Annotated in this window: 719 protein-coding genes, 6 tRNA genes, 1 other RNA gene, 3 pseudogenes, 2 riboswitches and 1 other annotated feature; of the genes and pseudogenes, 513 read left to right on the plus strand and 216 right to left on the minus strand. The window is 43.3% G+C overall.

Annotation, left to right across the window (positions count from 1 at the left end; all coding sequences use genetic code 11):
- The first annotated feature begins 198 nt into the window (after nucleotides 1–198).
- The 4 genes from DW159_RS14275 (at nucleotide 199) to DW159_RS00630 (ending at nucleotide 2,804) form a co-directional block, all read left to right on the plus strand.
- Complete coding sequence (locus DW159_RS14275; RefSeq protein ID WP_015533248.1) at nucleotides 199–324, plus strand: hypothetical protein; 126 nt, start codon at nucleotides 199–201, stop codon at nucleotides 322–324.
- A 37-nt stretch (nucleotides 325–361) separates the two neighbouring features.
- Nucleotides 362–787 (plus strand): ketopantoate reductase family protein, encoded by a 426-nt coding sequence (locus tag DW159_RS00620; RefSeq protein ID WP_330410573.1) that lies wholly within the window; start codon nucleotides 362–364, stop codon nucleotides 785–787.
- 119 nt (nucleotides 788–906) lie between these two features.
- Nucleotides 907–2,106: a cation:proton antiporter gene (locus DW159_RS00625; protein ID WP_117548590.1), complete on the plus strand. Its 1,200-nt coding sequence runs from the start codon at nucleotides 907–909 to the stop codon at nucleotides 2,104–2,106.
- A gap of 32 nt (nucleotides 2,107–2,138) precedes the next feature.
- Nucleotides 2,139–2,804: an HAD family hydrolase gene (locus DW159_RS00630; protein ID WP_117548591.1), complete on the plus strand. Its 666-nt coding sequence runs from the start codon at nucleotides 2,139–2,141 to the stop codon at nucleotides 2,802–2,804.
- Nucleotides 2,805–2,875: 71 nt separating this feature from the next.
- Here the strand turns inward: DW159_RS00630 and DW159_RS00635 are convergent, their stop codons facing one another.
- Nucleotides 2,876–3,754 carry a LysR family transcriptional regulator gene (locus tag DW159_RS00635; protein WP_117548592.1) on the minus strand — a complete coding sequence of 293 codons (879 nt, stop codon included), beginning with the start codon at nucleotides 3,752–3,754 and terminating at the stop codon, nucleotides 2,876–2,878.
- A 408-nt stretch (nucleotides 3,755–4,162) separates the two neighbouring features.
- Between DW159_RS00635 and DW159_RS00640 the strand changes: the two genes are divergently transcribed.
- From DW159_RS00640 to DW159_RS00665, 5 genes are all read left to right on the plus strand, one after another.
- On the plus strand, nucleotides 4,163–5,446 hold the full coding sequence (locus DW159_RS00640) for an adenylosuccinate synthase (protein WP_117548593.1): 1,284 nt from the start codon (nucleotides 4,163–4,165) through the stop codon (nucleotides 5,444–5,446).
- Between the two features lie 138 nt (nucleotides 5,447–5,584).
- Complete coding sequence (locus tag DW159_RS00645; RefSeq protein WP_117548594.1) at nucleotides 5,585–6,925, plus strand: MATE family efflux transporter; 1,341 nt, start codon at nucleotides 5,585–5,587, stop codon at nucleotides 6,923–6,925.
- 583 nt (nucleotides 6,926–7,508) lie between these two features.
- The gene (locus DW159_RS00655; protein WP_117548595.1) at nucleotides 7,509–8,333 is read left to right on the plus strand and encodes a hypothetical protein; all 825 of its coding nucleotides are present in this window, start codon (nucleotides 7,509–7,511) and stop codon (nucleotides 8,331–8,333) included.
- Nucleotides 8,334–8,361: 28 nt separating this feature from the next.
- On the plus strand, nucleotides 8,362–8,772 hold the full coding sequence (locus DW159_RS00660) for a hypothetical protein (protein ID WP_117548596.1): 411 nt from the start codon (nucleotides 8,362–8,364) through the stop codon (nucleotides 8,770–8,772).
- Nucleotides 8,773–9,104: 332 nt separating this feature from the next.
- Nucleotides 9,105–13,613: a calcium-binding protein gene (locus DW159_RS00665; protein WP_147323098.1), complete on the plus strand. Its 4,509-nt coding sequence runs from the start codon at nucleotides 9,105–9,107 to the stop codon at nucleotides 13,611–13,613.
- Nucleotides 13,614–13,733: 120 nt separating this feature from the next.
- On the opposite strand, the gene DW159_RS00670 is transcribed toward DW159_RS00665, so the two are convergent.
- The 3 genes from DW159_RS00670 to DW159_RS00680 are packed head-to-tail and all read right to left on the minus strand — an operon-like array spanning nucleotide 13,734 to nucleotide 15,732.
- On the minus strand, nucleotides 13,734–14,642 hold the full coding sequence (locus DW159_RS00670; protein WP_117548598.1) for a TlpA disulfide reductase family protein: 909 nt from the start codon (nucleotides 14,640–14,642) through the stop codon (nucleotides 13,734–13,736).
- A gap of 51 nt (nucleotides 14,643–14,693) precedes the next feature.
- Nucleotides 14,694–15,599, minus strand: a complete 906-nt coding sequence (locus DW159_RS00675) for a 4Fe-4S binding protein (RefSeq protein ID WP_117548599.1) — start codon at nucleotides 15,597–15,599, stop codon at nucleotides 14,694–14,696.
- Nucleotides 15,592–15,732 (minus strand): CD1871A family CXXC motif-containing protein, encoded by a 141-nt coding sequence (locus DW159_RS00680; RefSeq protein ID WP_117548600.1) that lies wholly within the window; start codon nucleotides 15,730–15,732, stop codon nucleotides 15,592–15,594. Before DW159_RS00680 ends, DW159_RS00675 begins: the two co-directional genes overlap by 8 nt.
- Nucleotides 15,733–15,889: 157 nt before the next feature.
- On the opposite strand from DW159_RS00680, the gene DW159_RS00685 reads away from it, so the two are divergent.
- Complete coding sequence (locus DW159_RS00685) at nucleotides 15,890–16,528, plus strand: response regulator transcription factor (protein WP_238050552.1); 639 nt, start codon at nucleotides 15,890–15,892, stop codon at nucleotides 16,526–16,528.
- Nucleotides 16,525–17,667 carry a HAMP domain-containing sensor histidine kinase gene (locus DW159_RS00690; protein ID WP_117548602.1) on the plus strand — a complete coding sequence of 381 codons (1,143 nt, stop codon included), beginning with the start codon at nucleotides 16,525–16,527 and terminating at the stop codon, nucleotides 17,665–17,667. The genes DW159_RS00685 and DW159_RS00690 overlap by 4 nt, the downstream gene beginning before the upstream one ends.
- An 8-nt stretch (nucleotides 17,668–17,675) precedes the next feature.
- On the opposite strand, the gene DW159_RS00695 is transcribed toward DW159_RS00690, so the two are convergent.
- On the minus strand, nucleotides 17,676–19,076 hold the full coding sequence (locus DW159_RS00695) for an MATE family efflux transporter (RefSeq protein ID WP_117548603.1): 1,401 nt from the start codon (nucleotides 19,074–19,076) through the stop codon (nucleotides 17,676–17,678).
- 283 nt (nucleotides 19,077–19,359) lie between these two features.
- Between DW159_RS00695 and DW159_RS00700 the strand changes: the two genes are divergently transcribed.
- The 13 genes from DW159_RS00700 to DW159_RS00760 all read left to right on the plus strand — a co-directional run bounded on the left by DW159_RS00700 (nucleotide 19,360) and on the right by DW159_RS00760 (nucleotide 31,386).
- The gene (locus DW159_RS00700) at nucleotides 19,360–19,989 is read left to right on the plus strand and encodes a hypothetical protein (protein ID WP_055143903.1); all 630 of its coding nucleotides are present in this window, start codon (nucleotides 19,360–19,362) and stop codon (nucleotides 19,987–19,989) included.
- Nucleotides 19,979–20,959, plus strand: coding sequence for a biotin--[acetyl-CoA-carboxylase] ligase (locus DW159_RS00705; RefSeq protein WP_055143905.1), 981 nt, complete (start codon nucleotides 19,979–19,981; stop codon nucleotides 20,957–20,959). Before DW159_RS00700 ends, DW159_RS00705 begins: the two co-directional genes overlap by 11 nt.
- 163 nt (nucleotides 20,960–21,122) lie before the next feature.
- Nucleotides 21,123–22,331 carry an NADP-dependent isocitrate dehydrogenase gene (locus DW159_RS00710; RefSeq protein ID WP_015533231.1) on the plus strand — a complete coding sequence of 403 codons (1,209 nt, stop codon included), beginning with the start codon at nucleotides 21,123–21,125 and terminating at the stop codon, nucleotides 22,329–22,331.
- 209 nt (nucleotides 22,332–22,540) lie between these two features.
- The gene (locus tag DW159_RS00715; protein WP_117548604.1) at nucleotides 22,541–22,924 is read left to right on the plus strand and encodes a VOC family protein; all 384 of its coding nucleotides are present in this window, start codon (nucleotides 22,541–22,543) and stop codon (nucleotides 22,922–22,924) included.
- 27 nt (nucleotides 22,925–22,951) lie between these two features.
- Entirely contained in the window at nucleotides 22,952–23,485 is a 534-nt protein-coding gene (locus DW159_RS00720) for a nitroreductase family protein (RefSeq protein ID WP_117548605.1), read from the plus strand.
- A gap of 23 nt (nucleotides 23,486–23,508) precedes the next feature.
- Entirely contained in the window at nucleotides 23,509–24,570 is a 1,062-nt protein-coding gene (locus DW159_RS00725) for a zinc finger Ran-binding domain-containing protein (protein WP_117548606.1), read from the plus strand.
- Nucleotides 24,571–24,801: 231 nt separating this feature from the next.
- Nucleotides 24,802–25,446, plus strand: coding sequence for a collagen-binding domain-containing protein (locus tag DW159_RS00730; RefSeq protein WP_242992586.1), 645 nt, complete (start codon nucleotides 24,802–24,804; stop codon nucleotides 25,444–25,446).
- Between the two features lie 227 nt (nucleotides 25,447–25,673).
- Complete coding sequence (gatC, locus tag DW159_RS00735) at nucleotides 25,674–25,961, plus strand: Asp-tRNA(Asn)/Glu-tRNA(Gln) amidotransferase subunit GatC (RefSeq protein WP_015533226.1); 288 nt, start codon at nucleotides 25,674–25,676, stop codon at nucleotides 25,959–25,961.
- A 22-nt stretch (nucleotides 25,962–25,983) separates the two neighbouring features.
- Nucleotides 25,984–27,447, plus strand: coding sequence for an Asp-tRNA(Asn)/Glu-tRNA(Gln) amidotransferase subunit GatA (gene gatA / locus DW159_RS00740; RefSeq protein ID WP_187115853.1), 1,464 nt, complete (start codon nucleotides 25,984–25,986; stop codon nucleotides 27,445–27,447).
- Nucleotides 27,448–27,450: 3 nt separating this feature from the next.
- The gene (gatB, locus tag DW159_RS00745) at nucleotides 27,451–28,881 is read left to right on the plus strand and encodes an Asp-tRNA(Asn)/Glu-tRNA(Gln) amidotransferase subunit GatB (protein WP_117548608.1); all 1,431 of its coding nucleotides are present in this window, start codon (nucleotides 27,451–27,453) and stop codon (nucleotides 28,879–28,881) included.
- Nucleotides 28,882–28,883: 2 nt separating this feature from the next.
- Nucleotides 28,884–30,365: a sugar transferase gene (locus DW159_RS00750; protein WP_117548609.1), complete on the plus strand. Its 1,482-nt coding sequence runs from the start codon at nucleotides 28,884–28,886 to the stop codon at nucleotides 30,363–30,365.
- Between the two features lie 31 nt (nucleotides 30,366–30,396).
- On the plus strand, nucleotides 30,397–31,146 hold the full coding sequence (locus tag DW159_RS00755) for a glycosyltransferase family 2 protein (protein WP_117548610.1): 750 nt from the start codon (nucleotides 30,397–30,399) through the stop codon (nucleotides 31,144–31,146).
- 27 nt (nucleotides 31,147–31,173) lie between these two features.
- Entirely contained in the window at nucleotides 31,174–31,386 is a 213-nt protein-coding gene (locus DW159_RS00760) for a toxin-antitoxin system HicB family antitoxin (protein ID WP_055273599.1), read from the plus strand.
- 57 nt (nucleotides 31,387–31,443) lie between these two features.
- Here the strand turns inward: DW159_RS00760 and DW159_RS00765 are convergent, their stop codons facing one another.
- A complete protein-coding gene (locus tag DW159_RS00765; RefSeq protein WP_022217154.1) occupies nucleotides 31,444–32,667 on the minus strand; it encodes a UDPGP type 1 family protein in 1,224 nt (407 codons plus the stop codon).
- Nucleotides 32,668–32,730: 63 nt separating this feature from the next.
- The gene (locus DW159_RS00770; RefSeq protein WP_117548611.1) at nucleotides 32,731–33,459 is read right to left on the minus strand and encodes a glycosyltransferase; all 729 of its coding nucleotides are present in this window, start codon (nucleotides 33,457–33,459) and stop codon (nucleotides 32,731–32,733) included.
- A 204-nt stretch (nucleotides 33,460–33,663) separates the two neighbouring features.
- Here DW159_RS00770 and DW159_RS00775 point away from each other — a divergent pair, with 204 nt between their 5' ends.
- The 3 genes from DW159_RS00775 to DW159_RS00785 all read left to right on the plus strand — a co-directional run bounded on the left by DW159_RS00775 (nucleotide 33,664) and on the right by DW159_RS00785 (nucleotide 42,468).
- Nucleotides 33,664–36,018 (plus strand): LCP family glycopolymer transferase, encoded by a 2,355-nt coding sequence (locus tag DW159_RS00775; protein ID WP_117548612.1) that lies wholly within the window; start codon nucleotides 33,664–33,666, stop codon nucleotides 36,016–36,018.
- Nucleotides 36,019–36,352: 334 nt separating this feature from the next.
- Nucleotides 36,353–40,900 carry a glutamate synthase large subunit gene (gene gltB / locus DW159_RS00780; RefSeq protein ID WP_117548613.1) on the plus strand — a complete coding sequence of 1,516 codons (4,548 nt, stop codon included), beginning with the start codon at nucleotides 36,353–36,355 and terminating at the stop codon, nucleotides 40,898–40,900.
- A gap of 2 nt (nucleotides 40,901–40,902) precedes the next feature.
- The gene (locus DW159_RS00785) at nucleotides 40,903–42,468 is read left to right on the plus strand and encodes a glutamate synthase subunit beta (RefSeq protein ID WP_117548614.1); all 1,566 of its coding nucleotides are present in this window, start codon (nucleotides 40,903–40,905) and stop codon (nucleotides 42,466–42,468) included.
- Nucleotides 42,469–42,558: 90 nt separating this feature from the next.
- On the opposite strand, the gene DW159_RS00790 is transcribed toward DW159_RS00785, so the two are convergent.
- Both DW159_RS00790 and DW159_RS00795 read right to left on the minus strand, forming a co-directional pair.
- The gene (locus DW159_RS00790; protein WP_055223744.1) at nucleotides 42,559–43,788 is read right to left on the minus strand and encodes a 6-phosphofructokinase; all 1,230 of its coding nucleotides are present in this window, start codon (nucleotides 43,786–43,788) and stop codon (nucleotides 42,559–42,561) included.
- A 29-nt stretch (nucleotides 43,789–43,817) separates the two neighbouring features.
- Nucleotides 43,818–44,417, minus strand: a complete 600-nt coding sequence (locus DW159_RS00795) for a hypothetical protein (protein WP_133300860.1) — start codon at nucleotides 44,415–44,417, stop codon at nucleotides 43,818–43,820.
- Between the two features lie 434 nt (nucleotides 44,418–44,851).
- Between DW159_RS00795 and DW159_RS00800 the strand changes: the two genes are divergently transcribed.
- The 16 genes from DW159_RS00800 (at nucleotide 44,852) to DW159_RS00870 (ending at nucleotide 60,912) form a co-directional block, all read left to right on the plus strand.
- Nucleotides 44,852–46,465 carry a SpoIID/LytB domain-containing protein gene (locus DW159_RS00800; RefSeq protein ID WP_242992587.1) on the plus strand — a complete coding sequence of 538 codons (1,614 nt, stop codon included), beginning with the start codon at nucleotides 44,852–44,854 and terminating at the stop codon, nucleotides 46,463–46,465.
- Between the two features lie 18 nt (nucleotides 46,466–46,483).
- Nucleotides 46,484–47,476, plus strand: a complete 993-nt coding sequence (locus tag DW159_RS00805) for a YihY/virulence factor BrkB family protein (protein WP_117548616.1) — start codon at nucleotides 46,484–46,486, stop codon at nucleotides 47,474–47,476.
- Nucleotides 47,477–47,634: 158 nt separating this feature from the next.
- Nucleotides 47,635–47,907 (plus strand): hypothetical protein, encoded by a 273-nt coding sequence (locus DW159_RS13575; RefSeq protein WP_133300861.1) that lies wholly within the window; start codon nucleotides 47,635–47,637, stop codon nucleotides 47,905–47,907.
- A gap of 14 nt (nucleotides 47,908–47,921) precedes the next feature.
- Complete coding sequence (locus DW159_RS00810; protein WP_015533216.1) at nucleotides 47,922–48,101, plus strand: hypothetical protein; 180 nt, start codon at nucleotides 47,922–47,924, stop codon at nucleotides 48,099–48,101.
- 779 nt (nucleotides 48,102–48,880) lie between these two features.
- Nucleotides 48,881–49,900, plus strand: coding sequence for a phenylalanine--tRNA ligase subunit alpha (gene pheS, locus DW159_RS00815; RefSeq protein WP_117548617.1), 1,020 nt, complete (start codon nucleotides 48,881–48,883; stop codon nucleotides 49,898–49,900).
- 60 nt (nucleotides 49,901–49,960) lie between these two features.
- Nucleotides 49,961–52,390, plus strand: coding sequence for a phenylalanine--tRNA ligase subunit beta (gene pheT / locus DW159_RS00820; protein ID WP_117548618.1), 2,430 nt, complete (start codon nucleotides 49,961–49,963; stop codon nucleotides 52,388–52,390).
- A 127-nt stretch (nucleotides 52,391–52,517) separates the two neighbouring features.
- Nucleotides 52,518–53,582 (plus strand): tRNA preQ1(34) S-adenosylmethionine ribosyltransferase-isomerase QueA, encoded by a 1,065-nt coding sequence (gene queA, locus DW159_RS00825; protein ID WP_055223842.1) that lies wholly within the window; start codon nucleotides 52,518–52,520, stop codon nucleotides 53,580–53,582.
- A 100-nt stretch (nucleotides 53,583–53,682) separates the two neighbouring features.
- Complete coding sequence (locus tag DW159_RS00830; RefSeq protein ID WP_055279827.1) at nucleotides 53,683–54,228, plus strand: alpha/beta hydrolase; 546 nt, start codon at nucleotides 53,683–53,685, stop codon at nucleotides 54,226–54,228.
- On the plus strand, nucleotides 54,168–54,632 hold the full coding sequence (locus DW159_RS00835; protein WP_022215824.1) for a DUF2752 domain-containing protein: 465 nt from the start codon (nucleotides 54,168–54,170) through the stop codon (nucleotides 54,630–54,632). Before DW159_RS00830 ends, DW159_RS00835 begins: the two co-directional genes overlap by 61 nt.
- Before the next feature lie 75 nt (nucleotides 54,633–54,707).
- The gene (locus DW159_RS00840; protein WP_117548619.1) at nucleotides 54,708–55,184 is read left to right on the plus strand and encodes an LURP-one-related/scramblase family protein; all 477 of its coding nucleotides are present in this window, start codon (nucleotides 54,708–54,710) and stop codon (nucleotides 55,182–55,184) included.
- Nucleotides 55,185–55,652: 468 nt separating this feature from the next.
- Nucleotides 55,653–56,390, plus strand: coding sequence for a LytR/AlgR family response regulator transcription factor (locus DW159_RS00845; protein WP_117548620.1), 738 nt, complete (start codon nucleotides 55,653–55,655; stop codon nucleotides 56,388–56,390).
- 437 nt (nucleotides 56,391–56,827) lie between these two features.
- Nucleotides 56,828–57,673 carry a GHKL domain-containing protein gene (locus tag DW159_RS00850; protein WP_158547557.1) on the plus strand — a complete coding sequence of 282 codons (846 nt, stop codon included), beginning with the start codon at nucleotides 56,828–56,830 and terminating at the stop codon, nucleotides 57,671–57,673.
- Between the two features lie 40 nt (nucleotides 57,674–57,713).
- Nucleotides 57,714–59,135, plus strand: a complete 1,422-nt coding sequence (locus tag DW159_RS00855; protein ID WP_117548622.1) for a hypothetical protein — start codon at nucleotides 57,714–57,716, stop codon at nucleotides 59,133–59,135.
- A gap of 2 nt (nucleotides 59,136–59,137) precedes the next feature.
- Nucleotides 59,138–60,034 (plus strand): hypothetical protein, encoded by an 897-nt coding sequence (locus DW159_RS00860; RefSeq protein WP_117548623.1) that lies wholly within the window; start codon nucleotides 59,138–59,140, stop codon nucleotides 60,032–60,034.
- Between the two features lie 103 nt (nucleotides 60,035–60,137).
- A complete protein-coding gene (locus DW159_RS00865; RefSeq protein ID WP_070098449.1) occupies nucleotides 60,138–60,368 on the plus strand; it encodes a hypothetical protein in 231 nt (76 codons plus the stop codon).
- Nucleotides 60,358–60,912, plus strand: coding sequence for a zeta toxin family protein (locus DW159_RS00870; protein WP_015533210.1), 555 nt, complete (start codon nucleotides 60,358–60,360; stop codon nucleotides 60,910–60,912). The genes DW159_RS00865 and DW159_RS00870 overlap by 11 nt, the downstream gene beginning before the upstream one ends.
- 95 nt (nucleotides 60,913–61,007) lie before the next feature.
- Here DW159_RS00870 and aroA read toward each other — a convergent pair whose 3' ends face one another.
- Both aroA and DW159_RS00880 read right to left on the minus strand, forming a co-directional pair.
- Complete coding sequence (aroA, locus tag DW159_RS00875) at nucleotides 61,008–62,285, minus strand: 3-phosphoshikimate 1-carboxyvinyltransferase (protein ID WP_117548624.1); 1,278 nt, start codon at nucleotides 62,283–62,285, stop codon at nucleotides 61,008–61,010.
- Between the two features lie 41 nt (nucleotides 62,286–62,326).
- Nucleotides 62,327–63,421: a prephenate dehydrogenase gene (locus DW159_RS00880; RefSeq protein ID WP_242992588.1), complete on the minus strand. Its 1,095-nt coding sequence runs from the start codon at nucleotides 63,419–63,421 to the stop codon at nucleotides 62,327–62,329.
- 274 nt (nucleotides 63,422–63,695) lie between these two features.
- Between DW159_RS00880 and DW159_RS00885 the strand changes: the two genes are divergently transcribed.
- Together DW159_RS00885 and DW159_RS00890 are read left to right on the plus strand one after the other, a co-directional pair.
- Entirely contained in the window at nucleotides 63,696–64,967 is a 1,272-nt protein-coding gene (locus DW159_RS00885) for a M18 family aminopeptidase (protein ID WP_055223781.1), read from the plus strand.
- Between the two features lie 106 nt (nucleotides 64,968–65,073).
- Nucleotides 65,074–66,186, plus strand: a complete 1,113-nt coding sequence (locus DW159_RS00890; RefSeq protein WP_015533208.1) for an N-acetylmuramoyl-L-alanine amidase family protein — start codon at nucleotides 65,074–65,076, stop codon at nucleotides 66,184–66,186.
- A gap of 51 nt (nucleotides 66,187–66,237) precedes the next feature.
- On the opposite strand, the gene DW159_RS00895 is transcribed toward DW159_RS00890, so the two are convergent.
- Entirely contained in the window at nucleotides 66,238–66,963 is a 726-nt protein-coding gene (locus DW159_RS00895; protein ID WP_015533207.1) for a pseudouridine synthase, read from the minus strand.
- A 280-nt stretch (nucleotides 66,964–67,243) separates the two neighbouring features.
- Between DW159_RS00895 and DW159_RS00900 the strand changes: the two genes are divergently transcribed.
- Nucleotides 67,244–67,858: an SH3 domain-containing protein gene (locus tag DW159_RS00900; RefSeq protein ID WP_015533206.1), complete on the plus strand. Its 615-nt coding sequence runs from the start codon at nucleotides 67,244–67,246 to the stop codon at nucleotides 67,856–67,858.
- 115 nt (nucleotides 67,859–67,973) lie between these two features.
- Here DW159_RS00900 and DW159_RS00905 read toward each other — a convergent pair whose 3' ends face one another.
- Both DW159_RS00905 and DW159_RS00910 read right to left on the minus strand, forming a co-directional pair.
- Nucleotides 67,974–68,627 (minus strand): response regulator transcription factor, encoded by a 654-nt coding sequence (locus DW159_RS00905; protein ID WP_117548626.1) that lies wholly within the window; start codon nucleotides 68,625–68,627, stop codon nucleotides 67,974–67,976.
- Nucleotides 68,628–68,680: 53 nt separating this feature from the next.
- Nucleotides 68,681–69,838 (minus strand): sensor histidine kinase, encoded by a 1,158-nt coding sequence (locus tag DW159_RS00910; protein WP_117548627.1) that lies wholly within the window; start codon nucleotides 69,836–69,838, stop codon nucleotides 68,681–68,683.
- A gap of 302 nt (nucleotides 69,839–70,140) precedes the next feature.
- Here DW159_RS00910 and DW159_RS00915 point away from each other — a divergent pair, with 302 nt between their 5' ends.
- The 5 genes from DW159_RS00915 (at nucleotide 70,141) to DW159_RS00935 (ending at nucleotide 76,304) form a co-directional block, all read left to right on the plus strand.
- Nucleotides 70,141–71,088, plus strand: coding sequence for an ABC transporter ATP-binding protein (locus tag DW159_RS00915; protein ID WP_117548628.1), 948 nt, complete (start codon nucleotides 70,141–70,143; stop codon nucleotides 71,086–71,088).
- Nucleotides 71,089–71,172: 84 nt separating this feature from the next.
- Nucleotides 71,173–72,336, plus strand: coding sequence for an ABC transporter permease (locus DW159_RS00920; RefSeq protein WP_117548629.1), 1,164 nt, complete (start codon nucleotides 71,173–71,175; stop codon nucleotides 72,334–72,336).
- The gene (locus DW159_RS00925) at nucleotides 72,323–73,483 is read left to right on the plus strand and encodes an ABC transporter permease (RefSeq protein WP_117548630.1); all 1,161 of its coding nucleotides are present in this window, start codon (nucleotides 72,323–72,325) and stop codon (nucleotides 73,481–73,483) included. Before DW159_RS00920 ends, DW159_RS00925 begins: the two co-directional genes overlap by 14 nt.
- Nucleotides 73,484–73,555: 72 nt before the next feature.
- The gene (locus tag DW159_RS00930; protein ID WP_158547558.1) at nucleotides 73,556–75,370 is read left to right on the plus strand and encodes an alpha-amylase family glycosyl hydrolase; all 1,815 of its coding nucleotides are present in this window, start codon (nucleotides 73,556–73,558) and stop codon (nucleotides 75,368–75,370) included.
- A 31-nt stretch (nucleotides 75,371–75,401) separates the two neighbouring features.
- A complete protein-coding gene (locus DW159_RS00935) occupies nucleotides 75,402–76,304 on the plus strand; it encodes an NAD-dependent epimerase/dehydratase family protein (protein WP_117548632.1) in 903 nt (300 codons plus the stop codon).
- Nucleotides 76,305–76,630: 326 nt separating this feature from the next.
- Here DW159_RS00935 and DW159_RS00940 read toward each other — a convergent pair whose 3' ends face one another.
- Nucleotides 76,631–77,869 carry an argininosuccinate synthase gene (locus tag DW159_RS00940; RefSeq protein WP_004848633.1) on the minus strand — a complete coding sequence of 413 codons (1,239 nt, stop codon included), beginning with the start codon at nucleotides 77,867–77,869 and terminating at the stop codon, nucleotides 76,631–76,633.
- A 483-nt stretch (nucleotides 77,870–78,352) separates the two neighbouring features.
- Between DW159_RS00940 and argC the strand changes: the two genes are divergently transcribed.
- From argC to DW159_RS00985, 9 genes are all read left to right on the plus strand, one after another.
- Nucleotides 78,353–79,393 carry an N-acetyl-gamma-glutamyl-phosphate reductase gene (gene argC, locus DW159_RS00945; RefSeq protein ID WP_055223794.1) on the plus strand — a complete coding sequence of 347 codons (1,041 nt, stop codon included), beginning with the start codon at nucleotides 78,353–78,355 and terminating at the stop codon, nucleotides 79,391–79,393.
- 55 nt (nucleotides 79,394–79,448) lie between these two features.
- A complete protein-coding gene (gene argJ, locus DW159_RS00950) occupies nucleotides 79,449–80,675 on the plus strand; it encodes a bifunctional ornithine acetyltransferase/N-acetylglutamate synthase (RefSeq protein WP_117548633.1) in 1,227 nt (408 codons plus the stop codon).
- Nucleotides 80,676–80,718: 43 nt separating this feature from the next.
- Entirely contained in the window at nucleotides 80,719–81,609 is an 891-nt protein-coding gene (gene argB / locus DW159_RS00955; protein WP_117548634.1) for an acetylglutamate kinase, read from the plus strand.
- Nucleotides 81,610–81,937: 328 nt separating this feature from the next.
- Nucleotides 81,938–82,555, plus strand: coding sequence for a ComEA family DNA-binding protein (locus DW159_RS00960; protein WP_117548635.1), 618 nt, complete (start codon nucleotides 81,938–81,940; stop codon nucleotides 82,553–82,555).
- A gap of 29 nt (nucleotides 82,556–82,584) precedes the next feature.
- Entirely contained in the window at nucleotides 82,585–83,271 is a 687-nt protein-coding gene (locus tag DW159_RS00965) for a response regulator transcription factor (protein WP_015533197.1), read from the plus strand.
- A 1-nt stretch (nucleotide 83,272) separates the two neighbouring features.
- Nucleotides 83,273–84,748 (plus strand): sensor histidine kinase, encoded by a 1,476-nt coding sequence (locus DW159_RS00970; protein ID WP_117548636.1) that lies wholly within the window; start codon nucleotides 83,273–83,275, stop codon nucleotides 84,746–84,748.
- Nucleotides 84,749–84,757: 9 nt separating this feature from the next.
- Complete coding sequence (locus tag DW159_RS00975) at nucleotides 84,758–85,693, plus strand: GerMN domain-containing protein (RefSeq protein ID WP_242992589.1); 936 nt, start codon at nucleotides 84,758–84,760, stop codon at nucleotides 85,691–85,693.
- A gap of 108 nt (nucleotides 85,694–85,801) precedes the next feature.
- Nucleotides 85,802–88,171 carry a DNA internalization-related competence protein ComEC/Rec2 gene (locus DW159_RS00980; RefSeq protein ID WP_158547559.1) on the plus strand — a complete coding sequence of 790 codons (2,370 nt, stop codon included), beginning with the start codon at nucleotides 85,802–85,804 and terminating at the stop codon, nucleotides 88,169–88,171.
- An 81-nt stretch (nucleotides 88,172–88,252) separates the two neighbouring features.
- On the plus strand, nucleotides 88,253–89,203 hold the full coding sequence (locus DW159_RS00985) for a YitT family protein (protein WP_117548638.1): 951 nt from the start codon (nucleotides 88,253–88,255) through the stop codon (nucleotides 89,201–89,203).
- Between the two features lie 89 nt (nucleotides 89,204–89,292).
- Here the strand turns inward: DW159_RS00985 and pdxT are convergent, their stop codons facing one another.
- Both pdxT and pdxS read right to left on the minus strand, forming a co-directional pair.
- Entirely contained in the window at nucleotides 89,293–89,856 is a 564-nt protein-coding gene (pdxT, locus tag DW159_RS00990; protein WP_117548639.1) for a pyridoxal 5'-phosphate synthase glutaminase subunit PdxT, read from the minus strand.
- A 1-nt stretch (nucleotide 89,857) separates the two neighbouring features.
- Nucleotides 89,858–90,736: a pyridoxal 5'-phosphate synthase lyase subunit PdxS gene (gene pdxS, locus DW159_RS00995; RefSeq protein WP_004848658.1), complete on the minus strand. Its 879-nt coding sequence runs from the start codon at nucleotides 90,734–90,736 to the stop codon at nucleotides 89,858–89,860.
- 263 nt (nucleotides 90,737–90,999) lie between these two features.
- Here pdxS and holA point away from each other — a divergent pair, with 263 nt between their 5' ends.
- Nucleotides 91,000–92,016, plus strand: coding sequence for a DNA polymerase III subunit delta (holA, locus tag DW159_RS01000; protein ID WP_117548640.1), 1,017 nt, complete (start codon nucleotides 91,000–91,002; stop codon nucleotides 92,014–92,016).
- 156 nt (nucleotides 92,017–92,172) lie between these two features.
- Here holA and rpsT read toward each other — a convergent pair whose 3' ends face one another.
- Nucleotides 92,173–92,436, minus strand: a complete 264-nt coding sequence (gene rpsT, locus DW159_RS01005) for a 30S ribosomal protein S20 (RefSeq protein WP_022059403.1) — start codon at nucleotides 92,434–92,436, stop codon at nucleotides 92,173–92,175.
- 297 nt (nucleotides 92,437–92,733) lie between these two features.
- Between rpsT and DW159_RS01010 the strand changes: the two genes are divergently transcribed.
- From DW159_RS01010 to DW159_RS01030, 5 genes are all read left to right on the plus strand, one after another.
- The gene (locus tag DW159_RS01010; RefSeq protein ID WP_117548641.1) at nucleotides 92,734–93,414 is read left to right on the plus strand and encodes a hypothetical protein; all 681 of its coding nucleotides are present in this window, start codon (nucleotides 92,734–92,736) and stop codon (nucleotides 93,412–93,414) included.
- A 24-nt stretch (nucleotides 93,415–93,438) separates the two neighbouring features.
- On the plus strand, nucleotides 93,439–95,949 hold the full coding sequence (gene glgB / locus DW159_RS01015; protein ID WP_117548642.1) for a 1,4-alpha-glucan branching protein GlgB: 2,511 nt from the start codon (nucleotides 93,439–93,441) through the stop codon (nucleotides 95,947–95,949).
- A gap of 149 nt (nucleotides 95,950–96,098) precedes the next feature.
- Nucleotides 96,099–96,299 (plus strand): cold-shock protein, encoded by a 201-nt coding sequence (locus DW159_RS01020; RefSeq protein WP_117548643.1) that lies wholly within the window; start codon nucleotides 96,099–96,101, stop codon nucleotides 96,297–96,299.
- Between the two features lie 389 nt (nucleotides 96,300–96,688).
- Nucleotides 96,689–97,654, plus strand: a complete 966-nt coding sequence (locus tag DW159_RS01025) for a PfkB family carbohydrate kinase (RefSeq protein WP_117548644.1) — start codon at nucleotides 96,689–96,691, stop codon at nucleotides 97,652–97,654.
- 114 nt (nucleotides 97,655–97,768) lie between these two features.
- On the plus strand, nucleotides 97,769–99,619 hold the full coding sequence (locus DW159_RS01030) for an alpha-amylase family protein (RefSeq protein ID WP_117548645.1): 1,851 nt from the start codon (nucleotides 97,769–97,771) through the stop codon (nucleotides 99,617–99,619).
- On the opposite strand, the gene DW159_RS01035 is transcribed toward DW159_RS01030, so the two are convergent.
- Nucleotides 99,620–100,672, minus strand: a complete 1,053-nt coding sequence (locus tag DW159_RS01035; RefSeq protein ID WP_117548646.1) for an alpha/beta hydrolase — start codon at nucleotides 100,670–100,672, stop codon at nucleotides 99,620–99,622.
- A 98-nt stretch (nucleotides 100,673–100,770) separates the two neighbouring features.
- On the minus strand, nucleotides 100,771–101,682 hold the full coding sequence (locus tag DW159_RS01040; protein ID WP_158547560.1) for an AraC family transcriptional regulator: 912 nt from the start codon (nucleotides 101,680–101,682) through the stop codon (nucleotides 100,771–100,773).
- Nucleotides 101,683–101,804: 122 nt separating this feature from the next.
- Here DW159_RS01040 and DW159_RS01045 point away from each other — a divergent pair, with 122 nt between their 5' ends.
- The 3 genes from DW159_RS01045 to DW159_RS01055 all read left to right on the plus strand — a co-directional run bounded on the left by DW159_RS01045 (nucleotide 101,805) and on the right by DW159_RS01055 (nucleotide 104,628).
- A complete protein-coding gene (locus DW159_RS01045) occupies nucleotides 101,805–102,566 on the plus strand; it encodes a response regulator transcription factor (RefSeq protein WP_242992590.1) in 762 nt (253 codons plus the stop codon).
- 80 nt (nucleotides 102,567–102,646) lie between these two features.
- Complete coding sequence (locus DW159_RS01050) at nucleotides 102,647–104,230, plus strand: sensor histidine kinase (RefSeq protein ID WP_117548648.1); 1,584 nt, start codon at nucleotides 102,647–102,649, stop codon at nucleotides 104,228–104,230.
- Nucleotides 104,231–104,328: 98 nt separating this feature from the next.
- On the plus strand, nucleotides 104,329–104,628 hold the full coding sequence (locus tag DW159_RS01055) for a hypothetical protein (RefSeq protein WP_117548649.1): 300 nt from the start codon (nucleotides 104,329–104,331) through the stop codon (nucleotides 104,626–104,628).
- A 418-nt stretch (nucleotides 104,629–105,046) separates the two neighbouring features.
- Here DW159_RS01055 and DW159_RS01060 read toward each other — a convergent pair whose 3' ends face one another.
- From DW159_RS01060 to DW159_RS01085, 6 genes are all read right to left on the minus strand, one after another.
- Entirely contained in the window at nucleotides 105,047–105,982 is a 936-nt protein-coding gene (locus tag DW159_RS01060) for a thiamine pyrophosphate-dependent enzyme (RefSeq protein ID WP_004848697.1), read from the minus strand.
- Nucleotides 105,983–105,995: 13 nt separating this feature from the next.
- Complete coding sequence (locus DW159_RS01065; protein ID WP_117548650.1) at nucleotides 105,996–107,177, minus strand: transketolase C-terminal domain-containing protein; 1,182 nt, start codon at nucleotides 107,175–107,177, stop codon at nucleotides 105,996–105,998.
- A complete protein-coding gene (locus DW159_RS01070) occupies nucleotides 107,178–107,480 on the minus strand; it encodes a 4Fe-4S binding protein (RefSeq protein WP_004848700.1) in 303 nt (100 codons plus the stop codon).
- Nucleotides 107,480–108,055 (minus strand): 2-oxoacid:acceptor oxidoreductase family protein, encoded by a 576-nt coding sequence (locus DW159_RS01075; RefSeq protein ID WP_022217194.1) that lies wholly within the window; start codon nucleotides 108,053–108,055, stop codon nucleotides 107,480–107,482. The genes DW159_RS01070 and DW159_RS01075 overlap by 1 nt, the downstream gene beginning before the upstream one ends.
- A 327-nt stretch (nucleotides 108,056–108,382) precedes the next feature.
- Nucleotides 108,383–109,666 (minus strand): sensor histidine kinase, encoded by a 1,284-nt coding sequence (locus DW159_RS01080; RefSeq protein ID WP_117548651.1) that lies wholly within the window; start codon nucleotides 109,664–109,666, stop codon nucleotides 108,383–108,385.
- A gap of 1 nt (nucleotide 109,667) precedes the next feature.
- The gene (locus DW159_RS01085; RefSeq protein ID WP_117548652.1) at nucleotides 109,668–110,375 is read right to left on the minus strand and encodes a LytR/AlgR family response regulator transcription factor; all 708 of its coding nucleotides are present in this window, start codon (nucleotides 110,373–110,375) and stop codon (nucleotides 109,668–109,670) included.
- Between the two features lie 507 nt (nucleotides 110,376–110,882).
- Here DW159_RS01085 and DW159_RS01090 point away from each other — a divergent pair.
- The 3 genes from DW159_RS01090 (at nucleotide 110,883) to DW159_RS01100 (ending at nucleotide 115,433) form a co-directional block, all read left to right on the plus strand.
- Nucleotides 110,883–113,171 carry a hydratase gene (locus DW159_RS01090; RefSeq protein WP_022217197.1) on the plus strand — a complete coding sequence of 763 codons (2,289 nt, stop codon included), beginning with the start codon at nucleotides 110,883–110,885 and terminating at the stop codon, nucleotides 113,169–113,171.
- 225 nt (nucleotides 113,172–113,396) lie between these two features.
- On the plus strand, nucleotides 113,397–114,035 hold the full coding sequence (locus DW159_RS01095; protein ID WP_022217198.1) for a sugar O-acetyltransferase: 639 nt from the start codon (nucleotides 113,397–113,399) through the stop codon (nucleotides 114,033–114,035).
- Nucleotides 114,036–114,131: 96 nt separating this feature from the next.
- The gene (locus DW159_RS01100; protein ID WP_147323099.1) at nucleotides 114,132–115,433 is read left to right on the plus strand and encodes a hypothetical protein; all 1,302 of its coding nucleotides are present in this window, start codon (nucleotides 114,132–114,134) and stop codon (nucleotides 115,431–115,433) included.
- A 137-nt stretch (nucleotides 115,434–115,570) separates the two neighbouring features.
- Here DW159_RS01100 and DW159_RS01105 read toward each other — a convergent pair whose 3' ends face one another.
- On the minus strand, nucleotides 115,571–116,527 hold the full coding sequence (locus tag DW159_RS01105) for an SPFH domain-containing protein (protein ID WP_055143974.1): 957 nt from the start codon (nucleotides 116,525–116,527) through the stop codon (nucleotides 115,571–115,573).
- A 53-nt stretch (nucleotides 116,528–116,580) separates the two neighbouring features.
- Nucleotides 116,581–117,027 carry an NfeD family protein gene (locus tag DW159_RS01110; protein WP_015533182.1) on the minus strand — a complete coding sequence of 149 codons (447 nt, stop codon included), beginning with the start codon at nucleotides 117,025–117,027 and terminating at the stop codon, nucleotides 116,581–116,583.
- Nucleotides 117,028–117,291: 264 nt separating this feature from the next.
- Between DW159_RS01110 and DW159_RS01115 the strand changes: the two genes are divergently transcribed.
- Nucleotides 117,292–118,941, plus strand: coding sequence for an AI-2E family transporter (locus tag DW159_RS01115; RefSeq protein WP_242992591.1), 1,650 nt, complete (start codon nucleotides 117,292–117,294; stop codon nucleotides 118,939–118,941).
- Between the two features lie 70 nt (nucleotides 118,942–119,011).
- Here DW159_RS01115 and DW159_RS01120 read toward each other — a convergent pair whose 3' ends face one another.
- Nucleotides 119,012–119,197, minus strand: a complete 186-nt coding sequence (locus tag DW159_RS01120; protein ID WP_015533181.1) for a DUF4250 domain-containing protein — start codon at nucleotides 119,195–119,197, stop codon at nucleotides 119,012–119,014.
- A 169-nt stretch (nucleotides 119,198–119,366) separates the two neighbouring features.
- Between DW159_RS01120 and DW159_RS01125 the strand changes: the two genes are divergently transcribed.
- Nucleotides 119,367–121,022 carry a putative polysaccharide biosynthesis protein gene (locus DW159_RS01125; RefSeq protein WP_055223825.1) on the plus strand — a complete coding sequence of 552 codons (1,656 nt, stop codon included), beginning with the start codon at nucleotides 119,367–119,369 and terminating at the stop codon, nucleotides 121,020–121,022.
- 169 nt (nucleotides 121,023–121,191) lie between these two features.
- On the opposite strand, the gene DW159_RS01130 is transcribed toward DW159_RS01125, so the two are convergent.
- Nucleotides 121,192–121,983 carry a transposase gene (locus tag DW159_RS01130; protein WP_117548655.1) on the minus strand — a complete coding sequence of 264 codons (792 nt, stop codon included), beginning with the start codon at nucleotides 121,981–121,983 and terminating at the stop codon, nucleotides 121,192–121,194.
- A 636-nt stretch (nucleotides 121,984–122,619) separates the two neighbouring features.
- Here DW159_RS01130 and DW159_RS01135 point away from each other — a divergent pair.
- The 12 genes and pseudogenes from DW159_RS01135 (at nucleotide 122,620) to DW159_RS01190 (ending at nucleotide 134,062) form a co-directional block, all read left to right on the plus strand.
- Nucleotides 122,620–123,261 (plus strand): chromate transporter, encoded by a 642-nt coding sequence (locus DW159_RS01135; RefSeq protein ID WP_117549399.1) that lies wholly within the window; start codon nucleotides 122,620–122,622, stop codon nucleotides 123,259–123,261.
- Nucleotides 123,261–123,833, plus strand: a complete 573-nt coding sequence (locus DW159_RS01140; RefSeq protein ID WP_117548656.1) for a chromate transporter — start codon at nucleotides 123,261–123,263, stop codon at nucleotides 123,831–123,833. The genes DW159_RS01135 and DW159_RS01140 overlap by 1 nt, the downstream gene beginning before the upstream one ends.
- An 88-nt stretch (nucleotides 123,834–123,921) precedes the next feature.
- Entirely contained in the window at nucleotides 123,922–124,356 is a 435-nt protein-coding gene (locus DW159_RS01145) for a hypothetical protein (protein ID WP_117548657.1), read from the plus strand.
- 250 nt (nucleotides 124,357–124,606) lie between these two features.
- Nucleotides 124,607–125,044, plus strand: a complete 438-nt coding sequence (locus DW159_RS01150; protein ID WP_117548658.1) for a MarR family winged helix-turn-helix transcriptional regulator — start codon at nucleotides 124,607–124,609, stop codon at nucleotides 125,042–125,044.
- An 8-nt stretch (nucleotides 125,045–125,052) separates the two neighbouring features.
- Nucleotides 125,053–126,405: an MATE family efflux transporter gene (locus DW159_RS01155; RefSeq protein WP_117548659.1), complete on the plus strand. Its 1,353-nt coding sequence runs from the start codon at nucleotides 125,053–125,055 to the stop codon at nucleotides 126,403–126,405.
- Between the two features lie 134 nt (nucleotides 126,406–126,539).
- Entirely contained in the window at nucleotides 126,540–126,857 is a 318-nt protein-coding gene (locus DW159_RS01160) for a PadR family transcriptional regulator (protein WP_117548660.1), read from the plus strand.
- Nucleotides 126,858–126,916: 59 nt separating this feature from the next.
- Nucleotides 126,917–128,125 (plus strand): DUF2812 domain-containing protein, encoded by a 1,209-nt coding sequence (locus DW159_RS01165; RefSeq protein WP_158547561.1) that lies wholly within the window; start codon nucleotides 126,917–126,919, stop codon nucleotides 128,123–128,125.
- Between the two features lie 483 nt (nucleotides 128,126–128,608).
- Nucleotides 128,609–129,853, plus strand: a pseudogene (locus tag DW159_RS14175) (VirB4-like conjugal transfer ATPase, CD1110 family); the annotation flags it as partial.
- 148 nt (nucleotides 129,854–130,001) lie between these two features.
- A complete protein-coding gene (locus DW159_RS01175) occupies nucleotides 130,002–131,381 on the plus strand; it encodes an RNA-binding domain-containing protein (protein WP_117548662.1) in 1,380 nt (459 codons plus the stop codon).
- Between the two features lie 41 nt (nucleotides 131,382–131,422).
- Nucleotides 131,423–131,959 carry a DUF6674 family protein gene (locus tag DW159_RS01180; protein ID WP_117548663.1) on the plus strand — a complete coding sequence of 179 codons (537 nt, stop codon included), beginning with the start codon at nucleotides 131,423–131,425 and terminating at the stop codon, nucleotides 131,957–131,959.
- A 596-nt stretch (nucleotides 131,960–132,555) separates the two neighbouring features.
- Nucleotides 132,556–133,248 (plus strand): leucine-rich repeat domain-containing protein, encoded by a 693-nt coding sequence (locus tag DW159_RS01185; protein WP_158547562.1) that lies wholly within the window; start codon nucleotides 132,556–132,558, stop codon nucleotides 133,246–133,248.
- A gap of 580 nt (nucleotides 133,249–133,828) precedes the next feature.
- The gene (locus DW159_RS01190; RefSeq protein ID WP_117548665.1) at nucleotides 133,829–134,062 is read left to right on the plus strand and encodes a helix-turn-helix domain-containing protein; all 234 of its coding nucleotides are present in this window, start codon (nucleotides 133,829–133,831) and stop codon (nucleotides 134,060–134,062) included.
- A gap of 83 nt (nucleotides 134,063–134,145) precedes the next feature.
- On the opposite strand, the gene DW159_RS01195 is transcribed toward DW159_RS01190, so the two are convergent.
- Both DW159_RS01195 and DW159_RS01200 read right to left on the minus strand, forming a co-directional pair.
- Nucleotides 134,146–134,586: a hypothetical protein gene (locus DW159_RS01195; RefSeq protein WP_117548666.1), complete on the minus strand. Its 441-nt coding sequence runs from the start codon at nucleotides 134,584–134,586 to the stop codon at nucleotides 134,146–134,148.
- A gap of 111 nt (nucleotides 134,587–134,697) precedes the next feature.
- Complete coding sequence (locus DW159_RS01200; protein WP_117548667.1) at nucleotides 134,698–135,132, minus strand: hypothetical protein; 435 nt, start codon at nucleotides 135,130–135,132, stop codon at nucleotides 134,698–134,700.
- 152 nt (nucleotides 135,133–135,284) lie between these two features.
- On the opposite strand from DW159_RS01200, the gene DW159_RS01205 reads away from it, so the two are divergent.
- The 32 genes and pseudogenes from DW159_RS01205 to DW159_RS01350 all read left to right on the plus strand — a co-directional run bounded on the left by DW159_RS01205 (nucleotide 135,285) and on the right by DW159_RS01350 (nucleotide 167,247).
- A complete protein-coding gene (locus DW159_RS01205; RefSeq protein WP_117548668.1) occupies nucleotides 135,285–137,321 on the plus strand; it encodes an NACHT domain-containing protein in 2,037 nt (678 codons plus the stop codon).
- Nucleotides 137,322–137,332: 11 nt separating this feature from the next.
- Entirely contained in the window at nucleotides 137,333–140,971 is a 3,639-nt protein-coding gene (locus tag DW159_RS01210; protein ID WP_117548669.1) for an NACHT domain-containing protein, read from the plus strand.
- A 119-nt stretch (nucleotides 140,972–141,090) separates the two neighbouring features.
- Nucleotides 141,091–142,383, plus strand: a pseudogene (locus tag DW159_RS01215) (IS110 family transposase).
- 469 nt (nucleotides 142,384–142,852) lie between these two features.
- Nucleotides 142,853–143,551 carry a hypothetical protein gene (locus DW159_RS01220; protein WP_117548670.1) on the plus strand — a complete coding sequence of 233 codons (699 nt, stop codon included), beginning with the start codon at nucleotides 142,853–142,855 and terminating at the stop codon, nucleotides 143,549–143,551.
- A 356-nt stretch (nucleotides 143,552–143,907) separates the two neighbouring features.
- Nucleotides 143,908–144,111, plus strand: coding sequence for a hypothetical protein (locus DW159_RS01225; protein ID WP_117548671.1), 204 nt, complete (start codon nucleotides 143,908–143,910; stop codon nucleotides 144,109–144,111).
- A 155-nt stretch (nucleotides 144,112–144,266) separates the two neighbouring features.
- Nucleotides 144,267–144,788, plus strand: a complete 522-nt coding sequence (locus DW159_RS01230; protein WP_117548672.1) for a hypothetical protein — start codon at nucleotides 144,267–144,269, stop codon at nucleotides 144,786–144,788.
- Between the two features lies 1 nt (nucleotide 144,789).
- A complete protein-coding gene (locus tag DW159_RS01235; protein WP_117548673.1) occupies nucleotides 144,790–147,966 on the plus strand; it encodes an FtsK/SpoIIIE domain-containing protein in 3,177 nt (1,058 codons plus the stop codon).
- A gap of 112 nt (nucleotides 147,967–148,078) precedes the next feature.
- The gene (locus tag DW159_RS01240; protein WP_117548674.1) at nucleotides 148,079–148,633 is read left to right on the plus strand and encodes a hypothetical protein; all 555 of its coding nucleotides are present in this window, start codon (nucleotides 148,079–148,081) and stop codon (nucleotides 148,631–148,633) included.
- A gap of 18 nt (nucleotides 148,634–148,651) precedes the next feature.
- Nucleotides 148,652–149,026, plus strand: coding sequence for a hypothetical protein (locus DW159_RS01245; protein WP_117548675.1), 375 nt, complete (start codon nucleotides 148,652–148,654; stop codon nucleotides 149,024–149,026).
- Nucleotides 149,027–149,080: 54 nt separating this feature from the next.
- A complete protein-coding gene (locus tag DW159_RS13985) occupies nucleotides 149,081–149,203 on the plus strand; it encodes a hypothetical protein (protein WP_278320887.1) in 123 nt (40 codons plus the stop codon).
- A gap of 6 nt (nucleotides 149,204–149,209) precedes the next feature.
- Nucleotides 149,210–149,347, plus strand: a complete 138-nt coding sequence (locus tag DW159_RS13585; RefSeq protein ID WP_158547563.1) for a hypothetical protein — start codon at nucleotides 149,210–149,212, stop codon at nucleotides 149,345–149,347.
- Between the two features lie 127 nt (nucleotides 149,348–149,474).
- Nucleotides 149,475–150,620 carry a hypothetical protein gene (locus DW159_RS01250; protein WP_117548676.1) on the plus strand — a complete coding sequence of 382 codons (1,146 nt, stop codon included), beginning with the start codon at nucleotides 149,475–149,477 and terminating at the stop codon, nucleotides 150,618–150,620.
- A gap of 13 nt (nucleotides 150,621–150,633) precedes the next feature.
- Nucleotides 150,634–151,896 (plus strand): Mov34/MPN/PAD-1 family protein, encoded by a 1,263-nt coding sequence (locus DW159_RS01255; protein WP_158547564.1) that lies wholly within the window; start codon nucleotides 150,634–150,636, stop codon nucleotides 151,894–151,896.
- 98 nt (nucleotides 151,897–151,994) lie between these two features.
- Complete coding sequence (locus DW159_RS01260; protein ID WP_117548678.1) at nucleotides 151,995–153,389, plus strand: HesA/MoeB/ThiF family protein; 1,395 nt, start codon at nucleotides 151,995–151,997, stop codon at nucleotides 153,387–153,389.
- Nucleotides 153,390–153,611: a hypothetical protein gene (locus DW159_RS01265; protein ID WP_117548679.1), complete on the plus strand. Its 222-nt coding sequence runs from the start codon at nucleotides 153,390–153,392 to the stop codon at nucleotides 153,609–153,611.
- A complete protein-coding gene (locus DW159_RS01270) occupies nucleotides 153,604–153,873 on the plus strand; it encodes a hypothetical protein (RefSeq protein WP_117548680.1) in 270 nt (89 codons plus the stop codon). The genes DW159_RS01265 and DW159_RS01270 overlap by 8 nt, the downstream gene beginning before the upstream one ends.
- 14 nt (nucleotides 153,874–153,887) lie before the next feature.
- On the plus strand, nucleotides 153,888–154,646 hold the full coding sequence (locus tag DW159_RS01275) for a NucA/NucB deoxyribonuclease domain-containing protein (RefSeq protein ID WP_117548681.1): 759 nt from the start codon (nucleotides 153,888–153,890) through the stop codon (nucleotides 154,644–154,646).
- 12 nt (nucleotides 154,647–154,658) lie between these two features.
- Nucleotides 154,659–155,222 (plus strand): DUF2625 family protein, encoded by a 564-nt coding sequence (locus tag DW159_RS01280; protein WP_117548682.1) that lies wholly within the window; start codon nucleotides 154,659–154,661, stop codon nucleotides 155,220–155,222.
- 4 nt (nucleotides 155,223–155,226) lie between these two features.
- On the plus strand, nucleotides 155,227–156,330 hold the full coding sequence (locus DW159_RS01285) for a transglutaminase domain-containing protein (RefSeq protein ID WP_117548683.1): 1,104 nt from the start codon (nucleotides 155,227–155,229) through the stop codon (nucleotides 156,328–156,330).
- Nucleotides 156,331–156,342: 12 nt separating this feature from the next.
- Nucleotides 156,343–156,687: a hypothetical protein gene (locus DW159_RS01290; protein ID WP_117548684.1), complete on the plus strand. Its 345-nt coding sequence runs from the start codon at nucleotides 156,343–156,345 to the stop codon at nucleotides 156,685–156,687.
- Between the two features lie 406 nt (nucleotides 156,688–157,093).
- A complete protein-coding gene (locus tag DW159_RS01295; protein WP_199412493.1) occupies nucleotides 157,094–157,696 on the plus strand; it encodes a ClpP family protease in 603 nt (200 codons plus the stop codon).
- A 4-nt stretch (nucleotides 157,697–157,700) separates the two neighbouring features.
- Nucleotides 157,701–158,453 (plus strand): hypothetical protein, encoded by a 753-nt coding sequence (locus tag DW159_RS01300; RefSeq protein WP_117548685.1) that lies wholly within the window; start codon nucleotides 157,701–157,703, stop codon nucleotides 158,451–158,453.
- Between the two features lies 1 nt (nucleotide 158,454).
- Nucleotides 158,455–160,362 (plus strand): type IV secretory system conjugative DNA transfer family protein, encoded by a 1,908-nt coding sequence (locus DW159_RS01305; protein WP_117548686.1) that lies wholly within the window; start codon nucleotides 158,455–158,457, stop codon nucleotides 160,360–160,362.
- A gap of 243 nt (nucleotides 160,363–160,605) precedes the next feature.
- Nucleotides 160,606–160,935 (plus strand): hypothetical protein, encoded by a 330-nt coding sequence (locus DW159_RS01310; protein ID WP_117548687.1) that lies wholly within the window; start codon nucleotides 160,606–160,608, stop codon nucleotides 160,933–160,935.
- Between the two features lie 357 nt (nucleotides 160,936–161,292).
- Entirely contained in the window at nucleotides 161,293–162,498 is a 1,206-nt protein-coding gene (locus DW159_RS01315; RefSeq protein ID WP_117548688.1) for a hypothetical protein, read from the plus strand.
- Between the two features lie 91 nt (nucleotides 162,499–162,589).
- Entirely contained in the window at nucleotides 162,590–163,105 is a 516-nt protein-coding gene (locus DW159_RS01320; RefSeq protein WP_117548689.1) for a hypothetical protein, read from the plus strand.
- 16 nt (nucleotides 163,106–163,121) lie between these two features.
- Nucleotides 163,122–163,922 carry a metallophosphoesterase family protein gene (locus DW159_RS01325; RefSeq protein WP_117548690.1) on the plus strand — a complete coding sequence of 267 codons (801 nt, stop codon included), beginning with the start codon at nucleotides 163,122–163,124 and terminating at the stop codon, nucleotides 163,920–163,922.
- A gap of 24 nt (nucleotides 163,923–163,946) precedes the next feature.
- Nucleotides 163,947–164,975, plus strand: a complete 1,029-nt coding sequence (locus DW159_RS01330) for a hypothetical protein (RefSeq protein WP_117548691.1) — start codon at nucleotides 163,947–163,949, stop codon at nucleotides 164,973–164,975.
- Nucleotides 164,972–165,406, plus strand: coding sequence for a hypothetical protein (locus DW159_RS01335; protein WP_008401850.1), 435 nt, complete (start codon nucleotides 164,972–164,974; stop codon nucleotides 165,404–165,406). The genes DW159_RS01330 and DW159_RS01335 overlap by 4 nt, the downstream gene beginning before the upstream one ends.
- A gap of 7 nt (nucleotides 165,407–165,413) precedes the next feature.
- Nucleotides 165,414–166,160 (plus strand): metallophosphoesterase, encoded by a 747-nt coding sequence (locus DW159_RS01340; RefSeq protein ID WP_158547565.1) that lies wholly within the window; start codon nucleotides 165,414–165,416, stop codon nucleotides 166,158–166,160.
- 24 nt (nucleotides 166,161–166,184) lie between these two features.
- The gene (locus tag DW159_RS01345) at nucleotides 166,185–166,520 is read left to right on the plus strand and encodes an ASCH domain-containing protein (RefSeq protein ID WP_117548693.1); all 336 of its coding nucleotides are present in this window, start codon (nucleotides 166,185–166,187) and stop codon (nucleotides 166,518–166,520) included.
- A 28-nt stretch (nucleotides 166,521–166,548) separates the two neighbouring features.
- Nucleotides 166,549–167,247, plus strand: coding sequence for a macro domain-containing protein (locus tag DW159_RS01350; protein WP_117548694.1), 699 nt, complete (start codon nucleotides 166,549–166,551; stop codon nucleotides 167,245–167,247).
- 28 nt (nucleotides 167,248–167,275) lie between these two features.
- Here the strand turns inward: DW159_RS01350 and DW159_RS01355 are convergent, their stop codons facing one another.
- Together DW159_RS01355 and DW159_RS01360 are read right to left on the minus strand one after the other, a co-directional pair.
- Entirely contained in the window at nucleotides 167,276–167,473 is a 198-nt protein-coding gene (locus DW159_RS01355) for a helix-turn-helix transcriptional regulator (RefSeq protein ID WP_117548695.1), read from the minus strand.
- A gap of 98 nt (nucleotides 167,474–167,571) precedes the next feature.
- Entirely contained in the window at nucleotides 167,572–168,300 is a 729-nt protein-coding gene (locus tag DW159_RS01360; protein ID WP_117548696.1) for an XRE family transcriptional regulator, read from the minus strand.
- 344 nt (nucleotides 168,301–168,644) lie between these two features.
- Here DW159_RS01360 and DW159_RS01365 point away from each other — a divergent pair, with 344 nt between their 5' ends.
- The 42 genes from DW159_RS01365 (at nucleotide 168,645) to DW159_RS01565 (ending at nucleotide 207,810) form a co-directional block, all read left to right on the plus strand.
- Nucleotides 168,645–168,857: a LexA family protein gene (locus tag DW159_RS01365; protein WP_117548697.1), complete on the plus strand. Its 213-nt coding sequence runs from the start codon at nucleotides 168,645–168,647 to the stop codon at nucleotides 168,855–168,857.
- Nucleotides 168,858–168,965: 108 nt separating this feature from the next.
- Nucleotides 168,966–169,208, plus strand: coding sequence for a hypothetical protein (locus DW159_RS01370; protein WP_117548698.1), 243 nt, complete (start codon nucleotides 168,966–168,968; stop codon nucleotides 169,206–169,208).
- A gap of 163 nt (nucleotides 169,209–169,371) precedes the next feature.
- Nucleotides 169,372–169,575 carry a hypothetical protein gene (locus tag DW159_RS01375; protein WP_117548699.1) on the plus strand — a complete coding sequence of 68 codons (204 nt, stop codon included), beginning with the start codon at nucleotides 169,372–169,374 and terminating at the stop codon, nucleotides 169,573–169,575.
- A 199-nt stretch (nucleotides 169,576–169,774) separates the two neighbouring features.
- Nucleotides 169,775–170,083, plus strand: a complete 309-nt coding sequence (locus tag DW159_RS01380) for a helix-turn-helix domain-containing protein (RefSeq protein WP_117548700.1) — start codon at nucleotides 169,775–169,777, stop codon at nucleotides 170,081–170,083.
- A gap of 42 nt (nucleotides 170,084–170,125) precedes the next feature.
- Nucleotides 170,126–170,587 carry a hypothetical protein gene (locus DW159_RS01385; RefSeq protein WP_117548701.1) on the plus strand — a complete coding sequence of 154 codons (462 nt, stop codon included), beginning with the start codon at nucleotides 170,126–170,128 and terminating at the stop codon, nucleotides 170,585–170,587.
- Nucleotides 170,581–170,775, plus strand: coding sequence for a hypothetical protein (locus DW159_RS01390; RefSeq protein ID WP_117548702.1), 195 nt, complete (start codon nucleotides 170,581–170,583; stop codon nucleotides 170,773–170,775). Before DW159_RS01385 ends, DW159_RS01390 begins: the two co-directional genes overlap by 7 nt.
- 64 nt (nucleotides 170,776–170,839) lie before the next feature.
- Nucleotides 170,840–171,268: a resolvase gene (locus DW159_RS01395; RefSeq protein WP_117548703.1), complete on the plus strand. Its 429-nt coding sequence runs from the start codon at nucleotides 170,840–170,842 to the stop codon at nucleotides 171,266–171,268.
- Nucleotides 171,258–171,662 carry a type II toxin-antitoxin system PemK/MazF family toxin gene (locus tag DW159_RS01400; RefSeq protein ID WP_117548704.1) on the plus strand — a complete coding sequence of 135 codons (405 nt, stop codon included), beginning with the start codon at nucleotides 171,258–171,260 and terminating at the stop codon, nucleotides 171,660–171,662. The genes DW159_RS01395 and DW159_RS01400 overlap by 11 nt, the downstream gene beginning before the upstream one ends.
- A complete protein-coding gene (locus DW159_RS01405; protein WP_117548705.1) occupies nucleotides 171,637–171,864 on the plus strand; it encodes an excisionase in 228 nt (75 codons plus the stop codon). Before DW159_RS01400 ends, DW159_RS01405 begins: the two co-directional genes overlap by 26 nt.
- Nucleotides 171,865–171,990: 126 nt before the next feature.
- Nucleotides 171,991–173,130 carry a tyrosine-type recombinase/integrase gene (locus tag DW159_RS01410; RefSeq protein WP_117548706.1) on the plus strand — a complete coding sequence of 380 codons (1,140 nt, stop codon included), beginning with the start codon at nucleotides 171,991–171,993 and terminating at the stop codon, nucleotides 173,128–173,130.
- A 117-nt stretch (nucleotides 173,131–173,247) separates the two neighbouring features.
- Nucleotides 173,248–174,345 (plus strand): redox-regulated ATPase YchF, encoded by a 1,098-nt coding sequence (gene ychF, locus DW159_RS01415; RefSeq protein ID WP_117548707.1) that lies wholly within the window; start codon nucleotides 173,248–173,250, stop codon nucleotides 174,343–174,345.
- Nucleotides 174,346–174,430: 85 nt separating this feature from the next.
- The gene (gene lgt / locus DW159_RS01420; protein WP_117548708.1) at nucleotides 174,431–175,540 is read left to right on the plus strand and encodes a prolipoprotein diacylglyceryl transferase; all 1,110 of its coding nucleotides are present in this window, start codon (nucleotides 174,431–174,433) and stop codon (nucleotides 175,538–175,540) included.
- Between the two features lie 318 nt (nucleotides 175,541–175,858).
- Nucleotides 175,859–176,311, plus strand: coding sequence for a division/cell wall cluster transcriptional repressor MraZ (mraZ, locus tag DW159_RS01425; RefSeq protein ID WP_015533171.1), 453 nt, complete (start codon nucleotides 175,859–175,861; stop codon nucleotides 176,309–176,311).
- Between the two features lie 19 nt (nucleotides 176,312–176,330).
- Nucleotides 176,331–177,266, plus strand: a complete 936-nt coding sequence (gene rsmH / locus DW159_RS01430) for a 16S rRNA (cytosine(1402)-N(4))-methyltransferase RsmH (RefSeq protein WP_015533170.1) — start codon at nucleotides 176,331–176,333, stop codon at nucleotides 177,264–177,266.
- A 27-nt stretch (nucleotides 177,267–177,293) separates the two neighbouring features.
- A complete protein-coding gene (locus tag DW159_RS01435; RefSeq protein WP_015533169.1) occupies nucleotides 177,294–177,869 on the plus strand; it encodes a hypothetical protein in 576 nt (191 codons plus the stop codon).
- Nucleotides 177,870–177,906: 37 nt separating this feature from the next.
- Nucleotides 177,907–180,204 (plus strand): peptidoglycan D,D-transpeptidase FtsI family protein, encoded by a 2,298-nt coding sequence (locus tag DW159_RS01440; RefSeq protein ID WP_117548709.1) that lies wholly within the window; start codon nucleotides 177,907–177,909, stop codon nucleotides 180,202–180,204.
- Between the two features lie 189 nt (nucleotides 180,205–180,393).
- Nucleotides 180,394–182,139, plus strand: a complete 1,746-nt coding sequence (locus DW159_RS01445; RefSeq protein ID WP_117549403.1) for a peptidoglycan D,D-transpeptidase FtsI family protein — start codon at nucleotides 180,394–180,396, stop codon at nucleotides 182,137–182,139.
- Nucleotides 182,140–182,209: 70 nt separating this feature from the next.
- Nucleotides 182,210–183,169 carry a phospho-N-acetylmuramoyl-pentapeptide-transferase gene (mraY, locus tag DW159_RS01450; RefSeq protein ID WP_022217211.1) on the plus strand — a complete coding sequence of 320 codons (960 nt, stop codon included), beginning with the start codon at nucleotides 182,210–182,212 and terminating at the stop codon, nucleotides 183,167–183,169.
- A gap of 46 nt (nucleotides 183,170–183,215) precedes the next feature.
- Entirely contained in the window at nucleotides 183,216–184,577 is a 1,362-nt protein-coding gene (murD, locus tag DW159_RS01455) for a UDP-N-acetylmuramoyl-L-alanine--D-glutamate ligase (protein ID WP_117548710.1), read from the plus strand.
- 38 nt (nucleotides 184,578–184,615) lie between these two features.
- Complete coding sequence (locus DW159_RS01460) at nucleotides 184,616–185,728, plus strand: FtsW/RodA/SpoVE family cell cycle protein (protein WP_242992592.1); 1,113 nt, start codon at nucleotides 184,616–184,618, stop codon at nucleotides 185,726–185,728.
- 24 nt (nucleotides 185,729–185,752) lie between these two features.
- The gene (locus DW159_RS01465; RefSeq protein WP_117548712.1) at nucleotides 185,753–187,204 is read left to right on the plus strand and encodes a cell division protein FtsQ/DivIB; all 1,452 of its coding nucleotides are present in this window, start codon (nucleotides 185,753–185,755) and stop codon (nucleotides 187,202–187,204) included.
- 125 nt (nucleotides 187,205–187,329) lie between these two features.
- Nucleotides 187,330–188,619 carry a cell division protein FtsZ gene (gene ftsZ, locus DW159_RS01470; protein WP_022217215.1) on the plus strand — a complete coding sequence of 430 codons (1,290 nt, stop codon included), beginning with the start codon at nucleotides 187,330–187,332 and terminating at the stop codon, nucleotides 188,617–188,619.
- 88 nt (nucleotides 188,620–188,707) lie between these two features.
- Nucleotides 188,708–190,228, plus strand: coding sequence for an NAD(P)H-hydrate dehydratase (locus DW159_RS01475; protein ID WP_117548713.1), 1,521 nt, complete (start codon nucleotides 188,708–188,710; stop codon nucleotides 190,226–190,228).
- Nucleotides 190,212–191,384, plus strand: a complete 1,173-nt coding sequence (gene alr, locus DW159_RS01480) for an alanine racemase (protein ID WP_330410576.1) — start codon at nucleotides 190,212–190,214, stop codon at nucleotides 191,382–191,384. Before DW159_RS01475 ends, alr begins: the two co-directional genes overlap by 17 nt.
- Before the next feature lie 103 nt (nucleotides 191,385–191,487).
- Nucleotides 191,488–191,832: a type II toxin-antitoxin system PemK/MazF family toxin gene (locus tag DW159_RS01485; RefSeq protein ID WP_055144003.1), complete on the plus strand. Its 345-nt coding sequence runs from the start codon at nucleotides 191,488–191,490 to the stop codon at nucleotides 191,830–191,832.
- A gap of 30 nt (nucleotides 191,833–191,862) precedes the next feature.
- Nucleotides 191,863–192,663 (plus strand): hemolysin family protein, encoded by an 801-nt coding sequence (locus tag DW159_RS01490; protein WP_117548715.1) that lies wholly within the window; start codon nucleotides 191,863–191,865, stop codon nucleotides 192,661–192,663.
- A 46-nt stretch (nucleotides 192,664–192,709) separates the two neighbouring features.
- Entirely contained in the window at nucleotides 192,710–193,459 is a 750-nt protein-coding gene (locus DW159_RS01495) for a YebC/PmpR family DNA-binding transcriptional regulator (protein ID WP_015533161.1), read from the plus strand.
- Between the two features lie 187 nt (nucleotides 193,460–193,646).
- Complete coding sequence (locus DW159_RS01500; protein ID WP_117548716.1) at nucleotides 193,647–195,383, plus strand: ABC transporter ATP-binding protein; 1,737 nt, start codon at nucleotides 193,647–193,649, stop codon at nucleotides 195,381–195,383.
- Entirely contained in the window at nucleotides 195,376–197,136 is a 1,761-nt protein-coding gene (locus DW159_RS01505; protein ID WP_117548717.1) for an ABC transporter ATP-binding protein, read from the plus strand. Before DW159_RS01500 ends, DW159_RS01505 begins: the two co-directional genes overlap by 8 nt.
- A 403-nt stretch (nucleotides 197,137–197,539) precedes the next feature.
- Nucleotides 197,540–198,760 (plus strand): aspartate aminotransferase family protein, encoded by a 1,221-nt coding sequence (locus DW159_RS01510; RefSeq protein ID WP_117548718.1) that lies wholly within the window; start codon nucleotides 197,540–197,542, stop codon nucleotides 198,758–198,760.
- 59 nt (nucleotides 198,761–198,819) lie between these two features.
- Nucleotides 198,820–199,314, plus strand: coding sequence for a preQ(1) synthase (gene queF / locus DW159_RS01515; protein ID WP_117548719.1), 495 nt, complete (start codon nucleotides 198,820–198,822; stop codon nucleotides 199,312–199,314).
- 41 nt (nucleotides 199,315–199,355) lie between these two features.
- The gene (locus tag DW159_RS01520) at nucleotides 199,356–200,654 is read left to right on the plus strand and encodes a bifunctional folylpolyglutamate synthase/dihydrofolate synthase (protein ID WP_117548720.1); all 1,299 of its coding nucleotides are present in this window, start codon (nucleotides 199,356–199,358) and stop codon (nucleotides 200,652–200,654) included.
- The gene (locus tag DW159_RS13680) at nucleotides 200,641–200,787 is read left to right on the plus strand and encodes a hypothetical protein (protein WP_015533156.1); all 147 of its coding nucleotides are present in this window, start codon (nucleotides 200,641–200,643) and stop codon (nucleotides 200,785–200,787) included. Before DW159_RS01520 ends, DW159_RS13680 begins: the two co-directional genes overlap by 14 nt.
- 29 nt (nucleotides 200,788–200,816) lie before the next feature.
- Complete coding sequence (locus DW159_RS01525; RefSeq protein ID WP_117548721.1) at nucleotides 200,817–202,427, plus strand: tetratricopeptide repeat protein; 1,611 nt, start codon at nucleotides 200,817–200,819, stop codon at nucleotides 202,425–202,427.
- 104 nt (nucleotides 202,428–202,531) lie between these two features.
- Nucleotides 202,532–202,879 carry an anti-sigma factor antagonist gene (locus DW159_RS01530; RefSeq protein WP_015533154.1) on the plus strand — a complete coding sequence of 116 codons (348 nt, stop codon included), beginning with the start codon at nucleotides 202,532–202,534 and terminating at the stop codon, nucleotides 202,877–202,879.
- A 17-nt stretch (nucleotides 202,880–202,896) separates the two neighbouring features.
- On the plus strand, nucleotides 202,897–203,334 hold the full coding sequence (gene spoIIAB / locus DW159_RS01535) for an anti-sigma F factor (RefSeq protein ID WP_015533153.1): 438 nt from the start codon (nucleotides 202,897–202,899) through the stop codon (nucleotides 203,332–203,334).
- Complete coding sequence (locus tag DW159_RS01540) at nucleotides 203,334–204,017, plus strand: sigma-70 family RNA polymerase sigma factor (RefSeq protein ID WP_117548722.1); 684 nt, start codon at nucleotides 203,334–203,336, stop codon at nucleotides 204,015–204,017. Before spoIIAB ends, DW159_RS01540 begins: the two co-directional genes overlap by 1 nt.
- Nucleotides 204,018–204,074: 57 nt before the next feature.
- Nucleotides 204,075–204,698: a stage V sporulation protein AA gene (locus tag DW159_RS01545; RefSeq protein WP_117548723.1), complete on the plus strand. Its 624-nt coding sequence runs from the start codon at nucleotides 204,075–204,077 to the stop codon at nucleotides 204,696–204,698.
- A complete protein-coding gene (locus DW159_RS01550) occupies nucleotides 204,688–205,104 on the plus strand; it encodes a stage V sporulation protein AB (protein ID WP_022217224.1) in 417 nt (138 codons plus the stop codon). The genes DW159_RS01545 and DW159_RS01550 overlap by 11 nt, the downstream gene beginning before the upstream one ends.
- A 40-nt stretch (nucleotides 205,105–205,144) precedes the next feature.
- Nucleotides 205,145–205,594 carry a SpoVA/SpoVAEb family sporulation membrane protein gene (locus DW159_RS01555; protein ID WP_117548724.1) on the plus strand — a complete coding sequence of 150 codons (450 nt, stop codon included), beginning with the start codon at nucleotides 205,145–205,147 and terminating at the stop codon, nucleotides 205,592–205,594.
- A gap of 119 nt (nucleotides 205,595–205,713) precedes the next feature.
- Nucleotides 205,714–206,094, plus strand: coding sequence for a DUF3783 domain-containing protein (locus DW159_RS01560; RefSeq protein WP_015533147.1), 381 nt, complete (start codon nucleotides 205,714–205,716; stop codon nucleotides 206,092–206,094).
- Nucleotides 206,095–207,810: a VanW family protein gene (locus DW159_RS01565; RefSeq protein WP_117548725.1), complete on the plus strand. Its 1,716-nt coding sequence runs from the start codon at nucleotides 206,095–206,097 to the stop codon at nucleotides 207,808–207,810.
- A 25-nt stretch (nucleotides 207,811–207,835) separates the two neighbouring features.
- Here DW159_RS01565 and DW159_RS01570 read toward each other — a convergent pair whose 3' ends face one another.
- Nucleotides 207,836–209,191 carry a chloride channel protein gene (locus DW159_RS01570; RefSeq protein WP_330410577.1) on the minus strand — a complete coding sequence of 452 codons (1,356 nt, stop codon included), beginning with the start codon at nucleotides 209,189–209,191 and terminating at the stop codon, nucleotides 207,836–207,838.
- Between the two features lie 165 nt (nucleotides 209,192–209,356).
- Here DW159_RS01570 and spoVAD point away from each other — a divergent pair, with 165 nt between their 5' ends.
- Both spoVAD and spoVAE read left to right on the plus strand, forming a co-directional pair.
- A complete protein-coding gene (spoVAD, locus tag DW159_RS01575; RefSeq protein WP_117548726.1) occupies nucleotides 209,357–210,382 on the plus strand; it encodes a stage V sporulation protein AD in 1,026 nt (341 codons plus the stop codon).
- 6 nt (nucleotides 210,383–210,388) lie between these two features.
- Nucleotides 210,389–210,745: a stage V sporulation protein AE gene (gene spoVAE / locus DW159_RS01580; protein WP_015533143.1), complete on the plus strand. Its 357-nt coding sequence runs from the start codon at nucleotides 210,389–210,391 to the stop codon at nucleotides 210,743–210,745.
- A gap of 65 nt (nucleotides 210,746–210,810) precedes the next feature.
- Here spoVAE and DW159_RS01585 read toward each other — a convergent pair whose 3' ends face one another.
- Nucleotides 210,811–213,534 carry a transglycosylase domain-containing protein gene (locus DW159_RS01585; RefSeq protein ID WP_117548727.1) on the minus strand — a complete coding sequence of 908 codons (2,724 nt, stop codon included), beginning with the start codon at nucleotides 213,532–213,534 and terminating at the stop codon, nucleotides 210,811–210,813.
- A gap of 261 nt (nucleotides 213,535–213,795) precedes the next feature.
- Between DW159_RS01585 and DW159_RS01590 the strand changes: the two genes are divergently transcribed.
- The 13 genes from DW159_RS01590 to thiI all read left to right on the plus strand — a co-directional run bounded on the left by DW159_RS01590 (nucleotide 213,796) and on the right by thiI (nucleotide 229,487).
- Nucleotides 213,796–214,107 carry a hypothetical protein gene (locus tag DW159_RS01590; protein WP_015533142.1) on the plus strand — a complete coding sequence of 104 codons (312 nt, stop codon included), beginning with the start codon at nucleotides 213,796–213,798 and terminating at the stop codon, nucleotides 214,105–214,107.
- Between the two features lie 92 nt (nucleotides 214,108–214,199).
- On the plus strand, nucleotides 214,200–215,102 hold the full coding sequence (gene gpr / locus DW159_RS01595) for a GPR endopeptidase (RefSeq protein WP_117548728.1): 903 nt from the start codon (nucleotides 214,200–214,202) through the stop codon (nucleotides 215,100–215,102).
- A 92-nt stretch (nucleotides 215,103–215,194) separates the two neighbouring features.
- Nucleotides 215,195–216,355 (plus strand): stage II sporulation protein P, encoded by a 1,161-nt coding sequence (locus DW159_RS01600; RefSeq protein WP_117548729.1) that lies wholly within the window; start codon nucleotides 215,195–215,197, stop codon nucleotides 216,353–216,355.
- A 135-nt stretch (nucleotides 216,356–216,490) separates the two neighbouring features.
- A complete protein-coding gene (gene lepA / locus DW159_RS01605) occupies nucleotides 216,491–218,305 on the plus strand; it encodes a translation elongation factor 4 (RefSeq protein ID WP_117548730.1) in 1,815 nt (604 codons plus the stop codon).
- A gap of 151 nt (nucleotides 218,306–218,456) precedes the next feature.
- Entirely contained in the window at nucleotides 218,457–219,758 is a 1,302-nt protein-coding gene (gene hemW / locus DW159_RS01610; RefSeq protein ID WP_117548731.1) for a radical SAM family heme chaperone HemW, read from the plus strand.
- A 737-nt stretch (nucleotides 219,759–220,495) separates the two neighbouring features.
- On the plus strand, nucleotides 220,496–221,536 hold the full coding sequence (gene hrcA / locus DW159_RS01615) for a heat-inducible transcriptional repressor HrcA (protein WP_117548732.1): 1,041 nt from the start codon (nucleotides 220,496–220,498) through the stop codon (nucleotides 221,534–221,536).
- A gap of 37 nt (nucleotides 221,537–221,573) precedes the next feature.
- On the plus strand, nucleotides 221,574–222,239 hold the full coding sequence (gene grpE, locus DW159_RS01620; RefSeq protein ID WP_117548733.1) for a nucleotide exchange factor GrpE: 666 nt from the start codon (nucleotides 221,574–221,576) through the stop codon (nucleotides 222,237–222,239).
- Between the two features lie 36 nt (nucleotides 222,240–222,275).
- Nucleotides 222,276–224,123, plus strand: a complete 1,848-nt coding sequence (gene dnaK / locus DW159_RS01625) for a molecular chaperone DnaK (protein ID WP_015533135.1) — start codon at nucleotides 222,276–222,278, stop codon at nucleotides 224,121–224,123.
- A 26-nt stretch (nucleotides 224,124–224,149) separates the two neighbouring features.
- Nucleotides 224,150–225,307 carry a molecular chaperone DnaJ gene (gene dnaJ, locus DW159_RS01630; RefSeq protein ID WP_055144029.1) on the plus strand — a complete coding sequence of 386 codons (1,158 nt, stop codon included), beginning with the start codon at nucleotides 224,150–224,152 and terminating at the stop codon, nucleotides 225,305–225,307.
- Nucleotides 225,308–225,318: 11 nt separating this feature from the next.
- On the plus strand, nucleotides 225,319–226,281 hold the full coding sequence (gene prmA / locus DW159_RS01635) for a 50S ribosomal protein L11 methyltransferase (RefSeq protein ID WP_022217233.1): 963 nt from the start codon (nucleotides 225,319–225,321) through the stop codon (nucleotides 226,279–226,281).
- A 28-nt stretch (nucleotides 226,282–226,309) separates the two neighbouring features.
- A complete protein-coding gene (locus DW159_RS01640) occupies nucleotides 226,310–227,068 on the plus strand; it encodes a 16S rRNA (uracil(1498)-N(3))-methyltransferase (protein WP_117548734.1) in 759 nt (252 codons plus the stop codon).
- Between the two features lie 77 nt (nucleotides 227,069–227,145).
- Nucleotides 227,146–228,291, plus strand: a complete 1,146-nt coding sequence (locus DW159_RS01645) for a cysteine desulfurase family protein (RefSeq protein WP_117548735.1) — start codon at nucleotides 227,146–227,148, stop codon at nucleotides 228,289–228,291.
- An 8-nt stretch (nucleotides 228,292–228,299) separates the two neighbouring features.
- Nucleotides 228,300–229,487 (plus strand): tRNA uracil 4-sulfurtransferase ThiI, encoded by a 1,188-nt coding sequence (thiI, locus tag DW159_RS01650; protein WP_117548736.1) that lies wholly within the window; start codon nucleotides 228,300–228,302, stop codon nucleotides 229,485–229,487.
- 100 nt (nucleotides 229,488–229,587) lie between these two features.
- Here the strand turns inward: thiI and DW159_RS01655 are convergent, their stop codons facing one another.
- A complete protein-coding gene (locus tag DW159_RS01655) occupies nucleotides 229,588–229,821 on the minus strand; it encodes an HPr family phosphocarrier protein (protein ID WP_015533130.1) in 234 nt (77 codons plus the stop codon).
- 92 nt (nucleotides 229,822–229,913) lie between these two features.
- On the opposite strand from DW159_RS01655, the gene mtaB reads away from it, so the two are divergent.
- The 9 genes from mtaB to DW159_RS01700 all read left to right on the plus strand — a co-directional run bounded on the left by mtaB (nucleotide 229,914) and on the right by DW159_RS01700 (nucleotide 236,826).
- Nucleotides 229,914–231,272, plus strand: a complete 1,359-nt coding sequence (gene mtaB / locus DW159_RS01660; RefSeq protein WP_117548737.1) for a tRNA (N(6)-L-threonylcarbamoyladenosine(37)-C(2))-methylthiotransferase MtaB — start codon at nucleotides 229,914–229,916, stop codon at nucleotides 231,270–231,272.
- Between the two features lie 66 nt (nucleotides 231,273–231,338).
- Complete coding sequence (locus DW159_RS01665) at nucleotides 231,339–231,596, plus strand: IreB family regulatory phosphoprotein (RefSeq protein WP_022217238.1); 258 nt, start codon at nucleotides 231,339–231,341, stop codon at nucleotides 231,594–231,596.
- A 14-nt stretch (nucleotides 231,597–231,610) separates the two neighbouring features.
- Complete coding sequence (gene ruvX / locus DW159_RS01670; protein WP_015533127.1) at nucleotides 231,611–232,060, plus strand: Holliday junction resolvase RuvX; 450 nt, start codon at nucleotides 231,611–231,613, stop codon at nucleotides 232,058–232,060.
- 59 nt (nucleotides 232,061–232,119) lie between these two features.
- Entirely contained in the window at nucleotides 232,120–232,398 is a 279-nt protein-coding gene (locus tag DW159_RS01675) for a DUF1292 domain-containing protein (RefSeq protein WP_015533126.1), read from the plus strand.
- Between the two features lie 5 nt (nucleotides 232,399–232,403).
- Nucleotides 232,404–234,068, plus strand: a complete 1,665-nt coding sequence (locus DW159_RS01680) for a ribonuclease J (RefSeq protein ID WP_022217240.1) — start codon at nucleotides 232,404–232,406, stop codon at nucleotides 234,066–234,068.
- Between the two features lie 12 nt (nucleotides 234,069–234,080).
- The gene (locus DW159_RS01685; RefSeq protein WP_015533125.1) at nucleotides 234,081–234,428 is read left to right on the plus strand and encodes a YlbF family regulator; all 348 of its coding nucleotides are present in this window, start codon (nucleotides 234,081–234,083) and stop codon (nucleotides 234,426–234,428) included.
- 45 nt (nucleotides 234,429–234,473) lie between these two features.
- Nucleotides 234,474–234,911 (plus strand): endolytic transglycosylase MltG, encoded by a 438-nt coding sequence (locus tag DW159_RS01690; protein WP_117548738.1) that lies wholly within the window; start codon nucleotides 234,474–234,476, stop codon nucleotides 234,909–234,911.
- Between the two features lie 18 nt (nucleotides 234,912–234,929).
- Nucleotides 234,930–235,571, plus strand: coding sequence for an O-methyltransferase (locus tag DW159_RS01695; RefSeq protein ID WP_117548739.1), 642 nt, complete (start codon nucleotides 234,930–234,932; stop codon nucleotides 235,569–235,571).
- Between the two features lie 25 nt (nucleotides 235,572–235,596).
- Nucleotides 235,597–236,826 carry a peptidase U32 family protein gene (locus tag DW159_RS01700; protein ID WP_117549407.1) on the plus strand — a complete coding sequence of 410 codons (1,230 nt, stop codon included), beginning with the start codon at nucleotides 235,597–235,599 and terminating at the stop codon, nucleotides 236,824–236,826.
- A gap of 19 nt (nucleotides 236,827–236,845) precedes the next feature.
- Here the strand turns inward: DW159_RS01700 and sigK are convergent, their stop codons facing one another.
- A complete protein-coding gene (gene sigK / locus DW159_RS01705; RefSeq protein WP_117548740.1) occupies nucleotides 236,846–237,466 on the minus strand; it encodes an RNA polymerase sporulation sigma factor SigK in 621 nt (206 codons plus the stop codon).
- Nucleotides 237,467–237,750: 284 nt separating this feature from the next.
- On the opposite strand from sigK, the gene DW159_RS01710 reads away from it, so the two are divergent.
- The 43 genes from DW159_RS01710 (at nucleotide 237,751) to DW159_RS01920 (ending at nucleotide 294,375) form a co-directional block, all read left to right on the plus strand.
- The gene (locus tag DW159_RS01710) at nucleotides 237,751–239,493 is read left to right on the plus strand and encodes a GspE/PulE family protein (RefSeq protein ID WP_015533121.1); all 1,743 of its coding nucleotides are present in this window, start codon (nucleotides 237,751–237,753) and stop codon (nucleotides 239,491–239,493) included.
- 74 nt (nucleotides 239,494–239,567) lie between these two features.
- Entirely contained in the window at nucleotides 239,568–240,629 is a 1,062-nt protein-coding gene (locus tag DW159_RS01715; RefSeq protein WP_117548741.1) for a type IV pilus twitching motility protein PilT, read from the plus strand.
- 220 nt (nucleotides 240,630–240,849) lie between these two features.
- The gene (locus tag DW159_RS01720) at nucleotides 240,850–242,058 is read left to right on the plus strand and encodes a type II secretion system F family protein (protein WP_055144038.1); all 1,209 of its coding nucleotides are present in this window, start codon (nucleotides 240,850–240,852) and stop codon (nucleotides 242,056–242,058) included.
- Nucleotides 242,059–242,075: 17 nt separating this feature from the next.
- The gene (locus tag DW159_RS01725; RefSeq protein ID WP_055144040.1) at nucleotides 242,076–242,492 is read left to right on the plus strand and encodes a type II secretion system protein; all 417 of its coding nucleotides are present in this window, start codon (nucleotides 242,076–242,078) and stop codon (nucleotides 242,490–242,492) included.
- A 145-nt stretch (nucleotides 242,493–242,637) separates the two neighbouring features.
- Nucleotides 242,638–243,063, plus strand: coding sequence for a type II secretion system protein (locus tag DW159_RS01730; RefSeq protein ID WP_015533118.1), 426 nt, complete (start codon nucleotides 242,638–242,640; stop codon nucleotides 243,061–243,063).
- Between the two features lie 560 nt (nucleotides 243,064–243,623).
- Nucleotides 243,624–245,237 carry a type IV pilus assembly protein PilM gene (gene pilM / locus DW159_RS01735; protein WP_117548742.1) on the plus strand — a complete coding sequence of 538 codons (1,614 nt, stop codon included), beginning with the start codon at nucleotides 243,624–243,626 and terminating at the stop codon, nucleotides 245,235–245,237.
- 12 nt (nucleotides 245,238–245,249) lie between these two features.
- Nucleotides 245,250–246,014: a hypothetical protein gene (locus tag DW159_RS01740; RefSeq protein WP_117548743.1), complete on the plus strand. Its 765-nt coding sequence runs from the start codon at nucleotides 245,250–245,252 to the stop codon at nucleotides 246,012–246,014.
- 31 nt (nucleotides 246,015–246,045) lie between these two features.
- Nucleotides 246,046–247,368, plus strand: coding sequence for a prepilin-type N-terminal cleavage/methylation domain-containing protein (locus DW159_RS01745; RefSeq protein ID WP_055223930.1), 1,323 nt, complete (start codon nucleotides 246,046–246,048; stop codon nucleotides 247,366–247,368).
- A gap of 3 nt (nucleotides 247,369–247,371) precedes the next feature.
- Nucleotides 247,372–250,188: a hypothetical protein gene (locus tag DW159_RS01750; RefSeq protein WP_117548744.1), complete on the plus strand. Its 2,817-nt coding sequence runs from the start codon at nucleotides 247,372–247,374 to the stop codon at nucleotides 250,186–250,188.
- Between the two features lie 12 nt (nucleotides 250,189–250,200).
- Complete coding sequence (locus DW159_RS01755; RefSeq protein WP_117548745.1) at nucleotides 250,201–250,722, plus strand: prepilin-type N-terminal cleavage/methylation domain-containing protein; 522 nt, start codon at nucleotides 250,201–250,203, stop codon at nucleotides 250,720–250,722.
- Nucleotides 250,723–250,734: 12 nt separating this feature from the next.
- On the plus strand, nucleotides 250,735–251,607 hold the full coding sequence (locus DW159_RS01760; RefSeq protein ID WP_022216704.1) for a prepilin-type N-terminal cleavage/methylation domain-containing protein: 873 nt from the start codon (nucleotides 250,735–250,737) through the stop codon (nucleotides 251,605–251,607).
- 17 nt (nucleotides 251,608–251,624) lie between these two features.
- Nucleotides 251,625–257,918, plus strand: a complete 6,294-nt coding sequence (locus DW159_RS01765; RefSeq protein WP_117548746.1) for a DUF5057 domain-containing protein — start codon at nucleotides 251,625–251,627, stop codon at nucleotides 257,916–257,918.
- Between the two features lie 119 nt (nucleotides 257,919–258,037).
- Entirely contained in the window at nucleotides 258,038–259,423 is a 1,386-nt protein-coding gene (locus DW159_RS01770) for a shikimate kinase (protein WP_117549409.1), read from the plus strand.
- Complete coding sequence (locus DW159_RS01775; RefSeq protein ID WP_117548747.1) at nucleotides 259,423–260,514, plus strand: M24 family metallopeptidase; 1,092 nt, start codon at nucleotides 259,423–259,425, stop codon at nucleotides 260,512–260,514. Before DW159_RS01770 ends, DW159_RS01775 begins: the two co-directional genes overlap by 1 nt.
- A 250-nt stretch (nucleotides 260,515–260,764) precedes the next feature.
- Nucleotides 260,765–261,322: an elongation factor P gene (gene efp, locus DW159_RS01780; protein ID WP_055144922.1), complete on the plus strand. Its 558-nt coding sequence runs from the start codon at nucleotides 260,765–260,767 to the stop codon at nucleotides 261,320–261,322.
- Nucleotides 261,323–261,517: 195 nt separating this feature from the next.
- Nucleotides 261,518–262,450 carry a stage III sporulation protein AA gene (gene spoIIIAA / locus DW159_RS01785; protein ID WP_117548748.1) on the plus strand — a complete coding sequence of 311 codons (933 nt, stop codon included), beginning with the start codon at nucleotides 261,518–261,520 and terminating at the stop codon, nucleotides 262,448–262,450.
- A gap of 14 nt (nucleotides 262,451–262,464) precedes the next feature.
- On the plus strand, nucleotides 262,465–262,983 hold the full coding sequence (locus DW159_RS01790; RefSeq protein ID WP_055272703.1) for a stage III sporulation protein AB: 519 nt from the start codon (nucleotides 262,465–262,467) through the stop codon (nucleotides 262,981–262,983).
- A 17-nt stretch (nucleotides 262,984–263,000) separates the two neighbouring features.
- On the plus strand, nucleotides 263,001–263,201 hold the full coding sequence (gene spoIIIAC / locus DW159_RS01795) for a stage III sporulation protein AC (protein WP_015533564.1): 201 nt from the start codon (nucleotides 263,001–263,003) through the stop codon (nucleotides 263,199–263,201).
- Nucleotides 263,202–263,226: 25 nt separating this feature from the next.
- Nucleotides 263,227–263,616 carry a stage III sporulation protein AD gene (gene spoIIIAD / locus DW159_RS01800; RefSeq protein ID WP_022216698.1) on the plus strand — a complete coding sequence of 130 codons (390 nt, stop codon included), beginning with the start codon at nucleotides 263,227–263,229 and terminating at the stop codon, nucleotides 263,614–263,616.
- A complete protein-coding gene (locus DW159_RS01805; protein WP_133302879.1) occupies nucleotides 263,606–264,814 on the plus strand; it encodes a stage III sporulation protein AE in 1,209 nt (402 codons plus the stop codon). The genes spoIIIAD and DW159_RS01805 overlap by 11 nt, the downstream gene beginning before the upstream one ends.
- Nucleotides 264,815–264,832: 18 nt before the next feature.
- Complete coding sequence (locus DW159_RS01810; protein ID WP_158547566.1) at nucleotides 264,833–265,306, plus strand: stage III sporulation protein AF; 474 nt, start codon at nucleotides 264,833–264,835, stop codon at nucleotides 265,304–265,306.
- The gene (locus DW159_RS01815) at nucleotides 265,306–265,914 is read left to right on the plus strand and encodes a hypothetical protein (protein ID WP_117548751.1); all 609 of its coding nucleotides are present in this window, start codon (nucleotides 265,306–265,308) and stop codon (nucleotides 265,912–265,914) included. Before DW159_RS01810 ends, DW159_RS01815 begins: the two co-directional genes overlap by 1 nt.
- Before the next feature lie 12 nt (nucleotides 265,915–265,926).
- Complete coding sequence (locus DW159_RS01820) at nucleotides 265,927–266,559, plus strand: SpoIIIAH-like family protein (protein WP_117548752.1); 633 nt, start codon at nucleotides 265,927–265,929, stop codon at nucleotides 266,557–266,559.
- Nucleotides 266,560–266,659: 100 nt separating this feature from the next.
- The gene (locus DW159_RS01825) at nucleotides 266,660–267,079 is read left to right on the plus strand and encodes an Asp23/Gls24 family envelope stress response protein (RefSeq protein ID WP_015533560.1); all 420 of its coding nucleotides are present in this window, start codon (nucleotides 266,660–266,662) and stop codon (nucleotides 267,077–267,079) included.
- A 36-nt stretch (nucleotides 267,080–267,115) separates the two neighbouring features.
- Nucleotides 267,116–267,595 carry a transcription antitermination factor NusB gene (gene nusB / locus DW159_RS01830; protein ID WP_117548753.1) on the plus strand — a complete coding sequence of 160 codons (480 nt, stop codon included), beginning with the start codon at nucleotides 267,116–267,118 and terminating at the stop codon, nucleotides 267,593–267,595.
- Nucleotides 267,579–268,859 (plus strand): exodeoxyribonuclease VII large subunit, encoded by a 1,281-nt coding sequence (gene xseA, locus DW159_RS01835; protein WP_158547567.1) that lies wholly within the window; start codon nucleotides 267,579–267,581, stop codon nucleotides 268,857–268,859. The genes nusB and xseA overlap by 17 nt, the downstream gene beginning before the upstream one ends.
- Before the next feature lie 2 nt (nucleotides 268,860–268,861).
- Nucleotides 268,862–269,095 carry an exodeoxyribonuclease VII small subunit gene (gene xseB, locus DW159_RS01840; RefSeq protein WP_117548755.1) on the plus strand — a complete coding sequence of 78 codons (234 nt, stop codon included), beginning with the start codon at nucleotides 268,862–268,864 and terminating at the stop codon, nucleotides 269,093–269,095.
- Complete coding sequence (locus DW159_RS01845; protein ID WP_015533557.1) at nucleotides 269,092–269,976, plus strand: polyprenyl synthetase family protein; 885 nt, start codon at nucleotides 269,092–269,094, stop codon at nucleotides 269,974–269,976. Before xseB ends, DW159_RS01845 begins: the two co-directional genes overlap by 4 nt.
- Nucleotides 269,977–269,997: 21 nt before the next feature.
- Nucleotides 269,998–271,875 carry a 1-deoxy-D-xylulose-5-phosphate synthase gene (dxs, locus tag DW159_RS01850; RefSeq protein ID WP_117548756.1) on the plus strand — a complete coding sequence of 626 codons (1,878 nt, stop codon included), beginning with the start codon at nucleotides 269,998–270,000 and terminating at the stop codon, nucleotides 271,873–271,875.
- 11 nt (nucleotides 271,876–271,886) lie between these two features.
- Nucleotides 271,887–272,690: a TlyA family RNA methyltransferase gene (locus tag DW159_RS01855; protein ID WP_022216691.1), complete on the plus strand. Its 804-nt coding sequence runs from the start codon at nucleotides 271,887–271,889 to the stop codon at nucleotides 272,688–272,690.
- 10 nt (nucleotides 272,691–272,700) lie between these two features.
- Entirely contained in the window at nucleotides 272,701–273,555 is an 855-nt protein-coding gene (locus tag DW159_RS01860) for an NAD(+)/NADH kinase (protein ID WP_117548757.1), read from the plus strand.
- Nucleotide 273,556: 1 nt separating this feature from the next.
- Complete coding sequence (locus DW159_RS01865) at nucleotides 273,557–274,006, plus strand: arginine repressor (RefSeq protein WP_117548758.1); 450 nt, start codon at nucleotides 273,557–273,559, stop codon at nucleotides 274,004–274,006.
- A gap of 57 nt (nucleotides 274,007–274,063) precedes the next feature.
- Nucleotides 274,064–275,749: a DNA repair protein RecN gene (gene recN / locus DW159_RS01870; RefSeq protein ID WP_117548759.1), complete on the plus strand. Its 1,686-nt coding sequence runs from the start codon at nucleotides 274,064–274,066 to the stop codon at nucleotides 275,747–275,749.
- Between the two features lie 105 nt (nucleotides 275,750–275,854).
- Entirely contained in the window at nucleotides 275,855–276,967 is a 1,113-nt protein-coding gene (locus DW159_RS01875; RefSeq protein WP_117548760.1) for a SpoIVB peptidase S55 domain-containing protein, read from the plus strand.
- A gap of 152 nt (nucleotides 276,968–277,119) precedes the next feature.
- Complete coding sequence (locus DW159_RS01880; RefSeq protein WP_278320888.1) at nucleotides 277,120–279,195, plus strand: SulP family inorganic anion transporter; 2,076 nt, start codon at nucleotides 277,120–277,122, stop codon at nucleotides 279,193–279,195.
- 245 nt (nucleotides 279,196–279,440) lie between these two features.
- Nucleotides 279,441–280,244, plus strand: coding sequence for a sporulation transcription factor Spo0A (gene spo0A, locus DW159_RS01885; RefSeq protein ID WP_117548762.1), 804 nt, complete (start codon nucleotides 279,441–279,443; stop codon nucleotides 280,242–280,244).
- Between the two features lie 143 nt (nucleotides 280,245–280,387).
- Entirely contained in the window at nucleotides 280,388–281,200 is an 813-nt protein-coding gene (gene spo0A, locus DW159_RS01890; RefSeq protein ID WP_015533550.1) for a sporulation transcription factor Spo0A, read from the plus strand.
- A gap of 160 nt (nucleotides 281,201–281,360) precedes the next feature.
- Nucleotides 281,361–282,299 carry a M14 family metallopeptidase gene (locus tag DW159_RS01895; protein WP_022216686.1) on the plus strand — a complete coding sequence of 313 codons (939 nt, stop codon included), beginning with the start codon at nucleotides 281,361–281,363 and terminating at the stop codon, nucleotides 282,297–282,299.
- Nucleotides 282,292–283,230 carry a M14 family metallopeptidase gene (locus DW159_RS01900; protein WP_117548763.1) on the plus strand — a complete coding sequence of 313 codons (939 nt, stop codon included), beginning with the start codon at nucleotides 282,292–282,294 and terminating at the stop codon, nucleotides 283,228–283,230. Before DW159_RS01895 ends, DW159_RS01900 begins: the two co-directional genes overlap by 8 nt.
- A 168-nt stretch (nucleotides 283,231–283,398) precedes the next feature.
- Nucleotides 283,399–287,151, plus strand: a complete 3,753-nt coding sequence (locus DW159_RS01905; RefSeq protein ID WP_117548764.1) for a phosphoribosylformylglycinamidine synthase — start codon at nucleotides 283,399–283,401, stop codon at nucleotides 287,149–287,151.
- A gap of 208 nt (nucleotides 287,152–287,359) precedes the next feature.
- Nucleotides 287,360–289,024 (plus strand): DUF6541 family protein, encoded by a 1,665-nt coding sequence (locus tag DW159_RS01910; protein WP_117548765.1) that lies wholly within the window; start codon nucleotides 287,360–287,362, stop codon nucleotides 289,022–289,024.
- Nucleotides 289,025–289,034: 10 nt separating this feature from the next.
- Nucleotides 289,035–291,725, plus strand: coding sequence for a YfhO family protein (locus DW159_RS01915; RefSeq protein WP_158547568.1), 2,691 nt, complete (start codon nucleotides 289,035–289,037; stop codon nucleotides 291,723–291,725).
- Nucleotides 291,726–291,759: 34 nt separating this feature from the next.
- Complete coding sequence (locus DW159_RS01920; RefSeq protein WP_117548767.1) at nucleotides 291,760–294,375, plus strand: YfhO family protein; 2,616 nt, start codon at nucleotides 291,760–291,762, stop codon at nucleotides 294,373–294,375.
- Here the strand turns inward: DW159_RS01920 and DW159_RS01925 are convergent.
- Nucleotides 294,353–295,450, minus strand: a complete 1,098-nt coding sequence (locus DW159_RS01925) for a LysR family transcriptional regulator (protein ID WP_117548768.1) — start codon at nucleotides 295,448–295,450, stop codon at nucleotides 294,353–294,355. The two genes, DW159_RS01920 and DW159_RS01925, sit on opposite strands and share 23 nt — an antisense overlap.
- A 118-nt stretch (nucleotides 295,451–295,568) precedes the next feature.
- Here DW159_RS01925 and leuC point away from each other — a divergent pair, with 118 nt between their 5' ends.
- The 32 genes from leuC to DW159_RS02085 all read left to right on the plus strand — a co-directional run bounded on the left by leuC (nucleotide 295,569) and on the right by DW159_RS02085 (nucleotide 339,980).
- Entirely contained in the window at nucleotides 295,569–296,834 is a 1,266-nt protein-coding gene (leuC, locus tag DW159_RS01930) for a 3-isopropylmalate dehydratase large subunit (protein WP_117548769.1), read from the plus strand.
- Between the two features lie 21 nt (nucleotides 296,835–296,855).
- Nucleotides 296,856–297,347, plus strand: coding sequence for a 3-isopropylmalate dehydratase small subunit (leuD, locus tag DW159_RS01935; protein ID WP_022216080.1), 492 nt, complete (start codon nucleotides 296,856–296,858; stop codon nucleotides 297,345–297,347).
- Between the two features lie 64 nt (nucleotides 297,348–297,411).
- Nucleotides 297,412–298,494, plus strand: a complete 1,083-nt coding sequence (leuB, locus tag DW159_RS01940; RefSeq protein WP_117548770.1) for a 3-isopropylmalate dehydrogenase — start codon at nucleotides 297,412–297,414, stop codon at nucleotides 298,492–298,494.
- A gap of 27 nt (nucleotides 298,495–298,521) precedes the next feature.
- A complete protein-coding gene (gene ilvD / locus DW159_RS01945) occupies nucleotides 298,522–300,192 on the plus strand; it encodes a dihydroxy-acid dehydratase (RefSeq protein ID WP_015533540.1) in 1,671 nt (556 codons plus the stop codon).
- A gap of 33 nt (nucleotides 300,193–300,225) precedes the next feature.
- A complete protein-coding gene (gene ilvB, locus DW159_RS01950; protein WP_022216081.1) occupies nucleotides 300,226–301,899 on the plus strand; it encodes a biosynthetic-type acetolactate synthase large subunit in 1,674 nt (557 codons plus the stop codon).
- Nucleotides 301,900–302,415: 516 nt separating this feature from the next.
- On the plus strand, nucleotides 302,416–303,498 hold the full coding sequence (gene serC, locus DW159_RS01955) for a 3-phosphoserine/phosphohydroxythreonine transaminase (protein ID WP_015533539.1): 1,083 nt from the start codon (nucleotides 302,416–302,418) through the stop codon (nucleotides 303,496–303,498).
- Nucleotides 303,499–303,528: 30 nt separating this feature from the next.
- Nucleotides 303,529–304,695 carry a phosphoglycerate dehydrogenase gene (locus tag DW159_RS01960; protein WP_015533538.1) on the plus strand — a complete coding sequence of 389 codons (1,167 nt, stop codon included), beginning with the start codon at nucleotides 303,529–303,531 and terminating at the stop codon, nucleotides 304,693–304,695.
- A 26-nt stretch (nucleotides 304,696–304,721) separates the two neighbouring features.
- Nucleotides 304,722–305,813, plus strand: a complete 1,092-nt coding sequence (asd, locus tag DW159_RS01965; protein WP_015533537.1) for an aspartate-semialdehyde dehydrogenase — start codon at nucleotides 304,722–304,724, stop codon at nucleotides 305,811–305,813.
- Between the two features lie 221 nt (nucleotides 305,814–306,034).
- Complete coding sequence (locus DW159_RS01970; protein ID WP_117548771.1) at nucleotides 306,035–310,294, plus strand: Ig-like domain-containing protein; 4,260 nt, start codon at nucleotides 306,035–306,037, stop codon at nucleotides 310,292–310,294.
- A 192-nt stretch (nucleotides 310,295–310,486) separates the two neighbouring features.
- The gene (locus DW159_RS01975) at nucleotides 310,487–311,053 is read left to right on the plus strand and encodes an AAA family ATPase (RefSeq protein ID WP_015533536.1); all 567 of its coding nucleotides are present in this window, start codon (nucleotides 310,487–310,489) and stop codon (nucleotides 311,051–311,053) included.
- A 41-nt stretch (nucleotides 311,054–311,094) separates the two neighbouring features.
- Entirely contained in the window at nucleotides 311,095–312,330 is a 1,236-nt protein-coding gene (locus tag DW159_RS01980) for a DUF1015 domain-containing protein (protein ID WP_117548772.1), read from the plus strand.
- Between the two features lie 19 nt (nucleotides 312,331–312,349).
- A complete protein-coding gene (locus DW159_RS01985) occupies nucleotides 312,350–314,233 on the plus strand; it encodes a GlgB N-terminal domain-containing protein (RefSeq protein WP_117548773.1) in 1,884 nt (627 codons plus the stop codon).
- A 15-nt stretch (nucleotides 314,234–314,248) separates the two neighbouring features.
- Nucleotides 314,249–315,160 (plus strand): mechanosensitive ion channel family protein, encoded by a 912-nt coding sequence (locus DW159_RS01990; RefSeq protein ID WP_117548774.1) that lies wholly within the window; start codon nucleotides 314,249–314,251, stop codon nucleotides 315,158–315,160.
- Nucleotides 315,161–315,294: 134 nt separating this feature from the next.
- Entirely contained in the window at nucleotides 315,295–316,422 is a 1,128-nt protein-coding gene (locus tag DW159_RS01995; protein ID WP_117548775.1) for a CobW family GTP-binding protein, read from the plus strand.
- A 28-nt stretch (nucleotides 316,423–316,450) separates the two neighbouring features.
- The gene (locus tag DW159_RS02000) at nucleotides 316,451–317,413 is read left to right on the plus strand and encodes a TIGR03943 family putative permease subunit (RefSeq protein ID WP_022216087.1); all 963 of its coding nucleotides are present in this window, start codon (nucleotides 316,451–316,453) and stop codon (nucleotides 317,411–317,413) included.
- A 180-nt stretch (nucleotides 317,414–317,593) separates the two neighbouring features.
- Nucleotides 317,594–319,903 carry a hypothetical protein gene (locus DW159_RS02005; RefSeq protein ID WP_117548776.1) on the plus strand — a complete coding sequence of 770 codons (2,310 nt, stop codon included), beginning with the start codon at nucleotides 317,594–317,596 and terminating at the stop codon, nucleotides 319,901–319,903.
- Nucleotides 319,903–320,868 carry an ABC transporter ATP-binding protein gene (locus DW159_RS02010; protein WP_117548777.1) on the plus strand — a complete coding sequence of 322 codons (966 nt, stop codon included), beginning with the start codon at nucleotides 319,903–319,905 and terminating at the stop codon, nucleotides 320,866–320,868. The genes DW159_RS02005 and DW159_RS02010 overlap by 1 nt, the downstream gene beginning before the upstream one ends.
- Nucleotides 320,846–321,736 (plus strand): ABC transporter permease, encoded by an 891-nt coding sequence (locus DW159_RS02015; RefSeq protein ID WP_117548778.1) that lies wholly within the window; start codon nucleotides 320,846–320,848, stop codon nucleotides 321,734–321,736. The genes DW159_RS02010 and DW159_RS02015 overlap by 23 nt, the downstream gene beginning before the upstream one ends.
- Before the next feature lie 120 nt (nucleotides 321,737–321,856).
- Nucleotides 321,857–323,389 (plus strand): YifB family Mg chelatase-like AAA ATPase, encoded by a 1,533-nt coding sequence (locus DW159_RS02020; protein ID WP_117548779.1) that lies wholly within the window; start codon nucleotides 321,857–321,859, stop codon nucleotides 323,387–323,389.
- A gap of 1 nt (nucleotide 323,390) precedes the next feature.
- Entirely contained in the window at nucleotides 323,391–324,470 is a 1,080-nt protein-coding gene (gene dprA, locus DW159_RS02025) for a DNA-processing protein DprA (protein WP_117548780.1), read from the plus strand.
- A gap of 77 nt (nucleotides 324,471–324,547) precedes the next feature.
- Nucleotides 324,548–326,632 carry a type I DNA topoisomerase gene (gene topA / locus DW159_RS02030; protein WP_117549412.1) on the plus strand — a complete coding sequence of 695 codons (2,085 nt, stop codon included), beginning with the start codon at nucleotides 324,548–324,550 and terminating at the stop codon, nucleotides 326,630–326,632.
- Nucleotides 326,633–326,960: 328 nt separating this feature from the next.
- The gene (codY, locus tag DW159_RS02035) at nucleotides 326,961–327,725 is read left to right on the plus strand and encodes a GTP-sensing pleiotropic transcriptional regulator CodY (RefSeq protein ID WP_022216094.1); all 765 of its coding nucleotides are present in this window, start codon (nucleotides 326,961–326,963) and stop codon (nucleotides 327,723–327,725) included.
- A 38-nt stretch (nucleotides 327,726–327,763) separates the two neighbouring features.
- The gene (locus DW159_RS02040) at nucleotides 327,764–328,972 is read left to right on the plus strand and encodes a hypothetical protein (protein ID WP_117548781.1); all 1,209 of its coding nucleotides are present in this window, start codon (nucleotides 327,764–327,766) and stop codon (nucleotides 328,970–328,972) included.
- A gap of 19 nt (nucleotides 328,973–328,991) precedes the next feature.
- Nucleotides 328,992–329,738: a hypothetical protein gene (locus DW159_RS02045; RefSeq protein ID WP_117548782.1), complete on the plus strand. Its 747-nt coding sequence runs from the start codon at nucleotides 328,992–328,994 to the stop codon at nucleotides 329,736–329,738.
- A gap of 30 nt (nucleotides 329,739–329,768) precedes the next feature.
- A complete protein-coding gene (locus DW159_RS02050) occupies nucleotides 329,769–330,584 on the plus strand; it encodes a hypothetical protein (RefSeq protein WP_117548783.1) in 816 nt (271 codons plus the stop codon).
- A gap of 208 nt (nucleotides 330,585–330,792) precedes the next feature.
- On the plus strand, nucleotides 330,793–331,527 hold the full coding sequence (rpsB, locus tag DW159_RS02055) for a 30S ribosomal protein S2 (RefSeq protein WP_055144098.1): 735 nt from the start codon (nucleotides 330,793–330,795) through the stop codon (nucleotides 331,525–331,527).
- A gap of 30 nt (nucleotides 331,528–331,557) precedes the next feature.
- The gene (gene tsf, locus DW159_RS02060; RefSeq protein WP_022216097.1) at nucleotides 331,558–332,637 is read left to right on the plus strand and encodes a translation elongation factor Ts; all 1,080 of its coding nucleotides are present in this window, start codon (nucleotides 331,558–331,560) and stop codon (nucleotides 332,635–332,637) included.
- 72 nt (nucleotides 332,638–332,709) lie between these two features.
- Nucleotides 332,710–333,489: a sensor histidine kinase gene (locus DW159_RS02065; RefSeq protein ID WP_117548784.1), complete on the plus strand. Its 780-nt coding sequence runs from the start codon at nucleotides 332,710–332,712 to the stop codon at nucleotides 333,487–333,489.
- Nucleotides 333,490–333,889: 400 nt separating this feature from the next.
- Nucleotides 333,890–337,123 carry a glycosyl hydrolase 53 family protein gene (locus DW159_RS13990; RefSeq protein ID WP_117548785.1) on the plus strand — a complete coding sequence of 1,078 codons (3,234 nt, stop codon included), beginning with the start codon at nucleotides 333,890–333,892 and terminating at the stop codon, nucleotides 337,121–337,123.
- A gap of 198 nt (nucleotides 337,124–337,321) precedes the next feature.
- Entirely contained in the window at nucleotides 337,322–338,779 is a 1,458-nt protein-coding gene (locus tag DW159_RS02075) for an NCS2 family permease (RefSeq protein ID WP_117548786.1), read from the plus strand.
- 101 nt (nucleotides 338,780–338,880) lie between these two features.
- Nucleotides 338,881–338,952: transfer RNA gene (locus DW159_RS02080), tRNA-Arg, on the plus strand.
- 47 nt (nucleotides 338,953–338,999) lie between these two features.
- Nucleotides 339,000–339,980, plus strand: a complete 981-nt coding sequence (locus DW159_RS02085; RefSeq protein ID WP_117548787.1) for a hypothetical protein — start codon at nucleotides 339,000–339,002, stop codon at nucleotides 339,978–339,980.
- Nucleotides 339,981–340,028: 48 nt separating this feature from the next.
- On the opposite strand, the gene DW159_RS02090 is transcribed toward DW159_RS02085, so the two are convergent.
- Nucleotides 340,029–340,493 (minus strand): Lrp/AsnC family transcriptional regulator, encoded by a 465-nt coding sequence (locus tag DW159_RS02090; RefSeq protein ID WP_117548788.1) that lies wholly within the window; start codon nucleotides 340,491–340,493, stop codon nucleotides 340,029–340,031.
- 314 nt (nucleotides 340,494–340,807) lie between these two features.
- Between DW159_RS02090 and DW159_RS02095 the strand changes: the two genes are divergently transcribed.
- The 7 genes from DW159_RS02095 (at nucleotide 340,808) to DW159_RS02125 (ending at nucleotide 351,384) form a co-directional block, all read left to right on the plus strand.
- Nucleotides 340,808–341,512 carry a pseudouridine synthase gene (locus DW159_RS02095; RefSeq protein ID WP_022216102.1) on the plus strand — a complete coding sequence of 235 codons (705 nt, stop codon included), beginning with the start codon at nucleotides 340,808–340,810 and terminating at the stop codon, nucleotides 341,510–341,512.
- 35 nt (nucleotides 341,513–341,547) lie between these two features.
- The gene (gene ligA, locus DW159_RS02100) at nucleotides 341,548–343,584 is read left to right on the plus strand and encodes an NAD-dependent DNA ligase LigA (RefSeq protein ID WP_117548789.1); all 2,037 of its coding nucleotides are present in this window, start codon (nucleotides 341,548–341,550) and stop codon (nucleotides 343,582–343,584) included.
- Between the two features lie 79 nt (nucleotides 343,585–343,663).
- A complete protein-coding gene (gene metA, locus DW159_RS02105) occupies nucleotides 343,664–344,572 on the plus strand; it encodes a homoserine O-acetyltransferase MetA (protein ID WP_004849025.1) in 909 nt (302 codons plus the stop codon).
- Nucleotides 344,573–344,920: 348 nt separating this feature from the next.
- Entirely contained in the window at nucleotides 344,921–345,076 is a 156-nt protein-coding gene (locus tag DW159_RS13590; protein ID WP_158547569.1) for a hypothetical protein, read from the plus strand.
- Entirely contained in the window at nucleotides 345,054–346,535 is a 1,482-nt protein-coding gene (locus DW159_RS02110; RefSeq protein ID WP_117548790.1) for an RNA-binding domain-containing protein, read from the plus strand. The genes DW159_RS13590 and DW159_RS02110 overlap by 23 nt, the downstream gene beginning before the upstream one ends.
- A gap of 920 nt (nucleotides 346,536–347,455) precedes the next feature.
- On the plus strand, nucleotides 347,456–350,827 hold the full coding sequence (locus tag DW159_RS02120) for a UvrD-helicase domain-containing protein (protein ID WP_117548792.1): 3,372 nt from the start codon (nucleotides 347,456–347,458) through the stop codon (nucleotides 350,825–350,827).
- On the plus strand, nucleotides 350,818–351,384 hold the full coding sequence (locus tag DW159_RS02125; protein ID WP_117548793.1) for a hypothetical protein: 567 nt from the start codon (nucleotides 350,818–350,820) through the stop codon (nucleotides 351,382–351,384). Before DW159_RS02120 ends, DW159_RS02125 begins: the two co-directional genes overlap by 10 nt.
- A 137-nt stretch (nucleotides 351,385–351,521) precedes the next feature.
- Here DW159_RS02125 and DW159_RS02130 read toward each other — a convergent pair whose 3' ends face one another.
- The 4 genes from DW159_RS02130 to DW159_RS02145 all read right to left on the minus strand — a co-directional run bounded on the left by DW159_RS02130 (nucleotide 351,522) and on the right by DW159_RS02145 (nucleotide 355,554).
- Nucleotides 351,522–352,100: a TetR/AcrR family transcriptional regulator gene (locus DW159_RS02130; protein ID WP_117548794.1), complete on the minus strand. Its 579-nt coding sequence runs from the start codon at nucleotides 352,098–352,100 to the stop codon at nucleotides 351,522–351,524.
- A gap of 94 nt (nucleotides 352,101–352,194) precedes the next feature.
- Complete coding sequence (locus tag DW159_RS02135; RefSeq protein WP_117548795.1) at nucleotides 352,195–353,754, minus strand: AMP-binding protein; 1,560 nt, start codon at nucleotides 353,752–353,754, stop codon at nucleotides 352,195–352,197.
- A 68-nt stretch (nucleotides 353,755–353,822) separates the two neighbouring features.
- Complete coding sequence (locus tag DW159_RS02140; protein ID WP_117548796.1) at nucleotides 353,823–354,071, minus strand: acyl carrier protein; 249 nt, start codon at nucleotides 354,069–354,071, stop codon at nucleotides 353,823–353,825.
- A gap of 91 nt (nucleotides 354,072–354,162) precedes the next feature.
- The gene (locus tag DW159_RS02145; protein WP_117548797.1) at nucleotides 354,163–355,554 is read right to left on the minus strand and encodes a condensation domain-containing protein; all 1,392 of its coding nucleotides are present in this window, start codon (nucleotides 355,552–355,554) and stop codon (nucleotides 354,163–354,165) included.
- 525 nt (nucleotides 355,555–356,079) lie between these two features.
- Between DW159_RS02145 and DW159_RS02150 the strand changes: the two genes are divergently transcribed.
- The 5 genes from DW159_RS02150 (at nucleotide 356,080) to DW159_RS02170 (ending at nucleotide 358,920) form a co-directional block, all read left to right on the plus strand.
- Nucleotides 356,080–356,526: a LytTR family DNA-binding domain-containing protein gene (locus DW159_RS02150; RefSeq protein WP_004853256.1), complete on the plus strand. Its 447-nt coding sequence runs from the start codon at nucleotides 356,080–356,082 to the stop codon at nucleotides 356,524–356,526.
- Between the two features lie 11 nt (nucleotides 356,527–356,537).
- Entirely contained in the window at nucleotides 356,538–356,993 is a 456-nt protein-coding gene (locus DW159_RS02155; RefSeq protein WP_004853253.1) for a DUF3021 domain-containing protein, read from the plus strand.
- Nucleotides 356,994–357,254: 261 nt separating this feature from the next.
- Complete coding sequence (locus tag DW159_RS02160) at nucleotides 357,255–357,485, plus strand: type III toxin-antitoxin system ToxN/AbiQ family toxin (RefSeq protein ID WP_015534180.1); 231 nt, start codon at nucleotides 357,255–357,257, stop codon at nucleotides 357,483–357,485.
- 185 nt (nucleotides 357,486–357,670) lie between these two features.
- Nucleotides 357,671–358,231 carry an RNA polymerase sigma factor gene (locus DW159_RS02165; RefSeq protein ID WP_044998344.1) on the plus strand — a complete coding sequence of 187 codons (561 nt, stop codon included), beginning with the start codon at nucleotides 357,671–357,673 and terminating at the stop codon, nucleotides 358,229–358,231.
- Nucleotides 358,228–358,920: a hypothetical protein gene (locus DW159_RS02170; RefSeq protein WP_004853247.1), complete on the plus strand. Its 693-nt coding sequence runs from the start codon at nucleotides 358,228–358,230 to the stop codon at nucleotides 358,918–358,920. Before DW159_RS02165 ends, DW159_RS02170 begins: the two co-directional genes overlap by 4 nt.
- 84 nt (nucleotides 358,921–359,004) lie before the next feature.
- Here the strand turns inward: DW159_RS02170 and DW159_RS02175 are convergent, their stop codons facing one another.
- The 5 genes from DW159_RS02175 to DW159_RS02195 are packed head-to-tail and all read right to left on the minus strand — an operon-like array spanning nucleotide 359,005 to nucleotide 363,279.
- Nucleotides 359,005–360,087 carry an NTP transferase domain-containing protein gene (locus tag DW159_RS02175; RefSeq protein WP_242992594.1) on the minus strand — a complete coding sequence of 361 codons (1,083 nt, stop codon included), beginning with the start codon at nucleotides 360,085–360,087 and terminating at the stop codon, nucleotides 359,005–359,007.
- Nucleotides 360,020–360,355, minus strand: a complete 336-nt coding sequence (locus tag DW159_RS02180) for a winged helix-turn-helix domain-containing protein (protein WP_022216050.1) — start codon at nucleotides 360,353–360,355, stop codon at nucleotides 360,020–360,022. Before DW159_RS02180 ends, DW159_RS02175 begins: the two co-directional genes overlap by 68 nt.
- A complete protein-coding gene (locus DW159_RS02185; protein WP_117548799.1) occupies nucleotides 360,352–361,176 on the minus strand; it encodes an ABC transporter ATP-binding protein in 825 nt (274 codons plus the stop codon). Before DW159_RS02185 ends, DW159_RS02180 begins: the two co-directional genes overlap by 4 nt.
- On the minus strand, nucleotides 361,173–362,174 hold the full coding sequence (locus DW159_RS02190) for a FecCD family ABC transporter permease (RefSeq protein ID WP_117548800.1): 1,002 nt from the start codon (nucleotides 362,172–362,174) through the stop codon (nucleotides 361,173–361,175). The genes DW159_RS02185 and DW159_RS02190 overlap by 4 nt, the downstream gene beginning before the upstream one ends.
- Nucleotides 362,158–363,279: an ABC transporter substrate-binding protein gene (locus DW159_RS02195; protein ID WP_117548801.1), complete on the minus strand. Its 1,122-nt coding sequence runs from the start codon at nucleotides 363,277–363,279 to the stop codon at nucleotides 362,158–362,160. Before DW159_RS02195 ends, DW159_RS02190 begins: the two co-directional genes overlap by 17 nt.
- Before the next feature lie 129 nt (nucleotides 363,280–363,408).
- On the opposite strand from DW159_RS02195, the gene DW159_RS02200 reads away from it, so the two are divergent.
- The 24 genes from DW159_RS02200 to yihA all read left to right on the plus strand — a co-directional run bounded on the left by DW159_RS02200 (nucleotide 363,409) and on the right by yihA (nucleotide 394,149).
- Nucleotides 363,409–364,209, plus strand: a complete 801-nt coding sequence (locus DW159_RS02200; protein ID WP_165852745.1) for an FAD binding domain-containing protein — start codon at nucleotides 363,409–363,411, stop codon at nucleotides 364,207–364,209.
- Complete coding sequence (locus tag DW159_RS02205) at nucleotides 364,200–364,670, plus strand: (2Fe-2S)-binding protein (RefSeq protein WP_117548803.1); 471 nt, start codon at nucleotides 364,200–364,202, stop codon at nucleotides 364,668–364,670. The genes DW159_RS02200 and DW159_RS02205 overlap by 10 nt, the downstream gene beginning before the upstream one ends.
- Nucleotides 364,671–364,682: 12 nt before the next feature.
- Nucleotides 364,683–366,977 (plus strand): xanthine dehydrogenase family protein molybdopterin-binding subunit, encoded by a 2,295-nt coding sequence (locus tag DW159_RS02210; protein WP_117548804.1) that lies wholly within the window; start codon nucleotides 364,683–364,685, stop codon nucleotides 366,975–366,977.
- A 69-nt stretch (nucleotides 366,978–367,046) separates the two neighbouring features.
- Complete coding sequence (locus DW159_RS02215; RefSeq protein ID WP_117548805.1) at nucleotides 367,047–368,438, plus strand: uracil-xanthine permease family protein; 1,392 nt, start codon at nucleotides 367,047–367,049, stop codon at nucleotides 368,436–368,438.
- A gap of 233 nt (nucleotides 368,439–368,671) precedes the next feature.
- Nucleotides 368,672–369,667 (plus strand): ROK family protein, encoded by a 996-nt coding sequence (locus tag DW159_RS02220; protein WP_117548806.1) that lies wholly within the window; start codon nucleotides 368,672–368,674, stop codon nucleotides 369,665–369,667.
- A gap of 25 nt (nucleotides 369,668–369,692) precedes the next feature.
- Nucleotides 369,693–371,198 carry an MATE family efflux transporter gene (locus tag DW159_RS02225; RefSeq protein ID WP_117548807.1) on the plus strand — a complete coding sequence of 502 codons (1,506 nt, stop codon included), beginning with the start codon at nucleotides 369,693–369,695 and terminating at the stop codon, nucleotides 371,196–371,198.
- Nucleotides 371,199–371,271: 73 nt separating this feature from the next.
- Complete coding sequence (locus DW159_RS02230) at nucleotides 371,272–372,807, plus strand: Y-family DNA polymerase (protein WP_117548808.1); 1,536 nt, start codon at nucleotides 371,272–371,274, stop codon at nucleotides 372,805–372,807.
- A gap of 9 nt (nucleotides 372,808–372,816) precedes the next feature.
- On the plus strand, nucleotides 372,817–373,245 hold the full coding sequence (locus tag DW159_RS02235; RefSeq protein ID WP_117548809.1) for a hypothetical protein: 429 nt from the start codon (nucleotides 372,817–372,819) through the stop codon (nucleotides 373,243–373,245).
- Nucleotides 373,238–373,930 (plus strand): glycerophosphodiester phosphodiesterase, encoded by a 693-nt coding sequence (locus tag DW159_RS02240; RefSeq protein WP_117548810.1) that lies wholly within the window; start codon nucleotides 373,238–373,240, stop codon nucleotides 373,928–373,930. Before DW159_RS02235 ends, DW159_RS02240 begins: the two co-directional genes overlap by 8 nt.
- Nucleotides 373,931–373,992: 62 nt before the next feature.
- Nucleotides 373,993–375,921 (plus strand): EAL domain-containing protein, encoded by a 1,929-nt coding sequence (locus DW159_RS02245; protein ID WP_117548811.1) that lies wholly within the window; start codon nucleotides 373,993–373,995, stop codon nucleotides 375,919–375,921.
- A gap of 15 nt (nucleotides 375,922–375,936) precedes the next feature.
- Nucleotides 375,937–376,863 carry an AAA family ATPase gene (locus tag DW159_RS02250; protein WP_117548812.1) on the plus strand — a complete coding sequence of 309 codons (927 nt, stop codon included), beginning with the start codon at nucleotides 375,937–375,939 and terminating at the stop codon, nucleotides 376,861–376,863.
- A 41-nt stretch (nucleotides 376,864–376,904) separates the two neighbouring features.
- On the plus strand, nucleotides 376,905–377,966 hold the full coding sequence (locus tag DW159_RS02255) for a DUF58 domain-containing protein (RefSeq protein ID WP_117548813.1): 1,062 nt from the start codon (nucleotides 376,905–376,907) through the stop codon (nucleotides 377,964–377,966).
- On the plus strand, nucleotides 377,959–380,325 hold the full coding sequence (locus DW159_RS02260; RefSeq protein WP_117548814.1) for a transglutaminase-like domain-containing protein: 2,367 nt from the start codon (nucleotides 377,959–377,961) through the stop codon (nucleotides 380,323–380,325). Before DW159_RS02255 ends, DW159_RS02260 begins: the two co-directional genes overlap by 8 nt.
- Before the next feature lie 40 nt (nucleotides 380,326–380,365).
- Entirely contained in the window at nucleotides 380,366–381,067 is a 702-nt protein-coding gene (locus tag DW159_RS02265; protein WP_022216034.1) for a 5'-methylthioadenosine/adenosylhomocysteine nucleosidase, read from the plus strand.
- 2 nt (nucleotides 381,068–381,069) lie between these two features.
- Nucleotides 381,070–381,552 (plus strand): S-ribosylhomocysteine lyase, encoded by a 483-nt coding sequence (locus DW159_RS02270; protein WP_015534167.1) that lies wholly within the window; start codon nucleotides 381,070–381,072, stop codon nucleotides 381,550–381,552.
- A gap of 235 nt (nucleotides 381,553–381,787) precedes the next feature.
- Nucleotides 381,788–385,027 (plus strand): SpaA isopeptide-forming pilin-related protein, encoded by a 3,240-nt coding sequence (locus DW159_RS02275; RefSeq protein WP_117548815.1) that lies wholly within the window; start codon nucleotides 381,788–381,790, stop codon nucleotides 385,025–385,027.
- 103 nt (nucleotides 385,028–385,130) lie between these two features.
- A complete protein-coding gene (gene ptb, locus DW159_RS02280) occupies nucleotides 385,131–386,051 on the plus strand; it encodes a phosphate butyryltransferase (protein ID WP_022216032.1) in 921 nt (306 codons plus the stop codon).
- 33 nt (nucleotides 386,052–386,084) lie between these two features.
- Nucleotides 386,085–387,152 carry a butyrate kinase gene (gene buk, locus DW159_RS02285; RefSeq protein ID WP_117548816.1) on the plus strand — a complete coding sequence of 356 codons (1,068 nt, stop codon included), beginning with the start codon at nucleotides 386,085–386,087 and terminating at the stop codon, nucleotides 387,150–387,152.
- Between the two features lie 132 nt (nucleotides 387,153–387,284).
- Nucleotides 387,285–387,491 (plus strand): alpha/beta-type small acid-soluble spore protein, encoded by a 207-nt coding sequence (locus tag DW159_RS02290; protein ID WP_015534165.1) that lies wholly within the window; start codon nucleotides 387,285–387,287, stop codon nucleotides 387,489–387,491.
- A gap of 267 nt (nucleotides 387,492–387,758) precedes the next feature.
- A complete protein-coding gene (tig, locus tag DW159_RS02295) occupies nucleotides 387,759–389,045 on the plus strand; it encodes a trigger factor (protein ID WP_015534164.1) in 1,287 nt (428 codons plus the stop codon).
- Between the two features lie 46 nt (nucleotides 389,046–389,091).
- Nucleotides 389,092–389,673, plus strand: coding sequence for an ATP-dependent Clp endopeptidase proteolytic subunit ClpP (gene clpP / locus DW159_RS02300; protein WP_015534163.1), 582 nt, complete (start codon nucleotides 389,092–389,094; stop codon nucleotides 389,671–389,673).
- A 136-nt stretch (nucleotides 389,674–389,809) separates the two neighbouring features.
- Complete coding sequence (gene clpX / locus DW159_RS02305; protein WP_022216030.1) at nucleotides 389,810–391,120, plus strand: ATP-dependent Clp protease ATP-binding subunit ClpX; 1,311 nt, start codon at nucleotides 389,810–389,812, stop codon at nucleotides 391,118–391,120.
- A 118-nt stretch (nucleotides 391,121–391,238) separates the two neighbouring features.
- Nucleotides 391,239–393,542, plus strand: coding sequence for an endopeptidase La (gene lon, locus DW159_RS02310; protein WP_117548817.1), 2,304 nt, complete (start codon nucleotides 391,239–391,241; stop codon nucleotides 393,540–393,542).
- 10 nt (nucleotides 393,543–393,552) lie between these two features.
- On the plus strand, nucleotides 393,553–394,149 hold the full coding sequence (gene yihA / locus DW159_RS02315) for a ribosome biogenesis GTP-binding protein YihA/YsxC (RefSeq protein ID WP_015534161.1): 597 nt from the start codon (nucleotides 393,553–393,555) through the stop codon (nucleotides 394,147–394,149).
- 101 nt (nucleotides 394,150–394,250) lie between these two features.
- Here yihA and DW159_RS02320 read toward each other — a convergent pair whose 3' ends face one another.
- Nucleotides 394,251–394,784, minus strand: coding sequence for a DUF4364 family protein (locus DW159_RS02320; protein ID WP_015534160.1), 534 nt, complete (start codon nucleotides 394,782–394,784; stop codon nucleotides 394,251–394,253).
- A 277-nt stretch (nucleotides 394,785–395,061) separates the two neighbouring features.
- Between DW159_RS02320 and rho the strand changes: the two genes are divergently transcribed.
- The 13 genes from rho (at nucleotide 395,062) to DW159_RS02385 (ending at nucleotide 407,608) form a co-directional block, all read left to right on the plus strand.
- Nucleotides 395,062–396,636 (plus strand): transcription termination factor Rho, encoded by a 1,575-nt coding sequence (gene rho, locus DW159_RS02325; RefSeq protein WP_117548818.1) that lies wholly within the window; start codon nucleotides 395,062–395,064, stop codon nucleotides 396,634–396,636.
- A 153-nt stretch (nucleotides 396,637–396,789) separates the two neighbouring features.
- Nucleotides 396,790–396,996, plus strand: coding sequence for a 50S ribosomal protein L31 (gene rpmE, locus DW159_RS02330; RefSeq protein WP_004853176.1), 207 nt, complete (start codon nucleotides 396,790–396,792; stop codon nucleotides 396,994–396,996).
- An 87-nt stretch (nucleotides 396,997–397,083) separates the two neighbouring features.
- A complete protein-coding gene (locus DW159_RS02335; protein WP_022216026.1) occupies nucleotides 397,084–398,040 on the plus strand; it encodes a DUF1385 domain-containing protein in 957 nt (318 codons plus the stop codon).
- Nucleotides 398,041–398,055: 15 nt separating this feature from the next.
- Complete coding sequence (gene prmC, locus DW159_RS02340) at nucleotides 398,056–398,919, plus strand: peptide chain release factor N(5)-glutamine methyltransferase (RefSeq protein WP_015534159.1); 864 nt, start codon at nucleotides 398,056–398,058, stop codon at nucleotides 398,917–398,919.
- A 52-nt stretch (nucleotides 398,920–398,971) separates the two neighbouring features.
- Nucleotides 398,972–400,048, plus strand: a complete 1,077-nt coding sequence (gene prfA / locus DW159_RS02345) for a peptide chain release factor 1 (protein ID WP_015534158.1) — start codon at nucleotides 398,972–398,974, stop codon at nucleotides 400,046–400,048.
- A 1-nt stretch (nucleotide 400,049) separates the two neighbouring features.
- Nucleotides 400,050–401,105, plus strand: coding sequence for a histidinol-phosphate transaminase (gene hisC, locus DW159_RS02350; RefSeq protein ID WP_117548819.1), 1,056 nt, complete (start codon nucleotides 400,050–400,052; stop codon nucleotides 401,103–401,105).
- A gap of 213 nt (nucleotides 401,106–401,318) precedes the next feature.
- The gene (locus DW159_RS02355) at nucleotides 401,319–402,218 is read left to right on the plus strand and encodes a DUF5688 family protein (protein WP_117548820.1); all 900 of its coding nucleotides are present in this window, start codon (nucleotides 401,319–401,321) and stop codon (nucleotides 402,216–402,218) included.
- An 83-nt stretch (nucleotides 402,219–402,301) separates the two neighbouring features.
- Nucleotides 402,302–402,889 carry a TetR/AcrR family transcriptional regulator gene (locus DW159_RS02360; RefSeq protein ID WP_117548821.1) on the plus strand — a complete coding sequence of 196 codons (588 nt, stop codon included), beginning with the start codon at nucleotides 402,302–402,304 and terminating at the stop codon, nucleotides 402,887–402,889.
- A gap of 18 nt (nucleotides 402,890–402,907) precedes the next feature.
- Nucleotides 402,908–403,303 (plus strand): response regulator, encoded by a 396-nt coding sequence (locus tag DW159_RS02365; protein WP_015534155.1) that lies wholly within the window; start codon nucleotides 402,908–402,910, stop codon nucleotides 403,301–403,303.
- A 96-nt stretch (nucleotides 403,304–403,399) separates the two neighbouring features.
- Entirely contained in the window at nucleotides 403,400–404,716 is a 1,317-nt protein-coding gene (locus DW159_RS02370; RefSeq protein ID WP_055144185.1) for a replication-associated recombination protein A, read from the plus strand.
- Between the two features lies 1 nt (nucleotide 404,717).
- Entirely contained in the window at nucleotides 404,718–404,930 is a 213-nt protein-coding gene (locus DW159_RS02375; RefSeq protein WP_015534154.1) for a hypothetical protein, read from the plus strand.
- Nucleotides 404,931–405,010: 80 nt separating this feature from the next.
- Nucleotides 405,011–405,514, plus strand: coding sequence for an SEC-C metal-binding domain-containing protein (locus tag DW159_RS02380; protein ID WP_055144187.1), 504 nt, complete (start codon nucleotides 405,011–405,013; stop codon nucleotides 405,512–405,514).
- Between the two features lie 96 nt (nucleotides 405,515–405,610).
- Nucleotides 405,611–407,608, plus strand: coding sequence for an ATP-dependent helicase (locus DW159_RS02385; protein ID WP_117548822.1), 1,998 nt, complete (start codon nucleotides 405,611–405,613; stop codon nucleotides 407,606–407,608).
- A gap of 11 nt (nucleotides 407,609–407,619) precedes the next feature.
- Here DW159_RS02385 and DW159_RS02390 read toward each other — a convergent pair whose 3' ends face one another.
- Nucleotides 407,620–407,922, minus strand: a complete 303-nt coding sequence (locus tag DW159_RS02390; protein WP_015534151.1) for a DUF1292 domain-containing protein — start codon at nucleotides 407,920–407,922, stop codon at nucleotides 407,620–407,622.
- A 276-nt stretch (nucleotides 407,923–408,198) separates the two neighbouring features.
- On the opposite strand from DW159_RS02390, the gene cysS reads away from it, so the two are divergent.
- Genes cysS through DW159_RS02410 form a run of 4 tightly spaced genes read left to right on the plus strand, consistent with a single transcriptional unit; the run spans nucleotide 408,199 to nucleotide 411,506 of the window.
- Nucleotides 408,199–409,590: a cysteine--tRNA ligase gene (cysS, locus tag DW159_RS02395; RefSeq protein WP_117548823.1), complete on the plus strand. Its 1,392-nt coding sequence runs from the start codon at nucleotides 408,199–408,201 to the stop codon at nucleotides 409,588–409,590.
- Nucleotides 409,575–410,132 carry a Mini-ribonuclease 3 gene (locus tag DW159_RS02400; protein WP_015534149.1) on the plus strand — a complete coding sequence of 186 codons (558 nt, stop codon included), beginning with the start codon at nucleotides 409,575–409,577 and terminating at the stop codon, nucleotides 410,130–410,132. Before cysS ends, DW159_RS02400 begins: the two co-directional genes overlap by 16 nt.
- A complete protein-coding gene (gene rlmB / locus DW159_RS02405; protein WP_015534148.1) occupies nucleotides 410,122–410,904 on the plus strand; it encodes a 23S rRNA (guanosine(2251)-2'-O)-methyltransferase RlmB in 783 nt (260 codons plus the stop codon). The genes DW159_RS02400 and rlmB overlap by 11 nt, the downstream gene beginning before the upstream one ends.
- 11 nt (nucleotides 410,905–410,915) lie before the next feature.
- Complete coding sequence (locus DW159_RS02410) at nucleotides 410,916–411,506, plus strand: sigma-70 family RNA polymerase sigma factor (RefSeq protein ID WP_117548824.1); 591 nt, start codon at nucleotides 410,916–410,918, stop codon at nucleotides 411,504–411,506.
- 279 nt (nucleotides 411,507–411,785) lie between these two features.
- On the opposite strand, the gene DW159_RS02415 is transcribed toward DW159_RS02410, so the two are convergent.
- Nucleotides 411,786–411,858: transfer RNA gene (locus DW159_RS02415), tRNA-Thr, on the minus strand.
- Nucleotides 411,859–412,059: 201 nt separating this feature from the next.
- Between DW159_RS02415 and DW159_RS02420 the strand changes: the two genes are divergently transcribed.
- A complete protein-coding gene (locus tag DW159_RS02420) occupies nucleotides 412,060–413,736 on the plus strand; it encodes a glutamine--tRNA ligase/YqeY domain fusion protein (RefSeq protein ID WP_055144198.1) in 1,677 nt (558 codons plus the stop codon).
- Nucleotides 413,737–413,831: 95 nt separating this feature from the next.
- The gene (locus DW159_RS02425; RefSeq protein ID WP_117548825.1) at nucleotides 413,832–414,479 is read left to right on the plus strand and encodes a hypothetical protein; all 648 of its coding nucleotides are present in this window, start codon (nucleotides 413,832–413,834) and stop codon (nucleotides 414,477–414,479) included.
- A 54-nt stretch (nucleotides 414,480–414,533) separates the two neighbouring features.
- Here DW159_RS02425 and DW159_RS02430 read toward each other — a convergent pair whose 3' ends face one another.
- The gene (locus DW159_RS02430; RefSeq protein ID WP_117548826.1) at nucleotides 414,534–415,253 is read right to left on the minus strand and encodes a DUF6062 family protein; all 720 of its coding nucleotides are present in this window, start codon (nucleotides 415,251–415,253) and stop codon (nucleotides 414,534–414,536) included.
- Nucleotides 415,254–415,400: 147 nt separating this feature from the next.
- Between DW159_RS02430 and DW159_RS02435 the strand changes: the two genes are divergently transcribed.
- The 8 genes from DW159_RS02435 to recO all read left to right on the plus strand — a co-directional run bounded on the left by DW159_RS02435 (nucleotide 415,401) and on the right by recO (nucleotide 424,882).
- Nucleotides 415,401–416,276 carry a DNA-3-methyladenine glycosylase family protein gene (locus tag DW159_RS02435; protein ID WP_117548827.1) on the plus strand — a complete coding sequence of 292 codons (876 nt, stop codon included), beginning with the start codon at nucleotides 415,401–415,403 and terminating at the stop codon, nucleotides 416,274–416,276.
- Nucleotides 416,277–416,444: 168 nt separating this feature from the next.
- Nucleotides 416,445–416,732, plus strand: a complete 288-nt coding sequence (locus DW159_RS02440; protein WP_015534141.1) for a co-chaperone GroES — start codon at nucleotides 416,445–416,447, stop codon at nucleotides 416,730–416,732.
- 89 nt (nucleotides 416,733–416,821) lie between these two features.
- On the plus strand, nucleotides 416,822–418,453 hold the full coding sequence (gene groL / locus DW159_RS02445; RefSeq protein ID WP_117548828.1) for a chaperonin GroEL: 1,632 nt from the start codon (nucleotides 416,822–416,824) through the stop codon (nucleotides 418,451–418,453).
- Between the two features lie 163 nt (nucleotides 418,454–418,616).
- Nucleotides 418,617–419,294 carry a DUF4190 domain-containing protein gene (locus tag DW159_RS13995; RefSeq protein WP_270227137.1) on the plus strand — a complete coding sequence of 226 codons (678 nt, stop codon included), beginning with the start codon at nucleotides 418,617–418,619 and terminating at the stop codon, nucleotides 419,292–419,294.
- A 185-nt stretch (nucleotides 419,295–419,479) separates the two neighbouring features.
- Entirely contained in the window at nucleotides 419,480–419,983 is a 504-nt protein-coding gene (locus DW159_RS02455; protein ID WP_117548830.1) for a cytidine deaminase, read from the plus strand.
- A 108-nt stretch (nucleotides 419,984–420,091) separates the two neighbouring features.
- Nucleotides 420,092–423,001: an insulinase family protein gene (locus DW159_RS02460; protein WP_117548831.1), complete on the plus strand. Its 2,910-nt coding sequence runs from the start codon at nucleotides 420,092–420,094 to the stop codon at nucleotides 422,999–423,001.
- 140 nt (nucleotides 423,002–423,141) lie between these two features.
- Nucleotides 423,142–424,041: a GTPase Era gene (gene era / locus DW159_RS02465; protein ID WP_015534137.1), complete on the plus strand. Its 900-nt coding sequence runs from the start codon at nucleotides 423,142–423,144 to the stop codon at nucleotides 424,039–424,041.
- A gap of 97 nt (nucleotides 424,042–424,138) precedes the next feature.
- Nucleotides 424,139–424,882 carry a DNA repair protein RecO gene (gene recO / locus DW159_RS02470; protein ID WP_117548832.1) on the plus strand — a complete coding sequence of 248 codons (744 nt, stop codon included), beginning with the start codon at nucleotides 424,139–424,141 and terminating at the stop codon, nucleotides 424,880–424,882.
- Nucleotides 424,883–424,972: 90 nt separating this feature from the next.
- Here the strand turns inward: recO and pdxR are convergent, their stop codons facing one another.
- A complete protein-coding gene (pdxR, locus tag DW159_RS02475) occupies nucleotides 424,973–426,379 on the minus strand; it encodes a MocR-like pyridoxine biosynthesis transcription factor PdxR (RefSeq protein WP_242992595.1) in 1,407 nt (468 codons plus the stop codon).
- A 347-nt stretch (nucleotides 426,380–426,726) separates the two neighbouring features.
- On the opposite strand from pdxR, the gene DW159_RS02480 reads away from it, so the two are divergent.
- The 6 genes from DW159_RS02480 to DW159_RS02505 all read left to right on the plus strand — a co-directional run bounded on the left by DW159_RS02480 (nucleotide 426,727) and on the right by DW159_RS02505 (nucleotide 435,093).
- Nucleotides 426,727–428,124 carry a glycine--tRNA ligase gene (locus DW159_RS02480; protein WP_022057995.1) on the plus strand — a complete coding sequence of 466 codons (1,398 nt, stop codon included), beginning with the start codon at nucleotides 426,727–426,729 and terminating at the stop codon, nucleotides 428,122–428,124.
- 54 nt (nucleotides 428,125–428,178) lie between these two features.
- Nucleotides 428,179–429,423: an aspartate aminotransferase family protein gene (locus DW159_RS02485; protein ID WP_117548834.1), complete on the plus strand. Its 1,245-nt coding sequence runs from the start codon at nucleotides 428,179–428,181 to the stop codon at nucleotides 429,421–429,423.
- A gap of 436 nt (nucleotides 429,424–429,859) precedes the next feature.
- On the plus strand, nucleotides 429,860–432,496 hold the full coding sequence (gene ppdK / locus DW159_RS02490) for a pyruvate, phosphate dikinase (protein ID WP_015534133.1): 2,637 nt from the start codon (nucleotides 429,860–429,862) through the stop codon (nucleotides 432,494–432,496).
- Between the two features lie 199 nt (nucleotides 432,497–432,695).
- On the plus strand, nucleotides 432,696–433,643 hold the full coding sequence (locus DW159_RS02495; protein WP_117548835.1) for a cation diffusion facilitator family transporter: 948 nt from the start codon (nucleotides 432,696–432,698) through the stop codon (nucleotides 433,641–433,643).
- A gap of 49 nt (nucleotides 433,644–433,692) precedes the next feature.
- Nucleotides 433,693–434,460, plus strand: coding sequence for an alpha/beta fold hydrolase (locus tag DW159_RS02500; protein ID WP_117548836.1), 768 nt, complete (start codon nucleotides 433,693–433,695; stop codon nucleotides 434,458–434,460).
- A gap of 75 nt (nucleotides 434,461–434,535) precedes the next feature.
- Nucleotides 434,536–435,093 carry an HD domain-containing protein gene (locus DW159_RS02505; protein WP_117548837.1) on the plus strand — a complete coding sequence of 186 codons (558 nt, stop codon included), beginning with the start codon at nucleotides 434,536–434,538 and terminating at the stop codon, nucleotides 435,091–435,093.
- A 108-nt stretch (nucleotides 435,094–435,201) separates the two neighbouring features.
- On the opposite strand, the gene DW159_RS14000 is transcribed toward DW159_RS02505, so the two are convergent.
- Nucleotides 435,202–435,327: a hypothetical protein gene (locus DW159_RS14000; protein ID WP_278320889.1), complete on the minus strand. Its 126-nt coding sequence runs from the start codon at nucleotides 435,325–435,327 to the stop codon at nucleotides 435,202–435,204.
- A gap of 125 nt (nucleotides 435,328–435,452) precedes the next feature.
- On the opposite strand from DW159_RS14000, the gene DW159_RS02510 reads away from it, so the two are divergent.
- From DW159_RS02510 to ftsH, 5 genes are all read left to right on the plus strand, one after another.
- On the plus strand, nucleotides 435,453–436,307 hold the full coding sequence (locus DW159_RS02510) for a hypothetical protein (protein WP_117548838.1): 855 nt from the start codon (nucleotides 435,453–435,455) through the stop codon (nucleotides 436,305–436,307).
- Nucleotides 436,308–436,328: 21 nt separating this feature from the next.
- Entirely contained in the window at nucleotides 436,329–436,550 is a 222-nt protein-coding gene (locus tag DW159_RS02515; RefSeq protein ID WP_055222763.1) for a helix-turn-helix domain-containing protein, read from the plus strand.
- A 16-nt stretch (nucleotides 436,551–436,566) separates the two neighbouring features.
- Complete coding sequence (locus tag DW159_RS02520) at nucleotides 436,567–437,523, plus strand: hypothetical protein (RefSeq protein WP_117548839.1); 957 nt, start codon at nucleotides 436,567–436,569, stop codon at nucleotides 437,521–437,523.
- Between the two features lie 167 nt (nucleotides 437,524–437,690).
- The gene (locus tag DW159_RS02525) at nucleotides 437,691–438,536 is read left to right on the plus strand and encodes a TIGR02452 family protein (RefSeq protein WP_117548840.1); all 846 of its coding nucleotides are present in this window, start codon (nucleotides 437,691–437,693) and stop codon (nucleotides 438,534–438,536) included.
- Nucleotides 438,537–438,810: 274 nt separating this feature from the next.
- The gene (gene ftsH, locus DW159_RS02530) at nucleotides 438,811–440,631 is read left to right on the plus strand and encodes an ATP-dependent zinc metalloprotease FtsH (protein WP_117548841.1); all 1,821 of its coding nucleotides are present in this window, start codon (nucleotides 438,811–438,813) and stop codon (nucleotides 440,629–440,631) included.
- 98 nt (nucleotides 440,632–440,729) lie between these two features.
- Here ftsH and DW159_RS02535 read toward each other — a convergent pair whose 3' ends face one another.
- The gene (locus DW159_RS02535) at nucleotides 440,730–441,425 is read right to left on the minus strand and encodes a Crp/Fnr family transcriptional regulator (protein ID WP_055222757.1); all 696 of its coding nucleotides are present in this window, start codon (nucleotides 441,423–441,425) and stop codon (nucleotides 440,730–440,732) included.
- Between the two features lie 402 nt (nucleotides 441,426–441,827).
- Here DW159_RS02535 and pflB point away from each other — a divergent pair, with 402 nt between their 5' ends.
- From pflB to DW159_RS02635, 20 genes and pseudogenes are all read left to right on the plus strand, one after another.
- On the plus strand, nucleotides 441,828–444,104 hold the full coding sequence (gene pflB / locus DW159_RS02540; protein ID WP_117548842.1) for a formate C-acetyltransferase: 2,277 nt from the start codon (nucleotides 441,828–441,830) through the stop codon (nucleotides 444,102–444,104).
- 212 nt (nucleotides 444,105–444,316) lie between these two features.
- Nucleotides 444,317–445,168: a radical SAM protein gene (locus DW159_RS02545; protein ID WP_117548843.1), complete on the plus strand. Its 852-nt coding sequence runs from the start codon at nucleotides 444,317–444,319 to the stop codon at nucleotides 445,166–445,168.
- Between the two features lie 44 nt (nucleotides 445,169–445,212).
- A pseudogene (locus tag DW159_RS02550) lies at nucleotides 445,213–445,674 on the plus strand (PD-(D/E)XK nuclease domain-containing protein); the annotation flags it as partial.
- A 237-nt stretch (nucleotides 445,675–445,911) separates the two neighbouring features.
- Entirely contained in the window at nucleotides 445,912–446,259 is a 348-nt protein-coding gene (locus DW159_RS02555; protein WP_117548844.1) for a hypothetical protein, read from the plus strand.
- Complete coding sequence (locus tag DW159_RS13595; protein WP_158547570.1) at nucleotides 446,256–446,402, plus strand: hypothetical protein; 147 nt, start codon at nucleotides 446,256–446,258, stop codon at nucleotides 446,400–446,402. The genes DW159_RS02555 and DW159_RS13595 overlap by 4 nt, the downstream gene beginning before the upstream one ends.
- A gap of 219 nt (nucleotides 446,403–446,621) precedes the next feature.
- Nucleotides 446,622–447,074 carry a GNAT family N-acetyltransferase gene (locus tag DW159_RS02560; protein WP_117548845.1) on the plus strand — a complete coding sequence of 151 codons (453 nt, stop codon included), beginning with the start codon at nucleotides 446,622–446,624 and terminating at the stop codon, nucleotides 447,072–447,074.
- A gap of 184 nt (nucleotides 447,075–447,258) precedes the next feature.
- Nucleotides 447,259–448,170 carry a hypothetical protein gene (locus DW159_RS02565; RefSeq protein ID WP_117548846.1) on the plus strand — a complete coding sequence of 304 codons (912 nt, stop codon included), beginning with the start codon at nucleotides 447,259–447,261 and terminating at the stop codon, nucleotides 448,168–448,170.
- A 155-nt stretch (nucleotides 448,171–448,325) separates the two neighbouring features.
- A complete protein-coding gene (locus tag DW159_RS02570; RefSeq protein WP_117548847.1) occupies nucleotides 448,326–449,543 on the plus strand; it encodes a 2-hydroxyacyl-CoA dehydratase in 1,218 nt (405 codons plus the stop codon).
- Nucleotides 449,544–449,779: 236 nt separating this feature from the next.
- Nucleotides 449,780–450,442: a response regulator transcription factor gene (locus DW159_RS02575; RefSeq protein WP_117549418.1), complete on the plus strand. Its 663-nt coding sequence runs from the start codon at nucleotides 449,780–449,782 to the stop codon at nucleotides 450,440–450,442.
- 58 nt (nucleotides 450,443–450,500) lie between these two features.
- Nucleotides 450,501–451,517 (plus strand): sensor histidine kinase, encoded by a 1,017-nt coding sequence (locus tag DW159_RS02580; protein WP_117548848.1) that lies wholly within the window; start codon nucleotides 450,501–450,503, stop codon nucleotides 451,515–451,517.
- Nucleotides 451,518–451,752: 235 nt separating this feature from the next.
- On the plus strand, nucleotides 451,753–452,520 hold the full coding sequence (locus tag DW159_RS02585; RefSeq protein WP_117549420.1) for an ABC transporter ATP-binding protein: 768 nt from the start codon (nucleotides 451,753–451,755) through the stop codon (nucleotides 452,518–452,520).
- Complete coding sequence (locus DW159_RS02590; protein ID WP_117548849.1) at nucleotides 452,507–454,597, plus strand: ABC transporter permease; 2,091 nt, start codon at nucleotides 452,507–452,509, stop codon at nucleotides 454,595–454,597. Before DW159_RS02585 ends, DW159_RS02590 begins: the two co-directional genes overlap by 14 nt.
- A 260-nt stretch (nucleotides 454,598–454,857) precedes the next feature.
- Nucleotides 454,858–455,253: a C-GCAxxG-C-C family protein gene (locus DW159_RS02595; protein ID WP_117548850.1), complete on the plus strand. Its 396-nt coding sequence runs from the start codon at nucleotides 454,858–454,860 to the stop codon at nucleotides 455,251–455,253.
- Nucleotides 455,254–455,306: 53 nt separating this feature from the next.
- Nucleotides 455,307–455,486 carry a hypothetical protein gene (locus DW159_RS02600; RefSeq protein ID WP_330410578.1) on the plus strand — a complete coding sequence of 60 codons (180 nt, stop codon included), beginning with the start codon at nucleotides 455,307–455,309 and terminating at the stop codon, nucleotides 455,484–455,486.
- Between the two features lie 81 nt (nucleotides 455,487–455,567).
- The gene (locus DW159_RS02610) at nucleotides 455,568–455,810 is read left to right on the plus strand and encodes a TnpV protein (protein WP_242992596.1); all 243 of its coding nucleotides are present in this window, start codon (nucleotides 455,568–455,570) and stop codon (nucleotides 455,808–455,810) included.
- Nucleotides 455,811–456,024: 214 nt separating this feature from the next.
- A complete protein-coding gene (locus DW159_RS02615; protein WP_242992597.1) occupies nucleotides 456,025–456,729 on the plus strand; it encodes a TetR/AcrR family transcriptional regulator in 705 nt (234 codons plus the stop codon).
- The gene (locus DW159_RS02620; protein WP_117548852.1) at nucleotides 456,726–458,237 is read left to right on the plus strand and encodes a hypothetical protein; all 1,512 of its coding nucleotides are present in this window, start codon (nucleotides 456,726–456,728) and stop codon (nucleotides 458,235–458,237) included. The genes DW159_RS02615 and DW159_RS02620 overlap by 4 nt, the downstream gene beginning before the upstream one ends.
- A 110-nt stretch (nucleotides 458,238–458,347) precedes the next feature.
- Nucleotides 458,348–458,650, plus strand: a complete 303-nt coding sequence (locus DW159_RS02625) for a type II toxin-antitoxin system RelB/DinJ family antitoxin (protein ID WP_004851281.1) — start codon at nucleotides 458,348–458,350, stop codon at nucleotides 458,648–458,650.
- A 1-nt stretch (nucleotide 458,651) separates the two neighbouring features.
- Entirely contained in the window at nucleotides 458,652–458,972 is a 321-nt protein-coding gene (locus DW159_RS02630; protein WP_242992598.1) for a C-GCAxxG-C-C family protein, read from the plus strand.
- A gap of 145 nt (nucleotides 458,973–459,117) precedes the next feature.
- Nucleotides 459,118–461,307, plus strand: a complete 2,190-nt coding sequence (locus DW159_RS02635; RefSeq protein WP_147323100.1) for a DUF6070 family protein — start codon at nucleotides 459,118–459,120, stop codon at nucleotides 461,305–461,307.
- Here DW159_RS02635 and DW159_RS02640 read toward each other — a convergent pair.
- Both DW159_RS02640 and DW159_RS02645 read right to left on the minus strand, forming a co-directional pair.
- A complete protein-coding gene (locus DW159_RS02640) occupies nucleotides 461,295–463,133 on the minus strand; it encodes a BlaR1 family beta-lactam sensor/signal transducer (protein ID WP_117548854.1) in 1,839 nt (612 codons plus the stop codon). The genes DW159_RS02635 and DW159_RS02640 overlap by 13 nt on opposite strands.
- A 3-nt stretch (nucleotides 463,134–463,136) precedes the next feature.
- Nucleotides 463,137–463,520: a BlaI/MecI/CopY family transcriptional regulator gene (locus tag DW159_RS02645; protein ID WP_117548855.1), complete on the minus strand. Its 384-nt coding sequence runs from the start codon at nucleotides 463,518–463,520 to the stop codon at nucleotides 463,137–463,139.
- 173 nt (nucleotides 463,521–463,693) lie between these two features.
- Here DW159_RS02645 and DW159_RS02650 point away from each other — a divergent pair, with 173 nt between their 5' ends.
- The 7 genes from DW159_RS02650 (at nucleotide 463,694) to DW159_RS02680 (ending at nucleotide 471,845) form a co-directional block, all read left to right on the plus strand.
- The gene (locus tag DW159_RS02650; protein ID WP_117548856.1) at nucleotides 463,694–464,128 is read left to right on the plus strand and encodes a hypothetical protein; all 435 of its coding nucleotides are present in this window, start codon (nucleotides 463,694–463,696) and stop codon (nucleotides 464,126–464,128) included.
- A 138-nt stretch (nucleotides 464,129–464,266) separates the two neighbouring features.
- The gene (locus tag DW159_RS02655) at nucleotides 464,267–465,937 is read left to right on the plus strand and encodes a family 43 glycosylhydrolase (RefSeq protein ID WP_117548857.1); all 1,671 of its coding nucleotides are present in this window, start codon (nucleotides 464,267–464,269) and stop codon (nucleotides 465,935–465,937) included.
- Nucleotides 465,938–465,961: 24 nt separating this feature from the next.
- A complete protein-coding gene (locus DW159_RS02660) occupies nucleotides 465,962–467,290 on the plus strand; it encodes a Na+/H+ antiporter NhaC family protein (RefSeq protein ID WP_117548858.1) in 1,329 nt (442 codons plus the stop codon).
- Between the two features lie 166 nt (nucleotides 467,291–467,456).
- The gene (locus DW159_RS02665) at nucleotides 467,457–468,872 is read left to right on the plus strand and encodes an alanine/glycine:cation symporter family protein (RefSeq protein WP_117548859.1); all 1,416 of its coding nucleotides are present in this window, start codon (nucleotides 467,457–467,459) and stop codon (nucleotides 468,870–468,872) included.
- A 188-nt stretch (nucleotides 468,873–469,060) separates the two neighbouring features.
- Complete coding sequence (locus DW159_RS02670) at nucleotides 469,061–469,330, plus strand: hypothetical protein (protein ID WP_117548860.1); 270 nt, start codon at nucleotides 469,061–469,063, stop codon at nucleotides 469,328–469,330.
- Between the two features lie 594 nt (nucleotides 469,331–469,924).
- A complete protein-coding gene (locus tag DW159_RS02675) occupies nucleotides 469,925–470,854 on the plus strand; it encodes an acyl-CoA thioester hydrolase/BAAT C-terminal domain-containing protein (RefSeq protein WP_330410579.1) in 930 nt (309 codons plus the stop codon).
- A 118-nt stretch (nucleotides 470,855–470,972) separates the two neighbouring features.
- Nucleotides 470,973–471,845, plus strand: coding sequence for an acyl-CoA thioester hydrolase/BAAT C-terminal domain-containing protein (locus tag DW159_RS02680; RefSeq protein WP_117548862.1), 873 nt, complete (start codon nucleotides 470,973–470,975; stop codon nucleotides 471,843–471,845).
- 294 nt (nucleotides 471,846–472,139) lie between these two features.
- Here DW159_RS02680 and carB (DW159_RS02690) read toward each other — a convergent pair whose 3' ends face one another.
- From carB (DW159_RS02690) to DW159_RS02705, 4 genes are all read right to left on the minus strand, one after another.
- A complete protein-coding gene (gene carB, locus DW159_RS02690) occupies nucleotides 472,140–475,367 on the minus strand; it encodes a carbamoyl-phosphate synthase large subunit (RefSeq protein ID WP_117548864.1) in 3,228 nt (1,075 codons plus the stop codon).
- Between the two features lie 375 nt (nucleotides 475,368–475,742).
- Nucleotides 475,743–476,567, minus strand: coding sequence for an amino acid ABC transporter ATP-binding protein (locus DW159_RS02695; RefSeq protein WP_004853032.1), 825 nt, complete (start codon nucleotides 476,565–476,567; stop codon nucleotides 475,743–475,745).
- A complete protein-coding gene (locus DW159_RS02700; RefSeq protein ID WP_004853031.1) occupies nucleotides 476,551–477,261 on the minus strand; it encodes an amino acid ABC transporter permease in 711 nt (236 codons plus the stop codon). The genes DW159_RS02695 and DW159_RS02700 overlap by 17 nt, the downstream gene beginning before the upstream one ends.
- A gap of 60 nt (nucleotides 477,262–477,321) precedes the next feature.
- Complete coding sequence (locus DW159_RS02705) at nucleotides 477,322–478,212, minus strand: transporter substrate-binding domain-containing protein (RefSeq protein WP_117548865.1); 891 nt, start codon at nucleotides 478,210–478,212, stop codon at nucleotides 477,322–477,324.
- Between the two features lie 247 nt (nucleotides 478,213–478,459).
- Between DW159_RS02705 and DW159_RS02710 the strand changes: the two genes are divergently transcribed.
- From DW159_RS02710 to DW159_RS02770, 13 genes are all read left to right on the plus strand, one after another.
- The gene (locus tag DW159_RS02710; protein WP_117548866.1) at nucleotides 478,460–479,137 is read left to right on the plus strand and encodes a TIGR00266 family protein; all 678 of its coding nucleotides are present in this window, start codon (nucleotides 478,460–478,462) and stop codon (nucleotides 479,135–479,137) included.
- Nucleotides 479,138–479,449: 312 nt separating this feature from the next.
- On the plus strand, nucleotides 479,450–480,733 hold the full coding sequence (locus DW159_RS02715) for an aminotransferase class I/II-fold pyridoxal phosphate-dependent enzyme (RefSeq protein WP_117548867.1): 1,284 nt from the start codon (nucleotides 479,450–479,452) through the stop codon (nucleotides 480,731–480,733).
- A 371-nt stretch (nucleotides 480,734–481,104) separates the two neighbouring features.
- Nucleotides 481,105–481,566: a 6-carboxytetrahydropterin synthase gene (locus DW159_RS02720; RefSeq protein WP_117548868.1), complete on the plus strand. Its 462-nt coding sequence runs from the start codon at nucleotides 481,105–481,107 to the stop codon at nucleotides 481,564–481,566.
- A gap of 28 nt (nucleotides 481,567–481,594) precedes the next feature.
- A complete protein-coding gene (locus DW159_RS02725; protein WP_117548869.1) occupies nucleotides 481,595–482,926 on the plus strand; it encodes a Firmicu-CTERM sorting domain-containing protein in 1,332 nt (443 codons plus the stop codon).
- Nucleotides 482,927–482,979: 53 nt separating this feature from the next.
- Nucleotides 482,980–483,588, plus strand: a complete 609-nt coding sequence (xrtG, locus tag DW159_RS02730) for an exosortase family protein XrtG (protein ID WP_117548870.1) — start codon at nucleotides 482,980–482,982, stop codon at nucleotides 483,586–483,588.
- The gene (locus DW159_RS02735) at nucleotides 483,560–484,945 is read left to right on the plus strand and encodes a TIGR03111 family XrtG-associated glycosyltransferase (protein WP_117548871.1); all 1,386 of its coding nucleotides are present in this window, start codon (nucleotides 483,560–483,562) and stop codon (nucleotides 484,943–484,945) included. The genes xrtG and DW159_RS02735 overlap by 29 nt, the downstream gene beginning before the upstream one ends.
- Entirely contained in the window at nucleotides 484,929–485,999 is a 1,071-nt protein-coding gene (locus DW159_RS02740; protein WP_117548872.1) for a hypothetical protein, read from the plus strand. The genes DW159_RS02735 and DW159_RS02740 overlap by 17 nt, the downstream gene beginning before the upstream one ends.
- A complete protein-coding gene (locus tag DW159_RS02745; protein ID WP_117548873.1) occupies nucleotides 485,996–486,454 on the plus strand; it encodes a 6-carboxytetrahydropterin synthase in 459 nt (152 codons plus the stop codon). Before DW159_RS02740 ends, DW159_RS02745 begins: the two co-directional genes overlap by 4 nt.
- Before the next feature lie 61 nt (nucleotides 486,455–486,515).
- The gene (locus DW159_RS02750) at nucleotides 486,516–488,009 is read left to right on the plus strand and encodes a GGDEF domain-containing protein (RefSeq protein WP_117548874.1); all 1,494 of its coding nucleotides are present in this window, start codon (nucleotides 486,516–486,518) and stop codon (nucleotides 488,007–488,009) included.
- A 15-nt stretch (nucleotides 488,010–488,024) separates the two neighbouring features.
- Nucleotides 488,025–489,296: an ABC transporter substrate-binding protein gene (locus DW159_RS02755; RefSeq protein WP_117548875.1), complete on the plus strand. Its 1,272-nt coding sequence runs from the start codon at nucleotides 488,025–488,027 to the stop codon at nucleotides 489,294–489,296.
- 108 nt (nucleotides 489,297–489,404) lie between these two features.
- Nucleotides 489,405–490,046, plus strand: a complete 642-nt coding sequence (locus DW159_RS02760; protein ID WP_117548876.1) for a TetR/AcrR family transcriptional regulator — start codon at nucleotides 489,405–489,407, stop codon at nucleotides 490,044–490,046.
- Nucleotides 490,047–490,317: 271 nt separating this feature from the next.
- On the plus strand, nucleotides 490,318–491,019 hold the full coding sequence (locus DW159_RS02765; protein ID WP_117548877.1) for an ABC transporter ATP-binding protein: 702 nt from the start codon (nucleotides 490,318–490,320) through the stop codon (nucleotides 491,017–491,019).
- A 1-nt stretch (nucleotide 491,020) separates the two neighbouring features.
- The gene (locus DW159_RS02770; RefSeq protein ID WP_117548878.1) at nucleotides 491,021–493,744 is read left to right on the plus strand and encodes an ABC transporter permease; all 2,724 of its coding nucleotides are present in this window, start codon (nucleotides 491,021–491,023) and stop codon (nucleotides 493,742–493,744) included.
- Between the two features lie 91 nt (nucleotides 493,745–493,835).
- Here DW159_RS02770 and DW159_RS02775 read toward each other — a convergent pair whose 3' ends face one another.
- Nucleotides 493,836–494,192, minus strand: a complete 357-nt coding sequence (locus DW159_RS02775) for a helix-turn-helix domain-containing protein (RefSeq protein ID WP_117548879.1) — start codon at nucleotides 494,190–494,192, stop codon at nucleotides 493,836–493,838.
- A gap of 144 nt (nucleotides 494,193–494,336) precedes the next feature.
- Between DW159_RS02775 and DW159_RS02780 the strand changes: the two genes are divergently transcribed.
- The 12 genes from DW159_RS02780 (at nucleotide 494,337) to sigG (ending at nucleotide 508,589) form a co-directional block, all read left to right on the plus strand.
- On the plus strand, nucleotides 494,337–495,200 hold the full coding sequence (locus tag DW159_RS02780) for a hypothetical protein (RefSeq protein WP_117548880.1): 864 nt from the start codon (nucleotides 494,337–494,339) through the stop codon (nucleotides 495,198–495,200).
- 19 nt (nucleotides 495,201–495,219) lie between these two features.
- A complete protein-coding gene (locus DW159_RS02785) occupies nucleotides 495,220–496,497 on the plus strand; it encodes an NPCBM/NEW2 domain-containing protein (RefSeq protein ID WP_158547571.1) in 1,278 nt (425 codons plus the stop codon).
- Between the two features lie 27 nt (nucleotides 496,498–496,524).
- Nucleotides 496,525–497,478 carry a hypothetical protein gene (locus DW159_RS02790; RefSeq protein ID WP_117548882.1) on the plus strand — a complete coding sequence of 318 codons (954 nt, stop codon included), beginning with the start codon at nucleotides 496,525–496,527 and terminating at the stop codon, nucleotides 497,476–497,478.
- 29 nt (nucleotides 497,479–497,507) lie between these two features.
- Nucleotides 497,508–498,437, plus strand: coding sequence for a hypothetical protein (locus DW159_RS02795; RefSeq protein ID WP_117548883.1), 930 nt, complete (start codon nucleotides 497,508–497,510; stop codon nucleotides 498,435–498,437).
- Nucleotides 498,438–498,507: 70 nt separating this feature from the next.
- Nucleotides 498,508–499,323: a hypothetical protein gene (locus DW159_RS02800; protein ID WP_147323101.1), complete on the plus strand. Its 816-nt coding sequence runs from the start codon at nucleotides 498,508–498,510 to the stop codon at nucleotides 499,321–499,323.
- A gap of 161 nt (nucleotides 499,324–499,484) precedes the next feature.
- On the plus strand, nucleotides 499,485–500,915 hold the full coding sequence (locus tag DW159_RS02805; RefSeq protein ID WP_117548885.1) for an alanine/glycine:cation symporter family protein: 1,431 nt from the start codon (nucleotides 499,485–499,487) through the stop codon (nucleotides 500,913–500,915).
- Between the two features lie 20 nt (nucleotides 500,916–500,935).
- Nucleotides 500,936–501,898 (plus strand): NYN domain-containing protein, encoded by a 963-nt coding sequence (locus DW159_RS02810; protein WP_022216373.1) that lies wholly within the window; start codon nucleotides 500,936–500,938, stop codon nucleotides 501,896–501,898.
- A 171-nt stretch (nucleotides 501,899–502,069) separates the two neighbouring features.
- Nucleotides 502,070–504,640 carry a tubulin-like doman-containing protein gene (locus tag DW159_RS02815; protein ID WP_117548886.1) on the plus strand — a complete coding sequence of 857 codons (2,571 nt, stop codon included), beginning with the start codon at nucleotides 502,070–502,072 and terminating at the stop codon, nucleotides 504,638–504,640.
- Between the two features lie 93 nt (nucleotides 504,641–504,733).
- Nucleotides 504,734–505,480: a 4'-phosphopantetheinyl transferase family protein gene (locus tag DW159_RS02820; protein WP_158547572.1), complete on the plus strand. Its 747-nt coding sequence runs from the start codon at nucleotides 504,734–504,736 to the stop codon at nucleotides 505,478–505,480.
- Between the two features lie 37 nt (nucleotides 505,481–505,517).
- Nucleotides 505,518–506,018 (plus strand): helix-turn-helix transcriptional regulator, encoded by a 501-nt coding sequence (locus DW159_RS02825; RefSeq protein ID WP_015535018.1) that lies wholly within the window; start codon nucleotides 505,518–505,520, stop codon nucleotides 506,016–506,018.
- A 21-nt stretch (nucleotides 506,019–506,039) separates the two neighbouring features.
- Nucleotides 506,040–507,635: a peptide chain release factor 3 gene (locus DW159_RS02830; protein WP_055222719.1), complete on the plus strand. Its 1,596-nt coding sequence runs from the start codon at nucleotides 506,040–506,042 to the stop codon at nucleotides 507,633–507,635.
- A 168-nt stretch (nucleotides 507,636–507,803) separates the two neighbouring features.
- Nucleotides 507,804–508,589 carry an RNA polymerase sporulation sigma factor SigG gene (gene sigG, locus DW159_RS02835; RefSeq protein WP_117548888.1) on the plus strand — a complete coding sequence of 262 codons (786 nt, stop codon included), beginning with the start codon at nucleotides 507,804–507,806 and terminating at the stop codon, nucleotides 508,587–508,589.
- 88 nt (nucleotides 508,590–508,677) lie between these two features.
- Here sigG and DW159_RS02840 read toward each other — a convergent pair whose 3' ends face one another.
- Both DW159_RS02840 and argH read right to left on the minus strand, forming a co-directional pair.
- Nucleotides 508,678–508,875: a hypothetical protein gene (locus DW159_RS02840; protein WP_022216378.1), complete on the minus strand. Its 198-nt coding sequence runs from the start codon at nucleotides 508,873–508,875 to the stop codon at nucleotides 508,678–508,680.
- A gap of 5 nt (nucleotides 508,876–508,880) precedes the next feature.
- The gene (gene argH, locus DW159_RS02845; RefSeq protein WP_117548889.1) at nucleotides 508,881–510,290 is read right to left on the minus strand and encodes an argininosuccinate lyase; all 1,410 of its coding nucleotides are present in this window, start codon (nucleotides 510,288–510,290) and stop codon (nucleotides 508,881–508,883) included.
- Nucleotides 510,291–510,522: 232 nt separating this feature from the next.
- Here argH and DW159_RS02850 point away from each other — a divergent pair, with 232 nt between their 5' ends.
- The 7 genes from DW159_RS02850 to DW159_RS02880 all read left to right on the plus strand — a co-directional run bounded on the left by DW159_RS02850 (nucleotide 510,523) and on the right by DW159_RS02880 (nucleotide 514,086).
- Complete coding sequence (locus tag DW159_RS02850) at nucleotides 510,523–511,590, plus strand: transglutaminase domain-containing protein (RefSeq protein ID WP_242992599.1); 1,068 nt, start codon at nucleotides 510,523–510,525, stop codon at nucleotides 511,588–511,590.
- A gap of 37 nt (nucleotides 511,591–511,627) precedes the next feature.
- Entirely contained in the window at nucleotides 511,628–512,161 is a 534-nt protein-coding gene (locus DW159_RS02855) for a DUF1700 domain-containing protein (RefSeq protein ID WP_117548890.1), read from the plus strand.
- A gap of 91 nt (nucleotides 512,162–512,252) precedes the next feature.
- Nucleotides 512,253–512,325, plus strand: a tRNA-Val gene (locus DW159_RS02860).
- A 12-nt stretch (nucleotides 512,326–512,337) separates the two neighbouring features.
- A tRNA-Met gene (locus tag DW159_RS02865) sits at nucleotides 512,338–512,411 on the plus strand.
- 59 nt (nucleotides 512,412–512,470) lie between these two features.
- Complete coding sequence (gene ispF, locus DW159_RS02870) at nucleotides 512,471–513,025, plus strand: 2-C-methyl-D-erythritol 2,4-cyclodiphosphate synthase (RefSeq protein ID WP_022216382.1); 555 nt, start codon at nucleotides 512,471–512,473, stop codon at nucleotides 513,023–513,025.
- Between the two features lie 67 nt (nucleotides 513,026–513,092).
- A complete protein-coding gene (locus DW159_RS02875) occupies nucleotides 513,093–513,614 on the plus strand; it encodes a DUF6106 family protein (RefSeq protein WP_117548891.1) in 522 nt (173 codons plus the stop codon).
- 55 nt (nucleotides 513,615–513,669) lie between these two features.
- Complete coding sequence (locus DW159_RS02880) at nucleotides 513,670–514,086, plus strand: putative ABC transporter permease (RefSeq protein WP_022216384.1); 417 nt, start codon at nucleotides 513,670–513,672, stop codon at nucleotides 514,084–514,086.
- A 98-nt stretch (nucleotides 514,087–514,184) separates the two neighbouring features.
- On the opposite strand, the gene DW159_RS02885 is transcribed toward DW159_RS02880, so the two are convergent.
- On the minus strand, nucleotides 514,185–514,415 hold the full coding sequence (locus tag DW159_RS02885) for a hypothetical protein (protein WP_022216385.1): 231 nt from the start codon (nucleotides 514,413–514,415) through the stop codon (nucleotides 514,185–514,187).
- Between the two features lie 163 nt (nucleotides 514,416–514,578).
- On the opposite strand from DW159_RS02885, the gene DW159_RS02890 reads away from it, so the two are divergent.
- The 5 genes from DW159_RS02890 to DW159_RS02910 all read left to right on the plus strand — a co-directional run bounded on the left by DW159_RS02890 (nucleotide 514,579) and on the right by DW159_RS02910 (nucleotide 522,433).
- The gene (locus tag DW159_RS02890; RefSeq protein ID WP_082418038.1) at nucleotides 514,579–515,238 is read left to right on the plus strand and encodes an epoxyqueuosine reductase QueH; all 660 of its coding nucleotides are present in this window, start codon (nucleotides 514,579–514,581) and stop codon (nucleotides 515,236–515,238) included.
- Between the two features lie 192 nt (nucleotides 515,239–515,430).
- The gene (locus tag DW159_RS02895; RefSeq protein WP_117548892.1) at nucleotides 515,431–516,504 is read left to right on the plus strand and encodes a carbamoyl phosphate synthase small subunit; all 1,074 of its coding nucleotides are present in this window, start codon (nucleotides 515,431–515,433) and stop codon (nucleotides 516,502–516,504) included.
- Nucleotides 516,504–519,710, plus strand: a complete 3,207-nt coding sequence (gene carB / locus DW159_RS02900) for a carbamoyl-phosphate synthase large subunit (RefSeq protein WP_117548893.1) — start codon at nucleotides 516,504–516,506, stop codon at nucleotides 519,708–519,710. Before DW159_RS02895 ends, carB (DW159_RS02900) begins: the two co-directional genes overlap by 1 nt.
- Nucleotides 519,711–519,880: 170 nt before the next feature.
- Nucleotides 519,881–521,527, plus strand: a complete 1,647-nt coding sequence (locus DW159_RS02905; protein ID WP_117548894.1) for a putative manganese-dependent inorganic diphosphatase — start codon at nucleotides 519,881–519,883, stop codon at nucleotides 521,525–521,527.
- 27 nt (nucleotides 521,528–521,554) lie between these two features.
- A complete protein-coding gene (locus tag DW159_RS02910) occupies nucleotides 521,555–522,433 on the plus strand; it encodes a TIGR01212 family radical SAM protein (RefSeq protein WP_117548895.1) in 879 nt (292 codons plus the stop codon).
- A 5-nt stretch (nucleotides 522,434–522,438) separates the two neighbouring features.
- Here DW159_RS02910 and DW159_RS02915 read toward each other — a convergent pair whose 3' ends face one another.
- Both DW159_RS02915 and DW159_RS02920 read right to left on the minus strand, forming a co-directional pair.
- The gene (locus DW159_RS02915) at nucleotides 522,439–522,882 is read right to left on the minus strand and encodes a helix-turn-helix domain-containing protein (protein ID WP_117548896.1); all 444 of its coding nucleotides are present in this window, start codon (nucleotides 522,880–522,882) and stop codon (nucleotides 522,439–522,441) included.
- A gap of 60 nt (nucleotides 522,883–522,942) precedes the next feature.
- The gene (locus DW159_RS02920; RefSeq protein ID WP_117548897.1) at nucleotides 522,943–523,344 is read right to left on the minus strand and encodes a helix-turn-helix domain-containing protein; all 402 of its coding nucleotides are present in this window, start codon (nucleotides 523,342–523,344) and stop codon (nucleotides 522,943–522,945) included.
- Nucleotides 523,345–523,500: 156 nt separating this feature from the next.
- On the opposite strand from DW159_RS02920, the gene thyA reads away from it, so the two are divergent.
- The 17 genes from thyA to mnmA all read left to right on the plus strand — a co-directional run bounded on the left by thyA (nucleotide 523,501) and on the right by mnmA (nucleotide 547,005).
- Entirely contained in the window at nucleotides 523,501–524,331 is an 831-nt protein-coding gene (gene thyA / locus DW159_RS02925) for a thymidylate synthase (protein WP_117548898.1), read from the plus strand.
- 42 nt (nucleotides 524,332–524,373) lie between these two features.
- A complete protein-coding gene (locus DW159_RS02930) occupies nucleotides 524,374–524,874 on the plus strand; it encodes a dihydrofolate reductase (protein ID WP_117548899.1) in 501 nt (166 codons plus the stop codon).
- 121 nt (nucleotides 524,875–524,995) lie between these two features.
- Entirely contained in the window at nucleotides 524,996–526,105 is a 1,110-nt protein-coding gene (locus DW159_RS02935) for a heavy metal-binding domain-containing protein (protein ID WP_117548900.1), read from the plus strand.
- 15 nt (nucleotides 526,106–526,120) lie between these two features.
- Nucleotides 526,121–527,122, plus strand: coding sequence for a rhomboid family intramembrane serine protease (locus DW159_RS02940; protein WP_117548901.1), 1,002 nt, complete (start codon nucleotides 526,121–526,123; stop codon nucleotides 527,120–527,122).
- A 38-nt stretch (nucleotides 527,123–527,160) separates the two neighbouring features.
- Nucleotides 527,161–529,497 (plus strand): tetratricopeptide repeat protein, encoded by a 2,337-nt coding sequence (locus DW159_RS02945; RefSeq protein ID WP_117548902.1) that lies wholly within the window; start codon nucleotides 527,161–527,163, stop codon nucleotides 529,495–529,497.
- A gap of 80 nt (nucleotides 529,498–529,577) precedes the next feature.
- Nucleotides 529,578–533,087, plus strand: a complete 3,510-nt coding sequence (locus DW159_RS02950; RefSeq protein WP_242992600.1) for a hypothetical protein — start codon at nucleotides 529,578–529,580, stop codon at nucleotides 533,085–533,087.
- A 112-nt stretch (nucleotides 533,088–533,199) separates the two neighbouring features.
- The gene (locus DW159_RS02955) at nucleotides 533,200–534,192 is read left to right on the plus strand and encodes a rod shape-determining protein (RefSeq protein ID WP_117548903.1); all 993 of its coding nucleotides are present in this window, start codon (nucleotides 533,200–533,202) and stop codon (nucleotides 534,190–534,192) included.
- Nucleotides 534,193–534,196: 4 nt separating this feature from the next.
- Nucleotides 534,197–536,176, plus strand: a complete 1,980-nt coding sequence (locus DW159_RS02960) for a YgiQ family radical SAM protein (protein WP_117548904.1) — start codon at nucleotides 534,197–534,199, stop codon at nucleotides 536,174–536,176.
- A 139-nt stretch (nucleotides 536,177–536,315) separates the two neighbouring features.
- The gene (locus DW159_RS02965) at nucleotides 536,316–537,500 is read left to right on the plus strand and encodes an acetyl-CoA C-acetyltransferase (protein WP_055279930.1); all 1,185 of its coding nucleotides are present in this window, start codon (nucleotides 536,316–536,318) and stop codon (nucleotides 537,498–537,500) included.
- 25 nt (nucleotides 537,501–537,525) lie between these two features.
- Entirely contained in the window at nucleotides 537,526–538,317 is a 792-nt protein-coding gene (locus tag DW159_RS02970; protein WP_004852940.1) for an enoyl-CoA hydratase-related protein, read from the plus strand.
- 154 nt (nucleotides 538,318–538,471) lie between these two features.
- On the plus strand, nucleotides 538,472–539,344 hold the full coding sequence (locus DW159_RS02975; RefSeq protein WP_117548905.1) for a 3-hydroxyacyl-CoA dehydrogenase family protein: 873 nt from the start codon (nucleotides 538,472–538,474) through the stop codon (nucleotides 539,342–539,344).
- 42 nt (nucleotides 539,345–539,386) lie between these two features.
- Complete coding sequence (locus tag DW159_RS02980) at nucleotides 539,387–540,553, plus strand: acyl-CoA dehydrogenase (protein ID WP_004852934.1); 1,167 nt, start codon at nucleotides 539,387–539,389, stop codon at nucleotides 540,551–540,553.
- 17 nt (nucleotides 540,554–540,570) lie between these two features.
- Nucleotides 540,571–541,356, plus strand: coding sequence for an electron transfer flavoprotein subunit beta/FixA family protein (locus DW159_RS02985; protein WP_022058361.1), 786 nt, complete (start codon nucleotides 540,571–540,573; stop codon nucleotides 541,354–541,356).
- A 27-nt stretch (nucleotides 541,357–541,383) separates the two neighbouring features.
- Nucleotides 541,384–542,445, plus strand: coding sequence for an electron transfer flavoprotein subunit alpha/FixB family protein (locus DW159_RS02990; protein ID WP_015535002.1), 1,062 nt, complete (start codon nucleotides 541,384–541,386; stop codon nucleotides 542,443–542,445).
- 601 nt (nucleotides 542,446–543,046) lie between these two features.
- Complete coding sequence (locus DW159_RS02995) at nucleotides 543,047–544,534, plus strand: MATE family efflux transporter (protein WP_117548906.1); 1,488 nt, start codon at nucleotides 543,047–543,049, stop codon at nucleotides 544,532–544,534.
- 164 nt (nucleotides 544,535–544,698) lie between these two features.
- Entirely contained in the window at nucleotides 544,699–545,880 is a 1,182-nt protein-coding gene (gene nifS / locus DW159_RS03000; RefSeq protein WP_117548907.1) for a cysteine desulfurase NifS, read from the plus strand.
- A gap of 18 nt (nucleotides 545,881–545,898) precedes the next feature.
- Nucleotides 545,899–547,005, plus strand: a complete 1,107-nt coding sequence (mnmA, locus tag DW159_RS03005; RefSeq protein ID WP_117548908.1) for a tRNA 2-thiouridine(34) synthase MnmA — start codon at nucleotides 545,899–545,901, stop codon at nucleotides 547,003–547,005.
- 537 nt (nucleotides 547,006–547,542) lie between these two features.
- Here mnmA and DW159_RS03015 read toward each other — a convergent pair.
- The gene (locus tag DW159_RS03015) at nucleotides 547,543–548,364 is read right to left on the minus strand and encodes a histidinol-phosphatase HisJ family protein (protein WP_242992601.1); all 822 of its coding nucleotides are present in this window, start codon (nucleotides 548,362–548,364) and stop codon (nucleotides 547,543–547,545) included.
- A 334-nt stretch (nucleotides 548,365–548,698) separates the two neighbouring features.
- Between DW159_RS03015 and gap the strand changes: the two genes are divergently transcribed.
- The 3 genes from gap to tpiA all read left to right on the plus strand — a co-directional run bounded on the left by gap (nucleotide 548,699) and on the right by tpiA (nucleotide 552,010).
- Nucleotides 548,699–549,736 carry a type I glyceraldehyde-3-phosphate dehydrogenase gene (gap, locus tag DW159_RS03020; RefSeq protein ID WP_004852921.1) on the plus strand — a complete coding sequence of 346 codons (1,038 nt, stop codon included), beginning with the start codon at nucleotides 548,699–548,701 and terminating at the stop codon, nucleotides 549,734–549,736.
- Between the two features lie 214 nt (nucleotides 549,737–549,950).
- Nucleotides 549,951–551,165: a phosphoglycerate kinase gene (locus DW159_RS03025; RefSeq protein ID WP_022216404.1), complete on the plus strand. Its 1,215-nt coding sequence runs from the start codon at nucleotides 549,951–549,953 to the stop codon at nucleotides 551,163–551,165.
- A 92-nt stretch (nucleotides 551,166–551,257) separates the two neighbouring features.
- Nucleotides 551,258–552,010, plus strand: coding sequence for a triose-phosphate isomerase (gene tpiA / locus DW159_RS03030; RefSeq protein ID WP_004852916.1), 753 nt, complete (start codon nucleotides 551,258–551,260; stop codon nucleotides 552,008–552,010).
- 133 nt (nucleotides 552,011–552,143) lie between these two features.
- Here the strand turns inward: tpiA and DW159_RS03035 are convergent, their stop codons facing one another.
- Nucleotides 552,144–552,902, minus strand: coding sequence for a helix-turn-helix domain-containing protein (locus tag DW159_RS03035; protein WP_117548911.1), 759 nt, complete (start codon nucleotides 552,900–552,902; stop codon nucleotides 552,144–552,146).
- A 224-nt stretch (nucleotides 552,903–553,126) separates the two neighbouring features.
- On the opposite strand from DW159_RS03035, the gene DW159_RS03040 reads away from it, so the two are divergent.
- The 36 genes from DW159_RS03040 (at nucleotide 553,127) to DW159_RS03215 (ending at nucleotide 604,659) form a co-directional block, all read left to right on the plus strand.
- Nucleotides 553,127–556,762 carry a carbohydrate binding domain-containing protein gene (locus tag DW159_RS03040; RefSeq protein WP_158547573.1) on the plus strand — a complete coding sequence of 1,212 codons (3,636 nt, stop codon included), beginning with the start codon at nucleotides 553,127–553,129 and terminating at the stop codon, nucleotides 556,760–556,762.
- A 193-nt stretch (nucleotides 556,763–556,955) separates the two neighbouring features.
- Entirely contained in the window at nucleotides 556,956–557,714 is a 759-nt protein-coding gene (locus tag DW159_RS03045; protein ID WP_055144946.1) for an exodeoxyribonuclease III, read from the plus strand.
- A gap of 109 nt (nucleotides 557,715–557,823) precedes the next feature.
- The gene (gene gpmI / locus DW159_RS03050) at nucleotides 557,824–559,368 is read left to right on the plus strand and encodes a 2,3-bisphosphoglycerate-independent phosphoglycerate mutase (RefSeq protein WP_015534994.1); all 1,545 of its coding nucleotides are present in this window, start codon (nucleotides 557,824–557,826) and stop codon (nucleotides 559,366–559,368) included.
- A gap of 145 nt (nucleotides 559,369–559,513) precedes the next feature.
- Nucleotides 559,514–559,933, plus strand: coding sequence for a large conductance mechanosensitive channel protein MscL (gene mscL / locus DW159_RS03055; RefSeq protein WP_015534993.1), 420 nt, complete (start codon nucleotides 559,514–559,516; stop codon nucleotides 559,931–559,933).
- A gap of 140 nt (nucleotides 559,934–560,073) precedes the next feature.
- The gene (gene thiM, locus DW159_RS03060; RefSeq protein WP_117548913.1) at nucleotides 560,074–560,895 is read left to right on the plus strand and encodes a hydroxyethylthiazole kinase; all 822 of its coding nucleotides are present in this window, start codon (nucleotides 560,074–560,076) and stop codon (nucleotides 560,893–560,895) included.
- Nucleotides 560,896–560,966: 71 nt separating this feature from the next.
- On the plus strand, nucleotides 560,967–561,611 hold the full coding sequence (thiE, locus tag DW159_RS03065) for a thiamine phosphate synthase (protein ID WP_330410581.1): 645 nt from the start codon (nucleotides 560,967–560,969) through the stop codon (nucleotides 561,609–561,611).
- A 25-nt stretch (nucleotides 561,612–561,636) separates the two neighbouring features.
- The gene (gene thiD / locus DW159_RS14105) at nucleotides 561,637–563,118 is read left to right on the plus strand and encodes a bifunctional hydroxymethylpyrimidine kinase/phosphomethylpyrimidine kinase (protein WP_117548914.1); all 1,482 of its coding nucleotides are present in this window, start codon (nucleotides 561,637–561,639) and stop codon (nucleotides 563,116–563,118) included.
- Between the two features lie 110 nt (nucleotides 563,119–563,228).
- Nucleotides 563,229–565,889: a YfhO family protein gene (locus DW159_RS03075; RefSeq protein WP_117548915.1), complete on the plus strand. Its 2,661-nt coding sequence runs from the start codon at nucleotides 563,229–563,231 to the stop codon at nucleotides 565,887–565,889.
- A gap of 91 nt (nucleotides 565,890–565,980) precedes the next feature.
- Nucleotides 565,981–566,232, plus strand: coding sequence for a preprotein translocase subunit SecG (gene secG / locus DW159_RS03080; protein ID WP_015534991.1), 252 nt, complete (start codon nucleotides 565,981–565,983; stop codon nucleotides 566,230–566,232).
- Between the two features lie 116 nt (nucleotides 566,233–566,348).
- Nucleotides 566,349–568,532, plus strand: a complete 2,184-nt coding sequence (gene rnr / locus DW159_RS03085) for a ribonuclease R (protein WP_117548916.1) — start codon at nucleotides 566,349–566,351, stop codon at nucleotides 568,530–568,532.
- The gene (smpB, locus tag DW159_RS03090; RefSeq protein WP_117548917.1) at nucleotides 568,495–568,968 is read left to right on the plus strand and encodes an SsrA-binding protein SmpB; all 474 of its coding nucleotides are present in this window, start codon (nucleotides 568,495–568,497) and stop codon (nucleotides 568,966–568,968) included. The genes rnr and smpB overlap by 38 nt, the downstream gene beginning before the upstream one ends.
- Before the next feature lie 154 nt (nucleotides 568,969–569,122).
- The gene (locus DW159_RS03095; RefSeq protein ID WP_117548918.1) at nucleotides 569,123–569,470 is read left to right on the plus strand and encodes a hypothetical protein; all 348 of its coding nucleotides are present in this window, start codon (nucleotides 569,123–569,125) and stop codon (nucleotides 569,468–569,470) included.
- A 94-nt stretch (nucleotides 569,471–569,564) separates the two neighbouring features.
- Nucleotides 569,565–569,906, plus strand: a transfer-messenger RNA (tmRNA) gene (gene ssrA / locus DW159_RS03100).
- A 220-nt stretch (nucleotides 569,907–570,126) separates the two neighbouring features.
- Nucleotides 570,127–570,474 (plus strand): 50S ribosomal protein L19, encoded by a 348-nt coding sequence (gene rplS / locus DW159_RS03105; protein WP_055272925.1) that lies wholly within the window; start codon nucleotides 570,127–570,129, stop codon nucleotides 570,472–570,474.
- Between the two features lie 110 nt (nucleotides 570,475–570,584).
- Nucleotides 570,585–571,157, plus strand: a complete 573-nt coding sequence (gene lepB / locus DW159_RS03110) for a signal peptidase I (RefSeq protein WP_117548919.1) — start codon at nucleotides 570,585–570,587, stop codon at nucleotides 571,155–571,157.
- Nucleotides 571,158–571,167: 10 nt separating this feature from the next.
- Entirely contained in the window at nucleotides 571,168–572,016 is an 849-nt protein-coding gene (gene ylqF / locus DW159_RS03115; RefSeq protein ID WP_015534986.1) for a ribosome biogenesis GTPase YlqF, read from the plus strand.
- Complete coding sequence (lepB, locus tag DW159_RS14110; RefSeq protein ID WP_117548920.1) at nucleotides 572,017–573,042, plus strand: signal peptidase I; 1,026 nt, start codon at nucleotides 572,017–572,019, stop codon at nucleotides 573,040–573,042.
- Between the two features lie 64 nt (nucleotides 573,043–573,106).
- The gene (locus DW159_RS03125) at nucleotides 573,107–573,862 is read left to right on the plus strand and encodes a ribonuclease HII (RefSeq protein WP_117548921.1); all 756 of its coding nucleotides are present in this window, start codon (nucleotides 573,107–573,109) and stop codon (nucleotides 573,860–573,862) included.
- Between the two features lie 40 nt (nucleotides 573,863–573,902).
- Nucleotides 573,903–574,262 (plus strand): YraN family protein, encoded by a 360-nt coding sequence (locus tag DW159_RS03130; RefSeq protein WP_015534983.1) that lies wholly within the window; start codon nucleotides 573,903–573,905, stop codon nucleotides 574,260–574,262.
- Between the two features lie 13 nt (nucleotides 574,263–574,275).
- Nucleotides 574,276–575,121 (plus strand): peptidoglycan editing factor PgeF, encoded by an 846-nt coding sequence (gene pgeF / locus DW159_RS03135; RefSeq protein WP_242992602.1) that lies wholly within the window; start codon nucleotides 574,276–574,278, stop codon nucleotides 575,119–575,121.
- A gap of 62 nt (nucleotides 575,122–575,183) precedes the next feature.
- On the plus strand, nucleotides 575,184–576,494 hold the full coding sequence (locus DW159_RS03140) for a DUF512 domain-containing protein (RefSeq protein ID WP_117548924.1): 1,311 nt from the start codon (nucleotides 575,184–575,186) through the stop codon (nucleotides 576,492–576,494).
- A gap of 25 nt (nucleotides 576,495–576,519) precedes the next feature.
- Complete coding sequence (gene der / locus DW159_RS03145) at nucleotides 576,520–577,842, plus strand: ribosome biogenesis GTPase Der (RefSeq protein WP_022216420.1); 1,323 nt, start codon at nucleotides 576,520–576,522, stop codon at nucleotides 577,840–577,842.
- Between the two features lie 2 nt (nucleotides 577,843–577,844).
- On the plus strand, nucleotides 577,845–578,504 hold the full coding sequence (gene plsY / locus DW159_RS03150) for a glycerol-3-phosphate 1-O-acyltransferase PlsY (protein ID WP_117548925.1): 660 nt from the start codon (nucleotides 577,845–577,847) through the stop codon (nucleotides 578,502–578,504).
- A 374-nt stretch (nucleotides 578,505–578,878) separates the two neighbouring features.
- A complete protein-coding gene (locus DW159_RS03155) occupies nucleotides 578,879–579,868 on the plus strand; it encodes an NAD(P)H-dependent glycerol-3-phosphate dehydrogenase (RefSeq protein ID WP_117548926.1) in 990 nt (329 codons plus the stop codon).
- A 217-nt stretch (nucleotides 579,869–580,085) separates the two neighbouring features.
- Complete coding sequence (locus DW159_RS03160; RefSeq protein ID WP_117548927.1) at nucleotides 580,086–590,768, plus strand: Cna B-type domain-containing protein; 10,683 nt, start codon at nucleotides 580,086–580,088, stop codon at nucleotides 590,766–590,768.
- A 174-nt stretch (nucleotides 590,769–590,942) separates the two neighbouring features.
- The gene (spoIVA, locus tag DW159_RS03165; protein ID WP_117548928.1) at nucleotides 590,943–592,409 is read left to right on the plus strand and encodes a stage IV sporulation protein A; all 1,467 of its coding nucleotides are present in this window, start codon (nucleotides 590,943–590,945) and stop codon (nucleotides 592,407–592,409) included.
- 122 nt (nucleotides 592,410–592,531) lie between these two features.
- Nucleotides 592,532–593,290, plus strand: a complete 759-nt coding sequence (locus DW159_RS03170; protein WP_117548929.1) for a segregation and condensation protein A — start codon at nucleotides 592,532–592,534, stop codon at nucleotides 593,288–593,290.
- A 13-nt stretch (nucleotides 593,291–593,303) separates the two neighbouring features.
- Nucleotides 593,304–593,978, plus strand: a complete 675-nt coding sequence (gene scpB, locus DW159_RS03175) for an SMC-Scp complex subunit ScpB (RefSeq protein ID WP_015534975.1) — start codon at nucleotides 593,304–593,306, stop codon at nucleotides 593,976–593,978.
- Nucleotides 593,979–594,079: 101 nt separating this feature from the next.
- Entirely contained in the window at nucleotides 594,080–595,267 is a 1,188-nt protein-coding gene (locus tag DW159_RS03180; protein ID WP_055144391.1) for a D-alanyl-D-alanine carboxypeptidase family protein, read from the plus strand.
- Between the two features lie 60 nt (nucleotides 595,268–595,327).
- Nucleotides 595,328–596,245: a dipicolinate synthase subunit DpsA gene (locus DW159_RS03185; protein WP_117548930.1), complete on the plus strand. Its 918-nt coding sequence runs from the start codon at nucleotides 595,328–595,330 to the stop codon at nucleotides 596,243–596,245.
- Nucleotides 596,246–596,292: 47 nt separating this feature from the next.
- Complete coding sequence (locus tag DW159_RS03190) at nucleotides 596,293–596,874, plus strand: dipicolinate synthase subunit B (RefSeq protein ID WP_117548931.1); 582 nt, start codon at nucleotides 596,293–596,295, stop codon at nucleotides 596,872–596,874.
- A 232-nt stretch (nucleotides 596,875–597,106) separates the two neighbouring features.
- Nucleotides 597,107–597,307 carry a type II toxin-antitoxin system Y4mF family antitoxin gene (locus tag DW159_RS03195; RefSeq protein WP_015534972.1) on the plus strand — a complete coding sequence of 67 codons (201 nt, stop codon included), beginning with the start codon at nucleotides 597,107–597,109 and terminating at the stop codon, nucleotides 597,305–597,307.
- Nucleotides 597,307–597,642 carry a HipA N-terminal domain-containing protein gene (locus tag DW159_RS03200; RefSeq protein WP_082418041.1) on the plus strand — a complete coding sequence of 112 codons (336 nt, stop codon included), beginning with the start codon at nucleotides 597,307–597,309 and terminating at the stop codon, nucleotides 597,640–597,642. Before DW159_RS03195 ends, DW159_RS03200 begins: the two co-directional genes overlap by 1 nt.
- On the plus strand, nucleotides 597,639–598,589 hold the full coding sequence (locus tag DW159_RS03205; RefSeq protein WP_117548932.1) for a HipA domain-containing protein: 951 nt from the start codon (nucleotides 597,639–597,641) through the stop codon (nucleotides 598,587–598,589). Before DW159_RS03200 ends, DW159_RS03205 begins: the two co-directional genes overlap by 4 nt.
- A 163-nt stretch (nucleotides 598,590–598,752) precedes the next feature.
- Nucleotides 598,753–599,406, plus strand: coding sequence for a TetR/AcrR family transcriptional regulator (locus DW159_RS03210; RefSeq protein WP_117548933.1), 654 nt, complete (start codon nucleotides 598,753–598,755; stop codon nucleotides 599,404–599,406).
- Nucleotides 599,407–599,448: 42 nt separating this feature from the next.
- Nucleotides 599,449–604,659, plus strand: a complete 5,211-nt coding sequence (locus DW159_RS03215; protein WP_117548934.1) for a leucine-rich repeat protein — start codon at nucleotides 599,449–599,451, stop codon at nucleotides 604,657–604,659.
- 106 nt (nucleotides 604,660–604,765) lie between these two features.
- On the opposite strand, the gene asnB is transcribed toward DW159_RS03215, so the two are convergent.
- Nucleotides 604,766–606,622, minus strand: coding sequence for an asparagine synthase (glutamine-hydrolyzing) (gene asnB / locus DW159_RS03220; RefSeq protein WP_117548935.1), 1,857 nt, complete (start codon nucleotides 606,620–606,622; stop codon nucleotides 604,766–604,768).
- Nucleotides 606,623–606,794: 172 nt separating this feature from the next.
- Here asnB and DW159_RS03225 point away from each other — a divergent pair, with 172 nt between their 5' ends.
- From DW159_RS03225 to DW159_RS03265, 8 genes are all read left to right on the plus strand, one after another.
- Nucleotides 606,795–607,628, plus strand: a complete 834-nt coding sequence (locus DW159_RS03225) for an Rpn family recombination-promoting nuclease/putative transposase (protein ID WP_117548936.1) — start codon at nucleotides 606,795–606,797, stop codon at nucleotides 607,626–607,628.
- A gap of 211 nt (nucleotides 607,629–607,839) precedes the next feature.
- Nucleotides 607,840–609,216, plus strand: coding sequence for an MATE family efflux transporter (locus DW159_RS03230; protein WP_117548937.1), 1,377 nt, complete (start codon nucleotides 607,840–607,842; stop codon nucleotides 609,214–609,216).
- A gap of 15 nt (nucleotides 609,217–609,231) precedes the next feature.
- Nucleotides 609,232–610,542 carry a GNAT family N-acetyltransferase gene (locus tag DW159_RS13790; RefSeq protein ID WP_242992603.1) on the plus strand — a complete coding sequence of 437 codons (1,311 nt, stop codon included), beginning with the start codon at nucleotides 609,232–609,234 and terminating at the stop codon, nucleotides 610,540–610,542.
- A gap of 74 nt (nucleotides 610,543–610,616) precedes the next feature.
- Nucleotides 610,617–610,904, plus strand: a binding site (T-box leader).
- 101 nt (nucleotides 610,905–611,005) lie between these two features.
- Entirely contained in the window at nucleotides 611,006–612,730 is a 1,725-nt protein-coding gene (gene ilvB / locus DW159_RS03245; protein WP_022216433.1) for a biosynthetic-type acetolactate synthase large subunit, read from the plus strand.
- An 81-nt stretch (nucleotides 612,731–612,811) separates the two neighbouring features.
- On the plus strand, nucleotides 612,812–613,318 hold the full coding sequence (ilvN, locus tag DW159_RS03250; protein ID WP_022058961.1) for an acetolactate synthase small subunit: 507 nt from the start codon (nucleotides 612,812–612,814) through the stop codon (nucleotides 613,316–613,318).
- A gap of 76 nt (nucleotides 613,319–613,394) precedes the next feature.
- Nucleotides 613,395–613,841, plus strand: coding sequence for a D-aminoacyl-tRNA deacylase (gene dtd / locus DW159_RS03255; protein ID WP_117548938.1), 447 nt, complete (start codon nucleotides 613,395–613,397; stop codon nucleotides 613,839–613,841).
- Nucleotides 613,842–614,007: 166 nt separating this feature from the next.
- Nucleotides 614,008–614,670, plus strand: coding sequence for a DivIVA domain-containing protein (locus DW159_RS03260; RefSeq protein WP_117548939.1), 663 nt, complete (start codon nucleotides 614,008–614,010; stop codon nucleotides 614,668–614,670).
- Between the two features lie 14 nt (nucleotides 614,671–614,684).
- Entirely contained in the window at nucleotides 614,685–615,014 is a 330-nt protein-coding gene (locus tag DW159_RS03265; protein WP_117548940.1) for a hypothetical protein, read from the plus strand.
- A 109-nt stretch (nucleotides 615,015–615,123) separates the two neighbouring features.
- Here DW159_RS03265 and DW159_RS03270 read toward each other — a convergent pair whose 3' ends face one another.
- Complete coding sequence (locus tag DW159_RS03270) at nucleotides 615,124–616,152, minus strand: 3-deoxy-7-phosphoheptulonate synthase (RefSeq protein WP_022216437.1); 1,029 nt, start codon at nucleotides 616,150–616,152, stop codon at nucleotides 615,124–615,126.
- A 149-nt stretch (nucleotides 616,153–616,301) separates the two neighbouring features.
- Here DW159_RS03270 and DW159_RS03275 point away from each other — a divergent pair, with 149 nt between their 5' ends.
- From DW159_RS03275 to DW159_RS03460, 38 genes are all read left to right on the plus strand, one after another.
- Entirely contained in the window at nucleotides 616,302–617,549 is a 1,248-nt protein-coding gene (locus DW159_RS03275) for a D-alanyl-D-alanine carboxypeptidase family protein (protein ID WP_117548941.1), read from the plus strand.
- A 10-nt stretch (nucleotides 617,550–617,559) separates the two neighbouring features.
- Nucleotides 617,560–618,414, plus strand: a complete 855-nt coding sequence (locus DW159_RS03280; protein WP_242992604.1) for a metallophosphoesterase — start codon at nucleotides 617,560–617,562, stop codon at nucleotides 618,412–618,414.
- Nucleotides 618,415–618,540: 126 nt separating this feature from the next.
- Nucleotides 618,541–620,145 (plus strand): L,D-transpeptidase family protein, encoded by a 1,605-nt coding sequence (locus DW159_RS03285; RefSeq protein ID WP_158547574.1) that lies wholly within the window; start codon nucleotides 618,541–618,543, stop codon nucleotides 620,143–620,145.
- A gap of 9 nt (nucleotides 620,146–620,154) precedes the next feature.
- Nucleotides 620,155–620,242, plus strand: a tRNA-Ser gene (locus tag DW159_RS03290).
- A gap of 68 nt (nucleotides 620,243–620,310) precedes the next feature.
- Entirely contained in the window at nucleotides 620,311–621,126 is an 816-nt protein-coding gene (locus DW159_RS03295; RefSeq protein ID WP_187115848.1) for a purine-nucleoside phosphorylase, read from the plus strand.
- Nucleotides 621,127–621,141: 15 nt separating this feature from the next.
- On the plus strand, nucleotides 621,142–621,624 hold the full coding sequence (rnhA, locus tag DW159_RS03300) for a ribonuclease HI (protein ID WP_022216442.1): 483 nt from the start codon (nucleotides 621,142–621,144) through the stop codon (nucleotides 621,622–621,624).
- Nucleotides 621,625–621,641: 17 nt separating this feature from the next.
- On the plus strand, nucleotides 621,642–624,068 hold the full coding sequence (locus DW159_RS03305) for a homocysteine S-methyltransferase family protein (protein ID WP_117548945.1): 2,427 nt from the start codon (nucleotides 621,642–621,644) through the stop codon (nucleotides 624,066–624,068).
- A 186-nt stretch (nucleotides 624,069–624,254) separates the two neighbouring features.
- On the plus strand, nucleotides 624,255–624,731 hold the full coding sequence (ilvN, locus tag DW159_RS03310; protein WP_015534958.1) for an acetolactate synthase small subunit: 477 nt from the start codon (nucleotides 624,255–624,257) through the stop codon (nucleotides 624,729–624,731).
- 70 nt (nucleotides 624,732–624,801) lie between these two features.
- A complete protein-coding gene (gene ilvC / locus DW159_RS03315) occupies nucleotides 624,802–625,827 on the plus strand; it encodes a ketol-acid reductoisomerase (protein WP_015534957.1) in 1,026 nt (341 codons plus the stop codon).
- A gap of 203 nt (nucleotides 625,828–626,030) precedes the next feature.
- Nucleotides 626,031–626,528, plus strand: a complete 498-nt coding sequence (greA, locus tag DW159_RS03320) for a transcription elongation factor GreA (protein ID WP_015534956.1) — start codon at nucleotides 626,031–626,033, stop codon at nucleotides 626,526–626,528.
- A gap of 9 nt (nucleotides 626,529–626,537) precedes the next feature.
- Nucleotides 626,538–627,077, plus strand: a complete 540-nt coding sequence (locus DW159_RS03325) for an anti-sigma factor family protein (RefSeq protein WP_022216444.1) — start codon at nucleotides 626,538–626,540, stop codon at nucleotides 627,075–627,077.
- 42 nt (nucleotides 627,078–627,119) lie between these two features.
- Complete coding sequence (polA, locus tag DW159_RS03330) at nucleotides 627,120–629,765, plus strand: DNA polymerase I (protein WP_117548946.1); 2,646 nt, start codon at nucleotides 627,120–627,122, stop codon at nucleotides 629,763–629,765.
- Nucleotides 629,752–630,360 (plus strand): dephospho-CoA kinase, encoded by a 609-nt coding sequence (gene coaE / locus DW159_RS03335; RefSeq protein ID WP_242992605.1) that lies wholly within the window; start codon nucleotides 629,752–629,754, stop codon nucleotides 630,358–630,360. Before polA ends, coaE begins: the two co-directional genes overlap by 14 nt.
- Before the next feature lie 132 nt (nucleotides 630,361–630,492).
- Nucleotides 630,493–631,524: a phosphate acetyltransferase gene (pta, locus tag DW159_RS03340; RefSeq protein ID WP_055222666.1), complete on the plus strand. Its 1,032-nt coding sequence runs from the start codon at nucleotides 630,493–630,495 to the stop codon at nucleotides 631,522–631,524.
- 57 nt (nucleotides 631,525–631,581) lie between these two features.
- Entirely contained in the window at nucleotides 631,582–632,775 is a 1,194-nt protein-coding gene (locus DW159_RS03345; protein WP_117548948.1) for an acetate/propionate family kinase, read from the plus strand.
- Nucleotides 632,776–632,893: 118 nt separating this feature from the next.
- Nucleotides 632,894–633,409 carry a YceD family protein gene (locus DW159_RS03350; RefSeq protein WP_117548949.1) on the plus strand — a complete coding sequence of 172 codons (516 nt, stop codon included), beginning with the start codon at nucleotides 632,894–632,896 and terminating at the stop codon, nucleotides 633,407–633,409.
- A gap of 13 nt (nucleotides 633,410–633,422) precedes the next feature.
- Entirely contained in the window at nucleotides 633,423–633,605 is a 183-nt protein-coding gene (gene rpmF, locus DW159_RS03355; RefSeq protein ID WP_004850916.1) for a 50S ribosomal protein L32, read from the plus strand.
- Between the two features lie 229 nt (nucleotides 633,606–633,834).
- Nucleotides 633,835–634,845 (plus strand): phosphate acyltransferase PlsX, encoded by a 1,011-nt coding sequence (gene plsX, locus DW159_RS03360; RefSeq protein WP_117548950.1) that lies wholly within the window; start codon nucleotides 633,835–633,837, stop codon nucleotides 634,843–634,845.
- Nucleotides 634,845–635,534 (plus strand): ribonuclease III, encoded by a 690-nt coding sequence (rnc, locus tag DW159_RS03365; protein WP_117548951.1) that lies wholly within the window; start codon nucleotides 634,845–634,847, stop codon nucleotides 635,532–635,534. Before plsX ends, rnc begins: the two co-directional genes overlap by 1 nt.
- Before the next feature lie 3 nt (nucleotides 635,535–635,537).
- Nucleotides 635,538–639,095: a chromosome segregation protein SMC gene (gene smc / locus DW159_RS03370; protein ID WP_117548952.1), complete on the plus strand. Its 3,558-nt coding sequence runs from the start codon at nucleotides 635,538–635,540 to the stop codon at nucleotides 639,093–639,095.
- 30 nt (nucleotides 639,096–639,125) lie between these two features.
- Nucleotides 639,126–640,103, plus strand: coding sequence for a signal recognition particle-docking protein FtsY (gene ftsY / locus DW159_RS03375; RefSeq protein ID WP_022216450.1), 978 nt, complete (start codon nucleotides 639,126–639,128; stop codon nucleotides 640,101–640,103).
- A 107-nt stretch (nucleotides 640,104–640,210) separates the two neighbouring features.
- Nucleotides 640,211–641,455 carry a threonine ammonia-lyase gene (gene ilvA, locus DW159_RS03380; RefSeq protein ID WP_117548953.1) on the plus strand — a complete coding sequence of 415 codons (1,245 nt, stop codon included), beginning with the start codon at nucleotides 640,211–640,213 and terminating at the stop codon, nucleotides 641,453–641,455.
- Between the two features lie 15 nt (nucleotides 641,456–641,470).
- Nucleotides 641,471–642,910 (plus strand): ASKHA domain-containing protein, encoded by a 1,440-nt coding sequence (locus DW159_RS03385; protein WP_117549430.1) that lies wholly within the window; start codon nucleotides 641,471–641,473, stop codon nucleotides 642,908–642,910.
- Nucleotides 642,907–643,704, plus strand: coding sequence for an MBL fold metallo-hydrolase (locus DW159_RS03390; RefSeq protein ID WP_117548954.1), 798 nt, complete (start codon nucleotides 642,907–642,909; stop codon nucleotides 643,702–643,704). Before DW159_RS03385 ends, DW159_RS03390 begins: the two co-directional genes overlap by 4 nt.
- Nucleotides 643,705–643,777: 73 nt before the next feature.
- On the plus strand, nucleotides 643,778–644,050 hold the full coding sequence (locus DW159_RS03395; RefSeq protein ID WP_015534945.1) for an ACT domain-containing protein: 273 nt from the start codon (nucleotides 643,778–643,780) through the stop codon (nucleotides 644,048–644,050).
- Between the two features lie 36 nt (nucleotides 644,051–644,086).
- Nucleotides 644,087–645,451 (plus strand): PFL family protein, encoded by a 1,365-nt coding sequence (locus tag DW159_RS03400; protein WP_022216453.1) that lies wholly within the window; start codon nucleotides 644,087–644,089, stop codon nucleotides 645,449–645,451.
- A 169-nt stretch (nucleotides 645,452–645,620) separates the two neighbouring features.
- Complete coding sequence (locus DW159_RS03405; protein ID WP_117548955.1) at nucleotides 645,621–647,489, plus strand: TIGR03960 family B12-binding radical SAM protein; 1,869 nt, start codon at nucleotides 645,621–645,623, stop codon at nucleotides 647,487–647,489.
- Nucleotides 647,464–648,171, plus strand: coding sequence for a TIGR03936 family radical SAM-associated protein (locus DW159_RS03410; protein WP_242859136.1), 708 nt, complete (start codon nucleotides 647,464–647,466; stop codon nucleotides 648,169–648,171). The genes DW159_RS03405 and DW159_RS03410 overlap by 26 nt, the downstream gene beginning before the upstream one ends.
- Nucleotides 648,172–648,217: 46 nt before the next feature.
- Nucleotides 648,218–649,384, plus strand: a complete 1,167-nt coding sequence (locus tag DW159_RS03415; RefSeq protein ID WP_117548956.1) for a ribonuclease E/G — start codon at nucleotides 648,218–648,220, stop codon at nucleotides 649,382–649,384.
- Between the two features lie 156 nt (nucleotides 649,385–649,540).
- Entirely contained in the window at nucleotides 649,541–649,849 is a 309-nt protein-coding gene (gene rplU / locus DW159_RS03420; protein WP_004850943.1) for a 50S ribosomal protein L21, read from the plus strand.
- A 28-nt stretch (nucleotides 649,850–649,877) separates the two neighbouring features.
- Nucleotides 649,878–650,204: a ribosomal-processing cysteine protease Prp gene (locus tag DW159_RS03425; protein WP_015534943.1), complete on the plus strand. Its 327-nt coding sequence runs from the start codon at nucleotides 649,878–649,880 to the stop codon at nucleotides 650,202–650,204.
- Nucleotides 650,205–650,209: 5 nt separating this feature from the next.
- Nucleotides 650,210–650,497, plus strand: coding sequence for a 50S ribosomal protein L27 (rpmA, locus tag DW159_RS03430; protein WP_004850948.1), 288 nt, complete (start codon nucleotides 650,210–650,212; stop codon nucleotides 650,495–650,497).
- 193 nt (nucleotides 650,498–650,690) lie between these two features.
- Nucleotides 650,691–651,986 (plus strand): GTPase ObgE, encoded by a 1,296-nt coding sequence (obgE, locus tag DW159_RS03435; protein ID WP_055144437.1) that lies wholly within the window; start codon nucleotides 650,691–650,693, stop codon nucleotides 651,984–651,986.
- A 14-nt stretch (nucleotides 651,987–652,000) separates the two neighbouring features.
- Nucleotides 652,001–652,288 carry a ribosome assembly RNA-binding protein YhbY gene (gene yhbY, locus DW159_RS03440; protein ID WP_022216458.1) on the plus strand — a complete coding sequence of 96 codons (288 nt, stop codon included), beginning with the start codon at nucleotides 652,001–652,003 and terminating at the stop codon, nucleotides 652,286–652,288.
- A 12-nt stretch (nucleotides 652,289–652,300) separates the two neighbouring features.
- Nucleotides 652,301–652,924 carry a nicotinate (nicotinamide) nucleotide adenylyltransferase gene (gene nadD, locus DW159_RS03445; protein ID WP_117548957.1) on the plus strand — a complete coding sequence of 208 codons (624 nt, stop codon included), beginning with the start codon at nucleotides 652,301–652,303 and terminating at the stop codon, nucleotides 652,922–652,924.
- A 69-nt stretch (nucleotides 652,925–652,993) separates the two neighbouring features.
- Nucleotides 652,994–653,572 carry a bis(5'-nucleosyl)-tetraphosphatase (symmetrical) YqeK gene (gene yqeK, locus DW159_RS03450; RefSeq protein ID WP_082418046.1) on the plus strand — a complete coding sequence of 193 codons (579 nt, stop codon included), beginning with the start codon at nucleotides 652,994–652,996 and terminating at the stop codon, nucleotides 653,570–653,572.
- 1 nt (nucleotide 653,573) lies between these two features.
- On the plus strand, nucleotides 653,574–653,924 hold the full coding sequence (gene rsfS, locus DW159_RS03455) for a ribosome silencing factor (RefSeq protein WP_117548958.1): 351 nt from the start codon (nucleotides 653,574–653,576) through the stop codon (nucleotides 653,922–653,924).
- 54 nt (nucleotides 653,925–653,978) lie between these two features.
- A complete protein-coding gene (locus DW159_RS03460) occupies nucleotides 653,979–655,166 on the plus strand; it encodes an HD-GYP domain-containing protein (protein WP_117548959.1) in 1,188 nt (395 codons plus the stop codon).
- 294 nt (nucleotides 655,167–655,460) lie between these two features.
- Here the strand turns inward: DW159_RS03460 and lexA are convergent, their stop codons facing one another.
- Nucleotides 655,461–656,081, minus strand: coding sequence for a transcriptional repressor LexA (gene lexA, locus DW159_RS03465; RefSeq protein ID WP_022216463.1), 621 nt, complete (start codon nucleotides 656,079–656,081; stop codon nucleotides 655,461–655,463).
- Between the two features lie 312 nt (nucleotides 656,082–656,393).
- Here lexA and yneA point away from each other — a divergent pair, with 312 nt between their 5' ends.
- The 3 genes from yneA (at nucleotide 656,394) to DW159_RS03480 (ending at nucleotide 658,811) form a co-directional block, all read left to right on the plus strand.
- On the plus strand, nucleotides 656,394–656,723 hold the full coding sequence (gene yneA, locus DW159_RS03470; RefSeq protein WP_015534940.1) for a cell division suppressor protein YneA: 330 nt from the start codon (nucleotides 656,394–656,396) through the stop codon (nucleotides 656,721–656,723).
- 273 nt (nucleotides 656,724–656,996) lie between these two features.
- Nucleotides 656,997–658,061: a tyrosine-type recombinase/integrase gene (locus tag DW159_RS03475; RefSeq protein ID WP_117548960.1), complete on the plus strand. Its 1,065-nt coding sequence runs from the start codon at nucleotides 656,997–656,999 to the stop codon at nucleotides 658,059–658,061.
- Nucleotides 658,062–658,091: 30 nt separating this feature from the next.
- Nucleotides 658,092–658,811, plus strand: coding sequence for a tRNA 2-thiocytidine biosynthesis TtcA family protein (locus tag DW159_RS03480; protein ID WP_117548961.1), 720 nt, complete (start codon nucleotides 658,092–658,094; stop codon nucleotides 658,809–658,811).
- Nucleotides 658,812–658,968: 157 nt separating this feature from the next.
- Here the strand turns inward: DW159_RS03480 and DW159_RS03485 are convergent, their stop codons facing one another.
- The 56 genes from DW159_RS03485 to DW159_RS03760 all read right to left on the minus strand — a co-directional run bounded on the left by DW159_RS03485 (nucleotide 658,969) and on the right by DW159_RS03760 (nucleotide 715,035).
- Nucleotides 658,969–659,583: a cytidylate kinase-like family protein gene (locus DW159_RS03485; protein WP_022216466.1), complete on the minus strand. Its 615-nt coding sequence runs from the start codon at nucleotides 659,581–659,583 to the stop codon at nucleotides 658,969–658,971.
- 183 nt (nucleotides 659,584–659,766) lie between these two features.
- Nucleotides 659,767–660,690: an RluA family pseudouridine synthase gene (locus DW159_RS03490; protein ID WP_117548962.1), complete on the minus strand. Its 924-nt coding sequence runs from the start codon at nucleotides 660,688–660,690 to the stop codon at nucleotides 659,767–659,769.
- Between the two features lie 3 nt (nucleotides 660,691–660,693).
- On the minus strand, nucleotides 660,694–661,212 hold the full coding sequence (lspA, locus tag DW159_RS03495) for a signal peptidase II (RefSeq protein WP_015534938.1): 519 nt from the start codon (nucleotides 661,210–661,212) through the stop codon (nucleotides 660,694–660,696).
- Between the two features lie 23 nt (nucleotides 661,213–661,235).
- Nucleotides 661,236–662,321 carry a 3-dehydroquinate synthase gene (gene aroB / locus DW159_RS03500; RefSeq protein WP_117548963.1) on the minus strand — a complete coding sequence of 362 codons (1,086 nt, stop codon included), beginning with the start codon at nucleotides 662,319–662,321 and terminating at the stop codon, nucleotides 661,236–661,238.
- Nucleotides 662,322–662,353: 32 nt separating this feature from the next.
- Complete coding sequence (locus tag DW159_RS03505; protein WP_117548964.1) at nucleotides 662,354–663,070, minus strand: DivIVA domain-containing protein; 717 nt, start codon at nucleotides 663,068–663,070, stop codon at nucleotides 662,354–662,356.
- A 25-nt stretch (nucleotides 663,071–663,095) separates the two neighbouring features.
- Nucleotides 663,096–663,749 (minus strand): cell division protein SepF, encoded by a 654-nt coding sequence (locus tag DW159_RS03510; RefSeq protein WP_015534935.1) that lies wholly within the window; start codon nucleotides 663,747–663,749, stop codon nucleotides 663,096–663,098.
- A gap of 12 nt (nucleotides 663,750–663,761) precedes the next feature.
- The gene (locus DW159_RS03515) at nucleotides 663,762–664,457 is read right to left on the minus strand and encodes a YggS family pyridoxal phosphate-dependent enzyme (protein WP_015534934.1); all 696 of its coding nucleotides are present in this window, start codon (nucleotides 664,455–664,457) and stop codon (nucleotides 663,762–663,764) included.
- 22 nt (nucleotides 664,458–664,479) lie between these two features.
- Nucleotides 664,480–665,886 (minus strand): HlyD family efflux transporter periplasmic adaptor subunit, encoded by a 1,407-nt coding sequence (locus DW159_RS13600; protein ID WP_158547575.1) that lies wholly within the window; start codon nucleotides 665,884–665,886, stop codon nucleotides 664,480–664,482.
- A gap of 94 nt (nucleotides 665,887–665,980) precedes the next feature.
- A complete protein-coding gene (locus tag DW159_RS03525; RefSeq protein WP_015534931.1) occupies nucleotides 665,981–666,400 on the minus strand; it encodes a hypothetical protein in 420 nt (139 codons plus the stop codon).
- Nucleotides 666,401–666,473: 73 nt separating this feature from the next.
- Nucleotides 666,474–667,469, minus strand: coding sequence for a D-alanyl-D-alanine carboxypeptidase family protein (locus DW159_RS03530; RefSeq protein ID WP_242992606.1), 996 nt, complete (start codon nucleotides 667,467–667,469; stop codon nucleotides 666,474–666,476).
- Nucleotides 667,470–667,521: 52 nt separating this feature from the next.
- Complete coding sequence (locus tag DW159_RS03535) at nucleotides 667,522–667,917, minus strand: methylglyoxal synthase (protein ID WP_022216472.1); 396 nt, start codon at nucleotides 667,915–667,917, stop codon at nucleotides 667,522–667,524.
- Nucleotides 667,918–667,927: 10 nt separating this feature from the next.
- The gene (locus tag DW159_RS03540) at nucleotides 667,928–669,091 is read right to left on the minus strand and encodes an FtsW/RodA/SpoVE family cell cycle protein (RefSeq protein ID WP_117548965.1); all 1,164 of its coding nucleotides are present in this window, start codon (nucleotides 669,089–669,091) and stop codon (nucleotides 667,928–667,930) included.
- The gene (locus tag DW159_RS03545; protein ID WP_117548966.1) at nucleotides 669,042–669,371 is read right to left on the minus strand and encodes a cell division topological specificity factor MinE; all 330 of its coding nucleotides are present in this window, start codon (nucleotides 669,369–669,371) and stop codon (nucleotides 669,042–669,044) included. The genes DW159_RS03540 and DW159_RS03545 overlap by 50 nt, the downstream gene beginning before the upstream one ends.
- Nucleotides 669,372–669,387: 16 nt before the next feature.
- Nucleotides 669,388–670,179, minus strand: coding sequence for a septum site-determining protein MinD (minD, locus tag DW159_RS03550; RefSeq protein ID WP_022216474.1), 792 nt, complete (start codon nucleotides 670,177–670,179; stop codon nucleotides 669,388–669,390).
- 25 nt (nucleotides 670,180–670,204) lie between these two features.
- Nucleotides 670,205–670,909: a septum site-determining protein MinC gene (locus DW159_RS03555; protein WP_055144455.1), complete on the minus strand. Its 705-nt coding sequence runs from the start codon at nucleotides 670,907–670,909 to the stop codon at nucleotides 670,205–670,207.
- Nucleotides 670,910–670,955: 46 nt separating this feature from the next.
- Complete coding sequence (locus DW159_RS03560; RefSeq protein ID WP_117548967.1) at nucleotides 670,956–673,793, minus strand: penicillin-binding transpeptidase domain-containing protein; 2,838 nt, start codon at nucleotides 673,791–673,793, stop codon at nucleotides 670,956–670,958.
- Nucleotides 673,793–674,302, minus strand: a complete 510-nt coding sequence (gene mreD, locus DW159_RS03565; protein WP_022216476.1) for a rod shape-determining protein MreD — start codon at nucleotides 674,300–674,302, stop codon at nucleotides 673,793–673,795. Before mreD ends, DW159_RS03560 begins: the two co-directional genes overlap by 1 nt.
- 22 nt (nucleotides 674,303–674,324) lie before the next feature.
- Nucleotides 674,325–675,191, minus strand: coding sequence for a rod shape-determining protein MreC (gene mreC, locus DW159_RS03570; RefSeq protein WP_242992607.1), 867 nt, complete (start codon nucleotides 675,189–675,191; stop codon nucleotides 674,325–674,327).
- Complete coding sequence (radC, locus tag DW159_RS03575; RefSeq protein WP_015534923.1) at nucleotides 675,191–675,919, minus strand: RadC family protein; 729 nt, start codon at nucleotides 675,917–675,919, stop codon at nucleotides 675,191–675,193. The genes mreC and radC overlap by 1 nt, the downstream gene beginning before the upstream one ends.
- A 59-nt stretch (nucleotides 675,920–675,978) precedes the next feature.
- The gene (locus DW159_RS03580; protein WP_117548968.1) at nucleotides 675,979–677,265 is read right to left on the minus strand and encodes a methionine gamma-lyase family protein; all 1,287 of its coding nucleotides are present in this window, start codon (nucleotides 677,263–677,265) and stop codon (nucleotides 675,979–675,981) included.
- Nucleotides 677,262–678,218: a tRNA (adenosine(37)-N6)-dimethylallyltransferase MiaA gene (miaA, locus tag DW159_RS03585; RefSeq protein ID WP_242992626.1), complete on the minus strand. Its 957-nt coding sequence runs from the start codon at nucleotides 678,216–678,218 to the stop codon at nucleotides 677,262–677,264. The genes DW159_RS03580 and miaA overlap by 4 nt, the downstream gene beginning before the upstream one ends.
- 12 nt (nucleotides 678,219–678,230) lie before the next feature.
- Nucleotides 678,231–680,360 carry a DNA mismatch repair endonuclease MutL gene (mutL, locus tag DW159_RS03590; protein WP_117548969.1) on the minus strand — a complete coding sequence of 710 codons (2,130 nt, stop codon included), beginning with the start codon at nucleotides 680,358–680,360 and terminating at the stop codon, nucleotides 678,231–678,233.
- A gap of 16 nt (nucleotides 680,361–680,376) precedes the next feature.
- Complete coding sequence (mutS, locus tag DW159_RS03595) at nucleotides 680,377–682,974, minus strand: DNA mismatch repair protein MutS (protein WP_117549440.1); 2,598 nt, start codon at nucleotides 682,972–682,974, stop codon at nucleotides 680,377–680,379.
- Nucleotides 682,975–683,003: 29 nt separating this feature from the next.
- Entirely contained in the window at nucleotides 683,004–684,455 is a 1,452-nt protein-coding gene (miaB, locus tag DW159_RS03600) for a tRNA (N6-isopentenyl adenosine(37)-C2)-methylthiotransferase MiaB (protein WP_117548970.1), read from the minus strand.
- Nucleotides 684,456–684,508: 53 nt separating this feature from the next.
- Nucleotides 684,509–685,540 carry a patatin-like phospholipase family protein gene (locus tag DW159_RS03605; protein ID WP_117548971.1) on the minus strand — a complete coding sequence of 344 codons (1,032 nt, stop codon included), beginning with the start codon at nucleotides 685,538–685,540 and terminating at the stop codon, nucleotides 684,509–684,511.
- A gap of 10 nt (nucleotides 685,541–685,550) precedes the next feature.
- Nucleotides 685,551–686,123 carry a 5-formyltetrahydrofolate cyclo-ligase gene (locus tag DW159_RS03610; protein WP_117548972.1) on the minus strand — a complete coding sequence of 191 codons (573 nt, stop codon included), beginning with the start codon at nucleotides 686,121–686,123 and terminating at the stop codon, nucleotides 685,551–685,553.
- A gap of 13 nt (nucleotides 686,124–686,136) precedes the next feature.
- Entirely contained in the window at nucleotides 686,137–686,370 is a 234-nt protein-coding gene (locus DW159_RS03615; RefSeq protein ID WP_015534916.1) for a DUF896 domain-containing protein, read from the minus strand.
- Between the two features lie 2 nt (nucleotides 686,371–686,372).
- Nucleotides 686,373–687,233 carry a glutamate 5-kinase gene (gene proB, locus DW159_RS03620; protein WP_022216486.1) on the minus strand — a complete coding sequence of 287 codons (861 nt, stop codon included), beginning with the start codon at nucleotides 687,231–687,233 and terminating at the stop codon, nucleotides 686,373–686,375.
- Nucleotides 687,226–688,869 carry an NAD(P)/FAD-dependent oxidoreductase gene (locus tag DW159_RS03625; protein WP_117548973.1) on the minus strand — a complete coding sequence of 548 codons (1,644 nt, stop codon included), beginning with the start codon at nucleotides 688,867–688,869 and terminating at the stop codon, nucleotides 687,226–687,228. The genes proB and DW159_RS03625 overlap by 8 nt, the downstream gene beginning before the upstream one ends.
- A complete protein-coding gene (locus DW159_RS03630; RefSeq protein ID WP_117548974.1) occupies nucleotides 688,856–690,100 on the minus strand; it encodes an aminoacetone oxidase family FAD-binding enzyme in 1,245 nt (414 codons plus the stop codon). The genes DW159_RS03625 and DW159_RS03630 overlap by 14 nt, the downstream gene beginning before the upstream one ends.
- 37 nt (nucleotides 690,101–690,137) lie before the next feature.
- Nucleotides 690,138–690,545, minus strand: a complete 408-nt coding sequence (locus tag DW159_RS03635; protein WP_117548975.1) for a hypothetical protein — start codon at nucleotides 690,543–690,545, stop codon at nucleotides 690,138–690,140.
- A gap of 90 nt (nucleotides 690,546–690,635) precedes the next feature.
- Nucleotides 690,636–691,733 (minus strand): DUF3048 domain-containing protein, encoded by a 1,098-nt coding sequence (locus DW159_RS03640; protein WP_015534912.1) that lies wholly within the window; start codon nucleotides 691,731–691,733, stop codon nucleotides 690,636–690,638.
- Nucleotides 691,720–692,232 carry an rRNA maturation RNase YbeY gene (gene ybeY / locus DW159_RS03645; protein ID WP_015534911.1) on the minus strand — a complete coding sequence of 171 codons (513 nt, stop codon included), beginning with the start codon at nucleotides 692,230–692,232 and terminating at the stop codon, nucleotides 691,720–691,722. Before ybeY ends, DW159_RS03640 begins: the two co-directional genes overlap by 14 nt.
- Nucleotide 692,233: 1 nt before the next feature.
- Nucleotides 692,234–693,256: a PhoH family protein gene (locus DW159_RS03650; protein WP_022216489.1), complete on the minus strand. Its 1,023-nt coding sequence runs from the start codon at nucleotides 693,254–693,256 to the stop codon at nucleotides 692,234–692,236.
- 28 nt (nucleotides 693,257–693,284) lie between these two features.
- Nucleotides 693,285–694,520 carry a sporulation protein YqfD gene (locus DW159_RS03655; protein WP_158547576.1) on the minus strand — a complete coding sequence of 412 codons (1,236 nt, stop codon included), beginning with the start codon at nucleotides 694,518–694,520 and terminating at the stop codon, nucleotides 693,285–693,287.
- A 40-nt stretch (nucleotides 694,521–694,560) separates the two neighbouring features.
- On the minus strand, nucleotides 694,561–694,836 hold the full coding sequence (locus DW159_RS03660) for a YabP/YqfC family sporulation protein (RefSeq protein WP_015534910.1): 276 nt from the start codon (nucleotides 694,834–694,836) through the stop codon (nucleotides 694,561–694,563).
- 112 nt (nucleotides 694,837–694,948) lie between these two features.
- A complete protein-coding gene (gene rpsU / locus DW159_RS03665) occupies nucleotides 694,949–695,125 on the minus strand; it encodes a 30S ribosomal protein S21 (RefSeq protein WP_004851031.1) in 177 nt (58 codons plus the stop codon).
- 148 nt (nucleotides 695,126–695,273) lie between these two features.
- Nucleotides 695,274–697,937 carry an alanine--tRNA ligase gene (gene alaS / locus DW159_RS03670; protein WP_117548978.1) on the minus strand — a complete coding sequence of 888 codons (2,664 nt, stop codon included), beginning with the start codon at nucleotides 697,935–697,937 and terminating at the stop codon, nucleotides 695,274–695,276.
- Nucleotides 697,938–697,955: 18 nt separating this feature from the next.
- Complete coding sequence (hisIE, locus tag DW159_RS03675) at nucleotides 697,956–699,230, minus strand: bifunctional phosphoribosyl-AMP cyclohydrolase/phosphoribosyl-ATP diphosphatase HisIE (RefSeq protein ID WP_117548979.1); 1,275 nt, start codon at nucleotides 699,228–699,230, stop codon at nucleotides 697,956–697,958.
- A gap of 17 nt (nucleotides 699,231–699,247) precedes the next feature.
- Nucleotides 699,248–699,850 carry an imidazoleglycerol-phosphate dehydratase HisB gene (gene hisB, locus DW159_RS03680; protein WP_015534907.1) on the minus strand — a complete coding sequence of 201 codons (603 nt, stop codon included), beginning with the start codon at nucleotides 699,848–699,850 and terminating at the stop codon, nucleotides 699,248–699,250.
- A gap of 37 nt (nucleotides 699,851–699,887) precedes the next feature.
- Nucleotides 699,888–701,180 carry a histidinol dehydrogenase gene (hisD, locus tag DW159_RS03685; RefSeq protein WP_117548980.1) on the minus strand — a complete coding sequence of 431 codons (1,293 nt, stop codon included), beginning with the start codon at nucleotides 701,178–701,180 and terminating at the stop codon, nucleotides 699,888–699,890.
- 50 nt (nucleotides 701,181–701,230) lie between these two features.
- Nucleotides 701,231–701,881 (minus strand): ATP phosphoribosyltransferase, encoded by a 651-nt coding sequence (gene hisG / locus DW159_RS03690; RefSeq protein ID WP_055144488.1) that lies wholly within the window; start codon nucleotides 701,879–701,881, stop codon nucleotides 701,231–701,233.
- A 58-nt stretch (nucleotides 701,882–701,939) separates the two neighbouring features.
- On the minus strand, nucleotides 701,940–703,190 hold the full coding sequence (gene hisZ, locus DW159_RS03695) for an ATP phosphoribosyltransferase regulatory subunit (RefSeq protein ID WP_117548981.1): 1,251 nt from the start codon (nucleotides 703,188–703,190) through the stop codon (nucleotides 701,940–701,942).
- A gap of 131 nt (nucleotides 703,191–703,321) precedes the next feature.
- A complete protein-coding gene (locus tag DW159_RS03700; RefSeq protein ID WP_117548982.1) occupies nucleotides 703,322–703,855 on the minus strand; it encodes a Holliday junction resolvase RecU in 534 nt (177 codons plus the stop codon).
- Nucleotides 703,856–704,860, minus strand: a complete 1,005-nt coding sequence (locus DW159_RS03705) for an RluA family pseudouridine synthase (protein WP_117548983.1) — start codon at nucleotides 704,858–704,860, stop codon at nucleotides 703,856–703,858.
- Between the two features lie 6 nt (nucleotides 704,861–704,866).
- Complete coding sequence (locus DW159_RS03710; protein WP_117548984.1) at nucleotides 704,867–705,436, minus strand: hypothetical protein; 570 nt, start codon at nucleotides 705,434–705,436, stop codon at nucleotides 704,867–704,869.
- Nucleotides 705,437–705,496: 60 nt separating this feature from the next.
- Complete coding sequence (locus tag DW159_RS03715) at nucleotides 705,497–706,264, minus strand: SDR family NAD(P)-dependent oxidoreductase (RefSeq protein WP_242992608.1); 768 nt, start codon at nucleotides 706,262–706,264, stop codon at nucleotides 705,497–705,499.
- Nucleotides 706,261–707,646 carry an RsmF rRNA methyltransferase first C-terminal domain-containing protein gene (locus tag DW159_RS03720; protein WP_117548986.1) on the minus strand — a complete coding sequence of 462 codons (1,386 nt, stop codon included), beginning with the start codon at nucleotides 707,644–707,646 and terminating at the stop codon, nucleotides 706,261–706,263. The genes DW159_RS03715 and DW159_RS03720 overlap by 4 nt, the downstream gene beginning before the upstream one ends.
- Before the next feature lie 11 nt (nucleotides 707,647–707,657).
- A complete protein-coding gene (locus DW159_RS03725; RefSeq protein ID WP_022216499.1) occupies nucleotides 707,658–708,461 on the minus strand; it encodes a GTP pyrophosphokinase in 804 nt (267 codons plus the stop codon).
- A gap of 27 nt (nucleotides 708,462–708,488) precedes the next feature.
- Nucleotides 708,489–709,307, minus strand: coding sequence for a tetratricopeptide repeat protein (locus tag DW159_RS03730; protein WP_015534900.1), 819 nt, complete (start codon nucleotides 709,305–709,307; stop codon nucleotides 708,489–708,491).
- A gap of 186 nt (nucleotides 709,308–709,493) precedes the next feature.
- On the minus strand, nucleotides 709,494–710,672 hold the full coding sequence (locus DW159_RS03735) for a phosphoribosylaminoimidazolecarboxamide formyltransferase (protein ID WP_015534899.1): 1,179 nt from the start codon (nucleotides 710,670–710,672) through the stop codon (nucleotides 709,494–709,496).
- Nucleotides 710,673–710,698: 26 nt separating this feature from the next.
- Entirely contained in the window at nucleotides 710,699–711,412 is a 714-nt protein-coding gene (locus DW159_RS03740; protein WP_022216500.1) for an IMP cyclohydrolase, read from the minus strand.
- A gap of 112 nt (nucleotides 711,413–711,524) precedes the next feature.
- Nucleotides 711,525–711,620: riboswitch (ZMP/ZTP riboswitch) on the minus strand.
- Nucleotides 711,621–711,732: 112 nt separating this feature from the next.
- On the minus strand, nucleotides 711,733–711,888 hold the full coding sequence (locus DW159_RS03745; RefSeq protein WP_004851061.1) for a FeoB-associated Cys-rich membrane protein: 156 nt from the start codon (nucleotides 711,886–711,888) through the stop codon (nucleotides 711,733–711,735).
- Nucleotides 711,889–711,929: 41 nt separating this feature from the next.
- A complete protein-coding gene (feoB, locus tag DW159_RS03750; RefSeq protein WP_117548987.1) occupies nucleotides 711,930–714,419 on the minus strand; it encodes a ferrous iron transporter B in 2,490 nt (829 codons plus the stop codon).
- Nucleotides 714,420–714,550: 131 nt separating this feature from the next.
- The gene (locus tag DW159_RS03755) at nucleotides 714,551–714,772 is read right to left on the minus strand and encodes a FeoA family protein (protein ID WP_022216503.1); all 222 of its coding nucleotides are present in this window, start codon (nucleotides 714,770–714,772) and stop codon (nucleotides 714,551–714,553) included.
- Between the two features lie 53 nt (nucleotides 714,773–714,825).
- Nucleotides 714,826–715,035 carry a FeoA family protein gene (locus tag DW159_RS03760; RefSeq protein WP_004851067.1) on the minus strand — a complete coding sequence of 70 codons (210 nt, stop codon included), beginning with the start codon at nucleotides 715,033–715,035 and terminating at the stop codon, nucleotides 714,826–714,828.
- Nucleotides 715,036–715,302: 267 nt separating this feature from the next.
- On the opposite strand from DW159_RS03760, the gene DW159_RS03765 reads away from it, so the two are divergent.
- Nucleotides 715,303–715,677: a metal-dependent transcriptional regulator gene (locus DW159_RS03765; RefSeq protein ID WP_173794552.1), complete on the plus strand. Its 375-nt coding sequence runs from the start codon at nucleotides 715,303–715,305 to the stop codon at nucleotides 715,675–715,677.
- Between the two features lie 113 nt (nucleotides 715,678–715,790).
- On the opposite strand, the gene DW159_RS03770 is transcribed toward DW159_RS03765, so the two are convergent.
- The 3 genes from DW159_RS03770 to DW159_RS03780 form a co-directional block, all read right to left on the minus strand.
- Nucleotides 715,791–716,675, minus strand: a complete 885-nt coding sequence (locus DW159_RS03770) for a phosphatidylserine decarboxylase (RefSeq protein ID WP_117548988.1) — start codon at nucleotides 716,673–716,675, stop codon at nucleotides 715,791–715,793.
- Nucleotides 716,676–716,762: 87 nt separating this feature from the next.
- A complete protein-coding gene (locus DW159_RS03775; RefSeq protein WP_117548989.1) occupies nucleotides 716,763–717,455 on the minus strand; it encodes a CDP-alcohol phosphatidyltransferase family protein in 693 nt (230 codons plus the stop codon).
- Between the two features lie 101 nt (nucleotides 717,456–717,556).
- A complete protein-coding gene (locus DW159_RS03780; RefSeq protein ID WP_158547577.1) occupies nucleotides 717,557–719,251 on the minus strand; it encodes a S8 family peptidase in 1,695 nt (564 codons plus the stop codon).
- A 292-nt stretch (nucleotides 719,252–719,543) separates the two neighbouring features.
- Between DW159_RS03780 and DW159_RS03785 the strand changes: the two genes are divergently transcribed.
- Nucleotides 719,544–719,999 (plus strand): sigma-E processing peptidase SpoIIGA, encoded by a 456-nt coding sequence (locus DW159_RS03785; RefSeq protein WP_022216507.1) that lies wholly within the window; start codon nucleotides 719,544–719,546, stop codon nucleotides 719,997–719,999.
- Entirely contained in the window at nucleotides 719,977–720,714 is a 738-nt protein-coding gene (gene sigE, locus DW159_RS03790) for an RNA polymerase sporulation sigma factor SigE (RefSeq protein ID WP_015534897.1), read from the plus strand. Before DW159_RS03785 ends, sigE begins: the two co-directional genes overlap by 23 nt.
- A gap of 102 nt (nucleotides 720,715–720,816) precedes the next feature.
- On the opposite strand, the gene DW159_RS03795 is transcribed toward sigE, so the two are convergent.
- The 10 genes from DW159_RS03795 to ruvA form a co-directional block, all read right to left on the minus strand.
- Nucleotides 720,817–721,038: a hypothetical protein gene (locus DW159_RS03795; protein WP_015534896.1), complete on the minus strand. Its 222-nt coding sequence runs from the start codon at nucleotides 721,036–721,038 to the stop codon at nucleotides 720,817–720,819.
- Nucleotides 721,039–721,134: 96 nt separating this feature from the next.
- A tRNA-Leu gene (locus DW159_RS03800) sits at nucleotides 721,135–721,218 on the minus strand.
- Nucleotides 721,219–721,263: 45 nt separating this feature from the next.
- Nucleotides 721,264–722,118, minus strand: a complete 855-nt coding sequence (locus DW159_RS03805) for a class B sortase (RefSeq protein ID WP_117548991.1) — start codon at nucleotides 722,116–722,118, stop codon at nucleotides 721,264–721,266.
- Between the two features lie 63 nt (nucleotides 722,119–722,181).
- Nucleotides 722,182–722,634 (minus strand): NUDIX hydrolase, encoded by a 453-nt coding sequence (locus DW159_RS03810; protein WP_022216509.1) that lies wholly within the window; start codon nucleotides 722,632–722,634, stop codon nucleotides 722,182–722,184.
- A 121-nt stretch (nucleotides 722,635–722,755) separates the two neighbouring features.
- On the minus strand, nucleotides 722,756–724,207 hold the full coding sequence (locus DW159_RS03815) for a peptidoglycan D,D-transpeptidase FtsI family protein (protein ID WP_071849453.1): 1,452 nt from the start codon (nucleotides 724,205–724,207) through the stop codon (nucleotides 722,756–722,758).
- Nucleotides 724,188–725,687, minus strand: coding sequence for an FtsW/RodA/SpoVE family cell cycle protein (locus tag DW159_RS03820; protein WP_022216511.1), 1,500 nt, complete (start codon nucleotides 725,685–725,687; stop codon nucleotides 724,188–724,190). The genes DW159_RS03815 and DW159_RS03820 overlap by 20 nt, the downstream gene beginning before the upstream one ends.
- A gap of 23 nt (nucleotides 725,688–725,710) precedes the next feature.
- Nucleotides 725,711–728,065, minus strand: a complete 2,355-nt coding sequence (locus DW159_RS03825; RefSeq protein WP_117548992.1) for a peptidase U32 family protein — start codon at nucleotides 728,063–728,065, stop codon at nucleotides 725,711–725,713.
- Nucleotides 728,055–728,456: a cell division protein ZapA gene (locus DW159_RS03830; RefSeq protein ID WP_015534892.1), complete on the minus strand. Its 402-nt coding sequence runs from the start codon at nucleotides 728,454–728,456 to the stop codon at nucleotides 728,055–728,057. The genes DW159_RS03825 and DW159_RS03830 overlap by 11 nt, the downstream gene beginning before the upstream one ends.
- 13 nt (nucleotides 728,457–728,469) lie before the next feature.
- Nucleotides 728,470–729,477 carry a Holliday junction branch migration DNA helicase RuvB gene (gene ruvB / locus DW159_RS03835; protein WP_117548993.1) on the minus strand — a complete coding sequence of 336 codons (1,008 nt, stop codon included), beginning with the start codon at nucleotides 729,475–729,477 and terminating at the stop codon, nucleotides 728,470–728,472.
- Nucleotides 729,478–729,502: 25 nt separating this feature from the next.
- A complete protein-coding gene (gene ruvA, locus DW159_RS03840) occupies nucleotides 729,503–730,105 on the minus strand; it encodes a Holliday junction branch migration protein RuvA (RefSeq protein WP_117548994.1) in 603 nt (200 codons plus the stop codon).
- Nucleotides 730,106–730,307: 202 nt separating this feature from the next.
- On the opposite strand from ruvA, the gene DW159_RS03845 reads away from it, so the two are divergent.
- Nucleotides 730,308–731,366 carry a ribonuclease H-like domain-containing protein gene (locus tag DW159_RS03845; RefSeq protein ID WP_117548995.1) on the plus strand — a complete coding sequence of 353 codons (1,059 nt, stop codon included), beginning with the start codon at nucleotides 730,308–730,310 and terminating at the stop codon, nucleotides 731,364–731,366.
- A 71-nt stretch (nucleotides 731,367–731,437) separates the two neighbouring features.
- Here the strand turns inward: DW159_RS03845 and DW159_RS03850 are convergent, their stop codons facing one another.
- From DW159_RS03850 to DW159_RS03940, 19 genes are all read right to left on the minus strand, one after another.
- Nucleotides 731,438–733,387, minus strand: coding sequence for a bifunctional 4-hydroxy-3-methylbut-2-enyl diphosphate reductase/30S ribosomal protein S1 (locus tag DW159_RS03850; RefSeq protein ID WP_055222594.1), 1,950 nt, complete (start codon nucleotides 733,385–733,387; stop codon nucleotides 731,438–731,440).
- 16 nt (nucleotides 733,388–733,403) lie between these two features.
- Nucleotides 733,404–734,066 (minus strand): (d)CMP kinase, encoded by a 663-nt coding sequence (gene cmk / locus DW159_RS03855; protein ID WP_022216517.1) that lies wholly within the window; start codon nucleotides 734,064–734,066, stop codon nucleotides 733,404–733,406.
- A 40-nt stretch (nucleotides 734,067–734,106) separates the two neighbouring features.
- A complete protein-coding gene (locus DW159_RS03860) occupies nucleotides 734,107–735,366 on the minus strand; it encodes an NAD(P)/FAD-dependent oxidoreductase (protein WP_117548996.1) in 1,260 nt (419 codons plus the stop codon).
- Nucleotides 735,367–735,464: 98 nt separating this feature from the next.
- Nucleotides 735,465–736,871, minus strand: coding sequence for an oxaloacetate decarboxylase subunit alpha (locus tag DW159_RS03865; RefSeq protein ID WP_055273021.1), 1,407 nt, complete (start codon nucleotides 736,869–736,871; stop codon nucleotides 735,465–735,467).
- Nucleotides 736,872–736,912: 41 nt separating this feature from the next.
- Nucleotides 736,913–738,043 carry a sodium ion-translocating decarboxylase subunit beta gene (locus tag DW159_RS03870; protein WP_055222592.1) on the minus strand — a complete coding sequence of 377 codons (1,131 nt, stop codon included), beginning with the start codon at nucleotides 738,041–738,043 and terminating at the stop codon, nucleotides 736,913–736,915.
- A 41-nt stretch (nucleotides 738,044–738,084) separates the two neighbouring features.
- A complete protein-coding gene (locus DW159_RS03875; RefSeq protein WP_117548997.1) occupies nucleotides 738,085–738,453 on the minus strand; it encodes a biotin/lipoyl-containing protein in 369 nt (122 codons plus the stop codon).
- Between the two features lie 19 nt (nucleotides 738,454–738,472).
- Nucleotides 738,473–739,450 carry an OadG family protein gene (locus DW159_RS03880; protein WP_117548998.1) on the minus strand — a complete coding sequence of 326 codons (978 nt, stop codon included), beginning with the start codon at nucleotides 739,448–739,450 and terminating at the stop codon, nucleotides 738,473–738,475.
- A gap of 15 nt (nucleotides 739,451–739,465) precedes the next feature.
- Nucleotides 739,466–740,881, minus strand: coding sequence for an acyl-CoA carboxylase subunit beta (locus DW159_RS03885; RefSeq protein ID WP_117548999.1), 1,416 nt, complete (start codon nucleotides 740,879–740,881; stop codon nucleotides 739,466–739,468).
- A gap of 240 nt (nucleotides 740,882–741,121) precedes the next feature.
- The gene (gene pgsA, locus DW159_RS03890) at nucleotides 741,122–741,646 is read right to left on the minus strand and encodes a CDP-diacylglycerol--glycerol-3-phosphate 3-phosphatidyltransferase (protein ID WP_015534884.1); all 525 of its coding nucleotides are present in this window, start codon (nucleotides 741,644–741,646) and stop codon (nucleotides 741,122–741,124) included.
- Nucleotides 741,643–742,956, minus strand: coding sequence for a 30S ribosomal protein S12 methylthiotransferase RimO (gene rimO, locus DW159_RS03895; protein WP_117549000.1), 1,314 nt, complete (start codon nucleotides 742,954–742,956; stop codon nucleotides 741,643–741,645). The genes pgsA and rimO overlap by 4 nt, the downstream gene beginning before the upstream one ends.
- Nucleotides 742,957–742,984: 28 nt before the next feature.
- The gene (gene folD / locus DW159_RS03900; protein WP_117549001.1) at nucleotides 742,985–743,827 is read right to left on the minus strand and encodes a bifunctional methylenetetrahydrofolate dehydrogenase/methenyltetrahydrofolate cyclohydrolase FolD; all 843 of its coding nucleotides are present in this window, start codon (nucleotides 743,825–743,827) and stop codon (nucleotides 742,985–742,987) included.
- 12 nt (nucleotides 743,828–743,839) lie between these two features.
- Nucleotides 743,840–745,510, minus strand: a complete 1,671-nt coding sequence (locus DW159_RS03905; protein WP_117549002.1) for a formate--tetrahydrofolate ligase — start codon at nucleotides 745,508–745,510, stop codon at nucleotides 743,840–743,842.
- Between the two features lie 19 nt (nucleotides 745,511–745,529).
- Nucleotides 745,530–748,427, minus strand: a complete 2,898-nt coding sequence (locus DW159_RS03910) for an FtsK/SpoIIIE family DNA translocase (RefSeq protein ID WP_117549003.1) — start codon at nucleotides 748,425–748,427, stop codon at nucleotides 745,530–745,532.
- A gap of 21 nt (nucleotides 748,428–748,448) precedes the next feature.
- The gene (locus tag DW159_RS03915; protein ID WP_117549004.1) at nucleotides 748,449–749,330 is read right to left on the minus strand and encodes an undecaprenyl-diphosphate phosphatase; all 882 of its coding nucleotides are present in this window, start codon (nucleotides 749,328–749,330) and stop codon (nucleotides 748,449–748,451) included.
- Nucleotides 749,331–749,389: 59 nt separating this feature from the next.
- Entirely contained in the window at nucleotides 749,390–750,046 is a 657-nt protein-coding gene (locus DW159_RS03920; protein ID WP_022216527.1) for a ClpP family protease, read from the minus strand.
- Nucleotides 750,047–750,158: 112 nt separating this feature from the next.
- Nucleotides 750,159–752,561, minus strand: a complete 2,403-nt coding sequence (locus DW159_RS03925) for a GH36-type glycosyl hydrolase domain-containing protein (protein WP_117549006.1) — start codon at nucleotides 752,559–752,561, stop codon at nucleotides 750,159–750,161.
- 158 nt (nucleotides 752,562–752,719) lie between these two features.
- Nucleotides 752,720–754,816 carry a polyribonucleotide nucleotidyltransferase gene (locus DW159_RS03930; protein ID WP_117549007.1) on the minus strand — a complete coding sequence of 699 codons (2,097 nt, stop codon included), beginning with the start codon at nucleotides 754,814–754,816 and terminating at the stop codon, nucleotides 752,720–752,722.
- Between the two features lie 305 nt (nucleotides 754,817–755,121).
- Nucleotides 755,122–755,388, minus strand: a complete 267-nt coding sequence (rpsO, locus tag DW159_RS03935) for a 30S ribosomal protein S15 (RefSeq protein ID WP_004851136.1) — start codon at nucleotides 755,386–755,388, stop codon at nucleotides 755,122–755,124.
- 128 nt (nucleotides 755,389–755,516) lie between these two features.
- Entirely contained in the window at nucleotides 755,517–755,687 is a 171-nt protein-coding gene (locus DW159_RS03940) for a chorismate--pyruvate lyase (protein ID WP_117549008.1), read from the minus strand.
- A 294-nt stretch (nucleotides 755,688–755,981) separates the two neighbouring features.
- Between DW159_RS03940 and aroC the strand changes: the two genes are divergently transcribed.
- Nucleotides 755,982–757,079 carry a chorismate synthase gene (gene aroC, locus DW159_RS03945; RefSeq protein WP_022216531.1) on the plus strand — a complete coding sequence of 366 codons (1,098 nt, stop codon included), beginning with the start codon at nucleotides 755,982–755,984 and terminating at the stop codon, nucleotides 757,077–757,079.
- Nucleotides 757,080–757,274: 195 nt separating this feature from the next.
- Here the strand turns inward: aroC and DW159_RS03950 are convergent, their stop codons facing one another.
- The 6 genes from DW159_RS03950 to recA all read right to left on the minus strand — a co-directional run bounded on the left by DW159_RS03950 (nucleotide 757,275) and on the right by recA (nucleotide 763,273).
- Nucleotides 757,275–758,123: a formate/nitrite transporter family protein gene (locus DW159_RS03950; RefSeq protein WP_055222574.1), complete on the minus strand. Its 849-nt coding sequence runs from the start codon at nucleotides 758,121–758,123 to the stop codon at nucleotides 757,275–757,277.
- Nucleotides 758,124–758,157: 34 nt separating this feature from the next.
- On the minus strand, nucleotides 758,158–759,036 hold the full coding sequence (gene xerD / locus DW159_RS03955) for a site-specific tyrosine recombinase XerD (RefSeq protein ID WP_117549009.1): 879 nt from the start codon (nucleotides 759,034–759,036) through the stop codon (nucleotides 758,158–758,160).
- Nucleotides 759,037–759,261: 225 nt separating this feature from the next.
- Nucleotides 759,262–759,816, minus strand: coding sequence for an NUDIX hydrolase (locus DW159_RS03960; RefSeq protein ID WP_117549010.1), 555 nt, complete (start codon nucleotides 759,814–759,816; stop codon nucleotides 759,262–759,264).
- Nucleotides 759,817–759,973: 157 nt separating this feature from the next.
- On the minus strand, nucleotides 759,974–761,527 hold the full coding sequence (gene rny, locus DW159_RS03965) for a ribonuclease Y (protein WP_022216535.1): 1,554 nt from the start codon (nucleotides 761,525–761,527) through the stop codon (nucleotides 759,974–759,976).
- Nucleotides 761,528–761,601: 74 nt separating this feature from the next.
- Entirely contained in the window at nucleotides 761,602–762,234 is a 633-nt protein-coding gene (locus DW159_RS03970; RefSeq protein WP_242992609.1) for a regulatory protein RecX, read from the minus strand.
- Complete coding sequence (recA, locus tag DW159_RS03975) at nucleotides 762,215–763,273, minus strand: recombinase RecA (protein WP_022216537.1); 1,059 nt, start codon at nucleotides 763,271–763,273, stop codon at nucleotides 762,215–762,217. Before recA ends, DW159_RS03970 begins: the two co-directional genes overlap by 20 nt.
- A gap of 290 nt (nucleotides 763,274–763,563) precedes the next feature.
- Between recA and DW159_RS03980 the strand changes: the two genes are divergently transcribed.
- The gene (locus tag DW159_RS03980; protein ID WP_117549011.1) at nucleotides 763,564–764,808 is read left to right on the plus strand and encodes a tRNA(Met) cytidine acetate ligase; all 1,245 of its coding nucleotides are present in this window, start codon (nucleotides 763,564–763,566) and stop codon (nucleotides 764,806–764,808) included.
- A gap of 480 nt (nucleotides 764,809–765,288) precedes the next feature.
- On the opposite strand, the gene DW159_RS03990 is transcribed toward DW159_RS03980, so the two are convergent.
- The 8 genes from DW159_RS03990 to DW159_RS04025 form a co-directional block, all read right to left on the minus strand.
- Nucleotides 765,289–765,594: a hypothetical protein gene (locus DW159_RS03990; protein ID WP_133300870.1), complete on the minus strand. Its 306-nt coding sequence runs from the start codon at nucleotides 765,592–765,594 to the stop codon at nucleotides 765,289–765,291.
- 206 nt (nucleotides 765,595–765,800) lie between these two features.
- The gene (locus tag DW159_RS03995) at nucleotides 765,801–766,544 is read right to left on the minus strand and encodes a hypothetical protein (RefSeq protein ID WP_117549013.1); all 744 of its coding nucleotides are present in this window, start codon (nucleotides 766,542–766,544) and stop codon (nucleotides 765,801–765,803) included.
- Nucleotides 766,545–766,590: 46 nt separating this feature from the next.
- Nucleotides 766,591–767,079 carry a pantetheine-phosphate adenylyltransferase gene (gene coaD, locus DW159_RS04000; RefSeq protein WP_117549014.1) on the minus strand — a complete coding sequence of 163 codons (489 nt, stop codon included), beginning with the start codon at nucleotides 767,077–767,079 and terminating at the stop codon, nucleotides 766,591–766,593.
- Nucleotides 767,072–767,638 carry a 16S rRNA (guanine(966)-N(2))-methyltransferase RsmD gene (gene rsmD, locus DW159_RS04005; protein WP_117549015.1) on the minus strand — a complete coding sequence of 189 codons (567 nt, stop codon included), beginning with the start codon at nucleotides 767,636–767,638 and terminating at the stop codon, nucleotides 767,072–767,074. Before rsmD ends, coaD begins: the two co-directional genes overlap by 8 nt.
- A gap of 104 nt (nucleotides 767,639–767,742) precedes the next feature.
- Nucleotides 767,743–769,335, minus strand: coding sequence for a cellulase family glycosylhydrolase (locus tag DW159_RS04010; protein WP_117549016.1), 1,593 nt, complete (start codon nucleotides 769,333–769,335; stop codon nucleotides 767,743–767,745).
- 20 nt (nucleotides 769,336–769,355) lie between these two features.
- Nucleotides 769,356–771,392: an ATP-dependent DNA helicase RecG gene (gene recG / locus DW159_RS04015; protein ID WP_117549017.1), complete on the minus strand. Its 2,037-nt coding sequence runs from the start codon at nucleotides 771,390–771,392 to the stop codon at nucleotides 769,356–769,358.
- Nucleotides 771,393–771,434: 42 nt separating this feature from the next.
- Nucleotides 771,435–773,126 (minus strand): DAK2 domain-containing protein, encoded by a 1,692-nt coding sequence (locus DW159_RS04020; protein WP_117549018.1) that lies wholly within the window; start codon nucleotides 773,124–773,126, stop codon nucleotides 771,435–771,437.
- 18 nt (nucleotides 773,127–773,144) lie between these two features.
- Complete coding sequence (locus tag DW159_RS04025; RefSeq protein WP_015534873.1) at nucleotides 773,145–773,504, minus strand: Asp23/Gls24 family envelope stress response protein; 360 nt, start codon at nucleotides 773,502–773,504, stop codon at nucleotides 773,145–773,147.
- Between the two features lie 224 nt (nucleotides 773,505–773,728).
- Here DW159_RS04025 and rpmB point away from each other — a divergent pair, with 224 nt between their 5' ends.
- Nucleotides 773,729–773,914 carry a 50S ribosomal protein L28 gene (rpmB, locus tag DW159_RS04030; RefSeq protein WP_015534872.1) on the plus strand — a complete coding sequence of 62 codons (186 nt, stop codon included), beginning with the start codon at nucleotides 773,729–773,731 and terminating at the stop codon, nucleotides 773,912–773,914.
- A 320-nt stretch (nucleotides 773,915–774,234) separates the two neighbouring features.
- Here the strand turns inward: rpmB and DW159_RS04035 are convergent, their stop codons facing one another.
- The 6 genes from DW159_RS04035 to DW159_RS04060 form a co-directional block, all read right to left on the minus strand.
- On the minus strand, nucleotides 774,235–774,651 hold the full coding sequence (locus DW159_RS04035; RefSeq protein WP_117549019.1) for a GerW family sporulation protein: 417 nt from the start codon (nucleotides 774,649–774,651) through the stop codon (nucleotides 774,235–774,237).
- Between the two features lies 1 nt (nucleotide 774,652).
- A complete protein-coding gene (locus tag DW159_RS04040) occupies nucleotides 774,653–775,549 on the minus strand; it encodes a DUF2953 domain-containing protein (protein ID WP_117549020.1) in 897 nt (298 codons plus the stop codon).
- A gap of 32 nt (nucleotides 775,550–775,581) precedes the next feature.
- Nucleotides 775,582–775,905 carry a hypothetical protein gene (locus DW159_RS04045; RefSeq protein WP_015534869.1) on the minus strand — a complete coding sequence of 108 codons (324 nt, stop codon included), beginning with the start codon at nucleotides 775,903–775,905 and terminating at the stop codon, nucleotides 775,582–775,584.
- Between the two features lie 24 nt (nucleotides 775,906–775,929).
- Nucleotides 775,930–777,357, minus strand: coding sequence for a hypothetical protein (locus DW159_RS04050; protein WP_117549021.1), 1,428 nt, complete (start codon nucleotides 777,355–777,357; stop codon nucleotides 775,930–775,932).
- Nucleotides 777,358–777,404: 47 nt separating this feature from the next.
- Complete coding sequence (locus DW159_RS04055) at nucleotides 777,405–778,250, minus strand: hypothetical protein (protein ID WP_022216549.1); 846 nt, start codon at nucleotides 778,248–778,250, stop codon at nucleotides 777,405–777,407.
- A gap of 173 nt (nucleotides 778,251–778,423) precedes the next feature.
- Entirely contained in the window at nucleotides 778,424–778,759 is a 336-nt protein-coding gene (locus DW159_RS04060) for a LysM peptidoglycan-binding domain-containing protein (protein ID WP_117549022.1), read from the minus strand.
- Nucleotides 778,760–778,973: 214 nt separating this feature from the next.
- Here DW159_RS04060 and DW159_RS04065 point away from each other — a divergent pair, with 214 nt between their 5' ends.
- Nucleotides 778,974–783,194, plus strand: a complete 4,221-nt coding sequence (locus tag DW159_RS04065; RefSeq protein WP_117549023.1) for a 2-hydroxyacyl-CoA dehydratase — start codon at nucleotides 778,974–778,976, stop codon at nucleotides 783,192–783,194.
- Between the two features lie 87 nt (nucleotides 783,195–783,281).
- On the opposite strand, the gene DW159_RS04070 is transcribed toward DW159_RS04065, so the two are convergent.
- From DW159_RS04070 to DW159_RS04080, 3 genes are all read right to left on the minus strand, one after another.
- Nucleotides 783,282–784,565 carry a hypothetical protein gene (locus tag DW159_RS04070; RefSeq protein ID WP_117549024.1) on the minus strand — a complete coding sequence of 428 codons (1,284 nt, stop codon included), beginning with the start codon at nucleotides 784,563–784,565 and terminating at the stop codon, nucleotides 783,282–783,284.
- On the minus strand, nucleotides 784,565–785,521 hold the full coding sequence (locus tag DW159_RS04075) for a hypothetical protein (RefSeq protein ID WP_117549025.1): 957 nt from the start codon (nucleotides 785,519–785,521) through the stop codon (nucleotides 784,565–784,567). Before DW159_RS04075 ends, DW159_RS04070 begins: the two co-directional genes overlap by 1 nt.
- 86 nt (nucleotides 785,522–785,607) lie before the next feature.
- Nucleotides 785,608–786,066: a hypothetical protein gene (locus DW159_RS04080; protein ID WP_117549026.1), complete on the minus strand. Its 459-nt coding sequence runs from the start codon at nucleotides 786,064–786,066 to the stop codon at nucleotides 785,608–785,610.
- 155 nt (nucleotides 786,067–786,221) lie between these two features.
- Here DW159_RS04080 and DW159_RS04085 point away from each other — a divergent pair, with 155 nt between their 5' ends.
- Nucleotides 786,222–786,428 (plus strand): helix-turn-helix domain-containing protein, encoded by a 207-nt coding sequence (locus DW159_RS04085; protein WP_055144587.1) that lies wholly within the window; start codon nucleotides 786,222–786,224, stop codon nucleotides 786,426–786,428.
- Here DW159_RS04085 and DW159_RS04090 read toward each other — a convergent pair.
- The 10 genes from DW159_RS04090 to DW159_RS04135 form a co-directional block, all read right to left on the minus strand.
- Complete coding sequence (locus DW159_RS04090; RefSeq protein ID WP_055222548.1) at nucleotides 786,425–786,820, minus strand: hypothetical protein; 396 nt, start codon at nucleotides 786,818–786,820, stop codon at nucleotides 786,425–786,427. The two genes, DW159_RS04085 and DW159_RS04090, sit on opposite strands and share 4 nt — an antisense overlap.
- Nucleotides 786,821–787,157: 337 nt before the next feature.
- Nucleotides 787,158–788,042, minus strand: coding sequence for a hypothetical protein (locus DW159_RS04095; protein ID WP_117549027.1), 885 nt, complete (start codon nucleotides 788,040–788,042; stop codon nucleotides 787,158–787,160).
- Between the two features lie 184 nt (nucleotides 788,043–788,226).
- The gene (locus DW159_RS04100; RefSeq protein WP_055222544.1) at nucleotides 788,227–788,469 is read right to left on the minus strand and encodes a hypothetical protein; all 243 of its coding nucleotides are present in this window, start codon (nucleotides 788,467–788,469) and stop codon (nucleotides 788,227–788,229) included.
- A gap of 108 nt (nucleotides 788,470–788,577) precedes the next feature.
- On the minus strand, nucleotides 788,578–788,973 hold the full coding sequence (locus tag DW159_RS04105) for a hypothetical protein (RefSeq protein WP_055144596.1): 396 nt from the start codon (nucleotides 788,971–788,973) through the stop codon (nucleotides 788,578–788,580).
- A 161-nt stretch (nucleotides 788,974–789,134) separates the two neighbouring features.
- The gene (locus DW159_RS04110; RefSeq protein WP_117549028.1) at nucleotides 789,135–790,520 is read right to left on the minus strand and encodes an AAA family ATPase; all 1,386 of its coding nucleotides are present in this window, start codon (nucleotides 790,518–790,520) and stop codon (nucleotides 789,135–789,137) included.
- A 103-nt stretch (nucleotides 790,521–790,623) separates the two neighbouring features.
- The gene (locus tag DW159_RS04115) at nucleotides 790,624–790,902 is read right to left on the minus strand and encodes a hypothetical protein (RefSeq protein WP_117549029.1); all 279 of its coding nucleotides are present in this window, start codon (nucleotides 790,900–790,902) and stop codon (nucleotides 790,624–790,626) included.
- Nucleotides 790,903–791,010: 108 nt separating this feature from the next.
- Complete coding sequence (locus DW159_RS04120) at nucleotides 791,011–791,403, minus strand: hypothetical protein (RefSeq protein ID WP_117549030.1); 393 nt, start codon at nucleotides 791,401–791,403, stop codon at nucleotides 791,011–791,013.
- 42 nt (nucleotides 791,404–791,445) lie between these two features.
- A complete protein-coding gene (locus DW159_RS04125) occupies nucleotides 791,446–792,033 on the minus strand; it encodes a hypothetical protein (protein ID WP_117549031.1) in 588 nt (195 codons plus the stop codon).
- A gap of 29 nt (nucleotides 792,034–792,062) precedes the next feature.
- A complete protein-coding gene (locus DW159_RS04130) occupies nucleotides 792,063–792,236 on the minus strand; it encodes a hypothetical protein (RefSeq protein WP_330410585.1) in 174 nt (57 codons plus the stop codon).
- A 16-nt stretch (nucleotides 792,237–792,252) separates the two neighbouring features.
- Nucleotides 792,253–793,254 carry an IS3 family transposase gene (locus DW159_RS04135; protein ID WP_117549032.1) on the minus strand — a complete coding sequence of 334 codons (1,002 nt, stop codon included), beginning with the start codon at nucleotides 793,252–793,254 and terminating at the stop codon, nucleotides 792,253–792,255.
- Between the two features lie 235 nt (nucleotides 793,255–793,489).
- On the opposite strand from DW159_RS04135, the gene DW159_RS04140 reads away from it, so the two are divergent.
- Nucleotides 793,490–793,963 (plus strand): RNA polymerase sigma factor, encoded by a 474-nt coding sequence (locus DW159_RS04140; protein ID WP_117549033.1) that lies wholly within the window; start codon nucleotides 793,490–793,492, stop codon nucleotides 793,961–793,963.
- A gap of 3 nt (nucleotides 793,964–793,966) precedes the next feature.
- The gene (locus tag DW159_RS04145; RefSeq protein WP_242992610.1) at nucleotides 793,967–794,692 is read left to right on the plus strand and encodes a hypothetical protein; all 726 of its coding nucleotides are present in this window, start codon (nucleotides 793,967–793,969) and stop codon (nucleotides 794,690–794,692) included.
- Nucleotides 794,693–794,940: 248 nt separating this feature from the next.
- Here the strand turns inward: DW159_RS04145 and hisF are convergent, their stop codons facing one another.
- The 22 genes from hisF to DW159_RS04255 all read right to left on the minus strand — a co-directional run bounded on the left by hisF (nucleotide 794,941) and on the right by DW159_RS04255 (nucleotide 832,580).
- A complete protein-coding gene (gene hisF / locus DW159_RS04150) occupies nucleotides 794,941–795,702 on the minus strand; it encodes an imidazole glycerol phosphate synthase subunit HisF (protein ID WP_004851206.1) in 762 nt (253 codons plus the stop codon).
- A gap of 3 nt (nucleotides 795,703–795,705) precedes the next feature.
- The gene (hisH, locus tag DW159_RS04155) at nucleotides 795,706–796,317 is read right to left on the minus strand and encodes an imidazole glycerol phosphate synthase subunit HisH (RefSeq protein ID WP_117549448.1); all 612 of its coding nucleotides are present in this window, start codon (nucleotides 796,315–796,317) and stop codon (nucleotides 795,706–795,708) included.
- A gap of 79 nt (nucleotides 796,318–796,396) precedes the next feature.
- Entirely contained in the window at nucleotides 796,397–796,660 is a 264-nt protein-coding gene (locus tag DW159_RS04160; RefSeq protein ID WP_022216562.1) for a Txe/YoeB family addiction module toxin, read from the minus strand.
- Entirely contained in the window at nucleotides 796,653–796,919 is a 267-nt protein-coding gene (locus tag DW159_RS04165) for a type II toxin-antitoxin system Phd/YefM family antitoxin (RefSeq protein WP_117549034.1), read from the minus strand. The genes DW159_RS04160 and DW159_RS04165 overlap by 8 nt, the downstream gene beginning before the upstream one ends.
- Before the next feature lie 130 nt (nucleotides 796,920–797,049).
- Entirely contained in the window at nucleotides 797,050–799,326 is a 2,277-nt protein-coding gene (locus DW159_RS04170; protein WP_117549035.1) for a DNA gyrase/topoisomerase IV subunit A, read from the minus strand.
- Between the two features lie 63 nt (nucleotides 799,327–799,389).
- Nucleotides 799,390–801,291, minus strand: coding sequence for a DNA gyrase/topoisomerase IV subunit B (locus DW159_RS04175; RefSeq protein ID WP_055273466.1), 1,902 nt, complete (start codon nucleotides 801,289–801,291; stop codon nucleotides 799,390–799,392).
- Between the two features lie 101 nt (nucleotides 801,292–801,392).
- Entirely contained in the window at nucleotides 801,393–803,003 is a 1,611-nt protein-coding gene (locus tag DW159_RS04180; protein ID WP_117549036.1) for a sensor histidine kinase, read from the minus strand.
- Nucleotides 803,003–803,680 carry a response regulator transcription factor gene (locus DW159_RS04185; RefSeq protein ID WP_022216567.1) on the minus strand — a complete coding sequence of 226 codons (678 nt, stop codon included), beginning with the start codon at nucleotides 803,678–803,680 and terminating at the stop codon, nucleotides 803,003–803,005. Before DW159_RS04185 ends, DW159_RS04180 begins: the two co-directional genes overlap by 1 nt.
- Before the next feature lie 165 nt (nucleotides 803,681–803,845).
- Nucleotides 803,846–804,490 (minus strand): hypothetical protein, encoded by a 645-nt coding sequence (locus DW159_RS04190; RefSeq protein WP_117549037.1) that lies wholly within the window; start codon nucleotides 804,488–804,490, stop codon nucleotides 803,846–803,848.
- Nucleotides 804,491–804,628: 138 nt separating this feature from the next.
- Nucleotides 804,629–805,354 carry a tRNA (guanosine(37)-N1)-methyltransferase TrmD gene (gene trmD, locus DW159_RS04195; RefSeq protein WP_015534852.1) on the minus strand — a complete coding sequence of 242 codons (726 nt, stop codon included), beginning with the start codon at nucleotides 805,352–805,354 and terminating at the stop codon, nucleotides 804,629–804,631.
- Between the two features lie 49 nt (nucleotides 805,355–805,403).
- Nucleotides 805,404–805,946: a ribosome maturation factor RimM gene (rimM, locus tag DW159_RS04200; protein WP_117549038.1), complete on the minus strand. Its 543-nt coding sequence runs from the start codon at nucleotides 805,944–805,946 to the stop codon at nucleotides 805,404–805,406.
- Nucleotides 805,947–806,070: 124 nt separating this feature from the next.
- Nucleotides 806,071–806,298: a KH domain-containing protein gene (locus DW159_RS04205; protein WP_004851223.1), complete on the minus strand. Its 228-nt coding sequence runs from the start codon at nucleotides 806,296–806,298 to the stop codon at nucleotides 806,071–806,073.
- A gap of 102 nt (nucleotides 806,299–806,400) precedes the next feature.
- Nucleotides 806,401–806,646 carry a 30S ribosomal protein S16 gene (gene rpsP, locus DW159_RS04210; protein ID WP_004851225.1) on the minus strand — a complete coding sequence of 82 codons (246 nt, stop codon included), beginning with the start codon at nucleotides 806,644–806,646 and terminating at the stop codon, nucleotides 806,401–806,403.
- A 25-nt stretch (nucleotides 806,647–806,671) separates the two neighbouring features.
- Nucleotides 806,672–808,018, minus strand: a complete 1,347-nt coding sequence (gene ffh / locus DW159_RS04215) for a signal recognition particle protein (RefSeq protein ID WP_117549039.1) — start codon at nucleotides 808,016–808,018, stop codon at nucleotides 806,672–806,674.
- Between the two features lie 30 nt (nucleotides 808,019–808,048).
- On the minus strand, nucleotides 808,049–808,405 hold the full coding sequence (gene ylxM / locus DW159_RS04220; RefSeq protein ID WP_242992611.1) for a YlxM family DNA-binding protein: 357 nt from the start codon (nucleotides 808,403–808,405) through the stop codon (nucleotides 808,049–808,051).
- Between the two features lie 106 nt (nucleotides 808,406–808,511).
- Entirely contained in the window at nucleotides 808,512–809,765 is a 1,254-nt protein-coding gene (locus tag DW159_RS04225) for an ATP-binding protein (protein WP_117549041.1), read from the minus strand.
- A gap of 234 nt (nucleotides 809,766–809,999) precedes the next feature.
- On the minus strand, nucleotides 810,000–821,072 hold the full coding sequence (locus tag DW159_RS04230) for a leucine-rich repeat protein (protein ID WP_117549042.1): 11,073 nt from the start codon (nucleotides 821,070–821,072) through the stop codon (nucleotides 810,000–810,002).
- Between the two features lie 204 nt (nucleotides 821,073–821,276).
- Nucleotides 821,277–821,379: riboswitch (cyclic di-GMP riboswitch) on the minus strand.
- 214 nt (nucleotides 821,380–821,593) lie between these two features.
- Entirely contained in the window at nucleotides 821,594–821,839 is a 246-nt protein-coding gene (locus DW159_RS04235; RefSeq protein ID WP_330410586.1) for a hypothetical protein, read from the minus strand.
- 86 nt (nucleotides 821,840–821,925) lie between these two features.
- Nucleotides 821,926–827,469, minus strand: a complete 5,544-nt coding sequence (locus DW159_RS04240; RefSeq protein ID WP_117549043.1) for a DUF4132 domain-containing protein — start codon at nucleotides 827,467–827,469, stop codon at nucleotides 821,926–821,928.
- 21 nt (nucleotides 827,470–827,490) lie between these two features.
- On the minus strand, nucleotides 827,491–827,904 hold the full coding sequence (locus DW159_RS04245) for a hypothetical protein (RefSeq protein WP_117549044.1): 414 nt from the start codon (nucleotides 827,902–827,904) through the stop codon (nucleotides 827,491–827,493).
- 112 nt (nucleotides 827,905–828,016) lie between these two features.
- A complete protein-coding gene (locus DW159_RS04250; protein ID WP_117549045.1) occupies nucleotides 828,017–831,397 on the minus strand; it encodes a DEAD/DEAH box helicase family protein in 3,381 nt (1,126 codons plus the stop codon).
- A complete protein-coding gene (locus DW159_RS04255; RefSeq protein ID WP_117549046.1) occupies nucleotides 831,390–832,580 on the minus strand; it encodes a restriction endonuclease subunit S in 1,191 nt (396 codons plus the stop codon). Before DW159_RS04255 ends, DW159_RS04250 begins: the two co-directional genes overlap by 8 nt.
- Nucleotides 832,581–833,300 lie beyond the last annotated feature (720 nt).

Consider the following 833,300-nt stretch of genomic DNA (forward strand, 5'->3'; position numbering starts at 1 on the left):
CTACTGCAGTAGTATTATGTCTTTATAATACTTTTCAGCTAATAAAATGTCAATACTACTGGAGTAGTTTGAATTAAAATTAATATTTGCAGCATGGCGTGACTGATTCTGGCAGGTGATAAGATTTTGAAAGTTGACAGGATTTCTGTCCGGTTTTTATAATAATGTTTATGAGTACATGAAAGAAGGATTTTACATATGGATATAAAGAAAGTTGCTATCTTAGGAGCCGGAGCTGTAGGCTCTTATATGATATGGGGACTCTCAGAAAGAGATGACATAGAGCTTGGAGTTATAGCCGAAGGCGAGCGTCAGGCTGTTTGATGGAACAGGACTTCACTACACGATATCGGATCATATCATGGTTGATCTGTGGAGCAAATTCAGACTCAACGTGTGCAACAATCTGCCACAGGCTATCCTTGGTGCGGGAGTGGGCTGTTACAGGGACAGTGAACACATGAGGATCATAAGCGATGCACTCAAGTCTGAACTTGAGGCGGTGGCTACGGCGAAGGGGATAGACCTTTCACTTGCCGAAGGGCCATCGGTGCACGGAAGTGCGGTTCCACCTTCAGCGAGATATTCGACACTTCAGGATCTTGATTCTGGAAGGCATACAGAGATAGATATGTTCTCGGGTGCACTAGTAAGAATGGGAAGAGAGCTTGGAATACCGATGCCTTACAATGAATTTGCGTATCATATGATAAAGGCGTTGGAGGAGAAAAATGACGGGCTGTTTGACTACGAGGGCAGGGAGAATGAGAGAACCTGTGCAAGGTGATATGCTTCGACGGCTGTATTGATGGTATGTTAGCATTGATACTGACTGGTGTAAGCTTTTTTTTTCATAATAAGAAAATGCTTTGATACATTTGCTAAATTAAGGAGGTATTGTTTATCGTGTTGACATCACTTGCACTAATTTTCATCGTCGGACTGGCGATGGGCGCCATCTGTCAGAGGCTTAAGCTGCCGCGCATCATAGGAATGCTGGCGACGGGAATCGTTCTTGGTCCGTATGTGCTGGATCTCTTTGATCCGTCTATATTGTCCATATCTGCGGATCTCAGAAAGATAGCGCTTATCATCATACTTATCAAGGCAGGACTGTCCCTTGACCTTAAGGATCTGAAGAAGTCGGGACGCTCGGCTGTGCTGCTCTCATTTGTCCCGGCGTCATTCGAGATTATCGGATATATACTGTGCGCACCAGTTATACTTGGAATAAACCGCACAGAGGCAGCTGTCATGGGAGCCGTGCTTGGTGCGGTATCACCGGCGGTCGTTGTTCCGAGAATGGTGAATCTCATAGAGAAGAAGTACGGAACTGACAAGGCGATTCCGCAGATGATACTTGCGGGGGCGTCCTGCGACGATATATTTGTCATAGTGCTTTTTACCACATTCCTTAGCATGGCGCAGGGCGGAAGTGCTCATGTCATGGATTTCGTGAATATTCCAATATCCATCGTGCTTGGAATACTGCTTGGAGTTGTTGTTGGATATGGGTTATATCTGTTCTTTGAGACATCATATGCAAGGAAACACTGCGTGAGAAACAGCATGAAGGTCATCATCGTGCTGGGATTTTCGTTCCTGCTTATAGCGATAGAGGGCTGGCTTGAGGGAAAGGTGTCGGTGTCGGGACTCCTTGCGGTGGTGGCTATGGCATGTGTCCTGAAACTCAAATGTCCAGAGTCGGTGTCGGGAAGACTCTCACAGAAATTTGGAAAGCTGTGGCTTGCGGCGGAGGTCATATTGTTCGTGCTTGTGGGTGCGGCTGTGGATATCAGGTACACCCTGGCAGCAGGACTTCCGGCGCTCCTTATGATATTTGTCGCACTGGCATTTAGAACGGTTGGTGTTCTGATCTGCGTGGCACATACATCACTTACATGGAAGGAAAGGCTGTTCTGTGTCATTGCGTATCTTCCAAAGGCTACAGTTCAGGCAGCCATCGGATCAGTTCCGCTTGCGGCAGGGCTGGCATGTGGTAATATAGTATTGTCGGTTGCCGTGCTGGCGATCGTGGTGACTGCGCCACTTGGAGCGATAGGAATAGATGGAACGTACAAGCATTTGCTTGGTGAGGATAAGTGATGTTTTGCGTTCGGTAGATATAGGAGACAAGTATGAATAATAAGATAAAGAACATTATATTTGACATGAACGGCACCATGATATTTGACGGAAAGTATCATGAGATAGCATGGAAGGATTATGCGGAGAAGCTTGCTGGCAGACAGATGAGCACGGAGGAGTTTCAGCATCATGTGCTGGGGCACACGAACAAGGATATTCTGGAATACCTCATGGGAAATGGTACGCTCACCGAGGAGAGGATACTTGAACTTACCGAGGAGAAAGAGGCTATGTACAGAGAGATGTACATGGAAGATACTGCAAACTTCAAGCTGGTGGACGGCCTAGTGGCATACCTTGATAAACTTAAGGAACAGGGGATAAATATGAACATAGCCACAGGGTCAAATATGACAAATCTCGCATTCTATTTTAAAGAGTTTGATCTTGGAAGGTGGTTTGACATAACGATGTGCGCATATGACGATGGAACCATGAATGCTAAGCCGGCTCCTGATATGTATATCCGGGCCATGGGGCGCATCGGAGCAGTGCCGGAAGAAACCATGGTCATAGAGGATGGCCCGTCGGGAATCCGGGCAGCGGCGGCAGCCGGAGCAGGATATATAGTGGGAATCTATGGTGACTCATCAAGAGAACTGCTCGAAGAGACAGGGCTGTGCGATGAACTGATTCCGGATTATAGAAATAAGTGATAAGAATAGGGCGTGTTCAAATGGAAGAACATGCTCTATTTTACTATGATATATGGGTGCGGGGATGATTCCTACAACAACTCCATAAGTTTATTTGCAGCAACGCTCATACCACGGCGCCTGTCACTGATGATACACATGTGACGCTTTGGTATGGGCTTTTTAAATTGCAGGCGGAACAGGTCGCCGCGGTCTATATAGCTCTGGGCGAAGTCTGCCATGATGGAGCCGACGCCGAGATTTCTCATGACGAACTGGGCGATCATATCGCTGGTCGACAGCTCGAATTCGGGCTGCAGAGTCACGCCCTCATGGCTCAGGAATGTGTCGACATATGCGCGTGTGCTTGTGTCGTGTTCCAGACAAATGATCGGAAGCTCGTCAAGCTCGTGGTAATCCAGAGTTTTGCCCTGAAGATATGAGAACCTTGGTCCGGCGATGAAGATGTCCTCGATCTCCCTTGCCTGCCTGATCTCCATGTGAGGATCTGCAGGAAGAGGACTGGTGACGATACCGAAGTCTATGTTGCCTGATAGCAGATGATTTATCGTGCTGGGAGTCGGAGCATTTGTGACATGAACCTTGATCCCCGGATATAGCTGGTGGAAATGCTCCAGATATGGCAGGAGATAGAACTGCAGTGTCATATCGCTTGCACCTATACTTATCTCACCGGTCTCCATGTGGAGGAGCTGTGAGAGCTGCTGTTCACCCAGGGATATGGATTCGTATCCCGCTGCAACGTGGGAGTAGAGGAGCTCTCCGGCATTTGTCAGTGAGACGCCTTTCTTGGTTCGGATGAACAGTTCTATGCCGATCGCCTGCTCCAGAGCTTTGATCGCCTGACTTACGGCTGGCTGGGATATACACAGCTCCCTGGCAGCAGCGGATATGCTGGATGCTTTGGCAACATGGTAGAAGATCTTGTAATATTCGAAATTTATGTTCATTTATAATTTCCTCCAGATTCAATAGAGATCATTTAATATGTGTGTGTCAACAATATGTTTTATTGCAAAATAATTCAGGACTTTTTACCGTTCTATAATGGTACGATTGAAATAATTTTGCTTAAAAAATTATGCATATATAATATAAGTAAAATGGTGTTTGAGGTGGACAAAATCCATTATATTTACAGTTTATGTTGGTTTCCGCAAAATGTAAAGATAAATATAAGATACACTTATAATAAATATAAATAATATTGATTTTACTTATGACATTATAGTGTTATAATGAGAAGGTATTGTGAGTGATCTGCTTATAAATATTATGTATAGGCAGAAACATTTGAACAGCCACAATACGGATATCAGAAAATATTTCAAAATGCTGCGAAAGCGAGGAAAAGTATTATGGTAAGAGCGGTTGTAGGAGCCAATTGGGGCGATGAAGGAAAAGGTAAGATCACAGACATGTTAGGCCAGGAGTCAGACATAATCGTAAGATTCCAGGGTGGTGCCAACGCAGGTCACACAATTGTCAATGACTATGGTAAATTTGCTTTACATACACTTCCATCAGGAGTGTTCTACAGTCACACAACAAGTATCATTGGAAATGGTGTTGCACTTAACATCCCTCTTCTTTTCAAGGAGATAAAGTCCATCACAGACAGAAATGTACCAATGCCTAAGATCCTTGTATCTGACAGAGCACAGATGGTTATGCCATACCACATTCTCTTCGACGAATACGAGGAGGAGAGACTTGCAGGTAAGTCATTCGGATCAACAAAGTCAGGAATCGCTCCATTCTATTCAGATAAATATGCAAAGATCGGTTTCCAGGTAAGCGAGCTCTTTGATGAGGAAGCACTGAAGGAGAAGATCGAGAGAGTTATAGTACAGAAGAACGTTCTTCTTGAGAACCTGTATCACAAGCCACTCTTAAAGGTTGATGATATATTCAACACACTCATGGAGTATAAGGAGATGGTTGCTCCTTATGTATGTGACGTATCAGCATACCTCTATGAGGCGATCAAGGAGGGCAAGAACATCCTTCTTGAGGGTCAGCTTGGTTCACTGAAGGATCCGGATCACGGAATCTATCCTATGGTTACATCATCATCAACTCTGGCAGCTTACGGTGCCATCGGTGCAGGTATACCTCCATACGAGATCAAGCAGATCATCACTGTATGTAAGGCATACTCAAGCGCAGTAGGAGCAGGCGAGTTCGTAAGTGAGATATTTGGCGACGAGGCAGATGAGCTCAGACGCCGCGGCGGTGATGGCGGTGAGTTTGGTGCAACAACAGGAAGACCTAGAAGAATGGGCTGGTTCGACTGTGTGGCATCAAAGTATGGCTGCCGTATCCAGGGAACAACAGACGTTGCATTTACAGTACTTGATGTACTTGGATATCTCGATGAGATCCCAGTATGTGTAGGCTACAATATCGACGGTGAGGTTACAACAGACTTCCCAACAACATCAAAGCTCAAGAAAGCAAAGCCTGTATATGAGACACTCCCAGGCTGGAAGACAGATATCAGAGGAATCAAGAAGTACGAGGATCTCCCAGAGAACTGCAGAAAGTACATTGAGTTCGTTGAAGAGCATATCGGATTCCCAATCACCATGATCTCAAACGGTCCGGGAAGAAACGATATCATCTACAGAAATGCAAAGTAATTTGACCTGATTCACAGGGAAATCAAATAATAGAAAAAAAACAGGGACACTTTCCAGTAAGAGATTATTAGGGAGTGTTCCTTTTGTTGTTGTAAATAAGGACAAGTGGATTAATATTCAATTTGGAGGAATAACATAATGTCAAAAGATGAGTATTTGATCACAGATGCACCGCTTAAAGCGCTGACAGTCTTTGCAATGCCTATGATCTTGGGCAGCTTTTTTCAACAAGTGTATAATATGGCTGATTCAATAATAGTTGGCCAGTATGTCGGATCATCTGCACTTGCGGCTGTTGGCGCATGTGCCGCTCTTACAAATGTATTCATTTGTGTGGCACTCGGTGCCGGCATAGGTGCGGGCGTGCTTGTGAGCCGCTATTTTGGAGCCAGGGATTATAGTAAAATGAAAACAATAGTATCAACATCGCTGATAAGTTTTATGATCCTAAGCATACTTTTGGGTGTATGTGGTCTTATCTTTTCACGTTCGATGATGACGCTGCTTCAGACACCTGCTGACATACTGGATGAAGCGGTGCTGTATCTTCGTGTTTATTTTGCCGGATTTCCATTTTTGTTTATGTATAATATTCTTTCAACAATGTTCAATTCAATCGGTGAATCAAAGATACCGTTGGGTCTTTTGATATTTTCTTCTGTCTTGAATATTGTTATGGATCTTTGGATGGTGGCAGGCCTCGGCCTGGGCGTTTTCGGTGCAGCTCTTGCAACTCTTATTGCCCAGGGAATATCCGCAGTGTTTTCACTGCTGATTTTTCTTTGGCGTATGTGCCAATATAAAGGCCGTTTTGATTGGTTTGACAGGCACGAGTTACATTCCATGCTTAGAATTGCCGTACCATCGGTTCTTCAGCAGTCCACAGTGTCGATTGGTATGATGATCGTTCAGGCAGTTGTAAATCCATTCGGCACACAGGCGCTTGCAGGTTACTCAGCAACGATGAGGGTAGAGAATGTTTTTTCACTGATATTTGTATCCATTGGAAATGCAGTTTCACCATATGTTTCTCAGAATCTTGGTGCAAAGAAAATCAAACGTATCAAAAAAGGATATCGGGCTGCGCTGGTGTTGGATATGTGCTTTGCGATCATCGCATTTATAGTCATTGAAACACTGCATACTCAGATTTCATCTTTATTCCTTGGCAAAGATGGAACCGCTTTGGCATATCAGGTGTCTGGGGGTTATATGAGATGGCTTGGCTACTTTTTCATTTTCATGGGAATCAAGATGGCAACCGATGGGGTTCTTCGAGGACTTGGGATCATGCGCCCATTTCTCATTGCAAATATGGTCAACTTAGCGATCCGTCTGTCAGTTGCCCTGATTTGTGCGCCCCGTTTTGGTATCGAATTTGTCTGGCTTGCGGTGCCGGCGGGATGGCTTGCAAACTTCCTGATCTCTTATATGGCTCTCAGAAAGTCGTGGCCGGTTGATAAAACAATTGGCGAATGATCGGTTTGGTGCAAAGGAATGTCTGTTTTGCAATAGTACCGGCAATCATTGAGGAATACATCTTCCGGGTGTGATACTCGGAGCTTATCTGAAAGTGGAGATGATGGCGGCGGTTCTGATTAGCAGCCTACTACAAAGCATTGGATTTAAGATGGTATGGGTGATACAATCTAAAATGTAAATGCTTTGTTTAACTATAGGGGCTGATGGGAATGCGATTGATTTATTATTCTTGGATATTGATTTGATTATGAGCAACATGTTCAGAATATATCTGATTAAGCAGCTTACAGACATGTTTTTTCAGGGAGAGAATTCGGATAAGAAACATGTTGTAGGAGTATGTATTGTTTTTTATGCGATAAACAGCGCGTTGTTTATCTGTCTTAATATATAATTGATTAATCTTATATGTAATGTTCTCGGCATGCGCCATGATATCAGGAATCATTTGTCAGAGATACAGCTTCTGACCGTTTGGAGCTTGTCAAGTAAACACTGAGTGCATCAGTATTTACTCCGTTTTTTAATTAAATTTAACGAAAAGGGGGTATCGTACATCTGTTGTGTGCGAGAAAGAGAAATGGGAACATTGGAAGTGGACAAGAGTCTTAAAGCGGCGTTTAAGGAAACGCTGGAGCCGCATGGCTTCAAGAAAGTAAAGGGGAGGTATCCGCACTTTGTGAGGATGGCAACTCCTGAGATTATTCAAGTCATCAACTATCGGCTGGAGCAGGCTCTGTCGCCGCAGTTGGAAGAAAAACGGTTTGAAGTATACTGTGCGGTCGGCAGTATATACCGCCCGGAGATCAATCTGAACCGGTCTGTGTATGCCAGCATGGACTGGATAAATACTACGCATCTGGATATGTATGTTAAGGCGAAATGCAATGGCATACCAGTGTATGAGAATGAACAGCCGGGAGTTGACTATATCATCAAAAAGGGAGATGAAGCATCTCTTAGGGAACAGATTGCGTTTGCCATGACTGGCATAGAGCATTATATAATTCCGGCGTTTGACAAGGTGGTGGATTTAAAGACATGCGTAGATTATTTGGAGTTATATGGCTTTGATGAGTTAGAAATTAATAGAAGAACGGAATGTAATGGAGATGTGTTTATTTTGCCGGCAAAGTATCCGAATAAAGAATCCTATAGAGTGAAAGTGCAAAGTGATTATCAAGAGATAAAAATGGAATTAAAGCAAGACATTCTAGATAATAAAATTACGGAAGAAGAAGGAGAGCGGGAATTGACTTGGTATGAAAGGCGGTTTCGTGACAATATTGAAAGATATGGGAAATTTTTTGAAGATGAAGCAACCCAAAAAGAAGTTTCGCGGTTAAAGGCAGAGCGCGCAGAAAAAAATTTAAATGCAATACGTGCGATGGGAGTCGAAGTGTAAAAAACTAAGGGAAAAAGGGAGTAAGCATATGAAATTAAAACAAATGACAAGAAGGATTATTGCTGTAGTGCTGTCAATATCAATGTTATTGACAGTGTTACCGACGAACTGCAGCGTAGCTTTCGCAGAAAGTGGAAATTCAGGAGAGACGATTCTTGCATCTTTGACAGATGAGATTTCAAGTATGGGCGAGGCATCAGCGGAAGCGTTTGCCGATTCGACCGCAGAAGCCAGCGTGCGGGCAGGGGATTGGAGAACGGCAATTTATGTAGACCGTTTGGCGTGGAATAAATTTCACATAGAGGTGCAGAAAGATATAGTTACAAAATATAAAACAAAAGTAAGTACATCAGAATCGATAAAATCAGAGTATAGTATAGAATTTGTAGATAAAAACGGAAAAAAACTGGCAAGACAGGAAGAGCAGATATTGCTATAGAGGAAAACGAAAAGACTCATGTATGGGAAGTAAAGCCTTATTCCTATTCCGTTGACCCAAAGAAGTCGTCGGGAGAAGCACAACTAAAAAATTATGTTTTCTCGGCGAATTGTACAAAAGCCTCAGATTATATAAAAAACGGTACTGTTGATAAGACTAAGGCAACCCATTTTACCGGTAACACATCCATCATTTCGAGTAGTAGCTGTACATTTTCGATAAGTGATACAGTATCTTACGTCGTTACCTATACCGTTCAAAATAATGGTTTGATCTTATATAAATTCAAAAGATACGAAAAAAAGAAAGAACCAGAGCCGGAGCCTTCGCCGGTGACAGTTAGTGTGCCGTCAAAGAATAAAACAGAATCATATACTGACACTCAGGACTATGGAAACAATGATCAGACTGACAAACCAAGTGGTGAAGGTTTGGTTGCAATCGATCCATATGTGTATTTAACGCTCGTAGCAACTGCTACGACGCTTCAGGCGGCAAATGTGGCAATAAACAGAAATCCGAATACATGGAATTCGGTATCCGAGGCTATTATTGCTGCCTGCGAGTCATTTAAGACAACGGTAGCAGCAAATCTGCCAAAAGTATTAAAAGTGGCAGGGGTGGGTACTGTGACGACAGCGGGTGTTGTATTGGTACCGAAAACAAATGCGTACGCTCAAGAACTACAAAATGCCCAAGACGATTTTATGACCGCGGTGGAGATATATTGTGGCGAGGATATGGCGGAAGACGTTAGCGATGCAATTCAAAATGGAGATGAAGACGCATTAAACGACATTACAGACAGTCTGCAGGATTTGGCGGATGAATATGACCAGGCTGGAAACGCTCAGCCGCCAAGAGATCCGCTGGTGGTAGATTTGGGAACAGATGGCATCGAGCTGTCCACGCTTGCTGACGGCGTGAATTTTGACCTCGACAACAACGGCTTTGCAGAAAAGACGGCATGGATTGGCAACGAGGACGGATTTATAGCACTTGACAGAAATAAGAATGGTAAGATTGACAATGGCGGAGAGTTGTTTGGCGATCAGGTAACGCTGTCAAGCGGAGCATTGTCGTCTTCTGGTTTTGAGGCACTTGCAGAATATGATATCAATGGTGATAAGGTAATAGATAAAGAGGATGATGTTTATGGGCAGCTTTTAATCTGGATTGATAAGAATCATAACGGTGTTTCAGAAATGACTGAGCTTTATTCATTGGAAGAAACGGGAATCACATCGATTGGACTGGAACATAAGGAAACAAGCGTGTTGGATGAGACGACCGGAACATTGATAGCGGAGACGTCGGAGGTCGTGCTGGAAAATGGCAAGACAACGGAAGCAAGTGAATTCTGGTTTCCGGTGAAGACGTCAGATACGACACATGGCGATATCAAAACGACAGGAAATATTCCGAATATTTATCAGGCGCTGGCGGAGGATGAAACCGGCGAATTGGAAAAATTGGTGTATACATTTGTAGAATCCAATGATATAGCAGAAAAAAGGTGCTGCATAAAAGAAATTTTGTATTTCCTTGCAGGTGCTTCCGATATTGAAGCAAACAGCAGAGGCGGTAATATCGACGCCAGAGATTTAAAGGTAATTGAAGAATGTATGGGACGAGGATTTGAAGGTGTTGACGGCACTTGTCCAAATGTCAATGCAGCGGCTATTTTAAAAGATATTTATGGTACGATAGAGGATGGATACTATAACATGCTCAACCTGAATTCCAGCTTGGGCGGATACTGGTATAGTGTTGTAGAATATCAGGATGAAGACGGGAAAGACAATCTTTTGCTGAATCTTCCGGTTGCACTCATTGATGAAAAGATTTCAGATGGCGAGGATGTTGATTCTATTTTGTATGACTTCTGTCTGTATCTGGCATGGTATGATGAGATGCATCAATCGGAGATGCTTTCTGCATGGAGTGAGCATTTTTCTGCAATATCGACTCATTATGCAGAGGTGATTGAACTGGCAAAAACCGGATATGTATATATTGGAACGGAGAAAGCGGATCGTTATAGCGGTACAAATCAGAATTCATATATATTTGGAAAAGCAGGGGACGACCAGTTGAGTGGTGGAAGCGGTTCGGACCGTATATATGGAGAAGATGGTTCAGATAAATTATACGGAAATGCCGGAAATGATATTCTTTACGGAGGCTCCGGTGATGATTGTCTGGATGGAGGAGCCGGAAATGATATACTCTATGGTGGAAACATCGGAGATACTTCTGAAGATGGAGACGATGAATATGTATTTTCTACCGGATATGGTCAGGATATAATTGTTGACTATGGCGGAAGCAACACGATACGGTTTACGGGTGTATCAAGCAAGGATATACGTGTGAATGGAGTAAATGAATATGACGCAGAGATTCGCATTCAGGGAACGAATGATACGTTGACGCTGAAAAATTTCTGTAAAGATGAAGCGTATACAGACTATACATTGTTATTCCGTGATAAAAAAATACACTGTTTGGATGAAGACAGTCCGTTTCATTATATCTATGGAACCGAAACGGAAGATTCATTAAAGGCAGTAGTAGAAAATAGTTATATGTATGGGTATGCGGAGAACGATACGATTATCGGAAGTGCAGGGAAGGATATCATTTATGGAAATGCAGGAGACGATCAGATAGAAGCGGGGGACGGCGCTGATACAATCTATGGCGGAGATGGAAAAGATCAGATCAAGGCTGGTGATGGCGATGATATTTTATTCGGCGGTGCAGGTGCGGACATCCTCTGTGGAAACAAGGGAAATGATTATATGTTTGGAGAAGAAGGCGATGATACATACATATTTGATAAAGGCGATGACGTGGACGTTATAGAGGATAACTCCGGCACTTCGACGATTCAGTTTGGCGAAGGAATTCATTTGAACGATTTGACGGCGATGAAAGTTGGAGATGATTTATTCTTTTTGATTTCGGGTACAGCGGATCGTCTTGTGGTTACCGGATATTCCGACAATCCAGAACGTTTCATTGTTTATGTTGGGGAAGATGAAGTTGATGTCTCAGATATTCTGACAAAAATGGATGCTGCGGAGCTGCCGCAGATTGACGGTGAAACGGATTCTTCACCTGATGTAACAGAGGAGATACCGCGGATAGCAACGCCAACGGATGCGGATGCATCAGATGATGCGATGGATTCCTCTGCTCAGGCATCAGATAAAAGTGACGTTTCAGACAATGTAAATATTATTTCCGGTACGGAAAACTCAGACGCAGTCTTTGCAGAAAACAGTAAAAATTTTATTTTTGCAGGGGCAGAGTATGATTATATCGTCGGCGGAAGCAATGCAGATTATATATTTGGTGATAGAGATGTAGACCGGATATTGGCAGGAGACGATGCAGATGTGGTCTATGGCATGGACGGAGATGATCAGATCTTTGGAGAAAATGGAGATGACATCATAAGCGGCGGAGCAGGCAATGATTATGTAAGTGGCGGAGCAGGCAATGATGTTGTAATTTCACAAAGCGGGAATGACTTTATAGATGGCGGAGCAGATGATGACACATACTATATATCTCCTTCCTGCGGAACGGTAACAATCAAGGACACCGAGGGGAAGAATACAATCGTGTGTGCAGATGGGTTGGAATCTACGAAGATAAAAGCATATCGGTTAGATTGGAATGATTTGCTTATTGTATTTGAAGGCACAGAAACATCTATTGTGATTAAGAATTATTGCATCAATGAGGATGCTCGTGGGTTCCGGCTGATATTTGCGGATGGTCTTGTAGAATATGCAACTGCTTCCGGCGGCGTACTGCGCACAATCAATGACTGGGAAGGAACAGAATACCATACCAGTATATATACTGATGGAACGACCATTGTTGCGGAAAACGGCGACGATCAGTTAAACGGCAGCGAAGCTTCGGATAATCTTATTGGAGGCGACGGAAATAATAGAATTGCCGGAAACGGCGGCGATGATTATCTAGATGGCGGAAAGGGAACGGATATGCTATACGGCGGTGCCGGAGCGGATGTATATATCTATCAGAAAGGATATGGTACGGACACGATTTCGGATGCACAGGGTGAAAATATCATAGAAATAACAGGCTACGGAATTTCAGATATAAAAGCTTATAGAACAAACTGGAATAATTTGACGATGATTCTGGATGGAAGTGGTGAAGCCGGTTTGAGTGATTCAGGAGCTGATAAGCTCATCATAGAAAACTTCTTTGTTTCGGATGCCAACCGCCAGTATAAGGTGATTTGTGACGGCTCCGTATTTGGAATTACAGATTTTGGAAGTCCATGCAGGACATTGTATGGAACTGCCGGAAGTGATTATATGTTGGGATTTGATGGCGGACGTATGACATACTATGGTTTGGACGGCGCGGATACGTTAAATGGTTCGGATGGTACAGATGTACTTTATGGTGGTACTGGTGATGATAGGATTTTAGGCGGAAATGGAAATGACTGCCTGCTTGGAGAAGCCGGAAATGATTATTTGGAAGGCGGAGCAGGTAATGACACATACTATTTTGGCATTGGGTATGGGACGGACAGTATCAGCGATAACAGTGGAATCAATGAGATTATCTTTTGCGAGGGCTTGAAATGCGAAGACATTCTTGTTGAACGGACGAACTGGAATGATTTAACGATTCGTTTTGCGGGTTCAGAGGATGCACTTGTGTTGCTGGGGTATTTTACGTCCGATGAAAACAAAAAATTTAATCTTGTCTTTTCGGATGGAGTAAAATACGAGTATGATGCGCAGGAGAATCCGATTTTACAGGAATTGAGCATGGGAGAATAAATAGAATTTTATTGCACGGGAAAAGGTCATCTGGTTTCTTGAAAACCAGATGACCTTTTTTGAAAAGCAGAAAGGCTTCTTGTCCTTTCATTAGTATATTCAATTTAAAGTCAACTATAATTATTTATCCTTGTTATCAGCGTCGATCACTGACTGGATCTGTTTCATGAGAGAGTCATAGTTGTCCTGATTGTCGATTCCTCCAAGCATAGGTTCTCCGACAATATTGCCATTTCTGTCGACTAGTATGGTTGTAGGAAATGCCATGATGTCGGAGGCATACTTGCCTATACTTGAATCAGAGTCAATGGAGATATTGCGGTATTTTGCACCCTGGCTGTCAAGAATGGCTGCGGCTTCCTTGATAGCATCTTCGTTTCCGTCAAATGTCTCTGTGTTGATACCTACTACCTCGCCTCCCATCGATTTGATGGCATCGTTTAATTCATTAAGCTTGGATAATTCTGCGACACAAGGCTTGCAGCCGGTAAACCAGAAATTAACGACAGTTACTGCATTATTGGAAAACAGGCTTTCGTCAACAGAATTACCATCCAAATCCTTGCCGGAGAAACTCTTGAAAGGTGTGATTTCTTCGGAACTGTCGTTCTGGTCGGTGCTCTCTGATCCTGCGTTTTTATTTTCGATTTCATCTATCTGCTTTTCAATCTGTCTGATGGTTTCAATATCATCGTTAAGTGTTTTCAGTTCATCATCTGTAAAGGATTCCTTGTTTGATTCAACGGTGCCGGCCAGATAATCGGCATAATCTCCGTTTGGATCAGCGCTGCTTTTATTCATCATGCCAAATACCTTGTTCCATACTTCCTGGTGATCTGAAAAGATCTGGTTCTCCTGCTGATATAAATCATCCAGTTTCGTGTTGGAATTGTCCGCAGCTTCAGTGGTGGCTTCTGTCTGGGTTTTTTGTGAACTCTCAGTTGTGGCAGATCCTGATCCGTTACATGCCGTGAGAGATAATGCTGCACAGAGAGTGATAATAGATATTAATGATTTTTTTGTCTTCATAATAATTGCTCCTTTAAATAATAATTTAAATAATATTAGTGTGGTTGATTGTTACATGTTGGTTTTGGAAGCTTGCTTATGTCCTTTTGGGGAACATGGCTTTCCCATAAACTGATAGTGGATCGCATCTTTTGGACATGCCTTTATACACGCTCCGCATCGTATGCATTCCGGATGATTTGGTGTTTTGCATACATCTACATCCATTTTGCATGCCATTGAACACTTACCGCATCCGACACATTTGCTGCTTTCAACCTTGATACTCATAAGGCTGACCTTGTTGAATAATGAGTAGATTGCGCCGAGAGGACAAATCCATTTACAGAAGGGTCTGTAGAACAGAATACTCAGAACGACAACTGTAATTAAAATAAGGCATTTAAAGGAAAACAGCTTTCCAAGTGCAGAGCGTATAGCTGCATTTCCAAGTGAAAGTGGTATAGCCCCCTCCAGAACACCTTGTGGACAAATATACTTACAGAAGAACGGGTCTCCCATTCCTATGGAGTTCGTTACAAGCATCGGCAGGAGTATAACGAAAACAATAAGGATTATATATTTCAGGTATCTTAGTGGTTTCAGCCTGGCTGTGGAAAACTTTTTTCCGGGAATTTTGTGAAGCAGATCCTGAAACCATCCAAATGGACACAAAAACCCACATATAAATCTTCCGAGGATCACACCGATTAAAATGAAAAAACCGGTTATGTAGTAAGAAAATTTAAATTTGGATGATCCGACGACCGCCTGAAATGCACCAATGGGACACGCTCCTGTTGCAGCAGGACAGGAGTAACAGTTTAGTCCCGGTACGCATACTGTTTTTGCCTTGCCCTGATAGATCTTGCCTTTAAATAAATTGGGGATGTGAATATTGGTAAGCAGCGTGGCAGCTGCCTGTATCCATCCGCGTATTCTGGCTGTTTTTTTTGACAGTGATTTGTTCTTATCCAATTCCTACACACTCCAGACATAATTTTATTGCTTTGCTGAGCACGGCAGCCGCTTCGCCTCTGACTGCACCATAGCTAATCATTGCTATACCTGTGATGAGTAAAATGATCTGAGATATTTTCCTGTACTTCAAGTTATTGCAGCTCCTTTCATGATTGTGTTTGTTGACCAGCTGACTTGGATATTATACAATAGCTGTTGTAAAATTTTTGTTAAGAAGGATTTTTGTTAAGAAACAGGTGACAGTTTTGAGATTATTGATAGTTGAAGATGAGAAGCAGATATGTGATATGGTTGCGAAAAGTCTGTATGATGCCGGGTATGAGGTGGATACCTGTTATGACGGCGAAGAGGCTCTTGAATGCATTCTGTCAGAGGAATATGACCTGATCGTTCTGGATCTGAATCTGCCGGGCATGGATGGAATGGAGATTTTAAAGGAACTCAGGCAGAAAAATGAGGAGACAAAGGTTATCATATTATCTGCGAGGGGACAGATCGCGGATAAGGTTGAAGGGCTGGATGCGGGTGCAAATGATTATATGGAAAAACCATTTCATTTGCAGGAGCTTGAGGCACGTATCAGAAGCCTTACAAGAAGAAAATTTGTACAGAAGGATGTATGTCTGGAAAGCGGTGGCATAAAGTTTGACACGATAAAACGTGAGGCATACGCAAAAGGAGAGAAGGTTCCCCTTACAAGAAAAGAAAATGGAATCCTGGAATATCTGCTTCTTAATCTGGGCAGACCGGTAAGCCAGGAGGAATTGATGGAGCATGTCTGGGATGCTTCAGTGGACAGCTTCAGTGGAGCGATCAGAGTACATATGTCTTCGCTGAGAAGAAAGCTTAAGGCAGTGCTTGGATATGATCCGATTTTGAACAAGGTGGGAGAAGGCTATAAAATACGAGAGGAGTCCGACAGATGAAAAGAATGTCGCTGCAGTGGAGGCTTACCTGTATAATCACATTATATATTGCGCTTATATGTGGATGCCTTACTTTGCTTGTCTATAAAAATGGAGTGTATTATATTGATTCTCTGCAAGAAACCGTTGATGCCCAGGGAGATGATAATGGGAGCGGTACTGATGAAATATATATCAGTATTCCGGAGGATAAGTGGGATGAATTTGCAAATGATTTTTCTGTTAAGGTGTACAATAATAAGGCAGATTACAAAAAAAACAGCCTGATAATTTCTGCCTTGCTGGCCCTGCTTGGCGGAGTAGCCACATATTTTATAAGTGGGCATGCACTAAAGCCGATCGGGGAGTTTTCTGATAAAATTGAAGAGGTACAGGCACAGAATCTGGCAGATTCACGGATAGAAGAAAACAATGTTAAAGAACTGAACCAGCTCAGCGTTTCATATAACAAGATGCTTGAGCGCCTCTCGGATGCATTTGAGATACAGAGACAGTTTACTGCAAATGCAGCACATGAGCTCAGAACTCCACTGTCTTTAATGCAGATACAGCTTGATTCATATAATTCTGCCCGGCATCCGGGAGATGATGAAGTCACTCTGCAGACGATAAAGATGGTCACTGAACAGAATGAGAGACTCAGCAAAATGGTAAAGACTCTTCTTGATATGAGTGAGCTTCAGACTGTGAGCCGTGATGATAAAATAATGGTCGATGCGCTTGTTGATGAGGTGTTGGCAGATCTGGAACCGCTTGCACAGGAAAAGGATATAGAACTTATTGGAGAATGCGCGGATGTAACGATGATAGGAAGTGACATCCTTATTTATAGGATGTTATACAATCTTGTTGAGAATGCTATAAAATATAACCGCACAGGAGGACGGGTTACAGTAACAGCGCGTCAGAAGGAAAAACACGTTTACCTGTCAGTGGAGGATACCGGAAATGGTATCCCGGAAGAACTTAAGGAGCGCGTGTTTGAACCTTTCTTTCGCGTGGATAAATCCAGAAGCCGTGAGCTTGGCGGCGTAGGACTGGGACTTGCTCTTGTCCGCGAGATCGTGATAGTGCATGATGGCAATATTGCAGTTAAGTCTAATCCGTCTGGAGGAACGATTTTTGAAGTCGTTTTATAAAGTGAGCATTATATTGTTGCCGTTGCGGATTTTGCACGGCTAATTTTATTTTCCCCGAACTTTCTCCTCAGCTGCTTCATAACCCACAGGTACGCAGGTATCAGAAAGAGATCGGCACATACCCATGCAAGCGGACTTCCTAGTGATACGCAGATGAAACCGAAATGAGGCACCAGCACGAAACCGGCAACAGAACGGGCGATCATCTCACATATGCCTGCAAGTATGGCGAAAGTCGAGTAACCAAGTCCCTGTATCATGAATCTTACGATATTCACAAGAGCCAGGAATATGTAGAATGCGGCGTTGATAACTACGAATTCATATATGTAGCCGATAAGCTCAATCTGTTCCTTCTTTACAAAGAGAAGTGCAAGCTGCTTTCCGAACACGATGGAGAATGCCAGAGCCACGAGGGCATATATGATTCCCATCTTGATACAGGCTTTAAGGCCCTGATCAACACGGTCAAGACGCCTGGCACCAACATTCTGACCTCCGTATGTTGCCATGGTGGAGCCCATTGCATCGAAAGGACAGCACATGAACATGGAAATCTTGCTTCCGGCTGATACGGCTGCAACATATGTTGAACCCATATCATTGACTGCGGTCTGAAGAATGACACTGCCTATGGCTGTTATGCTGTACTGCAGTCCCATAGGCAGACCCATACCGCAGAGCTTAAGGCAGTGGCGCATGCTGAATGTCCAATCCTCTTTGCTGAATTCAAGATACTTCAGTTTCTTTGTCATGTATATCGTACATATGATTCCTGACACTGCCTGTGAAGCTACTGTGGCAACTGCAGCTCCGGCGACGCCCATAGGAACAACAAGTATAAGATCAAGTATTATGTTGACAATTGATGAGCCCACAAGGAATATGACAGGTGTGATACTGTCTCCGAGTGATCTCAGTATCCCGGCGGTCAGGTTGTAGAGGAAGATTGCCGGAATGCCCAGGAATATTATAAATATGTATATATATGCATCATCGATGATATTCGAAGGTGTTCTGAGAGCCTTGAGTATCTGCATGGTAAAGATGCTTACTGCCACTGTTATAACAGCAGCCAGTGCAACAGATGACCATATGCTGTTGATAATGTAGGCCTTGAGATTCTTGAAATCCTTGGCTCCATAAGCCTGGGCAACAGGAATGGCAAAACCATTGCAGATACCGATACAGAATCCAAGTATCATGAAGTTGATGCTTCCGGTAGAACCCACCGCCGCCAGCGCGTCTGTTCCGAGCTTCTGCCCGACTATGACAGAATCTACCATATTATAAAACTGCTGAAATATCAGACCAAAGAGAAGGGGCAGACCAAAGTTCAATATAAGCTTTGAAGGTTTTCCATCTGTGAGGTCTTTTGTGCCACTGATGCGTGCGATAAAATTCTTCATGTAATTCACCTCTCCAAAATTGTTATTTACAGGTTGTTTTCACGATACTGTGTATTTGCTAGTTAATCACCTTTTAATGATTATATATATGGAAAAAAGGTGATTAAACGTGGTAAAATGTAAACACTTTTGTAATGCTGAAAACTTGATATATATTAGTCTCTGAACTAATATAAGTACAGTCGTAAAAGTGATGAAAATAGAGAAAATAATTGTGCATAAAGCGCATGGATACGAACCGGGATGATATCAGTAGTGATCATGACCTGGCAGGGGATATGGAATGAGCAGAGATAGTGATAAAAAAAAGAACAATAAAAAACACAGAGAAGAGATTAGAAATATAAGCAGCATAGAGAATGGTACTTCGAGAGCCTACAGGCAGAAGGTGCTTGTCAGACAGGCTGGAAAGCTCGTGGACGAGCTGGAGCGCGCAAGGCGTGAAGAACAGGAGACTCAGGCAGATGGAATCATCAGACAGAAGGTAGTCAAGAGAAAGAGCACCAGGATAGCGTACAGGGTGGTTGGCATAATATTTGTACTGGCAGGTATAGCACTTGTGTGGTGGGCTATGGGAGGTCACTACAGAATGATAAAGGCTGCTATTGCGATTGCGGCCATGGCATATGGATTTTATGTGGTCAAGGCTTCATTTAGAAAGTCTGCATATGATATGACATATCTGTTTGGTCAGGATGTTGTAACGATCATTCAGAAGAGAGGCAGTAAGGTGATACCGTATGAGACTATTACAGGGTATATCATGATAGAGCCTGATCCTGAATTGAAGTATTATATAATTAAGTTTGACAGAGGCAGGGAGAGTTACATAGTTCCATTTGCCGGAGCAAAAGGCAAATGTGAGGCGGTATACGATATCCTGAGAGAGAAGGTAAGAACTGATGAAGAATAAAATACTTGAAAAGCTGCAGAACAGTGATGGATATGTGTCAGGACAGGAGCTCTGTGAGCTGTTGGGGGTATCCAGAACAGCGGTGTGGAAGAACATACAGGCACTCAAGAATGAAGGTTATGTGATCGAGGGCGTGAACAACAAGGGATACAGATTGGTGAGTGAGCCTGATGTAATGTCTGAGGAGAAGATCTCAAAGTATCTTGAGACCAGAACATTTGCCAGAAAGCTTTACTATTATGATGAGACGGATTCAACGAACACCCGTGCCAAGATAGTCGGGGAAACTGACTGTGTTCACGGAGCTCTGTTCGTGGCAAATGAGCAGACTGCAGGAAAGGGACGAAGAGGCCACAGTTGGAATTCTGATAAGGGCACGACAATATCCATGTCGTATCTGCTCAAGCCGGACATAGATATTTCCTGTGTGTCAAGGATAACTCTGGTGTCGGCGGTGGCACTTGCCAGAGCGTTCAGCAAGGTGGATGGAGTAAAGCCTCAGATTAAATGGCCGAATGATGTGTTGTCTGATGGAAAAAAACTGGTCGGAATCCTCACAGAGATGAGTTCCGAGGGAACTGACATAAGCTATGTTGTTGTGGGAATAGGCATAAACGTGTATAACCGAAGCTTCCCTGAGGACATAGCAGACAAGGCCACATCAATACTGCTGGAAAATGGCAAGGGCTGTGACAGATCATGGTTCATTGCACAGGTGTCAAATGAATTTGAAAAGCTATATGACGAATTTATAAAGAATAAGGACCTGGGATTCCTTGTTGATGAGTACAACAGTTATCTTGTGAACAGGGATAAGCAGGTGTATGTAATAGAGGGGGATAAAAAGACAGAGTACACGGCGCTTGGACTTTCAAAGGATGGCGGACTTCTGGTGAGGGATGCCGATGGCGAGGTTCACGATATAATATCCGGGGAAGTATCCGTGAGAGGAATATATGGATATGTGTAAGGCTGAAAAAAATAGCTGATCAAGAATATGGTTATAGGGCTTAAGAAAATTAATAATTGGTATGTATAATTCAAAAAAACTAGAAATATAGCCCCTTATAGTTTATAATCGGCAGTGAGTATATAACAAAACTTAGAAAACACAAAGATGGAGGACATAAAACATGGAAAAGATTCAGATGACCACACCACTTGTAGAGATGGATGGAGATGAGATGACCAGAATTCTCTGGCAGTATATAAAGGATGAGCTTATTTATCCATTTATCGATCTCAAGTCAGAGTACTATGACCTTGGACTTGTACATAGAAATGAGACAGATGACAAGGTAACATTTGACTCAGCATACGCAACACAGAAGTATGGCGTAGCTGTAAAGTGTGCTACTATCACACCTAATGCGGCAAGAGTTAAGGAGTACAATCTCAAGGAGATGTGGAAGAGCCCTAACGGAACCATCAGAGCGATCCTTGATGGTACAGTGTTCAGAGCACCTATCGTAGTAAAGGGAATCGAGCCATGTGTTAAGAACTGGAAGAAGCCTATCACCATCGCAAGACATGCATATGGTGATGTATACAAGAGCGTAGAGATCGATGTTCCAGGTCCTGGAACTGCAGAGCTTGTATTCACAGGCGATGACGGACAGGTTATAAAGGAGACTATACATAAGTTTGATGGCCCTGGTGTTCTTCAGGGACAGCACAACGTGGACAAGTCTATTGAGAGCTTTGCAAGAAGCTGTTTCAAGTATGCGCTTGATACCAAGCAGACATTGTGGTTTGCCACAAAGGATACCATATCAAAGAAGTATGACCATACATTCAAGGATATCTTCCAGGAGATATTCGATGCAGAGTATAAGGAGCAGTTCGATGCAGCAGGTATTGAGTACTTCTACACACTTATAGATGATGCGGTTGCCCGTGTTATGAAGAGTGAAGGCGGTTACATCTGGGCATGTAAGAATTATGATGGAGATGTAATGAGTGATATGATCTCATCAGCATTTGGTTCACTTGCCATGATGACATCAGTTCTCGTATCCCCTGATGGAAAGTATGAGTACGAGGCAGCACACGGAACAGTTATGAGACATTACTACAAGCACCTTGCCGGTGAGGAGACATCAACCAACTCAGTTGCAACTATCTTCGCATGGTCAGGAGCACTCAGAAAGCGTGGAGAGCTTGATGGAATCCAGGCGCTTCAGGATTTTGCAGACAAGCTCGAGGCTGCAACCATCAAGACTATAGAAGATGGCAAGATGACAAAGGATCTGGCTCTCATCACAACTCTTGAGAACCCAACAGTCCTCAACAGTGAGAACTTTATCAAGGCTATCAGAGAGACACTTGAGGGTATGCTCTAAGAATGAAATTGTGTAACGGGCTGATTACAGACGTTGCTTTTAACGGGATATCACCTTTATTCATACAAATGGATAAAGGTGATATTTTTATGCCATTGTGTAAAATGTGGCATTGGGTTAAAATAGCTTATATAGCATGCCTATAGCAGCATGCATATAGTAGTTTGTCTATCTGAGTGTAGCGTATAAGATAATGAGGAGTTGCATTTATGAGAATTGAGCATGTTGCGATGTATGTGAATGATCTTAAAGCTGCGAAGAATTTTTTTGAGAAATATCTGGGAGCATCAGCAAATGAGGGATATCATAATAAAACGACGGACTTCCGTTCATATTTTCTCACATTTGATGATGGCGCAAGGCTTGAGATAATGAACAGGCCGGGAATGGATGATCCTGAAAAGACACTTAACAGAACCGGATTGATACATATAGCGTTCAGTGTGGGAAGCAAAGAAAAGGTGGATGAGCTGACAAGACAGCTTGCGGAGGATGGCTATGAGGTGATAAGCGGACCGAGGACGACAGGCGATGGCTATTATGAGAGCTGTGTGGTCTGCATAGAGGATAATCAGATAGAGATAACAGTATAGGAATGACAGAATAGGAGGTAAAAGACAATGGATAATCAGGTATTAGAGGTAATAAAAAAGAGAAGCTCAGCGAGAGCATACAGTGATGAAGAGGTTACGAAGGAACAGCTTGAGAAGGTCATCGAAGCTGGGCTTCAGGGACCTACAGGTATGAATAAGAAAGAGATACATTTTACAGTTGTTAAGGGTGATGCTCCAATTCTGGAAGAGCTTGATGCAGAGAAGCGTGCACTTCGCGGACAGGATAAGCAGCCTCACAATTTCTATTATGAGGCTCCGGTGCTCATATTCTTAAGCGCTGAGGATGACTTCAAGTGGAGCAAGGTGGATTCAGGAATTGCAGTTCAGAATATGGCTATAGCGGCAGAGAGCATGGGGCTCGGAAATCTGATAATCGGCTGCGTGTATGATGCACTTCACGGGGAGAAGAAAGCATATTTTGACAAGGCACTTGCAATACCGGAGGGATATTCATTTCAGATAGCTCTTGCCGTTGGACACAGGACTGACAACAAGACACCACATGATTACGATGCTGCTGTGCAGGTAAGTTATCTGTAGTATATACGGGGAGAATATTGTATATGGGAAAACTTGTGATGGGGTATTGGGACTGCCCTTATTGTAGTACGAAACATATAGAAGGAACGAAACGTGAGTGTCCGTCCTGCGGAAAGCCGAGGGGACAGGAAGTTAAGTTCTATATGGATGGAGTGAGGTATCTGTCTGAGGAGGAGAGCAGGACAAAGGGGAAAGGCGCCGACTGGTTATGCGATCACTGCGGCAATTACAATTCTGCCCTTAACACGCGGTGCAGCAGCTGCGGTGCTGAACGAGGTGCGAAGGATAAGGCGTATTTTGACGTCAGGAAAGAGCAGGACGCAAGGAATGCCAGAAATGCATCCGGTACAGGAATGGTTGCCGGCGTACAAAACGGAGGCCAGGGCAATCGAAAAGGTGGACATTCATTTAGAGCGTGGAAGATAGTGCTGATCGGCATGCTTGTGATAGCGGCTATAATTGGACTTGCGGCGATCGTAGCCATGCCAAAGAAGAGGACAGTCACAGTCAAGGATATGACATGGAAGACCAGTGTTGATGTGGAGAAATATCTCCTGTGTGATGAAGACGACTGGGAACTCCCCGAGGGTGCCACGCTAAAGACCACGAAACAAGAGGTGCACCATACTGAACAGGAATATGTTGGTGAGCGTGAGGAGACCTATGATTCATATGAGGTGATAGGTTCCCATGTGGAGTACAGCTATGAGGACAATGGAGATGGAACCTTCTCTGAAGTTGCAAATGATGTGGACGATTATGGATATGTGACGAGAACGAGGTCTGTTCCGGTGTATAGAGATAAGCCTATATACAAGACGAAGTATTATTATACAATATGGCGGTGGAAGTACGACAGGACGGAGACCGCCGAGGGCGGTGGAAAGACACCGGAATACCCAGATCCCCAGCTCACAGACAAGGAGAGGCTAGGGGGAAAATCAGTTGAATATGAAGTCACATGTGAAGTGAAGGATAAGGAAAAGACATATAAAGTTGAAAAGTCTATATATGACAAACTTGACATAGGCGAGACATATAAAGTCAAGGCTGACTCTGAGGAGATAGTGAGTATCATAGAGTAGAGACTTGAGAATGCGGAGGCGGGCAAAAGTGACAAAGTAGTCAAAGTCTGGTAAGGATATTCAGATATTGAGAGACCATTCTGACCTGCCTGGCTCATCCCCGGATGGATAAGACATAGTGAAAATTATGTCGAATCTGTTCGGGGATTTTTTTATTATAACGAATATGCAGCTCATAGCAGTTATATGCTGCAAAGCAGCTCTGCAACGGAGCTAATGGGGGACTTTGGTGTGATATGTTTTGACACACTGTATGCACAGACACATCTTCACAGTAACTTTATCACAAGGACACTCAGTGCAAATTCAAACTCGGGACTCAGAAATTCGTATGGAGTATATGAGGAATTTTACTTTGAAAATGCGGAACGGATGTGTGGCTGTGTGTCGGATGCAGGAACTGATATGCTTTATACAGGATCGGAAGTCAGGAGAGCAGATGGCGGTGAAATATATATCCGTATGAATGATGGCTCCGAGACAAAGCTTGGCAGTCCGGCAAATGTCAGAACCGATGCAAAGGCAAACGATAACAATAATTACTACAAATCCTACAACAGAATGTATTTTAATTTTTATGACAGCCCGGCAGCAGATGGACAATTTGGCGGAAGCATAACATTTGCGGGCAGGGGATTTGGAACAGTGATAGCTCCAGAGGCAGCGGTAAATCTCGGACACAACTGGGATGGTTGTGTGGTGAGTGAAGTATTCTCAAATGGCGGAGAGTTTCACAGAGTACCGGGAAATGATTTCCCGGATGAAGAGCCAACGACAATTGAAATAGGACATAGAGCTGGGCTACAGCTTGGTCGTGTTCAGGAGATAGTCAGGTTTAGCAGACGCTTCAACAGAAGTGATGATGAGATAATTTAAATAGAGTTACAGCACCGCCATGTATGCAGCGTTTTACATGGCGGTGTTTTGCGTAATACAGGTAAAAATGCCCATAGTCTTGCATAATATCCTGGAATGTGATATATTTTAGAGGAATTTTGTGGTACAAAATACCATGGCAGGAGAATGTGTTTACATTATTTGACACAGAATAATAAGAAGGCACATTCTTTATTTTTGCTCATTAAAGATAGGAGAACAAGAACATGACGATAACTGATGAGACAATTGATTATGTTGGAATCCTTGCTAAGCTTGAGCTCTCCCCTGAGGAGAAGGAGCAGGCAAAGAAGGATATGTCAGACATGCTTGATTATGTCAGCAAACTGAATGAACTTAATACAGATGGTGTGGAGGCTATGAGCCATACATTCCCATACAACAATGTGTTCCGTGAGGACGTTGTCGTAAATGGAGACGACAGAGAGAACATGCTGAAGAATGCACCTGAGCAGAAGGACGGATGCTACAAGGTGCCAAAGACATTTGACTAGGAGGTAGGCTGAAGTGAATTTAATGGGTATGACGGCTGTAGAGCTGGGAAAAGCTATTAAAGACGGACAGGTAAGCGTTGTTCAGGCGACACAGGCTTGTCTTGACAGCATAGAGGCTTGTGAGAAGGACTACAACAGTTTTGTCACAGTTGACCGTGAGGGAGCACTTGCCCAGGCGGAGAAAGTGCAGAAGAAGATAGATGCAGGAGAGCTTAGCGGTCCTCTTGCAGGAGTGCCGATAGCAATAAAGGACAATATGTGCCAGGAGGGTGTGCAGACAAGCTGTTCATCCAAGATTCTGTCAAATTTTGTTCCGACATATACTGCTGAGGCCGTTGTAAAGCTCAAGGAAGCAGGAGCGGTCATAGTAGGGCATACCAATATGGATGAGTTTGCGATGGGAAGCACAACGGAGACATCATATTTCGGCGAGACAAGAAATCCATGGGATACAGATAGAGTCCCAGGCGGTTCATCAGGTGGATCAGCGGCAGCAGTTGCCGGTGAGGAGGTACCATGCGCCCTCGGTTCAGATACCGGTGGATCTATCAGACAGCCGGCTTCATTCTGCGGTGTTACCGGAATCAAGCCAACCTATGGAAGAGTGTCAAGATACGGACTTATAGCATACGGTTCATCACTTGACCAGATCGGACCACTTGCGAAGAATGTTGAGGACTGTGCAACGATACTTGAGATCATATCACAGTATGACAAGAAGGACTCAACATCAGTGAACAGAGATGACAATGATTTCACAAGTGCACTTGTGGATGATGTGAAGGGGCTTAAGATCGGACTTCCGAGAGATTATTTCACAGAGGGACTTGAGCCTGAGATAAAGGAAGCTATATATGGTGTTGCTGAGGCGCTCAAGGCAAAGGGTGCAATAGTTGAGGAGTTTGATCTCGGTATGGTTGAGTATGCTATCCCTGCGTACTATATTATAGCATCAGCAGAGGCAAGCTCTAATCTTGAGAGATTTGACGGAGTAAAGTATGGATACAGAACATCAGAGTATACAGATCTCCACAACATGTACAAGAAGAGCCGTTCGGAGGGATTTGGCCCTGAGGTAAAGAGAAGAATCATGCTCGGTTCATTTGTACTGAGCTCAGGTTACTATGATGCGTATTACGTAAAGGCTCTCAAGGCAAAGGCTCTCATCAAACAGGCGTATGACAAGGCGTTTGAGAAGTATGATATCATCCTCGGACCTGTTGCTCCAACAACAGCACTTAAGATGGGAGAGTCACTCTCAGATCCTATCAAGATGTATCTGGGCGATGTGTACACTGTCCCTGTAAATCTTGCAGGACTTCCGGGAATATCACTTCCATGTGGAACTGACAAGAATGGAATGCCTATAGGTGTGCAGATGGTTGGAGACGCATTTGACGAAAAGACCATTATCAGGGCAGCGTATGCATTTGAGCAGACTAGAGAGTACAAGAGACCTGCACAGGTTTCAGAAAGGGGGCTGTAAGAGATGGCAAAGACATATGAGACAGTCATCGGACTTGAGGTCCATGTAGAGCTTGCGACTAAGACGAAGATATTCTGCGGCTGCAGCACAGCATTTGGAGGAGCTCCGAATACACATACGTGTCCTGTATGTACAGGAATGCCGGGCTCACTTCCGGTACTTAACAAAGAGGTTGTGAATAAAGCGATTGCGGTTGGTCTTGCAACAAACTGCACTATCACACAGAATTGCAAGTTTGACCGAAAGAACTATTTCTATCCGGACAACCCACAGAACTACCAGATATCACAGCTCTACTATCCAATATGCAGGGATGGTAAGGTTGAGATAGAGGTTGACGGAGTTAAGAAATATGTGAGGATCCATGAGATACATATGGAGGAGGATGCAGGTAAGCTTGTCCATGATCCATATACAGACAGCTCACTTGTGGATTTCAACCGTTCAGGTGTGCCTCTTATAGAGATAGTATCTGAGCCTGACATGAGATCTGCGGAGGATGTAATAGCATATCTTGAAAAGCTCAGGGAGACGATACAGTATCTCGGAGCTTCAGACTGTAAGCTGAATGAGGGATCCATGCGTGCTGATGTCAATCTTTCGATCAGAGAGGTTGGCTCAGAGGAGTTTGGCACACGTACAGAGACCAAGAACCTGAACTCATTCAAGGCCATTGCCAGAGCCATAGAGAATGAGAGAGAGAGACAGATCGACCTCATCGAGTCTGGTGAAAATGTTGTCCAGGAGACAAGAAGATGGGATGATACTAAGGAGTATTCATATCCTATGAGATCCAAGGAGGATGCGCAGGATTACAGATATTTCCCTGATCCTGACCTTGTACCTATCCACATCAGCGATGAGTGGCTCCAGCAGGTAAGGGATGCACAGCCTGAGTTCAGAGACGAGAAGAAGATAAGATACAAAGAGGAATATGCGATTCCTGACTATGATATAGACATCATCACGGCCTCCAAGAAGCTGGCAGATCTGTTTGAGGATGCCATCGCACTTGGAGCACCTGCAAAGAAGGTTTCCAACTGGATCATGGGAGAGACCATGAGACTGATGAAGGAAAATGGCGTTGATGCAGAGGATTTGAAGTTCTCGGCAGAGAATCTTGCAAAGCTCATCAAGCTTGTTGATGACAGAGTTATCAATGGCGGTGTTGCAAAGGAAGTATTTGAAAAGATATTTGCAGACAATATTGATCCTGAGAAGTATGTCAAGGATAACGGACTTGCAACTGTTCAGGATGACGATGCACTTAAGGAGGCATGCCAGGCAGCCATAGATAACAATCCAAAGGCTGTTGATGATTACAGAGGCGGCAAGGAGAAGGCTCTCGGAGCACTTGTCGGACAGGTTATGAAAGCTATGAAGGGTAAAGCAGATCCTGGATCTGTCAACAAGATGCTTAGGGAGATGCTGTAAATATGGAAGAAAACAGAAGAGTTAGAAAGAGGGACAGATACAAACGTCTCATAACAGTGGGCGAGGCCTGTGTACTCATCGCCGTGGAGCTGGTGCTGTTTGGACTCATGTGGTACCGGGACTATGAGGTAACGCTTACGCTTCCGTTCTGGAGAAGAGGAAACTGGGCGGTTATCGGAATGTATGGAATCATCATCATACTTTTCACCAAGCTATATGGTGGTTACAGAGTCGGATTCTTCAGACTGCTTGATATAGTATATTCACAGCTGTTGGCACTTGTGTGTGCAAATGTGGTTGGTTATTTACAGCTTTGTATAATCTGTCGTGACTACGTAAATCCTGGACCTTTGCTCGAGGTTACCGTACTTGAGGCAATAGTCATCCTGATTTGGATATTTGCCTGCAGATTTCTTTATGCGAAAATGTATCCGCCAAGGCATCTGCTGTTGGTATATGGATATAAGACTCCGATGGAGTTTATAGACAAGATCAATGCCCGTAAGGATAAGTATGTAATAGAAGACAGGATACATGTAAGTGAGGGCGAGCAGGCAATTAAGGAGAAGATACTCCAGTACGATGGAGTAATCATCTGTGAGACAAAGGCCTATATCAGAAATGAGCTTGTGAAGTATTGTTTCGAACATTCCATAAGATCATATGTTGTGCCAAAACTTTCCGATATAATCATACTCGGCGCAGAACCGATACATTTGTTTGATACACCTATCCTGTTGTCAAGAAACCAGGGGCTTACAGGAGATGACATGATCATCAAAAGGATCATGGATCTTGTGTGTGGATTTATATTGCTTGTCATAGCATCGCCATTTATGCTCATATCAGCACTTTCTATATGGCTTTATGACAGAGGACCGGTTTTCTACCAGCAGGACAGACTGACGCTTAATGGTAAGGTGTTCAAGATCATAAAGTTCAGAAGTATGAAGATGGATTCAGAGGCCGGTGGTGCACAGCTTGCCAAGAAGGATGACGACAGGATCACTCCTGTTGGTAAGGTGCTCAGAAAGCTGCATCTTGATGAACTGCCACAGCTTTTCAACGTACTCAAGGGTGATATGTCACTTGTCGGACCGAGACCTGAGAGACCGGAGATCGCCGAGCTTTATAAAAAGACATTCCCTGAGTTTGACTACAGACTCAAGATGAAGGCCGGACTTACGGGATATGCACAGGTTTACGGCAAATACAACACAACCCCTAGAGATAAGGTTAAGCTGGATCTTACCTATTATGAGCAGTATTCAATATGGCTTGATCTCAAGCTGATGCTCCTGACGGTAAAGATCATGTTCCAGAAGGAGACATCAGAGGGAATCGCATCAAATATGACCACGGCACTCAGGGATGGCGAGAAGGTACAGATACCTTCACCTGTAAATATGAAGCCGGAAGGGCTTGATGAGTCTGAGGATGCATTCTATGACCTCGGAAAGAATGTGCAGAAAACAGATAAATAATAAGCGATATATATCGATGTAGGTGTGTGTGATGACTGGAGAAAAAGTATCGGTGATAATTCCGGCGTATAACAGCAGCAGAACCATTTATTCTGCGGTGGATTCAGTTATGAAGCAGGGGATTCCTGTGGAGGTCATAATAGTTGATGACTGTTCGACGGATGATCTGACAGGAGCACTTGATGGATACGCGGAAGATGACCGTGTGAATATCATCAGAAATGAAAAAAATATGGGAGTTGCAGTTTCGCGTAACCGCGGGGTTGCGGCTGCAACTTGCAGATACGTTGCATTTATAGATTCGGATGATCAGTGGCAGCCTGATAAACTGGCTAAACAGTTGAAACTTATGGAGCAGACAGGTGCGGTTCTGTGTTCTACGGCCAGGGAGCTTGTGAACGAAGACGGATCCAGAACGGGAAAAGTGATCGGAGTTCCTGAAAAGGTCACCTATAAGATGCTGCTCAGAGGAAATGTGATCAATTGTTCATCGGTTGTGATGGACAGACAGGTTGCACTCAGATATCCGATGGGCAACGACGATATCCATGAGGATTATATTTGCTGGCTGCAGATACTGAAGGAATACGGAAGCTCGGTTGCGATAAATGAGCCGTTGCTATTATACAGGCAGATGAGAAACAGTAAGTCTGGTTCAAAACTGTCGTCTGCAAAAAAGACATTTGCCGTATACAGAAAAGTTGGATATGGAGTTACAAGAAGCTGCTTTTACTTCATGTGTTATGCGGTAAATGGTGTTGTAAAATATCTGTTCGGATAGGAATAAATTATATGGCGGAGAAAAGAAATGACGGATGACAATAAGAAGAGAGGCCCGGGAAGGCCGACGGAAAAGAGAAAAGATACGATCCTGAGACTTAGGATAGATACAGATACTCATCGGAAGCTCAGTGAATGTGCGGCGGTGCGACAGGTATCTATGTCAGAGCTTGTCAGGGAAGCGATAGATGAGATATTCCGAAGAGAAAAAGAAAAACAGCAGAAGAATGAGGCAGAATAAAAATAACAGGTCGATGGCATATACCATCGACCTGTTATTTTGTTATATATTCATGGATTAAAGTGTGTAGCCGTTCTTTTTGAGGAGCTCTCTGGCTGAGTCTATAGAATCATTTCCTGTAGCATTCTTTATAGGAGCAAATTCCTTCTCTCTGTCGACCTCAAATGGAAGACATGTTCCCATATAAGCGATCATATCGAGAGCCAGTGTCTCAAATTTGTAGCCGTTTGGCTCTGATGGCTTGACGATCTCTCCATCCTCACCGACATAAGGGATAGCCTTCTTGACGATGTGGAGAGGCATACTTTCATTCATGATCTTCATCAGTCTGTCAACCGGGAAGATATAGTTTAATGTAACTCCATAGTTGTAAGCGTAATCGCCGTTGGCATCGCGCTCATCACGCATGGCATCTGTGAGTTCATAATACTCGACGATATATGGCTTTCCGTGGTTAGTACACAGGACACCAACCTTCTCGTCAGGGTATGCTTTTTTGACAACCTTTCCGCCGGAGAGGAAGCCCTCTGTGAGAACTGCTCCGAGGAATACTGGGTCTGCAATTCTCTGAAGTACATTGTCAACTGAGAATACATTTATATACTTGATTCCGTATTTCGTGAGCTTGTCGAGGTGGCCGGCCTTGCAGAGGGATGAGAACCATCCACCGTTGCCGTTAGGAGACATGGCAACCTTTCCCTTCTCCTCGAGATATATCTTGCCGTTGAAGTCCACTGAAGGAACCATTTCCTGTTTAAAGAAATGAACATATTCAGGATTGTAACCGAAGTAGTCATGCTCTTTGAAGAATGATGTTGTGTCATCGTGGTTCTTCTCATTGGTCATGATGAAGAAATGGATCCAGGTATCTGCCATCTTCACAATATCGAGGGTGTGCTCGATGAGAAGCTGGAATATAAACATATCCTTGGTGACACCGACGTTGAAGGTTCCCTTAGGACCGGAGAATCCAAGACGGGTGCCCTGACCACCTGCCAGGAGGACCAGTGCCAGATCGCCAGCTTTGATGGCTTCAAGGCCTGCGTTCTTGTATATATCATATTTTTCTGCAATGCTGTCCATCTGGAGAGCTGCAACGGGAGCGATATCAGAATCACTTCCTGATGAATTGTGTCCGATCATATCGATAAGTGAGAAATCAATTTCACTGATCTGGTTCAGGAGTGTTGCCTGTTCAGCCTCGCTGAGAGTATCATAATACTTTAATAAGTGTAGCTGTCCTTTTTCTTCGAGAAGCTTGTAAGCGTTTTCGTAATTCATAAAAATCTCCTTAATAAATGTGTAGTTTGTATTTATTTTCTCTATCCGTGTATAATTCCTAAATTAATGATATTTCTTCTTGATCTCAATAGTGTCTGTGAATACCTTCCAAATGTCCTTGATCTTGATCCTTCTTCCATCTGCTGCATCATCCCTGCTGTAATTCAGGACGATAGGAGCTTCGGATATCGAATATCCCTGTCTGTGTGCAGCCACAAGGATTTCAATATCAAAGGCATAGCCCGATATGGAAAGGTTCTCGGCAATCGGCTTTATGACTTCTGCTTTGAAAAGCTTTATACCGGTCTGGGTGTCATGGATACCAAGATGAAACAGCATTTTGAGTATAATATAATAGCTGTAGCTCATGACTTTTCTAATAGGAGGATAATCAAGCTTGGATTCAGGGTGAAGCTTTGATCCTATGACTATGTCAGAACCGGTGTCCCTCATCTGCTTCATAAATGGCTTGAGAAGAGATGGACTCAGTTCAAGGTCTGAATCAAGGAATGCTATATATTTGCCGGAAGCTTTGGCAATTCCGGTTGTGATAGCATGTCCCTTTCCCTGATTGACATCATATCCTGTATCTACAATATGAGAATCCATTTCGGCTGCCTCGGCAATAAGTTTGCCTGTGGAGTCCTTGCTGCCGTCATTCACAGCGATTATTTCATAACGATGAAGAAAACGGCTGAGTATTCGGCTAGTCTCAAGAAGATTATCTTTGATGTGCTGTTCTTCATTGTAGGCGGGCATAACCACCGACAAAGTAATATTGTTATTATCCATTTCCTGCTCCTTAAAAAATAAGCATTGATATTTAGACATTATTAATACGAGTATACTTTTTTATACATCATGTGTCAAATAAAATAGTGTTAATATGAAGGTGTTTATACTAATTAAGATATAATACATGTTGTAAAAGGAAAAAATATAATGTATTATAAAGCGAGGTAACGACATTTTTAGATATTTGAAAAAGGAGTTCCAATGGATAATAAGAAGAAAAATGGAATGAGATCCAGGTACGATGAGGACATGGATTGGCTGGATGACGATGATGATTATCTTGATGATGGTGGATTGATAGGATCATTGTTGTTCGGGGATAAAAAGAAGAAAGAAAAAAGACGTGATCCTGAGCCGGAGAGAAAGGCTGATAAGAGACCGGAAAAGAAGCCGGAGAAGAAGCCGGAGAAGAAGCCGGAGAAGAAGCCTCAGAAGAATATTTCCAGACCTGTGAAGCCGGAAGAGGATTATGACGAGTATTATCACGAGGACAGCAGGGCAAGAAGAGTGAAGAGTGAGGCCCGGGCAAAGCAGAGACAGACCGGACAGCCTGTAGCAGACAGAGCTGTGGACAGAGGTCCGGTGAAGAGGACACAGGGCACTGTACCGAGGACACAGAGCAATCAGAGTACCGTGCAGAGACCTTCAAAAGCTGCCCAGAGACCACGCAGGAGTATACAGAGCACAGGAAGCTCATCTGTGGACAATCTGCTCAGAGAAGTTGACAATATTGAGACAGATGTGCAGACAAGACATGAGGAGCTTAGACGTGAGGCGTGGGAACGCACCCAGAGAAATGTTGCAAAGGCAAAGGCTGAGGTTGAGAGGCTGGAGTTCGAGAGAGAGCAGAATGCCCGCGAAGAGGCAAGAAAGCTTAAGGTTCAGCAGGAGCTTGAGCGCCGCCAGCAGATGAAAGAAGCTGAGAAAAAGGAAGAGCCTGTTGAGGAAGATAACAAGATCACTGAGCCGCAGGAGAGTGATGCGGAAGTTGTAGAAACTGCCACACAGCCAGTAGAAGAGCATGAACAGAAGACTGAGCCGGCAGATATTCTGGAGAAGAATACGGAGCCTGTCCTTGACGATGAGGTCGAGGAAGCTGCAGAGGCAGAGCCTGTTGAAGAGGCTTCGACAGTATCATCCCGAAGAACAGATGACATGCTGGACATGGATGAGCTTGAGCGTATAGAGAATGATATTGATGAGGATAAGCTCAGTTATTCGGAATCAGATACGGCTGATCTGGGACTTGGAGACATAGGCAAAGCATTGGGCTTCGATGAAGTGGAGCTTGAGGATGATGAGGAAGAGTCTGAGGAGGACGAGGAGTCAGACAGCGAAAAGTTCTTCAGGGAGAATCTTCTCGATGAGGCTGATCCAAAGGTTGTCAATCCGGAGAGAAAGAAGCTTAACATCAGTACAAGAGTGTGGGCGATAGCGTTCTTTGTCCTGCTTGCACTGTTTATACTCATATGTATAATATATGTCAAGAATTATGCCAGAATGAAGTACAATGAGATGGATATCAATGAGATAAGTGCAGATCAGATACTTGTCAATGACGGTGTCAAGGATGCGACCAAGGGATATCGTGCCATTGCACTCTACGGAGTGGATTCCAGAGATTCGAATATGAATTCAGGAACTAACAGTGACAGTATAATGATAGTGAGCATCAATGAGAGCACCAAGGAGATCAAGCTTGTATCTGTATACAGAGATACTCTGATGGAGATAGCAAGCGGTTCCATGGATACCACACAGAAGGTGAATTACGCATACCAGCTCGGCGGTGCGGTTACAGCTATCAACACACTGAATACCAATCTCGACCTGAATATCACAGATTATGTGGCAGTTGATTTCAGTGCAATGGCAAGTATAATCGATGCTGTTGGAGGCGTTGATGTCAAGGTCGTTGATGAAGAGGTGAACAACTTCAATAAGAACCTTGCAGAGCAGATAAGCCTGTCAGGCAAATATTCATCAGGAATAACTGAGGCAGGAGAGTATACTCTTGATGGACAGCAGGCAGTTGCATATTCAAGAATACGATCCACTGGCCAGGGAGATATAACAAGAACCGAGAGACAGAGAATAGTCCTCATGAAGGTTATAGACAAGCTGCTCAGTGCAGACACAGGTTCACTTGATTCATTTGTTGATGTTTCATTTAAATGTATATCAACAAGTCTTAACAAGGACGATATACATGCTCTTGTCAAGGATGTGGCTGGATATAAGGTTGTAGATACCGCAGGATTCCCATTTGCATATGAGGCAAAGGAACTCTCGGACAAGGGTAACTGCCTTGTGGCTGCTGATATGGCATCCAATGTGGAGGCATTACATGAATATCTGTATGGTGCTGACAAATACGTCATATCAGGCACAGTAAAGCAGATAAGCAGCAATATAGAGAGCATATCAGGTGTTAAGGCACAGAAGGTCAAGGTGACGACGGAGGCTCCGGGTGATGGAATATCAGATGGAAGCGACGAGGATGGAGATCTTAGGACGATAACAACTCCTCCAAAGGGAATGATCGTCGAGGAATAAAAAACTAAACATAATAATTAAGCAAGGAAGCTTCAGATATGGGGCTTCCTTTTTTTATGCATCGGGGACATTGAGATATGAGACATCCGATGCTTAAAGAAAGGCTACAACATAAAGAATTGTATATACATTACAGAGCATTGTTTTTTAATCGAAAACTGTCAGATAATTTATTGAAAAAAGATGTTTACAAACAGTGTAAATGGTAGTAATATATCAAAAACGATAAATGACTTGAGAAAAATACAAAAATAACAATATTTACTTGAGAAACAAAAGCTAAAAGCAAAATATCGTTGCGAATGACAAAAACATGGAAAGGACGGAACAGGACATGATTGAGAATAAGAGAGCGGAGAATACCGGATTATACGACCCAAGCTTTGAGCACGATAACTGTGGTATCGGTGCCGTTGTCAATATCAAGGGTATAAAGACACATGACACAGTGAACAATGCACTCAAGATTGTTGAGAATCTTGAGCACAGAGCAGGAAAGGACGCAGAGGGCAAGACCGGAGACGGTGTAGGCATACTCCTTCAGATATCACATAAGTTCTTCACCAAGGCTTTAGCAGAGCTTGGATATGACCTTGGAAAGGAAGGCGATTATGGAATAGGAATGTTCTTCTTTCCACAGAAGGAGCTGGCGCGCAAGCAGGCTATGAAAATGTTTGAGGTCATAGTGGAGAAGGAAGGCCTCGAGTTCATTTGCTGGAGAGAGGTTCCTACAACACCTGGAATCCTTGGCAAGAAGGCAATAGATGTCATGCCATGCATCATGCAGGCATTCATCAGAAGACCTGAGACAGTGAAGGCCGGTATGGACTTCGACAGAAAGCTCTACTTCGTCAGACGAATATTTGAGGAGAGCAATGATGACACGTATGTTCCATCACTTTCCAGCAAGACTATAGTATATAAAGGAATGTTCCTTGTCGGTGAACTCAGGAAGTTCTACAACGACCTTCAGGATCCAGACTATGAGTCAGCTATAGGACTTGTTCATTCAAGATTTTCAACGAATACAACACCATCATGGCTCAGAGCTCATCCATACAGATATCTGTGCCACAATGGTGAGATCAATACAATAAGAGGAAATGAGGACAAGATGATCGCCCGTGAGGAGACTATGGAGTCGACCATCATGCAGGATGAGATGTACAAGGTCATGCCTGTTCTTGATCCTGATGGTTCGGATTCAGCAAGACTTGACAACTGTCTTGAGTTCCTTGTACTCAACGGAATACCGCTTCCTATGGCAGTCATGATCACGATCCCTGAGCCATGGGAGAACGATAGAGCCATGAGTCAGGAGAAGAAGGATTTCTACCAGTATTACGCAACCATGATGGAGCCTTGGGATGGTCCTGCTTCTATATTATTCACAGACGGTGAGCTCATGGGAGCAGTTCTTGATAGAAACGGACTGAGACCATCGAGATACTATATCACAGATGATGATTACCTTGTACTTTCGTCTGAGGTCGGAGTCCTGGACGTTGATCCATCCAAGATCGTGAAGAAAGACCGACTCAGACCTGGCAAGATGCTTCTGGTAGATACAGTGAACGGACGTCTTATCTCAGATGAGGAGATCAAGGAGAAATACGCGCTTGCAAAGCCTTACGGAGAGTGGGTAGACAGCAATCTTGTACATCTCGCTGATCTGAAGATTCCGAATATCAGAGTTCAGGAGTATACAGACGAGGAGAGAGCAAGACTTCAGAAGGCATTTGGATATACCTACGAGGATTTCAAGAATACCATATATCCAATGGCAGAGAAAGGTGCAGAGGCAATCAGTGCCATGGGTACTGATACACCACTTGCAGTTCTCTCGAACAGCCACAAGCCACTGTTCAACTTCTTCAAGCAGTTATTTGCACAGGTTACAAACCCACCTATCGATGCGATCAGAGAGGAAGTTGTAACATCCACATCGGTATATCTCGGAAAGGACGGTAACATCCTCGAGGAGAAGCCGGAGAACTGTCATGTGCTGAAGATCAACCATCCAATACTGACAAATACGGATCTTTTGAAGATCAAGAATATGAATGTACCGGGACTTAAGGTTGCGACACTTCCGATTCTTTATTATAAGAACACATCCATGGAGAAGGCTCTCGACAGACTGTTTATAGAGGCCGACAAGCTCTACAGGGACGGTGTAAATATCCTCATCCTCTCAGACAGAGGTGTGGATGAGAACCATGTTGCAATACCATCACTCCTTGCAGTATCAGCTATGCAGAAGCACCTGGTAAGAACCAAGAAGAGAACAGCGGTTGCGATCATCCTTGAGAGTGCTGATCCAAGAAATGTTCACCACTTTGCAACACTTCTCGGATATGGTGCATGTGCAGTCAATCCATATCTGGCAATAGAGACGATCAAGCAGATGGTAGATTCGCATCTGCTGAACAAGGATTTCAATGCGGCTGTCGATGATTACAACAGTGCAATATGCCACGGAATAGTAAAGATCGCATCCAAGATGGGTGTATCAACGATCCAGTCATACATGGGATCACAGATATTTGAGTGTATCGGTCTTTCAAAGGACGTTGTGGACAGATACTTTACAAATACAGTAAGCCGTGTTGGCGGTTCTGGTATAAAGGAGCTTGAGAAGACAGTTGATGATCTTCACTCATCAGCATTTGATCCGCTTGGACTTAACACAAACCTTGCCCTTACAAGCATCGGTGCACACAAGTTCAGAAGCGGCAAGGAGGAGCACCTGTACAATCCTGTTACTATACATCTTCTTCAGGAGTCTACAAGGCGCGGCGATTACAAGCTGTTCAAGCAGTACACAGCAGCGCTCCACGATGAGCAGAAGCCATTCCACCTGAGAGGTCTCATGGACTTCAAGTTCGCTGACAAGCCGGTTCCACTCGATGAGGTCGAGCCTGCAAGCGAGATTGTGAAGAGATTCAAGACTGGTGCCATGAGTTACGGAAGTATATCACAGGAGGCACATGAGTGTATGGCAATCGCCATGAATGAGTTGGGCGGCAAGTCCAATTCAGGAGAGGGCGGTGAGTCGATAGAGAGACTTACGATCGGCAAGGATGGCAAGAACAGATGCTCAGCCATCAAGCAGGTTGCATCTGGAAGATTTGGTGTCACATCGAGATATCTTGTGAGTGCCAAGGAGATACAGATCAAGATGGCACAGGGAGCAAAGCCTGGTGAGGGTGGACATCTTCCTGGCGGAAAGGTATATCCATGGATCGCAAAGACAAGACTTTCAACACCGGGGGTAAGCCTTATCTCTCCACCACCACATCACGATATATATTCGATAGAGGATCTTGCACAGCTCATCTACGACTGCAAGAATGCAAACCGTAATGCGAGAATATCAGTAAAGCTTGTGTCTGAGGCTGGCGTTGGTACAGTAGCTGCCGGTGTTGCAAAGGCCGGAGCACAGGTCATCCTGATCTCAGGTTACGACGGAGGAACAGGTGCAGCACCTAACAACTCCATCCATTACGCAGGACTCCCTTGGGAGCTTGGACTTGCAGAGACACATCAGACACTTATCATGAATGATCTCAGAAATAAGGTCATCCTTGAGGCAGACGGTAAGCTGATGACAGGCCGTGACGTTGCGATAGCTGCAATGCTCGGAGCTGAGGAATTTGGATTTGCAACAGCACCGCTTGTAACAATGGGTTGTGTCATGATGAGGGTATGTAACCTTGACACATGTCCTGTCGGAATAGCAACTCAGAACCCAGAACTCAGAAAGAGATTCAGAGGTAAGCCTGAGTACGTGAAGAACTTCATGCTGTTCATAGCAGAGGAGCTTCGAGAGTACATGAGCAAGCTCGGCGTCAGAACAGTCGATGAGCTGGTTGGACGTTCAGATCTCCTCATGAGCAGCGACAGAGCAGATGAGAGAAATGTCATCCTTGATAAGATAATTAACAATCCTTATATAGATATGCCACAGAACAAGGTAAAGTATCACGAGAAGAATGTCTATGACTTCCAGCTTGAGAAGACAGTAGATATGAGAATTCTCATGAAGAAGCTTGGACCTGCACTTGAGAAGGGACAGAAGAAGAGCGTTGAGCTTGATGTGGTCAACACAGACAGATCTGTTGGAACGATATTCGGTTCAGAGATCACAAAGAAGTACGGCGAGTCACTTGATGAGGACACATACATCGTCAAATGCAACGGCGCCGGCGGACAGAGCTTTGGAGCATTTATTCCAAAGGGACTTACACTTGAACTGGTGGGCGACAGCAACGATTACTTCGGCAAGGGTCTGTCAGGTGGTAAGCTGATAGTTTATCCGCCTCGTTCAGTTAAGTACAAGCATGAGGATAACATCATCATAGGAAACGTTGCACTGTACGGTGCCACAAGTGGTAAGGCATTCATCAACGGTGTTGCCGGCGAGAGATTTGCAGTTCGTAACTCTGGTGCCACGGCGGTCGTTGAGGGTGTTGGCGATCACGGATGTGAGTACATGACAGGTGGTAAAGTAGTAGTTCTTGGAACAACAGGCAAGAACTTTGCAGCCGGAATGAGCGGTGGTATCGCATATGTACTTGATATGGGCAACGATCTGTACAAGAGACTTAACAAAGAGATGATATCCATAGAGGCTGTGACAGACAAGTACGAGGTGAGCGAGCTGAAGCAGCTCATCATGGATCATGTAAATTATACAAATTCAGAGATAGGCAAGAGGATTCTTGAGGACTTTGAGGGATATCTTCCAAAGTTCAAGAAGATCATACCAAAGGATTACAAGAAGATGATGAATATGATAGTTGCATTTGAGGAGAAGGGCCTGAGCCGCGAGAAGGCAGCTATCGAAGCATTCTACAAGGTTAAGAACGGAGGTAAGTAGGAATGGGAAAACCAACTGGATTTTTAGAATATGAGAGAAAGACAAGCGCAGAGCTTGCTCCTAAGGACAGAATCAAGAATTTCAATGAATTCCACACTCCGCTTAGCCGTGATGAGCAGAGAAAGCAGGCTGCAAGATGTATGGACTGTGGCGTTCCATTCTGCCAGGCAGGTATGAACATATGCGGAATGACATCGGGCTGTCCGCTGAACAACCTGATCCCAGAGTGGAATGATATGCTCTATAACGACAATCTTGAGCAGGCATTTGCAAGACTCAGCAAGACCAACTGTTTCCCTGAGTTTACAAGCCGTGTGTGCCCGGCTCTCTGTGAGAAGGCATGTACCTGTAACTTAAACGGTGATCCAGTGTCGGTCCGTGAGAACGAGAGAGCCATCATAGAGTATGCATTTGCAAATGACCTTGTAAATGATAAACAGCCAAAGGTTCACTCAGGCAAGAAGGTGGCAGTCATAGGTTCAGGTCCTTCGGGACTGGCCGTGGCAGACCAGCTGATCGGCAGAGGCCACGACGTGACTGTGTATGAGAGAAGTGACAGACCGGGTGGACTTCTCATGTATGGTATCCCAAACATGAAACTTGAGAAGCAGATCATAGACAGAAGAATAGATGTCATGAAGAAGAGAGGAATAAAGTTCGTACTGAACACAGAGGTTGCAACCGGAAAGGCATCTGCGAAGGCTGTGTGTCCGAAGGATGATCAGATGACAGGTTATCTTAAGAACAAGAACCTCAAGTATGTGAAGGCTGAGGATCTGCTCAAGGAATACGACGCAGTTGTGCTTGCCTGTGGTGCAGCCAATCCAAGAGATATAAAAGCACCTGGAAGGGATGCAAAGGAAATCTATTTCGCTGTTGATTTCCTCAAGACTACGACAATGAGCCTTGTAAATTCGGGCTTTGCTGACAAGCAGTTCGTGAACTGTAAAGGCAAGAATGTTCTCGTCATCGGTGGTGGTGATACAGGAAATGACTGTGTGGGAACAGCAGTCCGTGAGGGCGCTGTCAGCGTTACACAGCTTGAGATGATGCCAAAGGCACCTGATACAAGAACACCAGACAATCCATGGCCAGAATGGCCGAAGATCTGCAAGACAGACTACGGTCAGCAGGAGGCAATAGCAGTATACGGACATGATCCTAGAATATATGAGACTACAGTCAAGGAATTCATCAAGGACAAGGACGGAAATGTCAAGGCAGCCAAGTGTGTGAAGCTCGATTGGAAGAAGAATCCTGAGACAGGAAGAATGACTATGACAGAGATAGAGGGAAGCGAGTATATCGTTGACTGTGATGTGGTACTCATCGCAGCCGGATTCCTCGGATGTCAGACATATGTGGCAGAGAGCTTTGGCGTGGAACTCAACGAGAGAACAAATGTCAAGACTCCATGTCCAAACTCATATACAACAAATGTTCCAAAGGTATTCGTAGCCGGAGACATGCACAGAGGCCAGTCACTGGTCGTATGGGCCATCCGCGAAGGCCGCGAGGCCGCCATGGCAGTAGAAGAGCTGCTGCTCGGATACACGAATCTACAGTAAAGGATAGACGTATTTGGTTCGTTCACTGAGTGAATTATAAAAAATATCCCTAATACCACAGATATTGAGGTGTTAGGGATATTTTATTCTTTAAAGCAGGTGGTTTACCGGCAGGTACATAGGAAGTCCATCCTTGTACTGAAGGGAAACCTCGCCGATTATAAGAGGTCTGAGATATGCTTCCATCTCAGGTGTGACGTCATTCTTCTCAGGTGTGATCCACTCAAGCGGAATTGTCTTAGCCTGGTTGGCGATGAGAGATACATTCTCAGGTTCAATGATCCACTGGTATGGATCGTTAGAAACTCGCTTGATCGTGGACATAACAGCAGTCATTCCCTCGGCGGCGTATTTTACAGCAGCCTGGCCAAGTGCAAATGACTCGTTGATATCTGTCCTTGAGGAAATATGCGCTGCACATCTCTGGAGGACATTGAGCTCGATGGAACGAACCTTTATATCCATTCTGTCCTTAACAAGACTCTCGAGAGCCTTGCCGGTTCCGCTGAGCTGGGCATGTCCGAACTTGTCTGCCACAGCAGAAGTTGCGCTGATGTAGTTGCCATCCTTATCATGTATACCCTCAGATACGGCCACGATGACACATCTTGAAGTCTTTAATACATTTTTGATGTCCTCTATAAACTGATCCTCATCGAAGTCTACCTCAGGAAGATATATGAGATGAGGAGCAGGACTGTAGTCATTTCTTGCCAGACAGGATGCTGCGGTGAGCCAGCCTGCATCACGGCCCATGATCTCCACGATGACAACACTTGGTATCTGGTAGATGTAAGTGTCGTGGGCAATCTCCAGCATGGTGGATGCAACATACTTGGCTGCAGAGCCAAATCCCGGAGTGTGGTCGGTATGGCACAGGTCATTGTCAATGGTCTTAGGGATGCCGACGATCTTCACATCCGATCCGATCTTCTTTGCATATTTGCTGAGTTTATCCACTGTATCCATAGAGTCGTTGCCGCCGATATAGAAGAATGCGGCAACCTGATATTCCTCAAATCTGTCAAATATTATCTCATAAGGTTTTGAGTCAACCTCAAAATCAGGAAGCTTGTATCTGCATGAGCCAAGGTACATTGCAGGGGAGAGCTCCAGAGTATTTACCAGAGGAAATTTTGAGAGGGCCATGAGGGACAGATCTATGAAATTATTGTCCAGCACTCCCTGGATCCCGTGAATTGCACCGTAAACTCTGGTGAATTTGTTGCTTTTCTTAACCCCGTCTATGACACCTGCCAGCGAAGCATTTATCGCTACGGTAGGACCTCCTGACTGAGCTACTATACAGTTATCTTTCATTTTGTAAATCTCCTTTGAAAGGTTTTATTTTATTCTGGACTGCGCAGGAGTATGGTTATCTTTTTGCGGCCATAAACCATAAGTGCGTCCTTGATTATATCTTTGTTGGCATCGGTTGTGTGTATCTCAACAGTGTCCAGAAGCTTTTCGACATATGAGCACCAGAGGTCATAGATGATCTTCTGGTTCTTCTCACTGACAGGCGGAAGTGCAGCCTTTGCCTTTTCCAGATCGCAGTCAGCATCTGTCATGTAAATGAATGAATCAGGTGTGAGTGCTTCCTCACCGTATGCTGCGACAAATATCTCTTCTGTCCTGACAAATCCACAGTCATACATCTCAACTATGAGATCGTGGATACATTCATCGATATTATCGAAATAGTGGTAGTAACGGAGCAGATGAGCCTGATTCTCGTCCTCGATGTCATCACGGTTTATCCAGTACCCCTTGCTCTGGCTCTGTTCCTCCCTGATAGCCTCTTCCTGCATGAGATCGAGATCTCTCAGTGCCTCCTCGCGCTTATCGGCAAGCTTTCTTCTGACATACACCACAGTCATGACTATGAGTGCAAGCAGAAATACTCCGAGCAATACGCCGAATAACATTTGTAAGCTGGTTTTATCCATTTGGTGAACACCTGCCTTTCATGTTTGGAAATAATTATAAATTCCCATAAGTATCTATATTCTAACACAGGTAAGATTGGTATTTCAAGAAGGCATATAATGTCAATTATAGTGGTTAAAGTTCACGTGAAAAATTCTTGCAAGAGATGTAAAGGTAAGGTATAATGTGCTCATAGCTGAGATGTATTAAGTCTCTTGTGATTTTGAACCTACATTTGAATAAACGGGATTCCTATATCATTGTTATTGAAGTCAAGCCTCGTTATATAAGTTCTAGTGGAAGGCAGATATACAATTGCGGTTGCCCACCTAGCGCTGCTAGGACTCAAAAGCAAGGGCGCATTTCAGTTTATTACACAAGATGAAGAAGCAGCATGTATATGCTGCTTTTTCTCTGTATGTGGATATATTTGCGGAGAAATGGAGACAGGGGAATGCGAATAGATCAGAGAAAGAAATGGTATCAGAAGATCAAATACAATAAGAATTTTAAGATAGTGAGTTTCATAACTATAATTCTGGTATGTGTTGTCGGATATATGATGATAACAGGTAAAAACAGAGTAGGCGAAGAGACTGATGATAACAACGATGGCAATTCAGTGGAGACCATAGTTATAGAAGCTCCGGATGATCCGGTGGGAGATCTGAAGCAATATGTTGAAGCCGACACGGACAGTACAGAGATCGCGGAGTATGACTACACAATTCAGGGAGCAGGAACTGTGGCTTCAAAGAAGAAAGAGGATAAAGGCAGCAGATCTTCCGGTACCGACAGAACCAGCGGGGGCAGCGGCTATGGCGGATCGTCAGTCGTTATATCCGGTATGGAGAACAGTGTCAGGGTCATCCTGACAAATGGCGGAGATTATTATCAGAGCTATGTGGAATTTACCTGCAGTACAGGATTTAACGTGACGAGCGATGGCAAGAAGAAAACCTACAAGGCGGATGAATTTGTATCACTTGGCAGCGACAACAAGGCCTCATCCATCATAGTTGAGCCTGAGAGTTCGGATGGAATGATAACAGTATCGAGTCTCAGCAAATCAAGCGGCACCCCGAGGTATCACGGAGCCCTTGAGATAACAAAGGATTCGTCGGGATACATGATCATCAATCAGGTAGATATAGAACAGTATCTGTATGGGGTAGTGTCAAGTGAGGTTTCATCGAGCTACAGCCCGGAGGCGCTCAAGGCTATGGCAATCTGCGCCAGAGGATTTGCATATAGAAAGCTTGGAAGTAACTACAGGGGATACAATGCAGACCTTGATGACACAACATCGTGCCAGGTCTACAATAACTTCCCTGAGACGGGAAATTCCATAGATGCAGTCCAGTCCACATCCGGAATTGTACCTACATATAATGGAGAGATCATAAATGCTGTATATTTCTCAACATCGTGCGGAACGACTACCACGAGTGACCAGGTGTGGGGCGGAAGCATGCCATATACCTGTACACGTATTCAGAATACGGCGTTGGACATCCCATATTTCAGCGATGAAGCGGCATTCAGGGATTTCATGGATGGCAAGACGGACACAGATGTGGTTGAGAGAAATCTTCCTATGTACAGGTGGACGGTTACATACACAGAAGATGAGATGAGAAATGCGGTTGAGACCGGCCTTTCAAGATGCTCGGATGTGTCTGCGACATCGGTTGGCAAGATCAAGTCAATAATGGTGACGGGAAGAGATGACAGTGGACTTGTGAAGGAAGTTACGATAACAGGCGACAAGGGAAGCGTGGTAGTCAGCGGCCAGAGCAATATCCGAGTTCTGTTCGCCACGGATGGCAAGGCTATAACAGAGCAGGATGGATCAGAGCTCACGGGCTGGACAGGCGTTCCAAGTAATTTCTACTATGTAAAGAAGGATAATGACACAGGACTCTACACACTTAAGGGCGGCGGATACGGACATGGAGTCGGAATGAGTCAGAATGGTGCAAATGAACTGGCAAAGCTGGGATATACTGCAGCACAGATAATCAGCCATTATTACAATGGAGCAGTTCTCAGTTCAGTTGAGAAGTAACGGAGATAATCACTAATTATGAAATTGAAGAAGCGCATAGTGCTCATATACCATAAAGTCAGATTGTTTATGGCAGAGATGAATAAGGATCAGGTGGCGGCATTTGCGGCACAGTCTGCTTTTTTCCTGCTGCTGTCACTGTTTCCACTGGCGATGACGCTGCTTACATTTGTCAAATATCTGCCATTCACTGAGACACAGATACTTGAGATAATCAGAGATCTGTTTCCTGAGGAGATAAATTCTAATTTTGAATTTATGTTTGCAGAGATTTTCAACAGCAAGAGCTCACTGCTTGCCACCACAGCAACCATATTGCTCACAGTGTGGTCGGCGTCCAAGGGAACAATGGCTATAGGCCGCGGACTCACTTTCATGGCAGGCAAGGAGGACAGCGTCAATTATTTCCTCAGAAGAGCGATACACACTCTGTATACATTGATATTCTGTGTGATGCTGGTGGCGGTTATGGTCATATATATCCTCGGCGATGTAGTTGTGTCAAAAATGCTGGTGCGGCTGGATTCGGTGGAGAGATTCCAACTGGTGGATACCGTTGCGAATATCCTGTCGATCGTCAAGATAGCATTTGCCCCTACGGTGTTGTTTGGAGTTATGATAGTGGCATACTGGGCATTGCCTGTTGAGCGTGTGAGGATCAAGACCGCTGTGCCGGGAGCTGCATTTACGACCATACTCTGGATGCTTTTGTCATTTGGCGTATCAAGCTATATCAATATAGTGGGAATCAACACATATATGTATGGAAGCCTTGCAAGTGTGATATTGCTTGCGCTGTGGCTTTACATGTGTATGTACGTCATGCTGATAGGCGCGGAGATCAACAAATTCATGGATAATGGAATCCGGGGAATAAGAAGGCGTGCGCACAAGGCTGGGCGTAAGAAGAGACGACTTGAGAGGAAGAAAAAGCGTGCGGAGAAGAGGCGGATGCGAAAAAATCGACATTTAAATATGGACGAAGAAGTTGATGTAGAAGTAGATAAATGAAATAAAAGTAGAGTGTATTCAAGTTAAAGAATACTGCGATTGAGACGCATAGTGGTTCATATAAAAATACAAGTAGTAAGCGGGTAAAGAAAACAATTTCTATAAATGTAAGATATTACAGTGCATATTATAAAATAAAAGCCTCCTATTCTGGTGGGGTGGCAATTGATATTTTGGTAACTAAGGGGGCAGTCACAGCAAGTCTGGCAACAGGGTATACATTGTCTACGCTTCTTTCAGATATAATAAGTAACTATGGAAGTACTGATATTAGGTCTCCTGGTATTGAAAACTGGGGATATAGATTTAAATATGTAACAAATAGCAGTAAAGATGGATTTGATATTTATTTACTTACGTATAATAGTAAAGGAAGACTTGCAGATACAAAGAAAATAAAGAGTGAAAGATATAAAGCAATTTTGATATAAAAAGGAGAAAATATATGAGAGAAAAAAAAGCTATACTTCTGTTAGTACTTAGTGCATGTTTGTTTGCAATCGATTTTATCTTAAAAGGAGATTTTGGTAAGGTGATGTTTTATATAATCTTATTGATAGGCTGGATATTACTTTTGGCATCAATTGCTTTACAAATAAAGAAAAAGAAACGGGAAGATGATTAAATAGGAGTATGGTACTCGTAAGGTTTATTTTCACAATCAAGTTATATAATATTTCTGAAAATTGAATTGTTGTTGATCATGACAGTATGACAAAAAAGATGTTGACTAACACCCACATGTAGGTATATTATCTCTACAGGCAGTGACGATGCAAAAGATACGTATGTCGCCATCAGAGAGACTAGGTCAGCGGCTGAAAGCCCGGTCAGGTAAGAGTGCGTATTTAATTTCACATCAGAGCCACCACGGCTGAAGGATTGAAGATATCTGTTTTATCAGATGACAGATGTTGGTCTGTGTAGGGTGTGGCGTGTGACGTGCGACAAACGTCTAATGAGAGTCAGACATATGGCACAGTATATAGAGGTATATATGACAGTGTATAATGAATGTCTGGAATCAGGGTGGTAACGCGGATATAATTCGTCCCTAGTATGTATAACATGCTAGGGACTTTTGCGTTTACAGGGTGACAAGCGGCTGCGATGCGCGAGCTTGCTCGCATGCATCAGCAGACATTTGTCACCCGCGCGCGACATGAAACACGGAGCCCGGGAGGGCGGAGTGTGAATGCCGTGCAGGGATTGAGAGAGCGCGCAGCGCGGAGCAATCCCGGTAAACGCCAAAAAGAGGAATGAGCGCATAGCCCGATAGGGCGGAGCGCAAATTACTGTAGGAATTGCGGAAGCCGTAGGCGAGCAATTCCGTGACTTATATATGGATGTAATTAATATAGGATCCACATTGAAATCCCTATAAATAGAAAAAGGAGAAACACGATGAGAGACAAGTTGGAGGCCATAAAGGCAGAGGCTCTTGCCAAGATCGAGAGCGCAGAGGTTGTATCGACACTTAACGATGTGAAGGTGGCGATACTCGGTAAGAAGGGAGAACTCACACAGGTTCTCAAAAGCATGAAGGATGTAGCACCGGAGGACAGACCAAAGGTAGGTCAGATGGTAAATGAGGCACGTCAGGCCATCGAGACAGCCCTTGACGAGAAGACAAAGGCCATCAACAGAGCACTCCGTGCAGAGAAGATGAAGAGAGAGACAATAGATGTAACTCTTCCAGGAGTGAAGAAGCTTACAGGACACAGACATCCAAACCAGATAGCACTTGAAGATCTGGAGAGAGTATTCATCGGTATGGGTTACGAGATAGTTGAGGGACCAGAGGTAGAGTACGACAAGTACAACTTCGAACTGCTGAACATCCCTGCAAATCACCCTGCAAAGGATGAGCAGGATACATTCTATGTTACAAAGGATATCCTCCTTCGTACACAGACATCACCTGTTCAGGCAAGAATCATGGAGAAGGGCAATCTTCCTATAAGAATCCTCTCACCTGGACGAGTATTCAGAGCTGATGAGGTAGATGCAACACATTCACCATCATTCCATCAGGTAGAGGGACTTGTGATAGACAAGGGAATCACCATGGCAGACCTCAAGGGAACACTGGCGCAGTGGGCAAAGGAGTTCTTCGGTGAGAACACAAAGGTCAAGTTCAGACCTCACCACTTCCCATTCACAGAGCCTTCAGCAGAGTGTGATATCACATGCTTCAAGTGCGGTGGCAAGGGATGCCGAGTATGTAAGGGCAGTGGCTGGATAGAGATTCTTGGATGCGGTATGGTTCATCCAAAGGTTCTCCGCGACTGTGGAATAGATCCTGATGTATACTCAGGCTTTGCATTTGGAATCGGACTTGAGAGGGTAACACTTCTCAAGTATGAGATAGATGACATGAGACTGCTCTACGAGAACGATATGAGATTCTTAGACCAGTTTTAGAGATGGACGCATTCAACAGAATATTGACATTGGAATAGATTTATAAAGGAGATTTGTAAGATGAATACACCTATATCATGGATAAAGGCATATGTTCCTGATCTGGACGTGACAGCTCAGGAGTTTGTAGATGCCATGACTCTCTCAGGATCACATGTAGAGGGTTACGAACAGAAGGATAAGAATCTTGACAAGATCGTTGTTGGCAAGATTCTCACTATGGAGAAATATCCGGATGCGGACAAGCTTGTAGTATGTCAGGTAGATGTTGGACAGGCGGAGCCTCTCCAGATAGTGACCGGAGCAAAGAATGTAAAGGTTGATGATCTCATCCCACTTGTACTTGACGGTGGTAAGGTTGCGGCAGCACACGGCGACAACAATGAGTACCCTGACGGAATCAAGATCAAGAAAGGTAAGCTCAGAGGAGTTGAGTCAAATGGTATGATGTGCGGTATAGAGGAGCTTGGTTCATCACGAGACTTCTATCCGGAAGCACCGGAGGATGGCGTGTATGTATTCCCGGTGGAGTCAGGTGTGAAGCCAGGCGATGACGCTGTGAAGGCACTTGGACTTGACGATGTTGTTGTCGAATACGAGATCACATCCAACAGAGTTGATTGTTTCTCAATGATCGGTATGGCAAGAGAGGCAGCAGCTACATTTGACAAGCCATTTTACCCACCAGTGGTAACAAAGACAGGAAATGATGAGGACGTCAATGACTATATATCAGTAGAGGTAAAGGATCCTGACCTCTGCCCTAGATACACAGCAAGGGTTGTCAAGAACCTGAAGATCGGACCTTCACCAAAGTGGATGCAGCAGAGACTTGCTTCACAGGGAATCCGTTCGATCAACAACCTTGTCGATATAACAAACTACGTTATGGAAGAGTATGGACAGCCAATGCACGCATATGATCTCAGCACCATAGCTGGCAACAAGATCGTAGTACGCCGTGCAAATGACGGAGATACATTTGTAACACTTGATGGACAGGAGAGAAAGCTTGACCATGATGTTCTGATGATCTGTGACGGCGAGAAGGAGATCGGTATCGCCGGAATCATGGGTGGCGAGAATTCCATGGTAACAGACAGCATCGATACACTGCTCTTTGAGGCAGCTTGCTTTGATGGAACAAATATCAGACTTTCATCCAGAAGGATCGGTCTTGCAACTGATGCGGCCGCCAAGTTCACAAAGGGACTTGATCCAAATCTTGCTATGGAGGCAATAGACAGAGCATGTCAGCTCATCGAGGAGATGGGCGCAGGTGAGGTAGTCGGCGGAGCTGTTGACGTATATCCAAATCCTGTACAGGACAAGAAGCTTCCATTTGAGCCGGACAAGATGAATGCGCTTCTCGGAACAGATGTCGAGCCTGAGAAGATGCTGTACTACTTCGGCAGACTTGGACTCACATACGATGCAGAGACAAACACTCTGGATGTGCCAAGCTTCAGACAGGATCTGAACTGTATGGCAGATCTGGCAGAGGAGGTTGCAAGATTCTACGGATATGACAACATCCCTGTATCACTTCCAAGAGGTGAGGCTACAGTTGGTAAGCTCCCATACGACCAGATGATCAATGCCATCGCAAGGGATGTCCTTGAGGCAAATGGTTTCTCTGGCGGTATGTGCTACTCATTCGAGAGCCCTAAGGTATTTGACAAGCTGCTTCTGCCTGCTGACAGCGAGTTTAGAAAGACCGTTACAATAGCAAATCCTCTCGGTGAGGACTTCAGTATCATGAGAACTGTATCACTGAACGGTGTTCTCACATCACTGGCAACAAATTATAATAGAAAGAACAAGATCGCAAGACTTTATGAGTTCGGAAATGTATACCTTCCAAAGTCACTTCCACTCACAGAGCTTCCAGAGGAGAGAATGAAGCTGACTATCGGTATGTATGGTCAGGGAGATTTCTTTGATCTCAAGGGAGTTCTCGAGGAGCTTACAGACAAGGTTGGTCTCAAGGGACAGGTGACATACGAGCCTGAGTCAGAGTACACATTCCTTCATCCGGGCCGTCAGGCAAAGCTCAAGAAGGGCAACCTGACAATTGGATTTATCGGACAGGTACATCCTGAGGTATGTGACAACTACAACCTTAAGGGTGAGGTATATGTGGCAGTCATCGATATGCCTACACTGGTTATGCTTTCAAACTTCGATACCAAGTACGAGGGAATCGCAAAGTTCCCTGGAAGTACAAGAGATCTGAGTCTTGTTGTGGACAAGGAAATATTTGTCGGACAGATAGAGGAAGTCATAAAGAAATGTGGCGGCAAGCTGCTTGAGAGCTACAAGCTCTTTGATGTATACGAGGGCGAGCAGATCGCAAAGGGCAAGAAGTCAGTGGCTTACACAATGACATTCCGTGCTAAGGATAGAACACTTGAGACGTCAGAGGTCGATGGAATCATTGCCAAGATTCTCAAGGAGCTTGGAAAGCTCGGAATCGAGATCAGAGCGTAATGGGCGCTATCCTTGAAATATTTGTGATAGTAGTATAATATGTAACTGTTTGGCGCGGAGATATTGTATATATCCAGCGTCAGACAGTTATTTTTGTGTGAATAAATATGTGAGGAATTACGATATGATGAAATTAACAGACTTTTACTATGATCTGCCACAGGAGCTTATAGCACAGGACCCACTCCTCAAGAGAAGTGAGTCACGTCTCATGGTCCTGGACAGAAAAGATAATACGATAGAGCACAAGCACTTTTATGATGTGATAGACTACCTGAATCCGGGAGACTGTCTGGTCATCAACGATACAAGGGTTCTTCCGGCGAGACTTATGGGCGTCAAGGAGGATACGGGAGCATCCATAGAGGTTCTTCTTCTGAAGAGAAAGGACGACTGTACATGGGAGACTCTGGTAAAACCGGGCAAAAAGTGTAAGGTGGGTGCTCGTATAGTATTTGGTTCAGAGTCAAATGAACCTGACCCTGAGACAGGACTTATAAAGGGCAAACTTGTGGGAGAGGTTGTCGATATAGTTGAGGAGGGCAACAGACTCATCAGATTTGAGTTCGATGGAATATTCGAGGAGATCCTTGACGAGCTGGGACAGATGCCGCTCCCTCCATATATCACACATAAGCTTGAGGACAAGAACAGATATCAGACTGTGTACGCAGAGCACGACGGTTCTGCGGCAGCACCGACTGCAGGACTTCACTTTACAACAGAGCTGCTTGACCAGATCAAAGCGAAGGGAATCAAGATAGCGCATGTGACACTTCACGTCGGACTTGGAACGTTCAGACCAGTGAAGGAAGAGAACATACTAGATCACCACATGCATTCTGAGTTCTGTATCATAGAGCAGGATGCTGCTGATATGATCAACGAGACAAAGGCTGCAGGCGGAAGAGTTGTGTCCGTAGGAACGACAAGTACCAGAACTCTTGAGTCCATGTCGGACGACGATGGAACAGTTCATGCAGGCAGCAAATGGACGGATATTTTCATTTATCCGGGATACAAGTTCAAGGTTATTGACGCACTCATCACGAATTTCCATCTGCCTGAGTCAACGCTTCTTATGCTTGTTTCTGCGCTGTACGACAGAGAGCATATACTTGAGGCGTACAAGGTGGCGGTTGAGGAGAAGTACAGATTCTTCTCATTTGGCGATGCTATGCTGATAAAATAGCAGAAGAATCAGGACGATTAGAATAAAGGCATGATGTAATAGGGGTGCTGATAATTTATGTACTCTGGATGGGACTTATATCCGGAGAGGAGACAGATATATGGGAAAGAAGATATGCGTGGTATTCCCGGGAATCGGATATCACACTGATAAACCGTTACTTTACTACAGTAAAAAATATATGATAGCACATGGATATGATATTGTTGATGTGACATACGGCAAGCTTTCGGGACATCTCCCGGAGGAGATACAGAAGGTATTTGATGATGGCTGGAATAAAGCGGTAGATTGTCTGAAGAATGTGGATTTCTCGGATGCTGAGGATATAGTATTTCTATCAAAGAGTATAGGTACGGCTATATCTGCAAGATATGTGGCGGAGAAAGGACTTAAAGTAAGAAATATATATTTCACACCACTTGAGATTACCATGCAATATGCCAATTCAAATGGCATAGCTTTTCACGGAACGGCGGATCCACTAGTGAATACGGGTGAGCTGACAAGACTTTGTGAGGCTAAGAACATCCCGCTGTATAAATACGAGGGCGGAAATCATTCAATAGAGACAAAGGATATTCTATGGAACATAAGAACGCAGGAAGACATAGCGGAAAAATATATAGATTATTTGAACTTCTAGGACATACAGAGGGGCAGTTATATATTGCGGAGATAGCAGTGCTCATAACACTGCTTATTGGCACGGCGGTATATATACTGCTCCTTCGTGTCCTGCCGGATACCTCATGGCTTGAGGGGTGCCAGATACGCCGGTTTACAGGAGTGATATGTCCTGCATGCGGTACGACAAGGGCTGTACTCGCCATGCTCCACGGACATCTGCTGACGGCTTTGTATTACCATGTGGCGACTGTGTATCTGGCGTGCATCTGTATCATTTATCTGGTAGGCAATACGATCAGGCTTGCCACGAATGGCAGGGCACCGCTTGTGAGATTCCGGCTGTGGTATGTGTATGTGTGGCTTGGGATATTTGTGGTGTCTTATGTGGTGAAGCTGGTGGTGCCGGGATATGTCATATAATGAGCGCAAGTTGAGTAGGCGTGCGCATGTCATCGCGCTTATGCACGGCGACATATGATATAAGGAGTGGATTTTATGAGACTTATGATAAAACAACGGGTATTTGCCTGGACAGATACCTACGATATATATGATGAATGTGGAAACAAAAAGTATTTTGTGAAGTCGGAGGCGTTTCGGCTGACGCATCAGGTTCACGTATATGACATTGCGGGAAATGAGATAGGTCTTATCAGTCAGAGATTATTCACGTTCCTGCTTACATTTGACATCAGTGTGGGTGGCAGACCGTGTGGAAGTATTAGGAAGGAATTTACATTCTTAAAGCCATCGTACAGTATTGAGTATGGAGGATGGCAGTGTGATGGAGATTTCCTTTCGTGGAATTACAGTGTCACAGCTGGAAGCAGGCTGGTGGCAAATATAGCAAAGCAGCTTCTCAGCTGGGGAGATACATACACACTTGATATCTCAGATCCGGGTGATGAGATCATGGCACTTATGCTGGTGATAGCTATTGATGCGGCCAATTGTTCGCAGAATAATAATTAATTTTTAAACAGGTATTAAGAACTCCTTCATCAGAATCCATTGATAAGAAGAAAAAGATGCTTGAGGCAAGAAAGCGTATTGAAAATAAATGAGTTATTTGACAACAGAAGAATTTGAAAGTATTTTGGATATTGTGACGATATTTCCAGTTACCTCAGTAGAATTAGGAGATATTTCACAGTATTCTTTTGATTGTGGAGATGCAGAAGAGTATGTCACATTTTTGATTAATAAGATTGTTTAGAAAGCGTTTAGAAAGTATCCTCTTGATGTTTAGTCGGATGTATGATAGCAGTGCGCTGGATCATCCTTGGAATCTGTAATTGAATATGTTTGCAAAAAGGCTTTTCGGTTTATTCGTAACCGGAAAGCCTTTTTTTGTCCAAAATCGGCACTATAATGTCGTTTCGTGCATTCAGCATTGAAGAGGTAATATAACAAAGTGTATAATAATAATGGGGTGAGCATATGGACCAAAGAAGTAAGCTTAATATAGCGGTATGCGATGATGATATATTTGTAACTGAACAGCTGAGTGAATGGATAAAGGAATATTTTGTTTCCAATCATTTGGAAGAACCCAACATATATGAGTTTGACAATGGCGAGGATCTGATAAAAAGCGAAGTGAAATATGATTTTGTATTCTTGGATATAGTAATTCCGGGAATGAATGGGATAAATATAGGCAGACGGCTATTGGCGCAGAATGAGGAGTGTCTGATATATATAATAACGGCATACGACAGCTATCTTGATGCTGCTATGAGCTTGAGGGTGTTCAGGTATATTTCAAAGCCGCTTGACAAATCCCGTATATACCGAAATATACAGGATGGACTTAAGATATACACAACATCAAATACTAAGATATTGATTGAGACAAAGAATGAAAATATAATCCTCAGAGCTCCGGAGATTATTTACCTGGAGGCACAGGGACATACGCTATTTGTGAACACCAGTGAGGGAAAATACATCTCTGTGAGAAAGATGGATTACTGGGAGAAGACATTGGATACAAGGGGGTTTTTTAGAACACACAGAAGTTTTATTGTGAATATGGAACATGTAGTAAGGTTTGATCATTCATTGGTGTATCTGGATACTGGGGTAACAGCCTATCTAACGAAACGCTATTATCAAAATTTTAAGCATGCATTTATGATGTATTTGGAGGGGGCAAGGACATGCCAATGGCTATGATTTATGGAATCGTTTTTCTGATAGAAGCGTTGATAGCATTTCAATACTTCGAGTGGATGTTTGTAAAACCAAGATATACGGTGATAAAGAGATTTGTTTTGGTGTTGGCGTGTTATGTTGTTTTATTTGGTTTGTTTGAACTAAATATATTGATATTTAATTTTATTTCATTTCCAGTATTCAACTGGATAATAATAAAATTCGTATATGGACAAAAAACTTTAAGCTCAGTTTTTCACAGTGTGGCAATGTCAGTAATTATGACATTGTCAGAGATGGTGGTTGTGGCGGTATTTTCTGGAATCAGTCAAAAAGCCTGGGATCCATCTGGTGGTGTTTTGACGGTATTATTTTTTGCAATGTTAAGTAAGTTTGTGTATTTCCTTGTGATGTTTGCAATCAGCCGATACGGGATGAGACACAGGGTGGATGTACATATGGGAGCACAGGGTTGGGTAATTCTTGTCATACCAGTGTGCGTGATAGTTGTTGTGTGTCTGCTTAATTACATGTGTTACTTTTCTGACATCAGCAAAATGCAGGAATCCATAGTGTTGTATTGTTCAATAATCTGTCTGGTAATAATTATTATTTCATTTGTGATCTACGGATATCTGCAGAGTGCCTACAAGGAGAATTTGGATAAGACATTGCAGACCCAGAGAGAAAAATATGACATTGAGTATTATAAAAAAATGATCAGTCAGGACGAAGAGCAGAAAATAATGATACATGACATAAAAAAGCATATCAGCGGGATACATGATCTGCTCGAACATCATGATTACGATAAGGCGGTCGAATATATTGAAAGGATATATGAATCCGGCGAGTTGAAAGAAAAGATAAGGTTTTCGGATGATCATATGGTAAATGTTATTCTTAATCGATATGTCGGCAGGTTCATTGATGCGGGAATTCATTATGATTTTGATGTGAGAAGGGCACGTATGGATTACATGCAGGTAGATGACTTAACTGTCCTTCTGTGTAATATGCTGGACAATGCCAGTGAGGCAATGAGTGAAATAGACAGTGCCAGTGTGGAACTTAGAATGAATTCACAGGGGAACGGTGATGGAACGATCATAGCAATGACAAATGATTGTACACACGGCTCTGATTCACGAAAGTCCAGTAAGCCGGATCAAAAATTCCATGGATTTGGAATAAAGAGTATGAAAAGGGTTGCGGAAAAGTATGGTGGCGGTGTCGATGCATACTACTCAGAGGATGATCAAAGATTCCATACGGTCATATATCTGTCAAATTCTGCCAGGTAAGACTGCCTGATATTTTTGTAAAATAAAACGGAGGTGTACGGTGAACAAGAAAAAAATAATGTGTGCAGCACTTATTTCTGTTATGGCATTAAGTCTTGCTGCGTGTGGAAATAAAAAAGTTGATTATGGAATGAAAGGGGGAAGTGATGAAGCAGATAATGCGGGAGGACTTGATGGACAGCTTGACATACCCGATAACTGCGATGTTACTTTTGACATAGGAGAATCAAAACTCTCATCGATAACATTGAAGGATGATGATATAGAGGTTCCAGATGCTGATAGAGTATATAAAGTTGGGTTTGACACGGTAAATGCACCATGTTCAGATGATGAACTTAAAACTATAATATCCAAACTTTTTGACGAGACATCAGAAATAAGGTGGCAGGATGGCGATGCTGCTGAGTCAAAGGAAATCCTGGATAACACGATAGCTTCATATAAGGCGGACATAGAAAAGGCTTTGGCGAGTGATGATCCTGGTTATGCAGAGCTTTTAGAGGAAGGTATGAAAAGATGGGTAGACGAGAGAAATAGCATTGATGATGAGTTACCAATAGCTACAGAATATAAGATTAATGAGCATTATGTTGCGGAAGCCGGTGGGGTACAGAGAATATTTATGGCGGCATCGGATAATGAAGATGGAGATGGATATAACAATTACTATTTTACGTATGGTATGACACCTGAGGGTGAGGATAAGGCACTTGTATCAGAGGTTCCAGGAACTGAAAGTACGTATGAGATCAATGTTGTCGGTGAAGACACATATGATGGGGATGAGAAGAACCCAATCACAGAAGATGAAGGACTCAGTTCTGCAATGAAGTTACTAGACAATCTGGGGATAAGCGGATTTGCCTGCACAGGGACAGAAGAGGCGGTGAGAGCCTGGACAGGCGGTACTTATGGTGAAGATGTCATAAAAAAGCCTGATGGATACAGATTCCAGTTCGGACGGAAGATAGATGGGATAGATGTGGTATACGTGGCAGATATCGACACCGTGGATAGTATTGATACCGATAACCTTACCTATAAAGGTGGAGTTGACAAGGCGGTAATAAGTGTTGATAAGTTTGGGGTTGTCTCATCGACGGTGTATGTATATGCCGACGAGGATACGTTTGATAAAGAGGAGGTCAAGCTTTTAAGCTGGAATGAGATGATTAAAGCTGCGGGCGAGAGTATAGCCAAATATTATAAGGATCACCCGACAAATTATGGAACGGTGGAATTTAATGATGTGGAACTTGCCTATGTACCATGTGCTGATGAGTCGGGAAATAAGTATTTTGTTCCGACATGGATATTTTCTCAGAATGAATATAATGAAGACTACCGATGCGATATGCCATTGCAGAGGGTATATATAAATGCGATAGATGGAAACTACATAGATATAGTGGATAACATGAAGAAGATAGGAATGTATGAGGAGACAGGCAGGAAATAGTCATGAATAAGATACCAAAGTATGTTGTTATCATAGCCTGCATATTGGTAATGGTGGTGTTGCTGCCATTAGGTTATGTTAGATATAAGACGCGTTACGAAGCTGAGCAGATAAGTGTGTCAACGTCTCCAGATGGTGATTATGAACTTGTGATCTATTCTGTTGGTGACCCGGATTTTCCATTTGGAGCTGCCCATGGAAGACTGGTGCTGAAGGGCAAGGAGAAGACGGTTGCATATAGGTCATTTGAAGTGGCAAATGATGGTGCAAGATTTGACGAAAGCGATCTAAAGACGACATGGTATATTGATCGTGTGGAGGTGGTAGTGTCTGGTTCTGAACAGCGTGACGAGCTTGTGACCATGCGTTTTAATGGGCAGACCAGCAGTAGACGTCTCACGACCAGATATAGAAGAGAAGATACGGATATAGAAAAAGACAGCGAACAAGACTCTGCGATAACGGAAAAAGCTTCGGGTGACAGCAGGGAGAATGCAGAGAGCTCCACTGATTCCTCTGTTGATCCTGATGTAAATGATCAGCCAGAAAATAAGGAAATTACAGTCGGGTATCAGGCGATCTTTGAGAAATATTCAGATGCCACAGCTGGAAAATTCGAAGTATATTACGGCGCCTCGGAGTCATCATCAAGATGTATATTGTCTGAAAGTGATACTACAGTGGAATACATTGTATATGATGGCAAGTCAGAAAATGAGAAGTGCGGTCTGTATGTAAGGTATCGTACTGAAAAAGGCGGTGATGGAACATATGATTATGGCAGCGCCGAAATAGAAGATATCTATGCATATGTATTTTCCAGTGGAGAAGTGATAAGCAGTGGAAAGACAAACTGGGAAGATACTGGAACTGATGAGTTTGAGAGGGCAACGGAGTAAGCTGTTGTGAATAGTCCATGAACTGTGGTAAAATGAATTATAAAATAAGACTATTTAAATCATGAATTATATATATAATAAAAAGTATAAAGGCGGTGATTGTATGACAACAGTGAGCACGAAAAGTGGGAAGATAATAAATGTAGTATCAAGAGAAGAAGAAAGTAAAACGTTAACGTTATCTGATCGGGAGATGGATGCCAGAGCTGTTGAGGCGGTTAAAGCTGCAATAAATAAAGCCAGAGTATGTAAAAAACCAATAGCGGGATATGATAAAGAGAATAAAAAAGCATATATTGAATATGCAAATGGAGATATAAAATATGCAAAATAGAAAACCGATGGTTCTTGTATTTGCTGGTCCAAATGGTTCTGGTAAAAGTACAATCACGTCTTTTTTTGATAAAGTCGGAAGATATACAAATGCAGACGATATAGTTATGTCGACAGGAATGACAAACATTGATGCTGCAATTCTTGTGGATAAAATGAGATATGAATCCATAGAGGAAAACGAAGATTTTACATTCGAAACTGTTTTATCGTCAGAATATAAAATGGATATACTTAGGAAGGCTAAGGAGGAGGGATATTTTATTAAGTGTGTATTTGTGTTGACAATTGATCCTGCAATAAATATCCTGCGAATAGAGTCAAGGGTAGCATCTGGTGGGCATGATGTGGAACACACAAAGGTTATAGATAGATATTATAAGTCATTAGGGCATATAAAAGAGCTGATAGATATATGTGATATTTTACATGTTTATGATAACACAGAGAGTCCGAAGAGAATTATTCGTAAACATAAAGATGATTTGTCTATATATCCAAATGAATATTGGACAGATCAGGATATCATTAAATTATTAGGATAAAAAATAACATTAACAAAGTCGCCATTGTTATCTACGATGCTATGCATCCTACGATAACAGTGGCGACTTTTATTATAAAGAGCTCTATATCTATTTTACCTCTCCAACCCAGCCAGATCATCATAGAATCCCGGGTATGAGATGTTCACGCACTCGGCTCCGGTGATCTCTGTATCGCCATCAGCGTTAAGTCCTGCGATGGCAAAGCTCATGGCGATTCTGTGATCCAAGTGACTGTCGATCACTGCACCGTGAAGAGGCTTTCCGCCGCGTATTGTCATGCCGTCATCAGTTGCAGTTATGTCTGCACCCATGGATGAGAGGGCGTTTACCATGACATCAATTCTGTTGGATTCCTTGACCTTGAGCTCCTGGGCATCCCTGATGATGGTCTCACCGTCTGCAAAGCATGCGAGAACTGCTATGGCAGGGATCTCATCTATGAGCTTTGGTATGATGGAACCCTCAATGACACAGCCCTTGAGACTTGATGTCCTGACTGTTATGTCAGCGGTTGGCTCACCGCATCCGCTCACTATATTGGAGTATTCCATATCGCCGCCCATTGCTTTGATGACTTCCAGTATTCCATCTCTGGTCGGGTTGATTCCGACATTCTTGATGGTGATGCATGAGTTCGGAGTGATAAGTCCTGCAACAAGGAAGTAAGCAGCTGATGATATATCTCCAGGTACAAGTATCTTCTGTCCAACAAGCTTATCCACAGGCTTTACGGTAGCCGTAGTTCCCTCTGTTTTTATATTGCCGCCAAATGACTCAAGCATGAGTTCAGTGTGGTTTCTTGACACATATGGCTCGGTGACACTTGTCTCGCCGTCTGCATAGAGTCCGGCAAGGAGTACACATGACTTTACCTGTGCTGACGCGACAGGTGAGTTGTAGTGTATTCCATGGAGTTCCTTTCCGTTTATAAGGAGCGGTGCACAGTCATTTCCAAGTTCGGATGTGATGTCGGCACCCATCATGGAGAGAGGCGTCATGATTCTCTTCATAGGGCGCTTACATATAGAAGCATCACCTATAAGTCTGCTTGCAAATGGCTGAGCGGCAAGTATACCCGATATAAGTCTGGTGGTTGTTCCGCTGTTGCCGACATCGAGTGTGCCTTCAGGCTTTGACAGTCCATGCAGTCCCTTTCCATGTACAGTTACAATGTCTCCGTCATAATCGATATCTATTCCCATCTGCCTGAAACAGTTCATGGATGATATACAGTCTGCTCCATTTAAAAATCCGTGTACCTCGGTTATTCCATCTGCGATTGAGCCGAACATGATGGAGCGGTGGGAGATGGATTTGTCCCCCGGTATTGTTATCTCTCCGTTAAGTGATTTTACTCTGTTGATCTTCATAAATTCTCAGTATTCCTTTATTCTAGTGTAATATGTTTTACCTATCGGTTATAAATTCTATAGCCTGCGGCCTTCAGCACATCCTGCGCATTCCGTCTTGAATCAGCATCGTAGAATGAGAGTCTGAGAACCCCTTCCTCATCCTCACGGTTGTGGGAGACTCCGATGTTCTTGAGGCTTATCTTTGCCTCTGCGATAAAAGCTGTCACCTTTGCCAGCGCACCAGCCTCGTCAGGGATATCTACGAACAGTTCATGGTGCATTCTTATGACACCGCTGCTGTTGTTAGGAATGGAATCCCTGTAATCTCTGGCGGATGCAAAAAAAGCATTTATCCCAGCCGCATCGCGCTGTTTAATATGATAAATCATTTTGTCTATAAGCTCAACATATTCCTGAAGCCCGTGTACGATATTGTCAGGATTTGCCAGAAGAATGTGCTCCCATACCACTGGATTGGAGGATGCGATCCTGGTTATATCTTTGAAACCACCGGCTGCCAGTGACTTAAATATATTGTCTGGGCTGTCTGCCGCTGCGACAAGGTTGACCAGTGAGGCGGCTATGACGTGGGGCACATGACTTATGTAAGAGGTTATACGGTCGTGCTCAACAGGTGAGTATGTGATCGGTATTGCGCCCAGATCTCCGATAAATGTGGAGAACTCCTCAGTCTTGCCCGGCAGAACTCCGTCTGCAGGTGTGATGAAGTAATAGGCATTCTCTATGAGCCTGTCGGTGGCCGCCTCGTAGCCAGATCTCTCAGAGCCGACCATAGGGTGTCCGCCGACAAAATACCTGGCAAGCCCAAGCTCCTGGACTGCTTCGTATATGTCGAGCTTTACGCTTCCGACATCAGTCAGTATGGTGCTGTCTGTAAGGAATGGCCCTAGCTGGCGCAGGTATTCTATATTATAGTGGACCGGTGCGCACAGAAAGATATAGTTACATTCTGCTATGGTATGGATATCATCTGTATATTCAGTCAGTGTCCCATCGGAGACAGCTTCCTTGAGTGTAGATAGATTATTGTCAAAGCCGACTATTCTGTAATCAGGGAAAATGCGGTGGATGGATTTGGCAATAGATCCTCCGATAAGTCCCAGACCGATAAATCCTATTGAAAAATCATTCATTTTACGTTCTCCTTTAACAGTTTGACGCATAAAAGCGTTAAAGTATCTATTGGCGATTATACAGCCTTTTGAATGACAGGGCAAGAGAAGATTCACATTGCGATAAAAAAACTTGAATATCAGATGTGGATATTAAGCTAAAATAAGAAGTAAGGGAATTGTATAAGCTGAAGATTTGTACTAAAATCTTTGTGGAGAACGCAGACGATGCACATAAGAAAGTATACTGATGTGTGCGTTTGTCGACCGACTATTATAAGGAGGATAATTTATTATGATAGATACACTTTGCAGACTACTTGACGCCGGTGTCACACAGTTTCATGTAGTGAAGGAATGTGAAGCCATGCTGCAGGATCACGGTTACATGGAGCTTGATATGGGAGAACGCTGGGAGCTCACGGCCGGAGGAAGATATTATGTGAAGCCATACTCATCTATGATGGTGGCGTTTGCCGCAGGGGAGATGCCTGAGTATGGCAGGCTGAATATCGGCCTTGCACATACAGATTTTCCTATGCTCAAGATCAAGACTCAGCCGGATATGAACAGAAGCGGCTACCAGACACTGAATGTAGAGCCGTACGGCGGACTTATCAAGGAGACATGGTTTGACAGACCGCTTGGAATCGCGGGCAAGGTCATGGCGCAGACCACGGATCCGTTCAGGCCGAAGACGTATCTGTATGATTCAGAGCGTGCCATGTGCATAGTGCCAAGCCTTGCACCGCATCTGAGAAAGGATGCACCCGGGGAGAAAATGAATGTGCAGAAGGAGCTCATACCTGTATATGGTCTGGATGGTCAGAAGGTGAAGGACAAAGATATATTACAGTATGTGGCAGATGACCTTGGGCTTTTGAAGAACGATATTCTTGATTATGATCTATACCTGTATAACATGGATGGAATGGAGATAGTTGGGGCAGATAAGGATATGATAGCTTCTCCGAGACTTGACAATGTAACTTCCGTGTCAGCGCTTGTTGACACCATGTGCAGAGAGACAAATGGCAATAATACAAATGTTATAGCATTGTTTGACAATGAGGAGATAGGCAGCAGATCAAAGCAGGGAGCAGATTCGGTGCTTCTGTCGGAGATAATAAAGCGTATCATGGCTGGATTGGACATTGAGGCTGGAGCAGGAAGACGCCTTATGAGAGATGCATTCATGCTGTCACTTGATGTGGCGCACGCAACCCATCCGAATTATTCAGAGAAGAGTGATCCGACAAATCAGATTGTCATGGGGCGCGGAGTGGCACTCAAATCAAGTGCAAGTCAGAGATACGTGTCAGACAGTGAGGCATCTGCGGTCATCATGGCTCTTTCAAGAAATCAGGAGATAAAGATACAGCGTCAGGTGAACAGGTCGGGTATGGCAGGAGGACAGACTTTAGGTCCTATAGCTTCATCTTATCTGCCAGTCAGAGCAGTAGACATGGGAATACCGATACTGGCTATGCATTCAGCGGTGGAGCTTGGAAGTGCGGAGGATTATGCACAACTTGAGAAGATTTGCGGTGCAGTATTTGAAATGTAGTATGGTGAAATCAGGTATTTGAGCAATTTACTTGTGCAGTTATTACGATTGTGTTACAATAAGATGATGTATTTTTAACTTCAATAATCACTTACGGAGGATACTCATGAAGAAGAAACATTTAAAATATGCAGTGCTCTGCTTTGGACTTGCTTCCATGCTGGCATTTGCCGGATGCGGAAGCAAAGGTGACGATGCTACTACAGCCAATCCGACGGAGACAGAGGCGACCACAGAGGCAGTGACGGTGGCGACTACGGAAGCAACCACTGAGGCACAGCCGGAGAAGGACAAGGATGGCTTTACAATATGTAATGACAAAGTAAAGACTCTTGACTATGTGAATGTCAGAACGAGCCCATCAACTGATGGAGAGATATATCAGGAAGTTGCAAATGATGTTGAGCTGGACAGAATCGGTTATAACGATGAGTGGAGCAAGGTATCTATAGATGGTGGGGAATATTATATATTCTCAGAGCTCCTTGAGGTCGTAGGCGGAGGAGATAAGTCTGATGCATCGACTGAGGCGACAACAGAGAATTCATCGGATGCATCCACAGAACAGGGAACTACATCCAATGTTGGTGAGGGCAAGATGATAGTTATAGATGCCGGACATCAGCAGAATGCAAATGAAGAGACCGAGCCGATAGGCCCTGCTGCTACAGAGACAAAAGTAAAGGCAACCGTTGGCAACACAGGTGTATCAACAGGAATAAAGGAATATGAGCTGAATCTTCAGATCGCACAGAAGCTTGAGGCAGAGCTCACATCCAGAGGCTATACAGTTAAGATGATCAGAACATCGAATGATGTTGATATAAGTAATGCGACGAGAGCAGAATATGCGAACAACCTTAAGGCAGATGCAGTTATAAAGATCCATACAAATGGATCGACAGACGGTAATGCGACAGGTGTGATGACAGTATGTCAGACATCATCTAATCCATATAATTCAGCTATCTATGATCAGTGCAAGAGTCTTGCCACGGATGTTTTATCAGGACTTCTGGCTTCCACAGGAGCTAAGAGCGATGGAATATGGGAGACGGATACCATGAGCGGAATAAACTGGAGTACAGTTCCGGTAACCATAGTGGAAGTTGGCTATATGACTACAGCATCTGAGGAGGCACTTCTTGTAACAGACGATTATCAGAACAAGATCGCCAAGGGAATAGCAGATGGCCTTGATAAATATATTACAGAATAGAAGTCAGTAACATAAATAAAAATAGAGAACAGGATTTCCTGTTCTCTATTTTTATTGTGGCATATCGAACCGGAGAAGACTGACCTCTTCTTCCGAGAGACTTCTGTAGGCACCTGTTGGAAGCGATTCGTCTATCTTCAGCTCACCCATTGCAATTCTTCGCAGAAAAGTAACTTTCATGCCAACGGCCTCAAACATTCGCTTGACCTGGTGAAAACGTCCCTCTGTTATTATGAGTTCGATCTCCGATCTGGCAGCGGTGCTGTCGGAAGATAATATGCGCAGATCTGCGGGCAGTGTAGGTTTTTCATCTCCGATATCCACACCTGTGGCGAAAAGGTTTATGGTATCATCTGTTACATATCCGTCAATCTCTGCGTAATATGTCTTGGGAATGTGGTGTGCAGGAGACAGAAGATGGTGGGTCAGTGCTCCGTCATTTGTCAGAAGTAGAAGTCCTTCTGTGTCTATATCCAGCCGTCCCACGGGTGACAGGTCTTTTGTATTTTCTCCTTTTAGCAGATCGATAACGGTCTGATGCACGTTATCTTTGGTGGCGCTTACACACCCCGCAGGTTTGTTCAGGAGGAAATATCTGTATCTGGAATAATTCAGAATCCTGCCATTATATTTTATAGTATCGTTGTTCTCATCTATCTTTACATCTGAGGATTTAACCGGGGCACCATTGACGGTGACAGTGCCTTTTTTCACATACTGCTTTACCTGACTGCGGCTGCCGATCCCCATTTCAACTAGAAATTTATCAAGTCTCATAATGTACTCCTTTTGTTGACTGTATGATGTCATATGATACCACGAAAATGCGCTTTTTTCAGCAGAAAAGTTAAATGTTACAAAACACAACATGTCGTTACAAACAGTTGTGTAAAACCACTAGAAATTGGTATTTTTTTGTCAGAATCAGTTGACACATGCACATGTGTAGTGTATTATATTTAACAGAAATGTAACAAATGCGGTAACTTTGTAAAATTTAGATTACGAAATACTACATAGAAAATAGCTTGGATTAAGGGTAAAAGAGGAAAAATTAATGACTAGATCACGCAGTAAGTTTGGAAGATTTGTAGATCACATGAGAAGGAATGTTCTCAGTTATAAATATTTAAGACATAACATTTTGATGACAGCACTTGTGGTTGTAATGGCTCTTTGTGTATTTGCTGTCATAAGTTTTGGAGAGAAGGCTGACCCGCTTGCGGATGAATTATATGCGAATGATAGTGTGACTATCAACAAGAGTCAGGCAGTGATGATGGCAGACAGCAGTGTGCAGCTTGCCATCGACGCAGTGGTGCCTGCAGGAAGTTCAGTATCGGCCAACGATACGGCCAGAGTTGCCAGCAATGCATCAGGTAGTATACAGTCTGTGACTTCAGCGTCTACCGAGGCAGTGACAACAGAGGAAGCGACAACAGAAGAGACCCCTTCAGAGGTGCTTCCGGGCGTAACAGCATCAGTGATATATGATGGTGTGTATGTCCATACAGAGCAGTCATCAGAATCAGATATCATAGCTACAGTGAACAGTGGAGAGATGTTCGACGTTGTATCACAGGATGAGAGCTGGATAGGAGTTCAGTTATACGATGGCTCGATCGGATATATTTCAACAGAATATGTAAGTGTGGATGCCTCACTTCAGTAGTAGTGTATATGAGTACCCCTCACCCAGGTACAACACAGTAAGACAGAAAAAGCAAGCCGCATGTCATTCAAGGATGGCGTGCGGCTTGCTTTTTTAGTGTTGTATTGACTGTTGCTCAATTGGTTAGCTTTTTGTAGTAGAAGCACGCCAGCTGTGTGCGGTCTCTCAGCTGCAGCTTGTCAAGGATGGAACTGATATAGTTTCTCACTGTACCCTCGCTCAGATACAGGCTTGATGCGATTTCTTTGTTATTCAGACCATCTGCAACAAGTCTGATAATATTCATTTCCTTGGAACTGAGTTCGTATTCCATTCCGGCAAATGGCGATGGCTGGACATCTGATGAGGTAGTGTCCATATGTCCAATAAGATCAGGGAGCTTTCCAACTATCTCATCCCCGAATACAGTCTGTCCATTGTATACTGCTTTTACTGCCGGTGCGATGCTCTCAAAATTCTGCTTCAGTATATATCCCTTTGCCCCGATACTCAGTGCTTTGATTATATATTCGTCATCTGAAAATGTTGTCAGGAGAAGAATGCGGGCATCCGGGTGAGAGACCATGATATTCTCAGAAGCCTCAAGGCCATTTATGTTCTCCATGCGGATGTCCATGAGTAGAACATCCGGTTGATATTCTTCGTACAGTCTGATCGCATCAGCTCCACTGCTTCCTGTGGCGGATACTTGTATGTCGTCGCAGGCTTCGAGTATGGTCTGAAGTGACAGTGCCACCAGTTGGTCGTCATCTATTATAACTACATTCATTTGTCGGTTTCCTCCTATTTATAATCAGGATATTTTGCATATCTGTTTGGAATTCAGTCTGTAAAATCTCTTTTCATGATATTGATCAATATGGAAAATCCGTCGTCGGTTGATATCTTCATTGTGCCTCCAAGTTTGTTTACTCTTTCCAGGATACCATTTAAGCCCATCCCGCCAGAAGCGCTTCCTTGTGCCGGGGATAGACCGGAGCGGATGTTCTGTCCATTGTCTGTTATATACAGTTGATAAAATGCCGGGTGTTCCCGCACGCGGATATCCATATGGTCGCCGTTGCTGTGCTTCAGCGTATTGTTAATGGCTTCCTTTACTATGTTGATGAATGAGTATTTGATCTCTCTTGGAAGCTTATCTGACATGTCGTAATCCATGTAGATGTCCATGTCGCTGACGTTGTTGATCACATCATCTAGGGCAGTGCGCAGGTCTATGGATTCATCGTGTAGATCGTGGACACTTTTTCTCATGCTGTCCATTGCGGTATCCAGCGTAGATTGCAGCTGTGCCAGGGGCTTCTCAAGACGCTCGTCTTTGTTGATAACTTTGATGGCACCGGTCTGAAGTATGGATCTGGTGAGCATATGACCGACATTGTCATGAATCTCCCGGGCAATCCTGTTTCGCTCTGACAGGGTGGCGGTGAGTACCATGTTGTCCTGATTTTCCAGCAACTGGCGTGTGTTCTGTGCAACCAGCATGTCGTGTTCTGCAGTATTGTCCCTCATGGCAAGAAGCTCAGCCCTCAGCAGATTTATCCGGCAGCAGTACACGCTCATAGCAAATGAGAATGCGATGAGGCATATCTGCGGGAGAACTGACATCAGAGGATAGTTGACGCACATGTATATGGATAACAGGACAAGTATGACTGGTGACAGCCGTTGTCTGTATCTGTACATGTCGTAGCTGACTATGGACACGAACATATAAACTGGGTGCAGCCAGAATGTGGATACAAGATACGCGCATACCAGTGCCTCGCATATGTATGGATATATTCTGCTGTGGTTCTCGGCGCCCTTCGTGGTGGCTCTGTCCACTGCGGAGATCCCCGCAAGTGCCGGATAGACCGCACCGGCAATGAGCGACAGGAGCAGTGCGATGATGAGCCGGGTGTCCGTGGCAGTATTATGCGCATATATCATGACAAATGCTGAGACCAGCAGGAGTCCTTTGTTGATGAGGTGTTTCATAATTATTCTCCATAATGTAGAAAATGCTGTAGTATATATCGTGCTGTCTGAATAGCCGTGCCAGACAGTGTGTGCAGCCTAGTGTAATAATTATTATAAATAAATATGAGGGAAAAAGAAACATGACAAATGTCACATTGTGAAGATGACGTTGTTCACTGTGAAAACAGATCAAGGGTGTATATAATGAGAGCATGTAATAAAGAATGTAGCATGCTGATGAGTGCAAACTATCATGTTATGAACGACACTCATAAGATAATGAGGGTCAAAAAACAGGATATCAAAACAGGAGGATATATATGAGTAATTCAGAAAATGCAATAGAGGTTACCAATCTGGTAAAGAGGTACAAAGATCTACTGGCGCTGGATCATTTCAGTTTGACGGTGAAGGCGGGGGAGATACTTGGACTCCTTGGACCAAACGGCTCCGGCAAAACGACAACTATAAATTGTATACTGTCCCTGCTCACATTTGACAAGGGCGATATAAAGGTATTTGGCAAAGAGATGAAGCCCGACAGCTACGATATCAAGAGAGAGATCGGAGTTGTAATGCAGGATGTGGCGGTGTTCGATGAACTGACTGTATATGAGAATATTGATTACTTCTGCGGCCTCTATATAAAGGACAAAGAGAAGAGACGCAAATGTGTTGAGGAGGCAATGGATTTCGTGGATATTGCGGATTACAGGAAATTCCTTCCAAAGAAGCTATCAGGAGGCCTTCTCCGAAGACTGAATATTGCCTGCGGAATAGCGCATAAGCCAAAGCTTATATTTTTCGATGAACCGACAGTTGCAGTTGATCCACAGAGCCGCAACAGAATACTTGAGGGGATAAAACGTCTGAATGAGGAAGGCGCGACTATCGTGTACACCTCTCATTATATGGAGGAGGTCGAGCAGATCTGCGACAGGATAGTCATCATGGACAAAGGTAAATCTGTTGCAGTCGGAACAAAGGATGAGCTCAAGAAGATGATCAAGAATACCGAGACCATCAAGGTTGAGGTGCTTGGACTTACAGGCGAGCAGATGTCGGAGCTTCACAGTCAGCCACATGTGTATGAGGACGAATATAACGGAGGCATGCTGACACTTAGATATTCTGGTGGAAGACACAATCTGGTGAGGCTTATGGAATTTTTCAAGGAGCACGACATATCATTTGGCAGGGTAGTCACGGAGCTCCCAACACTCAATGATGTGTTCCTGGAGATCACAGGCAAGGAACTTAGAGACTGATCTGAATGTAAGCTGGATTATGGATTTGTTGAAGAAACAAATATTTGTATATTTCAGATGAACCGGGATTAAAAGGAGAGAAATATGTTTATACGGGATTTCCTATATACGATAAAGATATTGATGCGTGCCAAGGTGTCTATTTTCTGGACACTGGTATTTCCTATACTGCTTGCCACTTTCATGTACATGGCATTTGGCAACATATATGAACAGGATGAGATGTTTAGTAATATCGAGGTGGCGGTGGTCACTGAGGATGAATCGGCAAATGGACTTAATTATATGCTGGATGCGCTGTCGGATGGCGATGATGCCCTTCTGTCGGTTACGAGGATGAGCGAAAGCGATGCAGAGAAGGCACTGGCTGATGAAGAGGTCGAGGGCATCATATATACGGATGATGTGAAGCTCACGGTTGCGGAGAGTTCTGTCAATGCAAGCATACTTGAGACAGTGCTTTCCGAGTACAAGCAGTACGAGCATGCACTTATGGATATATATAAGGATGGCATTGGACTCCAACAGTATATGTCTGGGACTTCCGGCGTGGATGATATGTCGGACCTTGTGGAAAAACTCTCAGAACAGAGATCATATTATACAGAGAAGGCCAGCACTGAGGGCAGCCAGAATGTGTATAACAATTATTTCTATGCCATATTTGCCATGAGCTGTCTGTTTGCATCACTTTCATCTATAGAGATGATGAGCAATCTTCAGGCAAATGTGAGCGCTACGGGAAAGAGAAAAAATGTGTCCCCACAGAGAAAAATGACATTTGTTTTGGCAGAATTTGCTGCGCTGCTGCTTATACATTTTGTGGTCGAGGTCATAAGCTTTATATACATGTCCTGCATAGGAGTGGATTTTGGCGACAGAGTATGGGAGATCCTGCTTACTCTGTTTGTGGGCTGCTTTATCGGTCTGGCAATAGGAGTCATAGTTGGGGCTATATCAAAGCTTGCTGAGGGGACCAAGATAGGTATTGTGATCGGAATATCCATGGTGATGTCCATCCTTTCTGATCTGTGTATAAACGGGATAAAGTATGAGATACAGCAGCACGTGCCGATTATAAATAAACTCAATCCCGCGGCTCTGATATCGGATTCATTCTATGCGCTGAATGTTTACAGTGACCACCAGGTTTTCACTGAGAATATCGTCATAATGACTATTGAGGCTGTGGTGCTCATAGCAGTTGGGATTCTCATGGTAAGGAGGAACAGATATGCAAGTGTTTAAATCTTTTTTCAAGGTTTTGAGAAAATATGTTGGGCAGATGATCATGTATGTGGGAATCCTGTGTGGAGTCATGATTGTGTTCATCAATGTGGGAAACACAGATCCACAGAACTATTATAAGGATAAAACGGTCAAATATGCGGTGAGCGATGAGGATGGCAGTGAGATGAGCAGAAAATTGATGGCTTACCTGAGTGATACGCAGCAGCTTGTAGATGGCGTTGATATGGACGAACGAGGTATTCAGGATGCTCTCTACAACAGGGCGGTGGAATGTGTGATCAGGATACCAGATGGCTTTGGCGATGCATGGGCAAATGATACTGCGGATGGTCTGCTTGAGATAACGACTATCCCCGGAAGTCAGGCGTCCATGCTGTTTGAGACAAGGCTTGACAGCTACATGAATATGGTGTCTCTGTACAAGAGGGCCGGAGATGATGTGAACGATGCCGATAAGAGAGCGAGGATGGCACTTGAGCAGAAGGCTGAAGTCGATATGGCTGAAGGAAAGACCTCAGGACATTCCATGTTATATAATTTTTACAACTATCTGGGGTGGGTCATGATCTGCGTTATGATAATTGGGGTAGCGCCTGTTTTGCAGGTATATAACAGGAAAAAGCTTAGAGCGAGAATAGAGTGCTCATCATACAAATTTTTCAGGCTGAACAGGGAACTTGTCCTGGGGATGATGTTTACTGGATGCGTATTGTCTGTAGTATTTATAGCACTTTCCAGAATACTTATAAAATATGATATAGTCTCAGCAAGGGGCGGAATGTTCATACTCAATATGCTGGTGTATGCCTGTGTAGCACTCTCGCTGGCATTTCTGGTTAGCAGGCTTACCCAGAGTGAACAGATTCTTTCCATGTGTGCAAATGTCATATCACTTGGAATGGCATTCCTCTGCGGGATATTTGTGCCGAGAGAGTTCTTAAGTGACACAGTGATGGCGATAGCACATTTCCTCCCGGCATACTGGTACGCAAATGCAACGGATGCCATCGACAATTTCGCATCCGGCAGTTCGGTGACAGGCATATTTGTAAGCATGGGAGTGCAGATGCTATTCGCCGTACTGTTCATACTTGTTGGAGTGATCGTTGACAGGTACAAGACCGCCGGCAGGGCTATGGCTTAGAAAATACACTGGAAGTTATGAGGCATGGTCTGTTATAATGTTCTTTGGAGGGAGTATAGGAGGAACGAGAAAGTGCTTAAAAAGAAAGTGCTGAAACAGAACAACTTACTCAGACTGCAGAAGAGACTTGCAGTGGTTATGCTGGCCCTTACACTTGGACTCGGTACAGGGTGCGGCAAAACAGATGACGGAGCGGACGGTGCTGCGTCGTCAGAAGCAGAGACTTTGGCGGATGGTCAGACAAACGATCAGACAGATGCCGGAGCATCAGAAGGAGATGGACAGGAGTCAAAAAAAGCTACGGAAGACAAGGATGAGCCTTATGCAGAGGGAACATATTCCAGTGATGCATACGATGTGGCAGAATTTGCGGCAGAGCCTCGTAAGAAGACCGACGAAGAGGGTAATCGCGGCGTGTATTACGAGATATTTGTCAGATCATTTGCCGATTCAGACGGTGATGGTATAGGCGATCTGAATGGCGTCACGGAGAAACTTGACTATCTGAAGGAGCTCGGGATCGATGGGATATGGCTCATGCCGATCACTGCATCCGATACCTACCACGGATATTCCGTGACGGATTACATGGCGGTGAATCCCGATTACGGAACAGAAGATGATCTTAAGAGATTGCTTGACGAAGCACACAGCAGAGACATGAAAGTCATCATGGACCTGGTCATCAATCACACTAGTATCAATCATCCGTGGTTTCAGGCGGCAAAGTCCGATGAGAACAGCGAGTACAGAGATTATTACAGGTGGGTGTACAAGACCGACAAGAAAGACTGCAATCATCTTCTCGACAAATCAAGCTGGGGAGATATGGTGTGGCACCAGGAAGGAGACTTCTATTATTATGGTGTGTTCGGCGCGGATATGCCGGATCTGAACTATAACAATCCGGATGTTAGACAGGCTGCGAAGGATGCCGCCGGTCATTTTCTGGAGCTTGGTCTTGACGGTTTCCGTATGGACGCCGCAGTTCATATCTATGGGGCGCATGAGTTCAAGCAGCAGGAAGATTCTGAAGCGGCAAACATCACCTGGTGGAACGAATTTGCCGGTTACTGCGAGAGCATAAATCCTGATGTATACCTGGTGGGTGAGGTATGGCAGGATGACAAGGTGCTGGAAAATTATGTCCAGCCATTTGACACGAAGTTTGATTTTGCAATTCAGCAGAAGATACTGAACTGCGTACAGAAAGGCATGGCGGTGCCAGGATTTGGCGATTCTCTTTCCGTGGCGATAGAGAATATACAGAATAAATATGACGGCGTGGATGTCAACTATCTGAATGGAGTATTTGGAGCAAATCACGATCAGGACAGGATAGCATCGTCGGTGAACAGTCTGGATAAGGCGAGACAGATAGCAGCGGTATATATGACACTTCCAGGCAATCCATATATATATTATGGCGAGGAGCTTGGAATGTACGGCAGTAAGCCGGATGAGATGATAAGGACGCCTTTTCTTTGGGGAGGTGACGGTACATATAATACGTCGTGGGAAAAGGACGATCAGAATGCAGAGACAAAGGGACTTGACCAACAGATGAAAGATCCGGATTCAATGTATTCATATTACAAGACACTTATAGCGCTTAGAAAAGACAATCCTGCCCTTATGAAAGGAAACTATAGAGCGGCAGCGCTCACAAGCGACAGTGTGATAGCGTACTTCCGTGAGGCGGATGGACAGAAACTGCTAGTGGTGCACAACTTTGCAGAGGGCGATCAGACGGTATCACTTGCTGAGTGCGGAGACATAACAGTTACAAATGTACTTTATTCAAGTTCTGGTGAGACAGGTGTGTCAGACCTTAGTTCAGTGAAATTAGCTGGAAATGAGAGCGTGGTGCTGGAACTTGGTGAGTAGATAAAAAATCCCAATTTAAAGGAGGCTCTTCATGAAGAAAATACTAATAACGGGTGGTACAGTATTTGTAAGCCGGTATGCGGCGCAGTATTTTGTGGACAAAGGCTATGAGGTGTATGTGGTGAACAGAAATTCAAGACCGCAGGTTCCAGGTGTGAAACTTATAGAAACGGACAGGCATGACCTGGGAGACAAACTCAAATACATCTATTTTGATGTTGTGGCGGACATAACCGCATATAATGCGGAAGATATCACAGACTTATGTGACAGCCTTGGTTCATTTGGTCAGTATATCATGATCAGCTCAAGTGCAGTGTATCCAGAGTATGGAGATCAGCCATTCCGTGAAGATTCAGAACGGGCACTCAACAGATACTGGGGGTCATATGGTACGGATAAGATTGCTGCGGAGGATGCATTACTTGACAGAGTGAGTGATGCTTACATACTCAGACCACCATATATTTATGGACCTATGAACAATGTATACAGGGAGGCTTTTGTATTTGACTGCGCCAGGGCGGACAGACCATTTTATCTGCCCGGAGATGGTGGAATGAAGCTGCAGTTCTTCCATGTGAAGGATCTCTGTATCCTGATGGAGAGAGTAATAGAGGAAAAGCCGGAGACTCATATCATGAATGTGGGAAATGTGGAGCAGGTCACTATAAAAGACTGGGTGACGATGTGTTACGCCTGCTTTGATAAGATCCCTGCGTTTGTAAATGTCAGTGAGGATATAGAACAGAGAAATTATTTCAGTTTTTATAACTATGAATATTATCTCGATGTGCAGCAGCAGAACAAAATATACCCGGAGACAATATCATTGGAAGATGGATTGAAAGAATGCGCAGAGTGGTATGTGGAAAATGAATCAGAAGTTGGGAAAAAGTCATATATGGAATATATAGACTGTAATTTAAAATAATGTACGTTGGTGCAGCGATATTGTAAATGATATGTATTTAGGGAGATCTGGAGCTTCGGCTCCGGATCTTTTTTTATAGATATACATTCAAATATCGTCGAGATATACGATGTGTATAAATTCATTAAGAGTTGCCCGGTATTTAAAAGGGTATGTTGGGGATTTTTATGAAATTAGTGAGAATGCAGAAAATGGTAAGAAATATCTGTATGATATTCTATCAATAAAAAAGGAAACGAGCAACCCACAACAGTAAAATGTGGTAAAAACCCATTTCCTTTTCTATATACTATTCCAACACGCTTCTTTTGTAAAGAATCTATAAATTATTTATTGTTGGCGTTGTCCTTCTCCTCGCGCTTCTGATCCATCATAGCACGAACCTTCATTGAAAGACCGAACAGGTTGATGAAACCTGAAGCATCCTTGTGATCGTAGAGGTCGCCAGTTGTGAATGAAGCAAGGCTCTCTGAGTACAGAGTATAATCTGATGTAGTACCAGCCTTGATGATGTTACCCTTGTAGAGCTTCATCTTTACATGACCAGTTACACGCTCCTCAGTCTTGGCAACAAATGCTGAAAGGCTCTCGCGGAGAGTGCAGAACCACTTTCCTTCATATACAAGTGCTGCGAACTTTGTTCCGACAAGCTTCTTGTACTCCATGGTATCACGGTCAAGTGTGAGCTCCTCAAGCTGCTTATGAGCCTCTGTAAGGATAGTTCCACCAGGTGTCTCGTATACACCACGTGACTTCATGCCGACAACACGGTTCTCAACGATATCGATGATACCGATACCGTGCTTTCCGCCGAGCTTGTTCAGCTCACGGATGATATCAGAAGTTTTCATCTTCTTGCCGTTGAGTGCTACAGGGTAGCCCTTCTCGAAGTCAAGGTCGATGTACTCAGGCTCATCAGGTGCCTTCTCAGGTGTAACTGAGAGAACCAGAAGGTCATCGTAGTTTGGCTCATTTGCAGGATTCTCAAGCTCAAGGCCCTCATGGCTGATGTGCCAGATGTTACGGTCACGGCTGTAAGAATGCTTTGCATCAAATGGAAGATCGATGCCGTGTGCCTTACAGAAAGCGATCTCATCCTCACGTGACTGCATTGTCCACTCAGGCTGTCTCCATGTAGCGATAACCTTGATGTCCGGTGCAAGAGCCTTGATAGAAAGCTCAAAACGAAGCTGGTCGTTACCCTTACCTGTAGCTCCGTGGCAGATGGCAACAGCGCCTTCCTTACGTGCAACCTCAACGAGCTTCTTGGCAATGATAGGTCTTGCAAATGAAGTACCGAGAAGGTACTTGTTCTCATATACAGCGTCAGCCTGAACTGTTGGCATGATGTACTCATCGCAGAGCTCGTCTACAACATCGATGATGTAAAGCTTCTCAGCTCCTGAATACTTTGCTCTCTCGTCAAGACCCTCAAGCTCACTCTCCTGACCTACATCTATACATGCACAGATAACATCGTATCCGTATGTCTCCTTTAACCATGGGATGATGGCAGTGGTATCAAGACCGCCTGAATAAGCCAGTACAACTTTTTCTTTAGCCATTTTAATAAATCCTCCTATTTATAAATATAGAGCAGATGCAATAAAGATACATCTACGCACATCACAAGAGCTCTGTCCGGCTAAGCGGGATCCTCTATATGACATTTTCTACATGAACTATACAACGCAAATGTATATTATGCAAGTGATTTTTCAAAATATTCATTCGTTCACCGTATATTATTCATGAAAAATATGCATAAATACAGAGCAAAATGGTGGCAAAAACGCTGATAAATCGTATATTTTGGACAAATATGCAAATATTCAAAAAAACCATTGCATATTATACGTTACAAATGTATAATTATAAAAGTTTCCGCAGAGGAAACGAGGAACAGAGATACAAAAGCTCAGGGTAATGAGTGTATTTCTACATATTAAATAGTGTATGTTGACGATATACATTGTCAGGTATACAATCAGACAGAGTATGTCTTTATACAGATATAGAAAAAGTACATATAAATTATGGAGGCAGTTATGATTAAGGTAGGAATTATCGGATCAACAGGATATGCAGGACAGGAGATAGTAAGAATTCTTCTTGGACATAAGGAAGCGGAGATCGTATGGTATGGATCAAGAAGTTTTATAGATCAGAAGTATTATCAGGTATACGGCAACATGTTCCAGATCGTGGATGCAAAGTGTATGGATGACAACATGGAGGAGCTTGCCTCACAGGTAGATGTAATATTTACCGCCACACCACAGGGACTGTGCGGATCACTGGTAAATGAGGAGATACTGTCCAAGGTCAAGATCATAGACCTCAGTGCAGATTTCAGAATAAAGGATGTTGCTACTTATGAGAAGTGGTACAAGATAGAGCACAAGAGCCCACAGTTTATTGACGAGGCTGTGTATGGTCTCTGTGAGATAAACAGGGAGGATATAAAGAAGTGCAGACTTCTTGCAAATCCTGGATGTTATACAACTTGTTCGATCCTTTCACTCTACCCACTGGTTAAGGAAGGTCTGGTTGATGCCAACTCCATCATCGTTGATGCTAAGTCTGGAACATCAGGTGCAGGAAGAGGCGCGAAGATCGCAAATCTCTACTGTGAGGTCAACGAGAGCATCAAGGCTTATGGTGTTACAACACACAGACATACCCCTGAGATAGAGGAGCAGCTTGGATATGCGAATGGCAGTCCGATAGTCATTAATTTCACTCCACATCTTGTTCCTATGAACAGAGGAATACTTGTAACAGCATATGCCAACCTCAAGGAGAAGGTCGACTACGATACAGTGAGAGCTGCATACGATAAGTACTATGCAAATGAGAGATTTATCAGAGTCCTCGACAAGGATGTATGTCCTGAGACAAGATGGGTTGAGGGAAGTAACTATGTGGATGTCAACTTCAAGATAGATGAGAGAACAAACAGAGTCATAGCCATGGGTGCACTTGACAATCTCGTAAAGGGAGCAGCAGGTCAGGCTGTGCAGAACATGAACATCATGTTTGGATTTGACGAGGCTGAGGGCCTTCGCATGGCTCCTGTTTTCCCATAAACATCAGGTTTGAAGCATTTGCCTCAAAATAGACACTTGGAAATAAGGTGGTAGGATGAAGATAATTCCGGGAGGCGTGACCGCCCCTGCGGGCTTTAGGGCAGCGGGACTTCACGTTGGAATAAGAAGAAATAAACTGAAAAAAGATATGGCACTTTTGGTGAGCGATGTTCCGGCTCATGTGGCAGGAGCATTTACACAGAACATGGTTCAGGCGGCTCCGGTCATATACGACAGGCGGCTTTGCCAGAATGTGGGAATGTGTCAGGCGCTGGTGGTAAACAGCGGTGTGGCAAATACCTGTACCGGAGAGCAGGGAATCCATGATGCGGAGGCCATGGCGGCTCATGTAGGTAAGAGCCTTGGCATAGATCCAAGCACGGTTGCGGTGGCTTCTACAGGAGTCATAGGAATGAGACTTCCGATGGATGTCATACAGAGCGGTATAGATATGCTGGTGTCGGAGCTTTCATATTCTATAGATGCCGGAGTGGATGCCGCGGAGGCGATCAAGACGACTGATATCTATAAGAAGGAGATAGCCGTAACTTTAGAGATCAAGGGGCAGCATGTTACCATCGGAGGTATGTGTAAGGGATCAGGAATGATCAATCCTAACCTGGGAACCGTACTCAGCTTTATCACGACAGACCTGAATATCAGTTCAGAGTTGCTGGGCAAGGTGCTTAAGGCTGATGTGGTCGATACATACAACATGGTGTCAGTGGACGGAGATATGTCCACCAACGACACTGTCATGATATTTGCAAATGGCATGGCGGGTAACGAGGAACTGCTGGAGACCGATGACGACTTTCCTGCATTTGTCGAGGCAATAAGATATATCAACCGCGCATTTGTCAGGGCGATAGCCTCGGACGGCGAGGGTGCTACCAAGATGTTTCAGGTGGATGTGTCGGGCATGCCGGATAAGGATACTGCAAGACATCTGGCAAAGGCGATAGTGGCCTCCAATCTTGTAAAGTGTGCCATGTACGGAGCTGATGCCAACTGGGGCAGAATAGTGTGCGCCATGGGACAGAGCGGCGTGAAGTTTGATCCGTACAGGGTGGATATAGAGATAGCCAGTGTGGCAGGACATCTTGAGATCGTAAAGCATGGAGTGACAACTGATTACGATGAGAAGGAAGCAAGCCGCATACTCTCAGAGAAGCAGATAAAGCTCAAGGCGCATATGAATATGGGAGATGAGACGGCCACAGCGTGGGGCTGTGATCTCACATATGATTACATCAAGATAAATGCGGATTACAGAAAATAGACTGTAGTCAATAATATGAAATAGAAGAAAGAAGGACAGAAAAATGGTTATAGGTGATTACACAGTAGATCAGGTAATTGAGAAGGCACAGACACTGATAGAGGCTATGCCGTATATCAAGAAGTTCCAGGGCAAGACAGTGGTAGTAAAGTATGGCGGAAGCGCTATGCTTGACGAGAACCTCAAGTACAACGTCATCAAGGACGTTGCCATGTTAAAGCTCGTTGGAATGAAACCGGTCATCGTACACGGTGGCGGTAAGGAGATCAGCAAGTGGGTTGAGAAGGTTGGCAAGGAGGCAGAATTTATCAATGGTCTCCGTGTGACAGATGCAGAGACTATGGAGATCGCAGAGATGGTTCTCGGCAAGGTCAACAAGAGCCTCGTAAGCCTCATGCAGAAGATCGGACTTAAGGCAGTCGGAATCAGCGGCAAGGACGGCGGTATGTTCACAGTCAAGAAGAAGTTCCCTGGTGGCAAGGATATAGGTTATGTGGGAGAGATAACAAAGGTTGACACATCTATCCTCACATCACTCATCGAGGATGATTTCATCCCTGTTATAGCACCTATAGGTGTGGATGAGAATTACGAGGATTACAATATCAACGCTGATGACGCTGCATGTGCAGTCGCTACAGCTCTTGAGGCTGAGAAGCTTGTATTCCTCACAGATATCGAGGGAGTATTCATCGATCCAACAGACAAGTCGACACTTATCTCAGAGATGGATATACATGAGGCAAAGGACATCATAGAGAAGGGTGTTGTCGGCGGCGGTATGCTTCCGAAGCTTAACAACTGTATCTCAGCCATGGAGAACGGAGTTTCAAGAGTGCATATCCTCGATGGACGTCTCCAGCACTGCCTGCTTCTTGAGTTCTTCACCCAGAAGGGTATCGGAACTGCTATCCTCAAGGAGCCTTTATTCTAGGATGCGGGGCAGAATATAACAAAGCTTCAAATAATAAAATAGTAAATTATAAAACAGTATATATGACCATGGTGGACAGCCATCTGTAAGGATGGAAGAGCACCGGGCGTATATGCTGTTTTTTTATGTCTGATCTGAATCGGGGAGTTTATAAAAATGTTACATTTTTATGTATTGTAAAAAGTATCAATGAATAAGGGATAAAAGGGCTCTTTTGTGAAAAAAGTAACAAAAATGAAATAAAATAGAAATATATTGTTGTAAATTCAGAGGTGTTTAGATACAATAAACCTGTGTAATTCTGTGCTGACACAGGAGGTGTCGCACGATGAAGAAAATAATTAAAAATTTAGCATATTTATGCGTGCTGACGATGACATTATTGTGTTCCGGCTGTGGAGAAGAACAGGTAACTATATCCGGTAATTCAGAAGAGAATGTTACGGAGAAAGCTTCGCAGCAAGGCGCGGAAGAAGCCGGAGCAGACGAGAGCGTAACGATACATTCAGAAATTCCAGAATACATAACAGTTTTTGTATGCGGAGCAGTGAAGAATGAGGGTGTATATGAACTCGAAGCCGGATCCAGGGCGAATGATGGCCTTGAGGCGGCGGGAGGATTCTCCGATGACGCAGATACCGTTGCGGTGAATCTTGCAGATGTGCTTGAGGATGGTCAGAAGCTGTACTTCCCTGTCGGAGGTGAACAGCTTCCGGAAGAGAGCGAAGGTGGGACAGATGCGTCGGAACAGAGACTGGTCAACATCAACAGTGCAGATGCTGCGGAGCTTATGACGTTACCGGGAATAGGCGAGACGAAGGCCTCACATATTGTCGAGTACAGACGGAAGAATGGAGCATTTGCCTGTAAAGAAGACCTTAAGAATGTCAGTGGCATAGGAGACAGTATATATGAGAAACTGGAGACATATATATCGACAGAGTAAATGAGTCTCGGGGTAGAAAGGATGTTAAGATGAAGAAAGTTCTTGTTGTGGATGATGAGAAGTTGATTGTTAAGGGCTTGAAGTTCAGCCTGGAACAGGATGATATGGAAGTGGATACAGCCTATGATGGCGGCGAGGCTATAGAGAAGATAAAGGCCAACGATTATGATATAGTGCTTCTGGATATAATGATACCTGTATATACCGGAATAGAGGTGTGTCAGATGGTCAGGGAATTTTCAAATGTCCCAATTATCATGCTCACTGCAAAGGGTGAGGATATGGATAAGATCATGGGACTTGAGTATGGTGCAGATGACTATATAACAAAGCCATTTAATATTCTTGAGGTGAAGGCCAGGATCAAGGCTATACTTAGAAGAAGCAACCGCAAGCAGGCACCTGCAAAACCGTCAAATGTAATGGAGATCAACGGAATGAAGGTTGAGCTTGACAGCAGACGTGTATTTGTCGGTGGTAAGGAGCTTAATCTGACAGCCAAGGAGTTTGACCTTCTTGAACTGCTCATGGCGCATCCAAACAAGGTATATTCAAGAAATGAACTCCTGAATACGATCTGGGGAGATTCCTACCCGGGAGATGCGAGAACAGTTGATGTGCATGTTAGAAGACTTCGTGAGAAGATAGAAGCTAATCCGGGTGAGCCGGTATACATTCATACAAAATGGGGAGTAGGATATTTCTTCAAGGGCTGATATGAAAAAAAAGAAACGTGCAACAGTTGAAACAGAAAAAATTGAAGAGAAGAATACCGCCCAGGAGAGATCAAGGGTCAGTATCAGAGTGGGGCAGAGAACGATCATATCGCTCATTGTGGCAGTGAGTGTGGCAGTGATCGCTTATGCAGCACTGTGGATACTGGCGGGCACTGTGAATTCGAAGAGTGAGAGAAATCTTGACAGACACGCACAGGAGTGTGCAGAATACATTGCTCATATAGTGAATGAACACAAGGCGGAGGATGATATAGGGAGAGCCGTGGACGAGATAAAGACCATGGCTTATTCTCTCTCTGCACGTATAGTTATAGTGGATACTGATTACAAGGTCGTGGTGGACTCCTATGGAAAAGACACTGGAAGATATCTGGTGGATGAGAACGTGTTCAGCGTAATGAAGGGGCAGCAGAAGTATATATCAGAGACAGAGGAAAATGTGTACAGACGCATAGTTCCAGTGATCAACAGTGAGGGCTATACAGATGCGGTGGCACTGATATCTCTTGAGACCGATGCTCTCGATAACCTGTCAATATATATGAAGAGAAATGCAACTTATCTGTTTGCGATATCTTTGATACTTGGATTGATAGCTGCTTATTTTTCGGCTAAGTTATCAGTCAGGGATGTGAACCATGTCAGAAACGAGATAGAGGGAATGAAAGGCGGCAGCCTTGAACCGATGAGCGTGGATGGTATGTTCAGAGAGACACAGGAGCTGACAAAGGATATAAACGATATATTCAACAAGGCACAGCTTCTTGAGGAGTCCCGTCAGGAATTCGTATCAAATGTCTCACATGAGTTAAAGACACCGATAACATCCATGAAGGTTCTGTCCGAGTCGCTGCTCACCCAGAGCGATGTACCGGCGGAGATGTACAGGGAATTCATGGAGGATATAGTTCAGGAGATAGACAGAGAGGCGGAGATCATAAGTGATCTGCTCACATTGGTCAAAACAGATAAGGGACCGGACAGCCTGAATAAAGAGCCTGTGGACATGAACGAGTTTATGGATCTCATACTCAAGAGACTTAAGCCGTTGGCGGAGAAGAGGAGCATACAGCTTTCATTTGAGAGCTTTGGCGATATAAAAGCTGAGATAGACAAGGTGAAGTTTACTCTTGCGATCTCGAATCTGATAGAAAATGGAATAAAATATAACATCGATGGCGGATGGATAAAGGTTTCTCTCAATTCAGACCACAGGAACTTCTATATCAAGGTTGCGGATTCCGGTGTCGGCATACCGGAGGACTGTATAAATCACATTTTTGAGAGATTCTACAGAGTAGACAAGGCGAGAAGCCGAGACACAGGTGGAACCGGTCTGGGACTTGCCATCACGAAGAATATTATTATCATGCACAAAGGAACTATAAATGTATATAGTGAGCCGGGAAAGGGAACGACATTCACGGTAAAGATTCCGTTACAGGCTCAGGAGTAAAGGATAGATATGACGAAGAAAAAAAGAATTTTGCTCACTGCCATGGTCATGGTCACGGTGGTGGTCCTTGTGGCATGTGGAAGCGACAGCAAGAGTGGCAGAAAGAAAAAAACTGTGGACGATTCAACTGAAAATCTGACTCTGTACTATGCAAACTCAACGTGGACTGATCTGTCCCCGGAGGTTGTCACCCGTGACCAGCTCGTCACGACGGAGAACCTTATCGATACTGTGATGAATGCGCTGATGGACAGCGGGGAAATGACGGATAAGCAGGTCCCGGTTCCTCAGGGCGTTACGTACCAGAGATATACATATGACGGTCAGGCAACTATCAATCTTATGTTCAACGTTGACTGGGAGGCCACTGACACATATGAGATGGTGCTAAGCAAGGCGGCATTTGTGAGAACTCTGACACAGATCGAATCGGTGAAGAAGGTTGTGTATGAATACACTGACATTGCAAATGAGAACAGTATCGTGCGTGAGGAGCTCACAAATGATTCATTTTCAGATATGGACAACTTCATGAATCCACATGAAGAGTACAACATATATATGCCGGACAGCACAGGACAGAAGCTGGTTCAGAAGACCATAGATCTGGACAGATCAGCTCCTGAATCACTGGAGGAACAGATGGTTGCAGGACTGAGAATGAGTTACGATGGAACAGTTGCACCGTTCAATGAGAAAACTGTGGTTAAGAGTGTCACTGTGGATGATGCTGACGGAGTGTGTACGATAACATTTAATGAGAGCTTTGCGGATGGAACAGCAGGTGTGGACGATGAGATACTTGTGTATTCTGTTGTGGATTCCCTCATGGAGCTTGAAGATGTCAAGAGGGTACAGATAAATGTGGATAATACAAATAACAGATTGAACAACATCGATCTCAGCAGGAAATTTACTGCTGATTATTCAAAGCTTGAGAGATAAACAGAAGTTTGAACAAAACAGGAGGATACGAATATAAAGAGACCATTATTCTGGATAGCAGTATGCTTTGCGCTTGGAGAGGCGTATAAAGAGGCGGCTGACAGTTCAGTGCTTATAATTGGTCTGATCATATTGGCTGCACCGGTATTGTCGGTTTACATGGACAAAGCCGGTACAGCCATGTTTTTTTATAGTGGCAAAGCTCATGGTGATAAAGACAGAAAGAACAGGATCGTCAGATGCGTTCTGAGTATGATGATATTTGGAATGATCTCGTTGACCGGTTATATGAATGGCTGTGCTATGTCAAAGCAGGAGAGACTCGCAGAAGAGCTCGATGGGCAGCAGCCGGGCGGTATAGAAGGAAAGGTGTACGAGATCAGGCAGTCCGGCGATGAATGGCGGGTATATGTGTATGCGGAATGGATAACATTTGGCGGAGGCGACTCAGAAGAAACTGTGGAATACCGGGGAAGATCAAAGGTATTGCTGTACATGGAAGACGTGGGAAGCCTGAAGACCGGAATGAAGCTGACCTTAAGCTGCAGTCTGTCAAGGCCGGACTCTGCAGATAATCCGGGCGAATTCGATGCGCGGGAATATTATTCGCACAAGGGAATATATATAGTAGGAAAGGATATCTCCATTCTGGAGTGTGGAGAGGACTACAGCCGTATAGGAGACATTCTGTTCAGGCTGCGTATAAAGTCCGGGGAGATCACAGACAGTGTGTTTGGAGAGACGGATGGCTCGGTGATAAAGGCAATGCTACTGGGGGATAAGAGCGGCATTGACAGGGATACGAAGAAGCTGTTTCAGATGAATGGAATAGCTCATATTCTGGCGATATCCGGTGTGCACATAGCAATAATAGGAATGACATTATTCGGCGTGCTGCGAAGGCTTACAGGGTCATATATGGCATCAGGTATAATGGCTATATCTGTGATCGTACTTTACGGAGTTATGACAGGGATGGCGAGTTCAACTGTAAGAGCCATGATAATGATGGTGATATCTGTGATCGGTCAGGTAAAGGGGCGAAGCCCTGATATGCTTACATCCGCGGGAACCGCGTCAGTCATACAGGCGCTGATTGATCCGGGTATCATCCTTGATGCCGGATTTCAGTTGTCTTTTGCCGCAGTGCTGGGGATGGCGGTGCCTGGAGCACTTATGAAAAAGCTTATTCCAACTAAGAATAAGGTAGTCAGCACACTTGTAATGAATCTGGCGATAACACTTGCCACCGGACCGCTTGTTATATTCTATTATTACCAGTTTCCGCTGTATTCGATCTTTCTGAATCTGCTCATAGTGCCATTGGTTTCTGTGATAATATTCGTGAGTATCGTCGTGATTGCGGCTATGCTTATTTTTCCCGGGATACTACAGGGCAATGAGATGGCGGTGGGCATAGGAGCGTTTCCTGTGAAGCTGATACTTGCAATATACAGGCAGCTTTGCGAATGGGCGATGAAGCTTCCATTTTACAGTATAAATACAGGCCATGTGTCGGTTATGATGATCGTAGTATTTTATATGGCTATGGTTGGAGTGCTGATCCTGCTTGTAAGAGCAAAGAGTGCAGACTGCGCCAGGGTGAGGAGGCGGATGGTCTGTCTGTGCGCTGCTGTGATCATGACCTTGTGTTGCGTGTGTTACGAAGCAGCTTCATTTGACCGGGAGTTCAGAGTTGTATTTATGGATGTTGGTCAGGGAGACGGCATACTTATAAGGTCTGGCATGGGAGTAAATATATTGATAGATGGGGGCTCGACGAGTAGCAATAAGGTTGGTGAGTACGTGATGGCGCCTGTTCTAAAGTTTTATGGTGCAGCTCATGTAGACTATGCATTTGTGACACACGGAGATAAAGATCATGTGTCCGGTATCCAATATCTTCTAAGCGATACGAACACCGGTATCAGAATAGATAATCTTGTGGTTCCGATGTATGGTGATATTGAAAATATGGGTGAACTGCTTGAGCTGGCAGAGAAAAGAGGCGTAAATATCATATATATGGACGGCGGTTCTCAAATGTCCTGTGGCAAGGATGCAGCTAAGGTGTGGTTAAATTTCTTGCATCCGTCCGAAAAAACTGATATAAAAGATGCAAATGATCTTTCTGCGGTTATCCGTCTGGAGTATCGAGGGTACAGTGTTTTATTTACGGGAGACCTGGGAGAAGATGGAGAACGGGAGCTTATCTCGGAGGGCGGTGATCTGAGTGCTGATGTGTTGAAGGTCGGACATCACGGCAGCAGATATTCTACGAGTGGGGAGTTCCTGAGAGCAGTCGACCCGGATCTTGCGATCATATCGGCGGGGGAGAATAACCGATATGGTCATCCGCACGGGGAGACACTGGAGCGTTTGGATGCCTGTGGAGCTGATGTAATGAGTACCATAGACCATGGCGCTATATGTGTAGAGATAACGGATGGTGGAATTTCGGTAACCGGATACAGATGATCAGGGAGTTATGAGAATAAGAATTCTGAAAGGAGAACAGGGGAAGGAAGAAACGACTATGATGTGGAAAGGAAGATGAGTATGACAAAAAAACTAAAATTACTGCTGGAATTTGTAATGCTGACACTTGGCGCAGTTATAGCTGCATTTGCTATCGAAGAATTTCTCGTGCCGAACACCATACTTGACGGAGGAGTCATCGGTATAGGTATCATGATCAATAATCTCACAGAAGTGTCCCTGAGTATTCTGACGATCGTTCTTAATGTTCCGTTTCTTATAATAGGTTCAAGACAGCTTGGTAAGATGTTCATAGTTAAGTCCGGTTATTCCATGGCTGTATTCTCAGTATTTGTGGAGATATTCAAACCCCTTGAAAATGCAACCTCAGAGACCATACTTGCGGTGTGCTTCGGCGGTGTGATACTTGGACTTGGAGTTGGTATCATCATCAAGTTCGGCGGGTGCTTGGATGGAACGGAGACCGTGGCCATCATGCTGAACAAGAAAAAAGACTGGCCGGTTGGAAGAGTTGTTCTGGGCATGAATCTGATCATATATTCTATTGCGGGAATGCTCTTTGGTTTGGACAGGGCGATGTACAGTCTTCTTACATACTTTATAACATCAAAGGTGCTTGATATGGTTGAGACCGGTCTTGAGCAGGCGAAGGCAGCCATGATCATAACTGATGATGCCAGAGAGGTGGCAGACAAGATATACAAGAAGCTTGGAAGAACAGTTACCATCATGCAGGGCAAGGGAATGATAAGCGGCAACAAGACAGTGCTCTACTGTGTTATCACGAGATTTGAGATCGGTGAGCTGAAGAACATCATCAATTCCATAGATTCTTCTGCATTTGTCACAGTTACGGATGTGGCGGAGATCATCGGCAACCACATCAAGGATAATGAATACAAGGGGATCCTTGAGAAGATAGAGGAGAAGGAAGAACCGCTCACAAATCTTCCTGAGCATGAGAGTATGACGGACTTTGATGGCCTGGAGCATACCGGAAAAATAGATTAGAAAAAGCCTGTGACATATACCGGCAGATAACTGCTGTATATGTCACAGGCTTTCTTTATTGATATATGTTTTAGACTGTAGTCAATATATTACTGGATACTGTCTACAAATGCCTTGTGGATCCTGTAGTCGCTGTCAAGCTCAGGGTGGAAGGAGAGGGCAAACTGGTTGCCGTACTTAACCGCCACGATCTTGTCATCAACTGTTGCAAGGACATCAACCTCAGGTGAAGCCTCAGCCACATAAGGTGCACGGATGAAAGTCATAGGAACCTCACCGATACCTTTAAGCTCGGCCTCTGTGTGGAAGCTTCCAAGCTGTCTTCCGTAGGCATTTCTCTTTACTGTGACAGGGAGAGTGCCAAGGTGTACAGTGTCATCACCTTCGATGTGCTGTGCCAGAAGAATAAGTCCTGCACATGTGGCAAGAACCGGCATGCCACCCTTGATCTGAGACTTTATAGTGTCGAACATGTCGCTGTCTCTGAGAAGCTTTCCTTGGACTGTGCTCTCACCGCCAGGAAGGATCAGGGCGTCATAAGGCTTGTTCAGATCTCCGGCATTTCTAAGTTCTATGCATGATACGCCGAGCTCGGAAAGTACATGCTCATGCTCTGCGAAAGCTCCCTGTACTGCCAATACACCAACCTGCATATTACTTACCCCTTTCTGCCATGAGGATTGCGATCTCCTGCTCGTTGATACCAACCATAGCTTCACCAAGTCCCTCTGAAAGCTTTGCAACGAGATCAGCGTCATTGTAGTTTGTTGTTGCCTGAACGATGGCAGCAGCACGCTTAGCAGGGTCTCCTGACTTGAAGATACCTGAACCTACGAATACACCCTCAGCACCGAGCTGCATCATGAGAGCTGCATCTGCTGGAGTAGCAACACCGCCGGCTGCGAAGTTTACAACTGGGAGACGATGATTCTCATGTACGTACTGAACGAGATCGTAAGGAACCTCAAGCTTCTTAGCTGCCTCATACAGCTCATCTGTTCTCATGCTGACGATCTCAGCAATCTGGCTGTTCATCTTTCTCATATGTCTTACGGCCTGAACGATATCACCTGTACCAGGCTCGCCCTTAGTTCTGATCATTGAAGCACCCTCGTTGATTCTTCTGAGAGCCTCGCCGAGATCCTTGGCACCACATACAAATGGAACCTTGAACTGTCTCTTGTCAATATGGTATACGTCATCTGCTGGTGAGAGAACCTCGCTCTCGTCGATGTAGTCGATCTCGATGGCCTGGAGGATCTGAGCCTCTGCAAAATGTCCGATACGGCACTTAGCCATAACAGGGATTGATACAGCGTTCTGGATTCCCTTGATCATCTGTGGGTCGCTCATACGTGATACACCACCGGCAGCTCTGATATCTGCTGGGATTCTCTCAAGTGCCATAACTGCACAAGCGCCGGCAGCCTCAGCGATCTTAGCCTGCTCAGGTGTTGTAACGTCCATGATAACTCCGCCCTTAAGCATCTGGGCAAGTTCCTTATTTAACTTATATCTTTCTGTTGTCTCCATGTTGAACCTCCGTTATAATTAGATTTGTGTTTATTGGAGTGAGTGTACATAAACTCACAATCTGTAGGTGATTATAAAACCAAAGTGACATTATAGAAATAATCAATATGTGATTATAAAAACAGGTCAGATAACCTCTGGTATTATCAAAATACATAGAAAAACAGGTCAGATTTGCCACATAAGATATAATTATGGTAGAAACTGGTACTTTATTTTGAAAATCATATTGTGAGACATAAGCTTGATGAAGGAGAAATGTAATGGCTGCAACAAAGAAAAAAGAAAAAAAGAACGCGATGGCGGTCATAAACCAACATATAAAGACGGGGGAGTTTGCCAAGATATATCTTCTGTATGGGGAGGAGAGGTATCTCGTGAACCAGTACAGGGATAAGCTGCTGTCGGCTCTGATTGATAAGGACGATAATCTGAATTTTATGAAATTTGCCGGAAATGGGATCGATACATCTGAGCTTCTTGCATTCTGCAACGAGATGCCATTTTTTGCGGACAGAAGAGTTGTCCTTGTGGAGAACAGTGGTCTGTTCAAGAGCAGCAACGAGGATTTTGCAAAGAAGCTGGTGGAAATAGAGGATACATCAGTTGCCATATTTGTAGAGATGGATGTGGACACCAGGTATAAGCTGTTCAAGGCTGTGGACAAGAATGGAGAGGCTCTGGATTTTGCGACCCCTGATGAGAAGATGATGGTCACGTGGGTGAAGTCACTGTTCCGTGCCGATGGTGTTGCCACCACAGACACGGCGATATACAAGATAATCGAAGCTGCTAACATGGATATGAACTGTATCAAGAATGAGGTTGACAAGATGATAAGCTACGCCGGAGACACGAAGCAGGTCAGCGAGCATGATGTGGATCTTCTGTGCAGTCAGGATGCGGAGAGCAAGGTGTATCAGATGATAGACTTCATCATTGCAAAGCAGAAGGAGAAGGCTTGCAGTATGTATCACGATCTTCTTGAGAATAAGGAATCGGCGATCATGATAAACGCATGTATCATGAGACAGTTCAACAAGCTCCTTCTGGTAAAGATGGCATTATCAGATGGCGCGCAGGACGCCAGCCTGGCGAAGATCGCAGGATGCCCGGTGTGGGCAGTGAAGAATTACAAGGCTCAGTGCAGGGGCTACAGCATGGCACAGCTTAAAGACATAGTGGAGAACTGTCAGGACATGGACTACAAGCTCAAGACCGGACAGGTTATGGATAACGCAGCGATGGAGGTCATGATCGTGGAGCTGTGTGAGATGTAGTAGGAGACTGGTGATGATATTAGATATTGAGGCAAAAAAATACCCACTGTGAAAACAGTGGGTATTTTTTATATAACTATGATTGGTTCAAATATATGCAGCCGTTTAATATATCCAAATCCTTGTGTCAAAGTTATGTAGTTATCAGCCAGATGCTTAAGCCATCTTGTTAACTGCAACTGCAAGACGTGATACCTTACGAGCAGCGTTGTTCTTGTGGTAGATGCCCTTTGAAGCAGCCTTGTTGATCTCTGATGTAGCAACAACAAGTGCCTGCTGAGCAGCAGCCTTATCACCAGCAGCGATAGCAGCCTCAACCTTCTTGATAACTGTCTTAACCTTAGACTTGATCATCTTGTTTCTAAGTGTCTTCTTCTCGATAACATTGATTCTCTTCTTTGCAGATTTGATATTAGCCAAAATTCTTACCTCCATAAAATCTAATTAAATATAATAAGGTTTTACATTAAAACCGGACACGGACAATTCAATGTAAACATACTCACATATAATAGATGAAACGCAATTCGTTGTCAAGACTAAAAAACAAAAAAATGCGCATTTTCGCGGATTATTTTCATGTTGTTTCCTAAGAAAAATGAAGTAAAACAACATGTTACTTTCCTTTACATAAAAAGGGGGAAATGGTATCATATATGCAGTGGGTCTTAATGATCCATACATATTATAATACAGGAAAAGCAGAGAAATATACAGATGTTTAAATATAGATTTTTTCAGGTGATAATGGCACTTTCGCTGGTCTTGCTGATCATCTCCACGGCGATAATGTGTTCGTTCAGCGTTTGCAGGGTTGCGGAGAAGAGCTACAAGCCGAGTAATAGCGGCACGATAAGTTCAGTCATGAATAACGGACAGACTGATGAATTATCAGAATTTGATGCGTGGGTGGAATACAGTATCGTGCTGGATGCTCTGGATGGGGACAGCGAGCAGGAGTACAGGCTTGGCAACGTATATCTGTCCACTGAGAATGTGATGAGGCTTGAACAGCTTGCAGACATCAAATCCAAGGCAAGCAATGGTGTGTTCATATCCATTGTGCTTCTGGTGGCATGCTTTGTAGTCATAAGGAGAAGGAGACTGTATGAGTGTGTTGTATGGGGCGGCGCTGCAGGCGTTATAATAGGAATAATCAGCTTCATAGCCATGGCGGTATCAGGCAGCGGAATCATGTATGGCATAAGAAGAATGGTGTTTGGAGAAAGCTATGCGGAGCTTTTTCCGGGACACGATGTCCTGCCGGATATAATACCGGCCGGTACGGGAACGAAGGTTCTTTGGGTGTATGTTGGAACGATATTTGTTGGACTTGTGGTTACTATCATAGTCAGGGTTATAAGCTATAAGAAATCACGTCCACACAAATTCAGATAGAAGGTTACATAATGGGAGGTAGTTATGAGAAAAAGAATCGAGGAGTGGATAAACTGGGTGCTCTATGATGAGCTCATTGCCAGCAAGATCAATGCGCCAAAGCATTTGCTGGGAATCCATGATTATGGTGAAGGTCAGATAATCGTTGTGTACAAGCCGGGGGCGATCAGGGTAGAGGTTACATCGCGCACAGGTAAGAAGATACACACCATGGAACAGATGACAAATGAAGGACTGTTCGCCATTTATTTTGATAAGAAGGAGTATGATGGCAACAAGTACAATGTTGTCACCACATATGAGGATGGCACCATTATAAACAGTGCAGATCCATATTCATTTGAATCGCTAATCACGGATTTTGACACATACCTTTTTGCGGAGGGTAGACATTACAATATATATGAGAAGCTTGGCGCACACCCTATGACTATAGACGGTGTACGTGGAACCTACTTTGCAGTGTGGGCTCCTCATGCAAGACGTGTCAGTGTAGTCGGTGATTTCAATCTCTGGGATGGTAATGTAAATCCTATGCAGATCACGGCAAATGAGGGAATATACGAACTGTTCCTGCCGGGCGTGGAGCCAGGTGCTGTGTACAAGTATCAGATCATGACAAGATATGGAGAGATACTGTACAAAGCGGATCCATATGGCAACCAGTGTCAGATGAGACCTGAGAATGCCTCTGTGGTTGCGGACATAAGCAGCTATAAGTGGAAGGATACATCATGGATGAAGGATAGAAGCAAGATCAGCCGTACTGACAGAATGCGCATGCCTATGTCCATATACGAGATGCATCTCGGCTCATGGCACAAGAAGGTTGAGGATGACGATGCAGGCTTCTACACATACAGGGAGCTCGCTCCTATGGTGGCAGACTATCTCAATGAGATGGGATATACGCACGTAGAGCTCATGGGTATATCAGAGTATCCATTTGACGGCTCATGGGGCTACCAGGTTACCAATTATTATGCACCGACCAGCAGATATGGTGATGCAGTAGATTTTATGTATTTCGTTGATTATATGCACAGCAAGGGAATCAGTGTTATCCTCGACTGGGTGCCAGCACACTTTCCTAGGGATGCGCACGGACTTGGACGTTTTGATGGGATGCCTCTCTATGAGCATCCGGATCCAAGAAGAGGAGAGCATCCTGACTGGGGCACATATATATTTGACTATGGCCGCAATGAGGTGGCAAACTTCCTCACGGCAAATGCTCTGTTCTGGGTCGAGAAGTTCCATATAGACGGACTCCGCGTGGATGCTGTGGCATCCATGTTGTATCTTGACTATGGCAAGCAGGATGGACAGTGGCTTCCGAATGAGCATGGTGGAAACGAAAATCTTGAGGCAATAGCACTTATGCAGAATATAAATCGCATCATGGAGGAGAGAAATCCGGGGGCATATCTAATAGCAGAGGAGTCAACAGCGTGGGCAGGTGTAACTGCTCCGGCATCCATGGACGGACTTGGTTTCCTGTTCAAGTGGAATATGGGATGGATGAATGACTTCCTTGAGTATATGCAGATGGATCCATATTTCAGACAGAACAACCAGAACATGCTGACTTTCAGTCTTTCGTATGCGTATGCTGAGAACTATGTTCTCGTCATATCCCATGACGAGGTAGTTCATCTCAAGCGTTCAATGATAGAAAAGATGCCTGGCAGCGAGGAGGACAAATTCGCAAATCTCAGAACTGCGTACGGATTCATGTATGGACATCCGGGCAAGAAGCTGCTCTTTATGGGGCAGGAATTTGCACAGCCTAGAGAGTGGAGTGAGGCGAGAAGCCTTGACTGGTTCGTCTTAGACAATCCGCTCAATCAGGGCATGGAGAGGTATGTCAAAGCGCTCAACAAGCTTTACAATACCAATGATGCGATGTATGCGAATGACACAGATCCAATGGGATTTGAGTGGACAGACTGCGATCACCCGGACATGAGCATACTTTCATTTGTAAGACGAGGCTCAACTCCGAAGAAGCAGCTGCTTTTCGTATGCAACTTCACTCCGGTTGAGAGAGATAATTACAGTATACCGGCTCCGTGCTACACGACATACAAGGAGATACTCAACTCAGATGATGTACAGTTTGGCGGAAAGGGCAGACTCAACGGCAAGCCGGTCAAGGCACTGGACAAGAAGAATGCCAGAACTCCTTACAGTATAGACATCACGGTTCCGCCACTCTCAACAGTTGTGTTTGAGTACGATTACACGGATATGACACCTGAGCTTGAGAAGAAGGAAGCGGCAGCCAAGGCTGCTGCAAAGAAACATGTGGACGCTGCAAAGAAAAAGGCTGCATTGGCACAGAAGAAGGCTGAGGAGATAAAGAAAGACGCTGAGAAAAAGGCATCAGAGCTGAAGAATGATGCAGAGAAGAAGACTGCTAAGTTGAAGAAAGATGCATCTGAGATATCAAAAGGAATCAAGGATGATATAGAAAAGTCAGTGACGGCTGTTGCTGATGATATCCGGAAAGATATAAATTCACGAAAAAAATAAACTTGCAATATGAGACAACGGGTCATATAATGTCAATGTAAGTGCAAAGGGGCACAGAGCGATATCGTTCTGTGCCCCTTTTTGTACATCAGGCGGGTGACGATCTTCCTGATCGTAAGAATGCAGGTAGTTTTTAAGGAGGAAGCAGTATGAAGACAGGAAAAGTAAAATGGTTTAATGCAAAGAAAGGCTACGGCTTTATATGTGATGAGGATGGAGCAGATGTATTTGTACATTTCTCAGCACTGAATATGGAGGGCTTCAAGGTTCTTGAAGAGGGAGATACAGTAGAGTATGAGGTTGTGGACGGTGAAAAGGGTCCACAGGCGACAAATGTGACAAAACTGTAAATACAATGCGGTATATGTCAAAACAGCCATATATTTAAAGCGAATACATGTTGAATTAGGAGAACATCCCCGGGTTATGATTACAGATGATCAGGGGATGTTTTTTATGAGCAACGAACTGGAGCATGCTATTGCGTAGAACTGAGATAAATATCTACAAGGCCTCGTGTTACATAAATACAAGAATATTATAGATATCGCCATATGCTAAAATTGTATGTCTGCTATAATAAAAACAACACATATTTAAAAATCATCTTGACGGCTGGCGATGATAAAATGTAGAATACACATATATGGTGAAACATGTTTCATGCATTTGCTGTTGGTGATAAACAGTTAAATAAACAGGCACGTATTTATTTTAGATTATAAGGGGGATATGTACCATGAAGAGATTTGATGTTGTGGCACTTGGAGAACTGCTCATAGACTTTACACAGAACGGGCTCAGCGGTCAGGGCAATATGATGATGGAGGCCAATCCGGGCGGAGCACCATGCAATGTTCTCGCTATGCTGCAGAAGCTTGGCAAGAAGACTGCATTTGTTGGAAAGGTAGGGGATGATTTCCTTGGAAAAATGCTTGCCGGTGTTGTGGCTGATGCCGGGATCAACACTGACAATCTGAAGTTTGACAGGAATGTACACACAACACTTGCATTTGTGCATACATACGAGGACGGAGACAGAGACTTTTCATTTTACAGGAATCCGGGAGCGGATATCATGTTAAGTGCAGATGAGGTGGATGAGAGCATCATAAAGGATGCCAGGCTGTTCCATTTCGGATCACTCTCACTGACATATGAAGTGTCACGTGCTGCAACACAGAAGGCTGTGGCTGCTGCAAAGGAGGCTGGATGCATCGTCACATTTGACCCGAACCTCAGGGAGCCTCTGTGGAAGACGCTGGACGAGGCCCATGATCAGATCGACTGGGGTATGAGACAGTGTGATGTGCTCAAGATATCGGACAATGAGATACAGTGGTTCACAGGAAGAGAGGATTTTGACGAGGGTATAAAGATACTTCAGGACACATACAATATACCTTTGATACTTCTCTCCATGGGAAGAGATGGAAGCCGTGCATACTACGGGGATGTAGTCGCTGAGGCAAAGCCGTTTATCCAGGAGAACACTATAGAGACCACAGGCGCCGGGGACACTTTCTGTGCATGCGTGCTGAATTATGTACTTGATAATGGACTTGAAGATCTTGACACTGATAAGCTTACAGAGATGCTTGTATTCGCAAATGCTGCTGCATCGATCATCACAACACGCAAGGGAGCACTCAAGGTTATGCCGGAGAGATCTGAGGTTGAGAAGCTCATTGTCGAGAGACAGTAATAGATAAAAATATGGTAACAGATTAAAACTGGTTATGTACGTTAATGATACAGATTATGTAAATAAAATGAGAATGATAAGTTAATTGACTATAGTCAGAAAAGGAGAAGATAAATGGCAGGTTCAAAGACAGTGAAAAAGACTGCAGAATATACTAAGAGATTTGATGAGAGATATGACGAGCTCAAGTGGCTCTACTGTGAGCTCTATAACAACAATATGGAGGCATTTGACTGGCTGTGTGATTCTCTGTATGGTTATTATCAGGAGAGGAATGCTGATCTCAAGAAGCTGGACAGAAGCCGTGTCAAGAATCCGGATTGGTACAAGCAGAATGATCTGCTGGGTATGATGATGTACACAAATGCATTCGCGGGAACTCTCAAGGGTGTAAAAGAAAAGCTTCCATATGTGAAGTCATGTGGTGTGAATTATCTTCATTTTATGCCACTGCTGGAAAGCCCTAAGGGCAGAGATGACGGCGGATATGCTGTTGCGGATTTCAGAAAGGTAAAGCCTGAGCTTGGAACCATGGAGGATCTGGAGGACCTCACTGCAGAGTGTCACAGACAGGGTATAAGCTGCTGTCTGGATTTCGTAATGAACCATACAAGTGAGGATCATGAGTGGGCAAGGGCAGCGAGAAATGGAGATCCTGTTGCAAGATCCAGATATTTCTTCTATGATGATTGGTTCGTTCCTAACATATATGAGGAGACTGTGCCTGAGGTATTCCCAACTACGGCGCCTGGTAACTTCACATGGATAAATGACTGCAATCAGGTGGTCATGACTACATTTTACCCATACCAGTGGGATCTGAACTATGCAAATCCTATGGTGTTCAACGACATGGTCGGCAACATGCTCTATATGGCAAACCGAGGTATAGATGTCATCAGACTCGACGCTGTTCCGTATATATGGAAGCAGATAGGCACAAACTGCCGTAACCTTCCACAGGTTCACACTCTTGTCCGTATGATGAGGATAATCAGTGAGATAGTATGTCCGGGAGTCCTTCTTCTCGGAGAGGTCGTTATGGAGCCTTCCAAGGTAGTTCCATACTTTGGAACAGTTGACAAGCCAGAGTGCCATATGCTCTACAACGTGACAACCATGGCATCCACGTGGAATACGATAGCCACGAAGAATGTAGGACTCTTAAAGCGCCAGATGGATCAGGTGTGTGCACTTCCAAAGGATTATGTGTTCCTGAATTACCTCAGATGCCACGATGATATCGGCTGGGGACTTGACTATGACTGGCTGGCACAGTTCGGCATAGATGAGGTGGCACACAAGAAGTTCCTGAATGACTATTTCACAGGAAAGGGATACAACAGTGATTCCAGAGGTGAGCTCTATAACGATGATCCTAGACTCGGAGATGCCCGTCTGTGTGGAACAACAGCATCCCTGTCAGGCCTTGAGGCCGGCCAGTACGAGGCAAATGCAGACAAGATCGAACAGGCCATTGCCTGTGATCTCATGCTTCATGGATACCTGCTGGCACAGAGCGGAATCCCGGTTCTGTACAGCGGTGATGAGATAGGACAGACAAACGATTATACTTATAAGAATGATCCGGACAAATGTGCGGACAGCAGATATCTGCACAGAGGAAACTTCCCATGGGACAAGGTTGAAAATAAAGATCCTGTAGCCATGAAGATATTTGACGCGCTGCGCCACATGGAGGATATAAGAGCATCGCATGATGTATTTTCATGTAATGCAAATGTCTACACCATAGAGACAGGATGTGCAAGCGTCCTCGGAATAGTGAGGGAATATGCGGGACATGAGCTGAGGGCATTTTTCAACTTCAGCAACATGGATCAGCTCATCTGGACTATGCCTGAGGATCAGGCTGACATATATACCGATCTCATATCAGGCAAGACACTCCGCGAGCTTGGAGCAGTCATGCCTAGATATGGATGCTGGTGGTTCTACAGATAGTTATTCGGAATCTTTTTTATAGAACATAAGAAGAGTATTTTTGATAGAAGGCTTAAAGACTGTGTTATGGTCATAGCCTTCTATTTTTTCGTAGGTTAGGTTTAAGCCAGAATAATTTCTCTCTTGTAAATCATTGTAGAAATCCTCGATAGAAGATATGAAGTTTTTATCCTCATCTGCACCTACGGTTACATAGACATTAGCATTCAGAGTCTGTGTTCTGTTGTAATATTCTTCTTCGTACGTAGACATAAATTTGCCGTCAGTGATTGCCCACATGGAAGGACTGCCAATATAATAATTTGCAAATGTATTTTTTCCTATAGTGTCATTATGGAACAGAGCATAGTAAGCCCAGTATCCACCCAGGGAATGACCTGTGAGAGTCATGTTTTCAGGGTTTACAGAGTATATTTCTTCCAGATAAGGAATCAGGTTATCTACAATAAAATGCAGGAATGAATCAGGGTTAGTCTGAAGATCTCTTTTTCTGATGACATCATAATTGTAATTGTTTGGATACCCTATGCTGACAAGGATAACGTCCTGTATCTGGCCAGATGTCATGAGAGGTCTGAGTTCAGGGTGATCACTGAGTCTCCAGACTCCATCGGTCATAACAACCATTGGATATGAGCTTGCTTCGTTATAATCAGGTGGAAGAGATATATGGACAACAAAAGTGTCATCTATCTCAGCATCATAAATGGATAATTCGTTGATATAGTCTGCACAGGCGGGATCAAGCGTGGTCACCTCGTTATAATACATGTGCTCGGGAGAGAGTTTTCCCATGGTTATGCTGGCACGTTCCTCTGGAAGTAAACCTGTTGGAATTGGCGCTTCTGTAGTAAGCTCCTCAGTTGTGATTTCTTTGACTGAGGTTTCACTTGTTGTTGCTTCTTTGATTGACGTATCTTCGGATGAAGAATAGCTGGTGACCGATTGGGGGACAGTAGAGTCATTCTTAGATGCTGACGAGTGCTGATACCCGGTGACAACTAATATAATAGCTATGCTGAATGTGGTCAAAATTGTTAATTCCTTTTTCATAAAAGGCCTCCTTTGATTGTATTTAGTAATTATCATATAAGTGAGAAATACTATAAAAACAATATCACAGGAGTTGCATTATGACCTGTCAGCAATGGTTAAACCTTGTCGGGGCGGATTTGCAGGAGAAGGTAATTTTGTTCCTTTTTTAATGATACATTGCTGCACTCTAAGGTTATGTCAGGCACTATGTTATAATGAGAAAATGGTAGAAATTCTGTGTAAATTTTATACCAAAGTGACTGCTGCCCGGCAGGAGTAGTATCTGAACAGTCAAAACAGATCCATTCGCCGTCAGGAATGCTTGTTATCGAATAATCGGATATATTTAATCCGGAAATTTCTTGTTTTGTGATCATTCGTCCAAATGTGTAATTAAAGCATGAAATTTCATTATTGAACTTATCAATATTTATAAAATCATTTGATCTGTAACCGAATAAGCAGTTATTTGGTTTTTCATCAGTGGATTTAATTTCCATTAGTTTATCCCAGCTTTGAGTGCAGCATTCTCTTGTAAATTTTGGAATCAGAACATTATTTTTCGCGGTATCGAGGCTTGTGAAAACCCTGGAATAACCGGCAATACACATGTTGTTGATCTTAACGATTCTGTAGTTGAGCATAGATCCCCCATCTGCTGTGACCCTTAATACAATCCGGGTGAAATTATGGAGACCGGACTTGTTATTTCGAACATAAGTTGGAGAGTTTCCATGAAAGCGTGTGAAAGCCTTCGTGAAGCTTTCGGGTGTGTCATATCCGTATTCAAGTGCAATATCAGTCACCGTGCGGTTGGATGAAATGAGTTCTTCTCCAGCCAGGGAAAGCCGGCGGTTTCTGATATATTCCCCTATAGTATATCCCGTGATTAGATGAAATACTTTTCTGAAGTTGTCGGGAGAAGAGTAAGCCTGCCTGGCTATTGTATTTTGGTCCAATACTTCACCGTCAATAAGGTGAGTCTCAATATAATCAATTGCGTTAATAAGTCCTTCGGTCCAATTCAAATGGTTTTCTACCTCCATGTAATGTATGTATATCACTATAGCACATATTTGTAGTAAATTGTTATAATGGACATATGAAAGTCATATCGGTTTGTTAATATGCAGGTCAAGGAGGTGATGATGTGGAGAGAAATGACATAGAGGCGTCAATAAATGCCGCATATGCAGAAAAAAATTCGGAGACTTCAAGAATGAAGATGTACGCTCTGAACAAGATATTGTTGGTGGAGGATGATATACACATAAGTGAGGTCATACATGACTACTTTGTCAGAGAGAGTGGAGGTCGGATGTATGTCGAGGTGGCGTATAATGGCGATGACGGATTGGACAGTTTCATGATGGAGACATTTGATCTTGTGCTGCTTGATATCATGCTGCCAGGGATGGATGGTTTTGCGGTGTGTCGTGAGATGCGCAGGAACAGTATGGTTCCAATATTATTTCTGACGGCTAGAGATTCCGAACGGGATATTATGCTGGGCTATGATCTGGGTTGTGATGACTACATAGTGAAACCATTTTCACTTGCAACTCTGTATGCCAAGTGCAAGGCGCTTATCAAGAGATCCAAGGGGACTGACAGCAATGGAGAGCTGGTATGTGGAGCGATAAGCATGAATCCGTCAAGATATATGACGAAGGTAAATGGCGTGGAGGTCGATCTTGCACCAAAGGAGTTTGCTCTTCTGAAGATACTTCTTGAGAATAAGGGAAAGGTTATCACAAGAGAAAGACTGCTCGTTGATATCTGGGGTTATGATTATGAAGGAAGCGACAGATGCGTGGATAATCATGTAAGAAAGCTCCGGGCAGGTATAGGCAGTGCAGGAAAGCAGATAAAGACTGTGATAGGCAAGGGGTATCAGGTGAAAGAAATATAATTTATATCAGGCAAGAAATGATGATAAAAATGTCTGTATTAGAAAGCCTGGATTAGAATGTAAAAAGGGAGAAAAACGATATGACTGATAAAAAGAATAACAATAAGAAATATACATCGGCAGTAAGACGTGAGCTTAAGCGTATAGTGAGGCGAAAACTTTGGCGCGGGTTTCTGGTTGCAGGAGTTATGGTTATGCTGATCATCATAGCCGCACTTGGTTTATTGACTATAGTCAATTACAACCAGAGATCAGGATTTGACAATGATGTGAGAACAGTGTGCAATGGAATGTACAGAGTGATAAAAGATGGTGAGAGTGATCAGGAAATACGGGAAGATATAGAGGGGATACTCAGCAAATGCAATACACCTTATTTTGTATCAAAGGTTTACAGATATGACGATGGGGTTAAGCTGTCAGGACAGGATGCATGGCTTGAGGATGATGCTGAGTTTGAGGAAGATGCTGCATATGAGGATGACGCTGAGCTTGAGGATGAAGATAACAGCTCAGATACAGGCTCAGGGGATGATGATTTTCAGCCGGGAGACAGATTTGTTGAAAATGGTGTAACCTATGAGTGGATATCCACGGATGAAGGTATAACAGCTGTCAAAGTTCAGTCAGAAGATCAGGTATATGAAGATATAAGATCGGTTTCGGAGATATACCATGACTTTGTTGCGCAGGGGAAAGACAATGTGGATTTTGTAAATATGGAAAAACAGTATGAGAGCTCAAGAGCATATTTGAATGATGTATTTGAGAGGGAAGGGATGGACACCAATACAGATTATGAAGAGGACATATCCTGGAGAGGATATTACTACAGAGGCAGAACTGTGACTGTTGGTGGAAACGATTATTATGTTGCAGCTGCGATGTACGAGGATCCATTTACAAGATCTGAGATGGGGCTGTTTCGTATCATTATATATATGACGCCATTAGTTCTTCTGTGCTATGTGATAACGGCGGTGATATCCTACAGGAAAAAGAAAAAAGAGATCATTGAGGATGAGACCCGCAGAAATATCATTGCAGCTATAGCACATGATGTGAGAGGCCCGGTTACCGCCATATCAGGATATGCGGAGAACCTGCAGCAGATAGTTCATGATGCTGAATCAAGGCATTACACGGCCTCTATACTGGATAATGTTTCATATATCAATGAGATGATAACCGGTATGCTCTCATACATCAGGCTGGAAAACACACTGACTATTAAGAATGACAATGTGGATATGGCGGCGCTTGCCAGACAGGTTACAGACAGGTATACAGGTGAACTGGAGAACAGGAATATAGAGTGCGAAATCGCCGGTCATGCTGAGATACGCGCCGATGCAAGACTCATGGATATCATGCTGGATAATCTGATCATGAATACGGTAAAGTATGCGTCAGACAACAGCATTGTAAATATTGATATTGGTGTGGGCAGACTGGTCATATCAAATGATATGGATGGTGAGATAGACTGTGATCCCCCTGAGTTATGGGAGCCTATGAAAAAAGGCAATTCCGCCAGGACCGGACATACAGGAAATGGTCTGGGGCTGTCAATAGTGAAGAAAATACTTGACCTGTCAGGTTTTACCGGGGATATAGCCATGGAAGATGGAAAGTTTGTGGTTACGATCATCTGGAGTAAATAGACACAGATAATGTGTATTGAATAATAAAACGTATAATAACATATTTGACAGAAGTTATATAGATAAGAGGAGGCTGTCCGGCGTAAAATGGACAGCTAGTGTTCAGAGATGATGAACTGGTTCAGAACTATGTACTCGATATAAGCGGTGCAAAGAACATGACCTCAGATGAAAAATATGCAGTCCTTTCCAGTGTGAAACTGAAGGATGGAACAATGCTTACAGATATCGTCGAATCGGGAGACGAAAATACAAACACAGCCGGAGAATACGAACTTCTGTTCACCACAGACCGCATGTTGGATGTAAGTCAGGTAGAAAGCCTGCTGTTCTGGAAAAATGCAGGCGAAGATGCGCAATACACTTTCAATGATTTCTATGAGGTTCCATTTAACTGATATTTTTCTTTGGTGTAAAATAGCACGATAGTGCCATTGACTGAGAGTTACCATTTCTTGCTATGAAGTATGCGATGCCATTATTGTGTGATTATACACTTGCATGTAAAGAATACAAAACAACTAGAAAATCCGTATATTACAATATGCAACAATCAGCAGTTAAGAACTAAATTAAAAGATAAGATTTGATGTTCTAAGAATTACAATATATTCAAGAACAGAAAGAAATCCAGTCCAGTATATATTACGATCGGTAGTGTAGTCGACTGAGTTTCAGCGCTTCTTGCTAAGGCGAAGCACGCAACGCCCTTATCGCGTGCGTAGCCGCATGCAGATAGAAGCAAGCGGAAACGAAGGAAGACAAACGTAATCGTATATATACTGGACTGGATTTCTTTCGTCCGTTTGTTAATATTTAATTCTTAGAACATCTATACAGCAGATCCTCCCAACGGCGGTCAACCTCCTGCTGATACTGAACGAGAAGGTGCTCGTTCTCAGGCTTGAACAGGTGCTTGAATCTGCCCTGCGTTCTCAGGAAGTCCTCGATAGGAAGCTTCTTCTTAGGAGAGTAGGAGAGGATCCATTTGCCCTCAATAACCTCGAACAGAGGCCAGTAGCATGTCTCAACTGCCAGCTTGCAGATGTCCATGATCTTCTCAGTAGGGTATCTCCATCCTCTAGGACATGGTGACATGACATTGAGGAAAGCTGCGCCAGGTGTGTATATGGCCTTCTCAGCCTTCTCATAGAGATCACGCATGTTGCCGAGAAGAGTAGATTGTCCAACATATGGGATGTCGTGGGCAGCCATGACCTGTGCCAGATCCTTTCTGTTCTGCATCTTACCATTTGACTGTGAGCCTACCGGTGTGGTTGTGGTGTCAGCATACATAGGAGTAGCCGATGAACGCTGGATACCGGTGTTCATGTATGCTCCGTTGTCATAGCACACATATACCATGTCATGTCCACGCTCCATGGCACCCGACAGTGACTGAAGTCCGATGTCATAAGTTCCGCCATCACCGCCGAATGTGATGAATTTGTAAGTGTCATCTATCTTGCCTTTTTTCTTCAGAACGTTGTAGGCTGTCTCAACACCTGAGAGGGTTGCGCCTGCGTTCTCAAATGCGTTGTGTATGTAGCTGTCCTCGTAAGCTGTGTAAGGATACATGAAGGTTGAAACCTCAAGACATCCTGTGGCGTTACCGATGACCGCCTTGTCGCCCTCGTGAAGGGCGCGGAGTACAGTTCTGACAGTGATCGTACCACCGCAGCCTGCACACATTCTATGACCTGGAGCAAGACGCTCAGGCTTGTTCATTACTTCTTTAAAATTATATGCCATTTCATCTTACCTCCTACTGTCTAAGTCCTATGTACTGATACTGAGGGATCTCAGCACCGTTCTCTATCATGTCTTCAAGCTGTGCAAATACGCCTCTTGCGCTCTCCACAGTGTAGTCACGACCGCCGAGACCATAGATGTAGCTGACAGCCTTTGTGGCTGCCTGAATGTCATACAGGTGCTCCTTAACCTCTGCTGAGAGAGGTCCGCCGCCTGCTCTGAACCCTTCCGATCTGTCAAGTATAGCCACAGCCTTGGTGTGGGCGAGAGCCTTTGCAATCTCCTCGCCAGGGAATGGTCTGAATACTCTGATCTTCAGGAGTCCGACCTTCTTGCCTTCGTTTCTCAGCTCATCTATAGCTTCCTTTGTTGTTCCGGCAGCAGAACCGATCATAACGATGGCGTAGTCAGCGTCGTCAAGTCTGTACTCCTCAAAGAATCCGTAGTGACGGCCTGTCATCTCTTCGAATTCCTTTGCAACGTCAAGAATAACCTGCTTTGCATTCTTCATGGCAGTGTTCTGAGCCATCTTAGTCTCCATATAGTAAGGAGATGTGGCGTAAGGACCGACAGCCATAGGCATCTCAGGATTTAACAGATACTGCTCAGGGTTGTACTCGCCTACAAACTTCTTTACGAGATCATCCTCGATGAGGGTGATGTTTTCAACGGCATGGCTTGTGATGAAACCATCCTGACATATCATGATAGGAAGTCTGACATCCTTGTGCTCAGATATTCTGTATGCCTGAACAAAGTTGTCATATGCCTCCTGGTTGTTCTCTGCGTATATCTGAAGCCAGCCTGTATCACGTGCGCCCATACTGTCTGAGTGGTCACAGTTGATGTTGATAGGGCCGGAGAGTGCTCTGTTTACAAGTGCGAGGGCAAGTGGAAGACGATTGGACGCTGCCACGTAGAGCTCCTCCCACATGAGAGCCATACCACATGATGATGTGGCTGTGAGTGTACGGCAGCCGGCAGCCTCTGCGCCGATCGCTGCACTCATGGCACTGTGCTCACTCTCTACCGGGATAAATTCTGTATCGATCTCTCCATTGGAGATAAATGTTGAAACGAACTGAGGTATCTCAGTTGAAGGTGTTATAGGGAATGCAGGCATAACATCCGGATTGATCTGCTTTATAGCATGTGCCACAGCCTCATTTCCTGAAAGACGTTCTCTTATAGCCATTTATTTGCCCTCCTTCATAGTTATAGCTCCGAATTTGCACTGGTATGCGCATATACCGCAGCCCTTGCAGTGCTCCAGGTCAAATGCGAGACGCTTGCCTGATACGACCGGAATGCATGAATCCGGACATACAGGTGCGCACAGAAGACAGTGTACGCATTTGCTCTCGTCGAGGACAGGTGTTGAAGTCCTCCACTCACCTGTGTTAAATGCCTTGGATGTGCCACCGCCGTATACGTGGTTTCCAGGTGTGAGCTCTGTCCATTTGCTATTGTCATGTATCTTGCTTATATCTGTTCTCATTACTTCATTACCTCCCTGAAGGCGAGCTTTAATGCTTCCATGTTGCCCTCGATAACCTCTGGTTTCTTGGCAAATTTGTGCTGATATGACTGTCTCATATCTTCGAGGAAAGGTCCCTCCTCCATTATTCCGCTGACAGCAACGATGGCTGCAAGCATAGGAGAGTTAGGGAAATTCTTGCCGAGAGTCTTCATGGAGATCTCCTTGGCATCAAGTGTGTATACCCTGCCCTTGTAACCCTTGAGCAGTGGACGAACCTCGTCCGGAGTCTTAGGTGTATTTATAATGATGGCGCCATCCTCGGCGAGACCTGCAGTCACATGTACAGGTTCGATCAGAGATTCGTCTACAACAACCACATACTGTGGTTCGTAAATGTTGGAATGTACTCTGATAGGTTCACTGCTGATCCTGTTGTAAGCAGTGATAGGTGCGCCCATTCTCTCTGGACCATACTCAGGGAATCCCTGAACATATTTACCTGTTTTGAATGCCACATCTGCGAGAAGCAGGGCAGCAGTCTTGGCACCCTGACCACCACGTCCGTGCCATCTGATTTCGATAGTATCTTTCACTTTTACATCTCCTGTCAAAAATTTCTCATTAAGTTCTATTTAATTCCATTTAATATGAAAAAATAATCCTTTTGATTATACCATTTATAAACAATAAGTAAAGAATAAAATTAAGGATATATGGTGGAATACAGAAAAAATTAACGAATAATGGTGGATATGCCTGAAAATGTTAGATGTTGACGGGCTGCGCAACATAAAATCTTAAACAATAGGGAAAAAAAGATAAAAATACTGCATGTGTATATATGAAAGAGATCATTATCAACAAAAAAGACAGATATGGGATCTGTCCATAGCTGTCTTAAAAGGTCATAAAAGTGATATTTATAGTCTGACCAGAAAATGAATATAAGTCTGTCCGTCTGCTGTCTGATTGTCGAGAAGGATCTCACCGTCATATTTTTTTGTGAGTTGTTTTAACTTATAAAGACCTATTCCCCTTGAATATCTGCCATTCTTCAGCGGCTTTGTCGAGTAGCCTTTGGTGAAGAAGTCCCTTCGCATTGCCGCGGTGAGAGTAGGACCTGCATTGAGGGTCTCAATGGATGTCTTCGTTCCGTCTGAGTCGATCACTATCTCTATATGTCCTCCATCCTCGGTGGCATCAAATGCATTGTCTACCAGAATACTCATCGTATCCAGAAGTTCGAATTCAGCAGCCTTTGATGTGAGAGTCGAATTCTTGACATTTATATTGAGATCTATATTTCGCTCCTGGGCAAGGTTCATCTTGCTGAACAGGAATCCGGCGATCAGTTTCATGTTGATCCTCAGAAGGTAGGAATTTTTTATAACGTGATCGCTGCATGAGGTATCAAGCTCTTTTGCCAGAGCGGCAGAGAGTGATTCATAATCAGTGCAGCTGATCGGCAGCATGCTTATTGCCTGAAGTTCGTTGTTGTAATCGTGCTGTCTCATTCTAACCTGATCAATAAGCTCCTCTATAATAGGAAGATACTGTTCATAAGACTGCAGCTGCTTCTGGGACTCCCTGAGACTCATGTAGTTCTTGTACATTCCGGCGTACAGGATGAGTATAAGAATAACTATAAACAGGAAAGTCATAAACACATTCATGAAATCTTTAGGTGATATACGCTGGTATAAAACCATGGAGACCATGAGGGCAAATACAGCGAGTATTATATTCCTGAAAACCTGGTTTTTTATGATGAGGGTTTCATACAGCTTATCCAGGTGCCCGAATTTGTACAGCAAAACAGCTATCACAAAAGCCATAGCTTCAGTTATATATGTTGAAGCATTGGTGAAAGGGTTGTCTGTGAATTGCATGATGACAACCATCTGTATAAGGTTCAGCACTGTCATGATTATAAGAGCTATTGCGTAGCCCGTTATGATTTTCATTGGCGGATAACGGAAGACCAGGGAGTAGAATACAAAGCAGTAGATGTATGTTATCAGTGTGAATATGAACATGGAGTCTGTAACTGTGGCAATCAGAGAGACTGGTAAAGTCAGCAGAAGCAAAGGTGGAAGTCTCCTTGCTATCTGGGAAAATTTTACATTGTATATCGCCATCATGAATATTAAAAATACAAAGGTATCAAGCAATATCTTGGAAAGAAAGTTAAAATATGCAGCCATTTTATCTGTACTCCTGGTAAGTTTCTATAATAGTTTTATATTTGCGTCCAACCGGTATGGACTCCTGAGTCAGCTTTAGCTTTATAAGTGAATTGGATCTGTCATAACTCTGTATGTAGTTGGGATTGAAGTAATAGCTTTTGTGGCATCTTACCAGAGAAGCATCACCGGCATCCTGCAAAATTGACTCGAAGGTCGGGTTGGTGACGATAAAATCGCCGTCGGATGTGAAAATGTGCTTGTGGTGGCCGGATGCACATACATAAATTATTTCATCCATGCTTATATGGAAAAGTATTCCCTGGATATCCTTTACGCGGATCCTTGATGTCTGGTCGTCAGGCTGTGTGAGCACCGAGTTGATACCTCCTACGACATCGATTCTGTCATAAGGCTTTGAGAAATAATACTGGCAATGATACTTGTTGATGACATCAAGGTTTGGAACGGTGATATCGGTGATGAAGATGACAGGTGTGTCACTGTATTTGGGAATTCTTCGGAGATAACCACATACATCCAATCCGGTCTTCCCTCCACCGAGATCAATGTCCAGTAAAAAGATATCAATATCAAATGAATCTATTATTGTTATGGCATCGTTGTAAGTTGATGCAGTGTTGACAACAGCGTCTGCGTACTCTTCTTCAATTATATATTTTAAGCCGGTAAGCTGGATATTGTCATCCTCAACAATCAGAAAATTCATAATCAAACACTCCTGTGAAAAATTGATAGATAAACAAAACTCTTAAATTATTAACATATCAGGAACATTCTATCATACAAATGGGAATTTCTACAATAGGTATAATTAAAGTATATGTGTGTTGTAAACGAAAATTTATGTCGTTCAGGTTGTTATACGCGTCGTTTGTGTCGATTTATGTCAAAACTATTGGAAAAATTATACAAATAGTATAGTGTATGTAACAGAGAATAATTAACTCTGAGGGGAGATTGATTATATAGTGTCAGATAGGATGTATCAGGTACAGGTATTTCGGTTAAGGGTATCTGTACAGTATATTCAATCTGATGCATCGGAGCTGCCATATGTGCCTGGGCATGTATGGCAGATTTTTTGCGTTAAGCTGTAATATAATACTATTTAAAATTTGAAAATAATATGGTATGATGTAGAGAAACATGGGGTTTTGTATACATCTGTGTGAAATTCCATAAATGACAAAAAGCTATTACCAGGAGGAAGAGTATGATTAAATTATTTGACAACGGTGCTTATCTGTTACATGGTACAGAGCTGGTTGAGGATAATGCTGAGGCAGGTGCAGTTCTCGCATCAAAGCTTGGCAGTGCTCCATCAAAGGAAGAGGCATCAAAGAACACACTTGCTTACGGAATATTGGCTAAGCATAACACATCTGACAATATGGAGAATCTTAAGATCAAATTCGATAAGATGACTTCACATGATATAACATTTGTAGGAATCATCCAGACAGCAAGAGCATCAGGTCTTAAGGAGTTCCCTATACCATATGTACTTACAAACTGTCACAACTCACTGTGTGCCGTAGGTGGAACCATCAATGAGGATGACCACATGTTTGGCCTCTCATGTGCGAAGAAGTATGGCGGCGTGTATGTACCACCTCATCAGGCGGTCATCCATCAGTTTGCAAGAGAGATGCTGGCAGAGTGTGGCGCCATGATACTTGGATCAGACTCACATACACGTTACGGTGCTCTTGGTACTATGGCTATTGGAGAGGGCGGCGGTGAGCTCGCAAAGCAGCTCCTGTGTAAGACATACGATGTTGCAAAGCCGGGCGTTATCGCAATCTATCTCGACGGAGAGGTACAGAAGGGGGTTGGTCCTCAGGATGTGGCACTTGCCATCATCGGAGCAACATTTGGCTGCGGATATGTCAAGAATAAGGTCATGGAGTTCGTTGGTCCTGGTGTTGACAAGCTCTCAGCAGATTTCCGTATCGGTATTGATGTTATGACAACAGAGACAACATGTCTGTCATCAATATGGAAGACAGATGACAAGATAAAGGATTGGTATGACATTCACGGAAGAAGTGAGGCATACAAGGAGATGAATCCTGGCGATGTGGCTTACTATGACGGAGTCGTATATGTAGATCTGTCAACAGTTAAGCCAATGATAGCTATGCCATTCCACCCAAGCAACACATACACCATCGACGAGCTGAATGCCAACCTCATGGATATCCTTGATGATGTTGAGAAGCGTGCACTTGTAAGCCTTGACGGCAAGGTCGACTTCACACTCAAGGATAAGGTAAGAGATGGCAAGCTGTATGTTGAGCAGGGAATCATCGCCGGATGTGCCGGTGGTGGATATGAGAATATCTGCGATGCGGCTGATATCCTCAGAGGCAAGAGCATAGGCGCTGACGAGTTCACACTGTCAGTATATCCTGCAAGTACACCTATATATATGCAGCTCGCAAAGAACGGTGTTCTGGCTGATCTCATCGAGACAGGTTCCATCGTTAAGACAGCATTTTGTGGACCTTGCTTTGGTGCCGGTGATACACCTGCCAACAATGCATTCTCCATCAGACATTCAACAAGAAACTTCCCTAACAGAGAGGGCTCAAAGATACAGAATGGTCAGATCTCATCTGTTGCGCTTATGGATGCGCGTTCTATCGCAGCAACTGCAGCCAACAAGGGCTATCTGACATCAGCAACAGACCTTGCAGATATAGAGTACACACATCCAAAGTATTTCTTCGACAAGGCTATATACGACAGAAGAGTTTACAACGGTGTTGGAAAGGCTGATCCTTCGGTTGAGATCAAGTTTGGTCCAAACATCAAGGACTGGCCTGAGATGGTTCCTCTTACAGACAACCTTCTCCTCAAGGTGGCATCAGTTATACATGATCCTGTAACAACAACAGATGAGCTTATCCCATCAGGAGAGACTTCATCATACAGATCAAATCCTCTTGGACTTGCAGAGTTCACTCTGTCAAGAAAGGATCCTGAGTACGTTGGAAGAGCGAAGGCTATCCAGGCTGTAGAGAAGGTTCGTGAGGCAGGTGAGTGCATGGGTAAGGCATTCCCAGAGGTCAAGGAAGTTATGCATGCTATCAAGGAGAAGTTTGAGGACGTATGCGGAAGCAACACAGGTGTTGGAAGTACCATTTATGCTGTTAAGCCAGGTGACGGTTCAGCCCGTGAGCAGGCTGCATCATGCCAGAAGGTTCTCGGTGGATGGGCAAACATTGCAAAGGAATACGCTACAAAGAGATACAGATCAAACCTTATCAACTGGGGTATGCTTCCATTTGTGATCGACAAGGATTTCGACTTTGACAATGACGATTATGTATTCATCCCAGGAATCAAGGATGCTGTGAAGAACAAGACAGAGGTCATCAAGGCTTATGTTGTGAACAAGGATTTTGCTGAGATAGAGCTGAGACTTGGAGAACTCACAGACGATGAGAGACAGATCATAACAGATGGCTGCCTCATCAATTACTACAAGTACAACTAAATGATATATATGGTGCCGAGTGCGCCATGTATGTACATTTGAATATAATGTATATACGACGATATAACAGGCATCATCATGGGCGCTTTAGTGCGGCTTGGTGGTGCCTGTTGCTTTCATATAGCCAGTGTGATCATGATGTGATAATCCACGATGTCAAAAAGAAACGGATTTACAACATGGCGGGTTTATGAAGACAAAAATAAAATACAGGAGGTATTTACAATGGGAAAATCAGAGCTGGAAAAGATGCACACATGTGAGCTTTATCTTCCGGGCGATGAGGATATCGCCAGAGAGCAGATAAAGTGTCTGGACAGATTATATGACTTCAATATGACCAGACCAACAGAGATGGTCAAGCGTCAGCAGATGCTCAAGGAGATGTTTGAGGAGATAGGAGACAACTGCTATATAGAGCCACCACTCCATGCAAACTGGGGCGGCAAATTTGTTCACTGGGGCAGCAATATATATGCGAATTTCAACCTTACAATGGTGGATGACACACATATTTACGTTGGTGACTACACCATGTTTGGACCAAATGTAACTCTGGCAACAGCGGGACATCCAATAAATCCTGAGCTCAGAAAACAGGGCTATCAGTACAATGCACCTATAACTATAGGAAAGAACTGCTGGATAGGTGCAGGAGTTACGATACTTCCGGGGGTGACTATAGGTGATAACACCGTCATAGGAGCTGGAAGTATGGTCGCAACGGATATACCATCAAATGTAGTGGCTGTCGGAAACCCGTGTAAGGTTCTTCGAGAGGTAAATGAGCGTGACGCAAAGTACTATTTCAAAGATCACAGAATCGACTTCTTCCAGTACAACAACGTAAGCAAGAATGACTGATGAGGTGGATAATTGAAGGTTACATGCAAAAGCTGCGGTAAAAAATTTTACCCCGAAAAGACAGGGCATATGTGTCCGAGATGCGGTTCGTGGTATGTGGAAAAAAACAGAGATGGGCAGTTTGAAAGCGGAGCAGCCTCGTCAGATGCCGGAGATTACAATCAGGATCAGACATCATATACTGAAGACAAGAATAAACAGTATGGAAACGTGCACAGCGAGTGGTTCATGAAGAAAGAAAAAGACGTACTCGATAATGAAAAGAGACTAGAAAAAGTCAGCATGATAATTATCATTGTATTTTTCCTGATAATAAGTTTGGGGACCGTTTATTCGGCGCTCACGTCAGATCATGACAAAAGTCTTGGGTTTGATGTAGGATCAGAAGACGAATATGAGGATACAGATGATGAAATATACAGTGGCGATGGGAATTATTATGTTGATAGTATCCCGGTCAAAGGATATGCATTTGGAGACAAGATGGTGAATGTGGATCCTGACGGAAATACGGCGTGGTTGACGATAAATTCAGTGGAGCCTATAGAGCTGGAAGATGCCGATATTCCCGAAGGATATGTAGTATATGACATGGAATATGAGATGGATACTCCGAACGATGGGGATTCAGATGCGGAGGATATGTCAGACGGAGGGGATTATTTTGATGTATATCTCAGATCAAAATCTTGTATGATGTTGGAACCTATGAGTCAGGAGGACATAGACATTTTGGTGTCATATGATGGATATGCAGATGTCAATGACATATCAGAAGTAGTGGATGCTGATCATGGACATATGTACTTTATGGTCAGATCAGGTGATTATGGGTATATGGTTGTATACTGCCAGAATGATGATCCTGATTCACCGAAAGGTCAGTCTACTCCTACAAATATTATGTATGTGGTAGGTGAAAAGGCTGATGCGTCGGTTTGGTATGATGTGAGTAAGCTTGACACTCCTAAAGGAAAGTTATACAAAATATACGATGGAGAGTATGGACAGAAAATTGAGAATGATAAGAAATATACTCTTCCTGGCGGGGCGGAAATTACCACTGATGAGATAAGTTATCTGAGTGAAGTGGAATTTGATTATGACAGTTATGACTATTATCTGGTGAGCGATATACTGTTAAATCACGGCGCGAGAACAGGAAACTTTGACATTGTGGTTATAGATACGGACAGTGATACGGATCCAATAAAGAGAAAGATTTTCTATGGTGAATATACAGATGATGCCCTTACCCCAATGTCTGTGGTGTATCAATATGTTGTGTACGGTATCCCGAAGGGGCAGGATAAGATCATAAATGTTACATATGAATTTGGATCAGTGCTGGATGAACTGCAGCATGAGACCGCAAGACTTCCGGTTCCAGAGCAATAATACTATATATGTTTCTATATATGAAAGACTATTATAATATCCTGAATGATATACATATGAAGTTATAAGAAAAGGCATACATGGACGGTACAGTGAAATGTACTGTCATGTATGCCTTTTGTGATTAATCTCTTTGCTTACTGCTTTGATATGGCAGCAGTTTCAGTGCTCTTGGCAACCTCTACAATAGAAGAGGTGAGACCTGCGATTCCCTGTATCTCTGATGGGATGATGATCTTGGTAGCCTTGCCGTCTGCAGCCTTTGTAAATGCTTCCAGGCTCTTTAGAGTGATGACCTGATTTGTAGGCATTGACTCATTCAGTGCTCTGATACCATCTGCATTTGCCTGCTGTACAGCGAGGATAGCCTGTGCCTGACCTTCGGCTTCCTTGATAGTTGCTTCCTTCTTAGCCTCAGCACGGAGGATCTGAGAAGCTTTCTCAGCCTCGGCTTCAAGGATGACTGACTGCTTGTTACCTTCTGCGATGAGGATGGCTGACTTCTTCTCACCTTCAGCACGGAGGATCTGCTCACGTCTCTCACGCTCTGCCTTCATCTGCTTCTCCATGGCATCCTGAATAGCTGCAGGAGGGATGATGTTCTTGAGCTCTACTCTGTTGACCTTGATTCCCCAAGGATCAGTAGCCTCGTCAAGTGTTGCTCTCATCTTGGTGTTGATGGTCTCTCTTGATGTAAGTGTCTGGTCAAGCTCGAGATCACCGATGATGTTACGAAGTGTGGTAGCTGTCAGGTTCTCGATGGCCATGATAGGATTCTCAACTCCGTAGCTGAAAAGCTTAGGATCTGTGATCTGGAAGAATACGACTGTGTCGATCCTCATTGTTACGTTATCCTTTGTGATAACCGGCTGTGGAGCGAAGTCAACAACCTGCTCCTTGAGTGTAACCTTCTTGGCTACCTTATCGATAACAGGCATCTTCATGTGAAGTCCAACAGACCATGTTGCCTGATATGTTCCAAGTCTCTCAATTACATAAGCGTGTGCCTGTGGCACGATCTTGATCGTACTGCAAATAATAACGATTACGATCAGACATAAAATGATAATAAGTGAAATTCCTGCTCCGTCCATAATAATCTCCTTAATTAAAAATGTGTGTGTCTTAAGCTGATAAGCCCTTAGCTTTATATTGCCGGCTTTCCTGCCTTTTCTACGATTGCTTTGACTCCGGATATCTCGTCGATCACGACCTCGGTTCCGGTTTCAATGGTATCGCCATGTTTGGATCTTGCTGTCCACTCAACTCCGTTGATCAAGACCTGACCGGTGGACTTGAGATTGTCTATGTCAGCAGATACGATAACGTGTTTGCCGATAAGACTTTCTACGTTTGTCTTTACCAGTTGGTTGTCAAGATGCTTCTTGGCAATCGGTCTTGTCGTGAAGAAAAGAATAGTGGTGACAACAAGAAATGCAACGATCTGTAGTGGCAGCGATCCGCTGAAAAAAGCGATGATCATTGCCACCAGGGCTCCTCCACATGCCCAGATGGTTGTAAGTCCAAGCGATATGATCTCAGCAATGAGACATACGGCAAATATGATAAGCCAGGTTGCAATCTCCCAATTCATATAGAACACCTCCCTTGTTTAGGAAATCCTGGTATGCGATAGTTTTCGCATTTGCCCTTGGCTAGCTCTCATTTTACTAAAAAACAGTAGGGTAAACAACATAAATTTTCTGAACATACTATCCCCTAAAGTGCATTATATGCACGAATTATAAAATTTATGAGATTAAATGATAAATGTATGGTTAATTTTGCGTAAGCTGTATTGAACAGGTTTGGAAAAACTAATATAATAAACACATGCTAAAGAATGGGAGAGAAGAAGTTGGCTGTTAATAATAAGAAGAAAAGAATTCTCAACATAAGTCTGGCGGTCATAGGAATAATCGTTGTCGGACTCCTTTTTAATAAGATACTGGAGCAATGGTCGGGATTTCGTGCGATACTTGACAAGATATCGAGTGCATTTGCACCGATCATAGTGGGCGCAGTCATTGCGTTTCTCATGAACCCGATACTTGTTTTTTTCGACAGATTATTTCATACGATATTCCAAGAGAGAGTCATATCGGATAAGAAAAAATTGTTCAAGGTTTCGAGAACTTTGTCGGTTATTTTAACTACCATAGTGTTCCTTGGAATCATAACCGGAATAGTGTGGCTGGTGGTTCCTCAGCTCTACGACAGTATCAAGCAGCTTGTGGGCAACATGGATACCTATTATTCCAACCTTCAGACGATGGTGGAGAATATAAATGAGAAGTTCCAGAAGCTCAATATACCTGAGGATCAGATCAACAAGTATATGAACAATGCATATCTCAAGGTTCAGGATATGCTGAATACCAAGATCATGCCAAATGTGGACAAGATCGTGGTGAATATAGGAAGTGGAGTGTTCTCAGGTCTTAAGTTCCTATACAATTTCTTCATCGGTATTATCGCTTCGATATATGTGATGGCAAACAAGGAATATCTTGCATCTAGGGGAAAGAAGATCATATATGCGGTATTCAAGGTGAAGAATGCAAATACTATCCTTGACGGACTTTCAGAGATGAACAGGATATTTGGTCAGTTTATTAATGGTAAGATACTTGATTCACTTATCATTGGAATGATCATGTTCATAGTTTCAACGATACTCAATCTGCCATATGCGGTTCTGATAAGTGTTATCGTCGGAGTGACAAATGTCATACCGTTCTTCGGACCTATCATAGGAGCTGTGCCATGTTTCTTCATCGTGCTCATTGCAGATCCTATAAAGAGTCTTGTGCTGCTTATTGTTATACTTGTACTGCAGCAGTTTGATGGCAATATCCTCGGACCGAAGATCATCGGAGATACCACAGGACTTTCAAGCTTCTGGGTGCTCACAGCGGTTATAGTTGGCGGCGGTTTGTTCGGATTCTTTGGAATGCTTCTCGGAGTTCCTGTATTTGCCTGCTGTTACATGTACATCAACAGGACATGCACTGCAAAGCTGCAGGAGAAGAATCTTGCGTTCAAGACATCCGAGTATGAGAAGATCCGCAGGATAGATGAGGAGACGGGAGAGCCGATATATATAACTGAGGAAGAAGAGGATATAAGGTTCAAGAAGAAGACGCCGGAGCAGAAGCTTGCGGAGCGTGAGAACAAAAGGAAGCTCAAGCAGAAGCAGCATATGCTTCAGTACCCATCAGATCTTCCAGATGATGAATATGTGAAGTCTGGCACTGCGCATGCAGATGATCAGTCTCAGGATGACGATGATTCAGATGATGATCCTATCAGTATATTTGATAAATTCATGCATGTTATGAAGAGCGTGGCCAGCAGGGCGGACGCTGAAAAGCTTGCAAATAATATAGTAGGAAGTGATGCAGAGCCTGATAAGGAAACTGACAGCAAAGATGACGCTGAAGAAGTTGGAAATGGTCAGGCAAAACCGGAGAGTGATAAAAAAATTTCCGGAAATCAGGATAAATAAAACATAATATCAGCACGGGGAAAGCAGATGCTGTCCCTGTCTGACAAAAGAGAAAAGAACAGATTTGCTTTTACACAAATCTGTTCTTTTCTGCATCATATGAATAGTCGATGGATGCGAGCTTACTCTTGATATCATCTGCATTTACACATAGTGAGCTGCAGAGCTCGTCAAGACTTGGATAGTCATCTCTGAGCTTCGTGTTGATGAAGCTGAGAAGCACCATAGGATCCTTTGGAAGTGAAGAGTATTCCATGGTTAAAGTTCCTCCTTGTGGTATATTTGGTCATAATATGCATCGTGTTTATAAATATTATGGTTGAATTAACTGCATAAAATTGGTATATATATAGTTTGTGATATATATCAAAGATACAAATTGAATTTTACAACAGTGATTTAGAAATGGCAATAAGGAGTTAGATATGAGTACAAATACCGGTACGGCAAAGAAAGGAAAGCTATCAGGAAAGGGAAGTAATCTGGCGCTTCAGGCAGGAATCCTGGCGGGAGCCGGAATCGTGTCGAGGATCATCGGCCTTCTGTACAGATCGCCTCTGTATCAGATACTTGGAGATGAGGGAAATGGATATTATGGTTCAGCGTATGCAATATACGCCATGGTCATAATGATCGCCACATACAGTATTCCTACAGCGGTGTCGAAGCTTGTTGCCGGTAAGATAGCTATGGGACAGTACAAGAGTGCCAGACGTATATACTACTGTACATTTATATATGTAGTCATAGCGGGTGCTGTGGCGGCACTGATCACGTACTTTGGAGCCGAATGGTTTGTAAGTGACCAGCCAAATGCAGTCTTAAGTCTTAAGATACTTGCCCCTACTATATTTATATCGGGCTTTCTTGCAATATTCAGAGGATATCTGCAGGCGTACAACACGATGGTGCCTACATCTATATCACAGATCATAGAGCAGCTTGCAAATGCAGTAGTCAGTATCGTCGCTGCGTATATGCTTGCAAAGCCATTTGCCGCTGGAACAACCGAGCATGCAAAGTATGGTTCTGCCGGAAGTGCCATGGGTACAGGTGCCGGAGTCCTTGGAGGATTGATATTCATACTGTTCGCTTATGCGAGAAGAAGAAAGGGTATCATGGAGTCTGTGAAGAACGATACAAGTCCAGACACCGAATCCTATGGAAAGTTATTCAGAATAATCATTGCCACAGTCACACCTATCGTGGTGGCAGCAGTGGTGTATAACGTGCTCACACCTATAGACATGAAGGTATTCTATGTGGTCATGAAGATGAAGGGCATGGATTCCCTGGAGATGGCAAAGCTGTATGGAATTTACTCAGGACAGTATACAGTTCTCACGAACCTTCCGCTTGCCATAGCAGCTTCAGTTGGAATCGCATATATTCCGGGAATATCCGGTGCGTATGCAAGAAATGACATGCAGAAAACCAATAAACTCCTGAATCAGGCGCTCAGCATGTCCATGCTGGTCACCATACCGTGTGCGGTTGGAATGGGAGTCCTGGCTAAGCCTATAATACAGCTCCTGTTCTCAGGTGCGGATCCGATGGCAGCCAAATGTATGTATCTTGGATTCATATCCATAGTGTTCTTTGCACAGTCAACTGTAACCAATAGTGTGCTTCAGGCCATGGGTAAGGTGATGGCACCGGTTATCAATGCCACCCTTGCACTGGTGATACATGTGGTGGTTCTTGTGGTTATGCTGTACTGCACAGACTGGGCACTTTATGCACTGGTATTTGGTTCGATAGTGAACTCACTGCTCATATGTATATTCAACCAGCGTTCGCTCACAAAGTACAAGACCGGCAAGATGGACAACAGGCGAATATACGTTGCACCTACTATAGCATCTATCTTCATGGGTGTTGTTACGATCATTGTATATGAGGGCTGCAGGAAGCTTCTCGGCAACTGGGTGATCGCGATGTTTGTTGCAGTATTTGTGGCGATCATATTCTATGCGGTGGCTATACTCAAAGCCGGAGGATATACGGAGGAGGAACTTCTCAATATGCCTAAGGGAGGTCTTATTGTGAGGTTTGCGAAGAAGTTCAGACTGATAAAATAAAATGTTTGTAAAGTGGGGACGTTCCTTTTGTACTGACGAGTGTCCCCGTGTACCGACGAGTGTCCCCGTGTACTGACGAGTGTCCCCTTGTACCGACGAGTGTCCCTTTGTACTGACGAGTGTCCCCTTGTACTGACGGGTGTCCCTTGTACCGATGAGTGTTCTCCTGTCAAGGCTGAGGCTTGCTGTTGTGAGGCATGCCCTCTGTTAAGGTTCGCTGGATGATTCCTTTAGACGTGCCCGTGAGACGGTTCAGCTGTCTGATAGAAATACCTTGTTCGTGCAAAAGAGCAAGGTATTTTTTCTTTTCTAAAAGGGGGAGTGATTGAAAGTCGGTAATAGTGTGGCATCCGGTTTCTTTGATAATTAGCCCTTTGGCAACATCATCTGGGAGCCTTTTGGTAAGTTTATGAATGTCTAGGCAGTCGGCTTCTTCGGTTTCTCGATGAAATGTTGTAAATGCCTTCGAATCACCAATTAGATTGTTTATCAGTCCGATATCTACCAATGCCGAGTTTTCTGATAGATAACTGTAGATACTGCTCCAGGGGTAAGACTCGCCGGGAAAAGCTTCTATGCCAGCTTTGTACGGATTTTGGTGTATATAGCGGACTACAGTGAGAAGGTATCGTTCATTGTTAACAGGTTCACTGTAATATCTGCCTTGCTGCAGGAAGCCGGTTCGATCATATTTCATATTAAACCAAACCGCATAACGCGTGTTAATGCGGCGAAATACAGTCGCCAGTGGGGTGTTAGAGGTATGTATGAGAAGATGAACGTGATTAGACATCAGACAATATGCATAGATTTCAAATTGGCATTCTTTTTTGTAATAGCTCAGGATATCCAGGTATTTGACATAATCATTCTTTTCTTCAAACATTTGCTGCCGGTCTGCTCCGCGAATTACAACGTGGTAAATGTTTGATTCAGATATAGCTCTTGGTTTTCTTGGCATAAAAGGACCTCCTCCAAAGTGATAAAATGTGATGTGTACAGTGTGGAAAAAATAAATGTTAAAATGTGATTCATGAAAACACGGTCATTAAAAATATAGCCATCAAAAACCAACCACGATAAGAAAAAAACAGTTATAAAGAGGTAATTGTTGAAAAATTGAAATGACTATGGGTTTCGTATAACATGATTCATATAATATCATTCATATGAAAATGGATTTGATTAGATACGATAGCTTAACGATCGTTTAAGAAAATCAAAACATATAATATTATACTATATTTTGAAAAGAAGTAAAGCGCTTTGTAGAAGCATATGATAGAATGTATCAGGGACGTTCCTTTTGGAATGTATCAGGGACGTTCCTTTTGTATCGGAGATTGTCCCCTGTCATGCGAAAGGTGAAAACTCGATATGGGGCAATAAAAGGAGTAAAGTTGACATCATTGTTTGAGAGAACCATACGTGCAATGTCTGCGACAGAAGATGATAAAAAAAGTATGATGCAGAAGATGGCAGATGTCAGTTGCAAAAATATTTAGACGAAAATTATTTAGACTTGATTAGGAATATATATCTAATGTGGGACAGAGGGACGCTCCTCGTGACAAAAGGAACGTCCCCAAGGATTATTATGGAAAAAGAAAAAAGAAAGGGCAGGACCCTTTTAAAGATATTCATAACAACATTATATCTGAGTGTATTTACCTTCGGGGGTGGATACGTCATCGTGTCTCTTATGAAGAAAAAGTTTGTTGATGAAAAACATTGGATAGAACAGGATGAGATGCTTGATCTTGTAGCAATAGCGCAGTCGTCGCCGGGACCTATTGCGGTAAATGGAGCGATAGCGGTGGGATATAAAATGTGCGGTATGGCAGGGGCACTGGTGGCTATAGTCGGAACGATCATTCCGCCATTTGTTATCATATCCATCATATCTTACTGTTACAACGCGTTCAGGACCAACTGGGTGATCAGTCAGATGCTGGAGGGAATGCAGGCTGGAGTTGCTGCGGTCATAGCATCGGTTACATATGATATGGGAGCAGACATAGTAAAGCAGAGGGATGATCTGGGGGTATTGGTCATGATAGCTGCATTTGTTGCATCCTACATATTGGAGATAAATGTCGTGTTCATAGTAATTGTCTGTGGACTTGTCGGTGTTTGTAGAGGACAGCTTGAGAAAAGAAGAGGGCGTGGGCATAAAAAGACAGAGGATACCTCTGGCGGAAATCCTGAAAAACGCTCAGGCAAAGGGGGGATGGAATAATGATCTATTTGCAGTTGTTCCTAAGTTTCTTCCAGATAGGACTTTTCAGTTTTGGCGGAGGTTATGCCGCCATGCCGCTTATACAGGGACAGATAGTGAAAATACATGGGTGGATGACCATGTCAGAGTTCACGGATTTGATCACTATATCCCAGATGACTCCGGGACCTATAGCTGTCAATTCGGCGACATTTGTGGGGCTCCGGGTGGCCGGATATGTCGGTGCGGCGGTTGCCACGCTCGGATGTATACTCCCTTCATGTATCATTGTAACGGTCATAGTCAGGCTGTATCTGAAATATCGCAAGCAGGATGTTCTTCAGGAGATTCTCGGCGGCATAAGACCGGCTGTTGTGGCTATGATCGCGTCAGCGGGAGTTTCGATATTCGTGACTGCGGTCTGGAATGGTATCGATATGATAAGTCTCGCAGGAACTAAGTGGAATCTTGTGGTGATATTTGCAGTGAGTGTTGTTCTGCTCAGAAAATTCAAGCTGAATCCGGTGTGGGTGATGTTGCTTTCCGGCGGGATGCAGGTGATCGTGGGGCTTACTGGCAGATATCTGATCTGAGTAAAAGCATATTATAATTTTAATTAAATTGTAATGCGAAGAACTTTATTATAATATGTAAAAAGTAGATGTAGTGGGGAGTTTGCATATGAAGAAGAAAATATTGATATGTCTGGTAGTACAGCTCATATGCTGGAGCATTATGACGCTGTCTGATTACATGGAAGAAACATATAATGATAGTTACAATCTGGTCGTTGTATTTGCTGTACCCCTGATATGCGTGATTCTGTATATTGTATTCAGAAAAAGGATATACGACAATCAGATCGTGCGGCTGAAAGATGTCGCCATAATCTGTGCGGCGTGGATGATCTGTGGATTGATACTGGGATTCCTGATCGGTGCTCTGGTTCTCAATGAAATGTGGATAGTATCGCAGGCTACAGGAGGATGGGAGCATTTTCTGAATGGAATCGAATACATAATGTTCGCCATAACGCTTGCAGGAATACCATTTGTGGCGGTGATTCTGATCGAGTCGGTTGTGGGGATAGTAAAGGCAGTTAGAAAAAGAGCTTGACGAGAGCTTTGGTAAAGTTGCCGGCGCAAGTAATAAGTTTTATAATGAAATGCTTCATCTGTGAGAGAATCAGGTGGAGCATTTTTTATGCATGGTGGCTAATGGCTTACGCAGGCATATGAATAGTTTATATATCCTATCCCTTGACAAAAAGAGAAAATATGAATATACTTACCGACGATAATTACCTAAAGTAATTACACGAAATAACAATAAAACAATATTTGATAAATTTACAGGAAGGAATGCTATGACAAAGGAAAAGATAAAACAGGTTATGGATGCCTGCTATCAGGCTAAGAGAGTCAGAGATATGATGCCAAAGCTGCCAAATGGAGTGACTCCTACCCACATACATTATCTTGATGTGATAACGAAGCTGGAGCTTGACGGCGCAGAGGTAAAGGTCAGTGATATAAGTGATGAACTGGGACTACCAAGACCGGGAGTGACAAAGACGATAAAGGAGATGGAACGCCTCGGATTTGTGGAAAAGAAGGCTTCAGAGGCGGATGGACGTATTGTGTATATAAGGAGCACTCAGGCTGGCAGAGATCTGGTTTGCAAATATGTTGATGAGTATTTCACAGGACTGGGGGAGTCTCTTACCGATATCACAGATGAAGATGCAGATATTATGATAGTGACCATTGAAAAGCTTTATGATGTTATGAGCAAAAGGAGTTGAGACATAAGATGAGTGTACAGGATAAAACAGATTTTACACAGGGAAGTATAATTAGAAAAATGCTCTCATTCATGGGACCGATTCTTGGAGCACTGATACTTCAGGCTGCATATGGTGCGGTTGATCTGCTGGTGGTTGGAAGATTCGGCTCAACGGCGGGACTTTCAGCCGTATCTACGGGCAGCCAGGTGCTCAATCTGGTTACATTTGTGATAACAGCACTTGCTATGGGTGTCACAGTGCTTATTGCCAGATATATAGGTGAAAAGAACACAGATCAGATTGGAGAGCTTCTTGGAGGTGCCGCGACCATATTTGCAATACTTGCGGTGGTGCTGGCAGTCGTCATGGTGACGTTTGCAAGACCTTTGTCCGTGCTGATGCAGGCACCGGCGGAGGCGGTCACTCTTACATCATCGTACGTGAGGATATGCGGAGGCGGAATATTTTTCATTATGGCCTACAATGTGCTCACCGCGATATTCAGAGGTTTTGGAGACAGCAAATCACCTCTTATATTTGTGTTTGTGGCATGTATTGTAAATGTTATCGGTGATCTTATCCTGGTTGCGGGATGTCATCTTGACGCTGCGGGTGCAGCCATAGCAACAGTGGCTGCCCAGGCGGTCAGTGTTGTCCTTGCGCTTGTGCTGCTGAAGAAGAAAAAGCTTCCATTTAAGATATCAAGAAAAGATTTCAGATTAAACAGACAGTGCACAAGATTGCTCTCGGTTGGACTTCCACTTGCAATGCAGGAATTTCTCACGCAGATGTCATTTCTAGCGCTGTGTGCATTTATCAACAGACTTGGACTGGAGGCATCATCCGGATATGGCGTTGCCTGCAAGATAGTCAGCTTTGCCATGCTGGTACCAAGTTCGCTTATGCAGTCTATGGCTTCATTTGTATCGCAGAATGTTGGAGCCGGAAAAGAGGACAGAGCGAGAAAAGCGATGCTTACCGGTATGGGCATAGGACTCTCTGTCGGCGTGGTGGTATTCATTGGTGTGTGGTTCTTTGGTGACAAACTGACATCGATCTTTACCACTGACGCGGCTGTTATACAGAGGGGCTTCGAGTACCTGAGGGGCTTTGCGCCTGAGACTATAGTCACCGCGGTGCTGTTCAGCATGATAGGCTATTTCAATGGACATGAGAAGTCACTGTGGGTCATGATACAGGGACTTATCCAGACATTGCTTGTGAGATTGCCTCTGGCGTACTATATGAGTATCCAGCCGGATGCAAGCCTTACAAATATAGGACTTGCAGCGCCGATAGCAACATGCGCAGGTATCGTGCTGAATGTCATATTCTATATGGCTATGTCAGGAAATAAGAAAAAAGCGAAAGAACAGTAAGCATAGTTGAAATTATGCTATACATGGCGAGAAAGATCAGAGTGGATATTTGTTGTATTGACAAATATCCTTATGCACTATACAATATCGTTATATGATATCAATAAACGATATTAGGAAAGAGATGTGATAATATGCCAAAGAAAGCTATGGATATTCTGACTGAATCCATGTTCTACGTGTTGATGGCATTTTCAAAAGGATCAATGTGTGGGATAGATGTGGCAGACTATATAGAGAAGAGAACCGGTGGAAGGGTAAAGATCGGGCCGGCGACTCTGTACACCATATTGGGAAAGTTTGAGAAGGAAAAGTGGATAAGGGAAATGGAGGTGGAAGGCCGTAAGCGAACATACAGCATCACAGATAAGGGCGTATCTGCATATGAGCAGGAGGTGGAAAGACTTAGAATGTGTGTGCGGGATGCTGAAGATGCAGCAGATGAAATGTAGAGATTCATTTGCAGCGGAGTGCGGACTATTCACAAAAAGTTTATATGGAGGATTCAAAGATGGTGGAGAAAGAAGATACAAAAAGTGTGCACCGCATCATACCATGTCCGGATTATGATGTGACCGGAGTTGAGTGCTGGCTCTCATATATGGCGGAGCGGGGGTATATATTGCGGGATGGTGGAGTGTTCCGTGGAATAGCTGCGTTTGACAGGTGCGAACCTGAAAAGGTGGAGTATAGGTTACAGCCGGCTCAGAAAGGATTCGTGATATATGACAACGACGGACCAAGTGATGATGAGGTGGAGTTGAACGGCGCTTTTGGATGGAAGTACGTGGCAAAGTATGGAGTATTTCATATATACAGAGCAGATGATATAGATGCCAGAGAGATGGACACAGACCCTGAGGTCCAGGCGATGGCGATGAATTCGCTGCATAGAAGTCAGAGGTTTAACATAATATGGATGTCCATCTGGATAATAGTATATCTTGCACTTGTCTTTACAAGTCAGCCGTTCCTATCGATGGTAAACAGAGGAAGCCTGATAAGCATTGCCCTCGTATTGTGTGTGATCATATTTATAGTGACTGGCCTGGTTAAGGCTGTGAGTCTGTACAGGCTCCGCAAAAAAATACTTGATGGGGATAGTCTGGGTTCAGGCACAAACTGGAGAAAAGGTGCCAGAATATACACAGTAAAGGCCGTTGTTGGAATAATTGCATATGTGGCAATGATAGTGTTTGGATGTATGCTTATACTGAGTGATGGCACAGCTAGAAATCAGATGCCGCTTTCCGAATATCAGGGAGAAATTCCGTTTCGGACAATAACTGATCTGGCTTCCTGCGATGATATCCAGAAGGTAGATAATGTCGATGATGACGTGAATACGATAAGTGAATGGTCTGATATTCTGTGGCCTGAAAATTATAAGGTTTATGAGTATGGCGATATAGTTTACACAGATGGAAATATATGTCATGGTGGATTGGTGATAACCTACCACAAGGCTAAAAATGAGTGGCTGGCAGATAAACTTTATCAGGCTTATCTTAAGAGAGCGAAGAATCAGTCAGACTACGAATCAATCGATCTGACAATAGCAGGGCTGGATGATGTAGATGCTTACTGGGACGGATCAGAGAGCGTGATCATGAGAAAAGGAAAGAAACTTATAGTAGCCAGCTTCTATATGAGCGGTGAGAACAGAAGAGCTGATGATCTGGAAGAATGGGCCGGATGTATTGCGGAGAGTCTGGAATAAAGGATATTGTGTTTTTGCTGTGTTCATATTGAGACAAAGAGAACAAAGAAATAAACAGTCAGTTGATATCGACATGAATTAGAGACAGGGGACACTCCTTGTTACAGAAGGAACGTCCCCAAGGAGGTATACATGAAATTAGGTATCGTTATTTATCAGCCTAATTTTCATAATTCTATATATCCTCATAAATATCGATAAAGCCTTATAAATCAAGGGTTCTTCGGTGATTGCTAGATACATAAAATCTAGTATAAATTTATATAATTCATAAAAAAATGGTACACTAACTGGTACACAAAAAATTAACTGAGTAATGTGGATATAATAAGATTGCCCCAAGATAGGATTATAAGATAAAGACGTCAGCATAGAAAAAATGCAGGACGTCTTTATTTTTTATAATGAAATGTTAAATATGTTCTGTAGAAATAAGTAGTGTGTTTCGCGTATGTTCCATTAATATCTTTTGCTCATCAACAGAATACAGCTCTTCCGATTGGTGTCAGGCAGGTTGAGACAATGAGAACTATGCTTACCCAGTCGCTTGCGGTTCTTATGCCATTTAATGTGCAGGAGCTTAATGATGCAGGCGGCAATTATTATGGTATAAATCAGGTAAGCAAGAACATCAATATTGGTAACAGGAAGAAGCTGATAAATGAAAATGGATTTACCTTCGGAGTGTCGGGATCAGGTAAATCATTTTTCTGTAAGATGGAGATGGGTTCGGTGTTCTTATCCGGTGATGATGAGATCATCGTTATTGATCCTATGAATGAGTATTTTGATGTAGCTCATACCTATGGAGGCACAGTAGTAAATATGTCTACTTATACAGATAATTATGTGAATCCGCTTTCCATGGATGTTTGGAATCTTGATCAGAACGATACAAAGTGATGGGTTAGAGAAAAGGGCGAGTTCATGCTAGGACTCTGTGAGCAGTGTATTGGGGATTCGTTAAATTCCCGTCAGAAGTCTATCATCGACCGATGCGTAAGAAAGATGTATATAGATATAGCCAGAAGCCGAGAGAAGTATATCCCTGTCATGAGTGACTTTTATGAGATCCTTATGGCTCAGCCGGAGGAGGAAGCAAAGGAGGTAGCCCTATCATTGGAACTTTTTGTCAATGGTTCGCTTAACATCTTTAATCATCAGACAAATGTAGACGTAGATAACCGCTTTGTGGTTTATGGTATACGAGACCTTGGAACAGAGCTTAGCCCGATTACTATGCTTGTTATGATGGAGTCGATACAGCAGCGTATTGTGGAAAATGGAAAGAGAGGAAAGGCAACATGGCTCTATATAGATGAGTTTCATGTTCTTTTAAATTCAGAGTATTCCGCAAAGTATTTACAGCAGCTCTGGAAGAAGGTCAGGAAGCAAGGCGGACTCTGTACTGGTATCACACAGAATGTTGTTGATCTTTTACAGAACTATACAGCTACCACAATGCTTGCCAACTCTGAGTTTGTTGCACTATTGAAACAGGCAAATACTGACAGTGCAAAGATGGCAGAAGTAATCGGCGTGTCAGATGCGCAGCTTCGTTTTGTCACAAACAGTCAGTCTGGTATGGGACTTTTAAAGTGTGGTAATGTTGTAATACCATTTGATAATCAGATCGGAAAGAATACAAGTCTTTATAAGTTATATAATACAAATATTCATGAGCGTATCGCTGAGCAGAAGGCGAGGAAGATGGTAGATACTTTGTAATATATGTATGGTAGTAGGTTTTCGATTGTGGTAAGATAAAATTCAATAGATAATTTATCCCCCACCTTGGAACTGATAAAAGTGGGGGATAAAGTGGGGGATAAAGTGGGGGATAAAAGTATAAAATATATGTATAAGGGGTGAGAAGATGCAGAATCTTGAGATGATCGTTAAGGAATTAACAGAATATGCCACTGAGGAAGAGTGGTTTGAATTTAAGGAAAACTGGTATGAAGAAAATGGTATAGGGGAGTATATTTCTTCTATGTCAAATGTTGCGGCATTGCTGGGAAAAGAAAACGCGTATTTGGTATGGGGCGTGAATAATGACACACATGAGTTTACAGGAACTACGTTCACTTATCATAGAGATGTCAAGAATGAACCTTTAGAACATTATCTTGCAAGAAATGTGGTTCCAGATATCGGTTTCTATTTTAAGGAGCTAACTATTAAATCAAAGAAAGTTGTTGTACTTGTGATCCCAGCGGCAAAACAAGTTCCAACCGCATTCAATGGTGTTCGATATTTACGTATCGGATCTAGTAAGGTAAATCTTAACAAATACCCAGAGAGAGAGTCACAGTTATTTGACATTTTAAGAAATGGATTTCCAACTATGGAGAGTGAGGAAGCATATGACCAGGAGCTTTCATTCAGAAAACTTTTTTTATATTATGAGGATAAAGGAATAGTATTGAAAAACTCAACTTTTGAGAAAAATCTGGGACTTCGTAATAAAGATGGAAAGTATAATATGTTAGCTCAGTTGTTGTCTGATGACAGTCAGATTCCTATTCGTGTGTCTATATTTAGAGGAAAAGATAAAGCATCACAGCTTTATTCAGTTCGTGAATTTGGCAATAATTGCTTATTATATTCGCTGGATAAGGTCCTTGAATATGGAGATGTATTGAATATACCACAGGCAGATGAAAAGAATCGAGTTGTTCAAAGAAAAGAAGTTCCACTGTTTAATCAGGATGCATTTCGTGAAGCAATGATAAACGCTTTTGTTCATAATAGTTGGATAGATGGAAATGCACCCATGATTACAGTGTATAGTGATAGAATTGAAATATTGTCAAGGGGAACCTTGGCACCAAAACAGACGTTGAATGGTTTTTATTTGGGGGTATCCGTTCCGGTAAATAGAAAACTTTCAGATATTTTTTTACAACTCCATATTAGTGAACGATCTGGTAGAGGTGTTCCGCAGATAACGAGTATATATGGAAGAGAAGCCTTTGAGTTTAGAGATAATTCAATAGTGGTTACAATTCCATTTGATATTATGAAAGCAGAAACGGATGAAGTGATTGAAGATAATGAAAAGAAATTAAATGATACACAGCAGAAAATATTAGCAGAGATGAGAAAAAATTCCCAGATAACTCAGCCGCAACTTATGGAAATATTAAATATAGGAAAGACGGCTGTTCAGAAGAATATAACTTATTTAAGGGAAAACGGATATATAAAGCGTGAAGGTGCAAATAAAAATGGAATTTGGAAGGTCTTAAAATGATTATATACAGATAACATTATGCAAAGAATGGAGGAAAAGAGATGGTTGATTTAGCGTTACTTTCATATCGTGATGCTATAGATATGATTATGATATTTGCAAGAATTGATGGATTCTCAGAAGGTATGAGAACTGCGAGTCGTCAGATCTCAGACAGCTTCCGCGCGCTTGCTGGCAGGGAGAAAAAAGATGATGTGCAGGATGATATAGCCCGTGATAACCAGTCATATCTCCGTAAACCATGGGAGTGGCAGAAGAAAGTATATACCGGGCTTGAACTTCACCTCGATGCTGCCATCGACAAAGTAGATAATCTTCGGCTGGATGTCATGGACAGACGCATGCAGGAGCTGAGAGATCGCAGGAAAGAGTCAAAGTCAGAAAATAAGGAAAACTATGGAACACCAGAAAGAGAAACAACACATCTTCCTCCTGGGCGATTAGCTGTAGTTGCTGAAGAACAGCCGGTATATGGAGCTGATGCTTTTGAGGCGTATATGGCAAAGCATGATGGGAAAAAGAATGTAACGGATACGATGATAAATCGGGGGCAGATGGATAAGCATAAGGGTAGATAGTGAGATAAAATTAAGTTGTTGATAGAATATGTTGCGGGACGTAGGTAAGAGATATTGCATGCGTACGATTCAATAAAAATACAGATGATTTCGCGTTTTGCACGGCTAAGATCAAAAAGTTTGTTTCATACAAAGATATCAAAAAGTTGATGGCTGATCTGAAGCTTATATATGCGGCTCCAACAGAAGAAACCGCTTTAAAAGAATTAGAATTATTCAAAGACAACAATGCAGCTTAACGGCTTGAAATCAATATATTTCCCATTGGTAATACCTAAGGTTAACAAGATGACAATATATTGCTTTGATGCTATGAAAGTAATATAATAATAGAAAAATTTTTATGAAAATGATGAGAGTATGCAATAACCGTGTTTTTGTGCCGATATATGCAGAGTAACGTAATAATGAGTAGAGAACATGAAAACAAGGATGTACAACCATGGAAGAGAACAAAAGGTGTGTGTGAATCCCAGAGGGAACATGCTGTGCGTATTGCTAATGGACTTGATATTTAATGTGTTTCATTTGCAACATATAAAATTATGAATGGACTAGGAGGATATAGTTGTTTCAAAATGGATGGAAAAACTTTCGTGAAAGAATTCACAAGGATATTGGAAAAAGTATGTAAAATTACAGGAAATTCTTTTAATGACAGGATTATTATCTCGGATGATCCAGAGTGTGATGCAGATTATGGAGTTGATAAAAATGGTAATCTGGTTATTGATTGTGAGTGTACAAATTTAAAGTTATCAGAGCTCAGAGAAATTCGTTATAGAGCTAAAAGTGGTATGATTGAAGATTGTGATGGACATATTTCTTTGGTGTTCAATAATGGTATGGAATTCTATATGCACTTTGATAGTATGATAGGGTTAGGCGATCAAATTTATAGCGTCAATTTTCAAAATGGTGCATGCGACTGTAGCAACTATGTAAAAGAACTGATTCATATAAAAAATCTTGATTGGAATAGTCAGTTTATAATATCAGATAATAAGTTGCTCTTATATATAGGCATTCAAAAAGATGTTGTTATTCCAAAAGGTATTACCGAGATTAGAGAAAGTGCATTTGCACGTACGCATATTACAAGTGTTGTGCTTCCTGAAACGCTTACATATATTGGGAACATGGCATTCAGTGAAACTAATATAGATTCCATTTGCATACCAAAATCAATAACATATATCGGCAATGGAGCATTTAGACTTACGCCTTTGGAATCAACAAAAAATATCAAAAATTATTCAGATATTATAATTGATGACCGTGTTTGGTAAGTGAATATAGCTGATTACTAACACTGTGCTAATGATACAAGTAAATAAACTAGATGAGTATCTAGGGGCGATAAAAGTTTCGCCACAGTTGCCATTAAAAGCTGCCATTAAAATAATAAGGGGCTGTAAAATAAGTCCGTAGATAAAGAAGCGCCAGTTCCGGCAAATGTCGGTTCAGGCGCTTCTTTGTATGGATCTTTCTGTTACTGATTAAGTTTGAATCTTTTTGTCCCCAAAATGGTATACTTAATAAATCTCAGCCGATAATGCTTAAGTTTTAAGCAGTTTTCATTTGCCGAAGCTTTTTGTTGTGATATTTATAAAGATTGAATCCACATGAAAGGGGGAACTCTCACGTACGGTTCTTTGAGGATGCGGTAGTAATACCATTGATCTACCCGATAGTTTAGATGAGAATAAGCCCTACATTTCACCATTTGCGCAATTTCAATAGCAGTTATAATGCTTGTGATAGCGTAAACTCGCATCGAAATGCGAAAACGTAATTGACGGAGAGAGAATGGTTTAGTTATAATAAAAAAGAGTATATCGACAGTGTTTATGATGGATAGGTGAAAGAATGGCTATATCATATAATAAACTATGGAAGAAATTAATTGATAAGAAAATGAGCGCTGCTGACCTAAGAAAGATGGCGGATATTGCGCCCAATACTATGACAAGAATGAAAAAGGATCAAGAAGTAACTATTCAAGTGTTAGAACGAATATGTAAGATACTGGATACTGATTTTGGTGAGATAATTGAATATATTCCGGATCATGATATTGAAGAATTTTCACGGGGAAAATAGATATCTGTAGCATAATTCACTCCCAATATCCGGAAGAGATATAGGGAGTGAATTAAAACAAAATCGTGCAGATTACGGATGTGTTACATGTGAATGTTCGTTTTTGCAACCTCATAAGCATGGAGTTTTTGTACATCTCCTCTGGTTTGTGAGGCAAGACGGTCGATTCTTCCCCGGGCCGATTCGGTTGAGATGCTTTTGAACGATGTAAGGTATTTGTCGGCACTAAAGTTCGTGTTGTTGTAGGCACTAAGATCAACATTGTAGGTTGTTTCGAGTTCGTTAAGAACTGCGTGGAAAAGCTGGTTAAAATCTTTTGATTTAAGATCGGTTACCATAGTCATTGGATCATAGGAACCGTTCATTATTGAAAGATAAACGTAGCCAGCAACTGGTTTTCTGTCACAGAATCGATTGATAACGGCGTATACTAATGAATACATATCTTCTTCAAGCGTGATCTTATTAGCAACACTGTTTGCAATATCTGTGGAGCTTTCAATGTTGTTTTTGTTATACTTCATGGAGTCAAGCTTGTTGATTGATTCATTATCTTGGTCAGAAACTATTGTGTCGGATTCGGTGTGTTTAGCACTTGCACCATAGCTACGAGCAAGATCTGTAAGAATATTATGCTATATGTAAGCTCTAAGATTGTATACAAAGAACTCAGGCTTATCAAAAAGCGTATCGATTCTTACACGGCCGATATTGTTGATTTTTACCGGCTTGCCATTGATCATTTTTGTCGTTGATTTTTTTATAGTGCTGTAGAGGCCTAAGAAGGTAAGTGAGACAGCTTCATACAGAAGATCATATTCATGCTTATCTTCATAGTACTGAGAAGTGTACGCATTAGCAATTGAAGTAATTAAAGCATGAGTATCCTGCTCGTGAAGAAGAACAAAGATCATTGCTGTTAAGGCCTCCGAGAGTTCTTTGTGTAAAAGGCTGTTTACAGAATTGGATTTTAACTGGCTAGGAATTATTCCTTTGTTTTTGATGAGCTGGAGAGTGCTTTCAAGGTTGAGCTGTGCTTGAGTTTTTGAATATTTGTTATTATTTTTCATATTCGTTACCTCCGCTTCTTTTGATGATTTGATTTTCTTACGGAAACGGTGTGGTCAGTTGTAGAAATAGATGAACCAGTGGATTATGGGTGGATTTTTTGTAGATTGTTGGTGGATTATTAGATGCCATTACGGCTTTTGGAGATGAAGAGATGAGATACTTAAATATTGAAGAAACAATTGCGGTAGATGAAGAGAATAAAAAGATTCTTTTTTTGAATCCCGAGGAAGAAGGGAAAAGCTTTACGATAAGAGATAATCAAAGATGGAAATTGTTTTTATTGTTGTTATCAAGAGAGGGAAAAGAATACAAAACGACAGAACTAGCGCTTAAAATAGTTGGCGATGCAAATGCCGATATAAAGGGGTTGATAAAGAAACTCAAAATTGAGTTGAATGAGAAAGGAATTCCTTGTAATTGTAAAAAAGATGATAAAGATCCAACTAAGATTACAATACTTAACAAACCGAATAGCGGAATTTTGAGAAATAATGGGTCTTATACACTACTTTTGCCCAAAATTGAAAATAAGACCGAAAAAGTTTTGACAGACTTATTCTGGAATCGTTATGAAAGTCTTTCTGCTCAAAAAGAGGGCGAGCATAAAAATGATGAGATAATAGCTAAAATAGGTGATGTGTATCAATTGCCATTGATACAAGAAAGCGGAAATGATTGCAAGTGGAATATAAATAATCTGGATTTATACGATCAAAATATATTGATTGAGGCACCAAATGGATATGGTAAAACAACATTTATGAGAAGTATCTTATTGGCAGCGTCATATAAATACAGAATGAGTTTGTTGCAAGATGACATACGTAAATACGAAAACATAAGGCTTTTTCATAGTGTGGATGAATCATATCTCTGCATCTATTTGGAATGCAAGAACTTTGATTTCAAAATGCCAGGGGACGGTGATGTAGTTGGATGGATATATGATGTTTTGGCGAAAATAGAAAGTATTAGAATTGATAGATACATTACAAGAGAAACATTTAATGAGCTGTTAAGGAAATATAACATGAGTAAGAAATTGATTTTACTCGTTGATGGATTTGATGAAATTTCCCTTGATAACAGGGTAAAACTGATAAAAAGATTAAATGCATTTCAGCGCGATATTGAATTGGGGGCTAATTCAAGAATAGTAATGTCGACTAGACCTTTGTTCTGGGGGGGGGACTTTAATGGATACAAAAAGTATTCGATATCGAATAGAAATATTGTTGAAGACAAAACAGTTTTTATGCAATATGTAAAGAGCTATATGAGTTATTCCAAATCTGATGATGCAGAGTATTTATATGACTATGTTATTAGAAATTATTACTTGAGAAAAATAGTGTGTACTCCGGCAGTGATAGTGTGGATAGTAAGAGAGTTTCAAGGGAAAAGTGCATTCTATGAGTCGATAGAGAGAATAATTGAACAGATTATGCTTCGCTATACATCAAGAGAACTAACCGTGTACAAAGAACAATATAAAAGAGTATATGAAGAATTAGCGTTTAAGTATTTGTGCTTATCTGGGGAAGATGATGGATTGGTCTACTTGCAAACGGAAATGTTGTCGCTTATTAGAGCGTGTATAGAGAAGATAGAATCAGAGGGAAATAAAAGATTTAATATGATCTTTGCCGGGAATAAAGATGATGAAGAATTAGGAGAACTTTTTTTTACAAATGTAGCGTTAATGGAATTTATCAATGGACGGGTTAAATTTTCAACCATAGTATTTGCCTATCATTTGGCTGCGCGATGTTTATTGAGACTTTTCAAGGAGAACAGTAATTCTGATGTGAGAATTCAGTTGAATATGTTGCCGTATCAGAGTCGTTACTATGTAATGGTGATAGCAGCATCTTTGGTTCTGCATCTTACGGATGTTCGTTTTTTTGAGGATTATGGCACTAATGCAGACGATATTAGATTTGATCTTTCGGAAATCTTTATAGAATATATTAAAGCACGATGGAATGATTCGAGTTGTACAGAAATAGAAAAGAGCTATATTCAAGAAGCAGTTGCTCATATTTTACTAAAGTATTATGGAGAAAATGTATATACGAATCGTAACTTAGACAATAAGGACTATGTATTATGGATGGATGAAATATTAAAAGTACAATTGGAAGAATGCAATAGTGCTGTTTCATGGTATCTAAGTGAGAAGAGGTAGAATAGTTTCATATGATGAAAAATGATGAATTATTAGAATTGTATTTAAGAAAAACTATTGAATTTTGTGAGGCGTATGATGCCTTTTCTATTCCAGCGGCTATGATGGCAGGCGGAGCTGAAATAAAACTTCAAGATGTTTACACGCACCTTTCCTTTGTTGAGAGAGAGAAGTATGAGAGCGGAAAGAGTCCTATATTTGACAGGGGCATTACTAGAGATGGTATACAAAACAGCGATATTGACAAAATGATAGCAGCTATAGATGCAAAAATCGCTGAATTAGAAAAAGAAGAAGAGTTAAGTAAACAAAAAGTAAACACTGATGAGTCAGAAAAAGAAGAATTCAATGCGCAGAAAGTAACTGTCGATGAGTTGATGTATAAAGCATACAGTGAGGAGAAGAATGCTGAGAGAATAGAAAATGTGGAATTTGATTCGCAGAAAGGGGATTCAGATGATTTAATACAAAAGAATTTTAGAAACGATAAGAATACTGAGGAATCCAATTTCAATAAAGATGGAGAATGCGATTCTCAGGAGAAAGAAGACTTAAATTGGATATGGTTTTTATCTGCTCCGGGAGGGGGAAAGACTACTCTCCTAAAAATGTATAGTTTGGCATATGCTTATAAGTATTATGTTGAACTATTTGATAATAAAGGGGGGCTATTTGGTGATCGTCAAATTATTGAAGGTGTTTGTGCTAAGTTAGGAATAATGGAAGGAGCATGCCCGTTCTTTATCAGTGTTAGAGACTTAAAAGAGGAAGATTATCCTGATGTGTCTGAGCCCGAAGGCTTTGCTAGAGTAATCAGAGAGGCTATAAGATCTTTAGTTGAGAATGATATTTCTGACGATGAAGTGGACAGACTGTTATCTTCAATAAAAAAACCAATTTACATTATCGATAGCGTTGAAGAGTTTTCAAGTACAAGATTTCGTGTATCGTTTCTTGAAGGATTAGATGCGTTTTCACGCGGAAATAAGTGTTATTTATCATCTCGATATAGAGAGTATATGGAGAGTGTTAAGGAAACACGACTTGAAAGAGATGGGGTTGAATTGTCTGCTAAAGAATATGTTATAGATGGTTTGACACCACATTTTGGTGACCCCAAAGACACGGTGAGGGAGTTTGCAGAAAGATGGTATGCTGCATTAAATAGAATAAGTGGTCGTGAAAAACTTGATGTAGATAAGGATTTTTTGGTTCCATTATACAAAAATTCCAATGTCAAGGATTTGATTAAGAATCCTTTGGAATTGACGAGTTTATTAATGATAAGCAGCTATGACAGTTGTTTGCCTTCAGATTTTGTTAAGATATATGGACGATCAATTGAATTATGGCTGAGCTGGAATAATTATGCTAGGTATAATTACGAAGATGTAATGAGACAGTTGTCGCAGGTTGCCTATCAAATGGCGGTATCAGAAAATGAAAAGATTGTGGTAAGGCATGATACTCTAGAAAAGTATATTTGCCAATCCAGAAGGGATTTAAAAAGATATTATCAGCAAGAATGGCTTGAAGATAAATCAAGTATTGATGAGTTTATACAGTTCCTCTGTAGAAGTCATCTAGTCAGCAAGAACACAGAGGGATATGATTTTGTTCATAGACAGTACCAGGCTTATTTGGTCGCATATTGTATAACAACCAACAATTTTTCCAGGGAAACTAGGCGAAAGAGCAGATTAGATTATTTAGAGGAACATATCCGGGAAAAAGATGATTTTTGGAATCAGATAATAATTATTATTGTCATGTTGGATATAGAGTTAAGGGATGATATAATTACTACTTTATTCAGTCTTTCGGATAATTCAAATAGTACGGATATATCTGATACAAACTATTATGTGTCCTTGCTAATACAGTTAGCAGTTATGCCGGGAGTGAATTTTGACGATTATGAGTTGGAAAAACTATTTGATTTGATCGTTCGAAATGATAATAGTTGGCGCCTTTTTAGTTCAAAAAATGCGGATTTGCAGCGATTATTTGCTATGAATGAGGAAGAGGGAAATGACCTATTTATAAGAATTGTTGTTAACAAAAATAAGAAACTAGCTGAAATAGAAAAAGATTTATTCAGAGACAAAATAGCGACACCGCTTTTCTATTGCCTATGGCATTGCAAGGTAAGTGAACAAAGTATTTACGATGCATTAGACGCTTTCTTTACGAATTTTATCAACACCAATATTATTGATATGATTCATAATTCAAAAGACCTTACTAGTAGTCAACATATTGTAAAAGAAACAGCAATTCGTTTAGGAAAAGATTCTTTAAAAGCGAATGATTTTTCGGATTGCTATATGCTTATTGCAGCTATTATGGGATATGAGGGCGATGGTGATCCATACAATTGTGTTGAAAGACTTATTGATCAATGCACATTTGAAACAGATGTGATTGCAATCAATATACTTGTATTGGCTACATGGTTGATTCGTTGTAATAAAGCAACCCATTATGGATATGGAATAGAAAAAGGTGGTTTAGTAAAATACTCGGATTTTATCCTGCGAGGGATAGTAGATGATGAACATGAGAAAATGCGAAGAGACTACTTGGTGACTTTCTCAGATGTATTCTCTATTGGAGAGACTGTTGAATATGAAGAATCATGGTTTAAGGAAACAGTTTTTGGATATATTCTTCGAATTGCTATCTCAGAATATAGAGAAAGTGGAGCTTTGTTTGATGAAAGTGACGGAACATTTACCAAGTGTTTTGAGCATATTTCTTTATACCCATGTGAATTCGTTGCTATTAGCAGAAAATATTTAGAAAGCCTCAAGTATGATGCTATTGATTTAATAGAGAGAATAAGGAATATTTATAAGAAAACGGAAAATCTTATTAACAAAGTGAGGGCTGCAAAGCTTTTAGTTTTGCTGTCGGAGATGCAGTATGATGAAAGAAAATCAATGGTAAGGGAGATAGAAAAGACTGCAAAGGATGGAAAAGTAAGACTAAAACTTAAAAACGACGATTTAGAAAAAGCTTTTCTTCAAAGTGTTGAGCAAATAAAGGATTATGTTCCAGAAGGCAGAAACTTGATAGAAGATCTTGATTTGTCAAATTTCAAGCTAACACTAGAAACCGAACAGGCAAAGAAGGACACTGAGTTAGAGGATTTTTTAAAAGAAATCAAAAGTGTTGGGGATGTAGAGGAACATGTTGATTATTATGCGCAAGGGATGTACGAAGAAGCAAAAAAACAATATTTGAAGCATTTTGATGTGCTGTCTTGCCGGAATAATTTAGCATATATGTTGAGGCGAGGTGAGATTAAAAATGTATATTACGAGGGGATATCTTATTCGGTAGAAGAATTATTGCAAGCAGGTATTGCGTATTGTGAACCATATTCATTAGTAAATTATGCTCTCTATATATCTTGGAATAAAGAACATTATAATTATAATACAGGATTGACATTTTTGAGGCAGTATAAGGATTCGGGACATCTTTTGGAGGTTGCTAGCTGGTGGTACAAGCTGAGAAGAGATGGAGAAGCAGAAGGATACTTGGTGTTAATGTGGCTAAGTGATCTAGATTTGGAATTGTTTGAGACAAAAGAAGATTTAGAAAAAGAAGCACAGAAGCTGTTTCCTAATCTAATAAAATATTAAAGGGAGCTTCCTGTATAATTCAAAAATGTAGACGTTGAAAAATAAAAATACCTCAGAGCACAATGAGACTACTGACTGGCAGGTTAGTAAAAATCTTATTGAACAGAGAGGTATCTACAATGAAGTCTAACACACAGAATAAAAAAATAGAAGCAATAACAGAAAAAACTTTGGTAATCGGAATTGATGTAGGAAGTGAAACACACTATGCAAGAGCGTTTGATTACAGAGGTATTGAGTATTCAAAGAAGCCATTCAGCTTCAGTAACAGCGAAGCCGGATTTGAAATGTTCAAAGCATGGATCTCCGATATCAAGGGAAAGCATGAAAAGGATAAGGTCGTACCAGGGATGGAACCGACAGGACACTACTGGTTTAATCTTGGAAAATATCTTCAGGATAATGAAATGACACCGGTGCTTGTGAATCCTCATCATGTAAAAAAATCAAAAGAACTCGATGACAATAATCCGACAAAGAATGATCGTAAGGATCCAAAGGTAATCGCAGGATTGGTAAAAGAGGGACGATATATGATCCCATATCTGCCTGAGGGTGTATATGCAGATCTGAGAACCGCTTCAAATATGAGGTTTCAGATCCAGTCAGAACTTACGAGAATCCAGAACAGGATAAGTCATTGGTTCAATATATATTTTCCTGAATACAAGACAGTGTACGGAAAGCCTGATGCAGTAAGTGGAATGATGATTCTGAAACAGGCTCCTCTTCCAGAAGACATCCTGACGTTGGGTGTTGAAGGAGTGAACCATATCTGGCGGGATGCAAAGATGAGAGCAGTTGGCAAAAAGAGGGCACAGATTCTGATAGAGGCTGCAAGGCACAGCGTCGGAGCAAAAGAAGGATCTATGGCTGCACGAATGGAAATACGAATGCTGCTTGGGGATTATGAATCCAGAAATAATCGTCTTCAGGAGGTAATGACATTGATTGAAGAACTGGTAAAGTAGATACCGATGGCTGAAAAGCTGATGGATATCAAAGGCGTAGGAATTAAGACTGTGTCTGGATTTCTTGCAGAAGTAGGTGATGTAAGCCGGTTCAGCAATCCAAAAGAACTGCAGAAGCTTGCAGGATTGGCGTTGGTTGAGAACAGCTCGGGAAAGCACAAAGGACAGACAACGATAAGCAGACGAGGCAGAAAGAGACTCAGATATCTGCTGTTTGAGGTTGCAATGTCGCTTGTGGCGAAGAATCCGGAGTTTAGAGAACTCCATAATTATTACACAACCAGAAGGCTGAATCCATTGAAGAAAATGCAGTCACTTATGGCGATATCAGCCAAGTTGATACGCGTCTTTTATGCCATGCTGACAAAAGGAGTGGACTATGATCCAAAGAAGATGGTCAGTGACATCAAGAGACCAGCAGTTTATCTACAGGCTGCGTAAGAGAGACAAGTAACTATAGTGGAGGCTGTCACGTGGGCAGCCACTGAATAAAGCAGAATGTAACAGATAACGTCCACTGAACACAGTGCTGGGACAGGAAGCGAGTCAGTAATCAAAAATACAAAGAATGAGCCAGTAGTCGGCAGAAATAGACACCATGGGGCAGGACCTCGTTAGGGAGCACAGCTGACACCCTGGTTATGGGCAGGCAGGACGAAGGAAGTTAGGACCTCCGGAGACGGAGATGATCCTGGTGGATATAGGAGGTTAGCTGCCATAGAGGAAAGGGTATACACAAGGCCAGTAAAGCGTAAACTAAAGACGTTTTATTTCGTATACCTATAAACCACTATTTCAGTACCTGATACATCGAAATGCTCATAGCTCCGGCTTATTCACTGAGATATATAAGTCTGAAAAAGCCTGTAATTTCAACAAAAAAGACTTGATTATATGAGGAGGTATTATTATGGCACAGCAAACAAATTTTGAGAAAATTAACTTTTTGGTATCACATGCGAGGGCTAATCTGAATTTGTGTGTAGCAGCGTACCAGATTATCGAAAAGACAAGCATAGAGGATCGACCTACTTTGATGGAGACATTTATAAGGGGGTTTAAAAATACAAGAACAGATGAGAGTATAGAAATACCAGAGGTTTTTAATGAAGAGACGGAGCATGCTTACACCAGAAGATATCAACGTATAGTCGATGGTCATCTTGAAGAATTTCTTAATGCAGGATTTAGCAAGGAAGATTTTTATGCCGAGTTGACAAATTATATTATGACGGATAAAAATCTACTTGATGATGGAGCACGAGCATTTGCTATTTTTGATTGTTGTATAGACAAAAGATTACCTTATGCTTGTGTTGATTTGACATCAGGTATGAGGATGGAAAATGAAGAATATGCAGCATGCATAGAGCAACTGGTAGAAGATATTGATAGAGTGAATTATATATTAAATGCCAATCTTCAACAGAAGACAGAAAGGGCCTCTTTGCTCTTAAGGGAGTTAGACTCTTGTGATGACTTTAAGAAGAAAACTGTTTTGATGGCTACAATACTAAATAGGTACGACGCCGATGCTATTCGAAAAGCACTCTTGCAAATAAAACTGTCCTCTAACCCGACATTAGCTGATTTATTGTCCGACGATTAAATGAAAAAGTGAAGTAAATGATTACTGTACCACCAGAGGGAAACTTCTGGTGGTTTTTTTGTGCGTGTTAATCCACCAATTATCTACCGACATTGGCCATTTTGGTTACTGCTTATGTCACCGATTCAATTACATAATTGGATTATCAAAAACAAGGAGGTAGGTGATATGAACACAGTATTATTAACGGCTAAGAATAAAACATTAACAGCAATTTAGAAAGAGAATATTGAAATCCAGGTGATAGAAGGATCAGCACTTATTATTGCAAAGAAAAGGATAATCATTCCCGAGAACAAAATCATTATGGAGAAATACGACAGCACCATCGTTAATACAGTATCAGGCGGATGACAATGAAAATATGTAAGAGCATCCTCCGGAATACTCTTATCAAGATAGAAAATAATGGAGATAGTATTGTATTTGTTCCAGCACAGAATCACGAACATCTGGATAAGAGTAAGTTGGGGCAGTATTCATGCGAGGTTGTACTTGTAACGCATATTACACAGGTTATTGAGAGGGTATTCCCGGAATATGTGGCATTTTGTCACTGAGGAAGAATCCGTCCCTATCAAAGAGAAAAATCCAGTATCAGCAAGGATATTGGATTTCTCTTCAAATAAATATGGAGAAAATACATGGGAAATCGTTATAGATGATAAGAGGATGAGCAGGTACTCATTCCATCAAATACAAGGAGGATACGGCTATGGCAAGTGAATTTTATGTAGCTGAAGATGGTTCAATCCATCGTCATCCGGCGACTGTGGTAAATAATGCCGGAAATCGTACAAACATCTATGCTTCGGCTCCTGTTGCTGCACCTGCGCATGCAAGGACAGCGTACAGACCGATTCATCAGGTGAGTGAGGGAAGAATCATTTGGTTTTGGGTTATCTCCATCATTATGGCACTTCTGATCGCAGTTGGGGTAACCAAGGGATTTGGAACTGAGGTCTATGGAAGTGATGGTGGCTTCATTGCAACAATTGGACCCTTTGTTGTATTTGCTGGCGCTCTTGCTGGAAGCATCCTGTACGGCATTTTCTGCGCGAAATCAGTTGATTACAACCTCTGGGCATACATCCTGTCGGCGTTATCATCGGTAGGGGGTATTGTCGCTACCGGGATTGCCGTAGCAATCATTTGTTTTGTAGTGATGATACTTTTTTACATTCTGATTATCGGATTTGTAATAGCAATCATTTGCGGAATATTGGGAGGGTCATGATATGCAGAATAAGGGATATATAGAAGCAACCACAGATGCACGCCTTTTCGCAGATTTCATGGGCTCAACAATTGAAAAAGTTGAGCAGATTGTCAGAACGGCAAATGCGAAGCAGCAGAGAATTAACGGAGAATATCAGCAGCTCGAGAGACAGCTTCAGAGTACGAAAGGTAGTGCGGATAGACTTTGTTCCGCTGAGAAGCGCAGAAGGGATAATACTGCCAGACATGCTGTGGAGCACATGAAGGAGACACTTTCAGATATTAAAGATCCTCATTTTCACAGGATGGAGTCCAGATATATCAGGAAATGTGGCAGAGGTTCTTATGTTTCGGAGACAGACAATCCACAGACTGTGAAGAGAAAGCTTACAGAAGCGGTAAGCAGATTTGATGATCTTGTCTCAGATCTCAACCAGGCATTCATTCCACCCGCAATCAGTAATATTGTGGGTGGGGTGGTAAGACCCTATCGTAAGAGTCACTATGTAAAGATTATTAAAGCCCGAGATGAGATTCTTGCCCTTGCCGAAGCACTGATATGTTTCCCAGACCTGATTTCTCAGCAGAGAGAATGCGGTGAGGTGTTTAATGCCCGCATTGAACGTGAGAAGAGTGGCAGGGATGAGAGACTTCAGGATGTTCCGGAAGAGATGCGTGTGGGTATTGCCAGAACGTATGAACTGTTTGCTCAGGGGCTGGGGCAGTTTCACGATGAGACAGAAGTCCTCGATGAGATTGATAAGTCCATAGTAGTAGGACAGTGCTGGTTCTGCAACGAGAACGTATCATTCCTTGCCGAAGCTGGTCTTTCCGGCGAAAATGTTGATCTGTACGATGACAGGGTGGGATATCGTCTGAAGATGGATAACATCAAGGAGAATATGCTCTTCTCGTATGACGGAGCAGATGGTGTATCCAAGACATTGTGCTCCATGGCTGCAGATATTACGTATTCATGTGACCACATGGATATCATTCTGATTGATGTAAAGGGGCTCGGAAGTTCATACAGACAGCTTCAGCCGCTGAACGGATATGATGCAGTGTCAGTTCTTAGTACTGATGCTCAGGTGACAGAAGGTCTGGCAAGGCTTGAAAAATTGATCGCAGATACATATGAAAAGTGCCTGGGTGAGAGATTTGAAAGTGTTGAAGCATACAACAGAGTGTCTCTGTCAAAGCGCAACAGGAAGTGCCTTATTATCAATGACATGATCGCGAATGTTGAACCGAAATATTATGATCAGATTCTCCGCATAATGAACAATGGGGAGAAGGCCGGAGTTTATGTAATATGCTCGATTGAGAACAGAGATTACGGGAATAACAGAGCTTTGTCTGAGTTTGTTGCAAGCGTTAAGGAAGCAGCGACAGTAATTCCTGTACGCGACAATGGCTTTTACCTTAACAGTAGCACATGGGTTCTTCTTAAGAGCGATACTGATCAGGAACGTATCTCATCGGTAAAGTGCAAGCTGGAGGCTAAGAAAGAGCAGTTCGCAATTATTCCGATTGGAAAGGCACTTCCTCCTGATGGAGAGTGGCAGAAGAAGAGTTCAGCAAATGGACTGACAGTTAACTTCGGTATCGATGAAAATGGCAAAAAAGCATCATTTGAGATTTCGTCTGAAAGACCGTATGGGCTTATCATCGGCGATGTCCGCGTTGGAAAGAGCAGTCTGTTACATACGATTATTTTCCAGTTGCTTGCAAATTACTCTCCGGAAGAGGTGAGAATCGCTGTTGGTGATTTTAAGGACGGAGCCGATTTCAATGTCTACGCAAAGGGCAATCTGAAGTCAGTTGATACTGTTGTTAATGATGAGGATCCGGATGCTATGCTCTCATTTCTTAAGTACTATGTTCAGGAAATGCAGGTAAGGCAGAGACTCTTCGAGCAGATGGAAGACCTGACTGGAGTGATTGTTCAGAAGTATGAGGATTTCAGAAGCTTATATGATGATTACCGGGCTGAGATCCAGTCCATGCCGAGAATGGTGATTCTGATTGATGAGTTCCAGTCGCTTTTTGATGGTGCATCTTGCGCTGCGTATATGACAGAGCTGGTAAGGAAAGGCGCTACATACGGTATTCATGTAATTTTGTCATCGCAGAGAGCGGTAAGCGATAATCCGAGAAACGGATTTACGGCTTCGCTGAAGGATTACTTTACATCCAGGTTTGTATTTAAGACTCCTCAGAATGCAGCGAGAAGCATGCTTGCAGAAAGAAGTGCCGACACAGGAAGGGAAAATACGGGGATTCAGAGAGCTTCACTACTGAAGAAGGGGCATACCGTTTATAGCTCCTATATGGGACAGAATGAGGCTGATAATGCTGTTGTGCAGTGCTACTTTGCATCAACAGATATTATTGCAACCTTTATCCAGGTTATTGTTTCAATGAACGGTAATAGCGAGAGCATTCTACTGAAGCGTAATGCGAAGTCTGTGTCACAGCCTGCAGCAGGTCAGATGATCAGAATTGGAAGATCTGTAGCATTTCGTAAGGATGAGTCTGAGGTTGATATTGATACTATTCTTGATGATATAGAGGTATCCATCAATCCTCGGAGAATCAAGAATATGATTCTCACCGGGGCGGATGAGAGAATTCTGAATTCGATGGTATCTTCGGTTATGAACTGGCGTATGGGAGTGAGTGATAAGCAGACCGAGATGCATTTCTTCGGGGAATATGATGCGGCACGGATAACCTCACGAGGCAGTGTTACGATTCATTACCACAAATCTGTTCAGGAGCAGCTTGAGGAGCTTGAGAGACAGAAGACAGGTGCGGGTGAAGCGTATGTTGTAAACGTGTTTGTCCAGCCGGATAAGTACACGGAATTAACTCAGTCTGCCGGATCAATCAGGAGAAACCAGGGCGTTGAGAGTATGAAGCAGATTTTGGAAGTGAGCAGTTGCGACAGAGGATTTACGGTTGTATACGCCAAGTCCTTCAAGAACCTCAGAAGTAATACGGCATACCTGCTCAATGCAGCACCAATACATATCACTTCTGTTGGGGATACTGAGAACCTTAAGTATGCCATGTCTGACAATGTACGGCTGGTAAGATGTGAATTTGATGTTCCTAACAGAGATGCCATCAAGGCTTACTACTACAACAAGGATACGGAGAAGTCTGGGAAGGTAATCATGTACAGACCGTAGGTTTTGCAAGGGAATATGACCATGAAGGAAAGTAGGATGAAAGTCCCACTTTCTTGCAAAATGGAGATTTTTGTTAAGCTATTGTCAATAAAAACAAGGAGATGGAACTCACATGGCAGAGAATAAGAAACAGTGGTATGAAGAAAATCCGGAGCTGCTTGAAGCGGAGATAGCAGCGATGAGTGATTTCCTGGGAGATAAGGCTGAATTCATTATTCTGAATAATGGAACTGTGTGCTGGAAAATACATTATTGTCCGCAATTCCTTGATAAGAGCATAAGCAAGGGAGAAAAATGCGATAGAGAATATGATATTGCCATTCTGTATGAAGATAATTTTCCTGACACTCATAGAGAAGCAAGTGCAAGGATATTCAGTTCCAAAGCATTTTTCTTAAGACCGTCAATTGATGAATTACAGATGATTGTTAAAGAAAGATATCCTTACAAATATTGGATTCCACATTTGCTGCGATCTGATATGGGTGAACTGTATCCGGTTTTAAGATGTTCATATATTGAGCCCATATATAATGTGAATTTTGAAAATGCATCAGCGGTTGATACGGCAAAAATGACAATTAACTGGATTTCAGCATTTGAGACTGGGATAGAAGAACCACGTATATGGGAGTTGTTTACCAGACTAGGACCAGGAACTATATAGCAAAGGAGATGAGTTTAAATGAAAACTTGTTTTGCAGAACGTTGGTATGACGATCAATCGGAAATTCTCGAGGTGGAAAAGGAATCTGAGAATTTGAAAGAGCGTTGGAAAGAATTATGCGTATGCAAAAAAAGCGAAAAAATAAATGCAATAAATCAAGAGGATATTTATAAGAATAAATTCTATAGATGCACTGAGTGTGGCTATGTAATAGAACCAATGATAGATGCATCAAGACGTGTGCCTAGGTGTTCTGTTTATGTTGTAGACGATAAGACAAATCCTCTTGAGCCTGAAAGATGTTTTTATGATGAAAAGGACGCAAAAGATTACGTTGAATTTTGTGGATTATCTGAGAAACAGATATACAGACAATGGCACATAGTAGATTAATGAAGTGGAATCTCCACATTCGATATTACTGGTGATTTACAAGGAGAAACTCATATGGCAAGGAAAATGAACCAATGTATAGAATATTTTGGTTCTCCTGCGGTTAGGTATTATAGAGAACTCTCAATTTCTGAACCTGCTGTAGAAGAAGTATTTATTGAAGAAAGAGAGGATTAAAGGATTATGAAAGAATATGCAAATGAAGCCCCCGAAATTCGGAGAATGATAGAGGTATTAGCATCGGGATTTGATGACGCTGGTATTAATGATGGAACAATCAAACATGCAGTTCCAGAAGCCCATATTGCCTTTATGGAATAATCGCTATGTAAGGACTGAAAAAACTAAAATTTTCATCCGATAAAATGGATAAACGACTTGGTGAATCGTTAAAAGTAATAGAACCACAAAAGTGGGCAAAAAATATTAAGCAAAGGAGAACAAAGTTATGAAGAGACACGTACCTTTTACAAGTGTATCAGTTGATCCAGAGGTTCAGAGAATGAGAGATATTCATATCAATGGGGGGTATATGGGACCTGGAGAGGATCTCTACAACGAGAATGAGGCATTGGTCATGAAGAAGATTTATGTACCTTTTACAAGCGTATCAGTTGACCCGGAGATCCAGAGAATGAGAGACATGCTTACGTCAGACGAAAATCTCGTGATTGATGATGACGGAACAATCGGAAGAGCTGGAGATCCTCAGTTTGAGTATGTTGGTAACGGAACGAAGGCAAAGACGGTTCCGAAGGCAATAGTGTCTGTACCGGAAAGTGGTGGCAGTATTCGTGATCTTATCAATGAGATGAGAGGTGAGGATGGCATCGGTAGCGAGGATGAGTTTGCTGCAATGACTGAAGATGATGTAGCACCTCAGACACATGCTACATCAAAGAAGACAAGCGTTGTTCCTAAAGGAATCGTTTCCACCAGAAGCGTCAGTGATCTTATCAATGAGATGAGAGGCGGAGATGACTCTGAGACAGAGGATGTGGATGACGATGTTGAGGCATATGTGGACGAGCCGCAGTCTACTTCCAATCCGAAGCTCGTTCCTAAGACTGTTGTATCCGCTGATCAGTGGTATGAGAAGAACCCCGATCTTCTTACAGCCGAAAAGGCCGCAATGTACGACTTTCAGGGGAAGAAAGCGAGGTTCTGCATTTTGAAGGATGGAAGAGCTTGTTGGATGGTTCATTGCCAGCCTTCCATCGCTGGAAGGGACAAGCGTTACTGCAGAGCATATGATATCGCTCTTATTTATGACAATGACCATCCTCAGGCAAGATACGGAAGTTCTGTTAAAGCATATCTCCTTAACCCTACGGTGGATCAGCTGCAGGATATCGTTAACAGAACCAGTGGTGTATCACCGAAGAATATCCCGCATCTTCTCAGGGATGGAAACGGAGAACTTTATCTTTGCTCTGCTGATACGCGCGATGTATCTACAAACATTGATTCAGCAGGGGGAATTACATCCGCAGCGACCTCTCTCAGATTTGCTCTTCGCTGGATTAACATCTTTGAGCTTGGGCTTATTGATCCTGTAACCTGGGGCAAGTTCCAGAGACATGGCGAAATTTAAGGAGGGGATGACTATGGCAATGAATCCTTATGATCTTTATAAGATGCAGGGGAACTGCAAAAAGGTAATTGTTGAAGCACCCGGAAGTGCAGTGGGGGCTGTGGTAGACATTATGGTTGACAGCATCGATAAGGTTGAGCGTATTACTGAGAGTGTTTGTGAAACAATCAAGAAAGATTCAGATGCTGCCAGCACTCCGGATTTTACTGCTCATACAACAAAGGATAAGACTCTTGCCGATCTCTTCGGAGAGGAACTATCGGAGACATTCCGTCGCACTGAATCCGGCGACGGAATGTACGCCGGTATCAGTATGGAAGCTGAAGGTATGAAGCAGCAGTACCTTGTGTTTATATCAACAGCAGACAATGCAACAGTGCCTGTTAAGGTTATTCCTGTAGTTCCTTCTGGATTTGAACTCTTTGGTTACTCAAAGAAGAAACCTTTTAAGAAAGCTTCTACTTATGATGTAAGACCTGATAAGGATAATCCGGGTGAGGTATATCTGGAAACCATGCGTATGAGGAGAATTATACAGAAGTACAAACCGGGTGAAGTTTGGAGTAAGAGCGATGTCAAGGAGTATTTCCAGGAGATTGGAGACTGGACAAAGAAGATGTCGCAGCAGAGGAAGGAAGCACTGGAAAAGAAGAGTCTTCATAAAAGAACGGAACTTTCAGGAAGGTCGAGAAACAGGTTTGATTATTTGAAGGGAACATGCAAGAAGTGTAGGAGAATTGTCATCAGCGACAGGGCTTATACATCGATTATCGCAGAGGCATTATCCAGAGATCCGGATGAAACGGGTGGCATTCTTCTTGGGATTATCGATAAGGATATCTGGTATGTAGTTGAGGCGACAGATCCGGGGCTTTCAACATTCCATAACCGCGTTCATCATGAGATGGATGAGAAGTATCACAATCATGTGTATCCTGTTATTTCTCGACTTTATGAGAAGGATCTGTGTCTGCTTGGCTTATGGCATAGGCATCCCGGAACTCTGAATACATTCTCTGGCGATGATAACAGGACAAATACCAGCTATTCTGAGGCAATCGGTAATGGGACGCTTTCATTCCTTCTCAATTTTGTTCCTGATGCTCAGCTTACCTGCTATTACCTTGATGACAAGGGAACTGGTTCATATTACAAGCCGGATGTGAGGATTGGTGATAAGTACTTTAAGGGAACAGATTATCTTGTGCTGGCAGATGAGAAGACTCTTATCGCAAGGAAGAAGCAGATGCAGCGTGAGATCAAGGAAGTTGGTTGAAGGGGATTCTCCACAAATCAGCCATTCTGTTAACTGATTTGTGGAGAATTCATAGGTGACATCGTTAATAAAGATATAAAGTAAAGGAGGTACATACCATGATCAATAGAACAGATATTCAGAATAAACTGAACGGTAATCTGGGTGAACATATCACATTATCGCGCATCTTAGGTGAACTTCTCGAAAATTTTGACCCCGTAGATTTTAGCTTGGAAGCAACCGCAGATACAGATGATGAGATTATCGAAGCGGCAAGAAATGATCTTACAGAAGGCGGATTTGGCGATGATGAGACTGAAGAAGACTTTGATGTGGATACTGAGCTTCTGGAAGGTTTCTTTGCAGGAAAGACAAAGCATAACTATCAGATGTTGGCAAATACCGATATCTTGAAGATAGATGGCACAGAATATGAGGTATTCGGTATTTACAGAGATGAGACTGAAAAGTACTATCTTCTGTCTGACGGCAATAACTCCAATGAAGAAGTAGATCAGTATAGTGCACATGGTCTGATCGTCTCAAAGGAACATTTCCTTAAACTTCTGAATAAGGAAGTTGTTATTGAGGGCTATGATTTCTTCGGATGCTATATCAATGACGGATGGGTATTCTACAAAGCGGATGCTGAGCGTTACCATATTGCGTTGAATTTCTTTGATATGGTAACCAGACTCTTTTCAAGAAATACCGGACTGCTTGAATCTTCGGTAATGAATAAAAAAGCCGCCTTGATTGTAGGCTGTGGAAGCGTTGGCTCACTTATCGCACTCGAACTTGCAAGAGCAGGTGTTTGTTACTTTATTCTTGTTGACAGCGATACGCTTGAGATTCATAACATCTGTCGTCATCAGCTTGGTTTCAGAGATCTTGGTCGCTATAAGGTAGATGCTGTTGCGGATGCGATTAGAAATATCAATCCTTCGGCAAAAATCATCAAGTTCAGGGGCATCCTTCAGGAACTGCCCGCTGAGTATTTGGAAGGATTTGAGGATGGAATCATTATCGGAACGGGGGACAACCGTGAATCCAGTGCCTTTGGCAACGATCTTGCTAAAGTTCTGAAGGTGCCGTTTGTATCAACAGGATGCTGGCAGAGAGCTCATGCAGGAGAATGTTTTTACTGGTATCCGGGGGCAGGACTTCCGCTGTATAGAGAGGCGTTCGCTAATCTTATTTCAGATGAGAGACCAACTGCACATCAGAACTACTTTGCTGATGATAACGATGAAGAGACGCTTAATTTTGAGCCTGGCGTGTCTACTGATATCGAGTTTGTGACGCTTGTTGCGGTAAAGATTATCTACGATCTCTTGAACAGAGACACAGACAATTATACAAAGCGCGTTATCGGATATCTTAAGAACTATACTCTTGTCTGCAACACGAATGAAACCGTGATTGGCGGAAGAAATGCAGAAATCTTCCCGCATCCGCTTTACATAAGTAATACGATTACTGCCGGTAAGATGCAGAAGGAGGCTGTATGAATGAGAAAAACATGTTCAGAGGCACATAGCCAGCTTCAGAGATGGAACTCAATACGAAGTGAGTGGGAAGATAATAAAAGCCGGGAAATTGAGGCAGATTATATTGACCCTATACAGAGCGTACTAACATATATGGATGAGAAACTTTGTGAAATTAACAGTTTTATTGATAATACGGAGGAAAAGATAAACGAAATCAAGGAGGTAAACAGTTATGGCTAGCGGAAGTGTTATTGTTCATGATATTGATTCATTGGAGTCATACATGAGCGTTTTGCAGTCTAAGAGAGATGATCTTGAAGGATTATATGGAGTCCTCAGTGCTGAAACAAGCAATCAGGGTGGAAACTGGCAGGATCCTCAGTATGATTATCTGAGGGAACTCATCGATAATTATGCATCATCCGCACAGGGGCAGCTCAGTGAACTGGATGAATCTATAAACTATATCAGCGGGTTGATTGCAAAACTCAGAGATTTGTAGAAAGGGGTGGCGGCATGAGCGATGTTAATGTCGTTATTACGGCCGTTGACAGGGGAATGGATATTATGGACGGCTATGAAAGAGAAGTAGAGGATCTTCGTGCTCATGTCACCTTTGATATTCATTCGGTTATAGCAGCGGTGGAACACGAGGAGTCATTTGTCAAACAGAAGATGGATGATATTAGTTACTCTTCCTATGAAGACTCTGACGATGATTCCGGTGAAGGTATTGACTGCCTTTACAGACAGAAGGAAAAGTACGAAAGCCTGCTATATCAATCAAGTACACGTGGAAGTGAACTGGAAGCAGAATGGGTAGGCCTGTGCAAACAGACCGTAGACCTTGTCGAAGACAGCAAAAGGGTTATGGCTGACTACATAAGAAAACTTAACCGGATTAATTATTCCAGTGGTTTAACAGGGTTTTCGAGTGGAGGACATGGACCAGAATATTACGTCGTAATTGTGGATTCCAGAAAGTATCCGCAGACTGCTGAGCATATCAGGATGGCACAGACGATGGGTTTTCCGGAGTTTGTGACTCTTGGAAGAGCAGATGCTGCAGAGCGAAGAAAAGCATCCTTGGCTGATGTAAAAGCAAGTCAGATCTATGACCGTGATGAATGGCCGATGGCAGTATTTGAAGAAGGTGGTCAGGGAGCAAACATTGTTTATATTGAGGGTAGAGACAACAGAGGCGCCGGATCATCTATAGGATGGCAGATGAGAGGATTTCCGGATGGTTCAAGAGTAAGAGTGAGGGTTATTTAAGGAGGGCTGATCATGTCAGAAAACACAAATGCAACATATCAGATCAATAGCTGGTTTAAGCACACACAACAGAAGATCAGTCTCGTAAGAAATAACATAAGAGACCTGAGTTCAATGAAAATACTTCATGTAGGTAAGGGCTCATATCTTGGTGAGATTGTAGGTGCCTATTCAAAGGTGTCATTGTGTGATGGCTATTTCCGACTTCTCTGCGGTGCAGGCGATGATTCGATTGTTGATATCAATGCTGTAAATGAAAACGGGATTCCGGAATTGTTTCCGGGCGCGCTGGTCATTGCTTATGATATCAACGGAAATCTTTTTGCACTTAATTCAGGAGCGTGCAGGGACGCGGCTATGGGCAGCGTGCTGTATCTTACAAAAGACAGTTTTGTATGGGAAAATATGGATTTGAGATATGCACAGTTTTTGAAATGGGTATCCGGATTAACAGCAGAAGATCTGATTAGAAATGGTTGGAGACCAGAAGCGGGCGATAAGCCGATTGCTGACATTCTGGAGTTCTTAATGGGAAAGGCAGCGGCTTATAACATGTTTCTAAGGCAAGGGGGATGATGCGATGAATCAGATTGTAGAGATGAATGTATCCACCCCTGACCAGTTCATTAGGGCAATAAGATTATCCCAGAATGTTTTCGGAAATCAGACTGTTATAAATGTGGCAAACAGCAGGGAGAGTTTTGCCAGGGCATCGGAGCTTTCTTCAGATATACAATATGGAGTGGCATCACTCTACAAGAATACAGCTGGGTCTTTTGCAGCGGCACAATTATCTCAGTTTTCACTCCGAATGATAGCGGATCCTTTTGGAAGATTTTCCAGAGTTCTTATTAGTTCCAGATATTTCAGCACCCCCAAGGAGCTTAATGATCTTATTTGTGTTTCGGCTGAAATTGCCTGCTTGCTCAATAAAAATGTGAGAGATCATCGCAATGAGTTTGAAAAGATATACCTGTTTGACAAGTGGGTGCGGAATAATTTCGAGTATAAAAGCACAAGCCAGATAGAGGATCATACGGCTATAGATCTTTTGAAAAACAGAAGTGGTGTATGCCAGGCGATAGCAGCAACGGCAGTGCTTGTTTTGTCATATATGGGGATTAAAGTGCTTTATGTAACCGGCGAGGGAAAAGGGAGTCAGGGATGGGGACCGCACGCATGGAATGCAGTAAAGATAAATGACCGATGGATGTATGTGGATTTTACATTTTCCATGAATTCCCTCAGACTGCCCAGCACTAAATCCGGAATAGAAGAGAAATTCTTTGTTAAGACACATAGATGGGATAAAAAAGAGTACAGTGATTGCTCAATGGATTCTAAGTGGAAAAGTATTTGCTGGAAAAAAGAGGATGGAATCAACATTAATGTTAAAGCAGATGACTGCTGTATTAATGGAGTTGAGGTAAGGTTTTCTTCTAAATTGCTTATAAACGACGGCAATAGGAGTCTTTTAGACCTTGTAAGCATAATAAGGCTTCTCGGAGGAGGAATCGAGTTAATTTCTAGTACGGGTACGATAAATGTTTGTGTTTTTGGCAAAAGGATTGTTCTTAAAGGTGCATTTAAGTATTTTCATGATGGATATTTTGATCAAACTGTATTAAGTCACATTTGGAAGAATGTATGTGTCAACGATTCTGAATTGAGAATCGTAATCTAAGGTGGTGGTGTTATGGTCAATGTGGTAACAGCGGGCAGGTTTAAGGGAAAAAGAATAAAAGCTGACAGTGAAGGTGCGTTTATACCGTTTAGGAGAGAACATCTTGATATTACATCCGAGATTGTAGACCATATCAAAATGATGAGTATTGCACAAAACAAGAGCTTCCTTATCGGATTCATCAGGGGATTTTTTGCTAGGTGCCTAGGCAACACTGCTTGGTTATCTGCCATTCAGAGCGCACAGGGCAACAGTCAATACCGAATAAGAATAGCCTATAGAGATGGAACGGCGAGTGTCTGTGTTGTTGATAGTAGTATACTTGATCAATTGGCGGTGACATGTAGACTTGATTGATTTTTTATCCCTATATTGTCTATGTGAAGGTCTGCTAAAAAAGCATTATACATATTTCCTTGTGTGATGTTTTGAAATCCTTTCTGGTCTGAAACTTACCATAGGGGCTCTTATTTCTAAATTTGGATGTTAAATGTAATAATACATTAATGCATAAGTATATTAAAATCATCTCTGCCAGAATTGACATACATTATGCTTAAAGAGTTACGTATTCATTATTTCATATATTTTGAGCATATTCTATGCTGGATTGGTGGACAAAGAATTTGTAATACAAATGAATCCCACCTGAAGAGACCGATTGGTGATCGGTCGAAATCCGGTGGCTGGCTGCGACATAGACTCCGGTTGGTCACTGGATAGTGGGAAACCAAGAAGTTTTATTAACGAAGGAGGAGAAAAAATGGCAATATTTACACCAAATATCATAACAAACACAAACGGAACAGATCATATGGCAGATTTACGGAGTGAGATGTTCTTCAAAAAGAGGTTGATTACTATAGATAGCGAAATAGATAGTGATCTTGCAACCTCGGTTATATCTCAGATGATGTATTTAAATGGAAAGTCGGATGATGATATATACGTGATGTTGGATTCTCCGGGAGGATCTGTAAGTGCAGGATTCAGGATCTTTGATTATATGAAGTATGCATGTAGATGTGATGTTGCGACAATTTCAAATGGAATAACGGCATCTATGGCAGCATTTATTCTTGCGGCAGGTACAAGTGGTAAGAGATATGTAACACCTAATTCGGAAATAATGATACATCAGCCTCTTGGAGGAACACAGGGGCAGGCAACCGAGATGATTATTGCTGTTAATCATATTATGAAAGTCAAAGATAACTTAACTCGTATTCTTTCAGAGGAGTGTGCTAAGGATTTTGACACTGTCTCAGAAGATATCGAGAGAGATCATTGGATGGATGCAGACGAGGCAAAGCGCTATGGAATTGTGGATATCATAGGTTATCCGGAAGAGTTGTTGGAGGTGTAGATTGATGAGCGGATCTTTAGATTTTTATGGAGTAGACAGTGTAATGGACGAGATGAAAAACATCTTAAGAGATAAGCTGGTTTATACAAACAGGGTCGCCAGTCTTCCTAACTTTATTATTCTTCTTGATGGAGGAGATGGTCAGACCTACATAACAGAGGTGATTACAGACATGTTAATCAGTAATAAATTAAGAGATTTCAATGGGCTCGATGAGTACGTTGAATATAAACCAGAAGGAGCATTGCCATATATTAAGTGGATGTTTTCTGATATTGAGGACAATGCAATTTATGGTAATGAATATAAGGGCGTGGTTTCTATTGATGTGTCGAGACTTGTGAACTATCAGAATGAATATCAGGTGGAGTATTTCCTGACTCATTTGAAAAGAGTGGCTAAGCATGCAACATTGATTTTATTCTGTGATACAACTCTTGGGAAAAAAGGGGAGCGACTGATTTCTACTTTGCGAAAGACATTGGCAAAAGTTGATGTTATTTCTGTCGAAAAGAAATCTTCACATGATTATGCATGTATTATTGCTCAGAATATCATTGATAGAGGAATAGACATTCAGGATAAAGAAAGCACTGTGAAAATTCTGGAAAACACCGTGGCGAGAGATATCAATTCGGTAAGAGAGGCAATAGCCTGTAGTGAGAAGCTGGCTTTTGGTGCTGATTATTCCGTAAAACCGCCATTGTTGACAATAAAAGCTACACAGAAATTTGGAAATAATAAGGAGGTTTATTAGTATGGGAAGAAGCGAGCGTTGGGCAACTGATCGCGAGAAGAAAAAGACATTGAGTAAGAATGGGGCAGGTCCTATATTGTACCTTGAAAATGATGAGAAATTTGCCTATTCCGATGAATCTCATATAGCGATACTTGGGGAGTCGGGTACAGGTAAGAGCAGAAGACTTATAATACCTATGATTCTGAATTCCTTAACAAATAGCACTAATAAGGAAAGCTTTGTTATCGCAGATCCGAAGGGTGAGATATACAGTAGTACTATAAGGTCGGTACCCAAGGAGTATGAGATTTACAAGTTTGACTTCAGAAATTTGTATAGAGAGGATGATGTAACTTGTTGGAATCCTTTGGCAGCTCCCTATGAACTTTGGAAGATGGGAACAGATGAGAATATTTTTAGGGCTGAACAGATGGTTGATGACTTAGCGCATGCATTATATCCTGTTCCACCAAATGAAAACCCATTTTGGACGACAGAAGCAAGAAATATGTTTGAAGGAGCAGTATATTCACTCTTTAGTTATGCTAAACCTGAAGAGGTGAATTTGACAAGCCTCTTTTATTTTTTTCAGCTTGGAGATGAAAAGTATGGTGCGAGTACATATGTGAAAGAGTTAGTGAGTTTTGCATTGGACGATGGAAATGAAAATGTGGCAATGGGGCTTCAGAGCTATGTATCAACGGCGCCAGAAACTCGTGGAGGAATTCGATCAAGCTTTCTTAATAGGCTTTCTATTGCAACGAGAAGTGGTGGAGTGAGAAGTTTCCTGAGTAATGATGATATTCATATTAATACCCTTAAGGGCGATAAGCCGATTATTATATACATTATACTTCCGGATGAAACGCCTATATATGAGGAGCTTGCTGGAATGCTTATCAGTCAGCTTATGAATCATTATATTTATGTTGCAGAAGATCTTTGGTCGGGTAAACTCCCCATACGTATCAACTTCTGCTTAGATGAGCTCGGGAACATCGGAGAATCTATTTCTAACCTTCCACATTTGCTTAGTGCTGGCCGGTCGAGAAATGTCAGAGTAGAATTGGTATTGCAGAGTTTGTCACAGCTTGATGATATTTATGGTAAAAGTAACGCTACAACGATCATATCTAATACATCCGTTAAGGTGTTATATAGAGTTTCAAATTACGAAACCCTCTCCGAATTTTCAAGGATGTGCGGTGAGAAGGAAACCCTATTAGATAATGGGCTTGTTAAGAAAGAACCTCTTATTTCTCCTGTCCAGCTTGGCGCTATGGATGTTGGTCAGGCCTTGGTCATTATTTCAGGTAGAACAAAGTATATAACAAGATTTCCGGACTATACAGATTTGTTTAATTTAACGGATGAGAAGAAAGAAATAGATAGAGGCATTACATATAGAAAACGAAAAATAACGAAAACTTTTGATGTGAAGGAGTACGTAAAAGCAAGAAAAAATGGGAGACTGAAAGCGGCAGGTATGTTAAAGGAGGATGATTTAGAAGTCAGAAAAAACCTTCCATTTCCATACCCATTTGATGTCACAGATGAATCAAGCCTGGATGCTATGATAAAAGATATTGATAGAAAGATTGCAGAGCTCGAAGCCGAAGAACGTGAAGAAAAGCGTAAGGAAATGGAGCGCAATAATAAGGAGAAGATGAGCAGTACAGAAAAAAAGAGAAAAAGGTATTCTATTACAATAAATACACCATATAAAGTTGCAGTGATCAAAGCATTGATGAAAGTGATGGAGATGCCGGTTTCAAAAGCAAAGGATTTATATGATCATGCAAAAAAGAAAAATGGAGGTGGTGAGACCGTAGTTCTTTCTGGGTTGAGCAAGACAAAGGCAGATCAGCTCAAGAAAGAGCTGGAGAAAAAAATAGATATAGAGAACATAGATATAAGAGTGGAGTAAGAAGACTATTCCGTATTGGTGAAAGGAAGGTGTATAATGCAGTGTTTAATAATATAGAAATATTAAAAAAAGAGCCATATAGAAGTTTTTTGACTGCGTATGAGAATGATAAGTCATCTGTGGAGTTGCATTTTCCAATCGCCAATACGGATAAATTTAATTCCTCCCTTGAATGTTATACAAATAATAATTTATATAATGTAAAAATGTAGAGATGTGGGCGGTAAGGAGAGCAAGATAGATATGAAAAATATAGAGGTGAAGATAGCAAAAGGTCAAATTCTGGCATTTGCGCAACTTCATGGCAGTAAAAATAGTGAAAATGATATATTTGTAAATGGAGCTATTTCATTTGTAAAAGACATGCGAGAAATGAAGAAGTTTAGAGTATTTGCCAATTTGTGCAATGAGCAAGGAGAAATTTTACATATACTTTCTACATATAAAGCCTTTTCAACTATAAATAGTTATTATTCATTTTCTTTGTACTGTGCAGACATTTCTCGGTATCTGGAGGTGGATAAATTGGCATATGTAGAGGTGTATGCAGTGTTAGATGATAAATGTGAATAAGCAAAAATTTGATGAATAAATGAGGAAGAATGGTTAGTATTTATGGACAAACATAAGGAGGCAGATTTACAAATAAAAGAAAGAGCGTAGTTGTACGCTGTAGAGACGGAATATAAGAAGAGTTATATGGTGTTTTAAGTGAAGATAATGATATCCATGTGAACTGATGGAAAAATTATCCTGCTGTTAGTGGAACATATTATTCGTTTTCGCTTTACTGCAGTACAATAGATAGATTTTTGGATGTTGACGAACTTGATTATGCAGAATTGTACTTGAGCTTTAACGAGAAGAAATCATAAAGATTCGTAGAATAACAATAGAAAACGATATAGATACACGAAGGAGGCTGGTAACATGCGAAAACAGGGGATTAAACTCAAGGATAAATCAACACTCTCAAAGGGCGAATACTTGTTTGATCATTTTTTGTATGGGCTCATATTAGGGTCATTTGACGTATATAATATACTTCCCTATTTTGTGCCGATCGCAAAATATAATAATTCAATTCCAAGGTTGATTATTTGCATGTTATTGACCAGTGTGTTCGGAATTCTTTTCAGTTACAATGATAATCGGAGTGGTAAAGGGGTTGTTCTAGATATTTTATTAGGCATTGGATCCTATACAGTTTTAACTATTGGGAAATACGCGTTTAGTTTCATCAAGTGGTTAGGAGTGGGACTATTTGTGATATCGCTGCTTGGAGTTGTTCGCATAATTGCTAAGAGGATAAGGAGAATAGATAGAAAAAAACAGATTATTATCTCAAGATTCCTTAGAAGCACACAGGTGGTAAGGCGCAATGCTGGAGTCTGTGCGGCGATAGTCATTATAGCGCTGCCAATAACACTTAAATGTTTTCCGAATGATAAGTTAAACGAGGATTATTATGCAAAGGTTTGTGCAGAGTATGGTCTTAATGCTGAAGATGTACAAGATGGAATTGGAATATCGGGATATGGAGGAGAACTAAGTATTCATGAAGACTATGGAGATGAATATCGGCTCGAGGAAAATATAGATACCATAAAATGGATAAGAGATAATGATACATTCCAAACACTCGATTATGAAAAAAAGTGCGATGTTTTGAGAGCAATTTGTTATTGCGAAGGACGATATCTTGGGCTATGTAAGATAGATATCGAGTTTAAAGATATTGAAGATACATCATTGCTCGGAACATATAATCATTCAACCAAGACGATTATCATTAATTCTAAGCCGATAAAAGATGGTAGTTTGCCAGGCGGAACATCTGACGAACTCCTTATGACTATTTTACATGAATGCAGACATTGCTATCAGAATCTTGTTTCAGAAATGTATATTAATGTAACTCCGGAACAGAGAAATCTATACGCATTCAAGCAGGATGGAGTGAATGATTGGATAACAAATTTGAGTAATTATAAACCAGGGGACGAAACATTGGAAGGACAGATGGAGTATTATGAGCAGCCGATTGAAAGGGATGCCAGAATCTATGCGGAGACAGCGGCTCAGATATATTACCTAACGATTGATAGTCTTCTGAATAAACAGACAGATGACTAGATATTAGAAGAAATCAAAGAACCTGAGGATGAGATTATTACTATATATGACAATGAACCGTGAAGTATACATTATAGGAGGAGATGGACATATGATGATATTCAGGAAGAAAGAACGAGATGATATTTTAACTAACGAGCCATATGCTGCATTTATTAAAAAATTTGATAAGCTGCAAAGTGTTATAAATGAAAAGATACATATTAGAATCGACACGAATGACAATGGTAAGAAAACAGGATTTACAAGTGGATTTTACCTTGATTCTTGCTATGCACAGTGGTTTGAGTTGAAGTTTGAATTCTATGGATTGGATAACGAAGAGAGCAATCCAAACCAGCAGCTTTATGTGATGCATAGTTTGGAATATAAATTTGTAGATGATGATTATAATGATATGATGCTGGACACAGTTGCAGATATAGAGAAGAGAAATGGTTACATATATTTATCGTCATTGGTTCATGAGTGTGAAGTGAGAAGCTCAATGAACAACAAAAATACAGTAACTGTAATGTATTCGGTGCTTTGTGATAAAAAAGATGCAAAGGAAGTCTGTTTACAGCTTATAAATCACGATATTGCATTGTTTACTCGTAGTTTTTAGATAACAGGAGGGTGTAGTGAAACAAAATTGGTTTTTACTAGGAGATATCCATGGCGAAGCTGCAGCCATAGAGTATTTTTATAATCATCATAGAGAAAGACTAAAGTTGGATGATTGCCAGAATAATATCATATTGTTAGGAGATGTTGGATTAAACTATTCAATAACAGGATTGGCGGATTTTTATTACAAGACATCACTATCAAAGCTGCCATTTACATATATTTGTTTGCGAGGAAATCATGAATCTAGAGTCAGTGATGTGATTAAGCGCAATCCATCGAGATGGAATCCGATAGAAAAATATGGCGGATTGGTTTATGTTGAAAATGATTTTCCGAATATCGAATATCTTGTGGATGGTCCGGCTATTTATGAATTTGCAGGTTACAAGACATTGTCTTTGCCAGGAGCATACTCTGTTGACAAATGGCTCAGATTGGCAAATGGGTGGCAGTGGTTTGCTGATGAGCAGCTATCGGAAGAAGAAATGCAGTATGGAGGAATGCTCGTTAATCATGAAAAATCAGTGGATTTGGTTATTTCGCATACATGTCCTATAGAATTTGAACCGAATGACTTGTTCCTTGGCTCAATTGATCAATCTCAGGTAGATAAGACCATGGAATTGTATTTGGGTGAAATTGAAAACCAGTTGGATTATCGTAGATGGGCCTGGGGACATTATCACGCGGACAGATTGTATCCATGGAAAGATGGTAAGGAAAAACTTATGCTTTTTAATGAACATGTTGTGGATCTGTGTAAGTTCATGGAGATGGGGAAAGCAGATTATTTTGTGGATATATTGGCATAAGTCGGTAGATGCGGAGGTGAGTTTATGCCAACAAAAATTAATGTAAATGGAAAGTATCCGTGTTGTGCTAATTGGGTTGTGATGAAAAGAACACGTGATGGTGTAATAGCGAAAAACTGTCTGATTGATGAAACGATTAAGTTGTCAGACAGAGAGGCTAGGTATTTGACAAGACTTAATGGAAATAGAAATCCATATAGGATGAAAGGATTTTCAGCCGATGAATGTACCAACTACTTTAGATTCTTAAAAGAATGTATGCTAGTAAGAGAAGCAGGAAGAAGTATGCATATAGATGAGATGAAATTATATACATTGATTATTCCTAATAAGACTAGAACAAATTCGGTAATTCCTAGAATATTGAACTTTCTGTTGTGCATCTTATTCCTGCCGGTTTTTGCATATGGGCTTTACTGTATATTTGCATATGAAAATACATGGGGGATGGAAGATCCTACTATATTGAATATATTACTGGGAAGTATTGGAGGTATTTTTCTGGGAACGATATTGCACGAATCTGCGCATGCTTTTTCCTGCTTAAGTGATGAAAATGGAAGAGTGTTTGAAGCTGGAGTGATGTTGAATGGAATGTTCCTTGGTGCATATGTTTTAATCGATGAATCAGAGATAAAGAGCAATACAAAAAGAGCACAGATTAATCTTGCTGGTGTGGAAATGAATTTGTTGTTAGCAGGAGTACTTATGATATTGGCAACATTTGGAAATTTCTTGAGACCATGGAAAGTAGCTCTGTTATTTGCCGCATTACAGAATGTTTTTTTAGTACTCATGAACCTGGCTTTTACTGAAGGATTAGATGGGGAACACGCTTTAAGCAGTCTATTTGGAGGTTTCGTTGTCGATGCGGCAAAAGCAAATCTTTCTGTGTTGTTTGATAGACAAAGAAGAGTCGATTATTTTGCTGTACATGGTATATGTGGGGCAGCAAATATATGTGTAAGTCTTGTAATTTTAGTTTTTCAATTTATAGTGCCGCTTGTAGTAGTTGCAGATATCAGTATATGGATAGGAGCGCTGTTTCAATGAATTTGAGATACGATATGGCAAAATTGGTAATAGGTGCAGTCAATGTAGGTATGATATTGTATTCTTCCGTATGTTCAGGATTGACCTGCACATTTGGTTTATGGGGAATTGCAACTGCAGTTGGAATATTGTGTTTAGCTGTGAAAAGTGTGTCTTTCATTAAAAAGAATGAAAGTATATGGATGTTCGTTCTTGTTTTATTTGTTACGATTCCTTTTAATGTAAGACTTGCAACAGTAGCTGTTGAGGAGTGCTTTGCAGAAATCAATGTTTTTTCAAAGATATTGTATATTGTAATGGTATGTATGAGTCTGCTGTCTGCGGAAGAGATATTTATAGGGTTGTTAACGAGATTTATTTGGCCTAGACAGGATGAATCATTTATATCGGAACTTAAGAAAATTGATGAAAACATAGATCAGAATGGGTAGGAGTAATATGCTATATTTAATATCAGATATTCATGGTAATTTGTTAGAATTTAAGCAAATTTTGAAGAAGATAGAATTTGATGGAGAAAAAGATAATTTGATAATTATGGGAGATATTTTTGATCGAGGGCCGGATGGGATTGCTCTGTTGAAATATGTCAAACCATATATTTTAGATAACTCGATGGAATTGCTACTTGGTAATCATGAGTTATTTGCCGTTATGTATCTAAACGGTGTTCTTGGCGAAAAGAATACAGATAAAGTTTTTGATGAGAGAACATGGACGGCCTTTGGAGGTGGAGACACGTTAAAGTCGATTAAAAACATGACAGCCTTTGAGAAGAAAGATTTATTATCCTTTTTGGAGCACTTGCCTATTTACTCGGAAATTAGCTCCCGATATCTAGGAAATGTAATCGTTACGCATACTGGTATTGATTGCGATAATTATGTAATGAACGCAGATGGAACAATTAATGTTAAGAGTAGTATAAAAAAGGCTTTTGAAAATAATATTTACAGTTATATGGTTGGTATGGACTTACATCAAGTCCCCAAGAAAGATAAAGAACGGTTTGATCAATTTATTATTGTGGGACATGTCCCTTGCTTCAGATTAAATAAAGATATGAGTAATAAGTTCTACAGAACAGATTACTATATGGATATTGACGCCGGAGCTGGACACATGGAACAAGGGGGAACATTAGGCTGTTATTGCGTTACTACTGATGAGGAGATATATCTTTAGCAAAGAATCAGGAGGTTGTAGGTGATGCTTCATGAAATGAGATTAAAACCGGATCCGTTCGAGAGAATAGAAGCCGGCGAGAAAAAAATTGAGTTCAGACTCTGGGATGAAAAGAGACGGCTTATCAAACCCGGAGATAAGATATTATTTACAAATACAGATACCGGACAAAACATATTGACCTATGTTGTGGATATTCATAAAGCGGATTCTTTTGTGCAATTAAAAGAAGTGCTTGTTAAAAAGAATCTGATTGAAGAAAATGATTTTGAGCCTTCAACAATGTTAAAATATTATAGCAGTGAGGAGGAGAAGGAGTATGGAGTGGTTGGAGTTGAGATTGCATTGCTGAGAGATTAATCTTAGACAGTGGTATGAGAGAAATTGAATGGGCAACGTCGCAAATCTACGAAATAGACAGGTGAAAGGAAATGGGAAAGTGAAGTTCCTGGACAAAATATATATAATAGATATTGATGAAAAAATGATAGATAGCTTGATGAAGTATTTTCAATGGGAGACTAATGTTGAACTTTGTTGTTGCGATATAGAGAGCTTTCTGAAAGATCATATAGAAAAAATAGACGGAGTGACAAGTGCGGCAAATTCATTTGGAATAATGGATGGAGGGCTTGATAAGGCACTGGTTGATTTCTTTGGCGAACAATTACAGTCAAATGTGCAAAGGGTAATTCAGAAAGAATTTCTTGGCGAACAACCAGTAGGAACATGTTTAACTATAGATATACCGGGGTATAACAAAAAAATACTACATACACCAACGATGAGGATTCCCCAACCGATTTTAGATCCGCGAATTATATATACGGCAACTCGCAGTACACTTGTTGAAGCGATAAAAAACCAGATTTTTACAATAACGTTGCCTGCGTTCGGACATCTAACTGGTAATGTTAAATCGGAAATTGTAGCACAGTATATGAGAATGGCTTATGATGATGTAAAAAAAACACTTCAAGAGACATCTTCTATAAATACGTGGGAGTTTGTATACGAAAATAAAAATATAGATGGGGTTTTATTTAAAAGCTATTTTTCAGGTAACTCTCCCCATAATAAACAGTAGAGACTGGGGCAGTTTGCCCTAGTCTCTACTATTCTATATGAAATACATCCTCAACCATCAGGTTGAAGTATGCGGATATTCGCAGCATAAACTCAGCGGATGGAGTGCCTTCGCCACGTTCAATACGACTGATGGTTCTGGTACAGAAGCCTGTTGCAGCTGCAAGATCATCCTGAATGATGCCACGGCTTTCGCGGATTTCTTTTAAGTTGTTGACAACTGCCATTTCAATCACTTCCTTGTAGTTTTCTAAGTTTTTCTTTAAATCAAAGTATAGTGGAATATATGTCCAAAATAATGTGCACGAATTTGATGGTTCGCTATTTAGATGGATAAATCTGTGGCGCTGCCGGTTCCTACGACCTTTCCAAATACATCAAAACGATCATTTTCACTGACACGGATGGGTGCATATTTTTTATTTAGTGATACAAGGAAGATACCCTCATTGTCTTCTCGTAGTTTCTTGATATAGGCATCTCCATTCAGGGAGAAAATGCCGATTTCACCATTTTCAACAGTTTCCTGTTTGATTACCCATGCAATGTCTCCATCATGGAACTCTGGTTCCATACTGTCGCCGCTGATCTTTACACCGAAAGAAGTGTTTTCTGGCAGCAGAGCTTCATCTATGTTAAGAGTCCTGCATGGACCATCTTCAAGGAAGTTTCCAGTACCAGCAGATACTGCATTTTCGTATACCGTGATGGTTCTGCCAAAAGGAATGATCTGACATACGTGCTTTTCGTATTTGCCAGAGTCATGCAGAAGGCTGATATAGTCGAAAGCCTTTAGTTTCCCTTCTTCGTTCAATCCATCAAACAGATTATATGGATTGCTTCCAAAGTATGCTTCGTATATATCTTCAATCTGAAGAATCTGACACAGCGACAGGAAGAGTGATATGCCGGGCTCAGTGGCATTCTGCTCCCATTTGGAGACTGCCTTTCTGGTGAGGTTAAATCCTTTTGCCTGGAGCTTAATGGCAAGATCTTCTTGTGATAGTCCTAGTTTTTTCCTATTTTCAGATATGATTTGTCCTATGGAATGCATATTTACGCCTCTTTTCTATTCGAATTTGGTTGCTTATTTCCCGTATAGTATATATCAGAATGAAATATCATGCAAGTGCAAAATCTCCAAATGAGAGCAAACCAGACACACATGTCTGTTGACGGTCGCTTGATAAGAGCATTATACTGGAGCACGAAAGAAACACTACATGAGCTATACTATGAGACTGTTATAGTCTGGAAAGGAGGAAGACCATATGATTTATCCGCATGGTTACTTTGGTTAAGGGCATATTGCTCTACTTAACGGTGCACAAGGTGGCTTTGACACTTTGGCATACGCGATTACTGCCAGATGGCAGGTAAAGGAGGATATTTTAAATTATGTATTATGATTTGAATGAGAAAACGACAGTTGTGTATATGTTTATTTGCGATTTTAACCGGGAACATGGGTATTCTCCGACAGTCAGAGAGATAGGAAAGCATGTAGGACTGAAATCCACATCAAGCGTTCAGGCATATCTTAAAAAACTGGAGGAATGTGGCTATATTGCAAGACTCAAGGACTGCCCACGTACAATTAAGATTTGTTAGTGATATAGGGATGTGTCAAGTTTTCTATGAAAACTTGATATGTAGCGCCAGCCATCGCCGAAGGCGATTTTGCATGGCTGGTGTTCAATGAGGCAGGAGGTTAAGGCAATGAGTAATAAGGTATATGTAGATGTGCTTGCAGAATTTACCACGGATGGGATTTTGATACCGAGAAGTCTCCGCTGGAAGGACGGAACGGTTTATGAGATACAACGGGTAAACGATATGAGAAGGGCGACGAGCCTGAAAGCGGGAGGTGTTGGAATGAGGTACACATGTATGATTGATGGCAGAGAACGTCATCTATATTACGAGGATAATAATTTATGGTTTGTAGAGGGAAGAGCCTGACCTTGATGTATCATGGTCAGTTGGCTTCAAAGATCAGCATTTACCGGGGCATACGAGAGGTATGCGCGGAACTCCCGGCAAGCAAGCTTGCAAAGGTGATTCCCTTTTCCTTTTCAAGTACAAAGAGATGGTTTTTGTATTTAGAAAGGAGCTTAACTGTAGTATGAATAATAAAGATGTGATTGAGATATGCTGCAGACAATGTAAGAAGCTGATGATGAACTATCATGTGTGCGGAGATGATTCTGCGGTTGCACTTCAAGGTATAGGAGTGAAGTGTGACAGATGCAAACGTGTGATGATTCTGAAGAAATATACTGAGGGTATGTTGATTAGCCGTCTGATAGATGGCGCTTTCAGAATCTGATGTGTGAAAATTGAATAATAGCCCACCTGATACGGGCACATCGGAAGATGGCAGCACCAAAGACGCAGGGGAAAGCAACCAGACTGGATCTGGCTTTCTCTTAGCGTCTTTTTTTATGCAAGTGTGGCGATTCTTATTTTGAATATGAAAAACAATCTGTTTCTGGTTGCCAGAACGACGATCAGAAAGGATGTAGAAAATGAAGAGAGAAGCAAATTCAGAAGAAAAGCAGATGATGATGGAGGTTGGACAGAGGATACAGGATATCCGTATTGAAAATGAGGTGACAGGGGCACAGCTTGGAGCCTGTATTGGAATAAATGGGAACCAGGTGTCTCGGATTGAAACAGGAGTTGCCAGATGTTCTATTTATCAGCTTGTTTTGATATGCCAGGAGTTTGGCTGCTCCGCTGATTACCTTCTATTTGGTAAGAAGAATACTGGCATGTCCAAGGAGCAGACGGAGCTTATTACCAGATTGTATGAGAGTATACAGAATCGTCCTTGAAAGATGAAATGATGAAGAAGGTTCATTTTTGCAGGGAGTACTTTGAAAGAGCAGGTACAGTATGATAAATGCATACCAGACAGGACGCTGACTGGAACAAAAAGCGATATGCGATTTACAAGAAGTAATGTGAATGAGTTTAAGAGAGAACATGAAGTGATGGGAGTTGGATTTATCAAGTCTAGAAAGAGTGTTGATAAGATCATGGATATGGCGGCAGATATGCTGGATAAGGCAAAGAGTGTAGAGCTGCCGATTGTGGAAATTATCGTTGATGAAGGGGCTTCAGACGATATTGACCGTGATAAGGTGACAAGCCTTTGTGAGTGGATGGAAAAGGATTATGTCAAAGTGGTTATCGTCAGGGAGATAAATGATATCACAAAGGATAGAGATGATCTGGAGGCATTTCTTCTGAAAGCCAGGGATCTGGATGTGATGGTGTATGTGCTGAACACTGGAGTTCAGGTGAAAGCGGAACCTGATAATGGAGCAGGATGTTAGAAATAGATCAGAAAGCTTCAGAACCTGTCGTTGAGAATCTGACAGGCATCAGGTTTACTATCACAGATTATGGAACGATTGCGAGAGCTGGTGATGGTTCTGTGATTGGAATATATCCAACAGAGGATGAGGCGTTAGAAGATGTGAGAGAACAGTGTATGGGCGTGTTGAGTTCCGTGAAAACTTGACACGCAGCATCCACATTAGCGGAAGATAGATTTTGAAAGGAATTTTATTATATAGGAGTACGAGATGAGAAGAAAAGGCAGAGACAAGAAACCGCTGATGGCAAATCCAACAAGATGTATTGTTATTCTGTCATCAGATGAGCAGCACAATGAAATAAAAGCTGAAGAGGCAGAGAACAGGCAGTTAAACAGAATCAGGGAATTTACAAAGCAGAATAATCTTGTTCCAGTGGCGATCGTCAGACGTGGAATAATGGGACGAGTGATTTATAATCGCTACTTCAGTGGTGCAATAGAGTGTATGAAGCAGGGAAAGGCAGAAGCTGTTGTATGCGTGAATATTGACACAATTTCGTATGGAATAGCAGATGCATATTACAGAGTTGGACTTATTAAGGAGGCAGGCTTTCGTATATTTACAGTAGATGAGAAGGAACTGATGATGCATCTGTATATGCCACCGAAGAAGGAGGTGTACGCCGATGAAGATTAGAAGAAATATGGTAATATGGGCAGAGCTTAAAAATCAGGGTAAGTGTGTGCAGACAGGTATCAGGCCGTGCGTAGTTATCAGCAACAATACAGCCAATGCACATTCGCCGGTATTTACTGTAATGCCTGGAACAACGCAGGATAAGAAGAAGGATTTTCCGGTACATGTGAAGGTCACAGCTAAGGATGTGAATGGAAGGCTTTACAAGGATACGTTTTTTATGGGAGAGCAGATGTGTACTATAGGAGAGAGTCAGATCATAAATGTACTTGGTGAGATAAAGGATGAGGGTGTCATTCAGCAGATCAATGAGGTCATTGTGAGGGAATTGGCGTTGGATAATGAAAATTTGAATAGGGGGGAACGGAATGTGCTTGATAACGGACAACAGTAAAGAAGTGCAGGGACAGGTGCCTATTTATCAGAAAGTAACGCTCACAATAAAAGAGACGGCAGAATATTCCAATATAGGAATAAATAGAATTGAAAGCTTGCTTAGAGCACCAAGATGTCCGTTTGTGTTATATGTAGGAAAAAAGAAACTGGTGAAACGGAAGGAGTTTGAGAAGTTTATATCCGAGAATATTGAAATATAATAGAGCATTTTTTCGTTTACTCATGAGTAGATTGTGAACACATATGTATGGTAAATATTGAAATACAAGCCTCAATGTAGTATACTTATTCTGCTATTTTGGGGCTTCTTGTGGAAAGGAGCCAGAATGGGAAAAAGCTTAAAAGGTAAGGAACTGGGTGTCGGAATTTCTCAGCAGACGAATGGCCTTTATGTGGCTAGATTTACTGATAGATTTGGACGAAGGAAATCTAAACGTTTTAAGAAACTGCAGGAATGCAGACAATGGATAGCAGATGCAACATATATTGATGAACATAGTGATTTAAAGAATGCTACAGACATGCTTGTGGATGCGTGGTTTGAATATTGGATCGATCTAAAGAAAAAGACAGTGAGACCCAATACGGTTCGTAATTATTCCGAACGTTATGAAAGAAATATCAAGAACGTGATAGGAAATAAACTTCTTACAGAAGTGAAACCGATACATTGTCAGAAAATATTTTCAGATATGGCGGATGAAGGATATAAGACGACAACCATTTATCAGACTAGAATTGCATTGTATAACATGTTAGAGTTTGCAAAGGAAAACGAAGTTATAATAACAAATCCTTGTAAGAAATCGGTGAAGAGTGATATTGGCAAGCCATCAGATAAAAAAGAGGCTCTTACAATTGATGATCAAAGGCGTTTCCTTGCGGCAGCTAAAGGACAGAGTTATGAGTATCAGTATAGATTTGCGTTGCAGACGGGACTTAGAACAGGAGAGCTTGTTGGTCTAAAGTGGGAAGATATTAATTTTGAAAGGAAGACTCTTACAATCGAAAGATCAATGGAGTTTAGGTACAAAGTTGGTGAGTGGAGAGTTGGACCGCCTAAAAGCAAGTCTGGATACAGGACAATACCACTTACGGACGAAGCAATTTGTATTCTTAAGGCTCAAAAAGAAAAGAACAGAAAACTCAAAGTGATAGATAAAGAGTGGGCTGATACAGTGTTCCTTTGCAGAAAGGGGCAACCTGTAAAAAATAGCACTTATGATACAGCTTTATTTAAAATTTGCGATAAAGCAGGAATCAAGCGTTTTTCGATGCATGTATTAAGACATACTTTTGCAACTAGATGTATTGAAGGTGGAATGATGCCAAAAACCTTACAGAAAATATTGGGACACTCTAATATTGGTATCACTATGAATTTGTATGTTCATATAACCGAAGAAGAAAAACAAAAAGAAATAGACCTTGTGGCAGAGGCTTTGAAGGCAGGCGTTGCAATATGAAAATTCATGTATTTTCATGCGAATATAACAAGATTGGTACACTAATTGGTACACCAGCGAAATACGAAGCCTGAAAAGCCGTATAAAATCAAGGTTTTTAAGGAGGAAATATATAAAATGAAATTAGGTATCGTAGGACTCCCAAACGTGGGAAAAAGTACACTTTTCAATTCACTTACAAAGGCAGGCGCGGAATCAGCTAACTATCCGTTCTGTACAATAGATCCAAACGTAGGAATCGTTGCAGTGCCAGATGAGAGACTGGACAAGCTCACAGAGATGTACAACTCAGCCAAGACAACACCTGCTGTTATAGAATTTGTAGATATAGCGGGCCTTGTAAAGGGTGCATCAAAGGGTGAAGGACTTGGAAACCAGTTCCTTGCAAATATCAGAGAGGTTGATGCCATCGTTCACGTTGTAAGATGTTTTGAGGATACAAATGTCATCCACGTTGACGGTTCCGTAGACCCGATCAGAGATATAGAGACCATCAATCTGGAGCTGATATTCTCAGATATAGAGGTGCTCGACAGAAGGATCGCCAAGACCATCAGAGGTGCAAGAAATGACAAGATGCTTGCGAAGGAGCTTGACTTCCAGCAGAGGATCAAGGCTCACCTTGAGGATGGTAAGCTTGCAAAGACCATAGAGGTCGCAGATGAGGACGAGCAGGAGTGGATAGAGGAATATAACCTTCTCACATGGAAGCCTGTAATATTTGCCGCAAATGTAGGCGAGGAAGACATTGCGGACGATGGCGCTTCAAATGAGAACGTGCAGAAGGTAAAGGAATACGCAAAGGACTTCGATGCAGAGGTATTTGTAGTATGTGCACAGATAGAACAGGAGCTGGCAGAGCTTGATGATGAGGAGAAGAAGATGTTTCTCGAGGATCTTGGAGTAAAAGAGTCTGGTCTTGACAAGCTTATCAAGGCAAGCTACTCACTTCTTGGTCTTATCAGTTATCTGACAGCCGGAGAGACAGAGTCAAGGGCATGGACCATCAAGAAGGGAACGAAGGCACCTGGAGCAGCTGGCAAGATTCACTCAGACTTTGAGAGAGGATTTATCAAGGCGGAGGTTGTCAGCTACAAGGATCTCATGGACTGCGGAAGCATGCTTGCTGCCAAGGAGAAGGGCCTTGTAAGACAGGAAGGCAAGGAATATGTGGTTGAGGATGGAGATGTTATACTCTTCAAGTTTAATGTATAAAATAATCTTTGTGATGACACAGATGTAGTGCGGATAAGATCAGATTGCATCTGCTTCACAATAGAATATAGGAGGATGTAATGATATGTCTCAGATATCAGAATATTTTAGAAGCATATTCTTTCCGAACCTTGGGATAACCCTCAGAAACATAGGTGACCATATCAATATAGGAAGCTTTGAGGTGAGGTTTTACGGGATCATCATCATGATAGGATTCCTGCTGGCATATGTACTCGTCACAAACGAGGCAAAGAGAACAAAACAGAATCCGGAAATGTATCTGGATTTTATACTTATACTTATCATTCCGGCCATACTTGGAGCAAGACTTTACTACATTTTGTTCAGACTTGATCAGTATATAGTGCAGGGTGATGTGGGAGCCACTATCAAAGCCATGCTGAACATCAGAGGCGGTGGACTTGCCATATACGGCGGAATCATTGCAGGAGTCATCACAGCGGTAATATTCTGCAAGGTGAGAAAAGTCAGCTTTGTACTCATGGCGGATACAGCCACTTTTGGAATACTGATCGGACAGATACTTGGAAGATTTGGAAACTTCTTCAACAGAGAAGCATTTGGCGCATATACGAACAGTAAGATGGCCATGGCGATTCCGCTTGATTACTACAGATCTGATGGCAATCTTGACTATCTGGAGAGAACCGGTGTCATCACACAGAAGATGCTGGATAATGTGGTGAATATAGACGGCATGGATTGCATAACGGTCCATCCGACATTCCTGTATGAGTCCTTATGGAATCTTATGCTGCTTGTGTTCTTATTTATATATAGAAAGCACAAGAAATTCAAAGGAGAGTTCGCTCTTATATATGTGGGAGGATACGGACTCGGAAGATTTATCGTCGAAGGTCTCAGAAGTGATTCCCTGATGATCGGCAATACAGGGATCAAGGTATCCCAGGCGCTTGCACTTGTATGCTTTGTAACTGCTGTGGTACTGCTTGTCATAAATTATGTAAGATGTGCCAAGCGTGGCTGGCCTGCTGCAGTGATGGGAGACGCCGCTGGCACAGAAGTGAAGATTAGTGGCGAATGTGATCCTGCGGATACAGAAGTGGAGACCAGTGGTGAAGCAGACGCTGCCGGTACAGAAGTGGAGACCAGTGGTGGATCAGATGACGCTGGAGAAAAAAAGAAAGATGACAAAGATGCCACAAAATAGCATTTCAGCGCAGAAAAAGTGGCAATAAAAATAATATAACAGGGAGACAATACAGATAAATACCCACAAGGTGGAGATATCCCCCACGAAATGGGAAAAAACTGGGATTTGTCTCCACCATAAAAAGCCTGTAGGTTTGACAGTGAAAACTGTTAGATCTACAGGCTTTTTTGCGTATTTGCACACACTTTTTTCATATAACAGGGTTGCAATTTGGGGGGCTATAGTATAGAATAGTGGTTACAAGTGGCATTACTGTGCAATTAAGTGGTGGAAAGTGGTGATTGAACCGGAGTTATACGAAAGGAGGAGATCGGGATGTCCAGATGCTTATCAGGTGAATATGAACATAAGCTTGATGCAAAAGGAAGACTGATCATGCCATTAAAACTTCGTTCGGAACTCGGGGAGTCATTCATGGTAACCAAAGGAATCGACTGCTGTCTCTATGTATATGGAATGACAGAGTGGGAGGAGTTCGTTGAGAAGCTGAACAAGCTTCCTATGACCAACAGAACGGCCAGAGCCTTCAAGAGAGGTTTTCTTGCCGGAGCGGTCAAGTGTGAGCCGGATGCACAGGGAAGAATACTTCTATCTCCGAAGCAGAGAGAATATGCTCATATAGACAAGGATGTGTATGTCATCGGTAACGGTGAGAAAGCGGAGATCTGGAGCAAGGAAGAGTGGGATGGCCCTGAGAACATGAGTGATAATCAGGCCAGCATGGACGAGCTTGCAGATGAGCTTGATGCACTTGATTTTAGTTTTTAGAAGAGAATGGTAATTGATTATGGAATTTGCGCACAAGTCGGTCTTGCTTGAGGAGACCATCGACAACCTGAATATCAAGCCGGATGGCATCTACGTGGATGGCACATTAGGGGGAGCCGGACACTCAGAGCAGATTGTGAAGAGGCTTGGTGAGGGCGGCAGGCTTATAGGTATCGACCAGGATGAGGATGCCATAGCTGCAGCGTCGAAGAGACTTGAGCCGTATGGGGATAAGGTGACCATAGTCAGGGATAATTACCAGAATTTCAGAAGGATATTGGATGAACTGAACATACAGAAGGTGGACGGGATACTCCTTGATCTGGGAGTGTCTTCATATCAACTCGATAATGCGGATAGAGGATTCACATATCGGGTTGATGCTCCACTGGATATGAGGATGGACAACAGGCAGACAAAGACTGCAAAGGATATAGTCAATGATTATTCCGAGGCTGAGCTGTTCCGTATACTTAAGGATTATGGAGAGGAGAGATATGCAAAGAGTATTGCATACCACATTTGCAAGTACCGTGAGAACAAGGTGATAGAGACCACCGAAGAGCTCAACGATATAATCCGTGGCTCCATACCGGCAAAGGCGAGGAATGGACAGGGACATCCGTCCAAGCAGACATTTCAGGCGATCAGGATAGAGCTTAACAGAGAGCTTGATGTGCTCAGGGATTCAATAGACGGCATGATAGCAAGCCTGAATCCGGGAGGAAGATTGTGTATCATCACATTTCATTCCCTTGAGGACCGGATAGTGAAGCTAGCATTCAGGAAAAATGAAAATCCATGCATTTGTCCACCGAACTTTCCGGTGTGCACATGCGGAAGAAAGCCTCTCGGCAAGGTGATAACGAGGAAACCGATCATACCGGGAGAAAGGGAGCTTGAGGAGAATTCCAGATCAAAGAGCTCAAAGCTCAGAGTGTTTGAGGCAATTTGACAGATATAAATGAAAGAGGCGATATAGATGGCAGATAGAAGATACTACACAGAGGGTAGTTCTGCAAGACAACTGAATTATGATGACCGGGCTGGACGTAACAGATCCCGCGAAGCTGTAGTCAGAGGCTCAGCCGCTCCGGCGAGAAGACCACAGCCTTCAGTGAGGCCTGAGAGAGCTCCACAGCCGGCGCGAAGAAAGAAACAGGGATCATCTCATCTGACTGACAGAGAGAGACGAGAGCTTGCAGCCAGAAAGGCACAGAGAAAGGCCGTTACAAATGCACAAATAAGATATACGGCGGGCATGGTTGCTGCGATAATCGTTGCGGTGGCGCTGTGCTGTTATCTTCTGAAACTTACATCAGATGTCAAGTCACAGAAGGAGTCAGTGGCAACGCTGAAGAGCCAGGTGGCAACACAGCTTGACGAGAATGCAAGCTACAGCGCAGGACTTGATTCCATGACAGATCTGGATGAGATATATAATATTGCAACTACTAAGCTCGGCATGGTATACTCACAGCCGGGACAAACATTATACTATTCACAGAATAATGATGATTACGTAGTACAGTACAAGGATGTCCCTAAGGCCAAGTAGTCTTAGGGATATTTAATTTTTAAGGTGGAAAGATAAAATGTCAAAGAGATCAAAGCTATTTTTAAAAGGAATGAGAAGAAAGACCAAGATCGCATATTTGCTGGTGGTGGGAGTTCTGGTGGCACTCACCATAAGAGTTGTGTACATCAACGTGGCAAATGGAAAGGAGTATTCGGAGGCGGTGGTTCTGCAGATGGACTACAATTCCACGGATATTCCGTATGAGAGAGGCGAGATACTGGACAGAAATGGAAATGTCCTTGCAAACAGTGAGAAGACCTACAGCCTGATACTTGAGCCTGTGAATATTCTGATCACGGAGAAGGGAAAGGCGGCAACAAGAGCTGCGGTGCTGGAGTATTTCGATGTGTCAGGAGACGATTTTGACAAGCACATTGCAAATGAGGATTCTTATTATGAGGTAGTCCTCAAGGATCTTCCATATACAAAGGTTAAGGCATTTGAGGATTACTGTAAGACCGATGAGGGCGCAGATGTCATAGGAGTGAGATTCGAGACGGTGTATAAGAGAAATTACCCAAATGGATCTCTGGCGTGTCACCTGCTCGGATACACCGCCAGCGGAAATGTTGGACAGGGTGGTATTGAGGGCTATTATAATGACTACTTAAACGGTGTGGATGGCAAGACTTACAGATATATGTCGGGCTCAGGCGGCGTTGACTCGGAGACTGTGGCAGCCCAGAATGGTGAGACAGTAGTATCCACCATAGATATGAATATACAGAAGATTATAGAGGACAACATCACTGAGTATATGCAGAATACAGGTGCTAAGCAGATAGGTATCATAGCAATGGATCCAAACAATGGCGAGATACTTGGAATGGCAAGCTCACGTACCTACGATCCAAATGACCCGATGAACACACAGGCGCTCAGGAACATGACAGTCACCGTCACCCAGGAGGTTGAGATCGAGGGTGCAGATGAGAATGCGGACAGCCTGATAAGCGTTGAGAGTGCAAAGAAAAATACAACAGCAACAACGGAGAGCAGCGAGGATGGCACTACCACAGAATCATCCACAGAAGCGACCACCGAACAGAAGAATGTAAAGACTGAGGAAGTGGAATACGATTTCTCAAAGATGTCGGATGAAGAGTTCCATAGCACGATAGATGGATTTACATCAGACCAGTTATATGAGGCACTCAACTATGTATGGCAGAATTACTGTATAAGTGATGTGTTTGAGCCGGGTTCAACATACAAGGCATTTACCATAGCGGGAGCCATGGAGGATGGAGTGATCTCAGACGGAGATGAATTCCTCTGTGATGGTTCACAGGTCGTAGTCGAGGGAGAGAGCCCTATTTACTGTAGTTACAGAGCAGGACACGGAATGGTTGACGTCAAGAGAGCTCTGGCTGTTTCATGTAATGATGCATTGATGCAGATAGCGGACAAGGAGGGACCAGAGACATTTGACAAATATCAGGTGATATTTAACATTGGTTCCAAGACAGGAATAGATCTCGAAGGTGAGACGACAGGTATTAAGTACGATGTGGAGAATCTTAATCCTACAGAGCTTGCGACATCTTCATTTGGACAGGGTGTTACAACATCCATGATCCAGATGGCAGCGGGATTCTGTTCTGTAATAAACGGCGGAAATTATTATGTGCCACATGTTGTCAAGAGACTTCTGGATTCAGACGGAAATGTGGTTGAGAATATGGATCCGGTGCTTGTCAGAAAGACCATATCCAAGGAAGTGTCGGATTACATGAAGACATACCTCCAGGCGGTTGTTGAGGAAGGTACAGGATATGCGGCTGGAATAGAGGGCTACACCATCGGTGGTAAGACAGGTACAGCCGAGAAGCTTCCTCGAGGAAATGGAAAATACGTACTGTCATTCATAGGATTCACCCCTGTTGAGAATCCTCAGATCATGCTTTACGTTGTAGTTGATGAGCCTCATGTTGAGGATCAGTCAGGATCAGGAGCAGGAGCAAAGCTGTTCAATCAGGTTATGCAGGATCTCCTTCCATACCTGAATGTATACTCAACAAACGGAGATGATGTGGCCTATGACGGAACGGAGGAACCGCTATCATCAGCATTTGACACGGATACAGAGACTGCAGATACAGAGGCGGCAACAGAGGATGCGGCTGCTGAGGACACATCAGCGGAAGATACATCAGCGGATGATACATCGACCGACGACACATCGGCGGATGACACGTCGTATGACGATACGGCAGACGACAGTTATACGGCGGACGATACATGGGAGGATGACAGCGGAACAGGCGATGACACGGATACGTGGAGCGGTGACGAGGACTATTCCGGCGAATGATAATTTACACAGTAAACCAAAGCATCGAAGGTGCAGATACACCTCCGGTGCTTTTTTAATGCAGAGATAGATTTGTACACGAATAGGCGAATACATGAGGCATCCGGCTAATATGATAATAAAAAAGTCCGGGATCAAGAGTTGAAGGTATACAGTTATAACAGGCGGAGGATAAAGTTTGTGTTCGTTATGGCGGCCCTAGCGCTGGGAGTTATAGTTGGCCGTCTTGCATACATAATGCTCTACAGGGGAGAATACTATAGTGAGAAAGCAGATTCCCTGCATGAGAGGGAGAGAAGCATAAAAGCTCCCAGGGGAAGGATATACGACAGAAATGGCAATATCATAGCGGACAACAAGGCGGTGTGTTCAATATCCGTGATACACAGCCAGATAGAGGATGAGGCGGAGGTCACAGAGCTTCTTACAAGATATCTGGATAAGGATCCGGCAGACATCCGGAAGAAGGTGGAGAAGGTATCCTCAAGGGAGCTCATAGCGTCAAATGTAGACAAGGAGACCGGAAAAAAGATCAAGGCGGCTGCTGTTCCGGGGATCAAGGTGGACGAGGATTACAAGCGCAGCTATCCATATGATACCCTTGCATCGAAGGTTATAGGCTTCACCGGTGCTGACAATCAGGGAATACTGGGCCTTGAGGTGACATATGACAGTGTGCTCACAGGGACAAATGGAAGCATAAATGCGGTCACGGATGCAAGGGGAATAGAGCTTGCGGAATATTCAGAAACCAGGACAGAGCCCATTCCCGGAAATGATCTCGTGACAACACTGGATCTCAATATACAGAGATATGTGACACAGGCTGCAGAGAAAGTACTGATCGAGAAAAAAGCAAACAGGGTGTGTGCAATAACGATCAATCCCCAAAATGGCGAGATATATGCCATGGTGGATGTGCCGGAATACAACCTGAACGAACCGTTCAAACTGGTTAAGCCAGAGAACGATGGAGAGACAGACACAGGGGAAGATGCAGAGAGGAATAACAGCGCATCCGGGACATCCGTGTTGCTGCCTACAGCCGGCAATATGGATGAGCTGAACAATATGTGGAGAAATTATCTGATAAGCGACACATATGAGCCGGGATCAACCGCCAAGATAATAACACTGACGGCAGCACTCGAGAAGGGAGCGGTCGACAGCAACTCAAACTTTTTCTGCCCGGGATATAAGATAGTTGAGGACAGAAGGATAAGGTGCAGCAAGACCACGGGCCATGGAAGCCAGAGCCTTAAGGAGGCGCTCATGAATTCCTGCAATCCGGCGTTTATGGAGATAGGAGAGAGAACAGGTGTGGATGGCATGTACGAGTATTATCACAAGCTGGGATTGTTCAGTCAGAGCGGAATAGACCTTCCCGGAGAGGCAAACTCCATCATGCATAAGAAGGAAAATGTCGGGCCGGTAGAGCTTGCCACCATGTCGTTTGGACAGTCATTCCAGGTGACTCCGATACAGTTCATATCTGCAGTGTGCACGGTTGTGAATGGAGGGCATACGGTAACTCCACATTTGGGAAAAAGGATAATAGACAGCAGTAAAGAAACTATTACAGCCATTGAATTTGACGAGCAGAGACAGGTTATAGATGAGGGGACATCACAGAAGATGCGGGAGATGCTTGAGGCAGTCGTTGCCGAGGGCGGCGGATCAAAGTGTGCCATAGAGGGCTGCAGGATAGGCGGAAAGACCGCCACGAGTGAGAAACTTCCCAGAGGAACAGGCAGATACATATCTTCTTTTATAGGATTTGCGCCGGCGGATGATCCTCAAGTCCTGACGGTCGTGCTAATAGATGAGCCCGAGGGCACATATTATGGAGGAACCATAGCGGCCCCTGTTGTGAGAGATATTTTTTTGAATATTCTTCCCTATTTGGGAATTGACAAAGCCACAAATGAGTATTAAATTTATCTCAGTCTGAAAACAGTTTAAGAAATACATAGTCCGCGGTGTGCGGGCAGGTAAGGAGTACAAAATGAATTTAGATTTAAAGATTGTTTTACCGGTAGTGATAGCATTCTGTATCAGCGTGGTGCTGTGCCCTATAGTTATACCGTTCCTGAAGAAGCTCAAGTTTGGTCAGTTTGTCAGGGATGACGGTCCACAGGCACATTTGAAGAAGGCCGGAACACCAACCATGGGTGGACTTATAATTCTTCTGTCACTTACGATCACGACGCTTATCTATATGAAGAAATATCCGGATGTCCTTCCGGTGCTTTTTGTGACACTTGGATTTGGACTTATCGGATTTATCGATGATTACATCAAAGTTGTTATGAAGAGATCAATGGGACTTCACGCATGGCAGAAGATGCTCGGACAGATTGTCGTTACGGGAGTATTTGCATATTATGTAGAGAAGTATTCAGATATCAACAATGAGCTTATAATACCATTCCTTGGCAAGACGGTTCAGCTCAACAGCACACTCTATGTGATACTGTTGTTCTTCATCGTGCTTGGAACAGTTAATGGTGCGAACTTCACAGATGGACTTGACGGACTTGCGTCATCAGTCACGGTTCTCATAGCCACATTCTTTGCGGTTGTAGCAGTGGGAACAGACTCAGGTGTTGCTCCGGTTGCCTGCGCAGCGGTTGGATGTCTTCTTGGCTTCCTTGTGTACAATGTGTACCCTGCAAAGGTATTCATGGGAGACACAGGTTCTCTGGCACTCGGTGGATTTGTTGCATCAACAGCGTATATGCTCAAGATGCCTATATTCATAGTTATAATAGCTTTCATATACTTCATTGAAGTATTATCAGTTATAATACAGGTTGTTTCATTCAAGCTTACAGGCAAGAGAGTGTTCAGAATGGCACCTATACATCATCATTTTGAGCTCGGGGGATGGCCTGAGTCAAAGGTCGTTGCTATATTTTCTATAGTGACTGCAGTCCTCTGTGTGGTAGGTTTACTGGCTCTGTAATGTAGAAAGGAGAAAATGGTGCAGTGGTGCACCATGGTGAAATGATATGGAGATCAATACAGCGATAGTAGCAGGAACAGGAAAGAGTGGAATCAGTGCAACCAAGCTTCTGGTAAATCATGGAGTAAAGGTTTATCTGTTCGATGAGAACAAGGACAGAGATATAGAGGCGATAAAGGAGAAGACAGGCGATTCAGAGCTTGTTCAGATAGAACTCGGTGAGCTTGGAGAGGATGCCCTCTCATCATCACAGCTCATGGTCATCAGTCCGGGAATCCCTGTTGATGCGCCATTTACAGATGTGGTGAGAAATGCGGGAATACCTATCTGGAGTGAGATAGAGCTGGCATACCATTATGGTAAGGGTAAGATAGCAGCCATAACAGGAACAAACGGCAAGACTACAACTACAGCCCTTGTGGGAGAGATAGTCAAGGCACACAATGCCAAGACCATCGTTGTGGGAAATATTGGAATACCTTACACAGAGCTGTGCGACACAACAGACGATGATTCAGATACAGTTGCAGAGATAAGCAGTTTCCAGCTTGAGACGGTTATAGATTTTCATCCGAATGTCAGTGCAATACTCAACCTGACTCCGGATCATCTGAACAGGCACTATACATTTGAGAATTATGGAAATGTAAAGTTTTCAATAACAAAGAATCAGACCATGGATGATGTGACAGTCCTCAACTATGATGATGAGCATACACGCGCCATGGGAGAGAAGGCAAAGGATCATTGCCATGTAGTATATTTCAGCAGACTGGAGAAGCCGGCCGGTGGAGTATATGTAGGGGATGGGGATATCATCCTCGAGGATGGCGATAAGAAGATCAATGTACTTGCCATTAAGGATCTTAAGCTCATGGGAGCTCACAATGTTGAGAATGTTCTGGCAGCAGTTGGAATATCATATTATATGGGAGTCCCTGTTGATGTTATCAGAGATGTTGCAACATCATTCAAGGCTGTTGCTCATAGAATAGAATATGTTGACACCGTCGATGGTGTCGCATACTACAATGATTCAAAGGGAACAAACCCTGATGCAGCCATAAAGGGAATACAGGCCATGGTGGCTCCTACATTCCTCATAGGTGGAGGCTACGACAAGGGTTCTGAGTACGACGAGTGGATAGAGGCGTTTGACGGCAAGGTAAAGTGGCTTGTTCTCATAGGCCAGACTGCGCAGAAGATAGCTGACTGTGCAAAGAGACATGGATTTAACTCAATTATATTTGAGGAGAATCTTCAGGATGCGGTAGCATATTGCCATGAGAATGCGGTTGACGGAGATGCGGTGCTTCTCTCACCTGCATGTGCAAGCTGGGGACAGTTTGACAACTACGAGCAGAGAGGCGATATGTTCAAGGAGTATGTAAGAAGCTATAAGGAGTGATCTGATTGCATGGAGGTCCTGAGGTTTCAGAAGATAGAGTGAGAGATGCACGAAAACGGTGTCCGGGAGGATATGTGGATGTGACCATGCTCCTGGCGCTGGGGATGATTCTGATATTTGGGCTTGCCATGATATACAGTACGAGCAGTTACAGGGCGTACGACCTGTACGGAGATCAGATGTACTTTTTTAAAAGACAGGCACTTTATATGTTGCTGGCGATCCTCGCCATGTACATAGTGTCAAGATATGACTACAGGCGGCTGCTCAGGCTGTCTGCGGTCATTTTGCTGTCATCACTTGTTCTTCAGGTGGTGGTGCTGATAATAGGAACGGCCAGCCATGGGTCAGCAAGATGGATATATATTGGACCTATAGGATTTCAGCCATCAGAATATGCCAAGACGGCGATCATAATCTACACCTCGGCGAGGACTGCCGTGGAGAGCAAAAATCTGTGCAGACCGGGCTGCCTTATAAAGGTAATGATCCTGCCCGTGATCACCATAGCCCTGATCGGTGTGGAGAATCTCAGCACGGCTATAATCTGTTTTGCAATCCTTTTTGTAATATTGTTTGTGGGAAGCCCCAGGGTCAGACATTTTGTTCTGATCGGTATATTTGGTGTTGTCGGGAGTGTGCTTTTCATAATGTTCGCAGGCTACAGGGCGAACAGAGTCAAGATATGGCTTGATCCTGAGAATTACGCAGATGGCTATCAGACGGTTCAGTCGTTATATGCCGTTGGTTCCGGTGGACTGTTTGGAGTGGGCTTTGGGAGAAGTGTCCAAAAGATGGGGTTTATTCCGGAGTCACATAATGATATGATATTCTCAGTCGTGTGTGAGGAGCTCGGAATTGTCGGAGCGGCATTTATACTTATCATTTTTCTTATATTACTTAGGCGGATGGCTGTGACGGCCATGAATGCCAGAGACAGATTTGGAAGCATGCTCACAGCGGGAGTGATGGCACATGTGGCGGTCCAACTGCTGATAAATGTGAGTGTTGTCACGAATACCATTCCGCCGACAGGTGTGCCGATGCCATTTGTCAGTTATGGCGGAAGTTCGATAATTTTCATTCTGATGGAGATGGGGATAGTGATGTCCGTATCCAGAGGAATTTCGTATGACGAAACAGACATATGACAGATCCTTTAAAGGAAGATTTGAATGGAAAACAACAATAGACGAAATGTTAATAAAAATAGAATGAGCAGAAATGTTGATGTTGCGCAGACCAGACGTGAAAGCGGCTATGTGGATGTCATGACCGGAAAACGCCTCGACGGAAGGGTCAAGGTTCCGGTTGATAAGAGAAGACAGCAGACAGACAGCCGCAATGGACAGCGGAGAGCAGACGGAGATATGCGCCGCAGGACGGATGAGCAGACACGAAGAAGGCCTGATGGGGAGCACCGCAGAACAGGCGAACAGGCGCGCAGAAGACCAGACGGAGAGCGTCGCAGATCTGACGAGCAGGTGCGCAGAAGACCAGACGGAGAGCGCCGCAGATCTGACGAACAGGTGCGCAGGAGACCAGACGGAGAGCGCCGCAGATCTGATGAGCAGGTGCGCAGGAGACCAGATGGAGAGCACCGCAGATCTGATGAGCAGGTGCGCAGGAGACCAGATGGAGAGCGTCGTAGATCTGATGAGCAGGTGTGCAGGAGACAGGATGGAGAGCGTCGCAGACCGGATGACCGGATGCGCAGAGAGGATGCAGAAAACCGCAGATCCGAGGAGAGACGCAGGCGTAAGCAAGATCAGGCGGTTGCTGCAAAAAAGAAGAACAAGAAAAAACGCAAAAAAGAGGGCAGAAAGCTTACCCCGGAGGAGATAGAGAGAAAGAAGAAGCTGCAGGCGGAGAAACTTGCCAGAAGAAAGGCGAGACGTGAGAAGGCGGCAAGGATATTCAAGATAGTTCTCAAGATACTTCTCATTCTGGTGGTGCTGTGTGCTATAGCGTTTGTATACATACGTACATGTTATAAATTGAAGTCCATAAAAGTGACCGGAACTGATCACTACACTGACCAACAGATGGTCGATATCGTGACCGGCGGTAAGGATTATGGCAATACGCTGCTGTTTATACTTGAGAGCAGACTGAATCCTGCCCAGGATGTAACCTTTATAGATAAGATAGACGTCACATATGTGAACAGGAATTCAGTAGAGATCACGGTGTACGAGAAGGCCATGGCGGGCTGCATAAAGTACAGCGATCAGTATGCATATTTTGATGGCGATGGTATTGTGCTCGAGATATCCGATGCAAAGCTTGATGATGTTCCTTGTATAGAGGGACTTACAAGTGACAGCGTGGAGCAGGGAAAGAAGCTTGATGTCGGTGATTCGGGATTCTTCCAGGAGATACTGACTATGACACAGCTCATTTACAAGAGCGGAATACAGATAGACAAGATTACTTATGACACAGATCAGAATCTCATACTTCACAAGGATGGAATAAAGATCAGGATCGGCGACGGTGAAAACCTGGAGACGAAATTCATGAATCTTGAGAGCATACTTGAGAGCGTGAAGGGTAAAAAGGGAACTCTTGATATGTCGAATTACAGTGAATCGCAGAGGAACGTTATCTTTAAAGAAAATAAATAAAAAATTTCTTGCGTAATGATATAAAAAATCGTATTATATAGGTACTAATGCGATAAAACGGTCAGCTTTTGAGCAGATGACAATGATTGATGGATAAAGAATAAGTATATAAGGAGGATGCAACCGTGCTTGAGATAAAATCAAATGACGAGAGAACACCGGCAAGGATTCTTGTAATTGGTGTCGGCGGTGCAGGTAACAATGCTGTTAACAGAATGATCGATGAGAATGTTGAGGGAGTGGAACTTATCGCTATCAATACAGATAAGCAGGCTCTTTCACTCAGCAGAGCTACAACAAAGATCCAGATAGGTGAGAAACTTACCAAGGGTCTTGGTGCTGGTGCAAAGCCTGAGATCGGTGCCAGCGCTGTAGAGGAGAATAGAGAAGAGATCGTAGACATCATCAAGGACGCCAACATGGTATTCGTAACATGTGGTATGGGTGGTGGAACAGGAACAGGCGCTGCCCCTGTCGTTGCAGAGATGGCACGTAACCTTGGTATCCTCACAGTCGGAGTTGTCACAAAGCCATTTGGTTTTGAGGGCAAGCCTCGTATGAGAAACGCAATCGAAGGTATAGAGAGACTTAAGGAGAATGTGGATACACTTATTGTTATCCCTAACGACAAGCTCCTTCAGATCTGTGATAAGAGAACAAGTATTCCCGATGCGCTGAAGAAGGCAGATCAGGTACTGCAGCAGGGTGTTCAGGGTGTTACAGACCTTATCAATAAGCCGGGTCTTATCAACCTTGACTTTGCAGATATACAGACAGTTATGAGAGATAAGGGTATCGCTCATATCGGTATAGGTTCAGCAAGCGGAGAGAACAAGGCTGTTGACGCCATCAAGGAGGCTATGGATTCACCACTTCTTGAGACAACCGTTTCGGGTGCAACAGATATCATCGTAAACTTCTCAGGTAACATTGGTATCGTTGAGGCTTATGATGCTGTTACATATCTTACAGAGCAGGCTGGAGATGGAGTCAACATCATCTTCGGTACAGTTGACAATGACAACATGGGTGAGGATATAAGCATCACGATCATTGCTACAGGTCTTGAGAGATCAGGCGAGAGCGATGTCACCGCAAGATATGCAGGTACTGCATCTCCTATGGGAACAATGACCACACCTAAGCCAGCAGTTACAACAACACCTGCTGCAGAGCCAAAGACTGCTACATATGCAGGCCAGAGCCTTGGAACACACAGCACTCAGACAAGCACAAGACCATCGTTCCTCGGCGGTCAGACAACTGAGACTGCTCCGGCAGCAAAGCCAGCATACACAGCACCTGTGACACCAGCACAGCAGACACCTGTAACATCAACACCAGTTGAGCCGGCACATGTGTCAAGACCAAAGACAGAGAGTATCAAGATTCCTGATTTCCTCAAGAAGAGATAAGGAAGAGATCGGAAGATTTTTATAGGTAAGTATAAAACGGGTAATTTCGAGAGAAATTATCCGTTTTCTTCAATAAGGAGGCAGAAATATGTTTTATGTTGCAGACCGAACAGAGATGCAGGAGATAGACAGGCTGACCATAGAGGAAAAGGGTGTGCCAGGGATTCTGCTTATGGAGAGAGCTGCGATCACCGTGCTGGAGGAGATAAATTCCAGACTGAAGTCTATAAACGCGGACAGAAAATTAAAGTGCCTTGTGGTTGTTGAAGGCGGCAATAACGGCGGGGACGGACTGGCTCTTGCGAGACTTCTGTACCAGCAGGGAGATATTGTCCATGTCTGTTATATAAATGGAATATCGAGAGTAAGCGACAGCTTTTCATATCAGCTTGAAATAGCGAAAAAAATCGGCATACAGGTGACGGATCACATCATTGACAGTGATTACGATGTGGTTGTGGACGGAATATTTGGCGTCGGACTCAAGCGTGATGTGGCGGGAATATGGAGAGAGACCATAGAGACGATGAACGGACTTGTCGGCTTTAAGGTTGCCATAGATACCCCGTCAGGTGTGGATGCCAGCACGGGGCAGATCATGGGATGTGCATTCAGGGCAGGCATGACGGTCACATTTGGACTGAATAAAAGAGGGCTGATATTTTATCCCGGCTGCGAGATAAGCGGAGAGGTCGTTGTGAGAGACATAGGATTTGCACAGGCTGAAGTGGACAGAGTACACCCGGTGGCATATTCCTACAACAGAGACGATCTGTGCATGCTTCCGGGACGGAGTGATTCATCAAATAAGGGAACATATGGAAAGCTTGCGGTGATAGCTGGAAGCAGAGACATGTCCGGTGCCATGACATTTGCGGCGGAGGCTGCATACAGGATGGGAACAGGGCTTGTGAAGATATACACACATATCGACAACAAGGAGATAGCAGGAGTAAGAATTCCTGAGGCAGTGCTTATGTGCTATAGCAACAAAGATGAAGCGGAGCAGTGTGCAAGGGATGCCGTGGAGTGGTCGGATGCCATACTGATCGGTCCTGGTATAGGAAAAGGCGATGCGGCAAGGAGTATGGTGGAATATATTATGTGCGAGGCCGTGCAGACCGTGATCGCGGATGCGGATGCCTTGAACATAATATCCGAAAAGCCCGATATTCTTGGAAGACACAGAGGACCGGTGATCGTAACGCCACATATAGGAGAGATGTCAAGACTTACAGGCGTCGCCATACCGGATATAAAAAAGAATATATTAGAGGTGTGCAAAGACTTTTCGATGGAGTATAATGTTGTAAGTGCGCTGAAAGATGCCAGAACATGCGTAAGTGACGGCAGGGATGTGTACATAAACACATCCGGTAATAACGGTATGTCAACTGCGGGGGCAGGGGATGTGCTTGCCGGTATAATAGCTGGGCTTGTCTGCACCGGACTTGGTGCGTATGAGGCTGCGAAGCTGGGAGTATATATACATGGGTTGGCAGGAGATATGGCGGCAGAGCACAGAGGAAGAAATGCAATGATAGCCAGGGATATAGTGAGCGCTATATCGGAGGTTATAAAAGGAGCAGAACATGATGGACAACAGTAACTTTAACAGAGTGCAGGCTGTGATAAATCTTGACAATATAAGGGATAATATCACGGCTATGAAGAGGCTTATAGACGGTGATAAGAAGATGCTGGCGGTCATAAAGGCAGACGCCTATGGACACGGCGCTGTCGAGGTGGCAGAGGCACTTGATGATCTGGTGGATTTCTTTGCAGTGGCATTCATCGATGAGGCTTTGGAGCTCAGAAGAGCAAATATAGATAAGCCCATATTGATACTGGGCTACACAGATCCCTCGGATTACGAACTGATTATCAGATATGATGTTAGACCTGCCATGTATGAGGTGGACGATGCACAGAAGCTCTCGGATTTGGCGATGAGCATGAATACAAAGGCAAAGATCCATATCAAGGTCGATACAGGCATGGGAAGAATCGGATTCACATGTGATGAAGATGGCGTGAAGAACATAGAAAAGATCAGTCAGATGCCGGGCATAGAGATAGAGGGGATATTTACCCATTACGCAAAGGCTGATGAACTCGACAAGACCGCTGCAAATGGTCAGCTTGAGAAGTTCAGGTGGATAAACAGCCAGCTTGAGGCACTTGGAATACACATACCTGTAAGGCATATATCTAACAGTGCGGGTATCATGGAGATGGACAATTCGGATTTTGATATGGTCAGATCGGGAATAGTCACATACGGACTTTATCCATCAGATGAAGTAGATAAGAATATAGCGGCTTTGAAACCTGCTATGAGACTTATGTCCAAGGTTATATTTGTGAAGGACGTAAAAGCCGGAACAGGTATAGGATATGGATGGTCCTATATAGCGGATCATGATATAAAGGTTGCGACGGTGTCGGCAGGATATGCCGATGGATACCCAAGAGCACAGTCCAATATAGGCAGAGTTATCATCCATGGAGAGTATGCTCCGATCATCGGAAGGGTGTGCATGGATCAGTTCATGGTTGACGTGAGCCACATTGATGGTGTAAAAGTAAGAGATGACGTAACTCTCATCGGACAGGATGGAGACAGAGAGGTAACTGTCGAGGAGGTGGCAGCGCCTGCCAACAGCTTTAATTACGAGCTGGTATGTAACATATCAAGACGAGTTCCGAGAACATACATAAGGGACGGCAGAGAGCTTGGACAGGTAAACTATCTTCTGGATTAACGAATAACCGGTACTGTCATGGGCAATACTTTTTTTAGAGTGGAATACATACTATATAAGTATATAGCCACATTCAATGAAAGTATTTGTGGGGTGAACAGAATTGGTGATCAGACGTGGGGATATTTATTACGCGGATCTAAGACCGGTGGTTGGATCGGAGCAGGGAGGCATACGACCTGTTATAGTAGTTCAGAATGAGGCTGGGAACAGACACAGTTCCACGGTCATAATAGCTGCGATAACCAGCAAGATGAAGAGGCCAAAACTTCCAACACATATCATGCTTGATTCTTCAAGCTGTGATATAGCGAAGGATTCCGTCATATTGTTGGAACAGCTCAGGACTATAGACAAACAGCGCCTGAAAGAAAAGGTGTGTCACGTTGACGCTGATGTGCTGAGGCGCGTTGATGAAGCTCTGAAGATAAGTCTTGAACTGGCATAAAATAATATATGAGGTGATACAGACAATTATATGAAGATTTTTAACAAAAAATCAGAAGAGGAAAAGGTAGAAGAAGAGATCATATCCATGGTGAACGAGGGAAATGAGCAGGGACTTATAGAGGACTCTGAGGCCCAGTTTATTACAAACATATTTGAGTTCACTGACAAGGAGAGCAGAGATGTGATGACGGCCAGATTGAACGTCATGGCTATAGACAAGAACTCTGATCTGGACGAAGTCATGGAGATAATGATAGAGAATAACTATTCAAGATATCCGGTGTATGACGGTGATCTTGACAACGTAGTTGGAATAATCTATTTCAAGGATTTTGTGAAGGAATATCTGCGCGATAAGACGAAATCACTGGCTGAGATCATGGTTGAGGCTACATTTGTACATCCTACGTACAACATAGCAAAATTGTTCCGCAGGATGCAGACAGCAAAGATACATATGGTCATAGTTGTGGATGAGTATGGTCAGACAGAGGGAATTGTGACCATGGAGGATATTCTGGAAGAGATAGTCGGCAATATACTTGACGAGTACGATGACGCCAGCGAGGATATCAAGAAGCGTGGCGATATGTACATAGTCAGTGGTAAGGCTGAACTGGATGAGCTGAGTGACGTTCTGGGGATAGAATTCCCGGACGAGGACTTCCAGACGCTGAACGGATTTCTGCTGTATGAGCTGGGGAGACTTCCATATGCGGATGAGGAGATAGAGATAGTGTATCAGAACTACAGATTCACTTCCCTGTCGGTAAATAACAACATGATCGGTGAGGTAAAGATCACAAAGGTTGAAAAAACACCGCAATAGTGATAATATACGTAACTAGTAATCAAGAGAAAGAGGAGAATTAACGATGTCAGGACATTCAAAATTTGCGAACATCAAGCACAAGAAGGAAAAGAACGATGCAGCAAAGGGTAAGATCTTCACAATCATTGGTAAGGAGATCGTGGTAGCAGTAAAGGAAGGCGGAGCAAATCCTGAGAACAACAGTAAGCTTCGTGATGTAATCGCCAAGGCGAAGGCAAACAACATGCCTAACGATACTATCAAGCGTGGTATCGAGAGAGCGGCAGGAGATGCAAACTCAGTAAACTATGTAGTGAATACATATGAAGGCTACGGTCCTAACGGTACCGCCATCATAGTAGACACTCTTACGGACAATAAGAACAGAACAGCAGCCAATGTGCGTAACTGCTTCACAAAGGGTGGCGGTAACGTAGGTACAACAGGCTGTGTATCATATATGTTTGATCACAAGGGACAGATCATCATTGCAAAGGAAGACTGTGATATAGATGCAGACGACCTCATGATGATGGCACTGGATGCAGGAGCTGAGGATTTCTCAGACGAGGATGACAGCTACGAGATCATCACAGCACCTGAGGATTTCTCGCAGGTAAGAGAGAGCCTTGAGAAGGAAGGCATAAAGATGGCTGAGGCTGAGCTCACAATGATACCTCAGAACTATGTTGATATAGACGATCCTGAGGTTGTCAAGAAGTTCACAAGGATTATAGATATGCTTGAGGAGGACGATGACGTTCAGGCAGTATATCACAATGCAAATCTTCCGGAAGAGGACGATGAGGACTGATATATAATTGCAAGGGATATGATAACATTGGTAACAGACAATTACTCAGATAATCAGCACCATTGCAGCATAGCTTGAAATAGAACTTCCGCACCTTATATATGGTGTGGAAGTTCTATTTGAGTAATGATGACATGGATGGTATCTGTGTCTGTTATATACGGAATGAGTATTGTTAGGAGAAGAGATGAAGGGAATACTTAGATATCTTAAGGACTATAAGAAAGAGTCCATACTTGCCCCGCTTTTTAAGATGTTGGAGGCAACATTTGAATTGCTTATCCCGATCGTCATGGCAAATGTAATCGATGTCGGTATAGCAGGGCGTGACATAAGCTACGTTGTGAAGATGTGTCTCGTCATGATACTTTTGGGAATTATCGGTCTGGTGTGTTCTATCACCGCCCAGTATTTTTCGGCAAAGGCTGCTACAGGATTTGGAACAGCACTTCGAAATGATCTGTTCAGGCATATTACATCACTTTCATACACAGAGATCGACAGCATAGGAACATCCACACTGCTCACGAGAATGACCAGTGACACGAACCAGGTACAGACAGGAGTCAACATGGTGCTCAGACTGTTCCTCCGTTCACCGTTCATAGTGTTCGGTGCCATGATCATGTCATTCACCATCGACGTGAAGTCGGCCATGACATTTGTGGTGACCATACCGGCACTTTCAATTGTTGTGTTCGGTGTTATGGCACTCAGCATACCTCTGTTCAAGAAGGTGCAGAACAGACTGGACAGAGTCACACTGCTCACCCGTGAGGGACTTGAGGGCGCGAGAGTTATCAGAGCCTTCAACAGACAGGACAAGGAATTTGAGGAGTTTGACAAGTCCACGGATGACCTGATGAAGTTCCAGCTCCTTGCAGGACGTATATCAGCGTTCATGAATCCTGTCACTTATGTGATAATCAATCTCTCAACCGCAGCTATAATCTGGATCGCAGCGGGACAGACAGATGCGGGAATCATCACACAGGGAAAGGTCGTCGCACTTGTCAACTATATGTCACAGATACTCGTCGAGCTCATCAAGCTCGCAAACCTTATCGTGACGATCACCAAGGCTGTTGCCTGCGCAAAGAGAATAAATGCGGTCATGGATCAGCAACCATCGATAACAGACGGAACAGGCAAGGCAGCAGGATCACCGGCAAATACTGTAAAGGTAAGCTTTAGGGATGCAAATCTCAGATATGCTGGGGCCGGAGCAGATTCCCTGTCAGATATAACATTTGACGTGGCACCGGGCGAGACTGTGGGAATCATAGGCGGTACGGGTTCAGGAAAGAGTTCTCTTGTAAACATGATCCCAAGATTTTACGATGCCAGCCAGGGAAGCGTGTGCATAGACGGAGTTGACGTAAAGGACTACACCCTGGATGAGCTCAGGCATAAGGTCGGAGTGGTACCGCAGAAGGCTGTATTGTTTGCCGGAACAATAGCAGACAATATCAGGTGGGGCAAGCAGGATGCGACTGAAGCAGAGATAGACGAGGCGCTTGAGATAGCCCAGGCCAAGGAGTTTGTAGACGGCAAAGAGAATGGAATATACTTCAAGATCACCCAGGGGGGCAAGAACCTGTCGGGTGGACAGAAGCAGAGGCTTACCATAGCCAGAGCGGTCGTCAGAAAGCCTGAGATACTGATACTGGATGACAGCGCATCGGCGCTAGATTTTGCAACTGATGCGGCTCTCAGAAAAGCAATCAGGGAGAAGACAAAGGGCATGACTGTATTCCTTGTGTCACAGAGAGCGTCGACCATCATGAATTCGGATAAGATCATCGTCATGGATGATGGTCAGATAGCCGGGATAGGAACCCACAGACAGCTGCTTTCTAACTGTGAGATATACAGGGAGATATGTCAGTCACAGCTTTCGGAGGAGGAACTGTCTCATGAGTAAAGATAAAGGGAATAAATCAGTAAATAAAAAGACGATACTCAGAATACTGAAGTATATCAAGAGATACAGGTTCCTCGTGGTTCTGTCTCTCATATGTGCAGCCATATCGGTCGTGCTCACACTGTATGCACCTATCATCATGGGACATGCAGTTGACAGGGTTGTTGGACCGGGAAAAGTAGATTTTACAGGACTTAAAGGAATGCTTGCAAAGCTTGTGATTGTGGTCGTTATAACGGCTGTTGCACAGTGGGTCATGAACGTGCTCAACAACATGATCACATACAGGGTGGTTAATGATGTAAGAACAAAGGCATATGAGAAGCTTGGCAGCCTGCCGCTCTCATATGTGGATTCACATACACACGGAGACATAGTCAGCAGGATCATAGCTGACGTAGACCAGTTCTCAGACGGACTTTTGATGGGATTTACACAGCTATTCACAGGAGTTATGACTATAGTAGGAACACTGTGCTTCATGCTGTCGATCAACTGGATCATAGCCATTGTGGTCGTATGTATCACTCCGGTATCACTCTTTGTTGCGTCATTCATAGCAAAGAGAACATACAGTATGTTCAGGAAGCAGGCTGAGATCAAGGGTGAGCTCACATCCCTTGTAAATGAGATGGTTGAGAACCAGAAGGTAGTCACAGCATTCTCCATGGAGGATGAGACCTGCGGCAGATTCCAGGAGGTCAATGGAAGACTTAATGTGGCAGGACTTCATGCTACATTCTTCTCATCGATAACAAATCCTAGTACAAGATTTGTCAACAGCCTCGTGTACACAGGCGTTGGAATCATAGGTGCCATAACAGCTATAAAGGGCTTTATATCAGTTGGACAGCTCACAAGTTTCCTGAGCTATGCAAATCAGTATACAAAGCCGTTCAATGAGATATCAGGCGTTGTCACAGAGCTTCAGAACGCGCTGGCATCCGCTGCCAGAGTGTTTGAGCTTATAGACGAGGACCCAGAGGCTGCAGAGCCTGCTGGCGCACACGAGCTCACAGACGTTCACGGTGAGGTGGACCTTAAGAATGTTGACTTCTCATACAACAAAGATGTGGAGCTCATCAAGAACCTCAATCTGAACGTGAAGAACGGACAGAGAATAGCAATAGTGGGACCTACAGGCTGTGGTAAGAGTACAGTCATCAACCTGCTCATGAGATTCTACGATGTGGATGCCGGAAGCATATCCGTGGATGGATATGACATAAGAGAGGTCACAAGAAAGAGCCTCCGCGGCAATTACGGAATGGTACTTCAGGAGACCTGGCTTAAGAGTGGCACGATAAGGGACAATATAGCATACGGAAGACCGGACGCAACGGATGAGGAGATCGTCGAGGCTGCAAAGCAGTCACATGCACACAGCTTCATCAAGCGACTTCCTGACGGCTACAACACATATATAACCGAGGACGGAGGAAACCTGTCACAGGGACAGAAGCAGCTCCTCTGTATAACCAGAGTAATGCTGGATCTTCCACCTATGCTCATACTGGATGAGGCAACATCATCCATAGATACAAGAACTGAGATAAGGATACAGAGAGCATTTGCCAAGATGATGAAGGGCAGAACAAGCTTCGTGGTTGCACACAGACTGTCAACCATCAAGGAGTCAGATGTCATCCTAGTCATGAAGGACGGGCACATCATCGAACAGGGAAATCACGAGACACTGCTTGCAAAGGGCGGCTTCTACACGAATCTGTACAATTCCCAGTTTGCAAGATAATACAGAGAAATGCATAAATATAAAAGGGCTGTGCTTTGAGGTATACCTCACGGTACAGTCCTTTTTAACGGTGGTTAAAGCATTTATCTGTTATATTTCACGAACGCTTGCCAGTGGCGGGCTTTGTGTATATAATGTATGCGTGCGAGATGCGATACTCAGTGAAGTAGATTATAGGCAATTGCGAAATTCAAGAATTGAACATGCAAGAGGTGTTTAGCCGTACCAGATCAGGGGAATACGAAGTCGCCGGTACTTAGATGGCGCGTCAGCGGCATCTTTAGTACCGCTGCAGACTGAGTTAAGTGGAAACGACCCCTGATTGGTATGCTAAAGCACCTCTGCATATGTAATCATGTTTCGCAATTGCCTATAAAGTAGATAAAGGCAAAAGGAGAGAAAGATGAAGGTTAGTGAATCAGGTTATACAAGAGAAGAACTTTTAGAGATAGTAGATACATATCTGGCAGAGCAGTCCAGAAGATGGGAATTCATAGAGGAGAAGGGCGATGGCATGTATGTGTACGCTGAGAACGGCGACAGATACCTCGACTTCTTCGCAGGAATAGCGGTAAGCAGCGCGGGAAATGCCAACAAGAAGGTTGCAAAGGCCATAGCTGACCAGGCTGCAAATGTAATACATGCATCCAACTATGCATATACACTTCCAATGATACTCCTTGCAAAGAAAGTGTGTGACACCATAGGCATGGAGAAGATCGTGTTCCAGAACTCAGGAACAGAGGCAAATGAAGCCATGATCAAGATGGCTAGAAAGTACGGCGTGGACAATTACGGACCGGACAGATATAAGATCGTGACAGCGAAGAACAGCTTCCACGGAAGAACATACGGTGCACTGTCGGCAACAGGCCAGCCTGATTCGGCCTGCCACAAGGGATTTGCACCACTCCTTCCGGGATTCACATATGCAGAGTATAACAACCTTGAGGACTTCAAGAGCAAATGCGATGAGAACACCATAGGAATCATGGTGGAGCCTGTACAGGGCGAGGGTGGTGTATACCCTGCAGACCCTGAGTTCCTTAAAGGACTTCGTGAGTTCTGTGATGAGAAGAACATGCTGCTCATGTTCGACGAGGTTCAGACCGGATGGGGAAGAACCGGAGACATCATGGCATATATGACATACGGCGTAAAGCCTGATATGGTATCCATGGCGAAGGCCATCGGAGGCGGAATGCCTATAGGAGCGATGTGTACAAGTGCCAAGATTGCATCAGCATTTACACCTGGTGCACACGGTTCAACATATGCAGCCAACCCTGTATGTTGTGCAGCCGCACTTGCAGAGATAGATGAGATACTTGACAACAAGCTCTATGAGAATGCAAAGGAAGTAGGAGCATATTTCATGGAGAAACTCAAGGCACTTCCTTGTGTCAAGGAGATCAGAGGACGTGGTCTTCTTATAGGCGTTGAGTTCAACAAGCCTATCGCATTTGAAGTAAAGCACAGAGCGCTTGAGAACAAGCTCCTCATAACAGCGGTAAGAGACAGCATCATAAGGATCGCACCTCCACTTATCGTTAAGAAGGAGCACTGTGACGAGGCTGTTAAGCTGCTCATCAAGTCTGTGACAGAAGCACTGCAGGAGCAGTAATACAGCGTGATCATATAGCAGAATAAGCATGAATCATAAAAGTAATATAGGAGACTATAATGGGAAGAAGTAAAGAAGAGATGGAGGGTGTGACCCTCCTTGGAAATAAAGACGTAAAGTACAGCATGGACTATGCACCTGAGATGCTCCAGACATTTGATAACAAGCATCCGGACAACGACTACTTTGTAAAGTTCAACTGCCCTGAGTTCACAAGCCTCTGTCCGATCACCGGACAGCCTGATTTCGCAACTGTGTATATATCATATGTGCCGGGGGAGAAGATGGTGGAGAGCAAGTCATTGAAACTGTATCTGTTCAGCTTCAGGAATCACGGAGACTTCCATGAGGACTGCATGAACATCATCATGAATGACCTCATAAAGCTGATGGATCCAAAGTATATCGAGGTGTGGGGCAAGTTCACACCGAGGGGAGGAATCTCCATAGACCCATACTGCAATTACGGCAGACCGGGAACAAAGTGGGAGGAGGTTGCCTGGAACCGTCTGGCAAACCACGACCTCTACCCTGAGAAAGTTGACAATAGATAATTGGGTCTGAGCAGCACGCACGGACGGATAGGAGAATCATAATGGCGGATTACAGAGAGACTGTGGATTATATATTGGGTATTCCGCTTTTTGCACAGAAGATTGGCAAGGAGAACCTTTCCAGTCTTTTGTGCCGTTTGGGGAACCCTGAGAAGGCTGTTCCTGCGATACATGTGGCGGGAACCAACGGAAAGGGCAGCACATGCCGCGCTCTGGCGCAGATGCTTGCAGCCTGGGGATACAGAGTGGGATTGTTCATATCACCCCATCTCGTGTCCATAAACGAGAGAATACAGATAAATGGTACAAATATATCCGATGACGATTTTGTGTCGGCATTTGAGACCGTAAAGGGGCAGTTCATGGAGCACCCTTCGTTCTTCGAGGTCATGTTTGCCATGGCGGCGGTGTATTTCAGACAGCAGAAGTGTGACTTTGCCGTATACGAGACAGGAATGGGCGGAAGACTGGATGCGACAAATGTCCTGACGCCGGAGCTTACGATCATCACGTCGGTGGGAATGGATCACATGGAGTATCTTGGCGATACGATAGAGAAGATAGCTTATGAGAAGGCAGGCATCATCAAGCCGGGTGTTCCGGTGATATATTTCAGGCGGGATGAGGCGGCTGCGCGGGTCATAGAAGATACTGCCAAAGAGCGTGGAGCGGACATAATTCCGGTCGAAAAATCAGATTATATAATAAATCATTTGGGGAACAAAACCATTGATTTTTCATTGCATAATCGGTATTATAGTTATTGCAATTTACAGATACAGAAGACATCACTGTACCAGGTGGAGAATGTCAGCCTTGCCGTGACAGCATTCAGGATGCTCATGGAGAGGCGGAATGTACCGGAACAGGATATAGAGAAGACCGTGAGGAATGCACTCCTGCAGTTCTACTGGGAGGGCAGGATGGAGGAGATAGCTCCCCATATATATGTGGATGGTGCCCACAATGTGGAGGCTGTAAATGCATATATAGAGACCATGAACAGGCTTCATGGGGAATATGACAAGATACTGGTATTTGCGGCGGTGAAGGATAAGGAGTATGACTCCATGATACATTTGCTTGCCGGAAATATTACGTTTGGCAGGATAATAGTCACAAGCGTTGACAGCAGCAGAAAGGCGGATTCCGCAAAGCTGGCGGAGATATTCTCGGCGTGTACGGATACTCCGGTCATGGTCAGCGATGAGATTGACGATGCCATGGATATGGCAGTGGAGCTCAGAGGAGACAGAGAGAATACCAACATATACTGCGTTGGTTCCCTGTATCTGGTGGGCGGTGTCAAGAGATGGAGGAACAGACATGATCAATTTTGATGAAGAGATAAAGAGGTTTAAGCCGGCACTTGAACTTGACCAGGCAGAGGATGCAATATACAACAATGATCTCAAGGACATCATGGATGTCATGCAGGAGATGATGAGGGTTGCAAAGGAAGCAGAGAAGTAAAGAACACAGATTGGTCGGGAGATTAAGATATGGCAGATGTACTGAATTGTAAGCACTGCGGTGGAGCGATAGCCGTCACAGGCTACTGTACCAGGTGCGGACTGAAGATAGATTACGTGAACAAGGCTCTCAACTCGTCAAAGTACTATTACAACATAGGGCTTGATAAGGCGAGGGTCAGGGATATGTCAGGTGCGGAGGAGGCGCTCAAGCTGTCTCTGAAGTATGACAAGATGAATATAGATGCCCGGAACCTTCTTGGACTGGTGTACTATGAGACCGGAGAGATAGTTCAGGCGCTCAGCCACTGGGTAGTGAGTGTGAATTATTTTGATGGCAAGAATGTCGCCAAGAGATACATCAAGGAGATAAAATCCAACCCACACAGGCTGGAGGCGGTGAACAATGTAACCAGAAAGTATAATCAGGCGCTGGTATATGCGAAGCAGGGCAGCAAGGATCTTGCCTTTATACAGCTCAGAAAGGTACTTTCCGACAACAGCAGATTTATACAGGGATACCTGCTCCTTGCACTTCTGTTCATCGACGAGGGAAGATATGACAAGGCTCGCAAGGCACTCAAGCGTGTCATCAAGATAGACAGGACAAATCCAGTGGCGGTCAGATATTTCAATGAGATGGGCCACACTGATGAGGAGATCATGAACTTCAGGGATTATCCGCAGGAGGACTACGATGTGGATTCTCTGTTCGTGGATGACCAGAAGAAGCTCATAGCCGGCAACAGCGAGGTGGATTTTGATGGGGATCCGATTCCGGTTGGAAGATACAAGGACATCAATTTCTACAAATATTCCATCGCTTATATCATAGCGGGAGTTGTTCTGGGACTTGCGGCCATGTGGACGCTCATCATCCCGCACAGGGATAAGGTGGCTGACAATTCAGAGAGAGACCTGAAGGTTACATTCAGTCAGGAGATAGCGGATAAGAATGTGGCCATATCGGAGCTCCAGTCACAGGTGGACAGCATGACCACCAAGCTCACAAATGCTGAGACTGAGGCGAAGAACCTTCAGACACAGATAGATAAGTATGGCGATTACGCTTCACAGGTTCTGTCGGATGACAATAAGGCAAGGGTACAGTCAGCAATCTATAAGTACGAGGCCATGACATATGAGGCTGCCATAGATGATCTGAACAGAGTTCTTCAGGATACACCTAACAGCGATGTGGCACTGTTCTACAAGGCGATGTGTTATCTGAAGCTTTCTGATGATAACAATGCCACACTGGTATTTAACCAGCTTGTTGAGAACTGTCCGAACTCCGTATACTACACGGTTGCGTGTGATTATGCGGATGAAGATGCCATACAGGCGGGACTTGAAAAGAAGAATTCTGCAAGTACAGCCAGCACGAACACGGGCGACGGAACAGATACAACCGACAGATCAAGCACAAGTGACGAAACAGGTACAACCGACAGCACGGACACAGGTGACGGAACAGATACAACCGACAGCTCGTATACAGGTGATGGAACGGATACGACCGACAACACGTATACGGATGATGGAACAGGCACCATCGACAATACGTATACAGGTGACGGAACAGACACGACCGACAGTTTGTATACAGGCGATGGAACAGATACAACTGACGGACAGTAACGAAAGATATATAAAAAGATTATAATTTATAGAAGGCACAAAAGAGACGGATAAGGATTAACCGTTTCTTTTGTGCCTTTTATTTTGTGACAGGGGGATTGAAGATGAATATCTACGAGAAAATGGGGGATACTATAATCGTATATATGCCCAGAGAGGTGGATGATTATGCGGCGGTGAAGATGACCGCAGGGATAGACGGAGTATTTGCCGAGGAGGTGGTGAGACATGCCATATTTGATTTTGGCAGGACAACGTTCATGGACAGCTCGGGGATAGGACTTATAACGAGAAGGTACAGACAGCTCCACGACAGAGGGGGAAGCGTTGGGGTGATAAATGTAAATGCGAGAATGGACAGGATACTGCTCATGTCCGGTATATACAGGATCGCGACAAGGCTGGACAGCGGTGTCCGGGATGAGGCTGAGGATTGGACAGATAAAATATAGATAACGAGGAGAATGGTATGGATAAGAACAGATTGATCATGGAATTTGGCTGTGATGCCCGGAATGAGGCTGTGGCGAGAGTCGTGGTGGCGGCTATGCTGACGAGGACAAATCCTACACTCAGTGAGGTGGAGGATGTCAAGACGGCGGTGTCGGAGGCTGTCACGAATTCGATAATACACGGATATGGATCCGGTGAGGGAAGCATAATCCTGGAGGCATACATAGAGGAGCGCACCCTGTACATAACGATCACAGATCACGGCTGCGGCATAGAGAATGTCGACAGGGCAATGGAGCCGCTTTACACCACTGTCACGGACGGAAGCAGATCGGGCATGGGATTTTCATTTATGGAGGCTTTCATGGATGAGCTAAAGGTAGAATCCCGCGTGGGTGAGGGAACCGTGGTAAATATGAAGAAGATAATAGGAAAAAGTCAGGAGATATATTGATGGCGGATAATCATCGTTTGCTTGAACTTGCAAAAGATGGAGACAGAGATGCCAGAGATAAACTTGTGACGGACAATATGGGACTGGTGGTCAGCGTTGCCAGAAGATATGTGGGGAGAGGACAGGAACTTGAGGATCTTATACAGATAGGGCTTATAGGCCTTGTAAAGGCCATAGACAGGTTTGATATGGACTATGAGGTAAAACTGTCCACGTATGCGGTTCCACTCATTCAGGGGGAGATTAGACGCTTTCTCAGGGATGACGGAATGGTGAAGGTCAGCAGAAATCTTAAAACGATATACTACAGGGCAGACAGATACAGACACGAGGTCGAAAAAAACAGAGGGACTGAGCCGGGAATGGAGGAGATATGTGAGGCTATAGGAGCGACTCCTGAAGAGCTTGTGATGGCGATGGACGCGGCATCGGATGTGACATGCATAGATGATCTTCACGCGGAGATGTGCGGCATGGAAGATGGAGACCGCATCGTGGACAGGCTGTGTGTATCGCAGCTTCTGGACACGCTCACGCCGGATGAGAGAAAACTTGTGGTGTTGAGGTATTTTCAGGACAAGACGCAGGGACAGACAGGGCAGATCCTTGGCATGAGCCAGGTGCAGGTGAGCCGGCTTGAGAAAAAGATACTCGGAAGACTCAGATGGAAAATATTGGAGTAATATCAGCCATATACATGGACAGACTATTCTTAGAATATAAGAACAGGGGACATGTATATGGCTGAACTTTTGTATTTGAAACTGTCGGAGAGCTGCCTGGCGGAGAAGAGAAAGGTCAAAATAAAGGATGTGGCGACGGTGCTGAGTCCGAATCCCGATATAAAATACGGCGTTGAGAAGCTGGAGCTCATGAGCTTTTCCGGCAGCAGGGAGCAGCAGGTCATATCGGTGATGTACATTCTGCAGGTGATACAGGAGCACTACCCGGACTGCCAGACACAGACCATAGGGGCAACGGACGTGGTTGTGTATTACAGGACATATGACACCAGCGACAAAGTAAAGCAGTTCTTCAAATTTCTGATGATATGCTTCATCGCATTTTTCGGAGCAGGCTTTTCCATCATGTCGTACAACTCGGATGTCAATATGGTTGGACAGCTTGACGTCATGCACAACATATTTGTGGGGCAGGGCAGGGATGCCTATCCTGTGGCGGGAATAGCATATTCCCTGGGGCTCTTCATCGGTATAATCGTATTTTTCAATCACGGTGCAAAGAAAAAATTCTCTGATGATCCTACACCGCTTCAGGTTCAGATGAGACAGTATGAACAGGAGATCAACCAGACAGTCATAACGGATGCCTCCAGAAAGAAGGCGGAGAGAGATGCTGATTAGATACGCTATGCTTGCCATAGCCTGCTTTGCCAGCGGTGTGGCCATATCGGGCGGGTATTTTGCATTTATATCCATGATAGGAATATTCCCCAAGCTCCTTGAGAAGGTAAAGGGGGCAAGGTATTATCTGCTCATAGAGTGTCTGCTGGCATATGGTGCGGCGCTGGCAAATCTGATATATGTATTCAAAATATCGGTTCCGGTGACATGGGTGGGATATACCATCATATGTCTGTTCGGAGGGATATTTGTGGGATGCCTGGCGGGGGCGCTTACGGAGGTGTTGAATGTCATACCGATCGCGGCCAGAAGATTCAGTGTGAGAAGAAATCTCCCTTATGTCATATACGGCCTTGCCGCGGGAAAACTGGTGGGCTCGGTGCTGAGTGTCGTTCTGGGCATGTGATAAAGTCAAAATTATTTTGTGTGAAATGGAGGTATTTGTTATGAAGTTTGAACCTACAGAGAGTGATTACAATGAATATGTGGAGCTTGTGACACCCACATCAAGCGTTCCGAGAAACTGCCTGTGGGCGTTTCTTGTGGGAGGCGTGATCTGTACGATAGGGCAGGGGATATTTGACCTGCTGGTACACTTCGATGTGAAGGAAGACGAGGCGTATGCGTATGTATCGCTGATACTCGTCCTCGCAAGTGTTATCCTCACAAGTCTGAATCTCTACAAGAAGATAGCAAAGTACGGCGGTGCCGGAGCACTTGTGCCGATCACAGGATTTGCAAATGGTGTGTGTGCGCCCATAGTGGAATTCCAGACTGAGGGTGAAGTGTTCGGAAAGGGCGTGAAGGCGTTCACCATAGCGGGGCCTGTTATACTGTACGGTATATTTACAAGCTGGCTGCTCGGTGTTATATATTGGATAGTCTCAATATGGTGAAATGGGGTTTATTAAATTAAAAATCAACATATTTTCCCCACATCGGTTGACAATATTTGAAAAAATAACATAATGGGTATAGATTTGGACAAAAGAAGAAAGACAGGAGAAATGCTGACATGAAGAGGCTAATGACAGTCAATCTGGCACCTGAGCAGAAGAGTGCAGTACAGGATATATGCAGTGACATAGGTGCGGAGTGCGTTGACATTCAGAGAAAGCATTATGGTATGAAGGTCGGAAGTCTGTGCGACACGGCTGACATATCTGGCTGTGGAGATGAGACCGGACAGACGGAAGATCTCAGTATGGATATGCTCATATTTGACGGAGTGAGCAGCAAAGAACTTGATATATTTCTTGAAAGGTATAAGAAGACCGGGCTTCCGGCAGTAAGGCTGAAGTCGGTCGTGACACGGAGCAACAGGGAGTGGACTGTACAGCAGCTATACTCGGAGCTTGCAAAGGAATATCTATTCTACAGGATGAGGGGAATGTAGATGGCAGACGAAAGAAGAAACGGACATACAACTGAAAAGAGACTTGCGCAGAACAGGCAGAGAGCTTCAGGACGTTCAGGACGGCGTGCATCTGAGCAGTGGAGGAAGAGACAGCAGCGATACAGAGTGATAAGCTGGATACTCACGGCGGTGTTCATGGTGATATTTTATGCGCTAATATGTGCGTGTGTGGGTAACAGAAAGCTGTACAAAAAGACCACCATAAACGGATTAGACGTTGGCGGAATGAAAACTGCGGAGGCGGCAAAGAGCATAAATGACCAGTTCAGACGCGATTACAGCAGTGTGGGCATACAGGTGAAGCTGGATGATAAGACTTACACCCTGGATGTGTCGGCGGCGCTGGATATGGATTCTGAGAAGTCTGTGCAGAAGATACAGGATGACTCACACAGCTTCTGGAGAAGAGGCTATGGGCTTCTGGAATCATGGACACTTGGAAGCAGCTATGATATTTATCCATATATAGGCGACAGCGGCATCATAACGACCGCCATCGAGAGCAGTGATATGATGAAGGTCGATCTGGATATAGAGGATGGATACAGGATAGAGGACAAGAACCTCATTGTGACAAAGGGAAAGGGCAGCTACAGGATAGACACAGACAAGCTGGTAACCCGCATAAAGAAGCAGATAGCAAAAGGAGACTATGGCACTGTGGTGGAATGTCCTGTTGTGTCTGCTGACGTGGATCTGGACGAGGTATACAAAAAGGTACATTGTGAGCCGCAGAATCCAACGCTTGACCCTGACAAGAACTACGAGGTAGTTGAGGCCAAGGACGGTGTGGACTTTGATCTGGAGGCGGCAAAGAAGAGCCTTGAATCTGCCAAGAAGGGAACGGATGTGAGCATCCCGCTCACATACACCCCGGCGGATATGAGTACGGAAGAATACAGGAAGATGCTGTTCAGAGACGAGATGAGTTCATACAGCACAGAGGTTGAGGGTTCAGAGAACAGAAAGACAAATGTCAAGCTGGCGGCGCAGTATTGCGATGGAACCATACTCATGCCGGGAGAGTCATTTTCATATAACCTCGGAGTCGGAGAGCTCACCGAGGAGAGAGGCTTCCTTCCGGGCCCATCATATGCTGACGGACAGTCAGTCATGGACATGGGCGGTGGAATATGTCAGGTGTCATCCACCATGTACATGGCGTGCCTGTATGCGAATCTCGAGATAGATGAGAGACATTGTCATCCATACCCTTCATCGTATGTTCCTGCGGGACTTGACGCCACTGTGGCGTGGGGCGGATGTGACTTTGTATTTACAAATGACACGGATTACCCGATAAAGATAAGCACAAGCTACGATGGATATTCCACATCATGTACGATATGGGGCACCATCACGGAGCCGTTCAGCGTGGAGCTCTACACGGAGACCGTTGAGACAGAGCCATATGAGACCAAGTATGAGCTGGACAAGAGTCTTGGCAAGGATGAGCAGGTGCTTGACACAGTGGGAATAGAGGGCCTTACAGTGCAGTCCTACAGAAGAGTGTATGACGGCGATGGAAATGTCATATCGGACAATCCTGAGGCGATAAGCGTGTACTCTAAGCGTGACGAGGTGTACAAGGTAGGAAAGCTTCCAAAGGATAAGGATAAAGACAAAGATAAGGATCAGAACAAAGATAAGAGTGACAGCTCAGACACAGATAAGAAGACGACTGAGTCTGAGTAAGATACTCAGGAAGAGTAGCTGCCGGCTACTCCTCAATGTCGTCTGAGTCGTCCTCCCTGATCCTTATAAGGCCTTCCAGGAATCCCGGTTCCTTGGTCTTTATCTCCTGGTTGGTGTAGAGATTGACATAGTGAGGGCGGAGCTTGGAGTAGATGATCTTCTGCTCGTTGTACAGGCTGTAATAGCCGGACAGCATGTAGCTGACGGCACATCCTATGGTGAACAGAAGTATTCCGTGCGCTCCGAACAGCTCTATGCTCAGGAACAGAGATGTAAGAGGACAGTTTACCACGCCACAGAAGAAGCACACCATTCCGAGGGCAGCGGCAAAGCCCGGGTCGAGTCCCATGAGTCCACCCATGACGCATCCAAATGTGGCACCGACGAAGAACGATGGAACGATCTCACCGCCTCGGAATCCACAGCCTATTGTTATGGCGGTGAACAGCGCCTTGAGAAGGAAAGCCGTTGGTTTTGCCTCTCCGTTGAGCGCCTGGGCGATGATGTTCATACCGGTTCCGTTGTAGTCGGTGGTGTTGAGTATTATGTTGAGCAGGACGAGCATCACGCCTCCTGCGAATACGCGCACATACTGGTTCTTGAAATATTTGCGGAAAAGCTTGTGCACAACGTTCATGAATATACAGAACAGACTGCTGAGCACTGCGCACAGGATAGCCAGACCGATGACCTTGATCACCAAAGGCACATCCACGGATGTCGGCATGCCGGCTATATTGTAGTGGTCGTGTACAACGTGAAGCTTTTTCGTTATTGCGTATGCGATGACTGACGAGAACAGACAAGGCACAAATGCGCAGTAGTAGAGGATACCGATGCTTATGACCTCCATACTGAACAGCGCGGCAGTAATTGGGGTTCCAAACAGTGCTGAGAAGACAGCGCTCATGCCGCAAAGTGTGAGTATATGCTTGTCGCTGTCGTCAAGCTTGAACAGCTTGCCTATGGACACACCGATGCTTCCACCTATCTGAAGGGCTGCACCCTCCCTTCCTGAGGAACCTCCGAAGAGATGTGTGATGACCGTCGATATAAAGATCAGTGGTGCCATACGGGAGGGAATCTCATCCTCCACGCTTCTTATGGAACCGATGACAAGATTGGTTCCCTTGGAATGTCTTATTCCACAGATCCTGTATATAAATACGATCACGATTCCCGCAAGCGGCAGAAAATATATTATCATATGATTGTTCTCACGGAAGCCGGTGGCGTACTCTACGCATATATGAAAAGCTGTTCCGACAAGCCCGCATATCGTTCCCATTATCAGTGAAAAAACTATCCATTTGAAAAAAGTCGTAGCATATCTGACACATCTGCTAAAACAGTTTATCCAGTATTCCTTTGTAAATTCCACGGCGATTCTCCATTCCTTTTTCTTTGTAAAGCAGCTTTAGTAATGTTAAAGCAAATAAATGAATTTGTCCAGTGCTGATGTTAACAAATACTACCATTATAATCTGCGGTGCATAAGGGAATTATAGTAACAGTTACATTTATCCATATAAGGGAGTTGCATGATATGAATGAGAAAAAAGGAAAACAGAGCATAAAATTTGGCAATCCCCCATATATACTGGGGGCAGCAGCGGTGGCGGGGCCGAAGGAGATAGACGGCCCCATGGCGAGATATTTTGACAGAGTGAGCGAGGATGCAACATTTGGCAAAGATTCCTGGGAGGAAGGCGAGAGCGAGATGGTGCGTCAGGCGGTGACCCTTGCCATACAGAAGGCGGGAATAGTCAAGCAGGATATAAGGTATATATTTGCCGGGGATCTGCTGGGACAGCTCATAGCGTCGACGTTTGGAATCAAGGATATGGAGATACCGGTGTTCGGTCTGTACGGCGCGTGCTCGACGTGCGGAGAAGCGCTGTCACTTGCATCCATGACTGTGGCGGCGGGATATGCGGACAACGTTATCGCAGAGGCGTCAAGCCACTATGGAAGTGCAGAGAAGCAGTTTCGTTTTCCCTTGGAATATGGAAATCAGCGTCCCCTGTCGGCTACCTGGACGGTTACGGGAAGTGGTGCCTTTGTGGTGTCAGACAGAGAGTCAGATGTGTGTATCCAGGGAGTAACCACAGGGCAGATCGTGGACTATGGAGTGAAGGATTCGCTCAACATGGGAGCGTGTATGGCACCCGCGGCGGCTGCCGTCATATATCAGAATCTTCAGGATTTTGGCATAAAGCCCACATACTACGACAGGATAATAACTGGTGATCTTGGCAAGGTCGGCAAGACCATACTTGAGGATCTTCTGAGCATGAACAATGTGGATATATCGGCAAATCATATGGACTGCGGTATAGAGATATTTGACAACGAGGAACAGGATACCCACTCGGGCGGATCGGGCTGTGGCTGCTCGGCGACTGTTCTTGCCGGATATATATTGAAGAAGGTGAGCTCCGGGGAGTGGAAGAGAGTGTTGTTTGTTCCGACTGGAGCACTGCTTTCCACCGTGAGCTATAACGAGGGGCAGCCCATACCGGGGATAGCCCATGCGGTCATGATAGAGCATCACGAAAAGAAAGGAGAGTAGATGTAAATGGATTATGTAAAAGCGTTTGTGGTTGGCGGAATAATATGTGTCCTTGCCCAGATATTGATGGATAAGACCAAGCTCCTTCCGGGAAGGATAATGGTCATACTCGTCTGTACGGGAGTTGTGCTTGGAGCTCTTGGAATATACAAGCCGCTTCTGGAATTTGCACAGTGCGGAGCGTCGGTGCCGCTCACGGGATTTGGATATAATCTGTGGAAGGGCATAACTGAGGCGGTTGATAAGGATGGATTTATCGGACTGTTCCGCGGAGGCTTCCAGATGGCGGCGGTTGGAAGCTCGGCCGCACTGATATTTGGATATCTTGCATCGTTGATATTCAAGCCGAAGATGACAAAATAGAAATAGAAGACAGGCAGGATATAAAAAGCCCCATCATACATTGAATTGTATGATGGGGCTTTCCGTCATTGAGTTGTATCGGTTGAATCATCCGAGCTTGGTTCCTCGGTTGTGGTTATCTCCGTTGAAGAGGTAGGTTCCTCTGACGTAGGTTCCTCAGTTGTAGGTTCCTCAGTCGTTGTAGGCTCCTCGGTTGTTGTATCTTCTGATGTATCCTCCGATGTATCTTCGGTTGTCGTGGTTGCTTTGGTAGTCTTCTTTGTATTCTTCTTCTTGCCGTGGATGTTACAATGCTCCTTCAGAAGCGATTCATCCCAGGTGTATCCCTCAAGGACATACTCACCGTTATCGTTCAGCTTGTAGATGAAGGTTGTTGTCTCAGGACATTCCTTGTTGGCAAGCATGTGTGATTCGTTACATACCACTACCTTCTTGACACCTGGACAATACTTTGTAGGTATCTTTGTCGCATCGAAGTAATCCGTAACTGTTGGACATCCGTTCGATGGAAGAAGTCCGGTATCTGAACATACAGTTGCCTGAACGATTCCGTCCGGCATCTCAAATGTAGCCGATGTGTCAAGTCCCTTCTTCTCGATGACCTGATCCATGATATCTCTCCACATATAGCACTTGATAGAACCAGGGCTGTATGTGATGTTCGCATCATTTCCAAGCCATATAGAAGCTGTGTAGTATGGGTTATAACCACAGAACCAGTTATCAAAGTCTCCTGATGTGGTACCCGTCTTACCTGCTGTATACATACCTGTGTAAGAATTGGCACCTGAACCGGTACCTCCTGTTACAACGTCGTGCATGGCACTTGTGAGAAGCCATGCTGTCTGCTCTGATATGACACGTGTCTTCTCAGGCTTCCTGTTGTCTATCAGAAGATTGCCTTCATGGTCGTAAACTTCTGAGTAGAACACAGGCTTTATATAATTACCACCGTTGGCGATGGTTGCATATGCAGCTGTGATCTCCAGGTTGGTAATACCATTTGTCAGACCACCAAGTGCAAGTGACTGGTTGATATCTGACAGGATGAGACCATCGCTGTCTGTCTTTCTCTCAACAAGAGTTGTAAATCCAAGCTTCAGCAGATAGTCATATGCGAGCTGCGGAGTTACGTCTGTGATACACTTTACAGCTATGATATTCATAGACTCCATGATAGCATATCTTATAGTTTTAGGTCCCCAGTATCCGCCGTACCAGTTAAATACCTGATTACCATTCTCATAGTAGTAAGGTGCATCATCGTATACGGTGGCAAGAGACATGTTGCACGCTTCCAGTGCAGGAAGGTATGTGGCAACTATCTTGAAGCATGAACCAGGCTGTCTGGTCGCCTCAGTTGCACGGTTGAATGATCTGTTCTCAGTTTTCTCTCCACGGCCTCCGACAAGTGCCTTGACCTGACCGGTGTTCTGGTCCATGAGAGTGAATGATACCTGTGGCTGGATGACAAGCTTGAATGTCTCCATGAAGACTTCGTCGCCGGTCTCGGCAACCATGGCATCCTTGAACTCGTCAGCCGCTGCACGGGCTTCATCCTCACTGTAATATCTTGCACTATAATCGTAGCCCTGCTGTTCAGCAAACCAGCTCTCGAGATTCTCTACACTGTAGTTTGTCTGGACCTTTGTCTCCTTGTCAGCAAGAGTGAGAGCGTAGTTGAGCTGATATACAGGCTCAGGCCAGTAATCTGCATTGTTGACAACAGAATCCGCAATCTCCTGGATCTCAGGATCCTGACATACGATGACCTTGAGTCCGCCTGACCAGATCATGGCCTCGGCTTCGTCCTCAGAGTAACCCTTGGCGACGAGATCGGACTGAAGCTGATTGATAACCTCATCAGTGTAGTAGGAGTTGACCTCTGTCTTCTGCTGCTTTTCTTCCTTCTTAGATACGGAAGCGATACGCTTGTAAACGTTATCGTTTATAGCCTCGTCATACTGGGCCTGTGTTATATACTCAAGATCCAGCATGTATTTGAGAACCTGGGCCCTTCTGGTCTTGTTGTCGTCAGGATAGACAAGAGGATCAAATTTCGTAGGGTTCTGAGGAATTGCTGCGAGCACAGCGCACTCTGAAACTGTCAGCTGACTGAGCTCCTTACCGAAGTAAGTCTGGGCTGCGGTCTCAACTCCATAACATCCCTGACCGAGATATATGGTGTTCAGGTAATACTCAACGATTGACTTCTTGTCGATCTTTTTCTCCATATCAACTGCAAGATACTGCTCTTGAACCTTACGCTCAAGCCTGTCAAGGAAAGTTGTCTCATCAAGACCAACATTGAACACGTTGTTCTTGATAAGCTGCTGTGTAAGAGTGGAAGCACCCTCATCGAAGTCTCTGCTTTTGAGACCCTTTATAAATGCTCTGGCGATACCCTGTACATCGATTCCGTTGTGCTCCCAGAAACGTCTGTCCTCTATAGCGACAAATGCATTCACAAGATCCTCAGGAATAGAGTCGTAATACACATACTCTCGGTTGGAGTTGGAATTGGCAAGTGTCGTGATCTCCTTTCCATTCTGGTATACAAGAGTTGTCTTGTATCCCTTAGGTATGAGAGCGTCAGCGTTGATGTTCGGTGTGTCATCCAGAATACCCTTGAGGGCTCCAAATCCGGCTCCGACACCGACTATCACAATGGCGAGCACCAGCACCAGTATAGTCTTAAACACAGAAATGTTAAGCTTACGCCGGTTTCTTGGAAGCTTGGATACGAGCTCCTTCTGAGCTTTCACCGCTCCCTTCTTAGTAAAATCCATAAAAAGACCTCCTTAAAACTTGGGGGATAGATCCCCGCTATTTAATTGTAAAAGTAAATTCTAAATAAGGGCAGACTACTGCCGTTAATATACACTTCAAATCAGTATATCAAATAACAGTATAATAATAAAGAAAAAAATATTGCAACAAAACAAAAATTAATAAACGTGAACGAAAAAATCAGAAAGAGTAAATTGACAACGGCATGATTCAAAAGCATAATAAATAAGAAAAAGTGCAGAATAAACAGGAGAAGATATATGTTTGCATCAATAGACGAAGCGGTTGAATACTGGAAGGACGAGCTGTCATATGTGGACGACGCAAAGGTGACAGGATATGTGGGAGGCTACCCGGTGGTGGAATTTACCATCAACAAAGCCGCCTGGGGACTTGTTAAGGACAAGAAGAAATTTGGAAGGATCGTAAGATCATCAGAGATGGAGGGCGGAATAGAAGTCGGTGTGTCGACATGCTTTTATCAGACGGCATCCCTGGAGTGGGAGCCACCTGTCCTCAGGGTGTGCGGATATCCTGAAGTGATCAACAGAATACTTGGCAAGGTAATGTAAGATTTACCATGGAATGCCCCGGCGGATACATAAAAATGCATCCGCCGGGGTATTTTATTATACATGTAATGGGTTATGTAAGGAGGACGCATATGAACAGGGAGATACGTACGGATCTTGCGATAGAGATCAGAGAAAATGTAGCCGACAGGAGAAATATGCCTGGGGTCAAGGTGAAGACGGTGGTGAATGAGGACAGGAGCATCAAGACCACCACCATAACGGTGCTGGATGAGATAGGGGAGAAAAATCTGGGAAAGGCAAAGGGACAATATATAACGATAGAGTGTTCCAAGCTTAAGGAATATGAGGAGTCCATACATGAACCTCTGAGGGCGGAGCTTGAGGGCAGACTCAGGGAGCTCATGGGGCATGCGGGAAATATACTGGTGGTCGGACTTGGCAACAGGCAGGTCACCCCGGATTCCATAGGCCCGCTGGTCATAGACAATCTGTATGTGACAAGGCACCTGGACACTCCGGGAAAGCCAGATCTGGTCATGAGTGCCATATGTCCGGGAGTCATGGCACAGACCGGAATAGAGACTGTGGATATAGTCAGGGGAATATGCGATGAGATAGACGTGGAGATCGTGGTTGCAATAGACGCCCTGGCGGCCAGAAGCAGCAAGAGACTCGGATGCACCATCCAGCTCACGGATACAGGTATAAGCCCCGGCTCCGGTGTCGGCAACAACAGAAAGACACTGAGCTCAGACAACCTTGGCAGACGCGTGATCGCAGTCGGTGTTCCGACAGTCATCTCCGTTCCATCCATCATAGACGATTCGCTGGATGAGGTGGCTGATGCATTTAACGAGACCTACGGGCGCAGGATCATGAGGAAGTTCACGGAGAAGCAGAGATACCAGATAGCGTGCAATCTTCTGGACGAGGATATGGCGGATATGTTCGTGACCCCGAAAAATATAGACGAGCTAGTGCGCCGCATCAGCTTTACGATATCTGAGGCGATAAATGCCATAGCGATGTAGAGAAAAATACAGGGAATCATTTGGCACGTACACTCATATATTTGAATAATGGATAACAGAGACCATAGCATATTCAAAAGGGGTGGAAATGTATGTCGGACAGAAAGCTTCATACGAAGACTGTGTATATACTTGCGTGGGTGATTCTGGTGTGCGCGGGGATATTGATAAAGACCGGGATAACTGATGATGTGTGGAAGCTGGTGTATAGCGGGATATATGGCAGTTCTTCGGGTGAAACAGGCGAGAGTATATACAGCCCCGGTGCGGCTGAGCCGGATGTGTACTGTTACATGGATTACTGGGAATCCCAGGTCAGGGAGGTGTGCGAGGAGGGCAGGACATACCAGACGGAGGATGCGGATTCCGAAGGTGAGGCATCATCGCAGGCGGAGACTTTAGAGACTTCTGCGCCTGCCAGCACTGAGACCACAGAAGCTGCGCAGAGATCCGCTGATGCCAGGACTGTGTCGGCCATGGCGGATATAAAGAGCTCTTATATAGGTATGGACGCAGATACACTCCTTTCATATTGTTATAACGCCACATACCCTAAGTGCGTCAAAAAAGACGAGCTGGATGCGGAAAATCTGCTCGGCAAAGATCTGTCGCTGGATATGGACACGGGCGGATACAAAGTTCTGATATATCACACCCACGGCTCTGAGGCATTTGCGGACTCAAGACCGGGCGAGGTGGACGACACGGTGATAGGACTTGGCAACCGCCTGGCGGAGATACTCACGGATACATATGGCATACCGGTGTACCACGACACCACGGCATATGACATGATGACAGGGGTTCTTGACAGGAACGCTTCCTATGATTATTCGAGGGAAGGTGTGTCACAGATACTTAAAGACAATCCTGAGATAGAGGTCATCATAGATCTCCACAGGGATGGTGTGCCGGATGACACACATCTGGTTACAGATGTGGATGGAAAGCCCACAGCACAGATCATGCTGTTAAATGGCATGTGCCGTGACGAGGATGGCAACGATGTGGACTATTGGAGCAATGACAACAAGGTCGACAACATGGCATTTGCACTTCAGACCTATCTGGCGGGCAGGGCAAATTACGGCGACATGATGCGCAAGATATACATAAGTACGAGCCGGTACAACATGGATCTCATGCCGCACGCCATGCTGGCAGAGATAGGCGCACAGACTAACACGGTGGAGGAGGAATACAACGCCATTGAACCATTTGCCGCAATGCTTGCAAAGGTGCTCCTGAAGTGAGGATTAAGTGGCATATTGGCACTTGCAGTTATATGCTCAGACATGTTATATTAACGTCAAATGCGAGTAAGACAAGTATAAGAATAAAAGAGCCTGCACATACAAGGCGCGGGACATAGATAAGGATGTGAAGACATGGAGCATTTAGACCAGTCAAAGATAAGAAATTTCTGTATAATAGCACATATAGACCACGGCAAATCAACACTTGCCGACAGGATCATAGAGAAGACCGGAACTCTGACCAGCAGGGAGATGCAGAATCAGGTTCTTGACAATATGGATCTTGAGAGGGAGCGTGGAATCACCATCAAGGCACAGTGTGTCAGGATCGTGTACAATGCCAATGATGGGCAGGAGTACATATTCAATCTCATAGACACTCCGGGACATGTGGATTTCAATTATGAGGTATCTCGAAGTCTGGCAGCCTGTGAGGGAGCCATACTTGTGGTTGATGCCGCACAGGGCATAGAGGCGCAGACCCTGGCGAATGTATACCTGGCGCTGGATCATGACCTTGATGTCATGCCGGTCATCAACAAGATAGACCTTCCGTCAGCAGATCCGGAGAGGGTCGTGAACGAGATCGAGGATGTAATTGGAATAGAGGCACAGGATGCCCCAAGGATATCGGCAAAGAATGGAATTAATATAGAAGAAGTGCTTGAACAGATCGTGAAGAAGGTGCCGGCACCGCACGGTGACCCTGAGGCTCCACTCAAGGCACTTATATTCGACAGTCTGTATGACTCCTACAAGGGAGTTATCATATTCTGCCGATTATTTGACGGCTGCGTGAAGAAGGGAACCACCATAAGGATGATGGCCACCGGAGCTGAGGCTGAGGTGGTTGAGGTCGGAATATTCGGAGCGGGAAGATTTGTCCCATGTGATGAGCTGTCAGCCGGTATGGTTGGTTACATAACAGCCAGCCTTAAGAATGTACAGGATACAACAGTGGGAGATACAGTCACACAGGCGGACAGGCCATGTGACGAGGCACTTCCTGGATACAAGAAGGCACAGCCTATGGTATACAGCGGACTCTATCCTGCGGATGGAGCAAAGTATCCGGATCTCAGGGATGCCCTTGAGAAACTTCAGTTAAATGATGCGGCGCTCAGCTTTGAGCCGGAGACATCCATAGCACTGGGCTTTGGTTTCCGATGTGGTTTCCTTGGACTGCTTCACCTTGAGATAGTTCAGGAGCGACTGGAGAGGGAGTTCAATCTAGATCTGGTAACCACAGCGCCAGGCGTTGTATATAAGGTACATACCACAGATGGGAATGTGATAGAGCTCACCAATCCGTCGAACCTGCCGGATCCATCCACCATAGAGTACATGGAGGAGCCATTTGTCGATGCGGAGATCATGGTCACAACAGAGTATGTGGGTGCCATCATGCAGCTCTGCCAGGAGAGACGAGGCGTGTACAAGAGCATGGAGTACATGGAGGAGACAAGAGCGCTTCTCAAGTACGACCTCCCACTGAACGAGATCATATACGATTTCTTTGATGCACTTAAGTCGCGTTCAAGGGGCTATGCTTCATTTGACTATGAGATGAAGGGCTATGTCCGCTCAGAGCTTGTGAAGCTGGACATCCTTATCAATAAGGAAGAGGTCGATGCACTCTCATTTATCATACACAAGGATACAGCGTATGAAAGAGGCAGAAAGATGTGCGAGAAGCTCAAGGACGAGATCCCGAGACATCTGTTCGAGATCCCGATCCAGGCGGCCATAGGCGGCAAGGTAATAGCCCGCGAGACAGTCAAGGCCATGAGAAAGGATGTCCTTGCCAAGTGCTACGGCGGAGATATATCCAGAAAGAGAAAGCTCCTTGAAAAGCAGAAGGAAGGAAAGAAGCGAATGAGACAGGTGGGCAATGTGGAGATACCACAGAAGGCATTTATGTCTGTCCTGAAGCTTGATGAGGAATAGAAAAGACCGGGAACACAGTGACACGGTTATATCAAATAAGAAATAATAGAATCGTAGAAAAGCCGTTAATGAGAGCATTCTGACAGGAGCATTCTTAGTAGCGGCTTTTTTCATGCGGTGACGATATTTGAAATAAAAAGGAAGGATACTAATGATAGATATAATAAATACCGAAAATTCAGATCGGGATTTCGGCGATGCAAATAATGACGAAGTTTTAGAGTCATATGAGAAGAAGCCGCTCAGCATATACATACATATCCCATTCTGTGTGAAGAAATGTGCATACTGCGACTTCCTGTCATTTCCGGTGGGGGCAGCCTGCATGTCGGGATATGGAGTGTACCGTGAGAAATACATCGAAGCCCTGTGCGAGGAGCTGAAAAGCTACTCGTATTTGGCGGAGACCCACAAGGTCAGGACAATATACATAGGAGGCGGAACCCCATCCATACTGGAGCCGGACGAGATCACACTTGTAATGACGACGGTGAGGAAGCTGTTCGATGTCGCAGAGGATGCGGAGATAAGCATAGAGGTAAATCCGGGCACCCTGACCAGCCGTAAGGCAGCAGAGTATATAGTAAATGGCATAAACAGGATGAGCATAGGCCTTCAGTCCGCACAGAAAAATGAGCTGGAAGCTCTGGGCAGGATACACAATTATGACCAGTTCCTCGCCGCATTTGACATGGCTAGGGAGGCCGGATTTCGCAATATAAATATAGACCTGATGTCAGACATACCGGGACAGACCATGAGGTCATATCTGGACACCCTTGACAAGGTATTAAGGTGTAAGCCGGAGCACATATCGTCCTACAGCCTCATAGTGGAGGACGGAACTCCTCTGGCAGCAGATGAGAACCTGCTGTCACAGATCCCGGATGAGGACGTGGACAGGCAGATGTACGACATAACAAATAAGCTCTTAGGCACCGGCGGCTACCACAGATACGAGATATCCAATTACGCCAAAGCTGGCTACGAGTGCAGACATAACATAGTCTACTGGACCCTCGGGGAATACATAGGAATCGGAATCAGAGCAGCGTCCTTCCTGTACGGCAGACGCTACACCAACACATCCAGTCTGGAAGACTACATAGACGGCATGGCAAGACACAGGGAGCTCATGACATTCGGAGATCCCGTTGCAAATTTGGGTAAGGCAAGAGATATAATAGAACACATGCGCAATGTGGAAGAAGAACTTGACGCAGACAGGCTGATGGAGGAATATATGTTCCTCGGCCTGCGTATGATATCCGGTGTGAGTGCAGAAAAATTCAACGACTACTTTGGACACTCCATCTACGACATATACGGCCCCGTCATAGATAAATACAAGTCCACCGGCCACCTCGAAGATGACCACGGCCTGATCCGCCTCACAAAAAAAGGCATCGACGTAAGCAACACGATCCTCGCCGACTTCCTCATAGAGGACTGACGGACGCGTCCTGAGGATGAAGATAACTACACTGTATGGTTTGAAATCACGCTTGTCTGTCAGTCTCTCAGACATTTCCAACGTGCATGCGGCTTCAAGCGCGATAAGGGCGTCTGCGCTCTCCGCCTTAGCACAGAAATGTCTGAGAGGCTGACGCCTGCGCTACCGATTTCAAACCATACAGTGTAGTTATCATACATCATCCTCAGAACGCTGATCCCGAAAGCTAAAAATAAAAAAACACACTTCGTCAGTTCTCTGACTAAGAATAAGGAAAAGCATAATCTGGTGCAATATACTTTGGTATAAACACCATCAAAGCCATTCCCAGTGTCAGCCTTTACATGTATATGGAAGACACTCTGAGTGCCAGCCTTTAATTCGTAAGTACAGTAGCATGCCTACAGCTGCCATATGTTCAATCGGTAGCGAAAGCGTCCTTGCTTCGGGATTTCTTTGCTAAGGCGGAGCAGGCAGACGTCCTTATTGCCTGCGAAGCCGCATGCATATAAGAAATCCCGAAGCAAGGTAAGATGAGCGTGATTGAGCATATGGCAGCTGCAGGCTGTGCCCGTCATTCCAAAGGCTGGCACGACCGTCCTTCAAAACATAAAAAAAACACAAAAACATTCGTTATTTTGTTGACAAAAGGGGGCGGCAGTGTTAGATTATGTTTAGTGGTTAGCACTCGGATATGCTGAGTGCTAATAAGACTAAAAGCAAAAAGGAATGAGAGTATGGAACTTGACGAGAGAAAAGTCAGAATTCTAAAAGCGATCGTTTCGAATTACCTGGAGACTGGAGAGCCCGTTGGATCGAGAACCATTTCCAAGCTGGCCGATATGAATGTCAGCCCGGCTACCATAAGAAATGAGATGTCAGATCTTGAGGATATGGGTTATATATGCCAGCCACATGCATCGGCAGGAAGAGTTCCAACAGATGCAGGTTACAGGTTTTATGTTGACAGCATCATGGCAGACAGGGATGAAGAGAAAGCAGAGGATCAGACAGAGCGAGAGAATCTGCTGAATAGAGTTGATAAGCTCGAGAAGCTTCTCAAGCAGGTGGCAAAGGTGCTTGCGGCGAACACACAGTACGCAACACTGGTTACGATGCCACAGTACAACAACACAGTAAAGTTCATCCAGTTGTCACAGGTTGATGAGGCCACATTGCTGGCGGTCATCATGGTTGATGGCAATATAGTCAAGAATAAGCTGATCAAGACGACGTACAGCCTGAAGAATGAAGATATTTTAAAATTTAATATTCTGCTAAATACCTTCCTTCAGGGCGCGGCACTTCAGGATATCAATCTTGAACTTATACAGACCATGAAGGTTCAGGCAGGTGAATATGCAGAGATCCTTGAGACGATATTCCAGGGAATCATGGAGGCGATCCATGAGGCCGATGATCTCAAGGTTTATACCAGTGGAGCAACGAATGTACTCAAGTACCCTGAGCTGGCGAACACGTCATCCGCAGAGAAGCTGCTCGGAACACTGGAAGACATAGAGGACAAAGAAGAATTTGCAAAACATGTGGAGGATGTGATCCAGCAGGACAGCGACATACAGATCCTGATAGGACAGGAGAACAGCGATGAAAACCTGAAGGATTGCTCCCTTGTAACAGCAACATACAAGATGCCGGAGGGCGCAAAAGGAACGATAGGAATAATCGGACCGAAGAGGATGGATTACAAGAAAGTTGTGAGCATGCTCAAGGAACTCACCGGGGAGCTTGATGACATATTTAACAACAATGGATAGACAGATAAGATTATAACGATGAATAGGAGGATATGTAATGGCTGATAGCAATAACAGTACTGCATCCGACAAGAAGGTTAAGACAGAGCAGACAGCAGCCGAGACCATAGTTGGAGATGCTTCAGCAGAGATAAAGGATGGCGTTGAGTCAGAAGTCAAGATCGATGAGACCGTTGACGTTCCGGAGGAGCAGGCAGAGGCTGCAAAGCCACAGCATGTTGCAAAGGAGAACAGACGTGGAGGCAAGGCTCTTCGTGAGGAGAACGAGAAGCTCAAGGAACGCTGCAAGGATGCAGAGACAAAGTACACAAGACTTCTTGCGGAGTGTGAGAACATCCGCCAGAGAAATGAAAAAGAGTCAGGCAAATTGTACGACATAGGTGCAAAGGGAGTTCTTGAGAAGCTCCTTCCTGTGGTAGACAATTTTGAGAGAGCAATGGCAGCCATTCCTGATGAGGATAAGGACAGACCATTCGAGTCGGGAGTTGCAAATATATATAAGCAGCTTATGACGTCATTGGAAAGCATAGGTGTAAAGCCTATGGATTGCGCCGGGGAACAGTTTGATCCTACATTCCACAATGCAGTGATGCATGTAGAGGATGACAACTACGAAGAGAATGTAATCGTTGAAGAGATGCAGAAGGGTTACATGTACAAGGATCAGGTGCTGAGATTCAGCATGGTAAAGGTTGCAAATTAAATCAATCATGAAATTTTTTTCTAGGAGGAAAAGACAATGGGTAAGATTATAGGTATTGACTTAGGTACAACAAATTCATGTGTAGCAGTTATGGAAGGTGGTAAGCCTGTAGTTATAGCTAACTCAGAGGGTATGAGAACAACACCTTCAGTAGTAGGTTTCCTGAAGACAGGAGAGAGAGTAGTAGGTGAGCCTGCAAAGCGTCAGGCAGTTACAAACGCAGATAAGACAATTTCATCTATCAAGCGTCACATGGGATCAGATTACAGAGTAGAGATAGATGGCAAGAAGTATTCACCACAGGAGATTTCAGCAATGATCCTTCAGAAGCTGAAGTCAGATGCAGAGGGATACTTAGGAGAGAAGGTTACAGAGGCAGTTATCACAGTTCCTGCTTACTTCTCAGATGGACAGAGACAGGCAACAAAGGATGCCGGTAAGATCGCAGGTCTTGATGTAAAGCGTATCATCAACGAGCCTACAGCAGCAGCTCTTTCATATGGTCTTGACAACGAGCAGGAGCAGAGAATCATGGTTTACGATTTAGGTGGTGGTACATTCGATGTATCTATCATTGAGATCGGTGAGGGTGTCATCGAGGTTCTTGCAACAGCCGGCGATAACAAGCTCGGTGGTGATGACTTCGATAACGCAATTACACAGTATATGCTTGATGAATTCAAGAAGGCAGAGGGCATCGACCTTTCAGGCGATAAGATGGCTATGCAGAGATTAAAGGAAGCAGCAGAGAAGGCAAAGAAGGAGCTGTCATCAGCTACAACAACCAATATCAACCTTCCTTTCATCACAGCAAACCAGGATGGACCAAAGCATTTCGATATGAACCTTACAAGAGCTAAGTTCGATGAGCTTACAGCAGATCTTGTAGACAGAACAAAGGGACCTGTTAACACAGCACTTGCTGATGCAGGACTTACAGCAGCAGACCTTGACAAGGTACTTCTTGTCGGTGGTTCAACCCGTATCATCGCAGTACAGGAAGAGGTTAAGAGACTTACAGGTAAGGAGCCATTCAAGGGAATCAACCCTGATGAGTGTGTTGCTATCGGTGCTTGTATCCAGGGTGGTAAGCTTGCCGGAGATGCCGGTGCAGGCGAGATCCTTCTTCTGGATGTTACACCACTTACACTTTCAATCGAGACAATGGGTGGTATAGCTACTCACCTTATCGAGAGAAATACAACAATCCCTACAAAGAAGAGCCAGATCTTCTCAACAGCACAGGATAATCAGGATGCCGTTGATATCAACGTAGTACAGGGTGAGAGACAGTTCGCAAAGGACAACAAGAGTCTTGGCAGATTCAGACTTGATGGTATCGCTCCAGCAAGACGTGGAGTTCCACAGATCGAGGTTACATTCGATATCGATGCAAATGGTATCGTAAATGTATCAGCAAAGGATCTCGGAACAGGAAGAGAGCAGCACATTACTATCACATCAGGAACATCACTTTCAGATGATGATATCGATAGAGCAGTTAAGGAAGCAGCAGAGTACGAGGCTCAGGATAAGAAGCGTAAGGAAGGCATCGAGGCAAGAAATGAGGCAGATGCACTTGCATTCCAGACAGAGAAGGCACTCGGTGAGGTAGGGGATAAGCTTTCAGACTCTGACAAGGCTGGCGTAAAGGCAGATCTTGACTCCTTAAGAGCAGCAATAGACAGCACAGATGCAGAGAATATGAGCGATGCAGATGTAGATAAGATCAAGGCTGCAAAGGATAAGCTGATGGAGAGCGCACAGAACCTGTTCTCAAAGCTCTATGAGCAGAACGGTCCTGGAGCAAACGCAGGAACAGGCGCAGGCACACCTGATTACTCAGATGGCGATGTTGTAGATGGAGATTTCACAGAGGTTTAATATATAGAGGATGAAAGGTAAAGGCTATGGCAGAGACAAAGACCGATTATTATGAAGTCCTTGGTGTAACCAAGGGAGCCTCTGAAGCCGAGATCAAAAGGGCATACCGAGTGGTAGCAAAAAAATACCACCCGGATATGAACCCTGGTGATGAAGAGGCTGCAGAGAAATTCAAAGAAGCAGCTGAAGCTTATTCAGTCCTCAGTGACCCTGAGAAACGTGCAAAGTATGATCAGTTTGGCCATGCAGCATTCGACCAGAACGGCGGCGGTGCCGGCGGATTTGGTGGATTTGACTTCGCGGACATGGGAGATATCTTTGGAGATATATTTGGAGATATGTTCGGTGGCGCAAGCCGTCAGAGAAATACAAATGGTCCTATGAAGGGCGCAAACATCAAGACAACCATCAGAGTAGCCTTTGAGGAGGCTATATTCGGAACCCAGAAGGAGCTTGAGCTCCCACTGAAGGATGAGTGTGATGTATGTAAGGGAACCGGCTCACAGCCGGGACACCAGCCTGAGGTCTGCGGCAAGTGCGGCGGTAAGGGCCAGATAGTGACAACACAGCAGTCACTTTTTGGAGTTGTACGTAATGTTCAGACATGTCCTGATTGTAGTGGATCTGGTAAGATCATCAGATACAAGTGCAGCAACTGTGCAGGAACAGGATATGTAAAGAGCAGAAAGAAGATACAGATAGCTATTCCACCAGGAGTAGACAATGGTACTAACATCCGAATCAAAGGAAAGGGTGAGCCTGGTATCAACGGTGGTGAGAGAGGAGATCTTACAGTTACCATACTTGTTGATCGTCATCCAAACTTCCAGAGACAGGAGTACAATCTGTATTCATCAGAGCCTATCACATTTACACAGGCAGCACTTGGTGGAGTTATCAAGATCAACACCATCGAAGGAGAGGTTGATTACACCATACCACCAGGAACACAGACAGATACACGTATAAAGCTGAAGGGCAAAGGAGTACCTAACCTCAAGAACCCAACTCAGCGAGGCGATCACTATGTAACACTTGTTGTACAGGTGCCGGAGAAGCTCACAGAGGAGCAGAAGAAGATCCTAAACCAGTATGAGCAGGCAACACTTGTAGAGACAAGACCTGCAACAGATTCAGCAGGACCATTTACATTTGGCGATCACAAGAGAAGAAAGAAAAAGTAGGTATAAAATATATGAAATGGACGAAGCTCACAATAGATACAACATGTGAAGCTGAAGACCTCATAAGCGCCTTCCTCGAAGAGGAAGGCGTTTTGGGTGTTCAGATAGAAGATAATATTCCCCTCACTGAGGAGGAGATGGAGACGATGTTTGTCGATCTCCTGCCGGATGATATGCCGGAAAATGATGGAACTGCAAAGGTGTCCTGTTTCCTTGACGATACATTTGACGTGCAGGAGATAAAGGATAAGGTGGCTGCAGAGATCAGGAGACTGTCAGAGTTTCTTCCTGTCGGAACAGGCAAGATAACCGAGAGTGAGACGAAGGAAGAGGACTGGAGAGACAACTGGAAGGCCTACTTCAAGCCATTCAGACTGTATGACAATATCATCATCAAGCCAACCTGGGAGGAAGTGCCGGAGGATGCAACGGACGAGGATATAGTTATTGAGATAGATCCCGGAACAGCATTTGGAACAGGTTCCCATGAGACGACGAGACTGTGCATAGGCCAGCTCAAGAAGTACATGAAGGATGGAGATGAGATACTCGATGCCGGAAGCGGAAGCGGTATCCTGTCATTTGTTTGCAATAAGCTGGGTGCAAAGCATGTTCTCGGTATAGACATAGATCCGATCGCTGTTGATGTGGCGGGAGAGAACAGAGATGTGAACCATATTCCTGCCGAGGCTGTGGAATTCAAGTGCGGAAATGTCCTTGAGGACCAGAAACTGGTAGAGTCAATAGGCGCAAATTATGATATAGTAGTTGCAAATATCCTTGCAGACGTTATAATTCCAATGTCGGCTGTAGTTCAGAAGTTTATGAAGGATGATGGTATTTTTATATCATCGGGCATTATAAACATAAAAGAGGATGAGGTCAGACAGGCTCTTCTTGACAATAACTTCGATATCGTAGATACTGTCTACATGAATGACTGGGTAAGCTTTGTCGCAAAAAAGCATGTATGAACCAGCGTGTGAGAGGAAATAATCAAATATGAACAGATTCTTTGTAGACGTAGATGGCAGAGATATAGGAACAGATATAAGCATAACAGGCGGAGACGTTAACCATATAAAGAACGTTCTCCGCCTTAAAGTGGGTCAGGAGATAACTGTCAGTAGCGGCAGAGGAAGAGATTATACGTGCAGTATATCGGAGCTTGGCAGAGACGAGGTTCTGTGCCGCGTCGAGGATGTGAATGATAACTTTGCAGAGCTTCCAGTGGAGGTTACCCTATTTCAGGGATATCCGAAGTCGGATAAGATGGATCTTATAGTACAGAAGATGGTGGAGCTCGGTGTCTGCCGGATAGTTCCGGTATTCACTGCGCGCACCATAGTGAAGCTTGATGCGAAGAAGGCTGCAAAGAAGACCGAGAGATGCCGGATCATAGCGGAGTCTGCTGCAAAACAGTCCGGAAGGGGAATCGTCCCTGAGATCACGGAGCCGGTAACATTTGCACAGGCGATAGAGATGGCGAAGACTCTTGATATGAATATAATTCCATATGAGGAGGCGGAGGGACTTGCAAAGTCCAGACAGATCATCGCTGATGTGACAGCACCGTCCTCTGCCCGCAGAAGTCTGGGGGTATTCATAGGCCCGGAGGGTGGCTTTGCCAGGGAAGAAGTGGAACAGGCAATGGCGGCCGGGGCGGAATGTATAACTCTTGGACACAGGATACTGCGCACTGAGACGGCCGGACTGGCGGTTATGTCGATCATCATGTTCAGTGCCGACAGGGACAATTAGAACAATATTGTAGAGATTAGTGAAAGAAAGAAGCTTGAAGCCGGACGTATATCGGTTTCGGAATGGTGGAAGACAACATGGAAGCATATTTTGACAATTCAGCGACCACCCCGGTTTATCCGGAGGTGAGAGATCTTGTGGTAAAGTTAATGGAACAGGACTATGGCAATCCGTCATCACTGCACCAGAAGGGTGTGGATGCGGCCAGATACGTGAGCGATGCTAGGGATAAGATAGCCAGGTTGCTCAAGGTTCAGGCGAAGGAGATTGTGTTCACATCGGGTGGAACAGAATCCAACAACATGGCTCTGATAGGAGGAGCACTTGCCAACAGGAGAGCGGGCAACAAGATCATCACAACTGTAGTCGAGCATGCGTCAGTCGGCAGTCCGCTGACATTCCTTGAGGATATGGGCTTTGATGTTGTCAGGATCCCGACCGGAAGTGATGGCGTGGTAGATGTTGACCGGTTGGTAGATGAGGTAGATGACGATACGATCATAGTGTCAGTCATGTACGTCAACAATGAGATAGGTGCTGTCATGCCGGTGGAGGATATTGCCAGACGCATAAAGGAGAAGAATCCGAATGTACTCTTCCATGTGGATGCCATACAGGCATTTGGCAAATATGTGATATACCCGAAGCGTATGGGAATAGACATGATGTCCATAAGCAGCCATAAATTCCACGGACCAAAGGGCGTTGGAGCAGTGTTCATAAAGGACAGAGTCAAGGTCAAGCCTGTGATATACGGTGGAGGCCAGCAGGGCGGAATGCGGTCAGGAACAGAGAATGTACCGGGAATAGCCGGAATGGCACTGGCTGCCGAGATGACCTACAGAGATCTCGATGCAAATGTAGCGCACATGAGAGAACTCAAGGAACATCTTATAGATGAACTCACACAGATAGACGACGTGTACAGTAATTCCGAGGATGCACCCCATATAGCCAGCATAACCTTCAAGGGAGTGCGAAGTGAGGTCATGCTTCATGCTCTGGAAGAGAAGGGCATATATGTCTCATCCGGTTCAGCATGTTCGTCGAATAAACATTCCACAAGCAGCACGCTGAAGGCCATAGGTCTGCCACCTGAGAAGCTTGAGTCCACACTGAGATTCAGTTTTTCACCGGAGAATACAATGGAACAGATAGATTATGCAGTCGAGTGCTGCAAGGAACTTTTACCGATACTCAGAAGATATGTGAGGAAGAAATAGGAGGAAATATGCAGTACAAGGCATTTATGATAAAGTATGCCGAGATAGGCACAAAGGGAAAGAACAGATATATATTTGAAGACATACTCTGCAAGAACATCAACAGAAAGCTGAAGCCTTACGGAGATTTCTATATCCGCAAGGAGCAGGGAAGAATATTCGTTGAGTGCAAGTCGGATTACGACTATGAGGATGTGGTAAATGCCCTTGGAAAGGTATTTGGTATTGTTGGAATATGCCCTGTTGTGGTTGAGGAGAACACAGAGTTTGAGAACCTCAAGCAGAAGGTAATAGATTATGTTGAAAAGGCATACGACAGAAAGAACTTCACATTCAAGGTGTTCACCAGAAGAAATGACAAGACATATCCTATGACTTCCATGGAGGTAAGCGCCGAGCTTGGACATTTCCTCCTTGAGGCGTTCCCTGATCTTGCAGTGGATGTGCACTCACCTCAGGAGATAATCAATGTGGAGATCAGAAAGGTAGCATATATCTATTCGATCACCATACCTGGCCCGGGAGGACTGCCGGTTGGAACGAACGGCAGAGGAATGGCACTTCTGTCAGGCGGTATAGACAGCCCTGTTGCGGCATATATGATAGCCAAGAGAGGAGTTGTTGTGGAGGCAGTATATTTCCACGCACCTCCGTTCACAAGCGAGAGAGCAAAGCAGAAGGTTATAGATCTGGCATGTCTTGTGGCCGACTACTCAGGAGCCATCAGACTCCATGTTGTCAACTTTGCCGATGTACAGATGGCAATATACGACAACTGTCCTCATGAGGAGCTTACGATCATCATGAAGAGATACATGATCAAGATAGCGGAGGAGCTGGCTGAGAAGAATGACTGTCAGTGTACGATAACAGGAGAGAGCATAGGCCAGGTTTCAAGCCAGACTGTGTTCAGCCTGAACGTTATCAACCAGGTCAGCACCATGCCGGTGTTCAGACCATGTATAGGTATGGATAAGCAGGAGATAGTAGACATATCAGAGAAGATCGGAACATACGAGACATCTATACTGCCATACGAGGATTGCTGTACGACATTTGTTGCAAAGCATCCGGTTACACATCCGGTTCTATCTGCGATAGAGAAGTCGGAGGCAAAGCTTAACGGAATCATCGAGCCATTGTACCGCAAGGCTGTAGATACGGCAGAGGTCGTTATGTGTCGCGCAAAGCAGTAAAACAATATAAAACAGTGATAAAAGACAACAAAAAGAGATGCTTCATAATAAGCATCTCTTTGATTATCAGATCCATATAACATACGGGGCAGAAATATGATTATTCTGCAAGGTATGGCTTCAGAGTAGCCATGATCTCATCGATACCGCTCTCTGCATGAATGTTAAGTTCGATAGGCTTTGAGATATCAAGACTGAAAATACCCATGATTGACTTGGCGTCAATTACGTAACGTCCTGATACAAGGTCGAATTCTGCGTCAAATTTCGCAATGTCATTGCAAAAGCTCTTGACCTTATCGATTGAGTTTAAAGAAATCTTAACTGCTGTCATAAATAGTCCTCCTAACCCTTGTAAGTTTTTTATGTACTGTCATTATTATATTTTTATAGAATACAAAAGTCAATATAAGGAGTGTAAAATACATGCTAAAAGGAATGTCTGTGGCTGCCACAACACTTGGCTGCAAAGTCAATCAGGCGGAGACTGACAGCATGCTCGACATGCTGAAGGCTGCCGGTGCAAATATAGTGGAATTTGACGAAAAAGCAGATATATATATAGTAAATACCTGTTCTGTGACCAATATTGCGGACAAAAAATCAAGGCAGATGCTTCACAGAGCCAGAAAGATGAATCCTGATGGAATAGTGATAGCCGCAGGATGCTATGTGCAGTCAGCCAGAGAGATTCTCGAGCAGGATGAAGCTATAGATATAGTAATAAGCAACAATAAGAAGAAAAGTATCACAGAAATAGTTAATGATTATATTAATGTGAGAAACAATGGAAAAAATGCCCCGGGTAAAGATCATGAAGCCATGGAATACTTCGTGGATATATCCAGAGAGACTGAGTACGAGGAGATGGGCGGCCATGTCCCTGTGGGACACACAAGGGCATATGTCAAGATCCAGGACGGCTGCAATCAGTTCTGCTCATACTGCATAATCCCGTATGTAAGAGGAAGGATAAGAAGCAGAAGCCAGGAGGCGATCCTTGCAGAAGTATCAGAGCTTGCGGAGGCAGGAATAAAAGAAGTTGTGCTTACCGGTATACACATATCGTCATATGGCAAAGATAAGAATAATGAGGGAGCACTTATAGAGCTTATAGAGGCTATCTCAAAAATCAAAGGAATCAAGAGAATAAGGCTTGGTTCACTTGAGCCGGGGATAATAACAGAGGAGTTTGTGGAGAGAATTTCATCCAATTCGAAAGTATGTCCACACTTCCATCTGAGCCTGCAGAGCGGCTGTGATTCAGTGCTCAAGAGAATGAACAGAAAGTACACTTGCGAGCAATACTTTGAAAAATGTGACATGCTGAGAAAGGCGTATAAGTCCCCTGCACTCACCACGGATGTGATAGTGGGCTTCCCGGGAGAGACTGAGGAAGAATTTGCAGAGACTGTCAGATATCTGACGGAGCTCAATCTGTATGAGATGCATATATTCAAGTATTCTCCGAGAAAGGGAACAGTCGCTGCCGCCATGAAAGAGCAGGTTGCCCCTGAGATAAAGAATGAGCGAAGCGATGTGCTGCTTAAGCTTGCCCATGACAACAAGACTGCGTATGAATCTCAGTTTGAGGGCTGTGAGCTTGAAGTTCTGGTGGAAGAGGTTGTAAAAAAGAACAATAAGACATATCTCAGGGGACATACGGAGAGATACATGGATATACTCATAGATGTGGGCGACATATCCATGCCGGAGAGTTTTGTGAACAGCTTTGTGTATGTGACATATACCCAAAATGGGGGAAACCTTCCTTTACTTTTGTAGTTTTTTATATTAGAATAGGAATGTTAATTGGCTCATGAGATAATAACAAGATGAGGACGTGATTTGATGAATAACGAAAGTACACAGAATATTGTTCCAATCAAGGACGCGACAGTGGACGTACGCGAGATAATTGGAGAAGTATACGATGCACTTACCGAGAAAGGATATAATCCGGTAAGCCAGGTTGTTGGGTACATAATGAGCGGTGACCCGACATATATCACAAGCTACAAGAATGCGCGAAGCCTGATCATGAAGGTGGAGAGAGACGAGATCATTGAGGTTTTACTTGAGGACTATATCAAGAATAACCTCGTGTAAAGGAAAAGAATAGTATGAGAATATTGGGACTTGACTATGGAACCAAGACGGTGGGAGTTGCCGTGAGCGATCCGCTCAAGATGACTGCCCAGCCGCTGGAGACGATAGAGAGAAAGTCGGCGAACAAGCTGAGACAGACACTTGCCCGCATAGAAGCCATACTTGAAGAGTATGGAGCGGCAGGAGAGCGCGACCGCATAGAGCTGATAGTGCTTGGCTACCCGAAGAACATGAACAATTCAGAGGGAGACAGATGCGAGGCCACCCAGGCATTCAAGGAGGATCTTGAGCGCAGAACAGGACTTGAGGTTGTTCTGTGGGATGAGCGCCTTACCACTGTGGAGGCAGAGCGGATCCTTATGGACAGCGGAGTGAGAAGAGAGAACAGGAAGACGTACATAGACAAGATGGCGGCTGCGGTCATACTGCAGAACTATCTTGATGCGAAGTGCAGCAGTCTGTGATAGACACAGACCTTCTGCCTTTGTTTTGTGTACGCCTGAAGAAGTATTAAGAGGTTTATATGGCAGAGAACAGGAAGACGGACAACAGTATCATATTTGAAGCAGAAGATGGAACAGAAGTGGAATTCTCGGTTGTGGAGCAGACCACACTTGGCGGCGTGAATTATCTGTTCGTTATAGACAAGGCGGATGATGAATCATTCCTTATCCTTCGCGAGAACAACGGAGCTGATACGGAAGAGATGGCAGCATACGATATTGTGGAAGATGAAAATGAATTAGAGGCGGTCATCAAGATATTTGACGAGCTGCTTGAGGACGTAAATTTGGAGGTATAAGAAAATTGAATAAGAATAATAAAGAGACAGTGAAGATCATTCCTTTGGGCGGTCTGGAACAGATTGGAATGAATATCACTGCGATAGAGTATGAGGACTCTATCATAGTCATTGACTGCGGACTGGCATTCCCTGAGGACGACATGTTAGGAATCGATCTGGTAATTCCTGATGTCACCTATCTCAAGGAAAACGCGGACAAGGTCAGGGGACTCGTGGTTACCCATGGACATGAGGATCACATAGGAGCCATACCGTACATTGAGAAAGAATTAAACATGCCGATCTATGCGACCAAGCTGACCATGGGTCTTATAGAGAACAAACTGAAAGAACACAACCTTATGAACAACACCAGAAGAAAGGTTGTAAAGTATGGTCAGAATATAAATCTTGGGGCATTTAGAGTGGAATTCATCAGAACAAACCACTCCATAGCAGATTCGGCGGCCCTTGCCATATACACACCGGCCGGACTTATTGTCCACACCGGAGATTTCAAGATAGACTACACACCGGTATTTGGTGGAACCATAGATCTTCAGAGATTTGCTGAGCTCGGCAAGAAGGGTGTGCTTGCACTCATGGCTGACTCGACAAATGCTGAGAAGGAGGGCTTCACACAGTCAGAGAAGACAGTGGGAAGAACATTTGACAACCTGTTCAACGACAACAAGGATCACAGGATCATCATAGCGACATTTGCATCCAACGTTGACAGAGTACAGCAGATCATCAATTCAGCTTACAAGTATGGCAGAAAGGCTGTCATAGAGGGACGAAGCATGGTGAACATCATCACCACGGCGTCCGAGCTTGGATATATCAACATACCGGATAACACACTCATAGATATAAGCGAGATGAAGAACTACCCGGATGAGAAGGTTGTTCTCATCACCACGGGAAGTCAGGGAGAGAACATGGCTGCGCTGTCACGTATAGCTGCATCCATACACAATAAAGTAGCCATAAAGCCTGGTGATGTGGTCATTTTCAGCTCACATCCTATACCGGGAAATGAAAAGGCGGTATTCAAGGTTATAAATGAGCTCGAGGCGAAGGGTGCACACGTTATATTTGAGGATACACACGTATCCGGCCATGCCTGCCGTGAGGAGCTCAAGCTTATATATGCGCTCACAAGACCGAAATATGCAATACCTGTCCACGGTGAGTATAGACACCTCAAGAGACATGCAGAGCTTGCAGTTGAGATGGGAATCCCTAAGGAGAATGTCAAGATCATGACCACAGGCGATGTTCTTGAGATCGGTGAGGAGAAGTTCGACGTTGTCGGCAAGGTTCCTGCACAGGGAGTATTTGTGGATGGACTTGGAGTTGGAGATGTTGGAAATATCGTCCTCAGAGACAGACAGCTTCTGTCACAGAATGGCCTCATAATCATAGTTGTGACCCTGGACAGATACAGCAACCAGCTTGTTGCAGGGCCGGATATAGTGTCAAGAGGCTTCGTGTACGTCAGGGAGTCTGAGACACTTATGGAAGACTGCAGGATCACATGTCAGGAGGCTCTCGACAGATGCCTGAGCCGCGGCGTGACAGACTGGGGTAAGATCAAATCCGTGATAAAGGATGACATGGGAGAGTTCCTCTGGAAGAGGACAAAGAGAAGCCCTATGATCCTTCCTATAATCACAGAGGTGTAGAAGGGTGAGAAAATGACAGATACATTGGAACTTAGCAGACAATTGAATGCGTGCATCAAGGATTCTGATGTCTACAAGAATTATCAGTATTGCAAGGATAAACTTAGACAGAAACCAGAAAAACTTCAGCAGCTCATGGAATTTCGTAAGAAAAATTATGAAATACAGAATAACGAAATGCTTGACAATCCATATGATGAAGTTAATAATCTATTCATGGAATATGACTCCATAGTCCATGATACTATAGTCAATGACTTTATCAGGGCGGAGCAGAAGCTGGTGAGAATGATGAAGCTTGTATATGAACAGATAGCGGACGATCTTGATTTCGATATCATAGATGAGGACGCCCGGTGATTCGCGCTGGCTGGGATGTATTTGTGAACAAGGAGAATAACGATTATGGCTTTAGATAGTGCTAGAAGTATGAAGAAGATTCTGAGGTTCCTTTTTGGACTATTCATCAATGTATGTATTTTATTTATATTGGTAAAGGCTTTCTCATACTCGTATGATTTTGCGTATCAGGTGTTTGCCACAAGGGCTGCGGATCCGGGCAGCAACCGGAAGGCAACTATACAGATAACTCAGGACGAGCCGCTTCTTGACGTGGCGGATTCCCTTAAGACGGCGGAGGTCATCAAGGACAAATACGCTTTTATTCTGAAGGTCAGAATAGGCGGATATGCAGATGATATCCAGCCTGGTACATATCAGATAGCACCGAGCGATACAAATCAGGAGATAATAGAGATCATAACGGGAAATGGCAAGAGTTCCTCGGGGGATAGCAGCGGAGACGACAGCGATGACTCCTCCAGCGAGGACAGTGCCGAGTAATAGACAGAGAGGATAATTATGGTATGTGATGAAAGACTTGCGTCATTTATCAATTCCTTCAATACAGACTACGATGAGGTTGTGACCTCGATCAGAAGAGAGGCAGAAGAGAACAGGGTACCTATCATAAGACGAGAGGCTGGAGAGTTCATCAAGATGTTGATTCTTATGAACAGGCCGAAGAAGATTCTTGAGATAGGTTCAGCCATTGGCTTTTCTGCCATTTTTATGAGTAGATTTCTGGATGATGACGCACATATAACAACTATAGAGAATTATCAGCCGAGAATAGAAGAGGCGAAGAAGAATATAGTCAGAGCCGGGGCTTCAGACAAGATTACTCTGCTTGAGGGCGATGCACTGGAGATATTACCAGAGATGACAGAAAGCTATGACATGGTGTTCATGGATGCAGCTAAGGGTCAGTATGGCAATTTTTTCACGGAGGCTATACGGCTGCTTGCTCCAAAGGGGGTATTGCTCTGCGACAACGTGCTTCAGGACGGAGATGTCCTTGAGAGCAGATTTGCAGTTACCAGAAGAAACAGAACGATACATTCAAGGATGAGAGAATACCTGTACGAGCTCACCCACAATGAACATTTGGAGACGGCCATACTCAATATAGGGGATGGAATGAGCCTCAGTATCAGGAAATAAACGAAAAATGGTTGGAGGAAACGATATGAGAGATAAGAAACCGGAGCTTCTTGTCCCGGCGGGCGGACTGGACACGCTCAAGGTGGCCGTGGACTATGGAGCTGACGCAGTGTATATAGGCGGACAGGCATTTGGCCTCAGAGCGAAAGCAGACAACTTTTCCATAGAAGAGATGAAACAGGGCGTGGAATATGCCCATGCACATAATGCCAAGGTGTATGTGACAGCTAATATATTTGCACACAACTATGATCTGGATGGAATAAGAGCTTATTTTGGCGAGCTGAAAGATACAGGTGTGGACGCTGTTCTTGTATCCGATCCGGGCGTGTTTACCATAGCTCGGGAGACTATGCCGGATATGGAATTACACATAAGCACACAGGCCAACAACACGAACTACATGACATACAAGTTCTGGTATGACCACGGCATAAAGCGGGTTGTGTCTGCCAGAGAACTGTCCCTTGCGGAGATATCACAGATAAGAGCAAACATACCGGACGATATGGAGATAGAGTCATTTATCCATGGCGCTATGTGCATATCATATTCAGGAAGATGCCTTCTCAGCAACTACTTCACAGGCAGGGATGCGAATCATGGTGCGTGCACCCATCCGTGCAGATGGAAGTATTCCATCGTCGAGGAGACCAGACCGGGAGAGTATATGACTGTCAACGAGGACGACAGAGGAACATATATATTTAACTCCAAGGATCTGTGCATGATAGAGTACATCCCGGAGATGATGGAAGCCGGAATAGACAGTTTCAAGATAGAGGGGCGTATGAAGACTGCTCTGTATGTGGCGACCGTTGCCAGAACCTACAGAAAAGCCATAGATGATTATATGGAGTCAGAAGAGAAGTACAGAGCAAACATGGAATACTACAAGAGAGAGATAGCCAAATGCACATACAGGCAGTTCACAACGGGATTTTATTTCGGGAAGACAGACTCAGAATCACAGATATATGATAATAACACATATGTAAAAAACTATACGTATATTGGAACTGTGAGAGAGGTTACCCCGGATGGCTGTGTATGCTTTGAGCAGAAGAATAAGTTTCTGGTGGGAGAGAAGCTTGAAGCCATGGGCTTTGATGGAACAAATATAGAGTGCGAGGTTCAGGCGATATACGACGAGGAAGGAAACAGTATGGACTCCGCGCCGCATCCAAAGCAGAAATTGAGGGTGAAGCTTGATAAGGAGCTTGAGACCGGTATTATACTGAGAAGAAAAGAGTGATCATAAGGATGTCTGGATGTCAATCCAGGCATCCTCTTAATTTGCCAAGAGCTTTTTTCTCTATGCGCGATACATATGACCTGGAGATCCCGAGCAGCCTGGCTACCTCCTTTTGGGTGAGAGGTGACTGCCCGTCAAGACCGTAGCGCATACATATGATCTCCCTCTCCCTGGATGAGAGGAGCGATGATATGCAGGAGGGAAGCAGGCACAGGTGGTCGTCCTGTATCATTTTGTCCAGAACGTTGACGTTCTCCGAACCTATGATGTCAAGGATGACGATCTCGTTACCCTCTTTATCAGTGCCGATGGGATCGTAGATCGAGACCTCACGCGCCTTCTTCTTCTCGTGGCGGAGAGTCATGAGAAGCTCGTTTTCGATACATTTGGCGGCGTATCCTGACAGTTTGCAGCCTTTGTCGGGTCTGTAGCTGTCTATGGCTTTGATGAGACCTATCGTGCCTATGGACAGAAGATCCTCGGGATCCCTCACGGCGGAATTGTACTTTCTGGATATGTGGGCGACCAGACGGAGATTGTACTCTATCAGAATGCTGCGGGCAGCCTTGTCGCCGGACAGGCACAGCGCAATATATTTTTTCTCTTCTTCGGGAGTTAGTGGGTTTTTAAACGCTTCCATATATGAGCTGCTCCCGTAATTTGATTGTACTGGCTGTACATATGATGGACGGGCTATTTTACAATTAGTACAGTCAGCTTGCTTATATAATATGTTTATTGTGCAGAAATAGTGCCTATCCACCCTGTAAAAAAGCAAAAATCTGATAAAAGTGCAAAAAGATGTATCAAAATATGTACAAAATGTTTAAAATGTGAAAATACTGTGATATAATACGCTTTAGGTATTTGGATAATTCTGCCTGTGCGTAGAATTGCGAGAGACGTGAGGAGGGTATTTAGAGAATGCGATTAAGCGTGGGACGTAAGAAGATCAGAATTGGAGATGTCCTTGTAGCAGCGGGGGCTATCACGGAGGAACAGCTTCAGGAAGGACTTGCAAAGCAGAAGGAGACCGGCAGAAAGCTTGGTAACGCCCTGGTTGATCTGGGATTTATAAGTAACGACATGCTGATTACGGTACTTACAACCCAGTTGGGAATTGACTACATAGAGCTCAAGGGAGCTAAGATCGAGGAGAAGGTTATACACATGGTGCCTGAGAACATGGTCACCAAGTATCAGGCCATACCTATAGAGATAGATCCTGATAACCCGAACATCCTCAAGGTAGCCATGGCAGATCCAATGGATATCATGGCCATGGACGATATTGGTCTTGTGACAAATCTTCAGGTAGAGCCGATGCTCGCATCTGAGGAGGGAATCAGGAATGCCATAGACAAGTATTACGGAAGCGCTCAGGCTATGGAGGCTGCTGAGGCCTACAGACAGGAGCAGCAGAATGTGCTCGGCGGAGGCGACGAGGAAGAGGGCAACGAAGAAATCGATAATTCCCCTATCGTACTTCTGGTTAAGCAGATCATCGAAGGCGGAGTAAGACAGAGAGCGTCAGATATACATATAGAGGCTCTGGAGAATAGCGTCAGAGTCAGATACAGAATAGATGGTGCACTTAAGCAGGTTATGTCATACGACCTCAGCATACTGGCAGGTATCACAGCCCGTATCAAGATCATAGGCGGTATGGATATAGCAGAGAAGAGAAAACCACAGGATGGTCGTATCACCATCATGGTTGACAGAAGAGAGTTTGATGTCCGTGTTTCTATCCTTCCAACAGTTTTCGGAGAGAAGACGGTTATGAGACTTACATCCAAGGACGGTCTGACAAAACCGAAGAGTGCCCTTGGTTTCGATGCAGAGCAGGAGAAGGTTTTCGATAATATCCTCAGCAACCCACATGGTATCATCCTTGTAACGGGACCTACAGGATCAGGAAAATCAACTACACTGTACACATCACTCAGTGAGCTTAACACAGAGGATGTTAACATCATCACCGTTGAGGACCCTGTCGAGGCGAACATCAACGGTATCAATCAGGTGCAGGTTAATAACAAAGCGGACATGACTTTCGCGGCAGCCCTCAGATCTATCCTTCGTCAGGATCCGGATATCATCATGATAGGAGAGATCCGAGACGGTGAGACAGCAGGAATCGCCGTACAGGCCGCTATCACAGGACATTTGGTTGTATCGACACTGCATACTAACTCAGCGGCTTCGACCATCACCCGTCTTATCGATATGGGTATTGAGTCATACATCGCCGGTGATGCTGTTGTTGGAGTTATTGCACAGAGACTTGTGCGAAGACTTTGTACCACATGTAAGCAGCCAAGACTTGTGGAGGATGATGAGAGAGTTCAGCTCGGTGTTCCGGCTGACGAGGAGGATGTCATCATCTACGAGCCACAGGGATGCCCACTGTGTAACGACACAGGCTATTCAGGACGAATCGGTGTATACGAGATGATGCCTGTATCAAGAGAGCTTCAGGCTGTTATCGCTTCCGGAGCTACAGCGGATGTCATTGAGAAGCAGGCCCTCAAGGAAGGAATGCTCACACTGAAGATGGGAGCTGCCAAGCACGTTCTTGATGGTATCACATCCATAGCAGAGATGAACAAGATTGTTCACAGTACAGTGACCGTGGCCGAGGGAGTGGACATGGGAGAGCTGTAAGATATAAGAGATATATAATGAGATTATATATAAATTGTAATTATTAATGCAAAAGGGAAAGGAAGGGACAAGTTATGTTAGACATGAAGGAATTACTTGCCTTCTCTGTAGAAGCAAAGGCGTCAGATGTTCATATAGCTGTAGGTATACCACCTAAGCTCAGAATCAACGGTAAGCTCACCGAGGTTGAGGTTCCGGCACTGTCACCTGCTGATGCGGCAGAGGCAATTGGATCTACTATGAAGGATAGGCATAAGGCCATACTTCAGGACAGAGGAGAGGTCGATTTCTCATTCGACTCACCTGAGACCGGACGTTTCCGTGTCAATGTATTCATGGACAAAGGAAACATGGCAGCAGCGTACAGACGAGTTGAGACACAGATCCCAAGACCTGACCAGCTTGGTATTCCAAGGGAGGTTGTGGAGCTCTACAAGAGAAAAAGAGGTCTGGTTCTCGTAACAGGACCTACAGGTTCTGGTAAGTCGACCACACTTGCTTCTATTATAAATAAGGCGAATGAGAACCTTACGGATCATATCATCACACTGGAGGATCCTATAGAGTACATTCACCATCACAACAAGGCAATAGTTAACCAGCGAGAGGTTGGTATGGATACACTCAGCTATGCGAATGCACTCCGTGCAGCACTCCGTGAGGATCCTGATATCATCCTCGTAGGAGAGATGCGAGATCTTGAGACTATCTCCACAGCCATAACCGCTGCCGAGACAGGACACTTGGTATTCTCCACACTGCATACAATCGGTGCGGCATCAACCATCGATCGTATCATAGATATCTTCCCTACAAACCAGCAGCAGCAGGTAAGAGTTCAGCTCGCGATGGTTCTTGAGGGAGTTATCTCACAGTCACTTCTTCCTATAGCGAGCGGTAACGGACGAGTTGCAGCCTTCGAGGTAATGCTTGCGTCACCTGCTATACGAAGTCTGATACGAGAAGCCAAGACTCATCAGATCCAGTCAACTATCCAGACAAGCAGAGCCTTAGGTATGATCACTATGGACGATGCATTGTATGATCTGTATGCTTCAGGAACCGTCACAAGAGAGGTTGCCATGACATACGCACAGGATCAGCAGTACCTGAGAAAGAAGATCAACGGACAGTAAGATATATGGAATAATCGATTACCATATGGAAAAATGTGGTATAATGACCAAGTCACATTGTGCACATTGCCTAAAAAATAACGTGCAAATAATTAAATGTTGATTAAATCTGTGTGGTATAGTAAGATATTTTACATATAATTTATGTTGCATTATTGCGCTTTTAAAGTGCAGATACATGAAAACGTAAGAATATTAAGATTGGGTCGGAGGAGAGACAATGGCAGTATTTAATTACAAGGTTGTTGACAGAGATGGTAAGAATAAAAAAGGTACCATCGAGGCCCCTAACAGAGACGGTGCTGAGAAGAAGCTGAAGTCAGAAGGCTACTCGATCATGAGTCTGACGGAGCAGAGCAGCCCGCTCGGGGGTATAGGATTTAAGAAGAAGGTCAAGTCAAGAGACCTGGGTGTATTCTGTAAACAGTTCTCGGCGGTCATCAAGGCCGGTGTTACCATCATATCCGCACTGGAGCTGATGGGGGATCAGATTGAGAACAAGACACTGAGAAAGGCCATAGCAGATGCGCGTACATATGTAGAGAAAGGTGGAACTCTGGCGGATGCGCTCAGAGTTAACCCGGATGTATTCCCGCCTATCATGATCAACATGGTGTCGGCTGGTGAGATGTCTGGTAATCTTGAGATTTGCTTGGACAGACTGGTAGAGCATTTCGAGAAGGACAATGCATTGTCATCCAAGATCAAGGGTGCCATGACATATCCTATAGTAGTTCTCTGTGTTATGGTTATAGTTATCATAGTAGTGTTGGTAGCGGTTATACCAAACTTCTCAAGTATGTTTGAAGAGATGGGAACTCAGCTTCCACTCGCAACTCGTATGATGATGGCGGCGGCAGATTTCGTTATGTATAAGTGGTGGCTGCTCATAATCATAGTGGCAGCTATAGTGTTCGGTGTTAAGTTCTTCAAGAAGACACCGTTTGGCGAACAGCTCTTTGCGAACATAGGACTTAAGGCTCCAATATTCGGAAATCTGAATGTTAAGACAGCCTGTGCAAGATTTGCAAGAACCATGAGTACATTGATGGCGTCAGGTATATCGATGATAGATGCTGTTGAGCAGGTTGCAAAGATGATGGATAACAAGATTATCAGAGACGGCCTGATGGATGCTAAGGTTCAGGTGTCCAAGGGTGTACCGCTTTCAAAACCACTTAAGGATATGACGATGCTTCCACCGATGCTCTCAGCCATGACAAAGATTGGTGAGGAGACAGGAGATATAGAGGAGATGCTCAGCAAGGTTGCTGACTACTATGACGAAGAAGTTGAGGCGGCAACAAATGCGCTTACAGCAGCTATGGAACCTATGATTATGGTTCTTCTTGCAGGTGTTGTTGGCATGATAGTTGCAGCGGTATATGGACCTATCATGAGTATGTACGATGCTATGGATAATGTATAAACAAAAGAGGAAATTAGATGAATAGAAATAAAGGCTTTTCACTGGTGGAGCTTATCATAGTCATAGCTATCATGGCTATTCTCGCCGGAGCACTTGCACCGGCGCTCATAAAGTACATAGCAAAGTCAAGAAGATCGACCGATGTGTCGAACGCCCAGACTATAGCGACGGCAGTCGCCAATGCCTTATCGGTAGAGAAGGCATATGATGATGCCACACCTGGTGATTACCCGGTGAATACCGATGGCACACAGCTTGGCACATCGAATGCGTTCACATCAGAAGTCACAAGTCAGCTTGGGACAAGTACATTCAAGCCAAAGTATGACAAGGACAAGCAGTTCACTATCACAGTCAATAGTGATAAGGCTACATTCACCGTAAAGGTGGACAGCTCAGAGCTGTATCCGGATGTGTGTGATGCTTACAAGTAACATACGTCTGGTAGCTATTTGATATATCATGTATGACCTGCATGATAACTAAAAAGGTTAAACCCGGTAGAACGAGGATGCCGGTTTGATATAGTGCAAAGCACATAACAACACACAATAAACAACTAAAAAGGAGAGTAATATTATGAAGAAAAACAACAAAGGTTTCTCATTAGTAGAGTTAATTATCGTTATTGCTATCATGGCAATCCTTGCTGGAGCTCTTGCACCGGCACTTATCAAGTACATCGCTAAGTCAAGAAGATCAACAGATGTATCAAATGCACAGACAATCGCAACAGCAGTTACAAACGCACTTTCAGTAGAGGCAGCTTACGATGCAGCAGAAGCTGGTGATTATACATTATCAACAACAAAGCCTGTTGCAGTAAATGGAACTGGCGCTGCATTTACAAGCGAGGTTGTATCACAGCTTGGTTCAGCTGCATACAAGCCAAAGTATGATAAGGATCAGTCATTTATGTTTACACTTAGCTCAGATAAGTCTACTTTCACTGTAACAGTTAATGGTTCAGAGCTTTACCCAGACGTATGTGCAGAATACAAGTAAGATTCTGACAGACTTGTGTAAACTTACGGATTGTTCATGAGAACATGATTGATGTTACATAAGTGTAGCACAGACGGTGATTATACCTGTTGCAACCTCGTACAGGCAGTGAGTGTGATCATCGTCAGGTGCTGACACATTATCTACTATTTATATTTATAGTAGCTGGGGATTTTCCCCGGTTGCTATATCTTTACACAGAGCTGAATATGAAGGAAAGAATGTTATATAGAGTGTTATATAGTCTGATCCTTTATACTCACTCTTTCTTTGCAGTCAGCGGTTTTTTGTATATGTGACATGTCACATAGCATGACTTATGGCGGCAACTGGCTTACCTAGGTAGAGCTGGTACTTATTTTTCAGTGAGTTTCTTCTATATAAAAGGGTCATTATGTGGATGAGATGAGCTATTAAAAGGGTGACAGAATGTTGACCTTTATCCGGAAAGCACTTATCCGGAACAATTATATGAATGGGGTGAACAGCGGTAAGCTGGTACTCAAAGCAATGTGGAATTTTCCATACAAAACTACTGATTAGCGAGGGAGGCTATAAAAATGGCGAGTAATAATAAAGTCTTAACAATCGACATTACAAATGAAAGTATTACTATCGTTGAAGTTACACCTTCAAACAAGAAGCAGTCAACGATACACAACGCTATCATCTTCGAGACACCGGAAGATGCCTATGAGGATGGCGTGATCAGAGACAAAGAGAGAATAGCAGAGGCGATCAAGTCTCAGCTCTCAGCAAATGGAATAACAAACAAGAACGCGATATTCGTTCTTACCTCTACAAAAATCGTTAACAGAGAGGTTCTTGTACCTTTCGTTAAGGAGAACAAAATTAAAGGAATTATTAATGCGAACTCATCAGAGTATTTCCCTGTTAATATAGAGGATTACGTAGTGTCTCATACAGTGCTTGAGACAGTTACTGATGAAGAGAATAACAAGCAGCTCAGAGTCCTTGCAGTCGCTGCACCAGAGAACATGGTAAGATCATACTATGATCTCGCAGCTATGGCTGGACTGAAAGTAGTAGCACTTGATTATATTGGTAATGCAATGCTTCAGTTGATCAAGACTCAGACAACAGAGGCAATGACAACTATGGTAATCCAGTTGGGCAGTGAATCAACAGTGCTCAACATCGTAAAAGGAGATACACTTCTCCTTCAGAGAACAGTTCCGTACGGTACCAATGTGGTAGTCAACGAAGTTATGGATGCGAAGGGCGTGGATGCAACTACAGCTATGACTCTTCTCCAGAACGAGAGACTCCTCACAGTTGATTTCGATGACAATGCTATAACAGGAGCATTCAGATATCTCATCAACAATATCGGCCGTGTGATGGACTTCTTCACATCAAAGAATCCTGATAAGCCTATTGATGATGTATTCCTCACAGGTGATGGAGCCCTTATCAAGGGAATCGATGGACTGTTCAAGGTTCAGCTCAATGTATCGACCAGAGTAATGGATACATTGTATAACATCAAATTTGACCCAAAGATTGATCTTAAGATTTATAATCCTGTATATCTCATGGTTCCTATCGGAGCTGCCTTTGACCCTATGGGCTTCGAGCTTGGTGAGACTGGCAGCAAGGGCGGTACAAGCAGTGTTGACACAACACCACTGGTTATAGCATTTATCATCATAGCAGTCATAGTTGCAGGTGGTGTTACAGCGTACTCGTTCATAGCTAAGAACAAGGCTCAGTCAAAGCTTGACCAGGTGAACAGAGATATTGATTCTATCAAGGATATAGAGCAGATCGTACAGGACTATGAGGATGCAGAGTCTGTATACATGGATGCTCAGAATATGTATAGCTACACAGAGAACCTCAATGAGAATGTTGGAACACTTATTGCGGAGCTTGAGGACAAGATGCCAAAGGGAATCAGTCTTACAGCGTTTGATTCATCTTCAACAGAGGTTAGTTTCACAGGTAACACGAAGTCGTACGAGGATATAGCTGCATTTGCAATAAACCTCAAGGATATAGAGTGCATAGACAATTCATTCGTTCAGTCTGTCACAGAGAATGTGGATAAGCAGAGCGGGGATACAACATACGACTTTACAGTTACATGTATCTACAAGGATGTAAATGCAGATGACACCGAGACTTCAACAGATGAAGTATCAGTTAATTAAGGAGGGACTATCATGGATTCAATCACAAAGGGTCAGAGAAATCTATTATTATTCATATTGGGAATTGCTATCTTAGTGCTTCCTATAAGATTCCTTGCCATGAGCAATTTTGATGACAAGAAGAGTATTGAAAGTCAGTACAACGAGAGACAGACATATTATAACAGCCTGCTTGAGAAGGATGCGAACAGACAGCAGTACATAGCTGACACTGAGAAGTACAAGGCAGACTATGAGGCTGTTCTTGCAGAATTTCCATCAGAGCTGTATCAGGATAACACAATCATGTATTTACAGGGTGTAAAGGATAAGTATAAGTTCAACTTCCCTACTGTAACAATGGGGGAGGAGACACTTTTCTATACACTTGGCGCAGGCGCTGTGGGCGACGTTACCGTTGCTGATAATTCAAGTGCTTCAACAGATGCAGCAGCATCTGACGTGACTATAGATGAGTCAGCAGCTACAGCATCAGGTTACAACTGCTATTCAGCATCATTCCCTGTCACATACGAGGGAGACTACAAGGATATCAAGGATGTCATCGACTACATCAAGAATGGTGATTACAGAATGACTCTTGACGATGTCACTATAGCATTCAACGAACAGACAGGAAAGTATGAGGGAGATATGACTATAACCTCATATGCAGTAAACGGTGATGACAGAACTACAGATCACGCAGATGTGAATGTACAGACAGGTACAAACAACATCTTTGGAAACCCAACAGTAAAGTCTACTACGACTACGACCACAACAACAGCCCAGTAGATGCATACACTTAAATGGAGTGAACAAATAAATGGTTAAATCAAACAATAAAGGATTTAGTTTAGTAGAGATTATAATCGCTGCTGCCATATTTGCCATTCTGATATATCCGATAACTAATGCATTGATCACAGCAACGAAGACAGGTACTACATCGACGAAGAAGCAGTATGCAGTCGAGAAGGCTGAGGAGATCATGGAGATCTTTAAGACCGCTGATCTGTCAGGAAATGTGAATATTCCTGATGGCAATGGAACAAAGACATATTCCTTTACAAAGGGAACACCATCGGGAAAGTCTATTACATTGCCGAATTCTAAAACGGCGGAATATTCGGACACAACCTATACCTGCAACGATGTATCCATAGGAAAATCTTATGAGACCTACACCTGTCAGGTGGATGTGAATGATGCGGCATATCAGGTCCTTAAGAATGGATATGTGCTTGCAGGTCTTGATGGTGGTGCGACATTCAAGAGCGATGAAAGTGGCGCCATACAGACTAATGCTACGGAATCGGGAACTATCAGAAATCTGGACAGCAAACAGTCAGCTATCATTATAGGTGCCACCTATAATGTAGCCGCAACAGGCAGCAATCTTGATAATCTCGCATATCAGTATTTCCTGGATGCGAAGCTTGACGTGCTGAGAAAGTATGATGTGCAGTACAACCATTATCTTTCCGGTGGTGGAACATTCGATGAGGATCATTTCCAGAAGAATACCAAGATCAAGATATCAAAGCTGGGATCCACATATACAGTTGAGTGTTATGTGGAATACACAGATTATACAACGGTCTCAGTTATCAGATCACAGTATGAGAGCTCAGGCAAAAATGTATACAAGCCTACAACCTTATATGGTGATGGAATAGTATACAAGCAGGAGTTTACGAATGGTCTGCCACCTGTGTATCTTCTCTATGTTCCGGCGATATACAATGGTTCATACTGTACGACAGATACCATAACGGTGGATAATTCAGGAATATCTGAGAAGGCGGATGTGTATGTATTCGAGACGACAGCAGAGCTCAGCGATACATACAAGAAGATCATACGTGAGCAGTTCAATGTGGCGAACGTTGATGATCTTACATATACGAATGCAGGAAAGAACACCAAGATGTCAGATGTCAAGGTGAGACTTAAGCTGGCAGCGGGAGCAAAGTCGTCAGATCTTAATGTATATGCCAACTTTGACTTTGACAATGTTAATTCTGACTATCCTGTAGCTCGTTTGACAGAGGATCAGAGTGACAGTGTATATATGTACGATATAACAGTTACTTTGACAGATAGTAAAGGAAACAAGACGACGGTTACTGGAACAAGGGGGAAGTAACAGATGATTGAGAGATTAAAGCGAAAGCTTAGGCATAACGATGATCACGGTTCAAGTTTCGTCCTTGTAATAGTCGCAACCACATTTATGTGCATTCTTGCTTCAGCGATACTTATGGGAGCTATGATGACATACAAGCTCAAGTTTTATAAGCTGAATTCCCTGAATAACTTTTATGAGGTAGAAACTGCACTTGATGAGATGTATGCGGGGGTAGGCGCAGCGACCAATGAGCACCTTTATTCAGCGTATACAACTACGGCTGAATTGGTTGTTGTGTATGATACTAAGGCTCAGGCGTATACTACCCTTGACAATAAATCGGCAAATGAGCTTTTCAAAAAGCTTTTCATGACAGGCTTTGTTGCAGATACAAACTATAAGAGCCTTAAGAACGTGACAGATACACTTCAGTCTTTCATATCTAATGAGTATGATGCAGTGGACAATCCGGATGGTGTCAGACTTGATACATCGAACATGAAGCTTATATATACTGATGTTAATAACAAGACAACAACTCAGTATTATAAGAATAATGGAGGAATTAAGACGGAGAAGCAGTCGGGTTACGAAAATGACAAGGTTCAGTCTGTCACATTCAAGAATGTGTGTGTTAAGAGAAGTGTGAATCTGCAAGGATCAACAGCAGGAACCTATGAGCAGTCTATCACTACGGACATTGTTCTCACGGAGCCTGAGTACAATGTTTCGTTTGATACAAGCAGTGTATCAAACAATACATTGTATGAATATGCGATACTTGCGGATATGGGTGTCGAGGTAGGAGAGGACAACGACAACCGGACAACCGACGCACAGGTTAAGGGTAACATCTACGCAGCAAGCGATTATTACAATAAGGATTATAATGATGTAGCCGAGACAAAGGTTACGAACAAATATGAGAGTAAGCCTAGTACAATGTGGGGAACAAAGGACAGCAGTGCTTATTCCGGAATATTTGTAAATGGAAAAAATACATCACTTACACTCAACTCTGATGTTGTTGTGTGTTCAGGTTCTCTTGCAGCATACAATGGAGCAGAGATAAACCTTTCAGGTCGTACACAGACTCTTTCAGAGCTTTGGGCAGACAATATTGTCATAGGTGGAAAGGATGGCGGTTCTCTTAAGGCTTCTGCTGATGCATACATATTTGATGATACAGAGCTTAACGCAGAGAAGGCGAGTCTTAAGTTTACTCAGGGCAGCTATTTTGGATATAGCTACAATGCACAGGATACAAGAAGTCTGAATTATCTCAGACAAAAAGGATATCTTGCAACAGGATATAAGCTCAGATCACACTTTAGTGATAGTGCAATTATTGTAAATGGTAAGAATTCAACACTTGACTTACAGGATCTTAATTCACTGTATATAGCAGGTAAGTCATATATCGAATTCTCAAAGATTGCTGCTTCAAGTGTTCCTGAGGACGATGAGAATATAACAGTTGATGAGAATGCAGATTACGCATTCACAACACTGGAGGATTATTCTACAGGACAGTCTCTTGATGTGAAGACAAATCAGCTTATGTTCCTTACCCAGTGGTCTGTAGTGAACAACACTGAGAAGGTTGACCCTGACACAGGAATCACTACAGTTACACTTCAGTTCCCAAAGACATTTGAGGCAGATGCGAACATACTTGATCTGTATGATGATTTCCTCAATGATCTTGCTACAGAGGGAGATAAGGGTGTAACAGCAATTAAGCAGACTGTTTCAGGACATGATTATTACTATCTGTATATTGAGGATGGAAAAGATTCATCCAATGTAAGCAATGCAGAGAAGTTTGCAGAGAAATATTATAAGCTTCTTCAGGATTACGGTGATGAGATAAGCAGTAAACTCTATAATGTACAGAAATATGAGCAGTTCCAGGTTAAGCTGGTTCTTCCGGCAGAGGGCAAGATAAATGCAAGCGGTGCTGTCACAGATCAGAATAACGATGATTCGCTGTTCCTGAGAGCATCCACAACTACCACAATGGATGTGGCTACAGCGCTTGATAATGTTTCAACAGGCAAGGTGTTTACTAACATCCTTGGTAACAAGGGTTCAGACAACAATAAAAAGGTATTTAATGACCTCAAGGCGGATGCTGCAGAGCTTTCAGGAAGTTCAGTTGCAAATGATGAAGAGACTACAAGTAATTTCCTCTCATATATGTATATAAATATGAAGGATCATCTGTCAGTTCTCAACAAGAAGGATGAGGCAACTAAGCCTGATGTAAATGCGTGGGAGATTGCAGGCTATAGCAAGTCAGCAAGTGGATATACAAGTACATATAATAAGGATAAAGATGAATATTCATATGATTACAGTATCACTCCTTTAAATCACTATGTTGATTTTGCTTATGTATTTAGCAGGAACCTTTCAATTGAGAATACAATTGGAAATGCAACAGATAATGAGGCTAAAACCATAGTTATCAATTCTGGTGATGTTAAGCTCCAGCCAAACAATGGTGATGGATCATTCCAGGGAATTATAATTGCCGGTGGTAATGTAAGATTTGATGAGAATGTTAAGAGCTTCAGAGGTATGATAATCACTGGATCAAAGCTTATAATTGACCATAATATGTCAATATCAGCAGACGCTGCATTTGTTGCAAATCTTCTTGAACAGTGTTCAGAGAGCACAGACGAAAAGCTCAATACGCTTACAACAAAGGTGCTGAAGAACTATACATCATCCAAGAGCGAAGGTAACACAGAGGTAACAGGAGCATCAATATCAGACATCTCATATGAAGATATTCTTGTATTCCAGAACTGGAAGAAGAATGTTGAATAGGGGGTGTAGCTGATGAAGAATTGTATAAAATCAAATAATGGATACACGCTTATAGAGATGATAATTGTTATTGCTATAATTGCAGTAATGTCAGGCGTGGGCTTTCTCACTATATCATCAATAAGAGCGTCTCAGGCAACTGCTTCACTGCAGAAGTTTGACAGTGAATTGTCGGCGCTTGAGATGAGAACTAGGACGCAAAAAAGTGGAGAGGCGGTAAGGATAGTCCAGAATGGTGCTAATTACGATATTTTCTATGGTATATGCGCTGATGGAAGGGCGGAGTCATTTACTGCTAATTCATCTGCACCTGACAAGGTGCTGGAGAGAGTTACGATATATTATGCTGACGATTACGATGCAGATTCAGTGACTACTCCTCTTTCAGAGCAGGTTATTATTATCAGGAAATCTGACAGTCAGGTGCTGACTGGATATGGAGAGTATCGTTTCTGCAAGTATAACAGCAACAATACTGTTGGAAGGGTCAACCTGAACCAGTATACAGGCGGTCATACATATGGAAAGAATTAGGGGGTGTGAAGAATGATATGTAGAAATAAAGACAAGGGCTTCACATTCATAGAGCTTATACTGTATATGGCAATCTTGGGAATATTCATGGTTGCTGTCATGTCCCTTATATCTACAACTGTTGCGTCACATAAGAAGCAGTCGTCCAGACAGAAGCTTCAGTCTCAGGCGACTGAGACATATGATGCGATAGCAGACATACTGATGGGGGCAAGTGATATCAAGATTGATGGAACTGCTTACGTACAGACTGGAACATCATTCACTCAGGTTACAGGAAGCTTTATTGTTCCTGAGGATACGTATGTGAAATCCGCAGGATCGGGAAGCACACTCCGTAAGCAGGGAGGCGTTGCTGATGTAATCCAGGATATAGTGTCAGATAGCGGTGTGATAAAGAAAAAAAGCAATAGCTATGATATAGCGGATGTTAAGCCTTTTGGCGGCGCTGGTGCTTCAGAGGATGTGCACACATTTATAGATGCTGATTATCTGTGGGTTCAGTATTCATCTGAGCTAGATAAGACTGCATTCTGTACGATTACCTACAGCAAGACAGACAAGAAATTGTATGTTTTCAGACAGGAGATGAGTGATGAAACGCTTAATCAGGCAAAGCAGGATCTCAAGAGCAGCGATTCAGCAAAGGTAAATCAGGCACAGGCGGTGCTTTCATCGTGTACAAAGTATGTGGATGCAAGCTCCAAGAAAGGTACAGTGCTTGCTAACAACGTGAAAAGCTTTCAGCTTCAGGTCAATCCTGCAGACAATAGTGTTGCAGTGATTATTGGATTTGAAGACACAAAAACAAAAGAGACATATAAAGTAACAAGTGTAGTTGGACTCAGAAATTCATTCGTGCTCAAGAAGCATGAGTGGGATTAATAGAGGAGGAAAATACAGTGTTTAAGAATAAAAAAATAGTCTTATCATCTATAGCTATTATATTCGCACTTGTAGTCAGCTCTATATTTGTGAATTATACACTGGCTAACTCCGATTCTCAGGCTTCCCTGAGTGATGCGAACGGCAGCGGAAGCAAATCTACAAGTCTGACAGGATTGTCCAATATCGATCTGGCAGTCAAGAACTCCAACGATGCTGGCAAGAAACAGACAGGAGAGGACAAATTCAGAATCGTCCAGATAGTACCTGATTCATATAGTGGTAATGCAGATATGGATGAGAAGCTGAAGGAAACCGTCACTGATAGCAAGTTTTCAGGTGATGCGAAGAAGCTGACAGGATACGATTCAACAACATATCTTTGGAGATATGTATATGCAGGTGAGTATTTCAGACTTGCAGTGTTCAATGGATATAAGACGATAAGCGATAACATGGCTGCCGGTGCGGTGACTCTTACAACTTGTACAGTCAGCGAGCTGAACAGCATGGATACAACAGCCCAGGGAATCCTCAATCAGGCGGATTTCATATATATTTGGGCAAATGGTGCCAGTGATTATGCCAGCACATCAAATGATATAAGCGAGGATCTGTATAACTGGCTGGATGCGTATGCTACAGCAAACTCACATCCTATAGCATTGTGTACAGGAACTCTGTGTACATCAGAGCCAGAGCTTATAACAGGAAATAATGATGATTACAGAATGGGTGCACTTGCATACAAGCTGATCACCAAGGGTGCTGTGGCAAGATATGATAATGTCCTTGTTACAGAGCCGGATTTCTTTAAGACACTTTATCAGGAGGCAGATGATAACAAGACGACTCCTGATATAAACAAGACAACAAAGACGATCTCTGACTTTATTCTTCAGGCAGAGAGAAAAGCCAGCGAGGGTGGTAGCGATTACCTTAACTATGGAACATACTATAAGTGGTATGAGGGTGTATCAATACTTGATTTCCTTGATGGTAACATACCGGATAATATCAAGGATTCCACATATGATAAGGCTGGTTCAAGATCAGGTCTTACAGGAGACAGAAAGTCGTGGAACTTTGATAATGCCAAGATACTTGTGATTTCAGAGGACGGAGCCGGCAGTGCAATGTTCAGTGAAATCACAGAGAAGAATAGCAGTGCTACACGTGGAGACATGGCTTCTGCTGATTACACATTCAATGCGAAGACAAATACATGGGAATCTGTACAGAAGGCTCCAAACAGCGATCTGACAGGACATATGTATGCGAATGGTACTTCAAGCAGTGGTACAGGTCTTTCAAGATATGTGCCAAGTGGTGCTGATGTTTATCTCATTGACAGTGCCGATCTTGTAGAGGCGATGACCAATGGCGGTAAGGCATTTAAGAATGTCAACTTTGCAACATCATACTATAAGGATGTCAAGACAAAGTCAGTTTCCGGTACAGTGAGATGTACTGATGATGCAGGTGATGCAGTGGATCCAGCAGCAGATATGTATGCATATCTTGTAGTAGAAAATGGAACACAGCTTAATCTGGCAGGAACATCAGTAGATATTCTTATGAAGGCTCCTCTTGAGATGAAAGAGGTTCCGAAACTTGACGAGAATGGTCAGGAGATAAAGGATGCTGATGGCAACACAGTTATGGAGACTGTATACACATACAGCTTTGACAGACTCAGCCCTGAATATAGCTACAAGGTTGTAGTTGGAGGAGATGTCAGTGATGACCAGTTCTCTTATGATGATCTTGTGGTTGGAGTAGCTGATAATTCCGGTCTTGTTGACGGAAGTGATACTGATTATCAGTATGATTTCAATATTAAGACAGTTGACGAGGACAATGTATCAGGATACACATACAGAATAGACGCAGCAGGAACAGAAGATGAGAATGTTGTAGTTACATATCAGGATTTCCAGGAGAATGTTGGTAATGCAGATCTCAATTATGAGTATAAGAGTGATCTTGTATATACTAATCTGGATTTCTCAGATGCGGCAAAGGTTGTTTCGTATGTTACTGGTCTGCATGACAAATATCTCGAAACCCAGGCAGTATTCATGAATGGTACTTATGATAAGCTTGATCTCTCAGAGTATGACTTTGTATTTATTGACAAGGGTACATATAACAAGGAGATAGGCACAGCGGTATTCAAGGATCTGTGCAGTGCAGTCGAGAGTGGACAGTATTTTATAGTTTCTTCTAAGGCCGGTGACGGAAAGGGCTCAGGAGATGGCAGTGGCGATGATTCAGATCCAACCATTCCGGTAGTTGATTCACCATCGGCAAAGGCAGTGGCTGATGTTATCAATGCCAGTGTGTATCGCGATGGTTCTGATAACAAGTTCAAGGTACTTGAGATTCAGCCGGATTATCCGATTGATCTTGAGGTGGCAGCACTTCAGGATACTGTAAGTACAGCTTATACAACAAGAAGTGATGGAGCAACTAAAATAACAGGAAACTATTATACAGTTCCATCTGATGTAGTAAGTGGTAAGTCTAAACAGGAGCTTGCGGCCAGAACAGAGTATTATGATTTTGATCTTACCAAGGCGAAGATAGCGTACGCTATCGATGGTATATCCATTGGAGATATTCAGCTCACTCAGGTTTCGACCGAGCAGCTCATTGGTATGAAGGAAGATATAGCAGCGACATACGATCTGGTATATATCGGTGGCGATATAAGTGCTATGGATAGAAATCCAGCGGAGATGTACAAAGGACAGAATGATATCGGTAATGCTACGTCGGGTTACACATATCAGATATTCCCAACATTCATCATGTATTACCACACAGGTACACTCAGTCAGTTGATGAATGCATCTACATATAGCCCAGATACAGCACCTATATCAGGATCAACAAATATGCTTGCATCACCAAAGGTTGGTGACAAGTATTACACAACAACATATCTTGCAGAGAATGGTAACGACCTGACAAATACAAAGTATCAGGAGCTTCTCACATACATGGCATCAGGCAGACCGATGATCATAAGTGATGAGCTTACCAGCGTATATGAGAATATGCAGGGTACAAATGCAAATGGTGATAAGCTTTCACAGGCTGAGCTCCTTCAGGGATATTGGTATAAAGATGGAAAGCTTGAGAGAAAGAATTATTATCTCGATCCATCATCAAGAATGTATCAGTTGGTAGATACTCTCTATGCAAGACATACAGGATCAAATGGATCAAATATTCTGTGGGGATTCGATAAGAATGCAACACAGTATATAAGTGATAAGGATGGAATATACGGTAACAGTTTATGGACAAAGCGTGTTCAGTCACTTGCTGGAGGTAAGTTCAAGGAAACTGATTATATGGACTCAGACGTACAGGATCAGTCATGGTATAAGCGTCCGGGAACAGATACTGTATATTATAACTACAAGGTAGTCTGGGATGATGCTACTTCAGCATCTCTTAACAGACTGGTGACAGGAAGTGCACATAGAACAAGACTTACTATCACTACAAAACCAGTTACATATCAGCAGGGAATACAGCAGACTTATATCAAGTCCAACAGATTACAGTTTACATTCCAGGTTGATGGTGATAAGTCAGTATATAACTACAAGTTGTTTGTAGATGTTGATAAGAATACAAAGTTCGAGAAGGGCGGCGGTGATTATTGTCTTGGGGATAAGATCACAAACGGTCAGGAGAAATCACTGACAGTAGCGCTTGACTCTGAGTTCTTTGGATCAGCAGCATGGTATCTTGAGATAACAGATGAGGATGGCAATATAGTTGCTTCTTCTACAGGTCTCAGCAAGATAGTAAATAATAACGTATCAAAGAGTGAGATAAATGTTCTTCAGGTTCAGACAATGGCAGAGGGACAGACGGCAACCTCATGGGGAGCAACTGATACACTTTACTTTGATATTGAGTCACAGACAGCTCACAAGATTGCAAAGTACAATGTATTTGCAAACATGGCAGAGCTTGATAACGCATCAACTACTCAGTATGCAGTTCTTGGAAGACATGAAAACAGATTCGGCGTATATGAGTTTGATACAAACACAGATGCGGATGATTATTATTCAAATCTTGCAGATGAGCTTTCAGAGGATTATGACATAAATCTTGATCTTGTGGTTGCTTCAAGTGATAGAGCTTCATTCAAGACAGGTGATGGAGTGGATGCTCAGTATGATTGCCTTGATACTATGGTAGAAGAGGCTGAGAAGCTTGCCAAGGGTGAGAAGGTTGATGGACATAGTCAGGAAGAGTACGAGAGCCTTGCCGCTGTTGCACTTACAGAATATTCAGCAGCGTCAGCAAAGGTTGCAACGCCAAAGAAGATTCTTGATAACTATCTCAAGAATGCAATAGACTATATTGATGGTAAATACACAGGAACTACAAATTACAGTACATTTATCAATAATTTCAGGACAAGCAATGCAGAGACAAAGAAAGTCCTTCAGTATATGCAGGATACAGGCGATTATTATCTGATATTCTGGCCAAAGTACAACACAATGAATCACTGTGAGGGTGACTTCAAAGCAGGAAAGATGTCAGATGATTTCGGAGCTGATTTTGCTAAGTATTATTCAGATTATGTGACAGCAAAGAACGCAGAGCTTGAGGCAAAGGATAAGTACAATACTTACCTCAGACGTTCATATGGTAAGAGCTTTATGAAGAACATGTACTCAATACTTGTTCTTGGACCATCGGATTCATTTGGTGGATTTAAGGTTGACTTCAAGAAGGAAACATGTCAGTACATACTTGACTATGTATCAGCAGGAGGAGATTTGTTCTTCTTCCACGATTCAATGTCACCATATGCAAATGCAGGTGCAGTTAATCTTACAAAGTCACTTATATCAGTAGTAGGAATGAACAGATTCCATGTTGATGTAACAGACAATGTTGTCAAGTATGACAATCCGCTTAAGCTTGGTAAGTATAACGTTAAGAGTGTTTCTTACAGCAAGGCTTCTGTTAATACAAGTACACTGGATGTTACATACACAGCAGATGGAACAGTCGATGATGTGACATATACATCACCGGATAGCAGCTTGTATTACCTGACACCATATGCAAATAATCCTACTGCAGGCGAAGGATTACTGAACAGTATGAATTCTAACATTATGGATGTATTTGTTGAGAAGAACGCATACTGGCAGCCATATCTTGGAAAAGATAAGAAGGTATATGTAAGTGCACTTGCAATGACAGCACTTTACTACAATGGTAATATGGCTGGTGCAACAACTACACTTCCATATGTATATGCACAGGAGTCATATAAGGCAGCAACAGCCTGGTCACAGGCTTCAAACCAGGATCAGTCAGCTTGTGCTGAGACAGTTAAGGCTACACAGCTTAACTCAGGTCTTGTAACATTGTATCCATACAACATAAGTTCATCACTGAACATATCGGGTACACATCAGCAGGCATTTGCACTTGATCTTGAGAGTGACAACATAACAGTATGGTATACTCTTGCAGGTTCAAATAACTCATCGAACAGTAAGATGCGTTCATCAAAGTATGCAGCGGATCCTGGAGATGCAATGGAGGCTTACTTCATCTACACTACAGCTTATGGCAGTGGTGCGATCACATATTGTGGTGCCGGACATTCATCAGTTACAGGTAGACGTACAAGAAACAATGATGAGAGAAAGCTGTTCATCAACGTTATTGTAAACAGTGCATCAGCAGTACCAGAGATGCCAACTATCAAGTGTTACGATCCAAAGCAGACATGGGCTGCAGAGGATGAGCTTCCAAAGGATGCAGAGGCACTTGCTTCATCAGGAAAGACTGTATATGTAAGTGAGGTTGACTCAAAGACAGATGATCCTGAGTTTGATTATAAGATTGGAATTCCGGAGAAGACAAAGGTAACAAAGGTTAACATTTACTATGATCTGGATTACGATGATTCCGATTACTCAATCAGACCAAGCTATACAGAGAATACTGATAAGATGATTAAGTCATACGATAAGATTGGTACAGCCAAGTTAACATCAATTGCAGGCTATATAAAGGATATTGTGAGAAATGGCAATGGTACAGCCCTTACACCTGATGATTCGTGTTATGCACCATATGGTGGAAATTACACATACATCGTTGTGGAGGTATATTACCAGGGCAAGACAGTTCCTGTATATACAATGATCAAGGTTAAGGCCGCAGATCCATTGTTCGACCTGACAGACAATACTATAGACGTTCCGGCACTTGGAGATTTCATTGCCGAGAAGAAGAATGTATTTGCATAATGCGTATATAGTATAAATAATAGCAATAAATATAGAAACCGGGGTGGTTATATACTCCGGTTTCTTTTTGTGTTATACTGACTCTGTTCAAAATAAGAGACTGAAGGATGGAGATACATATGGAGATAAATGGAAAGACAAGATTATTAGGTTTGCTTGGTGATCCGGTTCAGCACACCATGTCACCGCTTATACACAACACACTCAGCGATATATTGGAAATCAATGAAGTGTATGTGCCGTTCCACACCCATAAGGAGGGGCTGGCGGATGCCGTAAAGGGAGCGTTTGAACTGAATATATTGGGAATGAACGCCACTGTACCTCACAAGAATGAGATAATGGCTTCACTTGTGGATATAGATGAGGGGGCAGCGGCAATAGGTGCGGTCAACACTCTTGTCAGAACTGTAAATGGATATAAGGGATATAACACAGATATGATGGGGCTGTCCAGAGAACTGGAGTCCTACGGAGTGGGACTTGACGGTAAAAAGGTTATCATACTTGGCGCAGGCGGTGCAGCGAGAGCTGTGGCATATATGTGCATGAATAAGGGTGCGGATAAGGTATATATCATTAACAGAACGATCGAGAAGGCACAGACGATAGCAGAGGACATGAATGGTCATTTTTGCAGAGAGACAATGACTGCCATGAGACTTGGTGATTATGGACAGTTACTGCAGGAGAATGTAGATGATAAGTTCGTGGTATTCCAGTCCACATCGATAGGTCTGGCACCGAAAAATGAGGCGGTAGTCATCGATGATCCACATTTTTACGACAGAGTCAGTGTGGGAATCGATCTCATATATAATCCGTTTGAGACAAAGTTTATGAAGCTTTGCAGGCAGGCTGGAGCATTGGCGTACAATGGTTTGCGTATGCTCCTTTATCAGGGAATAATTGCATATGAGCTCTGGAATGATATATCCATATCGGAGGATGTTGCTGATATTGTGTACGACAGATTGCTGCAGTCGGTCAGGGATAATGTTATCCTGATAGGCTTTATGGGGTGTGGTAAGACAACCATTGGCAGGGTGCTCGCGGATAAGCTTGGATTTGATCTGCTTGATGTAGATTCTTATATAGAGGAGAAGGCAGGCTGCAGTATAAAGCAGATATTTGCCGAGAAGGGGGAAGCTTATTTCAGACAGCTTGAGACTGATACCCTTAAGGAGCTGAACAGCCGGCTGTCACATACGGTTATATCCACTGGAGGCGGACTGCCTATGAGACAGGCGAATGTGGATGAACTCAGGCGAATGGGCAGGATCATATATCTGGACGTTAAGCCTGAGGAGGTAGTAAGGCGACTTGCGGGAGATACGACCAGACCTCTTCTGCAGGGAGAAAATGTAGATCAGAGAGTGAGGGAACTTATGGGACAGCGAGGACCAGTGTATGAAGCTGCCGCTGATATCATAGTTCCGGTTACAGGAATTGAAATAGATGAGATAGTACAGGAAATAAGTTCTTATATAGAAGGTGGGAGATGATGGTTATGGACACAGCAATTGCTTATGAAAAGGTCAGAAGGATAATAGATGAGATGAATCTTGATGCGATATTGATCACGGACAGGTACAACATGAGATATATAGCATCGTACCGCGGCGAGGGCGTTATAGTTCTGGCAGGATCAGGTAAGACAGTCATAACGGATTCAAGATATACAGAGCAGGTTCAGCGCGAGTGTGAAGGATATGAATGTGCGGATATTGCTGGAAAAGGATATGTTGCGTGTATTTCGTCTATTCTTGATGGACAGAGAAAAAATTCTGGGAATATGAGAGTTGGATTTGAGAATCTTAGCATCAGCTATAGAGAGTATTCGGAATATTCGACAGGAATATCCGGTGTGGAATGGATAAGTCTTGATGGTAAGCTGGATTCCTTAAGAGAGATAAAGACAGATGAGGAGATCGAGAATATCCATACAGCGGAGTCAATAGGAGACAAGGCATTTTCACATATACTGGAATATCTCAGACCTGGCATTACAGAGAAGGATGTTGCGCTTGAACTGGAGTATCATATGAAGAAAAATGGTGCGGAAGGCTTGAGTTTTGACACCATAGCTGCATCTGGAATGAATTCATCCATGCCGCATGCTATTCCTACGGATAAGACTCTGAATAAGGGGGACTTCCTCACTATGGATTTTGGCTGTATATATGAGGGATATTGTTCAGATATGACCAGAACCGTAGCAATAGGAAAGGCATCTGATTCAATGAAATATGTGTATGATACGGTACTCAAGGCTCAGACGGAGTCTATGAACATGATAAAACCAGGAGTCAGATGTAACGATGTTGATGCTGTTGCTAGACGTATAATAGCCGATGCCGGATATGGAGATTGCTTTGGACATGGACTTGGACATTCGGTGGGATTGTTTATACACGAGAATCCGAGATTTTCACCTAAGTGTGATGACATATTGAAACCTGGCATGGTCATAACAGTTGAACCGGGAATCTATATTCCTGGACAGTTTGGTGTCAGGATAGAGGATCTGGTTGTTGTGACGGAGGATGGTTACAGGAATCTTACAGGATCAGAGAAGAAGCTGATAGAGATTTAGTAGTGGCGGCTATCACGATATAGAACTCAGGTATCATACCGCAGGTCTTATACCGGGAGCCATCGTGAGTGCTGTAGGAGTATGTGCGTTTGTATTGCTGTGTATATACGACAGTAGAAAGCGCAGAAACGTAGACTTACCTGATAAAGGTTGATGGTATGGTAAAAAATAGTTGAAAATTTATTTCATATATTATAAAATGTGACAAGAAGTTTATATCTTTAAGGAGGATAAGATAGTTATGGCAGAGATGATCTCAGCAGGCGATTTTAGAAACGGCGTTACAATCGAATTCGAAGGAAATATTTATCAGATTATAGAGTTCCAGCACGTTAAGCCAGGAAAGGGTGCAGCTTTCGTTAGAACAAAGCTTAAGAACATCAAGAGTGGCGGTGTTGTAGAGAAGTCATTCCGTCCAACAGAGAAGTGTGAGAAGGCTCACATCGAGAGAAAGGACATGCAGTATCTGTACAATGACGGAGATCTTTATTACTTCATGGATCCAGAGACATATGATCAGATTCCTATCAGCTCAGCAGCTATAGGTGATTCACTTAAGTTCGTTAAGGAGAACGAGATGTGTAAGATCTGTTCACACAATGGCAACGTATTTGCTGTAGAGCCACCTCTCTTCGTTGAGCTTGTTATCACAGAGTGCGAGCCAGGTGTTAAGGGTGATACAGCTACAGGTGCAACAAAGCCATGTACAGTTGAGACAGGCGCACAGGTATCAGTACCTCTCTTCGTTAACGAGGGTGACACGATCAAGATCGATACACGTACTGGCGAGTATCTTTCAAGAGTATAATAATTGTTACCAGCATTAGGATATAACTACCTACGATAACATATAAGAAGAATAAGAGTCCCGGTGATTCAGGATATTTGAATCGCCGGGACTTTTTTGCGCTGTAAGCAACCAAAGGTTCTAACCTATCCACCCTCTGAATATACTTTTTATGTAGCTGTACAGACAGTGTTATATAGAAGAAGGACGATACATATGTGTGGAGAAGATATATTGCATCTGCTTCCCGTCAGGATCAGGTGCATGGTTGAGAAGCTGAGGCTTGATTATGGGAGACTGTGGGAGATACGTCTGAGGGTGAATAGTCCCTTTATACTTAGATACGAGGACTCGGAGATATATGTTGATTCCTGCGGATCAAGAACCTGTAATATGAAGGATGCGTACATAGTGACTGCCAGGGATGTGAACGACACTCTGGAATGTATCTGCAATCATTCCCTGTATGCCTATGAGGATGAGATACGTCAGGGCTTTATCACCGTGTGCGGTGGACACAGGGTAGGAGTTGCGGGCAAGATCATACTCGATGGAACAAGGATCAAATGCATCAGACACATATCATTTCTAAATATCAGGGTGGCACATGAGATCAAGGGATGCAGCGGTGATGTCCTGCCATACATATACGGTGATGGCAAGCTGATGAACACGCTCATAGTGTCCGCTCCGTGTCACGGCAAGACCACACTGCTCAGGGACATCATAAGAGTAGTGTCAGACGGAGGAATGACAGTTGGTGTGGTTGATGAGAGATCGGAGATAGCGGCGTGCTACAAGGGTGTTCCGCAGAATGATGTCGGAATGAGGACTGATGTTCTTGACTGCTGTCCAAAAGCTTCAGGAATGATGATGCTGGTTCGAACCATGGCGCCTGATCTCATAGCGGTCGATGAGATAGGAGGGCAGCAGGATGTCGATGCCATTTTCGGCGTGATAAACTGCGGCTGCCGTCTGCTTGCAACTGCACATGGCTATTCCATGGATGATGTGAGAGACAGGGCAGGGATAAGGCGTCTTGTGGAGAACAGGGTTTTTGAGAGGTATGTTGTGCTTGGAGGCGATAAGGCAGGACAGATCTCTGATATATTTGACGGCCAGGGCAACCGGCTGTGCTGGTACGATTAGATGGGAGGCAGGACATGGTTAAGGCGATAGGGGGATGTCTGATCGTATATGCCTCATTTATGGTGGGACATGCCATAGGGCAGTTGCATGGGCGCATGGTGAAGGAGATGGAGGAAATGCTGCTCTTCATACAACTGTTCAAGGGGCAGATCATGTATGCCGGATCGGAGCTCCCGGAGATACTTGCCGACAGTGCAAAGCGTCTTAAGGGAAATGTTGGTAAATGGGTGAACGGTCTGGCGGAGATGTCTGAGAAGAACAGGGATAGGCCATTTGCAGAATTGTGGACAGACTCACTGGCGATGCTGAGGCGGGACAGTGCCCTGAGCTTGGAGGTGCTGGCGGATGTGGACAGGCTTGGAAAGATAATGGGAGATATGGACGTTGAGGCACAGCTCTCAAGGATAAATCTTGTGGAAGATATAATTACGGACAGATACCAGCGGGAACGCGCCAGAAGTTCCGGGATAAAGAGGCTTGCCAATTCACTTGGGCTGCTTGGAGGCGTATTCATAGTTATATTGCTCATGTAGGTTAAGAGGGAGAGACGATGACGATCCAGATACTTCTAAAAATAGGTGCAGTGGGAATTCTGGTGGCACTGCTCAACCAGATACTAAAACATTCAGGCAAGGAGGAGCACGCCTATCTGCTCAATCTGGCGGGACTCATCATTGTGCTTTCCTGGGTTATCCCGTACATAAGTGACCTGTTCAACGAGATCATGGATATTGTAAATATAGGGCAATAAATGAGAGTAGATGTGGGGGTAAATGATGAATCTCATGGCGGTTTCTCTGGCTGCGGTGATCGTGGTTCTGATAGCGGTGAAGATAAAAGAACTGGATTCCGGGTACGGGATCGTGTTGTCCATAGCCGGGTGTGTGATGCTCATGTATTTTGTTGTGAGCAGGTTCAGACTTATAGCTTCGTACATAGACAGGCTGACTGCGTACGTGTCGGTGAATATTTCATATATAGACGTGATCCTGAAAATGATAGGTATAGCGTATATATGCCGATTTTCATCAGATATCTGCAAAGATGCCGGCTGCAATGCCATGGCATCCCAAGTGGAGATGGCGGGAAAGATAACTCTTATTCTGCTCAGTATGCCTATACTCATGGGAGTTATAGATCTGGTGGTGACCATAGTTGAGGGGTAATTTGATAGTGGTGGTGCTGATGCTCTTTATGGGGGTGTCAGTGCCTGATGCGGCAAATGTGTGTAATGAGAGTAAAGTTGAATCATATGATACAGATATCAAATATTGTCCAGAATTTTATGCTGAGAATGAAAAGGAAAATACCACGGAAAGTGACTCTGATATTAACTCAGATATATTGGAGGACGACTCCGTCATCGGAAGCCTCAATGAGATCACAAAAGACAAATCCGACGTGACCTTCTACGACATATACGAGTCCCTAAAGAGTGGTGACGTGGATTCCACCATAGACATGGCACTAAAAGTGTTTTCCGACAGTGTCATATACGAGGTCAGGACAAGCAGGGGGCTGGCGCTGCAGATCATAGCGGTGATCGTGCTCGGAAGTACATTTGCCCAGCTTGCGGGAAATATGGGCGAGTATGTATCCGCCCATGGTTTCATGGTTACATACATGGTGCTGTTATCGTTGCTGCTGGGGGATTTCGTCCTAGTGCAGTCCATCGTGCAGGACACCATAGGAGATGTCACGGAGTTCATGAAAGCGTTCTATCCAATGTACGCCTCGTCTGTGTTATATGTGAGCGGCCCGGAGAGTGCCGGATATTCACAGTCGGTCATAATCCTGGTGATATACATTTGCCAGAATGTGATAATAAGGTTCATACTCCCCCTCATCAAATGCGGCGGGCTCATAGCACTCATAAATAATCTTGGAAGCGAGGATTATTTCTCCCGGATGGCGGGGCTTATGAAGAGCCTGGCGGTGTGGGGAATGCGGACAATGTTTGCGGTGGTAACCGGGATAAATGTGGTCAAGAGCATGATAGCACCGTCCATGGACAGGCTTTCAAGAAATGGCATACTCAGGACATTGGGAAAAGGTGCAGGGATGTCCACGGTGAGCGCTGTCATAAGTGTGATGGTGAGCACAGGAGAGTTTATCAGGAATTGTATGGGGATGGCGTGCACTATCATGATAGTGATACTGGCCGCAGTGCCAATGATCAAGATAATCGTCATCATGTTCATATTAAGGTTCATCGCCGCGGTGGTGCAGCCGGTCGGAGACAAGAGATATGCCGAGGCAGCAGGCATCATGGCGGAGACAGTGGAGCTTATGCTGAGGGCGTGCGGAATAAGCGTGATGATGTTCATCATAAGCATAGCCCTGATGTCGGTGAACATATCATAGAACGGATGGAGGATGTGCATGCTTGCTGAGTGGCTGAAAAATATAGTTGTGTGCAGTATACTTTTTTCTGTCGTGCTGTATATTGCCCCGGATCCGAAGATGCGCAGATATGTCCAGGCGGCTGTGGGATTTGTCATGATGATGGTTGTGATAAATCCTGTAATAGGCTGGCTTGGGTATGCGGACAGGATAGAGTTCAATACATACAGTGAATCGCTTGGAATGGACGTGGCCGAGGGCGATGATGAGATGTATGTCAGGGCCATGGAGGAGGTAGTGGAGCGGTTTATATCTGACAATTGTAATGCCGATGCGGTGGTGCGTATAGTCACCGGGGAGGAGCTTGGGATAGACAGCATGGAGATATCCATACAGTCTGATAAAGTAGACACAGACGGGATAAGATCTGCGGTGTCAGAGGAATACGGCGTTGATGAGAACAGGATTACCATCAGGAGGGGCAATACAGATCATATGCAGGAGGGACTGTAGTGGAGGATTCTAAGAAAAAGGGAATATCGGGGATTATGAATATATTGAAGAGCAGCAACAACAGATTATACAAGTTGCTGCTCATTTTGCTGTCAGGGATATGTCTGATGATAGTTGTGTGGCCGGCAAATAACAGCAAGACTGATAAAAATGACCAAAAGAGCGGATGGACCGGACAGTCCGATGAGACAGACGCGGATGTGACCGGCGGAAATGACCGGAATATGTCAGGGGATACCACGGATTATGTGGAGTATATGGAGGAGAGACTCACATCAGTGCTTGAGCAGGTGGACGGAATATCAGATGTGAGAGTGATGATAACGGTCAAGGACAGCGGTGAGAACATAGCACTCAAGGACTCCGGAAGCAGTTCCAGTGAGAACGGCGACAGCAGCCAGAGAAGCGTGTCGGAGGAGACGGTCATGGTGAGTGAGGGCAGTGGGAGCTCGCCGTATGTGGTCAGGTACAGGGAGCCGGAGACCGAGGGTGTGGTTATCATTTGCAAGGGGGCGGAAAATGGCGATACAACGCTGAAGATAACGAATGCAGTGCAGGCATTATTTGACGTGCCGACGCATAAGATTGTGATATTAGAAGCAAATTAATGTGGAGGGACTATGAAGAAATTCAGTGGAAAGAACAGACTGGCGGTCATCGCACTTGCAGTTATGATAGGGGTGGCCGGTTACATGAGCTTTGCGGATGCAGGAAAGGACAAGAAGAAGGAAAAAGCTGACAAAAAACAGGTGGAGGTGATCAACTATGAGGATCTATCGTCCATGGCGGAAAATGAGAACTCACAGGCGGTGAAGGATGAGAATGGCCAGACCGAGGATGTGGAGCTCAATGGCCAGGAGGATGAGATCGGTGACGCTGTACTCACCAGTGCACAGGTGACAAGCAATATGGCCGCGGCAAAGCTGAACCGTGAGCAGAGCAGATCAAGGAGCAAGGAAGCTTTGATGGATGTGATAGGTGATGAGGCACTCAGCGATTCGGCAAAGAAGGAGGCGACAGATACATATGTGAAGCTGAACGATACCATAGAGAAGGAGACAGATGTCGAGACAGTTCTGGCGGCAAAGGGGTATAGCGATGCCATAGTGACGATAAGTGATGAGGCTGTTGACGTGTCGCTGAATGTGGAATCGCTGTCGGATACCGAGAGAGCACAGATAGAGGACATAGTTATCCGAAAAACAGGGTATGATATAAGCAGTGTTGCAATATCTGTCATGGGTGGCAAATAGACAGCGGAAGGATAAGCCGTGAATCGCATATACTTGCAAAATAGCTGCCTTCAGATTATAATAAGATTCAAATAACCCATACGAAACGGGAGGTATGACCATGAGTGATAAGTTGAATGATGATATCGTGATTGAAGGCAGCGCGGTTCAGGATAATTCTTACAATATAGAAGAGAGCAATTCTCTGGGCAAAGTCCAGATAGCGGATGACGTAGTGGCTATCATAGCAGGGCTTGCAGCCGGAGAGGTTGAAGGTGTATACAGACTTACAGGCAACCTTCCAAATGAGCTTGCCTCAAAGTTCGGAAAGAAGAACCCTGCAAAGGGCGTTAAGGTAGAGCTTCTTCCCGGCAAGGTAAAGGTTGATATTGCGATAGAGGTTCTGTACGAGTACAGCATACCATCAGTATCAGGCCAGGTTCAGGATAAGGTCAAGCAGGCTATAGAGACTATGACAGGACTGAGTGTTGAGGAAGTCAACATAAGGATAGCCGGTGTACGTGTTGGAGACGGCAGATAGGATACAGATAAAGCTTTATATAGTGGAGAGGAAGATATGACTAGAAGAGAGATAAGAGACAGGATATTCAAGATAGTATTTACACTGGAGTTCAATGACGCTGAGGGCATGCAGGATCAGCTTGATTTTGCATTTGACCCTGAGATGCCGGGAGATGAGGAGGACGATCCGCTTCTGTACGGAATAGTCAGCGATGAGGACAGAGATTATATAACCACCAAGGTTAAGAATATCATCTCTAAGAAAGCAGAGATAGATGAGATCATTTCACAGATATCAGAAGGCTGGAAGCTTCCTCGTATAGGCAAGGAGGAGCTGGCTATATTAAGGCTTGGTGTCTATGAAGTGAAGTACGATGAGAGCATACCGGAGAAGGTCGCCATCAATGAGGCGGTTGAGCTGGCAAAGAAGTATTGTGATGCATCGGCGAGCAAGTTCGTGAATGCACTTCTTGCAAAGCTTGTATCCGGTGATAAGGACAAGAAGGAGAGTGGCGCAGATGCCACAGCAGAATAACATATATACAGTCAAGGAACTCAATGAGAGGATACAGGAGTTGGTCAGCGGCGAGCCGTGGCTTGGCAGTCTGGGGGTTGAGGGAGAGATCACAGGACTCGGAACAGACAAGAGAGGTCATATGTATTTCAGTCTCAAGGATCCCAGCGGAGTTCTGGCGGCTGTTATGTTTGCGGGAAAACAGGTATATGGACTCAAGTTTGCTCCGAAGAACGGAGACAAGGTTCATGCATTTGGTCATATTGATGTCTTCGTGAGAGACGGAAAGTATCAGCTCTATGTAGACAGGCTGGTGCGTGTGGGTGACGGCGAGGTGAATGCCAAGCTGGAGAGACTCATAGCCAGACTGGACGGCATGGGGCTGTTTTCGCAGGAATACAAGAAGCCTATTCCCGCCTATCCGAGGCGTATTGGTATAGTGACGGCGGGGGCAAAGGCTGCGATAAGCGATATCCGTGCAGTGGCAAAACGGAGGGATCCGTATGCCCAGCTCTATTGTTATCCTGCGACCGTGCAGGGACAGTATGCGGCGGCGGATATATCCAGAGGAATCGAGATACTTGATTCCATGGGGCTCGACCTCATAATCGTTGGAAGAGGCGGAGGCTCCAAGGAGGATATGTGGGCGTTCAATGAGGAGCAGGTGGCATGGGCCATATTCAATGCGGAGACGCCTATCATATCGGCTACGGGGCATGAGATAGACACCACAGTTGCGGACATGGTTGCGGACAGGAGAGAATCCAATCCGTCCACGGCTGTCATGCATGCGCTTCCGGTGGTGGCAGAGACAGTTGCCGGATTTGACAGGAGACTTGAACAGCTCACCATGCTGATATCCGGCAGGATAGACAGACTTGCGAGGAGTCTGGATGGTTATGACAGGCAGCTCAGACTTTTGAGTCCATCCGGAAGAATGGACAGTCAGAGGCAGCAGCTTGACAGAATAGAGAAGCAGATAAATGGGCTGATGGCGGATAAGATAGAGGATAGATCGGTGCACTGTGACAGGCTTCATGACAGGATGAAGAGCGCGATGGGCAGAAAGTACGACATGACAAGGAATGCCCTGGCGGTCATGACGGAGAGGATACATGGCCTTTCGCCTACAGCTAAGCTCATAAATGGATTTGGATATATTTCATCGGATGGTGAGCCTGTCAGATCTGTGTCAGGGATCACACCTGGGGATGATATAGAGATAACTCTTCATGATGGAAGAATACAGGCGGTCGTGGCTGACGTGACCGGGCAGGAGGAATAGATATGGCAGAAGATACACAGAATATGGATACAGCGGACACTCTTCAGGATGTGTCCATAGAGGAGGCTCTTGCCAGACTTGATGAGATAGCGGCTGCGCTTGAGAATACTGATACGGGGCTCAAGAAGTCCATGGAGCTTTATTCTGAGGGCGTCCAGCTCATAAACAGATGCAGGAATTACCTGTGCGATGTTGAGAAAGAGATGATAACACTTTCGGGTCAGGAGGAAGCATGATAGATAAACTTATAGCGGAGAAGGCGGCAAGGATCAACGATATAGTTGAGAGCTATCTGCCACCTGCAGACGGATTTAACAGGACAGTGTGTGAGGCCATGGCGTACTCGGTAGAGGCGGGTGGAAAGAGGCTTCGTCCCATGCTCATGGAGGAGACATACAGGCTGTTCGGCGGCAAGTCAGAGGTTATAAAGCCGTTCATGGCTGCGATAGAGATGATACATACATATTCACTCATACATGACGATCTTCCGGCTCTGGACAATGACGATTACAGGCGCGGAAGAAAGACATCCCATGTGGTATTTGGCGAGGCGATGGCTATTCTTGCGGGGGATGCGCTGCTCAATTATGCATATGAGACCGCATGTAAGGCATTTGGCATGGGTGAGGATATACATGCTGTGGCGTCTGCGATGTGTGTGCTTGCGCAGAAGCCGGGTATAAACGGCATGATAGGCGGTCAGGTCGTCGATGTGGAGATGACCGGCAAGGAGCTCTCAAAGGAGCAGCTTGAATATGTGTATGAGAACAAGACCGGAGCCCTCATAGAGGCATCCATGATGATAGGCGCGATACTTGCGGGGGCAGACGAGGCTAAGGTTGCGGCGGTACACAAGATAGCATCGGACGTCGGCATGGCATTCCAGATCCAGGACGATATTCTGGATGTCTGTGGAGACAGTGCGCTCCTTGGAAAGCCGACGCTGAGTGATGAGGAGAATGGCAAGGTTACATATGTCACAATACATGGAATTGATGAATCCAGACGTTATGTGACTGAGCTGTCGGAGAGAGCAGTAAGAGAATTGGAAGAGATAGGCGGGGACAATGAGTTTCTGAAGGAATTGGTCATCTGGCTGATAAACAGGGATAAATAGGACTCCTCTCGTGGTGTGCATATGAATATACTGGATAGAATAAATAAACCAAACGATATAAAGGATATAGACAGGGAAGATCTGCCGGAGCTGGCGGATGAGATCAGAGAATTTCTGGTGTCGCATGTGAGCGAGACCGGTGGACATTTGGCTCCGAATCTTGGATGCGTGGAACTTACCATGGCACTTCACAGGGTTTTGGATTTCCCTGAGGATAAGCTTATATGGGATGTGGGACATCAGTCCTATGTCCACAAGATACTGACGGGCAGGAAGAATGAGATGGGCACTCTCAGACAGTTTGGAGGAATGAGCGGTTTTCCGAAGACCAGTGAGAGCCCGTGCGATGCGTTCAATACAGGACACAGCTCAACATCCATTTCCGCTGCGCTTGGAATGGCGTGTGCCAGAAGTATCAAGGGTACAAATGAGAAGATTGCCGCAGTGATCGGAGATGGCTCCTTCACAGGTGGCATGGTATATGAGGCCATGAATAATATGGCGGATATCAAGACCGGCTGCCTTGTTGTGCTGAACGATAACAATATGTCCATCGATCAGAATGTTGGCGGCATGTCCACATATCTCAGCAAGATACGTGTTGGGCAGCAGTACAATGATTTTAAGGGCAATGTGGAGAAGATCCTCATGAAGATCCCTGTGGCTGGAGAACATCTTGCCAGAGGACTGAAGAAGTCAAAGGATTCCATCAAGCAGATATTTGTGCCGGGGATGTTCTTCGAGGAGCTGGGAGTCACATATATAGGACCTATAGACGGACACGATATAGATGTGATGGAGGCCACTTTCCGAAAGGCGCTTAAGCTTAACAGACCGATCCTTGTGCATGTGAAGACAGTGAAGGGCAAGGGGTATACCCATGCCGAGAGACACCCTAGCTATTTCCACGGCGTTGATCCGTTTGATATACAGACTGGAAAGGTTATTAAGGACCGGAAGGCCATGACAAACACAGGAGTGTTTGCCAGAAAGCTGGTGGAGCTTGGCAAGGCTGATCCAAGGATAACGGCCATAACGGCTGCCATGGGCAAGGGAACAGGAGTGTCGGCATTTGCTGCGGAGTTCCCGGACAGAGCTTTTGACGTTGGCATCGCGGAGGAACATGCGGTGACGTTTGCCGCGGGACTTGCTGCGTCGGGACTGGTGCCAGTGGTTGCGATATACTCGTCATTTTTGCAGAGGGCATATGATCAGATCTTACACGATGTGTGCCTGCAGAAGCTGCATGTCATATTTGCCATTGACAGGTCAGGGCTTGTCGGTGCAGATGGCGATACACATCAGGGCATATTTGACACTGCGTTTCTGTCACATATTCCGAACATGACCATCATTGCGCCGAAGAACAGATATGAGCTCACCAGAGCGATGGAGTGGGCTGTTGCTTACGATGGTCCGGTTGCGCTCAAGTATTCCAGAGGAGAGGCTTATTATGGACTTAAGGAATACAATGCGGATATTGAGTATGGCAGGAGCGAGATGATCCACAGGGGACAGAAGCTTGCCATAGTGGCTGTTGGCAACATGGTTCAGGAGGCCGAGAAGGTATATGACAGACTGCTGGCAGAGGGAACAAATGTCACATTTGTCAATGCAAGATTTCTGAAGCCGATAGATACTGATATGATAGATGAGCTCAGCAGGGATCATGAACATATAGTGGTTATTGAAGAAGAGATAAAGCATGGCGGATACGGATCTCTGGTCGAGGAGTATGTCATGGACAGACACCTTGATGTGGATGTGACAGTGTGTGCCATTGAGGATACATTTGTACAGCATGGAAGCGTGGATGAGCTCAGGAGGATGCTGAAGCTTGACGCGGATTCGCTGTATGACAGGATAAAACATATAATATCGACAGATTGTACAGAATAAGAGGAAGACAGATGAAGAAGAGACTTGATGTTCTCCTTGTAGAACAGGGACTGGCAGATTCACGAGAGAAGGCGAAAGCCATCATCATGTCAGGAATAGTGTATGTTGACAATAACAAAGAGGATAAGGCCGGCACGACATTTGACGAGACTGCTAAGATAGAGGTCAGGGGCAACACCCTCAAATACGTGAGCCGTGGAGGCCTGAAGCTTGAGAAGGCTATGGATCATTTCGGTGTGGAGCTTGCGGGTAAGGTGTGCATGGATGTAGGTGCTTCCACCGGCGGTTTTACCGACTGTATGCTGCAGAATGGTGCGGTGAAGGTGTATTCCGTTGACGTGGGTCATGGACAGCTTGCATGGAAGCTCAGAAATGACGAGAGAGTTGTCTGTATGGAGAAAACAAATATACGATATGTCACACCTGAGGATATTGACGATAAGATTGAATTTGCTTCGATAGATGTGTCATTTATATCTCTTACAAAGGTGCTTCCAGCGGTAAAGGAGCTGCTTACGGATAGTGGAGAGATCGTGTGCCTTATCAAGCCGCAGTTCGAGGCGGGAAGAGAGAAGGTCGGCAAGAAGGGCGTTGTCAGAGAGCTTTCAACCCATATTGAGGTTGTGGAGATGATAGTCGGTTATGCCAGAAGCATAGGATTCCGCACACTGCACCTCAGCTATTCACCTATAAAAGGACCTGAGGGCAACATAGAATATCTGCTCCACATATCAAAGGATGAGTCGAAGACGGATGAGGAATTCGACATAAAGGCTCTGGTGGAGGAGTCCCACAACGAACTGAACAAGTCATAGAGGATACGATATGAAGAATTTTTATATAGTATATAACCCGGATAAGGATGAGGATAATCGTATAACGTCGGAGCTCACAGCGTATATTGAATCGCAAAATGGTGCGTGTAAAGCCATGGACTGCTACAGCTTCAGTGCATGTGACAAGCAGCAGGTTACGGATGAGCTTGAGAGCTTTGACTGTATACTTGTTCTTGGAGGGGATGGAACACTCCTCAATGTGGCATCCAGTGCCAGCCATGTGGAGATTCCTCTGTTCGGGATAAATCTTGGAACGGTGGGATTCCTCACTGAGGGGGAGATCACCAACTGGCAGACCATCATAGACAGACTGCTTGCGGATGATTATTCCATGCAGGACAGAATGATGATCAGGGGAACAGTCAGAACAGGAGATGGCAAGGAGTGCAGGAAGAGGGCACTCAATGATATAGTTATCAGCAGGGCAGGATTTTCAAGACTTATAGGTCTTGATGTCTATGTAAATGGAAGCTTTCTGAATGCCTATGATGGAGATGGAATCATCATATCGACCCCCACTGGCTCCACGGGTTACAATCTCTCAGCCGGAGGTCCGATCGTGGATCCTATGGCAAGACTGATGATCATCACTCCGGTATGTCCACATTCGCTGACTTCGAAGAGTATTGTGCTTCCTAGTGATGCAAAGGTTTCAATAGAGATCGCCAAGAAGAGGAAGACGCAGGACACCGAGGCGATAGTTTCATTTGACGGTGGAAATGATTTCGAGCTGGCAGCAGGCGATATCCTTGATATATGCGTGTCAAAGAGAACCACGCAGCTCGTAAAGGCGAGTGATGTGAATTTCTACGAGATACTTAGAAACAAGCTTGGGGGAAAGTGATATGAAACAGAAGCGACAGGCGAAGATTTTGTCGATAATCGAACAATATGATATAGAGACTCAGGATGAACTGCTGGAGAAGCTGGCAGAGGCGGGCTTTTCCACGACCCAGGCCACCATATCGAGAGATATAAGAGAGATCAACCTCACCAAGGTTGCCGTGGCGGGTGGCAGGCAGAAGTACACTCTGGGAAAGTCGGCAACACATGAGTCCATAGAGTCGTACAGAAAGGTTCTCGGGGCTGGCATATTATCCATGGTGCCGGCGGAGAATCTGATAGTGATCAAGACAGTGTCGGGCATGGCGATGGCAGTTGCCGCAGCACTTGACAATGTGGAGATAAATGGACTCCTCGGAAGTATAGCCGGGGACGACACCATATTCCTGGCGGTCAGAAGCCGGGAGATGACCGATTCGGTCATGAAGACGATAGATAAGATGCAGAGATGACAGCTCTCTGTAATATGTTATGTGTAATAAAGTCTGTGCGTCAACAGGAGGATACAAATGTTACTTAATGTACATATCAAGAATATTGCACTCATAGACGATGCAAATGTTAATTTTACCGATAATCTCAACATACTTACCGGTGAGACCGGTGCGGGTAAGTCCATAATCATGGGAGCCCTGAAGATTGGTATGGGAGATAAGCTTCCGAAGGATATAGTCAGGGAGCCTGACAAGGAGGGCTTCTGTCAATTGCTTTTCCTGGTGGATGACCCCCAGGTGATTGAGCAGATCAGAGATCTGGGAGTGGAGCCATCGGAGGATGGCGAGATACTCATCACGCGGAGAATAAATAATTCCAGAACCATCAACACTATAAATGATATGGCGGTGACCGCCGCAAAGCTCAGGGAGGTATCTGCGCTTCTCATAGATATTCACACGCAGCACCAGCAGCAGACGCTCCTTAAGAAAGCGGAGCATATGAAGCTTCTGGATAAATATGGAAGAGCATCCATAGATCCCCTGAAGCAGAAGGTTGCAGAGTGTCACAGAGAGTATGTCACACTCAGGCGTGAGATGGACGAGCTCTCGATGGATGAGGCGGAGCGGAGCAGAAAGGTAGAATTCCTCAAGTACCAGATTGCGGAGATCGAGTCAGCAAATATAAAGACTGGTGAGGACGAAGATGTTGAGCATCAGTACAACAGGATGGTCAATTCACGCGATATAGTTGCGGCAGCTTCGGATGTATACAGCGTTACAGGTTATGAATCTTCTTCATCTGCGGGAAATGAGATCGGCAGAGCGCTGGCATCGATGAAGGGTATAAAGGATCTCGACGGAGAGATAGACGGTCTGTATAGTCAGTTAGAAAATATTGACGCGCTGCTGAATGATTTTAACGTTGAATTAAATGATTACATGCAGAGCATGGACTTTGACGATTCTGAGTTTAGAAGTGTTGAGTCCAGGCTTGACGTCATCAATGATATAAAGGGAAAATATGGAAGCACCTTGGAAGAGGTGTTCAAATATCTGGAGGACAGCAGGAAGGAATATGAAAGGCTGTCTGAATATGACGAATATATAGCAGGACTTTCAGACAAAATAAAAAAGACGGAGAAAGCCATGCTCAAGGCAGCAGATGCGCTTACTGCTGAGAGACAGAAGCAGGCTGAGAATCTGTGCAGAGACATCAGAGATGCACTTGCTGATCTGAGTTTCATGGAGGTTCGGTTCGACATGGTATTTGACAGGCTTCCGGAGTGTACGGCAAATGGAATCGATGACTGCTATTTTGTCATTTCGACAAATGTCGGCGAGAAGATGAGACCGTTATATGACGTGGCTTCAGGCGGTGAGCTCTCAAGGATCATGCTGGCGATCAAATCCTGCATGGCGTCCGAGGACAATATCGGCACTCTTGTATTCGATGAGATCGATGTGGGAATAAGCGGCCGTGCAGCTCAGAAGGTTGCTGAAAAAATGGCAGTTATTTCCAGAAGCCATCAGGTTATAAGCATAACCCATCTTCCGCAGATCGCAGCGATGGCAGACAGTCATTATCTCATAGAAAAGTCTGCCGACGAGGGCAAGACAGTGACAAGGATCGTCCGATTAAGCGACGAGGAATCAACAGAGGAGATCGCAAGACTTCTCGGCGGCGTGACCATAACTGAGGCAGTCATGAGCAATGCCCGTGAGATGAAACAAATGGCAGAAAAGACAAAAAAATACTGAAATAAAGTTATTCCTAACACAACATACTAAGAGTAACAGCCAAGGCTGTTACTCTTTTTTTATAAGCTATTAGTTGTTTTTAAGTATATGTAGGAGGAATAGATTATGAGGCGATATAAGAAAGTGATCATATGGGTGGCTGTGGCGGATCTGTTGCTCCTTGCAGCACTATTGGTTTTATGTGTGTTGGTGGACAGACGAGTGGATGTTGAAAGGTCAGAGAAGACAAGCTCAACACTTGATGGGGTAGTGTCAAGGGCGACCACGAAGGATGCGGAGTTTGGAAGTGATATATTTGACCGACCTGTAGTTCCGTCCGGCGAGGCGATGGGAATCTATATGAAGACGGATGGAGTTTTGGTGGTGGATGTATGCAGCTTTAAAAATGAAAATGGCGAGTCCTGTTGCCCTGCTGATGGAAAGGTCTGTACAGGGGATTATATTGTGAGTGTAGACGGTATGGAGATATCTAAGAGGTCGGAGCTGCTTGATATTGTTGCTGAAAGCCAGGGTGATAGCTTGTCCGTGAGATATATAAGGGATGGGGAGGAGAAGGTCTGTAGCATCACGCCGGAAAAAAACGAGAATGGCGCTTATCTGCTGGGCGCGTGGGTGAAGGATGATGTGTCGGGAATAGGCACGGTTACATTTGTCGACGGAACAAATTTCATGGCCCTTGGACACAGTGTGTCGGATATAGATACGGGAGTTATGATGCGGTGCAGCACCGGCGGTGTGTACACAACGGATATTACAAATATAAGCAGGTCGTACTCCTCGGAACCGGGCAGACTTCAGGGAAGCATTGCCTATAGAAGATCTTTGGTCGGCATTATTGACGGCAACAGTGCAAGTGGAATATATGGTCATCTGGACACAAGCTATTGCCAGGCAAAATACGGCGATGCGGAGCGTATGTATATAGCCAGAGGTCATGAAGTCCGCAAGGGGCAGGCTTATATATATTCCAGAATGAGCGGCGAGCTTGAGAAGTATGAGATAGACATAGAGTATGTGGACAGGAATTCATCCGACAAGAATATAGAATTCCACGTGACCGATGATGCTCTCATAGACCTGACGGGCGGAGTGGTACAGGGAATGTCCGGTTCCCCGATCATCCAGGATGGCAAGATAATCGGCGCAGTCACCCACGTATTCGTAGACGATCCAACCAGGGGGTATGGGATTTTTATTGAAAATATGCTGGAGGAGTGAAATTAATCCTGTTTAGTGATAAAATTAAGAACAGAAGTGCCGGACTTTAGCATAAGGCAGACCGGCACACACAAACATCCCAGGAGGGCAAGAAAATCAAGGTTTCAAAAATTTCACTATGTCATACACTAAAGAATTATAAAAAAGAGAATTTGCTTCCTGATCTTTTGACAGGAATTATCATAGCGGCGGTGTCCATACCGATATCGATGGGGTATGCACAGATAGCCGGGCTGCCGGCGGTATATGGATTGTATGGTTCGGTGTTCCCGATCATAATATTTGGATTGCTGTCCACGTCGAGGCAGTTCGTGTTCGGTGTGGATGCCGCGCCTGCGGCGCTGGTCGGAGCTGCACTGGTGACGCTTGGGGTTGCGCCGGGAACGGAGCAGGCGATGCAGGTTGTTCCAGTGATAACATTTTTCACGGCGCTGTGGCTGCTGGTATTCTTCCTGTTCAAGGCGGGCAAGCTTGTAAATTACATATCGACTCCTGTCATGGGCGGATTCATATCAGGAATATGCACCACCATCATACTTATGCAGGTGCCGAAGCTCTATGGAGCCGGAGCGGGAACAGGAGAGCTGTTCGAGCTTGTGGAGCACATAGCAGAGACGATAGGAGATGTAAATGTGCCGTCAATAATCATGGGACTTACGGCTCTTGCGGTACTGCTTGTTTCACGAAGATTAATACCAAAGTTTCCGATGGCGATATGCGTCATGACAGCGGGAGCGTTGCTGTCCTGCGTGATAGATATGGATGAATACGGAATAGTATGTCTGTCGGAGGTGAGCAGAGGACTTCCACAGATCGTTGTACCACAGATAGATGAGAGGATGCTTCCAAATATCATGACGGTCAGTCTGTCGATAGCAGTGGTAATCATGGCGGAGACGCTTCTGGCTGAGAACAATTTCGCCCAGAAGAACAGATATAAGATAGACGATAATCAGGAGCTTCTGGCATTTGGAATGGCAAATCTTGCAGCGGCATTCACAGGCTGCTGTCCGATAAACGGTTCCGTGTCCAGAACCACAATGAGTGAGCAGTATGGAGGCAGGACACAGCTCACTGGAATATTTGCAGGAGTAGTGATGATCGTGATCCTCGTGTGTGGAACGGGATTTATAGGTTATCTGCCGGTTCCGGTGCTCACGGCAATCGTCATCTCCGCACTCTACAGTGCTCTGGAATTTGATCTGGCGGCAAAGCTGTGGGAGGTGAGTAAGGTGGAATTCTACATATTCTGCGGAGCTTTCCTAGGTGTGCTGGTACTTGGAACGATAAATGGAGTTCTTATAGGAATCATACTCTCATTTGCCGCAGTCATAAGGAAGGCTGCGGACCCTCCGAGAAGCTTCCTTGGACTGGTACCTGGACATGAGGAATTCCTTGCGCTCGAGAGGTTCAAGCATGCATACCCGATACAGAATATAGTTATTTACAGATTCAGCAGTAATCTGTTCTTTGCAAATATAGCCATATTCCAGAAGGATATCATGGATGCGGTACAGGATGACACAAAGGCTGTAATAGTGGATGCGTCCGCCATGGGAAGCGTGGATGTGACGGCTGCCAAGACCCTCAGGATCATGTATGATACGCTGAAAGAGAAGGGGGTGAAGCTCTATATCACGGAGCATATAGGCCAGCTCAACGTCCAGCTCAGAAAGCTTGGACTTGGCGACATGATAGAGGCAGGATGCGTGAGACAGACCATGGAGAGAGCACTGTCAGACTGCGGCCTTGAGACTCCATATCCACTAGTTGGTGTACATAACAGTTATCATGACATCAGGAGAAAGAGAGCGGAGCACATGGCTCAGGAGCTTGTGTGGGCATTTGGCGATGATGCGGAAGATGTCATAGAGAAGCACATCCGTGAATCCATAGGCAGTATGAAGAACGGAACCGGGGTTGAACAGCTTATGACCGGTTTCTGGAAGCAGATGGATATACAGGATGAGGAAGAATGGCTTGAGCATATGGAGGCCCACATAGAGGAGATCGTGAGGGCCACAGGCGAGGATGAGGACTCTGTTGCAGAGCGTATCGAGCGCAGGCGGAGCCAGCTTCTTCACAGGCTTGAGAGCGAGCATCCTGAATTTGTCGACAGATATAAGGCGAGAAGAAAACGAATGGATGAGCACCTGAAGGAGCACAATCCGGCGGCCTATGATGCGATCATAAGACTCAGAGAAAAAGAACATACAAAAGAGAAGTGATCATGCGCGGCATATCGACCCGAAAAGGGAAGATATGCCGCATTTTTTCATTAAATGTGCGTATGTGGTCTGCTGGTGTCAGTCGCAGTAGAAAAAATGTTTTCCGGAAGCTGATGCTGTCGTAACTTGCGAAGTTCTATATATTCCCAAGAAAACTACATTTATATATAATGTTCGTAGTGGAATAACAGGAATAAAAAAGTAAATATTGTTATTCCGTCACTATACTTGGGAAGGAGTATAACATGAGTCATGTTAAAGTTATGATGGTAAAACATGACAAAAGAGAAATTGAACAGCTAAAGCACGTATTTGAGGATATGCCTGATTATGAGTACATTGGATGTTGTGAGAAGGGTGACGAAGCTGTTAAGAAAATTGCAGAAGATAAGCCAGACATAGTGATCGCGGACGAGGTTATACCCGGTACGGATATCACGGATATGGTCGAAGGCGTATCTGGAAATAAGAACCTGAGAAATGTCAAATTTGTGCTCTGTTCATCGAAGCAGCATAGAAATTATCTGGACTTTGTATTTTCGACGATAGGTGACAAGGCAGTGGTGAGACTGCTTGAACAGCCATACGATGAGAAGAAGGTCAGAGGTGTGCTTGATGATGCATATAAAGGTCACGGAAGCAATACGACTCAGCTTCTGAAGATGGATGAAAATGAGCAGAAGACGGACGAGCTGGAGGCGGTGGTGACCGGGATAATCCACGAGATAGGCGTTCCGGCGCACATCAAAGGCTACCAGTATCTCCGAAGCGCGATAGTCATAGCTGTGGGGGATATGGATATTTTGAATTCTATAACAAAGCAGCTTTATCCGACAATCGCCCAGATGTACGGCACAACTGCATCAAGGGTGGAGAGAGCCATAAGACATGCCATAGAGGTGGCCTGGAGCAGAGGAAAGATAGAGACTATCAACGAACTGTTTGGTTACACCATAAGTGCGGGCAAAGGAAAGCCTACGAACTCAGAATTTGTCGCTCTCATTGCCGACAAGATAAGACTGGAAGCGAAGATGAGAAATGCAGGGTAATTTGTAGTAAAATGTTGCCATAATATGTGATATTAAAAATGATATTAAAAGCACTTGACAAATTACATCATATTTAATATTATTATAAAGTAGTTGGGATAAGCGCTTAATCCTGTAAATTTATACATAACAAGGGAGATACTATGGGAAACAAAGGGATCGAAATTGTAATTGCTGATGGCGACAGCACACAGATAGCAAAACAGATCGCCACATATGCATCAAAGGACGAGATGAGAGTAGTTGATATGGTCAGCACCGGGGATGAAGCGGTGGAATCAATAAAGCTTTACAAGCCGGATATAGTGATACTGGACATTTGCCTTTCGGGAATGGATGGCTTGGGAGTGATGGAGCATATGAGTGAACTGCCTGAATATCAGAATACGATATTTGTGGTACTCACATCGGTGTCATCACAGAGACTTATAAGATGTGCATTTGAGATGGGTGCGACATATTATATCCTGAAGCCATACAATCCGGTGCAGCTTGTGACAAGACTCAGACAGATGTATATGAAGAAGAAGGAGCTTGAGTCAGGGCTGAACGACAAGCTTACATGTCTCACAGAGAAGAGTATGGCACACAAGATAGAGAATACTATAGAGAGCGATGTGACGGATATCATCAGGGATATAGGTATTCCTGCAAATATAAAGGGCTACCAGTACATCCGTGAGGGCATCATCATGGCGGTCAACGATGTGAACATGCTGAACTACATAACAAAGCTTCTCTATCCGACGATAGCGAAGAAATATAAGACCACATCCTCCAGCGTAGAGAGAGCCATAAGACATGCCATAGAGGTGGCGTGGAACAGAGGTCAGATAGACACCATCAACGATTTGTTTGGATATACAGTGAATGCGGGAAAAGGCAAACCGACAAATTCCGAGTTTATCGCACTCATAGCGGACAAGCTCAGAATAGAGTATAAGAAAAGGGCATAACAGGCTCACAGAGTAGGCAACATACCTTGAAGAACTGACAGTTATCATGTATAATAACTTAGGTACAAGAAGCAGGATACGGCAAGTACCCTGCTTTTCTTTATGTACCGGGATAATTTGCAAAATTACTAACGAATAAATAATACAAGGTGGACAAAATATGATAGAAACTGTAGTATCAGCTAACATGCTGATCGGGGAAGTCATGAGGGTGAAGAAGAACCATCTGGCTCCGGATTTCCCAACTGGAAATGAAAAGAGGCTGTGTATTGTGTCCGGTATACATGGGGATGAGGTTGCCGGACAGTACATATGTTATGAACTGATCAGAAGGATCAAGAAGGATTTTGACAAGCTTACTGGAATCGTGGATGTATATCCATTTATCAATCCTATGGGACTTGAGGCTCAGTACAGGGATGTGCCTGTATTTGACATAGACATGAACACCCTGTTTCCGGGATCAAAGGACGGAACTGTGGGAGAGTATACAGCGGCAAAGGTCATGAAGGACATAGAGGGGGCGGACATTTGTGTTGATGTCCATTCCAGCAGTGTGTACATCAAGGAGATCCCACAGGTCAGGGTTAATTCTGACGTGGCATCGGATCTTGCTCCGTATGTTGCGTGCATGAATGTGGATGTTGTATGGATACATCCGTCGTCTACGGTCATGGAGGGAAGTCTTGCACATGCCCTCAACGAGATCGGAGTCAAGAGTATGGTAGTGGAGTCCGGAGTTGCCCTCAAGATAGATTACGATTACTCGAACCAGATAGTGGACGGACTGTTCTCTCTTATGAAGAAGATGGGAATATGGCAAGGCGAAGTCGAGACTGCACATAAGCCTAAATTTGCAAAAGACAAGGATGTTGTATTTGTAAATGCTGAGAGCAGCGGAATCTTCCTTCCTGTGGCAAAGCACTCAGAATATATACAGCAGGGAGAGATCATAGGAAGAATTGTAAATGTGCTCACGGGCTCGGTGGAGGAGACCATCAGGTCGCCGAGAAGCGGCATTGTGTTCTCACTGAGAGAATATCCGGTTATAGAAGAGGGGTCACTTGTGGCCAGAATTTTCGGAGGTGGCCATGAATAAAGAGATCATATATTCCATGAATACAGCCTACAGAGGAGAGTACGAGATACAGGGATTTTCCTATGGCAGCGGAGACAAGGCTGCATGCATAGTTGGTGCTATGAGAGGAAATGAATTTCAGCAGCTCTACATAAGCTCACTTCTGGCAAAGAAGCTTGGGGAGCTGGAGGCGAGGGGCGCCATAGTGTCGGGCAAGAAGATACTTCTGATACCATCAATCAATTACAGCTCGTTCAATGTGGGCAAGAAATACTGGATAACAGACAATTCAGATATAAACAGATCATTCCCAGGCAATCCTGAAGGTCAGGCGACAAGCCGTATTGCAGCGGCGGTGATGGAGAAGGTCACCGGCTACGCATACGGAATACAGTTTGCGAGCTTCTATATGGATGGTGAGTTTATCCCGCACGTCAGGATGATAGAGACAGGCAAGCAGAGCAACAGCCTTGCCAGCCAGTTCGGTATGCCGTATGTATTGACAGCGGAGCCTAGATCATATGATAAGGCAACGCTCAACTACAACTGGCAGATGCGCGGCACGGAGGCTTTCTTGGTATATTCGGGAGTTACCGACACCATCAATGGTGAGAGTGCCAATCAGGCGGTGTCCTCAGTGCTCAGATTCCTGACACGTATGGGCGTTATAAGATACAACTGCCATGCGGGATACATTTCCACCATCATGGACGAGGAGGATCTGCTCAGCATAAGGTCCGAGCATGCCGCCGGCTTCTTCAAGAAGCTTGTCCAGCCGGGAGACGAGGTTGTACGAGGCGACATAATTGCAAATATCATCAATCCGATGACGGGCGAGAATACGACGGACATATACGCACCGACGGACGGAATCATATTCTACTGTCAGAATTCACCTATGATATACCAGAATTCGGTGATATTTAAGATGATACGAAGACTGCATAACTAGCATGGAAAGTTATGACATATTTGGTGAAAATGCAGGGTTAAGATACAATTTTATGCTTAAATAAGCTGAAAATCGGCAAAAAGATAAAAACTACTACAAAAAAAACAAGATAAATGCTATTATTAAAGAATTAAAATAACAAAAACGCTTTTACTATGGAGGTATGACATGAGTAAGGTCAAGAGAGTGTATGTTGAGAAAAAGCCTGACTATGCGGTCAAGGCGAAGGAACTTCACGAAGAGATTAAGAACTATCTGGGTATCAAGGCTGAGTATGTGAGAGTGCTTGTCAGATATGATATTGAGAACATATCAGATGAGACATATGCAAAGGCTCTTGAGACAGTATTTGCTGAGCCGCCTGTAGATGTGATCTATGAGGGTGAGCCTGAGCTTGCTGCCACAGATAAGGTGTTCTCAGTAGAGGCACTTCCAGGTCAGTTCGATCAGAGAGCCGATTCAGCAGAGCAGTGTGTAAAGCTTCTTGCAGAGGATGAGGAGCCTGTTATCAAGACTGCCACAACATATGTACTTTCGGGCGACGTGACAGACGAGCAGATGAAGGCTGTCATGGACTACTGTGTAAACCCTGTTGATTCAAGAATATGCGGTATGGAGATTCCTGAGACTCTGGTTACAGAGTTCCCTGAGCCAGCCGATGTTCATATATTTGACGGATTCAAGGACATGGCAGAGGCAGATCTTAAGGAGCTCTATGACTCACTTGGACTTGCCATGACATTCAAGGATTTCCTTCACATCCAGAACTATTTCAAGAGTGAGGAGAAGAGAGATCCATCCATGACCGAGATCAGAGTTCTCGATACATACTGGTCAGACCACTGCCGTCATACAACATTCTCAACAGAGCTCACAGATGTAGAGTTCGACGATGGAGATTACAAGGATCTTCTTGAGAAGACATTTGACGCATACAGAGCAGAGATGAAGGAGATGTACAAGGACAGAGATGACAAGTTTGTATGTCTCATGGATATAGCCCTTATGGGTATGAAACAGCTCAAGGCAGCAGGCAAGCTCGATGATATGGAAGTGTCAGACGAGATCAATGCTTGTTCTATAGTTGTTCCTGTAGTTGTGGACGGAGTAGAGGAAGAGTGGCTCGTATTCTTCAAGAACGAGACACACAACCATCCTACAGAGATCGAGCCATTCGGTGGTGCTGCTACATGTCTTGGCGGTGCTATCAGAGATCCGCTCTCAGGAAGAGGTTACGTATACCAGGCTATGAGAGTTACCGGTGCGGCTGATCCTACAAAGTCTCTCAAGGACACAATGGAGGGCAAGCTTCCACAGCGTAAGATCGTGACAACAGCAGCCCATGGTTACAGCTCATATGGTAACCAGATCGGTCTTGCAACAGGCCTTGTAAATGAGATATATCATCCAGATTATGTTGCAAAGAGAATGGAGATCGGAGCAGTTATGGGTGCAGCTCCAAGACGTGCTGTAAAGCGTCTCACATCTGATCCGGGAGATGTAATCATCCTGCTCGGCGGACGTACAGGCCGTGATGGCTGTGGTGGAGCAACAGGTTCATCCAAGGCTCACACATCACACTCACTCGAGACATGTGGTGCTGAGGTTCAGAAGGGTAACCCACCTACAGAGAGAAAGATCCAGAGACTCTTCAGAAGAGAAGAGGTTTCATCTATTATAAAGAAGTGTAACGATTTTGGTGCCGGCGGTGTGTCAGTTGCCATCGGAGAGCTGGCAGACGGACTTGTGGTAGATCTTGACAAGGTGCCAAAGAAGTACGCAGGTCTTGACGGTACAGAGCTTGCAATATCAGAGTCCCAGGAGCGTATGGCTATAGTTGTCGATCCTAAGGATGTTGACACTATGCTCGGATACGCTGAGGAGGAGAACCTCGAGGCTGTAGTAGTTGCAAAGGTTACAGAGGAGCCTAGACTTATCCTTAAGTGGAGAGGCAAGGACATCGTGAACATCTCACGTGCATTCCTCAACACAAATGGTGCTCATCAGGAGACACAGGTCAAGGTTGAAGTTCCAAGCAAGGCAGACAATTACTTTGATTCAGTTAAGGAGCCTGAGGATGTCAAGAAGGCATGGCTCGATACACTGTCAGATCTGAATGTGTGCTCACAGAAAGGACTTGTGGAGATGTTCGACAGCTCTATCGGAGCAGGAACAGTCACAATGCCTTACGGTGGTAAGTATCAGCTCACACCTACACAGACAATGATCGCAAAGCTGCCTGTACTCAAGGGTAAGACAGACACTATTACCATGATGAGCTACGGATTTGACCCATATCTGTCAAGCTGGAGCCCATATCATGGTTCAGTATATGCGGTTGTTACATCAGCAGCCAAGATAGCTGCAGCAGGTGGAGATGTAAGCAAGATCAGACTTACATTCCAGGAATATTTCAAGAGACTTGGAACAGACCCATACAGATGGGGACAGCCACTGGCAGCGCTCCTCGGAGCATATGATGTTCAGATAGGACTTGGACTTCCGTCTATCGGTGGAAAGGACAGTATGTCAGGTACATTCAATGATATAGATGTACCTCCAACACTTGTATCATTTGCAGTTGACGTGGCAAGCTACATGGACGTTGTGACACCTGAGCTCAAGAAGGCAGGCAATGTTCTTGTGGAGATGGATATAGAGAAGGACGAGAACGACATACCTGTATATGAGAATGTTCTGTACATGTATGACCTCCTGAACAAGAAGATCAAGGAGGGCAAGATCCAGTCTGCATATGCAGTTGGATTTGGCGGTATAATAGAGGCTGTCAGCAAGATGGCATTTGGAAATAAGCTCGGTGTTGAGCTTGAGGATACAGTGAGCAAGAAGGATCTTGTTGCCAAGAACTATGGCGCTATCATTCTTGAGGTTAAGGCAGCAGATCTTGATCAGCTCGGAATTCCTGTCAAGAAGATAGGTAAGGTTACAAAGGAGCCTGTATTTACATACAAGGATGTCACAATCACTATGGACGAGGCTCTTGCAGCATGGACAAAGACTCTTGAGAAGGTATTCCCAACAGAGTCAAATGTTCCACAGACAGAGATCAAGACTGGACTCTTTGATGCCAAGACAGTTTACACATCAAGGAACAAGGTTGCAAAGCCAAAGGTATTCATACCTGTATTCCCTGGTACAAACTGTGAGTACGACTCAGCAAAGGCATTTGAGAGAGCTGGTGCAGACGTACAGACGATAGTATTCAGAAATATGACAGCACAGGGAATCAGAGATTCTGTTGACGCATTTGCAAAGGCAATCAGTGATTCACAGATCATCATGTTCCCAGGCGGATTCTCAGCCGGTGATGAGCCAGACGGATCAGGTAAGTTCATCGCAACTGCATTCCGTAATGCGAAGATCTCCGAGGAAGTTATGAAGCTCCTGAACGAGAGGGACGGGCTTGCACTTGGTATCTGTAATGGATTCCAGGCACTCATCAAGCTCGGTCTTGTGCCTTACGGCGAGATCAGACCACAGACAGATGATTCACCTACACTGACAATGAACAGCATCGGACGTCATCAGTCCAAGATGGTATACACCAAGGTTGTAACAAACAAGAGCCCATGGCTGAAGAAGGCAGAGCTCGGCGGAGTATACACAATTCCTATCTCACACGGTGAGGGACGTTTCGTTGCAAGCAAGGAATGGTGCGAGAAGCTCTTTGCAAATGGACAGGTTGCAACACAGTATGTCGACATGAACGGCAACCCAACCATGGACGAGTATTACAATGTCAACGGTTCATACTACGCAATTGAGGGTATTACAAGTCCTGACGGACGTGTACTCGGTAAGATGGGACACTCAGAGCGTATCGGACAGGCTGTAGCTGTGAATGTATATGGCGACCAGAACCAGAAGATATTTGAGAGTGGTGTGGAGTATTTTAAGTAAGATGAAATCATGTCACACGGATTATATCCGGTGATATACCAATAAAAATAGCACAGATGTGCAGGAGTCATAAACAGTTTTAGATGACTGAGAATACGGGGACAGGTGAGAGTAGATTCCATACCTGTCCCCGTTTGTCTTTATATTTATGCGTACTGACTGCCGGGGATGATGTGGCAGAGCTTTGACGACCGGGAGGAGATTCTGCGTGAGAGAAAAAAAGAAAAACAGAATAGAGATTCTGGGAATTGCACTGCTGGTGCTTCTGATAAGTGGTGTATGTATGATCCCTTGTTTTAAGACAGGCCTGCCATACGGTGATGACCAGCAGGTTCATATGCTCAGGGTGGAGAGTATCCTCAAAGCGCTAAAGTCAGGGCAGGGATACCCTGTATATATATATCAGACTATGTTGGAAGGGTATGGCTACGGTATGGGAATATTTTACCCTGATTTGTTCTTGCTGCCAGCCGTTCTCTTCAGACTTCTGGGGGCATCACCGGGGATTGCAATGAAGATATATATATATGTACTGATGATATGTACGGGACTTACTGCGTATTATACAGGGCGGAGCATTGGCAGAAGCCGTTGCGCGGGTGTTGTCACTATGGTGCTTTACACAATGGGACATTATCATCTTGAGGATGTATATACCAGATTTGCACTTGGCGAAATTGCTGCCATGGTATTTATTCCACTGGCGTTTCTTGCTCTTTACGACCTGACTGAGATGGGACACAGTAGAAAAGGCCTTTTATGTGTATCATATTCGTGTCTTATGCTTTCACACACGATAAGCTTTGTATTATGTGTAGTAATGGGAATAATCTGGGTGTGTGCGAGATGGAAAAGAATTGCGGCTTGCAGAAGACTTATTGGGGCTGTGTGTATGGAAGCTCTTGCGTGTGCAGTACTTACATGTTATTATTGGCTTCCTGTACTTGAACAATTTGCAGATGGAAGGTTCTATGTAAGCAATGAACCGGCATTTTACACACATGAGGAGACTCAGACACTGCTCGCGATAGTGAGTGGAAAGTATTCGGTTGCATTCATTGAGATTGGAATACTGGCACTTATGGTATTTGTCAGTATATATAAAAAAGTATATAATAAAAAGGCTTTGATGTGCCTTGTGACAGCGGCGGTGCTTCTTGTATGCGAGACAAAGATTTTTCCATGGAAACTTATCGACAGAACTCCATTTGTCAGTATACAGTTTCCGTGGAGACTGAATATGTTCACAGAATTCTTTGTGGCACTTGGTCTTGCACTTCAGTCAGTGGATATAATAAAGCTGTTGCCATCATACAGAAGAAATGCATGTTTATGTGCGGCTGGAAGCATACTTATCGGTATTTTTAGCCTGAATATGGTATGGAATATAGAACTTGGTGGCTATGTGAACTATCCGGAAGGTTATGCGGATAATGCAGGAAGTACAGACAGCATAGGGTTCTGGGAGTGGCTTCCAGAAGAAGGGGATCTTGCAACATCTGTCGGAGCAGAAAGCAGCGGGATGGTGAAGTGCGAAGATACTTACATACGGGGGCGCTATGGATCAGACGGAAGCTATGAGTTTGATGCGGGTAAAACTGCGGGGGAGTGCATAGTTCCAAAGTATTATTATAAGGGATATGAAGCAATAATGGCTGATGGACGGAAACTGACGGTAAGCAAATGTCTAAATGATGGATTGGTAGAAATATCAGTTTCGCCAGAGGCAGGTAAAGTTGTTGTAAAATATAAGGGGACAAAGATTCAGCATTGGTCATGGAGAATAAGTATTTCAGCGGTCTTGCTTATGTTATTGATACTTATAATGCAACATGCTGTCGAAAAAGGAAAAATACAAAGTTATATGGAGTGATGGAGTAATTATGGAAAAAAAGAAAATCAGGTCAAGAAAAATTGTTAAGTATGGAATGGCATTTCTGATTCCTATCATATGTATAGTGATACATATGATGATGACAAGCTGCTATCCATTTGGAAAGAATACTATACTGCTTGGAGATTCTAATACCCAGTATTATGCGTTTTTTGTGGAATTATCAGGCAGGATAAGACAGGGAAAATCAATTTTTTTCAGTTGGGACATGGGACTAGGATATGATTTCTATACTAATTTCTTTTATTATCTGGCAAGTCCTGTCAATCTAATAGCAGTTTTGTTCGGCGGTTCACATATGGAGCTGGGAATGATTGTCAGTATGTGTATTCAGGTTGGACTTTGCGGAGTTACTATGACCTATTTCTTATCGCATACCAGCAGAAATAAAATGCAGCACGGATGGCTGAATGACATACTCTGTGTTGTGATGGGAATGGCTTATTCCATGTGCGATTATATGCTTGCATATCAGTATAATCTCATTTGGCTTATATGCCTTCTTCTCGTGCCTGTTATGATGCTTGGCGTTGAGAGACTTATTGAGGGCGGTGATGTGAGACTTTATTTTGTGATGCTTTTCATGTCATTTGTATTCAACTTCTATTTTTCGTGGTTTGTGGCTATGATAGCTGTGATATGGTTTATCGATGTGAAAAAGGATAGCTGGAAAATGTTTTGGAAGCGTGGAGTGAAGTTTGCACTCACATCTATAACGGCTGCACTCAGTGCATGTGTTGTACTTGTGCCGTGTTTCCTTGCGATAGTTGGAAGAGAAGGTGCAAGTTCACTCACAGAAGATATACCATTTAGCAAGTTTGGTAATTTTGCAAATTTGTTCCAGAGCTTTTTCTGGGGACATGATATAGATATAGCTGGAAGAACTCTGTATGCAAGGAATATGTATATGGGACTGTCTCTGCTTTTCCTTGCGGTTGTATATGTGTTTAACAGGAATATACAGCTTCGGGCAAGAGTTAAGAGACTGGTGGAGATAGCGCTGCTTGTTGCCTGTCTGAATCTGACAGGGGCACTGTATGTTCTTCATGGGTTCACATATCCACATCTATATTCTTACAGATATGCTTTTATTCTTGTCATACTTCTTATTGTTTCAGCTTTTGAGTGTGCTGTGAACTGGACGAAGCCGGGGGTTCGGGAGGTGATACTGACCGCAGTTGTATTTTTGGCTTTCTTTGGGGGCGTTTTTCTGGAAAATAATGAGGTGCAGAATGTAGTCTGCTATATGGTTACGATCCTGCTTATTATATATTTGTTTATGGTATTTGTATTACAGGCCAGAAACAGCATAAAGATAAATTCTCTGATTGTGAATTTTATAGTAATACTTTTTGCGGAGCTGATATCCAATGCCGTATATGTGAATACGGATGCATATACTACGGGCAAGGAGCATCTAGGCGGAACTGACGGATGGAGAGCCATATATAATGAAAAGGACAACAGTGATCTTAATAGAAAGACATCCTGGATTTTGTCACAAAATAATACAGTCTATTCAGACACTAATATATTCTCTTCAATCATAAATACAAAAGTGACATGGCTTTTTGATGCGCTTGGAATGGTATATCAGGATCACGGCGCTACATATGCATACAGAAATACTACACCGGTAACTGCGCTTATGTTCAATGTAAGAAATGTATTATCGGATGCAGATGCATATTATGGTGGGTATACAAAGGAGCAAAGATATAATCTGAAGAACGATGTGTATGATATAGACGATGAGATTGCATGGTATACAACAGACTATGCTGTGGGAGCGGGCTTTTCTACAGATGGCAGCATAAAAGATTGGAATGTGTCAGATGTAGTTCCGTTTGAGGTGCAGAATGAATTCGTGAAAGATGTGTCGGGAGTTGAAGGAGTGTTCACCCGTGTTTCACCGGATGAACTGACTGATTTTGATGTGAAATACAGAGGAAGCGCTCCGGATAGACAGATCTTGCCGGATGGAGTAACTTTGGAGAGAAAGACTGATAAAAATGCTTATACATACATGAATGTGTCACTTGATGAAGATTACCATGCCTCACAGATTTATACGTTTACAGCTCCGAGGGATATGCATCTGTATGTGAGCCTTGAGGATGCAAATAAGCTGTGTAATATTGTAACTGTAGATGGAAACGTGATAGCAGATATAAACGAGTATGACGCTTATCCTTCGCCAAAAGATGTACTTGATCTCGGTGAGCTGAAGAGTGGGCAGAAGGTCGAGATACAGGCAGTCAATCTGTCCACAGTCCTAAAAAAGGGAGTAACGTGTATAGATTTCTATGAATATCATGATGACAGGATGCAGGAATGCAAGGAATCAATTAAGGATAGGACGCTTTCACTTGACACAGTGACATCTACATATGTAAAGGGTACGGTGACAGCAAATGAGGATGGTATATTGTATACATCAATTCCTTATTACAGAGGCTTTACAGCGTATGTTGATGGAAAGAAGACTGATATAACAACACTGGCAAATGGTGCACTTGTGGGTCTGGAGCTGACTGCTGGAACACATACAATAGAATTCAGGTATGTAACATATGGATTCAAGCTTGGCCTTATATTATCTGCAGCAGGATGGCTCATAGCTGTCTTATACATGGTGAATCTTAGACGCAGCAGGAAAAAGAAGGTACAGGCTGCATAGAACAGATAGCGCAATAAATTAAGTGGGGATTGATATGGGTATAAAGCAAGGAGAAGTAAACAAACATAAAAAGAGCGGGATTATGTATGCTGCTGTATTCTTAGTTACAGTTCTGGTATATACAGTAATTTTGCTCCTGCAGAAAGCATACCCGTTTGGAGATAAAAGTTTTCTGACGTATGATGCATATGTGCAGTATAAGAATATGTTTCATATGTTATTTGAATGGATTTCGGGAGGTAGCAAAGGAAGCTTTATCTGGTCGATGGGAATGGGAATCGATGCTGTACAGGAGTTACTGTATTACTGCCTGAGCCCGTTCAATATCATCGTTCTGATGTTGGGAGAGAGCAGGCTGGAACTTTCCATGGTATTGCTTATCATCATAAAATCCGCCTGCCTGCCGGTCACGGCGCTTTACTTTTTCAGACATACCAATAAGAAAAATACAGAGAATGGGTACAGCCAGACAGTTGCAACGTTCATAGAGCTGGCATGCAGTATGGCATATGGACTGTCCGGGTATGTCCTTGCATATGGACATAATATTATGTGGCTTGATGGGCTTATTCTGCTTCCGATAGTGGCACTTGGCATAGAGCATCTGTCAGATGGAAAAGGATGGATGTTATACACGCTGTCTTTGGCAGCGTCGATCATATGCAATTTCTATTTCTCATTCTATATATGTGTGTTTGCCGTGATATATTTCTTGCTGGAAAAACGGGAAAATGTCAAAGATTTCCTACGCAGAGGACTTTCGTTTGCCGGCTGCTCGGTGCTGTCTGCTCTGCTCGCAGGAGTGGTTCTGGTTCCTGCCGGACTGGTGGTCATGAGAGCGGCGTCTTCGGTGACTGATATGGGGCTTGAAGGAACACAGATGTGGGGACAGTTTGGAGCGTATATATCTTCATTCTATCCGCTGAAGGATCTGGAATGTGTATCTATGTTCAGCAATAACAGTTATTGTGGAAGTATTGTTATATTTGCTGCCTGCATTTTTATTCTGTCTGATGTGTGCGACTGGAAGACGAGGGTGAAATACTGTATAGCCATGGCCCTGTTAGTGCTTGCCCTGAACTATCTTCCGCTCAATTACGTGTTCCATGGCATGACGATCACACATGGACTTGGAAACAGGTTTGCATTTATATTAACGTTTATATTAATTGCTGCAGCATATCGAATTCTCATGAATCTTGGTAAGCTGAGACTGAGGTATATTGCTGTAAGTACTGTGGTGGCAGGCGTAATATTTGTGGCAAGTCTTATTGACAGCAGAGAGATGAGTACCCCGCTTGGCTATGTTATATTTATGCTTATGCTGGCATTTGCAGCCATTCTGTGCGTGCTTTGCAGAAGAGGAAGCATAAAGCCGGGAGTGGCTGTGTGCATTATCTGTGGCTGCTGGATAGCTGAGATTATGGGAAATGCATTATATGTAATGCCGGGCAAGACGGAGGACTGTCTTCTGACAGATGCTGTAAGACTAGATCAGTGGGAATCAGTATACAATTCCCTGGATACAGAAAATGGCACCAGAAAGAGCGCTATGGTTTATGAGAATTATGCGCCATATTCTCAGACAAACTGGTATTCATCCATGGCAAATGGAAATACGATCAGAGCGTTTTCCAGTATGGGACTTGCCCACTTTGACAATGTTGAATATATATATTCGGGAACTACACCGCTTACAGCGCTCATGTACAATGTCAGATATGTGCTGAGTCCGGAGAATGGTACTTACGCAGGATATAACCTTGTTGCTGAGAATGACGTATACAATCTGTATGAAGCAGAAACTCCTGAGATGATGGGATTTATGTTGGATGATGGTATCGTAGACTGGAAAGCAGACAGGACACCTCTTGAAAATCAGAATGATTTTATGAAGAGTGGCTGTGGTCTGTCGTCAGATGTATTTACAGAGATTGATATATCGGATTGGAGTACTTCTTATCTCAATCAGGACACACTTAAGGAATCAGTGGGTTATTGCATATACAGAACGTCAAATGCATTTGTGCCGATGACCCGGTATGAGTTTGATGCTGAATCTGATATGGATATGTATGTCTACAGTAAGGATAGCCGCGATCACTATGTGGAGATGATCGTGGACGGAGATCTCAGGGTATCGAATGGGTCATATGTTACAGAACAGCTGTCACATGTCGGCCTCGTAAAGAAAGGACAACATGTCAGGATAACTATAGGAGGTGCGACCAGCTCTAAAACAGGAAGTGTCGGAGAGCGATTTGTAAAGGTATACAATTACAATGCAGATGAATTTGAGAAAGCAGAAGAGAAGATACTTGATAGTCCGCTTGAGTGTACAGGATTTGTAAAAAATACTTTCTATGGAAGTGTGGATGTGAAAAATCCAGGTATCCTGTATATCGCATATCCATATAATGATGGGTTTAAGATATATGTGGATGGAGAGCCGGCAGAAAAAATTCGCCTTGGTAGAGGCAATATGGGTGTCCGGATATATGCGGGCAGTCACGATATAGAAATTGCATACAGAACACCTGGGCTTATGGCTGGCGCACTGGTTTCGCTGTTTGGAATATGCATCATGCTATTTATGCTGAGGTGGGACAGTAAACAGAAGCATGTAATCACACCCCTACCCACTCCATAAATTTCTTCATAGCCGTGCTCTGATTCTTCATTCCTGAGTAAGCGAAGCCGACACTCCTGCTCGGAATAGGAGTGTCAAGCGGAAGTTCGGTTATAACACCGGATGAGAGCTGTTCATGTGCGAATTCACGTACCACGCTGGCAACGCCCATGCCGATGGCGGCGAAGTCGATGAGAAGATCCATGTTGTTGATCTCAAGTACCTGGCTGCAGCTTATGCCCTGTGAGCGGAGATACTCGTCCACGTGGGTACGGGTTACATTTGCCTCCTCCAGAACCATGAGGTTGGAGCCTTCAAGGATGTTGACTGTTGATATATTGGACATACCTGAGTTGCTTGAGTTATGAATAGTGGTAGAAGCAGAGACGCCGGATGAATGTCCGTTATCTCTGCTTTTTTTATCCGCACCTTGATCTGTTGCATCGCCGTGTGTGGCAGAGGCTAAGCCTGAGTTTAGCAGCGGTATAATGTTACCCTTGATATTGCCTGAAAGCTCATCGGCAAAGCTGTATTGATCTCTGCCATTTGCGCGCTCGTAGAAATTATCCAGATATTCAGGGCTTGCCACAAATACGTCATGTATCTCCTTGACAGGAGAGTAGACTATCCCCTTTGGAAGCTCTGTGTTGCAAATCAGGCCTATATCTATATCTTCGTTTCTGAGAAGCTTGATGGTGTTCACGGTTGAGTGGCAGTCTATGCTGAACTTGATGTTTGGATTCTCCCTGATGAAGTCCTTCAGATAGTCCAGGAGTATGTGCTTGCACAGGGATGTGCTCACGCCGATTCTTATGTGACCGATTCCAAGCTCCTTGTAATTCTTCAGATTTTCCTCACCCATATTCAGAGAGTCAAATGCCCTCTCAACATATTCATAGAGAACCTGTCCCTCTTCAGTCAGAGTTACCCCTCTGGAACTTCTGTTAAAAAGCGCAGTGACGAGTTCTTCTTCAAGTTTGGAAATAGCCTTGCTTATCGCGGGCTGACTGATGTAGAGCTGATTTGCGGCCTTGCTGATGTTGCCGGCTTTGGCAACTGTATGAAAAATAACGTAATTGTTCAGATTACTTATCATGATATTCCTCCAGGTTATAATAACTATTCTTTTTATATATTGTAATTATACCTAGATGAGTGATATTATCAAGAGTAAGAATTTGTATTTAGAAACAAATGATAGGAGGACTATAAATATGGGTATGACCATGACTCAGAAGATTTTAGCTGCTCATGCAGGACTGCCATCAGTTGAAGCAGGACAGCTTATCGAGGCAGATTTGGATTTAGTATTAGGAAATGACGTAACAACTCCGGTCGCAATTCACGAGATGGAGAAGTTCAACAAGAAGGAAGTATTTGACAAGAAGAAGATAGCACTTGTCATGGATCACTTCACACCTAACAAGGATATCAAGAGTGCAGAGCACTGTAAGTGTGTAAGACAGTTCTCAGCGGCAAATGAGATCGAGAACTATTTCGATGTCGGAGCAATGGGTATCGAGCATGCGCTCCTTCCGGAGAAAGGACTTATCGTGGCTGGTGAGACATGTATCGGAGCAGACTCACATACATGTACATACGGAGCACTCGGTGCATTCTCAACAGGTGTCGGAAGTACAGATATGGCAGCAGGAATGGTGACAGGCAAGGCCTGGTTCAAGGTTCCATCAGCCATCAAGTTCAACATCGTTGGAGAGAAGGCAAAGTGGATCAGTGGTAAGGACGTCATCCTTCACATCATCGGTATGATCGGTGTTGACGGTGCGCTTTATAAGTCTATGGAGTTTGTTGGAGAGGGAATCAAGAACCTCACAATGGACGATAGATTTACAATTGCGAACATGGCCATCGAGGCAGGTGCCAAGAATGGTATCTTCCCTGTCGATGAGCTTACAGAGGAGTACATGAAGGAGCACAGCACAAAGTCATATACAAAGTATGAGGCAGACGAGGACGCTGTATACGATGCAGAGTACACCATCGACCTGTCACAGCTTAAGCCGACAGTTGCTTTCCCTCATCTCCCAGAGAATACAAAGACTATCGATGAGGTCGGAGATATCAGGATCGATCAGGTAGTCATCGGTTCATGTACAAATGGACGTATATCAGATATGAGAATTGCGGCAGATATCATCAAGGGAAGAAAGGTTGCTGACGGTGTCAGAGTTATCGTCATCCCTGGAACACAGGATATCTACCTTCAGTGTATTGAGGAAGGCCTCATGACTATATTTGTCAAGGCCGGAGCAGTGGTTTCAACTCCTACATGCGGACCATGTCTTGGAGGACATATGGGCGTTATGGCAGCAGGAGAGAGAGCTGTATCAACAACCAATCGTAACTTCGTAGGACGTATGGGTCATGTAGACTCAGAGGTGTATCTTGCCAGTCCTGCTGTTGCAGCAGCTTCAGCTATCACAGGTAAGATCAGCAGTCCTGACGAACTTGGATTATAAAAGAGATAAAGGAGATAGACTATGAAAGCACATGGAACAGTACACAAATACGGTGACAACGTAGATACAGATGTAATCATCCCTGCAAGATACCTGAATTCATCAGACCCTGCAGAGCTCGCAAAGAGCTGTATGGAGGATATAGATAAGGATTTCGTAAAGCGCGTAAAGCCGGGCGATATCATGGTAGCAAGAAAGAACTTCGGCTGTGGATCTTCAAGAGAGCATGCACCTATAGCCATCAAGGCTTCAGGAATAAGCTGCGTAATCGCAGAGACATTTGCCAGAATCTTCTATAGGAATGCCATCAATATTGGACTTCCGATCATCGAGTGCCCTGAGGCAGCAGAGGCTATCCAGGCAGGCGATGACGTGGAGATCGATTTCGACAGCGGTATGATCTATGACAGAACCCAGGGAACAGAATTTAAGGGACAGGCATTCCCTCCATTCATGCAGGAGATCATCAAGAGCGAGGGACTCATCAACTATATCAATAATAAAAATAAATAGAGTATGAGCATGTTTGGCCAGAGTGAAGATATATCATGAAAGGCAAAACAGGAAGGAGACAAAAATGCAGTGTAATTTAGCCGTAATAAAAGGTGACGGTATCGGCCCTGAGGTAGTTACAGAGGCTATGAAGGTACTTGACACAGTAGGAGAGAAGTTCGGACACACATTTGACTATGAGCAGATTCTCATGGGCGGATGTTCAATAGACGCAACTGGTGTGCCTCTCACAGACGAGGCTGTGGCAGTTGCAAAGTCAAAGGATGCTGTTCTCCTCGGTTCGATCGGAGGAAATACATCCACATCACCATGGTACAAGCTCCCTCCAAATCTCCGCCCGGAGGCAGGACTTCTGAAGATCAGAAAAGAGCTTGGCCTCTTCGCAAACCTTCGTCCAGCCAATCTCTACGATGAGCTGAAGGAGGCATGTCCACTTAAGGCTGAGATCGCAGAGCGCGGATTTGATATGATGATGATGAGAGAGCTCACCGGTGGTCTCTACTTCGGCGAGAGACACACAGAGGAGGTTGACGGAGTTATGACAGCCGTTGATACCCTCACATACAATGAGAACGAGATCAGAAGAATAGCCATCAAGGCATTTGACATAGCTATGAAGAGAAGAAAGAAAGTCACATCCGTAGACAAGGCAAATGTACTTGATTCTTCAAGACTCTGGAGAAAGGTCGTTGAGGAAGTGGCAAAGGATTATCCAGAAGTTGAGCTTGAGCACATGCTCGTAGACAACTGCGCAATGCAGCTTGTGAAGGATCCTGCACAGTTCGATGTGGTTCTCACAGAGAACATGTTCGGAGACATCCTCTCAGACGAGGCATCCATGATCTCAGGTTCTATCGGAATGCTTTCATCAGCATCACTTAACGAGACAAAGTTCGGTATGTATGAGCCATCAGGCGGATCGGCACCTGACATAGCAGGCCAGAACAAGGCGAATCCGATAGCAACCATCCTGTCGGCGGCAATGATGCTCAGATACACATTTGACCTTGACAAAGAGGCAGATGCGGTTGAGAACGCTGTAAAGCAGGTACTCAAGGACGGATACAGAACAATAGATATCCACTCAGAGGAAACACAGCTCGTAAGCTGTTCCGAGATGGGTGATCTTATCTGCGAGAGAATATAGAAAGAACCATTATTGGAGGAGAATAAGATGAAGAGTGATAATGTTAGGGTTGGAATGCAGCAGGCGCCACACAGATCTCTGTTCAACGCACTGGGCATGACCAAGGAAGAGATGGAGAGACCTTTAGTAGGTATCGTATGTTCATACAACGAGATAGTTCCAGGTCACATGAACCTGGACAAGATAGCACAGGCAGTAAAGATGGGAGTTGCCATGGCAGGTGGTACACCTGTTATGTTCCCGGCGATCGCTGTGTGTGATGGTATAGCAATGGGACACATCGGAATGAAGTATTCACTGGTTACAAGAGATCTGATCGCAGACTCAACAGAGGCTATGGCTATAGCACATCAGTTTGACGCGCTCGTCATGATCCCTAACTGTGACAAGAACGTTCCAGGACTTCTCATGGCAGCAGCCAGAGTAAATGTCCCAACAGTATTTGTATCTGGCGGCCCTATGCTTGCCGGACACGTAAAGGGAAATAAGACAAGTCTTTCAAGTATGTTCGAGGCTGTAGGTTCATACGCAGCCGGAACCATGACTGAGGAGGATGTATACGAGTATGAGTGCAAGACATGTCCTACATGCGGATCATGTTCAGGTATGTACACAGCAAACTCTATGAACTGTCTGACAGAGGCTCTTGGAATGGGACTTCCTGGAAATGGAACAATCCCTGCAGTATATTCAGAGAGACTTAAGCTTGCAAAGCATGCAGGAATGGCAGTTATGGATATGTACAGAAAGGGCATCAAGCCTAGAGACATCATCACAAAGGAGTCAATCATCAACGCTCTTACAGTTGATATGGCACTTGGATGTTCAACCAACTCTATGCTCCACCTTCCAGCCATCGCACATGAGATCGGTTTCGACTTTGATATCTCATTTGCAAATGAGATCAGCGCAAAGACACCTAACCTGTGTCACCTTGCTCCTGCAGGCCACACATACATGGAGGATCTCAATGAGGCCGGTGGTGTGTATGCGGTTATCAAGCAGCTTGCAGATGCAGGACTCATCAACAAGGACTGCATGACAGTTACAGGCAAGACAATAGGAGAGGCTGTTGCCAATAGTGTAAACAAGAATCCTGAGGTCATCAGACCTATGGACAATCCATATACAGTTACAGGTGGTCTGGCTGTACTCAAGGGTAACCTTGCACCAGACGGCTCTGTAGTAAAGCGTTCAGCAGTTGTGCCTGAGATGCTGGCTCACAAGGGCCCTGCAAGGGTATTTGACTGTGAGGAGGACGCAATCGCAGCTATCAAGGGCGGCAAGATCGTAGAGGGTGACGTGGTAGTCATCAGATACGAGGGACCAAAGGGAGGCCCTGGTATGAGAGAGATGCTCAACCCTACATCAGCCATCGCTGGTATGGGACTTGGCTCATCAGTTGCCCTTATCACAGACGGAAGATTCTCAGGAGCAAGCCGTGGAGCGTCCATCGGACATGTATCACCTGAAGCTGCTGTGGGCGGACCTATCGCTCTTGTTGAGGAAGGCGATATGATCGAGATCGATATCAACAACCTCAGCATCAAGCTCGATGTCTCAGACGAGGAGCTTGCAAAGAGAAAGGCTGCATGGAAGCCAAGACAGCCAAAGGTTACAACAGGCTATCTTGCAAGATACGCAGCTATGGTTACATCAGGCAACAGAGGTGCTGTTCTTGAGGTGCCAAAGAATTAATTGATCACAATTAAGGGAAAAGGAGAAAGTAAGATGTCAAAGATATCAGGTTCTGAAATTGTTATAGAGTGCCTTAAAGAACAGGGCGTTGACACCGTGTTCGGTTATCCGGGAGGAACTATCCTCAACGTATATGATGCCCTCTACAAGCACCAGGATGAGATCAACCATGTGCTCACATCACATGAGCAGGGGGCTGCCCATGCGGCAGATGGATATGCCAGAGCTACAGGCAAGGTCGGAGTATGTATGGCCACATCAGGTCCGGGTGCCACCAACCTTGTAACAGGTATAGCTACAGCATACATGGATTCCATTCCTGTTGTGGCAATAACAGCAAATGTAGGTGTAAATATGCTCGGTAAGGACAGCTTCCAGGAGGTAGACATTGCAGGTGTCGTTATGCCTATCACCAAGCACAGCTTTATCGTGAAGCACATAGATGATCTTGCACCGACCATCAGACGTGCGTTCAAGATCGCAAAGAGCGGCAGACCTGGCCCGGTGCTTGTGGATATAACAAAGGATGTAACCGCAGCGGAGACAGAGTATATACCAGAGACACCGGAGGTCATCGAGAGAAAGACAGACACCATCCGCGAGGAGGATGTGAACAAAGTCCTTGAGATGATCAAGGTTTCAAGAAGACCATTTATCATGGCAGGTGGTGGATGTATCATCTCTGACGCATCAGCAGAGCTTGCAGAATTTGCAGATAAGGTGGATGCACCAGTGTGCGATACACTTATGGGCAAGGGCGCATTTGACGGAAGAAGCGAGAGATATACAGGCATGATCGGTATGCACGGAACAAAGGTGTCCAACCTCGGTGTGTCAAGGGCAGATCTTGTGATCGTTGTTGGTGCCAGATTCTCAGACCGAGTTATCGGAAATGCATCCAAGTTCGCGCCAAATGCAAAGATCATACATATAGATATAGATGCAGCTGAGATAGACAAGAACATCCCTACAAATGCCAGCATAGTCGGCGACGCAAAGGAGGTCCTGAAGCTCCTCAACAGCAAGCTTGCCGCCCAGTCCAACAAGACATGGATGTCTGAGATCGAAGACCTCAAGAAGCAGAATCCTGACGTGTACAGCTTTGACACACTGAACGGACCTGCAGCTATCAAGAAAATCTACGAGCTTACAGAGGGTGATGCGATCATCACAACAGATGTCGGACAGCATCAGATGTGGGCAGCCCAGAACTATACATTCAAGGAGCCTAGGACATTCCTGTCATCAGGCGGACTTGGAACCATGGGTTACGGTGTTGGCGCAGCTATCGGAGCAAAGTACGGCAGACCTGATAAGACAGTCATCAACATAGCCGGTGACGGATGCTTCAGAATGAATCTGAACGAGATAGCAACAGCTGCGAGATACAACGTGCCTATCATCCAGGTAGTCCTGAACAACCACGTACTTGGAATGGTAAGACAGTGGCAGACACTGTTCTATGACCACAGATATTCCAACACCGTGCTTGACGATTCGGTAGATTTCGTCAAGGTAGCAGAGGGACTTGGTGCCATGGGAATCAGAGCCAACACCCTTGATGAGTTCGAGGCAGCAATGAAGACAGCCCTGACAGCAGGCAGACCTGTGGTAATAGATGTAACAATAGCGGGAGACGACAAGGTATGGCCAATGGTAGCTCCGGGAGCAGCCATCGACACCTGTTTCTCAGAGGACGATATGTAATATATACGCCGGCACAAGATGAAAAGACACCATATTTGTGTGCATACATACATAAATATGGTGCCTTTATATATAATCCCCACTTGCCGACAGGCGAAAAGAGTGCTATAGTACAGGGATATAAGCGACAAACAAGTTTATTCACTTGAAAATATAAGATTTTAAGACAAAAAACTTGACAATCGCAAGCGGGATACACCAAAAGAACAAATATAAGTCAGAATTTTCACATAAATGGGAACGAAGGACATTTTTGTTAAGTAAAATATCTCGCACACATTTAATTAAGTCACAACAGATGATTTTGCCTTGAGCGAAGAACAAGATTGGAAATTGCTGTATTCCTTTCGCAGGGCATTTGAGGTCGCCGGTACTTGGCGATACAAAGTGAGCCTTAGTACCGCTGCAGACCGAAACGAGCGAGAGCGTCCCCAGAAAGGAATACAAGTATTGACAATCTGTTCGTCAGGAAGGAAAAATCATCGTCACAACTAAAAAGAAGGAGAGATAACAAAAATGGCAAGAGTGTACAACTTTTCAGCAGGCCCTTCAGTTCTTCCTGAGGTGGTATTAAAAGAGGCAGCAGAAGAAATGCTTGATTACAAGGGAACAGGCATGAGCGTAATGGAGATGAGCCATCGATCTAAAGCCTTCGACAATATCATCAAAGAGGCAGAGAAGGATCTCAGAGATCTCATGAACATACCTGACAACTACAAGGTGCTTTTCCTTCAGGGAGGAGCTTCTCAGCAGTTCGCAGCAATTCCAATGAATCTCATGAAGAATGGCGTGGCTGACTACATCATCACAGGTCAGTGGGCAAAGAAAGCATACGAAGAAGCAAAGAAATATGGAAAGGCAGTTGCAGTTGCATCATCAGCAGACAAGACTTTCTCATATATCCCAGATTGTTCAGATCTTCCAATAGATGACGATGCTGATTATGTTTACATTTGTCATAACAATACTATATATGGAACAACATACCACACACTTCCTAACACAAAGGGCAAGATACTCGTTGCAGATATGTCATCAGACATTCTCTCACAGCCTGTAAATGTTGAGGATTACGGTATGATCTACTTCGGAGTTCAGAAGAACGTTGGTCCTGCAGGCGTAGTAGTGGCTATCATTCGTGAGGATCTTATCAGAGATGACGTAATGCCATTTACACCAACCATGCTCAAGTACAAGACTCAGGCAGATGCGGACTCACTCTACAACACACCTCCATGCTACGGCATCTATATCTGTGGCAAGGTATTCAAGTGGGTTAAGGAGATGGGCGGCCTTGAGGCTATGAAGGCTCACAACGAGAAGAAGGCCAAGATCCTCTATGATTTCCTCGACAGCTCAGAGCTCTTCAAGGGAACTGTAGTAAAGGAAGACCGTTCACTCATGAACGTACCATTTGTAACTGGTGACGCAGACCTTGATGCAAAGTTCGTCAAGGAGGCTACAGAGGCTGGATTTGTCAACCTCAAGGGTCACAGAACAGTAGGTGGTATGAGAGCATCTATCTACAACGCAATGCCTATCGAGGGTGTTGAGAAGCTTGTAGAGTTCATGAAGAAGTTCGAGGCAGAGAACAAGTAATATATAGTAACAGAAAAGGGAGAAAAAGACATGTCAGTAAAGATTAATTGCTTAAACCCTATCGCCAAGTGCGGTATGGAGCTTTTACCTGATACATATGAAGTAACAGACAATTTCGCAGATGCAGATGCAGTTCTGGTCAGAAGTGCATCCATGCATGATCTTGAGCTGTCAGACAACCTTCTGGCAGTAGCCCGTGCAGGTGCAGGTGTCAACAACATTCCACTTGATAAGTGCGCTGAGAAGGGTATCGTAGTATTTAACACACCAGGAGCAAATGCAAATGGTGTTAAGGAGCTTGTAGTAGCAGCACTCCTCATGGCTTCAAGAGATCTCGTTGGCGGTTACAACTGGGTCAAGGACAATGCCGCTGAGGCAGATATCGCCAAGATGGTGGAGAAGCAGAAGAAGAACTACGCAGGCAATGAGATCCTTGGCAAGAAGCTCGGTGTAATCGGACTTGGTGCCATTGGAGCAAAGGTTGCAAATGTTGCGCTTAAGCTCGGCATGCAGGTATACGGATATGATCCATATGTGTCAGTAGATGCAGCATGGGGACTTTCAAAGGATGTAAAGCACATCACAAATGTAGAGGATATCTACAGAGACTGTGATTATATAACAGTTCATGTTCCAGCTCTTGACAGCACAAAGGGAATGATCAATGCAGATGCATTTGCACTGATGAAGGACGGCGTGAAGATCCTCAACTTCGCAAGAGACGTACTGGTCAACGATGAGGATATGAAGGCGGCACTCGACTCAGGCAAGGTTGCAAAGTATATGACAGACTTCCCTAACCCAGCTATAGCAGGTTACAAGAACGTGGTAGCATTCCCACATCTTGGAGCTTCAACAGCAGAGTCAGAGGACAATTGTGCAGTTATGGCTTGTAAGGAGATCAAGGCATACATCAACGATGGAAACATCAAGAACTCTGTAAACTATCCAAACGTAAACATGGGACAGTGCAGTGATGTAGCCAGAGTTACTATCTGCCACAAGAACATCCCTAACATGCTCACCCAGTTCACAGGAGTATTCTCCAAGAAGGGCGGCAATGTATCAGGAATGATCAGCAAGGCAAAGGGCGATTACGCATATTCTATCCTTGATATCGGTGTAGAGCCAACAGCAGACGACATCGCAGAACTCTCAGCAATCGAGGGAGTTGTTAAGGTAAGAGTCATAAAGTAATAAAAGATAAATAGGAGAGAAGAAAAATGAGTGACAAGTTAAAGGTAGGTATCCTTGGCGCAACAGGTATGGTAGGTCAGAGATTTATCTCACTTCTTGAGAACCATCCTTGGTTCGAGGTCGTTACAGTTGCAGCCAGCCCAAGAAGCGCAGGCAAGACATACGAAGAGGCAGTTGGTGACAGATGGAAGATGGATACACCGATGCCAGAGGCAGTTAAGAAGCTTGTAGTATACAATGTCAATGAGGTAGAGAAGGTTGCTGCTACAGTTGATTTTGTATTCTCAGCAGTAGATATGACAAAGGATGAGATCAAGGCTATAGAGGAGGCTTATGCCAAGACAGAGACTCCTGTAGTTTCAAACAACTCAGCTCACAGATGGACTCCTGATGTTCCTATGATGGTTCCAGAGATCAATGCAGACCATGCAGAGGTTATCGAGTTCCAGAAGAAGAGACTTGGAACAGAGAGAGGATTTGTTGCAGTTAAGCCTAACTGCTCAATCCAGAGTTACGCACCTGTACTTACAGCATGGATGCCATTTGAGCCATACGAGGTTATCGTAAGCACATATCAGGCAATCTCAGGAGCAGGTAAGACATTCAAGGATTGGCCTGAGATGCTTGGCAACATCATCCCATATATCGGTGGTGAGGAAGAGAAGTCAGAGAAGGAGCCACTCAGAATCTGGGGTAAGGTAGACAAGGAGAATGGTGTGATCGTTCCTGCAGAGGGAATCACTATCACAAGCCAGTGTATCAGAGTCCCGGTTCTCAACGGACATACAGCAACTGTATTCGTAAAGTTCAGAAAGAACCCTACGAAGGAGCAGCTTATCGAGGCTATGACAAGCTTCAAGGGCGCGCCTCAGGAGCTTGGTCTTCCAAGTGCACCAAAGCAGTTTATCCAGTACCTTGAGGAGGACAACAGACCACAGGTTGCTCTGGACGTTGACTTCGAGAAAGGTATGGGTATCAGCGTAGGACGTCTCCGTGAGGATTCAGTATATGACTGGAAGTTCGTTGGCCTTTCACACAACACTGTAAGAGGTGCTGCAGGTGGTGCAGTTCTCTGCGCAGAGCTTCTGAAGGCTAAGGGATATATCACAAAGAAGTAATAAATTATATGGATATTTGAAGTGTCTGTGCTAACAATATCATAAAGATTTGCCGGGATAATGTTGCTGCTATGAATTGAACATGTTCCGGCAATTTTTTTGTTTTGCATGGCGTTATATTATGCAGTATTATTGATAACATTATGTTGACATTGCACAAACAGGTATACTAAAATTAGATTAATTGTAAATAAACCATGAATTACTAAGGGAGGTATTTTATGAGAAAAGGGAAGAGATGGCTGGCAGCGGCTGTGAGTGCAGCGATGATTGTCCAGTCACTGGCCAGTGTTGGCCCGGTTTATGCAGCGGATGATGGCGTATCCATAGCTGACACGTTTACGGATTCGTCGTTTAGAAGCTATGTGTCGAGTAATTTCGATACAGACAGTAATGGTTATCTGTCAGATGCGGAGATCTCGAATGTAACATCTATAGATGTTTCGAAGTGTTCTCCTGCTATATCAAGTTTGAATGGCGTAGAATTGTTCACCAATCTGTCAAAGCTGGATTGTAATGAGCAGTCTATAAGGAATCTTGATATAGAGAATCTTGAGAATCTTGAATATATAGATGTCTCAAGTAACAGAATAGACAGTCTGACATTGCCGGTAAGTGCAGAGAAACTTACATATCTTGATATAAGTGGAAACAAGATCACAAGCCTTACATCTCTGGCTGATTACAATAATCTTGTACTGCTCAATGCCAATTCAACAAACCTTTCATCGATAGATGTCAGCAATATGAAGGGGCTTAAGGTGCTTGGCGTAAGTGGAACCACCATATCAACACTTGATCTTGGCTCAAACATGGAGCTTACAACACTTTATTGTGACAGCATGCGTTCACTGCCTGTCCTTGATGTGTCAGGTCATGAGAAGCTTAAGAATCTTTATTGTGCTGGAGCAAAGAGCGACAGTGGAGTTGTTGTTCGTTCGTCAATTACCAAGCTTGACGTATCCGGTGATATAGTCCTTGGTTCGCTTGATTGTTCAAATAGCTATGTGGCTGAGCTGAACATAGACAATACCCCGGCGCTTACAACACTTGATTGTTCTAACACGAGACTTACATCAATAGATGTGTCAAAGAACACAAGTCTTAGCTACCTTGATGTCAGCAGCAATGTTCTGGGTGCGGTGGATTTTACTGCGAATACAGCACTTAGAGAGCTTTATGTCAAGGATACTGGCATAAATAAGCTTGATGTATCTACTCTCACCAATCTGGTTAATCTTGACGCATCATCAAATTCTCTTGCAGAGCTTGATATAGCATCAAACAGTTTATTGGAGAAGCTTTATATTTCAGACAATAATATCCAGGGTATAAAGCTTGATGGTCATCCTGACCTTAAAGAACTTGAGATTGACAACAACAATCTTGTGGCCATAGATATATCAGTGTGTCCTAAACTTTATGGCGATGATGGTGTGTTCAGTTGCAGTGGGAATAGCAGGGATATAACACTTGATACTACGAACTATGATTATGATTTTAGCGATTTTTCAAAAGTCTATGGTTTGCATAAGGCGTGGTATGACTATGAACTTCCTGTTGCTGTAGATAACAACGGCAAGCCTTTAACGGATGATAATGGGGTTGAAATTCATAAACGAAACAGGAATACTACAGGATACGCAGGAATACAGGGCATAGATGCCAGCAATGAGGCGTCATCCGTGACTGGAGGACAGCTTGATGGATATATATTTACAGCGGAGCCGGATGCGGAGAAGATTACATACAATTACTATACAGGAGCAGGAATGGGGAAGGTCAAGTTCACACTCAACATTCTTAACCCGCTCAAGGTCACAGTATGGTATACAACTGATGGAAATGTTGTAAAGTCAGACAGTTCTACACTCAGCTTCAGAGTTGGTGATACGACTACACTTACAGCTACGGATGACGAAAAGAATCCACATAAGAACATAACATGGAGTTCGTCAAATGAAAGAGTTGCACAGATAGACAGGGAGACAGGAGAACTGACCTGTGTTTCGGCGGGAACAGCTCAGATTAACATTCTGCTGAATGATCGTGCTATAGGATATGTGAATATGGAGTGTCACAAGCCTGTTACCGGACTTTATCTTGTAGATCAGAACGAGAAGGATGATGCAGGCAACCAGATAACATACGAGAATGGCGCAGTCATCAACATGGACTGTGGAACATATCCAAGAAATGGCTCTAAGAAGCTGGATGTAAAGTGTGTTACCGAGGATGGTCTTGCGTCCAAAGAGATATCAGGATTCACTTGTAAGGTGACTGATGCGGATGGCAAAGAAAACAATAAGGTTTTGTCGTTTAATACATCAAGTAAGACTATAACAACAAGAGGTGCAGGAATCGCATTCCTTCATTTTACATCAACTGATAATCCTGATGTAGAGACAGTAATTCAGGTAAATGTTGAACAGAGAGTAAACAGCGTGACACTTTCACAGTCTAGAATGACGATCATTGCAGGTGGAAGCAGTAATCTCGTTGCTACGGTTTCTCCAAATACTGCAGTGGAGCAGAGCGTTGTATGGTCATCATCAAATGAGAGCATTGCTACGGTCGATGCCGAGGGAAATGTGAAGGCAGTCAATCCGGGAGAAGCTGATATCATATGTACATCTGTTGATACTGAGCAGGTGTACGGCAAGTGTCATGTGACTGTACAGCCGCCTGTAAAAGGTTTGACTCTCAATATGAACAGTGCAGAATTGCTGCTCGGAGCAGATACGGAAAGCAGAACAGTATCACTTGAGGCTGTTATCGATGCGGATGATGCAAGTATTTACAAGAATTTGAAGTGGACATCGTCAGATACAAACGTTGCTTCGGTGTCATATAGTTCAACAGATAAGACAAAGGCTACAGTTACTGCCAGATCAGCAGGAACTGCTGTTATCAGATTTTCAATTTCAGATGATGAGTATGTGGATTGCAACATTACAGTAAAGCAGAGAGTTACAAGCCTTAGAATAAACAGAGACAAGACAACAATATATGCTGGTGATACACTGCAGGTAACAAGCACTGCATCCCCTGCAACTGCATCGAATCAGGAAGTCATCTGGACATCATCAGATGAAAATGTTGCAACTATAGACCAGGATGGTCTCATAACTGCACTCGAAAGAGGACAGACAACAATCACTGCAACAGCAGTGGATGGAAGTGAGAAGACCAATTCGTTCACACTTACAGTAAAGAGGTATGTTGGTTCGATAGATTTAGACAAAGAAAGCCTTACTCTGTATGTAGGACAGAGAGATACTGTTAAGCAGACCGTGCTTCCGGAGAATGCGGATTACAAGAATGTTATCTGGCAGTCGGAGAACCCTGATATAGCAACTGTATCAAATGGAAATATAACAGGTGTCAAAGCTGGAACAACAAACATAACATGTACAGCTAGAGATGGCAGTGGAGTATCAAAAACATGTGAAGTTACAGTAGTCCAGCAGATATCATCAATAGTATTGGGTGAGAGCACTAAGACTGTGAATGTAGGTGATAAGTTTACCCCGAATGTGACTCTCAATCCGGAGAATGCTTCAAAAACAGAGCTGAAGTGGACAAGCTCGAGTGAAGCAGTAGCATCTGTAGATCAGAATGGAGAGGTAACAGCAAAATCCCGTGGTACAGCGACAATCACATGCGAGGCTGTCGAAGGCATTGAAGGAAGAAAGGCCAAGGCAACTCTCAGACTTACAGTTAACCAGCCGGTTACAGGAATAAAACTTAATCAGACAAAACTGAATCTGTTTGTGGGTAAACAGGGCAGAATAACATCGACTGTAGCTCCTGCTAACGCAAATAACAGAAATGTTGAGTGGACAACTTCTAACAGCAAGGTAGCAACTGTAAACAATGGTACTATCACAGCAGTATCAAAGGGAACAGCAGTTATCACATGTAAGGCTAAGGATGGAAGCGGCAAGCTTGCAAAGTGTACTGTTACGGTTTCACAGCCTGTAACATCCATCAAGCTCAATGCAACAAACAAGACTATCAAGAAGGGTGCGACATTCACACTCAAGGCAACTGTAGGTCCTGCAGCGGCAAACAATAAGGCGGTTACATGGTCATCATCGAACACCAAGGTTGCAACAGTTTCGTCAACAGGAGTTGTCAAGGCTGTTAGAAAGGGTTCGGCAGTTATCACATGTAAATCAAAGGACGGAAGCAATATTACTGCCAAGTGTACAATCAATTCAGTTATTATGGTTTCTTCGATCAAGTTAAACAAGAAGACAGCAACCATAAAGAGAAAGGGAAAGATAACACTCAGGGCAACAGTAGGTCCTGCAACTGCAAACAACAAGGCAGTTATCTGGGTTTCTTCAAATAAGAAGATAGCTACCGTAACAACAAGTGGAACAGTAGTAGGTAAGAAGAAGGGCCGTGTGGTAATTAAATGTAAGGCTAAGGATGGCAGTGGTAAGTACGCAAAGTGTACAATCATAGTAAAATAAAATATAACAACATATAGTTGGAATATATGATCTTAATCGTCAGGCCTGCAAAACAGGTCTGACGGTTTTTTACGTATATTGTTCTTTGCTGTTCTTTATTTTTATTTAACGTTAAAAAATGTTGTAAGCAAATAGCAATTGTGATAAACTATTAGAAAAATTGATTTCATTTACATGGAGGCATTTATAGATATGAAGAAGCTTATTTTAGTTACATCACCACCAGCATGTGGAAAGACATTTATTTCAAAGCAGGTTGCAAAGGCACTTCACAATTGTGTATACCTTGACAAGGATACACTTATCGTGCTTTCAAAGCAGATATTTGTAGTTGCCGGACAGGAGTACAACCGTTCATCAGACTTCTTCCAGAAGGAGATCAGAGATTACGAGTATTACTGTGTGCTGGATCTTGCATTTGAGGCATTGGATTACAATGATACAGTTCTCATCAATGCTCCGTTCACAGAGGAGATCAGAGATGATGAGTATCTTGACAATCTTCGCGCTAAGCTTGCAGAGAAAGATGCAGAGCTCTTCGTTATCTGGGTAAATACAAGAAAAGATGTATGTCATGAGAGAATGATCAAGAGAGCTTCAGACAGAGATACATGGAAGCTTGAGCACTGGGATGAGTACATCAACAGCCAGAACTTCAATCCGCCTACAAACATCAAGGATCTCTTCATATTCGAGAACTCATCAGAGGAGGAATATGAGGATTCGATCAAGAAAGTTGTCAAGGCTGTGAGAGGTTAATTGGCACATACAATAAAATATTTATGACAGGAGTAGAGAATATGGCAACAATCAGAAGTTTTAGAGCCTATAGACCGAGACCAGATGTTGCAGGCAGAGTAGCTGCCTTGCCATACGATGTGTATAACCGTCAGGAAGCAGAGATAGAGGTCAAGCGCGAACCATTATCATTTTTGAAAGTGGACAGAGCAGAGACATCCTTTGGACCAGATGTGGATACATATGCTCCATGTGTATATGATAAGGCTGGTCAGCTGCTTCAGGGCATGATAGATGATGGAACATATATCATGGAGCGCAGACCAGTCTATTATATTTATGAGCTTATCATGGATGGCAGGCATCAGACAGGACTCGTGGCATGTTCTTCTATAGATGACTATATGAATGGAGTCATCAAGAAGCATGAGAATACCAGAGAGGACAAGGAGATAGACAGAATAAAGCATGTCGAGGCATGCGGAGCGCAGACGGGACCTATATTCCTTGCGTACAGAACGATAGATAAGGTTGACGAGATCATCGATAGAGTGAAGAAGGGTGATAAGTTGTACGGCTTCACATCACCTGACGGGATCACTCACAACGTATGGATAATAGATGGCCAGGAAGATATAGACACCATCAGAGCTGCATTTGAAGGAGTGGACGATATCTATATAGCGGATGGACACCACAGGGCGGCATCGGCCGTCAAGGCGGGAATCCATATGAGAGAGAAGAATCCGGGATATACCGGGGATGAGGAATTCAATTATTTCCTCTCTGTACTTTTCCCTCATGACCAGCTTATGATCATGCCGTACAACAGAGTGGTAAAGGATCTCAACGGACATGACAAGCAGGAATTCATGGATGAGGTTTCAAAGATATTTGATGTGACAGCCAGTGATGTTCCGGTGGAACCACAGGTCAAAGGACAGGTGGGAATGTACATGGATGGAAGCTGGTACAGACTGGATGTCAGAGAAGGTATTGTTCCGGATGATGTCGTGGGCAGACTTGACGTATCGGTACTTCAGGACAATGTGCTTGCACCGATACTTGGAATACAGGATCCGAGAACTGATCAGAGGATCATGTTCGTAGGTGGAATCAGAGGACTTGCAGAGCTTGAGCGTCTGGTGGATGGAGGAATGGCGGTTGCATTCTCGATGTATCCGACATCCATCACTGAACTGTTCGACATTGCAGATGCGGGACTTCTCATGCCTCCAAAGTCAACGTGGTTTGAGCCAAAGCTCAGAAGCGGAATATTTATACACAAGATAGACTAACATTAGGAGAAGGGGTTTTATGGAGATATTTGTATTGAAATCAGATGAGGTTGCAGCGATAACAAGGGGTACGCATGGCAACCCTCATCATATTCTTGGTATGCACCAGTGTCTTAATGACTGCTATGTAAATGCATACCTTCCGAGGGCTACGGCTGCGTTTGTTCTCAGGATAAATGAAGAAACGGGCGAGCCGATATTTAAATATCCTATGACCGAGATAGGTTCACAGGGATTTTTTACAGTGAAGATCGAGGATAGCGGGGCATTTGCATATAAGCTCATAACAGAAGGCGAGCAGGCGGCTGAATTCTATGATCCGTATTCATTCGGATACAGCGTGGATCCGGTCAATGTCATGAAGGTGGTAAATGGAGACGATGGAATATTGTCGGATTTCCATGTAAAGGATCTGTTTGGAGCAAGACAGATCACGCTCGATGGTGTACAGGGTGTATCGTTCTGCATGAATATGCCGGGGGCAACCAGGGTCAGTGTGGTCGGAGATTTCAACGGATGGGATGGACGCGTGAATCCTATGAGAAGGATTGACTACACTGATATGTTTGAGCTGTTCATTCCGGGCGATCTCATGAATACCAGATACAAATTCGAGGCATTATACAGAGATGGAAATACAGATATATTTGCAGACCCTTACGCTGAGGTTTATGAGGTGGCACCGGGAAATGCGTCGGTACTTGCAAAGCTTGAGTATAGCTGGTCAGACTCTTCATATATGAAGAAGAGAGGCAGTGTATCTGCCCCGGTAAATATATATGAGGTCCACATGCCGACATGGAAGAGAAACTCAGATGGATATCCTCTTAACTATCTCAAATTTGGCAAAGAGGCTGCCATGTACGTGAAGAATATGGGATACAACTACATACAGTTTATGCCACTTATGGAATATAGAGATGACAATGGCTGGGGTTATGATACCGTGGGAATGTTCGCTCCGACATCGAGATTTGGATCACCTACGGAGTTCATGGCCATGGTCGATCATTTCCACAGCAAGGGAATAGGCGTTATCATGGATATGGTATCTGTGAGGGATGTGGATTGTATCGCATATTGGATAGATACATATCATCTGGACGGAGTAAGGCTGGAGGATGAGGAGCTTATCAGAGCGCTGAGAACAAACCTCGGTACTGCAGGTGATGATGTTATGACAGATCTCAGGTGGAATAATGAGGCTGTGTCCAGAGTGACAGATTTCATGATGATACCTCCTGTGAACAGAGGAAGCTTTACGGATTATACATGTGGTATACCATTTGATGAGAAGGATGATACCGTATGGGCGCTCAGCCATGATGAGGTTGCATATGAGCGTGGAAGTTACGCATCCAAGATGTCGGGTGGCTATGAGGACAAGTATGCTGATCTCAGACTTCTGTTTGGTCTCACCATGTCACTACCGGGAAGAAAGCTGACGTTTATGGGACAGGAATTAGGCGGATTTGCCGGGTTTGACGGAAGAACCCAGATCGACTGGTCGGTTCTTGAGTTCGATGCAAACAGCTATTTTCAGAAATATATAAAGGAACTCAACAAATTATACGATACAAAGAATGCTCTGTGCGGTGATGGCAGGGACCTTGCCGGCAGTGCACTTGATATACAGGAGAAGGGACAGGTAATATCATTTGTAAGACATGGTTTGGATGTCGCAGATGATGTGTATATTGTCTGCAACTTCGGACTTAAAAATGTGACAGGATATAAGCTTCCGGTTGAGACGGATGGAAAGTACAGAGAGATCTTCTCAAGTGATAACCTGAAATACGGAGGCGAGGGCAACAATAACAAAGGATATGAGACTGCGGCGGATGGCGTGATAGAAGTGAGTGCTCCTGCACTGTCATTTGCAGTGTTTGCCCATGTAAAATAGGAGGAATAGACATTTATGCTATTGATTGGTGATCTGTATAACATGGCGGCTGATACTGCGACCACAGAGAGTGTGGTCGGGGATGCTGTGAAGGAGGCAACGGATCAGGTGAGCATCATAGGACAATATATCCAGAAGCTTACAGACTGGTGCATGTCCAAGCTGGGCAGTATAGTAGTGGCGGTCATATTCATGGTTGTCTGCTTCAAGCTGGTGAAACTTCTGCTCAAGATACTCAGGAAGAGCTTCGAGAGATCAAAGCTTGATCCGAGTGTTGCAGGATTTTTCATATCGGCGGTCAAGATCGTCATGAATGTTTTGATCGTGCTCACTGCGGCGAGTATCGTGGGATTTCAGATCACATCATTCATAACCATACTCGGTACAGCAGGCGTTACCCTTGGACTTGCACTCCAGGGAAGTCTGTCAAATCTTGCGGGCGGGCTGCTGATACTCATACTGAAGCCATTCAGGGTCGGAGATTATATAGTGGAGAACAATACCCACTGTGAGGGAACAGTAGTGTCCATAGATATATTCTATACAAGACTTATAACCCTCGACAACAAATCAGTCGTCATACCGAATGGTAACATATCCAATACATCCCTTGTGAATGTGACTGAGCACGATATGAGGAGAGTGGAGATACCATTTTCCGTTGCGTATGACTCCGATATGGAGAAGGTCAAGAGAGTCACACTTGAGACCATAAAGGATGTTGACGGTTTCCTTAAGGATGAGCAGGTTCTCTTCTATATAGATGAATTTGCTGACAGCGGTATCAATATGTATGTGAAGTTCTATGCGACGATAGAGAAGTTTTTCGATGCCAAGTGGGATGCCATGTGGAAGCTCAAGAAGGCATTTGATGAGAACGGCATAGAGATTCCGTTCAATCAGGTGGATGTGCACATGAGACAATAGTTCATTAACACACATAAAATGCTTGATTTCTTGCAAAAATAAAGGCAATCGAGTATAATCATGTGGATGTAGGTATCAAAGACTGTGTATTTACTGCACAGTCTTAATATAAATTTGTTTAAGGAGTGATTGATATGACAAAGATTGATATTATCTCAGGCTTCCTTGGGGCCGGTAAGACAACGTTGATCAAGAAACTTATTGAGCAGGCATTTAAGGGCGAGAAGCTGGTTCTCATAGAGAACGAGTTTGGTGAGATAGGAATCGATGGCGGTTTCCTGAAGGATGCCGGCGTTCAGATCACAGAGATGAACTCAGGTTGTATCTGTTGTTCACTGGTCGGAGATTTCGGTACTGCACTCAAGCAGGTTATCACAGATTACACGCCTGACAGGATCATCATTGAGCCGTCAGGAGTTGGTAAGCTGTCTGATGTTATCAAGGCAGTAAAGGATGTATCAGGCAATCTTGATGTTGAGCTCGACAGCTACACAACAGTTGCCGATGTGTCAAAGGTTAAGATATATATGAAGAACTTCGGTGAGTTCTTCAATAACCAGATCGAGAGTGCCAACACTATCATCCTGAGCAGAACACAGACAACCACACAGGATAAGATCGAGAAGGCTGTAGCCATGATCAGAGAGAAGAACGATCATGCAACCATCATCACAACTCCATGGGATGAGATCGATGGAGCAGCCATCAGAGAGGCTATGCAGAACTACAAGTCTCTTGAGGAGACAATGATGGATGAGGCTAAGAAGGGACATGATCATGACCACGACCACGGTGATGAGTGCACATGTGGCTGTCACGACCATGACCATCATCACGACCATGATGACGACCATGAGCATCATCACGACCACGATGAGCACGAGCATCACCACGATCACGATGACCACGATCATCATCATGATCACGACCATGGCGATGAGTGTACATGTGGCTGCCATGACCATGATCACCACCATCATCACGCAGATGAGGTATTTACAAGCTGGGGCAAGGAGACTCCTCACAAGTACAATGAGGACAAGCTCAGAGAGATCCTTGACACTCTGGCTGACACAGAGAAGTACGGTGTTATCCTCAGAGCAAAGGGTATCGTTCCTAGCGATGCAGGTGAGTGGCTGTACTTTGATCTTGTACCAGGCGAGTTCGAGATCAGAAAGGGCAAGGCTGACATCACTGGTAAGCTTTGCGTAATAGGAAGCAAGCTTAAGGAGGACGACCTTGCAGAATTGTTCGAGGTTTAAGCAGGTTGTTCTATGATAAGGAGTTAATATGATGGGACGTCAGAATAAAGAGATACCTGTATATGTGTTCATGGGATTCCTTGAGAGTGGCAAGACAACATTTGCCAAGGAGACCCTGATGGACAGAGGCTTTACGGGTGGAGCCAAGACCCTTCTTCTCGTCTGCGAGGACGGAGAGGAGGAGTACGATCTTGAGGCTCTGAAGAAGGCTAATATATATACAGAGTTCATAGAGGAAGATCAGCTCACCACAGACCATCTCCTTGACCTTCAGGACAAATACAATCCGGAGCAGGTCATGATCGAGTACAATGGTATGTGGAAGCTCGATAAGATATTTGAGATAAGGGTTCCAAAGGGATGGACAGTTGTCCAGGTCATCTCATTTGTGAATGCGGAGACATACGATGTGTATTCACAGAACATGAAGGCAACCATGGTTGAGCAGTTCAACAGTGCGGACATGGTCATCTTCAACAGGTGTGATGAGAATTCCAAGATACCTGAGTGGAGAAGATCCATCAAGGCGGTGAACAGAAGAGCACAGATCATCTTTGAGATGAAAGATGGCTCCATTGCACCTGAGACAAATGAACCTGAGGATCTGCCATACGATGTGAGCGCAGATGTGATAGAACTGCCGGATGACGATTTCGGTATCTGGTATGTGGATGCATCTGACATGAAAGAGAGATACGACGGCAAGAAGATCCACTTCAAGGCCATGGTATTTAGACCAAAGCAGTACGGCAGCAATGCATTTGTTCCTGGAAGATTCGCCATGACATGCTGTGTTGAGGATATCCAGTTTGTCGGATTCAAGTGCTATTATCAGGGTGCTAAGAATCTTGTGGACAGACAGTGGGTTGATGTCACAGCCAAGATAGGCTACGAGTATTACCCAGATTTTGAAGGTGAAGGACCTGTTCTCACAGCAGAGAAGGTCACACTCACAAGTGCACCTGATGAAGAGGTAGTATATTTCAGTTAAGAGTTGAGCAGCTCCCTGAATACATGATATTTGATGTATCCGGGGAGCTTTTTTTGCGCGGACGGGGAATGCCGGAAGAGCTTTGACGTGTCCTTACGAAAGTGTAAGTTGCGTTATTTACCGGCAGAATTTATTATAAGTTTAGTGTAAAAAATAAAGTCAAATTGGAAGGAAAGACTTATGATCAGATCGGCGAAACTTGCGTGTGGCGGTGCGGTTGCACTTATGCTGCTTGGAGGTATGATCTGTCCAGCTATGGCGGAAACGAACACAGATAGTGCATATGGACGGGTTGAACAGAGGATAATTGAAAATAACCCTGATTTTGATATACAGCTAAAGTATGGACTCAATGGATATGCGGTAAATGACAGAGGCAGTGTTATCAGGCTGGATATTGTGTGTGACACAGATTTTGCGGGAAATGTGTCTGTGCAGACGAGCTATTCCGAGGGTTTTGGCACAAAGAATATGACATATGCCAAAGATGTGGAATTCAAGGCGGGTGAAAATACAACGCTGGAATTCTGTGTCGACAATATGGGCTCCGGCATAGCAAAGGTTGAGATCAAGGACAGCGACGGAGTGCTGGTGTACTCAGAGCGGGATTCGCTGAGTATAGAGGGCAATGATATGGTAGCCGCAGTGGGAGTGATTAGTGACAGACAGGATGCCATGTCTTATATAGAGGATGTTTCCATGGACAATGTGTATGATAATGCAAAGGTAGAGACGGTTGCATTGTCACCTTCAGATATTCCTGAGTCCGAGGAGGGAATGGAGGCTATAGAGTATCTGTTGGTGGATGATTATGATCTGTCGGGCTTGTCAGAGAAGCAGAGTGCTGCCATAAAACAATGGGTGTACAGTGGTGGAGCTATGATACTGGCAAAATCGTCAGGTGAAAATGAACTCAGCAGCTTTGACGGGGACTTTGTCTCCGCTGTTAATGACACACAAAAGGTACATGAGCTGGACGGCTCAGATGGGTACTATCTGAATATGGGACATGGCAGGATCGTGGTGCTCCCATATTCACTTGCACAGACTGATGAGAAGGATAAGACTGCCCAGGCGCAGGCTGCTCTGGAGGCGGGCTTTACGGATATGACACATAACTGGATCGATGGAGGCTGGTATTATGGAGGCACATATTATGGATATGATGTGGCAAATGCAGCAAACAAGAGAAAGACCCCGTCACCTGTTGTCATTATGATCGTTCTGATCATATATATCATTGTGTGTGGCCCTGTGGCGTACATCGTCCTCAGCAGGCTCAAAAAGAAGGAGCTCATATGGGGAGTTATCCCGGTATGTGCAATTATCGGTACATGCGCCATATATATGGTAAGTCTCAAGTACAGAGTTACAAAGCCTATCGGACTTACATTTGTGGCTGCGGATATAAGCGGTGATACCAAGCGGGAGAACGCATATTCATATATAATAGGCGGAAAATCTGGACAATACAAGATAGACATCAACAGCAAATATTCCAACATCGAGGTGGATAATTCCATGGAATCCAGCTTTTATGACAATCTCAATGCGGTAAAAAATGATGGAAAAGATGGCGTTACACTGAATTATTACAGCAATCGTTCATTTGGCACTATATCAGCTAATGCAAGCTTTGCTGGAAGCAACGATATTGGAAGGATTCGGAAGAATTTGACATTATATACAGATGGCTTTGAGGGAACATTGACAAATGACACCTCGTACGATGTGGAGAATCTTGTGGTCATGTCCGAGGGATATTATTACGTTGCTGATGTCCTGAGAGCGGGAGATACCATACGGATAAGCAGGAAGAATACCCACAAATTTGACGGCGGCTCCATACTTGACGGAATGAGATCATATTACACGAAGAAGTATGGTGAGGATTATTTCGGAGATGATGAATCGTCGACGGAATGGTCCGGAAATTATTACATGCAGCTCCGGCTTGCCCAGTACAGTAGACTCGCTGCAGATGACGGCGTTGTGGCTGTGTGGGGAACCATACAGCGGGATCCGGATATGATGAGTGATGCCGATACGGAAAATTATGGCAGCTATATGGTATACGACATAGATACCCTTAAATATGAGGATGTGGATGGAGTTTATTATTACAGCATTTATGACAGGGATGAGAATGGAATCGGCGGATCAGATTATGGTGATGACGATCTGTTGATGTATTCTGAAACCGTGGACGTTAACATCAGATTTGGCAAGAATGATGATATAACGGAACTGATATACGATAAGACCCAGGCGGGAAGCGGCAAGAACAAGGTCGTAGTGCAGATGCTCAACAGAGAGACCGACGAATATGACACGGTATTTGCCGATGGACAGACGATCATAAAGGGGCAGGAACTTGACAAATATATGTCGGACGGATGCCTGGCTATGAGATTTATATCTCCTCAGCAGGGAGATTATTATGTGGACAGTTACCTTCCACATATCAGTGCGAGGGGAGGTGTCCGGTAATGGTTGATATAGAAGAACTCACCAAGAGATATGGAAAGTTTGTTGCGCTCGATCATATGAACCTTCATATTGATAAGGGCGAGATATTCGGATTTGTCGGACCAAATGGTGCCGGTAAGACGACAACCATGAGGATCATGTGCGGACTCCTTAAAGCCACATCGGGAAAGGTCACCATAGACGGTGTAGACGCACTTGGCAGACCTGCGGATGTGAAACGGAAGATAGGATATGTTCCTGACTTTTTCGGTGTGTACGACAATCTGAAGGTCATGGAGTACATGGATTTTTATGGCTCCATGTACGGCATGAGCAAGCGGGAAGTGGAGAAGGTCGCAGATAAATATCTGGAGCTTGTCGCCATTCAGGATAAAAAGGACGAGTTCGTCGACAGCCTTTCAAGAGGTATGAAGCAGAGACTTTGTGTAGCAAGAGCGCTCATACATGATCCCGAGCTTCTGGTGCTCGATGAGCCGAGTTCGGGTCTGGATCCAAGGTCAAGACATGATATGAAGAATATACTGCGTGATCTGAAGGAGATGGGCAAGACCATCGTGATAAGCTCGCATATTCTGCCGGAGCTTTCAGAGATGTGTACGAGTATAGGTGTCATAGACCACGGAAAGATAGTGGCCAGCGGAAGCGTGGATGAGATTGTAAATGGTGATAAGAACATGCCTCCTGTAAGGATAAAGGGATATATGTTGGGACTTGATGCGGAGGCCTCAGCCAACAGGATATCTGTCATTGTGAAGGAAAGATTCAATGTGGATCGCATAAGTATACAAGATGGAGAAATTCTTGTCTATTATTCAGGCACGAGGGAGTCTGACGCCGAGCTTCTCAGAAGTCTTGTGGACAACGGTGTGCACGTTCATCAGTTTTTCAGGGAGAAGGAAGATCTGGAATCCCTGTTCCTTAAGATTACGGGAGGTGAGAATCGTGGCGCGAAGAACAATTATTAATCCCATATTGAAGAAGGATATTCTGGTAAATGCGAGAAGTGCCAGAATGGTCGTGACGATAACAGTCATCAACTGCCTGTTTGCGCTGGTTGTCGGAATGCTCTTCATGACGAGCAGAGGCTCAGCATATCAGGTATATTATTCAAATATTGCACAGATGTTTCCTGTGCTTGCGGTGTGTGAGCTGTGCATAATAGGACTCATAGTTCCGATAATCACATCCACCTCGATATCCGGTGAGAGGGAGAGACAGACGCTTGAGATCATGCTGACGACTCCGGTAAGACCTATATCGATAGTTGCCGGAAAGCTCCTGTCGGCAGTTGCCACCACGGCAATGTATGTCATAGCAACTCTTCCGTTTATGGCGGTTGCATTCATAGTTGGAGGAATGGGCTGGGACGAACTGTTCAAATACCTTGGAATGGTTCTCTTTATAGATATATACGTTGGTAGTATCGGAATATTTTACTCCTGCGTGAAGAGAACTTCTGTGTCGGCGGCCATATCAACCATAGTGACTATAGCCACTATTGTGTTTTTATCATGTGCGATAGGAAAAGTTTTTGAATCTATGATGTATATGTCGGACGGTTCAAGAAGCAGTTATGCTGCTTATATGATGGGAAAGGCAGTGTGCTATGCAGTCAATCCTGCCATATGGATAGCAGAAAATTTCGTCAGATTGCTCGAGGATGAATCTGTGGTGGAAACCATGACGGGATACGGTAAATACACGAATTTCGTGGTGGATCATATGGCCGTGATCTCAGTGTGTGTGAATCTCGCAGCATCATTTGTGCTGCTTAAGGTGGCTTCGGTGAAGCTGATTAAGGGCAGCAGAAAAAGGAAAAAGTCAAGGATATGATATTCCAAACAGGTATACAAAATGGAGTTTGACTTGTGTTTGATTATGGGATATCCTTTTTAGTGTAATATGTGCTCCGATGGAGAGGCTGCTCGGCAGAGCGGGAAGGAGCACTTGCTTATGTATAGTAAAGTATTAAGTGGACTTGTACAGGGAATCGACGGGACGCTCATATCAGTGGAGACGGATATACACGATGGGCTTCCCGTTATGAATATGGTCGGATACCTGTCCTCCTGCGTGAAGGAAGCAGGAGAACGGGTCCGGACTGCACTGCGCAATTCCGGTTTCAACATTCCTCCGAAGAGAATAACGATCAATCTCTTTCCGGCGGATATCAGAAAGGAAGGCACTGCCTTCGATCTGCCCATCGCAGCGGGTATGCTGGCGTCCATGGGCGTTATTCCAACAGACAATATAAAGAACATACTTATCCTTGGAGAGCTGGGGCTTGACGGACATGTGAATACGGTGAGCGGTGTGCTGTCCATAGTTCACTCTGCGTACAGCGAAGGTGTGAGGAGCTGTATAGTGCCGGCGGGGAATTCCAGGGAGGCCGCCATTATACGTGGGATGACTGTTATACCGGTCACAAGTATAGGAGAGCTGGTCGATCACTTGAGTGGTATACAGACCATAGAGCCTGAATATGTTGATGTAGAAGCCATGCTGGATACGTCAGGGGATGAAGCTGAAGTGGATTTCTCTGAGGTAATGGGGCATGAATCCCTTAAACGTGGAGTGGAGATAGCCGCGGCGGGAATGCACAACATACTCATGACAGGCCCCGCCGGGGCAGGCAAATCCATGATAGCCAGACGTATCCCGACGATACTTCCGAGACTCAGCCTTGAGGAGAGTATAGAGATAACGAAGGTGTACAGTGTGGCGGGGCTTCTGGATGAATCCTGTCATATAATAAACCGCCGTCCATTCCGGGCACCTCATCATACGATATCCCTGCATGCCCTGTCCGGCGGCGGGCATAATCCGAGACCAGGAGAGATCAGTCTTGCACACGGTGGTGTGCTGTTTCTCGATGAGCTGCCGGAGTTTAACCGGAACGTGCTCGAGGTCATGAGACAGCCCCTTGAGGACGGTGAGGTCAGTATATCAAGGCTTGGTGGAATATACAGATTTCCTGCGGACTTCATGCTGGTTGCGGCGAGAAATCCATGCCCCTGCGGACAGTACCCGGATATGAACAGGTGTACATGCACGGTCAGGCAGATCAGAAATTATAATGCCAGGATAAGCAAGCCTCTGCTTGACAGGATAGATATAAATGTGGATGTTAGGAAGGTGGACTGCAAACAGTTATTTGGTGGCCGGACAGGGAAGAATTCAGCAGAAATGAGGGAGAGTGTGCTGAGAGCCCAGAGGATACAGAGTGAAAGGTTCAGCGGTGAAAATATACGGTTCAATTCCCAGATGGATTCGGCATTATGCAGTAAATATGTAGTGCTTGACGGCGAGGCAAAGAATTTCATGGAGGACTGTTTTGCTGATATGGATATGACTGCGAGAGGAGCATACAGGGTACTCAAGATAGCCAGGACTATTGCGGATCTCGATGGAGATCCTGAGGTCTGGATAAAACACCTGAGAGAAGCGGTGTTCTTCAGAAATGCGGACATTCAGGGAGGTGTGTGACATGACGGAGGAATTACTTTATCTCTGGTTTGGGATGATAAGCAGGATGACTCACACTGTGAAGATGAACGTTGCCATGAAATACGGAGGTATAAGAGGACTGTGGAACACTTCTGAGGAACAGCTTCGGGATGAACTCACACAGGCTCAGGCTGACGGATTCCTTGAACACAGGGATGCCGGGAAAGTTGCGGCATATGCAGAGGAGCTTCGAAGAAATGACATTACATATATTTATCCGGGACATAAGCTGTATCCCGGGAAGCTGTATGATATACCGGATCCCCCTATGCTTCTGTTTGCAGCAGGGGATGTGGATGTGCTGGCGAATCTGGACCCTGCGGTTGCGGTGGTAGGGGCAAGAAAGGCCTCTGTGTACGGAAGGGAAGCTGCCGACAGGCTGTCGGGGGAGCTTGCAGCATCAGGGGTTACTATAGTCAGTGGAATGGCACTGGGAATAGATGGTGCTGCGCACAGAGCTGCCATGAAGGCCGGAGGAAAGACTGTGGCTGTGCTCGGAAGTGGTATAAATGTTCCGTATCCGAGGGAGAACTATGATATATATCACGACATAAGAAATGGCGGCGGAGTAGTGCTGTCGGAATGTGGGCTTGACATAAGACCGGATGCTTTCAGATTCCCGTACAGGAACAGGATAATCAGTGGACTTTCGTCCGGTGTGCTCGTCGTTGAGGCGAGGGAAAAAAGCGGTTCTCTGATCACTGCGGACCAGGCGCTGGAGCAGGGGCGGGAAGTGTATGCTGTTCCCGGGAGGATCACGGATTCGGGCAGCAGAGGCTGTAACGGACTTATCAGAATGGGGGCGGTGTGTGTCACACAGGTGGAGGATATACTTGATGAAATGGGCATAAACCGAGCTGAATCAAAGGCGTTTAACAAAAATTTACTTGCGCCTGCAGAGAAAAAAGTGTATAGTTGTGTACGTTTGGAATCAAGGCATATAGATGATATATGCTTCGAGACTGGGATTTCAGTGTCTGAGGTGACTCAGATATTGTATGAATTAGAACAGAAAAGATTGATAAAACAGTTGGTAAGAAATTATTATGTCAGAGCCTGACCATGAAAATGAACACTGCCGGAAGATGCTCTGGGATGATAAGAATTACAGGAAACCTACAGAAAGGACAGATAGCTATGGCAAAAAATCTTGTTATTGTTGAGTCTCCGGCTAAAGCTAAGACAATAAAAAAGTTTCTTGGATCAAACTATGAGGTGATTGCTTCGAATGGCCATGTGAGAGATCTGCCAAAGAGTCAGATGGGAATAGACGTCGATAATGATTTCGAGCCCAAATATATCACTATAAGGGGTAAAGGTGATATCCTTGCCGCTCTGAGAAAAGCGGTTAAGAAGGCCGACAAGATCTATCTCGCAACTGACCCGGACCGTGAGGGAGAGGCTATATCCTATCATTTGATGAAAGCACTTAAGCTGGAGAATAAGGATTACAAGAGAATTACGTTCAATGAGATCACAAAGAATGCGGTAAAGAATTCTATAAAGCAGGCAAGGGACATAGACATGAACCTTGTGGATGCCCAGCAGGCGAGACGAGTGCTCGACAGACTTGTTGGTTACAAGATCAGCCCGGTTCTCTGGGCAAAGATCAAGAGAGGTCTTTCTGCCGGACGTGTACAGTCTGTTGCACTCAAGCTCGTGTGTGACAGGGAGAAGGAGATAAATGATTTTATCCCGCAGGAATACTGGACACTGGACGCGAATCTGACCGGCGGCAAGCTCAAGAAGCCTATCACGTTCAAGTTTACCGGAGATGGTAAGAATAAGGAAGAGATATCAGGCAGAGCGGCACTCGATGAGATACTCAGCGGTCTTCAAGATGGAGAGTACGTTGTAAAGTCCATAAAAGAGAGTGAGAGAAACAAGAAGGCACCGCTGCCATTTACAACAAGTACGCTGCAGCAGGAGGCTTCATCGAAGCTCAATTTTGCGACATCCAAGACGATGAGAATCGCACAGCAGCTCTATGAGGGAGTTGATATCAAGGGCCGTGGAACGATAGGTCTCATAACATACCTGAGAACAGATTCCACTAGAATATCAGAGGAAGCAGTTGCTGCTGCTGACAAATATATAACGGACAATTTCGGTGAGATATATATTGGCGATTCAAATGGACGCGCCAAGACAGACAAGAAGATACAGGATGCTCATGAGGCTATCAGACCTACAGATGTGACTCTGTCACCGGTCATGGTAAAGGAACAGCTCTCAAGGGATCAGTTCAGACTGTATCAGCTCATATATAATCGTTTCCTTGCAAGCCAGATGGCGGGGGCGGTATATTCTGTCAAGAGTGTAAAGGTAAGCTGCGGCGATGCGACATTCCAGACATCTGCATCAAAGATAGCATTTGACGGATTCCTTGCTGTATACAATCTGGACAATGACAGAGGAGAGACAGTTGCGGGAATCAACAATCTTGCTGAGGGCGATGTGTTGGAGCTTGACGGCTTTGAGGAGAAACAGCATTTTACACAGCCGCCTGCAAGATATACAGAGGCATTGCTTGTCAAGACATTGGAGGAGCTTGGAATTGGAAGACCAAGTACCTATGCTCCAACCATATCGACCATACTTGCGAGAAGATATATAACGAAGGAACAGAAGAAGTTATATGTGACAGCCATAGGTGATGCGGTTAACCAGAGCATGGAGCAGGCGTTCCCGGTTATCATAGATGTGAATTTCACGGCTAACATGGAGTCCCTTCTCGATAAGATAGGAGAGGGAACTGTGGACTGGAAAGTGGTTGTCCGCAATTTCTATCCGGATCTCGACGAGGCGGTGAAGAAGGCTGAGGCAGAACTTGAGTCCATCAAGATAGAGGATGAGGTGTCCGAGGAAGTGTGTGACGTGTGCGGACGAAACATGGTCATCAAGTATGGTCCTCACGGCAAATTCCTGGCGTGTCCTGGATTCCCTGAGTGCAGATTTACAAAGCCGTTCTACGAGAAGATAGGTGTTACCTGTCCTAAGTGTGGCGGAGACGTGGTCATCAAGACGACGAGAAAGGGCAGAAGATACTATGGATGTATCAATGCACCTGAGTGTGATTTCATGTCATGGGCAATGCCAAGCAATGAGAAATGTCCTGAATGTGGAAAGTACATGATAGTAAAGGGCAATAAGCTGGTATGCTCAGATCAGGAGTGTGGTTATACCTGCAACAACAAGGCGGCGGAGACTGCTGATAAATAATTAAGATATAAGATATAAGATATGTGACAGACAGATTCCTAATTGGAGACAATTAGTGAATTTGTCTGTTTTTTTGTTGAATTGTAGAAAAATTAAAAGAAGTGTATGGTTGTCATAATTATTAAAATTGTGTCGAAAAAAAGACTGACCACTATATGTTGTGGCTGAAAAATCCAGTAAAATCAACACTTTCTTAAATCTTTGTTTTTAGGACAACTTTACATAAAATATGGTTGTTATGTCAATCTTGTTGTGGTAGAATCACAAATAGTCATAATATTTCGAGCAAAAGATACTTTTTGTTACATAAAAAAATGGAGGATAACTTATGAGTGTACAATTGTTAGATAAAACACGAAAAATCAACAAGTTATTGCACAATAACAATTCACATAAGGTTGTTTTTAATGACATTTGTGATGTGCTCAGCGACATTCTTGCTTCAAACGTGATGGTAATAAGCAAGAAGGGCAAGATACTCGGACTCAAGAACAGAGAGGATATTCCGGAGATCCATGAGCTCATTGAGGGTAAGGTAGGAAGTCTCATAGACAACATGCTCAACGAGCGTCTTCTTCTCGTCCTGTCCACTAAGGAGAATGTTAATCTGACGACACTTGGATTTGATGGAAAGGATATAGACAAGTATCATGGTCTGCTCCTTCCTATTGATATAGCAGGAGAGAGACTTGGAACTCTGTTTCTGTACAGACTTCAGACTGAGTACGATATAGATGACATCATTCTTGGCGAATATGGAACCACCGTTGTGGGACTTGAGATGATGCGGGCGCTCAATGAGGAGAATGCTGAGGAAAACCGCAAGCTGGCCATAGTGAGATCAGCAATCAACACTCTGTCGTTTTCAGAGCTGCAGGCGATCAAACACATTTTTTCCGAGCTTGACGGCGAAGAGGGAATACTGGTGGCAAGCAAGGTCGCAGATAGGGTAGGCATAACAAGATCGGTTATAGTGAACGCACTCAGAAAGTTTGAGAGCGCAGGTGTTATCGAGGCGAGATCATCGGGAATGAAGGGCACGTACATAAAAGTGCTGAATGATGTGGTGTTTGATGAACTGAAGAATGCCTGAGAACAGAATTATAAATACATCGAAAAGGAGAGACATATATGATACCGGCAATAGTGACATTGATAGTAGGTGTAGCGATAGTGATAGTAAGCTTTTTCCTTACTGACGGTCCAAAAGAGAATACAGAGAATTCTGTGATGGATGAGAGCAGGGAGAATCTGGAGAAGAAGCTTGATGAGTATTGTGACAGCCTTGTAGAGAAGAAGAAGAATGAGCTGAAGAAACAGGGCGAAGCTGTGAAATCAGACATGAAAAATGGCTTTGATGAGGTCAGGGAGTCATCGAAAAAAGAGCTTGCTGAGATGAGAGAGAGTTCAAAGAAGGAAATGAGTGAGCTCATGGACAGCACAAGGAAGGAGCTGGATGAATTCAGAGCCGGCACAGTCAAGGCAAATGAGACAGCCCAGGCTGATACCCAGAAGAAGATAGATGATGCAGTCAAGGCATACGAGGAGGGTATAGAGGCTGCAAAGAAGAAGATGCAGACAGAGCTTGAGGCTTGTGAGAAACAGTTGTCAGAGAAGGCCAAGAAGCAGATGATAGATTACATCAACCAGAGCCTTAAGGATGCATACGAGGCATATGATCCGGATGACACCAGCGAGAAAGAGCCTGTGACATACGATGAGCCTGAGACTGTAGAGACTTCCGAGTCAGAGCCTGCGGAGGCAGATAACGGATCAGAGAAGACTGAGCCGGATGCAGAGAAAGCTCAGTCAGAAAATGATTCTCAGGCAGCAGATAAGACAGAGACAGCAGATGGAGCTGAGACTAAAGCTGATGCTGAAGCAGAAGATGACGTAAGGACAGACGGTATCGCTGACAATGATAAGTCGGAGACATCCGAGGGTGAAGCGCAGAAAGAGAATACCGGGTCAGAGAGCAGCACTGAGGCTGCTGCAGATGCAGAGGCTGCCGAGAAAGCAGTCAGTGTGGAGGATGCACCGGTAACAGACAGTGCATTTACAGTGGTAGAGGCTGAAAATCCTGAGAAGGCAGCCGCAGCAATCGCTGAGAATAACAATGCTGCCAGATCTAGAAACAATCGTTCAAAGAAGAGAAAAAAGAAGAAAGCCGCTCAGAACAAGGTTGTTGATATATGGGATGAAGGCACAGATGTAGAGTCACAGGTTGCAGACCTGCACAAGAAGGGACTCAGCATCATGGAGATCGCAAACAAACTTGGAATAGGAGTTGGAGAGGCTAAGGTTATGATAGACAAGATCAATGAGGCTGACAAACAGTAATCAGTCCGGGAGGTAAGCTATGTATAAAAAAAGTTATTTCAGAGGCCTTGGTACAGGGCTGGTGATAGGAGCACTTACCATGACTGTTGCGTTTAATTTTGGAAATGCCGGAAAAACTGATTCAGGTCAGGGCAAGACGGCGGTCGTAAGTCAGCAGCAGGATAAGAGCACAGAGGATTCTTCCACAGAGACGACAACAGAGAAGAAGACCGAGGATAAGACGACAGAAAAGACAACGACAGAGAAAGTAACCACGGAAAAGAATGCCAATGCCGATAAGACTACAACAGAGACAGGCAAGTCAGAAAATGGCAAGAGCGATGCAGAGAGCGGCAGTGGAAGCAACAGTGGTACGACCGGAAGCTCCGACAAGTCAAATGGAATCGGCACAACAGATAACAACGGAGGCCTTTCTGATAAGACAGAGAGAGTTCCATCTGCCAAGGACAACGGCTATACAGAGGATAAGAATTCGCAGACCGGTTCAGGAAGCAGCACAAATAAGACTACCGAGGCGGCGACAGAGGCTGTGAAAGCGAGTGCCATCAAGTATGACAATGGCGGCGGAGAGATCACATTTGGGGCCGGCACATCAGCATACGAGATATGCCAGTTGCTTGGACAGATAGGCATCAGGGATGCAGATGAGTATTACGACTGGCTTCTCAGATCGGGATATTCTGAGAGTCTTGTACCTGGAACATACACATTTACCGGAAATGAGACAAACGGCGGAATAGTGTGGATACTATTAGGTAATCAGTAAAGATACGAGAAAAGGGAGGAGTAATCAATTATGGGAGACAATATGAATAATGAGGAGATGGGATATCCGGGACAGCGTTTCAGTGCGGGTAGTGGTAGTAGTAGTATGGATCCGTTTGCGCCAAATCCGGCAGCCTTGCAGTATGTACCGAATGAATTTGGAATAACTCACAGTGAGACCAGTCCTATGTACCGGTATAACAATCCGGCTGAACCGGATTGTGGAGCTGCCTCACAGACGGACAACTATTATCCGAGACAGCAGTACGGTCAGAATCATCAGTATGGCCAGAACCAGATGTATGGTCAGAATCCACAGTATGGACAGAACCAGATGTATGGACAGAGTCAGCCATATGGCCAGGGCTACGATCAGGAGACTATGAATCCACAGGGGAAAAAAGCAAAGAGTTCCGGATCAAATGTTCTGGCAGGACTGGTAGGAGCGTTTCTTGGATCACTGGTCGGAGTTGTGCTCTGGCTTGTTGTGTATAAGCTTGGTTATATCGCAGGCATATCAGGAGCGGTTATGGTCATATGTGCCATGATGGGGTACAACAAGTTTGGAAAGAAACTTGACCTGAAGGGCATAATAATCTGCGTAGTGTTGTGTATAGGAATGATATACATTTCAGAGAGACTGAGTGTCAGCATGGAATTATATCAGGAATTTAGTGATTATGGATATGATGTGAGCTTCTTTGACTGTTATAAGAGTATGTATGATGTGCTGGATGCTGCAGATACTATGAGTTCATTCTGGGGTGAGCTTGCGGTCGGTTATCTTCTGTTTGTTGTAGCCAGTGTTTCATATATAATAAACAGCATCAGGACAAGAGCAAAATAGAACACGGACCGGCAGACAGAATACTTCTTATAAAACATATATTTTCAGAAAAAAGTGCTTGAATGCACTTTTTTTTTGTGTTACAATGTCGATTGCGTGAGTGCGCATAACAAATATACATGCTGGTTGATAGTTGGCGTGGTGCCTGTGCTCGGGTGGTCCAAAGAGTTGATGCCGGCAGAAGATTTTAACCATGGAGGTAGAAAAAATGAGCGTTATTTCAATGAAGCAGTTATTAGAGGCAGGTGTACATTTCGGACACCAGACAAGAAGATGGAACCCTAAGATGAAGCCATACATCTACACAGAGCGTAATGGTATCTACATCATCGATCTTCAGAAGTCAGTAGGAATGGTTGACGATGCTTACAATGCAATCGGCGATTGTGTTGCAAACGGCGGAACAATCCTTTTTGTTGGTACAAAGAAGCAGGCTCAGGACTCAATCAAGAGCGAGGCAGAGCGTTGCGGTATGTACTATGTAAATGAGAGATGGCTTGGAGGTATGCTTACAAACTTCAAGACTATCCAGACAAGAATCGCTACTCTTAAGAAGTACGAGGAGATGGAGCAGGACGGTACATTTGACGTTCTCCCTAAGAAGGAAGTTATCCAGATCAAGAAGGAGATGGAGAAGCTTGAGAAGAACCTTGGCGGTATCAAGAACATGAAGAGAATACCAGACATGATCTTCGTTGTTGATCCTAAGAAGGAGAGAATCTGTATTCAGGAGGCTCAGTCACTTGGAATTAAGCTTGTTGGTATCGCTGATACAAACTGTGATCCAGAGGAGCTTGATTATGTAATCCCTGGTAACGACGACGCTATCAGAGCTGTAAAGCTTATCGTTTCAAAGATGGCAGACGCTGTTATCGAGGCTCAGCAGGGTGTTGACGCTGATTCAGTAGATGAGGCAGAGGCTGAGGAGACTACAGAGGAGTAATTATAACAAATATTCGGAGGTAGAAATAAAATGGCAATCACAGCAGCTCAGGTTAAAGAGTTAAGAGAGCTCACAGGTGCCGGTATGATGGATTGCAAGAAGGCACTTGCAGAGACTGATGGTAATATGGAAGCAGCAGTAGATGTACTTCGTAAGAGCGGTGCAGTTAAGGCTGAGAAGAAGGCAAGCAGAATCGCAGCAGAGGGTATCTGCCGTGCAGCAGTTAATGGTACAACAGGTGTTGTTGTAGAGGTTAACTCAGAGACAGACTTCGTTGCTAAGAACGAGATATTCCAGACATTTGTTCAGCAGATCGCTGATCAGGCACTTGCTTCATCACTTGTTGGTGGCAAGGATGGCGAGGATGTTGAGGCACTTCTCGGAGAGAATGGTCTTAAGGAAGCCCTTGTTGACAAGACAGCAACAATCGGAGAGAAGTTATCATTCCGTAGATTCCAGAAGCTTTCAGGCGATGTAGTAGTTGACTACTTACACGGCAATGGAAGAATCGGTGTTATCGTAGCTGGTAACGGCGCAAGCGATGACGCTGCTAAGGAAGCACTCAAGAACGTAGCTATGCAGATCGCAGCTATGAACCCACAGTACATCAGCAGAGCTGATATCTCAGCAGACGCTATGGCTAAGCTTAAGGAGATCACAGTTGACAGTGCACTTAATGCACCTGATACACTTCCAAAGCCAATCCTTAACAAGCTTATCGCAAAGGCTGTTGACGGCGTATGGAGCGCAGAGGATGTAGCTATCTACGAAGAGAAGAAGAGCAACATGAACTTCTTATTCAACTTCCTTTCAAAGGAGGCAAAGGCACAGCTTGCAGAGCTTGCTATCGCTGATAAGGATGTTATCGTTGCAGATAAGATCTTCAATGGTCTTGTTGAGGGACGTATCTCAAAGCAGGTTAAGGAGATCAGCCTTCTTGATCAGGTATACGTTAAGGCTGAGGATGGCAAGCAGACAGTTGCCAAGTACCTTGAGTCAGTTAACAAGGATCTCAAGATCGCCAGCTTCGTTCGTTTCGAGGTTGGAGAGGGAATGGAGAAGAAGAACGAGGACTTCGCAGCCGAGGTTGCTAAGCAGATGAACGTTTAATCATATCCCGTATCTGAATATATGAATAATTGCCTTGCGGTTGGCTTTTGAGCTGGCCGTGGGGCTTTTTTATTGTCTGTTTCTGTTGATATCCAGCACTGTATAAAATATAATCTATGTAATTGCGGTTCAGACAGTGGATTTACGGATATATACAGATACAGGGTAGCGGACTGTGAGGATGGAACCAGGATAATATTTGTCGACTGCCGTCAGGAGCTGGAGTCGTTCAGAAATACATTGGTATACAGTGTAGGAGTGTCACTTCTGGAATTCCTTGCGGTGTTCATGCTGGTGCTGTTCTGGTCAAAGAAGATATTCAAGCCGGTGGCTGAGAGTTATGCCAAGCAGAAGCGGTTTATCACCGATGCAAGCCATGAGATCAAGACACCCCTAACTATCATAGATGCAAATACCGAGGTCATAGAGATGGTGAACGGTGAGAGTGAATGGACGAAGAACACCAGGGATCAGGTCAAGAGACTGACAGCGCTCACAAATCAGATGGTGGCTCTCTCCAGACTGGATGAGAATTCCATCAGGCAGCTCATAAGCATACTGGTGGATAACGCCATGAAGTATGCTGTTGAATCAGCGGATATAAGTATATCCTTGAAGCGTGATGGCAGAAAGGTGAAGTTTGTTCTCAAAAACCTCACAGATGGCATGGAAGAGGGCTCTCAGGATATATTGTTTGAGAGATTCTATAGACCTGACAGCTCAAGAAATTCGGAGACCGGAGGTTCGGGAAAAGGACTTTCTCTCGCCAAATCGATAGTTGAGTCTCACAAGGGCAGGATAACAGCAAGATGTGACGGGGATGGATACATCACATTCCAGGTTACATTATAGAATAATACAGTGTGTATACGTTAAAACGCTCTGTTCATGATATGAAGTTTACATAACATATCATAGACAGGGCGTTTTCTTTGTGTAAGCGTTGGAATTTATTGTGCATATTTGAAAATACATAACATAATATTATTCTGTTGCGCACAAAATTGCATACAAATTGCGCTTAAGTTGCGCTTCGACATATACAAAATACACAAATAATTCCTAAAAACATTGTCTACAAGCGACATGGTAACCAGAACTCAAATATGTTAATATATCAGTATGAGGACAAACGGTTGCGCAACTGTTGATCAACATTATTATTGCAAGGAGGAATCCTTGTGATAATGCAGACGCCGCGCGGAGCGCATTGGGATGCGTCTGCGTAATAATACTTATTAGGAGGGCATATATGAGAAGAAAGAGAATTGTAAAGCAGATTGGCTGTGCAGTTCTTGCAGGAGCGCTTATGGTAGGGCAGATCTTTGGATCTGGAGCTTCACTGATAACAGCGAAGGCTGCGGAGAGCTGGGTGGACACACTCAAGGTTGCAAATGGCGATTTTGAAACAGGTGACAGCAGTAACTGGACTATAGAGAGTGAATCGGGAGCTGAGCTTGTTGTAAAAAACGGTGGAAGTAATGTAAACTCCACATATTATCTTAATATCTGGGCTTCAGATGCGGCTGATGTCAGCATCACACAGACTGTAGTGGCTGTTCCTGCGGGAACATACAAGCTGGAGTATGATGTCGAGGGCGATGCACAGGATACAGGACTCACAGTATCTGTCGCTGATAAGTCACAGGCTGTTGGAGCCACGACCGGATGGGATGCATGGGCGACAAATGAGACAGAAGAGTTCGTTCTTGAGGATACAACTGATGTCAGCATTTCATTCAAGGGCAGTCTTGCCAAGGGATATTGGGGCAAGATAGACAATGTAAAGCTCTGCAAGCTTACAGACGAGGAAGATGTAGTTGAGCCTGTGGAGGCTGGAATATATGTGGACCGCGTGAGTGATCTCACATACACAGATCTGAACGGAGAGAAGCAGTCATTTATCGAGGGTGTAGACGTATCATCCTATGTGTCACTGAAGAACAGTGGAGTTAAGTATTATGACTTCGATGGCAATGACCTTGACGATATCGGATACTTCAAGTTCCTTGCTTCATGTGGAATAAATTATGTTCGTGTCCGTGTATGGAATGATCCATATGATGCAGACAAAAACGGTTACGGCGGCGGTAACAATGATTTGGAGACAGCCAAGAAGATCGGACAGTATGCAACAGCAGCCGGAATAAAGCTTCTTGTGGATTTCCATTATTCAGATTTCTGGGCTGATCCAGGTAAGCAGCAGGTGCCAAAGGCTTGGGCTGACTTTACTCTTGACGAGAAGGTAGCTGCAGTTAAGTCATACACATCGGAGAGCCTTAAGACTCTGCTCGATGCTGGCGTTGATGTGGGTATGGTTCAGATCGGAAATGAGACGACCAACGGAATATGCGGTGAAACATCAAAGAACTGGGAAAACATGGCAAAGATCTTCAGTGCCGGAAGCGAGGCGGTGAGAGCCATCGACAAGAATATCCTTGTTGCCATCCATTTCACCAATCCTGAGAGAAGTGGCAATTACGCAAATTTTGCAAAGAGACTTAATACATACAATGTAGACTACGATGTATTTGCATCATCATACTATCCTGTATGGCATGGCACACTTGACAACCTCACATCAGTTCTCAAGAATGTGGCTGACACATACGGCAAGCTGGTAATGGTAGCAGAGACATCATGGGCATACACACTGGATGACGGAGATGGACATGACAACACCGTGAGAAAGGGCGTAAATGACTCAACAACCTACGACATATCAGTTCAGGGACAGGCAAATGAGATCAGCTCAGTTATCAAGGCTGTAAAGAATACAGGTTCATCAGGAATCGGTGTATTCTACTGGGAGCCTGCATGGCTTCCTGTAAATGTGTATGATTCATCTGCAGAGAATGCAGCAGACGTCCTTGCAGCCAACAAGGAGGCATGGGAGAAGTACGGTTCAGGCTGGGCTTCATCATACGCAGGAGAGTACGACGCAGCAGACGCCGGCAAGTGGTACGGCGGTTCAGCAGTTGACAACCAGGCACTGTTTGACTTCACAGGACACCCACTTGAGTCGCTCAAGACATTTGCCTATGTTCATACAGGAACAAAGACAAAGAGAGAGGTAGTCTCAATAACAGTTGATGATGTTGAGATCGAGATAACAGATATTGCAAATGTAGCTCTGCCGACTGCAGCAACAGTAGCTTACAATGATGGCAATTCAGAGAGCGCAGACATCACTTGGGAGGATGGAGCACTTGAGAAGGTAAAGAACTACGGTGCAGGAACATGTACTGTAAAGGGAATTGTGACAGTAAATGATGAGACTGTCGAGGTTCAGTGCAATGTAACAATATTAAAGGAGAACATTCTTGTAAATCCTGGATTTGAGTCAGGAAATGAGGGCTGGACGATCGCAGATACCAGCAAGGGACTTGCAATAAAGACAAAGGAAGACTACAGAAACGGAGCATACTGTGCACATTACTACAATGCTTCAGATTTCACATATGACATGTATCAGACCATCACACTTGAGCCGGGCAAGTATGTGTTCAGCGCATATATCCAGGGCGGTGCAAATGGAGACAATGATGTATACGAGGTATATGCAAAGGCAGGAGACACAGAGCTTGCATCAGCTTCAGCAGTTCCACAGGGATGGAAGATATGGCAGCATCCTGAGATTAGATTTACAGTGGAAGAGACAACAGAGGTTGTTGTCGGAATGAGAGCAACCGCATCAGGTAAGGCATGGGGAACATGGGATGACGCATATCTCTACAAGGATGCGGATATCACACCGACACCAGATCCAAATCCAGATCCAACACCGGATCCAGATCCAACACCGGACCCAGATCCAACACCAGACCCAGATCCGACACCGGACCCGGATCCAACACCAGATCCAATACCAACACCTGATCCAGATCCAACACCAGACCCAACTCCTTCTATTGATACAAGCAAGAATGGTCTTGTGAAGGAGAATGGAAAGACCTACTTCTATAAGAAGGGCGTGGTTCAGGAGAATTACACAGGATTTGTCAAGAGTGCCGGAGTCAACTACTATGTTGTAAATGGCGTGGTAAAGACAGGATACAAGGGACTTGTAAAGAGCCCTAAGACGGGAAAAACATATCTTGTAAAGAATGGCAAGATTTATACAGCTTACACAGGTTTCTACAGAAATTCAAAGGGACAGCAGTGTCTCATAATAAAGGGCAAATTTGCAGAGAGCAAGACAGCACTTGTCAGAAGCACTAAGAATAAGAAGTATTACTATGTAAAGAAAGGTATAATCCAGTCAGGTTATACAGGCTTCTTCAAGAGTACCACAACAGGTGCTAAATGCTATATCTACAAGGGTGTATTCCAGTCAGGCAAGACGGGAATAGTAAAGAGTCCTAAGAATCACAAGAACTACTATGTGAAGAAGGGCAAGATCGCCACAGAAGTTACCGGTATAGTTAAGATATCAGGTTCAAGATATAAAGTAGTGAGAGGTCTTGTTGTCAAAAAAGTAAAATAGTACAGAGTAATACATATATACGATAGTCCGATTGGGGAATACCCGGCCGGACTATTTTATTATTTGTTTATATGTTATTTAATTTTTGTAAGAAACATTAAGAAATTATTTAAAAGTAGTTGAAAAAGTATCATTAAGTGATATAGAATGGATAAGTATTTGTTTATATTATACTAAAACGAGAAAAGGAGAGTAATCATGGACAAATTCTTCAAAATCTCAGAGCGTGGGTCTACAATCAAGACCGAGATCATGGCAGGACTTACAACATTCTTCGCCATGGCATACATCGTTCTGGTCAATCCAAATCAGGTTGCAGGAGAAGGCAGCAATGGCTGGCTGGCAGGGGCAGTTCCAGACATGGCTGGTGAGCTTGGAACAGTATGGAATGCTGTATTCATCGCATCTATTCTTGTTGCAATAGTGGGAACACTTCTCATGGCGTTCCTCGCGGACATGCCATTTGCACAGGCCTGCGGAATGGGACTTAACTCATTCTTCTGTACTATCTTTGTAGCTGGTGCAGCATTTGCAGGTGTGAGTGTTATCAGAGGTTATCAGGCAGGTCTGGTAATAGTATTGATATCAGGTCTCGTATTCCTGATCCTTTCAGTGACAGGACTCAGAAAGTACATTGCAGTTGCAATGCCTGAGTGCCTTAAGAAGTCAATTCCGGCAGGTATTGGTCTGTTCATAGCTCTTATCGGACTGAAGAATGCAACACTTATCCAGGACAACCCATATACATTTGTTCAGTTCTTTGATTTCCACGGTGTGATCACAAGCGCTGGCAGCACAAAGGAGGCTATTGCACAGATCGCACCTCCTATAGTAGCATTTGTAGGATTTATAATAATTGCGATCCTTGCAAAGCTTAATGTAAAGGGTAACATTATCATAGGTATCCTTGTATCTACAGTATTATATTATGTTATGATGCTTCAGGCACCTAACTTTGATTTCTCATCGATCGGACAGTCATTCAAGGATTTCGGTTCAGTCGGATTCCTCGGAGTGTTCCAGGGACAGGCATGGAAGGATGCATTCTCTGCTGAGTATATCGGCGGTGTGTTCTCAGCAATCATGCTTGTTGTCAGCTTCTGTCTGGTAGATATGTTTGATACCATCGGAACTCTCTATGGTGCAGCTTCCCAGGCTAATATGCTTGACGAGAAGGGTGACCCAATGAAACTTGACGAGTGTATGATGTGTGACTCTATAGGTACTGTATCAGGAGCTCTTCTCGGTACATCAACATGTACAACATTTGTAGAGTCAGCTTCAGGTATCGCTGCAGGTGGTAGAACAGGTCTTACAAGTTTGGTTACAGCACTCTGCTTTGCAGTATGTCTGTTCCTCAGCCCTGTTGCCAACATCATTCCATCATGTGCAACAGCACCAGCACTTATCTTCGTAGGTGTACTTATGGCTAAGAACTTTGCAAAGGTTGATATGGAGGATATGCGCTCAGCAGTTCCTGCATTCGTGACATTCCTTATGATGCCACTGACATACTCTATTTCAAATGGTATCGGTCTTGGCGCTATCACATATGTTCTTATCACACTGTTCACAGGCAAGTATAAGAAGCAGGATATCGTAGTGACAATTATCGCACTCTTATTCATAGTAAAATTCGTTTCGGTAACTATGTAATTATTTAGTGACACAAGAGAATTCAAAGCGTTCCCGCATATAAGTGCGGGGACGTTTTTTTATTTGCCAAAGTGAGTTTTTTGTAGTATCATACCAACTGTGTACCAGTAGCCAATCGGATACGGCAATGGCCTCCGGAGCCATGACGGGCGGTTCGACTCCGCCCTGGTACGCTTTTTTATACTCTGATATTTATTTCGTAAAAGGATGATATGCAGTGATGAAGAAGAAAAAGAATTTGGAAGCGGAAGAACAGAATATAGAAAATGAAGAGCCGGAGTTGGATGGGAAATCAGAGATCGGTGGAGATTCAGAGACAGATGATGACTTAGATGACGGTGAAGATTTGGAGCTGGCTGATAACTCAGAGCCCGGCGGAGCTTCAGAGGTTGAGGAGACCCCGACGAGACAGAAAAGGCCGTATGAGGATTATGTCATAGAAGATCCTGAGGATATGGATGATGCACCGGATACCGGAGATATGTTCGATGATGAAGAGCTGTATGGCGATGACGATTATTTTGCCGAAGAGAAGGCAAAGACGCGGAAAGGCCGAAGAAGATCCAGACATGGCGGGATCTCTGGTGGCGTTCTTGCCTTGCTGTGGGCGGTATTTCTGATACTTGTCGGAGTCTATGTGTATGTATTTTTTATAAACGATAAGCTGTTCACAGAGAACATAACCGGAAGAGATAACACGGTGAGACTGGAGATACCAGACGGAGCAAATTACAGGCTGTGTACGATTGATGAGATAAATCAGCTAGTGAACAATTATCTTTTGGCGAGAACAAAGGCAGATCAGACGACACTTCAGAGACTGGTCACAGATCCGTCGGAATTTGACGACATGAAGAGCATTGAGATAGCAGCGGAGTATATAACGGCGTACAACAAGACCACCTGTTATATAGCCAACGGATATACCGCAGATTCGTATATCGTGTACGAATTATCCAATCTGATGATAAAGGATGTCAACTCGGAACCGCTCGATATAAGGTCGTTATATGTGACGAAACAGTCAGATGGAAGCTACAAGATCAACAATTCGGCTTTGTCTGACAAGGAGAGCTCGTATATCAACACCATCAACTCATCTGGTGATATACAGGCGATATATGAACATGTAAAAGAAAACAATGATTATCTGCTTAGAACGGATGAGACATTTAGAAAGTTCCAGAATATGTATAATTAAAGAAAACGCAGGCTTTATGCCTGCGTTTTCTGCTGAACAGCTACTTTGTTACATAGCCTCTGAAGAGTCTACAGTATCTGTGTCGATCAAAACCCCTCTGGTAGGAACCGGTGTGGAGAATACTATCTGTGTCTCTGTGCTGCCAAATCTCTGGAGCTGTCCGATAAATGAGTCGAGATCCATGGTATTAGGAAAGCAGACCTTCATGAGCATGGAGTGCGCACCGGTCACACAGTTGCATTCCAGTACATTTGGACATGCTTCAACAAATGGATAGAAGGTTGGCTTCTGTTTTGGATCAAGAGCCATGTGTATAAATGCTGTGATGTGATATCCGAGAGCCTCATGGTTGATGCTTGCGTGATATCCGGTCAGTATTCCTGCTTTCTCAAGTCTCTCTATTCTTGCTGAAACTGCCGGCGAAGAAAGGAAGACTTTGCTGGCCAGATACTTGAGTGGGGTTCTGGCGTTGCCCTGTAAAAGATGAATGATTTTTCTGTCGATGTTATCCATAATATGCACTTCCTTTTCCTAAAATAAAAAAAGGTGCGTTTCCGAAGAAACACACCTTTGCGTTTGCTTAAATATACATTAATTGATAAAAAAAATCAAGGACTTTTACAAAATTAATTTAACTGAATCTTTGCTGTGGGTTATACATGGTGTGATGAATGGTTCACAAAATGAAAAATAAATGGTATGATGGTTCTGCATATTGGTTAGAATTTACTGGCCTTGGTCTGGCTGATACATGGTGTATGCTGACCAGAAATTAGAATGTGAGATATGTATTAACAATATAGGAAAATAATAACAGAGGAAAGATTATGGCGGATGGAATAAGACTTAACAAATATCTCAGCGAGGCGGGCGTGTGCTCAAGGCGCGCTGCGGATACACATATAGAGAATGGAAAGGTTACGATCAACGGAGAGACTGCAGTCATGGGTCAGAAGGTCATGCCCGGGGATGTGGTGACATTCATGGGCAGGAAGGTTCAGCAGAAGGATAGGACAGTGATCCTGGCATATAATAAGCCGATAGGACTTACCTGTACAGCGAGTAAGGCTGATCCAGACAATATATTTGATCACATAGATTATCCGATCAGACTTCAGTACGTGGGAAGGCTGGACAAGGACTCCCAGGGTCTACTTCTTCTGACAAATGATGGTGACCTGTCAAATGCCATCCAGAAGTCGGTGAACAACCATGAGAAGGAATACAGAGTGCGGGTGAACCGTGAGATAACAGAGGACTTCATCAGGAAGATGTCGGAAGGAGTGCCTATACTTGATACAGTGACAAAGAAATGTAAGGTGCGAAAGATAGATGACAGGTCATTCATGATAGTGCTGACACAGGGTCTCAACAGGCAGATCAGACGAATGTGTGATGCATTGGGCTACAGGGTAGTGAACCTGAAGAGAGTCAGGGTCTGCAACGTGAAGCTTGGCAATATGAGACCTGGAGAGTTAAGGGAGCTCAGCCGCGAGGAAGAGGCAGAGCTGAGACGGATAGTGGGGATGTAGTAGAGAGTGTATATAGGATTTTTTGTGGGGTGTGTATGGAAGATATTAGTAGAAATACCAGTGAAAATATTAAAGAAAATAATGACATTAGTGGCAATAACGATAATGGCAAGATAGCCAGAATTAAAGAACTTGTAAAGCAGCTCAACGATGCTGCAAAGAAATATTATATGGAAGATACAGAGATCATGAGCAATCTGGAATATGATGCTCTGTACGATGAGCTGAGTGCCCTGGAGAAAGAGACCGGGATGGTCATGAGCAACAGCCCGACGGTCAAGGTAGGATATGAGGTCGTCAGTGAGCTCCCGAAGGAGGCTCACGAGCATCCAATGCTTTCTCTTGACAAGACAAAGGATGTAGGTGCTCTTGCGTCATGGCTTGGCGGTCAGAAGGGCGTAATATCCTGGAAGATGGACGGACTCACAGTTGTTCTCACATATGAGAACGGAGAGATGATAAAAGCGGTTACCCGTGGAAATGGTGAGATAGGCGAGGTCATCACGAACAATGCGAAGGTATTTGCAAATGTACCTCATCACATCCCGTACAAGGGCAAGCTGACGATCAGAGGCGAGGCGGTCATCAAATACTCGGATTTCAATGCGATAAATGAGAAGATAACGGATGCGGAATCTAAGTACAAGAACCCGCGAAATCTGTGCAGCGGCTCAGTGAGACAGCTCGATAACAAGATAACAAAAGAGAGAAATGTACATTTCTTCGCTTTTAATTTAGTGGACGGTGAGGATGTGGACTTCCACAATTCATTCAAATATCAGCTTGACTGGTTGGAACAGCAGGGATTTACCGTGGTAGAACACTACCTGACAGACTCGGCGGCACTCCCTGATAAGGTGAGGGAATTTTCAGAGAAGATAACGGAGAATGACTTCCCATCGGATGGTCTGGTACTCATGCTGGATGATCTGGCATACGGAAGGAGCCTGGGAACCACAGCCAAGTTCCCGCGAAATGCCATGGCGTTCAAATGGGCGGATGAGGAGGCAATCACCCATCTACGCTATGTGGAGTGGAGTCCATCAAGAACTGGACTCATCAACCCGGTCGCTGTATTTGATCCGGTGGAGCTCGAGGGAACAACAGTCAGCCGTGCCAGCATACACAACGTCAGCATACTTAAGTCATTGGCGCTTGGCGAAGGTGATGAGATTGCAGTGTACAAGGCGAATATGATCATTCCGCAGATTGCAAGGAATCTAACCATGAGCGGTAACGTGGTCATACCGGCTGCGTGTCCTGCATGCGGAGGAGAGACTGAGATAGTGAGGGAGGAAGGCGGTGCAGCGTCAGGAGTTGAGACTCTGTACTGCACAAACCAGTTCTGCCCTGCGAAGAAACTCAAGTCATTTTCACACTATGTGTCCAGAAATGCGTTGAATATAGACGGACTCTCAGAGGCGACCATAGAGAAGTTCATAGACGAGAAGATCCTCGAGGAGCTTCCTGATCTGTATAAGCTTGCGGCTCACAGAGAACATATAGTTGAACTTGAGGGATTTGGCGAGAAGTCGTACAACAAGCTTGTGGCTGCGGTGGACGCATCCAGACAGACGAACATGTGGCGTCTTGTCAATGGCCTTGGCATTGCAAATGTCGGAGAGGCGACAGCCAAGCTCATGGCAAAGCATTTTGCAAATGATATGGATGCCATGAAGGAGGCAGATGTGTCAGCCTACGTTGAGATAGACGGAATCGGTCAGGTCATAGCCGAGGATATAGTCAGATACTTTGAAAATGAGAAGAATTGTGCTATCATAGATAAGTTGATGGCTGAGCTGACGTTTGTGGATGAGGTTTCTGATACGGAGCAGGATCTGGCGGGTAAGGTGTTCGTCATAACCGGTTCGCTCACCCATTTTGACAACAGAAATCAGCTCAAGGAACTGATAGAGAGCAGAGGAGGTCAGGTTACAGGTTCTGTATCTGCCAAGACCTCATATCTTATAAATAACGATGTGAATTCTACATCATCCAAGAACAAGAAGGCGAAAAGTCTTGATGTGCCTATCATATCTGAGGAGGATTTCTTAGAATTGATTGGACAGTAGGGTAACTGCGGTAGATTACTTGGTGTGTGCTGCTGCATGTTTGCTTGGATAAGCAGTAAATGGAAAGGAATGAATAGAGATGCCGATAAGAATAGATGATGATCTGCCGGTTAAGAAAACATTGGAGGACGAGAACATATTTGTCATGGGAACAGGAAGGGCACACAGCCAGGACATAAGACCCCTTGACATTCTGATACTCAACCTCATGCCGCTGAAGGAGGACACAGAGTTGCAGCTCATGCGAAGCTTGTCAAACACCCCACTTCAGGTGAACATCACGCTTCTTAGAACCATGTCCTACGAGTCCAAGAACGTGACAAAGGGACACCTTGACAGATTCTACGAGGATTTTGACAGCGTAAAGAACCGCAAATGGGACGGTTTCATCATAACCGGAGCACCTGTTGAAAAGATGGAATTTGAGAATGTTGACTACTGGGATGAACTCCGCGAGATCATGGATTGGTCCGAGACAAATGTCACATCGACCATGCACATCTGTTGGGGCGCCCAGGCGGGACTCTACTACAGATACGGTGTGCAGAAGTTCGATCTTCCGCAGAAGCTGTCCGGCATATACGAACATCACACCTTCCACAAGAGAACACCGCTTGTCCGTGGCTTTGACGATGTATTTTACGTGCCACATTCAAGATACACGGGCGTATCCAAGGAGGACATTGTAAACAATGAGCACCTTGAGATCGTAGCCGAGTCGGACGTGGCAGGTCCGTACCTCATAATCGGTGACGGTGGCAAGAACATATTTGTCACAGGACATCCTGAGTACGACGTGCTGACCCTCGACCAGGAGTACCACAGAGACCTCGGTAAGGGCCTTAATCCACAGATCCCGGTGAATTATTACCCGGACAACGACCCGGAAAAGAAACCAGTGAAGAAGTGGAGATGCCACGCGAATACTTTGTATGCGAATTGGCTCAATTATTACGTTTATCAGCTCACACCTTATAAGTGGGAGTAGGAGCTGGTGAGACCGCATAAAACCTATGGATTTAAGCCAAAAACGTTACATATTAATAAAATCATAAATGTATGTAAAATGATGTGATTTTCTGTAATTTTATGACTTTGTGGCGATTAATTGGTGTTTTTTCAAAATGCAGATGGTGTTTTTTAAACGGCGTTAGTCGGGAAAGATATTAAATATAAAATTAAAACACAGCACTATGTAGATGAGGGGTAGTTATCTATATGGTGCTGTGTTTTTTCTGCTTGTCACTTGTTCCATAATTCATTTTTATTAGTTGATATGATATAATAACCAATGAGACTAATGAATGAAAAACGACATAATATGAGGGGAAGATGTATGGATAATTCTAATGATGAAAGGCAGGAAGCTTTAACAAGACTTGAACAATTGCGAAAAAAAGGATCGGTTGTTGATGATGAAGCAGAATTAGCTTCTTACAGGGAAGAAAAGTTCAGGAGGTCTTATTTAGATGAAACAGGAAATATTAAATAAATTGAACCTTGGCGAAGATCATGAGAGAGAATGTAAGCTAGCAATCGGTGGGCTTCCTGAGAGCATATGGGAGACATATTCTTCTTTTGCAAATACCGATGGTGGAACTATTTTGCTTGGAATTAGGGAGCACAGAGATTCCTTTACTATTGAAGGATTGACAGAGAAACAGATTGTTAAATATCAGAAAGATTTCTGGAGCACTTTAAATGATAGAAATAAGATATCTAAGAACATTTTACTGAATCATCATGTACAGGTAGTCGAGGTGGAAGATAAAAAGGTACTTAGAATTGATATTCCTGCAGCAGACAGACATGATAAACCTGTTTATATTGGAACAGATCCGATGAGAGGTACTTATAAAAGAGACTACGAGGGCGATTTCCTTTGTACAGAAGAAGCAGTCCGTGCAATGTTCGCAGATCAGAGAGATGTATCTGGTGATGTGGAAGTACTGGACGAGTTTGGATTGGATGTGCTCAACCAGGATACGATAAAGGGGTATAGAATTGTTTTTGAACAGCTTCATAGTGGGCATCCATGGAATGCTCTTGAAAATGATGAGTTCCTTATGAAATTAAGAGCCGTAGCGAAGAATAAGAAGGGTACATTGTCTCCAACGATAGCTGGACTATTATTCTTTGGAGAGGCTTATCATATTACTGAAATTTTTCCAAATTATTTCTTGGACTATCGTGAAGAATGCAATGATAAAGCCGTTCGTTGGCTGTTTCGGACACACTCTAACGAAGGTGACTGGAGTGGAAATATATACGATTTCTTCTGCAAGGTGCGTACCAGAATAGATGATGAGGTAGCGGTTCCATTTGCAAATAGAAGAGATGGGTATCGAGTGGACAGAGTTGATGTTCATGATGCTTTGGAAGAAGCACTGGCAAATGCGTTGTCACATGCAAATTATTATGGCAGAAGAGGAATTCTTGTTGTTAAAAAGGGTAAAGAACTTAGCATTTCAAATCCTGGTACTATCAGGGTAACAAAAGAGGAGTTTTATGCCGGAGGCAATAGCGATCCTCGAAACCCTAATATTTTAAAGATGTTTGGATTCGTTAATGTCGGTGAGCGCGCCGGAAGTGGTATCGATAAGATAATGACTGCATGGGCAGAGCAAAACTGGAAAAAGCCGGAATTTGATTTTTCAGAGCGTAATGACAGGGTAACATTAACGCTAGAGGTTGGACAGGTTGTATATATTCCGAGGGCTGCTGATATAAGAAAAGAAAACATAAATCAAGCAGAAGCAACTGCAGTGACGAAAGAAGAGAAAATACTTGAGTATATCAGACGTAATGGAAGCATTTCTTCTCAAGAAGCTGCGGATATTGGCGGTTATAAGTCGAAGACTGGTGCAAGAAAATTGCTTGATAAGATGATTGCAAAAGATTTGATTAAAAAGGTTGGAAAAGGACCGGCAACTAAATATGTAATTCAGTGACGATACTAATGGTTATCGAACACTTTATTGAATACTAATGAACACTTTGTTGAACACTATCGAACACTTTTTTCGTATATCGTACATAAAGTGTTCGATTAATGACTGGTAGTAATCATTTATCGGATACCTATGCTTGGTGTCGCTTATGTTTATGATGTGGGATTTCAACAGAACTCTCAACGTTTGACACGACTTATGGTACGTGAGCAGAAAATAATGGCAGAGACAAGATCATCTTGGATAATGTGGTGACTTTCACAGATTTATTCTAGATTATTTATAACGACAATAGAATTACTTTCTTTCAGAGTGTATTAGTGGCAATAATATTAAGTTCCATTGCTACTATGAGTAGCCCAAAATGGATATACTTCATTTGCAGTTGCTGACCAGCAACTGTTCAATATATTCTAGCCAATAGCATATTGGCTAGCAAAAATAAATTATAACAGCGAAAAAATAGCTTGTCTTGGTAGTGTGGATATATACCTTACGTTAGTCAATGTGATTCAAATATAGAATATGAAGATATACATTTAATAATGGTAAAAATGATTATAGAGGTCGGAGAGACCGATAGAACAAAAGTAAGACCAAAGCTACTAAAAGCGAGCCTAATGAATGGAAAACGACAGAATATGAGGGAAATTTGTATAGATGATAATTCAAATGATGAAAGGCAAGAAGCCTTAGCAAGATTTGAACAGTTACGAAAAACGAAAATGGTTGTTGATGACAATGTAGAATCGATTATATCGAGAAGGACTGACTCCTATTGAGTTTGCAGGAGAATTGAAATCGATTATTAAGCCAGTATATAATTCTGCGATGAATTGCGGATTTGGTAACTGGAAGTATAGTGAGAAAGATGAGAAAGAGGCTTAGGCTTTGTCTGATAAAAACGAGGAAATCAATTAATGGGATTGTTAGATAGGATACTTGGACGTAAAAGGGTAAAAGTGAATACTGAGAAAACAAGTTCTGTTCCGAGTATTGATAGAAGCCGTAACGAGAACTGTGTTAAGATAATGCAGTTTTATGCGTGTATTGATAAAATGCTTGCTGAAAAGAGATATATTGCAAAGAGTGACTATTTGCCTCTTATAAAGCAATACAATGAGACTATTAATTTTTTCGATGTTCTTGCTCAGAGTGGCATGCTTTATAATTTCTGTAGTGTGAATGACGTTGATGCCGATGATATCAGCAAGGCGATTCATATTTATAACAATATAGATGATACTTTTGATAAGCATAATGAAGAATATATTTCATGGGCTATGCAGGAGGAAAAGGATTATTTGGATAATATTCTTAAATCTGTTGATCCTGAAGTGGTTCTTGATGAAGACCAGAGAAAGGTGATTTTAACAGATGAGGATTATTGTCTGGTAATTGCAGGTGCCGGGGCAGGAAAAACAACTACGGTAGCTGCTAAAGTCAAGTATCTTGTGGATAAGAAAGGGATTGATCCATCACAGATACTTGTTGTTTCGTTTACTAATAAGGCGGTAAATGAGCTTAAGGAAAAAATTCAAGATGCTTTGGGAGTACCATGTCCAATTGCAACATTTCATTCAACTGGAAATGCGATCATTCACAAGAATTCCCCGGATGAAAAACTAAATATTGTAGATAGCTCTAAATTATATTTTGTTATCAGGGATTATTTTAGAGGATCAATCATGCAGAATGAGAGTGTGGTGAACAAGCTTATAATGTTTTTTGCATCTTATTTTGATGCTCCCTATGAAGGTGACGACCTGAATGGTTTCTTTAATAATATAGCAAAAGCAAACTACTCTACTATGCGTAGTGATCTGGAAGATTTTAAAAGAGAGGTTATTGATGCAAGAACGAAAAAATCTGTGACGATTCAGAATGAAATATTACGTTCTCATCAGGAAGTTGAGATAGCTAATTTCTTGTATCTTAATAACCTGGATTATGAATATGAACCACCATATCAGTATCAAATAGAGTTTTCACGCAAGCCTTATACTCCGGATTTTGTTATATATCAGGGAAATAAAATGACTTACATAGAACATTTTGGTATAACAGAAAATGGTGAAAACGATAGATATAGCAAATATGAAATAGAGAGATATAAAAAGGCTGTAAACGATAAAATATTGTTGCATAAAAAGCATGGAACATCGCTCATTTACACATTTTCAGCATATAACGATAGAAGAACATTGATCTCACATTTGAAAGAAGAATTGGAGAAAAAAGGTTTTGAGCTAAAGCCAAGATCCAATAAAGAAGTTATGGAGATGCTTGTTGCTGGAGAAGAAAATCGTTATACCAGAAAACTTGTCAATTTAATATGTAGATTCATATCTAATTTCAAAGTAAATGGATACAATGCTGATGACTTTAACAGGATGTATCACTCCACTCAGAATGTGAGAAGCAGATTGTTCCTTGATATTTGCCATGACTGTTATTTGGAGTATGACAGATGGCTTAAGGAAAACAATGCGGTAGATTTTGAAGACATGATCAATGAGTCAGCAAGACTGCTCCGTGAAGTCAAGGAAATGAAGAAAAAGCTTGATTTTAAGTACGTCATAGTTGATGAATACCAGGATATTTCCAGACAAAGATTTGATCTGACAAAAGCACTTTCTGAAGTGACAGATGCAAAAATTATAGCAGTTGGTGATGATTGGCAGTCTATTTATGCATTCAGCGGATCGGATATTACTTTATTTACAAAGTTTGCTGAAAAAATGGGATATGCGAAGATGTTAAAAATAGTAAGAACATATCGCAATTCGCAGGATGTGATTGATATTGCAGGTAATTTTATTCAAAAGAACTCTGCACAAATAGAAAAAAGACTTTTATCGGAGAAAAGAATAACGGATCCGGTTATCATCTATACATATGACAGCACTTCTAAAGGACCAAATGGTAACAGACGAAGTGGGGTAAATTATGCAGTTGCCCACGCTGTTGAAGTAGCACTTACCCAGTTGTTGGGATATAAAAAACAAGAGGAAAAAGTTCCGGGAACAATTCTCCTATTGGGAAGATATGCATTTGATGGTGATCATCTCGAAAAATCAGGTCTTTTCGAATACATAAATCGTGGTAACAAGATCAAGAGTGTTAGATACCCGAAGCTTGACATCACATTTATGACAGCACATTCTTCTAAGGGACTCGGTTTTGATGATGTGATCATAGTTAATGGAAAGAATGAAACATATGGTTTCCCATCTAAAATAGAAGATGATCCGGTATTGGGTTTTGTAATAAAGGGTGACAGTTCTATTGACTATGCAGAGGAAAGGCGGCTTTTCTATGTAGCTATGACAAGGACAAAAAATAGAGTGTTCTTTGTTGCTCCAGAGCAAAATCCTTCGGAGTTTTTACTTGAACTAAAACAGGATTATAAGAGTGTGGTTCTGCATGGCAATTGGAATGAAGACGTGGTACAGAATTTTGCAAAAAAAGTGTGCCCGATATGTGGCTATCCAATGCAGTTAAAGTATAAAAAAGCATATGGGCTAAGACTTTATATTTGTACTAACGAGCCGGAAATATGCGGATTTATGACCAATGATTACCGGGCTGGTAAGCTGGCAATACAAAAGTGTGATAAGTGCAGAGATGGCTATCTGATTGTCAAGGCTGGAAAGTACGATGGATTTTTCCTTGGGTGTACGAATTATAAAAAAGATGGCACTGGCTGTAACAATATGGTCCCTAAGAAAAACTATTATGAACTTATGGGATATAAAATGGAATCAGAAGCCCCGGTAGTTGTACCCTCTCAGAAAAAAGCAGAAAATGCAGTTAATGATCAACAACACTCGGCAAATGCAGATATAGGCAATAATTCTTACATAAATATTGCTTCAACAGATGATTATGTTGAAATAATCAAGGCTAAACTCAAACCTGTCATATATGATAAGTGGGAGCTGGGACAGGTGTTTTATACTATAGTTTGTGGATTGCAAAATATGAGTCATGTTCGTTTTTATGGTGTAACGATGCTTGCTGAAATCCTTCATGGTAGTGACAGTAAAAGGATTTTGGATAATGGACTTAATAAAATCCCTGAATTTGGTGCGCTTAAGGATATGCCATTAGAGATAATACAAAGTATTATTGAATGGATGATTGCAGAACATTATATTCTTAAAACCAAAGGAAAATATCCTGTGCTTCATTCAACTTATGAGGGGTTGCACTATAGAGATAGCTTAACAGAGGGAAAGCTTAAAAAGTTAAAAAAATATCTTGAAGAAGAGGTTATATTATGGACATAGATGCAAAGAAATTAGATATAGCAATATTATATTTGCAAAGAATAGCTGACGGAAATAATCCGGTAAATAACATGCCAGCAGGAGAAGATTCGGTATTAAATAATCCAAATGTTATTAGGTGCATGTATTTTGTAAAAGAGGTATTGGAAGAAGTAAAACGTAACGATGGAGTTATTGGTAGAAAAACAAGAAAATCAAAAAAAGCAGAATTCCCAGTTGAGGCACTAGAATCATTTGTATATCAGGAAGATAAGCCGATAACTAGATTGGTTGAACAAATAAATATGGGGATTGATGAAAACAGATTCCAAAAGATTAAATATAAAAATATTCAGGATTGGTTAAAATTAAATGGATATATAGAAGAAAGGTTATTTGAACAATTTGGCAGGGCGTTTAATGTTCCTACTGAAAAAGGTGAACGATTAGGGATTCGATATGAAATGCGAAAAAACATGCGTGATATTGATTATATAGTTACGATATATGGTAAAAATGCTCAGGAATATATTGTGAAAAATATTGAAAAAATAATCATGGGAGAGGTTGAAGATTAGAAGAACGTATGTGCCCTAACATTTATTATAAAGACATTCATTTCATTGGCAATGGATATAAGGAAATTTTTAGCCATTTAATTGTGTAGTGCTTGTATTATGTGAGTAATATTGGAGAGATCCCCATGATGGGAGACCTACACCCCCAAATACGGTCTCATACCATCCAGAAATGCTTCTGTCAGGAAAGCAGACATCTTGTCGCTGCTTTCCTGGCAGTTATCCACCGCAAACTTGTGCAGTATACCAACCACGCCGCCTATTGCGTATGCTACGGCGTATGAGTATTTCTCCTGGGCCAGGCCGGTCTTGCTGGATTTTTCCAGAATTAATCGCACGTATCTATGGAACATTGTCAGTGCCTTTTCCACGAAATCATAAGCCTCAGGTGTGGCAATGATGATCATGAGAAATTTATTTGCTTTCATGTATTCGCATAGAGACCTGAAGAACTGGTGGCAGATCTCAAGATTGCCTTCTGGTTTGAAGCTATTCATGATCTGAAATATTTCATCGACGATGCGGTCTTCCATGGCATTGATGAAAGCAGGCATGTCTTCGTAGTGGTTGTAAAATGTGCTTCTGGTCACACCTGTGAGTTTGGTTATCTCGGACACGCTTATTTTGTTCAGAGCCTTTTGACCTGCAAGTATCTTGAATGCATCTAGAAGGTCACTTTCAGTTCTATCATATCGGGGATCGGTTGAGTTGATCATGGCTGTCTCCTTTATCTGCTGCCTGGCTTGGTGCTGCAGTTTTGTCACTATCTAATACAGCAATGTTACAACAATAATGCGTGTGAGTCTATTGTTATACGAGATTTCTTTTGATCTTTTTAGTCGAACTCTTTTCAAATGGCTCTTTTCTTATATCCAGTGCAGAGATTCTTTTGTATGTTGGCTGGTTTTTGTTGAAGGTATCAATGATTTTTTGCAATTTTTCAGAAGTCCTGGCTGCATCCATATGTTTCTTATCTACAAAATCCTGATCTGGATATATGTGAGCAGTGAGATGGTTGCCGTCGCCGGTAATGACTATTTCTGAAATAAGGGGCTCTATAGAAAGCTTTCCTTCCAGTTCCTCAGGGGATATGTTTTCACCATTTGCCAGGATGATGAGGTTCTTTTTCCTTCCGGTTATATACATGAAACCATCGGAGTCGAGATAACCAAGATCTCCGGTGCAGAGCCAGCCGTCTTGAAAAGCTTCTGCGGTCTCTTCTGGCATGTCGTAGTATCCGGACATGACGCTTGTGCCTTTTACCTGAATTTCCTCATCGACAAAACGAACAGCACAGTTGTCCAGGAGTTTGCCAACGGATCCGGGCCTGTTGTATCTGTGATTGTTGGAGCAAATTACAGGGGAGCATTCAGTCATGCCGTATCCCTGGAGTATGTCTATTCCGTATTTTTTGAATTCGGTAACATACATAGGATCCAGATATGCCCCTCCGCAGAATATATATTCCAGTTTACCGCCAAATGCTTCCTTGGCAACCAGCTTTTTAGGAAGGAGAGGGTTGACGTCTTTGAGTTTTTTGTAAATGGTTTCTACCATGAGAGGAACCATCAGCATGCCGACCGGCTGGAACCGTTTCATGTTTTTCAGCATGTGGAGCAACGAGTCATTGATGCAGATAGTGGCGCCCAGCGAAATGCCCTTCATCCATTCCATTGTCAGGCAGAATGCGTGATGTATAGGCAGAACGCTCAGAATAGTTACACCAGGTTCCAGATTTATATATACATTTTCAACATTTTGTGCGAGATTGAATTGAGACAGCATGACGCCTTTGCTTTTGCCTGTTGTTCCAGAGGTATACATAAGCGTACACATTTTATCCTTATCCTGATCGGAAAATGCAAAGTCATCCGGTATGGTAATTTCGCTGCGGAGCTGTTCAAATGACAAAATTGCTAATTGTGGATTTGAATCTGCACCCTCCAGATGCTCTATATCGACTTTCTTTTCCATGGTGAATACAATATTCATTTCGGGACAATCGTCTGTCAGTTCTGTTATCACATCCTTTTTGGATGCTCCGTAGAATAATGCAGTTGATCCTGACCGATTCAGAAGTTCATGTAATTCCGGAGCAGACAGGTTTGCATCCAGCGGTACAGCAGTATTTCCCGTGAAAAGTATAGCCATGTAGGCGCAGATCCATTCATAAGAGCTGCTTCCCACCAGTGCAATATGTGTTCCGCAGAGTCCATTATTTCGCAAAATGACAGCAGTTTTGCGAATGTCATCCCACAGATCTCCGTAGCTCTTTTCGACAATCTCTCTGTGAGACAGATATTTAACAGCTATTACATCTCTATGTATCCGACAGCTTTTTTCAACAATTTCCAGAATATTTTCTTCCATATATCATATCTCCATTTCTTTTATGTGAGGCAAAATGGGACATACTCCATCGTCCCAGATTTTTAATGTTAAACCGATGCAGAAGAGCTTGTCAGGTTGTCAAGGTACTTGATGGCGTCTTCTATAGTGTGAATATTGATGATCTCATCTTCATCGATTTCCACGTCAAATGTATCTTCAAGGTCGCCGAGAAAAGTCATGAAATCAAGGGAGCTAAAGCCCAAATCTTCTATGAATCGCATATCATTAGTGATCTCATCAGCTGGTATATTGCAGTATTCGGCAACAATGTTTAAAAATGTTATATTGTTATTCATATTAAAAATCTCCTTCTTGAATTAATCAAATGGGGTCAGGCACCTCCGTCCCCACGAAGGGGGGGCAGGAACCTCCATCCCAAAAAAATAGTTAGATGCATTCGATGATTTCGCCCACGGTCATTTCTGGCTCGGCAATGCCTTTGAAGATTATCTTCATAAGGTAGTAGTAGAACAGTTCGATGTCCTGTTCGGAGAGACTTGCGGTCTGGTATCTGAAATAGAAATTCAAACCCAGATCATTTGCACTGTGCATGACGGTGAGATAGATCTTTTGTTTTGATGTACCATTTGGAATCCACATGCTCCTTACGGAAATGTCTTCGAGATGCGGATTTTTAAGCCTGATAGGAAGAGGCTGGTAAGTAAGCCCCACGCTCTCATAAGTAGTGTGTGGAGGAGTGTGGAACATTTCTTTCATCTGGTCAGACAAAAGTTCCGGGTCATAATTGCAGTGTCGGTATACATGATTCTGAACATCCTGAATCATGAAAACTGCATCCAGAAACTCTGTGTCCGGATCAATGATGGTTCTGCAAGGGTATGCCATTGCGCGAGAGCCACCTGATACCCACTCAGCATGGGTGGAACGTCTTGAAACATAATTCCTTATGGAGATGTCAGTTTGTCCGCCATTTGCCTTGGAGAGATAAGTTCGTATTCCCATGAGAATGAGGTTGGTCATGGATATGTGATTGTTCATACAAAAATCTAGAAGATTCTGAGTTGGCTCAGCATCCAGGTGATAGTTCTTTGTAGCGACAGACAGGTTGTTAATCTCCTGATCTGCAGCGCGGAGTGACTTGTCATTGTGAAGGCGTCTGCTTTCCTGAAGTATCCGTTGTCCCTGTATATCGGAGTAAATAGGTTCTCCATTTTCCTCCAGCACATTTTGCCAGTACATGCGGTCTTTTGAGACACGTTTCTCGTCTGTGCTTTTTTTAAGATCACGTTCGACCATGTCAGTAAAACTTGCCATGTCCTCGGGATAAGGCGTGCCAAATTTGTAATGACAGTACAGTTCCATGATGTCATTCACCATGACGATAGCTCCACATGAATCCATGAGTCTGTGATCGATTTTGATGTACAGCCCATTGTAGCCACCCGGAAGCGAGATCATTTTTATCACATTCATTGGAACATTGTCCCCGTCAAACGGAATTCTGGACCATTCTTCCATGCGGTGATAAGCGTCATCACCGGAAAGCCATGAAAGGTTTTCGTAATCAATATCTCTGTCATCGTGAGAAACAACATATTGCCGTACCTCTCCATTTTGGTCAACTTTTGTAAAACGGATTCGCAGGCATTCGTATCTTTCGTACTCCAGCTGTATGCATTTTTTCAGCAAACCGAAATCTAGCGGCGCCTGCAGAGTCATACAAATGCTTATATTTGCGACTTGCTGAGTGCCAAATTCAATAATTGGTTTGAAATGTATCTTTTGTGAAGGTGTTAATGGATAATATTTTCTTGGCATAATTTACTCCTCCTGATGTTCTGATACGCTGTGGGAAAAGTTATCATAAGAAAGATGAGGATTCAATATGCCGGATCCGCTAATGGACACTTTAGATGAAATTGACCGGAAATCGGGGACGTTCCTTCTGTCACCAAGAGTGTCCCCCTGTAACGAATAAGACAGAGGGACACTCTTGGTGACAGAAGGAACGTCCCTACATGTATTAAAAATCAGAGCGATAAATTTGAAGTCTCACTTGAGGTATTTTAAGAAATTTAATAACTGTTATATTTGGTTATAGAAATCTCGGCAAACCCTTGAAAATACTAAAATTTTCGTGGGTGTCCTCCCCGTCACATCTTGTATTGTGTTATATCGTTTTACCCTTGTTTATGAACCCTCATAAGGGAAAAAACAAGGGAAGGAATCAACTGCGAAAACATTGTTTTTGACCAGTTAGGTAGAAAAAATTACCACCTATTGATAAAGTATAGATAATAATCCTAATCCAGATATACTACAAAGCAAGAAAGGAGGAAAATCATGAAACTGAATATTAATATCGATGCGGAAGCTAAAGAACCTGAAATTATGATTACAACAGCACAGATGACGGAAGAAGTTAACAGAGTTGTTGATTTTGTAAGCAGATTAGATGATGCTCCAACAATTATTTCCGGTATCAGAGAGGATAAGGTCGAACTATTAGATCCGGATCACATAGTAAAGATTTACGCAGAAGACAGTAAAGTTTTTACCCAAACAGACAATGGTACGTATCAAATTAGATTGAGACTATATGAAGCGGAAGAAAGATTGGATAACAGTAAGTTTGTAAGGATATCAAATTCAGAAATTGTGAATCTTAAGAAGGTTAAAAGCCTTGATTTAAGCTTTGTAGGAACAATTTGTATGGAATTATCGAATGGGACTGTAAGTTATGTTTCCAGAAGATATGTTTCAAAGATCAAAAAAGTATTAGGATTATGAGGTGACTAAAAATGAAAAAAGAATTATTTTCTAGAATATTTGTTGGATTATTGGGTGGAATTGTAATTAGTTATTTGATTACAATTGGAATTTCACTTGCAATCGGTGATGGTAGTTACTATTCATGTGTTCCGAGTTTGATTGAACGATTTGGCAATGAGGTAACAGCGATTATCATACAGACTGTTTTAAGTGCCGTTCTTGGAGCAGGATTTGCAGGAGCATCTGTTATCTGGGAAATAGATAAGTGGAGTTTATTAAAACAAACAAGCATTTATTTTGGAATTGTATCTGTACTTATGATGACAGTTGCATATATTTGCGAATGGATGGAGCATTCTGTTAAAGGTGTATTAAGCTATTTTGCTATTTTTGTTGCAATATTTGTTGTAGTTTGGATAGTACAATATTTGATTTGGAAGATACGTATTTATAAGATAAAAGAAGGCATTCAAAAGAATAATTAGTCGAAATACACAGAGTACAAATCGAAGATTTGTGCGGTGGGTGTATTTCGCTCTACGAGGCTGAAAAATGATTTGTGCTAAATATAAAAAGATTATGAATTTTTAGAAATTCATTGACAAAAGAATGGCATTTGGTTCAATAATATTGAAGGAGGGTCCTGCCGATAAGTGGACGTTCAAAAAGCGTTAGGGTCGCTACGGTGACACTACATTCAAGGACTATGGAAACATAGTCCTTGAAATATTTTAAAGAAGAAATGAATGATTCAAGCACCATTAGAAGTATATCGTATTGATATGAAATACATCAGAAACTTACATAATATAGATGACAGAGTTTTATCGGTATCTCCTCAGATTGGTAAGGACGAGCGACCTTTTCTTGGAGTGCTTGTTATTTGTAATGAACATAAGTATTGTGTTCCCTTATCTAAGCCAAAGGAAAAGCATGAAAAAATGAGGGATAAAATTGATTTCAAAAAGATTGTATGAATTGTAATTTTCCGCATTGAATATTAAGAGACTTGTTGGTGTATGTCTTTTGCTGTTTTATTATATTCTTTCAAAAAATGAAAGCTAATCTTTGAATAAATATCTTTTGAATTTAAGTGACGCTTGACACATTTTCCCCGTCTATTAGAGTGAAAGGCCTTAATACAAAGGAGGAGGAGAAGCCTATGGATGATAAGCAGATATTAGATTTATATTGGGAGCGCTCCGAAGCTGCTATATCCGAAACTTCAAAAAAATACGGAAAGTATTGCAGATACATAGCCTTTAATATTCTTCACAATGACGAAGACAGCGAGGAATGTGTAAATGATACTTATTTAAGAGCTTGGAACAGCATACCGCCTAACCGTCCATCTGTCCTAAAAACTTTTTTAGGGAAGATTACTCGCAACTTATCTTTGGACAGGTACGAACTGCTCAATGCAAAGAAACGTAATGGCGGGCAAATGCCATTGATTCTTGATGAAATACAAGAGTGCATACCATCGTTGGATAGTACAGAAAACATTGTTGAAGAAATTGCTCTAACGGATATTCTCAACCGCTTTCTTTCTTCCCTGTCATTAGAACAGCGAAAAATCTTTATGAGAAGATATTGGTACTTATCGCCCATTAAAGAAATTGCAACGGAATATGATATGAGCGAGAGCAAAATCAAGATGTCATTATTTCGTTCAAGGAACGAACTTAAAAAATTGTTAGAGAAAGAAGGTATCTCTGTATGAAAGAAAAGAAACTTTTAAGGGCATTGGGAAATGTCGATAATCAGTATATTAAGGAGGCTGAACCTATGAAAAAAACAAGTAAAATAACTAATCGGCAAAAATGGGTGTCTGTTGCTGCTTGCTTCGTACTCGTTGCTGTGATTGGAGTGGGAGTTTTTCAAAGCAATCTGTTTGGTACAAAAAACGATATTGCCACGCTGGATGGTGGAGAAACAATTACTTTTGTTAAAAATGACTTATCACAATCTTCAATTAACTTAAATGTAACAACAAGGCCCTTGAGCGATGCTGAGATTGAAATGCTTTTTGCAGACTTGCCTGTTACCGCAGATGCTTACTTTGATGCTGACAATCATAATATTCTGGGTCTTGAGGGAAAAATTGGTGATACAAGAATGGTAGTATCTAAACAGGGTGTAAATCTATTAGATACTATCATTGATGGAAATACAATCACTTCAAGTGTAGACGGCGTTGATATCAATGCAGGATATTTCGTAACAAAGTCAAATAGTCAAGGTATCAAAACCGTAATATATTATGCAACCTTTGATATGGGAGAGAACACTATTTATGTAGAGTATTCTGGCGTTGAAAATGAAAGTGAAACTGTAAAAAACAACTTGGTAGACACAATTTTGAAGTTGATTGAGAACGGTGCATTTGATTTGAGTCAAATCCAAGAATAATCAGGGACGTTCCTTCTGTCACCAAGAGTGTCCCCCTGTAACGAATAAGACAGAGGGACACTCTTGGTGACAGAAGGAACGTCCCTACAGCCGCGCCATATCTGCTGGTGTGTCAATGTCCATCAATTCAGTTTTGTTGGTGACGGGTAGCTGCATTACCTGAGATTCGTGACTGTGGACAACGACATTCCCGCCTTTTCCCTGTGGGAGAGACATAAGCTCATCAAAATATTCTTTTGGAAATATCACAGGTGATCCTGGAGTTTTGTCATAACACGTTCTCCATATATATGATGTCTCATTTTTTGCACATAATAATAGTGATGCTATAGATTCCGTCTTTATGAGTGGCTGATCGGAAGGAATAAAAGCACAGCGGTCAATATAGGAACCAATTGTATCCAGACCAAGACGGATCATATCATTCCGATATGGTGAGGAGTGAAGGATTACCGGTATACTATATTCTGTGCAAAGCTTTTCAATATCCTGGTGTATGGTGACAACGAGTCGCCTGGAAAACAAATCTTTTGTTATATCAAGTATCCACTTTATGAGCGGCTGTCCGTGATATTCAGCCATGAGCTTATTGCTGCCAAAGCGTTTTCCCTGCCCTGAAGCCATGATGATACATCCGGAATTGCCAAATGGTCTGTCAAGGTCAACAAGGAACACATCCTTATGGCTGCACAGCCGGTTCAGAAATGAGAGATCCTGTTTTCGAACAACCATAATGATCCGCTTTTTATTCATGAGCCTTTCGAAAGCTTTTTGATAATCGTATGATGTGTTTTCAAGATATCCAATTTCGTCTACAGTAATCCATGGTGCTGTTGTGTCTGCTAGGCTTTCTAAAAATGCAATACATGTGCTGTTAAAGGCATCTTTAATGGGTTGCATGAGGTTCTCGCAACCTGTGGCATCAGAGCAGAATTTGCCGATACGTACAACTTCACCGCTAGAGTTATTTTTCATGTACACGCCTTCTTTTGGGACGGCCCATGATGTAATTCCGGGCATTTGTCTGTCGAAAAGTGAAGAGAGAAGTGTTGATTTGCCACTTTTCCTGTCACCGGTAATAACGATATGTTTCTTTTTGCTAGTCAGAAAAGATCTCCATATACAATTTGCTTCCGGCCTGAATACAGGCTTCTCTATATTGTTCATATTTTTTCAGCCATTCCTTTCCCTCTGGTGTTATCGTGCTCCCCCCACCTGACCTGCCACCTGCTTGGCGGCTTGTAAGTGAAAATCCCAGCGCCTCTTCAGCGTTTTTTATCATGCGGAATGCTTTGCTGTAGGCAAGCCCCATTGACTGGGATGCGGAGCGGAGAGAACCGGTTTTTTCTATAGCCAAAAGAAGGCGGTATGGACCTTCACCAAAGAATTTCTCATCATTATCATCAAAAAATGTTATTTTAATAGCAGCTCTCAATGCATATCATCCTCCTTCATCATGACAAGCTGGCGCTTTCCCTGACGGTTGCGAAGTTCTCTGATACTGATTGTACCATAAACTTTGGACAGAAGCATTTCCATTTCCTCAATGGGTGTTTTATCAGGATATATTTCACCGATCAGTTTGGATTCAGATAAAACCAGAAGAGTGTTGCAGTAATTTAATGCAAGTGATGAATCGTGAAGCGTTACCAGAGACACCGCGAGGTTTTGTTCAACATAGCTGCACAGAAGGTTCATGATCTGGTAACGCAGCCTGAAGTCCAGTGCACTTTCCGGTTCGTCCAGGAGTAAAAGCTTCCGTTTTGCCACAAATGTACGTGCCAGCAGGGCAAGCTGTTTTTGACCCTCACTCAATGTCTGAAAATTATCGTTTATCCGTGAATCAAGTCCGACCATTGCAAGAACTTTATAAGCCTTTTCTTTCATGGCCTCAGTATGGGGTTGAAGAAGCTTAAGCTCTGGGTTAAATCCCATCATGACAACATCTAAGAGAGATATGTCTATGGATATGCCGCTTTTTTGAGGGATATATCCACATAGCTGTGCTAGTTTTTTGTGAGGCATATGTTCCAGCTGGAGATTATCTAACTCGCAGCAGCCACTATGCGTAATCAAATTGGCGATTGCTTTGATAAGGGTTGTTTTGCCACAGCCATTCTCGCCAAGTATACCAACAATTGTACCTTCTTCTGCAGAAAAGCTGATATTATTTATCACATTTTGCACATCTGTGGTGCTGGTGCGGCTGCTGTGGTGGTAGCCGGCTGACAGATTGCGTATGTTTAATATACTCATTTTACAGGTTTCCTCCTTATGCATAGATAGATAAGAAATGGTGCTCCTATGATACTTGTGAATATACTGACCGGTAGTTCTGTGGAACATACACTGCGGGCAAGTATATCACCGAAAGTGAGAAGGCATCCACCTATAAGACCACTTAGAAGCATAGTTGATAAGCGGTTATTTTTGAGCAGCATTCTGGCTCCGTGCGGAGCAAGCAGAGAGATAAAGCTGATAAGTCCCGTCATGCTGATCACACTTGAAGTTGCCAGGGTTGCGATCAAAAGAACCAGCATTCGTATCTGGTTAACATTCACACCAAGCATTTTGCCCTCTGCGTCATCAAGGGAGAGCATTATGATCTGCCTGTACAATAGGAACATTATCAGCAGGCAGACAGCGCACAGTATTACATTTGAACCAATGGAATATATACTTATGCCATTAAGGCTTCCCATGATCCAGTATTCAATTGATGATAATTGTTTTTCAGGGTCGGCAGTCAGCTTCAGACATACAAGAGCGGTCTGGGCAAGACTGTGTACTGCTATGCCTGCCAGTACTATGCTTTTTCCATCACGCTCATATGTCAGCGATGACAGAAGCAGAACCAGTATCACACAGCATATGGCTCCGGCAAAAGCAGATATGGTTACAGACATTGTCCCGGACAAAAACAGAATGCCAAATGCGGCACCGGCGCTTGCACCTGAGGATACACCTATGATGTCTGGAGAAGCCAATGGGTTCTTAAAGACAGTCTGATATACAAATCCTGCTATGCCGAGAACAAATCCCCCTATACAGCCGATGATTCCGCGGCTTGCGCGAAGCGTGAGAAATACACGCCACTGCATGTCATCACCTTGCAGCAATCCATTAAGTGTGAGAGGATATTTTCCGACAAAAAAAGAAAATATACTGAGAGCTGCCAGAATGACAGCTCCCAGTATAATAGTTATTGTTGCTTTGTTTTTATTTTTACGCTTGTTATTAATTGTTGATTCCATAGAATGTTTCATAATAATTTGTCATTTCAGTTGTATATGTGTCAGTTGATACCTGATCAGGATGAAGGATCCCTGCAAGCCATACAGATGCCAGGATTCCTGCAGGTACCGGGCTGTCCAATGCTTCCACGTCTCCAGGAATAGCATATACGTGGCTGTTTTTTACAGCAGTGCATTCTGCAAGGTTTGGATCGTTCATTACGTCATCTACTGTATATTCGGCATCAGATGCGATTATTATATAAGAAGGATCCCATGCAAGAAGCTGCTCATAGCTTATCTCAGCCCAGTAGGTGTCTGTGATAGAATCAGCTGCATTTTTTCCACCGGCAAGCTCTATGATGCTTGACTGATACATAGAAGGACCGGCAGTAGACAGGAATGATGAGTTGCCGGCAAGGTATACACTTTCAGGTTCTACGCCAGACAGAGCTGAAGTAAGCATATCCTTCTGAGAATCTATATATGCGAGCAGCTTTGCAGCCTCTGAGTTGGTGTTAGTTGCCGTAGCTATGGTGTTGATCATTTCTGTCAGAAGATCCTGACTTTCAGGATTGACGAGCAGTACTGCGATACCGAGGTCTGTCAGGCTCTGAGCTGCATCCTTCAGCTTCATTGGCAGAATAACCAGATCAGGGGAAAGAGCAGCGCATGTCTCAAGGTTGAACTCTTTGGCAGTTCCAACATTTGGCAGCTCTGTCAGTTCTGGTGCAGCAAGCTTATAAATAGGGCGCTTGTCTGCTTTTGCCTCAATACCGACAACCTTATCCTTGAGACCAAGAGCGATCAGAAGGCTTGAAGAAATATAGTAGCCGCTCACGATAGAAGATGGCTCTTTTTCAATTGTAACTTCACGGCCGGCCTGGTCAGTAACTGTTACAGGGTATACAGTCTGTTCAGCATCTGCTTCAGTGGAAGACTCTTCAGAAGATAATTCTTCAGATGATACTTCTTCACTGGAAGCTGATTCGGATACTGAAGCAGCTGTGGTGCTTTCCGTAGTACTCTGTGTTGTCGTAGCACTGTCTGTACCACAGGCTGTAAGTACTGCCAGCATAGTACAGATAAGGATGATAGATAGTTGCTTTTTAAAAGTTGTTTTCATGAATTCAATGTTCCTTTCGTTATTCTTGAAATAATACAACGGTATTGTAACAAAGCATCTTTTCAAAGACAAGCTGTTTTAATATAATATATTTTGAAAAATTGTGTTTATATGTTAAAAGGAGCTTTTATGGTAACAATACAGAATTATGTACGCGCACAAAGTATTGATGAGGCATATGAACTGAATCAGAAAAAGGGAAGCTGTATTATCGGAGGAATGCTCTGGACAAAAATGCAGGATCGCCTGATACAGACAGCCATAGATATGTGTGATCTGGGACTTGATAAGATTGAAGAAAAAGAAGACGAATTCATTATTGGTGCAATGACATCACTCCGTCAGATAGAGCTGCATGACGGATTAAACAAATATACACATGGTGCAGTATGCGAAGCGGTGAAGGATATTGTGGGAGTTCAGTTCCGAAATCTCGCAACGATTGGCGGAAGCATATGGGGACGTTTCGGGTTTTCAGACATTCTGACAGTTTTTTTAGCTATGGATGCATTTGTAGAGCTTTATCATGGTGGTATGATTCCTCTCAGGGAATTTGTTGGCATGAAACAGGACAGGGACGTGATTGTACATCTGATCATCAGGAAAACTCCCGGAGTTTTTGCTTATGCATCAGTCCGCAATCAGAGAACAGATTTTCCTGTCATTGCATGTTCGGCATCATGCGTGGATGGAGAATACCGTTTGGCTGTGGGAGCAAGGCCTGGAAGGGCGATGCTTGTTCTGGATGAAGAAGGCTTGCTCACAGGGGGACTTTCTGATGATACAGAGAAAGCATTTGCCAGTTGGGTTTCTGACAAGATCCCGGTTGGAAGCAATCATCGTGCTGGCGCAGAATACAGAAGCCGTCTGATACGTGTGCTTGGACAGAGATTATTGAAAAAGATTGAGGAGGAGCAGCAGTGGAAATAAAAGTTAAATTAAATGGGAAATTCGTCTCGGGAAATATAGCTCCTGATATGCTCCTTATAGATTTTCTGCGTGATCATGGCTGTTATAGTGTGAAACGCGGCTGTGAGACGTCAAATTGTGGTCTGTGTACAGTGCTTATGGATCAGACTCCTGTCCTTTCCTGTTCGATGCTTGCTGCCAGGGCAGATGGACACGAGGTGCAGACCCTTGAGGGCCTTCAGGATGAGGCAGCAGAATTTGCCGGGTTCATTGCTGATCAGGGTGCTGATCAATGTGGTTTCTGCAACCCGGGTTTTGTGATGAATACAATAGCTCTTCTCAGAGAAAATCCTGATCCATCGGATGATGAGATCAGGGCATATCTTGCCGGAAATTTGTGCAGATGTTCCGGATATGAGGGACAACTGAGAGGAATCCGAAATTACTTAGACAGTAGAATTTCTGCAGATGACAGACGGTAAAGGGGTGAACTCATGGAACATAAAAAATATAATGTAGTTAATAAATCCGTTAGAAAAAAAGATTCTATGCAGTTACTTCTTGGCAAACCGGTATATGTGGATGATATCACTCCCGGTGATGCACTTGTTGTGAAACTGCTTCGCAGTCCACATGCGAATGCTATTGTGGAGGATATAAATGTCTCCATAGCAAAAAAAATACCTGGAATAGTAGATATTTACACATGGCAGGATGTGCCAAATAGCCGGTTTGCAATAGCAGGACAGACATATCCTGAGCCGTCACCGTATGACAGACTCATTATGGACCGCCATGTGAGGTGTGTGGGCGATGTGGTTGCAATCATAGCAGCTGAGGATGAAAAGTCAGCAATTAAGGCTATGAAACTCATAAAGGTTAAATATAAAATCTTGGAGCCTGTTCTGGATTTCCACAAGGCAAAGGATAATGAAATATTGGTTCATCCTGAGGACGACTGGTTTCCGCCAGTTCAGGTAGGAGGCGATCCGAAACGCAACCTGATAGCAAGCGATGTAGGCGGTGATGGCGATGTTGATGCTGTTATAGCTGACTGCGATGAGGTGCTGGAGAACAGATATCATATGAGAGCCTTTAACCAAGCTATGATGGAGACTTTTCGAACGTATACACACCTTGACCGTTATGGAAGGCTTCATGTAATTTCTTCTACACAGATCGTGTTTCATGTACGTCGTATTCTGTCAAGAGCGCTTGGCATTCCAAAGAGCAGGATCAGAGTGGAAAAACCACGTATAGGAGGCGGATTTGGAGCAAAGCAGACAGCGGTAAGTGAGGTGTATCCTGCATTTGTGACCATGAAGACCGGGCGTGCGGCTAAGATAATATTTACGAGACAGGAAAGTCAGATCGCAGGTTCACCGCGCCATGAGATGGAGGTGAGAGTCCGTCTGGGAGCAGACCGCGATGGACATATAAGAGGACTTGATCTGTATACTCTGTCCAACACTGGAGCGTATGGGGAGCATGGACCTACAACAGTCGGACTTAGCGGGCATAAGTCCATCCCGTTATATACAGGAGGCCTTGAGGCATATAGGTTTGGATATGATGTTGTATATACGAACACTATGGCGGCTGGTGCATACAGAGGATATGGGGCTACACAGGGAATCTTTGCGCTTGAGTCTGCGGTGAATGAACTTGCGGAGAAACTGGGGATAGATCCGACCGTGATCCGTGAGCAGAATATGCTGCGCGAGGGAATGAAGATGCCTGCGTATTATGGCGAGACGGCAAATGCGTGTGCTCTTGACAGATGTATGGCCAGATGCAAGGAGATATTTAACTGGGATGATAAATACCCTGTCAGGAACATGGGAAACGGAAAAGTCAGGGCTGCAGGAGTAGCAATGGCCATGCAGGGTTCTTGTATATCGAATGTGGATGTAGGATCTGCAACGGTCAAGCTTGCGGATGATGGTACATTTAACCTGATAATCGGTGCTGCAGATATGGGAACCGGATGTGATACTATCCTTGCACAGATGGTTGCGGAGTGTATGGATTGCTCGGTTGATGACGTGGCGGTATTTGGAGCAGACACAGATGCTTCACCATATGATTCCGGCTCGTATGCTTCATCCACTACGTATGTAACAGGAAAGGCTGTGGAGCTTGCCTGTGATAAATTGAAGAAGAAGCTGTGCGCAATTGCAGCAGGAATGCTTGGATGTGAACAGGATGAAATGTATTTCGAAAATGGCAGGGCATATCGGACAGGAACAGATCAAAGCGTTTCTTTGGCTGATATAAGTGTTAAGGATCAGGTCGCAAATGATATTGCCGCTGTAGCTACAGTCTCTCATTCGTCTCCGGTTTCGCCTCCTCCATATATGGTCGGAATGGTTGAGATAGAACTTGACAGATATACAGGAGAAGTGAAGATACTGGATTATGCTGCAGTCGTGGATTGTGGCATAGCCATAAACCCGGCACTGGCACGTGTTCAGGCTGAGGGAGGCATAGTCCAGGGAATAGGACACACTCTGTTTGAGAACATCACCTACAATGCGAAGGGATGCCCGATAGAGTCGAGTTTCATGCAATACAAGATACCAACCCGTCTTGATATGGGGCATTTGAGAGTGGAATTTGAAAACAGCTATGAGCCTACAGGTCCTTTTGGAGCCAAATCGATAGGAGAAATAGTTATCAACACTCCGGCACCTGCTATTGCACATGCCATATATAGGGCGACAGGTGTATGGCACAGAGAACTGCCGATCACACCGGAGAAGATTCTTATGTCCATGCCGGAAGAGTAATTGGAGATAACATAAGCAGAATAACAGAATCTGTAATATGAAAATAAAATATACAGGAGAAAACAACAGATGAAAAATAAGTTTAAACTTTCAGAAACAGCATTCCAGCTTGATGGAAGGATGCCTCTTTCCCAGGCGATACCTCTTGGACTTCAGCATGTCCTTGCAATGTTTGTCGGAAATTTGACACCGTTATTAATTATCACAGGAGCATGCGGACTGGTCGGTGGTGAATTTGCTGATCTTCAGCTTTCGCTGCTTCAGAACGCAATGCTTATCGCGGGAGTTGTCACCCTGATACAGCTTTTCTCAATAGGTCCTGTTGGAGGAAAGGTACCGATCATTATGGGTACATCTTCAGGTTTTATAGGAGTATTCAACAGCGTAGCGGCAACCATGGGCGGTGGAGTGCTTGCGTATGGTGCGATTATGGGTGCATCCATTATCGGTGGCTTGTTTGAGACTGTGCTTGGTTTCTTCCTGAAACCTCTGCGCAGGTTTTTCCCGGCTGTTGTAACAGGTACAGTGGTTTTATCAATTGGACTCAGCCTTATATCGGTGGGAATAAATTCGTTTGGAGGTGGAAATAATGCCGCAGACTTTGGCTCCATGGAGAACCTTCTGCTTGCATTATTTGTCCTTGTGGTTATTCTTTTCTTTAAGCACTGGACAAAAGGATTTTTAAGCTCGTCATCTATTCTTTTTGGAATAATCGCAGGTTATATCGCGGCGATCATAATGGGACTTGTCCTTCCGAGAACAGGTATAACTGCTGATGGTGTGGAATATACAAAAGCCTGGGTGTTGAACTGGGACAAGGTGAAAGATGCTTCCTGGTTTGCGATTCCACAGCTCATGCCTGTAAAACCGGTGTTTGATATGCGTGCAATACTTCCCGTTCTCATAATGTTTATTGTAACAGCGGTGGAAACTGTCGGTGATATATCAGGTGTTATGGAAGGTGGCCTTGGAAGGGAAGCCACAGATAAGGAACTTTCAGGTGGTGTGATGTGTGACGGTCTGGGTTCATCTCTTGCAGCGGTGTTTGGAGTCCTTCCAAATACATCATTCAGCCAGAATGTGGGACTTGTAGCCATGACTAAGGTCGTCAACAGATTTGCGCTTGCAACAGGAGCGATATTTCTGATATTATGTGGTCTTTGCCCTAAACTTGCAGCACTGGTATCGATCATGCCTCAGTCAGTGCTTGGCGGAGCTGCGGTTATGATGTTCTCTTCGATAGTTATCAGTGGTATTCAGCTCATAACAAAGGAACCATTAAGCGCACGCAACCTGTCTATAGTTTCAGTAGCACTGGGCGTAGGCTATGGAATGGGAGCCAATCCTGGTATTCTAGCAAATGCCCCTCAGCTGCTCCAGCTTGTTTTTGGAGGCTCAGGAATTGTTCCTGCGGCAATGGTTGCAATTCTGCTTAATATTATCCTGCCTAAAGAAAAGTAGTAATCAGGGACACTCCTCGTTACAGAAGGAACGTCCCTGTGGCGTACACAACTTGTTGTTATGCTACAAAAGTAGTTGTTGATAACAAAAAAATATGCTAACATAAAAATAGTGGTTTTCGAATGTGTGTTCGATATAGTATAATATATACTGTATATACATTTGAGACTGCTATTTTTTAGCTTGAAGAAAAATATATAGTAATAAAACCTATTCGGTATGGAGGAGAAGATATGTACATTGTGATAGACGTAGGCGGAACATTTATAAAACACTGTGTGATGGACAGAGAAGCTGAGATAATGGAGAAGAATAAATTCCCTACACCTGGAAGATTTGGAAATGGACTGGAGAACATACAACAGGGGCTGGATGCATTCCTTGATGCAATTCAGTCGATATATGATGGATATAAGGAAAGATATGATATACAAGGAATAGCAATATCACTTCCTGGACAGGTGGACGTGGACAACGGAATATGTTATGCCGGCGGAGCCTTGCCTTACCTTGACAAAGCACATATAGGCGAGCTTGTAAGCGAGAGATGCGATGGACTTAAGGTAGCGCTTGAGAACGACGGCAAATGTGCAGCATTGTCGGAGATATGGCAGGGAAATGCAAAGGACTATAGCAGCGCAGTTGTATTGGTATTTGGCACAGGTGTCGGTGGAGGAATAGTCATAGACAGAAAGATACTCCACGGCAGAGGTATGGTTGCCGGTGAGATGTCGTACCTGTTTGAGGATGTGAACAGGGATAATATAGACAAACTTGTACCGCTTGAGGCGAATCTCAAGAATACAAAGAAACATGTAAAACTTCCGGACAATGTCACCTGGACGATGCAGGCATCGGTAAGCTCACTCAGAAGAGAGGTGGCAGCAGTCAAGGGCATGAGGGAAGATGAAGTGTCAGGTGAGATGATATATGAGTGGGAGGCTGCCGGTGATAAGGCGGTCATAGATGTGCTTGAGGACTGGTATCTGAATATTGCCAAGCACTGTATGAACATGCATGTTCTGCTGGCACCGGACATCATACTCCTTGGCGGTGGAATCAGTGCGGAACCAAGATTTATACAGGGCGTGAAGAAGTATGTGGATAAACTGGCGAAATTTTCAGTGATTTATAATGAGATGCAGGTGGGCCTGTGCAAATTTGGTAACGATTCCAATCTCATAGGAGCACTATTCAACTATCTTCAGAAGTATGAGGGTGCTCACTAGATAAGAAAACGGAGATCATATCAGGATGAAACACAATGACGGAAAAGAGACGGACATCAGAATGAGCGCAGAAAAGAGTAAAGAAAGAAGCATAGAAAAAAGCAAAGAAAAAGGCAAAGAAACGAATACAGAAAAGAACACCGATTATAGAAAAAAATCGCACGAGATGGATATGTTAAATGGTTCACTGGCGATTAAGATGCTTATATTTGCAATGCCGCTGGCGGCCAGCAGTATATTGCAGCAGCTTTTCAATTCGGCTGATGTGGCTGTGGCAGGAAGATTTGCGGGAAGTGATGCACTGGCAGCAGTTGGAAGTAATGCTGCAGTCGTTGCTCTATTTGTGAATGTATTTGTGGGACTTTCTGTCGGTGTGAATGTTCTTGTGGCGCATTATATAGGCCAGAATAAGAAGGATTCAATAAGCAAATGTGTCCATACCAGCGTGAAGTTCGCCCTTATATGCGGAATAGCTATGCTTGTGGTTGGAATGTTTGTGGCAAGACCTATACTTGAGGCTATTGATACTCCTGCCAAGGTGCTTGACCAGGCTGTGCTGTACCTTAGAATTTATTTCGTAGGTATGCCTTTTATCATACTGTATAATTTTGGAGCGGCTGTGCTCAGAGCTATAGGTGATACAAGGCGTCCGCTTTACTGCCTGATAGTTTCAGGCGTACTCAATGTTGTACTCAACCTGTTCTTCGTGTGTGTGTGTAAACTTGGAGTGGCAGGCGTCGGCATGGCAACGGTCATATCAAATGTTGTCAGTACGGGAATAGTCATGTATATATTGATGCATGAGGAAGGTCCACTCAGACTCGATATAAAGAATATACGAATAGATAAAGTGTGCCTGGGAAAGATACTCAGGATAGGAGCTCCATCAGCGATACAGACGGCAGTTTTCTCATTGTCAAATGTGCTGATACAGGGCGGAATCAACAGCTTTGGTCCTGATGCTGTGGCAGGCTCATCCACGGGTCTTAATTTTGAATATTTTGCATATTTTGTCATATCCGCATACGCACAGGCAGCAGTGACATTTGTGAGCCAGAATTATGGTGCAGGTGAGAAGGAGAGATGCAGAAAAGCTCTCAGGATTGCCATGTTAGAGGGCATGCTTATGACGGCTGTGTTCAGCAGTGTCATGATGCTTTCAGGGGATTTTCTTGTGAGATTTTATACAACAGATACAGAGGTTATAAAGTATGCACTTATAAGAATGAAGCATGTCATGCTCCTTGAGGCGATGACAGGAACATATGAGATGACAGCTGCGGCACTCAGAGGCCTTGGCAGATCCATGCTGCCGGCTATTATAACAGTTGTGGGTTCAGTAGTGTTCAGGATCATATGGATATATACGGTGTTTGCGCGATATCATTCTTTTGGCATGCTTTTGAACGTGTATATAGTTTCATGGATAATAACAGGTACGGCGATGATAATCGCATACATACTCGTATCGAGGAAAGTGCTGGGGCATACACGGGCCGGTGGGAAGGGTGCTGAGACGGCTGCTGTATAGTATGTGACCCAAGGCACATAAGCATCAGAAAGAGAAGATTAAGACTGAGCATGAAGTGACAGGGGGATTGGCTGTGGATAGGGATAAGAAAGATAGAACGTATATTGCGATAGATCTGAAATCCTTCTTTGCATCGGTTGAATGTGTTGAGCGCGGACTTGATCCGCTGACCACCAATCTGGTTGTGGCAGATGCGTCGAGAACAGAGAAGACTATATGCCTTGCTGTTTCCCCATCGCTGAAGAGCTATGGTATACCTGGAAGAGCCAGACTGTTCGAGGTGGTGCAGAGGCTTAAGGAGGTCAATGCCAGCAGGAGAACACTTTCACCCGGTGGAAACTTTTCCGGGGAGAGCTGCGATTCCAATGAGCTTGCGGAGCATAATGAATTTGCGGTTTCGTATATAGCCGCTCCGCCACGTATGGCATATTACATGAAGTATAGTACGGATATATATAACATCTATCTGAAGTATGTAGCACCAGAGGATATGCATGTGTATTCCATAGATGAGGTGTTCATGGATGTGACGGATTATCTTGGGATATATAAGATGAGTCCGCACGATCTTGCCATGACGATCATACAGGATGTGCTTGCACAGACTGGTATAACAGCAACAGCAGGGATAGGAACGAACCTCTACCTGTGTAAGATAGCGATGGATGTTGAGGCAAAGCATATAGCCCCGGATAAGGATGGAGTCAGGATAGCAAGTCTTGATGAAATGTCGTACAGACAGAAGCTGTGGAATCACAGACCGCTCACAGATTTCTGGAGAGTGGGAAAAGGATATGCGAGAAAACTTGAGAGTCATGGACTTTATACAATGGGAGATATCGCCAGATGCTCACTGGGACATGACGATGAGTATTACAACGAAGATCTGCTGTACAGATTATTTGGTATAAATGCAGAGCTGCTCATAGATCATGCATGGGGCTGGGAGCCTTGTACCATTGCTGATATCAAGGCTTACAAGCCGGAGAGGAACAGCATAGGTTCAGGACAGGTGTTGTCATGCCCATACGAATATGAAAAAGCCAGACTTATTATCCGTGAGATGACGGATCTGCTCGTGCTGGATCTTGTGGATAAAAATGTCAAGACAGATCAGATGGTCATAACAGTGGGGTATGATATAGATAATCTCAAAAAGAACGCCGCGGGAGCAAAATTTTCCGGAGAGATACAGACAGATATGTATGGGAGGAAAATACCGAAAAGTGCCCATGGAACGGTGAATCTTGGAGAGTATACATCATCTACACAGGTCATCATGGATGCGGTGACCGGATTGTTTGAAGAGATCGTAGATCCTTTATTGTATGTCAGAAGGATATATGTCACGGCGAACAATATCATATCGAATACTGCGGCACATGAGAAACAGTCATCAAGGCAGCTCAGTCTGTTTGATGATTTTGGAGACGGGGCAGCAGAGACGGAGAAAAAGCAGCAGGATATGAAGCGGGAGCAGAGCATGCAGAAAGCGATGATAGAGCTCAAGAAGAAATTTGGCAAAAATGCAGTCCTTAAGGGAATGAATCTTGAGGAGGGCGGTACGACGATAGAGAGGAACGGACAGATAGGCGGTCACAAGGCTTAGGAGGGGCTTATGGAAGATAATTACGATGACATAATACAGCTTCCACATCACGTGTCCTCTGTTCATCCGCACATGTCTATCCATGACAGAGCAGCACAGTTTGCCCCATTTGCCGCACTCACAGGACATGGAGCAGCCATAGCGGAGACTGCAAGGCTCACCGATGAGAAGTTGGAGCTGGATGAGAGTCAGAAAATGGTTCTTGATCAGAAACTGTTGAATATAATGCATAATGCAGACAAAAAATGTGTGAGTATAGAGTATTTTGTAAAGGATGACAGAAAAGCCGGTGGAAGATACGAACATGTGTCGGGATATATACGCAATGTTGACGTATATGGGAAAAAGATAGTTATGGAAGACAGAACCGAGATACCGATAGATGATATATATGATTTAGATATTGATCAGAATGGAGATGTATATTTGCATGAATAGAGAGACTATGGTGATAGCACACAGAGGAGCGAGTGCCCTTGCGCCTCATGAGAATACACTTGAAGCGTTTCAGATAGCTATAGATCTGAAGGCGGATATGGCGGAGTTCGATGTGAGGAAAACCAGTGATAATATACTCATAGTATTTCATGATGGAACTATAGACGGCAGAAAGATAGGAGATATGACATACAACAGAATCAATGATATTGCATCAAAAGAAGGCTACAGAGTGCCTACGCTTGACGAAGTCCTGGAACTCTGCAGCGGAAAGATATGTCTTGATATAGAATTAAAGGAGAGCGGATACGAGAGGCGTGTCATAGATCTTGTCAAGGGGAGATTTGGATACGGTGAGTTCTCGATAAAATCCTTCAAGGACAAAGTGTCGTACAATGTGAAGGCCATAGACCCGAGGATAAAGACCGGACTGCTTGTCGGTAAGAAAAAGGCTAAGCTCGGTGTCAGATTGAATGAGTATTTTCCTGAGAGAAGAATGAGACGGTGTAAAGCGGATTTTATATCGCCGAATTATCTTCTATGCACGAAGGAATTTGTGAAGAGAATGAAGCGCAAGCACATACCGGTATATGTGTGGACTGTGAATGATCCACACTGGATGAGACGTATGTGCAGACTGGGCGTAGATGCAGTGATAACAGACCGCCCGGATATAATGCGTTGAAAGACCTAGAAATATTTGTTATATTATTCTATAGGTGGAGGAGTTGTACATAGGAGGATAATATGAGCAAAGTACTATACTTTGATTACGCGGCATTCTGCGTGTTTACTCTTATCATGGTCTCAGTCATCATGAAGAAGATGACCAGAGGCAAATTAAACAGGCAGTTTCAATTTGTTCTGACCATTGCAATGGTTGCCACAGCGTTTGATATAGGCGCCATCGCATTTGACAATATGGGTGAAAGGCATGTAGTCACCCAATACATATTCCATACGGGATATCTCTTTTTCCATGTCGTTTCATCGGCTATGTATGCCACTTATGTGATGAACATAGTGGATGCCATACACATATTCAGAGGTAAAGTGAAGAGTTTCATACTGGTACTTCCAACGTTGCTGTGCATAATCATGCTCGGAGTTAATTTTTTCACCCCGTGTGTATTCAGTATAGGCGGACAGGGAGAGTACAGAAGAGAGTTTTTCATGACATTTCTGTATGTTGCCGGAATATTTTATATGATTCTGGGCTTCATGGTTGTTACGAGATACCACAGGAGACTTACAAGAGGAAGATTTGTATCAACCATAGCGATATTCCCATTGGTTGTTGTTGCGGCCGTATTTCAGATGTTTAACCCGGATATTCCGATTGAGATGTTTGCAAATGCGATTGGATTACTGTTCGTTGCGTTGCTGATACAGAGTCCGGAGCAGTTTATAAGCAGTGCCACGGGCCTGAACAAGATCACAAGATACATGGACGACGTGAGAAATTCTCTGGATAATGGCCTTGATATAACGATAGTTATGATAACTATGGAGAATGACAAGACTCTTCGCGGGATTCTGGGAGTTGAGGAATATCATAAGCTGCTCAGGGAGATCTCTGAAGACTTTTTAGAGTGGAGCAGACCATACGGATATGATGTTGAGTGGTATTATCTGGGAAACGGAATGTTCAGATGTGTCATGAACCAGCGTATCAAGGATCAGGCTGAGGATTTTGCGGAGTGGATAAATGAGAAGCTGAAGAAGGGATATAAGTATAATGATATGTTTATAAATCTATTGCCGATAATATGTATCACCAGATGTCCTCAGGATATAGAGGATGTTGACAGTGTGATGCGGTTTGGCGATGAGCTTGCTGAGCACGAGTATACAGGCCGTGTTCTCTATGCCAGAGATATCTATAACAAGGAAAGATATGATCTGATGCGGGACATGGACATGATACTTGAGAAGGCATTTGCCGAGAACAGGTTTGAGGTTTACTATCAGCCTATATACAGCATAGATTCTGGAAAATATAACAGTGCTGAGGCACTTCTGAGATTAAATGATGATATGTATGGATACATTTCGCCGGAGATATTTATCCCTGCTGCGGAGGAGAATGGAATGATCCATAAGATAGGTAAGTTCGTTCTTGAAGAGGTGTGCCGTTTCATAGCTGGAGAGAAATTCAAGAATCTCGGACTGGAATATGTTGAGGTGAATCTGTCGGTCATCCAGTGCATGAGCAGTGAGTTATCAGAAGACGTGCGGGCAGTGATGGAGCGTTACGGAGTCAGCAATGAGCAGATAAATCTTGAGATTACTGAGACTGCGGCTGCCTATGCTCAGACGACAATGATGGACAATATCAACAGTCTCACAGATGATGGTATTGCATTCTCACTTGACGATTTTGGAACGGGTTATTCCAATATGAAGAGGATAGCATCCATGCCGTTTTCGATAGTTAAGCTGGACAAGACATTTGCGGATATAGACACAGATGACAAGATGATTAAGGTTGTCAAGAACACCATAAGCATGGTTAAGGATATGAATATGAAGATCGTAGTGGAAGGCGTGGAGACGGAGAAATCCCTCAGGAAGTTCAGCAATCTTGGAGTGGATTACATTCAGGGCTATTATTTCTCAAGACCATTGCCACAGGATAAGTTCATATCAGAGGTGAAGAGAGTTAACCAAGGCTAAGAGAAAGGACGGCGTATGACAGATATAGAGAACCGGGTCGTTGATGAGGTAGAGAAGGCTGTAAAGGGAAAAAGAGATATAATAATCAAGGTCTATGCTGCCATACTTGCGGGTGGACATATACTGCTTGAGGATATCCCGGGTGTGGGCAAGACCACTCTTGCAACGGCATTTGCCAGAACTCTGGATATGAAATATAACAGAGTCCAGTTTACACCGGATGTTATGCCGAGTGACATAATGGGATTTTCCATGTACAATGCAAAAAGTGGTGAGTTTGAGTACAGAGAGGGTTCAGCGTTCTGTAATCTGTTCCTTGCGGATGAAATAAACCGAACATCGCCTAAGACTCAGTCGGCACTCCTTGAGATCATGGAGGAAAAACATGTGACAGTCGATGCTGTTACAAGGGAACTTCCACAGCCTTTCACGGTCATGGCAACCCAGAATCCGGTTGGTTCGTCGGGAACGCAGATGCTTCCGGAGTCCCAGCTTGACAGATTCATGGTGAGACTTTCCATGGGATACCCATCCCACGAGGCTGCGGTGCAGATACTTAAAGGTCAGGAATTTGTACCTATGGACAGTGTAGAGAGAATAGTGACGAGAGATGAACTGATAGGTCTTCAGGATAAGGCGAGAACTTTGAGTGTGCATGATTCAATATTTGATTACATAGTGACTCTGGTTGAGGCTACCAGGGAGAGTGAGCTCTTCTCGATGGGAGCAAGTCCGCGAGGCGCAAATGCACTTCTGCGGATGAGCAGAGCAATGGCGGTGCTCTCTGGAAGAGAATATGTTGTGCCGGGAGATATAGCAGAGGTGTTCAACGACGTGCTTGGGCACAGGGTAAAGCTTGCAGCCCGTGCCAGAGCTAATGGAATGACTGTCGCAGAGGCTCTGGATGAAGTGAGAAGTCAGGTTAAGGTTCCAAGGACTTAGAACGGAGAACATAAGAGATATAAGTAAAGGAGGATCAGCGGATGAAGTACGCATGGCATGTATTCAAATACATTCTCGTGTTTGTTATAAATCTGTTGATCCTTCTTTTTGTGCATTCATATTTTAATTTCATAGTTATGATACTGATGATAGTTCTGCCGGTCGTGTCAATAGTATGCGCCTTTGTGCTTTCAAGGCATTTGACTGTAAAGTTTGGCGGCGGGGAGCAGAACCTTACGGTGGACTCGCCATTTCTCGTATCGGTTGTGCTCGACAACAGCAGCATTATTCCGAATATGAACACAGAGATAGAGATAAGCATGGAGAATGATCTTTTCCATACAAATGGCAGGCATACGCTGTGCATACCTGCATATTCGCGCAGTGCGAATGTGGTGGACTACCAGATAGCCCAGTCGTATGTAGGTGCACTGGAGGTGAAAGCGGACAGAATATGTGTTACTGACTGGCTTGGATTTGTGAGGATAAATAGCAAATGCAACTCGGTAAAAGAGTACAAGGTTTTCCCTTCCGGAAAGGTTGATGTGGAGGCGGATATGACCGCGGTTTCACAGGGGATGAACGAGGCTGAGGAGAGCCGGAAAAAAGGTCATGATTTCTCCGAGGTTGTGGATGTGAGAGAATACCAGCCGGGGGATAAGCTTCAGAATATACATTGGAAGCTGTCAGCAAAAAAAGACGTGCTGATGGTAAAGGACAGAGAGAGCATGTCGTCAAGCCAGCTCATGATATTGGTAGAGCTTGCCGATGATGAGACACATATATTGAATGATGTACTGAAATCCGCCTACGGCATGGCTGTAAGTCTGTTGGATGAACAACTGCCGTTTACATTCTATTACTGGAGCGGCGCGCAGGGCGATATAGTCAGGACTTCGATAGACAGCAGGGATGATCTCGCTGAATGGATGGAGAAGATCTTTTATGAGCAGGCGTATGCAGATTTTGGCTATGGCTTATCGATGCTTGAGAAGAATCTGGATTCTGACAGAAGGATCATAGTTGTTTCCGGCGATATGAGAGCGGATGGCAATGTAGTGTTTACATATGGAGATCGTGTGAAAGGATACATAATTGGGTAGAATCTTTGGTAGAAAAAAGAAAACTGAAGACAGGAAAACGGTAGAATTCTGTGAAGGTGTAAGGCTGCTCAACGATCCGGAGATCACAGATGGAGGCAGAGAAGGCGCGGATTACAGAAAAAGAAAGCTGCGCAGAAGAAAATCGGACAGCAGAGGTATTGCTGCAAAATGCCTGCTGGAGATATTTATCATAGGCGGTTCAATGTGCGGCTTTTTGTCGTGTATAGATATGGCGTATGGTGTTCCCGTTATATTTCTGGCGTATGCGCTGCTGGCCATGTACTTCTGTGGTCTGTTCAAATCAGGCAAGGTGTGGGTGAGAGATGTTGGATATATCATATTTCTTGTCGCTTTTGTCCTGTTCATCATGCTCCTCAGACGTTATATAAACAGTGGATTTTATGCTATCGTAAATGAGTTTCTGGATCATGTGACTGATTATTATGGAGCCCAGGAGGTTAAGGTATTCTCCGAGACTTTGTCCAACAGGACGCTCACTGTTCCTGTGGCAGCCATCGCTATAGGCTGTGTAGAGATAATAATCCTCAACATTTTCCTTAACACGAATATGAGTGTGTTCTGGGCAGTGTGGTTTTCACTTCCTGTGTTTATATTACCATTGTTTTTCAGGCTTGAGCCGGATGTTATTTACATGTTCATGGTATCCACAGGACTTTTGGGAGTTATCTGCCTTAAGGGAAATGGTCACTTCCGTATAACTGACAAGGACAGTACGTTTGAATATGATGAGAAGAAGCGAAGATTCAGTTACAGGCATAGTGACAGGGCGTCTCTGCAGCTTGCGGCCGGTGTGGCGGCTGTATGTATATTGGTGGGAAGTGCGGTTATCCTTGTCAAGCCGCAGCAGACTTATCTGTACAGGTATCGTGATAGCTCGGCGAAGAACAAGATCGAAGGCCCGCTTGGAAACCTCATCATGTATGGATTTGAATCCCTAAGGAATTCGGCGAATACCGGAGGACTGGCAAATGGAAAGCTTGGAGGCGTGTCGGATGTCACACTTGATGGACAGACGGATCTGGTAATCACATTTGCACCATATAGCACAAACAGGATCTATCTGAAAGCGTTCGTTGGTGATGAGTATAAATGGGATCATTGGGACAGAGATAAGGATGGCGACTATCCGTCACCGGTCAATTCTGAAGGACATGCCAGAGGACGAATGGATATACAGATCATAGATGGCGCCGGAGATCTAAAATATTACCCTTACTACACTGATATAGAAGCCATGAATACTTACAAAGAGGGCGATTCATTGTACAGTGTGGAGTACAGTCCATCCGCTCTGGCTGAGCCGGTTATGTCGTCGGTGGATGACAAGTATCTTGAGATTCCAGAGGAGAATATGGATTCAATACGAAGATTCTGTGAGAGCGCAGGAATCACGGAAAAAGACAGTGTGGATAATGTGCTGCAGAAGGTGTATATATACTTCCTGGAGAATTATCCGTACACACTGCATCCGGGAGCCACGCCGAGGGATGAGGATTATGTCAATTATTTCCTTGATACTACGAAGAAGGGCCTGTGTGCCAATTATGCCACTGCGGGGGCGCTGATCCTGAGATACATGGGGATACCCACAAGATATGTGGAGGGGTATGCCGTGGATTACACCGAGATCCTTGACGGAACAATGCTCGATGAAGAACAGTTCAGTTACGATGATTATTATTCAGGCTCATCAGAGCTTGGAAGAACGGCTGTTGTTCAGGTGGATGTGGACGATGGCGGAGCTCATGCGTGGATAGAGGCGTTCATACGTGGCAGATGGCAGGTCGTGGAGCTGACACCTCCGTCGAGTGAAGATGAGGATGAGGATGAGACCCAGGATGATTTCTGGTCCAGATTTGGAAGATGGCTAGTAGGTGATGACAGCGGAGATACCGGAACAGATACGACCGGCACAGCATTTTCACTTGGAAATGCCGTGTGGATAATATATGTTCTGGCGGGATGTATAGCATTTGCAGTGCTCTTGTTTGTGGGGCGTACAGCAGTCAGGAAGATAGTTCGTTTTGTGGGTTATCACAGGAGAGATAAGACTGGAAATGTGATAGCTTACTATAGGTATATGTGTGATTATGCAAGACTTGCGTCGGATGATTTTTCGAAGGCGGGAAATCACAGGCAGCAGCTTGAATATTTCTGTAAGGGCGCAGATCCGGCGGAGACTGAGGACCTTGCGGCATATATGGAAGGCATAAGCTATGGCGGCGGTGTGTCCGGGGACGAATATGTACAGCGTATGGGAGAACTTCGGGTGCTGTTCAGGAGCTTTAGGAGACAGGTTCCTTTTATGAAGAGGATATACATATTCCGAATGTTGTAGTATAGTTGACAGGTAGCAATGGATAATGGAGGTATAAGAGATGCTTGGAATCATAGGTGCGATGGACGAGGAAGTCGCAAGACTGAAAGAGATGATAGATGGGCTCCAGGTCACAGACAAGTGTGGCATGAGCTTCTACAAAGGACAGATAGAAGGAACGGATGTCGTGGTCGTAAAGTGCGGTGTAGGCAAGGTCAATGCGGCCATGTGTACCCAGTCGCTGATCGACATGTATGGAGTGTCAGCTATCATCAACACCGGAATAGCCGGATCACTGGATGCTGACATAGATATAGGAGACATCGTTCTGGCTACGGATACCGTGGAGCATGATATGGATGTATCCGCCCTTGGATATGAGCCGGGTGTGATCCCTGATACAGAGCTGAGCGTGTTTAAGACCAGCGATGAGCTGCTTAAGATAGCACAGGACTCAGTGGATGCAGCAAATATAGGAGTCAAGGTGTTCACTGGAAGAGTGGTGAGCGGCGATCAGTTTATCTGGAGCAAGGACAAGAAGAAATGGCTTGTGGAGACATTTGGTGGAAGATGTGCAGAGATGGAGGGCGCGGCCATAGGACATGTTGCAGTGCTGAATAAGGTTCCGTACCTTGTTGTCCGGGCCATATCGGACAAGGCTGATGACAGTGCAGAGATGGATTATCCTACATTTGCGGCAAAGGCTATAGAGAACAGTGTAAACATGATGACAGAGATAATAAAGAGATATGAGGTGAAGTAGACATGGATAAGATAGCAAGTTTTCAGATAAATCATCTTCTCCTGAATCCGGGCATTTATGTGTCGAGAAAGGATAAGGCTGGGGATCAGATCCTCACAACATTTGACATAAGGATGACAAAACCGAATTATGAGCCGGTTATGAACACTGCGGAGGTTCATACCATAGAGCATCTCGGTGCGACATTCTTGAGAAATAATGAAGAGTATAAGGACAGGGTCATATACTTTGGACCTATGGGCTGCAGGACGGGATTTTATCTCATACTCGCAGGCGATTATGAGTCGAAGGATATAGTGGAGCTTATGATATCAATGTTCGAATTCATAAGACATTATCACGATCCGATCCCTGGAGCAAATCCAAGAGAGTGCGGCAATTACCTGGATATGAATCTCGGTATGGCGAACTATCTTGCAGAGAAATTCCTGTCACAGGTTCTGTATGATATAGATGACAGCAGACTTAATTATCCAGAGGGTTAAATTCCAATTCACAAATGAGATCAAAATATACAGACCATGTAAAAAACGGGTGATTTTCAGTGGAAATTCGCTTTGTTGAGGAATGTTTGCCATTCTATTGACAATGAAGCTTGCGTGCTTTTTAATGCACGTAAGCTTTTTTTGTGCACATAAAACAGCTAAACAGATTCATGAAGACGGCTCTCACCGGATACGGTTATGAATGGGCTGAAACTCAAACAGAAAGGAAGAGATTATGAAAAGATTGTATGTATATAAGATTCTGCTGGCTGTTCTTCTGGCCGTATGTGTGGCCGGTGTGGTTTTTTATCATAGGTTCAGTACAAGGTCAAGTGCTGACGAACTGTATGCCGGGGAGAAAAGCAGGCATACTGATGTTATGGCCACCTCAACGGATGGAATTGCGGCTATGGCCGGATATGAGATAAGTTATGAAGATGTGGACTGCATCCTAAGCGGCGATGTGGTGTTTTACAATGGGATGCCATACACGAGGCATTACACGGTGCATAAGGACGGTGTAGAGTACAGGGCATACTGCGGCGATCATAAGAAAAATGAAGTTAAGAGCACGGACAAGGTGGCATTTTCCGTGACAAATGACAGACTGCTTCAGAAAGCGTTTCTGTATGGACCGGGAAGTGAATATGCGTGGTCTGGTTTTAAGGGGGTGTCCGCAGATCACAGACAGCTCATCATGACACTGACTTTGAATTATATAAGACATGGACAGTATTTTGACGTTATAGACGAATTCTATAAATACATATCGGAGACAAAGCGAGATGAGATCGTCCTTCAGGGAGATCAGGCAGATATAGAGATAATAGATGATGGAAGCAAAGAGAATTACGGTAATTATGTAAGTCTTAAGGATTATACCGGTTATGTGGACAAGAAGACTGGTGAGAAGAGAAGAAGAACCAGGATAATGAGGTGTAAGGCAGATGCTGAGAATGGAGTGAGGATCTCGGTACCGGCGGATACATGGCTCCATATCAGGAAAAGCGGAGAAAAGGAGTTCACCATCCACAAGACAGGTAAGGTAACTATAATGGGAGGCGACAGATTCTTTTTCAGTGCTGAGAAGGCTCATAAGGGAACGGGCACAGTAAAGTCTGGTAAAGGGATCCCCGGAGTTACAGTGTATACTGTAGATTCCACTCAGGTAGATGATGACCAGCAGTTGTTATTTGGAACGGTAGCTTCAAGCAGTATTTCTATGGATATTGAATGGACGGGAGAGAAGCCTGTTCTTGGAAAGTTCAGTCTGCACAAGACCGACAGAGATTCCGGCGCCGGTGTGGGAGAAGCTCTGTACAATATTGAGATGGAAGTGAAAAACGGCACACAGAGTCTGCGCACTCTGGTGGCTCAGATAGAGACTGATGAGAATGGACATGGTATAGTTGTGATGTCAGAATATGGCGGACTTGGAACCTATGAGATCACAGATATGCCGTTCGGAACATACAGGATATATGAGGAAAGGGCTCCGTACAACTATGAGAGAAACAGTGCTGTGGCACAGCTCGTTATAAACGAAGAAGGAGAATTTCTGTCCGTGGATGGCAAGGAGGTCAGTACATCCACGGAGCTTGAAATAAGCTGGGAGACTTGGGACAAGGTGATCTCAGGCAAGATTGATCTGAGCATATACAAACAGGATGCGGAGACGGGAGATAAATCTCAGGGAGATGCTGTCTTGTCAGGGGCTGAGTTTACAGTCAATTATTACAGGAATTTTTATAATTCCGTGGACGAGCTTCCAGAGAAGCCGGATCAGAGCTGGACGCTTAAGACGGATGACAGCGGTAAGTGCGGCCTTGAGGATGTGGTTTTGCAGACGGGAACAATCACGGTTCAGGAGACAAAAGCCCCAGAAGGGTACACGCTTGTGAATTCAATATTTAAAAGCGCAAAGGATGGCAATATTATAAAGGATAGTTCAGATGGAATATATCTGGACAGAATAGAACAGGATGGCGACACTGTTCGTCTGGTAAATGGCTACGAGCTTGTGGTCGGGAACCATGTCGTAAGAGGTGACTTCAAATTCAAAAAAGTGGATGCCGAGGATGGGACAGCGATCGCAAATGTGAGATTCATCGTCGAGAACTCCGATGGCACCCAGTCTGCGGAGATAACAACTGATGCCAATGGCGAATACTCCAGTTCTGCGGATGATATCTGGTTTGGGGATGGAAAGCCGGACAAGACCAAAGGGTCACTGCCGTACGGAGAGTACACATTGACAGAGCTTCGTTGTGATGCAAATAAGGGAAAGTATAAGAGCATTGCTCCGATAAAATTCAAAATAGATTCAGATGAGTGCGTGTTTGATCTTGGGGACATAGTTGATGAGAGGATGCCGGAGATAGAATCTGTGGCGAAGAACAGTGAAGACGGATCGAAGTTCATTGATCCGGATGCGGAAACTGCAGATATCACGGACACGGTGAGTATGAAAGGGCTGGATATCGGTCACAGATACAAACTGAGCGGAAGCGTTGTCTCACAGGAGTCGGGCAGACCGCTTGGGGCAGATGGATCAACGTCAGAGAAATGTTTTACCGCAGATGCAGAGGAGATGACTGTGGATGTGAATTTCAGGTTTTCGGCTGACAGCATAAGTGGTTCGGCTCTTGTCTGCTATGAGGTGCTTACGGATGAGGATTATGAGGGAGAGGTCGTAGCTTCACATGAGGATGTGAACCTTGCTTCACAGACAGTTTATACAAAAGAAAAAGAGAAGATCAGAGGGAGCATAAGTGTCCACAAGACGGATGATATTCTGGAGACACCTCTTGCGGATGCGGAGTTCACATTGTACAGGGCATCTGATCATGAAAAGCTCATGACAAAAAAGACTGACAAAGCCGGCAGTGTAGAATTCACCGGACTCGAGCCGGGAGAGTATTATATAAAGGAGACCAGAACTCCCAAGGGTTATATTGCCGACCCGGGGGTAAATTCCATACCGGTGAGCGTGCCGGAGAGTGCAGATGAGCCACCGGTGATAAATGTCAAAAATCACTATGGCATGGTGCATATACTCAAGACGGATCAGGAGGATGGCAGTCCGCTTGCCGGGGCTGTGTTTGGCATATATGATGACCGGGGTGCTCTGATCGCAAAAGCTGAATCGGAAGAAAATGGACAGGCTGTATTTTACGGACTTGCCAGAGGCACGTATAGCATAGAGGAGTTAGCTGCCCCGGAGGGTTACGAAAAAACAGACAAAAAAATTCAGATAGACACATCAAAAAATGAATATACCATGGATGATCCGGTGATCATAACAAATCAGAAAATAAAAGAACATCCATCACCCGACACGCCAAACACTCCTGATACGCCGGACACCGGAGATCGGGATCCTGTTTCGAAGGTCATACTGCTTATGTGCTTTGCCGTAGTTTCGGTTGCGGGAATCGTATTTTACAGGAAAAAATTTACCGGAGAATCAAAATGACAGTAATAATAACATGGGACAATGTGGTTGACCTTTAGATTTATAAGTGATAACATACAAAATGGACTTGTATAAATAATAAATATCACGTGAGGTGCGAAAGATGAGTAAAAGTTTTGATGATTTATTGGCAAAGGTTTCACAGTGCAGCAGAAAGACAGTTTCAGTTGCAGTAGCACAGGATGCGCCTATTCTTGAGGCTGTAAAGGCAGCAAAGGAGAAGGGAATCGCAGATGCAATACTTGTGGGTGACGAGGCAAAGATCAGAGAGGTCGCAGATCAGATCGGTATGGATCTTACAGGTTATGAGATCGTAAATGAGCCAGATGATATAGAGGCTTCACTTAAGGCAGTGAAACTTGTTCATGATCATAAGGCTGACATGTATATGAAGGGACTTCTCTCAACAAAGGATTTCCTGAAGAGTGTCCTCAACAAAGAGGTTGGTCTCAGAAATGGTAAGCCACTTTCACATGTATGTGTATTTGAGATCCCTGGTATTGACAGACTCCTGTACCTTACAGATGTTGCGTTCATGACTTATCCTTCACTTGAGGAGAAGAAGTCGATCATAGAGAACTCTGTAGAGGTTGCTCATGCGTGCGGAATACCTTGTCCAAAGGTTGCTCCACTTGCAGCAGTAGAGGTTGTAAATCCTAAGATGCCTGTAACAGTAGAGGCTGCTGAGCTCACAAAGATGAACGAGAACGGTGAGATCACAGGCTGTATCGTTGACGGACCTCTTTCAATGGATCTTGCGATCGAGCCAGAGGCAGCTATCCATAAGGGAGCTACAGACAGAAAGATCGTTGGAGATGCCGATATCCTTCTGTTCCCAGACATACATGCAGGTAACCTTGTATACAAGACACTTGTTCATACAACAAAGTGTAAGAACGGATGTATCATAACAGGTACAGATGCTCCTGTAATCCTTACATCAAGATCAGATACATTTGAGGTTAAACTCAACTCAATAGCACTTGCAGCAGTTGTTGCAGAGTCACTTAAGGCAAACAAATAAGCCATACATAAAAAACATTTGGAGGTTTAAAAAATGTCATATAAGATTCTTATAATAAACCCAGGTTCAACATCGACAAAGATCGGTGTGTTCGAGGACGAGACACTTCTGTTTGAGGAGACACTCAGACATACAACAGAGGAGCTTGCAGGCTTCAATATGATAGTAGATCAGAAGGACTTCAGAAAGAAGGTTATTCTTGATGTCCTTGCTGAGAAGAACTTTGACATCAAGACACTTGATGTATGTGTAGGACGTGGCGGAATGCTCAAGCCAATCCCAGGCGGTACATACGCAGTAAGCGATGACCTTCTTGAGGATCTTAAGATCGGTAAGCAGGGCCAGCATGCATCAAACCTTGGTGGTATCCTCGCAAGAGAGATCGGTGATGAGCTCGGAGTTCCTTCATACATCGTAGATCCAGTCGTTGTTGATGAGCTTATGCCATCATCAAGACTTTCAGGAGTACCTGAGCTTCCAAGAATAAGCGTGTTCCATGCACTCAACCAGAAGGCAGTAGCCAAGAGATATGCAAAGGAAGTTGGCAAGAAGTACACAGACCTGAACCTCATCGTAGTACATATGGGTGGCGGTGTATCAGTTGGTGCCCATGATCACGGTAAGGTAGTAGATGTATACAACGCACTTGACGGTGACGGTGCATTCTCACCAGAGAGAGCAGGTGGCGTTCCTTCAGGAGCACTTGTAAAGATGTGCTTCTCAGGCGAGTATACACAGGCTGAGGTTATGAAGAAGCTCGTTGGAAATGGCGGCTTCAACGCTTACATCGGAAGCAACGATGCAAGAGATCTTGAGAAGCTTGTCAATGAGGGCGATGAGCATGCAAAGCTTGTTCAGGATGCATTCTATCAGCAGGTTGCCAAGGATATAGGTGGTATGGCAACAGTTCTCAGAGGAAAGGTTGATCAGATCATCCTCACAGGTGGAATCGCATATTCAAAGCACACATGCGAAGAGCTTGAGAAGAGAGCAGGATTTATCGCTCCATTTACAGTATATGCAGGAGAGGATGAGCTTCTTGCACTTGCTCAGGGCGCACTCAGAGTCATGAATGGCGAAGAGGAGCCAATGAAGTATTAAGAGAAAAGTGATTTTCAGATAAAAAGTTCATGGCATATAACAGAAATTGCCATTATAACATAAGCCGTATTGTTAATAATACTAACAAGACGAAAGTCTTAAATAATTATTTCAATATGGAGGTACAGGGTTATGGCAAGTTCAAACTCTAACAAGACAAGTGTTCCAGAGGCAAAGAGTGCTATGAACAAGTTCAAGATGGAGGTAGCCAAGGAGATCGGTGTTGATCTTAAGGATGGCTACAATGGAGATTTAACATCAGCTCAGTCAGGTTCAATCGGTGGCGAGATGGTTCGTCAGATGATCAAGAGACAGGAAGAGCAGATGTCAGGAAGATAAGCCTGGCTTATAATCTCCGTTAGATCTACGAACAAAAAGAAGACCTGGTGTATGATCCATACATCAGGTCTTTTGTGTCGTGAAAACTTTGTATTATAATAATAGTATAATGGACTGGACAATCATTTGCACATTATGATATAATCGATGATTGATGTGGACTTTGTCCACACATATAAACAAGAAAAAGATAAATGGATGCTATCTGAGTGCCTTAATTGTAGGGCTTAAGGCACCATTTGCACATTTCAAGGAGGAAATAAAAAGATGAGTTTCACAGTAGAAAAGCTTGAGCACAGCATGGCAAAGCTTACAATCACAGTACCTGCAGCAGATTTTGACAAGGCAATGACAGCAGCTTACAACAAGACAAAGAACAGATTCAATGTTCCAGGCTTCCGTAAGGGCAAGGTGCCAATGGCATTCATCGAGAAGATGTATGGCCCGGAAGTATTCTATGAGGATGCTGCAAATGCAATGATCAACGAGTATTATCCAAAAGAGGCTGTAGCTTCAGAGCTTGAGATCGCATCACAGCCAGTTATTGACGTAATAGAGATGGGCAAGGGCAAGGATTTCGTATTCACAGCAGAGGTTGCTGTAAAGCCTGAGGTTACACTTGGCGATTACAAGGGAATCGAAGTTGAGAAGATCGACGTTGAAGTAACAGATGACGAGGTTCTTGAGGACATCAAGAAGGAGCAGCTTCAGAACGCAAGAAAGGTACTCGTAGAGGGAAGAGCAGCACAGCTTGACGACGAGGTTACTCTTGACTTCGAGGGATTTGTTGATGGTGTTCCATTTGATGGTGGAAAGGGTGAGAACTACAAGCTCGTTCTTGGCTCACATTCATTCATCGATACATTTGAGGATCAGCTTGTTGGTAAGAACATCGGAGAGGATGTTGAGGTTAACGTAACATTCCCAGAGGATTACCAGGCTGAGGAGCTTGCAGGAAAGCCGGCAGTATTCAAGTGCAAGATCAACTCTATCACAGAGTCACAGCTTCCAGAGCTCAATGATGAGTTCGCAAGCGAGGTAGGCGGATGCGATACACTTGACCAGTACAAGGAAGAGGTAAAGCAGAAGATACTTGCAAAGAAGAACAGAGACGCTGCAAACGAGAAGGAAGCAAAGGTTCTTGACAAGGTTATCGAGAACGCAACTATGGATATTGCAGATGCACAGGTTGAGGATATGCAGAAGAGAATGAAGGATGAGTTCGCTCAGACACTTCAGTATCAGGGAATCAGCCTTGAGCAGTATATGCAGATCGTAAACGTTACAGAGGAGTCTCTCATGGAGAGAATCAAGCCGGACGCACTCAAGAGAATCCAGCAGAGAGCAGTTCTTGAGGCTGTAGTAAAGGCTGAGAACATTGAGGCTACTGACGAGGAAGTTGACGAGGAGCTTTCAAAGATGGCAGCTCAGTACCAGATGAAGCTTGAGGATATCAAGGGATTCATGGGCGACGCAGAGAAGGACAGCATCAAGAAGGATGTAGCAGTTAAGAAGGCTGCAAAGCTTCTTGTAGATGAGTCAAAGGAAGTTTAATATTTTAACAGACAGATTGGCTTGATATGTATTGGAGGTAGATAACATGGCATTGGTACCATACGTTGTAGAACAGACTAGCCGCGGAGAGCGAACATACGATATTTATTCTAGATTGCTGAAAGACAGAATCATCTTTCTTGGAGATGAGGTCAATGATGCAACTGCAAGCCTTGTTATAGCACAGTTGTTATTCCTTGAGTCAGAGGATCCTTCAAAGGATATCTCATTATATATCAACAGCCCGGGTGGATCAGTTACAGCCGGAATGGGAATATATGACACAATGAGATATATCAAGTGTGATGTTTCAACAATATGCTGTGGAATGGCAGCGAGCATGGGAGCATTCCTTCTTGCAGGAGGAACAAAGGGCAAGAGATATGCGCTTCCAAACTCGGAGATCATGATACATCAGCCACTTGGTGGAACCCAGGGACAGGCAACAGAGATAGAGATCGCAGCCAGACATATATTAAAGACAAAAGAGAAACTCAACAAAATGCTGAGTGAGAATACAGGAAAACCACTTGATGTTATAGCGGCAGATACAGATCGTGATAACTGGATGACTGCTGAGGAGGCTTGTGCATACGGCCTTATCGACAGCGTTATAACAAACAGATAATACAGATAGAGATATCTGATATGTAGAAGATGTATCAGTTGGTTGGAGCCAGCCTGCAGAACCGGCGGTGTATTCGCAGATTCTGGAAAAGACTGGCTCCAGACAATTATAAATAGTGAATAATCGAGGTATTGTAATGGCAGATCGTAGTGACGAGAGAAAACAGCTCAGATGTTCTTTCTGTAATAAGACGCAGGATCAGGTTAGAAAACTCATAGCCGGACCTGGGGCTTACATATGTGATGAATGCGTAGAGATATGCTCAGAGATAATAGAAGAAGAACTGGTTGACGCAGGACTTGATTCAGATGGTGATATCAATCTGTTAAAGCCAAAGGAAATAAAAGAATTTCTTGATGAGTATGTAATAGGTCAGGAAGAGGCAAAAAAGGTACTGGCGGTTGCCGTGTACAACCATTATAAGAGAATACTTGCGCAGAAGGATTTTGAGGTTGAATTACAGAAGAGTAATATCCTCATGGTTGGCCCAACGGGATCAGGTAAGACATATCTTGCCCAGACCCTTGCAAAATTGTTAAACGTTCCTTTTGCAATAGCAGATGCTACAACTCTCACAGAGGCTGGATATGTAGGAGAGGATGTTGAGAACATTCTCCTGAAGCTTATACAGGCCGCTGATTATGACATAGAGAGAGCTGAGCATGGAATAATCTATATTGATGAGATAGACAAGATCACAAAGAAGAGCGAGAACGTATCCATAACCAGAGACGTGTCGGGTGAGGGCGTTCAGCAGGCTTTGTTAAAGATAATAGAGGGCACTGTGGCTTCAGTTCCACCTCAGGGTGGAAGAAAGCATCCGCATCAGGAGCTTATCCAGATCGATACGACCAACATATTATTCATATGTGGTGGTGCGTTCGAGGGACTGGAGAAGATCATAGAGAACAGAGTTGGCCAGAAGTCAATTGGCTTTAATGCAGAGGTTATAGAGCAGTCAGAGCAGGACGTTGGACAGCTCCTCAAGCAGGTTATGCCACATGACTTTGTAAAGTATGGACTTATCCCTGAATTTGTGGGAAGAGTTCCTGTTGCAGTGACTCTGGATCTTCTGGATGAGGATGCACTTGTGAGAATACTGACAGAGCCAAAGAGTGCAATATGCAAGCAGTATAAGAAGCTTTTTGAGCTTGATGGAGTTCAGCTTGAGATAGAGGATGATGCGCTCAGGGAGATAGCAAAGGAAGCTATGGAGCGTAAGACCGGAGCTAGAGGACTTCGAGCTATCATGGAGAATGCTACACTTAATCTTATGTACGAGATCCCTTCAGATCCAACTATAGAGAAGTGTGTTATTACCAAGGGTGTCATAACAGGCGATGAAGAACCTGTACTGACTTACAGAGATCCATCAGAGGATACGGACCTTCCTAAGAAAAAGGTAAGGAAGAAAAAGGCAAATACAGATAACGGCGAGAGTGCATAGTCATTATTGCCGAAATGAGACGTTATAACGCTGACATACATTTGCGCCCTTATAAGCCTTTAAATGTGCAGTGTTGATAACGTCTTATTTTTTAATGATATATACGGAGATAACAGGTATGAATGAGAAAATGTTAGAGATGACAATGATTAGTCTTGACGATGGCGTGGTTATGCCGGAATTGTCCTTCTATCTTGATGCGACAACGCGTGAAGCCTGCGAGGCGGTGGGACATGCAGTCAAGAATGAGGAATGTATATTTCTGGCAAATCCTGTTCATAAGAACGGCGATAAGACAGTTTCGTTTTATGAGATAGGTGTCATAGCCAGGATAAAGCAGTTTGTCAGACTTCAGAACAAAGGCATGAGAGTTCTCATACAGACTGAGAAGAGAGCGCGCCTTGTGGATTACAGCAAGGATAAATATTATGTGTGCCACGTGACAGATGTGGAGGAGACTAACGACATCAGCGAGGATGAGGAGAAGGCTATACAGAGCATACTCATGGAAAAGCTTAAGGAAGCATTTGACGAGGGTATAGTGAAGAACAACGTTTTGTACAGGGAGATACGTTCATTCAAGTCTGTCAGAAAGCTGGTTGACAGCATGGCCGACTATGTGAATATATCTGATGACAACAGGCAGGAGCTTCTGGAGATGCTAGATGTCAGAAGCCGCGCTATGAGGTTGATACAGATAATGGAGGAAGTTCTCGGAATCGGCAAGATCAAGAAAGAGATCATGGAAAAGGTCAATCAGGAGACCGCTGAGAATCAGAGAAAGTATGTGCTCAGAGAGCAGATGTCCGTTATCCGTAAGGAGCTTGGTGACGACGGCGTAGATGCAAATGTCAGAGAATTCCAGAAGAGACTCGATGAGGCGGGCTGCAGCCAGGAAGTATACGATAAGATAGAAAAAGAGATAAATTACTATAAGGGCATACCTCAGAATGCAGTGGAGAGCAGTGTGTCGGCAAACTATATCGATGTGATGCTCAGCTATCCGTGGAATGTGTCAACGGAAGATAATAATGATCTGCAGTCAGCGATAGACATACTTGACAAAGATCACTATGGCCTTGAGGAGGTCAAAGAGAGGATCGTTGATTATCTTGCTGTTCATATATTGAGCAATAAGGGGGACCTTCCGATCATTTGTCTTGTGGGACCTCCGGGAACAGGAAAGACATCCATAGCAAGGTCGATAGCCCGTGCAACATCGAGGAAATATGTCCGCTTATCACTGGGCGGAGTCCACGATGAGGCGGAGATCCGAGGTCACAGGAAAACATATGTGGGAGCTATGCCTGGAAAGATTGTACAATCCATGATAAAGGCAAAGACGAACAACCCGCTCATGCTTCTCGATGAGATAGACAAGGTGAGCAGTGATTACAAGGGAGACGTGTCATCGGCACTTCTCGAGGTGCTTGATGGTGAGCAGAACAAAGAGTTCAATGATCACTATTTTGGAGTGCCGGTGGATCTGAGCAATGTGCTGTTCATAGCAACGGCGAACGACCTCTCCGGTATACCGGGGCCGCTCCTCGACAGAATGGAAGTCATAAATATATCGGGATACACGGAGAATGAGAAGTATCATATAGCAAAGCTGTACCTTGTGGAGAAGACCCGTGAGAAGAACGGACTGACAAAATCTCAGTTCAAGATAGATGCCGGTGCCATAAGGGAGATCATAAGCCACTACACGAGAGAGGCGGGAGTCAGAAGTCTTGAGAGAAATATAGACAAGGTGTGTCGGAAGGCCTGCCGCAAGATACTCACCGGTGAGATGGATGTGGTCAAAGTCACAAAGAAGAATATCCAGGATTTCCTTGGCCCATACAAATATAAAGATGAGAATGGAAATCTGAAGAATAAAATTGGCGCTGTCAGAGGCCTTGCTTGGACGGCGGTTGGCGGTGTCACTCTGGAGATAGAGGTCAATGTGCTTCCGGGGACAGGAACTCTTCAGCTCACAGGTAAGATGGGCGATGTTATGAAGGAATCCGCTTATGCGGGAATGAGTTATATCAGATCCCTCAAGGAATCACTGGCGCTTGGAGACGATTACTTTGCAAAGCACGATTTCCATATCCATATACCGGAGGGGGCAGTTCCAAAGGATGGTCCGTCTGCCGGAATAACCATGGCGACAGCGTTGTATTCAGCCATATTTAACGTGCCGGTTAATGGCAGAATAGCAATGACAGGAGAGATAACTCTCAGAGGAGAGGTGCTTCCTATTGGAGGCCTGAAGGAGAAGCTCCTTGCAGCCAAGATGATCGGTGTTAAAGATATACTGATACCGGCGAAAAATGAGAGCGATTATCTGGAGCTGGATGAAGAGATAACATCTGGAGTCAATATTCATTTAGTGGAAGACATGAGGCAGGTGCTTGACCTTGCCCTTGTCAGATAAGGAGAAGTATATGATAGTAAAGAGCGCTGAGCTTGAGACTGTGTGTGGAATTACAAGTAAATTACCTGATAACGATCTCCCGGAGATCGCATTTGCCGGCAAGTCAAATGTAGGAAAATCATCTCTGATAAATGGATTGCTTAACAGGAAGTCGCTTGCCAGAACATCCGCGCAGCCAGGTAAGACACAGACGATCAATTTCTATAATGTAAATAAAAATCTGTACTTTGTGGATCTGCCGGGATATGGATATGCAAAAGTATCGGTGGAGATAAGAGCAAAATGGGGCAAGATGATCGAGAGATACCTTCACGGTTCCCCGCAGCTCAAAAAGGTATTCCTGCTGATAGACATAAGACATGTGCCATCGGAGAATGACTGCATGATGTATGACTGGATCGTGGACAATGGCTATGAGCCGGTGATCATTTGCACAAAACTGGACAAGATCAAGAGAAGTCAGGTTCAGAAGAACTTGAAGCTCATACGTGAGAAACTGGATCTTGTTCCTGGAACAACGATGATACCGTTCTCCGCACAGACAAAGCAGGGAAGAGATGAGATCTGGAATCTCATAGAGGAGACACTGGCACAGGAGCAGCAGTAAAGTAACATGAACATATAGTCAGATAAATAGACAAAAAAATGACTGAGAATATCGAAGAGTATAATTCTTTTCGGTATGCTCAGTCATTTTTTATGCTGATATTAGCTGGATGTGTTGGATGCCCATAACTGTTTTACGAGTATATCATATATCTCAGTGCTTTTCTGACGCCAGTTGTCACATATGGCAACAGCCACGGCCTGGGTAGGCACGCTGAACTTTATATCCAGCAGCGGCTCGTTCCTGTCGTTGATGACGCAGGAGACGGTATATTCATTGGAATCGTTGAGGTAGTAGTCAGACTGTATCTCAGTTTCCTTTTTGAGGTTGATCTGCTGTTTCTCAAAGAAATCCAGTATATCCTGTTTGATGGCATATGGGATCCTGTTCTCGAACATGCTCAGGGCTTCCTCACCTTTGTAGGTTATCTTATAATGGGATGCGCCTCTTATGCTTGATACATATACAAATTCGCTTTCTATAAGTCCGTTTATGGCTTCCTGAAGAGTGAAATAATTGGTGTAGCCCTTCTCCAGAACAAAGTCTGAAATCTGTGAATTGGTCAGAGTGAAGTTAACTCTGTCAAGCATATAGAGCACTATGAGTTTATATAATACAATAGATTCGGTTCCCATATCGTGTATCCTTTGTTAAAATGTTTGTCCGTGCTGATGAACGGACAACATTCATATGATAACATTAGTAAAATTTAAAATCAATATATTTACAATTGTTCTATTTATGTTATAATGATCGAGAATAATATGCGTGCTTAGCGCATTTTTATTTTTTTACCGTAATTGAATTTGATGTATCATTGAGAGACACTACTTATTTCTTAGAGTGTTTATATTCCCATAATACTTAATTTATTTGTTGATCATTGGTTTCAGTGAAAGGAGACAATTATATATGGATTTTAGTAAAGCTTCTCTTGCAGAGCTGCGTCAGTTTACCAAGGATAATGGTATAAAAGGCTGCTCGGGAATGAAGAAGGCGGAGCTTGCGCAGTTCCTCATAAAATATGTGGAGGAGCATGTGACAGCGGTTTCAGTGGAAAATAAGAAAAATGTGTCAGAGCCTAAGACCGAGCATGTGGTCAGAGAGACAGCTGGAGACACAGAATACAGAAAAAACAGGATAGTACATCACTCTGAGGGCTCAAGAGATGATGATTCCAGGGAGAACAACGGACAGAGACGTATGAGAAGAATGGCTACATATCAGGATCGCAGCCAGAATCAGGAGAGATACCAGGATAGAGGTCAGAATCAGGACAGAAACCAGGAAAGGTATCAGGACAGAGTCCAGTCAAATCAGGCGGCACAGAACGTGAACGAGTATCTGCCGGAGCTCGACAGTGGAAGACAGGCTCACGGAATACTTGAGGTCATGCCTGAGGGATATGGCTTCATAAGAAGTGCAAACTATCTTCCGGGAGATCAGGATATATATGTGTCACCGGCACAGATCAGAAGATTTGGTCTCAAGACAGGAGATATAGTCACAGGTAATATAAGAAACAAGACACAGGGAGAAAAGTTCAGTGCCCTTTTATATGTGGCAAGCGTGAACGATGAGGATCCTGCGGTCATAGCGGCCCGCAAGAGCTTTGAGGAGATGACTCCTATCTTCCCTAATGAGAGGATAGAGCTTGACGGAGACGGTGCTCCTATCCCTATCAGGATGATCAATCTTCTTGCCCCTATAGGTAAGGGACAGAGAGGCATGATCGTTTCACCACCTAAGACAGGAAAGACGACTCTTCTCAAGCAGATCGCAAAGCAGATCAGCAGAAGATATGAGGATATGCACCTGCTCGTCCTTCTCATAGATGAGAGACCTGAGGAGGTAACAGACATAAGAGAGTCCATAGAGGGCCCTAATGTGGAGGTTATCTATTCAACATTTGATGAGCTTCCAGAGCATCATAAGAGAGTGTCAGAGATGGTCATTGAGAGAGCAAAGAGACTTGTGGAGTCCAAGAAGGATGTTGTGATCCTGCTCGACAGTATCACACGTCTGGCAAGAGCGTATAACCTCACGGTCGCTCCTAGCGGAAGAACTCTGTCAGGTGGTCTTGATCCTGCAGCGCTTCACATGCCAAAGAGATTCTTTGGTGCCGCCAGAAACATGCGTGAGGGAGGAAGCCTTACGATCCTTGCCACAGCGCTGGTCGACACGGGCAGCAAGATGGATGACGTTGTATTTGAGGAGTTCAAGGGAACCGGTAACATGGAGCTTGTGCTTGACAGAAAGCTCTCAGAGAAGAGGATATTCCCTGCCATAGATATAGCAAAATCCGGCACCAGAAGAGATGATCTTCTTCTCAACAAGGAAGAGCAGGAGGTTGTCACAGCCATTCACAAGGAGCTCATGGGAAGTAAATCAGAGGATATTCTTGAGGATGTCAGAAAGCTGTTTGTTCGTACCAGAAACAACAAAGAATTTATCCACTATGTAAAGCAGTCACTTCTCAGAAAATAACAGCAGGATTGTTGAGATGATTTTGTCAAAAAAATCAAAAAACTGCTTGCATTGTACTGGTCACTATGTTAGAATACAGAAGTTGTGTTATGAAGAACCCTGGCTTTATGCCTGTTCTCATATATAAATATATATGTAAAGAGGTGAAAAAGAATGCGTAAAGGAATACATCCAGATTACTATCAGGCAAAGGTTGTATGTAACTGTGGTAACGAGTTCGTTACAGGATCAACAAAGGAAGAGATTCACGTAGAAATTTGCTCAAAGTGTCATTCATTCTACACAGGTCAGCAGAAGGCAATCAAAGCACGTGGTAGAATTGATATGTTTAATAAGAAGTATGGCGTTCAGGCCAACTAATAAAAACGTTGATAGCTTGAGGTTATTTTACAATAATCTCAAGCTGTTTTTTTATTATCCAGTTAAATATACCGATAGGAGATTGGCGTGAAGAGAGTAAGAATAGGCGGTCAGGCTGTCATGGAAGGTGTCATGATGAAAAATGGCGACAGATATGCGGTGGCAGTCAGAAAACCGGATAAAGATATAGAAGTGAAAGTTGTGGATTATGTGTCCATGGCATCGAGAAGTGTATTTTTCAGAGTTCCTATAATCAGGGGAGTTGTCAATTTCGTGGAATCCCTCGTGATAGGAGTGAAGACCCTCACATACTCAGCATCGTTTTACGATGACGAGGAGCCTGAGAAGGCGGAGAAAGAGAAAAAAGAAAAGAAAAAAGAGAGGACACCTGAGCAGCAGAAAAGAGCGGACGATGCGGCGATGATAGGTACAGTGTTATTTTCACTTGTATTTGCCATCGCGTTATTCATGATGCTTCCTGCATTTATCGGGGAACTCATAGACAAGGTTATAGATAACAGGATCATCATGTCTGCCATAGAGGGAGTTATAAGACTTGGAATATTCCTGGGATATGTGGCACTTATATCGCTTATGAAGGATATACAGAGAGTGTTCATGTACCATGGGGCAGAGCACAAGACGATCAACTGTTTTGAGGCTGGGGTGCCACTGACTCCGGAGAACGTGAAGAAGTATTCAAGATATCATAAGAGATGCGGAACAAGCTTTCTGTTCATCGTAATGATAATAAGCATAATTGTTTTCATGTTTATAAGCGCAGATACGGCATGGCTCAGACTTGTCATAAGACTGCTGCTGGTTCCGGTAATCGCCGGTATATCATACGAATTTATAATGTTTGCTGGCAAGAGTGATTCAAAGCTTGCAAATGCGCTGTCAGTTCCGGGAATGTGGGTTCAGAGACTCACCACAAGGGAGCCGGATCTTGACATGATAGCAGTTGCGATAAAGTCCGTGGAGGCAGTTATAGACTGGGAGGCATACCAGGACGCCATGCACAAGGGCGAGATAGAAGATTAAAGGATTTCGATAGAGATGAAGCTGTGTGAACTTTTGAGAATGGGACGGGACAGGCTGGAGAAAAGTGATGTTCCTGATGCGGATATAGACGCTGATATATTGTGGCAGTACCTGTCGGGTATGAACCGTATGGATATGATCATGGCCAGAGAAGATGACGTGGATGATGATAAATCGGAAGCCTACATGAAGCTCATAGAAAAGAGGAGCACAAGGATTCCGCTTCAGTATATCACAGGTGAGCAGAATTTCATGGGATATGATTTTGATACCGCAGAAGATGTGCTCATTCCAAGGATGGATACAGAGACTCTTGTTGAGACGGCATTGAAGCTTGTAAAGGACGCTGACCATAACGTTGATGTTCTGGACATGTGCTGCGGTTCGGGCTGCATAGGAGTATCGTTTGGACTCTGGAACAAGAACAGCAGGATCGTACTTGCCGATGTATCTGAGGCAGCAATCGGTCTTGCAAGGAGAAATGTAGCGAAACTGTGTGCAGGGGATGATAGATTTGAAGTGGTCAGGACGGATCTCTTTGAGCAGATATCCGGGAAATATGACCTCATACTGTCGAATCCTCCATATATAAGAAGTGATGTCATAGAGACACTCATGCCGGAGGTCAGGGAGCATGAACCACATCTGGCACTTGACGGAACGGCGGATGGATTGTATTTTTATAGAATAATAGCCGATAAGGCGAGAGAATATATAAAGGATGAAGGATATGTTGTATTCGAGATTGGCAATGATCAGGCAGAAGATGTACAGTACCTCCTTGTAGATTCAGGTTATGACGATATACATGTTGTACAGGATCTGAGTGGTAATGACCGGGTGGTGTACGGCAGATATGACAGAGAAGATAACCGGTAGATTTAACGCTGCAGGAGACAGCGTGACAGAATGAATATAGAGAGGTATAGATATGTTTGACAGATTAGAAGAACTTGTAGATAAGCTTGATACGATAAATAATCAGCTCACCGATCCTGATGTTGTGTCAGATCAGAACAAATTCAGAAAGCTCATGAAGGAGCAGAGCGATCTCTCACCTATAGTTGAGAAGTACCATGAGTACAAGGATGCAAAGACTACCATAGAGGACAGTCTTGAGATTCTTGAGGAGGAGAGCGACGAGGAGCTCCGCGAGATGGCAAAGGAAGAGATGAATGAGGCAAAGGCGAATCTCGAGACCATAGAGCAGGAACTCAAGATTCTTCTGCTTCCAAAGGACCCTAACGATTCCAAGAACGTAATCGTGGAGATCCGCGCCGGTGCAGGCGGAGATGAGGCTGCTCTGTTCGCATATGAGGTGTACAGAATGTACCAGAAATATGTCGACCAGTTCAAGTGGAAGGTTGAACTTATGAGTGTCAACGAGAACGGTATCGGAGGATTCAAGGAGGCTGTGTTCATGATCACCGGAGACGGTGCGTACTCCAAGATGAAGTACGAGAGTGGTGTACACAGAGTACAGCGTATACCTAAGACAGAGTCAGGCGGAAGAATCCATACATCGACCATAACAGTTGCGGTTATGCCTGAGGCTGAGGAAGTTGATGTAGAGATAAATGAGAATGATATAAGGATAGATGTAATGCGAGCATCAGGAAACGGTGGACAGTGTGTCAATACAACCGATTCGGCAGTACGTCTTACACATATACCTACAGGAATAGTGATCTACAGCCAGACAGAGAAATCACAGCTCCAGAACAAGGCAAAGGCATTTGCCCTTCTGAGATCAAAGCTGTACGACATGGAGCTCCAGAAGCAGCATGACGCAGAGGCTGCGGACAGAAGAAGCCAGATAGGAACAGGAGACAGATCAGAGAAGATCAGAACATACAATTTCCCTGAGGGAAGAGTTACAGATCACAGGATCAAGCTCACATTATACAAGCTTGACCAGATCATGAACGGAGATCTGAATGAACTTATAGACAGTCTTATAGCGGCTGACCAGACAGCAAAGCTGGCACAGGTGAATGAGGAGGAATAATATGGCAGCGTGGAGTGACAATATAAGAAAAGTAGAACCTTATGTTCCGGGTGAACAGCCTAAGGATACAGATGTGATAAAGCTCAATACGAATGAGAATCCGTACGGCCCGTCACAGAGAGTGAAGAATGCAATGATGGATATCGATACACTCAGATTATATCCGGATCCAACAGCATCGGCACTTGTCGATGTGCTTGCAGAGTATCACGGAGTTGATCCTTCACAGGTATTTGTGGGAGTGGGTTCGGATGATGTGCTTGCCATGTCGTTTCTTACATTTTTCAACTCTGACAAACCAATATTGTTCCCTGACATTACATATTCCTTCTATGATGTGTGGGCAGAGCTTTTCAGTATCCCTCACGAGAGACCGGCACTTGACGAAAACTTCAGGCTGGTGAAGGAGAGTTACTACAGAGAGAACGGGGGAATCGTATTCCCTAATCCAAATGCCCCTACAGGAATATACGAGGACATAAAGAATGTGGAGGATATAGTCAGCCACAACAAAGATTCGATAGTCATAGTAGACGAGGCGTATATAGATTTCGGCGGCGAGTCGGCACTTGGTCTTATAGACAAATATGACAATCTTGTGGTTGTAAGAACGTTCTCAAAGTCGAGATCCATGGCGGGACTCAGGATAGGATATGCAATAAGCAACCCGGTTCTGATAAAGGCCCTCAATGACGTAAAGTATTCATACAACTCATATACAATGAACAGACCATCACTGATAATGGGAACAGAGTCAGTTAAGGACGATGAGTATTTTAAGGAGACTGTTTCAAAGGTGGTCGCCACGAGAGAGAGATTCGTGGAAGCTATAAAGCCACTTGATTTTACATGTCTTCCTTCGTCTGCAAACTTTGTATTTGCAACGCATAAGGATATTCCGGCAAAGGAGATATTCCAGGCTGCGAAGGATGCCCATATATATGTCAGATATTTTGACAAACCACGTATAGACAATTATCTGAGGATATCCATTGGTACGGATGAAGAGATGGATAAATTCACAGAGTTCCTTACAAATTATATACAGGAGAGATAATAAACAGACCGCTGTGCCAAAGGCATGGCGGTTTTTTCTTGATATGGCGGCAACAACTGTGCCAGGATTCCACTATAAAGCGCAGGATTCCACTATAAAGCGCACCAAAACTATTGAATTTGGCAGAGTTTTTCTATAGAATTCACCCATGAAATATTTCAGGAAAAAATATCGGGACGTTTCGTTTGATTTTGTTTGTAAAAGGAGAATTGAATGAATTTTGATGAATTTATAGCCAGAGTAGTGGATGAAATGAGAAGCAGACTTCTCAGACAGGGAGATGGATCAGACATCCGGGTCAATAAGGTTTTGAAGAATAATGGGGTGGAGCTCACTGCGATGAATGTGTGCAAGAGCTCTGAAGAGGTGTGTCCTACGATATATCTTGATCCGTTTTACAGGGATTATGAGCAGGGGATGGATTTTGATGTTGTCATGGAAGATATATGCAGGCTCAGAGAGGCGAACTGCAGGTGCAGGAAGCTTGATATACGCGATGTGGTGGATGAGACGAAGGTTATGGACAACATAATAGTGCGGCTTGTCAACAGGGAGCGAAATAGCCGGCTGCTTGAGAGTGCACCATTTATAGAGTTTAATGATCTTGCGATAACTTTCAGAAGGGTGCTGAGTCTGGATAACGACGGCCTGGCAACCACGATAGTCAACAATAATGATGTGAAGAGGTGGAGAGTCAGTCTGGATACATTGTATAAGAATGCACTTAAGAACACCCAGAGAATGTTTCCGTGTGTAAGGCAGAACCTTTTTGATGCGCTGAAGGGCAGATATGAAGGGATAGATTTCGATGACGACTGTGACAATGTGGACGAACTGTACATGTTGTCAAACACGCACGGTATCAATGGGGCCACGGCCGTACTGTATGATGGAATGCTTGAGGAGTGTGCGAATATGGTGGGTGATGACATATATATCCTGCCATCCAGTGTGCATGAGCTGCTGTTTATCAGGGCAAGTGCGGATTACACAGAGGATTATTACAAGGATCTCATAAGAGAGGCGAACAAGGTAACAGTGCCTGCCATGGATTATCTGTCTGACAGTCTGTATATGTACAGCAGGGAAAAAGGAAAACTCTTGATAGTCTAAAATGTTGACAAAATATATCCCATGACATAGAATAAAACCAGTGTTCTAAGGGCAAAAATTATGTTTAATGGGAGGAACAGACATTGGAGGATAGTTATATTTCGTGCAGAGATAAAATTGTCGCTTCAGCTATCGAACTAATTGGAGATTTGGGATTACATGCTCTTACACCGAAGAACCTTGCACGAAAGCAGAATATATCTGATACGCTGATATATAAGTATTTTGGGGGTATAGATGAGGTACTTATAGCGGTTGTGAACGAATATGCGGCATTTGATGTCAATATCCAGAGGACTGTTGAGAGACTTGACGGGACATACCTGGATAAGATCAAGTATTATGCAGATACATATGCAACATATTATGATAACTATATTGGTATGGGTGCGATAATGTTGCATTATGAAGAATTGCTTCACATGTCAGAGACGAGAGAGATCATCTCTGAGTGTATGTTGAAGCGTAATGATTTTGTGTGCACATTATTTCAGAGTGCGATTGACAGCAAGGAGATACGAGCGGTTTTCTCACCGAAGGAACTTACGCTCATGTTCAACGGAATTTTTACAGAGGGATTGCTTGAACGGAGAAACCAATACTCAAGGAAGAGTTTCAGGGTTGAGATCAAGGAGATGCTCAGTCATCTTGAGAAAGTACTTAGGTTGTAAAATTAGGGAGGAATTGTCATGAAGATATTAATAGCTGAGGATGATGTTGCAAATGCAAAATTTTTATCCAAGTATTTGAGTAAGTTTGGTGATGTGGTCATAACACCTGATGGAATCGCAGCGGTTGATGAATTTGTAAATGCTCTTGAGAAGGGCGAACTGTTCGAGCTGGTGTGTCTTGATATCATGATGCCAAAGATAGATGGGTATAAAGTTCTGGCATCCATAAGAAGTGCAGAGAGAAAGCACGGAGTGTCAAGGATGCTCAGATCGAAGGTCATAATGACTAGCGCACTTGACGAGGCAAGCTTTGACAGCAATCTCGCCAGCGACGATTATGATGATTACATATGTAAGCCGATTGATATCATGAAGTTTAATGACATGCTGAAGAAACTGGACATTATCAAGTAGATGATATGATATTGATACATGCGAAGCCCGTTATTGCAAGATATCGGGCTTCGAAGTGTCTTATGACACTGAATATTAGATGGCAGGGACATAAAGATGGATTTATTTGAGTATATGAGGGAGAATTTCTCGGAGGATGATTCTCCTCTGGCAAAAAGAATGAGACCGACCAGCCTTGATGACGTGGTTGGACAGGAACATATTATAGGCAAGGACAAGCTTTTGTACAGGGCGATAAAAGCGGATAAGATAAGTTCGCTTATATTTTATGGCCCTCCGGGGACCGGCAAGACTACGCTTGCCATGGTCATAGCCAATACAACCAAAGCGGAGTTCAGACAGCTCAACGCCACAACGGCGGGCAAGAAGGACATGGAAAAGGTTGTGGAAGAGGCGAAGAATACCAAGGCTATGTATGGCAGACGGACTATACTGTTCATCGATGAGATCCACAGATTCAACAAGTCACAGCAGGATTATCTCCTGCCATTTGTTGAGGATGGAACGGTGGTACTCATAGGAGCGACCACGGAGAATCCTTATTTTGAGGTTAACGGGGCTCTCATATCCAGATCCCATATATTCCAGCTCAATCCATTGTCCAGGGAGGACATCAAGAAGCTCATCCACAAGGCAGTGTACTCAGAAAATGGCATGGGTGCATTTGATGCAGACATTGATGAGGATGCCGAGGACTTTCTTGCAGACATGGCGTCGGGAGATGCGAGAAGTGCGTTAAATGCCATAGAGCTCGGAGTTCTGTCGACGGAGAGAAGCGAGGATGGCAGGATACACATAACGCTTGAAGTGGCGGAGGAATGTATCCAGAAGAGAGCTATAAGATATGACAAGGACGGAGATAATCATTATGATATAATATCCGCATTTATAAAGAGCATGCGTGGATCAGATCCTGATGCGGCGATATTCTACCTTGCAAAGATGCTTTACGGAGGTGAGGATATAAAGTTTATTGCCAGAAGAATCATGATATGTGCCAGTGAGGATGTGGGCAATGCTGATCCGAATGCTATCGTGGTGGCGTCGGCATGTGCACAGGCTGTGGAGAGAGTCGGAATGCCTGAGGCACAGATAATACTTGCCCATGCGGCTTCCTACGTTGCGTGTGCACCGAAGAGCAATTCTGTGGTGAATGCGATATTTGCGGCTATGGATGCGGTAAAGCATGAGGACACGGGTCAGGTTCCGGTGTATCTCAGAGATGCACATTACGGCGGTGCAGCAAAGCTTGGACACTCAGGATACAAATACGCTCATGATTATCCGAATAATTACGTTGACCAGCAGTATCTTCCTGATAAGATTGCAGGCAGGGTATTCTATGAGCCGTCGGACAATGGTTATGAAAGAGATATCAAGGCGTATTTTGATAAGATAAAGAAGAGAGACTGATATGGATATATTGAAGAGAATTGGAGCTATAGTGCTTGTACTTGTGCTCATCGGAATGTATGTTGCTACATTTATAATGGGAATAACCGGAAGTGATAATCTGATGGGTATGATATTCCTTGATGTGGTCATTCCTGTTGTGTGTTGGGGAATATGGCTCATCGCCAGGGTGCTCAGACGCAAGGGCGAAGATATGAGAGATCAGAACAAGTAGAACAGTACAAATGTGTTGAAAAAAATTACATAATTTGATATACTCTTTAAAGTTCAAAAAATACTTAAGAGGTAGATGAAATGAGTTTATTAAAAGAATGGCGTGATTACGCATACGGATTAGATGACAGAACACCTGAGGGAAAGGAATTCTGGGTTAGTTATTTCCAGGCAGAGAAGGGCGTATATGAGCAGCTTCTTGCTAATCCTCTTGCAGACCCTGTACATGGAACTGTAAAAGAGCTTGCTGAGAAGTACGGACTCACTATTCAGTATATGATCGGATTCCTCGACGGAATAGATGACAGTCTTGCAGAATCAAACAATCTTGATGATGTGACAGAGGACTCAGAGGTTAAGCTTCCTATAGATTATGAGAAGCTTTATATGAACATGGTTGAGTGCAATGCAGAGTGGCTTTACACTCTTCCTCAGTGGGATGGAATATTCTCCAAGGCAAAGAGAGACGAGCTCTACAAGATACAGAAGTCATCTAAGACTATCATCAAGGCACCAAAGGTTGGAAGAAACGATCCATGTCCATGTGGAAGCGGACTTAAGTACAAGAAGTGCTGCGGTAAGTAATGATATATATCATGCTGATATAACTGGCAGATATGAGAAGGCGGTTAAAGGGTAAACTTTTGACCGCCTTTTATATTTGCGTGAAAGGATATACAGATGGAATTTAATGAATCCCAGAAGAGAGCGGTGAGACACTGCGATGGGCCGATGCTGTTGCTAGCGGGGCCTGGTTCAGGTAAGACTACGGTCATCACCCACAGGATAAAATACATTACAGAAGAACATGGTGTGAGACCTGACAATATTCTGGTCATAACCTTCACGAAGGCTGCGGCAAATGAGATGAAGGGGCGGTTTCAGGAGCTGTGTCCGGGCGTCCGCGGGGTAACCTTTGGCACGTTTCACTCTGTATTTTTCTGGATGCTCAGAAATGCATATAATTACACAGCGGCGAATATCGTTACGGATTCAGAAAAGTATGGAGTCATAAGGGACAGCATAGACAGGCACGGCTTTAGGTATGACAGTCAGGAGGATTTTGCCAAGAATGTTGTCGGGGAGATAGGCAATGTCAAGAGCGGGAGAGTGAGTCTTGAGAACTATGAGAGCACAACGATGAAGCCTGAGGATTTCCAAGTTGTGTACGATGAGTATGAGAATTTCCTGAGAAGATGCGGGAAGATAGATTTTGACGATATGCTGGTGTTCACATATGAGCTATTGTCGGAGAGACCAGACATACTTAAGATGTGGCAGAACAAGTTTCGGTACATACTCATAGATGAGTTCCAGGATATAAATATGATCCAGTATGACATTGTGAAGCTGCTGGCCGGAGAGAGCCAGAACGTATTTTCCGTGGGTGACGATGATCAGTCGGTGTATGGCTTCAGGGGGGCTGCTCCGGCTATAATGAAAAAGTTCCCGGAGGATTTCCATGGTACGGTCATAGAATACCTGAATGTCAATTACCGCTGCAGCTACGATATAGTTGAGTGCTCGAAGCGGATAATACAGAACAACCGGGACAGATATGAGAAGCAGCTCAGGTCGGCATTTGCCGCGGGACAGAGCGACAGAGTCCATATAGTTAAGACGGACAGCATGACGGAGCAGAATAAGAAGATCATAGACAGGATAACAGAGCTTAACCGGGCTGGTATTCCATACCGTGAAATGGCGATCATATTCAGGACGAATACCGAGCCGAGGGCGCTGGCTTCAAAGCTCATGGAAAATGGCATACCATTTTTGATGAAGGATAACATACCAAATATCTTCACGCACTTCCTAGCTGAGAACATATTTGACTATATAAGGCTTGCAAGGGGCAGCAGGGACAGGAGAACGGTCCTCAGGATCATCAATAAGCCGAACAGGTATATAAGCAGGGATGCATTTGATTCGCCGGTGGTGAACTTTGAGGAGCTGAGGCAGAATTATAAGGATAAGTATAGGATAGTCAACAACATAAATGTCCTTGAGAACGATCTGGAGAGGATAAGCAGACTTGCACCGTACGCGGCTGTGAATTATATAAGGAAAGCGGTTGGACTGGATGCGTATGTGAGGGAATATGCTGAGTACAGGGGCGTGAGTGAGGATGATTATATTGATATCCTGGAGGAGATACAGGACAGTGCAAAAGACTTCCTGAGCTTCGACGGCTGGATGGAGTATATAGACGAATACACAAAACAGCTCAGAGAGCAGAGCAGGCAGGGCAGTGTGGCGGGTGATACAGTCACACTTTCGACTATGCACTGTTCAAAGGGACTTGAGTATTCATATGTATTCATAATGGATGCTGTTGAGGACATAACGCCTCATAAGAAATCGGTTGGAGATGGAAATATAGAGGAGGAACGCAGGTTGTTCTATGTGGCAGTCACGAGGGCTAAGTATGGACTGTATGTGTATGTTCCCCAGAAAATGCATGGAAGAAAAGCGGTGACCTCGAGATTTGTCCAGGAAATGCTTGTGGACAGGTCTCTGATAAAAACAGGAAACACCATAATCCACAAGCGGTATGGACGCGGAGTCATCACATATGTAGATGACAGAAAGCTGTGTGTCCACTTCGATGATATACATGAAACAAAGACGCTCAGCCTTGAATACACGATAAATAACGAGCTTATAGAAAACGCATAGATGTACGGATATTATTCCTCGTCATCTGAATTGAATTCCAGATCGTCCAGGATCTCGTCGAGGGCGTCAGCGACATCGTTGAACTCAGCCTCGTCGGTGATCTCGTCCAAGGTGACATCGTCTCCCTGCTCGCTGTATCTGTACACGATGATATCGGCATCCTCGTCATCTGCAGGAAGCAGAGCGGCATAAGAGATGTCATTTACCTCGAATTTGGCAATGATCTCACATGTGCAGGATGTTCCATCCTCGTATGTTATATCGATCATCTCGATATCCATTTCGTCGGTTTCGTTATTGTTTATATCTGACATATAGGTATCCTCCTGATTGTTTTATTCAGTTTATTCTAGTAAATAATTGGTGCTATGTCCAGTACAATTATAAAATGAAATTATTGACAAAGCCTGCACCCGCACATATACTAGACACAAAAGGCGAAGAACAGGAATTGTAGTATTTAATACAATCAGAGTGGAACCGCGGAGATAATACTTCGTCTCTATATGCATATCATATGTATATTGGGACGAAGTTTTTTGTTTGCTTACAGATATATTATCGACCAATATAGAAAGGACATTATATTTATGAAGATTTTAAACACGCTCACAAGAAGAAAAGAAGAGTTTGTGCCTATCAACGAGGGTAAGGTGGGAATATATGTATGTGGTCCTACTGTATATGATTATATCCATATAGGAAATGCCAGGCCAATGATAGTATTTGATACGCTCAGAAGATATCTGGAGTACAAGGGCTATGATGTCAATTATGTATCGAATTTTACTGATGTCGATGACAAGATCATAAAGCGTGCAAATGAGGAGGGGGTGGATGCCAGCGTTATATCAGAGAGATATATCGCAGAGGTCAAGAAGGATATGGCGGCTCTCAATGTGCGTGAGGCGACAACACATCCAAAGGCAACAGAAGAGATACCGGATATGATTGAGATGGTAAAGACTCTTATAGAGAAGGGATACGCTTACGAGGTGAATGGAACCGTATACTTCAGAACCAGAAAGTTCAAGGACTACGGCAAGCTGTCCAAGAAAAATATCGATGACCTCCGTTCAGGTAACAGAGACCTTCTTGTATCAGGTGTTGATGAGAAAGAGGATCCGCTTGATTTCGTTCTCTGGAAGCCAAAGAAGGAGGGCGAGCCATCATGGCCATCACCATGGGGCGATGGAAGACCAGGCTGGCATCTTGAGTGCTCGGTTATGTCCAAGAAATATATCGGAGATGTAATAGATATACATGCGGGTGGAGAGGATCTTATATTCCCACACCATGAGAACGAGATAGCACAGAGTGAGGCTGCAAATGGCACAGAGTTCGCAAGATACTGGATGCACAACGGCTTCCTCAAGATCAACAATGAGAAGATGTCCAAGTCACTTGGCAACTTCTTCACAGTCAGAGAGATAGCAGAGAAGTATCCTCTTCAGGTCATCAGATTCTTCATGCTGTCAGCCCATTATAGAAGTCCGCTCAACTTCTCAGCAGACCTTGTTGAGGCTTCAAAGAACGGCCTTGAGAGAATCCTTACAGCAGTTGACAGACTGAAGTCTATAAGCGGAACAGAAGGAGAAGTAGATAAGGCAGTTGCAGACGAGATGGATGCATTTGTGAAGAAATACGAGGCAGCCATGGATGACGACCTCAACACTGCAGATGCGATCTCAGTTATATTTGAGCTCGTAAAATATGCAAATGTAAATGTGACAGAGGATTCAACAAAGTCTACTGTGGAGCTTGTGCTCAATACAGTGACAAAGCTCTGCGACATACTTGGAATCATCACAGAGAAGAAGAAAGAGATACTTGATTCAGATATAGAGGCTCTTATCGAGGAGAGACAGGCTGCAAGAAAGGCAAAGAACTTTGCTAGGGCAGATGAGATCCGTGACCAGCTCAGTGATATGGGAATTATCCTTGAGGATACCAGAGAGGGCGTAAAATGGAAAAGAGCATAGACAGTTACTTTACTGAGATACTCGGGGTGACATACACTAATCCAAGGGAGTATTCACCGCTTTCACTTGCATATATAGGTGACAGCGTGTTTGATCTTCTCATAAAGACCCTTGCTGTCACAAAGGATAACAAGCAGGCATACAAATACCACAAAGAGGTGAGCCAGCTTGTGAAGGCGGAGGCTCAGGCGGGATATATAATGTATCTTCTGGACAACGGACTGCTCACCGAGGAGGAAGAGTGGATATACAAGAGAGGCAGGAACACCAAGACTCATTCAACAGCCAAGAATGCGACTGTGGGACAGTACCGAATGGCAACGGGCTTTGAGTGCCTTATAGGCTTTCTGTATCTTGATAAGCAGTATGACAGGATGTTTGAGATCACGAGGATCATACTGAACCATGATCCAGTTGAAACGGACAGGGCAGAACAGCAGCACAAGGATCCGGGCAAAGCAGCACAGGAAGATACAATAGAGGATACCTCAACACTTGAAAAGAGTACAGAGAGTACAGATGGAGAAAAAGATGCAGAATAGAGAATTTGAGAATAACATTAAGACAGAGAGCGATGAGGAAGCATTTGTCATAGAGGGAAGAAATGCAGTCCTCGAGGCTTTCAGATCAGGCAAGACCATAGATAAGCTGTATGTCCTTGACGGATGCAGGGATGGGATCGTGAACAGCATAGTCAGGGAGGCGAAGAAGCAGGATACAGTGATAAACTACCTCTCAAAGGAAAAGTTAAACCAGATGTCACAGGCTGGCAAGCATCAGGGAGTGATTGCACATGCAGCGGCATATAAGTACGCAGAGATAGAGGATATGTTTGCACTGGCTGAGAGCAGAGGAGAGGATCCATTTTTCTTCATACTTGATGAGATAGAGGATCCACACAATCTTGGTGCGATCATCAGAACAGCGAATCTCTGTGGTGCCCACGGTGTGATCATACCTAAGAGGCGTGCAGTCGGAATCACAGCTACAGTTGTAAAGGCATCAGCGGGAGCTATCAATTATACACCTGTTGCAAAGGTGACAAATATCAGCAAGACCATAGAGGAGCTGAAAGATAGAGGCATGTGGTTCGCCTGTGCGGATATGGACGGAGAACTCATGTACAAGTGTAACCTCACAGGTTCCCTTGGACTTGTCATAGGTAATGAGGGAAGCGGCGTCAGCAGACTGGTCAAGGAGAAGTGTGATTATGTCGTATCTGTTCCTATGAAGGGAGACATAGACTCACTCAACGCGTCAGTTGCTGCCGGAGTTCTGGCTTATGAGGTCGTAAGACAGAGGATGAACAAGTAAAGGTAGAGTATATGTATTCGGAATTATCAGATAATGAACTGCTGGAGCTTATAAATGAACAAAAGGATAACGATGCTATGGAGACACTTATCAAGCGCTATGGCCCAATGATAACGGGACAGAGCAGAAGCCTTTATATCATAGGTGCTGATGAGGAGGATCTTATACAGGAGGGCATGATCGGACTGGTCAAGGCTGTGAATAATTACAGACCTGACAAGGGCGCGACATTCAAGACCTTTGCGTTCATGTGCGTGAGAAGGCAGCTCATTACCGCGGTGAACAATTCAAACAACAAGAAAAACGGACCGTTGAACTACTATATATCGATCTATGGCGATGGCGGGGGAGATTACTCCAGCCCGCTTGATGAGATAGATTCGGGTGTCATAACTAATCCTGAGGATATCATGATGGCGAAGCTGCGTGAGTCAGATCTTATAAAGCTCATCGACAGTAAGCTTTCTAAGTTTGAGAAGCATGTTCTTGACGAATATCTAACAGGCGCTTCTTATGAAGTGATAGGGGAGAGACTCTGCAAACCGGCAAAATCCATAGACAATGCGGTTCAGAGGATCAGAGCTAAGCTCAGGGATGTGTAATTAGAATAATAAAATTTTAAGTTGTTTAATCAAAGACAGGAAGCGGCATAGTGCCGCTTCCTTTTTTGCAAAAAATTAGCTAATCATCGGATTAAGGAGTGGTGACATGAGAGCGGAGAGCAAAGCTAAAAAAGGTAACGATGTCATGAGTGAGTGGAATAAGAAGTGGGCTGATGGAATATATGAAGCTGAGACTGCGGGCGGAAAGTAAGTGATCCGGTCTGCGGTGGATAAAAATAAAGCCGCTCAGGGCGGCGTAAATACGGACAAAAAAATAAAAGCTACTAACGGGAGTCGGACCCGTGACCTCAACATTACCAATGTTGCGCTCTACCACCTGAGCTATAGTAGCTTGCTTTTCAAAAGCAATAATAACTATAACAAAATGGACATCAAAAATCAAGTAAAATATTTACATTTGTGCGAAAAATAATGACAAATCAAAAGATAATTGTGGTACAAGCAGTAAAAGTATGGTAAACTAACTGTAATCGTGTGCAAATTCGGTTGCAGACATTTAGAATTATCAAAAAAAGTGGGAGGCAGTTTGGAAATGGCTGAAGAGATGACAGGTAAGAATTTCATTGAACAGATAATTGAGAAAGATATCGCAGAGGGTAAGGTGCCGAAGATCGTTACCAGATTCCCACCAGAGCCAAATGGATATTTACATATAGGACATGCCAAGTCAATACTTTTGAATTACGGACTGGCACAGCAGTATGGCGGACAGTTTAATCTCAGATTTGACGATACCAACCCTACAAAGGAGAAGACAGAGTTCGTAGAGTCAATACTTGCAGATGTCAAGTGGCTGGGAGCAGACTTTGGAGACAGAGTGTTCTTTGCATCAAATTACTTTGACCAGATGTACGAGGCTGCCATAAAGCTCATCAAGAAGGGCAAGGCATATGTGTGTGACCTCACAGCAGATGAAATCAGAGAGTACAGAGGAACTCTCACTGAGCCGGGCAAGAACAGCCCATACAGAGACAGAAGCATAGAGGAGAATCTTGATCTGTTCGAGAGAATGAAGAACGGTGAGTTCCCTGACGGAAGTAAGGTACTCCGTGCAAAGATAGATATGGCAAGCCCTAACATCAACATGAGAGATCCTATTATCTACAGAATAGCGAGAATGAACCACCACAACACAGGTGACAAGTGGTGCATTTACCCTATGTATGACTTTGCACATCCTATCGAGGATGCCATCGAAGGTGTTACACATTCTATATGTACACTTGAGTTTGAGGATCACAGACCTCTGTATGACTGGGTGGTTATGGAGCTCGGTTACAAGGATTCACCTGAGGGCACACCAAAGCAGATAGAGTTCGCAAAGCTTTACCTGACAAATGTCATAACAGGTAAGAGATACATCAAGAAGCTTGTCGAGGACGGAATAGTAGACGGATGGGATGACCCACGTCTTGTAAGTATTGCAGCCCTCAGAAGAAGAGGCTTCACACCATCAGCTATTAAGAAGTTCATGGAGCTGGTTGGAATATCCAAGAGCCAGTCGTCTGTTGATTACGCTATGCTTGAGTATTGCGTGAGAGACGACCTGAAGCTCACAGCCAAGAGATACATGGCAGTTGTTGATCCTGTAAAGCTTGTCATCGACAACTATCCTGAGGATCAGGTTGAGTACCTCGATGTCGAGAACAATCAGGAGAACGAGGAGCTCGGAAGCAGAAAGGTAGCATTCAGCAAGTATCTGTATATAGAGAGAGAGGACTTCATGGAGGAGCCTCCTAAGAAGTATTTCAGACTGTTCCCTGGCAACGAGGTTCGTCTTAAGAATGCATATTTCGTAAAGTGCGTGGGATTTGAGAAGGACGAGGACGGCAATGTCACAACAGTACATTGTACATATGACCCAGAGACAAGAAGCGGTTCAGGCTTTGAGGGACGCAAGGTCAAGGGAACCATTCACTGGGTATCGGCAGAGAGCGCAATAGATGCAGAGGTTCGTCTGTATGAGAATATCATCGATGAGGAGAAGGGGAAGCTCAACGACGATGGTACATTGAATCTCAATCCAAACTCACTTGTTATCAAACAGGGATGTAAGCTTGAGAAGGCATTTGAGGAGGCTCAGCCGGGAGAGGCATTCCAGTTCCTGAGAAATGGTTTCTTCTGTGTTGACTCAAAGGATTCTACAGCGGAGCATCCTGTATACAACAGGATCGTGTCACTCAAGAGTTCTTACAAGCCGGGCAAGTAATTACCGGGGATGCGTTTATAATTTATGATGTGGGGATTGGCGCTTATCCTGTGGGGGATATGCGTACATCAAAATAGGTGATTGGAAACAAAAATATGAAAGATGAGAGTAAGAAGGTATACATACTTTTGTCAAAGACAAAAACAGTTCCTTCAAATCTCATAAAGCTTATGACCAGAGAGCCGTATTGTCACACATCTCTGGCACTGGACATAAGTCTTGATGAGATGTACAGTTTTGCAAGGAAAGGTGTATACAATCCATTTAACAGTGGATTTATCAGTGAGAACATAGAAAAGGGAATATTTGGAAAGCACAAGGGAACCAGATGCGCTGTGTATGAGCTGAAGGTCACGAGTAAGCAGTATGACAGGATACAGCAGGAGCTCGCCAGATTCAAGAAGCATCCGGACAGATACGGATATAACTTCATGGGTGTATTCAGCGTATTTTTCCATCTTGCGTATGAGAGGGAATACAATTTCTTCTGTTCACAGTTCGTGGCATCGGTGTTGAAAAATGCTGGTGTGGATATATTCCACAAGAAACCGGGACTTGTCAAGCCGGGGGATTTCAGAAGGTGCCCTGAGCTCAGACCGATATTTACCGGGCTTCTCACAGAATACAGAGCATATCTCCATGAGAGAATGAAACAGGCTCATGGCATAGAGAACACAGGCAGAAGGCCTGGCATGATAAAGCCGGCGCTTCCGGATGGTCTCATTGCATGGAGAGTCAGTTAAAATAAGCCGCTTTACAGATATGTAAGGCGGCTTTTATTTATTGTCATGTGTTTATTATTCTACAAATGTGTGGCCAATCTTGATGATCCCTCTCGGGAGGGCGTCCTTGGAATTCTTCCATGGCTCGTTCTTGTATCTGTAGTCAAACTTGTCTATGAACCAGCTCAGGTCACCATTGACACGTTCCATATTGTCAAAGTATACCTTGTTGAGGATTTCGATGAACTGCGCATACTGTTCCTTGCTCAGTTTGTTCTGGCCTGTCTTGTACAGTATTCCGTAGTGGTATGTACAGAAGCCTTTGCTCGTAGCAAATTTGTCCCTGAACTTGGAATCTCTTTTCCACATATGGAAGATAGTGTCTACATAGCGTACGAACATGTCATCCATACGTCCACAAATGAAGCAGCTTTTCTCCATATTCTCTATATAATCGACAACAGGTGCATTTGGTGTGTTCTTGCCGAACAGACCGGCTTTGGCGGCGGGACCTTTGGCAGCCAGCGCCCTCATATCTTGTATAGTCTTATTCATATGGGTGTTCATCATGAGTGCCAGACCCAGACGATTCTTTTCCTGATAGAGCATTCTCAGATGATGACTGCAAAAACCAAGCTTGTCAGTCATGGCACGGTTGTCGTCCTCCATGTAGCTTGGCCCCATCGTATATTCAATTGCATTTCGTTCAAGATCCTTCTGCATCTGGCACATAGGGCATTCGCAGCCGCTGTCAAATGCATCGTTTACTGGTATAGTGTATATCTGTTCAGCCATAGATCCTCCTGTTTGTGATAGTGTCAGTTTTTGCCACACTGCTTATGTGACATTGAAAATAATATACAGGTATTATACAATAGCCTGGAGAAATTTATAAGACAAAAAGCACAATTATACAAATATGAAATGGCAGGTGTACGGAAGATGAATGTAAGTTGTGATGGCAATATAGTTACGGTAGACGGAGTGAAGGATTTCAGACTTTCTCAGATACTTGAGTGTGGTCAGTGCTTTCATTTTGACAAGCTTGATGATGAAGTGTATGAGGTCATAGCATTTGGCAGGGCTGTGAAGATGGAACAGTCAGGCGGCGTGCTCAGGATATATGGTTCATCCATGGAGGACTATGATGGAATATGGCGCCCTTATCTGGATATGGACAATGATTACGGCCTCATCAAGGAGAGTGTCATAAAGGCGGACAGCGCACTTCAGACGGCTGTGAATGAGAAGGATGGAATACGAATACTCAATCAGGACTTCTTTGAGACGCTTATATCATTTATCATATCCCAGAACAAGAATATCCCTCAGATAAAACAGTGTGTAAAAAATATATCGCATAGATTTGGTGATGAGGTCATAGGATATAATGGCGAGGCATTTTATGTGTTTCCTGATGTAGACAGACTTCATGAGGTCACAGAGGATGAGCTCAGGGAGTGCAAGGTCGGATTCCGTGCTCCATACATAATGAATGCGACGGAGGCGGTGTACTCGGGAAATGTCACAAAGGAGAAGCTTGATGCACTTGACATAGAACATGCAAGGGAACTTCTCATGACGATCAAGGGAGTAGGGGAGAAGGTTGCAAACTGTGTCCTGCTCTTTGGACTTGGAAGACGTGAGGCTTTCCCTGTGGATGTGTGGATGAAGAGGATCATGGAGAGCATGTACTTTGATGGCAAGGACACAAAAAAGCCGGAGATAGAGGCATTTGCCGTGAAAAAGTTCGGAAATCTCGGGGGATATGCGCAGCAGTATCTGTTTGACTATGCAAGAACGAATCTTTTTAAGTGATATGTATTACGGTAGATGACAGACATATTTTTATATATTTTTTAGAAAATAAGGGTTGATTTTTTTATAGAAATGGATAGAATATAAAACAGTGTTAGCACTCACATAAATTGAGTGCTAAAAACAAGAATCAGAAATATAATAAAAATAAATCAGGAGGTATATATCATGAAGTTAAGACCACTTGGAGACAGAGTAGTATTAAAGCAGTCAGTAGCAGAGGAGACAACAAAGTCAGGAATCGTATTACCAGGCCAGGCAAAGGAGAAGCCACAGTATGCAGAGGTTATAGAGGTTGGCCCTGGAGCAGTTGTTGATGGCAAGCTGGTTCCTATGGACGTTAAGGTTGGAGATACAGTTATATATCAGAAGTTCGCTGGTTCAGAGGTTAAGCTTGACGACGAAGAGTACATAGTTATCAAGCAGGACAGCATCCTTGCAATCGTTGAGAAGTAAAAGCATATATCTAGACAGCGTGAGCTGCGGGAGACATATGCGGATGATATATGGATAATATATGTAATATAACATGGAGGTAGATAGAAATGGCAAAGGAAATTAAGTACGGTGCTGAGGCTAGAAAGGCACTTGAGGCAGGAGTTAATCAGTTAGCAGATACAGTAAGAGTTACACTTGGACCTAAAGGAAGAAACGTTGTACTTGCAAAGTCATACGGTTCACCACTCATCACAAATGATGGTGTTACAATAGCAAAGGACATCGAGCTTGAGGATGCATTTGAGAACATGGGTGCTCAGATCGTCAAGGAAGTTGCAACAAAGACAAACGATGTTGCAGGTGATGGTACTACAACAGCTACAGTTCTTGCACAGGCTATGATCAATGAAGGAATGAAGAATCTGGCAGCAGGTGCTAATCCTATCGTTCTCAGAAAGGGAATGAAGAAGGCTTGCGACAAGGCAGTTGAGGCTATTCTTGATATGAGTGAGACTATCAGCGGAAAGGATCAGATCGCAAGAGTTGCATCTATCTCAGCTGGTGACGATGAGGTTGGACAGATGGTTGCCGACGCTATGGAGAAAGTGTCAAAGGATGGAGTCATCACAATCGAAGAGTCAAAGTCAATGAAGACAGAGCTCGACCTTGTAGAAGGTATGCAGTTCGACAGAGGTTATATTTCAGCTTACATGGCAACAGATATGGAGAAGATGGTTGCAGAGCTTGATAACCCATATATACTTATTACAGATAAGAAGATCTCAAATATTCAGGAGATCCTTCCACTTCTTGAGCAGATCGTTCAGAGCGGTTCAAAGCTACTGATCATCGCTGAGGATATCGAGGGCGAGGCTCTCACAACACTTATCGTCAACAAGCTGCGTGGTACATTCCAGGTAGTAGCTGTAAAGGCTCCTGGTTATGGCGACAGAAGAAAAGAGATGCTTCAGGATATCGCTATTCTTACAGGCGGTAAGGTTATATCTGAGGAGCTTGGATACGAGCTCAAGGATGCTACTCTTGATGACCTTGGCCGTGCAAAGAGCGCTAAGATCACAAAGGAGAACACAGTTATCGTTGACGGCATGGGCGCTAAGGAAGATATCGCAGGCCGTGTAAATGTCATCAAGGCTCAGCTTGAGGAGACAACATCAGAGTTCGACAAGGAGAAGCTTCAGGAGAGACTTGCAAAGCTTGCCGGTGGTGTTGCAGTTATCAGAGTTGGTGCAGCTACAGAGACAGAGATGAAGGAAGCTAAGCTCCGTATGGAGGATGCCCTCAATGCCACAAGAGCAGCAGTTGAAGAGGGAATCATCTCAGGTGGTGGTTCAGCATACATCCACGCTGCAAAGAAGGTTGCAGAGCTTGTAAAGAATCTTGAGGGTGACGAGAAGACAGGTGCTAAGGTGGTTCTCAAGGCTATGGAGGCTCCACTGTTCCACATCGCAGCAAATGCAGGACTTGAGGGATCAGTCATCATCAACAAGATCAAAGAGTCTGAGGTTGGTGTCGGATTTGATGCGTACAATGAGACATATGTCAACATGATCGAGGCAGGAATCATCGATCCTGTTAAGGTTACAAGAAGTGCACTTCAGAATGCTACATCAGTTGCTTCAACAATGCTTACAACAGAGTCAGTTGTAGCTGATATCAAGGAAGATACTCCAGCAATGCCGGCAGGCGGAGCAGGAATGGGCGGCGGAATGGGCTTCTAAGGAATAGAGTCTGACACGATTTCGCAGTAAAATGCAATGACTAAAATAAAAAAGATCACATCATCCGTAACCGGGTGGTGTGTTTCTTTTTTATACAGGTTAATTGACACTAATCGGCATGTGTGAGATAATCAAAACAGATATTTTTCGACTAAGGGAAAGTATGGGCTACAAAAAAGTTATAAAAGAAAGGCAGGAAGAGATGGGAGAAGATAACAACAGCTTTGGTGGCTATCAGCCAACAGAAGACAACGGACAGGTGGGACAGCAGAATCCATATGAAGGTGCGCCTCAGTATGGACAGAACGATCAGAACTATGGTCAGCCAGGTGGCCAGTATGGACAGAATTATGGTCAGCCGGGTGGACAGTATGATCAGAATTATGGCCAGCCGAATGGACAGTACGATCAGAACTATGGGCAGTACGGCCAGCCAAATGGACAGTATGGCCAGGGCTATGGACAGCCGGGAGATCCATACGGACAGAATTATGCGAATCAGAATCTGAACATGGGTGGGGGCCCTGCATATCCACAGAACAACATGCCACAGGAGAGCAAGGGTGTATCCATAGCATCTATGGTGCTTGGTATTTTCTCACTTACATTTGGATGTTGTATCACATATGTGGGAATTGCCACAGCCATTGCGGGACTGATAACAGGTATCATAAGTCTTAAGGATAAGAAGCCTGGCAAGGGAATGGCTATCGCAGGAATTATAATGAGCGCAATAGCACTTGTGTTCCTGGTGTTCTGTATTATCCTGGTTCTTACATCGGACACATATCAGGATATGGTGGATGAAATACTCAGACAGATACAGTCAGGAAGCTATTAAGAAAAGTCGTACATCTGAATACAGATAAGGACTGGAGAGGTCGCCGGATTTCAGGCGGCCTCTTGTCATGTGTGTCAAGCTGATAATATTTGAACGTTTAATACTGTGTGGGTGATTGAATCTAAAGGCCTGTTAGTGTTATTATTATGAGAGTGCTAAGATATCAGTATGGAGGATATGTAATTATGGAGAATGATTATATTATTGGAGATACAGACATCAGGCGTCTTATTGTGAAGGCGTTGGAGGCAAGAGAGAGGGCATATGCCAGGTATTCACAGTTTAAGGTCGGAGCAGCACTCCTGGCAGGTCGTGAGGATTATTCGGATGAAGCGGAATGTGTTGGCGGAGAATCGGACAACAACGATAAAAACGCGAACGGATACAGGGTATTTACAGGCTGTAATATAGAGAACTCCTCATACGGTGCAACCATATGCGCAGAGCGCGCGGCGGTGTGCAATGCAGTGAGCAGTGGCTATAAAGATTTCAAAGCGATTGCTATTGTCGGTGGCCTGAATAGTACAGGGATAAACGGAATAACATATCCATGTGGGATATGCAGACAGGTGCTCTCAGAATTTTCTGCGGATATGTATGTTATCGCAGCACGTTCAGAGGATGATTACGACATGAGAAGATTGTCAGAGTTTCTACCAGCTTCATTTGGTGCCGGACAGATGGAATAATGAAGTACGCTGATGTGTGCATGTCATCACGCAAATTCATGGCGATATAAAAGCGTATATCGAAAAAATATATAATGATATAAAAAAGATATAGAAGGAGAATATGAATTGGGAAATATCAAGGATGTAAAGGCTTACAGAATAGTTGAGGAGAAGGATCTCCCGGAGGTACATGGCAAGGGCTATGTGCTGGAGCATATAAAGACAAAGGCAAGGGTTCTCATCATTGAGAATGACGATGTGAACAAGGTGTTCAATATAGGCTTTAGAACACCTCCATATGACGATTCAGGAATACCTCACATAATCGAGCATTCAGTGCTCTGCGGTTCAAAGAAGTATCCGGTCAAGGATCCATTTGTCGAGCTGGCAAAGGGCTCACTGAACACCTTCTTGAATGCCATGACATATTCGGACAAGACGGTATACCCTATAGCGAGCTTCAATCAGAAGGATTTCGAGAATATCATGAGTGTGTATCTGGATGCTGTGTTCTATCCGGATATTTATATACATGATGAGATCATGAAGCAGGAGGGCTGGCATTATGAGCTTGACTCTGTGGATGGAGATCTGAAGTATAACGGAGTTGTGTACAATGAGATGAAGGGCGTGTATTCAAGTCCTGAGTCTATCATGTACAGGGGTATAGAGTCATCGCTCATGCCGGACACTCCATACGGCAATGATTCAGGCGGTAATCCAGAGTTTATACCTACACTTACCCTTGAGAGATTCAGGGACTTCCACAGGACGTATTATCATCCATCGAACAGTTATATCTATCTGTACGGCGACTGTGATATGGCAAAGGAGCTGGAGTTTATAGATGAGGAGTATCTGTCACATTACGATTACAAGGAGATTGATTCGGCGATACCTCTTCAGAAGCCATTTGACGAGATGAAGGACATCACCATGGATTACTCCATAGCTGACACTGATCCTGAGGAGAACAATTCCATACTCACATACAGCAAGATAACAGGACTCAGCACCGAGAAGAAGAAGGTTACAGCCCTTGAAATACTTGAGTACGTACTCATGGATGCGCCGGGTGCGGTTTTGAAGAAAGCACTGGCTGATGCGGGAATAGGTGAGGAGGTCTACAGCTCATTTGACAATGGCTGTCAGCAGACCACATTCTCCATCATAGCAAGAGGCGCTGATAATAATGACAAGGACAGATTTATAAAGGTTATAGATGACACATTTGAAGAGCTCAGCCATGGTGTAGATAAAGCAGCTATTGAGGCAGCAATCAACAAGTTTGAGTTCAAGCACAAGGAGGCCAACTTTGGAAGGTTTCCTAAGGGACTCATGTACGGACTGGATGCGTTCAACAGTTGGCTGTATGACGACACCAAAGCACTCATGTTCTTCGAGATGAATGATGTGTACAAGGAGCTGAGAGAGGATCTTCAGAACGGATACTTTGAGCAGCTTATAAAGGAATGTTTTATAGATAATACATTTGGTCTGTATCTCACTATGAATCCAAAGAAAGGCCTTGATCAGGAGAATGAGAAGAAGATCGCTGATGAGCTTGCTGCATACAAGGCTACGCTCAGCCGTGAGGAGCTTGAGAAGATCGTGGAGGATACAAAGGCGCTCAAGGAGTATCAGGCGACTCCTTCATCCGCAGAGGATCTTGCCAAGGTTCCGCTTCTGGCGATAGATGACATTGACAAAGAGGCTGAGAAGCTCAAGAATGTTGAGTCTGAGATCGGCGGACTTCCGGTTGTAAGCCACGATATATTTACAAATGGTATAGGATACCTGAGATTCTATTTCAACATCAACGATATAGATAATGACCTTGTGCCATACCTTGCTACACTGACATGTTTGTTCAAATATATTGATACAGAGAAGCACACCTATGGACAGCTCTCAAATGAGATAGACAGCAATATCGGCGGAATAGAGTTTGACATGGTTGGATATGCCAGCGACACTGATATCAAGAAGTTTTTCTATGTATCAATGAAGGCGCTCTATGAGAAGCTTCCGTATGCTGTAGAGCTCATGAAGGAGATACTGTTCTCGTCTAAGATTGATGACAGGAAGAGACTGAAGGAGCTCCTGACGGAGGAGAAGTCGAGCATGAAGAATGGCATGGCTGCTTCCGGCCATGTGACCGCATACACAAGAGCCATGTCATATATAGATGAGGGGGCAAGATTCACGGATGAGACATGTGGAATTGCTTATTATGAATTCCTGTGCGACATAGTGGATCACTTCGACGAGAAGTATGACGACTTCATTGAGAAGCTTCAGTATGCTCTTGCAGAGGTCCTCAGAAAGGGTGCGCTTACGGTTTCATATACAGGAGATGAGGATGTGACAGATCTGCTTGAGGAATCATTTGCCGACTTTGGCATGGCACTCTCCACAAGACCTGCACATAAGGATGTGAAAGTATTTGAGAAGGAGCTTAAGAATGAAGGCTTCAAGACTGCAAGCCAGGTTCAGTATGTTGCTATAGCGGGTAATTTTGAGGATGCCGGTTACAAGTACGACAGCTCACTGAGCGTTCTCAAGATCATATTCTCATATGGTTATCTGTGGGAGAATGTCCGTGTGAAGGGCGGCGCATATGGTGCCATGTGCTCATTCCTAAGGAATGGAACATGTTATATGAGTTCATACAGGGATCCAAACCTCATGGAGACATATGACATATTCAAGAATGCGTATAAGTTCGTGGAGAACTTTGAGTGCTCAGACAGGGATATGACAAAGTATATCATTGGAACCATGGCTCAGATAGATGCACCTACAACACCTGTAGCAGAGGGCATAAGCCACATGGCGAGATACTTTATGGGTGTTACAGATGAGCAGATTCAGAGCGAGCGAGACAAGATCCTCTCCACAGACAGAGATGCCATCAGAGCTCTTGCTCCACTCGTAAAGGCTGTTACAGATTCAGGAATCATCTGTGCCATCGGCGGTGAGAGCAGGATAGAGGAGAATAAGGACAACTTCAAGGATGTACTTGCAATTTTCTAGGTATAGCCGACAGTCGATATAATGAGCGCAAGTGAGTGGGCGTGCTTGCATGACTTGCGAGCGGCGAATTAGGGTCATGACATAGTAAAGCTAGATGCGTATGCGTAGGTTAGCTTTCGCATGCAGGATGAAGGAGATATATGAATAAAGAATACAAATCAGGCTTCGTGTCCATCATAGGCAGACCAAACGTTGGAAAGTCGACACTTATGAACAGACTGATAGGACAGAAGATAGCGATAACAAGCAACAAGGCACAGACAACAAGAAACAGGATACAGACTGTGTACACAAGTGATAAGGGACAGATCATTTTCCTGGATACACCGGGAATCAACAGGGCGAAGAACAAGCTTGGAGAGTACATGCTCAAGGTTGCCGAGAGTACACTGGATGAGGTCGATGTGGTTCTCTGGATAGTTGAGGCCACAACATTTATCGGTGCGGGAGAGCGTTACATTATAGAGCAGCTCCAGCATGTGAAGACTCCGATCATTGTGGTTGTGAACAAGATAGATAATGTGGAGGAGAGCAAGGTATTTGAGGCGATAAATACCTACAAGGATGCCTGTGATTTTGCGGAGATAGTTCCTGTGTCAGCCCTCAAGGGCAAGAATACGGATGAGCTTATAGATACCATCATGAAGTATCTTCCGTACGGACCGCAGTATTACGATGAGGATACGATCACTGACCAGCCGGAGAGACAGATCGTTGCCGAACTCATCAGAGAGCAGGCACTTCGTCAGCTTGACAAGGAGGTTCCTCACGGAATTGCGGTGGTCATTGACTCCATGAAGGAGAGACCAGATGGCGGACTGATCGATATTGATGCCACTATCATATGTGAGAGGGATTCTCACAAGGGAATCATCATAGGAAAGCAGGGCGTCATGCTGAAGAAGATCGGTACTCATGCGAGATATGGAATAGAGAGACTTCTCGACACCAAGGTCAATCTGAAGCTTTGGGTAAAGGTCAAGAAGGACTGGAGAGATACAGATACATTGCTAAGGAACTTTGGGTTTAGAGACGAGTAGTGTGTGCAAACAGGATCGGTGAATGTGCAGTCGCTGCGGGCAGTGCACAGTTTGCCGATCTTGTCATGTTAAATTTGTTATGGAGGTGGATATACAATTGAGAGAAGAAGTAACATTGCATGGAATTGTACTGTCCAGCAGCCTCCAGAGCGAATATGACAGGAGAATGGTGGTCCTCACCAAAGAACGGGGCAGGATCACAGTATTTGCAACAGGTGTGAGGAGAGGAACGAATCCGCTCCAGTCCAAGACACAGATGTTTGTCATGGGAAGTTTTACATTGATCCCGGGGCGGGATTCATACAGGCTTGTGAATATAGATGTTGACGAATATTTTCACAAGCTCACCATGGACATAGACGCGTATTGCTATGCATCGTACTTCTGTGAGGTCATGGGATTCATGACCCATGAGGGTGACAGGGCAGCAGATTATCTCAATCTGTTATACGTTAGTTTGAAAGCTCTTGAGAAAGGGCAGATGCCGGCAAAGCTCATCAGGTGCGTGTACGAGATAAAGCTTATGGATGTGTTCGGACAGGGGATACAGAGCTTCCACTGTCCGGTATGTGGCAAGGCTGAGGTGTCAAATGTATTCGATGCAGCATCGGGTGGACTTCTCTGCGATGGATGCAGAGGCAGGGCAAAGCATCCACTTCATCTGTCAGACGATGCAGTATACACGATACAGTACATAAATGGTGCGCCACTTGGCAAGATGTACAACTTCAATGTGTCTGATCCTGTACTGGCGGAGATACAGCTTGTGTCAAAGCAGTTTATGGATATGTATGTGGACAGAAAGTTCAAGTCGGTGGAGATCATAGACTCATTGCCGTGACATAATGTAATTATAGGAAAAGAAGAGAATCACATCACAACAAGTAAGATTCTCTTCTTTTTGTTAATAGCCGGCCTGAAGATGTCAATATTAAAGAGTGTGTATTATTTTGGAAAATGTATCCATAGCACCGGGAAGCTTTTCGTACGGTATAGCACTGAAACCAAACAGGAGCTGGTTCTCCGGACAGAGATTTTTCCTTATCCAGAATGGTTCGGTGGAGAAGATTCGTATGCCTTTCTGCTCAAAAGTTGATATGAGCTCTGTCTGTGTAAGCTTTGAGTTCTTAACCTCTGCCACAAAGTGGAGACCGGCTCCGGCACCATACATGATCACATCATCTTCAAGATTCTGTTTCACATAATTCAATATATAATCATGCTTCTTTTTATAGTGATTCTTCATGGCGCCTATGTGGCGTTGATAATTACCACTCTGTATAAATTCAATAAGTGCAAGCTGCAGAACCGTTGGAACTGTGCAGTTGGTGTGTGAATATCTGGATTCATATGCCTTCATCAGATCTGCAGGAAGCACCATATATGATATTCGAAGATCCGGTGACATGGATTTGGAAAATGTACCGAGATATATAGTGTGATCACTGTTATCGATGGACTGCAGGGATGGGATCGGTCTGCTCTGGTATCTGAGTTCGCTGTCGTAATCATCCTCGATGATATAACTTCCAGATTGAGCCGCCCACTCTATGAGCTCCAGTCTCTTACTTATCGGTAGTATGCTTCCCATCGGAAACTGGTGGGATGGCGTTACATACAGCAGAGTGTCCCTGAGACGCTGGATGTGTTCTATGGACACACCGTCGTCCTCAAGCGGTATTGGAATGATCCTGAAAGGACTCTGGCTGACGATCTCCCATGTTCCGTTGTAGCCAGGGTCCTCTATGGCAAATGAATAGTCTGACGGACTGAATATATGGGTGATTATGTCTATGGATCTCTGGTGTCCGCTTGTGAGGATGATCTGCTCAGGAGTGCAGTTGACACCCCTGGACATGTACAGATATTCGGTGATAAGACTGCGGAGGGTGTAGCTTCCCTGCGACATCTGGTAGGAGGCGGTATCGGCCATGGATATCATGTCCCAGGCGTTCATAAGGCATTTGCGCCAGGCCCTGGAGTGATAGCAGTTATAGTCCAGATTGCCGTAGCTTAATGTGTAGTCAAATGTCTTTCCAGCCTGCCTGCAAGAATGTTGTATATTGTGGCTTTGTCTTGTTTTTCTGTCCGGGGTAAATGCAGTGATGTTCTCAACGTAGTAGCCGGAGCCTGTCACGGAGCGTATATATCCTTCAAGTTCAAGCTGGTTGTAAGCAGATACTACTGTGTTGCGGCTCAGCTTATGTTCGGCGGCGAGCTGCCTTGTTGCAGGGAGCTTTTCACCTGCAGCATAGTGCTCATTAAGTATCTCGGATTTCATTTGTTCATATAATTGTTCGTATAGAGACTTATCGGAGGTCTTGTCTATTGATATCATTTCCGTGTTCCTTTCCTGCATATTATAAGCGTTAAAAATACGTTGTATCATTGGATATTTGCGTGGGACTTGATTTATTCATATTCCAATACTACAAATTGGTACTATAAAAATACTTAAAATTGGAGCTTTAGAAAGAACCAATCTGGTGCTATTATACAAGAGTCATAACGAGTAAGCAATAAGAAGAAGTCATAAGGTGATGTCTGACGGCACAAATTATAGTAGCTTTGTATAAATAATATTACAAAATATGCCGTGAACCTTGCAAAAATATTTGAATGAGTATAAAATAAGGCGGATAGAGCGAAAAAAATGCAAATTCGAATATGATTTGGAGGATTACGATGGAAAAGACATTAGACAAGATCGTTGCATTGGCAAAGAGCAGAGGATTTGTTTATCCAGGTTCAGAGATTTACGGTGGTCTCGCAAATACATGGGACTATGGTAATCTCGGAGTTGAACTCAAGAACAATGTTAAGAGAGCATGGTGGAAGAAATTCATCCAGGAGAACCCTTACAATGTAGGAGTTGACTGTGCTATCCTTATGAACCCACAGACATGGGTTGCTTCAGGCCACCTTGGAGGATTTGCTGATCCTCTTATGGATTGCAAAGAGTGTCATGAGAGATTCCGTGCAGATAAACTTATAGAGGACTTTATGGCTGAAAACGGAGTTGTTCCAGAGGGCGCAGTAGACGGATGGAGCAACGAGCAGATGGAAGAGTACGTTGAGAAGAACAATATCTGCTGTCCAACATGTGGTAAGCACAACTTCACAGGCATCAGACAGTTCAACCTTATGTTCAAGACATTCCAGGGTGTAACTGAGGATGCCAAGAACACTGTATACCTGAGACCGGAGACTGCACAGGGTATATTTGTCAACTTCAAGAATGTACAGAGAACTTCAAGAAAGAAGGTTCCATTTGGAATTGGCCAGATAGGAAAGTCATTCAGAAATGAGATAACACCTGGTAACTTCACATTCAGAACAAGAGAGTTCGAGCAGATGGAGCTTGAGTTCTTCTGCAAGCCGGGTACAGATATGGAGTGGTTTGAGTACTGGAGAAGCTTCTGTATCAACTGGCTCAAGGATCTCGGAATCAAGGATGATGAGATGAGAGCCCGTGACCATTCACCTGAGGAGCTTTGTTTCTACTCCAAGGGAACAACAGATATCGAGTATTTATTCCCATTTGGATGGGGTGAGCTCTGGGGAATCGCTGACAGAACAGATTACGATCTGACACAGCACCAGAATACATCAGGAGAGTCCATGGAGTACTTCGATGACGAGACAAAGGAGAAGTACATTCCATATGTAATCGAGCCATCACTTGGTGCTGACCGTGTTACACTGGCATTCCTGTGTGCTGCATATGACGAGGAGAACATCGGAACAGAGGAGAAGCCAGACATCCGTACAGTCCTTCATTTCCACCCACAGCTTGCACCGGTTAAGATCGGTGTGCTTCCACTTTCCAAGAAGCTCAACGAGGGTGCAGAGAAGATTTATGCAGAGCTTTCAAAGTACTATAACTGTGAGTTCGATGACAGAGGCAACATAGGTAAGAGATATAGAAGACAGGATGAGATAGGAACACCGTTCTGTGTAACATATGATTTCGATTCTGTTGAGGATGGAGCAGTCACAGTTCGTGACAGAGATACCATGGAGCAGGAGAGAGTCAAGATTGAAGATCTGAAGGCTTACTTTGAGAAGAAATTTGAATATTAATTGGTGGTGTGACCGGAGATAATACGGGACACTGAATTTACAGGAGGCATTAAGATGCATAGTAAAGAGTTATTTTCAGAATACGAGGCAAATGTAAGATCATACAGCAGAAGTTTCCCAGAGATATTCACAAAGGCCAAGGGAGCCAAGATGTATGACGAGAATGGTAAGGAGTATATAGACTTCTTTGCAGGAGCAGGCGCATTGAACTATGGTCATAACAATGATTATATAAAGGAGAAGGTTATCGATTATATCCAGAGCGATGGAATCATGCATTCTCTTGATATGATGACAGCACCAAAGGCTGAATTCATCGAATTCTTCGAGAAGAAGGTTCTTGAGCCGAGAGGACTTGATTATAAGATCATGTTTGCAGGCCCTACAGGAACAAATGCAGTTGAGTCACTCTTAAAGCTTGCACGTAAGGTCAAGAAGAGAGAGATGATCTGGGCGTACATGGGTTGTTTCCATGGTATGACACTTGGTTCAATATCGCTTACAAGCGATGCTGCAAGCCGTGCAGGAGCGGGCGTTGGACTTGACAACGTATATCACATTCCAGCCCCATACATGTTCCCAGAGCTTGATACGATCAAGTTTATGCAGACACTTCTTGATGACGATCACTCAGGTGTTGAGAAGCCTGCAGCAATCTTTATCGAGACAGTACAGGCAGATGGTGGTGTAAATGTATTCTCAGTAGAGTACCTCAAGGCACTCCGTGAGTTCTGTGATAAGAACGACATCCTTATGGTTGTTGATGACGTACAGGTAGGCTGTGCAAGAACAGGTACATTCTTCTCATTTGAGAGAGCAGGAATCAAGCCTGATATGTTCTCACTTTCAAAGTCAATCGGCGGATACCCATTCCCAATGGGACTTGCAATGTTCAAGCCGGAGTATGATCTCTGGAAGCCGGGTGAGCATTCGGGTACATTCCGTGGAATTCAGCTCTCAATGGTAGCAGCAAAGGCAGGACTTGAGTTCATGCTTGACAACAACATCGAGGCAGAGACAAGACGTAAGGGCGAGATAGTTAGAGAGTATCTTGAGAAGAATATAGATGGCGATCCAAATGTAATTGCAACACGTGGTATCGGACTCCTCTGGGGCGTAGAGGTTAAGGATGATGCAACAGCAGGTGCCATCACAGCAAGAGCTTTCAAGAAGGGTCTTGTAATAGAGAGAGCTGGCCGTGACAACGCGGTCATCAAGATCATGCCACCACTTATCATCTCAGATGAGGATCTTATTGCTGGTCTTGATATTCTTAAGGAAGCTATTGACGGCGAGTAAGTTGTAATAAAATGTGCATTGTGACAGCCGCACTTGTGCAGGACTGGTATAATGTGAATATCCACATGGAGCCTGCAGGCGACATGATATAAAGTAAAGCATAGGCTGCGGAGATTTCCGCAGCCTATGTTTTTTACGGGATGAATAGGGCTGTGCGGGCAGTTTGCCAATTTGGAAATTTTTGAATACTGATCAGCGAAGATCAGTTGCCAGTCTGTTTCAGGTCGGCACACAAATGTTGCTGTAATTAAGCGTAATATAATGGAATATACATATAATTCAACTATATGTAAAAATGGACTGGTTTATACACAAAATATAGAAAAAAGAGTTTGCTAATGTTGACATATATGTTATAATCAGTCTAGCGCGTGTGGAGACTTCACGGGGACTTCACACCATGAAATATAAAGTTTACGTAGGAGGTAACAAACAAATGGCAAACAAGTGGGTTTATATGTTTAGCGAAGGCGACATGACCATGCGTAATCTTCTCGGTGGTAAGGGTGCAAACCTTGCAGAGATGACAGCAATTGGTCTTCCAGTTCCACAGGGTTTCACAATTACAACAGAGGCTTGTACTCAGTACTATGAGGATGGCCGTAAGATCAATGACGAGATCATGGCTCAGGCTATGGATGGCGTTAAGAAGATGGAGGAGATCAACGGCAAGAAGTTCGGAGATCTTGAGAATCCATTACTTGTATCAGTTCGTTCAGGTGCAAGAGCATCTATGCCAGGTATGATGGATACAATCCTTAACCTTGGTCTTAACGATGACGTTGTTGCTGCTATGATAGCACACAACCCAGATCCAGCATTCGAGCGTTTCGTATACGATTCATACAGACGTTTCATCCAGATGTTCTCAGACGTTGTTATGGAAGTTGGTAAGAAGTACTTCGAGCAGCTCATCGACAAGATGAAGGAAGAGAAGGGTGTTAAGTTCGATGTAGAGCTTACAGCACAGGATCTCAAGACACTTGCTGAGCAGTTCAAGGCAGAGTACAAGAACCAGTTAGGAACAGATTTCCCTTCAGACCCAGTTGAGCAGTTAAAGTTAGCTATCGAGGCTGTATTCCGTTCATGGGATAACCCACGTGCGAACGTATACAGAAGAGACAACGATATCCCTTATTCATGGGGTACAGCAGTTAACGTAATGCCTATGGTATTCGGTAACCTGAACAATGAGTCTGGTACAGGTGTTGCATTTACTCGTGACCCTGCAACAGGTGAGAAGAAGCTTATGGGTGAGTTCCTTATCAATGCACAGGGCGAGGACGTTGTTGCCGGTGTTCGTACACCAATGCCAATCGCTCAGATGGAGCAGGAGTTCCCAGATGCTTATGCAGAGTTCATCAAGGTTTGTGAGACTCTTGAGAATCACTACCATGATATGCAGGATATGGAGTTCACAGTTGAGAACAAGAAGCTTTACATGCTTCAGTGTAGAAATGGTAAGAGAACAGCTCAGGCAGCTCTTCAGATCGCTTGTGACCTTGTTGATGAGGGACATAAGACAGAGGAAGAGGCAGTTGCAATGATCGATCCTCGTAACCTTGATACACTTCTTCACCCACAGTTTGATGCAGCAGCTCTTAAGGCAGCTACACCAATGGGCAAGGGACTTGGCGCTTCACCAGGTGCTGCTTGTGGTAAGATCGTATTCACAGCTGACGATGCTGAGGCATGGGCAGCTAGAGGCGAGAAGGTAGTTCTTGTACGTCTTGAGACATCACCAGAGGATATCACAGGTATGAAGTCAGCACAGGGTATTCTTACAGTTCGTGGTGGTATGACATCACACGCTGCAGTTGTTGCCCGTGGTATGGGTACATGCTGTGTATCAGGTTGTGGCGATATCGTTATGGACGAGGAGAACAAGAAGTTCACACTCGCTGGCAAGGAATTCCATGAGGGAGATTACATCTCAATCGATGGTACAACAGGTAACATTTACGATGGAGTTATCAAGACAGTTGATGCTCAGATCGCAGGAACATTCGGCCGTGTTATGGCATGGGCTGATAAGTATAGAACACTTAAGGTTAGAACAAATGCAGATACACCAGCAGATGCTAAGAAGGCACGTGAGCTTGGTGCAGAGGGTATCGGTCTTTGCCGTACAGAGCATATGTTCTTTGATCCAGAGAGAATCGCAGCATTCCGTGAGATGATCTGCTCTGATACAGTAGAAGAGAGAGAGGAAGCTCTTAATAAGATCCTTCCATATCAGCAGGGAGACTTCAAGGCTCTTTATGAGGCACTTGAGGGTAACCCAGTTACTATCAGATTCCTGGATCCACCTCTTCATGAGTTCGTTCCAACAGAGGAGGCTGACATTGAGAAGCTTGCTGCTGCTAAGAACAAGAGCGTTGAGGAGATTAAGGCACTTTGCAACTCACTCCATGAGTTCAACCCTATGATGGGTCACAGAGGATGCCGTCTTGCTGTAACATACCCAGAGATCGCTAAGATGCAGACAAAGGCTGTTATCCGTGCAGCAATCGAGGTTCAGAAGGAGCATCCAGATTGGACAGTTGAGCCAGAGATCATGATCCCACTTGTATGTGAGGTTAAGGAGCTTAAGTACGTTAAGAAGGTAGTTGTTGAGACAGCTGACGCTGAGATCGCTGCTGCTGGCGTAGATCTTAAGTATGAGGTTGGTACAATGATCGAGATCCCAAGAGCAGCTCTTACAGCTGATGAGATCGCTAAGGAAGCTGACTTCTTCTGCTTCGGTACAAACGACCTTACACAGATGACATTCGGATTCTCAAGAGATGATGCTGGTAAGTTCTTAAATGCTTACTATGATGCTAAGATCTTCGAGAACGATCCATTTGCTAAGCTTGATCAGACAGGTGTTGGTAAGCTCATGGATATGGCAGTTAAGCTTGGTAAGCCAGTTAATCCAAAGCTTCACATCGGTATCTGTGGTGAGCACGGTGGAGATCCTTCATCAGTTGAGTTCTGCCACAAGATTGGTCTTGATTATGTATCATGTTCACCATTCAGAGTACCTATCGCTAGACTTGCTGCTGCTCAGGCTGCAATCGCTAACAAGTAGGATTTGGACGAACAGAACTTGTAAGTAATTAGCTTAATAAAGACAATATGAGTCCCTGTAATTGCCATGAGGTGGTTACAGGGACTTTTTTGTAAAAAAATATGCATATCAAAAAGGAGAAATCAATAGCCGATACTTGATTATATTATGTACTGATGATATTGTGGTCTATGGAAATTAAACATAGGAAGAATATATAATGAATGAAAGAGATGTAGAAATTAGTAAAAGAGAAGCTAAGAAGAAGGAACGTAGGTCGAGAAAGGACAAGCTTGCCATAGAGAAGAGAATACTTCGTCTGTCTTTTATGGGAAGTGTCTTCTTCATACTTGCGGAGGGCGTGATGGCATGGTATACCCATTCACATTCGCTTTGGACGGACTGCCTGTTCGACTCTGCAGATCTGGTCATGATAGGACCATTCATGGTGCTGGTTCCGCTTCTGTATAAACCTGTGACAGAGAAACATCCATATGGCTATGCCCAGGTGGAATCACTTTTCCTCCTTGTGAAGTACAGTGTATTACTTGCACTCACATGTAATCTCATGGTTGAGAATATAAAGCTGTTGTTTCATGGGGGACATGATGTAGATGCGGGGAGCATAGCGGTATTTGAATTTCTTGTATGTGTATGTTGTGCGGTTATGTATGCGATACTTGGTCATTACAGTAAGAAATATGAGTCTACAACTATTAAAGCGGAGCTGTATATGTGGAAGCTTGACGTAATAAGCAGTATGGGAGTTGCTGTAGCATTTGCGGTACAGACTGCTCTGTTGCATACAAACCTGCGTTTTATTACCCCTTATATTGATCCGGCTGTAGCGGTGGTTATGGCACTTCTTCTTATAAAAGAGCCGGTGTGCGAGATATTTCAGAGTATCAAGAATCTTATTCTTTTTGCTCCGGAGGAAGAGACGCTTAGTCAGATACGAGCCATAGTGGATCAGCATATGAAGGATTACCCATATGAGGTCACTTTTCTGGATGTCATCCAGACCGGGCGGAAGCTGTGGGTTGAGGTATATATAGGAAATCAGACGGATGTGATACATATAAGTATCATTCATAAGGTGAGAGACGAGATAAAACAGGAGCTAAGGGATAAGTATGATCAGGTGTATATAGAGGTCATACCAGATTGATAGTAAAGCTGTAATACAAAATACAAATGATCAAGGGGATGCAAGGATATTGTTACATTATGAAGTTTTTGAAAGCTCATGTGATACCGATAGATATATAGTTCTGCTTCATGGATTTGGAGGAAACAACAGGGTATGGAAGAATCAGATTCCCTTGCTTCAGAAGAAGTTTAATGTTCTGGCGATAACTTTGCCAAGTCATGGAGACAGTGAACTGAAATTGTCCAAGATGGGAAGTACGCTGGATGTTGTCGTGGGTGAGATAACGCAGGTGCTTGATGAGCGGGGGATACAGCGAGCTGTTTTTATGGGCGTATCACTTGGAACTATATTTATCAAATATATGGAGATGAGATGCGGAAGTTACATAGATAAAGCAATACTTGTGGGTGCGCTTGGCACGGTTGGAAAACCACTCAGGCGTGCTGTCAATGTCTTTGCTAAGATAGGCGACAAGCTGCCATTTCCTGTCGTCTACAGAATAATGGCAAAGTTATTTATGCCATGGAAAGTCAGCAAGACAAGCAGGAAGGTGTTCTGCAAATGTGCCAAGGCATTAAACAGTCTGGAATTTAAGGCGTATATGAATATTTTTATTGAGCATTTTTCACTTTGTGACGAGTTTGTGAGCAGATTACACGAGGAGAATGTATATATTTCCGGGCGTGGTGATCTGTGTTTTATAAATGGAATCGTGGAGGAAACTGATCTGACAGATGCGGAGCTGATAATAATAGAGCATTGTGGTCACGTGTGTAACATAGATCAGAGCAGACAATTCAATGATATTATTTCTGAATTGCTTGACATTGAATGAATTAAAAGTGGAATATGATACGACAAGGATATACTATCTTAAAATGCTGATAAATAAGGATAAGGAGACTGTGATATGGCAACGATGAACACGTATACGGGGAACAAAATAGATCCGATGAATATGACAGCTTCAGACATATCAATACAGGATATTGCGCATGCGTTAAGCCTCACGTGCCGCGGTGGAGGGCATGTGTCCTATTTCTTTTCTGTGGCACAGCACTCCATCAACTGTATGAATGAGGCGAAGTCAAGGGGATGGTCAGAGCGGCTACAGCTTGCCTGTCTGTTGCACGATGCCAGCGAGGCGTATATATCAGACATAATCAGACCGGTAAAAGCGCATTTGTCCAATTATCTTGAGATAGAGAGTTCGATCATGAACGTTATACTTGAGCGATTTGGACTTGCTGATCTGAGCGAAGAAGAGAATGCGATGTGGAAACAGATAGATGATGATATGATGAACTTCGAACTTAAGAATCTGATGAAAGGCGAGGAGTACAGGAATACGGACAACCTTAGTTCAGTCCCTGCTGTGGCCGAAAGACCATGGCGAGAAGTGGAAGATGAATTTGAGGCTGAATGTAAGAAACTTGCAGAGAAAATGTCAGATCAGACCGGCAAGTAGTCGATAGTGAATAGTTATTTTTAATTACAAAAATGTATGATAATACCTCCCAGGCGGATGATGGAATATAACGATCAGCCCGGGAGGTATTTGTTTTGACAATTATGATCAGATGTTGTCAAAGTATCCGACATAGTTGACCTTGTATGGTCCATCTGGGAAAAGGTATTCATACAGATCTATGAAATAGTCATCGGTCATGCTGGCGATGAAGTCGAATATACGGAGACACATTTTGTATCAACTGAAATTAATTATCGAAAAACGATAATAATTATTGACAAACGATAATCATGTGGTACTATACAAGTAAGATAATTATCGAAAAACAATAATTTACTTGGCGATTGGAGGATTTTATGGTAAATGGTGTTTTAAATGCATTTGCATACATAGCAAAGTGGCTCAGGGAGATGTCTCTTGCGGGCGGAGCACAGAATGTCCTTGCAATATGTATGTTCTGTCTGATAGGCTGTGTGCCGCTTGCTGGATTCATCGTGCTCTGTATAAGAAATAGAAAAATTGATGCTGACTACCTGTTGCTGGGACTTTCAGCAGTGCTTTTCATAGGAATATATATGATGATAAATCCAGGGTATGTCATAGATGGAAATGCTCTGGTAACTTCAGATATGCTGAATCTTGCAATAAGCTCAGTGATATGGTCGGTGCTGGCATGCTATGCTGTGCTCAGGATCGTGGAGAGTATAGACAAGGCGGATAGCACTCAGATAGTAGAAATCATCAAGAAGATAATATGTGTGATAGTGGTATTCACAGCTTTTGTGATTGTCTGTGTGTCACTGCCGGAGCTTGTCAGAACAAATCGGACAAATGCCGGTGCTATGCCTGGTGATGCCGGATGGGCAGTGATCCTGTTTATTTTCCAGCTTGTAAATGCTGCTCTTGTCATATGGGTTCTGATCAGGGGATACAGGCTTTGCAACAGCATAATAGAAAATGAGTATTCGGATGAAACAATCCATATGGCAGAGAGACTTTCAAAGACGAGCAAGAGTGCAATATCAGTCATGGTGATTCTTGAACTCTCGAAGAATGTGCTTCAGCTTTTTATCATGACGACTCTTTCAAATGCAGATTTCAAGATATCACTTCCATTATATGAGCTGATAATACTCATCGTTGTGTATATGGGTGTCAGAAACCTTGCTAAGACAAAAGCGATAAAAGAAGAAAATGATTCATATATATAGAATTTGAGGTGACGTGCAGGTATGGCGATCAAAGTAACGCTGGACAGAGTTTTAAAAGAAAATAATATGACGTCGAAGGAGCTTTGCAAGCTTGTGGGGATTACAGAGGCAAATTTGTCGGTACTTAGAAGTGGAAAGGCAAAGGGTGTGCGGTTTACCACGATCAATAAGATATGTTATTACCTGCACTGCGACGTTGGAGACATATTGACATTCGATGGTGAGCTTATAGAAGAAGACTAAGGAGGCGGGAGCTGTGATGAAAGTTATCAGGGGTAAGAAAACAGACAGGAAATCAGGTGAGACACATAGAGTGATACGAAAGAGTGATCTGGTTGCCATGGGTATTATTGGATTACTTGGAATATGTATGCTCTCAGGCTGCTCGCTTGCGGATAAAACAAAAGTTGAACCTGCTGAAAATGATTCTCTGGTTGGAGTGTTTGTAACAACAGAAAGGCTTGGGACAGTTACCGATGTTCCGTGCGAAATCGATATTGATGCAGGTACACTTAAGATAACAGATGAAGACATTGATGTTGACGGATGTTATATGATCTATGCCAGATCAGGCGAGGGGGAAGATATGTACGAGACTCTGGTATCTGATAGTATAAGTGTTGGAACAAACATTGTTGGGTATAATGAGAATGCAGATGGAAGTGTCACCAGAAGCCGGACAGTGAACGGATGTGTGTACTATGATCTGGACAATAAGGATAGCTATGCAGACTCAGATGGTGATGTGGGAATAATCCTCAATAAGGTATATGAGAAAACAGATGGAACATATTATATAACGAGTGGCAGCTCAATGGGGTGTGCGGCCACGGATCAGACTGCAGAGAACGGCTCAGGTGCAATGGATATAAAAGAGTCGTATAAGACGACTTCGTTCTCGGGTAGTGAAAGTTCATCAGGCGATGAAAATGAGATGACTATACACGTGGAATGGAAGTTTGAACGTGCGGGAGAAAAGTATACATTTACAGCCATGTCTGAGGATAATAAAGAGCTGGATGCCAAAACCTATGATGTTGGGGATATACCAGATACAATAAAGTTTGACTGTGACTGGCAGTATGTGATCGTGTCCTATGCGGATGTGACTGGTAAGATGCACAGTTCATTCGTGGATAAAGAAGATTCAGTGTATGAATATAGTGTGAGCACAGGCAAATTCTTCCTGGATACAGGCGTAGTTGAGATAGAATAACAGGTGAATATTAATTTAAGATTAAACCACAGGGATATGGTAAATTGGTTCCCTGTGGTTTAAAATTATGACTAGAGAAAATGAATGAAATTGAAAAACGAGAACATTTAGCGTGGGCATATTATCATAATTTCATGTATGACAGTGAGAATTAAGGAGGATTACAGATGGATCGCAAAGAGATGAACAAAATTATATTTCAGAATACAGAGTATATGTGCAAGACGGATGCTGCATTGTCAGATGCTACAAAGAAATCGGTGTCAGGGCAGCGATTTATTGCAGAAAGTGAGAAGATTCCGGGACTTAATCTTAATATTTATAAGAAACAGACCAGGATTGTGGTATCCAGAAAGAGAACATATGAGGCAGCAGCATATTATAAGGGACAGCATGTTGCTGTGCATAACTTTGCATCGGCGGTAAATCCGGGTGGCGGAGTTGTATATGGAGCGAGTGCACAGGAGGAATGTCTCTGCAGATGTTCTAATCTGTATTTCTGTTTGAACACTCCTGATATGTGGGGAATGTTCTATACTCCTCACAGAGCGGCAAAAGATCCTATACACAATGATGACATTATATATACACCTGGTATAGTGGTGTTTAAGACGGATACAGATCTGCCGGAACTCATGGAGCGAAAGGATTGGTATAAAGTGGATGTGATCACATGTGCTGCGCCGAATCTACGGGAAATTCCAGGAAATATATATAACTGCGAGAATGGTGCAAGCGCAGCGGGAGTAAGCAATTATGACCTTCAGATTATTCATGAGAAAAGACTCAGAAGGATACTTGACAGCGCCGTTATGAACCATGCGGACACAGTGATACTCGGGGCATTTGGCTGTGGTGCATTCCGCAACGATCCTCATGCGGTGGCATCGGCTGCTGCAAATGTTCTAAGTGATTATATATACGCATTTGAGAATATCGAGTTTGCTGTATACTGCAGACCAAATGATGATTTCAATTACAGGGTGTTTAACAGCGTATTAAGTTCATTGTAAATGAAATTTGTGCCTATGGTGCATACCATCATGCTATGAGGGCGGCGATGTAGATATAAGAAGATGAGCAGGAAATGACAAGAGTCTTGATTACAGGATTAGTGTCAATGAGAAAATAGTGAAAGATTATTAAAAGAATTATACAAATTTTAGAAATAATTAATTGAATAAATCCTCCTTGTGATATAAGGTTAGAATAATATATATGATAATGGCGTTTCTATATTGTGTCAGACATATATATCCTAAAAAATATCACAAGGAGGATTTTTATATGAAAGAAGTAAAACAGCCAAAGAAGCCGCTGATATTTTATTATCTGATAGTGCTTATCATAATAATGGTTCTCAATTTCATATTTGTCCCATGGTTTACTGAGAGAAGTATAGAGGAGGTGGACTATGGTACATTCATATCCATGACAGAGGACAAGAAGATCGATGAGGTAGATATTGAAGCACAGTCAAATATTATCTATTTTACAGGTAAAGATGACAAGAAGGTGTACAAGACTGCTATGGTGAGTGATGAGAACTTAACCGAGAGACTTTACAAGTCAGGAGCCAAGTTTTCAGGTCAGGAGATCAAACAGACATCGCCTATACTCAGCTTTATACTCAGCTGGATCATACCGATACTTATATTTACGCTGCTTGGAAGAATGCTTGCCAATCAGATGATGAAGCACGCCGGAGGCGGCAAGAATTCCATGATGTTTGGAATGGGCAAGAGCAATGCAAAGATATATGTTAATTCTACAGAGGGAATCAAATTTACTGATGTTGCAGGAGAGGATGAGGCGAAGGAGAATCTGACAGAGATCGTTGAGTATCTTCACAATCCTGGAAAGTACAAGGAAATTGGTGCTTCCATGCCTAAGGGTATTCTTCTTGTGGGCCCTCCGGGAACAGGTAAGACCATGCTTGCCAAGGCTGTAGCCGGAGAGGCAAATGTACCATTTTTCTCAATGTCCGGTTCAGAGTTCGTTGAGATGTTCGTAGGTATGGGAGCCTCAAAGGTGAGAGATCTGTTTCAGCAGGCAAAGGAAAAGGCTCCATGTATAGTGTTCATCGATGAGATAGATGCCATAGGTAAGAAGAGAGACGGACAGATAGGAGGCAATGACGAGCGTGAGCAGACACTTAACCAGCTTCTCACCGAGATGGATGGATTCGAGGGCAACAATGGTGTCATCATCCTTGCTGCAACCAACAGACCGGATTCACTTGATCCGGCACTGCTCAGACCGGGAAGATTTGACAGACGAGTACCTGTTGAACTTCCGGATCTCAAGGGACGTGAGGATATACTCAAGGTTCATGCAAAGAAGGTCAAGATAGGAGATAGTGTAGACTTCAATAAGATAGCCAGAATGGCATCAGGTGCATCCGGTGCCGAGCTTGCCAATATTGTAAATGAGGCTGCACTCAGGGCTGTCAGAGCGGGCAGAGGCTTCGTGACACAGGCCGATATGGAAGAGAGCATAGAGGTCGTAATTGCAGGTTACCAGAGAAAAAATGCGATACTTACAGACAAGGAGAAGCTTGTCGTGTCATACCATGAGATTGGACATGCGCTTGTAGCTGCCAAGCAGACTGATTCAGCGCCTGTCCAGAAGATAACCATAGTTCCGAGAACATCAGGAGCTCTTGGTTACACCATGCAGGTGGATGAGGGTAATCACTATCTTATGACCAAGGAAGAGATTGAGAATAAGATCGCCACACTCACAGGCGGAAGAGCTGCAGAGGAGATAGTATTTGGATCTATTACAACCGGAGCGTCCAACGATATAGAACAGGCAACAAAGCTTGCAAGAGCTATGATAACCAAATACGGAATGAGCAAAGAGTTTGATATGGTAGCCATGGAGGTAGAGAACAACAAATACCTTGGCGGTGATTCATCACTTTCGTGCTCGGCAGAGACGCAGACACTCATAGACAAGAAGGTTGTGGAGCTTATAAGAAAGCAGCATGAGAAGGCAGCAACCATTATCCTCGAGAACAGAGCGAAGCTTGATGAGCTTTCCAATTATCTGTATCAGAAGGAGACGATCACAGGCGAGGAGTTTATGAAGATATTGAATTCATGATTCTCTTAGATATAATTTCAGTTACCGGGTGCTGACATTTTACAATTCCGCACCCGGTAACCATAAGATAGACTCTTACTGTATTCAGAATAGTAGTATTACGTCAATTCCTCGTGGTCAAGCTCCAACAGCTTGAAATGATTCTTTTTGAACTCTATAAGTCCCTCACTCTGCATGTTGGACAATTCCTTGGACAGTGCAGTTCTGTCTACATTCAGGTAGTCGGCAAACTGTTCCCTGTTAAATGGGATATCGAACTCAGTTGTTCCAAGAGAGCTGGCAAGTCCTGAGAGATAATAGCTGACACGCTCACGTATCTTCTTTGGCTTTATATAGAAGATATGAAGAGAGAGGGTGAGACTTCTTCTCGATGATAGGAGAAGAAGATTCTTCAGCATTTGCAGATGCCACGGATAACTGTTGTATTTGCCGGACATGATATCCTGTGCGTTGAGCAGGAATACGATAGTAGGCTCTGTTGCTCTTGCGTCGATCATGAGTTTGTGTCCGGACAGGGCGTATGTTTCACCGAACACCTTTCCCGGAAGTGCTGAACTCAGGATACTTTTGGAGCCCCAGTAGTCAACATTCTCAACAATCACCCGGCCTTTGATGACTATTCCAAGCTCCTCGGTTATTTCGCCGGCTTTGAATATAGTGGAGTTGTATCTGTAATAGTGTTCGCGCAGGATTCCGAGATCCATCATGGTTTTGATATCGGCTTCCGAGATTCCTTTGAATGCCATCATGTTGAGTACTTCAGACAATTGATATTGAGGAATTTTAAGTTTCATACATAACCTCCATCTTATTATTTATTTCTATGCAGAGCAGCAGTCTGCAGCGTAGTATATTATAGTGACAAGGTGTCATGATGCGGGGGTGCAATCAGGCTTTCAGCTATAGAATGTATATTTTTTCAAAACACAGTATATTGTATATGTGTAATAAATTATCCCTTGTCCATACACAATATATATTATTCATATATTTTCTCAAATTTTTTCAAAAAAAGTTGTTTAAATCTTTATTACGTGGTTATAACAACCGAATTTATGAGTAAAGTATAATATACTTACAAATGAAAAGCAAGGAATGTGATAAGCATTATTGAATTATAGAAGATTATTCTGTATAATAAGTAAATAGTGTGTCACATTTTCACATATTAAAACACTGAAAGGAGAAATTTTATCATGTTACAGAACCAGGAATGGGAATCATTCACAGGTAGACTCTGGAAGGAAGAGTGTAATGTAAGAGACTTCATCCAGAACAACTACACACAGTACGATGGAGACGAGAGTTTCCTTGCAGCCCCAACAGATGCTACTAACAAGCTTTGGGATAAGCTTCAGGCACTTCAGAAGGCTGAGAGAGATAACGGTGGAGTTTTAAAGGAGGATGCTGATGTTGTATCAAGCATCACATCTTATGGCCCAGGCTACATTGATCCAGAGACAAAGGATCTTGAGCAGATTGTAGGTCTTCAGACAGATGAGCCACTTAAGAGAGCATTTATGCCTTATGGTGGTATCAAGATGGCTGAGGAAGCTCTTCAGATGTATGGATATACTCCAAACGAGAACTTCCACAAGATCTTCACTGAGTATCACAAGACACACAACCAGGCAGTATTTGATGCTTACACACCAGAGATGATGGCAGCTCGTCATACACATATCGTAACAGGACTTCCTGACACATATGGTCGTGGACGTATCGTAGGTGACTACAGAAGAGTTGCTCTTTACGGTATTGATCAGCTTATCGCTTGGAAGGAAGAGGATAAGGCTAACTGTGGCGATGGCAACATGTTTGATGATGTCATCCGTCAGAGAGAAGAGCTTTCAGAGCAGATCAAGCGTCTCAAAGAGATGAAGGTTATGGCTCAGTCATACGGATATGATATTTCAAAGCCAGCTTCAAACGCTAAAGAGGCTGTTCAGTGGTTATACTTCGGATACCTTGCAGCTATCAAGACTCAGAACGGTGCAGCTATGTCAGTTGGACGTGTATCTACATTCCTTGATATCTATATTGAGAGAGATATTAAGGCTGGTAAGCTTACAGAGGCTGAGGCTCAGGAGCTTATCGATCATTTCACAATGAAGCTTCGTATGGTTAAGTTCGCAAGAATTAAGTCATACAACGAGCTGTTCTCAGGAGATCCTGTATGGGCTACTCTTGAGGTTGGTGGTATCGGTGTTGACGGACGTTCAATGGTTACAAAGAACGATTACAGATTCCTTCATACACTTGAGAACATGGGACCAGCTCCAGAGCCAAACCTTACAGTTCTTTACTCATCAGCTCTTCAGGATACATTCAAGAAGTATGCTGCTAAGATCTCTGTAAGAACAAGCTCAATCCAGTATGAGAACGATGATGTAATGAAGCCAATCTGGGGCGATGATTACTCAATCTGCTGCTGTGTATCAGCTACACAGACTGGTAAGGAGATGCAGTTCTTCGGAGCTCGTGCAAACCTTGCTAAGTGTCTTCTTTACGCTATCAATGGTGGTAAGGATGAGAAGTTCCTTGACAAGAAGACTGGTAAGCCAATGCAGGTAGGTCCAGAGTACTCACCTATCACATCAGAGTACCTTGACTATGATGAAGTACTTGCTAAGTACAAGAAGATGCTTGACTGGTTAGCAGGACTTTATGTAAATATTCTTAACCTCATCCAGTACATGCATGACAAGTACTACTATGAGTCAGCTGAGATGGCACTTATCGATACAGATGTACGTCGTACATTTGCAACAGGTATCGCTGGATTCTCACACGTAATCGACTCACTGTCAGCAATCAAGTACGCTAAGGTTAAGGTTATCCGTAACGCAGAGACAGGACTTGCTGAGGACTTCGAGATCGAAGGCGAGTTCCCTAAGTATGGTAACGATGACGACAGAGCTGATAACATCGGTGTATGGCTTCTTCATGAGTTCCTTACAGACATCAAGAAGAGACACACATATCGTAATTCAGAGCCTACAACATCTATCCTTACAATCACATCTAACGTAGTTTATGGTAAGTACACAGGTAACCTTCCAGATGGAAGACGTGCTTGGACACCATTTGCACCAGGTGCTAACCCAAGCTACGGCGCTGAGACATCAGGACTTCTTGCATCACTTAACTCTGTTGCAAAGATTCCTTATGAGTGGTCACTGGATGGTATCTCAAATACACAGACAATGAACCCATCAGCACTTGGACATGATGAGGAAGAGAGAGCTACAAAGCTTGTAAGCGCAATGGATGGATACTTCGATCAGGGCGCTCATCATCTGAACGTAAACGTATTTGGTAAGGATAAGCTCCTTGATGCTATGGAGAATCCAGATAAGCCAGAGTACGCTAACTTCACAATCCGTGTATCAGGATATGCTGTTAAGTTCATATCACTTACACGTGAGCAGCAGCTCGATGTTATCAACAGAACATTCCATGACTCACTTTAATTCTTAGCTGACGCTGGATTTTCAGTGAAGTTATAGATGCTTTGTCAGATATAACAGTAAAACCATGGTCCCGGGGATAACCTCTCCGGGACTTTTTTTAAGAATATGTATTTATATCATTTTTATAAGAGATAATAGACATGTAGTTTTGTTTGTAATTACTTTCATTAATTGAGAGTTGTATTTGAATAGGAAGAACTTAGAGGTGAAATATGTCTGAAAAGAAACAGGTTTTAGGATATGTCCATTCGACAGAGAGCTTTGGAGCAGTAGATGGTCCAGGCATAAGATTTGTAGTTTTTTTACAGGGCTGCAAGATGAGATGTAAATATTGTCACAACCCAGAGACATGGAATCTTGTGACAGACTATAGTAAGCTTTACTCAGATGAAACAAGCGATGCTGAGAGAGAAGAACTTGAGAAGAAGATAGAAGAGAATACAAAGCTGCTGAAGGATAAGGGCGTCAAGATCGAGGCGAGGACCCCTGAGGATCTGTTAAAGCAGGCACTCCGCTATAAGCCATATTGGAAAAACGGCGGTGGTATAACAGTGAGCGGCGGTGAGGCACTGCTGCAGATGGATTTCCTCATCGAGTTTTTCAAGCTTGCAAAGGCTGAAGGTATTCATACAACAATAGATACAGCCGGCAATCCATTTACAAGGGAGGAGCCATTCTTCTCCAAGTTCAATGAGCTGATGAATCTCACAGATCTGTTCCTGCTCGATATCAAGCAGATCAATGATGACAAGCATAGAGATCTCACAGGATTCTCCAACAGCAATATACTTGATCTTGCACAGTATCTGTCAGATCAGGGTAAGCATATGTGGATCAGACACGTACTGGTACCAACCATCACAACTGATGAGGATGATCTGAGAAAGACTAAGGAGTTCATAGATACTCTCAAGACTGTCGATAAAGTTGAGGTACTTCCATATCACAAGCTCGGTATCACTGAGTGGGAGAGACTTGGAATACCATATAAGCTTGAAGGAATTGATCCGCCTACTGATGAGGAGCAGAAGCTTGCAAAGGGTATTCTGGAATACAGAGAGTAAGATGTGTCAGAATTATCGGAGCACTTGGATTTGTGCTGCTTATGTTCAGTGATGTATCAAGAAGTGATGGAAAGACACTTGAGACTTTCTGTATGGCATTTGTAAACAAAGAGCCTGAAAAGATTGAAAAGATATTTGGTGATTATCTGTGGAATACGATAAGTATCAGGGATACGGTGGTGGCGAAGGAAAGAAAAGAGAATTTCTACCATGGTATTCTCCTGGGGGTGCCTGGTTATAAAGCTGCATGGCGCACGATGTCCAATCCCGAGTCAGGCATAGGATACAGTGATGTACTTATTGAAACAGGAGATGGCAGGATAGGTATAGCAATCGAATTGAAATATGCAGAGGATGGCGTCATGGACGCTGCGTGTGTCAAGGCGCTCCGCCAGATAGAAGAAAAAGACTATATGGCAAGGTTAAAGCAGGACGGTATGCAGAATTTTATTAAGTATGGTATAGCTTGCTTTAATAAGAATTGCAAGGTGGTCATGGGAGACTGATGCTATGTCATTTGCTGTCGGCTTTTCAGTGTTAGTGCTTATTTTGATATATAATAAATATCAGGTATTTCGAGACAGGTTGAAGTAAACATTGATGTTACTTTGACCTGCCTTTTTATTTCCACAGATAAATAATATACTGAATGTTTTGTATCTTGCTGCCTGATTTGTTATACTAATTACATGGCTAGAAAAAACTAACCGTATTGGATGATGGTGTTTAAAAGAGATATGAGCATGAAGATAAGGCAGGAAAAACAGATCAAAGCTTTTTTGATCTCAGAGTTTGGAGATGAAAAAGGAAATGTGTTATATGAGAAACAGGGTAAAATTCTCAAATCGCTGATTGAGAATACAAAAGGCAAGACAGAGAATCAGATGAAGACACTGTCTCAGACCATACTTCCTCGCATAGCACTGTATAAGATACTGTCAAATGAAAGTTTAGCAGGGGATGAGGTGTACAGGTATATGCGCAAATATAAGATGGATATCGTTGCGGTAAAGAAATACTCTTCAACTGCAAAGATGGAGGTATTGGAAAGCGTTTTTTTCAGACTATGGAGGGGGTCCGCCCGGATGTGAACATTCCGCTTGTGGCAAATCTTATCAAGATATATGTGCTTGCTGCGGAGGGGAGAGATATCCTTCACCAGACTGTCTATGAAGAGACGATGGAACGAATGAAAGATCTGATCTTGTATGAGATTTTCGGTAGAACTGAATAGTTGTATGGAAATTGAAAATCAATACGGGAAAAAAGGTTGTACCTGAGTCTGTAATTCCTGTTGAACAGATAAAAGCACATATTTTACAGTGATGGTGCGCTGGTAGCAATCACGCTCATGATCGCAGAGTCAAATCCAGAGGAAAAAGATATAATGGTCAAGCTGGTCATGAATTTGCTGACATTGTAGATAAATATCTAATTTTTTAGAAGGTATGGGATGGGAATACAATACAGAAAATTGACAGAAAAAAATCTGGATATATTCATCGAAATGAGAATAAATCAGTTACGGGAAGAAGGTGCCAAGGAGGATATTGATCTAAGACCGGCACTTCGTGATTATTATATGCGTCACATGAAGGATGGCACATTTGTATCATGGATTGCTGAAGATGGAGGGAAAATCATAGGTACAAGTGGAATGTCATTTGTAGAAAAGCCGCCATACTTTGGATGCCCAAGTGGGAAGATGGGACTCCTGTCCAGCATGTTCACAAATCCAGCATACAGGCGTAAGGGTATTGCAAAAGAACTACTGCACAGAGTTGTCGAAGAGGCAAAGAATTATGGCTGTGGTACGGTTCAGATCACGGCATCTGATATGGGAGTGAAATTATATACAGCTTATGGATTTGTTCATAATGGCAACTTTATGCAATATAAGCTGTGATGTATAGATTTATAATGTATAATAAGACGGAGATCACACGTACCTGACACTTGCACATCCAAGAGAGCTTTCAAATGCAAGTTTTTGTACCACGAAGATTTGAGTAGCATTTCGAATGGGCGATGAATCACTGCTTTAAGGAACAGAATAAAGATGTATGAGGAATTAGGGGAGATCAATAGATATGAAAGATAATCAACGTAAAGTCCCGGAGATGACACCATTATTATTGGTGGTATATATATTGGTTATTGTTGTGATAGGACTTTTCTTCTTTTTTGTACGAGGAGACATGCCTGGAAAAATATGTGCATGTACGGCATGTCCGGCAATGATAGCATATTTTATATATGCTTATCACAAAGAAAAAAGTGCAGATAGAAGTTCTGTAGATAAAAATGAAGATATAATCAGTGGGAATTATTTCAAAACTGCTGAGTGGCAACATAACTATATTACATATAAAAACAAATATCCATTTGAGAAAGCTATGTATCCAGATATGAAAAAAGATCTATTATCAAGATTTCGAAGAAGAGAGTATGTTATCTGGATGCTTTTTATGGCGTTTCTTATGTTTGGATCGGTCTGTTTGATGATGCAGAAACTTTTCCTCGGAATTACAGGAATATTATTATTTGGTATACTGTTTTATTTTAATTTTTCCTTGTATATTGGTGCACCAGTCAGAAAATGGTTAAAGAGAGATATTGACTATGATGCATTAGAAAAGTCATATGTTAATGCCAGATTCGTTGTTTATAAAAAGAATGGACTCGCGTTTGGAACGACACATATACATGCATATACAGAAAAGAAGGTGTATGCTATAGATTATCGGCTGGTGGAGGGAATATCAAGGAAAGTAGTTCGTTTAAAAAAGTATGAAGATGGCATATATTCTTCAGAAGAATATAGACATTATGCTGTCATACATGTGTGCCTTCCTCAAAGCGGACGGATTCATAATGTAGAAATTGAATTAAATGAGTTTCAGGTTCAAATGGCAATTGATTACCTGCCAGTATTCAGGCTTGGAGAGAATTTGAAAGAGAATATAAGCATGGAGCTGGTAAAAGATAATGAGGTAGTGTAAAAAGAATACAGAGAAGATAGGCACCAATGCCCACAAAGCATTGGTGCTTTTTATAGTTCAAGAATTAATAAGATTGTTTCGGGAATCTTTGTGTTATACTGCTCTATATTGGGTGCTCAATATTTTTGAGCTGTGTTGGGTTTTGGGAGAATTAGATGTATAAGATCGACGAAGATTCATGGAACGAAAAGTATATATTGCTGATACCCGCCATGCTGGATGCGCATTTTCCGTTTATCAAGTATGCGTTTTATTCAAAGGATTATCATCCGGTCATACTGGAAAGTGAGGATGGTATCACAGATGTGGGGTTAAAGTATGTGAACAATGACATGTGTTATCCGATAGTGTTAAATGCAGGACAGATGATAGATGCATTACAGTCCGGAAAATACGATGTAGGTAGGGTCAGGCTGCTCATGCCGACGGCGGGGGATGCCTGCAGAGGAGCAAATTATCTTCATGTGCTAAGACAGGCTGTGATAAATGCCGGATTTAACCAGACAAAGATACTTTCGTTAAATGTCAAGGGGCTTGAGAAGGACTGTCAGATGAAGCTGCATCCGTATATGGTATGGCGGGCACTGTTTGGTCTTTTCTATGGGGACATTCTCATGCTACTGCTCAACCAGACCAGGCCAAATGAGGTGAAATGTGGGCAGGCACAGCGACTGTGGGAGAAATGGGTCAGGACACTATCTGAGGATCTAAAGCAGGGCAGACACTTAACGATAGGACATATGAAAAGAAACTTTGAGAGGATTGCCAAAAGCTTTGCAAAGATAAAGCTTAGTGACAAGAGAAAGCAGCGTGTGGGAATCGTTGGAGAATTATATATAAAGTATTGTCATCTTGGAAACTGGGATATGATAAAGTTCCTTGAGGAGAACGGATGTGAGAGCCATACTAACGGCCTTTCATGGTATGCCATGTATTATATGGATTCACACCTCACAGAAGATATGACATTTGAATCACTGCTGTATAAGGCAGGACTTAAGTTCTTTGGAAGTATCCAGAAATCCATGATAGATGCGCTTAGAAAATACGGTTTCTACACAATGGAGGATTTTTTCACGATGAAACGTGAGGCGGAAGGATATGTGAGCTGGGGGTATAAGACCGGTGACGGCTGGCTCATCGGCGCAGAGATAACAGGACATATTCTCCACGACTGCCGGAAGGTTCTGGCTGTCCAGCCATTTGGCTGCATGCCGAATCACACCTGCGGAAGAGGACTTTATCCTTCACTTCAGAAGAAGCTGCCGCAGGGCATGATAGTGAGCTGTGATGTGGATTCCAGTGGTTCAAAGTTAAATGTCTACAACAGGGCGAGGATGCTGGTGGACATGCCACTTAAAATGGGGAAATAGGCAATTGCGAAACTTGAATACGCTGAATGTGCAAGAGATGTTTTAGCAAACCAATCAGGGGTCGCTCTCGCTTAACTCAGTCTGCAACGGTACTAAAGATGTCACTAACGTGCCATATAAGTACCGGCGACTTCGTATTCCCCTGATTTGGTAATGCTAAACATCTTCTTGCATGTTGAGTAGATTAATGGTTTTGTAATTGCCTAAATGGAAAATAGAAAATGGAGAAACATGATATGAAGAAAATATTTGTCGTGGAAGATGACGATAGTATCTGTCAGGAGCTTGTGCAGATACTTGAGGGGGAAGGCTATGAGGCACTGAGTCTCACAAGCTTTGAACACACAAAAGACGATATACTTAAGGCTGCGCCGAATCTGGTGCTCATGGACATCAATATTCCGGGGATAAACGGCAGAAACCTTGTGAAGGAGATACGAAAGGAATCTGATGTGCCGATCATCATGGTTACAAGCAGGACTTCCGAGATGGATGAGGTCATATCCATGAGCTATGGTGCGGATGACTATATCACCAAGCCGTACAATCCAACGATACTCCTGCTTAGAATAGCGGCGGTGCTCAAGCGCATGGAGGGCAGCCAGAATACGGCATCATACAGAGATGCGGAGGTCAACTTCAGCAAGGGGACTATCAGCAAAGGTGATCAGGAGATGGTTCTCACCAAGAATGAGATGATCATATTCCAGCTGCTGCTTGCCAACAGGGAAAAGATAGTGTCGAGGGATGAGATCATGACGGACCTGTGGGATAATGATGAGTTTGTAAATGACAATGCACTCACGGTGAACATCAGCAGGCTCAGAGGAAAACTGGCGGATCTTGGATATGATGATGCCATAGAGACCAGGAAGAAGCAGGGATACCGACTTGTATGACAGGTAAGTGGGATTGTATATCATTTACAGTGACAAAAGATTGGAGTAATTTTGTAAAATGAAATTTGGCTTGTATATAAAGGATAAACTTGGAATAATTGCGGGATATGCGGGATTTGTGATATTCACATATCTGCTCATGATGGCATTTCACTCACAGTTACAGATGAGGATTATGTTCGTTATCGTGGCTGTGATATTTGTCGTCTCGGTTATCGCCTACGATTATCTGAAGAAATATAGGTTCTACAACAGTCTGGTTGGACATCTGGATGAACTGGATCAGAAGTATCTTATACTTGACACTTTGGACGAGCCTGACTTCTACGAGGGTAAGCTGGTGTATTCAGCTATGTACGACATCAACAAGTCCATGACTGAGAATGTGAGAAAGTACAGGGACAGCGTGGAGGATTTCAAGGACTTTATTGAGATCTGGGTTCACGAGATCAAGCTTCCTATAGCCAGTCTGGTGCTCATGTGCCACAACAACAGGGATGTGATCCCGAGAAAATACGAGGAACAGGTCGCAAGGCTCGACGCGTACGCGGATCAGGTACTCTACTATGTGAGGGCGGAGCATGCTGCGGCGGATTACAGATTTGCTGAAACAAATCTTAAGAGTGTCATCGGAAGAGTGGCGTTGAAGAACAAGGATATGCTGCTTGATGGTGATATATCGCTGAATGTTCATGATGTGGATGAATGTGTTGTGACGGATTCAAAGTGGCTTGAGTTTATGGTAAATCAGATCGTGAGCAACAGCATCAAGTATATAGACCGGGGACAGGAAAAGACTATAGAGATCTGGGCTGAAGCAGTGGGTGACGGCAAGGCTCTGCACATAAAGGACAATGGAATAGGTATACCACAGTCTGATATTCCACTTGTGTGCAAGAAATCATTTACCGGGGAAAATGGCCGGAAACATGCGAAATCCACAGGTATGGGACTTTATATAATAGACAATCTGTGCAGGCAGCTGGGACATAAGCTGAATATAGCGTCAAAGGTGGATGAATACACAGATGTGAGCATAGTATTTGGACATAATGATATATACAAGATTGGATGATATAAAAATTGCGTTTTTCGATAGTGGGATACCGGATCGGGTGAGCGTCCCCAAGGTTACAGAATTGTAATGTTAGGTAATAATGAAAAAAGGACAATTGCTTTCAAAATGTGTAAACTGCAAATATGTTCAATGGTGAGAGCAGTAATAGACAAACATTTGAGGAGGCATTTCAATGGAAAATCCAACAAAAAATTCAACGAAAAATTCTATGGAAAATCCAGTGGGAAATTCAATGGAAACAATATTAAAGATTGACAACATTGAGAAGTATTATGGAAACAAATCCAATATGACAAAGGCCATAGATGGAATATCATTCGATGTGGAGGCAGGAGAGTTCGTAGCTATCATGGGTGCATCCGGAAGCGGTAAGACGACACTGCTCAACTGCGTTTCAACTATAGATAAGGTTAGCAGCGGACACATCTATGTGGGCGGCAAGGATATCACAACACTTAAGGGCAACAAGCTTAACGAGTTCAGAAGAGAGGAGCTTGGATTTATATTCCAGGATTTCAATCTTCTTGACACACTCACAGCGTATGAGAATGTCGCACTGGCACTTTCCATACAGAATGTTCCTGCAAAGCAGATAGATGCGAAGGTCAGAGCTGTTGCAAGGGAGCTTGAGATCGAGAGTGTTCTGAAGAAGTATCCGTACCAGATGTCGGGCGGTCAGAAGCAGAGAGTCGCATCTGCAAGAGCCATCATCACTGACCCAAAGCTTGTGCTTGCAGATGAGCCTACGGGAGCACTCGATTCCAAGTCGGCAAAGCTGTTGCTTGAGAGACTTAAGCATCTAAATGAGGATCTCATGACAACGATACTCATGGTAACACATGATTCATTTACAGCCAGCTATGCAGGTAGGATACTTTTCATCAAGGATGGAAAGGTGTTCCACGAGCTCAGAAGAGGAGGAGATACCAGAAAAGAATTTTTCAATAAGATCATAGATGTCGTGACACTGCTTGGAGGTGATCTGAATGACGCTCTTTAAGCTTTCCGTATCAAATATGAAGAAGAGTATAAAGGACTATGCCATATATTTCTTCACTCTGGTACTCGGTGTTGCAATCTTCTATGTGTTCAATGCCATAGAGACGCAGACCGCCATGCTCCGGATATCGGCTGACACAAGACAGGTCGTGCAGCTCATGAGCAAGATGATTGCGGGTGTCAGTGTGTTCATCGCATTTGTGCTCGGATTTCTCATCATATATGCAAGCCGTTTCCTGATGAAGAGGCGTAACAAGGAATTTGGTCTGTACCTCATCCTTGGAATGGGAAAACGCAAGGTGTCCACAATGCTTTTCATAGAGACACTTATCATCGGACTTGTATCACTTGTGGTAGGACTTCTTGCCGGAATAGGAATTTCACAGATAACAAGTGTACTTGTTGCAAACATGTTCGATGCAGATATGTCATCATACAGCTTTGTGTTCTCTGGCAGCGCATTTGCCAAGACCTGTCTGTATTTTGCAATCATATATGTGGTGGTTATAATCTTCAACACATTTATCATCAGCAAATGTAAGCTCATCGACCTTTTCCAGAATGGAAGAAAATCTGAGAATGTCAAGATCAAAAATCCATGGGTATCAGTTATCGTGTTCCTGATATCAGTTGTATCACTTGGATATGCTTATCATGCGGTAATTACCGATATAAATGACATGTACATGAACGATCTCTACAAGTGGATCGTGACTGGATGTATTGCAACAGTGCTCTTCTTCTGGTCGGTATCCGGAATGCTCTTCAGGATCGTGTCATCCATGAAGAATGTGTATTACAAGGGACTCAATTCATTTGTCGTGAGACAGATGAGCAGCCGTGTCAACACAAATGTACTTTCAATATCATTAATCTGCCTTATGCTTTTTGTGACAATATGTGTGCTTTCATCAGCACTTGCAGTAAAGAATTCATTAAATGAGGGCATTGCGAAATATGCAAGAGCGGATGTGTGTATATCAAAGACCCAGAGCGGTGATTCAATCTATTATGATGAAGACGAGATGGGTAATGACAGCGAGACAAATGATCTTTTGAAGAAACTTGAAGTTACTGATGGAAAGAGCATAGAGGACGTATATAGTGAAAATAATATAGATCTCGGAACATACTTTTCAGATTATGTTGACGTACACACGTATACATGTCCTACACTTACTATCAGAAACTATCTGGGAGATGAGGCACTGATTGATTCTCTTGGAATAGATGTAAACGCTTGGTCTGGATTTGATGGAACGGAGGAGATCATATCACAGTCCGACTACAACAAGATTGCAAAGCTTTATGACAATGCTGAGCTCCAGCTTGACGATGACGAATATGCCATCCTGGCAAATTATAGAATATTCGTGAAGATTCGTGACGAGAGACTTCAGGAGGGCAAAGAGATAGAGGTATATGGCAACAAGCTTAAGCCGGTTATCTCATACTGTATAGACGGAGATATAGAGCTTGCCACACAGCCGGTCAATACAGGCGTGTTTATCGTGCCGGATTCAGCCGTTGAAGGTGCACAGTTTGCAAAGGAATATTTCATCGGAAAGTATGCCGATCAGGACAGGGATGTCATACAGGATAGTGATACGATCATAAGGAATGTATCAAAGAAGGATGAACTCGGCGGACTTATCACAGTAAATACTAAGGACAGCGTGAAAGCAGCCAGCGTGGGAGTAGGAGCGATAGCATCATTTATAGGTATGTATATCGGACTCATATTCCTCATATCCGGTGCAGCCATCCTTGCACTCAAAGAGCTCTCGGAGAGCACAGACAACATAGAGAGATACAAGATGCTCAGAAAGCTTGGCGTGGATCAGCGCATGATCAACAAGGCTCTTTTCTCACAGATGGGACTATTCTTCGTATTCCCACTTGCTCTCGCCATAGTCCATTCGATATTTGGAATGATGGTCAGCATGAAGATTCTTGACACTATGGGAGCGTATGATATAGCAGGTGCTATCGGAATCACAGCTGCTATCGTGATGATCATATATGGTGGATATTTCCTTATAACATATCTGTGCAGCAGGAAGATTATCAGTGAGTGAGGATATAACTATTATTGAAAATAATTGCACTTTTTATTGAATGAATAACATAATTATGTTATCATCAACATACGATATAAATGTGACATGTCACATTATCTGGGCTGGTCGCAAGACCCAGGTCCAACCTAATTAGGCGGGGAGACTCCCCGCCATTTTTTATATGGAGGTGTAATGGGGAAATTCCTCAAAGGGATACATAAAAAGGAATTTTGATGGTTAACAAATGATTATTTGTATATGGATTGGAGGAAGTCATAATGAACAAACATGTAGAAAAAGCTATGGAGATAAGAAACGAGACACCGATGGTCAATAACTGTGCGCAGACCATTCTGCGAGCTTATGCGGACGAGCTCGGAATAACAGGAGATATGGCGGCAAAGCTAAGTGCTAATTTCGGTGGTGGCATGAAGTGTGGTTCAACCTGCGGTGCGATCACAGGAGGGCTTATGGTGCTTGGCGCTCTGGGCGTTGAGAATCCATACGTGATAAATCAGTTCAGGCGCAGGATAGCAGATAACCACAACGGCATGACCGATTGTACCGATCTGTTAAAGGCAAATGCCCAAAAGGGCGGAATCAAGAAAGTGCACTGTGACGGCATGATAAGAGAGGCTATAGAGCTGATAGATGAGCTGGTGAAGAGTGAATAAAATGTAACAAGAACAACGTGTTTACCTATCCTGGAGGAAAAAGGGATTCTGGAATGGAGGATGCAAGTAATGGAAGAAATGGCATTGCAAAGGGACTGTTATCCCGTGTTGTAAATGATGCAAGGGATTATGGATGTGGAACGATACAGATCACGGCATCTGACATGGGAGTTAAATTGTATACGGATTTCGGATTTGTTCATAATGGTAATTTCATGCAGTATAAGCTGTAGTATATATGATGATGAAGAAAAAGTTACATTGAGAGATTGCCCTGCCTATCACAGTGGGAGATAACGTCTGGATCGGGACGAATGTTTCGGTGCTGCTGGGAGTTTTATTCGAACAGCACAAGGCAGAGGTTTTGCAATACTGACTGCACAAAAGCCCATCAGCAGGCAGAAGCAATGTTTTCTCGGCTGGTAAAGCAGCTTTCCGAAAAAGAGGGCATAACGGAAGCCCTCAAAGAGGAAAATCAAATGCTGTGGGTGCAAAGGATGAACAACATCCGTAGCGCTGCTATGGAAATCGTTTCGAGTGTGCTTATATACTGTTAATACTAAGTAAGAAAAGTCGCTGTCAACAGATGGCGGCTTTTCCTTTTCGGGCAGTATTCAAGAAGTCATAAAGTTCCGTGAGTAATAGAAGAAGCCAGCGTTTGCGGAAATGTCACAATTTACGGAGGTAGAGTTTTAAATTCCACTTGCCTTTTTGCACTTGTTATGATATTATTAGTATGCGTACTAGGATGCTTAAAGAGAGGCGATATATTTGCGGAGAGACAGCAGTGAAACAAAGAGGAAAATACTGACCGTATGCGTCCGTCTCTTTCTGGAACAGGGGTATAAAAACACCTCTGTCGGTCAGATTGTGGACGAAGCGGGCGTGGCAAGAGGAAGCTATTTGAATCTGTTTCCTACCAAAGACAGAATTTTGCTGGAATTGACCGAAACAATGTTTGGCGGACAGTTCGGCGTGGCAAGAAGCATTGCAGACAGCAAGCTGCCGCTGGTTTACGCCTATGCGGTGGAAACGGCGATCCAACTGACCCTGACCGAGCAGAACGAGAACCTGCGGGAAATCTACATTGAAGCCTATTCCCTGCCCGACACGTCGGAATATATTTACCTGCATACCACAGCAGAGCTGAAGCAGATTTTTGGTGAAAATTTCCCTGATGATACCGAGAGCGACTTTTACGAGATGGAAATCGGCACAGCAGGATTGATGCGCAGCTATATGGCGAGAAAATGTGATATTCATTTCCCGTTGGAACGCAAGCTCAACCGCTTTTTGACGGCGGCTATGCGGGTGTATCGGGTACCGGAAGCAGAGCAGGCAAAGGTGCTTGCCTTTATTCAATCACTGGATATCAAGGCAATTGCCACCGAGGTAATGTATAAGCTGTTCGCCATGTTGGAAATGAAATATGACTTTAAGCTGTCAAAGGACAGCAAAGGAGAGGAAACTATATGAATAAGAAAATTTTGAGCGTTGTGCTCATACTGTGCGTGATGCTGGCTGTTATGCCTATGACGGCATATGCGGCGAATATTGCGTTATGTACTAAATGCGGCCAGAGACAAACGGTAAGGGTGACTCGTCAATACGCAAATGATAAATGGCACCGATGCGATCTTACATGCACGGTGTGTAATAATACATGGGATTACTGGGAGGCACACACATGGAGCGGAACGGCGACTTGCACAAGCGGAAGGACATGCACGGTTTGCGGCGGATCTTCCGAACCGCTTGGGCACGACTGGAGCACTTGGACGCAGAACAGCGATGAAAAGACCCACACCCGAATCTGTAATCGTGACACCAGCCATACGGAAACCGAGAATTGCCACGGCGGCACGGCGACCTGCACCGCCAAGGCTGTCTGCACGGTCTGCGGCGGCGAATACGGCGAGATGGCGGCACACAGCTTCACGGCTGAAAAAGCAGAGACGCAGTATTTGAAGTCTGCTGCAACCTGTACCGAAAAGGCGGTCTATTACAAGTCCTGCGCAGTCTGCGGTCTGAGCTCCGAGGGCACGGCGGATGAGGCGACCTTCTTCTCCGGCAATGCGCTGGATCACGACTGGGGCGCTTGGACGCAGAACGGCGATGAAAAGACCCACACCCGAATCTGTAAGCGTGACACCAGCCATACGGAAACCGAGAATTGCCACGGCGGCACGGCGACCTGCACCGCCAAGGCTGTCTGCACGGTCTGCGGCGGCGAATACGGCGAGATGGCGGCACACAGCTTCACGGCTGAAAAAGCAGAGACGCAGTATTTGAAGTCTGCTGCAACCTGTACCGAAAAGGCGGTCTATTACAAGTCCTGCGCAGTCTGCGGTATGAGCTCCGAGGGCACGGCGGATGAGGCGACCTTCTTCTCTGGCAATGCGCTGGATCACGACTGGGGAGCTTGGACGTCCAACGAAGACGGCACCCATACCCGCACCTGCACCGTTGACGGATGCTCCGCAGGCACGCAAACGGAGAATTGCATCGATGCAAACAAAGATCACAAATGTGATATCTGCGATTATATAATCAGCGAGTGTGCAGACGATAACAAAGACCACAAGTGTGATTATTGCGGCAAGAAGCTGACTGAGCATACCGGCGGGAAAGCGACCTGCAAGGACAAGGCAAAGTGTGAGTTCTGTGGCGAAAGCTACGGAGAGTTGAATGCAAACAACCACTCTGATTTGAAACACTTCCCGGCAGTGGCGGCGACAAAGACCACCGAGGGCAATATCGAGTACTGGTACTGCGAAGGCTGTGGCAAGTATTTCAGCGACAAGGTCGGCACAAAGGAAATCAAAAAAGCCGACACCGTAACGGTGAAGCTGAAAGACGATTCCAAATCTCCCCAGACCGGTGATAATTTCAATCTTGCCTTGTGGCTCTCTCTGCTGCTTGTCAGCGGCGGTGCAGCCATCGGTACAACGGTTGTCAGCAGGAAGAAAAAGTACAACAGATAATTGAATAGCGTTCCCTTGCTCCATCTTCCGAGCAAGACAAAAGCGTCGTAGCAATACGGCGCTTTTTTGTTATATTATAAAGAGAATTGAGTGATTAGGAGGTTGAGCAAATGGCAAGTACGATTCAAGTTAGAGTGGATGATGAATTAAAAGTAAAATCAGATGAATTGTTTAGAGATTTAGGTACGGATACAACAACAGCAATTCGTATTTTTTTAACGCAGGCACTGGCTGCAAATGGCTTTCCGTTTGAAATAAAGAGGATAAGTAAAAATCCATATGAAAAAATGACAGAGAATGAAATTCTTGAAAAGTTAGAGAAGTCTCGTGAGCATGCTGCACAGGGAAAGTATAGGGATGCAGCTGAAGTTTCCCGTGATATGAGGGCAATAAACAGGAACGGAGAAATATGAGATGAACAAACATATAGAAAAAGCAATGAGCATAAGAAATGAAAATCCAATGGTGAGCAACTGTGCGCAGACAATTCTGAGAGCTTATGCAGAAGAACTTGGAATTACCGGTGACATGGCGGCAAAGCTCAGTTCCAATTTCGGCGGTGGCATGAAGTGTGGCTTGACATGCGGTGCGATCACAGGAGGACTTATGGTGCTTGGCGCTCTTGGTGTTGAGAAGCCTTATGTCATAAATCAGTTCAGGCGCAGGATAGCAGATAACCACAATGGCATTCCTCTGTGTTGCCGGGAGTTACTTAATCGCAGGGCGAAGTTATAAGTAATTAGTATTGACACAGCAATAAACTCCTTTATAATAAATATTACAAACGTAATATTTATTATAAAGGAGTTTTAATATGATGAGCTTATATTTTTTTATCTCGAAATACTACATATGTAATATATGCAAGAAGTTATATTGTATGCTGCTTTTGGTTGGCATAGCCATATTGTTATGCAGTTGTTCCAATAAAAAAGCAGTGACGGACGCAGAGCGGACAGTTATTGATTTTAGTATATCTGATGAAAATCAGTTTATTGCAGATTTGGATGATATATATTCATCCTGTCAGGATATGAAACGCAAGACCGAGGAAGAAAAACTGAATCAGACTAGGACCGTAATAGAATCGATGGGAAGTAAGGGGTACATAGCTGTGGATGTGGAGAATCAGATCAATATGGCAAATGCAGAGAATGCGGAGATGTTTTTATCAGAGGTGGCTGAAGACAGAGATGCAGGATGTACAATACTGCAGGTCATGTATGATAAGTCCTTTGTAAGGTTTGATTTTAAATCAGGCGGTAACAATGTTATGATAACCAGGCGATTCTATGTGTGGGAGAATAACTGTTTTGTTGAGAAAAATGAAGAAAACTATAAGGCCTATACATGGAAATACACAGACGGATATCTATTTTTTGAGAGGTACAGGATGGGAGGATATGACGGAGATTCTGCGTATACGGCATTACGAGTTGAGCCCCTGGATGAGAAGTTAAGGGTACTTAACAGAAAGTATATCAAGACGATTGGATATGATTCGAATAATTTATTTACCACAAACTGGGATGAATCAGATATGAACAAAATAAATTATTATGATATCTATGAAGCACTTTACAAAATGAAATATGGTATGTCCAGTCCCTATTCGGACGAGGGGGTTACATATATGATAGAAGGGAAGTTATACGAGAAGGTGTTTCAGGAGTATTTGCCTGTGTCTACAGATGTACTTCAGCATGTCAATGTGTATGATGTGTACAGACAAATGTATCAGTACAGAACGAGGGGGATGTTTGATCACAGTGTAACACCATTGGTTCCATTTCCAGAGGTAGTGCATGCTGAGTATAATGCTGACGGAACAATAACCCTCATAGTAAATGCTGTTTCGGAGAAGGATGAGAGTGGCAGATTATTTACACATAAGGTTACAATAAAAGAGAAAGAAAATGATGGATTTGAGTATGTGTCAAATGATGTTCTGACGATGGGCAAAGAGGGGATATATTGGTACAGAGACAGGCTTTCTGATAAAGAGTGGCAGGAGCACTACGGAGATAAGACCATCACAATAAATCAGAATGGAAATGTTATTGCTGATAGTCTGTTATCAGATGACGAAATGGAGAATGTTAAAGTAGATATAATAGGAATATTGCAGTCAGATGCCATAAGAAAGTTGTATGAGGATGAAGATATTTCGGATAATAGTGATTTAATATATGGTGCAGTAGATATCTTAGGAAGCAGTGGACTGATATGTTTTGCTGATGATACCAATATGTATAATTATCAGTTATTTCAGTCTTTTTATAGAAATTATACAGATGGTGGAGGGCGTGATTACATTTGCGTATATAGGGTAAACAGGGATGCAAGCGTGACGGAGATGACATTTGTGTATGATGACAGCCGGATACAGATGATTTTCAACACAGCAAAATTCGAGAATCATGACTGGAAGTTTATAGCGACTGGCATACGGGATTTAAGAGATATGAAACTCACAAAAAAAGGCTACTTTATATATACATACTCAAATATAATAGCTCATGGTGGGCTGAAGGAGTATTTCAGAGTCAGTCCGTTGACGGATGAATGCAGGGAACTGACAAGAAAATATGTGTATGGGCTTAGTTATGTGAATTACAATATGCTTGTTATCGATTGGGATGAGTCAAATGCATCAGATATACTTGTGCCATGTATGTTTGATGATATATACAGACTGTACACTGGTGAAAATCTAAAACCTGATGGTGGATGGATAGATGCAGACAAATATGAGTCTGTTATGTTGTCAATGTTCCCTGTCACTGTGACGGAGTTGAGGGATAATTGTGATTACAATTCAGAAAAAGATTCGTACAGATATCATGTCATCCTTGGAAAACAGTATCCACCATTTGGAGAGGTTGTGGACTATTCCTACAACGATGATGGAACGGTTTCGCTTATTGTTGATGCGGTGTGGGCTGACAAGGGATCTGACATTGCATTTAGAAATACACTTACAGTAAAACCGGAAGATGATGGTACTTTCAAATATATGTCAAATCATATAGAGAAGATGGAATGTGACATACCAGTTTATTCTGACTGATATCCATATGCATATATTCCGAGATCACGCAGTATTGACAGAGAGATCTTCGATGCGGAAAGTCCGTCCGCTGATAAAAACTGATTGTCATTTTCAGAAAGTGATATATTCGTGGCGAAAAAGTAATCATTATCATTAGATGTAATGAATCCGACGAACCAGCCGTTTATATTTACATCATCAACTCTGCCGGTACCTGTCTTGCCATACAGACTTTTTCCATCTGAGTTTGCAATAAACATGGACTCTATGACTGTATCCACATTTGTTTTAGACAGCTTCCAATCATTATTTTTCAGGTGACATAGCAGTTCTACCTGCTCTACCGGGGATATAGTCAGAGAGGATTCCAGCCAGTAACAGTTCTGAGCTGAATTGATATTCTGATTTCCATATTCAATAAGACCGAGAAAATTTTTCGCATCTGTGTGGTCCATAGCTGCATCCAGATTGTCAAAATACCAGTTTACAGATCCGGTCATGGCAGATCGAAGTGTCTGGTCTGTGTTCCAGGCATCAAAAGGGTAAGAGCTCCCATCCCAGCGCATAAATGAGTTGTCGGAAGTTATGATGCCATGTTCAAGAGCCATCACTGCGTCATATATTTTATATGTAGAATCCGGTGAAGTGCGGCATAGAGCTCTGTCCTGGTTATAGATAAACCATTTATCATTTCCTTTGTCGTACAGCACAAAACAGCCGTTGTAGCCAGAAAAGTAGCTGGATAGATCAAAGGATTCCAGATTCACCGGGGCAAAATCCTTGTATTGTGTATCATCCAGAGCATATACAGATAATGGCGCACATACAGTAATCAGCAATATGATAATGAAAAATGCATATATACATTTCCGTTTTTCTCTCTTGGTGACAGGTTTGAAATCAACAATAAGCTGAAGTCTTGTTTTAAGTAATTTTTTCCTGCTTTTGCTCTTGAATGATAGCGATGATGAACTACTGAATCTGCTTGCAGCCGCACGGAGGATGGTCTGCCCATACTTCGCGGCATAGTTTTGACCGAGGCACTGCAATACATCATTGTCACATGCTTTTTCTCTGTCATGTCTTGCTGTATGTAATGTGTATATAACAACAGGATTGAACCAATACAGTATGCAGAATATGCAGATAAACATATTCACGGCATTGTCTCTGCGTTTAAAATGTTGTAGTTCATGTAACAAAATATGTCTCAGGTCGGTTATTGTGTAATCGGATATGCAGTCGTTGATTTGCCGTGGAATATATATAACAGGGCGGAATACACCTACAATGACCGCTCCAGATAAAGCAGAGGAGGAATATAATTTCGGCTTATATCTGCGCACATTGCAGAGCTCAAGGCATTCCGAATATATATTCAATATGACAGTATCGTCGGTGATTGGAACAGCAGATTTTTTCAGCTTGTATAGTGATATGCCTGACACTATTAAACGGATGGAAAATATGTAAACTCCGGCAAGCCAGATAATAAAAAGGAGTTTTGGATATATTGTAGATGTACTGTTTACAGATACAGCAAAGTCGTTCATCCAGTTCACATTCGATGAAGGGTTGGCATTGATAAGCAAAGGAGTAACTGTATTTGCGGCAGAAGTACTTCTGTTAAATAATGATCGTATGAAACCTATGGCCTGGAATATAAATGAATTATTTACAGGGATAAATGGAATTACGAGAAGAAACAGCACAATATATATGGTGTTGTATCTGCCGTTACATGTTAGCTGTTTTCTGAACATAAATCGAACAAATATCAGTAGCAGCAGAGATAAACTTATGGATATATTGCTTATAAAAAAATGTGTGAAAAATTCAGTCAAGCCTTATTTCCTCCCGGTGCCTTTTCCATTTAATATGTCTTGAAGTTCCTTTATATCATCAGCACTAAGTTCATCACTAGCCACAAACGCAGAAACCATGTCTGATATGTGTCCATTGAAAAACTTCTTTAGAAAAGATGAGCTTTCATGTTTTCGATATTCCTCCTGACTGATGACAGGGGAGTAGACAAACATGCGCCCCTTTTTCTCATAGGAGATAGCAGACTTGTCAGAAAGTCTTTTGATGAGAGTCTGGATAGTCCTGGGATTCCATGAAGTGGTCTGCAACAGTTTGTCAGTAATGTCATTTGTGCTTATAGGGGCATATTTCCATATAACCTTCATAACTTCATATTCAGCTTCGGAAATTTGGGGAATGTGTTTCATAGATTATACTCCTTTAATACTACGTTTGTAATAACAGTATAAAGATTATGGGGTGGGGTGTCAACCTTTGTCTATACATATGAGGAAACTCTCCAAAAAGGATTGTTTAGCAGAGTATATAATTTTCAAACACCGGGTAACATATTCATATACAGGCTAAGGAGGTATATGAGATGATATCACCAGACACAATAAAGCTGCTCAGGGAATGTGATGCCGGGATCAAGATGGGTGTTTCGTCTATAGATGAGGTGCTCGGATATGTGCACGCGGCGAAGATGAAGAAGACACTTATAGAATGTAAGGAGGAGCACAACGCAATAAAACAGGAGATACGGAAGCTGCTGGATGAGTACCATGACGATGGCAAGGATCCAAATCCAATAGCAAAGGGCATGTCCTGGATCAAGACAAATGTGAAACTCATAGTGGATGAGTCGGACAATACCATAGCGGAGCTTATGACGGATGGCTGCAATATGGGTGTGAAGTCGCTGAACAAATATCTGAACGAATACAATGCAGCAGATGACAGGGCGAAGGATAAGACGAAGAGACTCATAGAGCTTGAGAAGAAACTCTGCGAGCAGATGCAGCCTTTTTTATAAGTGCTGGTTGACTAAAAAAGTTTTATTAAATATACTTGTAAATATGAAAACCCAACATGTCTGTAGATGACGCGGATCATGTTGGGTATTTATTGTTTTAGTGAAACAGAAAAAATTGATACAAGAAGGAGAAGATATATGAACAGGCAGGTTTACAACCCTTTTTTGCCGTTGAATGAGTACATACCTGACGGCGAGCCGCATGTATGGGGCGACAGGGTTTATCATTATGGATCTCACGATAAGGAGGGCGGTTACACGTTCTGTATGCAGGATTATGTGGTGTACTCCGCGCCGGTAAAAGATCTGACAAGCTGGCGATGCGAGGGTATTACATACAGGGCGAGCCAGGATCCGGCATACCCGGAGCTGAAGTATATGTACGCGCCAGATGTCGTGAGGGGAAATGACGGCAGATATTATCTGTATTACTGTATGGGCGGTGACTACGGTTACGGCGGATATACAGGTCCGATCAGTGTAGCTGTGTGTGATACACCGGCGGGCAAATACGAATATCTTGGTCATGTGCAGTACAAGGACGGTACTGTTATGAAGAAGTACATTTGCTTTGATCCGGCAGCCATGAATGATGACGGAACCATCAGGATATTCTACGGCACCCAGTACGGATACGAGGAGGAGCCTGATTTCCTGACAAATGGCAGGCTGGACGATGAGGTATCCATGTTCGGAAGAACAAAGGATGATATACTTGGCTACAAGGACAGCATCATGGGACCGATTATGGTGGTGCTTGAGGACGATATGCTGACGGTTAAGGAAGAACCGAGGCACATCATACCTTACGCCGTGAAGGGAACATCATTTGAGGAGCATCCATTTTTCGAGGGTTCATCCATGAGAAAGGTGGGAGACAAATATTACTTTGTTTATTCGTCATGGCAGAACCATGAGCTGTGCTATGCTGTGAGCGATTATCCGGATCACGGATTTACATTTGGCGGCACTATAGTGTCAAATGGCGATGTGGGATATAAGGGAAGAAGTTTCGAGAACAAGCTGAATATGACCGGAACCACGCACGGAAGTATAGAGTGCATAGATGGTCAGTGGTACGTGTTCTATCACAGACTCACACACAAGTCGGACTACAGCAGACAGGCCTGTGCCGAGAAGATATATATAGCTGCGGATGGACACATAGACCAGGTGGAGGTTACGAGCTGCGGTCTGAACGATGGCCCGCTTGTGGCAAATGGCACGTATCCGGCGGTGATAGCATGCAACCTGACAAATGGACATATGCCACACGGCTCCAACAGTATATACACGACAGAATTCCCTAATGTGACGAATAAGGGTGAGGATAGATTTATTGCGGAGATAGAGGATGGAACACTCATAGGGTATAAGTATTTTGCGCTTGAGGGCGGCAGTACATTTGGCGTAAATGTCAGATATGAGACAGATGCCAACAAGGTAGTGTATGAGGGACCTGTCAGAGTAGATGAGAGATGTGAGAATCAGGAGCAGATCAAGGATGCAAACGACCTGGCAGGAAATAAATCAACAGGCATGGACGAATCCTGTGATATCGATGCTGATGGAGTGAATGATAAGAAGCGTTCTGCATCAGATGTGCAAAATCATGGATACTTTGACATATGCGTGACAGAATATGGTGAGAGTATCGGAAGAATAGATATACCATTGTCGGACGATATCTCAGAGACTGAGTGGAGATGGCGCGAGAACAGAGTGGATTTCCCGGAGGGAGTCCATGCGGTGTATCTTGTATACCATGGCAGCAGAAAGCTTCAATTAAAAGATATCAGATTTAGGTAAAATAATGAAAGAAGAGGGAAAATTATGAAGAAGTCAAATGGTGCGGCACTGATACCTATATACGTCTTTCTTGTCCTGTATCTGGGACTTGGAATTTTGTTTGAGTACGTGCTGAAGATTCCGATGGGATTTTACAATATTCCGATAGTGGTCGCCTTCATGGTGGCGATATTTGTGGCATGTCTGCAGAACAGAAAGGTAAGCTTTGATGAGAAGCTTCAGATCATGGCAAATGGACTTACAGACAAAAATATTATAACCATGCTGCTCATATTCCTGACGGCGGGAATATTTGTGGGAGTCGTGGGGCGGAGCAGTGCCGAGAGTGTGGCATACTTTATGCTGAGTATCATTCCGGCGAGATTCTCCGTGGCGGTTCTGTTCGTTGTAGCATGCTTTGTATCAACAGCTATGGGAACGTCTGTTGGAACAATAACACTTCTGACGCCTATAGGAGTTGCGGTTGCCGATGCGTCAGGATTTAATCTGCCGCTCTGTGTGGCGTCCATCATGGGCGGTGCGATGTTCGGAGATAACCTGTCGTTCATATCGGATACGACCATAGCAGCATGTAATGGTCAGGGGTGTGCCATGAAAGATAAGTTCAGGGCAAACTTCTGGATAGCATTTCCTGCGGCGATTGTGACGCTCATAGTAATCTTGGTTAAGTCATTCAATACTGAGATAGGCGGAGTAGTGCACCATGATTACAATATGATACAGATCATTCCTTATGTTCTGGTACTCATAGGAGGAATAGTGGGATTTAATGTGTTTGTAGTCTTGATAGTTGGAATCGTGTCAGGCTCCATCATCATGCTTGCCACAGGGCAGACGGCAGCAGTGGATCTCCTGACGAATATGGGAAGCGGTGCAGCGGGAATGTTCGAGACGAGTATGGTAGCTGTACTTGTGGCTGCCATGTGTTCACTCATCAGAGAGTATGGCGGATTTGAGGCGCTGCTTTCGGCTATAAAGAAGGTGTTCAAGGGTGACAAGGGAGGTCAGCTCGGAATCGGACTTCTGGTTGGAGCCATGGACATAGCCACAGCCAACAATACGGTCGCGATAGTCATGGCAAATCCGATAGCAAAGGAGATGGCAGAGGATTATGGTATATCCCCGAAGAGATCAGCGTCGCTGCTTGATACATTTTCATGCATATTCCAGGGAATCATTCCTTACGGTGCCCAGATGCTGGTTGCAATATCAGCGGTGTCGGAGCTGGGACATGAGATATCAGCATTCCAGATAATTCCAAATCTGTTTTATCCAATACTTCTTCTTGTCAGTTCGCTTGTGTGGATGCTTATAAGAAGTAATGACAAAACACATCTGGCAAAGAGACGGTAAAGAATATAAATTGACGAGATTTCGCAATATAATAAATAAATATTCGAAAAAACACGCAAAAAAGCAAGAAAAATCTTGAAAATGCGTGTTTTTTCGTTTTTATTTAAGAATTTTTATGCTATAATTTACACTTGTGAATTATAAATAAAAAAACAGGAGGAGAAACATGGACGCATTCACAAACTTTTTAGGCAAAGTTGATGATATTGTCTGGGGCTTGCCACTCATAATACTCATCATCGTCTGCGGAATCTATCTGACGATCAGACTTAAGTTCCTTCAGATAGTTCATCTGCCAAAGGCACTGAGATTCATGATTAAGAATGAGGAAGACGGTACAGGAGAGGTGACGAGCTTTGGCGCGTTATGTACAGCACTTTCAGCAACTATCGGTACAGGTAATATCGTAGGAGTAGCAACAGCTATAGGTATCCTTGCCGGTGGTCCCGGAGCACTTTTCTGGATGTGGATCGCAGCGCTTTTTGGAATGGCAACAAAGTATTCAGAGGGACTGCTTGCTGTAAAGTACAGAAAGATTGACGAGGATGGACACGTTCTCGGAGGACCTTTCTATTACATTGAGAGCGGTATGGGTCACAAGTGGAGGTGGCTTGCAAAGATATTTGCATTCTTCGGAGCATGCGTAGGTCTTATGGGTATCGGTACATTTACACAGGTAAATGGTATTGCTTCTGCAGTTCAGGCTTTCTTTGATCCTGACAAGGCCAATACAGTATCAATCCTTGGAAATGACTACTCAATAGCCATCGTCATCACAGCATTTATACTTGCAATCCTTGTAGGACTTGTCGTAATCGGTGGAATCCAGAGAATATCAAAGGTTTCTCAGGTTATAGTGCCATTCATGGCAGTTCTCTACATTGTGGTGTGTCTGGTTCTTATCATAGTTAATATAAATAAAGTTCCAGCTGCATTTGCAACAATAGTCAAGTGCGCATTTAAGCCTATGTCATTTGCAGGTGGTGTTACAGCAAGTCTTGCAATTGCCATGCAGAAGGGTGTTGCACGTGGTATCTTCTCGAATGAGGCTGGTCTTGGTTCTGCACCTATCGCAGCAGCAGCCGCTCAGACAAAGGAGCCTGTTCGTCAGGGACTTGTAACAATGACAGGTACATTTATTGATACTATCATCGTATGTACAATGACAGGTCTTTCAATCGTTATGATGGGAAGCTGGCAGGATGGCAGCCTTGAGGGAATCGCAGTCACAACTGATGCATTCCAGAAGGGACTTTTCTTTATGCCAGGTCAGGTTGCAGCATTCATCCTTATGATCTGCCTTGTATTCTTTGCATTTACAACTATCCTTGGCTGGGATTACTATGGTGAGAGGTGTCTTGAGTACCTCACAAATGGCAGCAAGGTTTCAGTTCAGATCTATCGTTGGTTATACATACTTTGCGTATTTATCGGACCATACATGACAGTTAAGGCTGTATGGACTATCGCTGATATATTTAACGGACTTATGGCGATTCCGAATATCATAGCACTGCTTGCACTCAGCAGTGTGGTTGTGGCAGAGACAAAGGATTACTTTGCACGCCACAAGGAACTGTAGGGTTCAATAGAAGTAAATATTTATATGTAATAATTGGGGAAGCACCTATCAGCAGTCAGGCAAAATTTTGTCTGGCTGCTCTTTTGCTTACAGTAGAAATGACCAATATGGAGCTGGTCCTAGAAAGTAAGTTTTGCGATAGATGATAGGGAAACTCTGTATTATAATATTTAATGGAGGAGTTTATTATGGGAAATACAATAACATTTTTACTTATAGTATTGGGAATTATGTTCTTGAGTGGCATTGCTATGGCAATACTTGCTCTATATTTCAATATCAAGAGGAAACATCCAATATTTTCAATCATATTTTCGATTATACTAATACCGCTGATTTGTATTCCGATACAATTCACTGTTGGTTTTATGATTTCACGATTTATGTTGATAATTGTATTGATATATAGTGTGGCAATGATTGCAATGGCGGTAAAAAATTTCAAAACAAATGAATGAAATTGGATATATCAATTAAGTATTGAATATTATTGTTTGCTATAAGGTGTCTTCCCATCGATATATGTTTGGCATGAGTGAGGCTTGATGCTAATATAATATCAAAAGGTGCTACCGATAGACGGTCAATATCTTGGCTATCCCGTATATGATGATGGCTATGTTGTGCTGCTGGTAGTGAATTTTTCAGAAAGCATGATACATATTCTTCGATTCTTGCATCAGCAAGAGAAAACGCAGGAAGTGGCAAGGCTGTCTTTTATATAGAAGAATAATACGATGCAAAAAGCATCCGCAAACACATCATCAGGTCTTAGAAGATGTGTTTGCGGGTGCTTTTTTATTTGCGGGATTTTTTTTGATTTATAAAGCAATAACAGTTGACAATAAAGTTAGCAGCGACTAACATTGTGGTTGTTAAGAGAATTGGATCAGGGGGATGTAACAAATGAAAGGTTCTGAGACTATAAAAGAAACACTGCACAAGGCGGATTGTGTCTTATATCCGGTTTGTGACAGAAGAGATAAAGTTGTCATTGTGTTATCAGGCAGCGAGGGCGGTCTGGAGCATACAGGAAAATGGAGGAAAAAGTTGTGAAAAAACAGTTTTTTGAGATCGAGAAGGACGGATTCTATGGAACATACTACGAGAATCCAAATGGGGCTGACTGTGCATTCATAGGACTGTTTGGAGATGATCCGAATGATTTTATGGCGAAGTGCGGAGCAAAGTGGCTGCACAAAAATGGTGTGAACGCACTCTGCATATCTCCCGGAAAGAAGAATTACAGCCATGTAAATAACCCGCTTGAGAGAATAGAGACGGCTATTGCATGGCTGAAAAGTCATGGAAATCGGAAAATAGGAATCATGGGAATGAGTACGGCTGGCATGGATTCCCTGGTTGCGGCGTCGTATTTTCCTGATATCACATTGACATTTGGACTTACGGCAAGTGACTTTGTATGGCAGGGATTTGAACAGGGTAACAGAGACGGATGTAAGGAATGGCCGATACCGGATGCATCGACTCTTTCGTGGAGAGGAGAGCCTCTTGCTTACATGCCATTTGTGTATGAGCATCCTGTGTACTGGCAGAAAATCGAGGAGGAGACAAAGGGCTCCGGCGACATTGAGCGCAGTACCTGTCTGTTTATTGATTCGGAAAAAGTCAGGGAACACACAGAAGAGGAAATGATCAAGGTTGAGAATATAAAGGGAAAGCTGTTTCTTATTGGAGCAGATGACGACTCATTCTGGGAGGCGGGCAAATACATCCGCAGAATGGATCAGCGACTGAAGGAACGTCCGCATACATGTGAGTATGTGCCGCTTGTGTATGAGCACGGAACCCATTTTGTGCTGCCGGAATCGATGCTTCGTATGGCACTTCCGGTTGGACTGAAATTCGTCATGAAGTTTATATTCAAGGCTGCAAAGGATTATCCAAATGAGTGCGAGGCGACGAGAAAGGATATAGACAGAAGACTCTCAGCCGCACTTAAGGAATGGATACAGGAATGAAGGAGGCCAGCTTCATCGTACCAAGACTCTTGGACAGGGGGATGAGTGCTGTAATTTCCATGTCACACGGATACAAGGACGTTAAAATGGACTAGAGTCCAATAGGAGAAGGGGCTTTATGAAGAAATCAAAATATACATATCTGAAGGATGGATTTGAGGGGATCTTATATGACACAGAAAGTGAGGATGACAGGCTTCTGATCGTCATCCAGGGACTAAAAGGACTGGAACTGCCTGAGAAGTATGCCGGGCTATTTGCAAAGAAGGGATACTCTGTTCTTGCCATGACATATTATGGTGCACCGGGACTTCCGGATACCATGAGGGCGATTCCATTGGAGATGTTCCAGACTGCTGTCGACCACATGAAGGAGTATGAATCCGGGAAATACAGAAGGTTCGGGATATATGGCAATTCTAAGGGCGCGGGAATGGCGCTGCTTGCTGCTTCGGTCGTGCCGGATATAAGTCTGGTTATAGCAGCATCAACATTTGGACATATCATGCAGGGCAGCGGCAAGGCTGATCTTGATCCTTGCAAGGCGATGGTTTCCTATCGTGGAAAAGACTTTCCGTATGTGTCAAATGCACATATGTTTTCCAATTTCCTGAAAAGATGCATAAAGGAACATCATATGCGCGTGCTGTACTTCTTTGAAGAGTGGGAGAAAAATGGAACGATAGAGAATGAGATCCCGGTTGAAAAGATATGCGGTGACATTCTTTTCCTCACATCGACCCACGATGAATCTGTGCCGTCAAAGCATGACTCGGAGCTGCTTATGGAGAGACTTAAGCGTGAGAACTTTACGCACGGTTACAGGCATATAAATTCGGAGACAGGCAGTCACAATCTGGGATATTTCCCGGTGAACAATGGCGCACTGCCTAGAGAGAAGAAATTCCCGCAGGAATGTCAGAAGGCGAGGGAAGATACGCTGGAAATCATATTGAAGACTCTCAGTTCGTGGAGTGTAGCAGATTTATAGTTTAAAACTAATCGAGAAGTGCAGTTTGACGAGAAAGACAATCAATAAAAAGTGCATAATATTTTCGCAAATCAAAAGAAAACCAGGAAAAAGATACAAAATTATTAGAAATTGTATCTTTTTCCCGGCTTTTGTCATTCTAGCGAAAAATTTATGCACTTTTGAATGCTGAGCAAGCTTGCTAATCCACGAACCGGCAAACAGCAGGCTAAATAAACAGCCATGCCGCCAAGAAGCAGCTTCTGCCATCAATCAGCAGGGCTACCTGAGCGGCAAAGCCGCCCGCGCCCGATATTACTCAGCGTCCTTTATCTCACTGTGAAGCTCCTGCAGTGACTTCACATCGCTGTCGCCATGTGCCTGAACGTACAGGATACCCTTTGCGGTTGCTCTTGCGCCTGCAATTGTAGTCACATAAGGAATCTTTGCCTTGATGGCAGCCTTTCTGAGGTAACTATCGTCGTGGGCACTTTCCTTACCGCTCGGAGAATTGATTATCAGGTCTATAGAGCCATTTGTTATAAGGTCATTGATGTTTGGCCTGCCCTCCTGGAGCTTTTTGACTTTCTCAGCTTTAACTCCGGCAGCCGTAATTATGGCATATGTTCCGCTTGTAGCAAGGATCTTGAAACCAGCTTTCTCGAAGAGCTGAGCGATCTCGATAACCTCATCCTTGTCCTTTCTGTTTACAGAGATCAGGACAGTTCCGCTTGTAGGAAGGAGAGTCTGTGTAGCCTCCTGAGCCTTGTAGAATGCCTCTCCGTAGTAGGTTGAAAGTCCGAGAACCTCACCTGTAGATCTCATCTCAGGTCCTAAGATCGGGTCAACCTCTGGGAACATGTTGAATGGGAATACAGCCTCCTTAACTCCGTAATATGGTATGTGCTGCTCCTTGAGAGCTGGAACAGGAGATGGTCTTCCTGTGAGCTCTGATGTGATGATATCAGTAGCGATAGGAACCATGCGCACGTTACATACCTTTGATACGAGAGGTACTGTACGGGATGCTCTAGGATTTGCCTCGAGAACATATACCTTGCCTTTCTCAATAGCGTACTGCATGTTCATAAGACCTACGACATGCATTTCCTCAGCGATCTTCTTTGTATATTCCTTGATAGTAGCAACATTCTCAGCAGTGATGTGTACTGAAGGAATGATGCAGGCTGAATCACCTGAGTGAATTCCGGCAAGCTCGATGTGCTCCATAACGGCAGGAACAAATGCGTGAGTTCCGTCGCTTATGGCATCAGCCTCACACTCAAGGGCGTGATTCAGGAATCTGTCTATAAGTATAGGTCTGTCAGGTGTGACACCAACGGCAGCTCTCATATATCCGTCAAGGCTCTCGTCATCGTATACGACCTCCATACCACGTCCACCGAGAACGTATGATGGACGGACCATGACTGGATAGCCAATCTTGTGAGCAATCTCAAGTGCCTCGTCAACAGTAGTAGCCATACCAGATTCTGGCATAGGGATATCAAGCTTATCCATCATCTCACGGAAGAGATCTCTGTCCTCTGCAAGATCGATGACAGCAGGAGATGTACCGAGGATCTTTACGCCGTTCTTCTCAAGGTCAGAAGCAAGGTTAAGAGGTGTCTGACCGCCGAACTGTGCGATGACGCCCACTGGCTTTTCCTTGTTGTAAATGCTGAGAACATCCTCAAGTGTAAGTGGCTCAAAGTAGAGCTTATCTGATGTATCATAGTCAGTTGAAACAGTTTCTGGATTACAGTTTACTATGATAGTCTCAAATCCGAGCTTCTTAAGTGCCAGTGATGCATGTACGCAGCAGTAGTCAAACTCGATACCCTGACCGATTCTGTTAGGACCTCCGCCGAGGATCATAACCTTTGGCTTGTCCTCATTTATCGGATTGCTGTCAGGTGCATTGTATGTGGAGTAGTAGTAAGCGCTGTCCTTTGTTCCACTTACGTGTACGCCTTCCCATGCCTCAGTAACTCCGAGCTCGATTCTCTTATTTCTGATGTCCTCCTCAGGAATCTCAAGAATCTGGCTGAGGTATCTGTCTGAGAAACCGTCTTTCTTTGCAGTGGTGAGTGCCTCGTCAGATGGGAGAGTGCCCTTGTGTGCTGCGAGTGCTTCCTCTTCCTCAACGAGTTCCTTCATCTGCTGGGCGAAGTAGTGCTTAACCTTTGTTATATCGAAAATCTCATCTACTGTAGCACCCTTTCTGAGCGCCTCGTACATGATGAAATGTCTGTCGCTTGATGGATGTGCAAGCATGCGCAATAGTTCATCCTTGCTCTTTGTATTGTAGTCCTTGGCGTAGCCGAGACCGTATCTTCCTGTCTCAAGGCTTCGGATAGCCTTCTGGAATGCCTCCTTGTAGGTCTTACCGATACTCATAACCTCACCTACGGCACGCATCTGGGTTCCGAGCTTGTCCTCAACACCCTTGAACTTCTCGAATGCCCAACGTGCGAACTTGATAACCACATAGTCACCGTCCGGAACGTATTTATCCAGTGTGCCGTACTTACCGCACTCGATATCCTTGAGGGTAAGTCCTGTTGCCAGCATGGCTGACACAAGGGCAATAGGGAATCCTGTAGCCTTTGATGCCAGAGCAGAAGAACGGGATGTTCTAGGGTTGATCTCGATTACGATGATTCTGTCAGATACAGGGTCATGTGCGAACTGTACATTTGTTCCACCGATGACCTCAACAGAGTCAACGATCTTGTATGCCTGCTCCTGAAGTCTCTTCTGAACGTCCTCAGAGATTGTAAGCATAGGAGCGGAGCAGAATGAATCACCTGTGTGTACGCCGAGAGGATCGATGTTCTCGATGAAACATACAGTGATCATATTGCCTTCGCAGTCACGTACAACTTCAAGCTCAAGCTCCTCCCATCCGAGGATTGACTCCTCAACGAGAACCTGACCTACAAGGCTGGCCTGGAGACCTCTTGCACAGACAGTCTTGAGCTCCTCCTTGTTGTATACGAGTCCGCCGCCGGCACCGCCCATGGTGTATGCAGGACGAAGAACAACAGGGTATCCGAGCTGATCTGCGATGGCGAGAGCCTCATCTACAGAGTAGGCAACCTCGCTTCTTGCCATTTCTATTCCGATTGCGTTCATGGATTTCTTGAATTCGATTCTGTCCTCACCGCGCTCAATGGCATCTACCTGAACACCGATGACCTTGACATTGTATTTGTCTAAGATGCCTTCTTTTGCAAGTTCAGCACAAAGGTTAAGTCCTGACTGTCCTCCGAGATTTGGAAGAAGAGCGTCAGGTCTCTCTTTTGCAATTATCTGCTCAAGTCTCTTGACATTGAGCGGCTCAATGTATGTGACATCAGCTGTCTCAGGATCTGTCATGATGGTAGCAGGGTTGGAATTGACCAATACGATCTCGTAACCAAGCTTCTTAAGGGCCTTGCACGCCTGAGTACCTGAGTAGTCGAACTCACATGCCTGACCGATGATGATTGGACCAGATCCTATTATCAGAACTTTGTTAATGTCTTCTCTTTTTGGCATATCTTTCTCCTTATTGTAAAATGATTCTTGTTCAGAGCGAGAGCACTGAAAACTACATGAAATCACACAAAATAAAGAAGTATTTTAATGTGATTTTAAACATTGCCGGACATCGTTTATTTTCTTTTATAAAAATGCCCAAATTATTGTTATTATAAAGTATAAGAGCCCAAAAGTACATAGCTAATAAGGAAATAAATTGAAAAAATGAACTTAAATATGAAATGGATCAAGAATTAAATTAAAGAGAATTATATTAAAAAGAAACAGGGAACAGCAGATAACGGTCTAAAAAAACCGGCAAGTATGAAATGCCATACATGCCGGATAAACTGCGATATTACAATCTGTCTTAAAAAACACAGATAAAATGTCTTATAACACCTTTGAAAGAAAATCCTTAAGTCTAGGATTCTTAGGGTTGCCGAAGAATTCCTCCGGTGTACCGGATTCAAGAATCTGTCCGTCGTCAATAAATACGACCTTATTGGCAACCTCCCTGGCAAATCCCATCTCATGGGTAACAATAATCATTGTCATGCCTTCATCTGCAAGAGCCTTCATGAGATCAAGAACCTCACCGACCATCTCAGGGTCAAGAGCGGAGGTTGGCTCATCAAACAGAATGACATCAGGATTCATGGCAAGAGCACGGACGATGGCAACACGCTGCTTCTGACCGCCTGAGAGAGTAGATGGATATACATCCGCCTTGTCCTCCAGACCGATCCTTTTCAGGAGTTCCTCAGCCTTTGCATGTGCCTCGGCAATTATCTCTGATTTTGTTGTTGTGATTTCCTGCTTTGTCTGCTTTTCCTTGCGGAAGAGATTGGTGACAGGAAGCAGAAGATTATGCCGCTTTGCCTTTTTCAGATCCTGACATCTGACATAGACAGGTGCAAGCATGATATTCTGTATAACAGTCTTGTTGTTATACAGGTTGAAATGCTGGAAAACCATACCCATATGACGGCGGTGTATGTTGATATCAACCTTAGGGTCTGCTATATCAACACCGTTGAATATAATCTGGCCGCCGGTAGGATCTTCCATACAGTTCAAACAGCGAAGAAATGTACTTTTACCAGAACCTGAAGGGCCGATAACAACCATTATATCGCCTTTGTCTATGGTGATATTGATGCCGTTTAAGACCTTGTTATCACCGAAGCTTTTTTCAAGATTAATGACGTCTATCACTCTTTCTCAGGCTCCTTTCCATTAATTTGATTCCCAGGCTGATGAGAAGCACCATCACGATGTAGATAAGTGCCATGACCAGATAAGGGACCATGAATTCGTAGCTGTTACTTCCGATGTAGTTGAATGCAACGTAGAGATCAGTTGCTCCGACAAAACTTACAACTGAAGTCTCCTTTATTAAAGAAATAAATTCATTTCCAAGGGTTGGCAGAATATTCTTGACTGCCTGAGGTATAACGATTTTGAGCATGGTAGTTGAAAAACTGAGTCCCATGGCACGTCCACCTTCCATCTGACCTGGATCAACGGAGAGTATACCACCACGCATGATCTCTGAGATGTAGGCACCGCTGTTGAGTCCGAATACAAGCATAGCCACCTGAACTCCTGTCATGTGTCCTCCCACTATAGGAAGAAGAACATAGTAGAAGAGAAGAAGCTGTACAACCATAGGTGTTCCACGGAAGAAACCTACATATACACTGCAGATTGCATCCAGAACTCTAGGCAGACGCTTGTACTTTGGAATTACCCTGACGGTAGCTATGAGGGTACCGATTATTATACCGATGATAAGACCGGCAATGGCTATTATCACAGTATTCTTCAGACCCTCGACTACCTTAACATACCCGTTGTTGTCGATGAATATTTCTATGAACTTTTGTATTTTTGTAGAAATGTCTCCCATGAAATATCCTTTCAAACATAATTGGCGTTAATACTAAAATTACTAAATCCGAATTAAAATTTACTGCATTGCGTTAAGAGCAGCAGTGATGCTGGCTGCAGGAGCAGCATCGATGATAACATAGTTGAGGTTACCATTTAAAAGATCCTGAACTGCAAGAGAACCGTTCTTGTAGCCTGTTGAAGTCATAGCAAGCTTTGTGAATCCCCAGTCTGCGTCACCCTCGCAGTAGAACTGTCCGGTAGTACCTGTCTGGAAACCAATCTTCATGTCTGAACCCTTAGCCTGAAGGATCTTGTTGACATCATCAGCTGTCTTGCACTCATCAAACTCTGTATTGTCTGATGTAACGATAAGCTTCTGAGAAGCCTTGTAGTATGAATCTGAGAAGCTTACATACTCCTCACGGTCTGGCTTTATAGTAAGACCTGCCATAGCGATATCACACTTGTGCTGACCAACTGAGAGACATACAGCATCGAAATCCATGTTCTGGATAACGAGCTCCTTGCCAAGCTTGTCTGCGAGAGCCTTAGCTATCTCCATATCGACACCATAGTAGTTCTCACCCTTTGTATACTCAAATGGCTCGAATGCAGCATTTGTTGCAACTACAAGCTGATCCTTGTTTGCATCGAGTGTTGCCGACTCAACGGCAACTGGCTCGCCGTCACCGAAATAGTGATTGCAGATCTCCTCAAATGATCCATCCTCGTTCATTGACTTGATGAAATCGTTGACCTGTGTTAAGAGCTCAGGCTGATCCTTATCAACACCGAAAGCATACTGCTCGTCTGTAAGGTCAATCTCTATGACCTTTGCAGTCTTCTTTGATGATGAAGCACTCTCTGAAGCTGCCTCCGAAGAATCATCCTTGCTTCCACAAGCAGTAAGAGCTGTCATAGCCAGAACTGCTGACATTGAAATTGCTAATAAGTTTTTGAGTTTCATTTTTACATCTTCCTTTCATATTTTATCTGAATAAATATACCATTGTGTTTCAAAAAAAGCAATTAATATATGAAAAAACTCGTTCCAAAAGCGGGAAAAAGTGATATGCCTAATAAAAACAGGCTTTTATTCATGATTTATAAATAAACATTGTTATATGAATAGTATTTACTATATAATACATTTGTACCAATTAAAAAAATGAAACTCATATTTAAATATGAAGAATACAGGGAGGTAAGATTATATGAGATACGAGATCAAAGGCGGCATGATGCCTGTGGTAGAAATCATTCTGGAGGCAGGGGAATCTATAAACTGCGAAAAAGGTGCAATGGTATGGATGTCTCCGAATATGCAGATGCAGACATCAGGTGGCGGAGTAGGCAAGATGTTCACTAGGGCCATATCCGGTGAATCGATGTTCCGAAATACATATACGGCTCAGGGGGGACCTGGACTGATAGCATTCGGTTCAAGCTTTGTGGGAAATATCATGGCGGTTGAGATAGGACCTGGCAAGGAGATCATTTGTCAGAAGTCAGCATACCTTGCATCGACACCGGGGGTGAATCTGGAGATAGCTTTCCAAAAAAAAGTTGCAGGCGGTTTTTTTGGAGGTGAGGGATTTATTATGCAGAGGATTACAGGTCAGGGAATAGTGTTCCTTGAAATCGATGGTTCTGTTGTGGATTACATGCTTGCACCGGGACAGCAGATGGTTATTGACACAGGTTATCTTGCAATGATGGATGCAACATGTTCCTTGAACGCAGAGACAGTAAAGGGTGGTGCCATGAATATGTTATTTGGAGGAGAGGGATTCTTCAATACAGTGGTAACAGGCCCTGGCAGAATAACACTTCAGACCATGCCAAAATCGCAGCTTGCCGCTGAGATAGCATCCATGATACCATCCAAATAACCGCCAGAGTCATATAGTTAAGTCCACTACCAAAAGAACACTGCAGCATCTTTCAATGTCGGTCAACTTGAAAATAAAAAGTTAAATATATAATTTTGACGAAAATATAGTCGGATTTAGTATTTGAACTTAGATTTTTCAACCAAAATTTGCGAAATACTACAAACTTATGCGATTAAGGTCTAGACAACCGGAGAAATAAATTATATGATACAAGGGTTGAACGTTAGAATCGTCTATTTAATATAGAACGTTTTGACGTGCAACCCGGACATATAACTATAACATTGTTAGGTAGCAAGGGAGACTTTTATGAAAGCGTACAGTGAATTATCAAAAGAAGAGTTAATGGAACTTAGAGAGCAGCTGCTTGCGGCATATGAGGAGAAGAAGGCTCTTGGCCTGAACCTTGATATGTCAAGAGGAAAGCCATCACCAACCCAGCTTGGAGTATCTGTTGGTCTTATGGATGTTATCAACAGTGATTCTGATATGAAGTCAGAGTGTGGCATAGACTGCAGAAACTATGGGTGCCTTGATGGAATCCCAGAGGTCAAGAGACTTATGGCTGAGATGATGGGAACCACTGAGGATCATATCTTCATCGGTGGTAACGCAAGTCTTACTCTTATGTTTGACACTGTATCAAGAGCATATACACATGGAATAATGGGAGAGACACCTTGGTGCAAGCTTGACAAGGTGAAGTTCCTCTGCCCTGTTCCAGGATATGATAGACATTTTGCTATCACAGAGCATTTTGGAATAGAGATGATCAACATACCTATGTCAGAGACAGGTCCAGATATGGATATGGTTGAAGAACTTGTAAATTCAGATCCAACAGTAAAGGGTATATGGTGCGTGCCAAAGTACTCAAACCCACAGGGAATCTGCTACAGCGATGAGACAGTAAGAAGATTTGCAAATCTCAAGCCTGCGGCTAAGGACTTCAGGATCTTCTGGGACAATGCCTATGTCATCCATCATCTGTACGAGGACAATCAGGTAGAGATACTTGATATCATCGGGGAGTGTGAGAAGGCAGGCAATCCTGATATGGTATTTGAGTTTGCTTCAACATCAAAGGTAAGCTTCCCTGGTTCAGGAGTTTCAGCTATGGCTACATCACATGCAAATCTTGAGGATGCCAAGAAGCATTACACAATACAGACCATAGGAAACGATAAGGTAAATCAGCTCAGACATGCAAGATACTTCAAGAACCTTGACGGACTCAAGGAACATATGAAGAAGCATGCAGATTTCATGAGACCAAAGTTTGAGGCAACTCTCAAAGTCCTTGAGGAGGAGCTTGATGGACTTGGAATTGGTTCATGGATCAAGCCTCTCGGCGGATATTTCATATCATTTGACGCCATGGAGGGCTGTGCAAAGGAGATAGTTGCAAAGTGCAAGGAGGCTGGAGTTATTCTCACAGGTGCAGGAGCAACATTCCCATACCACAACGATCCAAAGGACAGCAACATCAGGATCGCACCTTCATTCCCTACACCGGAGGAGATGCAGCAGGCAACAGAGATATTTGTTCTCTGTGTAAAGCTTGTAAGTGTTCAGAAACTGCTTGAGGTGTAAAAGGCGACTTCTGTGCAACGACTCCGCGGGCTATATCAATTAAAGAAATACAATTAAAAAAAGTAATAATGGTCAAAAAAGATCTCATTCATATGGATGGGATCTTTTTTTGTGCGGCCATTCACATTATGACTGTTTGACCGATTTTGTGATTATTCAGTCAATAACGATCAAACGAACAAAGAAATATGAACAGCGCAAACGGTTGAAAACTTCTGATTATACACAAAGTTACAAAATATTCATAAATTAGCCATAATTTTGGCGATTTTTCATCATTGATATATCACAATTAGGTATCTATAATCTAGAGGTGATAAGAATAGGTTTATTGTGTCGTAATCTGACATAGAGAGCAGGGAGGTGGCTGGTTGTTTAATTATTATATATACAGATCCTACTTCAATGCCAGGCACAGCTTCAACGGTGACAGGGAGAAGATGCACGGGCATTCATTTACGATCGTCACATATATAGGAATGAAGGACCAGAGTGAGGATATACCTTTCTTCAAGCTGGAGGCGATAGTTTCGGCGTTCATAGATCAGTACAGAGGCAAGTATCTGAATGAGCTTCCTGAGTTTCAGGGGTGCGAGAATACGCTCGAGACGATTGGCGATTATTTCTATGAAGAACTCAGACAAAGACTTGAGAAGAATGGAATGGAGCTTTATCAGCTTGATATATCCGAGAATCCGCTCTGCGTGTATCAGGTGTCAGACAGACTGTTGCTGCCTACTATGAATATGGATACGAGTAACAGGAATTATCAGAAGATATTTGACGACATACTGAGACTTGAGAGTATGACAGGAGCAAACAACTTACAATAGATTTTACTACAAGAGAAGGCGTGATTATATGAAGAACAGAAGAACTAAAATGAAGAGACTTACAGGAATTATAACTGCGATATGCATGGTGATCATCTTTTCGGGTGTTTCCATATTCGGGAGTCAGGCACAGACACTCTCCGATGGAAATGGCGGCAGCATGGAAGTGACAACGGATGGCGAGTACATCTATCTGGAATACAGTGGTTCGTGGACTAATTACATTCAGCAAATATTTGATATATCTGTGAATGGACAGACAGCTCCGGGGGCATTATCCAAGTTGGTTATTAACACAGGCAACAATGGCGATGGTTCATCGTTTAACGTGTTAAATGCATGGTATCAGGCAATCGACGGCGCCACTGGTTATACGACAAATACCGGCGCATCGTCATCTGGCTGGGGATATGCGGATATGTCCTGGAGTGCAAAGGTGCCAGTTAGCACATATGGAACGGATGTACGGAATATAACAATAGGCTGGAATGACAATACGGCTGAGCTTGATATAGCAGGTGACAGTTCATCATCTGAGACGACTACAGAGGCTGGAAGTGAGGCAACCACGGAGTCTGCGGATAACAGTACAGAGGAGACTACTACCGAGGAAGTTACAGAGGATACCACGGAGGCTACAGAACAGGTAACAGAGAGCACTACAGAACAGACAACCACTGAGGTCAGCACATCAGAGAAGGCAACGGAGAATGCCACAACAGAAACTGGAACTACAGAAGAGATAACAGGGCCTGTCACATCAGGACTTGTGATCGATGGATATTATGGTGAGTGGAGTCAGTATCCGTCAGCGGATATAACATACAACAGTAGCAATGGTTACTCGACCCACAAGGGACAACTTGCAGTGGAGAATGGAAGACTATATGTACACTTCTCCATGAACGATCTGTATACATCCCAGATGCAGTTCCAGTTGTGGAATATCACAGTGGATGGAAAATCATGTGTACTTAATATACTCCCTGTAAATTCCAACGGATCCATAAACTGGGGTGGACAGACCAACGGCTTTGGAGCCGGAATATACAGGAATTTCGGAGTATTTGCAGGCTATTACAATGATGTGGATGGCGATGTGGCATTTACGGTATATGATCCTGTACATACTGAGACAGGCAAGGGTGATGAGATAGAGTTCTCCATCTCACTTGACAAGTTAGCCGATTACCTTGGCATAAAGCTGGATCAGGGTGCAACCATCACTGTGTCCAACCCGAATATAGGTGCAGAGGGAGTTACCATAACCGGAACACCTACAGGCCCTTGGGCCGGTGCTGCCATAGCCCTGCTCATGGCCGTAGGCGGAGTAATAGTATATAGAAGAAAGAGAATCTAACCGGCTGAATGTTATAGCAGGATGTGAATATAAATGAGAGGAGGTGCACACCGATGATGAATATAGTTTTTGTTATAGTATTGGCACTTTGGATATATATATTGACCGTGCTGAAACGTGGAAAACTGGATTTCTGGTATTTTATAACCGGAAGCATAGGACTTTTTGTGTTCATGCTCATCAAGGTGGAGCCTGTCGTTCTTGCACCTCTTCAGAAGAGCGTGTCCGCTGTTGCTGGCATGTTCGGAGACATGACCGGTATATATGAGGGATACTTCAACAAGAATATAGTGTTCATAGCGACCGGTGACGCCAACCTGTCCATGTATATAGACTACGAGTGTTCAGGAATAGTGGAGATGCTGGCATTCCTTTCACTTCTGTGGTTCTTCCCCATGTACCATACATACGAGAAGGTGGTGCTCAGTATAGTTGGACCGGCTCTGATATTTGCGGCAAATGTACTCAGGATATTCACCATATGTCTCATTGTCCATGTGTTCGGCGGAGGTTCGTACTTCGTTGCCCACAGCATAATAGGACGTCTGGTGTTCTATGCATGTACTGTGCTTTTGTATTTCTTTGTATTTACAAAGGCTCAGATCATCAGACAGAAGGTAGGAGGTTTCAGATATGACACTGATAACACAGATCTTTCATAGCTCCATACTTTTCTGGGCGGCATGGGTCATCATACCGATCGTCATGGAGATTATACCTACTATTGGCAATTTTTTCATACTGATAAAGAAGAAACTGGTGTCGAGGAAGGAGAAGGCGATCAACTTTTCTCCGGAGATAACACTTATCATACCTGTGTATAATCAGGAACATAGCCTTCACAGATGTATAAGCTCCATAGATGCGTCAAGTTATCCTAACAGCAAGATATATATACTTGTTGTAAATAATATGAGTACGGACCGGAGCTTTGATGTATTCTGCAAATGTCAGGAGGAATTCCCAGATCTGACAATGAACTGGGTAAATTCAAAACAGGGCAAGTCTAAGGCTCTCAACCTGGGGCTTTTCAACAGCTACGGCAAATACATCATACACATAGACAGTGACGGTGTGCTCCAGAGGGATGCCATCAGGAACATGGTGACCAAATTCGAGAGGAATCCTGACATCGACTGCATGACCGGAACGATCATGACCAACCCCGAAATGGTCGATGATACCGACAGATTTGGACTCAGACTGCTTAGAAAGCTGGAGTTCTTTGAATACTGTCAGGCGTTCCTTGCTGGCAGGAATTTCCAGTCGGAGTTCAATAATATATTTACTTTATCAGGTGCTTTCTCAGCATTCAGACGATCAACCATCATGAAAACCAATATGTACAATACGGATACTGTGTGCGAGGACACCCATGTAACGTTTCAGATAAGGGATGTGCTCGGAGATAAGGTAGCTCTGTGCAGTGAAGCTATATTTTATGTTGATCCAATAGAAGATATGAACAGACTATATATACAGAGACAGAGATGGCAGAGGGGCGAGATAGAGGTTGTCCACATGTTCATGAAGAACAGGATGAACGCTGTGCGAGGATTTTTCTCTGACTTCATTGTGAGACTGGTTATGTTTGATCACACATTTGCATTCCCGCGTATGATATGGTACTTTGCGCTGATATGCCTTGGAATATTCCAGGATTATCCGTTTGCGCTCATCATAGATTCAGTCATAATCATGTATCTTTTGTATGTGTTTACCACAACACTGCTATATATATGTATAAGTCTTTTTCTGAGTCCGTTTAAACAGCTCAGAAGATATTACATGAGAAAATGGTATCTTGTATTCCTGCTTCCTCTGTACAACTTTGTCGTGTTCTGGTTCAGATTTGCAGGAATAATCAACTCCATGAAGTCTAAGGGAAGCTGGAAAATGCAAAATTTCAGCGAGGAGAGACAGACGGCGTGGAGCATCATAAAGCATGACTTCCGCTGGCTTGGAAGATTGGTGTACAAGGTGACAGGAAGGAGAAAATGTCATGAGCAGGAAAGCTGAAAAGAATAAGGCATACAGAGGAAGAGTTGTGGCAGCTTTTGCTGTTGTTCTGTTCATGATAGCTCTGGAAACCATATACTATGGTTATCACATGAAGACCAATAGAGACAACATCATTTCAGCGTATAAGGACGACCAGCTGCAGACGGTATCTATTCTGACTGAGAGACTGGAAGGTTTGAGTGAGAAAGATATGGAGTCAGTAATCAATGAAGTAGTTGATGTATCCGGTTCGGAATGGGCGTTCCTTATAGAAGAGGATGATATCATGTTTATCAAGGATGCGGCAACCACGGCGGAACTGTCTAACATGACTGCATCAGGTCTGGACGAATATATGAGCGAACAGAGGGGAATAGTCAGTACGGCTTCTGTTGCCGGATCTGGTTACGTTGTCGGGATATATGCTGACAGGTCATATGTTCTTTCGTCATACGGAGTGAAAGATTTTGAATTCTATATCGTAATAGCTGTGATAGCAGCCTTCCTTGTCCTTGGTGGCATGGTTATAGAATATGCCGGCAGGATAGGACATATGGGCAGAAAGGTTCAAAGATTAGAAGATGAACTTACAGCGAGAAATGAGAAATTCGATGAATATGAGAGACTTACAGAAAGCTATGAGGAAGAGTTAAGGCAGAAGGATATTGAGCCTGCAGATAAAAAATCAGGTAGATATTACGATATGGAGGTTGTGGACTCTCTGCTCTCAAAATCGACAGATCCGGAGCTTTATCCGATCACTTTCTTGTTCATAAGTGTTCAGATGGGAGATCGTTATTTTTCAAGAGATGAGATATTCGGGATAATGGATTTCATAAAGGGCTGCATGGGATCTAACCATGTGACCGCAGAAATGTCAAAGGGCAATTTTGTTGTGCTTATGTATATGACAGATATGTCAACGGCTGAACAGATACGTGATAAGATGCTTGAAAGCTGGAAAAGAACCTCAGCAAATGAAGCGGGGGTCGAGATTAGAACAGAACTCAGAGCTGTCACAGACGGCGATGATCCGAGAAAAGTATTCTACGGGGAGGAGATGAACAGATGAGATTCAGACAATACAAATTCAAATTCTACCTCAATGCCAGACATGGAATATATAAAAATGGAGTACTTGGGGAGGTACATCCTCACACCTGGGAGATCGTCATAAATGTTGTCAAGGGAAGAGATGAGACTGTAAAGTTCCATCATCTGGAGCACAGAGTTGAAGAATTTCTGAGCAGATATCAGGACAAGACTTTGAATGAGATTGCACCATTTGACATGATAAATCCCACACTTGAGAATATGTGTGAGTATTTCAAAGATGAGCTGACCGAAATACTCAACAGAAACGGCTGGATATTCCTGATGATGGAGATGAGTGAGTCACCGTCCATGTCATATGTGGTTAGTCTCATTGATGACAGTTACACCGAAGAGATGCAGACCATCAATTCTCTGGCGGACAGGATATTGAAAGAAATAAAGCAGAGCCGTGATGTTGAGAAAAAAGATTGACAATTTACCAATAATAGTTGTTATATAATAGCTATGTATATAACATGGGGGGCAGAATGCCATGTCAGTGAGCAGCAGGAACAGAACTGAATATGAGATAAAAAGAGCCAGGAGGAGATTTGCTATCATCTTCCTGGCTGCTGTCGTTGCAACAGCAGGTATGATATCTTTTATCATAACAAAACAGGCAGTTGATAATATGGAAAGCAAGATAGTGAATCTGATATCATCTAACAACCAACAGCTTGGATACAACGTCGATAATTATCTTGTCGGTATAGAAGATACGGTGGCTCTTTTTTTCTCCGATGATCAGCTGTGTGAGTATGATGCCACAGATGGTAGTCTGGATGAATTCACCAGAATACAGCAGGAAGCGGCTATTCAGAATAGGATAAGTGATCTTGGTGTGTTTGACAATTTTACAGATTTTGGTGTCGTATATTCCAATGACAAGAGCGTGGGATGGATTTCCAACACAACACTTCAGGCTTTTCCGGATGGAGGAATATATACATATTTTACCGAACATATAAATGACGAGAGAACAATGTCCGGGTGGTTTTTTGATTATTTTAACAGCCCAGACAGACTTTTTTATGTCAAGAAACTTAATAAAAATGCTGTTATCGTAACTTCTTTCTATAGCAGGGAACTAAGTTCGGTGGTGAATTTAAGCCATGAACTAAAGGATATGAGGGTATGTCTTATAAATGATTCCGAGGAAGTTATGTATTCAAATAATGCAAAATGCGTTGGTGATAAAATTGAAGTGAATCTTTCAAAGAAAAATGACAACTCCGAATATCAGACAAATTCGGATGGATATGTTATATCCGTAGCACAATGTTCAAATGGCTGGAGAGTAGTGTCGTACATAGGTGAATCTGAGATATTCAAAGAAGTTGGGAGATTGATATTGTATTCACTTGCAGCAACTCTCGTATTGGCTTTATTGGTTGTTGTGACAGGAAGTATTGTATTGAAAAGAATATATACGCCTGTTTCCGGAGTTATTGAGGAATTAAAGCAAAAGGCTGAATATGACCAGCTTACAGGAATTATGAATAAGGCTTCGTTTGGCGAAGTTGTTGGATCCTGTCTTGAGGAAAAGTCTGAAACAGTCACTCATGTTTTTATCATGATAGATATGGATAATTTTAAAAAGGTAAATGATACTTTGGGTCATGGAGAAGGAGATGTGGTTTTGTCTAAAACTGCTGAACTTTTCTCCAAAATGCTTGGAGCAGACTCCGTGATCGGACGGGTAGGCGGCGATGAGTTTGCTGTATACAGGAAGTTTAACGGATGGACTTTGGAAAATGTAAAAAAGAAGATGGAATTTGAGCTGAGACTGTTGGCTGAAGATTTTGCCAGAACGGTTGCGGAACAGTATACAGAATGTAATCTTTCGTTATCAGCAGGTGTTTACATCGTGGACGGAGAGAATGCAACTGATTATGAAAGCATGATGAAGAAAGCTGATATGGCTTTGTATGAATCAAAGAGAAACGGGAAAAACCAGTATAGCTGGTTCGTTGAAAATCAGGACTGATCAGAGGTGAAGTAGATGAAACATATAGTTAAAAATCACAAAAGAGGATTGTCGGTTTTGATGATACTTTTTATGCTTTTTGCATTTTGTGGTTGTGGAGAACAAAAATCTGATATGGCTGTCGGGGATACGGTAACTATAGAATATTCCTGGTGGGGCGATGATAGTAGAAACCAGTACACGCTGGATGCTGTTGATATATTTGAAAAAGAAAATCCGGAAATAAACGTTGCATGCAAATATGGTGTGTGGAATGGATATGAGAACAGGCAGCACATATACATGAAGTCTCAGGAGACTCCGGATGTTATGCTCATAAATTATGGCTGGCTTGATGCATATTCTTCTGACGGATCTGGCTTTTATGATCTTAATACGCTTTCGGATTATATTGATTTTGAAAATTATACTGAAGAAGAGCTTGCCTTTGGAACAAAAAATGGAAGATTAAATGCTATTCCTATCGCATTCAATACGGAGACTTTTTATTATAATGAGACTCTTTGGAATTCATATGGACTTAGTATTCCCAGAACATGGGATGACTTGTTTGATGCAGCCAGAATCATGAGCAAAGATGGGGTATATCCTCTGGGCATGACTAAAAAATCATTATTTTTTATGTTGCTTTCACATTATATACAGACAACCGGAAACGATCCGGTCAAGTCTGATGGTACGTTGAATCTGAGCAAGGAACAGATAGGTGTCATGTTGGATTTTTATAAGGAACTACTTGATAAAAAAGTCTTAATGTCTGTAGATTCATTTAACAGGAATGCTTTTGCCAGCGGTGAGGTTGGCGGCACTCTTGCGTGGGTAAGTGATGCAGGAGGATATTGTGATCCTTTGAAGGAAAATGGGTATGATGTAAAAGTAGGCGGATACATATGTGAGCCTGGCGCAAAATCGTTAGGCTGGTTTGTAAAACCTGCAACAATGTATGCGATAAGTAATAATACTGAACACCCAGAGGAGGCCGCAAAGCTGTTAAATTATCTGTTGAACAGTGAGGGGATGACTTTAAGGCAGGGAACAGAAAAGGGTGTTCCAATCAGTAGTTCGGCACTTGCTGTTCTTGATGAGCATGATATGCTGACTGGATTTGAGGTCCAGGCAGATGCCATGAGAAAAGAAAACAGCGACAAATTGTCGGTTATGGCACCAATATTGGAATCTGACGCTGTGTATGGATCATTTAAATCAGATTCTGATTATTATCTTTATGATAAATTGAGCCGTGATGAGACTATAGATAGGATTTATAGTGATATGTATAAGAAATAAATTAAAATATAGTAGTTGACAAAATAGACAAGATGATTTAGCATAACAGTGTTATGAAACGTAACACTGTTATGCTATCTTTATATTTTAATTAAATGGGTGAGGATTATGGCAAAGAAAATGCAACATGACAGCGAGACGAGGAAAGAGCTTCTAAAGTGTGCCAAGAAAGAATTCGTGGACAAAGGCTTTATGGGTGCTTCACTCAGAAACATATGTCAAAAGGCAGGAGTAACAACCGGAGCACTGTATTTCTTTTTCAAGGATAAGGATGATCTGTTCTGTAATGTTGTGGGACATATGCTGGACAGCCTCAATGCTGCGTTGACTGAACATTTTTCATTTGAAGTTGATGAGATGAACAACGGCATGGCATCAGACCATAATGAGGGCAGTGATTTTGAGTCAGCCAGAAATATTGTGCATGAGCTTTATAAGCATAGAGAAGAAGTGCTTCTCGTTCTTACGAAGTCACAGGGCTCCAGCATGGAGAGCATGCCGGATGACATGGTAAACCGGATGGATGCACATAACGCATTTATATGTGAAGCGATGTGCAAGGCTTATGGAACACCGATGGTTGACAGGAATGTGGTACATTGGATGTCTCATTCGCAGATTGATATGTTTATATTTATGGTGACACATATAGACAACGAGGAGGATGCCCAGAAGTTTGTTGATATGGGTATGAAATATCTGATTTCAGGCTGGTATGGCCTCGTTAAGCCGTGGCAGGATCCGGAATAAAACAGATGGCATTAGCAAAATAGGAAACATTAAATTAACTGAAAATAGAGATACATGATTATTTATTTATACAGGACAGTAGATTATAGGTCTTCCTAAGTATATGGAAGACCTAAAAAAAGACATTAGCCATAACGGTGTTATGTATGCAGATGAACACTTGAATAATTACTGAAATATATATAGCGATTAAAAAATATTGAAAAGCAACAGAATTATCAAAGAAATATTAAAAAAATATTATTAAGCAGAGCATAAAGGAGGACGAATTATGTATTTGGAAGTGTCAGGAGTAAAGAAGAGCTATGGAGAGGGTGGAAGCTATGTGCAGGTGCTTAAAGGTATAAACACAGGTGTTGAAAAAGGACAGATGTGTGTTATACAGGGAACGTCAGGTTCAGGTAAGTCAACCCTACTCAACTGTATAGGTGGTCTTGACACCATGGATTCAGGTTCGATAAAGGTTGACGGAACAGAGATATTTGGTATGACCAGCGACCAGCTTGCGGACTACAGACGTGATAATTTGGGATTTATATTCCAGTTCTATAACCTTGTTCCAAACCTCACCGTGAGGGAGAACATACAGGTGTGTGAGTATCTGACAGATGATCCGCTCCCTATGGATGACTTGATAGAGACTCTAGGACTTACTGAGCATCAGAACAAGTTTCCCTCACAGCTCTCAGGTGGACAGCAGCAGAGATGTGCTATAGCGAGAGCTCTGGTTAAAAATCCAAAACTCCTCCTCTGTGATGAACCGACAGGAGCTCTTGACTCCAAGACATCCAGAGATATTCTTGTTCTTCTCGAGGAGATAAATGCGAAGTATGGAACGACTATGCTGATAGTAACACATAACAATTCCATCAAGAATATGGTGCACAAGGTTATCTTCATAAAGGATGGCCTTATAAGCAAGGAGTATGAGAACGAAGTGAGAGTTCCAGCGTCAGAATTGGAGGATTTGTAATATGCAGAAGGTTTTGAGAAAAAGAGTTCTGAGGGATCTGAAGGAGAATGTGTTCAGATACATAGCACTTGCATTTCTTATAATTATGGGAATGTATGTAATAATTTCTCTCATCGGTGCGGGCTTCACGATTATCGATGGAGGTGCTGAACATGACAATGCAAATAAGATAGAGGCTGGGCAGTTTTCCGTATTCGTTCCACTGAGCGATGAAGAGATATCCCGGCTTGAGGATGCGGGTGCTGATGTTGAGCAGATGTTTTACGAGGATTACGATGTCATGGATGGCAAGACTATCAGGGTATTTGCCAACAGGGAGAACATAGATCTTGTGGAATGTGATGAGGGAAGTCTTGCGGAGGCTGATGATGAGATAGTTGTTGAGAAGAGATTCAGTCAGGTAAATGATATTTCTGTCGGAGATACAATACAGATAGCAGGAAATGAATTTAAGGTGACAGGAATAGGAACATCACCTGATTACAATGCTCTTTTCAAAGAAATGTCAGATACAGTTGTAGACAGCAAGGCGTTTGGAACAGTATTCGTTACAGAGGGGGCATATGATAAACTTCATGCAACAGGCAAGAGTGTCAAGACAGAGACATATCTTTATGCGTTCAGACTCAAGGGTAAGACCACCTGTGATGACGTGAAGGATGCCCTTGAGGACATCAAGGTAGACACAGACAGTATCGATGATGAGTATTTTCAGGAGTATTGGGACAGAACGGGCGCAGCTATAAATGACTTCAAGGATGGCGTAAAGGAGCTTAAGTCAGGTGCAAATGAGCTTGCAGATGGACTTGGAGAACTCACTGACAACAACATAAGGCTGAATAATGCGGCACAGGAGCTGTTTGATGCATATATTGATCAGGCATCGTCATCACTTAAAGCTTACGGATTAGATACTGAGCTTACAGAGGATAATTACAGTGATGAGATGAAGAAAATAGCCGACAGTCAGGGCGGAGTCGTGGCGATGAGCATTGAAAGTGCCTTGAATGACATTGACAGCATCAAGGTGTTCAAGGACGGTATAAAGGAATACACAGATGGAGCTATGGATGCAAAGGATGGCTCTGATGAGCTTGCAGATGGAATGGCAGAACTCAAGAAAGAGACTGATTCATTTCTGAAGGATTATGATACGGATCTTGCCAACATCACATCATTTGTGACAAGTGATGATAACCCAAGAACAGGCGGAGCTGCCGATGACCAGCAGATCAATGTACAGGCGGGATATTTCTTCGGAGTTCTTCTCATGCTCCTGTTCACATATGTCATATCAGTATTTGTTGTTCATGGAATAGAGAGGGAGAGCAGCGTCATAGGTGCGCTCTTTGCCCTGGGTGTCAAGAGAAGAGATCTCATGATGCACTACCTGACACTCCCAGTCGTAGTCACAACAGTTGCTGGTATAATCGGTTTCCTTATAGGAATAAGCAATGTGGGAATTCCTGTTCAGATGGCAGATGCATATGCGTATTATTCAATTCCGGCTATGGATGTGAAGATCCCGCCGATTCTTATAGTGTACGGTATCGTGATGCCGCCACTGGCAGCGATAGTTGTGAACTACTTCGTTATCAGAAAGAAACTCTCACAGACAGCCCTTTCACTAATTAGGAATGAGGTCAAGCAGCCAAAAGGCAGTAATGTCAATCTCGGAGATATGGGATTTGTCGGCAGATTCAGAGTCAGACAGTTGCTTAGGGAGATGAGAACAGGTTTAACGGTTGTGATCGGAATGTTCATAGCCCTTATATGCCTGATGTTAAGCCTTAACACTGCAACTTTCTGTTCAAAGGTCAAGAAGCAGAATGTAGAGGATACTCATTATGAATATATGTATACATACAAATATCCTACAGAGAATCCTCCAGAGGGCGGTGAGGCAGCGTATGCTAAGACTCTGAAGAAAGAGATATACGGATACAACTGGGATGTGACAGTTCTTGGACTTTCAAAGAATACTAAGTATTTTGATGTTGTCCTCAAGGATGGAAAGAACAGAGTAGCCATATCATCATCATTTGCTGAGAAATATGGTTATGGTGTAGGTGATGAAATCGTGCTCCACGACGAGGAGAATGATATAGATTATGGTTTTACAGTGGACAGTGTGACACAGTATACTCCGGCATTTTATGTTTTCATGACTATAGATGATGCAAGGGAGCTGTTCGGAGCTGGAAGTGATGAGTACAATGTAGTATTTTCAGACAAGGACCTGGGGGGTGAGCCTGCAAGACTTTATGCAACCACAACAAAGACCGATATAGAGTCGGCTGCCGGAATATTTGCAGATCAGATGAGAAGTATGGTTGTTATGATAGTTGTTTTCTCGACACTTATATTCGTAGTGGTCATGTATCTGATGATGAAGGTCATGATAGACAGATCAGCATTCTCGATTTCCTTGATAAAGGTGTTTGGTTTCAGGACGAAGGAGATCAGGAAGCTTTATCTGGATGGCAACTTTTTCATAATCGCAATAGGTGCAGCAATATGCCTGCCACTTGCCAAGGTAATCATGGATGCTGTGTACCCTTCACTGGTGTCAAATGTAAACTGCGGCGTCAAGCTGACATTTGCCCCATGGCTCTGGGCTGTGCTTTACGGCGGAATACTTGTCCTGTATTTCATAATCAACAGAGTTCTGGTTGGCAGGCTGAACAAGATCGTGCCGGCTGAGGTGCTGAAGAACAGAGAGTAAGATAAAATCAAATTATGGCAAAATGCAAAAGCGCAGGTGAATGTTACACCTGCGCTTTTGTTTATCTATAAAGCAATATGGAATGAAATATTTAATCGGAATCATTGGTAGATAAATCTGATTTTGCATATCCTCTAGCATAGTAGATAAAAAGTTTTTTGTCTGATTTTGATAATTTGTTATATAAAGATAACAGTTCTTGTTCGTCTTCCGTCAAACTTAAATATGGAACATTTTCTGTAGATTTGTCGGAGAAAAAATCAGACATGGAGATATTTAATCCAGAACAAATCTTTTCTAATGTAGGGATTGTGGGTTGAGTATTCTTCAAGAACATTGAGTTTAAAGAAGAATAAGGAATATCAGCTTCTTTTGCTAATTTGTAGATAGACCAGTTTCTTAATTTCATATATGTTTCTATTTTTTTTAGAATTTCGTTATTATTCATATATTCTACCTCGCATGATAATTATTTTACAGTTTCATGGAATGAAAGTTAGATATATAAATACGTTATAAATGTTGAAAATATGACGCATATACGTTATAATGTTTGCAAGTAATAATAATAAGCGCAAAAATGAGGAGAGATATGGACAAAAGAAAAAATAAAATAGGAATAACAGCTATAGTTATAAATTTAATAGCTGTTTTAGTTGGCTGCTTAATTGTGGTTGGGTACTTCTATAGAAAAAAATACGACGTTTCTGAACTCTATATGAGAATAACAACTAAGAAAATCGAAAAAGATATAAAAGACTACGACGAAGTTTATGCTTCATTGGAAATGTATTCACCATTAAAGGGAAAATATTCATATGAAGAAGGATTTGATGATGTGAAGGTGATAGATTATGAGATAGCTGTAGACGATGACGATAATGATATAAAAGTTAAATGTGATGTATCATATGAAAATAAATTAGGAATACTGTATGTAAATAATGCGTTACTCTATTACAATGCTAAAGGTCTATTTAATGTGACATATTCTATTCAAAGTGAGGCGACAACAAGTTCAACGTTTAAATATGTATATAATACTTCTCCATATATGACACCACGGCAACTTATGAATTTTGTAAATAACCAGGAGGGAACAGATTATATAAAGGTTGAAACAGTTCTTCTTGCGAGTGCTGGTGAAAAACCCCAAAAATTATGGGATTCTGGCGAATATTATTATTGTGTAGACGACCTTGGTTCTTTAGAGTACTATGTTCAGTTTGGGCATAATGCGCTTTCAATAGATTATATATGGGTAGACATTGATTGGAATGACAATACACAAAGTTGGGATGTTGTAACATCGAAGTTTTCTACTAAGAAAATTCAATCGGAGTATTCAACACTTGGAATAACAAATTATATGAAAGCTGACACTTATCTTGATGATGCTCAGATGGATACAATATGCGATGTGAGCAACCAACTTATAACAAATCATAATGAATAGAGGGAGGATGCTTGTTGATATGAAAAACAAGATAGTAGTTCTAATAATCATGTGTGTGTGTATTTTTTTCACATTATGTGGATGTACATCAATCAAAAAGGTTAAAGAGGAAACTGAAAAGATTGTAGAGTCATATAATTCAGGTCGCATAGATTATGATGTCGCATTGAATAATTTATCTGAAATAGAGAATGAAAAACAAGAGGTTGATCAATATGTAAATGAAAAGAAATCAGATTTGGAAGAATTAAGAAATTCCAAAAATAATTATGATAAGGCTGAGGATTTATTCAATGTAAAAAAATATGATTCAGCTATTACATATTATGAGAAAGTATCAGTTGATGATGTGAATTATGATGATGCTCAGAACAAGATAGAAGAATCAAAGAAGCGATTTATAGAATTAACTATAGATGAGGCAGAAATATATGTAAAAGATGAGAAATATCTCAAGGCGATTAATGTGTATAAGAAAGCATTGAAGATATATGACGATGGAACTTTAAGTGGGAAAGTAAGTGAGGTGGAGAGTAAATATAGAAATCTTTTAGAGAATAAGGCTGAAGAAAATGTGAAAAACAAAAAATGGTCCGATGCGGTAGTCATATATGATGAATTAGAGAATTATTTTAAGGACGATTCATACAAGGTGAAAAAAACAAATATAAAAAATGAATGTATTAATGAGGCTATATCTAAAGCTGAAACATATATAAAAAATTGCGATTATGATACTGCTAAAAAAGAAATCAATGAGGCAATAAAAGTCGTTGGTAATGACACTGAGTTAACGGGAGAGCTTGATAGAATTACCAGTTTTGAACCAGTACTTATTACAGATTTAGAAGAATTTTATATAGACGGAGATGTACATAAATGGGCAGGTATAGATAAGGATAATACAGGAACCTCATATCCCTCAGGTTTATTAATTAACGAGTCAGGAGGATCTATGTTTTCAGATCCAAAGAGTAGCTCGGTTGAATATTTGCTTGATGGAAAATATGACAGAATGACTGGAAGAGTCGTGTTACATTATGATTGTAAAGATTCAGCAAATCCGTCTGTTGCAGCTGGAAAAGTAAAAATATACGGTGATGATGAATTATTGTATTCGTCAGATGTTGTTGCTAGTGGTGTTTTGCCTCAGGATTTTGATTTGGACATAACTGGTGTTAATGAGCTGAAAATTGAGTTTTTATGGATGTTAACTCCATATGGTTTTGATATAGGACAAATAAAATTTGGGGTTGTAAATCCTATAGTGCAAAAAAAATATACAGAGAATGAATAAAAATATCTTAAATGAGGAGAAAAGAGAATGAATAAGAAAATAAAAAAAACAATTGTGTTTTCAACTATCGCGGTGACTGCTATGGTGTTATGCTCATGTGGAAATAGTGAAATGATAAATGATAATTCTGCAGAACAAACTGTTACGGAAACAAATGATGCGACTGATTCTTTATCGGAAGAAACAAGCGATTTGACTGTTTCTCAACCAGGAGAAACTGAACAGGAAAAAGATGAAATTATGCAATATCGAATTTCCAAAATTTTTTCATATGATGAAAATGATGTTATGTATATGACAACATTATTTGAATATGATGATAATGGAAATTTGATATTAAAAGACAATTTGGTTTCAGGTGAAAATGAAGGAGAACGTTATACAGAATACGAATATGACGATAATGGAAATTGTATTTCAGAGACATCATATTTGGCTGGTGATGAAAACAGACCGTGCATGATATATGAATATGATTCACAAAATAGAAAGATAAAGGAATATGATAGTAATTATCCAGATGTATATACAGCATATGAATACGATGATAATGATAACGTTGTGAAAGAGACATATTGTAAGGAAAATGGTAATAAAATAGATTTTTGGACTGATTATTCTTATGACGCACAACAGAATTTGATTCAAAGTGACTTTTTCCTATCGAAAAGTTATTCGGATGGTAATGGTGAATTCTATGATTCGACAATTACATATTATTTATATGACGAAAATGGAAATGAAATTAAAAAAGAAAGTACAGTATATGATGAGAATGGAAATATGACGTCAACAAGTTTAGTAGTAAGTGAATATGACGGATATAACAATGTAACAAATAAACAGACATATGAGAATGACTCTTTAAAATATACTGATCAGTGGGAATATATATATGATGATTATGGTAATGCGATTTCTAAGAAAGAAAATTTTAATGGGAAGACCACTCGCACAGAGATTGAATATGAGGCATATTAAATAAAATATATTAGGAAATAGGTGTACAAATGAAGAAAATAAAAAAAACAGTAATGGTAACAGGTGTGATATTAGGAATGTCATTATTATGCTCATGTGGTAGCGAAACAGATTCTGGAATAGATTCAACAGAAGAATTAACTACGGAAATAACAACAATCGAGGCGACAACCACAGAAGCAACGACCGCGGAAGCAACAACAACCGAAGCAACAACAACCGAAGCAACAACAACCGAAGCGACAACCACTGAGGTAACCAACACAGAAGCATCAAACATAATTACAAATAATGGCTCACCTATGTCGTACAAAGAGGCTGTAAATGCTTATAAAGAAGAAAGCGAACAATATCTTAAAAATTACTGGGTACAGCATGAGGATAGATTGTATTCAATGGATTCTGCTCATGTTATTGACGAAAATGACAACAGTTATATTAAATTTGCCGATTCGGACTTTTCATATGTGAAGATGTATCCTGGGGATTTGTTGATAGAATTTGGAGGCGGATGGGATTATGATATATATCCTATTGAAGCAGAGGGGTATACAATGCCGCAGCAATTTACTGTGGATGCAGATAATGGCTGTATAGAGTTTCGTAGGAAGAATTTGAGTGAAAAAATGGAAGAAAACAATATGCCTTTAAATAAAATCTATGAGATAAATGGAGAAACAGCAAGTAATATACAGGATTACGTTGAAGTAAATGGTGATTACTATTTGTCGTATTCAGAGCCGACAGGCATATTCTATAAATATTATTCAGATTATGAAAGCAAGGAAGGATCAGCTACGGTATCTGTGAAGTATTATGTATTAGGGCAAAAATATTATGCAGAAGCGCAGACTGCTCCGGAGGGATATGGATACTATAAGATTCCAGAAGGTACACCTGCAGGGCTATATTGTGTTCGAACATCTGGATATTCGTTCATAATTGATATTATTGAATAGACAAGCACTACATTTATTTATGAGAAATGTGGACAAACATTCGGCACACAGAGTATGTGAGATAATTTTGATGGTGTGTGTAGGTGTTGTTACAATTGTTTGGGGAATTATTCCTGAATTCGTAATGTTGACTAATAAAGGAGCGGACAAAATAAAAGAGAATCTAATGAATACATCAGGTAGAGTGTGTGATGATAATGGGCATATTGTTGATGTTGATATTAGTGACGAAAGTCAAATAGATGTTCTGTCTGTTGACAATGTGATAAAAACAGATGAATACTATATTGTGTATGATGCATCTGTGGATGTAAAGGTTTCTCAAGGATATTTAAGAGGTGTTCCTGTTATTGTTGAGAAAAATATGTTTGGCTCAGATACGATTGTCAAGTGGGATTACAATCTTGATGACAAAGCATATTATTATGAGACAGTAATCAAGGAAAGACAAGAGAATGCAGATGCAGGAGATGATTTGGTTAATAAGAACGAGGCGTTTGTTGATCAACATCATGTTAAATTTGAGTACACAAATGCACCGGCGTATACTGTTGGTGACGTGTTAAATTATATTGGTGTGAAAGACCCATATGAGGTTGCAACAGTATGTGTTGCATCTATAACGGACAATTATGATGCTTTGGAGTATTATGCATTGTGGAGAGACAAAATCACAAATGTTCGTCAAAAAGAATGGGTTAGAGCAGTGTATAATAACGAATTAAAACAGTGGGAGCTATGCGATGGCGAGAAGAAAATAATTTCTTTGAATTGTGGACTTGCAGAATATGCTTCAGAAAATGATGATACATACAATAATGACTATGCAGATGATTATGTAATAGTAGAAAGTGATTCGTCACTTAGCTGGGCAGAGATTGAATAGTTCCAATATATAATGTGAATTAAAAATATATAACAATTATATATAAATTAAAAACCGCATCCATGACTAAAGTGGATGCGGTTTTTCTTGCACAACAAGCACAATGTATTGTAAAATCATATTTGGTATGTAAAAAAGAAAATGAAAAGAGAAAAACAGATATGGAGAAATTACTTAAGATCATTGCCGATGTGAATTCATCGGTGAACAATTTTATATGGGGAGTGCCATCCATGATATGTATCGTGGGCGTGGGACTGTGGCTCCTCATAAGAAACAGGGGGGTTCAGTTTACAAAGTTTGGATACGCGTTCAAGCATACGTTTGGAAGGATATTCAACAAGAAGGAGACTTCAGATGGTGCCATCAGTCCTTTTCAGGCCATGTGTACGGCGCTGGCGGGAACGGTTGGAACGGGAAATATAGCCGGTGTTGCTGGAGCCATCGCCATAGGCGGTCCTGGTGCGGTATTCTGGATGTGGATCTCAGCACTTCTCGGAATGGGAACAAAGTTTGCAGAGGTCGTACTTGCAGTGTTCTACCGTGAGAAGGATGCGAATGGTGACTGGGTCGGCGGACCAATGTATTACATCAAGAATGGCCTTGGCAAGAATGCTTACTTCCTGGCTATAGCATATTCAGTCCTCGGTATACTCACAGTGTTCGGAACAGGAAATGCAACACAGGTCAATACCATCACAACAGCTATAGATTCAGCACTTTTTAATTATAATCTGGCTGACAAGAGCAATACATTTACAATCAATCTTGTGATAGGAATCATAATAGCTATTCTTGTTGGTCTCATACTTATAGGAGGAATCAAGAGAATAGGAAGCGTGACAGAGAAGCTGGTGCCATTCATGGCTGCTATGTATATCATCATGGCTATAATTCTTGTAATAATCAATATCAAGAGTGTGCCGGGAGTGTTCGCTTCTATATTTGAAGGTGCATTCAATCCGAAGTCCGTGACCGGTGGAATAGTTGGAAGTCTGTTCCTCAGCATGAGAAAGGGTGTATCGAGAGGTATTTTCTCCAATGAGGCAGGTCTTGGTACAGGATCCATAGCCCATGCATGTTCTGATGTAAAGCATCCGGTGCAGCAGGGACTCTGGGGAATATTCGAGGTATTTATCGATACTATAGTTATATGTACGCTTACGGCACTAGTAATACTGTGCAGTGGAACTGAGGTAGCCTACGGACAGGCTGCAGGAGCCGATCTCACGATCAACGGCTTTGTTGCAACCTACGGCAACTGGATATCGATATTCACAGCGGTGGCTTTGTGCTGTTTCGCGTTCTCAACCATACTCGGATGGGGACTTTACGGTTCAAGATGTGTCGGATTCCTGTTTGGAAGTAAGCTTATCAAGCCGTTCATGGTTGTGTATGCATTTGTCGCAATCATCGGTGCGACCATGGATCTCGGACTTCTCTGGGATATAGCGGACACCTTCAACGGACTTATGATCATACCTAACCTGATCGCAGTATTCATGCTGTCAGGTACAGTTGTGAAGCTTACCCGTGAGTATTTTCAGGATGGACCGGGCAAGTTTGGGGTTGAGACCGGCAAAGAGAACTGATAAATGAAAGGGACTTTTATATGGAAGAAATATCAAGTGAGATTTCTAACAAGTATGCGATACTTATCGATTCAGAGAATGTATCGGCAAAATATATTGAGAGTATATTTGATGAGCTGTCAAGGCTCGGCTCAATAACGGTGCGGAAGATATATGGGGATTGGTCAAAGAATAACAATGGCTGGGACAAGGATTGTCTGCTGTCATATTCTATACAGCCTGTACAGCAGTTTTCATACACGGCGGGAAAGAATTCAACGGATTCGGCCATGATAATAGATGCGATGGATCTTCTCTATACGAGCAATATAGATGGATTCTGTCTGGTGACAAGCGACAGCGATTTCACTAGGCTTGCATCAAGACTCAGGGAGGCTGGCAAGCAGGTCATCGGAATGGGAGAACGCAAGACTCCGAAAGCGTTCGTGAGTGCGTGTACAAGCTTCAAGATCCTTGATTCACTGGTGACAGAGGATCTCAACAAGCCGGCATCGAAGAATGCCATGCTTGAGGCTGCGGCTGTGGACGAGTCATATATCACAAGCATAAGGGACATAAAGAAGACGGTCTACAATATAATAGATGAGAACGATGACAAGGATAAGAAGACTCATATGGGTGAGATTGGAAGCCGCCTTGTGAACAAATATCCTGACTTTGACGTGAGAAATTATGGGTATTCCAAGCTGTCAACATTCCTCAGTGAGGAGTTTGACGATCTGGATATAGACAGCGGCAGGCAGAAATTTGTGTCCATCAAGAACCATATCGATCCTAAGAGTGCTGTCAAGCTGCGCATAGTGAGACTTCTCACGGAGAATTCTGACACTATGTACAATATGGGACTGCTGAATACAGAACTTAAGAATATTATACCCGGCTTCAGCATAAAGAAATATGGATACAGTAAGTTTTCAAGCTTTCTCAAAAGCTTCGGTTGTTTTGAGATCGTGGGAGACAGGGTAAAATTGACAGATAAGTAGAAAGTGTTTAATGCTTAAATATGTCAAAATTTAGAAAAAATGCCAAATAAATTAACGCTTTTTGTTGAAAATCAATAAGAATAGTGATAAATTGAAAATGTGGGTTTTCAGGTACAGAAAATTCACTATGGGGGAAGAAGTGTACGTGCATATTAAGGAGAGGCATAATCTATGATACTTATTGATACTCAAAAAGAGGAGTTTAGCAAATTAAAAGACATACGTGTTTTTGGACGTATAAGTCATGAGAACAGATTCAACAAGAATCTGCTCGTAATAGGTCTTGGGGGACTTGGAGGCAGGACCGTTTGCGCGCTTAAGGGTATGCTGATGGATAACATAACACCCGAGGATAACATTAATTTCCTCATGATAGATTCAGATATAGCAGAGATGGAGGCTACCATAGATGATAGCAAGGAGGGTGTCGGTTTCAATGCCCTTGAGGTTATCAGTATATACAGACCGGATATTGAGAATGTTCTGGAGAATGGAATCCAGAAGAATCCGATCCATGAGAATCTTGCAAACTGGATGGATCCTGAATTCCCGGCTATCACGATAGGAAGAGACGGAGCAAAGGGGAACAGACAGATTGGACGTCTGATGTTCTCGAATGCATATACGGATGTCAGAATGCTCCTTTTTGACAAGCTTCAGGATGTATACGACAAGACGACGGAGGGAACAGTCGATGTTCTGATCGTATCCGGAATCGCCGGAGGAACCGGAAGTGGAATCCTTTCAGATGTCGCATATAACATACGTGCGTATGGCAAGGCGAAGAAGTGGAACAATCTGAGGATTGGCGGTTGCCTGCTCACACCGGATGTACTGTTCGGCCATAAGGCTGTATATGAAGATACAGAGCTTGTGGCGAGACTCAATGCAAATGGATGTGCGACCCTCAAGGAAGTTGATTATTATATGAAGCTCTCCGAGAAGGATGACAACTATACATTTATCAGTAAGTCAAACAAGATGGTCATCAGGGAGAATCTCTTTGATGCCTGCATGCTTGTATCAGGTAGAAAGGACGAACAGGGCTACATACCTGAGGGATACATCACAAGGGATACAGCAAGCTTCCTCTACAGGCTAGCCAGCAACAAGTTCATTGGCAACAATGACGTGGAGAACGACAGGAAGCTTCTCAGGGATGTATTTTTTGAGAATGAGGGATATTCCATCACGAACTGGAAGATGGAGCACAGTGACGAGAATATCAAGAAGTCAAACTGCTATTACAAGGTAGTAAGCGAGGCTGACTACCATATTCCTATCAAAGAGATAGAGAATATGTGTGAGAATGATCTGTTTTCCCAGGCATATAAGGGATTGTTCAGATCTCCGTTCAAGGAGGGCAATGCCGAGGAGGATATCAAGAATGTACTTGCAGAGCTCACTATATTCTTGCAGGAGGAGCAGGGTGAGGATATCAAACTTGCCGTGAACGGTCTCATACAGTACGGCCAGATCACCAAGCCTACATATAAGATGATAAAGAAGAATACGGACGGTCTTCGAGAGGGCTTTGCCAGGAAGATGGAGAACTTTGAGAAGGAACTTCCGGTTATCATAAAGTCGATGAAGAACAAGCTTTGGAGTTCACTTGATGATGTGATATCCAAATATATGAATGAGTTTGGCCCATATGGCGCAATAGATGTCATAGGTGCACCGAGTGCCGGTGTAACAGATTCCACAAAGGGTATGATGGCTGAAGTCAGAAAGCTTGAGAAGATGATGAAGGATTATACACCGTCGGGTGAATATACCAGAATCATTGATTCCATCAAGACCATTGTTGCGAAGAGATTCTTCACTTTCCCTTCAGCGAAGAGGGAGACTGAGAATGGTTATTTCGATGCATGCATCAAGGAAGCACTTGCTGCGGAGAGAACAAAGCTTATAGATGAACTCGATGCACAGGATCTGTTTGGAGATACACTTAGATGGCTTCAGCAGAGGGCAGAGAGACTTGACGAGATATATTCACAGTTTGGAGAGGATCTGAAGAATTCCATCGAGGATCTTGCGAATAACGGTGATAAGGCTGTTGGCAATATACTCAAGAAAGCCAAGAGACATGAATTCCTTCCGACTGATTATGTCACATCCAGAAGGATAAAAGAGATGGAGACAGGGATCATCAAGCTCATGCTGGACAACGAGTCCAATATAGACAGTGGAAGAGTTGTTCCTGTCAAGGATGAGATGGAGAAGATATACAGAGAGCTATTTTCCGGTGTCGGAGCATATGGTCCTGAGAAGATGTTCACAGTGGCATTTGCTGATAAGAAGCTCACGGAGCAGGATCTCAACGTTATGTACGGATCTCCGATCAACGACAGGAGAACATCCATAATGGAGGAGGCTGCCAGGGCGTTTGTGGATGATATATCAGAGGAACAGCCTCTGTGTGTTCTTGCTGACGGATATAAGGAGAAGCTTCTTGCAAAGAAATATATATCGGTTCCAAATGTGATGCCGTATTTCAGCAAGGCAGTCAAAGCGATACTGATGGCTCCACCTTACAATGAGAAGGAGGATTCAATAACGCTCAATCCGGGTGAGATAGAGATTTCGATCGATGATATATTTGTCGGTGTTCCGGTATCCATGATGCAGTGTGCGATGGAGATGCAGATGGCTTACAATGCAGTATATGATTACAAGGGACTTCATATTGATGAGGTGAACAAGGATATGAAGAGCTTCCCTGATTTTGTCACAATATAGGTTAGTTTATACAGCCCTTTAATATGCGAGTATTAAGGGGCTGTATTGTTGTTATGACCATGGCGTATTTGGTAGAAAGAGATGGAATTGGATTTGAATAAATCTTTTAACGGATACAGAGCATATATAATGGATACGGGGGCATTTGCTGACGATGGGATATATGGCAGATGTCTGGATGCGGTATCGGAATACAGAAGGTGTAAGGTGGAACGTCTCAGGAGGCGGGATGACAGGAATGCCAGTCTTGCAGCGGGAATCCTGCTTGCACATGCTCTCAGGGAATGTGCCGGAATTGATGAACGGCTGGTCACGTATGAGAAGAATAAGGCGGGAAAGCCGTTTATAAAGGACATTCAGTTTTCGATAAGCCATACCGAGGGTTGTGTGGCGGCTGCGATAGGCAGTGAGCCTTGTGGTATAGACGTTGAGAGAGTCAGAAGGATACCGGACAGCATAGTTAACCGCCTGTATTCGGATGAGGATAAAAAATGTGTGATGTCGTGTGCACACCCGGAAATATACAGCACATGTGTGTGGACAAGGCGCGAGGCGTACAGCAAGATGACCGGAACAGGCATACTTATGAAGGATGAGGAACAGCAAATGGTCATGGACAATGCACATATGGAGAAGAAGAATATCTGGCTGGGCAATTATGCCGTATGCAGGGCTGAGTGTGACGGCCGTATGCATATGGATGAAATAGCGGATCCTGCGCATGCAGAGGGAGATATGAATATAGACTTTATAGCTGCATTTTGCGCAGCTTCTGATGGAACTTTTTCACCGGATATTAAGATGATTGATTCGGCTGATATTGTGTGTTATTATGTTTAATTAGGTGTATTAGGAAGAACTACATAAGGAGAAAAAAATGAGTAAAAAAGCTACAAAGGCGCTTAACAATAAATATTATGTCGCAAGATATAATGCGTCTAAGGTGAACGATAACCTTACAAGCAGGGAGAAGAGTGCAGAGGTGCTCAATATAGACAGGACAAGGCTTTCAAGAATAGAGCTTGGCACAGTAGTTCCGTACCCTGAGGAGGTACTTTCCATGTCAAAGGCGTATGACATACCCGAGCTCTGTAACAGCTATTGTTCAGGCGACTGCCCTATAGGAAAAGAGACGGTGAAGCCGATAAATGCGGACAGCCTTGACAGGCTCATACTTCAGTTCCTCGGATCCTCCAAGAAGATGGAGGATATATCTGAGCAGCTTATAGAGATCACCGCTGATGGAATAGTCGACGAGACCGAGGTTGCAGCTTTTGACGCTGTCCTTGAGGAGCTGGAGAAGATGTCTGTGAATATACAGTCGCTTATGCTCTGGGCTCAGAAGAACAGGGACATTTTGAAGAATAAGAATCAATAAATTGTATATGAGGAAAAGATAATGGATGACAAGTTAAGAGAAGAGATCAACAGAAGAAGGACATTTGCCATAATTTCACATCCTGATGCAGGTAAGACTACACTCACAGAGAAGTTTCTGCTCTTTGGCGGCGCAATAAACACAGCGGGATCTGTAAAGGGAAAGGCAAATTCCAAATATGCAGTGTCGGACTGGATGGATATAGAGAAGGAGAGAGGTATCTCGGTAACCTCGTCTGTTCTGCAGTTCAATTATGACGGATATTGCATAAACATACTTGACACACCTGGACATCAGGATTTCTCGGAGGATACCTACCGTACACTTATGGCTGCGGATTCTGCGGTCATGGTGATCGATGCATCCAAGGGTGTTGAGGCTCAGACTATAAAGCTCTTCAAGGTATGTGTCATGAGACATATACCTATATTCACATTTATAAATAAGATGGACAGAGATGCAAGGGATACATTTGAGCTTCTCGATGATATAGAGACTGTTCTCGGTATCAAGACATGCCCTGTCAACTGGCCTATAGGTTCAGGAAAAGAGTTCAAGGGTGTATATGACAGAAAGACCAAGATAGTGTCCACGTTCCAGGCTATATCGACAGGTGGAGCCAAGAAGGCGGAGGAAACAGATTATCATATAGACGATGAGGCTCTCAAGGAGCTTGTCGGCCCATACCTCTTTGACCAGTTCAATGAGGAGATAGAGCTTATAGATGGTGCCACAGAGGAGATGGATATAGAGAAGGTCAGAGCCGGAGAGCTCTCCCCTGTATTTTTCGGTTCTGCGCTGAATACATTTGGTATCGAGCAGTTCCTGAACTATTTCCTTAAGATGACGACACCTCCTATCGGACGTAATTCATCAGAGGGAATCATAGATCCTGTAACAGAGCCGTTCTCAGCTTTTGTGTTCAAGATCCAGGCAAATATGAACAAGGCTCACAGAGACAGAATCGCATTTATGAGAATCTGCTCTGGTAAGTTTGAGGCAGGCATGGAGGTATATCATGCTGCCAGCAAGAGAAAGATCAAGCTTTCCCAGCCACAGCAGCTTATGGCTCAGGACAGGAAGATCGTCGACGAGGCGTATGCCGGTGACGTTATAGGTGTATTTGATCCTGATCTGTTCTCAATTGGAGATACACTCACAACAGGCGGAAAGAAGTTTGAGTATGAGGGTATCCCTACATTTGCACCGGAGCACTTCTGCAGGGTTGTTCAGCTCAACAGCATGAAGCGTAAGCAGTTTGTCAAGGGTGTTACCCAGATTGCCCAGGAGGGTGCTATACAGATATTCCAGGAGTACACTGCGGGTCTTTCAGAGATCATAGTCGGAGTTGTCGGCGTACTTCAGTTTGATGTACTTAAGTACAGACTTGAGAATGAGTACGGCTGTGAGATAAGACTTGAGCCGATACCATATAACTATATCAGATGGGTGAAGGATCCTACCATAGACGTGACAAAGCTCAAGCGTGTGAGCGATGTCAAGAAGGTTAAGGACATGAAGGGTAATCCGCTTCTCCTGTTTGCAAATGAGTGGGTCATCGATCAGGTTCTCCAGCACAATGAGGGACTTGAACTTGAGGAGTTCAGAAAGAACTAGATATACGAAGATAAGAGACCATGAATATGATGAGTGACTTAGGACACAAATTGGTTTTCATGGTCTTTTTGCGTGCATATATATCAGTAAAAGTGGTGCAAATATGAATAAATTGGCATGTATCTGACAATCCTAGTGTTAGACAGATAACACGTGGAGGGACATGATATGGCGCTGAACAGAGTAGTTATATGTGGTGTAAATACATCGAAATTACCATATCTTACAGAGGATGAGAAGAACATGCTGTTTGACAGGATGGAGCAGGGAGACAGCTCTGCCCGGGAGGAGTTTATAGAGGGGAATCTCCGCCTTGTGCTCAGCGTGATCCAGAGATTTGGCAGTTCAAATGAGAATCCGGATGATCTGTTCCAGGTTGGCTGTATAGGGCTTATCAAGGCGTTGGATAATTTTGACAGAAGTCTCAATGTCAAATTCAGTACGTACGCTGTGCCTATGATCATAGGTGAGTGCAGAAGGTATCTCAGAGATAACAATGCTATAAGAGTATCAAGGTCATTGCGTGATATAGCCTACAAGGCGATATATGCCAAGGAAAATCTCCAGAAGACAAAGGATAAGGAGCCGACGATAGAGGAGATAGCGGAGGAGATAAGTATACCAAAGGAAGATATAGTCATGTCGCTTGATGCCATATCGGCACCGCTGTCCCTGTATGAGCCGGTGTATCAGGAGGGTGGAGACACCTTGTACATCATGGATCAGATAAGAGACAGAAAGAATAAGGAGGAGATGTGGGTTGAAAACCTTGATCTCAGAGAGGCTATGGACAGGCTGTGCGACAGGGAGAAGAATATAGTGAGGCTGAGATTTTTTGAGGGAAAGACCCAGACGGAGGTGGCGGAGGAGATATGCATATCCCAGGCGCAGGTCAGCCGCCTCGAGAAGAATGCGATAAAAAGTCTTAGAAGGTATCTTGAGGACAGGGAATAGTGATACACAATATAAATATCCCCGCTGTTATTGTAAAAACAGCGGGGATATTTATTGTGCAATACATGCATATAGTGATAGAAGATGATCAGATGAGATAACTTGTACCGAGATCAACATCCTTTACATCGTGTCTGGTTACAAGGCCATCTTTTTCTATGTCGTGCTGTATCTTTTTCAGTGTTTCCATTGGAAGTTCGGTCATAAGAGCAACCTCCTCAAGAGAGATATCGACCTTGAGCATCTTTTCTGCCATATCGTATTTGGCTTTTGTTGTATTGTTCATAAAAATCACTCCTTGGTGTGCTTGGTTAAATCCTGCTCAGCCCATGCTAAGAACTTGTCGTTTGCATCGATCACCTTCTGCATTGCAGCGTGTCCCGGAGCACCGATTGTGTTACGCTTCTGAACACATTCTTCCATGCTGATGGCTGTATATATGTCATCTTCAAATACAGGACAGATGGCCTTGTACTCGTCGAGACTAAGCTGGTCGAGGGAGATGTTCTCCTCTATGCACTTCAGAACGAGCTGGCCGACGATGCCGTGTGCATCACGGAAAGGTACACCGTGATTTACAAGGTAATCTGCGGCATCTGTTGCGTTGGTGAATCCGTTCTTGGCTGATGCTTCCATTCTAGGCTTGTTGACTGTCATGGTGGCTATCATGCCTGTGAACAGTGCGAGACATCCCTTTACAGTGTCTATCGCGTCAAATGTGAGCTCCTTATCCTCCTGCATGTCCTTGTTGTATGCGAGAGGGATTCCCTTCATGGTTGTGAGAAGGGAGGTGAGAGCACCGTAAACCCTGCCTGTCTTACCTCTTACGAGCTCGGCTATATCCGGGTTCTTCTTCTGTGGCATGATAGAGCTTCCTGTGCTGTATGAATCATCGAGCTCAACAAACTGATATTCATTTGAGTTCCAGATGATGATCTCCTCGGAGAAACGTGAGAGATGCATCATGATGGTAGACATGGCGGATAAAAGCTCTATGCAGTAATCCCTGTCGGCAACTGAATCCATGCTGTTGAGAGTCGGACCGTAGAAGTCCAGCAGAGAAGCGGTGAGCTCTCTGTCGAGCGGATATGTGGTTCCTGCGAGGGCACCTGATCCGAGAGGACAGTAGTTCATTCTGTCATATATATCGTTCATTCTGTCGTAGTCACGCTTGAACATCTCCATGTATGCTCCAAAGTGATGTGCCAGAGTTATTGGCTGTGCCTTCTGGAGGTGAGTAAATCCAGGCATGTATGTGTCGATGTGCTCATTCATAAGTCCGTGAAGAGTAGTCAGAAGCTTGTAAATAAGCTCCTTGAGCTCGATGATCTCGTCTCTTACATAGAGCTTCATGTCCAATGCGACCTGGTCGTTCCTGCTTCGTCCGGTGTGGAGCTTTTTGCCCACATCGCCGATCCTGTCGATGAGATTTGCCTCGACAAAGCTGTGTATATCTTCGTATTCTGAAGTGATCTGCAGAGAACCGTTCTCCACATCGTTCAGTATGCCCTTAAGTCCCGCTATGATCTGATCTCTTTCCTCGTCAGTGAGAATACCGGATGAAGCGAGCATGGTTACATGCGCGATACTTCCGCGGATATCCTGTCTGTAGAATTTCTGATCAAATGAAATAGATGCGTTAAAGTTATATACTAATTTGTCTGTTTCTTTTGTGAAGCGTCCGCCCCAGAGCTGAGCCATATTAAATCCTCTTTTCTGTTATTTTTTGTTTTAGGTTGAAAAATGAGTAAATTATAAGGTAGTTTTCAAACAAAGTACATTTTACAACATAAAAGTGCGCATATCAACACAAATAAGGTTTATTTATAACCACAGGAAATGCGTGGTTGGTGCTTGCGGCGCAAAAGTACAGATGATAAAATATACAGGCGGATCACCGCAGCAAAGCAGGGATGGAGGATTGACAGGAAGTTTGGGTACAAAAAAGAAGATTCTTGGAGTTATAAGTATTGTAGTTGTTCTCTCGCTGATGATGGTGGGAGTGCGGTGGTTGTTCTTCAATGTGATCAAGAGCGGCCAGATGCTTGATGGCCTGGTGGAGTTCCGGGCGGCCGTTGTCCAGGATATGGAGGACGGAGACGCGTCGGGCATGTATTATGTAAGTAATGTGGCGAAAAGTGATGTGCACAACATCAACAAATATATAGATTCGGCATACGGCTCAGTGGATACGTACAGGATAATAATTGAGACGGGAAGATATCTGGCAATACAGCTCAACTATGAACTGTCGGATAATTATTATGCTGTCAGAAAATATATAGAAGGAACGGATATCCCGGAGGACAACATAAGGGCGAAGCAGATATATGAGGTGATCGACAGCTTTATAAATGACAACATTTCAGATGGCATGAGCGACCTTGACAAGGAGATCGCCGTGCACGATTATATAGTGGAAAACTGTGTCTATGGATATCCCGACAATAATGATGATGCATATACGGCATATGGAGCGCTGGTGCTTCACCAGAGCGTGTGCGACGGCTACGCTGAGGCGTTCTTCATAATCATGTCCTGTCTGGGCGTCAAATGTGACATAGTAGTCGGAAGCACGGAGGAAGGACTTCATGCATGGAATCAGATAGAGCTCGGCGGAGAATGGTATAATGTGGATCTGACATGGGATGACTCGCTGCCGGATATGGGAAGCTATCTGAAGCACACCTATGTGAATGTCGATGACAGCACACTGGAACTGACTCACTCATGGGAAAAGCAATTCTACAGAGAGTGTGCCGACACAGCGTATAATTTCTATAAAAAGAGGTTTTATACCTATGACTCGTTCGATGAGTATAAAAAAGGCATAAGGATACAGATGGGCGGCAGTAATGTGCTGGAAGCTGCTATATATACAGATGACGAAACATTTGACTTGTCATTTCTGTACAATTATGGCAATATAAGGTCTATAAATTATGTGGTGGAAGATATGGGCGGCTACAAAGTTGTCGTCGTATATCTGAATATGAAGTGATAAAAATAGAATTGACATAATGGCGCGGAGGTGCGATATGCGAAAAAGAGAGTTTATGGATGAGCTGAAGAAAGCTCTTGATGGAAATGTCTCAACGCAGACATATTATGACACGATAAATTATTATGAGGATTATTTTAAGAAGCAGAAAGAAGCAGGCAAGTCAGAGGAGGAGATATGTTCATCTCTGGGATCTGCAAGACTGATCGCCAAGACGATCATTGACACAGAGGGACAGGGCGCAAGCGGAAGATATTATGATACAGAATCCTCTTCGTATGATGACAGCTACAACACCCGCAAAGCCAGCGGAAGCAGTCAGAAGGGCTGGCATGTAAATGTGGACGACGAGGGCAATACAAGCTTTGCTTATGGCAAGCTTGATTTCAGTTCACCGATAGGCAAGGTGCTGACAGCGATAATACTCATTCTTGTGGCTGCACTTGTTATAGGTATAGTGCTTGGAGTTATCTGGCTGGGATTTAAGATAGTGTGGTATATCGTGATACCTGTTGTCATCATTCTGTTCATAGTGAATCTCATTATTTACCTGTTTGGTGGAGGCCGATAAAAAATAAAATAAAAAAGTGAAAAAAGTTGTTGACAAAACATGGTCACTTGAGTATACTAACAAAGGTGTCAGCGATGACACGAAGTAATATGGGATCTTAGCTCAGCTGGGAGAGCATCTGCCTTACAAGCAGAGGGTCATAGGTTCGAGCCCTATAGGTCCCATTTACAAGACATGGCGAGATAGCTCAGTTGGCTAGAGCATGCGGTTCATACCCGCAGTGTCGAGGGTTCGAATCCCCCTCTCGCTACTATTTGATGAGACGGAAGACATTCCGTCTTTTTTTTATTCATATAAGGAGGATATCACATGAGAGTTGGAATGGGATACGATGTCCACAGACTAGTTGAGGGACGAAAACTTATAATCGGAGGAGTTGAGATTCCATATGAGAAAGGACTCCTTGGACACAGCGATGCGGATGTACTTCTTCATGCGATAATGGATGCGCTTCTCGGTGCTGCGGCGTTGGGGGATATTGGAAAGCATTTCCCTGATACTGATGAGAGGTATAAGGGAGCGGACAGCATGAAGCTCCTGTCAGAAGTGAAGAGACTTCTCGAGGAGAAGCTCTACATCATCGAGAACATAGATGCGACCGTAATTGCCCAGAGCCCTAAGATGGCGCCGTACATTGATCAGATGAGGGAGAATATCTGTAATTGCCTGTGTATAGACAAGGATCAGGTCAATATCAAGGCGACAACGGAGGAGAAGCTTGGGTTTACCGGAGGGGGACTTGGAATAAGCTCCCAGGCGGTGTGCCTCATAGAGTCGGCATTTAATTACGCCGGAGATGATGCCGGAGCTGTCAGAACGGCAGGCTGTGGCGGATGCGGTGGATGTCCAGCGGGAATAAGATGACAAAACAGCCCATGTATGCTAGAATATAAAGGCTTAGAATTTTAAAGAACTTAAGGAGAAAAAAGGTATGTTAAATGATGGTTATGCAGAACATATAGTTAAGGCGAAGACACCTGCGAGTGTTACCTGCAGTATGGCTGCCGGAATCGTGCTGATGATCGCCGGACTTGGCGCAGCGATGTTCGTTCAGGGCTTTGGCAGTATTGGATTCTTAGTTGCGATTGCAGGTGCTGTTGTATTTGGTATTTTTGTTTCCAGAAGAGAGACGGAGTATGAATATATAATGGTGAATGAGGATATAGACATCGCAAGGATCATTGCAAAGAAGAGCAGAAAAAAGATCATAAGCTTCAGCAACGCCGATGTAAAGTTCATTGCGAAAGAGGGATGCATTTACCTCGACAATGAGCTTCAGCAGGACAGCTCAATAAAGACCAGGGATTTCACATCCGGCAATAAGCAGAATCAGGATGGTGTGTATGTGTTCGTCCTCAACAAGAACGGCAAGGCTGAATTCGTGAAGCTTGAGCTCTCAGACAGAACTATTGATCATGTAAATAACTTTTTCAGAGGAAAGTATAAAGAATAAATAATATTGACCCTCACGGTTGATACTAAACTGTATATATACAGGAGGTGTCGCTGTGAGGGTCTTTGTGTGTAAGTGCTTTACTATATTTATGACGGGTGGGATGATATATTATTTCCTGGAGATATCGGCCAGGCATTATTCCCATTATTCCATGATAATTTGTGGAGGTCTTGCTACGCTTTTGTGCGGCGGACTGAACCAGATGTTTCCGAAGATGGGGATACTTGCGCAGATGCTGGTTTCCTCTGTGATAATATCTGAGCTGGAGTTCCTGACCGGGTATGTTGTGAATATAAGACTAGGACTTAACGTGTGGGATTACTCTGATATGCCGTTAAATCTTGCGGGGCAGATATGTGTGCCTTATTCTATCCTGTGGATGTTCCTGTCGCTGATCATAATATATGTGGATGATGAGATACGGTGTCATATGTATAATGAAGAAAGGCCTGAGTACAGATTAATATAAAATATGGGAAAAAGCTCTTGATTCCATAGGGGAGTGGAGTAACAGCTTTTTCCCATATTCCATGTGTGTGCATATTTAATAAATTCCGTGTGAAAATATTATGATTCAAGGGGAGTAATCTTTAAACCCTTATAAAGCTTAGTATAAAGATTGCGCTCATCAGAGTACAACATTATACCACGTGAATCGCGTACGATATACGCATATTTGTTCTTCTGCACATTCATGTAAAGAACTTCATCAACGTTGAGCTCCTTGGCTTTGACCTTGGCAACGCTGACGCTGAGCGGCTCTAACTTGTACTTTTTAATTGCCTGCTGAACTGTCATAATCTACACCTCCATTGATAAATGATCATAACGTGCTTTAGTAACTATCTACAGTATATTGTAAAGATATAACAAAGTCAACTAGTAAACATGCACAAATGTGCAAAAGATCATCGAATGTTGTAAAATGTGGTGTGAAATATCAACAAAAAAGGAGAAAACAATGATGCAAAATGCAAATTATTATCAAATGATGGAGAGACAGATAGCTGAATTTGATAGTGAAAATACACAATGCGGCAGAAAAAAATTGTTGCTGCACTGCTGTTGTGCGCCATGTTCCAGCCATTGTCTGTCGGTCCTTGCGGAGCATTTTGACATAACAGCTTATTTTTACAATCCAAATATAACGGATTACGATGAGTACATAAAAAGATTCCGTGAGCTTGACAGATTTGTACATGAAGTATATGTGGAAGGAGTGGATGTCGAACTGGCGGAGCATGAGCCGCAGGTGTTTCTGGATATGGCTAAGGGCAGGGAGGATCTTCCTGAGAGAGGACTCAGGTGCTATGACTGCTATAAGCTGAGACTTGAGAAGAGCGCGATCCATGCGAAGAAAAATGAATATGACGTATTTACGACCACATTGTCGATAAGCCCCCACAAGAATGCGGACTGGCTGAACGAGATAGGTGCAGAGATGAGCAGGAAATACGACATAGATTATCTGTTCAGTGATTTCAAGAAGAAAAATGGATATAAGCACTCGATAGAGCTGTCAAAGGAATATGGATTATACAGACAGAATTTCTGTGGATGTGAATTCAGCAGACGGGCTGCTGAGCTCAGAGATGAAAAAATTAATAAAAATATTGAATAAAAAACAAGATTTTTGTCGTGAACACAAAAATAAAAAATATATCGAAAAAAATATTGTACCGCCTTGTCAAATGTGGTAGTATTTATTAAATTAAGAAAAAAAGAGGCCAATAAATGTGGGTTATCTCAAGCGTTTCCCCGTTTTCACTCTTTTTTTTTGAGCAAAAATAGAAAAAACGAAAGGAATACGATTATGAAAGCTTTTTTGATACTTGAAGACGGACACGTGTTTGAAGGTAAAAGTATTGGCTCTACTGACGAGATAATCAGTGAGATAGTATTCAATACTTCGATGACCGGCTATCTGGAAATTCTTACAGATCCATCATATGCAGGGCAGTCAGTATGTATGACATATCCGCTTATAGGCAACTACGGTGTATGCAGAGAGGATATGGAGGCTGGCAGACCTTGGCAGTCAGGATTCATTGTTAGAGAGCTCTGCAAGACTCCTAGTAATTTCAGAAGCGAGATGACCATAAACGAATTTCTTGTTGAGAATAATATAACTGGTATAGAAGGAATAGATACCAGAACACTTACCAAGATCCTCAGGAAAGATGGTACCATGAGAGGTATGATCACAACTGATGAGAATTATGATTTTGATGAGTGCATGAAGCGTATTAAGGCATGGAAGATGGGACATGTTGTTCTCGATGTTACATGTAAGGAGAAAATGTTCTATCCTGGCGATGGATATAAGGTTGCAGTCATCGATCTCGGTGTTAAAAAGAACATCGTCAAGTCCCTCCTTGCAAGAGGTTGTCAGGTTACTGTATATCCTGCAGAGACACCTGCTGAGGAGATCATCGCAGACGCTCCGGACGGAATCATGCTTACAAATGGTCCTGGAGATCCAAAGGAGTGTAAGGTCACAATAGCTCAGGTAAAGAAGCTTTTCGATACAGATATTCCAATTTTTGCTATATGTCTTGGACATCAGCTCATGGCGCTTGCCAACGGCGGTGATACAGAGAAGATGAAGTACGGACACAGAGGTGCAAACCATCCTGTAAGAGATATGAAGACCGGCAAGGTATATATTTCAACACAGAATCACGGATATATGGTCAAGGAAGACAGCCTCGACAGAAAGATCGCAGAGGTCAGCTTCGTCAATGTAAATGACGGAACAGTAGAGGGAGTTCACTATCTTGGAAAGAATGCACAGACAGTTCAGTTCCATCCGGAGGCATGTGCAGGTCCGCTGGATACAGATTCGCTGTTTGATACATTTATGAATATGATGGAGGTGTCAAAGTAATGCCAAAGAATCCTAATATAAAAAAGGTTGTAGTTATCGGATCAGGTCCTATAGTCATCGGTCAGGCTGCTGAGTTTGATTATGCCGGAACACAGGCGTGCCGTTCTCTTAAGGAAGAGGGACTGTGCGTTGTCCTCATCAACTCAAACCCTGCAACCATCATGACGGACAAGGATATAGCAGATAAGGTATATATTGAGCCTCTTACGGTTGATGTTGTAAAGGCTATCATTGAGAAGGAGAAGCCGGACAGCCTTCTGCCGACACTCGGCGGTCAGGCAGCCCTCAACATCGCCATGGAGCTTGATGAGTCAGGTTTCCTCAGAGAGCATGACGTGCTTCTCATAGGAACATCATCAACGACCATCAAGAAGGCCGAGGACAGACTTGAGTTCAAGAAGACTATGGAGAAGATCCATGAGCCTGTAGCACCTTCAGAGGTCGTTACAACTGTTCAGGGCGGTCTTAACTTTGTCAAGAAGATAGGATACCCTGTCGTTCTTCGTCCTGCATATACACTTGGAGGTTCAGGTGGTGGTATAGCCAACAATGAGGAAGAGTTCAAGGAGATCCTCATGAACGGTCTCAGACTTTCACGTGTTGGGCAGGTCCTCGTTGAGAGATGTATAGCAGGGTGGAAGGAGATCGAGTACGAGGTTATGCGTGATGCAAATGGTACATGTATAACTGTATGTAACATGGAGAACCTTGATCCTGTCGGAGTTCACACAGGAGATTCTATAGTTGTAGCTCCGTCGCAGACACTTGGAGACAAGGAATACCAGATGCTCAGAAGTTCAGCACTGAACATTATCTCAGAGCTCAACATCAAGGGTGGATGTAACGTTCAGTTTGCTCTGAATCCTAATTCATTTGAGTATTGTGTTATCGAGGTAAACCCAAGAGTTTCAAGATCATCGGCACTTGCATCAAAGGCAACCGGATATCCTATTGCAAAGGTATCTGCCAAGATAGCCCTTGGATACAACCTGGATGAGATCAAGAACGCTATTACAAAGAAGACATATGCCAGCTTTGAGCCGGCACTTGATTACGTGGTTGTCAAGATCCCTAGACTTCCATTTGATAAATTCATCGCCGCTGACCATGATCTGACAACACAGATGAAGGCAACCGGTGAGGTTATGAGTATCTGTACAAACTTTGAGGGTGCACTTATGAAGGCTCTCCGTTCACTGGAGCAGCATGTAGACAGTCTCTGGTCAAGCAGATACAAGGATATGACAGACGAAGAGGTTATAAAGCTTCTCGGACATGTTGATGACAGACGTATCTATGTCATAGCTGAGGCTATCAGACGTGGAATATCATACGATCAGATCTATGACATCACCAAGATTGACAGATGGTTCATAGACAAGATCCACAACCTTGTTAAGGCTGAGAGAAAGATAATCGAGTCCAAGGGAGATATCTCCAAGGAGCTAATGAAGGAGATCAAGAGAGTTGAGTTCCCTGACAAGGTTATCGCGAGACTCACAGGCAAGACAGAGAAAGAGATCAGACAGATGCGTTACGACTACGGTGTAACAGCACACTTCAAGATGGTTGATACATGTGCAGCAGAGTTTGATGCCATGACTCCATATTACTATTCATGCTTTGATTCTCTGGAGAACGAGGTCGCTGAGGACAATTCAAAGAAGAAAGTAATGGTACTTGGTTCAGGCCCGATCAGAATCGGACAGGGTATCGAGTTCGATTACTGTTCAGTTCATAGCACATGGGCATTTGAGAGAAAGGGTTACGAGACAATCATCGTCAACAACAACCCTGAGACAGTCAGTACAGACTTTGATATAGCAAACAAGCTTTACTTTGAGCCTCTTACAGCGGAGGATGTTGAGGCTATAGTAAATCTGGAGCATCCGGATGGAGCTGTTGTACAGTTCGGTGGACAGACCGCTATCAAGCTCACAGAGGCACTCATGGAGATGGGGGTACCAATCCTTGGAACAAGTGCAGAGAATGTAGATGCAGCAGAGGACAGAGAGCTCTTCGATGAGATCCTTGAGAAGTGCTGTATACCAAGACCTGCTGGTAAGACGGTATTTACAAGAGAGCAGGCGCTTGAGGCTGCAAATGAGTTGGGTTATCCGGTACTTGTAAGACCTTCATACGTTCTCGGTGGACAGGGAATGCAGATCGCGATCTCTGATAAGGATATCATAGAGTTCATGGATATCATCAACAGACATACCCAGGAGCACCCAATACTTGTAGATAAGTACATCATGGGTAAAGAGGTCGAAGTCGATGCTGTATGTGACGGAGATGACATACTTATCCCTGGTATCATGGAGCATGTTGAGAGAGCCGGAATACATTCAGGAGACAGTATCTCAGTATATCCTGCACAGACACTCTCACCAAAGACAAAGAGAGTCATCGCTGATTACACCAAGAAGCTTGCAAACAGCCTGCACGTAATCGGACTTATAAATATACAGTTTATTGCATACAATGATGAGGTATATGTAATAGAGGTAAATCCTCGTTCAAGCCGTACAGTTCCATATATAAGCAAGGTAACAGGAATACCTATCGTAGATCTTGCAACACGTGTTATCACAGGTGAGAAGATCAAGGATATGGGTTACACACCTGGTCTTCAGCCGGAGTCAGAGTATTTCGCGATCAAGAAGCCTGTATTCTCATTTGAGAAGATCAGAGGCGCTGAGATAAGCCTTGGACCTGAGATGAAGTCAACAGGAGAGTGCCTTGGTATATCCAAGAACTACAATGAGGCTCTGTACAAGGCATTCCTTGGAGCCGGAATCAATCTTCCAAAGACCAAGAAGATGATCCTCACAGTCAAGGACTCAGATAAGATGGATGCTATAAATATTGGTAAGAGATTTGCTGCTCTTGGATATGAGATATATTCAACAAGAAGCACATGCAGAGTTCTCAATGAGAATGGTGTTCCTGCAAAGCTCATCAACAAGGTTGAGGAGCCATCACCAAATCTGCTTGACCTGATACTGAGCCATGAGATCGATCTGATCATCGACACTCCATCACAGGGTGTTGAGAGAAGCAAGGATGGATTTATCATCAGACGTCACGCAGTTGAGACAGGTGTTACATGTCTTACAAGCCTTGATACAGCCGATGCGCTGCTCACAAGCCTTGAGACCGCTGATACCACAAAGCTTTCACTCGTGGATATAAGCGAGATATAAGTTCTGATTAAACAGATAAAAAATGGGGCAAAATGATAAACAACGTTAAAAGGGGTTGTCATTTTGCCTCATTCAATTTATGCTTGTTAGCATGTGGGATGTCACAAGGCATCTTCCCTGCGTGGCATAGAAATGAATGCATTATAATTGATAGAAATAAGAGGTGAAATATGCATAATGTTCCTACAGATGAGGTGTTTGTCATAGGACATAAGAATCCGGATACGGATTCTATATGTTCAGCGATTGCGTACGCCCATCTGAAAAATCAGCATGAGAACAAATACATTCCAAAGAGAGCTGGAAATATAAATAAAGAGACACAGTTTGTCCTTGATTACTTTGGTGTGCAGGAGCCGGCACTTGTGAGCAATGTAAATGTACAGGTGAAGGATATAGCATACAGAATAGTTGATGGTGTGTCGGGAGACATCACCATGAAGAGAGCATTTGAGATAATGCAGGATAACGACGCCACGACACTTCCGGTCGTCAATAACGGCAAGATAAAAGGAATCATAACTGTTGGAGATATAGCCGAGGCATATATGCTTGAGAAGGATGATAATTCCCTGTTCATAGCTGGTACAAAGTTCTCACACATAATAGATACTATAAATGGCGAGCTTGTATACGGTGACGCCGACGGATATGTTAAGGATGGAAGAGTGATCGTGGGAGCTGCCCAGGTTGACATCCTTGAGAGACATGTCAAGGAAAATGACATAGTCATAGTGAGTGACAGGGTTGAGGCTCAGCTTGCGGCCATAAACTGCGGTGCGAGCATGCTCATAGTCTGTCTTGTGAACAGCATATCTGATGTTGTCCTGGAATTTGCTAAGAACAAGGGATGTGCGGTTGTCGTAACACCGACTGACACCTATGCTGTTGCCAGACTTATCGGACAGAGCATGCCTATCGGATTCTTCATGATAAGAGACCGTATAATGACATTCTATGAGGATGACGATATAGATACACTTAAGACGACCATGGCAAAGACCAGAGTGAGATACTTTCCGGTTACGGACGGCTATGGCAACTACAAGGGACTTGTATCAAGGCGTAACTACATCAATGCGAGAAAGAAACAGCTCATACTTGTTGATCACAATGAGAGAACCCAGTCTGTTGACGGCGTGGAGAATGCCGAGATACTCGAGATAATCGACCACCACAGGATCGCAAATATAGAGACCATGAATCCTGTGTATTTCAGAAATCAGCCACTTGGATGTACTGCTACGATCATCTATCAGATGTACAAAGAGCAGAATGTCAAGATAGATAAGCCGATAGCCGGACTGCTCTGCGCAGCGATACTTTCCGATACACTGGCATTTAAGTCTCCGACGTGTACATTCATAGACGAGGCTGCTGCAAAGGAGCTTGCAAGGCTTGCAGAGATAGACATATATGAATTTGCCATGGAGATGTTCGACGCGGGAAGCAACCTCAAGGACAAGACCATGGATGAGATACTTCATCAGGATTTCAAGAAATTCGACATTGGAGATATGGTTGTTGCTGTTGGACAGATCAATTCCGTCAATGAGAAAGAGATAGACAGAATAAGAAACGGTATGCGTGAATTCCTCGGTGAATATATGGAGCCTGGCTGTGATGTGGTCCTGTTTGCAATGACCAATATTCTTCAGGAGGGCTCAGGTATCATATGCGTGGGAGAGAATGCACAGGAACTGTGCAGTAAAGCATTTGATGTGCAGCTTGAGGATAGCTATGCATATCTTTCCGGTGTTGTATCAAGAAAGAAACAGATAGTTCCTGCTCTTGTAAAGGCGACACATCAGATATAGACAGGATCGTATATAGAAGGTAACAGTATGGATATATATACAACAAATGCATATATAAGAGATACATTTGGAGAGAAATTATATAAGATATCATTGAATGCAGGAACCACCTGTCCCAACCGTGATGGTAAAGTCGGGACAGGTGGCTGTATTTTTTGCAGTGCCAGCGGCTCGGGAGATTTCTCTGAGGATGCAGTCATGAGCATAGATGAACAGATAGAACTGGCAAAAAAGAGGATATCAGGCAAATGCAAATGCGACAGATATATAGCGTATTTCCAGTCATATACAAATACATACGGTGATGTCGATGCTTTGCGCGAAAAGTTTCTGGCGGCTGCAAGAAGGGATGACATTGCGGCTGTATCGATAGCCTCCAGACCGGACTGCTTTGGCCCGGAGGTCATAGATATGATAAAAGATATAATAGCTGTTAAACCTGTGTGGATAGAACTTGGCCTCCAGACAGCAAATGACAGGACAGCACAGCTCATCAACAGGTGTTATGACATAAGTGTGTATGATGAGACGATGAACAGACTCAGAGAACTGGGAGTTCACATTATAGTTCATATGATAATAGGCCTGCCCGGTGAGACGAAGGAGGATATGATTGATACGGTAAGGTACATAGTGCGAAGCGGCGCAAATGGTATAAAGCTCCAACTGCTTCATGTCCTCAGGGGAACTGTTCTTGAAAAAATGTATGAGGAAGGAGTGTTCCGTGCACTGACATTTGCTGAATACGCAGATATTTTGTGTGATTGTCTTAAAGAGCTTCCTCCTGATATGGTTGTTCACAGGTTCACCGGGGATGGGCCTAAGAATATTCTTGTTGCGCCTCTGTGGAGTGCTGATAAGAAGAGAGTTATAAACGATTTGAACCGTATTATTTCGAAATTGTGAGTCTGCTAGCAGCTCAGTGCAGACTTTAAAAACAGCCTGAGATTTTCCCTGCCATTGTCGTCAAGCTGATCACAGTCGGACAGTATTCCTGTCGCTTCCGGTGGAAGAGTCCTGCCGTGACTGTAGGCGAGGAACACTTCGCTGATGTCCATTTTATTTTTCTTTGCTATATCGATGCAGGTGAGCAGCACCAGATGACTCATATTAATACTGTATAAATTGGATATCCTGATAAGATTTATGAGATCCGGGATTCGCTCTCCGCATTCATAGTGCGAGTAGGCGGAGACGGACACCTTCAAGATGGCGGCTATTTCCTGCTGCCTTTTTCCGTGGCTGCGCCTTAGAGACTTCAGTGCGCCGCCTATCACTGCACAGTTAAAATCCTGATCGGATGAATCGTCTTCGTACACCGACGGATCAATGTTGCGTTCTTTTCTTTTTTTCATATTTTCCTGTTTTCTCCTTGAAAATAATATTTACTGTAATTGGTGGGTATAATACTGAATCTACAGTCTGGAATTTTTAGATGCTAGATTTGCCACAAATGTGTCTATCAGTTGGCGGTCGCTGTCGTTTAGAGATCTGTAATTGCCCAGCATGTCTGCTGTGCTCTGGTTGGATTCTATGGCGGTCATGTATGAATTGTCCTCCATGACGATCTGCAATGGCTTTGGATGCCCCTGCATGTATCTTGATGACAGGGTGTATGCGTATAGAAAATCGTGGTCGAGAAGCTCTGACAGTTTTATGGCCTGTTCTATATTTGGTATGTTTCTCCCTTCCTCGTAGTTGGCATATCCGGATCTGGAAATAGAGAGCGCGGCTGCGACATCCTGCTGTGTGAGTCCTGCCTTCTGTCTGAAGTATCTGAGAAGGGCAGGTAGTGGATTGGATGAATGTGGTTTCATGTTTCACCTCCTTTGAATGTTTTTTTGCATTGTACACAAAAATAGTCCGTTGTAAATCAAAATGTAATAAAAAGTGTTATTTGATGTAATAATTAATCACATGTGGGATGGAGAGTATGATATAATTATCTGAAAAAACAATCGGAGGTTACCCAAATGAGTCTTGCAGATGATCTCTTTATAAACATGTGTAAAGATATAATCGATAATGGATATAGTACGGAGGGGGAGAAGGTCAGACCAAAGTGGGAAGATGGAACATTTGCCTACACCATAAAGCGCTTTGGTGTTGTCAACAGGTATGATCTGTCAAAGGAATTCCCTGCGATAACACTTAGAAAGACGTATGTGAAGTCGGCTATTGATGAGCTGCTCTGGATCTGGCAGAAAAAGTCAAATAATGTTCATGATCTCAAGAGCCATATATGGGACAGTTGGGCGGATGAGGACGGTTCCATAGGAAAAGCATATGGATATCAGCTTGGTGTAAAGCATAAATACAAAGAGGGTATGATGGATCAGGTGGACAGACTGATATATGACCTTAAGAATAACCCATATAGCAGAAGAATGCTCACTAACATATATGTTCACCAGGACTTGAGTGAGATGAACCTGTATCCGTGTGCGTACAGCATGACATTCAATGTAACTGGGGACAGACTCAACGCTATATTGAATCAGAGATCCCAGGATGTTCTTGCGGCCAACAACTGGAATGTTGTCCAGTATGCGGTTCTGGTACATATGCTTGCCCAGGTCACGGGATTTAAGCCGGGAGAACTGGTACATGTGATCGCGGATGCTCACATATATGACAGACATATACCGATAGTCAAGGAGCTGATAACAAGACCTACATATCCTGCTCCAAAGTTCTACATGAATCCTGATGTTAAGGATTTCTATGACTTTACTCTGGATGATTTCAGAATAGAAGACTATGAGACGGGACCACAGATTAAGGATATTCCTATTGCGATATAAGACTATGAAGCATGGGACGGGAAGTATACAGATGGAGGACATATGAAGTTTATTGCAGCAGTAGATAAGAATTGGGCTATTGGAAATAAAGGCAGATTACTGATAAGGATATCGGAGGATCAGAGGAATTTCAGACAGACCACGATGGGGCATGTCGTTGTTCTAGGGAGGAAGACTCTGGAGGAGTTTCCGGGTGGAAGACCGCTCAAGGGAAGGTCAAATATAATTCTCAGCAGAAATCCTGAATATACAGTTGAGGATGCGGTGGTTGTCCACTCGATGGACGAACTGTTTGCAGAGCTGGCAAAGTATAACACGGATGACATTTTTGTCATAGGCGGACAGACTATCTACGATGAGCTCATACCATATTGTGATGAGGCGGTTATCACCAAAATAGACAGAGAATTTGAGGCTGATGCATTTATTTCGGATCTCGACAAAATGGACAACTGGAATGTGACGGATGAGAGACCGGGTGAGGATGTGTCAGAGGTGAATTTTACATTTGTCACATATAAAAATAGTGATGTGAAGAAATAAATTATAATAATTTTTATAATATTCACAAAAAAGCACCTTTTTTTGATTGAAAATTCACAAAAAACATTTGTTAAATGAAGATTATTGTGATACAATTTTTTTATATTTGGGAGGTGCGCTAATGAAGGAAGTATTAATTACATCGGGAACAAGCTTTGAGGGATATGATATCGTTGACTATGGAACATACAAGTTCACACAGACGATACTTAATTCCAACTTTTTGAAGGATTTCGGAACATCTATTGCGGATATTGCCACGGACAGAAGAGATATCTATCAGGAGAAGATCGATGAGATCCTCAATGAAACAATCAATAATTTCACAGATATGGTTCGTGAGACGAAGTATAATGCTGTAGTTGGATTCAGAACGGGTGTTGAGGAATACACCAACAACGTGACTGCTGTTGTTGCCAGTGGAACTCTGGTAAACATAAAGGAGCAGTACAAGTCAGAATTTGACAAGAGCAGCTTCATCAGAAATGAGATTTATGTAAGAAACTATTACGACCTGCTCGTGCCAAGGGCATCAAAGGTTGTACTTGCATCAGAGGGCAAGGGAACAAAGATTTCCGTGTGGTTCAACAACTACAATAACGACGATATAAAGGCGCTTAAGGCAGAGCTTCAGTTCACCAATATCTATGGTGACAATATAACACTGCCGGATGTTGATTTTACATTTGATAAGACCAACCTCAAGCTCCTCAAGTCGGATTATGTGGAGTGTAAGCTTCCGGATAAGTATATAAAGATGATATCCTCCGTCAAGGTATACATCAAGAAGTATGTCAAGGCCAGCGGAGTATACGAGATAGATGCAGATTCTATCGAAATTGAGATGTCTGACGTTAAGTTTAAGGCACTCAAGCTTAAAAAGGGAATTGATGCAGTAGCAAACTACAAGTCAGATGGACTTGTGTGGACATGTAACTGTGGACACGTAAACGAAGGCGGCGCAGAGGAATGTGTGATCTGTGGAAGAAAGCAGGATGAGATGAAGAACTCTATCACATTCAACTACGAGCCTATGCTTGAAGAGATGAAGACAAAAGAGTATGTAATAGAGATCAAGGATGTACTCATGAAGTACATCAAGGACATTGATACAGGAATGAGAATGCAGCTTCTTGAGATCATGGAGTCCGGTCTTAATTACGAGAAGAGCAGAGGATCCATGAAGGACTCTGTTATTGAGAAAGTTGAGAATCTCTTCCTTGGATTATAAGGATTATAAGACGATATGCAACAGTACATGGTACAGATAATAAAAAATCTTAAGGAGAAGGGTTACAGACAACTCAATCCGGAAAGTAACAACGTATACGGCAGAGCAGACAGCGATGCCGTATATATTGTTGTTATAGGCAGTAATCATAATCTTGATTCTGAGACTCTGAAAAAGTTCAATAATAAAATATTGCTTGACGTTTCTTCGGATTCGCATAGAAAAGTCAATCTTCTCAATATACTCATCACTCCAAACGGAATGTTTGATGATATGACAAAAAAGATAGTTGAAGAACTGGACAATGTCTGGCTGTTCACGGAGGATTACGGAAAGCTGTATATATTTGAGAATCAGCCCACTGACTTTGACTCACTCTATGATGTGATCGATAAAAAAACGGTGGTGGATAACCGCAGATCCCAGCACAATCTGATAAGAATGTTCGGTGTTGTAACACCGATATTACTGTTGTTAAATATTCTGGTGTACGTTGCATGTATCTTTGTTTATCAACCTACGGAACTGGCTGTGGAAGTGCTTGCGATATCAGAAAAAGGACAATATTACAGATTCCTGACATCAATGTTTACACATTTTGGAATAGCACATCTGGTTGGAAATATGGTAATTTTGATCGCACTCGGTGCGAGGGTTGAGAATATAATAGGCAGATTCAATTATGTCATAGTTTATATTGCCACGGGTCTTACTGCGTCATTTGCATCATACATAGATTGTTTTTATAATAATACATATGCTTACTCGGCTGGTGCATCCGGAGCGATATTTGGTCTTCTGGGAGTGCTGGTTGTCATAGCATTTTATAATAAGGGCCGGGTGAAGGATCTGTCACTTATTAATATGCTTATATTATTTATTCTGACACTGGTTAACGGAAAGATGTCAGAAGGTATTGATAATGTTGCCCATGTGGCGGGATTTGCGGCCGGGTTAGTGACCGGGATAGTCATTTTGCTGACCAATCAAAAGGTTGTAAAGAATAGCCGTTTATGATAAAATAATACGATGATAAAAAAGTGGGAGGCTGGGTTATGAGTACTGGAATCAGTATGTCAAGTGTAAACAAAATAAAGGAACTTGCAGACAATGGCGATTACAGTCTCGCTCTCGATATACTTGAACATCAGGATCTGTCGAAGTCACTTAGTCCACAGTTTATTAGAATATGCGGCGAGGTGTATTACGAGAACAAAAGATATCCTGAGGCCAGAGCGGCGCTTGTCAAGGCACATGCCATGGCTCCGGCTGGTAACAAGATAATATATTCTTTGATAAAACTGTATTTATCCATGGGATTTACACAGCTTGCAGAGCATTATTTTGAGATATATACATTTAATCAGGCCAATAAGGATGCAGGTACATACAGACTTGAATATATGATAGCCAAGGCACACAGGAAGCCCGTGAATGAACTTTACAGCATACTGGTGTCGGCGAATGATGTTGAGACGGATGAAGAGTGGGATTTTGAGATGCTTCTGCTTCATGCGTACATAAGAAACAGGGAGAAGTTTGACAGCGCCTGTGTTGAATTCAGAGCGCATTACAAGAACTCTTCACATTTGTATATGCTGGACAAGCTCATGGGCGGCGATGTGGATCTTGAATCCATGATCTATTGTTATCCTGACACGGAGATGCCGGATGATGATCCTGAGCAGGCAGATACAAGAGCAAATGAAAATAAGATACTGGAAGAAGACGATCTGAGAATGCATCCAAAGGATGCTAAGATCATGATCATGGTCGAGGATGACGCACCTGTGACGAGTTCCATGAAATTCAAGCAGATGTGGATTAGATCGAAGGATAAAAAAGAGCAGAAAAAGGAAGCTCGTCAGGAAGAAGAGAATTCTGAGCCGAAGAAGAAATCCAGAGGTTTATTTGGATTGATGTCAAGGAAAGAGGAAGAGCTTGTCGAGCAGGAGATGGAATCTCTGAAGAACGAGAATCTTGACAAGGAACAACTGCTCGAGGAAGTTATTTCCGATACCGCTGATGATGCCGGGAATAAGGCAAAACCTGAGCTCAAGGCGATGAGCAGTGACAGTGAGAAAGCTCCTGAGGGAAAGTCACAGGATATGACCGAGATAAGCGGAGAGCTGACTCCTGAGGATGCAGCGGTGTATAACAAAGATAACGACAATGAGTATGAGGATTCCGAACCGGTGGAGGAAGATAATTATGTTATCGAAGAAGAGCCGGAGGAAGTAGTCATGGTTGAGGTTGATGGTGACGATTTTGATGACGTATCTGACAGTGCGTCAGATTGCGATTCTGAAGACGATACTGTTGTGGAGACCTTTGATTCTGAGTTCGAGGGAGACTTTGAGGATGGATTTGAGGCGGATGCAGAGCCGGAGACTTTGCCTGATGAACCGGTTGAATCAGAAACGTTTGATTTTGATAAAGCCTTTGAATCTCTTGAGGAGTTCGAGGTTGACGATGAGAATCTCGAGGATCTGATGGAAGATGCGGAGTCTCAGAATGATGTGGAAGAAACTGCTGTTGAGCCGGGTGTAGAGCAGAATGAACCGGAAGTTGATGAAGTCTCAGTTGAGATCGAACCGGAGATCGAAGAAGAATTCGAGGTAGATTCAGATTCTGAGCCTGAATTCGAAAAAGAACTTGAGGTTGGCGCAGAATTCACGATCGAGGCAGAGCCAGAGGCTGAGGAAGAATTCACAGTCGAGGCAGAGCCGGAGGTTGAGGAAGAATTCACGATCGATGCCGAAGCGGAGATTGAAGATGAATTTGAGACTGAAGCTGAGCCAGAGTTAGAAGAATTTACAATCGATGCGGAATCTGAGGAATCTGAGATGGAAGAAGTTCCAGTGGAAGTCGAACCAGAGGTGGAAGAATTTGAAGCTGAGGCTGAACTGGAGATCGAAGAAACTGAGGCTGAAGCTGAATCAGAGGTCGAAGAGGAATTCATAATGGAAGCAGAGGATAAGTCAGAAGAGAAAATTGCGATGGAGACAGAACCGGAAAAGCCAAAGAATAATGGCTTCCCGGTGTTTAAGAGCAGTCTGTTCCCTGACTACAACACAGAGAATGCAGCACTGTATGATCTGTCGGCAGAGAAAGATATAAATGCAGAGATAGAGGCTGATGAAGCCAAGATATCGGAAAGTCTTAAGAAAGAGGAGGATCTTATCGGTGAAACAGACAGACTCCTTGCAAGACTTGGAATTAAATTCAACACGGAGTTCAATTCTATATTGAATTTTGATGATGAAGATAAAGAGGAGGCTGTGGCAGCTCCCGACGAGGAGAAGACGGATGAGCAGGCATCCTCACAGCAGGAAATGGTTGACGCTGAACCAGAGCAACCGAAGAAAAAGCCGTTCAGATTGAAGGGCTGATCAAAGAAGAAATAAAGTAGCATGATCATACATATAGTGTATTGCTTTTTTATTTGAACAAACGGAAGGAGGCGAGGGAATTGGCTGTAGATCAGACAGAAGCAATGATTGCGGCGATCAAGGCACAGCTTGAAAAGGAAAGAGCTGCAGAAGCTGCCAAGAAAAAGAGAGAAGAAGAGGAAGAACTTCTCAAGAGTGGCAGCAAGAAGAAAGATGCTGAGACTGCTAAAAGCCAACACAAAACTTTGTCCAAGGAGGAGTTAGAACGAATCGAGGCTAAGAAACGCCGTAAGAGAGAAGAGGCTCTTGGAATTGTTCATGAGGATGAACCGGAAACTTCAACTGAGGATGAAAAACAGGAAGACGTTCCAAAAGAGGGAGAGGGACTGAAGCCTGAAGATAAAAAAGAAGATAAAAAACCAGAGGGAGCTGCACCTAAGCTCAGTCTTAACCTTGGAGGTATCGCTGATGATATGTCGGGCGGTGGTCTCGGAGGCGGCCTTGGCGGCGGATTAGGTGAAGGCGGTCTTGGCGGACTCGGAGGCGGCCTTGGCGGCGGACTCGGAAGTACACCTAAGACAGAAGGAGGCCTTGGATCAGGCGGTCTTGGCGGCGGTCTTGGTAAAACACCTAAAACAGAAGGCGGTCTTGGCGGCGGATTTAAGTTCGGTGCCGGAACTGAAGGCACAGTTAAGTCAACAGGTGGAAGCAATATTGTTCTCACTGATGATGATGAAAATGCTGAGGATGAAGAGACACTTGAGTGGGTAACTGATAAGAATGCAAAGGTGAATAAAGTTAAGTCACCTAAGGGAGGCAGTGATGCGAACGGAGATCTGTTCAGCATTCTCCCAGATAGAAACAAGCAGGCTGCGGCTGGAGAGTCATTGTATGATTTTGACGATGATGACGACGATGATGACGATTTCCTTGGAGCAGGAATAAAGAACCTGTCCAATATAGACGAGGAGAGCCCTGAGGAGATAGCCAAGAAGAAGGCTGAAGAGGAGGCCAAGAAGAAAGCTGAGGAGGAAGCCAAGAAGAAGGCTGAGGAAGAAGCTAAGAAGAAGGCCGAGGAAGAGGCTAAGCGTAAGGCTGAAGAGGAGAAGAAGCGCAAAGAGGCAGAAGAGGCAAGAAAGAAGGCTGCCGCTGAAAAGGCTAAGGCTGAGGCTGAGGCAAAGAAGCAGCAGGCAATCGACGATGCCAGAAAGAACGCTGAAGAGGCAAAGAAGCATGCTGAGACCTCGAAGAAGACCATCGAGGAATGCGAGAAGACAGAGAAGGATCTCGAAAAGCAGCTTGAAGAATTTGCTGCCAAGAAACAGAACTATGATGCAAAGATGGCACAGGAGGCTGAGGCAAAGAAGAAGAACGACGCTGAGCTGCTTGAGCGCGAGGAGAAAGAGCTTGATGCAAATATTGCAAAGCTCAAGAAAGAGATAGCAGATACAAATGAATCTGCTAAGAAAGAGTCAGACAGAATCCTCAAGGAGAGCGATCCTGATACATATAAGAACAATATGATCAATGAGGCTCAGGCTGCTGCTGACAAGGCTATAAAGGCACTTGCCGACACTAAGAAGACCAATGTGGATAAGGGTGTCGCTGAGTACAACAAGGCTGTGGATGCAGATAAGAAGAAGCTGGCAGACATAGATGCAGACAAGAAGAAGTCTATAGAGTCAGCCAAGAAGAAGCGCACAGATGAGGAAGCAAGAGCATCCAAGATCATGAAGACTGCCGAGGCAGACAAGACAAAGGCTGGTGCAATATTCAGCGAGTCTAAGAAGGCTGAGGAAGAGGCTGATGCTAATCTTAAGAATACCACTGAGATGGAGAGTCAGTCACAGAAGACTCTTGATGAGCTCCAGAAGAAGCTTGAGGAGTCAGAGAAGGCTGTTAAGAATGCAAAGAACAGCAGAAATGATGCAAACACAAAGCTTGCAATACAGAAGGAAGAACTGAAGAAGGCAGAGAAGGCTGAGGAGGAGGCTGCAAAGGCTCTTGAGGCAGCAAAGAAGGCCAAGGAAGAGGTTCAGAAGAAGATTTCAGACAGCGAGGAGTTCATAAAGAAGGCTGCTGATCAGATTACATCTGCTGAGAACGACAACAAGAAGATCAGTGAGGATGTTGCCGCTGCAAAGAAGGAGAATGACTCATTCAAGGCTGCGAAGGCAGAGGCTAAGGAAGCTCTCGATTCAGCTAAGAAGTCTCTTGTTGAGGCTGAGGATCTTCTGGCAAAGGCAGAGGCTGCTGCCGAGGAAGCAGAGCAGGTAGTCGAAGAGGCTAAGATCGCAGAAGAGGTTGAGATCCAGAATGCGGAAGCTGCTGCCAAGGAAAAGACAGATAAGCTTACGGCAGAAGGAAAAGATAGAGAGACCAAGCATGAGGCGTTCCTTGCTGCTGAGGAAGAGAAGTATGCTACGGCAGAGGCAAGTGAGCTCGAGAAGGTTCAGACTACAGCTATGAAGGCTGAGAAGGAAGCCTCAGATATGAAGACAAAGGCTGAAGCTGATGCTAAGAAGCTTCTCGATGATGCAAAGAAGAAAGAAGAAGAGTTAAAGAACAAGATCGCTGAGCTCAAGACAAAACAGGCTGAGCGCATTGTTGCAAGAAAAGAGGCTGCTGATCAGGCAAAGGCCGAGGCTGAGGAGAAGAAGAAGAAAGATCTCTCAGCAATAGACAAGGTCGAGGCTGATGTCAAGAAACAGCTCGAGGATATAAGAAGCAAGGCTACTGCTGCTGCAAAGGTACTTGAAAAGGCTATAAAGCGTGAGGAAGAGTACAAGAAGCAGGAAGAGCTTCTGAAGGAAGGCAAGGTTGAGGAAGCTGCACAGGTTATCACACAAGATGAAGAAGCAACTATGGCTGCTTCAGTAAGTGAGGCTGTTGCTGCGAGACGTAAATCACTGCCTAAGGAGGCAAAGTACCTCTACAAGTATCTCGGAGTCGAGCCTGCTGGTGCACAGATCGTTAACGTTCTCCAGACTCTCAAGGTAGATCCTAAGAGATCTAAGAATGTTGTTATTCTTGGACAGCACGGATTTGGACTTACCATGGTCGGTGAGGATTTTGCAAAGTTCTATTATGATATGGGAATCTGCAAGTCTGAGGCAAAGGCAAAGGTTAAGGCAAAGGTTATAAACAGCGGTAAGCTTGCAGGAGCAGTTGGCAAGCTCAAGGGCGGATGTCTTATCATTGAGAGCGCAGGACTTATAACACCTGAGAGATTCAAAGAGATGGTTGATATGTGTTCACCTGAGAAGAATGATATTAAGATCATCCTCACAGGAGAGAAGACAGCTCTCAGCAATATGCTTGCAGCAAATATGACTCAGGCAAGATCGTTCAACAACAGAGTATACTTTGACCAGATCAATGAGAGCGGAATGATCAATGTGGCAGAGTGCTACGCTGATGAGAAGGGTTTCAAGCTTGAGAGTGGAGCAGATACAGCTATAAAGAATGCTTTGATGGCGATGGAGTCAGGAAATATCGACAGACTTCTCGGTGCTATGGATGATGCCATGAAGGCTGCTGAGACCAGAGATCCTATCGACAAGAAGATTCTTAAAAAAGAGATAAAATAAGTTTTGTGACGGATATACCGTTGTAGAATTTTGTTGAAAAAAACAATACCAGTGCTTATAATATCTGTGTTATAGCACTGGTATTATTTTGTTGTGATAAAGGAGAATTTATATGCTTTCAACTGATATTGGAGTAGATTTAGGAACGTCAAATGTATTGATCAGCGTAAGAGGTAAGGGAATTGTTGTAAACCAGCCGTCTGTTGTCGCATATGAAGTATCTACAAAAAAAGTAATAGCAATAGGAACAAAAGCCAAGAAAATGATAGGAAAGACTCCGGAGAATATAGAGGTCGTCAGACCTCTCAATAAGGGAGTTATATCTGATTATACAATAGCGGAGATAATGCTCAAGGCATTTATCAGAAGCGCAATGGAGAAACGTTCGGGAGTTGGAAGACCAAGGATATGCGTGTGTGTTCCAAGCGGTGTTACCGAGGTGCAGAGAAGAGCTGTTGAGGAAGCAGTGTACAAGACCGGTGCCAAGAATGTGTATGTCATGGAGGAACCTTTGGCTGCTGCTGTAGGAGCAAATGTAGATATCTATGAGGCAAAGGGTAATATGGTGGTTGACATAGGCGGTGGAACCACGGATATTGCGGTCGTATCCCTTGGTGGTGCAGTGGAGAGCAGCTCCATAAAATACGCCGGAGATGACTATAATAATGCACTCATCAAGTATGCCAGAAGAAAATACAACCTGCTTATAGGTTATCAGACAGCGGAGAATGCGAAGATCGCTGTTGGCTCAGTCGTAAAGCGTGATGAAGATATTGAGTATGTGATCAAGGGCCGTGATCTTATCAAGGGACTTCCAAAGGCTGTAACAATAACTGCGAATGAAACAGTGGATGCATTTGAGGAGACTACAGAGCATATTCTTGGAGCAATACACAATGTTCTTGAGACTGCACCGCCGGAGCTGGTGGCTGACATTGCGGTATCGGGCATTGTGCTTACCGGAGGAGGAAGTCTTATATACGGAATGGACAGAATAATCAAAGAGCGCACAGGGATAGAGGCATATGTATCGGAAAAAGCACTTGAGGCAGTGGCTCTCGGCGCTGGTATGTCTGTCAACCTCAGCGATAAGAAAGAAGATTAAATGTATGGAAAGAGATTATTTGCCGATCTGCATGGAGGACATGAAGAAGAGAGGGTGGACACAGGCAGACTTTGTGTTTGTCATAGGTGATGCCTATGTTGACCATCCCTCATTTGGTCCTGCCATCATAAGCAGATTGCTTGAAAGATATGGATATAAGGTGTGTATGATTGCCCAGCCTGATTGGAAGAATGACAAGAGCATTGATGTTTTTGGCAGACCAAGACTGGGCTTTTTGGTGTGCGGAGGCAATATGGATTCCATGGTGAACCATTATTCCGTATCTAAGAAGAGAAGACAGAAGGATGCGTACTCTCCAGGTGGAGAGATGGGACTCAGACCTGATTATGCCACCACGGTTTACTGCAATCTGATAAGGAGAACATACAAGGATGTTCCAATCATAATCGGAGGTATAGAGGCCAGCCTCAGACGTATGGCTCACTATGATTATTGGTCTGATAAATTGAAACATTCCATTCTGGTGGATTCATCCGCCGATATACTTTCGTATGGCATGGGCGAGCACAGCATGATAGAGATAGCGGAGGCGCTCGACAGCGGAATAGATGTGAAAGATATCACATTTGTCAGGGGTACATGCTACAGGACAAAGGATATATCCGGTGCGCCCGAGGATTCCATTATACTGCCGGATTATGACAGTCTTTCAAAGGATAGACTGGAATATGCAAGAAGCTTTTATACACAGTATATAAATACAGATCCATACTCGGCTAAAACGCTGGTTGAGGGATACGGAAACAGAGGATATGTTGTTCAGAATCCTCCGGCTTATCCGCTCACCCAGATGGAGATGGACGATGTGTATGATCTGCCATATATGAATAACTACCATCCGATATATGAGGAGGCGGGCGGTATCCCGGCTATATCAGAGATAAAATTCAGCCTGACGAGCAACCGGGGCTGCTTCGGAGGATGCAGCTTCTGCGCACTGACATTTCACCAGGGCAGGATCATACAGACAAGAAGCCACGAGTCACTGATAAAGGAAGCGGAGCGCATGACGCATGATCCTGATTTCAAAGGCTATATACATGATGTCGGAGGGCCGACTGCGAATTTCAGGCATAAATCATGCGCAAAGCAGGATAAATATGGCGTATGCACCAACAAGCAGTGTCTGTTCCCGGAACCGTGCAGGAATCTGAAGGTTGACCACAAGGATTATGTTGAGCTTCTGCGGAAGCTGGAAGCGGTTCCAGGTGTGAAAAAAGTATTTATCAGATCGGGAATACGATTCGATTATGTGATGGCGGACAGCAACGATGAATTCCTGAAAGAGCTTTGCGAGAAGCACATAAGCGGACAGCTCAGAGTTGCGCCGGAGCATGTATCGGATAATGTTCTCAGGATGATGGGCAAGCCACAGAACAGTGTATATGAGAAATTCATTGATAGATACAAAAGGGTAAATGCAAAGACTGGAAAGCAGCAGTATGTTGTTCCGTACCTGATGTCATCACATCCCGGATCCACGCTGAAGGAGGCGGTGGAGCTTGCCGAATATGTAAGGGATATAGGCTATATGCCTGAACAGGTGCAAGATTTCTATCCTACGCCGTCCACGATATCCACATGTATGTACTATACCGGAGTCGATCCTAGAACCATGAAACCGGTATATGTACCTCATAATCCACATGAAAAGGCAATGCAGAAGGCTCTTATGATGTATAGAAAACCGGAGAATTATGATCTGGTCAAAGAGGCGCTCATAAAGGCCGGCAGACAGGATCTTATCGGTTTTGATAAAAAATGTCTGATAGCGCCGAGAAAGATGGACAGGAAAGGTGAACACCAGGGACAACGTTCGTATGGCAAAAATGATAAAAGTAAGAACAATTCAATCAATAATGGTAAAAACAGCAAAAATAATAAAGTTGTTCCACAGAAAAACACAAAATCATCCGGGCAGAAGAATGCTAAAAATGGCAAAAACAGGAATAAAAGGAAATAGCTCCTTCGCGGAGTCGTTCATTTTTGGTTGCGTGGCACATGCTTTTGTGCTAGAATTATGGCAGATTGTGTGAACCTTTAAGGTTTTTTATATGTAGTCTTATGTCACACTAATATTTTTTAAAATGGAGGATTTGAAAATGGCAAAGAAGATTGTTTTAGCAGGCGCATGTCGTACAGCTATCGGAACAATGGGTGGATCACTCAGCACAACACCAGCAGCAGAGCTTGGTTCAATCGTTATCAAGGAGGCTATCAACAGAGCAGGAGTTCCTGCAGATCAGGTAGACCACGTATACATGGGATGTGTTATCCAGGCTGGTCAGGGACAGAACGTTGCACGTCAGGCTTCAATCAAGGCAGGACTTCCAATCGAGACAACTGCTGTTACAGTTAACGTTGTCTGTGGTTCAGGTCTTAACTGTGTCAACATGGCTGCTCAGATGATCGAGGCAGGAGACGCTGATATCGTAGTTGCAGGTGGTATGGAGAACATGTCTATGGCTCCTTACGCTATGATGAAGGGTCGTTTCGGTTACAGAATGAACAATGGTGTACTCGTAGATACAATGGTAAACGATGCTCTGTGGGATGCATTCAATGACTATCACATGATCAAGACAGCTGACAATATCTGTGAGCAGTGGGGTCTTACACGTGAGGAGCTTGATGAGTTTGCAGCTAAGAGCCAGCAGAAGGCAGTTGCAGCTCAGGAGTCAGGCGCATTTGACGCTGAGATCGTACCAGTTATGGTAAAGAAGAAGAAAGAGATGGTTGAGTTCAAGAAGGATGAGGGACCAAGACCTGGTACTACAGTTGAGACTCTTTCAAGACTCAGAACAATCAATCCTAACGGATTTGTTACAGCTGGTAACGCTTCAGGTATCAATGATGGTGCTGCAGCTATCGTTGTTATGAGCGAGGAGAAGGCTAAGGAGCTTGGTGTTAAGCCTATGGCTACATGGGTAGCTGGAGCACTTGGCGGAGTTGATCCTTCAATCATGGGTATCGGACCTGTAGCTTCAACCAAGAAGGTTATGGCTAAGACTGGTCTCAAGATCGAGGACTTCGATGTTATCGAGGCAAACGAGGCATTCGCTGCACAGTCAGTAGCAGTTGCTAAGGATCTTGGATTTGACGTTGACAAGCAGGTTAACCCTAACGGTGGAGCAATCGCTCTCGGACATCCAGTTGGAGCATCAGGATGCCGTATTCTTGTTACACTTCTTCATGAGATGCAGGCAAAGGGTGCTAAGACAGGTCTTGCTACTCTCTGTATCGGTGGTGGAATGGGCTGCTCAACAGTCGTTAAGATCGAGGACTAATTTTAGATAATAAAGGAGATACATCATGGAGTTTGTTACATACGAACAGGATGGATATGTAGGAATTATCACAATCAACCGTCCAAAGGCTCTGAACGCACTCAACAGTGCAGTTCTTGAAGAGCTTGATGCAACATTCAAGGCAGTTGATCTTGATACAACAAGATGTCTTATTCTTACAGGTGCCGGTGAGAAGTCATTTGTTGCCGGAGCTGATATAGGTGAGATGTCAACACTCACAAAGGCAGAGGGAGAGGCCTTCGGTAAGAAGGGTAACGATGTGTTCAGAGCCATTGAGACATTCCCTATCCCAGTCATCGCAGCAGTGAATGGATTCGCTCTTGGCGGCGGATGCGAGATCTCAATGAGCTGTGATATCAGAATCTGCTCAGAGAATGCAATATTCGGTCAGCCAGAGGCTGGTCTTGGTATCACACCTGGTTTTGGTGGAACACAGAGACTTGCGCGTCTTGTAGGCGCAGGCATGGCTAAGCAGCTTATCTATACAGCAAGAAACATCAAGGCTGACGAGGCTTACAGAATCGGTCTTGTGAATGCTGTTTATCCACTTGAGGAGCTCCTTCCAGCAGCTAAGAAGATGGCAGCCGGAATCGCAGCGAACGCTCCTATTGCAGTGAGAAACTGCAAGAAGGCTATCAACGATGGATTACAGGTAGATATGGATCAGGCAATTGTTATTGAGGAGAAGCTTTTTGGTGACTGTTTCGAGACAGAGGATCAGAAGGCAGGAATGGGCAACTTCCTTGAGAAAGACAAGGAAAAGAAGCTTAAGGTTGTTCCTTTCCAGAACAAGTAATAATTAACAGTTCTGATATTAACATTTAGGGTGGGGGATCTGATAAAGGTAAACCATCCTAAATGTGTGATATAAGTATTATGGTAGCATGTTAAACGAAACGTATATGAATTTCTCATGTTTACCGGGAAAAAAGATTTAGGAGGACATAAAAATGAAGGTTGGCGTAATTGGTGCAGGAACCATGGGTCAGGGCATTGCTAAGGCATTTGCTCAGGTTGACGGATACGAGGTTGCACTCTGCGATATCAAGCAGGAGTGGGCTGAAGGCGGTAAGGACAAGATCGCTAAGGGTTATGCAAGACTCGTAGAAAAAGGAAAGATGACACAGGAGAAGGTTGATGGTATTCTTGCCAGCATCACTCCAGGTCTTAAGGAAGACTTATGTGCAGACTGCGACCTTATAGTTGAGGCTGCTTTCGAGAACATGGAAGTAAAGAAGACAACATTTGCTGAGCTTGATAAGATCTGCAAGCCAGAGTGTGTATTCGCTTCAAACACATCATCACTTTCTATCACAGAGATTGGAAATGGTCTTACACGTCCTATGATCGGTATGCATTTCTTCAATCCAGCTGACAGAATGAAGCTTATCGAGGTTATCGCAGGTGTTAATACACCAACTGAGACTGTAGAGAAGATCGTTAAGATCTCAGAGGAGATCGGTAAGACTCCGGTACAGGTTAACGAGGCTGCTGGATTCGTAGTAAACAGAATCCTCATCCCAATGATCAACGAAGCTGCATTCATCAAGATGGAAGGTGTATCAGACATAGCTGGTATTGACGCTGCTATGAAGCTTGGTGCTAACCATCCAATGGGACCACTTGAGTTAGGTGATTTCGTAGGCCTTGATATCTGTCTTGCAATCATGGACGTTCTGTACAATGAGACAGGTGACAGCAAGTATCGTGCATGTCCATTACTTCGTAAGATGGTACGTGGCGGCAACCTTGGTGTTAAGAGCGGCAGAGGATTCTATGTATACAATGCTGATCGTACAAAGACACCAGTTGATGCTCAGTAATAGTGCTAAGTAATATAATATATTCATGGAGGAATAATTAGAATGGATTTCGCTTTAGACAAGAAGTATGAAATGGCGCAGAATTTATTCAGAGAGTTCGCGCAGAATGAAGTAAAGCCTCTTGCTCAGGAAATTGACGAACAGCACAGATTTCCTAGAGAGACTGTAGAGAAGATGGCAAAGTATGGTTTCTTAGGAATCCCTGTTTCTAAGGAGTTAGGCGGACAGGGCTGTGATATTCTCACATATGCTATGTGCGTTGAGGAACTTTCAAAGGTTTGTGGTACTACAGGTGTTATCGTATCAGCACACACATCACTCTGTGTTGATCCTATCGTAACATTTGGTACACCAGCTCAGAAGGAGAAGTATGTTCCTGATCTTGCTTCAGGCAGAAAGCTTGGTGCTTTCGGTCTTACTGAGCCAGGTGCTGGTACAGATGCTCAGGGACAGCAGACAAAGGCTGTACTTGACGGAGACGAGTGGGTACTTAACGGATCAAAGTGCTTCATCACAAACGGTAAAGAGGCTGACGTATATATCGTTATCGCAGTTACTGGTATCGTTGAGAAGCGTGGCAGAAAGATGAAGGAGATCTCAGCATTCATCGTAGAGAAGGGTACACCTGGATTTACATTCGGTACAAAGGAGAACAAGATGGGTATCTGTGGTTCTTCAACATACGAGCTTATCTTCACAGACTGCCGTATTCCAAAGGACGCTCTTCTTGGACAGAAGGGTAAGGGATTCAATATCGCTATGCACACACTTGACGGTGGACGTATCGGTATCGCTGCTCAGGCTCTTGGTATTGCAGAGGGCGCTCTCGAGACAACAGTAAACTATGTTAAAGAGAGAAAGCAGTTCGGCAGATCAATCGCTCAGTTCCAGAATACACAGTTCGTTCTTGCAGACCTTGCAACAAAGATCGAGGCAGCTAAGCTTCTCGTATACAAGGCAGCAAGAAAGAAGGATGAGTACCAGAGCGGTGCTAAGGTTTCTTACTCAGTAGAGGCAGCTATGGCTAAGCTTTACGCAGCCGAGGTTGCTATGGAAGTTACTACAAAGTGTGTTCAGTTACACGGTGGTTACGGTTACATCAAGGAGTACGATGTTGAGCGTATGATGCGTGATGCTAAGATTACAGAGATCTACGAGGGAACTTCAGAGGTTCAGCGTATGGTTATTTCTGCAAACTTATTAAAGTAATATAGGAGGTACTTAACGTGAAGGTTATAGTTTGTATAAAGCAGGTACCTGATACAAAGGGTGGAGTACAGTTCAACCCAGACGGTACATTAAACAGAGCAGCAATGCTTACAATCATGAACCCTGATGATAAGGCAGGACTTGAGGCTGCACTTAGATTAAAGGATCAGTATGGTGCAGAGGTAACAGTTCTTACAATGGGTCTTCCAAAGGCTGCTGACGTTCTTCAGGAAGCAATCGCTATGGGAGCTGACAAGGGTGTTCTTGTAACAGACCGTGTTCTTGGTGGAGCTGATACATGGGCTACATCAACAACAATCGCTGGAGCTCTCAGAAAGCTTGATTATGATCTGATCATAACAGGTCGTCAGGCTATCGATGGAGATACAGCTCAGGTTGGACCACAGATCGCTGAGCATCTTGGAATTCCTGTAATTTCATATGCACAGGAGATCAAGGTTGACGGAGACGCAGTTATCGTTAAGCGTCAGTATGATGACGGATATCATATGTTAAAGGCTAAGATGCCTTGCCTTGTAACAGCACTTTCTGAGTTAAATGAGCCAAGATACATGACTCCAGGTGGAATCTTCGATGCAGTTAATGCAGAGATCACAACACTTGGCAGAGCAGACCTCGTTGATGTTGATGATTCTAACATCGGTCTTAAGGGCTCACCTACAAAGATCGCTAAGGCTTCAGATAAGGTAAGAAAGGGTGCAGGCGAGAAGGTTGTTCCTGATTCTCCAGATGAGGCAGTTAGCTATATTGTTGGCAAGTTAAAGGATAAGCATGTAATCTAATATAGTAAAGGAAAAGTGGTGAATAAAATGGGCGCAATGAACGCAGAAGAAATGAAGAACTACAAAGGCGTATTTGTCTTTGCACAGCAGGTAGATAATAAGTTAAGTGGTATTTCTTTCGAGCTTATCGGCGAAGGAAAGAGACTGGCAGAGAAGCTTGATGAGCAGGTAACTGCAGTCCTTATCGGTTCAGACGTTAAGGGTCTTGTAGATGAGCTTGCAGAGTACGGCGCAGATAGAGTTATCGTTGTTGACGATCCAGAGCTCAAGGAGTACAGAACTGAGCCATATGCACACGCACTTGCATCAGTTATCAATGAGTACAAGCCAGAGATCGTTTTAGTTGGTGCTACAGCAATCGGTAGAGATCTTGGTCCAACAGTTTCAGCAAGAGTTGCTACAGGTCTTACAGCAGACTGTACATTACTTGAGATCGGTGATTTCCCTCTTGTTGCACTTCCAAATCAGGAGCAGAAGCACAATCAGCTTCTTATGACACGTCCTGCATTCGGTGGTAACACAATTGCTACAATCGCATGTCCTGACAACCGTCCACAGATGGCAACAGTTCGTCCAGGTGTTATGCAGAAGCTTGACAAGGTAGCTGGTAAGAAGGCAGAGGTTATCGAGTATAATCCAGGATTCGTACCAAACAACAAGTATGTTGAGATCCTTGAGATCTCAAAGGCTATCTCAGATATCAAGGATATCATGGATGCTAAGATCCTTGTTTCAGGTGGTCGTGGAGTTGGCTCAGCAGAGAACTTCAAGCTCCTTGATGATCTTGCAGAGGTACTTGGCGGACAGGTATCATGCTCACGTGCAGTTGTTGATTCAGGCTGGAAGCCAAAGGAGCTTCAGGTTGGTCAGACTGGTAAGACAGTACGTCCACAGGTATACTTTGCAATCGGTATTTCAGGTGCTATCCAGCACGTAGCTGGTATGGAAGAGTCAGACATCATCGTTGCTATCAACAAGGATGAGGATGCTCCTATCTTTGATGTAGCTGACTATGGTGTAGTTGGAGATCTCAACAAGATCGTTCCAGCTCTTACAGAGGCTATCAAGGCAGAGCTTGCTAATAAGTAATTAACAGCTTGTTTGTCATATAGATAATTTTAGATTATCAATTATAAGTCCCCCTCTTGGATTTGATGTTCAAGAGGGGGATTTTTTGAGCTGTATGGTGGTCTGAATTGTAGAATCGTTTGAATTGCATAGGGCTGTTGCAGGATGAATTCAGGTACGGAACGATTTGTGTGCGGCTACGTGAGGGTCGTGTTGAGGATATACTGGCGAAAAAATAACGTGCTGTTCTTTGCTGAGTGTCCGTTTTCATTACAAGGGATACTCTGCTCGATGATGAGTGAATAGCATTATTAGTGAGCTATAAATGAATTGATGATTGTAAATGTGAATATATGGGTCCAATATACGAGTCGGTGAATTGAGTCGATGAGAAATCGATAAATTGAAAATTAGAAATCAGAAAATAAAGATCGAAAATCGAAATACAAGTGTATTGTAAATAATACAAAAATAATGTAGTATTAATTAGTTTGAGTATAGTAGATAAAGAGAGTGCGCATGTGAGGATAAGTGCAAGTGAAGATAAGTGTATGTGAGGATAAGCACAAATGGCAGGTATAGTACATTATGCACAGCAGGAGCATGCAGAGGAGAGGTACATATGAAAGAGAAAGACAGCGTCGAAAATAATGAAAAATCACCTGATAACAGGAAAAAATCTGGTGAGAAAATAATATCTGATAATAAAACAATATCTGCTAATGGAAAGGCGTTCGCAGGTGAGAGCAGAGAAAATAAGATGGGAGTGATGTCTGAGGGAAAGCTTCTGATGTCCATGTCACTTCCTATGATAATTTCCATGCTGTTCCAGGCTATGTATAATGTCGTGGACAGTGTGTTTGTGTCAAGATTCAGCATGGACGGACTTACGGCTGTGTCCACAGCATTTCCGATACAGAATCTGATGATCGGAGTTTTCTCTGGACTTGGAGTAGGTTTTAATGCGTTTATATCCAAGGCGCTGGGAGAGAAGAAGTTTGACAGGGCAAATGAGGTGGCGAGACAGGGAATATTTCTTGAAGCGATAGGATATGTGATATTCCTGATAATAGGTTTATTCTTTGCAAGGACATTCATGGAAAGTCAGACGAGAGATGCACAGGTAATCCAATATGGAACAGAATATCTCGAGGTGTGTTGCTGTTGTGCTTTCGGTATAGCTTTCCAGATGACATTTGAGAGATTGCTGCAGTCCACGGGACGTACAATGTACAGTATGATAACCCAGATACTCGGTGCTGTCATCAATCTTATACTTGATCCTATAATGATATTTGGACTTCTTGGATGTCCTCGAATGGGAGTAAAGGGTGCGGCCATCGCAACTGTATGTGGACAGTGTATAGCTGGAACTCTGGCTATGGTATTCAATATCAAGAAGAATCCGGATCTCCATATAACACTCAGAAGATTCAGGCCACATGGTGAGATAATAGGTAAGATTCTCAGCGTAGGTGTGCCGTCGGTTATCATGGTTGCAATAGGTTCTGTGATGAATTATTTCCTGAATCTGATACTGTACTCATTCTCGAAATTGGCCGTTGCAGTGTTCGGAGCGTATTTCAAGGTGCAGAGTATGGCATTTATGCCTGTATTCGGATTGAACAACGGAATGATACCTATAATTTCATACAACTACGGAGCACAGAAACCTGATAGAATGAAACGCACCATGAAGCTTGGTGTGATGGTCGGTTGTTCCATTATGGTATTCTGTCTTGCTATCATGCAGGTATTTCCGGGACAGATACTTAAAATATTTGATGCCACAGATGAGATGCTGTTGATGGGTATACCAGCGGTCAGGATCATGAGCACAGCATTTATATTTGCGGGATTTTCTGTCACATGTTCGGGAATGTTTCAGGCTGTAGGAAAGGGCGTGTACAGTATGATAGTGTCTATGGCGAGACAGCTTTTTGTCATACTTCCTGTGGCATATTTTCTGTCAAAAGCAATGAACAGTGTGAATGGTGTGTGGGCAGCGTTCCCTATAGCAGAGGTTTTCAGCGTGATCATATCGACGATTCTTCTTCTCAGGGTCTATAAGAAAATAGTAAAGCCTATGGAAAGTGTTCAAAGAGATTAAAAGACGAAGATAATGAGATATGATGAGAGCAGAATAATATATACATGGCACGTGGCATTTGTATTGTGGTAGAATACTATATAGTAATATAGTTTCGTGTGATGAATGCAGTTTTGCATTTGTCATTGACAGGTGACAGAAAAGGTAATGGAAAGAGAGCGGAAATGGGAAAGTTGATATATATGGATCATGCAGCGACGACGGCGGTGAGACCTGAAGTGCTCAACGCCATGCTGCCTTATTTTACAGAAAAGTTTGGAAATCCTTCAGGCGTATACACATTTGCATCGAGAAATAAGGATGTGACAAATGTGGCGAGGGATATAATTGCTGATTCGCTTGGTGCAAAGCCTGAGGAGATCTATTTCACGGGCGGTGGTTCGGAATCGGATAACTGGGCTTTAAAGGCTGTAGCGGAAGCCTTTCAGGATAAGGGAAAACATATAATTACGACCAGGATAGAGCACCATGCCATTCTTCACACATGTCAGTATCTGGAGAAGAGGGGCTTTGACGTGACATATCTGGATGTGGATGAGAAGGGGATGGTTGATCCTGATAGGCTGGAGTCGGCGATAAGACCGGATACGATCCTCATCTCGGTTATGGCTGCAAATAATGAGATAGGAACCATAGAGCCGATAAGCAGGATAGGAGCTATTGCGCATGAACATGGCATTCTATTCCACACGGATGCGGTTCAGGCGTATGGACAGATACCACTGGATGTAAATGCCATGAACATAGATATGCTCAGCAGCAGCGGACATAAGCTTAATGGCCCGAAGGGAATCGGGTTTCTGTATATACGGAGCGGAATAAAGATTGGAAGCTTTATCCATGGAGGCCAGCAGGAGAGAGGAAGACGTGCCGGAACAGAGAATGTACCGGGGATTGTAGGAATGGGCAAAGCTGCGGAGCTTGCGATGCTCTCAATGGAAGATCGGATGAAGCAGGAGACAGATATCAGAGATCATATGATACACAGAATTTTATCGGAGATTCCTTATTCCAGACTGAACGGACATGACAAAGACAGACTTCCGAACAATGTAAATGTCAGCTTCCAGTTCGTTGAGGGCGAGACGATCCTCATCATGCTCGATATGGCGGGCATATGTGCTTCTGCCGGTTCCGCATGTACATCGGGTTCTGTTGATCCCTCCCATGTGCTGACAGCTATAGGGCTTCCGAAGGAGATATCCCATGGTGCGGTCAGACTGACTCTGGGATATGAGAACACCATGGATGAGGCGGATGCGGTGGTAGATAATCTCAAGAGAATCGTGGAAAATCTCAGAAAAATGTCACCTGCGTATCAGGATTTTGCCAGGAGAAACATGTAAATTACACAAGATATAACTATGTATAAAGAGGGAAAAAATTTGGTCGATACAGATAAGAAGACAGTGTGTGTTGGAATGTCAGGCGGAGTCGACTCGTCGGTTGCCGCACTTTTGCTCAAGGAGCAGGGCTACAATGTAATAGGAGTTACCATGCAGATATGGCAGGATGAGGACAGGGACGTGGTGAGTGCCCATGCCGGATGCTGCGGACTTTCTGCTGTGGATGATGCCAGGCGTGTGGCATCGCAGCTCGATATTCCGTATTACGTTATGAATTTCAAGGAAGAATTCAAGAAGTACGTAATAGACTATTTTGTGGACGAATACAAATGCGGAAGAACTCCGAATCCATGTATTGCATGCAACAGATATGTAAAATGGGAGTCTCTGCTTACGAGATGCATGGCCATCGGGGGCGATTATATTGCTACGGGACACTATGCAAGGATCATACAGCTTCCAAATGGCAGATATACTCTCCAGGAGGCCAGGGGAATAGAGAAGGATCAGACATATGCTCTCTACAATCTCACCCAGGAGCAGCTCGCCAGGACACTCATGCCGGTTGGAGAGTACAGCAAGCCTGAGATCAGAAAAATTGCAGAGGACCACGGACTTATGGTGGCTCACAAGCCGGATAGCCAGGATATATGCTTTGTGCCAGATGGAGATTACGCAGGTTATCTTGAGAATGAGGCAGGACTTAAGGCGGTTCCGGGAGATTTTGTAGACATACATGGCAATGCGATCGGAAGACATAAGGGAATCATACACTACACCATAGGACAGAGAAAAGGACTTGGACTTGCGATGGGGCATCCGGTATTTGTGGTGGACATCATACCTGAGACAAATCAGGTTGTTATAGGAGAGAACGGAGATGTATTTTCAGAAAGGCTGATATGCAACAGACTGAACTTTATGTCCATAGAGGATCTCACGGAGCCAATGCATGTCAAGGCGAAGATCAGATACAATCATAAGGGAAGTATGTGTACCATCAGAAAGATAGATGAAGATCTGGTAGAAGCAGTATTTGACGAGCCGGTAAGAGCTGTGACAAAGGGACAGGCTGTAGTGTTCTATGAAGATGATCATGTGCTTGGCGGAGGAAGCATCTGTTGACAGGGTTTTACAAAGAGTGATGGTCTGACATAAGGAGATTTCGTATGGGTGATACAGGCAGAGAAGTTTTGCGCAAAGACGTCAAAGTGCGTGGATGGATATTGTTTGGTATCTTTTCAGTGATTTTTCTTTTTATGATAATCACTATATGCTCCATGATACATAATGGAGAGTTTGAATTGAATAGTTTCACAGGGCCATTGATTTTTCTGACTGTAATGTGACCGAAAAGAGAAAAAAGAAAGTCCTTGACATGCTCCTCAGTTATTGCCCAAATGCGATATATGGTGATCTGGATGGCGCCGGAGGCGATTATCTTGAAAAAATGAGAAAAACAGACATTCATGATATACCACATAGTCCGTACTATACAGGAAACAATACATAATGAGATATGAAACAAATAGAGCAGTCAGGTGACTGCCGGAATTGAATTTACGGTATAAAAAAGATGGAACATATAAGCCATTGAACTGGCGTATGTGTTCCATCTTTTTATATTTATAAGTATATAAATTGATATTTTGCAATTTTATTTTACAGCGGATTGAATTCTGGCTTTCTGTTCTTGAATGTACAGTAGTATCTGTAGCCGAGTGATGTGAGGGCATCCCTTGCATATGTCTCAAAATCATAGCACAGATATTCGGGCTTATGTGCATCAGACCCCACTGTGATGATCTCACCGCCCATATCCTTGTAGAGTTTTAGGATATCCATGTGAGGATGTGCGTAACTCATATTCTTGTACAGGCTTCCGGTATTGATCTCTATACCTTTCCCTTTTGGGATGATTATTTTGAAAATCTGTTCAAGCACATCAGTATAATCTGCCATCCTAAAGATATTCTCGCCTGATGGGCAGTATCTTACTACGTAGTCAAGATGACCATATACGTCAAAGTCATCTATCAGAGTCACGTTCTCAAGGATGGACTCAAAGTAATCGCGGATGCCTTCTATCTCTGTACGTCCCTCATAGTAAGCTGGATAGTATGGGTCGAGACCTCTTACAAGATGCGATGATCCTATGATGAAGTCCAGTTCGTTTTTGTATTTGCCTGCAATATCCCTTGCCTTATCAGCAACGGTATTCATGAGACCGAGCTCCACGCCGCTTCTCACGTCTATCTTATCTCTGTATCTGTCCCGGATTTCATCCAGCGCAGCAAAATATGAATCGAAATCAAGCTGGAAGTCAAAACCGTCCTCCGGATTGATAGGAAAGTCTATATCGTGGTGGTCTGTCAGACAGATCTTTGGAATTCCAAGTTGTATTGCCTGCTGGATTATGCTGTCCAGTGGGGCGGAAGAGTCACTTGAGAACTCCGAATGTATATGCGAATCACAGATGATCATTTTCTGTATACCTCCGTTTATAATCATTGCGTTTCATATTATAACATAAAACACTGAAAAAAATATATAAAGTAAAGCTGTTGAGTAATCTTATTATTATCAAATTGTAGTAGTAACTTTTTTTCTATAGTCTCAGCCCATTAGTATAATTTGTTAAAACAAGTTTGTCTATTTTGGATAGATGATAACTAAAAAAATGAGATTAAGGCTTGAAATTTATACCTAAAGAATGTATGATTAGCTTGTGTATTTAACACGATTTATTTGCTACGTTCCCGCGTAGCAGATTGATAAATACTTTTATTATATTTCAAAAACCTAGGAGGAATAAAAAATGGCAGTAAAAGTAGCAATTAACGGTTTTGGACGTATTGGTCGTCTTGCATTCAGACAGATGTTCGGTGCAGAGGGTTATGAAGTTGTTGCAATCAACGATTTAACAAAGCCTTCAATGCTTGCAGATCTTCTCAAGTACGATACAGCACAGGGTGGATACTGTGGCAAGATCGGTGAGAACCTTCACACAGTTTCAGCTGATGATGAGGCTAACACAATCACAGTTGATGGTAAGACTCTTACAATCTACAAGGAGGCAGATGCAAACAACCTTCCTTGGGGTAAGATCGGTGTTGATGTAGTTCTTGAGTGTACTGGTTTCTACTGCTCAAAGGAGAAGTCAATGGCTCATATCAACGCAGGTGCTAAGAAGGTTGTTATCTCAGCTCCAGCTGGTAATGATCTTAAGACTATCGTATTCTCAGTTAACCAGGATACATTAACAGCTGATGATCAGATCATCTCAGCAGCTTCATGTACAACTAACTGTCTTGCACCAATGGCTAAGGCTCTTAATGACTATGCTCCAATCCAGTCTGGTATCATGTCAACAATCCACGCTTACACAGGCGATCAGATGATACTTGACGGACCACACAGAAAGGGCGATTTAAGAAGAGCTAGAGCAGGTGCTGCTAATATCGTTCCTAACTCAACAGGTGCTGCTAAGGCTATCGGTCTTGTTATCCCAGAGTTAAATGGCAAGCTTATCGGATCAGCTCAGAGAGTTCCAGTTCCAACAGGTTCAACAACAATCCTTACAGCAGTTGTTAAGGGTGCTGATGTAACAGTTGATGGAATCAACGCTGCAATGAAGGCTGCTGCTTCAGAGTCATTCGGTTACAACACAGATCCAATCGTTTCATCAGATGTTATCGGTATGAGATATGGTTCATTATTTGATTCAACTCAGACAATGGTATCAAAGATCGCTGATGATTTATATGAGGTTCAGGTTGTTTCATGGTATGACAATGAGAACTCATACACAAGCCAGATGGTTAGAACAATCAAGTACTTCGCAGAGTTAGCATAAGTTATTTCAAGCTATAATTAGCTTTTATAATGTAAGCTCATTTAAAAGTATTTATTAGACCTAATAGAGGGTCCGGTCTCCAAGGACCGGGCCCTTTTTTCTTCGTAGGAAGCAATTATGCGTTTCTATGTTCCCGCATAAGAGCGGGTAGGTAGCTGGGCAGAGGACAACTTATAGTTTTCTGTTCTATAACATTATTTAGGAGGAATTAGAAATGTCATTAAACAAGAAATCAGTAGATGATATCAATGTTAAGGGCAAGCGCGTGCTTTGCAGATGCGACTTCAATGTACCATTAAAGAACGGAGAGATTACAGACGAGAACAGACTTGTTGCAGCTCTTCCAACAATCAAGAAGCTTATCGCTGACGGTGGAAAGGTTATCCTTTGCTCACACCTTGGAAAGGTTAAGACTGAGGAAGACAAGCAGACTAAGACCCTTGCACCAGTTGCTAAGAGACTTACAGAGCTCCTTGGACAGGAGGTTAAGTTCGTACCAAGCCTTGAGGTTGTTGACGATACAGTTAAGGCTGCAGTTGACGCTATGAAGGATGGGGATGTAATCCTTCTTGAGAATACTCGTTTCAGAGCTGAGGAGACAAAGAATGGAGAGGCTTTCTCTAAGGATCTTGCAAGCATCTGTGATGTATTTGTAAATGATGCATTCGGAACAGCTCACAGAGCTCACTGCTCAAACGTTGGTGTTGCTGGACTTGTTGACACAGCAGTAGTTGGTTACTTAATGCAGAAGGAGATTGACTTCCTTGGCAATGCAGTAGAGAACCCAGTTAGACCATTTGTAGCTATCCTCGGTGGTGCTAAGGTTGCTGACAAGCTGAACGTTATTTCAAACCTTCTTGAGAAGTGCGATACACTTATCATCGGTGGTGGTATGGCTTACACATTCCTTAAGGCTAAGGGATATGAGATCGGTAAGTCACTTGTAGATGATTCTAAGATCGATTACTGTAAGGAGATGATGGCAAAGGCAGAGAGCCTTGGCAAGAAGCTTCTTCTCCCAGTTGATACAGTTATGATCGAGGATTTCCCTAACCCTATCGACGATCCAAGCATCAAGACAGAGGTATTTGACGCTGACAAGATGCCTGCAGACAAGGAAGGCTGCGATATCGGACCTAAGACTATCGAGCTTTACTCAGACGCAGTTAAGACAGCTAAGACAGTTGTTTGGAATGGACCTATGGGTGTATTCGAGAACCCTGTACTTGCAGCTGGTACAAAGGCAGTTGCAGCAGCACTTGCTGATACAGACGCTACAACAATCATCGGTGGTGGAGATTCAGCAGCAGCAGTTAACCAGCTTGGTTACGGTTCAAAGATGAGCCACATCTCAACAGGTGGTGGAGCTTCACTTGAGTTCCTTGAGGGTAAGGAGCTTCCGGGTGTAGCAGCAGCTAACGACAAGTAATTTGTATATCGCTGAGATATAAAGATTATACTGGTGGGTGCCGGTTCAGGCCGGTACTCATCAAAAAATACAAATATAAGAGGTAGATTACAATGGCAAGAAAGAAGATTATTGCAGGTAACTGGAAGATGAACAAGACTCCTAGCGAGGCTGTTGAGCTTGTTAACCTGTTAAAGGACTTAGTAAAGAATGATGACGTAGATGTAGTATACTGTGTACCAGCTATCGATATCGTACCAGTTGTTGAGGCAACAAAGGGAACAAACGTAGCTGTAGGTGCAGAGAACATGTACTTCGAGGAGAGCGGAGCTTACACAGGCGAGATCTCAGCAGCAATGCTTGTTGATGCTGGTGTTAAGTACGTTATCATCGGACATTCAGAGCGTCGTGATTACTTTAAGGAGGATGATGTTCTTCTCAACAAGAAGGTTAAGAAGGCATTTGAGGCTGGTATCACACCTATTCTTTGCTGTGGTGAGTCACTTGAGCAGAGAGAGCTCGGTGTTACTATGGACTGGATCCGTCTTCAGATCAAGTCAGATCTCGCTGGCGTAACAGCAGATCAGGTTAAGTCAATGGTTATCGCTTACGAGCCAATCTGGGCTATCGGAACAGGTAAGACAGCTACATCAGATCAGGCACAGGAAGTATGTAAGGGAATCCGTGATCTCATCGCTGAGATCTACGATACAGATACAGCTGAGGCGGTAAGAATTCAGTACGGCGGTTCTATGAACGCTGGCAACGCTGCTGAGCTCCTTGCAAAGCCAGACATCGACGGTGGTCTTATCGGCGGTGCTTCACTCAAGGCTGATTTCGGTCAGGTTGTAAATGCCGGAAAGTAATTTTAAACAGGCTAAAATATATTAGTTTTAGATTAAATCTGATATAGAATATTGAAAGGGATTATCAAGTGCTTTATCACAAGGTAATCCCTTTTGTTTACGCTTAGAAAAACAAGGTGGTATATTTCAGGAACTAAGTATTGTTTTTATGAAATGGGGTTTGCCTTAAATTTATATTTCTATAGTTCGCAGGTGTTAGACCAGTATGTAATCTGAACTGTTCGGTAAAATAACTCTGACTTGGAAATGCGAGAGTCTGTGCTATCTGGGCAGGGCTATAATCAGAGTATATGAGCATGTTCCTTGCAGTATCAAGTTTTAGCATTTTTATATAATGTCCGATATTATCTCCGGTCTCTTTTTTGAACAGCCTTGACAGGTATGACGGGGTGAGATTGACACGTTTTGCCAGAAGTTCAACAGTGATCCTAGTATGCAGATGATCGTATATGTAGTCTATGCACTCTGCGACCGGTTTGGAGCATATGGAATTTTTCTTAAGGTTTCGCATTTTTTTTGCATAGTCGATGCACATGAACGCATGTAATTCAGATATATCCTCCACAGACTTCATTGTATCTGACTTTTTTATATAAAAATCACTGAGATTGTAAGCAGTTGCCACATCGAGACCACCTTCAATACAGTATCTTGCAACAAGGGCTGTTGTTATGATAAAATGATATCTTATATTGTTGACCGGCTTTTCAGATAGTAAGCCGAGTCCTTTTTTATCCTTAAGTGGTGAGGCTTTACACAATTCTTTAACCTGTTCTATATCTCCATTTTGTATTATTGAGTAAAATTCAAGTTCAGGGTTATAGGGCGCTCTATTGGTTGAATCTTCGCGTCTTATAAATTCCTGGTAGAATATTTCCTTTGAGTATTTCATATGTGTATAAATCCTTTTCAGTAAATTGTGTCAGGGTAAAAATTTATATGTTATCAAAAGTTTATAAAAGTCTTACTTTACAACTCCTCTATAATATATCATGTAAACTATATAAAAAGCAATAAAACGATATATGGCAAATGTATAAGATGTTATTATCAAAATACTTTATAAAGATGCGACGTCGTAAATATTATTATTTTATTTTTGGAGAGGAGTATTTTATGAGAAGGTTAAAACAGCTTGTGGCTATGATACTTGTAGTTTGTATGCTGATCACTCTGTGTCCATCAGACGTTAGTGCTAGAACATCAAAAGCTGCGGTAAAGTCTGTAACTGTGACAAATCTTGTCACAAATAAACTTGTACTAAAAAAGGGTACAAAGTTTCGGGTGAAACCTAGAGTTGTAGTTACAGGTAAGATCAGCAAAAAAGTAACATATGTATCATCAAATAAGAAGATAGTTACAGTAGATAACAAGGGTGTTGTCAAAGCGGTAAAATCAGGAAAAGCGGTTGTAGCAGTGAAGAGTGCTGCAAACCCAAAGGTAATGTATAGGTTTAATGTTTATGTTGGGGTTCCTACGAAGACTGTTAAATTGTCTGCAAAGGCTGTGAACATGTTTAAAGGAACCAGCAGGACGTTAAAAGCTTCAATTGCTCCAAAGAATGCCACATATAAGAGAATTCAGTGGTCATCATCAGATAAAAGAATAGCAACAGTTTCCTCGAAAGGTGTTGTAAAAGCAGTTAAGGTTGGAAGAGTATATATAACTGCGAAGGCTATGGATGGAAGTGGCAAATATGCAAGATGTAAGATTACAGTAAAACAGCCAGTTACTTCTATCAAGCTTTCAGCGGCAACACTCACTATCACAGAGGGAAGCAGTAAAACGCTTACAGCTACTGTCGCTCCTGCATCGGCAACCAACAAGACGTTAAGTTGGACATCGAGCAATAAAAAGATTGCAACGGTTTCAGCAAAAGGCGTTGTGAAGGCTATAGCACCAGGTACAGCTACAATCACAGCAAAAGCTGCTGACGGTTCAGGAAAGAAAGCAACATGTAAAGTGACTGTAAATAAGAAGGTGACTGTAGAAAATAAATACGAGTCGCAGGGGTATAAACTTTTATGGCATGATGAATTTGACGGAACAGAGCTCAACCGTGATATTTGGAATGTTGAACTCCATGAGCCTGGCTGGGTCAATAATGAGCTTCAGTCATATGTTGATTCTGAAGATAATATAAAAGTCAAGAATGGCACACTTGTTATAAGCTCAAAGAAAAAAGTGAATGAGGATGGTTCTATATCATATACATCGGGAAGAGTAAACACACAGAATAAGCAGGATTTCAAGTATGGCAGAGTACAGTTCAGAGCAAAGGTTCCTACAGGTAAGGGTTATCTTCCAGCAGCATGGATGATGCCTACAAACGAGAGCCTGTATGGACAGTGGCCTAGATGTGGTGAGATAGATGTGATGGAGGTTCTTGGAGACAATACATATACAACCTATGGAACGATTCACTATGGCAATCCGCATTCAGAGTCACAGGGAAAATATACACTTTCAAATGGAAAGTCATTTGCGGACAGCTATCATGTATTTACATGTGACTGGGAGCCTGGAAAAATTACGTGGTATGTAGATGGAGTTAAGATGCATGAGGAAAATGACTGGTATTCTACAACTGCCGGAAAAGGTACAGTTACTTATCCGGCACCGTTTGATCAGCCATTCTATGTAATACTCAATCTTGCAGTTGGCGGTAATTGGCCAGGAAATCCGGATGCAGATGCAGATTATATTAACAGTGAGAGCTTATATGTTGATTATGTGAGAGTATACCAGAAGGAGTCTTATGACGAAAATGTGACAAAGCCAGAGCGTGAAGTTATAATTCGTGATCCGGATGAAAATGGCAATTATGTAATAAATGGTGATTTTAGTGAGACCGAGGATCTGGGAGATGCAGAAAACTGGATTTTTATGGCGCAGAATGGCGGCGAAGGAACAGCGGTCATCGAGAACAATACAATCAACATAAATACAATTGATGCAGGAACGGTTGATTACAGCATACAGTTGGTACAGCCTGATATTCCTGTAGAAAAAGGTGCCACATACAAGCTTTCATTTGATGCGTGGGCGGATGAGGCGAGAACAGGCATAATTGATGTCTCAGCGCCAACCAGATCATGGGGAAGATATCTTAAGGATACAAAATTTGATATGACAACAGAGAAACAGACATTTGAGTATGAGTATACGATGACTGATTCATCTGATGACAAGGGAAGAATAGAATTCAACTTCGGCAATCAGGGAAGCGTGGCTGGTGTACATATTGCAAATGTAAAGCTGGTAAAGACAAATCAGACTGAGATAGTTGACAAGAAGACGATCCTCGCTGATGGAAACCTAGTTTACAATGGTGAATTTCAGGAAGGAACAGGAAGACTTGGATATTGGACAGTCAGCAACAATTGCGGTGCTGAGTATAAGGTGACAGGTCTGTCTGACGGAAGAAGATTTTCATACAAGTCATTGGATGAGAGTATAGATGGCAACTTCGTATTATCACAGGATGAGCTTGCGTATGCCCCAAATACAAAGTATGTACTTAAATTTGATGCTGAGACTGCAACTGAGGGAAAGAATATAATTATCACTACGGGAGATTCAAAGTTTGATGTAACTCTGGATAAAGGAATTAAGAATTATGTTTACAAGTTTGAGACCGGAGAAGAAGTGACTGACAGTTCAATCAGCATTGATTTTGGTAACAGCGGAGAAGTTCTGTTAGACAATGTGAAGATAATGCAGGATTCACTTCTTCTCAATGGGAACTTTTCAGCAGATTTTGCTGGATATGATGTGTATATAGACAGCAGTGCGGATGCAGAGTCTGTTGTGGACAGCCAGAAGGAGGACAATGCTGCTGACTTCACAATAAAGAATTCAGGTGACCAGAACTGGAAGATACAGCTCAAGCAGAATAATATCAAGCTTGAGAAAGGACAGTGGTACAAGCTTTCATTTGATATAAAGAGTTCTGTGTCGAGAACTGTTCAGTATGCGATACAGAGGGATGGAAGTACACATAAGGATAGTACAGGTGCAGAGGACTGGACACCGTATGTTCAGGAGACAGTAAAGCTTGATGCATACGATCAGGCTGATCAGAAATATGTGACTGTTTCAAACACATTCCAGATGGCCTGTGACACAGACGAAGAGAGTATTTTCAATATTGCACTTGGCGCAGGCGGAGAAAATGGTTCGGCAATTACAGATCAGCATAGAATATGTATTGATAACATTATCCTTGAAAAGACTTCGGCTCCAGAGATAGATGTGCCTGTAGGTAAGAATCTTCTCACAAACCCAGAATTTGAGATGAGTGAGGATGGTAGCCTTGCCGGTTGGGAAAATGCAGTGACTGCTCCTGGAGATGCCACAATTGAAACTGGAGATGGAAAGATCACATACAGTGTTGCAAACGTGGGTGAGGCAGACTGGAACATCCAGCTTAAGCAGATGGGATTGTCTCTTGAGCAGGGCGAGTCATATACGCTTAAATGTACATTGTTTTCTGATGTTGATAGAGTTGTAAAGGTTGCTGTTATGACTCCTTCAGCCGGATATGCATGGCATGGCGGTGAAGATGTAGTTCTTACAGCTGGTGAGGCTAAAGATATAACACTCACAATTACACCTAAGGAAGAAGTTTTCACAGATGGTATCACTGTTGATACAGGTGCCGGATTATTCTTCTCAATGGGATATGTTGAAGGATACACACTTGGAGCACATACAGTTTCTATATCAAATGTATCATTTGTAAAAAATTAAATTTGACCCCTAAAAAACAATAATATATACCCTTAGGCAGCGGCGAATCGTCGCTGCCTTTTTTCGTTGTGGTCATAGCAGGATTTTGGTGAATTTTTTTAATGATTTGACAGTCAGAATGGGTGTTTGTATGATAAAATAAAACATGATTTTCCCCAAATAATAATGAAAGGATAAAATGGTATATAAATTTATGAAAAAACTTATCTCATGGAACGTAAATGGAATAAGGGCATGCGCCGGTAAAGGCTTCATGGACTTTTTTAACAGCATAGATGCAGACATATTCTGTATACAGGAGTCCAAGATGCAGGAGGGACAGCTCACACTTGATATGCCAGGATATTATCAGTATTGGAACTATGCGGATAAGAAGGGATATTCAGGTACGGCTATTTTCACAAAAGAGAAACCTTTGAGTGAAACAAAAGGTATAGGCATAGATGAACACGACCATGAGGGTCGTGTCATAACACTTGAATATGAGAACTTCTACATGGTGACTGTATATACACCAAATTCACAGAACGAGCTTGCAAGGCTTGATTACCGGATGAAGTGGGAGGATGATTTCAGAGCATATCTGAAAAAGCTTGAGGAGAATAAGCCTGTTATAGTGTGCGGCGATATGAACGTGGCTCACAATGAGATAGATCTGAAAAATCCAAAGACAAACAGGAAGAATGCGGGATTTACTGATGAGGAAAGAGAGAAGATGACGGTGCTTCTAGATGATGGCTTCATCGACACATTCAGATATTTTTATCCGGATCAGGAAAATATCTACTCATGGTGGTCGTACAGATTCAAGGCAAGGGAGAAGAATGCAGGTTGGCGTATCGACTATTTTCTCACATCTGAGAGTTTGAAGGACAAGCTTGTCGATGCCAAGATACACACTGATATCATGGGATCTGATCACTGCCCGGTTGAACTGGATATTGACCTGTGATTTGAGTTGGATTTGAACTTGAAAAATAGGCATTATATAAGTATAATCTCAAATGAGTGAATTATGATTAAGAGGCATTTAGCCGGAATAAATAAAAAGGAGAAAAATTATGAGTAAGAAACCAGTAGTTTTAATGGTCCTCGACGGATATGGTCTCAGTGACAAGACAGAGGGCAATGCAGTAGCACTTGCAAAGACACCTGTTATGGACAAACTTATGGCTACAGCACCATTTGTGCAGGGCGCAGCTTCAGGACTTCCTGTAGGACTTCCAGACGGTCAGATGGGCAATTCAGAGGTAGGTCATATGAATATCGGCGCAGGCCGTATCATATATCAGGAGCTTACAAGAATCACAAAGGCAATCGCTGATGGAGATTTTTTTGAGAACGAGGAGATGCTTGCTGCAATAGAAAACTGCAAGAAGAACAATTCAGATCTTCATCTCTGGGGACTTCTCTCAGATGGTGGTGTTCACAGCCACAATACACACCTTTATGCGATCCTTGAGCTCTGCAAGAAGCAGAACTTTGAGAACGTATACGTTCATCCATTCTTCGATGGAAGAGATACACCGCCTGCATCAGGTAAGGGATACCTTGAGGAGCTTATCGCAAAGATGAAGGAGATTGGTGTAGGTAAGGTTGCATCTATGTCAGGCCGTTACTACGCAATGGACAGAGATAACAGATGGGACAGAGTAGAGCTTGCATACAAGTCACTTGTAACAGGTGAGGGCGTTCAGGCTGAGGACCCGGTTGCAGCTATGCAGGAGTCATATGACAAGGAAGTATATGATGAGTTCGTTCTTCCTACAGTAATCACAGAGAATGGTAAGCCTGTATCACTTGTTAAACCAAATGATTCAGTTATATTCTTTAACTTCAGACCAGACAGAGCCCGCGAGATCACCAGAGCATTCTGCTGTGATGATTTTGATGGATTTGAGAGAGCAAATGGCCGCATGCCACTCACATATGTATGTTTCAAGGACTACGACGAGTCAATACCTAACAAGCTTGTAGCATTCAAGAAGGAAGAGATCGACAACACATTCGGTGAGTACCTTGCAGCTAAGGGTCTCAAGCAGCTCAGACTTGCTGAGACAGAGAAGTATGCTCATGTAACCTTCTTCTTCAACGGCGGTGTTGAGGAGCCTAACAAGAATGAGGACAGAATCCTTGTAAAGTCACCTGCTGTAGCAACATATGATCTTCAGCCTGAGATGAGTGCTCCAGAGGTAAGCGAGAAGCTCAATGCAGCTATCCTTGGTGGCGAGTATGATGTGATCATCATCAACTTTGCAAACCCTGATATGGTTGGTCATACAGGTATTATCCCAGCAGCTATCCAGGCTGTAGAGACAGTTGACAAGTGCGTTGGCGCTGCTGTAGAGGCAATTGATAAGGTTGATGGTGTTCTCTTTATTTGTGCTGATCATGGTAACGCAGAGCAGATGATCAACTATGAGACCGGTGCTCCACATACAGCTCATACAACTAACCCTGTACCATTTATCCTTTACAACTATGGTGAAGATGTAGAGCTTCGTGAGGGCGGATGTCTTGCAGATATCGCACCTACACTTCTTGAGGTTATGGGACTTCCTCAGCCTAAGGAGATGACAGGCAAGTCACTTATTGTAAGAAAGTAAAAAAAGATGATGTGCGATGAGCGATGACAGCAAATGTAGATATATGTCATATCAATCGCGCGAGAAACAATAAATAAAAGATACGGCACCGAATTATAATATAAGATTGTTATGATCGGTGCTGTATTCAGTTGGAAGGATACATATGAAGAAGTTTTTGGAAGAGTTTAAGGAGTTTGCCCTTAAGGGAAATGTGATGAGTCTTGCAATCGGTGTTATCATTGGTGGAGCGTTCCAGTCATTGGTTACATCTTTTACAGACTGTTTCATCACACCAATAATCAACAGCATCGGTGGAGCAGAGATTGGTGGACATTTTCAGATATTCCATACAGGACAGTATATCGAGTATGGAGCGTTTATTTCAGCAGTTATCAACTTCATAATCATGGCATTTGTTATATTTGTCATCATGAAGGGAATCAATGCGATCATGGATCTTGGTAAGAAGAAAGAGGAGGCAGCTCCTCTCACAAGAAAGTGCCCATACTGTATGGGGGAGATAGATATCAAAGCAACAAAGTGTATGCATTGTACATCTGATGTACCTCCTGCCCAGGAGTAGATCAGGTCTGACCTGGATCAGCGCCGGCGTAGGGATACATACAGCATAAGAAAAGCGGCTGTGCCTTATGGTATGGCCGCTTTTCGTCAAAAAAGATTAGCAGATAAACAACAGAGTATATATAAAGGAGACAGAAAAACATGATAAAAGAGTGCCTTGAAAATGTAAGAAAGAATGTACCTCTGGTACACAATATAACAAACTATGTAACTGTAAATGATGTGGCAAATGTCATTCTGGCGTGCGGTGGAAGTCCTATCATGTCGGATGATGAGGGTGACGTGGAGGATATCACAAGCATATGTGGTGGTCTGAATATCAACATAGGAACACTTAACAAGAACACTATTCCATCAATGTACCTGGCAGGGAAGAAGGCAAATGAACTTGGACATGTTGTACTTCTCGATCCTGTTGGAGCAGGAGCAAGTAAGCTCAGAACTGATACGGCTGTTGGACTTATGAAGGAGATTAGATTTGATGTTATAAGAGGAAATATCTCTGAGATCAAAACTCTGGCATATGGTTCCGGCAGCACAAAGGGTGTTGATGCCGATGTGGCAGATGCGGTTACGGAGGATACGCTTGATAATGCAGTGACATTTGTCAAGAAGCTATCTGCTGAAACGGGATCTATCATAGCTGTAACAGGCGCAATAGACCTTGTTGCGGACGGCGAGAAATGTTATGTAATCAGAAACGGCCGTCCTGAGATGGGTAAGATCACTGGAACAGGCTGCCAGCTCTCAGGAATGATGACAGCATATGTTGTGGCAAATCAGGACAACAAGCTTGAGGCTGCTGCAGCGGCTGTCATGGTCATGGGACTTGCTGGGGAGATCGGTTATTCCCATCTGCAGGCATTTGAGGGTAATTCAACATACAGGAACAGGATAATCGATGCCATATACAATATGGACGGGGATACACTTGAACAGGGCGCAAAGTTTGAAATCAGATAATTGACGGAAGTCTAATAATTGCCTGGATCTGCATCAGATCGGGATCGAAACATATAGGAAGGACGGATAGTATGATAAATTGCAGTGAGAAAGAGCTCTTGCTCTACGCAGTAACTGACAGACACTGGCTTGGTGAAGAGACTCTGTATGATCAGGTAAAGAAGGCACTTGACGGCGGTGCAACATTTGTACAGCTCAGGGAGAAGAAGCTCGACAGAGAAGACTTCCTCGCTGAGGCGAAGGAGATACAGAAGCTTTGTAAGGAATATGGAGTTCCATTTGTCATCAATGACGAGGTCAGCATAGCAAAAGATATAGATGCTGACGGTGTACACGTGGGACAGAGTGATATGGAGGCCATGGACGTCAGAAAGATACTCGGCCCTGACAAGATACTTGGAGTGTCTGCACAGACTGTCGAACAGGCGATTATAGCGGAAAAGCACGGCGCAGATTATCTTGGTGTAGGAGCAGTGTTTACAACAGGTTCAAAGGATGACGCAGACGATGTGAGCCATGAAACTCTCAAGGCCATTTGTGAGGCGGTGTCCATACCGGTCATTGCCATAGGCGGCATAACAAAGGATAATGTGGCCGAGCTTGCGGGCTCCGGAATATGCGGTGTGGCAGTTATAAGTGCCATATTCGGACAAAAGGACATACAGAAGGCCACAGAGGAGCTCAAGGTTTCTGTAGAGAATATGCTTGATGCCTGACTAAATATATGATATAGAGGTGTATATGAAAAAAATAGTTATCAGTGATATAAAAGGTGCGATATTTGATATGGATGGGGTTCTGCTTGACTCTATGCCTATGTGGGATCATGCCGGAGAGATGTATCTGGCGGGACAGGGGATACAGGCAGAACCTGATCTTGAGAAGGTGCTTTTCACCATGACCATGATGAAGGGCGCAGAATATATGCAGAAACACTATGGACTTGAACTCAGCGCGAAGGAGATTATAGACGGTATCAATGAGACTGTGCGCGATTTCTATGCAAATAAAGTTGAGCCGAAGTCAGGTGTGCCTGAACTGCTGAGGTTCTTAAAGAGATATGATATCCCGGTCACTGTTGCAACATCCACAGACAGATGCCATGTTGAGGCAGCACTTGTGCGGACGGGACTTATGAAGTATGTTGACAGGATATTTACATGTTCTGAGGTGGGCGTGGGCAAGGCAGCCTCACCTAAGATATATGAGATGGCGGCTGAGTTTATGGGAACTCCGGCTTCGGATACATTTGTATTCGAGGACGCATATCATGCGGCGGAGACAGCACAGAACGGAGGATTTGTTGTGGTCGGTCTCTATGACGAATCCAGCAGGGACAGACAGGGAGATCTTATAGCACATTGTGATCATTATTTTAAGAGTATGGATGACATGCTGTGCAGTATAAATTCTGACAGAAGCCGTCTTGTGCCTGTCCTCACCATAGCCGGAAGCGATTCCTCAGGTGGCGCAGGTGTGCAGGCGGATCTCAAGACCATGCAGGCAAATGGCGTATTTGGTATGAGTGCGATCACAGCCCTCACGGCTCAGAATACCACAGGAGTGACTGCTATCATGAACGTTATCCCTGATGTACTTGGCGCCCAGATAGATGCGGTGTTTACCGATATACGGCCGAAAGCGGTCAAGATAGGAATGGTATCTGTTCCTGAACTTATTGATGTGATAGCTGACAGACTTGCCAGATACAATGCGGAGAATGTCGTGCTTGACCCTGTGATGGTGGCGACCAGTGGTGCTAAGCTTATAAGCGATGATGCGGTGGAGGTCATGACCGGTAAACTGTTCCCACTTGCAAAGCTCATAACGCCAAACATACCTGAGACTGAGGCGCTCACTGGTATATCGGTGAAGAGCGTAGCTGATATGGAGAATGCCGCCAGATGTATATACGGAAAGTATGGCTGCGCTGTCCTTGTAAAGGGTGGACACAGCATAAATGATGCAAATGATATGCTTTTTGACGGAGAGAATATCACCTGGTTTTCGGGTGAGCGTATTGATAATCCGAATACACATGGCACAGGATGTACGCTTTCAAGTGCGATCGCTTCAAATCTCGCAAAGGAATATGATGTAAGTGATTCAGTCAGAATGGCCAAACAATATATATCCGGTGCCCTGGAGGCCATGCTGGATCTGGGATCGGGCAGTGGACCGCTGAATCATGGTTTCGATATACGAAGTAGGTATATGTTATAAATCAGTATGTAAAAGTTAGAAATTCTTTCATTAAAAATTTTTAATCTATATAGTATTTTCACAGATTGTGTAGTATTATATTAAAACTAAATAATCTGGAGAAGAATACGATGGAGAAAGAACAGAGAAAACAGCTCGTTATTCAGATGCTTACAGCGGGCATTATCACATTCTGCCTGCTGTGGCTTCTGTTTTATATAAAAAAGTATGTGCCGTTCGGAGTACACTCACTCGCATCCAAGGATGCTGATTTTCAGTATCTTGATTTTCTGGCATATCTGAAGGATGTATTTGACGGCAAAAATAATATAGATTATTCTTTCAGCAAATCTATAGGAGGGGCCTGCATAGGAGTATTCAGTTATTATCTTTCCAGCCCGTTCAATTTATTGCTGTTGTTATTCGACAAATCCCAGCTTGTATTGTTCGTACATGTGATCATAACGTTAAAGCTTGCCTGTGCGGCGGCGACATTTGCATTTTATCTCAACAGGAGATTTGAAGAGTGGAATGATGGTTCTGTGAAAAAGCAGGCACTTATCATTTTTCTGGCGGTGAGCTATGCAGTGAGTCAGTATGGAATCGCCCAGGCATGTAATATAATGTGGCTTGACGGCTTCTATATGTTACCGCTCATAATGCTGGGCGTGTACAGAGTGGTTAACGGTGGCAGGCCTGTTATGCTTTCCGTATCAGTTGCATTGGCAGTTCTGTTCAACTGGTATATGGGCGGAATCAACTGTGTATTTGCCTGTTTCTGGTTTTTGTTTGAATTTGCATATTCAAGATTGTACAGTGGGGATACTAAGGCTGAGAAGACTGTCATAAAGGATTTTGCCGGAAAACTTGGACGGTTTATATATTCAATGCTGGCGGGAGTTCTGATCAGTGGGGTGTTGTTCCTTCCGACGATAGGTGCGATGCGTTATAGTGTAAGAGGAAGTCTTGATTTCGGCTCTCTGCTCGACATGTCATTTATCGGTGATGTTTCATCTGTGATAGACGGATATTCGCTTGGCGCACAGAGTCAGAAGGGAAGCGTGTCTCTGTACTGCGGATGTCTGGCGCTGATAGGATTTATTGGAATCTTCATCGGTAAGAAACACAATGTAAAGCAGAAGATATTAGCATTTGTCACGCTTGTGGTAATGCTGCTCATGTTTTACTGGAATCCATTGTGCATGGCATTTTCTCTGTTCAAAGAGGTTGGATCATATTGGTACAGATATTCACATGTTGGAATATTCTGCATATTATTCTTTGCCGCTGAATTTTTCCTCTCGGAGGATCTGAATGCTGTAAAATGGCGGGTTATCATTGCAAGTGCGATATTTAGTGCGGCTATGCTTGGTGTAAACTATCTGCATGGAGTCCAGGATAACAAACTTGTATGGCTGACCGCTGCGCTAATTGTAGGGGTAGCCGTTTTGATAGCACTCGTAAGCAGGCTTTCGAAAAACGTAGGAGCCGGAAGAGTGTTAGGAATTATATTTACGGTCATTCTGTGTGCAGTGCTGACTGTTGAGACAGGATACAGCGTGATGTTGCAAATGGACAATATCCATATCGACAACGGTGAGAGTTTTGTTGAGTATGAGACGGCTATGGAAGGCCTTATAAATGATCTGAAAGAATATGATTCCGATACATACAGGATCAGCCAGACCAGATCAAGGGCGACAAGATCACTCGAAAAAAAGAAAAACAATAATGGCAAAGATACGGATGATAATTTTAAATATAAGAACAATGTCAGAGCAAATTATGACGAGTCGTTTGGTTATGGGTATTGGGCGATAGGATCGTATGTGTCGACCGCTGACAGCACAGTGTTGAACTTCCTTGTGGACACGGGATACAGGAGCGAAGGCGATAACCTAAGTGTTGTCAACATGCCGGTGCTTGGAACTGATTCACTGCTGGGAGTCAGATACATCGTATCTGATTATGCTCTGGAGGGCATGAATAAAGTAGAGGATATTGCAGACAATGCAAATGGAGCCGATGTATACGAGAACCCATACAGCCTGCCTATGGCATTTGTATATGATTCAGGCAAATATACAGCGGCAAAATATAACGGCAATCCGTTTGAATATCAAAATGAGCTCTACAGCGAGCTGCTCGGCAGAAAGGTTGAGATCTATAAGCCTTTAAAGTACGAGACGGTTGTAAGTAAAGCAAAGAAGCGTGTATACAAGATGGAGATCCCGGAAGGCAATTACATCGCTTATGGCAATATCCCATGGAACAGTCTGTTTAACGCAAAGCTGAATGTCAATGGAATATACAGGACCAGATATGCCAGATGGCTTTCGCCGTCAGTGTTCAATATTCCTGTAAATGAGGATCGTGATTACTACAAGGTTGTGCTTCACTCAAAGATGAAGCTAGATCTGGATGATGGAGCAGAGCAGTTTTATGTTCTTGATCTGGATTTGCTGAAAAGCATAGCAGAGGAGCTTGAGAAACATACCCCTGATGTGATGGATATAGAAAATGGCAGCGCAGAATTTGTTGTAAATGCCAAGGAAGGACAGAGTTTATTCACATCTATTCCTTACTGTGATGGTTGGACAGTCAAAGTTAACGGCCAGAAGGTACAGCCGGATAAGGTGGTAGACAGCCTGTATTCTATAAGTCTTGTTGAGGGTGAGAATGTTGTTGAGATGAAATTCCATGTGAAATATGCAGGCGTAGGTATTGCCTGTTCGATAATAGGTATCGCAATGCTGGTATTTGCGGAGTTTTACAGAAAACGAAGAAAATAGTTATTGAATATATTATTTTGTTGTGTTATTATGTTTCAAGTTGGTGTTAAAATTATACACACACCATTTTTTCGGAAACGGAGGTGTTAAGATGCTGAAGACAATATTAATGGTAATTTATGTTATAGTATGTATAGTATTAGCAATAGTGGTTCTTTCACAGGAAGGAAAGGATGCGAGCCTTACAAGTTCCATATCAGGAGCAGGCGGCGGATTTGACAATTCCTACTGGAGCAAGAATAAGGGAAGCTCAAAGCAGGAGATACTTAAGAAGATAACAGCAGTTCTCACAGTTCTCTTCTTTGTACTTGCATTACTGCTTGACTCAAAGCTTTTCAACTAATAATGATTTCTGATGCTTACATATATTAACTGATATATGTAAGCATTTTTTTGCTCATTATGCAATGTATTTGTGCGGTAGGGATGCGGGCATAATGTATATAGAAAGGGTTTGTTATGGATAATAAGGATTTGGAGTTATACAACAGAAGAAAACAGACGGTATATGAATTTATATGCGATGATGATTATCCGCCTATGAAGTTCAAGGAGATGTGTACATTCCTTCAGGTCCCGGGAGATGAGAGACAGACATTTCTCGATATACTGAATGACCTCACAGAGGAGGGACTGATCATCAGATCGGCAAAAGGACGATATCAGAAGGTCGGAGAAGGAACATACAAGGGAACATTTATCGGCAATCAGAGAGGTTTTGGATTTGTCCGCGTTGAGGGCATGAAGGAGGATTTCTTTGTCCCTGAGAAGAATACCATGGGAGCGTTCCACGGTGATACAGTCCTCATACGTGCGGAGGACAGACCGAAGGGAATGAAGCAGGAAGCATCGGTTATAAAGATACTTGAGCGTGGACTAAAGAAGGTTGTCGGAGTCTATCAGAAGAATAAGAACTTTGGATTTGTCATACCTGACAATCTGAAAATAGATGGAGACATATTTATATCCAAGGCAAATTCCATGGGCGCCATGGCTGGACATAAGGTTGTGGCGGAGATCATCAGTTATGGAGACAAAGTGAAGTCTCCGGAGGGAAAGATTATAGAGATACTTGGACATATAAATGATCCGGAGAGTGACGTGCTGTCTGTGGTCAGAGCTCTGGACATTCCAGTCGATTTTCCTGACGAGGTCATGGACAGCCTCTCACAGATCCCTGATTTTGTCAGCGCATCGGAGATGGCAGGCAGAACGGATCTCCGACATCTTCAGACAGTGACGATAGATGGCGAGGATGCAAAAGACCTGGACGATGCCATAACACTCTATGAGGCGGACGGAATGTACAAGCTTGGTGTGCACATAGCTGACGTGACCCACTATGTAAAGGAGAATTCCCCTCTGGATAAAGAGGCACTTAACAGAGGTACAAGCTGTTATCTCGTGGACAGGGTAATACCTATGCTTCCACACAAGCTGTCAAATGGTATCTGCTCGCTGAATGAAGGACAGGACAGACTTGCACTTAGCTGCCTTATGGACATAGATCAGAAGGGCCACATAGTAGGACATAAGATATGTGAGACTGTGATCAATGTGGACCGTAGAATGTCATATACAAGTGTGTCTGCAATTGTCGAGGATCACGATCCAGGGGAGACCAGAAAATATGAGGAGCTTGTGCCCATGTTCGAGATGATGCTTCATGTGTCGGATCTTCTCAGAGCGAACAGAAGAAAACGAGGCTCAATAGATTTTGATTTTGACGAATCGAAGATCAAGATAGACTCCGACGGCAAAGTTGTATCAATAGGTGTATATGAGAGACGCAGATCCAATGAGATCATTGAAGATTTTATGCTTGCTGCAAATGAGACGATTGCTGAGGATTATTTCTGGCAGGATATACCATTTGAGTATCGAGTGCATGAGACACCTGATGCAGACAGGGTTGAGCAGCTGGCGCTCCTTATAAGTAATTTTGGAATGTACTTTAAGGCATCAAAGGAGAATATACATCCGAAAGAATTCCAGAAGCTGCTTGACAGGATAAAGGGTGAGCCTTATGAGAATCTTGTGAGTAGGATGGCGCTGAGGACCATGAAACAGGCGAAGTATTCAACGGAGTGCACAGGACATTTTGGACTTTCGTGTAAGTATTACTGTCATTTCACTTCTCCTATAAGGAGATATCCAGATCTGCAGATACATCGTATAATAAAGGAAAATATACATGGCAGACTTGACTCGAGGAGAATAGAACATTATAGCATGATACTTGACAGGGTGGCTGATGACAATTCGCGCAAGGAGAGAAGAGCTGAGGAAGCTGAGCGTGATGTGGAGAAGCTCAAGAAGGTGGAATATATGTCAGCTCACATTGGCGAGGTCTATGACGGATTTGTCTCGGGAGTTACAAACCGGGGAATGTTCGTGGAACTGCCGAATACGGTGGAAGGCTTTGTGAACGTGGCAGATATGCTCGACGATTATTACTATTTTTCTCAGGAAGATTATGCTATGATAGGTGAGGACACGGGCAAACAATATGCCATCGGTGATCCTATACAGATAAAGGTGAAGAATACAGACAAGATGACGAAGTCGATAGATTTCAGTATTGTATATAAAGGAGAGGATACATTTGTCAAAGGAAAGAGGAAACACTCTCATCGCAAATAACAAAAAGGCATATCACGAGTATTTTATAGAAGAGAAGTTTGAGGCCGGAATAGAGCTTGTGGGAACCGAGGTAAAGTCCATAAGACAGGGACACTGCAGTATCAAGGAAGCATTTGTCGGAATAGACCACGGCGAGGTGTATGTGTACAGAATGAATATCAACCCATATGAGAGGGGGAATATATTCAATAAAGATCCGCTCAGGACGAGAAAGTTGCTGCTCCACAGGTACGAGATCAACAAGCTCATCGGACAGCAGAAGGTGAAGGGTTATACCATTATGCCGCTCAAGGTATATATCAGAGATGGACTTGTCAAGATGGAGATAGGTCTGGCAAGAGGTAAGAAGCTCTACGACAAACGTGAGGATATCGCCAAGAAGGATATTAAGCGCGAGATGGAGAGAGATCTCAAGAGTAGGAGCAAGGACTTCTGATCGTGAGCGTTTGTGGAATTTCTGTGAAATCAAACTTATTATTGGAAATATGATACAGCATGTGTTATACTAGCAGGGTGTTGAAGAAGATAAGCTGGTTCAGATATAATGTGTGTATCGGAATCAAATAAACGATAGTCTGGAGAAGGGCGTTATGAGTCAGAGTAAAGTAGATAAGAAGAAATATGAGAAAAAGCACCGCAAGGAGATTCTCAGGAAGCAGAAGATCAAGAAGATAACAGCTATAACAGTTACGATTGTTGTTATCGCTGCTATAGTTGGAAGTGTTGCGGGTGTGAAGATATATAAGGCGATACCTAAGTACGTTGATGCTTCAAGCTTATCAGAATATGTTGATAAGACTTGGAAGGACAGCGGTTATGACACTCTGTTTTCTGCCACAGCCTCAGATGCTGAGGACACAGCAGATACAACTGAAGCTGCAGAAGATACAGCAGAGGCGACAGATGCAGCGGAAGATACAACTGCTGACGCTGAGTAACAGCATCTGATAAATTAAGATATATAGGCGCAGGTATCATTGTGATATTTGCTGCATATATTATATATGATCGGTTATCACTGATCTATGATCAGGGGTTGACTGGTTTCGACAGGGGTTTTGAAGCTATGGAAGCCATCCGTGGACCAGAGCCACGCTAAAAGCTGGAAAAAAAATAAACGCTAACGATAATTTAGCATACGCTGCCTAAGGGCAGTCGTCATCCTTTAGGAACGCCGAGCCTTTAGGAATGGCGTCGATTTTCGGCAAACTCCTGCATCTAAGCTTTGCGATGTAGGAAAATCCATGAAGCTACTAAGGTCTATAGCATGTTAGTGGGCGATAGGCTGAGGAAATGTTAAAGCACTGACTGTGATGGAAGAAACTGTAGTGAATGAGCTTTTGGACGCGGGTTCGACTCCCGCCAGCTCCACTTGACTGAATTAAGTCGAACAAGATATTTAATGCAACAGGGCATATAGAAATCAATCTATATGCCCTGTTTGCTAAAAAACGGATAAAATCCGAAAATTCTTCTTGCATCTACAATTTCAGTATGTTATATTAAATGAGTTGTGAAAAGAGTGATGGTCCTCTGTGCCCATATATCCGGTGGATATGGTAGTAAGAACATCAGAATATTAAGGAGGAACACAATGAACGATTACATTAAGAATCTTGAAGCTTCACAGATGAAGGAGAGCGTTGATGAGTTCAACGTAGGAGACACTGTTAAGGTACACAACAGAATCAAAGAGGGTAACAAGGAGAGAATCCAGATCTTCGAGGGTACTGTAGTAAAGAGACAGGGCGGAAGCAACAGAGAGACATTCACAGTTAGAAAGATCTCTAGCGGATGCGGTGTTGAGAAGACATGGCCTGTACACTCACCTTTCGTTGAGAAGATTGAAGTTGTAAGAAAAGGTAAAGTTAGAAGAGCTAAGATTTACTACTTACGTTCAAGAATTGGTAAGGCAGCAAAGGTTAAGGAGCTTGTTAAATAATAAAGCTTGTAACATGAAAGTAAAAGTGGCTGGAGTATTTCTACTCCAGCCATTTTTAGAATGGATGAAATGAACTGAACAAATATATTGATGATTGAAGGATAGAATTCATGAGTGAGAGATATGACAGACTCCGAAGGATAAGGAGAGAAAAAAGGCGTCAGAGAAGACAACAGAGATCATTGAAAAAGACTATGAAGAGCGCACTTGGCTGGTTCATATCGATACTGACAGCGGCTATACTTGGTTATGGTTTTGTTGCATTTGGATTCCAGACGGTATATATGGTAGGACCATCCATGGAGCCGACACTGACGGATGGAGAATCGTATCTGGTCAATAAGGCTGTTTATCTGGTGACATCCCCGGAAAGATACGATGTGGTAGCGTATCGTATAGTTGAGAATCAGGACAAATACTATTCCATCAAGAGAGTGGTAGGCCTGCCGGGTGAGACTGTGCTTATCCAGAATGGTCAGGTATATATAAATGGCAATCCGCTTGCAGATTATCCCGTCGACTGTGAGATAAAAACAGCCGGAATAGCGGAATCTGCGATCACACTTGGAGAGAATGAATACTTCCTGCTCGGAGACAATCCGGACAACAGCCAGGATTCAAGATTTCAGGCGGCTGGCAATGTGCAAAAGAGCGAGATGCTGGGCAGAGTAAAGATAAAATAGAGGTAGAGATATGAATATACAGTGGTATCCCGGACATATGACAAAAGCAAGACGAATGATGCAGGAGGATATAAAACTTATAGATATCGTCATAGAGCTGGTGGATTCAAGAATCCCATTCAGTAGTAAGAATCCTGATATAGACGAGCTTGCAAAGAACAAATACAGACTCATACTCCTCAACAAATCAGATCTTGCGGATGATGCAGTCACAACAAAGTGGGAAAACTATTATAAGAATAAAGACTTTGCCGTTGCAAAGATAAATGCCCGTGACGGTATGGGGATGAAGAGTATCAACAATATCGTGCAGGAGGCCTGCAAAGAGAAGATAGAGAGGGATAGAAAAAGGGGAATCATAAACCGTCCGATAAGGGCGATGATAGTTGGTATCCCGAATGTCGGCAAATCCACGTTTATCAATTCCTATGCGAGAAAGGCCTGCACCAAGGTTGGAAATAAGCCTGGTGTCACAAAAGGCAAGCAGTGGATAAGACTTGGAAAGAATATTGAGCTTCTGGACACTCCCGGTATTTTATGGCCGAAATTCGATGATGAGGCCGTTGGTCTCAGACTTGCGTTCATAGGTTCGATCAATGATGAGATACTCAGCATAACGGATATAGCGGTTGAATTAATTAAATTTTTACAGGCAAACTATTGTAATACCCTTGTTCAAAGGTATAATATTGAAAGTGTTGATGATCCTGTACAGATGCTGACAGGTATCGCAGAGAAGAGACAATGCATTAAGAAGGGCGGGGAGCTCGATTATGACAAGGCTGCGGCTCTGCTGATCGATGATTTCAGATCGGGAAAGCTGGGGCGTATTACATTGGAGACCCCGAAGGAAGACTAGATGAGTGAAGAAAACAAGAATGTTGCTGATGCGTTAAACGATATATTTGAGGATGACCCTGCGAAGAAGGAAAGGGACAAAGAGATCGCCAAATATGAGAAGAAGCGTCAGAAAGCGATAGATAAAGAACAGAAGAAGGCTGCAAAAAAGGCTGCGAAGGAAGCAAAGGAAGCTGAAAAGAAAAATGCCGACGATGAGCAGGAAAATAAGGAGAAGTCCTCCTGGTCCTGGGACAAAGCAGTCGCTGAGAGTTCGGCTGATGCAAAGGCGGAGACAGCAGATAAATCGGAAGAATCATCTCAGAAGGAGACATCGGAAGAAGCTGCAGGAGCAGCTAAATCTGAGAGCTCAGATAAAACTGCAGAAGCGGTTAATACAGACTCTTCTGAAGAAGTGTACAATGAGGATGGAGAACTCGACGAGAAGGCTTTAAAGAAGCAGCTCAGGAAAGAGAAGAAAGAGGCAAAAAAGAAAGAAAAGGCCGAAAAGGAAGTCAATATTGTCAAGGATCTCATATTTCTGTGTATTTATATAATAATAGTAATTGGCATATGCTGGGCTGTGCTCACATTTGTCGGACAGCGAACAGAGGTCAGTGGAGAGTCCATGAGCAATACTCTTCACAGCGGAGATACATTATGGATTGACAAGCTTGAGTATGAATTTGGCTCGCCGAAGAGATTTGATGTGGTTGTATTCCCGTATGGAGACGATGATGAGACCTTCTTCATCAAGCGTATAATCGGACTTCCGGGTGAGACAGTGTATATAGACGAAGATGGTGTTATCTATATAAATGACGAGCCTCTGGAGGGCGATGTGTATGGCAGAGAGGCTATAGCCAGCGACAAGCGCGGAGTTGCAGCCGAGGAGATCACACTGGGTGATGACGAGTACTTTGTTCTGGGAGATAATAGAAACAACAGCCGTGACAGCCGTGTGGAGGATGTTGGCAATATACACAAGAAAGATATCATTGGCAGGGCTGTATTCAGATTTACAGGCGGTTTTGGCAAGATAGAATAGGATAAGATATCAGGGGCTGTTGCCTAAAAAGTGGCAATGGTCCTTGTTTTTAGGTGGAGGACATATGGAAAGTATAGCGGAGATAAAAAAAGTATTTGCTGATGCTGATATAAGTGAATATTCGGGGCTTATCGAGAAGTATGGCGACGATGATAGAGATGGGGTAAAGAAGATCATAGCGTCCGCTCAGAAAAAGATCAATGCTCTTGAAAAGGAAAAAGCCCGCAGCTATAAAATGTTTGAATTTGAGAGAAAATACGCTGATAAGGGATATATATGTGGTATAGATGAGGTCGGAAGAGGCCCGCTTGCAGGTCCTGTAGTGGCTGCTGCAGTCATTCTTCCAAAGGACTGTGATATTTTATACCTCAACGACTCCAAGCAGCTCACACCGAAGAAGAGGGAGGCTCTATACGATGAGATCATGGCGAAGGCTGTAGCTGTAGGCGTGGGTATGGCAAACGAGAAAGTAATTGACGAGATAAATGTTCTCAATGCAGATTACGAGGCGATGAAGCAGGCTATATCGAAGCTTCAGGTTAAACCACAGCTCCTGTTAAACGATGCGGTTAATATTCCGGGTGTTGATATCGAGCAGGTAGGCATAATAAAAGGTGATACGCTGTCTGCGTCGATTGCGGCAGCAAGTATAATTGCAAAGGTTACAAGGGACAGGCTTATGGTTGAGTATGACAGTCTGTATCCGGGGTATGGATTTGCAAAAAACATGGGATATGGTACGGCAGAGCACATTGATGCGCTCAAGAAGATCGGTCCGTGCGCAATACACAGAAGGACGTTTATCAAGAACTTTGTATAACAATTGTTCATCACACATATATTCATGGAAAGGTGAAATGATGTATAACAGCAGAGCAACCGGTAATGAAAAGGAAGCTTTAGCTGCTGATCATCTGGCTGGCAGGGGCTATGAGATCCTGTGCAGGAATTTCAGGGTGGCCAGCGGTGAGATAGATATAGTGGCAAAACACGATGGATATATAGTGTTTATCGAGGTGAAGTATAGGTCCGGAGTACATAAGGGCTTGCCGGAGGAGGCTGTCGATGTGCGCAAGCAGAGACAGATATGTAGGACTGCATTATTCTTCCTGAACAAATATGGATATGGAATGGACACCCCGGTTAGATTTGATGTGATAACCATACTTGGTGAGGATATACATCATATAGAAAATGCATTTGAGTATTCGGGATATTGATAGGATGGCGGATATGGATATAAAGTATATTAGGAAAGACAATTCAACACATGTCCACACGGTGGATGGCGTGGATTATATATCATTTGACAAATTGGACAGAGCCGGAGTTGTAAATGCATTCTCCACCAGGATCGGCGGAGTGAGTGAGGGATATCTGGGTTCCATGAACCTGAGCTTCCACAGAGGCGATGATGCGGATCTGGTAATGGAGAATCACCGCAGATTTGCCACTGCAGTGGGGTATGATCACGAAAAGCTTGTGTTCTCAGATCAGGTGCATAAGACAGACATATATAAAGTTACAGAGAAGGATGCCGGAAAGGGAATAATCAGAGAGTCGGATATTCTGGAGATCGATGGACTTATGACGGATGTTCCGGGGATACCACTTATGACATTTTATGCGGACTGTGTCCCTGTATTGTTCTATGATCCGGTGAAAAAGGTTGTTGCGGCGAATCACTCCGGGTGGAAGGGAACCGTCAGCAAGATAAGCGGACATATGATAAACAGATTGAAGTCTGAATATGGAACATCTCCAGAGAATCTCATTTGCGCCATAGGACCTTCTATATGCAAGAATTGCTATGAGGTGAGCGAAGATGTAGCAATGCGCTTTATAGAGGCATATACGCAATCTGAGGCGGCTCAGATCGTATTTAGCAAGGGTAATGGCAAATATCTGCTTGATCTCCACAAGGCCAACTATTACAATCTTGTTGATTCGGGTGTAAAACCTGAGAATATTGACGTGACAAATATATGTACATGCTGTAACAGCGAATGGCTTTTTTCACACAGGGCGAGCAAAGGCCTGCGGGGTAATCTTGCGGCGGTGATCATGCTCCCTGAATGATAGGGCGTTATTCATTTGTTGCAGCTTTTGATCCGTAGACAATTAATATAAAAGAGGAAATTATGGAACATATTGTAAAGGAAATACTTGAGGGAAGTATAGCTCAGGAGATGGAGATCGAACCGGGAGATAATATTCTGGCGGTCAATGACCATCCTATAGAGGATATATTTGACTATCAGTATCTCATAAATGACGAATATATAGAACTTCTCGTGAGAAAGTCTGACGGCGAGGAGTGGCTTCTGGAGATAGATAAGGATTATGACGAGGATCTAGGGATTGTTTTTGAAAATTCCCTGATGGATAATTACAAGTCTTGCTATAACAAGTGCATATTCTGCTTTATCGATCAGAACCCGAAAGGTATGAGAGACACTATATATTTCAAGGACGATGATTCCAGACTGTCATTTCTTCAGGGAAATTATATTACCCTTACTAATATGAAGGAAAAGGATATTGACAGAATAATCAATTATCACCTTGCTCCGATAAATATATCAGTGCACACTACCAATCCCAAGCTGCGCTGCAGTATGCTGAACAACAGATTTGCTGGTGCCATACTTGACTATATAAGGAAATTTTATGAAGCTGGTATTCCTATGAATGGACAGATAGTTCTGTGCAAGGGGATAAATGATGGGGAGGAATTGTGGCGTACGATCTCTGATCTTATGGAGTTTGTTCCTGTTATGGAGAGCTTGTCCGTGGTTCCTGTCGGTTTGTCAGATTACAGAGATGGCTTGTTCCATCTTGAACCGTTCAACAGAGAGGACGCCTGCGAGGTTATTGATATAATAGAACATTTTCAGAAAAAGGCATTTGAAAAGCATGGCACACATTTTGTCCAGGCAAGTGATGAATGGTATATAAATGCTGGCAGGGATTTCCCTGAGGCTGACAGGTATGATGGCTTTATCCAGCTTGAAAATGGTGTGGGCATGGTGAGACTGCTCATGGATGAGTTTGATGAAGAGTGGAGCTGCGTAGAGGGCGATGACAGAGAGTATGAGGTGTCCATGGTTACTGGAGTGCTCGTATATGATTCCATAAAGCTCCTTGCTAACAGGATCCCTGAGAAGTTTCCTAATGTGAAGGTGCATCTGTATAAGATCATTAATGATTTTTTTGGACACAGAATAACCGTGACAGGATTGCTTACGGGTGGAGATATAAGAAAGCAGCTCACAGGAAAACCTCTTGGGCAGCGTCTTATACTGCCTTCCAATACTCTTATGGCGGATGAGCCAAAATTCCTTGATGATGTGACGCTTGCAGAGCTCACAGATGCTTTACAAGTCGATGTTTGTATTGTAGAATCAAGTGGTGCTGATTTTATTCATGCAGTAATTGGCGATGATATGTAATTAATTATATATGGAGGAAGATAGAATGAGTAAACCTATAGTTGCCATAGTGGGCAGACCCAATGTAGGTAAATCAACTCTGTTCAATGTGCTTGCCGGAGAAAAGATATCCATAGTTCAGGATACACCGGGAGTTACGCGAGACAGAATTTATGCTGATATCAACTGGCTGGATTACAATTTCACTCTGATAGACACAGGAGGAATTGAGCCGGAGTCAGACAATATTATACTTAAGAGCATGAGAGAACAGGCAGAGATAGCCATAGAGACAGCGGACGTCATCCTGTTCATGACGGATGTCAGACAGGGAATGGTTGATGATGATGCCAAGGTTGCCGATATGCTCAGAAGATCCAAGAAACCTATAGTTCTCGTTGTCAACAAGGTAGACAGCTTTGAAAAGTTCATGCCGGATGTGTATGAGTTCTATAATCTTGGACTTGGAGATCCACATCCTATATCAGGTTCATCCAGACTTGGAATAGGAGATATGCTCGATGAGGTGGTATCACACTTCAATGAGTCTGCAAAGGATGACACGGAGGATGAGAGACCTAGAATCGCCATCATAGGAAAGCCAAACGTAGGAAAATCTTCTATAATTAATAAGCTTCTCGGTGAGGACAGGGTTATTGTATCAGATATAGCCGGAACCACAAGAGATGCCGTGGATACAGAGATCGTCAGAAATGGCAGAGAATATGTATTCATAGACACAGCGGGACTCAGACGAAAGAGCAAGATTAAAGAGGATATAGAGAGATACAGTATCATAAGAACAGTATCAGCGGTTGAGAGATGTAATGTTGCAGTCCTCGTAATAGACGCAACGGAGGGAATAACCGATCAGGATGCCAAGATCGCGGGAATCGCACATGATCGTGGCAAGGGAATGATAATAGCTGTGAACAAATGGGATGCCATCGAGAAGAACGACAAGACCATATATAAGTTTACAGAGGAGATCAGAAACAAGCTTTCATACATGCCGTATGCGGAGCTGCTCTTCATATCAGCCCAGACCGGACAGAGACTTCCAAAGCTGTTCGAGACCATAGATGCTGTTATAGAGAATCATTCACTCCGCATAGCTACTGGTGTTCTGAATGAGATTATGAGCGAGGCGGTTGCAATGCAGCAGCCACCATCAGATAAGGGTAAGAGACTTAAGCTCTATTATATTACCCAGGTGTCAGTTAAACCTCCTACATTTGTCATATTTGTAAATGACAAGGAGCTTATGCATTTCTCATATACACGTTATATAGAGAACAGGATAAGAGAATCCTTTGGATTCAGAGGTACACCTCTAAAATTCATAATCAGGGAGAGGAAAGAGAAGTAGTCATGGAGATGTTGATTAGAGCTATATGTCTGGTTGGGGGCTATGGAGTAGGACTCATTCAGACAGCGTATATTTACGGCAGGATAAAAGGTGTTGATATAAGAAAGTATGGAAGTGGAAATGCGGGAACGACAAATGCACTGAGAGTTCTTGGAAAGAAAGCTGGACTGATAGTTTTCCTGGGGGATTTCCTCAAAGGAATAATCGCCTGCTCACTGACACATATCATACTTGGCCAGTTAGGTATAGGTGATGCATACATGTTCGTACTGTATACAGGACTTGGAGTTGTGCTTGGTCATAACTTCCCATTCTATATGCAGTTCAAGGGCGGCAAGGGAATTGCTGCCAGCGGCGGAATGATAGTAGGTCTGTGGGACTGGAGATTGGTAGTGATACTCCTTGCAGCGTTCATTATAAGTGTTGTGATAACAAGATATGTATCGGTTGGATCACTTACGATCATGATCGGATTCTTCATATTATACACAGTATTTGCAATTCATGGAGATTATAATTTCACATCGAATGCCAAAATGATCGAAGGAATAATCATGGCGGGAATCATAGCCGGAATGGCCGTGATAAGACATTGGCAGAATATCAAGAGACTGATAGCGGGAACGGAGAATAAGTTGTCGTTTGGTTCTAAGAAGGCTTGATGGAAAGAGGAAGCGAATAGAGAGTTATTGAATACCCTCCTTACTGGATAAACCAGGAAGAAGGGTATTTTTTGTAGTGAGCAACGTTTTATAGATGTCTGGATAAAATAAAATCAGATAACATAATGAGTATACATAAAACTGAGATTATGGTTATGTGATATTTATACGCAGTGAAAAGTGTATTAAAAACCGTTGAATAGAATAATGTGAGTTTACATAACTGGACAAAAATCTAAAAATACAGTAAAAAATTGCAAAAACATCCATGTATTGTCACTATGGACTGGATTAAATGATGAAAAAAAGTTAAAATAGAAAAAGTGATTCAAGGATTGAAAAAAGAAATATAAATATTTTGGAGGTATTTTACGATGAAAATAGGTGTTCTCGGAGCAGGTGGATGGGGTTCTGCACTTGCTAATCTGCTGGCAGGAAATGGACACGAGGTTATAGTGTGGTCTATAGATGAGAGAGAGGTTGCCATGCTCAAGGAATTTCATGAGCAGAGAGACAGACTTCCGGGCGTTATACTTAACAACAGTATTGAATATACAACAGATGCGTCAAAGGCTGTTATCGGTCAGAAGATGATAGTGTGCGCAGTGCCTTCTCCGTTTGTCAGAAGCACAGCAAAGAGCATCGCTGACAAGGTGAGCGACGGACAGCTTATCGTGAATGTCAGCAAGGGAATAGAAGAGTCCACACTCAAGGCTCTCGTGGAGATCATTGAGGAAGAAATTCCACAGGCTAAGGTGGCTGTCCTTTCGGGTCCGTCACATGCAGAGGAAGTAGGCCGCGAAATACCTACAACGGTAGTTGCCGGTGCCCGTGATATAGAGATTGCAAAGACGATCCAGAACGCATTTATGAACGATTATTTCAGGGTATATACAAGCACTGATGTGACTGGTATTGAGCTGGGTGGTTCAGTGAAAAATGTAATAGCTCTGGCAGCCGGAATATCAGATGGACTTGGACTTGGCGACAACACGAAGGCTGCTCTTATGACCAGAGGAATGGCGGAGATCATGAGACTTGGACTTGCCATGGGCGCAGATGTCAAGACGCTGTCAGGACTTTCAGGAATGGGAGATCTTATAGTTACATGTACATCCAAGCACAGCCGTAACAGGAATGCCGGTTATCTCATCGGTCAGGGTAAGACCTATGAGGAAGCTATGGCGGAGGTCAAGATGGTTGTTGAGGGTGTTTATTCTGCCAAGGCAACACTGGCACTTGCCAGGGAGCATGGGGTTGAGATGCCTATCGTTGAAGCAGTCAATAACGTATTATTTAATGGCATGACGGCAAAAGAGGCTCTCACAGAGCTTCTCAACAGAGACAGAAAGAGTGAATTGTAATCGATTATATTTTATATGTTTGATATATTTCGATAGATTATGCTGCCGAAGAATAGTAGTACAAAATCACCTAATAATTAAACGATAAAGTAAATGTGAACAAAAAAGCAACAGAAAACTGTTCTTTTTGTTCACAAACTGTTTACAATTACCATGTGTTATGATAAATTTAAAGCAAGTGTGTAAGTCGAAAAATAATTAGAAAAGAGGTATTACAATGGCAAAAACTACGAAAAAGCTTATAGCACTGCTGCTGGCGGTAGTTATGATAACTACGTTGATTTCGCCTTCTAATTATAGTTGGTCCAATGCGGCCGAGACGAGAGGGGGAGACGCATACGCCACGGCTACTGATTCGATAGCAATGCTGTCGAGTGCAGCAGTAACCGGAAATCTTGAAGATTATATTACTGGAGCTACGATTGCTGATAAAGCAGGTAATATATATGGTAGCAGTTCCAGACCGTCCACAACGCCGCTTCCTGTAGATCCAAATGATCCTACAAAAGCCGGTGTAGATATCCAGATGTCTATGGATATAGTGTTCCCGGAAGATGTTGTTAATAGCATATTGGAGTCTGGTGAAGATGCAACATTTACTTATACGATGCCGGATACCATAAAGTTTAATTCCGATATTCTGAATGAGGATATAACTGATGGAAGTGGTAACAAGATCGGTTCGTATTCAGTTGTGAACGGAGTCCTTACTGCGACTATCGATCATACAGCACTCAAGGGGGGAGCCCAGCTCAAGGCTTTCTTCAAGGCGTGGATCGATATGGATCTCACAAAGTACAATGAGAAAAACCAGGTCGAGAACAAATTCACAAGCACTGTGATTGTGACTGTGGATGTGGATTTCAAGCCTGATGTGGATGTGAAGAAGACCGCATCCGAGGGTAGAGTTACAGATCCTAAGGATGGATATGTATACTTTGACTATGCCGTAGAAGTTTCATCCAATCATGGAAGTGCCAGTGAGGATCTGAACTTTAGTGATGTTATAGCCAACGACATAGCAGGTGTCACACCTGAAGTTACAGATATAAAGGTGATCAAGTCTGACAACACAGACTGCAGCTCGTCACTCACATATAACAGTAGTACCTCTACTATAGAAGGAACTCTTCCTGCACTCGGTGCAAAGGAGTCATATAAGATAACCTATACAGTAAAGAGTAAAGTCGATGATCTTTCTCAGGACGTGATCAATCTGAACCAGAGCAATATCGCGGAGGCTAAGAATTCAAAGGTTGATGATAAGGATCAGACCAACAAGGGCTACAAATATGTGAAGGACGGTGCCACAGATCTCAAGGTTACAAAATCCTCAGATGGTGTGAGCAATTATCCTGACGATCACAAGATAGTTTACAAGTACAAGGTTATAGTAAGTTCTGAGTATGGAAGCGATGGTGATATTACACTCGATGATATTCTTGCAAATGAACTTGACTCAAAACTTGGATCTGATGCCAAGAGAACAGTACAGAATGTTACATGCAAGCTCAAGGACAGCAATGGTCAGTACACAGATGTCACATCAAATGGATATGTGACTCCTGCGACAGGAACCATAGGAAACGGTGACATAGTTATAAAGGGAAATCTTCCGAAGCTTGACGCTAATTCACAGTATGAGATCACATACGAGGTTGTTGTCTCAGATATTGCCGATGACATCGGAATCATAAATGTACACAATAAGAATGGTGTAGACGTGTCAGATGATTCACATGACGAGCATACTGATAACGACAGCAGTACATGGTACAATGCCGGCAAGTCTACAGCATCCATAAGTAAGACCGGTTCACTGTCAGGTGACAAGTCAACCATAACATGGACAGTAACCGTGAATGCGGATAAGAAGAAGAATCTGACAGGAATGTCAGTATCGGATATACTCACAAAGAACGGAGCAGAGCTCACAGACGAAAAGACGTGCAGTGTATCCATAAATGACACAGCTGTGTCAACCACTATCAATCTTCCTGCAAGCTTTGTGGAAGAGAATGGTAAACTTTATTTGACGGATGGAACTTCAAGGGTTGAGGTGACAGAGAACAAATCCAAGATCGTGTTCATCTACACAACAGATTCATCCAAGCTTGATAAGCTGACTGATGTTTATAAGAATGTAGCGACAATAGAGAAGAACGGAGTTACGGACAGCGCCAAGGCGACTGTAGAGGTGGCCGGTGATTCAATAAAGAAGGAATTCGTATCAGAGACGGAGAACGATGATACATATACCCTTGCATGGAAGTCTACAATATCTGGCGTTGACAAGCTCAATGCGAATGATACATATACTGACTCTGTAACATATGATAATGGAGCACTTCCAAAGCATTACTTTACGGCAGATCAGATAAACGGACTTACAATAGCTGGCCTCACAGAGGAAGTTGACTACAAGGTAAAGGTAACATACGCTGACTTCTCAAATGTATGGGGGCCAAAGTTTGCAACTGTTGACAGCGTTGCAGATGTTCCAGCATCATCTGACAACTACATAATGGGATATACAATAGAATTCCTCAGAGATATAACAGGTACAGAGGAGAACCCGATAGATTATGTTATCACATATAATACGACAGTAAAGTCTGACAGCAAGTATACGGCAGTCAATAAGGGTACTCTTACTATTGATGGTTCATCCAAGACATCACAGGATTCACATCCTGTATCTGGAATACCCCAGGGTTCTATAGTAGAGAAGTACAGCTATACCAATGGCGCTGACGAGAAGGAGAGTATTGTCGGATATGACAAGGCCAACAATGTGTTCGTATATAAGGTAGTTCTCAACGGTGACTTTGCGTATGGAGATGGAGACAGACTTTCCTTTACAGATACATTACCTGAAGGGACGGTTCTTGACACTACGTATTTAAATAGCAGTATGCTGCCAGGTGGAAAAGGTGAAACGGCAGGTAATATACAGGGTATTTATTTTGTGACATATTATGGCTATGAGAACAGCAAGAACAATCCTGACATAGGTGCGTCTAATTTTATTAAGAATTATACAGTCTCGAATAACCATATCAGCTTTGATATTAGCTCACTTAAATTTTATAGCATTAATGCCAAGGTCGTTATGTACTATGCAGTCAAGGTCACAAAGGATATATCATCCGTTGTTGGTGGCAGTGACGTGGAATTCACCAACAATTGTTCGGCAACAGTTGTCAGAACCGACGGTTCAACTAAGACCAAGGATGACAGCGCAAAGGTTACTGTGACTGGACCGAATATTACCAAAACTGCAGGAAACTATGATAATGACACCAACAGTATTGAATATACTGTGTATATCAATGAGAAGGGTGAGGCTCTTGGCAATACAGGATCCATAACTGTAGTTGACAAGTATGACTACAGCAATGCGGCTGCAGTAAAGAGAGTATTTATCAAGGATGGTTCGCTTAAGCTTCTGTACGCAGATACAGGCGCTGAAGTTCCGGCGGACAAATACAGCTATACATATGCAGATGATACGACAGCTAAGATGTCTACACTGACACTCACCATGCCGGATGAGACAAAGTTTATCCTGAAGTATACATATACTCTTGTATATACAGGTAAGCTTACAGCGGATGTTAAGAACAGCGTTGGTATTCTTGGATCTACAAGTTCGGCAGATTCGTCATCGACGGACACGAACATCAATGATCAGGATTCATCAATGGGAACTGATACAGAGCAGTTTAATCTTTCGATAATAAAAACTGACTCTATAATGACAGGAATCAAGCTTGCTGGTGCGAAGTTTGAGCTTTACAGATATGGTGATCCAAACAACAGTGCAGACACTAACTGGAATCTCATGGTACCTGGAAGCGATGAGGAAAGAGTAACTAACGAACAGGGAAGACTTACATTATCAAGTTTGTATTATAATTACTATTACAAGCTTATAGAGGTGGAAGCACCTGAGGGTTATGAGAAGCTCACAGATCCTATATACATATATGAGAACAATATCTCATCCAGCCTGACAGGACCGAAACCTGCTGAGGTGACAACTGATTCTATCTCAGACATAGTCCTTGACAGCAAAGGTTCACAGGATTATACACTGCCAGTAGATAACACTCCTGAGAACAGAAAGATAACTGTTAAAAAGGTATGGAAGGATGCCGCAGGTGGAACACTGAAGGATATTCCGGTTGACAGTATAACAGTTAAGATCTATGCATCAACTAATCCATCAAGTTACGACAAGAATACAGATCCTGTTGTAAAGACAATTACCTTAAATAGTGCAAATAAGTGGACAAGCGATGAGATAGAGCTTAAAGTAGCTGATGCAAATGGCAAATACCTCTACTACTTTGCAGAAGAGGATTTTGATAATGCTGATTACCAGGTCACAATAAGTAATAATGGAACAGCAACCGGAACGATCACCATCACGAACACCAACACAAAGGTGACAAATGAGACGATCGATATTCCTGTAACCAAGAAGTGGGATGACAGCGACAACATTCTGTCAGCAAGACCAAAGAACATCAAAGTTACACTTGCCACAGAGGATGCGGCGGGCAATATAACAAAGATCGTTGACAAGACACTTACACTCAATGATTCAAATAACTGGAGTGGAACATTTACAGATCTTGACAAGAAGGATGGCGCTGGCAATCTGATTAACTACACAGTTGTCGAGAATGATGTGAATGGCTATACAGGAAAGCTTGAACTCACAAAAGATGAGAATGGAGTGGTTACGGCTGCAGAGCTTACCAACACACTGAATGTTGGAAAGATACAGATCGCCAAGTCGTTTAGTGGTGATCTTGATGATACAAAGCTCACAGATGCACAGAAGAGACAGATCACATTCACAATCTCAGGTCCAGATGGATATAATGGGCCAACATCAGTTACATATGATCAGTTCATCGCTGGAAGCTACGTTGTAAAGAATGCCCCATACGGAACATATACAATAACAGAGACGAATGCTGCATTTGACGGATATAAGAACACAGTTACATATGCTGTAGGTGCTTCAAAAAATGATACAGATGCCACTGTAGAGATATCTTCAGATGCTACATCACTTGTGACTATTACCAATACCTATACTGCATACGTCAATATAAGCGGAACCAAGGTATGGGATGATAATGACAATCAGGATGGTCTGAGACCGAATAACATAACTGTTATTGTTAAGAATGGTGATACGGAAGTTGACAGGAAAACGGTTACACCTGATGCAGCAGGAAATTGGGCATACAGCTTTGAGAATCTTCCTAAGTATGATGCGGCAGGCAAAGCGATCACATATACTGTATCAGAGGCAAAGGTAACTGGCTATAATACTCAGATAACCGGCAGTATAGAGAGCGGTTTTACCATCAAAAACACCCATACACCTGAGACAATTGACATTGAGGGAACCAAGACTTGGGATGACAATGATAATCAGGATGGTAAGAGAAAAGATGCTATCACAGTCAGACTCTATGCTGATGGCAGTGAGATTAACTCAGAAAGTGTAACTGCAGCAAAGGGCTGGAAGTATAAATTTACAGATCTTCCAAAGTACAGAGGTGGTAATGAGATAAAGTACACCATCACTGAGGATACGGTTGAGGATTACAATACTGATATCAATGGATATGACATTACCAACAGTTATACACCTGGAAAGACAAGCATCTCAGTACTCAAGGAGTGGAATGATGCGGATAACCAGGATGGCAAGAGAGCTACAAGCGTAAAGGTTAAGCTTGTGGCAAACGGTATCGATGTCACAAACTCTGAGGTTACACTGAGTGCTGACAATCAGTGGAAACATACATGGAATGACCTTCCACAGAAGTCCGGTGGAAAGAACATAACATACACTGTTAAAGAGACTAGCAGTATCGATGGATATAGCGCCAAAGTCACAGGCGATGCCAAGACAGGCTTTGTAGTGACTAACAGTCATAAACCTGAGACTATTGATATCGAGGGAACCAAGACTTGGGATGACAATGATAATCAGGATGGCAAGAGACCTGATAAAATCACAGTCAGACTTCTTGCAAATGGAACTGAGACTGCAACAAAAACAGTGACAAAGTTAGAAAATTGGAAGTATAGTTTTACAGACCTTCCAAAGTACAGCGATGGACAGGAGATAAAGTATACCATCACAGAAGACAGCGTAGTGGGTTATACAGCAACTCCAAGTGGATATGATATTACAAACACACATGTTCCAGAGGTTACAGATGTTAAGGTTACAAAGATCTGGAACGATGCCGGAGATCAGGATGGTAAGAGAGCAACAGAAATCAAGGTTAAACTGTATGCTGATGGTTCAGAGGTTGCTGGCTCAGAGATAACTCTTAAAGCAGATAACAACTGGACGTATACATGGAAAGATCTTGCAGTTTATAAGAACGGTACGGCTATAGCTTATACAGTAGATGAGACCACCACAGTAACCGGATATACGAAGAAGGTCACGGGTGATGCCAAGACAGGATTTGTCATAACAAACAGCTACACACCAGAGACCATCAATATAGCTGGTACAAAGACATGGGATGATGCAAACAATCAGGATAGAAAGAGACCTGAGAGCATAACAGTAAATCTTCTTGCGGATGGTCAGTTATACAAGACAAAGACTGTTACAGCTGAGGAAGACTGGAAGTATAGTTTCAAAGATCTTCCAAAGTATAGAGGTGGTAACAAGATCATTTATACCATCACAGAGGATGCGGTCGGTGATTATGCAACCGTAATAGACGGATATAACATTACAAACACATATACGCCGGCAAAGACAAGTGTATCAGTCACAAAGAGCTGGGATGATGCAAACAATCAGGACAGAAAGAGACCTACGAGTGTAACGGTTCAGCTGCTTGCGAACGGAATAGCAGTAGATGGCTCAGAGACTATATTAAGCGCAGATAACAACTGGACACATACATGGACAGACCTTGATGTGAACAAGGATGGAGCTCCGATAGCTTACGCTGTAGAAGAAACAGATATTACTGAAGAATATACTCCAGTGATAACCGGAGATATGACAACAGGATACACAGTTACGAACAGCTACACACCAGAGACGACATCAGTAAAGGGTATTAAGATCTGGGACGACGGCGAGAATCAGGATGGTATCAGACCTCCAAGTATCACAGTCAACCTGCTTGCAAACGGAACAAAGATCAAGAGTCTTGAAGTCACAGCAGCAAATGACTGGAAATTTAGTTTTACAGACCTTCCTAAATATGCAGATGGATCAGAGATAACATACGAAGTAACTGAGGATGCTGTTTCCGAATACACTACAGCTGTAACAGGAGACGCAGAAAACGGATATACATTTACCAATAGTCATACGCCTGAAACGATCAATATAGAAGTAACAAAGACCTGGAACGATGCAAACGATCAGGATGGCAAGAGACCAGGAAAGATTACGGTAAATCTTCTTGCAGATGGAGACATATATGCTACGAAGGAAGTAACTGAGGCAGATGGTTGGAAGTACAATTTCACGGATCTTCCAAAGTACAAAAACGGCAATAAAATCACGTATACCATCACAGAGGATGCTGTTGAGGACTATCAGACACTTGTCAACGGATATGATATCACGAACAGTTATACGCCGGGAAAGACAAGTGTATCAGTTACAAAGGCTTGGGATGATGCTGATAACCAGGATGGCAAGAGAGCAAGAAATATAAAAGTAAGACTTCTTGCCGACGGAAACGTAGTTGCAGATTCTGAGGTGGATCTCAGTGATGCCAACAACTGGAGTCATACATGGAGTGATCTTGATATCAACAAGAGTGGATCACCTATTGAATATACTGTTGAAGAGATCACAGCGGTTGAAGGATATGCAACAGTTATTACAGGATCTGCGAAGACCGGTTATATCATCAAGAACAGCTACACACCAGAGACAACTTCAATAAGTGGTAAGAAGATATGGAATGATGCAAATGATCAGGATGGTAAGAGACCAGGAAAGATCACAGTAAATCTTCTTGCAAACGGAGTGAAGGTGGCTGATAAGGAAGTTACAGCTGCGAACGGTTGGAAGTACAGCTTTACAGATCTTCCAAAGTACGCAGGTGGCAACGAGATCACATACAGTATCACAGAAAATGCTGTTGAGGATTATCAGACACTTGTCAACGGATATGATATCACGAACAGTTACACTCCGGGAAAGACAAGTGTATCAGTTACAAAGGCTTGGGATGATGCCGACAATCAGGACGGCAAGAGAGAGAGTTCAGTAAAGGTTGAACTTCTTGCTGATGGAACTCCTGTCGTTGGATCAGAAACAACTCTCAGTGCTGACAACAACTGGACATATACATGGGCAGGACTTGATGTCAAGAAGAGCGGTGTGAATATCGTCTACAGTGTAAGAGAGATAACGTCAATTGATGGATATATAACCACAGTCACAGGCGATGCTGAGACAGGATTTACAATAAAGAACAGCTATACACCAGAGACGACATCAGTGAGCGGCAGCAAGACATGGGATGATGCGGACGATCAGGATGGCAAGAGACCTGAAAATATCAAGGTAAACCTTCTTGCAGATGGCAGCGTATATGCTACAAAGACGGTAACCGAGGCAGAAAACTGGGAGTATAGTTTTACAAATCTTCCAAAGTATAGAGATGGTGGAATTCAGATCAAGTATTCTGTATCTGAGGTTGATGTACCAGAATATACAGGTGAGGTTACAGGTTATAATATCACGAACAGTTACACACCGGGAAAGACAAGTGTATCAGTTACAAAGAAGTGGAGTGATAACGACAACCAGGATGGCAAGAGAACACCTAGCGTAAAGGTTCGTCTTCTGGCTGATGGACAGGTTGTAGCTGGATCTGGGGTAACACTCAGCGAGGCAAATAACTGGACACATACATGGAACGCTCTTGACGAGAAGAAAAATGGACAGACCATCGACTACACAGTTGAGGAGACTACAACTATAGATGGTTACACAACAGTCATAACAGGAAATGCAGCTGATGGATATGTGGTCGACAATCAGCACACACCTGAGACGATCAATGTATCAGGTGCTAAGACGTGGGTTGATGATGATGATCATGATGGTCAGAGACCAGAATCAATAACAGTTAAGCTTCTTGCGGATGGTACTGTTATAAAGAGCCTCGTGGTTACAGCAGATACTGACTGGAATTACAGCTTTACAGATTTACCAAAGTACAAAGATAATGGAACCCTGATCAAGTATTCTGTATCAGAGAATGCTGTTTCAGGATACAAGGCATCTGTTGTTGGATATGACATAACAAACACATACAAGCCAAATGTTATAAAACTTACCAAGACCATAAATGGAGATATTACAGCAGATGATGCAGCGGCAAATGTAACGTTCAATGTTACAAACAATGCAGGCTACAGTAAGATCATAAAGCTTACAGACCCTGAGGTGGTAAAGCTTGGAAATGGCAAGTATGAGATAACTCTTGTAAATGTGCCGGATGGTACATATACAGTTGAGGAAACATCATATGCATATGATGGAACAGCGGTAACAGTCAGCTATACTGTGGATGGAATAGACGGTGAAGGAACAGAGGCATCCGGAATAACACTTATCGGTGGAAATACAGCTGATGTAGAGTTCGTTGATACCTACAAGCTTGGCACTGTCAAGTTCACTAAGACCGGACTTTATAAGGAGTCATGTGCTGAAGACCCTGATGATGTAAAACTGCTTGATGGTGTAGAGTTTGCGCTCTATGAGGGAACAGATACAGAGTGTGAGAACCCTGTAATGACAGCAACAAGTGTAAATGGTGTTGTGACATTCAAGAATCTTAAGATTGGTACGTATCTTATAAAAGAGAGTAAGACTATCGGAGATTATATTATCGATAACACAGTCTACACAGCAGAGGTAACAGAGGCAAACATTGACACTTATGCAGTGTTAAATGGTGTTCAGGATAACACACTGATAAATGATCTTCCTAGAACAGATCTCAAGATAGAGAAGGTTGCAGAGGAGAACAATGGCATTAAGCTTCCAAATTCAGTATACGGACTCTACAAGGAGAACGAGAATGGTGAGGAAGAGCTTGTCGCTAAGGCTACAACAGACAGCAACGGAGTTCTCAAGTTTGACGGTATTTTGATCGGCACAGAGTATACGATCAGAGAGATACAGGCGCCGGATGGATACTATGTATCTGAACAGCCAATATCAATCAAGTTCAAGAAAGATGAGAACGGAAAGATCACAGTTGATTCATTTGACGGTGGTTTCAATACTGACACTGGTAAAGTTACAGCCCGAGTTGATGATAATGGAAATATCACATGGCTTGAGCCTTCAGTAAAATACAGCTTTGAGAAGGTGGATGAGGACGGTAACCCTGTGAAGGGTGCAACACTCAGAATTGAAGATGCTAATGGAAAAATGATTGATGAGTGGGTAACAGATGGCAGTGTACATGAGGTAAACAAGGTACTTGTGATCGGTAAGACTTACACACTCATAGAGGTCAAGGCTCCATCTGGCTATGACCTTGCAAAGGATATTGAATTTACAGTATCTGATGATAAGGTTGCAGCCGGTGAGGATATTGTAGTGACTATCACAATGGTTGATAAGAAGACAACAACGACCGAGACTACGGAAACCACAGAGACAACCGAAACCACAGAGACAACCGAGACAACACAGACAACTGAGACTACTGAAATAACAACAGAGGACAAGAACAAGCCGGATACTGGTGACAGAGCTCCTGTTGTACCAATAGCAGTTGTGCTCTTAATAAGTCTTGCCGGATGCGGTGTTATTGTGGCATCTAAAAAGAGAAAAGATAATCAGAGCAGCAAGTAATACAAAGCTGTGACATGTCCCCCGGGAATATCACCTTATATGGTGGTATTCTGGGGGATTTTTTTGTTCATAAAACAGCAGTTACATTCATATGCTATATATAGAAAATGACCGTAGATCTATTGTGTTTACAGTAATATAATTATGTAAATAAATAGCATGTCAGGAGGATGTATGGAGGAGTATCAGGTATATCAGGATATCAAGGCGAGAACAAACGGAGAAATATACATCGGCGTAGTCGGTCCGGTGAGAACAGGAAAATCAACATTCATAAAAAGATTTATGAACCAGATGGTTATTCCTAACATTTCAGGGGAAAATGACAGGCAGCTTGCACAGGATGAACTGCCGCAGTCGGCATCAGGAAAGACCATAATGACGACTGAGCCGAAATTTATACCAAAGGAAGCTGTATCAATCAATGTTGCTGACAATCTGGATATGAAGGTAAAGATGATCGATTGCGTGGGATATGTCGTCAAGGATGCCGAGGGTCAGTTTGAGGATGGCAAGGAGAGAATGGTGAGAACGCCGTGGTTTGACTATGACATTCCGTTTTCCAAGGCGGCGGAGATAGGCACAAACAAGGTTATAAATAACCATTCAACTGTTGGGATTGTTGTGACCACGGATGGCAGCTTTGGTGAGCTTCCGAGGGAGAGCTATCTTGAAGCTGAGCAGAAGACTGTTGATGAGCTGAAGACCATTGGGAAGCCATTTGTCATTCTTCTCAACACCGACAAACCATCCAGCAGTCAGACGGCCGCGCTCTCGGCAGAAATGAGCGATACATATGGTGCAAGTGTTATTCCAGTAAACGTGGAGCAGCTCAGAGAATCGGATATTACATATATTTTTACAGAACTTCTTATGAGCTTCCCTGTCACATCTATATATTTTGAGATACCGAAATGGCTTGAGGTTGTCGATGATGACAATGAGATCAAGAGCAGCGTTATATGTGATGCAGCCCAGATAATGGCGGCTGCAGACAGCCTGAGGGATATCGATCATATGGACTACCCTGAGAACGAATATGTCAAGAGGTATAAGTGTTCCAGCATAAATATGGCGGATGGATGTGTGAATATAGACGTCGATATCTACGATAATTATTATTACGCAATGCTGTCAGATATGATGGGCGCAGATATAACAAACGAGTACGATTTTATCACTGAGCTCAAATCCATGGCAGATAATCGTAAGTATTGTGTGAGTGTCATGGGAGCGCTTGAGCAGGTGAACAATGGAGGTTATGGCCTCGTTATGCCGGATAAGTCGAATGTCCAGCTCGGAAGTCCTGAGGTTATAAAGACCGGAGGAAAATTTGGAGTGAAGATATCGGCAAGCGCGCCATCGGTACATATGATCAAGGCGAATATCACCACCGAGATCATGCCTCTTGTGGGAAGCAAGGAGCAGGCGGATGATCTTGTCACATACATATCTGACAACAGCAATGATGGAGATATGTGGGGAGTTAATATATTTGGCAAGACCATAGAACAACTCGTTGACGATGGACTTAACAACAAGGTCAGCAAGATAGGTGCGGAGAGTCAGCAGAAGCTTCAGAATACCATGGAGAAGATCGTAAATGACGGAAATGGTGGAATGGTGTGCATAATAATATAAGATTGCATATTTATGGCAGGCTATGTTAAAATGTCTAAGGTGTTCTGGTGGATGCCTTAGACATTTGATTGTCCGGGCATGGAACATTATGGTGGTTATCAATTCAGGATGGAGACGTACATATGTCTGCGATAGATGTAAAGCTTAATGTATTTGAGGGTCCACTGGATCTTCTTTTGCATTTGATAGAGAAAAACAAAGTCAATATATACGATATTCCGATCGTCACTATCACAGAGCAGTATCTGGAATATGTGAACAACATGGAGGAAGAAGATCTTGACGTCATGAGCGAATTTCTGGTCATGGCGGCGACTCTGATCAAGATCAAGTCCAAGATGCTCCTGCCGAAGGATGAGGAGGATCCTGGGGATGAAGAGGATCCTAGAGAAGAGCTCGTCAGACGACTGCTTGAGTACAAGATGTACAAGTATGCTGCCGGTGAACTGAAGGATCTGGAGATTGAGGGAAACAAGGCATTTTTCAAGAAGGCGACCATACCGGCTGAGGTGAAGAATGTCAAGCAGGAGGTCGATCCTTATGAGTTGATCTCCAAGGCTGATGTGGATCTCCAGAAGCTCAATGAGATATTCAAATCGGTTATGCGTAAGCAGGTCGACAAGGTAGATCCGATACGAAGCAAATTCAAAGAGATCGAGAGGGAGGAGATTTCCCTTGAGGAGAAGATGGCGGAGGTAAGAGAAGAAGTCAGAGGACTGGAGGGCATAAACTTTAGGACACTGCTTGAGATGCAGGCATCAAAGATGAATATCATAGTCACATTCCTTGCCATACTTGAGCTTATGAAGATAGGCGCAATAGCGATCAGACAGGAAGATATATTCGGAGAGATAATCATTGATTCTCTGGATACTATATAGAGATGAGGTAACGATGAATAACGAAGATTTACAGAATGAGGAAATAGATGAAGTAAATACCCCTTCAGAAGAGAATGAGGAGGCCAGGACGGACAAGGAGTACAGTGACGATTATCTCACATCCGCCATCGAGGCTATACTTTTCTCAGTGGGTGAGTCTGTATCGATCGACAGACTTGCCTCAGCTCTTGAGATGGACAAGAGGAAGCTTACAAAGCAGCTTGAGGGTATCATATATAATTACAACAACAGCGACAGGGGTATCAGGATCATAGATCTTGACGGTTCGCTTCAGCTCTGTACGCGCAACGAATACTATGGAATTCTCGCCAAGGTTGTCAATACACCGAAGAAGCTTTCCCTCACGGATGTTGTTCTTGAGACTTTGTCTATAATTGCATACAAACAGCCGATAACAAGGCCCGAGATCGAGGCTATAAGAGGAGTTTCATGTGTACATGCCATAAACAAGCTCATAGAGTACAATCTCGTGCAAGAGGTTGGAAGACTTGATGCTCCTGGACGACCTATCATGTTTGGAACAACAGAGGAATTCCTCAGATGCTTTGGAGTGTCATCGACAAATGATCTTCCGATGATAAGCCCTGATAAGATAGAGGACTTCAAGAAAGAAGCGCTGGAGGAAGCAGATTTCACGCTCAGTGTAGATACGACATCCGAAGAATAACAGACATGTTCCTGTAATATAATATCATGACCAATATTATGAGGATATGACGGTATATGCATATGTTTTCTACAGGAAAAAGATCACGCATAAGGCGGTTTATGTTGCTTGTTGCAGCCTGGACTGCAGCAAGTCTGGTAATACAGTTTCTCGTTGGTAACAATATATTTATAAAAGCGTATGCTGAGGAAGACAATACAGCGGATGTACAGCTATTTGCCAGAAATGCGATTCTGCTGGATGGGGAGACTGGAGATATACTATATGACAAATGTAGTGATGAGCACAGACCCAACGCCAGCACGACCAAGATACTTACATGTATACTTGCAATCGAGTGCGGGAATCTGGCGGATGATGTGACAGCTTCATCCTATGCATCCAAGATGCCTGAGGTCAGACTTGGGGTTCGTGACGGCGAGAAGTACACACTTGAAGACATGTTGTACGCCATGATGCTCGAGAGCTACAACGACGCCGCTGTAGTCATAGCGGAACATATCGGTGGCAGTGTACAGCACTTTGCGGAGATGATGAACGCAAAGGCTGAGGAGATAGGCTGCCATTCTACATATTTTATCACGCCAAATGGTCTGGATGCCCAGGACGAAAATGGCGTCCATGGCACCTCTGCGGAGGATCTTGTCAGGATCATGAGGTATTGCATTCTTATTTCACCCCAAAAGGATGAATTTCTGAAGATTACCCGAACAAAATCATACACATTCACTGATAATACCGGAAATAGAACATTTGCATGCATTAATCACAATGCATTTCTCGATATGATGCCATGCGCATTGTCAGGAAAGACCGGCTTTACCTGCGATGCTGGATATTGCTATATAGGAGCTGCGGAGGTTGAGGGACATACATATATATGGGCTCTCCTTGGCTGCGGATGGCCGAATAATAAGACTTATAAATGGAAAGATTCCAGGGCACTTGTGGCATTTGCGCAGGAACACACCATATACACGGAGCTTAAGGCGCCTGCTTCGCCTGACATCAGGATAACATATTCATCGGGCTCGTCGGCAGATGGAAGCACAGCGACAAAATGCAGGCTGAACAGGACTGTGACAGCATCTGAAGGTAGTATACAGTATGTATACAAAGTCGCGGATACATTAAAGGCACCTGTGCATAAAGGCGCTGTGGCCGGTTCGCTTGAAGTGTACCTGGACGATGAACTTATAGATGTTGAGAATGTTATTGTGTCCGAGGAGATAGCAGATGTGACATTTAAGGATGAGATAATAAAAGTTTTATATCGTGCTGCAATGTAACATTTGCCTGGCACAGGCATATCCTAAATTATCAATAATATAAGGGCGGTGCACTGAGGTATGGATATGGATTGTGTATACTACGTGGTAGGCGGTGACAGGAGAAGCTGCTATATGTCTCTCAGTCTGGCGGAGAAAGGCAGTAATGTGTTTCATTTCGATCCATATGATGCCGATCTGCTGAGACATTCGCCGGTCACCATTATTTCGGGGGCTTCAGGAGTGGGCTTTCGCAGACTGATAGAGGGCGAATGTGCGTCTCCATCTGTAGAAATGCTGAAAGCTATCATTCTTCCTGTGCCTGTTACGAGGGATGGTGAATTTGTCAACGGCAGAACCCTTCTCACCGTGAACAGCATTCTGGAATGCAGCAAGGAATTTGACATTGTGTTTGGAGGCGGGATAGGCAAATATATGTCTGATACAAACGAAAATAGTCCTTATGTATTTGATTTTCTTGCAGATGATGTTGTGGCCGAGAGAAATGCAGTTGCAACCGCGGAGGGGGCAGTCTGCGATGCGGAGGAGCTGTCTGATATTAATATAGACGGAAGCGTATGTCTGGTGACGGGATTTGGCAAATGTGCCAGGGTTCTTGCCGAAAGGCTTGCATCCTGGGGAGCAGATGTAATAGTTATGGCAAGACGTCCAAAGCAGAGGAGTGATGCGGCGCTCATAGGCTACAAGGTTATGTCATTTGAGGATATTCCGATATATAGGCATATACTGTCAGAAGTGGATTTTTGCTTCAATACAGTACCTGCGAGAGTTGTATGTGAAGATATCCTGTCTCTGCTCAGCAGACATGCGGTTGTAATAGATATAGCATCTATGCCGGGAGGGGTGGATTTTGATTATTGCAAGGAACATGATATTCCTTATAAACACAGCCTGGGAATCCCGGGTAAGCTGTCTCCAAAGACCTCGGGGATGATTCTTGCCGATGCAGTGGTAGAGGCAGTGTCGGCTCACCGCTGAAATGGATTTGTATGAACTGACGCTTAATAAATAGGAGTGTATATAACATGGATTTATCAAAGTGCAATGTAGGTATGGCTATAACCGGTTCATTTTGTACCTTTGATAAGATTAAGATAGAAATAAAGAAAATGGTTGAGATGGGAATAAATGTGTATCCGATATTCTCGCCTCACTCCGCAGAGTACGACACAAGATTTGGAAAAGCTGACAAATTCGTAAATGACGTTGAGACGATAGCAGGGAGAAAAGGCATTTACACCATACAGGAGGCTGAGCCTATAGGCCCCAAGTCCTATCTTGATGCGCTGGTCATAGCACCTTGTACCGGCAACACCATCGCCAAGCTGACAAATGGCATAACTGACACCGCGGTGCTCATGGCGGCAAAGGCGCATCTGAGGAACAATAAGCCGCTCATCATATCGATTTCGACAAATGATGCCATGGGTATGAACTTCAAGAATATCGGTCAGCTCATGAACATGAAAAATATTTATTTTGTTCCATTTGAACAGGATAACTGTGTGAAAAAACCCAATTCACTCATAAGCAGACTTGATCTAATCCCAGCCACCATAGAGGAGGCTCTTGAGGGAAGGCAGATACAGCCGGTTCTCATAAAGTAGTTTCACTGCACCCGATAGGGTATAAGTTTGTTGCTTATTGCGGCTATTATACCCTATCGGGTGTAGTTTTGTTTTATATAATATTTTTTATACCCGTTATGGTATAAAAAATATTATATTTGATTGAAATTATACCTTATCGGGTGTAATATATAAGGAGAATAGCGTATAAGAAGAATCACGTGTAAGAGAAATCACGTGTAGGAGGAATCACATATAAGAGGTAATAACGATGAATAAGATAGCTGAATTTATAAAGACTAACAGAAAAGAAGCGGGTCTTACACAGGAAGAATTTGCAATAAGATCAGGCCTTGGACTCAGATTTGTCCGCGAACTTGAACAGGGGAAAGAAACTGTGCGTATGGACAAGGTCAATGAAGCTCTTGCAATGTTCGGCATGGAGGCGGTTCCAGGGAGAAAGGATGATTGATGGTGGACAATACTTTTAGAACGGCTTATGTATATATAAGAAATGAATTTGCGGGAATTTTATGTGAGACCGACGAGGGATATACATTTTCTTACGATGAAGAATATCTTGAGAGAGAAAATGCCAGTGCTGTATCACTTACCATGCCATTGTCGAAGGACATGTATCGATCCAAGACTTTATTTTCTTTTTTTGATGGACTAATCCCCGAGGGCTGGCTGCTTGATGTTGTCAGCAGAAACTGGAAAATAGATGTAAGGGACAGGTTTGGATTGCTGCTTGTTGCATGCCGCGATGCGATAGGCAATGTAAGTGTCATGGAGGATCGCGTATGAATTGTTTGTGCTGTGGAAAAACTTTGAAAAATGACGACGGAACAGGCTGGCATAAAGCTTGTGTGAAGAGATTTTTTACGACGACTAAGCTGCCAGATATAGATATAGATGATCAGAAACTAAAAGTCCTTGCAGAGGAAAGTATAAACAAGGGTTATACGGTCCCGGGTGTGCAGAAGAAACTGTCGTTACACCTGCTTTCTGAACCAGGTAATCCAAGACTTACATTGGTAAACTACCCAACAGGATATATACTTAAACCTCAGGTTGATCAATTTAAAGCGATGCCTGAAGCGGAGCAGCTTGTGATGTCTATGGCTGATATGATAGGAATTTCAACGGTGCCGCATGCATTGATCAAAGGAAATGGGCAGATGGCATATATTACTAAAAGAGTGGATAGGATATTCGAGAAAACAACTGTTGAAATGCTTGCAATGGAAGATTTCTGTCAGTTGGACTATCGTCTTACACAGGACAAATATAAAGGTTCATACGAGCGATGTGCAAAGATCATAGAAAAATATTCAAGTCGTGTAGGTCTGGATATGGCAGAATTCTATATGAGAATTGTATTTTCTTTCGTGACTGGCAATTCCGATATGCATTTGAAGAATTTTTCGCTTATTGAAACAGAGGTGGGAAGCGGAGATTATGTTCTCTCACCAGCCTATGATCTGCTGCCGGTAAATGTTATCATGCCTGAGGATACAGAGCAATTGGCGATACCGATGAATGGGAAAAAGAGAAATGTGAGAAGAAAAGATTTCCTTATATTTGCTGATGTATGTGGTTTAAGTCGGATATCAGCGGAGAAGATGATAAGTTTGGTAGTTAAAAATAAGGATAAAATGAAAAAGATGTGTGACGAATCTTATATACCTGAAAAAATGAAATCAGACTTCAATCATTTGATTGAGGAAAGAATGCTGATTTTGGCAGATTGATAAAAATTTAATATAATACGAAATCCCAGAAGTTACTTACTATCGAAATGTGATTCGAAATGTGACTTCTGGGATTTTGGTTGACTGACATAAGATAGTCCTGTAAAATATTTATTGTGAGACAGGGAGTATCACAATATAACTTTGGAGTGTAAAGTAATATATGAGAGATCTGGAAAAACTAAAAGAGGAAATGGATGAGCGCAATAGAAAGATCCTTGACGTTGCATTTGAGCTGTTCGTAGACAAGAAGATAGAGGCGGTGAGCATGGGAGATATTGCAAGGGCTGCCGATGTGGGAAGGGCTACATTGTTCAGGTACTATCCAAGTAAGCTTGAGCTGGTCATAGCGGTATGTGCTGATCAGTGGAAGAGATACCTGGATGGCCTGGACGCGAGAAGACCTATATCGTCTGTACATGACATACCAGCCATAGACAGACTGATATTCACCATGGACAGTTACATAGACATGTATCAGAACCACAAGGCGTTGCTGAAGTACAACGATAATTTCAACTACTATGTAACCCATGAGGGTAAGAACAATGATCAGCTTGTAGATTTTCACAGCTCACTGTATTCGGTGGATACAAGACTTCACATGATGTATGAGAAAGCGAAGGTGGACAAAACTATACGGACTGACATTCCTGAAGCAGAATTCATGCGTGTCACTGTCCACTCCATGATGACGGCCTGCGCTCATTATGCGGAGGGCTTCATATGGGGATCGGACGACAACAAGGATTACACGGACGAGCTTATAATGATCAAGGAAATGATTCTTGATTATGCAACAAAAGGGATAAAGTAACAGGGTGCACAGGAGAGACTATTATGGAAATGGAGGTATGGAATGAGAAAGGGAATACTATTTAAGAAGGGAATTATAATTGCGCTTGCTGCAACGTTAATTACGTCGTCTGCGCCGGCGCTGGGGGCAAGCGGCTGGGGAGTGATGAATGCTAAGGCGGAGGAGACTACAACGGAAAAAATACCCGAATATTTATTGATGGGCTCAACACGTCTTATTGATAATGGGGAATTTCAAGATGATGAAGTTTCTGGTAATGATGACACGATATATCAGGGAACTAATTGGTACTATGACATCACGAGGAATCAGCTTGTACTGGAAAATGCGTCTATTTCTGGAAACATTACGATTCAGAACGGTGATCTTTCGATTATGTTATCCGGAACAAATACTATGAGATCAGATATGGTGATTCAAAGTATTTTAACAGAAAGCGGAATTGTGCCTACATTAGAAATAAATGGTAACAATCAGAATGAAAGTCTAAGTTGTGGAAAAATCAGTGCAGATGACTTAGGCTCAAATAATAATAATATAAAAATTATAGGAGCAACGCTGGAGACTTCCCAAATTGAATGTAGCGGCAGCTTAACGATTGAAAATAGCCATGTGGTAGCAAATGAGGAGGATCATTCAAACGTAATTAGTGGTGATAAAATTAATATAGTAGACAGTTATGTTGAAGCGAAAGCAACAACAGAACGATACGAAGGTGAGGTAATTAGATCAAATCAACAAATTAATGTATCAGGAAGCCAGATCGTGGTTAGCCGTGCTTTAGCCTGTCAAGAACCTGTATTAAGTGATTGTGACTTCAGCAACTCTGTCATCACAAAGCAATGGAACGACATTGATACCGGTGATGATGTAACGAAAACATATGTATATGGTAAAGCCGCTTTAAAAGAAGATTTAACGATTGCAAGTGGAGAAAGCATAGAATTTGAGAGTAGTGCGAGCATCACAAATCTGGACAAGCTTATTGTTGAAGATGGAGCCACAATTCTGATAGATGGAGCTGAACACAAACATAATACAAACGGTAATATTACATATATTTGGCAAGATGACAAAGAACATACAAAAGGAGTAGCATGCAAAGACTGTCCGATCGGATATGTGACTAAAGAAACGAAATCACACAATTATAATTCGCAGGGATTTTGTACAGATTGCGACGCGTATCAGCCGGCAGTACTCACTACGGACAAGTATGATATCGACAATGATGATAGTAAGGACAAGGTGTATGAGATTGGAAATACAGGTGAACTGTATTGGTTTAGCGATAAAGTGCTCAATAACAATGATACATACGGAAAAATAAATGTAGTTCTTACAGATGATATTGTTGTAAATGAAAATGTTCTGAAATCAGATGGCACACTAAATGAAGGAACGTATAGAGACTGGATACCTATCGGAACATTTTATTACGGAAAAAACCATGTGCCATTTGCTGCTCCATACAGTGGCACATTTGACGGGCAAAACCACACGATCAGCGGCTTATATTTAAAAAAGGATGATGATCGGTCTATAGGTTTGTTCGGCTGTATTGAAGATGGCAAGATTTACAATGTAAGTATTTTAGATTCATATTTCAGTGGCGCTACCGATGTTGGAGGTATATGCGGAAAGAGCCACCTTGGAACGGTCGTAAACTGCCATAATGCAGGCACCATCAATGGGACAACCGGTAATTCTCATTTGGGGATTGGTGGTATATGCGGAAGTACTTACAGAGGAACGATTTCTGACTGTGATAATACAGGTGTGGTTAATGGTGATACTTATGTAGGCGGTATATGCGGTGATAGTACAAGCCCGATCACACGTTGTTATAACACAGGTAATGTGAGCGGCGTTTATAGAGTTGCCGGGATATGTGGAAATAGTGGTTCTGGCGGTTATGCCAGCAATATCACAAACTGCAGTAATTCTGGCGATATCCGTGGATCAGGAACATATATAGGCGGTATCTGCGGGGCTAATTTTAGCGCAATATCATACTGCAACAGTATGGGTGCGGTTTCTGGAAGTGGTGATAAGATTGGAGGTATATGTGGAGAAGATATTGATGGCAAAGGGGATATCAAAAACTGCTATTATGACAGTACCGTTTATGCTGGGGATTCGATCGGAGACAAGTATGCATATGGTGATATTACCAGAAAATACGAAAATGTAGAAGGTAAAACAACAGAACAATATAGGAACGGCGAGGTTGCATATCTCCTGCAGAACGGTCAGTCAGAAGAAATCTGGGGACAGATCATCGGAACAGACACCTATCCTGTATTACATGGCCCGAAGGTATATAAGAGCATAACTTATATAGGCTGTAACGCTTCATCTGACGTTGCCTCGGTGTCATACAGCAATGAGAAAAAGGATGTATTTGGCAAACATAACTTCGAGGATGGCATATGCAGATACTGTGGTGAGAAACTTGCGGCGACAGTCACAAAAGGTGATGAGACTTTATCCTGTGTTTCACTGCCGGAAGCAATAGGTTATGCCGAAAAAATGCCGGGTAGTGTTGTTACCGTTATGGAAGATACGAATACAGCTCTTGATATAAACAATCCTGATTCTGATTTTACTATAGACATAAATGGACATAAGATAGATGATATTAATGTAAATAACGGAAAAATAACGATAATTGCTTCCAAGACGGGAGGATACGTAAAAGGTCATTTAGATATAAAAAAAGATTCAACAGTAACAATTGGTAATGTAAAAATTTCGGGAACGATACATACTATGGGTCAATTGATACTAAATGGTGGAGATATAAACAAGATAATTCTAGCTGATGAAACAATAAAATTATACTTTAACAACAGTGATATAAAAATCAATGACGGAATATATTTGTATGGAATATACGGAGAAAAAATAATTATAAATGCAGAGCCTCATAATGTTATTCCGATTGTTCTGGATGGAATAGGTGTACAACAAGGTGCTGCATATGCTGTAGCAGGTGATGGCATTGCGTTAAAGTCAGATTGGTTCAACGCATCATCAGATGATTCTATAATTGATCTGTCAACAAGTATAGAAGATAATAAGCTTAGAATTGGAGCATTGCTGAACGATAAAGTATATGCAGAGTTAGATGAAAATAAAAACATCATCTACTCCGGAAGTGAGTTAAAACCATCTGTAAAGGTATATTATAATTGGGACAATATGTTTTCTGTACAGCTAAAAGAAGGCTCAGATTATAATGTAACGTATTCCGACAATATCAACGCCGGCACAGCGACTGCGATTGTAACAGGAATCGGTGCTTACTCAGGAACAAAGAACGTGACATTTACCATTGAGCCAAAGAAGATCAGCAGTCCAACATTTGACGGACTTAAGTCTGAGTACACATACACAGGACAGAAGGTAGAGCCTGAGTTTGCCCTTATGGATGGTGATACAGTCATTCCTTCAAGCGAATATGAAGTATCTTACAGTGACAATACAGAAGTTGGAACAGCGGCAATAACCATCACGGACGTCATGGGAGGAAATTACGATATAAACTGCAAGGCTGAATTCGATATAGTTAAAGCTGATCCGGTTATAAGTGAACTTCCGGTGGCAGATCCTATAAGCTACGATCCACACAAAACCTTAAATGAAGCAAGTATTTCGGGCGGAGTCGTAATCGGAGTTTCAGGAGAAAACATAACCGGAACATGGAGCTGGGCTGATGATTCTGTAGTACCATCGGTGGACGTTACAGACTATGATGTCATATTTATCCCAGATGACCAGGAGCATTACAATTCGATCAGTGGAACTGTTCAGGCAAATGTCTCAAAGGCCGATGTAGAAGTAGTTGAATTACCAGCGGCAAGCGGAATAACATACGGTGACAATCTTGCAAAAGCTGTTATATCTGGAGGAAGAGTGTCCTTTGAGGGTATTGATCAGGTTGAGATACCGGGAACATTTGCATGGAAGGATGATTCCATAAAGCCGTTTGTATCTGACAGTGACAAGACGCTGTATACCGTTGTATTTACGCCGGCTGACAGTGTGAATTACAACACAGCAGAAATTGAGATCACGGTAAATGTGAGCAAGGCTGCAATGCCGAATCTGCTGTTAAGTGTAGATAATACACATAAGACAGTCGGAAGTATAGCACTTCCGGGTGACTGGACATGGCTTGATGCGGATGCTAAGACTGCGATAAAGGCAGGCGGATCAGTGATGGCAACAGCTGTATACGTTGGCGATGACAAGGAAAATTATGACAGCACAGAGCTTAAGATAACTATCTACAGAGCGGCATGTTCAGGGGGAAAGACAGTAAAGTATACACTAAAGGGAGAGAAGGCTCCAACCTGCACAAGGGCAGGAACTGGGCATACAGAGTGTTCAATCTGCGGTGATGTCATGAGCACAGGTGTATATGTAAAGGAACTTGGACATAAGTGGAATTCTGGCAGGGTGACAAGGAAACCGACATACACGGCGACAGGTGTGAAGACATTCACATGTACCGTGTGCAAGGCTGCGAAAACAGCAAGTATTGCCAAACTTGCAACAACAGATATAAGCAAGAAGACAAGCAAGATCACTGTTTCTGGAATAGAGAACAAGATCTACAACGGAAAGGTACATACCCAGAAGTCTCTTGTTGTAAAGGCTGGTGCAAAGACACTTAGACTGAACAAGGATTACACTGTAACCTACAGCAAGAACAAAGCGGTTGGCAAGGCAAGCGTGACCATATGTGGTAAGAATGCATATTCAGGAAAGATAACAAAGACATTTACCATAGTAAAGGCTGCCAAGGGAAAGACATATACAGTTGGAAAGTTCAGGTACACAATAACCGGAGCAAAGGCAGACGGCACCGGAACAGTTGCAATTGCCGGAACAACGTACTCAAGGTCAGATAAGAAATTTGCATCACTGACCATCGCAAATACTGTAGTTATAGGAGATGTAAGGTTTAAGATAACATCTGTAAGCGCAAATGCATTCAGCAGATATACGGCTCTAAAGAATGTCACTATAGGTAACAATGTGACAAGCATAGGGGCAAACGCATTTTTATCATGCAAAAACCTTAAGAAGATGACGATAAAGTCAGCTAAACTTAAGAGCGTTGGAGCGAAAGCCTTCAGTGGAACATACAGTAAAATTACATTTGCTGTACCTGGGAATAAGGCCACAGCATATAAGAAACTGATAAAGAAGGGCAGTCCTTCTGCGAAAGCAATCTATAAATAACAAATATATAAATTGCCTGCAAAAACAAGACTTTCAGACCTCTTGTACATGCAGCGTATTCGCCATTTTCGATACGCCACATGTATACAGAAGGCTGGAAGTCTTTTTATATGTCAAGGACAATGGCATATTTTCTCAACCAGTAGTCTACCTGAAGCAGATATGCCATCATCTGAGGGCCTGCCATGAGCTGACCGAACCAAGGTCTGCCGTAATCCTTTGGCGCATTTATGAAACTTTTCACATATTCTCTGTCGATGAGAGGCGGAAGAGGACTTTCCGGATCGTTTAGCACACAGAGAAGCCTCTTTGCAAGCTCCTGCTCATAATGAGGGTCATATGACTTTGGATAAGGGCTTTTCTTTCTGTACATGATCTCGTGCGGAACATAATCCTTCATGGCCTCTCTGAGAAGCTTTTTCTCACAGCCTTCGGAATATTTGTACTCCCATGGAACGTTGAACACATAATCAAGTATTCGTGGATCTGCAAATGGAACTCTCGCCTCAAGTCCGCTTGCCATGCTTGTTCTGTCCATTCGGTCAAGCAATGTCTGCATGAACATCCTGATATTCAGATAAGATATCTGCCTGCGCCGTTTTTCTGTATCGGATTCCCCCGGAAGAAGATTGATCTCGGACAGGAGAGAATTGTACAGTGATGACACATATCCCGGTATATCAAGACTATCTCTGAGGTCCGGCGACAGTACGGAGAGCCTTGGCGACAGATCCTTCATCCATGGAAATGTGTCTGAAGACAGCAGTTCATCCCTGTAAAACCAAGGGTAGCCTCCGAATATCTCATCTGCACATTCTCCGGTCAATACAACTTTGTATTCCTTTGCCACCAATGAACAGAAGTACAGAAGTGATGAATCCACATCCGCCATGGTCGGCATATCCCTTGATTCCACGGAAGTATACAGATAGTCTGCAAGATCACTGTAATTGCAGGTGAGGTATGTGTGGTCTGAACCTATGTGGGCTACCATCATATCTACATATGGTCGATCCTGCTCTGGCTGAAATGCGTTTGACTTGAAATATATGGAGTTGTCCTTGAAGTCAAATGAGAATGTGTGAAGCTGCTTTCCCTGCTCCTTAAGCTTTGCCGCACACACACTGCTGACGATTGATGAGTCGATGCCGCCTGAGAGAAAAGTGCAAATAGGTACATCTGATACAATCTGTTTTTCTATACTGTCCTTAACAAGATATCGAACTTTTTTCACTGTGTCTTCGTAGCTGTCCGTGTGTGGTGTGCTTGTGATGCGGTAGTATGTGAAGTCACTCGTTCCATATGCTGAGAACTTCATAAAATGTCCCGGTTTCACTTCGTCTATGTTCTTGAACACACCGCAGCCGGGAGTTTTGGACGGACCAATTCCAAACACTTCACACAGTCCATTTGCATCTATGACAGGTCGTATGCCCGGATAGCATAGTATCCCTTTTATCTCCGATGCAAATACAAGAGTCCTGTCGTCTGTCACTGAGTAATACAGTGGCTTGACACCGAAGTGGTCTCTGTACAGATATATTGTCTGGATATGCTCATCATATATTGCAAATGCAAATATACCGTTCAATCTATGTACAAAGTCCGGGCCATAATGTAGAAAGCAGTTGAGTATAACCTCTGTATCAGATGTTGTGTCAAATGTATATCCAAGGGCGAGTAGCTCCGATTTCAGCTCCTTTGTGTTGTAGATCTCGCCGTTGTACACTATGTATATATCATTTTCTCCGATTGTCTTTTTCATGGGTTGTTCGCCTCTTGCCACGTCACGTATGGACAGTCTGGTGTGGGCAAGCCCGCAGTGGAATGACAGCACTGTATTCTGTGCATCCGGACCTCTGTGAGCAAGCGCATTATTCATGTCGTTCAATATGTATGAGTATCGTTCATGTTCGGTATTGAAATCCCTGTTGGAGTTATAGAATCCTGCGATGGAACACATATATTTACCTCTTTTTGTGGTATCTATATATTATATTGGGGAGTTGATTTTATAGAACTTTTAGATGATATGCGGTTGTAGTATGATTAAATAAAAGTTATAATCTAAACAAGATTTTTATATGAAGGACTGACATTGCGCTTGGAGAGGCACATACAGGAGGACATATAAAATGACGATATTTAAAGATAAGACTATAACGGACAATTTTATTTTTGGCGCTGTAATGCAGAATCCGAAATTGTGTAAAGCACTGCTGGAATGCATTTTAAACATAAAAATACGGGAGATAAAATATCCAGAGCTTGAAAAGACGATAAGCAAAGGCGTAGGCTCAAAAAGTGTTCGACTTGATGTGTATATTGAAGATGAATTCGACACAATATACAACATTGAGATGCAGACAACAAATAAGAAAAATCTTCCTAAAAGGATGAGATATTATCAAGGTATAATAGATATCAATATCATCGACAAGGGCGAAGATTATAACAAGTTAAAGAAGAGTTATGTAATATTTATATGTGATTATGATGAATTTGGCATGGGTCGTCATATCTATACTTTTGAGAATACGTGCATTCAGGAACCTGCACTTAAGCTTAATGATGATACTGTAAAAATTATACTTAATACAAAAGGCACTATGGATGATGTGAGCGATGAAGTAAAAGAGCTTCTCCACTATATTGGTGGAGATAAACCATCAAGCACTCTAACAAAATTGCTTGATGAAGAGGTTAATAATGTTAAAAGCAATAAGAAATGGAGGCGCGAATTTATGACATTGTTGATGAGAGATAACGAAAATAAGCTGTTGGGCAAATATATGCATCTGATTGATCAGGTAAAGAAGCTAGATGTAAAAGATGCCGAGATTGCTGCTAAAATACTGGGAATCAAAGAACAGCAAATATATGAGATAAAAGATTACATAGCAGAACATCCTGAGATGGACGAGGATGATCTTGCTGAACATATAGCATATTGGCTTGATCTGGACTGATAATTTGTAGATAAATGTATGTAAAGCAAAGTGCATGAATCGGTTTTTCATGCACTTTATTTTGTTATATCACACCACAGGTGTAATGCAGAATAAAGCATGCGTTGATATAATTGAATATGCTGTCATGTTATGATTATTGCGACAATAGAGCTTGGAGTTTATAGAAATACATATCCATAAGAAACAATACAGAAAGAGGAAATCTATCGTGAAAAATACAATAATACAGACTAATAAAAAATACCTTCCGGGACTGTTAAATATTGCGGTTCCGATCATGCTTAGCAATCTGATATCTCAGCTCCAGATGCTTATAGACAGAATATTCTTAGGACATGTAAACAGCATGTACATGAGCGCACTCGGCAATGTGACTTCGCCGATGTGGACAACCATGTCGTTCTGTTTTTCCATAGTGACAGGAGCGTCCATACTTATAAGCCAGAGTGTTGGTGCAGGAGATAATGAACATATAGAGGAATACTCCGGTGCCATGGTGAAATACAACAATATCATACCGATACTGTTATTTTTCTTCTGGACATTCTGCGCTGAATTTGTATTCAGACTCATGGGTGTGTCAGATGGCCTGATGCCGATGTGTCTTGATTATTCCAGGTATTATGCGCCTGTATTTCTGATAACAGGACTTGGCGGTGCTTTCAGTGTAATACTTCAGACGTCTAATTATACAAAGCCGCTTGTCATATATGGAATATTAAGATCTGGTGTAAATATATTCCTTGACTGGGTTATGATATTTGGAAGATTCGGGCTTCCGGCCATGGGGATAAAGGGTGCAGCCATAGCGACTACAATAGCGGAGTACTCTGGACTTATATTCGCAGTGATATTCGTGGTATCAAGCAAGAAGCTTAACACTAAACCATCAATGAAATGGGTGTTAAAGGCACATATAAAGCCGTATCTTTTGTCTGCGAAGCTTGGTGTCAACACAGCTCTTGAGGATTTTGCGTGGAACCTCGGTAATCTGCTGCTTATAAGGATTCTCAACGCCATAAATGAGATGGCTGCCGGAATTTATTCCATCATATTCAGTGTCGAGGTTCTGGCGGTTGTCATCATTGGAGCGATAGGAAATGGTACAATGACACTAACCGGTGAGGCAAAAGGAAACAATGATCTGGGTAAATACAAGGGTGTATGTGTCTGTGCGTATGGCTTGTGTATAGTAGTTGGAATCATCACACTCGGTGTCTGTCTTGCGTTTCCACAGCAGATCATATCACTTTTCACCAACGACAAGAGTATAATTGCATCGTGTGGGATATATCTGATCTTTATCAGCATCAATCTGTTCGCAAAATCAGCAAACATAGTTGTTGGCAATGCGATCAGGGGCAGTGGCAACACGATATGGATGCTCATAACACAGCTGTTTGGCACGGTGTGGGTGGTTTCTGTGGCGCTTTTGTTTGTGTTTGTCCTTAAGCTTGGAATAGCAGGCGTCTTTCTTGCAGTCATAGTGGACGAGATCGTTAGATCATTTATCAATCTCGGTAAATATCTGAGGATAGTGAAGAACTGGGAAAGCACAGACTGGGGGAAAGAAAGTCTTATATGAAAGGGGATATATGATTTGATTTTAGAAACTAATAGGTTAATATTACGTCACTGGCAGGAGAGTGACGTAGATATATTATTTGAATATGCAAGTGACCCTGATGTGGGACCTATAGCTGGCTGGCCTGTGCATGAGAGCAGGGAGTACAGCCTTGATGTGATACGGAATGTATTTAATGGACCGGAGTGTTACGCAGTGTGTCTGAAGGACTGCGGTCTGGTTGTCGGAGCCATTGAATTACTGTTAAACGGAAGGACAGATATGACAGACCGCGATGACGAATGTGAGCTTGGATACTGGATAGGAAAGCCTCACTGGGGCAACGAATACGCACCGGAGGCGGCTGAGAGACTTATAGAACATGGATTCCTTGATCTGGGCATGAGAACGATATGGTGCGGTTACTACGATGGCAATTCCAAGTCCCGCATAGTACAGGAAAAGCTCGGATTTGTGTTTCATCATACCTGTGATGAAGTGGATGTGCCTCTTTTGAATGAAGTCCGGATAGGACATACAAATATTATGACGAGAAAACATTGGCTGTCTGGAAAGATGAAGAATTCACTGTATGATCAGCTGGCCAGGGATTACTGCTGTGATGCGGCCGATATATATTCCGGTGACAATATATTTTCTGAATACAGACAGATAGAAGGACAAAGACGGTTCAAAGGACAGGAAAAGTGCCCACTCAAAATAGCTGTGGTAAATGGCAAGCTGCTATTTACCGGTAGGAGAGAGATTGTAGAAGAATGCAGAAAACGCTATGAGAATGCATCTGGAAAATGGTTCATGGATATAGAGAATTTTCGTGAACTCGACAACATTCTTTCCAGATACGGATGCAAATTGAAATCTGCCCACCCATTTTACCTTCCGACGAAACTGAGCGAACAGGCAGCGAGAAAAGATAATACAGATAAAACCGTTGATTCGATGATAAAAGAAGATTTTAACCTTGTCAGGTATACTGGGGATGAAATCCTGCAATTCAAAGGAGATGACAGATGGGATGAAGCTTTCTGTTTTGATGATAACACACCTGATGTGCTGGCTGTTGCTGCTGTATCAGATGGTGAGATTATTGGTATGGCTGGCGCAAGCGCTGACAGTGATGACTTCTGGCAGATTGGTATAAATGTTGTTCAAGATGCTGAGGGAAGGCATGTGGGTACATCGCTGGTATCTGAACTCACTATGGATATACTCAGAAGTGGCAGGATACCATATTATGGAACTGGCATGTCCCATATAGTCTCCCAGAGAGTTGCCGCTGCGGCAGGTTATGATGTGTTCTGGTTTGAACTGCTGGCGGGCAAGTAAAAGAATCGTTGACACATCTTCATGTTAATGATAAAATAATCACATCTAAGGGTCGTAAAACGACCGGGAAATAGTCAAATGCTATGACGAGGAGGAGTACATGCATCTCCCGATCAACAGAGAGAAGACGATGGTGAGAGTCTTCATCAGGAATGTGTGGAAGGTAGCCTTCGAGCAGTGGATTGAAAGATTGCAGCATACATATTTGTCGGCTGTTGTCGAGTAGGTTTCAACGGTTTTCCCCGTTACAGGAATAAGATATTAATAATGATTACAGTGATAATTTATTATAGTATCTGATGAGTGCAGACATTTGTCTGAATTTAGGTGGTACCACGGATATGAACATATTCGCCCTAAGCGTAAAACAGTTGCGCTTAGGGCTTTTTCTATGCATGGGGTGCATATATACATCCCGAGGCGTAAGTTTAGATTATCATGAACTTTACAGGAGGTATAAGATATGGAGATCAATGGAGCAAAGATGTTTGTAAAAGCGTTGCAGGAAGAGGGGGTAGACACTCTGTTCGCATACCCTGGTGGAACGGCGATAGACCTGTTTGATGCGTTGTATGATGCAGAAGGTATCGATATGATACTTCCAAGACACGAGCAGGCGCTTGTCCACGCAGCAGATGGATATGCACGTTCAACAGGAAGAGTTGGAGTGTGTCTGGTAACAAGTGGTCCGGGTGCGACAAACCTTGTAACGGGAATTGCCACAGCCAACTACGACAGCGTGCCACTGGTATGTTTTACAGGACAGGTTCCAATGAATCTTATTGGAAATGATGCTTTTCAGGAGGTTGATATAGTTGGAATCACAAGAAGCATATGTAAGTATGCAGTCACAGTAAGAAAGAGAGAAGATCTTGCAAGGATCATTAAAAATGCTTTTTACATAGCAAGAACCGGAAAGCCAGGTCCTGTAGTTGTTGATATTCCTAAGGATATACAGCTTGCCATGGGAAGTGACGAGTATCCTACAGAAGTAAATATCAGAGGTTACAAGCCTTCAGAGGGTGTACATGTTGGACAGATCAAGCGAGCCCTTGCGGAGCTTAAGAATGCAAAGAAGCCTGTGTTCCTCTGCGGCGGCGGAGTCAATATCGCACATGCGAGAAAAGAAATGCAGGAGCTTGCAGAGAAGACCGGTATACCTGTAGTTACTACAATTATGGGTAAGGGTGCTATACCTACTGACCATCCACTCTATGTCGGTAACATCGGTATGCATGGTAACATGGCATCCAACAAGGCTATCATGGAGAGCGATGTTCTTTTCTCCATCGGATGTAGATTCAATGACCGAATAACAGGTACTATAGATACATTTGCCAAGAATGCCAAGATCATACATGTTGATATAGATGCAGCGTCCATATCAAGAAATATAAAGGTAGATATACCTATCGTTGCTGATGCCAAGGTTGCCATATCCAAGATGCTTGAATATGCAGAACCTCTTGATATCAAAGGCTGGGTGGATGACATTATGAATGTCAAGGCTGAGTATCCTATCAACATGAACAGATATGATGGTGTGACCCCTGAGGCTATCATCAGAACCATAAACGATATGTACAGCAATCTCATCGTTACAACTGATGTTGGACAGAATCAGCTCTGGACAACGCAGTACATTGATATAGACGAGAACAAACAGCTCTTAACTTCTGGAGGCCTTGGAACCATGGGTTATGGATTTCCTGCTGCCATAGGCGCAAAGCTTGGCAACATGGATAAAGATGTTATCTGTATATCCGGAGACGGCGGAGTCCAGATGAACATTCAGGAGATGGCTACAGCTGTTGCGCTTGAGCTTCCTGTTACCCTCTGTATACTGAACAACGGCTATCTCGGCAATGTACGCCAGTGGCAGGAGCTGTTCTTCAATAAGAGATACAGCAGTACATGTCTCAGATACAGAAGAAGATGCAACAGAGACTGTCAGAATCCGGATAAATGCTGTCCAAAGTATTCTCCTGACTTTGTAAAACTGGCAGAGAGCTATGATGCAAAGGGCATCAGAGTTACAAAGCCTGAGGAAATCAGGCCGGCATTTGAGGCTGCCAGGGCAAATACAAACGGACCTACAGTTATAGAATTCTTCATCGATCCTACGGCCAACGTATTTCCTATGGTTCCGGGTGGAAAGTCACTGAATGACATGATACTTGACTGCTGATATTGATAAATTGATTTTATATTGGTAATAGAATGTACATATATAGATTTGTATATTATCCAGATGAAAGGGGTATATAGAATGAGCGTAAAGAAGAGATGGATATGCCTGTTCGTAGAGAATGAGGTAGGTGTACTTGCAAGAATTTCAGGTTTGTTTTCAAGCAAATCATACAATATAGATACTATAACCGTTGGAGTAACCGAGGATGAGACAATATCCAGAATGACCATCGGTTTCACCAGTGATGACAGGACATTTGAGCAGGTGAAAAAGCAGCTCAACAGAAGTGTTGAGGTTATCAAGGTAGTTGATTACACTGATATAGCCATTCACAACAACGAGATTTTATTTGTCAAGGTCAATAGCTGCTCAAATGAAGATAAGGACGAGGTATTCCGAATTGCAAATGCATTTGGCTATAAGATAACAGATTATAATAAGAAATCTGTTCTTGTTGAGTGTGTCCAGACGGATGCAAAGAACGATAATGCCATAAAGCTGTTCAAGGAGAGTTTCCCTAACAGGATAGAAGTTGTAAGAGGCGGCAGTGTTGCAGTTGAAGCGATAAGCATGTCGGACAGATAGTATGACCAGAAAATAACTGTCACAATGATATTGTTGAAAAAATAGTCTGTAAAAAGACTATGAAAGGATCCGTAAAATGAAATTTGTTATACAGCGTGTCAATCACGCATCAGTCGAGGTAGATGGAAATATGATAGGCAACATCCAAAAAGGTCTTCTGGTGTTTGTCGGAGTATACGATTCGGATACCAGAGAGATCGCTGACAAGATGATAAACAAACTTGTGAAGATGAGGATATTTGCCGACGAAAATGGCAAGACAAATCTTGACATAAACAGTGTGAAAGGACAGCTCCTGATCGTATCTCAGTTCACTCTGTGTGCAGACTGCCGGAAGGGCAACAGACCATCATTTACTGGTGCAGGAGCACCTGATATGGCCAATGAGATGTATGAGTATATAATTGAAAGATGCCGTGAGTTTGTGCCTGTGGTTGAACATGGAGAATTTGGCGCAGATATGAAAGTAGATCTGTCCAATGATGGGCCATTTACCATATTACTTGACAGTAATGAATTGTAATATATCCATGATTTGCCGAAAAAATTGTAATATATTGGGAAAATTTTATAAAATCCAACAATATTGTTGAAAAAATGAATATTTGTTAATATAATTACAAGTGGAGTTTCTATATGCAAAGGATAATATTATAGAGAGAACTAATACTGAAAAGGAGAACTATACAATGACAAAGGATCAGATTGAATCTAAAACCTTTAAAAAAGGACTTTTTGGATATAATAAGGATGAGGTTAACAGCTTCCTGCGCTCAGTTGCAGAAGATTATGCAGAACTTGAGACAAAGTATGCAGCTCTTGAGTCAGAGAACGAAGTGTCAAAGAAGAACCTTATGGAGAACAGCGTAAAGATTTATGAGCTTGAGAAGCAGCTCGAGCAGGCTGCTCCTGGTTCCAAGAAGGAAGCCAACGCAGCAAATGCTGAGGCTAACAAGATAATAAACGACGCTAAGAAGAAGGCTAACGAGGTTATCGCAAATGCAAAGGCTGAGCTTGCCAAGCTCAAGGAAGAGATGGAGACACTCAAGAGCGGATCAAGTGCAAAGGTTGCTGAGGCTGCAGATAAGGTTGAAGCTGCAGTTGAGGCGGATCCTATAACAAAGCTTAAGATGAAGTCGCAGGGCGGAGATGCACCTCAGAAGCTTAAGATGACACCAAAGGCTGCTCCAGAGGCAGAGCCAAAGCCGGCAGCATTCACAGGTAAGAGTGCTCAGGCTGCTCAGGAGGAAGAGGAAGAAGAGCTTATCATCGGAGAAGTTGAAGAGGGCGTTAAGCGTAATCAGGTACTTATCGGCGATGGCGATGAGGATGCAGATTTCGAGTTCTTATAAGATTGGGTGTTTATATGACGTATAAAGAATGCGTGGAGTGTATTGACGGCGTTCTCAGTTCTTTGGAATTGGCGGATATTGGTGATTGTTGTCTTCAGTTCAATGTTATCGGCAATGATAGTGGGGTGTTCTACATAGATATAAGGGATCATGTTGCCAGATTAACAGAGGATTCGGACAGGGAGTATAAGGTTAAATATGTATTTACAGTTCCAGTTCTTTCGAGACTTTTGAGAAGAGTTGTCGATCCGATGTATGCGTATACTACAAGTAAATATAAGATGATGGGAGATGTGTCTTTGGGAAGATGCATCCTCGTCAAACTCTGCGAGGCTTCGGCCTGACAGATAAATAAATAAAACCGGTGGTATCATGATAGATCCGCCGGTTTTCTTTTGTTGTATAAGCACAGCACGTGTAATTGTATAAGCGCGCAGGCTTAAAATGTATTTTTTACAGAAGATCAGCAACTTCTTTGAGAAGTCTCTCTGTCTTATCCCATCCAAGACAAGGATCTGTGATAGACTTACCATAGCATCCACCATCTACTGGCTGGTTGCCATCCTCAATATAACTCTCAACCATAACACCCTTTACAAGATTCTTGATCTCAGAATCGTAATTCCTGCTGTGGATTATCTCTTTGACAATTCTTGGCTGTTCAATAAATTTCTTGCCAGAATTATTGTGGTTGGCATCAACTATACATGCATGATTTACGAGGTTGAACTTCTTGTATGTGTCAGCAAGGAGCCTGAGATCCTCATAGTGATAATTGGATATAGATTGTCCATGCTTATTCAGTGCACCTCTCAATATGCAATGTGTCAAAGGATTTCCGTCTGTATGTGCCTCCCATCCAGAATAGAGGAATGTGTGGTGATGCTGTCCTGCTATACAGGAATTCATCATAACGTTGTAGTCACCACTTGTAGGATTCTTCATACCTACAGGAACATCCATTCCACTTGCGGTAAGTCTGTGCTGCTGATCCTCAACAGAACGTGCGCCTATGGCAACGTAAGAGAGGATATCATCTACATACTGCCAGTTTTCTGAATAAAGCATCTCATCAGCAGCGGTGAGTCCTGTCTCCCTGATAGCTCTTATATGCATTTTTCTGATGGCGTAAAGGCCCTCGAGCATGTCTGATGCCTTTGTAGGATCAGGCTGATGGAGCATTCCTTTGTAACCATCACCAGTAGTTCTTGGCTTGTTAGTATATATACGTGGAATGACCAGTATCTTATCCTTAACTTCATCTGCAACCTTTGCAAGACGATTCTGATAATCGCAAACAGCATCCTCATTATCTGCTGAACAAGGTCCGATGATAAATATAAATCGGTCATCATCGCCTACGAAAATTTTTCTGATCTCTTCATCTCTTCTGGCTTTGATGGCTTTCAACTCGCTTGAAAGAGGGTATAGTTCCTTGATCTCATCGCCAGTTGGTACTCGTTTAACTAATTTCATACTCATGAAACATGTCCTCCTTTTTTCTAGCCATTGATTATATCAGAAAAACTTTACAAAATAAAGAAAATAATACTATATTGGTGGGATAAAAAGTCATATTGCCGGATAAATGCATAATATAATATATAAACAGAAACTGAAAGAGGAGTTGTATGCTGCATTTTCCGGATAGAAAAAAGATGGGCAGGAAGAAAAATATCAGAAGATTATCTGTTATAACGGTACTCATCTTTATCATATTTGCAAACACAATGAGTACGAATCTTATGGTATATGCAGAGGAACAGACAGAGACTCAGGCGGCAGACCAGACAGAAGTTCTGGAGGTGGAATCTCCAAGCTGTATACTCGTTGAGGCATCCACAGGTCAGGTGTTATTTGAGAAAAACTGTGATGAAGCCATGGCTCCGGCTTCGGTTACAAAGGTTATGACGCTTCTTCTGGCTTTTGAGGCGATAGAGGCCGGACAAATGACTCTTGATGATATTGTAACTGTGAGTGAACATGCTGCGTCCATGGGCGGATCGCAATGTTTCTTTGAGGCAGGAGAAGAACAGACTGTTGAAGATATGATAAAGTGTATTATAATTGCATCCGGAAACGATGCGGCTGTTGCCATGGCGGAAAAGGTTGCCGGAAGCGAAGAAGCGTTTGTGAAAAAGATGAATGAGAGGGCTGCTGAGCTGGGGATGACAAATGCAAGTTTCAAAAATGCGTGTGGCCTGGATGCGGATGGACATAAAATGTCAGCAAGGGATATCTCCATAATGTCCAGAGAACTCATAACAAAATATCCTGCCATCTTTGATTATTCAGGCATATGGATGGATTCGATCATACATAAAACACGAAGGGGCGAGAGTCAGTTTGATCTCGTCAACACAAATAAATTTTTGAATATGTATACAGGAGCAACCGGCCTTAAGACAGGTTTCACAAATACCGCAAAATATTGCATGTCGGCGACTGCTGAGAGGGACGGCATACAGCTTATTGCTGTCATCATGGGAGCTGATACAAAGGATATCAGAAACAAAGACGCCTGCAGGCTGCTTGATTATGGATATTCGATGTGCCAGAAATATACAGATCTGAATATTCTTCAGGAAAAAGAGATTTCCATAGACAATGGCACCGAAAGTTGTGTTACAATTAAGACCGACTCACAATTCACCGGGATCCTGCTTGCGGGAGAACACGCGGAGGATGTGAAGAAGAAACTGGAGATGAGAGATCCTCTGACTGCCCCGGTTGACAGTGGTGAAGAGCTTGGAAAGATGAGCTATTATATTGGCGAGAGGTGCATCGGTTCAGTGCCGATATATGCGGCGGAGAAGGTTGATTCCATGAGTATGAAGTACGCTTTCGTTAAAGTGCTCAAGTTACAATTTACATATTGAGGTTAAATACATGAAGATTTTTTTAGTTGTAGTTATCGTACTATGCATTATAACGCTTGTTAATGTTTTGATAGAGAGTTACCGCGAAAACAGAAGAATCTCGTTTTCAAATTATCAACTGCATGACAGGAGAATAAGAAAAAAAGCCCGGATAGTCATGATATCAGATCTCCACAATGCGGAATTTGGAAAGGACAACGAGAAGCTTATAAGCTGTATAGAAAAGATCAATCCGGATTTCATACTGGTGGCGGGGGATATAATAGTCGGGAAGCCGGGACTTACAGTAGATATAGGTATACATTTCCTGAATGAACTTGGCAAGCGTTTTCCTGTGTATATGGGAAAAGGAAATCATGAGATGCGCGCATCCATATATGAAAAATATGGTGATATGTGGAACAGGTTATATGAAGGAACAAAAGATAACATCACCTGGCTTATAAATGAAAGTGTTCATCTTGATGAATACAATGTCACGATATACGGACTTGACATGAAGACGGAATATTACAGAAGATTCAAAAAGCTCGATATGGATGAAGAGTATCTGCTGAATGAACTTCCACCGATAAGCAGATCCGATTACAATATACTTATAGGACATGATCCCGATTATTTTGAAGAATATTCCAGATGGGGCGCTGATCTTACTGTATCCGGCCATGTACATGGCGGACTTGTGATCCTGCCATTTCTCGGAGGCGTGATATCGCCTATGATCAGACTGTTTCCGAAATACTATAAGGGGTTATATTCCTGCGATGGACATAATATGATAGTCAGTGCAGGACTCGGACTTCACACTATCCGAATCAGAGTTAATAACGAACCGGATCTGGTGACCATCAATTTGTCCAGATAACAGTGCGTTAGCCTATTATATTTAAACATAATTAAGAGTTGAATTATAGCAATATAGCATATAATATTATGTATGTTGGACATAAGTTCGCATGGAATTATGTGCGAAGGGGAAGAGCGTGATTTTATGAACAATAACACAGATGATAACAATATAGATAAAGATAATGTGAACACTGATGCCACTGAAGAGACAGTTGCTGAAGAGACAATATTCGGAGGGACAGAGACCGAACCGGATACTGCGGCATCGGATGCAGCCATTCCCGATGGAGCAGGGATACCGATATTCCCAGATAATGAAGCTTCTGATGAAGCGGACGAACCGGATGACAAGCCTGCAAAAAAGACTCACAGAGCGTTGAAGATCACGGCGGCTATATTTGGAGCGGTGGTCGTATGTACATATATAGTTATATCGATATGGTTCATGTTCCATTACAACTACAAGACATACATCAATGATATAGACTATTCGTTTTACTCACTTGATGATGTCGATGCATACATAGAGAGTTACATACAGGATTATTCCCTCACACTCAAGCTCAGGGGCGGTGAGGAACATGTCATAAAACCAGAAGATATATCGCTTGATATAAAGCCGAATATAACAGCTAAGAAGATCATAAGCGAACAAAATGGTTTTCTCTGGCCTTATTACATGCTAAAGAGAAAAGATTATGACCTTTACTATTCAGCGTCGTATGACAAGGATGCTCTCGAGAAGCTTTTGAAGAGCTATGACAGTCTTGATGAGTCCAAGATGGAGAAACCGGAAGATGCCTATGTTACGATCAAGGATGGAGAATCAACAATTATTCCTGAATCTGAAGGAAATTATCTTGATTTTGACAGATTATGCTGTATAATAGATGAGGCGATTGTTAAAGGTGAATCCGTGCTTGATGTATCGGAAAGTGACGCATATGAGAGTCCTGAGCTCACAGCCGACAGTGAAGAGATAGTAAATGAGCAGAAGGAACTTGCAAAGATCCTTGAGATGACCATTACATATGAGATAAATCAGGTGTCATGGAAGCTTACCAGCAAGGAATATGGCGACTGGATCAGCAACATAAAAGGAAAATGGAAATTCTCAGAAGACAAGGTGCGTGAGTATGTCGAGAATATCGCAAGCAGATACGATACATATGGTGTGCCGAGGAATTTCAGAACCCATAATGGTGATGTCATCACTCTGGCGAATACCTGGTATGGCTGGATGATCGATGTGGATGGTGAGACAGAAGAGCTCATGAAGCTTCTTGAAGCCGGAGAGTCTACAACACATACACCGCCGTTTGACTGCTATGCTGCAGTTTATCACGATGGCGGCGATGATATCGGTGATTCATATATCGAATGTGATTTTGGCCAGCAGCATGTATATGCATATGTAGACGGCAATCTTGTGTGGGATTCCGACTGCGTAACCGGAAGCCTTGCAAACAATGGCAAATACAGAACACCTGAAGGTGTATATACGATCCTGTATAAGAAGACACCTGCTGTGCTTATCGGCGATGACTATGAGACTCCTGTAACATACTGGATGCCATTCATAGGCGAGCTGGGAATCGGATTCCATGATGCATCGTGGAGAAGTTCATTCGGCGGTGATATATACAAGAACAGCGGATCCCATGGATGTGTAAATCTTCCTGTATCCGCGGCAGAACAGTTGTTTAATATAGTATATGACGGAATGCCTGTCATCTGCTATTATTAAAGTGTAATTGGAGACGTACCCAAGAGGTTGAAGGGTCCGCACTCGAAATGCGGTAGGTCGGGCAACCGGCGCGAGGGTTCAAATCCCTCCGTCTCCGTTATAATTTATATAGATCCTGGTCAGGAATAATATCCTGACCTTGTTTTGTATTATGGGGGTGATGATTTGGTAACATACGATCAGTTGACGGAGGCTGCCTCGTATTTGAGACATGCGATAGGAGATGTTCCTGATATAGCCTTTATCCTGGGCAGTGGTCTGGGACATATGGCGGACGTTATTGAGAACCCTGTGTATGTGGATTACGGAGATATTCCACATTTTCCTGTATCTACAGTAGCAGGACACAGAGGCCGCTTCGTATACGGATGTATCCACGGGAAAAAGGCCCTTATCATGCAGGGACGGGTCCATTATTATGAAGGATACGATATGAGCCAGGTTGTCATGCCTGTCCGTGTCATAGGGCTGCTTGGTGTAGATAAACTTCTGCTCACAAATGCTGCAGGCGGAATATCTGAGAAGCTTGAGCCGGGCGATATCATGATGATAAGTGATCACATTTCAACATTTGTACCATCGCCACTCATTTGCAGTTACTACAATAAATTGGGTGTGAGATTTCCCGATATGACACATGTCTACGATGTGGAGCTGAATAGCTATATCAGAGAAGCATTTGCTGAAAATGATATTGATTTCAGGTCGGGTGTATATATTCAGGTCACCGGTCCTCAGTATGAGACTCCTGCAGAGATAAGAATGTTTGCGGTAATGGGGGCAGATGCAGTTGGAATGAGCACTGTATGTGAAGCCATAGCTGCAAGACATATGGGAATGCGTGTCGCAGGTCTTTCCTCAATATGCAACAAAGCTGCAGGCCTTGGCGGAGAGCTTTCGCACGAGGAGATCATTGCGGCGGGCGATGAAGCGTCAGGAAGACTTGTTCGTATCATAGACTCATTTATACAGAAAATATAATTATGGAGATCATATATGGATGTAATATTGTACACTGATGGATCTGCCAGAGGCAATCCAAATGGACCTGGTGGATATGGCGCTGTTCTTCAGTTTATCGATGCAAAGGGACAGCTTCATGAGAGAGAATACAGCCAGGGATATATAAAGACAACAAACAATAGAATGGAGCTTATGGCGGCGATAGTCGGGCTTGAGGCTCTTATAAAGCCATGTAATGTGAAATTGTATTCAGATTCACAGTATCTGTGCAACGCATTTAACCAGCACTGGATAGAGGGCTGGATCAAAAAAGGCTGGAAGCGCGGCAAGAATGAACCGGTCAAAAACCGGGATTTGTGGGAACGTCTGCTTGCAGCAAAAGCACCACACAACGTGGAATTCCTGTGGGTCAAGGGTCATGCCGGCAACCCTGGAAATGAGAGATGTGACATGCTTGCAACAGCAGCCGCAGACGGCGATGGAAAAATAACTGATGAAGGTCTGGATCAGGCCTGAGTACGAGGAGATAAGACATGAAAAAGACAGATTTCAGAAAACTGTTTGATGATAAGATACTTATACTTGATGGAGCCACAGGAACAAATCTTATGAATGCAGGCATGCCTCTTGGCGTGTGCCCCGAGAAATGGATACTTGAACATCCACAGATAATGTTTGACCTCCAGGTTGCATATCTGAACGCCGGCACAGATATTCTGTATGCTCCAACCTTTACATGTAACAGGATAAAACTCAACGAGTATGGGCTTGCCGATGACCTTGAGGACATGAACAGAAGACTTGTAAAATTGTCTAAGGAAGCGGTCAAGGCTGCAGGCCATGGCCTTGTGGCGGGCGATATCACCATGACAGGCGAGATGCTCTATCCTATGGGAAAACTGAAGTTTGAAGAGCTGGTCGACGTGTATAAGGAACAGATAAAGGTCATAGACGAGAGTGGTTGTGACCTGCTTGTGGTCGAGACCATGATGAGCCTCGCTGAGACCAGAGCTGCGGTTATTGCGGCAAATGAAGTGTCAGATCTCCCTATAATCGCCAGCCTTACATTCAACGAGGATGGACGTACCCTGTATGGAACCGATCCTGTGACAGCAGTAAATGTTCTTCAGAATCTTGGAGTGGCAGCTATAGGTGTAAACTGTTCCACAGGCCCTGATAAGATGGTCGAGCTTGTTAGACAGATGAAGAGCATCGCATTTATCCCTGTATTTGCAAAGCCGAACGCCGGAATGCCGGAGCTTGTAAATGATAAAAGCGTATATCGGATGACCCCTGAGGAATTTGCTGAAGATATGAAGATGATAATCGAGGCCGGGGCCGGAATGGTTGGTGGCTGTTGCGGTACAAGACCTGAACACATAAAGGCTCTTGCTGATATGGCTTCCAAGATGCCTGTTCCTGAGATAAGTTCAGAGCATGTCAGATGTATATCATCTGAGCGTTCATCTCTCATAATAGATCTGGATGCTCCGTTTAAGGTTGTTGGAGAGAGAATCAACCCGACTGGAAAGAAGAAGCTTCAGGCTGAGCTCAGGGAGGGATCTCTTGAGCTTGTCATGAATATGGCCGAAGAGCAGGTAGATAAAGGCGCTTCAATACTTGATATCAATGTCGGTATGAATGGTATCGATGAGAGAGATATGATGCTTAAGGTAGTATATCAGGTATCGCAGGCTGTAAACCTTCCGTTATGCCTTGATTCCAGCTCACCAGAGGTACTTGAAGCGGCACTTCGTATCTATCCGGGACGTGCGCTTGTCAATTCAGTATCCCTTGAGAAGGTGAAGATGGAAGAGATACTGCCTCTTGTAAAGAAGTACGGAGCTATGTTTATTCTTCTTCCTCTGTCGGATAAGGGGCTTCCGGAGAGTCCACAGGAGAAGGAGGACATAATCAACACGGTGCTTGGCACTGCGTATGAGATGGGATTTACGAAGAATGATGTGGTTGTGGACGGACTTGTTGCAACGGTCGGTGCCCAGAAGGACGCTGCCATCAACTGCCTGAAAACCATAAACTACTGTTATAACAACGGACTTGCAACCATCTGTGGTCTGTCCAACATTTCATTTGGACTCCCTGAGAGAATGTTTGTAAATACAGCATTCCTCACCATGGCTATCTCTCGTGGACTTACGATGGCTATAGCAAATCCTTCCCAGACCATGCTTATGAATGCTGCATTTGCTTCTGATATGCTGCTTTTCAAGGAGGAGAGCGATGTCCGTTATATTGAGAATGTCAAACCTCTTGAGCTTGCCTCACCGGGAGCGGGTGCATCCGGCGGCAAAGCAGGATCTGATCTGGAAGGAAAAAGTCAGATTTATATAGATGTTCTCAAGGGAAATAAGAGAACCATACTTGACGATGTACATGCTGTGCTTGACAGCGGAGCTGATCCCCAGTCCATCATAGATAACGATCTGATAGGTGCGATAAATGAGGTGGGCAGGCTGTTCGAGAAGAAAAAATATTTCCTGCCACAGCTCATATCAAGTGCTGAGACCATGGAGATGGCGATAGGTGTTATAAGTCCACTTGTTCTGAAGGACAAGGACAGCTCTGATATGCCTACCATAGTCGTGGCGACAGTTGAGGGCGATATACATGATATAGGTAAGAACCTCGTGGTTCTTATGCTCAGAAACTATGGATTTAATGTTATAGATCTCGGCAAGGATGTTCCTTGTGATGTGATAATACAAGCGGCAAAGGATAACAACGCCAGCATAATCGGACTGTCAGCCCTCATGACAACCACCATGGTCAAGATGAAGGATGTTGTTGAAGCTGTGAAGGAGAATGGCCTGGACAGTAAAGTTGTTATAGGCGGTGCAGTTATAACCGAGAGCTACGCCGAGGAGATCGGTGCGGATGGATATTCCGAGGATGCGGCAAACTGCGTGGTTGTAGTCAAGAATCTTCTGGGCATAGAGTAAATATTTGGAAAAATCCGGATATCTCACTATAAGTTTTGGGGTATTTGTAAATACACAACAAAAATTATCAGAAATAACAGATAAAAATAATTACAAAATTCACGTTATAAATTGACATTAAAGTGGTTTATAACTATAATAATTTAGTACATTTTAAAGAGACGAGTTGAAAGGTGGTACATATAGATGGGTAATATTGTTTTGTCACTGCTTGTTGACAACACATCGGGAGTTTTGAGCAGAGTGTCAGGACTGTTCAGTAGAAGAGGTTATAACATTGACAGTGTGACAGTAGGAGAGACTGAGAATCCCGCTTATTCCAGAATGACTGTTGCAGTTAGCGGCGATGAAGCCAGCCTTATCCAGATCAAGAAACAGCTCAACAAGCTTGAGGATGTAGTGGATATAGTGGAGCTTGAGCCTGGCAAGTCTGTATGCAGAGAGCTCGTTCTTGTCAAGGTTAAAGCGAATCCGTCCGAGAGAAAGGATATTATCTCAGTTGCAGATATTTTCAGAGCAAATATAGTTGACGTTTCAAAAGATTCGGTTATTATAGAACTTACGGGAACAACAACCAAGTGTGAGGCGTTCCTCAGACTGCTCGATGGACATGAGATAGTTGAGCTTGTACGCACAGGTCTCACAGGTCTCATCAGAGGTTAATACGTTTTTAATTATCCAAGTGGTAGTTAATATATAAGTCATTTTATACATATTTAGGAGGATTAAAGAAATGGCAGAAGCAAAGATTTATTATCAGCAGGATTGCAATCTTTCATTACTTGATGGAAAGACAATCGCAATCATAGGATATGGTAGTCAGGGTCATGCACATGCCCTCAACGCTAAGGAGTCAGGATGCAATGTCATCATCGGTCTTTACGAGGGAAGCAAGTCATGGGCTAAGGCTGAGGCACAGGGATTTAAGGTATACACAGCCGCTGAGGCTGCAAAGCAGGCTGATATAATTATGATTCTTATCAACGATGAGTTACAGGCAGATATGTACAAGAAGGATATCGAGCCAAACCTTGAGCCAGGTAACATGCTTATGTTCGCTCATGGTTTCAACATTCACTTCGGTTGTATCAAGCCACCAAAGGATGTTGACGTAACAATGATTGCTCCAAAGGCACCTGGACACACAGTACGTTCAGAGTACCAGGCAGGAAAGGGTACACCTTGTCTTGTTGCTGTAGAGCAGGATGCTACAGGTAAGGCACTTGACCTTGCACTTGCATATGCACTTGCAATCGGTGGAGCAAGAGCCGGCGTTCTTGAGACAACATTCAGAACAGAGACAGAGACAGACCTCTTCGGTGAGCAGGCAGTCCTTTGTGGTGGTGTTTGTGCACTTATGCAGGCTGGTTTCGAGACACTTTGCGAGGCTGGTTATGATCCAAGAAACGCATACTTCGAGTGTATCCATGAGATGAAGCTTATCGTAGACCTTATCTACCAGTCAGGATTCGCTGGAATGAGATATTCAATCTCTAACACAGCAGAGTACGGTGACTATATAACAGGTCCTAAGATCGTTACAGCAGAGACAAAGAAGGCTATGAAGCAGATCCTTAAGGACATCCAGGATGGTTCATTTGCTAAGGAGTTCCTCCTTGACATGTCACCAGCAGGACGTCAGGTTCACTTCAAGGCTATGAGAAAGCTTGCTTCAGAGCATCCATCAGAGAAGGTTGGAGAGCAGATCAGAGCACTTTATAGCTGGAACAACGAGTCAGACAAGCTTATCAACAACTAATTTCTGGTTATATATTTAAACGTATACACTTTACCCGGTAATTACTGCATGCAGTGGTTGCCGGGTATTTTTTTTGAGGGCCGTATCCGCACTGGATACAGGCAGCCGCCATGATAACCAGTGCAGCAACACCTCATTTTACTTTGAATGGATTTTGTGATAGTATATATAAAGTATTGCGTTAGATTTGGAGGCGTATCGATATGGGTAAGCAGCTTACAAAAAAAGACATCGAAAAGATGGAACAGGAGATCGAATATAGAAAATGTGTAGTCAGGAAGGAGAAGCTTGAAGCCGTAAAGGAGGCCAGAGCTCAGGGGGATCTCAGTGAGAATTTCGAATATTATGCAGCAAAGAAAGACAAGAATGCCAATGAGCGAAGAATCAGATATCTGGACAGGCTTGTCAGGACTGCAGATATAATAGATGATACTTCAGCAGACGATGAGGTTGGAATTGATAACACGGTAACCGTTTATTTTGAGGATGACGACGAGGAGGAAACATACAGAGTTGTCACAAGCGTTCGTGCTGATGTGCTTGACGGAAGGGTGAGCAACGTATCACCTATAGGCAGGGCGATCATGGGACACAAGGTTGGCGACAGAGTCCAGGTCGTTCCAGAGAAGGGTGAACCGTATTATCTAGTCATAAGAAAGATTGAAAACACACAGGATGATGGATCATTTGAGATTAACTAGGTGGATCATATGAATTGTTTGGAAGCACAGTCAAAGATAATGGCGTTTATTGAGAATAAACTCCCTGACGATGAACTCAGAGAGTTTATTAAGCATGTCAGATCATGCAAAAACTGCTATGAAGAGCTGGATATCTATTACACGCTTATAGTTGGTATGAAACAACTGGACGAGTCTGATAATATATCTACAGATTTTAAGAATGCCCTGGATAAGCATCTTGAGGAAGAGATGAACAGACTTACCACGGTAAAGAGAATAGCAAATTCCACGATACTGGTCGGAATTGCAGCCGTTGTTGCCGGACTTATATGGCTGTACAGCGGTGCTCTTGACAAGGTCTACAACTATGAACAGAATTCCAAACTCAGTGAGCAACCTGAATACTATTATGCTGAATTCTTTGGCTCAAGACTTTTGGACGATTCCCGCTATGATCTCAGTGATATCGACAGATATTACGAAGAACAAAACAAAGTCAGGGATGAAAGTACGGAATTTATGCAGAATATCAAAAAATATAATGCAAATCATAAGGGTATCGAATAGTCAGAATACTCTATGGCGAGCGGTAAATAAGAGGAGGTTTTCATGCCAGATACAGGTAAAAAGATATTGATAATAGATGGACACAGCATACTTAACAGAGCTTTTTACGGGCTTCCGGATCTCACCAACTATGAGGGACTTCACACGAATGCTGTCCTCGGTTTTCTTAATATTATATTCAGGATAATCGACGAAGAGAATCCGACAAATGTATGCGTGGCATTTGACGTTAAACAGCCTACATTCAGACATCTTGTGTACAAAGAGTATAAGGGCACAAGAAAGCCTATGCCGGATGAACTGCGGGAGCAGGTACCACTCATAAAAGAAGTCTTGACAGCGATGAACGTCACCATAGTTGAGAAGGGTGGTTATGAGGCTGATGACATTATAGGAACATTGTCAAGAGTTGCAGATTCTGCCGGATACAAAGTCGTGATAGTATCGGGTGACAGGGATCTTCTGCAGCTTGCAACAGACAATATCCTCGTCCGTATTCCGAAGACAAAAGCAGGTGGAACCACGATAGAGAACTATTACGCAGATGATGTGAAGGATCTCTACGGAGTTACACCAGTCCAGTTTATAGATATGAAGGGACTTATGGGAGATACGTCAGATAACATCCCAGGGGTTCCCGGAATAGGCGAGAAGACCGCATCCAAGATCATTCAGCAGTGGGGATCTGTGGCCGGAGCTCTTGAACATATAGACGAGATCAAACCTCCTAAAGCCCAGAAAAATCTTGCGGAGTTCTCAGAACAGGCAATAATGTCCAGGGAGCTTGCAGCGATCAAGCTTGACTGTGAACTGGATTTCAAGCTTGAGGATACCACATATGAGAACGCGTTTAATGACAGTTCATACAACATTTTCAAAAGGCTGGAATTCAAGAGTCTCTTAAAGAAGTTTGACAACAAGCAGACCGTAAGTGAACTGAAACCGGATATAACAGTGGTAAATTCTACAGCCGACTTTGCTTATATTGAGGATGCTGCAAAGAAATCAGAAGCTGTCGGTGTATACGTTGCCCACAGTGATGACATGATGTTCGGCATAGCCATTGCCTGTGATTCAAAGAATGTGTATGTGATAAACTGTTCATCGGGTATAGATCCTGATGAGGCAGTCAAATTCATATACGATCTGAAGAATGCCGGAATCATCATATGCATGGAGGATCTTAAGAGCGCGCTGAAATATGTAGATTTTCATGAATGTGACACAAATGTACTTGATATAGGAGTGGCAGCATATCTCCTCAATCCGATGGAGGATTCATACGATTATGATGATGTCGCAAAGGAATATCTTGGCAACATACTTCCTTCTGAGAAGGAACTCATCGGCAAAGATGAATTGAATATATTTACATTTATAAGTGATAATTTCCTTGAAGTATTTTCGTACAAGGCGGTCGTTCCGCTCCTTGCAAAGGATATCGTCATGGATAAGCTTGCCAAAGAAGGCATGCTTGAATTGTACAATAAGGTTGAGCTCCCTACCGTTTACACCTTATACGACATGGAAAAACGCGGAATAAGAGTCGATAAGGCAGAGCTTGAGGAATACAGCAAAAAGCTTGAGAAGAGGATTCAGGAGCTTCACGATTCGATAATCGGTTACGCAGGAAAAGAGTTCAATATCAATTCTCCGAAGCAGCTTGGACCTATCCTTTTTGAAGATATGGGCATACCGGGCGGCAAAAAGACCAAGACGGGCTACTCAACAAGTGTGGATGTACTTGAAAAGGTCAAAAACGAACATCCTATCATCGGAGATATTCTGAAATACAGACAGCTCACAAAACTCAATTCCACATACGCAGTGGGACTTGTGAACTATATATCGGATGACGGACGTATTCACGGAACCTTTAACCAGACCATCACGGCAACCGGAAGAATAAGCTCAACAGAGCCTAACCTTCAGAATATACCTATGAAGCTGGAACTCGGAAGACTTATCAGAAAGGCATTTATCCCTAGGGAGGGATATATATTTGTAGATGCCGATTACTCACAGGTAGAGCTTCGTGTACTTGCCCATCTGTCGGGAGATGAGGTTATGAAGAATGCCTTTCTGAATAACGTGGATATTCATGCCACTACGGCATCTGAGGTGTTTGAGGTTCCGATTGGTGAAGTGACACCTCTCCAGAGACGGCATGCCAAGGCTGTCAACTTCGGAATCGTGTACGGAATCAGCGCATTTGGTCTGAGTGAGGATCTGGGTATATCCAGAAAAGAGGCTTCCGATTTCATTGCAAAGTATTACGACACCTATAAGAGTATAAAAGCGTATTTGGATGAACAGGTAGCCCACGCAAAGGAAAAAGGCTATGTGACGACTATGTTCGGAAGGATCAGGCCTATCCCTGAGCTGAAGTCATCCAACTTTATGCAGAGGAGTTTTGGCGAGAGGGTTGCCATGAATTCGCCTATACAGGGAACCGCTGCGGACATAATCAAGATCGCCATGGTGAGAGTTAACATGAAGCTCAAGGAGCTCGGACTGAAGTCACAGCTTATCCTGCAGATACACGATGAGCTTCTTATAGAGGCTGCCGAGGATGAAGTGGACATAGTGAAGAAGCTTCTCGTTGATGAGATGATGCATGCCGCAGATATGACCGTACCTCTTGAGGTGGGCGTTGCATCAGGAAATAACTGGTATGAGGCAAAATAATATGAAGATCATAGGAATAACTGGTGGTATCGGTTCTGGAAAAACCGCTGTGCTTGATATAATGCAGCGAGACTACGGAGCATTCATTATGGAGGCCGACGCCCTGGCTCACAGACTCATGGAACCGGGACAGATATCATACAATGACATAGTGGAACACTTTGGAAGAGATATTCTTGATGAAGACAGCAGGATCGACAGAGCAAAGCTTTCAGCGGTCGTTTTCAGCGATCAGAAGCAGCTCGATATCCTCAATTCCATAACTCACCCAAATGTAAAAAAGGCCATTCTTGAATCCATGGAGGAGCAGAAAAAGTCAGGATGCAGACTATACGTTCTTGAAGCTGCACTGCTTATCCAGGATGGGTATTTGGACATCTGCGATGAGATGTGGTATGTCTATGCAGACGTTTCAAAACGAATTGAACGTTTGTGCGCTTATCGCGGGTTTACCGATGAAAAAGCAAGAAAAGTCATCGCTTCGCAGGAGCCTGACAGCTATTATGAGGAAAATTGTTCAAAAAAGATAGACAATTCAGGCAATTTAGAAAAATTGAGAAACCAGCTTAAGCTGGCGATGGGAATTGAGTGTTAGATTTTTTTAGTTATTATCACGGATTGTACGGATAAAAAGACAATTTTTTTGGCTATTTCTATTGAGAATAATGGGGCAATGAGTTAAACTTTAACTATGTGTGTTTTCATTATTTCAAAGGGGGAAATAAACATGAAGTTTATTGATCAGTTAAAAGAAAAAGCCAAACAGAATAAGAAAACGATCGTACTGCCTGAGACATCAGACATGAGAACAATCGAGGCAGCCGGCAAGGTATTGGCAGAGGGCATTGCGAACATTATCCTGGTTGGAGACAAGGAAGATATCATGAGCAGAGCTGGTGATATCGATCTCAGCGGAGCATCATTTGTTGACCCTAAGAATTATGAGAAATTTGATGAATACGTGGATGCTTTTGTAGAGATGAGAAGAAAGAAGGGCATGACCGAGGCAAGAGCCAAGGAACTGCTTTTAACAAACCCATTATATTTTGGATGTATGATGGTTAAGCAGGATGATGCAGACGGTATGGTTGCCGGTGCGATCAACGCATCAGCAGATGTGCTCCGTGCAGCACTTCAGACACTGAAGACTGCTCCGGGAACAAGAATCGTATCAGCATTCTTCCTGGTTGTAGTTCCAGATTGTCAGTATGGTGCCAATGGAACATTTGTATTTGCAGATGCAGGACTCAATCAGAGCCCGTCAGCGTCAGAGCTTGCAGATATCGCAGAGCAGTCAGCGAAGTCATTTGAACTTCTGGTTGATGAGACACCTGTTGTGGCTATGCTGTCACATTCAACAAAGGGAAGCGCAAAGCATCCTGACGTTGACAAGGTTATTGAAGCTACAGAGATCGTTAACGCTGAGTTCCCTGACCTTCTGTGTGATGGTGAGCTTCAGTCAGATGCAGCACTCGTTCCTGAGGTTGCAGCATCAAAGGCACCTGGAAGCAAGGTTGCAGGACATGCGAATGTTCTTGTGTTCCCTGATCTTGATGCAGCGAACATCGGATACAAGCTTGTACAGAGACTCGCAAAGGCTGATGCATATGGTCCTGTTACACAGGGTATTGCAAAGCCTGTAAACGACCTGTCAAGAGGCTGTGTTGCAGACGATATAGTTGGAGTTGTTGCCATAACAGCTATCCAGGCTCAGGCTCAGGAGGACGGCAGAATGAAGGTAACTCCAAAAGAGAGATAGTAAAAGATAATTTTTAAAGATGATTTATTTACACATAAGTTGTGCAGGAGGATTGAAATGAAGGTTCTTGTAATTAATTGTGGTAGTTCATCACTGAAGTATCAGCTTATTGATTCTGATACAGAGGCTGTTATAGCAAAAGGACTGTGTGAGAGGATCGGTATCGACGGAAAGCTCACACATCAGACCATGGGTAAGGATAAGTATACAGTGGATGCCGCTATGCCGGATCACAATGCTGCTGTAAAATTTGTTCTTGACGCTCTTCTTGATACAGATAAGGGAGCTATCGCTTCACTGTCAGAGATCGACGCTGTTGGACACAGAATAGTTCACGGCGGTGAGAAGTTTGCGAATTCAGTAGTTATAACAGACGAAGTAATGGCGGCCATAGAAGAGTGTAATGATCTTGCACCACTTCACAACCCTGCCAACCTCATTGGAATCAGAGCATGTCAGGCACATATGCCGGGTGTTCCTATGGTTGCGGTATTTGATACAGCATTCCACCAGACCATGCCTGATAAAGCATATACATATGCAATACCTTACGAATATTACGAGAATTATAAGATAAGAAGATACGGTTTCCACGGAACAAGCCACAGCTTTGTATCCAAGAGACTGGCAGAGCTTATAGGCAGGGATATCAAAGATACCAAGCTTATCGTATGCCACCTTGGAAACGGATCAAGTATCACAGCAGTTGACGGCGGTAAGTCAGTGGACACTTCCATGGGACTCACACCTCTTGCAGGTCTTCCTATGGGCACAAGAAGCGGTGATATAGATCCTGCGATTCTTGAGTTCATTGCCGGCAAAGAGGGCAAGAGCGTTGAGGAGATAACAACTATTCTTAATAAGAAGTCAGGTGTATCAGGACTTTCAGGCGTATCAAGTGATTTCAGAGATCTTGACGCCGGCATGAAGGAAGGCAATGACAGATGCCGTCTTGCTCTCGATGTATTCTGCTACAGTGTCAAGAAATATATTGGAGCATATGCAGCCGCAATGGGAGGTCTTGATGCGATAGCGTTTACGGCAGGAATCGGAGAGAACAATCCATATGTAAGAAGAGTTTCAACAATGGATCTTTCATTCATGGGTATCGATATAGATGAGACTAAGAACGAGATCCGCGGCGAAGAGCAGAAGATCTCCACTGACGCTTCAAAGGTTCAGGTATGGGTAGTTCCTACAAACGAAGAGCTTGCCATTGCAAGAGAGACTGTAGAGCTTGTTACAAAATAAGTCTTCTGTATAACGACAGGATTCAGTTGACGGAATTGTATAAAAATTTTGCAATATTTTGTTGACAATAAATATCTGTATATGTATAATAGCAGATGTGCGATTTTTAGGAGATATTATGTTAATTGATTTATCTGAGATTTTATCCACTGAGGGATTGACTAAAAGCGTTGAAGTACATGTAGACTTTGATAATTTCCAGTTTAAGGGAATGGACTACCGGATTGGACAGGCAGATGATTTTCAACTGAATCTGTCGAATGACGGCAAGAACAGAGTCAAGGTTACCGGAAGCACTGATGTTGTCATGGAGCTTGTGTGTGACAGATGTCTGGAGGAGTTTGAGAGAACTTTCCATATAGATATCGACACAGTTATTGATACTTCCGTTTTGGATTCTGATAAGGTAGATGAGATAGATGAGTTAAGCTATTTTGAAGACTGTAATATCGATATGGACGCACTGTTGAAAAAGGAACTGATGGGTTTAGTTCCAATACAGATTCTGTGCAGGGATGACTGCAAGGGACTCTGTAAGGTGTGTGGAACGAATCTGAATCATGGTACATGTAACTGTGATGATTTTGTTCCTGATCCGAGATTATCAGTTTTTAATGACATCTTAAAGAATTGAGGAGGTGTGAATAATGTCAATTTGTCCAAAGAATAAGAGCTCAAAGGCTAGAAGAGATAAGAGAAGAGCTAACTGGAAGATGTCTGCACCAGCATTAGTTAAGTGCAGCAAGTGTGGCGAGTTAATGGTTCCACACAGAGTTTGTAAGAACTGCGGTTCATACAACAAGAAAGAGATTATCTCAGTTGCTGAGTAATTTCCAGTTCTCACTCGGTATTTGAGTAGTAGAATAAACAAGACCTTTCTTATTTTTATAATAAGGAAGGTCTTTTTTCGTGCACATATATACATAGCGGTTTGTATATTTGTACTGAAATATTTGACTTTGACAATTCAGAAATATATAATGACCTTGTGCGTTTGCACCTAAAAATAATTATATGGTGGGATATCCCATAATACACGTAAGATAGGAGAGTTTTGATATGGGCGATACAAGAATTGTAGTAGATGCTATGGGCGGAGATTATGCACCGGAGTGGATCATAAGAGGTGCTGTAGAAGCTGTGAACGAAGGGGCAAAGGCTCATATAATTCTCACTGGAAAAGAGGCTGTCATAAAGGGTGAGCTTGCAAAATACACATATGACACCTCCAAGATAGAGATAAAGAACTGTACTGAGGAGATCACATGTCACGATGCACCTGTTCAGGCAATCAGAAGCAAGAAAGACTCATCACTTACAGTTGGAATGAATATGGTAAAAAGTGGAGAGGCTGACGCAATAATCTCAGCCGGAAGCTCAGGAGCCATCCTTGCAGGAGGACAGCTTATCGTCGGAAGATCCAAAGGTGTTAAGAGATCACCACTTGCGCCTCTCATCCCAACAACAAAAGGATACTCCCTGCTCATAGACTGTGGTGCGAATGTTGATGCAAGACCTGAGCATCTTGTTCAGTTTGCTAAGATGGGCACTGTATATATGGAGAACATAGAGAAGATCAAAAAACCTAGAGTAGCCATTGTGAATATCGGCGACGAGGAAGAGAAGGGCAACGCTCTCGTAAAGGAGACATACCCGCTTCTTAAGGAATGTAAGGATATCAACTTTATCGGAAGTATAGAGGCTCGTGAGATACCAAACGGTGCTGCAGATGTAATTGTCTGTGAAGCATTTGTGGGAAATGTAATATTAAAGCTTTATGAGGGGCTTGCAAAAATGCTTCTTGGAGAGATAAAGAAGGCGGTCATGTCCTCATTCAAATCCAAGATCGGAGGCGCACTGATAAAAGGTTCACTCGGCGAGCTCAAGGAGAGATTTAATGCCAAGACTAAGGGTGGCGCACCGCTCCTCGGTCTCAAGGGTCTTGTTGTCAAGATCCACGGCAATTCACATAACGAAGAAGTTAAAAGTGCAATATTCCAGTGTATCAGTTTCAGCGAGACCGGTGTAAATGCCAAGATAGCTGATAAGCTGAGTGAGGAGCAGGCATAATGAAGAAGGATTATGGTGAGCTTGAAAAAAGAATAGGATACGAATTCAAGGATATAAGACTTCTGATAACGGCTCTGACACACACGTCATTTGCAAATGAGCTTAAGGTTAATAAAACTGAGTCATATGAGAGACTTGAGTTTCTCGGGGATGCCATCCTTGAGTATATTGTGAGTGACTATCTCTTCCACAAGAAGAGAGAATATGAGGAGGGAAAACTCACAAAGCTGAGGGCAAGTCTCGTATGCGAATTTACTCTTTCACAGATATCCGAGAGTCTTGGATATGGCAAATTTGTCCTTCTTAGCAAGGGTGAAGCCCAGACAGGCGGAAGAACAAGGAAATCCATTCTGTGTGATCTCTTTGAATCCGTTCTCGGTGCGATGTATCTTGATGGCGGAATGGATGTCGCCAAGAAGTTTGTCCATCAGTTCCTGCTGGATGACGTTGAGACAAAATCATTGTTCTACGATGCAAAGTCAACCCTTCAGGAATTCTGCCAGAAGAATGGAAAAGAATTAAAGTATGAGCTCATAGAGGAGAAGGGGCCTGAACATAACAAGATATTTGTATCGGATGCCATGATAGATGGCCAGGCTACAGCCAGAGGTGAGGGTTCAAACAGAAAAAACTCCGAACAGATGGCTGCATACAAAACATTGTTACAATTAAGAAAAAAGCAGGATTAATTTATGTATTTAAAGAGTATAGAGGTAAATGGCTTCAAGTCATTTGCAAACAAGATAGTATTCAAATTCAATCACGGAATAACCTGTATCGTTGGACCTAATGGTTCGGGTAAGAGCAATGTAGCGGATGCAGTGAGATGGGTTCTGGGTGAACAGAGTGCCAAGAGTCTCCGTGGTTCCAAGATGGAGGATGTCATTTTCTCGGGAACACAGCTCAGAAAGCCGCAGGGCTCCGCATATGTTGCCATAACTCTTGACAACAGCGATCACAGCCTTCCTATAGACTATAATGAAGTCACAGTTGCAAGACGAGTATACAGATCAGGAGAGTCTGAATATCTGATTAACGGTACTGTCAGCAGACTGAAGGATGTATATTCTCTCTTCTTTGACACTGGTATCGGTAAGGAGGGTTATTCAATCATCGGACAGGGCCAGATCGAGAAGATCCTCAATGGTAAACCTGAGGAGAGACGAGAGCTTTTTGACGAGGCTGCCGGAATCGTAAAGTTCAAGAAGAACAAGGCTGCTGCGGAGAAATCACTTGAAGCAGAGAGGGACAATCTCAGCCGTGTCAACGACATTCTCAAGGAGCTTGAAAAACAGGTCGGACCACTCAAGGAGCAGTCTGAGACCGCAAGGAAATACCTGGCATTTAAAAATGAATTAAAAAAACTCGATGTGAATGCATTCCTTCTCGAGACAGAGAAACTTAAAACAGCTCTCGAGGAAGATCAGAACAGGCTCACTATCGTAAACGATGATATAGATGAGAGCAAGCAGGCGTATGAACAGACAAAGGAAGAATACGACCAGATAGAGACTGCTATAGAGCAGCTCAATTCCATAATTGAGTCATCTAAAAACGAGATTCATGAGAACAGGCTTGCAAAAGAGCGTGCTGAAGGTGAGATAAATGTTATCAACCAGCAGATAATCACACTCAAAATGAACGATCAGAACATACATGATCAGATAGACCGAATCAACAGTCAGATCGAGTCCGGCGAGAAAGAACTCACAGATTACACATCCCAGAAAGATGAACTGGATGACTCTATCTCAGAAGTTGAACAGGCACTTAAAACAGCCCAGAAGGAAAGCTCCGACATGACCTCCTACATAGAGGCCTGCCAGCAGGAGATTGAGAGCTGCAAGGCTGACATCATAGAATATATGCATGAGAGCGGTAATCTCCAGGCAAAGGTCGGAAGATATGACGCCATGCTGGAGAATATCAACTTTAGAAAGACACAGCTCAACCAGAGACTTCTGCAGTTTAAGAGCGACGATGCCGAGGACAAGAAGGACTATGAGTCACTGTCATCACAGCTTGCCGAACTTGAGGCGGGAGCAAAGGTCATTCTCGCGGGATTGGACAGTGCAACCGATCAGCTTGCCCAGAATCAGAATAGAAACAAAACTAACCGTGAGCTGATCCACAACACCAACGAGAAGCTTTCGGCAACAGAGTCCAAGATGGAGGCTCTCAGAAATATAACTGAGAGATACGACGGATACGGCAACAGTATCAGACGAGTCATGGAACAGAAGCAGTGGAATCCGGGTATAATAGGCGTTGTTGCGGACATAATCACGGTAAATCAGAAGTACGAGGTCGCTGTGGAGACTGCCCTTGGCGGAAGTATACAGAACATTGTCACTGAGGACGATGCCACTGCCAAGAGAATGATCTCATATCTGAAGACCAACAGACTCGGACGTGCAACATTTCTTCCGCTTAACACCATAACAGACCGCGGTTCCGTCAGAAATGATGTGCTCAGGGAAAAAGGAGTCATAGGAGTTGCATCAGATCTTGTTGAGGTCGATTCCAAATTCAACACGCTGGTAAAGAACCTTTTAGGCAGGATCATAGTTGTCGACAATATCGATAATGCCCTGGCGGTAGCGCGTAAGAACAATCAGTCGCTCAGACTTGTCACCATAGAGGGAGAACTGATAAATCCGGGCGGATCAATGACCGGAGGTGCATTCAGGAATTCCAGTAACCTTCTCGGAAGGAAGAGGGAGCTGGATGAACTCAAGGAGCAGATCGATAACCTGAAATCAACAGCGTCAAAGGCTGCGGCTCTCGACGCACAACTTAAGACTTCAAGAGATCAGCTCAGACAGGATATAGACAAATACAACTCCGAACTGCAGCAGGCATATCTGAAAAAGAATACTCTGACCATGAGTATTGAACAGGTCAAAGAAAAGCTTGCCGAATCTGAAAGAGTATTTGTCTCGATTGAGAAAGAGGTAGCAGAGCTCAATAATCAGATAACGGAGATAAACAACAATAAGAATTCTCTTGCCGACAACAACAAAAAGCATGAAGCCATGAGGCTTGAAGCTGAGGCAAGAGTGGAAGAACTTGAGGGACAGGGACAGGAGAACAAGGATAAGCTCACCGCTGCAAACGCAAGGGTATCTGAGCTTATGATTAAGTTTAATTCCGTCAAGCAGAAAGAGGACTTCATTGTAGAAAATATCCGAAGAATAAATATGGATATCGAAAAATACAAGGAAGAACTTGAGGGCTTTACAAGCCGCGTGGAGTCATCATTCAGTGAGATCACAGAGCTGGAAGACAGGATAGCTGCTATAAAGACAGATATCGCAAGCAGAACCGGAAGTATCGCTGACAACGAGGACAAGGTAAACGAATTCTCAGTCAAGAGAGAGGAATTACAGCAGAGCCACAAGGAATTCTTTGCCAGACGAGAAGGACTTTCCGAAAAGATTGCAGGACTCGAGAAGGACTCATACAAGCTCACATCGATAATCGAGAAGAACACTGAGAAAGCAGACGAACTCAGCAACTATATGTGGGAGGAGTATGAGCTTACATACAGCAGTGCCCAGGAACTCAAGGACGATAATCTTCCTGAACTGCCGGCACTAAAGAAGGAGATCGTTGCAGTAAAGGCCAAGATCAAATCCCTTGGAGATGTCAACGTCAATGCCATAGATGACTACAAGGAAGTCTCTGAGAGATACGAATTTCTCAAGGGACAGCATGACGATATAGTCAGTGCGGAGACCAACCTTGTAAATATCATTGCGGAGCTTGAAAAATCAATGCAGGAGCAGTTTGCCGAGAAGTTCAAGGAGATACAGGTCATGTTCGACAAGGTATTCAAGGAGCTGTTCGGTGGTGGACGTGGTGCACTTGAGCTGGTTGATACCGAGGATCTTCTTGAAACAGGTATCAGGATCATAGCACAGCCACCTGGAAAGAAGCTCCAGAATATGATGCAGTTGTCAGGTGGAGAGAAGTCCCTCACCGCCATAGCACTGTTATTTGCAATTCAGAGTCTGAAGCCATCACCTTTCTGTCTGCTGGACGAGATAGAGGCGGCTCTTGACGACTCGAACGTAAGAAGATTTGCACAGTATCTCAACAGGCTTACAAAGGATACGCAGTTCATAGTTATATCACACAGAAAGGGAACCATGGAGGCTGCTGATATCCTATACGGTATAACCATGCAGGAGAAGGGTGTATCTACCCTCGTATCAGTCAACCTTATTGAGAACGATCTGGATAAATAACAATAGAAGATATTAAACAGGAGGTATGTCATGGCAGAGGAAAAAGAGAAAAAAGGATTTTTTGCGAGACTTAAGGCAGGTCTTGCAAAGACAAGAGATAATATAGTAGAAAGCTTTACAGATGTATTCGGTGCATCCCATATAGATGATGATTTCTATGAGAATCTTGAAGAGACATTTATCATGGCTGATATGGGATATGAGACGACTGAGAAGGTTATAGAGGGACTTAAGCAGAAGGTTGAGGATTCACACATCAAAGAACCTGCTGCCTGCAAGGAACTTGTGATCAATATAATCAAGAACCAGATGTCTGTGGACGATTCAGCGTACGACTTCGAGAATAAGAAGTCCGTTGTGCTGGTCATCGGGGTAAATGGTGTCGGCAAGACAACGACCATCGGAAAGCTTGCTGCCCAGTACCGCCAGAGAGGCAAGAAGGTTCTCATGGCTGCTGCCGATACATTCAGAGCTGCCGCCATAGATCAGTTAAAGACCTGGGCTGACAGGGCACAGGTTGATATAATTTCACACAATGAGGGCGCTGATCCCGCTGCAGTTGTATACGACGCAGTGGCTGCCGCCAAGGCAAGAGATACGGATATCCTTCTCGTTGATACAGCGGGAAGACTTCACAACAAGAAGAATCTCATGGACGAGCTTGCAAAGATGAGAAGGATCATCACAAGGGATTATCCAGAGGCAAATGTTGAGGCGCTCATAGTTCTGGACGGAACAACAGGTCAGAATGCCCTTGAACAGGCAAGACAGTTCAGCAATGTAACTGAGCTTGACGGTATAGTTATCACCAAGCTTGACGGAACCGCCAAGGGTGGTATTGCGATAGCGATCCAGGCAGAGCTTGACGTACCGGTCAAGTTTATCGGAGTTGGTGAGAAGATCGGTGATCTCCAGAGATTTGACCCTCAGGAATATGTCAACGCATTGTTCGCAGATTTTGACGAGGACAGATCCGAGATTGATATGCTCATCGGCGATGACATGTAATACTACGGCATATATAATGATCATATGTACGTATGCCAATGTACTTATATCTGTGCACAACCATATATGATTTTCAAAAGGATTTTTACATAAGGAGACATTAACAAATGGCAGAACAGAACACAACAGACAAACTGACACTTGCGAAATTTGAGGAGGCCTACGACATTGTACAGAAGGTGGTTCTCCCTACAAAGCTCATATACAGTGACTATTTCAGTGGGATAACAGGCAACAAGGTATACTTCAAACCTGAGAACCTTCAGAAGACCGGTGCATACAAGATCAGGGGTGCATATTACAAGATAAGCACGCTTTCAGATGAAGAGAGACAGAAGGGACTGATAACAGCTTCTGCTGGAAATCATGCCCAGGGTGTGGCATATGCTGCAAAAGCATATGGAGTAAAGGCGACCATCGTTATGCCTTCATCTACACCTCTCATCAAGGTTAACAGAACTAAGGCATACGGCGCAGAGGTTATACTGTATGGAGACGTATATGATGAATCATGTGCATACGCTCTTGAGCTTGCAGAGGACAAGGGTTATACATTCATTCATCCGTTCGATGATCTCGATGTTGCCACAGGACAGGGCTCGGTTGCGATGGAGATCATAAAGGAGCTTCCTTTCGTTGACTATATCCTTGTTCCTATCGGAGGTGGCGGTCTGGCAACAGGTGTGTCCACACTTGCCAAGATGATGAATCCGAACATCAAGGTCATAGGTGTTGAGCCTGCCGGAGCAAACTGTATGCAGGCATCACTGAAGAACAAGAAGGTTACAACACTTCCATATGTCGACACCATTGCAGATGGAACTGCAGTAAAGACACCGGGAAGCAAGATTTTCCCATATATACAGAAGAACATAGATGATATTATAACTGTAGAGGATAACGAACTCATCGTTTCATTCCTCGATATGCTTGAGAACCACAAGCTTCTTGTTGAGAATTCAGGCCTTCTCACAGTGGCAGCACTTAAGCATCTCGATGTAAAGGGTGCCAAGGTCGTAAGCATACTGTCGGGCGGCAATATGGATATGATAACATTTGCCTCACTTGTACAGCACGGACTTATCGCAAGAAGCAGGATCTTCACAGTTTCAACACTTCTTCCTGACAAGCCGGGTGCACTCATGAACATTTCAAAGGTTATCGCTGATCTCCAGGGAAATGTTATCAAGCTTGAGCACAACCAGTTCGTATCCATCAACAGGAATTCAGCAGTTGAGCTTGTTATCACTATGGAGGCATTTGGCCCTGAGCACAAGCAGCTCATCATCAACACACTTGCTGATAAGGGCTACAAGCCAAAGGAAGTCATGACAAAGGGAATATACAATTAATTGTAGTTGATATCGATGATTAACGATGAACTCACTTTAACCGTAAATGACAACAAAATAATCGCCTGCAGACGCGGTGACAATCTGTTCAAGGTGCTGTGCAGCGCCGGATATGTGTTCAGTGGAAACTGCGGAGGTCTTGGAAGGTGTCAGAGATGTCTGGTGGATGTAAAAGGTGCGGGCACGGTAAAAAGCTGTACCTACACTATCACTGATAACATACAGATAACCATAGGTGAGGATAACATGTCAGTCCTTGCTTCGTACAAGGGTGCTGATGAATCCAACAACGTATATAATGGCGATGGTCGTGGTATAGGCATAGCTATAGATTTAGGCACCACCACCATCGCCATAGAACAGATAGATATGTCTGATGGAAGTGTCACGGGCAGATGTGGATTTATGAATCCACAGATTGAATATGGCAGCGATGTCATATCGAGGATCCGAACAGGCTCCACAGAAGATGGACTGGCAAAGCTCAGAAGCTCAGTAGTCACAAGGATTTCCTCAGAGTTGGCCGGAATGGGGTATGCCCCTGCAGATATATCAAGGATAATTATTTCCGGAAACACCACCATGAATGCAATACTTGAGCGGCTGCTTCTGGACAATCTCGGGCATGCACCATTTGAGATCAGGAATCCTGACAGTATAACAGTATCAGGGAAGGATTTCTTTGATGATGAAAGATTTTGCAGTGCAGAAGTCACATGTCTTCCTAACCTCAGCGCATTTGTTGGAGCTGACGCATTGTGCGGTGCAGTCGTCTGTAACATTGACAGGTCTGACAAATATCAGTTGTTTGCAGATCTCGGAACAAACGGAGAACTCATACTTGCAAAGCAGGGCATCGGTTATGCCACCTCATGTGCATGTGGTCCGGCATTTGAGGGAATGCTGAGGAGAGGTGTTGCAGCTCCAACCACAGCCTTTGATCTGCTGAACAGACTTAATTTGCTACACATAGTGAATGACGATGGAGTCCTGGTTGATCAGTATATAGACGGAGGCTACAGACTTGCGGGTGGAGTGACAATTGACATGGATATGATCAGAAGCTTTCTCCTTGCAAAGGCAGCCATATGTGCAGGGATAGAATCCCTCATGGATATGGCGGGGATAACGGCAGAGGACGTATCACGTGTATATCTGGCAGGAGGCTTCGGGTGCAGTCTTAATATATCAAGTGCGGTAAGCCTTGGACTTTTTCCGGACAGTTTTCAGGGAAAATCAGAATTTGCAGGAAATACATCCCTGCACGGAGCACATAAGTGCTTGATTGATAAGAGTTTTATTGATAGAATATATGCGTTTAAAGAGACCCTGACTGCTGTGAATCTCGGTGAGCTTGAGGGCTTTGACAGAAGATATTACAGTCATATGGATCTCAGACCATGGACCGCACAGTCACATGGTACAAATAAATTACAACAGAAGAGTAGATTATGAAATTACTAAGTATAGCAAGCGGTAGCAGCGGTAACTGCTATTACGTCGGCAATAGCGATACCCATCTTCTTGTGGATGTAGGCATAAGCTGCAAGAGGGTTGAAAACGCCCTTAAGGATGAGGGAATAAAGCCGTCTGAACTCGATGGTGTTCTTGTAACGCATGAGCATATAGATCATGTGAAGGGCATAGGTGTTCTGGCAAGAAAGCACGGTGTTCCTATATATGCCACTGCAGGAACCATAGCTGAGATGAAGAAGATGACCTCCCTTGGCAGTATCGATGAGGGACTGTTTCATGAGATTCGTCCTGATGAAAAGATACTGATAAAGGATATAACCGTTGATCCGTCATCCATCTGGCATGACGCAGCGGATCCGGTATGCTACAGCCTGTATGGAGATGGCAAAAAAGTGTCCATAGCGACTGATATGGGCAATTATAATGATTATATTGTAGATAAGCTTGACAACTCAGATATAATGGTAGTTGAGGCCAATCATGATGTCAGAATGCTTGAGGCGGGACCATATCCTTATTATCTCAAGAGACGAATCCTTGGCAACTATGGTCATCTGTCCAACGAATTGTCAGGGCAGCTCATATACAGACTTCTGAATGACCATGTGAAGGGTATCATTCTGGGACATCTGAGCAAGGAGAACAATTTTGAAGAGCTGGCATACGAGACAGTCAAGCTGGAGCTTGAAAACAATTCATACGCCAACGATGTAAGGGAATTTGGGCTGGCAGTAGCCAGAAGAGACATGCCTATGGCTGCCATAGAGGCATAGGCTGATTTTTAGGAGTGAATAAAGATGGGTTCTGTATGTACAGGCTCCATCATCAACAAGGAGGATAAATGAAATGAAAAAGAGAATCATAACTGTAGTAGGTAAGGACAGCGTGGGAATCACAGCTAAGGTATGTGTATATCTGGCAAACAACCAGATCAATATACTTGACATATCACAGACTATAGTTGCAGGGTACTTCAACATGATGATGGTGGTTGATACACAGGAATCATCCAAATCAACAGAGCTCATCGCATCAGAGCTCGGACAGATCGGAGAAGAGATTGGAGTACAGATAAAGGTACAGCACGAGAAGATCTTTGAGACAATGCACAGAATCTAATAATATACAGTCTGACAGACAGAAAAGAGGATATACATGATTAGCATAAATGAAGTAATCGAGACCAATAAGATGATCTCAGACATGAATCTGGATGTTCGTACCATCACAATGGGAATCAGTCTTTTGGATTGTGTAGGTACAGATGTGGATGATACATGTACAAAGATATATAACAAGATAACAACATATGCCAAGGATCTTGTATCAACAGGTCAGGAGATATCAAGAAGATATGGTATACCAATCGTCAACAAGAGAGTTTCTGTAACACCTATAGCACTGGTTGGTGGTTCCGTATGTAAGACCACCGGAGATTTTGTAAAGATCGCAAAGGCTCTTGACAAGGCTGCAGACACCATAGGAGTCAACTTCATCGGAGGATATTCAGCGCTTGTAAATAAGGGCATGACTCCTGCTGATGAGCTTCTTATCCGTTCAATTCCTGAAGCACTCTCAAGCACAGGAAAGGTGTGCAGCTCCATAAATGTAGGTTCAACCAAAACCGGTATAGATATGGATGCAGTCAAGATTCTCGGAGAGATGATCAAAGACACTGCCGAGCTCACCAAGGAAGCAGATTCCATCGGTTGTGCAAAGCTTGTAGTATTCTGTAACGCACCTGATGACAACCCATTTATGGCCGGTGCATTCCACGGTGTTACCGAGGGAGACTGTGTCATCAATGTCGGAGTCAGCGGCCCTGGTGTTGTAAAGAAAGCCCTTGAGAAGGTAAGAGGAGAAAACTTTGAGGAACTCTGCGAGACCATCAAGAAGACAGCTTTCAAGGTAACCAGAGTTGGACAGCTCGTTGCAAAAGAGGCATCCAAGATGCTCGGCGTACCATTTGGTATAGTTGACCTGTCACTTGCCCCTACTCCTGCAGTCGGAGACAGTGTAGGTGAGATTCTCGAGGAGATCGGTCTTGAATACGCCGGAGCTCCTGGTACAACAGCAGCACTTGCGCTCCTCAACGATCAGGTTAAGAAGGGTGGAGTTATGGCTTCATCATACGTCGGAGGACTCTCCGGTGCATTCATCCCTGTATCTGAGGACCAGAGAATGATCGATGCAGTTTCCGCAGGAGCATTAACTCTTGAGAAACTTGAGGCCATGACATGTGTATGTTCAGTAGGTCTTGATATGATAGCAATTCCTGGTGATACATCACCTGCAACCATATCAGGAATTATCGCTGATGAGATGGCTCTTGGTATGATCAACCAGAAGACAACCGCTGTAAGACTTATCCCTGTTATCGGTAAGACAGTTGGAGATCAGGCTGAATTTGGCGGACTTCTCGGATACGCACCTATCATGCCTGTCAACAGATTTGCATGTGATAAGTTTGTCAACAGAGGTGGACGTATTCCAGCCCCTATCCATAGTTTCAAAAACTAATATTGGATAATGCGGTATAGGATCACAGTTCCTGATACGATATAGATATATAGAGGATGCGCACTGAATACGGAAATTCCGTGCGCATCTCTTTTGCTGTAATTGAATATTTCCATTTGGAGATATCAGATAATATGATCACAAGAAAATTATTTAAGGATATTATTTTATGAGAAGATTAGCTTTACCGGATGAAATACTGATGAAGGTTGAAAAGCCCGCCAGATATATAGGCGGAGAATACAACAGTGTTATGAAGGACAAGGACAAGGTTGATGTGCGTTTCTGCATGTGTTTTCCTGATGTATACGAGATAGGTATGTCCCATCTCGGAATTCAGATACTGTACGATATGTTCAACAGGAGAGAGGACACATGGTGTGAAAGAGTTTATTCGCCATGGCCTGATCTGGACGCGGAGATGAGAGAACATGACATCCCTCTGTTCGCGCTGGAATCCCAGGATCCTATAAAGGATTTTGATTTCCTTGGAATAACACTCCAGTACGAGATGTGTTACACCAATATTCTTCAGGTGCTTGATCTGGCTGGAATCCCACTCCGTACAAGAGACAGAAAAAAGGGAGACACACTTGTTATAGGCGGAGGCCCATGCTCATACAATCCTGAGCCTATAGCAGACTTCTTTGACATATTCTATATGGGTGAGGGCGAAGTATCATATGATGCACTTCTGGAGCTTTACAAGGTGTATAAGCACTCTGATATGACCAGGGAAGAATTTCTCATAAAGGTGTCCAACATTCCGGGATTATACGTTCCTGAGCTCTATGAAGTCACATACAAGGAAGATGGCACGATAGCTTTATTTGCTCCTAGATTTGAAGATGTGCCTGCCACGATAACCAAGACGGTTGTCATGGATCACAGCAAAGTCACATACCCTGAGAAGCCTGTTGTGTCATTCATGAAGCTCACTCAGGACAGAGTTGTTCTTGAGATCATGCGCGGATGTATAAGAGGCTGCAGATTCTGCCAGGCTGGAATGATATACAGACCAACCAGACCTAAGGATGTCAATCTGTTAAAGGGCTATGCTGAGAAAATGCTGGCAAGTACAGGACACGAGGAGATAACCTTCAGCAGTCTGTCGTCGAGTGATTACGAGGAGCTTCCGGAACTCACAGACTGCCTGATCGAGAAGATGGACAATGAGCATGTAAATATCTCTCTGCCATCGCTCCGTATAGACGCCTTTTCTCTGGATGTCATGAGCAAGATCCAGGATGTGAAGAAGAGTTCACTTACATTTGCCCCTGAGGCAGGAACGCAGAGACTCAGAAATGTTATAAACAAGGGTCTCACAAAGGAGAACATAATGGATGGTGCCCTGAAGGCCTTCAAAGGCGGCTGGGATAAGGTGAAGCTGTACTTCATGATGGGCCTTCCTACTGAGACATATGACGATATTGCCGGGATTGCAGACCTGTCGGAGGAGATCACTGAGCTTTTCTTTGCAAATATCCCAAGAGAAGAACGAAATGGACGTGTCATGGTCACCGCATCGGCATCATATTTTGTGCCAAAGCCATTTACTCCGTTCCAGTGGGCTCCGATGATAAGGCCTGAGGAATTTGTCAAGCGTGCATACTTTGTGAAGGACAGATTCCGTGCAGAGAAGAACCATAAGAGTCTTAAGTTCCAGTACCACGAAGCAGATATCACCATACTTGAGGGACTGCTTGCTCGAGGCGACAGGAAGCTCTGCGATGTAATATATGATGTCTATAAGGCCGGTCAGATATTTGACGCATGGACAGAGTTCTTCAAAAAAGAAAACTGGGACAACGCCATGGCAAAGCACGGTCTGGATATAGATTTCTACACATACAGGGACAGAAGTGTTGATGAGATACTTCCATGGGATTTCATTGATATAGGAGTCACAAGAAAGTTCCTTGAGAGAGAGTGGGAGAACGCCCAGAACGAAAAGGTAACCCCTAACTGCAGACAGCAGTGTTCCGGCTGTGGTGCCACAAGATTTGGAGGAGGTGTATGTTTTGAAAATAAGAATTAAATACTCCAAGCTCGGTAACCTCAGATTTATAGGACACCTTGACGTTATGAGATATTTCCAGAAGGAGATAAGACGTGCCGGTCTGGATGTGAGCTATTCCAAGGGATATTCGCCTCACCAGATCATCTCGTTTGCCGCTCCGCTGGCCATGGGGATCACTTCTGATGGCGAATACTTTGACGGAGAATTTGAATCCGTTACAACATCCAGAGAGATGATCGACGCATTGAATGCCGTATCGGTTGATGAGATGAAGGTCACTGAGTGTGTACTTCTTCCCGATGATGCAAAGAACTCCATGTCAGTTGTGTCAGCATCGGACTATGTCATCTCATTCCTTGACAAAGCAGGAACTGAAGAACGGCATAATATACTGGACAGTGTGGAATCCTTCATGTCGCAGGATCAGATCGTCATTCTGAAAAAGACAAAGAAGAGTGAACGCGAGGAGAATATAAAACCTGGTATCATGACCTGCGAGCTGAGGGACGATCAGATATATATGCTGCTGTCAACCGGAAGTGAATACAACCTCAAGCCGGAGCTCGTCATGCAGGCTCTCTGCGCGTATGCGGGTGTCAGTCACAACCAGTTCCATTATCATATTCACAGACTGGAGACGTACATGGATGGCCCTGATGGCAATATAATACCTCTATACAAGGCCGGTTCACCATTCTAAGAGTCTGCCTGACCGTATATTTGAAAGATTATAAGGGGAATATCACATGAGAAAGCTGGTAGTTACACACTACGACAACAAAATATTACAGGCTGTTATACAGGATGGCAAAGTCACAGATCTTAACCTGTCAGAGGGCAGTACAGTCCTCGGCAATATCTATGTGGGCAAGGTGGCCAACATCGTAAACAATATAAATGCCTGCTTCGTGGATTACGGTGACAGACTTCCCTGCTACTACAGTCTGGATGACAATGATATTATATACGCCGATGGCAGGGAGCACACAAAGCTCAGGATCGGCGATGAGATAGTCGTTCAGATCAGCCGTGACGCAGTCAAGACCAAGAACCCTGTTGGTTCATCGGAGCTCACCCTCCGCGGGGATTACTGTGTGGTCCACACCGGGGAACAGATCGGTGTATCGAACAAGATAAGCAGCAGAAAGCTCCGGGACGAGCTTAAGGACATCGCGCGAAATACCCTCCCGGCGGGTATAGGTTGTATCATTAGGACAAATGCTGTGGATGCGGACCCTGAACTCATAAAACGTGAACTGAATGAGCTGGGCGGTCGTCTCACGCAGATCCTGAAGGCCGCAACAACCAGAAAATGCTTTTCCTGTCTGTACCGGAATCCACCGGAATATATAGAAAACATAACTTTCATGGGAAGTAATAAGCTAGATTCACTGGTAACCGATGATGAAGAAATATTCCACGTATTTGAGGATTACATAGAGAAAAAACAGCCTGGAACAATAGACTTAACGCTTCATACCGATACAGCATGTCCGCTTACGGCAATCTACAATCTCAATAAAGAAGTGGAGGGAGCTCTAAAGGAGAGAGTATGGCTTAAGTCAGGTGCCTACCTTATAATCCAGCAGACTGAGGCCATGGTAGTTGTGGATGTGAATACAGGCAAGGCTATATCAGGCAGAGATATGGAACAGCACATGCTGAAGGTCAACACCGAGGCTGCCATCGAAACCTGCCGTCAGTTAAGACTCCGCAATCTGTCAGGGATAGTAGTCATAGACTTTATAAACATGAAGAATCCCGATGATATTCTCAGGATACGTGATACCCTGATAAGAGAGCTGGCAGACGATCCTGTACCAGCCAAATTCGTAGATATCACCAAGCTTGGACTTATAGAGCTGACCAGAAAGAAGTTAAAGAGACCGCTTCACGAAATGGTTAAGCTTTGATGAAAATAAATCAAAAAATATTGTAAAAATATATCAGAAAATTATTGACAAATAATCATCTCAATGGTAGATTATATGAGTATGCCGCACAGTTAGGTATAAGTGTGTCAACAGACACCACCAAAACTGGCGAGTTTGATTAAGGAGGTATTAACCATGTACGCAATTATAGCAACAGGCGGTAAGCAGTACAAGGTAGCTGAAGGAGACGTGATCAAGGTTGAGAAGCTCGCAGCAGAGGCTGGAAGCGAAGTAACATTTGATGATGTTATCTTAGTAAGCACTGATTCAGACGTTAAGTGTGGAGATGCAGTTGCTAATGCATCTGTAACAGCATCAGTAGTTGGTGAAGGCAAGTCTAAGAAAGTTATTGTTTACAAGTACAAGAGAAAGACTGGCTATCACAAGAAGAATGGTCACAGACAGTCATATACTAAGGTTGAGATCAAGAAGATCAACGCTTAATTGGTATTGATTGTATCGATTATAAGACATGATTGATGTAGTTATTTATCAGAACAGCAATTCGGAATATATAGGATTTAAGACAGATGGACATGCGGAATATGATGATCCTGGACAAGATATCGTCTGTAGCGCAGTTTCAGCGATCACGATAACCATCCTGAACTCTGTTGAGAAGCTTTCAGATGTGAATTTCACACTTGACTGTGATCAGGAGAGCGGACATATGGATTTCATATTCACAGAGGAGCCGGATATCAAGGCACAGACTTTGATGCAGGCGCTTGTGATCGGTATATCCGGAATCGAAGAATCCTATGGCGATTATATTTGTATGACCTTTAAGGAGGTGTAATTGACATGATGAAGATGGAACTTCAGTTTTTCGCTCATAAGAAAGGTGTAGGTTCTACAAAGAACGGCAGAGACTCAGAGTCCAAGAGACTTGGCGCTAAGAGAGCTGACGGTCAGTTCGTAAAGGCTGGTAACATCCTTTACAGACAGCGTGGAACAAAGATTCACCCAGGTCTTAACGTTGGTATTGGCGGAGATGACACACTGTTCGCTACAGCTGATGGTATCGTTAGATTTGAGAGAAAGGGTAGAGACAAGAAGCAGGTTTCTATCTATCCAGTAGTTAACGAGTAATATTGGATATATATAAGTAATACTATCAAGAGACTGGAGTAATTTTTATTATTCCAGTCTTTTTTTACAGACAAAAGTGCAGATATGGGGTATACTATGAAATAGTGTGCAGATGTATCTGCAGAACTTGACACAGGTAGTTTAGACATTGAATATTCGGTATAGAATATCTGACATAGAAAGGCGGTATATTATGTTTGCCGATAGAGCCAGAATATATGTGAGATCAGGCAAGGGCGGTGACGGACATGTATCCTTCAGAAGAGAGAAATATGTTCCAAACGGCGGTCCTGACGGCGGTGACGGAGGTAATGGCGGTGACGTTATCTTTGTTGTCGACGAGGGAATGAACACGCTCACTAACTATAGACATGTGACAAAATACAAAGCCGGAGACGGTGAAGAGGGCGGCAAGAAGAACTGCCATGGCAGCAATGGTGCCGATATCGTGCTCAAGGTTCCACCTGGAACTGTTGTCAAAGATTCAGAGACAGGTAAGGTTATTCTCGATATGGCATACAAGAAGGAACCTGTTGTTTTCCTTAAAGGAGGCCGTGGTGGCCGTGGCAACAGAACATATGTAACTTCGACCATGCAGGCGCCAAAGTATGCACAGCCTGGTCAGCCAGCCAAGGAGCTTACAGTAGATCTTGAACTCAAGTGTATAGCTGACGTAGGACTTGTCGGATACCCAAGTGTAGGTAAATCAACCTTCCTTGCAAGAGTTACGAATGCCCGTCCTAAGATCGCGGCATATCATTTTACCACTTTAGTTCCGAACCTGGGTGTGGTGGATCTCGGGGATAAGAACGGCTTCGTGATCGCAGACATTCCAGGCATAATTGAAGGTGCGTCAGAAGGAACAGGTCTTGGACTTCAGTTCTTAAGACATATAGAGCGTACAAAGGTTATAATCCACATCGTGGATGCAGCCTCGGTGGATGGAAGAGATCCGATCAATGATATCCACGTAATCAATGAAGAGCTCAAGAAGTACAATAAAGACATCGAGAACCGTCCACAGGTTATAGCAGCCAACAAGGTCGATCTTCTGGATGATATGGGCTATGAGACTGTCATAGAGATGCTTAAGGAGGAATTCCCGGAGGATGAAGGATATAAGATATTCCCTATATCTGCAGTATCAGGAAAGGGTATCAATGAACTTCTCTGGTATGTCAATGACCTTGTAAAGCAGTCTCCAAGGGAGATCATCGAATTTGAACCTGAGATAGATCTGTCCATGCAGGATGATCCTGAGCTTCCATTTGAAGTCAGAAAGTCAGACGAGGAGGAGGGTGTATATATCGTCGAGGGTCCACGAATCGAGAAGATGCTCGGATATACGAACCTTGAATCTGAGAAGGGCTTTGATTTCTTCCAGAAGTTCCTCAGAGACAATGGAATACTTGCACAGCTTGAGGAGCTTGGCTGTGTAGACGGAGATACTGTAAGAATGTATTTCCTTGAATTTGATTATTATAAGTAAAGGAATAAACACGTATGAATAGCAAACAGAGAGCATATTTAAAGGGGCTGGCACAGACCATCCAGCCTATACTCAACATAGGCAAATCATCACTCACACCTGAGTTCACAGAATCTGTTGCAGAGGCTCTTGAGGCGAGAGAACTAATCAAGATCTCTGTTCTCAAGAACTGTCTTGACGATCCTCGTGAGATAGCAGCTATGCTCGGTGAGAGAACACACTCACAGGTAGTTCAGGTGATCGGCAGAAAGATCGTTCTGTACAAGGAGTCAAAGGAACATAAGAAGATCGAACTTCCATAGGGGGAATAAGCCATGCTGGCACAAAAAGCAGGACATGTAGGTATACTCGGCGGAACATTCAATCCTATACACTATGGACATATAGAGCTTGGCGTACAGGCACTGGAACAGTTTAGACTGGATAAAGTGCTTGTGATGCCCAACAATAAGCCTGGTTATAAAGATATTTCCAACGAAGTTACAACAGATCACCGGGTCAACATGATAAAACTTGCCATAGATGGCATAAAAGGGTTGGAGTATTCTGATTTTGAGCTCAGACGTCCCGGGATCACATACACCTCAGATACGCTTGAGGCCCTTCATGAGTTATATCCTGACGTTCACTGGTATTTTATCATGGGCGGGGATTCCATTATGTATTTTGACCACTGGCACAGACCTGACATCATATCAAGGCATGCAACGCTGCTTGTCACAACAAGAAGTGGAGTTCCTGAGGATATGATCAACAACAAGATAGCAAGCCTGCACAGCCTGTTTCCGGCTTCTGATATCCGTCGGGAGTACATCCACCAGCACGATATATCCTCAAGTGATATAAGAGCTGCTGTGCGGTCAGGAGAAGATATCAGGGATATGGTTCCCGACAGCGTGATAACATATATCAAGGACAATGGTCTATATCACGTTTGATCTGGCAGGTATAACAACATATATTGAATATTACTTATACTTGAACATTTGCAACAGATAGGAGATAAGATGAACAGATTTGAGATGCGTGAGCGCCTTGAAAACAAGCTCACAAAGAAAAGATTTGAACATTCACTTGGTGTGGAATATGTATCAGGCTGCCTGGCCATGGTTCACGGAGCAGATGTTAACAAAGCTTTGACTGCCGGACTTCTACATGACTGCGCCAAATGTCTGCCTGCAGACGAGAAGATAGCAAGATGCAAAAAACACGGACTTCCAATAAGCCAGGTCGAATTTGCTAACCCTGAGCTTTTACACGCAAAGCTGGGAGCATATTACGCAAGAGAAAAATACGGAGTTGACGATGAGGACATCCGATCGGCTATAGAATTCCATACAACTGGAAGACCGGCTATGTCGCTTCTGGAAAAGATTGTTTTTGTGGCTGACTATATAGAGCCGAACCGTAAGCCTTTGCCGGAGATAGATGAAATAAGAAATGAGGCATTCTCCGATATTGACGCTTCGGTGGCCCACATATTAAAGAATACTTTAACTTATCTGGACAGTGGCAGCTGTGGAGACACGGACGAAATGTCTGTCCGGACATATAAATATTATACATCATTGAACAGTGAGGACTAATATGGCAGATTCCAGAGAGATGCTCAAGATAGCATGTGCTGCTCTTGAGGATAAAAAAGCATTTGACATTAAGATCATAAACATAAGCAGAATTTCAACCTTATGTGATTATATAGTGATAGCTGACGGAACAAATAAAAAACAGGTTCAGGCACTCAGCGATAATGTTGAGGACAATATGCACGAAGCTGGATATTCCCACAAAGGAGTGGAGGGATATTCTGAAGGTGGATGGATTTTGCTGGATTATTATGATATAATAATCCATATATTTTCTGAAGAATCAAGAAGATTCTACAACATAGAGAAGATATGGAGTGACGGAGATATTGTATCTCTGGACAGCATATAAGATATTCAGTTTAAAATAAGATTGGGTTGCAAGTAAGAATTTGGGGATTAAAACATGGAGAGTAACAGGCTATTAAGCGACAATTATATCAAGATCAATCATATTGCCTCCAAATGTATGAGGCTTTTTGCTATATTGATACTTTTGTACTGGGTATTTACATATATTGGAGGGCAGTGCAATATAGTGCTCCTGTTTTCCTGCATGGGAGTATGCTGTATTCTGACCCTTATACCTACGATTTTTATTGATCTACTTAAGAACAATGAGGGCAAATGTATAAAATATGTGGTAATTGCATTGGCTGTACTCATATGCTCCATACTCAATACAACTTTATCGTACACAGCTATGATCGTCTGGATATTTCCTATGCTTGTAGCTTCCCTTTATTATAACAAGACAATGGTTCTCTATACTGCGCTTTTATCTACAGTCGGTGTATTCGCTGCAGATATAGTCAATTACAGATTATGTGATCTTGTTATTCCACCCGCACATGATGATTTTGCTGACAATATGATACTGGTCATAGCGCCATGTGTTATAGCCATTTTTATCATGTCATTTGTATCATATTTCATAGTATCAAGAAACTCAACAATGCTCAATAATGTTATAGACCATGCTGAAGAGGTCAAAACTAATCAGAAGGAACTCATATATGCGTTTGCCGAGCTCTCAGAGAGCAAGTCAAAATCAACAGGTGAGCACATCAAGAGAGTTGCAAAATACATGGAGGTTCTTGGAAAGGCATCCGGTTTTGATGACGATTATGTTGACATGCTTTCAACCGCAGCCATGATGCACGATATCGGCAAACTGATGATCAGCGAGGAAATACTCAACAAACCTTCCCGTCTTACAGATGAGGAGTTCGCAATTATGAAGAGTCATGTATTATATGGCGACGCACTTCTCTCAAAATGTCCGGGACAGATCCTTCAGATTGCAAGAACGATCGCCAAGGAACATCATGAGAAGTGGGATGGCTCTGGATATCTGCATATGAAGGGAGAAGAGATCGCATATATCAGCAGGCTTATGGCTGTATGTGATGTATTCGATGCCCTTACATCAGCAAGATACTACAAGAAGGGCTGGTCTATGGAGGAGGCTTATACCGAGATAGTAAGCCAGAGTGGTAAACAGTTTGATCCAAAGGTGGTATTATTATTCCAGGCTCATTTCAAGGAATTCAAACAGATAGCAGAACAGAATGCTGATAAGCACATATACTAAAATGTGATTACTTAAAAATAGACTAAATATACATTAAGCTAATAGACTAAAAAACTGTTTTTTATGGTTTTTTAGTCTATTTTTTTGGATTTAGGCTTGAAATAAGCTAAATAATTGGTATAATGTAATTAACAAATTGATATAAATTAACTATTTTGAAGTTAATTTACTTTTAATAAGCCCCCTCTTAAAAAATATGACATAAATTGATCCCCAGGTCATATACGTAAATGTTGCTGACGTATGTTGACCTGGGGATCTCTTTCTTAATGGATTTATTATATTATATTGTAATTACATCTGCCTGAATAATCCGATAACCTTTCCGAGTATATCACAGTGGTCTACGATAATTGGATCCATATAATCATTCTCCGGCTGAAGTCTTATATGACCATTCTCCTTAAAATATCTCTTTACTGTAGCCCCGTCATCGATAAGTGCAACCACAATATCACGATTGGAAGCAGAAGAGCATTGTTCAACAATAAGGAGATCACCATCGTTGATTCCGATGTTGATCATACTTTCGCCCTTAACGCGAAGCATGAATGTCTGATTATTGGTGTTATGTAAATATTCCGGTGGAATAGGAAAATAATCCATAATATTCTGTGTGGCAAGGATAGGAAGTCCCGCTGCAACCTGTCCAACAACAGGTATATTAATAACCTCACGCCTTGACAATGCAAAATCATCATCTATTATCTCTATAGCCCTTGGTTTTGTTGGATCACGCCTTATATATCCGTTCTCCTCAAGAGATGCGAGATGAGCATGTACTGATGATGTAGACTTGAGTCCAACAGCCTTGCAGATCTCTCTTACTGAAGGTGGATAGCCCTTCTTAAGCTGTTCTTCCTTGATATATTCCAAAATCTCTGTCTGTTTATCAGATATCTTTCCTTTTCCCATGTATATTGAACCTCCACAAATAAATTCTATTTAACATAATCTGTTATATACAAAATATGATAGCACATATGTTCTGATATTGCAAACGAATGTTCTGTTTTAATTTTGCTTTGTTTTGAATATTCTTGACCGGATCTATTCTTTCGTGGGAATAAAAATGGACACCTGATAGTGCATAATATAGGAGTATTAAGGATTCAGAGTTACAATACGAACTGCAGTCGTACAAGTGTTCGAAAATCACTTGACAACAAAACATCTGTTCGGTATAATACGAACATAGTAACAAACATACGTTCAGGAGGGATAGAGATGAATAGATTATTTAATTTCATTAGCAATAAAAAGGTGACAATAATTGTAGCCATAATCATAGCAGCAGTATTATATGTTTCGATCACACACATGGATGCATCCGAAGCTGATGCCACCAATGCCAGCACCAAGTATTACACATGTATATCCGTTGAGTCTGGCGATTCACTTTGGGATATAGCTCAGAAGTATATGACTGATGAATATACATCAACCCAGGATTATATCGATGAAGTTGTCTCGATCAACAATCTGAACAACGATTCATCGATAGTAGCCGGAACAAACCTGGTAATACCATATTATGAAGTGACTGATCTCAATTAAACAAGGAATTATATGTTCTTGATCAACGCATATAGATTCTATTAAATGATAGATTCTATATGCGTTTTCTGTTTAGATTTTTGCTTAGAGAGTCGTAAGAATCAGTGAAAGCAGTGCAGTTGGAATGTATTTTGGTCTATATGTTTCTATTCGCTAAACTCAGGTTTTACGAAAAAATATAGCATATTTTATTACATTATGCTATAATCCATTTAGTCATATACATGAATATGCCCACAAATTAACATATATCAGGAGGTTTCAAATATAACGATGCCAGCCAAGCCATACAACAAACAGGTCGATGAGAATAATATATTATTGCTCAGAGATATTCTTTCCGAGTTACCACAATACGCAACGATCGCTTTTCGTGGAATTGAGAATACTACATCCACAAGAACACGCCTTGGTTACGCCAGGGATATAAAAACATTCTACGAGTATTTATGTGAAAATAACCCATTCTTTCGTGATAAAACTCCACTTGATATTACTACTGAGGATCTCAGCAGACTTGAGGCCGAGGACATCGAGGAGTTCCTGCATGCCATGAAGCTTTACACTAAAAACGGACATACATACACCAACGGTGAGCAGGCGTTAAAACGCAAATTATCTGCACTCCGGGTATTTTTTGCATACCTGTATAAAAACGACCGTATAAGCTCAAACGCTGCAGAAAAGGTCGACATGCCAAAGATACACGATAAGAAAATTATACGAATGGAGCCAAACGAAGTTGCAGATTTTCTTGATAATGTTGAGTATGGCAGCGGCCTGACTGAACGCCAGAAAAAATATCATGAGAAAAATAAAGTCCGTGACCTGGCGCTTTTATCACTTATGCTCAGCACCGGCATGCGTGTATCCGAATGCGTTGGAATTGATATACGTGACGTTGATTTCGATAATATGCGGATTAAGATCGTTCGAAAAGGTGGCAAGGAGGCATACGTATACTTCAGTGATGAGGCAAGTGAAGCTTTGCTTGAATATCTTGATGAAAGGAAAAAACTGATACCGGAAAAAGGCCATGAGGATGCGTTATTTCTGTCCGGTCAATTAAAAAGAATATCTGTCAGATCAGTTGAGAATATTGTAAAAAAATACTCTCTTACCTCCGTTCCTTTAAAGCATATAACACCTCACAAACTCAGGAGTACGTTTGGCACTGAACTTTATAGGGCTACAGACGACATATACCTGGTGGCGGACGTATTAGGCCACTCGGATGTAAATACAACAAGAAAACACTACGCTGATATGGATGAGGACAGAAAACGTCGTTTCAGGAACGAAGTACAGCTTCGTGAAAAACGCACAATTAAACCATAATAATATTATGTTAACTTAAGGAGTATTTTTATGAAATCACAAAAGCTTTTATCATATACAAGACGAGCTATAACTGATTACGATATGATCAGTCCCGGTGACAAGATAGCCATAGGAATATCCGGAGGCAAAGACAGTCTGACACTTTTATATGCAATGTCCAAACTGAAAAAGTTTTATCCCATACCATTTGAAATTGAAGCTATAACCGTAGATCTTGGATTTAAGGATTTTGACACGTCCAGACTTAAGGAATATTGCGAGTCACTTGGAGTCAATTATACGGTTTGCAAAACTCATATAGGCGAGATCGTTTTCGATTACAGGAAGGAACCTAATCCATGTTCACTCTGCAGTCGTATGCGTAAAGGAGCCTTCAATGATTGTGCTGCAGAACTTGGCTGCAACAAGATCGCATATGCCCATCACAAGGATGACGTTATAGACAGCTTCCTGATGTCCATGCTGTATGAGGGGCGCATTCACACCTTCTCTCCTGTCACTCATCTGGAGAAATCAGGTGTCACACTCATAAGACCTCTTATATACGCACTGGAAGGCGAAATAAGAGCATTTGCACGCGCCAACGATCTTCCAGTCTGCAAGAACCCTTGTCCCGCTGACGGCGTCACAAAGCGTCAGGAAAGCAAAGACATTATAGACGAACTCAAAGTACGCGTGCCTGATGTAAAAGATCGTATATTTTCCTCCATCGAGGGTGCCGGAATAGACGGATGGTCAAGGCACTGATTAATAGCTTATGGATATAAAAAATAAATCCAATCACAAAACAAAAATGACAGTAAGCGTTTAACAAACAACCTACTGTCATTTTTTATATACAAGATTTTATAATAACATTATTATGATGATATATTACAATTTTCAATAATAATCATGACTGAGATCAATAATTATTTACAATGTCATATAACAGATCTATCGTCTTATCTATGCCGTACTTCGAAGTATTGATACATATGTCGTATCCCTTCATCTCGCCCCATCTCTTGGATGTATAATAGTTGTAATATGAAGCTCTGGCCTTGTCTTCCTTCTTGATCATATCCTTGGCCTTCGATTCACTTATGTTGTACTTCTTGGCGATTCTGGCTGTTCTGTCATCCATGTCTGCATACAGGAATATATTCACCACGTTGTCCAGATCCCTGAGTGCGTAATCAGCACATCTGCCGACAAATACACATGAACCATCTTTCTCTGCAAGATTCTTGATGGTGTCAAATGCCGCAAGGAAAACTTTGTGGTTGAGAGGAAGCTCTGTTGAATTGCCAAATCCCAGTGAATATGGATCCATCACCAGTGAGTAAAGAAAGCTATTCGTAGGCTTTTCGTCAAAGCTGTCAAAAATCTCTTCACATATTCCACTGTTCTTTGCTGCCTCTTTAAGTAACTCCTTGTCGTAAAATGGTATGTTCATCTTTTCTGCAAGAGCTTCTCCGATCTGCTTGCCTCCACTTCCGAACTGTCTACCTATAGTAATAATCTTCTTCTCTGCCATAGTAACCACTCCCATCTTCTCGTATTCTCCATGTAAGAAATATCAAAATATATTACTTATGTACAAAATACTTAAATTCCTATATGGGTTATTATAACATTTATACAATAAACTGTAAATAAAAAAGTATAGACAATTGCACGTAATATGTGACAATTGTCTATACTCGTTTGTTACATTATATTAATTTAACAGTTTTAGCTTCTTTATAAGATCTTCAAAATATTCCGGCAGATCAGCCTTGAACTCAACGTATTCCCCGGTTGAGGGATGTTCAAAACCGAGAATACCAGCATGCAGCGTCTGTCCCTGCAGCTTAAACGGGCATTTCTTCGGTCCATAAACTTCATCCCCAAGTATGGGATGTCCAATGGATGCCATATGAACTCGGATCTGATGTGTCCTGCCGGTCTCAAGCTGACACTCAATAAAGGTATACTTTCCTCCAAAACGCTCCAGAACCCTGTAATGTGTGACGGCATGTCTGCCATTTCTGGTATTGATAGCCATTTTCTTCCGATCCTTAGGACTTCTTCCGATCGGCGCATCCACAGTACCATCATCCTGTGCGATATTTCCATGGACTATGGCATAATACTTTCTGGTTATACTATGCTCGTGAAGCTGCTCAGACAGTGATCTATGGGCATTATCGTTCTTACACACCACAAGTACACCTGTTGTATCCATATCTATCCTGTGAACGATTCCCGGCCTGAATTCTCCATTTATACCGGAAAGGGAATCCTTAAAATGGTACATCAGTCCGTTGACCAGAGTCCCACTGTAGTGTCCCGGTGCCGGATGGACCACCATTCCCTTTGGTTTATTCACAAGTATCACGTCATCATCCTCATATATGATGTCGAGCGGTATATTCTCAGGCTCAATGTCAATGCTGACCGGATCCGGCACTGATATATCAAAAATATCTCCGGTACGTACACTGTAGCTCGGCTTTGAAGCCTTACCGTTGACCTGAATATATCCGTCATCAAATAACTTCTTTATGAAAGATCTCGAATAATCGCTGAAATACCCGCTGAGAACCTTGTCTATTCTTTTCCCTGCCCAGTCGCCGTTGGCTTCGATGTTATATTCTTCCATATACTATTCCTGTCCATCTGTCTGTTTTTGGTGTATGATCTCTGAGAGCTCATCATCCTTATACTTGAACAGCACCAGAATAACTATAACAATAAAACTGCATGTGACAAATATATCTGCGACATTGAATACCGGGAAGTTAATAAGGCAGAAGTCAAACATGTCAACCACATATCCACGGGCAACTCTGTCGATCATATTGCCGACAGCTCCCGATATGAGAAATACCAGTGATATCCTGAGCGGTGTATATTTCTTTTCCTGATTGCCTGCAAGCCTGATGTATACATATATAGCCGCAAGCAGGATAACAAATGTTATCGCAAGCAGGAAAACGATCTTACCTGAGAAACTTCCCCAGGCCGCACCTCTGTTCTGAACATAGTTGAGCTGGAAAACTCCGTCAATTATTTTCCTTGTCTGTCCAACCTGAAAGTTGGTGGATATGAGATGTTTCACCAGTTGATCTAAAGCTGTAAGAATAATAATGGCAAGTATAGCCATCGGTATTCTCTTTTTCATAATATCCGTTCCTCCTTTGAACATCAATGCCACTCAAATGCCTTTTTCATATCATCAGGAACGACATCGGTATTGATATATGCATCGCCAATAGTGTAAAGAAGAATAAATTTGATCTTGCCCCCAACCATCTTCTTATCGTTCTTAGTGTACTCTATGACAGCATCTGCATCGACAGGGTAGTCCTCAAGAGTAGGGAAACCAAACATATCAAATGCGTGTATGATCTTATGAAGCTCGTCCTCTGTGATGTCACCCCTGTTGTATGAGATAACAGACGCAAGGCAGCATCCGATGCCGACACATGCCCCATGACTCAGCTTAAGGTCGAGGTATCTCTCTATGGCATGTCCAAGAGTATGTCCAAAATTGAGCAGAGCTCTGTCGCCCTTCTCAGTAGGATCGTTTTCCACAACAACTCTCTTGATGTTGCAGCTCACCCTGATCATCTCCATCAGGACATCCTTATCCCTTGCAAGTATTCTGTCGTGATTTTCTATAAGCCAGTCAAAATATGCAGAATCCTTTATGAGTCCATGTTTTATGATCTCACCCATTCCCGAAATAAACTGCTCATCGGATAACGTGGTGAGTGTTGACACATTGATATACACAAGCTTTGGCATGTGAAAGGCTCCGACCATGTTCTTATATGAATCAAAGTCAACGCCTGTCTTTCCACCGATACTGCTGTCCACCTGTGCCAGAAGGCTTGTAGGTATCTGTACAAAGTCTATGCCTCTGAGATACGTTGCAGCAGTAAATCCGGTTATATCGCCCGTTACGCCGCCTCCAAGAGCCACCAGAAGATCTTTTCTGTCAAACTTTGCAAGAATAAGCTTCTCGTAGATCATCTTTACTGTATCAAGATTCTTCTGAGACTCACCGGCCTCAAATATAATAGATATCAATTCTTTGCATTTTCCATCAAGCTGAGTCCTGATCTCATCGAGATAAAGAGGCGCAACGTTACTCTCTGTAACGATACATACCCTTCTATCAGCAATTCCCTGTCCGGCTAAAAGCTCAGGCAGGGAATTAAAATCGTTTGCAAAGAAAATGTCATAGATTGGTTCATCATTCAGATGAACTGTGAGTGCATTACACATATAAACATTCTCCCTTAGTATAAAATATATTGTTAGTTTCCAAATGGATTAACAAATGACTTACCGCCAAGATTCTTTGTGTATACAGACGAATCACTTGTAACACTTCCGCCACCGGCACCGCCAAGTGTTGAATCACCCATGGCTGAGCCGCCTCCTGATCCGAGAGTTGATTCCTCACGGCCCTGTGGATCGCCGTCATAGGAGTTCATAAACGAATTCATGGCTGCGCTCTGCGTCGACTGTGAATAAGAAGCATTTGAACTACCCTCGCTTAATACATCGTCAAAATTAAGCCCCATCTCCTCATTGATAGGATTCTGGGCAAGGTAATACATATGGGCTTCCATGAGAGCCTTGAATGCACATACATAGTCCTTGTACTGCTGTTTTATTCCATCAATACTTCCCTCTATGCGCTCAAGCTCCTCCCTGGCCTCCTGCACTATATTATTAGCCTTGATCTTGGCATCATTCTCTATCAGTCTCGCCTTATCAGTGGCGTTCTTTGTAGACTCCTCAGCATTCTTCTCTGCTAGCATGAGAGATTTCTGAAGCTTTGACTCGGTTGTTCTGTAATGTACTAAACTGTCAGTCAGAGTCTTTACCTGATTGGTAAGATCTGCATTGGACTTATACAGTTCTGTGTAGCTGAGCACAACTATGTCAAAAAATGCATCTACATCTTTTCGCGCATATCCCATTCCATGCGTGAACTTCTTCTGTTGTAAATCAACTGGTGTAAGCATATGTAATCCCCCGTAAAAACATATATTAGTAAGTTGCCTTACTTGAAAGAGTTTCCCCCTGAAGAGATCCTCCAGCCAATTCCTCCCTTAAATCACCAGATACGTAGGTTCCATTAGGTGTGGCAAGGAATATGTTGCCCGAAATAGCCTGAAACAGGCCATCCACAGCATAACTTGCTCCTCCAATGAAATCCGCTATTCTCTGTGCAGTTGGAAGATCAAGATCCTCCATGTTTATTACGATTATCTGTCCTCGATTGAGATGATCGATTATCATCTGCGCATCGTCAAACTCGTCCGGCTTGATAACAAATACTTCACTGTCATCCATTGCTCTGGATCTGCTGTTGATCGATACGAGCTTTCCATTACCTGCTCCTGACTGCTGACCATGAGAAGATCTTGCAGCTTTTGATCTGGCCGATCCATTGTCAGATGATGCAGAACCTTTGTACTTATTAAAGGACTTGAGCGGTGAAGCCTTCACTCTGGACTCTGTCTGAGGCGCATCGTAATCATCCTCATCATCGTACTCATCATCTAAGCGATCGTCCATATCGTCTTCATCTTCATAGTCATCTTCATCTTCATCAAACAAATCATCATCAAAGTCATCGTCGCTTGAATCACTTAATTTGAAATAATCAAGAAAACTTTTCTTTGTATTTCCCTTTGCCATGATTGTTCTCCTTTAAATATTATAATTTCTGGCACCGAATATTCCCGTGCCAACTCTAACCAACGTTGCACCTTCTTCAACTGCAACTTCATAGTCGTTTGTCATACCCATCGACAAGACGCTCATATCGATATTATCAATGCTTTTAGATTGTATGTCAAGTGATAAATCTTTCAATTTGCGGAAATAGACCCTGTTGTCCTCGGGATCATCCACAAATGGAGCGATAGTCATAAGACCCTTAACCCTGATATGAGGGAAATCTTTTATCTCCTGGATAAGCGGAAGTACCTCGTCGCATGACAGTCCAAACTTTGTTTCTTCCTGTGCAACATTTACCTCAATGAGAATATTGACTGTGACATCATGCTTTGCAGCCTCCTTCTCAATGGTTTTGGCAAGATTTAACGAATCAACGGAGTGTATCATACACACCTTATCTACAATGTATTTTACCTTGTTCGTCTGCAGGTGACCTATCATATGCCAGTTTACAGGTCTTGAGACATTCTCGTATTTGTCCACAAGCTCCTGAACCTTATTCTCACCAAAATCAACGGCATCCGTATCACTGAGCAATTCCTCTATATCTGACAAAGGCTTTGTCTTGCTAACGGCGATCAGAGTGACATCCTCCGGTGATCTGCCGGCCTTTTCACATGCCCTGACTATGTTCTCTTTTACTTTTTCGTAATTTTCTTTAAGCATATTATCATCTCCTGTGTCTGTACTATTGATATATAAGCTCTCCCTCTTTCATGGAATGTCCATCCAGTAATATTCTGTCATATCTGGATATTCCATATGAAAGATCCGGCTTGATGATCGAGTAATCATCGCCCGATACGATAACCTCTATTCTTCTGAATTCCGCAGTTCCTCTTGATACACACAGAACACCATCCATCGTATACTTGGCGGCTGTGGCAACGGAAAATGTATCCTTGGAATTATTCTTCTGCAGTACCGCATCTGAATCTATACTTGACGGATCAACATAACAGAATCTCTTGTCGGTAAAATATATTATCGGTGATATCTGTTTTATTGAAGTGCTTCCCGAATTGCCATATGTTACCTGATTAAAATGAGTCAGATCTGAATCACCACTGCCTCCTGTCAGGTAATCCACAGGTATCATATATACATCCTTTGTTATTACGGATGAAGCCGGTATCTTCAGACCGCTGGATTCCTCAAACATGAAGTTGATGTCCAGAAATCTTTCATTTACATACTGCGCGATATATTTGTTGAATGATACCACTATATAATAATGACCATCTTTTTCGATCTTATCGTATGTCGATCTGATCCTTCTGCTCGAATTATTGATGGTAAATGAAGCGTATTCATTCTGTGTAACCTTATCAAATTCATCCTTGCTGAGCGATATGGCAATATTCCATTCCTCATCGTTGATAAGCTTACATACAGCGCTGCCCGCAGAAACCTGGCCATCTAACTTGAGTGACTGTTTTGTATACACAGTTTTATCAAAAAGCTCAGGTGTAAGATTCTTCACATCGACGCTCTCATATCCATCCTGATAGTATGTGACAAGTCCACTGAATGGTGCCTTCTGGGCATCAAGTGAAAATGATGAAGAACCATTGCTGACCTGCTCAAGAGCAAGCTCCTCATAGAGCTCTAAAAGCTTGTTGTCGATGCTTGTCTTGAAATTATATACATTACCAAAATTGGATGCCGAAAATCCATTTTTGAACATCTTTATCTGATTGTTCAGACTTGTGTAATCTGCGCTCGTGAGAAGTGCTGAACCATTCTCCTGCATGTCGCTCATTGCTGCCTGCATGGAGCCCGAGCTGTCAATGGCATATATATTTGCACCCTTGGATACCTTCTCGCCATCTCTTATATAGTAGCATGGTGTTCCCGTCGCCGAGGCGGTTATGACAGTCTCACTTCTTACCGCAAGCCCTGTAGCCGTGAAATCAGTATCGTACGTACTCTGCTCAACCGTGAATATTATCGGATCAGAATCATTAACATACGCAACGACCCTGATGAGTATATATATGAATACGAATGCAAAAAGGAATGTTCCAAAGCCCGGCATTTTGAGCTTTGGAAGTTCGATCTTTGTCTTTTGTTTTTTTCGTTTTATTGTCGCCATAATATGTCTCCCGTAATTTACTCTGGCACAGAAAATGGCTGGCAACATACATATGCCAACCACATTCTATCTGAAATATAAGGCGGCATCCAGCTTATAATGCCGCAATAACGCAGTCCTTGAAATCCTCTGGTACGTCATTGACATCTGTTGCCAGACAGATCACTATATCAACATTGAACATATCGGATATGTTCTTTATCTCGTCCAATGCCTCAACGATATGTGACTCTCCAACGTATGCAACCGTCTTAAAATTATCTATATAAATCTTCTCAATATCACTGTTCTGGGAGATTATTCCTCGCACGAATCCGGTGAACGAATCCAGCTTGCTAATTCCATAGCTTGTACAGTTGATCATCTTGACTCTGTTGCTGAGCTCATAGAGATGCTTGTTGTTATTATCAAGAAATACTACCGTACCGGAAACAACCTTTACTTCATTGTTGACCTTATCTATCAGTGCCTTTGTCTTTCCCTTACCCTTATCTCCTGCAATAATGTGAATCATTTTTCATGCCTCCTGAATCTTGGTGTAAAATTTATACAAATAATGTCCGTATCATATATGTCAGATACACACATCACTTTGCCTTATTTATAAGTTCAGTCATGGCGCTGTACAGTGCCTCTTTTCCATCTGCTCCGGCTACAAGAGCAATATACTCTTCACCGGTGGAATCGTTCTTAAGCTCCATGATAAGACAGTTGAGTGCCTCCTCTGTGGTTCCGGTCTTCCACGAACCTATCGAGTATCCATCTGGAAAATTTACCTCACCAGTTAAGAATTCATTTGTCGGCTCTATGGTTACCACCTGTTCATTGCCATCTGCATCCGTGTATGTGAAATCATATGTATCAAGTGAATCTATCACATACGCAAGGTCATGCTTTGAAAATTCCTTTATTATAAGATACAGATCATACGCTGTAGTGTAATGGTCATCGTCGTGAAGTCCGTGACAGTTGACAAAGTGGGTATTTGTCGCACCGATCTCCTTCGCCTTTTCATTCATCATGTCACAAAATGCTGATTCGCTACCGGCTATCAGCTCTGCAAGTATAACACCACAGTCATTGTATGATGTTATCATGAGACCGTACAGCAGGTTCTTGACCGTCAGGCTGCAGCCTCCGACCAGGTCACTGGCCATGGCATCCCAATCGTCAAATGTAACCTTTCTGTTGAGAGTTACCACATCGTCAAGGGATATATCTCCCTTTTCTATGCTCTCCATAACGAGTATACCTGTCATGATCTTGGTCATACTTGCCGGATATATCTTTCCATGTACATTATGAGCCACTATGGTATCCTTGGTCGTCTCATCGACAAGCATAGCGGCATAACATCCGTTGTAGTTTGCGGCATCTATCTCCTCGCCCTGTGCTATCACAGCGTTATCGTATGCCATTCCGAGCTCCCCATACACCGGAAGATCAGGCAACACACCTATGTCGAGCTGTCTTCCAGCTTTGTAGGTCTTGCTTCCGCAGCCGGTCAGAAGGACCATCGACAACACAAGTATCAAAGAGATACTTCTTCGCATGTATTTTCCTATTCTGCTTTGATTAAACATAATATAACCTCCGAAATATATTCAACAGCCTGATAATGGTGCTGAAATATATTTACTTGTAGAATTCACGCCAGTCAAGATCTCCTCTGTCAAGTGCCAGTATAAGAAGCTCGGCAGTTGCCAGATTAGTCGCAAGCGGAATATTATGTGTATCACACAATGTAAATATGTTGTTTATATCAGGTTCATGATTCTTTGGATGAAGCGGATCTCTCAGAAAGATGACCATATCGATGTCATTGTTCTCTATCTGTGATCCGAGCTGCTGCTCACCGCCAAGATGTCCTGCAATATATTTGTGAACTGTAAGATTGGTAACCTCCTCAATAAGTCTTCCGGTAGTTCCTGTTGCGTAAAGCTCATGCTTATTAAGAATTCCTCTATATGCTATACAGAAGTTCTGCATCAGTTTTTTCTTAGCATCATGTGCTATCAAACCAATATTCATGAAAATCCTCCTAATACTTTTTCTTTTGCAAATTTATATTGAGAACCATGCCCATTCCGGCACACAAACTGACGAGTGAACTCAGTCCGTAACTTATGAATGGCAAAGGTAATCCCGTGTTCGGAAGTATGGATGTGGCAACACCAATATTGATAAATGACTGGATGCTGACCAGTGCTGCCATACCTGTTGCTATATACATTCCCTTTTTATCACCGGAACGCCTAGCAACCCTAATACATTGTAACACTATGAGCAGTAAAATTGCAATAATAATAACACTTCCGATGAAACCTAATTCTTCTCCCACTGCCGAGAATATAAAGTCTGTCTGCTGCTCAGATATGAGATTTGTATCTTTTACGGTTGCCACATCAGAGCTGTTGATCCCCTTACCGGTCAACTGTCCCGATCCTATGGCCATGATCGAGTTGTTCTGCTGATCCTGGGTGGATCCGCCTCCATACATATGTCCAAGTATACGCTGTCTCTGATATCCGTTCAGAAACTGAGGCAGGTTGTCCTGCTGGATATACCAGAAGAAGCCTCCAAAGAATGGTATGAGTATCAGTACCGCAATACCTATTATCTTGAGTGAGAGCCCCGCTATAAATATGACTATAAACAATGTTGCACATATACATATCGTGGTTGAAAGATCCGGCTCGGCAAATATAAGTCCGATCGGTATTGCAAGGAAAGCTGCAAGCTTCAGCAGCGTCTTTGCCGTGTTCAGATCATCCGCATGTTTTTCAAGAAAAACAGCCGTGCAGATTATCAGTATTATCTTGGCAAACTCCGATGGCTGTATGGTAAATGAATCGGATATCTGGAACCATCTGCTGGCTCCATGGGAATCCGCACCTGATCCTGCCACCAGTACAAGTCCCAGCAACACTATATTTGCAGCGTATAGTACCATGTAGTATTTGCATATGAAATTATAGTCTATGAGTGATACTATTATCATTCCCAGTATACACACCCCGGCACCGATCAACTGCTTTGTGAGTTTTGTCTCATCTACGCTCACTATGATCACAGTACCCATGGCCATGGCTGCTATTATCAGGAAAAACAATTTGAAATTGTAATCCAGTATACTGTATTTTTTTTGATCCTGATCAAGACTGAATTGTTTTAAGTTCAGTTGATCCTTCTTGAATAAGTTCATAATTCACTGATCCTCGTCCTATTGTTCTGTATGTATATTCGTTATCCTTCTTCTCTGTATCCACGCTTAACAATGGAATATATGCCACTAGCATACGCTCCTTGACCTGGATATCGATATCTGATTCCTTTACATTGATGTATCTGTCTATCTCCTGCTTTATGGTATGCTTCATATCGTCCAGGAAATCCGGATTACACCCTATCCTGTCTGAAGCCAGCATGCTTATAAGCCTTTCTTTGGCATAACTTCCTGTGTTATATAAATATATCTTATTCATCCCCATATTCCTCCCTTCAGGCTCTTTTACGTCTGAAAAGCGAACGCAGTGAGCGGTTCTTCCCTGAATAATAATCTTCAACTTCAAGGGAATCATCCACTATCTTTCTGCATATATTCATATATGCATGTCCCGATTTAGTGTTGCTGCACACGACCGGTTCTCCTTTGTTTGTCGATATGACTATGTCCTCATCATCGGCGATTACTCCAAGCAGATCCACTGCAAGTATATCAACCACATCATCGACGGACATCATATTGCCCTTTTTGACCATATCATATCTTATCCTGTTGATTATGAGGTGCTGTTTTTCAATTCCATACGCCTCGAGCAGACCGATTATCCTGTCTGCATCCCTTATGGCCGAGACCTCGGGAGTTGTCACTATGACAGCCCTGTCAGCAGCAGCTATGGCGTTCTTAAAGCCCTGTTCTATACCGGCCGGGCAGTCAATGATTATGTAGTCATACTCGTCTCTTATCTCGTCTATGAGCTTGATGATCTGTTCCGGGCTGACCGCTGTCTTATCCCTGGTCTGCGCGCAAGGCAGCAGGTACAGATTGTTGTAGTTCCTCGCCTTTATAAGAGCCTGCTTATATCTGCAGTTTCCCTCTATTACATCTATCAGATTATAGACTATGCGGTTTTCCAGGCCAAGCACAACATCCAGGTTTCTGAGACCTATATCTGTATCTATCATCACCACTCTGTTCCCGAGGGACGCAAGACCGGTTCCTATATTCGCCGATGTGGTCGTCTTGCCAACTCCGCCTTTTCCTGATGTAACAACAATAACTTCACACATAATAAAAATCCTCCTAAATTTACTATCATATGTAGGTTATATTTATGATTCCTTCATCATTCGTAGCTATCATTGGCATTCTTTTTGCACCCGGAAGTCTGATTCCTGTACTTTTCGCTTTTCCTATCTGCAAAAGCTGTGGGCACATTCTCATCGCTATTATGAAATTGTTTCCAGCCGCCAGCTTACCCGCTATGGCAGCTCCCGCCAGTTCCCCAACGACCACGATATTCTTACCGGATACAACCCTGGCATCCCTGGCAACATCTCCGAGGATAATGACATTTCCCCTGATCTCAAGGGTCTGCTTTCTCCCTATGTCACCGCGGAAGATATATGGTCTTTCATTGTCACTGTGCGTTTTAGTCATATCCGGCAAAGCCATACTGACTTTTGCCTGTTGTGGTTCACGATCCCCATCATCCCGGACACCGGAACCTGTATATTGATCTATGTCAGGTTTAGCTGCAAATCTGACATGAATCTTATCAATGCTGTTTAAAAAACTGATTATCTCCTCCGTGTCTCCACGCTCCAGGGTACATCCCCTGAAAGATATACATACAGTTCCTTTTTTCTGGAAGGCACTTATATTATCGAGGATCCTGCAATACAGATCGCAGCAGATATCATTTACAGACATAGCCGCCGGTACATAGACAACTATGCCTGATCTGTCTGCCTTGATTGATAATCTGTCCATACCATCCATATCATCTGCTCCTGTCATATTATTTCCTACACACAGGTTCTGTGATATATCTTTGGTATCTCAATTAATCTGACATCTGGTTGTTTCCTGTTATGTCAAGCGTATCAAGCTTGTCAGGGTCATACATATATGCGTACACCATTCCGGCAAGCTCCTCTGCGTTACCCGATGTATATCCATGTGGAATAACACATGTTACACTGACCTCAGGGTTCTCATAAGGCGCAAATGACACAAACAATGCGTGATCCGGCCTTGTGGTATCCTCCTCTGCTGTTCCCGTCTTGCCGGCAACATTGACATTTATCTGATTTATAAGAGCCGATGGACTTGTGTGGTCACTTACCATCTGACGCATTCCCCGTTTTATGACCGCCCACTGGCTGTCCGTCAGATCAACTGTATTCTTAGGAACGTTGTCACTCTTATACACTGTTCTTCCATCTATATTTTTTATCTCGTTCACCAGTGTCAGGTCATAACAGTTGCCCTCATTGGCGATGGTTGTCACATATCTGGCAAGCTGGACAGGCGCATAGTTATTTGTACCCTGTCCGATAGAAGAACGTACCGCATCAGTATCTGACACATGCGGATCCATCTCTTCTATCTCCACACCTGACTTCTGGTCAAGTCCAAATAACGAAGCGTACTTCTGTATCTTATCTATACCCTGTGCATCCTGATATACTCCCTTGCTGTCTGTGGCAAGACGGTATCCAACCTCATAGAAGAAACCGTTACACGATACCTCTATGGCGTCAGCGAGACCAAGCGTTCCGTGTCCGCTTCTGAGCCAGCAGGCCGGTGAAGGAACAACCTTTGAGAATGTACCGTAATCAGTTATCACTGATCCAACGTCTATAACGCCCTCCTGCAGACCCGCTGCAGCAATGAGCATCTTGTATGTGGAACCCGGTGCAGTTCTCTGCATGGTTGCACGATTGTACATAGGGGTCGTCTTATCTTCTGTTATCTTGGCATAATAGTCAGGATCGATCACATTTGTGAGCTTGTTGTTGTCGTAGCTTGGGTAGCTTACCATAGCCCTTACAGCTCCTGTCGCCGGATCGACCACCACGATGGATCCCGAGCATGGGTCAAGAGCAAGCATGGCAGGTGTTATCTCAAGCTTTTTGATCTTTCTGTAAATAAATTCAAAATTGCTGAGGACTCCTGACGTAAATCCCTCGTAATCTTCGTCTGTTGTACTATTAAGGATTCCCTGGTCGTATAACAGGTATATTACCTGGGAACCTGTTATTTCACCTGATAATATCATATATTTGAAGACTCGTTTGTCGAAATCGGAGTCATCCTCAAATTCTTTGAGTACATAATCGACAATAACATTGTATATCTCATCCGTATCATAATAATCACTGCTTGTCTGAATGCCGGTTATGTCTATTACTCCCTGGCTTATGCAGTATTTCAGATACTCATATAATGATATCTTGTCATTTACATAGTTGTTATATGTGTCACTGTCCTTATCCACTGCACTGCTGTCATATATGCCGTTTGAGCTCAGCGTCTCACATATAAACTCCATATAATCCTTGTACTGATCCGAAAGATTATACAGTTCCGTGTGACTGCTCTTCAGAATGTCCGAAAGCGCATTGAGTGTGTACTGCTTGCTTGATACAAATGTGTTGTACACATTCTTTTCATTGTCAGTTGCATTCGCAGCATTAAGGGCCTTTATGTCTATAATGTTGTTGTCAAAGAATGCCGAGTACACATCCGTTATAGGTATATCCTCTTTCTCCTTGGATGTCGTCACGTTCTTGAGATTTGCAAGGAGAATATACGACAATTCCTTTTCAAGTGCGTTGTAGCAGTATTTCTGAAGATCAGAGTCAAGTGTGAGGTAAATATCGTTTCCTGCAACAGAATCAGTTTTTTCTATAATCTCAAGGACTTTTCCCATGTTGTCAACGTACATCTTCTGGGAACCGTCAACACCACGAAGCTGATCCTCGTACGACTGTTCCAAACCAAGCTTTCCAACCATATCATTGGAATCATACTGCTGATCCTCGTCAAGCTTCGCATTGTACTCCTCGAGCTCCTCATTTGAAATGTTGCCGATATATCCGATTATATGCGAAAAATATATGGCATCATTGTATACTCTGTTTGATTCAATACTCACATCCATTCCGAGCAGTGTATCCATATTCTCAGTTATCGCAGCATAGCTCTGCTGACTTATATTGTTGGCGATATCCACTGTCATGTACTGCTGGTATCTGTTGAGCCATACCTCATATCTCACGGCAAGGATCTTGAGCACATAGGCATCCGAATAATCACCCGAGATATTGAAAAGTTCATCACTTCTCATATAGTCAAATACTTCCCTTGCTGTAGCATTCTTCTGTGCATCGGTGAGGGCATCAACTGAGCTTGCACCATAAACATTCATATAAAATGTATTGAGTTGTGAGCCGCTTATCGTGAATTTCATGTTGCCATTTGCATCCAGCTTAATCGGAAGCTCCACGGACAGACTGTCTCCATTCTGCTCAAGTATAAGTATCGTCTTATAAACTATCTCATTTCTTAGCTCATTGACCGACATATTCTTCTTGTCTGCCGCCTCAGTGAGGTCTGCATTGCTGGTGAAACTCAGATTGTATGAAGATTCGTTAGATGCAAGCAGTTTTCCGTTGCAGTCGTAAATCTTTCCTCTGGTGGCCTTGACCGACACCGTCTTAAGTGATTTGTACTGGAAGCTGGACTGATATTTTTCTCCATTTATGATCTGAAGATTAAACAATCTGTACACAAGCACGCCTGACAGGCACAAAAAAAACAGAGTGACATAAAAAATACGGCTCTTTAACTTTTCTACTATAAAATCTTTGATTATCTCTAATATATCTCTGATCACTATGTCTCACTTCCTTTTTCAGCGCGTTTCAGCCGCTTGTTTATAAAGACAAACAGCTTGAATACTATCATCGTAAGTATGGCTGTGTATATCATATCCGGCAAAATAATATCCTTCATGTACAGCCCAAAACTGAGTCTGTTACGCATTACAAAGAATATTATAAATGTTATGAAATTAAATATGAAATCATCAAGTGTTATGATGATGATAGGCAGCAGTACATCCTCCACGAGGTACAGTCTGTGGAAAAATCCGTTACAGTATCCAATGAGCATATATATGATCATAAAAGGGCCTATGGCAAAGCCAAAGTACAGATCATATAAAAAGCCACAGAAAAATCCCACCAGCATTCCCTCTTTTCGACCTCTCATAAGTCCAAAGGACACCGTGAGGATGAGCATCAGATTGGGAGTCGCACCCGCAACTGAAATATATGGAAAAAGTGCTGACTGAAGCACAAAACATATTATGATTAATAATCCAAGTGTGATAACTCTTCTCAATGTCTGTTTAACCTCTTTACTTCTACTCCGAAACAGTTTTCTTGGTCTGGAGGACTATGAGTACCTCCTGTATCTTTGAAAAATCACATGCCGGAGTGATATATGCAGTCTTTGTAAGATTGTTGGAATCTTCCTCTATTTTTGTTACATACCCTATGTTAATTCCCGACAGATATTTGCTTGACACATAGGATGTGACGACCTGATCACCGACTCCGACCTCTGCGTCCTTGTCAATGTTTTCAGCGATAAGATAGCCATTCTCATAATTGCTGACACTTCCCTCAACATTACAAATAGCCTCTGACGGTAATATCATTCCGTTTACATTTGATGTATCGTCTATGATGGCTCTTACCTTGGCATAATCATTTCCGGCCTCTGTGACTATTCCACACAGGCCGTTGCCATACATGACATTGCAGCCCTCGACAACACCATCATCTGTTCCCTTGTCGACATAGAACACCTGAAACCACCCGCCGGTATCCTTTGATATGACCCTGGCAGCAGTCTTCTTATAATCGGAATACTGGAGATCAAGCTCATAAAGTGCCTGAAGACGTTCGAGCTCATACGAATTCTGCTGGTACTGTGCCACCTGCTTCTGACTCTGTTCAAGCTGATCCTTGAGTGTTTCATTCTCCTTTAACAGTGCGTCATAATTCTGGAATGCCTCAGTTTTGCTCTGAACCCATCTGCCTATGGTATTTACCCCTTTCTGCATGGGTTGGACAAATATGTTGGTAAAATTCCTCACCGGTGCAAATATGCCTCCCGCAAAAAGAGATACAAGCATGAGCACAACGCAAAAGCCTGTGAGTCCAAGCAAAAAATATCTCGGTGTGATCTCTATTCTTTTTCTGTTCCTATTTCGTCTTCGTTTCATTATAAAATACCTCGCTCAGCTAAGCTGACATAGCAGTTATTTCCCAAAATAATATGATCTGAAAGCTCTATCCCTATCAGTTCCCCGGCTCTGTCCATCTCTCTGGTGATATCTATATCCTGACCGCTCGGAGTCGGATCTCCGGATGGGTGGTTATGCACAAGTATGATATAGACAGCATCGTATCTGAGCGCCTCCACAAACACCTCTCTCGGAGATAACATCGAACTGTTCACTGTTCCCTCTGAAATGCGGACATCCTTTATGAGCTTATGCTTCGCATCAAACATGAGGAGATACACGTATTCCTTTTCGAGATATCTTGTGTTCTCCATGAAATAATCCGCAATGCTCTGTGGGGACTGGAACGACAAAAACGGCTTAAATGAAGCCCTGGCCATTCTCCTGGATATCTCAGCCAGACATTTCATCTGTATTGCTTTTACCTTTCCAACTCCGCTTATCTCTTCAAGTTCACTCACAGTCAGGTAATTAAGCCCCACTATACCCTTGTGAACCGGATGGGCATCCAGTATCCTGTAGGCTGTGGACAGCGCATTTGCCTTCCTGCTTCCGGTTCTGAGGATGACTGCCAGAAGTTCAGCATCTGTGAGAACCTCAACTCCATACTTAAAGCTCTTCTCATACGGTCTCTCAGTCTCCGACATTTCTTTCATGGAGACCGAAAGTCCTCCTGCAAAATTCTCTTTGCAATAATTTTTATCCATATTTCCTCCTTCCGCCTCTCCAAGCTCCAGAGAAAATTTTATATGGCCGACTAATTAATCTACCATACTATAAGGTTTTTTTCTACCATTTTCTGTAATGACATTATTATGCCGTACTTGGCATGGGGATATGTAAGTCCCCCCTGAAAATATACCGCATAAGGTGGGCGCATAGGTGCATCCGCTGAGAGCTCAATGGATGAACCAGACACAAATGCTCCAGCGGCCATGATGACCGGTGAATCATAGCCCGGCATATCCCAAGGCTCAGGTCTTACATAACTGTCAACCGGCGCTGCAGCCTGGATTCCTTCACAGAATGCCACGACCCTCTCAGGAGTCTGAAGCTCAACAGCCTGAATAATATCGTATCTGTCCTCTGTGCTGTCAGGAACAGCCTTAAAGCCCAGTCCCTCGTATACATTTGCTGCAAATATCGCACCCTTAAGCGCACTTGCAGTAACTGTAGGTGCCATGAAAAGTCCCTGAGTGAGAGCCTTTGTATTGCCAAGTGAGGCTCCAACCTCCTTGCCGAGTCCCGGAGTCGTGAGTCTGTATGAAGCATTCTCCACATACTCCTTCTTACCGCATATATAACCTCCTATCGGTGCAAGTCCGCCTCCCGGATTCTTGATAAGAGAGCCGACTACCAGATCAGCCCCAACATCCGACGGCTCTATATCCTGTACAAATTCTCCGTAACAGTTATCTACCATACATATGATATCAGGATTTACACTCTTGACCGCCTTTATGGCCTCACCGATCTGCTGTACAGACAGCGTCTTTCTGACTGCATATCCCTTAGATCTCTGTATCTCCACAAGTCTTGTGCGGCTATTGATCGCATTCTTTATTCCGTCAATGTCAAAGTTTCCATTCGGTAGCAGATCTACCTGGGCATATGTGACACCATACTCTGCAAGTGACCCCCTGGACTCACGGATGCCTATGATCTCATCCAGTGTGTCATACGGTTTTCCCGCTATGGCAAGGATTTCATCTCCCGGGCGCAGATTACCAAACATGGCCGTGCAGAGTGCATGGGTTCCGCACACTATCTGTGTCCTGACAAGAGCATCTTCCGTGTGGAATACATCTGCATATATCCTCTCAAGGGCATCTCTTCCGTCATCTGTATAGCCATAGCCTGAAGAGCCGGCAAAATGCGCCTCGGACAATCTGTTGTCCTGCATGGCCTTCAGGACCTTGAGCTGGTTGATCTCACTCACAGCATCGATGGCTGCGAATCTATCCTTAAGTTTCTCCTCCACACTGTTGCAGTATTCAAACACCTTTTCATCCACATTCAGTGATCTGTAGTAATCCTTTAACATATCTTTCATCTCTGTATAATCTCCTTTTCGCGAAGCCTGTCCAGCATAAATGACAATATTTCAGACTCGCTGTCGTACTCACTTTTATCAACCCAGGTCACATGTTTTTCCCTCTTGAACCATGTGATCTGTCTCTTGGCAAAATGCCTTGTATCTCTCTTTAGCGTATATACTGCCTCATCCAGAGTGCATCTGCCCTGAATATAATCGATTATCTCCTTGTAGCCAAGCCCCTGCATGGACACCAGCTCCCTGCTGTAACCCTCGCTCACAAGCAGTTTTACCTCGTCCAGAAGCCCTGCCTCAAGCATGATATCTATCCGTCTGTCTATTCTATCATATAATTTCTGTCTGTCATCATTTAACACAAAATATTCAAAATTATATGGTGACTTCTTCTGCGACTCAGTCTCGTTATGTTCAGATATCTTCATGCCCGTCTTTTTATAAAATTCCAGAGCCCGGATCACCCTCTTAACATTATTCTCATGTATTTTCTCGGCGGATTCAGGATCGACCTCCGCAAGCATATCATGAAGAAATGTGTTGCCGTGGGTATCTGCAAGGTTCTGTAGCTTTTCCCTGTATGACATATCATTGTCATTTTCCTCAAAATCTATATCATACAAAAGCGCCTGGATATAGAAGCCAGTACCACCTACTATGATTGGAATTTTTCCACGGGAATATATATCCTCCATAGCACGAAGAGCATATTTCTTGAAAAGCACAACGTTGAACTCTTCTGCCGGATCCAGAATATCTATCAGATGATGCCTTACCCCCTGCATCTCCTCCGGCTCTATCTTCGCCGTTCCTATATTCATCTTTCTGTATACCTGCATGGAATCAGCGGATATGATCTCGCCGTCCACCGCCTTCGCCAGCCCTATGGACAGTGCCGTCTTGCCGACAGCCGTGGGGCCGGTGAGGATTATCAGTGGTTTCATATTCTTATCCATCATGTTAATCTCCTACACTATTCGTTTAAACTTCTTCTCAATCTCCGCCTCCGTCATGGATATGACAGTCGGACGTCCGTGAGGACATGTGTATGGATTTTCAAGCTTTAATAGCTGATCTATAAGTGCGTCAGCCTCCTTGAAGCTTATCTCCGTGTTACCCTTTATCGCAGCCTTACACGCCATGGTGGAAAGCTTATGTATAAATGTGTCTACGGTCACCTTTTTCGCACTGCTGCTCGCATCAGCTATGAAGTCTATGAAAAGCTCTCTGCCATCAAGACCAAACAAGTTGTCAGGTACAGCGTTCAGCTTAAACTCCCTGCCTCCGAAGTTCTCTATCTGATATCCAAGCGCCTCGAACATCTCCATATTCTCATGAAGGAACTCTATCTCTGCGGCACTGAGTGTAACGACCGCAGGAGGCATAAGATACTGTGAGTATATCTTCTTATTTTTGTAATTCTCCATAAGCTCTTCGTACTTGACCTTCTCATGGGCAGCATGCTGATCCATTATGAAGAACTTGCCATCGTACTCTATGAGCCAGTATGTCTTGAAAAGCTGTCCTATTAGTCTGTGCTTTGCACGGGCTTCCCTTGTCAGGAACTTCTCCTGGAACATATCCTGCTGGACGTACTTTTTTCTGGCTTCTTCATCGTAGTCAGTATCTGAAGCTTCATCTGAAACTGCAGATACTGTTGAGTCTGGTGTTGCCGCTGTGACCGAAGGTCTAGCAGGTGCCGGAGCTGTATATGCCGGACTCTCGTTTACCACATTCCTGTTTTGTACTACAGATCTCCCCAGATCATTCTTTCTATCCGCATATATGTAGTTTCCTGCCGGCTTCTCCGTCTTGTTATTATCTATGACGTCTGATCCTTTATTGTTTGAGCTGCTAGTCTCATCTATGATCTCTATAACCGGGCGGACCGGCTGTGATGATGTCTGTGGTTCGATCGGGCAAAGCTGCTGTGGTGATGTCTGCGTCTCCGCCGGACGATGCTGCTCAGGCTGACTCTGCGGTACAGTACGCTCCTCCGCCCTGACTATAGCCTCACGCCTCTTATTCTCGAACGCCTCCGGTGCCTTGCCAACATCCCTCTGCTTGAAGGTCTCAGGCTTTGGATCTTTACCCGGCGCCACATCAGGAATGAGCTCTTTGAATAACAGTGTCTCCCTTATGGCATTGTAGGTGAAGCTGTATATATCCTGACTGTTGGCGAATTTCAACTCCATCTTGGTCGGATGTACATTTACATCGAGGAGATCGGGTCTCACCTGGAAATTGATCTCGGTGAATGGAAACTTGTGTATCATGACAAATGTCCTGAAAGCATCCTCGATCGCCTTGGTGAGCACCGCACTCTTTATATATCTGTGATTTACATAGTAGCCCTCAAATGATCTGTTGCCCCTTGATATACAAGGTCTTGCTATATATCCGGAGATCTTCATATAGTCATTTTCCGCATTTATCTCAAGAAGATTTGAGGTGATGTCTCTTCCATAGATATGGTAGATTATGTCTCTGAGTTTGCCATTGCCTGATGTGAACAGCTTGTCTGTTCCATTTGTAATGAACTTAAATGAGATCTCCGGGTGTGACATGCATATACGGCACATCAAGTCGTAGATATAGCTTGTCTCCGTGGCATCAGTCTTCATGAACTTCTTTCTCGCCGGTGTATTGTAAAAAAGATTTCTGACAATTATGGTTGTTCCACCCGGAGCACCTATCTCCTCGCTGGATATCTCCTTACCGCCATGTATCTGGTATCTGAGACCGGTCACATCATCAGCGGTCTTGGTGATCATCTCAACCTGTGCAACCGCCGCTATACTTGCAAGTGCCTCACCACGGAAACCAAGAGAAGAGATACTCAGGAGATCCTCGACTGTCACAAGCTTACTTGTGGCATGTCTGAGGAATGCAAGCTTGACCTCATCCTTCTTTATGCCTGCTCCGTTGTCGGTGACTCTGAGAAATGACAGTCCGCCTCCCTTTACCTCGACGGTTACCGCTGTGGCACCTGAGTCTATAGAATTTTCCACAAGCTCCTTGATGACCGAGCTCGGCTTCTCTATAACCTCACCGGCTGCTATCTTGTTTATCGTATTCTGGTCTAATACTTTTATCATCACTTATCGCTCCTTATTATTTAAGTCGCTCTTGCAATTCATTTAAATAAAGCAACGCCTTCATAGGTGTCATGTTGGACAGATCAACACACTTTATGTCCTCGATCACCTGTGATTCGGCAAGTGAGCCGAACATTGACATCTGGGTGTCTTCTTTCTTCGGCTTGAAATCATTTGTAACCTTTATCTCCTTCAGCTTGGTGGTTATGTCCTTGTCTATAAGCTGATTACATATCTCATTTGCTCTCGCTATAACGGCATCCGGCACACCGGCAAGCTTTGCAACCTGTATACCGTAGCTTCTGTCGGCACCGCCCTTGACGATCTTTCTGAGGAACACTATGTCGTCTCCGTCTTCCTTGACCGCTATACAGTAGTTGTTGACTGCCGACAGCTTACCCTCAAGCTCCGTGAGCTCATGGTAATGTGTCGCAAACAGAGTTTTTGCTCCGAGCAGTTCACTGTTGCTTATATACTCAACGACAGCCCAGGCGATCGCCAGACCGTCATATGTGCTTGTTCCTCGACCTATCTCATCAAGGATGAGAAGGCTGTTCTTCGTGGCATTTCTGAGTATATTTGCGACCTCGCTCATCTCCACCATAAATGTGGACTGTCCTGATGCAAGGTCGTCGGAAGCTCCCACTCTTGTAAATATCCTGTCGCATATGCCTATATTGGCAGATGCCGCAGGGACAAAGCTTCCAACCTGAGCCATGAGAACTATGAGCGCAGTCTGTCTCATATATGTGGATTTACCAGCCATGTTAGGACCGGTGATGATAGATATCCTGCTCTCATGGTTGTTCAGATATGTGTCGTTTGTGATGAACATATCGTTGTTCAGCATCTTCTCAACGACCGGATGACGTCCGTCCTTTATGTCGATGACTCCATCTGTATTGATCTCAGGTCTAACATACCCATTTGCAACAGCCACATATGAGAGTGAACACAGAGCGTCGAGCATGGCTATGCTGTGTGCTGTTCTCTGTACCCTTGTGAGCTCTGCAGCAAGGGTGTCCCTGAGCTCAACATATGTGTTGTACTCCAGCGCAACAAGCTTGTCGGATGATCCGAGTATAACTCCAGCCAGTCTGTCAAGCTCCTCGGTTGTGTATCTCTCAGAATTGGCAAGTGTCTGCTTTCTGATGAAATAATCCGGCACAAGACTCTTATATGAATTGGTTACATCAAAATAATATCCGAACACCTTATTAAACTTTATCTTGAGATTCTTGATTCCGGTCTTTTCCTTCTCTCTGGCCTCAAGCTCTGCGATCCAGTTCTTGCCATCAGTTGTGGCATTTTTCAGAGTGTCTATGTCCTCAAGATAGCCATCTTTGAATATTCCGCCCTCTCTGATAAGTATAGGCGGCTCATCAACTATGGCACGGTCAAGAAGGTCATAGAGATCCTGCAGATCATCTATTCCATCCCTGATCTCGGTGAGCTCATCCGAATGGAATTCACCGAGAAGCTGTATTATAAATGGCAGAAGCTGTATGGACGTCTTAAATGCCAGAAGATCTCTCGGATTCGCTGTTCTTAACGATATCCTCGTCATAAGTCTCTCGAGATCGTATATGGTATTCATGTACTCACGGAGTTCGTCTCTGGTTATGACAGAGTCGTTGAGCTCTGTTATCGCGTCAAGTCTGGCTTCTATATCATCTTTGTGAATAAGAGGCTGCTCTATCATATTTCTGAGCATTCTCGCTCCCATGGCCGTTTTGGTCTTGTCAAGCACCCAGAGCAGTGAACCCCTCTTCTGCTTATCCCTGAGTGTCTCTGTCAGCTCCAGATTCCTTCTGGATGAGCTGTCTATGATCATGAAGTCCTCTATGGAATATATATCTATTCTGTTGATATGATCCAGTGAGTTCTTCTGTGTCTCATGTAGATACTGGAGAAGTGCGCCCGCTGACAGCAGCATATCCTCCTGCTCATCTATGCCGAGACCATCTATTGATCCGACCTTAAACTGTCTCTTGATGAAATCCTCACAGGTGTCATCGTTAAAATAATGAGACGGAGCCTCCGATATCGTTATCTTCATCTTCTCCTTCATGTAATCAAAGTTCAGGCCACATGACAGAAAAACCTCATTCCCTATGATCTCCGTCGGTGAATATTTGTTGATCTCATCGTACAGCTTGGATGTGGATGAGATATGACATGATCTGAACTCTCCGGTAGTGATATCACACACTGCCACGCCATACTCATCATTACAGCCAAATATACACATGAGATAGTTATTCCTCGTCTCATCAAGAATAGCCTGGGACATATTTGTACCAGGCGTAACTATACGTATAACTTCTCTTTTTACTATACCCTTTGCGAGCTTCGGATCTTCCATCTGCTCACATATGGCTACCTTGTAGCCCTTCTCTATCAGCTTGTTCAGGTATATGTCACAAGCATGATACGGAACACCGCACATTGGTGCGCGCTCCTCCTGACCACAGTCCCTGCCGGTCAGTGTTATCTCAAGTTCCCTGGATGCCGTCAGGGCATCGTCGAAGAACATCTCGTAGAAATCTCCCAGTCTGTAGAAGAGAATACAGTCCTTATACTGATTCTTAACTTCCATATACTGAGCCATCATTGGTGTTAATGCTGCCACTTCAACTACTCCTATTCTGCTAATTCACCCATGTAATAAAATCCCTTACACTCAACAAGCTTTACATTCAGGATCTTTCCAACCATCTCCGCACACCCAGGGAAATGGACAAGTATGTTGTTGGAGAGTCTTCCGGTCAGAAGGCCGTCGCCCTTCTCGTCAAAGCCCTCAACCAGAACCGGCTGTGTCTGTCCCTTTATCGCAATGGTCTTCACATCACTTATCTCCTGCACACGCCTTAAAAGCCTGTTGTATCTATCCTGTATCTCTTCCTTTGTGGAACCATTCTCCATTCCGGCGGCAGGAGTTCCTGTTCTCTTTGAATATATAAATGTAAATGCGGTGTCATACTGTACTTTCTCAACCACGTCCATGGTCTCAAGGAAATCCTCCTCGGTCTCACCAGGGAATCCCACGATTATATCAGTGGTGAGTGATATCTCTGGAACCTTTGCCCTTATGCGGTCAACCAGTGCAAGATATGACTCCTTTGTGTACCGTCTGTTCATCGCATTCAGTATCTTTGTCGAGCCCGACTGTACCGGCAGATGGAGATGTCTGCAGATCTTTTGATTCTCCGCGATGACATCTATCAGTTCATCCGACAGATCCTTTGGATGTGAGGTCATGAATCTTACTCTCTGTATCTTCTCTATGGCACACACACGCCTCAGCAGTTCCGCAAATGTGATCGGATGCTCAAGGTTCTTGCCATATGAATTGACATTCTGCCCGAGGAGCATGATCTCCACCACTCCGTCGTCAGCAAGCCTCTCGCACTCAGCTATGATATCCTCCGGATTTCTGCTTCGCTCCCTTCCTCTTACATATGGAACTATACAGTAGGTACAGAAATTGTTGCATCCAAACATGATATTTACACCTGATTTGAATGGGAATTCCCTCACCGCAGGAAGATCCTCCACGACCTCCTTGGCATCCTTCCAGATATCTATGACCATGCTTCCGGATTCTATCCTGTTTACAAATATCTCCGCAAGTTTGTATACATTATGTGTTCCAAATACCATATCGACAAACCTGTAGCTCTTGCTTATGGTAGTCACCACATGCTGCTCCTGCATCATGCATCCGCACAGAGCTATCTTCATCTCAGGATTCTTCTCCTTGAGGTGCTTCATGAGTCCCAGATGTCCGTACACCTTTCTGTTGGCATTCTCCCTCACCGTACATGTGTTATATATGATAAAGTCCGCATGCTCGGACTCGGTTCTAACATATCCCATCTGCTCAAGTATTCCGGCAAGCTTCTCAGAATCCCTGACATTCATCTGACAGCCAAATGTCTGTATGGAGCAGGTGAGGTCACGTCCCAGTTCTTTGCTCCTTGCTGTGACATACTCCCTGCCTTTTTTTATGAAGTAATACTGTCTCTCCGGCTCCTCAAGCGGGGCTGGAAGTCCCAGATCTATGCCGTCAATAACTTTTTCCAAATCATTCATAATCTCTATGTATCCTTATCTATTTCTTTAAAGCTGTGTAAATCCATCTGGAGTTATTCATCTATACCCAGCTTACCAAGTATCCTGCCTATGTTATCCATAGTATTTTTCACGCTGGAATCCGCGGCATCCATCCTCATCTGAGTCTGTATATCCGCAAGATCAATGTCTCTGTAATGATCCAGAGCCGCAATATAATCAGGGTCATGCTCAAAATGAACTTTCAGGGCTCTCATGGCATCCCTGTATCCTAGCATACTTCTAAACTTGATCGAATTTGCTGTGAAATTCAACGTTCCGTCTATCAGATCACCCAGACTAACGCTTGGATATATCTCTATAACATCCGCATCAGGATACGGCGACAGATTCTTCTTCGAATCAGGGTTGAGTCCGCACACAACGATATTCCTGTATCCCACATCATACAGAGGCTTCACCGGAACATTGTCGGCGAGACCGCCATCACAATACTCCTTATCGTTATAAGTCACAGACTCATAGAGCATAGGCAGGGTGGATGATGCCATGACAACTGTCCTGATCTCCTCCGCATCCATTCCTGCAAGGCTTATATACTCAGCCTGTCTTTCGCCCTCCTGCACACACTCAGCTATGGCTGCATACACGGTGACCTGTCCATCAGACAGCTTTCCATAATCCACATAGCTGTCCATGAGCCTTATCATCTCTCTGCGTGACATGAATCCAGGCTTATCATTGAACATCAGATCAGGATCAACGTCAAACACCGTCTCAAAATGTATTTTCTTCCATGCCTCCTCGCTTCTGTCAGGATCATTGCACGCGAAGAGCACGGCATTTATCGCACCTATGGAAGTTCCTGATATGGCTGTAACCTTGTCCATAAGTCCATACTCTGCAAGTGCTCTGTACACCCCGAGCTGGTATGCTCCTTTACCGCCGCCACCGCCAAGGCACAGCGCATAGCTGTCAGCAATATCACCGGACTGAGTGCGTCCTGTAACTTTTCCGGCATCATCCGCCCCGGCATTTTGCAACTTATCCATCTGTATCTTCTTTTCAAGTTCAGCGATCTTTGCTGTTATCTCGTCTCTGTTCATTGACCCTCCATTATGATATAACTTCCGATTCTGTTACTATGATATGTGGTCTGATATCTGTAGGTTCACTGTCTATCTTATCAACTATCTGGAATTCATACGCCAGTGCCACCGTGACAAGCCCTGCATGCCTCGCCAGATATCTGTCGTAATACCCTCCGCCAAAGCCTATGCGGTTGCGGCTGTGATCAAATGCAATCCCGGGCATGAACATAAGCCCATCTTCGATCTCCTCAAAATCATCAGAAACCGGTTCGAGTATCCCAAAGTTTCCGGATGTAAGTTCCCCGTAGTCTGTGATCTCAATAAACTCCATGTCTTGTCCATAAACCTTTGGAACATATACATGCTTTCCGTCCGACCACGCCTTCTCAATTATAAGCTTTGTATCCACTTCATTCCCTTTGGAAATATATGCACATATATTGAGAGCATTCTCGTATTCAGGAAGCTCAGACAGACGTCTGCATATAAGTTCAGATCTCCATGCACAGTCACCCCTGTCCATGGCATTTCTAACCGCTTTTATTGTTTTCCTTATATCGGCTTTGCTGCCGGGTTTTACACTGTCTTCGCTATTCATAATACAGTCGTGCCTACGCCTTTCTTGTAGGATCAAGGTCCTGAAGTCTGGTTATGGAGCCGTCCTTCTCTTTGATATCTATATTGTTGAGCGTGCTCCTGAGATTATTCTTCACAGCAAATATATATTCCTGCCTTAACTGCTGCTGTTCCTTCTTCTCAGCGTCGGTGAGCCCCTCAGCCTTGGACTTGTGATATAACTCATTTATACGTGCGATCTTTGCCGCATCGATTATCGTCTCTTTCATAACTATATAAGATACTCCTTATTCAAAATAAATCTGACAACGTCAAAGTCATGATCCTTATATTCTGTGAACAGAGTTCCTATACTTTCTCCGTTCATTACCTTAACAATATTGTCCATATCCGCTCCGGATACTATGACCATATCCGAGTTGGAGTTGGTTGCTATCCTGGCGGCTGCGATCTTGGTCGTCATTCCGCCGGTTCCGTACTTGGAGCCTGCACCTTTACCCATATCCATTATATGGTCGTCTATACAGTTCACCTCTGGTATAAGCTTTGCATCAGGGTTATTGTGTGGATCATCAGTGTACAGACCGTCTATATCCGTGAGAAGTATCAGGAGATCTGCATGGATCATGGATGCAACTATGGCAGACAGTGTATCATTGTCGCCAAATGCCACGCTGTCATCCAGCTCATCGATGGCAACCGTATCGTTCTCATTGACGATCGGTACGACACCGAGCTGAAGAAGCTCGTTGAATGTGTTGATGGCATTCTTTCTCCTCTCATCCGACGATATAACATCAAATGTTAGCAGAACCTGAGCTGCTGTGCTGTGATACTCTTGAAAAAGCTTCTGATATATCATCATTAGCTGTCCCTGTCCCACTGCAGCACACGCCTGTCTGAGCGAGGTCGTCTTAGGTCTTCTGGCAAGTCCCAGCGCCTGTACTCCGACTCCGATGGCTCCCGATGATACGAGGACCACATCCTTGTCCTGATTTCTCAAATCACATATGATGCGCACCAGCTTCTCAAGCTTTGTATAGTCAAGTCCACCCGTCTCCTCGTGAATAAGTGAAGATGAACCAATCTTTATTACTATCTTTTTCTTGTCTTTCAAATACTCTCTATCCATTTATATTCTCCTGTGTACCGTCTGTTATTGCCTCATTGCTGAATCTGGATGCTATGGCCTCGGCCACCTTCATACCATCGACAGCGGCTGAGGTTATTCCCCCTGCATAGCCCGCGCCTTCCCCGCACGGGTATATACATGTCCCCTCACAGCGCAGCTCATCGCCTCGTATCATGCGAACAGGTGATGAGGTTCTGGCCTCGATTCCCGAGAGAACTGCATCGTCAGATGAGTATCCCGGCATCCTCTTATCAAAGGACACAACTCCTTCTATTATAGCATCCTTTATATACTCTGGCAAACAGCATTTGAGGCTTGTGAGCCTGTATTTACCCTTAATCTGAGGCTTAACACCGCCCAGCTTTTCCGTAGGAATATCCCTTCTGTAATCTCCGAAGAGCTGCACCGGAACAGCCCCCTGTCCGGCCTCGTATGCGGCCTTCTCCCATCTTCTCTGAAACTTCATTCCCGCAAGAGGATGATCTGACCCGTAATCCTCCGGGGTAACATTTACCACAATGGCGCTGTTGGAATTCTCACCATCCCTGCCGCTGTAGCTCATACCATTCACACACGTCTCACCGTGCTCGGATGATGCATTCACTACGTAACCTCCAGGACACATACAGAATGAATATACAGCCCTGCCATTTGACGCCTGATGCGTCATCTTGTAGTCTGCCGCCGGCAGCAGCTTTGCATACGCCGGATCATCGCCATACTTCATGATATCTATATCTGCTCGCTTGTGTTCGATACGAAGTCCCATGGCAAATGGCTTTGGCTCCATCGGAACACCTTTTTTGTAAAGCATCTCCACAGTATCCCTTGAGCTGTGTCCAAGTGCCAGAACAAGGGCATTTGTCCTGTATTCCTTCTCACTGCCATCTGAAAGGTTCTTTATATGTACACACACCTCATCCTGTGTGATCTGATCATAACCGGTAAAAAGTGAATCAAAATGTACCTCTCCGCCAAGTCTCTTTATATTCTCACGCATATTCCTTACAATACCAGACAGCACATCAGTGCCGACATGTGGCTTATTTATATACATTATGGACGGATCTGCACCATACTCCACAAATGTCCGCATGACCTCAGTGCGTCTGCCCGAGCCATCCTTTATGACCGTATTCAGCTTGCCGTCCGAAAAGGTTCCTGCGCCGCCCTCTCCAAACTGTACATTACAATTTGGATCAAGTCCTTCCTCACCCTTCCAGAATCTCTCTATATGCTCCATTCTCCTGTCAACATCCATGCCGCGCTCAAAAACAACCGGTCTGTATCCGGCTCTGGCAAGATACAGTGCAGCAAATAAGCCACCCGGTCCTGTTCCTATCACCACAGGCCTATAGGTCATTTTGACATTTCCCGGCTTCGGAAATCTATATTGGGTAGCATTTGTTAACATAACATTATTATTGTGAAGTCTTTTCAATATTTTTTCTGGATTCGGAACATCCACATCTATGGATGCAATATATTTCACCTGGTTTCTCCGCCTGTCATCAAGAGACAGCTTGAAAAAAATATACTCAAACTCCTTATCTGTCTTCAGCGTCTTTTTAATAACACTTCTAACATCTGCCTCTGTAAATCCAAGTTGCAGTTTTACATTGTTAATTCTGATCATCTTTTATTCTCTTTCCTGCAGACTCCCCAGCTCTCATGCCGCTTATAACAGCCCACATTATATTATATCCACCACATTTGCCGGTCACATCGACATACTCTCCAGCGGCGTATAAGCCTCTGTGTCCATCAAGTTCCAGGTTATCTGCCCTGAGCTGCAATGTGTCAACTCCACCGCTTGCCGCCTGGCTGTCCTCATAGCTGCCGAATCCATCTATGTTGAATCTCATATGTTTGAGCATATCACATATGGATGTTATATCAGCCGCGTCAAGTCCGGCTGCTTCAGAAGCTTTGATACCAAGACTTTTTATAATATACCCGGCGATCTTCTCGTTGACAATACCATTGAGCATCGCCTCGACTCTCCGTCTGCCATTTACCTCGGCAAATCGTCTCATCCTGTCCGCCAGCATATCATCACTGATGTCCGGAACAAGTTCAAGTTCTATGTATGGCTTTTTGCCAGTCTCCATCAGGTCTATACACTGTATACTCATATTAAAAACCGCTATGCCCGAAAGATATCCCGATGCAAACTGAACCTCGCCTCTCTCGTGGTCATACTCCTCGCCATCACACATTAGGCGGACAACAGCCTTTGCACGTACCCCTGACATATCAGATATATATTCATGGCATTTTAATTTACACAGAGCCGGATGCGGTTTCACAAACCGTACATTCAGATCATCCAGAAGTCTGTATACTCTATCAGATCCGCCAAGCTTTGGCGCAGCCGCACCTCCGGGTGCAAGTATCACCTGGGTCGTCCTATACCCGTCTTTGTCTGTGTCTACAATATATGTACCATCTTTTCCCTGTTTTATACTCAGGACTTCCTCCGATGTGCTGTTTTCTATACCAAGAATTTTGAGCCTGTCCGTCAGTGCCCACACTATGGTAGATGCCTGCAGCGATGCAGGATATATATATCCATTATCATCATAGCTGGAAACACCAAGACTTTCAAAAAAATCCATGACATCATTATGACTGTCCGTTGTTACGAACTGAAATGGGAAAAATTCATTTGCACTGGAATAGCACGACAGATCAAGCTTCGTATTTGCAATGTTACATTTGCCATTTCCCGTCGCATACAGCTTCTTTCCGAGTTTTTTGTTTTTATCTATAAGCTTTACCGAAGCCGATGGTGCTGCCTCTTTTGCTTTTATTGCGGCTGTCATCCCAGCCGGGCCACCGCCGATAACTATAATATCATAAATCATTCCGATACACCTTTCCCATAATCATTTATCATACGTTTTACAGGCTGTCAATAAACCTGTTCATGTCATCTATATCATTGAAATACACGTGCTTGTGGATCAGTTCTCTTATACGTTTGTCCAATGAATCCACTGTACGAGTCGTCTCCCTGCAAAGACTGCCAAATCTGTTGTACACCGCCACATGTCCATTATAAGTGCTCACATAGAAACTGCCATGTGGTGTTCCACCCTCAGCAGCAATCACGAGCCCTCCGTAAAGCTCCGGTTCACTCTCATTTGATATGGGTAATATATGCCCGCTATCCGTACCGTCAAATTCTCTATACACACTTTTACTGTCTCCGGATCTGCACGCCGTGCTCACCACGATCTCTCTAGTTATAAAAGATAACACAAATACCGCTATAATGATAACAAAAAAATATATAATTCTTTTAAACATTACCACACCTTCTCTTCATAACAAAAAACAGAAGACAGGATATTCCATCCCATCTTCTGTCCTTGTTAATATATGTGGTTTATGTCTGTATTATTCCCATACAACTCCGGCCTTATTATCACTCTCAAATACTGTGACATAGGTCTTGCCCGGATTGAGCTGAAGTTCTTTTCCATCTGCTGTTGAATATTTTGTCACGGAGTCATCGGTTGACTTTGTCCATGTGATAGGAACGATCTTTCCATCTGAAACATAGTATCCGTCTCCTGTGCCAACGAGATCGATCATCTGTCTGTCGTGATCATCAATGCTGGTGTAGTGAGCAAACTGTATGATGATATTCTTAAATGTGAGCTGCTTTCCTGTGAGGTCATCGATCTGCTTGTCACCATACTGGAATCTGTTATATACCTTATTCTTTGAATCATATTCAAACCAAGGCTGTGTGTAAACTGACATGTTGAGTGTGAGCTTGTTTACAGACTCGCCCTCAGGAACCGTATCTTCCTCATTGAACTCAAACTTGCTCTTGTATCCCTTGTTGTGGGTAGTTGAGCATCCAAGATAATCAAGACCAGCCTTGATCATATCGCTGTTTGTGTACACATTGTGTGGAGCCTCGCGGTCTGATGATCTGTAGAAAGATACAGATCCTTCTCCACCAAGTCCGCTTATATGATCTATTCCTGTCCTGTCAAGCTCCTCCTGTCCCTGTGGAGACTGACCATAATGCATGTATATAGCGTCAAACTCCATGGCAGTTGTAACATAGTAAGGTCTGCAGCTTCTGATCGAACCGACCTTCTCAAGATTGTCATAGTCGTTGAATATTGCAAGCATTCTTGTTATTCCGCCCTCAACGACAAACTCATATAAAACATCAGCCTGGCCTATGCCTGACTGAGGAATCGCATTCTCAATATTGTTGATCATTATAGCGATCGGTCTTCCGTACTCTTCCTTTCTGTCGGTGTTCCACTCGCCTGTAAGATCATTATATACTCCCTCATGGTAAGTCTCATCAACCGCTGTGGCAGACTTCATCATATCGGCCTGTGATACATCCACCTCTGCCTTAGCCTCCGTTGTAGTGACATTCTCCTCCGTTTTCTTCGAGCCGCATCCAAAAAGTGATAATCCCATCACAAGAGCGGTTGCCAGAACTAATCCCGTCTTAATTCTCCTCATAGTCTCTTGTATATCCTTTCATTGTAAGTATTTTTTCCTGCATCTCTTCCATGACCCTGCGCTCATCGTCCTCCATATGGTCATATCCTGACAAATGGAGCATGCTGTGGGCTACAAGAAAAGCCAGCTCTCTCGTCTTTGAGTGATTGTACTCAGTTGCCTGCTCATACACCTTGTCAATAGATATAACGATATCTCCCAATAGCAGTTCATCTGTAGTAAGATCAAAGTAGTCACACCGGCTATCCTCGAGACCATCAAAGTTTCCAGGAATTGTATAATCAATCAGTGGAAATGACAGAACATCTGTCGCCCTGTCTATATTCCTCTGCTGGTTATTGATTTCATGTATGGAGTCATTGTCCGTGAGCAGCACGTTCACCTCGCAGGGATATGGACACCCAACGAATTCCAGCGAAGCCTGGACGATACTTGTTATGACATCCTCATAATTCTTAATATCAATATCTCCATACTCATTCTCAATATTAACTGACATATTATTTTCCTCTGTTTTTCTGAGCAGTTGTGGTTTTTCTAGGCTTTGCCTGTCTGCTCCTCTTATCCTCATATTTCTCATACGCATTTACGATCTTCTGCACCAAAGGATGTCTCACAACATCAAGACTCGTCAGATGGCAAATGCTTATGTCATCAATATCCTTTAACACCTTGAGTGCAACATCAAGACCTGACTGCGCGTCGTGTGGAAGATCCTTCTGTGAAAGGTCTCCTGTTATTATGGCCTTTGAGCCAAATCCTATTCTGGTAAGGAACATCTTCATCTGGGCAGGAGTGGTATTCTGGGCCTCATCCAGCACAATATACGCATTATCAAGAGTTCTTCCTCTCATGTAGGCAAGAGGAGCAACCTCGATCAGTCCCTTTTCCATATTCTTCATAAATGCATCAGCACCCATTATCTCATACAATGCATCATAGAGCGGCCTAAGATAAGGATCAACCTTGCTCTGAAGGTCACCCGGAAGAAATCCCAGTTTCTCACCGGCCTCTATGGCCGGCCTTGTAAGTATGATCCTTCCAACCTCATTATTCTTAAATGCCGTTATGGCTTTTGCCATGGCAAGATAAGTCTTTCCTGTTCCGGCAGGGCCCACTCCGAATACTATCATGGACTTTTCTATTGAATTGACATATGTTCTCTGTCCGACAGTCTTCGGTTTGATCGGCTTGCCGCTCATCGTGTGACAGATTATGTCCCTGTCAAGCTCAGCAAGACTCTCCTTAGCCTCCTGCGGGTGTTCATTGACTATCGATATAGTGTAGTCTACCTTCTGTTCATCGATGGACGAGCCACGGTCTGCCATCTGGAAGAGCTGTTCTATAACCTGAATAGACTTCTTCACACCTTCCTCGGAGCCGCTGACCTTAAGCTTGTCATCGCGAAGTATCATTGACACACTGTATTCTTTCTCAATCTTTTTTATATTGGCATCAAACTGTCCAAACACAGTCTGTATATAGTTTGATGCAACAGTTACGGATTCTGAATATTCGCTCAATACTTGTATCCCCTGTCATTATTATTTGTCAGTCAGGCTCCACCTCTTCGCTCCCCGATGTATTGTTTACGTCAATATATCTCGGCACAGCAACCGGAAGTCTGATACTGATATCGCCTTCAGCCGAAGCCTCACCGCGTTCATTAGTAATAATAACATTTTTTCGGACAATTTGCACCCCTTTTTCTTGCATTTTGCCAATATAAACATGCAGATGCTGGTTAAGTCTGTCTTTCTGCTCCTTCTCCGTAAGCTTACGTGTATTTACTTTATAGAATACTTTTCGCTCTATATTCACGGATAACGGAAAATACATATCGCCGATATGCAGCCGTTTTTCCTCGGCGGAAAGGTCGTATGAACCGTCGGAAGCAGCAGTTTTATACGGTGTAAACACCCGGCGTCCAATTTTTATATCTACTTTGTTTACCTTCCTGTCTGTAGTCTCCTTTTCCTGGAGATCACTCTCAACCACATCTCTGTACTCTACATCACAAAGACCATATATCTCTCCGGAAGCAGGTACAAACACCGTATCCACAACCTCACTGTCATCATTGTATATGTTAACTGTTCCCGATATAAGAGTATCCCCTTTTTTCACTTCATCTCCAACCGATGCAACAGGCGTCCCCGCCGATGCAACAAGGGAATAGATCGTACAATCCATTGTGGCCACGAGATCACACGGTCTGCCATCTTCCGGAACTGTAAATACATCCACGGACTCCTTGAGCGCAACTGTAAGCTTTGTCCCACTGATGCTGCAGGACGCCCAGCATATCTCACCAAGATTATCCGTCAGCATGTCTGTCAGCTCACTCAGATCAATACTCTTTTTCCGATGTCCATAGCACGGATACTCCATCTCAATAAGATTTTCAACTTCCTCACTTGTATAATCCTCACATCCATCAATTTCTATGTACCATACATACCCTGATTCCCAGTATACAAACAGCAAAAACAATAAAACTCCGAGCAATATCGAGATTCTCTTCCTATTGCCCAGCAAAACGGTTCTCAGAGTCTTCTTCTCAGCTATTCGGATATCTATCATACATTTGTCCGCTATCTCTTCAAGTCTTTTTCTGTCATCGGAGTATATGCAGAAGTTTTCCGCCTTGCCATTCCATTTACTGTCATTCTGTTTACTGCCATTCTTTTTTCTGTTCTTCTTTACATCCCTCTCGCACCATGTACGTATTCCTTTATGGCTGCATATATTCATCAGGCGCAGAGCTGCGCGGCTGTCACAGCTCACATAGCACACACCTCTTATTTCCCTTCTAATATTCATGCAGTCACACTGTCAGCCAATCTACACTGTTTATCGAACCGCATATTTTCACTTCATAGGATGCGTAGTAAGCGATCTGTAATCTTTCCCCATATATATTCAATATCCCTTTCCGGGTCTTAACAGACACTCTCTCGTCGTCAGAGTAGATCACATGTCTGAAATTCTCTATCACCAGCTCATCATTGTTGAACATGGTGAGTCTGGAGGTCGTTCCCGCCGAGTCCGGACACCAGCACGGAGGTTCAAATGCTATAACTTTTTTCGCTCTGTCTTTCATGAATACCACCATAACGCTTTTGGAACATTATATGAATACACATAAAAAAAGAGTACCGAATAAACTCGGTACTCTTAGAAATCAATTTAAAATCAAATATATATACTATGATTTATTTGTACTTGCGCTTTCTAGCTGCCTCTGACTTCTTCTTACGCTTTACACTAGGCTTTTCGTAATGCTCTCTCTTACGAATCTCCTGCTGAATACCAGCCTTCGCACAATTTCTCTTAAATCTGCGAAGAGCGCTATCTAAGTTTTCGTTCTCTTTAACTATTACACTTGACATTCTCTCACCTGACCTCCCTCCAGTTGTAAAATTATGCTACCAAATAACAACTGATTGGGTATTTTTAAGCACAAAATGTATTATATACATAAAATTCCTAATCGTCAACAGGAAAATGACAAATTAATAAAATATCTGTCACGAAACCTTAAGCTATCTGATTCTGAGCCTCTGTAACCGCCTGGGCAAGAGCTGCCTCGATTCCATCAGGATTCTTTCCACCGGCCTGAGCCATGTTAGGACGACCACCGCCGCCACCACCTACAAGGCCAGCCACAGCCTTGATGATATTACCGGCATGGGCTCCCTTAGCAACTGCGCCGTCTGTAGCCATGGCAATGAGATTTACCTTGCCATCCTTTGCAGATGCAAGAACAACAACGCTGTCACCAAGCTTGCTCTTGAAGTCATCTCCGAGGTTTCTCAGTGAATTCATATCTGTATCTGGGATAGCCGCTGTGAGGATCTTGATTCCGTCCTTGTCTATAGCACTTGAAAGAACGTCTCCAGCTGCCTCCTTTGCCATCTTATCCTTGAGCTTCTTATTCTCATTCGTAAGCTCCTTAACCTCTGCAAGAAGCTGTTCTATTCTTGATGCCACACCATGGATATCAGTCTTAGCTGCCTTTGCAGCATCCATGAGCTCCTGCTCTACATTTCTGTAGTAATCAAGTGCTCCGACAGATGTAAGTGCCTCGATACGTCTTGTACCTGCGGCCACACCGGCCTCTGATATGATCTTGAATGTCTTTATGGCTCCTGTGCTGGCAACATGTGTACCACCACAGAGCTCCTTTGAGAAGTCTCCCATTGATACCACACGGACCTTCTCACCATACTTCTCACCAAACAGAGCCATGGCTCCGGTCTTCTTAGCCTCATCTACAGACATTACATCCGTGCATACAGGTATATCGAGCTGGATCTGCTCATTTACAATATCCTCAACCTTCTTGATCTCTTCCTTAGTCATCGCCTGATCATGTGAAAAGTCGAATCTCAGTCTTCCCGGCTCAACGAGTGAACCTGCCTGCTCTATATGATCTCCGAGAACCATCTTGAGTGCTCTCTGAAGAAGATGTGTTGCGGAATGGTTGTTACATATGAGTGCTCTGTTCTCAGCATCAACTGTGAGTTCTGCCTCATCACCAACATTGAGTTCGCCTGACTCAACATAACCGATATGTGCGATCTTGCCGCCTACAACCTTGACAGTATCCTCAACAACGAATGTACCGTTCTCTGTCTTGATGATTCCCTTATCACCGATCTGACCACCCATGGTAGCGTAGAAAGGTGTCTCAGGAACTATAACTGAAGCCTGTGCTCCCTCAGATACAGTATCTGCAAGAACTGACTTCTTATCATCACCCTCACCAACCTCTGTTGTGATGGCTGATATAGTTGACTTGTATGTCAGCTTGTCATATCCGACAAACTCAGATGTCATGTCAACAGGAAGCTGCTCATATACGGTTGCGTCTGCACCCATGTATGTTGTGGTCTTTCTGGCCTTTCTTGCAGTCTCCTTCTGGATATTCATGCACTCGGTGAATCTGTCCTCATCAACCTCGATCCCCTCCTCCTCGAGGATCTCCTTTGTGAGATCAAGAGGGAATCCATAGGTGTCATAGAGCTTGAATGCCTTGTCACCTGAGAGAACCTTCTCACCTGCAGCCTTAGTCTCGTCTATATAATCCTTGAGGATTGCAAGACCTGTATCTATGGTCTTATTGAAGCTCTCCTCTTCCTTGTCTATCTTATTGAAGATATATTCCTTCTTCTCACTGAGTTCAGGATATGCATCCTCTGACACCTCGATAACTGTCTTTGCAAGCTCTGACAGAAACTTGCCATTGATGCCGAGAAGTCTTCCGTGTCTTGCAGCACGTCTGAGAAGACGTCTAAGAACATAACCACGGCCCTCGTTCGATGGAACGATACCATCTGATGTCATGAATGTAACTGAACGGATATGATCAGTTATAAGTCTGATCGATACATCCTTCTCATGATCTGTCTCATATTCCACGCCTGCCATCTCACATACCTTGTCGCGGAGAGCCTTGATCGTATCAACATCAAATATAGAATCAACATCCTGAACAATAACTGCGAGTCTCTCAAGACCCATACCTGTATCTATGTTCTTCTGCTCAAGCTCTGTGTAGTTGTTGTGTCCGTCATTGTTGAACTGTGTAAATACATTGTTCCAAACCTCCATGTATCTGTCACAGTCACAGCCTACAGTACAGCCAGGCTTACCGCAGCCATACTTCTCGCCTCTGTCATAGTAAACCTCTGAACAAGGACCACAAGGACCAGCTCCGTGCTCCCAGAAGTTGTCCTCCTTGCCGAATCTGAATATACGGTCAGCATCGACACCGATCTCCTTATTCCATATATCAAATGCCTCATCGTCATCCTGGTAAACCGATGGATAGAGTCTGTTCTTGTCAAGTCCTACAACCTCTGTGAGGAACTCCCATGTCCATGATATAGCCTCATGCTTGAAATAATCGCCAAATGAGAAATTACCCAGCATCTCAAAGAATGTACCATGACGGGCTGTCTTACCTACATTCTCGATATCTCCTGTTCTGATACACTTCTGACATGTTGTCACACGTCTTCTAGGTGGTACCTCCTGACCTGTAAAGTAAGGCTTAAGTGGTGCCATACCTGAATTGATCAGCAGTAAGCTGTTGTCATTGTGTGGAATAAGTGAAAAGCTCTTCATTCTAAGATGACCCTTGCTCTCCATGAATTCCAGGAACATTTTTCTCAGTTCGTTCACGCCATAATTTTGCATTGTCTAATATCCTCCACTCTATCTTCTGTCAGCCAGTTCTTCTGTAATATCTTTCCAGCTGATTCCTCTCTCTACCATCAGACACATGAGATGATAAAGGAAGTCAGATATTTCATATTTTATATCCTCTGAATCAGGATTCTTGGCAGCTATGACTATCTCCGTAGCTCCCTCACCGACCTTCTTCAGGATCTTGTCAATACCCTTGCCGAACAGATAATTGGTATAAGAATCATCTCCTGGCTGATCCTTTCTGTCGCGTATGGTATTGTATACCTCCTCGAATACCTTCATAGGATTGGTATCATTGTACTCCTTTCTCACCAGATCTGTAAAGAAACAAGTACGGCTGCCTGTATGACACGCAGCTCCTATTTGTGACACCTTGGCAAGTATGGTGTCCTTGTCACAGTCTATCGTAAGAGATTTGACAAACTGATAATGACCGGATGTATCACCCTTGGTCCACAGCTCATTGCGGCTGCGGCTCCAGTATGTCATGCGTCCTGTTCTGATGGTCTTCTCATACGACTCCTTGTTCATATAAGCGACCATGAGCACTTCACCGGTCTTATAGTGCTGTGTAACACATGGAATAAGTCCATCCGAATTGAGTTTGAACGCCTCAAAAGGCATGGACGATTCAAACAGATCCACATCTATATTTGCCTCACGGCAACGCTGTTTAATCTCCATTATATCCATCTTCTGGAGATTGTACAGAGAAATTGATTCAGCATTTGTCTCATTGAGCATCTCTGCCACAGCTTCCCCGTTAGTGGAATATGTAGAAACTATAACAGGAAGTGCAACATTTTCTCTTATGGATTTTACTATATCCAAATATTCCGGCACCATGTTGTTGTGAAGCAGCAGAAGTTCTCCCGCTCCAAGCGCCTTCAGTTTTCTGGCATATCCGACAGGATCATCACACTCACTCAGATCTATAGTACAGATTATTCGCTCTGAACCAAATCTGTCAGAAGCCTCAGTGACAAGCTCCGGCGTGTTCAGTGCCGCAGATTTCATACATACCTTGGATGCACCTGCATACAGAAGCTTCTTGACATCTTCAAGCTCCCTCACACCGCCACAGGCAATAAGTGGAATATCAACACTGTCACATATCTGTCTTATAATGGCAACATTGGGTTCTCTGCCATCTTTTGTTGCCTTGCTGTCAAAATAAGCTATCTCATCAGCTCCGGCATCATTGTAATATTTTGCCATCTCGACCGCATTGTTCAGATCCAGACATGGAATTATCTTTTTGCAGATCATATCATTATCCATAGTGAACCAGCACCTCCTTAAAGTGTGCCCTTTGTAGAAAGCACCTTTCCGTTTAATCTTCTGTCATAAGTTGTCGCCTCATCAAGAGCCTTCGCAAATGCCTTGAATGCGGCCTCTATGATGTGGTGATCGTTCTCCCCTGAGAACTGCTTAATATTGAGATTCATCTCAGCAGCGTATGATACTGCATAGAAGAATTCCTTGACCATCTGTGTGTCGAAGTATCCAACCCTCTCTGTGCGGAGGTTCAGATCATAGACAAGATATGGTCTTCCCGACAGATCTATGGCACACATTACGAGAGTCTCGTCCATCGGCAGGAAGAAATTGCCAAATCTCTTGATGGCCTTCTTGTCTCCAAGAGCCTCCTTGATGGCCTTGCCCAGCACAATTCCCACATCCTCAATGGTGTGGTGACAATCCACATACAGATCTCCCTTGACTGTAACGTTGAGATCAAAGAAACCATGCTTCGCAAAACTTGTGAGCATGTGGTCAAAGAAACCGATTCCTGTGTCGATCTTTGACTGTCCTTTTCCATCTATATTAAACTCGAGGGTTATGTCTGTCTCGTTTGTCGTTCTTGTACATTTGGCGATTCTAGCTGCTTTCTCTGCCATATTCCTGTCTCCTTCCCATATTCTATATCATTATGTCTTATTTTTCAAATCTTACTGCTATTGAATTGGCATGTGCTGTGAGCTGCTCAGCTTTGGCAAATGCTTCAATGTCAGTGTGAACTGCCTCAAGTGCCTCTCTTGAATAGTAGATTATGCTGGATTTCTTGATGAAATCGTCTACTGAAAGCGGTGAGAAGAACTTTGCTGTACCGTTTGTTGGAAGTACATGGTTAGGGCCTGCAAAGTAATCTCCAAGAGGCTCTGATGAGTATTCTCCGATAAATATAGCTCCAGCATTCTTCACTCTTGTCATCACGTCAAATGGATTGGCTGTGACGATCTCGAGATGCTCTGATGCAATGTCGTTGACAGCATCTATGGCATCGCTCATGTTGTCTGCAAGAAGAATATACCCGTAATTGTCTATAGACTTTCTCATTATCTCTTTTCTTGAAAGCTCATCGATGAACTTGTCAACCTGAACTGATACCTTCTCGGCAAGCTCCTCTGATGTGGTCACAAGTATGGCTGATGCCATCTCGTCATGCTCTGCCTGTGACAGCAGATCTGCAGCCACGTATCTAGAATTGGCAGTCTCATCGGCAAGTACCATTACCTCTGATGGGCCGGCTATGGAATCTATGCTGACATGTCCGTATACGGCACGCTTTGCAAGAGCGACAAATATGTTTCCAGGACCAACTATCTTGTCAACCTTAGGTACTGACTCTGTTCCGTATGCAAGGGCAGCTATGGCCTGCGCGCCGCCTGCCTTGTATATCTCATCCACTCCTGCTTCCTTTGCTGCAACGAGTGTTGTGGCGTACACCTCACCCTCAGCATTACATGGAGTTGTCATGACTATCTTCTCAACGCCTGCAACCTTTGCCGGCATAACATTCATCAGAACTGATGAAGGGTAAACAGCCTTTCCACCCGGAACATAGACACCTACAGATGCAAGTGCTGTAACCTTCTGTCCGAGAAGAGTTCCATTTGGCTTGGAGTCAAACCAGCTATACTGCTTCTGCTTCTCATGGTACTCCCAAATGTTCTTCTTGGCTTTTCTGATAACGTCCAGGAGCTCAGGGCTGACCTGTGTATATGCGTAGTCTATCTCCTCCTGTGTAACCTTCACGTTATCTGCTGTTATTTCTGCCTTGTCGAACTTCTTTGTGTATGAGAAGAGTGCGGCATCACCGTTATCCCTCACATCGTCAACTATTCCCTGTACAGTCTCTGCATAATTACCGAAATTACTTGGACTTCTCTTTAGAAGATTCTTCAGAAGATCCTTCTTTGTCTCTGCATTAAGCTTTACGATTCTCATCTCTGTTATGCCTCCGTGTGATTATCAATTTGTTATATTATCTATATATGTTACTTGTTCTCTTCCTTTATAAGTCTGTTGAGATCTTCCAACAGCTTGTGTATCCTCTCATTCTCCATCTTGAGACTTACCTGGTTCACAACCATGCGGGCTGAGAGTGGACAAACTTCCTCAAGCACCTCAAGTCCATTCTCCCTGAGTGTGCTTCCTGTCTCAACTATATCTACGATCACCTCTGAAAGTCCAACTATAGGAGCGAGCTCCACTGAACCATTGAGCTTGATTATCTCAACTGTCTGGTGCTTACGGTTGTTGAAGTAATCCTTTGCGATCACCGGATACTTACTTGCAACTCTTATTATCTCATTCTTCTTGAGAAGCTCTCTGGCAGATGCCGGTCCGCATACACACATGCGGCACTTTCCGAAACCGAGATCCATGACCTCATACAGGTTTCTTCCCTCCTCAAGTATTGTGTCCTTACCTACAACGCCTATATCGGCCGCACCATATTCTACATAAGTAGGAACATCTGTGGCCTTTGACAGGAAGAACTTCATCTTAAGCTCCTCGTTCACAAATATAAGCTTTCTTGTGTCGGGATCCTTCATCTCCTCACATGTTATACCTATCTGTTCAAGCAGCGCAAGTGTCTTTTTTGCAAGTCGCCCCTTAGCAAGGGCAAATGTTAAATATCTCATCTCTCCATAACCTTTCATCTAATTCAATCTATTCTCAATCAAGCCGTAAAAGTTTCTTCTATAAATTGCCATCCCACTTGGAGTGTGATCGGCTTATCAGATCGTATGCCACCGCATCGCCTGACTGCTCAAAATATATAAGGCCTGAGAAATGTTCTCTTCCCGCATACTCAATATAGTCGTCAACAGATTTCTTCTGTGACTTTCTTATGAGTTCTATCTTCCGTCCCTCACTTCTGAGCTTCATGCCGGCCTTGATCGCCTTGCCCTGATTCTCTATATCATAGAGGATGATCGTATTGGAATAATCCACATCTATGTCTATATTCTGTCTGTTCATGGCCATTATGAGCTCCTCAACAGTGAAGGCAAAACCGATAGACGGTGCATCCTTTCCAAACTGTTTAAGGAGGTTATTGTAACGGCCGCCCTTGACAACAGCGTCACCGGTTCCGTAAGTATATCCGCGGAATATGATTCCTGTATAGTAGTTGTATCCGTCAAGCATACCGAGATCAAAGCTTATGTGATCCTGATATCCATAGCACTCAAGAGCTGCATATACTCTTCTGAGTCTCTTCACAGCTTCAAGTGATGTCTCATTTGACACATATCCCTCTGCCTTGTCAAGCATGGATATTCCGCCGAACAGAGAGTCAAATGCAACAAATGCTTTCTTAAGAGATTCACTTATATCAAGCGCATCCACATATTCCTCAAGTCCGAAGAAGTTCTTGATGTGGATATACTCCTTTATCTGATTCTCCTCGTCCTCACTGATTCCCGACTCAGCCACAAGCCCCTTGAAGTAGTCGATCTGGCCTATCTCGATCTGGAAATCACTGATCCCGATCTCGTTGAAGCAGTCTATCACAGTTGCGATTATCTCAGCGTCAGCAGCGGATGAATCATCATTTACAAGCTCGGCACCGATCTGTGTAACTTCCTTAAGCTTACCCTGAAGCTTAAGTGTATTGGTATATGTGTTACCCGTATAGCAGAGTCTGACCGGAAGCTCCTCATCGGCATAATACTTTGCAACACATCTTGCTATCGAAGGTGTTATATCAGGTCTGAGCACCAGAGTATTGTTGTCCCTGTCAAAGAACTTGTACATCTCATTGGAAGGTGCTGAGCCCTTGTCTCTGTTAAATATATCAAAAAACTCGAATGTAGGTGTCTCTATATCATGATAGCTGTATAACTCCAGAATATGGTGGAGTTCATGCATAACCTTTCTCTTCTTCTTACATTCTACATCGTAGGTGTCCCTCACTCCATCCGGGGTCTGTAACAGTTTGTCCTGCATAATCATATCTCCTTGTCAATTAAACTTTGCCATGCTTCACGTTCTTCATTTTAATTCATCACATTAAAGTGATAATTTGCTACTTTGGTAGCACGTCAACGTGCACATTATATTAAAGCGCATTGTATTTGTCAACCTCTATCATCAAGATCCCTGCTTAGAGGTTCAAGATAATGTACCAATGCACCACCATTGGCTCTTATAAAGAAATTGGGATCAAGTTCATTGTACTTGAAGTTGTTGGCATGCCCATTCTGGACTCTCTCAAGATATCCCTTAAGCTCCTCGAATCTCATATAATACAGTTCATTTCGTCCCGAGAACATTATGATAAGGAAGCTTACACCGTTCTGTCTCTCGAAATCCTCCATGAACCTTATCTGATGCTCATGAATGTTGCGCATTGTAAATGTGTCAGTGGCACATTCCTTCGCATCGAAACATACCGGAACTCCCTGGACAACACCTATATAGTCGACGGTTGAATCCTTCTCGAAATACGCCAGAGTGATCTGGCTGCTGTCCTTGTCAATCTTTATCGGCGTGATAGGTGTCGGGATCTTCTGGACCAGCGCAAGGTTCTTCTGTCTGTAATATTCATTTGTGTGGTTTATCATATCCTCCAGTGTGGAGCCACGAAGTCCTCGCGAATTCCATGTAGCCATCTATTCAAACAAATCCTTTTCTATTCTTTTATACATATCAGGCTTGAATGCTGAGAAGCTCTTGCCCGTCAGATAGTCCAGTCCACCGACAACATCGGTAAACTCCACCTCGCCGCAGTGCAGAATCTGGTTTCTAAGCTTGTATGTCTGTCTAAAATATATGTTTGTCTCCCTGTCACCATACTTCTGGTCACCGACCACCGGATACCCCATGTGCTGGAGCTGTGCCCTTATCTGGTGGGTCTTACCCGTTATGAGCTTTACCTTAAGCTCTGTATATTTTCCATTTGTTCTGACCGGCTGGAATATGGTATGGATCTTATCATAGCCCAAGTCCCCGGCAGCCCTGCGTATCTCCTCCACGCTGTCACGTATTGTCACAGTGTTCTTCTTATCATCCTTCACGAGATATGCCGTAATATCCTGCGTCTCCGCCATATTACCCTTGACTATGGTGTAGTAATATTTGTCTATGCGTCTCTCCCTTATGATCCTCGACAGCTCCTGGCTTCCCATAAGTGACACACCACACAGAACAAGGCCGGAGGTATTCCTGTCCAGCCTGTTGCATATAGATGGCTTGAAGGTTCTGAGCTGAGTCTCAGTTATATACTCATTGTCAAGCAGATAATCGATGACACTCTCATTGATCGAGTAATCGTCCTTCGATGCCTTCTGTGACAATACACCCGCCGGTTTATTGACTATAAGTATGTTGTGGTCGTGATATATGATCTCCGGTTTAAACCTGTTTCCACCTGTGGAAGCACCGGCTCTCACGCTGTCATCCCTGAATGATTCTATGGTCTCATCCGACAGATAGAGCTGTATCACATCCCCAACATACACGATCTCATTTCCAACCGCCTTGCCATTATTAAGTTTTATGTTTTTCTTTCTTATCATCCTGTAGACGAAGCTTGAAGGAGCCTTGTTAAGGTACTTCATGACCAGCTTGTTAAGCCTCTGGCCGGCTTCGTTCTTTGAAATAACTATCTCTCTCATTTTTTTCTATATTCCCAGCTCATATAATCTGTTTCTGATCTTCTCATCGGCACCGACAAATTCATCTGAAGGTGCTTTGATCTTCTCGGCCTTTGCCACAAAACCATCAATGTCTGTGGCTATGATCACAACATATTTTTTCTGGTCTGCCAGAGCCTCTGTAATGATCTTCTTGAGCGCTGCCTCATCAGGTATCTTTTTGCCATATCCACCATTGTAGTAAAACAACATTCTGCCATCTCTTATGACCGCAGCAGGGAAATACAATATTCCCTCGTACCTGCTTATCGACACATCATATACAAGTGACGGATCCCCAAAGTATGATAACTTCTCAATTTTAGCGTACTCATTCTTCGTGAGTTCCTTGAACCCCGCACACATTATGTATGCCACAAGCTGTTTTGCGAGCGGCAGGGCGACGAGTATCGGTATGACTATAAATACAGTCTTTCTTGTGTCAAACATAGCCACAGTAAAGAATACTCCGGCTATAACAAACAATCCAAGTACAATGATACTTATAAGAACATTTCTCTTATGCCTGTTCATGTATCCGTGTTGTCCTTTTTCCATATCATCCTCCATTTATCTCTGGTCTGGCTGTAGAGCTATGTCCGCCTGCAGCCCATATATCTACTTCATAAATCTGATCAGCAAATTGTGAGGCAGGTATTTGCTCACAAGTCTGAACGCCTTCATGAGCGGTGAATAAACTGATATATCACTCATGTAATATGCGTCAAATAATGCTCTTTTTACGACCTTGACAGGATTTGCTCTGAGCACCATCTTGTAAGGCTTTGACTTGGTATACTTCTGGGCAACGTCAAAGAACTCTGTCTTGACAGGTCCCGGACATACAGCCGTAACTGTGATTCCCCTGCCTGCAAGCTCTCTGTTAAGTGCCCTTGAAAAGCTTAAAACCATCGACTTTGATGCCGCATATATTGCAAATGATGGCTGAGGCAGGAACGCCGCTGACGAAGCAAGATTGATTATATTTGATGGGTCTGCCATATATGGCAATGAAATATGAGTTATGGCTGCCAGCGCCTTGCAGTTGAGGTCAAGCATTCCCGTGACATCGTCCACTGTCATATTCTCAAAATGTCCCGCTATTCCATATCCGGCCGCATTGACCAGGACTCTTATTGACGGATCCTGTCTCTCGAGAAGATTTCTGTAGAATTTGATATCTGCTTCCTTTGTGAGGTCAAGCGCAAGTATCCTGACAAGCTTTCCGCTGACTGCATTTATCTCAGCCTTTACCTCTGCAAGCCTGTCCTTTCTTCTGGCGATAAGCCATATCTCGTCGACAGTTCTGTATTTCTGTGCTATCTGAATTGCAAATTCTCTTCCAATCCCTGAAGATGCTCCTGTGATTATAGCTACCTTTCTCATGACATCATCCTCCATCCCGATAAATATTTGTTTTTTAATACTCCTCTGTTGTTCTTGGCCCACCCGAGCGGATATCCATCCACGCAGACAAGCACATACCCATTCTCTATATCCTGATCATCTTCCAGCTCGACGGTCTCTCCCTTTAAATACTTTATGACCCTTATGTCATCCGCCGAAAAACTCACAACATTGTCAAACTGATCTGACTTGAGATACATCGCAAGTGACTGACTCGGTTCAAATCTGTTCTTCTTGACCTCACCGAGGAACAGTCCATGCCTCAAAAGCCTGAGTCCCTTAACATCAGGCATTCCCTCTGATATATAATAAAGTCTTCCCTTATTTTCCTCTATCCTGTCTGTCTTTATACCCGCAGACTCAGATACATGCTTTATAAATGCGATGAAATCCTCATCCGGCCTGTATGACTTGAACGAGTATGTTAAGTTTCCTCTATATGAGTCATCCTGATCCTTTTCAAACAGAGCTATGAAATGACCTTCGCCCTTCACGTGATGAGGCCACAGTCTTGAACACTTCACAAGCTCAGGATTGCCGGTCTCTCCCCAGGCCGGATTGCCGTCATCAAATTTCTCATATTTAGGAAAATCCACAAGATGCATACTGTCATCTATCGACAGCAGATACTCCACCGACCTCTCATCCTCCTCGGGGGAAAATGTACATGTGGAATAAAGCAGCTTTCCGCCCGGTTTCAGCATCTTGCACGCTTCATTTAATATTCCTCTCTGCAGTCCGGCAAAAAGTTCAGTTCCGTTGTTCTCCCATGCAGTCATCATCGATGAAGATTTTCTGAACATGCCCTCTCCGGAACACGGTGCATCTATAAGTATCTTATCGAATGTACCCTCAAATGCCTTTGACAGATTATTTGGAGGTTCACTTACCACACACATGTTTCCTATTCCGAAAAGTTCCAGGTTCTTCAGAAGCGCCTTGGCTCTCGAGTTGCTTATATCATTGGATATAAGTATTCCCGTGCCATTAAGCTTCGCCGCAAGCTCGGTGGATTTGCCTCCCGGTGCCGCGCATATATCTAGTACCACATCTCCATCCTCTATATCCAGAACGCTGGCAGGTGTCATGGCACTTGGCTCCTGTATATAATAGAGCCCCGCATAATAGTATGGATGCTTGGACGGCGTATACTTCCTGTGATCATAGTAAAAACCATTCTTAGTCCACGGCACAGGCTCCAGCTCGAAAGGACTTATCTTCAGAAAGTCCTCCACGGATATCTTGGATGTATTCACCCTGATTCCATGATACATATCACTGTCAAAACACTTTATATAATCCTCGTATTCATCGCCAAGCTGTATTCTGATCCTCTCGTCAAACGCCTTTGGTAAAGCCATAACAAACTCCTTTATCTTACGCTCTGGGCCTTGTAACCCTCAGCTATTATGTCAAGCTGCTTTGCAAAATTCTCAAGCAGCTCCATATCATCCTTCTTATATATAGAATAAAACTCATCCTGAATCTTCTGGATCTCTCTTGGATTTCCCACCTTGTACAGATTCTGGATATTCACAATGATCTCCGAAACTATATTCGCCTTGATATTGAACGAATTCTGTGCATCCATGATCTCTCCGCGGACATAAGACATCTCCCTGTCAAGTGCAACGGTGGCATCCGCAGCGTTCTTGAGCTTCGCCCTTATATCCTCTGGAATTCCCTTCCTGTACTTGTACTGCAATGAATGTTCTATGGTTGCCCAAAAGTTCATCGCCATTGTCCTTATCTGGATCTCCGCCTGTATGGTGGTGCATCCATTTACCGTATATACATCGTAATCAAGTATGATGTGATAGCTCTGATAGCCGCTGGCCTTGGCATTTGCTATATAATCCTTCTCCTCGCGTATCCTCATGTCCTGTCTGCCACGTATGATCTCAACCACCTTGCTGATATCCTCGGTGAACTGGCACATGATCCTGATTCCGGCTATGTCATCCATCTCCTCAACGATCCGGTCCATAGGAATATTCTTCTTCTGAAGCTTATCGATAATACTGGAGACCGTTTTCACCCTTCCGGTCACACTCTCTATAGGTGAGTATTTTCCCATACTCTTGTACTGCATTATTATGTGGTTGAACTTCACGAGAAGCTCATCAACCGCCTGCTCGTAAGGAGACAGTATCTCCTTCCAAAGCTGAATCTCCATATAAAATAACTCCTCCCAATACAAATACTACTGTGACACTCTTGTGCTCAGGAATGTATACTCCTTCTGTCCTTTCTCATAATCCGGATACTCAGACACAAGCTGTCCCGCTATCTCATAAGCCTTATCGTAATCCTCGTTCTTCTCATAATATGTTATCTCAAGCATCAGGAGCTCTTTTCTGTATATCTTGTCTCCACTGTCAAGTCCATTTGTAATATATGCGATCGCTGACTCCATATCACCGTTATTCAGATAATATGAACCGTACATGGCATATACATACGAGTTGAATCCAAATGTCTGGACATATTTTTCATAGCTCTCAAACATCTTATCGGATTCATCAGTAACTGCGTAGCATGTTCCTATGTACATATAAAGCTCCGGATATGTCTCCGCCTGCTTCAGAAGCACATCGAGAGCCCCGCCATAATTTCCCTGTGAGAAATCACTGAGTGCAGTTGCCAGCTCCTTCAAATCTTTTACATTAGAACCGGTAAATGAATCCTGTATCAATTCGTTGTATGTATTTGCGGCCTCTGTGTACTGCGCGCTCTTGAGATACGCATCAGCCAGATACAGCTTTATATTCTGATCCTTTTTCTTTGAGAACAACTGATTCTCTGCCAAGGCATTGTCAAATGAATCTATTGCCTCCTGATACGAACCTGACTTGTAATATTTTACGCCCTGATCGTAAAGTTCATCCTTCTGTGACACTATTGCCGATATGGCGTAAGAGATCAGCAATACAGCCACACATGCAAGTATCACCAATGCAAAAATAAGTTTATAGTTGATCTTTCTTCTCTCTTTAAATATGCTGCGTTTACGTCTAGACATATGTTATCTCCTTTGAATCACAGTATTTTTATTACACGGCATAGCTACCGCAGTTTATACATCATTTTATATTAGCACAATCCAACAATAATATAAAGTAAAAAAGCGGCTTTGCTGATTTTCATCAGCAAAACCGCCCTCAATTCTTCTATAAATACAATATCTGACACCGACAGGCCTAGCAGATTAGTGATGGAATAATCTGATTCCTGTAAATACCATGACCATATCGTACTTGTCAGCACACTCGATAACAAGATCGTCACGAACTGATCCGCCAGGCTGTGCAATGTACTTGACACCGCTCTTGTGAGCTCTCTCTATATTGTCTGAGAATGGGAAGAATGCATCTGATCCAAGGACAACATCTGTGTTCTGCGCAAGCCATGCCTTCTTCTGCTCTGCTGTGAACACCTCAGGCTTAACCTTGAATCTCTTCTGCCACTCGCCTTCCTTAAGAACGTCCTCATACTCATCACCCATGTATACGTCGATGGCATTGTCTCTGTCGGCTCTTCCAAGTCCGTCAACAAACTGAAGTCCCATAACCTGTGGTGACTGACGAAGGAACCAGTTGTCTGCCTTCTGTCCTGCAAGTCTTGTACAGTGGATTCTTGACTGCTGTCCGGCTCCGATACCTATAGCCTGTCCGCCCTTTACATAGCATACTGAGTTGGACTGTGTATACTTGAGTGTGATGAGCGCGATCTTCATATCGATCTCAGCCTGCTCTGGAAGATCCTTGTTCTTTGTAACAAAGTTTGACAGAAGATCCTTGTCGATCTTGAGCTCGTTTCTTCCCTGCTCAAATGTAACACCGTATACCTGCTTTCTCTCGATCTCAGCAGGAACATAGTTCTCATCTATCTGGATGATGTTGTAATTTCCCTTCTTCTTTGCAAGAAGAAGTTCCATAGCCTCATCTGTGTATCCAGGAGCGATAACACCATCTGATACCTCTCTCTTGATAAGGCGTGCTGTGTCTGCGTCACATACATCTGAAAGTGCGATGAAATCGCCAAATGATGACATTCTGTCAGCACCTCTTGCTCTTGCATATGCGCATGCAAGTGGTGAGAGCTCTCCGAGATCATCTACCCAATAGATCTTTGCAAGTGTATCTGTAAGTGGAAGTCCAACTGCAGCGCCTGCTGGTGAAACATGCTTGAATGATGTTGCTGCTGGAAGTCCTGTTGCCGCCTTGAGTTCCTTTACGAGCTGCCATCCGTTAAATGCATCAAGGAAGTTGATGTATCCAGGCTTGCCGTTTAAAACCTTGACAGGAAGATCACTGCCATCCTCCATATATATTCTTGATGGCTTCTGATTTGGATTACAACCGTACTTTAACTGAATCTCGTTCATGATCAAATATCTCCTTTATTCTTTAATTACTTATTCTTGTTCACGATCTTTGTCTCGTACTCACCTGTTGCGATGTCAATATATCTGACGAACAGTGACACCTTGTTGTCCTCATTGAGGCTGTTCCATACCTTGTCTGTGAACTCATCGATATCACCGGATATCTTAACCCACTTTGGCTCACCCTCAAAGCTTGGGAGCGGATTACCATCATGCATATATGTGTGAATGAAATGTCCCTCACCGGCTACAGGGTTCTCGTATGAGAATGTGTATCTGTTATTTGCAGCAGGGTTGCCGTTGTTGCTCTTAAGTATTGACATTGAATAGTCGAACACGCCATTCTTTATGTGCATGACACCTGAGATTCTAGGTGTGTAGTTAGGGCCGTCAGGCTCAAACTGTCTGCTTCTGAGTGACTGCTCAAATGTGAGCTCATCGTCAAGTCCGTCATATATAGTGTCTGTCTGATCGCCATTTGTAACTATAGTCTTGTTGCCAAGAACTCTTACAGGTGCATAGATGATAAGGCTTGGATCCTCAAGCTTTGATGGATCAAACGCCTCTGTTCTGATTCCTTCGCCCTCTGTCACAAATACTCTGTTACGGCTGTTTGAGCTTCTTCCCATGATGAAATAAGCTGTCACTGCCTTCTTACCATCCTCGGACACACCGATAACGATTCCGCGTCCTGGATATGCATTTTCGCTAAGTTCCTTCTCAAGTGATAACATTTCCATTTTCTGTTGTACCTCCATGTGTTTTCTCGTACCTGTGAGCTGATGTTATGCTGCAAAGAATCCTAAAAAAGAAAGCCAACCACCTGCGCACACAAATACATGTCTTGATATATTTGCTTGCCCAGGCGGTCGGCTTGTCTTAACAGTACACTCCCTGTAGGTAATTCCTACCAGCCATCGGCTGTCTCCGCCAGTCGTGTACCAACATGTTTTTATAATATAGTAAATCTTTTGTTATTTCAAGTGTTATCTCACATAAAAAGGTGCGTTGTCATAACTTACAGCGCACCCCATATATATTACTACAACTATTATTTTATTTAGAGCTTGTGACTGCATCCGCCATGGCAGCTCGAACAGTCGCCACCACATATGTGTTTGCCCTTTTTTCTATCCTTCACCATACCTCTGACAATGAAGAACACCATCAGAACGATTATGGCTGCCACAATGATTGTACCAAGATACTCTGACATAAGTCACCACTCCTTTTATATATTTTCCTCTATATCTTATATTAAGCGTTGAGGAACTCCTTGCTTGTCTTTACCTTCTTGTTTGGATCCGGACGGAACAGCATGAAGAAGAACAGAACAACAAGTGCAATTGCTACTACTGACCATACACCGAATGTACAAGCTCCTGTGAAGAGACCTGCGATTCTGTATACAACAAGTGCTACAAGGTAAGCAAATCCACACTGATATCCGATTGCGAACCAAAACCACTTAGCACTGTTCATCTCTCTCTTGATAGCACCCATAGCTGCGAAACATGGTGCGCAGAGAAGGTTGAATACAAGGAATGAGAATCCGCTTGCTGTTGTGAATGCGCCTGCAAGTGCCTGGTAAACTGTACCGTCTCCACCACCGTAGAGGATACCCATTGTACCAACGATGTTCTCCTTGGCAACAAGACCTGTGATAGATGCTACAGTTGCCTGCCAGTTGCCCCAGCCCTGTGGAACGAAGATCCATGCTATCGCATTACCGATCTTTGCAAGGATACTGTAATCGATCTGGCTCTCATCAAGCATCTGGAATGAACCATCAACAAATCCAAAGTATGTTGTGAACCATACAGCGATTGTTGAAAGTGTGATTATTGTACCAGCCTTCTTGATGAATGACCAACCACGCTCCCACATGCTTCTGAGTACAGAACCTACTGTTGGGATATGATAAGGTGGAAGCTCCATAACGAATGGTGATGGATCTCCGGCGAACATCTTTGTCTTTTTAAGTATTATACCAGAACATATAATTGCTGCAATACCGATGAAGTAAGCACTTGTTGCAACTATTGATGAACCACCGAATATAGCACCGGCGATCATGGCGATAAATGGAACCTTAGCACCACATGGTATAAATGTTGTTGTCATGACTGTCATACGACGGTCTTTCTCATTCTCAATTGTACGTGAAGCCATGATACCTGGCACACCACAACCTGTACCTACAAGGATAGGTATGAATGACTTTCCTGAGAGACCGAACTTTCTGAAGATACGATCCATGATGAAGGCGATACGTGCCATATATCCACAGTACTCAAGGATTGCAAGTAAGATGAACAGTACGAGCATCTGAGGTACGAAACCAAGTACAGCACCAACACCGGCTACAATACCATCGATGATAAGTCCATGTAACCAGTCTGCACATCCAATCTTGTCAAGTCCTGCAGAGATGAGATCTGGGATTGAAGGAACAAATACGCCATAATCAGCAGGATCAATCTCTGCCATCTGTGTCTCGTTGAAGTAATCAACTGCATCAAGATATGACATTGCGTTTGTTGTCTTTTTATTAGCATTTGCAGGAACCTCTGAGTAGTAAACATCGATATCGTATGTATCGAGTGTCTCCTCATCTTCCATCTCATACTTAACGCTTGCCTCTGTGTTTGTATTTGCCTCGATAGCTGCCTTTGTGGCATCTACATCAACTGCATCCTCGTCATCTGTTACGAGTACGCCATATGCATCGAGTGCTGTTGTTGCTGCATCATAGTCACCTGATGCATCTTCATAAGCTGAGCTTCCAATTCCGAAGAGATGGAAACCATCGCCGAACAGGTTATCATTTGTCCAGTCTGTGCACCATGCACCTACTGTTGACATTGCTATATAATATACGAGCCACATGATGAGCACGAATATAGGAAGTGCAAGGATACGGTTTGTTACAACACGGTCGATCTTATCTGATACTGTAAGCTTCTGCCCCTTAGCAGCCTTCTTTACACACTTGTCAATGATCGATGAAATATATGAATATCTCTCACTTGTGATGATACTCTCTGTGTCATCATCGAAGTCATCCTCAAGCTTCTTGATCTCTGCTGAGCAGTCTGGAGCATTCTTCATCTGCTCTATGATCTTGCTATCCTTCTCGATGAGCTTGATCGCGAAGAATCTCTTTCTGTTCTCCTCCATGTCAAGCTTAGTGCTTACGCTCTCGATTGCAGTCTCAACAGCCTCATCAAAGCTGTGGACTCTTGCATTTGCTGACTTTGACTTTGCTGCAGCGATAGCTTTCTCTTTAACCTCATCGATACCTGTACCCTTGAGAGCTGAGATCTCAACGACCTCACATCCAAGAGCTTCCTTCAGGTTCTTGATGTTGATGGAATCACCGTTCTTCTTTACAAGATCCATCATGTTGACAGCCATGACAACAGGGATTCCGAGCTCAATAAGCTGTGTTGAGAGATAAAGGTTTCTCTCTATGTTAGTACCATCGATAATGTTGATGATGGCATCAGGATATTCCTGAATAAGATAATTTCTGGCAACAACTTCCTCAAGAGTGTATGGAGAAAGTGAATAGATACCAGGAAGGTCAGTTATGATAACATCCTTGTTACCCTTAAGCTTACCCTCTTTCTTCTCAACTGTAACACCTGGCCAGTTACCTACGTACTGGTTAGCGCCAGTTAAAGCATTGAATAATGTTGTTTTACCGCAGTTAGGATTTCCTGCAAGTGCAATCTTTACTGACATTGTTTACCCTCTTTCCTATTGTATTGTGCAGACGCATTTAAAGGTGCTTACGCACGGCGTCTGCGTACTTCATATTAGCCTTTTCTATCATATGTTAGCATATACTAACGTATGAACAAAAAAATAAGCTGTTACTCTACCTCTATGATCTCAGCATCAGCTTTACGTATTGATAACTCATAGCCTCTTACAGTAACCTCTACAGGATCACCGAGAGGGGCAACCTTACGAACATAAACCTGTACACCCTTTGTGATGCCCATGTCCATGATACGTCTCTTTACAGGACCCTCGCCTGCAATCTTCTTGACAGTGACAGTACTGCCAACCTTGACATCTTTTAATGTGCTCATGATCTTACTCCTTTTACATACTTTTGTCGTCAGTCAGATACATATAATCACACCTATACAAGTATCTTGCTGGCCATATCTTTATCAATGGCAACACGGGAATCTTTGATATTAACGATAAGATTACCTGCATTCTCTGCCACGACAGTTACAACACTACCTTCAACAAAGCCCAGTTTTTCAAGAAACAATCGTGTTTTCTCTCTCCCGCCAACCTTTTTGATCACATTGGCTTCTCCCGGTTTTGCAAATGTTAATGGCATAATTGCACCTCCTTAACTAGCAACTTAAACCACTGATTTTCATATCGTGGTTAGTATATACTAACATTAATTAGATGTCAATAATATTAATCATTTTGGACTAATTGAACAAAACACGGCTCTTTTATTGACAAAAAGTGCCTATTTGTCGAAATTCGTATTTCAATTATCAAATTGAATAAAAAATTCATTTATGATATATTATTTATAATTGCTACATTGATACAGATACATTTATAATGTTAAATATAAGGGGGATATATAATAATGTTGACCACGAATGAATCAGTAGAGAATTATCTTGAAACCATTCTCGTCCTCAGCCAGAAGCTTCCGGTCGTCCGAAGCGTTGATGTTGCCAACGAGACTGGCTATAAGAAATCAAGTGTAAGCGTTGCTATGAAGAATCTCAGGGAGATGTGTTATATAGAAGTAAGCGACTCAGGATACATAACTCTCACAACAGCCGGTAAAAAAATTGCAGAGATGATATATGAGAGGCACCAGCTTCTGTCTTCATGGTTCACAAGTCTCGGCGTTGCAAAAGAGACCGCAGCCGAGGATGCCTGCAAGATCGAACACGTTATAAGCCAGGAGACTTTTGAGGCCATCAAGAGGCATGTGAATTCTATAAATGAATAATATAGAATATAAGTTCTGACACAGACTGGATAAACAACAAAACAGGAACAGCGTATAGCTCCATAGCAAGCTATACGCTGTTCCTGTTTTATATGGAATATATAATATTGCTCTTAACGTACATATCCAACCAGCTCGCCCTGTCTGACTCTGGTCTCAATATCTTTTCTAGAATTCTCAACTATTCTGTCTAAAGGAGCGACTTTGTCCTTCTGGATGAGAAGAATGATTGTTGAGCCACCAAACTCAAAATAGCCCTTTTCCTCTCCTCTTCTGACATCCGTGGAATCCACATACCTGTTAACTATACGACCAACCAGAAGTGCTCCAACCTCCATATCAATGATGGTTCCCGCATCCTGCGTCCTTATAAGACAATACTCTCTGGTATTTTCTTTGTAAATGTCGTAATATTCACTGGCTATAGGGTTAACTGTGTGATATAAGCCTTCTATACGTCTGACATCAGACTGCTTTCCAGACACGTTATATATGTATCTGTGATAATCATCGACACACAGTCTGAACAGCCACAATTTTCCACCTCTGTAGTGCCTCGCAAGCTTTTTGTCCCTGAGGAGGGATGCCACCGTGTACTCTGAATCCTTTATATTGAAAGTCTGTCGTTCTGTGTCTTCTATATCATATACCGTAAGCCTGCTGTCACATGGACTCACAAAACCTTCATCGGTCATATCTATGGTCCTTGCTCCCGGCACCAGCTTTCTCTTGAAGAAATCGTTATATGAGTCAAACTCATTCTTCTGACACACAGATATATCAATATCATTTTTCTTAATGAATGGATTGATCATGATTCTGGATAATCCAGTGTCCATGAATCTTCCCACAAGCTTTGACACCTCTGGTCTGATCAGCCATCCCAGCACCATACGTCCCGCTCTGTTGCCATATAACAGGCGCAGGACTCTGTCCTGTGTCGATACACCCTCATTATGTTTTGATCTTTTGTATATTGCATATTTGTTCTTTATCATATCTTATACATCATCCTTCATCGCTTCTGTATATCCGGTATAGCCAAATTACTTCTATATCTTTTATTTTCCATAGCTCCTATACACTTATAATAGAAGGGATATAAAATAAGGAATAGTTATGATATGACGTCTGACCATGTATCTTATCATAAGCCAAACTACGGCAACTGCCACAATGACAATTATCACCATAAGTTCCCTTGTGGTTGGCTTAGGGAATCTGAAATCTGTTATGAAAAGTATCATTGCAAGTATCATGATTCCATGAAGCAGAATTGGGAAAGAGGACCCAAGCAAAGGTGACGTAACGTATATTATAGGAAGCCCCACCGATATTGCGGTGATCGGCATTCCATGGAAATACTTTCTTCCATCCGGCTGCTCTATGACCTCAGCATCATCATCGTCATTGTTCTTCTTCTCCTCGAGCACGTTATAGTATGCAAGTCTTATCATTCCAGCCAGACAGTACAGTGCAAGAATAACCATTCCAAACGGCGTGTTCATTCCTGAATACCAGCACAATACAACAGGAAAAACTCCAAAACTCACCAGGTCACAGAGAGAATCTATCTGGATACCAAATCTCTTCTCATCCATAGTCCTATCCTTCTTGCTCCTTGCGACTTTTCCGTCAAATGCATCAAACAGACCGGAAAGTGCAAGACACAATATTCCTATGCTAAGGTGTCCGGTAAATGTAAAGAACATGCCTGTGATAGATGACACCAGGCTCATATATGTCAAAATAACTGTATAATTATAAAATCCTACCATGTGTGAAATACCCCGTTTTTTTCTTTTATACTTGCAAAAACACGTACGAATTAAATTATACACAATTACTTGACATAAAACCACATCTTTTTGCAAATCTTTCATACAATTAATCCTTTGAAGCTGTTTTCCATACACACGGTCCCCCAGCCTGTATATCTGTTCGGGTAACTGCCCAGTGAACCGAGAGGCTTTGCTCCCCTTATAAGCTGAGCCTTAACCCTCTCTCCGTACATATATGGATCGTTCCCCAGGACTATCCCCCATTCCATGATAAGTGCCGCACAGCCAGACACAAATGCCGCCGCCAGCGATGTGCCATCGGCATTTCCGTATCCATACTCACCATAGCTGACAGTCACTCCGACACCCGGAGCTGCAATATCCGGTTTTATGGCATTATCCGACGTAAAACCCCTGCCAGAAAATCCCGTTATGGATGCATTTACCTGATCATAGGCAGCCACCGTTATTATATTTGATGCCGTACCCGGGATCGTGAGGGTTCCATACACCGAAGGATTCTCAAATGCAACCTGCCCCGTCACATAACTGTCACCGGGTAGATACGCATTGAATATCCCATTTGCAATGCTCTTCGGTGCAATCCTCACATGCCATATTCCCTGCTCTATATCCCCGGGCTCAGACTGGAAAAATACATATATGAGCTGCTTGACATTGTAAGGTGAAGGCCCCTGGAATATCCCAAGCACCTCCGTGCTCCCATAATACGCCCCGGATACTATCTGTCCCTCCGTGAGATACGCCACAAGGTCGTAGGACGGCGAATAGACGAGCACATCGAAGCTGTCGATATAGTTTTTCCATATCTGCAGGCCAAAGTTTTTCACACCGGCCGCCACCGCAATGTCAATACTCGCATAGCTTACATTTCCAAGCATACCGCTGGTATGCAGTTGTCTTCCACCGTCATTTCCTGAACCCGTGACAACACACACCTTAGCCATCTGGGCCACAGAATTAACAAACAGCTCAAGTGTCGACGTGCCATCATGGGCTCCAAAGTTATTTCCATATGAAAGATTTATCACTACCGGAGTTCCAGTCTCCATGCTGTATCTCACAAGCAGATCTATCCCCATCATTATACCTATCGTGTCCGGCAGCGCGCGTTCAAGCGACTGTTCAACGACAATGATCCGGGCTTTTCCCGCCACTCCTATATTGCTCCCGGCGGCCACAGATGCAACCTCCGTGCCGTGCTGCTCTCCCATGACACCGGGCAGCCGCCTGTCCTCATACATTTGCCCGATCTCACTTTGATCATATATCCGTCCAAGACCATAGCGGTTTGGGTAAGTCCTTTCATAATCTGTATTCTGGTTCCAATACATGACTATCCTGGAGCCGGCGTCATCTGCAAATTCCCGGTTGAGGATATTCACGCCGCTATCTATAATTCCGATACATACGCCTTCGCCTGTGAGCCCATACTTCGACATGAAATTTTCCGTTATGCAGGATACGTATCTGTCATAGGCGACACCCGCACCATAACTGTAATATTGAGCTTTATCGATATAAAGTACCCTCGGCTCCTCCTGAAGCCTTTTTATATTGTAGGAATACACGTTCACTATGGCATATCCCCCGAGCAGATAAACGCAGCTATTCAGAATATCTCCCTCAAGATCATCTATGTCACCGGAATGTCTGATTATCAGCATCCACGAATCATCGGATGCGTTATATCCAAGATAAAGACTACTGTACGGCATGTAACCATCCGCATCCATGGCAAGTTTAAGTTCAGGACTTATTTTGTCATCCATACATATACATTTCTCATTTTTTATCATTATATTGCACAAAATATCGCTCTATGTCGCAAATTGTTTGCTTATTTCGCACTTTTTAGGATGTTTTAGCACTTTTCCACATTATCCACAGATTTATACACATTTTTCAAATATATAGTCGTATATTGAAAAACTTAACCACATTTCCATCAACAAATTAAAAATTCAATCGAAATATCGATGCTTCATTTATTGTAATACGACCATTTTCTTACCAGCCCACATATATAATTCCAATTGCACTACATGAAAAGAAGTGAATTATTTGAACTTTCTGACAAATGTATTACTAGGCAGACATTCAAGGATCACCAATGCTATCGGTTACCTGGACACAGGTAACACGCTAAGATGCAATCTCACAGGACGCAACGTCGCCGTGACTACATACGCCGTAGCCATCGAACTGGCTCCACCGGAACTGACTCCACTGCTCGATGACTACATCAAAAAACCGTCTTCCATATATGAATATGATTACCGTGATGACATTCCGGCCGGAATACACATAATTCCCTACAATACAATATGCTCCGGAAATCAGCTTATGCTCGCCATGGACATTGACTACATGTTCATCGACAGCTCATACATGGAACACAGACCACTGATCGGTATCAGCCCAAATACATTTAATATACTTCACACAGACAAATGTATTCTTTTAAGCAAATATTATATGAAAAGAGGCAAAAGACATGTTAAACACAATAAGGGGTAACGACTTCAAATTTACTGTTGCCAGCAATATTTCACTGCGCTCCCTGAAAAGCGGCAAAGATATATATTATATTGGAGGAACCGAGGTACTTCCCGCCCCGCTGGAGCCCCACGAGGAGGCCGTGGTCATAAACGAACTCACAAACAACCAGTCTGATTCCGCAAAGAAAATGCTGATAGAGCGAAATCTGCGACTTGTCGTATACATTGCTAAAAAATTTGACAACACGGGTGTCGGAATTGAGGATCTAATATCCATAGGCACGATCGGTCTCATCAAGGCCATAAACACCTTCAAAAATGACAAAAACATAAAGCTTGCTACCTACGCATCAAGATGTATTGAAAATGAGATACTCATGTTTCTCCGTCGCAACAGCAAGCTCAGAACAGAGGTGTCCATCGATGAACCGCTGAATGTTGACTGGGACGGCAACGAACTGCTTCTGTCCGACATTCTGGGAACGGATGAGGACGTAGTCTACCGTGATCTGGAGACAGAGGTAGACTACAATCTCCTCGACAATGCCATATCAAAGCTATGTGAAAAGGAACGCACCATCATAGAACTGCGGTATGGAATAAACACCATAGGTGGGGTAGAAAAGACTCAGAAGGAGGTGGCTGATCTCCTGGGAATATCCCAGTCCTACATATCCAGGCTGGAAAAAAGAATAATCAAGAAGCTTCGCAGAGAGATAATGAAGCAATACTGATACACACAGACAAATATGACCGGGAAGCTGCATACATCCGTTGTTCTGCAGTCTCCCGGTCATAATCTTTCAGTGACGATATTATGTCATTATGACATACTGTCAGTGATGATATCCCGCCATACGTCTCTTGTAATCATCCACTTTATCCCTCAGTTTGGTGTAGTCCTTTTCCTTGAGCTGCCCCTCCTCATTAAGCTTCGTAACCAGCTCATCAAGTTCCTTCAAGGCTTTATGCGCCAGATCCTTGTAATTGTTCGCCAGATTCATATCCAACTCATTCACAGCCGAATTCACCTGCTGTTTTACCTTTCTACTCATCATAATATATCACCGCCCATTCATTTCAAGATCTTATTCCCACGTATACCAAAAGAGCCTGAAACCCTTGATTCTACTCAGGTTTCAGGCTCAATATAATGCCGGCTGCGGGACTTGAACCCGCACGATGTTGCCACCAACAGATTTTGAGTCTGCCTCGTCTGCCAATTCCGACAAGCCGGCGCTTGCGACATTTGTTATATTAACACATGCCCCATTTAGTGTCAACTACTTATCATCCCCTGTTATCCTTCGCGCAACCACGACAAATCTGCCATCCTCAGTGTGTGAAGCGCATGTTGAAAGTGTGATGAGTTCATCACCGTACTCAGCCGTAACACCGCTGTCATATGATGTGTTTGACTTGACAAAATCAATATATTCATCAAATTCCGCCTTATCCGCAGCGTTAAAGAACTCATAATAATGATAGTGCTCCGTGTCATCGTCAGGATATATCTCCGATCGGAATGCACCGATGACCTCGTATGTTCCGGTCTCATACAACGTGTCAAACTTGATATTCTTATGCTTCTTATAAAAGCTCTCGTCCTCATACTGAAGCAGCTCTCTGAACATTATTCCCGACTTCATGTTATGTCCGTATATGAGAACATTGTCCGTTCTGTCATCAAACGGCCTGCAGTTCGTATCTATGAACGGTGTACCCGGATCACTCCAGTTCTTATCGAAGTCCAGATGCAGATAATAATCGTTGTCATCGGGAGTGTACATGACCGGATAATCTATGGTCGTGCCATCGATCGTGAGCCATCCTGCAATATCACTGTTCTTCTCGTATAACTTCTCGAATTTCTTGAGTATCTTCTTCTCGCCATTGTCCTTACTTTTATCCGAGACCTCCACCGTAACCTTTTCGGTATCATCACCATCGGTATCGAGCATTCCTTTAAGATCATTGAAGTTATTCTGCGCATTCTTCGCAATATAATAATACCTTCCAAGATACGCACCGCTCCCAACTGCTATAAGTAAAAAAACGACCAGCAGTATGTCCAGAACTATATCCTTTGCTGTTCTCTTTTTCTTTTGTTTTGATCTGCCTGCATTCTTTTTATTCATGTCTTACCCTCAAAAGAAAACTAAAAAGGCTTCTGTACCTGCATACAGAAGTCCTTTTGTTGATTAATAATACTTCTTGTTTCCCCACAGATTCTTTTTCTTAAGATCAACATACTCTGAATATGCCTGTTCAAGTATCTGCTTCTCGTTAGGAAATTTCAGAAGGTGGTAGGCTTCATGGTATTTGTAGTAACCGGAATCCACGAAATACTCTTCTCTCTGTGGCTTGCTGTAATAGCTGTCAGACATCATGAGATACCAATGAACATCCTTATTTACCACATCAAATGCCGTGTTAAAAGTGTAATTGCTCTTTCCCACGTATTTGATTATAGATGCGCTTACACCTGTCTCCTCTTTCACTTCTCGCAAGGCGGTCTCATCGTGCTCCTCGCCCTTTTCAACAGTTCCCTTGGGGAGAACCCATCCTTCGTATTTGTTCTTGTAATTCTTATACAACAACAATACTTTTCCTCTGAAGATTACCACCCCTCCACAGCTTGTTGCTTCTATCACTGCAATTCCTCCTGTTTCTTCCGGGTGTGTAATTAAAACTTGAAGTCAGTATATCATATGTCAAATTATTTTTAAAGTAAATATGATCACGTATTAAGGGCATACGCATCATTTTGTGCAATTATTTCACATAATTATAGTATGCGTCAAAGAGCTGTCTGGCAATATACTTTGCTGAAGCTCCAGTTGAGCTTGCATTCTCAACTATGACACATACGACAATATCCGGATCATCAACATTTGAGAATCCAACAAACCACGAATGTGAATCCATGTTGTCGTTGAACTCCGCAGTACCTGTCTTTCCGGCTATGGTATATGAGCAATCTGCAAATGCATCCGATGCCGTACCATATGATGTTACGCCAAGCATCAGATCCTTCAGAAGTCTTGCGTCAGATGCAGATATGATCTTACCGTAGGTGTTCGGCTTGAATGTCTTTACAAGATTGCCATCGCATGTCTCTATCCTGTCGATGAGATATGGGGACATCATGACTCCTCCGTTTGCTATGGTGCTCATGATCATGGCACTGTGCAGAGGTGTTATAAGTGTGTCGCCCTGTCCTATGGCTGTCTGCGGTATCTCCGAATCATCTGAGGTTGCATTTAACTCGAATACTGATTTTCTGTAATATCCGTCATAAGGAAGATCCTTGTTAAACAGGAACTTCTCACACAGATCCTTGTACGACTGCTTGTTGAGCTTCATTCCTATATTGGCAAATGAAGTGTTACAAGATTTCGCCAGTGAGTCCGCCAGATCCACAGTTCCATGAACCGCATAATCTGAGCAGTGTATCTGTACTCCGTCAAATATATCCTCGCCCTCGCACTCATACGAATATTTCTGATAATTGCTGTTCTCATGAATATACTCCAGAGCCGTGAGTACCTTGAAGGTTGAACCAGGTGGATACAGACCCTGTGTTGCACGATTCAACAGATAAGAGCTGTCAGAATCCTGTGAATCCTCTATCACACTGTCTATATAGTTCGGATCAAAATCAGGCTTTGAGACCATGGCAAGGATCTTTCCAGTATCCGGTTCCATGACCACAACAGCGCCGTCATTATATCCCAGTGCATCGTAAGCCGTGCTCTGCAGCGTGGTATTCAGTGTACTTATGACATTGTTTCCCAGACTCTTCTCATTCCTGAGCTTGTTGTATGTCTGCGTGATTATGTTCTGGTTTGATGTCAGGAGATAGTACGCGGAGCTCATCTCAAGTCCCGCCTGTCCGTTGCTGTCATATCCGACAACATGTGCGAACACATTGGAATATGGATAATTTCTGTACTCATTTCCATCATCATCCGTCAATGTCTCCGCAAGGACATTTCCATCGCTGGATATGATGCTTCCCTTCTTTATCTTCTCCGCATAGAGAGACTGTCTCCCATTGTATGAATTGGCGATGAATGTTCTTGAATCCCTCACCATAAACACGATAATATATGCAAACATACAGATAAAGATTATGACAACAAAATATGTTATAACCAGAACAGGCACATTCTTTTTGTCATTTGTCTTCTTGTCCAGAATGTCACTATTCTCCCCAGAATTCATCTGAGTTCGTCTCTTTCCTGTCGTATCCTGTCTTTGCTTTGCGCTGGACTGGCTTTTTCTGTTTGCGTTGTTTTTCACCGCTGTTTGACTGACCCCTGACCGCGACTGGGGTCTCTGGCCACTCTTCCCTGCTGATACTTTCCTGTCTGACATTTTTATCAACTCCACTGTTCTCTAATACACATATACCCTGAATTATTCCAAATATAATGAGTGTGCTGACAACCGAACTCACTCCATAGCTCACAAGCGGCAGCGTCACACCCGTAGATGGTATGAACTTCACAACACCGCCAACGTTCAGGAATATCTGGAATATGAAGCATATTGTAAAACCAAAGGCTACATTCTTATAAAAAGCATCTCTTATCTTCATCGATATATTGATGAAATATATGAAGCAGCTCAGATACATAAGAAGCAGGCAGAGTCCAAATATAACTCCAAGCTCCTCACATATCGCAGCAAATATAAAATCACTGGACACGACCGGTATCGATGTCGGAAGTCCCTGGCACAGACCCGTTCCCTCGAATCCGCCCGAGCCTATCGCAAACAGACTCTGTGCAACCTGATATCCACTTCCATCTATATATTCGATCGGGTTAAGCCATGCATCGATTCTCATGGTGACATGGCTGAAATGATTCTTCAAAAGCATATATCCAACCACAGCAAGAACCGAACCTCCGAGGCCTCCGCCTATAAGTATGCTGTGCTTACCAGTGGCAAGGTACAGCATCATGACAAATACCATGAAGAAGATCACCGCACCACCGAGATCCGTCTCAGCCACCAGAACCAGCATGAAAAGTCCTGCTACACAGATCGTTTTCATCATATCCTTAAAGTTCTTTGCCTTTTCAAATGAGCTGGCAAGGAAGAATACGAATATGATCTTGACGATCTCCATAGGCTGCATCGATATTCCGCCTATGCTTATCCAGTTGTTTGAACCATATTTATCAACTCCCACATGCGGGATGAACACCGTGCACAGGAAGCCTATACCAAACACCGCATAGAATATATTCCATTTCTTTATCTGCGGGAACTTTACCACGAACAACGGCACAAATGCCGTCACCACCAACATGATCGTGGCAAATATAAACTGCTTCTTCGCCAGATCAAAATCAAGTCTTGTCAGCATGACATAACCTATGAGAAGAAGGAATGACATATTGTTCGTTATAAGTCTCGATGAGCCCTTATAAATGGCATGATATGAAACCATATATGTTATGGATACTATCATCTGTAGCAGATAAAATATAAGTATGCTCTTCTTCTCATAATGCAGATATAATGTCAGATAGCAAAGAAAATGTATCATGAACACATAAAATATCTGCACATTAAGCGCCCGCCGTTTCTTATCGGCAGGCACAGGCTTTAAAACCGTAAAGCATTTTACGGTGTATAAAACCATAAAAAATATGATCAAATACTTCGCTATCTCCGTTACTATTGTTATCATGTTTCCACCTTTATCAAAAAGTCTTAATCGATTCCTTTGTAATAATGTCCCCTGGTATACTGATCTACAGACATGGATACTGCTTTTTTCCCTGACATGGCAAGCTCCAGACTGTCCATTATATCCTTTACTTTATTAGTATCCTCAATTGTAAATTCAATATAACAGTCTTTATCTGAAATACCGGTTTCAGCCAGTCTGTCTATCATATTTGTAGGAACACCATTATATATAATGTTATAGCAGTGCGCACAGTCATTTCTTACATAGAATCTGTTTCCCCTGTCATCCGTCAGGACATTCCGGGACATCTTCCTTGAGGCACAGCCGTTCATGTAATTGCCTGCTATACAGTTTGCAGTGATCATAACCTTCTGATGACCATAGAGCTTTATGAGTGTATCATATGAAAGACCATGTATCTCATCAAGTGTGAGCTCGTTTGAGCACATAAAGCACACATCACCCATAATCTCTCTATAGAAATCAAACGCATTATCATTATACGCATAGAGACTGGCATCTGCGATCACGAGTCCCTTATAGTCCAACTTCTTTAGAATTCCCAGCTCGTCATAATTTCTGATCATCACACCGTCAAATGAACCAAGTTCACCGGAAAGACCTGAATATCTGTCAAGCTCTCTCTGCCGCAATACCTCAGGCAGAGCAAGGATCACTCTGAATCCGGCCTGCTTCAATTCATCTGCATATTTTCTGACATTATAATCTACTATTACATTGCTAACCCATTTATAATTCTTAACAATATTTACATGGTCAGCGTCCGACACTCCAACTGTAACACCGTGAACAGTGTTGTTTTTCACATTTTCAAGAGGTCTTTCAGCGCCAGGCAGGCCAGTTCTTACTGCACCGCCATCCCGCCTGTAACTCTGTGAGATCTGCAGTCCAAGCTGTTCAAGCGCCTCCCGCCTCAGGTTGTTCACTGCGCTTATCTGTACAAACAGGTTGTCAGATACATCAGCAGTTATATCCCCGAGCACATAATCTGTACCGCCTGTCTTTTTGATCTTGTCAACTATCTGCGACTTCGTGACAGGCTTGTTAAGTGCCTGTGTACACACAGGCCCCTCGACTGAGACAGAACACTTTCCTTCTACAGTTGAAAGCTTAAGCTCTAATGGCTGATCCGCATACGCACTGACATGTGCAACGAGCTCTATCTTCCTGTCGGCATTTATTATATTATTCTGTATATCTTCCAGAAGCTTACCGTTTCTTGTACGGTATACATCATTGAACTTTGCAATGCTCCTGAATGACTTCGCCTTAAGTCTGACATTCTTTCCCGCTTTTGCCGCCACATTGCATGTGAGCTCCACATCGCCATTTCTGCCTCTTATCTCAAGGACATCGCCTGCGGATACATTCTCGTCAAGTTTTATATCCACATATGGCTTTTCTACCGCATTCACACGCCCAACCTTAATTCCTGTGTGGTTCGGTCTGCTGTTCGCAAGCATCTTTTTGCCATTGGATGTGTAATAATAACCTGAGCAGAATCCGCCCCTGTTATATATGTCGAGAAGCTTCTTCTCCTGCTCCTCTGCCAGTTTCTCCACTGATTCGCCCGCCAGATAAGCATCTCTGACCTCACGGTACGCAGTCACGGTTGCAGCCACATACTCTGGCTTTTTCATTCTTCCCTCTATCTTGAAAGAATCAATTCCCGCATCTATGAGCCTGCTCAGACTCTTCAACATGCACATATCCTTCAGGCTGAGCATATACTCATTTACATCATTTGAGGTATACTGCTTTCTGCACGGCTGGGCACACCTTCCCCTGTTACCGCTTCTTCCTCCGGCAAAGCTGCTCATCAGGCACCTTCCGGAATAGCTGTAACACATCGCTCCGTGGACAAATGTCTCCACCTCTATATCAACATTTTTCTTGATCTCTGTGATTTCTGACAATGACAATTCTCTCGATGGCACAAATCTGGTCATGCCTATGCTTTTCAGAAACGCAGCGCCCTGTGAACTGGACACGCTGAGCTGTGTACTTCCGTGCAGTGGAAGGTCTGGAAACGACTTGCCCAGAACGGAGACAACTCCCATATCCTGTACAATTATCCCATCCACGCCCTGCCTGTAATAAGGCTCCACATATGATGGGAGCCTTTGTATCTCTTCATTCTTAAGCAGTGTGTTGATCGCCATATAGACCTTCACTCCGAATCTGTGACAATAGTCTATGGTATCAAGCAATTCTTTTTCATCAAAATTACCGGCAAATGCCCGGGCACTGAACATACTGCCTCCAAGATATACCGCGTCTGCATATGCATTGACTGCAGCTTTCACCGCCTCCGTGTTGCCCGCCGGTGCCAAAATTTCAGTCTTATTTAACATTTTTCTCCGCTTCAAGTTTTATGATCTGTCTCTGAAGTTCACTTATCTTCTCTTTGTATTCCTCTATCATCTTCTGTGCAGACTCATACTTTATCTGCACCTCGATAACCTCATGTCTCAGATCATATATCTGCTTATCCTTGTCGTCATCCTCGGTGAGCATCTGATTGACCTGATCCTTTGCCTTAAAGTAGTCATCGGCTATATTCAGTGCAAGCAGAACATTCTGATACTCTGCGTTAAATCTCCTGTACGCCTCAGATGACTGACATTCTGCTATCTTGCCATTGATATATGTCGCCACATTCTGGAGATAGTCCTCGCTCTCCTGGCCGCTCAATGTATATACTTTATTGTTGATTACCACCTTGATATCATTCTTCTGTGCCATATCCCATTCTCCTTTACTTATCCTTTATAAATGCATCCAGTCCAAAATGTCTGTAACATAGATCAGTGACAACTCTTCCCCGGGGAGTTCTGTTTATGAATCCATTCATTATGAAATACGGCTCATACACATCCTCTATCGTGCCCGGATCCTCACCGACGGCAGCCGCCAGTGTATCCAGACCGACAGGCCCTCCTGCAAATTTCTCTATCATTGTCATTAATATATTTCTATCGTTCACGTCCAGTCCCACGGAATCGACCTGAAGCTTGTCCAGAGCGGCCTTAGCAACATCGTGATCTATATGGCCGTCATGACACACCTCAGCATAATCCCTGCAGCGCTTGAGAAGTCTGTTCGCAAGTCTCGGTGTACCTCTTGATCTTCTTGCGATCTCAAGTGCACCCTCCTCGTCTATGTCAACTCCAAGAACCTCCGCTGACCTCATCACTATCTCTCTCAGATCGTCATGGGTATAAAATTCCAGCTTGTCCACCATTCCAAATCTGTCCCTTAGGGGAGCCGACAACATTCCGACCCTCGTCGTTGCACCTATCAGTGTAAATCTTGGCAGATCAAGTCTGATCGACCTTGCACCTGCGCCCTTGCCTATCACAACATCTATTGCGTAATCCTCCATAGCCGGATAGAGCACCTCCTCAACCTGTGTGCTGAGTCTGTGTATCTCATCGATAAACAAAATGTCGTTGTCCGACAGATTGTTGAGTATCGCGGCAAGCTCACCGGGCTTTTCTATGGCAGGTCCCGAGGTGATCTTGATATTTACCCCCATCTCATTTGCCACAATGGTCGACAGCGTCGTCTTACCAAGTCCCGGCGGTCCATACAGAAGCAGATGATCCAGTGGCTCATTTCTCTTCTTCGCCGCCTCTATGAATATGTGCAGATTATCCTTGACCTTTTTCTGTCCAATATACTCCGACAGATACTGAGGTCTGAGATTATATTCACTTTTCTGTTCTTCTATGTCCAAGCTTTCTGTTGAAATAATTCTGCCCATTTTTTCTACCTATCTGATCAATATTCTATATCATAAATCTGAGTGCCGCCTTAAGGAGCTGCTCCTCATCCATATCCGCTGAACCATCTACACGCGAAACAGCACGTCCCGCCTCAACACCTGAATATCCAAGTGCTGTGAGAGCCGATATGACATTTGTTCTCACATCGCCTGCAGCGGTCTGCACAGCAACCGAATCATTGTATGCTGCATCTATCATATCCTCCATGCTCAGCTTATCCTTGAGCTCCAGAATGATCCTCGAAGCGCCCTTTGCCCCGATTCCATTAGCCTTTGATATGACCTTTACATCCTCAGATATGACCGCAAGCCTGAGCTCGTTCACGGTGAGTGTTGACAGAAGAGACATGGCTACCTTTGGCCCCACACCACTCACTCCCAGCAGTATCTTGAACACATTGAGTTCATCTGCGTTCTCAAAGCCAAACAGACTTATCTCATCCTCGCGTATATACATGTATGTGCTTACTTTTATCTCTGAATGTACCGGTGGAAGCTTCTCCATAAACTTTCCGGATACCATGAGCTGATACCCTATTCCACCACACTCGATCACTATATAATTGTCACCCTTTATTTCAAGTGCTCCTCGAATATATGAAATCATCCGTTAACTTTTCCTGTCCTGTAATATATGACGGTATCTCAAAATCGCATAGAAACCGACACTAAATCTTCGTAATTATATCATATTATTTATCAATTGTGAATATATGTTTGCTTTTTTGAAAAACGACAGCTACTATATATATTGCAGAACAATGCATGTTCTATAATGTACCTTACGCAAGGAACCAAAAGGAGCCATTATGATAATTTTTAAATATACTGAAGACATAAATGTAGATACAGCTCACATATCGGACGAGCTGTCGGATATACTCTATTTTGATATAGAAACAACCGGCCTCAGCGCCAAACGTTCGGATCTCTATCTGATCGGATGTTCATATTTCTCAGACAGTGCATTTCGCACCCAGTTGATATTCAATGACAACGGAACTTCAGAGCCTGAAATGCTGTCCCATTTTGAACAGATCCTAAAGAATCACAAAATACTGGTGTCATACAACGGCGATACCTTTGACATCCCCTACTTGCTGAAAAAAATGGAGCAATTCGACGTGGACACTACGCTTGACAATATACAGAGCGTGGATATATATAGAACAACCAGAAAATACAAAAAGCTTCTGCGTCTGGACTCGGCTAAGCAGTTTGACATAGAGCATCTGATTGACTTCCAGAGAAATACTTTTATATCAGGAGGCGATCTTATATCCGCCTACAAGCATTATCTGAGTTCTCACGACGAATCTCTGCTTGACGATATGCTTACCCATAACCATGACGATATAAGAGGGCTTATATCTATATCTGAATTTGTGAATATCCCTCATATTCCTGATGACTTTCAGATAGATGATATATCCGATACCATCGATTCAATAACATACAACTGTTCCATTCCAAAGCTTCCATGCCGCATAACGGAATCCCTGAATGGAATTCTTGTAAATGCATGTGACACACATATGCATGTGGTCGTTCCAAAGACCCGGGACACCGAAATGAAATACTTCTTCAAGGACTACAAAAATTATTACTATCTACCTATGGAGCACATGGCCATACACAAATCAATGGCGGCTTATGTGGACGATGCCCACAAGGAAAAAGCGACAAAGGACAATGCTTTCACCACCAAGACCGGCAGCTTCATACCCTGTCCACCAGGATTTCACGGAGAGATATTCTATGATACAGATCTTAAAGGAAACCGTTTTCTTTCGGACAGCACCGAATTACACGAAAAATGTGATCAATCCCACGCCTATATCCTTGCAGTCCTGAACAAACTATTCTGATATAAATATTCTGGCATAAAAAAACCGTAGTCATTATCGACTACGGTTTTCTTAACTGTCTATATATCAGATTACTCCTCTGTGTCCTCTGCTACATCATCTGTATACTCTGGAGCTGGAAGTAATTCCTTTACGCTGAGACTGATCTTCTTGTCATCTGCATTGCACTCAACAACAACTGCCTCAACCTCATCGCCTACCTTGTATACATCCTCTGGCTTGTTAACATGCTCATATGAGATCTGTGATACATGGAGAAGTGCGTCAACACCTGGCTCAAGCTCGATAAATGCACCGAAATCAGCCATTCTTGCTACCTTACCTGTAACTACTGTTCCAGGAGCATACTTCTCTGCTGCGTTAAGCCATGGGTTTGTATCATCAAACTTAAGGCTGAGAGCAATCTTCTCGCCGTCAATGTTCTTGATGAATGCCTTAACAGTATCACCAACCTTGAGAACTGACTTAGGATCGTCAACTCTTCCCCATGACATCTCTGAGATGTGAAGAAGTCCATCTGCTCCACCGAGATCTATGAATGCACCAAAGCTTGTAACGTTCTTTACAACACCCTCAACTATCATTCCAACTTCTATTCTATCAAACAGAGCCTTTGCAGCCTCTGCCTTTCTTGCTGCAACGATCTGCTTTCTGTTACCAATTATTCTTCTCTTCTTTGGCTGGTACTCTGTGAGTACAAACTCGATATCCTGATCAAGGTACTTGTCAAGATTCTTCTCATATGTATCTGAAACAAGACTAGCAGGGATAAATACTCTTGTCTCATCGTACATAACGTTAAGTCCACCGCTTACAACCTGAACAACCTTACCTGTAAGGATCTCTCCTGACTCAAGAGCAGCCTCAAGCTTCTCATTAGCCTTCTCTGCAGCAACTCTCTTGTATGAGAGAAGAACTGATCCCTCGCCATCGTTTGTCTTAACAACCTTGGCTGTTATCGGATCATCAACATGTACAAGCTCTGTCAGATCTGCATTAGGTGTGTTGGTATACTCGCTTCTAGGAATAATACCATCTGACTTGTAGCTGATGTCTACCAGAATCTCATCAGGCTTAACATCGATAACTCTACCTTCTACTATCTCTCCTGTCTTGATTGAGACTCTGCTCTCATCATTCTTTAATAATTCTTCAAAATTCATCTCGTCCATCCTACCATGAACCTCCTTAATAATTTTGTTTGGGGTAGATGCCCCAGCTGTAATACCTACCCTACTAACGGATTCAAAAGTAGTCAAATCCAAATCAACGAGTGTCTGTATATAGTAAGTATTCTCACATTCTTTTTTACTAATCTCATATAACTTCTGAGTATTAGAGCTGTTCCGACCACCTATAACAATCATGGCATCTACCTTTGATGCAATCTCCTGCGCCTCCCTTTGACGCACAGACGTAGCATTACAGATAGTCTTATAAGCAGTAACATTATACAATTTATTTCGAATAATATCAACAATATAATTAAATTTTCTGTAATTAAAAGTTGTCTGACTAACTATCGATATATTATCCGCTGTTTTGACCTCTCCGTCAATATATTTTCTTACAAAAGCCTCAGCCTCCTCCTCGGAACCTATGACTACCGGAGGCTCTACACACCAGCCCACGATTCCTTTCACCTCGGGATGGCTTGAGTCGCCTATGATGACGACTGTATTTCCTTTCTGTCCTTCCTCGCGCACTATGTTGTGTATCTTCTTGACAAATGGACAGGTCGCATCTATCACCGTATTCCCACCAGCCTCCAGAATGTCATATATCCTTTTCTCAGCGCCATGGGATCTGATTATGACCTTGCTGTCTTTTATCTCAAGCAATTCGTCATCACTGTCGATCACCTGCACTCCGTGCTTTGTAAGATCACCAACCACCTCTTCATTGTGTATTATCTGACCATAAGTATACACATTTTCCTCGTCAGCATGTTCGTATGCTGTATCCACCGCACGCTGAACGCCAAAGCAGAATCCGGCACTCTTTGCAAGTAATATCTCCATATCTAAACCACCTGTATTACATTCTCTCTCTTGCAAGTCCGACTATAGTGTCTGTAACCTGCTCTATCGTCATATCTGAGCTGTCGATAAGAACCGCGTCATCAGCCCTCTTTAAAGGAGCTGTTTTTCTCTCCATATCCTGCTTATCCCTCTGGATTATATCCTGCTCTATCTTCTCTATATCAATATTCTCAGCGCCCTTTGCGACAAGCTCGTCATATCTTCTTTTGGCCCTCACTGCCGAAGAGGCGGTAAGGTATACCTTGAGCTCTGCTGAAGGAAGTATATTTGTTCCTATATCCCTTCCATCCATGACAACATCATTTGAAGCAGCGAGATCCCGCTGGAGTGACAGAAGCTTTTCCCTGACGCATGGAAGTGCAGATGCCTTTGAAGCCATATTACCAGCAGCCTCAGTTCTCAGCTTTCCTGTTACATTCTCGCCGTTAAGGTAGACCTGCTGTGCTCCATCCTCATATTTTATTTCCACGGAAATGTCCGCTATGCTTTTCTCCACCAGGTCTTCATCGCTGGCAGATATATCGCTTTCTGTGAGATATACAGCCACCGCCCTGTACATGGCACCTGTATCCACATATATAAAACCAAGCTCGCCTGCCGCCTTTTTTGCTATCGTGCTTTTGCCTGCACCTGCAGGTCCATCTATTGCTATATTCATATCTTCGTCTCCCTGTAATTAAATTGACTGTCGTCCACGCCTATTGTAAACTCTCGGAAGCAGAAAGTCCAGCCAGATATCCAGTCGACCACGCCACCTGCAGGTTAAATCCACCTGTCAGCGCATCGATATCCAGCAGTTCTCCGGCAAAATACACGCCCCCCACAAGCCTAGACTCCATGGTGGAAGGATTTACCTCTTTTACGCTCACTCCGCCTCTTGTGATTATAGCCTCATCATATCCCCGAAGCCCCACAAATGTAAGTCTGAATTCCTTCAGCACATCTATAAGTCTCTGTCTTTCTTCCCTGGTCACTGAGTTGACCTTCTTATACGGATCGATACCGGATCTCTCCACAACCACATCTATCATCTTGATCGGAAGCAGATCTCCAAGAGAATTCTTGAAGTCTTTGTTTGCATATTTCTTGAAATCCTTGAGGAGTCTGGAATCAAGCATATCTCTGTCCATAGCCGGCTTCAGATCTATGTACATGTCTATATCTTTTCCAATATACCTGTGTATATATGCGGAGGCCTTGATCACCAGCGGCCCACTTATGCCAAAGTGGGTAAACAGCATCTCCCCCTGTTCGTCAAATATTTTCTTCTTTCCACTGCTTATGTGAAGTGCCACGTTTTTAAGCGACAGTCCCATCATCATGGAGCAGCATTTCTCTTCTATCTCAAACGGAACCAGTGATGGACTTAACGGCTTTATCGTATGACCCATATGTTCTGCCAGTCTGTATCCGTCTCCGGTAGATCCCGTGAGTGGATACGATCTTCCGCCGGTACAAATTATAACAGCATCACAGTATATCCTGTCATTGCCTGTCCCGCCGTTATCTCCTGATACGTCAACACTCTTTATCCTGCCATCCTCTATATTGATTCCTGTAACCTTCGTATTCAAATACAGACTTATATTTTTATTTCTGTTTATAAGAGTTTTGAATGCTCCTATAACGTCTGAAGAATGATCGCTTGTCGGGAACACTCTTCCTCCGCGTTCTATCTTGAGCGGACATCCGGCCTTCTCAAGATAGTCCATTATCATATTGTTGTCAAATGTATAAAAGGAGCTGTACATAAACTTGCTGTTCGTGACCACTGAATTAAAAAATCCGTCAGCGTCACATGCATTTGTCACATTACAACGTCCCTTACCTGTTATAAATAACTTTTTTCCGATCCTGTCATTCTTTTCAATGAGAATGACCTTATTCTTCTGTGCCGCTGTCAGTGCAGCCATTACCCCTGCAGCTCCTGCTCCTATAACCACTATTTTTCCTGTCATATTATCTCCATATATTAAACAAAAGGACAGAGACTCCGCTCGCGGAGCTCCGTCCCTTTTTATGATCATTTATATAGCTGACCTTATGAATTCAGTTATTAAACTGGATAAGCTGTGCTGTCCTTGTCAGCAAGTGTGACATCGACCTTCTTATCCTGAGCCTCTCTGTACTTGAAGAAGTCAGTTGCAACCTGTGGGAACAGTGCATATGTGAGTACATCCTCATCCTGCTTCTTGTACTGGATCATCTCCTTCTCAATCTTGTCGAGCTCGTTCTCAAGAAGATCTGCTGGACGGCATGTGATCTGCTCCTCATCGCCGATAACCTTCTTCTTAACCTCTGGATCAACAGGCTTTACTGACTGACCATACTCGCCACGTACAAGTGCCTTTGACTCCTTTGTACACATCTTGTATCTCTCGCCTGTTACAACGTTGAGAACTGCCTGTGTGCCAACGATCTGGCTTGAAGGAGTAACAAGTGGCGGCTCACCATAGTCCTTACGAACTCTTGGAACCTCCTCAAGAACGGCCTCAAACTTATCCTCAGCACCCATCTCCTTGAGCTGTGATACGAGGTTTGAAAGCATTCCACCAGGTACCTGGTAGAGAAGTGTCTTAACGTTAACGCCAAGAACCTTTGGATTTAAGAGACCGCTTGCGATCCACTCTTCTCTGAGTGGTCTGAAGTAGTCTGCTATCTCAGCCAGAAGCTTCTGATCCAGACCTGGATCAAACTCTGTTCCCTCAAATGTCTTGGCCATAACCTCTGTTGCAGGCTGTGATGTACCAAGCGCAAGAGGTGAGATTGCTGTATCGATGACATCACATCCAGCCTCTACAGCCTTGAGATATGTCATTGAAGCTACACCTGATGTGTAATGTGTATGAAGCTGAATTGGAAGGCTTGAACCATCCTTGAGTGCCTGTACAAGCTCTGTAGCCTTATTTGGAACAAGAAGTCCGGCCATATCCTTGATACAGATTGAATCTGCTCCCATATCCTCGATTCTCTTTGCCATATCCTTCCAGTAATCCAGAGTATATGCATCACCGAGTGTATATGAAAGAGCTACCTGGGCATGTCCACCCTCTTTGTTACAAGCCTTAACTGATGTCTGAAGGTTTCTAAGATCGTTCAGACAGTCAAATATTCTGATGATATCAATACCATTTGCGATTGACTTCTGTACGAAATACTCTACAACATCATCTGCATAATGACGGTATCCGAGGATATTCTGTCCTCTGAAGAGCATCTGCAGCTTTGTATTCTTGAATCCATCTCTGAGCTTTCTGAGTCTCTCCCATGGATCCTCCTTAAGGAATCTGAGTGATGCATCAAATGTTGCACCGCCCCAGCACTCTACTGAATGATAACCAACCTTATCCATCTTGTCGATGATAGGAAGCATCTGCTCGGTTGTCATACGAGTAGCTATAAGTGACTGATGCGCATCACGCAGTACAGTTTCCGTAATCTTTATCGGTTTCTTATCTGCCATTTTATCGTCCTCCTATATAATTTCATTGCCTAAATTCTTAATTAAATTCCAAATATTGCAAGGAATGTACCAGCTGCTACGGCTGTACCGATAACACCTGCAACATTTGGTCCCATAGCATTCATCAGAAGGAAGTTTGTAGGATCATACTGTGCTCCAACCTTCTGTGATACTCTGGCTGCCATTGGAACGGCTGATACACCAGCAGAACCGATAAGCGGATTAACCTTGCCCTTTGTCGCCCAGCACATGAGCTTACCGAAGAGAACTCCGGCTGCTGTACCAACTGCGAATGCGACAAGACCAAGGAATACTATCTTAAGTGTACTCATCTTAAGGAATGCCTCTGCACTTGTAGAAGCACCTACTGAAGTACCAAGTAAGATAACTACGATATACATAAGAGCGTTTGAAGCTGTCTCTGTGAGCTGCTTAACAACGCCGCACTCTCTGAAGAGATTACCAAGCATCAGCATACCTACAAGTGGTGCTGTTGTTGGAAGTATAAGAACTACCACAAGTGTAACGATGATAGGGAAGAGGATCTTCTCGATTTTGGTTACAGGTCTGAGCTGTGGCATTCTAACAAGTCTCTCCTTCTTTGTTGTGAGAGCCTTCATGATAGGTGGCTGTATAACAGGTACAAGTGACATATATGAATATGCCGCAACTGCTATAGGTCCGAGAAGTGTTCCACCCATGCCGAGCTTACCGGCAAGGTAGATAGATGTAGGACCATCTGCACCACCGATGATCGATATAGCCGCAGCCTCTTTGCCGTTGAATCCCATAAGGAATGCAAGGAAGTAAGCTGTATAGATACCGAACTGAGCTGCAGCGCCGAGCAGGAAACTCTTCGGGTTCGCGATAAGCGGACCAAAGTCTGTCATGGCACCTACGCCCATGAATATAAGTGAAGGTAAGATACTCCACTCGTCAAGCAGGTAAAAATAATGTAACAAGCCGCCCTCTGCCATAATATCTGGGAACATGTTTACAAGAAACATACCAAATGAGATAGGGACAAGAAGAAGTGGCTCAAAACCCTTTCCGATCGCAAGATACATGAAAGCAAACGCTATAAGGATCATAACGTAATTCTTCCAGTCAAGACTTGCAAAACCGGTCTGATTAGCTAAATTTGTCAAAACGTCAACTATTGTGCTGCCCATTTAGTTGTTTCCTCCTATAAGATTTATTCTAATTCAAGCAATTAGTTGAGTGTTGCAAGTGTGTCGCCTGACTCAACACTAGCGCCTACTGTAACATCTATGCTTGCGATAGTACCATCTTCCGGAGCAACAACTTCGTTTTCCATCTTCATAGCCTCAAGGATGAGGATTACCTGACCCTTCTTTACTGAATCGCCAACATTAGCCTTTACTGCAAGGATCTTACCAGGCATAGGTGATGAAACCTTAACGCTTCCTGCGCCGCCTGCTGCTGGTGCTGGTGCTGCAGGAGCTGCTGCTGGTGCAGGTGCTGCCACTGGAGCTGCTGCTACTGGAGCTGCGCCACCTGATAATTCTTCAACTGATACATCGTATGATGTGCCATTAACTGTGATTCTATAATTCTTCATAACAATTATCCTCCTATAATTATCTCTTATTCTTTTTTCTTGGTCTTACAACCAACTTATCGTTACTTGGATAGTTTACACGAACTCTTGTCTTTCCGCCCTGTGCCGCCATAACCGCTGCTGATATAACCGCAACAAGCTCTGAGTCGTTCATAACGCTCTCACCGGTCGCTGTGTTGACAATGTCTACTATTCCAGCTGGAGCAGGTGCGCTTCCTGCAGGAGTCTCATCCTCCTTGTCAACATTTAATGTTGCAACGCTTCCAAGAGCCTTCTTTGCCTTCTCAGCCTTTCTCTTCTCTCTTGTCTCCTTGTCCAAAAGAGCCGGAACATACTTGAGAAGTGAAATTATGAATGATATGAAGATAAGTGCTATAAACACGATACCCATACCTATGAGGGTATTTGCTCCCGCATCCTTCATCTTGTCCTTAAGTGTCTGATTAGCAGCAACTTCAAATTCGGAAATCTTGTATGGATAAACACCATTTGATGCAAGCATCTGATCAGCCTCTTCTTCTGAATACTGATTCTGAGCCATCACTGAATACTTCTGAAAATTGTAAGTTACCGAATTGTCTACAAATGTTGCCTTTACTATAGCTTCTTTTTCTGCACATTCTGCATATAATGTAACAACAACCTTGTCATCAACTTCTTGTATTGTTTTATCATCTTCATCTTCGAGATTGACCGGCTTAAACTGCTGGAATTTACCATAGTCAGACTCAATCGTTGAAAAAACCTTTAATGCATCAGCAGTCGTTTCATCTACCTGACCGCCATTTGCCTCTTCATCTACATAGAAATTATATACATCTTCAACCTGCGCAATCTGCATGTAATTCGTAGCCTGTGTTTCTGCTATCTGAACCAATGTGTTTCCGTCATAGTCAAATTCTACTTTCTTGTCTGAAGACGAACATCCGGCAAGTGCAAATGTAACAGCTAACATAGAAACTATCAATAATAACTTTTTCTTTATTATCTTTTCCATTAAGTTGTCACTCCTTTATATTGTTCCATGCTTCTTGAATGGTCTGTCCTCACTCTTTGAAAAAAGCATATCGAGTGCTGCTATAACTCTCTTTCTTGTTGCATCAGGCTCGATAATGTCATCCACATATCCTCTTCTTGCTGCTGAGAGAGCTCCTGAAAGCGCCTCTGTGTACTCTGCCTTCTTATCATTGATATAAGCAAGCTTGTCACCGGCTGCTGCTATCTCATCCTCATACATGATCTTTACAGCCATCTCAGGATCCATTGTTCCGATAACTGACTTAGGCCAAGCAAATACAACATCAGCTCCGATAGCCTTTGAACACATAACTGTATATGCTGTTCCATAAGCCTTATCGAGCATAACAGTTACCTTTGGCACTGTTGCGTTGGCATAAGCGTAAGTAAGCTTTGCAACAGCCTTTGAGATAGTCTTCTCTTCCTTTACAGTTGCTGCAAATCCCTTGATGTTTACAAGTGTGACAACTGGGATGTTGAATGAATCACAAAGCTTTACGAAATCCTCTGCCTTATATGCACCGGCTGTTGTCATGACATCCTTCTGGTTTCCGACAACACCGACTGTCTCACCGTTAAGTCTGATAAATGCAGTAACAACGTCATCTGCAAAATCCTTCTTGAGCTCGAATACAAACTCATCATCAGTGATATCTGCTATAACAGCCTTCACATCCCCTGCCTTTGTAGCAAGATCTGGAATGATTCTGTTCACATCATCCTCACATACTGCGCAGTCGCCATCATCCTCATTGTTTGATGGAAGAAGACCTACCATAGTTCTCACTGCACCGAGAAGCTCTGCCTCTGTGTCGTATACTGCGTCAACATTTGCTGTGTTCTCTGCAACATAATCTGCTGCTGCAGTGTCAAGCTTCTCTGCACGGTTCTCATCCAGTGCATTTGGACTGTTAACAAAGAGCTTAGATCCTTCCTTAGTCATGAATGTTACGTCTGTGAGATTAGGTATAAGTGCTGCACCGCCACCGCATGTACCAAATATAGCTGTGATCTGTGGTATTACACCTGATGCAAGAGTCTGCTTCATGAATACCTCTCCAAATGCATTAAGAGCATCTGTAGCCTCCTGAAGTCTGAGTCCGGCACAATCGATCAGCCCAATAACAGGTGCACCCATCTTCATTGCCATGTCGTAAAGGTTTGCGATCTTCTTGGCATGCATCTCGCCTATAGAACCGCCGAGCACCTTTGCATCCTGGCTGTAAACATAAACTAAATTGCCATCGATCACTCCATAACCGGTTATTACGCCGTCTTTTGGAGTATCCTTGTCCTGAATGTTGAAATCTGTATTTCTAGCAGTTACATATGCGCCGATTTCAACAAAACTTGAGTCATCAAGTAACATTGAAATTCTGTCACTTGCTGACAAGCTTGGTGTGTTGCTCATTTTTAGCCCTCCGTTTAATTTATTTTAGGACTATATATAGTCCAATTTTCGCCGAGTATAATTGTAAAGCCTTTGTCGTCATATTTCAAGTAAAATCGAAAAAACCACCAAAGGTTTATCGGCGTTGTAAGCGATTATTTTTCAAAATAAAACAGGGAATCTGTGTAAAATATACCCTCAAACAAAAGTATACCCCAAATTCCCCGTTGAATTATAAAATCTATTTTATTTTTTACTGTTTTAGTCCTTGAGAACTTCTCTGTTGTGATACAGATAATCTCCAAGAGATATAAGTGTCAGTGCAAGTGCAAGGTAGATGAGCACCTGATCAAAGATGTAGAACACCTTGAGATCAGCTATCAGAAATCCTACCATGATCATCTGAACCGTTGTCTTGATCTTTCCCCACCATCCGGCAGCAATAACAATTCCCTTTTCTGCCGCAATAAGTCTGAATCCGCTTATTATGAAATCACGCGCTATGATCACTATAACGATCCATGCCGGGATCCTGTTCAGATCCGACAGTGCTATGAGTGCCGAACATACCAGCAGCTTATCTGCCAGAGGATCCATGAATTTTCCAAAATTGGTTACCAGATTGTATTTTCTTGCAATCTTTCCGTCAAGCATATCCGTAAGTGATGCGGCTATGAATATTCCAAGTGCCACCCACTTCGACCATCCCGGTGACATATATAAAAACACGAGAAAGAATGGAATCATTATAGCTCTTAGTATTGTCAATTTGTTTGGTAAATTCATTCTACTATCACTCCTGTCAAGTCATATTCATTTGCCTCGGTTATCTTCACATCCACAAATGAACCGGATATCAATTCATATGGTGCGCTGACGAACACTATTCCGTCAACCCCCGGAGCATCTCTGTAGGTTCTTCCCACATATACATCATCGTCGACCAGATATCCCTCAATGAGAACCTTCTGGGTGCTTCCGATCATCTGCTGGTTCTTCTCATAGGAAATCTCCTGCTGAAGCTCCATGATCTCATCGCGCCACTTTACAGCCAGCTCTCCATCCACCTGATCCTCGTACTCCGCAGCCGGAGTGCCCTCCTCAGGCGAATAAGTGAATACTCCAAGCCTGTCAAACTCGCACTCGTCAACAAAGTCGACCAGACCATCGTGCAGTTCCTGTGTCTCACCTGGGAAACCAGATATGAGCGTGGTTCTGATGGCTATATCCGGCATGGCTGTCCTCAGTCTGCCGACAAGCTCCACAATGTCCTCTCTGCTGGTTCGTCTGCCCATTCTCTTAAGTATCGCATTCTCAGAATGCTGGATAGGTATATCGACATAATGGCAGATCTTCGGATTCGTGGCCATAACCTCTATTAGTTCATCTGTTATCTCCTCCGGATAACAGTACAGAAGTCTTATCCACTCTATGCCTTCTATCTCACTGAGTTTTGTGAGAAGCTCTGGAAGCTTCTTCTCACCATACAGATCAACTCCGTACAGCGTAGTCTCCTGTGCCACAAGGACAAGCTCCTTTATACCATCAGACGCAAGCTTTTCAGCGAATGCGATCAGGCTGTCCATCGGCACGCTTCTGTATCTGCCTCGTATGTGAGGTATTATACAATAAGTGCACAGTTTATTACAACCTTCTGCGATCTTAAAATACGCCATCGACGCATTTGTCGTTACTATTCTCTCGGCAATCGGCCTTGGAGTATAATTTATATCATCTACGATCGACTCCTCGTCGGTTTCTATTGCCTCAACTATCTTATCGTAATTGGTCGCACCAATAATGACATCGATCTCCGGAAGCTCCTTCATTATCTCGTCCTTGTATCTCTGGGACAGACATCCCGCAACGATAAGTTTTTTTAGTTTTCCGGTTTTCTTCAGTTCTCCCATCTCGATGATGGTGTTGATGCTTTCCTCTTTCGCATCGCTGATGAACGCACAGGTATTTACAACTACTACATCTGCCTCTGTCTCATCATTTGTAAGCTGGTGGCCGGCTTTGTTCAGCAAACCGAGCATGACCTCGCTGTCCACCAGATTTTTATCACAGCCTAGTGATATGAGTAATACTTTCATCTGTTCTCCAATAATTTTGCACTTGTTCTTAGTTTATATTTATTGATTCCACGCAGTTTGACATGAGCATGGCTATGGTCATAGGGCCGACTCCGCCAGGTACAGGAGTTATCGCTCCGGCAACCTCCTTGGCTGATTCAAAATCCACATCACCGCAGAGCTTATTATTCTCATTCCTGTGGATTCCCACATCTATAACTGTTGCGCCTTCCTTGATGTAAGATGCATCGATCATTTCTGGCTTTCCTATTGCCACCACGAGTATATCAGCACGTCTGCACACTTCCTTGAGATTCTTTGTTCTGGAATGGCACACGGTTACGGTTCCGTTCTCGCGGAGCAGCAGCATGCTCATAGGCTTGCCTACTATATTGCTTCTGCCGAGTACCACGCACTCCTTACCCTCTATCTCTATTCCTGATCTCTTGATGAGCTGGATAACTCCGGCTGGTGTACATGACACAAAGCCCGGCTGTCCTATGCTGAGCGCACCAACACTCATCGGATGGAAGCCGTCCACATCCTTCTTTGGAGATATGGTCTTTATGACCTTATCCTCATCTATATGCTTTGGAAGCGGGAGCTGTACAAGTATTCCGTTCACCTTATCGTCAGAATTGAGCTTCTCTATAAGTGCAAGAAGCTCCTCCTCAGTTGTCTCCTCTGGGAGCTCGTATGACAGTGAACCTATTCCTATATACTCACATGCCTTCTTCTTGTTGCCAACATATACTGATGAAGCAGGATCATTGCCGACCTGAATAACAGCAAGGCATATCTCTACACCCTCTGCCTTAAGCCCTGCAACCTTCTCCTTGAGCTCATCCTTTATCTGTTTTGATATAACCTTACCATCTATAAGCTTATACATTTATTTGTCCTCCTAGAATAATCCGACGATCTTGCCGTCATCATCAACATAAATCCTTTCTGCCGCAGGGGATTTTGGAAGTCCAGGCATGGTCATGATCGTTCCGGTAATCGCTACCACAAATCCTGCTCCTGCACTGACATAAACCTCACGGATATTTATATCGAATCCTGTAGGTCTTCCAAGCTTCTTTGGATCATCTGACAGAGAATACTGGTTCTTTGCCATACATACAGGGAAGTTACCAAATCCCATCTCCTCGATCTTGGCGATAGCCTTGCTGGCCTCTGCGCTGTATGTAACACCATCCGCGCCATATATCTCTGTAGCGATACAATTTATCTTATCCTTTATTGAAAGGCTGTCATCGTAGAGCACCTTGAAGTTGCTCTTCTTGTTCTCCAGCGTGTTGAGCACCGCATTTGCAAGGTCTATACCGCCCTTGCCGCCCTGTTCCCATACATTTGCAAGAGCAAAATCACAGTCTCTGTCCTCGCAGAACTTCTTGACAAAGTCAAGCTCTGCCTGACTGTCTGTGACAAATCTATTCAGAGTTACAACAACAGGAACACCATACTTCTGAAGATTCTCAATATGCTTCTCAAGATTTACTATACCAGCCTTAAGCGCGTCAAGATTCTCCTCTCCGAGATCTGCCTTTGCAACTCCGCCATTGTACTTGAGGGCTCTTACTGTAGCAACCAGAACCACCGCATCCGGCTTAAGGTTGTTCATACGGCACTTGATATCGAAGAACTTCTCAGCTCCGAGATCTGCGCCAAATCCTGCCTCTGTTATTACATAATCTGCAAGCTTTAATGCTGTCTTTGTAGCCATTACACTGTTACATCCATGTGCTATATTTGCAAATGGTCCGCCGTGTACGATTGCCGGTGTATGCTCAAGTGTCTGGATAAGGTTTGGCTTGATGGCATCCCTTAAGAGCGCTGCCATAGCTCCTACAGCCTTGAGATCAGCCGCTGTCACAGGCTCATTGTCCATGTTGTATGCAACGATTATTCTGCCAAGTCTCTCCTGAAGATCCTTCATGTCACTTGCAAGACAGAGAATAGCCATGATCTCCGATGCAACTGTGATGACAAATCCGTCCTCTCTAGGCACTCCGTCGACACGCTTTCCAAGTCCGACAACTGTGTGTCTGAGAACTCTGTCGTTCATATCCATACATCTCTTGAACACTATTCTGTTCACATCTATTCTCAGTGCATTTCCCTGCTGGATATGGTTATCCATCATGGCTGCAAGGAGATTGTTTGCAGATGTTATAGCATGAAAATCTCCTGTAAAGTGGAGGTTGAGATCCTCCATAGGTACTACCTGTGCATATCCGCCGCCGGCTGCACCACCCTTAATTCCAAAACATGGTCCAAGTGATGGCTCACGAAGTGCGATAACCGCCTTCTTTCCAAGCTGTCCCATAGCCTCACCAAGTCCTACAGTGATTGTCGTCTTTCCCTCTCCTGCAGGTGTTGGATTGATGGCTGTAACGAGGATAAGCTTTCCGTTCTCGTTGCCCTCAACCTTCTTTATAAGCTCATCTGAGAGCTTTGCCTTATACTTTCCATAGAGATCAAGGTCATCCTCTGATATTCCGAGCTTTGCAGCAACCTCCCTTATGTGCTTCATCTCAGCCTTCTGTGCAATTTCAATGTCTGTCATCATAGCTCTTATCCTCCGCTTTTTATAAATTAGTGTCTATATATTCATCAAACTGTTCCTGAGTCATCAGGATCTTTCTGGCCTTTGTGCCCTCCTCCGGGCCAACTACTCCCGCAGCCATCAACTGATCCATGATCCTTGCGGCTCTGTTAAAGCCTATCTTGAACGTTCTCTGAAGCATACCTATAGAAGCTTTTTCTTTCTCTATAATGAATCTTCCCGCTTCCACGAAATATTCATCCTTATCACTGGCTGAAGCCCCACCTATCGCTGTGGCGCCTGATCCACCATTTCCGGATATTGATTTGGATATCTCATCATCATATGTTCCCACGCCATTGTTCTTCTTGAGGAAATCAACAACCGCTGTAACCTCATCATCCGACACAAATGCGCCCTGTACTCTGACCGGCTTAGGATAGCCTGTCGGATAGAACAGCATATCTCCCTTTCCAAGAAGTTTCTCTGCTCCTACCATATCAAGTATGGTTCTGGAATCAACTCCCGACGAAACTGCAAATGCTATTCTCGATGGAACATTTGCTTTTATGAGACCTGTTATGACATCAACCGACGGTCTCTGTGTTGCTATGACAAGATGTATACCCGCTGCTCTGGCAAGCTGTGAAAGTCTCACTATAGCATCCTCGACTTCGCCGTGGGCAACCATCATAAGATCTGCAAGCTCATCCACTATGACCACTATCTGTGGCATCTTGGTCAGCTTTTCTCCATCAGCTCCCGCTATAACGGCATTTTCAACCTTGTCATTATATCCCTGTATATTACGTACACTGTGCTCAGCAAAAAGCTGGTATCTTCTTGTCATCTCCATGACAGCCCAGTTGAGTGCCCCTGCCGCCTTCTTTGGATCTGTTACGACCGGTATCAGGAGGTGTGGTATGCCATTGTAGCATGCAAGCTCAACCATCTTAGGATCTATCATTATGAGCTTTACCTCCTCCGGTGTGGCTTTGTACAGTATACTCATTATAAGTGTATTGATACACACTGATTTACCCGAACCTGTGGCTCCGGCGATCAGAAGATGCGGCATCTTGGCAATATCCGTTGCGATGACCTGTCCACTTATATCCTTACCAACCGCAAATGCCACTTTGGACTTGAGGTTCTTGAAATTATCTGATTCTATAAGCTCCCGGAACGCCACAATTGAGTTCTCCTTGTTAGGGACCTCTATTCCTATGGCTGCCTTGCCAGGTATCGGTGCCTCTATACGTATATCCGCAGCCGCAAGGTTGAGCTTTATGTCGTCCGCAAGGTTCAGTATCTTGCTGACCTTGACACCCTGCTCCGGCTGCATCTCAAATCTCGTTACAGCAGGACCGCAGCTATAGTTTGTTATGGTTACATTAACACCAAATGTCTCGAGGGTATTCTTAAGCTTGATGGCTGTCTCCCTGACATGGGCATCCCTGTTGGAATTGTTCGCCTTTTTAGGCTGGGACAGCAGATCTGCCGTTGGGAATTTATACTTTCTTCCCTCCTGATACTGCTTTGAGCTCTCAGTCTGTACCGCCGGCTTCTTTTTGCTTTGAGCCGCGGTATCCGTCTTCTCCTCCTCCGCAAATGCAGAGTCGTAGAGCGGATTGTAATCTGACACACTCTCTGGATGCATATTGCCATTTACCGCTCCCGCAAGGACATCCTCCGCATCATCAGTAAATGAAAGTATCTCTGCATCCTCCATATCAGTGTCCACAGCAGCCAGCTTTGGTTCTTCAGGAGTTACGACCACCGGCTTTCTTCTCTTCACAGGTGCAGGCTTCCGCACCGGTTTATGCACAGGATCCTCTCTGTCTATCTGAACTGGATTGACGATCTCCTCTCTGTCGGTCATGACGATCTTCTCTATATCATTGTTAAATTCATCATAGGACATATCCACAGCGCCATCGCCAGGAGTGAGCTCGTGGACATCCTCCATGGCAAAGAAATCCCTGGCAGGCTCCCTCTCTACACCCTTCTGTGTCTTAGTCTTCCTTGGCTTGACCTGCGTTGCAGCAGTCCTGTCGGAAGCTCTGTCATCCTTGGTCTTATCGCTGCTGTACACATTGAGATTTGCCATCGATGGTCTCACTCTGCGAACCGGAGTATCATTTACATCATGTGAGTAATAACCATCGTCATATCTGTCACTTTGATACTCCTCATCTTCATACTGTTCGTCATCATCACTTTCTCTGCGCTCACGGATAGATGCTATGAAAAGTTTGATCTCGTCTATAACTGATATCTCCGTTATGAGAATGAACATGATAACCGCAGCTATAAATATTACTATGCACGCACCCGGAACTCCAAGCAGTGTCCTTATCGCAAAGAATATTCCTCCGCATATAACTCCTCCGCCTGATCTGTCCTTATACCCATCCATGTACAGAACCTTGACCGACTCAAAGGTCGATGAATATATAGCCTGAAATACCATGGACAACAGGATGAGCACAACGCCAAAATATACAACCTTTTTGACGATCTTTCTCCTGAAATCATTTGATATAAGATAGGCAGCCGACACAAACAGATATACCGGGAATATGTACTCGCTGAAACCGATTATTCCAAAGAAAAATCCCGATACGGTATCTCCCACTATTCCGCAGATCCTGAAGTTTGCAAGCAGCAGAAATACCGAAAATGCAAAGAGAACTATGAGTATGATCTCACTTCTCATCTGCTTCTGCCTTGCCAGTTCCTCTTCCTGGGCTTTGCGTTCTATGGCAGCCTTTGATCTGGCAGATGTTTTTTTCGATGCAGTATTCTTCTTCGCAGATGTCCTGTTATTTGATCCGCCTTTTGAAGAGTTCTTTGCCACAGTCTTTTTAGACGCAGCGTTTTTGGACGTGCCATTCCTTGATGTATTGTTCTTGTATGACTTTTTATTACCAGCAGCCATTTTCTACCTCTATTCTAAATCTTAAGCAACAAAATACCATATTACAGACACGATTCCCGCGATCATACAATATATGGAAAATCCCTTAAAATTCTTTTTCTTGACCGTATAAAGCATAAATTTTATACATATGTATCCGACAATGCCGGCAACGATCATACCAACTATGTAATTAACGACATCCGCCCCTGAGATTGATGCCTTAAACAGATCAGGTATCTCCAGTATGACAGCGCCAAGAACAGCCGGTATGGACATTATAAACGAATACTTTACTGTAAATTTTCTTGTGTAGCCGCACGCCATACCTGCAGTTATCGTACTTCCGGATCTGGATATTCCGGGAAGCGTGGCAACAGCCTGTGCCAGTCCAACAAATATGGCATTTCTGTATGTAGCCTTTGCCACACTTTTCTTACCAGCCGGCAGTCTGTCCGCAAAATACAGGATAACAGATGTTATACACAGACAGATACCCGGTATCAAAAGTGTATCTCCCGCATGTCCTATAGCTTTGTCAAATGGGACTGCGATCACCGTCGTCGTAAGAGTTGACACGAGTATGAGCATAACAAACTTTCTGTATGCCGTACACACAATCTTCCTATACGGATATATCTGTCCCTCCTTCGAGGTCTTGTTCTTTATGAAATTTACCAGATTGACACAGCAGTCTCCAACTATCTTGAGTCCCTCTATAACAAGCTTCTTTATATCTGCCCAGTAGACTATAAATATGGCAACCAGCGTGCCAAAATGGAGCAGTATGTCAAATAATATACCCGTATCGGTCTTCACTCCAAAAATATTCTTGAAAATAGCCAGATGTCCCGAACTGCTGACTGGAAGAAATTCTGTAGCTCCCTGTATTATTCCCATCAAAATTGCCTGTAATAAGCTCATGACCAACCTCCCTTGATCGATGTTTATACAATATCCTATGGAATTTTACTATCATTTTCTTAATTAATCAAGTCATACAGCGTTTTTAAAGCCGCCGACATACCACCGATTCTGTCTATAACCCTTTTTTCGACAGCCTGTTTTCCTATCAGAACCGAGCCCACATCCTTGGTCAGCTCTGTCGTGTTAAACATAAGTTTCTCCAGTTCTTTCCTGTCTATAGATGAGTGATCCACTGTGAACTGTATGATCCTCTCCTGCATCTTCTCTATATATTCAAAGTTCTGCTTAACTCCAAGCACCGCCGTATTTGTCCTTATTGGATGAACTATCATCGTTGCGGTCGGCACTATAAAAGACACATTTCCCGACACCGCCAGAGGAACTCCTATGGAATGTCCGCCGCCAAGCACGATATTGACGACCGGCTTTGACAGGCTGGACAACATCTCAGATATGGCAAGTCCGGACTCAACATCGCCTCCGACCGTATTTATCAGAGTCAGGACTCCCTTTACATCTCCGCAGTTTTCTGCCTGGGCTATCACCGGAAGCAGCTTCTCGTAGCTTGTACTCTTCATACCGGCAGGAAGCTTGTCATGCCCCTCAATCTCTCCATATATTCCACATAACAGGATATAACCTCCACCTGGAACATCCATAACATGTATGTTGTCAGTGAGTTTTAACCTCTCAGCGATCGATACCGATTCCACTTCGCCTGCACCACCTTCCAACCCCGATCCACTCATTCCGCATCAGGGCAAAAATTAAGAAGGGCTGAGCCCTTCTTAACTTAATATGGTATAAATAATGTATTTATATTCATTACATTACAAGCACGATATCGTTTGTATCAGCAAGCTTGTCAGCAGGGATATAATTGGTCTCAAGTTTCTCACCATTTAATGTGAGGCTCTGGAAACCGCTCTCATGTCCATCAGGATTCTGAACCTTGATTGAGAGCTTCTTACCCCTGAACATCTTCTCGATCTCGAACTCCTTCCAGTCTGATGGGACTGAAGGCGCGATCTTGATTCCGCCAAAGTCTGGTCTCATACCCATGATACCCTCAACGCAGCCAACCATACATGTGGATGCTGTACCTGTGAGCCAATGTACATGAGCGCGACCCTCAAATGGACTTCCAACAGACTCTGTGAACTGTCCATGGCAGTATGGCTCAAGCTTTCTGATCTCTGCCTTATCATTCATGGATGCAGGAGAGCTCTCGTTGAAATACTCAAACGCTCTGTTTCCATGTCCCATGAGCGCCTCGGCAAGTATTATCCAGCCCTGTGGCTGTGAGAATATACCCGCATTCTCCTTTGTTCCTGCATTGAACAGAAGCATGAGCGCTCCGTCAAATGCATGCTCTCTGTATGGTGGGAACATAAGTCTCACACCGTACTCTGTGTTAAGCTCCCTGTGAACAGACTCAAGGGCGATCTCAGACTGCTTTCTTGTGGCAAATCCGCTTATAACTGCCCATGACTGAGGATTCAGCCACATGCTTGCCTCAGGATCATTCTTTGAACCGATGACCTGTCCGCCTTCCTTGTATCCACGGATGAATCTGTCATCCTCCCAGCACTTCTCCTGAATGGTCTCACCCATCTTGTACTGAATGCTGTTGATGTAATCTATGTACTCTGCATCATCCTTCATCTCAGCAAAATACTTGATAACTGTCATCGCATAGTAGAGCTGCATTGCAACAAATGTTGACTCGCCTCTCTTTCCAAGTCTCAGACAGTCATTCCAGTCTGCCCAGAGTCCTGCCGGCATACCATTATCTCCAAGTCTGTTCATGGAGAAATCTATCGCTCTCTTAAGATGCTCATAAACTGTACCCTCATCCTTGTTGGCAAATGGAATAACCTCGTCTATGAAGTCAAGGTTGCCTGACTCAGCAATATACTTATATACAGTTGGGAACAGCCAAAGTGCGTCGTCTGCACGGTATGCAGGATGTCCTGTCTCCTGTACATATGATGGATCATCCGGTGTATCCTCATGACCTGCGTTATGTGTGAACTTTACAAGTGGGAGTCCACCGCCGTTGTCAACCTGTGCTGACAGCATGAATCTGATCTTCTCAAGAGCCATCTCAGGTGCAAGGTGGATAACGCCCTGGATATCCTGAACTGTATCTCTGTATCCATATCCGTTTCTCAGACCACAGTATGAGAACGATGCAGCTCTTGACCATATGAATGTCATGAAACACTGGTATGCATTCCATGTATTTACCATGTTGTTGAATGAATCACTAGGTGTGTGCACCTGGAAGTTGTTGAGCTTTGAATGCCAATACTCGATCAGCTCGTCAAGCTCCTTCTGACATGCTGCGGCAGGATCTGCGTATCCGGCTATGACAGCATTTGCAGCGTCATTGTCCTTCATTCCGACTATGAATGCAAAATCCTTTGACTCGCCCGGAGCAAGTGTGAACTTTGTCTGGAGTCCACCGCAGGCATTGCTGTTGTAGTTGAGCTTGTTGCCAAGATCTCCATTTATAACTCCGATCGGATTGCCGTAGCCGTGATATCTTCCAAGGAACTCCTCCTTGTCACCACAGTATGATGCAACATCACTTCCGGCAAGTGCAAAGAATCTTCTGTTTGCCTTACTTCCATTGATCTCAGCCTTCTCAACATTCTCATTGATGACCTGAAGGATCTTGTTGTTATCCATGAAATATGTTCTGGTTATGAACAGTGTATACTGGAGATTTACCTGATCCTGCTCATAATTGCAGTCATTGGTAAACTCACAGTATCCGATAGCTGAAAGGTTACGAGGCTTATCAGAGTTGTTGGTAACTCTCACCTTCCACACTTCATGTGTCTTGTTAAGTGGAACATAATACAGCACCTCTGACTTGATATCAGAATAATCTGCATACATCTTTGTATATGCCGTTCCATGGTGACATTCACTCTTATACACATCAAGACTCTTGCCTACCGGCTGCCATGATGCTGACCAGTAATCCTTTGTGTCATCATCTCTAAGATATACATATCTTCCAGGCTGATCAAAGCTGTTAAATATGTATCTCAGTATTCTTCCGTTTGCTCCTGACTTCTCAAAGCTGTAGCCTCCTGCGTTGTTGGAGATTATAGCTCCGTATTCCGGTGAACCAAGGTAGTTTGCCCAAGGTGCCGGGGTGTCTGGTCTGTCAATTACATACTCTTTGTTCTGTTCGTCAAAATAACCGTATCTCATATGTTCCCCCTTAAATCTGCATTTATTTTTTAGTTTGTTTATGTATGCCTTTATTTACTACAATGCCCCGGAACCGGCCATATGACAGACCGGCTTCGAGACATCAGATTTACCCTTATAAAAAATATCCTTATTATAGTTTAGCTCAGAACTGTTATTTACTGTGCATCCTTGAGACTCAGGCTTATTCTTCCTGCTCTCTCGTCGATCTTGATGACCTTAACGTCAACCTCATCACCTACATTTACAACATCCTCAACCTTTGCAACTCTCTTGTCTGAAAGCTTTGAGATGTGGATGAGTCCATCCTTGTTAGGTGCAAGCGATACGATAGCTCCACAGTCGATAACTTTTACAACCTTACCATGGTAGTTCTTGCCAACTTCAAGAGGCTCTACGATCATGTTGATCATCTCGACAGCCTTGTCCATACCTGCCTGCTCTACGCCACAGATAGAGATTCTTCCCTCATCATCGATATCGATCTTAACACCTGTCTCCTCGATGATAGTGTTGATAGTCTTACCTCTCTGTCCGATAACCTCACCGATCTTCTCTGGATCAATCTTGATCTGCTTGATCTTTGGCGCGAAATCATTGACCGTTGGTCTTGGAGCTGCGATGGCCGGCTTCATACATGTCTCCATGATGAAGAGTCTTGCCTCACGTGTTCTTGCGATAGCCTCCTCAACGATAGGTCTTGTAAGTCCGTGAATCTTGATATCCATCTGGATAGCTGTGATACCCTCTGTTGTACCTGTTACCTTGAAGTCCATATCTCCGAAGAAGTCCTCAAGTCCCTGGATATCTGTGAGTACGATGTAATCGTCGTCTGTATCACCTGTTACAAGTCCGCATGAGATTCCGGCAACCATAGCCTTGATAGGAACACCGGCAGCCATGAGTGACATACATGATGAACATGTTGATGCCATTGATGTTGAACCATTTGACTCAAATGTCTCTGATACGGTTCTGATCGCATATGGGAACTCTTCCTCACTTGGAAGTACAGGAAGAAGTGCTCTCTCAGCAAGTGCACCGTGTCCAATCTCTCTACGTCCAGGTCCTCTTGAAACCTTTGTCTCTCCTACTGAGTATGAAGGGAAGTTGTAGTGGTGCATATATCTCTTGGATGTAACGTTCTCGTCAAGTCCGTCAACTCTCTGGATCTCAGAAAGTGGAGCAAGTGTACATACGTTACAGATCTGTGTCTGTCCTCTTGTAAACATAGCTGAGCCGTGGACTCTAGGAATGATGTCAACCTCAGCAGCAAGTGGTCTGATCTGGTTGATAGCTCGTCCATCAGGTCTCTTGTGATCCTTGAGGATCATCTTTCTTACTGTCTTCTTCTGATACTGGTATATAGCGTCTGGAAGGACTGCAAGCCACTCCTCGTTGTCTGCAAATGCCTCCTCAAGCTTCTCTGTGATCTGTCTGATGTTCTCCTCACGAACCTGCTTCTCGTCTGAGAATACAGCCTCCTCCATAGCCTCTGGAGGAACGATCTCCTTAATCGCTGCAAAGAGCTCCTCTGGAACTGCACAGCTTACATATGAATGCTTTGGCTTTCCAACCTCAGCTACTATCTCATTGATAAATGCGATGATGTCCTGGTTGATATCATGAGCCATGTAGATAGCTTCGATCATCTTAGCCTCAGGTACAATATTTGCACCGGCCTCGATCATGATAACCTTCTGTGATGTAGATGCAACTGTGAGCTTCAGATCACCCTCATCCCACTGCTTCTGTGTTGGGTTGATGATGAACTCTCCGTCGATGAGACCTACCTGTGTCATGGCACATGGTCCGTCAAATGGAACGTCTGATATACATGTTGCGATAGATGATCCGAGCATTGCAACCAGCTCCGGTCTGCACTCTGGATCTACTGACATAACAAGGTTGTTGAGTGTTACGTCATTTCTATAATCCTTAGGGAAAAGAGGTCTCATAGGTCTGTCGATTACTCGTGATGTGAGGACAGCGTTCTCTGATGCCTTACCCTCTCTCTTATTGAATCCTCCAGGTATCTTTCCTACTGAATATAACTTCTCCTCATACTCTACTGAAAGTGGGAAGAAATCGATTCCGTCTCTTGGCTTCTCTGAAGCTGTACATGTTGAAAGCACTGTTGTGTCACCGTACTTGATAAATGCAGCACCATTTGCCTGTGCAGCTACTCTGTTGATATCAACAGTGAGCATTCTGCCAGCGATCTCTTTCTGGTATCTCTTGAATTCCTTACTCATCTCAAAATCTCCTTGATTTAATATTTATTTGTATTGTGGAAGACGTCGAAACAACTATAAAAAACACCATGTCTTATAACCTTTTTGCCATCTTTCAGCGATGATCCATGATATTCTTTATAGAAGTCTCGATATGTCATTCCACAATCTTTTAAATTTTATCATACGAATATAAAAAATACAATATCCAAACACCTCTGTTTACACTATTTGATACCATAAAAATGTGTCCGGGCAAATAAAAAGGAATCATGCGTGTACACATGATTCCCATAATTGTTATTGTATTAAGGCTCGAATAGAAATTACTTTCTAAGTCCAAGGCTCTCGATGAGCTTTCTGTATGCCTCGATATCCTTGCTCTTGAGGTATGCAAGAAGGTTTCTTCTCTGACCAACCATCTTAAGAAGACCACGGTTTGAGTGATGATCCTTTGGATTAGCCTTGAAATGTCCGTTGAGATCGTTGATTCTTGCTGTAAGAAGTGCGATCTGAACCTCTGTTGAACCTGTGTCGTTTGCATCCTTGCCGTACTTAGCTACGATTTCCTGCTTCTGCTCTTTTGTTATCATAATAACAATCCTCCTATAAAATAATATACATGACTGACACCGGGCAAAAGGCCTAGAGGTGTCCTCAAACTAAGTGTCAGTTGACCTTGTGTAGGATAACATATGTGTCTGGTTTTGTAAAGAGGAAATTAATCCGCAATTTCATACTGCAAAAATGCATAGTGCAGCCTTGTTCCTTCCGCTATACTTTCCGGAAGCAGCGCCCTTGCAACGAGCTTTGTCTCACCGCCAAGATCATTCTCATCAGCAAGATTTGCGTAATCTCCGTCTATCGATTTTACTATATAATATTTCTCCATTTTCTTGACCACCTTATGTCCGGCTGTGCTTTCAGCCGTGTCCTTTCGTTCTTTCATTCATTTCATAGATATTTTAATATATAACATATTTCATTACAACCCCGGCCGGTAATATTCCCGGTTTGACATTCGCCTTATACGCTTTCACACTTTACAGCATCCCAACTTATTTCTTGTTATCACAAACTTATCTATGCTATAATAGTGCGCGCGGACATTTGCGCTGCAGGATTCTGCAGTTCATTTGCCGAATAGAGAACGGCAGGTTTCGCCGCATTTGAAAGGAGATATATTATGGCAGGTTCCACCATAGGAAATAAATTTACCATCACCACATGGGGAGAATCCCACGGAAAGGCTCTGGGAGTTGTCGTTGACGGCTGCCCTGCCGGTCTTCCACTGTGTGAGGAAGATATACAGGTATTTCTGGATCGCAGAAAACCCGGATTTTCACAGTTCTCAACGCCTAGAAAGGAATCCGATACCATAGAGATACTGTCAGGAATTTTCGAGGGAAAGACAACCGGAACTCCTATATCCATGATGGTGAGAAATACATCCCAGCGCTCCGGGGATTACGGAGATATCGCCACATATTACAGACCAGGCCACGCAGATTATACATTTGATGAAAAATATGGCTTCAGGGATTACAGAGGCGGCGGCCGTTCATCGGGACGAGAGACCATCGGCAGAGTTGCAGCCGGTGCGATCGCCTCAAAGATACTGAAGGAACTCGGTATCACCATAACTACCTACGTATCTTCCATCGGTGATGTACATATAGACAGGAACAATTTTGACGCTGACTATATACTTAAGAACGACCTCAACATGCCGGACCCGGATGCCTACGAGAAGGCATCAATCCTTCTTCAAGACTGCATGGCGGAGAACGATTCCATAGGCTCTGGTGTTGAATGTATCGTGCATGGAATGCCGGCAGGTATCGGTGAACCGGTATTTGACAAACTGGATGCATGCCTCGCAAAGGCAGTTATGTCCATCGGAGCTGTGAAAGCTGTCGAGATTGGCGACGGCACCGAGGTATCCACTGCAAGAGGCTCATATAACAATGATGCATTTGTCATGAACGGTTATAACGTAGACAAGGAGACCAATCACGCCGGAGGTATTCTCGGCGGAATGAGCGATGGTTCAGACATAATCATCAAGGCGCATTTCAAGCCGACCCCATCCATCGCATCCACACAGAAAACCGTTAACAAGTCCAGGGATAACATAGAGGTCTCGATCAGAGGCCGCCACGATCCTATCATTGGGCCGAGAGCTGTTGTGGTCGTCGAGGCCATGACCGCCCTGACGATCCTTGATCTTATATTTGAGAATATGTCATCCAGAATGGACAAGATAATTGACTTTTATAAGTAATTGTCAAACAAACTGAAAATTGCGGCAAACAATAATGCGATAAAATGTAAGTAATAAAAAACAGATGTGATATGATCCAGGGTGATTCCTCAAATCATGCCACATCTGTTTTTTATTTATCTATCTTATTTTTCAATCCATCATTTATTCAGTCCATCATTCTGACCTTGTTGCCTATAAGTCTGGCGCCAGATTCTACTCTTCCACCTTTTTAGGCTTGTTGATGATGTAAAGTCCAATTCCCACTATCAGACCACCGCCGATGATATTACCAAGCGTTACAGGGAGGAGATTTTTACTGAAGAAATGTCCCACTGTGAGCTGGTCACTTATCTGCTGTGCGGTATATCCATAGAGCTCGCATGCCTTGTCCACGTACTTGCTGTTTGATGCAGCCATCAGACCTGCAGGTATATAGTACATATTTGCAACGCAGTGCTCAAAACCTGACACGACGAATACCATTATCGGGAAGAAGCATGCAAACAGCTTTCCAATTATATCCTTAGCCGAAGATGACATGAGAACCGCGATACACACGAGAACATTACACATTATTCCCGACATGAACGCATTGCAAAAATCAAGGCCTGTCTTACCCATAGCCACCTTGATGGTATAAGCGCCAAGGCCGCCTGCTGAATTATCAAACTGACCGCTTCCATATATAAGAGCTGCAGTCACAACTGATCCAAGCATATTGCTGAGATATACAATAACCCAATTCTTGAGCATCTGCACAAGCTTTATCCTACCATCAATAACCGCTGTTATCATCATACAGTTTCCGGTAAACAGCTCTGCACCGATAATCGATAACATCATGAGTCCTACAGGGAATATGCATCCTGCAAGAGTCTTCGCAAGTCCGAAATTGTCCACCGTATGCACCGCAAGGTTTGATCCCTCAGCTCCTATTGCAATGAACATTCCTGCAAAGAATCCCATCATGATCATCTTGTACAGCTTGAGATTTGCCTTTCCAACAGCACCCTTGAGATTATTCTCAATGATCTGTGCCGGAACGTAGTAATTGTTTTCCATGATTTAATTGTCTCCTTAGTTTATAAGTTATTTGTTAGGCCCTCGGATATGCCTTTGCATATTCTTCCTTGAGCTTACTCTGCTTATTTGTAAGATATATCTGGGTTGTCGCAATATCCACATGTCCAAGCATCTCTTGAACAGACTTTATATCCGCTCCATTCCCCAACATATGTGAGGCAAATGAATGCCTTATCATATGAGGTGTTATATCTTTATCTATGCCGGCCTTAGCCGCATAATACTTTATTATCTTCCAGAATCCCTGTCTCGTCATAGGTGCACCCTTGCAGTTGAAGAACAGATAATCACTGCCTCCACTCATATCATCGCGCACCTCAGTAATATATCTGCTGAGGGCTCTCTGAGCAACCTCCGCAACCGGAACAGTCCTCACCCTGTCGCCGTCGTGGCACTCAATGAACCCAAGCTTTATGTTGACATCCGTGAGTTTCAATGTCACAAGCTCTGTAACACGTATTCCTGTAGCATACAACAGCTCCAGCATCGCCTTATCCCTGATCTCCTTTGGAGTCTTGTTGGTAGGCTGGTCGAGAAGCTTGTTCACCTCACTTATGGTAAGCGTCTCAGGAACCTTCTTCACGATCTTCGGAGGCTTGATATTCTCCGTTGGATCCTCATTCACAATCCTCTCCCTCATGAGATAGGCATAGAATGACTTTATGGATGCAATGTTACGTGACACCGTAGCCATGGACATCCCCTGTTTCTCCATTTCCAACACATACGAAGTGATATAAGTTTCATTAATATCATCAATCCTCGTTATGCCCTTCTCGTCAAAATACCTGTAGAATTTTATCAGATCTCTCCGATATGATGCAACAGTATTCTCGCTGGATTTTTTTACATTTCTTAAATAATCAACATATCTGTCTATGTATTGTTCCACTAATTTATCCCCTTAGTTATGTAGACTGAATTATATTATAAATATAAATGTAAATAAAATCAAACACTATTTTAACAAGTAAAATCAAGGCTTCACGGCATTTTTAGCAAAAGTACAAAATGCGGTGCGCGATCAAATTATGTATACTAGATATTGACATAATTCTTTTCAAAAATATTTCACATTTTTTAATTCCGACAATGTTTCAGTTGAATTTTCTATGTTTCAAATTATGTGATTGCTTGTTTGGGAGCATTTCTTACCCCAATATGCGTAGATTGCAATTATTGTTTTGGAATCCACTATCCTGCCATCTCTTATCATATCGAGTGCATCATCAAGACCTATCTCCTCGGTCTCTATAAATTCATTCTCGTCCAATGCACATGTTCCTCCGGTAAGTCCCATGCCTATATACACGTAAGTCTGTTCATCACTTGTACCGATAGCCAGAACAGTCCTTGTCACATATTCCACGACCTTCGCAGTAAACCCAGTCTCTTCCCTGAGTTCTCTTCTGGCTGCATCTTCAGGAGCCTCTCCCTCATCGATAAAACCAGCCGGAACCTCGTAGGTTATATCATCAATAGAATTCCTGTACTGTTTTATCAATATGATCGATCCATCGTCTTTCACCGGAAGGATGCACGCTCCCGGATGATGCTTTATCAGATCATATACAACATTTCTGCCGTCAGGCAGTTCAAGATAGTCGTTATATACATCAAACACATGCGCCCTGTAAGCCACTTCAGTTTTTATTTTCTTAAATTTTTCCATTTATCGATCACCTATCTTCCCGTTTTCATAGTTCATCATGCATACAAATTACGAAACATATACACCTCAATTATATTCAAGCACCGGCTTGATGTTATCTTCATTATATGACAAATCATAAAAAGGGTTTGTAGATCATCTCTACAAACCCTAATTTTTATTTTGCGTAATCTGTCACGCGTGACTCTCTTATAATATTTACCTTAATCTGTCCAGGATACTCAAGCTCGTCTTCGATCTGCTTTGCAATATCTCTAGCCAGCAATACCATATCAGAATCGCTTACATGCTCAGGAACTACCATTACACGAATTTCTCTACCTGCCTGAATAGCAAATGTCTTATCTACACCCTTATGAGAATTAGCAATATCCTCTAACTTCTTAAGTCTTGTAGTATAAGTCTCCAAGGTCTCTCTTCTTGCTCCCGGTCTTGCAGCAGAAATTGTATCTGCAGCCTGTACCAGAAGTGCTATCAATGACTCAGGCTCAACATCACCGTGATGTGATTCTACCGCATTGACAACAAGCGCTGACTCTTTGTACTTTCTACAAAGATCTGCACCGATCTGAACATGTGAACCCTCCATCTCATGATCAAGTGATTTACCTATATCATGGAGTAATCCAGCACGCTTTGCAACCTTGATATCGACACCTATCTCTCCGGCCAACAAACCACACAACTGAGCTACCTCAACAGAGTGCTTCAATGCGTTCTGTCCGTAGCTTGTTCTAAATTTCAACTTTCCAAGAAGTCTTACCAGCTCTGGATGGATTCCGTGAATTCCTACCTCAAGAGTAGCAGCTTCACCTTCCTCGCGCATCATGTTTTCAACTTCCTTCTGCGCTTTCTCAACCATCTCTTCGATTCTGGCTGGATGGATTCTACCATCCACGATGAGTTTCTCAAGTGCAATTCTTGCTACCTCACGTCTTACCGGATCAAAGCTTGATAAGATAACTGCCTCAGGAGTATCGTCTATGATAAGATCTACGCCTGTGAGAGTTTCAAGGGTACGAATATTTCTACCCTCTCTACCAATTATCCTACCCTTCATCTCGTCGTTAGGTAACTGAACTAATGAGATCGTTGTCTCTGAGATATGATCAACCGCACATCTCTGTATTGCATTGACAACATACTCCTTCGCCTTCTTGTTCGCTTCTTCTTTAGCTCTGGTTTCTAATTCCTTGACCATAACTGCTGTTTCATGCTTTACTTCATCTTCAACAGTCTTTAATAAGTATTCTTTTGCTTGTTCAGAGGTCAAACCTGAAATTCTTTCAAGTTCCTGTAAACGTTTCGCCTGTAACTCTTCAACCTTAGCCTTCTGCTTGTCCAGCGCGCTTTCCTTGTTAGCTAAACTAGCTTCCTTCTTCTCAACTGCCTCAGTCTTCTTATCAAGATTCTCTTCACGTGCAAGAATTCTCTTCTCCATACGTGAAAGTTCTCCACGTCTGTCCTTTACTTCCTTTTCAAGGTCATTACGTGTCTTAAGGGAATCTTCCTTTGCCTCAAGCAGTATCTCGCGCTTCTTAGCCTCGGCGGTCTTCTGAGCTTCGTCAATAATCTCTCTTGCCTGTGACTCTGCTCTTCCTATCTTGGTCTCTACTATGTTCTTGCGATATGCAATAGCGATAAACCATGTAGCAACAAGCAGTGCAACTACAACAACAGCGATTATTCCCCATACTATTGGTGAATTCACAGGAGCACCTCCTTATTAAGTTTTCATTGTACAAGAATACAACTATTTAAGTTTAATATTTTTAAGATGTTATGTCAAGTAATATCAGAGACAATATTTCGTATACACTCAGAAACCTTACGCCTGTCAAAACCCTTGCTGTACATGTATGCATAGACTTTATCACGCTTTTCAGTCAGTTCTTCCACAGTGTATTTTTTTTGTAAAATGTGTGTTATCCTGTCGCTTTCGTCTGATATGTCTGAGTCTTCCACAGCCAGATCGATAATATCCTGGCCTATATGCTTTGCCTGCAATTCAAATCGTATGACACGAATGCCTTTTTTAGCGGAGTTTCTGCGTATATATCCACATGCATACCTGTAATCATCTATATATCCATACGACTTCAGTTTGTCGATGGTCTGATCCACGATCTCTTCGTCGTAATACAGATCCTTAAGCTTCTGCCTGATATCGTATTCACACTTGTCCGAAAATTTTATGGAGTTCACAGCCTTGTTCATGGCACGTTTGAACAGATAGTCCCGTCTGAATTCCTCAAGTTTACTCCATTCTATCTCTCCGTCACAGGCAAGATGTAATCTTCGTATATCCGATGCATAGACCGATGAAAAAGGCTCATAGTCCACAAACAGACAAAACCTTTTATCATCGATCTTCCTGATATCAGTGACAGTTGCGATCCTACTCATCTGCTCCATCATCTACAGTGTTCTCGGCAGACTCTCCGGCAACACCAACCGCCTCTCTTACCTTCTGCTCTATCTCATCACAGATAGCTGTATTGTTCTCAAGATATGCCTTCGCATTCTCTCTTCCCTGACCTATCTTATTGCCGTTGTATGCGTACCATGCACCGGACTTATCCACTATGTCGTTCGCAACAGCAAGATCAAGAATATCTCCAACCTTAGATATACCCTTGCCGAACACGATATCGAACTCAGCCTCCTTGAATGGAGGAGCCACCTTGTTCTTAACTATCTTAACTCTTGTTCTGTTACCTACGATCTCACCGCCCTGTCTGAGCGTATCAATTCTTCTTACGTCAAGTCTTACGGAAGCATAGAACTTAAGTGCACGACCACCTGTTGTAACCTCAGGGTTACCGAACACAACTCCAACCTTCTCTCTAAGCTGATTGATAAATATGACAACACAGTTGGTCTTACTGACAACAGCAGTGAGCTTTCTGAGCGCCTGTGACATAAGTCTGGCATGAAGTCCCATATGCGAATCGCCCATCTCTCCGTCTATCTCTGCCTTTGGTACAAGTGCAGCAACAGAGTCCACGATAACGACATCAACCGCTCCCGATCTGACCATGGTCTCTGTGATCTCAAGCGCCTGCTCTCCGCAGTCAGGCTGTGATATGTAAAGATTGTCTATATCTACACCTATGTTCTTGGCATATGTCGGATCAAGTGCATGCTCGGCATCTATAAAGCCTGCGATTCCGCCTCTCTTCTGTATCTCAGCAACAATGTGAAGTGCTACCGTCGTCTTACCACTCGACTCAGGTCCGAACACCTCTATGATTCTTCCTCTAGGCACACCGCCAAGTCCAAGTGCTATATCAAGGCTGAGGGATCCTGTAGGGATCACATCTATATTCATATTCGCATTGGAATCGCCAAGCTTCATCACCGAACCCTTACCATACTGCTTCTCTATCTGTGCTATAGCGGCATCCAATGCCTTTCTCTTATCATCAATATTTACATTACCGGAATTATTCGCCATTGTATCTTCCTCCTAAACATATGTTCGATTACCTTTTAATATAGTATTAGATTATTGCCACTTTGTCAACCATAAATTGGCTGCCTTCACTTAATTAATCAATATCTGTCTGGTATGTGGGGATCATCGGCATCAGAACAATGCCGCATCTTGAATTTTTCACTTAACATCTTTATGTCCGTCATTATAACACACTTTACAGCCATTAATTATTAAGATAGAATAAACTTTACCGACAAAGGCATTATAAATCGTGACAGGTTATAAAACACGCATTTCAAGGAGGAGCCATGAGCACAGTAGGCATAGTTTGCGAATACAATCCATTTCACAAGGGACACGAATATCAGATACAGCAGGCGAAGCTTCTAACTGGTGCCGAACATGTCATATGCTTTATGAGCGGCAATTTTCTTCAGAGAGGCGTTCCTGCCATAGCAGATAAGCACACAAGAACCGAGATCGCTTTGAGATGCGGTGTAGACGCTGTGTTCGAGATTCCATTTGTATACGCATCATCAAGTGCCAGAGACTATGCACATGCCGCAGTCTGCATGATGAACGCTCTTGATGGCATAGACTATATCTCATTCGGCGCAGAATGTGATGACATTGATCTTCTGCAAAAAATTGCCGAACTCACCGTCAATGAACCGCCACAGGTATCGGAATCCATAAAAAAATCCGTATCTTCGGGCATCTCATATGGATCAGCCAGAGCAGCCGCCATCTCCGAGTATCTGCAGAACCAGAACCTTACCGGTTATACCAGCGCTGATCTTGACCGTATCCTGGCAAGCCCGAACAACATTCTGGCCATAGAGTATATTGCTACTCTTATACAGACAGACTCCAGGATCAAAACTGTCCCGATCAGAAGGATCTTATCAGAATACAACAGCACTGCCACCGACAACGACATCTGTTCGGCCTCAGCCATACGTGAGCTACTCCGGTCAAGTGATGTTGAAAGCTTAAGGCGCCACATTCCTGACAGTTGCTACAACATCCTGCAAAACGCGTACAGAAAGTCATTTCCGATGTTCGACGACGACCTGTCTCATCTCCTGTCAGCACGAAGGATACTTGCTCCGTGCACGGATGACATCGTTGACATGGATAGAGATCTCTGCAACCGTCTCTCCAGGCTTGACACAAATCTATCCTTTACTGAGACCGCAACAGCACTTAAATGCAGGAATTATACTCTCACGCACATTCAGAGAGGTCTGCTGCACACCATCACAGACCTGAGATGTGATGACTATTCCCATTTTAAAGAAAACGGCTGGATAGCCTACATCAAGCTTCTTGGACTAAAAAAAGATGCAGGTGCCGTGATAAAAAGCATGAAAAAGGCTTCGCAGGTACCGATCATAACCCGTTCAGCCGAGATATACAAAAATACAGATTCCACAGGTCTGTCCATGTTCTCATACGACATAAAAGCCGCAGACATATACAGAAACATGGTATACAACAAATACAAAATCAGTATAAAGACCGATTTTGAACAACCTGTCATAGTTATATGACATATTCTTATTTATCATATTTGCTCTATAAAATGAATACAATTGGCATATGAAGAACGTATGTTATATAATTCTAACAGCTTCAATTATAATATTTGCATGTTTAAATTCAGACATCATCAGATCCGGATGCACCCAGGGGTTACAGCTATGGTACTCATCCATTGTGCCTATTCTGCTCCCCTTTATGCTGCTGACCGGTGTTATAACCAGCTTTCTCAGATCGATACAGGTATCAAAATGCTGCGCATATGCGATCATCTTTATAATAGGCCTGCTATGCGGTTTTCCCACAGGCACGATCATCATAGCTTTCTTTTACCGAAAGAGGATCATCTCTGAAAACGTATGTCAGAGCCTACTCCCGATGTGCAACAATATAAGTCCGATGTTTCTTTACAATTACATATACAGGGATCATTTGATGGAATATATATCGTTTGCACGGCTGATCGAGGCTGTATATCTTCCACAGATCATTTATACTGTAATAGCGCTTACTCTGTCATGTATGTCATCCCACCGCTCCAGCACTTCCACGGAGCTGCTTACTGCCGCAACAGTCCAGGTATCATCAGACAACCAGAGCCCCAATTCAGGGAATCCAGAAAATACGTATTCTGACATAATAAGCAGCTCGGTACACAATATAACTGTGATCGGTGTGTACATGGTCATATTTGCCATTGCAGGAAATCTTATGTGCAGATACTTTTCAGGCGATGCATGCACCATCATATCCGCATATCTGGAGATAGGCAGCGGTGTTCCAATATTATACGGCATGGATATTTCCACAAAAATAAAGACAGCCCTCATTCTCTCACTCACTGCCTTTGGAGGGCTATCAGCCTTGTTCCAAAGCCGTGATATGATAAGAATATCCGGGCTGTCATTCATAAAATACACAACAGGGAAAACAGTATGTGCCTTCCTGTGTTTCATTTTCTATATGATGTTTCTGTAAATACATCCTGTATCATCTGGCGTGATTACTCGTCGAGGAACTCCTCATCATCCTCATCCTCGTCGTCATATTCATCATCATCCTCGTCATCATAATCCTCATCGTCAGAGTCGTCTGATGAATACTCTGTCTTGCCGTATACATTGTAATCTGTGTTGTCATCATCAGCAAATGCTGAATCGTCAGCACTTGGCTGTACCTGCTCAGGAACGCCATTGATCTGAGCTATGCTTGAATCAAGCTCTGCCATATTGTCAGCAACTCTTGCCGCATTGTCCTCAAGAGACTTAATGAGATTCTCATAGTTTGCTCTCTCTGCCTGAAGTGTTGCATTTATATACTGGCTGATCTCTGTGAGCTTGTCCTTTGAATAGTACATAGAACCTGCTCTGACTTCCCTGGCATCTGCATTCGCCTCAGCGATGATCTGTTCAGCCTGACTTCTCGCCATGTCTGTTATCTCATTCGCTCTGATGTTGGCAAGCTCAACTATCTGGCTCTGATCAACCAGTCTGTTTGCCTCTGCAACAGACTCTGTGATGATAGAATCAGCTCTCGCTCTTGCATCTGCAAGTATAGCCTCCTTGTTTCTCATGATCTTCTTACATCTCTCTATCTCATTAGGCAGCTTGAGCTTGAGTTCGCCCACCATCTGCTCCAGATCTTCCTTTGGTACAATAATCTTACTGGATGACAATGGCTGATACTTACAATTGTCAATAAATATCTCTATCTCACTGATCATCTCTTCAATACCTTTTCTTGCCATGTTTTTCTCCTCCTAATAATCTATCCAAAAATTCTTCCTTCGTCTGTCAGTCTCTGTCTGTCGAATATCGGTCTCTCAATGTATCCCTAATCTCCTCCGGGATAAAATCATGTACATCCACACCAAAGCTCGCATATTCCTTGACCACGCTTGAGCTAAGGTACGAATACTCAATACTGGTTGCAAGAAAAACCGTGTCAATATCCGGGGCAACTTTCCTGTTGCTCTGGGCAATCTGTAATTCATACTCAAAATCCGACACAGCCCGAAGGCCTCTCACTATGACCTTCACGTCGTTCTGTCTTGCAAAATCCACCAGCAGTCCTCCAAAACCCATAACTTTCACGTTCGGGATATCTGAGACTACATTCTTTAACATATTAACACGTTCTTCCAAAGAAAACAATGGAGATTTTGCGGTATTATTGAGCACCCCGACTATAAGCTCATCAAACATTTCCGCAGATCTCTTAATTATATCCAGGTGGCCAAGTGTCACCGGATCAAAACTTCCCGGATAAATAGCTCTACTCATCTTCCAGTCTCCTATATATAAATGTATGTTTATTGGTCTTATATTTCTTCGTCTTATAAAGCTCCAGTCCCAGATCATCAAGATAATCAAAATCCGTGTCAAGATCCGACTCCACAATGACCATTGTGTCATAATCCATCAGAGGTGAACCTGCAAGCCTTTCAAGCACAGCCTTTTCCAAAAGCTTTCCATATGGAGGATCCATAAATATTACATCGAATGCCTTCCCCTGTCTCCCCAGCATCCCCACTGCCTGAACAGCATCCGCTGACAATACCTGCGCCCTGTCGGCAAGCTTTGTAAACGCAAGGTTTTTATTGATACACTCCACTGCCTTTCTGCTGTTCTCAACAAATACTGCCATGTCTGCCCCACGGCTGAGCGCCTCTATTCCAATAGCTCCACTTCCGCTGAACACATCAAGGAACCGACATCCCGGAATATCATTTGAGAGCATATTAAACAAGGTTTCTTTTATCCTGTCCGTTGTTGGTCTGGTATCCATCGAATCAACCGTCACCAACTTCAGACTTCTTGCACTACCGGCAATAACCCTCATATTAATCTCCTATCTATATGTACTGTTTATTGTAAACGTTCTCCGCCAGACATTCTTATACCATGCCTTCTGCGAAATTACAAGAAGAGCTTCCAATCTTCACTCTATTTTCCCATTATTCTGTCTCTCACGTATTTTCCGGTATCCGACAGATCTCCATCGGAAAAGTTGCCCGTGGCTGTTGAATCAGACTTTATAAGTGCCGATGTCTCATTCTTGTTACACAGACTCCATGATGAATAGCTGAGATTATTCTCGTTTATAAGCTCGAACCACTCGTCAGATGAATCGTAATCAATACCTCCATTGCCCGATGCATCGCACAGGCTGAACTCACTCACAAATACAGGAAGTCCGTTGTCCAGAGCCGTCTTAACCTTATTTCTCAGGTCATCCTTGTGGGTAGCCGCATAAAAATGCACTGCGTACATGATGTTGTCATAACCGGTTATCGGATCCTGTGACGCAATATCGACATCCTGGCTCCAGTTTGGAGTTCCCACGATTATCAGAGCATCTTTGTCGTTTGCCCTGATGACCGGTATTATAGTCTCGGCATACGACTTGACACTGCTCCACTGGGTTCCACCATTCGGCTCGTTGCAGATCTCATATATGACATTCTCCTGTGCCGCATATTTCTTAGATACCTTGTCAAAGAATTCTTTTGCATCATCTATATGATTATTCGGATCACTGTCGCTTAGTATGTGCCAGTCAACTATGACATACATGCCAAGCTCAGTCGCTGCACTAACTCCTTTGTCGACAAGAGCAAGTATCTCGTCCTTATCTCCGCCACTGCAGTATCCGTAGCTGTCTCCTGTATCCGTATACATCGCAAGTCTTATAAGATTTGCACCCCAGTCATCCCGCAGAGTCTCAAAGGCTTCCTTATTCACATAATCAGGGAACCATGTGATTCCATGGGTGCTGACACCCTTAAGCTGATATTTGTCTCCATTCATGTCCACTATATCCGTTCCTTTTACCGAAAGTTTTCCATGTGTTTCAAATGGGATCTCTCCCGGAACATTTGTATTGTTTTTCTTCTCAGTGGCAGCGGATTCTGTATTTTTCCCGTCTCCGCTTGTTTCATTGCTGTCGGTCTTCTCAGGCGCTGAAGCTACCATCTTAAGACCATCTCCGCTGTACTGTGTGTCATTTACATACAGCACGTATTTCTCAACGGCGAGGTCATCTGAAGAGAAATTATATCCGAGGTTGATACTGCCCTTAGCAGGTATCTCCTGGGTGTAATCCACAGCCTTTATTGACACTGTTTTGCCTGATATCTTGTACTCTCCGCCCCATATCTGATCTACAGCCGGAGTTCCCTTATATGTAATCTCAAGCTTCCAATCCTTTGCAGACGCAGATGTGTTGTTATATATGTTAATGCTCTCTGTAGCACACTTTTTGCCATCTGCCTCCCACGTGGTATCATGTCCTATCTCAGCATAGAAATCGCCTGCAATATCCAAGGATTGGTCATCCTGTTTTTCTGACGACTCAGTTGTATCGCCCGTATTGTCAGCACTTTTCACTTCTTCTGTGCCTGCAGAAGTCTCCTGCAACGTTTCTTTCTTAACGGAATCACCTTTCTTTCCCGAAGCGATCACATATCCCATAACCGCTATAATTATCAGCAAAATGCCAATAATTATTCCCATAACTATCGTTTTCTTATTTTTCATGGTATACCCCCTTTTTTTATTTATAATACAGGCATAGTGTACAGCCTGTCATCCCCTTTGTTTATCAGTTTCGCATCTATCTCCTGTCCATAGCGGTCGTATACGTCCTGCGCCGCCCTAAGCATGTCAGCATGATTGTATATATCCCCAACCTTGAACATCAGCTCCCCGCTCTGTCTTATTCCAAAGAAATCTCCCGGGCCCCTCATCTTGAGATCCTCACCGGCTATATAGAAGCCGTCATTTGACTTCTCCAGAACATTCAGTCTCTCCATAGTATCCTTATCCTTTTTTCCGCTCATGAAAATACAGTACGACTGGAGATTTCCTCTTCCTACACGTCCCCTGAGCTGATGGAGCTGCGCAAGGCCAAAACGCTCTGCATTCTCCACCATCATAACTGTGGCATTTGGATTGTTTATTCCAACCTCTATGACCGTAGTTGAGACAAGAATGCTTATCTTACCATCCGCAAAGTCCTGGAGTATCCTGTTCTTTTCCTCCGCCTTCATCTTACCGTGCAAACATACCACCGAAGTGTCAGCGCCATATCCATCCCTGATGGACTTCTTCAGCTCCTCCGTATACTCGGTCACATTTGCAACATCGTCCAGAACTTCGCTGGCCTCCACCATCGGGCAGACTATATATATCTGATGCCCCTGTGAGACCTCCTTCATGATAAAGCCGAGAGCCGTCTTCCTGTAGCTCTCATCCACAACGCAGTTCTTGATCGGGATTCTTCCCGCCGGGAGCTCATCTATAACTGAAATGTCAAGATCGCCATACATGATGATCGCAAGGGTTCTCGGAATAGGTGTGGCACTCATAACAAGCGTGTGCGGAGCTTCTCCCTTTGACGCAAGTCTCTCGCGCTGCTTTACACCGAATCTGTGCTGCTCATCAGTTACAACAAGCGCCAGTCTTCCATACTCCACCTTGTCCTGTATGAGGGCATGTGTTCCGACCACAACCTGCACATCCATATTCTTGATACGGCTGTACATCTCTCTTTTCTCTTTCGCTGTCATGGAACCAGTCAGAAGTCCCACAGATATTCCGTATGGCTCAAACAGTGAACTGAGCTCCTTGTAATGCTGAACCGCCAGAACCTCAGTCGGTGCCATGATCACTCCCTGATAGCCACTTGCAGCCACTGCGTATAATCCGGCTGCTGCAACTATGGTTTTTCCTGATCCGACATCCCCCTGAACCAGCCTGTTCATGACATGTTCAGAGCGCATATCGTCAAGCATATCACGCACCGCATTCATTTGCGCCCCGGTAAGCTTGAACCTCAAGTTCTCAATAAACGTCCTGACCTCCTCATCACAGTTTATTATACATGTATTTTCTGCATACACATTGTCGTCTTTTATCCTGTGAAGGTTTGATATAAAGCTGTAAAATTCATCAAATGCCATCCTCTTCACAGCCCCCTTGAGCTTCTGCTCATCCTGAGGAAAATGAATCGAGTGGATAGCCTTTTGTATACCCATAATATGGTACTCATCAAGCACATTGTCATGCAGGTAATCCTCAAGCTTGTCTATGGCTTCCTCTGCGCCTCTCACAGCCTTCTGTATGGTCTTTGAGGTTATACCGGGCGTTACCGCGTACACCGGCTGCCAAACATGCGTAAGTTCGCCGTATTTATCATCAGTGTAGTATTCCGGCTGCGTCATGGTCATCATACCGCCCTTATAAGCCACATTTCCTACAAACACAAACTCCTGACCTATATGAAAGAAATTACGCAAAAAAGGACAATTAAACCAGGTAAGTTTAATTGTCCCAGAGAAATCCTTTGCGTACAATATTACTATGGTCAGTCCATGTACTTTTCTGACCTCCGCACGGCTGTTCACAACAGCCCTCACGGACTGCCTGCTTCCCGCCTGCAGATCTGATATATCCACCGGATCCTCATAGGTGACATATGTCCTGGGGTAATTGAGAAGCAGATCGTTCACCGTCTCTATCCCAAGCCGGGCAAATGCCGACGCAGTCTTGTCACCTATGCCTTTTATTGTCTTTATGGAGTCATTCAATTCCATACATACACCTCTTCACAACGGATCTCACAGATACACAGAAAGTTATTCCACAGATACTATATAATAGTATATCGGCTGTCCGCCATAGTAGCACTGCACATCAACGTCCGGATATGCCTCCTCCACTCTGCCAGCAAGCTTCTGCGCATCCTCCTCAGACACATCAGCACCATTATATATGCTTATAACCTCTGAATCCTCATCGACCGCATCTGCGATCAGTTCAAATGTTACATTCTCTATATCATTTCCAACACTGACAAGCCCCTTATCGCCGATACCCATGATATCACCCTCCTTGATGGCCTTTCCATCGATCGAGGTATCTCTTACGGAATAAGTTACCTGTCCGCTTTTGACATTCTTGACAGCCGACTTCATGGCAGATCTGTTCTCGTCCACATCGACTGTACTGTCGAATGCGATCATGGCGCTTATGCCCTGAGGAGCATTCGCGGTTGGAATCACAATTATCTTCTTATCTTCACACAGAGTTGCAGCCTGATTAGCCGCAAGAACAACATTCTTATTGTTCGGGAGTATAAATATATTCTCGGCATTCACATCATCGATCGCATTGAGCATATCCTCAGTGCTTGGATTCATGGTCTGTCCGCCTTCTATAACACGGTCTGCTCCAAGCTCTTCAAAAAGAGTCTTGAGACCATCACCCATGGATACTGTAATAAATCCATACTTCTTACGAGGCTCCTTATGCTCCTGCTTTCTGTGCTGTCTCTCTTCCTCCTGCTTCTCGGCCTCATCGCGCTCTGCCTGACCGATAACACGCTCATGATGCTCTATCCTCATGTTGTCTATCTTCATATTAGTAAGGTATCCAAGTGTAAGACCCTTTTCAAATGCCTGACCAGGATGGTTGGTATGCACATGTATCTTAACTATATCATCAAGAGATACACATACTATCGAGTCACCTATAGACTCGAGGAAGCTCTTCAGATCATCCTCCTCAGCCTCGCCATATGGCTTCTCAAGATTGATAATAAACTCTGTACAATATCCAAACTTTATATCCGCTGTGGATATGGAATCGTTGCCTGCGCCTGTGGATGTTCTTGCCACATTCACTGTTCCTGTGTTCTTGCTGAGTTCAACTGTAACTCTGCCCATGAGACAGTCGACAGCACCCTTGAGCACCACCATGAGTCCCTGTCCACCTGAATCGACCACGCCGGCTTCCTTCAGAACCGGAAGCATCTCAGGAGTGGAATCAAGAACGGCATCTCCATATTCAATAACCTCGTCACAGAACTGTGCAAGGGACATATCTGCATCAGCACACTCCCTTGCCTTGGACGCCACGCCCTTGGCAACTGTGAGAATCGTTCCCTCCTTAGGCTTCATGACAGCCTTATATGCAGTCTCCACAGCCTTCTGAAAAGCATCTGCTATAACGTGAACATCTATGGTCCTTGCGTCCTGCACTTTCTTGCTGAATCCTCTCAAAAGCTGTGACAAAATTACACCTGAGTTACCTCTGGCGCCTCTGAGCGAACCTGTGGACATGGCCTTTGCTATGGACTTCATATCATCAGGTGCCGCCTCAACCTCCTTCACTGCAGACAGGATTGTCAGCGTCATATTAGTTCCTGTATCTCCGTCAGGCACAGGGAACACATTAAGTTCATTGATATATTCCTTGTTCTTATCAAGATTATTGGCACCGGCAATAAATGCTTTCTTCAGTGCAAGCGCATCAATCGTATTACTCACTTTACTCTATCCTCCAAACTAATCAAGTACTTTAACATCTTCAACATAGACATTGATATGGCTGACCTTAAACGACGTAAAATCCTCTACCTTGTACTTTACCGACTGCATAAGATTGTCTGTGACAGCCTTTATACTAACGCCATAAGCAACAACTATGTGCAGCTCAATGACTATATCACCATTCTCATCAAAACGTACATTTACGCCCTTAGAAACATTGTCTCTGCGGAGCTGCTTTACAATTCCGTCCTTGACACTGACTATTCCCATTCCTACTATTCCAAAACAGTCAAGGGCTGTAAGTCCTGCAACCTGTGCAACAACACTCTCATCTATACTTACTTTACCGTTATCGCTATTAATATATTCCTTCATACACGACTCCTTTCTAACAAAGTCACCAGTGTTCATCATATCTACCGACTTATAAACACAATTACTCATCAATTATAGCATAAATCTAATTTTATTCTATAGTATTTCTTCATTTCCAATAAAAAATAAATATTTTGCTTGCATATGGAAAAATAATCTGCTATTATATGTCTTGTTGTGAACTTAGGAAGAAAGTTAGTTTATTCATTGAAGGAGGTGCTATTATGGCAAAATGTTCAATTTGTGATAAAGGTGCTCATTTCGGTATCAAAGTGAGCCACTCTCATAGAAGAGCAAACAAGATGTGGAAGTCAAATGTTAAGTCTGTTAAGGCTGTAGTTGATGGTACACCAAAGAAGATCTATGTTTGTACATCTTGCTTAAGATCTGGTAAGGTCGAGCGTGCATAATATTTGCATAATATCACCGATTCAGTTCTGGTATAAATAAGAGTGATGATCCTCAAGGATCATCACTCTTATTTTTTTATCTGCAGGAGAATATATAAGATAACAGCAATAATATAACGATTATGAGAAATTCCACAAATCCACTTATGAAATATCCTATAACCACTCCCACCGCTGTGAAGAAAAACGCAAATCCTGTGAATTTTTTCCAGATAAAAAATCACCACCATAATGATTTATTATCATTATATGTGGTGACTTTTTAATAATGCATTTCCCAACGCACTGAATCTTACTTATATTATATATTCTGATATTTATTATTCTGTGACAGATTCCTCTGACTGTGCGACATCATTTATCGCCTTGTCAACATTCTTCTCTTCCTCTGTCTTGTCCTTCTTGAACAGACCCACGACCTTATCTACGACCTCTGGGGCCATGTCTATGATCTTTGTTACGGCATCCTGGTTCTTGAGATTTACAAGTCTCGTATTTCCTCCTGAGACGACAAGAACAGCAGACGGGCTCATCTTTGCTCCGATTCCTCCGGCAGCTTTGTTGCCGTCCTGCTTATTGAACGCTCCGGCAGCCATACCAAAATTGACATCTACAAGAGGAATAATGATCGTGTCACCGACATACACAGGCTCTCCAACCACCGATTTCGATGATATAAAGCCATCCATTCCCTTAAACATAGAACCAAGTGTTCCCTCAATATTCATATTTGCCATATCAATTTCCTCCTGATATCTTTTTTAATCGAGCAATAGTTATCTTGACATTCTTGTTCCAGATCACCTTCAGCACGCTCCAGCCGATTGTTCCAAGTCTTATCCTGCCCTTCATGAACAGGTCTCCCTCCAGCCGGGCTTCAGAGAAATCCGGTGTTATATCTATATTATCATAGTATAGCGGGAAAAGCAGGCTCATATACCCCAGGCGCTCACCTGTTGTTGCCGGGTCATCCGCACCATATATGATCTGCCCCTTAAGCTTTGTGGGCTTAAGATGCTTTAACACCTTTATCAGTTCAACCTTGAAAACTCTCATGGCTTCCTTTGTTCTGACATTGTGTACAAGCTTAGTATAGCCATCTTTTTTCTTTTTCAGACTGGCAAACTTCTCTGACAGATCTTTGAACTTCGATACAACCGTCTTTGCCATACTGTCTATCCTTCTGCCCAGCCTGATGAGCGGCCCCGGTACGGGCTCCTCAAATTCGCTGTCTTCAAGAAGAAACTGCCTGTCCTCCGGCTCCACCGATGGATAGTCTTCATATCCCGGACTGTCAGAAGCCTCTTCCTCTGTCTCAGCCCGACTGTATTCCCCGGGTTCAGAATATACCTCTTCTTCCGGCTCTGGTATGGCACTTTTTTCGCTGCCCATGATGGTTCCGCCAAACAGCCTCAGCCTGTACCGAAGGCCGTCCGAATCATACAAAACCTTAAAACACAGGACAAAACCAAGCCATCTGGCAGAGAACTTCGCAAATATGTCATCATCCTTCTTCACATACGCCCTATATCTCACCGGCGCAAACAATACGAGAAGTGCAAGAAGCACTACCAGTCCCACCAGCGACAGGATAACTATGAGCAGTATCTTCAATATCAACCAAACAATATGCATGCTCCATCCCCTTAGACCCAGAGACTATCTGGTCACGATGCAAAAAATCTCTCCACATCAACATCCCCGGTCTTCTTATATATATCATCTATTATATCCCTGACAAGCAGTACAGCCTGGAATCTGCTTGGAGCTGCACCGACAATATGTATAGCATCGCCCATGTCAGTGTAGATCTTCTGCCTGAGTTCATTCAACTCATATATCTCCAGAATCCCATCTCCAAACAACGGAAGTGTGATAACGAACACTCCAGGCACATATTTTACTCTGTGGAAGCGCCTTATTCCTCTGACCATCCTTATGATCTGCCGGTCCCGGGCTCCACCAACATAAAACTTATCATCAATGACCATATTCAATCACCTGTAATAAACAGTTTATTCTTCCATCATCTGCTTTATAACAATATAGTCCGCAAGAAGTTCACTCTTTTCCCTGCATCTCGAAAGAGATCCGTTTACATATTCCCTGATCTCATCAGTGGTGTTGAAGAAAACAGGTATGTTGGAGAGTATCTTTGCCATGATGGCTCTGTTGACTGTCATTGAGTTGGCTGCAAACAGATCTGCAAACTCATTTGTCAGCTTCTCCTTACATGCAGCTATATAATCAGTATCCACATTGAGTACGCCCATCACAGCTATATTGTCTATATCCACAAACATACTTCCCGAGAGAAGCTTATCCATGATCTCCAGATCTCTGTATGTATCCTGAAGCTCATTTGCGGCAATATCATCGGTGTAACCGGTTGAGATGTCGTACACAGCAGACTCAAGCATTACCTTATGCTCTCCTGCCAGCTCCTGTTCTCCGACGATATCGTCAAGGAGTGCATATACATCCTCAAGATGCTCTCCGTCGTCAGCGACAGCCTTCTCTATGACAGTCATCGCTTTCTTACAGCTCTCAGATACGCCTTTCTTTGAATCCAGCGCAAGCATCATAACATAGAGATCGTTTACAAGCTCTATGATGAGCATATATTCAGTCACAACCGAATTCAGGAATGCTGCACTTCTGTCCAGCACATCAGTGAGCTTTCTGTAACCATCGTAATCAAGAGCAGTGTAATCACCGGCCTTTAAGACCTCAAGCGCCTCATGTAGTTCAGGGTACTCTGTCTCAAATCCCTCTGGAAGTCTTATGAGAGCAGTATTCTCGATCATCTCAATAAACTGGTCAAGAGACTCCTTCTCCACTCCATTATATATATCAAGAGTTTCTCCCAGAATGTCATAGAATCTGTTCTTTGTCATACGTATCGGGAGCTGTCCTATGATGGACTGCAGTTTGGAGTTGATGGCAACCTTGTCCTGATCTGCGAACACAAATCTGTATATCTCTTCTGCAAAGTCACTGACGCCCGCCTCATCGAGCTCCTTAAGCTCCTTCTGTATCTCCTCGTCAACATTCTCCGGATAACTGTATTCTTTCCTGTTTAAAATATACTCATACATCTCAAATGCATCCGTGTATGATGTGAGCACCTTCATCTTGGCTGTTATGGTGTTCCTGACATCCGATATAAGCTTCATGTCAGCATCCTCGCACACCGTCTTATCTCCCACAACAAAGTCGCCTATCAGCTTGTCGATCACAGCCTGGCACTGAGCGATATATGGATCATCAGGGACATCCCCATCCATATGCATGTCCTTGAGTGTCAGGTAATTCAAGGTGAATTTGTGGCATGCATATTCATAATTTGCTTTCGATGCCACCCCTGCAAACAGTGCAAGATTCCTGTCCAGATCCTTCTTTCTCTGTATATCGGTTATAAGCTTCTTCTCTTCATTATACATAATAAACTTCCTCTTTTATCTTCTTTATAAATCTTTGATCATATATCCTAGTTGTGTGTATGAGTAAACAGATGATCCTGACAATACTCCTTGTTACCTGTACACTTTGAGCAGTACCTGAACTGCAGATCAGGATAATCTTTGTCCGTTCTTCCACACACAACGCATCTGTGTCCGATATTCTCCTGTTTTGCTGTCCGCACCTGCCTGTTATAATTCCGCCGCCTCTTCATCTGCTTTGGCGAAAACTTTCTGAAGTTCTTCGTGCTCAGATAGAATATCACAAAGCTCACAAGTGACATGGCTATGTTCACTCTTCCCATAAATGTCTCATTGATGAAGTAATACGCTATAATGACGATATACAGTATCGAGAGATACTTCATCTTGATCGGTATGATCATGGCGTATAACACGCTCATGTCAGGATAGCATACCGCTATAGCAAGGAATATGGACATCAATATATAATATGTCGATGCATATGCGAAATAACCAGTCGAGCTCGCGTAATCATACCTTATGATATAGGTACAGAATATGTGTGCAAGCATTATACCGATCATGGTAAACAGCATGGAGCTGAACATGTACAGATTATAAAGGAATGTTCCGATAGTACGTTCCAGCAGAGATCCCAGACTGTAGTAAAATATCAGCATGATTATCGTGAATATATCGACACCGAATACCGGTGGTGTGATTATCCATGTGAAAAGTCTCCACACCTGTCCATGCATTACCGCCGCCGGATCAAGTGTCAACATGAACAGTATCTTTGGCTGGAACATGAACAACAGATATCCTATACCGTAGCCTATGATGAGGTATAATGTGAGGTTTCGAATGGAGTATCTGCCAAACTTCTTCTCGATCTTACTTATTATATTCATAGAAAAACTCCTGTCATACTTTTTTAAACTACACCTTTTGAATTATATAATATAAAAAATGAGTTTACAACAGTAGAATAATTAAGTTTTTCTAACCTGGCGGATAACAGCAAAATAGCTGCCAGCTATAAACCGGCAGCCTGGACAGATATCATACAGCCATGTGCATCCATCTACTTCTGAAAGTCCACATACTTTATCTCCATGTCCGCGGCAATGGCCATCTTGTAAAGATCCGGATTGAATTTGAACAGATCATCCGGAGATACTCCGGTATTCTTAAGGACATCCTCAAATGTATCTCCATCCTGCACTGTATATATAAGAAAATCTTCCTCCATGATCACGGGAATACACACTTCATCCCCCGGCTGCATATTGTATACGTTGATGTACGGGTTTGCTGATATGATGTCGCTGAGCTTTACCTTGTATATCCTGGACAGCTTATACAGTGTGTCCCCTCTCTTCACTACATGGATAACTCCGTTACAGGTATCAAAATTCATAGCTTACCCCTGAAAGGCTTTTTTATAATATATTCACCTCCGATGATATAGTTACCTGCAAAAAACTTTTATTTTTACATTTTCTGGTAATGGTTAAGTTTTTATAAAGTCATTGTATTTTTTTAAACCCTACACTATAATAAAGTAGCTTTATCGGCAGAAATGTCGAAATCAAACACATTCAACACACAAAAGAAATTGGAAGGGTTGTTTTATGTACACATTAGGAATTGATATTGGATCAACAACAGTTAAGGTTGCTGTCCTTGATAAGGCGGGCAAGATACTTTTCTCCGATTACAAAAGACATTTTGCAAATATCAAAGAAACACTTAAAGATCTTGTACAGGAAGCAAAGGATGCCCTCGGCGAGAACGAGGTCAATCCATGTATAACCGGTTCAGGTGGACTGGCTCTCGCCCAGCTCATCGGTGTGCCATTTACACAGGAGGTAGTCTGTGTATCAGAGGCACTGCAGGACTATGCACCACAGACCGACGTTGCCATAGAGCTCGGCGGTGAGGATGCCAAGATCATATATTTTACAAACGGAATAGAGCAGCGTATGAATGGTGTCTGTGCCGGAGGTACAGGCTCATTTATCGACCAGATGGCTACACTTCTGCAGACCGATGCATCAGGTCTTAACGACTATGCAAAGGATTACGATACCATCTACCCTATCGCTGCAAGATGTGGTGTATTTGCCAAGACAGATATACAGCCACTCATCAACGAGGGAGCTACAAAGCCAAACCTGGCCGCTTCCATATTCCAGGCCGTTGTCAACCAGACTATATCCGGTCTTGCATGTGGTAAACCTATCAAGGGCAATGTTGCATTCCTGGGCGGTCCTCTTCACTTCCTCCCGGAGCTGAAGAATGCATTTATCAGAACTCTTAACCTGACAGGTGATGCCATCATAGATCCGGGACACTCACATCTGTTTGCAGCCGTAGGTGCCGCCATGAACTCCAAGCCTGAGGTATCCATGACACTTTCAGAGCTTATACATGCACTCTCACAGGAGCTCAACCTCTCCTCAGGTGTAGAGAGACTTGCGCCACTCTTTGAGAGCGATGAAGATTACGAGAAATTCAAGGCAGATCACAACAAGTACGCCGTAAAGCGCGGTGATCTCGCAACATATAAAGGAAACTGTTTCATCGGTGTCGATGCCGGTTCAACCACCACAAAGGTTGCACTTGTCGGTTCTGACGGTGAACTGCTCTACGACTTCTACAGCAGCAACAACGGAAGTCCACTTAACACCACCATCAGAGCTATAAAGGATATATACAGCAAGCTTCCTGAGGGCGCAGTGATCGCAGGCTCATGTTCTACTGGTTACGGTGAGGCTCTTATCAAGCAGGCTCTCTCTCTGGATTTCGGTGAGGTTGAGACAATAGCCCATTACACAGCCGCAGCATTCTTCGACCCTGAGGTCGACTGCATTCTTGATATCGGCGGTCAGGATATGAAGTGTATCAAGATCAAGAACGGCGTTGTAGATAACGTTATGCTGAACGAGGCCTGTTCATCAGGATGTGGATCATTCATAGAGACATTTGCGAAGTCACTGAACTATGACATAGCAGATTTTGCGCACATCGCCATCACAGCGAGAACACCTATAGACCTCGGTTCAAGATGTACCGTTTTCATGAATTCAAAGGTTAAGCAGGCGCAGAAGGAGGGCGCATCCGTGGCTGATATATCAGCCGGACTTGCATACTCTGTTATCAAGAACGCCCTGCTCAAGGTTATAAAGCTCACGGATCCTAAGGATCTCGGCAAAAACATCGTGGTTCAGGGTGGTACCTTCTACAACGATGCGGTTTTAAAGAGTTTTGAGGTCATATCAGGAAGAACAGCCATAAGACCTGACATCTCAGGTATCATGGGTGCTTTTGGTGCTGCCCTCATCGCTAGGAACAAGTACAAAGAGGGATTTGTCACGACTATGCTCCCTATCAAGGAGATAAGAAAGCTCACATATGAGAGCTCCATGACAAGATGTAAAGGATGTACAAACAACTGTCTCCTTACAATAAACAAATTCTCAAACGGCAAGAGGTTCATCACCGGAAACAGATGTGAGAAGGGTGTAGGTCTGAAGAAGAACGCAGACAACATCCCTAACCTCTTTGAATATAAGCTTGGAAGAATATTTGGCTATGAGTCACTTAAGCCTGAGGAGGCAAAGCGCGGCGTGATAGGTGTTCCACGTGTACTCAACATGTACGAAAACTATCCTTTCTGGCACACATTCCTCACAAAGCTTGGATTCTCAGTTGTACTGTCTCCAAAGTCATCGAGAAACATATACAGCCTGGGTATCGAATCCATACCTAGTGAGTCAGAGTGTTACCCTGCCAAGATCTCACACGGACACGTTATGTGGCTGCTGAAAAATGGAATCAAGTCCATCTTCTACCCATGTGTACCATATGAAATGAACGAGACTCCTGAGGCAAACAATCACTACAACTGTCCTATCGTTGCTTCTTATGCAGAGAACATCAAGAACAACATGGAGGAACTCAAGGCTGACGACATAACATTCATCAGACCATTTGTGGCCCTGGACAACGAGGAAGCTCTCGTAAAACGTATGTACCGTGAGATGTCCAAGTACTATGATGTGACAATGGACGAGATTGGAAGCGCCATACATGCGGCGTACGCAGAGGCAGAGAAAGTCAAGGAAGATGTACGTGCAAAAGGCGAAGAAACCCTCAGATACATTGATGAACATGACATGCTCGGCATAGTTCTGGCTGGTCGTCCATATCATCTGGACCCTGAGATCAACCATGGTCTCCCAGAGCTCATCAACTCATACAAGATTGCTGTATTTACCGAGGATTCAGTCGCACACCTTGGCAAGGTCGAGAGACCTCTTATTGTCTCCGACCAGTGGATGTACCACTCAAGACTGTACAAGGCAGCCAACTACGTCAAGACCTGTGACAACTTAGAGCTCATACAGCTCAACTCATTCGGCTGTGGTCTGGACGCTGTAACAACTGACTGTGTCAACGATATACTTACCAAGTCAGGCAAGATATACACTGTCCTCAAGATCGATGAGGTCAGCAACTTAGGTGCAGCAAGGATCAGAATCAGATCCCTCATAAGCGCGGTCAACTCAAGACATGAACAGCACTACAAGACATGTCCGTCAAGCAGTGCCATCAACAGAATAGAATTTACCAAGGAGATGAAGAAGGACTATACAGTTCTTGCACCTCAGATGTCTCCTATCCATTTCGATCTTCTTGCACCTGCATTCAAGTGCATGGGAATCAACATTGAGATCCTGCCGGATGCAACCAAGGAGACGATAGATGTTGGTCTGAAATATGTAAACAACGACGCATGCTACCCATCTCTTATCGTTGTAGGACAGATGATGAGCGCCATAACATCAGGAAAGTACGATGTAAACAAGCTTGCTGTCATCATGAGCCAGACAGGAGGCGGATGCCGTGCAACCAACTATGTTGGATTTATCAGACGTGCTCTCTCAAAGGCTGGTTACGGACAGATTCCTGTAATAGCGTTGTCAGCCCAAGGCTTTGAGAAGAACTCAGGCTTTAAGATAAGCTACAAGGTAGTAAAGCGTGCTATGCAGGCTCTGATATACGGTGATGTGTTCATGAGATGTCTGTACAGGACAAGACCTTATGAGAAGGAAAAGGGCTCGGCAAATGCACTCCACGAGAAGTGGAAGAAGATATGTCTGGAAAGTCTCACAAAGACCGGAAGCAATGCAGTTTTCAAGAAAAATATACAGGGAATCGTCCACGACTTCGACACTCTTCCACTCCTTGATATCAAAAAGCCTAGAGTAGGTATAGTCGGAGAAATCCTAGTAAAATTCCTGCCATCAGCCAACAACCATCTGGTTGACCTGCTCGAGGCAGAAGGTGCAGAGGCAGTTATGCCGGATCTTCTGGACTTCTTCATGTACTGCTTCTACAACAACAATTACAACTATGAGTTCCTCGGCAAGACCAAGAAGGGCGCCATAGTCAGCAACACTGTTATAAAGGTTCTGGAGTCTTTCAGAAAACCTGCTAGGGATGCACTTGAGAAGAGTAAGCGTTTCGAGGCCCAAGCTCATATTGAAAAACTTGCCGAGTATGCAAGGCCTATCGTATCCATAGGAAACCAGAATGGTGAGGGATGGTTCCTTACAGGCGAGATGATCGAGCTCATAAAGAGCGGTGCCCCTAACATCGTGTGCGCTCAGCCATTTGCATGTCTGCCTAACCATATCGTAGGCAAGGGTGTTATCAAGCATCTGCGTGAAGCATATCCTGAGGCAAACATCGTGGCAGTCGACTATGATCCTGGTGCATCCGAGGTCAACCAGGTCAACAGAATCAAGCTCATGCTTGCCGCTGCGAACAAGAATATGAATAAATAAAAGATAGTTATATAACGCTAAAGGCACATCACATACAGAATATTTCTGCATGTGATGTGCCTTTTTCACGTTATGAATTACCTAGGTTTAATTATATCTTTTCATGAACCGCTGCTTATCTTTGCTTAACTGTTCTGCACATGCGATCCTCTCATCACCGGTTATCCGGCTGTCAAACCAGTTGTCGTTGTCATCAGAAAACCATCCCGCAAAGTAATCCGAGCAGCCCTCAGGTATAACGCCATTCCGCTCCCTGAGTTCCTCATGTGCGTCGCTTACCACCTGTGTCTTCCAGATGTCCACAACTGACTGATATTCATCCGGATCGGTATCATCGATGGTCCTTATATCAAATATCGTGTCCGGCGCCAGACCGGGATCCATCTCTATAATTCCAAATCTACAATACTGGGCTCTGTTCTCCATGACCTTGAGGCTTCTGTCCGTATAATAATCCCTTCCCAGTATATACACACCACATCCGGTGGCGGGATCTACCTTGAGCGGAATACATATATCTGTTCTCTGCTCTGTGTTCAGGATGTCCAGAAGCTTTGTGCTCTCCTCCTCCAGCCTGTTCTCATCTCTCTGTGGCTCAACAACTGAACTGCCTAAAAAAGGATTATTCAGCCTCTTAGTCTGAAATAACTGTTCAACAAGATCAAGACTTTTATCCTTCTTTCTTGGAATAAGGTTCTCCATCTCTGAGACGTTATCCATACGGCCTGTATCCTCACCGCTTCTGATCTGTCTGAATCCCATGTCGTAGAATTTGGCGGCTATATCATACATTATTATGGAATACAGCATCTCGTATGTTATCATCTGTACAATGCCGGGGCTCTGGCAATCTTCGCACGGAAGGTCTATATCGGACTCATCCAGAGAAACAGGAACCACATCGTCATCTCGAAAACACTCTCTTACTGTTCTGTCAAATAACTCCTTGTCTTCACCGGCAGTCTTGAGCAAAGCTTTGAGTTTGTCTTTTGTCTTACGTTTTCCAGCCGCAAGCTCATCTTCCAGCCTGTCAAAACCCCTTCTGATGAGCTGTCTGTTTTTCACTCTGGCCATGGTCTTCCTGTTGCCATACACTACACCGGCTTTGTCTTTTTCCATGTTGATCTTCGGCATATTGAGCTTTATTCTGATATATCCCTCCATGAACCCAGGAATATCGATCTCTCCGCGGTCGTATCTCAACTGGAGTCTCCGGAGTTTTATGTAATTTCTTTTATCATCCCCAGCTTCCCGGGTATCGATGTCTTTCTCGTATTCATCCCTTATATATGTGAATATTGCAGACTTCTCTATTTTCTCATCAAAGTCTTTTTTGAGATTTTTGTAGTATTCCCTCTTAAAATCCTTCATCAGTCATCCGCCCCGCCTTCTGCGTGCTTCTTTGCCGCGTAGCTCACCATGCGCTGTGCCCTTTTCATGTAAATGTATGAGTCAGAAAATGCATCCTCAAATCCATATGACGATGCATTTATGCTGCACAGATAGATATTGAGCATCCTCTTTACTACATTTGCAAGATCGATATCCTGCGGAAGTTCATCGGAAAAATATATTTCCCTGAAGCGTCTGTATTTCGTGCAGAACACGTCAGGATTCTGGACATCACAAATCCCAATGAGCTCTGGCATCTCTTCCCCAGTTACCGATTCGCTCCAATCTTCCATTTCCTCTCTTATCTCCTCAGGAAGATCTTCTATTTCCTGATATGAACCGTTGATACGCTCCACATCTTTCTCATAGAGCTTATTTGCCCTGTCAAGCATCTCATCTGTTATCAGGCTTTTTATCTTCTCACCTGAAAGCAGCTCGTATAAAGAATCACAATATGCCAGAAGATTGGCACGCTGTACACCACCGCAGTAGAACTCGGTAAACACATCGTCATATCTCATCTCACCTGATCCAAGCTCCTCTGCCATCATGTATATCTGTTCAAATGTCGGCACCGGCAGTTCAACCAGCTCTTCATCACCCAGATAATCCTCCGTCAATATTACCTTTATTGCAAGATACATAAAATCGCTCAGATATTCCCGGAGCACATCCGGCATGTGCTCAGAAGTGACCGACCTGAAACCGTTTTCTCTCCACATGTTGTTGGCTGTTCCATACTCTTCTATACGATCTACATTCGCCGCTATGAAGCTATCTATACGTTCCTCGCTGACTACACCATTAACATCCGTAATCTCCGGCAAAAACGATCTGTTCCTGCCGCTCATCTCAGCTTCAATGTCGCGCAGCTTTTTCTCAAAGCTGTACTGACGGAAGCTCATATTTCTCATTTTATCTACCATATACCCCATAAATATTGCTCCTTGTATATTATTTATATTCATTTTCATACTTACATCTGTCCATGTCAAACATATTCTCTGTTTTTTCCGGTTAATTACTTACATACCTTATCGTCATTCTCCATTTCAGTATGTCGATTTAAATACCTTCCATTCCGGATGTTCCTGATCACCATGTCCGCAGCAACGCTGCTGAGTGTTATCTTAGTAACACCTTCCGACGTGGTATATCTTCCCATGCCTATCTTTTTACCTTTTTTCGTTACGACGCAGTCATACTTTCCTCTTGAACCTTCCTTACTCATCAGATATTTGTCTGACACAAGCCCCATCACAATGGAATATGTATTTAACATATCCTCCTGTATCACCTCTGCCAGGTCATATATATCAATACACTCTCTTACCTTGAATACAAGTCTGTTGAGAGTGCACCCATACTTAAAATCCATCCTGTCAACATGCCCGGCAGCGTAATAAATTATGTCCGTAATTATACGGAAACGTTCCTTTTCCAACTGTTCCAGCCCAGGCTGGTCTGTATTTTTACCCATCATATTCCTCCTCTATGTCACAAATGTCTGCAGATCAATTATATTTCTTTATTATTTCTTCCCTCCTATATCACTGCTTGCGTTTTATAGTCAACTTATTGAGCATATTAATTGTATGAAATGTGATAGTTTTAACAGTAATGGAGGTTTTTCATATGATTTCTTATAGACCCTTTTACGAAACACTATACAAAAAGAACATCACTGAATATGCTCTCATATTTAAGCACGGCATACCGGCCAATACCATTCACAGAATGAAACATGGTGAAGCCATAACTACAAAGACTCTCGATGTTCTCTGTAACATTCTCGACTGTCCGGTATCCGATATAATTGAATTTGTCAAATCTGACAGCTAGATAAATTCCTTTTCCACATCTATGTACTCGCCTCTGGCAATCATTTGTACATATCTAAGCAATTCTTTCTTTGTCTCCCTGGCTTTCTGCAGCCTGCAGATCAGCTTTTTGATTTCCTCGTCATCAAGAAGATTGTTTGGATATCGACACAGATTGATAAAAATATCATCCTCGGTTGATGAATATATCATCGGCATCCCATCGCCATTCACCTTCATTTTCACAACAACTGCCAGATTCTGCATGTCCAGCTCATTATTTTTCAGGTCTCCCATATAGTCGCAAAAATAATTAAATGCAACATAATAGTCATCATTCTCTATCTTGAGAGTTGAGATATAATTCTGTTTCTCCGCATATAAATTGCTTCTTATTAACTTGAATTTCTTCATAAACATTGCCTCCTTTTCTTATACTGGTATGTCTCAAGCTTCTATATCATAATATCAGCCGTTTATTTTTCTTCCGTTTTTTTTACATAAAAATACCCTCTTTATCGGTTGACCGGTAAAGAGGGTAAATATCTCAATATTTATGATAGCGTTTTTAGGTGTTATTGGTGTTACTATGTTCTATGGCACGACATTAGGAGTTTGTCGGAAGTATGGGCTGCTTATATCAGACGGTACACTTTCTATAGTTGGTTTGCTCTTTAATTTTGGTATCTGTGTGTTATCAAAATAAAACCCAGTCCATAATCTAAATTACAAACTGGGTTTTTAATAATTATTACTTTCTGGCACCACAGACACTGCATTCCTGATGTGTAATGGCATCGTGATGTCTTGTACCGACCTGTACTTTCTTTGTACCAACCCATACTTCACCGTCTGTGATGCTAAAAGCACATCTTCCTGCTGGGTCTGGGTCTGGACAATTTGGAAAGCAGCTTACACAATGCTGACCACACCATCTTGCTTTTGCACAAGGGTCAAGTAAATCATCGGCAAGAGTTCCATCAGGCCACATAGAATGCCACTCATACACATCCTGCTCCTCGTAAATTGGCTCATCCCACTCATCCTTATCCTTAATTGTCGTCCATGTATGCTGGTGAGCCACTACTAAACGAAGTGTCTCTACTTTATTGTTTGAATATCTGACTGTGATCTTTACTGTACCCTTCTTCTTAGTGGTAACAGTAAAGGATTTCTTGTTCTTTGCAAGCTTTACTGTCGCAAGCTTTGTATTAGAGCTCTTCACATACTTGAGCTTTATGTTGGTGTTTATTACACGCTTTTTAGACGGACTCATTGTAAATTTCGTAGTTCTGACTACGTTACATACTATACGTCTCTTGTCCTTTGTGATCACCGTAAACTTTGTTTTTCCGTTACGGATTCCTGACACAACCACCTTGCGTGATGATGCTTTTCTCATCTTCACTGCACTCTGGCTTCCAAAGCTTATCTTTGCAATATCAGCCGGCATGGTGATAGTCTTTCTCTCTCTTCCTGCCAGATAGCACGTCATAGTCTTGGTCGACTTATACGCTGTGCTCTTACTGGTTGTTGCAGCATTTGCCGAAACATTAGGTATCAGTGATAATGCCATCACACATACCATAATCAAAGTTACAATTCTGGTTATAAAACCTGTCTCACTCTTTTTCATATTACATTCCCTCCTTCGTATAATGCACCGTATTTACGGTATCCCTCACACTAAAATAATTGATGTGCTATATGGATATGCAATACACACACTTATTTTCTTATTATACAGTACAAGCTACATCATAGTCAATATGTTGAGTATTTACATTGCATACATTTTCATAACTAATATTGGAACTATTTTAAATATCCATAGTCCAGATTTTTATTTTCATTTCAAAGAAGTCTACTATATCACCCCCATTACTCAGATTCCATCCGGACTTTATATACTCATCCGTCCACTCAATTACTATATCTGCCATCTCGTCCAACGGAATATTTGGCAATGGCCTGAGACATTCACCTACTCCGTACATCCTGGCAAGACATATTGCAATTTTCACCCAGTTTTTTTCGTACATTTTAATCTCTGTATCATCCATACTCTTTTACACCTCCGCAATATTCCTCTAACTCTCAAGCTCATATACGAAGTATAATCTTCCAACATAGATATTCCGTATAAAAACGGAGATTTTTGCCAGGCAATGCTATTTTCTTTTATTTTTCACTTTATCATCCGGCTGTATGAATTTTAGCTTATCAGGGGTGCGGTAGCTGAAATGTACCGTGTACATATCTCCCTTTTCTGCCTGCAGATTTATTGTCTGCAGATCTTCAACGACATACTTTTTGCCATCATAGGTATATTCCAATGTGAGTTTCTGGCTGTATCCACCCATCATATCGTCATTTGTCACCTCTGTCACGGTTGCGACAGCTTCAGAGTGGATACGCCGGTTCTGAATATACATTCTCACAAAAAATATTACTACAATTACCAATGCTGTGATCTTCATAATCTTCCACAGCATTACCAGCTTCTCGCGGCCAAATGCATACATGACAATAAAACAAAAAAGAAACGCTTCTAAACAATACAGCATATATTTTTACCTCCTGCAATCAAATACCTAACCTGTAAACAAATCATATCACCAGTTATATTTCTTCCGTTTTTTCAACGGCAGGCAAACGACCAGACAAAAAAGAACCACAATGCATAATTTGCATTGCAGTTCTCCCGCTGATATCTGATTATATTTATCTAAGCAATAGTGTACTCCGTCCTGTTACAGTCCTCAAAAAGCTCATCATCAAGCTTTCTCTGTAGCTGTGAGCGGATAAATCGCACTCCCATTCTGTTTTCGGCCGCCTGCTTTGCCAGCTTGTGCTTTGCATTAGCTGACATCTTCAGCCGCACCCCGTAATAGTCCGCAATCTTATCGACCGGACTGATCCCTTTGGCATTTAAGATGGCGTAGAAATCATCCTCTGTCATCTCATTTAGCTGCACTATAGTGCCTATACGACCGGCGACCTCGCTTCTGACATTTGCGTACTGCACCAGATCTTCCTGAGTGAATGTACTCCTGTATCCGTCAAATGACTCGTCAGACGATACTGCACCAAAACCTATAGCCCTGCTCTTATTCACAGCCACATCCTTCGCTCTGACCATGGAATCGAAGGAACCCAGGAACACAAAACTTACATTTGATGTATCTATATCAAGAGCTGGTTCACTGTTCGACGGATTGCCATCAAAATGAACCATGTCCCCCTCCAGGACCTTCAGCAGTTCATTCTGGACTATGTAACTGTAATGCCTGTCGTCCGCATCCTCGAACATCTTGTCAGCCTCATCAAGGACAATGATAAGGTGGCCCATTTTATCCTGAGGCACCACATCGAACAGATTTCTGACTTTTGTATTGCCCTTCCAGCCCGTGCCCGTCAGAGAGGTGGCATTGTGGATCACTATGTTCGGATATAGCTTTGCGAGCTGCCTGAATATCTCTGTCTTGCCACAGCCGGTAGGGCCTGCAAAGAGTACATTCTGCCTCCTGCCATTCACATGGTTCCAGAGGAGCATGGCAGCGGCGCGCTTTGCCTCCTTCTGGCCGTACACATTCCGATCAAGGTACTTGTATATCCTGGCAGGTGAACTCAATATATGACTCACCTGTCCGGATGCTTCTGACGGAATCTCATCTTCATAAAGGATATCCTCCTCTATTTCCTCAGTCTCACCATCAGTCCTCCTGTCGTGATGATTTCCGAATATTATATCACTTACCCGCTCACTCACATCTGAGTCACACGGAATGCTCTCCTGGTCAGTCCTGCTGTATGCACACATAAGCGTAGCTGAAATGTCCTCCACATCCTCGTCCCGGATGTTCAGGTTTTCCAGAGCTGTGAGCAGCAATTCTCCGACCGTTTTGCTGGTTTTGTGCTGCCAAACCCTGTTCAATTCTTCAACCTTATCAAGCTCCTCATAATACTCTTCATCCGTCATAGAGTCATAGACCCCAGCCTTTGCCCTTTTGGTGAAGTCGACCGCAGGATTGGTTATGCTCCTGTTTCTGAATCCTCTTCCTGCCGCCTTGATAAGTTCTGCATAAAGTCCTTTCATATTTGTTATATCCATGTGTAAACTCCTTTCTTTCTCCGAAGTGTATGCAAATGTTTTGTTTTCATGATTAGAGTATACACACGATATTTTTATGTCTCGTAAATTCTACGATCGTTTCTCATCTGCCACAGCTCAAGCTTCTCTCCGTCGGCACACTTTTTCCTGTATAGAAATGATTCTGTTCGTATCTGAAGTAATATTTTTTATTCTCCTCAGTGTCATTTATGATTTCCATATCCTGATATCCGGGTCTTGTAATATGCCTAGGTTTTAACTGACTCACCTTGAGTCCCCTGCGGGCCAGGCAGTCAACAAGATATGTCGCATATCTCGTATCATATGCATGATAATGCTCAAGTCTCTGTGGCTTTCTACTATATGTAACCGCTATATACAAACACTCTTCGTAGGTATTCCTTCAAATTAACTACATTTGCCATGATTATCTTATGTTCTTTCTACTGCTGCTTCCATTACTGTACTGATAATAAAATTCTGTCTCTGTCTAATACAGAGAATCGGGACCGTATGTTCTCTCCATTCTGTACAACATATCCGTCTTCTCCATCGCCTTCCTGATGTAGATAACCGCATCTGCCATGTCATATGCATTGCCATATATTGATATGTTGTGCTTACATAGATACATATCAAGAGCCCCTTCGACCCCCTTTGTCATGATGTACAGATAGCTATACGGCACCTCGTCTGAATAGAGAAGCGCCATAAACTCCCTGAACCGTGCGCAGAATGTCTCCGCATCCGCCACATGTTCGTGAAGATATTTCCACGGCTCAAGATCATGGAAAAATGGCTTCTCCTTCAATGGGATACCGCATCCTTCCATAAAGAATTCATATTCTTCTTCATCTCCACCTATACCATAATCACAGTCCATAATATCAGCAGGAGATTCATTTGAACTCCGAACATCCCCGCTCTAAGCCTCAAGCTGCTCAAATGCGACTTCCATCCTTCTTTTCATGTCCGGTGTCATCCATGTGTCCTCTGTGCTGTCACTTAGCCAGTAATACACCTCAATGCCCCACGAGATGACTCCTGAATCCGACAGAAAACCATCACACTCATATTCCATGAGCAGATTATCCTTGTCCTGCCCAGAATTGAAATTCCTGCATCCTGCAAGTATTGTGTTAAATGACTCATCGGGAAGCGTCTCAATCTTATTCTCCAGCCAATCAAGCTTGAGCAGAGACATGCGGACAGCCAGGTACAAATACAGTCTCATATATCTGCAAAAGCTCTTCTGCCCGGGCAGAGCTTTCTCATCAACTATCCTGCCAAACCAGAGCATGTTTTTGCCAGCATATATATCCATCAGATCTAAAAACTCACCTATGAAGGCCTGCGTTTTAGACTCACTGAACTTTCCGTTCTCATCTGTTACATATGGGACGATCGAGTGAGACCTCCCGCTTATGATCTTTTCAAATTCGTCCATGAGATCATGGTATTTTTTCTTATTTTCGCTGACCTCATTGAGTCTTTGTCTCTCAAACCAATCCACGATCATTCCTCCTTATCACCCGTCCTAACTTACAGACTCCTATGTTTTTTCTTCATAACCGAGTGAAATGCAGGAATGAGCTGTCCCTTTTTATCAGGCAGATTCGTCTCCATATCCTTGCCGTAACACTGGAAATAGTATTTGTAAGCATCCAGTTCCGAAAGCCTTGGAAGCATCGGTATGGAATTCTTTGTCCAGAACACAATGCAGTCAACCACCTCAGGTGAGAGGTCTATCCTGCTTATATCTCACCTCATAAGGAGGCTTGTTATTGTTGTAAGTATGTGGCCGCGTCGTATTGTAGTAATTCTCCACAAAATCATCTACTGCATCGTACAGCTCGCTCTCATTACCATAGCTTTTTCGGTTGATCAGCTCGCTCTTTAACGTGCTGAAATACCTTTCCATGGGTGCATTGCTGTAGGGATGCCCCGGAGGGCTCATACTCTGACGGATACCTCTCTCTAGACAATATGTCGTGAATTCCTCCGATGTAAATTCATTTCCCTGATCAGAGTGAAGGATCAGCCTCCGTGGATCTATTTCTTTATCTGTGGACAGAGCCTTTTTCAAAGTCTTTATAGCAAGTTTCGAGGTCATTTCAGTGCCACACAGAGACGCTACAATACTCCTGTCATACAGATCCATAATGGCACAGTTGAACCGTATACTTCCATTTTCAAGTGCGATGAATGTAAAATCTATGCTCCACTTCTCATTTACCCGGCCCGCCTTGAAATTACCCTTTAAAATATCCGGGCAAATGTGAAAAGGCATGCGCTTTTCATACGGAGGATGTCTGGCACCAACCACCGAACACAATCCAAGTTCCTGGTTCATATACTTTCTCGTTGTCTCAAGGCTGATATTATAACCCCTCTGAAGCAGATAGTAATGCATTTTTCTGTATCCGTCGGTGCCATTATGCTCTTCATATATAGAACGGATCTCATCTAAGATCTGATCTTTCTGTGCCTTGCACCCATCTCTTTTACTGTGCAGGTAATTATAGTACACACTTGGCGACAGCCCAAACTCGTTCAAAAGCCAGCGCACGCCAAACCTGCCACTATACTTTTCTATGAATTCGTATATTGCTTCCCTACTCTCGCCATCCAGATCTTCTGACCTCAGCCGTGTAAAAGAAATCTTCTTATCGGTCTCAGCAAGCTTCTGCAATAGACCGCTCAGATACGGATCTTTCCTTTTCGCCATGCTCATACGCAGTCCTCCTTTTTTGTAAAATCAATATCTCATGTCAGGTCTTATTGTACATCTGATACATTTTTGTCCCGTACAAATTACGAAGCAATTTTCAATATTGATTTTTGGGATAGAAATTTTCGTATCCATGTGCTATTTTGATACTTTGATTTGTTTTATATATGAGAACTCAATTGAGAAGGAACAAGATTCCTGATTCTCTCATACATACAAACCACGGAGGTGATGATACTTGAAGCAGCAGCAACTGCTTGAACTATATGACAATTACTCGGACAATGCATTCCGTCTGGCCATGAGTTTTCTTGGCAATATAGTGGATTCCGAAGACATTGTCCAGAATGTATATACCAAGCTTATAGAAAAAAGTCCTCACATATCAAAGGGATGTGAGAAGTCCTATATTCTCACCATGACCGCAAATATGTGCAGAAACCATTTGAAATCAGCGGCAAACAGACTGAACAGCAGCTACGATGAGCTGGGCAGCGATGACATCGCCAGCGGATTCAATATAGAGGAACAGTCAATGCTCACCGCCATAAGCAGGCTGCCTGATACATACCGAACAACTCTATATCTGCACTATTATGAGGGGTATTCATTCAAGGAGATAGCTAAGATGCTTCATCTGTCAGTCTCAGCGGTCTCCATGCGGATATCCCGCGGAAGGGATCAGCTAAAAGAATTTCTAAAGGAGGAATAGATCATGAATAATAAAGATATAACCGATTTATACAAAGCTACCATGGACAATGTGACCATGCCCCAGGATGACAAAGACGATCTCAGGGCAAAGCTTGCCGAACAGGCTCAAACCGGCAGATCTGGTCACAGACTCGCCCGCGTCGGCAAATATGCCGCCATCGCCGCTGCCGTGTGCGCAGTTCTTCTGTGCATCCCGGCGACAAGAACAACCGTCTCAGCAGCCATAGACTACATAAAGCAGACCTTCCACCTGGCAAATGGTACCGAGGTGACATACGAGAAAAACAGTGAGGGAAACTCCATACAGTTCACCATATCTACAGATGATGTCAACGGTTACACGAAAGTTGAAAACGGCCGTCTCTACCTTGTTCTCGGAGATACCAAGGAAGATATCACCGACAAATGCGGTCCTGACAAATATTTCCGTCATGAGATCAAGAATGCGGACGGCTCACACAGCGTCATTCTCATCGGAGGTACACCTGATAGCTGCGGCTGGTGCGAGCTCTTCTTCGACAAGAATGGAAAATATGTATTTAACAACATGAACGTTGAAGACTACAACGACCCATGGCTTAATGACGCCCTGCATGCCGAGGGTGTTGACACCGGCAATCCTTATCTGGATGACACAACAACTGAGGATTCTTCTGACAGCGTATATAGTGTAGGCCAGTCTGTAGATGACAACGCCTCAGGAAATGCTACTTATATTGAGCAGTAATAAGTTTAAATTGTCTACTCTAAGCTAATTTCACTCTTCAGGGGACCTCCCCTGAAGAGTTTTTTATTTAAATAAGGACACAAAATTATCGCCAATTTGACGTTAAAATAAAAAAAGATACAATTTATTTTGAAATTGTATCTTTTTTAAGATTTGAGACAAAAAGCCGATAATTATGTATCCTTTTTTATGAAAATCATGTTCCTAGAGAAAATCTTCCAAGCTAAATACACTAAAGGAATTTCTCTCTACAGTCTCATAGGAATTCCCTTGTCCTGAAGGTATCTCTTCAGATCTCCTATCTCAAGTTCTTTATAGTGGAACAGAGATGCCGCAAGTGCTGCATCTGCACCGCCCTCTGTCAGGGCATCGTAGAAATGATCCTTTGTTCCCGCACCGCCGGAAGCTATGACTGGAATATTCACATTGTCTGCTATGGTTCTGGTGAGTTCTATGTCATATCCCGCCTTTGTTCCATCGCAGTCCATGCTGGTAAGTAATATCTCTCCTGCGCCAAGTTCTGCGGCCTTCATAGCCCACTCAACTGCATCTATTCCACAGTCGATTCTGCCGCCGTGCTTGTATATGTTCCAGCCTGAACCATCATCACGTCTCTTGGCATCTATTGCTAAGACTACGCACTGGCTGCCAAACTTGTCAGCGGCATCAGCTATAAGCGTCGGATTGTCTATGGCTGCCGAGTTCACGGATATCTTGTCTGCACCCTCACGGAGTATTGCCTTAAAGTCATCGACAGTTCTTATTCCGCCGCCGACTGTGAACGGAATGAAGATAGTCTCAGCAACTCTTCTTACCATGTCGACAACTATATTTCTCTGGTCTGATGAAGCTGTTATGTCAAGGAAAACAAGCTCATCAGCGCCCGCCTTGTCATACGCTGCACCGACGGCAACCGGATCCCCGGCATCTATAAGATTTACGAAATTTACGCCCTTTACAACTCGTCCGTTCTTCACATCAAGACAAGGTATTATTCTCTTTGTATGCATGTCCTACACCTCCAGCTCTATAAAATTCTTCAGTATCTTAAGTCCAACCTCTGAGCTCTTCTCAGGATGGAACTGACATGCAAATACATTGCCGTGCTCCACAGATGCATGAATCTGTGTTGAATAGAATGTGGACGCTGCCACATCCTCAGGATTCTTTGCCTTCAGATAATATGAATGAACAAAATAAACATATGGATTCTCAGGAAGCCCCTTAAAAAGTCTTGCCTTTGGATTTATCTCAAGGTTGTTCCATCCAATCTGTGGTATCTTAAGTCCCGGTGCATCCGGTATGCGGAGTATCTCACCATCAAGGATTCCAAGTCCTGTTGCCTCCGGCGACTCCTCGCTGGTCTTGAACAGAAGCTGAAGTCCAAGACATATCCCAAGAAACGGCTTGCCTGCATCCACAACATCATAGATGACATTCTCAAGGCCGTACTCCCTGATCTTTCCCATAGCGTCCCCAAAGCTTCCAACTCCAGGTAAGATAACCTTGTCACTCGCCATGATCACATCTCTGTCCCTTGTGATGACAGCCTCCTCGCCGAGATACTGGACTGCCTTCTCAACACTCTTTATGTTACCTGCGTCATAATCCAAAATTGAAATCATCTGTTTTGTCCTTTCATATCGAGTCTTTTCCATTATTGTACTCTTTCTTAATGTTGTCATAAGCCATATCTCACTTAGTCTATCTGTCACTATAATGATATTTGCAAGCAAGAATATATACATTAGTATCGTCAATCTTGTATATTATTCTGTCTTTATCATTTATTCGTCTACTCCAGAAGCCAGTCAGATTTCCAGTTAATGGTTCGGGTTTCCCAATGCCTTCATTTCCATTTCTGCATATATCTTCTATCAGACTATTTATTTTCTTTAGTGTCTTTCTATCCTCCGTCTGCCAATAGACATAGTCTTTCCATCCATTATCAGTAAAGACTTTATTCATCGGCAGATACCTCCGTCAGATCATGAACAGCAAAATTTCCTTTCTCAAGCTGGGTCTTTGACTCCATAAGCCAGTCATAGTTTGCTTTGTTTCCCATCACATATACATTTTCCATCAGATTGTTATATGCCTCTTCTGAAAGCATAACAACATTTTTATTATCCTTACGGGTTACAATCATGGTTTCATAATCATCTGTAACTTTATCCATATACTTTTTCATATTGTCGCGTAAGTTTGTATAATTAACAGCTAACATAAGAACACCTCCTCAAATTCATGTACAGTTTTCTGTACTTACATTGTACTGTACAGAAAACTGTACGTCAAGTACCTGTATTATCTTATGCCTATGTTATAATAGATATTCTGCTCTTGCATGTAATTCTTTAGAACCTCAGCTTGCTTCCCTTGCCGCCGCGCTTGCCCGGCTTAACTCTGGTAAAGATTATCTCGTTATCTCCAACCTTGAAGGTATCCTTTGTGCTTCCCACAAATACCGACTCAAGGACATCGTCACCCTCTAAGTTGATGAGCTTGACTCCCGCTGCGCCCTTGCCCTTCTCAGGAATCTCCGCTGCGTCAACTCTTATGTAATAGCCCTTCTCTGACTGTGCGATTATGAAGTCGCCCTCGGAGATTTTGCCGATATATATGATATCATCACCGACTTTTGAAGCATTTGCAGCACGCCTTGTGGTGTCAAATGCGGAGCCGTCAACAACCTTGGCAAGCCCCTGCTTACTGACGAACAGCAACTTGTCAGTCACAAAATGCTCTATGCAGTCCATGAACAGGATATTCTCGTCACCATTCATGTTGCAGAACTCGAACACCTGGATTCCCTTGTCGGCAAGACGTCCTATGAGGCTTCCTCCGCCCTTCTTGCTGGTGTTCTTCTTCGCCTGAAGCTTAATGATGTCTGCAACCTTGATCGTATACACCTGATTATTGTCAGCAAATACCGCTATCCTGTCAAGATTCTGACACTTAACCGCAAATCTGTAATCCTTCGTGATCTGGTCGATGTTCTTCTCGTATACATTTGCATCTACAACCTTGATGTAATAGAATCTGTCGAGAAGTACAGCCACATCTGTAGCCACGACCTCAGCCTTCTTCACAACAACAGTTCCATAGTTATGAATCTGAGTCCTTCTAGGTATGGCATACTTTGCCTTGATCTCAAGCATGTCATCTATCATCTGCTGCTTCATGGCATCCCTGGACTCCATAAGCCTTGTGTACTTCTTGATGAGCTTCTCAGCGTCTGCCAGCTCTTTCTTTAAGGCATTGATCTCCAGACCAATGAGCTTTTGAAGTCTCATGGCAAGTATCGCATCCGCCTGCTTCTCTGTGAAGCACAGGAACTTTGCGTCCGCCTCTGAGCCCTTGAATCTGAACTTGATATTCGATGTATCGCCGTGCATGAGACACGCCTTTGCATCTGCAACCTTTGTACTTCCGCGGAGTATCTCTATGATCAGGTCTATGCAGTCAACCGCTGTGAGAAGTCCCATCTTGATCTCCCTGATCTCCTCCTGCTGTGCCAGAAGCTTTCTATACTTCGTGTCATACAGACCGTACTTGAAATCTGTGTATACCTTCAGTATCTTCTTGAGTCCCATGACCTCCGGCTTGCCGTTGTTTATACAGTTGATATTCACGCCAAATGTATCCTCAAGGGCTGCCTTCTTATATAATATATTGATGATGTTCTGTATCTCCTCGTCAGAAGTTCCCTTCTTCACATCTATACACAGGCATTCACCGTTCTTGTCTCCTCTGTCCGCGATATCCACGACCGCTGGAAGCTCTCTGTTTCTGACAAGCTCTGCGACAGTATCAAGGAACTTGGCAGTGCCTCCGATCATTGTATATGGAAGCTCTGTGACACAGATACTCTTTCTTCCGTATCCGATATCCCTGACCTCTACCTTACCGCGCACCTTGATCTTGCCAAGTCCTGTGGCATACACATTATACAACTCCTCAGGTGTTGCATTGATGATTCCACCTGTGGCAAAATCTGGTCCCGGCATGAGCGCAAGCAGATCCTCAAGCTGTATCTCAGGATCATTCAGATATGCAACTGTGGCATCTATGACCTCACCGAGATTGTGTGTAGGAATATTTGTCGCCATACCTACTGCTATACCGGTTGAACCGCTCACCAGGATATTTGGCACCTGGAAAGGCAGGAAAGTCGGCTCTGTCTCCGTTCCGTCAAAGTTTGGTATGAACTGATCCTTGAAGAACGGAAGATCCTTCATGCACACATCCTCTGTGTACTTAGATATACGCGCCTCAGTGTATCGCATGGCAGCCGCACCGGAACCGTCCACCGCGCCAAAGTTGCCGTGTGGGTCAACAAGTGGTATCGGCAGTTTCCAGTTCTGTGCCATATTTACAAGTCCTTCATATATGGAACTATCTCCGTGTGGATGATATTTACCCATTGTATCTCCGACTATTCTCGCACATTTTCTGTGTGGCTTGTCGGAGCCTGCAAGACCATCCAGTGAGTAAAGTATCCTTCTCTGGACAGGCTTTAATCCATCCCTTACATCCGGGAGCGCTCTCTCTGTTATAACCGACATGGAATAATCCACATAGGACTGTCCCATCTCGCTCTCATAATCTACATTTAATATCTTTTCCGACATGATCTATCCCTTTCATCATACAAACTGTGAAAACGCGCTGCTAAGCATTCCCAAATATCACTTTTATATATCTAGCACCGCATCCGCACTGTGTGTCTCTATGTACTCTCTTCTAGGCGCAACCTCAGTTCCCATGAGCGTCTGTGTGAGCTGATTTGCCTCAACACGGCTGTTCACTGATACCTGCTTTAAAAGTCTTGTCTCAGGGTTCATGGTCGTCTCATAGAGCTGGTCTGCATCCATCTCACCGAGTCCCTTGTATCTCTGGATCGTGAACTTGTTCGTGTGTGTCTTTCTGTACTTTGCAAGCTCATCATCTGAGTACAGATATTTGATGTTCTTGCCCTCGCCAACTCTGTAGAGAGGCGGAATAGCTATGTATATATGTCCCTCGCTGATAAGGTCAGGGTAAAATCTATAGAAGAATGTAAGCAGAAGTGTCGCTATGTGGGCACCATCCACATCGGCATCAGTCATGATGATTATCTTGTCGTAATTCAGCTTGCTTATATCGAAATCATTGCCGTATCCCTGCATGAAGCCACAGCCAAATGCATTGATGAGTGCTTTGATCTCGGCATTCTCAAGCACCTTTGCAACAGGCTTCTTCTCCACGTTGAGTATCTTACCTCTAAGTGGAAGTATTGCCTGATACTTTCTGTTTCTCGCGGTCTTGGCTGAGCCTCCCGCCGAATCTCCCTCGACTATGAATATCTCGCATTTAGACGAATCTGAGGACTCCTGCTTTGCAAGCTTGCCATTTCCCTCAAATGAAAACTTGTTTATATTGATCTTGGACTTCTCAAGCGCCTTTCTCTTGGAGAGAGCCACCGCCCTGTCCACTATATCCTTCAGCACATCATAATTTCTGTCAAAATAAACTGTGAGCTGTTCCTTCACGATATCGTCGACGGCCTTTGACACGTCCGTGTTGGAAAGCTTTGTCTTAGTCTGTCCCTCGAACTGAGGATCCGGATGCTTCACGGATATGATAGCCTGCATGCCAGATCTTATATCTGCACCTGTCAGATTGGAATCCTTCTCTTTCAGAGTTCCAAGCTCATTTCTCGCATAATTATTGATAAGCTTGGCAAATGCCGACTTGAATCCTGTCACATGGGTTCCACCTTCAGGATTCGTGATATTGTTGGTAAATCCTATGATATTCTCCTCGCCGTCCTCCGTCATCAGAAATACTATATCTGCGGCGATTCCGTCCTTCTCCCCCGATATGGCGACAACCGGTGATGTATGTGTGAGTCCCTGGGATATATCCTCAACAAATGCTGCAAGTCCCCCTGGCTGATGGAACACTATAGGCTCCTCGCCATCCCTCTTGTTCTGGAATGTGATCGTAAGATTCGGATTCAAATATGCTGTCTCTTTAATCCTCTGCTTGATGGCGTCCGCCTTGAACTTTACTGTCTCAAATATTGTATCATCAGGATAGAGTGTTACCGTCGTACCTGTTCTCTTTTCCTTGAGTTTTGTCTTTGGAAGCATACCATCAACAAGTTCAGTTGTCGGTATTCCCTTCTCGTATGTATCGTGATAGAGGTAGCCATCCCTGGCAACATCTACTATAAGCTTGTTAGACAGTGCATTTACAACTGCAGAACCTACTCCGTGAAGTCCGCCGCTTATCTTGTAGGTGGAGCTGTTAAACTTGCCACCTGCATGCAACACTGTGTATACAACACGCTCCGCAGGAATTCCCTCCTGCTCATGTATATCGACAGGAACGCCTCGTCCATCGTCAGACACGGTTGCCGAGCCATCCTCGTTGATGCTCACCCATATATTGTTGCAATACCCCGCCAGATGCTCATCCACCGAGTTGTCTATAAGCTCCTGTATGAGGTGGTTCAGTCCGCTTCGCCCTGTGTTGCCGATGTACATTCCCGGTCTCAGTCTTACCGGCTCAAGTCCCTTTAACACCTCAATGTTTTTTGCACTATATGACATAATCTTCTCCCATTTTATAAATATATTTGCAGATGCCAGAATCCAACAGAAAAAGGAAACCCTTAGAATTATAGCCTAAAAGTTTCCTCCTTGCAAAGTATTTATTGTTCTGACGTGTTATCTGCGCTATTCTCCGGTATCATTTCCGGTTCGCCATCATCCTGCTGTATGATATCAAGGTCGAAGTAGAATACCACTCCATTCTCCACATTGTAAACACCATAGTTCTTGTTGTGAGCCGCCATGGACGCCGCAACTATAGAAAGTCCAATACCGCTTCCACCATACTCTCTCGTCCTCGCCTTGTCCACCTTGTAGAACTTAATGAATACCTTATCAAGCTCATCATCAGGAATGTTCGGTCCCTCATCATATACAAATACTCTCAAGTTGCCTGTGACGAATCCATCCTCAGTCCTTCTCGGCTGATCATAGTCCTTATTCGCCGTCCACACTCTGACCTTGCCTCCATCGTTGCAGTAATGAAGTGCATTTGTAAAATAATTGGTGAATACCTGCTCTATCATAAACTCATCTGCATATACGTTGCACACATCATTCAGCTCATCCGCCAGCTCAACTTCCGCATGGTTCTGCTCCACCAGAATGGATGATGAATCCACTACATTCTTTATGAGTGCATCTATGTCAAATACCACAGGATGAACCCTGTCCACTCCAAATTCAAGCTCATTCAGATCAAGTAACTGTCTGACAAGCTTATTCATCTTGCCAGCTTCGTCCAGAATGACATCACAGTAAAACTCCTTGCTCTCATCATCCTCTATAACATTGTCCTTAAGGCCCTCGGCGTATCCCTGTATGAGAGCTATAGGAGTCTTGAGTTCATGGGACACATGGGACAGGAACTCCTTCCTCATCTCATCTATCTGTACCTTCTCATCAATATCCGTCTGCAGCTTAGCATTTGCCTGTTGAAGCTCTGTCAGCGTGTTCCTCAGCTGATATGACATCTCGTTCATACTGTCCGCCAGCTCACCAATCTCATCGTTGGATGCGTGATCCACCTTCACATCGAGATCAAGCTGTGCCATACGATTGGCAACCAACGCAAGATTCTTTATCGGCTTTGCAACCGCATTGCTGATAAAATAGATCACGGCAAATCCAAGTATCGCAACAACCGAGAATACAAAAAAGAAAAACTTTAGTGATATAATTATCGTTGAGTCTACGCTGGAGATTGGTTTTCTGATTACAACCACAAAACCATTGTCAAGAAATCCTACCACATCATAATAGCTGTTTCCGGTATTTTTATCATTTGTGATCTGTATATCATATTTATCTGTCTTTTCAATCTGCTTTCTCTTTATCTTCGGATTATCCGGATTTTTGCCACCACTGTAATTGAAGTAGTCCGCTATAAATGACAGGTTGTTATATACCGCAGCCTCCTCGTTCACCGTCGTGTACACATGCATATTCACGCTGTCGAAGATAAATATCATCGCACCTGACTGATTGATCACATCATTTGCCAGCTCTTTACTGTCTATATCCTCATCCCGGCCGAACAGTTCATTGCAGGAATTGTACGTATCAAGCAGCATCTGTTCCATGCCGTGATAGAAATACTTCTTGATAAAAAGCATGGTTATGGCACACGACATGACAACCATAAATAGTATAGTCGCCGCAAGCGATAAAGTTATCTTTGTTCTGATAGAAGTTCTCTTTGATCCGGTCATCACTCCACCTCAAATTTATAGCCCATTCCCCATATGGTCTTGATATATTCGCCCTTATCGCCCATCTTGCTTCTGAGCTTCTTGACATGAGTATCTATGGTTCTGGCATCGCCAAAGTAATCATAGTTCCATACATTGTTGAGTATCTTCTCTCTCGACAATGCCACACCCTTGTTCGTGATAAAATACTGAAGCAGCTCGAACTCCTTGAAGCTGAGCTCAACCGGCTTGCCATCTATCGTCACCACATGAGCCGACAGATTCATCTCAATACCTCCGGCTACAAGCTTCTCATCTGAAGCGGCATCCGTTGTTCTTCTGAGTATCGCTGCAACTCTGGCAACAAGTATCTTGGGACTGAACGGCTTCGTTATGTACTCATCTACTCCCAGATCAAAGCCCTGGAGCTCATCGCGCTCATCTGCCTTCGCGGTAAGCATGATAACCGGAACCTGTGAGAACTTTCTTATCTCCTTAAGAGTCTCCCATCCGTCCATCTTAGGCATCATAACATCAAGTATTACAAGAGATATATTCTTGTCATTCATGAATATATCCAGGGCCTGTTCACCATCTCCGGCCTCAAGAACCATATACCCCTCTCTTGTGAGGAAGTCCTTGACAAGCTTCCTCATTCTGCTCTCATCATCAACCATAAGAACCTTTATTGAATCCATATCGTACCTCCACATATAGAATAATATCCAATTTATCTCAATATAACATTGATATTTGTAAAAAATGTGAACTGAGCATATTTTTTACAGTATACCACAGCAAAAAAGCAGTGAACACACTCATGTATCCACTGCTTTTCAAAATATTCTTCTATATCTTAAATACTACTGCGCTGCCTCTGTTGTCTCAACCTCATCTGTCATGGCCTCGCTTGGATCTATAGCCTCTGTGTTGGCCTCTGTTGTGCTTCCTGCCTCACTGGTTGCAGTTGTTGCTATCTCGCCGTTCAACGTTACATTCTCCTTCTGGGCAAGTGCATATACCGCGTCATTGTATGCTGTATACTTGCTCTGGGCGTCTGAGAGAAGCTTCTGTGCCTCTGTCTGGATGTCCTTGTTCTTATCCTTGACAGCAGCCTCAACCTTCTGCATAGCCTCATACTGTGCATTCATGGCATCATAATACTGATCCTTGAGCGCCTTCACCTCATCGGTCTTGACTTCTATAGCCTGTACGTTGTCAAGAAATGTCTTATAATCTGGAAGCAGATTGTCTGTCAAATCCTTGAGCAGAGCATCTGTATCAACAGCAGTTCCCTCAGCAAAATATGAGTTGAACTTCTTCATGATCTCCGCTTCCTCTGTATCCATCTTAGGGATATCTGTTCCAACAAACTTGATGAACTCATCCTTCACCTCTGATGCAGCCTCTGTGGTTGCCGTCGTCTCGTCTGCCTTCTTGTTTCCACATCCTGTAAATGAGAATGCAAGAACCATAGCCATCATAGTCATAAGTAATCTGCGTTTCATAATCTTTTGTCTCCTTGTTCTTCCTTGTATTTGTGTATGCCCTGCAGTCGCGTCTCCACAAGGTTATGGCAGAATTCGAATAACCTCGAATTCTGCCATCTCTTAGTATACCACCTTAAGACCACAGGTGGCAACCTGCTATTTTCTTCGTTTCTTTTTCTCCTTAGGAGGATTCTCGATCATATACTTCTCGTACATGTCCGGCCTGTGCTCCTTCGTCCTGGTGATAGACTGTTCAAGTCGCCACTCATTTATGAGCTTATGGTTGCCCGAAAGCAGTACATCCGGAACCTTCTTCCCCATGAATTCAGGAGGTCTGGTATACTGCGGATACTCAAGCAGATTGTTATAAAAAGTCTCTATCTCAGCACTGTCCTCGTTATTCAGAACCCCTGGGACAAGACGAGACACAGCATCCACGATAGCCATGGCTGGAAGTTCTCCGCCAGTCAGCACAAAATCGCCTATGGACATATAGTCATCGACTATCATCTCAAGGACCCTCTCATCTATTCCCTCGTAATGGCCACACAGAAGAACTATGTCCTCCTTCTCCGAGAGCTCCTGTGCAATACCCTGATTGAAGGTTCTTCCCTGCGGAGTCATATATATGACCCATGGTTTTCTGCCAAGCTTCTCCACCAGTGCCGTGTATGCATCATACACAGGCTGCGCCTGCATGACCATGCCTGCGCCTCCCCCATATGGGTAATCATCCACATGATTGTGTTTATCCTGGGTGTAATCTCTTATATTTATAGCTTCTATATGAAGTTTTCCCGACTCTATGGCCCTTCCCGTGATACTCGTTGAAAGTCCATTCATAACCATCTCGGGGAAAAGTGTCAAAATATAAAAATTCATAGTCCGCTCCTAGTATATGTTCATCATCTCACCAAACGTCTGTATGCGATCAATCCTCGTCATCTGAATCATCTGCTTCTACCATCTCAAATGTTCTGACCTTGACCTTCTTATTCTCTGTGTCAACATCGAACACGAAATCCGGTACTACAGGTATAAGGATCTCGCTGCCATCATCCTTCTTAACGACAAATACATCATTTGCCGGAGTCTCCAGCACGTCGTCAAGGATTCCTATGCGCTCGTCATTCTGATCATATACATCAGCGTCAAGGACATCACAGATGAAGAACTCTCCATCCATGAGAGGAACTGCATCCTCCCTGTCAACAAGTATGTCATAATTCTTAAAACGCTCTATATCATTTATGTTATCGTATTCTTTGAACTTAAGAATAACCATATTTTTCAAAAATTTGCAAGATGTACAATTGACCGCCAAAGTCTCTCTGCTATTTGACAGATAGCACTTATCCAGGCTCTTGAATCTATCATTGTCATCTGTTGTCGGATATACCTTAACCTCGCCCTTTATACCATGGCTTGAGGTTATCACTCCTACTCTGAGTCTGTCTTCTATGTTGTGTTCCATTCTATCTCCTATATATAACTCATATATAATATAAGGGGGAGTATAAACTCCCCCTCTTAACTCGGTAATAAAATCCTCTGTCATATGAAGATTAAGAAATACCACTTATCCTGCTTATGCAGTTCTACTTAATATCAACGACAACCTTCTTATCACCCTTTGAAGCAGCTGCCTTGACAACTGTACGGATGGATTTGGCGATTCTGCCCTGCTTGCCGATTACCTTACCCATGTCCTCTGGTGCGACTGTAAGGTCTATCTTTATTATGCCGTCTTCTTCAGTCTCGGTTACAGCTATCTGCTCAGGATGATCTACTAGGGACTTTGCAATGATTTCTACTAAATCTTTCATCTCTATACCTCCCAAATGGAACACCAGCCATGCAAAATCGACTTCGTCGATGGCTGGCGCTGCATATCAGCTTTTCATAGAAAAGCTGATACATCCGTAAAATTACTTCTCGATACCTGCCTGCTTTAATAACTTTGCAACTGACTCAGTTGGCTGTGCTCCTGTAGCTAACCACTTCTTAGCAGCCTCCTCGTCGATCTTTACTACAGATGGCTCCTGGTTAGGATCATATGTTCCGATCTCCTCGATGAATCTACCATCTCTTGGTGATCTTGAATCTGCTACGATCACTCTGTAGAAAGGATGCTTCTTATAACCCATTCTTCTTAATCTAATCTTTACTGCCATTGTTCTTGTTCCTCCTAAATATTAATTATCTTAAGCCAAAAGGCATTTTAAAACCACCGCGTCTTCTCTTTCCGCCCATCATGCCTGACATCTGCTTCATCATCTTCTTAGACTGTTCAAACTGTTTAAGGAAGCGATTCACATCTGCTATCTGGACACCTGCTCCATCTGCGATACGCTTCTTTCTTGACGGCGATATCGGATCCTGGAGTGAACGCTCTCTCGGTGTCATGGACTGAATGATTGCTTTTGGTGTTTTAGCAGCGTTCTCATCTATCTCAACATTCTTCATCTGACTTGCCATGCCAGGCATCATGGAAAGGATCTCCTGCATGCCGCCCATCTGCTCAAGCTGAGCCATCTGATCAAGAAAATCGTTGAAATCAAAACTTGCTTTGCGGAACTTCTGTTCCATCTCTTTGGCCTTCTCCTCGTCAATGGCCGACTGGGCTTTCTCAATAAGTGACTCTACATCACCCATTCCGAGGATTCGGCTCGCCATACGATCCGGGTAAAATGGCTCCAGATCGGTAAGCTTCTCTCCCATACCTGAGTACAGGATTGGCTTGCCCGTTACTGCCTTGATCGACAGTGCGGCACCGCCTCTGGTATCACCATCCAGCTTTGTGAGGATGACACCATCTATACCTATCTTATCATTGAACGTTGTCGCTACATTTACCGCATCCTGACCTGTCATGGAATCCACAGTCAGTATGGTGTAGGCAATGTCCAGATTCTCCTTTATCTCTGCAAGCTCGTTCATCATGTCCTCATCAACATGAAGACGTCCTGCGGTGTCAAGGAACACCAGATTGATATTGTTCTTGGCTGCATGCTGTACAGCCGCCTTCGCAATATCCAGTGGCTTGTTGTTGTCTCCCATGGCAAACACAGGAACTCCAACCTTCTCACCATTCACCTGCAGCTGCTTGATAGCCGCCGGTCTGTATACATCACATGCCACAAGAAGTGGCTTCTTGCCTTTGTTCTTGAACTGATATGCAAGCTTTGCCGCCGTGGTGGTCTTACCTGCTCCCTGAAGTCCACACATCATGATGATCGTGATCTCATTGGATGGTCTGAGCTTGATCTCTGTCATCTCAGAGCCCATGAGCTTATCCATCTCTTCCTTGACGATCTTGATGACCATGTGTCCAGGATTCAGACCCTTGAGGACTTCCTCTCCTACAGCTCTGTCACTCACCGACTTGACAAATGACTTTACGACCTTGAAATTGACATCCGCCTCGAGAAGTGCTCTCTTGACTTCCTTCATAGCCTCCTTGACATCATCCTCAGTAAGTACGCCCTTGCTTCTCAGCTTCTTAAAAACGTTCTGCAGTTTATCTGATAAACTGTCAAATGCCATAGACATTCTCCCTTCTGATATTATCTATCATCAGAAATCTTCGAGTATCTTATCTGAATAATTCACTATATCTTCAATTCTGCCCGCAAGCCGTTCATCCGAGTTCATCGCCTTGAGCTCATCCGCACATTCCTTGATCTTCTGAACCTGTTCCTGTGCCTTCATGAACTTATGTACCAGCATAAGCTTATCCTCATACTCCTCGAGGATCTTGTCACAGCGCCTTACCATATCATATACGCCCTGTCTGCTTATGTTGTTGAGTCTCGCTATCTCTGAGTAAGACATGTCATTGTTCACGACATCCTCGTACACGCTCTTCTGATGCTCTGTGAGCAGCTCACCATAAAAATCATATAACATAGACTGTCTGACTATCTTCTCCATAACAAACTCTCCGTAACGCACTTGCATGTAAAGTGTTTTTTCTTTACCATGGGCTATTCTAATACAGGCGGGATGGGTTGTCAAGTGTTTTTTCTTGACAACCTCACTAAAATTCTAAACTATCTGCATTAAGTAAAAAATATTTCATTCCCATAATCACAAATCCTTCATCATTTCTATACGGCTTTTTCGTTCCATTTACTATAACAATCTTCTTAAATGAATCTGGAATATTCCTAAATGAATTAAATTCCTGTGTCTGTTTTTCTTCAGAAACCATATCATAGGCTACTTGAATATAATATCTCTGACTACCCTGATTCACTACAAAATCAACCTCAAACTGCTTGCGAGTAGTTTTTCCATAATCATTCTTTGCATACACATCTACGATACCAACATCCACATTGTAGCCTCTAATAAGCAGTTCGTTATAAACTATGTTCTCCATAATATGAGTAGGTTCCTGCTGTCTGAAATTTAACCTGGCATTTCTAAGTCCCACATCTGAAAAATAATATTTTAAGTTAGCACCAACATATTTTCTTCCCTTAATATCATACCGTTCCGCTTTAGAAATCAAAAAGGCCTCCGCCAAATAATCAATATGATTAGATATAGTCTTATTGCTATAATTGATACCCCGTTCACTTTTAAAAGTATTTGATATTTTAGTTGGATTGGTCGGTGCGCCTATGGCAGAAGCAAGAATATCGACTAAAGTTCCAATTTCATCAACATTTTTAATGTTATTCCTCTCTACAACATCCCTGATATAGACATTGGTAAAAATATTTTTTAGATATTCTGCCTTTTGGCGTTCCACAGAAAATTGTGCTACCTGTGGCAAACCACCATATGTCATATACTCCTCCCAAGCTTCGTCATAATCTCCATCATACGCACTATAGAACTCAGCAAAAGATAATGGATAAATTTTTATCTCATCACCTCTGCCTCTAAATTCAGTTACAATATCACTGGATAAAAATCTCGAATTACTTCCGGTCACATATACATCAATATTGCTAATCCTAAGCAAACTATTCAGCACTTCCTCAAATCGTGGCATAAACTGTACTTCATCCAAAATCAAATAATACCTCTGATCATCTTTCATTGCATCCTTAATGTATTGATAACACTTTTTCGGATCCCTCAGTTCTTCGTTTTCGATACCATCTAATGCAATCGCAATAATATGTTCATTATCTACACCATTCTCTAATAAATAGTTCTTAAATAATACAAATAATAGAAATGACTTTCCACATCTCCTGATTCCTGTGATAATCTTTATCATTCCATTATCTTTTCTTATCTTCAGCTGTTCAAGGTATGCATCTCTCTTGATTTCCACTGTTATACTCCTTGTTTTTGTGTGTGGACACATTTTTTAGTAATTTTATTTTACTATCCCGTGTCTAATTAATCAATACCAACTACTATTTTATGTGTGTTTTCACGTTTTTATGTAGCACTCAACAATAAAAAAATAAATTAACAACAGCAAAATATGGATGGCTATGCATATTATTTCCCATAGCCATCCATTTAGTTTATTTCTTTTTGTTTCTTTTTTTTTTCCCTATATCTAAAACTTTTTGTATACTGCCTTCTTCGGCGCACCGGCTTTCTTTATCAGCCTGCCATAACTGTTATAATACTTCTTTGGCAGTGCAAATGCTGCATTTGCCTTGATACCAGCAAAAGCAGATGTTCCAGCCTTTACAAGCTTTGGTGATAAGATTTTCACAGACTTAAGGCTCTTACATCCATAGAACGCCTTAGTGCCTATAGTTCTGATGTTCTTACCTACCGTAACTGTAGCAAGTCTCGGACATCCATAGAATGCGTAATCGCCTATACCTGTCACATTTGAACCAACAACGACGTTTGTCAGATAATGATATTTCATGAACGCTTTGTTCTCGATCTTTGTAATCTTGAACTTCACTCCTCCTATAATTACTGTATCTGCTACCTTGAGTGTGGTGAACTTCTTGTTGGTCTTGCTGTATCCAGAACCAATCAGAGACACCGTACCTGTTCCGTTTGTCTTTGCACTTGTAATCTTGTACTTTAATGTGCTGCCGTACACCTTGCCAGCCTGTGTCTTGATGGCAAATGTCTTCTTGATAGTACCTGTGTAGCCATTCTTTCCGGTTATGGTAAGTGTGGCAGTTCCGATGTTCTTGTTGTTCTTATATGTGACTGTGTAATTGGTGCCCTTGGTCAGCATTCTGCCATTTGCCTTTACCACAAGCTTTGCCTGAGTCTGAGCCTTGCCGTTGTAAATCTTGTTCTCGATTCCTGCGACACTGATCCTACTTGCAGCCTTGGTTATATCTACACGTTTCAACACTGGAATATCTTCTGTCTTTGTGTCAGAGCATACTGTACAGGTGTATGTCTTTGTGCCCTTTGCTGTGTATGTAGGTTTCTTTGTCACCTTTCCAGAATCCCACTTATGTCCAAGTGCAGCTACTTTTTCCTGTGCTTTGATCACTTCATTACATACACTGCAGTGAATGCCTTCTGTCAGTCCTGTTTCCGTGCAGGTTGGGGCTATCGCCTTATCTGTTACTGCTGTGTGTCCTGTCGCTTTTATGTCCTCGGTTCTTGTCTGTCCACAAGCAGTACATGTGTATGTCTTAACGCCGGTCTTGGTACAGGTTGGAGCGGTCGTTATTTCGCCGTCATCCCAGGTATGTCCAAGTGCTGCAACCTCTTCCTGTGCCTTGATTACTTCGTTACATACGCTGCAGTGACTGCCTTCTGTAAGTCCTGGCTCAGTACATGTCGGAGCTACTGCCTCATCTACTACAACTGTGTGTCCTGTGGCTTTTATATCCTCGGTTCTTATCTCTCCACAGGCAGTACATGTAAATGTCTTTACCCCGGTCATGGTACAGGTTGGTGCGGTCGTTACTTCGCCGTCATCCCAGGTATGTCCAAGTGCTGCAACCTCTTCCTGTGCCTTGATCACTTCGTTACATACACTGCAGTGACTGCCTTCTGTAACTCCTGTCTCGGTGCATGTCGGAGCTACTGCCTCATCTACTACAACTGTGTGTCCTGTGTCTTTTATATCCTCGGTTCTTATCTCTCCACAGGCAGTACATGTAAATGTCTTTACTCCGGTCATGGTACAGGTTGGTGCGGTCGTTACTTCGCCGTCATCCCAGGTATGTCCAAGTGCTGCAACCTCTTCCTGTGCCTTGATCACTTCGTTACATACACTGCAGTGACTGCCTTCTGTAAGTCCTGACTCGGTGCATGTCGGAGCTACTGCCTCATCAACTACAACTGTATGTCCTGTGGCTTTGATATCCTCGGTTCTTATCTTTCCGCAGGCAGTACATGTGAAGGTCTTTATACCTGTCTTGGTACAGGTTGGGGCTGTTGTTACTTCGCCATCATTCCATGTATGTTCCCTTACATTTACATTTACTACAGCCTGTACGCCATCAACAACCGACTTAACTGTTACTATGGTTTCTCCGACCGATACAGCAGACACATTTCCATTTTCATCTACCGTCGCAACACTCTCATCCCCGGATACATATGTGAGCTGTTTATTCTCCGCATTCTCTGGTAATACCGTGGCTGTAATCGTTGCTGTTTTTCCTATGCACATATCTATAGAGTCTGTGTCAATCTCAACTTTCGCTGCCTGATATTCGTCTGTAGGAACCGCAACACAATATACACTGAAATGCTCCGTCTGGAAACTATACTTTCCATCAGCACTTATCGGTTTCATATCTGTCATTGAACCATCAGTTTCAAGCCTGTATATACCTACTCCACTTGAATGTGAATCGTCTGCCATCGGTATATCTACATCGACTGTCTTTTCCGGCTGTACAACATCTTCACCATTTTTTAATGTTATGTCATATACAGAAAGACTATATATACGTCCATTCTCATCAACAGAAATATTCTTTATCGAATCACCATACGTCTCTGCTACATTCTCGCTTGCCATTTTCTCCACAACAAGTGATGTATCGTCAGACATCTCTGTATCATCAGAATTGGTTACTGTAATTCCTGTCTTGGCATCCCTTATACCTATTACACTTACTGTGTATGTAGCTGTATGCGTTCCAACCGTTCCTGTAATGGTAGTTTTACCTGTCTTAAGACCTGTTACAAGTCCGTTCTCATCAACCGATGCGATCTCCGGATCTGCCGAACTCCAAGCGACATTCCTTTCATCTGTCGTATTTGATGGTATATAGATCACATCAAGCTGTTTTGTCTTGTCAAGTCTGAGTGTTCCCTTTGTTGTATTGAGCACTATCTTCTCAATAGGCGCTTTCACAGTCACACTACAACTGATTCTAAAGTTACCTACAGCTCCGCATACATCCACAGTTCCCGGTGCAATAGCTGTAACCAATCCATCTGAATCAACCTTTGCAACTGATGTATCTTTGCTGTACCAGAACACTGATTTATCATCTGTAGTATTCACAGGTTCAAATGCAGCAGCTAATGTAAATGTATCACCAACATTCAGTTCTTTCTCTGTCTGATTTATAACCACAGACGTCATAGGCTGCTTTACTGTAACTGCAAATTCTGCGCTGTACATTCCATGGCTTACTGTAATAGCTGCATTTCCCGGAGCAACACCTGTTATCACGCCCTTCTCGTCAACCGTTGCTACATCCGTATCATCACTTACAAATACTGTTTTTTCCGTGTCGCCATCCGGCACTATAACATCAGGAGTAATAGAGTATGTATCTCCAACATTTATAGTTGTCTCCGTTTCAGAAAGCTTAATACCATACGTCTTTGGAGTTACCGTAACAGTGCATTCAGCGTAAACCTGCTTATTTGCATCAAGAACAGCTTTGATCGTTGTCTGTCCTTCTGAAACTCCGGTGACTTTTCCATCTACAACTGTTGCTATACTCTTATCTGCGCTCTCCCAAGTGAGCTTATCGCTCTGGTTATATCCAAATGGATTTATCGTAACATCAAGTTTCTGAGTCTCGTCAATTTCAAGTGAAAGCTCTGATTTCATCTCAATCGATGTAATTGGAGCACTATATACTGCATGAGCCTCAATGTCACTTGTAAGAGTTGCCGGAAGTTCGTCTGCTTTACCATCACCATTGATATCCCAGCCGAGGAAGGTTGCACCTTCTGGGAGAATATCTGAAATCTCATTTTGTGATGGTGATTGAACCAATTCTGTATTCTTTAGTGGTGATATTTTAACAACCATGCCATCCACAAAAAATGTTACAAGATTCCATTCATCTGAATAATATATCGAGCTGCCTTTAAGATTATTTTTTTTATCATCCTCTACTTCTCTATCGACTTTTGTATATATTTGCGTATTAACATTTTCATAATACGAGTTTATATCATACGTCTCATTCATCAATACCAAGCTTTTGGGATTATAACTCATTATCCTTGAATCAATTTGACCAATAAATACATCTAAATAATCTGTAGTTGACCCCATTCCCATATTTACATTTTTTAAACTATCTATTCTTGCATACTTTATCTGGCATTCATAAAAACAGTTTACGCCAAGTTCCAAATTCTTATTTGTTAAATGAACATTTTCAAGATTAGTATCAAAGGAAAATGCACCGTCATCTATAAATTCAATACAATTTCCCCACCTTACATTCTTTAAGGAATCACAAAATGCAAATGCGGAATCTCCAATAAATCGTAGTGAATCCGGTAAATAAACATACTTTATTCTCTGCGATGCAATTGCATATTCTGCAATAACTTTTGTTCCATCTTTGATCCTGAGACACCTTGACTTATTTACTTCCTCGCTGTCACAACTTATCGCATATTGTCCCAAATATAAAACTCCATCTATATAGTTTGACTTATTATTGTAATATGGTGTATCGTACAATATATTTGAGCCAATACTTTTTATATTATAGCCAACATTGATGTTTACCAAACTTGTACAGGATATAAAAGCCCCTGTCCCTATTGATTCAACGCTATCTGGTAACAATATCTCTGTTATTTTTTTATGACCCTTAAATACATAGTCATCTATTTTTTTAATTCCCGAAATGATTTCGATTTTACCAGATATATTGTTAGGTATAAAAAGTATTCTTGTAACATCTTTATCATAAAGTATTCCATCTTTGGTAATAAAAAACTTATTATTTTCATCAACAATAACTTTTTTCAGGCTATCACAAACAGCAAAAGCTCCTTTTCCAATCGTATTAACATTTTTTCCTATATATATATTCTGCAAATTAGTACATGAGTCAAATGCACTTTCTTTTATCTCTTTTACAGATTCTGGCAGATTGCAATTTACCAATCCTATACAATGAAAAAATGCAGCATGACCGATTACCTCTATATTTTGCCCAAACTCTACAATACTCAATTTTTCATCATATGCGAACAGACTCTCAGTAAGCACTTTCATGTTATCTGACAGTTTGACTCTACTCAAATTTCGGCAATCTGCAAAAGCATAAACACCTAAACTACTTACCGTATCTGGCAACTCTATATTTTCTATATTTGTATTTTGAAATGCCATTATTCCTATTGTCTGTAATTTATTTGAAAAAGATACTTCGTTCAATAAAATGCAATCTCTAAACGCATCATCTCCTATACTTTCTACAGTATCTGAAAAAATAACCTTCTCAATATACTTACAATTATAAAATGCTCCATTATCTATATTTTTTATTCCTTCTGGTATTTCAACTTTGCCACTTATATTTTTAGGAACAATCATAATTCTTGATAAATTGTAATCATATAAAATACTATCTATTACTCTAAAAAACTTATTATCAGCATCTACACTTACACTTTCTAAGCCATTACAACCACTAAAAGAACCATTTGCGATATATGACACATTTTTATTTATATATATTTTTTTCAATGACAAACAGTCTTTAAACGCAGTATCCTCTATACTGCAACAATTTACCGGAATATTAATATCCTGAAGTTTTATACATGATTCGAATGTTGACATTCTGATGCGTTTTACTCCTTCTGGAATATTCACTATCCTCAATTCTTCACATCTGTAAAAAGAATTATATCCTAAATCAACTATAGATTCTGATAAATATATTTCTTCACATTTTAAATAACTAAATGCATCATAATCCAATCTAGTCCCGCCTAGTACTGATATCTTTTTCAACCCATCTAACTTACTAATATCAGAAAATAGATATTTTATAGTGTTTTCTGAATTTGTATTTATTTCAGCCATTCCCAAAAATGGTATAGACAATTTTTCTAAACTCAAAATATCCTTTAATGCACTTCGTCCGATATACTCAACACTACTTGGCACAACCAATTCTGTTGTTTCCGTCAGCCCAGACTCAGCCAGTGCATACTCCCCTATCTCCTCCAACTTCTCATTGAAGGTAAAGGTCTTAAGCTTTGCACCTCGGAATGCATAAGCGCCAAGCACCGTCATCTCTGCTGGCATATCGAAGTTCTCTATTCCAGCATACTCAAACGCATGGTCATACACACCCTGCAGCTTGCTGTTTTCCGACAGGATTATATTCGTAAGCGCACTACAGCCATAGAATGCATAATCTGATATTTCCTTTACACTGTCAGGAATAGTAATTCCGGTCAGCTTTGCACAGTTATAGAATGCTCCACTGTATATACCGCCAAGCTGACTGCTGGCATTCACATCCACCTGCTCAAGATTCTCGCAGTATGCAAAGGCATAATATTCAATGCTCTGCACATTGTCAGGTATCGTGATATGTGTCAGATTATCACACTTATAGAAGGTCCTGAGACCTATCGTCATCAGCTTGCTCTCATTCGGAATGATTATCTCCGACAACTGAGAGCCTTCAAATGCACCGGATGCAAATGAAATCACAGCGTCAGATACTGTGTAGCTGCCTGTCTTGCCTGCAGGACATGATATAAGCTTTGTACGGGCTTTATTGTAGAATACACCATCCACAGATGCATAATTCTGATTTTTCTCTGCAACAGTTATCGCTGTAAGATTCTTACATTTTGCAAAGCAGAGGCTGCCTACATAGTTTATATTTGCCGGAATGTCTATCTGATCTATTGCTGTATTATAGAAAGCCTCATCCCGCACAAGCATAGACTTGCCATTATCAGCAAATGTAATCTTCGCAAGGCTTTCTGCATCTTTGAATGCACTATAGCCTATCTCTGTTACATTTAACGGAATGTCTATAGCTCCTATCTTTGATCCGGCAAATGCCAATCTTCCTATATAATTTACAGAATCAGAAACCGCTACTGTCTTGACGCCGGAATTATAGAAGGTCTTCTCCCTTATCTCCGTTACTCCTGATGGTATACTTACCTTCTCAAGTCTTGATGTATTGGCGAAAGCGTTACTTCCAATAGTCTTAAGCTTACTGTTTTCTCCAAATGTAATCTCTGTGATTCCACTGCCATCAAATGCACCGCTGTCAATAACAGCCACGCCATCTGGTATTGTCACAGACCCAAGTGCCGTTGTTCCGGCAAATGCAGACTTATATATACCCGTAAGTGTATCTGGCAATGTAATTTCTGTAAGCGAAGTATTGTCCTTGAATGTCTCACTTCCTATAGAGGAAACCGCATAGCCGTCTATATTGTCAAGCACGATATTTTCAGCATTTCCCTTATATTTTATAACTGATGCTGTTCCATCATTCGTGACAGCATATACCCATTCATCATTCTCATGTATCTTATTTAGTCCAACATAATATGCACCTATACCATCATCCCATTTATCCTCAAGATCTGATGGAAGAACCGCTGCCATAAAGTAAATCTTTATGGATTTCGTCTTTGAAAATGCATATCTTCCTATATGATTCAGTGTTTCCGGCAAGATCATCTTGTCCATCTGTGAGCATCCATAGAATGCATATCTTCCTATGTCATTCACTGTCTCCGGAATTGAAAGATTGCCAAGTGATATACATGACTTAAAAGCATAGTTATCTATTGTAGCAAGCTTTTTACAGCCACTAAAGTCCACACCTTCCAGATGCAGAAGTCCCTCACATGCTCTCGCCTCTATAGTCTGTAACGCACTTCCTTCCTCAAAGGTTATCCTTCTAAGGTTATCTGCACCGGAGAAACACCATGCCGGAAGATTCTCAAGTCTGCTGTCAGCTTCGAAGGTAACTGTAAGTAGCTTGTCACATCCTGTAAATGCATCCTGTGCTATCGTAGACACATTTCCCGGAATAGTGAAATCCTCTATACCACAATAAGCAAATGTTCCATATCCTATTCTGTCAAGTGCACTTTCCGGTTCAAACTCTATATCTGTAAGTGCAAAATCCCAGCCAAATGCGTACCAGCTTATACTCTTAACATTCTTAGGTATCGTAAGCTTTTCAGACATTCCGCTGCAAGACATAAACGCATAGCCATCTATCTCTGTAAGCGTAGAAGGAAGTACCGGTGTCTGGAGCTTTTCGCAATATTCGAATGCATTTTCACCTATATCAGTAAGACCTTCATTCATTATTACCTCTGTAAGCCCTAGCGCTCCAGAGAAAGCATACCGGTCAATCTTCACAGTTGTGTCTGCCATCGTGTAAGAGCCAGTTCTTGCAGCCGGATAAAGCATGAGAACAGACTTATCCTTGTTGTACAGTATCCCCTCATACGACGAATACTTCTCATTCTTCTCATCCACTGTGATATCTGACAGATTGTGACAGCTTGCAAATACGCCACTACCTATATTAGTAAGCTTTGCACCTATACCGATTTTCGTTATACCACTGTTGTACAGAGCTGTATCACCTATTGTTGTTACACCGTCAGGAATCAGAAACTCCCTTAAACTATATGTATAGGCGAATGCCCACGCATCTATATTCGTGCATTTGCTCTTTTCTCCAAACTTCACACTGGCAAGATTGCCAATACCATAAAATGCGTATCCACCTATGCTCTTAACAGAATCTGGAATTGATATATCTTTGATATTCGAACCTGCAAATGCATATGCACCTATATCAGAAAGCAGACTATCGTACGCAAACTCAATCTTTGTCAGTCCTGAGTAATAAAATGCAAAGCCATTAAGCCCGGTTATATACTTCGGCATAGTTATTTCTCTTAATGCATATGTACTACTGAAACCATCACCTGGTATGGCTTTTAATTTTCCGTTCTCTGGGAATACTATTTCACTAAGTCTGCTACAGTTCGAATATGCACTTTCGCCAAGTGATGTCAGGCTCTCAGGGAAATTCACTCTGTCTATCCTGCTATATGCAAAGCCTTCCTCTCCAACATTCGCAAGTCCCTCATTAAGCACAACCTCGCCACTTCTAGAATATGCAAAAGCCGCAGTTCCAATAGTCTTAGTCGATGCATCCACGGTGTATGTTCCTGCAAGTCCTGCCGGATAGTACAGCAGTGTTGTTCCATCTGCACTGTAGAGAGCCGAATTCTTCACTAAGTAAGATGGATTACCGTCTGCAACCTTGATCTTTCTGAGACCTGTACTTCCATAGAATACTCTGTCCCCTAGAGATATAAGACTTGATGGTATATTAAATTCAGATATTCCTGCAAAAGAGAATGCCTTTGCACCAACTGTCATCAGACCACTGCTGTCAGATACGTCTACAGCACCAAGTCTTACACAACCCGAAAATGCCTCGTCTCCAATCTCTGATACAGAATCCGGTATATCTACGCTCCTGATATATGTACAGTTATAAAATGCCCTTGTTCTTATATTCTTTAATGTATCTGGAAGAGTGATAGACCTTGCCCTTCTATTATTCTCAAATGCATTCTCACCTATCTCTGTAACCGCTTCCCCTTCTATCTCAGATGGCACTGTCACATACCTTCTCTTTCCTGTATATGATGTAATTCTTATAGTACCATCGGAGTTTTTCACATAGGTGAATGCTGTTCCTTCGTCCTCATTTACCCAGCTTGCATACAAGGTTACATCCTGACTGAATACATTGGTATATAATTCACACACATCCTCACAGTTTGGATCAAAATACCAGCCGTCAAATACGAGATATTCTCTTTCCGGCTCAGGCATTGTCTGAACTGTATGCCCCTTGACGAATATCTGCGTCTGATTCTTCACCTCGTCAGTCAGCATATCGTATGTGATCTTACCTTTTTCTTCACACACAAGTGCGTATACATCTACTTCACCGAATCCGTTATAGTAATCCTCACCTGCTATTCCCAGATCTACTGATGACGCCTCAAAAAGCTGTCTCATATCATTGAATTCCGTCTTACCACATGCTGACTTGTAAAGTGCAACAGCTCCTGCTGCAATCGGTGCAGACATGGATGTACCCGTAGCCATAGTATATCCGCCTATGTCTGTTGTATAGGTTGTGCCTGGTGCCAGTATGTCTACATTCTCACCATAGTTAGAATAATCTGTTATAGTTCCTCTTTCTGTATCATATGCCCCCACTGCAATAACACTGTCCAGAGATGCCGGATATACTGGCATGTTGCTGCCATCGTTTCCCGCTGATGCAACGCATATGATGTCACTGTCAACGGCAAGCTGAGTATACTTGCTGTATATATCTTCCTCAGAACTAAGCGACATATTGATTACATCTACGTCAGACTCTATGGCATATGCAAGTCCAAATACAATATCAGATCCCCTTGCAAATTCGCCATTTTCACCCACATTACATTTTATGACCAGCAGTTCCACCTCAGGTGCAACTCCTGCTATTCCCTCATTATTATCCATGGACGCAGCAAGAACACCCGCTACCTTTGTACCGTGTCCCTGTTCATCCTCTATTACCGACATATCGTAGTCTTTTACTATCTTGTCCTCTGATGCATTGTATGATTTTTCACTGATTCTTCCTGTGAACTCAGGATGATCCGTGTCGATACCGGAATCGATAACCGCTACCGTAACGCCACTTCCTTTGGTGGTGTTCCATGTATTCTTGAGATTTATATAATCAAGATACTGCTGATTTCTAAAGTCAGGATCGTTTGCTGTGTAGTCCGGTCTTGCACTGATAACCTTAGAAATACTTTGTGTAGAATCTTCATCACCTGACTGTGAATTATCCGGAGTACTGTTCACTGCTCCACCAAGCTCCTCATTGAGCTCACTCACACTCACGTAATAGTCAGGTGTCATCTCTGTGATCTCCTGACTGTACTCGTCGTTATTGTAGACATCATCTATAGTCATACCCTCTGGCAGATACAGAACGGCAAAGCTGCCATCATCAGTGAGTCTTACATCAGCTCCAAGCTTTTCTGCAATTCTCTCAGCCTCTTCCTTTGTCGTATCTGAAAGGACTATGGAGTCAGGCGCATAAAGTCCCTGATCAGAGTCGAGTGTGTCCTTTTTGTCCTCTACCTTATCTGCAACTATCTCCTTTTCCTTCTGGGCATTCTCCTTCTGGAAGTCTGTCATATAGACTGTCTGCTCCGCATCCGCTACATCACCTGACTTATCGCTGACTGTTGTTTCTGATGTGCCATTATTGCCATTGCCACCATTATCATGATTGATATACTTTACAGTTCCAAATGCTGCTCCTGCGCAGAGCATTGCACCTACTATAACGGTGCTGATGATTCGTTTTCTATTATTCTTCCTCATACTGTCCCTCCCTGTTAATACAATTACTGTAGTTCTCTTACTATTAATTTCACTTGATTTATAACTGCCATTTTCTGTTTCCTGCACTTCGCTCTCATAACGCACGAAAAGCGCCACTTACCGTGACGCTTTTCATAAAAATCTATACACTTATACCTAGGTATAATTATCCCATATAGTAATAATCTTACATATGCCATGTGTAGATGCAACTGGCTGCCGTCTGATCGTCTCCCCTGATGTCTCAAATCTCTTAGGCCCTATAGCTTTGCGTCACAAAATTTCTCTTGTTTTGCCGAGTATTCTATTGTCCGTGATAAATCACGCAATTTCCCCTCAGATATTTTTATTTTATCATATAGCTGGCAGTCACACAATAACAATTTGTAGTGCTTGACTAATATGCTGCTGTAAGTGTCTATCACGGTATGTTGCATGCCAATCCAAACTATTCAATATTGAATAGTTTGAGCCTTAAATTAGTTTAAACTATTCAGATTTGAATAGTTTGAATATTCATTTTAATACACCTTCCTAACCTTCTCCACGCCATAAAGCTCTTTGAAGTATTCAAGATCGTCATCCGACTGTATCACCATCACACCCACAAAACTGCCGTCCTGTCTGTTCTTAAAACCTGCGACCTGCTCGCCGGTGCAGATAGAACACCTGATGACAGCCTCATGTATGTTCTCGTCATATGGAAACCTGTTGTCTGCATCACCACGTCCCATTTTAAGCCTTGTTATTATATTCCTGATTCCCATTATGTCATCTTCTTTCTCTGTCCGGAAATCTATCTGTCAAACGTCACATCACTTACTTGTCACAGGCAGCAGTATTATCTTCACACTCACTGCTCGATCTGTCCCAGTATATAAGGATCCTTGATCTTATTATCCTCTGCAAAGAACAGTATCTTCGTGAGTACTTCCGATGTCTTTGGATCGTCATCCACAAATGGCAGGAATATTCTGCCTCGTCTCTGTGAATGTACAGGAAGTACATTTATCATAGGTCCTGCCTCCTGATGCACCACTCCACTTCCAAGGTGAACTGTGTAATTTGCGCGCTTGCCCTCTATCACTGCGTGATTCTTTGTAAATGTGACATTTGTCAGCTTGAAAAGTGGCATAGTGAATTCTGCTATCGCCTTTCGCATCTCAACAGTTGAGTGTGAGGTCTCAGGATCCACGCCTCCTGCATGCGCCACGGAAACAGCCATGTCCACATCCCTCATGACCTCAGAGAATATGATGTCTGGGATATCCTTGATTCTCATATTCTTTCCTGTCTTTCTATCTGAGAACACCACCCATTCGAGGGTCGGTGATTCTATATCCGCAGGTGAAAACCAGTCTGCAAGAGCGTAGATCTGCGCCACTATATTCTCCTTGTAGTACACCTTCTGAAGTCCATCCTCTATATCAGCTACCCAGTGTCTTGATTTCAGACAGCCAAGTGTCTTCTTCGGCTGGATCTGATTGCCCGCGTATCTGAGGGAATGTTCCATGGTCATCTCCTCTTCGGTCTTCACATAGAGTTCTCTGAACACCTGCTTGAACGGCTGAACGATCTTGTTGTCAAATACATACTTTTGTATGTCGTGCCACCTGCCTGCTGTATACATGTGGAATGGGTGTGCAACTGTGAGCTTGGTGTCGTCTGACAAATGTTTGTTTTCATCACCAGCGGTTGTTTCAACAAACACATTGAATCCATCCTCAGTTGCAAATCCAAGAACTACATTCTGACTAAGTACACCAGCACTTTCGCCTCCTGCATTATCTAACTGCACATCACCAGCATCGCTGTTATTCCTCAAATCAATATTCTTGCTATCATCAAGATCACTTGCCACTGATGTAATGTTATCAGCCGTATTACCCAGCTCCGCATTCACGCCATCCGGCTCCACTACCTTGAACACCAGCGCAGCCACCATGTCATGTATAACAGGATTCTCCAGCATGCCCCTGATCTCAGCCCAGGTGTATTCCTCCTGGCTCTCCATGGCATCCTCAAGCATTGCCTTTGTACGCCTTGACTGCTCCGCCATCTGCTTCTTGGCATCCATCAGAGCCAATACATACTCATCCTTCTTGATCTTTGCCGGAACGGACTTTAACTGTTTGCCGTTCTTCTCACAGATGACAGCGCATTTGCCGCCGTCCTCCATCTCAAGCCATACGGTCACTTCTCCGACCTCATGCGGCTGAAAATATTCTGTCATGCCCTGAACCACAAGGCTTTCCATACGTAGGGTAAGTCTCGTCACGTCCTGATATCCGGCATTGATCGCCATATTGCGCATAGCTGTAGAAACTGCTGCCGCCTCGCTGGCTCTCCTCTGTGCTCCGAACTGCTTGCTCTCCTTCTTGAACTTCTGAAGGAACATGTACCTGTCCTTTATCTGCTCCTCATTCTCTATCGGCAGGATTCCCACCGCCATGAGCAGATCTTTGTTTCTCTTTGCCTCGATCTCAGCCATCAGCTCGGGCTCATCATATTTGCCAAGCGCCGCATCCGCGTATTTTCTCGCTCTGGTGTGCTTTGCACCATCTGAAATGTATTTCGCCGCCTTGTATATAAGCTGGAATCGCTTGTCACCCAATCTGTCATAGACTTCGGCAAACCACGTCCTGTCAAATGCGCCGTCGTTCAGCTCATCCACCTCAAGCGGTGTAAATCTCGCTATCATAGCCTTTCTCTTGTCATCAAATGACTCGTTCATGTGCGCCATGAAGTAATAGCATCCCGCAGTAAATCCATCCCATCCAAGATACTCTCCAACTATATCTATCCACTCTGGAGAATACATAGCCGCCTCTATAAGCCTGGCATCACTTATATCCGTACCTGTAAGATAGGCCTTCAAAGTCTCCGCACTGTCATTTGCATCAGGCACACACGCCTGAAGAAGATGCGACATACTGTTCTTCTTACTGACCTTCTGACGATTATAGTAATAACCGGTATTGAAATACGTTGATCTCTCCAACGTCTCCTTGCCTAGGGCTGACAGTATCCTGACAAAATACTCCGCTCCGAATATTCTTGTAAGCCCGTATATATATGGAGAGAATTCTGTCTCCGTGTCTCCCCTTGTGAGCTCTGCAGAAAGCACAAGCTCTGACATATCAGTGTACAGCTTCTTAGCTATATCCAGCCTTTTCTCGTCCGTCTCCGAGAACTCTCCTTCCGGACTGTGAAGAAGTATCTGCCGCACACTTCTCAGCCTTTCACGCTCCGTATATCCCCACTCATAGCCTCTGGTCTGCACCTTCCTGTTGCGCTCCGTTATAAAACGCATCACGTCAGATACACATTTGAGGCTCCTATCCAGGGAATTCCCCTCAAATGCCATCTTGTACATATAATCCCTGGATATAATGCCACGACTGTATGCGGCAATATAGTTCAGGAGACCAGGAACCGACATGACACTTCCTGTGTGTATCCAGTAATATGAATTTCTATCATTTACAACGTCTGAAGGTATATTAAAGTTATGACACTTTGCAAGGGCATAGTTGTATGGGAACAAATGCCTGAAATCCTCTTCATTCTGCCTTGCCTCGTCAGAATCTTCTTTTACGTCCAATATATCGCTGTCACCATCGATCGCAAGCCACCTTGTTATTATCATGATCTGCTCATTTGTGAGCACACTTCTGTGATATATCTTTGAATCATCACCAGATATACTGCTGCCACCTTTATTCCCGCCAAATGTATATATGAGCTCATCGTTTCTTCCAAGCAGATAGTCTGCTGCCACAACGGCAAGCCTCCTCTTGTCACTATCCATCACATATCTTCTATACAGGAAACCAATTACAGCTCTGGCAATGGCAAGATATCCGAATGCCGGACATTCTTCTATATATATATTTCCAAACATATCCGCCATAAAGCTCTCACAGTACTTCTTGAAATCCTGTTTGTCACTGTTGTAGCCATTCAGATACACATAGAGTTGCATGCACATATACGGAGTCTGAATATTCTTCTCGTAGAAATCTACCCACAATTCCTCACATGCCACTTTGTCACGGTTCACATATATGTTTCCACCTGCCTCACCAAGCAGGCCGATCTCTCCGTCAGCCATCTCATACTCATCATTTTTGTGCTCATCCACAAATGCATCAAATTTTCTTAATATATTTATAACTTCTGAATCAGATGTCGTGTCTTTCTTTTTAGGCACAATCTTTGATTTGAGTTTTGCAAATGCACCCTCGCTCTTGGCAGTCTTGCACAGATTATCATTTGCAATCCCGCTTTCAGGGAAATACTTTTTGTACAGCTCAAGGCACTCAGCCAGATAACTCTTGTCAAATATCGGCTCATAGTCCGCATTTACATCATAAAGTCCATACCCCTCATCTGCACCAGCCCGGTCTGTGCCAACATTTTTTATCTCACGTATAAGAATCTGCTCCTTAGTTGTAACACTGGATCTTCCATTCGCAGACTCCCTCTGCATAGCGTCTATATGACCAACACAATCTGTAAAAAGGTTCTGCCTGTTCTCATCATTTTTGAGCTGGAGCAGCAGATCAAGTCCCGCTGTTCTCTTCTCCTCCTTGGAATCTGCGAGAAGTCTTCCGATGAGATCGTCCATGTCATCACCGTCAAGTTTATAAAGTATAGACAGTACAGTCTCCCTTATGTCTGACTTCTTGTACTTGAGCATATTCTCAAGCTGTACATAATTCTCCGGCGAAAGTTTCATATCCTTAACGATCATCGCCGCCTTGTTTCTGGTATATGTCTCCTTGTCGGCAACCGCATCCACCAGTATGGCACGCTGTCTGTCATTTGCCGGCTGCCTTACAAGCAGAAGCAAAAGCGCATCTCTGCTGTACCTTGCGGAATCTATCTCAGGAACCATCTCCGCTATGTAAGTGATCTTGTCCTCGTCCTTTAGAGCGCTTGCACAGACCGCAAGTCTCATGATGATTGCAGATCTGTCCAGATATTCGGCATTCCATGGAAATACACACGGATCAAACTCAAACCTCTTCTTTGGCATGCGCTCAAGTATACCCATGAGGATATCGTACATCTCCTGACATTCTTTCCTGCTGTCAAAATATTTGTCCACCTCGGCAAATGTCATTTTCTTAAGTTCATTGTTGTACGATCTGCCGTCTTTATATATGAGACTATTCATATAAGGCTGGTAATCCGACATGAAGCTTGGCATGATGACCGCCATGGTGTCCATCTCGTCTGGGAATCTCTTGATAAATTCCTTTGCAACGCTGTGTGTGTACACCTTTCCCAGACTCATTGCCCTAATATATGTGCCAAATACTAGTCTTTGGTGTCTGCTGCCATCAAGCGCCAGCTTGTTCATCACATGGCATGCCTCGTCCACATCAAAGAAACCATAGCTCCACAGCGCAAGATAAATCTGCATGGCATCCTCGCCGGATAAAGCTTCACGCCTTGCATTTTCATCATTCAGATATGTATCTATAAGAAGCAGCTGTTTCTTCTGTATACGGTCAAGCTTGCTCTCCTCGTCAGCCACAAGTCCTGTCCAGGTGGCTACAGCCCTCATGACAGACGAGAATCTCAGAAGATCATTCTCCTTTATTACATGGAACAGGGTCATAAATGCACCTGCCGTTCCATAATCCATATTCTCACATATCGCCTGCCTAAGCCCCTCCTGAAGCTTTGCCGCAACGAGCAGCTTGCCTACAGCCTCATGGAGTCTTGTGTTGGAGCTCATATATATTCCCCTGAGGATATTTGTCGTAAGCCTTGACTGCGCACTCTCACCGAACATGATGTCCATGAGCACTTCCTCAAGCTCTGCATTCCCCCTGTCGAGCTCCGCCTGTATCCAATATTCAGATACTATTCTATACCCATTGCTGTTGCCATCCCTGTAATAGCACAATATATCCTGCGGCAATTTCTCCCTGTAGAGAGATACTATGTCGCATCCGTATATCCCCATGGAGTGATATTCATTCATGATCCTGAAATATCTGTCAAGAAATGCCCCATACCTCTTCGTACGCATGGTTCTTCTGTAATAATACTGGCTTGTCTGCCACTTGATTATGCTGTCTATAGAAGTGTAGAAATCCTCCATCAGATGATCCGGCACCCACCCCGGCAAATGCTTCAACTCCTTCCTGAAGAATTCAGAAGGAACATTCTTTTCATTCTCAAGAAATGTCTCAAGTCTCTTGCCGATCATCGACTCTTTTACATCTCCATAGTAATTATCCATCTCCTTAAGAAGCTTCTGCGCATCCGCACTGTAGCTCTTTCTGAGCTTCGTGGAATTCTCGTCAAATGCCTCTCTCACTTCATCTGCGATCTTCTTCTGCTCCTCAAGCTCAAGCCTTGTCTTCTTGTCCACCGCCATTGTAACCCCTTTCTTTATGTTCTACCACATTCTGCCCGCCAGCATTGTGAGGCGGATAAATGTGATCTCATCCCCTTCGTTAAACTTCTCTTCCCTGTCAAACTCCGTTAATTCATCCATACCGCGGAACACTCTGAACAGTCCATCCTCAAATCCCTGAATGGCTGTCTTCACTGCTTCATCCACATCCGGTTTCTTCTCCCCATAGACAATCCCGAACGCTATCTTTCCTATTCTTCCCATGTCATCGATCTGTTCATCTGTCAGCACTGCATCGCCGCGATCCATGCGGGATATGTACTGTGCCACGCAGATCTTTACTGTCTCTGTTATGAGTTCCCGCAGCGTGCTCGGTGCTGTGTCATATTCAAATGGGACCTTGTGCACTGTGTTCTTCCGCTTGCCAAGCTGTTTTATGTTCATGTATAAAGTCATGTGATTCCCCCGAAATCTTGTTATATGTATATTCACATTGTGCAGAAATTGCACATACTGAAATAAATGTTCAACTTGTGCAAAAATTGCATATATTGAATAATAGTGTCTGCTAAGCCACATTAGCATTTGCATTTATCTGATCTATTACTTTCTTTATGCCCATCCATACAGACGCGTTAAATATATCCGTTATACTTCCCCTGTCTGTAAATGGCGACTCCATCAGCACTGACATATCCTTTATCATTCCATTGTGTACCACATACTCAACTATCTGATTGACAAAGTATATCTGCCTGCTGTCATAATTTGTTTCATTCAGATATTCACTAAACGCCTCCTTTGCAGCGTTCATATCAAGCCCTACTATCTCACGTACAAATTCACCAAGAGGCTTGTCACCGATCTCACCCTCATAATCCTTTCTCGTTCCAATCTCATTCCAAAGGATATCCTCAAGTGCCTTCACATCCCCAGTAGTAAGTGGCTTATTTGTCTTGAGTTTTGCAATTACAATATTATCCTGATGCTGTTTTATATAGAATTCAGCCTTTGCTTTATAATTCTTCAGATCATCGTTCTCAAGTTCTGATTCATGCCAGTCAGTAGATAGGATATCATCATCAAAGTTAGTGTCGTATGGTTGTACTGTGCTTTTTATAAAGCTCATGATATCCCTAAGTCCCGTCCTTATCTCTTCGAACTCTATAATTCCAGCACCATCTACATAACTATCCGACAATACTTTATTTATGATTTCTTTCCTGCTGTCAATCTCATCAATATGTTTTCCTGTAAGTCTTGAAAGTGCATTAGCCCTTTTTATAAGATCTCTTTTTGCTCTCTTGTCATTCTTTCCCGCCACATGTGCAAGCTCCAAGCCATATATAAGCGCATCAAATCTCAGAGCACTCGGCTCATCACCATCGGCCATAATATAAGGCGATACTTCTTCCTTTACGATATTGACATCAGAGAACGTTATATTCTGGTAGTTTACTTCATCCGAGTATTTATCCAGATATCTCAGATGCTGCTTTACTATAAAATTATCCCTGTTATCCCTCGACAATCTCTGTACTTCACTGCTCATGTCAGATATCAGTTTTTCCAAGAAGAAATTCACCCTGTCATCCCTATCAGTAAGTGACTGCAGCTTATACGCTATCTCAAATCTTCTCTGGTATATAGCGCCCTGTATAGGCATCACATTTACAGCCTCTTTGCCCTTTTTCTTCACCCTGAAGAACTCAAAGTTACTACAGAAGTCAAATATATAGAACAACTCTTTATCTTTGCCGTCCAGCAGTCCTTCGCAAAGTCTGGTTCCCCTTCCTATCATCTGCCAGAATTTTGCCTTACTCATTACCTTCTTGAAAAATACCAGATTGAGTATCTCTGGAACATCTATTCCCGTATCAAGCATATCAACTGATATGGCTATCTGTGGCAATTTCTTAGGATCAGAAAAGTCATCTATTGCTTTCTGCGCAAATTTAGTCTGATTATCTATAACTTCCGCGTACCCAACAAGATGCGGATATTCCTCATTGAATACTTCAAATATCTTCTCTGCGTGAGTATGATTCTTTGCAAATATTATTGTTTTTCCTATCTTCTGCCCGTAATCTATCTTGATTCCATTATCCATAAATACACGTAAGACTTTTCTTATTGTATCCTTGTTGAACAACCAGGAATTAAGCGCAGCGGACTCTATCTTATCCGGTATATCCCCAGACTCTGTCACAAATGTTTTCTCATACTCTTCCTTATCTGCGTCCGAGAGTTCTTCATATACAATTCCCTCATCAAGGAACTTTACCTTGCTCTCAATTGTCATATAATCAACAAGATATTCATCCTCAACAGCCTGTGCAAGATCATAGCCATATGTAGGAACTCCATTTGCAAGTTCAAATATATCATAAGTATTCTTGTCCACTTCATCCTTCGGTGTCGCCGTAAGTCCCACAAGCGGTGCATCAAAATAAGTGAATATATCTTTATACTTGTTATATATTGACCTGTGCGCCTCATCACATATGATCAGATCAAAATGTCCACAGGTAAATATTCTTCCATCCTTGTCACTTGCACTGTCAACGCATCCGATCATGGTCTGGTATGTGGAAAATACACACCTTGCATTATAATTATTCTTCTCCTCCACCAGATTCGTACAGGATAAATCCTGCAGCATATTCACAAAATTACGCTTAGCCTGCGTAACAAGCGAATTTCTATCTGCCAGAAACAGAATATTCTTCACCCATCCGGCATTTATCAGTATCTTGCAAAGTGCTATTACTGTTCGTGTCTTACCAGAACCTGTAGCCATGACAAGCAATGCTTTTCTTCTGTTCTTCTGGTCAAATGCATCGCACACTGCTTTTATCGCTGCCTCCTGGTAATAACGTCCGGCAATTGTCTTATCTACCATTACGTTTCTGAGACTTATCCTCATAGACCTCAGATTAAACCACTTCTCCAGATCCCTTTTGGAGTAAATGCACGAACACTTTCTCTCCGGATACTGTCCATCAATAATATGCGTCTCAAACCCATTTGTAAGGAAGATAACAGGTCTTCTGCCATACTTTCTCTCAATGCTGTCTGCATACTCCTTCGCCTGATATCTGCCTGCCTCAACTCCGACACATGTCTTCTTTGCCTCTATAATAGCAAGTGGTCTCTGTGTATCATCATAAAGCACATAGTCCACCCGTCCATTTCCTGACCTGCTAGGAACACCATCAACATCAACTTCATCGATCCAGTCTGATCCCTGTACCCATCCTGCGTCCTCAAGCATAGCATCTATATAGAGTTTCCTTGTCTCGAACTCAGATATATCAAGCGGATGCTGCTTATAACGCTTCCTCTGTACCTGACTGCGTGCAGATAACTTCTCCTTGAGATCTGCATTTTCCTCAGCCAATGTCTTTAGATCTATCTTCTGTCTTTCAATCTCTTCCTGATTCTGGCGAATCAACTCTTCCTGTTCTTTGAGCTGGCTCTTTGCATTCTCAGCATTCTCCCTGGATTTCTTGGCATTTTCACGTCTGTTCAATATGGCTTTTCTATCAAATTCTCTCTGCTCATATCCCCGTACATAACAACATGAAATAAAGTCCATAAATATATGCAGATTCTCCAGGCAAAGCATAGCCTCGTCAAATCCCTGACGCCTGTTATTGTGAGCCACACTGTTGCCTTTTCTTCGTATATAATCCAATCGTCTCCACAGATCATTTCCCACATAATCTCTGAAATCCTCTGAATTCAATAAACTGTGAAGATTATCCTGATACGGCGTTTCAAGTGAAGTCTCAACTGAATAAATCCATTTTATTGCAAACTCCATAGCCCTGCGGCAATTGAGTATACACATATCAGGATCTATAAGAATTATTCTCTCAGCCGATATTGCAACCCCAGCAAATGCGGCAAATCTTGGTTCATCCCTTAAGAAGTCAAAATTATTCATGGTCTTCTACCTCCTCCCCTTTGTCTTGTCGGTATATTATAAACACATTATATAGGTAAGTAATCAGTTGTTCCAGTAGTTTGATAAGCGAGAGCAATTTTGATTTGTCGACTTGATTGGCAAAATCAACATACTGTTTCTGTTTATTCAAATCGGGGACTGGTGTAACAATTTTTGCTATATCTTTCGCTGCAATATTTTTCTTAGCTGTTTTATTGACATAAGCATCTAATCGCTTCTGCCCCACTTCACTCGTTAAATAATAGAACAACCAAACAGGTTCTATAATCTCCCTTTTTGCTTGTATTCTAATTAAATTAGGACTAATATTTGCACCTACTAATTTTTCCTCTTGTATTATACCTATTCTTTTCGCCGCAGAGCCATCTCCTCGGACAGCCATAACAATATCTTGTAATTCTATTACTGTGTCTGGAAAATCTATATTTGCTCCATCATAAACAAAAACATAGTTTTCGTCATCAACATCCATATGACCATCCATCAGTATATTACTAATCCTGATGACTCTTACTCCCTGCGCCAAATATTCCATATTGCAAAAAGTAGGATATCTTTTTAATTTATTGCATGCATCAAAAAGTGAAATTTCTCTCCAGCCTTTATCATTAATATTTAAATCACCAAACATCTCGACAAATCGGGCTTTGATCAATTCATCTAACAATTGTAATTCATTCGATCTTAATTCAATAATATTTTCTATTCTTTTTAAGTTGTTTGCAATTTCTATCTGTTCATGTTTTGAAGGATATGGAATTTCTGTAGCATCAAAATCCCTTTTTACAATATGTTTCATAGTCGCCCCATGAGTTTTCCTTCCCATTTCATCGAGCTTATAACGCACAGCATATACAAAATAATTCTTATCAATATTGACCTTGTCAAATACGACTTTAAAAATATGCTGATTTAACAAAGCTTTTCCATTGTTCCATATATATACACCTAAGCTGGCAGACCAGGAAATCAAAACATCTCCATCGTTTATCTCTATTTTTTCTGGATAATCTCCATCATAAAAACCCAAATCGTAAGAATTCCCTGTCAAATCCTGAATCCGTATTATTGGTAATCCTACTTTGCCTCTATCATCTGGTTTAAATGCGTATCCATTAATGTAAGTTGCAGCCTCACCAAGTTTAATTAAATCTTTATGCATTTACTCCACCTTCTTTCAACTTGTTATATTGCTTTTTCCAAGCTCTTGAAGGTCTGTGACAAATACAATCACTAGATGTAAACGCACAAACATCTGGAATTGAGTTATTTGCACAGATATCTGGATTATTAACTCTACATCCGTACGTCTGACCATCTGTATCTAACACATTTAACGGCGCCGAAAATGAAATTCTTAAATCTTTTTCATCCATCAAAATCTTACACAATCTCAACCTCGTGTGTATTAATCTTGCGCACCGAACATATGTTTGCTATAATATATTTGGTGCTACCCTATTCGGTAGGCGGTTAGCCTTCGCCACAGGAGTTTATAGCCTGTGTTTACATAGATAAATCCACTTGTGGAAATCTATACGGAGGTTTGTGCTTATGCTTACAACGGAACTTTTTATAGCCATCATCAGCTTATGCATTACATGCTTTGCTCTTGGTTATGCCGTTGGCTCTAAGAGCAATGATAAGAAATAAGACAAAAAAGTAACCGCCCTGTCCTGACAAAACTTGGCGGTTACTTTTTTGTAAGCGTAATATCAGGGCTAACCGTCTATCGGTAGCACCTTTTAATAATATATTAGCATCCAACCGCTTTCATGTCAAACATATATTCGATTGTCATTTACTCATACAAATACGAATTTGAGGCTTGTGAATCATAAATATATATCCACAACAAATACATCATGCAATATACCGTCTA

This window comes from Coprococcus sp. AM14-16 (assembly GCF_003434675.1).
GTDB lineage: Bacteria > Bacillota > Clostridia > Lachnospirales > Lachnospiraceae > Coprococcus > Coprococcus aceti.

Bases quoted from the DNA above. Each gene is read 5' to 3' on its own strand.
- DW159_RS01710 (WP_015533121.1), top strand. From the start codon at position 237,751: ATGCGATTAAGCGTGGGACGTAAGAAGATCAGAATTGGAGATGTCCTT.
- aroA (WP_117548624.1), bottom strand. From the start codon at position 62,285: ATGAAGATCAACAGAGTAAAATCACTTAACGGAGAGATAACAATACCG.
- DW159_RS02020 (WP_117548779.1), top strand. From the start codon at position 321,857: ATGTATAGTAAAGTATTAAGTGGACTTGTACAGGGAATCGACGGGACG.
- ybeY (WP_015534911.1), bottom strand. From the start codon at position 692,232: ATGTCAGTTAATATTGAGAATGAGTATGGAGATATTGATATTAAGAAT.
- ylxM (WP_242992611.1), bottom strand. From the start codon at position 808,405: ATGGAGAAGATAGTCAGACAGTCTATGTTATATGATTTTTATGGTGAG.
- mscL (WP_015534993.1), top strand. From the start codon at position 559,514: ATGAAGAAGTTTTTGGAAGAGTTTAAGGAGTTTGCCCTTAAGGGAAAT.
- argH (WP_117548889.1), bottom strand. From the start codon at position 510,290: ATGGCTCAGCTCTGGGGCGGACGCTTCACAAAAGAAACAGACAAATTA.
- DW159_RS00620 (WP_330410573.1), top strand. From the start codon at position 362: ATGGTTGATCTGTGGAGCAAATTCAGACTCAACGTGTGCAACAATCTG.
- DW159_RS00850 (WP_158547557.1), top strand. From the start codon at position 56,828: ATGGGAGCACAGGGTTGGGTAATTCTTGTCATACCAGTGTGCGTGATA.
- spoIIAB (WP_015533153.1), top strand. From the start codon at position 202,897: ATGGATAAGAACAGATTGATCATGGAATTTGGCTGTGATGCCCGGAAT.
- DW159_RS01495 (WP_015533161.1), top strand. From the start codon at position 192,710: ATGTCAGGACATTCAAAATTTGCGAACATCAAGCACAAGAAGGAAAAG.
- DW159_RS03605 (WP_117548971.1), bottom strand. From the start codon at position 685,540: ATGAACAGAGACGAGATAACAGCAAAGATCGCTGAACTTGAAAAGAAG.
- DW159_RS01435 (WP_015533169.1), top strand. From the start codon at position 177,294: ATGGCAGATAGAAGATACTACACAGAGGGTAGTTCTGCAAGACAACTG.
- DW159_RS04250 (WP_117549045.1), bottom strand. From the start codon at position 831,397: ATGAATAATTTTGACTTCTTAAGGGATGAACCAAGATTTGCCGCATTT.
- minD (WP_022216474.1), bottom strand. From the start codon at position 670,179: ATGTGTGAAGTTATTGTTGTTACATCAGGAAAAGGCGGAGTTGGCAAG.
- DW159_RS01050 (WP_117548648.1), top strand. From the start codon at position 102,647: ATGACTGATAAAAAGAATAACAATAAGAAATATACATCGGCAGTAAGA.
- DW159_RS02575 (WP_117549418.1), top strand. From the start codon at position 449,780: ATGAAGAAAATATTTGTCGTGGAAGATGACGATAGTATCTGTCAGGAG.
- DW159_RS02560 (WP_117548845.1), top strand. From the start codon at position 446,622: ATGGGAATACAATACAGAAAATTGACAGAAAAAAATCTGGATATATTC.
- DW159_RS01790 (WP_055272703.1), top strand. From the start codon at position 262,465: ATGGTTAAGGCGATAGGGGGATGTCTGATCGTATATGCCTCATTTATG.
- DW159_RS03625 (WP_117548973.1), bottom strand. From the start codon at position 688,869: ATGATCAGAATTAACAATGTAAAACTGCAACTTGGATTTACAGAGGCA.
- DW159_RS01305 (WP_117548686.1), top strand. From the start codon at position 158,455: ATGGGAAGAAGCGAGCGTTGGGCAACTGATCGCGAGAAGAAAAAGACA.
- ptb (WP_022216032.1), top strand. From the start codon at position 385,131: ATGAGTAAAAGTTTTGATGATTTATTGGCAAAGGTTTCACAGTGCAGC.
- rpmF (WP_004850916.1), top strand. From the start codon at position 633,423: ATGTCAATTTGTCCAAAGAATAAGAGCTCAAAGGCTAGAAGAGATAAG.
- DW159_RS01490 (WP_117548715.1), top strand. From the start codon at position 191,863: ATGAAGATTTTTAACAAAAAATCAGAAGAGGAAAAGGTAGAAGAAGAG.
- DW159_RS01985 (WP_117548773.1), top strand. From the start codon at position 312,350: ATGGAGATATTTGTATTGAAATCAGATGAGGTTGCAGCGATAACAAGG.
- DW159_RS00890 (WP_015533208.1), top strand. From the start codon at position 65,074: ATGAAGAAGAAACATTTAAAATATGCAGTGCTCTGCTTTGGACTTGCT.
- DW159_RS02670 (WP_117548860.1), top strand. From the start codon at position 469,061: ATGGGAAATACAATAACATTTTTACTTATAGTATTGGGAATTATGTTC.
- DW159_RS01255 (WP_158547564.1), top strand. From the start codon at position 150,634: ATGGCAATGAATCCTTATGATCTTTATAAGATGCAGGGGAACTGCAAA.
- DW159_RS02140 (WP_117548796.1), bottom strand. From the start codon at position 354,071: ATGAATAACAATATAACATTTTTAAACATTGTTGCCGAATACTGCAAT.
- DW159_RS03770 (WP_117548988.1), bottom strand. From the start codon at position 716,675: ATGATAAAGAACAAATATGCAATATACAAAAGATCAAAACATAATGAG.
- DW159_RS00630 (WP_117548591.1), top strand. From the start codon at position 2,139: ATGAATAATAAGATAAAGAACATTATATTTGACATGAACGGCACCATG.
- DW159_RS04075 (WP_117549025.1), bottom strand. From the start codon at position 785,521: ATGGGGTATATGGTAGATAAAATGAGAAATATGAGCTTCCGTCAGTAC.
- ilvC (WP_015534957.1), top strand. From the start codon at position 624,802: ATGGCAGAAGCAAAGATTTATTATCAGCAGGATTGCAATCTTTCATTA.
- DW159_RS03755 (WP_022216503.1), bottom strand. From the start codon at position 714,772: ATGAGCACATTAAAAGATGTCAAGGTTGGCAGTACTGTCACTGTCAAG.
- DW159_RS01970 (WP_117548771.1), top strand. From the start codon at position 306,035: ATGAGAAAAGGGAAGAGATGGCTGGCAGCGGCTGTGAGTGCAGCGATG.
- ilvD (WP_015533540.1), top strand. From the start codon at position 298,522: ATGAAGAGTGATAATGTTAGGGTTGGAATGCAGCAGGCGCCACACAGA.
- mreC (WP_242992607.1), bottom strand. From the start codon at position 675,191: ATGAAACGAAGACGAAATAGGAACAGAAAAAGAATAGAGATCACACCG.
- DW159_RS04100 (WP_055222544.1), bottom strand. From the start codon at position 788,469: ATGGATGATACAGAGATTAAAATGTACGAAAAAAACTGGGTGAAAATT.
- DW159_RS03475 (WP_117548960.1), top strand. From the start codon at position 656,997: ATGCCAGCCAAGCCATACAACAAACAGGTCGATGAGAATAATATATTA.
- gap (WP_004852921.1), top strand. From the start codon at position 548,699: ATGGCAGTAAAAGTAGCAATTAACGGTTTTGGACGTATTGGTCGTCTT.
- DW159_RS03325 (WP_022216444.1), top strand. From the start codon at position 626,538: ATGAATTGTTTGGAAGCACAGTCAAAGATAATGGCGTTTATTGAGAAT.
- DW159_RS01675 (WP_015533126.1), top strand. From the start codon at position 232,120: ATGGCAGAGAACAGGAAGACGGACAACAGTATCATATTTGAAGCAGAA.
- DW159_RS01250 (WP_117548676.1), top strand. From the start codon at position 149,475: ATGAAGAGACACGTACCTTTTACAAGTGTATCAGTTGATCCAGAGGTT.
- rimO (WP_117549000.1), bottom strand. From the start codon at position 742,956: ATGAAAGTATTACTCATATCACTAGGCTGTGATAAAAATCTGGTGGAC.
- DW159_RS03885 (WP_117548999.1), bottom strand. From the start codon at position 740,881: ATGAGCAACACACCAAGCTTGTCAGCAAGTGACAGAATTTCAATGTTA.
- DW159_RS02930 (WP_117548899.1), top strand. From the start codon at position 524,374: ATGAAGTTTATTGCAGCAGTAGATAAGAATTGGGCTATTGGAAATAAA.
- DW159_RS00885 (WP_055223781.1), top strand. From the start codon at position 63,696: ATGATAGATACACTTTGCAGACTACTTGACGCCGGTGTCACACAGTTT.
- DW159_RS00940 (WP_004848633.1), bottom strand. From the start codon at position 77,869: ATGGCTAAAGAAAAAGTTGTACTGGCTTATTCAGGCGGTCTTGATACC.
- lepB (WP_117548919.1), top strand. From the start codon at position 570,585: ATGAGTGAGAGATATGACAGACTCCGAAGGATAAGGAGAGAAAAAAGG.
- DW159_RS02555 (WP_117548844.1), top strand. From the start codon at position 445,912: ATGAAGATAAGGCAGGAAAAACAGATCAAAGCTTTTTTGATCTCAGAG.
- DW159_RS04035 (WP_117549019.1), bottom strand. From the start codon at position 774,651: ATGGCAAATATGAATATTGAGGGAACACTTGGTTCTATGTTTAAGGGA.
- DW159_RS02095 (WP_022216102.1), top strand. From the start codon at position 340,808: ATGGCGGATGGAATAAGACTTAACAAATATCTCAGCGAGGCGGGCGTG.
- DW159_RS03830 (WP_015534892.1), bottom strand. From the start codon at position 728,456: ATGGCACAGAAGAATGATATCAAGGTGGTAATCAACAATAAAGTATAT.
- DW159_RS01440 (WP_117548709.1), top strand. From the start codon at position 177,907: ATGTCAAAGAGATCAAAGCTATTTTTAAAAGGAATGAGAAGAAAGACC.
- DW159_RS02245 (WP_117548811.1), top strand. From the start codon at position 373,993: ATGAGCAAAGTACTATACTTTGATTACGCGGCATTCTGCGTGTTTACT.
- DW159_RS01390 (WP_117548702.1), top strand. From the start codon at position 170,581: ATGTTAGAAATAGATCAGAAAGCTTCAGAACCTGTCGTTGAGAATCTG.
- buk (WP_117548816.1), top strand. From the start codon at position 386,085: ATGTCATATAAGATTCTTATAATAAACCCAGGTTCAACATCGACAAAG.
- rpmB (WP_015534872.1), top strand. From the start codon at position 773,729: ATGGCAAAATGTTCAATTTGTGATAAAGGTGCTCATTTCGGTATCAAA.
- DW159_RS03635 (WP_117548975.1), bottom strand. From the start codon at position 690,545: ATGTTTAAAAGAATTATATATTTTTTTGTTATCATTATAGCGGTATTT.
- ylqF (WP_015534986.1), top strand. From the start codon at position 571,168: ATGAATATACAGTGGTATCCCGGACATATGACAAAAGCAAGACGAATG.
- DW159_RS01565 (WP_117548725.1), top strand. From the start codon at position 206,095: ATGGCAGACGAAAGAAGAAACGGACATACAACTGAAAAGAGACTTGCG.
- DW159_RS01895 (WP_022216686.1), top strand. From the start codon at position 281,361: ATGATAGAAACTGTAGTATCAGCTAACATGCTGATCGGGGAAGTCATG.
- sigG (WP_117548888.1), top strand. From the start codon at position 507,804: ATGGCGCTGAACAGAGTAGTTATATGTGGTGTAAATACATCGAAATTA.
- DW159_RS03730 (WP_015534900.1), bottom strand. From the start codon at position 709,307: ATGTCTAGACGTAAACGCAGCATATTTAAAGAGAGAAGAAAGATCAAC.
- DW159_RS01380 (WP_117548700.1), top strand. From the start codon at position 169,775: ATGAAGAGAGAAGCAAATTCAGAAGAAAAGCAGATGATGATGGAGGTT.
- DW159_RS14000 (WP_278320889.1), bottom strand. From the start codon at position 435,327: ATGTGTCTCCGTATATTCGACTTCATCGCCAGCATGACCGATGACTAT.
- DW159_RS00645 (WP_117548594.1), top strand. From the start codon at position 5,585: ATGTCAAAAGATGAGTATTTGATCACAGATGCACCGCTTAAAGCGCTG.
- DW159_RS03940 (WP_117549008.1), bottom strand. From the start codon at position 755,687: ATGGAGAAATATTATATAGTAAAATCGATAGACGGAGATTACGCAAAT.
- DW159_RS02545 (WP_117548843.1), top strand. From the start codon at position 444,317: ATGTCTGAAAAGAAACAGGTTTTAGGATATGTCCATTCGACAGAGAGC.
- DW159_RS00870 (WP_015533210.1), top strand. From the start codon at position 60,358: ATGCAAAATAGAAAACCGATGGTTCTTGTATTTGCTGGTCCAAATGGT.
- DW159_RS01395 (WP_117548703.1), top strand. From the start codon at position 170,840: ATGAGAAGAAAAGGCAGAGACAAGAAACCGCTGATGGCAAATCCAACA.
- mtaB (WP_117548737.1), top strand. From the start codon at position 229,914: ATGCTAAAAGGAATGTCTGTGGCTGCCACAACACTTGGCTGCAAAGTC.
- DW159_RS03390 (WP_117548954.1), top strand. From the start codon at position 642,907: ATGAAATTACTAAGTATAGCAAGCGGTAGCAGCGGTAACTGCTATTAC.
- DW159_RS13590 (WP_158547569.1), top strand. From the start codon at position 344,921: ATGGATAATTCTAATGATGAAAGGCAGGAAGCTTTAACAAGACTTGAA.
- DW159_RS03615 (WP_015534916.1), bottom strand. From the start codon at position 686,370: ATGAAAGAGACGATAATCGATGCGGCAAAGATCGCACGTATAAATGAG.
- DW159_RS03185 (WP_117548930.1), top strand. From the start codon at position 595,328: ATGGATATGGATTGTGTATACTACGTGGTAGGCGGTGACAGGAGAAGC.
- DW159_RS02595 (WP_117548850.1), top strand. From the start codon at position 454,858: ATGAACAAACATGTAGAAAAAGCTATGGAGATAAGAAACGAGACACCG.
- DW159_RS01770 (WP_117549409.1), top strand. From the start codon at position 258,038: ATGGAGATAAATGGAAAGACAAGATTATTAGGTTTGCTTGGTGATCCG.
- DW159_RS02005 (WP_117548776.1), top strand. From the start codon at position 317,594: ATGATCAGATCGGCGAAACTTGCGTGTGGCGGTGCGGTTGCACTTATG.
- DW159_RS02165 (WP_044998344.1), top strand. From the start codon at position 357,671: ATGGATGATAAGCAGATATTAGATTTATATTGGGAGCGCTCCGAAGCT.
- DW159_RS03275 (WP_117548941.1), top strand. From the start codon at position 616,302: ATGCTGCATTTTCCGGATAGAAAAAAGATGGGCAGGAAGAAAAATATC.
- mraZ (WP_015533171.1), top strand. From the start codon at position 175,859: ATGTCCAGATGCTTATCAGGTGAATATGAACATAAGCTTGATGCAAAA.
- DW159_RS04240 (WP_117549043.1), bottom strand. From the start codon at position 827,469: ATGGCGGTGGACAAGAAGACAAGGCTTGAGCTTGAGGAGCAGAAGAAG.
- ispF (WP_022216382.1), top strand. From the start codon at position 512,471: ATGAGAGTTGGAATGGGATACGATGTCCACAGACTAGTTGAGGGACGA.
- DW159_RS02195 (WP_117548801.1), bottom strand. From the start codon at position 363,279: ATGAAAACAACTTTTAAAAAGCAACTATCTATCATCCTTATCTGTACT.
- DW159_RS03780 (WP_158547577.1), bottom strand. From the start codon at position 719,251: ATGGATGACAAAATAAGTCCTGAACTTAAACTTGCCATGGATGCGGAT.
- DW159_RS01980 (WP_117548772.1), top strand. From the start codon at position 311,095: ATGGCAACAATCAGAAGTTTTAGAGCCTATAGACCGAGACCAGATGTT.
- DW159_RS03875 (WP_117548997.1), bottom strand. From the start codon at position 738,453: ATGAAGAATTATAGAATCACAGTTAATGGCACATCATACGATGTATCA.
- DW159_RS01145 (WP_117548657.1), top strand. From the start codon at position 123,922: ATGAAGAAGAAAATATTGATATGTCTGGTAGTACAGCTCATATGCTGG.
- DW159_RS01205 (WP_117548668.1), top strand. From the start codon at position 135,285: ATGAGATACTTAAATATTGAAGAAACAATTGCGGTAGATGAAGAGAAT.
- DW159_RS04135 (WP_117549032.1), bottom strand. From the start codon at position 793,254: ATGAGCATGGCGAAAAGGAAAGATCCGTATCTGAGCGGTCTATTGCAG.
- dnaJ (WP_055144029.1), top strand. From the start codon at position 224,150: ATGGCAGAGACAAAGACCGATTATTATGAAGTCCTTGGTGTAACCAAG.
- DW159_RS03385 (WP_117549430.1), top strand. From the start codon at position 641,471: ATGATTAACGATGAACTCACTTTAACCGTAAATGACAACAAAATAATC.
- DW159_RS00910 (WP_117548627.1), bottom strand. From the start codon at position 69,838: ATGAAACACCTCATCAACAAAGGACTCCTGCTGGTCTCAGCATTTGTC.
- thiD (WP_117548914.1), top strand. From the start codon at position 561,637: ATGAAAAAAATAGTTATCAGTGATATAAAAGGTGCGATATTTGATATG.
- carB (WP_117548864.1), bottom strand. From the start codon at position 475,367: ATGCCAAAAAGAGAAGACATTAACAAAGTTCTGATAATAGGATCTGGT.
- DW159_RS03760 (WP_004851067.1), bottom strand. From the start codon at position 715,035: ATGCCATTAACATTTGCAAAACCGGGAGAAGCCAATGTGATCAAAAAG.
- DW159_RS00925 (WP_117548630.1), top strand. From the start codon at position 72,323: ATGCAAGTGTTTAAATCTTTTTTCAAGGTTTTGAGAAAATATGTTGGG.
- scpB (WP_015534975.1), top strand. From the start codon at position 593,304: ATGAATAACGAAGATTTACAGAATGAGGAAATAGATGAAGTAAATACC.
- DW159_RS04235 (WP_330410586.1), bottom strand. From the start codon at position 821,839: ATGGGAATCAGGAATATAATAACAAGGCTTAAAATGGGACGTGGTGAT.
- DW159_RS03045 (WP_055144946.1), top strand. From the start codon at position 556,956: ATGAAAAAACTTATCTCATGGAACGTAAATGGAATAAGGGCATGCGCC.
- DW159_RS02010 (WP_117548777.1), top strand. From the start codon at position 319,903: ATGGTTGATATAGAAGAACTCACCAAGAGATATGGAAAGTTTGTTGCG.
- DW159_RS02740 (WP_117548872.1), top strand. From the start codon at position 484,929: ATGAGCAGGAAAGCTGAAAAGAATAAGGCATACAGAGGAAGAGTTGTG.
- queF (WP_117548719.1), top strand. From the start codon at position 198,820: ATGGGAAGAAGTAAAGAAGAGATGGAGGGTGTGACCCTCCTTGGAAAT.
- DW159_RS03910 (WP_117549003.1), bottom strand. From the start codon at position 748,427: ATGGCTGCTGGTAATAAAAAGTCATACAAGAACAATACATCAAGGAAT.
- glgB (WP_117548642.1), top strand. From the start codon at position 93,439: ATGAGAAAAAGAATCGAGGAGTGGATAAACTGGGTGCTCTATGATGAG.
- DW159_RS03210 (WP_117548933.1), top strand. From the start codon at position 598,753: ATGAGAGATCTGGAAAAACTAAAAGAGGAAATGGATGAGCGCAATAGA.
- DW159_RS03280 (WP_242992604.1), top strand. From the start codon at position 617,560: ATGAAGATTTTTTTAGTTGTAGTTATCGTACTATGCATTATAACGCTT.
- DW159_RS02620 (WP_117548852.1), top strand. From the start codon at position 456,726: ATGAATAAGAAAATTTTGAGCGTTGTGCTCATACTGTGCGTGATGCTG.
- DW159_RS02855 (WP_117548890.1), top strand. From the start codon at position 511,628: ATGCGAAAAAGAGAGTTTATGGATGAGCTGAAGAAAGCTCTTGATGGA.
- lepB (WP_117548920.1), top strand. From the start codon at position 572,017: ATGAGTGAAGAAAACAAGAATGTTGCTGATGCGTTAAACGATATATTT.
- DW159_RS03425 (WP_015534943.1), top strand. From the start codon at position 649,878: ATGATTGATGTAGTTATTTATCAGAACAGCAATTCGGAATATATAGGA.
- holA (WP_117548640.1), top strand. From the start codon at position 91,000: ATGGCTGCAACAAAGAAAAAAGAAAAAAAGAACGCGATGGCGGTCATA.
- DW159_RS03860 (WP_117548996.1), bottom strand. From the start codon at position 735,366: ATGACAGGAAAAATAGTGGTTATAGGAGCAGGAGCTGCAGGGGTAATG.
- dprA (WP_117548780.1), top strand. From the start codon at position 323,391: ATGACGGAGGAATTACTTTATCTCTGGTTTGGGATGATAAGCAGGATG.
- DW159_RS13600 (WP_158547575.1), bottom strand. From the start codon at position 665,886: ATGGCGACAATAAAACGAAAAAAACAAAAGACAAAGATCGAACTTCCA.
- DW159_RS02590 (WP_117548849.1), top strand. From the start codon at position 452,507: ATGACGCTCTTTAAGCTTTCCGTATCAAATATGAAGAAGAGTATAAAG.
- DW159_RS02185 (WP_117548799.1), bottom strand. From the start codon at position 361,176: ATGAGTATATTAAACATACGCAATCTGTCAGCCGGCTACCACCACAGC.
- DW159_RS02600 (WP_330410578.1), top strand. From the start codon at position 455,307: ATGGAGGATGCAAGTAATGGAAGAAATGGCATTGCAAAGGGACTGTTA.
- DW159_RS13985 (WP_278320887.1), top strand. From the start codon at position 149,081: ATGGCAAGGAAAATGAACCAATGTATAGAATATTTTGGTTCTCCTGCG.
- DW159_RS04185 (WP_022216567.1), bottom strand. From the start codon at position 803,680: ATGGATTCAATAAAGGTTCTTATGGTTGATGATGAGAGCAGAATGAGG.
- DW159_RS02905 (WP_117548894.1), top strand. From the start codon at position 519,881: ATGCATAATGTTCCTACAGATGAGGTGTTTGTCATAGGACATAAGAAT.
- DW159_RS01725 (WP_055144040.1), top strand. From the start codon at position 242,076: ATGAATAGAAATAAAGGCTTTTCACTGGTGGAGCTTATCATAGTCATA.
- DW159_RS02440 (WP_015534141.1), top strand. From the start codon at position 416,445: ATGAAGTTAAGACCACTTGGAGACAGAGTAGTATTAAAGCAGTCAGTA.
- DW159_RS01925 (WP_117548768.1), bottom strand. From the start codon at position 295,450: ATGATAAGTAATCTGAACAATTACGTTATTTTTCATACAGTTGCCAAA.
- DW159_RS02365 (WP_015534155.1), top strand. From the start codon at position 402,908: ATGAAGATATTAATAGCTGAGGATGATGTTGCAAATGCAAAATTTTTA.
- rpsB (WP_055144098.1), top strand. From the start codon at position 330,793: ATGAGCGTTATTTCAATGAAGCAGTTATTAGAGGCAGGTGTACATTTC.
- hisF (WP_004851206.1), bottom strand. From the start codon at position 795,702: ATGCATACAAAGAGAATAATACCTTGTCTTGATGTGAAGAACGGACGA.
- DW159_RS01745 (WP_055223930.1), top strand. From the start codon at position 246,046: ATGGTTAAATCAAACAATAAAGGATTTAGTTTAGTAGAGATTATAATC.
- DW159_RS03715 (WP_242992608.1), bottom strand. From the start codon at position 706,264: ATGAGAAAGGTAGCTATAATCACAGGAGCATCTTCAGGGATTGGAAGA.
- DW159_RS02215 (WP_117548805.1), top strand. From the start codon at position 367,047: ATGAAAAATAAGTTTAAACTTTCAGAAACAGCATTCCAGCTTGATGGA.
- DW159_RS13995 (WP_270227137.1), top strand. From the start codon at position 418,617: ATGGGCTACAAAAAAGTTATAAAAGAAAGGCAGGAAGAGATGGGAGAA.
- DW159_RS02655 (WP_117548857.1), top strand. From the start codon at position 464,267: ATGAACAGGCAGGTTTACAACCCTTTTTTGCCGTTGAATGAGTACATA.
- DW159_RS02175 (WP_242992594.1), bottom strand. From the start codon at position 360,087: ATGAACAATATAGAGAAGCCTGTATTCAGGCCGGAAGCAAATTGTATA.
- DW159_RS01375 (WP_117548699.1), top strand. From the start codon at position 169,372: ATGAATAATAAAGATGTGATTGAGATATGCTGCAGACAATGTAAGAAG.
- dtd (WP_117548938.1), top strand. From the start codon at position 613,395: ATGAAATTTGTTATACAGCGTGTCAATCACGCATCAGTCGAGGTAGAT.
- DW159_RS02760 (WP_117548876.1), top strand. From the start codon at position 489,405: ATGGCAAAGAAAATGCAACATGACAGCGAGACGAGGAAAGAGCTTCTA.
- DW159_RS01330 (WP_117548691.1), top strand. From the start codon at position 163,947: ATGCCAACAAAAATTAATGTAAATGGAAAGTATCCGTGTTGTGCTAAT.
- coaE (WP_242992605.1), top strand. From the start codon at position 629,752: ATGAGGCAAAATAATATGAAGATCATAGGAATAACTGGTGGTATCGGT.
- sigE (WP_015534897.1), top strand. From the start codon at position 719,977: ATGTTAAACACAATAAGGGGTAACGACTTCAAATTTACTGTTGCCAGC.
- DW159_RS01025 (WP_117548644.1), top strand. From the start codon at position 96,689: ATGAAGAGATTTGATGTTGTGGCACTTGGAGAACTGCTCATAGACTTT.
- ilvA (WP_117548953.1), top strand. From the start codon at position 640,211: ATGGCAGAACAGAACACAACAGACAAACTGACACTTGCGAAATTTGAG.
- DW159_RS02970 (WP_004852940.1), top strand. From the start codon at position 537,526: ATGGAGTTTGTTACATACGAACAGGATGGATATGTAGGAATTATCACA.
- DW159_RS01760 (WP_022216704.1), top strand. From the start codon at position 250,735: ATGATATGTAGAAATAAAGACAAGGGCTTCACATTCATAGAGCTTATA.
- DW159_RS00750 (WP_117548609.1), top strand. From the start codon at position 28,884: ATGGAAGAAAACAGAAGAGTTAGAAAGAGGGACAGATACAAACGTCTC.
- ftsY (WP_022216450.1), top strand. From the start codon at position 639,126: ATGGCAGAGGAAAAAGAGAAAAAAGGATTTTTTGCGAGACTTAAGGCA.
- DW159_RS03990 (WP_133300870.1), bottom strand. From the start codon at position 765,594: ATGCCGTATAATATTGGAACACCGCTGCCTATCTCCAGATATGCGGAT.
- DW159_RS01260 (WP_117548678.1), top strand. From the start codon at position 151,995: ATGATCAATAGAACAGATATTCAGAATAAACTGAACGGTAATCTGGGT.
- DW159_RS01905 (WP_117548764.1), top strand. From the start codon at position 283,399: ATGAGTAAGGTCAAGAGAGTGTATGTTGAGAAAAAGCCTGACTATGCG.
- DW159_RS02965 (WP_055279930.1), top strand. From the start codon at position 536,316: ATGGCAAAGAAGATTGTTTTAGCAGGCGCATGTCGTACAGCTATCGGA.
- DW159_RS03505 (WP_117548964.1), bottom strand. From the start codon at position 663,070: ATGCTTACACCAGTTGATTTACAACAGAAGAAGTTCACGCATGGAATG.
- groL (WP_117548828.1), top strand. From the start codon at position 416,822: ATGGCAAAGGAAATTAAGTACGGTGCTGAGGCTAGAAAGGCACTTGAG.
- efp (WP_055144922.1), top strand. From the start codon at position 260,765: ATGATCTCAGCAGGCGATTTTAGAAACGGCGTTACAATCGAATTCGAA.
- DW159_RS02910 (WP_117548895.1), top strand. From the start codon at position 521,555: ATGGATATATATACAACAAATGCATATATAAGAGATACATTTGGAGAG.
- DW159_RS01180 (WP_117548663.1), top strand. From the start codon at position 131,423: ATGGTTGATTTAGCGTTACTTTCATATCGTGATGCTATAGATATGATT.
- DW159_RS01975 (WP_015533536.1), top strand. From the start codon at position 310,487: ATGAAGAAGCTTATTTTAGTTACATCACCACCAGCATGTGGAAAGACA.
- hisC (WP_117548819.1), top strand. From the start codon at position 400,050: ATGGCAGCGTGGAGTGACAATATAAGAAAAGTAGAACCTTATGTTCCG.
- DW159_RS04165 (WP_117549034.1), bottom strand. From the start codon at position 796,919: ATGTTAGCTGTTAATTATACAAACTTACGCGACAATATGAAAAAGTAT.
- mraY (WP_022217211.1), top strand. From the start codon at position 182,210: ATGAATTTAGATTTAAAGATTGTTTTACCGGTAGTGATAGCATTCTGT.
- asnB (WP_117548935.1), bottom strand. From the start codon at position 606,622: ATGTGTTCCATCGCAGGATTCTATAACTCCAACAGGGATTTCAATACC.
- DW159_RS00775 (WP_117548612.1), top strand. From the start codon at position 33,664: ATGGATAATAAGAAGAAAAATGGAATGAGATCCAGGTACGATGAGGAC.
- DW159_RS02700 (WP_004853031.1), bottom strand. From the start codon at position 477,261: ATGGGAGACATTTCTACAAAAATACAAAAGTTCATAGAAATATTCATC.
- dnaK (WP_015533135.1), top strand. From the start codon at position 222,276: ATGGGTAAGATTATAGGTATTGACTTAGGTACAACAAATTCATGTGTA.
- DW159_RS01990 (WP_117548774.1), top strand. From the start codon at position 314,249: ATGCTATTGATTGGTGATCTGTATAACATGGCGGCTGATACTGCGACC.
- rlmB (WP_015534148.1), top strand. From the start codon at position 410,122: ATGCAGAATAGAGAATTTGAGAATAACATTAAGACAGAGAGCGATGAG.
- DW159_RS03630 (WP_117548974.1), bottom strand. From the start codon at position 690,100: ATGATTTATGATATTATAGTTATCGGCGGTGGCCCGGCTGGGATGACA.
- DW159_RS00905 (WP_117548626.1), bottom strand. From the start codon at position 68,627: ATGAATGTAGTTATAATAGATGACGACCAACTGGTGGCACTGTCACTT.
- DW159_RS00915 (WP_117548628.1), top strand. From the start codon at position 70,141: ATGAGTAATTCAGAAAATGCAATAGAGGTTACCAATCTGGTAAAGAGG.
- DW159_RS03285 (WP_158547574.1), top strand. From the start codon at position 618,541: ATGAACAATAACACAGATGATAACAATATAGATAAAGATAATGTGAAC.
- DW159_RS02155 (WP_004853253.1), top strand. From the start codon at position 356,538: ATGAAAAAAGAATTATTTTCTAGAATATTTGTTGGATTATTGGGTGGA.
- DW159_RS01510 (WP_117548718.1), top strand. From the start codon at position 197,540: ATGAAGGTTAGTGAATCAGGTTATACAAGAGAAGAACTTTTAGAGATA.
- gatC (WP_015533226.1), top strand. From the start codon at position 25,674: ATGACGATAACTGATGAGACAATTGATTATGTTGGAATCCTTGCTAAG.
- DW159_RS02235 (WP_117548809.1), top strand. From the start codon at position 372,817: ATGGAAGATAATTACGATGACATAATACAGCTTCCACATCACGTGTCC.
- pdxR (WP_242992595.1), bottom strand. From the start codon at position 426,379: ATGATATCAATAGACAAGACCTCCGATAAGTCTCTATACGAACAATTA.
- DW159_RS01295 (WP_199412493.1), top strand. From the start codon at position 157,094: ATGGCAATATTTACACCAAATATCATAACAAACACAAACGGAACAGAT.
- DW159_RS02745 (WP_117548873.1), top strand. From the start codon at position 485,996: ATGAGATTCAGACAATACAAATTCAAATTCTACCTCAATGCCAGACAT.
- spoIIIAD (WP_022216698.1), top strand. From the start codon at position 263,227: ATGAATCTCATGGCGGTTTCTCTGGCTGCGGTGATCGTGGTTCTGATA.
- DW159_RS03170 (WP_117548929.1), top strand. From the start codon at position 592,532: ATGTCTGCGATAGATGTAAAGCTTAATGTATTTGAGGGTCCACTGGAT.
- DW159_RS03205 (WP_117548932.1), top strand. From the start codon at position 597,639: ATGAATTGTTTGTGCTGTGGAAAAACTTTGAAAAATGACGACGGAACA.
- DW159_RS04070 (WP_117549024.1), bottom strand. From the start codon at position 784,565: ATGAAGGATTTTAAGAGGGAATACTACAAAAATCTCAAAAAAGACTTT.
- DW159_RS03350 (WP_117548949.1), top strand. From the start codon at position 632,894: ATGTTAATTGATTTATCTGAGATTTTATCCACTGAGGGATTGACTAAA.
- DW159_RS01095 (WP_022217198.1), top strand. From the start codon at position 113,397: ATGGGAAAATCAGAGCTGGAAAAGATGCACACATGTGAGCTTTATCTT.
- pdxS (WP_004848658.1), bottom strand. From the start codon at position 90,736: ATGGAGACAACAGAAAGATATAAGTTAAATAAGGAACTTGCCCAGATG.
- DW159_RS01585 (WP_117548727.1), bottom strand. From the start codon at position 213,534: ATGGATTTTACTAAGAAGGGAGCGGTGAAAGCTCAGAAGGAGCTCGTA.
- DW159_RS02810 (WP_022216373.1), top strand. From the start codon at position 500,936: ATGGAAGAAATATCAAGTGAGATTTCTAACAAGTATGCGATACTTATC.
- DW159_RS02795 (WP_117548883.1), top strand. From the start codon at position 497,508: ATGAAGAAAATAAAAAAAACAGTAATGGTAACAGGTGTGATATTAGGA.
- DW159_RS02375 (WP_015534154.1), top strand. From the start codon at position 404,718: ATGGATATATTGAAGAGAATTGGAGCTATAGTGCTTGTACTTGTGCTC.
- DW159_RS02355 (WP_117548820.1), top strand. From the start codon at position 401,319: ATGAATTTTGATGAATTTATAGCCAGAGTAGTGGATGAAATGAGAAGC.
- DW159_RS01275 (WP_117548681.1), top strand. From the start codon at position 153,888: ATGAGCGATGTTAATGTCGTTATTACGGCCGTTGACAGGGGAATGGAT.
- DW159_RS03905 (WP_117549002.1), bottom strand. From the start codon at position 745,510: ATGATGACAGACATTGAAATTGCACAGAAGGCTGAGATGAAGCACATA.
- DW159_RS01860 (WP_117548757.1), top strand. From the start codon at position 272,701: ATGAAGAATTTTTATATAGTATATAACCCGGATAAGGATGAGGATAAT.
- DW159_RS03490 (WP_117548962.1), bottom strand. From the start codon at position 660,690: ATGGAAGAATATAACATCGAAGCCAACGGCGACTGGGCAGGGAAAAGA.
- DW159_RS02815 (WP_117548886.1), top strand. From the start codon at position 502,070: ATGATACTTATTGATACTCAAAAAGAGGAGTTTAGCAAATTAAAAGAC.
- DW159_RS02610 (WP_242992596.1), top strand. From the start codon at position 455,568: ATGTTTCGGTGCTGCTGGGAGTTTTATTCGAACAGCACAAGGCAGAGG.
- DW159_RS01715 (WP_117548741.1), top strand. From the start codon at position 239,568: ATGTTAGACATGAAGGAATTACTTGCCTTCTCTGTAGAAGCAAAGGCG.
- DW159_RS02270 (WP_015534167.1), top strand. From the start codon at position 381,070: ATGGATAAGATAGCAAGTTTTCAGATAAATCATCTTCTCCTGAATCCG.
- hisH (WP_117549448.1), bottom strand. From the start codon at position 796,317: ATGATTTCAATTTTGGATTATGACGCAGGTAACATAAAGAGTGTTGAG.
- DW159_RS04190 (WP_117549037.1), bottom strand. From the start codon at position 804,490: ATGAAACGCAGATTACTTATGACTATGATGGCTATGGTTCTTGCATTC.
- DW159_RS03155 (WP_117548926.1), top strand. From the start codon at position 578,879: ATGAAAATAGGTGTTCTCGGAGCAGGTGGATGGGGTTCTGCACTTGCT.
- DW159_RS03700 (WP_117548982.1), bottom strand. From the start codon at position 703,855: ATGGCTACATGGAATTCGCGAGGACTTCGTGGCTCCACACTGGAGGAT.
- DW159_RS02935 (WP_117548900.1), top strand. From the start codon at position 524,996: ATGAAGGAAGTATTAATTACATCGGGAACAAGCTTTGAGGGATATGAT.
- clpP (WP_015534163.1), top strand. From the start codon at position 389,092: ATGGCATTGGTACCATACGTTGTAGAACAGACTAGCCGCGGAGAGCGA.
- queA (WP_055223842.1), top strand. From the start codon at position 52,518: ATGAAATTAACAGACTTTTACTATGATCTGCCACAGGAGCTTATAGCA.
- ilvN (WP_022058961.1), top strand. From the start codon at position 612,812: ATGAGCGTAAAGAAGAGATGGATATGCCTGTTCGTAGAGAATGAGGTA.
- DW159_RS01010 (WP_117548641.1), top strand. From the start codon at position 92,734: ATGTTTAAATATAGATTTTTTCAGGTGATAATGGCACTTTCGCTGGTC.
- DW159_RS00800 (WP_242992587.1), top strand. From the start codon at position 44,852: ATGCGAATAGATCAGAGAAAGAAATGGTATCAGAAGATCAAATACAAT.
- argB (WP_117548634.1), top strand. From the start codon at position 80,719: ATGGTTATAGGTGATTACACAGTAGATCAGGTAATTGAGAAGGCACAG.
- DW159_RS03460 (WP_117548959.1), top strand. From the start codon at position 653,979: ATGGAGAGTAACAGGCTATTAAGCGACAATTATATCAAGATCAATCAT.
- DW159_RS02890 (WP_082418038.1), top strand. From the start codon at position 514,579: ATGATGCAAAATGCAAATTATTATCAAATGATGGAGAGACAGATAGCT.
- DW159_RS00715 (WP_117548604.1), top strand. From the start codon at position 22,541: ATGAGAATTGAGCATGTTGCGATGTATGTGAATGATCTTAAAGCTGCG.
- secG (WP_015534991.1), top strand. From the start codon at position 565,981: ATGCTGAAGACAATATTAATGGTAATTTATGTTATAGTATGTATAGTA.
- aroB (WP_117548963.1), bottom strand. From the start codon at position 662,321: ATGTGTAATGCACTCACAGTTCATCTGAATGATGAACCAATCTATGAC.
- clpX (WP_022216030.1), top strand. From the start codon at position 389,810: ATGGCAGATCGTAGTGACGAGAGAAAACAGCTCAGATGTTCTTTCTGT.
- DW159_RS00640 (WP_117548593.1), top strand. From the start codon at position 4,163: ATGGTAAGAGCGGTTGTAGGAGCCAATTGGGGCGATGAAGGAAAAGGT.
- DW159_RS01730 (WP_015533118.1), top strand. From the start codon at position 242,638: ATGAAGAAAAACAACAAAGGTTTCTCATTAGTAGAGTTAATTATCGTT.
- DW159_RS01845 (WP_015533557.1), top strand. From the start codon at position 269,092: ATGATAGATAAACTTATAGCGGAGAAGGCGGCAAGGATCAACGATATA.
- DW159_RS03725 (WP_022216499.1), bottom strand. From the start codon at position 708,461: ATGGAGATTCAGCTTTGGAAGGAGATACTGTCTCCTTACGAGCAGGCG.
- DW159_RS03995 (WP_117549013.1), bottom strand. From the start codon at position 766,544: ATGGCAAGAAAAGGTATTGAAGAGATGATCAGTGAGATAGAGATATTT.
- DW159_RS04205 (WP_004851223.1), bottom strand. From the start codon at position 806,298: ATGAAAGATTTAGTAGAAATCATTGCAAAGTCCCTAGTAGATCATCCT.
- DW159_RS01655 (WP_015533130.1), bottom strand. From the start codon at position 229,821: ATGACAGCAGTTAAGATTTCTTTAAACTCAATCGATAAGGTCAAGAGC.
- pheT (WP_117548618.1), top strand. From the start codon at position 49,961: ATGAATACACCTATATCATGGATAAAGGCATATGTTCCTGATCTGGAC.
- DW159_RS01245 (WP_117548675.1), top strand. From the start codon at position 148,652: ATGAAAACTTGTTTTGCAGAACGTTGGTATGACGATCAATCGGAAATT.
- DW159_RS01340 (WP_158547565.1), top strand. From the start codon at position 165,414: ATGCTATATTTAATATCAGATATTCATGGTAATTTGTTAGAATTTAAG.
- DW159_RS03845 (WP_117548995.1), top strand. From the start codon at position 730,308: ATGATAATTTTTAAATATACTGAAGACATAAATGTAGATACAGCTCAC.
- polA (WP_117548946.1), top strand. From the start codon at position 627,120: ATGCCAGATACAGGTAAAAAGATATTGATAATAGATGGACACAGCATA.
- ffh (WP_117549039.1), bottom strand. From the start codon at position 808,018: ATGGCATTTGACAGTTTATCAGATAAACTGCAGAACGTTTTTAAGAAG.
- obgE (WP_055144437.1), top strand. From the start codon at position 650,691: ATGTTTGCCGATAGAGCCAGAATATATGTGAGATCAGGCAAGGGCGGT.
- DW159_RS02370 (WP_055144185.1), top strand. From the start codon at position 403,400: ATGGATTTATTTGAGTATATGAGGGAGAATTTCTCGGAGGATGATTCT.
- DW159_RS02400 (WP_015534149.1), top strand. From the start codon at position 409,575: ATGGAAAAGAGCATAGACAGTTACTTTACTGAGATACTCGGGGTGACA.
- DW159_RS01520 (WP_117548720.1), top strand. From the start codon at position 199,356: ATGGCGGATTACAGAGAGACTGTGGATTATATATTGGGTATTCCGCTT.
- DW159_RS01350 (WP_117548694.1), top strand. From the start codon at position 166,549: ATGGGCAACGTCGCAAATCTACGAAATAGACAGGTGAAAGGAAATGGG.
- DW159_RS02735 (WP_117548871.1), top strand. From the start codon at position 483,560: ATGACACTGATAACACAGATCTTTCATAGCTCCATACTTTTCTGGGCG.
- DW159_RS02255 (WP_117548813.1), top strand. From the start codon at position 376,905: ATGAAGTACGCATGGCATGTATTCAAATACATTCTCGTGTTTGTTATA.
- DW159_RS01220 (WP_117548670.1), top strand. From the start codon at position 142,853: ATGGCACAGCAAACAAATTTTGAGAAAATTAACTTTTTGGTATCACAT.
- DW159_RS01995 (WP_117548775.1), top strand. From the start codon at position 315,295: ATGACAAAGATTGATATTATCTCAGGCTTCCTTGGGGCCGGTAAGACA.
- DW159_RS03270 (WP_022216437.1), bottom strand. From the start codon at position 616,152: ATGAGTATGAAATTAGTTAAACGAGTACCAACTGGCGATGAGATCAAG.
- DW159_RS01065 (WP_117548650.1), bottom strand. From the start codon at position 107,177: ATGGCTATAAGAGAACGTCTTTCAGGAAATGAGGCTGTGGCACATGCT.
- rpsP (WP_004851225.1), bottom strand. From the start codon at position 806,646: ATGGCAGTAAAGATTAGATTAAGAAGAATGGGTTATAAGAAGCATCCT.
- DW159_RS00845 (WP_117548620.1), top strand. From the start codon at position 55,653: ATGGACCAAAGAAGTAAGCTTAATATAGCGGTATGCGATGATGATATA.
- rimM (WP_117549038.1), bottom strand. From the start codon at position 805,946: ATGGAACACAACATAGAAGACAGACTCAGAGTAGGAGTGATAACCTCA.
- nadD (WP_117548957.1), top strand. From the start codon at position 652,301: ATGCTGGCACAAAAAGCAGGACATGTAGGTATACTCGGCGGAACATTC.
- DW159_RS02920 (WP_117548897.1), bottom strand. From the start codon at position 523,344: ATGAAACCACATTCATCCAATCCACTACCTGCCCTTCTCAGATACTTC.
- DW159_RS02110 (WP_117548790.1), top strand. From the start codon at position 345,054: ATGAAACAGGAAATATTAAATAAATTGAACCTTGGCGAAGATCATGAG.
- pgeF (WP_242992602.1), top strand. From the start codon at position 574,276: ATGGATATAAAGTATATTAGGAAAGACAATTCAACACATGTCCACACG.
- spoVAE (WP_015533143.1), top strand. From the start codon at position 210,389: ATGGATTATGTAAAAGCGTTTGTGGTTGGCGGAATAATATGTGTCCTT.
- DW159_RS02915 (WP_117548896.1), bottom strand. From the start codon at position 522,882: ATGAAAAAAAGAAAAGAACGCAACATTGATCCGTCGGTGTACGAAGAC.
- lspA (WP_015534938.1), bottom strand. From the start codon at position 661,212: ATGAAAAAGAGAATACCGATGGCTATACTTGCCATTATTATTCTTACA.
- spoIVA (WP_117548928.1), top strand. From the start codon at position 590,943: ATGGAGGAGTATCAGGTATATCAGGATATCAAGGCGAGAACAAACGGA.
- DW159_RS03095 (WP_117548918.1), top strand. From the start codon at position 569,123: ATGAGTCAGAGTAAAGTAGATAAGAAGAAATATGAGAAAAAGCACCGC.
- DW159_RS03525 (WP_015534931.1), bottom strand. From the start codon at position 666,400: ATGATTCACATTATTGCAGGAGATAAGGGTAAGGGAAAGACAAAGGCA.
- DW159_RS02135 (WP_117548795.1), bottom strand. From the start codon at position 353,754: ATGGAAGAAAATATTCTGGAAATTGTTGAAAAAAGCTGTCGGATACAT.
- DW159_RS02480 (WP_022057995.1), top strand. From the start codon at position 426,727: ATGGAAAAGACATTAGACAAGATCGTTGCATTGGCAAAGAGCAGAGGA.
- DW159_RS00795 (WP_133300860.1), bottom strand. From the start codon at position 44,417: ATGGATAAAACCAGCTTACAAATGTTATTCGGCGTATTGCTCGGAGTA.
- DW159_RS04045 (WP_015534869.1), bottom strand. From the start codon at position 775,905: ATGGTCATTGATGATAAGTTTTATGTTGGTGGAGCCCGGGACCGGCAG.
- rsmD (WP_117549015.1), bottom strand. From the start codon at position 767,638: ATGAGGGTTATTGCCGGTAGTGCAAGAAGTCTGAAGTTGGTGACGGTT.
- DW159_RS00670 (WP_117548598.1), bottom strand. From the start codon at position 14,642: ATGAAGACAAAAAAATCATTAATATCTATTATCACTCTCTGTGCAGCA.
- DW159_RS02980 (WP_004852934.1), top strand. From the start codon at position 539,387: ATGGATTTCGCTTTAGACAAGAAGTATGAAATGGCGCAGAATTTATTC.
- DW159_RS01285 (WP_117548683.1), top strand. From the start codon at position 155,227: ATGAATCAGATTGTAGAGATGAATGTATCCACCCCTGACCAGTTCATT.
- DW159_RS04180 (WP_117549036.1), bottom strand. From the start codon at position 803,003: ATGACCGGATCAAAGAGAACTTCTATCAGAACAAAGATAACTTTATCG.
- DW159_RS03710 (WP_117548984.1), bottom strand. From the start codon at position 705,436: ATGGAAAAAGGACAACACGGATACATGAACAGGCATAAGAGAAATGTT.
- gatB (WP_117548608.1), top strand. From the start codon at position 27,451: ATGGCAAAGACATATGAGACAGTCATCGGACTTGAGGTCCATGTAGAG.
- gpr (WP_117548728.1), top strand. From the start codon at position 214,200: ATGAACAGGGAGATACGTACGGATCTTGCGATAGAGATCAGAGAAAAT.
- DW159_RS03515 (WP_015534934.1), bottom strand. From the start codon at position 664,457: ATGCTTAAAGAAAATTACGAAAAAGTAAAAGAGAACATAGTCAGGGCA.
- DW159_RS01140 (WP_117548656.1), top strand. From the start codon at position 123,261: ATGATCTATTTGCAGTTGTTCCTAAGTTTCTTCCAGATAGGACTTTTC.
- DW159_RS03260 (WP_117548939.1), top strand. From the start codon at position 614,008: ATGACAAAGGATCAGATTGAATCTAAAACCTTTAAAAAAGGACTTTTT.
- DW159_RS01240 (WP_117548674.1), top strand. From the start codon at position 148,079: ATGGCAGAGAATAAGAAACAGTGGTATGAAGAAAATCCGGAGCTGCTT.
- DW159_RS04055 (WP_022216549.1), bottom strand. From the start codon at position 778,250: ATGAATATAATAAGTAAGATCGAGAAGAAGTTTGGCAGATACTCCATT.
- ilvB (WP_022216433.1), top strand. From the start codon at position 611,006: ATGGAGATCAATGGAGCAAAGATGTTTGTAAAAGCGTTGCAGGAAGAG.
- DW159_RS02385 (WP_117548822.1), top strand. From the start codon at position 405,611: ATGGAATTTAATGAATCCCAGAAGAGAGCGGTGAGACACTGCGATGGG.
- DW159_RS02830 (WP_055222719.1), top strand. From the start codon at position 506,040: ATGGATGACAAGTTAAGAGAAGAGATCAACAGAAGAAGGACATTTGCC.
- DW159_RS00710 (WP_015533231.1), top strand. From the start codon at position 21,123: ATGGAAAAGATTCAGATGACCACACCACTTGTAGAGATGGATGGAGAT.
- DW159_RS02420 (WP_055144198.1), top strand. From the start codon at position 412,060: ATGGCTGAAGAGATGACAGGTAAGAATTTCATTGAACAGATAATTGAG.
- DW159_RS00655 (WP_117548595.1), top strand. From the start codon at position 7,509: ATGGGAACATTGGAAGTGGACAAGAGTCTTAAAGCGGCGTTTAAGGAA.
- DW159_RS03400 (WP_022216453.1), top strand. From the start codon at position 644,087: ATGATTAGCATAAATGAAGTAATCGAGACCAATAAGATGATCTCAGAC.
- DW159_RS02945 (WP_117548902.1), top strand. From the start codon at position 527,161: ATGAGTACTGGAATCAGTATGTCAAGTGTAAACAAAATAAAGGAACTT.
- prfA (WP_015534158.1), top strand. From the start codon at position 398,972: ATGTTTGACAGATTAGAAGAACTTGTAGATAAGCTTGATACGATAAAT.
- DW159_RS01155 (WP_117548659.1), top strand. From the start codon at position 125,053: ATGAGTGTACAGGATAAAACAGATTTTACACAGGGAAGTATAATTAGA.
- xseA (WP_158547567.1), top strand. From the start codon at position 267,579: ATGCCACAGCAGAATAACATATATACAGTCAAGGAACTCAATGAGAGG.
- DW159_RS02885 (WP_022216385.1), bottom strand. From the start codon at position 514,415: ATGACAGTTCAGCAGGCAATTAAAAAGTACAAGTTAGAGCCGCTCAGC.
- DW159_RS04025 (WP_015534873.1), bottom strand. From the start codon at position 773,504: ATGAAGGAATATATTAATAGCGATAACGGTAAAGTAAGTATAGATGAG.
- DW159_RS01235 (WP_117548673.1), top strand. From the start codon at position 144,790: ATGCAGAATAAGGGATATATAGAAGCAACCACAGATGCACGCCTTTTC.
- DW159_RS02040 (WP_117548781.1), top strand. From the start codon at position 327,764: ATGATACCGGCAATAGTGACATTGATAGTAGGTGTAGCGATAGTGATA.
- leuB (WP_117548770.1), top strand. From the start codon at position 297,412: ATGCAGTGTAATTTAGCCGTAATAAAAGGTGACGGTATCGGCCCTGAG.
- gltB (WP_117548613.1), top strand. From the start codon at position 36,353: ATGATTGAGAATAAGAGAGCGGAGAATACCGGATTATACGACCCAAGC.
- DW159_RS04105 (WP_055144596.1), bottom strand. From the start codon at position 788,973: ATGCTGTATTGTTTAGAAGCGTTTCTTTTTTGTTTTATTGTCATGTAT.
- DW159_RS01465 (WP_117548712.1), top strand. From the start codon at position 185,753: ATGGAAAACAACAATAGACGAAATGTTAATAAAAATAGAATGAGCAGA.
- DW159_RS03950 (WP_055222574.1), bottom strand. From the start codon at position 758,123: ATGGAAAACAATTACTACGTTCCGGCACAGATCATTGAGAATAATCTC.
- DW159_RS02380 (WP_055144187.1), top strand. From the start codon at position 405,011: ATGAGTTTATTAAAAGAATGGCGTGATTACGCATACGGATTAGATGAC.
- DW159_RS03415 (WP_117548956.1), top strand. From the start codon at position 648,218: ATGAGAAAGCTGGTAGTTACACACTACGACAACAAAATATTACAGGCT.
- rpsO (WP_004851136.1), bottom strand. From the start codon at position 755,388: ATGATAACAAAAGAGCAGAAGCAGGAAATCGTAGCTAAGTACGGCAAG.
- DW159_RS02425 (WP_117548825.1), top strand. From the start codon at position 413,832: ATGAAAGATGAGAGTAAGAAGGTATACATACTTTTGTCAAAGACAAAA.
- pilM (WP_117548742.1), top strand. From the start codon at position 243,624: ATGGCGAGTAATAATAAAGTCTTAACAATCGACATTACAAATGAAAGT.
- DW159_RS01820 (WP_117548752.1), top strand. From the start codon at position 265,927: ATGAAGAAATTCAGTGGAAAGAACAGACTGGCGGTCATCGCACTTGCA.
- DW159_RS00960 (WP_117548635.1), top strand. From the start codon at position 81,938: ATGAAGAAAATAATTAAAAATTTAGCATATTTATGCGTGCTGACGATG.
- DW159_RS02750 (WP_117548874.1), top strand. From the start codon at position 486,516: ATGTCAGTGAGCAGCAGGAACAGAACTGAATATGAGATAAAAAGAGCC.
- yhbY (WP_022216458.1), top strand. From the start codon at position 652,001: ATGAATAGCAAACAGAGAGCATATTTAAAGGGGCTGGCACAGACCATC.
- DW159_RS01665 (WP_022217238.1), top strand. From the start codon at position 231,339: ATGAATAACGAAAGTACACAGAATATTGTTCCAATCAAGGACGCGACA.
- DW159_RS01640 (WP_117548734.1), top strand. From the start codon at position 226,310: ATGAACAGATTCTTTGTAGACGTAGATGGCAGAGATATAGGAACAGAT.
- DW159_RS02635 (WP_147323100.1), top strand. From the start codon at position 459,118: ATGCTGCTTTTGGTTGGCATAGCCATATTGTTATGCAGTTGTTCCAAT.
- DW159_RS02150 (WP_004853256.1), top strand. From the start codon at position 356,080: ATGAAACTGAATATTAATATCGATGCGGAAGCTAAAGAACCTGAAATT.
- DW159_RS01405 (WP_117548705.1), top strand. From the start codon at position 171,637: ATGTGCTTGATAACGGACAACAGTAAAGAAGTGCAGGGACAGGTGCCT.
- DW159_RS03930 (WP_117549007.1), bottom strand. From the start codon at position 754,816: ATGAGTAAGGAATTCAAGAGATACCAGAAAGAGATCGCTGGCAGAATG.
- DW159_RS01875 (WP_117548760.1), top strand. From the start codon at position 275,855: ATGAGGCGATATAAGAAAGTGATCATATGGGTGGCTGTGGCGGATCTG.
- rpmE (WP_004853176.1), top strand. From the start codon at position 396,790: ATGCGTAAAGGAATACATCCAGATTACTATCAGGCAAAGGTTGTATGT.
- hemW (WP_117548731.1), top strand. From the start codon at position 218,457: ATGATAGATATAATAAATACCGAAAATTCAGATCGGGATTTCGGCGAT.
- mutL (WP_117548969.1), bottom strand. From the start codon at position 680,360: ATGATAAAAGTATTAGACCAGAATACGATAAACAAGATAGCAGCCGGT.
- DW159_RS04110 (WP_117549028.1), bottom strand. From the start codon at position 790,520: ATGGATATAACAAATATGAAAGGACTTTATGCAGAACTTATCAAGGCG.
- DW159_RS01755 (WP_117548745.1), top strand. From the start codon at position 250,201: ATGAAGAATTGTATAAAATCAAATAATGGATACACGCTTATAGAGATG.
- DW159_RS00635 (WP_117548592.1), bottom strand. From the start codon at position 3,754: ATGAACATAAATTTCGAATATTACAAGATCTTCTACCATGTTGCCAAA.
- DW159_RS03215 (WP_117548934.1), top strand. From the start codon at position 599,449: ATGAGAAAGGGAATACTATTTAAGAAGGGAATTATAATTGCGCTTGCT.
- DW159_RS04090 (WP_055222548.1), bottom strand. From the start codon at position 786,820: ATGAAGAAATTCAAGTTAATAAGAAGCAATTTATATGCGGAGAAACAG.
- DW159_RS00830 (WP_055279827.1), top strand. From the start codon at position 53,683: ATGGGAAAGAAGATATGCGTGGTATTCCCGGGAATCGGATATCACACT.
- DW159_RS00865 (WP_070098449.1), top strand. From the start codon at position 60,138: ATGACAACAGTGAGCACGAAAAGTGGGAAGATAATAAATGTAGTATCA.
- murD (WP_117548710.1), top strand. From the start codon at position 183,216: ATGGAGATCAATACAGCGATAGTAGCAGGAACAGGAAAGAGTGGAATC.
- pheS (WP_117548617.1), top strand. From the start codon at position 48,881: ATGAGAGACAAGTTGGAGGCCATAAAGGCAGAGGCTCTTGCCAAGATC.
- DW159_RS03485 (WP_022216466.1), bottom strand. From the start codon at position 659,583: ATGGCAGAGAAGAAGATTATTACTATAGGTAGACAGTTCGGAAGTGGA.
- DW159_RS01125 (WP_055223825.1), top strand. From the start codon at position 119,367: ATGAGTACAAATACCGGTACGGCAAAGAAAGGAAAGCTATCAGGAAAG.
- DW159_RS01530 (WP_015533154.1), top strand. From the start codon at position 202,532: ATGAATATCTACGAGAAAATGGGGGATACTATAATCGTATATATGCCC.
- DW159_RS03040 (WP_158547573.1), top strand. From the start codon at position 553,127: ATGAGAAGGTTAAAACAGCTTGTGGCTATGATACTTGTAGTTTGTATG.
- DW159_RS01920 (WP_117548767.1), top strand. From the start codon at position 291,760: ATGGGTATAAAGCAAGGAGAAGTAAACAAACATAAAAAGAGCGGGATT.
- DW159_RS03775 (WP_117548989.1), bottom strand. From the start codon at position 717,455: ATGGTAGGATTTTATAATTATACAGTTATTTTGACATATATGAGCCTG.
- DW159_RS02515 (WP_055222763.1), top strand. From the start codon at position 436,329: ATGGCGATCAAAGTAACGCTGGACAGAGTTTTAAAAGAAAATAATATG.
- prmC (WP_015534159.1), top strand. From the start codon at position 398,056: ATGAAGCTGTGTGAACTTTTGAGAATGGGACGGGACAGGCTGGAGAAA.
- DW159_RS01475 (WP_117548713.1), top strand. From the start codon at position 188,708: ATGTTTTATGTTGCAGACCGAACAGAGATGCAGGAGATAGACAGGCTG.
- leuD (WP_022216080.1), top strand. From the start codon at position 296,856: ATGAAAGCACATGGAACAGTACACAAATACGGTGACAACGTAGATACA.
- DW159_RS03540 (WP_117548965.1), bottom strand. From the start codon at position 669,091: ATGAACTTATTCAAGAAGGATCAACTGAACTTAAAACAATTCAGTCTT.
- DW159_RS02780 (WP_117548880.1), top strand. From the start codon at position 494,337: ATGGACAAAAGAAAAAATAAAATAGGAATAACAGCTATAGTTATAAAT.
- DW159_RS00970 (WP_117548636.1), top strand. From the start codon at position 83,273: ATGAAAAAAAAGAAACGTGCAACAGTTGAAACAGAAAAAATTGAAGAG.
- DW159_RS00700 (WP_055143903.1), top strand. From the start codon at position 19,360: ATGAGCAGAGATAGTGATAAAAAAAAGAACAATAAAAAACACAGAGAA.
- argJ (WP_117548633.1), top strand. From the start codon at position 79,449: ATGAAGATAATTCCGGGAGGCGTGACCGCCCCTGCGGGCTTTAGGGCA.
- spo0A (WP_015533550.1), top strand. From the start codon at position 280,388: ATGGGAAACAAAGGGATCGAAATTGTAATTGCTGATGGCGACAGCACA.
- ilvB (WP_022216081.1), top strand. From the start codon at position 300,226: ATGTCAAAGATATCAGGTTCTGAAATTGTTATAGAGTGCCTTAAAGAA.
- DW159_RS03815 (WP_071849453.1), bottom strand. From the start codon at position 724,207: ATGAATTCTGGGGAGAATAGTGACATTCTGGACAAGAAGACAAATGAC.
- trmD (WP_015534852.1), bottom strand. From the start codon at position 805,354: ATGAATTTTTATATTTTGACACTTTTCCCCGAGATGGTTATGAATGGA.
- hisB (WP_015534907.1), bottom strand. From the start codon at position 699,850: ATGGCAGAGAAAGCAGCTAGAATCGCCAAATGTACAAGAACGACAAAC.
- DW159_RS03610 (WP_117548972.1), bottom strand. From the start codon at position 686,123: ATGAATAGCGAAGACAGTGTAAAACCCGGCAGCAAAGCCGATATAAGG.
- xrtG (WP_117548870.1), top strand. From the start codon at position 482,980: ATGATGAATATAGTTTTTGTTATAGTATTGGCACTTTGGATATATATA.
- DW159_RS01225 (WP_117548671.1), top strand. From the start codon at position 143,908: ATGAAAATATGTAAGAGCATCCTCCGGAATACTCTTATCAAGATAGAA.
- DW159_RS01810 (WP_158547566.1), top strand. From the start codon at position 264,833: ATGCTTGCTGAGTGGCTGAAAAATATAGTTGTGTGCAGTATACTTTTT.
- tpiA (WP_004852916.1), top strand. From the start codon at position 551,258: ATGGCAAGAAAGAAGATTATTGCAGGTAACTGGAAGATGAACAAGACT.
- DW159_RS01545 (WP_117548723.1), top strand. From the start codon at position 204,075: ATGGCTGAACTTTTGTATTTGAAACTGTCGGAGAGCTGCCTGGCGGAG.
- DW159_RS00985 (WP_117548638.1), top strand. From the start codon at position 88,253: ATGACAAAAAAACTAAAATTACTGCTGGAATTTGTAATGCTGACACTT.
- DW159_RS02000 (WP_022216087.1), top strand. From the start codon at position 316,451: ATGATGGGACGTCAGAATAAAGAGATACCTGTATATGTGTTCATGGGA.
- DW159_RS02090 (WP_117548788.1), bottom strand. From the start codon at position 340,493: ATGGATAACATCGACAGAAAAATCATTCATCTTTTACAGGGCAACGCC.
- DW159_RS01500 (WP_117548716.1), top strand. From the start codon at position 193,647: ATGAAGGGAATACTTAGATATCTTAAGGACTATAAGAAAGAGTCCATA.
- DW159_RS02145 (WP_117548797.1), bottom strand. From the start codon at position 355,554: ATGCCAAGAAAATATTATCCATTAACACCTTCACAAAAGATACATTTC.
- DW159_RS02430 (WP_117548826.1), bottom strand. From the start codon at position 415,253: ATGGCTGAACAGATATACACTATACCAGTAAACGATGCATTTGACAGC.
- miaB (WP_117548970.1), bottom strand. From the start codon at position 684,455: ATGAATGATTTGGAAAAAGTTATTGACGGCATAGATCTGGGACTTCCA.
- DW159_RS01740 (WP_117548743.1), top strand. From the start codon at position 245,250: ATGGATTCAATCACAAAGGGTCAGAGAAATCTATTATTATTCATATTG.
- DW159_RS02955 (WP_117548903.1), top strand. From the start codon at position 533,200: ATGCTTTCAACTGATATTGGAGTAGATTTAGGAACGTCAAATGTATTG.
- DW159_RS01035 (WP_117548646.1), bottom strand. From the start codon at position 100,672: ATGAAAAAGGAATTAACAATTTTGACCACATTCAGCATAGCTATTATA.
- DW159_RS03580 (WP_117548968.1), bottom strand. From the start codon at position 677,265: ATGAAAGATATGTTAAAGGATTACTACAGATCACTGAATGTGGATGAA.
- DW159_RS01700 (WP_117549407.1), top strand. From the start codon at position 235,597: ATGAGAGATAAGAAACCGGAGCTTCTTGTCCCGGCGGGCGGACTGGAC.
- pflB (WP_117548842.1), top strand. From the start codon at position 441,828: ATGTTACAGAACCAGGAATGGGAATCATTCACAGGTAGACTCTGGAAG.
- hisD (WP_117548980.1), bottom strand. From the start codon at position 701,180: ATGAGAATCGTAAAGCTTAATGCAGAGACAAAGAAGGATCTTCTGAAG.
- DW159_RS03405 (WP_117548955.1), top strand. From the start codon at position 645,621: ATGAGAAGATTAGCTTTACCGGATGAAATACTGATGAAGGTTGAAAAG.
- gatA (WP_187115853.1), top strand. From the start codon at position 25,984: ATGGGTATGACGGCTGTAGAGCTGGGAAAAGCTATTAAAGACGGACAG.
- smc (WP_117548952.1), top strand. From the start codon at position 635,538: ATGTATTTAAAGAGTATAGAGGTAAATGGCTTCAAGTCATTTGCAAAC.
- cysS (WP_117548823.1), top strand. From the start codon at position 408,199: ATGAAGATTTTAAACACGCTCACAAGAAGAAAAGAAGAGTTTGTGCCT.
- DW159_RS02680 (WP_117548862.1), top strand. From the start codon at position 470,973: ATGAAGAAATCAAAATATACATATCTGAAGGATGGATTTGAGGGGATC.
- metA (WP_004849025.1), top strand. From the start codon at position 343,664: ATGCCGATAAGAATAGATGATGATCTGCCGGTTAAGAAAACATTGGAG.
- DW159_RS02160 (WP_015534180.1), top strand. From the start codon at position 357,255: ATGATTCAAGCACCATTAGAAGTATATCGTATTGATATGAAATACATC.
- DW159_RS02585 (WP_117549420.1), top strand. From the start codon at position 451,753: ATGGAAACAATATTAAAGATTGACAACATTGAGAAGTATTATGGAAAC.
- lon (WP_117548817.1), top strand. From the start codon at position 391,239: ATGAATGAGAAAATGTTAGAGATGACAATGATTAGTCTTGACGATGGC.
- DW159_RS03745 (WP_004851061.1), bottom strand. From the start codon at position 711,888: ATGTCAGAGTATCTTGGTACAATCATTGTGGCAGCCATAATCGTTCTG.
- DW159_RS03915 (WP_117549004.1), bottom strand. From the start codon at position 749,330: ATGAGCTTATTACAGGCAATTTTGATGGGAATAATACAGGGAGCTACA.
- DW159_RS00720 (WP_117548605.1), top strand. From the start codon at position 22,952: ATGGATAATCAGGTATTAGAGGTAATAAAAAAGAGAAGCTCAGCGAGA.
- feoB (WP_117548987.1), bottom strand. From the start codon at position 714,419: ATGTCAGTAAAGATTGCACTTGCAGGAAATCCTAACTGCGGTAAAACA.
- rplS (WP_055272925.1), top strand. From the start codon at position 570,127: ATGAACGATTACATTAAGAATCTTGAAGCTTCACAGATGAAGGAGAGC.
- DW159_RS03970 (WP_242992609.1), bottom strand. From the start codon at position 762,234: ATGATGGAGCAGATGAGTAGGATCGCAACTGTCACTGATATCAGGAAG.
- DW159_RS02410 (WP_117548824.1), top strand. From the start codon at position 410,916: ATGTATTCGGAATTATCAGATAATGAACTGCTGGAGCTTATAAATGAA.
- DW159_RS13990 (WP_117548785.1), top strand. From the start codon at position 333,890: ATGAGAAGAAAGAGAATTGTAAAGCAGATTGGCTGTGCAGTTCTTGCA.
- thyA (WP_117548898.1), top strand. From the start codon at position 523,501: ATGAGTCTTGCAGATGATCTCTTTATAAACATGTGTAAAGATATAATC.
- DW159_RS00880 (WP_242992588.1), bottom strand. From the start codon at position 63,421: ATGAATGATTTTTCAATAGGATTTATCGGTCTGGGACTTATCGGAGGA.
- DW159_RS01120 (WP_015533181.1), bottom strand. From the start codon at position 119,197: ATGGAATACTCTTCACTTCCAAAGGATCCTATGGTGCTTCTCAGCTTC.
- ruvB (WP_117548993.1), bottom strand. From the start codon at position 729,477: ATGGGCAGAATTATTTCAACAGAAAGCTTGGACATAGAAGAACAGAAA.
- DW159_RS02715 (WP_117548867.1), top strand. From the start codon at position 479,450: ATGAAAGCGTACAGTGAATTATCAAAAGAAGAGTTAATGGAACTTAGA.
- DW159_RS04060 (WP_117549022.1), bottom strand. From the start codon at position 778,759: ATGAATTTTGATACCTGTAACGGAGTTATCCATGTAGTGAAGAGAGGG.
- DW159_RS01020 (WP_117548643.1), top strand. From the start codon at position 96,099: ATGAAGACAGGAAAAGTAAAATGGTTTAATGCAAAGAAAGGCTACGGC.
- DW159_RS02825 (WP_015535018.1), top strand. From the start codon at position 505,518: ATGAGTAAAAAAGCTACAAAGGCGCTTAACAATAAATATTATGTCGCA.
- DW159_RS02225 (WP_117548807.1), top strand. From the start codon at position 369,693: ATGAAACACAATGACGGAAAAGAGACGGACATCAGAATGAGCGCAGAA.
- DW159_RS03640 (WP_015534912.1), bottom strand. From the start codon at position 691,733: ATGAGGAGAATTAAGACGGGATTAGTTCTGGCAACCGCTCTTGTGATG.
- DW159_RS02050 (WP_117548783.1), top strand. From the start codon at position 329,769: ATGGGAGACAATATGAATAATGAGGAGATGGGATATCCGGGACAGCGT.
- DW159_RS03395 (WP_015534945.1), top strand. From the start codon at position 643,778: ATGAAAAAGAGAATCATAACTGTAGTAGGTAAGGACAGCGTGGGAATC.
- DW159_RS01210 (WP_117548669.1), top strand. From the start codon at position 137,333: ATGATGAAAAATGATGAATTATTAGAATTGTATTTAAGAAAAACTATT.
- rpsU (WP_004851031.1), bottom strand. From the start codon at position 695,125: ATGTCAAGTGTAATAGTTAAAGAGAACGAAAACTTAGATAGCGCTCTT.
- DW159_RS13585 (WP_158547563.1), top strand. From the start codon at position 149,210: ATGAAAGAATATGCAAATGAAGCCCCCGAAATTCGGAGAATGATAGAG.
- DW159_RS03160 (WP_117548927.1), top strand. From the start codon at position 580,086: ATGGCAAAAACTACGAAAAAGCTTATAGCACTGCTGCTGGCGGTAGTT.
- era (WP_015534137.1), top strand. From the start codon at position 423,142: ATGAATAAAGAATACAAATCAGGCTTCGTGTCCATCATAGGCAGACCA.
- folD (WP_117549001.1), bottom strand. From the start codon at position 743,827: ATGTATAAGCTTATAGATGGTAAGGTTATATCAAAACAGATAAAGGAT.
- DW159_RS02755 (WP_117548875.1), top strand. From the start codon at position 488,025: ATGAAACATATAGTTAAAAATCACAAAAGAGGATTGTCGGTTTTGATG.
- DW159_RS03980 (WP_117549011.1), top strand. From the start codon at position 763,564: ATGAGCACAGTAGGCATAGTTTGCGAATACAATCCATTTCACAAGGGA.
- DW159_RS01110 (WP_015533182.1), bottom strand. From the start codon at position 117,027: ATGAATTGGGAGATTGCAACCTGGCTTATCATATTTGCCGTATGTCTC.
- DW159_RS01750 (WP_117548744.1), top strand. From the start codon at position 247,372: ATGATTGAGAGATTAAAGCGAAAGCTTAGGCATAACGATGATCACGGT.
- DW159_RS01135 (WP_117549399.1), top strand. From the start codon at position 122,620: ATGGAAAAAGAAAAAAGAAAGGGCAGGACCCTTTTAAAGATATTCATA.
- proB (WP_022216486.1), bottom strand. From the start codon at position 687,233: ATGGATAGAGAGTATTTGAAAGACAAGAAAAAGATAGTAATAAAGATT.
- DW159_RS01855 (WP_022216691.1), top strand. From the start codon at position 271,887: ATGAAGAAGAGACTTGATGTTCTCCTTGTAGAACAGGGACTGGCAGAT.
- DW159_RS00660 (WP_117548596.1), top strand. From the start codon at position 8,362: ATGAAATTAAAACAAATGACAAGAAGGATTATTGCTGTAGTGCTGTCA.
- DW159_RS00725 (WP_117548606.1), top strand. From the start codon at position 23,509: ATGGGAAAACTTGTGATGGGGTATTGGGACTGCCCTTATTGTAGTACG.
- DW159_RS02220 (WP_117548806.1), top strand. From the start codon at position 368,672: ATGTACATTGTGATAGACGTAGGCGGAACATTTATAAAACACTGTGTG.
- DW159_RS02725 (WP_117548869.1), top strand. From the start codon at position 481,595: ATGAAGAACAGAAGAACTAAAATGAAGAGACTTACAGGAATTATAACT.
- serC (WP_015533539.1), top strand. From the start codon at position 302,416: ATGGCAAGAGTGTACAACTTTTCAGCAGGCCCTTCAGTTCTTCCTGAG.
- DW159_RS02520 (WP_117548839.1), top strand. From the start codon at position 436,567: ATGAAAGTTATCAGGGGTAAGAAAACAGACAGGAAATCAGGTGAGACA.
- aroC (WP_022216531.1), top strand. From the start codon at position 755,982: ATGGCAGGTTCCACCATAGGAAATAAATTTACCATCACCACATGGGGA.
- DW159_RS03795 (WP_015534896.1), bottom strand. From the start codon at position 721,038: ATGATGAGTAGAAAGGTAAAACAGCAGGTGAATTCGGCTGTGAATGAG.
- DW159_RS01270 (WP_117548680.1), top strand. From the start codon at position 153,604: ATGGCTAGCGGAAGTGTTATTGTTCATGATATTGATTCATTGGAGTCA.
- DW159_RS02210 (WP_117548804.1), top strand. From the start codon at position 364,683: ATGGAACATAAAAAATATAATGTAGTTAATAAATCCGTTAGAAAAAAA.
- DW159_RS00705 (WP_055143905.1), top strand. From the start codon at position 19,979: ATGAAGAATAAAATACTTGAAAAGCTGCAGAACAGTGATGGATATGTG.
- thiM (WP_117548913.1), top strand. From the start codon at position 560,074: ATGATAAAAGAGTGCCTTGAAAATGTAAGAAAGAATGTACCTCTGGTA.
- DW159_RS02525 (WP_117548840.1), top strand. From the start codon at position 437,691: ATGGATCGCAAAGAGATGAACAAAATTATATTTCAGAATACAGAGTAT.
- DW159_RS01080 (WP_117548651.1), bottom strand. From the start codon at position 109,666: ATGGCTGCATATTTTAACTTTCTTTCCAAGATATTGCTTGATACCTTT.
- DW159_RS03535 (WP_022216472.1), bottom strand. From the start codon at position 667,917: ATGAATATTGGTTTGATAGCACATGATGCTAAGAAAAAACTGATGCAG.
- ftsH (WP_117548841.1), top strand. From the start codon at position 438,811: ATGAAAGAAGTAAAACAGCCAAAGAAGCCGCTGATATTTTATTATCTG.
- DW159_RS03200 (WP_082418041.1), top strand. From the start codon at position 597,307: ATGGTGGACAATACTTTTAGAACGGCTTATGTATATATAAGAAATGAA.
- DW159_RS02940 (WP_117548901.1), top strand. From the start codon at position 526,121: ATGCAACAGTACATGGTACAGATAATAAAAAATCTTAAGGAGAAGGGT.
- DW159_RS00790 (WP_055223744.1), bottom strand. From the start codon at position 43,788: ATGAAAGATAACTGTATAGTAGCTCAGTCAGGAGGTCCTACCGTAGCG.
- spoIIIAA (WP_117548748.1), top strand. From the start codon at position 261,518: ATGTGTGGAGAAGATATATTGCATCTGCTTCCCGTCAGGATCAGGTGC.
- radC (WP_015534923.1), bottom strand. From the start codon at position 675,919: ATGGATAAAAATTATTGCAAAGAGAATTTTGCAGGAGGACTTTCGGTC.
- miaA (WP_242992626.1), bottom strand. From the start codon at position 678,218: ATGGATAAGAATATGAAACCACTGATAATCCTCACCGGCCCCACGGCT.
- DW159_RS02535 (WP_055222757.1), bottom strand. From the start codon at position 441,425: ATGAAACTTAAAATTCCTCAATATCAATTGTCTGAAGTACTCAACATG.
- rnhA (WP_022216442.1), top strand. From the start codon at position 621,142: ATGGATGTAATATTGTACACTGATGGATCTGCCAGAGGCAATCCAAAT.
- der (WP_022216420.1), top strand. From the start codon at position 576,520: ATGAGTAAACCTATAGTTGCCATAGTGGGCAGACCCAATGTAGGTAAA.
- cmk (WP_022216517.1), bottom strand. From the start codon at position 734,066: ATGAATATAGCAATAGATGGACCTGCAGGTGCAGGCAAAAGCACGATA.
- DW159_RS02265 (WP_022216034.1), top strand. From the start codon at position 380,366: ATGCTTGGAATCATAGGTGCGATGGACGAGGAAGTCGCAAGACTGAAA.
- ilvN (WP_015534958.1), top strand. From the start codon at position 624,255: ATGGGTAATATTGTTTTGTCACTGCTTGTTGACAACACATCGGGAGTT.
- DW159_RS03825 (WP_117548992.1), bottom strand. From the start codon at position 728,065: ATGTTAAATAAGACTGAAATTTTGGCACCGGCGGGCAACACGGAGGCG.
- DW159_RS04230 (WP_117549042.1), bottom strand. From the start codon at position 821,072: ATGAGGAAGAATAATAGAAAACGAATCATCAGCACCGTTATAGTAGGT.
- spoIIIAC (WP_015533564.1), top strand. From the start codon at position 263,001: ATGACGATCCAGATACTTCTAAAAATAGGTGCAGTGGGAATTCTGGTG.
- DW159_RS01300 (WP_117548685.1), top strand. From the start codon at position 157,701: ATGAGCGGATCTTTAGATTTTTATGGAGTAGACAGTGTAATGGACGAG.
- DW159_RS01560 (WP_015533147.1), top strand. From the start codon at position 205,714: ATGAAGAGGCTAATGACAGTCAATCTGGCACCTGAGCAGAAGAGTGCA.
- DW159_RS02800 (WP_147323101.1), top strand. From the start codon at position 498,508: ATGGTGTGTGTAGGTGTTGTTACAATTGTTTGGGGAATTATTCCTGAA.
- recG (WP_117549017.1), bottom strand. From the start codon at position 771,392: ATGGAATTGAATGACTCCATAAAGACAATAAAAGGCATAGGTGACAAG.
- DW159_RS02390 (WP_015534151.1), bottom strand. From the start codon at position 407,922: ATGTCAGATATAAACAATAACGAAACCGACGAAATGGATATCGAGATG.
- lepA (WP_117548730.1), top strand. From the start codon at position 216,491: ATGGAGCATTTAGACCAGTCAAAGATAAGAAATTTCTGTATAATAGCA.
- DW159_RS00805 (WP_117548616.1), top strand. From the start codon at position 46,484: ATGAAATTGAAGAAGCGCATAGTGCTCATATACCATAAAGTCAGATTG.
- DW159_RS04170 (WP_117549035.1), bottom strand. From the start codon at position 799,326: ATGTCGGAAAAGATATTAAATGTAGATTATGAGAGCGAGATGGGACAG.
- DW159_RS03265 (WP_117548940.1), top strand. From the start codon at position 614,685: ATGACGTATAAAGAATGCGTGGAGTGTATTGACGGCGTTCTCAGTTCT.
- DW159_RS04095 (WP_117549027.1), bottom strand. From the start codon at position 788,042: ATGAAAAAGAGTGAGACAGGTTTTATAACCAGAATTGTAACTTTGATT.
- DW159_RS02435 (WP_117548827.1), top strand. From the start codon at position 415,401: ATGAATGTAAGTTGTGATGGCAATATAGTTACGGTAGACGGAGTGAAG.
- DW159_RS00760 (WP_055273599.1), top strand. From the start codon at position 31,174: ATGACGGATGACAATAAGAAGAGAGGCCCGGGAAGGCCGACGGAAAAG.
- DW159_RS01160 (WP_117548660.1), top strand. From the start codon at position 126,540: ATGCCAAAGAAAGCTATGGATATTCTGACTGAATCCATGTTCTACGTG.
- DW159_RS01355 (WP_117548695.1), bottom strand. From the start codon at position 167,473: ATGGCAGTTGTCAACAACTTAAAAGAAATCCGCGAAAGCCGTGGCATC.
- DW159_RS01505 (WP_117548717.1), top strand. From the start codon at position 195,376: ATGAGTAAAGATAAAGGGAATAAATCAGTAAATAAAAAGACGATACTC.
- nusB (WP_117548753.1), top strand. From the start codon at position 267,116: ATGACTAGAAGAGAGATAAGAGACAGGATATTCAAGATAGTATTTACA.
- DW159_RS02240 (WP_117548810.1), top strand. From the start codon at position 373,238: ATGAATAGAGAGACTATGGTGATAGCACACAGAGGAGCGAGTGCCCTT.
- yneA (WP_015534940.1), top strand. From the start codon at position 656,394: ATGAATAGATTATTTAATTTCATTAGCAATAAAAAGGTGACAATAATT.
- argC (WP_055223794.1), top strand. From the start codon at position 78,353: ATGATTAAGGTAGGAATTATCGGATCAACAGGATATGCAGGACAGGAG.
- DW159_RS03180 (WP_055144391.1), top strand. From the start codon at position 594,080: ATGTTGCTTGTTGCAGCCTGGACTGCAGCAAGTCTGGTAATACAGTTT.
- DW159_RS02075 (WP_117548786.1), top strand. From the start codon at position 337,322: ATGGACAAATTCTTCAAAATCTCAGAGCGTGGGTCTACAATCAAGACC.
- DW159_RS02765 (WP_117548877.1), top strand. From the start codon at position 490,318: ATGTATTTGGAAGTGTCAGGAGTAAAGAAGAGCTATGGAGAGGGTGGA.
- DW159_RS03480 (WP_117548961.1), top strand. From the start codon at position 658,092: ATGAAATCACAAAAGCTTTTATCATATACAAGACGAGCTATAACTGAT.
- DW159_RS04175 (WP_055273466.1), bottom strand. From the start codon at position 801,291: ATGTCATATAGTGCAAAAAACATTGAGGTGTTAAAGGGACTTGAGCCG.
- DW159_RS01540 (WP_117548722.1), top strand. From the start codon at position 203,334: ATGGCGGATAATCATCGTTTGCTTGAACTTGCAAAAGATGGAGACAGA.
- DW159_RS03765 (WP_173794552.1), top strand. From the start codon at position 715,303: ATGTTGACCACGAATGAATCAGTAGAGAATTATCTTGAAACCATTCTC.
- DW159_RS02290 (WP_015534165.1), top strand. From the start codon at position 387,285: ATGGCAAGTTCAAACTCTAACAAGACAAGTGTTCCAGAGGCAAAGAGT.
- tsf (WP_022216097.1), top strand. From the start codon at position 331,558: ATGGCAATCACAGCAGCTCAGGTTAAAGAGTTAAGAGAGCTCACAGGT.
- DW159_RS01165 (WP_158547561.1), top strand. From the start codon at position 126,917: ATGGTGGAGAAAGAAGATACAAAAAGTGTGCACCGCATCATACCATGT.
- DW159_RS01230 (WP_117548672.1), top strand. From the start codon at position 144,267: ATGGCAAGTGAATTTTATGTAGCTGAAGATGGTTCAATCCATCGTCAT.
- DW159_RS02485 (WP_117548834.1), top strand. From the start codon at position 428,179: ATGCATAGTAAAGAGTTATTTTCAGAATACGAGGCAAATGTAAGATCA.
- DW159_RS02170 (WP_004853247.1), top strand. From the start codon at position 358,228: ATGAAAGAAAAGAAACTTTTAAGGGCATTGGGAAATGTCGATAATCAG.
- spo0A (WP_117548762.1), top strand. From the start codon at position 279,441: ATGAGTCATGTTAAAGTTATGATGGTAAAACATGACAAAAGAGAAATT.
- DW159_RS00690 (WP_117548602.1), top strand. From the start codon at position 16,525: ATGAAAAGAATGTCGCTGCAGTGGAGGCTTACCTGTATAATCACATTA.
- thiI (WP_117548736.1), top strand. From the start codon at position 228,300: ATGCAGTACAAGGCATTTATGATAAAGTATGCCGAGATAGGCACAAAG.
- DW159_RS03735 (WP_015534899.1), bottom strand. From the start codon at position 710,672: ATGAACGAGATTCAGTTAAAGTACGGTTGTAATCCAAATCAGAAGCCA.
- carB (WP_117548893.1), top strand. From the start codon at position 516,504: ATGCCAAAGAATCCTAATATAAAAAAGGTTGTAGTTATCGGATCAGGT.
- DW159_RS01190 (WP_117548665.1), top strand. From the start codon at position 133,829: ATGGCTATATCATATAATAAACTATGGAAGAAATTAATTGATAAGAAA.
- DW159_RS03510 (WP_015534935.1), bottom strand. From the start codon at position 663,749: ATGGCAAAGGGAAATACAAAGAAAAGTTTTCTTGATTATTTCAAATTA.
- DW159_RS03125 (WP_117548921.1), top strand. From the start codon at position 573,107: ATGGAAAGTATAGCGGAGATAAAAAAAGTATTTGCTGATGCTGATATA.
- DW159_RS03820 (WP_022216511.1), bottom strand. From the start codon at position 725,687: ATGATAACAATAGTAACGGAGATAGCGAAGTATTTGATCATATTTTTT.
- plsX (WP_117548950.1), top strand. From the start codon at position 633,835: ATGGGCGATACAAGAATTGTAGTAGATGCTATGGGCGGAGATTATGCA.
- DW159_RS01335 (WP_008401850.1), top strand. From the start codon at position 164,972: ATGAATTTGAGATACGATATGGCAAAATTGGTAATAGGTGCAGTCAAT.
- DW159_RS00770 (WP_117548611.1), bottom strand. From the start codon at position 33,459: ATGGATAATAACAATATTACTTTGTCGGTGGTTATGCCCGCCTACAAT.
- DW159_RS03870 (WP_055222592.1), bottom strand. From the start codon at position 738,043: ATGGGCAGCACAATAGTTGACGTTTTGACAAATTTAGCTAATCAGACC.
- thiE (WP_330410581.1), top strand. From the start codon at position 560,967: ATGATAAATTGCAGTGAGAAAGAGCTCTTGCTCTACGCAGTAACTGAC.
- DW159_RS03305 (WP_117548945.1), top strand. From the start codon at position 621,642: ATGAAAAAGACAGATTTCAGAAAACTGTTTGATGATAAGATACTTATA.
- yqeK (WP_082418046.1), top strand. From the start codon at position 652,994: ATGAACAGATTTGAGATGCGTGAGCGCCTTGAAAACAAGCTCACAAAG.
- ruvX (WP_015533127.1), top strand. From the start codon at position 231,611: ATGAGAATATTGGGACTTGACTATGGAACCAAGACGGTGGGAGTTGCC.
- DW159_RS03740 (WP_022216500.1), bottom strand. From the start codon at position 711,412: ATGGAAATGTTATCACTTGAGAAGGAACTTAGCGAAAATGCATATCCA.
- DW159_RS01090 (WP_022217197.1), top strand. From the start codon at position 110,883: ATGATTAAATTATTTGACAACGGTGCTTATCTGTTACATGGTACAGAG.
- DW159_RS01150 (WP_117548658.1), top strand. From the start codon at position 124,607: ATGACAAAGGAAAAGATAAAACAGGTTATGGATGCCTGCTATCAGGCT.
- DW159_RS01720 (WP_055144038.1), top strand. From the start codon at position 240,850: ATGGCAGTATTTAATTACAAGGTTGTTGACAGAGATGGTAAGAATAAA.
- DW159_RS01345 (WP_117548693.1), top strand. From the start codon at position 166,185: ATGCTTCATGAAATGAGATTAAAACCGGATCCGTTCGAGAGAATAGAA.
- DW159_RS01175 (WP_117548662.1), top strand. From the start codon at position 130,002: ATGCAGAATCTTGAGATGATCGTTAAGGAATTAACAGAATATGCCACT.
- DW159_RS04050 (WP_117549021.1), bottom strand. From the start codon at position 777,357: ATGTATAATGAAGAGAAGAAGCTTATAACCGATATACAGAGAAAGAAG.
- lexA (WP_022216463.1), bottom strand. From the start codon at position 656,081: ATGGGAAAAGGAAAGATATCTGATAAACAGACAGAGATTTTGGAATAT.
- DW159_RS02510 (WP_117548838.1), top strand. From the start codon at position 435,453: ATGGTAAATGGTGTTTTAAATGCATTTGCATACATAGCAAAGTGGCTC.
- DW159_RS02875 (WP_117548891.1), top strand. From the start codon at position 513,093: ATGTTAAATGATGGTTATGCAGAACATATAGTTAAGGCGAAGACACCT.
- DW159_RS02840 (WP_022216378.1), bottom strand. From the start codon at position 508,875: ATGAACAATACAACAAAAGCCAAATACGATATGGCAGAAAAGATGCTC.
- DW159_RS00920 (WP_117548629.1), top strand. From the start codon at position 71,173: ATGTTTATACGGGATTTCCTATATACGATAAAGATATTGATGCGTGCC.
- tig (WP_015534164.1), top strand. From the start codon at position 387,759: ATGAGTTTCACAGTAGAAAAGCTTGAGCACAGCATGGCAAAGCTTACA.
- DW159_RS00810 (WP_015533216.1), top strand. From the start codon at position 47,922: ATGAGAGAAAAAAAAGCTATACTTCTGTTAGTACTTAGTGCATGTTTG.
- recN (WP_117548759.1), top strand. From the start codon at position 274,064: ATGTTACTTAATGTACATATCAAGAATATTGCACTCATAGACGATGCA.
- DW159_RS01960 (WP_015533538.1), top strand. From the start codon at position 303,529: ATGTCAGTAAAGATTAATTGCTTAAACCCTATCGCCAAGTGCGGTATG.
- DW159_RS04255 (WP_117549046.1), bottom strand. From the start codon at position 832,580: ATGCATAAAGATTTAATTAAACTTGGTGAGGCTGCAACTTACATTAAT.
- codY (WP_022216094.1), top strand. From the start codon at position 326,961: ATGAGTGTACAATTGTTAGATAAAACACGAAAAATCAACAAGTTATTG.
- DW159_RS01315 (WP_117548688.1), top strand. From the start codon at position 161,293: ATGCGAAAACAGGGGATTAAACTCAAGGATAAATCAACACTCTCAAAG.
- DW159_RS03850 (WP_055222594.1), bottom strand. From the start codon at position 733,387: ATGGAGATATTACTTGCAAAGAGTGCCGGATTCTGCTTTGGCGTTCAG.
- pgsA (WP_015534884.1), bottom strand. From the start codon at position 741,646: ATGAATTTACCAAACAAATTGACAATACTAAGAGCTATAATGATTCCA.
- hisG (WP_055144488.1), bottom strand. From the start codon at position 701,881: ATGAGATATTTAACATTTGCCCTTGCTAAGGGGCGACTTGCAAAAAAG.
- DW159_RS02650 (WP_117548856.1), top strand. From the start codon at position 463,694: ATGATATCACCAGACACAATAAAGCTGCTCAGGGAATGTGATGCCGGG.
- DW159_RS03960 (WP_117549010.1), bottom strand. From the start codon at position 759,816: ATGGAAAAATTTAAGAAAATAAAAACTGAAGTGGCTTACAGGGCGCAT.
- DW159_RS01280 (WP_117548682.1), top strand. From the start codon at position 154,659: ATGTCAGAAAACACAAATGCAACATATCAGATCAATAGCTGGTTTAAG.
- DW159_RS03925 (WP_117549006.1), bottom strand. From the start codon at position 752,561: ATGAGATACGGTTATTTTGACGAACAGAACAAAGAGTATGTAATTGAC.
- hrcA (WP_117548732.1), top strand. From the start codon at position 220,496: ATGGAACTTGACGAGAGAAAAGTCAGAATTCTAAAAGCGATCGTTTCG.
- DW159_RS01695 (WP_117548739.1), top strand. From the start codon at position 234,930: ATGGTATGTGATGAAAGACTTGCGTCATTTATCAATTCCTTCAATACA.
- DW159_RS01865 (WP_117548758.1), top strand. From the start codon at position 273,557: ATGAAACAGAAGCGACAGGCGAAGATTTTGTCGATAATCGAACAATAT.
- DW159_RS03720 (WP_117548986.1), bottom strand. From the start codon at position 707,646: ATGGCTTTACCAAAGGCGTTTGACGAGAGGATCAGAATACAGCTTGGC.
- DW159_RS02085 (WP_117548787.1), top strand. From the start codon at position 339,000: ATGAAGAAGAAAAAGAATTTGGAAGCGGAAGAACAGAATATAGAAAAT.
- DW159_RS01400 (WP_117548704.1), top strand. From the start codon at position 171,258: ATGAAGATTAGAAGAAATATGGTAATATGGGCAGAGCTTAAAAATCAG.
- DW159_RS01105 (WP_055143974.1), bottom strand. From the start codon at position 116,527: ATGGACGGAGCAGGAATTTCACTTATTATCATTTTATGTCTGATCGTA.
- DW159_RS02665 (WP_117548859.1), top strand. From the start codon at position 467,457: ATGGACGCATTCACAAACTTTTTAGGCAAAGTTGATGATATTGTCTGG.
- pdxT (WP_117548639.1), bottom strand. From the start codon at position 89,856: ATGCAGGTTGGTGTATTGGCAGTACAGGGAGCTTTCGCAGAGCATGAG.
- nifS (WP_117548907.1), top strand. From the start codon at position 544,699: ATGGGAAAGTTGATATATATGGATCATGCAGCGACGACGGCGGTGAGA.
- ligA (WP_117548789.1), top strand. From the start codon at position 341,548: ATGGAAGATATTAGTAGAAATACCAGTGAAAATATTAAAGAAAATAAT.
- plsY (WP_117548925.1), top strand. From the start codon at position 577,845: ATGGAGATGTTGATTAGAGCTATATGTCTGGTTGGGGGCTATGGAGTA.
- DW159_RS02200 (WP_165852745.1), top strand. From the start codon at position 363,409: ATGGTAACAATACAGAATTATGTACGCGCACAAAGTATTGATGAGGCA.
- DW159_RS00755 (WP_117548610.1), top strand. From the start codon at position 30,397: ATGACTGGAGAAAAAGTATCGGTGATAATTCCGGCGTATAACAGCAGC.
- hisIE (WP_117548979.1), bottom strand. From the start codon at position 699,230: ATGGATAATGATATGATCTGCAAAAAGATAATTCCATGTCTGGATCTG.
- DW159_RS00785 (WP_117548614.1), top strand. From the start codon at position 40,903: ATGGGAAAACCAACTGGATTTTTAGAATATGAGAGAAAGACAAGCGCA.
- DW159_RS04245 (WP_117549044.1), bottom strand. From the start codon at position 827,904: ATGACTTTATACATGAACATAAAACAGCTTGGCAAGCGGAAGAACACA.
- DW159_RS02125 (WP_117548793.1), top strand. From the start codon at position 350,818: ATGGACATAGATGCAAAGAAATTAGATATAGCAATATTATATTTGCAA.
- greA (WP_015534956.1), top strand. From the start codon at position 626,031: ATGGGTAAGCAGCTTACAAAAAAAGACATCGAAAAGATGGAACAGGAG.
- DW159_RS01525 (WP_117548721.1), top strand. From the start codon at position 200,817: ATGGCAGATGTACTGAATTGTAAGCACTGCGGTGGAGCGATAGCCGTC.
- DW159_RS02645 (WP_117548855.1), bottom strand. From the start codon at position 463,520: ATGAAACACATTCCCCAAATTTCCGAAGCTGAATATGAAGTTATGAAG.
- DW159_RS13680 (WP_015533156.1), top strand. From the start codon at position 200,641: ATGATCAATTTTGATGAAGAGATAAAGAGGTTTAAGCCGGCACTTGAA.
- coaD (WP_117549014.1), bottom strand. From the start codon at position 767,079: ATGAGTAGAGCTATTTATCCGGGAAGTTTTGATCCGGTGACACTTGGC.
- DW159_RS01690 (WP_117548738.1), top strand. From the start codon at position 234,474: ATGGCTTTAGATAGTGCTAGAAGTATGAAGAAGATTCTGAGGTTCCTT.
- lgt (WP_117548708.1), top strand. From the start codon at position 174,431: ATGTCTCAGATATCAGAATATTTTAGAAGCATATTCTTTCCGAACCTT.
- DW159_RS04040 (WP_117549020.1), bottom strand. From the start codon at position 775,549: ATGCATATTGTTTGGTTGATATTGAAGATACTGCTCATAGTTATCCTG.
- DW159_RS01265 (WP_117548679.1), top strand. From the start codon at position 153,390: ATGAGAAAAACATGTTCAGAGGCACATAGCCAGCTTCAGAGATGGAAC.
- DW159_RS02960 (WP_117548904.1), top strand. From the start codon at position 534,197: ATGGAAAGAGATTATTTGCCGATCTGCATGGAGGACATGAAGAAGAGA.
- DW159_RS04160 (WP_022216562.1), bottom strand. From the start codon at position 796,660: ATGAATAAAGTCTTTACTGATAATGGATGGAAAGACTATGTCTATTGG.
- sigK (WP_117548740.1), bottom strand. From the start codon at position 237,466: ATGGAAGCGTTTAAAAACCCACTAACTCCCGAAGAAGAGAAAAAATAT.
- ruvA (WP_117548994.1), bottom strand. From the start codon at position 730,105: ATGATTTCATATATTCGAGGAGCACTTGAAATAAAGGGTGACAATTAT.
- DW159_RS02455 (WP_117548830.1), top strand. From the start codon at position 419,480: ATGGAGAATGATTATATTATTGGAGATACAGACATCAGGCGTCTTATT.
- DW159_RS02045 (WP_117548782.1), top strand. From the start codon at position 328,992: ATGTATAAAAAAAGTTATTTCAGAGGCCTTGGTACAGGGCTGGTGATA.
- DW159_RS01590 (WP_015533142.1), top strand. From the start codon at position 213,796: ATGTTTGCATCAATAGACGAAGCGGTTGAATACTGGAAGGACGAGCTG.
- DW159_RS00840 (WP_117548619.1), top strand. From the start codon at position 54,708: ATGAGACTTATGATAAAACAACGGGTATTTGCCTGGACAGATACCTAC.
- DW159_RS00860 (WP_117548623.1), top strand. From the start codon at position 59,138: ATGAATAAGATACCAAAGTATGTTGTTATCATAGCCTGCATATTGGTA.
- DW159_RS02250 (WP_117548812.1), top strand. From the start codon at position 375,937: ATGACAGATATAGAGAACCGGGTCGTTGATGAGGTAGAGAAGGCTGTA.
- DW159_RS00765 (WP_022217154.1), bottom strand. From the start codon at position 32,667: ATGAATTACGAAAACGCTTACAAGCTTCTCGAAGAAAAAGGACAGCTA.
- DW159_RS01915 (WP_158547568.1), top strand. From the start codon at position 289,035: ATGGAAAAAAAGAAAATCAGGTCAAGAAAAATTGTTAAGTATGGAATG.
- DW159_RS02625 (WP_004851281.1), top strand. From the start codon at position 458,348: ATGGCAAGTACGATTCAAGTTAGAGTGGATGATGAATTAAAAGTAAAA.
- DW159_RS02120 (WP_117548792.1), top strand. From the start codon at position 347,456: ATGGGATTGTTAGATAGGATACTTGGACGTAAAAGGGTAAAAGTGAAT.
- dxs (WP_117548756.1), top strand. From the start codon at position 269,998: ATGAATATACTGGATAGAATAAATAAACCAAACGATATAAAGGATATA.
- DW159_RS01070 (WP_004848700.1), bottom strand. From the start codon at position 107,480: ATGAGAACAGATATAAGCAAGATACATGACAATAGCAAATGGACAGAG.
- DW159_RS00900 (WP_015533206.1), top strand. From the start codon at position 67,244: ATGACTAGATCACGCAGTAAGTTTGGAAGATTTGTAGATCACATGAGA.
- DW159_RS01195 (WP_117548666.1), bottom strand. From the start codon at position 134,586: ATGAAGTATAACAAAAACAACATTGAAAGCTCCACAGATATTGCAAAC.
- DW159_RS02275 (WP_117548815.1), top strand. From the start codon at position 381,788: ATGAAAAGATTGTATGTATATAAGATTCTGCTGGCTGTTCTTCTGGCC.
- DW159_RS02660 (WP_117548858.1), top strand. From the start codon at position 465,962: ATGAAGAAGTCAAATGGTGCGGCACTGATACCTATATACGTCTTTCTT.
- alaS (WP_117548978.1), bottom strand. From the start codon at position 697,937: ATGCAAAATTATGGCGTGAACGAACTGAGAAAAATGTTCCTGGAATTC.
- DW159_RS02495 (WP_117548835.1), top strand. From the start codon at position 432,696: ATGAATGAAAGAGATGTAGAAATTAGTAAAAGAGAAGCTAAGAAGAAG.
- DW159_RS04010 (WP_117549016.1), bottom strand. From the start codon at position 769,335: ATGAAAAATAAGAAAACGATAGTTATGGGAATAATTATTGGCATTTTG.
- mutS (WP_117549440.1), bottom strand. From the start codon at position 682,974: ATGATGGCTCAGTATATGGAAGTTAAGAATCAGTATAAGGACTGTATT.
- DW159_RS03225 (WP_117548936.1), top strand. From the start codon at position 606,795: ATGACGATATTTAAAGATAAGACTATAACGGACAATTTTATTTTTGGC.
- DW159_RS00965 (WP_015533197.1), top strand. From the start codon at position 82,585: ATGAAGAAAGTTCTTGTTGTGGATGATGAGAAGTTGATTGTTAAGGGC.
- DW159_RS03865 (WP_055273021.1), bottom strand. From the start codon at position 736,871: ATGGCAGATAAGAAACCGATAAAGATTACGGAAACTGTACTGCGTGAT.
- DW159_RS01030 (WP_117548645.1), top strand. From the start codon at position 97,769: ATGGCAGGTTCAAAGACAGTGAAAAAGACTGCAGAATATACTAAGAGA.
- recA (WP_022216537.1), bottom strand. From the start codon at position 763,273: ATGGCGAATAATTCCGGTAATGTAAATATTGATGATAAGAGAAAGGCA.
- DW159_RS02790 (WP_117548882.1), top strand. From the start codon at position 496,525: ATGAATAAGAAAATAAAAAAAACAATTGTGTTTTCAACTATCGCGGTG.
- alr (WP_330410576.1), top strand. From the start codon at position 190,212: ATGATGGACAACAGTAACTTTAACAGAGTGCAGGCTGTGATAAATCTT.
- DW159_RS01370 (WP_117548698.1), top strand. From the start codon at position 168,966: ATGAGTAATAAGGTATATGTAGATGTGCTTGCAGAATTTACCACGGAT.
- DW159_RS03555 (WP_055144455.1), bottom strand. From the start codon at position 670,909: ATGACAGGAGCAGATGATATGGATGGTATGGACAGATTATCAATCAAG.
- DW159_RS01060 (WP_004848697.1), bottom strand. From the start codon at position 105,982: ATGGCATATAATTTTAAAGAAGTAATGAACAAGCCTGAGCGTCTTGCT.
- topA (WP_117549412.1), top strand. From the start codon at position 324,548: ATGGCAAAAAATCTTGTTATTGTTGAGTCTCCGGCTAAAGCTAAGACA.
- grpE (WP_117548733.1), top strand. From the start codon at position 221,574: ATGGCTGATAGCAATAACAGTACTGCATCCGACAAGAAGGTTAAGACA.
- DW159_RS01555 (WP_117548724.1), top strand. From the start codon at position 205,145: ATGAAGTTTGAACCTACAGAGAGTGATTACAATGAATATGTGGAGCTT.
- DW159_RS02130 (WP_117548794.1), bottom strand. From the start codon at position 352,100: ATGATCAACTCAACCGATCCCCGATATGATAGAACTGAAAGTGACCTT.
- DW159_RS01365 (WP_117548697.1), top strand. From the start codon at position 168,645: ATGTATTATGATTTGAATGAGAAAACGACAGTTGTGTATATGTTTATT.
- DW159_RS01320 (WP_117548689.1), top strand. From the start codon at position 162,590: ATGATGATATTCAGGAAGAAAGAACGAGATGATATTTTAACTAACGAG.
- DW159_RS00895 (WP_015533207.1), bottom strand. From the start codon at position 66,963: ATGAGACTTGATAAATTTCTAGTTGAAATGGGGATCGGCAGCCGCAGT.
- DW159_RS03545 (WP_117548966.1), bottom strand. From the start codon at position 669,371: ATGAATAAGATATATTTATATAACACAGGAAGTTATGCCAAAGAAAGG.
- rpmA (WP_004850948.1), top strand. From the start codon at position 650,210: ATGATGAAGATGGAACTTCAGTTTTTCGCTCATAAGAAAGGTGTAGGT.
- DW159_RS03660 (WP_015534910.1), bottom strand. From the start codon at position 694,836: ATGAAAGACAGAGCGAAAAAAGTTATAGCATTTGAACCTCCGTGCTGG.
- rnr (WP_117548916.1), top strand. From the start codon at position 566,349: ATGGATAATAAGGATTTGGAGTTATACAACAGAAGAAAACAGACGGTA.
- DW159_RS01900 (WP_117548763.1), top strand. From the start codon at position 282,292: ATGAATAAAGAGATCATATATTCCATGAATACAGCCTACAGAGGAGAG.
- DW159_RS03075 (WP_117548915.1), top strand. From the start codon at position 563,229: ATGGAGAAAGAACAGAGAAAACAGCTCGTTATTCAGATGCTTACAGCG.
- leuC (WP_117548769.1), top strand. From the start codon at position 295,569: ATGGGTATGACCATGACTCAGAAGATTTTAGCTGCTCATGCAGGACTG.
- rsmH (WP_015533170.1), top strand. From the start codon at position 176,331: ATGGAATTTGCGCACAAGTCGGTCTTGCTTGAGGAGACCATCGACAAC.
- DW159_RS00835 (WP_022215824.1), top strand. From the start codon at position 54,168: ATGGAACATAAGAACGCAGGAAGACATAGCGGAAAAATATATAGATTA.
- DW159_RS01825 (WP_015533560.1), top strand. From the start codon at position 266,660: ATGAGTGATAAGTTGAATGATGATATCGTGATTGAAGGCAGCGCGGTT.
- DW159_RS03035 (WP_117548911.1), bottom strand. From the start codon at position 552,902: ATGAAATACTCAAAGGAAATATTCTACCAGGAATTTATAAGACGCGAA.
- DW159_RS03190 (WP_117548931.1), top strand. From the start codon at position 596,293: ATGGATTTATCAAAGTGCAATGTAGGTATGGCTATAACCGGTTCATTT.
- DW159_RS00695 (WP_117548603.1), bottom strand. From the start codon at position 19,076: ATGAAGAATTTTATCGCACGCATCAGTGGCACAAAAGACCTCACAGAT.
- DW159_RS02770 (WP_117548878.1), top strand. From the start codon at position 491,021: ATGCAGAAGGTTTTGAGAAAAAGAGTTCTGAGGGATCTGAAGGAGAAT.
- DW159_RS03015 (WP_242992601.1), bottom strand. From the start codon at position 548,364: ATGATCATCTGTGATTCGCATATACATTCGGAGTTCTCAAGTGACTCT.
- DW159_RS03705 (WP_117548983.1), bottom strand. From the start codon at position 704,860: ATGAGAGAGATAGTTATTTCAAAGAACGAAGCCGGCCAGAGGCTTAAC.
- DW159_RS02505 (WP_117548837.1), top strand. From the start codon at position 434,536: ATGGCAACGATGAACACGTATACGGGGAACAAAATAGATCCGATGAAT.
- DW159_RS02995 (WP_117548906.1), top strand. From the start codon at position 543,047: ATGAAAGAGAAAGACAGCGTCGAAAATAATGAAAAATCACCTGATAAC.
- DW159_RS01775 (WP_117548747.1), top strand. From the start codon at position 259,423: ATGGTTATGGACACAGCAATTGCTTATGAAAAGGTCAGAAGGATAATA.
- DW159_RS14275 (WP_015533248.1), top strand. From the start codon at position 199: ATGGATATAAAGAAAGTTGCTATCTTAGGAGCCGGAGCTGTAGGCTCT.
- gpmI (WP_015534994.1), top strand. From the start codon at position 557,824: ATGAGTAAGAAACCAGTAGTTTTAATGGTCCTCGACGGATATGGTCTC.
- DW159_RS02190 (WP_117548800.1), bottom strand. From the start codon at position 362,174: ATGGAATCAACAATTAATAACAAGCGTAAAAATAAAAACAAAGCAACA.
- DW159_RS00685 (WP_238050552.1), top strand. From the start codon at position 15,890: ATGGTTGCGAAAAGTCTGTATGATGCCGGGTATGAGGTGGATACCTGT.
- DW159_RS01290 (WP_117548684.1), top strand. From the start codon at position 156,343: ATGGTCAATGTGGTAACAGCGGGCAGGTTTAAGGGAAAAAGAATAAAA.
- DW159_RS00935 (WP_117548632.1), top strand. From the start codon at position 75,402: ATGAAGAAAATACTAATAACGGGTGGTACAGTATTTGTAAGCCGGTAT.
- DW159_RS01685 (WP_015533125.1), top strand. From the start codon at position 234,081: ATGACAGATACATTGGAACTTAGCAGACAATTGAATGCGTGCATCAAG.
- DW159_RS02570 (WP_117548847.1), top strand. From the start codon at position 448,326: ATGTATAAGATCGACGAAGATTCATGGAACGAAAAGTATATATTGCTG.
- DW159_RS03025 (WP_022216404.1), top strand. From the start codon at position 549,951: ATGTCATTAAACAAGAAATCAGTAGATGATATCAATGTTAAGGGCAAG.
- DW159_RS01445 (WP_117549403.1), top strand. From the start codon at position 180,394: ATGGCGGCCCTAGCGCTGGGAGTTATAGTTGGCCGTCTTGCATACATA.
- hisZ (WP_117548981.1), bottom strand. From the start codon at position 703,190: ATGCAGGACAAACTGTTACAGACCCCGGATGGAGTGAGGGACACCTAC.
- DW159_RS02975 (WP_117548905.1), top strand. From the start codon at position 538,472: ATGAAGGTTGGCGTAATTGGTGCAGGAACCATGGGTCAGGGCATTGCT.
- DW159_RS01550 (WP_022217224.1), top strand. From the start codon at position 204,688: ATGCTGATTAGATACGCTATGCTTGCCATAGCCTGCTTTGCCAGCGGT.
- DW159_RS03530 (WP_242992606.1), bottom strand. From the start codon at position 667,469: ATGTTTAATCAAAGCAGAATAGGAAAATACATGCGAAGAAGTATCTCT.
- DW159_RS02990 (WP_015535002.1), top strand. From the start codon at position 541,384: ATGGGCGCAATGAACGCAGAAGAAATGAAGAACTACAAAGGCGTATTT.
- DW159_RS02565 (WP_117548846.1), top strand. From the start codon at position 447,259: ATGAAAGATAATCAACGTAAAGTCCCGGAGATGACACCATTATTATTG.
- DW159_RS03805 (WP_117548991.1), bottom strand. From the start codon at position 722,118: ATGAATAAAAAGAATGCAGGCAGATCAAAACAAAAGAAAAAGAGAACA.
- ppdK (WP_015534133.1), top strand. From the start codon at position 429,860: ATGGCAAACAAGTGGGTTTATATGTTTAGCGAAGGCGACATGACCATG.
- asd (WP_015533537.1), top strand. From the start codon at position 304,722: ATGAGTGACAAGTTAAAGGTAGGTATCCTTGGCGCAACAGGTATGGTA.
- DW159_RS02805 (WP_117548885.1), top strand. From the start codon at position 499,485: ATGGAGAAATTACTTAAGATCATTGCCGATGTGAATTCATCGGTGAAC.
- prmA (WP_022217233.1), top strand. From the start codon at position 225,319: ATGAAATGGACGAAGCTCACAATAGATACAACATGTGAAGCTGAAGAC.
- DW159_RS02705 (WP_117548865.1), bottom strand. From the start codon at position 478,212: ATGAAACTCAAAAACTTATTAGCAATTTCAATGTCAGCAGTTCTGGCT.
- rsfS (WP_117548958.1), top strand. From the start codon at position 653,574: ATGGCAGATTCCAGAGAGATGCTCAAGATAGCATGTGCTGCTCTTGAG.
- DW159_RS02775 (WP_117548879.1), bottom strand. From the start codon at position 494,192: ATGAATAATAACGAAATTCTAAAAAAAATAGAAACATATATGAAATTA.
- rnc (WP_117548951.1), top strand. From the start codon at position 634,845: ATGAAGAAGGATTATGGTGAGCTTGAAAAAAGAATAGGATACGAATTC.
- mnmA (WP_117548908.1), top strand. From the start codon at position 545,899: ATGTATAAAGAGGGAAAAAATTTGGTCGATACAGATAAGAAGACAGTG.
- DW159_RS02895 (WP_117548892.1), top strand. From the start codon at position 515,431: ATGAAAGCTTTTTTGATACTTGAAGACGGACACGTGTTTGAAGGTAAA.
- DW159_RS01310 (WP_117548687.1), top strand. From the start codon at position 160,606: ATGAAAAATATAGAGGTGAAGATAGCAAAAGGTCAAATTCTGGCATTT.
- ychF (WP_117548707.1), top strand. From the start codon at position 173,248: ATGAAATTAGGTATCGTAGGACTCCCAAACGTGGGAAAAAGTACACTT.
- DW159_RS01645 (WP_117548735.1), top strand. From the start codon at position 227,146: ATGGAAGCATATTTTGACAATTCAGCGACCACCCCGGTTTATCCGGAG.
- DW159_RS02580 (WP_117548848.1), top strand. From the start codon at position 450,501: ATGAAATTTGGCTTGTATATAAAGGATAAACTTGGAATAATTGCGGGA.
- DW159_RS03140 (WP_117548924.1), top strand. From the start codon at position 575,184: ATGGAACATATTGTAAAGGAAATACTTGAGGGAAGTATAGCTCAGGAG.
- DW159_RS02785 (WP_158547571.1), top strand. From the start codon at position 495,220: ATGAAAAACAAGATAGTAGTTCTAATAATCATGTGTGTGTGTATTTTT.
- DW159_RS04065 (WP_117549023.1), top strand. From the start codon at position 778,974: ATGTACACATTAGGAATTGATATTGGATCAACAACAGTTAAGGTTGCT.
- DW159_RS01200 (WP_117548667.1), bottom strand. From the start codon at position 135,132: ATGAAAAATAATAACAAATATTCAAAAACTCAAGCACAGCTCAACCTT.
- DW159_RS02320 (WP_015534160.1), bottom strand. From the start codon at position 394,784: ATGGGAACCGAATCTATTGTATTATATAAACTCATAGTGCTCTATATG.
- DW159_RS04120 (WP_117549030.1), bottom strand. From the start codon at position 791,403: ATGGACTGTGATTATGGTATAGGTGGAGATGAAGAAGAATATGAATTC.
- DW159_RS01085 (WP_117548652.1), bottom strand. From the start codon at position 110,375: ATGAATTTTCTGATTGTTGAGGATGACAATATCCAGCTTACCGGCTTA.
- DW159_RS00975 (WP_242992589.1), top strand. From the start codon at position 84,758: ATGACGAAGAAAAAAAGAATTTTGCTCACTGCCATGGTCATGGTCACG.
- DW159_RS01600 (WP_117548729.1), top strand. From the start codon at position 215,195: ATGTCGGACAGAAAGCTTCATACGAAGACTGTGTATATACTTGCGTGG.
- DW159_RS04080 (WP_117549026.1), bottom strand. From the start codon at position 786,066: ATGGGTAAAAATACAGACCAGCCTGGGCTGGAACAGTTGGAAAAGGAA.
- DW159_RS04085 (WP_055144587.1), top strand. From the start codon at position 786,222: ATGATTTCTTATAGACCCTTTTACGAAACACTATACAAAAAGAACATC.
- DW159_RS03345 (WP_117548948.1), top strand. From the start codon at position 631,582: ATGAAGGTTCTTGTAATTAATTGTGGTAGTTCATCACTGAAGTATCAG.
- DW159_RS03130 (WP_015534983.1), top strand. From the start codon at position 573,903: ATGTATAACAGCAGAGCAACCGGTAATGAAAAGGAAGCTTTAGCTGCT.
- rho (WP_117548818.1), top strand. From the start codon at position 395,062: ATGGATTTTAGTAAAGCTTCTCTTGCAGAGCTGCGTCAGTTTACCAAG.
- DW159_RS01130 (WP_117548655.1), bottom strand. From the start codon at position 121,983: ATGCCAAGAAAACCAAGAGCTATATCTGAATCAAACATTTACCACGTT.
- DW159_RS02710 (WP_117548866.1), top strand. From the start codon at position 478,460: ATGAGATACGAGATCAAAGGCGGCATGATGCCTGTGGTAGAAATCATT.
- spoVAD (WP_117548726.1), top strand. From the start codon at position 209,357: ATGAATGAGAAAAAAGGAAAACAGAGCATAAAATTTGGCAATCCCCCA.
- xseB (WP_117548755.1), top strand. From the start codon at position 268,862: ATGGCAGAAGATACACAGAATATGGATACAGCGGACACTCTTCAGGAT.
- yihA (WP_015534161.1), top strand. From the start codon at position 393,553: ATGATAGTAAAGAGCGCTGAGCTTGAGACTGTGTGTGGAATTACAAGT.
- rplU (WP_004850943.1), top strand. From the start codon at position 649,541: ATGTACGCAATTATAGCAACAGGCGGTAAGCAGTACAAGGTAGCTGAA.
- DW159_RS04145 (WP_242992610.1), top strand. From the start codon at position 793,967: ATGAATAATAAAGATATAACCGATTTATACAAAGCTACCATGGACAAT.
- DW159_RS03880 (WP_117548998.1), bottom strand. From the start codon at position 739,450: ATGGAAAAGATAATAAAGAAAAAGTTATTATTGATAGTTTCTATGTTA.
- DW159_RS02630 (WP_242992598.1), top strand. From the start codon at position 458,652: ATGAACAAACATATAGAAAAAGCAATGAGCATAAGAAATGAAAATCCA.
- DW159_RS03195 (WP_015534972.1), top strand. From the start codon at position 597,107: ATGAATAAGATAGCTGAATTTATAAAGACTAACAGAAAAGAAGCGGGT.
- DW159_RS01360 (WP_117548696.1), bottom strand. From the start codon at position 168,300: ATGCATTCCATAGGACAAATCATATCTGAAAATAGGAAAAAACTAGGA.
- pta (WP_055222666.1), top strand. From the start codon at position 630,493: ATGAAGTTTATTGATCAGTTAAAAGAAAAAGCCAAACAGAATAAGAAA.
- DW159_RS01410 (WP_117548706.1), top strand. From the start codon at position 171,991: ATGGGAAAAAGCTTAAAAGGTAAGGAACTGGGTGTCGGAATTTCTCAG.